Genomic DNA, 708,896 nt, shown 5'->3' on the forward strand with positions numbered 1-708,896 from the left:
CTTGGCATTGGCCTTGTAGGCCGATCCCGCATCCCGCGTGATCCGCCGGACGATCTCGATCTGATCCGCCTCGTTGAAGCCCGAAGGCGCCAGCCGCTCCTGATTGTCGATGATCAGGGCCACTTCCGCGAAATGCCGCGCGGGCCGCGTGGCCGCCCCGGCAAAGATCACATCCTCCATCCCGCCGCCGCGCATCGCCGTGGGGCGGTTCTCGCCCATCACCCAGCGCAGGGCCTCCAGCAGGTTGGATTTCCCACAGCCATTGGGCCCGACCACGCCGGTCAAGCCCTCATGGATCACCAGATCCGTGGGATCGACAAAGCTCTTGAACCCGTTCAGACGCAGCTTGGTGAAACGCAAGGGCGATCATCCCCGGTTGATTCCGTCAAACCCGCATCGTCCCTACCTTCCCCCGTCCCGTCAACCGCCCGCACACCGCATATCGCCACCCTCGCGCGCTTATCCCCAAGATATTGCGGCACCCCCACCATCCCCCGCGCGGCTTCCGGCCGCTCCACCTCCGGACCCGCACCCCGGACGCAGGCCCAACACCCCCGCCCCCCGCCTCCCCACCCGCCCATCACCGGCCGCCAACCCGTGATTTCAACCCGATCCGCCATTTCACCTTGGCCCAAATACTCATTCAACGCCGCAAACCCCAGATAACCGCCCCGCAGCGCCCCCGAACCACATCCCGCTCCGCCGACCCACCCGCCACCGCCCCGAGCCCACCCGGAGAACCCGGTTTACCGCCCCTCCGCCCCGCACTACCCTCGCCCCCTGCACCAGCCCATCACCGGCCGCCAACCCATGAGGACGACCCGCCCCCCCCATTTCACCTTGGCCCAAATACTCATTCAACACCGCAAACCCCCGCGAACCGCCCCGCAGCGCCCCCAAACCCCATCCCAGTCCGCCGACCCGCCCCGCCACCGCCCCGACAAGCCATTTTTCCGCCCCTCCGCCCCGCACTACCCTCGCCCCCTGCACCAGCCCATCACCGGCCGCCAACCCGTGATTGCCACCCGACCCCCCATTTCACCTTGGCCCAAATACTCATCCGACGCCGCAAACCCCAGATAACCGCCCCGCAGCGCCCCCGAACCCCAGCCCGGTCAGCCGACCCACCCGCCACCGCCGCGAACCCACCCGGAGAACCCGGTTTACCGCCCCTCCGCCCCGCGCTACCCTCATCCCATGCACCCGCCCATCACAGGCCGCTGCCTCTGCGGCGCCATCACCTACCGCGCCGATGCCCCGCCGCTCTGGCAGATGCATTGCCATTGCGAAAGCTGCCGCCGCACGACGGGCTCCGCCTTCGCCTCCTTCTTCGGGCTGCCCGATGGCCGCTGGCGCTGGACGCAAGGCACCCCCGCGCTCTACCGCTCCTCTCCCGGGGTGGAACGTCTCTTCTGCCCGACCTGCGGCACGCCCATGGCCTATCGTGCCGACCGTTTCCCCGGCGAGACGCATTTCTACGCCGGCACCCTCGACCATCCCGAAAGCTACCGACCCACCGCCCATGTCCATGTCGCCGAAGCCCAGCCCTGGGCCGACATCCATGACGGATTGCCCCGCCATGACGCCACATCGGGCGACTGATCCCCATGACTGGCCCGCGCTGCTCGCCCTGATCCGGCGCGCCTTCGCACCGATGGAGGGGGTCATCGACCCGCCCTCCTCTCTCCACCGCCTCACGCCCGAAGGCATCGCCGCACAGGCCCGCAGTGGCGAGGTCTGGGTGATCGGCACCCCGCCTTGCGCCTGCGTCTTCCTGACCGTCACGCCGGGGGCGCTCTATGTCGGCAAGCTCGCGGTGGACCCGCCGCATCAGGGAAAGGGTCTCGGGCGAACGCTGCTGACCCTGGCCGAAAGCCGCGCCCGCGCCCTCGGCCTACCGGCGCTGGAACTCCAGACGCGGGTGGAACTCACGGCCAATCAGGCCACCTTCCGCCATTTGGGCTTTGTCCAGACCGCCGCCACCGCGCATCCCGGCTATGACCGCCCCACCTCCCTGACCTTCCGCCGTACCGTAACACCGTAGGGCGGGGTTCACCCCGCCACCCCCCCCGCACCCTCCGTAGGGCGGGGGTCTCCCCGCCACTCCCCCAACCCCCTCGACCGATCCACCCCCACAACCCGCGCCACCGCCCCCTCGACCCCCGCCATATCCGCACTCCACTCGTAACGCCGTAAGGCGGAGTTCACTCCGCCGCGCCCCCCGCACCCTCCGTAGGGCGGGGTTCACCCCGCCGCCCCCACAACCCCTTCGACCGATCCAACCCCACAACCCGCGACACCGCCCCATCGTCCCCCGCCATATCCGCACTCCACTCGTAACGCCGTAAGGCGGGGTTCACCCCGCCCCCCCCCGCACCCTCCGTAGCGCGGGGATCTCCCCGCCGCCCCCACAACCCCCTCGACCGATCCAACCCCACAACCCGCGCTACCGCCCCATCGTCCCCCGCCACATCCTCACTCCACTCGTAACGCCGTAAGGCGGGGTTCACCCCGCCATCCCCCGCACCCTCCGTAGCGCGGGGTTCACCCCGCCACCACCCAACCCCCACCCCCACTTCTCCCCCCATCCCGGCCGCCACCCATTAACCTTAACGCGCCCTTCACCCGGCGCGCGCCCCGTGGCCACAATTCGCTGCACAGAATGCGGCACAGGACGCGGCACGCCGGATGCCGCCCGGCCTTGCCCTTGCAGCCGCCGATGAACCGCATACCTTCCCGCCCAAGCAAGACACCGAACACTCCCGGAAGGCCCCCCAGTATGCTCACCCTCCTCGGCATCCCCGGCGCGCTCCGCGCCGCCTCCACCAACCGCCTTCTGCTGGCCGAGGCGCGCCGCGCCTTCGGCGAGGCGATCCAGACCGAGGCCGACCTCCGCCTTCCCCTCTTCGACGAAGACCTTGAAATCGCGGAAGGCTTTCCCGAACCCGTGCTCCGCCTGCATGCCCAGATCAAGGCCGCGGATGCCATCGTCATCGCCACGCCCGAATACAACAAGGCCCTGCCCGGCGTGCTGAAGAATGCCCTCGACTGGGTCTCGCGCGTCCCCGGCGCCGCCTGGCGCGACAAGCCGGTCGCCATCGTCTCGGCCGCCGATGGCCGCGCCGGGGGCGAAAGGTCGCAATTCTCCCTCCGCCTCTGCCTGAACCCCTTCCGCCCCCGGCTCCTCCCCGGCCCCGAAGTCCTGATCGCCCATTCCCGCAGCGCCTTCGACGCCGAAGGCCGCCTGATCGACGAACGCTATCGCAAATCCCTCAACGAACTCATGGGCTTGCTGCGGCGCGAGGCCGAGGGGTCCCACCCCTGACCCCGCCCCTTCAGGTCATCGAACGGGCACGGGCGCGGGCCTCCAGCCGGTCCAGCACCTCCAGCAACTGGCGGGTGGAGACCGGCTTCGTCAGCACCAGATCGGTCCCCGCCTCCTCGAACCGGGTCCGCTCATCCCCGATGGCGGCGGCGGTCATCCCGATGATCAGGCAATCCGCCCCCAGTTCCCGAAGGGTGGAGGTCAGGTCATCCCCCCCCAGTTCCGGCATGAACAGATCGGTCAGCACCACATCCGGCTGGATGATCTTGTAGGCCGCCAGGGCATCTGCCCCGTTCTTCACCCAGACCACTTCCTCGAACAGCCGGTTCAACCGCGCCACCAGCAATTCCCCGATCAGCTCGCTGTCCTCGGCCATCAGGATGCGCCCCCGCTGGCCCGGCTGCTTCGTGCTCGCAACCGGGGCCGGCATCCCCTCGGCCTCCGCCGGAACCGCCATCGGCACCCGCAGCTCGAAGACCGAACCCCCTGTTTCGGCAGGCAGATACTCCACGCTCCCGCCAAGCAGTTCGATCGAGGATTTGGTGACATAAAGCCCCAGCCCCGACCCATCCGTCCGTGCCGTGCTCAACCCATCCCCACGCCGGAACGGCTCGAACAGCGCCGCCCGCGCCTCTTCCGGCACACCAAGGCCATCATCCGTGACCCGCCACACCGCAACCGGCCCGTCCGCCTCGACATAGCCGATGATGATGCGGCCACATTCGGAATGCAGGATCGCATTCTTCACCAGATTGGAAAGCGCCTGCACCAGCCGCACCCGATCCGTCATCCGCGGCATCCAGGCGACGGGAGAAAGATCCAGCCCGATCTCCACCCCCTTCGCCTCGGCCATCAGCAGGAAGGTATTCCGCACCGTCTCGGCAATCTCGCTGGGCCGCACCGTCTCGATCCGGACAGGCAGGTTCTCCTCCGGCCGCACCGTCTGGCGCATGTCGGCCAGCACCGACAGAAGCTGCTCGCTGACCGCCCGCATGCGCGGCCCCATCTCCTCCCAGCTTGCCCCCCCGTCCAGTTCCTCCACCAGCATCGAAATGACCGAGGCCGGCGTGCGCAACTCATGCGAAACGATCGAGAAAATCTCCGTCTGCCGGTTCTGATGCTCCGACAATGAGGCCAGCGCATCGGCCAGCGCCACCTCGCGGCGGTGATCCGACGTCAGGTCGATCAGAACACCATAGGCATAGACCGCCGCGTCCCGCTGCTCGAACCAGCCGTGCAGGCTGATGAACCGCGCGCCCTCCTCTCCGGCCCAGACCGGTCCGGGGGAAAGCTGGAAGGTCTGCATCCGCTGCCCCATCGACTGGTTCGAAAGCGCCTTCACGATGGTCGCTGCGTCATGCGGATGCACTCGGCGCAGGAATTCGCTCAGATCAAACCGTTGCGCGGTGCCAAGGATGCCCGCCGCCGCGCCATCCACCCGCACCTGGTGGCTGCTCAGGTCCAGCACGAAATAGCCCACGGTCGCCAGGGCCTGCACCCGTTCCAGCCGGGCGATGGTCTCGGCGCTCTGCCGCCGCTCCACAATCGTCCCGTGTCGCAGCAGCAGCAGAAGGCAGACCAGCATCATCAGCAGGACAGAGGCCACTTCCAGACGCAGCACATCGGGCGAGGTGATGGGGATCTGAACCAGAAACTGGCCGGTGATGGCGACATAGACGATCACCCCCACCACATTCGCCAGCACCGCCGCATAGGCCGGCGCAAGCAGCGCCACCGCCAGCGCAAGCATCACCACGTCCAGCGTGGGATGCACGGCAAAGCCCTTCATCTGAAGGATACCCAGCAGGATGAAGGCAGGCTGGATCGCCAGCGCAACCGCCATGTTCTTCGCATCCGGACGATCCAGCAGCACAAGCATCAAGGCCATGGCGCAAAGCCCGATGCGCGCGGCACGAAACAGCCCCGCCTCCACCAGATCGCTGCTGTCCCCAAGGGGCGTCGTCCAGGTCGGATCGTAAAGCGCGCTCACCACGACAGGCACCATGGCCGCCGTCAGCAAGACATAGGCCGCCACGGTGCCGATCAGCAGTACCTTGTCCTCGCGCCCGGCGCGTTCCGGCAATCCCCTCTCCTGGATCGTCGTCATCAGCCAGCGCCCGAAGAACCCCGCTGCCAGCGCCGGAATGGCATTCAGCACAAGCCCGAACCCGATCATCGGCGCGACGGACACACCGGCCGGCAAATAGCCAGGTTCCAGCCAGACCCGCAGCAATACCGAAAGGGTAAAGGCCACCGCATAGGTGCCGAAGGCAAGCCACAGCAGCCGCAGCGGGAACAACGCCGCGCCCATCAGCAGGGCAAAGACCGCCTCGCTCGGCAGAAGATCGACAATCGCCCCGTTGGTCTCGGCCCGGACCTGTGCCAGCGTCAGAAGCAGCGACAGCGCGATGAAGGTGGCCGCGAACAGCCCGCCTTCCCGCAAGGGGTTGAGTTCAAGGCGCTGTGGGAAGCGCGCAAGTTGCGGCTGCGCAAGGGCGGCGAACAGCCCCTGCGGCCCGGATCGGCCCGCTTCCGTATCGTCAAGCATCAACCACCTACGGCTTGTCCCAGATGGGCAGCCCCCGACAGGGGTGGTAACCCGAAGGGCGGTTTCGGCCTATGCTTCCAAACGGATGGGACCCATACCTTTCTCGCCCGCGCAAAGGCCGCATCAACCGCTTGGCCCGCATCTTTTTGCACCCGCAGCGAAAGTTCTGCGCAATAATTGTGCGCAATGCCGTCAGAAACGCGGCGATTTTGCGCCGCGTCGATCACGCCCCGTTGAACCCCGCTTGCAGTCGGCATCCCCTCACCCCTATATGCCGCGCTGAGTCGCGCAGGCGCCATGCGCGGGTAAAAACCGTTGGGTTATAGACCTCTATGCCGATGCCACGCTCTCTGAACGCCCCACTTTCCCGTCGGGCCCTCCTCTCCGTTGCAGCGGCCACGCTGCCCGCAGCGATGGTCGCCCTGCCGGTTCGTGCCTTTGCACAAGAATCGACCACGGACGCCGCCGCCGCCGAAAAGGCAGCGCCCGTTGCGGCACCGCAGCAATTTTCCTTCGATCTGCTGACCGAAGAGATGCGCCTCCTCTCGACGCAGCCGCATGTCACCGCGCCCGCACCCGAAGGCTTCCTCGGCGATCTGGATTACGATGACTATCGCCTGATCCGCTTCGCCGATGACCGCGCCCGCTGGAAGGATGAAGAGACGCGCTTCCGCCTCGCCGCCTTCCACATGGGCTGGCTCTTCCCCGAACCGGTCCGCCTGTTCGAGGTCGAGGGCGGCATGGCCTCCGAGATGCTCTTTTCCACCGACGATTTCGAATATCTCAACGACCTCGCCGATCGCGTCCCCGAACATGCGGAACTGCCCGGCGTGGCGGGCTTCCGCCTGAACCACCCGATCAACCGTCCCGACAAATGGGATGAACTCGTGGCCTTCGTCGGCGCCTCCTATTTCCGCGCCCTCGGCCGCAACTCCGCCTATGGCATCTCGGCGCGGGGCCTCGCGCTCAACACCGCCACCGCGCAGGGCGAGGAATTCCCCCGCTTCTCCCGCTTCTACATGGAACGCGACACGGCAGGCGGCGACAGCATCACCGTCTATGCCACGCTGGAAAGCCCCAGTGTGACGGGGGCCTACCGCTTCGTCATCACGCCGGGCACCGAAACCCTGATGGATGTGACCTGCCGCCTCTTCTTCCGGCAGGACGTGGCCGAACTGGGCGTCGCGCCGCTCACCTCGATGTTCCTCTTCTCGGAAAAGAACCGCGCCGAATTCGACGATTTCCGCCCCAATGTGCATGACAGCGACGGCCTGCGCATCCTGCGCGCCGATGGCGATGTGATCTGGCGCCCGCTCAACAACCCGCCGCAACTGACGGGCAGCTACTTCGCCGAAACCGCCCCCCGCCGCTTCGGCCTGCATCAGCGCGACCGCTTCTTCGACAGCTACCAGGACACCCATTCCCGCTATGAACGCCGCCCCTCGCTGGACGTCGAACCGCTGGGTGACTGGGGCAACGGCAATGTGCGCCTTGTCGAAATCCCCTCCGATCTGGAGGCCAATGACAACATCGTCGCCTATTGGGTGCCCGAAGCCCCGGCCAAGGCGGGCGATGCACGGGAATTCGCCTATCGCCTGCACTGGGGCGACCTCGCGCATGACTCGGGCGAACCGCTGGCCTATGTCTTCGAGACGCGCTCGGGCCATGGCGGCTTCGCCGGGGTCGAGGTGCAGCAGGGCACGCGCAAGTTCGTGGTGGACTACAAGGGCGGCCTCATCGGCGGGATGGAACCCGATGCCGAGATCGAGGCCGTCGTAACGATTGCAAATGGTGAGATCACGGGAACCGTGGTCGAAAAGATCCCGGATAGCGATATCTGGCGTCTCGTCATCGACATTTCCGCCGCCGATGGCGCGGTTGTCGAACTGGCGGCCCATCTCGCGGGCTTCGACCGCAAACTGACCGAAAACTGGCTCTATCAGTGGATCAACGCAGCATGATGGATCTCGCGAAGCCGGACCAATTCGATCTGGACCGTCTGGCGGAAGAGCTGGGCGCATTGCCCCAGGCTCCTCTCGCCATGCCCGTCCAGCAACTGGAATCCTCGGCCCGTCCGGGCTTTCTCTCCGCACTCTTGCGCGCCCGCCTCTGGCGCGTGGGCAAGGCCGGTCACTAGGCAATGGGGGCCGGGGCCGCCCCTCTGCGCCGGGTGTATCTTACACGCACCCTCACCCTGACGGCCTCCTTCCTTGCCGCCGGGCTCGGCTTTGTCGTCTTCCTGCAATTCGGCGCATCGGACGGGTTCGATGCCTTCGACGTGCTCCGCGCCCTGCTGATCTTCGCCTCCACCTTCTGGCTGGCCTGGGGCGCCTTCACAGCGCTTGCGGGGCTGACGACGCAGCCTCCCGCCGTGCCGCGCGATCCGGGGCCGGTCCGCGCCATGACCGCCATCCTCGTGCCGGTCTATAACGAAGACCCCGTCGCCACCTTCGCCCGCATCGCCGCGATGGACGCCTCCCTGCGCGCCACCGGCTTTGGCGACCGCTTCCACTTCGCCATCCTGTCCGACACCCGCAATGACGAGGTGGCGGCCCGTGAACGCATCTGGTTCCTCCGCCTGCTGGCCGACACCCATGGCGAAGGCCGCATCTTCTACCGCCGCCGCACCAGCAACAAGGGCCGCAAGGCCGGCAATATCGAGGATTTCATCAAACGCGCCGGGGCGGCCTACAGCTATGCCATCATCCTCGATGCCGACAGCCTGATGGAAGGCGCGACCATGGTGGAAATGGTCCGCCGGATGGAGGCCGCGCCCGACCTCGGCCTCCTCCAGACCCTGCCCAAGGTGATCCGCGCCCGCTCGCGCTTCGGCCGGATCATGCAATTCGCCGGCGGCTTCTACTCCCCCATCTTCGCCCGCGGCCTTGCCATGATGCAGGGGCGCACCGGCCCCTTCTGGGGCCACAATGCCATCGTCCGCATGCGCGCCTTCGCCGAAAGCTGCGGCCTGCCCGAACTCTCGGGCAAGCCCCCCTTCGGCGGCCATATCCTCAGCCATGACTATGTCGAAGCCGCCCTCCTCGCCCGCGCGGGCTGGACAGTGCGGGTGGATGACGATCTGCAAGGCAGCTACGAAGAAGCCCCCGAGAACATCATCGACCATGCCAAGCGCGACCGCCGCTGGTGCCAGGGCAATCTTCAGCATTCGCGCCTCCTCCTCGCCCCCGGCCTCAAACCCTGGAGCCGCTTCGTCTTCCTGCAAGGCATCCTCGCCTATATCGCCCCGGTCTTCTGGCTGGCCTTCCTCGCCGCCTCCATCGCGGCGCCTCTCTTCGCGCCGCCGATCGACTATTTCCCCATCGAATACTGGCCTTTCCCTGTGATCCCGGTCAGCCAGGTGTCCAAGGCGCTCGGCCTCGCCGTCGGTGTCGGCGGGCTGCTCTTCCTGCCGAAACTCCTGATCCTGCTCGACGCCGCGCTGCGCGGCCGCACGCAAGGCTTCGGCGGGCGCATCCGCGCGCTGCAATCCACGCTGACGGAACTGCTCTTCTCCTCGCTCACCGCGCCGATCTTCCTGATGTTCCAGACCCGCTCGGTGCTTCAGGTGCTGCGCGGCGCCGATGGCGGTTGGCCCGCACAGACGCGGGGCGACGGCACGCTCAATTTCCGCGACGCCTGGGCCGCTTCGCACTGGATCGTCACCACCGGCGGCGTGGTGCTGGTCATGGCGCAATGGCTCTCGCCCGAACTGGTGCTCTGGCTCATGCCCGTGGCCCTGCCGATGGTGCTGGCCCCCCTGCTGATCTCCTGGTCCTCGCGCCCCAGCCGCAGCGCGCTCTTCACCGTCGAAACCGAGATCGCCCCCGCCCCGGTGATGCAGTTGCACGACCGCATCCTCGTCCGTTGGGACGAAGACCTCGAAGACCGCACCGCCGCCTGATCCCCGTCCGCGCCGCGCAGCATTCTGCCGCCGCCGTCACGCAACCCTTGCAGAACCGTCACGAAGCGGGCAATAGCCCGCCCGACGCGCCGCTCCGGGCGCTGCGGTGATCCATGCCCTCGCCTTCCCAGCCCTCGCTTCCCCGCCCGCCCTCGACGCGCGACCCGCGCCTCGACGTGTTCCGTGGCCTCTGCCTCGTGATGATCTTCATCAACCACGTTCCGGGCAACGCCTTCGAGGACTGGACCAGCCGCAACTTCGGCTTCTCCGACGCCGCCGAAGGCTTCGTGATGATGTCGGGCATCGCCGCAGGCCTCGCCTATTCCGCTGACTTCCGAGAGGCGTCAATGCGTCTCTGGACCGGCCTCGCCCGCGTCTGGCGCCGGGTCTGGACGCTCTACCTCGTCCACATCCTCTGCACCTTTGCCGCCATCGCGGCGGCAGCCGCCGTCGCGCTCTGGCTCGGCAATTCCGAAGTGCTGTTCCAGAACCAGATGAAATGGGTCTGGCTCGACCCGCTCCGCACCATGGTCGGCCTTGTGCTTCTCACCCACCAGTTCGGCTATGTGAACATCCTGCCGCTCTATCTCGTGCTTCTGGCCGTCTCGCCCGTCCTGCTGTTCGCCGCCTGGCGCTGGCCGCTCCGGCTGCTCGCGGTTTCGGCGCTGGTCTGGCTGCTGGCAGGGATGTGGCATCTCGGTCCGCCGAACTATCCCAGTTCCGGCGTCTGGTTCTTCAACCCGCTCACCTGGCAGGTGATCTTTGTCACGGGCCTCGTCACCGGCGTCATGCTCAAGGATGGCCGCCGCCTCGTCCCCGTCCGCCGCTGGCTCCAGATCCTGACCGGCCTCTTCCTCCTCTATGCCGCGCTGTCGGTGCAAATCCCGGCGGTGTCCAAGATGACGGGGCATACCCTCTGGCTGGCCAAGGAAACCTTCCACCTGCCCTGGAACATCACCGCCTTCGACAAGACCTATGTCACCGCCCCGCGCCTGCTGCATATCCTCGCGCTGGCCTATTTCCTCTCCTCCTTCGTCCTCATCCGCCGCGCCTGCGCGCATGCGCTGGCCGCGCCTTTCGAACTCCTCGGCCGTCAGGCCCTGCCCGTCTTCGCGCTGGGATCGGTGCTCTGCATCGGCCTTCAGGGGGTCAAACACGTGACGGGCGAGGATTTCCTCGCCGACACGCTCATCATCGCGGGCGGCCTTGCCCTGCAATTCGCGCTGGCCGCCGCCCGCCAGTACTGGCCGAAACCCCCGAAGGTCAGTTGAAGCTGGCGGGGTCCGGGCCCGTCCGCTCCCCTGCCTCCAGCGTGGCGATGGCGGCCATTTCCGCCTCCGTCAGCGCAAAGTCGAAGATATCCAGATTCTCGGCCAGCCCCGCCGCCCGGGTGGACCGCGGGATCACCGAACAGCCCAGTTGCACATGCCAGCGCAGGATCACCTGCGCCGGGCTTTTCCCCACCCGCGCCGCCGCCGCCCGGATCGGGGCCGCCTCGAAGGATTTCCCCTGCCCCAGCGGCGTCCAGCTCTGCGTTACGATCCCGTGCCGCGCATGAAAGGCCCGCAACTCCGCCTGCTGCAACCGGGGATGCAATTCGATCTGGTTCAACACCGGCACCACCCCCGTCTCGCCGATGATCCGCTCCAGATCAGACACACGGAAATTCGACACCCCGATCGAGGCAACCTTCCCCTCCTCGCGCAGCGCGATCAGCGCCTTCCATGTCTCCAGGAACTTCCCCCGCTCCGGGCAGGGCCAGTGGATCAGCATCAGATCCACCTGCGGCAGCCCGATCCGCCCAAGGCTCTCCTCCACCGCGCGGCGCGTTTCCACCATGCCCTGCCGGTCATTCCAGACTTTCGTGGTGACAAAGACCTGCTCACGCGGCACGGCCATGCCGCGCAGCCCCTCGCCCAGCCCCTCCTCATTGCCATAGATCGCCGCCCCGTCGATCAGCCGGTATCCCGCCGCCACACCCTCGCGCACCACCCGCGCGGTCTGATCCGCCGGCACCTGCCAAAGGCCAAAGCCAAGCTGCGGCATCACCCGCCCATCGTTCAGCGCAAGACGTCCATCCGTCATCGAAGCCTCTCCTGTGACCTTTCACCCTGCCATACAACAACAGCGTCCCGCCAAAGGCCACCCCGGCCTAAGCCATCTCTACCCCCCGCCGTTGACCCTTTCGTGATACAGACGGCCTTAGGGGGGCTGACATGACCACTGCAACCATGACGGGCGGGCTGCGTGTGCTGCTTGCCGACGACAATCCGATCAACCTGCAAATCCTCACCAGTTTCCTGCGCCGCCTCGGCCACAGCGTGACCACCGCGGAAACCGGACAGGAGGCGGTGGCGAAATGGGCACCGGGCCTTTTCGATCTGCTCTGCTTCGACATCGCGATGCCCGATCTCGACGGCATCGCCGCGCTCAAGCAGATCGAAACCCGCGCCCGTGCCGCCCGCGCCCCGGCACCTCCCGCGCTGACGATCACCGCGAATGCCCAACCGCATCAGCTTGAAAGCTACCTCGCGGCGGGCTTCCGCGCCAACCTGCCCAAACCCGTGCGGCGGCTGGACCTCGATGAGGTCATCAACGGCCTGCAAGGCAAGGGCTGACCGTCACGCCGCCCGCAAGGGCCGAAGCTGCAACAGCAACCCGCCCAGCGCCGTCAAGGTGAACACCGCCCCGAAGGCGGCGCTGGCGGCAAACCCCTCCGCCCCGCTGGCCCCCGCCAGCGGGAAAAGCGCGACCGCCGCCCCTTCCCGCAGGCCCCAGCCGCCCACCGTCAAGGGCACCAGCATCGCGAACAGGACAAGGGGCAGCACCACCAGCGCCGCGCCCAAGGGCAACCACACCCCCACCGCCGCCGCACAGGCCCAGAAAGCCGCAAGGTTCAGCGCAACCGTGCCAAGGCTCAGCGCCGCCTGCCGCCCCCGCACCTCGCGCGCCAGCAGCGCCACGCGCACCCCCTGCCGCCACCGCGCCAGCGCCGCCCGCCGCCCTGCCATCCGCGACAGCACCACCAGCGCCGCACCCACCGACAGCAGCACCAGCGCCAGCGCCGCCAGCACCACCTGCGGCACCGCCATCCCGCCGGGGGCCAGCGTCACCGCCGCCACCGCCACCCCGGTCGCCGCCACCAGCGCCACCTGCCCCGCCGCGCGCTCCAGCACCACCGCCATCCCCGCCCGCTCCAGCCCCACCTCGGCCCGCGCCCGGACAGCGCGCGCCGCATCCCCCGCCACCCCGCCCGGCAGGGCAAGGTTCACCGCCTGCGCCAGAAAATACTCACGCAGCGCATGGCCCATCGCGATCCGCTGCCCCAGCCGCGCCGCCACCAACCGCCAGCGCAGCGCCGACACCGCCGTCTGCGCCACCAGAAGCCCCGCCGCCAGCATAAGCCACCCCGCCTCCGCCCGCCGCAACACCTCCAGCACCGCCCGCGCATCCACCAGCCAGAGAAAGCCCCCCAGCAAAAGCAGCGCCAGCCCCCAGCGCAGAACCCTCATGGCAAGGGCACCGAACTATAGGTCGCGACGATCCGGTCCCGCATCGCCTCCATCGGCAGCGCCGCCATCTCGCGCGGCGGCACCAGACCCGGCGTGAACCCCCATTCCGCCGCCCTCTCCACCAGCCCCGCAGGCCCGATCACATGGATCGGCACGTCACGGCGGTCCTCGCCCGCCACGAACCCCGCCGCCTGATGATCCCCCAGCACAAAGGTCAACGGCATCCGCTCCGGGTCCATCCGCGCCAGCCAGTCCAGCACCACCTCCACCGAATAGGCGACCGACTGGCGATACTGGTCCCGCACCCGATCCGGGTCGCGCCATACCACGGCGGGCGGGTCGCCCTCCTGCGCCATCGCGTCGAAGATGCGCCCGTCGCCCACCTCCTCCCACGGCACCAGACGCGGCACCGGCACCCAGGGCGCGTGCGACGAAATCAGCACCACCTGCGAAAACCGCCGCCCCTCCGCCTCCCCCCCGAGCAGCCGGTCAAAGGCCGCCAGCGTGTACTGATCCGGCATCGTCACCCAGTTGAAGGGCAGCCCCTTGTATCCCAGGTCCGCCGCCGGGAAGATGCGGTCAAACCCCTTCTTCTCCCCCTCCGGCCAGGCCATCGTGATCGCGGGCATCACCGCCCCCGTCTCGAACCCCGCGCGTTGCGCGATGTGGAACAGCCCCTCCCGCCCGCTGGCCAGCAGGGCCTGATAGCGCAACTGATCGCTCACCCGCAGGCCGCTCGCAAAGGTCGCATGGGCCAGCCAGCTCTGCCCCCCGCGGGTGGAAGAGGCAAGATAGCCGGACCGCATCGCCACGCCCCGCGCCGCCAGCGCCGCCTCACCCTCGGCCAGCACGCCCTGCGTCGTCTCCGCGTAAAGCGGGCCTTCCACGCTCGCCCTTCCATAGCTCTCGATGAAGACCACCACCACATCCCGGTCGATCCGGTCCAGCAGATCGGTCCGCCCGCGCAGGGGATCGGCCTCCGCCGCCGCGCGAAACTCGCGCATCGCGGCCCCGGCGCGAAAGACCAGCCGCACCTCCTCGGCCGCCACCCGCGCGGTAAAGGCCGCACCCGGCGGGTTCCAGGGCATCGGCCAGCGGTTCATGATCCCCGCCACCTCATAGGCCGCGATCACCGCCACCACCAGCGCCACGCCCCCCGCCACCCGCCGCGCGACAGGCCGCAGCAGCAGCCCCGCCCGCGCCCAAACGGCCATCGCCCGCTCCAGCAGCCAGAACAACCCGCCCACCAGCACCACCACGCCCACCACCGCCGCCACCGCGACCACCGGCCCCGCCGACCCCGTCAGCAGATTCACCCCCGCCCCGGCCAACATCCGGTCCCCCACCGGGTTGAACCCCCGGCCAAAGGCCACGAACATCGCCATATCCGCCGCCTTCGCCGCGATCACCAGCACCAGCAGCCCCGCCAGCCCCCGCCGGAACCAGCGCCCCGCCCGCCCATCGCCCAGCAGCACGAGGCTCAGCAGCAGCACCGGCAATTCCAGCGGAAACAAGGTGAGCGCGCGCCAGGTCACCGCATCCGGATGATTGGGCTGCACCAGCACCAGATGCAGCACCAAGCCCGAGATCAGCAGACCAAGCGCCTTCCTCATCCCCGGTTCCGCCACAGCCACAGCACATCCCGCCCGAAGGACCAGCACAGCACCGCCACCGCTGCCAACCCGATCCCCCGCGCCGCACCCTCCGGCCAACCCGGCGCCTGCAACAGGATCAGCGCCGCGATTTGCACCACACAGGCCGCCTTGCGCCCGAACTTCGGCGGCAAGGGCGCGGCCAGCCAGGGAAAGGGCAGGAACCCGGCGACAAAGACATAACGCATCAGGCCCAGCGCAAGGATTTCCACCCCCGTCTGCCCCGACAGCCACAGATGCCCCGCCAGCACCGCCGCCAGCGCCGCATCCACCTCCATGTCGAACCGCGCCCCGAAGGCCGAGGAAAGCCCGCTCCGCCGCGCCATCCAGCCATCCACCCCATCGGCGGCCAGCGCCACCGCCGCCACCGCCAGAACCGCCCAACCACCCGGCGCCACCGGCATCAGCGCCGCCAGCCCCGCCACCGCACCCGCCCGCGCCAACGTGACCGTATTGCACCCGCCAAACCGCGCATGCGGATAATGCCGCCCCGCCTGCCGGATCACGAAGGCCAGCACGCCCGCCATCACCGCCCCCGCCAGCAGTGCCGCCCCGGCCCCGCCGATCGCGCCCACGGCCAAGGCCAGGGCCATCGCCAGCCCCCCCGCCGGGATCACACCGGCGGCAAGCGCCCTTGAACCGCCCATCCCCGCCTCTACCTGCCCCATGTCACCCCCGACGGAGGGAAAAGATGCCCCAAGGCTACACCCCCGCCCAGCGCTGGCTGCACTGGATCATCGCCGCACTCATCCTGCCGATGATCGTGGCGGGCCTTGTCATGGTGCAATCCGGCCTGCCCCGCGCGCTTCAGAACGCGCTCTTCATCGGGCACAAGAACATCGGCACGCTGGTCCTGATCCTTGTCGCCCTGCGCCTTGCCCTGCGCCTGCGCCGGGGCGCGCCCGCCCTGCCCGAAACGATCCCCGCCCTCCAGCGCCGCATCGCCGAGGTCAGCCACGCCACCCTCTACGCGCTGATGCTCCTGCTGCCCCTGTCCGGCTACATTCGCGTCCGCGCAGGCGGCTTCCCGATCGAGGCTTTGGATCGCCTTGGCATCCCCACGCTCGTCCCCCGCTCCGACACCCTCGCCACGGCGGCAAAGACTGTCCATGAATATGGCGGCTACGCACTGATGGCCCTTCTCCTCGCCCATATCGGCGCGGCGATCCATCACGGCCTGCGCCGCGATGGCCTCTGGGCGCGCATCTGGCCACCGCAGGGCTGACACCGCACCAGACGAACCGCCCACCTCACAGCCCCCCTGCCGCCACCACCGGCGCGACATGGATCGGAGCCCAGGCCGCCACCGCCTCGGGCGACAGCGCACAGTCAAACACCACCTCCGGCCCCAGACCATAGCTCCGCGTTTCGGGCCGTATCGCATCGGCCAGACGCGCCACCGGGGACCGCAGGGTCAGGCTGGCCGGCCCCGCACCGATCAGCAGCGGCGAAATCGCCACCTGCAACCGCGTCAGCAACCCCGCCTCCAGAAACCGCCCGATGGTGATGCCCCCGCCTTCCACCAGCAAGGTCGCAATCCCCCGCGCCTGCAAGGCGGCCAAAATATCCTCCGGCGCGAACCACCCCTCGCCCTCGGGCAGATGGATCACCTCCACCCCCGCCGGGCGCGGCCGATCCACCGCCTGCACCACGATCCGCCGCGCGCCATCCTCGCGGAAAATCTCCATGTCATCCGGCACCCGCCCGCGCGGGTCCAGCAGGATGCGCGCCGGGTTTTCGCCCTTGCACATCCGCACGGTCAGCCGGGGCCGGTCATGCAGCGCCGTCCGCGCCCCGATCAACACCCCATCGACCAGCGCCCGCATCCGGTGCAGATGCGCCAGCCCGTCAGGGCCGGAGATATCCTTCGCATCCCCCGAAACCGTCGCAATCCGTCCGTCCAGCGATTGCCCGATCTGCGCCACCGTCACCGGCCCCAGGTCACGCCGGGCGAGCGGCGCATAAAGCGACAGCGCCGCCCGCTCCCCCGCGCTCCAGCGCCCGCAGCAGGCACAGCCATGGCCCGCGCGCAGGGCAAGGATGCGGTCCCAGACCCGCGGCGTCACATCAATCGTCTCCATCCTGCCCCTCCATCCCGTCTCCGGCCGGTACGGCCAGCAGGTCCAGATGCCCGATCACCATGCGGCCCTGCCCCAGCAGCCCCCGCCGTGCCGCCAACCAGCGCGCCGCCTCTTCCGCCGCGATACCCGCCTCTGCCGCCGCCGCCGCCGCGATCCCCTCCAGCAGCGCATCGCCCAGCGCCGCCTGATCCGGCCCGATCCGCCACGGGCTGTCTGCCATCCGCACGGCATAACCCGCCGCCCGGAACAGCTCCGCCGTCCGCATCACCGCATCCGGCCCCAGCGCGGGGCCAAAACCCTTGTCGCCCCGCTGATGCCGATTGAAGGCCGCCGTCACGCCCGCATCCCCCGCATCCTCAGGCTCCCAAGCCATAAGCCCGTCATAGCTCAGCGCAGCATGGAACGGCAGCCGCCGCGCCGCCAGCACCTCCACCAGCCCCGCCAGCCACGCCTCCGACACAAGGTCCAGCAGCGCCGACGCCGTCACCAGCGTCGCACCCGCCAAAGGCAGCGCCGCCAGATCGCGCAGGTCCATCAGATGCCGCTCGCCCGCGCAATGCGCCAGCAGCGCCGCATCCCCCTCCACCATCCGCCAGACCGCGCCCTCGGGCAGCGCCGCGCCAAAGGCCCGCCGCGTGGACCCCGTCCCCGCGCCAAGGTCCACGACCACAGGCCGCGCCCCGGCCAGCGCCGCCGCCTCGGCCATCAGCGCAGGATCCCGCGCCGCATGGTCGGCAGGTTCGCGCAAGGCCAGCCAGTCGGCGGAGAACCCCATCCTTCAGATATCCCCCTCGCACCAGGCCCGCGCCATATGGCTTTCATGCAGCGTGATGCGCAGCCGCGTCACCCGGCCCCCATCCTTCAACTCACCCGCCCGCAGCCGCGCCGCCATTCCCTTGTGGATCACGCCGCACAGGAACTCCGTCGTGGTGAACTTGCCCTTGAACTCCGGCACCTCGTCCAGATTGCGATAGCGCAGGGGCTGCAACACCGCCGCAAGTGCCTCCACCGCCAGCCCGATATCCACGACCAGCCCGTGATCGTCGATATCCGCGGCAAAGAAGGCCGCATCGACCGTAAAGGTCGCGCCATGCATCCCCTGCGCCGGCCCGAAAACGGGCGAGGGCAGGCTATGGGCGATCATGATATGGTCTCTCACTTCGACGGCATACATCGGTCGGTCCTTCCGGTCTGTCGGTTTGGGTCAGTAACGAATGCGATGGCACAAGGTTTCAGGATCGGTCAGCACAGGCCCATAGGCCGTGCCCATCTCCGCAAAAGGCGTCTCGCCGGAAATCAGTGCCTCCAGCGCCCCGTCGCGAAGCAACTCCAGCGCCTTTTCCAGCCGCCGCCGATAGGTCCAGCGCGGCGCGCGGGCAGGCGGCACCTGCCCCACCTGCGACCCGATCAACCGCAGCCTTCGGCTATGGAACGCGCCCCCCAGCGCCACGGGCACCGTCCCCGCGCCATACCAGCTTGCCTCCACCACCGCCGCCTCCGGCCCCGCCAGTCCGATGGCCGTCTCCAGCCCCGCCGCGCTCGCGCTCGTATGAATTACCACATCGCAACCGCCCGCAGCCGCCCCCGGCAGGGCGAACCCGCAGCCAAGCCGATCCGCCAGCGCCGCCCGTCCGGGCAGGCGGTCCAGCAGCACCACCTCCGCCCCCGGCAGCCGCGCCGCCAGATAGCCGACCAGCGCCCCCACAACGCCCGCACCCACCACCGCGATCCGGTCCCCCGGCCCCGCGCCGCTGTCCCAGATCACGTTCAGCGCCGTCTCCATATTGGCCGCCAGCACCGCCCGCGCAGGCGGCACGCCCTCCGGCACCGGCACCAGCGCCGCCTCCGGCAACCGGAACCCCCGCTGATGCGGATGCAGGGCAAAGACCGCCTGCCCGGCCATCGGCCCTTCCGCCACCTCGGCCACCATCGCATAGCCATATTTCACAGGATGGGGGAAATCGCCCTCCTGAAAGGGCGCACGCATCCGTGCCCATTCCGCCTCCGGCACCCGCCCCTCGAAGACCAGCCGCTCCGTCCCTCGGCTGATGCCGGAAAACAGCGCCCGGCAGGCGACGCCCGCGCCCTCTGCGCCGGGCCGCAGCGCGGCACGCCCCGCACCCTCGCACCACAGCGCAAGCCGATCTTCCGCAAACCGCTCCAGCCTCGCCTCCTGCCGCAGGTGATCCGCAGACCGTGGCGCATCCCGCCCCTCCGGCGCAAGCCCGAGGGAATCGCCGCCCATCGCGGCCTGCCCCGCGGGCAAGGAATTGGCGTTGCTTTTCATGCCTCTCGCAGCATCCGGATCCGGTGCTTAGGTAGTGTTCCGCGGCCCCGAACAAGGCCCGTGACGCCGCGATGACGGATTTTCGATCCCGGGATCACGTTTCCGTCAGACAGCCCCGATTTCCGCCCCGCTTGCCTCGACCCCGCTTTGCGCGTCCTATCCTGCCCAAGACGCAGCCCGCGCGGCGCAAGGCAAGGATACGGAACACCGGCATGAGCATCGACCTCCGCACCACGCTCGGCCTCGCCCGGTCGCTGGTGATCTATCACAACCCGCTGCGGCTGGCCGCCCTGCGCCGCTTCTACGCGGGCCTCCTTCCGCCCGGCGCGCTGGCCTTCGACGTGGGCGCCCATGTCGGCAGCCGCGCCCGCGTCCTGCGCGCGGCAGGCGCACGCGTCGTGGCCATCGAACCGCAGGCCGCCTTCGCCCGCTTCCTCCGCCGCACGCTCCCCCGCGACATCACCCTGATCGAAGCCGCCCTCGGCCCGCAGGAAACCACCGCCGAGATGGTCGTCTCCGCCCTCCACCCCACCGTCTCCACCCTGCAACCCGATTTCGCGGCAACCGCCGGGGCCGCCCCCGGCTTCGGCCATGTCCGATGGGACCGCAGACAACAGGTGCAGGTCACCACGCTCGACCGCCTGATCGCCGCCCATGGCCGCCCCGATTACATCAAGATCGACGTCGAAGGTTTCGAGCTGGACGTCCTCTCCGGCCTGTCCCAGCCCATTCCGCTGATCTCGGTCGAATACCTGCCGCCCCTGCCCGGCAACACGCTCCGCGTGATCGACCGTCTGGCGGACCTCGGCCCCTACCGCTTCAACCCCGTCACCGGCGAAAGCGGCCGCTTCCTCTGGCCCGACTGGCGCGACGGTCCCGCCACGGCGGCATGGCTGCGCGCCCTGCCCCCCACCGCCCGCTCCGGCGACCTTTACGCCCGGCTGTCCTGACCGCCCCGCAGCAGCGCGGCGAAGCCATCGAACAGCCCCGGCGCGGCGCAGATCACGCTCCCCGTCTCCCAGGGATCCTCGCTCTGCGCCATGCCCTCCACCCGCACCCCGGCCTCCGCCATCAGGGCCAGCCCCGCCGCCACATCCCAGGGCCGCAGCCGCCGCTCCCAGAACCCGTCCAGCCGCCCTGCCGCCACATAGGCCAGGTCAAGCGCCGATGCCCCCGTCCGCCGCACCCCCGCGCACTGCGGCATCAGCCGCGCCAGATCGGCCGCATGGTCACCGATATGCGCCATGCCGCCGAAAGGAATGCCCGTCCCGAACAGCGCCGAAGACAAGGCCGCCGCCGCCCCGCGCGGCATCAGCCGCCCGTTCAGCCGGAAGCCCAGCCCCGGCGCAGCGGCAAAGGTCTCGCCATGCAGCGGATCATGGATCACCCCCAGCCGTGGCCGCCCCTCCACCTCCAGCGCGACCGACACGCACCAATAGGGCAGGCCCCGCAGGAAATTCGTCGTCCCGTCCAGCGGATCGACAACCCAGCGCCGCCCGTTCCCCGCCTCCTCTCCCGTCTCCTCGCCCAGCCAGCCATCGCCCGGCCGCGCCCCGAGCAACCGCCGGCGCAACAGCGCCTCGGCCTCCCGATCCGCCTCCGACACGAAGTCGCCCGCCCGCTTTTCCTCTACATGCAGCAGGTCGCGCGACCGGTGATGCCGCAGCAGTGCCACCCCCGCATCCTCCGCCGCCGCCACAGCCAGGGAAAGTTCCGCCGCCCAATCCGTCACACCCGCACCTCCGCCTGCACCTGCGCCAGAACCGCCGCCGCCCGCGCCGCCACCGCGTCCCAACCCGGCAGCGCCGCGCCCGCCCGCCGCGCCGCCGCCACCATCGCCGCCCGCCGCGCGTCGTCCGCCAACACCTCCCGCAGCGCCGCCGCAAAGGCCGCCGGATCATCCGGCGGCACCAGCAGCCCCGCCTCCACCGGCACCGTCCCCGGCACCGCGCCCGCCCGGCAACTCACGATCGGCAGGCCCGCCAGCAACGCCTCGTTGAAGACAATCCCATATCCCTCATAGCGCGTGGCCAGCGCAAAGACCGATGCCTCGGCATAAAGCCTGTCCCGCTCCGCCATCGACACCCGCCCCGCCAGCCGGATACGGTCACCGACCGCCGATCCCGCCACCTGCGCCTCCAGCGCCACCACATGGGCCGCATCGCGCGGCGTCCCCGCGATCACCGCCTGCCAGTCCAGATCGCCCAGGCTTTCCAGCGCCGCGATCAGCACATCATGCCCCTTGCGCGGGTCCAAAAGGCCCACCGACAGGATCAGGGGCGGCACCGCCTTCGCCGCCTTCACCACGGCAGGCCGGTCCACCCCCGGCTCCAGCACCGTGATCCGCTCCGCCGCCACGCCATAGCGCGCCACCAGAAGCCCCGCCACATGCCCGCTCGGCACCAGCACATGGCGGGCCAGCGCCAGATTGTCCCGCTCCCGCCGCCACAACCCTTCGGCCACCGCACCGTCCATCCCCGGCTCCATCGCCAGCGGATGATGCACCATCGCCACCATCGGCGCCGCGATCCCCGCCAAAGCCGCCGTCGGCAGCGCGCCATAGGCCAGCCCGTCCACAATCACCACCCGCCCCGCAGGCTGCGCCGCCAGTTGCGCCACCGCCACCGCCAGCGCCGCCTCACCGGGTTCGGGAAACCCCTCCGGCAGCGTCACCACCGCCACCCCATGCCCCGCCGCGCGCAGCGATTCCACGAGCCGCCGATCATAGAAAGACCCCCCCGTCAGGGTCTCCAGGGCACCGGGCAAGGCAAGGGCAAGGTCAAGCGGCATGCGGCAAAAGGCTTTCAGCAAAGGGCTCTCGGCAATCTCATCACGCAGATCGTGACGCACCGCCCCGTGGGCAAGATAGCCCCCCTTCCCTGCGCATCAATTCCGCCATCCCATGTTCGGTGGTTTCTCGACAAGGCTCGGCAGTCGCCCGTCGCAGACAGGCGCCACGCCAAACAGGAATTCGGGAAAACGGACGAAAGCGCAGAACGAGTCCGCGAGCCATAAACGGACTGGAAGCCGCCACCACCTCCATGATCCGTTGGTTTAAGTGGTGCAGAGGATGGACTCTCACGGTTCGTTTAGGTTATTGCGTTGGTTAAGGAAAGCTATTTCAACGAGCGGAGCACCCCCAATTCTACCCCAGACTGTCATTCGCCGATTGCGACCCCACCCTCAAGTGCATAAGCGCGATCCCCGCCGAAACGGAACGAAAGGGGCAGCACATACCTGCCAAACGCGCTCAAAAGCACAGTCACCGAGTCTGAAAACGGTGACGGCGTGGTGTAATCCAACCTGTTCGAAAATCCTGCTCAGCCAGAGACCCTGTTGGGAACAAAATACTTGGCCATGACCAAAATCAGGCGAACTATGCATCAGCAAGCACGCCACTCGGGGAATGCCGGTAAGGTTGTTCAGGTCAGCAGGCGTCGTCGATAAAAAATGCAGATGAAGGACTGAAAATGCTGAATGTTAAGGGCGCCATAAGAAGGACACTCATCGCTATTTTGGAAAGTGGTGGTGCAAGATATGTGTCGATGAGACCGATACGTCGCCGTGCCTGTACAATCTGCGACTTCGAAGGTTATTTTAGGCCTTTTGGTGGCTACTATATACGACCAGATGCAGAGTGCCCATCCTGTGGTTCTCTCGAGCGGCATCGCCTGCTCAAGATATACATTGATGCCAACAAAGTGAATGTCAATAAATGCGACTTACTTCACTTTGCGCCCGAAAACGCAGTTCGCCGCTTTCTAGAGCCTATAGTGAAGAACTATGTGACCGCTGATCTTTTTGCTTCAGATGTTGATCACGCTTGGAACATAGAGAACATTGATGCCGAAGATTCCTCCTTCGATATGATTGTATGCTCACATGTTCTGGAGCACGTGAAAACCGAGCAGGCTTTAAGAGAGTTGTTCAGGGTGCTGCGGCCGGGCGGACTGGCAATTCTTATGGTACCTATCTGTGAGGGCTTGGAAAAAAGTTATGTCAACCCCGCAATAACGAATGCGAGTGATCGATGGGCTCATTTTCAACAGCCAGATCATGATCGAATTATAGGGCGTGATTTTCGTGATATGGTCCGCAATGCTGGCTTTGAACTGTCAGAGTTTGTGGCTCAAGGAGAACAGGCTGTTATCCACGGTCTTGTGATGGGAGAGCGTATCTTTCTTGCGCACAAAGTCTTGGAAAACAGTTCTCGTCAAACATGACTGTTCAAGCGCCTTCCACTTTCTCACGGCTCTGTTGCGCAAATTGTGTGCGAGCGGCATTTGCTGAACTGAGATTGTGAGGCGCACTTACTTTCCTAGAAACCCGCCTCCATCATCTTCTGCTGCCGGGTTGCGAAATCAACGGTCGACAATATTCTGTTTTCCGTAGGCCTAAGTTTCGGATTGTAGAACACCTCGATGCATTCGAACACGTCCTGCCTTGCGGCTTTGCGGGTCAGGTAGGTGCGATGCCGGATGTGACGTTGGCCGCAGTCGCATGCCAAAGCTGGCCCCGGTGGAATCGAAGGCAGAGGTGCACGCCCCAAGGTCTTCAGAGGATTGGTAGGAGGCTATGGTAGGAATGCAAATAGGCTGACGCGGTCGGTACCGTCTAATGCATTGGTTTGTTTATATCATTTAAGAAAACGTCGATTGTTGGTGGCGAGGGGGGGACTCGAACCCCCGACCCCATGATTATGAGTCATGTGCTCTAACCAGCTGAGCTACCTAGCCACTGGCGGCGTCCCTACAGACTCCCACGGATGGCGTCAAGCCACCATCCATCACCCATGCGCCACCCGCGGGCGGCCCGAGGCGGTGGCGGTCACCGTCGCTTCGATGAACATCGACCGGCCCTCCACTTCCGCCTCCTTCACCTCCCGCGTCACGCGGACCTGCACCTCTTCGGCCCCCGCCGCCTTGGCCCGCGCCTCTGCCTCGGCCACCAGCGCGGCCTCCATCGCCGCCAGCGCCGCCTCGCGCTCGCCAAAGGCCTTCAACCCCTCCGCCAGATGCGCCACGAACCGCCCCTCCGCCGGGCTGCTGACCAGCCCGCTCACCCGCTGGCTCACCTGCCCCACCACCGCGCCGATGGCATTGGCCACGCCCGCATGTTCCGGCAGCACCATCCGGCAGCCCAGCCGTTCCCCCACCGCGCCGTAATAGGACGGGGCCGAAGCGCCAAGCCCGATCACCGGCACGCCCAGCCGGGCCGAGATCTCCACCACCCCCCGATGCTGCGCCAGCCCGGCCACCATCAGCCGATGCCGCGCCAGAACCTCCGGCGCCTCGCCCGCAAAGGCCGGGTCCTCGCCAAAGGCCGCTTCCAGCAGGCAATCCACCGTCTGCGCCGTCAACTGGTCGATGATCGCCTGCGCGAACACCCTCTCGTCGGTCGCGAACCGCTCCCCCCGCCCGTTCCGCCGCCGCGCCAGCAGGCGCACCGCCTTTTCCGCCGCCTCCCCGTCCCAGGCCGCCAGCCGCCCCAGAACATGGCTCGCATCCGAAGGCGTCACGCCCGAAATCATCACCAATCCCCGCGCCACCAGCCGCTCCAGCGCCGCCACTTCCAGCCGCGAGGTCAGCACCTGCGCCACCGGCATCGGCGCGACCAACCGCCCCAGCACCGCCACATCGCGCGCGCCAAGGCCCCCCGCATTCCCGCCCATCGGAATGGCGAAGCGCCCGTCAAACTCCCCCACCGCCTCGTTGGAAAGCCAGCGGTCCAGTGCAGCATGCACCATCGCCCCATGCTCCACCGCCAGCAGAGACACCGGCACCAGCCGCCGCGGCCCCAGCCGCAACCCGCCGTCCAGCCCTTCGGTGATCAGATGCACCTCGCTGTCGCCGCCCAATCCGGTGGTCCGCATCGCCACGGCCTCCACCATCGTGCGGAACCCGCCCACCCGCGCGCCCTGCGGGTCGATCTCCGGCAGACCGTCGCGCAACAGCGCCACATCCGTCGTCGTCCCGCCGATGTCCGATACCAGCGCATCCCTCTCCCCGGTCAACCAGCGTGCCCCCACGATGCTGGCGGCAGGGCCGGAAAGGATCGTCTCGATCGGCCGCTCCCGCACCATCGCGGCGGAAATCAGCGCCCCATCCCCCCGCACCACCATCAGCGGCGCATGGATGCCCACCTGATCCAGATGCCGCTCGCAGGCCGCCACCAGCCGGTCGATCATCCCGATCAGCCGCGCGTTCAACACCGCCGTCAGCGCCCGCTTCGGCCCGTTCAGATTGGCCGAAAGCTCATGCGAACAGGTCACCGGCCGCCCCGTCACGCGCCGGATCACCTCCCGCGCCGCCACCTCATGCGCGGGGTTCCGCGTGGCGAAACTCGCCGCCACCGCAAAACCCACCACCTGATCGGCCAGCCCCGCCACCTCCGCCTCCAGCGCGGCAAGGTCCAGAGGCGCGGCCTCAATCCCGGCATGGCTATGCCCGCCCGCCAGCCGGATCACCGGATCGCCCTTCAGCGCCTCGATCAGCCCGCCCCGCTCCAGATCGGCCTCGGCAAAGCCGATGAAGACCAGCGCGACCCGTCCCCCCTGCCCCTCGACCAGCGCATTGGTGGCCAGCGTGGTGGACAGCGACACCAGCGCCACCTCGCCCGCCGCAACCCCCGCCTGCGCCAGCGCGGCATCCACCGCCCGCCCCACGCCCAGCGCCAGATCGCCCCGCGTGGTCAGCGATTTGGCCGACCCGATCACCTTCGTCGCGGCCTCGTCCACGATGACCGCATCCGTATAGGTTCCGCCCGTGTCCACGCCCAGAAAATACGCCATCGCCGCCGCTCGCCCTGCCTGCCGAAACCTGTCAGGCCCGGCACTTAAGGCGAAACCCCGCGAAGATCACCCCCGAAGACGACCTTTCCACGTCGCCCTCCGCCCTACCTGCGCCGCTTTCCCGGCGCACGGCGCAGCCGCGCGGGCGGAATCCCCATCATCTCGCGATATTTCGAAACCGTCCGCCGCGCCACCACCCCGCCCTCCGCCTGCAATGCCACCACCAGCGCCTCGTCCGACAGGGGCCGCGTCCGGTCCTCTGCCGCCACCATCTCCGCCAGCCGCGCCCGCAGCGCCGCCGCCGAAATGTCGGGTGCCCCCTCGCCCCCCATCGCCCCGGAAAACAGCGCCCGCAGCCACAGCGGCCCCTTGGGCGTGTCCACGCTCGTCCCCGCCACGACCCGGCTCACCGTGCTTTCATGCAGATCCAGGGCCGCGCCCACATCCGCCATGGTCATCGGCACCAGACGGCTCGCCCCGTGATCCAGCGCCGCCTCCTGCCGCCGCAGGATCTCGCGCCCCACCCGCAGCAAGGTCTCGTTGCGCGCCTCCACCAGCCGCAGCACCGCCCGCGCCGCACCCTGCCCCTCGCCCCGCCCCGGCTTGACCGAAATCTCGGGCAGCGAGGACCGGTTCAGCGACACCATCCACCCTTCCATCCCCTTCCGCGCGATCAGGTCCGGCTCCCGCACCGGTGCGGCCTGCATGTCGAACTGCGCCCCCGGCTTGGGGTTCATCTGCCGCAACCGGCGCAGCGCCGCCTGCACCTCGCCCTCCGCCACGCCCAGCTTCCGCGCCAGCCGCCCCACATCTCCCGCCGCCACCAGATCCAGATTGGCAATCAGGCCAAGCAGAACCGGATCGGCCATCCCCTCCGCCTCGACCTGAAGCCGCAGGCAATCCGCCAGCGACCGCGCGAAAAGCCCCGCCGGTTCGATCCGTTGCAACTTCGCCAGCACCAGCGACACCCGCACCACCGGCACGCCAAGCTCCGCCGCCACTGCCTCGGGCGTCACCCCCAGCCATCCCGAAGGCTCCAGCCCCTCGGTCAAGGCCAGCGCGATCCGCTGATCCTCCGCCGGCAGCCTTTGCCGCGCGATCCACCCCGAGACATGGGCCATCAGGCTCGGCCCGGCACCCTCGACCTGCTCCAGACTCTCGCCCGATGCCTCGCCGCTGCCGCGCAACGCGCCGTCCCAGCGCGGCAACCACTCTCCCGCCGCCGCCGGGCGCAGCATCAAGGCCGGGTTCTCCGCCGCCTGCTCCTCCAGATAGCGCGTCAACCCCGCCGCATCCGCCTTCAGCACGCGGATCGACGCATGCAGCCCCGCCGTCAGGCTCAGCCGCTGCCGTGTGGTAACCCCGATCCTCTGGCGCGTTGACATGCCCGCCAGCCTAGGCCCCCCGCCCGCCCCCCGCAACACCCCCCCACAACACCTCCCCGCAGCGCGCCACAAGCGCAGCGGACCCTTCGCCGCATCCCCGCCCCTCGCCATTCCCGCCGATCCGGCCTAGGGTCCGCCCGACAGCCGGACCCATGCCATGATGCAGCCAGAGCCCTTCCCCCTCGTTCAGGATGTCGTCCTCATCGGCGGCGGCCATGCCCATGCCCTTGTCCTGCGCATGTGGGCGATGGACCCGACCCCCGGCCTGCGCCTCACCCTGATCGACCCCAATCCCATCGCCCCCTATACCGGCATGCTACCCGGTCACATCGCCGGCCATTACCGCCGGGACGAGATCATGATCGACCTCGTCCGCCTCGCCCGCTTCGCCGGGGCCCGCCTGATCCTCGACCGCGCCACGGGCATCGACACCACCGCCCGCCGCATCCATCTCGCCAACCGCCCGCCTTTGCGCTTCGACATCGCCTCGCTCGACATCGGCATCGGCTCGGGCCTGCCCGGCCTGCCGGGCTTCACCGCCCATGCCGCCGCCGCCAAGCCCCTCGGCGATTACGCCCAGAGGTGGGAGTCCTTCCTCGCCACCGCCCCGGCGGAACCCTCCCTCACCTTGATCGGCGCCGGCATCGGCGGCGTGGAACTGGCGCTCGCCTCCGCCCACCGCCTGCGCCGCCTTGGCCGCCGCCCCCGCATCACGCTCCTGGAACGCGCCGACACGCCGCTCCCCAATATCGGCCCCCGCGCCCGCGCCACGCTGCTCGCGCGCCTCTCAGCCGAAGGCATCAACCTCCGCACCGCCACCACCGCCACCGCCATCGGCCCCGATCACGTCACCCTCTCCGATGGCACGCGCCTGCCCTCCGACTTCACCCTCTCCACCGCCGGAACCCAGCCGCAGGGTTGGCTCACCGAAACCGGCCTCGCCCTCCATGACGGCTTCCTCGCCGTCTCCCCCACGCTGCAAACCTCCGACCCCGCGATCTTCGCCGCAGGCGATTGCGCCCATCTCACCCATGCCCCGCGCCCCAAGGCCGGGGTCTATGCCGTCCGCGCCGCACCCATCCTGCTCCACAACCTGCGCGCCCTGGCGACAGGCCAACCCCTCCGCCCCTTCCACCCCCAGCGCGACTATCTCAAACTCGTCTCCCTCGGCGGCAAGAAGGCGGTAGCCGACAAGTTCGGTCTCCGCTCCGGAGGCCGCGCGCTGTGGTGGCTGAAAGACCGCATCGACCGCGCCTTCATGGCGAAATTCGACGCCTATCCGACAGCCCCCCGCCGCCTGCCCGATCCCGCCGCCACCGGCCTGGCCGAGGCGATGGGCAACAAACCCCTCTGCGGCGGCTGCGGCGCCAAGGTCGGCCCCGGCGCGCTGGCCGCCACCCTCGCCACGCTGCCCAAACCCGCCCGCCCCGTCGTCATCGCCGGCGCAGGCGACGATGCCGCGATCCTGCGCCATGGGCAGGGCGTGCAGGTCCTCACCACCGATCACCTCCGCGCCAGCCTGAACGACCCCCGCCTCATGGCCCGCATCACCGCCATCCATGCGATGGGCGACATCTGGGCCATGGGCGCCGCCCCGCAGGCGGCACTGGTGCAGATCACCCTCCCCCGCCTCTCCCCCGCCCTGCAATCCGACATGCTGGCCGAAATCATGGAGGAAGCCGCCACCGTCTTCACCGCCGAAGGGGCCGAGATTGTCGGCGGCCATAGCAGCATCGGCGCGGAACTCACCATCGGCTTCACCCTCACCGGCCTCACCGACCGCCCCATCACCAAGGGCGGCGCGCGCCCCGGCGATGCGCTGCTCCTGACAAAACCCCTCGGCTCCGGCACGCTCATGGCCGCCGACATGGCCCTCGCCCACCTGACACAAGACCTGCTCGGCCCCCATGTCGCCGCCGCCTGGGCCGCCATGTCCCGCCCGCAAGGCCCCGCCGCCCGCCTCCTCGCCCCCCAGGCCCATGCCATGACCGACATCACCGGTTTCGGCCTCGCCGGGCACCTGCTGGAGATGATGGAGGCCTCCCAAACCGCCGCCACAATCGACCTCGCCGCCCTCCCCCTCCTCCCGGGGGCCGAGGCGCTGGCAGCCCAGGGCATCGCCTCCACCCTCGCCCCCGCCAACCGCGCCGCAAGCCTCGCCCGCCTCACCGCGCCCGACACCGCCCGCACGGCCCTCCTCTTCGATCCGCAGACCGCAGGCCCCCTCCTCGCCGCCCTCCCCGCCGATCAGGCCGAAACCACCCTCGCCGCCCTCCACGCCATGGGCGAACCCGCCGCGATCATCGGCTGCGTCACCGAAGGCCCCCCCCACCTGACCGCGCGCTGACGGGCAACCGTTGCAAGAATGCGTATTTTTCCCAAGATGAAGAGGCATCCGTTCCCCTTCATCTTGGCTCAAATACTCAAAAAATCCCTGAGCCAAGCGGCGCAGCCCGCGCAGGCGAGGCAAAAGGAACGCGCCGCGCCCTTCGCGCGGCGCTCCGCATCACAACCCGGCCACCAGCCCCGCGATGCGGTCGGCAATCGCCCCCGGATCGTCCAGCCCCTCCACCGCCACTTCGGTAAAGGGCACCGCCATCCGCGCCCGATGCTTGCCATAGCGCGGGTCGTAATGCCGCGCCATCAACCCCTCGGCCAGATCGACGAAGCGCCCCGCCGCCACCATCGCCCGCCATTCCGCAATCACCTCGCGCGGATGGGCCAGCGCTAGCGAGGCCACGACCCCATCCAGCCGCGCAGGGTCCGCCACCAGATCGGCATAGGCGCGCAGCAGATATTCCGCCCGCTTGCGCCGCGGCGCCTCTATGGCGACCCGCGGCGCCTCCACCATCGCCCGCCACAGCTTCGGCGGCAGGCGGCACTCGCCCACCTTGGCGCTTTCCGCCTCCACCACCACAGGCCGCGCAGGGTCCAGCCGCGCCAGCGCCAGCGCCAACCGCCCCTCAAAGGCCTTCTGCGACGGCTGCCCGCCCATCGACCCGAACAGCGACCCCCGATGGTTGGCCAAGCCCTCCAGATCAATCACCTGCCCCCCCCGCGCGGGCAGCAGGTTCAACACCTCCGTCTTGGCCGACCCGGTATTGCCATCCAGCACCACCAGCCGAAACGGAAAGGCATCGGTGTAAAGCGCATCCACCACCAGCCGCCGCCAGGCCTTGTAGCCGCCCTGCACCACTTCCACCCGCCAGCCGATCTGCGAAAGGATCGACGCGAAACTCCCCGACCTCTGCCCCCCGCGCCAGCAATAGACCAGGGGCCGCCAGCCCCCCGGCTTCTCCGCCAAGGGCCCTTCCAGATGCGCCGCCGCATTCTTCGCCACCAGCGCCGCCCCGATCTTGCGCGCCGTAAACGGGCTCACCTGCTTGTAGATCGTCCCCACCCGCGCGCGTTCCGCATCGTCCAGCACGGGCAGCGAGATCGCCCCCGGCACATGATCCTCCGCCCATTCCGCAGGCGACCGCACGTCGATGATATCGTCGAAATCCAGCGCCAGCACATCGGCCAGCGTCTTCAACTCCACCGCCATCAGAACCCCGCCTCGCAGCGCGCCACCAGCGCCGCCAGCATCGCCCCGCAGCGCTCCATCTGCTCCACGCTCACATATTCATCCGGCTTGTGCCCCTGCGCCATCGACCCCGGCCCGCAGATCACCGTCGGCACCCCCAGCCGCGCGTCGAACAATCCGCCCTCGGTTCCGAAGGCCACCTTGATCGTCCCATTCGCCCCGGTCAGGCCCTTGACGAAATTCACCACCCCCGCATCCGAAGGCGTCCCCAGCCCCGGATAATCCCACAACCGCTCGATCCGTATCTCCGCCTCCGGGAACTCCGCCCGCAAAGGTGCCACCACCGCCTCGCAAGCGCGGCGCACCTCGGCAATCAACCCCTCCACATCCTCCCCCGCCAGCGACCTTATCTCCCAATCCGCCACCGCCAGATTGGGCACGATGTTCACCTGCACCCCGCCCGCCATCTTGCCCACATGCAGCGTCGTGTAAGGCACGTCGTAATCCCCGTCCCGCATCCCCTCCGCCGCCACCCGCGCCTGCACGCCGCGCAGCACCCCCACGAATTCCGCCGCCAGATGCAGCGCGTTCAGCGCCAGCGGCGCCAGCGCCGAATGCCCCTCCCGCCCCACGCAGGACGCCCGCAAGGCCACCTTCCCCTTGTGGCCCGTCGCCACCGCCATCCCCGTCGGTTCCCCCACGATGCACATCCGCGGCCGCACCGGCGCGCGCTCCAGCATCTCGATCATCGACCGCACGCCCATGCAGCCGATCTCCTCATCGTAAGACAGCGCCAGATGCAGCGGCACCCGCAACTCCCGCGTCGCCGCCTCCAGCACGCAGGCAATCGCACAGGCGACAAAGCCCTTCATGTCCGCCGTCCCGCGCCCATACAGCCGCCCCTGATCCTCGGTCAGCGCGAAAGGCGGATAGGTCCAGGCCTGCCCCTCCACCGGCACCACATCCGTATGCCCCGACAGCATGACGCCGCCCCTGTCCGCAGGCCCCACCGTCGCGTAAAGATTGGCCTTCCCGCCACCCGCATCCGGGATCAGCACTGCCGTCACCCCCGCCTCGGCCAAAAGCCCCGCCACCCAATCCATCAGCGCCCGGTTGGGCCGATGGCTCACCGTGTCAAAGGCAATCAACCGCTCCAGTATCGCGCGCGCATCCATGGCAGGCATCTTCAGGGGCATCCTCTCCGCATCACACCCCACCTAACCGCAAAGCCGCGTGAAGCGGAACCCCCGCCCCTTCCCCCGCGCCGCCCGCAATGCCAAGGTCCGCGGCATGACATCGACAGCGATTCCCCTCCCCGCGCTCCTCGCCACGCTCCTCCTCGCCGCCCCGGCGGCGGCGCAGGACGCGGCTCCCCCCACCCCCCGCGACGCGGGCGCTGTGGCGCAACTCCTGCACGCCCACGCCCTCTTCGACCTCGGCCTCGCGCGCAAGGACCCGCTCGCCACCCTCGCCGCCGCCCGCCTCGCCGCCGGCATCACCGCCACCGACAGCGACCGCATCCCCTCGCCCCCCGGCGAACCCGTCCCCGCCACCTATCCGACGGCGGATGTCATGTTCACCGCGGCCAAGGCCCTCGCGCAGGAAGACGACCTCGCCACCGACCTCGCCGCCCGCACCGCGGCCGAGGTGGCGCGCGTCCCCACCCTCACCGTCCTGCGCGCCAGCCGCGGCATCGGCCCCAGTGAAACCCAGCTCTGGCAGATTCCCTTCTTCGCCGGAACCACCGCCGAAATCGGCCTTCTGGGCGATGGCAAGGCCGATCTCGACCTTGCCGTCGCCCTGCCGGACCAGCCGCCCCTCTGCCTCGACACCGGCCCCGCCGACCGCGCGCTCTGCGCCATCCGCCCGGCCGAAAACGCGACTTTCACAATCACCGTCACCAACCGCGGCGAAACTGCCGCCACCTACAGCCTGCTCACCAACTAACCCTCTGAAAACGCAAGATTGCTGCGCAGCGAAAACCGCAGCATTCCGCCCCTTTGCTGCGCAGCAAGACCGCAGCGAAACGCGGCCTGCCCCGCCCCCCTCAGGAACAGAACACCCACAGCACGCAGACCTCTTCCAGCCGCACCACGGCCACGAAGGCCGGCCCGAAATCCGGCGCGGGGTCCAGAAAGCGCGCCATCGGGATCACCGTCACCGCCTCGCGCCCATCCTCCGACAGCGTTCCCGTCGTCTCCTCGATCGCATGGCCGCGCACGCGGAACACGAAATCCCGCCCCGCCAGCGCCGCCTTCACCATGCGCCCCATCCCCTCCATATCCTCCGGCGGCGGCCGCCCCTCCAGCATCTGGGCCAGATCCAGCGTCACCCGCAGCCGGTTCTCGTCCAGCCGCTCCACCACCGAGAATTCCTCCGCCTCCATCCGCGCCTCTGCCGCCTCGGCCTGCTTTTCCAGCAGCGCCGCGATGGTCATCGTCTCGCGCGAGATGCAGCGCACCTCCTCGGGCCCGATCTCCGGCACCACACCCTCGCAGGGGCCGCCGCCCTGCCCCTCGATCATGTCATGGAATTCCCGCGCCATGGCTGTCTCCATGACGATCTCGACGGTTTCCGCATCCCGGAAATCCATCGTCACATCCATGTCGATGCAGCCCGACAACAGCAGCGCAAGACAGGGAAAAAACGATCTTCGCATCATGGGAAACCCTCCCGATACCGATACAACACCAGACGCCTCAGCCTGCGCCTCCCACCGCCTGCGGTCAACGGCCTTGCCAACCGGCGCCGCCGCCCTCACCCGGCCAGAAGCCGCGCCTCCCGCGCCGTGACCTCCGGCCGCGCCAGCGGCCCGTAGGCCGCCGCATCGCCGCGCAACGCCGGGAACAGGCGCAACAGCTCTTCCTGCACCTCCGCATCGAACCCGGCCAGCGTGGCAGGATGATAGCTCTCGCAATCCAGCCCGTTGGCCTTCACGACCTCATGCCGGTCAAACAGCAGATGCAGATAGGCCACCTCCCCGCCCTCCACGACGCGCACCGCCCGACCATCCACCAGATGCTTGGCCTTCACCAGAACCTCCGCCTCGCCGAACAGCAGTTCCGCCCGCGCCCCCGTCACCAGCACGCGATGGTTCCCCGACAGCCGCACCGTCCCGTGATCGCCAAGCGTCCCCGCCGCAATCTCCACCGGCGCATCCGCCCCCATCGCCGCCCGCACCGTCCGCCCCACCCAGCGCAGCACCTGCGCCCCGTGATCCCGCGTCAGCACAAGGTCCCCCGGCACCAGCCGCTCCACCGCCACGCGCCCCCCCGGCACGTCGATCAGGGTGCCTTCGGTGAAACAGGCGATCATGGTCATCCGGACAAAGGCCACGTCGGTATTGCCCATGCCATCGGTGACCTCATAGGTCAGCACCTGGTCCTCAAGGCTGTTCACCGACTGCACATACAGCCGCCCGCCCTTCAGCGTGATCGTCTCGCCCGAGGGCAGCTTCACGCTGTCGCCCTCCAGCACATCCACGCCGTTGATCTTGGTGATGGTCAGCGTCTCGGGCCAGCTCGACATGTCGTTGCGCAGAACGTCGATCTCGCCCATCTCGCCCTTGCGGATCGTCAGGTCGTCATCCTGCGCGATCAGGGCCACCTGCACCGAATTCGCCGCGATCAGCACCGCCGAGTCAAAGGCCCCGTCCCCCGCATCCGCAATCGCCATGCGAAAGCTGTTTTCCTTCCCCGCAACAACCGGCACCTTGAGCGTAAGGGTGACGGTGAACCCGTCCATCTCGGTATTGTAGGTGTTCGATGCGGCCGGGTTGTCCACATAGAGGTTGGAATTCGTCTTGTTGTTGATGTCGTCGATGGTGATGTTGCCGCGCCCCACCACCAGTTCCGCAGGAACCCCGTTCACCCAGACGGAAAAGGCATCGTTGAAGCCCGAATTCACATATTCCAGGTATTCTTCCGAAGACCAGACGATCTGCATCGACAGCATGTCGCCCGTCGGCACGAAGACCGTCTCGAACACCGCCGCGTCAAAGGTCTGCTGACCCACCATCTTGCTCAGGGCATCGTCACCCGCCCCGCCGAAATTCGTCGTCGTCCCTTCCGAGGTGTTGGCATCCGCCCCGCCACGCGAAAAGCTCGCCACCCGCCCGGTGGACAGGATCAACCCCGTATCCGATGGCGCGACCCCCGGCATGGTCTTGTCGGCGCCGGAATAGATGCCCGCCTGATCCGCCTGCCCCGTATAGCTGGCCGAAACGATCTTCACCCCTTCGCCAAAGATGGTTTCCGCCATCTGCGTCGCATCGGCGGATGCGATCTGAAGCGCCTCATTGGCCATGGTTCCGAACTCCCGGTCTTCGCTTGCTACGTGACAACGACCGGAACCGCGCCCGTCTTATCCCTCCTCCCGCTTTGCGCTTGGCCGCCGCGGATGCTATCGCTGCCCCGCATCCCCGAACGAGGCCTGCCATGACCGACACCCCACCCCCCCGGCGCGAAAAGCGGCCTCAGCAGGTCTATACCCTTGTGGTCGAGGTCGGCCGCAAACCCGGCGACGGCCTCCCCGACAAGGCGACCGGTGCCGCGCTCATGTGCTACGCCTCCGGGGTGGATGAAGAAGAGGCAGTGCGGGAAACCGTCGCCATCCTGAAACAGGCCGATCTCGCCCCGCTCGATGTCTCGGGCTACGGCACGCTGGACGACCGGCTGAAGGCCGGCGACGAGATCGACGCCGAGGAACGCGCCCTCATGCAGCGCGCGCTTGACGAAAACTCCGTCATCGTCGCGCAGATGACGCCCTTCTACGACTGATCCCCCGCCCCGCCTCAGACCGCGCGGCGCTGCGACCGCAACAGCGACGCGCGCAGCGACTGCGCCTCATAGGCATCCAGCACGCGCCGCCCGCAGGGCTGGCCCGCCGGTCCCGCCGTGGCCAGCACGCAGCTATCCGCCATGATCAGCTCCGCCGTGCCCAGATCCAGCACCACGCCCATCGCCACCGCGCGGCGGCTGTCGGCCACCGCCATCTGCCCATCCGCCAGATGCCGCGCCAGAACCAGCACCTCCTCGTCTCCGAACAGGTATTCCGCTTCCGGCCCCGCCACCCCGACCGCCTGATCGGGCGACACGAGGATATCCCCCGTCTCCCCCCAATAGGGCGCGCGCAGCCGGATCGGCGCAAGGCTCCCCCGGCTCGGCACCGGCAGCCGCGTCACGCCCAACACCGGCACCGCGCCATTGTCGCGCGTCATCACCCGGTCACCGGGCTTCAGCGCGCCCGCCGTCACCACGCCGCGCGGCGTCTCGACCGGCGTCATCATGCCCAGCCAGGCCAGCGGCCCGGGCAGCGCCGCGCCCTCCGTCACCCCGAACCACAGCACCGCCGGATGCCGCATCACCCCCGGCCCGCCCGCACAAAGCGCCTGCACATCATCCCAGCGCAGCGGCAGCGCCTGCGTCCCCTCCGCCGCCACCCGCCGCCCCTCCTGCTCCAGCGCCAGCGACCAGCGCCGCGCCGCCACATCCCAGCCAAAGCTCAGCCGCGCCACGCCCCGCCTCTGCGGCAAAGGCCCCGGCAGCACATGGCGCAGCACCTGCCCCCCCTGCCGATGCAGAAGCGCAATCCCCGCCCCCAGATCATGGAACAGCGACAGCGCCACCTCGCCCTCCCCCGCCCCGGCCCGCAGGTCCAGAAGAACGGCCGCCCCCGCCAGCGGCAGGTCGATCTCCAGCACCAGCAGACCACGCGGCAAGACCCCCTGATCCGGCCCGGCCGGGGGGGTGGTCTGGTCGGAAAGGGCGATCCAGCGGGTCACGTCATGCGGCGTCGTCTATGGGAACTCCGCGCATCATGACCTCTGCCTCAAAGGCGCGCAACACGCGCCGCGCCGTCGGCCCGTATCCCGCCCCGGTTTTCGGGTCGATTTCGGGAAAGAGCGCGCAAAGCTCCGACCGCACCCCCGCCTCCAGCCCGGCAAGGGATGTCGCGCCGGGGAAAAAGCTTTCGCTGGGCAGTCCTTCCGCCCAGATCACCTGATGCCGGTCGAACATCAGATGCAGGTACTCCACCTCGCCGCCCGCCTGCCGCCGGATCGTCCGGTCATTCACCAGATGCTTGGCCGCCACCAGCACCTCCTCCTCGCCGAACAGCAGCTCCGCCCGCGCGCCGGTCAGCAGCACCCGATGCTCCGGCGACAGCCGCAGCGCGCCATGATCCCCCAGCGCCCCCTTGGCAAAGGCGATGGGCGCGAAATCCCCCAGCGCCGCCACCCGCCGCCGCCCGATCCACCGCACCGGCTGCGCCCCGTCATCCCGCGTCAGCACCAGATCGCCCGGCTCCACAGCCTCCACCGGCACCAGCCCCCGCGGCGTCAGGACCCGGCACCCCGCGACAAAGCATTGCACGATGTTCAGGGTCACCATCCCGACATCGGTCCCGCCCACCCCGTTCGAGATGGTATAGGTAAAGGTCTGGGTCTCCACCGTCGCATTCGCCGCCACGGTGAAGGTGCCATTGGCGTTCAGCGTGATCTGCTCGCCCGAGGCCAGCGTGATCGTCTGCCCCGCCACCACCGGCTGGCCGTTCACATGGGTAATGGTCAGCGTGCCCTGCGTCGTGGTGTCATTGGCAAGGACGTTGATCGTCGATGATTCCCCCGGATCGACCTGAAACGTGTCCGGCCGCGCCACCGTCGAAGTCTGGAGAGAATCCGCCGCGATCAGCAGGTTGGAATCATAGGACGCATCCCCCGCATCCGCGATCCCGATGCGGATCGTGTTCTGCACCCCCGAATTGACCGGGATCGACAGCGACAGGGTCACCGTGAACCCGTCCATCTCGGTGTTATAGGCGTCAGTCGTGTTGTCCACGAACAGGTTCTGCTGCGTCGCCCCGTTGATGTTGTTGACGCTGGCCGTCCCGCCATTCACCACCATCGGCACGGCCTGGCCATTCACCCAGACGCCGACCACATCGTTGAAATTGCTGTTGATATACTCGGGATATTCCTCCGACGCGAAGACAAAGCGCATCGTCATCATGTTGCCCGAAGGGGTGAAGTTCACCTCGATCCAGGACGCATCGAACGTACTCGTCCCGGCCAGCGCATTGAACTGCGCGTTGTTGTCCACCCCGTTCGCCGTATTGGTCGAAGTGCCCGCGTTCCGGTTCGGATCGCCATTCGATTGCGTGAAATCCCGCACATCCCCGGTGGACAGGATCACGCCCGTATTCGACGGCACCACCCCCGCCGCCCGCTGGCCGTTGGAATAGGTCGCGCGCGACACCGCATCGCCCCCGACCGAGGCGCTGTTGACCACGACGCCATCGCCGAAAATGGCATTCGCCAGGGTCATCGCACTGGGATTGACTGTGTAACTGAGTTCCGACCCGGTCGCCATTTCCGTCACCCGCTCCCCTGCCGACCCCCGGCAGGTTCTCAACTTTTGTTAACGGATGGGGGTGGAATCGACCGAAAGTATGGCCGCCATCGTGCAATCGTCGGGCAGGACCCATCCCTGACGCGGTCTTGCCCCGCCCTTGTCCGCGCGGTTGCGGCCCCGCCGCGCAGCGGCTATCCCATGGCCCAGATTTCCGGAAAGCCCGCGCCCATGCCCACCGATCCCGCCGCCCTGACCGCCGCCCTCATCCGCTGCCCCTCGGTCACCCCCGTCGAAGGCGGCGCGCTCGTGCTGCTCCAGGACCTGCTGTCGAAGGCCGGCTTCACCTGCATCCGGGTGGACCGAAACGGCACCGCCAATCTCTTCGCCCGCTGGGGCGCGCGGGGGGCAAACCGCAGCTTCGGCTTCAACGGCCATACCGATGTCGTCCCCGTCGGCGACCGCGCCGCCTGGACGCAAGACCCCTTCGGGGCCGAGATCATCGACGGCTGGCTCTACGGGCGCGGCGCGACCGACATGAAATCCGGCGTCGCCGCCTTCGCCGCCGCCGCCATCGACTTCGTCACCGAAACACCCCCCGACGGCGCCGTCATCCTCGCCATCACCGGGGATGAAGAGGGCGACGCCACCGATGGCACCGTCGCCCTGCTCGACTGGATGGCCGCCAACAACGAACGCATGACCCATTGCCTCGTCGGCGAACCCACCTGCCCCGATCACATGGGCCAGATGATGAAGATCGGCCGCCGCGGCTCGCTCACCGCCTGGTTCACCGCGACGGGGGTGCAGGGCCATTCCGCCTATCCCCATCGCGCGAAGAACCCCATGCGGGCGCTGACGACGCTGCTCTCCCGCCTGCCCGATCAACTGGATCAGGGAACCGATCACTTCGATCCCTCCACCCTCCAGATCACCACCATCGACTGCGGCAACCCGGCCAATAACGTGATCCCCGCCAAGGGCAGCGCCACCGTCAACATCCGCTTCAACGACGCCCATACAGGCGAAGCCGTCGCCGCATGGCTTCGGTCCGAAGCCGCGAAGGTCGAAGCCGAAACCGGCGTCCAGATCGCCACCCGCATCCAGATTTCCGGCGAAAGCTTCCTCACCCCCCCGGGCGAGTTGTCGGCGCTCATCTCCCGCGCCGTGCAGGCCGAGACGGGCGTGACGCCGGAACTTTCCACCACCGGCGGCACTTCGGACGCCCGCTTCGTCAAGGATCACTGTCCCGTGGTGGAATTCGGCCTTGTGGGCCGAACCATGCATCAGGTCGATGAACGGGTGGAGGTGGCGCAGATCCACCAGCTCAAGGCAATCTACACCCGCATCCTGCGCGACTATTTCGCGGCATCCTGACCATGACGATCCAGATCACGACGACGCGCGACATCGCCACCTGCCGCCACCTCCGCCGCGTGGTCTTCATCGAGGAACAGGGCGTCCCCGAAACCGACGAGATCGACGACAAGGACGATGCGGCGATCCACCTCCTCGCCACCGATGCAGGCCAGCCCGTCGGCTCCGCCCGCCTCCTCCTCCTCGGCAGCACCGGCAAGATCGGCCGTGTCTGCGTCCTGCCCAGCCACCGCGGCACCGGCCTCGGCGCGGCCCTGATCCGCGCCGCGCTGAAGGAATTGCGCGCCCAGGGCATGACCACCGCCAAACTCGGCAGCCAGACCCATGCCATCGGTTTCTACGAACGCCTCGGCTTCACCCCCACCGGCCCGGAATACATGGACGCAGGCATCCCCCATCGCGACATGACCATCGCCCTCTGACCCAATCGGAGCGCGCCCCGCAAGCGGGCCACGCAAGCCTTTCCTGTCGCCTCCCGCGCGTGCCGCGCGTCCGGCTCCGCGTGAAGGGGCGTTCCGCCCCCTCTTGGCGCATGCGCGCCAATTCACCCCCTGAGGATATTTGCAGACAGAAAGTGACGGCAGGGGCCGACCCATGGCAAGGCGCCGCCCCCAAAGCGATTGGCCTTTCCCCCGCCCCGTGCTAGGCCATCGCCATGCAGGAGATCCCCACCAAAGCCCAGATCCTTCAATGGATCGCCGACAATCCCGGCCTTTCGGCCAAGCGCGACATCGCCAAGGCCTTCGGCATCAAGGGCGCCGCGCGCATCGACCTCAAGCGCATCCTGAAGGAGCTGGAGGCCGAGGGCAGCGTCACCAAGAAGGCCCGCAGCTACCGTGACCCCGACACGCTGCCCCCGGTCACCCTGCTGACCGCCCTGCCGCCCGATGGTCAGGGCGACATCTTCCTCGCGCCGATGGAATGGCAGGGCGCGGCCGAAGACGCACCCCGCATCCTCTTCATCCCCAAGAAGGGCGATCCGGCCCTCGGGCCGGGCGACCGCGTGCTTGCCCGCCTCTCCAAGGTCGATCTAGACGATTACCAGTATGAGGCCCGGCTCATCCGCCGCCTCGGCTCGAACCCGATCAAGCTTCTCGGCATCTTCCGCAAATCCGCAGAAGGCGGCCGCATCATTCCCATCGACAAGGGCTCCGACAAGGATTGGCTCGTCGGTCGCGACGACACGCTCGATGCCCGCGACGGGGAACTGGTGGAGGCCGAACAGCACGGCCCCAAACGCATGGGCCTGCCCCGCGCCCGCATCGTGGCCCGCCTTGGCGATCCGATGGGGCCCAAAGCCGTCTCCCTCATCGCCATCCACCAGCACGGCATCCCCGACCGCTTCCCCGATCCGGTGATTGCCGAGGCCGAGGCCGCGAAACCCGCCCCGATGGACACCCGCGAAGACCTGCGCGACCTGCCCCTCGTCACCATCGACCCCTCCGATGCCCGCGACCATGACGATGCCGTCTTCGCCGAGGCAGACCATGACGCCGCCAACCCCGGCGGCCATGTCGTCTGGGTCGCCATTGCCGACGTGGCCCATTACGTCCGCCCCGGTTCCGCCCTGGACCGCGAGGCGCGAAAGCGCGGCAATTCCACCTATTTCCCCGACCGCGTGGTCCCCATGCTGCCGGATGTCCTGTCGGGCGACCTCTGCTCGCTGCATGAAGGCGTGGACAGGCCCTGCCTTGCCGTCCGCCTGAAACTGGATGCCGAAGGGAACAAGATCAGCCACCGCTTCGTCCGGGGCATGATGCGCTCTGCCGCCTCGCTCACCTATGAAGAGGTGCAGCAGGCGCAGGACGGCCATCCCACGCCGCGCACCGCCGCCCTGATGGACCGGGTCATCACGCCCCTTTACGCCGCCTATGCCGCCGCCACCAAGGCCCGCCACCTGCGCCAGCCGCTCGACCTCGACCTGCCCGAACGCAAGATCGTGCTGTCGGACGAGGGCAAGGTGCTGTCGGTCGCCTTCCGCGAACGCTTCGACGCGCACCGCCTGATCGAGGAATTCATGATCCTCGCCAATGTCGCCGCGGCCGAGGAACTGACCCGCCTGAAATGCCCCCTCCTCTTCCGTGTCCACGAAGAACCCAGCCCCGAAAAGCTCGACGCCCTGCGCGAAGTGGCCGAGGCATCGGGCTTCACCCTCGCCAAGGGGCAGGTTCTGAAAACCGCCCACCTCAACCGCCTGCTGGCCCAGGCGCAGGGCACGGAATTCGACGAGCTGATGAACATCACCACCCTGCGCTCCATGACGCAGGCCTATTACCACCCGCAGAATTTCGGCCATTTCGGCCTGTCGCTGCGGTCCTACGCCCATTTCACCTCGCCCATCCGCCGCTATGCCGATCTGATCGTGCATCGCGCCCTGATCGCGGGGCATGACTGGGGCAAGGATGGGCTCTCCCCGCAGGACATCGAGAATCTGGATGAGACCGCCAAGCTCATCTCCGACGCCGAACGCCGGTCGATGACGGCGGAACGCGACACCAACGACCGCTACCTCGCCGCCTACCTGTCCGATCGCGTGGGCAGCGAGTTCACCGGCCGCATCTCGGGCGTCCAGCGTTTCGGCCTTTTCGTCAAGCTTGATGAAACCGGGGCCGACGGCTTGATCCCGATCCGCGAGGTGGGGCGCGAATTCTTCCATTACGACGACCAGAGCCAGACGCTGATGGGCGCCGATACCGGCCTCACCCTTGGCATCGGGCAAAAGGTCACCGTGCGGCTGGCCGAGGCGATCCCCGTCACCGGGGGCCTCACGCTGGAACTGATCTCGCTGGACGGCACCCCCCTGCCGCGCAGCCCGAATACCGGGAAACGCGGCCGCTTCTCCCCCCGCAAGCCCGGTGCCGCCGCCGCCCGCGATGCCAAGCTGAAACGCAAGGTCATCCGCAAGCGCCGCTGATCCGGCAGAACTCCGCCCGGCCCCTGCCCCCGCGCCTTTCTGCTTGGGCCTGCCTGCCCTATCTTCTGTCGCAACCAGAAGAAGAACCGACAGGCAGGTAACATCATGCGCGCAGCGCTCCTTTCCCTTTCCCTCCTTCCCCTGCCGGCCCTTGCAGGCCCCGCCGCGATGCCGCAGCCTGACAGCCCCGCATCGCGCATGCCCGGAGGCATCTTGACCCAGACCAGCGCCCAGACCGGCCTTGACCAATGGATCGTCGCCTTCCGCCCCCGCGCATTGGCCGCAGGGATCGCGCCCGCCACGCTCGACCTTGCCTTCCAGGGCATCCGCTACAATGACAGCGTGATCGAAAAGGACCGCAACCAGGCCGAATTCACCCGCACCATCTGGGATTACCTCGACAGCGCCGTCTCCGACCTGCGGGTGGAAAACGGCACCGCCGCGCTGCGCCAGCACCGCCGCACGCTCGACCGGCTGGAAGCCGTCTATGGCGTCCCCGCCGAGGTCGTCACCGCCATCTGGGGGCTGGAAAGCAGCTATGGCGCGAACCGGGGCGACATTCCGGTGATCGAGTCCCTGGCAACGCTCGCCCATGATGGCCGCCGCGGCCCCTTCTTCGAGGCGCAACTGATCGACGCGCTGCGCATCCTGCAATCGGGCGATGTGGTCCCGGAGGCCTTCACCGGCAGTTGGGCCGGGGCGATGGGCCATACGCAGTTCATCCCCTCCAGCTTCCACAGCTTCGCCGTGGATTTCGATGGCGACGGGCGGCGCGACATCTGGTCCGACGATCCGACCGATGCCCTGGCCTCCACCGCCGCCTATCTGGCGAAGTCGGGATGGCAGCCCGGCCTGCCCTGGGGGATCGAGGTCACGCTGCCCCCCGGATTCGACTACGGCCTTTCAGGCAAGGGGGTGGCCACCCCCATCGCCGACTGGGCCGCGCTCGGGGTCACCCGCGCGGATGGCAGCGCCCTGCCCGATATCGGCTCTGCCGAGCTTCTCCTGCCCGCCGGGGCGCGCGGGGCGGCCTTCCTCATCACCGCGAATTTCCGCGCCATCGAACGCTACAATGCCGCAGATGCCTATGTCATCGCCGTGGGCCATCTCTCCGACCGCCTCGCAGGCGGCCCCCCGATCCAGGCCGCATGGCCCCGCGAAGACCGCGCCCTGACGGGCGAGGAACGGCGCGAATTGCAGCAACGCCTGACGGCGGCGGGCTTTGACACGAAAGGGGTCGATGGCAAGATCGGCCCCAACACCCTCGCCGCCCTGCGCGCCTTCCAGCGCAGCATCGGGATGGTGCCGGACGGCTATGCCTCGCTCGATATCCTGAAGCGTCTGCGCTGATCGCAGCGGCGCAAGGGGGGCTGTCTGCCCCCCTCGTCGCTTCGCTCCTCACCCCCCGAGGATATTTTCAGACAGAAAGTGATCAGGGCTGGCGTTTCGGCTCCCGCAGCCACCCCTCCGCCCAATCCACCCGCGCACAGCCCGCAAAGCCTGCCAGCCGGTCCAGCTCCGCCTCCAGCTTCGCCTGCCGCCCCTTGCCCCAAGAAATCCCCGGCTCGGGCCAGAGGGCACGGACCGCCAGCACATCCCCCGCCCGCTTCACGTCGATCCGCCCCACCAGCCGCGCCCCTTCCAGCAGGGGAAAGACATAATAGCCGAACACCCGTTTCGCTTCCGGCACGAAAACCTCGATCCGGTAGCGAAAACCGAAGAGGAACTCCGCCCGCTTCCGGTCGCGCAGCGCCGGATCAAAGGGCGAAAGCACCCGCATCCGCGCGGGCGGCTCCGGCGCCTCCATCCCCGCCAGACCGGGCAGCGCAAAGACCCGCCGCCGTGCACCCTCTGCCCCCTCGACCTCCACCTCCTCCACAAGACCCGCCCGCAGCGCCTGCGCCAGCCAGTCCCGCGCCGCCTCCAACGGCACCGCGTTCCAATATCCCGCCACTTCCGCCGCCGTCCCGAAGCCCAGCCGCTCCAGCGCCGAGGCCCAGGCCCAGTCCAGTTCCTCTTCCGACGAAACCTCCGCCCCCCGCACCGCCTCGGGGATCACCCGCTCCGTCAGGTCATAGACCTTGCGGAACCCGTCCCGCCGCGTCACCGCGATCCGCCCCGTCCGCCACAGCCATTCCAGCGCGGTCTTGGACGGATGCCAGTCCCACCAGCCGCCCTTGCCCCGCGCCTCTCCCTCCCCCACGTCAGAGGAGGAAACAGGCCCATCCCGTGCGATCCGGTCCAAGATCGTATCGAACTGCGCCTCGAACCCTTCGCGGAACCAGGTCCGCCACCCCTCCCTCAGCCGCGCCTCGTCGCGCGCGAACCGCCCCCGCCACATCGGCCACAGCTCCACCGGCAGGACAGACGCATCATGCGTCCAATGCTCCCAAAGACTCCGCTCCCCCTCCAGCGCACGCTTCAGCGCCGCGGGGCGGTAGCCCTGCCTGCGCGACCACAGGATCATGTCATGGGCGCGGGCGACCGTGGTGATGCTGTCCACCTGGACAAAGCCGATCCGCCCCACCAGCCCCGCCAGCGCCGCCCCCGAGGCAGCTCCCACCGGCGCCTCGGCCAGCGCGTGCCGGTCCAGAAACAGCCGCCGCGCCGTCGCATTGGGGATCACGGTCAAGGTCATCCCCCAGACCTAGCAGCCTCACCCCGACCGCGCCAAGCCTTGCGTCGAAACAGTCTGAAAGATTGCCGCGAAAATCGTGACCACGCCGCCGCGCCAAGCCCGTTGCAACAGTCCGCAACCGGCTTACCCTGCCATCACTTCCCTGCCTTCCGCCACGGGCCCGCCCCGCCGCCACCGGGTGCCGGATCGCCGTGGCACTTCCGGCCCAGACCCATTTTCACAAGGACCCGATGCCCCACGAAACGCCCCTGATCGCCACCCTCGTCATCGGCCTCTCGCTCGCCTTCGTCCTGGGCCTTCTGGCGCATCGCCTGAAACTGCCGATGATCGCGGGCTACCTTCTGGCGGGCATCATCATCGGCCCCTTCACGCCGGGATATGTCGCCAATCAGGACTTGGCGACGGAACTGGCCGAACTTGGCGTGATCCTGCTGATGTTCGGCGTGGGGCTGCATTTCTCGCTCAAGGATCTGCTGGCGGTGAAATCCATCGCCATCCCCGGCGCCCTCGGCCAGATCCTCGTCGCCACCGCCGCGGGCCTTGCCCTCGCGCTGCTGATGGGATGGGGCATCGGCGCGGGCCTCATCTTCGGCCTCTCGCTCTCCGTCGCCTCCACCGTCGTCCTGCTGCGCGCGCTCCAGGACCGCGACCTTGTCGCCTCCGACCGGGGCCGCATCGCGGTAGGCTGGCTGATCGTCGAGGATGTCGTGATGGTCCTCTCCCTCGTCCTCATCCCGCCGCTCGCGGGCCTTCTCGGCGGCACGGCCCAGCCCGTTACCGAAGGCGCGGCGCAAGAGGCCGTGCGCATGGGCCTCGGCCCCATCACCGCCACCCTCGCCGTGACCCTGGCATAATTCGCAACCTTCGTCGCCCTCATGCTGATCGTCGGGCGCAAGGTCATCCCCTGAGTGCTGCATTACGTCGCCCATACCGGCAGCCGCGAGCTGTTCCGTCTCGCCGTCCTCGCCATCGCATTGGGCGTGGCCTATGGCTCCTCGCAGGTCTTCGGCGTGTCTTTCGCGCTGGGGGCCTTCTTCGCCGGGATGGTGATGGCCACCTCCACCCTCTCGCAACAGGCGATGCGCGAGACGATGCCCCTGCGCGACGCCTTCGCCGTGCTCTTCTTCGTCTCGGTCGGGATGCTCTTCAACCCCGCCATCGTGATCTCGGAACCGCTCGCCCTGATCGCGACCGTCGCCATCATCCTCGCCGTCAAATCCGCCGCCGCCTATGCCATCGTCCGCGCCTTCGGCCATGACCGCGCCGTCGCGCTGACCATCGCGACCAGCCTCGCCCAGATCGGCGAGTTTTCCTTCATCCTCATCGTGATGGGCACCAAACTCGCCATCGTGCCGGCCGAAGCGAAGGACCTCGTCGTCGCGGGCGCGATGCTCTCCATCCTCGCCAACCCGCTGCTCTTCACCTGGCTCGACCGCTGGACCGCGCGCCACCCCGCGCCGCATCCCGAAGACCCCGCCCCGCGCTGACCGGCGCAGCGCGGCGGGCGCTATTCCTGCGCCCGCAGCACCTGCGCCGGTCGCGCCGCCAGGGGCCGCAGCGCGAACAGAAGCCCCGCCGCCATCGTGGCAAAGACACCCCCCGCCACGATGGCAAGGGCCGAGACGGGCTCGAAGAAATACTCCGCCTCCATCACAAAGACCATCACCGCCCAGCCGGCAAGGCCCCCCGCCACGATGGCCACGCCCCCCGCCGCCGCCCCCGTCAGGGCCGACCGCAGCGCGAAACTGGCGAGTATCCGCCCCCGCGTCGCGCCCAGCGTCTTCATCACCGCCGCCTCATAGACCCGCGCGCGTTCCCCCGCCGCCGCCGCCCCGATCAGCACGACGAACCCGGTCACCAGCGTCGCCGCCGCCGCCCAGGCCGTGGCCGTCGCGATGGCCTGCAAGGCCTCGGTCACCCGGTCAATCGCCTCGCGGATGCGGATCGCGGTCACGTTGGGATAGGCCTTCGATACATCCCGCAGGATCGCCGCCTCCGCCTCTTCCGTCGCATAGACCGTCGCGATGAAGGTATGCGGCGCACCTTGCAGGGCCGCCGGGTTCATCGTCATGACAAACCCCATCCCTGCGCTGGAAAAATCCACCTGACGGAAACTCGTAATGGTCGCCGGGATATCCCGCCCCAGCACATTCACCACCAGCTCGTCCCCCAGCTTCAGCCCGATCTCCTCCGCCTCTTCGGCGGCAAAGGACACCTGCGCCGGCCCGGTGTAATCGGCAGGCCACCACTCCCCCGCCACCACCTTGGCATTCTCCTGCGGTTCGGCGGAATAGGTGATGCCCCGGTCACCCCGCACCACCCAATGTTCGCCCGCAACCTCCTTCGCAGGCCGCCCGTTGATCTGGGTCAGCACCGCGCGCAGCATGGGCGCGCTCTCCACCTTGCTCACCGCCGGGTCATTCTCCATCCGGGCGAGGAAGCCCTCCACCTGATCGGGCTGGATATCGACAAAGAAATAGCTCGGCGCCCGCTCCGGCAGGTCGGTTTCAATCGCCGCCCGCAGGTTCGCGTCGATCTGCCCCACCGCCGCCAGCACGCTGAGGCCAAGGCCAAGCGACAGGATCACCGCCCCCGCCTCATCCCGCGGCCCGCCGATGGATGCCAGCGCCAGCCGCAGCGCCACACGCCCCCGCGCCAGCCCCGCCCGCGCCGCCGCCCGCGCCACGCGCCGCAACCCCACCGCCGCGAAGGCCAGCACGATCAGCGCGCCGATCACGCCCCCCGCCGATCCCAGCGTCAATTCCCAGGTCCCCGAAAACCACACCGCGCCGCCGATCAGCAGCACGGCCAGCCCGGCAATCGCCCAGATATGCCGCGCCGCAGGCCACCCCGCCTTGCCCGACCCACGATAGAGCGCCGCCGCCCGCACCCCTTCCGTCCGCGCCAGCGGCCACAGCGTGAAGAGGAACGCCGTCACCACCCCATAGAACGCCGCCTCGATCAGGGGCAGCGGATAAAGTCCCACCTCCGCCGGGAAGGGCAGCGCCGCCTCGATCACACCGCCAAAGATCAACGGCACCGATGCCCCCAGCGCCAGACCGATGGCCACCCCCAGCCCCGCCAGAACCCCGATCTGCATCAGGTAGATGCGGAAGATCAGCCGCCCCTCGGCCCCAAGGGTTTTCAGCGTGGCAATGGTCGCCACCTTCCCCTCCAGATAGGCCCGCACCGCCGCCTGAACGCCCACGCCGCCCACGGCAAGGCCCGCGATCCCCACAAGGATCAGGAAAGACCCGATCCGGTCCACGAACCGCTCCACCCCCGGCGCGGCGCGGCGGCTGTCCTGCCAGCGCATCCCGGCATCGGCAAACTCCGCCTCCGCCCGCCGCTCCATCTCGGCAAGGTCCGTGCCCACAGGCAGCACCAGCCGGTATTCCGTCTCGAACAGCGACCCCGGCTCCAACAGCCCCGACCCGGCCAGATCGGCCGTCCGCACTATCGTCCGCGGCCCCAGCGAAAACCCGCCATTCGCGCTGTCCGGTTCCCGCAGCAGCACGCCACCCAGCCGGAACTCGCCCACGCCCATCCGCACCGGATCGCCCAGCGTCAGCCCCAGCCGATCCACCAGAACCTTGTCCATCACAAGGCCCGCCCGGCCATCGACCACGGCCAGCGCCTCGGGCAAGGTTCCCGCCTCCAGCACCACCGACCCCAGCAGCGGATAGGCATCATCCACCGCCTTGACCTGCGTCAGCGCCGTCTCCTCGCCCACCACCACCATGGACCGGAAATCCACGATCTCCGACACCCGGTCGGAAACCCCTTCCATCCAGGCCCGCTCCTCTTCCGTGGCAAAGCGATAGGTGAACTCCATCTGCGCATCACCGCCCAGCAGCACCGCGCCCTGATCGCTCAGCCCCTGCTGGATCGCCGCCCGCACCAGCCCCACGGCGGCAATCGCCGCCACGCCCAGCGCAAGACAGGCCAGAAAGACCCGAAACCCCTTCACCCCCCCGCGCAATTCGCGCCGGGCAATCGTCCAGGCCAGTCTCAGATCGGGGCTCACGCCGCCACCTCCGGCTGAACCACCCGCCCATCCGCCAGCCGCACCACCCGGTCACAGCGCGCCGCCAGTTCCGGCGCATGGGTCACCAGAACCAGCGTCGCCCCATGCCGGTCGCGCAAGCCGAACAGCAGGTCCATGATCGCCTGCCCGTTCACCCCATCCAGGTTCCCCGTCGGCTCATCCGCCAGCAGGATCGCCGGTCGCGGCGCCGCCGCCCGCGCCAGCGCCACGCGCTGCTGCTCGCCCCCCGACATCTGGCTCGGGTAATGCCCCATCCGCTTGCCCAGACCCACGGCCTGCAACTCCGCCTCCGCTCGGGCAAAGGCATCCGGCACCCCCATCAACTCCAGGGGCACCGCCACATTCTCCAGCGCCGTCATCGTGGGCATCAGATGGAAGGACTGGAACACCACCCCCATCTTCCCCCGCCGGAACCGCGCCAGCCCATCCTCATCCATCGCCGTCAGGTCCTGCCCCAGGGCGCGCACCTCGCCCCCCGTGGCCCGCTCCAGCCCCCCCATCAGCATCAACAGCGACGATTTCCCCGAACCCGACGGCCCGATCAGCCCAACCGTCTCGCCCGCATGAACTTCCAGTGATATGCCCTTGAGGATATCGACCGGCCCCGCATTTCCCGCCAAAGTCAACCGAACGTCCCTTAGCGCCAGAACCGCACCGAGCACCGCATCCGCCATGAAAATCGCCTTCCAACTGTCCAGTGCCACATATGGCGCGCGCCACATGTTCCGCAACATCACATTGGCGACAGCCCTTGTAACGCTGGCAGCCCTCCTTCCCGTCGCGGCACAGGCCGAACCCACCATCGTCGCCCTGGGCGACAGCCTCACCGCCGGCTACGGCCTGCCCGAAGGCGAAGGTCTGGTCCCCCAGCTCAACGCCTGGCTCGCCGCCCAGGGCTCCACCGCCACGGTCATCAACGCAGGCGTCTCGGGCGACACTTCCGCCGGCGGCCTCTCCCGCCTCGACTGGTCCCTCACCCCCGAAACCGACGCCCTCATCGTCACCCTCGGCGGCAACGACCTCCTCCGCGGCCTCCCGCCCGAGGAAACGCGCAAGAACCTCGACGCCATCGTGAAATCCGCCACCGACCGCGGCCTCAAGGTGCTGATCATCCCGATGGAGGCGCCGGGCAATTTCGGCCCCGATTACAAGGCCGATTTCGACGCCCTCTACACCGACATCGCCACCACCTATGGCGCGCAGATCACCCAACCCTTCTTCCGCCTCCTTGACGCGCAGGCCACCGATCCCGGCCAGATCGCCCAATGGATGCAGGCCGACGGCATCCACCCCAACAAGGACGGCGTCGCCCGCGTGGTGGCCAGCCTCGGCCCCACCCTCCTCCAACTGGCCGACAGCACCACCGACTGACCCCACCCTTTCACCTTGGCCCAAATACTCACTCTTGCGCCCTCTCCCCACGGCGCAAGGCCACCCCCCCCTGAACCACCCCCCCTTCACCTTGGCCCAAATACTCACCTTGCGCCCTTTCCCCCTGGCGCACCGCTGACGCCTCGCGCACCCCAACCAAACCCACCCCGCAATCCCCCTTGCAACTCCCCCGCCCCCGTCCGATGACTCGGCGCAAGACCGGAGCGCGCCCATGTCCCTCATCCCCGCCCTGAAATCCCTGCTCGGCGAAACCCATGTCCTCACCGGCCCCGACATGGCCCGCTATGCGCGCGACTGGATGGGCACCTATGAAGGCAGCCCCCTCGCCGTCGCCCGCCCCGGCAGCACGGCGGACGTCGCCGCCACCGTCAGACTGGCCGCAGATCACAACACCCCCATCATCCCCATCTCAGGCAATACCGGCCTCACCGGCGCGACCTATACCGAAGGCGGCCTCCTCCTCTCCACCGAGCGGCTGAACCGCATCCGCGAAATCCGCCCCGCCTCCCGCCTCGCCATCGTCGAATCCGGCGTCATCCTCTCCCGCCTCCACGACGCCGCCGAAGACCAGGGCCTCTACTTCCCCCTCTGGTTCGGTGCGCGCGGCTCGGCCATGATCGGCGGCGTCCTCTCCACCAACGCCGGCGGCTCCAACGTCCTGCGCTATGGCTCCACCCGCGCGCTCTGCCTCGGGCTGGAGGTCGTCCTCCCCGATGGCCGCGTACTCGATCTCATGTCCGAACTGCACAAGGACAATTCGGGCTATGATCTGAAAGACCTCTTCATCGGCGCCGAAGGCACGCTCGGCATCATCACCGCCGCGGTGATGAAACTCGTCCCCGCCCCCCGGGCGCATGCCACCGCCACCCTCGCCGCCCGCTCCCTCCCCGACGCGCTGACCTTGCTCAACCGCCTGCAAGCCGCCACCGGGGGCCTTGTAGAGGCCTTCGAATACATGCCCGCCGATTACATGGCGCGGCTGGAGCGCATCCGCCCCGATCTCGGCATCCCCTTCCCCGCCCATCGCGACTGCACCATCCTCGTGGAGATTGCCGCCACCGCCCCCGCCCTGACGACGGAAACGCCCCACGGCACCCTGCCGCTGACCGACCTTCTCGAAGACACCCTCGCCGCCCTGATGGAAGACGGCCTCATCCTCGACGCCAGCATCGCCCGCTCCTCCACCCAGCGCGCCGCCATGTGGGCGCGGCGCGAGGCCGCCGCCGAAATCGGTGCCGCCGTCAAACCCATGATCGACAGCGACATCGCCCTCCCCCTCGACAAGGTGGAAACCTTCCTCGCCCGCATCGGCCCGCGCCTCGCCACCATCGCCCCCGGCGCCGAAACCGTGACCGTCGCCCATCTGGGCGATGGCAACCTGCATTTCTCCGTCTATCCCGGCGATCCGTCCAAAGACCTTTACGACCGCGTCATCCATGCCATCGAGGATATCGTGCAAGACCTCGGCGGCTCCTTCTCCGCCGAACATGGCGTCGGCCTGTCCAAGCTCAACTCCATGGCCCGCCGCAAGAACCCCGTCGCGCTCGACGTGATGCGCGCGCTGAAACAGGCCCTCGACCCGGCCAACCTGATGAACCCCGGCAAGGTCGTTCCCCCGAAATGACCTCCCTCTCCGTCCTGCGCGACCCGACCCTGCGCCTCATCGCCTGGGCGCTGCTGCTGCTCGGCGCGCTCAATGCCTCGGTCTATCCCTACCAGTCCCTGGTCGGCATCGAACGGCTCGGCCTCTCCGAAACGACCTTCGCCCTCATCCTCGCGCTGGCCTCTGCCGTTTCCGTCTTGGCCTCGGTCCTGCTCGGCATCCTGACGGATCAGCGCGCGAACCGCCGCCGCATCGCGCTGCTGACCGCCGCTTCCGGCACCACCGGCGTCGGGCTGATGCTCCTTGCCCCCTCGCCGCTGACCTTCGCCCTCTGTCACGGGCTGCTCTTTCCCGTCGCCACTTCCCTCTACGGCCAGCTTTTCGCCCTTGCCCGCCTCGCCCGGTCCGATGACGGGGCGGCCCGCGATGCCATCCTTGCCACCCTCCGCTCGGCCATGTCGCTCAGCTTCCTCGCCATGCTGATCTTCTGGACCTTCGCCTTCGGCTGGGGGCTCGACGTGATGGCGGTCTATCTCTCGGCCACGCTGGCCGCCGTCATCCTGTCGGCGATGCTCCATCTCCATTGGCCCCGCGACGGCCAGACCGCATGGGAAGACCGCCCCTCCGGCCTCAACTTCCGCCGCGCCTTCGCCGAGATCGCCGAGGGCCGCATCCTCATCCGCCTGCTCCTCCTCGGTGCCATCGCCTCGGCGGGCAATCTCTACATGATCCTCACCGCGCTGGTGTTCGAGGCCTCGCCCACCCGCGATGCCGGCGATGCCGCGCTCTATATCGGCCTCGTCGCCGGGTGGGAGGTGCCCTTCATGCTGCTCCTGCCGCTGCTGACCCGCCGCTTCCGCCGCGCCACGCTGATGGCGGCGGGGACGGCGCTCTATGTCACCCATCTCGCGCTGATGCCGGTCCTGACGGAAAGCGCCTGGCTCTGGGTCCTCACACTCTTGGCAGGGCTGGGCGGCACGGCCATCCTCACCCTGCCCATCGCCTATTACCAGGACCTGCTCGACGGTCGCCCCGGCGCGGCGGGCGCGATGATCGCGCTGCAACGGCTGGCGGCGGAACTCCTTGCCGCTGCCGCCTTCGCGCTCGGCGCGGTGATCGGCGGGGGCTATGCCGTCACCGCATTGATGGGCGCGGGCATCGCGCTGCTCGGTGCCATCGCGCTCCTCTGGATCGACCGCCCGCGCCAAAGCGTTTCCTGACGCAGGAAAGGCAACGGACTGTGACGCACAGTCCGGCCCCCAATCGGCGCCCCCGATGAAGGCGATTTCTGCGTGCAGAAATCGGCGCGAAATCTGCGTCAGATTTCGCCTCCCGACTCACCCCGGCAGATCATGGTTAACAGGGCGCAACCCCACCGCGCGTGGCCACAGTTTGCGGCACAAAAGACGGCACAAGACACGGCACAGCCGTTTTCGCCCCAGTCAGGGAATTAACCCAGCGCGCGCAAGCCCTTAGCGCCAGCCAAAGAACCCGTCCCCGGCCCGCCCCAGCACCTCTTCCGCCAGATCGCGCCCCAGGGCCGCGGCATCCGAAACCACCCCCCGCCGCTCACCCGTGATCGACTCGCTGCCATCGGGCCGAAGGATCTCCCCCCGCAGCCAAAGCCGGTCCCCCTCGATCACCGCCAGCCCGGCAATCGGCGTCTCGCAAGACCCGTCCAGCCGCGCCAGGAACCCCCGCTCGGCGGCCAGACGCAGCCCCGTCTCACGGTCATGGATCGCCGACAGCATCCACTCAACCCGTTGATCTGCAATCCGTCTTTCCACCCCGATCGCGCCTTGCGCCACCGCAGGCAGCATCTCTTCCGGCGCAATCGCCGCCCGCGCCACATGCGCCATGCCCAGCCGGTTCAGCCCCGCCATGGCAAGGAAGGTCGCCACCGCCACCCCCTCTTCCAGCTTGCGCATCCGCGTCTGCACATTCCCCCGGAACTCCACCAGCCGCAGATCGGGCCGCCGCAGCGCCAGTTGCGCCCGCCGCCGCAGCGACGAAGACCCCACCACCGCCCCCTGCGGCAGATCGGCCAGCGACGCCACCCCCGGCGACACGAACCCGTCCCGCACATCCTCGCGCGGCAGATAGCAGTCCAGGATCAACCCCTCCGGCTGCACCGTCGGCATGTCCTTCATCGAATGAACCGCAATATCTATGGCCTCCTCGATCAAGGCCTCCTCGATCTCGCGTGTGAACAGCCCCTTGCCACCGATCTCCTTCAGCGGCTTGTCCAGGATCTGATCCCCCGTCACCTTGATCACGACGATCTCGAACGCCGCTTCCGGCAGGTCGAAGGCCGCCATCAGGCAACGCCGCACCTCATGCGCCTGCCACAGCGCAAGGGGCGAACCACGGGTTCCGATCTTCAAGGGCTGGGCGGGGGAGGGAAGCGGATGCGTCATGCCCCAAGGCATACAACTGTCATCTTTGCCTGACAACTCTTGACAAGACCCCGCCGCCAGCCGACCCATGGGCCATGACGCCGCTTCGCGCCCCAACACACCTCGCGCCCCACCGGGGCGACGCCACGAAAGCCACCCCATGACCCAGCCCGCCAAGACCATCCTCCGCGCCCTCGCAGGCGAAACCCTGCCCACGCCGCCGATCTGGATGATGCGTCAGGCGGGCCGCTACCTGCCCGAATACCGCGCCACCCGCGCCCAGGCGGGCGATTTCCTCTCGCTCTGCTACAATCCCGACCTCGCCGCCGAAGTCACGCTACAGCCGATCCGCCGCTATGGCTTTGATGCAGCGATCCTTTTCGCCGATATCCTGCTCTTGCCGCAGGCGCTTGGCCCGGAACTCTGGTTCGAAACCGGCGAAGGCCCGCGGATGGCAACCACCACCACGATGGATCAGGTCAAGGCGCTCAAACCCACCGACGCGATCCACGACACCCTCTCCCCCGTCTATGAAACCGTCCGCATCCTCGCCCGCGAACTGCCGAAGGAAACCACCCTGATCGGCTTCGCCGGCGCCCCCTGGACCGTCGCCACCTACATGATCGCGGGCCGCGGGTCGAAAGACCAGGGCGCCGCCCACGCGCTCAAGAACACCGACCGTGCCACCTTCGAGGCCCTCATCGACCGCATCACCGAGGCGACTGTGGAATATCTCTCCGCCCAGGTCATCGCCGGGGCCGAGGTGGTCAAGCTCTTCGATTCCTGGGCCGGCTCCCTCAAGGGCAAGGATTTCGACGATTTCGCCGTCAAACCCGCCGCCCGCATCATCAGCGCGATGAAAGACCGCCACCCCGGCCTGCCCATCATCGCCTTCCCGCGCGAGGCAGGCGACGGCTATATCGGCTTCGCCGCCAGGACCGGCGCGGATTGCGTCGCCATCGACAATTCGGTGACACCGGAATGGGCCGCCGAACATGTCCAGCCCGGCGGTTGCGTGCAGGGCAACCTTGCCCCCGAACACATGGTCACGGGGGGCGAGGCGCTCATCCGCGAAACCCGCCGCGTGGTCGATGCCTTCCGCAAGGGTCCGCATATCTTCAACCTCGGCCATGGCATCACGCCGGATGCGAACCCCGACAATGTGCAACTGATGATCGACACGGTCCGCGGGGCCTGACATGGCGCTCTGGGTCTGGGCCGCGCTGCTGGGGGCGCTGGCCCAGACCGGGCGCAACGCCACCCAGGCGGGGCTGACCAGCGCGCTGGGAACCGTCGGCGCGACGCAGGTCCGTTTCCTCTTCGGCCTGCCATTCGCCCTGCTTTTCCTTGCCATTCAAATCACTTGGACCGGATCGCCCCTCCCCATCCCCGGCCCGGCCACCCTTGGCTGGACGGCCCTCGGCGCCTGGGCGCAGATCGCGGGAACCGCGCTCATGCTCCTGCTGATGAAGGATCAATCCTTCGGCGTCGCCACCGCCTGGCTGAAGACCGAACCCGTCCTCGTGGCCCTCCTGGGCATCACCCTTCTGGGTGATCACCTCACCCCCGGCACGCTTGTCGCCATTGCCATCGCCACGGCGGGCGTGCTGATCCTGTCGATCAAGCCGGGGCCGCTGCGCACCCTGTTCCAGACCCGCCCCGCCGCGCTCGGCCTGATGGCAGGCCTCGGCTACGGCCTCGCCGCCATCGGCTTCCGCGGCGGCATCACCGCCCTGCCGGACGGGTCATTCCTCACCCGCGCCCTCACCACGCTCACCCTCGCCCTGGCGATCCAGACCGCCACACTGCTGCTCTGGCTGATGCTCTTCGACCGGCCCGCGCTCAGGGGATCGTTCCGCGTCTGGCGCTCCTCCCTTGCCGCAGGCTTCCTCGGCGCCTTCGCCTCGGCCTGCTGGTTCACCGGCTTTTCCCTGACCTCCGCCGCCAATGTCCGCACGCTGGCGCTGGTGGAAATCCCCATGGCCCAGCTCGTCGCCCGCCTGCATTTCCGACAGAAAACCACGCTGCGCCAATATCTTGGCATGACGACGATCCTTCTCGGCGTCGCCGCCCTGCTCTGGCAGCAAGGCTGATCGCCGCGTCTCAATCCTGCGCGATCAAGGCCAGCCGCGCCTCCGTCACCCGCACCAGATGCGCGGCACTGCGGTCCAGATTCGCTTCGGTGATCAGGTCCCACTCCGCCCCGATGCGCCACAGCCCCTCATAGCTGCCGGGGCGCACCCGCGCCCCATCCGCCCGGTCCAGAAAGAAGCCGTGGATCATCTGCCGCGACGGCGCCCGCCCCGGCCCGGCAAAGATCAGGTCCAGCACCATCCGCCCCTCCGGCACCGTCGCGATGACGCGGGTCAGGTCTCCGTCGGTCGTGGCAGCCCCGCCAAAACGTCCGATCAGCGCCGCAACCACCGCCTTCCGCAGCGCGGCAGGCTTCACCGGCACCGCCTCGTCCCACCGCTCCAGATGCGGGCGCGGCGGTTCGGCCTGCGCCCCCTCGAACCCGAACAACCGAGCCACAGCCTCGAACCCGCCCTGTTCCGCCAAAAGCCTTGCCATAAGCTTCACCGGGATCGTCCGCGCCGATCGTTCCTGCGGCTCACCAAAGCGGAACACCTCCTGCAAGACAGGCCGCGCGGCCGCATGGGCCACCAAGGCCTCCTGCGTCATCGGCTCGGCCTCCTGGCTGTCCACAAGCTCCGACACCGCCTCGGCAAGGTCCACCCGCCGCGCCTCGTCCAGCAGGTCCGCCCGCGCAAGCCACCGCTGCACCGCCGAGGCCGGGCAGCCCCGCAACAGCGGAAACCCCGCCATGGCCTCCGCCCGCCGATGCGCCCGATCCGCCGCCTTGCCCATGTCGTCCCTCCGCACAAGCCGAACGGCCGAAGGTCAGAGCATCCCCCGCAGCACGGCCAGCGCCGCCTGCCCCTCGGCATCATCGGCGGCCACGAACACCGCCACTTCCCCGACCATGCCCAGCTTGGCCTGCATCGCAGGCCTGATCGTCAGGACAAAGCCCTCCGGCGAAAAGACCACCGCCTCCACCGCATCCTTCGCGGCAAAGATCTCGTCGGACACCTCCAGATACAGCCCCTTCCGGTCGCCCGGACGCCCCTCGAAGATCACATAGCCATCTTCCGGGTCCTCGCTCGCGGCGAATCCCACGGCATGTTCGCCGCCCTCGGTGTCGGTCCAGAAGGCCCGCGCCCTGATCTCGATATCCGCCGCGTTCCCGCCCATGCCGAACCCTTTCGCTTCACCGCGCGCCGTTTACAGGCGGGGGGCCATCAAGTCCACTTGGCAATCGGCGGCAGGCTCATCAGCACGGCATTGGCGTCATGCCCCGTCTCCAGCCCGAACTTGGTGCCCCGGTCATAGACAAGGTTGTATTCCGCATAGAGCCCGCGATGTACCAGTTGCACCTCGCGGTCCGCCTCCGTCCAGGCCATGTTCACCCGCCGCTCCGTCACCGGCACGAAGGCGGGCAGGAAATGCCGCCCCACCTCCTGCGTGAAGGCGAAATCCGCCTCCCAACTGTCCGCCTCCGGCCCGCCGGTGTTCAGGTCATCATAGAAGATGCCCCCCACACCCCGCGCCCGGCCGCGATGCGGCACGAAGAAATACTCGTCGGCCCAGGCCTTGAACTTCGGATAGTAGCCCGCATCGTGCAGATCGCAGGCCGCCTGCATCTGGCCGTGGAAATGCGCCGTGTCCTCCGGATATTCGATCGCCGGATTCAGGTCCGACCCGCCGCCGAACCACCAGGCATGGGGCGTCCAGAACATCCGCGTGTTCATATGCACTGCCGGCGCATGCGGGTTCACCATATGCGCCACCAGCGAAATGCCGCTCGCCCAGAATCGCGGATCGCGGTCCATCCCCGGCACACCCCGCGCCGCCATCGCCTTCTGCGCCCGCTCGCCCAGCGTGCCATGCACCTCGGACACGTTCACGCCCACCTTCTCGAAGACCCGGCCGCCGCGCATCACGCTCATCAACCCGCCCCCGCCATCGGCTCGCGTCGTCGGCGTCACCTCGAACCGGCCCGGAGCACCCTGCCCGAACCGGTCCTCCAGCCCCTCGAATGACGCGACGATCTGATCGCGCAACTCACGGAACCAGGCGGCGGCGCGCGCCTTGCGGGCATCGAACAGGTCGGTCATCTGTCTCTCCAAGTTGACACTTCCATGCCTAGCACCGCGCCTTTCGCTCGCCAACATGCCATTTGGCAGCATCCCCCGCCCCGCGCTAGAATACGGCCAAACCGGAAAGACAGCCCCATGCGCCGCATCCTCCTCCCCGCTCTGGTGATCCTCGCCGCCTGTGGCACCCCGCAGGAACAATGCATCAACCGCGGCACGCGCGACCTGCGCGTGATGGAAAAGCTGATCGCCGAGACAGAGGCCAACATCGCCCGCGGCTATGCCATCGAGGAATACACCGTCACCGTTCCCGTCTGGCAGCTTTGCCGCGCCCCGGCCCCCGCCCCGGGTCAGCCCGCGCCCCCGCCCCATTACTGCTTCGAACGCGAAACCCAGACCCGCACCCGCCCCAAGGCCATCGACCTGAACGCCGAATCCGCCAAGCTGCAAAGCCTGCTCGACCGGCGCGATCAGATGGCCCGCGCCGCCGAACCCGTCATCGCCCAGTGCAAGGCACAATATCCGGAATGATCAGCCCGGAATGATCAAAAGGACGGCGCCGCCACCACGTCCAGCAGGCCCCGCCCGCCATCCAGCGTCAGCACCTGCCCTGTCATGAACCCCGCCGCATCGCTGGCCAGGAAATGCGCCGCCTCCGCCACCTCATCGGCGCTCGCGATCCGGCCCAGCGGCGTGCCCGCCTCCACCGTCGCCCGCCAATCGGGGTTCTCCTTCAGCGCGCCTTGCATCGACGCGCTCAACACGCTGGCAAAGGACACGGCATTGACCCGTATCCCCTTCGGTGCCAGCGCCACGGCCAGCGACCGCGTCATCTGCTCCACCGCCGCCGAACTGATCGAATAGGCCAGCAATTCCGGCTGCGTCCGCACCGCAGCCAGCGAGGACAGGTTGATGATCGACCCGATCATCCCCTCTGTCCCGGCCTTCTCCGCCTTCTGGATCATCCGCTTCGCCGTCATCTGGCTCAGCCGAAGGCTGGTCAGCACATTCTGCTGCCACAGCTCCTCCACCCCATCCGCCTCGGGGTCGATCGGGTTCGAGGTCCGGCACTGACGGCTGGCATTCACCAGAATGTCGATCCGGTCAAAGGCATCCACCGTCGCCGACAGAAGATTGGCGATGGTCAGCTTCTGCCGCAGATCCCCCGCGAACATCCGCACCTGCCCCTCGCTGCGGCAATCGGCACCGATCTCCGTCTCCAGCCGCGCCTCGTCCATGTCGGCGAACATCACATTCGCCCCCTTGTCGAGGAAGTGCCGCGCGATGGCCAGACCGATGCCATTGGCCGCCCCCGTCACGATGGCCGTCTTGCCCGATATCGAAAAACTCATCCCGTTCCCCTTATCGGGCCCGCAGCGGAAAGGCCGCCCGCGTCACCCGGAAGGCGGCATCGCCGCCGATCTCCTGCACCTCGCGGAACAGGCCCTTCAGCACCCGATCATAGGGCAGGTGCCGATTGGCGACCAGCCACAGCACCCCATCGGGGGCCAGCGCGCGCGCCGCAGCGCCGATGAACGCCACCCCCAGCCCCGGATCGGCCTCCCGCCCCGCATGGAAGGGCGGGTTCATCACCACATGCTCCATCAGCCTGGGCAGGCGCAGCGTGGTCGCATCCGCCCAGTGGAAGACCGCCCGCTCATCCCTGACATTCACCCGCGCGCAGTCCAGCGCCTCGGCCTCCGCCTCCACCAGATGGCATTCCTTCACGCCGGGACGTGCCAGCACCGCCCGCGCCAGATAGCCCCAGCCCGCGCCCAGATCGGCGACCTTGCCCTTCATCTCGGCCGGCAGCGCGGCGGCCAGCAGCGCCGACCCCCGGTCGATCCCATCGGCGCTGAACACCCCGGCCATGGTGCGGAACCCCTCCACCTCCGTCGGCCGCGCCACCCAATCCTCCAGCCCCGGCCCTGCCGGAAAGACCGCGATCTTGCCATGCGCCTTGGACAGCGCCTCGGACAGCGCCACCCGCCCGCGCAGCGCCTTCAGCAGGGAATCGACGCCATCCGTCTTCTGCCCGTCCACCGCCACCGGCCCGCCCGGCACGACCCGCGCCGCCGCCTCGGCGATCAGCGCCTCGCTTTGCGCCCGCGCCCGCGACAGACAGACCACCGCCGCCGCATAAGGCCCCTCGGCCCGCGTGACGACGGCATGACCCCGCGCCGCGAACCAGTCGGCATCCGGCTTGAACCCCGTCACCACCTCGACCCGGTCCTTCGGCAGCGCCGACAGGTCATCCCCCAGCCGGGGCCGGATCACCGCGATCCGCCCCTCGGCCGGCAAGGGCCACAGCCCCGCCTCCAGCGCCTGTTCCAACCGTGCCGACCGCATCGCGCATCCCTCGAATTCCGCCGCGCACCCTAGGGGCGCAGCGCCGGAATGCCAAGAAGACGAAATCTGACACAGATTTCGCCCCGTTTCCTGACGCAGGAAACGAAAAGAACCGCCCCTAGGGCGGTTCCCACCGGAATTTGCGTCAAATTCCGCCGCGAATTCTGCGTCAGAATTCGCCCGGCCCAAGGCGTGACCCTGTCACTCCTTCTCCATCGTGCATTGCAGCGGATGCTGGTGCCGGCGCGCGAAATCCATCACCTGCGCCACCTTCGTCTCCGCCACTTCGAAGGAAAACACCCCCACCACCGCCAGCCCCTTCTTGTGGACCGTCAGCATGATGTCGAAGGCCTGCGCATGGCTCATCCCGAAGAACCGCTCCAGCACATGCACCACGAATTCCATCGGCGTGTAATCGTCGTTCAGCAGCAGCACCTTGTACATCGGCGGGCGCTGCGTCTTCGACTTGGTCTTCGTCAGCACGCTCGACTCGTTCCCCGGGCCTTCGGGGGTTCCAGACAGGATCACGGGCGTCAGGCTCACGGGTCGATGGCTCCGCTGCGGGCAATGGGGGATTCGGTCGATGTGCAGAGACCACGAATATAGTCCAATCCCGCGCATGGAAAAGGCCCCGCGCATCCGGACCGCGCCGCGCTTGCGCAGCCCCCCGCCGCAGGGCAAGACTTCCGGGCAAAGGAGCCGCCATGCCCCCCCGCCGCATCACCACCATCGGCTTCGATGCCGACGATACGCTCTGGCAGAACGAAGCCTTCTTCCGCCTGACCCAGGACCGCTTCACCGCGCTTCTGGCCGATTATGCCGACCCTGATCACCTGCATGACCGCCTCCTCGCCGCCGAACGCCGCAACCTTGGGCATTACGGCTTCGGCGTGAAGGGCTTTACCCTCTCCATGATCGAAACCGCCATCGAGGTGACCGAAGGCCGCGTTCCCGCCACCGTCATCGCCGAACTCATGGCCGCCGGGCGCGAGATGCTGGAACATCCCATCGAACTCCTCCCCCATGCCCGCACGGCGGTGGAAACCCTCGCCGACACGCATCGCGTCCTGCTCATCACCAAGGGCGACCTGCTGGATCAGGAACGCAAGCTCGCCCAATCCGGCCTCGGCGACCTCTTCCACGGGGTAGAGATCGTCTCGAACAAGACCGCCCCGGTCTATGCCGGCATCTTCGCCCGCCATGGTGACGGGGCCGACCGCGCCCTCATGGTGGGCAACTCGCTCAAATCCGATGTCCTTCCCGTGATCGAGGCGGGCGGCTTCGGCGTCCATGTCCCCCACGGCCTGACTTGGGCGCTGGAACAGGCCGACCCGCCCGACGGCCACCCCCGCTTCACCGCGCTTCCCGACCTCGGCCACCTGCATGATCTTGTGTCGCGCCTTGGATAACCCACTACACCTAGGATAACGCCACAGCCAAAAGCGCCTCCCCTTCCGCGAAGATCAACCGCAAAGCCATTGAAATTCAGGGGTTTTCCGGCTCATTACCTTGTGTTACTCTTCGCGCAAGCAGACAAGCCCCACAAAAAATCGGGGCGATTTGAGGCAGGAACAAGGAACCGGCGACGTGGCATCGCTCATTGGGCATTTGGCCCGGCTCTTCTCTTTCTGGATGATCGCGGCACTGGCCTCTCTCCTGGCCGCAGCCCCCGGTTTCTCCGCTCCCTATGCCGCCATCGTGATCGACGCCCGCACCGGCGAGATCCTCTATTCCGAAAACGCCGAGGCCCGTCTCCACCCCGCCTCGCTGACCAAGATGATGACCCTCTACATCGCGTTTGAGGAAATCCAGCGCGGCAACATCTCGCTTGATACGATGGTGACCGTGTCGAAACATGCCGCCGCCCAGCCGCCCTCGCGCCTCGGCCTGCGCGCCGGTCAGAAGATCTCGCTCCGCAACCTGATCCGCGCCGCCGCGATCAAATCCGCCAATGACGCCGCCGCCGCCATCGGCGATGCCATCGGCGGGAACGAGGCCGATTTCGCCCGCCGCATGACCCGCACCGCCAAGGCGCTGGGGATGAAGAACACCACCTTCAAGAACGCCCATGGCCTGACGGCGCAGGGCCATCTGTCCACCGCGATGGACATGACGATCCTCGGGCGGCACCTGTTCTATGATTTCCCCCAGTATTACAACCTCTTCTCCCGCCGCTCCGTCGATGCCGGGATTGCCACGGTCAACAACACCAACCGCCGCTTCCTCGACGCCTATGAAGGCGCCGACGGCATCAAGACGGGCTATACCGTCGCGGCAGGCTTCAACCTCACCGCCTCTGCCGAACGCGGCGGCAAGCGGCTGATCGCCACCGTCTTCGGCGGCAAATCCACCCCCGACCGCAACGCCAAGATGATGAAGCTGCTCGATCTCGGCTTCGGCAAGGCCCCGCGCAACGCGCCCGTCAACCCGCCCACCCCGCCCAGCTATCAGGGCGGCGACGACATGCTGGTCGCCGATACCGACCTGCCCGAAGTGGCCGATGGCGCGGGCAAGACGGTCCGCGCCTCCATGCAGATTTCCACCTCGCCGCGCCCGCAGCCCCGCCCCGGCACGCAGACACCCGAAACCGCGGTCGCCGCGGCCGAAGCCGTCACCGCCATGCAGGACGGCATCGAAGGCGCGCTCGCCGCCGCCCTCGCCACCGAAACCGACCCCGCCACCCCATCCGAAGACAGTCTCGGCGTCGAAGGCGTGGAACTCGCCTCCGCCGGCACCACGGCCACGGATGCCGTCCCGCAGGACCCGGCCGCGACCGAGGCGCTGGCAGAGCTTGCCCCCCAGGCCCGGCCCGACACCGCCACCACCGATACGGCAGCGCCCGAAATCATCCCCTTCCAGGTCGTCTCGGCCTCCGGCGTGGCCGTCTCCCCCCGCCCGGCCAAGCGCAGCGCGCCGATCTATGACGATGTCGCCACCCCCGCGCCGGACACCCCCGCCGAACCCGAGGTCGTGATCTCCGTCTCCACCTCCGGTGATCGGCACTGGGGCGTGAATGTCGGCCGTTTCGGCAGCAGCTACGAGGCAGAGCGCGCCCTCCTGCGCACCCAGCTTGTCGAAACCGCCACGCTGAACGGCTCGCTCCGCAAGGTCATGCCCCGCAGCGGCGGCTTCGACGCCACCTTCGTCGGCCTCACGCAGGATCAGGCCGATCTCGCCTGCCGCCGCCTTCAGGCCCGCGCGATCCAGTGCTTCACGATGGGGCCGTAAGGGTGCCCACCCTTCCCCCCATCCCGGCCCCCGTCACCCTGCTCATCCACGAAAGCGCCCTGCGCTTTCCCGTCCGCCGCATCTTCTGCGTGGGCCGCAACTATGCCGAACATACCCGCGAAATGGGCGGCGACCCCACGCGCGAGGCGCCCTTCTTCTTCACCAAACCCGCCGATGCCTGCGTCCCGTCCGGGGCAACCATCCCCTACCCGCCCCGCACCGCCGACCTCCACCATGAGGCGGAACTGGTCGTCGCCCTCGCCATCGGTGGCCGCGACATCGCACCCGAAGACGCCCCCGCCCATATCTGGGGCCATGCCGCCGGGAACGATCTCACCCGCCGCGACCTTCAGGCCGAGGCGAAAGCCGCCCGCCGCCCCTGGGACATGGCCAAGGGCTTCGACCGCTCCGCCATAATCGGCGCGCTGGTCGCTGGCCCCCTCGCCGATGCCCCCATCACCTGCCATGTGAACGGGCGCCTGACCCAATCCGCCCGCCTGTCCGACATGATCTGGTCCGTGCCCGAAATCATCGCCCATCTCTCCACCTATGTAGACCTGCACCCCGGCGATCTGATCTTCACGGGTACCCCCGCCGGCGTCGGCCCCATCGCACGCGGCGACACCTGCACCGTCACCGTGGGCGACCTGCCGCACGCGACCGTCACCCTCACCTGACCCAAATTTCTTCGAAGAAATTTGCAAGAATCTTCGAAGATTTTTGGTCAGTCCTCACGGCTTGGGCCGGTCATCCCATTCCTTCGTCAGGATGCGGTTCGCATCCCCTTCCGGGTCGTCGAACTGCTTCGTCTTCATCGCCCAAAAAAAGGCCGCAAGCCCCATCCCGCCCAGAAAGAGCGACACCGGGATCAGATAGGTCAGGATCGCCATGCCGCCCCCCTCACTTCAACCGCAGCGCATTCAGCGAAACGGTGATCGACGACAGCGACATCGCCGCCGCCGCCGCCAGCGGCGTGGCCAGCCCGACAAGGGCCAGCGGCACCGCAATCACGTTATACCCCGCTGAAATCGCAAAATTCTCCACGATCCGGCGGGATGCCTGACGACTGATCCGCAGCGCATCCCCGATGGGCGCCATGTCCTGCCCCAAAAGCACGATATCCGACGCCACCCGCGCCGCATCCAGCGCACTGGCGGGCGAGATCGACACATGCGCCGCCGCCAACGCTGCCGTATCGTTCAGCCCATCCCCCACCATCAGCACACGCCGCCCCGCCTGCGTCAGCCCCGTCACCGTCGCGGCCTTCTCTGCAGGCAGCGCGCCCGCCGTCCAATCCGCAATCCCCAGCCGCGCCGCAAGCCCCGCCACCGCGCCCTGCGCATCGCCCGAAATCAGCATCACGCGCAGCCCCTGCGCCCGCAAGCTGGCCACCGCTTCCGCCGCACCGGGGCGCAGACTGTCGGCAAAGGTGAAGGCCCGCGCCACCCCCTCGCCCGTGCAAAGATAGGTCGCCGTCGTATCAACCGGTTCCGAACCGCACCACTCCGCCCGCCCCAGCCGCACCCGGCGGCCCTTCCAGACCCCCTCGACGCCGTAACCCGGCACTTCGCGCAACTCCTCCACCCGCACCGGATGGATGCCCGCCGCCCGCGCCCCGGCCACCAAGGCCAGCGCAAGCGGATGCGACGACCCCGCCGCCAGCGCCACCGCCACTTCCACCGCCGCGCGGGGATGCTCGCCCAGATTGGTCACTTCCGGCGCGCCCATGGTCAGCGTCCCGGTCTTGTCAAAGACAACCGTATCCACCTCCGCCAGCCGCTCCAGCGCCGTGCCATGCTTGATCAGCAACCCCTTGCGGAACAGCTTGCCACTCGCCGCCGTCACCACGGCAGGCACCGCAAGGCCCAGCGCGCAAGGGCAGGTGATGATCAGAACCGCGGCAGAGATATTGACCGCATAACGCAGATCGCCCCCCGTCTTCCACATCCAGAAGCCAAAGGCGGAAAAGGACAGGATATGCACCAGCGGCGAATACCACCGCGCCGCGCGTTCGGCCAAAGAGGTATAGCGCGTCTTCGCACTCTCCGCGACGGCCACCAGATCGGCCATCCGGTGCAGCGAAGAGTCCCGCCCCGCCGCCGTCACCCGCACCACCAGCGGCCCGGTCAGGTTCACCTCGCCCGCCGAAACCACGGTTCCCTCACCTGCAAAGACAGGCAGGCTCTCCCCCGTCAGCAGCGACCGGTCCAGTTCCGACTGCCCTTCCACCACCACGCCATCGACAGGCATCCGCCCGCCCGGACGCACCCGCACCAGATCGCCCACGGCAACCTCGGCAATCGGCAGCGTGACCTCCGCGCCCTCGCGCAGCACCACCGCGCGCGGCACTTCCAGCGCCGCCAGTTCCTCTGCCGCCGACCGCGCCACCGCCCGCGTGCGATGGTCCAGATAGCGCCCCGCCAGCAGGAAGAAGGACAGCATCACCGCCGCATCGAAATAGGCGTGATGCCCGCCCTTCCACGTCTCGAACAGCGAGATGGACGAAGCCAGGATCAGCGCCAGCGAAATCGGCACATCCATCCCCAGCCGCCCGACCCGCAAACTGGCCCAGGCACTCTTGAAGAACGGCTGCCCCGCAAAAACCACCGTAGGCAGCGCAATCGCCGCCGAAATCCAGTGGAACAGGTCCCGCGTCGCATCCCCCGCCCCCGACCAGACGGCAACGGACAGCAGCATGACATTCATCATGCTGAACCCCGCCACGCCCAGCCGCATCAGAAGGTCACGCCCCTGCCGATCCGTCTCCGTCGCGCTCAAGAGCCCGGGGTCCAGCTCATGCGCCTCATAGCCCACGCCCTTCAGCACCCCGATCAGGCGCTCCGCCGTAACCTCTGTCCCTGCCTCGACCGACAGCCGCCGCAGCGTCAGGTTCACCCGCGCGCTCCGCACCCCCGGCACCGCCTGCACCGCCTGCTCCACCGTGGAAATGCAGGCCGCACAATGCGCCGTAGGCAAGGACAGCATCAGCCGCGCGCCCTTCTCCTCTACCGCCGCCGCTGCGATGGCCGCCGCACTCGGCGCCGCCACGCAGGCCGGGCAGGCCGAAGCCGTCACATGCTCCTCCTCGCGCGGCGCTGCGGGAAAGGGGGCAGAGATCGTCATCGCCTCACCCCTGCACCTGATCCATCACGAACAGCTCCAGCCGCTGCCGGAACACCGTCCCATCCGCCGCCACGGCCTCCACCCGCACCATCCACTTGCCCCGCGCCAGCGCCAGCCGCGCCTCCCACAGACCCGAAACCCGCGTCAGCACCGGCCGCACATCGTCATTCGATGCCGTCGCCCGCCCCACCAGCACGTCGATGGACTGCACCGCCGCCGGCAGCCCCTCTGCATCCGTCAGCGCCAGCGTCAGCGTCCCGTCCCGATACTCCGGCACCGCCGTCCAGCCCAGCGCCTGCTGCGCCTTCCGCTCGGCATCAAAGGTCTGGCTGGCAACATAGCCATTGGCCACCTCCAGCCCCGGAAAGGTCCGCACCGCCTGCACCGCCATCACCATGTTCACCGCGATGATGATGCCAAAGGCCCCGACCGTGATCCCCAGCACATGCTTGCCCGTCAACTCGCCCATCTCACTGCCCCTTCCCGTTGAACACCGTGTCATGCGACACCCGGTCCTTGCCCTCGGTATCCGCCACCCACAGCCGCAGCTCCGTCCGATCCGCTGTCGCCGCCTCCGATCCCGGCGCGGCCTCGACATAGACCCGCTGTTGGAAGGTCTCGTTCGCCGGCACCCGCACCAGCGCATCCTCCGATCCTTCCAGCCGCAGCACCAGCCCCGCCTCCGAGGTGACGGCGATCGAGAAGAACGCATCCTCCCCCGTCTTGTTCCGCAGCCGCAGGTCATAGGTGTTGCGGATCGTGCCATCCGACAGCGTCACAAAGGTCGGGTTCCGCACCGGCGTCACGTTCACGTCGATATCAGACCGCAGGAACAGCGCCACCACCAGCGCGATCCCCACCCCGGCCCAAAGGACCGTGTAAAGCACCGTCCGCGGCCGGAACACATGCGCCCAAACGCTCTTCGGCGCCTTGCCCTCGCGCTCGCGCACCTCATCGGTCAGCGCCAGATAGCCGATCAGGTCGCGCGGCTTGCCGATCTTGTCCATCATGTCGTTGCAGGCATCAATGCACAGCCCGCAGGTGATGCAGGCCAGTTGCTGCCCGTTCCGGATGTCGATCCCCATCGGGCAGACATTCACGCAGGCCTTGCAGTCGATGCAATCGCCATGGCCCGGCACATCCTGCTTGCCCCGCGGCTCGCCCCGCCATTCCCGATAGGCGATGGTGATCGTGTCCTCGTCCATCATCGCCGCCTGAATCCGCGGCCAGGGGCAGGCATAGATGCACATCTGCTCCCGCGCGAAGCCGCCAAAGGCAAAGGTCGTCGCCGTCAGGATCAGCATCGTCGTATAGGCGATGGGATGCGCGTTCCCGGTCACCAGATCGACCGCCAGCGTCGGCGCATCGGTAAAATAGAAAATCCACGCCCCGCCCGTCGCCAGCCCGATCAGGAACCACAGCGACCACTTCACCGCCCGCTTGCGGATCTTCTCGCCGTCCCAGCCCTGCCGATGCAGGCGAATGCGCGCGTTGCGATCCCCCTCCACCCAGCGTTCCACAAGGATGAACAGGTCCGTCCACACCGTCTGCGGGCAGGCATAGCCGCACCAGACCCGCCCTGCGGCCGAGGTGAACAGAAACAGCCCCAGCCCCGCCATGATCAGCAGACCGGCCACGAAATAGAATTCATGCGGCCATATCTCGATCATGAAAAAGAAGAACCGCCGGTTCGCCATGTCGATCAGCACCGCCTGATCCGGCAGGTTCGGCCCCCGGTCCCACCTGATCCACGGCGTCAGGTAATAGATGCCCAGCGTCACCGCCATGATCCACCACTTGAGCGTTCGGAACGCTCCCTTCACCCGGCGCGGAAAGATCGGCTCGCGCGCGGCATAAAGGCTCGGCGGTTCGGTATCGGGGCTCGTCACGGCACTCTCCCACGGGATTCGATTGCCCCGGTATCCCGTGCCCGGGCCGCCGCCACCTTGACCTGCATCAAACCAGCATGCGCGATGCAGCTTTGTCGCAGGGGGACGGGCCGGAAACCGCCCTCAGGCCGTCGCTTCGGCCACCAATTCGGGATGCCGCGCGATCACGCGCATATAGGCCATGGCGAAATCAGGCGGCGTCGCCCGCGCCTGTTCCCAGTCGCGCAGCGTTCCCACCGGAACATGAAAACGCTGCGCAAAGGCCGCCTGCGACAGGCCCAGCCCGATCCGCGTCCGCCGCACCAGACGCGCCCGCAGCGCCCGCTCCATTGCGCGGGGAGATACGTCGAAATCCGCCTCGTCCAAAGGGTCAGAGGTCAGAATGATAGGCGCGTTCTTCACCTGCTTTGCTCCTTCGCACGGAAATGAACCGCGGCTTTTCCGCCCGCCAGACGAAAACCGCCGTGAAGAGCCGCCCTTCAACCGCCCCAATGACCTTGAACCGTTCCTCGCCATCAACCGGGCGGATGGACGGGATGATCAGATGATCCGCATCCTCGAAAACCCGCGCCCCGAAGGCCAGCGAAAGCCCGTGCTTCGCGCGGTTGGCCGTGTCTTTAACCGGGTCAAAATCACTCGTCACAGGGATCTTTATACTGAAATCCCGTATATCGGTCAAGGTGCCGCCGCCCAAGCCCCCCCGATCACCATTCCGTCATCGGCAGAAACGCCCCACCCCCTCCCCGCGTAAGGACGGCTATTCACCGGCCACAGCGCCAAGAAACAGCAAGGGGGTGCCATGATCGACCTGTTCTTCGCCTATGGCGCGGGCCTTCTGACGCTCATCAATCCCTGCATCCTGCCCATCCTGCCCATCGTCCTGTCCACCGCCCTCTCCGCCGACCGGCGCGCCCCCCTCCGCCTCGCGCTCGGCATGAGCCTCTCCTTCATCACCCTCGGCCTGACCCTCTCGGCAGCAGGCCCCGGCCTCGGCCTGTCCCCCGATGCCGTGGCACGCGGTGCGGCGCTGGTCATGGCGATCTTCGGCGGGGTGATGCTGGTCCCCCGCCTCTCGGCCGGCTTTGCCACGGCCACCACGGCCTTCGCCGCCCGCGCCGACCAGAACCTCGCCGCCGACTGGGCCACCTCGCCCAGGGGCCAGCTTCTCGGCGGCCTCCTCCTCGGCGCGGTCTGGAGCCCCTGCATCGGCCCCACCCTCGGCGCGGCCATCTCGCTCGCCGCCAGCCGGGCCGATCTCCTCGGCGCGGGCGTCATCATGACGGCCTTCGCCGCCGGGGTCTCCACCCTGATCCTGCTCCTCGCCTATGGCGCGAAATCCCGGCTTCAGGCGCGCAAGGCCCTGATCGCCCGCCTCGCCCCAAAGGCGCGGCCCATCCTCGGCGGGGCCTTCCTCGCCGTGGGCCTCTTCCTCTGGTTCGGCCTCAACCACCCAGTCGAGGCATGGCTTCTCGACACCCTGCCGCCTTGGCTGACCGACCTCTCCGTCGCCCTCTGACCCTGTCCCAGGAAAGGATATCCCATGATCGACCGCCGCACCCTTCTGCTTGCCTCCGCCGCCACCCTCGCCCTCGCGCCCACCGTCTCGCGGGCCGAGATGGAAAAGCTCTTCTACACCCCCGGCCTTGCCGAAAAGGACATGGCCGAAGGCCGCGTCATCCTCCTCGACTTCTGGGCAAGCTGGTGTTCCACCTGCCGCGCTCAGGTCCGCGTCATGGATGAACTGCGTGCCGAAAACCCGGCCTATGACGCGGCGATCCGTTTCATCACCGTGGATTGGGATGAATATGGCACCGGCGATCTGGCGCAGAAACTCCGGATCCCGCGCCGCTCGACCCTCGTGCTCCTGAAAGGCGAAGAGGAGCTTGGCCGCACCGTCGCCGGCACCTCGAAGGATGAAATCAAGGCCCTGCTCGACGCGGGTCTCGCCGCCGCCGGGGCCTGACCTCCCCGCGTAGGATGGGCAATACTGCCCAGCCTGCAAAAGAAGGGCGGCGGGGTGGCAAGACCCCGCCGCCCGGCAAGAAGACACCGGCAACCCCCAGGAAACGCGCGAACAGGTGGGGCACCGGTGCCGTTGCCCGGCAGGGCTCATCCCGCCGGGCAATCCTGTCAGATCACTCCCCGCCGCCGCGGGAATGGACATAGGCCGCCACCGCGCGGATCTCGTCCTCGGTCAACCGCCCGGCCCAGCCCGGCATCACGCCGAAACGGGCATAGACGACCGTCTCCCTGATCTTCTCGCGGCTGCCGCCATAGAGCCAGATCGCGTCATTCAGCGCGGGCGCGCCCTGCGTCCGGTCGCCCTCGCCCGCATCCATGTGGCAGGCGGCGCAGTTGTCGGCATAGACCGTCGCCCCCTCCACCGCCTTGGCGGCATCATGCTCCTGCCCCGAAATGGCCAGCACATGCTCCACCACCGCGTCGATCTGCGCCCCGTCCAGGATGCCATCCACACCGAATTTCGGCATTTCCGAATAGCGCGCATCCGGGTCCGTCGTGTTGCGGATGCCATGCGTGATCGTCAGATGGATATCCTCGATCGTGCCCCCCCACAGCCAGTCGTCATCCAGCAGGCTGGGATAGCCCTTGCCCTCCACCCCCGCCGCGCCCGACCCGTGGCACTGCGCGCAATAGGTGCGGAAGACCGACGCCCCTGCCGGTTCGGCATAGGCCATCAGCGTCTGGTCGGTGGGGATCGAGGCCAGCGGCGCCGCCACCAGCGCCGCCTTGATCTCGGCATTGGCGGCATCGAAACGCTCGATCTCCGCCGCCACATCGGCCCGCGTGCTCGCCCCCAGAACCCCCGGCGTCGCCCCGGTCAGCAGGGGCCAGGCCGGATAGGCGATCATATAGCCGATGGCCCAGACAATCGTCGCGTAGAAGGTCCAGACCCACCAGCGCGGCATCGGGTTGTTGAACTCCTCGATGCCATCCCATTCATGCCCCGTCGTCTCCACCGGGCCGGCGGGCTTCTTCGTCACTTGCTTGGCGCACATGTCACGCCTCCCTCTCGCTGCGGGCGGGGGCAGGCGCGCCCCCTCCGGCGGGTTTCAACTCGTTGCGGAAGATCGAGGTCGCGGCCTCGTCATGCAACTTGCGGCTGCCCGGTCTCCAGGCCCAGAACACGACGCCCAGAAACACCAGCACCAGCAGCAACAGCATCCAGCTATCCGCGAACTCCCTCAGCAGGCTATAGGTCTCCATCTCGCCCTCCCCTACCGGCTCGCATCCGGCGTGAAGGTCGAGAAATCGACCATCGTCCCCAGCACCTGAAGATAGGCAATCAGCGCATCCATCTCCGTCAACTGCGGCTGCCCGTCAAAGTTCGACACATTGGCCTTGGCATAACGCTCCTGAAGCCCCGCGAAATCGCTGTTCGGGTCCGCCTGCGCGACAAAGTCCGCCACCGCGTTCTCCATCATCGCCGCGTCATAGGGCACGCCCACCAGACGATGCGTCGCCATGATGTCCTCGATATAGCGCCCGTCGATCTCGCGGTTCGACAGATAGCCGTATTTCGGCATCACCGATTCCGGCACCACGCTCTGCGGATCGGTCAGGTGATCCACATGCCAGGCATCCGAATAGCGCCCGCCAACCCGGGCCAGATCCGGCCCCGTCCGCTTCGATCCCCACTGGAACGGATGGTCATATTGCGACTCCGCCGCCAGCGAGTAATGCCCATAGCGCTCCACCTCATCCCGCATCGGCCGGATCATCTGGCTATGGCAGACATAGCACCCCTCGCGGATATAGATGTCCCGCCCCGCCAGTTCCAAGGGCGTGTAGGGGCGCACCCCTTCCACATCCTCGATCGTGTTCTCCAGATAGAACAGCGGCGCGATCTGCACGATCCCCCCGATGGTCACCACCAGGAATGACAGGACCAGAAGCAGGGTCGCATGGGTTTCAATCGCCTTGTGCTTGTCAAGAAAAGCCATCTCTCATGCCCCCCTTATTCCGCCGGAACGAAGTTGTTGGCATTGACGGATGCCTTCGCCGGCTGCGCCCGCACCGTCATCCACAGGTTGTAGGCCATGATCAGCGCCCCGGTCAGGAACATCGCCCCGCCCAGACCCCGGACCACATACATCGGGAACTTGGCGGAAACCGTGTCGGCAAAGGCGTTCACCAGGAACCCGTTCGCATCCACCTCGCGCCACATCAGCCCTTCCATGATGCCGGTGACCCACATCGACGACGCGTAGAGAACGATCCCGATCGTCGCCAGCCAGAAGTGCCAGGACACCAGCTTCAGGCTATACAGCCCACCCCGGTTCCACAGCCGCGGCGTCAGGAAATACAGCGCCCCGAAGGTGATCATCCCGTTCCAGCCCAGCGCACCGGAATGCACATGGCCGATGGTCCAGTCCGTGTAATGCGACAGCGAATTCACGGCCTTGATGCTCATCATCGGGCCTTCGAAGGTGGACATCCCGTAAAAGCCCACCGAAACCACCATCATCCGGATGATCGGATCGGTCCGCAGCTTGTCCCAGGCCCCCGACAGCGTCATCAGCCCGTTGATCATGCCCCCCCAGGACGGCATCCACAGCATGACCGAGAAGGTCATCCCCAGCGTGCTCGCCCAATCCGGCAGCGCGGTATAATGCAGGTGGTGCGGACCGGCCCAGATATAGAGGAAGATCAGCGCCCAGAAGTGGATGATCGAAAGCTTGTAGCTGAACACAGGCCGCTCCGCCTGCTTCGGCACGAAGTAATACATCATCCCCAGGAAACCCGCGGTCAGGAAGAAGCCCACCGCGTTATGGCCATACCACCACTGGATCATCGCATCCTGCACGCCCGCCGTGACCTGCACGGATTGCGAAGAAAAGATGGAAACCGGGATGGCCAGGTTATTCCCCAGATGCAGCATGGCGATGGTCACGATCATCGACAGCAGGAACCAGTTCGCCACATAGATATGCGGCTCCTTCCGGTGGATCAGCGTGCCAAGGAAGACCGCAAGGAAAGACAGCCAGACGACCACGATCCACAGGTCGATATACCAGACCGTTTCCGCATATTCCTTGCCCTGCGTGCCGCCCAGAACATAGCTCGTCGCCGCCAGCACGATCATCAACTGCCAGCCCCAGAAGACGAACCAGGCCAGATTGCCACCCCACAGCCGCGCCGCGCTGGTGCGCTGCACGATGTAGAAGGACGACATGATCAGCGCATTGCCGCCAAAGGCAAAGATCACCGCGCTGGTATGCAGCGGCCGCAGGCGGCCAAAGTTCAATATCCCCTGCGACCATTCGAAATTCAGCGCCGGAAAGGCCAACTGGAAGGCAATCACCACGCCGACAAGGAACCCGACGATACCCCAGAAGGTCGTCGCGATCACCCCGGCGCGCACCACGCCGTCCATATACTCGTTGCTCCGCGCCCGCTTCGGCTCGCCCATCGTCCGAAGCGTCCAGATGAATGTCAGACCGGCGGCCAGCATGACCACGATCGCATTCACCTGATAGGCCAGATCATGACCATAGTTGGAGGCGATCGCCGCGAAGACGGCGATCAACCCCAACACGATCAGTTTCAGATAATCCCACATGTTTGCGTCCCTTCGTCTCTTGGCCCGGTCAGAACCGGACGAATCCGGGGATGCGGGGCACTTTGCGACTGGTCCGCTTTTGCAATCACCGACCAACCGCTGCCTTGATCCATGTCAACAGTCTGGGCACTCCGCCTTGACCTCGGTCAAAGAAAGACCTGCCGCTTCGGTTTATTGCACTCCCATGCAGCACTCCCATGCAGCCGAAGGAGGCAACCATGGCCTATAAATCCATCCTCACCGTTGTGACGAATCCCGAACGCGCCGAACTGGCGGTCTCCGGCGCGGCGGCGCTGGCCCTTGCCCATGACGCCCATCTCGACATCCTCGCCCTCGGCGTGGACCGCACGCAGGTCGGCTATTCCTATGTCGGCTCCGGGGCCGTGATCCTGCAAGCCGCGCTCGACCGCGCCGAACAGGAGGCGAAGGAAATCGAAACCGCCATCCGCAAATCCCTCGACGCGCAATCCCCCACCCTGCGCTGGTCGGTCGAGGCGGCGGTGACGCAACTAGGCGCGCTCACCGATCTGGTGGCGCAACGCGCCCGTTTCGCCGATCTGGTGGTCCAGCCTCGCCCCTATGGCCCCGCCCTCGGGGCCGAATCCGAAGCCGTGGTCGAGGCCGCGCTCTTCGAAGGTCAGGCCCCGGTCCTTGTCCTGCCTGACTCCGGGCCGGGCCGCGCGGCCACGCCCCGCCGCATCGTGCTGGCCTGGAACCAGGGCGCCGAGGCGATGACCGCCATCCGCAAGGCGCTGCCGCTCCTGCAATCGGCCGATCAGGTGATCATCGCCGTGATCGACCCGCCGCAGCACGGCCCCGAACGCTCCGATCCCGGCGGGATGCTCTGCCAGATGCTGGTGCGCCACGGCGTCCGGGCCGAGGTTTCGGTCCTGGCGCGCACGCTCCAGCGCATCTCGGACGTGCTGGCCCGCCATGTGCGCGACACCAATGCCGATCTTCTGGTGATGGGGGCCTATGGCCATTCCCGCTTCCGCGAGGCGATCCTCGGCGGGGCCACGCGCAACATGCTGGAACAGGCTGACGTGCCGGTCCTGATGGCACATTGATCCCGCGGGATGGGTCGGAAGGCCCATCCCCTTTTGGACCTATCCGCAAGATCAACTGGACTCAGGCATCACGGCGCACAGGATGCAGGGGGTGGGGGGCAACTCCACCCCATGTCTTGTAAAACCCCTGCACCAACGCACCCTTAACCAAAATCCGGCAGCGATCCCTGCCGGATTTTGTATGTACACTTTGCTGCACAGTTTGCGGCACAGGATGCGGCACAGCCGCCGCGCATCAAATTCGCCAGATTTTCTTGGAATTCCAGAAAGTTAACTCAGACCAGATAACCGCCATCCGTGTCATCCCCGGTCTCTTCCAGCAACTTGTCAAAGTCGCGGACGATGACATGGCGCTTGCCTTCCAGCTCGATCACGCCATCCCGTTTCAGCGCGCTCACCTGCCGGCTCACCGTCTCCAGCGTCAGGCCCAGATAATCCGCCATCTCCTCCCGCGTCAGCGGCAGGTCGAACACGATCGACCCCTTGGCCGATTTCAGCTTCAGATGCGTGTCCCGCCGCGCGATGATGGCCAGCAGCGACGCGATCTTCTCCCGTGCCGTCTTGCGCCCCAGAAGCAGCATCCACTCCCGCGCCGCATCCAGCTCGTCCAGCGTCATCTCCAGCAGACGCTGCGCGATATGCGGGGTGGATGACATCAGCTCTTCAAAAGGTTTCTTGCGAAAACAGCACATTACAAGGTCTGTTGTCGCCGTCACATCATAGGCCGCCGTCGGTCTCCCCGGCCGCCCGACGAAATCCGACGGCAGCAGAAGACCCACCATCTGCCGCCGCCCATCCTCCATCGTCTGGGTCAGCGTGGCGATTCCGGTCACGACCGAAGCCACGAAATCCATCCGGTCCCCCGACCAGATCACCGTCTGCCCGGCCTGGAAACTGCGATAATACTTGATCTGTTCCAGCCGCTGAAGCTCATCCGCCTCGCAACGGGCACAAACGGCACGGTGCCGGATCGGACAATCCCCGCACTCATGAGACACCGTTTGCAGGTCATGATGAGCCATGGCCAGCTCCTTCGTCTCTCGGCCCCGGCACAGCAACCCGCGGGTTTGATCTGCATCAAGGCCGACATTCAGTCATTGTATCAGGCTATTCCAATGAACCATGAATCGCAACTGATGCGCCTCGGTCTTTTTGACGCGCGGGTGCCCCGCTACACCAGCTATCCCACGGCCCCCCACTTCGGCGGCGGGGTCGGGTCGGCTGAATTCACCGATTGGATTCAATCGGTTCCGGCGGGATCGTCGATTTCGCTCTACCTCCACGTGCCCTTCTGCCGCAGGCTGTGCTGGTTCTGCGCCTGCCGGACACAGGGCACTTCCTCGGAGGAACCCGTCCGCGCCTATGCCCAGACGCTCAAGGCCGAGATCGCGCTGCTCAAGCGCCATCTCGCCCCCGGCATCACCCTCTCGCGCCTGCACTGGGGCGGCGGCACACCCACCCTCCTGCCCGCCGACATGATGCGCGATCTGGCCGATACCATCTTCGACGCCGTCCCCATGGGCCCCGGTGCCGAATTCTCGGTCGAGATCGACCCGAACGAGATCGACGATGCCCGCCTCGACGCGCTGGCCGCCGCAGGCATGAACCGCGCCTCGATCGGGGTGCAGGATTTCGATCCCGAAATCCAGAAAACCATAGGCAGGGAACAGGGTTACGAGCTGACAAAGCGCGTGGCCGATCTCATCCGCGCCCGCGGCGTGGGCAGCCTGAATGCCGATATCCTCTACGGATTGCCGCATCAGACCCGCGCGAAAATCTCGGATTCCGTGCAGAAACTGCTGACCCTCTCGCCCGACCGCGTGGCACTTTACGGCTATGCCCATGTGCCATGGATGAGCCGCCGCCAGCAGATGATCCCCTCCGACGCCATGCCCACCCCCGAAGAACGCCTGCGCCTGTTCGAAACCGCGCGGCAGCTTTTCACCTGGGACGGCTATCAGGAAATCGGCATCGACCATTTCGCCCGCCCCTCGGACGGCATGGCCATCGCCGCCCGCAACGGCACCCTGCGCCGGAATTTTCAAGGATATACTGATGATACGGCCCCGATCCTGATCGGCCTCGGCGCCTCCTCCATCAGCCGCTTCCCCCAAGGCTACGCCCAGAACGCCTCGGGCACGTCGGACCATACCAAGGCCATCCGCGACGGTCGCTTCTCAACCCATCGCGGCCATGTCTTCGCGGGCGAAGACCTCCTCCGCGCCCGGATCATCGAGGCGCTGATGTGCGATTTCAGGGTGAATAGGGCCGAGTTGATCCGCGATTTCGGTGTGACAGATCAAAGACTTGACGCCTTGTTCGGCACCGCAGCAACGGCCTTCCAGGGCTGGGTGGATGTCGATGCGGACGGCCTCGCCATTCCACCCAAGGCACGGCCCCTCGCAAGGATGATCGCCCGCGCCTTCGACGCCTACGACCAGACCAAGGCCCAGCACTCGGCCGCGATCTGACGCGGAAGATGGGCAGAATTGCCCATCCTACGGCCCGAAACGTTCCACCATCTCCACCATCCGCGGCAGGCAGACCGACCGCAGGTCGTATCTCTCCAGCACCGTCTGCCGGGCCGCCGCACGCAAGGGCAGAAACCGCTCCGGCGCCTCCAGCGCTTCGATGATGGCCCGCGACCAGCCCGCGATATCAAAGAAATCGACCAGCAGGCCGTTCTGCCCATGCCGGATCACCTCGCGCACGGGCGCTGTGTCCGACCCGATCACCAACGCACCCGCCGACATCGCCTCCAGCATCGACCAGGAGAGGACGAAGGGATAGGTCAGATAGGCATGCGCCCGGCTGACCTGCATCAGCGACACGAAGGTGGAATAGGGCACTTTCCCAATAAAATGAACGCGGGACAGATCCAGCCGATCCTTCACCTCATCCAGATAAATGTCCTTCCACCGCCGCCCATCCTTCGGCGGCGGGCCATAGCTGACATCGTCGCCCCCCACGATCACCACCTGCGCCGCGGGCCGCGCCGCCAGAACCGAAGGCAGCGCCCGCATGAAGCTGTGATAGCCCCGATAGGGTTCCAGATTGCGGTTTACAAAGGTCAGAACCTCATCCCCCGCCCGCAGCACGCGACCATCCGGCAGGGTCACGCTGGCCGCCGGATCAGGCTGCACGGCCGCGCTATCAACGCCATCAAAGATCACCTCGATCATCTTCCGCAGGGGCGGCGGATAGGTGGAGGCCTGCCACTCCGTCGGCGACACGCCCGCATCGGCATGCAGCATCGCCTGCCCCAGATGCGCCGTCCGCCCCTGCGCGATCAGCACCTGATCGAAACCACCATCCCCCGCCTCGGGGTCAAAGCCGACATCGGCGCCCTGGCCACGATAGTAGAATTCGGCATAGACGATCAGCTTCGCCTCGGGCCAGACTTCCTTCAGGAACAGCGTCTCTCCCCAACCGGAATGACCAAAGATCACGTCGGGCACATATCCCGTCTCGCGCCGCAGCCGGAGGCAGGCCCGCGCCACCGTCACGCCCCGATCGCTCTGCGTGGTATAGTTGCGCCCCAATCGGCAGGCCTGGGCATCGACCTTCGGCGGATCGTGGCGATAGCGCAGCGTGCGGATATCGGTCTCGCGCTTGTTCACGATATCGGTCAGGGCCAACACGTCATGCCCCCGCCGCTTCAGTTCGGGCGCAAGATACAGGAACTGGCCGGGGAAATTCTGGTGAACCAGAAGAACCTTCACGCCACTTTCCCCCCGAAGGCCGCAGCCATCAGGGATCGCGTATAGGCGCTTTTCGGCGCGTCAAAAACCGTTGCGCAGTCGCCTGCTTCCACCACATCACCCGATTTCATCACCATCACCCTATGCGACAAGGCCTTCACCACCCGCAGATCGTGGCTGATGAAGATATAGGCCAGGCCCCATTTCCGCTGCAACGCCCGCAGCAAGTCCACGATCTGCACCTGCACCGTCATGTCCAGCGCCGAGGTGGGTTCATCCAGCACCACCAGCTTGGGCCGCAGGATCATCGCCCGGGCGATGGCAATCCGCTGCCGTTGCCCGCCCGAAAATTCGTGCGGATAACGCCCCATCCATGCCGGATCGAGCCCGACCTCCGCCATGATTTCGGCCACCATCTCGCGCCGGTCGCGGCCGGGGTCCACCCCATGCACGCCAAGACCTTCGGCGATGATCTGTTCCGCCGTCATGCGCGGCGAGAGGCTGCCGAACGGGTCCTGGAACACCACCTGCATGTCGCGGCGCAGGGCGCGCAGGGCGGCCCCCTGCACATCCTTCAACTCGCGCCCCAGAAAGACCACGCGGCCCTCTGAAGGCGTCAGGCGCAACACGGCCAAGGCCAGCGTCGTCTTGCCCGATCCGCTTTCGCCCACGATCCCCAGCGTCTCGCCCGCCCGGACGGAGAGGGTGGCATCATTCACCGCCTTCACATGCCCCACTGTCCGGCGCAGCAACCCGCGCTGGATGGGAAACCAGACGCGCAGGTTTTCCGTCCGCGCCACTTCCGGCGCATCGGCCGGGATCGGTTCCGGCACGCCCCTAGGTTCGGCGGCCAGCAGCTTTTGCGTGTAGGGATGCTGCGGATTGGCGAAAATCTCCTTCGCCGGGCCCTGTTCCACGATCTCGCCGCCCTGCATCACGCAGACCCGGTCCGCGATCCGCCGTACGATGCCAAGGTCATGGGTGATGAAGAGAAGGCTCAACCCCTCCTTCGCCTTCAACTCGGCCAGCAGATCAAGGATCTGCGCCTGGATCGTCACGTCCAGCGCCGTGGTCGGCTCATCCGCGATCAGAAGCTCCGGCCCATTGGCCAGCGCCATGGCGATCATCACCCGCTGACGTTGCCCGCCCGAAAGCTGATGCGGATAGGCACCAAGGCGACTTTCCGCTTCAGCGATCCCCACCTTCTGCAACAGGTCCACGATGCGCGCCCGCGCGGCATCGCCCGAAAGGCCCTGATGCAGGGCAAGGCTTTCGCCTAATTGCCGTTCGATCGTGTGCAGGGGGTTCAGGCTCGTCATCGGCTCCTGGAAGATGAAACTGATGTCATTGCCGCGCACCCGGCGCAATTCGGCCTCGGACGCCCCCACCATTTCGCGCCCAAGATAGCGGATCGACCCGTCCACACCCGCGCTGTCAGGCAGCAGCGACACCGTGGACAACGCGGTCACCGACTTGCCCGATCCGCTTTCCCCCACCAGCGCGACCGTCTCGCCCTTGCCGACGGTAAAGCTGACGCCCCTCACCGCCTCGATCACGCGGCCATCCTGACGGAAGCGGATGGAAAGCTTCTCGACCTCCAGCACAACGCTCATCGGAAGGTCTTTCTGGGGTCAAAGGCATCACGCACGCCTTCGAAGACGAAGACCAGAAGGCTGAGCATGATGGCAAAGGTGAAGAAGGCCGTGAAGCCCAGCCACGGCGCCTGTAGGTTCTGCTTGGCCTGCTGGGTCAGTTCACCAAGGCTGGGCGCGCTTTCCGGCAGGCCAAAGCCCAGGAAATCCAGCGTGGCAAGGCTGCCGATGGTGCCGGTGATGATGAAGGGCAGCATGGTCAGCGTGGCGACCATGGCATTGGGCAGCACATGGCGGAACATGATCACAGGGTCGGACACGCCCAAGGCCCGCGCCGCGCGGACATATTCGAAGTTCCGCGCCCGCAGGAATTCGGCCCTGACCACCCCCACCAGCGCCGTCCAGCCGAACAGCACCATCAGGCCCACCAGAAGCCAGAAATCCATCGTGAAGATCGCCGCCACGATGATGATGATGTAAAGGCTGGGCGTCGCCCCCCAGATCTCGATCACCCGCTGGAAGATCAGGTCGGTCAGCCCGCCGAAATAGCCCTGCACCGCACCCGCCGCGATGCCCACGACAGAGGTAATCAGCGTCACGATCAGTGCGAAACTCACCGACAGGCGGAAGCCATAGATCACCCGCGCCAGCACGTCCCGCGCCGTGTCATCCGTGCCCAGCCAGTGGTTTTCATCCGGTGCCGAAGGGGCAGGCCCGTCCAGATCGTTGATCGTGTTATAGCTGTAAGGGATGATCGGCCAGACGATCCAGCCTTCAACGAACGCCGGATCGGCCGCCGCCCGCGTGCCATCCGCCACCTGCGCGATCACGCCTTCCGGATCGTCCCAGCAATCAAGGCTTCCACCGGACTTGATCAGGCATTGCACCTCGACATCGGTGTATTTCGCCTCGGTCCGGAAATCGCCGCCGAAGGCGGTTTCCGGGTAGAAGGTCAAGAAGGGGGTATGCAGTTCGCCCCTATAGCTGACCAGCAGGGGGCGGTCATTGGCAATGACCTCGGCAAAAAGCGAGATGCCGTAAAGCACCAGGAATATCCAGAGCGACCAATAGGCCCGCCGGTTGGCCGTGAAGTTGCGCCAGCGGCGCTGGTTCAGGGGGGACAGCGCCATCATGTCCTCCGCGTGCCAAAGTCGATGCGGGGGTCGATCCAGACATACATCAGGTCTGAAATGATCCCCATCACCAACCCGATCAGGCCAAAGAAGAACAGCGTGCCGAAGATCACGGGGTAATCCCGCTCCACCGCCGCGCGGAAGCCAAGCTGGCCAAGGCCATCCAGCGAAAAGATCGTTTCGATAATCAGGCTGCCGCCGAAGAATACCCCCACGAACAGCGCCGGAAAGCCCGCGATGACGATCAGCATCGCGTTGCGGAAGACATGGCCATACAGGACACGGCTTTCGGTTAAACCCTTCGCCCGCGCCGTCATCACATATTGCTTCTTGATCTCGTCCAGAAAGCTGTTCTTCGTCAGCAGGGTCAGCGTGGCAAAGCTGGAAATGGTGGAGGCGATCACCGGCAACGCGATATGCCACAGGTAATCCGCCGCCTTGCCCAGCAGCGACAATTCTTCCCAATTGTCAGAGGTCAGGCCCCGCAGCGGGAAAATCTTCCAGTAGGACCCGCCCGCGAACAGCACCAGCAGCAGGATGGCGAACAGGAAGCCGGGGATCGCATAGCCCACGATGATCGCCCCGCTTGTCCAAGTATCAAAGGGCGTGCCGTCGCGCACCGCCTTGCGGATACCAAGGGGGATGGAGATCAGATAGGCGATCAGCGTGGACCAAAGGCCCAGCGTGATGGACACCGGCATTTTTTCGATCACCAGATCGACGACGTCGATGGAACGGAAGTAGCTTTCCCCGAAATCAAAGCGGATATAGTTCCACATCATGATGAAGAAGCGCTCCGTCGCGGGGATCATCTCCTTCTGACATTCCGGCGCAGTGACCGACGGCTCACCCGTGAAGCCCTCTTCGCAGACGATGCGGGCAAAGCCGAACTGCACCTCAAGCTGCGCCAGAAACTCGGGCGGCAGGCCGCGTGCACCGATATAGCCGTCATCCTGCCCTTGCGTTTCCACCCCGGCATCGCCGCCGCCCGACACGACCTCCATCGCGTCGCCATCGCCTTCCAGCCGCGCCGCCACCTGTTCGATGGGGCCGCCCGGCACGAATTGCGTGAGCGCGAAGTTGATGACCATGATCCCGACCAGCGTCGGGATGATCAGCAAAAGCCGCCGCAGGATATAGGCGCCCATTCGGAGCTGTGCCTTCCGGTTATCTGATTGCGCCCGCGGCCCGCAGGGCTTCGGCCTTTTCGGCGTTGAACCACCAGAAATCAAGCTCGCCCAGCGCATAGGGCGGCAGATTGGCCGGGCGGTCATACATGTCGATGTAGGAGACCCAATGCGTGGCCTTGTACCACTGCGGCACCCAGAAGCGTTCCGCCCTCAGCACGCGGTCCATCGCCTTGGTCGCGACCGTCAATTCATCCATCGACTTGGCGGCCATCACCACCTCGATCATCCGGTCCACGGCAGGCGACTTCAGACCCATCTGGTTGAAGGCCGACACATCGGCGGTCTCCGACCCGTAGAACTGCTTCAACTCCGACCCCGAAATGTATCCGGACCGCGCATTCCCGACCACGATGTCGAAGTCATATTCCGGCGGGCGCGTGCGGGCCTCCATCTGGGCGTTGTCGATGCCGGTCAGCACGGCATCGACACCCAGCGCCTTTAGATTCTCGACATAGGGAATGATCACCCGGTCAAAGGACGGGGAATCGTTCAGGAACTCCACCCGCAGCACCTCTCCCGCCGCATTGCGGCGCAGACCGTCATCGCCCACGACCCAGCCCGCCTCGTCCAGCAGGGCCGAGGCAGCGCGCAGGTTGCCGCGGTCTAGCTGCCGCTCACCGCTGGTGGGCGCAGGAACGGGCGGATCTGTCAGAATGGCAGCAGGCAGAAGCCCCTCATCCACCAGCGGCTGCAACAGCGCGGCCTCTTCGGGCGAGGGCGGGCCTTCGGGTTCCAGCCACGAGTTTTCCCAGACCGAGTCGATCCGGTCATAAAGACCGTAGAACAAGGTGGCATTCGACCATTCGAAATTGAACATCAGGCCCAACGCCTCGCGCACTCGGGGGTCCTGAAACTTTTCGCGCCGCAGGTTGAAGAGGAAGGCCTGTCCGCTGGCCTTGGCGCCGGAGGGGATTTCCTCTTTCTTCACCCAGCCATTCGCCAGCGCCGGGAAATCATAGCGCGTGGCCCAGGTGATGGACGAGGCTTCGGTCCGGAAGGTGTAGTCGCCCCCCTTGAACCCTTCGAAGGCGGCATCGTAGTCAGCGTAGTATTCGATGCGGATGCGGTCGAAATTCCCCCGGCCGCGATTGATTGGCAGGTCGGCCCCCCAGTAGTCAGGGTTGCGCTTCCAACTGATCGACTTGCCCACTTCCATGCTGTCCAGCATGTATTGTCCGGTGCCAAGGAAGGGCGTCAGGCTCGACTTTTCCAGGTCCAGCCCGTTCGCCTCGTAATGCGCCTTGGACAGGATCGGCAGACCACCCACCTCGCTCGGCAGGTCGCGGGTGGGAAAGCCCGCCTTGAAGGTGAACTTGATCTGGTGCGGACCAAGGACCTCTGCCTTTTCCACCTGTTCGGCAAGGACGGCGCGGAAATCGGTAAGGCCTTTGGCAAGGAAGGTCTGGTAGGAAAACAGCACGTCATCCGCCGTCATCGGCGTGCCGTCCGAAAAGGTCACTTCGGGGCGCAGGTTGAAGATCACCCAGGACCTGTCCGCAGGAAACTCCATCGTCTCGCAAAGCAGGCAGTAGGACGTGCCGATCTCGTCGGAAGTGCCTGTAAGGATGGATTCGTAGGGGGCAGAGGCCAGCGCCGCAGCCCGGCCCTGCACGGAATAAGGGTTCAGACTGTCGAACCCGCCGAAGGCCCATTGCGAAATCTCGCCGCCCTTTGGTGCATCCGGGTTGACGTAATCGAGATGGGTGAAATCGGCGGGATATCTCGGAGGATCGCCAAAGGTGGTGATCGCATGGCTTACGGTCACCCCGTCCTGCGCCTGGGCGGACACGCCCCACGCTGCCAGTGCCAAGGCCATGAGCCCCGCCCCGATCCACTGGAGGGCGTCACCGCGCCGCGCCACGCTGGTTTCGACCTTCGCCCGACCTGCACCGCCGCCGCGTCTGATCATCCCGAACTCCCCTGCCTAGGGCGGCTGTCCCGCCCGTCTTCTTGACCGAAAGCTAGACCGGCTTTGCCGGAAGTCACAAGTTGCGTTTGCGTGAAAGCTGCCCGTCACGGGAAGATGGTGACGGAATGCCAAGAAAAAAGCCGCCTCCGAAAACGGAAGCGGCCTTCATCCTGCGATTTGCACCGATTACTGGACGGTCGCCAGATAGGCGATCAGGTTCGCCCGTTCGTCCACCTTGGGCAGGCCGGCGAAGGACATCTTCGTTCCCGGCATATAGCCCTTGGGGTTTTCCAGGAACCCGTTGAGGTTCTCAGGCGACCAGACATCGGCCGTCAGCGCAGCCAATGCGTCGGAATAGGCATAGCCGGCCGAGGTGCCCTTGTTCTTGCCCACGATGCCGTTCAGATGCGGGCCGACCCCATCAGACCCGTCCAGCTTGTGGCAGGACTTGCACTTGGCGAAGACCTTTTCGCCCGCGGCGACATCGGCGGATGCGAGAAGCGTCGCGAAGTCGGGAGCTGCTTCTTCTGACTCGGCCGAGGCTTCGTCCGCGCCGGTGTCGATCGTGTAGGCCTGTGCGATTTCTTCCTCACCGTGGCCCGAATGGCCGACGTGGTAAAGCGACTCTGCACCCCAGGCTGCCAGCAGATAGACCAGCAGCGACCCGCAGACCGCGCCGGTCGCCTTGGTCATCGTCATCGTATCGAACATCTCGCGCGTTCCCTTGGCACTCCGTTTGCGCGGGTATGTATCCGCTTCCCACCTCCGGTTTCAAGGTGTAGTAGCGCGACCATTCGCCCCTGTATGGGGGTTTTTTCGGGCAGAGCCAGAACGACATGACCGGACGCATCGCTTTCCAGGGGGAACCCGGGGCCTATTCCCATCAGGCCTGCACTCAGGCCCGCCCGGGAATGGAGGTCGTGCCATGCCAGACCTTCGAGGATGTGGTGGAACTCACCCGGTCCGGCGCGGTCGATCTGGGGATGCTGGCGGTCGAAAACTCCACCTACGGCCGCGTGGCCGATGTCCACAGCCTGCTGCCGCGTGCCGGTCTGCACATCGTGGACGAAGCCTTCGTCCGCGTGCATGTGAACCTTCTGGGCGTGAAGGGCGCGACCCTGGACCAGATCGCCGAAGCGCATGGGCATGTGGTGATCTTGCCGCAATGCGCGGGGTTTCTGAGGGCGCATGGCATCAAGGGCAAGGTCAGCAGCGACAATGCCCGCGCCGCGCGTGAGGTGGCGGAACTGGGAGATCCGACGCGGGCTGCGCTTGCCAGCGAGTTGGCGGCGGAAATCTACGGTCTGGACGTGGTGGCCCGCCATATCGAGGATCAGGCGAACAACACCACCCGCTTTCTCGTCATGTCGCGCAGCCCGGATGTTTCGCGCCGGGGTGCCGGCAAGATGATGACAACCTTCACCTTTCGGGTCCGCAACATCCCGGCCGCGCTTTACAAGGCGCTGGGTGGTTTCGCCACGAATGGCGTGAACATGACGAAGCTGGAAAGCTATATGGTCGGCGGCAGCTTCACCGCGACGGAGTTCTACGCCGATATCGAGGGCCATCCGGAGGATGACAACGTTCGCCTCGCCTTCGACGAATTGCGCTACTTCACGTCCGCCTTCAACGTGCTGGGCGTCTATCCGGCCGATCCCCAAAGGGGCTGAGGCGGCAGCGTCACAGCGTCGGCTGACCGGCGAAGCGCTGTTCCATGTCACGGGCGATCTCGGCCAGACGGCCGTCAAACCGCCGCTGCACCCGCTTGCGCGCCAGGCGCATGGACTGGATGAACAGGCGCGCCGCAAGTGTGCGCGGCTTCAGTTCCACCTGCATCATGACGCGCGTGCGGCGCGCAGCCAGTTGCACCAGTTCGATATTCAGCATGCCCTCCACCGAGGGGCCGTCGAAATCGAGCGTAAGCCCCTGCCCGGGTTCCAGACGTTTCAGGCGCAATTGCAACTGCCGCTCTTTCCCGCGCCAGGCGAAGCGCGCCTGCCAGGTCATGCCCGGCCCCGCGACACGAAGCTTGTCGGTGCGGTTGACCTCGGCACCGCGCCGCATGGCCGAACGTTCCCATCCTTCGAAATCGCTGAAGGCTGCATAGACGAACGCGATGGGCGCCCCGATATCCGTTCGACCGCTGATCTTCATGCCTGTCCTGACCTGCCCTTCTTAACCCTGCACTCGTTATCCGGTTCGCGGCGATGGCCGCCGCTGCCCGTCCTGCCCCGTTCAATCAAGCCTGTCTGCAAGCCAGTTCGCAATCAGGAAATGCGCAATGGCCCCACGACGTGCCGGCTTGATGCGCGGATGTCGCCCTGCCATGGCCAGAACCATCTCTTCGCGCGTGACCCAGCAGGCATCTTCAAGCTCCTGCGGATCAATCCGTATCTCATCCGTCAACGCCTCGCCCGCGCAGCCGAACATGAGGCTGGCCGGGAAAGGCCAGGGCTGGCTGGCCAGATAGCGCACCGCCCCGACCCGCACCCCGGACTCTTCCAGAACTTCGCGGCGCACGGCCGCCTCCAGGGTTTCGCCGGGTTCGACGAACCCTGCAAGGAGGGAATACATCCCCTCCGGCCAGTTGGCATTGCGCCCGACCAGAAGGCGGTTTCCCTGCGTGATCAGCATGATGACGACCGGGTCGGTTCGCGGGAAATGATGCGCGCCGCAGCCCGTGCAATTGCGCTGCCAGCCACCCGCCGCGGGCCGCGAAACCGCGCCGCAGGTAGCGCAGAAGCCATGCGATTTGTGCCATTGCAGCAAGGCCTTGGCGGTTGCCGCCAGTTCCGCGTCCCGAGGCGAAAGCGCGGTCATGACCCCGCGCAGTTCCAGAAAGGCCTGCGCCTGCGGCAGGGCGGGATGATGCTGGGCGGAGGGGTCGAAGAATCCCTGCTCCACCGCTTCGGCACCAGCTTCGGGGGACCAGTCGGAAATGTCGGCGGCAAAGCGGGGAAGGCTCTCGTCCAGCCCCAGGAAGACAGGCTCGTCCGCAACGGACAGGACCGGACTGCCAGCCGGAACCCAGGCCAGACGCTCGCCCGCCTCGACCAGAGGCTTGCCGCGCCAGACGGGCAGGATGGCCCCGTCGCGCAGGAGCGCGGCAAGACGGTCGGGATCGCTGCGCAACTCTGCGGCCCGATCCAGCGCAGAGCCGCCGAATGTCACCGTTTCCGCAATCCGCATGGCCTGCCTTTCGATCCTGTCGCGCGCCTAATGCCATGCCACCTTGCGCAAGGCAAATGCCAGCCGCCTTGGATTTGGAACCGCTTTCATCCGTTTTTCTTGACTTGCGCGGGAAACACCCCAAAGTTGTAATCTGAAGTTGACAGATGAGCTGTCTGCTTTTGGTGCGTAACGAGTTTTCGGGATCCGTCGCTTGTCAGAGGCCTTTGCCACACTGCGCCTGCTTGCGACAACCGATCTGCATGCCCATGCCATGGGCTGGGATTACCGGCGCGACCGACCGCAGACCGGGATCGGACTTGCAGCCCTTGAGGAAAAGATCGCCCTGGCGCGGGCGGATTGCCCGAATACCCTGCTTCTGGACAATGGCGACTTTCTGCATGGCAGTGCGCTGGGGGATTGGGCGGTCGGCGAAGGGGCAGACCAGCCGCATCCGATGATCGCGGCCATGAATGCCCTTGGCTATGATGCTGCAACGCTTGGAAATCATGAGTTCAGCCATGGCCTTGACGTGCTGGAGCGGGCCTTGGACGAAGCCGAATTTCCCATGGTATCGGCCAATCTTCATGCGCTGGACGGGCGTCGCTTCGTGCGGAGCGGCATCCTGATCGAACGGCAGATCAGGGATGACGGCGGCAAGACCCATCGGCTGCGCATCGGCATCACGGGGATTGCCCCCCCCCAGACCGCGATCTGGGAATCGGCGCGGATCGGCGGGCGGATCGGGGTGAGCGACCCCGTTCCCGCCGCCATCGAGGCGGTGACGGACCTGCGCCGCAAGGGGGCGGATGTGGTCGTCCTGCTGGCCCATACCGGGCTGGGCGAAGAGACCGAGCGGCCGCTGATGGAACATGCCGCGCATCCCCTTGCCCGGCTTTCGGGGGCGGATGCCATCATCCTGGGCCATGAACATGCTGTTTTCCCACAGCAATCCGCGCCAAGCCGTGCCTTGCTGCATGGCCGCCCCGCCGTCATGCCGGGGTTTCACGGATCACATCTGGGAAAGATCGACCTTGCGCTGGCCAGCGACGGCACGGGCTGGCGGGTCCGGGCGCGGGATGTTGCGGTCTTTCCGACGGAGGGGACAGCGCCGCAGCCAAGGAGTGCGATGCCGGCACGGGTGACGGCCGCATGCGGGCGGGCGCATCGCGAGACGCGGCGTTGGCTGGGGCAGTCCGTCGGCTGGACGGAGCATCGGCTGCACAGCTATTTCGACCTGATCTCGCCCAGTCTGGCGCTGCGCACCGTGGCTGCGGCGCAGATGGATCACGTGCGGCGGCGGTTGGCGGGCGGGGCCCTTGCGGGGGTGCCGATCCTGTCTTCAACCGCGCCGTTCCGGACCGGGGGCCGGGGAGGCGCGACGGAGTTCACGGATATCCCGGCCGGACCCATGTCCTTACGCCATCTTGTCGATCTTTGCCCGCATCCCGATACGGTGGTGGCACTGGCGATCACGGGGGCGGAGCTGGCCGAGTGGCTGGAGCGGGCGGTCATCCTCTTTGCCGAGGTGCGTCCGGGCAAGGCGGACCAGCGGCTGCTGCGCGGTGATGTGCCGGGCTTCGACCTGACGCTGATCGACGGGCTGTCCTTCACCGTGGACGTGACGCGACCGCCGCGCTTCCTTCCGGGCGGCGATGTCGCGAAAGGCGATTCCCGCCGGATCGGCCCGCTTTGGCATCGTGGACGGCGGGTCGTGGCAGAGGACAAATTCATCATGGTAACCAACAGCTTCCGCGCCGGGGGCAGCGGCGGATTTCCCGCCTGCCGGCCGGATCGGGTGCTGCTGGATGACGGCACGGAAACGCGAACTGCCGTCGCCGATTACCTCTCGCGCGGCGGCACGGTGGCGCCAAGGGCGGCCGAGCAATGGCGGTTCCTGCCGGTTGCGGGGTCTTCGGTCGTGGTGGAGACGGGGGCGGGGGCGGTGGGATGTCTGGCCGATATCGCGCATCTGTCGCCGGAATTCCTGGGGCCGGTGCAGCGGGGGATGGCGCGCTTCCGTCTGCGGCTGTGATCGGGTATGGGCGCAGGGGAACGGTTGGAGGTTCCCCATGTTCGACGCGGTTTTCTTCGATCTTGACGGGACGCTGGTGGATACCGAGCGTCTGGCGGTGGTCACCGGCATCCGCGCCTTTGCCGATGTCGGCCATGCGGTGGATGAGGGGTTCATGCATCGCCTTGTCGGCAAGGCGGAACCGCAGGCCGCCGAGATCATCCGGTCTTCCCTGCCGGGAATTGACCTTGCCGCCTTTCATGCCGCCTGGCGCCTGGCCTTTGACGGGGGGCTGGACAATGGTCTTGACCTGAAGGCGGGTGCGGCGGAACTGCTTGAAATGCTTGACCATCCTCTCGGGCTTGTCACATCGACGGGGCGGCAGGGGGCGCATCACAAGCTGGGGCTGGCGGGGATCGCGCATCATTTCCGGACTGTCGTGACCTTCGATGACGTGCGCCATCCGAAGCCTGCGCCAGAGCCCTATCTGCTGGCCGCAGAACGGCTGGGCGTGGACCCGGCGCGCTGCCTTGTCTTCGAGGACAGCGATGTCGGGGCGGAGGCCGCGCATCTGGCGGGCTGCGTGGTGGTGCAGGTGCCGGATGTGGCCCCGACCGACGGGCGCTATGCGCGGCATCTGGCGGCGGACTTGCTGGCCGGGGCGCGGGCGGCGGGGGTGATCTGAGGGCCAAGCCCTTGCGGACGCTGGATTAATCTGTCGAAATGACTGTCATCGACTGTGCCGCATTCTGTGCAGCAAACTGTGGCCACGCCCTGTGCAGCAAGACTCCGGCAATACCTGCGGATTAACCACGTTTCCGACTCACTTTCCTGACAAAGCATGAAGATCGGGGTGATCTGGTTGACGCGGGATGAAGACCGGTCAGACCACCATAACCTGCGCCGGGTCGAGCAGCCAGGGCGCGATGATCCCGCAGGTATCGGCGAGGGGGAGCAGCGTGTCGGGGCAGTCGATCCCGATCACCTCGCGCAGGAACCTTGCGCGGGATTCGCAGCGGGCGGCGACTTCGGGGAAGTCGCGGGCCAGCGCGGCGCGGAGCGCGGCATCGGCGATCACATAGCCATCCTCCATCCTTGTGGAGCCATAGACGGGGTGGCCGGGGATGACGTCCATCTGCATCGCCATGCCGGAGGCGAGGGGGATCTCGGACCCCTGAAAGATCGGGGAGGAGAGCCATTCATCCAGCCCGATCAGATGGCCGGGATTGAGGGTGATGCCGAAGGTCGCGGGGGGAAGTCGCTGCTGGATCATCTCCCATACCGCGCCGCCGGGGGTGCCGGGGCGCATGAGGGCGCACCAGTCGGACATGGCCTGCATATAGGGCTGGACGAAGCGTTCCAGATAGTCGCGCGCCGGGGCGGGCAGATCGGAGGGCCCGCGCGCCACCCATCCGGCGCGGCAGATATTCGCGCCCCAATGGCAGATGTTGAAGCTGATGGGGGAGCCGAGCGCGAGGCGCTGCCCCGTCGGGCCGGACAGGCCCTGCGCGGCGCGCGCCCCGGTGGCGAAGGTGACATGGCAGCCAAGGGGCAGGCCGCCGATGCGGGCGGCCTCTACCGCCGCGAAATCGGTCTGGCCTTCGCGGAAGGAGTACACCATGCGCCGCAGGGCGGCGGCGGCCATGTGATTGGCGAATTCCAGCCGGGCGATTTCGGCGGCGTCCACGCGGGCGCGCAGGCCATGGCCGGGATGCATCATCAGATCGGTCGCGTTTTCCACCCGCGCCGCATGGCGGCGGAGCGGATCGGCAAGGAAGGCGGGAATGTCGAGCGCGGTGGCGGGATCGTCCACCTCATCCGCGCCGAACCATTTCCAGCCGATCGCGCCGAGCCTGCCTCTGGGCAGGACATCGGCCAGAAGGTCGGCCAGCCGGGCCGTGCCGCGCGGCTGCGAGGGCAGCGAGAGCGAGGCACAATGTGCGGTGCGGATCGCGCCTGACGCCACGAGGGGCGAGGTTTCGGTATAGGGCAGGCATTCGTTTCCGGCGAGGAGCAGGGCATCGGTCGGGGTGATGGCCAGCACCGCCTCTTCGAAGCGGGGATCGAAACCGGTGATCCAATGCAGGTTGGCCGCATGTTCGCGGTCGCCATAAATTACGAGGGCATCGTAGCCCCGCGCGGCGGCGGCGGTGCGCAGGGCGGCGAGGCGGGCGGCAAGTTCGGGCAGGGTCAGGTCGGGCGGCAGGTCGGGCGTGCCATGTTCGGGCCAGTCGATGCGGATCGTGCCGGGCATGGGTGCCTCCCCCTGTTGCGGATCCAGTTTCCGGGGGGAGGTTAGTCAAGTCGCAACGGTCAGACCACAACATTGACAGGGGGCGGCAGGGCGCTTGCGAATCCGGGGGCGCGGGCCTATATCCACGAGCGAGAGGTTGGCGCGGGTGAGCGCCTCGCCAACCCGGTCAGGTCCGGAAGGAAGCAGCCGTAACGAGCCCCGCTTGGGTCGTTGTCCAGCCTCTCACCTTTTCCCCGTAACGTCCTTGGTTTGAGAAAACCCCTTGCGGGCAAGGGGCTATGCGACATGCGCCGATACAAGGCGGGGCGTTGGGCAGCTTGAGACACGTGCCGTTTTTCGCGGAAGATGGGGTGGCCGGATCGTTGCCCCGGAAGAACTGCGGGACATTCCGGGAGGCTATGACCTCGTCCGCATCGGCCTTCCGGACAACATCCGCGCCCGCAAGAAGGAAGCCTTGAGGATCATCAAGGCCTACCTCGCGCAAAACGACGGGGCGCGTGAGGTATGGGACGTGTTGCGGGAGGCAGTCATGCCGCGTTTGCGGAACAGCGCCTGATCGTTGATCGAGCAGTCTTGCGATCCGCGATCGGAATGATGGACCAGCCCCGGGGCGGGGTTGCGAGCCACCAGAGCACGGCGCAGGGCTTCGACCACGGTATCGCGCTTCGGACGGTCGGCTGAGCGGTGAGCGCATCTGTTCGGATCTGCCTGCCGTCCCCGACTGTCAGGCCGCTGTCCACACTCCGCCAGCCTCACTCGAACGGACACAGGCGCGGATGAAACGCATTCCTGCAAGTCCATCCTCAGCCGTAGCCAGCGCTCGCGTCGATGCCAACCCATTCTTTTCGATCAGGTCCGCCGCATCGGCGTATAAAGTTGCGAATGCCTCCAGATAGCCCTCGGGATGGCCGGACGGTATACGGCTTGGTGTCTGGGTCAGGCCGTCACCGCGGCGCAGCAGGCGGGTCGCGTCGCCTGTCGGCGTGAATTCAAGCAGATCGGGGTTTTCCTGATCCCAGGCCAGCCCGCCCCGTTCCCCGGCAATGCGGAACCGCAGCGCGTTCTTGGTGCCGGGGGTGATCTGGCTTGCCCAGATCATGCCCTTCGCGCCCTTATCGAAACGCAAGAGGACTGCCGCATTGTCATCCAGCCGCCGCCCCGGTTCGAAAGCGGTCAGATCGGCCAGAACGGCCTGAACTGCCAGCCCCGAAACGAAGCTGGCGAGATTGACGGCATGTGTGCCGATATCGGCGATGCAACCGCCCTCGCCAGACATGCCGGGATCGGTGCGCCAGACCGCCTGCTTCTGCCCGCTCTTTTCCACAGGTCCCGCCAGCCAGTCCTGGAGGTATTCGACCTGCACGTGACGCACCGCCCCGATTGCGCCTTCGGCGATCATCCGGCGCGCCTCGCGCACCATCGGATAGCCGGTATAGGTCTGGGTCAGCACGAATGGCACGGATGTTTCGCGTGCCAGTGCAGCCAGTTCCTCAGCCTCAGACAGAGTAGCGGTCATCGGCTTGTCACAGATTACCGCAATGCCGGCCCGCAGGAAGGCCGTCGCCACCTTCGCGTGAAGATGGTTCGGCGTAACGATCGCCACCGCATTGATCCCGTCTGGACGGGATGCCTCGGAAAGCGCCATCTGCGCGAAGTCGGAATAGTTGCGGTCCGGCGCGATGCCGAGGTCTGCCGCCGAAGCCGCAGCCCGTGCCGGATCAGAGGACAGCGCCCCCGCAACCAACTCCCACCGCCCGTCCAGCCGTGCCGCAATGCGGTGGACTCCGCCGATGAAGGCCCCTTGTCCTCCGCCGACCATGCCCAGTTTCAGTGTCATGACCGGATCCCCAGCATTGCGTCCAGCACAGCCTGATCGGCCCTCCCGCCTGCGAAATCGTCGAAGGCTTTCCCCGTCACCTCGATCTGATGACGGGCGATGAAGGGCGCTCCTTCGGCGGCACCCTGCGCAGGAGATTTGAGGAAGCACTCCCATTCCATCACCGCCCAGCCGCGATAGCCGTGCTGGGTCAGACATGTGAAGACGGCCGGGAAATCCACCTGCCCGTCGCCAAGGCTGTGTAAACGTCCGGCCTGTTCAGCCCAGGGCGAGTAGCCGGAATAAACGCCCTGCCTTCCGTCTGGGCGGAATTCGGCGTCCTTGACGTGAAAGGCCGAGATACGGTCGTGGTAAAGGTCGATGAAGGCCAGATAATCCATCGCCTGCAACAGAAAGTGCGACGGGTCGTAATTTATCCGCGCGCGGGGGTGTTCGGCCAAGGCGGACAGGAACCGCTCCCAGCTTGCGCCGTCGAAGACATCCTCTCCGGGGTGAAGTTCGAAACCGATATCGACACCCGCATCGTCATAGGCGTCAAGGATCGGGGTCCAGCGGCGGGCAAGTTCGGCATAGGCCGTTTCAATCAGTCCGGCGGGGCGCTGCGGCCAAGGATAAAGGTAGGGGAAGGCCAGCGATCCGGTGAAACTGACCGTTCCCGAAAGCCCCAGACGCTGCGCCGCCGTTGCGGCCTTGGTCACCTGGTCCACCGCCCATGCCTGACGTGCGGCGGGATTGCCCCGCACCTTTTCGGGCGCAAACGCATCAAAGGCCGCGTCATAGGCGGGATTCACCGCGACCAACTGGCCTTGCAAATGCGTGGACAGTTCGGTGACGGCGACCCCTGCCTCGGCGCAGATGCCCAGAACCTCGTCTGCATAGGTCTGGCTTTCGGCGCAAAGGTCCAGATCGAACAGCCGCCGATCCCAAGACGGGATCTGCACGCCCTTGTAGCCCAGCCCTGCCGCCCATGCCGTGATGGCGGGCAGGCTGTCGAAGGGCGCGTCGTTCCCCGCAAATTGCGCGAGAAAGATGCCCGGACCCTTGATCACGTTACCCGTCATGTCGCCCTTTCCGACAGCATGGTCAGGGGCCGGATGTCCACCGGACAGGCCAGCAGACGGTCAAGCTGCGAGAAGAGCGGTTGCAGATGCGGCATCGCGAGATGGGCGTCCAGCGCGGCGCGGTCGGTCCAGTTTTCATAGAAGACGAAGACGCAGGGGTCAGCGGCATCGACATGGAAGTCGTAATTGATGCAGCCCGCCTCGGACCGCGTCGGCGCAACTTGCGCCATCAGCAGGGAGGCCAGTTCATCGCGCGTTTCCGGGCGCGCAGTCACGGTTCCGATGATCGTGTACATGGTCATCCCTTCTTCTGGCTCAGCGCAACGGCAAGGATGATGATCGCGCCCTTGGCGATCAGTTGCTGGCTGAATTCGAGCCCCATCAGGATCAGCCCATTGTTGATCATCCCGATCATCAGCGCGCCGACGATGGTGCCGATGACCGTGCCCTTGCCGCCGAAGAGGCTGGTCCCGCCGAGGACAGCCGCAGCGATGACCGACAGCTCATCCCCTTCGCCAAGCTGGAAGCGCCCGGATTGCAGGCGGCCGGCGTAGAGCATCCCCGCGAGGGCTGCGGCGCAGGAGGACAGGACCAGCACCTTGAACTTGATGCTGCGCGTGTCGATGCCGGAATAGCGCGCGGCCGTTTCGCCACCGCCGGTGGCCAGCACCTTGCGGCCAAAGCCCGACCGGCGCAGCGCGATATGGCCAATGCCCGCGATCAGCGCCATCCAGAACATCAGGACGGGGATCGGGCCAACCGAGCCTCCGCCGAAGATCCAGGAATAGCCGGGCGACAGGATCGGGACGGCGGCGGTGTCCGAAATCCACATGGCCACGCCCTTGGCGATGCCCATCATGGCAAGGGTTGTCAGGAAGGAGGGGATGCCGATCCGCGTCGTCAGCCAGCCGTTGAACATGCCGACGGCAAGCCCGGTTGCCAATCCGGCAAGGACGCCGCCCAGAGGCCCCGCGACGGATATCGCCATGGCGACGGTCACGGTGGTCAGACCTGCCACCGCGCCGACCGAGAGGTCGATCTCGCCCGCCGACAGAACGAAGGTCATGGCCACGGCCATGACGGCGATCATGGCCGTCTGGCGCACGATGTTCAGCAGGTTGTTCGGATTGAGGAACCCCTTGTCGTTCAGCGTCAGCGCGAAGACGAGGAAGATCACTACGAAACCGATATAGATGATGTTCTGCCGCCAGTTGGCGAAGAAGCCCCCGGCGGGGGCGGTTGTTGCCTTAGCCATGGCTGGGCTCCTTGATGCTCAGGGCTTTCTGGATTTCGATCTGAAGCCGGCGCTCGGCCGCCTGAAGGGCATGTTCGGGGTCGCGTTCGGCCGGGTCGTCCAGTTCGGCGCGATCCAGCATCTGATGCGCACGACCATCGGCCATCACGAGGATGCGGTCGCAGGCCGTCAGGAGTTCGGACAGTTCCGAGGAAATGACGATCACCCCCTTCCCCGACTGGGCCAGTTCACGCACGAGGCGGATGATTTCGGCCTTCGATCCGATGTCGATGCCTGCCGTCGGTTCGTCGAGGATCAGAATTTCGGGCTCGGTCGCCAGCCATTTGCCGATCACCACCTTCTGCTGGTTGCCGCCCGAAAGGGTGGAGACGGCATGGTCGCGGCTGGCGGTCTTGATCGACAGGCGGCTGATCATGTCTTCGGCGATCTCCGCGATGCGGGCGCGGTTGACGAAGCCCTTGGGCGCGATGCGCGAGATCACCGACATCACCATGTTGTCGGCCACGCTATGGGCCGGGATGATGCCTTGGGTCGCCCGCGCCTCGGGCACGAGTGCGATGCCATGGGCTATGGCGTCGGCGGGGCGGCGGATTTCCACCTTCGCGCCCTTTATCCTGATCTCGCCGTGAACAGAGGGTTCGATCCCGGCAATGACGCGGGCCAAGGCGGACCGACCGGACCCGAGCAGGCCCGCAAGCCCCAGCACCTCGCCCCTATGGAGGGCGAAGCTGACGTTTTCCGGCTTGTGCGGGCCGGTGACGTTCCGGAGTTCCAGCAGACTCTCGCCCCGTGCGACATCACCGCGCGCAACATCGGCCAGGCCCTTCGATTTCTTGCCGACGATATGTTCGATCATCACGTCGATGGGCAGATCGGCCAGCGGGGCGGTGATGACATGCTTGCCGTCCCGCAGGATCGTGGCACGGTCCGCGATGCGGGCAATCTCGTCCATGCGGTGGCTGACATAGATGATCGCCACTCCCTTGGCCTTGAGTTGCCGAAGAAAGGAGAACAGCCGCTCCACATCCGACACCGACAGCGCGGTGGAGGGTTCATCGAGGATCAACACCTGCGCTTTCTGACTGATGGCCTTGGCGATTTCGGTCAGTTGCTTTTGCCCGGCGCCCAGATCGCCCACCAGCGCGGTCGGGTCCACTTGCACTTGCAGCATGTCAAAGAGCGCCTGCGCGCGGCGGACCGACTCTGCGTCGTCGATCATGCCGCGCGCATCCCGCGCCTCGCGCGTCAGGAAGATGTTCTGCGCCACGGTCAGCGTCGGGACCAGCGACATTTCCTGAAAGTTCATGGCGATGCCCGCCGCCCGCGCCGCTTCGGGAGAGGGGGTTGCCAGCCTTTGGCCGGCCACCTCGATCTCGCCCTCATCCGGCACGTGAACGCCGTTCAAAACCTTGAGGATCGTAGACTTCCCCGCCCCGTTGCCGCCAAGGAGGGCGTGGACTTCACCGGCAAACACCTCGAAATCCACACCGTCCAGCGCGCGGATACCGCCGAAGGATTTGGAAATCCCGGTCATCCGCACGGCAACTGGGGCGGGGGCGGTCATTCCACCCGCTCCCACTTGCCGGTTTCACCCGACCGCAGCAGGGCGTCCGCCACCAGTTCCGTCAGCAGGCCATCCTCGAAATTCGGGCTGGGCTGCTTGCCGCTGGCGATTGCGGTGAAGAGGTCGAAGCATTCCACGATCTTCGTTTCCGAATAGCCGATGCCCAGACCGGGGATCGGCCAGAGCCCGCCACCATAGGGATGCGCGGGGCCTGTATAGACGGTGCGGAAGCCGCGTGCATCGGCCGGATCGTCGGCGAACATCACCTGCAACTCGTCGCGCCGTTCGTAGTTGAAATGGATCGAGCCCTTCGTCCCGTGAATTTCCAGTGTGATGAAGTTGTTGCGACCCCAGGCGTTGCGGGTTGCCTCCAGGCTGCCGATGGCGCCATTGCCGAAGCGCAGCATCGAGACAACCTCGTCATCCACATCGACCGGTGCGCGTTCGGCATCGGCGGATTTCTCTGACGCGCCCAGCTTGTCCACCCCGCCCTGCTGGATCGGGCGCGTGGTAACATAGGTCTTGGTCATGGCGATCACCTCGGCGATGGGGCCGACCAGATAGTGCGCGAGATCGACGACATGGGTTCCGATATCCCCCACCGTGCCGGAGCCTGCGATCTTTTTCTGGAAGCGCCAGGACAGCGGGCCATTCTCGTCCGCCGACCAGTCCTGAAGATAGGTGCCGCGGAAGTTCAGGATACGGCCGATGCGGCCCTCGTCGATGTATTTCTTGGCCAGTGCCACGGCGGGCGTGCGGCGGTAGTTGAAGGCCACCATATGGATGATGCCAGCGGCCTTCGCTGCCTCGGTCATCGCGCGGGCCTCCTCGACGGTGCGGGCAAGGGGCTTTTCGCAGATGATGTGCTTGCCCGCCTTGGCCGCCGCGATGGCAATCTCGGCATGCACGTTGTTCGGCGTGCAGATATCGACCACGTCGATATCGGGCCGCGCCACCACGCTGCGCCAGTCGCTGGAGGCTTCGTCAAAGCCGAAGCGGCGGCGGGCTTCCTCGGCCGCGCCGTCGGTGATGTCGACAACGACCTTGCGGTGCGGGATGGCCGGTGCGGGCCAGAAGAACATCGGCATCGAGGCATAGGCCATGGCGTGCGCCTTGCCCATGAAGCCGCCGCCGATCATGGCAACGTTCATCACTTTGGTCATCGTCGGTCTCCGTTGCTGTGCGGGACGGGTTGGGGGAAAGGGCCGGGCCTTCGCGGGCGGGGAGCAAGTCCCCCGGTGAAGGCCCGGCAGGCGCGCGGGGTGATAGGGACACCCCGCGCAGCGTCGGTTACTGCATCGAGGCCTTGATGTTTTCGGTCGCTTCGGTCGAATAGACCTGCTTCCATGCGTCGAGCAGGTTTTCCCGGCTGACCGGCAGGGCGGGCAGCGCCACGAAGTCCGGCGCGTCCTTGCCCAAGAGGGCGTAGCCGGCCAGCTTTGCCTCGACCACGCCTGCGTCATAGGGGCGTTGCGCGCCCAGCCCCTTGATGAACCCGCCCTGAGCCATGCTGATGGCAACGTTTTCGCCAAGGTCCACGGTCGTGATGATCAGGTCATCGCGGCCATTGGCGCGGGCGGCAGCCATCACGCCTTCGGCGGGAACGTCCCAGACCGCCCAGATGCCCCTGATATTCGGGTTGGCGGTCAGCATCGCCCCTGCCGCCTTTTCGGCATCGCCCGAGAAGTCAGGCCCGCCGATCCCCTGTTCATCCACGATGGTGATGTTGGGGTAATCGCTGGCGATGGTCGCCTTGAAGGCATCGTAGCGCTGTTTGGTCACGAAGAAATCTGCGGCGTGGAACACCAGCCCGATCTCGCCACCGTCCGGGCCAAGTGCCTTGGCCATCAGATGGGCGGCGGCGACGCCGTTGCCGTAGTTGTCGGCCGACACGACCGAGACATAGTCGGTCCCCGGAACGAAGCCAGCCGGAACGTTGTCCATGAACACGAGCTTCGCCCCGGCTTCTGCCGCGGCACGATAGGCAGCGGCGGTGGCGGTGGGGTCGGTCGGGATCGACACGATGATGTCGGGCGATTGCGCCATGATGGTTTCAAGGTCGCTGACCTGCTTTTCGGGCTTGAAGCCCGCATCGGTCACGGCGATGACCTCGATCCCCATCACGCCGAACTGCGTCTGCAACCCGTTGATCTGCGCCTGGCTCCAGTCGTTGCCGCCGTAATGCATGACGATGGCAGCCGTCGCACCCATCTCCTTGATCTTGGCTAGTTCCTCGTCGCTCAGCACGACATCGGATGCGGGCGACGGGTCCTCGCCGCTCGGTCCCTTTGACAGGACAGTTTCCTGCAACTTGGCAAGAGCCGCGTCCGGATCGGCGAAGGCGGGGACGGCGATCCCCATGAAAAGCGCAAGCGCGGTCGCCGAGCCCATGAGGCTGCGTCTGGTCAACATATCTTCTTCCTCCCAGAGAAGTGGCGGGGCTTCCCCCGTTTGGTGGGCAGGCGGATCAGCCCGCGATTGCCCGGTTCAGGTAGTCCATGCTCAACCGCGCCCCTTCGGCGGGGTCGGGCCAGGAGTCGAGTTCGGTGCAGACCCAGCCCGCAAAGCCCACATCCCGCATCGCCTGCAGGATCGGCCCCGTCGGTACATCGCCCCGGTCAAGCGGGGTGAAGGCAAAGGGATCGCGCTGGAATCCCTTGAGGTGGATGTAGGAAATCCGCTTCGCATGGTCGCGGATAAGCTGCGCCGGATCGCCCCCGGCAGCGGCCAGATGCGCCGTATCGGGGCAGAAATCTATGGCGGTCAGATCGAAGATCTTGGCCACTTCGGCAGGTCCTTCGACGATGGTGGAAAGATGCGGGTGGTAATGCGCCCGCAGACCCAGCGGCTCGGCCAAAGTCTTCACGCGATCCAGCGCCGCGCCCAGCTTGTGATAATCCGGCTCGCGCGTGCCATCGAAACGCTTGGCCCCGCCGCCCACGACCAGATGCGGCGCGCCCAGTTCGGCGGCGCGGTCGGCGGCGCGGGTCACGCGGGCAAGTTCTTCGGGCAGGATGTCGTCGAAGATGAAGTTGCCGCCCGCATAGGTGGCGACCAGTTCCAGCCCGTTGTCGGCAAGAAGCTTGCGCATCTCGGCGGCGCTGTAGTCCAGAAGGTTGCCGTCGAACAGCTCCACCCCCGCATATCCGGCAGCCGCGATGTCGGCGCAGGCGCGGTCCATGTCCCCGAAGGTACGATAGGCCAGTTGCGTGACCGAAGTGACGCCCACGGCATCCCCGCCAAGGCCGCCCCAGCAATTGGCGTGATAGGCCAGCTTCCAGGCTGTCATCGGTGTCCCTCCTCCCGCGGAAAGGTTGCCGGGGTTGCCCCCGCCCGTCCGATTTCTTCCGGCCTCCTCTGACCGTGACAGCGTCGTTAAGCGCGAATTCGCCATCGGTCAAGATTTTTTCTGCTTATGTTTACTTACTTTTGCTTTTTTTCAGCAAAAGTTCTTTCTTGCACGGCGGAAGTCTCGCCCGTATCCCTTGAGGGACCCATATGGACGCAGCCTTGCCCCTGAACGGACCCGACCCTTCCGAATCGTCCCGCCCCCGCGGCAAAGGGCGGCCGCGCACGGTAGAAACCGCTGCGCCCTCGCTGGTCGAACTCCTCAACCTCGTTCGCACGGGTGCGGCCAACACGCGGCAGGAACTGGAACGCCAAAGCGAATTCGGCCGCGCCGTGGTGGCGGATCGCCTGACGATGCTGAGCGATCTGGGACTGGTGGACGAAAGCGAGCTTGGCACTGCCACGGGAGGCCGCGCCCCGCGTCTGGTGCGCTTTGCGGCAAGGCGCGCCGCGATCCTTGTCGCCACATTGGACCAGACCGCGATCGGGGTGGGAGTGGCTGACCTTTCCGGCAAACTCCTGACCGAACATCACGAGGCCGCCGACCTGACCGCCCCGCCCGCCGAACTGGCCGAGCGTCTGGCCGCGCTCTTCCGCTGGTCGATGGAGCGTCATGCGCCGCAGGGTAGTATCTGGGGCATCTCCCTCTCCGTTCCCGGTGCCGTGCAGGGCGCTACGGAGGCTGACTTCCTGACCGCCACCCCGCCGGTGCTTCCCGCCTGGGAAGGCTTCCCACTGGTCGAGACGCTGACCCGCGATTTCGGTGTCCCGGTCTGGATGCGGTCAAGCGTCGAGACGATGACGATGGGCGAGTTGCACGCAGGCGCAGGGATCGGCACGCGCAGCTTGCTTTTCCTGAAGGTCGGTCGCCGCATCGGGGCGGGCATCGTCTGTGACGGCCAGCTTTACCGAGGCGCGCATGGCGCCGCAGGTCTGATCGGATCGCTGCCAGTCACCTCAGGCGGTCGGAGTGGCCCACTCGATGCCCTCGCGGGATCGGACATGATCCAGCGCGAGGGACTGGCCGCCGCACAGGACGGGCGCAGCCCCATGCTGGCCGAGATCCAGCGCCGCGGGGGCGAGATCACGGCCATCGAAGTCTCGCAGGCCGCCCAGATCGGCGATCCCGCCTCGGTCGCGATCCTGACGGATTCGGGCCACCTGATCGGTCAGGTCGTGGCAACACTGGCCAATGCCTTGAACCCCGAGTTGATCGTGCTGTCGGGCTCCATCGTGCAGACGAACGACATCCTCCTCGCCGCGCTGCGCGAGGCGGTCTATGGCGCATCGCATCCCTTCGTCACCCGTGACCTGCGGATCATCCGGTCCCAGATGGGCAGTTCAGCCGGGCTTGTTGGCGCGGCCCGCGTGGCATCGGAGCAGCTTTTCGCACCAGCCTTCCTGAAGGAATGGGTGATACAAGGCAGCCCAATCGCCCATCCGGCCTTTGCTGCCCTTCATGACCGGCTTTCCCAAGCCGCAGCGCCCCCGCCGCCGCCACGCGCACGGATCGGACAGGAGCTCATGACATGACGATATCCGGCCTCGGCCCGCATGGTGAACGCGCCGCGCCACCCGAAAGGGTGAGCCTGCTGCCCGACGACCGCGCCGCTGCCAAGGCCGCCGGATGGCGCGTGGCCGTCGTCCTGCACACCTTGGAAAGCGACTGGGCCAAGCAGCAACTGGCCGGCATGATGGGCATATTCGGCGATTGCGGCGCGGCGGTGATCGACGCTGTGGACTGTGCCTTTTCCCCCGACATGCAGGTGGCCGAACTCGACCGGCTGATCTCGCAACGCCCCGATGCGATCATCTCCCTTCCCGTGGCGAATGAACAGGTCGCCGCCGCGCACCGCCGGGTGTCCGAGGCGGGAATAAAGCTGATTCTGCTGGACAACGCGCCGACCGGCCTATTGCCGGGCAAGGACTACACGGCGCTGGTGTCGTCGGACAACTTCGGTCTGGGCAAGATCGCAGCCGCGGGTCTTTCACCACACATCCCCGATGGTGCAAAGGTCGGCGTCCTCGGCTTCGCCGCCGATTTCTTCGCCACGAACGAGCGCGAGATCGCCTTCACCAAGTGGCTTCAGTTGAACCGCCCCGACATCACCCAGCGCGTCCTCCGCTTTGCTCGGATCGAGGATGCCGCCGCGGCCGCGGATGATCTGCTGTCAGCAAACCCGGATATGGCCGGGCTATTCATCGTCTGGGATACGCCAGCCCTCGCCGCAGCCACCCGCCTTACAGAAAGCGGCGCAGCGATGCCCATGGCAACCGTAGATCTCGGAGAGGCCGCAGCCATTGCCCTCGCACAAGGCGACTCCTTCTGCTGCATCGCCGCCCAGCAACCCTTCCTGCAAGGGATCGCAGCCGCGCAGACCGTGATCCTGTGTCTTCTGGGTCGGCCCGTTCCAGCCTGGATCGCCCTGCCCGGCATTGGCGTCACGCGGGACAACGTCGTTGAAAGTTTTCAGGCAATCTGGCGGCAACCGGCCCCGCGCGAAGTGCTTCGCATGCTGGGCCTGTCACGCGGCAAATGAAGGCCGGCCAGGATGCAAAGCGACATGTCCACCAGCGGATTTCAATTCACAAAGTTTCCGTAACGACTGGCCATCGACATAGCGCTGCGACGGGCAGCTTTGGGCCGATGCTTTCAGAGCCGGTTTTGCTCGGACACTGTGCCTAAAGGGGGCATGCAGAAACTACATGGTAAGCCTGTCTTCACAGATCGTTTGGAACCCTTGCTTCTGAAAAATCTGGAACTCTGTCCTTCGCTTCGGGCCCACGCGCCTAATCGGTCTCCCGACAGGCAACGGGCTGCTTCAAGCTCACGCTGTAGCGGAAGAAACTCCTTTCGTTGCGAATGCCCTCTCGGTAGCACCGCATGTGGAGGCAGCAGTTCAAGGCGCTGTGTCGGAATTCACAGAGCTGTCGCGCCCTGCCCTGTTGACGGGTTCGGCCTGCCGGTCAGTGCAGGCCGAACTCTGCCATCAGCCGCCGCCGCAGGGCGACGAAACCCGGGGTGCTGCGGTCGCGGGGACGGGGGAGGTCGAGTTCGATCAGCCGGGTCGGGGTGGTGCTGTCCTTCGACATGACCAGCACGCGGTCGGCGAGGAAGATCGCCTCTTCCAGATCGTGGGTGACAAGGATCATCGTCACCCCCTCCTCGCGCCAGATGCGCGCCAACTCCTCTTGCATCGTCAGCTTCGTCATCGCGTCCAGCGCGCCGAGCGGTTCATCGAGCAGCAGGATCTCGGGCTGCACGGTCAGGGCGCGGGCGATGCCCACGCGCTGTGCCATGCCGCCCGAAAGCTGGCGCGGAAAGGCCTCCTCGAACCCGGCCAGACCCACCAGCCGGATATAGTGGCGGGCGCGGTCGGCGGCCTGTGCGGCAGGCGTTCCCCGCACCTCCAGCCCGAAGGCCACGTTCTGCGTGACCGTCAGCCACGGCAGCAGGCGCGGTTCCTGAAAGATCACCGCGCGCTGGTTGCCGATCCCGTGGACCGGCGCGCCGTCGATCAGCACATCGCCGCGATCCGGCTCTTCCAACCCGGCCAGCACGCGCAGGAGCGTGGTCTTGCCGCAGCCGGAGGGGCCGACGATGGCGATGGCCTCGCCACCGTGGATGTCCAGATCAATCCCGCGCAGCACATCCAGCCTGCGCCCGTTCAGGGTGAAGGATTTGGAGAGGTCACGGATCGTGACCTCCCCGCGGCGGGCGGTGTCCACCACGCGCATCGCAGCCCCGTCAGTTGCTGACCGGCGAGTCGCCGGTGGTGTAGAGGATGTCCTTGGCCACCAGTCTGCCCTTTTCGACCGTGCCTTCGCGTTCCAGCACGTCGATCCAGAACTGCACGTCCCGCTCCACCGCCAGGCCGCCTTCGCGGACGCCATAGCCTGCGAAGAACTGCGCCACATCCGGGTTTTCGCCCCGTTCGGCCAGGACCTTGGCGAAGATGGCCTTGGTCTCCTCCGGGTTCTCGCGCGCATAGTCCAGCGCCTTGGCCGAGGCTTCGACAAAGGCCTTCGCCTCTTCCGGATGCGCCTCGATCCAGTCACGGCGCAGGACAACGAAGCCGCCCGCGATCTCGCCGATGATGTCGGTGTCGTCGAAGACCGCCCGCAACCCGCCCGTCTGACGCGCCGCGCCTTCGAAGGTGGTCTGCCAGTAGCCGAAGGCCGAGACATCCACCTGACCCGACCGCAGCACCTGTTCCAGTTGCGGCCCCGGCACGACGACGAGGCTGGCGGCATCCTGCGGCAGGCCCTTCTGGTGCAGCGCCTCGCGCACCACGTAATCCAGATGGGCGCCAAGGGTATTGACGGCGATGGTCTTGCCCTGAAGGTCTTCGATCGTGCGGATCGGGCTGTCTTCCAGCACGTAGAAGATCGACTGCGCCTGATCGTTGATCCCGTTCGACGGATAGGCCGCGACGAAATCATTGCCTGCGGCGATGGAGTTCAGCACCGCCGCCGTGGCCGCCGAGCCAAGCTCCACGCTGCCCCCGGCCAGCGCCACGAGCGAGGCGGGGCCGCCCTGGGCATAGCCCACGTTTTCCAGCGTGATGCCGGTGCCTTCGAAATAGCCCAGTTCGGCGGCGAGTTCATGGGCGTTCAGGCCGCCCTGGCTGGCGAGGTAGCGGATCGTCACCTCGGCGCTTGCCGCTGTGGCAAAGGAAAGGCCCAGAGCGGTGGTCAGGGCCAGGGTGCGGAAGGAGAAGGTCATGATAGGTTCCTTGATGGTTAAGGAGGTTGGCAGGGATCAGGTGGCTTCCGCCCAGCGGCACAGGCGGCGCTGGAGCGTGACGAGGGTGAAGTTCGCGGCAAGGCCGAGCAGGGCGAGAAGGAAGATCGCCGCGAACATGAGAGGGATCTGGAAATTGTATTGCGCGTTCATCACCTGGAACCCGAGGCCCCGGTTCGCCCCGATCATCTCGGCCGCGATCAGGAGGAGGAGCGCGGTCGTGGCCGAGAGGCGCAGCCCGACGAAGACCGACGGGATGGAGGCGGGCAGCACCACGCGCAGAAAGACCGTGCGGCGCGGCGCGCCATAGGTGCGCGCCATCTCGATCAGCTTGCGGTCCACCTCCTTCACCCCGCCGATGGTGGCGAGAAGGATGGGAAAGAGCGTGGCCCAGAAGATGACGAAGACCTTGGATGCCTCGCCCAGCCCCAGGAGCAGGATGAAGACGGGGTAGAGCGCCAGGGCCGAGGTCTGGCGGAAGAATTGCAGGATCGGGTCCAGCGCCTGTTCCACCGCCCGGATCTGCCCCATGAAGAGGCCGAGCGGGATGCCGAGGCCCACGGCGGCGGCAAAGGCCAGCCCCGACCGTTGCAGGCTGATCGCGATGTCGTCGATCAGCGCCCCGGAGGCGAGCCCGTCCCACAGCGCGGCGAAGATCAGATGCAGCGGCGGAAAGACGGTGGCGTTCAGCCAGCCCTGCGTGCTGCCCACCTGCCAGAGGATCAGGAAGCCCAGAAGCAGGCCATAGCGGGCGGCGGCCTTGCGCGCGCCCTGCCCTGCCCGCGCAAGAAACGCGCGGGAGGGCGGGGTAGCCAGGGCGGGGGAGTCGAGCATTTGCAGGGTCATGGCCTTACTCCGCGGCATGGGACGCGCTGCGGGCGAGCGCGTGGCGATTGGTGGGGAAGGGCAGGCCGAGGTTTTCGCGCAGGGTGCGGCCCTCGTATTCCGTCCGGAACAGGCCGCGGCGTTGCAATTCGGGGATCACGAGATCCACGAAATCGGTCAGCCCTGTCGGCAGCCAGGGCGGCAGGATGTTGAAGCCGTCCGCTGCTTCGTTCTCGAACCACTCTTGCAGCGTATCGACGATGGTCTGGGGCGTGCCGACGATGGTGAAATGGCCACGGGCCGAGGCGACCCATTGATACAATTGGCGGATGGTGAAGTTGTTCTCATCCGCGATCTGCCGGATGAGGGCCTGCCGCGATTTCATGCCTTCCGTCGGCGGCGCGGGCGGGAGGGGACCGTCAAGGTCGTATCCCTTGAGGTCCAGCGTGCCCCCCGTCAGCCCGTTCAGCAGCGAGATGCCGTCTTCGGGCAGGATCAGGCTGGTGAGCCGGTCATACTTCTCGCGCGCTTCCTCCAGCGTCCGGCCCACGAAGGGCGACACGCCGGGCATCACGAGGATATGCGCCGGATCGCGCCCCAGCCCACGCGCGCGGGCCTTAATGTCGCGGTAGAATTCCTGCGCGGTATCCAGCCGCTGATGCGCGGTGAAGATCACCTCGGCCGTCGCCGCCGCGAGGCCGCGCCCATCTTCGGATTGCCCGGCCTGCACGATGACGGGATGGCCCTGCGGCGAGCGGGAGACGTTCAGCGGCCCCTTCACCTTGAAATGCGCGCCGCGGTGGTTGGTGGCGTGCAGCTTGCCCTCATGGAAGAAGCGCCCGGTTTCCTTGTCGCGCAGGAAGGCGTCATCCTCGAAACTGTCCCACAGCTTCTTGACCACCTCCACATGTTCAGCCGCGCGGGCATATCGGACGGCATGGGGATGCTGCTGGTCGAGGTTGAAATTCTGCGCCGCCGCCTCTGTTGCGGTCGTCACCACGTTCCAGCCTGCGCGCCCGTCGCTGATCAGGTCGAGCGAGGCGAATTTGCGGGCGAGGGTGTAGGGCTCTTCGTAAGTGGTGGAGGCGGTCGCGATGAAGCCGATGTTCTTCGTCAGCGGCGCAAGGGCCGAGAACAGCGTGACCGGCTCGAACCCTGCCACCTTGGCGTTCCCGCCCTCCATCCCGCCGCCGAAGCTGACCGCCAGTCCGTCGGCCAGGAAATAGGCGTCGAAGAGGCCGCGTTCGGCCTCTTGCGCCAATGCGACATGGAAGGCGAAGTTGGTGGCCCCGTCGGCGGGGCTGTCGGGGTGGCGCCAGGCGGCGACATGCTGGCCCCCGCCGGGGAGGAAGGCGCCGAGGCGGATCTTGCGGGTCATGGGTCGTATCCTTTCGTCAGGCAAGGCGAGGCCGGTCACGGCCCCGAGGGGCGCGCGTCGGGCAGGCCGGGAGGGGAGGAAGATCAGGCGCTGAGGACGAAGACTTCGGGCTGGGTCCGGCGGGCGAAGAAGGGGGAAAGCTGATCCACGGCGCGCGCCAATCTGTCGTTCAGCGCAGGAGAGGCGGGCTGGCCATCGTTGAAATCGCGATCAGCGGCATAGACCCCGGTCGGCAGGGTTTGCGCTTCGAAGAAGCCGAAGAGGGGGCGGAGCTGATGTTCGATCACCAGCGCATGGCGATCCCCGCCGCCGGTCGCCGCCAGCAGCACCGGCTTGCCTCGCAAGGCTGTCGGGTCGATCAGGTCGATCAGATGCTTGAACAGCCCCGTATAGCTGCCCTTGTATACCGGGCTTGCCACGATCAGCGCATCGGCGGCGAGGATCACGTCCAGGGCAGAGCGGGCGGTCGGTGCCAGATCCTCCACCCGCCGCGCAGTGCCGAGCGAGGGGCCGAAATCGGCAAGGTCGAAGACGGCCCCCACGGCCTCGAACCGGCTGGCGGCGCTGGCGACGGCAGTCTGGACCAGGGCGCGGGTCTTGGACGGGCGGTCGAGGTTTCCGGAAAGTCCGATGAGGGTGCGGGTCATGGGGATGGCCTTATGTCGATTCTCTTGGTCGTGATTAAACCTGCCACCGAACCGCGCCTCCGGCCATTCCAAAGGTCGGTGTGAAACGAGAAGAAACCTGTGCCTTGAACGCCCCCGGCAAGGGGAAGTTTCTCTGCCCCGCCCCCTCGCGCGCGGGGAAAGATGGGGGCGGCGGAACTGGCCGGGGCGATCCCCTCCCCTCCGGCTGCATCCTTGTGGGGCACAGCTTCGGTGCGGTGCGGGCGAGGCCCGTCTCGGATTGTTCACGTTGTGGAAACAACAGGACGGCTATCGGTGCGAATTCAGAGTGCTTGACTCGATCAAGGGTTATTAACACGCTTTTCACAGCAAGTTTATTTCCGCGGAGAAAATCATGATCCTCTCGAATAAGCCTCGGATTCGTAAATGCATTACCGCGCTGCCCCTGATTCTCCTCCTTCCCGGCATCGGAAACCCAGCGGGTGCGGCGACTGTTGACCTGGTCGGGACAAACGGAATTCTGGGCGTTTCGGGCGTGAATCCCGGGGAGTCCGGGACGGACGGGGGGAATGGCGGCGATGCCGTGGCCCTGTCGAATGCGGATGTGACCAGTAACGAGGCCTATGCGACCGGGGGCAACGGGGGGGATGGCGGCGTTGGCGTGCTTCCGGGCGGGTCGCAGGGTGCGGGCGGCAATGGCGGCGGGGCGAGTGCGACGGCGACCACGGTCAATCCGGGCGGCGGGGCGACTGCGTCGGCACGGGCGACGGGCGGAACGGGTGGAAACGCCGGCTTCGTCGGAGAGCTTGGCGCAGGCGGCGGGGCCGGTGGCGCGGCGACGGCCAGCGCCAGTACGGAAGCGGCGGGTGGCAATGCGGATTCGCGGAGCGAAGCCTATGGCGGCACTGGCGGCGCGGGATATGGGGTCGGGCATGTCGGTGGAGAGGGCGGGATCGCGACGGCCTTTGCCGATGCGGTTCAGAATTCCGCTGACGGTGGAGTGTACGCGCAGGCATGGCAATTCGGCGGCGCGGGCGGCATCGGTTTTGCGGGGGCCGATGGCGGGAGCGGCGCAGAATCGGTGATGACCAATGCCACCACGGCGACTGGGCTGGCGTTCAACACTACCCTGAACTCCTACGGCGCTGGGGGCGCCGGGGGCGATACCGCAGGTGGCGGGAATGGCGGGCGCGGCGGGGATGCAACGACGGTGCTGTCCTTCAGCAAGGATGGCGACAGCCAGACGTTTAACAGCGCGAGGGCCGACGCGACGGGGGGCACGGGTGGCAGCACCAATGACGGGGGCCTGGGCGGACAGGGCGGCAATGCCGGGGTTGATCTGGATATGGTTGCGTCGGGGCTGGACCATTGGCTGACCGCAACCGGCACTGCGACGGGCGGGGCCTCGGGTAGATCGACCAGCGGAAACGGCCTTGCGGGCGGGTCGGCGACGTCTTCGGTTTCGGTGATGTCCGAGAAGAGTGAACGCCGATGGTTTCAGTATGACTCGGCAAGCAGTTCGGCTTTCGGTGGCAAGGGGGGCGATGCAAGTGGCCCCGGCTTTGCTGGCGGCGTCGGGGGGACGGCATCGGCATCGGCTTCGGCCGTCAGTGATGGATATGCCGCAGCGACTGCGAGCCAGATTGGCGGAGCGGGCGGAGATGGGCGGAATGGTGCGCGTGGCGGGGACGGGGCTGCCTCTATAATGACGAATGCCGTCGCGGCGACTTCGCCGTTCGGCATCAACCTCGCGCAAAATGCCTATGGAGGTGCAGGCGGAGCAAGCGACAGCCAAGGGGGACGTGGCGGGGATGCAACCTCTTCCCTCACGCTCGACATGGGAACGGCTGCGAGTGATGTGTTTGCCTCTGTTTATGCCGCGGGCGGGGCTGGAGGAACGACCTTCGGCAACCCCCTTAGCATTGACGGGGATGGGGGGGATGCGACGGCGCTTGTGGACGTCACCGCACTCAACACGACGTCGGCAACAGTTTATGCACAGGCGCGAGGCGGATCAGCGGGAAATGTTTTCTATTCCGGTGGTTCGGATGAGGCTGACGGAAGCGCCACGGCCAACGCGCGGCTGACCATGGGGGCTGATAACGCCTACGGGGCAGTGAGTGCAAATGCCTATAGCGGGACCGCCTGCCTTGGCTGCGGAAGCAATACAGGCAACAGCGCCGATGCCCTGGCCGAGGTGGTGGGTGCGACCGGAGGCTATGCCGCGGCAAACAGCACATCGGCGGGCAGCAGCGGCTATGTCGAGGCCAACAGCTATGCGACGGTCGCCAGCCCGGCCACGGCGGTGACGCATTCAAGCGTCGGGACGGCGGTCACGCCCGGTGTCTTTGGCCTTCTGGCCGGGACGGCGGTCAGCAAGGCGGTTCTGGCGCCGACGGGGCCGGACTTCGGAACGGCGACTCAGACCTTCGGCTATGGCCTGTTCGAGGCCGCCTATGGCGGGATCGGGGAAACCGCTGGCCAGTACCGGGGATCTGCCTCCTTCTCCTTCCTGACGACCCTGGGCGAGGGGCTTTATCTGGATTTCCTGACGTCCAGAGCCCTGGAGACGGCCTTTGACACGCTGACCTTCAGCCTGACGCTTGGCGCGTTGAACCTGAACGAGACCTTTTCCGACCTTGCCTCGTTCCAGAGCTTTTTCGATGCGGATCATTTCCTTGGGAATGGCGATGGCGGGTTTCAGACGGTGTTCGTCAGCTATACCTACACCTCGCTCTTCCAAGGTTCGGGCTTCGGCTTTGATTACCGGCTGGCGAACGGGCCGCGGGTGGAGGTGAATCCGGTGCCTCTGCCCGGCGGGTTCGTGCTGCTGCTGGGGGCGCTTTTGTCCGGCGTGCTGATGGCGCGGGGGCGGAAGGCGGCGCGGGGCGACGGGGCGCTGCTGCGGGCGGCCTGACGGGGGCGGCCTGACGGGGGCAGCCCGGCGGGGGCCGTCCTGCGATGGATGCTTGATCTTCGCCCCCCTCCTGTTCCAAGGGTGGCGGTGGCGCAGGTTCAAGGACGACCCCGAATGGACGACAGACCCCCCACCGCCGCCTGGCGGCCGCAGACCATGGCGCTGGATGGCGGGCTGGTGATCGACCCGGTGACGGGGGCGATCCAGCCCAACATCTCCATGTCCGTGAACAACCTTGTGGTGCCGGGCGAAGGGGCGTTTTCGGCGGCGGAACTGGGGGATATCGCTGCGGAGCCCTTTACCTATGCGCGCTGGCTGAACCCCACGGTGCGGGGGCTGGAGGCGCGGATGGCGGCGCTGGAAGGGGCCGAGGATGCGGTGGCCTTTGCGACCGGGGTTGCGGCCATCGCGGGGGTGTTCCTGACGCTGCTGAAGGCGGGCGACCATCTGGTGATCGCCGATGTGACCTATGCGGGGGCGGCGGAACTGGCGCGGACGATCCTGCCCGATCTGGGGATCGACGTGACGCCGGTGAACCTGTCGGACCCCGGCGCGCTGGAGGCGGCGCTGCGGCCCAATACGCGGCTGGTGCATTGCGAAAGCCCGGCCAACCCCATCCTGCGGCTGACCGATCTGGCAGAAGTGGCGCGCATCGCCCATGCCCATGGCGCGCTGGTATCGGTGGACAGCACGCTGGCGACGCCGGTGGCGACGCGGCCCCTGGCGCTGGGGGTCGATCTGGTGATCCATTCGCTGACCAAGTTCATCAACGGCCATGGCGATGCCCTGGGCGGCATCGTGGCGGGGCGGCGCGATCTGGTGGCACGTTTGCGGGGGCGGGCGGGGGTCTATCTGGGCGCGGCGCTGCCGGCGATGAACGCCTGGCTGATCCTGCGGGGGATCGACACGCTGTTCCCCCGGATGCGGCAGATCTCGGAAACGGCGGGGCGGGTGGCAGCCTTCCTTGAGGGGCATCCAAAGGTGGAGCGGGTGATCCATCCGGGGCTGCCGTCGCATCCGCAGCGCGACCTTGTGCAGCGGCAGATGGACCTGCCGGGGGGGATGATCTTCTTCCAGACCCGCGACCTGCGGGCGACGGCGGCGCGGATCGCGGCGCGGCTGAAGGTGGCGCATTACGCCTTTTCGCTGGGCCATCAGCGCAGCATCATCGTGCTGTTGGAAACGGATGAGATGATGCGCGGCACCTATCGCCTGACCCCGTCGCAGGAGGCGGCCTATCGCGCCTATGCCGGGGATGGCGGATTCCGCCTTTCGGTCGGGCTGGAGGCGGCGGAGGATCTGATCGCCGATCTGGATCAGGCGCTGGCGGACTAGGCTGTCATCAAAGCTTCATTTGAGGCGGGCCATCATTTCCGATATTCGGGAAATATGGAACAGAATCGCGCCGCCCATGCCTTTGCCACGCTTGGCCATCCCGGCCGGTTGGCCGTCTTTCGCCTGCTGATGCGCTTTGCGCCGCAGGGGCAGCGGCCGACCGAGATTGCCGAGGCGCTGGCCCTGAAGGCCAACACGCTGTCGCATCATCTGGCGGACCTGACGGCCTCGGGTCTGGTGCAGGTCGAACGGCGGGGGCGGTCGCTGTTCTATTCCGTCGATCTGGAGGTGACCGAAGGGTTGATCGGGCATCTGGTCTTTGACATCGGGCGGGGCCGGCCGGACCTGATCCCGCCGCTGCTGGCTGCTGCACAGGAGGCGCATATGCGCGACACGGATTTCGACGTGCTGTTCATCTGTTCGGGCAATTCCTCCCGGTCGATCTTTGCCGAGGCGCTGCTGCGCGATCTGGGCAAGGGAAAGTTCCAGGCCTTTTCGGCGGGGACGCGGCCCAATACGGAGTTGAACCCGCTGGCGCTGGAGGTGCTGCGGCGCAATGGGCATGAGGTAGAGGGGCTGCGGTCCAAGCATATCAGCGAATTCCAGCAGCCCGGGTCCATCGTGATGGATTTCGTCTTCACCGTCTGCGACACGGCGGCGGCGGAGGAATGCCCGCCCTGGCCGGGCCAGCCGATCACCGGGCATTGGGGCCTGCCCGACCCGGTGAAGGCCACGGGGACGGAGGCCGAGAAGGCGCTGGTCTTCGCCCAGACCTATGCCGCCCTGCGCCGCCGGATCGCGGCCTTTGTGGAACTGCCCTTCGAGCAATTGGGGCGGATGTCGCTTCAGGCCCGCGTCGATGCCATTGGCACCGATCAACTGACCCCCGAGAAAGGCTGACCCCATGCCCCGTATCGCGTTGAACGGCCTTGGCCGTATCGGCAAGCTTGTCCTGCGCGACCTGATCGACAGCGGCGCGGGGGGCGAGATCGTCCTGCTGAACGATCCTGTCGGGGATGCCGAACAGCATGCCCTGCTGATGGAGTTTGATTCCGTCCATGGCCGCTGGCGGACGCCGGTCGCGGCGGCGGAGGGGGCGCTGATCCTGAACGGGCAGCGCATCCGGCTGACGCATGAGAAGACGATCGAGGCGCTGCCTCTGGCCGAGATGGGGGTCGATCTGGTGATCGACGCGACCGGGGTCTTCAAGACGGGGGCGAAGGTCGCGCCCTATTACGCGGCGGGCGTGAAGAAGGTTGTGGTCAGCGCGCCGGTCAAGGATGGCGGGGCGCTGAACCTTGTCTATGGGGTGAACCATCATCTTTATGACGGGTCGCAGACCCTTGTGACCGCCGCCTCCTGCACGACGAATTGCCTTGCCCCGGTGGTGAAGGTGATCCACGAAAGCCTTGGCATCCGGCACGGGTCGATCACCACGATCCATGACGTGACAAACACCCAGACCATCGTGGACCGCCCCGCCAAGGATATGCGCCGCGCGCGGTCGGCGCTGATGAACCTGATCCCCACGACGACGGGCAGCGCCACGGCGATCACGCTGATCTATCCCGAGTTGAAGGGGCGGCTGAACGGCCATGCGGTGCGGGTGCCGCTGCTGAATGCCTCGCTGACCGATTGCGTCTTCGAGGTGGAGCGGGCGACGACGGTGGAGGAGGTGAATACCCTGTTCGCCGCCGCTGCGGACGGGCCGCTGAAAGGTATCCTTGGATATGAGACGCGGCCGCTTGTCTCGTGCGATTTCACCAATGATCCGCGGTCTTCGATCGTGGATGCGCAATCGACCATGGTCATCAACGGGACGCAGGTGAAGATCTACGCCTGGTATGACAATGAATGGGGCTATGCCTGCCGCCTGGCCGATATCGCGCGCATGGTGGCGGCGCGGCTGTGACGGCGGCGAACCCGATCCGGGCCTATATGGCGGTGACGGCGGCCTATTGGGCCTTCATGCTGTCGGATGGCGCGTTGCGGATGCTGGTTCTGCTGCATTTCAACGGGCTGGGATTCACGCCGCTGCAACTGGCCTGGCTGTTCCTGCTCTATGAACTGGCGGGGATCGTGACGAATCTGGGGGCGGGATGGCTGGCGGCGCGGTTCGGGCTGGCGGCGACGCTTTATGGCGGGCTGGCCTTGCAGATCGGGGCCCTGGCGGCGCTGGCGCAGCTTGATCCGACTTGGGGCATCGCGGCCTCGGTCGCCTTCGTGATGGCGGTGCAGGGCGTTTCGGGCGTGGCCAAGGACCTGGCGAAGATGTCTTCCAAATCGGCGGTGAAGCTGCTGGCCCCGGCGGAAGAGGGCGGGCTGTTCCGCTGGGTCGCCTATCTGACCGGATCGAAGAACGCGGTGAAGGGGGCGGGATTCTTCCTTGGCGCGGCGCTGCTGGCGCTGGCGGGGTTCGAGACGGCGGTCTGGGGCATGGCGGGGGTTCTGGCGGTGATCCTGGCAGCGGTGGCGCTGTTCCTGCCACCCGGCCTGCCGGGGCGGATGAAGGCCGAGGAAAGCTGGGGCGGCTGGCGGTCGCAGGATGCACGGGTGAATCGCCTGAGTCTGGCGCGGATGTTCCTCTTCGGGGCGCGGGATGTGTGGTTCGTGGTGGGCATCCCGATCTATTTCCAGGCGATCCTGTCGGATGGCACCGCCGAGGGGCGGCGCGAGGCGTTCTTCCTTGTCGGCGGGTTCATGGCGCTGTGGATCATCGCCTATGGCGCGGTGCAGGCACTGGCCCCGCGCATTCTGGGCGGCAAGGGGCAGGCGGTGGAAGAGACGACGCGCAAGGCGGTGCGTTGGGCGGGGCTTCTGGTGCCGATCCCCTTTGTGCTGGCGGCGGCGGCCTATCTGGCCGGGGAACCGGAGGGATGGCTGACCGGGGCGCTGGTGGCGGGGCTTTTGCTGTTCGGCTTTGTCTTTGCGGTGAATTCGTCGGTCCATTCCTATCTGATCCTTGCCTTCGGATCGGCAGAGCGGATCACCCGCGATGTGGGGTTCTATTACATGGCCAATGCGGCGGGGCGTCTGATCGGGACGCTGCTGTCGGGGGTCAGTTATCAGGTCGGGGGGTTGCCGCTGTGCCTTGCGACGGCGGGGGGGATGGCGCTGTGCAGTTGGCTTGCGGGGCGGCGGCTTAGCCGCGTCTGAGCAGGAAGAGCGCGAGCGTGGCGAGGCAGCCGATCCCGGCCGTCAGCCAGATGGCGTTGAGGCCCCAGGCGGTGAGCGCCGCCCCGAAGATCAGCGGGGCGGCCGCCTGCGCGATGCGGGCGGGGGCGTTCAGCCAGCCAAGACGCTGGCCATAGCCCCCTGCCCCGAACAGCGCGAGGGGAAGCGTTCCCTTGGCGATGGTCAGTATGCCGTTGCCTGCCCCGTGCAGCAGGGCGAAGGCATAGGCCGCCGGGCCGCCAAAGGCCATCAGGACCATCGCCGCCACCGGATGCGCCGCAGCCGCCATGCGGGCCGAGGCGAGCGGGTGGAAGCGGCGCAGAAGGCCGAATTCCAGGACCCGCGCCGCCACCTGCGCCGGGCCGATCAACGCGCCTGCGGCGATGGCCAGCGCGGTGCTGGCCCCCGCGGCCTGAAGGAGGCCCGGCAGATGCGCCGCCATCGCGGTGGCGTTGAACCATGTCGCGGCAAAGACGAAGGCCAGAAGGGCCATCGCCCCGCGCGGCGGGGGTGGGGCGTCGGGGGCGGTGTCGGGTTCAGCCTCGGGTTTGGTTTCGGTCCCGGTGGGCAGAAGTGCGTTCAGCGGCAGGGCAAGGCAGAGATGCAGGATCGCCCAGCCCAGACAGGCCTCGCGCCAGCCCCATTGCGCGAGCATGAGGCCCGAAAGCGGCCATCCCACGGTGCTGGCAAAGCCCGCGATCAGGGTGATGCCGGTGATCGGCCCGCGCGCCCCGCGCCCGTAGATGCCTGCGAGCGTGGCGAATCCCGCCTCGTAAAGACCCATCCCCATGCCCAGGCCGATGATGGCCCAGCCCGCGAAAAGCACCGCCGGAGAGGGTGCGACGGCCAGCAGGACAAGGCCCGTGGCGAAGACGAGGTTCGACAGCATCAGCACGCCGCGCCCGCCGATCCGGTCGATCCGCGCGCCCGCCCAGGGGCCGATGGCGGCCGAAACGACCATGGCCATGGAGAAGGCCCCGAAGACCCAGACGGGCGAGAGGCCGAAGCTGGCCGCCATCGGCGTGGCGAGGACGGCAGGGATGTAATAGCTGGAGGCCCAGCCCACGGTCTGGGCCGTGCCGAGGGCGGCGACGATCCAGCCGCGACGGTCAGGGGACAGGCGCATGGTCAGGGGTGCCCCGCATCGGCACAGCATTCCGCCGCCAGATCGCCCAGCAGCGCCTGCATCACCGGATAGTTCGTGCGGCAGATCAGCGCCGTCCCGGCGCGTTCCTGCGTGATGAGCCCGACCAGAACCAGCGCGCGGACGTGATGCGACAGGGTGGAGGCCGGGATGCCCAGCCGATCCTGCACCTGCCCCATGGTCAGCCCGCCCTCCCCCGCCCGGACCAGCAGGCGATACAGGCGCAGCCGCGTCGGATTGCCCAGCGCGGCAAGGCGGGCGGCGGTGGTGTCGATGTCCATTGGGGGCCTCTTTTTCGGTATTTCTAGAATATTCGAAACTCTGGCCTGCACGCAAGGCCCCGCCCGGTTATCCCAAGGAAATGCCCCGCCCCGGCAAGAGCGAAGGCCGCGCCGTCTTGCCCCCGGCAGGCCGCAGGCACTAGGTTGGCCCGATCAAGGAGCGTCCATGACCGAAGCCACCGACAAAGCCTATCGCGTATTGGCCCGGAAATACCGGCCCGAGACCTTTGCCGATCTGGTGGGGCAGGAGGCGATGGTGCGCACCCTGCGCAACGCCTTTGCCGCCGACCGGATCGCCCATGCCTTCATCATGACGGGCATCCGGGGGACCGGGAAGACGACGACGGCGCGGATCATCGCCAAGGGGCTGAACTGCGTCGGCCCTGACGGGACGGGGGGACCGACCACCGACCCTTGCGGGAAATGCGACCCCTGCCGCGCCATCGCGGAAGGGCGGCATGTCGATGTGATGGAGATGGACGCAGCCAGCCGGACGGGCGTGGGCGATATCCGCGAGATCATCGACTCGGTGCACTATCGGGCGGCCTCGGCGCGCTACAAGATCTATATCATCGACGAGGTTCACATGCTGTCGAACAGCGCGTTCAACGCGCTGCTCAAGACGCTGGAGGAACCGCCCGCCCATGTGAAGTTCATCTTCGCCACGACGGAAATCCGGAAGGTTCCGGTCACCGTCCTGTCGCGCTGCCAGCGCTTTGACCTGCGGCGGATCGAGCCGGAGGTGATGATGTCCCTGCTGCGCCGGATCGCCACGGCGGAAGGGGCGCAGATCACGGATGGGGCGCTGGCCCTGATAACCCGGGCGGCGGAAGGGTCGGCGCGGGATGCGACCTCCATGCTCGATCAGGCCATTGCCAACGGCATGGGCGAGGTGACCGCCGATCAGGTGCGCGCCATGCTGGGGCTGGCGGATCGCGGGCGGGTGCTGGACCTGTTCGATCTGGTGGTGACGGGCGATGCGGGCGGCGCGCTGGCGGAACTGGCGGCGCAATATGCCGACGGGGCCGATCCGATGGCGGTGCTGCGCGATCTGGCCGAGATCACGCATTGGCTTTCGGTGGTGAAGGTGACGCCTGCCGCCGCAGAGGACCCGACCACCCCGCCGGATGAGGCGGCGCGGGGTCTGGAGATGGCCGGAAAGCTGCCGATGCGGGTACTGACGCGGCTGTGGCAGATGCTGCTGAAGGCGCTGGAAGAGGTGGCGCTGGCCCCCAATGCGATGATGGCGGCCGAGATGGCGGTCATCCGCATGACGCATGTGGCCGACCTGCCCGATCCCGAAACGCTGATCCGCAAGCTGAGCGAGGCCCCCTCCCCCGGCCCGATGCCGGGCGGTGCGCCGGCAGGCGGTGGTGGTGGCGGCGGGCGGGTGATGCATGCCCCGGCGATGCGGATGGCCCCATCCGGCCCCGCGCGCGGCCCCGTCATGCAGGGCGGGCAGGCGCTGGCCGTGGCGGAAGGGACGCTCCAGGTCTTTGTCAGCTTTGATCAGGTGGTGGAGCTGATCCGCGAAAAGCGGGACATGAAGCTGCTTTACGAGGTGGAGCAGGGGTTGCGGCTGGTGCGCTATGCCCCCGGCAGGATCGAGTTCCAGCCGACGCCCGAAGCGCCACCCGACCTTGCCGCGCAACTGGGCGCGCGGTTGCAGATGTGGACGGGCGCGCGCTGGGGCGTGTCTGTGGTGAATGAAGGTGGCGCGCCCACCATCGCCGAAACGCGCGATACGGCGCGGCGGATGGCCGAGGCCGAGGCGATGCAGAACCCGTTGGTTCAGGCCGTGCTGGCGGCCTTTCCGGGCGCGAAGATTGCCGATATCCGCACGCCCGAGGCGATGGCGGCGGCGGCCGAGGCCGAGGCCCTGCCGGAAGTCGAGGATGAATGGGACCCGTTCGAGGACGGCTGATCGCGGCCTTCGCCCTGCTGCCCCTGCCCGCCGGGGCCGAGGTCTGTGACAAGGTCCGTCCCGGCTGGACCCCTGTCGACGGCCCGGTGGGGGCGTTGGCCGAGGCGGGCTATGTGCTGACCTCGCCCGTGGGTCTGATCCTGCTGGCCTTTGTCGCGGTGGCGATGGTCTGGCCGCGCCGCTGGCTGGCGGTGGTGGTGGCGCTGCCGGTCTTGGCGCTGGCAGGGTTGCTGTTTCTGGCGCGGCGGGCCGAGGTTGCGGTGGCGGCCATGGCAGAGGGCTGCATCGGCGGGATCGGGCCGACGGTGGTGATCCTGATCCTGATTGCAGCGGCGGTTCTGGTGCGGGGCTTTGCCGCGCGGCGGCGGCAGCCTTGAAGCGGCCGGGGGCAACCCCTATCACTGCAACAGGCGATGGAGGGAGCGGCGCGATGCTGAAAGGTTTGGGCGGATTGGGCGGTCTGGGCGACATGGCCAAGATGATGAAGGCCGCGCAAGAGATGCAGACAAAGATGGCCGAGATGCAGGAGCAGATGGCATCGACCGTCGTCATCGGGGAATCGGGCGCAGGGTTGGTGAAGGTGCGCGCCACCGCCAAGGGCGAGGTGACGGGGCTGGAGATCGACCCGTCGATCCTTGTCGCCTCGGAAAAGGAGGTGGTGGAAGACCTGATCGTCGCCGCCATCAAGGATGCGCAGGTGAAGGGCCAGCAGCGGATGGGCGAAGAGATGCGCCGGATGACCGAGGCGCTGGGTCTGCCCGCCGACATGAAACTGCCCTTCTGAGGCGGGGTTCATGGCCACCGGGGGCGAGGCCCCGCGCGAGATCGAGGCGCTGATCGACCTGATGGCGCGGCTGCCGGGGCTGGGGCCGCGCTCGGCCCGCCGGGCGGTGCTGGTGCTGTTGAAGCGGCGTGGGGCGCTGATGGCCCCCTTGGCGCAGGCGATGGCGCAGGTCGCGGCCTCGGCCCGCGATTGCCGGGTCTGCGGGAATATCGGAACGGCGGATATCTGCGGCATCTGCGCCGATGACCGCCGCGCCACGGGCGAGATCTGCGTGGTGGAGGATGTGGCCGATCTCTGGGCGCTGGAACGGGCGGGGGTGTTCCGGGGGCGCTATCATGTGCTGGGCGGCACGCTGTCGGCGCTGGATGCCGTGGGGCCCGAGGAATTGCGCATCCCCGCGCTGATCGACCGGGTGCAGGCCGAAGGCGCGCGCGAGGTGATCCTTGCGCTGAACGCCACGGTGGATGGGCAGACGACGGCACATTACATCGCCGATGCGCTGGCGGGGACGGGGGTGACGGTGACGTCACTGGCCCAAGGCGTGCCGATTGGCGGTGAACTGGATTACCTCGACGATGGCACGCTGGGCGCGGCGCTCAGGGCGCGGAAGTCGTTCTGATAGCGGCAAAAGGAAAGGGCCGGGGATATGCCCCCCGGCCCCTGATCCTGCTGCCTGCCGAAATCAGCGGCGGCGGGTGTTGTCTTCCTCATCCTCGTCATCGTCATCCGACTGCGGGAGGTTGAAGAAGCTTTCGGCATCCGAGAAATCGGCGGGCTTCTCTTCCTCTTCGCGGCGGGTGAAGGCGTCGAGCCCTTCGATGCCGGTGGGCGTCCGGGCTTCGTCGGACATGCCGAGCGACTGTTCGGTGGAAACCAGCTTGCGCCGTTCGTCATCCGACATGACCGAGCCTTCGGCGGCCTTGCGGCGGGCGGCCTGCTGCACGGCGGTATCGAGTTCCGTCTGCCGGCACAGGCCCAGCGCGACAGGGTCGATCGGCGTGATGTTGTTGATGTTCCAGTGGGTGCGTTCGCGGATCGACTGGATGGTGGGCTTGGTCGTGCCGACCAGCTTGCCGATGGCGCCATCCGAGAGCTCGGGGTGGAACTTCACCAGCCAGAGGATGGCCGCCGGACGATCCTGCCGCTTGGAGAGCGGGGTGTAGCGCGGGCCGCGCCGCTTTTCCTCGCCCACCGCGGCAAGGTTGTGCTTGAGGCGGAGCTTGTAGGCCGGATCGGCCTGACCGCGTTCGATTTCGATCTGTTCAAGCTGGTTGTTGGCGATGGGATCGAAGCCCTTCACCCCTGCGGCAACGTCACCATCGGCGATGCCCTGCACTTCCAGCTCGTGCATCCCGCAGAAATCGGCGATCTGCTTGAAGGACAGGGTGGTGTTGTCCACAAGCCAGACGGCGGTGGCCTTTGCCATGAGGGGCTTCGTCATCGGATCGCTCCTTGCAATATCTCTCTCGGGCCGGGAAATCGGCTGCGGCCGGGGCCGCCATTCCACGATTTCGGGGAAGTTCAGGCGCGGATATAGTCAGTTTCGCAAGCGGAGGGAAGGGAAAATGCGTGTGATCTTTGCGGCGCTGATGGCGCTGGCGCTGGCGGGCGTGGCGCGGGCCGAGGGCGAGCGGGCGGGGTATTTCGACTATTACGTGATGGCCCTGTCCTGGTCGGCCAACTGGTGCGCGCGGGAAGGGGATGCGCGCAACGATCCGCAATGCGATGCGGGGCGCGGGGTGGATTTCGTGCTGCACGGGCTGTGGCCGCAATATGAGGAGGGCTGGCCCAGCTTCTGCCGGACGGCAGAGCGGGACCCGCCGCGCAGCCTGACCGCCGCGCAGGCCGATCTGTTTGGCGGCGCGGGGGCGGCCTTCTATCAGTGGAAGAAGCATGGGCGCTGTTCCGGCCTGTCGGCGGCGGGGTTCTATGATCTGGCGCGGCAGGCCCGGGCGCGGGTGGCGGTGCCGGAGGTGTTTCGCGGGCTGGCACGCGATATCCGGCTGGAGGCCGATGTGGTGGAAGAGGCGTTTCTGGAGGCAAATCCGACACTTGCGCCCGACGGGGTGGTGGTCACCTGCCGCGACGGGCTGGTGCAGGAGCTGCGCATCTGCCTGACCAGCGGGCTGGAGTTCCGCACCTGCGGGGAGGATGTCGGACGGGTCTGCCGCGGCGTCGTGGGGATGGAGGCGGTGCGTTAGGGGGAAGGTTGCCGCATGGCAAACTCTGCCATATCCTTCGTGCAAAAGGAGCCTGTCATGGGAACGATGAACATTTCGCTGCCCGATCCGATGAAGGCCTGGGTCGAAGAGCAGGCCAAGTCCGGCCGCTATGCGAATTCCAGCGACTATGTCCGCGACCTGATCCGCCGCGACCGGGCGCGGCAGGAGGCGGTGTCGGAAATCCAGACGGCCATCAGTGCGGGCCTGACCAGCGGTCCTGCCAAGGCCGTTGACCCGGATGCCTTCAAGACGCGGATGCGCAGGCCGGATGACCGGATCTGACGGCTGGGTCCTGCGTCCCGCAGCCGAGGCCGACCTGTCCGAAATCTGGCGGAGTGGCGCGGCAGACTGGGGCGCCGATCAGGCGGATCGCTATGCCGACGGGTTGTTCGCGCTGTTCGATCTGCTGGCCGCATTTCCAGAAATGGCGCGGGAGAGGGACGAGTTCACCCCGCCTGTCCGTATCCACCCGACCGGCGCGCATCTGGTCATCTACCGATGGGAGGGCGGACCTGTGGAGATCATCCGCATCCTGCACGCCCATCAGAACCTGACGGCCTTTCTACGGGACGGGTGATCCGTCACTCCACCTTCAGGACGATCTTGCCGACATGGCCGGAGCTTTCCATCCGGGCATGAGCGGCGGCGGCGTCGTTCAGGGGGAATTCGCTGTCCATCACGGGGCGCAGCTTTCCTGCGGCGATCATCGGCCAGACATGCGCCTCCACCTCGGCGGCGATGCGGGCCTTGGCGAGGTCGCTCTGCGGGCGCAGGGTCGATCCGGTGATCGTCAGGCGGCGCATCATCACCTCGGCGAAGTTCAATTCCACCTTGGGCCCTCGCAGGAAGGCGATCTGCACCAGCCGCCCTTCGGTCGCCAAGGCCTTGACATTGCGGGGAAGATAGCTGCCCCCGACCATGTCGAGGATGAGTTGCGCCCCGCCTTCGTCATGCATCATGGCGACGAAATCGCCCGTACGGTAGTTCAGCGCCTTTTCGGCCCCCAGCGCCTCACAGGCGGCGCATTTCTCATCCGAACCGGCGGTGGTGAAGACCCGCGCGCCCAGCGCCCTGGCGATCTGGATCGCGGTCGTCCCGATGCCCGAGGACCCGCCATGGACGAGGAAGCGTTCCCCGGCCTTCAGCCCGCCGCGCATCACCACATTGGACCAGACGGTGAAGCAGGTTTCGGGCAGGCAGGCGGCTTCCTTCAGCGAAAGTCCTTCGGGGATGGGCAGGGCATGGGCTTCGGGCGTGGAGACATATTCGGCATAGCCACCCCCGGGCAGCAGGGCGCAGACCTTGTCGCCGATGGACCAGCGCGTCACGCCGGGGCCGATTTCCACAACGGTTCCAGAGGCTTCGAGCCCCGGCAGGGGGGAGGCATTGGCGGGGGGCGCATAGCTGCCCGCGCGTTGCAGCGCATCGGGGCGGTTCACCCCGGCATAGGCCACGCGGATGACGATCTGGCCGTGGCCCGGCACGGGCACGGGGCGGGTGCAGGGTTTCAGAACCTCCGGCCCGCCGGGCTCGGAGATTTCCACGGCGCGCATGGTATGGGAAAGTTCCATCGTCTGTCCTTGGGCTTAGCCGCGGCGGAAGCGGTCCATCATCTTGCCGGGCAGGTCGTCGGGAACCGTCGGCACCCGCCATTTCTCCATCACCTTCGCCGGGCCTGCAAGCAGGGCCTTGCCCAGGGGATTTTCGCGCAGCTTGCCCTTGATCGTTTCGATCTGCATCACGTCGCCGATGCGGCGGTCGAGGAAATCCCAGGTCGCCTGATGACCGAGACTGTCATCGCCCAGCCAGTAGAGCACCGTCGATCCATAGACCGCCGAGAGGGTGGCCCGTTTGGAATACCAGTTCAGATCGCGGGTCTTGTCGCCGAGCGCGGTCCAGATCGCATCCGAGGTGCCCCAGATCAGTTTCGCCCCTTCGGCGGCGTGCTGCGGCAAAGCGAAAAGCGTGGTGCCGCGGCGGACAAGTTCGCGGTCTTCGACCAGATCAAGCCGGGTTCGGATGGCAAAGGCGATGCGGTCGCGAAAGCGCATCTGGGAAAGATCCGTCTTTTCAAGAGCTTCGACCATGCGGCGGTCGCCGTCCTTGTGATAGGCCACCGCAAGGTCGATGCCGCCGCGGGGATAGAGGGCGCGGGCCAGGCCTTCGGCCACGCCCGAATCGGCGATGGCGGCGCGGAGCGTCACCGCCGACCAGCCGTCGAAGGGGACATGCGCGAGCGCGGCCTGAAGCACCGCCTCGCGGGGGTTTTCAGTGGTTGGCTGGCTTTCCATGGCAGTCTCCTTCGCGGGGGTCGGTGGACAGGGAGCGTTTCCTTTGTTATAGGGCGCGCGCCTGCACACTGTAGTGCAACTCTAACTTAGGAAGGTGGTGACAACCACATGCAGGTCAGCGTCCGCGACAATAACGTCGAACAGGCACTCCGTGCCCTGAAGAAAAAGCTCCAGCGCGAAGGCGTTTTCCGCGAAATGAAGCTCAAGCAGCATTTCGAGAAACCGTCCGTCAAGAAAGCGCGCGAGCAAGCCGAAGCGGTCCGCCGTGCGCGCAAACTCGCGCGCAAGAAGGCGCAGCGCGAAGGCGCCATCTGAGGCGTTAGCGACACTGGGGGAGCGATCCCCACCCGATCAACCCCCGTCCGCAAGGCCGGGGGTTTTTCATTTTGGCAGGTTTCTTAAGGATCACGGATTTTCCCGGTTTTTCAGCGGGATGGGCGAAAACGCCTGTGCCCTGTTCTGTGCCGCAAACTGTGCAGCAAAGTGTACATACAAGTTCCGGCAGAGAGGCGCGGGGAAAACTGGTTAACCGTGCGCCTGCGCAGGGCGCATCCGGGGCCGGGCGGCCGGGTCAACTGGACGGATCGGCATTGTCACGCCCGATGTTGCGCATCAGGTAGAGCGCATAGATCGCGTTGGGCAGCACGAGGAGGACGGGGAAGACCATCATCACGATGCTGGGGTCGGTCGCATCCGTCGGCCCGCCCTGGGCCGAGGCGCCCAGCGTGAAGGTGGCGAAGTCCCACAGACCGTGGAGGACCATCGGCGGCCAGATGGACCCGGTGCGCAGGCGCATGGCCATGAAGATGAGCCCGCTGAGCGCCGCGGCGCAGGACTGGATCAGGGATTGCGCCACCTCGCCGGTGGTGAAGATGTTCAGGCTGTGCACCGCCCCGAAGAGGAGCGAGGTGAGGAGGACCGCAGGCCAGATGGAAAAACGCCTGCGGAAGCTGCGCAGCATCACGCCGCGGAACATGAGTTCCTCGGAGAAGCCCACGATCAGCGTGTTGATGAGAACCCAGATCATGACCGTTGCGGGTGGCAGCCCCAGGGCGACGGCTGTCCCCAGCCCGCCGAGGATGTAGAGCATCGGGAACCAGGCCAGCCGCAGGGTGCCGGGATGCTGCACTGCGCGCAGGCCCGTCTCTTCCGCCCGGCCCTGCCAGAGCGCGACGCCAAGGATGAAGGCACCAGCGGCGAGGATCGGCCAGTCGATCCCACGTCCCAGCGCGCCGCCAAGTTCTTCCGTCCCCCCTGCCATCAGGCGCGAGCCTATCACGGTGATGGCCGCCCAGAGGGCGAAGGCGGCAAGGGTGATCGGAATGGCGATGCGGGGCGTCATCGGGTTTCCTTTTCGGTCGGGCGTGTTGCGAGAGAACAGGGGCGGGAGGCGGGGCGCTATCCGCTTTCCGAAAGGGGCAGGCGGAAACGATTTCTGGCGCAGAAATCGGGACGAAATCTGACTCAGATTTCGCCTGTCGGCGTGGCGGGGGGAAGGGGGCCGAAATCTGCGTCAGATTTCGGGGCGGAATTTGCGTCAAATTCCGTTCCAGGCGGGGCATCGGGCGGGTGGCATGGCGGGGAGACCCCCGCCCTACACCGCCAGCGCCGTGGTCTGCACCACGGTCCTGAGCGCGAAGGAGGAATGCATCTGCCGCACGCCGGGCAGGCGCGACAGATATTGGCGGTGAATGCGGGCGAAATCCTCGGTGTCTTGCGCGAGGATCTTGAGCAGGTAGTCCGCCTGTCCCGCCATCAGATGGCATTCGAGGATGTCGGGGATGCGCGCCACCTCACGCTCAAAGGCATCGAGCAGCTCGTCGGCCTGCCCTTGCAGGGTGATTTCCACATAGACCGTCGTTGGGCGGCCGAGGCGGCGCGGGTCGAGAAGCGCCACGTAACCGGCGATGAACCCCTCTTCCTCCAGCCGTTGGGTGCGGCGGTGGCAGGCGGAGGGTGACAGGTTCACCCGTTCCGACAATTCGGCATTGGTGATGCGGCCTTCCTTCTGCAAGACGGTCAGGATGCGGCGGTCGGTTGCGTCAAGTTCGGACATTCGCGGGAGAAACCTTCGCCTGATGGGGTTTTCGCGATGGAATCTACCGCAAGGCGGCGATCCCGTCATGCAATATTCAAAGCATTTGCACCGGATGTGGCGGAAGCTTTTCCCATCCGGGCCGAGGAGGGCCCGCACGGGAGAGAGCATATGAAGATCGGATGTCCGAAAGAGATCAAGCCGCAGGAATTCCGCGTCGGCATGACGCCGATTGCGGCACGCGAGGCGGTGGCGCATGGGCATGAGGTGCTGGTGGAAACCGGCGCGGGGCTGGGCGCGGGCTTTGCCGATGCCGATTACATCGCGGCGGGGGCGTCCATCGCCGCCGATGCGGCGGAGGTTTTCGCCAAGTCCGAAATGATCGTGAAGGTGAAGGAGCCGCAGGCGGTGGAACGCGCGCGGCTGCGCGAGGGGCAGGTGCTGTTCACCTACCTGCACTTGGCGCCCGATCCGGAGCAGACGAAGGACCTTCTGGCCTCGGGCGTGACGGCCATCGCCTATGAGACGGTGACGGATGATCGCGGCGGCCTGCCGCTGCTGGCCCCGATGTCGGAGGTGGCCGGGCGGCTGGCACCGCAGGTCGGGGCCTGGACCTTGCAGAAGGCCAATGGCGGGCGCGGGGTTCTGATGGGCGGGGTTCCCGGCGTGCTGCCTGCGAAGGTGGTGGTGATCGGCGGCGGCGTCGTCGGCACCCATGCGGCGCGGGTCGCGGCGGGGATGGGGGCGGATGTCACCATCCTGGATCGGTCGGTGCCGCGCCTGCGCTATCTGGACGACATTTTCCACGGCACGGTGAAGACGGGCTATGCCAGCGCGGGCCTGACGGCGGAACTGGTGGCCGAGGCCGACATGGTGATCGGCGCGGTGCTGATCCCCGGTGCGGCGGCACCGAAGCTGGTGACGCGGGCGCAGTTGAAGACGATGAAGCCCGGCGCGGCCATTGTCGATGTGGCGATCGACCAGGGCGGCTGTTTCGAAACCTCCCGCGCCACGACGCATCAGGACCCGATCTATGAGGTGGACGGCATCCTGCATTACTGCGTGGCCAATATGCCGGGCGCGGTGGCGCGGACCTCTACGCTGGCGCTGGGGAATGCGACCATGCCCTTCATGCTGGCCCTGGCCGACAAGGGGTGGAAGCGCGCCTGCGCCGAGGACAAGCATCTGCTGAACGGGTTGAACACCCATAAGGGCAAGCTGACCTATGCCGCTGTGGGCGCGGCACTGGGACTGCCGTCGATCAGCGGGGCCGAGGCGCTGGCGCTGTGATGCGGAAGGGCCGCGGGATTGCCCCCGCGGCCCCTTTGCCCGGTCGGTGACAGGGTCACTTCTTCAGGGCGTCGCGAATTTCCATCAGGATGTCCAGTTCCGTCGGGCCTGCGGGCGCGGCAGCGGCTTCGGCGGCCTCTTTCTTGGCGGTGGCCTCTTTCAGCTTGTTCACCGCCTTGACCAGAAGGAACACGACCCAGGCGATGATCAGGAAGTTGATCACCGCGGTGATGAAGGCCCCATAGGCGAAGACCGGGGCGCCGGCGTCGCGGGCGGCTTTGAGCGAGGTATAGGCCGGATCGGCGCCCGACAGGTCGATGAAGAGGTTGGAGAAATCGATCCCGCCGGTGATCAGGCCGATGATCGGGTTGATGAGATCGCCCACGAGCGAGTTGACGATGGCCGTAAAGGCCGCACCGATGATGATACCGACGGCAAGGTCCACGACATTGCCGCGGGCGATGAATGTCTTGAATTCGTTGAGCATTCCACTGGTTCCCTGTTTCTTTAGACTTTGGCCCCTGCCCCGTCAGGGGGCCGGACAGGCGCAGCTATGCACAGATTCATGAATAATTCATCATTTTCGAACATGTCGCCGCAACACGGGGCCGGGGCTGTGTTCAGACGGTGCGCACCATCGTATGGGCGGCGTTGAAGCCGAAGATCAGGCGCAGCGGGCCGATGCCTGCGGTCCGGTCCAGCACGAAGCCGCGCCGTTCATACAGCGCCTTGGCCCGCCAGTTGGTATCGACCACGTCCAGCCGCACCGCCGGATAGCCGCGCTTGCGGGCCTCGGCCACGATCGCCTCCAGCAGCGCGGTGCCGACGCCCTGCCCGCGCACGGAGCGGGCGACGCAGAGCCCGTCGAGGAGGAAGCGCTTGTTGTCGATCTCATTGCCCAGAAGGCGCAGGACGAGGCCGCGCCAGCGCCCGCCGATCGGGCCGTAGATGGCGCGGAGATCGGACTCGCTGCCGCCGGCAAAGCTGCCGCCGGGCGATTTGAACCCGGCGATGCCGACGAGGCGACCGTCGCCGTCGATGGCGGTCAGGCAATGGTCGGCGCGCATGACGCGGTTGAGGAAGCGGATCGCCTGCGGCTGGGGGCCGAGGACGCGGCCCAGCTTGCCGCCGAAGGCCTGCCAGTAGAGGGCCGCCGCCTCGGCGCGGAGGTGGTCGGGAAGGCCGAGTTCGATGCGGATGTCGCGGCGGGTCATGCTGCGGCCGCCTGAAGCAGGGCCGCCTCGTGGCCGGCGCCGAGAATCCAGCCCTCTTCGGCGATATCGGCGATATCGGGCAGGGCGAGGAGCGGGTCGAGCGCGCCCTCTTGCGACAGGCGGTGCAGGGCGCGGGCGAGGAGCGTGACCTGCGCGGCATCCTTGATGCCCGGCTGCTGCGCGACAAGGGGGGCGAGGAGCGAGGGATAGACCTCGGCCAGCACGGCGGGGGCGCGGGCGGGGGGATCGAAGGGCCAGACGGCAACGCCGGGGCGGCGGGACAGGCGGTGGATCATCGGCAGGCCCATCAGCGCCTGCGACCCGACGGAGCCGGTGGTGTAGAGTTTCCAGACGGGTTGGGCGCGGGGCACCTGCCGTTCCACGGCCCGGCGCTCGGGCAGGGCGAGGGCGGGGTAATCCACGGCCTTCCGTTCCGGCAGATGCGGCAGCGGCAGGCGGGCGGGGCGGCCCCAGAAGGGGCCCTTGCCGATGCTGGCATTGATGGCATCGGCGACGGCAAAGCGGTTGTTGCGGTTGCCGTCATCGGTGATCCGGTCGGCGAGCCAATGCCAGAGGGCGCGGGGGTCGCCCTGCCCCGTCAGCCGCGCGGCAAAGCCCTTGGGATAGCCCATCGGGAAATCGAAGCCGATCAGCAGGCGGCGGCCTGCGGCCTGTTCGGTATCCATCAGGGCGGCAAGATGGGCCTCTGCCTCGGCCCGTGTGCGGAAATAGCGCGCTTCGGTCCCTGTGGCGCTGGCGGTGCCGATCCAGATGGCATCGGCAGAGGGTTTCGCGGGCGAGGGGCCGTTGGAGGCGGACCAATCCACGATGGCGACGGTGTCGAAGCGCTGCGCGGTCAGCCCGACCTCGGCCAGGATGAAATCGGCCACGGCGGCGGTATCGTTCAGGTCCAGCACGGGAACGGGCAGCGAAAGGCCCGGCGCATCCGTCGCCACGGCGCGGACGAGGGGATCGCCGGTCTGGATCAGGTCCTGCCCCGTTTCGCGCCGCCAGACCTCCAGCTTCCGGTGGCGGTCGCGCTTGTAGCCTTCGACCAGCACCAGATCGACAGGGGCGAGGCGGGCCAGCACGGCGGCGAGGTCGGGTTCCGGGCCGCGATGTTCCACCATCAGGGCGAAGCGGTCTTTTGACGCCAGCACCACCTCGCGCGCGCCGGCCTGACGGTGGCGGTAGGTGTCCTTGCCGGGTTGGTCGAGGTCCACGTCGTGATGGACGTGTTTCACGGTGGAGACGGAAAAGCCGCGCGCCGTGATCTCGGCCACCAGACGTTCCATCAGGCTGGTCTTGCCGGAATTCTTCCAGCCGATGACGCCATAGACTTTCATGCCGCGCCCTCTTTGGCCGCGCCCTCTTTGGCTGCGGCTTTCAGCCTTGCCTCGGCGGCGGCGAGGTCTTCGGGCGTGTTGAGGTTGGCGAAGGCCCCATCGGCGGGGAAATCGGCTCGCGCGGCGCGCAGGGTTTCGGCGAAGTCGCGGACGCGCGGCGTGGCGCCGCTGGCGAGGAAGGCGCGCAGGGCGGTTGTCGCGGTGACGGGCCAGAGGCCGCAGGTCGGGTGATCGTTGCCCCCGGAGCGGGCCAGCGCCGCGCCCGTATCATCGGCGGCGAGCAGAAGGCGCGGCACGAGGTCGGGCGGCAGGAACGGGGCATCCGTGGGCGCGGTGACGAGATGGGTCGCGCCGAGGGGCGCGGCCCAGTCCAGCGCAGCGAGCAGGCCGGACAAGGGGCCGTGCGAGCCGCCCTCATCCGGCAGCACGGGCAGGCCGAAGGCGGCGAAGCGGGCGGGATCGCCATTCGCGCTGATTGCCAGCCGGTCCACCTGCGGTTCAATCCGGTCGATCGCATGGGCAATCAGGGGGCGGCCCGCCAGCGGCAGAAGCGCCTTGTCGGCACCGCCCATGCGGCGGCCCTGTCCACCTGCGAGGATTACCCCGAAAATCCGCATCCCGACCTTTCCCTTCGCTGCGGAAAGGCCTAAGCCACGAATTGCGCAAGGTAAAGCGCGAGGCCCGATGACCCCCCTACGCACCGCCTTCTTTCGCGGCTTTCTGGCCGCCCTGCCGATGATCGTGGTCGTCGGTCCCTTTGCCATGCTGTTTGGCGTGGTGGCGACCGAGGCGGGGCTGAACGTGGTGGAGACGATGCTTTTCTCCGTGTCGGTCTTTGCCGGGGCGTCGCAATTCGCAGCGTTGCAGACGATGCAGGAGAATGCGCCCGCCTTGGTGGTGCTGGCGACGGCGCTGGCGGTGAATCTGCGGATGGTGATGTATTCGGTGACGCTGGCCCCGCATTTCGGGGAATTGCCACTGCGGTCGCGCGCCCTGATGGCCTATTTCCTGGTGGATCAGAGTTTCGCCACCACGATGGCCGAGATCGACCGGCATCCTGCCATGACCGCGCGGGAAAAGCGGGCGGTGTTCTTCGGCGCGGTGGTGGCGGTGGCGCCCTTGTGGTTCGTGGCCTCGCTGGCGGGGGCGATGGTGGGGCGGGCGATCCCGCCCGAATATGCGCTGGATTTCGCGCTGCCGATCACCTTTCTGGCCATGGTCGCGCCGATGCTGCGCAGCCTGCCGCATCTGGTGGCGGCGGGGGTGTCGATCCTGCTGTCGCTGCTGCTGGCCGGGATGCCCTATGGCACCGGGCTGCTGGTCGCGGCCTCGGTCGCCATGGCGGCGGGGGCCGGGCTGGAGCGGTGGCGGGAGGGGCGGCGGGCATGATCGACAAGGCCACCTTCTGGATCGTGATGCCGGCGCTGGCGCTGGGGACCTATGCGATCCGGTTTTCCTTTCTTGGCACGCTGGGGGCGCGGCCTTTGCCCGGTTGGCTGACGCGGGCCTTGCGCTATACCGCAGTGGCGGTGCTGCCCGCGCTGGTGGCGCCGGGCGTGTTGTGGCCCGCCGCGACCGGGGGCGAGACGGACCCGGCCCGGCTGGCCGCCGCGCTGGTGACGCTGGGGGTGGGGGTGATCACGCGCAGCACGATGGGCGCGATCCTGGCCGGGGGCGGGACGCTGTTCGCGCTGCTGGCGCTGACGGGTTAGAGCGGTGCCTGCGCGGATTGCACCAGAAGGACACCGTGGTTCTTGTCGGCATCCTGGTCATAGATGACGCGGGTGGTGACGCCTGGGAGGCGGCCGAAATCTTCCATCAGCCGGTTGGGATACCAGGTGGAGCCGATGGATTCGAAGCCCGGCACGCCGCGCAGGATATCGGAGATGGACCGCGCGCATTGCGCCTTTGGCACGGCGCCATAGGCCTTGGCCCGCCGCGCCACCAGATCGGCCACGCCGGGCGAGACGATGACGGTCTGTTCCACGACGCGGAACGTCTCGCGCGCGTGGTAGTCGATGTAGAAGTTCACGATGCGCGGGGTGATGCCGAAATGCACATCGTTGCGTTCGGGGATGCGGGGATGGTTCCAGGTTCCAGCCGGGTCGAACATGATCCGTTCGGAATCGTTGATCATCAGCCCGCTATGCGCCCCGGCATTGGAGCGGTTGTTGATCACGGTGAAGAGCGTGATCGCATTCGGGCCGTCATGCACATAGCGCGCCGCCTGCACCCGTTCCTCGGGCGCCCAGACGGGTTCGGCCCCGCAGGCCGCAAGCGTGAGAAGCGCGAAAAGGGCAAGGACGACGCGCAGCATGATCCGATCCTGGGATGAAGAGGGCGGCGACGGCCCGTCAGGCCCCGACGAGGGCGAGGAAGATCAGCAGGGCAAGGATGATGATCACGCCCCATTTGGTGAAGGCCAGGAAGCCCGCAAAGGTCTTTTCCTGGGCGCGGATGTCCATGCTGCCGGGCTTGTGTTCGGGGTGGTGGTCGGCCATGTCGGTTCCCTTTTGTCGTCTTTCCCGGTCCGATAGCCGATAAACGGGCGGCTGTCACCCCTCGCGGCGTCGCAGGTCAGGCGGAACCGTCGCCGGATTCGCCACCTGCCCATTGCCGCATCATCTGAAAGCCGATCCGGCGCGGCGGGTCTTCGGGCTGGTCCTTGGGGATGGCGCGCAGAAGGACGTTCAACTGGCTGACATGCTGGATGAGCTGGGTCTTCAGACCGTCTTCGTCGCGGCCGTAGAAGGTGACGAGATCGGGGTCGAAGAAGCCCAGCCCTTCGATGGCCAGAACCCCGGCCTGACCGCCCGCGAAGCCCATCGCCACTTCCTGATCGGCATCAAGCTGGGCTTCGAAATTCTGGATGTAGAGGATGAGGCGTTCATAGGCCCATTCGGCGGGGCTTTTGTCTTCGAGCTTGCGGCGCGTGGCGGCCTTGGGCAGGGGCGCGGTTTCCAGCTTGCCGCATTGCGCGGGGTCGGAATGCACCGCCTTGGCGCGGGGCGCGGCAGAGGCTTCGGCAGGGGTTTGGGTCGGCGGGGGGTTGGTCTGGGTCATCGGGGCGCCTCCTGGCGGGCAGGGAACGGGATCGGGCGGGCGAGTGCAAGGGGGGACAGGATCGGGGGGCGCTAGGCGGCCTGCCAGAGCCAGGCCCCCTGCGGCGACAGGCGGCGGGTGACCAGCCCGCGGGCGAGAAGGCAGTTCAGATGCGCCACCGATTCGACCAGCGCCATGCCATATTCCGCCCCGTCGATCTGCCGCTTGAAGAGCGGCAGGAAGCAGTCGGCGGCGGTCTGCGGGGTGGCGAGGTGGTCGCAGAGCCGCGCCAGGGCCGCTTCGTGGTTCTCGATCATCTGGCGCAGGCGCAGAGGCAGGCCGGTGAAGGGCAGCTTGTGGCCGGGCAGGACGAGGTGATCGGCCTGCGCCAGCGGCTGGAACCGCGCGCAACTGTCCAGCCATTCGGTCAGGGGATCGGCGTCGGGTTCCGTCGGATAGACGCCGATATTGGCCGAGATGCCGGGAAGAAGCTGGTCGCCGCCAAGAATGAGATGGTCCTCCAGCGACCAGAGCGTCGCATGTTCCGGCGCATGGCCATCGCCGCAGCGCACTTGCCAGCGGCGGCCCCCGGCGGTGAGGATGTCGCCTTCGCGGATGCGGGTGAAGCCGGGGGGAAGCGGCGCCACGACATCGGCAAAGTTGAAGGGCCGGGTGGCGGCATAGGCGGCAAGCCGGTCCGGCGAGACCCCCGCGCGGCGCTGAAACTCCACCTGCTCGGGCAAGGGAAGGGCCTGTTCGTCCAGCGTGAGCATCCGGGCATAGAGCCAGCTTGTCCGCGTCGTCACCAGCTCCGCCCCGCGCGACTGGAACCAGCCGGCAAGCCCGATGTGATCAGGGTGGTAATGGGTGACGATGACGCGGGTGACGGGCCTGCCGCGCAGCGGCCCGGACAGCAAGACCTCCCAGATCGCCTTGGCGCGGCGGGAGGAGAAGCCGGTATCGACGATGGTCCAGCCATCGCCATCCTCCAGCGCGAAGACATTGACATGGTCCAGCGCCATGGGCAGGGGCAGGCGCAGCCAGAGGATGCCGGGCGCGACCTCCACGCCTTCGCCTTCGGCGGGTGGGGTATCGAAGGGGTGGCGGATGCCCGCCTCTGCTGCCGCGTCGGTCATGGCGCCCGGCTTATGCCGCGCGCCCTCAGGCGGCAAGGTCTTCGGGCGACAGTGCGAAGAGTTGCGCCGCCCCTTCCCGCGCCTCGGCCAGCAGGCCCGCATGGGCGGGCAGCAGGCGACGGATCGCCACGCGGGCCAGCGCAAGGCGCGCGCCCCCGGCAAGATGGGCCGCGCGCAGATGGGCATCCGCCCCCAGCACCAGCGCGAAGGCGCGCAGGTAAGGCACGGCCCCGGCGAAACGGTCGGTCAGATCCTGCTTCAGCAGCGCCTCGGTCCCTTCGCGCAGGGCCTCGGCGGCGTTCCAGACATCGGTCGCCAGATCGGGAAGCGTGGCGCGGGCGGCCTCGGCCGCGGACTGCACCTCGTCGATCAGCGTGAAGGCGGCGGCCCCGCCATCGGCCATCTTGCGGGCGGTCAGGTCCATCGCCTGGATGCCGTTGGTGCCTTCGTAGATCGTCGTCACCCGCACGTCGCGGGCGAATTGCGCGGCGCCGGTTTCTTCGATGAAGCCCATGCCGCCATGGATTTGCAGGCCCATCTGCGCGATCTCGTTGCCGGTATCGGTGCCATAGGCCTTGGCGATGGGGGTCAGCAGTGCGGCGCGGGCCTGCCAGTCGGGGCTTCCGGTGGCGGCGGCCATGTCGATGGCCAGGGCGCAGGACAGGGCGATGGCGCGGGCGGAATAGACCTGCGCCCGCATGGTGGCCAGCATCCGGCGCACATCGGCATGATCGGTGATCGGCGCGCGGCCCGTGGGGGTGCGGCCCTGCACCCGCCCCTCGGCATAGGCGAGCGCCTGCTGGAAGGCGGCCTCGGCCACGCCCACGCCCTGCACGGCGACGCCAAGGCGCGCGTTGTTCATCATGGTGAACATGGCGGCCAGGCCCTTGTGCGGCTCACCGACCAGCCAGCCCTGCGCGCCGTCATATTGCATGACGCAGGTCGGCGAGCCATGCAGGCCCAGCTTGTGTTCCAGCGAGACAACCGAAAGGCTGTTGCGTCGCCCCGGATTGCCCGCCGCATCGGGGATGAATTTCGGCACGAGGAAGAGGCTGATCCCCGCCGATCCCGGCGCGGCATCCGGCAGGCGGGCCAGCACCAGATGGCAGATATTCGGCAGGAAATCCGCATCGCCCCAAGAGATGTAGATTTTCTGCCCGGTGATCGCATGGCTGCCATCGCCCCGCGGTTCGGCCTTGGTGCGCAGCGCGCCAAGATCGGTTCCGGCCTGCGGTTCGGTCAGGTTCATCGTGCCGCCCCATTCGCCCGAGACGAGCCGGGGCAGATAGGTCGCGCGCAATTCGGCCGAGGCGTGATGTTCCAGCGCCTCGATCTGGCCCTGCGTCAGGAGCGGGCCGATTTGCAGGGCGAGGCAGGCGCCCGCCATCATCTCGTTCACCGCGGTGGCCAGGGCCATGGGAAGGCCCATCCCGCCCGAACCGGGCCGGGCGGCCATGCCGATCCAGCCGCCCGCCGCAATGGCGCGATAGGCTTCGGCAAAGCCGGGCGGGGTGCGGACGATGCCGTTCTCCAGCCGGGCACCGACCTTGTCGCCGACGCGGTTCAGCGGCGCGAGCGTGGTTTCGCAAAGGCGCCCGGCCTCGGCCAGAACGGCGCGGGCGGTGTCGAGCGAGGCATCGGCGAAGCGGTCGGTGGCGGCAACGCGGCCATAGCCAAGCCCCTGCGCGAGAAGGAAGTCGTAATCGGCAAGCGGCGCGCGGTAGGGCATGGGTCTTTCCTTCGGCATCGGGTCCGGGGCGCTGGCGGCTTGGCATCGGGGCCGGGGCGCGCTAGGACAGCGGACCTGCAAAGGTTTACAGGGCCTTGCCCCCCACTCAAGCCCAACGCTGCGTCACGGCCATGCCAGAGACCCTTACCCTGCCCGCGACCGAGGACGGACTGGCCCGCGCCGCCGCCCTGTTGCGCGCGGGCGACCTTGTCGCCTTCCCGACGGAGACGGTCTATGGCCTGGGCGGGGATGCGCGGAATGACAGGGCCGTGGCGGCGATCTTTGCCGCCAAGGGGCGGCCCAGTTTCAACCCGCTGATCGTGCATCTGCCCGATCTGGCGGCGGCGCGGGCGGTGGCGGTGTTCGATGACCGGGCCGAGGCGGTGGCGGCGGGGTTCTGGCCCGGCCCGCTGACGCTGGTGTTGCCGTTGCGGCCGGAGGCGGGGATTTCGCCGCTGGTCACGGCAGGGCTGGCGACAGTGGCAGTGCGGGTTCCGGCGCATCCGGTGGCGCAGGGCCTGCTGCGCGCCTTCGGCGGGCCGCTGGCCGCGCCTTCGGCCAATCCGTCAGGCAAGGTGTCGCCCACGCGGGCGGCGCATGTTCTGGCGGGGCTGGCGGGGCGAATCGCGGCGGTGGTGGAGGGCGGCGACTGCGCGGTGGGGGTGGAGTCGACGATCCTCGGCCTGGACGGCGCGCCCGTGCTGCTGCGCCCCGGCGGGGTGACGGTGGAGGCGCTGGAAGCGGTGCTGGGCCTGCCGCTGGTGGCGGGCGGGTCGGAGACGCGGCCCAATGCGCCGGGGCAACTGGCCAGCCATTACGCGCCGGGGGCGATGGTGCGGCTGGGCGTGACGGCGCCGGAGGCGGGCGAGGTCTGGGTCGGCTTCGGCCCCTGCCCCGGCGCGGCGCTGACGCTGTCGGAGACCGGGGACCTTGTCGAAGCGGCGGCGCGGCTGTTCCATGTCCTGCGGCAGGCGGATGCGGTGGCGGGCGAGCGCGGGCGCATCGCCTTTGCCCCGGTGCCGGAGACGGGGCTGGGCCGCGCGATCAATGACCGGCTGCGGCGCGCGGCAGCCCCGCGCGGCTGACAAATTTCTTCGAAGAAATTTGCAAAAATCTTCGAAGATTTTTGGTCTTCGGCGCGGCGGTCAGTCGAAGATGCCGGTCACCCGACCAAAGAGCATGAAGGCCCGCGCCGTGCGCGTATCGGCCAGTTCGGCGAGATCGGCGTCGGAGGCGACCTTCTCGAATTCCTGGAACGTCTTGTCGAAGCTGCGCAGGAAGTGATGCGCGGCATCGCGAAAGACCGTGTCCTCGCGCATCCGCGCCGCCGTCAGGGCAAGGGAGGACCGGTCGCGGATGCCGCCCAGTGCCGCGATGGTGCGGCCGCGTTCGCCCTGGGCGAAACGGCGCCAGAGTTCCGGGCGGGCGCGGTCGGGGCGGAGGTCATCCATATAGATGCCTTCCTGGGACAGCAGCGTGAGCACATCCTGCGCGGCGCGGATCAGCTTGGCCGTGTTGCGGTCTTCCAGCGCGAGGCGCAGGGCGCGGAAGCCTTCACGGTCATCCGGGTTTTCGGGGAAGTTGAGCGCGCGGATCATGTCGGCGACGGAGAGGGGCGCGCGCAGATCCTCGGCCGGGGTGCCGAGTGCCAGCGCGGGCTGTTCGTCCTGCGGCGCGGGGCGGGCGGGCGGCACCAGGGCCGCCTTGCGGTCGGCGGAGGCGACGGTCATGCCCGGATCGCGGCGGGTCTGGAAGGTGGCGAGCACACCTGCCGCCTCTTTGGTGACCTGCGCCACCTCGTCCAGCTTCTGTTCCATCACCGGCTTGATCGCGGCGGAGGTCTGTTGCGACAGGAGGTAGGCGTTGCGCATCGCATCCACCGTGGCCTGAAGCCGTGCCGCTTCGGCCCGCAGGACGCGGACGGAGCGCAGCGTCGTCACCGCCGCCCAGATCAGCGCGAGCGGCAGGAACACCACCAGCAGCGTCATCACCAGACCCAGCAGCCCGCCGCCATCCGTGGCGGGCGAGATCAGCGCATAGGCGATGACGGCCACGACCCAGACCAGCGCCAGAAGGGCGGCGACGATCTCGGTCGGGCCGAAGGGCGGGCTGTCCTCGCTGCGCAGGAAAAGCCCCAGCGGTTCCGGCCTGTCACGGTCTTCCGGCATTCTGTCCCCGGCCTCCTCTGGCTGTGGTCAGACGTAGCGGATGGTCAGGATTTCATAGCTCTTGGTGCCGCCGGGCGTCTTGACCTCGACGCTGTCGCCTTCGTCCTTGCCGATCAGGGCACGGGCGAGCGGGGAACGGATGTTCAGCAGCCCGCGTTCGATATCGGCCTCGGCCTCGCCCACGATCTGATAGGTGCGTTCCTCGTCGCTGTCTTCGTCCACGATCGTCACGGTCGCGCCGAATTTCACCGCGCCCGAGAGTTTCGACGGGTCGATGACATCGGCAAGGGACAGCATCCCTTCGAGTTCCTTGATCCGGCCCTCGATGAAGGACTGCTTTTCGCGGGCCGCGTGGTATTCGGCGTTTTCGGACAGGTCACCATGTTCCCGCGCCTCGGCGATGGCGCGGATCACGGCGGGGCGTTCGACCGATTTCAGGGTCTTGAGTTCTTCGTCCAGCGCGGTGAAGCCCGCGCGCGTCATCGGAATCTTTTCCATCGGTCCCAACATAAAGAAAAGGAAGGCCACGGCCCTGTTTCCGGGGCAGTGGCGTGATCCGTCCTGCGATTTCCGGTCTCACCCAACCCGACCGGACGGGCAATTGCAAGGCCCAGACGTGGCGGAATGCGGAAATCGGCGGCAGTCCATGGCCCTGCGACGCCGCGACATGCCGCGAAGCGACATTGTGATGCCGCGTTCCGATTGACCCTTTGGCGCGGCATCGGCTAGGGGATTGCGAGCCGCCCGCAAGATTATTGCGCGGGCAAGCAAGGGATAGCGGGGAAGGAGCAGGCGGAATGGCCGACATCGTCCGTGAGTCGATGGAATATGACGTGGTGATCGTGGGGGCGGGTCCGGCGGGCCTGTCGGCGGCGATCCGGCTGAAACAGCTTGACCCCGATCTGACGGTGGTGGTGCTGGAAAAAGGGTCCGAGGTCGGCGCGCATATCCTGTCGGGCGCGGTGCTGGATCCGTCGGGGCTGGATGCGCTGCTGCCGGACTGGCGCAGCATGGGCGCGCCGATCAAGACCGAGGTGAAGGAGGACAATTTCTACATCCTCGGCCCGGCGGGGCAGATGCGGATTCCGAATTTCCCGATGCCGCCCTTGATGAACAACCACGGCAATTTCATCGTCAGCATGGCGAATGTCTGCCGCTGGATGGCGGGCGCGGCCGAAGGCCTGGGCGTGGAGCTTTTCCCGGGCATGAGCGCCTCTGCGCTGGTCTATGAGGGCGACCGGGTGAAGGGCGTTGTCGCCGGCGAATTCGGCCGCGATCCGGAAACGGGCGAACCGGGGCCGTCCTACGAACCGGGGATGGAACTGCACGGGAAATACGTCTTCCTGTCGGAAGGCGTGCGCGGGTCGCTGTCGAAGGAGGTCATCGCCAAGTATGACCTGTCGAAGGGCAAATGCCCGCAGAAATTCGGCCTTGGCATGAAGGAAATCTGGGAGATCGACCCCGCCAAGCATCGCGAGGGCACGGTGACCCACACGATGGGCTGGCCGCTCGGGTCCAACGCGGGCGGCGGGTCCTTCATCTATCATCTGGAAAACAATCAGGTCTATGTCGGCTTCGTCGTCCATCTGAACTACGAGAACCCGCATCTCTATCCTTACATGGAATTCCAGCGGTTCAAGCATCACCCGATGGTGGCGGAACTGCTGAAGGGCGGCAAGCGCGTGGCCTATGGCGCGCGGGCCATCAGCGAGGGCGGCTGGCAGTCGATCCCGAAGATGGTGGCGCCGGGTGTGGCCCTGCTGGGCTGTTCGGCAGGGTTGGTGAACGTGCCGCGCATCAAGGGCAACCACAATGCCATGCTGTCGGGCAAGGCCGCCGCCGAGGCCGCGCATGACGCGATCAAGGCGGGCCGCGCGGGCGACGAATTGGCCGCCTATGAGACGGCGGTGCGCAACGGCCCCATCGGCAAGGACCTGAAGAAGGTGCGGAACGTCAAACCGCTCTGGTCGAAATACGGGCTTGTCGCCTCGCTCATGGGTGGGGGGATCGACATGTGGGCCAACACCATCGGCCTGACGATCTTTGGCACCCTGAAACATGGGAAGTCGGATGCGGCGGCGACGGGGCTGGCGAAGAGCCACAAGCCCATCGACTACCCGAAGCCCGATGGCGTGCTGTCCTTCGACCGGCTGACCAATGTCGCCTACAGCTTTACCAACCATGACGAGGCGCAGCCGGCGCATCTGAAGCTGAAGGATGCGGCGATTCCGATTTCGGTGAACCTGCCGAAATATGCCGAACCGGCGCAGCGCTATTGCCCGGCAGGGGTCTATGAGGTGCTGGGCGAAGGCACTGACGCCACCTTCCGGATCAATTTCCAGAACTGCGTCCATTGCAAGACCTGCGACATCAAGGACCCGTCGCAGAACATCAACTGGACCACGCCGCAGGGCGGCGGCGGGCCGAACTATCCCAACATGTAAGCGATGCGGTGACATTTCCGTGTGCGGCGGCGGGCCGGGTGGCGAAAAGCCCCCGGCCCGATTGCCAGCGGGGGCTGGCCCGGCTAGCTTTCTTCCTGCCCTTGACGCCCAAGCCCCCCTTACGCCGGAGCGCCGCCTGATGCCCACCCGCCCCCTGCCTGCCCTGCGCGCCCCGGCGCTGTTGATGGCCCTTGCCATGGCGCTGGCGCTGCCCGCCACGGCGCAGGAGGCGGTGGACGGATCGGCGGGCGCCTTCCTTGCCGCCCGCGTGGCCGCCTCGGAAAACGATTTCCGCGAGGCGGCCCGCTGGTATGACCGGCTGATCGCGACGGGGGTGAATGATCCGGCCACGCTGGAAGGCGCGGTGATCGCGCATCTGAGCCTGGGCGAGATGGACCGTGCGGCCGAACTGTCGCGGCAACTGGTGCAGAAGGGCGGGCGCAGCCAGACGGCCTATATCGCGCTTCTGGCCGATCAGGCGAAGCGCGAGGATTATGCCGGGCTGATCGCCGACATCACGGCAGGGCGGACGGTCGGGCGGCTGGTGGATGATCTGGTCATGGCCTGGGCGGCGCTGGGCGACGGGCGCATGTCGGATGCGCTGGATGCCTTTGACGCGCTGGCCAAATCGCCGGGGCTGGAGGCTTTCGGCCTGTATCACAAGGCGCTGGCGCTGGCCTCGGTGGGGGATTTCGAAGGGGCGGACAATATCCTGTCGGGGCGCGAGGCGGGGCAGATCGTGCTGATGCGGCGCGGGGCCATCGCCCATGTGCAGGTCCTGAGCCAGCTGGAGCGCAACCCCGAGGCGCTGGCCCTGCTGGACCGCGCTTTCGGGACGGAGGCCGATCCGCAGCTTGACGGGCTGCGGGCGCGGCTGGCGGCGGGGGAGCCGATCCCCTTTGACATCGTGCGCAACGCGCAAGACGGGATTGCCGAGGCCTTTTTCACCCTTGCCACCGCCCTGCGCGGCGAGGCGGAGGATGGCTATACCCTGATCTATGCCCGCGTGACCGGCCATCTGCGCCCCGATCATGCCGAGTCGCAGCTTCTGGCCGGCGGGTTGCTGGAGGCGCTGGATCAATATGCGCTGGCGGGCGAGGTCTATGCCCGGATCCCGCCCGAGAACCCGGCCTATCACGTGGCCGAGGTGGGCCGCGCCGATACGTTGATTGCCGAGGGCAAGGTGGATGCGGCGCTGGAAGTGTTGCAGGCCCTGACCCGCAGCCATGGCCATCTGGTGGAGGTGCAGTCTGCCATGGGCGATGCCCTGCGGCGCGAGGAACGCTTTGCCGATGCCATTCCCTATTACACCGCCGCCATCGACCGGATCACCGAGACGGAGCAGCGGCACTGGACGCTGTTTTACTCGCGCGGGATCAGCAATGAACGGGCGGGCAACTGGCCCGAGGCCGAGGCCGATTTCCGCCGCGCGCTGGAACTGAACCCGGATCAGCCGCAGGTCTTGAACTATCTGGGCTATTCCTTCGTGGACCGGGGCGAGAATCTGGACGAGGCTTTGGGGATGATCGAACGCGCCGTCGCGGCGCAGCCCGATGCCGGATACATCATCGACAGCCTCGCCTGGGCGCTGTTCCGCCTTGGCCGCTATGAAGAGGCGGTGGAGCCGATGGAACGGGCGGCGCTGCTGGAACCCGTCGATCCGGTGGTGACGGATCATCTGGGCGATGTCTATTGGGCCGTGGGCCGCAAGCTGGAGGCGCGGTTCCAGTGGCACCGCGCGCTGTCCTTCGATCCTGCGGAAAAGGATGCCGAGCGCATCCGCCGCAAGCTGGAGGTGGGTCTTGATGCCGTGCTGGCGGAAGAGGGCGCGAAACCCCTGACCGAAGTGGCGAATGGCAGCAACTGACTTCGCGCCGGCCAAGATCAACCTCTGCCTGCATGTCACGGGGCGGCGGGCGGATGGCTATCATCTGCTGGATTCCATGGTTGTCTTTGCCGGGGTGGGGGATCGGGTCAGCGGGACGCTGGCCGATCCCCCGTCGCTGGCGGTGACGGGGCCGATGGCGGCGAGCCTGTCGGGCGAGGGCGACAACCTTGTCCTGCGGGCCGCGCGGGCGATGGGGGTGTCGGCACGGATCGTGCTGGAAAAGCACCTGCCGGTATCATCCGGGATCGGCGGCGGGTCGGCAGATGCGGCCGCGACCCTGCGCCTTCTGGCGCGGCTGTCGGGCAGGCCCCTGCCGGATGCGGCGGCGGTGCTGGCGCTTGGCGCGGATGTGCCGGTCTGTCTGGCGGGCCGCCCCCTGCGGATGACGGGGATCGGCGAGGGGCTGGCCCCCCTGCCCCCGCTGCCCGAGGCCTGGCTGGTGCTGGCCAATCCGGGTGTGGCGGTGGCGACGCCCGCGATCTTTCGCGCGCTGGCGCGGGCCGACAACGCCCCCCTGCCCCGCGATCTTCCGCGGCTGAAGACGGCGGCGGAACTGGCCGCCTTCCTGATGATGCAGAGAAACGATCTGGAACCGCCGGCGATCACGCTGGAACCCGTCATCGCGCGGGTGAAGGAGCGGCTTTCGGCGCAGGCGGGCTGCCTGATGGCACGGATGTCGGGATCGGGGGCGACCTGTTTCGGCCTTTTCGCCGATCCCCTGTCGGCACATGCCGCCGCCCGCGCGATTCGCGCGGCGGAACCGGGCTGGTGGGTGGCCGACGCGCCGCTGCTTCAGCCCCAGTCGTGACGGAAGGCCACCTCGCGCCCATCGGCGCGGCGGATGGCACGGGCCACGAATTCGGGCGGGAACCCTTCCTCCAGCGCGCCGACAACCGTCACCTCTTCGCCCACCTCGACCGGCAGGCTGTTCGGGCCGATATAGACGGTCACAACCCCCGTCTCGTCCTTCAGCCGGAAGGCATCGGTATCGGTGATCCGCAACACCTTGCCCGCCAGCGTGACGGGCTGGCCACGCGGGGCCTTGGTGATGGGAACCGGGACGGCAAAGGCAGCAGAGGCAGACAGCAGAACGGCGGCCATCGCGGCGGAACGGATCATCGTCATCTCCCTGTTGTTGTCTTGTTGCACAGGGAGGTGGGAAAGCCGCCCGCCCTCCGCAAGGGGGGCGGCCTGCCCGGATCATTCATACTGATGCGAGAAAGCCACCCGGCTGCCATCGGCGCGCACCGCTTCGCGCGCATAAACCTCCAGCCGGCCGAAATCGCGGTCCACGATGCCGCTGAGGGTGATCGTCTCGCCGGTGTTGAAGGGCACGATGCCGGGGCCGACATAGACCAGCACCGAGCCGCTTTCGTCGCGGAGGCGGAATTCATCCTCATCGGTGATCTGTTCCACCACTCCGCTGATGGTGGCGGTGGTGCCATATTGCAGGTCGCCGATGGCGACCGTGGTCGCCGCCGTATTGGCCAGAACGGGACCGGCCACCAGCAGGCCGGCAAGAAGAAGAACGCTGCGCATCGAACCCTCCGTGATGTTTCACTCGGGTCGAGGTCGGCACGCGACCATGCCCGCACAACCGGCCTGACGCGGAGTTTATCGGGCGTGAGCGGCGGATCAGCTAATCCGTGCCACCACGTAATCGGCAAGGTCCGACAGCATGTCGCGCAGATCATGCGCGGGCAGATGGTCCAGCGCCTGCCGCGCCGTGGCCGCCCACATCAGCGCCTCGTCCCGCGCGGCCTCCATCGCGCCATGGCGGGCCATCAGCGCCATCGCATGGGAAAGATCGCCGTCGCGCTGATCCCCCTTCTCGATCACGCGGGTCCAGAAGGCGCGTTCCTCGGCATCGGCCCGCGCCACCGCCTTGATGACCGGCAGCGTCAGCTTCCGTTCGCGGAAATCGTCGCCGGTGTTCTTGCCGATGGCGGCATCGGTGCCGCCGTAATCCAGCAGGTCATCGACGATCTGGAAGGCGATGCCCAGCGCATCGCCATAGGCGCGCAGCGCCTGCACCTGCGCCTCGGGCACCGCCGCGATGACGCCGCCCACTTCCATGGCGGCGGCGAAAAGCGCCGCCGTCTTGCCGCGGATCACCTGAAGGTAGATGGCTTCCGTCGTGCCAAGGTCCTGCGCGGCGGTGAGTTGCAGCACCTCGCCCTCGGCGATCACGGCGGAGGCATTGGCGAGGATGTCCATCACCCGCAGCGACTGCGTTTCCACCATCAACTGGAAGGACCGCGCGAAAAGGTAATCGCCGACAAGGACCGAGGATTTGTTGTCCCACAGCAGGTTCGCCGTGGGCCGCCCCCGGCGGCGCTGGCTTTCATCCACCACATCGTCATGCAGAAGCGTGGCGGTGTGGATGAATTCCACCGTCGCGGCCAGTTTCACATGGTTCTCGCCCGTGTATCCACACATGCGCGCGGCGGCGAGGGTCAGCATCGGGCGCAGACGTTTCCCCCCGGCCTCGACCAGATGCGCCGTCACTTCGGGGATGCGCGGGGCGTGCTCGCTGGCCATGCGGGTGCGGATCAGGGCATTCACCGCCGCCATATCCTCGGCCAGCCATTCGGCCAGCCGGTCATGCGGTTTTCGCGCGGCCTCGTCCAAACCCATACCCCCGCCTCTCGACATTCCGGGGCGGTGCCCCTTTACTCTGCCCCATGAAAGAACTTCTGCGCAGCACCGATCCGACGATCATCGCCTTCGCCTCCGCCCTTCTTGAAGGCGAGGATATAGAGGTATTCGATCTGGACGTCCACATGAGCATCCTTGACGGCAGCCTCGGCATTTTGCCGCGCCGGTTAATGGTGCGGGACGAGGATCTGTTCATCGCCCGCGCGGTGCTGCGCGACAATGGCATCCCGACGGGGCTGGAGTGAGCGTGTTTCCCGACGAGGCCCTGTCGGATGACAAGTTCCTGATGGGCCGCCTGCGCCTGCTGCAACCGGTCAAGGGCTATCGCGCGGCGACGGACCCCGTGCTGCTGGCCGCCGCCTGCCCGGCGCGGGCGGGGGAGAGCGTGCTGGATCTGGGCTGCGGCGCGGGGGCGGCGGCGCTGTGCCTGGCGGCGCGGGTGCCGGGGGTGGTGCTGGCGGGGCTGGAGGTGCAGCCGGAATATGCCGATCTGGCCCGCCGCAATGCCGCGCGCAACGGCGTGACGATGGAGGTGGTGGAGGGCGATCTGGCGGCGATGCCACGGGTGCTGCGGCGCGACTTCGACCATGTCATCGCCAACCCGCCCTATTACGACGCGGGCGGATCGCCCTCGCCCGTCGCGGCGCGGGACCGGGCGCTGCGGGTGGCCACGCCCATCGCCGCCTGGGTCGCCGCCGCGGGGGCGCGGCTGCGGCCAGGCGGCTGGCTGACCATGATCTTCGCGACGCAATGCCTGCCCGAGGCGCTGGCGGCGCTGCCGCCCAAGCTCGGCTCTGCCGCCGTGCTGCCCCTGGAACCGCGGATCGGACGGGCGCCGCCGCGCGTGATCCTTCAGGCACGCAAAGGGGGCCGGGCGGCCTTCCGGCTGCTGGCCCCTGTGACCCTGCATGAGGGCGCGGCGCATGATGGCGACCGCGAGAATTACACCCCTTTGGCGAGGGCCGTCCTGCGCGAGGGGGCCGATCTGTCGGCGGCCTTTGGCCGGGATGGGAACACCTGTCCGTAAGTCGGCACCGAATATCCGTGACACGACTCGGTGGTTGTGTTGCACTCAACCTGTCGGAACCAGTCACGAGGAGGACGGATATGACGATTGCTTCGCATCTGCAGGAACTGCGCCGCAAGCATGAGCACCTCTCTGAAATGGTCGAGCGTGAGCAGCGAAGCCCCGGCGCGGATGCCCTGAGGATCGCCGAGCTGAAGAAACAGAAACTCAGGCTCAAGGAAGAAATGACCCGCCTGCAACAGGCGTAAGGGATCAGTCCCCGGCGCTGGTGCCCGCCCGGGCCGCCAGCGCCGCCCCCCCCGTGATCAGCACCGCCGCGCCGAGGATTGTCCAGGACGCCGGGCTGATACCCGCGATGACCAAGGCAAGGGTGGACAGCAGCGGTGCCGCGTAGGAGGCGACGCCGAGAAGCTGGATGTCGCCCTTCTTCATCCCGATATCCCAGGTGAAGAAGGCCGCCCCCACCGGGCCGATGCCCAGCGCGAGGATGGACAGCCAGCCGAGGCCCGTGGCGGGCCAGACCGTTTCCTCCACCAGCGGATGCACCAGCGCGGACAGGATCGCCGTGCCGAGGCAGAAGATGGTGACGCTCTCCGTCGGCACATCGCCCAGGCGGCGCGACAGGGTGGAATAGCCGGCCCATGTGATCGCGCAGAGAAAACCGAGGAACAGGCCCAGCGGCGTGGCCGCGCCGCCCGCCTCGCGCCCCAGAACGATCAGCGCGGCCCCGGCAAAGGCGATGACGGCCCCGATCAGGACCATGGGGCGCAGCCTTTCGCCCGGCAGGAAACTGGCGAAAAGCACGATGAAGAGCGGCCAGAGATAGGCCATCAGCCCCGTCTCGGCCGCAGGCGCGATGCGGAAGGCGGTGAAATAGAGCGCGTGATAGCCGAAAAGGCCGAGGATGCCGAAGGCATAGACCTTCCACGAAATGCCGCGCAGCCGGTCCAGCCCGTTCCTGAGTGTCCAGATCAGGCCCAGCATGCCGCCGATGCCGAAGGTGAGGGCATTCAGCAGGAAGGGCGGCACCGGGGCCGACCCGATGGTGAAGAGCGCAAGCAGCGCCCACATCAGGACGGCGGTAAAGCCGATGGCTGTTGCGCGTGACGTCTTCATCCCTGCCTCACCAAATTTCTTCGAAGAAATTTGCAAAAACCTTCGAAGATTTTTGGCCCTTCTACCGGCTGCGGCGCAAAAGCAAAAGGCCCGCGCCGAGCGCGGGCCTTTCCTGCGAAAACTGCCGGTTCAGACGAAGAACTGCCCGCCATTGGCCGAGATGGTGGAGCCGGTGATGAAGCCCGCATCATCCGAGGCCAGGAAGACCACCGTCCGCGCGATTTCCTCCGGTTCGCCCAGACGGCCCACCGGGATCTGCGGGATGATGCGTTCGTTCAGCACCTTTTCGTCGATCGCCTTGACCATCTCGGTCGCGATATAGCCCGGGCAGATCGCGTTGACGGTGATGCCCGCCCGCGCCCCTTCCTGCGCCAGCGCCTTGGTGAAGCCCAGATCGCCCGACTTGGCGGCGGAATAGTTGGCCTGCCCCGCCTGCCCCTTCTGCCCGTTGATGGAGGAGATGTTGATGACGCGCCCGAACTTGCGGTCGCGCATCCCCGACCAGAGCGGATGAGTCATGTTGAAGAGGCCGGTGAGGTTGGTGTCGATCACCTCTTTCCACTGCTGCGGCGTCATCTTGTGGAACATGGCGTCGCGGGTGATGCCCGCATTGTTCACCAGCACATCCACCGGGCCGACCTCGGCCTCGACCTTGGCGATGCCCGCCACGCAGGCATCGTAATCCGCGACCGACCATTTGAAGGTGGGGATGCCCGTCTCCTTGGTGAAGGCCGCCGCCGCCTCATCGTTCCCGGCATAGTTGGCAGCCACCTTGTAGCCCGCCGCCTTCAGCGCCACCGAAATCGCGGCGCCGATCCCGCGCGAACCACCCGTCACCAAAGCCACTCGTGCCATTCGTCCCTCCTCCTGAATTCGGACATGCTTGAAATGGTGTTACCGAAACGAAGAAGGGCGCGCAACATTATTGCGCGCCCATTTCGCATCTGCGGCATTGTGGCCGCAGCATCCGCCGATCAGGCGCGTTCCAGGCACATGGCGACACCCATGCCGCCGCCGATGCAGAGCGTGGCAAGGCCGCGCTTGGCGTCGCGCCGCGCCATTTCAAAGAGCAGCGTGTTCAGGATGCGCGCGCCCGAGGCGCCGATCGGGTGGCCGATGGCGATGGCGCCGCCGTTCACGTTCACGATGGACGGGTCCCATCCCATGTCCTTGTTCACCGCGCAGGCCTGGGCGGCGAAAGCCTCGTTCGCCTCCACGAGGTCGAGGTCGCCCACCTTCCAGCCCGCCTTGGCCAGCGCCTTGCGGCTGGCATGGATCGGGCCGACGCCCATGATCGACGGATCAAGTCCCGCGGTGGCATAGGAGGCGATGCGGGCGAGCGGCGTCAGCCCGCGCTTTTCCGCCTCTTCGGCCGACATGATCAGCACCGCCGCCGCGCCATCATTCAGGCCCGAGGCATTGCCCGCCGTGACCGACCCGTCCTTGGTGAAGGCGGGTTTCAGCTTCTGCATCGAGTCGAGCGTCGCGCCGTGGCGGATGTACTCGTCCGAATCGACCGTCACATCGCCCTTGCGGGTGGAGATGGTGAAGGGGATCACCTCATCCTTGAACTTGCCGGCCTTCTGCGCGGCTTCGGCCTTGTTCTGGCTGGCCAGCGCAAATTCATCCTGCATGTCGCGGGAGATTTGCCACTGCGCGGCGACATTCTCGGCCGTCTGGCCCATGTGATAGCCGTTGAAGGCATCCCACAGCCCGTCCTTGATCATCGAATCGATGAACTTCATGTCGCCCATCTTGGTGCCCGCGCGCATATGCGCGACATGGGGCGACAGCGACATGCTTTCCTGCCCGCCCGCGACCACGATCCGCGCATCGCCAAGCTGCACATGCTGCGCGCCCAGCGCCACGGCCCGCAGGCCCGACCCGCAGACCTGATTGAGCGACCAGGCGCTGGCCTCCTTGGCCAGACCGGCCTTGATATGCGCCTGCCGGGCCGGGTTCTGGCCCTGACCGGCGGTCAGCACCTGACCGAGGATCGTCTCCTCAACCTCGGCCTTGTCGACACCGGCGCGGGCCACCACGGCCTCGATCACCGCCGCGCCAAGGTCATGGGCCGGGGTATTGGCGAAGGCCCCGTTGAAGCTGCCGACGGCCGTCCGGGCCGCGGAAACGATGACGACATTGGTCATGGCTGATCCTCTCTCTCCCACACCGGGCAGGGTCCACGCGACCCCGCCGCCTTGCAGCATGGCCTAGACGCGGGGGGAAACAAAAGCAACAATCTTGCGGGCCCGGATTGACGCAGGGTCATAGCCCCTGGGGATAGAGCTTGGGCAGGCCAAGATGGTGGCCCTGAAGGCAATCCACCCCCAGGGCGGCAAGCCATTCAGCCTCGGCCGCCGTTTCCACCCCCTGGGCCACGGTCAGCATGTCGAATTCCCGCGCCAGGGCGAGGCAGGCAGAGACCATCACCTGATTGTCCGCCTGCGCGGCGACGTCGCGGGAAAAGGCGGCGTCGATCTTCATCAGGTCGAAGGGCAGGTCGCGCAGATGGCGCAGATGCGTCAGCCCGGCCCCGAACCCGTCCAGCGCGAAGGCGATGCCTTTGGGGCGCAGCTCCGCCATCAGCCCGGCCAGCAGTTCCGGCACCGTCATCGCGCTGGACTGGCTGATTTCCAGGATCAGCCGGTCGCCCAGACCCGCCTCGCGCGCAAGGCCCGCGCGCAGCAGGCGCAGCCAGCGCGGCCAGCCCACCGAGCGGGCCGACATGTTGACCGACAGGCGCAGCGTCGGATGGCGGATCAGCGCCTCGATCCCGATGGCCAGGGCGGCGCAGTCGATGTCGCGGCCCAGCGCGTGATTTTCCACCGCGGCGATGAAATCGCGGGCGGGAATCACCTGCCCGCCGGGATCGAGCAGCCGGATCAGCCCTTCGTGGAACCCGATGCGGGACGGGCGGCGCGCCACGACGACCGGCTGATAGGCCAGCCGGAGGCGGCGCTGGCGCACCGCTTCGGCCACCCGGTCCAGTATCCGCCCGTCGCTTTCGGCCAAAGCCGCCGAAAGCGGGCTGCCAAGCCCGTCTTCCATCGCCCGCGCCCCCTGCGCATCCTTCAAGCCAAACCCTTGGCAAGACTGCCCGCCTCCCCGTAAAGATCGGGTAAAGCCGTGCGCCGCGCCGGGGAGGGACCGACAGATGACCGACCGTTGCCCCTGGTGCGGGACCGATCCGCTTTACGTCGCCTATCATGATGAAGAATGGGGCGTTCCCGAACGCGACCCGCGCGCCTTGTGGGAAAAGCTGGTGCTGGACGGGTTCCAGGCCGGGCTGAGCTGGATCACGATCCTGAAAAAGCGCGACAATTTCCGCGCGGCCTTTGCCGGATTCGATCCCGTCACCATCGCCGGATGGGGCGAGGCCGAGGTGGCGCGCCTGCTGGCCGATCCCGGCATCGTCCGCCATAGGGGCAAGATCGAAGGCACAATCCGTTCGGCCCAAGCCTTTTTGGCGGTGGAAGAGCGGGAAGGTTTCGCCCCCTATCTGTGGAAGCATCTGGACGGCCGGCCCTTGCAGAACGCGCCGCGCAGCATGGCCGACATCCCGACCCAGACGCCGCTGTCAGAGGCGATTTCGCGGCAGTTGCGGAAGGATGGCTTCACCTTCTGCGGGCCGACCATCGTCTATGCCTTCCTTCAGGCCACGGGGCTGGTGAATGATCATCTGGTGACCTGCCCCGCCCATGCCCGCGTGCGGGCGCTGGCCGATCCGGCCTGACCGCCGCCTCAGCGGCGGGCGGGGCCGATCAGTCGCGCCAGCCTGGTAAAGACCTCGTCGGGGTCGAGGGTGACATTGGCGATATTCGGCCGCCGGTCATGGATCGACTTGCGCGCCCCCTGCGCCACGGGCCGTGCCCGCAGCAAGAGGGGCGGCACTGTATCCTGCACCTGCCAGGCACCGCTGACGGGGATATCCTCGTCATCCGTGCCATCCGGCACCGCCTGATAGACCAGACCGGGCGCCCGGGAAAACCAGCCGACCTTGTGCTGCGTCGTGCCATAGGGCGTGAGATAGACATCCGCCCGCTCGGCCCAGAGCACGCTTTCGCGCAGCGAATTGCCCACCATGTTGACCACCCGGTCGGGCTGGGTGACGCGGGCACGGATGCCCTCGGCGATGGCGTGCAGACGGTCGATGGTGGCGGCCCAGCGATCCGTGATCTCGTCCCGGCCCACCGGATAGGAAAACCCGTCAAGCAGAAGCCGCGCCTCGGGATAGGCCGCGAAGAGCCGGTCGGCGATATGGCGGATGCCGTCTTCCTGACCAATCCAGCTTTTGTCGCCGAGGCGCATCCCGATCCAGACCACGGGCCAGGCCGGGGGCAGCGCCTCGGGCGACAGGGCGCCGCGGGCCGGGGGCAGGCGCCGCATCGCGGCGCGCAGCCGTTCGATCAGCGAGAAGGCCACGAAGTACCCCCCCGCCACGACCAGAAGATCGGTTTCCGACCAGGGGCAGGGGTCCACGATGGCCGAACGCGGCACCGTCCGCAGCCGCCCGCGCAATTCGGGATAGAAGTCATCGAGCGGGCCGAAGAATTCCGTCCCGCCGAACAGCACTTCGGCGATCCGGTCACCATTGCCTTCAAGGAAGACACGCTCCAGCCCGCTGTAATAGTTCCAGATGTGATGGGCAAAGTTCGGGACCTGGGTGATCGACAGGAGCACCCGGCGCGGCCTGTCAGGGGCCGGACCGCGCGCCATCGCGGCATTGTAGTCGGACACCGACCGCGCCGCCCGCGTGGCCAGCACCACCAGCAGATTGGTCAATTCGCGGGTGAAGCCCGCCCGGTTCGCCTTTGCCCCCAGATCGAGGACAAGATCGAATTTCGGGATGTAGATCGCGCTGGCCTTGGCCCCGCTGCCATGGGTGATCAGGAAAAAGGGATGGGTGCCCAGATAGTGATAGCAGGCCCGCCCGTAGATCGCGCAGGAATCGACCGGATGCACCATCCGGCCAGAGAACGGGTCGGGCATCGGCAGGCGGCCCGTCTCGACCGCGCGGTCCTGATAGCCGCAGAAGGGTTCCACCGTCTCGACATGCGTCCTTGCGCCACCTTCGGGAAAGGCCGTCTGATCCAGCACCGCCGCCCAGACGGGATGGCAGCGCAGAAGGGGCCGCAACGCCTCGGCCAGCGCGGCAAGGTCGATCCCCAGCCTGGCGCACTGCGCGAGGTCGGCCCGGCCGGGCGCAAAGACCGAAACCCGGCGCCGGTTCTGCGGGGCCAGCAGGAAGAGAAGGAACTTGTCGGCCGCCAGCATCGCCCGCGCCTCTGCGGGGCCGATGGGGCGGCCCTCGGCGAAGAGACGCCAGAAGCGCCGGGCCCTGACCATCGGCGGGGTCTGGAAGAGCCGGGCGATTCGGTCGGCCAGCCGGGCCTTCAGATCGGCGGGCGGCATCAGGTCGGCCAGCCGCATCACCACGCTGCGCATCAGGTCGGGGCTTTCGTCCAGCAGGGCGAAGAGCGCTTCGATCCGGTCTTCGCCCGGCCCGATGGCGACCGCCTCCCAGGCGGCCAGCCGCGTGCGATCCGTGGGATGGGCAAGGACGGCGGCCCGCAATTCGGCGCATTCGTCCAGGCTGGCCGGGGCGGCCTGCATTTCTTCCATGGGTCACTCGCACTCTGTCACTGGGTCAACACGCGGCCCCGTCGGGCCGGGGCTGACGCTAAACCCTGCCCGCCCCCCTGTTCAAGACAGCAGCGGCGGATTTGCCGCCGCGCTGCCTGCCGATCAGTTGGCGGCCATCAGGGCCCTGAGGATGGTCTGGGCATGGGCGCTGTCCCATTCGGCATCGCCGATCAGGCGGCCCACCTCCTGCCCCTCGGGGTTCAGGATCACCGTGACCGGCAGGCCCATCACTGCCATGGGCCGGGCGAAATCGCTGCGCGGGTCGCGCAGGATGGGCAGGGCCTGCACCCCCGCCTCTTCATAGAACCGTTCGATCCCTTCCACCGCATTGCGCCCCGTCGCCACCGGCAGCACCGCAATCTCGGGCATGGCCTGTTGCAGGCGCAGCAGGGACGGCATTTCCTTCCGGCAGGGCGCGCACCAGGTGGCCCAGAAGTTCAGCACCACCCATTGCCCGCGCCACTGCACCAGCGGCACCTCGGCATCCTGCGCATCGAGGAACACCCCCTCCGGCACGGCGGCGGGTTCGGAATGCAGCGCCAGCTTCTTCATGTCGCCTTCGCGCAGGTCGGCAAGGTCGCCTGCAAGGGCCGCATTTGCACCGATGGCCAAGGCCGTGTAGAGGACGGCCAGAATTTTCCGCAGCATCATCCCTCCGAAGGCCGCCCCCATGTCCGCTTCCTCCGATGCCAAATCCGCCAACCAGATGTGGGGCGGGCGCTTTGCCGAAGGGCCGGATGCCATCATGACGGCGATCAACGCCTCCATCGGCTTCGACAAACGGCTTTACGCGCAAGACATCGCAGGGTCACGCGCCCATGCGGCAATGCTCGCCGCGACAGGCATCCTGACGAATAGTGACGCCGAGGCGATCGGGGAAGGCCTTCTCACGGTCTTGTCAGAGATTGAAACCGGTTCCTTCCCCTTCCGCACCGATCTGGAAGACATCCACATGAATGTGGAAGCGCGGCTGAAAGAGATCATTGGTGCGCCCGCAGGCCGCCTGCACACCGCCCGGTCGCGCAATGATCAGGTGGCGGTCGATTTCCGCCTCTGGGTCCGCGATCAATGCGATGCCGCCATCGCGGGGCTGGAGGCGCTGATCCGCGCCTTCCTGGCCCAGGCCGAGGCCGGGGCGGATTGGGTGATGCCCGGCTTCACGCATCTTCAGACCGCGCAGCCGGTGACCTGGGGCCATCACATGATGGCCTATGTCGAGATGCTGTCACGCGACCGGGGCCGGTTCATGGATGCCCGCGCGCGGATGAACGAATGCCCGCTGGGCGCGGCGGCGCTGGCGGGCACCTCCTTCCCCATTGACCGGCACATGACGGCAAAGGCGCTGGGCTTTGACCGACCCACGGCCAATTCGCTGGACAGCGTCAGCGACCGCGACTTCGCGCTGGAATTCCTGGCCGCCAGCAGCATCTGCGCCATGCATCTGTCGCGCTTTGCCGAGGAACTGGTGATCTGGTCTTCGGCGCAATTCCGCTTTGTCCGGCTGTCCGACCGCTGGACCACCGGCAGCAGCATCATGCCGCAGAAGAAGAACCCCGATGCGGCGGAATTGCTGCGGGCCAAGCTGGGCCGCATCCTGGGGGCCACGGTGGCGCTCTTCACCGTGATGAAGGGGCTGGCGCTGACCTATTCCAAGGACATGCAGGAAGACAAGGAACAGGTCTTCGACGCCGCCGATACGCTGATGCTGGCGCTGGCCGCGATGACGGGGATGGTTTCGGACATGACCGCGAACCGCGCCGTGCTGGCGCAGGCGGCGGCGAGCGGGTTTTCCACCGCGACGGACCTTGCCGACTGGCTGGTGCGCGAACTTGGCCTGCCCTTCCGCGAGGCGCATCATGTGACCGGCACCTTGGTGGCAAAGGCCGAAGCGAAGGGCTGCGACCTGCCCGACCTGTCGCTGGACGAGATGCAGGCCGTGCATCCGGGCATCCGCGCCGATGTCTTCGACGTGCTGGGGGTGGAAAACTCCGTCCGGTCGCGCCGCTCCTATGGCGGCACCGCGCCGGATCAGGTGCGCGCGCGCATCGCCGAGTGGAAGGCGCGGCTGGGCTGATCTGGCGACGGCCTTGCCTCTGTTGCCCGGTTGAGGGACACTCCGTCCCATGATCCCGACTGCCGCCCTTGCTGCTGGCCTGCTGCCCCTGCTCGCCCTTGCTGGCTGCGAGGACACGCGCCTGCCGAGCCTGACCGTGCCATTGGGAGACCACAGCACCTTTGGCACCGACCTGCGCGCCGAGGACCCGGTCCTTGGCATCACCGTGATCGACCCTTTCGACAGGTTGCCCGGATGATCCGCCCCCTTGCGCTTGCCACCCTGATCGCCCTTTGCGCCTGTTCCTCGCCACGCCTGAATGCCGGGCTAAGTCTTGGCCCGGACGGGCTGAGCGTCAGCCCGTCGGTATCCGCCGGGCTGGGCGGGGGACGCATCAGCTATGCCCCATGACGCCCGCCCCCGCGCCGGCACCAGATCAGAGGACCACATGACGCGCCTTCTTGCCCTTGCCTGCCTTGCCCTTGTTGCCGCCTGCGGCGTGGATGGCCCGCCGATCCCGCCCTCGCAGGTGCCTGCCGAAGCGCAAACCACCGGCATTTCGGTGACCGGAACGGCCGAGATCGGCATCGTGGGGGGCAACGGATGACGCCGCTGCGCTGGGTCTGGCTTGCGCTGGCCATCTGGGGCGCGGTGCATCCGATGTATTGGTTCGTCACCTACATGCAGGAAACCGGCACCGGGCTTTCGGGCCTGATCGACGCCTGGTATGTGAACGCCTCGACCACCGGGCTGACCTGGGACCTGACCATCGCAGCCGTCACGCTGACCGTCTGGGTGCTGGCGGAAAGCATCGGGCGGCGGCACTGGCGGGGGCTGGTGGCGATCCCTGCCACCTTCTGCATCGGCGTAAGCTGCGGCCTGCCCTTGTATCTGCTGCTGCGGCGCGCGGGCTGAGGCCCGCGCAGGAAGATTTTTCGTCCGAAAAATCTTCGCCGCTCTGCCAAGGCAGAGCGGAGCGAAAAATTTTCGCATGAAAATTTTTCGGCCCCAGCCGCGAATTGCGCCCCCCGGCGGGTCTGCTATAGCAACGGGCGACATGTGTTTTCCGCAGGGGCCGAGGGATGGACCATTTCCTGTATCGCAACGGCACCCTGCATGCCGAGGATGTGCCGGTCGCTGATATCGCGGCGCAGGTGGGCACGCCCTTCTATGTCTATTCCGCCGCCACGCTGACCCGGCATTACCACCTCTTCACCGAGGCGCTTTCGCCGCTGCCGCATCTTGTCTGCTTTGCCATCAAGTCGCTGTCCAACGTGGCCGTGCTGAAGCTGCTGGGGGACCTTGGGGCGGGGATGGATGTGGTCTCGGGCGGGGAATACCGCCGGGCGCGGGCGGCGGGCGTGCCGGGGGACCGGATCGTCTTTTCCGGCGTCGGCAAGACGCGCGAAGAGATGCGGCTGGCCCTGACCGGCGGCATCCGGCAGTTCAACGTGGAAAGCGAACCGGAACTGCGCGCCCTGTCCGAAGTGGCCATGTCCCTGGGCGTGACCGCCCCCATCACCATCCGCGTCAACCCCGACGTGGACGCCCGCACGCATGAGAAGATTGCCACCGGCAAGAAGGAAAACAAGTTCGGCATCCCCATCGCCCGGGCCTCCGAAGTCTATGCCGAAGCGGCCCGCCTGCCGGGGATCGAGGTGATCGGGATCGACGTCCATATCGGCAGCCAGTTGACCGAGCTGGAACCCTTCGAACAGGCCTATCTCAAGGTGGCGGACCTGACCCGCCGCCTGCGGAGCGAAGGCCATGACATCCGCCGCCTCGATCTGGGGGGCGGTCTGGGCATCCCCTATACGCGGTCGAACGAAGCCCCGCCTTTGCCCACCGATTACGGCGCGCTGATCAAGCGCACCGTGGGCGATCTGGGCTGCGAGGTGGAGATCGAACCCGGCCGCCTGATTTCCGGCAATGCCGGGCTGCTGGTCGCCTCGGTCATCTATGTCAAGAACGGCGAGGGGCGGGATTTCCTGATCCTCGACGCCGCGATGAACGATCTGGTGCGCCCGTCCATGTATGGCGCGCATCATGACATCGTGCCGGTGGTCGAACCGCCGCCCGCCGCCCCGACCCGGCCCTTCGATGTGGTCGGCCCGGTCTGCGAGACGGGCGACACCTTCGCCAAGGCGCGCGACCTGCCGCTGGTGGGCGAGGGCGATCTGGTCGCCTTCCGGTCGGCCGGGGCCTATGGGGCGGTGATGGCCTCGGAATACAATTCCCGCCCGCTGGTGCCCGAGGTGCTGGTGAAAGGGGATCACTTCGCCGTCATTCGGGAAAGACCGACCTTTGACGAAATCCTGAACCGAGATACCATCCCCGCATGGTTGTAAGGCGGCAAGGCCGCGCCCCAAGCGACAGAGGCCCCGCCCCGACGGATGGAACAGGATCAGCACAGCCCGCTTTCCGCCCTTTCCCGCCCGCTGCGGCTGACGCTGCTGGGCATGTGGGCCGAGCGGCTGGTCCGCTGCTTCTGGCCGTTCTGGACCGTCCTGCTGATCGCGCTTTCCGCCCTGTCCTTCGGCGTGCAGGATCATCTTCCGCTGGAAGCGGCCTGGTTCGCGCTGGTCATGGCCATCGTGGCGGCGCTGGCCACGTTGTGGCGCGGGCTGCGCGCCTTCCGCGCCCCCTCGCGGGCAGAGGCGCTGATCCGGCTTGATTCCCGCCTTCCCGGCCAGCCCATCGCCGCGCTGACTGATACGCAGGCGATCGGTGGCGATGATCCGGCCTCGCTGGCTGTCTGGCAGGCGCATCGCGCCCGGATGGCGGCCCGTGCCGCCGCTGCGCGCCCTGTGGAACCCGACCTGAAACTTGCCCGGCGCGACCCTTTCGCCCTGCGCTATGTCGCGCTGACGGCCTTTGTCATGGCGATGATCTTCGGCTCGCTCTGGCGCGTCACCTCGGTCGAGGCGCTGGCACCTGGGGCAGGGAACGAGCTTGCCGCCGGTCCCGCCTGGGAAGGCTGGGCGCAGCCGCCCGCCTATACGGGCAAACCCTCGCTCTATCTGAATGACATTGCCGAAGGCGCGCTGGACCTGCCCGTCGGCACCCGCCTGCAATTCCGCCTCTATGGCGAGGTGGGCGAACTGACGCTGTCGGAAACCGTCTCGGGGCGGACGGGGACGGATGTTCCCCCCGCCTCGGACCCGCTGCACGACTTCACGCTGCTCCGCAGTGGCGAGGTCACCGTCGGCGGGCCGGGCGGGCGGAGCTGGCGCATCACGGCGACGCCGGACATGGCCCCCTCTGTCACCCCGTCCTCCACCGCCGAGCGCGAGGGGGATGGCCAGTTCACCATGGAATTCACCGCGGCCGATGATTACGGCGTGGCCGCGGGCCGGGTCAGCATCGCGCTGGACCTGCCTGCCATCGACCGCCGCTTCGGCCTTGCCGCCGATCCCGAACCGCGTGATCCCGTCGTGCTTGACCTGCCGATGCCGATGACGGGCGACCGCGCGCAGATTTCCGAAACGCTGGTCGATGACCTGTCGCAGCATCCTTTCGCCAATCTGCCCGTCGCCATGACCTTCACCGTCGCCGATGCCGCCGGCCAGGAAGGCAGCGCCGAACCGGTGCGCCTGACCCTGCCCGCCAAGCGTTTCTTCGATCCGCTGGCGGCGGCGCTGATCGAGATGCGGCGCGATCTTCTCTGGACCACCGCCAACGCCCCGCGTGCCGCGCAGATCCTGAAGGCCGTCACCCATCGCCCCGAAGACCTGATCCGCAACCAGCGCGCCTATCTGCGCCTGCGCGTCCTGATGCGGGATCTGGAGGCGCAGCAGGTGAGCCTCTCGCCCGACGCCCGCGATGCCTTCGCCGCCGAATTGTGGGAAATCGCCCTGCTGGTGGAGGAAGGCGACCTTGCCTCGGCCATGGAACGGCTGCGCCGCGCGCAGGACCGGCTGGATGAGGCGATGCGGAACGGGGCCGACCAGTCCGAAATCGAACAACTCATGCAGGAATTGCGCGAGGCGATGAACGATTACATGCGCGAACTGGCCGAAGAGGCCGAGCGCAACCCCGACAGCCAGCTTTCCCAGAACATGGAAGGGATGGAGATGTCGGGCGACCAGCTTCAGCAGATGCTGGATGAATTGCAGCGCCTTATGGAAGAGGGCCGGATGGCCGAGGCGCAGGAACTGATGGAAATGCTGCGCCAGCTTATGGAAAACATGCAGGTGGCGCAGGGCGAAGGCCAGGGTCAGGGCCAGGGCGGCCCCGGCCAGCAGGCCATGCGCGAATTGCAGGACACGCTGCGCGGCCAGCAGGGCCTGTCCGACGATGCCTTCCGCGATCTTCAGGACGGGCAGGAAGGCAATGAAGGCCAGCGTCCGGGTCAGGGCGAAGGGCAGCAGCAGGGCGAGGGCGGGGAGGAGGGCCAGACCGAGGGCCGCAGCCTCGCCGAACGCCAGCAGGACCTGCGCGACCGTCTGGGCCAGTTGCAGAACGGCCCGCTGCCCGGCGATGGCAGCGAGAATGGCGAAGAGGGCCGCCGCCAGCTTGATCGTGCCGGCCGCGCGATGGAAGAGGCGGAAGAGGCGCTGCGCGAGGGCGATCTTCCCGGCGCGCTCGACCGTCAGGCAGAGGCGATGGAGGCGCTGCGCGACGGGATGCAGCAACTCGGCGAAGCGATGGCCGAGGACCAGCAGCAGCAGGGCAATGCCGAACAGGGCCAGGAATTCGGGCAGGCCGATCCGAATGGCCAGCGCGATCCTCTGGGGCGCGAGCCGGGCAATTCCGCCCGCATCGGTTCGGATCGCAACATGCTTCAGGGCGAGGATGTCTATCGCCGCGCGCAGGACATTCTGGATGAAATCCGCCGCCGGTCCGGCGAACAGGCCCGACCGGAAAGCGAACGCGACTATCTGCGTCGCCTTCTGGATCAGTTCTGACGGGGGTCGGGCGGCATAGGCCGGGCGGCAGGGATCAGCCGCCCGCCACGCCGGCATCGGCGGCGGTCAGGCCGCGCACCATGTCTGTCGCCGCGCGCATCATGCCATCCAGCCAGAGGCGCAGCCCGTCCACGCCAGAGACATAGGCATCCATGCCCCCGGCCAGCGCCGGAATCTGCGCCTTGATCAGCGGCGCCGCCACATAGGCTGCAAGCAGCAGGACCGCCACCATCAGGGCCAGCGCAAAGCCGCTGCGGAAACCGCGCGCTTCGGCGGCCGGGGTCTGGCTGCGGTCTTCGGACAGGTCCGCGACCGGCAGTTCGCTGCCCTTGAGCGAGGAATTGATCTCTTCGATATCCGGCAGAAGGTCGCGCCGGGCCGCCGGGCGGGGCGGGGCGGGGGGCGGGGCATCGGGGTCGATCCCCTGCATCTGCGCGATGCGCCGCGCGGCCCCGGCAAGGCCAGACCCGGCGGCCGTGGCCGAAGGCGCGGCGGCGGGCGGGGCGGCCAGCCCCAGATCGGGCTGCGTCTCGATGGCGCTGCCTTCGATGCGGCGGGCTGCGGCTTCGCGCTCTGCCTCTTCGCGCAGGATCGCCATCAGGCTGTCATCCAGGGGGCGGCGCGGCAGTTCGGCCATGGGCGGGGCGGTTTGCGGGGCGGGCGCGGGCGGGGCGGACCGGGCCGCCGCGGCCAGCACCGCCTCGGGATCGGCAGGCTGCGGCGCAGCACTGGCCGCAGCCGATGCCGTCACCGGCGCAGCCTCGGCCACAGGCGACGGCGCAGGTGGGGGCGCAGGTGCGGGGGCCGGATCGGCCTCTGCCACCTGGCCGAAAAGCTCTTCTTCCTGTTCCAGCGCCAGTTCAATCTCGGGCGGAAGCTGGAACCAGGCATGACCGCAATTCGAACATTGCACGTCCCGCCCGGTATCCGGAATGGCGGATTCCTCCACCTCGTATTCCGCATCGCAATTCGGACAGATGAGCCGCATTTCCCTCGATCCCCAAGTTCACCCCCGGCCAAGGGCCGGAAAACACCCACCGTCACCGCAGGATGACACCAACCCACAAGCACCACAACTGCAAGTCAGGCCGCATTGCAACCGGGGCCACCTTGGGCAATGCTGCGCGCGCAAGCAAGGGCCCGCAAGCAAGGGGCAGTGAATACCCGTGATCGCCTTCGACAACGTCGCCTATAATTACGGCGGGGGAGAGCTTCTTTCTGAGGTCACCCTGCGTCTTTCTCCGGGGTCCTTCCATTTCCTGACCGGACCCTCCGGCGCGGGCAAGACGACATTCCTGAAACTGGCCTATGCCGAATTGCAGGCCACGGCAGGCCGGGTGACGATCTTTGACCGCGATGTCCGCAGCCTGTCGCGCGACGATGTGGCGCGCACCCGGCGGCGGATCGGGGTGGTGCATCAGGATGTGCAATTCCTCGACCATCTGCCGATGGCGGCGAATGTGTCCCTGCCGCTGACGGTTTCGGGCAAGGCGGGCGATCCGCGCGACCTGACCGACCTTCTCGCCTGGGTTGGCCTCGGCCAATTGGCCGACGCCCTGCCGCCGCAGCTTTCGGGCGGCGAAAGGCAGCGCGCGGCGCTGGCGCGGGCGGTCATCATGGGGCCGGATGTGATCCTTGCCGATGAACCGACCGGCAACCTCGACTGGGAGATGTCGCTGCGCCTGCTGACCCTGCTGGTGGAACTGAACAAGATGGGCAAGACCATCCTCGTCGCCACCCATGACATGAACCTGATCCGCACCGCCAAGAACCAGGTCGCGGCGCGGGTCCTGCGCATCCGCAACCGCCGCATCCAGCTTGCGGGGGCGGACCTGTGATCGACCGCCTCCGCCTGTTCCTGACGCCCGACCGGCAGGCCGACCGCGTGGTCCCGCCCACCGGCCATACTGCCTGGCTGACCGGCTTTACCGCCGGCGCCATGACCTTCCTCGCCGTCTTCGCGCTGGCCTTGTCGATGGCCGCCGACCGGCTGGCGGACCGCTGGTCGGATGCGCTGGCCCGCACCGCGACCATCCGCATCTCGGCCCCGGCCGACCAGATGCAGGCCCAGACCGCCGCCGTGCTGGAGGTGCTGCGCACCACGCCGGGCATCGCCGAGGCCCGCGCGCTGAGCGATGACGAACAGAAGGCCCTGCTCGCCCCCTGGTTCGGCCCCGATCTGCCCATTGACGCCCTGCCCCTGCCCCGGCTTGTCGAGGTGACAGAGGCGCCCGAAGGCTATGACGGCGAAGGGCTGCGCCAGCGCCTGCTGGCCGAAGCGCCGGGCGCCGTGCTGGACGATCACACCCGCTGGCGCCGCCCGCTGGCTACCGCTGCCGCGCGGCTCAATCTGCTGGGCGGCCTGTCGATCCTGCTGATCGGCGCGGCCATGGCGGCGATGATCACGCTGGCCGCCAATGCCGCCCTTGCCGCCAATGCGCAGGTCATCCGCGTGCTGCGGGTGGTGGGGGCGCAGGACGACTATATCGCCGCCGCCTTCGTCCGCCGCTTTACCCTGCGGGCGCTGGCCGGGTCGGCCATCGGGGCCGTGGCCGGGATGATCGGCATCGCCCTCCTGCCCCCGGTGGACGAGGCGGGGGGCTTCCTCACCGGCCTCGGCTTTCAGGGGGCTGGATGGCTGCTGCCGCTTCTGCTACCCCCGGTGGCGGCGCTGGTTGCGCTGCTGGCCACGCGCGCCGCGGCCTTCCGCAAGCTTCGGGAACTGCCATGACCTATCCGCTGCGCTGGCTGATGTCGCTGCTCTTCATCGCCCAGATGTATCTGGCGATGCTGGTGCTGGCCATCGCCTTCGCCCCCTATGCCATCGCCAGCCGCAACGGCGCCTGGGCGGGCATCCGCACCTATTGCCGCTGGGTGCGCTTTTCCGCGCGCCACATGGTGGGCCTGCGGTCCGAAATTCGCGGCACCGTCCCGCAGGGCGAAGTGCTGATCGCCTCCAAACATCAAAGCTTCTTCGACATCATCCTGATCTGCTCGGTCGTCGCCCGGCCGAAGTTCATCATGAAGAAGGAGTTGAAATGGGCGCCCCTTCTGGGCTTCTACGCCTGGCGGATCGGCTGCATCCCGGTGGATCGCGGCAAGAAGGGCCGTGCCATCGCCGAGATGAAGAAGGCCGTCGCCGCCGGGTCCGCCGTTCCGGGGCAGCTCATCATCTATCCGCAAGGCACCCGCGTCGCGCCGGGCGCGGCCCTGCCCTACAAGGTGGGCACCGGGCTGCTCTATCAGCAACTGGCGCAGCCCTGCATCCCGGCCGCCACCAATGTGGGCGTATTCTGGCCGCGCCACGGCATCTATCGCAGGCCCGGCCTCGCCGTGGTGGAGTTCCTGCCCGCCATCGTCCCGGGCCGATCCGTCGCCGATTTCATGGCGGAACTGGAGCGGGTGGTGGAAACCGCCTCGGACGCCCTGATGGCCGAGGCGGGGTTCACCTATGCCAAGGCGGCCTGAGCGGACGGGAGAGGGGCATGCACTGGATCACCACGCTGGATGACCTTCACGCCCAGTATGGCACGCCTTCTGATCCGGCGCTGCGCAAGGTCGTGGCACATCTCATCCCATCCTACCGCGCCGTGCTGGAGCGGAGCCGCTTCTGCATCCTCTCCACCGTTGGCCCAGAAGGCACGGATGGCAGCCCGCGTGGCGATGACGGCCCGGTCGTCGCCGTGCTGGACGACCGCACCCTCGCCTTGCCGGACTGGAAGGGCAACGAACGCATCGACAGCCTGCGCAACATCGTGCGCGACGGGCGGGTGAGCCTGTGCTTTCTCATCCCCGGCTGGAAGAACCTGCTGCGCGTCAACGGCTCCGCCCGGCTGACCGCCGATCCCGACCTGCGCGCAAGGTTCGACCGCAACGGGCTGCAGCCGCGCAGCGTCATCGTGATCGCCATTGCCGAGGTCTATTCGCAATGCGCCCGCGCCGTGCTGCGCGCCGGGCTCTGGACCGGGGGCGACCAGTCTGCAGGCCTGCCCAGCATCGGCCAGATGCTGGACGAGGCGACGGCGGGCCAGATCGACGGCGCGGCCTATGACGCGGGTTGGGCCGACCGTGCCAAGGGCACGATGTGGTGAGTCACACCTCGAACCGCGTTGCGCCGCGCCGCTTTTCATCCACCGGCTGGGACAGCACCACCGCCTGATGCGCCCGCTGGTCGCAGCCGGACCTTGGGCAGATGCGGCAGTTGATCCCGACCGGCGTCATCCTTGCGCCGGTCACCGAAAACGCCTCGGCATAGCCGATCTCGGGCGCGTGTTCGATGGCGCAGCCCATCGCCACGGCAAGGCGGTTGTCCTGCGCGTGGCGCGCCCAGGTGGGCCGGTCCACCGTGCGGGAAAAGACGAAAAATTGCGACTTGTCCGGCATCTCCACGAATTGCGGGACGATCCGCCCCGGCGTGCGGAAACTCGTATGCACATCCAGCCGCGGGCAGGCCCCGCCATGTTCGGCCAGATGGAAGCCCGTTGCATTGAACCGCTTCGTGACATTCCCGCCCTTGTCGATCCGCAGGAAGAAGAACGGCACCCCCAGCGCCCCTTCGCGCTGGAGCGTGGTCGCCCGGTGGCAGGCCTGTTCGAAACTGACGCCGAACCGCGTGGCGATATGGTCGAGATCGTATTTCGTCGCCCGCGCCTCGGCCAGAAAGGCCTCGTAGGGCATCAGCACGGCGGCGGCGAAATAATTCGCCAGTTCCACCCGCAGCCGCGCCACCCCGCGCGGATCGGTGATGCCCGACCTTGCGACCAGCGAGTCGAGAAGCGCCCGCTGTTCCAGCAGCCCCGCCATATGCACAAGCTGGAAGATGCGGTTGGTGTGATCCAGCGCCTCGGACAGAAGGATTTCGCGCCGCCCTTCGTCATACTGGCGCAGGGTGCCGGGCAGATCCTCCACCCGCACCAGCCGGACGGTGACGCCGACCCGCCCCCGCAGCCGCCGCTTCAGCGCGACATAGATCTCGTCCGGTTCCACCGTCACGCTGCCCCAGAAGCCTTCTGCCGCCTCTTCCAACTCGCGGAAATGGTTCCGGTGCTTGCGGAATTCGTTATGCACCGCCGCCTCGGGCGTTGACAGGATTTGCGGCGCCTCCCCCTCGGTCAGGGCCAGAAGCTGATCTGTCGCCGCCTGATAGGCACTGTGCAACCGCAGAAAAGAGGCCGCCAGCCCCGGCGCATGAACCAGCGCCGCGCGCATCTGGGCAAGATCTGGCCGAGTGTCCGAAAACAGCGGATCCTGCATCACCGCCCGCAGATCGGCGAGTTGGCTGGTGCCATCCTCATCCGCGATTTCCCGCCAATCCACACCATAGACATCGAACACCCGCAAGAGGACCGAGACGGAAACCGATCTTTCGTTGTTCTCCAGAAGGTTGACGTAAGAGGCGCTGATCCCCAGCGCCTTGGCCATCTGGCTCTGCGTCTCGCCCCGCTCGATCCGCAGCCGCCGCAGATGCGGGCCGATGAAGGTTTTCTGCATACCGTCGCACACATATCTGGCTTCGTCATGTTTACAATATTACAAATTACAAGCTTTGTAAATTCTCGCATTCACAGCAGAACCCGCTTTCGGTTTGCCTGAATCGCAGGCAGTGGCATCTGTCCTTCCAACAGAACAGCCGATGCAAGCGGGAGGATCACCATGAAGACCGGAACCCAGCACCTTTACATCCCCGGCCCGACCAATGTGCCGGAGTCGGTGCGTCAGGCGATGATCGTCCCGATGCAGGACCACCGCGCCCCGGATTTCGGCGACCTGACGCTGAACCTCTTCGCTGACATGAAAAAGGTTTTCAAAACCGAAACCGGCACCGTGATGATGTTCCCCGGATCGGGCACCGGCTGCTGGGAAGCGGCGATCACCAATACCCTGAACCCCGGCGACAAGGTGCTGATGGCGCGGCACGGGCAATTCTCGCTGCTCTGGGCCGATATGGCGGTCAAGCTGGGCCTTGATGTGGAAATCGTCGATCTGGCCTGGGGCGCGGGCTGCCCGGCGAATGAATTCGCCCGCATCCTGGGCAATGACCGGCATGGCAAGATCAAGGCCGTCTTCGTCACCCATAACGAAACCGCCACCGGCGTCACCTCGGATGTGGCGCAGGTCCGCCGCGCGCTGGACGAATCCTTCCACGATGCGCTGCTCTTTGTGGATGGCGTGTCCTCCATCGGCTCCATCGACTTCCGCATGGATGAATGGGGCGTGGACCTTGCCGTGACCGGCAGCCAGAAGGGATTCATGCTGCCCGCAGGGCTTGGCATGATCGGCGTCTCGGCCAAGGCGATGGCGATGGCCGAAACCGCCAAGATGCGCCGCGCCTATTTCGACTTCGCCGACATGGCCCGCGTCAACGCCACCGGCTATTTCCCCTACACCCCGCCCGTCCCGCTGTTCCACGGCCTGCGCAAATCGCTGGACCGGATGCTGGACGAAGGCATGGAAAACATCTTCGCCCGTCACCGGCGCCTGGCGACCGGTGTCCGCAACGCCGTTGCCGCCTGGGGGATGGAGCTGTGCGCCGAACACCCCTCGCTCTACTCCGACACGGTCAGCGCGATCCGCGTGCCGCAGGGGGTGGATGCGCGCGACGTGATCCGCATCGCCTATGACCGCTACAACTGCTCTTTCGGCGCAGGCCTCGGCCCGCTGAACGGCAAGGTCTTCCGCATCGGCCATCTGGGCGACCTGAACGAAGGCATGTGCCTCTCGGCCATCTCCATCGCCGAACTGTGCCTTGCCGCCGCCGGGGCGCAGATCCGCTTTGGATCGGGCGTTGCCGCCGCGCAGGAAGTCTATGCCGAACCCGTCGCCCGCGCGGTGCAGCGCAGCGCCCGCAGCGCAAGCCGCATCGCCGCCGAATAACCACCTGAGGAAATCATGTCCCACACTTTGTACCCGCTGCGGCGTCAACGCCTGCAGCGCTCGGAACTCGCTGTCCCGGCCTCCAACCCGACGATGATCGACAAGGCCGCCCAAGGCCCCGCCGATTATGTCTTCCTTGATCTGGAAGACGCCGTTGCTCCCCCGGAAAAGGAACAGGCCCGCAAGAACGCGATCCAGGCCCTGAATGACATCGACTGGGCCGCCAAGGGCAAGACCGTTTCGGTCCGCATCAACGGGCTGGATACACATTACATGTATCGTGACGTGGTCGATGTGATGGAACAGGCGGGCAGCCGCGTGCATACGCTCCTCGTGCCCAAGGTCGGCGTGCGCGATGACCTTTACATGGTCGAGGCGATGGTCAACCAGATCGAACAGGCCAAGGGCTATACCACCCGCGTGGGGCTGGAGGCGCTGATCGAAACCGCGCTCGGCATGGCCAATGTCGAAAGCATCGCGCAATTCGGCGGCCGGCTTGAGGCGCTGCATTTCGGCGTGGCCGACTATGCCGCCTCGATGCGCGCCCGCACCACGAATATCGGCGGTCTGAACCCGCATTATCCGGGCGATCAGTGGCACGCCGCCATCAGCCGCATGGTCATCGCCTGCCGCGCCTATGGCCTGCGCGCCATCGACGGCCCCTTCGGCGATTTCTCCGATCCCGAAGGCTACAAGGAAGGGGCACGCCGTGCCGCAGCCCTGGGCTGCGAAGGCAAATGGGCCATCCATCCGTCGCAGGTTGCCATGGCAAACGAGGTCTTCAGCCCGACCGAGGCCGAGGTCACCAAGGCGCAGCGCATCATCGAGGAACTGAAGATCGCGGAATCCCAGGGCAAGGGCGCGGCCAGCCTCGACGGCAAGATGATCGACGCGGCATCGGAAAAGATGGCGCGCAACGTTCTGGTGATCGCCGAGGCCATCGCCGGGAAGTGACCCAAGCCGGAGGATGGGCCAATGGCCCATCCTACAGGCCCGTAGGATGGGCGATCCGCCCATCCCCGCTCAAAGAGGGAGGAATACCGAATGGACATTCATGAATATCAGGCCAAGGAAATCCTCGCCCGCTTCGGCGTGCCCGTCCCGCGCGGCGGCCTGGCCTACAGCCCCGAACAGGCGGGCTATCGCGCCCGCGAACTGGGTGGCAATGCCTGGGTCGTCAAGGCGCAGATCCATTCCGGCGGCCGTGGCGCGGCGGGCGGGGTGAAACTCTGCCGGTCTGAAACCGAGGTGCAGGAATTCGCCGCCACCCTCTTCGGCAAGCAGCTTGTCACCAAGCAGACCGATGCCAATGGCAAGGGCGTCTATCGCCTCTGGGTCGAAGGCGCATCGGACATCAAGCAGGAACTTTACCTCGGCTTCGTCCTCGACCGGAAATCCGAACGCATCATGATCGTCGCCTCCGCCCATGGCGGGATGGAGATTGAGGATCTCGCCGAAAGCGACCCCAACAGCCTGCGCCGCATGACGATCGACCCGGCGGTGGGCCTGTCGGAGTTCCAGGCGCGCGAACTGGCCTTCCAGCTTGGCCTGAAGGGCGGCCAGATCGCCCAGATGGTCAACATCCTCAAGGCCTGCTACCGCGCCTACCGCGATCTCGACGCCATGATGGTGGAGATCAATCCGCTCGTCATCACCGGCGCGGGCGACCTTGTCGCGCTTGACGCCAAGATGTCCTTCGACACCAATGCCCTCTTCCGCCGCCCGGAAATCGCGGAACTCCGCGACCGCAGCCAGGAAGACCCGCGCGAAAGCACGGCGGGCGACCACGGCCTCGCCTATGTCGGCCTTGATGGCGATATCGGCTGCATCATCAACGGTGCGGGCCTCGCGATGGCCACGATGGACATGATCAAACTCGCCGGGGGGGAGCCTGCAAACTTCCTCGATATCGGCGGGGGGGCCAGCCCGGAGCGGGTGGTGCGGGCTTTCCGCACCGTGCTGGCCGACCGTAACGTCAGCGTCATCCTCGTGAACATCTTCGCCGGCATCAACCGCTGCGACTGGGTCGCGCAAGGCGTGGTGCTGGCCTATCGCGAGCTTGGGCTGACCCTGCCCGTCGTCGTCCGCCTTGCAGGAACGAATGTCGAGGAAGGTCGCCGCATCATTGATGAATCCGGCCTGCCGCTGATCACTGCCGACACGCTGGAAGACGCCGCCCGCAAGGCCGTCGCCACGCGCCAGAAACTCGCCGCGTAAGGGGGAAACGCCATGGCCATTCTCATCACCGAAAAGACCCGCGTCATCGTGCAGGGCATGTCCGGCCGCATCGGCCAGTTCCATGCCGAAGACATGATCAAGCACGGCACCAATGTCGTCGGCGGCGTGACCCCCGGCAAGGGCGGCGAACGCCTGCTGGACCGCCCGCTCTTCAACACCGTGCGCGAGGCGGTGGAGGCGACGGGGGCCGAAGCCTCCCTCGTCTTCGTGCCCCCGCCCTTCGCGGCGGATGCGATCATGGAGGCCGCGGATGCCGGCATCAAGACCGCCGTCTGCGTGACCGACGGCATCCCGTCGCAGGACATGATGAAGGTGAAGCGTTTCCTGAAACGCTATCCCGCCGACCGCAAGATGCGCCTCGTCGGCCCCAACTGCGCGGGCATCATCTCGCCCGGCAAGGGCTTCATGGGCATCATGCCGCCGCATATCTACATGCCGGGCCGCGTGGGCATCGTCGGTCGCTCCGGCACGCTGGGCTATGAGGCGGCCTCGCAGATGAAGGCGCTGGGCATCGGCGTCTCCACCTCGGTCGGCATCGGCGGCGACCCGATCAACGGGTCTTCCTTCCGCGACATCCTCGAACTGTTCGAGGCGGATCCGGAAACCGATGCCGTGATGATGATCGGCGAAATCGGTGGCCCGCAAGAGGCCGAGGCCGCGATCTATGCCCGCGATCACATGACGAAACCCGTCGTTGCCTATATCGCCGGTCTCTCCGCCCCCAAGGGCCGCAAGATGGGCCATGCCGGGGCGATCATCTCGGCCTTCGGCGAAAGCGCGCAGGAAAAGGTGGAAATCCTCTCCGCCGCCGGCATCACCATCGCGCCGAACCCCTCCGCGATGGGCGAAACCATGTCCCGCGTGCTCAGCACCCGCCGCGCGGCGGCCTGAGGCAGCGGTTCAGAAAAGCAAGGGGCGGTCCGGTTGTCCGCCCCTTCTTCTTTGCCCTCGGCTTCATCTTGGCCCAAATACTCCGGGGTCCGGGGCAGCGCCCCGGGGGTTCCACCCCACGCCGTCAGGCGAATTTCAGCGCGATGATCCCCGCGATGATCAGCAGCACGCCCACCACCCGCATCAGATTGACCGGGTCCCCGAACAGGAAGACCGACAGGATCGCCGTCCCCACCGCGCCGATCCCCACCCAGACGGCATAGGCCGTGCCGACCGGCAGGTCCTTCATCGCGATGGACAGAAGCCAGAAGGAGGCCGCCGCCCCGATCACCGTCAGGATCGACGGGATCGGCTTGGTGAACCCGTCGGAATATTTCAGGCCCAGCGCCCAGCCGGTTTCCAGCAAGCCCGCGATCAGGACGATCAGCCAGGCATTCATGCGGCCAGCCCTTTCGACCCCATATCCACGAATTTCGCGCGGCGTTCCTTGATCAGGCTGTCGGGCTTCTTCCCCGCCAGTTCCTTCAGCATCGCCTCGATGCCCTTGCCCACGGCTTCGATGGTTTCCTTCCGGCCCCGCTGTGCGCCGCCCAGCGGTTCCTTGATGATGCGGTCGATCACGCCCAGCTTTTGCAGATCCTGCGCCGTCAGGCGCAGCGCCTCGGCCGCCTCGCGCATCTTCTCGGCATCCTTCCACAGGATGGAGGCGCAGCCTTCCGGCGAGATCACCGAATAAACGGAATGTTCCAGCATCGCCACGCGATTGGCCGTGGCAAAGGCCACCGCCCCGCCCGACCCGCCCTCTCCGATCACCACGGAAATCAGCGGCACGCCGATCTCCAGGCATTTCTGCGTGGACCGGGCAATCGCCTCGGCCTGCCCCCGCTCTTCCGCGCCCTTGCCCGGATAGGCGCCGGGCGTATCGACCAGCGTCACCACCGGCAGGCGGAACCGGTCCGCCATATCCATCAGGCGGATCGCCTTGCGGTATCCTTCCGGCCGCGCCATGCCGAAATTCCGCTCGATGCGCGACTTGGTGTCGTTGCCCTTCTCATGCCCGATCACCACGACCGGCTGATCATTGAACCGCGCCACGCCGCCCATCACCGCATGGTCATCGGCAAAGTTCCGGTCCCCCGCCAGCGAGGTGAATTCGGTGAACAGAGCGTCGATGTAATCCTTGCAATGCGGCCGGTCCGGGTGCCGCGCCACCTGGCATTTCCGCCAGGGCGTCAGGTCCTTGTAGAGGTCCTTGAGCAGCGCCTCCGCCTTGCGGTCCAGCGCCTCGGCCTCCTTGGTCACATCCATCCCAGAATTGCCCCGCGCCATGGCGCGCAGCTCTTCCGCCTTGCCCTCGATCTCGGCCAGCGGCTTTTCGAATTCCAGATAGTTCATCGGACAGTCTCCAGACGGATCGCCCCTATATGGCCAGAGGCGGGGCAAGATGCAACTCGCCCGCGCCTGCGCCCGGCCCTATCCCGCCGCCTGCCCCTGATCCAGCGCGATCAGATGCGCCACATGGTCCGGCCCGCAGGAGAGTTTCTTGGCCACCTTGCTGTCGGGCGTCACCACCCGCCAGAAGGGCACCACCTGATCCAGCGACTTGCCCTCGGCCAGATCGGTCAGCGCCACCTCGGCCACCACGCGCAGATAGATGGCCGTCGTCACCGGGCACATCGCATTGGCCCCCGCCTTGCGCGCCAATTCGTTGCGCAGCCGGTCCATCGTCCGCGTTTCGCCCTGCGGGATACGGGCGAGGTAGTTGGCAATCTCGCCGGGCGAGGAAATCAGCATCGTGTTCCCCGCCTTCACCCCCGCGAAATCGGCATGCAGCATCACCACATGCGGGTCCTTCGCCGCGCCAAAGCGTTTGCGCCAATCGGTCGGTTTCTTCTTCTTCTCCGTCATCACATACCCTCCACACGCGACTTCAGCGCCGCAAGATAAGTAGTGGCAAAAGCCTCCGGATCAAAGAAGAGCCGCGCCAGAATCCGGCCCAGCGGTGAAGGCACCTCTGCCCGTTCCACCACCGAAATCCGTGTGCCGTCCCCGTCCGGCACCAGCACCGCCTCCCATGTCCCCGAATAGCCGGCATCCGAGGCAAAGCGCAGGCGGATGCGCGCCTCGCCCATCTCCTCCGCCACGAAGGATATCCGCTCCCCCCGCGCCGTCACCTCGGTCCAGCCGTCGCCCGTCCGCTCCACCGCCGCGATGCCCGCGCGCCAGGCGGCCTGCGCCTCCACATCGGCGATCACCGCCACGATCTGCGCGGGCGGCGCCGCAATCACCACCTCTGCCCGTCCCTCCCGCGTGGCGGGCAAAAGCCATCCCACAAGAAACACCAGCCCCGCCAGTAGCAGCAGCGCGACACATATCCAGACCAGAAACCGCATGACATCCTCCGCATGACACCGGACCCTGCGCTAGCAAAGGATCGGGGCCTGCCGAAGTATCTCGATTTTTCTTGTTTGAGGTCAGGGACTTACGCCAAATCCGCACCCCGGAAACAGCAGCGCCCCGTGGGGTTGCCACGGGGCGTGCGTCCTCCCCTTTGCTGCGCGGGGCCTCCTCTCCCCGTGGGTCGCAGCGCGGGTAATCTTTTCAAAGCGCCCGAATTTAACGCTTCGGTTACAAAAGCCTGCCCGCTGGACAGGCGACCTGTCAACGATTCATTGCTTACCTTGCGTCAACCGGCGATCAATTCTGCCTGCCGGACAATGACTTCGGCCTGCTTGATGCTGGCGATGTCCACCAGACGGCCCTTATAGACCGTCGCACCCTCGCCCCGCGCCTTGGCGGCTTCCATCGCGTCCAGAATTTCCCGCGCCTCGGCCACCGCCTGTTCCGACGGGGTGAAGACCTCATTCGCCAGCGTCACCTGTTTCGGGTGGATCGCCCATTTCCCCACCATGCCCAGCGTGGCCGACCGCCGCGCCTGCGCGCGGAAGCCTTCATCATCGCTGAAATCGCCGAAAGGCCCGTCCACCGGCAGGATGCCATGGGTGCGGCAGGCCGCCACGATGGCCGCCTGCGCCCAATGCCACGGGTCCGACCAATGCTTCGCACCCTCGCGCAGCATGTAATAGTTTTCCTGCGTCCCGCCGATGCCCGTTGTCTGCATCCCCATGCTGGCCGCGAAATCCGCCGCCCCCAGCGACATCGCCTGCAAGCGCGGGCTGGCCTTGGCGATGTCCTCCACATGGGAAATGCCCGCCGCCGATTCGATAATGACCTCGAAGGCGATCGGCTTTGTCCGCCCCATCGCGCGTTCCACCGCCGTCACCAGCGCATCGACGGCATAGATATCCTCGGCGCAGCCCACCTTGGGGATCATGATCTGATCCAGCCGCGCGCCGCCCTTTTCCAGCAGGTCCACCACATCGCGATACCACCACGGCGTATCCAGCCCGTTGATCCGCACCGAAAGCGTCTTGCGCCCCCAATCCACGGCCGAGATGGCCTCGATGATGTTCTCGCGCGCCTGGGCCTTGTCCGACGGCGCAACCGAATCCTCCAGATCGAGGTTGATCACATCCGCCTCGCTCGCCGCCATCTTGGCAAAGATCGCGGGCCGCGATCCGGGGCCGAACAGTTGGCAACGGTTCGGGCGGGCGGGGGCGGGGGGTTGCAGGCGGAAGCTCATGGTCGTCTCGTAAGGAAATTTCGGATCAGGCTGCTTCAGGGTTATATTCTTGCGCTGCGCTGCGCAAGCGCCATTTCGCAGGTGCAGCATGACTTGACAGCGCACCCCCGCTCCCGCCCCCTCCGGCCAAAGGGAGTGCCCCATGATCACCGCCACGCTCGACACCTTCCCCCTTGCCCGCGCCTTCACCATCTCGCGCGGGTCCAAGACCGAGGCGCGGGTGGTCACCGTCACCGTCACACGGGGCGGCATCACCGGGCGCGGCGAATCCGTCCCCTATGCCCGCTATGGCGAAACGTCTGACTCCGTGCTGGCCCAGATCGCCAGCCTGCCCGAAGGCATCACCCGTGCCGCGCTGCAAGAGGCGCTGCCCCCCGGCGCGGCGCGCAACGCCGTGGATTGCGCGCTCTGGGATTGGGAGGCGAAATCGCAGGGCAGCCGTGTCTGGCACCTCGCGGGCCTGCCCGCACCCCGCCCCCGCATCACCGCCTTTACCCTGTCACTCGACACGCCCGATGCCATGCGCGCCCAAGCGCAAGAGAATGCCCACCGCCCGGTGCTGAAGATCAAGCTCGGCACCCCCGACGACATGCCAAGGCTGGAGGCCGTGCGCGAGGGCGCGCCCAGCTCCACCATCCTCATCGACGCCAACGAAGGCTGGACACCCGAGATCTACACCGACCTCGCCCCCCACCTCCTCCGCCTTGGCGTGGCACTGGTGGAACAGCCGCTCCCCGCCGGGGCCGATGACCTGCTGGCAGAGATCCCCCACCCCATCCCCATCTGCGCCGATGAATCCGCCCATGACCGCCGCAGCCTGCCCGCGCTGCGCGGCAAATACGACATGGTCAACCTGAAGCTCGACAAGACCGGCGGGCTGACCGAAGCGCTGCTCATGGTGCAAGAGTCCCGCACGGCGGGCTTGCCCCTGATGGTCGGCTGCATGGTCGGCACCTCGCTCGCCATGGCCCCGGCGATCCTGCCCGCGCAAGGGGCCACCTTCACCGATCTGGACGGCCCCCTCCTGCTGGCCCGCGACCGTGAACCCGCGCTACGCTATGATGACGAAGGGGTGCATCCACCAGAAGCGGCGCTGTGGGGATAAGCAGACCAATTGAGACCCAGATCAGACCCCACCCCAAGCTTGATCCGGGGCCTCCACCTGCGCCTTGCAGGTTCCGGGGCAGGCCGGGGACCGGCTCGACAGGTCACGGTTGGCCCGCGTGTCACGCAAACGGATTGACCACCCGCAGCACCCCCTCCACGACCAGCCCATCCTGCATGTCTTCCGAAAGCACCCGATCACAGCCTGCAACCAGCGCCGCCGCGACGATCATCGAATCATAGACGGACAAACCGTATCGCGCCGCCACTGCCCGCCCGGCATCATGGACCTCGACCGTCAGGTCCAGGACCGGACACAGACGCCTGATCCCGGCCAGAAACTCTCCTGCCTCTGCCAAGTCCATGCCTGCCTTGCGCACACAGTTCACCAGCACCTCGTTCAGCACCTGAACACTGATCGTGCCACCTGCCGCCAGCACGGCCTCTGCCCTATCCGCCTTCGGCCCGTCATCCAGCAGGTAGAGGATCACATTGCTGTCGATGAAGTCACCGCCCATTGGCGTCGTCGCGGCTCAGACGATCCCCCGCAGCCAGCCGCCCGCGAAACCGCCGCAGCCCTGCCAGAACCTCCTCTGGCCGCGCCTCGCGCTGCACGGCGAAACCACCCGCCTCAGGGCGCAGCGAAACCTCGTCACCCTCGCGCAAACCCAGTTCACGCACCAGTTCCGCAGGCAGCCGCACCGCCAGCGAATTCCCCCATTTCGCAACCTGCATGACCACCTCCGCGCCTTTGGATATACATTTTAAATGTATATCATTACTCTGGTATCGGCAATATCTGCCCTTCACCTGCCGGACAGGTGCCCACTTCCCCCTTGACCCCCGCCCCCCTTGCGCCCAAACCCCACCCATCCACTCGCGCAGGGAGAGCCCCATGACCCGCACCGTCTATGTCAACGGCACCTACCTGCCCGAGGATCAGGCCACCGTCTCGGTCTTCGACCGGGGCTTCCTGATGGCGGATGGGGTCTATGAGGTGACCTCCGTCCTTGATGGCAAGCTCATTGATTTCGACGGCCACACCCGCCGCCTGCATCGCAGCCTGTCGGAACTGGAGATGCAGGCCCCCTGCTCTGACGATGACCTACTGGAGATGCACCGCGAACTCGTGCGGAGGAACGGCATCGACCAGGGGATGATCTACCTTCAGGTGACGCGCGGCAATCCCGGCGACAGGTCCTTCCTCTTTCCCGACGGGTCGGTGAAACCCACCATCGTCGCCTTTACCCAAGCCATCCCCACCCTCGCCGATGCCCCCGCCGCAAAGACCGGCTTCAAGGTCATCTCGGTGCCCGACATCCGCTGGGGCCGCCGCGACATCAAGACGGTGCAGCTTCTCTACCCCTCCATGGCCAAGATGATGGCCAAGAAGGCCGGGGTGGATGATTCCTGGATGGTTGAGGATGGCCATGTCACCGAAGGCACCTCGAACAACGCCTATATCATCAAGGGCAACCGAATCATCACGCGGCAGCTTTCGAACGACATCCTGCATGGCATCACCCGCACCGCCGTCCTCCGCTTTGCCGCCGAGGCGCAGTTCGAGGTGGAGGAACGCCCCTTCACGGTGGAAGAGGTGAAGCAGGCCGACGAGGCCTTCGCCACCGCCGCCACGATCTTTGTCATGCCCGTGGTGGAAATCGACGGCGCGCAGATCGGTGCCGGGAAACCCGGCCCCGTCACCGCCCGCCTGCGCGAGCTTTACATCGAAGAGATGCGCAAGGCGGCGGTCTGACCGCCGCCGCACCGCTGCCCGGCCCCAGCTTCCCTAGGCCCCGACGTTCCAGCGGCCGAAGGTGAACTGCACGCCCTGCACGGCGGTCAGGGTCTGGCCTTCCAGCCGCAGCCCCACCTCGCCATCCAGCCGCACCAGCACCGCGCCATCCGCCTGTTCCAGCGTCAGGACGGGCCGCGTCGCCCCGGTATAGCGGATGTCGATCACATCCTGTGCCGGGTCGAAATCCGTCACCACCATGTTCTCGGCATCGACGGCGACAAGCTGATCTGCCCCCGCGCCCAAAGTCACGCGATCCGCGCCATCCACCCGCAGGATATCGTTCCCCGCCCCGCCTTCCAGCGTATCCGTCCCCGTCGCCGTGCCCGGCGCGCCCTGCCGGTTGGTGCCATATAGCACGTCGTCGCCATCCCCGCCGCTCAGGCTGTCATTCTCCGCCCCGCCCAGCAGCGTGTCATTCCCGGCCCCGCCCAGAATCGTGTCGAGGCCCGCCCCGCCTTCCACGCTGTCATCGCCGAACCCGGCATCCAGCGTGTCATTCCCCGCCCCGCCGAACAGGTCATCCGCGCCAAGATCGCCAAACAGCCCGTCACCGCCCGCCCCGCCGGTCAGGGTGTCATCGCCATCCCCGCCGCGCCCGACCATCGCGCCCGTATCATCGGACCCGTCCAGCACGTCATTGCCAGCGCCAAGGAAGAAGGCATCCACCGCGGCATCGCCCACCGCCTTAACCCGATCCGCGCCATCGCCGCCAAAGACCGTATCCACTCCGGCCCCGTCACCGATCGCATCATCGCCCGCGCCGCCCTGCAACAGGTCATTGCCCGCGCCCCCGGCCAGCACGTCATTTCCCTCGCCCCCGCTCAGCGCATCTTCGCCAAAGCCGCCAAAGAGCGTATCCGCCCCCAGCCCGCCCGTCAGCGAGTCATCGCCCAGCTTGCCCATCAGCAGGTCATTGCCGCTGCCGCCAATGCCGATATCGGCCCCGACGCCGCCGAAGATGCGGTCATTGTCCGCACCGCCCTGAAGCCAGTCATCCCCGCCATAGCCAAGGATCGTGTCATCGCCCGTCTGGCCAAAGATCGTATCCGCCCGCACCGTGCCGCCAAGGAACTGGGCATCTGCCGCCGCCGTGACATCCGCCGTCCGCAGCGTCGCCGCATCGGCCTCTGTGGCCGAGACTGTGGCCTGATCGGCCATGTCCCCTGCGGCATCGGAAAGATCCGACCCATCTGCCTCGTCATCCCCATCGCCGCCCATCAGCGACATCAGGGGAAGACCGGCCAGCAACAGCAACAACGCACTCATGACAAAACCTCGGCAAGGGAAACGGAACCACGGCGAAAGGCTAAGGGCGCTGCCTTGATTCGGCCAAGATTCTTTTGATTTCGCGGGGTATTGTTAGGGAATTGGAAACAACTCCCGCGCCTGCGGCATACGCCCCCCCCGATTCGTGGACAATGGCCTGTCAGGGCCTGTCAGCGCGGCATCCGGGGCCTGCCCATCCCGCGCCGCCCTAGCCGGCCCGCCGCACCAGCAGGAAATCATCCCGCAGCACCTGCGCCAGCGCCACGCCCTCGATCCGCAACAGGGCCGTTTCCGACAGGGCGGCCGGGTCGCTGTCCACCAGGCTGACCAGCGTATCCGCCCCGGCCGCGTCAAAGCGCAGGCTCAGACTGGACAGGTCGTCCCAGCCCGCAATCTCCACCACCACGCGGTCCAGCCCCGGAACGTAATCCGACAGCACGGCCTGCGCCGCCGCCCAATCCGCCAGCGGTGTTTCGGCCACCACCAGATCAATGCGGTCCGCCTCTTCGCCCGCCGCCAGCCAGTCGCCCGCCCCGGCGATCAGCCGGTCCTCGCCCGCGCCGCCGATCAGGCTGTCCGCCCCCGTCCCTCCGGTGATCATGTCGTTCCCCGCCCCGCCATCCAGCCGGTCCGCGCCTGCGCCACCCTCCAGCACATCCGCCCCGGCCCCGCCCAGAATGACATCATCCCCGCCATCGCCGCAAAGCGTGTCTGCACCCGCCCCGCCGATCAGCCGGTCCGCCCCGGCCCCGCCGCGGCCCAGCACCCCGGCCAGCGCCGCCGAACCGTCCAGCCAGTCGTCGCCCTCCTCCAGAAACACCTCGTCGCCGGCCAGTTCCGGCCAGATCGTCACCAGATCATCCCCCGCCCCGCCGAAGAGGCTGTCCGCGCCCGCGCCGCCGGTCATCGAATCATTCCCGGCACCGCCCAACAGCCGGTCCGCCCCCGCGCCCCCGCCCATCATGTCATGGCCCGTGCCGCCCAGCAGCAGGTCATCGCCCTCGCCACCCCAGATGGTATCGGCCCCCGGACCGCCCAGAACCGTATCGGCCCCGGCCCCGCCCAGCAGCAGGTCATCCCCGCCCAGACCGCTGATTTCGTCATTGCCGCCCCGACCATGCAGGGAATCGGCGGCCTCGGTGCCTGACAGGATATCGTCCCCGCCAACGGGCAGAGTTTCAGGATCGGGCGATTGCGGGTTCGCCTCCATGTAGGATTGCCAGGTCATCGCCCCTAGGATCAGGGGCATGCCCAGCGAATAGAAAAGAAGTTCCAGCACCGCAGAGCATCCCGGTTTCCCGGAAACCGTTACGGCATCCGTCGCCCGCCTTTGAGCGGCCCGCCCCCCGGCACCGACCTTCGGCCAGGGTCACCCATGCGTCTTGAAGGCCTCGGTGAAGGCGGCCTTCTGCGCCTCGCTCGCCTCGGCCTGATGCAGCGCCTTCCAGTCGTCATAGGGCATGCCATAGACCAGCGTCTTGGCCTCTTCCTTGCCCAGCGCCACGCCCGCCTCTTCCGCCGCCTCGGCCATCCAGCGGCTGAGGCAGTTGCGGCAGAACCCGGCAAGGTTCATCAGGTCGATGTTCTGCACATCCGTCCGCGCGCGCAGATGATCGCGCAGCCGCCGATAGGCGGCGGCTTCCAGCGCCTGCATTGTCGCGTCGTCGATATCCGCCATGGCTCGTTCCTCCGTTTTCCCATAGGTAGGACCTCCGGTCCCAAGCAACCAGCCCCGCCATGCGCCGGTGCGTGCCAAGCACGCACCCTACCGCCGCCCGTAGGGTGCGTGCTTGGCACGCACCACGCCTAGTCCACCCGCGCCAGCGCCCGCTGCAACAGCGGCGCCAGCCGCGCGCCCCATTCCGCCTGCGCCTCGGGCGTCGCGATCAGATCGTTCCGCACCTCGACCAGCGTATTCTGCCGCCCCCAGCGCAGCGCGTGCCGGTCGATCGCATCACCGGGCAGATGGCCCGAATAGGGCTCGTTATCCCCCACGCAGAGATCGGCCTCCTCGCGCAGCACCCCGATCAGCGCGCGGCTCAGCCGTTCATCCAGATGCGAATGCAGCACCCCCACATGCCAGGGCCGGGGCGCGCGCCCCTTCAGGCAGGGCGTGAAGGAATGCACCGCCACGATCACCACATCCGGCCGCCGCCCCGCCAGCCGCGCCAGCGCCGCGTGATAGGGGCGATACAGCCGCTCCAGCCGCTCTTCCACGCCACCCGCGCCAATATGCCGGTTCGCCGGGATGATCGTGCCGTCATAGAGTTTCATCACCAGCGTCGGGTCATCCTCGCCCCGGTTCGGGTCGATCACCAGGCGGCTGAAATCCGACAGCACCACCGGGCTGTCCAGCGCTTCGCCCAGCGCCTCCGCCACCCCCGCCGCGCCGATGTCATAGGCGATATGGCGGCCCATATCCGCCGGCCCGATCCCCAGATCGCCCCCCGCCACCCAATCCGGCACCCGGTTCGTCGCATGGTCGCAGGTGACCAGCCAGCGCCCGGGCCGCCCTTCACCGATGATCCGATAGGCACTCACCCCCGCCGACCCCCTGCCACCTTCATCACTTCGTCATTTATTCTGACGAATAGGAAACCGCCAGTTGCGGCAGGCCCCCGATTGCGCCATAACCCGCCTCGGCCCACGACAAAATGAAGAACTGCATAAGGAACGAGGCATATGAGACGCCTTCGGAACGTCAAGATCGTGGCCACTCTCGGACCGGCCTCCAGCGATTACGCAACCATCCGCGCCCTGTTCGAGGCGGGCGCCGACGTGTTCCGCCTGAACATGTCCCACGGCACGCATGACGATATCCGCGCGCGCCATGTCATCATCCGCCAGGTGGAGGCCGATACCGGCCGCCCCATCGCCATTCTGGCCGATCTTCAGGGGCCGAAGCTGCGCGTCGGCACCTTTGCCAATCCGGCGGGCGAGGACCTGGCCGAAGGCGCCGCCTTCCGCATGGACCTTGACCCCACGCCGGGCGACGCGACCCGCGTGCAGCTCCCGCATCCCGAGATTTTCGCCGCGCTCGAACCCGGTGCCTCGCTGCTGGTCAATGACGGCAAGATCCGCCTGCGCGTCGATACCTGCGGCAAGGATTTCGCCAATTGCACCGTCACCGTGGGCGGCACCATCTCCAACCGCAAGGGCGTGAACGTCCCCGACGTCGTGCTGCCGGTGGCCGCGCTTTCGGACAAGGACCGCAAGGATCTGGAGTTCGCCTGCGAACTGGGCGTGGACTGGCTCGCCCTCTCCTTCGTGCAGCGCCCCGAGGATGTGATCGAGGCGAAGGATCTGGCCAAGGGCCGCGCGCTGGTTCTGTCCAAGATCGAAAAGCCGGCGGCGGTAAAGGCCTATGACGCCATTCTTGAAGTGTCCGACGGCATCATGGTGGCCCGTGGCGATCTGGGCGTCGAACTGCCCGTCCATTCCGTGCCGCCGATCCAGAAGAAACTGGTGCGCGGCGCGCGGGCGGCGGCGAAACCCGTGATCGTTGCCACCCAGATGCTGGAATCGATGATCGAATCGCCCATGCCCACGCGGGCCGAGGTGTCGGACGTCGCCACCGCTATCTATGAGGGCGCCGATGCGGTGATGCTGTCGGCCGAATCCGCCGCCGGGAAGTACCCGGTCGAGGCCGTCACCACGATGAACAACGTGGCGATCAGCGTCGAAGGCGATGCCGTCTATCGCCAGATCATCGAGGCCAGCCGCCACGTCAACCGCACCTCGGTCGCCGATGGCATCGTCGCCGCCGCGCGCGAGATTGCGGAAAGCGCCGACATCAAGGCGATCTGCTGCTTCTCGCAATCCGGCACCACCGTCGCCCTCGTCGCCCGCGAACGGCCCCGCGTGCCGATAATCGCGCTGACGCCGCTGATGGAAACCGCCCGCCGCATGTCGCTCACCTGGGGGGCGCATTGCGTCATCACGGAAGAGCAGGACCGTTTCAAGGGTGCCGTCATCTCGGCCGTCCGCGCCGCCCGGACCTATGGCTTCGCCACCGAGAAGGATCAGATCGTGCTGACCGCAGGCGTGCCCTTCAACGTGCAGGGCACGACCAACATCCTGCGCGTGGCGCCCTGCGACGAAAGATTGATTTATCGGGTCGATCCCGAATAACCTTCCCTTGCGTCAAGGCAAATCGGGCCCGCCGACGCGCGGGCCCGTCGTCATTCCGGGGTGCCGCATGTCCACCAGCAGTGATCTTTCCCTCGTCATCGGCATCCTCTTCCTCGCGCTCTCCATCCCCTCGCTGCTGAACGCCTGGTCGGAAAACCGCAGCCCCCGCTTTGGCGGCCTGCTCTGCATCACGGGCCTCGTTCTCATCGTCCTCGCCGCATCAAAGCAGACCTACACGCCGAACGAGGTTCCCGACGTCTTCCTGCGCGTCTTCAGCCGCTTCTTCGGCTGATCCCGGCAGGGCGGACGGGCAGGCTTGATCCGGCAGGGCACCCGTGGCCTACTGCGGCGCGGGGATCGGTTGGGTGCAGGTGCGGGATGGATTACGATCTTTTGCTGATCGTCGGGCTGGGCCTCGTCATGCTGGCGCTGCCATCGCTCTTTTCCGCGCTGATCGAGGATCGGCCTCCCGTCGCGGCGGGCATCGGCCTTGTCCTTGGCAGCGGGCTCGCGGGCTGGGCCGTCCTGTCGGGCGAGCGCGGCTTTGACCCGCGCGCCCTGCCTGATGTCCTCTTCACCGTGATCGGCCGCTACATCCTCTAGCTCCGCCGCACTGCACGCTTTTCCCCTTGCACCCTGCCCCTGCCCCGCCTATACGGCGCGTCTTGCGATACCCGCGCGGCCGGCCAATGTGGCATGCCGAGTCGCGCCTGCAACCACGGAGATGGAAATGCCCAAGATGAAGACCAAATCGGCGGCGAAGAAGCGGTTCAGCTTCACGGCCTCCGGTCGGGTGAAGGCCGGCGTCGCCGGCAAGCGCCACGGCATGATCAAGCGTACGACGAAATTCATCCGCGATGCATCGGGCACCATGCTGCTCTGCGAAAGCGATGCGAAGATCGTCAAGAAATACATGCCCTACGACCGGTAAGGAGAGCACCAGATGTCCCGCGTCAAATCCGGTGTCGTGACCCACGCCCGTCACCGCAAAGTCATCAAGCAGGCGGCTGGCTATTACAGCGCCCGCTCGCGCAACTTCCGCACCGCCACCCAGGCGGTGGACAAGGCGAACCAGTATGCCACCCGTGACCGCAAGGCCCGCAAGCGCAACTTCCGCGCCCTGTGGATCCAGCGGATCAACGCGGCGGTGCGCCTGTTCGACCTCGAGATGACCTATTCCAAGTTCATCAACGGTCTGGCCAAGGCCGGCATCGAAGTGGACCGCAAGGTCCTCGCCGATCTCGCCGTGCACGAGCCCGAGGCGTTCAACGCCATCGCCGCACAGGCCAAGGCCGCTCTGGCCTGATCCGGCCCCGCGACCCGATCTTGGGAACGCCCCGTCGCCTCCGCGTCGGGGCGTTCTTCATTTGGCGGAACACTGTTTCGCCCTGCGGTATATCCACCGCCTTGCCGCCGCAACCCTGCCATGAACCCGCCGTCTTCCGCCGCCACCGTCCGCGCCACCTGTATTCCCGGAAGACCCCTTTCATGCTGCGTGCCCTTCTCGCCCTCCTGTCCCTGTCCTTCCTGCTGTCCTGCGGCGAGGTGATCACCGAAAGCACCAAGGACGCCCGCATCCTGCTGATGGGCGACTCCATGATGGCCGCGAACCGCGCCTCCGGGCGCAGCGTGGCCGACGCCCTGGAAGGCAAGCTGGGCGAAGAGGTGATCGACCGCTCCGTCTATGCGGCGCGCATCATCTACGGCCTGCCGCTGACCGGCGCGGCGGGCCTGTCGATCCCGCAGCAATACCAGAAGGGCAACTGGGATTGGGTCGTCCTCAACGGCGGCGGCAATGACCTGATCTTCGGCTGCGCCTGCGGCTATTGCAGCGCGATGGTGGATCGCCTGATCTCGCCCGATGGCAGCACCGGCCGCATCCCCGAACTGGTGAACCGCCTGCGCGCGGGCGGGGCCAAGGTCGTCTATTCCGGCTATCTGCGCAATCCGGGCCTCTTCTCCCCCGTCCGCCCCTGCAAGGTCTATGGCAACGAACTCGACCGCCGCCTCGCCCGGATGGATGCCCGCGACCCCGGCGTGATCTTCCTGCCCATGTCCGACCTCGTCCCCGAAGGCGATCCCTCCCTGCATCAGGAGGATCTCGTCCACCCCTCGCCCAAGGGCAGCGCCGCCATCGCCGCCCGCATCGCCACCGCGATCCGCGCCAACACGCCCCAGTAACCCCGCCCGCCTGGCCCGAACACGCCGCGCGGGCCGGGGCCGGGTGCGCCCTTGCATCGCAGGCCCCATCCCGCTACCACCGCCTCGCACCTTCAGGAGGCTTCCATGGACGGGCTCGACACGCTCAAGGCCAAGTATCTGACCGCCGTTTCCACCGCGGCCGACGAATCCGCGCTGGAAGAGGTGCGCGTCGCGGCCCTTGGCAAGAAGGGCGAGATCAGCGCCATGATGGCGACCCTCGGCAAGATGGACCCCGAGGCCCGCAAATCCGCCGGCGCCAGCCTGAACGCGCTCAAGGATGAAATCGACGCCGCCCTGCGCGCCCGCAAGCAGGGCCTCGCCGATGCCGCGCTGGATGAACGGCTGCGCACCGAATGGCTGGATGTCACCCTGCCGGGTCGCCCGCGCCGCATGGGCACCATCCACCCCGTCAGCCAGGTGATGGAGGAACTCACCGCCATCTTCGCCGATATGGGCTTCGCCGTCGCCGAAGGCCCGCAGGTCGAATCCGACTGGTACAATTTCGACGCGCTCAACATCCCGCCGGAACACCCCGCGCGGCAGGAGCATGACACCTTCTTCATGCATCGCGCGCCGGGCGACAACCGCCCGCCCCATGTGCTGCGCACCCATACCTCGCCCGTGCAGATCCGCGCGATGATGGACAAGGGCGCCCCGATCCGCGTCATCGCGCCGGGCCGCGTCTATCGCATGGACATGGACCAGACCCATACCCCGATGTTCCATCAGGTCGAAGGTCTGGCCATCGACCGCGACATCTCCATGGCCAACCTGAAATGGGTGCTGGAGGAATTCTGCCGCGCCTTCTTCGAGGTGGACAAGGTCGAGCTTCGCTTCCGCGCGTCGCATTTCCCCTTCACCGAACCCTCGGCCGAGGTGGACATCCGCTATTCCAATGTCGGCGGCCAGCTCCGCATCGGCGAGGGCGACAAGTGGATGGAAATCCTCGGCTCCGGCATGGTCCATCCCAAGGTTCTTGCGGCGGCGGGCGTGGACCCGAACGAATGGCAGGGCTTCGCCTTCGGCATGGGGATCGACCGGATCGCGATGCTGAAATACGGCATCCCCGACCTGCGCGCCTTCTTCGAATCCGATCTGCGCTGGCTGCGGCATTACGGCTTTGCCGCGCTGGACCTGCCCGATCTGCCGGGCGGCCTCAGCCGCTGATCCCCGACCGGGCCGGAAAAGAAAAGCCCCGCCAAAGCGGGGCTTTTCTGCGTCATGCAAAGGATGCGGTTCTCAAAAAGCCAGCATCAGCAGCGCCACCAGCGACAGGCCCATGATCATGATCAGGCGCCAGGCCGGCACGCGGCGGGAGGGTTCAGGGGGGCGAAACATCGGGTCCATGCAGGCACCCTGCCGCCCGACCCGCGCGAAAATGTGGCAAGCCCGCGCATTATAGACGGCACCCCCTGAACAACGCGTTTCCAGCCCGGAAACCGTTTCGCCCCGCCGGAACGCCCTCCAGACCGCTTCCCCTTCCCGGCCCTTTAGGCTATCCCCTCCCCTGCATTTCCGAAGGACGGCACCGATGAAGTTCACCCTCTCCTGGCTGAAGGACCATCTCGACACCACGGCCACGCTGGACGAGATCCTCTATGCCCTGACCGATCTCGGAATGGAGGTGGAGGATGTCACCGACCGCACCGCCAAACTGGCCCCCTTCACCCTCGCCAAGGTGCTGCATGCCGAACAGCACCCCGATGCCGACAAGCTGCGCGTCTGCCGCGTCCTGACGGATGAGGGCGAAAAGCAGATCGTCTGCGGCGCCCCCAATGCCCGCGCAGGCATCACCGTCGTCCTCTGCAAACCCGGCGACTATGTGCCGGGCATCGACGTGACGCTGGGCGTGGGCAAGATCCGGGGCGTCGAATCCCACGGCATGATGGCCTCGGAACGCGAACTGGAACTGTCCGACGAACATAACGGCATCATCGAACTGCCCTCGGGCGAGGTCGGCGAGAAATTCGTGGACTGGCTGGCGCAGAACCGGCCCGAACTGGTGGACCCGATGATCCACATCAAGATCACCCCGAACCGCCCCGATGCGCTGGGCGTGCGCGGGCTGGCCCGCGACCTTGCCGCCCGCGGCCTCGGCACCCTGAAAGCGCTGGATATTCCCGCGATCAAGGGCGGCTTCCCCTCGCCCATCGCCGTGCAGATCGCGCCGGAACTCAAGGTCAGGGGCTGCCCGCTCTTCGCCGGTCGCCTGATCCGGGGCGTGAAGAATGGCCCCTCCCCCGCCTGGCTTCAGGCGCGGCTCACCGCCATCGGCCTGCGCCCGATCTCGGCGCTGGTCGATATCACCAATTTCTTCACCTTCGCCCTGAACCGCCCCCTGCATGTCTTCGACGCGGCCAAGGTCCACGGCCCCCTGCGCATCCACCCCGCCAAAGGGGGCGAGGAACTCCTCGCGCTGGACGGCAAGACCTATGCGCTCCAGCCCGGCATGATGGTCATCTCCGATGACAACGGGCCGGAATCGCTCGCCGGCATCATGGGCGGCGAGGTGTCGGGCTGCACCGAGGCCACGACCGACGTCTTCCTCGAATCCGCCTATTGGGACCCGATCACCATCGCCTCCACCGGCCGCGCGCTGAAGATCAATTCCGATGCCCGCTACCGGTTCGAACGCGGGGTGGACCCGGCCTTCACCCTGCCGGGGCTGGAGCTTGCCACGCAGATGATCCTGGATCTCTGCGGCGGCGAACCGTCCGAGATCGCCCTTGATGGTGCGGTGCCGGACGTTTCCCGCGCCTACCGCCTCGATCCCGCCCGCGTCATCTCGCTGGTGGGCATGGATATCCCCGAAGCCGAACAGCGCCGTACGCTGGAATCCTTGGGCTTCACCCTCAATGGCGACATGGCCACGCCCCCCACCTGGCGGCCCGACATTCTGGGCGAGGCCGATCTGGTGGAGGAAGTCGCCCGCGTCGCCAGCCTGACCAAGCTGGTGGGCAAACCCCTGCGCCGCACCCAGCCGGGGGTGCCGAAGCCGATCCTGACGCCGCTGCAATCGCGCGAGAAATCCGCCCGTCGCACGCTGGCCGCGCTCGGCTACAACGAATGCGTCACCTACAGCTTCATCGACGCCGAAGCCGCCACGCTCTTCGGCGGCGGCGCCGATGCGGTGCGGGTGGACAATCCGATCTCGTCGGAAATGACCCATCTCCGCCCGGACCTGCTGCCCGGCCTCCTGCGCGCCGCCGCGCGCAATCAGGCCCGCGGCTTTGCCGACCTCGCGCTCTGCGAGATCGGCCCCGCCTTCCAGGGCGGCGAACCGGGGGAACAGCACCTTCAGGCGACGGGCCTTCTCGTCGGCCACAGCGCCCCGCGCGATCCGTTCGGCAGCCGCCGCCCGGTCGATGTGTTCGATGCCAAGGCCGATGCCGAGGCGGTGCTGGCCGCCCTCGGCGCCCCCGCCCGCACCCAGATCACCCGCAAGGTGGCCGCCTGGTGGCATCCCGGCCGCTCTGGCGTGATCGGGCTTGGCCCCAACACGCTCGCCACCTTCGGCGAGGTGCATCCCCGCATCCTTGCCGCCATGGGGGTGAAGGGGCCTGCCGTGGCCTTCACCATCCTTGTCGCCAATGTGCCGATGCCCAAGGTCAAGACACCCACCCGCCCCGCGCTGGCGATCAGCGACCTGCAAGCGGTGGAACGCGATTTCGCTTTCGTGGTGGACAAGGGGGTAGAGGCGCTGACCGCGATCAACGCCGCACAGGGCGCCGACAAGGCGCTGATCGAAAGCGTCCGACTCTTCGATCAGTTCACGGGTGACAAGGCCGAGGCGCAGATGGGTGCGGGCAAGAAATCCATCGCCCTGACGGTGCGCCTGCAACCGACCGACAAGACGCTGACCGAGGCCGAGATCGAGGCGGTCTCCGCCAGGATCATCGAAAAGGTGACCAAGGCGACCGGCGGCACCCTTCGGGGGTGATCTTGCGGGTAGGATGGGCAATATTGCCCATCCTACGCATCAGCGCACGGTTAACCGCTTTACGGCAGCCGACTCTGCCCGAATTTGTATGTACACTTTGCTGCACAGTTTGCGGCACAACATCCGGCACAGCCGCCGCAACGTCACGCTTCCAGATTTCCCCGTTCCGCGAATAGCTTAAGGCCAAAACGGGGGGAGGCATGGACTACGATTACATCATCGCCGGAGGCGGCTCCGCCGGCGCCGTGCTGGCCGCCCGCCTGTCGGAAGACCCCAGCACAACCGTCTGCCTGATCGAGGCAGGGGGGCCCGGAAAATCCTTCCTGATCAACACCCCCGCCATGGTCGCCGCCATGGTTTCCGGCCGGCCCAGGCTGCACAACTGGGCCTTCCGCACCGAACCGCAACCGCATCTGAACGGGCGGCGCTGCTATCAGCCGCGCGGCAAGGCGCTGGGCGGCTCCTCCGCCATCAACGCCATGCTCTATGTCCGCGGCCACTCGTCCGATTACGACCATTGGGCCGACCTCGGCGCCGATGGTTGGGACTGGCACTCCGTCCTGCCTTACTTCCTGAAATCAGAGGGAAATTCCTCTGCCACCGGCCCCCTGCACAATAGGGGCGGCCCGCTTCAGGTCACCGATCAGCCCAGCCCCCACGCCATCACCCGCGCCTTCGTACAGGCCATGGCCGATGTGCAGGTCCCCGAAAACCCGGATTTCAACGGCGAGACCCAGTTCGGCGCGGGCCTCTATCAGGTCACCCAGTTTCCCGACGGCCCCCGCAAGGGCCGCCGCTGTTCGGCCGCCGCCGCCTATCTGCACCCGGTGCTTTCCCGCCCAAATCTGACGGTGCTCCCCCATGCCCGGGCCGAACGCATCCTGCTTGACGGCACCCGCGCCAAGGGCCTGATCGCACAACAGAAAAACCGCCGCCTCACGCTCACGGCGAAGCGCGAGGTCATCCTCTCGGCAGGCGCCTTCGGCTCCCCCCAACTCCTCCTCCTCTCCGGCATCGGGCCGGAAGAAGAGCTGCGCGCCCATAGCATCCCCGTTGCCCATGCCCTGCCCGGCGTCGGGCAGAACCTTCAGGATCATCTGGATCATACCCTCATCTGGCGCTCTCCACGCCCCGATGTGGTGGGGTTCAACCCGGCAGGCCTGCTGCGCCTGATGCGCGGCTGGCGGCCCTTCCGCGATCATGGCACGGGCGTCCTGACCACGCCGGGGGCGGAGGGCGGGGCCTTCCTCATGTCGCGCCCCGACCTGCAAATCCCTGATCTGCAAGTGCATTTCGTCGTGGCCATCGTGGATGACCACATGCGCCGCATCCATCTTTCAGACGGCTGGTCGGCGCATGTCTGCGTGCTGCGCCCCGAAAGCCGGGGCCATGTCGGCCTGCGCGATGCCAACCCTGCCAGCCCCCCGCGCATCGACCCGAATTTCCTCTCCGATCCCCGCGATCTGGCCACGCTCAAGGCCGGGGTCCGCCTCATCGAACAGGCCATGTCCGCCGAGGCCCTCGCCCCCTGGCGCGGGCAGCGCCTCTACCCCCATGACGGCAGCGATGCGGCGCTGGAAGCCGATATCCGCGCCCGTGCCGACACGATCTATCACCCCGTCGGCACCTGCCGGATGGGGCGCGACGCGCTGGCCGTGGTGGACCCCGACCTGCGCGTTAAGGGTCTGGAAGGGCTGCGCGTGGTAGATGCCAGCGTGATGCCGCGCCTGATCGGAGGAAACACCAACGCACCCACCATCATGATCGCCGAACGCGCCGCCGATCTGATCCGGTATGGTTAAGAACTGGTAAATCCCCGCCCGATGGCCCGCCATCCCCAGACCGTCAGCAAACCCGCCCCTGCGGCAGCCAGCCAGAACGGCAGGACCAGCGCGACAGACCGACCCAGAACCGGCTCCGCCACCGCCATCGCCGCGCCTGACAGCACAAGCCCTAGAGGCATCATCCCGGTGGCAATCAAGCGATAGAGGCTGTTCACCCGGCCCAGCAGCGCGGGTGGAATGATCCGCTGCCGATGCGACACGACGACAAGGTTCCAGACCAGCCCCGAAAACTCGAACAGCGCCATTGAAAGTGCCAGCGTCCAGGCCCCCGGCGCCAGTGCCACGCCCAGAAAGGCGGGGGCAGAGGTCAGCAGCATCACCTGCGCCGCCCGCGCCCCGCCCATCCGCGCCACGATGCGCGGGCCAAGCACCGATCCGGCAATCCCGCCCACCGCCGCCGCCGACAGGATCAACCCATAGACCCCGGCAGAAAGCCCAAGATTTTCCTGCACATGCAGGACCAGCGCCACCATCATCGCCTGATGCAGCAGGTTCCAGACCCCGGTGATCAGCGCCAGATCGCGCAGGATCGGCAGGCCGCGCAGGAAATCGAACCCCTCCCTCAGCTCGCGCCGCCAATCGCGCGGCCCCGTCGCCTCGGCCTGGAACCGCCCGGAAAGCGAGGCCACCAGCGCCACCGCCACCCCATAGGCCGCCGCATTGGCCGCGAAGGGCAGCGCCACCGCCAGCCCGATCAGCGCCGCACCGATGGCAGGCCCCGCCAGCGCATTGCCGATCAGTTCCACGCTCCACAACCGCCCGTTCGCCGCCTCCAGCCGATCCGGCCCCACCAGCGCGGGCAGCAGGGTCTGGGCGGCATTGTCGCGGAAGACCTCTGCCATCCCCACCAGCAGCGCGGCCAGCACCATCCCGACGAACAGCCCGGGCAAGGCCACCCCCGACTCGGGTGCCGCAGGCAGGGGCGAGGCCAGCCAGACGATCAAGGCGATGAAACCAAAGGAAAAAGCCCGCAACAGATCCATCACGAGGATCAGCCGCCGCCGATCCACCCGATCGGTCACCACCCCCGCCGGAAGCGAGAACAGGAACCACGGCAGCCGCAGCGCCAGCGGCACCAAGGCCACCAGCAACGGGTCACGGGTCAGAAGTGTCGCCGCCCAGGCCCAGGCAACCAGCGCCACGCCATCGGCAAGATTGGTGGCCCCACTGGCCAGAATGAACCGCATCAACATTGCACCACCCAAGCCGGGCGGCGCGGGACAGTCAACCTACTTCCGCCCGAACAGACGGTTGAACCAACCGCCGATCCCGGCCTTGGCGCGATCCGCCTTCCGATCCAGATCATCCAGCGTTTCCTGCGCCTCGATCACGGCGGGTTCGATCATCCGCTCCTTGAACTGCGCCCACATCCGCCACCCCATGAACAGAAGGAAGCCCAGGAAGGACAGTATCACGATATTGACCCAGGGGATGATGCGCACCTCCGGCCCCTCGACAAGCCGCAGGGAAATGGCGTTGGGAAAGATCGTGAACAACTGGTTGCGCCAGCCGTAATGCGTCACCGCCACCCATTTCGGCGCATCCACCGTCGATTGCATCTCTTTCGCGGCGGTGTTGAGAGAGGAGCTGTTCATCTTGAAATAGGGCGGCCAGCCCCAGCCCGTATCCTCGTTGCGGTATTCCATCGTCTTGCCGTTCGGATAGACGGCATTGATGAAAAAGATGTCGCGGCTGTTGCTGGGCGCCGTCCCCACATCGGGCGAGGCCCAGAACCAACTGTTCTCGCCCAGATCCATGCGGCGGTTCTCGGTGCCGACGATGCGGACGATGTCGGTCTGCGGCAGGGTGTAATGCAGGAAGGAAAACACCAGCAGCGCCAGCATGCCAAGGATGGACCATTTCAGATAACGCATTGCTGCCTCAGGAAAAATTCAGGATCCAGACCAGGGCGACGACAACCGCCGTGGGAATGACGAAGACCAGCCCGATCAACCGCCGCCGCAGGCTGCGCTCATATTCGGCAAGGCCCTGCGCCACATGGCCGTCCCGCGTGCCTTCGATGCCACCACGATCATATTCCTTTTCCAGCCGCTCCCGCTCCACCGACCGGAAGTAGATGGCCAGCAGCCAGTAGATCACAGTCAGCGCGATATAGCCAAAGAGCGCCAGCTTGAAAAAGCCGATCATGCCAAGAATTCCCCATCCATGGCCCCAATGTGGCCCCGCGCCCCCGCCTGCGCAAGCTTTCCCCTTGGCAGGACCGGGCATCGCACCCACCATGGCACCATGACCGACGCGCTGATCCAGGCCATCGACACCCGCCACGCCGCCCTGATCGGGCTGGCGCAGGACCTGATCCGCATCCCCACGCTCAACCCGCCGGGGCGGCACTACCGCGAGATTTGCGACTATCTGGCCACGCGCCTGATGGCGCAGGGCTGGACGGTGGAACTGATCCGTGCCACGGGTGCCCCCGGCGACAACGACGCCTTCCCCCGCTGGAACATGGTCGCGCGGATGGAGTCGGGCCGCCCCGGCGACTGCGTGCATTTCAACAGCCATCATGACGTGGTCGAGGTCGGCCATGGCTGGACCCGCGATCCCTTCGGCGGCGAACTGGATGGCGACCGCATCTATGGGCGCGGTGCCTGCGACATGAAGGGGGGGCTGGCCGCCAGCCTGATCGCCGCCGAGGCCTTCCTTGCCACCACCCCTGATTGGAGGGGCAGCATCGAGATCAGCGCCACGGCGGATGAGGAATCAGGCGGGTACGGCGGCGTCGCCTACCTGGCCGAACGCGGCTATTTCGCCCCGGAACGGGTGCAGCACGTCATCATCCCCGAACCCCTGCACAAGGACCGCATCTGCCTTGGCCATCGCGGCGTCTGGTGGGCCGAGGTGGAAACCCACGGGCGGATCGCCCATGGTTCAATGCCTTTTCTGGGCGATTCGGCCATTCGCCACATGGGCGCCGTGCTGGAGGAGATTGAACATCACCTCTACCCCCTGCTGGAAACCCGGACGACCGCCATGCCCGTTGTCCCGCCGCAGGCCCGGCAATCCACGCTGAACATCAACTCCATCCATGGCGGCGAGGCCGAACCGCCCCACGGCTCCACCGCCCTGCCCGCCCCCTGCGTGGCGGACCGTTGCCGCATCGTGCTGGACCGCCGCTTCCTGATCGAAGAGGCAGTGGCAGAGGTGAAGGCCGAACTCCGCGCCGTGCTCGACCGGGTGCAAGACCGGCGGCCGGGGTTCCGCTACACGATCCGAGACCTGTTCGAGGTGGCCCCCGTGATGACCGACCGCGACGCACCTGTCGTCCGCTCCACCGCCGCCGCCATCGAACGGGTGCTGGGACAGGTGGCCGATTACGTGGTCAGCCCCGGCACCTATGACCAGAAGCATATCGACAGGATCGGGCGGATGAAGAACTGCATCGCCTATGGGCCGGGGCTTCTGCATCTGGCGCATCAGCCCGACGAATGGGTCGGCGTGCAGGACATGGCCGACAGCGCCAAGGTCATGGCGCTCGTGCTGCGCGACCTGCTGGGATAGGCCAAATTCCTTCGAAGGAATTTGCAATTTTCTTCGAAGAAGATTGGCGGTTCACACCGCGATATTGTCGATCAGCCGCACGCCATCCAGCCAGGCCGCCGCCAGCATCCGGATCGGTCGGTCGGCATCCGTGACAGGCCCCAGCGTCTCGGCATCGCGCAATTCGATGTATTCCACGCTTTCGAACCCCTCGGCCATCACCGCAGCCGTTGCCCGCGCCATCGCCTCCTGCTCTGGCACCCCGGACCGAAAATCCCGGGCCGCCGCCAGCATCGCGGCATAAAGCGCGGGCGCCTTTTGCCGCCCCGCCGCCGTCAGGCGCACATTGCGCGACGACATGGCCAAACCATCAGGATCGCGCACCGTCTCGCAGCCCACCACCGTCACGGCCATGTTCAGATCGGCCACCAGCCGCTGCACCACCTGCAACTGCTGCCAATCCTTCTGCCCGAAATAGCCCCGATCCGCCTGCGTCATCCCGAACAGCTTGGCCACCACCGTCGCCACCCCGTCGAAATGCCCCGGCCGCAATTCCCCTTCCAGGGGCTGCGACACGCCGCCGACCGAGACGGTCGTCACGAAACCTTGCGGATAAACCTCCTCGGGCGCCGGACAGAACACCACCTCCACCCCGACCCAGCGCAAAAGGGCGGCATCCGCCTCCTCTGTGCGGGGGTATTTCTTCAGGTCATCGGGGTTGTTGAACTGCTTGGGGTTCACGAAGATCGTCGTGATCACCCGCCCGCATTCCGCCTTGGCCCGCCGCGCCAGGCTCAGATGCCCGTCATGCAGCGCGCCCATCGTGGGCACCACGCCCACCACATGCCCCTCGGCCTTCCAGCCGCGCACGACCTCGCGCAGCTCGGCCACCGTCCGCAGGATGACCGTCAAGATTTCACCTGATCCGCAAAGCCATGTTCCGGCCCCGGGAAGGCCCGCCTCCGCACCTCCTCGGCATAGGTGGCAATCGCCTGATCCGCCGCCGCGCCAAGCTCTGCATAGCGTTTCACGAATTTCGGTCGGAAGGCGGTGAACATCCCCAGCATGTCGTCGATCACCAGAACCTGCCCGTCACAATCCACCCCGGCCCCGATGCCGATGGTGGGGATGGGAAGCTCCGCCGTGATCCGCCCCGCCAGCCCGACCGGCACCTTTTCCAGCACGATGGAAAAGGCCCCCGCCGCGGCGCAGGCCTTGGCATCAGCCATCACCCGCGCGGCCTCGTCATCCCGACCCACGACCTTGTAACCGCCCAGCGTGTTCACCGATTGCGGGGTCAGGCCCACATGGGCCATGACCGGAACCCCCCGCGCCGTCAGGAAGGCGATGGTTTCCGCCATATGCTGCCCGCCTTCTAGCTTCACCGCAGGCGCGCCGGTTTCCATCATCAGCTGCGCCGCATTGCGATAGGCCTGCGCCGGGCCTTCCTCATAGCTTCCGAAGGGCATGTCGATCACCGCCATCGCCTTTGAAAGACCCCGCACCACCGCGCGGCCATGCAGGATCATCATCTCCAGCGTCACGCCAAGGGTGGATGGCATCCCGTGCAGCACCATGCCGACCGAATCCCCCACCAGCGCGATGTCGCAATGCGCATCCACCAGCCGCGCCATCGGCGTGGTATAGGCCGTCAGCACCACCAGCGGCACCCCCCCCTTGCGGGCGGTGATATCGGGCGGCAGCACGGGCCGGGTCGGGGCGGTCGCGCTCATGGGCGTCTCCATTCACATCCTGCCCGATATAGAGGCACAGCCGCGCCGGGACAGCAAGTTGTCATCGCTGCATCGCGGCATGGCCCGGCCTTTCCCAGGCCAGCACGGGGCTTGACCCAGGCCGCGCCCTACCCTCCCATGCCAGCAACCAGCGACCGGCCAGCAAAGCGAGGACCCCATGTCGAACATCCAACGCATCACCCGCGACGGCATCAGCCCCGATGTGGAACGTCCGGACCCCGCCAAGGTTCTGGCTGGCGATCCCGTCCACACGACATGGAACATCGAAGAGCGCGGCAACATCTATTCCGGCATGTGGCAATCCACGCCGGGCAAGTGGCGCGTGTCTTATGCCGAGTGGGAATATGTCTATATCCACGCCGGCCATTCGATCCTGACCGATGGCGACGGCACCGTGACCCATCTGAAGGCGGGCGACAGCTACATCATCCGCCCGGGCTATGAAGGCACATGGGAAGTGGTGGAGACCACGCTGAAGGATTACGTCATCATCGCCTGACGGGTTACCAAGAAGACAGGGGCATCCGACGGATGCCCCTGTCTTCCTGATCCTCTGGCAATGGCTCAGCCCGCAGGCACGGCTGCGGCTTCGCCGGTCAGTTCGGGCAGGGTCGGGCATTCCGACTCGTCGATGCCACGGTTGCGGCAGATGCGCAGGCGCCGGCGTTCATCGCGTTCGGCCTGTTCGGCGGCCTCTGCGGCGGCAATGCGCTCATTCTCCACCCGCTGCGCCTCGGCTTCGGCAATGGCGATCTGGTCGGCCTGGAACTGCGCCCGGTTCTGCGGCGTATCCGGCACGGCGCGGCCATAGGCATCGTCCATATAGGGGCCTTCGGCGGCGAGGCTCTGCTCCAGAGTGCGGACCACGATCCGGTCACCGATCTCGGCATTGTCGAACAGATGGATGGCGTCCTGGTTGAACAGTCGGATGCAGCCCGCGCTGGTTGCCCGTCCGATGGAGGCATTGTCGATCGTGCCATGGATACGGAACATCGTGTCGCGCCCGCCGCGATAAAGATAAAGCGCCCGCGCGCCCAGCGGATTGTCCAGACCGCCGGGAAGGCCGCCTGCGAATTCGGCATAAAGATCGGGCCGCGTCCGCACCATATTGGCCGTCGGCGTCCAGGAGGGCCATTCCTGTTTGCGCCCCACATAGCCATTGCCCCGGAAGGAGATGCCCTCACGTCCCACCGCGATGCCATAGCGCGTGGCCTTTCCGCCCTCCTGAACGTGATACAGGACGCGGGCATAGGTATCCACGACGATGGTTCCCGGCTCCTCCGTCCCGGCATAGGCGACCTCGGCGCGGGGGTTCGTGCCGAAGAGGTGCAGCGGCTCCACAGCCGGGATCAGATAGGCGCCATCCTGCACGGCCTGATAATGCGCAGGCACATCGGCAGGCGGCGGGGTGGTTTCGCGGCTGGGCGCATCGGCGCAGGCGGCAAGGCCCAGAAGGGCCAGCAGGGCAGTCAGTCGGATCAGGATGGACGGCACGATGCGCTCCCGGCGCTTGAGGTTCGTTAAGTGCTAGAAGCACGTTTGAACCTGTCGGCGTCAAGCCCCGCGAACCCGTTCGCAAACGATTTGCCCCAAAGCACTTGCCAAGGATGGCGCAGCCCGACCCATGGCCCTGCGGACGAATCTTTGCCGCCGCTCCTTGTGGCGGGGGTTTCACATCCCATCTTCACAGGGTCGCGTCCCGAAGAGGAGACTGCCCATGCGCTGCCCGGTGGATAACGAAACCCTCGTGATGGCGGACCGCAACGGGGTGGAGATCGACTATTGCCCCAAATGCCGGGGTGTCTGGCTGGATCGCGGCGAGCTGGACAAGATCATCGAACGGGCGGGTGAAGGCCCGGCACCCAAAGCCGCATCCGCCGCACCGCCGCCGCAGGCGCAGGGCTGTGCCCAGCCGATGCCGCCGCAGGGGCAGCCCTATCCGCAGCAGGGCTATGCCCGTGCCGGCTGGGACAGCGATGATCGCAACGATGACGAATACTACCGCCGTCACGGCCAATATCCGAAGAAGAAGAAATCCCTTCTGCGCGACATCTTCGACTTCTGATTTCCCTTTCTTCCGGTGCCCCGCCTCCGACGGCACCGCTTGGCGGGACGGGCGGCCTTCTTCATGGGGCCGCCCGTTTCGCTTGCGGCCATCGCGCCATCGTGCCACGCCTTGGAAAAAGGGGGGACCATGATGCGTTTGGCAGGGATCACCGGCCCTTATCCGCGGGCGAAGCTTTGGCCCGTGCGGGAAACCTAGACCCGTGCGCCCCGGCCCACGAAACCTCATTACCGATGTGTCGGGCCTGCGTGTCGGCAATGCCCATGACGCGCGGCTGCGGTCCGGGGTCACGGTGCTGACCGCCGACCGCCCCTTCACCGCCGCTGTCAGCGTGATGGGCGGCGCGCCGGGAACGCGGGAGACCGACCTCCTCGCACCAGAGCGGCTGGTGCAGCAGGTGGATGCACTGGTCCTGTCCGGCGGTTCGGCCTTCGGCCTTGATGCCTGTTCCGGCGTGGCCGACGGGCTGCGCACCATGGGGCGCGGCTTTCCCGTGGGTGATCAACGCGTGCCAGTCGTGCCGGGGGCGATCCTCTTCGATCTGCTGAACGGGGGCGAAAAGGCATGGGATCGCAATCCCTACCATGCGCTCGGCCTCGCCGCGCTCAAGGCGGTGACCGAAACCCCCACCCTCGGCAGCGCGGGCGCGGGCCATGGCGCGATGACCGGAACGCTGAAAGGCGGGCTCGGCTCTGCCTCTGCCCTTCTTGCCACGGGACACATGGTGGGCGCGCTGGTCGCGGTCAACGCGCTCGGCTCGGCCACCGTGGGCGACGGCCCGCATTTCTGGGCCGCCCCTTGGGAGATGGGGGATGAATTCGGCGGCCTCGGCCCCGCCCCTTCCCATGACCCCGGCCACGAACCCCCGCCGATGAAACGGCAGGGCGAGGCGACGACCATTGCCATCGTCGCCACCGATGCCGCGCTCACGCAGGCCGAATGCCTGCGCCTTGCCACCGCGGCGCAGGATGGCATGGCGCGGGCGCTCGTGCCGTCGCATACGCTTCTGGATGGCGATCTGGTCTTTGCTGCCTCGACCGGCGCGCGGCCTTTGACCGACCCGGTGGCCGATGCCTTCGCCCTGGGCCATGCCGCCGCCTGCTGCCTGGCCCGCGCCATCGCCCGCGCCGTCTATCTGGCCGAACCGATGACGGGCGACCGGCAGCCCGCCTGGCGTGCCCGCTTCACCAGCGGGTAAGCGCCGTCTCGTCGGCCTCTTTCGCCGCGACCCAGGCGGCACCGTCGGGGCCGATCTCCTTTTTCCAGAAGGGCGCGCGGGATTTCAGATAGTCCATCAGGAATTCCGCCGCGGCAAAGGCATCGGCCCGATGCGGCGCTGCGGTCGCCACCATCATGATCGCCTCGCCCACAGCCAGCCGACCATGCCGATGGATCACCAGCGCATCGGTCAGGGACCAGCGTTCCGCCGCCTGACGCAGAATGACGTTAATCGCTCTCTCAGTCATGCCCGGATAATGCTCGATCTCCATCGCCACCATCCCGCCATCGCCGCGCACCAGCCCGGTGAAGGTGACCACCGCCCCGGCCCCCGCAGCACCCGCCGCAAAGGCCCGCGCCTCGTCACCCAGATCGAAGGCCGCCTCCTGCACCGCGATCCGCATGGATCAGCCCCCTGTCATCGGCGGAAAGAAGGCCACCTCGCGCACCCCCGCCAGGGGGGCATCAAAGGAGGAAAGCTCCTGATCCAGTGCCACCCGCAGGCTTGCCAGATCGGCGAAGGCCGCCGCATAGCGCTCTTCCCGCGCCCTGAGTTCCTCGACCAGAGCCATCACCGTGGGGGCCGACGTCTCCACCCGTTCCTTCGGCAGGCCGATCCTTTCCCGCACCCAGGCAAAGTAGAGGATGTCGATCATCGCCCATCCCTCAGGAAGGGCAGCGACTTGCGGAAATAGTCCCAACCCGTGATCAGCGTCAGCACCGCCGCCACCCAGATCAGCACCAGCCCGACCATTGTCGCGTAAGAGGAACAGCCGCGCGTCCCGCAGGACCGGATCGGATCGGCAAGGCCCTGGCTGACCAGTTCTGCATATTGCTCCATGGTCATGCCCTGCCGGGCGATGCCTTCGACATGTTCCAGCCCGGTGCCAAGGAACAGGACGGAAATCGCCACCATCTGCGCCGTGGTCTTCCACTTGGCCAGCTTCGTCACCTTCAGAAGCCCGGCCTTGGAACCCAGAAACTCCCGCAGGCCCGAAACAAAGACCTCGCGGAACAGGATCGCCGTTACCGGCAGGATCAGCCAGGGGTTCATCCCCGAATAGCCCGTGATGATCACCAGCGCGATCACCACCATCGCCTTGTCGGCAATCGGGTCCATCATCGCGCCGAATTTCGATTCCTGCTTCCAGGCGCGGGCGAGATAGCCGTCGAACCAATCCGTCACCGCCGCCGTGACGAACAGCGCCAGCGCCAGCCAATCCGCCCAGGGCCTGTGAAAATACAGGAACATGACCGCGACGCCGGGCGCCGCCAAAAGACGGATCACCGTCAGGATATTGGGCAAGGTCCAGTTCATGGGCGAAGGGATAGCAGGGGAAGGCCACCGGGGAAAAGGGCAAAGCGACCATCTTCGGTTGACGCGCGCCCGCCGCTTCGCTAGCAGGCCGCCTTCACCCACGGAGGCGGGCATGGGACGTGTGAAAAAGGGCAGGGCGGTATCCGGCTGGCTGATCGTGGACAAGCCCGCCGGGATCACCTCCACCGCCGTGGTGAACAAGGTGAAATGGGCGCTCGCCGCGCAGAAGGCGGGCCATGCCGGCACGCTCGACCCTGCCGCGACAGGCGTTCTCGCCGTGGCGCTGGGCGAAGCGACGAAGACCGTCCCCCACATCACCGATGCGCTGAAATGCTATCGCTTCATGGTCCGCTTCGGGACCGCCACCACCACCGACGATGCCGAAGGCAGCGTGATCGCCAGCAGCGACAGCCGCCCGACCGATGATGCCATCCGCACCGCCCTTGCCCCCTTCCGGGGCCAGATCGAACAGGTGCCGCCGCAATTCTCGGCCGTGAAGGTGGATGGGGAACGGGCCTATGACCTTGCCCGCGAAGGCGAACGCCTCGACCTCGCCCCCCGCCCGCTCTGGGTGGACAGCCTCGACCTGATCGACCGCCCCGATCCCGACCATGCGCTTCTGGAAATGGTCTGCGGCAAGGGCGGCTATGTCCGCTCCATCGCCCGCGATCTTGGGGCGGCGCTGGGCTGCCACGGCCATGTCCTCTGGCTTCGGCGGGAATGGTCTGGTCCCTTCGATGCAAAGGACGGGATCACCCTGGACGAGATCGACCGGCTGGCGCACAGCCCCGAACTCGACCGCCATCTGAAACCGCTGGAGATCGCGCTGGACGACCTGCCCCAGGTCACCGCCACGCCCGAAGGCGCGGCGCGTATCGGGAACGGCAATCCCGGCATGGTCATCGCCACCGGCATCGATTGGGGGACAGAGGTCTGGGCCTCCTATCAGGGCCGCGCCATCGCAATAGGCCGCTATCAGGCCGGCGAGTTGCACCCCTCCCGCGTCTTCAACTGACCTCTTCCCTCTTCATCTTGGGAAAAATACTCTCAGGGGGTCTGGGGGCAGAATGCCCCCAGCGGCCAGCCACAGGCGAAACCGCATGATCACCCGCCACCACCAGAAGGGCGACGCTGCCTCCACCGCCGTCTATTCGCCCTGCGAACGCTATCGCTATCTGCTGACGCGCGTCTGGAACCCGGCAGGGCCGAAGGCGCTCTTCGTCATGCTGAACCCCTCGACCGCGACCGAACTCCAGAACGACCCCACCGTCGAACGCTGCGAACGCCGCGCGCGCGCCCTGGGTTTCGGGGCCTTCCGCGTGACCAATATCTTCGCCTTCCGCGCCACCGACCCCCGCGTGATGCGGGCCGAGTCCGATCCGGTCGGTGCCGCCAATGACGCCGCCATCCGCGACAGTGCGGCAGACTGGGCCGCAGACCTGGCCGACCGCATCCTTTGCGCCTGGGGCACCCATGGTGCCCATCTGAACCGCGGCCCGCAGGTCGAGGCGCTTTTGCGCGCCACGGGCCGCCCGCTCTTCACCCTCGGCCTGTCAAAGGACGGGCATCCCAAACATCCGCTCTATATCGGCTATGACCAGCAGCCGGAGCGCTGGCCGTGACCGAGATCGCGGGATTCACCCGCCGTCGCATCGTCCTGCCGCAGATCGCCCTTTCCGTGCAGGAGGCGGGCCGGGGAGCGCCCCTGATCCTGTTGCACGGCTTTCCCGAAAACGGCCTGTGCTGGGCGCGCGTCGCCCCCGCCTTTGCCGAACGGTTCCGTGTGATCATCCCTGATCTGCGTGGCTATGGCCAAAGCGACGCGCCGCCCGACGATGCAGGCCACGATGCCTATTCAAAGCGCCAGATGGCGGGCGACATCATCGCCCTGATGGATCATCTGAACCTGCCCTCTGCCCATATCCTCGGCCATGACAGGGGCGCGCGGGTGTCCTATCGCCTCGCGCTCGACCACCCTGCCCGCATCCGGCAACTCGGGATCATCGAGATCGCGCCGACGGCGGAATATTGGGATGCCTGGGGATACGACCTTGCCATGTCGGCCTGGCATTGGACCTTCCTCGCCCAGCCCGCCCCTCTGCCAGAGCGGATGATCGCCGCCGATCCGGTGGCCTGGCTCGATCACACCTTGCAAGGCTGGACGCGGGAAAAATCACTGGACGTCTTTCCTCCGGCCTCGCTTGCCGCCTATCGCGCCCAGGCACAGGACCCGGCGCGCATCCATGCCATGTGCGCGGATTACCGCGCCGGGGCCACCACCGACCGCGCGCATGACATCGCCGACCGCGCCGCAGGCCGCCGCATCGCGGCACCGCTGCATTTCCTTTGGGGGCGCCACGGCTTTCCCGCCCGGACAGGCGATCCCGCCGGCATCTGGCGGCGCTGGGCCGATCTTGTCACCGACACGGCCTGCGACTCCGGCCATTTTGTGATGGAGGAAAACCCGCAAGCGGTGCTGGACGCCTTCCTTCCCTTCTTCTCCGCTCAGGCAGATTGAAGGATCAACTGATCCGCCCGCAGCCCTGCCGCCCCAAGGACGCGCGCCACCACCGCCCCATCGACCAGAATCAGCGCATCCCCGTCTGCATCCTGCACGGAGATATCGGCGTCTGCCCCGTCTGCCGTCGGCTCCAGCAGCAGAACCAGCTGATCCGTCCCCCCGTCGTAATCCGCGACCGTTGCGGGGCCCGCTTCGGCATCGGGCGGCATCAGGGCAAAGCGATCCGCGCCTTCCCCCCCGGTGGCGAAGCTGCCACCCGTCAGGCGCATCAGGTCATCCCCCGCCCCGCCATTCAGGAAATCCGCCCCCGTTCCGGCATTCAGCGTGTCGTTTCCCGCCCCGCCATCCAGCGTGTCATCCCCGCTGCCGCCCGACAGCGCATCGTCGCCCCAGCCGCCATCCAGCCAGTCCGACCCGGCACCGCCCCAGGCCGTATCGTTGCCCTCGCCGCCCAGAAGGGTGTCCTCTCCCAGACCGCCCGCCATCAGGTCGTCGCCCGCCTGTCCGGCCAGATGGTCCACCCCGACGGCACCGCGCAGCGTGTCATTGCCGGCGCCGCCCGTCAGGTGATCATTGTCGGCGCGACCGTTCAGCAGGTCATCCCCGGCCGCCCCATCCAGTTCATCATCGCCGCTGCCACCCCAGAGCAGATCGGCCCCACCCGATCCGGCAAGGGCATCCCCTCCGTCACCGCCCATCAGGGTGTCATTCCCGCCCGCGCCATTCAGCACATCCCCTTGGGCCGAGCCCATCAGCCGCAAGGGATCGTCGGTCTCGTCCGGCAGATCGTCACTGATCGCCGCCCCGTCATCGGCAAAGCCTTGGGCAAGGGCAATTCCCTGTGCAGCCTCCTCTTCCGCCACCAGAAGCTCTGCCGCAGCTTCGGCCGGATCAGCCGCGCTGTCCGCGACCGGCACCGTATCGGTTTCGGAAGATTGGGTGTCGGACCCGTCGGGATCCTCTTCCGCCTCCGTGGCGTTGAGAACCGCATCCGCAGCCATACCCGCAGCGACAAGTCCAAGAAGACCCATCAAGGCCAACATGCCATACCCCTGACCACACCTGCCGCGCCGCCCCCGGCGCGCCACACCAAGGGGATGGTGCCAGAATCACCCCCGCGACTCCAGAAAAAGCAAATGGCCATGCCCGGCTATCTGGGAATCTGGTAAACGGAACGCCTCGCAGACCCGCGCCCCCCGCCCCGGCCGGGGCCAGCCGCAAAGGGGCTTTCATTTCCGCGCATTTCCCCCTATACGCCCGCATCCCTGCGGCCTGTCTTGCGACTCGCTTCGGGGTTCATCGGCCTTGCTGGACGACATCCCGGCTCGTGCCTTCACCCTCTTCACAGGAGATATCCGATGTCGATCACCGTTGAAGAAAAGACCCGCCTGATCAAGGAATATGCAACCAAGGAAGGCGACACCGGTTCGCCCGAGGTTCAGGTTGCCATCCTGTCGTCGCGCATCGCGACGCTGACGGAACATTTCAAGACGCACAAGAAGGACAACCACTCGCGCCGCGGCCTTCTGATGCTCGTCGCCCAGCGCCGCAAGCTGCTGGACTATCTCAAGGCCAAGGATGAAGGCCGCTACGCCTCGCTGATCGCACGGCTTGGCCTGCGCCGCTGATCCGTCCTTCGGACGACGTCGGGACGCCCGCACCGCATGGTGCGGGCGTTCTGCATTCTAGAACTGCTTGCCCATGTCCAGAACCGTGGACTTGCCATTCTCGACCAGCCCCTCGATCTCGCCGGTGATGGCCGAAACCTGATTGGCCAGCTTGCGGATTTCCTGCGCCACGATGGCAAAACCCTGCCCGGCATCGCCTGCCCGCGCCGCCTCGATCGAGGCGTTGAGCGACAGCAGATTCGTCATCTGCGCGATGGAGCCGATCCGCTGGTTGAACTGGATGATGTTCCCCAGCAACTCCTGCACCACCTTCACCGTCTGGCTGGCGATGGCCTTCTGCACCGTGATGTCCTTGAGAAAGGCGGTATAAAGCTTCGTTCCGTCATCCAGGTCGATGGTCGAAAGAAGAAGGATCGCCGTGCTGATCTGGCCATCCTTGCGGTGGATGCTGACCTCGCGGGTCGTGCCGATCAGACGGTTCTCGCCCGTCGCCCGGTGCCGATTGACGAAGCCGTCATGGTTCCCCCGCATTTCAGGGGGAACCAGCATCCGCACATTGTGACCCACGACTTCCGCCGCCGAATACCCCCAGAGCTTTTCGGCAGAGGCGTTGAAGAAGGTCACCACATTCTCCGCGTTGATCGACACGACGGCATCCATCGTGTTCTCCAGCGTCTGCCGGATGGCGAGCCGGTTCTTCCGATCCTCGGTGATGTCGCGGATGAAGGCGGCATAGTTCAGCGCCCCGTCTTCCCCCCGCACCTGCGACAGGGACAGCGAGGCCCAGACCTTGCGGCCATCCTTCCGTTCAAGCTGCACCTCGCGCGATGACCCGACGATACGGTTCCGCTGCGTCCTGCGATGGCGGTTGACCCAGGAATCATGCTGCCCGCGCATTTCGAAAGGGATCAGGATCTTGACGTTGCGACCCAGCACCTCCTGCATCTCATAGCCCCACAGCCGCTGCGCCGCCGCGTTGAAGTAGATGATGCAATTCCGGTCATCTATCAGGACGGCCGCATCAATGGCCTGATCCAGCACCAGCCGCAGATTGATGCGGCGGTCGAGTGTTGCATGTGCGTCCAGCATCCGGCCCTCCTGCTCTTCGGGGGCAGACTGGGGCAGAACCGCTAACTTTCACTTACCGGCGGGAGGCGGCCACCTTTCCCGTCCCGCCCCCCGGCGCCGGGCAGCCCTCTGGCTTGCCGACCGAATGCCAGCCGCCCGGCAGGCCCGGACGACAGGCCGCCAAGGGCGAATCTGCATCCTTTCCAAACCGCCGCTTTTCCTGTATGCGCCCCCCATCTGCGACGTGAGGCCATGCCCCCGGCCACATGCGAAGGATAGGGGGCGGCGGCAATGGGGCCGCCATGAAAACGGGGGGCGGGCAGGGGCCTGCACCTCCAGATAGGATCCGCTGATGTTCAACGTTATCAAGAAATCCATCCAGTGGGGCGGTGAAACGCTCACTCTGGAAACCGGGAAGGTTGCCCGTCAGGCCGACGGCACCGTGATCGCCACGCTGGGCGAAACCTCGGTCATGGCCAACGTCACCTTTGCGAAAAGCGCAAAGCCAGGGCAGGACTTCTTCCCCCTGACCGTGCATTATCAGGAAAAATACTACGCCGCCGGCAAGATTCCGGGCGGCTTCTTCAAGCGTGAGGCGCGCCCTTCCGAGAAGGAAACGCTGACGTCGCGCCTGATCGACCGTCCCTGCCGCCCGCTCTTCGTGGACGGCTTCAAGAACGAAGTCCTCGTCATGGCGACCGTGCTGTCGCATGACCTGCACAACGAACCCGATATCGTGGCGATGATCGCGGCTTCTGCCGCCCTCACCATTTCGGGCGTGCCCTTCATGGGCCCGATCGGCGCGGCGCGCGTCGGCTTCTCGAACGGCGAATATGTTCTGAACCCGTCGGTCGATGACCTTCAGAACCTGCGCAACAACCCCGACCAGCGTCTCGACCTCGTCATCGCCGGCACCAAGGACGCCGTCATGATGGTGGAGTCGGAGGCCTATGAACTGACCGAGGCAGAAATGCTCGGCGCGGTGAAGTTCGGCCATGCGGCGATGCAGCCTGTGATCGACCTGATCATCGACCTTGCGGAAGATGCGGCGAAGGAACCCTTCGACTTCTCGCCCCCGGATTACTCGGCCCTTTACGCCCGCGTGAAGGCGGCAGGCGAGGCGCAGATGCGCGCCGCCTTCGCCATCAAGGACAAGCAGGAGCGGACCAACGCCATCTCGGCTGCGGTGGACGCGATCCGCGCCGCCCTGTCGGAAGAAGACAATGCCGACGCCAACCTCGGCGCGGCGATCAAGAAGCTGGAAAGCTCCATCCTGCGCGGCGACATCATCAACGGTGGCGCACGCATCGACGGGCGCGACAACAAGACGGTGCGTCCGATCGTGTCGGAAACCGGCGTCCTGCCGCGCACCCATGGTTCGGCCCTCTTCACCCGTGGCGAAACGCAGGCGCTGGTCGTGACCACGCTCGGCACCGGCGAAGATGAGCAGATCATCGACGCCCTGCATGGCAACTCGCGCTCCAACTTCCTGCTGCACTACAACTTCCCGCCCTATTCGGTCGGCGAAGTGGGCCGCGTGGGTTCGCCCGGACGTCGCGAGATCGGCCATGGCAAACTGGCATGGCGCGCGCTGCAAGCCGTCCTGCCCGCCCCGACCGATTTCCCCTACACCATCCGCGTGGTGTCGGAGATCACGGAATCGAACGGCTCCTCCTCGATGGCCTCCGTCTGCGGCGGCTCGCTGTCGATGATGGATGCGGGCGTTCCGCTGAAGGCGCCGGTCGCGGGTGTGGCCATGGGCCTGATCCTGGAAGATGATGGCCGCTGGGCCGTGCTGACCGACATCCTCGGCGACGAGGATCACCTCGGCGACATGGACTTCAAGGTGGCAGGGACCGAGAACGGCATCACCTCGCTCCAGATGGACATCAAGGTCGCGGGCATCACGCCCGAGATCATGGAACAGGCGCTGGCACAGGCCAAGGACGGCCGACTGCACATCCTGGGCGAAATGAACAAGGCGCTGTCCGCCCCGCAGGGCTTCAGCGAATACGCGCCCAAGATCGAAACGCTGACCATCCCCACCGACAAGATCCGCGAAGTGATCGGTTCGGGCGGCAAGGTCATCCGCGAGATCGTGGAAACCTCCGGTGCCAAGGTCGATATCAATGATGACGGCGTGATCAAGATCGCGTCGAACTCTGCCGATGCGATCAAGAAGGCCTATGACATGATCTGGTCGATCGTCGCCGAACCCGAGGAAGGCCACATCTACACCGGCCGCGTGGTCAAGCTGGTCGATTTCGGTGCCTTCGTGAACTTCTTCGGCAAGCGCGACGGTCTGGTCCACGTGTCCCAGATCGCCAACAAGCGCCTGAACCACCCGAACGAGATCCTGAAGGAAGGCCAGGAAGTGAAGGTCAAGCTTCTGGGCTTCGATGATCGCGGCAAGGTCCGGCTCGGCATGAAGATGGTCGATCAGGAAACCGGCGAAGAGATCGTCGAGAAGAAGGGCGAGACGGAAGAGGCATAAGCCCTGCTTCCTTCCGCCGATGAAAGGCCCCGGCAGCGATGCCGGGGCCTTTTGTCTTGTGATGGGGTTCAAGTTGATACAAGAGAACGGAAGTTCGTCCCCCGGGAAAAGGCAGGCATGGCAGATGTCGTCCCAGTCTCTTTCGATCAACAGAACCGGCCGACGCACCACCCGCGTCGGCAGCGCCTGACAGGGTCCGGGGGTCTGCAATGACATCATCGCGTTTTCGCAAGACACGCGCGGCCGGCTCCACCGGGCTTGTCCGACTGTTGTCCTTGTCACGTCCATGGAAGCGCAGCCTTCAGGTTGCCGCAGATTGCGTGCTTCTGGTCGGCAGCTTCATCCTGGCGATGGGCCTCCGCTATGACAGTTTCTTCTTCCTGTCCGATCCACGCATCTGGATCGCCATCGGCCTGACCCTTCCCGTCACGATCTTTGCCTTTGCGGTCACCGGCTTCTACCGTGCGGTGATCCGCTATATCTCTTCGCGTGCCTTCGTCACGATCGCGCGCGGCATTGCCCTGTCGGCCATTTTCCTTTTCGTGATTTCGCAGGCCTTCACCCTTGCCGTTCCGCGTTCCGTCCCCGGTATCTATGCGATGATCGCGCTCATCGCGGTCGGTGGTCTGCGTTTCCTGCTGCGCGAACTCTTCCGCCGGGAATTGCGTCGCGGATTGAAACCGGTCCTGATCTACGGTGCCGGCCGATCCGGCCAGCAGCTTGTCGCCTCGCTCCTGCGCGGGAACGATTATCTCCCGATTGCTCTTGTGGATGACAATCTCGCCCTGAACGGGACCGAGGTGAACGGGTTGCGCGTCATCTCCCCGCAGGAAATGCCCCCGATGATCGAGAATTTCGGGATCGACCTCGCCCTCCTCGCCATGCCACGCGCGCCCCGCTCACGGCGGCGCGAGATCATCGAGAGGCTGGCCGAACTTGGCGTGCGTGTCCGCACCGTTCCAAGCGTCGATGAAATTGTCGCAGGCCGCGCCCGCATCTCGGATATCATCGAAGTCTCCGAAGAGGATCTTCTGGGGCGCGACCCGGTTGCCCCGGTGCCAGAGCTGATGTCGGCCAACATTGCGGAGAAATGCGTGATGGTGACCGGCGCGGGCGGGTCCATCGGCAGCGAACTCTGCCGGCAGATCCTGCTGGAAGGACCACGTGACCTGATCCTTTTCGAACAGTCCGAAGCCGCGCTCTATACCATCCAGATGGACCTTGCGGCGCTGGCCGCGACGCTGCCGAAGGCGCCGCGCCTCCATGCGATCCTCGGCTCGGTCCAGTCGGAACGACGCCTGCGCGACACGCTGGCGCGGCATCGGGTGGACACGATCTTTCACGCCGCCGCCTACAAGCATGTGCCGCTTGTCGAAGACAACGTGTCCGAAGGCGTCCGCAACAATGTCTTCGGCACCAAGACGCTGCTGGAAGCGGCGATCGCGGCAGGCGTCTCATCCTTCACCCTGATCTCGACCGACAAGGCCGTGCGACCGACCAACATCATGGGTGCCTCGAAGCGGGTAGCGGAAATGGTCTGCCAGGCCTTCGCCGAGGTGACGCCGGGTACCCGCATCTCCATGGTGCGTTTCGGCAACGTGCTCGGCTCCTCCGGTTCCGTCATCCCGCTGTTCCGCCAGCAGATCAAGGCGGGCGGGCCGATCACCGTCACCCATCCCGACATCACCCGCTATTTCATGTCGATCCCCGAGGCCGCCCAGCTTGTCATCCAGGCCAGCGCCATGGCGCGGGGGGGCGATGTCTTCCTCCTGGACATGGGTCAGCCTGTCCGCATCCTCGATCTTGCCGTCAGGATGGTGGCGCTGTCAGGCCTGCGCGCCTACATGGAGACCGAGGACAGCGCCGATGGCGACATCGCCATCAGGATCACCGGCCTGCGCCCGGGAGAAAAGCTTTATGAGGAACTCTTGATCGGGGCGGATGCGCAACCCACGGCCCATCCGAAGATCATGATGGCACAGGAAGGTTTCCTGCCGCTTCCGGCACTTGCGGCGCTGCTGGACTCCCTCCACCACGCCATCGAGACCGAGGATGTCATCGCCGTGCAGGACCTGCTCCGCCGGGCGGGCACCGGTTACTCAGGCGAGGATATGGCCCTGGACATCCTGCCGCCGGAACACAGCCAATTCGGAACGGCAGCCGTCGCATGAGAATAGCAATCACCGGGGCGTCCGGCTTTGTCGGACGGCAGCTCGTGCCGCTTCTCTCGGCGGCTGGCATTGACCTGCTGCTCGTCGGACGCGATCAGGCGGCTCTGTCCCGCCTCTTCCCGCAGCACGCGACCTGTGCGACCGATGCACTGGCCCTGAACGGCCAAGGCTGTGACCTGCTCCTTCATCTTGCGGCACGCAACAATGACCGCCCCGGTTCGCAGGCAGAGTTCGATGCCGTGAATGTCGATCATGCGCTCAGGGTGCTCGACCTGTCCCGGCAGGCGGGAATCCCGCGCTTCATCTACGCGTCATCCATCCATGCCCTCGATCCGGGCAACATGAGCAGCTATGCCGAAAGCAAGCGGCGAGGCGTGGCCGCCGTGCAGGCCGCTGCAGGGGATATGGAGGTCTCGATCCTCTACCTCCCCGCCGTCCAGGGACAAAGCTTCGCCGGCAAGCTCGCCCCCCTCAACCGCCTGCCCCCGATCCTGCGCCGCCCGGCCTACCGCGCCCTTTCGGCTCTCCGCCCGACCGTCAGCATCGACCGGATCGCGGCATATCTCCTTTCCGGCGCTCCGGCTGGTGAGGATGGCCGCCTTATCCTGTCCGAGGCGCAGCGCGGCAACCTGATCTACGCCGCGACCATGCGGCTGATCGACTATGCCTTCGCCCTGACCATCCTGCTCGGCTTCTGGTGGGTGCTTCTGGCCGCCTGGGTGGCGGTGAAGCGCGACTCCCCCGGTCCCGGCCTCTTTGGCCAGCCGCGCATCGGCCGGCATGGCAGGGTGTTCACCTGCTGGAAGTTCCGCACCATGCAGGTCGGAACGGCCCAGGCCGGCACGCATGAGGTTGCAGCCTCGTCGGTAACGAAGGTCGGCGCCTTCCTCCGCCGGACGAAAATCGACGAACTTCCGCAGGTCTGGAACATCCTGCGCGGCGAGATCGCGCTGATCGGTCCGCGCCCCTGCCTGCCCGTGCAGACGCAACTGATCGAGGAGCGGCGAAAGCGCGGCGTCCTCGACGTCCTGCCCGGCATAAGCGGCCTTTCGCAGGTCGAGGGCATCGACATGAGCGATCCAGTCCGCCTTGCCCGCCGTGATGCCGACTACGTCGCCCTGCGCGGGATTCTTCCTGACATCCGGCTTGTTCTGCGCACCGCACGGGGGGGTGGGCAGGGGGATCGGGTAAGGACCTCCACGCCCTGACCCTCTTCCGGAACCGCCTTGTGAAGCCCATCCCCAATCGCTACTAGACGCACAAACACGGAGGGGTGACGCATGTCCTACGAAGAACGTCTTGCGCGACGCCGCGCCCTGAAGGCCAAGCTGGTGAACCGGGAGCCGGTCTTCGGCGGCTGGGTCTCCTATACCGACCCGGCGATCACCGAGACCTTCGCCAAGGCGGGCTTCGACTTCATCGCCATCGACATGGAACATACGACGATCTCGCTGGACGAAGCCAAGCGCATCATCACCTCGGCCCAGTCGGAAGGTGCCTGCTGCCTGCCGCGCCCCGTCAGCCACAGCAACGATATCCTGAAGCCTCTGCTGGAAGCCGGGGCCGACGGCATGTTCATCCAGATGGTCGAAACCCCCGATCAGGTGCGCACCCTGATCGACAACCTGAAGTTCCCGCCCGTCGGCCGCCGCTCCTACGGTGTGAACCGCGCCCATGGCTACGGCTTCGACTTCGATCGCTACATCACCGAATGGAACGACAGTTCCCCCCTCATCCTCCAGATCGAAAGCATCCGCGCGGTCGAGAACATCGACGCCCTTCTCGCCTTCCCGGAAGTGGATGGCGTCATGGTCGGCCCCTATGACATTTCCGGCAGCCTCGGCGTGCCGGGCCAGACCAACCATCCCAAGGTGCGCGAGGCGGGCCGTGTGGTGATCGAAGCCGCCCGCCGCTCCGGCAAAAGCTGCTGCACCCAGATCGCCGATGTTTCGGTCGAACGGGTGAAGGACGCCTTCGATCAGGGCTTCACCTTCGTCATCCTGGGATCGGACCTGTTCATCCTTTGGAAATGGGCGGAAAACATGCGTTCGGTCATGGCAGAGGTGCGCGGATGAGCTTTGTCGGCGAACTTTTCTCCGTTGCGGGTCGCACCGCGATCCTGACCGGGGCAGGCGGCCATCTGATCGGCGAAATGTCCCGCGCCCTGGGCAAGGCAGGCTGCAAGGTCGCCATCCTGGACCTGCGCGCCGAAAAGGCGGAAGCCGTCGCCGAACAGGTGCGCGAGGCGGGCGGCATCGCTCTGCCGCTCGGCTGCGATGCCACGAAGAAGGACGACATCGCCCGCTGCCTCGACAGCGTGGTCGCGGAGTTCGGACCCGTCTCCATCGCCGTGAACGGTGCGGGCATCAATGCCCCGACCCCGTTCCTCGACATCAAGCTCGAAGACTGGCAGGCCGTCATGGACAGCCAGATCACCGCCACCTTCCTTGGCTGCCAGGTCTTCGGGGCGCATATGCTCCAGCAGGGCAAGGGGTCGATCATCAACATCTCTTCCGCCTCGGCAGGCCCGCCGCTGTCGAAGGCCTTCGCCTATTCGGTGGCCAAGGCCGGGATCAAGAACCTGACCCAGAACCTCGGCCGCGAATGGGGCACGCAGGGCGTGCGGGTAAACGCCATTCGTCCGGGCTTCTTCCCGACCGAATGGAACCGCAAGAACTTCATCACCGCCGAACGCGAAGCCGCGATCCTCGGCCATACCGCGATGCGTCGCTATGGCGAGGTTGCGGAACTGACCGGCGCGCTGATCTGGCTTGCCTCCGACGCCTCCAGCTTCGTCACCGGGGCCGAGATCGCGGTGGATGGCGGCTATTCGGCCATGACGATCTGATCCAGGGGCAGCCGCCCGGCCCTGCGGGCGGCACAGGCAGGGAAATCCGGATGTCCAGAACCGTATGCATCACTGGAGGCAGCCGCGGCATCGGGCGCGACCTCGCCATCGCCTTCGCGCAGGCGGGCTATCGCGTCTTCGCGGGCGCGCGCAACGACAGCGGGATCGAAGCCGCCGCAGACGGCATCCGCTTCGTTCCGATGGATGCGCGCCGGGATGCCGACCATGCCGCCCTTGTCGCCGCGGCGGTGCAGGCGACGGGTCGGCTGGATTGTTACATCAATAATGCGGGCGTCTCGGCCTGGCGTCCGATCACCGAGATCGACGACACCTTCCTCGAAGACATGCTCTCCACCAACATCAAATCCGCCTTCTGGGGGTCCAAACAGGCAGCGCTTGCCCTCGGCAGCGGGGGGACGATCATCAACATCTCCTCCCTCGCGGCCAAGCGCGGCACCCCAAACAACTCCGCCTATTGCGCCGCAAAGTTCGGGATGACAGGCCTGACACAGGCCCTGGCAAAGGAACTCGGCCCGCGCGGCATCCGCGTCAACGCGATCTGCCCCGTCCTCGTCCGCACGCCCGGCCTGATCGACGCGCTGAGCGACCCGTCCTCCCCGGCAAAGGGCGACCCCGAAAGCTTTCTCGCGGCCTTCACCGCCTCGCAAAGCCCGCTTGGCCGCCTGCCCACCGGGGCCGAGGTGGCGGGGATGGCGCTCTACCTCGACTCTCCTGCCGCCTCTGCCGTGACGGGGCAAAGCATCAATGTCGATTGCGGGGTGCTGCCGCAATGACCGCAGACCGCCGCATCGTCGGGATCATCCCGGCCCATCTCGCCTCCGTCCGCTTCCCGCGCAAGATCCTGTTTCCCTTCTCGGGCCTTGCGATGATCGAACATGTCCGCCGCCGCGCGCTGATGTGCCCGAGCCTGGCCGAGGTCTTTGTCGCCACCTGCGACGACGAGATCGAGGAAGTCGTCCGCGCCGGGGGCGGCAAGGTCATCCGCACCGGCAACCACCACCGCAACGGCACCTCGCGCGTGGCCGAGGCCGTCGAAGGGCTGGACGCCAGCCATATCGTGCTGCTTCAGGGGGATGAACCGCTGCTCCTGCCGCGCCATGTCGAGGCCCTCGCCGCCTCGATGCTGCGTCACCCCGAGGCGGATGCCTGGAACGCCACGGGCGACATCCGCGATGCCGAGGAACTGGACCGCCATTCCTTCGTGAAATGCTCCATCGGGGCCGAGGACCGCATCCTCTACTGCTTCCGCCGCAGCCCCTCCACCGCGCCCTATGACCAGCAGATCACCTATATCCGCAAGATTCTGGGCCTTTTCGCCTTCACCCGCGACTCGCTCCTCAGCGTTGCGGCAGCGCCGCCTTCGGTGGTGGAACTCAACGAATCCATCGAACAGATGCGCATCATCGAAAGTGGCCGCTCGCTCGTCTCGGTCCCTGTCGATGTGGCCCTGCCTTCCGTGAACGAACCGCACGAGGCCGCCATCGTGGAAGAGGCGATCCGCCACAATCCGGAACAGCAGGCCCTTCTGCGCCGCGTGCTGGAGGGTTGATCCCTGCGCCAGTGGTCCATCGAGGAACTGCATGCGATCAGCGCCGGCTGCGAAGCTCTGCTGCGCGAACCGGGGGCCGATCCGACGCGCTTCGCAATCCCGGCGCTGCATTTCCGATCGGCACATCCCGAAGCACTGAAAACCTATGAACCGCTCGGCACGGACCCTGCCCCCACCCTGCGCGACCGCGCGGCGCTCTGGCGCGACAGGCTGGGGGGCCTCCGCGCCCTGCCCGCAGCCGATGCCCCTGATGGATGCGACATCCTCTTCGTCTCGCACCTCACCGCGCCGGGACAATGGGGGCAATCCGCCTCTGATACCTATTTCGGAACACTGCCATGGCAGTTGCAGGCCATGGGCCAGCATGTCCATATCGCGCTGATCGACCATACGACCGCACCCTTCAGGGATTTCCCAGCCGCGCCCGCCGGACCGGCCACGATTCCCCGCACGCTTCTGCCGCGGCGGCTGGGACGGAGGGCCGAGTCAACCATGGCGGCACGCCTCGCCGCCGCCGCCGCCGATCTCCGCGCCGGTGCGGGCCATGCCGACCTGCGGCGTCTGGCGGCGCGGCAGGCCGGGCAGGGGCCGGCACGCCAATCCCTGCGGATTGCCACCGCCATCGCCCGTCTGGTCGCCCGTCACCGACCGCGGGCGCTGGTCTTCACCTATGAAGGCCACGCATGGGAACGCATGGCCATGCGCCTTGCCCGGCAGGCCGTCCCCGGATTGCGCTGCCTTGCCGTGCATCATGCGATCCTCGCCCCGATGCAGCATGCGATGACAACGCGCTACGGTGCGCCGTTCGATCCCGACGTCATCCTCGCCGCAGGCCGTGCCGCGCTGGACTGGCTGTCGCAGGCGCCCGGGTTGACCGGCCTTCCGGTCGATCTGCTGGGCAGCCCCCGCTCCCGTCCCGCCACGGCCGCGCCCGACGGGATAAAGGACGGAAAGGTCTGCCTGTTCCTTCCGGAGGGCATGGTTTCCGAAAGCACCCGCCTCGCCCTCGCCGCCTATGACCTTGCCGCCGCGCGGCCCGATCTGACCTGCACCATCCGCCTGCATCCGCTGACATCCCGCGCCGCTCTGGCCGCAGTGGAACCGCGCTTCGGCGCGGCGCCCCCGAACATCGACTGGTCCCCGCCCGACCGCCCGCTCGAAGAGGATGGCCGCCTTGCCACATGGGCTGTCTATCGCGGTTCCTCCGCAGTGCTGTCCGCCATGACCTGCGGTGCGGTTCCCGTCTATCTGGGCGATGAACCGCCCGAACTGCGGATCGACCCTCTGCGGGGCGCCGGAGATATCGTTCAGACCGTGGCGCATGCCAGCGAACTCGCCATCACATTGGACCCGCGCCGGATCACGGGCGACATGCTGCGAAACGGCTGGTCCTATGCCCAGGGCTATTACACCCCGATGGACCCCAAGGTCATCCTGCGCCATATGATCGGCGCTGCGATCCCGTCACATCATCCAGCGGAAGCCACATGACAGTGCCTCCCCCCCTGCCAAGGTCCCATCCCGAGTTCGGCCGCATCCGGCTGCTCTGCACCGATGTGGACGGCGTGCTCACGGATGGCGGGCTCTATTACGGGGCGGATGGCAACATCCTGACCCGGTTCCACGTGCTCGACGGTCACGGGCTCAAGACGGCGCAGGCGGCTGGCATCATCACCTGCTTCGTCACCATGTCCGACACCGACCAGATCCGCCGCCGCGCCGCCGATCTGCGCATCGACCATTGCCTGTCCGGCATCAAGGACAAGGTGGCGGCCATTTCCGCGCTGATCGGGGAATTGGGGATCGACTGGTCGGAAGCCGCCCATATCGCCGATGATGTCAACGATATCGGCCTCTTGCGGAAAGTCGCCCTTCCGGTCTGCGTTCCCAACGCGGTGGATGACGTCCGCGCGATCTGCCGTTATGTCACGCAGCGGCCCGGTGGCACGGGCGCGGTGCGCGAACTCTGCGACGCGCTTGTCGCCTCCCGCAGCAACGAACGCCCCTTGCCCTGACCACCCCATCGCCCCTGACCCGGCCCGAGACCTGAAACGATCATGACACCCGTCTCCATCGCCTATGTCGTGCCGACCAAGGATCGCCCCGACGATCTGCGCAAACTGCTGGAAAGTCTGCGCAGGCAGACATCCCAGGCGGCCCAGATCGTGATCGTGGATGGCAGCGAAGCACCGATCGAACCGCTGCTGGCCGATTATCCCGAACTGCCGCTGACCTATGTCCGCGTCTTTCCCCCCTCTCTCGCCCGCCAGCGGAATGCCGGAATGGCGGCACTCGCGCCCGGGATCGACGTGGCGGGATATCTGGACGACGATCTCGAACTTGACCCGGTCGCCACCGAACGGATGCAGGCCTTCTGGGCTGCAACGGATGCCTCCACTGGCGGGGCGGCATTCACCATCGTCAACCAGCCCGCCCGTGGACGGATCGGCGCCCTGATTTCGGATTTTTTCCTGATCAACGGTCCGGCCCAAGGCAAGGTGCTGCGCTCGGGCTTTGCCACCTCGATCCTGCCGCGCGACCGCACCGAACAGACGGACTGGCTCTATGGCGGCGCCACGCTCTGGCGGCGCGCGGTGATCGAGGCCTTTCAGTACGACGAATGGTATATCGGCCATGGCTATCTCGAGGACCTCGACTACAGCCACCGCGTCGCGCAGAAATACAGCCTGTTCGTGCTGGCCGATGCGCGATGCTGGCATTGGCCGAAACCCGTGCGGATCGAACAGAATTTCGCGCTGGGACGGCAGCAGATCCTGAACAGGATCTACTTCACCCGGAAGTTCCGGCATTTCAGCAAGATCGCCTTTTTCTGGGCGATGTTCGGCCAGTCCCTGCGCAACCTGATCGAACCGCTTCAGACCCGCGACCGCGCCGGATGGATACGCTTTCGCGGAAACCTGAAAGGCTATGCCGATCTTCTTCGCCACGGTGTGCGGCAGACCGAAGGCATCTGGAAATGACCGATGCGCCGCCCTCGCCCGGGTCGCCAAGGCCCTTTGTCCTGCACGCGCCGAACGTGCATGGCGGCGGTGGGCGCGCTCTTCTTCTGCCCTTGCTGGAGGCGCTGAAACCCCCGGCAACCGTCCTGCTGGACACCCGGCTGTCGCCTTTGCCCGCGTTGCATCCGGGGGTCAGGGTCCTGCGCTTCCCGCCCACGCTTGCCGGCCGCTTGCGGGCTGAGATCGCCCTGCGCCGTCTGGCGGTTCCGGAAAACGACATCCTCTGTTTCGGCAACCTGCCGCCACTTCTCGCAAGGGCCGAGGCCAACACGACCGTCTTCCTCCAGAACCGCTATCTTCTGCCACCCTCGCCGCTGGACGGCCTGCCGCTCCGCACCAAGGCCCGGCTTGTGATCGAACGCATCTGGCTCCGCAGCCGCCGTGGCGCTGCGCGGCTCATGGTGCAGAGCGAAACGATGGCCGCCGCCGCCCGCCATGCCTTCGGCCAGACGGCCGAGGTCTGCCCCTTCACCGCCGGCATCCCTGCGCCGTCCGAACGGGCCGCGCAAAAGACCATCGACTTTCTCTACGTCGCCTCCGGCGAAGCCCACAAGAACCACGCCACTCTGCTTGCTGCATGGGAAGGGCTTGCCAAAGACGGCCTGACCCCCACCCTCGGCCTGACCCTCGCCCCACCGGACCAGGCGCGGCTTCAGCACGCGTTGGAGAAGGCACGGGCCGCCGGGGCGCGCATCGCCCTCCTCCCGCCCCGCAGCCCGGACGAGATGCCCGCCCTCTACGCCGCGGCCCATGCCGTCATCTATCCGTCGCTCTTCGAATCCTTTGGTCTTCCCCTGATCGAGGCGCAGGCGGCCGGGCTGCCCATCCTTGCCGCCGAACGCGACTATGTCCGCGATCTTGTCGATCCCGACCAAAGCTTCGATCCGACCTCCCACCGCTCCATCGCGCGGGCCGTGCGTCGGCATCTCGGCCAGCCCGCTCCGCGCCCGGTGATCCTGGACGCGTCCGGTCTCCTCGCCCGCCTGCGGGGGCGGCGATGACCCGCGTCCTTCTGGTATCGCAATATTACTGGCCGGAATCCTTCACCATCACGGCCGAAGTGGCGCGTCTTGCCCGCAACGGGTTCGAGATCACGGTCCTGACCGGCCAGCCCAACTATCCAGCGGGCAAGATCTTTTCCGGCTACTCGGCCTTCTCCATCCGCCGCGACCGGGTGGAAGGGATCGAGGTGATCCGCCTCCCCCTGTTCCCGCGCGGTCAGGGATCGGGCCTTCGCCTCATGCTGAACTATCTCAGCTTCATCCTCTCCGGCCTTCTCATCGCACCCTTCCTGCTGCGTGGTCGCCGCTTCGACCTTGTCTTCGTCTTCGGCCTTTCGCCGCTCCTGCAAGCGCTGCCCGCTGTCCTGCTGTCCCGGATCAAGGGCGCGCCACTGGTCGTCTGGGTGCAGGACCTCTGGCCCGAAAGCCTTGCGGCAACGGGCTTCATCCGCAATCCGTCACTGCTGGGCATCGTGCGGCTGCTCGTGCGCTTCATCTACCGCAACTGCACGCGCATCCTCGTTCAGTCCGAAGCCTTCCGCGCCCCGGTCGCCGCACTCTCCCCACCTGGCGCGACAATCGCCTGCGTGCCGAATTCGGGCCAGACCGCCGACGCGGCAACCCCGCCGTCCGAGTCCGCCCGCGCGCTCGGTGACCGGATCGCGCAGGGTTTTTCCATCGTCTTTGCAGGCAATCTCGGCCATGCGCAGGGTCTCGACACGCTGCTTAATGCCCTCGACACCCTGCGCGACCTGCCCGACTTGCAGGTCTATCTTGTCGGCAGCGGCGCTTTGGACGGCTGGCTGGAACAGGAACGCCAGCGCCGCAACCTGACCATGCTCCATCTTCCCGGTCGCTTCGCCCCTGCCGACATGCCGGTGATCCTGTCAAATGCTGCGGCCCTTCTCGTGTCTCTGCGCAAGGAGGCGATCTTCGGCCTCACCGTTCCCAGCAAGATGCAGACCTATCTTTCGACAGGCCGCCCCATCATCGCATCTCTGGACGGTGAAGGCGCCCGAATCCTGTCGGAGGCGGGCGCCGGCCTTTCCGCTCCGGCTGGCGATCCGACAGCCCTTGCCTCGGCCCTGCGTCACATGGCAAGCCTGCCGCCGACCGAACGCAGCGCAATGGGCCTGTCCGGGCGGCGCTATTTTGATACGCATTTCGCGCCCGACCGTATTACGGCGCTTCTGTCAGACCATCTGACGGCAGCGACACATCCGGCCGCGCGGCACCAAGGAGACTGACGTGTTCACCGACAAGACCCTGATGATCACGGGCGGAACGGGTTCCTTCGGGAATGCCGTCCTCAAGCGCTTTCTCGACACCGACCTGCGGGAAATCCGCATCTTCAGCCGGGACGAGAAAAAGCAGGAGGACATGCGCATCGCCCTCAACCACCCCAAGCTGAAATTCTACATCGGCGATGTCCGTGAACCGGGCAGCCTGCGCGGGGCGATGCAGGGGGTGGATTTCATCTTTCACGCAGCCGCCCTGAAACAGGTTCCCTCCTGCGAATTCTACCCGATGGAGGCCGTACGGACCAACGTGTTGGGCACCGAGAACGTCATGAACGCCGCGCAAGAGGCGGGCGTCCAGCGCGTGATCGTCCTCAGCACCGACAAGGCGGTCTATCCGGTGAACGCGATGGGCATGTCCAAGGCGATGATGGAAAAGCTGATGGTTGCAAAGGCCCGTCTCGGGCGCCCGGGCGACACGGTCTTCTGCGCCACGCGCTATGGCAACGTGATGGCTTCGCGAGGGTCGGTCATCCCGCTCTTCGTTTCGCAGATCAAGGCCGGCAAACCCCTGACCGTCACCGATCCCAACATGACCCGCTTCCTCATGTCGCTGGAGGATTCCGTCGATCTCGTGCTGCACGCCTTCGCCCATGGCGAACGCGGCGACATCTTCGTCCAGAAAGCCCCCGCCTCCACCGTCGGCGACCTGGCCGAGGCGGTGCGCCAGATTTTCAACGCCTCGTCTCCGATCCAGATCATCGGAACGCGGCATGGCGAGAAACTCTATGAATCGCTGCTTTCGCGGGAAGAGATGGCCCATGCCGAAGATACCGGCGATCACTACCGCGTCCCGGCCGATGTGCGTGATCTGAACTACGCCAAGTATTTCAGCGAGGGCGAAACCGAAGTTTCGGAGCTGGAGGATTACACCTCGCACAACACCCGGCGGCTGACGGTGGCCGAGGTGAAAGAATTGCTCCTCTCGCTCGACTACATCCAGGAGGAATTGCGTGCTTAAGGTCATGACCATCGTCGGCACGCGGCCCGAACTCATCAAGATGAGCCGCGTGATCGCCGAATTCGACCGGCACACCCGGCACGTGCTCGTCCATACCGGGCAGAATTACGACTATGAACTCAACCAGATCTTCTTCGAGGATCTGGGCATCCGCCGCCCCGACCATTTCCTCGAATCACAGGGTGAAACCGCAGCCCAGACCATCGGGCAGGTCATCATGGCCGCCGACCGCGTGATCGAGTCCGAGGCACCCGATGCCATCCTCCTCTATGGCGACACCAATTCCTGTCTTTCGGTCATCGCCGCCAAGCGCCGCAAGGTGCCGGTCTTCCACATGGAGGCAGGCAACCGCTGCTTTGACCAGCGCGTCCCCGAGGAACTCAACCGCCGCGTCGTCGATCATCTGTCCGACATCAACCTCGTGCTCTCGGAACATGCGCGCCGCTACCTGATGGCCGAAGGCATCCGCCCCGAAACCATCATCCGCACCGGCAGCCACATGGGCGAGGTGCTGCATCACTACAAGGACGGCATCGCCGCTTCCCAGGTGCTAAGCGAACTCGGCCTGACACGGGGCAAGTATTTCATCGTCTCGATCCACCGCGAAGAAAATGTCGACAGCCCGGAAACGCTCCGCACCCTGCTCGACTGTCTCAACGGCATGGCGGCAACGCATGACCTGCCGGTGATCGTCTCCACCCATCCGCGCACGCGCAAGCGTCTGGATGCCCTGACGGAAGTCACGCTCGACCCGCGCATCCGCTTTCTCAAGCCCTTCGGTTTCTTCGACTACATCCGCCTGCAACTCGACGCGCGCTGCGTGATCTCGGACAGCGGGACGATCACCGAAGAGGCGGCCTTCCTGAACTTGCCCGCCGTCACCCTGCGCAACACCCATGAACGCCCCGAAGGCATGGATGCCGGGACGCTGGTCATGTGCGGTCTCGACCGCGAAAGCCTGCTCGATTCCATCCGCATCGTCTGTGCGCAGCACGATCCGTCCGCGCGGACCCGCCCGATGATCGGCGACTACATTTCGGATATCGACCCGCATCCGGTGTCGCAGCAGGTCCTCCGCATCGTGCGCAGCTATACGGGCTATGTCCGCCGCACCGTCTGGCACGAGACCGGGGTCTAGGGCGCGGCGCTCCCCTCCGCCCGGCCCAGCAGGCGCTGAACCACCGCGTTCTCGCGCATGACCTCCTCGGTCGGACCAAGTCCCGCCACCCGGCCGCCCTCCAACACCAGCAGCCGGTCGCAGCGCCGCACCGTACTCAGCCGGTGCGCCACCACGATAAGTGTCTTGCGCTCCGCCAAAGCTTCGATCGCGGCAACAACGGCCTGTTCCGTCTCGCCATCAAGGGCCGAAGTCGCTTCATCCAGCACCAGGATGCGCGGATCGTGGTAAAGCGCCCGGGCGATCCCGACCCGCTGCCGCTGTCCACCCGAGAGCCGCGCCCCAAGATCACCCAGCGGCGTATCCAGCCCCTGCGGCAGGGTCGCCACCAGTTCCTCCAGTTGCGCCATCCGCAGCGCCACCCAGACCGCCGCCTCGTCGATCGCATGATCGGGCAGGCCGAAAGCCACGTTCCGCCGCAGGCTGTCATCCGTCAGGGAAATGGTTTGCGGAACGAAACCGATCAGCCGCCGCCAGCCCCGCAAATCCGATTGGATATCCACGCCATCATGCAGCACCGCGCCGGCATCCGGGGGCAGAAGCCCAAGCAGCACATCGACCAGCGTGCTCTTGCCGCTTCCAGAGGGCCCGACGATGCCAAGGCTGCCCCGGTCCGGCAGATCGAAGGAAACATCGTGCAAGGCGGGGGCCCCCTCCGCCAGATAGGAAAACGCGACACCGCGCAGGCTCAGGCCCTGATCGAGCGACGGCTCCACCACCCCCGGCCGCGGTTTCGGCAGGTCCGCATCTGTCCGCGTCAGATCGGCATGGACGATCCGCATCGCCTCCACACCCATCCGCACCTGCTGCAAGGCCCCCAGGATGCGGTTGGCCGAAGTCATCAGCCGCAACGCCGCCACCGCGAACAGGGCCATGATCGCACTCAACTCGCCCGGTGCGCGGGCGGGCAAGGCGACAACCACCGCCACGGCGACGGTCACCACGAGAACCGATTCAAGGTAATAGCGCGGGAGCTGCGTATAGAAGGCCCGCCGCGCCTGCGCCTCGGCATAGAGCGCCCGCGCCGAGGCGACCTGATCGACGAACTCGGCCTCACGACCCAGAACCCGGATCTCCCGCCCGGCCGCAAGCCCCTGCTTGAGGTGCAGCAGAAGATCCAGATTGGCCTTCTGGAAATCCCGCCCGACACTGCGCAGCCGTCCATGGACCAGGGCGAAGTATATTCCCCCGGCCAGCGCCAGAAGCACCGCGGCACTGACGGCGACCCGCGCATCGACCAGCAGCAGCATCGCGAAGACCGCCACCACCAGCAGCCCCTCCACCGCCAGCGTCATCAGCGGGATCAGGTAGGACAGAAACAGATGGCTTGTGGAGACAGAGGCATTCCGCATCATCTCCGACGAATTGCGTTGGCTCGTGCTGCGCCAGGGGTCGCGCAGATACCGCTCGAACAACCGCGTCCCCATCCGCGCCTCGGCGCGTGAGAGAACGCTGTATTGCCAGCCGACAAGCCAGGCCGAAAGGACATTCTTCACCAGAAAGACGATAATCGCCACAAGGCCCAATGCGGCCCCATCGACGGGCAGCCAAGCCGTCAGCCGATCAAGGAACCCGTCCGACGCCAAAGCCCCGGGCGCGGCTTCTGGGGCAAAGAGCGACAGCATCACCGGAAAGACCAGCCCGATCCCCAGCGCATCCAGCGCCGCGATCAGCCCGAAGGTGAAGAGCAATGGCCAAAGGGCGCGGCGCGTGTCCGCATCCAGAATCGCAATCGCTCGACCGATATCCCGCAGCATGGCGAGGGCATACTTCCTCGGCCCCGGACTGTCATCAGGAAAGCGGTCAGGGAGAAGGCCGGTCGTCTTCGGGACATGACAGTTCTCAGCTGTGCCTCGTGGCCAAGCACAGTCAGGCCCGACCCGCGCCAGTCACCATCTTTTGTACGGCAGGGGCGTTTGGCTTGTCGCATGTCATCACATGCGCCGCTAAGAGACTTGGACGATGATCAACTTGACGTTGAGGACGGGCATGTTCATCTAGAAGAGTAGCGACCACCCTTATGCCCTAGGTAAATTTAATGAACATTGATCGCAGAGCGACGTCTGTTTCGAATTAAATGTTCTTTACTTCTTTTTCCCGAGAGAGGCGCAGCTTGATGCAAGGAAGCAGATCCACTTCGTATGAGAACGCAACCACAGGTCTGTTCGTACTGTGCCTTGTGTTCTCAGTCGTTCTCTCCAATCAAGCAATCGAAGTCCTGCAACAGGCAGGAAGGACTCTTCATATCCTTTCAATCGCTGCAGCACTGCTTTTTCTCTATACTTACTTCAATTCTCGTGTAGTTCCATTCCTTGTTGTCCTGGTCTCCTTCTTCGCACTTGGAGAGATCGGGTACAGACCGCCCTATGAGGCTGCGCTCCTTTGCCTGTCCTTCTATCTTGGACTGACAACTTCAGCCGCCTCACTCAGGCTCGTTCTCAATTCTCTTTTGGCAGTTGTTTTCTTCACAACCATCGTGATGTTCCTCCAGATTATCGGATTCCATGAAGACCTTTATCGCCTCTCTTCGCAAACTCAATTGCCGAGCGGAGAACAGTTTTCCATCACTGTTGAACCAACTTTCCTCGTGGGCTACGATTCCCTTGAGGCCACCCTTCTGCAAGGGCGGCCTGCCGGCATTCTCCACTCGAACCAGTTTGCCAGTTTCGTAATTATTGTAGCTGCTGCGATCTTTCTTGGCATCAGCCAGAAGGCAGAGCCGCTGAAGGCATCTCTTTTGGCGTTGGCTGCGGTCTTGACCCTCGCAAAAATAATCACTCTCTTTGTCCTGATCGCCTACCTTGTCGGACGGGCAAGAGGCGCAGGAGCGCAAAGAGAGAACAGTGGACTCCTGGCAAAGTTCTACTTTATATTTTTTATTATTTACTTCGTTCTTTTTCCCGGTGTTGTAACCGCATTCTTTCTGAATGCTCATACAATTGTCGGCAGCGTCGCCGCCAGGGTGATTGATATTCTTGTTCCTTTGGGGATTGATCAGGCATATCTGCAAGACTTGGTGGCCTCGATCATGAATGCCCTCAGCCTGACGCCAGGCGCCGAGGCAATAACAGAGAAAATTATCATCGAGATGAGCGGGGCTTCGACGGTATCTCTCTATGCACTCTTGATGAACTACTCTGGCCCATTTGCATTTGGGATCGCATTGCTCTTTCTGAGCACCATGGCATCAACAGATCTCAGCGCAAAGATTACCAGCATGTTTCGAAGAAGCTACACTTCCAGCGGAATCTTTCTGTTGATGGGCTTCGCCGTTTTCGGGATTGCAGCAGACTTTTCCAGATTGGCACTTTTTTGGTACGTTCTTGGGTTGGCAGTTTCCTGGTCACTGCCCGAAGCTTTCCGCTTGCCCCTTCACCGCGCCCGCAGCTCATCGGCCAGTTCCGAAAGCATCCGCTCCCAGGACGGCACCGCATAGCCGGTCATCCCGGCAAATCGCGCGCCGTCAAGGCTGCGGTCGATGACGACCTGATCATCGGGAACCAGTTCCACCGGACGCCCGGCCAGGGCGGCGAACTGCCGAAGCAGCGCGAATTTGCTGATCGGGGTGGAAGCGACGTGGTAAAGCCCGTCAAGGGTCGGATGATCCCGCATCAGCATGGCGATGACCCGCGTCAGTTCCGTCGTGGTCAGCCCGGAAAAGATCGCATGGCGATAGCCCGGCACCCGGCCCTCCTGGCGCAGGAACCATTCGATCAGGCTGCGGAACCGCGCCAGTTCCAGACCGATGATCGACGTCCGCAGCGTCAGGCATCCCGGGCCAGTCACCTCGCCCAGAAGCTTCGTGCGCCCATAGGTATCCGTCGCATCCGCCACATCCGTTTCGACATAACCCCCGCGCGTCCCGGCAAAGACGCAATCCGTGCTCATGTGGATCAGCCGCGCGCCCCGTTCGGCGCAGAGCTTCGCCAGACGGTGCGGCAGGACCGCGTTCAACTCGAGGCTCTGCAACACATCGGTCGAAACCGGGCGCTGCTTCACGATTCCGATGGCATTCACCACGACCTGCGGCGCCGCTTCGTCCAGCGTGCGCGCCAGCATCGCCTCGGATCCCATGTCGCGCCCGAAGAGCGTATTGGACGCGTCGAAGATGCCGTATGCAGCGACCGCAGCCTTTTCCGAACGGACCGATCCCATGACATCGAACATGTCCCGAAGGCCGAGAAACAGCTTGTGCCCCAGCATTCCGTCGGCACCCAGAACCAGCACGCGTGTCTTCAAGGTTCGTCCACCGTATCCTTTTCGGCGCTGTGGTTGCCTCAAGGCCATGCCCTTTGCAACGCCGTTCTGATCGTTCCGCCTTCACTCTTTACACTTCAGGGCGAACAGGCAAGAACCGCCACGACATGCGGGCCATCCTTTCAAACAGTTTCCGACCCTGGCTTCGGCGACGCCACCTGCGACGTTCGCTCGCCCTGCGCCGCGCCTGGCAAGAGGTCATGGACGGCCCCGATCCCGACGCCGCCTCGCGCCTTGCGGCAGAACTCTCCCTCGTCAGGCTGCCCCTGCCGATCTGGCTCTTTCGCCTGTCCGGCCTGCCGGCACGCCTCGACACCGGCCTCGAAACCGCCCTCCGCCAAACCCTGCTCACCCAGCTCTACCCGCAGATCATGCCAGGTCTGATGCTGCTGGCCACGGGCCGCGCTGCCGCCCTTCCCATCCCCGCCGGCTGGCGCGCCCCGCTTGTCGCGCGCGGCCTTCCCCTGCGCCATCGCGCCTCGGCCGTCGCCTGCGGGATGATGGCCGTCACCGGACTGGCCCGCGGCATCCGGCAGATCTTCCGCACGCTGCTCGCCGCCTCGACCGGACGGCTGCGCAAGGCACCGGATGCGCCCTATGACGTCGCGGCGCAGCTTCCGGCCAGTTTCCTGCGTCCCCGCCCCCGGAACGCCGACACCATGTTCGTGGACTGGCTGCTCCGCGACGCGCCCGCTGGCGGGTTCTGGCTCCATAGCGACACGCCCGCTGCCGCCGGTCCGGGGCGGGACCTCGTCGCCTCGCCCCTCCCCGATTTTCCCGGCCTCCGCGCCCGCGCCGCCTTCGGGCTCGCCGCGGCCCGCCTCTCATTGGGGGCCATGATCGGCCTCCTCCTCGGCCGCCCGGAACCCGCCCTCCTCCTGCCGGAAACCGTCCTGGTCGCCCATGCGCGGGCGGTCGGCGCCAGCCGCCTCGCGCGCCGCTACGTCTTTGAAAACTCCCGCTGGTTTCTGCGCCCGCTCTTCACCCGCTGGGCGGCGGCAGAGGCGGGGTCCTGGGCCGTTCTCGCCTTCTATTCCTCCAATACCGACGAATGCCTGCGCCTGCGCCCGTCCCCCCGTCCGCCGTCCTTCATCCCAGGCTATCAGAGCATGGACTGGGACCGCTACCGCGTCTGGGATGATGCCCAGGCCGATCTAATCGCCGCCTGGGGCCATGACCGCGACAGGGCAGAGGTGATGGGGCCCATCCCCCTGACCGATTCCGAAACCCCCCTTCCGGCCATTCCCGGCCCAAGCCTCGCCGTCTTCGACGTCGCCCCCTTCAGCCCGGCGCGGCTCGCGGTCATGGGCCTCGTCCCGGAATACTATCGCGACGCCATCGCCGCGCAGTTCCTCGAAGACCTGCGGGAAGAGGCGCAGTCGGCGGGCATCACCCTCGTCCTGAAGCAGAAACGTGAGCGCAAGCAGATGGGCCCGCCCCGCTACGAGTCGGCGGTGCGCCGCATGATCGACGCGCCGCACGCCATCGTTCTCGATCCCCAGATCAGTGCCACCCGCGTGACCGCCGCCTGCACGGCCACCATCTCCATGCCTTTCTCAAGCCCCTCTCTCATCGCCGCACGCGATGACCGGCCGGCGGCCTTCTATGACCCGACCGCGCGCCTGATCGCCTCACCGCGCCAGACCCATGGGCTGCCGATGATTTACGGCCGGGCCGCGCTCAGGCAATGGTTGGACGGCCTCTCCAAAACCGCAACCACGGGAGAAAACGGGTGACCATCGCCAAGTACTTCGACCCGCAGCGCTATGCCCGCCGCCTGCGCCGGATGCGCGCGATGAAAAGCTACGACCTCCCCCGGATCGAGGCGGAAGAGGCGGCCAAGTTCCGCGCCCTCGGGCTCGATCCCGTCGCCGCCCGACCCCATCTCGACGCCGCCTTGCGCAGCATCGGCAGCGCCCCCTATGACGACCTTAAGGGAACGGACTCCATCCACTGGCTGGTCTTCGCTGCACTCAGCCTGTCACCCCGCGCCGAAACGATCCGCGACATCCTCGAAATCGGAACGTTCCGCGGCAAGACGGCACTTCTGTTAAAGACGCTCTTTCCCAGGGCGCAGGTCACCACGCTGGACCTGCCCACCTCCGACCCGATCATGCAGCAAACCTACCGCCGCGACACGCCCGAGCAACTGGCAGAATACCGCGCCACACGGGACGGCAGGGTGAACCGCGACGGGATCACCTTCATCGAGGCGAATTCCTTCTTCCTGCCGGAACGCGCTCCGGGTCCCTTCGATCTGATCTGGATGGATGGCGGCCACCTCTTCCCCGAAGTGGCCTGGGATTTCTGCAATTCCTGGCATGCCTGCCGCAGCGGCGGCCTTCTGATGTGCGATGACGTGATCCCCGATCCACGCGGCAGCGATGCCTATGCCTCCGACGAAAGCCACAAGGTCATTTCCTATCTGGCCGCCCGGACGGGCATTACCCCGACCTATCTTCTGAAACGCCGCAATCCCGACTGGTCGGCCGATCCCGTGACGCGCAAATTCGTCGCAGTGCTGCAACGGCCCTAGGCCGCCGTTCCGGATGCTGCGGCCTTGCACCACTTCCGCCTTCCGGCGTATTCCTGCGCCATGACATGCATCGGACCGCGCCATCGCGCCCATAGCCGCCCCGTGGCGCCCCCGGCGCAGGAACCGGACGGGTTCCGATGACCGGCCTTCCTCTGCTGATCACCGGCGGCACCGGCCTCCTCGGCCTGCACTGGGCCGCCGCCCGCCGTGAAACCCAACCGGTCACACTTGCGCTGCACCGGCGCCGGATCGCGCTGCCCGGCACGACGGCGCGCCCGCTCAACCTCGCCGATCCGCACGACCTCGACGCCGCCATGACCGAGGATCGCATCGCCTGCATCATCCACACGGCCGGCCTGACCAGCGTCGAACGCTGCGAACAGGATCCCGAAGCCGCCCATCACCACAACGTCACCCTCGCCGCCACGGTCGCCGCCGCCGCCGAACGGGCCGGGGCAGCCCTGATCCACATCTCGACCGACCACCTCTTCGATGGCCGGGCCGATCTTTACGACGAAGACAGCCCCGCGACACCCGTCAACGTCTATGGCCAGACAAAGGCCCGCGCCGAAGAGGCGGTTCTGCGCGCCCATCCGCGCGCCCTCGTCCTGCGGACGAACTTCTACGGCTGGGGGCCAAGCCACCGCCCCTCCTTCAGCGACTGGCTGCTCACCTCCCTGCGGCAAGACCGCCCCCTGCGGCTCTTCACCGACATGCGCTACACCCCGACCCATATCACCCCCTTGATCGAGGCCGCGATGGCCCTCTCGGCCAAAGGGGCAAGCGGGATCGTCAATGCCGTCGGCGACGAGGCGCTCAGCAAGCACGCCTTCGGCCTGCGCCTCGCCGATCATTTCGGCCTGTCCCCCGCCCGGATCGAACCGGCGCGACTGGCCGATCAGCCCGATCTCGTCCGCCGCCCCCTGTCCATGGCGCTTTCGACCAGGCGCCTGCACGCTCTGCTCGGCCACGGCCTCGGCGGCATCGACGCCCATCTGGACCTCCTGCGCGCGCAGGAAGAAACCCCCGCGATCACGGAGATCCGAAGCCTATGATTCCCTACGGTCGCCACCACCTCGACGCCGAAGACATCGCCGCCGTCGTTGACATCCTGTCGGGCAAGCAATTGACGCAAGGCCCGATGATCGACGCCTTCGAAGAGGCGGTCGCCACCTATGTCGGCGCGCGCCATGCCGTTGCCGTTTCCAGCGGCACGGCAGCGCTGCATCTGGCCGCAATGGCCGCCGGGGTCGGGCCGGGGCGCCGACTCGTCACCTCACCCATCACCTTTGTCGCCAGCGCCAATGCCGCGCTCTATTGCGGCGGCAGCGTCGGCTTTGCCGACATTGACCCCGCCACCGTGAACATGTCCCCCGAGGCACTGGAACAGACCCTTGCCGCCCATCCCGACACGGCGGCCGTGATACCGGTCCATTTCGGCGGCCTGCCCTGCGACATGGAGGCCATCGCCCGCATCGCCCGCGCCCGTGGCGCCATGGTGATCGAGGATGCCGCCCATGCGCTCGGCGCGCGGCAGGGCGACGGCACGCCGGTCGGAAGCTGCACCCAGTCCGACATGACCTGCTTCTCCTTCCACCCCGTCAAGGCCATCGCCGCCGGGGAAGGCGGCATGATCACCACCAATGACACGGCCCTCTACCGCCGACTGATCCGCATCCGCAGCCACGGCATCAACAAGCTCGACGATCCCTTCCAGGCCCCCGAGGCGGCGGTCGAGAACGGCCAGCCCAACCCGTGGTATTACGAGATGCAGGAACTCGGCTACCACTACCGCATCACCGATATCCAATGCGCCCTCGCCCTGTCGCAGATGAAAAAGCTCGACAGCTTCATCGCGCGCCGCCGCGCCCTTGCCCGCAGCTATGACGCCGCCTTCGCGGATTTCGCCCATCTCCGCCCGGCCCAGCCCGAGGGGCGCGACCAGTCCGGTCTGCACATCTACGTGGTCCGCATCGACTTTGCCGCCATCGGCAAGACGCGCGGCGACGTGATGCGCGCCCTGCGCGCCCGGGGCATCGGGTCGCAGGTCCATTACATCCCCGTTCCGATCCAGCCGCATTACGCGGCGCTCGGCTTCGGCCCGTCGGATTGCCCGGCGGCCATGGCCTATTACGATCAGGCGCTTTCAATCCCGCTGTTCTATGACCTGACCGACGCCCAGCAGGCCGAGGTCATCACCGCCCTGCGCGACATCGTCGGATGAAGATCGCCCTCGGCACGGTCCAGTTCGGCCTGCCCTATGGCATCGCCAACCGGGGCGGCCAGACGCCCCGCGACGCGGCGGCCGAAATCCTCGCAGGCGCCCGCGCCGCAGGGGCCACACTTCTGGACACCGCCATCGCCTATGGCGAGGCCGAAACCGTGCTTGGCGAGATCGGCGCCGCCCGTTCCGGCTGGCGGATCATCACCAAACTGCCCGGCCTGCCCGCCGATCTGCCAGCGGCAGAGATCGGCCACTGGTGCCGGACCACCGTCGAAGGGTCCCTCCGGCGCCTTGGCGCGGATCACCTCGAAGGTCTGCTCCTGCACCGCCCCGATGATCTGCGCGGCCCGCACGGCCCGGCATTGGCCGAGGCGCTGATCCACCTGCGCGACCGGGGCCTGACGGCGGCGACGGGCATCTCCATCTATGGCCCCGAAGACCTCGATGCCCTTCTGCCCGAAGGCCCCGCCCGCGCGCCCATCCCCCTCGACATCGTGCAGAGCCCGGCGAATGTCCTCGACCGGCGGCTGGAAAGCTCGGGCTGGGCAGCGCGCCTGTCGCAGGGCGGCACGCGCCTCCACCTCCGCTCGGCCTTCCTTCAGGGCCTGCTCCTGATGCCGCTCTCCGACCTGCCCACGCATCTCTCCCACGCCGCCCCCGACCTGCGCCGCTGGCAGGACTGGCTGGCCGCCACCGGGTCAGACCCGCTTGCCGCCGCCCTGCGCTTCGCCCTCTCGCGCGATTACGCCGAATGCGCCGTGCTGGGGATGGACAGTCCTGACCACCTGAAGCAGATACTTGCGGCGGCGCAGACCGACGGCCCCCTTCCGCCCGACGATCTGCACAGCACGAATGCCACCCTACTCGATCCCAGACGCTGGAACAGATGACGATCAAAACGCGCCCCCTTCCCTCCGCCAGAAGTGATGGTTCGGCCTCTCCTGCCGTGGTGCGGGCATGACCCAGCGCAGCCTCGTCGCGGCCATCGCCTGCCGTAACCGCAGCACGCGGCTTTACGGCAAGCCACTCCAGAACCTCGACGTCGAACGTGGCATCACAATCCTTCAGCATCTGGTTGACTGCCTCAGAACCCTCCCTTCGGTCAGTCACATCTGCCTCGGTATCGCCGAAGGCACCGACAACCTGCCCTTCGTCGATTTCGCCAAGACTCAGGGGCTGCCCTTTGTCATCGGAAGCGAGGCAGACGTCCTCTCGCGGCTGATCCAATGCGCGCGGCACACCGGCAGCAGCGACATCCTGCGGGTCACGAGCGAGTCGCCTTTTCCCCTGTTCGAGGCGATCGACCCCGCATGGCAGATCACCTGCGACAGAGGCCTCGACGCCTATTTCCTTGATGACATCATCGACGGCTGCGGGTTCGAGATCTGCTCCCTCGCCTCTCTCGAACAGTCCCATGCAAGCGCCGATGCCTTCGAACGGGAACATTGCACCCAGTATATCCGCCGCAACCCGCAGCTCTTCGCCGCCGAACGCGTCAGCGGCCCGCCAGAGCTGAACCGCAAGGACCTGCGACTGACGGTCGACAACCCCGAGGATCTGGTCCTCGCCCGCGCCGTCTATCAGACCTTCGCCGACAAGGCGCCCCGCATCCCGGTGGCCGACATCGTCCGCTTCCTCGATGCCAATCCGAACCTGATCGCCCTGACCGCCCCCTTCGCCGAACAGGGCTACAAGACGATGTATGTCTGGGGAAAGCCGCAATGACCGACAGCACCAAGCGGACCACCGGCACCGGCCAGGATCTCTGGCGCCGCGCAAAGCAGATCATCCCCGGCGGCAACATGCTCCTGTCCAAACGGGCCGAGATGCTGCTGCCCGACCACTGGCCCGCCTATTTCAGCCGCACCTCCGGTGCCACGGTCTGGGACATGGACGGCAACGCCTATACCGACATGTTCCTCATGGGCGTTGGCACCAATACGCTGGGCTATTCCCACCCCGAGGTGGATGCCGCCGTGATGAAGGTCGTACAGGACGGCAACCTGTCCACCTTCAACGCCCCCGAGGAAGTCTGGCTCGCCGAACGTCTCATCGCCATGCACCCCTTCGCCGACATGGCCCGCTTCTGCCGCACCGGCGGCGAGGCGAATGCCGTCGCCGTCCGCATCGCCCGCGCCGCCTCGGGCCGCGACAAGGTGGCATTCTGCGGCTATCACGGCTGGCATGACTGGTATCTCGCCGCCAATCTCGCGCAGGGCGAGATGCTGGCGGGCCACCTCCTGCCCGGCCTCGAACCGAATGGCGTGCCGAAGGATCTGGCCGGCTCCGTCCGCCCCTTCCCCTATAACGACATCGCCGCCTTCGACGAAGCCGTCTCCGACCCCGAGGTCGGCGTGATCTTCATGGAAGTTTCCCGCAACGCGGGCCCCGCGCCCGGCTATCTCGAACACATCCGCGAGACGGCCACCCGCAAGGGCATCGTCCTGATCTTCGACGAATGCACCAGCGGCTTCCGCGAAACCTTCGGCGGGCTCTACCTGAAACACGGCGTGGAACCCGACATGGCCGTTTTCGGCAAGACGATCGGCAATGGCTATGCGATCACCGCGATCCTCGGCCGCCGCGCCGTGATGGAGGCGGCGCAGACCACCTTCATCTCCTCCACCTTCTGGACCGAACGCATCGGCCCCGCCGCCGCCCTGGCCACGCTCGAGGTGATGGAACGCGAAAGGTCATGGGAGCGCATCACCGCAACCGGCACCGCGATCCGCGCCCGCTGGACCCAACTCGCCGCCGAGGTGGGCATCACGCTGGATCACTGGGGCCTGCCCGCCCTCTGCGGCTTCACCATCCGTAGCCCCCATGCCCAGGTCTACAAGACCCTGATCACGCAGGAGATGCTCCGAAAAGGCTGGCTCGCCGGGAATTCGGTCTATGCCTCCCTCGCCCATGACGAGGCCACGGTGAACCGCTACTTCGCCGATCTCGCTGGGGTCTGGCAGACCATCGCCCGCTGCGAATCCGAAGGGACCGATCCCGCCACCCTGCTGGAAGGCCCGGTCGCCCATAGCGGCTTCCGCCGCCTGAACTGACCGCGATGCGCGCGGCCTTCCGCGCCGATGGCGCCGCCTACATGGGCGGGGGGCACATCATGCGCTGCCTGGCGCTGGCCAATGCACTGTCGGCGCGGGGCGCATCCTGCCATTTAATCGCCCGTCATCTGACCGATGCGCTGGCGGGCCGCATTCGCAGCGCAGGGCATGACTTGACACTGCTCCCCCCACGACCCCATTCTGTGGAAACCGGCCCGCTGGCCCCGGCACATGCCGATTGGCTCGGCACCTTCTGGGCTGACGACGCGGCTGACAGCGCCGCCGCTCTCGGCCCCGGCTGCGACTGGCTGATCGTCGATCACTATGCCCTCGATGCCCGCTGGCACGCCGCGCTTCGCCCGAAAGCCCGGCGTATCCTCGTCATCGACGATCTCGCCGACCGCCCCCTCGCATGCGACGCGCTGCTTGATCCGAACTATCGACGCCCCGGCGAGGATCCCTTCGCAGAACGCGTTCCCCCGGAATGCCACCGCTTCTCCAGCCCCCAGATGGCGCTTCTCGATCCGGCCTTCGCCGCCGCCCATGCCCGCGCCCGCGTGAGGACCAGCGCCCGCCACGCCTTCCTCTATCTCGGCACCGCGACAGCCGACCACCATCTTCCCGTCCTCGACGCGCTGGCCGCAACCGACCTCACCGCCGACCTCGTCAGCAGCGCAACCGTCATCACCGACAGCCGCCTGACCACCCATCCCGCCATCCGCTCCGGTCGCATCCGGTTGCACGGCCCCCAACCCTCCCTCCTCCCCTTCATGGAACGCGCCGACCTTGCCATCGGGCCCATTGGCTCCAGCACATGGGAAAGGTTCGCTATGGCCCTTCCCACCCTCGCCGTAACCATAGCGACCAATCAGGAGCGGATCGCCCACGACCTTGCCACCGACCGTCTGACCCTACTCCTCGGTAGGCTGGACAGCGTCACCGCCGCCACCGCCAGCGCCGCACTGACCGCCCTGATGTCCCCCGACATGCTGGTCGACATGTCCCGGCGCACCCACGCCCTCTGCGACGGTCGCGGCGCAGCCCGGCTTGCCGATGCTCTTGTTGCAGGCACCCCCACCGATTAACGTCCACGCCGACGGGACACCGCTAGGCGAAGGAATAAACGCGATGAGCTGGAGCAATGCGGAATTTGCCGGTCTCGTTCCAGAAAGCTTGGAACGCACCGAAGACGGCTATTGGCGCATCCGCACTCCGCCCTCGCCAGCAGAACTGTCCGAGTACTACGCCCGGCGCTACTACCAAGAGGCACGCGGCAGCTATGAACACAGCTACGGTGCCGACGAGTTGCGACATATCCGGGGCAAGATCGCGCTGCGCTGGTCGCTGGCAACAGATGGCCAAGCCGGGTCCGGCCACCTGCTGGACGTCGGCTGCGGAGAAGGCTTCGTCCTTGCACATGGGGCAGAGGCGGGTTGGTCGGTGCGCGGCATTGATTTCAGCGATGCTGGTCTCCGAGGCCAGAATCCGCAGCTCTTGCACAGTCTCGTCACCGGAGATCTCTTCGCTTGCCTTGACAGGGAAATTGCGCAGGGCACGGGATATGACGTGGTCTGGTTGCAGAATGTCCTCGAACACGTGATTGACCCCGTCGCCCTTCTGCGGCAGCTCAGGGCGCTTACACGGCCGGGCGGCCGCCTCGTCTTAACCGTTCCCAACGATTTCTCGCGCCTTCAGCACATCGCCCTTACCTCGGGGCGTATCGACCGCAGCTTCTGGATCGCCCCGCCCGATCATCTCAGCTATTTCTCTGCCGACAGCCTTCGGCGCGTCACCGCTCGCACCGGGTGGACCTGCCGCAACTTGCTGGCGGATTTCCCGGTCGACTGGTTCCTTTTCAACGCACAGGCGAACTACATAGCTGACCCGACGAAGGGAAAACCCGCTCATCACGCCCGCATCGCGCTCGAAAACATGATCCTCGACGAAGACCGCACAAAGGTCGTGACCTTCTTCGAAAGCCTTGCCGCATTGGGCATGGGGCGCGATTTGACCGTTATCCTCGAACCATCGTGACCAATAAAGGATGAAGGTTCTCGTCCTTTCGGACATCCACGGGAATGCCACGGCCCTTGAAGCGGTTTTGTCTGCCGCTGCCTGCGCCGGGGCCGAACGGATCGTGAATGCAGGTGATCTGATCGGCTACTACTCCCAGCCCGCCCGCGTCCTGTCATTGCTCGCGGACTGGCCGATGGATTGCGTGCGCGGCAACCACGAAGACATGCTCCGCCGGGCCCGCCATGACCGCGCGTTTCTTGATGCCTGCACCGCGCGCTATGGTCATGGTCTTGCGCATGCGCTGTCAGACCTCCACTCCGACCAGATCGACTGGCTCTGTGACCTGCCAAGAACCCTGCGCCTTGATCTTGGCGGCGTTCACATGCGCCTTGCCCATGGCCTTCCTCATGACACCGACGCCTATCTCTACCCAGATGCCGACGAAGACCGGCTCATCTTGACCGAAGCCTCCTGCGCCGCAGACGAGATGCTTCTGATCCTTGGGCACACGCACTACCAGCATCTCTGGAACCGGCCAACGCGGCGGATCCTTAACCCGGGATCGGTCGGTCAGCCGCGTGATCGGAAGCCCGGAGCGGCTTGGGCGCTTCTCGATACGGAAAGCGGGATGATTGACTTGCGCCGAGAAGCCTACGATAGCCTCCCAGTTGCCGAAGAGGCACGCCGGCTTGATCCCGCTCTACCTTACCTCTGGACGGTTCTGGAACGTCGATGACAACTGTTTTCATCACAGCCATCGGCGGCGATGTCGCCCAAGGCGTGGCCCGCGTGATCCGCGAGGCGCGGCCAGACTGGCGCATCGTCGGTTCTGACATCGGCGATCGACACGCCGGGGGCCATTTCGTCGACCGCCTGCTACTCGCCCCCGCAGCCAACGATCCGGCTTATCCCAACTGGCTCGCCGACCGTTTGGCTGAAGAGCGAGCCGAGTTCTGCATCCCTATGAATGAGGCCGAGATTGCTCGTCTCGTGACCCTTCCATCAACCCTTCCCTCCAGTACCCGGCTTGTCACTGCCGGGGCCGCTGCGGTGACCGTCGCGGGCGACAAGGTGGAGACTGCCCGCTTTCTGTCTCACATCGGCCTTCCGGCCCCATGGGTGGCCGAAGGCATCGAAGATATCCCGACAGACGGGCTGCCATGCATCTGCAAGCCGCGCTCTGGGGCAGGCTCGCGGTCCGTTTATGTCTGCACGACTTTGGACGAGGCGCGCTTTCTCGCACAGCGCCATCCCGGCGCGATGTTTCAGGAACTCCTCTTGCCCGACGACGCCGAGGTGACGGTGGCAGTCTTCCGCGACGCCAAAGGTCGCACGGCGCTGCTGCAAATGCAGCGGCGGCTTTTCGGCGGGGCCACCGGCTGGGCCGAGGTGATCGACGACCCAGCGGTGACCAAACAATGTCACAGTATCGCCGAAGCCCTCGGCCTGCGCGGCGCGCTCAACGTGCAGTTGCGCCGAACTGCGCATGGCCCCCGCGTCTTCGAAATCAACGCCCGCTTCTCCTCCACTGCGCTAATGCGGCACCGTCTTGGTTTTTCCGACGTAATCTGGACGCTGGATGATCTCGACGGCCTCCCAGTAGTGGTGACCGCACCCGCACCGGGTCAGCGCATCGCGCGCATTCAGGACGCCGTGATCCTTCCCCCGGCCCTTTTCGAAAGCACGACATGACCATCACCATCGGCCCCCATTCCATCGGCCCCGGACACCGCCCCTTCATCATCGCCGAGATGTCGGGAAACCATAACCAGTCGCTCGACCGTGCGCTGGCCATTGTCGATGCCGCCGCCGCCGCAGGGGCGCAGGCGCTGAAGCTGCAAACCTATACCGCCGACACGATCACCCTCGACGTGCGCGGCGGCGCGTTCGACATTTCCGATGCGGGCAGCCTCTGGAAGGGCCGCAACCTGCATGATCTCTACCGCGAAGCCTCCACCCCCTGGGACTGGCACGCCCCGATCATGGACCGCGCCCGCAGCCACGGCATGGCCTGCTTCAGTTCGCCCTTCGACGAGACGGCCGTCGATTTCCTCGAATCCCTCGACGTGCCCGCCTACAAGATCGCCTCCTTCGAAAACATCCACCTTCCCCTGATCCGCAAGGCCGCCGCCACCGGCAAGCCGCTCATCATGTCCACCGGCATGGCCAGCCTCGCCGAACTGGACGAAGCCGTCACCGCCGCCCGTCAGGCCGGGTGCCGCGACCTGATCCTGCTGAAGTGCACCTCCACCTATCCGGCGACCCCGGCCAATACCAACATCGCCACCATCCCCAACATGCGCGATGTCTTCGGCTGCCAAATCGGCCTGTCGGATCATACGATGGGCGTGGGCGTGGCCGTCGCCGCCGTGGCACTGGGGGCGACGGTGGTGGAGAAACACTTCACCCTTTCCCGCGCCGATGGTGGCGTGGACAGCACCTTCTCGCTCGAACCTGCCGAACTGGCGGCGCTGGTCACGGAAACCGAACGCGCCTGGCAGTCGCTCGGCCAGATCACCTACGGCCCGACCGAGGCCGAGAAGAAATCGCTGGTCTTCCGCCGCTCCATCTACGTGGCCGAAGACATGAAGGCGGGCGACATCTTCGACAGCCGCAACCTCCGCATTGTGCGGCCGGGATTGGGCCTGCCGCCGAAACTGATCGACAGCCTCCTCGGCAAGCGCATCACCCGCGACGCCCCCAAGGGCACGCCGCTGGCCTGGGACCTGATCGGATGACGGGCGGCCCCTGGGCGGATGTCCGCATCCGCTCCACCCGGTTCGACCTGCGCCCGATCACCGAAACCGATGTGACACCGCGCTATCTCGGCTGGTTCGCCAGCCGCGGCGCAAGCAACATCACCCAGCATCCCGCCTCGCTCGACGATCTGCGCACCTATGTCCGCGACAGGTCGGATCGCACCGACATCCTCTTCCTCGCCATCCGCAGCGCCGACACCGGCCAGCATATCGGCAACCTCAAGCTGGAACCGATCGACAGGGCACTCAGCGGGGCCATCCTCGGCATCTTCATCGGGGAAGAAGCCTGGCATGGCAAAGGTGTCGCCACGGAAACCATAGGCGCGACGGCGCAGTGGCTTCAGGCCGAACTCGGCCTCCGCCACCTCTGGCTGGGCGTGACGGAAGACAACCATGCCGCCCGCCGCGCCTATGAAAAATCGGGTTTCGTCCTTGCCCCCTGCCCCCTGATCCCTGCCCGCCCCGGCATCCTGACCATGGCGCTGGACCTTGTGCCGCAAAAGCGCGCATGATCCTCTCCGGGGGTTGAATTTCCGCCACTCTGCGGGCATGGACCAAGCACGGGGCGCGTAGCCCGTGCAAGCCGGATCGGAGGAAGCGTGACCACGGACAAGATCGTCGAAGTCGGCTATGGCAAAGTGGCCCGCGTCCGCATCGGCAAGGGGCTGCCCCTCGCCTATATCGGCGGTCCCTGCGCCATCGAGTCGCGCGACCACACCTTCCGCATGGCCGAAGCCATCGGCGAAATCTGCCGCAAGCTCGACATGCCCTGGATCTTCAAGGCCTGCTACGACAAGGACTGCCGCTCCGCCGCCGACAGCTTCCACGGCGTCGGCCTGGAAGAAGGGCTTCGCATCCTCGCCGATGTGCGCGATGCCTTCGGCGTGCCCGTCGTGTCGGACTTCTCCGATCCCGCCTGGGGCCCCGCCACGGGCGAGGTCTGCGATCTGGTGCAGGTCCCCGCCTATCTCTGCCGCCAGACCTCGGTCCTGCGCGCGGCGGCCAAGACCGGGCGCCCCGTGCATCTGAAGAAGGGGCAGTTCATGTCCCCCTGGAACATGAAGAACTCCGTCCGCAAGCTGGAATCCTTCGGCTGCGTGGGGACGATCCTCGCCGACCGCGGCACCTTCTTCGGCTACAACATGCTGGTCAACGACATGACCTGCTTCCCGATCATGGCCCGCACCGGCTGCCCGGTCTGCTTCGACGCCACCCATTCGATCCAGATGCCCACCTCCATGGGCAATGTCTCGGGCGGCCAGCGCGAATTCATCCCCGCCCTGGTCCGCGCCGCCGTGGCCTGCGGCATCCAGGCGCTGTTCATGGAAACCCATGACAACCCGCCCAAGGCCCTGTCCGACCCCAACACCGTTCTGGACCTGAAGCATCTGGAATTCGTCCTCGCCCAGGCCAAGCGCGTGCACGAAACCCGGCTCAGCCTCCTTCAGGAATTCGGAGAAGACAATGTCCACACCGGCCACTGAGTCCCGCCGCGTCGCCGATGTCGCGCTCGGGCTCGACCGCTTCCCCGTCCTGCGCCCGAACGACCTGCTCAAGACCGCGCTGGAGCAGATGACAGCCAAACGGCTCGGCATCGTCTGCATCACCGATGAGGCGGGCCAGCTTCAGGGCATCTTCACCGACGGCGATATCCGCCGCCATCTGCTGACCGTGCAACGCCCCTTCGCCGCCTTCTTCTCGGACGACATCATCGACCATGCCCAGCGCAAGCCGACGACCGTCTCGGGAGAAAGCTCCCTGCGCGAGGCGCTCGACATCATGGCCCGCCTCCAGATCTGGGACCTTCCCGTCGTCGATGGCAGCGGCCGCCTGATCGGCCTGCTCCACCTTCATCCTCTGGTCGAGGCGGTGCTTGCCGCCCCCGGCCGCGCCTGACACCGCATTCAGACTGACATCGCATTACAGGAGAGACAGAGATGCTGAACGAAGCGCTTGAAGTCCTCGGCCGCCTTGGCCGCTCCGCCGATGCCGCCCGCATCGCCGCCGACGAAACCCGGCAAAAGCTCGACCATCTCCGCGAACATGGCTATGTGATCTTCGATCATCTGGTCGGGACAGAGCGTCTCGCCAAGTTGCAGGCGGATTACCGCGACCGGCTGGAAACCCGGCTGGACTTCGACACGCCGACCCTCGCCCAGTCCAAGATCGACCCGCAGCGAGACGCCGACCTGATCAAGTCGAACTTCTTCGGCACCCCGGCGCAACTCGCCGCCCGCGGCCTGACCTTCGACAAGGGCGACATCCAGTCCTATGAACAGGCCGTCCGCGATTTCCGTCCCTCCACCCTCACCACCCGGATGCCGGACACGGCAGAATGGTTCGGCCTCTGGCTCGATCCCCGGATGCTGCCAGTCATCGAAGGCTATCTCGGCTTCGTCCCCGTTCTGGAAGAGGCCTTCATCCGCCGCAACTACCCCTCGGATTTCGTGGTCATGAACCACGCCTGGCATCGTGACACGAACCACAGCCGCCACCTGCTCAAGGCCTTCTTCTTCCTCAACGACTGCACCCTCAGCAATGGGCCTCACCATTACATCGCCGGCACCGTGCAGGACCGCCGCCTCGATGGCGGCCGCTACTTCAGCGAAGAGGAAGTGCGCGCGCTCTACCCTGCCGGTTCTGCCCGCGACATCATCAGCGTGGTGCCCGCCGGCACGATCATCCTCGAAGATACGCGCGGGCTGCACAAGGCGGGCATCCCCGAGGAAGGCTATCGCGACCTCGGCTTCGCCACCTTTCTGCCGCCCATCGCGCTGCGCCGCCGTCCGGCGCTCTACCGCATGTCGCGCGGCACCTATGCCGGCCTTTCCGAGGAACAGCGCCGCTACATCCCGCCGCAGGTCGTCCCCGCCTCCTAGGCGGGGAACAGGCACCCACCGGAATGGCAGGCAACCTCTTCAACCGACTGGCACGCCGCTTCGCACGGATCACTTTCCCGTTCTTCGAACGCGCGCTCAACCTGCACGTCCCCCCGAACGACTACTCTTCGCCGATCCCCTCCGTGAAGGACCTGCCTCCCGACATCTTCGACCGCCACATCGGCCTTTCGGGGATCGACATGAACGAGGGCGGGCAGTCGGCCCTGCTCCGGGATGTGCTGCCCCTCTACCTTGCCGAATTCACGCCACAGCCGAATGCCGGGCTCTCCCTTGCCGAAACCCGGCCCTTCCTGCAACCCGGCCACCGCCTGACCTCGTTCTGGGCGGAACGGAAACCCACTCGGTAGAATCCTGAACATGCGTCAACTGCTCCGAAGCATCCTCATGCTTGTGCCGACAGTGCTTCTCGGCACGCTTCGCCTCTACAGTCTGGCACTGTCGAAGCTTACCGGACGGGACTTTGCGATGATGGTTCGTGAGAGGATCATGGACGAGGCCGTTGCTCAAAAACAAACCGCATCGCACGTAAACGGGTCCGGCAGCAGCGTCGATCTGATCATCCACACGCCAAACAGCATGTGCAAGATGCGCGCGGACACTTTTTCAACCAAAGAGCCGGAAATCTTGCGCTGGATCGACAGCCGGGGGGGCGCAGGCACCTTCTGGGATATCGGCGCGAATGTGGGGCTGTATTCACTATACTATGCCAAGACGCATCCCGGCCGGGTCGTATGCTTTGAACCATCGGTCTTCAACCTGCGCCAACTAGCCAAGAACATTTCGGTGAACGGCCTATCCCAGAAGATCGACGTCGTTCCCTTCGCATTGTCCGACCGGCAGGGCTTCCAATCCTTCCGCCTGTCCAGCGAAACCGAAGGCGGTGCATTGAACGCCTTCGGGGTCGATTATGGTTTCGACGGCAAGAAGATCGCTTCCCTGGTCGAGTACCGCACTTTCGGAATGTCAGCGGACCAACTGGTTTCCCTCTCACTGATTGAAGGTATTCCCTCCATGATCAAGATTGACGTGGACGGGATCGAACACCTCATTCTTTCGGGAATGACGACGGTTCTCGCGCATCCCGACTGCCAATCCGTCTATGTCGAAGTCAACGAAGGCTTCAGCGAACAGGCTGACCAGGTGAACGATGTTCTCGGACGTTCGGGTTTCAGGCTCGTGGAGCGTACGCGGGAAGAGTTCACCAGCAATCAGATATGGGTCAAGTGAACCGCCAGGCCGACGGGATCCTCCCGTTACAGGCATCCCCGGATCGAGCAGGCGGTCACACCTGAACCTTTGGGATCAGCGAAAGATCAACCGTCGCCGGGGTCTCGATCCGGAACCCGCTCACTCCGCCGCCACATCCCACCCCGAAATCGCCTTGACCTCCAGGAACTCCTCGATCCCCCAGACGCCGCCCTCGCGCGCCCGGCCGGAGGCCTTCACCCCGCCGAAGGGCGACCCGGCCCCGCGCGACTTGCCGTTCATCTCCACCATCCCGGCCCGCAACTGCCGTGCCAGACGGTTCCGTCGCGCGCCATCCTGCGACTGGACGTAATTCGTCAGGCCATAGGGCGTGTCATTGGCGATCCGCACCGCCTCTTCTTCCGTGTCAAAGGGGATGATCGACAACACCGGTCCGAAAATCTCCTCCTTCTCGATGGTCATCCCCGGCTTCACATCGGCAAATACCGTGGGCCGCACGAAATAGCCCTTGTTCATCCCCTCGGGCAGGCCCAGACCCCCCGCCACCAGACGCGCGCCCTCCTCGATGCCCTTCTGGATATAGCCCTGGATCTGATCCCACTGCCGCTTGTTCACCACCGGCCCGATATGCCGCCCGGGTTCATGGGCCGAGGCGACCTTCGTCCCCTCCGCCACTTTCGCCGCAATCTCCACCGCGCGGTCATAGACCGGGCGCTCCACCAGCATCCGGGTGGGCGCGTTGCAGCTCTGCCCCGAATTGTTGAAACAGTGCCGCACCCCGCGCTCCACCGCCCGCTCGTCCGCATCGGCGAAGATCAGGTTCGCACCCTTGCCGCCCAGTTCCAGCGTCACCCGCTTCAACGTCTCCGCCGCCGCCTTGGAAATCGCCTTGCCGGCACGGGTGGACCCGGTGAAGGAGATCATCTCCACATCCGGATGCTCCGACAGCCGCGCGCCGACCCCCATCCCGTCGCCATTCACAAGGTTGAACACCCCCGCCGGAACCCCCGCATCATGCACGAATTCCGCAAAGAGCAGCGAGGACAGCGGGGATTCCTCCGACGGCTTCAGAACACAGGTGCAGCCCGCCAGCAGCGCGGGGATCACCTTCAGCGTCACCTGATTCATCGGCCAGTTCCACGGCGTGATCAACCCCACCACCCCGATGGGTTCCAGCGCGATCCGGTCATTCGGCGCATGGGGCCCGAGCGGGCGGATCCATTCGACATGATCGAAAGCCGTCAGGAAATTCTTCAGATGCCAGGGCAGGCAGGGCGCCTGATCGGACCGCGACATGTCGATGGGCGCGCCCATCTCCATGCTGATCGCCTGCGCCATCTCCTCGGCCCGCGCCTCGTATTGCGCCAGAATCGCCTCGACATAGCGCTTCCGCTCTGCCGGCGGCGTGGCCGCCCAGGCCGGAAAGGCCCGCTTCGCCGCCGCCACCGCCGCATCGGTATCCGCCGCCGACCCCAGCGAGATCACCGCGCAGGGCTCTTCGGTCGAAGGGTCGATCACGTCGCAGTCACGCGGCGCAAGGGGGGCCGTCCAACGGCCGTCGATATAGAAGTCGCGCTTGTTCAGCATGGGGCACCTCCGGGGTTGGCGGCACCAAAGCAGGGCCACCCCCCTCTGGCAAGTGACGAAGCGACATCTCCTGTCGCAGACGGCCACCCACCGCCAGGGAACGCCGGAACGGCCCCACTGCCAGCGGCAGCAAACACGGCCTGCCACCCCCGGCCCTTCCGGGAAATCCTTCCACCCTTGGGCGCAGGACAAGATGACCTTTCTCTTTTGCACCACCAAACCGCCGAGGGGATGAAACCCCGTTCCGATTGGCGTATGTAAAGCCCAACGGATCAGAGACAGGAGAATTCCATGGCCGTCCGCATCAACGACACAGCCCCCGATTTCACCGCCGAGTCCACGGCGGGCACCATCCACTTCCACGATTGGCTGGGTGACAGCTACGGCATCATCTTCAGCCACCCGCGCGATTTCACCCCCGTCTGCACCACGGAATTCGGCGCGGTGGCGCAACTTGCCCCCGAATGGGCCAAGCGGAACACCAAGGTTCTGGGCGTCTCGGTCGACTCGGTCGGCGATCACCAGAAATGGAAGCGGGATATCGAAGCCTTCGGCGGCGCCCCCGCCGATTTCCCGATCATCGACGACAGCTCGCTCACCGTGGCCAAGGCCTATGACATGCTGCCCGCCGATTACTACCTGCCGACCGAAGGCCGTACCCCGGCCCATTCGGCCACGGTCCGCACCGTCTATATCATCGGTCCGGACAAGAAGGTCCGCCTGACCATGACCTATCCTATGAGCGTGGGCCGCAACTTCGCCGAAATCCTCCGCGCGCTGGATGCGGTGCGGGCCACCGACGGCGTGCCGCTGGCCGCCCCCGCCAACTGGGTGCCGGGACAGGACATGATCGTCGCGCTGGCGCTGAACAACGAACAGGCGACCGAACGCTTCGGCGAACTGGACATCAAGCTGCCCTATCTGCGCTTTGCCAAGGTTCCGGCAAAGTAATCGCGCCGCCCATCCCCGCCGTCGCGGCGGGGATGGGCGAATTCCCGCATCCCGCCCTTGGCATCCGCCCCCATTTGCCGCCATAGGGGTAAGGGACAAGCGAACGGGGCAAAGATGCAAGGCACTTGGCGCAAGGTGACAGAGGGCGAATCCGGCGTGGCGGCCATAGCGGGCCAGCCCCCCTATGGCTCCTTCGCCCCCAACGCTCTCCAGCGTGCCCTTATCGCCCTGTCGCAAAAGACCATCCTGCGCCGCGGCGCCTTCCGGTCAAGGATGACCCGCCTGATCCTCGCCCTCGGCCAAGGCAAGCTCGACATCCGCTTCCGCGGCGCGGCCTTCCGCATCCATGGCGAAAGGAACCTGATCGAATACGGCCTCCTCCTCGTCCCCGAATACAACCGCACCGATATCGACTTCCTGCTGGCCGATGCCCCCGCCGATGCGAATTTCGTCGATATCGGCTGCAACATCGGCCTCTACGCCCTGCCCCTCGCCGCCGCCCGGCCCAAGGGCCGCGTCCTCGGCATCGACGCCAATCCCCGCATGATCGCCCAGATCGGCTGGAACGCCGCCGCCGGGGCGCAGACCAACCTCACCCTCACCCATGCCGCCGTCAGCGACCGCGACGGCAGCGCCGACCTCGTGATCCGCAAGGATGACGTGGCCATCGTCGCCATCGAGGAAAGCGACAGCGGCACCATGCCCGTCCGCACCCTCGCCGCGCTGGTGGCCGAGGCCGGGATCACCCGCATCCACGGCCTGAAGATCGACATCGAAGGGCACGAGGATCGCGCCCTCGTCCCCTTCCTCGACGGCTGCCCGCCCGACCTCCTGCCCCGCCGCATCGTCATCGAACATCCCGAACCCGATGCCGATTACCCGGGTTGCACCGCCGCCTTCGCCCGCCACGGCTACCGCCTGCAAACCCGCACGCGGAACAATTCGCTCTACCTCCTCGCGCGCTGATCTGACCAAGCCCTCCCCCGGGCCGCGCCGGACGATTGATCCCGAAGGAGAAGCCGCGTAATCCCCTGAAACGCGCCGCCACCGATGGCGGCAGACAGGGCCGGGCATGCAGACACCCCACGCAGCAGATGACGGCACCGCCTCGGCGCTGGCCACAGCACTCGATCGCGTCACGCCCATCATCGTGACCTATAACAGCGCCCATTGCCTGCCCGCGCTGGTGCCGCTCCTCTCGCGCTGCCCGCATGTGATCCTGTCCGACAATGCCTCCGAAGACGGCACGGCAGACGAAACCCGCCACCTCCTGCCCCATGCCACGATCCTGCGCCATCCCCGCAACCTCGGCTTCGGCGCGGCGAACAACCGCGCGCTTGACCGGGTGGAAACGGATTTCGCCCTGCTGCTGAACCCCGACTGCACCCTGACCGAAGCCGCCCTGTCCCGGCTCGTCGCCACCGCCGACCAATTCCCCGAGGCAGTGATGATCGCCCCCCGGATTGTCGATGGCGAGGGGCGGGTGGACCTTGGCCACCGCTGGGTGAACGACCTCTGGGCCTCGAAAGGCCCCGCTGCCGAAGGCCCGGCCTGCGTCGGTTTCGTCACCGGCGCGGCCATGCTGATCCGCATGTCCGTCGCCGCCCGCCACGGCTTCTTCGATGAACGCTTCTTCCTCTATTACGAGGATGACGATCTCTGCCGGCAATGGTTCAACGCCCGCCTGCCCCTCATCATCGACCCTTCCGCGCAGGCCATCCACCTCTCCCGACGCTCGGTCAAGGGCAAGGCCCCCCTGCGCGGCGAATACTGGCGCGGCTTCCACCATGCCCAGTCCAAGCTGATCTACACCGCCAAATACCAGGACGCCGCTGCCGCCCGCCGCCTGCGCCGCCGCCTCATCTGGCAGACCGCCGCCGCCCTGCCCCTGCGCGCTCTCGCCTTCTCCCCGCGCCTTTTGGCGCGGATGTGGGGGCGGATGCGCGGCGTGATCGCATGGCAAGCCTGACAAACTTTATTGACAAGCGGTGCGGCAGGACCGAAGCCAGCCGAAGCAAGACGATCGCAGCCCGCAACGAGACAGCAGAACCCCACCGATGAAGCGCCTTTGGCATGGCCTTTTCCTGCTCGGCACGGCGCTGCTTCTGGTCGTCCCGGACATCTACTTCGCGGCCCCGGCCCTGCTGTCCCTTGCAGGCCTCTTCCTCGCCCGTTCCGTCCGGGCCTCCGCCCCCATCACCGACCCGGCGCTGCGCGCCTCATGGTCCACCCTCCTCGGGGGGTTCTTCGCCTTCGCCGGCTGTGGCCTGCTGCTGAACCTTCTGCATGGCGAAACGGACCCCGGCGCTTATGAGCGTCTCTTCCCCTTCCTTCTCTTCCCCGCAATGGCCAGGACGATCCGCGCCGGAGACTGGTCTGCCCATCCATGGCTGGCTGCCCTCGGCCTCGCCGCCCTTCTTGCCGGGGCGCATGCCGCCTGGGAGTTCCTCACCGATCCCGCAATCCGCGCCACGGGGGCCACAGGCAATGCGATCAAGTTCGGCCACAGCGCCGTGATCCTCGCCGCCTTCTGCACGCTCGCCGCCCTCCTCTGGCCCTTTCCGAACCGCCCCGCCCTCTGGCGCGCGGGCCTGCTCGCCGCCGCCCTGGCGGCTGCCCAGGCCTCGCTGCTCAGCGGATCAAAGGGCGGCTGGCCGGTGCTGCTCCTCGTCATCCTGCTCGCGGCCTATACTCTCGCCCGCAGGCGCAGCCTCTGGCAACGCCATGCCTTCGCCGCCATGACCCTCGCCGCGCTGGTTGTCCTGGGGCTTCTCGCCCCCGCCTCCATGGTGCGCGACCGCATCGCCTCGGGCGTCAACGGTGCCATCCACTGGGTCCAGTCGGGCGGCGAAGTCACCGAAGGCTCGGTCAGCCTCCGCTTCGAACTCTGGTCGCTCGGCCTGCGCATCTTCGGCGAACACCCGTTGGTCGGTGCCGGGATCGCAGGCAAGGATGCCCGCTGGGCCGAACTCGTGGCCACGGAACCGCGCTACGCCGTGATCGGCCCGCTCACCTCTGCCGACAATGACATGATCGACGCGCTGGCGAATGGCGGCGTGGTCGGCGGGCTGAGCCTTCTCCTCTGCCTCTGCTGCACCTGGCTTGCCTTCTGGCGATGGCGCCATCACGCGGATGCGCAGGTCCTCACCCTCTCCCGCATGGGACTGATCCTTGTCGCGGCCTATGCGCTTTTCGGCCTGTCCGTCTCGGTCTTCGGCATCAACATCTTCCGCGCGATCTTCGTCGCCTTTGCGGTCACGCTCCTCGCCTTCATCTCCGTGCGTCTGCGCAAGCTCGCCGCCACCTGACCCTGTCCGCGCCTCATCACTCCAGAACAACCCGCCCCTGTTCCCTTCGGAACAGACGGCCGGCGCATCCCAGTCCACTTTGCCCCTGTCCCGGCAATCCCGGGAAGAAACCACAGCAATCAGACAGGAACCTGAACCATGAAGCACAGCCTCCTCGCCCTCACGCTGCTCGCGCTCGCCCCCGCCGCCGCCATGGCGGGCAACAGCTTTGCGGGCAATGAGGGACGGGCCGCCACCGCCGACAAGACCTGCGCCTTCCATCAGTCGGACTGCGCCCCCGTCGAACGCCGCAAGGCGATCGACTGAACCTCCGGCCCAATGAAAAAGGGGCCGACCGGGTGACCGGTCGGCCCTTTCCCTTTGCCATCAGGCCGGCCCCTACATGCGCCGCTTCATCCGCAGGTCGCCCGCTGTCCCCGCCGTCAGCTCAAGCCGCAGCTTCGCCGCAATCGCCTCGGCGAAATCGCGCATCGTCGCAGCGCGCATGACAAAGGCATCATGCCCGACCATCACATGCTGCCGGAAATACTCCGCCATCCCGGGGTCGCGCGTCTCGATGGCCAGCGCGTTGATCGTCACCCCCATCGCCTCGGCCCGCGCCCGCACCCCGGGCAGGGTCGCCTGCATGTGGCGGCTGCGGAAATACACCTGCCGCCCGTCTCCGGACAGATCGACGATCCGCCGTTCCGCACAGACTTCCGGGGCCGCCAGCAGGTCAAGCGCGGTATCCAGCGCCCGCGCCAGCCCCGTATTGCCCCAGCCCGCCGCGCGCGGGAACCGCTCCAGGGCCGCCGCAAGGGCCGTCGCATCCTCCACCCCCGCCAGACGGCGGAAGGGCACGATCTCGGACCGCGCCGCACTGTCGCCCCAGACCACGACAGCCACATCCACCCGCCCCGCCGACCGCAGCGCCGCATGCACCGCGCCATCCCGGAACGCCGCGGCATAGCCCTGCATCTGCAAGGCGAAATCGCCATCATCTATGCTGCCCGACGCATCAATCGCCAAAACCAGCGCCACATCCGCGCAGGCCGGACGCTCCGGCCGCGCCTCGGACGCTGCCACCGCTTCACCACCAAGCACCGCCGCACAGAACAGGCACAGGGCCCGCAGCACCCGACCCGGCGCCGCCTGACCCTGCCAGCCAGAAAGCCCAGCCATGATCAGAGGGCGCGACCGGTTTCAGCCTTCATCGCAACCAGGCCATCCGCCAGAACGGCCCGCTGCTGCCCGAAGACCGCCCGCAGCCTCTGCCACATCCCGACAGGGGCCACGCCGCCCGCCGCATCCCGGTCGGGATGATCTGCGCCCGTGCTTTCGACCCAAGCCACAACCACCCGTGCCATCGCGAGATTGACCATCGTTCCATCCTCCCTGCGGGCCGCCCGATTGCGGCCTCCTGTCAGGAAGAATGCGCCCCGCCCTTGCGTCGCGCTGTTCCCCAGGGAACGCGGGGGCAGGTTTTTCACCCTGCCCCGATCCCCGGCCATGGCCCGTTCAACCGTCGGCCAGCCGCTCCAGCTGGGCAAGGATCGACGGGAACACATCCCGCGCCGCGTTTCGCCCGATCAGGCAATCCAGATGGCCATAGCCCGCAAAGACCTCGCGCGTGAACTTCGCCGCGCTTTTCGGCAAGGCCTCCTGCAACCAGCGCTGGCTGCGCAGCGTCGTCTCCGGCAGCACAAGCTGGTTCAGCGCGCCCGAAATGAAATGGATCGGGAAATCCATCCGCTGCGGCACCCCGAAATAGACATCCCGCCCCGCGGCATCCAGCGCCCGCCCCGCCTGCATGATCCGGGCAAGCTGATCGAAGGGCAGCGTCGCCACCGGCCCCGCAATGTCGTTCAGCGCATCATGCGTCGCCTCGGTCAGTTGCGCATGGGCATAGACCGGGCCGAAGACGCCGAACACCCGATGGCAGGTCGGGTTATAGCAGCTTTCCCCCGGCGGAAAGGGCACCGACCAGAGCGCGGTATTGATCAGCAGATCCAGCGCCTCTGCATCCGTGGGCTTCCCCTGAGGCGGCACCGTTGTCCGCAGGTCGAAGACCGGCGTCCCCTCCAGCAGCTTCGTCAGCGCCGGATTGCCCATCTCGTTCCCGATGACCCCGGCCAGCGTCTTGCCAATCCCGTCATGGATGTAATGCGACAGGCCCAGATCGGCCTTCATCTGGTTGAACCATCCCGCCACCGGCTGCGTGGTGAACTGGCTCACGATCATCTGCCGCACGCCCGAGGCATGGCCCGCCTGAAGCGCCATCATCGCCGTCAGCCCGCCAAGGCAATGCGCCAGAAGCTGCACGTTCTCTGCGGCAAGCCCGTCGCTGCTGCGCTGCTTGCGGACGAAGTCGATGGCCCAGGGCCAGTCCACCGCAGCGATGTCGTCCATCGTATAGTCGATGTTCACCTGTCCCAGCGCATCCATATTGGCCGGACTCGCCCGATGATCGAAGATCCAGACATCGAACCCCTTCCCGACCAGCAGCGCGACAAGCGACGGGTCCGGGGCATTCGTATCGGCGGCAAAGGCCATCCCGCGGAACCCGAATCCGTTGGCCAGGATGACCGGCCCCTTCGTCCCCCCGAAGAACCGCGTCAGCTGCACCCGCGCGCCATCCGTCATCACTGCCGGATAGGTCTTTGCCACCGTCCCGGGCGGATCGGGCATCGGGTCCTTCGTCGGATTCAGCGCCGGGAAGTTGTTCAGATAGGCCGCGATCCCCCCATAGGTGCGGAAGACCTGATTGGCAAAGAACTGCGCCCCCTCCATCTCGCGCAGACCCAGAAGCGCGGCAAGGCCTTCCGCCCCGGAGGTGGCCGCATAGGACGAATTCAGCAGCCGCCGCACCACCGCATTCAGGAAATCGGGATCGGCCACCAGCGCCTTGAACTCGCCCAGCGCCACCTTCCGCAACACCAGCATGACCAGAGAGAACAGCGTCCGGTCCGCTGTCACCTCGCCCTTCACCGTCAGCACCTGCTGAACGAAATCCTCCACCCCCAGCCGGATCTGCCCCTTCATCGGCGCCTGTCCCGGCAGGGTCAGCGTGGTGGCCAGCACCGTCAGATCCGTCCACCAATTGCTGCCCTCCCGCCGTTCCAGGGTCTTGTAACCATGGAACTTCCCGCCCCCAGGCAAGTCGGCATCATAGACCATCAGGAACCGGTCCACCGCTGCCCCGTCCTCCCGCAAAAGCTGGAACGTGCCTCCGGCGAAATGCAGGATCTCCGGCTGCGCCTGCCCCGGCAGCGACAGGGTCAAGACCCCCGAAAGCTGCGCCTTGTGGTCGGGGTCCTTGACCAGCCGGTTCATATCCGCCGTCGTGACCATGAAGACGCCATCCAGCGCCCGCCCCTCGGCCCGCCCCCGCGCCTCCGCCACCACATAGGGGTCCGATATGGCCGCGCCCCGCCCGGGCAAGGGGGTGCTGACGAAACCCTTCATCGTCTCGGTGAAGCTCAGCCCCGAGGACAGGTCGCCGACGATCCCTGTCAGCACCTTCTCCAGACGCGGCAGCTTTTCGGAATCCGGCCCACCCGTCTCCAGCGCCGCGATGACCTGCGCGATATCCGCCGCCAGTTCGCCCAGCGCCGGGCCGATATCCGTCTGCATCCGGGCCGTCAGCTCCGCCGCATCAAGCGCGGCCTCAAGCGCCAGCCAATCCCGGCCCTTGAACGTATCCACATAGCCTTGCAGCAGGGCAACGATCTCTTCCTTCACCGCCTCCGCCTGCGCCGGGCCAAGGGCGATGCGCTCGACGCGATCCATCAGCCAGGCCTGCCCCGCCTTCGCCATCGGCAGGATCGCCGTCAGGGGATCGGCCGCCTGCATCGGCGGCCCCTGCATCGCCGTGGACGAGGCCGCCGGTTTCAGCCCCGTCACCTTCCTCCACCCCTTGCGCGCAATCAGCCGGTCCATCGCCCGGATCGTCACCGCCGAAATCGTCAACAGCGGATTGACCCCCAGCGATCCGGGGATCACTGCCCCGTCGCAGACCATCAACCCGTCATGCACCGCCGTCCCGCTGCCGGTGAAAACCTGGCAATCGCTGTTCACCACCCCGCTGGCCGGATCGTCGGCCATCCGGCAGCCCCCGATGGGATGCGTTGTGATGACCTTCCAGCCGAAAGCCTCCGACCACATCGGATTGGCAAGGTAATCCGCCCAGATCGCGTCGCTCGCCGCCTGAAGCAGCGCATTGTCCCGCGCAAAGGGCGCGCCCGCGCCCACCCCCGGCCATTCCACCTTCACCGCATCTGTGGCCGCGTCATAGACGATCTGCCCCGCCGCATCGTCATGCGACATCAGAAGATAGGACTGCATCTGCGCCATCGGCGTCGTATAGGCCAGGCTCTCGACCCCCACCCCGGAAAGGAGCGTGTTGCCCAGCCCCGCCAGCGCCTGCAACCGCCGCGCGGCATCGGGGAACCGCAGTTGCGACCCGTTCACCGCATCATCGCCAAAGAAGATCGCCGGATAGGCCATGGATAGCGGCCCCGGCCCCACCCCATCCTCGATCACCACACCCTTGCGGACGGGATGACCCTCGCCCCAGGTCACCTTGATCATCCCCGCGATACAGGGCCCCGGCGAGTAAGGCCCCGCCATATAGGGATAGGCCGATGGCGGTGTCACCGGCTCCGGCGTGTTCGTCCCCGCCCCGATGCTGAAGATCGGCGCGGCAGTGCCATCGCCCGCCTGTGTCCAGTTCGCGTTGAAGCCAAAACCCAGCACATCGCCATTGCCCGAAAACCCCTTGCCCAGCCAGCCCGTCGCCACCTGCACCTTGCCCAGATGAACCGACCGGCTCAGGATCTCCGTCGATCCCAGCGTTCCGGCCGCCAGCACCACCAGCGTCGCGGACAGGTCTATCCCCTCGTCCGCCGCTTGCCCGAAACTGGCCACCCGCACCGACCAGTTTCCATCCGACCCCGCCACCCAATGCACCTGCGCCTCGGTCAGGAGGATCGCCCCATTCGCCTTGGCATAGGGCAGGTAATTCATCAGCGTCGTGTTCTTCGCCCCGTAATTGCAGCCCGAACAGCAATCCCCGCACAGGGTGCAGGCCGCCTGGTAATTCCCGAAATGGTTCGGCCCATCCTCGAACCGCACGTTGATCGGCATCCGGTGGACCTTGTGCCCCATCGCCTTGGCCGAAACCTCCAGCGACTCCAGCTTGGGCAGCACGATCGCCTCGGGCATCGGCACGGAATCCAGCGTCCGGATCGCCTCGGCATATTCCGCATCCAGCATCGTCGCCGCCCCCGGTGGCAGCGGCCCGCGCAGCGCCGCCGGCCAGACCGGGCGCGGCTTGCCATCCGGCCCTTCCTCCATCTCCTCGAACAGCCGCGTATCGGGCTCCAGCGCCACATTGGCGTTGATCAGCGACGTTCCCCCCAGACCGCAGCCCAGAACCACGCTCATGTCCTTGTGGATGCGCAGGTCCAGCATCCCGTTGGCCGTGGTCAGTCGTCCCGCCTCGGCCGTCGTGATCTGCGTCTCTGCCGCGGCCTGGGCCAGCGACCGGGGATAGTCCCCCGGCAAAATCTCGCGCCCCCGTTCCAGCAGCAGGACCTTCCGCCCCGTCTCGGCCAGCTTGGCCGCGGCAATCGCCCCGCCATAGCCCGATCCCACCACGATGGCATCGAAGGTCGTCCCCAGATCAAGGCCGGGCGGCGGCGCCTTCCGCGCCTCGGCCAGGGAAACGGAAATCCGCGTCATCCGCACCGCCATCACGCCACTCCCGGCTTGCGCGCAGCACGGGCTTCCACCCGGTCCCCCAGCGCCATGTAGAAATCCTGCTTCTTCCTCAGCTCCGCCGCGACCGTTGTGGAAAACGTCCCCCAGGCCGCCGCATTGGCCGTCACCGCCTTCTGCACCGCCTGAAACAGCGGGTTGCGCTCATCCGGCTGCGGATCGGCGCTGATCACCTGCGCGGGATGCACCGCTTCGCCCCCGGTCAGGCCATAGACCTGCACCATCGCGCTGTTCAGCGCATCGTCGAGGAACACCACCCCCGCGCCCTCCACCGTGCTCAGATCGGCCGTGTCCAGAACCCATCCGCCGCTGTTGTAAACGCTCACCGGCGCGGTGAACCCCTCCACCACCAGCGCATCGGCAAAAGCCTTGTGCGTATGCCCGAAGATGAAGGTCAGATGGTCCCCCGGCCCGTGATCCGGCACCTCCTCGGCAAGCTGCGCCGCCACCACCTGCGTCAGATAGGACTGCAACCCGTCCACCGAGGCGGAGGACAGATAGCTCTCGTAATCGAACCGCTCCAGATCGGCATAGGACCCCAGAACCGCATCCACCACACCCCGGCAAACCCGGTTCGTCCAGGTCTCCACCAGCCCCGAAACCGGCAGCCCCAGCCCGGCCTGAACCTGCCGCGCCAGCATCCCCGCCACCTGCCCCTGAAGGGCATAGGAGGCGCCACCGGTCACCATCAGCTCCTCTGCCAGCGTGACCTCCGCCCCCACCCGCCCGTCATCACCCAGCGTGGACCAGACAAAATCAATCCAACTGCCGTTTTCCTTCTCGATGCGTTCCGCCGTCATCGGCACCACCGCCTTGTCGCGCATCGCCGCCAGCAATGAGGACATCGCCGAATAGGCGCTTTCGATGAAATGCCCGTGATGCAGCACCGCCAGACGCCGCGCCGCACCTGCCTCCGCCGTCTGCGGCAAGAGTCCCATATTGGGATAATAGGTCGCCACCTTCGCGCTCACCCCGCCCGCAGCGAGGATCGCATTCAGCAGCGTCGTTGTCCCCATCGCGGTCGGCGGCTTGAAGGCGGGCGAGCTATGCGCCCAGAAGGCCGCATCGCCCGGGCCCTTCGCCGCGCCCGCCGTCGCGCCATAGCGCTCTGCCGTCCACAGCGCATGGTCATGGTTCCCCGGCACGAAGGCGATGGTCCCGAACAGCCCCCCCACCCCGATCGCCTTGACGAAACCCGCGAAAATGCGCGCCGCATCCTCGGGCCGCCCAAGCGACAGGTCCAGCACATCCCCCAGCAGCACGAGGTCCGGTTTCCCATAGCGCGAGGCCAGCGCCTTGATCGTCGGCACGAAGGCCGCCGCAAAGGCCTGTGTCGTGGGGCTGACCTGCGCCGGATCGGGCCGGTAGGAGGCATCCAGCACCGTCAGCAGGCTTTCCGCCGCCCCCGCATGAAAATCCGACAGAACGACAGTCAGCCCCACGGTCCCCACCCCACTTCCGCGTTAGCAATCGTTGACAATCTCAATCTGATGCAAAACTATTGAACTCGCTACGTTCTTTCGTTCCAAACCCGTTTTCCGAACCACCCGAGATGTCCGATCGGACATAGGAGCAAGGCCCCCTTGACCCAGGACATCGCCAGCGAGATGCGCTGGGTCGCCACCATGATGGTGGACCTTGTCGACTCCACGGCCCTGACCGAATCCCTGGGTGCCGAAAAAGCCTTCAACCTTGTCCAATCCGTCCTGAAGCGCGCCGTCTCGGTGATCGAATCAGAAGGCGGCCATTTCGTCGGTTACGCAGGTGACAGCGTCTTCGCGATTTTCGGCGCCCCCGTCGCGATCGAGAATGCCGCAGTCTGTGCCGCCCGCGCCGCGCTCGCGATCCAGCAGGATCACGCGGCGCAGGGGCCGGACCTGCTCGCCCGCTTCGGCACCACGCCGCAACTCCGCATCGGGCTGGCTGGCGGCAAGGTCATGGTCGCGATGCTCGACATGGCGCAGGACCGCAGGCTCAACGCCCTCGGCACCGCCGTGAACCTTGCCGCACGGGTGCAGGCGCTGGCCGGCGCGGGCGACATTCTCTGCGCCCAGGCCATGGCCGACGAACTCGAAGGCTATGCCCTGCTCGAATCCATCGGCACCCGTGAGGTCAAGGGGATGGCCCAGCCCCAGACCCTCCACCGCCTGAAGGGGCTCAGCAATGACCCGTCCACCCTGACAGGCCGCATGGCCCGCGGCGCAAAGCTGCATGTCGGTCGCGACGATCTGGTCGCCCGGCTGGACGCATGGCTCGCCACCCCACCCGGCAGCAGCGGGCAGATGGTCATCCACGGCCCCCCCGGCATCGGCAAGTCGCGCCTCCTCCGCCATGTCCTTGACCGTCGCAACACTGGCGCACTCCTGGCGATGGCCTATTGCACGCCATCCGACGCCGCCTCTTCCCTCGAACCCGTGCTGAACCTGCTGCGCGCCGCCGCCCGCGCCGCCGGGGCGCAGACCGTTCCCGCCCAGGATCGCTGGCTGCGCGCCCTCATCGGCCCGGATGGCCATCCCGGCCCCAGCCTTCTCGCCCTGCTCTCCGGCTCGGCCCGCGAACCCGGCATTCTGACCGACGAAGGCGCCCGCGACGCACTCGAAACCCGCCAGAACATCGGCCAGGCGCTGGCCCGTCTCGCCCAGGATTCCGGCTGGCTGCTCGTCGTCGAAGATGCCCACTGGCTCGACCCGATCAGCCGCGACATCCTCTCCGATCTGGTGGCCCGCCCTGCCACCCGCCTTCTCCTCACCAGCCGGACGCCCGCCCCGCTCCATGTCATCCCCGCTGCCGATGGCCGCATCGACGTCACCCCCCTGCGCGAAGCCGATATCGCCATCCTCTGCGCCCAGGCCCGCCCCGAAGCCGGCGCGGCCGCCGAACTCACGCGGGTCATCTACCAGAAATCCGAAGGCAATCCCCTCTTCGCCGAGGAACTGCTGCGCCACATCGCCACCTCGGGCTCGGGCCAACCCCTGGCCGATGTCACCGCCGGCACGATCGGCGCGATCCAGAACCTGATCTTCAGCCGCTTCGACAGGCTGGGTCCGGCCGACAAGGCCGCGCTCAAGCTTGCCGCCCTGATCGGCCGGGACGTGCGCCGATCCCATCTCGACCTGCCCTCCGACGAGGCGGACGCCATCCTGAACCGGGCCATGCGGCAGGGCCTGCTGGAGCGGCAGGAAGAGGCCGACAGATGGCAATTCAGCCATGTCCTGATTCAGGAAGCCATCGCCAATTCCATCCCCGAAACCGAGGCCGCGCCGCTCCACCTCGCCGCCACCCGCATCCTCCAGGCCGAAGCCCGCGACCTCGGGGGCGACCTCTCCCAGCGCCTCGCCCTCCATTTCGAAAAGGCGGGGCTCCCCGCCCGCGCCACGCCCCACCACCTTGCCGCCGCTCAGGGCGCATGGCGCATCTACGCGCTCGATCTCTGCCTCCACCATCTCGAACGCGCCACCGCCCAGATCGAAACCCCCGAGGTCGCCGCCGATGACCGCCTCGTCGCCGATATCCTGACCAGCTACCTTCGCGTCCTCGATGTCGTCGGTCACTGGGTCAAACTCTGCACCATCGCCGATCGGCACATGCACCGCCTGCGCGCGCTGTCCGACCCGGCCCCCCTGATCTTCGCCCTCACCATCCGCGCCAAGGGTGCCAACCAATGCGTGGATTTCGTCACCGCCCGCGCCCGGATCGCCGAAGCCCTCACGCTTGCCGAAGCCACTGGCGACGGCAACAGCATCGCCGTGGTGAAAAGCGTCAAGATGGACATCGTCAATGATCACGCCGACTGGAAGATCGACGATGTCCCCCGGCTCTTTGAAGAGACCCGCGCCTATGCAGATCACGGCAACGACCCGCATCTCGCGCAGCTTCGTCTCTACGAGATGGCCTCGCATTACCGCCAGACCGGCGACATCCCGCAGGCCTTGGCCATGTCGGACGAACTGATCCACCTCGGCGCCACCCGCAACGACAGCCGCGCGCTGGCCTTCGGCTGGTGGGTCCGCGCTTCGATCAGCGCCATGATCGAAAACTACCCGTTGGCAGAGCAGGAGGCGCTGGAAAGCATGCGCAATGCGCTGCCGGGCACGATGGACTACAGCACGGCGAACATGTTCCGTATCAGCGCCCGCATCATGGCAGGCGACCGCTCCATCACCACGATCTTCCTCAAGGACCTCTCGGCCCAGCGCGCGGCGCATGGCGACAGCTCCGTCGCGATCATCGCCTCCTTCTTCGCCGCCGTCGTGCATCTGGCGCGTGGCGAGGTCCGCGCGGGCCTAGCCCAGCTCGGGCAGACCGACGCGATGGTCTATGCCGGGGCGGAACGCGGCCTCGTGCAGCACTACCTCATCAAGAAGGCCGAAATCTTCATGACGGTGGCGGGGCTCTTCCCCAATCCCCTGCCGCAGGCGCGGCTTTCGCTGGCCGAGCTTCCCACCGCCATCGGCCTGCGCCTCACCGCCCGCCGCCGCGCCAAGGAAACCTATGCCGACCTGCGCGCCCGCATCGCCGTCACCGATGGCTTCCACATGGCCCGCATCCAGTTGGGCGAAGGCCGCATCGCCCTGGCCGAACGCCGCCGTGCCGAGGCGGATCAGTTGCTCACCCGCGCGGAAACCGTCTTCCGCGCCCAGGGCGTCCAGCACTTCCTCGACATCCTGGAAACCTTCCCGCGCTGACCCCATCATGGCGCGGACCGGCGCTCTTCTGTCGCCGCCGCCCCTCACACCCCGTCCCCCGCCCGCGCTAGGCTATCCCCGACGCATCGAGGATCGCCAGCGATGACCCGCAACCAACACCCCCACCTCACCTCGCCCATCACGCTGCGCGGCACCACGCTGCGCAACCGCATCGTCTTCGGCGCGCATACCAACAACATGTCCGACATGGGCCTCCCCGGCCCCCGCACGCTCGGCTACATCGCCGAACGCGCCAAGGGCGGCGCGGGGATGATCGTGATGGAACCGGTCCCCGTCCACCGCACCGGCGTCCTCACCCGCGGTAACTACCTCCACGGCACCGACGACATCATCCCCGCCTTCCGCAAGGTGACCGACGCCGCCCGCTCCGAAGGCGCCGTCATCCTGCAACAGCTCTACCACATCGGCGCGCATGGCGATTCCGATCTCAGCTTCCAGCCGCACTGGTCCCCCTCGGGCCACGCCAGCTATCACGACAGCGACGGCTCCCACCGCATGACGGAGGCCGAGATCGAGGAACTCATCGACGCCCACATCGCCGCCGCCATCCGCTGCCACAAGGCCGGCTTTCAGGGGGTGGAGGTCTGGGCCGCCTACCACTCCCTCCTCGATCAGTTCTGGACCCCGTGGTCCAACACCCGCGACGATCAATGGGGCGGCTCCCTCGAAAACCGCACCCGCTTTTCCCGCCGCATCATCGACGGTATCCGCCGCGCCTGCGGCGAGGATTTCATCATCGGCCTCGCCGTCTCCACCTCCGACGCGCATGATGTGACCCTGTCGGTCGAGGCGCTCACCGAAATCGTCGCCCTCCACGACGCGACAGGCCAGATCGACTATGTCACCTGCGGCCATGGCGGCTATCTCGATTTCGAACGCCTTATGCCCACCTTCCTCTTCGCCGAAAAGCTCACCGCCCCGGTCACGGAACTCCTCAAGGGCGCGGTGAAACACGCCAAGGTCACGTCCGAGGCGCATGTCAGAACCCCCGACAATGCCGAAACCATCATCGCCTCGGGGCAGGCCGACATGGTCTCCATCGTGCGCGGCCAGATCGCCGACCCCCACCTCGCCGCAAAAACCATGGCAGGCCGCGCCGATGACATCCGCGCCTGCATCTCCTGCAACCAGATGTGCTGGGGCCGCCGCTCCCGCGATTACTGGATCTCCTGCCTCATCAACCCAAGCGCGGGCCGCGAATGGGAATGGGGCGGCGACCGCTTCACCCCCGCCGCGCAGCCCCGCCATATCCTCATCGTTGGCGCCGGCCCCGCGGGGCTCGAGGCCGCCCGCGCCGCCGCCGAACGCGGCCACAGGGTGGACATCGCCGAGGCCGCCCCCCAGATCGGCGGCCAGTTCCGCCTCGCCGGACTGCAACCCCGCCGCGCCCAGATCCTCGACCTCCTCGACTGGTACGAACGGCAATTCACCAAACTCGGCGTCACCCTCCACCTCAACACCTTCCTCGACACAGAGGACATCGCCGCCCATCCCGCCGACACCGTCATCCTCGCCACCGGCTCCCTGCCGGACCTCGACGCCAAACAGCGCTGGCTCCCCGCGCTTCCCCGCCTTCCCGGCCTCGAAAACGGCAATGTCTGGTCCGCCGAAGACGTGATGCGCCGCGAGGCGAAACTGGGCGACACTGTCCTCCTCTATGATGAAGGCGGCAACTGGCGCGGCGTGGGAACCGCCTGGCACATGGCCGAACAAGGCAAGAAGGTGATCCTCGTCACCCCCGACCCTTATGTGGGCAAAGAGATCACCCGCACCTCCGCCGACGCCCCCGCCCGCCAGCGGCTCGCCCGCCTCGGCGCGCAATTCGTCACCGAACATGTCATCACCCGCTGGCACGGCAATGGCGCAACCCTCCGCTCCGGCCTCACGGGCGAGGAAACCACCCTCCCCGCCTCCGCCCTCGTCATGGCGACAACCAACATCGCCTTCGACCCCTTCCCCGAAACCTTCGCGGGCAAGCACACCCACCGCATCGGCGATTGCGCCGCGCCACGTCAGGCCCCTTACGCCTTCCACGAAGGTCGGAAACTCGCCCTTACCCTCTGATCTTCATCTGTTTGAAAATATCCTCGGGGGGTTCGGGGGGCAGACAGCCCCCCGTCAACGCCGGCCACCCCGCGCCAGCGTCAGAACGGACAGGCCGCCCGAAACTCCACCCATTCCCCACTGCCGGGATGATGCAGCCCCAGCCTCTCCGCATGCAGCATCAGCCGCGCATGATCCCGCGCCGCGCCCTCCGCATAGATCGGGTCGCCCAGGATCGGATGCCCCAGCGACAGCATATGCACCCTGAGCTGATGGCTCCGCCCGGTCAGAGGGAACATCCGCACCCGCGTCTCCCCCTCGCCCCGCGACAGCACTTCCCACTCCGTCACCGCCGGACGCCCGCGCGCGTGGTCAACCTTCTGGCGCGGCCGATACTCCCAATCCGCACAAAGCGGCAGGTCCACCCGGCCCCGATCCGGCCCCATCACCCCGGCCACCCGCGCGACATAGCTCTTCTTCGCCCGCCGCTTTTCGAATTCCTGCCCCAGAAACCCCTGCGCCGCCTTGTCCCGCGCAAAGATCATCACCCCCGACGTGTCGCAATCCAGCCGATGCACCAGCAGCGCGCCCGGCCGGAACGCCTCCAGCCGCGCCATCAGGCAATCCTCCCGCCCCTCCAGCTTTCCCGGCACCGACAGCAGCCCCGAAGGCTTGTCCACCACGATGATCCGGTCATCCTCGAACAGGATCACCGGGTCGCCCGCAGGCGGGTCATAGCTGAACTCGGGCAGCAGGCTCACACGATCACATGCCCCGCCGCGCGCAAGGCATCGGCCAGCGCGGTGATATGCGCAGGCCCCACCTCGCAGCAGCCCCCGACCATCGTCGCCCCCATCTCCACCCAGGACATGGCAAAGGCCACATAGCGCTCCGGCGAAAGGTCATGCCGCGCGCAATAGGCAGGCGCGCCGCCATCCTCCGGCAAGGGCAGGTGCGAGATTTCCGAAAACCCGTTCGCATAGGCCCCGAAAGGCAAGCCCAGCCCCTTCAACTCCGCCAGCGCCGCCGCCATCGCCTCGGGCATCGAACAATTGGCTAGCACCGCCGCCGCGGGCGCGGCCTTCAGCACCTCCGCCAGCCCCGCCACCGGCTCCCCGGACCGCAGCTTCGTCCCGTCCCGGTCATGCACCGACACCGAAAGCCAGACCGGCTTGCCCGCCACCTGCGCCCCGATCAGCGCCCCCCGCGCCAGATCGAGCGAGGACATCGTCTCGATCAGCACCACATCCACATGCGGCGCCATGATCCGCGCCTTCTCGGCATATTGCGCCGCCGACACCTCCACCGGCGGCGTCAGGTCGGGGCGATAGCTTTCGCCCAAAGGCCCCATCGACCCGGCGATGATCCCCCGCCCGGCCCGGGCGCGGGCCTCATGCGCCTCCATCAGCGCCCGCAGATGCAGCGCATGGAACTGCTCATCCATCCCCACCCGCTGCAACCGGTCATGCAGGATGTTGTAGGTGTTGGTCGTCGCCACCGACGCGCCCGCCGCGAAATAATCGTCATGGATCTGCGCCACCAGCCCCGGATGGTCGATCATCACCCGCGTCGCCCAAAGCTGCGTCGGCTCATCCCCCGACCGCGCCACCAGTTCCTGCCCCATGCCCCCGTCCAGAAGCGTGATCTCGGCCATCTCTCACCCCCAAGCCATCCGCAGCGCCAATGCCAGCAGCATCCCCGCCGCAACCTTGTTCATCAATCCCATCCGGGCCGCCAATCTTTGGCCAGCCAACCCCGCCAGGGCGCCATAGCCGCAGGTGATCACCGTCCCCGTCAGGGTGAACAGCGCCCCCAGAACCACGATCTGCGCCCAGACCGGCCCCCGCGCGGCATCGGTGAATTGCGGCAGGAAGGCAAGCACGAAAAGCGCCACCTTCGGGTTCAGCGCATTGGTCACGAAGCCCCGCCACAGCGCCACGCGCGCCCGCACCTCGCCCCGTCCCGCCTCACCCGCGCCCGCCCGCCAACTCGCCCGCCAAGTCGCCCAGGCCAGCCACAGCAGATAGCCCGCCCCCGCCAGCTTCAGCAGCATCAGCGCCGCAGGATGCGCCGCGATCACCGCGCTCACCCCCACCGCCGCAAGCCCCACATGGAACAGCCCGCCGAAGCCCACGCCCAGACCCGCCACCGCGCCCACGCGCGGCCCGCCCGCCACGCCGCAGGCCGTGGCAAAGATCACATCCGCCCCCGGCGTCAGGTTCAGAACGATCCCCGCCGCCAGAAAGGCCAGCAGGTCCGCCATCGGGATCAGGGCGAACAGCGCATCCATCCGCCCTGCCTGCCCCCGCAAGCCCCGCTTGTCAAAGGCTCAGATGTCGGGGGGGTCACAGCGACGCCAGCCAGGCCATCCGCGCCGCAAGGTCCGGCGCGCCAAAGGCCAGCGATCCCAGAACCACCGTCTCCGCCCCCGCCGCGCGCAGCACCGGCACCGTCGTCTCCCGGATACCGCCATCGGCGGCCAGGACGATCCGCCGCCCGCTCGCCGCGATCAGGGCGCCCGCCTCGCGCAGCCGCGCCGGCGCCGCCTCGTTCAACCCCTGCCCCTTCACCCCGATCGCCGTGCCCAGAAGCGTCACCATGTCCAGCCGGGGCAGCCACTCCGCCACCCCCGCCACCGGCGTCTCCACCCGCAGCACCATCCCCGCCTTCATCCCATGCGCGGCGATCCGGTCCAGCGCCGCCCCCGCCACGGCCGCGTTTTCCAGATGAATGCTGATCAGATCGGTCCCCGCCTCGGCGAACTGGTCGATCTGCGACAGCAACACCGCGTCATCCACCATCAGATGCACATGGATCGGCCTGTCCGACACGTTCCGCACCGCCGCCACCAGATCGGGAAAGAACAGGAAGGCCGGCGCAAAGACCCCATCCGCCACGTCGATATGCAGGATATCCGCATGGGGCGCGATCCGCGCCATGTCATCGGCCAGCCGCACCAGATCGGCCGACCAGACCGAAAACTCCGCGATCAGCCGATCCTTCGGCAACCGCTCCATCCATCCCGCCTCGGGTCGTCCCATATCCGTCACTCCGTCAGAAACCCAGAAATCGCCGCCTGCAACGCCGCCAGATGCGCCGCCTTGTCCCGCCCCTTGGGGGGCAGGTCCACATATCTCGCGCCGGGGATAGCCGTCGCCAGCTCCCGCGCCAGCGCCACCGGATGAATCGCATCCTCCGCCGTCCCGCACACCAGCACCGGCAGCCGCAGCGCCGCCGCCTGCGCTGCACTCACCCCCAGCCCCTCGCGCGACAGCGCGGTCAGCAGCACCGCCGTCCGCGACACCGGCTCGCGCGCAAAGAACCCGCTCAACGAGGCAAGGTTGTCCGGTGCCTCCACCCGCAGCCGCGCCGCCATCTCCGATCCCAGAAACGCCTCCCGCGCCTCCGCGACCGGAAAACGGTAAAGCGCCATCCCCACCTCGACATTCGGCGCCAGATTGTCCGGCGCCTCGATGCCAAGCCCCCAGGCAGGCCGCACAAGGATCAGATGCGACACCAGATCGGGCCGCGCAACCGCCAGCCGCAGCGCCAGCGCCGCCCCCATCGAAATGCCGCCCACCGGCACCGGCCCGCCAAGGCCATCTGCCACCGCCACCAGATCCTCGGTGAACTTGGCCAGCCCCGGCGCAGGATCAAATTCCGATGCGCCATGTCCCCGGCAGTCCAGCGTCACCCGCCGCAGCCCCGCATCCGCCGGAAAGGCCTCCGCCGTCTGCCGCGCATCGCCGCACAGCCCGTGCTGGAACAGCACCACACGCCCCGGCCCGCCCGCATCATGCAGCGCCAGCCGGAACCCGTCCCGCATGATCCAGCCGGACGGCGTCACGCCCCCGCCTCCCGCAGAAAGGCCGCCACCCCGGCGGCCTCTTCGGCGGCCAGCCCATGCGTCACCAGATCCCCGTCGAACCCCGCCCCGCGCAGCACGGCAAGGAAATGGGCAAAGTCGATCACCCCTTTCCCCGCCGTGGCAAAGCGCCCGTCGGCATGGCGGTCCTTGGCATGGGCCATGGCGATCCGGTCGCCCAGCAAATCCACCGCCTCCTCCACCAGCCGCCGCCGTTCCGCCCCGTCCGCAACCTCGAACAGGTTCGCCGGGTCCAGCACGATCACCAGCGCGGAACTCGCCACCTCGTCCAGCATCCGCCGCGCCGCCGCCGCGCCATTCACCACATTGGCCAGTTCCGGCTCCACCCCCAGCACGACCCCCCGCGCCTCGGCCAGGGCGCAGGCCTTCCCCATCTCCTCCAGCAGATCGCGCCACGCCTCGGGCGAGGCATTGTCGGGATGATGCCGCCACTGGTCCTCGGCATCCCGCGTCCCGGTGCAAAGGGTGACCATTCCGGTCCCCATCCCCGCCGCATGGTCGATCAGCAGCGACAGCCGCCGCAGCCCCACCGCCCGGTTGCCCGGATCGGGATGGATCATGTTATAGGTTCCCGACACCGCCGCGACCGCCACCCCCGTCGCCCGCGACGCCGCCGCCACCGCCGCCACCTGCGCCGCCGTCAGGTCATCCGGCATCGCCGCCAAGCCCGAACAGGCCATGTTGTATTGCACCGCGTCAAACCCCGCCGCCCGCGCCGCGCCCATCACCGTGGCCGGATCGCTCCCCGCAAAGGTCTTGGCGAAAACGCCCAGCCGCATCACACCGGCCCCGCCACCTGATCCAGCCGCACTGGCCGCCCCGTCCGCACCGACTCCGCGATGGCCACCATCGCCCGCACCGATGCGATGCCATCCTCCAGATCGGCCCCCTCCATCGGCCCGCCCTTCAGGATGACATCCGCGAAGCCTTCCAACTGCCGCCGATAGAAATGCCCATCCGCCCCCAGCACCCGATGCGTCGCCCCATCCGCCTCGCGGAAAATGTCCACCTCGGAGGATTTGTAATACCACGGGTTATAGGTCTTCCCGATCACCGACCCATGCTCGCCATAGATCTGGAACCCCTCATGCCAATCCATCCGCACCGCCACTGTCAGGTCCAGATGGCCCAGCACGCCATTGGCGAATTCCACATCCACGAACCAGCAGCGGATGCCCGCCCGGTTCGACAGCCGCGCATCGACGGCGACAATCGGCCCGGCAAAGTGGCGGGCCACATCCACCAGATGGCTGCCATGCGCCAGCATGTAATAGCGGTCCAGATCGGCCTTCGGGTTCTCCGCCGGTTTGCGGGCATGTTTCGACGTCACCATCAGGGGCTGCACCGCATCGGTCATCGGATAGCGATGCGTGCTGTCGCAATACCAGGCCTTCAGCGCGACCATCGCCCCCATCTCATCCGTGATGAACCGCTTCGCCGCCTGCAACCCGGCATCGAAGCGCTTCATATGGCCCACTTGCAGCACCACGCCGTTCGCCGCCGCCACGCCCCGCAGGCTCTCGGCCTCCTCCACCGACACGGCCAAGGGCTTCTCGCACAGAACATGCTTGCCCGCCTCCATCGCCCGCCGCGCGGCCGGGACATGGAACGCATCCGACGTGGCGATGATCACCGCCTCCAGATCGGGGTCCGCCAGCATCGCATCGTAATCCGCAAACTGCTTCTCCGGCGCATGGGTCGCCGCCATCCGCTCCCGCAGGTCATCCGCCACATCGCAAATCGCCCAAAGCGTTGCATTCCGCGCCTTGGTGCAGCTTTCGAAATGCGCCGCCTGCGCGATCGGCCCGCAGCCCAGCACCCCCACCCGCAGCAGGCGGTCTTCCTTCACCGGCATCTCACTCTCCCGTCGCCTGGCGATAGCGGGCGACCACATCGCCCACCATCCGCCGAATGATCGTTTCGGGCAGCCGCGCCGCATCCACCGGCCCGACCCTGCCCCCCGTCACCTGCGCCACCAGCCCCGGCGCCGGGTCCGCCGCGCGGATCGCCGCAAACAGCGCCCGCAGCGCCGCCTGCACCCCCGGCTTCGGCCAGTAATAGCGCACCCGGTCCGACAGACCGTAAATCATCATCCGCGCCTCTTCCGGCCCCGGCTCCACATAGGCGCGCCAATCCGCAGGCTCCGCCCGCATCGCCGCAACCAGTGCTGCCTCCACGCCCGAAGGCAGGCCCATCAGCCCCGCCAACCGCTCCAGCGCAAACACCGCCTGCCGGAAGGCGAAGGTCAGTTCCGGCCCTACCTTCAGGATGCCGAAATGCCCCTGGACCAGCGCCCGCAGCGCCGCGCCCTCCTGATAATCCGTCGAATGCGCCTCATAGACCGGCCCGCCCAGCCCCGGCACCGCCGCGCGCAACCCCTGCGCCCGCGCCGGATCGAACCCCACCACCTGCGCATTGCCGAAATCCACCCCGGGCTGCACCACCACCGCCGCGACCCGCTCCATCACCGATCCCAGCCCGCGCCGCGCAAAGGCCGCGCGGTGCAACTCCACCACCCGCGCCACCGCCGCAGGCGCCGTCACCGCCAGATGATCCACCACCGCCGTCTCGCCCCCCGGCACCGGCACCTCCGTCCCGATGACATAGGCCAGCGCCCGCCCGCCCGCCGCCCGCTCGGCCACCAGCGCCAGATCCGCCGCCCGTTCGGCCATCACCTCTTCCGGCAGCACCTCGCCGCCGCAGGGCATCGACGCGTCCAGATGGATCTTGGAAAACCCCGCCTCCACATAGGCCGCCACCATCGCCCGCGCCCGGTCCATCGCCTGCTCCGCAGCCATGGCCCGCCACGGGTTCGGCCCCAGATGATCCCCGCCCAGGATGATCCGCCCCGCCGCCACCCCTTCCGCCGCCGCGATCCCCTCCAGGAACCGCCGAAACCCCGCCGGGGTCATCCCGGTATAGCCGCCCTCCTGATTCACCTGATTGCAGGTCGCCTCTACCAGAACCGGCGCCGCATCCCCGCGATAGCAGGACAGGACAGCGGCCAGCGTCTCGGGATGCGCCGTGCACCAGGCCGGCAGGCCGACACCCGCGCCCGCCCGGTTGCGCGCCAGGATCTCCATCAGCGCGCTCATCCCGCCAGCAACCCCTCGACCCGCGCCAGATCGCTGTTCCCCTCCATCGGACCCAGCGCCGTCACCGCCAGCGCCCCGGCCGCCACCGCCCGCCGCAACGCGCCGGACAGGTCCATCCCCCCGGCCAGCAGCGTGACGAACGTCCCGCAAAAGCAATCCCCCGCCCCTGTCGGATCGACCACCTCCACCGCGTAGGCGGGCACTTCCACCACCGCGCCCCCGGCCCGCGCCACCGCGCCCTTGTCCCCCCGCTTCAACGCCACCACCCGCGCGGGCAGCGTCCCCGCCCAATCGGCAAACCCCACCCCCGGCCACAGCAACGCAGCATCCGCATCCGACGGCAGCACATAGTCCGCGATCCCGATCAACCGCCGCACCACCGCCAGATAACCCGCATCCGCCATCAGTTCCGTGCGGATGTTGGGGTCGATGGAAAGTGCCACCCCCGCCCCATGCAGCCCCTCGCAGACCTCGGCAATCGCCGCCCGCATCTCCGGGTCGCCCAGCGCCGATCCAGACACATGCAGAACCTGCACCCCGGCCCGCAGAAACCCTTCCACCGCCTCCCGCCCCTTGGGGAAATGCGCCGCCGCCGATGGCGCCATGTTGAAGACGAAATCCCGGCTCCCGTCGCTGTTGTAACTCACATGCGCCGTCCCCGTGGGCAGCGCCACCCGCCGGATCATCGCGTCAGACACCCCATCCGCCACCAGCCGATCCAGCACCACCTGGCCAAAGGCATCCGTCCCCACCGCCCCGGCAAACACCGCCCGCGCCCCGGTCCGCGCCGCCTGGTCGATAAAGATGCCCGGCGCCCCGCTCGGGAAAGGTCCGCGATAGGTGGCCGGGCGCAGGTTGCGCCCGTCCTTCTCCATGCAGACGAATTCCACCAGAAGCTCGCCCAGCGATCCGATGACCGGACCCGCCGCCATGGCTCAGCCCCCGACCATCAGCTTCACCACCTCGTCATGCGTGGTTTCCGCGATGCGCCGCTCCCCGGCCATCACGCCCCGCCGCAGCACGACGATCCGGTCCGACACGGCGAAGATGTCCTGAAGATTGTGACTGATGAAGATCACCCCGCGCCCCTGCGCCTTCAACTGGTGAATCAGGCTGATCACCTTGCGCTGTTCCGGCACGCCCAGCGCGGCGGTGGGTTCGTCCATGATCAGGATGCGCGCATTCCAATACACCGCCCGCCCGATCGCCACCGCCTGCCGCTGCCCGCCCGAAAAGTTCGACACCGGCGCATCCAGCCGGTTCACATGGAAATCCAAGAGCGCCATGGTCTCGCGCGCCGCATCCGCCATCTTCTTGCGGTCCAGCACCGGCAGGAACCCCCAGCGCTTCGTCATCGGCTCGCGGCCAAGGAAGATATTCGCCCCGATGCTCAGGTTATCGGCCAGCGCAAGGTCCTGATAGATCGTCTCGATCCCGCGTTCCCGCGCCTCCTGCGGAGAGGAAAAGTTCACCTCCTGCCCCTCCAGCAGCACCTTGCCCGAGGTCGGCTTGTAAACGCCCGAAATCGCCTTGATCAGCGTCGTCTTGCCCGCGCCATTGTCTCCGGCCAGCGCCACAACCTCGCCCGCCGCCACCTGCATCGTCAGATCGCGCAAAGCCTGCACCGCCCCGAAACTCTTCGACAGGTTCCGCACTTCCAGAAGGGGGGTCATGTCACTCACTCTGCCGCCCCCCGCTGATACGCCGCTGCGCCTGGTCGATCAGGACCGAAATGATGATCACCACGCCGACCGAAATGAACTGCCAGAACGGCTCCACATTGATGAAGACCAACCCATACTGGATCACCGCGATGACAAAGGCCCCCGCAACCGTGCCAAGGATCGTTCCCGATCCGCCGAACAGGCTCGCCCCGCCGATCACCACCGCCGCGACGGAATCCAGCAACAGCGGCTCCCCCGCCTGCGCCGCCCCCGCGCTGAACCGCGCGGCATAAAGGAACCCCGCCAGACCCGCGCACATCCCCGACAGGATATACAGCTTCAGAAGATGCGCCTTGATGTCGATGCCCGCCCGCCGCGCCGCCTGTTCATTCGCCCCGATGGCATAGTTGTGCTGGCCAAACCGCGTCTGGCTCAGGATGTAATGCATCACCAGAACGAAGACCGCCGTGATGATGACGATCCACGGGATGCCCCAGATGCGGCCATTGCCCAGCGCCGCGAAGAACGAATTCTGCACCGGCACCGTCGTCCCGCCCGCCAGCAGGAAGGCCACGCCCCGCGCCACGCCGAACATGCCCAGCGTGCCGATGAAGGGCGGCACCCGCAGCCGCGAGACCAGGATGCCGTTGATGAAACCGGGGATCATCGCCACCCCGATGGCCACCAGCGCCCCGAACAGCACCGCCAGCGGCATGCCCATGCCCGGCGTCGCCCAATTGATGACATGTGCCGCCACCACGGCGGCCAGCCCCATGATGAACCCCATCGACAGGTCGATCCCCCCCGTGATGATCACGAAGGTCTGCCCCGTCGCCAGCAGCAGCGGCGCCACCGCGAAGATGGCGATGGAGGTGATGTTGAACGGGTTGAAGATGAAGGTCCCGCCAAAGGAAAGGCGGCTCCAGACCTCGAAACCCACGATCAGCGCCGCAAGGAACAGCCAGGCCCGCAGGTCCGCGATGCGCTGGATGGTGGTCTTTGCCGTCTCGGCATGGTCCGCGGGCGGCGAGACATGCCCCCCCGGCGGCTTTTCCGTCTCGTTCCTGGCATCGGTCGTCATGCTTCAGCCCCGCATTCGGCCTCATGGCCCTTTTGGTGGAACGCCCCGAGGACAAGGCCCTCGGGGCGCGCATCGTCGCATCCATCCCGCGCTGCGGGGCGGGTCAGATCACTCGGAATAGATGTATTTCGCGACCTCCGGGTCGCTCACATTGTCCTTGGTGATGATGGTGAAACCCGTCCCGATGCTGACCGGGATCGAGTTTCCGGTCAGATGCGCATAGGCCGACACCACGCCGAAATAGCCGATCTCCGCCGGATGCTGGGCAATCGCCACATCCACCAGACCGGTGTTCAGGTTGTCCACGATGGACCCCGGCGCATCGAAGGCCACGACCTTGACCACGCCCGACTGCCCGGCCTGCTGCACGCCATTCGCAGCCCCCAGGGCCGAGAACAGGTTCGCCCCGAACACGCCCTTCAGATCGGGCTCGCGCGCCAGCACGCCCTGCAACTGCGACGCCGCCTTGTTCGCGTCATTGTCGTTGAACTGCGTCTCCAGCACGGTGATGCCGGGGAATTCCTCCGCCATCGCCTGCTTGAACCCGGCCTCGCGCTGGTCGGTGGTGGAAATGCCCGGCTTCACATTCGACACGAAGACCTTGCCTTCGCCGCCGATGGCCGCCGCCAGGGCCCGCGCCGCGATCTTGCCGCCCAGCACGTTGTCCGACGCGATATAGGCCAGCGGGAAATCCGCATCGCCCGCGCCCGTCTGATACTGGCCCGTCCCGATGAACGTATCCACCGTGATGACCGGGATGCCCGCATCATGCGCCTTGCGCAGCGGCTCGATCAACTGGGTCGTGTCGGTCGGCGCGATCAGGATCGCGTCCGGCTGGCGGGCAATCACCGCATCCAGCACCGGGACCTGCGTCACCGGGTTGAAGTCCGGCGCCCCCTGGAACACCAGTTCCACCCCCAGAGCATCGGCCGCGGCCTGCGCGCCCTTCTGCATGGTGATGTAGAAGGCGTCCGTCGTCAGCCCCGGAATGAGGGCGATGGTCATCTTGTCCTGCGCCTGCGCAGCCCCCACGCCCATCGTCAGGGCGACAGAGGCGGCCGCGGCCGCGCTCAGAATCGAACGGCGTTTCATGCTATCTCCTCCCGGTAAGGCGTGCGGGACCGCTTCTCGGTCGGTCCGCCACCTTCGTTTCAAGTAAGCTAACTGAAAGCCGGAAGGCTGTTTCCGTCAAGAGCAATTTTTTGCAGAAAGATTTTGCTGCACCTGCAAACGTTTTCAGACAGGCGCCGCCACCCGCTCCAGGATGGCCTGCGCCGTCGCGGCATCCGTCACCAGCGCATTGATCAGCCGGGCGCGTGCCGCCCCGATCACCGAAATCGCCTTCGCCTCCCCCGCGGCGACGCCGATCACCAGCCTCGCCCTGTGCAACTGGTCGGGCGACACGGCAATCAGCCGATCCGCCCCGTCCCATTCGATCGGATTGCCCCGCACGTCGAAATAGTGTCGCACGACATCCCCGGCCGCATCTACAAGCATCTGCTCATCCGGGGTCGCCACGCTTGCATCCGGCGCGTTCAGCGCATGGGGAAGCCCCACGCCCACCACCGCCACGTCGATCCGGTCCCACAGCGCCACCGCCTGCGCGATCCCCGGATCGGCCAGGAAACTCTCGCGCGCAGCGGCACTGGGCAGCACTGGCGCATGAATGAAAAACGCTGTCCCGCCAATCTGTTCCGCCGCCACCCGCGCGAATTCGTTGATCTGGAAATGCGCCTGGTGCTGCGACATCCCCCCCGTTGCCGGCACCACCTGAACCCCCGGCATCGGCGGCAGCCCCGCCTCCAGCACCCCGCCGATGGTCCGCCCCCAGCCCAGCGCCAGAACCGACCCCGGCGCCATGTTCGCGGTCTTCAGCATCGTGCCCAAAGGCCCCGCCAGCGCCATCCCGCCACCACCGGTGGGCGATTCGATCACCGCCACCCGCCTCAGCCCCAGCGCCCGCTCCAGTTCCGCGCCCAGCGCATCCGGCACCACCAGATCCCGCACCTCGATCCGCACGATCCCCTCTGCCCGCGCCCGTTGCAGCAGGCGCGAGATCGTCGCCGTCGAAACGCCAAGCTGCCGGGCGATCTGCACCTGAGGCAAGTCCGCCTCGTAATGCATCTTCGCCACCATATGCATCAGCGCACGGGTTTCGCTGGCCTCGGAGGTCAGGGTCTGAGACAGATTGCAATTCCTTTCTGCAACGTGTTACATGCCCTTGTCACCATAGCACCTCCGTGCCTTCTGGCAATCGGGATGATAGGGCCGGGCAATCGGGGCGGGGACAGGCAGGCGACGCAATACTCCCGCGCCCGATCCGGCGCAACGCAAAGGAAAAGGGCAGCCCCCATGGCACGGATGACGACGGCGGAACGTCGCGGATACCAGATGATCTGCGGCGACGAGGGGGCGATGATGGTCATCGCCTGCGATCAGCGCGGCGGGATGCGCACCCTCCTCGCCGCCACGCCGGAAGATCAGGCGAAGATCGGCACCGACATCCTCGGCGATACCAAGATCGACATCGCCGCCCATCTCGCCCGCCACGCCACCGCCGTTCTGGTCGATCCCCTCTGCGCCCTGCCGCAGATGATCGACGACGGCCATCTCCACCGCTCCACCGCCCTCCTCATCGGGCTGGACGATTCCGGCTACGACACCACCCCCGAAGGCTGGCGCATCTCGAAACTGGTCCCCGGCATCACCGCCCGCCGCGTGCGCGAACTGGGCGGCACCGGCGGCAAGATCATGGTCTATCTCCGCTCCGACACGCCCGCCGCGAATTTCCGCAACCTCCAGACGCTGGAACATGTGATCCAGGATTTCGCCAGCGAAGACCTGCTCCTCGTCACCGAATTCCTCACCTATGCCCTGCCGGGCGAAGACAAGGCCGCCTTCGCCGCCGCCACCCCCGGCCTGATCGAGGGCGGCACCCGGCTCTGCCTCGACCTCGGCGCGAAACTGCTCAAGATTCCCTATCCCGGCACGCCCGAAGCCTGCGCCAACATCACCGCCATGGCGGGCGAGGTGCCCTGGGCCGTCCTCTCCGCAGGGGTGGACCATGCCACCTTCCTCGGCCAGGTCGAAACCGCCATGGCCAACGGCGCCTCGGGCGTGATCGCCGGTCGCTCCCTCTGGAAGGACTGCATCTCGCTCGACCGCGCGGTCACCCGCGACCGCCTCGCCACGATCGCCGTCCCCCGCCTGCGCGAGCTTCAGGCCGTCATCGCGCGGCACATGCCACGGCCCTGATGCCATGGCCCGCAACGCCATCGGCATCGACATCGGCGGCACCCATATCCGCGCCGCCCGGATCGCGGGCGACGGCACGATCCTCGACCGCCGCGCCATCGCCACCAACCGCAACGCCGCCGCCTGCCTGCAAAGCTGCCGCGACCTTGTCGCCGCCCTGCGCGACGGTGGCACCGCCGCCATCGGCGTGGGCGTCCCCGGCCAGGTCGACGTCGCCACCCAGCGCGCGCTTTCGGGCGGCTATGTCGATCTCTCCACCCTTCCCTTCGCGGCAGAGCTTGGCGCGGCAACCGGCCTGCCCGTCACCATCGACAATGATGCCAGCATGGCCCTTCTGGGCGAGGCGCGGGTCGGCGCGGCGCGGGGCCTGTCCCATGCCGTCCTCCTGACCATCGGCACGGGGATCGGCGGCGCCATCCTCGACTCCGGCCGCCTCCTGCGCGGGCGCGGCACGGCGGGGCAACTCGGCCACCTCACCGTTGTCCCCGACGGTCGCCCCTGCGTCTGCGGCCGTCGCGGCTGCGTTGAAACCGAAAGCTCCGGCACCGCCTTCGCCACCCATCTGGCCGAGGCGGGGCTTTCCCCCGACCTGCGGGCCGAAGATCTGCTGGCCCGCAGCGACCCCGCTGCCGCAGAGGTGCTGCACCGCTGGGCCGCCCCCCTGCGCCGCGCCATCGACACGCTGATCACCACCCTCGCCCCCGAGGCCGTGCTGATCGGCGGCGGCGCGGGCCAGGTCGCGCTTTCCGCGCTGGCCCGCGTGCCACCGGCGCAAAGCTGGTTCTCCGCCCCTGTCCTGCCCGCTGCCCTGGGCGATGATGCGGGCGTCACCGGCGCCGCGCTGGCCGCCCTGACCGCGGGCCGCCGCGCGGTGCTGGTCAATGGCGTTCCGGCCTCCGGCAAGTCCGGCATCGCCGCCGCGCTTTCCGCCCGCACCGGTTGGCCCATCCTGTCGCTCGACACGATGAAGAACCCCTTCCTTCTGCAATTCGCCCCGGTCGATCGCCCGACCAACCGACGCTTCGGCACCGCCGCCTATGACGCGATCTTCGACATGGTCGCCCAGCACGCCCCCGATGCCACCGTCATCATCGACGCCTGGTTCGGCTTCCAGCCGCCCGAAGTGCTGCATGCGGGCCTCGCCCGCGCGGGCATCACCCAGACCGCGCAGGTCTGGTGCCACGCCCGCCCCGACACCATCGCCGCCCGCTATGCCGCCCGCGTCTCCAGCCGCCCGGCAGGCCATCCCGGCCTCGATTACGTGCCGGAACTCCAGGCGCTCGCCGGTCGCGCCCGGCCGCTCGACGGTATTCCGGTGATCCAGGCCGATACCGAAACCGCGCTCGATCTTGACAGCCTCACCCGCGACCTGCGCACCCTTCTGGACCGCCCCACCGATTGACAGGGGCAAAAGGGTCAGCCAAGCTGACCTGAACAGAGGTTGCCATGGATTACGATTCCCTGCCCGCGCCCGAACTCGGCCACGCCCTGCGCGCCGTGACGGTCAACCTTCTGGTCCGCGACGTGATGGATCAGGTCGCCTTCCTCACCGCCTGTTTCGGCATGACCGCCCATCAGGCCAGCGCCGATTTCGCGCTGATGCTGCATGCGGGCCAGCCGATCCAGCTCCATGCCGATGCCACCTATGCCGCCCATCCGCTGCATGCGCTGCTGCCCGAAACCCCGCCCCGCGGCGCAGGGATCGAACTGCGCCTGCACGAGGCAGACCCCGATCAGGCCGCCACCGCCGCCGCCGCCTTCCCGCTGGCCACTGTCCTGCAAGCCCCGACCGACAAGCCCAACCACGGCCTGCGCGAGGCCGTCATCCTCTGCCCCAACGGGTATGCCTGGGTGCCCAGCCGTCGCATCTGACCGCTATTCCCAGCCGGGAACCTGCGGCAGCCCGTCGTCGATTGCGTAGTAACGGCCCTTCTCGGCCACGAAGATATGGCCCGCCAGCCGCCCCCCCGTCGGCCCATCCACCGCCCCCGCCTCGACCGAAAATCCCCCATCCGCCGCGCGGAACCACAGGCTGCTGCCGCAGCCGTTGCAGAACCCCCGCACCCCGCCCCCCTTGGTGCGATATTCCGCCAGACCGTCGCGCGACAGCCATTCCACCGCCGCCTCCTCCACATCGAAGGACGCCGAGTAATGCCCCGAAAGGCTCCGGCACTGGTGGCAATGGCAGGCCGTGATCTCGCCCGCAGGCCCCGGCAGGGTGAACCGGCACGCCCCGCAGAGGCAGGACGCCGCCAACCGCGCCGGCGCTGGCCCCGCCTCGAGCGGCGGCCCCTCTGGCGCATAGTAATCCCCCGCATCCGCCTTGTAGATATGTTCCGAAACCCGGATGCCCGTCTCCCCCTCCAAAGCGCCGGGGGAAAAGCTCACCGCATGCTCCTCCACCGTCCCCCAGTCAAAGACCGCATCCGCCTCGGGCAGCCAGAACAGCGTCGCCCCGCATTCTCCGCAGAACCCCCGCTGCGCGACAGGCGACGACCGATACCACCGCAGCCCCCGCCCCTCCGTCACCCGCCACCGCGCCACGGGGACCGAGGCCGCCGCCCAGTAATGCCCGCTCACCTTGCGGCATTGCCTGCAATGGCAGGCCAGCGCATCGCGGATCGGCCCCTCCACCTCGAACCGCACCGCCCCGCAATGGCACCCGCCGCGGAAGACCTGCCCCATCACGCCGCCTCCCGGAACACCTCGGCCAGCAGCGGCACCAGCCAATCCTCATCCGCCTGGGTAAAGGCCGCAGGCGTGTCGCTGTCCAGATCCAGCACCCCCAGCAACACCCCCGCCCCGTTCCACACCGGCAGCACCAGCTCCGACTTGGTCGAGGAAGAACAGGCGATGTGATCCGGAAACGCCTCCACATCCGGCACGTTCTGCACCCGCCCCGTCCGCGCCGCCGCCCCGCAGACCCCGCGGCTGAACGGGATGACCAGACAGCCGTGCCCCCCCTGATACGGCCCGATCTTCAAAAGCTCCGGCCCCACCACCCGGTAGAACCCCGTCCAGTCACAAAAGGGATGCCCATGGTGGATTTCGCAGACCACCGTCGCCATCAACGCCACGGCATCCGTCTCGCCCTCGCACAGCGCCCGGATGCGCGCCGTGATCCCGTCATAATCCACCTTCTGTCCGTCCAGCATCGAAGCCCCCGTCAATATCCCAGCGCGCAGCCATCCTTGCGCGGGTCCGATGCCCCCACCAGAACCCCGTCCTCGCCGATCACGATCGCCTGGCATCCCCCGATCGGCTCATCGGGGATCGACACGTCATGCCCCATCTCCGCCAGCCGCGCCCGCACGGCCTCGGAATAGCCGCGTTCCACCTTCATCCCCTCCGGCCCGGTAAAGCAGCGCGGCGCATCATTCGCCGCCTGCACTTCCATCCCGTAATCCACCAGATTCGTCACCAGCCGCGCATGGCCGCAGGGCTGATAGGCCCCGCCCATCACGCCGAAGGGCATCGTCACCCGGCCATTCTGGCGCAGCATCCCGGGAATGATCGTATGCATCGGCCGCTTGCCCGGCCCCGCCTCGTTCGGATGGCCCTCGGCCAGCGTGAACCCCGCGCCCCGGTTCTGGAAGTTGATCCCGTACTTCTCCGACGCCAGCCCCGCGCCAAAGCCCCAGAAGATCGAATAGATCAGGCTCACCGCCATTCGGTCCTTGTCCACCACGGTGATATAGACCGTGTCCTTGTGCACCGCTTCCGTCAGGGGCGCCGCCGCCGCCATCGCGCGCCCGGGGTCGATCAGCGCCGCCAGCTTCGCCGCCGTCTCGGGCGCCAGCATATGCTCCAGCCGCGCCACATGATCCGGGTCCGCGATGAACCGGTTGCGCGCATCATAGGCCAGCTTCGTCGCCTCCGCCTCGATATGCGCCCGCTCTGCCCCGAAAGGGTCCATCCCGGCCAGATCGAAATGGCCCAGGATGTTCAGCATCAGGATCGCCGTCGCCCCCTGCCCGTTCGGCGGATGCTCCAGCAAGTCCACCCCCTTGTAGCTGCCCCCGACAGGCGTGGTGTAGTCGCAGGCCACGCCCGCGAAATCCTCCATCTCATGCGTCCCGCCCAGCGCGCGCAGCGAGGCAACCATGTCCTCCGCCACCTCGCCTTCGTAGAACCCCTTGCGCCCCTCCTTCGCGATCCGGCGCAGCACCTCGGCCTGCCCCGGCGCGCGGAAGATCTCGCCCACCTTCGGCACCCGCCCATTCACCAGATAATGCCGCCGCGCCGCGCCCTGCAAATGCTCCGCATCCCCGGCCCAGTCAAAGGCCACGCGCGGCGCGACCGGCACGCCCTCTTCGGCATAGCGGATCGCGGGCGCCAGCACCGCATCAAGGCCCAGCTTTCCCCAATCCGCCGACAACCGGCAGAAAGCATCCACCGCGCCGGGCAGCGTGACCGCCTCCACCCCGTGCAGCGGCACTGCCGTCAGTCCCCGGTCGCGCATCACCTGCGCTGAATAGCCCGCCGGGGCCCGCCCCGATCCGTTCAGCGCGATCACATCCTCGCGCCCCGCGGGTTTCAGCAGGACAAAGCAATCCCCCCCGATCCCCGTCATCTGTGGCTCGCAAATGCCCAGCAGCACCGCCCCGGCAATCGCCGCATCCACCGCATTGCCGCCGCGTTCCATCACCTCCACCGCCACTTTCGCGGCCAAGGGGTGCGAGGTCGCGCAAATCCCGTTGGTCGCATGGATGGCCGAACGGCCGGGCATGTGGAAATCGCGCATCGTGGTTCTCCCTGTCCTGACAGGGGCAACCTAGGCGGCTTCGGGGGCATTTCCAAGAAAGCCCGTCAGCCGATCCCCCCGGACCGCCACCATCCCGCCATCACCGCGACGACAGCCGACAGGACCCGCCCGAAGGGAAATCCCGCGCGAGCTGCGCTTTCAAGGAAGGGGGGGAATACCCCCGGTGCCAGGAATGGGTGGGGGCAGAACTCTCGGCACCGGGGGGCAGCTCGCACAACAGCTACGTGCAGGGTAACGGCCACCGCGCACAGAAGTTTAGCCCGAACCCCGACTCCTCCCGGAAACGCACCGCCCACCGCAATCCGACCGCATCGGACAGGTGAACCGGCCCCCGGCCAGCCGCACCCTCCGCCCTCCCCGCGCAGGCGCCCATCTCAAACCGCGCTGCAATCGGAACGCACTTCCACCGTCAGGATGTTCAGTCCCCGCTTGCGTCGCAGGGCCAGCCGGTCGGTCAGCGCCCGGATCAGCGGGATGCCGAACCCGCCTTCCGCAGCCACCAGCGGCATGTCGCGCATCAGGGCGAGGGGCGCAGGCCCCTGCCCGGCACGATCCACGATCCGCCATCCCAGCCCCGGCCGCCCCGGCAGCGGCGTCAACCCGATCCATCCCGGCGTGCCGCCATAGCCATGTTCCACCACATTGTTCAGAACCTCGGCCAGAACCAGAAGCGTGCAGTCGCGCTCCTCCGCGCTCAGCCGCGCCAGCGCCGGGTGCCGTTCCAGCCGTTCCAGCAGGCTGCGCACTTCTGCCGGATCGGCGGCAATCACATGCCGTTCACGCCGTTTCGCGCAGGGCATCGGCCACCTCTGGATGAATGGCGAAAAGCATGTCCATCCGCGTCAGCCGGAACACCCGCCCCACCGGCCCCGTCAGCCCGGCCAGATCCATCGCCTGCCCCTCGCGCAGGAAGCGCCGCGCCGCAACCACCGCGCCCAGCCCGCTCGAGTCAATGAAACCGACCCCTGACAGGTCCAGCACCACCCGCCCCGGCGCCGCCTCGATCACCGCCTTCATCCGGTCCTTGAAGGCCACCGCGCCTAGCGCATCCAGCCGCGCCTCTGCCGGACGAACCACTGTCACCGCACCCCGCCCTTCGACCTGCAATTCCATGCCCAACCTCCTTGCCTGCAAGAACCAGCCTCGCAGCAAAGGATGAAGGCGCGGTTAGCGTCAGTTCAGTTGGAATTGCAGCGGATAGCGGCCATCCTCGAAATCGCCGAACAGGTCCGGCAGATCGGGATGCCCCACCGGCTCGCCGGTCTCGTCGGGCAAGAGGTTCTGCTCCGACACATAGGCCACGTAATAGGATTGGTCATTCTCGGCCAGCAGGTGGTAGAACGGCTGATCCTTCGACGGACGGCTGTCCTCCGGGATCGCGTCATACCATTCCTCGGTATTCGAAAACCGCGGGTCCACATCGAAGATCACGCCGCGGAACGGGTGCTTCCGGTGGCGGACGACCTGTCCGATGTGAAATTTGGCCTGCGCGGTAAACATGACATTGCATCCTTTGAATTGATTTACTAATCCCTCGCGCCGTCCCTTGTCCATCGGGCAGGTGCAACAGCGGGGAAACAGTCTGTGAACCTCATCCCTACAGTGCTGGAGATTGTGGCCCCTGTCGGCCTGCTCGGTCTGGTTGGGTTCCTCTGGGCGCGCGGCGGGTTCGACTACCGGATGGAGTTCATCACCCGCCTCTGCATGACGCTCTCCGTCCCCGCCCTCGTCTTCACCGCCCTGATGAAGACCGAGATCGACCCCACCGCCCTCACCACCCTGTCCATCGCCGCCGCCGCCGCCTACGGGGCGCTGACGATCCTCTTCTGGGGCCTCACCCGCCTCCTGCGGCTGGACCTGCGCACCTATCTCGCGCCGCTGATCTTCGGCAATACCGGCAATGTCGGCCTCCCCCTCGCCCTCTTCGCCTTCGGGCAGGAAGGGCTGGGCTACGCCATCGTCGTCTTCGCCGTGATGATCCTCTGGAGCTTCACCTTCGGCCTCTGGATCGTCGCCGGCGGCGGGTCGCCCTCCCGACTGGTGAAGGAACCGATCATGGGCGCCACGCTCCTCGGCGCGCTCTTCCTCTGGCAGGGCTGGCAGACGCCGCGCTGGCTCACCAATTCGCTCGATCTCATCGGCCAGATCGCCATTCCGCTCATGCTCATCACCCTCGGCGTCGCCGTGGCCCGGCTGAACGCCGGCCACCTCGGCCGCGCCTTCGCGCTCTCGCTCCTGCGCGCGGTCCTCTGCCTCGCCGCCGCCCTCGGCGCGGGCCTCGCCCTGAACCTGCCCCCCGTCGCCCTCGCCGTCCTCATCCTTCAGGTCACCACCCCCGTCGCCGTCACCTCCTACATGATGGCCGAGAAATACGGCGCCGATTCCGATGCCGTCGCGGGCCTCGTCATCGCCTCCACCCTCCTGTCGGTGATCACACTTCCGCTCACTCTCGCCTTTCTGATCTGACGCGACCCGATCCCCCATTTCCCCCGGCGCGCTTTTGCCCTATCCTGCCCGGCAAAACAAAAATCGTGCGAGGGGCTTATGAGCAGACTTCTCCGCGCGTCGATCCTCTTGATGTTGCTGGCCTCCTGCGGGGGTGGCAAATATTCGGCGCCACGCAATCTCGACAACGCCTGCGCCCTCGCGGCCGAGCGTCCGCAGTATTTCCGCGCCATGCAGGCGACCGAACGGCGCTGGGGCGTGCCGATCCATGTCCAGATGGCCACCTTCCATCAGGAATCCAAATTCATCGGCAATGCCCGCACCCCCCACCGCTATGCCCTGGGCATCATCCCGATGGGCCGCCAATCCTCGGCCTATGGCTACAGCCAGGCCCTCGACGGCACATGGGAAGAATATGAAGAGGCCGTCGGTCGCTGGGGCGCGCGCCGCGACCGCATCGACGACGCGGCCGATTTCATGGGCTGGTACATGGACATCTCGACCCAGCGCCTCGGCATCTCCAAATGGGACGCGCAGGCGCAATACCTGGCCTATCACGAAGGCCGCACCGGCTATGCCAACCAGTCCTATCTGGGCAAGCCCTGGCTGATGGACGTTTCCGCCAAGGTCGCCGAACGGGCCGAGATGTATCGCGCCCAGCTCGCTTCCTGCGGCCGCATCTGATCGGGGGGAAGGGGCGGGATCACCCGCCCCGCTTCTCCACTTCCTGCGTGATGTTGAACAAGGACGCGGGCAGGTTCACCCCCGTCACCATCCGGTCCAGCACGATGGTCGTCCGGTTGCCCAGATCATCCGTGATGACCCAGGACGTCAGCGCCACGGGATCGCGCGAAAACACCAGCTCGATCGTCCCGTATTCCGGCGCCTCCGGGTCCTGCGCCACGACCCGCGTCGTGTCCTGCGCCTCGTAATGGCCCACCACCATCTTCGCCGTGCCCAGATCCACCCGCTCCGCCAGGATCAGGTTCAGCGGCGTCCGCCGCAGCGGATATTGCTCGGGCGGCTGGTTCGACTTCGCATCGAAGATCGCCACTTGCCCACCCCCGGCCATCACCAGGCTGCGGTCGGGCGGCGCATATTCGAACCGCACCCGCCCCGGACGGCGGATATAAAGCCGCCCGTTCGAAATGCTGCCATCCGCATTGATCTGGGTGAAATCCGCCTCCGCCGTGGTCAGCCCGTTCAGATAGGCGGACAGGTCGGCCAGTGGAACCAGTTCCGCCCGCGCGGGCAGGGCGAAGACAAGCGCAAGGAGCGGGGCCATCAGGGCGGTGCGTCTGTTCATGCCTGCAATATACCCCCTCCCCCGCGCGCTTGCATCCCCGCCTCCCGCAATGTTGCAAGCTTGTGCCGATGCCGTGATCCCACGCCCGCCCCCACGACAGCAGACCGCCGAAGGAATCGCCCAATCCTTGGGCAAACTGCGAAGAAAGAAACCGGCGGAAATCCACACTGCAGCAAGGATTTCTGCGCCATAAAATCTCAATGACGCAAGTTTCTTCGGTCAAACAGATGTTATCAGAAGATTCCTCCCGTCTCTACCCTCTCCACACCCCATCATCGCAAACACCTTCACCCGGAAATCCGGCATCTTTCGCCCATCCCATGCAACCCTCTGGCAAGGCAGGCAAAGATGAAGATCGTGGTTCTCGGCGCAGGCGTGATCGGTGTCACCTCGGCCTGGTATCTGGCCAAGGCGGGGCATGAGGTCACGGTCATCGACCGCCAGCCCGGCCCTTCGCTCGAAACCTCCTTCGCCAATGCGGGCGAAATCTCGCCCGGCTATTCCTCCCCCTGGGCGGCCCCCGGCATCCCGCAGAAGGCGATCAAGTGGATGTTCATGAAACATGCGCCGCTGATCATCCAGCCGCGCCCGGATCTCGCCAAACTCGGCTGGATGGCGAAGATGCTGTCGAACTGCACGACCGCCGCCTACCAGACCAACAAGCGCCGCATGGTCCGCCTGGCCGAATATTCCCGTGACTGCCTGATGGAGCTGCGCGCGGAAACCGGCATCGCCTATGACGAACGCACCCAGGGCACGCTGCAACTCTTCCGCACCCAGAAACAGGTGGACGGTGCCGCGAAGGATATCGAGGTTCTGCGCGCCGACGGCGTCCCCTTCGAAGTGCTGGACCGCGACGCCTGCCTCGCCGCCGAACCGGGCCTTGCCGGGGCGCGCGACAAGATCGCGGGCGGCCTGCGCCTGCCCGGCGATGAAACCGGCGACTGCTTCAAGTTCACCAACCGCCTTGCCGAAATGGCCGAAGCGCTCGGCGTCACCTTCCGCTACGGCGTCGGCATCGACGGGCTGGAATCGGATGGCACCCGCATCACCGCCGCCCGCACCTCCGAAGGCCGCGTCACCGCCGATGCCTTCGTCGTGGCCCTGGGCAGCTATTCGCCCTTCCTCGTCGCGCCCTTCGGCATGAAACTCCCGGTCTATCCGGTGAAGGGCTATTCCATCACTGTCCCGATCGTGAACGAAGACCGCGCCCCCGTCTCCACCGTGATGGACGAAACCCACAAGATCGCCATCACCCGTCTGGGCGACCGCATCCGCGTCGGCGGCATGGCCGAGATTGCGGGCTTCGACCTGTCCTTGAACCCCAAGCGCCGCGCCACGCTGGAACATTCGGTCGAAGACCTGTTCGGTGGCGCGGGTGACCAGTCCAAGGCCAGCTTCTGGACAGGCCTGCGCCCGATGACGCCCGATGGCACCCCCGTCGTCGGCCGCTCCACCGTGCCGAACCTGTTCCTGAACACCGGCCACGGCACGCTGGGCTGGACCATGGCCGCAGGCTCGGGCCGCGTGCTGGCCGACATCGTCTCGGGCCGCAAGACCGAGATCGAAAGCGCCGACCTCGGCTATGCCCGCTACCTCAAGCCGCGCGCCGCCCGCGCGCAGGGCTTCGGCGCCGCACAACCCGCCTGAGGCCTAGGATGGGCAGTATTGCCCATCCTACCCATCTGGCCCTATCCCCCGAAAATCTGGCGCCATCCGCGCCAGATTTCCTTAACCAATCCCTGCACCAGCGCCCGCGGCGTGGCCACAGTTTGCGGCACAGTTTGCGGCACAAGATACGGCACAGCCGTTTTCACCGGAAAATTCCCGATCCGATACCGCCTAGCGCTCCGGATCGCGGTAAAGATGCTGGCCACCCTGCCAGTCGGTGATCCGCCACAGCCCGCCGCCCAGCGGTTCCGCATGATCCCGCACCAATGGCACCTTCCCGAAACCGCCCGGAATATCAAGCACATAGGTCGGGATCAGTGGCCCGCTGATCCGCCCCCGCAGCCCGGCCATCAGGGCCTGCCCTTCCGCAATCGTGGTGCGGAAATGCCCCGTCCCCTTCGCCAGGTCGCAATGATGCAGGTAATAGGGCTTCACCCGGCAGGCCATCAGCCGCCGGAACAATGCCTCCAGCGCCGCCACGCTATCATTGATATCGCGCAGCAGAACCGATTGGGAAAGCAGGGGAATTCCCGCCTCCACCAGCCGCGCCAGTGCCGCCTCCGCTGCCGCCCCGATCTCCTGCGCATGGTTCGTATGCACCACCACCCAGACCCGCGCAGCCCGCAGCGCCGCCACCATCTCCGCCGTCACCTTCTCGGGCGCCACCACCGGGATGCGGGTATGGATGCGCACCTGATCGACATGCGCTATCGCTGATAGCCTTTCCATCAACCCCTTGATCCTGCGCGCAGAAAGCACCAAGGGATCGCCCCCCGTCAGGATCACTTCGCGGATCGCGGGGTTAACCGCGATGTAATCCAGCGCGGCCACAAGGTCTTTCTCCGGCAGCGATCCCTCTTCCCCAACCGCCTCGCGCCGGAAACAGAAGCGGCAATAGACCTCGCAGGTTTTCGTCACATGCAGGATGACCCGATCCGGATAGCGATGCGTCAACCCCGTCACCGGGGAATGGGCCTCATCCCCGATGGGATCGCCCAATTCCTCCTCGCGGATTATCATTTCGGCAGCCTCCGGCACGAACTGCCTCGCCACCGCATCCCCCACCCCCAAAACCCGCCCCCGCATCGCGGCGGTCATGCGGATGCGGAACGCCTCCTCCACCGGGGCCAGCGCAGGCGCAGCCTCCGGGGCCACCAGCCCCGCCGCCACCATCTCTGCCAATCCGTTGATCGCCCGCTGTTCAGTCATGCCTGCCCCTTCCGTCCGGGCGCGGCACCTATCAAGGGGTTGGACCAGGCGCAAGCCTTGCTTTCCAACAAGATCATGCGCATATTTCATGCGCGTCCAGCAAAGGGGTGCATCATGCAGCCACCCATACGCAAAGCCACCAACCTAACCCTCGATGCGGCCCTTCTGGCCGAGGCACGGGCGCATGACGTGAACCTGTCCCGCGCGGCAGAAGATGGCCTCCGCGCGGCCCTGCGCGCCGCAAAGGCGGCCCGCTGGCAGGAAGAGAACGCCAAAGCTCTCGCGGATTCAAATAGTTGGGTGGAAGAGAACGGCCTGCCGCTGGCCAGCTTCCGGCCCTTCTGATGGCCCGGTTCGACGTCTATCCAGCCCCGGATGGGCGCGGTTACTGGCTGGACGTGCAGGCCGATCTTCTGGGTGCATTGAACACGCGCCTTATCGTGCCGCTCATCCCCCTGGATCAGGCACCCATTCCAGCGCGGCGCCTGAACCCCGTCTTCCGGATCGACGGGCAAGACGTGGTCATGACCACGCAATTCCTCTCTGCCGTTCTGTCCAGCGGCCTGACGCGCCCTGTCACTTCTCTCGCCGATCAGTCCGAAACCGTCATGGCCGCATTGGACATGGCACTCATCGGCTTCTGATCCTCACGCCTCCGGCACAAGGATCTCGCGCTTGCCCACATGGTTGGCGCGGGTCACGACACCCTCTTCCTCCATCTGCTCCACCAGACGCGCGGCCTTGTTATATCCGATGCCCAGCTTCCGCTGGATGTAGGAGGTCGAACATTTCCGATCCCGCGCCACGATGGCAACCGCCTGGTCATATAGCGCCTCGTCGCTCCCCTCGGCCCCGCCGCCGCCCAGACCCAGCACAAGGTCGATGTCGTCGGCCTTGTCATCCTCCGGCCCCTCGACCACGCCCGACATATAGGCCGGCGGACCAAAGCTCTTGAGGTGATTGACGATTTCCTCAACCTCTTCATCGCTGACGAAAGGCCCATGGATACGGGTGATCTTCGCCCCACCCGCCATATACAGCATGTCACCCATGCCCAGCAGTTGCTCCGCCCCCTGCTCGCCCAGGATCGTCCGGCTGTCGATCTTGCTGGTGACCTGGAAGGAAATCCGCGTCGGGAAGTTCGCCTTGATCGTCCCGGTGATCACATCCACCGAAGGCCGCTGCGTCGCCATGATCAGATGGATGCCCGAGGCCCGCGCCATCTGTGCCAGACGCTGGATGCAGGCCTCGATCTCCTTGCCCGCCACCATCATCAGATCGGCCATTTCGTCAACGATCACAACGATATAGGGCAGCGCGACGGGGGCGAATTCCTCCGTCTCGAAGACCGGCTCCCCGGTATCCTCGTCAAACCCCGTCTGGATCGTGCGCTTGAACAGCTCACCCTTCGCCAGCGCCTCGCGCACCCGGCCGTTATAGCCTTCGATGTTCCGCACGCCCATCTTGGACATCTTGCGGTAACGCTCCTCCATCTCGCCCACCACCCATTTCAGGGCGACGACGGCCTTCTTCGGGTCCGTCACGACGGGGCTCAGAAGATGCGGAATCCCGTCATAGACCGACAGTTCCAGCATCTTCGGGTCGATCATGATCAACCGGCATTCCTCGGGCGTCAGCTTGTAGAGAAGCGACAGGATCATGGTGTTGATGGCAACCGACTTGCCCGAACCCGTGGTCCCCGCGATCAGAAGGTGGGGCATCTTGGCAAGGTTCGCCACCACCGGCTCGCCGCCGATATCCTTGCCCAGCGCCAGCGGCAGCCGCATGTTGCTGTCGCCAAAGTCGCGCGCCGAAAGGATTTCCCGCAGCACCACCTTTTCCCGATGCGCGTTCGGCAATTCGATCCCGATCACCGTCCGCCCCGGCACCGTGGACACCCGCGCCGACAGGGCCGACATGCTGCGCGCGATGTCATCCGCAAGCCCGATCACCCGGCTCGCCTTCAGCCCCGGCGCAGGTTCCAGTTCATACATCGTGACCACCGGGCCGGGACGAACCGAAACGATCTCCCCCTTCACCCCGTAATCATCCAGCACATTCTCCAGCATCCGCGCATTCTCTTCCAGCGCCTCGTCCGAAAGCGTGTGACGCGTCACCGTCGAAGGCGCTGCCAGCAGGGACAGCGGCGGAAGCTCGTATTCCGGCTGCATCTCTTCGAACCGCAGGCGCGGCTGCGCCTCGGCCATGGCCTGACGCGACGGGGCGCTCGGCTTCTTGGCCACGTGCTGCACCACCGGGCGCCGGTCGGCCATCAGGGGGCGCGCGGCGGCCGGGGCGTAATCCTCATCCTCGTCATCCTCAACCTCAGGCATCCAGCCATCGGCGCGGAACATGTTCTCGCCGGTTTCCCAATCCTCCTCGGCCTCGGGCAGGACGGGCTCTTCCGGCATCGCCACAGGCTGGCGCGACAGCGCGCTCAGGGGCGGCACAATGGCAGAGGCGGCAGGGGCGGCAACGCTCATTCCCGCCATCAGCGGCGGCTCTACCGGCATCTGTCGCGCCACCGGCGTAAGGTCGGCGACCAAGGGCTGCGGCCCGCGCCGCAAGGCCGGTTCACGCCGCTGCACTGCCGCCTGAACCACATTGACCGGCCCACCCGGATTGCGGATGCGCGACTTGATCGCATCCGAGATGCGGGCACGGATGCGGTCCTCATCCGGGCGCATCCCGTCGTCATAATGCGGCTGCATCGGCTCCACCAGTTCCGGCTCCGGGTCCGACAATCGCCGCATCAACCCCGGCATCCGGGCCAGCAGGCCCAGCTTTTCCTTGGGCGGCGCGTAATGCGGTGCCTCGGCCAGGGGCGCGGCATAGCGCGGCTCGGCCCGCAGCTGCGCCGGACGGCCCCATTCCGCAGCCCCCTGCGCCGGGGAAACCGCCGGTTCGCTCAATGGCCGGCGTATCACGCCACGCCCTGCCGCTGCCGGCATCGGCTCTGCCTCCCAGGCGGCCGACCGGCGCATTGCCGCGGCCTCTGCCCGATGCGCCTGTGCCATGCGGCGGCGGTCCTGCATCGCCAGCGCCGCCCGCGCCGTGCCCTGCGCACCCTTGCCAGCAAGGGCCATGGCCTGCGAATAGGCGATGACAGACCCCACCATCAGGAACCGCCCGATCTGCCGCAGTTCCGCACGGTCAAAACCCGTCACGAAAAGCAGCATCGCCAGCACGCCCAGGCCCAGCAGGAGCGACACGAGTTTCAGGCTGAACCCGGCACTGCCCGGCACGATCCCGATCAGCGCGCCCAGCACCGTATCGCCGAACAGCCCGCCCAGACCGAAGGAATGCCCCCAGGCCGCCCCCGGCACCAGCGTCGCCGCATAGACCGAACACATGGCCACCGCGATCACGGCAAAGACGATCCGGCCCAGCGCCCGTTCCGCCCCCCGATGGGTCAGGAACCGCACGCCCCAGACCAGCAGGATGAGCGGAATCGACCACGCCCCCTTGCCACCGATAATGATCAGCGTCGAAGACAGCGCCGCGCCGAACCGGCCCAGCGCGTTCTTCGCAGGCTCATCCGTCGCGACCATCCAGCCGGGATCTTCCGGCGAATAGGTCCAGAGCATCGCCACGAAGGCAATCGCCACCGCCACCAGCACAAGCCCCAGAAGCTCGCGCCCGCGCCGTTCCAGCATCGCCTGCATGTTCTGATCCAGAAGCGGATCCCGTTGCCGTGCCTGATAGGATGCCATGCTGCCGTTCCTCACCCGTAGATGCAGTCGCGAAGCCGGATCAGCCCGCGCTGCATTTCGTCCCTTGGGGCCACCATGGCGACCCGGATATATCCCTTGCCGGGGTTCTGCCCCCCGGCCTCGCGCGACAGATAGGCGCCGGGCAGAACCCGCACCCCCGTCTGCGTCCAAAGCTTCAGCGCCGCCTCTTCCCCATCCTCGACCGGAAGCCAGAGGAAGAATCCGCCCTCGGGGTTGGAAAACCCCTGCACGCCCGCAAACACCTCATCGGCGATGCGGAACTTCTCCTGATAAAGCGCAAGGTTGGCCGCCACATGCGCCTCATCCGCCCAGGCCCGCTCGCTCACCTTCTGCACGGGCAGGGGCAGGGGGGCACCGGCGAAGGCCCTCAATTGGCGGATGCGGGCAATGCCCTGCGCGCCACCCGCAACAAAGCCCGACCGCAGCCCCGGCAGATTCGACCGCTTCGACAGCGAATGGAAAACAAAGATCCGCTCAGGGTCCGCCCCGATCTCTGCCGCCACCTCCAGCGCGCCGGGGGGCGGCGCGTCGCGCCAGATCTCGGAATAGCATTCGTCGGAAAAGACGCGGAAATCATGGGTCTCCGCCAGCCGCAGCAGCCCCGCCAGATAGTCGCGCGACGCAATCGCCCCCTGCGGATTTGCGGGCGAACAGAGATAGGCAATCGCCACCCGGTCCAGCACATCCTTGGGCAGGGCCGCATAATCCGGCAGGAACCCCGTCGCCGCCGTGGCAGGCACATAGACAGGCTCTGCCCCCATCGCCAGCGCGGCAACCGCATAGACCTGATAGAAGGGATTGGGCATCAGGACGACCGGCTTCCTGCCGCCCTTCACCTCGGGGCACAGGGCGACGGCCGCGTTGAACAGCCCTTCGCGCGTGCCGTTCAGCACCATCAGCCGCTCTTCGCCCAGATCGACGCCATAGCGCCGCTTCAGCCAGCCCGCGATCGCCGCCAGCAATTCGGGCGTCCCGTCATTCGGCGGATAGACACCAAAGCCCGCAACATTATCCGCCAGAACCTGACCCACGAAATCCGGCATCGGATGGCGCGGTTCGCCGATGGTCATGGCAATCGGCTCGGCCCCCGGCTTGTGGGGGTCGAGCAACTTCCGCAAACGCGGAAATGCGTAATCTGGCAGGCTCGAGAACCGCTCAGGAAACTGCATTCATGCCTCAATACCGGGGTCGTGGTGCCCCGTTTTGCCGCACGATAGCCAACCCGCGCGCAGCGGTCCAGAAAAAGGCAACGCCCGCCGTCACTTGGCCGCCGATGCTGTGTCTTTTCCGACTCTGCCCCTAGCGCAGCGCCTTGGCCGCCGCCGCGCCCACACGCAAAAGCCGCTCTTCCTGATGCGGGGCGCCGAGGAAACTGATCCCGCAGGAGGGCTGCATCGTGGGAAGGGTCAGACCGCACAGACCCATCAGATTTCCGATCCGCGTGTTGCGCAGGGCCAGCAGGTTTTCGGTCACGTAATAGGGATCATCCGTCATCAACCGCCCGGCCTGCGGCGGAAGGATCGGCGAGGTGGGAAGGATCACCGCATCATACCCGGCGGTCTTCTCCAGCCACACCCGGCGCAACACCTCCAGCCGCCGCCAGGCTGCCACGTAATCCGACGCGGCAAAGGATGCCCCTGACCGGAACCGTTCCAGGATGCGCGGAAACATCTTCTGCGGTGCCGCCTCGATCCGGTCACGCCAGATGCCATAGGCCTCGGCGGTGAAGATGAGCGCGGCCAGACCCATCGCCTCGGCCACTTCCGGCACCTTCCCATGGGTGATCTGCGCCCCCGCCGCCGCAAGCCGCGCCACCGCATCCTCGAATCCCTGCGCGGGTCTTTCGCGCAGATCATCCAGCGCCACGGTCTCCAGCACCAGGAAGCGCATACCCGACAGGCTCGCCCCGCCCAGATCGGTGGGCCGCCCCCCTTCCATCGCCGCCAGCAGCAGCGCGCAATCCTCTACCGTCTTGGCAATGGGTCCGATCGTATCGAAACGCTCGCACAACGGCACCGTCCCCGTCAGCGGGATGCGCCCCGCCGTCGTCTTCAACCCGACCAGATCATTCCAGGCCGCGGGAATCCGCACCGATCCGCCCGTATCCGATCCGATGGCCGCCGGGGCCAGACCATAGGCCACCGAGGCCGCCGCCCCCGAGGAAGACCCGCCCGGCACAGCACTTTCGTCATTGATGCAAGGCGGCGTGGCGGTGATCGGGTTCAGGCCCAGCCCGGAAAAGGCCAGTTCCGACATATGCGTCTTGCCAAGGCAGACCAGCCCGCCCTGCGTGGCAACTTCCAGAACCTCGGCATCGCGTTCGGGGATGCGGCCCTTCAGAAGGGCCGATCCGGCCTCCGTCGCCACGCCGACCGTATCGAAAAGATCCTTCCAGCTTATCGGCACACCATCCAGCAGCCCGCGGCGGAAGCCCCGTCGCGCCCGGCCATGCGCAGCCATCGCCTCGGCCCGCGCGCGGGCCGGGGTCAGGCGCGCATAGATACGCTCGGCCAGCGGATGTTTGGCAATGGCATCCAGATGCTGTTCGGCCAGATCGACAGGGTTGATCCGCCCTGCCCCAATCTCGCGCCCCAGTTCTGCCGCCGTCAGGTTCTGCCAGTTCTTCGCCATGCCCGCCCCCTATTCCAACATGAACGGTAGCGGCACAGCGGCGCATGGACAATCCCGCCCCGCCCGCCATATTCGGCCCATGATGCATGACGCCGATATCCTGATCGCCGGGGGCGGGCTGAACGGCCCCGCCCTTGCCTTGGCCCTCGCCCAGGGCGGGTTGCGTGTGACCGTGATCGACAGCCGCCCGGCCCCCGCCCGCGCCGAAGCCGGTTTCGACGGCCGCGCCTATGCGCTGGCCATCGCCTCGCGCCGCCTGCTGACCATGATCGGCATCTGGCAGAAGGTCGGCGATCTGGCCCAGCCCATCCATCGGATCAAGGCCAGCGACGGCCTTGCCGGCCAAGGCCCGGCGCCCTTTTTCCTCACCTTCGATGCGGCAGAGATCGAGGAAGGCCCGATGGGCTTTCTGCTGGAGGACCGGCATCTTTATGCCGCCTTCCTTGCCGCGATGACCGCCCATCCGAATGTGACGCTGCTTTCAGGCGAAACCGTCACCGGGCAGGAGGTGGCGCCAAATGCCGTTGCCGCCACACTCGCCAGTGGCCGCCGCCTGACGGCACGCCTTCTGGTCGGTTGCGACGGGCGCGGCAGCGGCACTGCCACGCGGGCGGGCATCCGCCGTGTCGGCTGGGGCTATGGCCAGACAGCCCTCGTCACCGCCATCCACCATGAAAAAGATCACAATGGCACCGCGCATCAGTTCTTCATGCCCGAAGGCCCCCTCGCCATCCTGCCCCTGAAAGGCGGCCATCACTCCAGCATCGTCTGGAGCGAGACGGAAGAAAATGCCGCCCGCATCCAGGCCCTGCCGGATGACCAATATCTGGAGGCGCTCCGCCCCCGCTTTGGCGATTTTCTGGGGGAGATTGCGCTTGCAGGCGACCGGTTCACCTATCCCCTTTCGCTGTCGCTTGCCGAACGGTTCGTCGCGCCGCGCGTTGCGCTGGTGGGGGATGCGGCCCATGGCGTGCATCCAATCGCCGGACAGGGCCTGAACCTCGGACTACGCGATGTCGCAGCGCTGGCCCAGACCGTGATCGAAGCCCATCGCCGAGGCGAGGATATCGGCAGCCAGACCACGCTGGAGGCCTATCAGCGCTGGCGGCGCTTCGATTCCACAGCGCTGGCCCTTGGGATGGATACGGTCAATCGGCTGTTTTCCAACGACAACCCAATTCTCCGCGCAGGGCGTGATCTCGGTCTCGGGATCGTCAACGCCCTGCCCGGCCTGCGCCGGCGGTTCATCCGGCAGGCGGCCGGATTGCAGGGGGATCTGCCCCGGCTTCTCGCCGGAAAGCCGATCTAATCCAGCGCCCGCGCTTCGCTGACCAGCATGATCGGAATGCCGTCACGGATCGGAAAGGCCAGATGTGCCGCCTTCGAGATCAGCTCCTGCCGCTCTGCATCATAGGTAAGCACGGCCTGAGTAACCGGGCAGACCAGCGCATCCAGCATCCGGCGGTCGAACACCGTCTCTTCTGTCACTGCATCACCTCATCGGACGATCCGCCGCGCATGGCGAATTCGATCAGCGTGACCAGTGTCTCCCGCCGGGTCGTCAAGGAAGGCGCCTCAAGCAGGGCCTGCTTGTCCTCGGGGCTGAAGGGACAGAGCATGGACAGCGAATTGATCAGCAACTCCGTCTCGGCCTCCTTCATGCTCGACCAGTCGGTCGAAAGGTTCATCGCCGCGAAATAGCGGCCAAGCAGCGCAAGGAATTCCTCACGCCGGAAACCCGCATCCTCTTCCACCGGGCCCATATCGCGCTGGAAACCACCCCAATCCACCGAACAGCGACGATAGGGGGTGAAGCCGGACACCTCTTCCTTGACGCGGAACCGGGAAATGCCGGACAGGGTGATCATATAGCGACCATCCTCGGTTTCCGAAAACCCGGTCAGCCGCCCGGCACAGCCGATGGCATTCAACCGCTTTTCACCGGTTCCCGGCACGTCGCGCGGCTGGATCATTCCGATCAGCCGATGCTTGGTCTTCAGGCAATCCTCGATCATCGCCAGATAGCGCGGCTCGAAGATATGCAGCGGCAACCGCCCGCGTGGCAGAAGCAGCGCACCGGGCAACGGAAATACAGGGATCGTCTCGGGCAGGTCGGCGGCGTTCATCATCTGCCTCAGTTAGCCCTGCCGGACCATCAGGCAAATATCATCGACGAAAGGCGGCGGCGGCCTTTCAAAACGATAGGGTCGGTCGGCTTCAACGCATCGAAGATCGTCAGCAACTGCGTCTTCGCCGCCCCCTCGTTCCACTCCCGATCCAGCCGGAACAGATCAAGCAGGACATCGACAGCCTCTTCCACCTTCCCTGCCGCATGCAGCGCCGTGGCGAGGTCGAACCGCGCCTGCCGGTTGGTCGGATCGGCCTCGACCGCCGCGCGCAACTCCCGCTCAGGCCCGGCATTTGCAGCCTGCCTTGCCAGTTCGAGCTGCGCCCGCGCCGCCTCCACGTCCTTCGCCTTCGCAATGGCGGCCGGGGCGGCGTTCAGCATCGCTTCGGCCTGATCCAGTTGCCCAAGGGCCAAATGGCAGCGCACCAACCCTGAATAGGCGGCCGGGTTTTCCGGCTCTTCTCCCAAAATGGCAGCGAAGGTTTCCGCCGCATCCGTCACCGCGCCCTCAGCCAGCATCTGCTCTGCCGCTTCGATCGCCTCGGCCAGACCGCCGTCACCGGCAAGACCGGAAAGCTTGTCGATGAATTTCTTGATCTCAGACGCGGGAATGGCGCCCTGGAAGCCATCCACCGGCTGGCCCTGCCAGAAGGCATAGACCGTAGGGATGGACTGGATGCGCAACTGCCCGGCGATCATTTGGTTCTGGTCCACGTCGATCTTGACCAGCTTCACCTTGCCCTTCGCCGCGAGAACCGCCGCCTCCAGCGCGGGGCCGAGTGTGCGGCAAGGGCCGCACCAGGTGGCCCAGAAGTCCACGATCACCGGCACCTGCCGGCTTGCCTCGATCACGTCCTTCATGAAGGTCGCCTCAGTGGTGTCCTTGATCAGATCACCCTGCGGCGCTGTCTTTTCGTCGAACCCGAACATCGCATTCCTCATGCAGCATGTCTTTGCGCCCTATATGCGCGCGAGGGCGGCAAAGGCCAAGGGGGCAAAGCGGCTTTACCTGCCCGCGCGCAGGCCCTAGCCTCCGCCCCAAGGCAGCGCAAGGATGACACATGCCCGTTCTTCTGACCTTCGGCGACAGCAACACCCATGGCACGCCCCCGATCATCGACCGGGCCGAATACCGCCGCTTTCCCAAGGGCATACGCTGGCCGACCATCACCCATGCCGCGCTTGGCCCCGCATGGGAACTGGTGGAGGAAGGGCTTCCGGGGCGCACCGCGCAGTTCGATGATCCGGTGATGGGCGATTACATGAACGCCCGGCCTGCGCTGCGCATGGCCCTGCAATCGCACGGTCCCATCGACGTTATGACCCTGATGCTGGGCACCAATGACGTGAAGACGCGCTTTGCCACCACGCCCGAACAAGTGACGGCGGGGGTGGCCGGGCTGCTGGACGTGGCGCTTTCGCTTGACTACCAGGCGCGGCATGGGGGGTTCCGCATCCTTCTGATCTGCCCGCCGCCGGTGGTGGAAACCGGCCCGATCAAGACGGAATTCTGGGGAGGTGCCGCCCGGTCCCGCGCCTTGGCCCCGCTCTACCAAGCCCTTGCCGCATCGCGCGGGATCGGTTTTCTCGATGCCGGGCAGGTGATCGAGGTCAGCCCCATCGACGGCGTCCATTTCGACGAGGCCGCCCATGCGGCCTTGGGGCAAGCCGTGGCCGAGGCGGTTGAGAAACTGATCTGACGGCTTTACCCCGTGCGGCAGGTGTGAGACGAGTTTTCCCATGCAGATAGAACCGACAGCCCTCCCCGATGTGGTGATCCTGACGCCCCAGCGCTTTGGCGATGCGCGCGGCTGGTTCACCGAGACCTGGAATGCCGAACGGCTGCGTGCTGCAGGGCATGATTTGGCCTTCGTGCAGGACAACCACTCCTTCTCGGCGCAGAAGGGCACGTTGCGCGGGCTGCATTACCAGTCACCCCCCCGGGCGCAGGACAAGCTTGTTCGCTGTTCGCGCGGAGCGATCCTTGATGTGGCGGTGGATGCCCGACGCGGCTCTCCCGCCTATGGCCACTGGGTCGCCGTCGAACTGACTGCCGAGAATGGACGGCAACTTCTTGTTCCCAAGGGGTTTCTGCACGGTTTCGTGACCCTGACGCCGGATTGCGAGGTGCAATACAAATGCACCGACGTCTATTCCCCCGCCCATGACGGTGCCGTGCGTTGGGATTCCGTCGGCATCGACTGGGGCCTGTCGGGTGACCCGGTCCTGTCGGCAAAGGATATCGCAGCCCCCGCCTTCGCCGATTGGCAAAGCCCGTTCACCTATGGAGAGACGGCATGAAACTCCTGATCACGGGCGGCGCGGGCTTCATCGGCTCTGCCGTCGTCCGGCTTGCGATCGCGCAGGGGCATTCGGTGGTGAATGTCGATGCCCTGACCTATGCTGCCTGCCTTGAAAACGTGGCTGCGGTCGGCAATTCCCCCCGCTATGTCTTTGAAAAGGCGGATATCCGCGACCGCGCTGCGATGGACCGCATCCTTGCCGTGCATGATCCCGACGCCGTGATGCATCTGGCTGCCGAAAGCCATGTGGACCGGTCGATCGACGGCCCCGGCACCTTCATCGAAACCAATATCACCGGCACCTTCACCCTGCTGGAGGCCGCCCGCGCCCATTGGATGGGCAAGGGACGGCCGGATGGCTTCCGCTTCCACCATATCTCCACCGATGAGGTCTTCGGTTCCCTCGGCCCGACGGGCAAGTTCACCGAAGACACGCCCTATGATCCGCGCAGCCCTTATTCGGCCTCCAAGGCCGCGTCCGACCATCTGGTCCGCGCCTGGCACGAAACCTATGGGCTGCCCGTCGTCCTGACGAATTGCTCCAACAATTACGGCCCCTTCCACTTTCCCGAAAAGCTGATCCCTGTCGTGATCCTGAACGCGATGGCGGGAAAGGCGATTCCCGTCTATGGCAAGGGCGAGAACGTGCGCGACTGGCTGTTCGTGGAAGACCATGCCGACGCCCTTCTGACCGTGCTGACGAAGGGGCGTCCCGGCCGCAGCTACAATATCGGGGGCGAGAACGAAGCGCGGAACATCGACCTTGTCCGCACGATCTGCCGCCTGATGGACGAAATGCACCCGCAGGGCGCGCCGCATGACCGGCTGATTACCTTCGTGGCTGATCGGCCAGGCCATGATCTGCGCTATGCCATCGACCCGTCGCGGATGCGCGAGGAACTGGGCTGGCGCCCATCGGTCACACTCGAGGAAGGGCTGCGCCGCACCGTCCGCTGGTATCTGGAGAACGAAGCATGGTGGCGCCCGCTGCTGGCCCGTCAGGGCGTGGGCGAACGGCTGGGGGTCAAGGCGTGAAGCTGCTGGTCTTCGGCCAGACCGGTCAGGTGGCGCGGGAACTGGCCCGGCGCTGTCCGGAAGGAATCTTCCCCGTGTTTCTTGGGCGAAACGAGGCCGATCTTGCCGATCCCGACTCTTGTGCCAAAGCGATTGCGGGCCATGACTGCGACGCGGTGATCAATGCCGCGGCCTGGACAGCGGTTGACCGCGCCGAGGCAGAGGAGGCCGCGGCGACTGTGGTGAATGGCGCAAGCCCGGGCGCGATGGCGGGGGCCTGTGCCGCAAGGGGCATCCCCCTTCTGCATGTCTCGACAGATTATGTCTTTGACGGGAAGGGCAGCGCGCCCTTTGCCCCCGACCACCCCACTGCGCCGCTCAATGCCTATGGCCGGTCCAAACTGGCAGGTGAGCAGGCAATCCGTGCCAGCGATGCGCGCCATGTGATCCTGCGGACAAGCTGGGTCGTTTCCGCCCATGGGCAGAATTTCGTCAAGACGATGCTCCGCCTCGGGACCGAACGCCCGTCCTTGAACGTGGTGGCCGACCAGATCGGTGGGCCGACGCCCGCTGCCGCCATTGCCGATGCACTTTTCGTGGCGGCAACGGCACTTCGCGACGGTGCCTTGGGCGGGACCTACCATTTCGCGGGAACGCCGGATGCAAGCTGGGCCGATTTTGCCCGCGCCATCATGGCCGCAGCCGATCTGCCCTGCACAATTGCCGACATTCCCTCTTCCGCCTATCCGACCCCTGCCGCGCGCCCGATGAATTCGCGGCTGGACTGTTCCACCTTGACCCGCGACTTCGGCATCGCCCGCCCCGACTGGCGCGCAGGCCTTGCCGACATCCTGAAGGAGCTGCGCCTATGACCGGACGCAAGGGCATCATCCTCGCCGGTGGCTCCGGCACCCGGCTCTGGCCCATCACCATGGGCGTGTCAAAGCAGCTTCTGCCGCTTTATGACAAGCCGATGATCTATTACCCGCTTTCGGTGCTGATGCTGGGCGGCATCCGCGAAATCGCGATCATCACGACGCCAGAGGATCAGGCGCAATTCCAAAGGCTTATGGGGGATGGCAGCCAATGGGGCCTGTCCTTCACCTGGATCGTGCAACCCTCGCCCGATGGCCTTGCACAGGCCTATCTTCTGGCGCGGGATTTCCTGAACGGCGCGCCTTCGGCGATGGTGCTGGGCGACAACATCTTTTTCGGCCATGGCCTGCCGGAGACGCTTGCGTCTGCGGATGCGCAGGACGTCGGAGGGACAGTCTTTGGCTATCGGGTCGCCGATCCGGAACGCTATGGCGTGGTGGATTTCGCCCCGGATGGCACGGTCCGCAGCATCCAGGAAAAGCCGGAAAAGCCGCCGTCGAACTATGCGGTGACGGGGCTCTACTATCTGGATGGCCGCGCGCCGGACCTTGCCGAAAGCATCCGCCCCTCGCCCCGTGGCGAACTGGAAATCGTTGATCTGCTTGAGAAATATCGCGCGGAGGGGACGCTGAAGGTCGAACGGATGGGGCGCGGCTATGCCTGGCTGGATACCGGGACCCATGGGTCGCTTCTCGATGCGGGGAACTTCGTGCGCACCCTGACCGATCGGCAGGGCCTGCAAGTGGGCAGCCCGGACGAGATTGCGTGGCGGTCCGGCTTCATCAGCCGCGACGACCTGCTGAAACGCGCCGAAACCTTCCGCAAGAACGACTATGGCCGCTATCTTCTTGGAATCGCGTCGGAATGATGGATGCAAAAAACAGGATGATTTCCGGCTGACCTGCGTTACCCTGTCGCAGACGGGCCGATGACTCACCCCATTCGGCCCCCCCTTTGGGAGGAGGGAAGACTGGGATGAACAAGCTTATCGCCTTGATTTGCGTGATTTCTTGGTCGGGTTTCTGGGCCTTCGGCTATCTTGCGCTTTCCGCCGAGATCAAGGACCAGACCCAGATGGTGACCGCCGGTTTTCTGGCCTTTGCCGGGTTTCTTACCGGTATGTTCACCTATATCCGGCTGTCGCGCGACACAGCGACAAACGGCTGAAATCACGCGTTAATCCGTTCGAACCGGCGAAAACGGCCGTGCCGTATCCTGTGCCGCGAACTGTGCAGCAAACTGTGGCCACGCGGCGCACGGTCGCAACGCATTAACCTTAACGCCCCCTTCATCTTGGCGGGAAATACTCTCAAGGGGTGAATGGCCGCGCGGCACGCGCGGACAGAGGGGACGGAACGTCCCCTGAACGCGGAGCCGCAGCGCGTCAGCGCGGAGGCGACAGGAAAGGAATGCGGCGCAGCCGCGCCGATGGGTTCACGCGGTTTCGGGGACCGGGCGCTTGATCTTTGCCGATGCCGCCAGCACCAGCGGGCGCAGACCGGCGCCGCCTGCATCCACCACCTCGAAGAAGTGCCGCCGCATCCGGGGTTCCCAGAAATCGTTGATATGGGCGGCGATGCCGGCCACGCCTTCGGCCTCGGGCTTCGATTCGAAGAATTTCGAAATCTGGTTGGCCATGTAGATCAGCTTTTCATGCGCATCAGCGGACATGGGCAGTCTCCGTCAATCTGTCGGAATGGGTGAAGACCTCGAACCGGTCCGACCGGGCGAGGGCGATCAGCGTCAGACCCGCCTCTTCGGCAAGGTCCACGGCATGGGCGGTGGGGGCGGAAACGGCGATCAGGATCGGCGCGCCCAGGGCGCAGACCTTCTGCACCATGTCGATGGAAACGCGGCTGGTCAGAACCACCGCGCCCGCGCCATAGCCCGCCCGGATCACATGGCCTGCCAGCTTGTCGAGCGCGTTGTGCCGCCCCACATCCTCGCGCGCCGCGACCATGCCATCCGCCGTCCAGAAGGCGGCGCAATGGGCGGCGCGGGTATAGTCATGCAGCGGTTGCCGATCCGTCAGCGAAGCCACCGCCCGCATCACCTGTGCCGGAGACAGGCGAAAGGCCGAGGGCGCGATCTGCGCCACGGGCCGCATCGCCTGTTCGATCGAGTCGATCCCGCAGAGGCCGCAGCCCACCGGCCCCGCCATCGTGCGGCGGCGGGCGGCGAGGCGCTTTTCGGCATCCTCCTTCAGCCAGACCTGCACATCGACCCCTTCGCCCGCAGGAACGATATCAACGCTATCAATCTGGTCGGGTGTGGCGATGCCTTCGGTCAGGGCGAAGCCATAGGCGAAATCGGTCAGGTCGGCAGGGGTGGCCATCATCACCGCCTGCGTGGACCCGTTGAAGGAGAGCGCGACCGCCACCTCTTCGGGCAGGGGGCGCGACCCCTGCTCGATGCCGCCCGAACCAAAGCTCAGGCGGGGAAGGCGGCGGGCGGTCTCCATCACTCGGCCGCCAGGATGCGGCGCGAGGCTTCGGCCTGTGCGGCGTATTCCTCTTGCCATTCGGTCGGCCCGTTGGACGGGCTGACCTGCACCGCCGTCACCTTGTATTCCGGGCAGTTGGTCGCCCAGTCCGAGAAGTCGGTGGTGATGACATTGGCCTGGGTCGTCGGGTGGTGGAAGGTCGTGTAGACCACACCGGGCGAGACGCGATCCGTGATCTTGGCCCGCAGCGAGGTTTCGCCAGAGCGCGAGGAGAGTTTCACGAATTGCCCATCGCGCACGCCGCGCAGTTCGGCGTCGTGGGGGTGGATTTCAAGAACGTCTTCGGCATGCCAGACGACATTTTCCGTCCGCCGCGTCTGCGCGCCAACGTTGTATTGCGAGAGAATGCGCCCCGTGGTGAGCAGCAGCGGGAAGCGCGGGCCGGTCTTTTCATCCGTCGCCACATATTCGGTGACGATGAACTTGCCCTTGCCGCGCACGAAGCCGTCGATATGCATCAGCGGCGTGCCTTCGGGGGCCTTTTCGTTGCAGGGCCATTGCACCGACCCCAGTTCCTCCAGCCGCTCATAGCTGACGCCCGCGAAGGAGGGGGTCAGCATGGCGATTTCGTCCATGATCTGGGACGGGTGGGTATAGTGCCAGTCGGCGCCCATCGCCTGTGCGAAAAGCTGCGTCACTTCCCAATCGGCATAGCCCTGACGGGGGGCCATCACCTTGCGCACGCGGTTGATGCGGCGTTCGGCATTGGTGAAGGTCCCGTCCTTTTCCAGGAAGGAGGAGCCGGGGAAGAAGACATGGGCGTAGTTTGCGGTCTCATTGAGGAAGAGGTCGTGGACGATGACGCAATCCATCGCCGCAAGGCCCGCCGCCACGTGTTTCGTGTCGGGGTCGGATTGCAGGATGTCTTCGCCCTGGCAGTAAAGGCCCTTGAAGGTGCCTTCCACCGCCGCATCCAGCATGTTGGGGATGCGCAGGCCGGGTTCATTGTCGATCTTCACACCCCAGAGGGATTCAAAGACTTCACGGACCTGATCGTTCTTCACATGCCTGTAGCCGGGCAGTTCATGCGGGAAGCTGCCCATGTCGCAGGAGCCTTGCACGTTGTTCTGCCCGCGCAGCGGGTTTACGCCCACGCCGGGACGGCCGATATTGCCGGTCAGCATGGCAAGGTTGGCGATGCCGATGACGGTGGTGGAGCCTTGGGAATGTTCCGTCACGCCGAGGCCGTAATAAATCGCCCCATTGCCGCCCTTGGCATAGAGCCGGGCCGCGGCGCGGAGTTCATCGGCCTTCACGCCCGTCAGGAATTGCGTCGCTTCGGGCGAATGGCGGGGGTCGGAGACGAATTCGGCATAGTCCTGGAATTCATCCCAGTCGCAGCGGTCACGGATGAAAGCCTCATCGAACAGGCCTTCGGTGACGATGACATGGGCGATGGCCGTGACCACGGCGACGTTGGTGCCCGGGGTCAGGGGCAGGTGATGGGCGGCCTTGATATGGGCGGTATCGACAAGGTCGATGCGGCGCGGGTCGATCACGATGAGCTTGGCGCCCTGACGCAGCCGTTTCTTCAGGCGGGAGGCGAAGACGGGATGGCCGTCGGTCGGGTTCGCGCCGATCAGGATGACGACATCGGTCTGTTCGACGGAGTCGAAATCCTGCGTGCCGGCCGAGGTGCCGAAGGTCTGGCCCAGACCATAGCCGGTGGGCGAATGGCAGACGCGGGCGCAAGTGTCGGTGTTGTTGTTCTGGAACACCGCGCGGGTCAGTTTCTGGACGAGATAGGCCTCTTCATTCGTGCAGCGCGACGAGGTGATGACGCCGACCGACTGCCGCCCGTGTTTCGCGATGATGCCCTTCATGCGGTTCGAGGCGAATTCCATCGCCTCGGGCCAGGAGACTTCTTTCCACGGGTCGTTGATCGAGTCGCGGATCATGGGCGACAGGATGCGGTCCTTGTGGGAGGCATAGCCATAGGCGAAGCGGCCCTTGACGCAGGAATGGCCGCGATTGGCCTTGCCGTGCTTGTAGGGGGTCATGCGGACCAGTTCGTCGCCGCGCATTTCCGCCTTGAAGGAGCAGCCGACGCCGCAATAGGCGCAGGTGGTGATGACGGACCGGTCGGGGGTGCCGATGTCGATGACGGATTTCTCTTGCAGCGTGCCGGTCGGGCAGGCCTGCACGCAGGCCCCGCAGGAGACGCAGTCGGAGGTGAGCGCCGTGTCGGTCTTGGCGCCGAAGGAGACGCGGCTGTCGAAGCCGCGGCCTTCGATCGTCAGGGCGAAGGTGCCCTGGATTTCCTCACAGGCGCGGACGCAGCGGGAGCAGACGATGCATTTCGCCGGGTCATAGGCGAAGTAGGGGTTGGATTCGTCCTTGGGCAGCCAGTTGGGGTTCTTTTCGCCCGACGTGTTGCGAACCTCGAAATGGTTTTCGCCCTTTTCATAGCGGACGTCGCGCAGGCCGACGGCCCCGGCCATGTCCTGCAATTCGCAATCGCCATTGGCGGCGCAGGTCAGGCAGTCGAGCGGGTGGTCGGAGATGTAAAGCTCCATCACGCCACGGCGGAGCTGTTTCAGCTTGGCGTTCTGGGTGTGGACCTTGATCCCCGGCGCGACGGGCGTGGTGCAGGAGGCGGGGGTGCCGTTGCGGCCTTCGATTTCCACGAGGCAGAGACGGCAGGAGCCGAAGGCGTCAAGCGAGTCGGTCGCGCAGAGTTTCGGGACGGAGATCCCGAGTTCGGCGGCGGCGCGCATGATGGAGGTGCCTTCGGGGACCGTGACGTCGAAGCCGTCGATGGTCAGGGTCACCATGGCCTTGGATTTCGCGGCGGGTGTGCCGAAATCGCGGTCGGGGATGATGAAGTCTTTCATCTCAGGCACCCTTCTTCTTCTGGGCAAGCTGGTGGGCGACGATGGCATTGGCATGGCCGTGGCCCATCGCGTGGGTTTCCTTGAGGAAGGAAACGATCTGCATATGCGGGCGGTCCAGCATCGTGGCGATCTGGTCGAACCAGTGCTGCATCGGCTGGCCGTATTTCGCCTCGATGGAGGGGAAGTAGGAGGCGGGTCCCTGCACCTTTTCGGTCATTCCGCCGCCTCTTTCATCGCGGGGGTGAAGTCGTCGGGGAAGTGGGTGAGCGCGGACATCACCGGATAAGGGGTGAAGCCGCCCAGCGCGCAGAGCGAGCCGGATTTCATGGTGTTGCACAGGTCAGTCAGCAGCGGGATCGCGCCCGTGTCGCCCTTGGCGATGCGGTCCACGGTTTCCACACCGCGCACCGCGCCGATGCGGCAGGGGGTGCATTTGCCGCAGCTTTCGATGGCGCAGAATTCCATCGCGAAGCGGGCCTGTTTCAGCATGTCGGCAGAGTCGTCGAAGACGACGAGGCCGGCATGGCCGATCAGACCTTCCTTCGCGCCGAATTCCTCATAGCCAAAGGGCGTGTCGAAGAGGCTGCGGGGGAAATAGGCGCCGAGCGGTCCGCCGACCTGCACGGCCTTGACCGGGCGTCCGGTGGCGGTGCCGCCGCCGATTTCGTCCACGATCTCGCCCAGCGTCAGGCCGAAGGCCACTTCGAAAAGGCCGCCATGTTTGACGTTGCCCGCGATTTGCAGCGGGATCGTCCCGCGCGACCGGCCGAGGCCGAAATCCTTGTAGAAGGCCGCGCCCTTTTCAAAGATCACCGGGATGGTGGCCAGCGAGATGACGTTGTTCACCACCGTCGGCTTGCCCATGAAGCCTTGCAGCGCGGGCAGCGGCGGCTTGGCGCGGACGATGCCGCGCTTGCCTTCAAGGCTGTTCAGCAGCGAGGTTTCCTCGCCGCAGACATAGGCGCCCGCGCCGGTGCGGATCTCCATGTCGAAGGCCTTGCCAGAACCGAGGACGGAGGGGCCGAGGAGACCTGATTGCCGGGCGATTTCGACGGCGGCGGTCATCACCTCGATCGCGTCGGGGTATTCGGAGCGGAGATAGACGAAGCCCTTGGTCGCGCCGGTGCCGATGCCTGCGATGGCCATGCCTTCGATCAGGGTGAAGGGGTCGCCTTCCATCAGCATCCGGTCGGCGAAGGTGCCGCTATCGCCTTCGTCGGCATTGCAGACGATGTATTTCCGGTCGGCCTTCGCCTCGGCCACCGTCTTCCACTTGATGCCGGTGGGGAAGCCCGCGCCGCCACGGCCGCGCAGGCCGGATTCGGTGACCTCGGCCACGATGGCGGCGCTGTCCATGGTGAGGGCGCGGCGCAGGCCTGCAAGGCCGCCATGCTTTTCGTAGTCCGCCAGCGAGAGGGGGTCGATGACCCCCACGCGGGCGAAGGTGAGGCGGGTCTGTTTCGCCATCCAGGGCAGCGCCTCGGTCAGGCCGAGTGCCTTGGGATGCTGGGCAAGGTCGCCGAAGAGCGCAGGGGCATCGGCAGGGGTCATGGGACCAAAGGCAAGGCGGCCTGCATCTGTGGCAACCTCTACCAGCGGTTCCAGCCAGACCATGCCGCGCGAACCGTTGCGGACGAGTTCGACGGGGATGCCGCGCTTGGCAGCCTCGGCCAGAATCGCGGCGGCGACGTCATCGGCGCCAAGGCCACGGGCGGCGGCGTCGCGGGGCACATAGATCTTCATCAGCGCACCCCTTCGATGATCGCATCAAGGCGGGCTTCGTCCACGCGGCCCACCACCTTGCCATCCACCAGCGCGGCGGGGGCGCAGGCGCAGAGGCCAAGGCAGAAGACCGGTTCCAGCGTGATGCGCCCGTCCTTGGTGGTTTCGTGCCATTCGATGCCAAGGCGGTTCTGGGCATGTTGCGCCACCCGGTCGCCGCCCATCGCCTGACAGGCCTCGGCGCGGCAGAGCTTGAGGACATGCCTGCCCGCCGGATCTTCGCGGAAGTCGTGGTAGAAGGACATGACGCCATGCACTTCGGCCCGCGTCAGGTTCAGCCGCTTGGCGATGATCGGCAGAGCGTCGCGGGGGACATAGCCATAGGCGGCCTGGATGGCGTGGAGGATCGGCAGGAGCGAACCCTCCATCCCCTCATGCGCGTCGAGGATTTCCCCCACACGCGCGGCGATTTCGGTGCTGGTCTGCGACATCGGCGGCCTTCCTTGGTAGCTGTATACCGGGATATACCAAGCGATAGGGAAATCAATATAGAGTTCCCGTTGTTTGATAGATGCGGTCTATTAAAGCCGTAGGGTGCGTGCTTGGCACGCACCTTGCGGTGGGGCGGTGCGTGCGAGCACGCACCCTACGGAGTGACGGATTTGGCGAAACGTTCCGCCTCGGCGATCAGGGCCGCGAGGACGGGGGTGAGGGGGTCGCGGCGGGCGGTGATCAGGCCGACGAGATGTTCCACCTCGGGCGCGACGATGGGGATGGAGCGAAGCTGCCCCCCCGCCGTGAACATTTGCGCGAGTTGCCGTGGCACGACAGAGGCCCAGCGTCCGGTCAGCACATGGCTGGTCAGCGCGATGGTGGAATTCGATTCGATCTGCGGGACGACGGCGGCACCGGCCTCGGCCAGATGCTGGTTGACGATGCGGCGGTTCTGCATGTCGCCCGTCAGCAGGCAGAGCGGTTGTTCCGACACTTCGGACCACGACACCTGATCACGGTCGGCCAGCGGCGTGCCGGGGGCGCAGAGATAGCGGTAGAATTCGGCGTAGAGCGGCACCTGCGCCACCCGCCCCAGCGGTTCGTTGTCGAGATAGGTGATCCCGGCATCCAGATCGAGGGATTCGATGCCGGTCAGGATCTCGGCGCTGGTGCGCGACAGGATGGCGACGCGGACATTGGGGTGTTTGGCGGTGAAGGGGGCGGTCAGGCCTGCCACCATGGGCAGGGCGGTCGGGATGACGCCGATGCGCAGGTTGCCGGACAGGCCCGCGCGGACGGTGCGCATCTCGTCCTTCAGGGCGCGCATGTCGCCCACGATGCGGCGGCCCCAGTCCAGCACGCGCTGGCCTTCCGGCGTCAGGCCCTGAAAGCGGCTGCCGCGAAAGACGAGCTGGACGCCGAGTTGATCTTCGAGCTGCCGGATGGCGGAGGAGAGGGTGGGCTGGGTGACCCCGCAGACCTCGGCCGCGCGGCCGAAATGGCGTTCGTTGGCGAGGGCGATGAACATTTCCAGCTTGTCGATCATGTGACGAGCCTGCCGTCATTCCTCCCTTGTCCGCAAGGCCTGCGGCGCTTAGCTGTGGGGCATGAGACGTTTCATCCCCTTCCTGCCGAAACCGGCCGTGGTTCCCGTCATCCGCCTGCAAGGCGCGATTGGCGTGGGGTCGCGCGGCCTGAACGACCAGACCATCGCGCCGCTGATCGAGCGGGCCTTTGCACGGGGCAAGCCCGCGGCGGTGGCCCTTGTCATCAACTCGCCCGGCGGGTCGGCGGTGCAGTCGTCGCTGATCGCGGCGCGGGTGCGGCGGCTGGCGGAGGAGAAGAAGGTCCCGGTCCACGCCTTTGTGGAGGATGTGGCGGCGTCGGGCGGCTATTGGCTGGCCTGTGCGGCGGATGACATCTGGGTGGATGCCTCGTCGATCGTAGGGTCGATCGGGGTGATCTTTGCCTCCTTCGGGTTCCCCGAACTGATGGCGCGGCAAGGGATCGAGCGGCGGGTGGTTACGGCGGGCAAGTCGAAGAGCTTTGCCGACCCGTTCCTGCCGCAGAAGGCCGAGGATGTGGAGCGGTTGAAGCGGTTGCAGGAGCCGATCCATGCGGCCTTCATCGAGCATGTGAAGGCGCGGCGCGGCGCGCGGCTGGACCTGTCGGCGGATCTGTTCAACGCCGATGTCTGGGTGGGGGCGGAGGCGGTGCCCCTGGGCCTTGTGGATGGGGTGGCGCATCTGCGGCCCAAGCTGATGGAGATCTATGGCGAGAAGGTGCGGCTGATCCCCTATGGCCAGAAGCGCGGGCTGTTGCAGCGGCTGGGGATGGCGGCGACCGACGGGGTGTTGCAGGGCGTCGAGGAACGCGCGCTTTGGGCGCGGTTCGGGCTGTGACCGCGTGCTGCTGAAGGTCTTCATCTTGTTTCTTGGCGGCATGGCCCTTATCGGGTTGATCGGGAAATGGCTTTTTCCCGGCGCGATTTCGCGGTCGGTGAAGGGGCGGGTTTCGCGGGCGAAACCCTCTCGCTGCCGGGCCTGCGGGCGCTATCTCATCGGCAAGGGCGGATGCGACTGCGGGAAGGGCTGACATGCGGGCATTGGTGACGGGGGCCGGGCGTCGTTTGGGGCGCGCGATGGCGCTGTATCTGGCGGGCCGGGGGTTCGATCTGGCCGTGCATTATGCCGGCAGCAAGGACGAGGCCGAAGCCGTGGTGGCGGAGATCGCCGCGATGGGGCGGCGGGCCGTGGCCCTGGCCGCCGATGTGCTGGTGGAGGATGAGGTGCAGGCGCTGGTTCCCCGCGCGGCAGAAGCGCTGGGCGGGCCGCTGACGGTGCTGGTCAACAATGCCTCGATCTTCGAGCATGACGATTTCGCCTCGGCCACGCGGGCGAGTTGGGACCGGCATATCGAATCCAATCTGCGGGCGCCTTTCGTGCTGACGCAGGCCTTCGCGGCGCAGGTGCAGGCGCCGGAGATCGACGCGGGCGGGGAACCGGTGGCGAGGGGGCTGATCGTCAACATGGTGGATCAGCGGGTCTGGAAGCTGACACCGGAATTCGCCAGCTACACCATCGCCAAGGCGGGCCTCTGGGCGCTGACGCAGACGGCGGCGCAGGGGCTGGCGCCGCGGGTGCGGGTGAATGCCATCGGGCCGGGGCCGACCTTGCAGGGCGGGCGGCAGACGGCGGAGGCCTTTGCCCGCCAGCGCGCGGCGACGGTTCTGCAACGCGGCGCACACCCCGCCGACATCTGCGCGGCGCTGGGATTCTTCCTGGACGCACCGGCCGTGACGGGCCAGATGATCGCGGTGGATGGCGGCCAGCATCTGGCATGGCAGACGCCTGACGTCTTAGGTGTTGAGTAAGGTTTACAGCCCTTCGACCAGCGGTTGAGACAAAGTTGTCCACTTCTGAGTGTATGGTTACCTAGACGTTACAAAATCCCTAAGTTTTTCAGGGATTTGCCATAATCATGAAAATCTTTCTTTTGTTTTCAATAGCTTATAAAAGCGCCTAAAGTTTAGGCAACACAAGCAAAGCACAAAAAAACAAGGGAAAATCCGTGCTGCCAAAAACTTTCCCGCAGAGTTATCCACATAAACCGTGGAAAGCTTCCCTCTTGCCCTTCGGGCTGGAGCGTTGCAGCCAAGACGGGGAATCGATGAATTGGAAATAAAGGTGTAAGGGCTTTGACCGACGGCGTGCAGAACGGGGCAGAAGAGGGCGGGACGGTGCCCGTGGCGACAGGTCACGAGGTGATCCAGTCCTGTCTGCGGACGCTCGATTCCTCGCCCGGCGTCTATCGGATGCTGAACGCGAAATCCGAAGTGCTCTATGTCGGCAAGGCGCGGAACCTGAAGGCGCGGGTGTCGAACTATGCGCGCCCCTCGGGCCATTCGGGGCGCATCGCGCGGATGATTTCGGAAACCGCGTCGATGATGTTCCTGACGACGCGGACGGAGATGGAGGCGCTGCTTCTGGAGCAGAACCTCATCAAGCAGTTGAAGCCGCGCTACAACGTGCTGCTGCGGGACGACAAATCCTTTCCGAACATCCTGATCGGGAAGGACCATGCCTTCCCCCAGATCAAGAAGCATCGCGGCAAGCGGAGCGAGAAGGGCAGCTATTTCGGCCCATTCGCCAGTGCGGGGGCGGTGAACCGGACGCTGAACCAGTTGCAGAAGGTGTTCCTCTTGCGGAACTGTTCGGATGCGATGTTCGAAAGCCGCACGCGGCCCTGCCTTCTGTTCCAGATCAAGCGCTGTTCCGCCCCCTGCGTGGGCCGGGTGACGGCCGAGCAATATGCGGCGCAGGTGTCGGATGCCGAACGGTTCCTGGAGGGAAAATCGACCGAGGTGCAGGCGCAATTGGCCAGCCAGATGGCCGAGGCTTCCGAGGCGATGGAGTTCGAACGCGCGGCGGCGCTGCGCGACCGCATCCGCGCCCTGACCCAGGTGCAATCGGCGCAGGGCATCAATCCGCGCGGGGTGGCCGAGGCGGATGTGATCGCGCTGCATCTGGAAGGGGGGCAGGCCTGCGTGCAGGTCTTTTTCATCCGCGCGAACCAGAGCTGGGGCAACCGGGACTTCTATCCCCGCACCGGATCGGGCGCGGAGGAGAGCGAGATCCTGGAGGCCTTTGTCACCCAGTTCTATGACGACAAGGACCCGCCGCGCCTGATCCTGCTGTCGCATCCTGTGGAGAACGAGGACCTTGTGACGGCGGCCCTGACGGAACGGGCGGGGCGGAAGGTGGAGATCGCCGTGCCGCAGCGGGGCGAGAAGGCGGAGCTGGTGGAGAATGCGGCGCGGAACGCCAAGGAGTCGCTCGCCCGCCAGATGGCCGAGGGGGCGGCGCAGTCCAAGCTGCTGATCGGGCTGGCGGAGGCCTTCGACCTTGATGCGCCGCCGCGGCGGATCGAGGTCTATGACAACGCGCATATCCAGGGGGCGGATGCGGTTGGCGGCATGATCGTTGCGGGGCCGGACGGGTTCAACAAGGCGCAGTATCGCAAGTTCAACATCAAGGGCGCGGCGGGCAAGGCGGGCGACGATTTCGGCATGATGAAGGAAGTGCTGACCCGGCGTTTCGAGCGGCTGTTGAAGGAAGACCCGGAGCGGAAGACGGAGGCCTGGCCGGACCTGCTGCTGATCGACGGCGGCGCGGGACAGGTTTCGGCGGTGGGCGAGATCCTGGCGGAGCTGGGGGTGGAGGATATCCCCTATATCGGCGTGGCCAAAGGGATCGACCGGGATGCCGGGAAGGAGGAATTCCACCGCCCCGGCGAGCCGCCCTTCGCGCTGCAACGGAATGACCCGGTGCTGTATTTCGTGCAGCGGTTGAGGGACGAGGCGCATCGCTGGGCCAATGGCGCGCATCGGGCGAAGCGGGCCAAGGCGGTGAGCGCGACACCGCTGGACGATGTGCCGGGGGTGGGCGCGGCGCGCAAGCGCGCGCTGCTGGCACATTTCGGCAGTGCGAAGGCCGTGTCACGGGCCGGGATCGCCGACCTTATGGCGGTGGACGGGATCAGCGAGGCGATGGCGCAGACGATCCACGACTTCTTTCACGACCGGTAGGGTGCGTGCTTGGCACGCACCATCGCCGGGGGCGGTGCGTGCGAGCACGCACCCTACGGGTCAATTTCCTCGTCCGGCGCAGCAAGGTCACGCTTCACCTTTTCGTCGGAGAAGAGGCGGCGGGTCTCATCCAGCCTGTCAAAGGTCTCATCGGGCCGGAAGCGCAGGTCGGGGGCGTATTTCAGCGTCATCTCGGCGCTGACGCGGCGGCGCAACTCGGCCTTGTTGCGGGCAAGGGCCGCGATGGCATCTTCCACCGGGACGGAGCCCATCAGGGGCATGACATAGACCGTGGCGACCTTGAGGTCGGGGGAACAGGACACCTCGCCCACCGTGATGGACATGCGGTTAAGCTCGGGGTCGTGGATTTCGGCGCGGTTCAGCACATCCGACAGCGTGCGGCGGATGAGTTCGCCGACGCGAAGCTGGCGTTGCGAGGGGCCGTTGCCCGAGGAGAAGCGCTTGTTCGACATGCGCCCCACATAGGCCCTTTGGTCCGCGCCCGCAACGGCGGGCTTTCGCGGGGGGGCGCTTGCGGCTAAAGGGGCGGAAAGCGTGGAGGATGACATGGCCGATCTGCCGGGAATCGTGGTGACGGGCGCCTCGGGGCGCATGGGGCAGATGCTGGTGCGCACCATCGCGGCGTCAGACAAGGCGCGGCTGGTGGGCTGTGTGGAACGCGCGGGGCATGGCTGGATCGGGCAGGATATCGGGGTCGCCCTGGGGGGCGGGCCGCTGGGCGTGGCGGTGACGGATGACCCGCTGGAGGCCTTTGCGCGGGCGCAGGCGGTGATCGACTTCACCGCGCCCGCCGCGACGGTGGAGTTCGCGGCGCTGGCGGCGCAGGCGCGGGCGGTGCATGTGATCGGCACGACGGGGCTGGAGGCGGCGCATCTGGCGAAGATCGAGGCGGCGGCGCGTCATGCGGTGGTGGTGCGGGCGGGGAACATGAGCCTTGGGGTCAACCTTCTGGTGCGGCTGACGCAGAAGATCGCGGCGGCGCTGGACGAGGATTGGGATGTGGAGATTGTTGAGGCGCATCACCGGATGAAGGTGGATGCGCCCTCGGGCACGGCGCTGATGCTGGGCCGGGCGGCGGCCGAGGGGCGGGGCGTCGATCTGGAGGCCGCGATGGACAGCGGGCGGCACGGGATCACCGGCGCGCGGCAGAGGGGCCATATCGGCTTTGCCGCCGTGCGGGGCGGGGATATCGTGGGCGAGCATGACGTGATCTTTGCCGCGGATGGCGAGCGGGTCATCCTGCGCCATGTGGCGACCGACCGCGCGATCTTTGCCCGCGGCGCGCTGCGCGCGGCGCTGTGGGGGCAGGGGCAAAAGCCGGGGCAATATGACATGATGGATGTGCTGGGGCTTTAACGCGCCCGACACCTTCACGTCAGCGTGACATTGACCGTTATTTAGGATGCGGTATTCATCCGGAACAGAGTCCCTGCCGTATGACCTTGGCTTCCATCGGAGCTTTCGCCATGTTGCACGCTGTCCTTCCTGCTGCCCTCCTGTCGCTTGCCGCCCTGCCCGCCGCGGCAGAAAGTTTTTCGCGCATCAGCGACAAGTCGGAATTCGTTGAAACCGTCTCCGGCAAGGAATTGCGGCTGGGGATGTTCGGCATCTCGTTGCAGGTCGAAGAGGATGGCGAAATCAAGGGCCGCGCCCTTGGCTGGGACGTGACGGGCACCTGGGAATGGCAGGACGGCTATTTCTGCCGCGAGATGGATTGGTCCGGCTATCCGATCCCGAAGAATTGCCAGCTTGTCGAGGCGCGGGGGGGCGAAGAGATTCGCTTTACCGTGGACAAGGGCGAAGGCGACTCCGCGTCGTTCAAGCTGCGCTGAGGCGCAGCGCGCCGGCCTTCAGAAGTCGATCGCCAGACCCTTCTTCTCCCAATCGCCGTAACGCACCGGTTCCGGCCCGTCGCGCCCGCCGAGTTCGGGCGGCAGCGTCTGCGCCTTGGCCTGCTTGCGGCGTTCCTCTGCCTCGGCCAGGGCGCGGAGCGCTTCGGGCGGCAGGTCGGGGCGATGCGGCGTGTCGGTCATGGGAAGGGTTCCTTGTCGCTGCCCGTTGATATACGCCCGCAGTCGAGGGGAACAAGGGGCGCGGCATGGCGGCAGAGGGGTTGGCGGCACGGGCGGCGGCGGTGGGTCTGCTGGGCGCGGTGCTGGGCGAAGGGCGGCTGATGGCGCAGGTTCTGGCCGATCCGCAGGGGCCTTTGGCCGGCCTGCCGCCGGGCGACCGGGCGCGGGCGCAGCGGCTGGCGCTGGCGGTGCTGCGGCATCTGGAGCCTGCGGACAAGGTGCTGGAGCCGCATCTGCGCAAAGCGCCGCCGCGCATGGTGCGCGATGCGCTGCGGCTGGCGGTGGTGGAGATCGCGCAAGGGGCGGCGGCCCATGGCGCGGTGAACGCGGCGGTAGAGATCGTGCGGCGCGGCAAGCGGACGGGGCATCTGGCCGGGCTGGTGAATGCCGTGCTGCGCAAGGTGCCGGATGCGCCCTTTGCCGGGCTTCCCCCGCAGCGCATGCCGCGCTGGCTGCGGCAACCCCTGGTGCATGCCTATGGGCGCGAGGCGGTGGCGGCGATGGAGGCGGTGCAGGCGGGCGTGCCGCCGTTGGACCTGACGCTGCGCGACGGGGCAGAGGCGCCGGAGGGCATGATCCTTCCGACCGGGTCGCTGCGGCTGGAGGAGAAGGGGCAGGTTTCGGCGCTGGCAGGCTATGCGGCGGGCGGCTGGTGGGTGCAGGACGCGGCGGCGGCGCTGGCCGTGCGGCTGCTGGAGCCGAAGGCGGGAGAGCGGGTGCTGGACCTTTGCGCCGCGCCGGGGGGCAAGACGTTGCAGCTTGCGGCGGCAGGCGCGCGGGTGACGGCGTTGGACGTTTCCGAGGCGCGGATGGGGCGGGTGCGCGAGAACCTTGCGCGCTGTAGTTTGGACGCGGAGCTTGTCGTGGCCGATGCGCTGGACTGGCAGCCCGCCGAAAGGTTTGACGCCGTTCTGCTGGATGCGCCCTGTTCGGCCACGGGGACGATCCGGCGGCATCCCGACCTGCCCTTCGTCAAGGATGGGTCGGAGGTGGCAGAGCTGGTGGACTTGCAGGCGCGGCTTCTGGACCGGGCGCTGGGGATGGTCAGGCCGGGCGGGCGGGTGGTGTTCTGCACCTGCTCGATCCTGCCGGAAGAGGGCGAGGGGCAATTGGCCGCCGCGCTGGCGCGGCATCCCGGGTTGCGGGTGGAGCGGGTGGCGCTGCCGGGGGTGGAAGAGGCATGGTGGACGGCGGGCGGCGGGCTGCGCCTGCGGCCCGATCACTGGGCCGAGGCGGGGGGGATGGACGGGTTCTTCATGGTGCGGCTGGGGCTGTGACGACCAAAATCCTTCGAAGGATTTTGCAAATTTCTTCGAAGAAATTTGGCCCCTATTTCGGCGCGAAGAGGCGGTAATAGGCCCAGTCCGGCAGGAATTGCGACAGCCGGAACACCCAGGCGAAGGGGACCGGGAAGCTGTTGGAAAAACGGTCCGTCGTCATGTGTTCGAACATGATCTGCGCCGCCTGCCCCGGTTCCATGATCTGCGGCATCCGGAAATCGTTCTTGTCGGTCAGCCGCGTCTTGATGAAGCCGGGATTGCAGAGCTGCACCTCCACCCCGCTGCCGCGCAGGTCGCAATACATCGATTCCGCCAGCGACATCGTCCCCGCCTTGGAGGCGCAATAGCCGATGGCCCCCGGCAGGCCGCGAAAGCCCGACAGTGACCCGGTGATGACGACATGGCCGCTGCGGCGTTCCACCATCCCCGGCACCACCGCCCCCATGACGCGGGCGCAGCCGGTGAGGTTGATGTTGCACATCGCCTCGACCGCGTCGGCATCCCAGTCCTGCGCCTTCATCGGGGTATAGACCCCGGCCAGGAAGACCACGCCATCGAGTGGCCCCGCCTGTTCCGCCGCCGCACGGACCGAGGCCGTGGAGGCCACGTCGCAGGGGACGGGTGTGGCGCGACCGGGGAGAAGGGCCACCGCCTCGGCCAGCTTTTCGGGGGAGCGGGCGGAGAGGATCAGTTCCGCCCCTGCACTGCTGAGCCTTTGGGCGAGGGCGAGGCCGAGCCCTTCGGAGGCCCCGACCAGCCAATAGCGTTTGCCGCGAAACTCTCTCATGCCGGGACCCGGCGCATGGTGGCCACCAGTTCGGCGACGGTGATGCCGAACTTGGTGAACTGGCTGCGGTTCATGATCGTGCCGTTTTCCATCAGATACATCCAGTCGGTCACGTTCAGGACATGGCCGCCCGCCTCTTCATCCAGCTTGATCCGGTAGTTGAGCAGGACGCCCGGCCCTTCGGCGCGGCCCTGGCCGGGACCCACGACATCATCCGCCTCGGCCCGGATGGTGCCGTCATTAGACAGGAAGAGCCGCCATTCACGATCCTGCATCCGGCCGGAATCATAGCGGAAGCGTTCCTTGAGGACGCCTGTGTTTCCGTCCCAGATCCCCTCCATCTCGGCCACGAAACGCGAGGCGACGCGGCCGGTGGGGCCGTAGATCACGCCTTCGCAAAGGATGGGGCCGGACAGGTGGGTGCGCAGGTCGAGGCGGGGGCCGCGATCCGCCAGATCGGCAGGGCGCTGCGTGCGAAAGCCCACGAAGCGCGATTTCATCGCGACGAGGACAAGGGTGATGAGTGCACCGAGCAGAAGCGAGAAGAAGGGAGTCATGTCAAACCTCCGGAACCTTGGTGGCGGCCAGAAGCGCGATGGCAAACACCTTGAGTGCGCAGGGAACCAGCGCGTAAAGGACAGATAGGGCGAAAAGCGCGGAAGGCGCGTTTTCCTGCCCCGGGGTGAAGCCCGCCGCCTGGAGCGCGGGAAGCAGCGTTCCGGCGGCAAGGGCGAGCGAGAGTTTCGAGACGAAGGACCACAGGCCGAAGGCGGCCGCTTCGCCGCCCTGGCCGATCTGGCCCAGACGGCGGGCAAAGAGGGCGGGCAGAAGCACGAGATCGGCCCCCAGTGCCGCGCCCGAGACGGCGCAGATCACGGCGAAGGCCAGCACGTCGCCCGCCCCCAGCGTGGCCGCCCAGATGAAGGAGGCGATGCCGAGGAGCATGGCCGACAGCAGCACCCGCTTGGCCCCATAGGCCTGTGCCGCGCGCGACCAGACGGGGGTGGACAGGGCGGCGGCGAGGAAGAAGAGCAGCAGAAGCGGGCCTTCCATGCCGGGGGCGGCGAGGCGGCTTTCCACGAAGAAGAGGAAGAGGGTGGAGGTGACGGCCGAGGGGGCGGCATTCAGCAGCGCGATCAGCAGCAGGCGGCGCGCCAGCGGGTCACCCAAGGCGGGGCGGAAGGCGGCAAGCGGGTTTTCGAACCCGCTCCCCTGGCCCTGCCATTGGCCGCGCATGGCCCAGGTCGCCGTCAAGGCCAGCAGGACGAAAAGCGCGGCGAAGGCCGCGAAGGGCGCATCGGTGAGCATGGCCAGCGCGACGGGGGCGACGGCGGCGACGCAGACCCCGGCCAGCGATCCGCCTTCACGCCAGCCGGCCAGCCGCAGATGGCCCTGCGGGCCAAGCGAGGCCGCCTTGGCCACGCCTTCGGCATAGAAGGCGATGGTCAGGAAGGAAAAGGCGGAGAAAAGGCCCGTCAGGGTGATGGCGAACCACAGGAGCGGCGCGATGGGTGGGGTGACGGCGAAGAGCCCGACCATCGACAGGGCCATGATCGCCGCTGCCAGCGTGACCCAGAAACCGCGGCGGGCGCGCCCGACTTCGGCCAGCCAGCCCAGCACAGGGTCCTGCACCACATCGAACAGGCGCAGCAGTGCCAGCACGCCGCCCAGCGCGGCGAGGGACACGCCGTAGCTGTCCACGTAGAATTTCGGGGCATGGATATATATGGGCAGCCCCGCCATCGCGATCAGCGCGGCGAAGAGGCTCCACCCGGCAAGCCCTGCCCGGGGCGCGATGGCAGGCAGGGCGGCAGTCATCGGGTGACTTCCTGCGGCGGCGGCGTGGGCCGGTTGCGGAACTTCACGCCCTTGATCGCCAGTTTCAGCGCCTGCCAGTGGATCAGCGCCAGCACGCGGCGGCTGCCGAAGGGGCGGCGGATGGCGGCGCGCAGGATCTCGGCATTGGTCAGAGGGACGCGGGGGCCGATGAGATTGGTGTAAAGCCCGCCCTCCTGCGAGGTGTAGTCGATCCAGATGCCGATGCGGTCGGGCCGGAGGTCGAAGCGGAAGGCATAGCCGCCATCCAGCGGCTGGAAGGGCGAGACGTGGAAGATCTTCCGCGCGGTGATCGTGTCGGTCCGGGTGATGGGGGCGTGATCGTCGCGGAAGCACAGGTAGGAATGCCGGTCGCCATAGGTGTTGGACACTTCGGCGATGACGGTGCGCAGGTCGCCGGCCGCATCGTGGCAGAGCCAGAAGCTGACCGGGTTGAAGACATGGCCCAGAACGCGGGGCTGACCCAGCAGAAGGATGCGGTCCGATCCGGGCAGGTCATGGGCGGCCAGAACCTCGCGCACCCAGGCGGTGCCGCGGCCCCGGCCCGGCGCGCCGCCGAAATCGGCGTCATGGATCGCCGTCAGGTTCCGCCGGTTGCGCGAAAAGAGCGACGGGCCGCGGGCGACCTCGGGGTCGAGAAGAAGGTAGTCCACGGTATAGCGAAAGCTGTTCGCCACCGCCCCCTTGCGGCCGTGAAACGTTTCGCCCCGGATCAGTTCGACATCGCTCATGCCGCAAGCTGCCTTTCCCTTGCGCCGGAGCGCATCGCCTCCACCACGTCCACGGCGGAGGCGAAGCCGTCCTCGTGAAAGCCCGACCGCATCCAGGCCCCGGCGAACCAGGTGTTCAGCGTGCCGTTCATCGCGCGGATCTTCGACTGCGCCTCCAGCGCGGCAAGATCATAGACCGGATGATCGAAGGTCACGACATCGTCGATCAGCTTTTCGTTGATGCCGCCGTTGGAGTTCAGCGTCACGAAGATCGGGTCATCCTGCGGGATGGGCTGGAGCGAGTTCATCCAATAGGTCAGGTCGATCTTGCCCCGGCTGCCCCCCTTCGGTTCCACATAGGCCCAGGAGGCCCAGCATTTGCGGTTCTTCGGCATGACCGAAGGGTCGCGGTGCAGGATCGCCTGGTTGGGCTGATAGCGCACCGCCGACAGGGCCGCGCGTTCCGCCGGGCTGGCATCGGCGAGAAGGGAGAGGGTGATGTCGGAATGGGTGGCAAAGACCACGTCGTCGAACATCTCCCATTCGCCGCCATAGGGCCGGATGAGGACGCCGCCCGCTTCGCGCTGCACCCCCGCGACCGCCGCGCCGAGGCGGATATCCACCCCCCGCGTGGTGAGCGAGGCCTGCAAGCGGCGGACATATTCGATGGAGCCGCCCTGGACCGTGTACCACTGGTGCTGCCCTTCATAGCCCATCAGGGCATGGTTTTCGAAGAACCGCACGAGCGCATGGGCCGGGAAATCGAGGATGCCCATGGTGGGCGTGGACCAGATCGCGCCGGAGAAGGGCGTGATGTAATAATCGCGGAACCAGTCGCCGGTGCCGAGCGTTTCCAGCAGGTCACGGATCGTCATATCGGGGCGGACGACCTGCGGCGCATGTTTGTTGAAGCGCAGGATATCCGTCAGCATCCCGAGGAAGCGCGGCGAGACGAGGTTCTTGCGCTGGGCAAAGATCGTGTCGATGGAGGCGAGGCCGTATTCCACGCGGCCACCATCCAGCGAGGCGCCAAAGCTCATGCTGCTTTCGATATAGGGCACGTCGAGTTTATCGAACAGACCCAGAAGGTTGGGGTAGTTCACCTTGTTGAAGACGATGAAGCCGGTATCGACCGGCTGATCCCCGCGCTTGCCCGCGATCACCGTGCGGGCATGGCCGCCGAGGCGCGTTTCCGCCTCGAACAGGACGACGGAATTCTCGTCTGCCAGAAGATGGGCCGCAGCCATGCCGGAAATGCCCCCCCCGATGACGGCGATGCGGCGGGGGACGGAACCAAGTGTCTCGAACGGCATGGAAGGGAATACTCCTTAGGGTCTTTGTTGCTTTTACGGAGGCCGGAAGCGATTGGATCAACGTGTAACTTTTTTTGGACAGTTGGAACTTGACATCAGATTCCGGCGAAACATTTCACCGACTGTGATCCAGCGGACAGCATGCGGCGTAACAAACCCATGATGTTCGAGGCTCGACAGGCCGAAAAAACGGATGCGCCTTTCTCCTCGCAGCAATATGCTGCGAAGGATCAGAAGGTTAGTCGCCGGAAGGAAGGCTCTGCCGTGCAGGCGGATCAGGTTGAAACGGATTGGGCCGCCCTGGTGCTTCGGGTGCGCGACCATCAGGACAGGGCAGCGTTTGCAGCGCTGTTCCGGCACTTTGCCCCAAGGGTGAAGGCCTTCCTGATGAAGTCGGGCGCCGATGCAACACTGGCCGAGGAATGTGCGCAGGATGTCATGGCGACGCTGTGGCAGAAGGCACATCTCTTTGATCCGTCGCGGGCTTCGGTGGCGACCTGGGTCTTCACCATCGCACGCAACCGCCGGATCGACGCGCTTCGCAAGGCGCGGCGGCCCGAACCGGAAGAACTGCCCTGGGGGCCGGAGCCTGAACCCGATCAGGCCGAAGTCCTTGAGGCGCAGCAGGATACTGAACGGTTGGGCGCCGCGCTGGCCCAACTGCCCGAGAAGCAGCGCGCCTTGATCGAACGGGCCTTCTACGGCGATCTCTCGCATAGCGAGATTGCCGCAGAGACGGGGCTACCACTCGGAACGATCAAGTCACGCATACGATTGGCGCTGGAGCGATTGCGCCAGCAGATGAGTTGAAGGCGAAGAGACGGATGAGCATCAGGCACCACCTTACCGACCCGCTTCTGATGGCCTATGCGGCAGGAGAACTGCCGGAAGCCTTCAATCTGGTCGTGGCTACCCATGTTTCCCTGTGCGACGAATGCCGCGCACGGCTGGCCTCCTTCGAGGCGGTGGGCGGCGCGATGCTGGAAACCGAGGATGTGGCGGCGATGTCGGAAGACAGCCTCGCCCTGTGCATGGACCGAATCAGCGGCCTGTCGCAGGCCACTGCCCGCCGCCCGCTGAAACGCGCGGGTATCCTGCCCGCGCCGCTGGCCGATTATGTCGGCGGCGGGATCGGCAAGGTGAAATGGCGCAATCTGGGCATGGGCGTGAAACAGGCGATTCTGCCGACGGGCAAGGATGCCTCGGCCCGGCTTCTGTACATTCCGGGCGGGCAGGCGGTGCCGGATCACGGGCATCGCGGGCTGGAACTGACGCTGGTCCTGCAAGGCGCCTTCCGCGACGAGACGGACCGTTTCGGTCCCGGCGATATCGAGATCGCGGATGAGGCGATGCAGCATACCCCGGTGGCGGAAGAGGGCGAGGTCTGCATCTGCCTGGCCGCGACCGATGCGCCGCTGAAATTCAATGCGATCATCCCGCGCCTGGCACAGCCCTTCCTGCGGATCTGAGGCTGTTGCGCGTCTGCGCGGAATAATCATGTAGCGCAGATTGACACTTTAGAAGAATCGACTGTTGCGCTAGGTTTACACATGCGCCTCTCGCGCAGGGTGGGTGTTGTCATGCTGCATATGTCCCAGACCATGCTGGCCGATCTCGGCAGGGGTGAGGTTTCGCTTCTGGGGGAACGGATCGCCGAAGCGGACGAGGATGCGATGATCGACGCCGATCTGATCGTCGAATGGGTAGGATCGTGGTTCACGGAGGGGGAACTGCCGCCGCCGGAACCGCCCGTGGCGGCCGGATAGGCCGCGGGATGGAGCAGCGCTTCCTGATCTCGGCCCGCAACGATCTGGCTGCGCTGCGCGATCATTATCGCCGCACCCTGCCCCCCGGCCTGCGTCACGGGCAGAAGCATCTGTCCGAGGCGCTGAACCGCCTTGCCGACAATCCGGAAGCGGGGATTCCCCTGCCCTCGCCCCAAGGATTGCGGGCGCTGGCGCTGCCGATCATTCCCTTCGTGCTGATCTACCGCATCCGGGGATCGCGGATCGAATTCCTGCGCCTCTGCGGGATGGGTCAGGCCGGAAGGCCCTGAATCCGCACCACGACGGCCGGACCGCCCGCGACCGGGCCGGACAGGCCCGCCCCCAGCAGCAGATCATGCCGCCCCATGGCACGCCCTGCCACCCGCAGCGGTGCGAGGGCAAGGACAGCGACAAGGCCGTCCCCTGCGGGGATCGCGCCGCCATGCAGGATCGCCACATCGGGGCGCGGCAGGGGGCGGGCCGTCATCACGTTGAAATCCTCGGAAGGACCGGCCGCCGTGCCGGTGGCGGCCACGGCCACATCGCCGGGAAAGGCGACGGGGACCAGCGGGCGGCAGTCGAGCGCGATGCCTTCGCCTGTCAGCCGAAAGCCGGGACCGGAGATCACGGTCAGGTTCCGCTCGATGCCGGGGAACAGCGAAAACGGCCCGTCTTCGGCGACCGTCGCCATCGACAGCCGCCAGAGCAGCGCCCCATCCGCCTCGGCCCGCGCCAGTTCCACCGTCACGCCCTTGCCGTTCTTCCACGGCTGGCGGGTGTAATCGGCGGGTGACAGATGCCTCATTCGGCGGCCTGCGGGCCGATCAGGGGGGCGCCGGGGGTGCCCAGTTCCTCGAAATCGAAATTGTCGAGGCGGCGGGCGCGTTTGGTGGCCTTTTCGGTGGAGATCTTGATTTCCTCCACATCGCGCTGCGCCTGCCCGAAATGGCGATCCAGGTTTTCGACCCGCGTGCCCAGCCGTTCCACATCGGCATAGAGCAGCGCCAGTTCCTTGCGGATGGCCCCTGCCTGTTCGCGCATCCGCGCGTCTTTCAGCACGGCGCGCATGGTGTTCAGCGTGGCCATGCAGGTGGTGGGCGACACGATCCAGACCTTGGCGGCAAAGCCTTCGCGCACCACATCGGGGAAGTTTGCATGCAACTCGGCATAGACTGCCTCGGAGGGCAGGAACATCAGCGCGCCATCGGCGGTTTCGCCTTCGAGGATGTATTTCTCGGAAATCGCGCGGATATGGGTGCGGACGGCGGTGCGCAGGTTTCTTTGCGCCTCGGCCAGTTGGGCCGCGTTTTCGGCGCGGCGGAGCGCCTCATAGGCCTCAAGCGGGAATTTGGCGTCGATGACGATGGGGCCGGGCGGATTGGGCAGGTGGATCAGGCAATCGGCGCGGCGGCCGTTCGACAGCGTGGCCTGCATGGTGAAGGCATCCGACGGCAGGGCCTTGAGGACGATGTCGTTCAGCTGAATCTCGCCAAAGGCGCCGCGCGTCTGCTTGTTCGACAGGATGTCCTGAAGCGACAGGACATTGCCCGAAAGTTTTTCGATATTGGCCTGCGCCCGGTCGATGGTCTCCAGCCGCTGCTGCAATTCGCCCAAGGATCGCGCCGTGCGGGTAGAGGTGCCGTGCAGCGCCTCGGTCATCTGGCGCTGGACATCGGCAAGGCGCTGTTCCATCAGTTTCAGCATGGAGGATTGGCTGACCGCCGCCGCCTCGGACACGTGATGCAGGCCGCCCGCCAGCCGTTCTTGCCCTTCGGACAGGGATTGCACGCGGTTCGTCATCCATTCCATCTGCCGCAGCATCGGCCCCGCCATCCGGGCCGAGGAGGCCGCCGCGCGCAGGGTGAGAAGCAGGACAAGCACCAGCGCCAGCGCGATGCCGCCTGCGATCAGGATCGGCGGGTCGTTCCAGGCGTATTCCGTTCCGGCAATCGTGATCATCGGCGACCGAAGAGCCTTTCGATATCGGCGAGTTTCAGTTCCACATAGGTGGGGCGGCCATGGTTGCACTGGCCGGAATGGGGCGTCGCCTCCATCTCGCGCAGCAGGGCGTTCATCTCTTCGGGCCGCATCTGGCGGCCGGAGCGGACGGAACCATGGCAGGCCATGCGGGACAGCACGGCCTCGATCCGGGCCTGCATCAGCAGGCTGTCGCCCTGATCGGCCAGTTCATCAAGAATGTCGCGGATCAGCGCGGCGGCATTGATGGGGCCAAGGATGGCAGGGGTTTCCCGCACCGCCACCGCACCGCCGCCGAAGGCTTCGATGACAAGACCGAGGCGGGCGAGTGCCTCGGCATGGTCAAGGATGCGGGTCGCGTCGGTGGGCGAAAGCTCCACAATCTCGGGGATCAGCAGGGCCTGCGCGGCGATGCCGTTCTCGGCCATCTGGCGTTTCAGGCGTTCATAGACCAGCCGCTCATGCGCGGCATGCTGATCGACGATGACCATGCCGGTTTCGGTCTGGGCGATGATGTAATTCTCATGCACCTGCGCGCGGGCCGCGCCGAGGGGGCGATGGGTTGCCTCGGGTTCCGGCGGCGCGATCTCGGCGCGGGCGGCGGGAGCCTCGGCAAAGCCGGGGCTGGCAAGCGGGGCCTGAAAGGCGAAGGCGCGCGACAGGCTGGGCTGCGACGGGCGGTCCATCTGGTAGATTCGCGCAGGGGCCGGTTCCGGGCGGAAGGCGGCGAGTGTGGCGTCGCCGACCGTGCTGCTGGCGCGGTGGCCTGCCCCGGAAAGGGCGGTGCGCAGCCCGGTGATGATGAGGGAACGCGCCGCCTCGGGCTCGCGAAAGCGCACCTCGGCCTTGGCGGGGTGGACGTTCACATCGACCCGTTCCGGATCGCAGGTCAGGGTCAGCACCGCCGCCGGGTGGCGGTCGCGGCTGAGGAAATCGAAATAGGCCACCCGCAGCGCGCCCAGAAGCAGGCGGTCCAGCACGGGGCGGCCATTGACGAAAACGAATTGGGCCACCGCAGACCCGCGCGAATAGGTGGGAAGGGCGGCATAGCCCGAAAGCCGCATCCCGTCGCGTTCGACGTCGATCTTCAGCGCGTTCTCCACGAAGTCCACCCCCAGCACGGCGGCAAGGCGGGCATGCAGCGCGTCGAAGAAATCACCCCCCGATGGATCGGCGCGAAAGAGGGTGCGCCCCTCGCCCCCGCCCGTCACATCGCGCAGGGTGAAGCCGACGGTCGGTTCGGCCATGGCAAGGCGCTTCACCACCTCGGCGATGGCCTGCAATTCGGCCCGGTCGGAGCGGAGGAATTTCAGTCGCGCCGGGGTAGCGAAGAAGAGGTCGCGCAGCTCTACCACCGTGCCGCGCGTCAGGGCGGCGGGTTTCACCGCGCCCATGCGCCCGCCCGCAACGGTGATCGCCGCCGCCTCGCCCCCCGCCACGCGGGAGGTGATGGTCAGGCGACCGACCGCGCCAAGGCTGGGCAGCGCCTCGCCGCGAAAACCGAAGCTGTGGATGTTCAGAAGATCGGACCCGTCGATCTTGGACGTGGCATGGCGCGACAGGGCCAGCGGCAGGTCATCCGCCGTCATGCCACAGCCGTCATCGGTAACGCGGATCAAGGTCTTGCCGCCATCGGCCACATCGACGGAAATGCGGCTGGCCCCGGCATCCAGCGCGTTTTCCACCAGTTCCTTCACCGCAGAGGCGGGGCGTTCGACCACCTCGCCCGCCGCAATCCGGTTGACCGCCGACTCATCAAGTTGGCGGATCACCGGGCGGCCCGATGGGCCGGATATCTTGGGGGCGGGTGCGTTCATGCACCCATATGTAGCAGGCCGGGGCGGGCGAGGCCACAGATTCGGCGCTACTCCGTCGCCGTCACACCCTGCGGTTCACCCACGATGACAAAGCGCAGCGCATCAGGCGTGTAGAGTTCGCGCGCCACGCGCTGCACATCTTCCATCGTGACCGCATCGACCTTCTGGTTGCGGGTCTTGGGGTAATCGGAGGGAAGGCCCATCATCTGCATGTTCACCATGATCGAGGCGAGCGGCCCGTTCCCGTCGAAGCGCAGCGGATAGGCGCCGGTGACATAGGTCTTGGTCGCCTGAAGCTCTGCCTCGGTCAGCCCGCCTTCGGCGATCTTGCGCCATTCCTCGCGGATCACCTCCACCGCCTCGGCCACGCGTTCATTGGCGACGGAGGTCTGGCCCATCATCACCTCGGCCTCGTCATAACCAACAAGCGAGGTGCCGATGCCATAGGTCAGGCCGCGCTTGGCGCGGACCTCGGTCATCAGGCGGGCGGAAAAGCGGCTGCCGCCCATCGCCTCGTTCAGGATGAGGGCGGGGAAATAGTCGGGGTCATCGGTGCGGATGCCGCCCTGACCGAAGAGGATCACCGATTGCGGGCCGGGGAAGGGTTCCACCGTGATGCCCCCGGTCAGCTTCAGATCGGCCTTGCCCGGCAGCGGCGCGCCGGTGGCGGGCAGATCGCCCAGAAGCGTGTCGAGCAGCGCCCCCAATTCCTCGGCCGAGATATCGCCTGCGGCGGCGACATAGAGCCGGTCGCGCGCCATGGTCGCGGCATGGACGGCGATCAGGTCATCGCGGGTCAGGGCGGGGACGGTATCCAGCGTGCCGTCGCTGTCGCGTTCATAGGGGTGATCCTCGAAGGCAAGATCACGGAAGATGCCGCTGGCGATGCTGTCGGGGTCCTTCTCATCGGAACGCAGGCCGGCGAGGACCTGACCGCGCACACGCTCCACCGCCTCGGGATCAAAGCGGGGCTCCTTGAGTGCCTTGCGCAGCAGCGCCACGGCCTGATCACGGTTTTCGGTCAGGAATTGCGCGGATACCGCCACCGTGTCGATATCCGACCGGAAACTGAACTGCGCGGCAAGATCGTCGCGCGCCTTGGCAAAGGCCTGGGCATCCAGATCGGCCGCGCCTTCTTCGAGAAGCGCGGTCATCAGGTTGACCGCGCCATCCTTGCCGGCGGGATCGAGCGAGGAGCCGCCGCGAAACCGGATTTCCAGCGCGGTGAAGGGGATGCCGGGTTCCTGCACCAGCCAGGCGGTGATGCCGCCGGGGGAGGTGACGGTCTGGATATCCACTGCCGCGCGGGCCGGCAGGGCAAGGGTCAGGGCCAGCAGGGCCAGCGACAGCAGGCGCAGGATCGGGGTCATTGGGCGGCCTCTTCACGCATCAGCCAGCCGGTCACGGCGCGGCGCTTGTCCAGAACCTCGGTCGCGGCGGCAACCACATCTTCGGCGGTGACGGATTTCAGGATGTCGGGCCAGTCCTTCACATCCTGAAGCGTCAGGCCGGTGGCCAGCGCCTCGCCATAGCGGCGGGCAAGGCCGTCGGAATCGTCGCGCGAATAGATATCGGCGGCACGGATCTGGGTCTTGATCCGTTCCAGATCGGCGGGATCGGGGCCCTTGGCGATGAAATCGGCGATGGCGGCATCCATCGCGGCCTCGGCATCGGCCAGCGTGGTGCCGGGGGTGGGCACGACGACAAGGCCGAAGGTCGTGTCATCGACGCTGGACCCGTCATAGAAGGCCGCCGTATAGACCGCCTTCTGCTGGTCGAATTGCAGCGCACGCGCCAGGACGGAGGTGGTGCCGCTGCCCCCCAGAAGCTCGGCCAGGATCGTCAGCGCGGCGGCTTTCTTCTGGTCGCCCGGATCGCGTTCGGGGGCGAGGTAGCTGCGCGAGATATAGGGTTCGGACACGCGCGGATCGGCCATGGTCAGCCGCCGTTCGGCCAGTTGCGGCGGTTCGGTCACGCGCTGGCGCGGCGCAAGGTCCGGCGCGGCGGGGATCGGGCCGTAATGCTTTTCGGCCAGGGCGCGCACCTCATCGGGCGTCACGTCGCCCGCCACCACAAGGATGGCGTTGTTCGGCGCGTAATGCGCACGGTAGAAATCCAGCGCATCTTCGCGGGTCAGCCCCTCCATCTCGTGCCGCCAGCCGATGATCGGCAGGCCATAGGGATGGTTGAGGTATTGCGCCGCCCGCATCTGTTCGGACAGCAGCGCGCCGGGGCTGGTATCGGTGCGCTGGTTGCGTTCCTCAAGGATCACGGAGCGTTCGGTATCCACCTGATCGGGCGCGATGGTGAGGTCGGCCATGCGGTCGGCCTCGATCTGCATCATCAGGTCAAGACGATCTGCGGCGACGCGCTGGAAATAGGCGGTGTAATCCCAACTGGTGAAGGCATTGTCGCTGCCCCCCTGCGCCTCGACGATATCCGAGAATTCGCCGGGGGCGATGTCGTCGGTGCCCTTGAACATCAGATGTTCCAGAAAATGCGCGATGCCCGACTTGCCTTCCGGTTCATCCGCCGAACCGACACGATACCAGACCATCTGCACCACGACCGGGGCGCGGTGATCCTCGATCACCACCACCTCCAGCCCGTTGTCGAGGGTGAACCCGGTAACCGCCTGTTCGGCCAGCGCCGGAGAGGCGGCAAGGAAAAGCGCCGCTAGGGCAAGACCGCGTAAATCGGGCATCGAACGCTCCGCTTGGCCCGGCGGACCGGGCATGATCTTCCGTCGGAAGGTGGGCCGGGACAGCGGCGGGTTCAACCCGCCCCTACGCGCTTGTTACTCTTCTTCGCCCGGCTGCGGCGGCGGGGCCGAAGGCGTGCGCACGCCCGCCTGACGCCAGCGCCACAATTCAGCATGCTGGTCCAGCGACTGTTCGGCATAGGCCTTGTAATAGACGTTCACGTTGAACAGCCGTTCCAGCAGACGACCGTCATTGTCGCGCCGGTATTCAAGGTCTTCGGCCGCCAGCGTTTCACGGATGCCCTGCGTCACGCCATAGCGGGCCGCATAGGCATAAAGCCCGCCATGCGCGCTGTTCACGCCCTGGGTCACGGCCGGGTTGCCGCCCAGGGCGGCCACGGCCTCGGCAGTGGGATTGCGGTCGGTGCGGTTGCCGCCGCCCGGCGTGGGTTCCGGCAGGGCGGCCAGGTCTTCGGGCATTTCCAGCGGCTTGGGCGGGATGATGCCGAATTCGTCCGGCCCGCCAGTGGTGGAGCGGACATTCATCAGCGAAGGCACGGTATCGCCATTGCCGCATGCCGCAAGCGTCATCACCGTCGCCAGAGCGATGGCGGGGAAACGCCGTGGTGCCTGCATGCCTGCCTCCGTCAACCGTCTTGCCCCGTCTTAGCGCATGTCGTGGCGCGCGTCACGGGGTCTTTCCCTTGCCACGGCCGGCCCTTGCCGACCCGCCCTTCGATCCGCCCTTTGCCGCACCATCCTTGCCGCCGGTGAAGAGGATCAGCCCGATGGCCCCGGCGAAGATGGAAATGTCGGCCACGTTGAAGGCATAGGGGTTTTCGATCCCGCAGCAGGACATGTTGAGGAAATCCGCCACCGCGCCATAGATCACGCGGTCGATCACATTGCCCAGCGCGCCCCCGACAAGAAGCCCCGCCGAAATCTGCGCCCAGCGCCCCGGCTCTTCGCGCCGGACCCAGAGCCAGACCCAGGTGGATATGGCCAGCGCGACCGCGATCAGCACCCAGCGCATGAAATCGGCATCATGGGCGAGAAGGCCGAAATTCACCCCCCGGTTCCACGCCATGCGGAAGGTCAGGAAGGGCGGCGCAACCTCGATCACCCCGCGTTCGATCAGGTTCAGGCCGTGGACGATGGCCACCTTGCTGACCTGATCCAGCGCGAAGATGATGGCGGCGGTGATGGTGGCTGTCTTCATCCCCTGCCCCCGATCAATGCCGGAAATGCCGCATGCCGGTGAAGACCATGGCCAGCCCCGCCGCATCGGCCGCTGCAATCACCTCGTCATCCCGCATGGAACCGCCAGGCTGGATGATGGCGGTGGCTCCGGCCTCGGCGGCGGCCATGAGGCCATCGGCGAAGGGGAAGAAGGCATCCGAGGCCACGACGGACCCATGCGTCAGGGGCATGGGCAGACCCAGCGCCTCGGCCATGTCCTGCGCCTTGCGGGCGGCGATGCGGGTGCTGTCGATCCGGCTCATCTGTCCGGCGCCGACGCCCACGGTCGCGCCATCCTTCACATAGATGATGGCGTTGGATTTCACATGCTTGGCCACTTTCCAGGCGAAAAGCAGATCGGCAAGCTCTGCCTCGGTCGGGGCGCGCTTTGTCACAACCTTCAGGTCCGAGGGGCGCAGGAGACCGGCATCCCGGTCCTGCGCGAGAAAGCCGCCCGCCACCTGCTTGAAGGCCAGACCCTTCGCCTTCGGATCGGGAAGGGCGGCGGTGGTCAGCAGGCGCAGGTTCTTTTTCGCGGCGAAGATCGCCTTCGCCTCGTCCGAGGCGCCGGGAGCAATGACGACTTCGGTGAAGATTTCGGTGATCCGCTCTGCCGTCGCGGCATCCAGCGGCTGGTTCAGCGCGACGATGCCCCCGAAGGCCGAGGTGCGGTCGCAGTCATAGGCGCGGGCATAGGCCTCGGCCAGACTGGCCCCGGTGGCCACGCCGCAGGGATTGGCGTGCTTGATGATCGCGCAGGCGGGGGCGGCGCCGGCAAATTCTGCCACCAGTTCGAAGGCGGCGTCGGTGTCGTTGATATTGTTGTAAGACAGTTCCTTGCCCTGCCATTGCCGCGCGGTGGCCACGCCTTCGCGGCGCGACCCATCGGTGTAGAAGGCCGCGCCCTGATGCGGGTTCTCGCCATAGCGCAGACCTTGCGCCAGCTTGCCCGCAAAGGCGCGATAGCGCGGCGCAGTCTCGCCGATTTCGCCGGCAAGCCAGCCCGAGACGGCGGCATCATATGCGGCGGTGCGGGAATAGGCGGTCAGCGCCATCTTCTGCCGGAAGGCCATGGTGGTGGCCCCGTCATGCGCGGCAAGCTGGTCGAGCAGCGGCTGGTAATCCGCCGGATCGGTGATGACAGTGACGAAACGGTGGTTCTTCGACGCCGCACGGATCATGGCGGGACCGCCGATGTCGATGTTCTCGATGCAGGTGGCGTGATCGGCCCCCTTCGCCACTGTCTCCTCGAACGGGTAAAGGTTCACGATCAGAAGGTCGATCGGTTCGATCCCATGCGCCGCCATGGCCAGCAGATGTTCATCATCATCCCGCAGTGCCAGAAGCGCGCCATGCACATTCGGGTGCAGCGTCTTGACCCTTCCATCCATCATTTCCGGGAAACCCGTCACGTCCGACACGTCGCGCACCGTCAGCCCTGCGGTGCGCAGCATGCCCGAGGTGCCGCCGGTGGAGATCAGCTCCACCCCCCGCGCGGCAAGGGCGCGGGCCAGATCGAGAAGGCCGGACTTGTCGGAAACCGAGATCAGCGCGCGTCCGATGGGAACGAGGTTGGGCATGGCAGATCCCCTTGCAAAAGGTCAGACCGGAACCGACGCATCCTCGCGGTCCAGATCGCGGATGGCGAGCGGAGTATCCTGTGCCTTGGCCAAGGTCCAGCCGATCCGCAGTTCAAAGCCTTCGACCGGCGCGGAAAGGACGATCTGCCGCGTGGCGCGGGGCTGAAGGCGCCCTTTTTCCAGGTAAACTGACGGATCAAGCGTCATCTGCGCGACGCCGTCATGGCGGAAGACCCAGATTTCTCCGGATTTCAGGGCCATCGACACGGCATTGCCGCCCATGTCCAGCCGCGCATCCACATCCGGATGCAGATGGAAGCGGATGGAGACGTTCACCCCCTCGGGCCGCTGGGCGCGCAGCGCCTGCAACCGTTTCTGGTCAGAGGCGGCATGGACGAAGACCATGTCCGTCCCCGTCAGGCGGCGGCCATGCGAATCCAGCGTCAGGATGCGGGAATGGATCAGGCCATGGCTGGCCCGCCAGCCATCCTGCGCGGCCGAAACCGTCTGGCCGTTGTGATCGGCGGTCTGCTGAAGGCTGATGACCGCCGCCCGCGCGGCGAAATCGTCGCTGCCCTTGCCAAGCCGCGACGAGGAAGAACCGTCGATGGACAGGGTGGAATGCGAGGCGGTGGCGCGTCCGGCCAGCGCCCAATCCTCGCCGAAGGGGCGGCCGGAGCCGCAGCTTGCGATCAGCGGGCGGCGACCGGAGGTCAGTTCGAAGGCGAGGGTGGAGGCATGGGCCTCGCCCCCGGCCCGGCCATGCGGCGGGGCGGCGGCATCCAGGATGACGGTGGACCGGCCCGAGGCCAGGCGGACATAGCCCATGGCCGGCAGGCCGGGCGGCGCGGCCCCCCGCACGCCGGACGCGGCCAGCGCCGCATCCAGCCGCCCTTCGATCCCCCGCCCGCCGCCATGGAACCGCGCCAGCCCGCCATCGGCATGGCGCAGGGCCCGCAGGGTGGGCGCGATCCGGCCGATGGCCACCGAAACATCGAGCGGCACCTCGCGCCCCGCCTCTTGCAGCGCCTGCACCGCCCAGTTGAGAAGGGTCAGCACATCCAGCAATTCCTCGGGGTTGCGGGTGGGAATGGCCCCGCCCGCGTCGATCTGGCCGCGGCAATCGCGGGCCAGCGCCGCCACCGCGGCCTTCACCAGCGCGGCCTTCCCCTCCAGCGCCAGCCCCGCGACGATCAGGCCAGTCAGCGCCTCGAAGCGCGGCAGGCCGGGGGCGGCGCGCATCCAGCGGCGGGCGAGGAAATGGGTCTGCACCGTGACGGCACGGAAATAGGCGTCGGACCGTGCCTTGTCCTGCCCTTGCAACAGCAGGACGGCATGGTTGATCCAGCGGATCAGGCGCCGCCCCGTCAGGTCGGGCGTCCAGCCCGGGCCCTGCCCCGCGCCGAAACGGTCGATCCAGCCATAGGTCCAGTCCTGCGCCCGGCGGCGCGCCGTCGCATCGCCCACGGCCGCCAGATCATCCAGCCAGACGAAGCCCTGCAATTCGGCGGCAAAAGCCGCGTCCGGCGCGGCAATGTCCCAGAGCGCGGTGTTGGGGGCCTGCACGAGCTTGCCCGCAAACAGGAAATTGCCCGCCACAAGCTGCCGCCCACGCGCGAAAAGGCCGATGGAGCGCGGTTCGGGCTGCGACCGGAAGGCCGTTGCCCTGCGCGCGAGCCCCGCCCGCCAGACGGCGAAACGGTTGCTCAGCACCCTTGTCGGTCTGTCACCGATGATGACGGCCATGCCTCGCCCGTATCCTGCTGCCCGCCCGGTTCCTGCCCCGGGTCTTGATCACCATTCTATCCGCGCGCGGGGCTTTCTGTCACGTCACAAGCGCGGCGTTCAGCGACCTGCCACGTGATCGACACGTTCCAGATATTGGGCCAGGCTGCGGATCTGACCCATCCACTTGTCGATCAGCTTCGGATCATGCGGCGCGGCATGGACGCCTGCCGGAATCTCGCGCGCAAGAACCGATTCGACGGCAAAGGAGACAGGCACCGAAACCAGCCGCGCCATCGCCGTGCCGCGCGCATCGCCCCAGGCATCCATCGCCCATTCCTCGTGCCAGACCGCCCGCCCGTCGCGTTCCGCCTTTAGCGAGACGAACAGGACCACGCGGTCGGGTTCGCCTTCGTCATAGGAGTTTTCGGCCCAGAACTGCGCCGCCATCTCGGCCAGACGGGCATCGCCCGCGGGGCCTTCCAGCGTCTCGATCTCGCGGAACACCGGCCCCCAGGCCTCGGCCCAGCCGTTCAGCCGGATCGTGCCGCGCACGAAATCCTTCACCGTCCAGTCGGGATCAAAGCGGTAATCCTGCATGAAAGGATAGCTGTCGCGGTTGGGATAGACCTCAAAGCTTTCGGGCGTCGGCAGCGGCGCGTCATAGGCGGTGATCGCATCCCAGGGACGGTTCACCCGCAACTCGCTGAAGTTCCGCAAGGACCGCGACGGCGACCGCAGCGCCTTGAGCACGCCGAGTGGCGACCAACTGAATTTGTAGCGGAAGGGGTTCGCGATCTTCGGCACCCCGCCGCAATAGGAGGTGAAGGAGAGGACGTTCTTCGCGTCATAGGCCGCCGAGGCGCGATAGCGCGCCACAAGGTCATGCGCCATCAGATGGTCGATGCCGGGGTCGAGCCCCACCTCGTTGACGGAACACAGGCCCTTTTCACGGAAAGCCGCGTCCAGCGCGCGCATTTCCGGCGCGATATAAGAGGAGGAGACGAAATGCGCCCCCTTGGCCAGGCAAGCCTTGGCGATGCCGACATGCTGATCCGCGGGCAGCATGGAGATGGCCAGATCGCCGGGTTGCAGCACGGCGGTCAGCGCCTCGAGGCTGTAGGGGCGGATGTCCTGCGTCAGGTCGCCCACCGCCTCGCGCGCCTTTTCGACAGTGCGGTTCCACACCACCACCTTGTGGCCGGCCTCGATCATCCGCCGCAGCCCCGGCACCGAGGACAGCCCCGTTCCGCACCAATGGATCGTCATCTCTTCATCCTCCCGCGCGGGGCGCCTGCCCCGCAAAAATCTTCGAAGATTTTTGCAAATTCCTTGAGTGGAATTTGTTCCCCAAGCGTCACAGCCCCGCGATATGCCGGTCGTATTCCGCCTTCGCCCGCTCCCAGACGCCCGCCGACAGGTCGGTCAGCGTCAGAAGGCTGGGCAAAAGCTGGCCTGCGTAATCCTCGCTGCTTTCCACCGGCAGGAGCGAGGGCAGGTTGTCGATCGCCGTCACGTCAAGCGGGGGGTGATCGGCCACGCGCAGCGCGGGGGCCTGCCAATCCGTCGCGCGGTCATAGACCTTGATGGGCGAGAAGTCAGAGGTCGGATCGCAGGCGATATCCCCGATCACCGTCAGCTTGCGCGGGGCGGTCTTGGCGGTTGCAGGCACGAAGACCGGGCAGCCGGGGCGCGCGAGGATGCAGTTGAGGAAGATTTCGTGCTCCAGCACCTGCGGGAACGGGCCGCCGCTGGCGGTTTCGGCCATGTCCCATTTCGTCACCGCCATGCCCATCTGGGTGCAAAGGTCCGCAGCCCCCGTTCCCACCCGGCCCAGCGCGCCGATGATGATGGCGCGGGGGCGGGAGAGTCCGGCCATGTCCCGTTCCAGATCGGCGATCAGCGCAGCGCGGCCGGGATATTTGGCCACCGGCCCCGCGATGCCCCCCCGCTGCTGCGCCGCCCAGCATTTCAGGCTGACCGCCGCCCCGGCAAAGCCCGCCCAATAGCCGAAGGCCGCGACACGGCGGCCCGTCTCATCCACCAGATATTCCAGATCGTAAAGCGTGCCGCCCCCGGCCTTGAACCGCTTCAGCAATTCGCGCCCCGCAGGCTGCCCCTTGTAGGCATGGCCGAACATGATGTGGCGATGGGTCAGGGGCGTGCCATCCTCGGGCAGTTCCTTCAGCCCGAAGATGATCGCGTCCTGCGGCGCCTCGGGCCAGAGGTTTTCCTCCGCGATCTCGCAGCCCGCCGCACGATAGCCCTCGATGGGGATGGCACGGACGGAAGAGGCTTCCACCGTCACCCGCAGGCCCGCCCTGACCAGCGCAGCGGCACCCTCCGGGGTGAGACCCACCCTTTCCTCATTGGGGCGCTGCTCCGCCCGGACCCAAAGATGCGTCATCCGCCGCCCCCCGTGATTGCGCCCGCAGACCTATCAGATCGGACGGCGGGGAAAAGGGGATCAGAGATCGAAGCTGGCGAAGACCGGCACATGGTCGGAGGGCTGTTCCCAGCCCCGGCAGGGGCGCAGGATGCGGCTGCCATGGCCCGCATTGGAAATGTCGGCCGTGGCCCAGATGTGATCCAGCCTGCGGCCCTTGTCCGCCGCATCCCAATCCGCCGCGCGGTAGGACCACCAAGAATAAAGCAGACCTTCCGGGATGTCCTGCCGTGTGATGTCCACCCAGCCGCCCGCCTCCTGCGCCTCGCCCAGATGTTCCACCTCGATGGGCGTATGGCTGACGATCTTCAAAAGCTGCTTGTGCGACCAGACGTCATCCTCGCGCGGGGCGATGTTCAGGTCGCCGACGAGGATGGATTTCGCGGGTTTCCCGCCCCGGAAATGATCCCGCAGATGGGTGAGGTAATCCAGCTTCTGGCCGAACTTCTCATTCTCGGCGCGGTCGGGAATGTCGCCCCCGGCAGGGACATAGCAATTGTGGATGGTTACCCCGTTCTCCAGCCGTGCCGCGACGTGGCGGGCTTGGCCGAGCCCGGCGAAATCCTCTGACCCTGCATCTTCAAGGGGCAGCTTCGACAGGATCGCCACGCCGTTGTACCCCTTCTGCCCCCGCGCCACCATGTGGGTGTAGCCCAGCGCCGCGAAGGTCTCGACCGGGATCTTCTCCACCGGGCTCTTGCACTCCTGAAGGCAGAGGATATCGGGCGCCTCGTCACGCAGAAGCCGCGCCACCAGACCTTCGCGCAGGCGGACGGAATTTATGTTCCAGGTGGCAAGGGTGAAGGGCATCGCAGGCTCCGGCAATGGGGACGGCAGACCCTAGGGCCGACCGTCCCGAGGCTCAAGCCCGGCGCTGGATCAATCGCTGATCGTGAAGGTGTTCAGGTCGCAGAGGTTCTGCGTCTGCGCCGCCTCGATCCCGTCTTCGGTGACGAAGCGCAGGTCGTAATCGCAGACATCCAGCCCATCCGCGATGGTGATGTCGCCCGACATGCCGGGTGACACGGCATCGACGGTCAGGATGTTTTCCCCCCACATCTCTTCCCCCACGGGCGAGACGTTCATCTCGATGATCGTGTAGGAACTGTCGTTGATCAGGGTGAAGATCAGGTCTTCGGCAAGGGCCGGGGTGGCGGCGCACAGGAGGGCGGCGGCCGCGACGGGGATACGCATGGAACACTCCACTGGAACACACCGCCGGAAACAGGGCGGCGCGTCTTTCTAGACGAGGTTCGACCCGGTGCCAAAACCTATCGCGACATGGGGGATCGTCGGCGGCCCGGAAAAAAATGCCCGGGCAAAGCGCGCCCGGGCGTCCAGTCCAACAGGGAGGTGCAACCCCGCAGGGATGCATAGAAAGGAACGGCACGTCCTGCCGTTGCGTAAATCGACAATCCGGCGCGTCTGGTTCCGTATCGGAAACAGTTGCGCAGCCCGGCTTGCGGGGCAGAAAAAAAGGCCGGGCATTGCGCCCGGCCAAGTCCAACAGGGAGGATGCCGTGTCATGACCCCGACACGGCGAGGGGAACCCGTGATGCGATCAAGCTCGCATGAAGGTGTAAATAGGTAGTGAATCCGGCGACAATAAGACCTCAGGCCACCAATCTGTATCCGCCGCTTTCGGTGACCAGCAGACGGGCATTCGACGGATCGGGTTCGATCTTCTGCCGCAACCGGTAGATGTGGGTTTCCAGCGTGTGGGTGGTCACCCCGGCATTGTAACCCCAGACCTCATGCAGCAGCACGTCGCGGGCCACAACGCCTTGTTGCGCGCGATAAAGGAACTTCAGGATATTGGTTTCCTTTTCCGTCAGGCGGATCTTCTTTTCCTTTTCGTCCACCAGCATCTTCTGCGCGGGCTTGAAGGTGTAGGGACCAAGCTGGAAGATCGCATCCTCGGATTGCTCGTGCTGACGAAGCTGCGCCCTGATGCGCGCAAGCAACACCGGGAACTTGAAAGGCTTCGTCACATAGTCGTTCGCCCCGGCATCGAGGCCCAGAATGGTGTCGGCATCCGAATCATGCCCGGTCAGCATCAGGATCGGGCATTTCACCCCCGCCTTGCGCATCCGGCGGCACAGCTCGCGCCCGTCGGTATCCGGCAGACCCACGTCGAGGATGACAAGATCGTAGAGACCGATCTTCGCCTTCTCCATCCCTTCGGCGCCAGTGCGCGCTTCGAAGACGTCGAAATCCTCGGTCATCACCAGTTGTTCGCTCAGCGCCTCGCGCAGATCGTCGTCGTCATCGACCAGCAGGATCTTCCTCAGGGTGGCCATCGCAACCTCCGTCCGTCTTGTGCGGCATGTCCGTCGGGCAACACATTGGCGAGACGGGGCTTTCCGGCAAGAATTGCAACGATGGCCTCACGCGGTCGTGTCGTGCTGCGAGGGAATGTTTCACTTTTCCCGCAGCGCGACCTAGATAGTGCGGCAAAGGACCCTGCCATGACCCGACCCGCCCCCCTCGCCCCTTCCCCCATCGAACGGCTGGCCCGCGCCCGCGGCGACCTGCGCATGGGCGTTCCCGTGGTGATGACGGGGGATGGCCGCGCCATGCTGGTGGTCGCGGTCGAGGCGCTGGAGCCGGACCGTCTGGCCGCCCTGCGCGCCCTGGGCCAGCCGGAACTGGCCCTCACCGCGCGGCGGGCCGAGACGTTGAAGACCCCCGCCTATGACGGCGACATCGCCCGCATCCTTGTTCCCGACGGGATGGGGGTGGAGTGGCTGCGCGCGCTGGCCGATCCGGCGGATGATTTGCGCGTACCGCTGAAAGGCCCGCTGCGCAGCCTGCGCGACGGGTCTTCGGACCTGCACCGCGCGGCGCTGCATCTGGTGAAATCCGCGCATCTGCTGCCTGCGGCGCTGCTGGTGCCTGTGGCGCATGGGTTGGCGCTGGCCGAAGAGAACGCCCTTACCCTGCTGCCTCTGGCCGAGATCGCGCCGGAACTGGCGCGCATGTCGCCCCTGCATCCGGTGGTGAATGCGCGCCTGCCGATGCAGGCCGCGCAGGCGGGGCGCGTGCATATCTTCCGCCCGGAAGACGGTGGAGAAGAACATTACGCCATCGAGATCGGCAAGCCCGAGCGCAGCCTGCCCGTGCTGGCCCGACTGCACTCCGCCTGCTTCACGGGCGACGTTCTGGGCAGCCTGAAATGCGACTGCGGTCCCCAGTTGCGCGCGGCGCTGGCGCAGATGGGCGAGGAAGGGGCGGGGGTCCTTCTCTATCTCAATCAGGAAGGGCGGGGGATCGGCCTTGCCAACAAGATGCGCGCCTATTCCTTGCAGGATCAGGGGTTCGATACGGTGGAGGCCAACCACCGCCTTGGCTTCGAGGATGACGAACGCGATTTCCGCATCGGCGCGGGCATCCTGCGGAAGATGGGCTTTGCCTCGGTCCGGCTGCTGACAAACAACCCGCGCAAGATGGCGATGATGGAATCCTGCGGCGTGGCGGTGACGGAACGCGTGCCGCTGAAGGTGGGCAAGACCACGGAGAATGCCGCCTATCTGGCGACCAAGGCCGCGAAATCCGGGCATCTGCTGTGAAGCCGTCCGATCTGGTCGTGGGCCGATGGGGCGCGCGCTTCATGGGGCGGACTTTCCCCTGTTCCATCGGGCGCGGCGGCATCCTGCCCGCGCGGGCGAAACGGGAAGGCGACGGGGCCACGCCCGCCGGGGTGCACCGTTTCGTGGGCATGCTCTACCGCCCCGACCGTTTGTCGGCAGCGGACTTGCCGGATTGGGCGTTGCCCTTCGGCCCGTCGGACCTGTGGTCCGACGATCCGCGCGACCCGGATTACAACCTGATGGTCCGCGCGCCACATGGCTGGTCGCATGAACGGCTGACGCGGCCCGATCCGATCTATGACCTGATCCTTCTGACCGACTGGAATTGGCCGCAGGCCGAACCGGGGCGGGGTTCGGCGATCTTCGTCCATACATGGCGGCGGCCGCGCCGGGCCACGGCGGGCTGCGTCGCCTTCGCCCGCGCCGACCTGATCTGGATCGCGAACCGCATCCGGCATGAAAGCCGCCTTGTGATCCGCGGCTGAATCCGCTTTCCAAACCGCTTTGGAGACCCTAATGTTGCCCCGACAGGGGAGGACATCATGGCCCGCACGCCATCTTCGGATGACGATATCTTTGACCTGCGCCTTGCCCGCAGCGCGCCGGACCTCTGGCCGATGCTGGACGCGCTCTATGGTGCGCGGGCGGATTATGCCGCCTTCCGCGACCGCCTGCTCAAGGCGATGCGCAAGGCCTGGGCCGACCGCGCGCCCGATCTGAAACGGCTGGACCTGCAACGCGATCTGGAACCCGACTGGTTCCAGCGGCCCGATATGGCGGGCTATGTCTTCTACATCGACCGTTTTGCCGGCACCCTGCCCAAGGTTCTGGAAAAGCTGGATTATCTTCAGGACCTTGGGGTGAATTACGTCCATTTCATGCCCTGCCTGAAGCCCCGCCCGGGCGACAGCGACGGCGGCTATTCGGTGATGGACTACCGCGCCATCAACCCCGCCTATGGCACCATGGCGGATTTCGAGGCGGTGACGGCAGAACTGCGCAAGCGCGGGATTTCCGTCTGCATCGACCTGGTGCTGAACCACACCGCCAAGGAACATGCTTGGGCAAAGAAGGCCGCCAAGGGCGATGCGACCTATCAGGACTATTACCTGATGTTCGACACGCCCGACCTTCCAAAGCGCTATGAGGAAACGCTGGTCGAGGTCTTTCCCGACAACGCGCCCGGCAATTTCACCCATTACCCGGATTTCGGCAAATGGGTCTGGACGACCTTCAACGAACATCAGTGGGACCTGAACTGGGCCAATCCGCAGGTGTTTCTGGAGATCGCAGAGATCATGCTCTTCCTCGCCAATCGCGGCGTGGATGTGCTGCGCCTGGATGCCGTCGCCTTCATGTGGAAACGGATGGGCACCCGCTGCCAGTCGGAACCCGAGGTGCATATGCTGCTTCAGGCGTTGCGGGCCGTCTGCCGGATCGCCTGTCCCGCCGTGATCCATCTGGAAGAGGCCATCGTCGCGCCGGCCGAAATGCTCCCGTATCTGGGGCGCGGCAGGCATGACGGCAAGGAAGGCAACCTTGCCTATCACAACTCCCTCATGGTGCAGTTCTGGTCGTCGCTGGCCACGCGCGACACGCGGCTGATGACCCATGTGATGGGCACGCATTTCCCCGACCGGCTGACCAATGCGACCTATGCCACCTATATCCGCTGCCATGACGATATCGGCTGGGCCGTGACGGATGAGGATGCGGCAGCGCTGAACCTGTCGGGCCCCGCCCATCGCGCCTTCCTGTCGGATTTCTACGACGGCACCTTCCCCGGCAGCTTTGCCCGTGGTGCCCTGTTCCAGGTGAACCCGGCGACGGGGGACAAGCGCATTTCGGGCAGCTTTGCCGCGCTGGCGGGGCTGGAACGGGCCGAGGCGACGGGGGATGTGGCGGGGGCGGAACTGGCGGTGCAGCGCATCCTGATGGGCCATGCGCTGATCGCGGCCTGGGGCGGCATCCCCCTGATCTATATGGGCGACGAATTGGCGCTGCTGAACGATCACGGCTATCTGGACGTGCCGGAACATGCGCATGACAGCCGCTGGATCCACCGGCCCCGGATGGATTGGGCGGTGGCCGAGACGCGGCATGCCGGGCTGACCCATGCCTCGCGCGTCTGGCTGGGGCTGCGGCACATCCTGGCCCGGCGGCGGGCCACGGCGGCGCTGCATGCCGCCCATCCGATCCGCGTGGTGGCTTGCGAAAGCGCGCAGGTCTTCGCCTTCCGCCGCGACGCGCCGACCGGCACGCTGCTCTGCCTGTTCAACTTCGCCGAAAGCTGGGCCCATGTGCCCGAGGCCTGGGCGCGGGCCCAGGGCGCGACGCGGCTGTGGGACGAGCTATCGAACCACCCGGTCGAGACGCATCACGGCAACATCGTGTTGCCGCCCTATGCGCGGGTCTGGCTGGCGTAGGATGGGCAGTATTGCCCACCCTACATATCAGGCATAGCTCCGCGCGCCGAAGATCGCCGATCCCACCCGTACATGGGTGGCCCCTGCTGCAACGGCGGCTTCGAAATCCCCGCTCATCCCCATGGACAGGCCCGCAAGGCCATTCCGCGCCGCCATCCCGGCCAGCGCCGCGAAATGCGGGGTGCTGTCTTCGCCTTCCGGCGGGATGCACATCAGGCCTGCGATGGGCAGGTCCATGCCCCGGCAAGTGACAAGAAAGGCATCCACCTCGGCGGGCAGGACGCCCGCCTTCTGCGGCTCTTCCCCCGTGTTCACCTGCACGAAAAGCTGCGGGCAGCGCCCGCGCTCCTGCGCAAGACGCGCCAGCTTCTCGGCCAGCGAGGGCCGGTCCACCGTATGGATCGCGTCGAACAGGTCCACCGCGACCTTGGCCTTGTTCGTCTGCAAGGGGCCGATCATGTGCAGCTCCACCTTGCCGAACTGCGCGCGCAGGTCCGGCCATTTCCCCGCCGCCTCTTGCACGTAATTCTCGCCAAACACCCGGTGGCCCTGTTCCAGCACCGCCACCACCCGCTCCAGCGGCTGCACCTTGGACACGGCGATCAGGGTGACAGACCCTGCCGCCCGCCCCGCCGCCGCCTCGGCCGCCCGCAGCTTCGTGCCGATCTCTGCCAGACCCATCCCGCCCTCCGATACAGTGTCGCGCCCTGTGAATCATAGCGCGGCGCAGAGGGGAAGCGAGGAATGGAAAATGGGGGCGGGCCAAAGGCCCGCCCCCAGGTCTTGCCGATCCGGGAGAGGATCAGAACGAAAGGCCGAGGCCGATCGAGTACTGCTGCTGTGCGCCCGGCGTGACGCCGTCCACATCATTGCCGAAGCCGGCCATCACGACGGCACCGCCGCCCAGGTCGTAGTTGACGGCCAGACCGTAGGATTCGACATCAACGCCGACTTCCGGGTCGATCAGGCCATAGTTGGCATGCAGAGACAGCGCGCCCGTCTTGTAGGTCACGCCCACGCCGAGGGCCGACTCGTCATTCCCGGCCCCGTCGAGCGAGGTGTCGGTGTAGCCGATGCTGCCGGAGAAGCCGCCAGCCAGTTCCGCGCCGACCGACAGACCCCAGACATCGCCATTCGTCGTGCCGTCCGAACCGGACTGGTAGGCGATGCCGAAGCGCAGGGCCGTGCCGGACAGATCGGTCGAATAGGTCGCACCGATGCCGATATTGTCATCCAGCGTGCCGACAGCCGAGGAACCGTTGTCGGCCTGCTCCATCGAGATGGCCACGCCGAATTCGCCGAAGGAGTATTCGTAGCGGACGACCTGGTTGTCCTGCGAGGCGTCGAAGCCGCTCGCCGCGAAATAGGCGACGTGGGTGGTGTGGTCATCACCCAGCGAGGTGAGCGCGCCCGCATCCTGCACGGCCCAGTCCAGCGCGCCGTCGGTGTCGCCCATCGTCAGCTTGCCGAAGGCGCCCGAAACGAAGACGGTGGTGCCGTCATCGTCACCCAGATCGACATCCGTCTCGTCCAGGTCGATCACGGCGCCGAAGGACAGGCCGCCATCGGTTTCACCAGACATGGTGAACTTCACTTCGACATCCTGATGGAAGGTCAGGTCGCCCGGCAGCACGCCCAGCGTCGCTGCGGTGGCGGCGCTTTCCGACGACAGGATCCCGATTTCGGCCGAACCCGACACTGCGACTTCGGCAGCGGCAAACCCGGCGGTGCCAGCCAGCATGGTGGTCGCCAGCAGTACCTTTTTCATTGGTATTCTCCTTACTAGGTAATGAACCGATGGCGGGAACCTACTCCTGCCAAGACATGATGATAAAGTGTTATGGATGGGAACATTATGATTAACAATGGTTAACGATGCATTCCCGCCACAGTGATGCCACAGACTGGCGCCGCAGCGGCCCACAGCAGGGCGGGCTGAACGCAGAAAAACCTTTCTGTTTCTTGCGTTTACCGCCGGTCAGTCGGGCAAAAGCCCGCGCGCGCGCAGCACGTCGATCATCGGCGCAAGCTCTGCCTCATAGCGCTGCCAGGCCTTGACCGACCCGCCGGATATGGGCTGACGCACCTGATACACGCTGAGCGTGTCCACCTTGCGCTTGTTTTCATGGAAGTTCAGGCAGGCATCCTGCCAGTCCAGCCCGCAGGCGGCGATCAAGCGGCGCGATTCCGTTTCCGGATCGGCGACCAGGGTTTCATAGGTGATCTCGGTGAACCAGTCGGGGGTTTCGGTCCGCCAGAACTCCACCATCTCCACGAAGGTGGCGTAATGCTCCGCCAGATCGCGCAGGTCATAGGCGTAAAGATGCGTCCCTTCCGGGAAGCGGTTCTTGTAGATCGACAGGAGCGTGTCGCGCGGATCGCGGCGCACCACCATGATCCGGGCTTCGGGCAGCGCCAGTTTCACAAGTCCGATATACATGTAGGTCGTGATCGACTTGTCGGTGATGATGTCCGCGCCGGGGAATCGGTCGGCCATCACCCGCAGGAAATCATGGCCCAGCGCGGCGATCTCGGGCGCGGGGATGTCGCGCAGGCGGCGCATCTCGTCATAGCGGTCGGGGCGCGCGAAAATCAGCTTCTGGCAGGCCGATTGCAGCAGCGCCACCTCGCCCGCCCCCGTCACGCGGGAATGGCTGGCGATGATCTGTTCCACCAGCGTCGTCCCCGACCGGGGCATCCCGGTGACAAAGATCGGCGCCCCCGTGCTGGCGCCGTCGATGCGGGTTCCCGCCCAGTCGAAGCCGCGCATCGCCTCCTGCACCGCCGCCACTTCGGCCCGGCGCGACGCCATGTCGAAGGGAAACAGCTTGCGCACCAGATCGTTGCCCTGCCGGATATAGGGAAAGGCGGCGACATGGTCCTTCTGATCCTCCAGCGCCTTGCCCAGCGCGAAGGCAAAGGACAGGCGCGACCTGTCGGGCAGGTCCGGCAGCGCCATCGCCGCCTGCATCTGGCCGACGATGGGATCGCCCGGCCTGACCTTGTAGCCAAGGATGAAGCTGCGGAAGAGATCACCGTCGGTGGGGGCCAGCGCCAGCGCCCGGCGGAAGGCCTCATCCGCCGCGGCAAAGTCGCCCGCCGTCTGCAACAGGCTCGCCTTGCGGGTCAGGGCGATCACATGGTCGGGCCGCAGCTCCAGCACCCGGTCGATCAGGACCGCCGCCTCGGCATCGCGGTTCACATGGGTATAGACCTGCGCCAGAAGGACCAGCGCCTCGGTCGATTGCCGGTTCGACAGGGCCGCGGCACGTTCCAGCACGGTCACGGCGCGGTCATGTTCGCGCAGGAGCGTCAGCGTATTGCCCAGCGCCACCAGCGCTGGAACGGATTTCGGATGGGCGGCGACGGCGCGTTCGGCAAAGGGCAGGGCGCGCAGGGCCAGCATCTGCTGGTTCAGCAAGGCCGCATAGCGCACCAGCGCCTGTTCCAGATCGGGCGCGCGGGCGATGGCGGCGCGATAGGCCCGCTGCGCCTCTTCCACCTTCTCCTGCCGCCGCCATTCATTGGCCTCGTTCAGCCAGGCCTCGGCATAGAACGGGTCGATCTTCTGCGCCATCCGAAGCGCGGCGATGGCCGGCCCCCCCTGCCCCATCCCGCTCAGCAGGCTGCCCATCATGTTGTGCAGCACCGCGTGCTTGGGATGTTTCGCCAGCAGCGCCGCCACAGCCTTCTGCGCGGGACCAAAGGCCCCTTCGGCGATCTGCCGGGACGCCTGCGCCAGAACCGGCGCGGGAAGCCCCGTCGTATCGGGGCGCGAGGCGCGACGCTGCGCCCCGAACCGGTCCTGCAAACGGATGCGCAGGGCGGGCGGGAGTTGCGAGGTCTTCACCGCCTCCAGAAACACCTTCTCGGCCGCCACCTGCCCGGACAGCGCCACCAGATCGGCCCAGGTCGCCCAGACCACCGGCTCCGCCGGTTTCAGCCGCGCCGCCGCCGCGGCATGGTCCAGCGCGCGGTCGAACATGTCGAAATCGCCGAAGATCCGCGCCGCCTGCCACAGGGGTTCGGCCAGGCCCGGATTGGCGTCAATGATCCGGCCGAAAAGGGGCAGCGCCGCATCGGGCTGGCCGGCCGCCAGTTTCGCCATGCCATCGGCATAAAGCGACTTGATCTCGGCGGCGGAAAGCGGGGCGGTCGTCATGGCGGCAGGGGCCTTTGCAGCAGCGTCAGGGGATCGCCTGCCCTTACCGCGCAAGGGGCCGGAAGTCGAGCGAGGCGCCGAAATGGAAAAGAGCGGGCAATCGCCCGCTCTTCCCATCAGATCAAGACTTGCGTCAGATCAGAACGACAGGCCGAGGCCGATCGAGTACTGGTTCTGGTCGCCAGCAGCGTTGTCCACGTCCGAACCGTAGCCGGCCATCACAACCGCGCCACCGCCCAGATCGTAGTTCACAGCCAGACCGAAGGAGTCGGTCGAAGCGCCAACTTCCGGGTCGATCTCGCCGTAGTTGGCGTGCAGCGACAGAGCGCCGGTCGTGTAGGTCACGCCCAGGCCAACGTGCGAGGAGTCGTTGCCGACGCCATCGAGCGAGGTGTCGGTGTAGCCGATGACGCCCGAGAAGCCGCCAGCGAATTCAGCCGAAGCCGACACACCCCAGACGTCGCCGTTGGTGGTGCCGTTCGAGCCCGACTGATAGCCGAGGCCGAAGCGCAGCGCGGTGCCGCCCATGTCCATCGAGTAGGTCGCACCGATGCCGACGTTGTCGTCCAGCGTGCCGACAGCCGACGAACCGTTGTCAGCCTGCTCGAGCGACAGAGCCACGCCGAAGTCGCCGAACGAGTACTCGTAGCGAACGACCTGGTTGTCCTGCGAGGCGTCGAAGCCGCCAGCAGCGAAGTAGGCCACGTGGGTGGTGTGGTCGTCGCCCATCGAGGTCAGCGAGCCAGCGTCAGCAACGGCCCAGTCCAGAGCGCCGTCGGTGTCGCCCATCGTCAGGGTGCCGAAGGCGCCCGAAACGAACACGGTGGTGCCATCGTCATCGCCGAGGTCGACGTTGGTTTCGTCGAGGTCGATCTTGGCGCCGAAGGACAGGCCGCCATCGGTTTCGCCCGACATCGTGAAGGTCACTTCAACGTCCTGATGGAAGGTCAGGTCGCCGGCAGTGTTGCCCAGAGCGGTGGTCGCAGCAGCGTTCTCGGTCGACAGAACACCGATTTCAGCGTAGCCCGAAACTGCCACTTCGGCAGCAGCGAAACCAGCGGTGCCAGCCAGCATCGTGGTCGCAAGAAGAATCTTTTTCATCGTTTTCCCTCGTTGTCTTAGGAACGCCCACCCCAGGGGAATCCGGGTTGGGGATGACGCTTTCATCAAGCTTAACGCCCCGGATTGCAACGACGGACGCGAGTGGAAAGTTAAAGCCCTCCGCCGTGGTGCAGTCTTGCCACAGTCATATTTCCCGCCCTCCCGCCCTGCCTTTCCAGTGCCCGGCCCCGCGGCCGCGCGCCCATGCGGGGGGAAAAGCCTTGGCACGCCGGAAAGGCTGGGCTAGACAACGGACCAAAGGATAACGGGGGTCTGGATGAACCTGCATCGCTGGGCACGGGTCGCGCTGATGGGCGGCGTCGTCATCTCTCTGTCCGCCTGCGGTTCGGGCTTTGGCAGTGGCGGCCTGTTCGGGCGCGGCGGCAATGCCGAGGCAACGTCGATCCCCGCCGAGGACCTGCTCGATCGCCGCGAACGGGCAGAGGCGCAGCGCGCCGCCGCCGAACGGGCGCGCGGGCCGCGGACCACCCGGTCTTCCTTCCTCGATCTGTTCCGCAACGGCACCGATCCCAACACCACGGTCGAGGTGAACAAGTATCTCTGGGTTGCCGCCCAAGATGTGCTGAATTTCCTGCCCATCGAATCGGTCGATCCCTTCACCGGCGTCATCGTCACCGGCTTTGGCACCCCGCCCGGCGGCGGCCGCGCCTATCGCGCGACGATCTATGTGCAGGACCCGGCGCTGGATGCGCGCAGCCTGAAGGTCGCGTTGCAGTCGAGTGGCGGCGGCGCGGTCGATGCCGGAACCGTCCGCGCTGTCGAGGATGCAATCCTCACCCGCGCCCGCCAGCTGCGGATTCAGGACAGCAACCTGTAAGCCGACCCCTCGCCCCGGCTGGACCTTGGCCGCGCGCCTTGTATAACGGCGCGCGCAACCGATTGCTTGGGACAAGATGATGTCGCGCTACGAACCCGGCCAGACCGAACCGAAATGGCAGACCGCCTGGGAAAAGGCAGGTGCCTTCACCGCGCGGCGCGACCCGGCCAAGCCCAAGTATTACGTGCTGGAGATGTTCCCCTACCCGTCGGGGCGCATCCATATGGGCCATGTGCGCAACTACACGATGGGCGATGTGGTGGCGCGGCAGAAGGCGGCGGCGGGGTATTCCGTCCTGCACCCGATGGGCTGGGACGCCTTCGGGATGCCCGCCGAGAATGCCGCGATGGAACGCGGCGGCCACCCCAAGGACTGGACCTACGGCAATATCGCCGACATGCGCGCCCAGATGAAACCGCTGGGCCTGTCCATCGACTGGTCGCGCGAATTCGCCACCTGCGACCCGGAATATTATGGCCAGCAGCAGGCCATGTTCATCGACATGATGGAAGCGGGGCTGATCTACCGCAAGAATGCCATCGTGAACTGGGACCCGGTCGATATGACCGTCCTCGCCAATGAACAGGTGATCGACGGCAAGGGCTGGCGGTCCGGCGCGGCGGTGGAGCGGCGGGAACTCACGCAGTGGTTCTTCAAGATTTCCGACTATTCCGAAGACCTGTTGAACGCGCTCGACACCCTGACCAACTGGCCTGAAAAGGTGCGGCTGATGCAGGCCAACTGGATCGGCAAGTCGCGCGGGTTGCAATTCGCCTTCGACACCGTCGCTGCGCCTGCGGGCTTTGACCGGCTGGAGGTCTATACCACCCGCCCCGACACGCTCATGGGCGCCTCCTTCGCCGCCATCTCGGCCGATCACCCGCTGGCCAAGGCGCTGGAACACGACCCCAAGGTCGCGGCCTTCATCGCCGAATGCCGCAAGGGCGGCACCTCGGCCGAAGAAATCGAGACGGCAGAAAAGATCGGCTATGACACCGGCATCCGGGTAAAGCACCCGCTGGACCCGGCATGGGAACTGCCGGTCTGGATCGCCAACTTCATCCTGATGGATTACGGCACCGGCGCCATCTTCGGCTGCCCCGCGCATGACCAGCGCGATTTCGACTTCGCCACGAAATACGGCCTGCCGATCAAGGCCGTCTTCGTCGCCGAAGGCGCAGAGGATGCCCCCTTAGCAGAGGCTTTCGTGCCGATGAAATCCGAACGCGTGACCTATGTCCGCGGCTTTGCGGGCGCGGCCACCCAGACCGGCGAAGAGGCCATCGCCGCCGCCATTTCCCACGCCGAAACAAATGGTTACGGCAAGGGCGTCACCAAGTATCGCCTGCGCGACTGGGGCATCTCGCGCCAGCGCTATTGGGGCTGCCCGATCCCCGTCATCCATTGCGCCACCTGCGGCGTGGTGCCGGAGAAGAAGGAGAACCTTCCCGTCACCCTGCCCGATGACGTGACCTTCGATGTGCCCGGCAACCCGCTGGACCGCCACCCGACCTGGCGCGATTGCACCTGCCCGAAATGCGGCGCCAAGGCCCGGCGCGAGACGGACACGATGGATACTTTCGTGGATTCGTCCTGGTACTACGCCCGCTTCACCGCGCCCCGCGCCACCACGCCGACCGTGGCGGAAGATGCCGAGTACTGGATGAATGTCGATCAGTATATCGGCGGGATCGAACACGCGATCCTGCACCTGCTCTATTCCCGCTTCTTCGCCCGCGCGATGCAGAAGACCGGCCACCTGCCGCAAAAGGCCGTGGAGCCGTTCAACGCCCTCTTCACCCAGGGCATGGTCACGCATGAGATCTACCTGACCACAAAAGTGGAGGGTAACGCATTTCGTGGTATTGGTGAGGAACCGGCAAGATACACTACCAAGTACCACTTTCCTGAAGAAGTGGAGAAACGCGACGACGGTGCGTTCCTGATCGCGACAGGCGAGCCAGTGGAAATCATCCCGTCGGCCAAGATGTCCAAGTCAAAGAAGAACGTCGTCGATCCGATGAACATCATCGCCCAGTTCGGCGCCGATACCGCGCGCTGGTTCGTGATGTCCGACAGCCCGCCCGAACGCGACGTGGAATGGACATCCTCCGGCGCCGAGGCGGCCTTCAAGCACCTCTCCCGCGTCTGGCGCATCGCGGATGAAATCGCCAAGTCCGACGCCCCTGCCAACCCCGCCGAAGACACCGCGCTGGCCCGCGCCACCGCAAGGGCGATCGACGAGGTGACGAAGGGCATCGAAGGCTTTGCCTTCAACAAGGCCATCGCCAAGCTCTACGAATTCACCAACACCGTCCAACGCTCGCAGGCTGGTGCGGCGGCCAAGCGCGATGCGATGCGCGTGATGGCGCAGCTCATGCAGCCCATGACCCCGCATCTGGCCGAAGAAGTCTGGTCGATGCTGGGCGGCGCGGGGCTGGTGACGCTGGCCCCCTGGCCCAAGGCCGATCCGGCGCTTCTGGTCGAGGACAGCGTGACCCTTCCCATCCAGATCAATGGCAAGCGGCGGGCGGAAATCACCGTTCCGAAGGACATGCCTGCAACCGAGGTTGAAAAGATCGCCCTCGCAGACGAAGCTGTGGTCAAGTTCCTCGCCGGGCAACCGGTGAAGAAGATCATCGTCGTCCCGGGGCGCATCATCAATGTCGTTGTCTGACCGCCGCCTGTTCCTTCTCGGCCTCGCCGCCCTGCCGCTTGCGGCTTGCGGCTTCACCCCCGCCTATGGCCCCGAAGGCGGGGCCTCGGCGCTGCGCGGGCGCGTGCTGGTGCAGACCCCGCAGACGAAACAGGATTTCGACTTCGTCGCCCGGCTCGACTCACGCCTCGGCAGGGCCACCGATGCGGCCTATGACCTTGGCTATTCCATCTCCACCTCGCGCCAGTCAGGCGGCATCACGGCCAGCAACGTGACCACCCGCTACACCTTGCAGGGCAGCGCCACCTGGACATTGACCGAACGCGACAGTGGCGAACGCGTGGCGGGCGGAACCGTGCGCGCCTTCGCCTCCTGGTCGGCCACCGGCACCACCGTCGCCAGCCTCGCCGCCGAGGATGATGCCGCGCGCCGCCTGTCCATCATGCTGGCCGATCAGGTGATGCTGCGCCTCATCGCCGCCGCGCCCAGCCTGACCCCATGATCCTCAAGGGGGCCGAGGCCGCGCGCTATTTCACGCGCCCCGATCCGGGCCGTCCCGCCCTGCTGATCTTCGGCGCCGATCCGATGCGCGTGGCACTGAAACGGCAGGATGTCATCGCCGCCCTCATCGGCCCCGAGGGCGAGGGCGAGATGCGCCTGACCCGCATCCCCGCCGCCGACCTGCGCAAGGACGCGGCCCTTCTGGCCGACGCGATCAAGGCGCAGGGCTTTTTCCCCGGCCCCCGCGTGGCCTTTGTCGAGGATGCGACCGACAGCCTGACCGCCACCCTGACCGCCGCCCTCTCCGATTGGCGCATGGGCGATGCCACGATCATCGTCACGGCCGGCGCGCTGACCGGCAAATCCGCCCTGAAGACCCTGTTCGAGAAACACCCCAGCGCCCTCTGCATCGGTCTCTACGACGATCCGCCCACGCGCGAAGAGATCGAAGAGGCGCTGAAGAAGGCCGGTCTCACCGCCATCGACCGCGAGGCGATGGCAGACCTCACCTCCCTTTCCCGCATGCTCGATCCCGGCGATTTCCGCCAGACGCTGGAAAAGATCGCGCTTTACAAGCATGGCGACCCGACCCCCCTGACCCCGGCCGAGATTGCCGATCTTGCCCCCGCCACGGTGGAGGCGGCGGTCGATGACCTGATCACCGCCGTCGCCGACAGGAAGGTGGAGGCGATCGGTCCCCTCCTGCGGCGGCTGGAGGCGCAGGGAACACAGCCCGTCGGCCTCTGCATCGCCGCAATGCGCCATTTCCGCACCCTGCATGCCGCGGCAAGCGAACCGGGCGGGGCCGCTGCCGCCTTGGGCCGGATGCGGGGGATGAACTTCAAGGTCCGCGACGCGATGATCCGCCAGGCCGGGACATGGCCGCAGCGGAAACTCGAAGACGCCATCGCCCATCTGGTGGAAACCGACCTGACCCTGCGCTCGGCCTCGCGCGCCCCGGCGATGGCGGTGATGGAACGGGCGCTTCTGAAACTGGCCCTGATGCGGGGCTGAGGTCGCATCCGGACGCCCGGACGTCCATCCCGGCCTGTTCCGCGCCCGGCCGCCCGCGCAGGATGGGCAAAGCGAAAGGCCCTGCGCATGTTCAACCGCCTCCGCCCCTTCGGCCCCGCCATGCCTTCCCCGGCATGGCGCGAGGCGCTGCGCGCCGCCTGCGGGGCAGGGGTCGGCCTTCTGGCCTGCGAGGCGTTGCTATGGCTCGTCACCCCCGGCGCGGCTTCGGGGCCGGTTCTGCTGATCGCGCCCTTCGGTGCTTCGGCTTTCCTGATCTTCGTGGTGCCGAACAGCCCGCTGGCACAGCCCTGGTCGGTGGTCGCAGGCAACAGTGTCGCGGCGCTTGCCGCGCTGGGAACCGTCGCCCTGCTGCCCGATCCGCGCCTTGCCGCCCCGCTGGCTGTGGCGCTGGCCGTGCTTCTGATGGCTGCACTCCGCGCCCTGCACCCGCCCGGCGGGGCCGTCGCCCTTGCCACCGTCCTGGCGGCGGGCGATCCGGCCTTTCCCGGCCTGGCCTTCGCTGCCCTGCCCGTCGCCGCCGGATCCTTGGGCCTTGTCCTGGCCGGGCTGCTCTGGAACCGGGCCACCGGCCGCGCTTACCCGTTTCGCCAGCCTGCCACATCATCCGCTCATGGCACCCGCGATGCGGCCCCCGACCACCGCCTCGGCCTGCCCCCAGAGGCGCTGGCGGCGCTGCTCGACCGGCTCCGCATGGGCCCGAATATCGGCCTGGGCGATCTGACCCGCGTGCTGGATGCCGCCGAGGCCGAAGCGGCCGCCCGTCACCTTCAGGGCCTGCGTGCCGCCGGGGTGATGTCGCGCGATCTCGTCACCGTTCCCCCCGATGCGACTGCCACCACACTGGCGCAGCTGTTCCGCCGCCACGGCTTCAAGACCCTGCCCATCCTGGAAGACGGGCTTTACCGTGGCCTGGTGGACCAGTCGGCGCTTCTTGGCCTGACCGACCCCGCCGCCACCGCAGCCAGCCTTGCCCGCCCGGTGACACCCCTTCCGCCCGAAGCGGAGGCGGCGGATCTGATCGACCGCCTCGCCGATGGTCGCCAGCAGGCCGTCCCGATCACCGAAGATCGGCGCCTCGTCGGGCTGGTCACCCACTCCGACCTCATCGCCCTTCTCGCCGCGCGCCTGCGAGGCGGCTAGACAGCCGCGCCCGCCCATGTCGTTATGGCCGCATGTCCGATGCCTTCACCGCCCTTCATCAGGAATGCGCCGCCCTCGGCACGCGGCTTTTCACCCTCACCACCCATGATCTTGGTGCAGGCCTGTTCCGCCGCGTCCACAGCTCGCATCCCGGCGAATACCCCACCCATGGCACCAAGCCGCTCCTGCGCGATGCTTGGTACGATCTCTGCGTTACCCGCGCGCAGCCCTTCATCGCCAACAGTCCCGAGGAATTCGCCACCGTCTTCTTCGATCACGCGCTGATCACCGCGATGGGCCTCGGCTCGGCTGCCAATCTGCCAGTCATCGCGCCGGATGGCACCGTTCCCGGCACCGTCAACCTGCTGGCCGAGGCCGATCACTTCACCCCTGACCGCCTTGCCGCCTATACCGCCCTGATCGACCGGCACCGCCCCGCCCTTCTGCCCTTCATCTTGGGATAAATACTCCGCGGGGGTCCGGGGGCGCGAAGCCCCCGGGTGCCTGCCACAAAGCGAACCGCCCATGGCCTTCACGCTCCGCCAGCTTCAGTTCTTCGTCGCCGCCGCAGAGGCGGGCAGCGTCTCGGGTGCGGCCCGCGCGCTTTCCATCTCGCAATCCTCTGTGACCGAGGCGATCCGCGCGCTGGAGGATGATCTGGGCGTAATCCTCTTCGACCGGCAGGCGCGCGGGCTGCTGATCACCCACAAGGGCAGTGCCTTCCTGCGCCATGCGCGCCAGATCCTTGCCGATGTCGCCACGGCCCGCACCGCCTTCCGCGATGAGGCGGAAACCGCCACCGGGCGGCTTTCTCTCGGCGTCACCTCGCTGGTGGCGGGCTATGTGCTGTCCGACATCCTGTCGCGCTTCCGCCGCGCCTTCCCGCAGGTCGATCTGAACGTGATCGAGGATAATGGCGACTATCTCCAGCATCTGCTGATCGGAGGGGAGCTGGACGTGGCGGTGCTGCTGACCTCTTCGGTCAAAGACCGGATGGCCTTGCAGGTGGAAACGCTGCTCGTCTCTCCCTACCGGCTCTGGCTGCCGCTCGGCCATGCCCTGGCGCAGCAGGAGGCTATCGCGCTGGAGGAACTGGCAGGCCAACCCCTGATCCAGCTCATGGTGGACGAGATCGAGGAAAGCACCCGCCGCCTGACCGCCGCCCTGCCGGTGAAGCCCGAAGTCGCCTTCCGGACCCGCAGTGTCGAGGCCGTGCGATCGCTGGTGGCAACCGGCGCCGGGCTCGCCATCCTGCCCAGCCTCGTCTATCGCCCCTGGTCGCTGGAAGGCGACCGGATCGAGATCCGCGACGTGTCAGGCGACTTGCCCACGGTTCAGGTCGGCCTCGCTTGGCGCCGCGGCGCGCCCCTGTCACCGCCCGCGCTGAACTTCATCCGCTCGGCCCAGAGCAACGTGCCGAACCGCTGACCGCCGCCCTGAAATGCAAAAAGGCGCCACGCATCGCGCGACGCCCCTGCAATGTCCTTTTTCGTGCTGGCTCAGGCCGTCTTGCGACGACGCAGAAAGCCCAGACCAGCCAGACCGGCCAGAAGACCCAGCATCGACGCGGGCAGCGGCACTGCCGAGATGCTCGCCTGAAGGGTGCCGGAGTTGTCGTTATAGGCAACGTCGCGGAAGAACAGCGAGACCGAGGTCGATGCAGCCGTGTAAAGGATCTGATACGTGTGCGACGGATTGAACGCACCCCAGTTGATCGCGCCAAGCCCAAGAATCTCGACACCCACGTCCGTGCCGAAGGGAGACGGGATCGTCGACGTGTCGGACCAGACAGAGCCACCGGGCGTGCGCTGGAAGTACTCAGCATCGCCGCGACGACCATCAAGACCAGACACGATCGCAGTGCCAGAGATCGTCAGAAAGTACTGGTTCCCGGCGGTCAGCCCCGAAAGAACCAAAGGAGAGGTGATCGACGTACGAACGTCAATGTCACCCGAGTCAATCACCGCCGCATTGGAGACGTTCGCAACCCCGAGGGTCGACAACGCCAGTGCGGCTGCAAGCATGAACTTTTTCATAACGGACCCCCGTCCAATAAACACTCTTTCACCGTGTATTGCGGATGGGCACGGCCCGAGTCAAGTTTTCTTTACCAATCCTAATATGACGTTTTTCTAACGGGCATTGGGGTTACAGGGCGTTCTCAAGGCTGCGGCCAGTGCTCTGCCGGGTCTCTCCAGCCACTCGGAATGGCCGTTTGCCATCGCCCGAGATGCCACCAGTTCCGAACTCCAGCGTGTATCGCCCTGCGGCAGGCAATCCGACCCGCGGGATGGCCCATCGCATGCGTTAGACGGACTGCGTCCCGTCGGCGAACCGCCGCCTCGAGAGAGGATCTGACGGACCCCAAGCTAAGCCACTGAATTAAAACAGGTTAACAGCACTCCCAAGAAAGCCCGCCAAGACCGCAGGCGGCAGTCTCCCAAGGAAGACGCGGCGACAAGGGGAATTCTGCCGCCGAGGTCCATTTCCGCCCCCAGCGCCCCGTGATAACCTGAGGTTGTGCCCCGCTCTTCACGCCTTAACGGCACCGCCAGAACTTTCCCTGCCGAGAAACCGGCGCGAACCGGCCGCTCGGCACAGCCCCGGCGCCCCATGGCAGAGGCTGCACCTGCGGCAAACATTCGCCGAACTGTCGATGACTGCCTAAACAAAATGCAGGTTCTGCCGTGCGCTGCTGTCATCCATGGCGCCCGATGCATGGCTGACAGCAGCTTCCTCGGCGATGATTCCCGTGTTTTGGCCGAGGACACCGCCCGCACAGGCCCTTCCGGCGCCATGACACGAATCAACCCGCTCAGTCGCTCCCAACTCACGATCCGACCGGTCTGTTTGACCCTCACATAAGGGTTCGCGCGCGCGAGCGGGCAGATGCGCGCGCACGGAACCCAAAAAAAAGGCACGCTCCGACCAAAGCAACACGGCATCCAGGGCAAAGACCAGCATGCACACCAGCACCAGTGCCCCCTTGCCACCTCCCCCAACCACACCAGCCCCTGCCGCAGCGCGGCGTATCCCGTCGGTCATCGTCAGCCGCCCATCCCGACCCATCGGAAAAACCGAATGCACCCATCAGCGTTTTGATATTGCGAAACGCCCGCGCCCGCATACCGTAGCGGCCATGACCGGAACACCGGCATCCGCGCCTGGGCATCCGCGCCCGCGCGCGCCACCAACGGGAGATCATCCAGCATGACCATAAGCAGCCTGAAGCTTGCCGCCACCACCGCCCTTGCCCTGATCACCGGCCTCAGCCCCGCCGTCGCCCAGATGACGGAGATCGGCCCCGGCGAAGGCGAACTCTCCATCGTCGCCTGGGCCGGCTATATCGAACGCGGCGAAACCGATCCGAAATTCGACTGGGTCACGAAATTCGAGGAATCCACCGGCTGCAAGGTCAGCGTGAAGACCGCCAACACCTCGGATGAAATGGTCGCCCTGATGAACGAAGGGGGCTTCGACCTCGTCACCGCTTCGGGCGATGCCTCGCTGCGCCTGATCGCGGGCGACCGCGTGCAGGAAATCAACACCGCCCTCATCCCGTCCTGGGGCACGATCGACCCGCGCCTTCAGAACGCGCCCTGGTATGTGGTGGACGGCAAACATTACGGCGTGCCTTATATGTGGGGGCCGAACGTCCTGATGTACAACACCGAAGTCTTCAAGGAACCGCCCACCTCGTGGAATGTGGTCTTCGAGGAGCAGACCCTCCCCGACGGCCAGTCGAACAAGGGCCGGGTGCAGGCCTATGACGGCCCGATCCATATCGCCGATGCCGCGCAATACCTGATGTTCCACAAGCCGGAACTGGGCATCACCTCGCCCTACGAGTTGAACGAAGATCAGTACAAGGCCGCGCTCGATCTGCTGCGCGGACAGCGCGAACTGGTCAGCCGCTACTGGCATGACGCCTTCATCCAGATCGACGATTTCAAGAATGAAGGCGTGGTCGCCTCCGGCTCCTGGCCCTTCCAGGTGAATCTGCTCAAGGCGGGCGGTGCGCCGGTTGCTTCGGTCATCCCGCAGGAAGGCGCCACCGGCTGGGCCGACACGACGATGCTGCATGTCGATTCGGAACATCCGAACTGCGCCTATATGTGGTTCGAACATCAGCTTTCTTCGAACCTGCAATCCGACCTGTCGGTCTGGTTCGGCGCGAACCCCTCGGTTCCCGCCGCCTGCACCGACGGGCGCGGGATGCAGACGGCCGAGGGCTGCACCACCAACGGTCTGGATGATTTCGAAAAGATCCGCTTCTGGACCACCCCGGTCGCCGACTGCTCGCAGGGCGAAGATACCTGCGTGCCCTATTACCGCTGGGTGTCCGACTATATCGGCGTGATCGGCGGCCGCTGACCGGCCCCTTTCCAACCAAGCAGGGTGCGCGCCTTCGCGCGCACCCTCCCTCTCCTTTTGCCTGTCGGAGTCCTCCCCTCCATGACCGCCGCCGTCGAATTCCTTCGCGTTTCGCGCCATTTCGGCCCCGCCTCCGCCCCGGTAAAGGCGGTGGATGGTGTCGATCTGACCATCGCGGAAGGGTCCTTCTTCGCCATGCTCGGCCCCTCCGGCTCTGGCAAGACCACCTGCCTGCGCCTCATCTCGGGGTTTGAAAAACCCACCAGCGGCACCATCCGCATCTTCGGGCAGGACGTGGGCGACATCCCCCCGAACCGGCGCAACGTGAACACGGTCTTTCAGGATTACGCCCTCTTCCCCCATATGAACGTGCGCGACAACGTGGGCTACGGCCTGATGGTCAAGGGCGTGGACCGCCGCACCCGCGATGCTCGCGCCGAAGAGATGCTGGCGCTGGTGAAACTCGAAGGCTACGGCGACCGCAAACCGGCACAGCTTTCGGGCGGTCAGCGTCAGCGCGTCGCGCTGGCCCGCGCCCTGGTGAACGAACCCAAGGTGCTGCTGCTGGATGAACCGCTCGGCGCGCTGGACCTGAAACTGCGCGAGGCGATGCAGGATGAGTTGAAGGCCCTGCAATCCCGCCTCGGCATCACCTTCGTCTTCGTGACGCATGACCAAGGCGAGGCGCTCAGCATGGCCGACAGCCTTGCCGTCTTCAACGAAGGCCGCATCGCCCAGATCGGAACCCCGGCCGAGGTCTATGCCCGCCCCCGCACCCGGTTCGTGGCCGATTTCGTCGGCTCCTCCAACGTCCTGCCGCCCGAGGTGACGCGGGCCTTCGGCGGGCCGATGAAATGGGCCTCGCTCCGCCCGGAAATGCTGCGCGTCACCGCCGCCGATGGCGTGGCGCTGGCGGGCACCGTCACCGGCATCCGCTACCTTGGCGCGGGATCGCGCCTCTCCGTCGCGCTGAACGGCACCGAGGTTGCGGCCCTTCTGCCCGCAGGCCAGCCCGTGCCGGAACCGGGCGCCACCGTGGGCCTCGCCTTCGATCCCGCTGCGCTGCATGTGATGGAGGGCGAGGGATGACCTCCCCCACCCCCGCCATCCTGCCCGAACGCGGGCTTGCCGACCGGCTCACCGCGCTTTTCTGGCGCCATCCGCGCCTGCTGCTGGCCGTCCTTCTCACCCCGCCGCTGCTCTGGCTGGGGGTCGTCTATCTCGGCTCGCTCTTTGCCCTGCTGCTGCAATCCTTCTATTCGATCGACGAATTCTCCGGCGTGGTGAAAGAGGAATTCACCCTCAAGACCTATGCCGAGCTGTTCCGCGCCCAGAACCTCGACATCATCATCCGCACGCTGGTCATGTCCGCCGCCGTCACCATCGGCTGCGCGCTGATCGCCTTTCCCATCGCCTATTACGCCGCCCGCTTCGCGCGGGGAAAGTGGAAGGCCGTCTTCTACCTTGGCGTCATGCTGCCGCTCTGGTCCTCCTACCTCGTCAAGGTCTATGCGTGGAAACTGATCCTCGCGAAGGAAGGCATCATCACCTGGGCCGCCGAAGGCGTGGGCCTGTCGATGATCCTGAACGCCATCCTCGCCATCCCCGGCATCGGCGGGAACTCCCTCTCCACCAGCCCGCTCGGCACTTTCATCGTCTTCGTCTATGTCTGGCTGCCCTACATGATCCTGCCGATGCAGGCCGCGCTGGAACGCGTGCCCACCTCGATGCTGGAAGCCTCCGCTGACCTTGGCGCCTCGCGGGCGCAGACCTTCCGCACGGTGATCCTGCCATTGGCCATGCCGGGCGTCATCGCGGGGTCGATCTTCACCTTCTCGCTGACGATGGGCGATTACATCATCCCGCAGATCGTCGGCACCTCGGCCCGTTTCATCGGGCTGGCGGTGTATCAGTTGCAGGGGACCGCCGGGAACATCCCGCTGGCCGCCGCCTTCGCCGTGGTCCCCATCGTCATCATGCTGATCTACCTGACCATCGCGAAACGGAAGGGGGCCTTCGATGCACTCTGACCGCGCCTCGCTGGGATTGAAGATCGCCGCCGTCGGGGGCCTGCTGTTCCTCCACCTGCCGATCCTGCTGATCTTCCTCTACGCCTTCACGACCGAGGACAAATCCTACCAGTTCCCGCCCCCCGGCCTGACCACCCAATGGTTCGGCGTGGCCTGGAACCGCGAGGATATCTGGCCGCCCCTCTACCTCTCGCTCTGGGTCGCCACGATTGCCACCTTCCTCGCCATGATCCTCGGCACGCTGGTTTCTGCCGCCATGGCGCGCACCGCCTTCTTCGGGCGCGAACAGATCAGCCTTCTGATCATCCTGCCCATCGCGCTGCCCGGCGTCATCACTGGCATGTCGCTGCGGTCGGCCTTCTCGATCATGGACATACCCTTCTCCACCTGGACCATCATCCTCGGCCACGCGACCTTCTGCATCGTGATCGTCTATAACAACGCCGTCGCCCGCTTCCGCCGCCTGTCTGGCGGCATCTTGGAGGCCTCTGCCGACCTCGGCGCCAACAGCTTCCAGACCTTCCGCTATGTCCTGCTGCCCAACCTCGGCACCGCCCTTCTGGCAGGCGGGATGCTCGCCTTCGCCCTGTCGTTTGACGAGGTGATCGTCACCACCTTCACCGCCGGCCAGCAAAGCACCCTGCCCATCTGGATGCTTCAGGAACTGGTCCGCCCGCGCCAGCGGCCGGTGACCAATGTGGTGGCCATCGTCGTCTTCCTCGCCACCTTCGTCCCCATCCTCATCGCCTATTACCTCACCCGCGGCGGGTCCGAGACCGCCGGTGCGGGCAAATGACCAAAGGGAGGTCCAAATGGACAGCGCACTCATGACCATCGACACCCAGCTTCTGATCGGCGCCGCTTTTGAGCCCGGGCAAGAGGCCAAGGAGCCGATCCTCAACCCCCGCACCGGCGGCCTGATCCTCGAGGTGCCCGAGGCCTCCACCGCGCAGGTGGACCGCGCCGTCGCCGCCGCCCGCAAGGCGTTCGAGTCATGGTCCCGCACCACCCCCGCCGAACGCGCCGCAGCCCTTCTCCGCATCGCCGACCGGGTGGAGGCCGAGGCCGACAGCTTCGCCGCGCTGGAGGCGCTGAACTGCGGCAAACCGATCAATGCCGCCCGCAATGACGAGATTCCCGCCATCGTGGATTGCTACCGCTTCTTCGCCGGGGCCGTGCGCTGCCAGCATGGCGCAGTGGCAGGCGAATACCTCGCCGGCCACACCTCCATGATCCGCCGCGATCCCATCGGCGTCGTCGCCTCCATCGCGCCATGGAACTATCCGCTGATGATGATGGCCTGGAAACTCGGCCCCGCCATCGGCGGCGGCAATACGGTCGTGTTCAAACCCTCGGAACAGACGCCCCTCACCGCGCTCAAGATGGCGCGCATCCTGGCGGAAGAACTGCCCGAAGGCGTGGTCAACATCGTGGCAGGGCGCGGCCAGACCGTCGGCAACTACCTCATCAACCACCCCCATGTGGACATGATCTCGCTCACCGGCGATGTGGCCACGGGCAAGAAGATGCTGGATGCCGCCGCCAAGACGGTAAAGCGCACCCATCTGGAACTGGGCGGCAAGGCCCCCGTCATCGTCTTTGATGATGCCGATGTGGGCGAGGTTGTCGATGGCCTGCGCGCCTTCGGCTATTACAATGCAGGTCAGGACTGCACCGCCGCCTGCCGCATCTATGCCGGGAAAAAGGTCTATGACCGTCTGGTGGCCGAACTGACCTCTGCCGTCTCCACCATCGCCCTGGGGAACGAGGATGACAGCACCAACGAAATCGGCCCCCTGATTTCCCTCCGCCAGCGCGACCGCGTGGCAAGCTTCGTCAACCGCGCCCGCGAGGTGAACCATATCGAGATCACCACAGGGGGCGAGGTGATGGATCAGGGCTTCTACTACCGCCCCACCGTCATCGCCGGCGCGAAGCAGGAAGACGAGATCGTCCGGCGCGAGGTGTTTGGCCCCGTCGTCTCCATCACCCCCTTCTCCGATTTGGATACGGCGGTGAACTGGGCCAATGACAGCGACTATGGCCTCGCCTCCTCGGTCTGGACCAGGGATGTCGGGCGCGCCATGGCGACGGCGGCGCGGCTGCGCTATGGCTGCACCTGGATCAACACGCATTTCATGCTGACCAACGAAATGCCCCATGGCGGGCTGAAACAGTCCGGCTATGGCAAGGACATGTCGGCCTATGCGCTGGAGGATTACACCGTCGTCCGCCATGTGATGGTGAAACACGGCTGACTGTCACCCTCTGTTTACACCTTCGCGTCATCCTCCCTCTAAGACGCGCGAAGGGCCAACCGTTCCTGTTCCTGCGCGAGGAGGACGCGCAGGAACCAGCCTGCACGTGATCTCGACAGGACCGCGTTTCGATCACGGCCGGATGCCCGGCCCGGAACCATGGGACATGACACAATGATCTGCGCGCCACAGGCCACCACCCTTGCCGAACTGCTCGCCCCCTATCTGCGCGCCGAATGGCGCGACCAGATCGAAGGGGATGGCTCGCTCCGCCGCTCTGCCCGGCTGGGGCATGACCTCTGCGGATCGCTTCACGCCGAACGCGGCGAGGCCGGGTGGAACGTGCTCGGCTGGACCCATGCCCCGCATCCCGAGGATGGCACCCCCGCCCTGCGGCTGCGCCTGAAGACGCGGCTCGATCTGGAAACCCCCTGCGCCCAGCGCGCCACGCGGCATCTGCTGGAAGAGGTGCTGACCTCCATCCTGCTGGAGGACCTGCCTGCCGGGCGTCCCTGGTGGTCGCAGGTCGATCTGCTGCGGATCGAGGATATCGACGGCCTGCATCGCGCGCTGTCGGCCCAGACCCACGGCCTGCTGAAGGCCCGCAGCCTGCCCGATCTGCTGGCGGAACTGGGCCAGACCATCCATTGACCCAGCGGCGCGCGCCCCGCAGGCGGGCCGCGCAAGCCTTTCCTGTCGCCTCCCGCGCGTGCCGCGCGTCCGGCTCCGCGTGAAGGGGCGTTCCGCCCCCTCTTGGCGCATGCGCGCCAATTCACCCCCTGAGAGTATTTGGGGCCAAGATGAAAGCAGCCGCTTCCTCCTGGCCTCAAAGGCTCACTCGCCGAGGTTTCCGCTCCGGGCCGCCGCCCGCCCCGCCCAGCGCCCCGTCGCCCAGCAGCCGGTCAGCAGATAGCCGCCCGTCGGCGCCTCCCAATCCAGCATCTCGCCGCAGGCAAATACCCCCGGCATCGCCCGCAACTCCAACCCCTCCGTCAGCGCCGCCTGCGTGATCCCCCCGGCGGAGGAGATCGCCTCGGCGATCGGCCTTGGCCCCGCCAGCCGCAGGGGCAGCGCCTTCACCGCCTGAAGGATCGGCAGCGCGCGCCCGAATTCCATCACCAGGGCCACCGCCACCGGCGCAAGGCCCAGCTTGCGCAGCCGGTTGGCCAGCGTCTCGCCCGGCTTCATCCGCGCCAGCCGCGCGGCCACCTCGGCCTCGGCCAGATCGGGCAGGAGATCCACCGCCAGCCCCGCACCGTCGCGCAGCGCGGCCGAGACGGCATAGACCCCGCCCCCTTCGATCCCCCGCGCCGAGATGACGAATTCCCCCCGCTCCCGCCGATCCCCCACCAGCAGCGCCGCGCCCTTCACCGGCTGCCCGAACTGCCGCGCCATATGCGGCGACCAGTCCACCGCAAAGCCCATATTGGCAGGCCGGAAGGGCGCGACCTCCACCCCCTTTTCCCGCAGCCACGGCACCCAGGCCGCATCCGACCCCAGCCTCGGCCAGCTTGCCCCGCCCAAGGCCAGCACCACGACCCGAGGCTCCAGCACCTCCACCCCGCCCGGCGTATCGAACCGCCAGCCCGCGCCCTGAAACCCCGTCCAGCGCCAGCGCAGCCGCAGCTCCACCCCCGCAGCGCCCAGCCGCCCCAGCCAGGCCCGCAGCAAGGGCGACCCCTTCATCGCCATCGGAAACACCCGCCCCGAGCTGCCGGTAAACACCTCCTGCCCCAGCGCCCGGCACCAGTCCTGCACCGCCTGCGGCCCGAACGCCCGCAGCACCGGCTCCAGCCAGCCCGCGCCATAGGCCGCCAGAAAGGCCGCCTCGCCTTCATCCTTGGTGACGTTCAGCCCCGACTTCCCCGCCATCAGGAACTTCCGCCCCGCCGAGGGCTTGGCCTCGCAGACCACCACCCGCCGCCCGGCGCGCGCCAGTTCCTCCGCCGCCATCAGACCCGCAGGCCCCGCCCCGATCACCAGCGCATCCATCTTGCCCCCACCGCCGCCCGCGCCATCATCGCCCCATGGACCCGATCTGCCCTCTCTGCCTGCGCCCCATCCCCGAGGGCGTGCCGCAAAGCCTGCACCACCTGATCCCGAAACTGAAAGGGGGCAAGGGGGGGCCGACGGTGCTGGTGCATCACATCTGCCACAAGGAAATCCACGCCCGCTTTTCCGAGGCCGAACTCGCCCGCCAGTTCAACACGCCCGAGGCGATCCGCGCCGATCCCCGGATGCAGGGCTTCCTGACCTGGGTCGCCAAACGCCCGCCCGAATTCCTGTCGCGCGTGCCGAAACGGCGGCGCTGAGGCGCGTCAGAACATCGCCTTCATCCGCCGCACATGCGCCGCATCCGCCCCCAGCGCATCGGCGGCCAGCAGCAGCGCGCCCTCCACCGCTTCCTCGGCGACAAGGTCCAGAAGCCCCCAGTCCCGCGCCTCGGCCGCGCCGATGCGGCGGCCCGCAAGGATGATCTGCCTCGCCCGCGCCGGCCCCACCAGCGCCGCCAGCCGGCGCGGGTCCGACGGTTGCGGCAGATAGCCCCGCTTCATCACCGGATAGAAGAACTCCGCCCCCGGCACCGCCACCCGCAGATCGCAGGCCAGCACCATGCCGAAGGCGCCCCCCGCCAGCGTCCCGTTCAGCGCGGCCAGCGTCAGCCCCGGATAGGCCGCGATCCGGGCCGACAGCACCTCCCATTCCGGCGCCTGGCCCAGCCCCTGAGCCATCCCCTCCAGATCCGCCCCGGCGGAAAACACCTTTCCCGCCCCGGTCAGGATCAGCACCGCCACGCCCTCCGCCGCCGCCTGCGCCACGGCGGCATCCAGCGCGGCCAGCATGTCCTGCGTCAGGGCATTGGCCTTTTCCACCCGGTCCAGCGTGATGATCCGCGCCCCGCCGCGATCCTCGACCCGGATCACGGGATCAACCCCACGGCGCGCCGCACGCCCTCATCCCGCAGGGAAACATCGCGCCCCAGCCAGCCATCCGCCGCCGGCCCGCACATCCAGACCAGCGCCCGCGCCGGCCATTCGGGGGGAATGTGGTCCTCCCAGGCGATCTGGCTCACCGGGTTGATCCCCGATGCCCTGATCTTGCGCTGCATCTCGGTCGCCACCGTGCCCGGCGACAGGCCCAGAACGCGGATGCCATGCGGCCCCTCTTCCAGATGCGCCGCCTGCGTCAGCATCAGCGCCCCCGCCTTCGACGCGCAATAGGCGCTCCAGCCTTCCAGCGGCCGCACCGCCGCGCCCGAAGAGACGGTGATGATCGTCCCGCCCCCCTGCGCCCGCATCGCGGGGATCACCGCCTTCATCCCGTGAAAGACGCCCTTCAGGTTGATGTCCTGCACCCGGCCCCAGTCTGCCGGGTCCGCCTCGGCCAGCCGCGCGATGGGCTCCAGCACGCCCGCATTGTTCACCAGCACGTCGATCCGCCCGAACCGCGCCATGACCTGCGCCACCGCGCCCTGCACCTGCCCCCAATCGGCCACGTCGCAGCCCAGCGCCATCGCCTCCGGCCCGATCTCCCCGGCCAGCGCGGCGATGGCCGCCGCATCCCGCGCCAGCAGCGCCACCCGCGCGCCTTCGGCCGCAAAGGCCCGCGCCGCCGCCGCGCCGATCCCCCGGCTTGCCCCGGTGATCACCACCACCTTGCCTTGCATCTGCCCTGCCCCCTGCCTGTCCGCGATCACAATTCTGCCACGGACATAAGCCATGCCAGCGCGGCGTTGGAAACCCTTGACCCGGCCAAGCCCGGGGTGGATGCTCCGCGCCGACTGATTTTTTGCATCGAAACGAGGTTGATTATGCGCATCCGCAGGCTGGCAGGCAGCACTGCCCTGGTCATGGCCCTGGCCGCACCGGCCATGGCCGACGTGACGCCGGAACAGGTTTGGGAAAACTGGCTCGCCCTGGCACAAAGCAACGGGCAGACGGTCACCACCGAAAGCGTCGTCCGCGATGGCGATACCCTGGTGGTCACTGGCCTGTCGCTGGATTTCGCGCAGGAAGGCGTGACGGGCGAAGGCAGCATCGGAGAGATGCGCTTTACCGATCAGGGCGACGGCACCGTCGCCGTGACCATGTCGGAAAACTATCCGATCTCGCTCACCTTCCCGCCGCCGCCGGATGCGCTCGAGGATGAGAACGAACCCACCACCATCACCGTGGACATCACCCAGCCCGGCCTGTCGATCATCGCCAGCGGCGACTCGGCGGAAACGACCTATGACTTCACCGCCCCCACCTTCACCGTGGCGCTGACCAGCATCGAAGGCGTCGATGCCGCCGCCGTGGATGCCAAGGCTGAGGCGACGCTGAGCAATGTCACCGGCACCTATCTCTTCGTCGCCGGCGAAGGCGAAGCGGCGACGTCCGACCTCACCTCCAGCTTCGCCGCCGACTCCATGACCCTTGTCGTCAACGGCACCGATCCCGATCCCAGCCCGGCTGATGACGGCACGGCGGCCGGCCCCTCGACCGTCAAGGTGAATGTCACCATGAACGATATCACCGGCACCACCGACGGCACGCTTCTGGCCACCGCCGCCATGGCCGACATGGCCAGCGCGCTGGAGGCGGGCTTCACCTCCGAAGGCACGTTCAACATCGGCACCACCACCTATGACATGGAAGTGACCGATCCGACGGGCGTGACCAAGATCACCGGAACCGGCGAAAGCAGCAATATCGCCTTCGCCATGGATGCCACGCGCCTGTCCTATTCCGGCGGGGCGAAGAATGCCGTCACCTCCATCTCGGCCCCCGACATCCCCTTCCCCGAGGTCAAGATCACCTATGGCGAGGCGGCCTTCGGCTTCCTCATGCCGGTCGGCGTGACAGAGGAACCCGCCGATTTCACCTTCCTGACCCGCCTCGTCGATTTCTCCATTTCGGAAGAGATCTGGGCGCTCTTCGATCCGACGAACCAGCTTCCGCGCGATCCCGCCACGCTGATCATCGACACCAAGGGCACCGCCAAGCTGGCCGTCAACCTGATGGACCCGGCGGCGATGGAGGCGATGGGCGACGCCCCTCCCGGCGAGTTGAACTCGCTCGACATCACCGAACTGCGCGCCAAGGTGGCCGGGGCCGAACTCACCGGCACCGGTGCGCTGACCTTCGACAACACCGATCTGGTGACCTTCGGCGGCATGCCCGCCCCCACCGGCAAGATCGACCTGAAACTCACCGGCGGCAACACCCTGATGGACAAGCTGGTCCAGATGGGCCTGCTGCCGGAAGATCAGGCGATGGGCTTCCGCATGATGCTGTCGATGTTCGCCAATGCGACGGGCGAGGATGAACTTTCCTCCGTCCTCGAATTCAAGGATGGCGGCTTCTTCGCCAACGGCCAGCAGCTTCAGTAACGCCGGTCCCGACCGCAGCACAGGCCCCCGCCGCCGGGCGGGGGCCTTTCGCTTGCCCCCCCCTCTCCGCTTGCACAGGCGCCCATGCCGGACTACCTGCAAGGCGTCTCTGATCAAGGACTGGCCATGACCGCATCGCTTCCCGACCTGACCGCCCGCCTTCTCGACGCCGCCCGCAAGGCGGGGGCCGAGGCGGCGGATGCGCTGGCCATCCACGGCACCTCCACCACCATCGACGTGCGGCGCGGCGCGCTGGAACAGGCCGAACGGGCCGAGGGCACGGAAATCGGCCTCCGCGTCCTTTTCGGCGGCAAACAGGCCTGCGTCTCCTCCTCCGACATCTCGGATCGCACCATCGCCGCGCTGGCCGAACGCGCCGTCGCCATGGCGCGCGAGGCGCCGAATGACCCCTATGCCGGTCTGGCCGATCCCGATGCCATCGCCCGCGACTGGAACCTTGCCGCGCTCGATCTGGCCGATCCCGCGCCCGAACCCGATGCCGCCACGCTGGAATCCGACTGCCGCGCCGTAGAGGCCGCCGCCCTCGCCGCCCATGGCATCACGCAGGTCGAGGCATCGGCAGGCTATTCCGCCCGCGCCATGCACCTGGCCGCTTCCAACGGCTTTTCGGGTGGCTATGCGCGCACCTCCCGCTCCCTCTCTGCCGTGGCCTTCACCGGCGAAGGCACGGGGATGGAGCGTGACTGGGCCGGCGAATCCCGCACCTACCAATCCGACCTGCCCGATGCGGCGGGCATCGGCGCCCTTGCCGCCGAACGCGCCCTCTCCCGCGCGGGCGCGGTGAAACCCGTCACCGGCACCTATCCCGTCCTTTTCGACGAACGCATCGCCTCGTCCCTCATCGGCCACCTCCTCTCGGCGGTGAACGGCGCGGCCATCGCCCGCGGCGCAAGCTGGCTGCGCGACGCGCTGGGCCAGCAGGTCCTGCCCACCGGCCTTTCCGTCATCGAAGACCCGCACCGCCCCCGCATCGGCGCCTCGCGCCCCTTCGATGGCGAAGGCCTGCCCACCCGCCGCCGCGCCATCGTCGAAGACGGCATCCTCACCGGCTGGACGCTCGACCTCGCCACGGGGCGCAAGCTCGGCCTGCCCAGCACCGCCAATGCTGCACGCGGCACCTCTGCGCCCCCGTCACCCTCCACCTCCAACATCGACCTGACGCCAGGAACCCGCACCCGCGATGACCTGATCCGCGATATGGGCACCGGCCTTCTCGTCACCTCGATGATCGGCTCCACCATCAACCCGACCACGGGCGATTATTCGCGCGGCGCGGCGGGCTTCTGGGTGCAGAACGGCGTGATCTCCCATCCCGTCAACGAATGCACCATCGCGGGCAATCTGCGCGACATGCTCCTCCGCCTGATCCCCGCCAATGACGCCCGCGCGCATCTTTCGACCCGCGTCCCCTCCTGCCTGATCGACGGTCTCACCCTTGCCGGGGCCTGAGGACGACCTCTCCCTCCTGATCGAGGCCGCCCGCATCGCGGGCCCCATCGCGCTCCGTTATTGGAAGCGGAACCCGAAGGTCTGGCAGAAGGGCGATGAAAGCCCGGTGACAGAGGCCGACCATGCGGTGAATGAGGCGCTGCATCACCACCTGCAAACCGCCCGCCCCGCCTATGGCTGGCTGTCCGAGGAAAGCCCCGACGACCCCGCCCGCCTTGCCGCCCGCGATGTCTTCATCCTCGATCCGATCGACGGCACCCGCGCCTTCATCGACGGCGAAGACAGCTTCAGCCACGCCCTCGCCGTGGCCCGCGACGGGGTGGTGACGGCGGGCGTCGTCTACCTCCCTGCGCTTGACCGCCTTTTTGCCGCCACGCTGGACGGCCCCGCCACGCTGAACGGCACCCCCATCCATGCCAGCACACAACCCGGCATCGAAGGCGCCACGATCCTGACCCCCGCCGTCAACCTGAAACCCGAATTCTGGCCCGGCGGCGTGCCCGATGTGAAACGCAGCTTCCGCACCTCCGTGGCCTATCGCCTTGCCCTTGTGGCGCAAGGCCGCTTCGACGGAATGCTCTCCTTCCGCCAAGGCTGGGAATGGGACATCGCCGCAGGCAGCCTGATCGCCGCCCGCGCGGGCGCCACGGTGACGGACAGGCATGGCGCAGCCCTGCACTTCAACCGCCCCACCCCCCGCTCCGACGGCCTGATCGCCGCCGCCCCCGGCCTGCACGCCGCCCTGCGGGCGCGGCTTGGCGCTTAGGGCTTCATCAGGTCCTTCAACTCATAGACCAGCCGCAGCGCCTCCATCGGCGTCATCTCATCCGGCAGCGCCTCTTTCAGCCGCGCCTCCACCGGCGATTCCTTCGCCACCACGCGCGGCGCCGGCGGCGCAGCAGGGGCCACGCTGAACAGCGGCAGATCGTCGATCAGCGCCTTCGGCCGCGCCCCCCCCTGCCGTTCGCCGGATTCCAGCGCCTCCAGCACCACCTTCGCCCGGTCCACCACCGCCTGAGGCAGCCCCGCCAGCCGCGCCACCTGCACGCCATAGGACCGGTCCGCCGCCCCCTTCCGCACCTCATGCAGGAAGATGACCTCGCCCTCCCACTCCTTCACCCGCACGGTGGCATTCTCCACCCCCGGCAGCTTGCCCGCCAGCGCCGTCATCTCATGGTAATGCGTGGCAAAGAGCGCGCGGCAGCGGTTCACCCCGTGCAGATGCTCCATCGTCGCCCAGGCGATGGACAGCCCGTCATAGGTCGCCGTCCCCCGCCCGATCTCGTCCAGGATCACCAGCGCCCGGTCATCCGCCTGATTCAGGATCGCCGCCGTTTCCACCATTTCCACCATGAAGGTGGATCGCCCCCGCGCCAGATCATCCGCCGCGCCCACGCGGCTGAACAACTGGCTGACAACACCGACATGCGCGCGGCTTGCAGGCACAAAACTCCCCGCCTGCGCCAGCAGCGCAATCAACGCGTTCTGCCGCAGGAAGGTGGATTTCCCCGCCATGTTCGGCCCGGTCAGCAGCCAGACCGCCGGCGTCTCCCCCTCCGTCAGCGCGCAGTCATTGGCCACAAACGGCCCCGCCCCCTGCCGCCGAAGCGCCCGCTCCACCACCGGATGGCGCCCGCCCTCCACCACGAAGGCGCGGCTGTCATCCACCACCGGCTCCGCCCAGCCCTCCTCCGCCGCCAGATCGGCCCAGGCCGCCGCCAGATCCACCTCGGCCAAGGCCCGCGCCGCTGCCCCCACAGGCCCACTTGCCGCCAGCACCGCCGCCCGCAGCGCCTCGAAATGCCGCTTCTCGATCTCCAGCGCATGGTTCCCGGCATTCAGGATGCGCGTCTCCATCTCCGACAGGTCCACCGTGGTAAACCGCACCTGCCCCGCCGTCGTCTGCCGATGGATGAAGGTCTCCGACAAGGGCGGCGACAGCATCCGCTCCGCATGGGTGGACGTCGTCTCAATAAAGTAACCCAGCACATTGTTATGCTTGATCTTCAGGCTCTGAATGCCCGTCTGCGCGATGAAATCCGCCTGCATCGCGGCGATCACCCCGCGCCCCTCATCCCGCAAGCGCCGCGCCTGATCTAGGTCCTCGTCATATCCCGGCGCGATGAAGCCCCCATCCCGCGCCAGAAGCGGCGGCTCCGCCACCAGCGCCTGATCCAAGAGGTCCACCAGCGCCTCATGCCCCAGCAGCGCCGCCGCCGCCTCGGCCAGCAGCACAGGCGCCCCCTCCAGCCGCGCCGCCACCGATACCGCCTGCGTCAGCCCCGCCCGGATCGCGGCAAGGTCACGCGGCCCGCCCCGATCCAGCGCCAGCCGCGACAGCGCGCGGTCCATGTCCGGCACCCGACGCAGCGCATCGCGCAATTCGGCGCGCAACAGGCTCTGTTCCAGCAGAAAACGCACCGAGTCCAGCCGCGCATGGATCACGGAAAGGTCACGCGACGGCGAAGACACCCGCCGTTCCAGCAGCCTTGCCCCCGGCGCCGTCACCGTCCGATCCACCGCCGCCAGCAGCGATCCGTCCCGCCCGCCGCTCAAGGCCTGCGTCAGTTCCAGATTGCGCCGCGTCGCGGCGTCGATCTGCATCGCGCCCCCCGCCGCCTCTTTCACCGGGGGCCGCAGCAAGGGCAGCTTCCCCCGCTGCGTCAGGTCCAGATAATCGACCAGCGCCCCCATGGCCGAAAGTTCCGCCCGGTCAAACCGCCCGAACCCTTCCAGCGTCCCCACATCGAACAGCGCGCACAGCCGCTTTTCCGCCGAGACGCTATCAAAAGACCCCCGTGCCAACCGCGTCAGCGATGCGCCGGATTCAGTCACTATTCCGGCCCAATCCGCCTCTCGCGCCTCGGAAATCAGCACCTCGCGCGGGGCCAGCCGCGCCAGTTCCGGGCCCAGCCGCGCCGGCGCACAGGGCATCACCCGCAACTCGCCCGTCGAAATATCCGCCCAGGCCAGCGCCGCCTCGTCCCGCACCTCGCTGAACGCACAGAGGAAGTTATGCCGCCGCGCCTCCAGCAGCGCATCTTCGGTCAGCGTGCCGGGTGTCACCAGCCGCACCACATCCCGCCGCACCACCGCCTTGGACCCGCGCTTCTTCGCCTCGGCCGGGTCCTCCAACTGTTCCGCAATCGCCACGCGAAACCCCTTGCGGATCAGCGTCAGCAGATAGCCTTCCGCGGAATGCACCGGCACCCCGCACATCGCGATGGGCTCACCCAGATGAAACCCCCGCTTCGTCAGCGCGATATCCAGCGCCTCTGCCGCCGCGACCGCATCCTCGAAGAACATCTCGTAGAAATCGCCCATCCGGTAGAACAGCAAGGCGCCGGGGTTCTGCGCCTTGATCTCCAGATATTGCGCCATCATCGGCGTCACGCTGTCTTCGGTCATCGGTCCCCCTGTTCGGGGGAAACCCTACAAAAGCGTCAAGTCCCGCGAAAGGCCCCGCCCGCTATTTCGCGAAGGCCGCCTGATCGCCCCAGACCGCCTTCACCCGCGCATCCCGCCCGCAGGACTCGCGGTAAAAGGCATAGGCATTCCGCTTCTGCTTTGGCCCCGCCCGCGTCAGCACGATATCCCGGCTCTTGTAGTAATCCTGATGATAGTCCTCGGCCTCATAGAACGGCCCCGCCGCCAGAACGGGCGTGACGACAGCCGCACCCAAAGCCCGCGATGCCTCCGCCACCGCCGCCTCTGCGCTGGCCTTTTCCGCAGAGTTAGAGACGAAAATCGCCGTCCGATAGCTGTCCCCCCGGTCGCAGAACTGCCCGCCGTCATCCAACGGATCGACCGATCGCAGGAACAGCCGCAGCACCTCGTCATAGCTGATCTTTGCGGTGTCGAAGGTGATCTCCACCGCCTCGTAATGCCCGGTTCCTCCGGCCACCACCTGCTTGTAGGTCGGGTTCTCCACCGTCCCGCCGGTAAAGCCCGACACGACGGAAATCACCCCCGGCACCTTTTCGAAATCCGCCTCCACGCACCAGAAACATCCCCCCGCCACCACCGCCTTCCCCGTGGCGGCATGGCTGGCGGCCCCCAGAACGGCCGACAGGAAAACAGTGACGATCACGGCAGCAAGGGTGAACAGACGATGCATCGGCGAAACTCCTTTGCCCGCACCCTCGCCCCCGCGCCCGTTCCCCGCAACTCACCCTGCCGTGACCTCACGCACAGGTGACAGGCCCCCTTCCCCTTCCGCCAACCCCCCACTACCCTCGCCGCAACAGCAGAGGGCCCCCATGATGGACGCCATGACCGACCCCATGACCAACCACGTCTCCACCCACGCCGCGGAAGAGGATATCCGCAACGAAAGCATCCTCATCTATGTCAACGGCCGCATCGTCCCGAAAAACCAGGCGCTGATCTCGGTTTACGACTCGGGCTTCATGCTGGGCGATGGCGTCTGGGAAGGCATCCGCCTCTATGATGGCAAATGGGCCTTCATCACCGAACATATGGACAGGCTGTATGAGGCGGCAAAGGCCATCGACCTCGACATCGGCATGACGCCGGACCAGATGATTTCCGCCGTGTTAGAGACGCAAAAGGCCAATGGGATGCACACCGATGCCCATTGCCGCCTGATGGTCACGCGGGGGGTGAAGACCCGCCCCTTCCAGAACCCACGCCTGTCGCAGCAGGGGCCGACCGTCGCCATCATCATGGAACACTCGCGCCCCAAACTCCCGCGCCCCATCACGCTCGCCACCGTGCCCCACCTGCGCGGCCTGCCCATGACGCAGGACCCCAAGCTGAACAGCCATTCCAAGCTGAACTGCATCCTCGCCTGCATTGCCGCGCAAAAGGCCGGCGCGGATGAGGCGCTGATGCTCGATGTCCATGGCTTCGTGAACACCACCAACGCCTGCAACTTCTTCATCGTCCGCAAGGGCGAGGTCTGGACGAGCACAGGCGACTACTGCATGAACGGCATCACCCGGCAAAAGGTCATCGACCTCTGCCGCGAAAACGGCATCCCGGTATTTGAACGCAACTTCTCCCTCGTCGATACCTATGGCGCCGATGAGGCGTTTCTGACCGGCACCTTCGGCGCGCAGACGCCCGTGGGCATCATCGACGGGCGGCAGATCGGCACCGGCCAGATGGGACCGATGACCGAACGGCTGCGCGGTCTTTACAAGGCCTTGATCGCCCGTTCGTAGCGTGGCCACACATTGCGGCACAGAATACGGCACAACATCCGGCACAGGGAAAACAGATGAAAATAGCCATGTGGTCCGGCCCCCGGAACCTCTCCACCGCCATGATGTATGCCTTCGCCGCAAGGGGCGATTGCGCGGTCTGGGATGAACCCTTCTACGCCGCCTACCTGTCCGCCACCGGCATCCACCACCCGATGCGGGATGAAATCATCGCCGCCCATGACCCCGATCCCGCATCGGTCGCCGCCGCATGCATCGGCGCTATTCCGGCTGGAAAATCAATCCATTACCAGAAACACATGACGCTCCACATGATCCCTGAATTCGACCGGGGCTTCATGCGCGACCTCACCAATGTCTTCCTGATCCGCCACCCCGCCCGCGTCGTGGCCAGCTACAGCCAGAAACGCGAAGCCCCCACCCTCGCCGATATCGGCTTCGTGCAGCAGGCCGAACTCTTCGACGAAGTGGCGCAATGGATGGGCCGCCCGCCGCTGGTGATCGACAGCGCAGATATCCGCGCCAACCCACGGGAATCGTTGACAAAACTCTGCGCCGCCCTTGGCATCCCCTTCACCGAAAACATGCTCCACTGGCCCGCCGGACCCAAACCCTATGACGGCGTCTGGGCCCCGCATTGGTACAACGCCGTCCACGCCTCCACCGGCTTCGGCGATGCGGAAGGCCCGCTTCCCACCCTTCCCGCCGATTACGCCCCCTTGGTGGAACAGGCCCTCCCGCATTATCAAAGACTTGCACGGTTCAAGCTCTGACGGTTTCCCATCAACCGCGCGCTTGCCCCAGGGCGCGCGGCAAAGCAAACTCCCCTTAACCAGCATCGGGGAGGATGCCATGCTCAACCACTCCACCGCCGCCGCCCGCACCGCGCGCGTCTATCTCAGGGCCGAAGATTGCAAACTCGACGACCTCGCAACCCTTTGTTCGCAAACCGTTTCCCTCGCGGATTACCCTTTCGCGGCGGATGTGCAGAAGAATATCCTGATCTATGATTGCCCCAAACTCCTGCCCGCCCTGTCAAACCCCGATGACCGCCGCGCCCTGATGGCCGAATGGGCCGAGGCGATGCTCACAGGCCCCGGCGTGGTGGTGCTCAAGGGCGCCGAACCCGACCTTGCGATGATCGACGAGGCGAGCGCCATCTTCTGGCGCCTGATCGAGGAGCAGAACCGTTCAGGCACCGGCGGCGGCGACCATTTCGCCAAGCCGGGAGCGAATGACCGGCTCTGGAATTCCTTGGAAAAACATTGCCTTGCGGACCCTGCCAATTTCGCCCGCTACTACGCCAACCCCTTCCTCGCCGCGATATCCGAGGCATGGCTTGGCCCCCATTACCAGATCACCGCGCAACTGAACGTGGTCAACCCCGGCGGCGCGGCACAGTCGCCGCATCGCGACTACCATCTCGGTTTCCAGTCGGCGGCGCAGATCGAACGCTATCCCCGCCATGTGCAACTCCTCTCGCCCGTCCTCACGCTCCAGGGCGCCATCGCCCATGTCGATGCCACCATCGAAACCGGTCCCACCCAACTCCTGCCGTTCTCGCAGGCATACGAGGCGGGCTACCTCGCCATGAACCGTCCCGACTTCCGCGCCTATTTCGTTGAAAACCATGTGCAATTGCCGCTGGCCAAGGGCGACATGCTGTTCTTTTCGCCCGCCCTTCTGCATGCCGCCGGCACCAACCGCAGCGCCGATATCCGCCGCATGGTGAACCTGTTCCAGGTCTCCTCCGCCTATGGCCGCGCGATGGAAACGGTGGATCGCAGGCGGATGACAAAGGCGCTCTATCCCCTTCTGCGCGCTGCGAAAAACGACGGCAGCCTTTCGGATACCCAGATCGCCCACGCCATCGCCGCCTCTGCCGAAGGCTACAGCTTCCCCACTAACTTGGATCGTGACCCACCCTTGGGCGGCATGGCCCCCAAGACTCAGGCGGCACTGGTGGCCGAGGCTTTGGCAGCGGACTGGGAAGCCGAAAGACTCAATGCTGCGCTGGACGAACAGGCCGCGAAGAAGTGCGCCTAAATCCACCGCAGTTGACAAGGAACCGGCATGGGACAGACATTGCGGCATGGTGCCGAGTGATCCTTTGTTCCGCTTGTATTCGCTCCTGAACGGTGAGGCATCCTTCTCCCCGCTGCGTGTCGCCGAAATCCCCCTACCGGCATCCAGAAAGCTGAAATGGTCGGCACGCTCTGTGTACATCACGGTGCGCGACGCACAAAAAATCGCGCATCATCCCATGCACGGAATGGACGCGACCAAGGGGCTTTGTTTGCCCACGGTCATTCAGGACGGCGACTATTTCCAGTCGACGAAACGCGGTTCAGACCTTCAGATTGAAGTTGTCCTTCACGACGCCGCAAATCCAAAGCGCGCCTACTTTCTTGTCCTCAGCCGCAATCGCGAAGATACCGGAATCTTCATTCGCACATTCTACTTCACGTCAGAATTATCGCGAAACAAGATGAAAGGCGCGACACGCCTTCACATCCAAAGCCACCACAACTTCTTTGGAATGTGAGGGGGGGACCCACAGCTCCCCCCAATACATAGGCCCATCTTGCGATGACCTGCGGACGTGGGATTTACCGCATCACTCACATGAGGAACATAGTATCCTCACATCCTTTAGTCAAGCTAACGCCTTGATTCAACAAGGATTAATCCGATAGCAAAAAGACTCTCGGATCAATGACTTAGCTCTTCACCCGCGCGTTCCGCGTGGCAATCAGCTTCAACCGCAGCGCGTTCAGCCGGATGAACCCTTCGGCATCCTTCTGGTCATAGGCCCCCGCGTCTTCCTCGAAGGTCACATGCTTCTCGGAATAGAGCGAATGGTCCGACCACCGCGCCACCGTCCGGGCCGATCCCTTGTAAAGCTTCACCCGCACCGTGCCCGTCACATGCTCCTGCGTCTTGTCGATCAGGGCCTGCAAAGCCTCCCGCTCGGGGCTGAACCAGAAGCCGTTATAGATCAGTTCCGCATAGCGCGGCATGATCGAATCCTTCAGATGGCCCGCACCGGAATCCAGCGTGATCTGCTCAATCCCGCGATGCGCCTCCAAGAGGATCGTCCCGCCGGGGGTTTCATAGAGCCCCCGCGACTTCATCCCGACAAAGCGGTTCTCCACCAGATCCAGCAGGCCAACCCCATGCCGCCCGCCCATCTCGTTCAGCCGGGTCAGGATGGTGGCGGGCGACAGCGCCTCGCCATTGATCGCGACGGCATCGCCGCGTTCGAAGGAAATCTCAACGAATTCAGGGGTATCCGGCGCCTTCTCCACCGGGACCACGCGCTGATACACGAATTCCGGCGCTTCCTCGGCGGGGTTTTCCAGCACCTTCCCCTCGGAAGAGGTGTGCAAAAGGTTCGCATCCACCGAAAACGGCGCCTCGCCCCGCTTGTCCTTGGCGATCGGAATCTGGTTCGCCTCGGCGAATTCCAAAAGCTTCGTCCGGCTGGTCAGATCCCACAGCCGCCACGGCGCGATCACCTTGATCGACGGGTCCAGCGCCGCCACGCCCAGTTCGAACCGGACCTGGTCATTGCCCTTCCCCGTCGCCCCATGCGCCACGGCATCGGCACCCGTTTCCTGCGCGATCCGCACCAGTTCCTTGGAAATCAGCGGCCGCGCGATGGACGTGCCCAGCAGATAAAGCCCTTCATACAGCGCATTGGCCCGGAACATCGGGAAGACGAAGTCGCGCACGAATTCCTCGCGCACATCCACGATATGGATGTTTTCCGCCTTGATCCCCATCAGCAGCGCCTTCTGCCGCGCCGGTTCCAGCTCCTCGCCCTGCCCGAGATCGGCGGTGAAGGTCACCACCTCGCAGCCATATTCCGTCTGGAGCCATTTCAGGATGATCGAGGTATCCAGCCCGCCCGAATAGGCGAGGACGACTTTCTTCGGCTTCAGCATGGTGCAGCGCCCTTATCCTTGGGTTTTCCGGCGCGGGGTGTATCGGGTAATCCCCTTGCGGGCAAGGGCGGCGCGGGCCATGAGGGGAGGCCAGGCGCAAGGATGGAACCTTGCCGAAAGCTCGCATAGGCTAAAGCGCGGCATGGGGCCATTCTGGCCGCTGCAACAAGGGGATTTCTACCGGATGTCGGACTTCACCACCCGTGCCCGCCACGCGACAGCCGCCCTCCGGGACCTGTTTCCCGAAACACCCCTGCAACGCAACGAACACCTGTCGCAGCGCTATGAGGCCGACATCTGGCTGAAACGCGAAGACCTGACCCCCGTCCGCAGCTACAAGCTGCGCGGCGCCTTCACCGCCATGCGCCATGTGCTGGACGAAACGCCCGACCGCCGCCATTTCGTCTGCGCCAGCGCAGGCAACCACGCGCAGGGATTGGCCTTCGCCTGCCGCCATTTCGGGGTTGAGGGCACGATCTTCATGCCCGTCACCACCCCCCAGCAAAAGATCGACAAGACCCGCGCCTTCGGCGGCGAAAACGTTCGCATCGTCCTGACCGGCGACTATTTTGACCAGACGCTGGCCGCCGCGCAATCCTTCTGCGCCGAACGGCAGGCGCATTTCCTGTCGCCCTTCGACGATCCCGACGTGATCCTCGGCCAATCCTCCGTCGGCGTCGAAATCCTTGACCAACTCGGTCAGGCGCCCGATCTGGTGATCCTGCCGGTGGGCGGGGGCGGCCTGTCTTCCGGCGTCACCGCCTACCTTCGGCAGGCCGCACCCGCCACCGACTACCGCTTCGTCGAACCGCTTGGCGGCGCCAGCCTGATGGCCGCCCTGCGTGCGGGCGAACCGTCCAAACTTCCCCGCGTCAACAGCTTCGTCGATGGGGCCGCCGTGGCGCGGCTGGGTGACATCACCTATCGCCATCTGGACTGGATCGACGCGACCAATGTCCTCCTCGCCCCCGAAGACCGCATCTGCGTCACCATGCTGGAAATGCTTAATGTCGAAGGCATCGTGCTGGAACCGGCAGGTGCGCTGTCGGTGGACGTGCTGCCCGAACTGGCCGAGGAAATCCGCGGCAAGACGGTGGTCTGCGTCACCTCCGGCGGGAATTTCGATTTCGAACGCCTGCCCGAGGTGAAGGAACGCGCCCAGCGCTATTCGGGCGTGAAGAAGTATTTCATCCTGCGGATGCCCCAACGCCCCGGCGCCTTGCGCGAATTCCTCGGGATGCTCGGCCCGGATGACGATATTGCCCGCTTTGAATACCTGAAGAAATCCGCGCGCAACTTCGGCTCCGTCCTGATCGGGATCGAAACCAGCCGGCCCGAGAATTTCCGCGACCTCTTCGCCAAGCTGGACGCGGCCGCCTTCACCTATCGCGACATCACCAGCGACGAGATACTGGCCGAATTCCTGATCTAGGCCATCGCCACCTCCAGCCTTGCCAGCGCGGCACGCGACCGGGCGAACAGATCGGCCAGCGCGGCGGGGTCGAAGGATTGTCCCTGCTCCACCCTGCGGCAGCAGTCCGCCAGATCCTCCAGCCCCATGGTCAGCGCCGATCCCTTCAGGAAGTGCAGATCGGCGGCCATGGCAACCGGGTCATCCATCGCCCGAAGCCGCGCCACGACCTGCGCGCTTTCTTCAAGAAACAGCGCCAGCACGTCGGGAAAGGCCTCCGCCCCGATCTCGTCACGCAGGGACTGCACCCGTATGGGATTCACCAGCATCGCACCCTCCGTCCGGCCTGTCACACAGGATGCAGGCCAATCCTTCACGCCGGGTGAACGCCTCCCCGAAAAAGCACGCAATCTTAGGGGTTTACCGGGGGTTAAGCCGCACCCGTCCAGAATGGGCGCGGAAAGGATTGGCCCATGTCACAGGATGCCCCGCGACAGGTGCTTGTCGTCGATGACAGCGCCGCACAACGCCAGATGCTCTCCCGGCAACTGGCGCGCTGGGGCTATGGCGTGGTGCAGGCCGCCTCGGGGGGCGAGGCACTGGCGCTGGCCCGGGCCACAGATTTCGACATCGTCCTGTCGGATTGGGTCATGCCCGGCATGTCGGGGCCGGACTTCTGCCGTGCCTTCCGCGCCCTTCCTCGGGCGGGCTACGGCTATTTCGTCCTGCTCAGCGCGAAATCCTCCAAGGACGACATCGCCATCGGGCTCGACAGCGGGGCCGACGACTTCCTCACCAAACCCGTGGATGCGACGGAACTCCTCTCCCGCCTCCATGCCGGCGAGCGGATCCTTGCGATGCAGGCCGAACTGCGCCGCCGCAATGCCGATCTGGAACGCATCCATGCCGATCTGCATCGTGATCTGGCCGAGGCGCGGCGCCTGCAACTATCCCTCGCGCCCGAACCTGTTGTTGCCCTTGGCCCGGCCGAACTCGTGTTCCTCCTGCGCCCCTCCGGAATGCTGGGGGGCGATCTGGTCGGCTGGTTCCCCATCGCCGCAGGGCGCATCCTGCTGTTTGCCGTCGATGTTTCCGGCCATGGCGTTGCCGCCGCCCTGATGATCGCGCGGCTTTCGGCCCTGCTGGCCACTGGGTCGCGCGACCAGAACATCGCCTTCCACAATGGCCGCCCCCTGCCGGTGGAGGCGGTGGTGGCCCGCCTGAACCGCATCCTGCTGTCCGACCGGACCGGCGACCTCTACCTCACCCTCCTCTGCGCCGAACTCGACCTTGCCACCGGCCATCTGCGGCTGGTGCAGGCGGGCCATCCCCATCCGCTGCTCCTGCGGGCCGATGGCGCGGTGCTTGCGCTGGGCGAAGGCGGGCTGCCCGTGGGGCTGGTGCCCGATCCCGGCCATTGCGCCCTCGACCTGCATCTGCATCCCGGCGACCGCCTCTTCATCGGCTCGGACGGGCTGATCGAATGCCCCGGCCCGGGGCGGGGCGATCTGGGCGATGACGGGCTGGTCCGCCTGCTTCTCGGCCAAAGCCAGCAGCGCGGCACCGCCCTTGCCGACGGTGTCATCGCGGCGCTGTCGGATCATGCCGGAACCGCCGACTTTCCCGATGACGTCTCCGCCATCGTGCTCGACTGGCACGGACCCTAGCGCAGCAGGCCCAGAACCCGCGCCAGCATCGCCCGGTCCCCGTCATTGCCCAGCAGGTCCAGCCCCGCCCGCGCTGGCATCCACACCGCGCGATGCCCCGCCTCGGAGGGCGGACCGAGCCGGCGCACCGGATGCGCCAGGTAGATGGAACAGACCTTCTCCGCCCACAGATCGTATTCCGGCATATAGGTGAACCGCCGGAAGGCCCCCAGCCGCCGTGTCACCGCGATCTTCCACCCGGTCTCTTCAAACACCTCGCGGTGCAGCGCGGCCACGGGATGTTCGCCCGGATCAATCCCGCCACCGGGAAGCTGATACTCCGGCACAGGCTCGGCCTGATGCGTCGCCAGCAACTCCTCCCCGTCAAGAAGGATGGCATAGACCCCCGGCCGCCGCTTGTAGCGTTGACCTTGCTTCACTTGTTCCCCATATCGGCGGATCATCTCTTCGGTCCCGTGTTTGCGCATGCCATATTGGCGCGGTATCAGGGGTCGGCACAATCGGGAAACCCAATGACCATCGGCTCTCAACTCGCCTGGGACGATACTGTCCTGCCGTTTCAGCTTGACCGCTCGGATATCCGCGGCCGTGTCGCGCGTCTCGATGGCGTGCTGGATCAGGTGCTGAAGCAACACGCCTATCCCCCGGTGATCGAGGCGCTGGTGGCCGAAGCCGCCCTCCTCACCGCGCTGATCGGCCAGACGATCAAGCTGCGCTGGAAGCTGTCGCTGCAAATCCGCGGCAACGGCCCCGCCCGGCTGATCGCGACGGATTACTACGGCCCGTCCGAGGATGGCCAATCAGCCCGCATCCGGGCCTATGCCAGCTTCGACCGCGACAGGCTCGACCATGCCGCCCATCCCTTCAGCCAGATCGGACAGGGTTATCTTGCCATCCTGATCGACCAGGGCGAAGGCACGGTCCCCTATTCCGGCATCACGCCCATCGCGGGCGGCTCGCTCTCGGCTTGCGCGGAAACCTATTTCGCGCAATCCGAACAGCTTCCCACGCGCTTTGCCGTCACCTTCGGCAAAAGCCAGACCCCCGGCTCCGCGCCGCATTGGCGCGCCGGAGGCGTGATGCTCCAGCACATGCCCAAGGCTTCGCCCTTCGTGGCGGGCGGCGGCGGCACGGGCGAAGGCGGCCTTCTGACCCATGCCGACATCCTGTCGGGCGACGAGGGCGAGAACTGGACCCGCGCAAACCTCCTCCTCGACACGGTCGAAGAGATGGAACTCATCGGTCCCTCCGTGCAACCGACCGACCTTCTGGTCCGCCTGTTCCACGAAGAAGAACCGCGCGTCTTCGATGCCCAGCCGATCCGCTTTGGCTGCTCCTGCTCGGAAGAGAAGGTCCGCAACTCGCTGTCCATCTATTCCGCCAAGGACATCGCCTATATGACCACCGACAAGGGCGTGGTGACGGCGGATTGCCAGTTCTGCGGGGCGCATTACGAACTCGATCCAAGGACCGTCGGCTTCGAGGCGGCAAAAGCCCCCGATGCATGACGCCGAAACCCGGCTGCGCGCGGCCCTTTCCCGCCCCGCGCGGCCGTCGTCGGATTTCGACCTCAATCCCGCCCTCTCCCTCCCGCCGGGCCGGAGCCTGCGCCCCGCCGCGGTGCTGGTCCCCGTCTGGCTGCGCCCCGAGGGTGCGCGGCTTATCCTCACGAAACGCGCCTCGCATCTGAAACATCACCCCGGCCAGATCGCCTTTCCGGGCGGCAAGGTCGATGCGGAGGACGATGGCCCCATCGGTGCCGCGCTCCGCGAAAGCCGCGAAGAGGTGGGGCTTCCCTTCGATCTGGTGGAAATCGCGGGCACGCTGCCGGAACATGAAACCGTGACCGGCTTTTCCGTGACCCCCGTCCTCGGCTTCATCCGCGATGACTTCACCCCCCTCCCCGAGGCGGGCGAGGTGGAAGAGGTTTTTTCCCTGCCGCTGTCCCATGTGCTGACGCCGGCCAACTATGCCATCGAACGCCGCCGCTGGCGCGAGGAATGGCGCAGATACTATGCGGTGCCCTATGGTCCCTATTACATCTGGGGGGCCACCGCGCGCATCCTGCGCGGTCTGGCCGACCGGGCGCAGGGGTAAGGCATGAGGCTTTCGGGCGACTGGCTGACAAATCCCGCCGCGCAATCCGTCTGCGCCGCCTTGACGGCGGCCGGGCATCAGGCGCTTTTCGTCGGTGGCTGCGTCCGCAACGGCCTGCTTGCCATGCCCGTGGGCGATATCGACATCGCGACCGATGCCCCCCCGGATCGCGTCTGCGCGCTGACCCAGGCGGCGGGGCTGAAATGCATACCGACGGGCATCGACCACGGCACCGTCACCATCATCGCCGGGGGCCGGCCCCACGAAGTCACCACCTTCCGCCGCGATGTCGAAACCGATGGCCGCCACGCCACCGTCGCCTTCTCGACCCGGATCGAGGAAGATGCCGCCCGCCGCGACTTCACCATGAACGCGCTCTATGCCCGCCCCGATGGCACGCTGGTCGATCCGCTGGGGGGCCTGCCCGACCTGCACGCCCGCCATGTGCGATTTGTCGGCAATCCAGACCAGCGAATCCGCGAGGATTATCTCCGTATCCTGCGCTTCTTCCGTTTCACCGCCTGGTATGGCGATCCTGCCCTGGGGATGGATGCCGACGGTCTGGCCGCCTGCGCCGCCGGGATATCCGGCCTCGCCGACCTGTCGCGCGAAAGGGTGGGGGCAGAGATGCGCAAACTCCTTGCCGCGCCCGATCCCGCCCCCGCCGTGGCCAGCATGGCGCAGGCGGGCATCCTTGCCGCGCTCCTGCCCGGCACCGACCACCGCGCCCTTGCGCCGCTGATCCATCTGGAACAGGGCGAACCGATCCGCTGGCTGCGCCGCATGGCGGCGCTGGGCGGCGGCGACCCGACCGATGCGCTCCGCCTTTCCCGCGCCGAAGCGCGCGATCTTGCCCGCCTGCGCGAAGCGATGGCCGGAACCGGAACACCCGCCATGCTTGGCCATGACCTCGGCACGGCGCTGGCCTTCGATGCCCTCCTCCTGCGGGCTGCGCTCCTGGAACAGCCCCTTCCGCAAGGCGCACGGGACGAGGTGGCGCGCGGCAGCACCACCGCCTTCCCGATCACCGCCGCAGACCTTCCCGCCCTGTCCGGCCCTGCGCTCGGCCAGGAACTGAAGCGGCTGAAATCCCTCTGGCTGGCCTCCGACCTGCGGTTGTCGCGGTCACAACTGCTTTCCTGACGGTTTCCCTTCCCGGCGAAGGGGTCTATATGGTGGGGTCTGGAAAAGAGGCTTCACCCCGTGTTTCGTTTTTTCGAAGGCCTCGTTGACCCCTACGGTCCCTACGAGCAAACCGATACGCCGCCCCGGCGGCTCTGGCCCTTTCTGAAGGACTATATCCGCCCTTTCCGGGGGGTGTTTGCCGTCACGGCCATCCTGTCGGTGCTCACCGCCTTCGCCGATGTGGCGCTGATCTGGTATGTCGGGCGACTTGTGGACCTTCTGGCCGAGAACGGCCCGCAGCAGGCCTGGGCGCTCTACGGGACCGAGATGATCGCCGTCGCGCTGGCCGTCCTGATCCTGCGCCCGATCCTTCTGGTGGGCAATGTCGCGCTTCTGCACAACACCATCCTGCCGAATTTCGGCACGATGATCCGCTGGCGCGCCCATGCCCATGTCATCCGCCAACCCGTCGGCTGGTTCGAATCGGATTTCGCGGGCCGCATCGCCAACCGCATCATGCAGACGCCCCCGGCGGCAGGCGATGCCGTGTTCCAGACCTTCGACGCCGTCGCCTTCGCCTCGATCACCGTGGTCGGCGCGGGCATCATGCTGGCCGATGCCGACCCGCGGCTTCTTCTGCCGCTGATCATCTGGTTCGCGCTTTATGCCGCGCTGGTGCGCTGGACGATCCGCCACGCAGGCCCCGCCGCCAAGGCCAGCTCCGACGCCCGCTCTGCCGTCACGGGGCGGGTGGTGGATGCCTATACCAACATCCATTCCGTCAAGCTCTTCGCCCATGACGCCCGCGAACTCGATTACGCCAAGGAGTCGATCGAGCACGCGCGCGAGACGTTCAAGCAAGAGATGCGGATCATCACCAAGATGGACCTCGCGCTGACGGTCCTGAACGGCTTCCTCATCGTCGCCATCACCGGCTGGGCGATCCTTCTGTGGTATCAGGGCGCGGCCACCATCGGCACCGTCGCCGCCGCCTCGGCCCTCGTCCTGCGGCTCAACAACATGACCTACTGGATCATGTGGGCCTTCTCCTCGCTCGTGCAGGCCTTGGGCGTGGTGCAGGAAGGGATGGAAACGATCACCCATCCCATCGGCCTTGTGGATGCGCCGAACGCCAAACCGCTCCAGTTCCGCGAAGGCCGGGTCGAGCTGGACAATATCCAGCACCATTACGGGCGCGACTCGGGCGGGTTGCAGGGCGTCACGCTGACCATCAACCCCGGTGAAAAGATCGGCGTTGTGGGCCGCTCCGGCGCGGGCAAGTCCACGCTGGTCAAACTGATGCTGCGCTTCTACGACTGCGAAAGGGGCCGCATCCTGATCGACGGTCAGGACATCGCAAAGGTTACCCAGAACAGCCTGCGCAGCCGAATCGGCATGGTGCAGCAGGACAGCTCGCTCCTCCACCGCTCTGTCCGCGACAACATCCTCTACGGCCGCCCCGACGCGACGGAAGACGAGATGATCACCGCCGCAAAGCGGGCCGATGCCCATGACTTCATCCTCACGCTGGAAGACCCGCAAGGTCGCCGCGGCTACGACGCCCATGTCGGCGAACGCGGCGTCAAACTCTCCGGCGGTCAGCGGCAGCGCGTGGCGCTGGCCCGCGTCATCCTCAAGGACGCCCCCATCCTCATCCTCGACGAGGCGACCTCGGCGCTGGACTCCGAGGCCGAGGCCGCCATTCAGGATGCGCTTTACGGCGTCATGCAGGGCAAGACCGTCATCGCCATCGCGCATCGCCTGTCCACCATCGCCGCCATGGACCGCATCATCGTGCTGGAAGACGGCCGCATCGCCGAACAGGGCACCCATGCCGACCTTTTGGCGCGCGGCGGGCTTTATGCCCGCTTCTGGGCGCGGCAATCGGGCGGCTTCATCGGTCTGGAAGAAGAGGCTGCCGAATGAACCTTGCCCGCACCCTCGGCAACGCCATCGACGCCTTCCGCCCCGCCGACGGCCCCCCGCCCGAACGGCTCGGCGCCTTCTTCCGCTGGTCGCTCAAGGGCTCCTGGCCCGCCCTCGTCGTGGCGGGCATCCTCTCGTCCCTCGCGGGTGTCACAGAGGTCGTCTCCGCCCTCATCCTCGGCTGGGTGATCGACGCGGCGTTGGTCTCCGGTCCCGACCGGTTCTTCGTGGATCACGGGCTGCTGATCGCCACCTTCCTGATCTTCTACATGGTCCTGCGCCCGCTGGCTTTCGGCATCTCTTCGGCCTCGAACTCCATCGTCGTCGGCCCCAATGTCCTTCCCCTCGTCCTGTCGCGCCTGCACCGCTGGACGCTCGGGCAGGCCGTCACCTTCTTCGACAATGATTTCGCAGGCCGCATCGCCACGAAACAGATGCAGGCCGCCCGCGCCGTCACCGATGTGGCGACCGAGGTCATCAACACCGTCTGCTTCGCGCTGGCCTCCGTCATCGGATCGGTCGTCTTCCTGATCGCCATCGACAACCGCATCGCGCTGGCCCTGGCCGTCTGGCTGGTGGCCTATATCCTGCTGATCCGCTTCTTCATGCCCCGCGTGCGGGTCAACTCCGCCGCCCGCGCCTCCTCCCGCGCGATGGTTTCGGGGCAGGTCGTGGACACGATCACCAATATCAAGACGGTAAAGCTTTTCGCCCATGCCGCCTTCGAAGACCGCGTCGCCCTGAAATCAATGGAGGTCTTCCGCGAGAAATCCCTTGAATTCGGCGTCATCTCCACCTGGTTCCGCCTGTCGCTGATGACACTGGCAGGGGTGCTGCCCGTCCTTCTGATCGGCGGCGCGGTGCTGCTGTGGATGCAGGGCGCGGCCACCGCCGGCGACATCGCCGCCGCCGGTGCCATCGCCATGCGCATCGCCCAGATGTCGGGCTGGGTCAGCTTCACCCTCATGTCGATCTACACCAGCGTGGGCGAGGTCGAGGATGGCATGAAGACCCTCGCCGTCCCCCATGCGCTGGCCGATGCGCCGGATGCGCATGAACTCCCGCCCATCCGGGGCGAGATCCGTTTCGATCACGCCTCCTTCGCCTATGGGCGCAAGCGGGGCGGTGTGGCCGATATCGACCTGCACATCCGCGCGGGCGAAAAGCTCGGCATCGTCGGCGCCTCGGGCGCGGGGAAATCCTCGCTCGTCTCGCTGCTTCTGCGGCTCTACGACACGGAATCAGGCGCGGTTCTGGTCGATGGCCATGACCTGCGCACCATCACGCAGGAAAGCCTGCGCCGCCAGATCGGCATGGTCACGCAGGAAACCGCGATGTTCAACCGCTCCGCCCGCGACAACATCGCCTATGGCAAGCCTGATGCGACCGAAGAGGAAATCATCGCCGCCGCCAAGGCCGCCGAGGCGCATGATTTCATCATGCAGATGGTCGATCACAATGGCCGCAAGGCCTATGACGCCTTCCTCGGCGAACGCGGGGTAAAGCTCTCGGGCGGCCAGCGCCAGCGCATCGCCCTTGCCCGTGCCTTCCTGAAGGACGCGCCCATCCTCGTGCTGGACGAGGCGACCTCCGCCCTCGACTCCGAAGTCGAGGCGAACATCCAGGATGCACTTTCCCGCGTCATGGAAGGCAAGACGGTGCTGGCCATCGCGCATCGCCTCTCCACCATCTCGGCGATGGACCGCATCGTCGTGCTTGACGAGGGCCGCATCGTCGAAGAAGGCACGCATGAGACGCTGCTCGCCAAGGGCGGCCTCTACGCCCGCTACTGGAACCGCCAATCGGGCGGCTTCATCGGCATCGACGAAAAGGAAGCGGCAGAGTGAAACTGGTGATCGAACGGCTCGGCCACCTCGGCGATGGCATCGCGCGGGGGCCGGACGGCCCGGTCTATATCCCCGGCCTCCTGCCGGGCGAAGAGGTGGAAGGCACGCTGAACGGCGACCGCCTGATCGACCCGCGCATCGTCACCCCGTCACCCGACCGCAAGAAACCACCCTGCCCCCATGCCCGCACCTGTGGCGGCTGCCTGATGCAGCACGCCGCCGATCCTTTCGTGACCGCGTGGAAAGAGGGGATCGTGAAGGGCGCGCTGGCAGGCCAGGGCCTCGACGCCCCCTTCCGCCCCTCCCACAGCTCGCCCCCCAACTCCCGCCGCCGCGCCACGTTGGCCGCACGCAAGACGAAGGGCGGCGCGCTGATCGGCTTTCACGCCCGCGGGTCGGACCTCATCATCCCGGTCCCGTATTGCCACCTTCTGCACCCCGACCTCCTCGCCACCCTTCCGGCGCTGGAGGCGCTCACCCGCGCGGGCGGGTCACGCTCCACCGAACTGGCCCTTACCGTGACCCGCAGCCTCTCCGGCCCCGATGTCTCTGTCTCCGGTGGCAAGGAACTCGACGGCGCCCTGCGGATGGACCTCGCCCGCATCGCCGAAACCCACGGCCTCGCCCGCCTCACCTGGGACGGTGAAACCGTCGCCCTGCGCACCGCCCCGATGCAGCGCTTCGGCAAGGCCCTCGTCGCCCCACCGCCCGGCGCCTTCCTTCAGGCCACCCCGGACGGCGAAGCCGCCCTCCTCTCCGCCGTGACCGAGGCCGTGGGGGGTGCGAAACGGATCGCCGACCTTTTCGCCGGCTGCGGCACCTTCGCCCTGCCTTTATCCGAACAGGCCGAACTCCATGCCGTGGAAGGCGAAACCGCCATGACCGCCGCGCTGGAAAAGGGCTGGCGCGCCACCCCCGGCCTCAAGAAACTCACCACCGAAACCCGCGATCTCTTCCGCCGTCCGCTGGAACCCGACGAACTCCGCGCCTTCGACGCCGTGGTGATCGACCCGCCAAGGGCAGGGGCCGAGGCGCAATTCGCCACCCTTGCCCGCAGCGCCGTGCCGGTGGTGGCAGCCGTCTCCTGCAACCCCGTCACCTTCGCCCGCGATGCCCGCCTGTTGACGGCCGCGGGCTTCCGTCTCGACTGGGTGCAAGTCATCGACCAGTTCCGCTGGTCCGCCCATGTCGAACTCGCCGCCCGCTTCTCGCGTTGACGAAGCCGTGAGCGACCCGTCCGAAAGGTCGCCTAGCCAGACCCGCCGATTTCGGCTATGCCACTGAAAAACGAAGAACAAGATACGGCGAGGCGGGCAGTTTCATGCGGTGGTTCCTGAAGGTTTTTCTCATTCTCGCGCTGGCGGTGGGTCTTTCGGCCTGCGGCGGTGGCAAGTTCCGCAAGTATAACGGGCCAGAGGTCACCTCGGTTCAGGTCCACAAGGCCGCGCGGAAGATGTATCTGCTGCATCACGGTCGGGTGCTGGAATCCTATGACATCTCGCTTGGCTTCGCCCCCGAAGGCCACAAGCAGTTCGAAGGTGACGGCAAGACGCCCGAAGGCGCCTATTACATCACCCACCGGAACCCGAAGTCGCGCTTCCACCTGTCGCTGGGCATCTCTTACCCCAACACGACCGATGTCGCTTTTGCCGAAGCCGCAGGCAAATCGCCGGGCGGCGACATCTTCATCCACGGCGGCCCGCGCCGCCCTGTCTCGCGCCGCGACTGGACGGAAGGCTGCATCGCCGTCTCCGACAAGGAGATGGAGGTGATCTATTCGATGGTGGAACCCGGAACCGTCATCCACATCCTGCCCTGATCGGGGCAGGCAGGACCGGCCTCACCCGGCGAAAGCCGCGCTCTGGAACCCGGCCCCGAAGCCGCCGCTCGATCCGGTCACCAGCGTCCACCAGATCTTGCCATTCGGCTCCTGGAACCAGGCAAAGCCGATATCCGTCGCCGCCGGATCAAGGATGACATTCCGCATGTCCGGGCTTTCCATCCAGGTCGCCAGCGTTTCCAGCTCCGTCTCGTAGGTTTCCGAGATCAGCTCGCCCAGCAGCTTTCCGGTATAGCCCACGCGCTGCACCCGCGTCAGGGGCGATGACCCGTCCGATCCGAAATGCCAGGGCCGGTTCTGCACCGACATGTCACGCGCATGTGTCGCCGCTGCCGCGTTCAACTGCGCATTGAAGGTCAGCGCCCCGAGGCCCCGCGCCTGACGCAGCGCATTCACCGAATCAAGCAGCCGGTATTCGATCGTCCCCGCCCCTTGCGACGCGGTGGGATAGACCTGCGGCAAGGGCTGGCCATCCGGCCCCAGCTTCGGCCCTGCGCCCATCGTGGGCGAACAGGCCGCAAGCGCCGCCGCAGCACCGCCCAGCATCAGCATCGTCCGTCTGTCCATCTTCCTGCCCGCCCCAGTTGCGCCGCAGCGCCGGTTCTTTGTGCCGTTCTTTATCGAAAGCGCGGAAACAGTTCAAACCCAACCGAACAGGGGACGCTTTCCCTGCGGCCCTTTGCCGACTGACATGCGTTTGATTTGCCGAAACGGGCCGAAATCGCTATCACGCCGGAAAAAGAGACAATCAGAAAGGGGCAAGCAGATGAGTGCCGACCGCAAGGTCCCCATGGACCGCCGCTATTTCCTCGCCGGGGCCGCCGCCGCCATTGGCGGGGCCGCCGCCCTTCCCGCAGCCGCGATGGAAGGCTCCACCGAAATGCTGCCGGGCGCGTCAAGCTCGGTGCGCAACAACGCGTCCAGCTTCCGGATGCTGGATTGGCAGAACTATTTCGACAACACCCGCAGGGGGGCGATCCTCGTCGATCTCACCTCGCGCGCCTTGCATTTCTGGTCCGAGGATCAATCGACCTACCGCCTCTACCCGACCTCGGTCCCCCTGTCCGAAGACCTCACCCGTCGCGGCCGGACGGAAGTGGTTCAGAAGGTCGTCGCCCCCACTTGGCGTCCGACTCCCGCGATGCGCGAGCGCAACCCGGAATGGCCCGAAGTCGTGGAAGGCGGGTCGCCCGACAACCCGCTCGGCACCCATGCGCTCTACCTGTCCTGGACCTATTACCGCATCCACGGCACCCATGACACGCGCAAGATCGGCCGCCGCTCATCCAACGGCTGCGTCGGGCTTTACAACGAGCATATTCAGGAATTGTTCGCCCTGACACAAGTCGGGACGCAGGTGTTGCTAATTTGACGAAAAGCGCCGGAACGGCGCTTTTCGCGCAAGCAGCAAGTTGCAATCCGCCGACGTTGCTGCTTAACAAGGGCCACGAGGTATATCTTGGGTGCATGGCGTCGCCTCTGCAACATCCGTCGTCATGCAATAACTGGAGGTTAACATGAAGAAACTCGCGCTCGCTGCCGCTCTGACGGTTGCCGCCTCGACCGCTTTCGCTGGCGGCATGGCTGAACCGGTGATGGAACCGGAAGTTGTTGAAGCGAACACGTCGTCCTCGGCTGGCGGCATCGTTGTTCCGCTGCTGCTCCTGCTGGTCATCGCGGCTGCTGCCTCGAACTGATCTTCCGGATCGCGTATAGGAAAGGGTCGGCGAAGCAGTTCGCCGACCCTTTTCTATTTCCGGTCCGACAGGCCGCCGCGCCTTAGCGCAGCCAGCCCGTCAGGTTCTCTTCGATGACCGCAACCAGCGCCTCGATATGCGCCGCGTCATCGTTCAGGCAGGGGATATAGGTAAACACCTCGCCCCCCTCATGCTCGAAGGCCTCGCGGATTTCGCCGTTGATCTCTTCCAGCGTCTCGATGCAATCGGCCGAAAAGGCCGGCGCGATCACCGCGATCTTCTTCTTCCCCTGCTTGGCCAGTTCCGCCACATGCTCCACCGTATAGGGGCGCAGCCATTCCTCGGGGCCAAAGACCGACTGGAAGGTCGTGTCGATCGACCCCTTCTCCCATCCCAGCCGTTCCCGCAGCAGGCGCGAGGTCTTGGCGCATTGGCAATGATAGGGGTCACCCGACATCAGATAGCGCTTCGGCATCCCGTGATAGGACGCGACAAGGACATCGGGGGTGTGATCCAGCGCCGCATAGGCCTTTTCCACCGATTGCGCCAGCGCCTCGATATAGGCGGGATGTTCGAAATATTCCGGCACTGTCCGCACTGCGGGCTGCCGCTTTTCCTTCATCAACGCCCGAAAGAACTGGTCATTCGCGGTGGCCGAGGTCGCGCCCGCGTAATGCGGATATAGCGGGAAGAACAGGATCTTCTCGCAGCCCGCCTCCACCATCGCGCGCACCTTCGATTCCGTCGAAGGATTGCCATAGCGCATGCAGAAATCGACCATGATCTCGTCGCCATGCCTGCCCGCGATGGCCTCGGCGATCTTCCGGGTCTGGCCCTTCGTGATGGTCAGAAGCGGGCTTTCGTTCAACTCGTGGTTCCAGATCAGCTTGTAATTCGCCCCCGATGAAAAGGGCCGCTTCGACAGGATCACCAGTTGCAGCAGAGGCTGCCAGATCCAGGCCGAATAATCGACCACCCGCTTGTCCGACAGGAATTCGTTCAGATAGCGCCGCATCGACCAGTAGTCGTAATTGTCCGGCGTGCCCAGATTGGCCAGCAGCACCCCGATCTTGGCCTTGCGCACCGGCGGGTGATCGGCCTGCGCATGGGCCAGCCGTCCCTGACCGGGGTGGATCATGCCCGCGTCATGGCCCGTCACGGCACCCTGCATCGAAGGCTTGGCATCCAGCATCGCGGTTTCCTTCAAATCTTTAATGTTTCGCCGGACATAAAGGCTTCTGGGCCGGGGTCAACCGTTCCCACCCCTGTCAGGCAGTCGCAACTCCGCCGTGCCCAACGCATCGGCCAATCTTTGGGCAGCCGATCCGGGGCGCAACGGCTTTTGCTGGCTGTCATCGGGGGCCCAGCCCGTCAGGCAGATGATCTCGAAGGTCGCGCGCACCCGGCCATCCGCCCCGGCATGATGCGCCGCATAAAGCGCCGCCGCCCGCAACAGCACCGCCCGCCGCGTGGGCCTGCGCAGCCGCGCCATCAGCGCATTCCCCTCGCCCATCGCGCGCAGATCGCGCATCAGGGCCAGCGCATCGCCATAAGTCACCGTTTTCGTGAAACTGTCCGCCACCGGCAGGGCAAATCCCGCCCGTTGCAGCAAGGCGCCCAGGTCGCGAATTTCCCCCATCGGCAGAACGCGCGGCGACAGGCCCCCTGTCACCTCCGCCTCGGCCTGCGCGAGGCAGGCCCGCAATTCGGCCAGCGTCTGCCCCCCGTAAAGGAAGCCAAGGAACAGGCCGTCGGCCTTCAGCGCGCGGCGGCACTGCACCAACTGCCCCACCGGATCATTCGCCCAATGCAGGGCCAGCGCATGGATCACCAGATCGTGACCCGCCACCGGCAGCGCCAGCACCTCGTCATCCGGCACCACCACGGCCCCCGGCAGGCCCCAGACCGCAGGAAAACCCGTCACCACGGCGGGCGCCGTAAACCGCCTGTTAACCTCGGCGAGTCTCTCCTCCACCTCGGCCCGCACCTCGTCGTGCAGGAACAAGGCCCCCGCATCGGCGCGGGCGCGTTGGCGCAGCAGGGCAGGGCGGTCAGTCAGAAGGGGCGGGGTCTGCATGGCGCGGACCTTGGGCAAAAAGGGCGTCGGAATGCAAGCACTGCTCCAACTTCTCTATCCTCCGCAATGCCTGTCCTGCGGGGGGCTGGTGGACAGCGACTTCGCGCTCTGCCCCGAATGCTGGCGCGATACGCCCTTCATCACCGGCCTCGTCTGCGACAGTTGCGGCACCCCCCTGCCCGGAGAGGATGACGCCACGGTCCATTGCGACGACTGCCTGACCATCGCCCGCCCCTGGGCGCAGGGCCGCGCCGCGCTGCTCTATCGCGACCGGGGCCGCGACATTCCCCTCGCGCTGAAACATGGCGACCGGACCGATCTCGCCGGTCCCGCCGCCCGCTGGCTCTTGCGCGCAGCGCAGCCCATCCTGCGCCCCGGCATGATCCTGGCCCCGGTGCCGCTGCACTGGCTGCGGCTCTTCCGCCGCCGCTACAACCAGTCGGCCCTTCTCTCCGCCGCTCTCGCCCGCCTCGCCGGGCTTGACCATGTCCCCGACCTGCTGATCCGGTCGCGCCGCACGCCCACGCAGGACGGGCGCGATCGGGATGGCCGCTTCCGCAATGTCACCGGCGCGATTCGCGCCCATCCCCGCCATGCCCCGCGTCTGAAAGGCGCTGAAATCCTGCTCATCGACGATGTGATGACCAGCGGCGCCACCCTCGCCGCCGCGACGGAGGCCTGCCTTGCCGCCGGTGCAATGCGGGTTTCCGTTGCCGTGCTGGCCCGCGTTGCGAAGGATGCCTAAATCCCTATAGTTCCGCGCAACCCCGCGCGTGATGTCATAGGACCCAAGCCATGCCCGCCACCAAACCGGTCGAAATCTACACCACGCCCATCTGCCCCTATTGCCTCGCCGCCAAGCGCCTGCTCACGAAAAAAGGCGTGGATTTCACCGAAATCGACGTCAGCCGCGATCCGGCGCTGCGCGATGCCATGACGGCCCGCGCCCATGGCCGCCGCACCGTCCCGCAGATCTTCATCGGCGGCACCCATGTCGGCGGCTGCGATGACCTGCACGCGCTGGAGGCGGATGGCAAACTCGACCCGATGCTTGCCTGATGCGCGCGGGCCTGGTGCAACTCACCGTCACGGATGATCCGGGCCAGAACCTGCCCGTCACCCTGTCGCATATCGCCACCGCCGCCACTGGCGGCGCGGGCTTCGTGCTGACGCCGGAATGCACCAATGCGCTCTCGTCAAACCGCGCCCGCCTGCGCAGCCTGCTGCACCCCGAAGAAACCGACCCCACCCTCGCCGCCCTGCGCGAGGCCGCCGCGAAACACGGCATCTGGCTGCTGGTGGGCTCCCTCGGCCTGCTCACCACCGATGCCGATGGCCGCTTCGCCAACCGCTCCCTCCTCATCGCGCCCAGCGGCGACATCCACGCCCGCTATGACAAGATCCACATGTTCGACGTCAACGTGTCGGAAACCGAGGTCTATCGCGAATCCGCAGGCTACCGCCCCGGCAACCGCGCCGTGCTGACCGACACCCCTTTTGCGAAGATCGGCATGACAGTCTGCTACGACGTCCGCTTCCCGCACCTCTACCGCCGCCTCGCCAAATCCGGCGCGCAAATCCTCACCGTTCCCGCCGCCTTCAACCACATCACCGGCGCGGCGCATTGGGAAACCCTGCTCCGCGCCCGCGCCATCGAAACCGGCTGCTTCATCCTCGCCCCCGCCCAGACCGGCTTCCACCCGGAACATGAGGGCAAGGGCCGCCGCACCCATGGCCACTCCCTCGCCATCGCACCTTGGGGCGAGGTTCTGGCCGATGCAGGCACTGAACCCTGCGTGACCTTCGTCGATCTCGACCTGGACGAAGTGACCAAGGCCCGCGCCCGCATCCCCTCCCTCTCCCATGACCGGGATTTCACGGGTCCCGATCCATGAAGCCCGCCGACAAGCCCACGGTCGAGAAAACCGAAGACATCGCCGTCGCCCTCTTCGGCGAACTCTTCATGGCGGATCAGCTCGCCCGCAACCGCATCTCCAAGGTTCTGCCCAAGGGGATGGAACTGTCTCATTTCAGCGTGCTGAACCATCTGGCGCGCGTGAACGATGAACGCACCCCCGCCCAGCTTGCCCGCGCCTTCCACGTCACGCGCGGGGCGATGACCAACACGCTGAACCGGCTGGAATGGGCAGGCCACATCCACATCCGCCCGGATTGGGACGACGCCCGCCGCAAATTCGTGGCGATCAGCCCCGCTGGCCGCGCCGCCCGCGATGCGGCGGTGCAATCCGTCGCTCCCCTCATCGCCGAAGTGGTGCAGGCGCTGGGCGCCGACCGCGTCCGCGCCGTGCTGCCGGTGCTACGCGAGATGCGGACAAGGCTGGAAGGCGAGTAGGGCGGGGTTCACCCCGCCATACCCACCAGCCCCGCCACCATGATGGCCGCCGAAGCCGCGCCGGGGTCCATATGCCCCAACACCCGATCCCCCAACCGCTCGGCCCGGCCCAAACCGGCGACCATCCCCTTCGTCGCCTCCGCCCCGGCTTCAGCCGCCGCCACGATCTCCGCCGACGTTCCGCCCGCCAGCGCGCATTCCGCCGCCGGATGCCAGGCGTCCAGCATCGTCTTCATCCCCGGTGCCGCCTTCCCGCGATGCACGATCCCGTCCCGCATCGCCGGGATGGCCAGCCGCCCAAAATCGCCCTCTGCCACCGCCTCCACCGCGCCCAGCGCCTTGCCCATCCGCAGGAACCCCGTCGCATAAAGCGGCCCGGAGGAGGCACCGACCGCATTCAGAAACCCCTTCGCCGCCGCGTTGCAGATCTCCTGCAAGCTGCCCTCCACCGCTACCGCAGCCTCTGCCGCCGCCTTCATCCCCTGCTCCATGGCGATCCCGTGATCGCCATCCCCCACCGCACCATCCAGCGCGCAAAGCGCATCCCGTTCCGCCGCCATCCGCGTGGCCAGCGCCGCCAGCCGGGCCTTCAGCACCGCCGCATCCACCATGGCCTCACCCCTGCCGGAACATCGCGCAGTCGCAGGGATGGTCGATCAGCCGCGTCAGTTCCGCGTCCAGATGCATCACCGTGATCGACGCCCCCGCCATGTCGAGAGAGGTGCAATACGGCCCCACCAGCGCCCGATGCACCTCCAGCCCCGCCTGCGCCAGCCGCGCCGCCACCCGCGCATGCAGGATGTAAAGCTCCATCAAGGGCGTCGCCCCCAGCGAATTGACCAGCACCGCCACCCGGTCCCCCCGCGCCGCGCCCATCTCGGCTAGGATGGCATCCATGATCTCGTCCACCACCTCATCCGCCGGGCGCAGCGGCCCGCGCCGCACCCCCGGCTCGCCATGGATGCCCATGCCGATCTCCATCTCGCCCACCGGCAGGTCGAAACTCGGCCGCCGCGTCTGCGGCAGCGAACAGGAGGACAGCGCCACCCCCATCGTGAAGGTTCGCGCATTGGCATGGCGCGCGATCCGCTCCACCTCGTCCAGCGGCAGCATCAGGTCCGCCGCCGCCCCCGCCGCCTTGAAGATGAAGACATTGCCCGCCACCCCCCGCCGCTTCGCCCGGTCGGGGGAGGACGCGATGTCATCCGTGGTCAGCACCGTCCGCGCCTCCACCCCTTCCATCTCCAGCAGTTCGGTCGCCATGTCGAAATTCATCACGTCACCGGCATAGTTGCCGTACATGAACAGGACGCCCGCCCCACCCTGCGCCGCCAGCGCCGCATCGACGGCAGGCTGCGGCGGTGGCGAGGCGAAGACATTCCCCACCGCGCAGGCATCCGCCAGGCCCTTGCCGACAAATCCAAGGAAGGTCGGCTCATGCCCCGATCCGCCCCCGATCACCAGCGCCACCTTGCCCTGACGCGGGCCATGCCGTGCGATCACCGCGCGCGGCGCATGGGCAGGCCGCCAAAGGTGACCGGGATGCGCGGCCATGACGCCCGCAAGCATCTCGTCCACAGCGGCATTGCCGTCATTGATCAGCTTCTGCGTCAGAGCCATCGCATCCTCCCCCACCCGCCTCGGCGGGCAGAGTAGAACCAGCGCCCGCCCTGCGGCAAGCCTGCCGCCCTCAGGCCCGCCGCGCCATCGCCTCCAGCGGCAGGGGACGGATGCGGTCGGCATGGCCCGCCGTGCCAAAGGCCTCGAACCGCTGGCGGCAGACCTCCTGCATCATCGCAATCGCGGGCTTCAGGTATTTGCGCGGGTCGAATTCCGACGGGTCCTCTGCCAGCGTCCGCCGGATCGCCGCGGTCATGGCCAGCCGGTTGTCGGTGTCGATGTTCACCTTCCGCACACCGGACCGGATGCCGCGCTGAATTTCTTCCACCGGCACGCCCCATGTCGGGCGGATGTCCCCGCCATGGCTGTTGATGATCGCCTGCAAATCCTCGGGCACCGACGAAGAGCCGTGCATCACCAGATGCGTATCCGGCAGGCGGCGGTGAATCTCCTCGATCACATGCATCGCAAGGATCGCCCCGTCCGGCTTGCGGGTAAACTTGTAGGCCCCGTGGCTCGTCCCCATCGCGATGGCCAGCGCATCCACCCCCGTCTCGGCCACAAAGCGCGCGGCCTCGTCGGGATCGGTCAGAAGCTGCTCTTCGCCCAGCTTCTCGGTCGCGCCATGGCCATCCTCCTGATCGCCCATCCCCGTCTCCAGACTGCCCAGAACGCCCAGTTCGCCTTCGACCGACACGCCGCAGGCATGGGCCATCTGCACCACCGCGCGGGTGATATCGCGGTTACAGGCGTAATCCGCAGGGGTCTTGCCATCCTCGCGCAGCGACCCGTCCATCATCACCGACGTAAACCCCTGCTGGATCGCGGTCGCGCAGGTGGCAAGGCTGTTACCATGGTCCAGATGCATGCAGACGGGAATGCCGGGATACATCTCGACCAGCCCGTCGATCAGCCGCGCCAGAACCCGGTCCCCCGCATAGGCCCGCGCCCCGCGCGACGCCTGCAAGATCACCGGCGCATTGCACTGATGCGCCGCGGCCATGATCGCAAGGCCCTGCTCCATGTTCGAGATGTTGAAGGCGGGCACGGCATAGCCATGCTCGGCAGCATGGTCGAGAAGCTGACGAAGGGTGATGCGGGCCATGATATCCTCAGTTTTCCATCGGCACGGTGCCGGATTGCAGTGAAAGCGCGCGGGCGATGATCTCCACCTCCGCCTTCGCGCCAAAGACAAGCGGGGTATTCTCGTGCAGCATGGCGGGCACCCGGTCGAGGATCGGGCGCAGCCCATCCGTCGCCGCCCCGCCCGCCTGTTCGATCAGAAAGGCGATGGGCACCGCCTCGTAAAGCGTCCGCAACCGCCCTTGGGCATAGCCGGTGCGACGGTCCGCCGGGTAAAGAAAGCAGCCGCCCTGCAACAGGATGCGGTGCAGCTCGCCCACCGCCGCCGCCAGCCAGCGCATGTTGAAATCGCGGCCGCGCGGCCCCTCCTTGCCCGCCCGCAGATCGCACGCCCAGGCCTGAAGTGCCTCGGGCCAGTGCCGCTCGTTCGATGCGTTATAGGCGATGACCTTCGCCTCCTCGGCCAGCCGCACCCCCTGCCGCGTGACGTGGAACCGCCCGCTCTCCGGGTGCAGCGTGGCGATGTCCACGCCTTGCCCGACCGAAAACCCGAAATCGCAGGAATGCCCGAAGGATGCATAGCCCGCCGCCGCCACCACGCGCCCGGACCGCAGGAACCCCTCCGCCCCGGCCGGATAGACGGCGAAAAGCAATCCCAGCGGCGCACCGATCCCGATGGACCCCGACCCGTCGATCGGGTCGATGGCCACGTCCCAGGCCCCGCCCGGGGTCAGCACCGCCACCTCTTCCGCCTCTTCCGATAGCACCTGCCGCACCCCGGCCGCACGCAGCGCCGCCAGCATGTGCTCATGCGCCCCGACATCCAGCGCCTTCTGCCGGTCACCGCTGTCATTCACCCCGACGATGGCTGTCGGATCGCCCGGAATCCGCCCCGCCGCCAGCCGCGCGACAAGCGGCGGCAGGGCGGCGGCGATAGCCAGAACGATCCGTTCCACCCCGCCCCGGTCAGGCAAATGATCCTCCAGCAGCCCGGCCGATGGCGGGCCGTCTTGCGGCAATCGCAGCATGTTCGGTCCCTCGCTCCGCCTCAGCGGCGGTTGTACTTCGCGTCCACCGCGTCGATGGCATCCACATTCCCGGCGGACCGGCCCGCCGGATCGAAATCCTTCGTCACCGCCAGCCAGGCATCGGCAATCGCCTTGGCCAGTTCCGGCCCGATCACCCGCGATCCCATGGTGATGATCTGCGCATTGTTCGACAAAGCCGCCCGTTCGGCGGAATAGGTGTCATGCGTCAGCGCGGCACGAATGCCCGGCACCTTGTTCGCCGCGATGCAGACCCCGATCCCCGTCCCGCAGACCAGGATCGCGCGGTCATAGGTCCCGTCCAGAACCGCGCTCGCCACCCGGTCGGACAGATTGGCATAAAAGGCATCCGCCCCCGCCTCCGTCCGGCTGATCTCCGCCACCTCGAAGCGGCCCTTCAGATGGTCGGCCAGCACCTTCGCCAGACCCTCGCCCGCGCTGTCTCCAGCAATCGCCAGTTTCATCTCGCTCTCCTCACAATTTGGCGGCGCATCGCGCCAGGATGTCGAGGTATCCCTCAACGGCCCAGGCCGAACGCCCGATGAAAAGCCCGTCCACATGCGGGCAGGTGATCAGTTCCTCGCAATTGCCGGGATTGACGGAACCGCCGTAAAGGCAGGGCACCCGCCGCCCCAGCACATCCTGCGCCACGGCGATGATCTCGGCCTGGCGCGCATCGGCATAATCCGCCGTCGCCGGGATGCCGTTCACCCCGATGGCCCAGACCGGCTCATAGGCCAGCAGGACCGTCGCCTTGCGCTGCTCGGCCGACAACCGGCCCAGCGCACCGCGCACCTGGCGTTCCAGAACCTCCGCCGCGCGCCCGGCCTGCCGCTCCTCCAGCGTCTCGCCGATGCAGATCAACGGCACCAGCCCGTGCCGCACCGCCGCCTCCACCTTCAGCCCGACGGTTTCATCCGTCTCGCCGAAATGCTCCCGCCGCTCCGAATGGCCAAGCTCGACAAGGTCCAGCCCGCAATCCGTCAGCATCACGGGGCTGATCTCGCCCGTCCAGGCGCCCTGATCGGCCCAATGCATGTTCTGCGCGCCCACCTTGACCGACGTCCCCGCCAGCAGCGCCTTCACCTCGCGCACCGCCGTGAAGGGCGGGATGACAAAGCGCTGGATGCGCGCATCCCGCCCCGCCTCGGCCGCGATCAGGCCCTCGGCAAAGACGCGCGCCTCGGCCAGCGTCTTGTGCATCTTCCAGCTCGTGCCGATCCAGCAGGTCGCGCTCATTCCCGTTCCTTCGCCTTCTTCCATCTCACACCAGCAGCGCCCGCGCCGTGGCCTCGTCTGTGATCAAGCCGCGCAGCCGCCCGCTCTCCAGCACCGACCGGATCGCAGCCACCTTGCCGCGCCCGCCCGCGATGGCCACGATCCGCGCCTCCTTCGGCCCGTCCAGATCGACGGCAAGCAGCCGCGCCGTCAGCGCCGTCTCCACGATCCGCCCGCGCGCGTCGAAGAAATGGCCCAGCATCTCGCCCACGCCGCCCGCCGCCTCGATCTCGTCGATCTCGCCCGCCTCGATCATGCCGGATGCCACCAGTTGCGCATCCGCCGCCACCGTGCCGATCCCGACGATCTTCAGCGGCGCGCCCCGCGACATGTCAAAGATCTCCTGCACCCCCGGCTGCGACAGGATCGTCACCCGGTCCTCCGGCGAATTCACGAAGAACGGCACCGGCAGGACAAAGGCCTGCGCCCCCGTCCTGGCCGCAAGGTTGTGCATCACGTCATGCGGGTTCGCCGCATAGTTCCGCGTCAGCCCGCCCAGCAGCGACACAAATCGCACCGTCCCGGCCTCGATCCGCGGCATCGCGGTCACCGCCGCCGCCAGCGTCCGCCCATGGCCCAGCCCGATCACCCGGTCGCCGCCCTGTTCGATCTCGCGCCGCAGGAACCCGGCCCCTGCCACACCCAGCGCGCGCAGCGGCAACCCATCCTCTCCCAGATCGGGCGCCACTTCGGCCTGATCCAGCCCGAAGCTGCGGCACAGCGCATTCTCCAGCCGGATGCAGTCCACCATCGGGCCATCCACGCTGATCTTCACCAGACCGGCATCCACCGCCCGCGCGATCAACCGATGCGCCTTCACCGAAGGCACGCCCATCCGCTTGGCCACAGCCGCCTGCGTCAGCCCGCCCACGTAGTGCAGCCAGGCCGCCCGCACGGCAAGGCTCAGCTCCGGGTCCATGTCGATGCTGCGCGGCGTCTGGTCCATCCCTACACCCGCAAGTCGGCCGCGCCGCTGTCGATATGCGGCGCCCAGAAGGCCACACTTTCGGCAATCTGCGCGATCACCTGCCGGTCATTCGGCTCGCGCTCCTTGAAGGACAGTTCCAGACAGATCTCGTTGTCCACTGCCCCGCCTTCCGCAAGCGCCGCCAGCAAGGGCGCAGGCTGCACCCGCCCCTTCGCATTGTATTCCGCCGTAAAGGGCCGATGCCCCGACTTGTCCATCATCGACTGCTTGATATGGATGATCGGGCTCACCTTCGGGACCGCCCGCGCCCAGGCGAAGGGGTCGGTATCATCGGGGTTCGGGCTGGTCACGTCGCCATGGTCGATATCGGCCATCATCCACATCGGCACCGCCATCCCCGCCGCCGTCAGCCGATCCTGCAAGGACAGGCAAGCGGCAATCGTCTCGCCGAACTCCCGCCCGATGCTCATCGGCTCCCAGAAGACATAGGAAAGCCCCGCCGCCCGCGCATGTTCCGCCACCTCGGCCCAGCAATCGATGGCAATGCGGATCAATTCCTCGCGCCGCGCCGGATCGTCATAGTCGCGATAGGTGAAGATGGCGAATTGCGTCCCGACCGACGTGCCGCCCAGATCGCCGATGATATCGGCAAAGGTCTTGAACCAGTCCACGTAATAGCGCCGCACGTCGCGGTCGGGATGGCCGAAATGGTTCAGCCGCCCGTAGGGCCCCGTCATCCCCGACGTCACCCGCACCCCCGTCCGCTCCAGCGCCGCGCCCATCTGGCGCGTCATCCGGCGGATCACCGGCGCGGGCCAGGACGGGTTGATGAATTCATGCGTCAACTGAAGGTCGCGGATGCGCAACGCGCGCGCCACCGTCTCGATCAGGTCATCCGGGTCGGCAAAGCGGTTGACCAGCGGATTGGTGTTCAGCGAAAGCGTCAGACCCATGATGTCCTCAGGCAGCGGCCAGATGCGCCCGGCCGAACCATTCGGCAAAGGCGGCGCGTTCGGCCTCGGTCAGGTGCAGGTAATGCTTCGTCCGGCGATACAGCACATCCTCCGCGGTCATCGCCCATTCCCGCTCCACCAGATAGCGCGCCTCCGCCTCGTAAAGCTGGCCGCCGAAATGCCGCCCCAGCGCCGTCAGCCCCTCGGCCGCGCCCACAAGATCGCGCGTCCGGCTGCCGTAAAGCCGCCCGTAATGCTGCACCAGGGCGCGCGGCATCCACGGATAGTCCTCGCGCAGCGCATTGGCGAAAGTCTCGTAATCCGCCCCCGGCATCTCGCCACCCGGCAGCGGTTCCTGGGCCGTCCAGTCCCCGCCCATCTGCGGAAAGACCGACCGCAGCCGGTGCATCCCCCGCTCGGCCAGTTCACGATAGGTGGTGATCTTGCCGCCGAAGACGTTCATCAGCGGCGCCCCGCCGGTTTCGTCCAGGTCGAACACATAATCCCGCGTCACCGCCGAGGGGTTGCCCTTCCCGTCATCGAACAGTGGCCGCACGCCCGAAAAACTGTGCAGCACGTCCGACCGCCGGAGCTTTTCCTTGAAATAGCGGTTCACCGCCTTCAGCAGATAGTCGATCTCGGACTCATCCGCCGCCACATCCTCGGCCCGCCCCTCATAAGAGATGTCCGTCGTCCCGATCAGCGCCTTGTCCCCTTCATAGGGGTTGATGAAGATCACCCGCTTGTCGTGGTTCTGCACCAGATAGGCATTCGACCCGGTCCACCATTTCGGCACGATGATATGGCTGCCCTTCACCAGCCGCACATTGCGGCTGCTGTTCGACCCGGCCACCCGCCCGATCACGTCCGAAACCCAGGGACCGGCGCAATTCACGATGCAGCGCGCCCGGAACGTCCGCAATTCGCCCGTCGGCAGGTGCTTCACCGTCACCGTCCAGGCCCCGTTCTCGCGCCGGGCCGAAACCGCCGGGCTGCGCGTCAGGACCAGCGCCCCCTTTTCCCGCGCCGCCACCGCGTTCAGGATCACCAGCCGCGCATCATCCACCCAGCAATCCGAATACTCGAACCCCTTGGTGTACTGGTCCAGCAGCGCCGCCCCCTCGGGATCGCGCCGCAGGTCCAGAACGCGCGTCCCCGGCAGCCGCTTCCGCCCGCCCAGATGGTCGTAAAGGAACAGCCCCAGCCGCACCAGCCAGGCAGGCCGGTCCTGCGGCGAATGCGGCAGAACGAACCGCATCGGCCAGATGATGTGCGGCGCCGCCTGCAACAACACCTCGCGCTCGATCAGCGCCTCGCGCACCAGGCGGAATTCGTAATACTCCAGATAACGCAGCCCGCCATGCACCAGCTTCCCCGACCGGGACGAGGTGCCTTCCGCCAGATCGCCCTTCTCGCACAGCACGACCTTCAGCCCGCGCCCCGCGGCATCGCGCGCCACACCGGCGCCGTTGATGCCGCCGCCGATCACGAAAAGGTCGATCATCTCTGCCGTATCCGTCATGCCTCTCTCCTTCAGACCCCCCGTCGCGCCCGCGCCAGCGCCGCCCAGACGGGCGCGCCACCCTGCCGCGCGGCCAGGAAGGCCGGGAACAACCGGTCATAGGTCGCGGCCAGCCGGTCATCCGGCGGCTGCGCCTCGCTCAAAAGGGGCGTCACCCATTCCGCGATGCAGGCCTCCATGTCGGGATAGGCCCCGATGGCCACCGCGGCCATCATCGCGGCCCCGGCCGCCCCCGCCTCTTCCCGCGCCGAGGTCCGCACCCGCGCCCGGATCGCCCCGCCAAGAATGGCGCGCAACTGCGCCGACCGCGCCGCGCCGCCGGTCAGCCGCAACTCATCCGGCAACGGCCCCATCGCGGCATAGCAATCCCGCATCGCCATCCCCAACCCTTCCACCACGGCGCGCACCATGTCGGGATAACGCGTCGCCATCGACAGCCCGGCAAACCCCGCCCGCGCCTCGGCATTGACGAAAGGCCCCCGTTCTCCGGCGTCCGAGATATAGGGCAGATAGGCCACCTGTCCCGGCGCGCTCGCCGCCAGCCAGCCATCCACCCGCGCCACCAAGTCGCGCGGCGCGACCTCCTGCCCGAAGCTGCGCATCACATCCGCCGCCAGCGACAGAACCCAATCCAGGTTCAGCGTCGCCGCCATGTTCGTCTGCACCTGCGTCACGATCCCCGGCACCGGCAGGCAGATCACATAGCCTGTGCCCTCGGCATTCAGATGCACCCGCTCCCACGGCACCGCCCGCATGTGGACGCCCGTCGATCCCACCGTCGAACAGGCGATATCGCCACCGTCGCCGCCATGCACGCCCGCGCCCAGCGCCGTCATAACCATGTCCACATAGCCCAGGCTGACCGGAGTCCCCGCCCGCAGCCCGGTCGCCGCCGCCGCCGCCGGCGTCAGCGGATGCGTGACCTGCGTGCCATCCACGATCTCGGGCAGCAGCCCTCGCCGATGCCGCAAGCCCAGCGCCGCGATCACCCCGTCGTCATATTGCCGCGTGCGGAAATTGCCGAAGGTAAAGCTCGCCTCCGACGGATCGGTCGCCCGCACACCCGTCAGGTTCAGATAAAGCCAGTCCTTGCAATGCAGCGCCACCTCGGCGCGGTCCAGCATCTCGGGCATATGCGCATCCATATGCGCCATCTGGCTGCCCTGCTGGCAGGTGTTCAGCCCCGTCCCCGTCGCTTCGAACCGCGCCCGGTTTTCCGCACCCGCCGCCAGCCGCACCACTGTCGGCGCAGCCCGCGCGTCCAGCCACAGCCAGGCCTCTGCCACCGGGGCATCCTCGGCGCCCACCAGCCAGGTGCCATCGCCCTGCCCTGTCACGGCCAGCGCCGCCACCCGCGCGCCAAGATCGGCGACATGTTGCGACAAACCGCGAATCGCCGCCACGCAATCCATCCATGTGGTAGCCAGCGACTGCGTCACCGCCCCCTCCGACGTCGCGCTGTAGCGGTTCGGCACCGCCGACACCGCCACCTGCCGACCGGTCAGATCAAAGGCCACCGCCTTGATGACAGACGTGCCCGCATCAATCCCGATGATCAGATCGCCCGTCGAACCCATCCCGTCCTCCCCCGCACCAGTCCGGCGGGCCGGCAGCAGGCCTGTCACAGGCCCGCCCTCTCGCGACCCGCTAAATAACATAGTTATATCGCAAGGGTAGTATTTTTTTGCAGACTGCGTAAAAAATTTCCGTTACGATCAAGAAAAGGCAGCAATTCAAGGGCGCTTCCACGCAGGGCGCCCGGCCCCCAGACAGCAGAATTCCGCAATCAAGGCGCCAGCGCCGTCACGGCTGTTTTTGCTGTATTCCTCAATGTTTTCTCGCATTTTCGCTGCGTTGCAGCGCAATGGGCGCATCTGTCCCGCCCTCGCCCCACACCGGGAATCACCGCAACACCCCTCACGCGCCCGCCAAGCAGCGAAGACGGTCGCAGCTTCAGCAAAGAAGTGTATTGACGTGATAACTAGGTTAGATTTATCACATAAGCGTGCCAAGGCACATCCGAAGGCCGCGGGGAAGCCTGCATTGCCCTCGGAAACAGGGAGGAGGACCCAGCATGACCCATGCCACAGCCGCGCTGTGCGCCTGTTGGCCGGTGCCACCGGCCCCTCACCGCATGACCTTCGCGCCACGGACCTGACGCCATGACCGACGCCACCCCCTCCTCGCAGAAGGCCGCCGCCGGGTCGCGCCGCACCCTGGCGCTTGTCGCCGCAGGGGTCCTCGCCCTCGCCGCCGCCATCGCCGCCGACACCACCGTCGTCCATATCGGGTCCGAGGCGGATGTCCGCAAGCAGGCCTTCTCTCCCGATGCCTTCGGTCAGGCCGAATTCCCCCGCATCCAGACCTTCGTGATGGAAAAGGCCGTCGATGGCGTGACCATCGCGCCCGAGGTCCTCGCCGACAAGGCCGCCGCCTCCGCGAAATACGGCACCGCCTCCTCCACCGGCGCAATTTTGATGGTCCGTCTCACCGGCACGGCGGGCGAGGCGAAGGCTGGCATCTATGATCTCGCCGTCACCGGAATGCCGCCCGAAATCCGCGTCCGCGTGCAGACCGGCCCCGCCATCAACGGCACCGACCTGCGCGACGCGCCCGGCGACATCGAATTCGGCGCCTTCAAGAACCAGATCGAATACCAGGATGCCGGGTCCGGCATCAACCGCGCCATGAAGGCCGCCGTCCTCGATTCCATCGACACCGCCACCCTCACCGGCAAGACAATCGAGGTGGTGGGGGCCTTCCGCCTGATCAATCCGAAGAACTGGCTGATCACCCCGGTCAGCGTCAGCGTGAAGTGATCCGCGCCATGCCCGACCGCACCCCCATGGCAAAAGGCGAAACCGTCCTCGCGGCGCGCAACATCGCCAAATCCTACGGCGCGATCCAGGCGCTCAAGGGGGTGAATTTCGACATTCACCGCGGTCAGGTGACCACGCTCTTCGGCGAAAACGGCGCGGGCAAATCCACCCTGATGAAGATCCTTTCGGGCATCGTCCGGCCCACCTCGGGCCAGATCATCCTCGACGGCCAGCCGGTCATCCTTGCCAATGCCAACGACGCCCGCGCCCGCGGCATTTCCATCATCCATCAGGAACTCAGCCTCGCCCCGAACCTCTCCGTCCGCGACAACATCTTCATGGGGCGCGAAATTCCCGGCACCTTCGGCGTGGACTATGCCGAAGAGGAACGCCAGGTCCGCCGCCTGATGACGGAACTGGAAGAGGATATCGACCCGCTCACCCCGGTCGAGGATCTCCGCCTCGGCCAGCAGCAGATCGTGGAAATCGCCCGCGCCCTCTCCGTGGACAGCCGCATCCTCATCATGGACGAACCCACCTCCGCCCTTTCGGCGACCGAGGTGGAGGTGCTCTTCAAGGTCATCCGCGACCTCACCGCCAAGGGCGTCAGCATCGTCTATATCTCGCACCATCTCGAAGAGGCGCTCCAGATCACCGATCACGCCGTCGTCCTGCGCGACGGCACCATGACAGCCAGCGCCCCCCGCGCCGAGATCGACCTCGAATGGATCGTCCGCAACATGGTGGGCGAAAACTACGATCTCGGTTCCCCGCCCGAAACGGAATTCGGCCCCGTCGCGCTCTCCATCCGCGACCTGACGGTGAAAGATCCGCAGGGCGCCGGCTACAATGTGGTGGACCGCCTCTCGCTCGACGTCCGCGCCGGCGAGGTGGTCTGCATCTACGGCCTGATGGGCGCGGGCCGCACCGAACTTCTGGAAACCGTCGCAGGCCGCCTGCGCGCCTCCGGTGGCCAGATCCTGCACAAGGGCGAAGAGGTCTCCCACCTCTCGATTGCCCAGCGCATCGCGCGGGGCCTCGCCCTTGTTCCCGAAGACCGCCAGCGTGACGGGCTGGTGCAGACCATGACCGTCGGGCAGAACCTGTCGCTCGCCTCCATCATGGCCTTCACCCGCGGCCTGTTCACCAGTCGCAGCGCCGAACAGGCCATCATCGACGACACGATCCGCAAGGTCACGGTCAAGACCGACGGCGGCGAGGCCGCCATCGGCTCGCTCTCGGGCGGCAACCAGCAGAAGGTCGTCATCGGCAAGATGCTGGCCACCGATCCCAGCGTGATCCTGCTCGACGAACCCAGCCGCGGCATCGACATCGGCGCCAAGGGCGAGGTGTTCCGCCTTCTGGCCGAACGCGCGAAACAGGGCCTCGCCGTGATCTACTCCACCTCCGAAGTCGGCGAATGCCTGTCGATCGCCCATCGGATCATCGTCATGCACAAGGGCCGGATCTCGGCCGAATTCGATTCCACCGTCAGCAAGGAAATGATCATGGCCGCCTCGGGCGAGTCCGTGGCGGCCTGAGCGGGAAAGTAGCGGAGCCAACCGATGTCGGACACGACCATTTCCAGAAAAAGCGGCGGCAAGCCCCTCAGCCTCGGCCGGCTTCTGCTGGAAGGGCGGGCCTTCTTCGCCCTCATCGCCATCGTGGCCGTGTTCTCCTTCCTTTCGCCGAACTACTTCACCGTCTCGAACTTCCTCATCATGGCCAGCCAGGTGGCGATCTACGGCATCCTCGCCATCGGGATGCTGCTCGTGATCCTCAATGGCGGGATCGACCTGTCGGTCGGCTCCGTGCTCGCGCTCTGCGGCGTACTTGCCGGGGCAATGATGCAGGGGCTCGAACTGACCTCGCTCGGCGTGATCCTCTACTTCCCGGTCTGGGCCGTGGTCGTCCTCACCGTCGCCATCGGCGGCGCAGTGGGGGCGATCAACGGCATCCTCATCGCCTGGTTCCGCGTCCCCGCCTTCGTCGCCACCCTCGGCGTGATGTATGTCGCCCGCGGTGTCGCCCTGCTGCTCACCAACGGGCTGACCTACAACAATCTCTCGGGCCGCCCCGAGCTTGGCAATACCGGCTTCGACTGGATCGGCTTCAACCGCCTCGCGGGCATCCCGATCTCGGTCCTCATCCTCTTCGGCATCGCCATCCTCGCCGGGCTGATGCTTTCGCGCTCCTCCTTCGGGCGCTGGCTCTATGCCTCGGGCGGCAACGAACGCGCCGCCGATCTGTCCGGCGTCCCGGTCAAGCGGGTGCAGATCACCGTCTATACCCTGTCGGGGATGCTGGCCGCCATCGCGGGCCTCGTCCTGTCCTCGCAGCTCACCTCGGCCGGCCCCACCGCCGGCACCACCTACGAACTGACGGCCATCGCTGCCGTCGTCATCGGCGGGGCCGCCCTGACCGGCGGGCGCGGCACGGTGCGCGGCACCATGCTGGGCGCCTTCGTCATCGGCTTCCTGTCCAACGGCCTCGTGATCATCGGCGTGTCCTCCTACTGGCAGACCGTCTTCACCGGGGCGGTGATCGTCCTCGCGGTGCTCACCAACTCCATCCAATACGGCAAGGGCACCCGAAAGACCTGACGCCGAACCTTCTTCTCTGTCCGGGACCGGCAATGGGTCGGCCCGCACGGGAAAGCTGCCCGGAAACGGCAAAAGACCACTGTCCAAGAGGGAGAGAGACAATGTTGAAACTGACCCGCCGCACCCTGATGGCCGCCGTCGCCATCACGCCGCTGATGTCCTTCGCCGCCAGCGCCGAAGGCCTGATCTCGATCATCGTGAACGACCCGGCCAACCCCTACTGGTTCACCGAAGGCGAAGTCGCCAAGGCCACGGCGGAAAGCCTCGGCTACAGCGCCAATGTCTCGGCCCACAAGGGCGACACCAACACCGAAAGCACCCTGATCGACACCGCGATCACCAACCAGTCCGTCGCCATCATCCTTGACCCGGCCAATGCCGACGGTTCCATCGGCGCCGTCAAGAAGGCCGTCGATGCGGGCATCCCGGTCTTCCTCGTGAACGCCGAGATCAACCAGGAAGGTCTGGCCAAGGCACAGCTCGTGTCGAACAACGCGCAGGGCGCGGCCATGGGCGCGGAACAGTGGGTCTCCGTCATGGGCGACACCGGCACCTATGTCGAACTCTTCGGCAACCCGGCCGACAACAACGCCGCCACCCGCTCCAACGGCTACACCACCGTCATCAGCCAGTATCCCGATCTGGTGAAGGTCGGCCAGGAAGTCGCCAACTGGGACCGCACGCAGGGCTACCAGAAGATGCAGGCGCTGCTTCAGGCGAATCCCGACATCAACGGCGTGATCTCCGGCAATGATGAAATGGCCCTCGGCGCCATCGCCGCGCTCAAGGAAGCGGGCAAGCTCGACCAGGTCAAGGTCGGCGGCTTCGACGGCTCGCCCGACGCGGTCGAGGCGGTGAAGGCCGGCGAAATGGCCTATACCGTGCTCCAGCCCGTCGCCGTCTTCTCGGCCGAGGCAGTGCGTCAGGCCGACAACTTCATCAAGACCGGCTCCACCGGCGCCGCGACCGAGAAGCAGCTCTTCGACTGCCTGCTGATCACGCCGGAAAACGTGGACAAGTACACCGCAGCCTTCACCCTGTCCGAGTAAGCGGTATCCTGTTGGAAAAGGGGGCGGCCCCAGACCGCCCCCTTTTTCGCACCCCGGACGCAAGTCCCGACTTTCCTTTCCACCCCGCTGGTAACTGGGCCGCCCTTTCTGGCACGATATCCCGATCACGGTTCCCCGGGCCCGCGCATGGCCCAAGCTGGCAGAGGCAGAAGTGACTGACGCAAGACCGACCGACGATCTGGCCATCGAACGGCTTGCCGGGGACCCGCTTCCCGCCGACAGCCGCCATGCCCGCCAGATCGCACGCCGCCAGATGATCGCCGAGGCGGTCATGGCCGAAGGCTCCCTGCGGATCGAGGATCTGACCGAACGCTTCGGCATCAGCCTGATGACCGCCCATCGCGATCTCGACGAACTGGCCAGCCGCGGCCTTCTGCGCAAGACGCGCGGCATCGTCTCTGCCGCCCCCACACGTCTGGTCGAGGCCAGCGATGTCTATCGCTCCTCCCGCCAGTCCGCCGAGAAACGCGCCATCGCCGCCGCCGCCGCCGCCCATGTCGAAAGCGGTCAGGCCATCTTCCTCGACTGTTCCACCACCGTCCTCCAGATGGTTCCGCATCTGTCGATGCGCGTGCCACTGACCGCCATCACCTATTCCCTGTCGATGATGAACGCCCTGCGCGAGATGCGCGACATCTCGCTCCTCGGTCTCGGCGGGCAGTATTACAACTGGTGCAATGCCTTCCTCGGCCACATCACCATCGCCGAAATCCGCCGCCTGCGCGCCGATGTGGCCTTCCTCTCGCTCTCCGCCATCACAGATGGCATGGCCTTCCACCAAAGCCCCGAAATGGTGGAAACCAAACGCGCCATGTTCGACTGCGCGCACAAGCGCGTCCTCTTGGCCGACCATTCCAAATTCGAACGCCGCGCCCTGCATGCCATGTGCGCGCTTCAGGATTTCGACGTGGTGATCGTCGATGCCGCCACGCCCTCGGCCACCGTCTCCGCCATGCGCGCCCGCGGCGTGACGGTCGAGATTGCCCCCGCAGTGACGACCGTTCCGCCCGATGCCTGACATGACGCCCTGCCTTCTCGGGATCGACAACGGCCTGACCATGACCAAGGCCGTGGTCTTCGATGCCATGGGCCAGGTCCTTGCCGTGTCGCGCCGCCGCATCGCCCAGTCCATCCCGGCCCCCCGCTTCGTCGAACGCGACATGGAGGCGCTCTGGTCCGCCACCGCCCAGGCGATGGCCGAGGCCGTCACCGCTTCCGGCGCCGCAGGCCGCATCGCCGCCATCGCCGCCACCGCCCATGGCGACGGGCTCTATCTGCTTGACCGTGACCGCCGCCCGCTCGGCCCCGGCATCCTCTCGCTCGACAGCCGCGCCGGTGCCATCGCCGACGCCTGGGCAGCGGACGGCACCGCCGCCAGGGCGCTCGCGCTCTCCGGCCAGATGCCCCATGCCTCCGCCCCGGCCACGCTTCTCGCCTGGATGCGGCGCGAAGAGCCCGCCCGCTTCGCCCGCATCGGCCACATCCTCGCCTGCAAGGACTGGCTGCGCTTCTGCCTCACCGGCAGCATCGGCACGGACCTGACCGAAGCCAGCACCTCCTTCACCGATGTCCGCAGCCAGACCTATTCCGACGACATCCTCGCCCTCTATGGCCTCTCCGCCCTGCGCGACGCCCTGCCGCCGATGGACCGCCCCGATACCGTCGTGGGCACCCTCCGCCCCGAGTCCGCCGCGCTTTGCGGCCTGCCCGCAGGCATTCCCGTCGTCGCCGGTCTGCATGACGTCACCGCCTCCGCGCTCGGGATCGGCGGGCATGGGCAGGGCCGTGTTGCCATCGTCGCCGGGACCTATTCCATCAACGAAACCGTCTCCTCCCGCCCGCAGATCGACGCCCGCTGGTTCTGCCGCAACGGCCTGCGCCCCGGCGAATGGAACAACATGGCGATCTCCCCCGCCTCCGCCGCCAATTACGACTGGTTCCTCGACACCTTCTGCGGCACCGACCGCGCAAGGGCCGAAGCGGCAGGCCAGTCCATCCACGCCCTCCTCGCCCCTGAAATCGAGGCCGCGCTCGCCCGCCCCTCCACCCTGCTCTTCCACCCCTATCTCTACGGCTCGCCCCATGGCCCGCAGGCCAGCGCGGGCTTCATCGGCCTGCACGGCTGGCACGACCGGGGCGACATGCTCCGCGCCGTGATCGAAGGCATCGCCTTCAACCACCGCGTCCATGTCGATGCCCTGCGCGACGGTTTCGCCCCGACCGAGGCCCGGCTCACCGGCGGCATCTCCCGCAGCCCGCTCTTCGCCCAGGTCTTCGCCGATGCGCTGGGCCTCTCCGTCACCGTCACCGAAACCGACGAAGCCGCTGCATGGGGCGCCGCCCTCTGCGCCGGGGCGGGCATCGGCCTCTTCGCCGCCCCCACCGACGATCCGCGCGACCTTGCCGCAACCTCCCGCCACTACCACCCCGACCCGGACCGCAGCGCCGCGCTGGCCACCCGTTACCGCCTCCATTGCGACATCAGCGCCGCCATGGCCCCGCTCTGGCCCCGCATCGAAGCCCCCGCATCATGACCCAGCCCACCGAAATCGACGTCCTCATCCTCGGCGCCGGAATCAACGGCGCGGGCCTGTTCCGCGACCTTTGCGAACAGGGCCTGACCTGCGTGATCCTGGACAAGGCCGATTTCGCCTCCGGCACCTCCGCCGCGCCCTCCCGCCTCATCCATGGCGGCATCAAATATCTGGAAACCGGCGAATTCCGCCTCGTCGCGCAATCCACGCTGGAACGGAACCTGCTCCTGCGCAACGCGCCCCATTCCGTCCGCCCGCTGCCCACCGTCATTCCCATCTTCTCGTGGTTCAAGGGCATTCCCGCCGCCCTGCGCACGCTTTTCGGCTCCACCACCGCGCCGCGCAGCCGGGGGGCGGTGCTGATGAAGATCGGCCTGGCGCTCTATGATTTCTATGGCTCCCGCGCCCGCGTCATGCCGCGCCACGCGCTCTGGTCGCGCCACCGCGCCCTGGCGACCCTGCCGCCGCTCACCCCCCGCATCGTCGCCGCCGGCACCTATTACGATGCCTTCGTGACTCAACCCGAACGGCTCGTCCTCGAACTCGTGCAGGACGGCATCGCCGCCAGCCCCGCCTCCCGCGCCCTGACCTACGCCACGCTCGACGGCACGGAAGGCGGCACCGTCCACCTGAGCGATGCCACCGGCAGGCCGCATGCCCTGCGCCCCCGGATCACCGTCAACGCCGCCGGTCCCTGGATCGACGCCGTCAACCGCCAGCTCGGCCATGACAGCCGCCTGATCGGCGGCACCAAGGGCTCGCATATCCTGCTCGACCATCCCGATCTCATCCGCGCCCTGAACGGCCGGATGATCTATTTCGAGGCCGATGACGGCCGCATCTGCCTCGTCTTCGATTATCTCGGCCGCGCCCTTGTCGGCTCCACCGACATCCGCGCCGACGATCCCGAAACCGTCCGCTGCGAAGAGGATGAAATCGCCTATTTCCTCGACAGCCTCCGCAGCCTCCTGCCCGGCCTGTCCTTCGACCGGTCGCAAATCGTCGCCTGCTATTCCGGCATCCGCCCCTTGCCCCGCTCCGACGGCACCGCCGCCGGTCTCATCAGCCGCGATCACTCCGCCCCTGTGGCCGAACCCACCGCCACCCGCCCCTTCCCCATCATCTCTCTCGTGGGCGGCAAGTGGACCACCTTCCGCGGCTTCGCCGAAGAGGTGGCCGACGACATCCTGAAACGCCTCGCCCGCCCCCGCCGCGTCTCCACCCGCGACCTGCCCATCGGCGGCGGCCGCAGCTTCCCGCAAGACCCCGCCGCCTTCGCCGCCGCCCTCGCCCGCGACACCGGCCTCACCCAGGCCCGCGCCGCCGAATTGCTGGATCGATACGGCACCACCGCCACCGCCTTCGCGCAGGTTGAGGCGAATTCCCCCCGCCTCCCCGACGCCCCCACCTGGTCCGAGGCCGAAATCACCCACATCGCCCGCAGCGAACAGGTCACCCACCTGACCGACATCCTGCTCCGCCGCACGCCCCTCGCCCTGACCGGCGAAGTCACCCCCCGCAACCTGCCCCGCATCGCCGAACTGGCCGCCGCCGCGCTGGGCTGGTCGCCCGAAAGGATGCAGCAGGAACTGGAAGAAACCCGCGCCCTGCTTACCCACCGCCACCGCCTGCGCGGCTTTGCCGTCTGACAGCCGCCACGGCGGCAATTGCCCCACCCCCGCACTTCCCCTACCCTCAGGCCCATGCGCCTGCCCAACATTCCCGTCATCCTCAAGGACCTCTGGCACCTCTCCGACGAGAGGGAGCTTGATCTCATCGCCGCGGGCATCGCCTTCTACGGCTTCCTCGCGCTCTTCCCCGCTGCCGCCGCCGTCATCGCCATCTGGGGCAGCTTCGCCGATGCCACCCTGATCCGGCAGGAACTGGAACTCGCCCGCGACTACCTGCCCCCCGATGCCTGGGCGCTGATCTCCAACCAGATCGAGGCATTGCTGGCCGTGCAATCCGGCCTCGGCCTTGCCACGGTCATTTCCATCGCCCTCGCGCTCTGGACGGCCCGCGCCTCGGTCGCGGCGCTGATGCGCGGGCTCAATGCCATCCACGGCCTGCCCAACCGCGCGGGCCACTGGCACCAGCTCCGCGCGCTTCTTCTGACCTTCGTCATGATCGGCCTTGCCATCGCGGCCCTGATGGCCGCCGTCATCGGCCCCCTGATCCTCAGCTTCCTGCCGCTCGGCGCCTTCGCCACACTGGCCCTCGAAGGCGTGCAACTGATCGTCAGCCTGATGATCGTCGTCATCGGCGTGGCGCTGATCTACCGGCTCGGCCTCAACCGCCGGATCCAGCATCCGCTCTTCACGCGCGGCATCCTTGTCGCCGTCATCATCTGGATTGCCGCCTCACGCGGGCTGGTGGTCTATCTGGCGAATTTCGACACCTACAACCGCATCTACGGCTCCATCGGGGCGGTCGCCGCGCTGCTCGTCTGGCTTTACCTCTCCGGCTACGCGATCCTTCTGGGCGCGGCAGTCGATGCCGCCCGCGCCCGCCGCGCGACCGATCAGTAATCCTTCTCGAAGAATATCCCCAACCCCGTCTCGCCGGTCGATCCCGTGCGCCCCCGCACCGTCACGCTGTCGGTCAGATCAAGGTTCAGGTTGATCTGGCTCTGGCCTTTGTCATCCACCTCGATCTGGGAATAGACGTTCTCCGACAGATACTTCCCCGCCCGCACCGTGGCCCCGCCATCCGCCCCGGTCTGCACGTCCAGATCATCCAGCCCGAACCCCTCGCGCAGCCGCCCGACAATCCCGATCCCGCCACGCCCGGCCAGGGTCGCCACTGCACTGGCCAGTTGCGCCGCCTGCAAGGCCGACAGCGAGTCGATCCCCCGCCCGAACAGCAGCCGCGACAGCACCTCCTCCTCCGGCAGTTCGGGGGTGGAGGTGAAGCTCACCTCCGGCTCCGTCGCCGGCCCGTCGATCCGCACGAAACTGGTGATCCCGTCGCTTTCATTCGATGCCGCCACCGCTAGCATCGGCACGAAATCCCCCTCCAGCGTCAGCGAGGCCTGCGTCAGGTCCAGCCGCTTGCCCAGAATATCCAGCCGCCCCCGGATCAGGTCGAACGCCCCCGACGGCACCACCGCCGCCGTCGTCCCGCCCAGCCGCAACTCGCCCCCCAGTTCCGCATCCAGCCCCCGCCCCCGGATATAGATCTGCGACGGCGCGGATATCGTTAGGTCGAGCGCGATGGGCCGCCCCCCGCCGCCACCACCCCCGCCCGACCCGTCATCCAGCAAGCCCGCCCGCGCCCGCATCTCCCGCACCGCACCTGGCTCGTTCACATGGCGCAGATCGGGAATATCCGCCGCCCCGCCCAGACCGGTGGACGGAATCTGCACCTCCGTCTCGCTCAGCACGATGCGCCCAGCCAGAACCGCGCCCCCCGTCACCGGCCCGCGCAGGGTAATCTCGCCATTCGCCGTGGTCTGGAACAGTTGCGGATCGCGCAGGATCGCGCCTTGCAACCCCACCCGCAAATCGGCCGGGAAGGGCGCGGTCAGCCCGACCGTGCCGCCCAACTCCACCCGCCCACCGCTCGTCAGCGCCGCACCGCCCGCAATCTGCGCGCGCCCCTGCGCCAGATCGGCCGTCACGCCCACATCCTGCAAGGCGAGGAACACCGACGGATCGGCGATCCGCCCCCCGCTCAGCGCCACCCGCCCCGACAGGGACGACACCGCCGCAGGCCCCGCCATCCGCAGATCGAACCGCACCGGGCCAGAGATCAACTGCCCCGCAAGAAAGGCATTGGCCAGCCCCGCCTGCGCCTGCCCTGCAATGGTCAGGTCCGCAGTGCCAGTCTCCAGCAACCGCCCCGCCACCCGCGCATCAATCCCCCCCGGCCCCTGCCCGCGCATATCAAGGCGAATCCCGCCCCCCTCCTGCGCCGCCGTCCCGGCCACGGTCAGCGGCCCGGGAAACTCCGGCAACAAAAGCGCAAGGTCCGCGATTCGCGCCGTCAGGTCCAGCGCCTCGCCCCGCGACGCGGCGCGCAAGGAAACCTGCGGATTGCTCACCTCCACCCGGTTCACCGTCAAGCGCGCGCCCGTCTCCACATCCAGCGCCAGCAGCGTCTCGCCCCGCAGCAGACGGTCCGCTTCGGCCTGCCCTACGGCCAAGCCCCGCCCCCGCCCGTCCAGCACAAGCCGCGCCGCCTCGGGCGCGCCCGTCACCCGCAGCTCGCCAGCCAGCGCCCCCCGGAACCCGCCACCCAGCGCCGCCAGATCGCGAAAATCCACCCGCGCCGTCAGGTCCAGCGCCCCGCTCGTCACCCGCCCCTGCGCCGTCGCGTCCAGCATCCCCGCCGCCACCGACAGTGCCCGCAACTCCGTCCCCGTCTCGTCCCGCTTTGCCGACAGGTCGATCCGCGCCAGCCCGCGCAGCAGCGCATCCGCCTGTGCCTGCCCGATGGCAACATCCGTCCCCTCGACCGTCACCTCCCCATCGAAGGCCCCGGTCAGCGGGCTCGCCGCACCCTCCACCACCACACGCGCCGCGCCACCAAGCGGACGCCCCGCCAGACCCGACAACCGCCCCAGATCATCCACCGTCGCCTCGGCCTGCCCCGATACGCGCAGCGCCGCCTCCAGCCCTTCGATCAGGGCCCGACCCTGCAACGCATAACTCTGACCGTTCAGCACGATCTTCGGCAGGCGCAACCCATCGCCCCCCTGCCGCCAGGACAGGACGACAGACCCCGTCACCTCCGACCCCAGCGCCGTTGCCAGCGCCGCGTCCTCCGGCACCAGCCCCGCGCCCGCGAAATCCAGGACCGCGCCCAGATGCGCCGCCCCCTCCCGCCGCCACAGCCGCCCCGCCCCATCCAGCGCCAGCCGCTCTGCCGCGAATCCCGGCTGATCCAGCCCCGCAATCACCAGATCCGCCGTCCACCCCTCGCCGGCCGCCCGGTCATAGCCCACATCCAGATCGACAGACCGCACCCGCATCTCGCCCGACACCGGCAGCAGCACGGGCGACCCATCCGCCAGCCCGATCCGCCCCGCCACGTCAAAGGCGAGGGGCATCCCATCCGCCCCCACCGTCGCCGCCCCGCGCAGCGCCAACGCCTGCGCCGACAGGTCAAAGGACCGCAGCCGCAGCACCCCCTCCACCGACCGCTCGCCCTCCGCCACCAGCGCGATCCGGTCTCCGAAGAAGGCCGCGTAATCCGGCAACCACAGCGGCGCGAGGTCGCCCGCCAGATCGACCGCAAACCCCTGCCCGCCATCCTCCGCGCCCAGCAGTTCCACCGTCCCCGCCAGCCGCTCCTGCCCGTCCGTCGTCAAGCCAACCGTTGCCGTGAAATCGCTGATCGGTCCCTCGCCCTGCACCGCCAGCCGCGCCGCAGGCGCGCCCGGAATGCCCAGCTTGGATACAGCGATCCCGCCCGCCTCTTCCTCGGCCACCAGATCCAGCAGGAATTGCCCGCTCGCATTCGCATAGGCCGCCGTCAGGTCCAGCCGCCCAGCAGGCCCATCATCCACCCGCTCCAGCAAAAGCTCTGTCCGCCCCTCGCCCCCCGCCAGCGTCGCCGATGCCTCCAGCCGCCCCTCGATCCCCTCGCCCAGCACGGCCTCGCCCAGCACGATCCGCTCCGCCGCCAGCCGCCCGATGGAAATGCTCACCGGCAATTCCGGCAGCGCAAACGTCCCCGCCTCCGGCGACGGCGCCGCCTCCTCGCCCTCCGGCACCCGCTCCAGCACGATCTCCCGCGCCGAAAGCTCCGACACATTCACCTCGCCACGCAGCAGGGCAGACCGGCTCCAGTCCAGCACCACCCCATCCAGCGTCAGCCAGATGCCCGCATCATCCGCGATGGTCAGCCGGTCAATCGTCGCCCGCGACGACAACGCCCCGGCAAAACCGGTGATCGTCACCTGCCGCCCGGCACCTGAAAGATTGTCCTCCAGAAAGGCCGTCAGGAAATCGCGGTCATCCTCCTGCGCCGCCGCCCCGATGGGCAAAAGGCACAGCGCCAGAACCGGCAGCGATGGGCGCCATCCCCGCATCAGAAGGCCTGCCCCAGACCGACATAGATCTGCACGCCATCCCCCGTCGTCCCGCCAACCGGCGCCGCCACGTCCAGCCGGATCGGGCCAAAGCCGGTATCATAGCGCACCCCGATCCCGGCCCCGGAATGCCAGTCGCCCGCCCCGTCGAAGAAGGTCCCCACGTCGATCCGGCCAGTGTCAAAGAACCCCACCACCCCGATCCGTTCCGTCACCATGGCCCGCGCCTCAAGCTGCGTGCCGATGAAATGCGTCCCGCCGATCTTGGCCGACAGCAGCCCGCGCGCCACGCTCACCCCCAGCGACTGATAGGGTTGCCCCCGCACCGTGCCGCCACCGCCGGAATAGAACAGGTCATCCCGCGGCGTCTCCAGCAGGGCCGACCCGTCGATCATCCCCAGTTGCAACCGCCCCGCCAGAACCACGCCATCTTCCGCCCCAAGGCCAAGATAGCCCCGCGCATCCAGCGTGCTGCGCGTGCCGCTGCCGGTAGTGCCAAAGCCGAAGAAGGGCTTCACCTCGGCATCCACATAGAACCCGTTCGCGGGGTTCAGCGGATCGTCGCGCCGGTCCCAGGTCACCCCGATGGGAATGCCCACATTGCGGAACAGGAAGGCATCGAACCCATCCCGCCCCTTGGCATATTCGTATCGAACCCCCAGCCGCCCGGTCAGCGTCTCGCTGAAGTAATGCGTGGCCTTCACGCCCACCATCGCCACATCGGCGAAGTAATCCTCTTCATCCAGATGCCCGATCTCCGCCTCGATCCCAAGCGTCGTGTCGGGGGTCAGCGTGGCAGGCCGGTCGATGGTCACGCCCAAAGCATAGTCGATGCCGGAATTCTGCGCCCCGATATTGGTGATCGACCCGTCGATCCGCAGCCGCTCCGCCCCGCCCAGCAGGTTGCGATGCAGCCAGAACCCGGTCAGCGACAGACCTTCCTCCGTCGCCACCTCGGCCCCGAAGCTGTAGCGGCGCGGCTTTTCCTCCACCACCGTCGCCGTGATCGGCAGAAGGTCGGGCGCCAGCACATCCCCCTCGGTCAGCGTGACCGACTTGAACACCCCCGTCCGCCGCAATCGCTGCGCCGCGCGGTTCAGTTCGGCGGGGGAATAGACCTCGCCCTCCGGCAGCCCAGCGATCTTGACGACACGCCGCACCTCCATCCGCTCCGCCCCCGTCACCGCCAGCGGACCAAAACGCAGCCGCGGCCCCGGCTCCAGCGCGATCCGCGCGGCCAGCGTGGCATCAGCATGGTTTGCCACCACCTCCTGCCCCGCGACCCCGGCCTTCGCATGGCCCTGATCGCGCCAGCCATTCACCCCTGCCGCCGCCGCCTCGCGGATGATCCCCGAAGGCGCGGGCTGTCCCACGGCAAAACCCTTCGGCAGCACCGTCCCCGGTGCCAGCGGCGCGACCCGCGCCTCCGACAGGCGGAAGGCCGGCCCCGGCTCCACCCGCACCTCGATCACGTCGATCCGGTCCGGCGCATCCAGCGGCGCGATCCCCGCCGCCTCGCGCCCATCGACACGCACCGAGATCACCCCGGAATAATGCCCCGCCCCGTACAGCGCACCCAGCAACCGCCCGTATTCCGCCCGCGCCGCGGCGAACAGATCCTGCGCGTCCTCCTGCCCGTCCAGTTCCGATGCCACCAGAAGGGATGCGCCCCGCAGGGTCTTCACCAGCGCCTCATCCGCCCCCGGTGCGGTGAAGTCCAGCCGTTCCAGGGCCATCACAGGCCCGGCCAGACCGGCCGTCAGGGCCACCACTGCCGCAACAGCGCGGCAGGGCGACAAACGGGGGGAAAAAGCGATCAATGAATCCTCCGGGCGCGCTGTTCAGACTATCGCAACTCCCCCAGCGCGGCGCAATCGCCGTCCCGGAAAGGCTGCCGATTTTCGCCGTCGCTCGGCAGGCCACGTCAGCCCCGCCGGTCAAGGGGCGGCCCGTCGAACCTCTCCTGCCGCCGAAAACATTAACCTCTCGGCCGGCGCCGAACCTCGCAAACGATGAACCTTAACGCCCTTCCATTGCACCGCACGCTGCGTGGCCACAGTTTGCGGCACAGAATGCGGCACGCCCCGCGGTACAGCCGATGCAGCCCGAAAACGGCAGGGTGAAACCCCTTCGCCACCCGAATCCTACTGCGCCGCCAGCTCCCGCGCGGGAACCAGAATCCCCTCGCTCACGAAAGACAGGGCCAGCGCCGCCGCCCCATGCGCCCAAAGCAGGTCGCCCCAGGCATGGATCTCGATCGGCGGGCGCGGCCGCCCGGTCTGGATCGCCAGCGCCTCCATCTCTGCCAGCGTCTCCTGCGCATAAAGGTAATCATAGCGCATCCGCTCACCCGACAGGATGATCAGCGCCGGATCGAACAGGTTGATGACATTGGACAATCCCACCGCCAGATAGCGCCCCGCGCGGCGAAAGATCGACCGTGCCGCCGTATTCCCGGCCTTGGCATGGTCATAGAGCGACTCCAGCAGCACGCTGATCGACTGCCCCTCCCGATGCGTCCAGTTCAACGCCGTCGTCGCCTCGCGTGCCAGCGCATAGTCGGCGATGTAGGCCTCAAGGCATCCCCTCTGCCCGCAACGGCACAGCGCTCCGTCCAGTTGCACCTTGGTATGGCCCAACTCCATGCCAAGCCCCTGGGTTCCCCGGTAAATCCGGTGGTTGATGACATAGCCCATCCCCACCCCATGCTCGATGGTGACCACCGCGAAATCCGCCAGCCCCCGCCCCGCGCCGAACCACAGTTCCGCCAGCGTCACGAGGTTGGCGTCATTGTCGATCACCACCGGCAACCCCAACCGCGCCTGCGCCACCGCCGCCAGCGGCACCGCCCGATCCGACAGGACCGACGACCACATCACCATCCCGGCCACGGAATCGACAAATCCCGGCACCCCGATCCCCACCGCAGAAAGCTCACCCCGCCCCAGCCCCGCCTTGGCGCAGACCCGGTCCAGCAGCGTCTCGATAGCGGCCAGCATTTCGGGCATCGTCATCGGCCCGGGCCGCCGCGGGATCACGTCATCGGCGATCAGGTTGCCCGCGAAATCCACGATCACCGCCGTATGCTCGCGATCCGAAAGCTTCATCCCCGCCACGCGATGCGCGCCCGCCTTCACGCCCAGCAGGACAGCGGGCCGTCCCCGCCCCTGCTCGCCTTCGCGCAGGGCCGAAACCTCTTCGATCAGCCCCACCTCGATCAGTTCCTGCGTGATCGTGGTCACCGAAGCCGGGCTCACCCCCAGATCCTTCGCAACCTGCACCCGCGGAATCAGCCCCGCCGCCCGCACCCGTTCGAACACCTGCTGCCGCAGCGGCCGCAGCGAATCCGACAGTGGAGGAATCAGCGGCCCGCATCCCCGCCGCCCGTCCCCGGTCTCCTCCAGCGAAGCCTTCGGCAGCATTTCTTCGGCCTCCGAATAAAAAATCGGCAGATAGCCTGCCATAACCCGGTTAAGACTACGTTAGCAGACCGGTAAATGCTGCAACGCCGCATGAACAAGCCGCTTTGATGGGCAGTTCATGTTTCACCCACTAAAATTATTTTGACAACTGAAATTATTCGGGCCAATTTCCCGCACGTACCGACGAATCCGTCGGACCGGCCATACGCTGGCCGCATCCATAGGGAGGATACTTATGCGTAACGCAATCCTCGTCGCCGTTCTGGCGACGGTCGGCTTCTCTTCGGCCGCTCTTGCCGAGGGCAAGAAGATCGGCGTGTCCTGGGCGCAGTTCCAGGAAGAGCGCTGGAAGATCGACGAAGCCGCGATGAAGGCCGCCATCGAAGCCGCCGGCAACGAATACGTCTCGGCTGACGCCCAGTCTTCCGCCGAAAAGCAGCTGTCCGACATCGACGCGCTGATCGCACAGGGTGTTGACGCCCTGGTCATCAACGCCTGGGACAAGGACGCGATCGGGCCGGCCATCGAAAAGGCCGCTGCCGAAGGCATCCCGGTCGTCGGCTATGACCGCCTGATCGAAGACGCCCGCACCTTCTACCTGACCTTCGACAACGTCGGCGTCGGCCGCATCATCGCCGAGTCGGTCTTCGCGCTGGTTCCGGAAGGCAATTACGCGATCATCAAGGGCGATCCGGGCGACCCGAACGTCGGCTTCCTGCGTCAGGGCATGGAAGAGGTGATCGGCGCCGCTGTTGCCGAAGGCAAGATCACCATCGTCGGCGAAGCGAACTCGGACGGCTGGAAGCCCGAGAACGCCCAGCGCAACATGGAACAGATCCTGACCGCCGCGAACAACGACGTTGACGCCGTTCTCGCGCAGAACGACGGCATGGCCGGTGGCGCCGCTGCCGCTCTGGCCGCGCAGGGCCTGAACGTTCCGCTGGGTGGCCAGGACGGCGACCTCGCCGCCATCAACCGCGTGGCGCGCGGCACCCAGACCGTCTCGGTCTGGAAGGACGCGCGCCAGCTCGGCAAGGCTGCCGGTGAAATCGCCTCGGCTCTGGCCGACGGCACCGCACTGGACGCGATCCCCGGTGCGACCAAGTTCTCGGGTGGCGAGAAGGGCGTTGAAATGAACGCGATCCTTCTGACGCCGACCGCGATCACCAAGGACACCGTCAACCTCGCCATCGACGCGGGCCACATCTCGAAAGAGCAGGCTTGCGAAGGCGCGATGGCTGGCGTCGCCGGCTGCGAGTGATCCTCTGATCTCCGGAATGCCGGTCCCGCGCGGACCGGCATTCCCTTTCCTTTCCAAAGGGGGGCGACCACCCCCAAGCCGCGCCGTGCCGCGCCGCCCTCGCTGCATCCCATGCGATGCGCGACCGATCCCTCTCAACGTCAAGGACGGGACATGACCGACACAACCCATCAACCGCAGGCCCCCGGCAAGGAAGATGGCCTGATCGGCCGCTTTCTCCGCGCGACGGAACTTGACCCCCGACTGATCGGGATGGTCGGCGCCCTTTTCCTCATCTGGATCGGCTTCCATGCCTATGGCGCGCTGTTTCTCGGCGACGGGTCCTTCCTGACCCCGCGCAACCTGTGGAACCTCTCGGTCCAGACGGCCTCCATCGGGATCATGGCCACGGGGATGGTGCTGGTCATCATCACCCGCAACATCGACCTCTCGGTCGGTTCGATCCTCGGCGTCACCGGCATGTATATGGGCCTGCTTCAGGTCGAATGGCTGCCGCAACTGCTCGGCCTCGGCCATCCGGCCATCTGGGTCATCACGGTGATCTTCGGCCTCCTGCTCGGGGCGCTGATCGGCGCGATCCAGGGCGGCATGATCGCCTATCTCTCCATCCCCTCCTTCATCGTCACGCTGGGCGGCCTGCTGATCTGGCGCGGCGTGGCCTTCCTCGCCGCCGACGGCCGCACCATTTCACCGGTTGACCCGACCTTCGCCCTGATCGGCGGCGGCCCCTACGGCGCCATCGGCGCAACAGGAAGCTGGATCGTCTGCGCCCTCGGCTGCGCGGGGGTCATCTGGCTGGTGATGAACGGGCGCAAGAACCGCCGTCTGCACGGCTTCGCCCTGCGTCCGGCATGGGCGGAATGGTTCATGGGCCTTCTCGGCTGCGGCTTCATCATCGGCGCGACACTCGTCGTGAATGCCTATCCCTGGCCCAAGGGCATCCTTCAGCAGTATTATCAAAGCCTTGGCCAGGAAGTGCCCGAAGATGCCTTCATCGCCCATGGTTTTGCCTATCCGGTGCTGATCCTCGCCGTTGTCGGCATCCTCATGACGATCCTGATGACGCGCACCCGTTTCGGCCGCTATGTCTTCGCCATCGGCGGCAACCCCGAAGCGGCAGCCCTGTCGGGCATCAACACGCGCGCCATGACGGTCAAGATCTTCACCCTCATGGGGGGGCTGGCCGGCCTCGCGGGCGTGATCGCTTCGGCCCGCCTGAACTCGGCCACCAACGCACTCGGCGACCTTGACGAACTCTATGTCATCGCCGCCGCCGTGGTGGGCGGCACCTCGCTCGCCGGCGGCGTCGGCACGATCTACGGCGCGATCATCGGCGCGCTGGTGCTCGTCTCGCTGCAAACCGGCATGGTGCTCATCGGCTTCGGCGATGGCTCCTACCGCAAGATCGTCATCGGCGCGGCCCTCGTCATCGCCGTCTGGCTCGACATCGTCTATCGCAAGCGCATCAAGTAAGGGGGGACCAGAAGATGACCAATCCCAATCGTGGCACCCCTCTGGTCGAGATGCGCGACATCTCGATCTCCTTCGGCGGGATCAAGGCGGTCGATCATGTCACCGTCGATCTCTATCCCGGCGAGGTCGTGGGTCTTCTCGGCCATAACGGCGCAGGCAAATCCACGCTGATCAAATGCCTCTCCGGTGCCTATCAGCCGGATACCGGCGACATCTACATCAACGGCGAGAGGGTGGAGATCAACAACCCCCGCGACGCCCGCTCGCAGAACATCGAGACGATCTACCAGACCCTCGCGCTTGCCGACAATCTCGACGCCGCCTCGAACCTCTTCCTGGGGCGCGAGATCGTGAACAGCTTCGGCTTCGTCGATGAAACGAAGATGGAGGCCGAGACGCGCAAGATCATGGCGCGCCTCAACCCCAACTTCCGCAAGTTCAACGTGCCGGTTTCCGCCCTCTCCGGCGGTCAGCGCCAGTCGGTCGCCATCGCCCGCGCCGTCTATTTCAACGCCAAGATCCTGATCATGGACGAACCCACCGCCGCGCTCGGCCCGCACGAAACGCAGATGGTGTCCGAACTGATCCAGGAACTGAAGGCACAGGGTCTGGGCATCTTCCTGATCGAACACGACATCCACAACGTGATGAAACTCTGCGACCGCGCCTCGGTCATGAAGAACGGTCAGCTTGTCGGCACCGTCAACGTGAACGAAGTGACGGACGAAGACATCCTCGGGATGATCATCCTCGGCAAGAAACCGGCAAAGGCTGCGTGATGTATATCGGCCTCGACCTCGGCACGTCCGGCCTCAAGGGCGTGCTGATCGACGACGCGCAAAAGGTGCTGGCCGAGGCCAGCGCCCCCCTTTCCGTCTCGCGCCCCCACGAAGGCTGGTCCGAACAATCCCCCGCCGACTGGATCGCGGCGGCGGAAACCGTGATGGACGCGCTGGCACCGCATGGCCTGACCGGGGTCCGCGCCATCGGTCTGTCCGGCCAGATGCACGGCGCGACCCTCCTCGATCAGGCAGACGAGGTGCTGCGCCCCTGCATCCTGTGGAACGACACCCGCAGCCATGAAGAGGCCGCCGAACTCGACGGCGACCCGCTCTTCCGCCGCGTGACCGGCAATATCGTCTTTCCCGGCTTCACCGCGCCGAAACTGCTCTGGGTGCAGCGTCACGAACCCCGCCTCTGGGAAAAGGTCGCGCGGCTGCTGCTGCCCAAGGATTACCTCCGCCTCTGGCTGACCGGCGAACATGTCGCCGAAATGTCCGATGCCGCCGGGACAAGCTGGCTGGATACGGGCCGCCGCGACTGGTCCGACGACTGCCTCGCCGCGACAGGCCTGACACGCGCCCACATGCCGCGCCTTGTCGAAGGCTCCGAAGTCTCCGGCAAGCTGCGCGACGCGCTCGCCTCGCGCTGGGGCCTGCCCAAGGGCGTGGTCATCGCAGGTGGCGGTGGCGACAATGCCGCCTCCGGCGTGGGGGTAGGCGTGGTGAAGGCAGGCGATGCCTTTGTCTCGCTCGGCACCTCCGGCGTCCTTTTCGCCGCCAATGACGGCTATCAGCCTGCACCGGAAACCGCCGTCCACACCTTCTGCCACGCCCTGCCGAACACCTGGCACCAGATGGGCGTGATCCTTGCCGCGACCGATGCGCTGAACTGGTATGCGGGCCTTGTGGGCGATACCGCCGCCAACCTGACCGGGGGCCTCGGCGATCTCAGGGCGCCGTCCAAGACTCTGTTCCTGCCCTATCTCGGCGGCGAACGCACACCGCTGAACGATGCCGCCATCCGTGGTGCCTTCCTCGGCCTCGAACATGCGACGGACCGCGCCACCGCCACCCGCGCCGTGCTGGAAGGCGTCACCTTCGCCATCCGCGACAGCCGCGACGCGCTGGCAGCCACCGGCACGCGGATCGACCGCCTGCTTGCCGTCGGCGGGGGTTCGCGCTCCGACTACTGGCTCAAGGCCATCGCCACCGCGCTCGACATCCCCGTCCACCTTCCCGTGGCGGGCGATTTCGGCGGGGCCTTCGGCGCCGCCCGCCTCGCGCTCATGGCCGCGACCGGGGCCGGGGCAGAGATTGCCACCCTTCCCCCCATCGCGCGCAGCATCGACCCGGACCGCAGCTTGACCGCCGCCTTCGACGCAGGCCATGCCCGCTATCGCGCCGCACAATCCGCCATCAAGGGACTGACATGACCGACTTCTTCAAGGGCATCCCCCAGATCACCTACGAGGGGCCCGCCTCGACCAACGAATTCGCCTTCCGGCACTACAACCCGGATGAGGTGATCCTCGGCAAGCGGATGGAAGACCACATGCGCTTTGCCATCGCCTATTGGCACAGCTTCGCCTGGCCGGGCGGCGATCCCTTCGGCGGCCAGACCTTCAATCGCCCCTGGTTCGGCGACACGATGGCGCTGGCAAAGCTGAAGGCCGATGTCGCCTTCGAGATGTTCGACATCCTCGGCGCGCCCTTCTACTGCTTCCACGATGCCGACGTCCGCCCCGAAGGCGCGACCTTCGCGGAATCGAAGCGCAATCTCGACGAAATCGTCGATTACCTCGGCGAAAAGCAGTCCTCCCACAAGACACAGCTCCTCTGGGGCACCGCCAACATGTTCAGCCACCGCCGCTGGATGTCAGGTGCTGCGACGAACCCCGATCCCGATGTCTATGCCTATGCCGCCGCCACCGTGAAGGCCAACATGGACGCCACGCACAAGCTGGGCGGGGCGAATTACGTCCTCTGGGGCGGGCGCGAAGGCTATGAGACGCTCTTGAACACCGACCTGAAGGCCGAACGTGATCATGCCGGCCGCTTCCTGCAACAGGTGGTGGAATACAAGCACAAGATCGGCTTCAAGGGCGCGATCCTGATCGAACCCAAACCGCAGGAACCGTCCAAGCATCAGTATGATTACGATGTGGCCACGGTTTACGGCTTCCTCATCCAGTTCGGTCTGGAAAAGGAAGTGAAGGTGAACATCGAACAGGGCCACGCCATCCTCGCGGGCCACAGCTTCGAACATGAAATCGCCCTCGCCGCCGCCCTCGGCATCTTCGGCTCCATCGACATGAACCGGAACGATTACCAATCCGGCTGGGACACCGACCAGTTCCCCAACAACCATGCGGAAAAGGCGCTGGCCTTCTACGAAATCCTGCGCGCGGGCGGCTATACCACCGGCGGCACCAATTTCGACGCCAAGATCCGCCGCCAGTCGCTTGACCCCGAAGACCTCATCCTCGCCCATGTCGGCGGGATGGACACCTGCGCCCGCGCCCTGAAATCCGCCGCCGCGCTGCTTCAGGATGGCGCGCTGGAAAAGGCCCGCGCCGACCGCTACGCAGGCTGGGAGAAACCCGAGGCAAAAGCGCTGCTCTCCGGATCGCTCGAAGATGCGGCGGCAGTCGTCACGGCAAAGGGTCTGAACCCCGAACCGAAGTCCGGGCGTCAGGAACGGCTGGAAAACCTCTGGAACCGCTTCATCTGATACGCCCAACCCAAGCACACCCAGCGGCGGTGCGGCCCACGCGCCGCCGCTTTCCATGACGGAGGATCCCATGCGCTACACCCCCGCCGCCGACCGCTATTCCAGGATGATCTACCGCCCCTGCGGAACATCCGGGCTGAAACTTCCCGCCATTTCCCTCGGCCTCTGGCACAACTTCGGCCATGACACCCCGCATGACACCAAGCGCGCCATCTGCCAGACGGCCTTCGACCTCGGCATCACCCATTTCGACCTTGCCAACAACTACGGCCCGCCCCCCGGCAGCGCCGAAGAGGCCTTTGGCGAAATCCTCAAGACCGACTTCGCCGGATACCGCGACGAACTCATCATCTCCTCCAAGGCGGGTTACCTGATGTGGGACGGCCCCTATGGCGAATGGGGCAGCCGCAAGTACCTCATCGCCTCCTGCGACCAGTCGCTGAAACGGATGGGGCTGGATTACGTCGATATCTTCTATTCCCACCGCTTCGATCCCGACACGCCGCTGGAAGAAACCATGCTGGCGCTCGATCACATCGTCCGCTCCGGCCGCGCGCTCTATGTCGGCATCTCCAGCTACAACAGCCAGCGCACGCGCGAGGCCTATGCGATCCTCAAGGACCTCAAGACCCCCTTCATCATCCACCAGCCCAGCTACAACATCCTGAACCGCTGGGTGGAAACGGATGGTCTGAAAGACACGCTGGCCGACCTCGGCCTCGGCTCCATCGCCTTCACGCCGCTGGCCCAGGGCATCCTGACGAAGAAATACCTGAACGGCATCCCGGCAAACAGCCGCGCCGCGCAGGGCAAATCGCTCGACCCGGCCACGATCACCGACCGCGCCCTCGCCTCCGTCCGCGCCCTCGACGCCCTCGCACAAAAGCGCGGCCAGACGCTCGCCCAGATGGCCATCGCCTGGGTCCTGCGCAACGGCGGCATCACCACCGCCCTGATCGGCGCATCGAAACCCGAACAGGTCGTCGATTGCGCAGGCGCCATCCACAACCTCGACTTCACGCCCGAGGAACTGGCTGAAATCGACCGCATCAGCGAAGAGAAGGACATCAACCTCTGGGCCCGATCCTCGGCCGAATAGCGGGGCAGGAACGCCTGCCTTCGTATTTCCTTAACTCGGCCACGGAGTTGCGTTAGCGAAAGTTACCGCGCTGCGGGCTCCTCGCACCGGGATTAGGGAACAGGCCAAGATGACCGCCACGCTCGACAGCGCCCTCGGCTATGATCTGTTCCTCACCCCTCCGCCCCTCGGCGCGGCGATCACGCGCAGGGTGGTTGCCCGGCATCTGGGCCTTGATGCCGACAGCCTGCTGCGCCACCTCGCCACCCCCGGCGAACCCATCCGGCAAGGGCTGCCCGGAACCGAGGCAACCCGCCTCCAGTCACTTCTGCGCGCGACGGGATGGCCCGCCACGATCCGCCCCGCCCGCTCTGCCCCGGCGGTTGATCTCTCCTTGCAACCGGCGATCTGGGCCGATCTCTCCCGCCTCTCCCGCCGCCTTTCCGGGCTTCTGGGGCGGGAGGCGGGTTCCGTGCTGTCCGCGCTCCATCGCCCCGGCGGCCTCATCCTGCCCGCAGGCGATCCGCATCACGAAACGGTGCAGACCGCCGCGCGGCAGGGGCTTCCCGGGCTGAACCTCATCAGCGCCGATCCTGCGACCGCGCTTTACGATCTCTTCCCGACCCGGATGCTCGGCCCGTCCGAACGCGCCGCCATCACCCGCCATCTCTGCGCCTTCGAAACCGCATCCGGAGGCCTTACCGGGGCAGTGGCCGAAGGCCTCTCCGCACCCCTCTGCCAGGGCGCCATGGCCAAGCTCCGCAATGCCGGCCTGATCGCCGTCAACCGCGCCTTCCAGCGTTTCGAACTGCATCTCGTCGCCGTTTCAGGCTGGGTCGGGCGCGACCTTGCCGATTTCCTCGCCCTGCGCACCGGCCAGCCCCGCGCCCGGTTCGAGGTCATCTCGCCTACAGACCCGGTCGTCCTCGATACCGCCCTCACCCACGCCGTGGCCCGGCAGTTCTGCGCCGACTATGCCGCCATCGGCCTCTTCACCCGGCTGCATCTGCGCGGACTGCCCCGGAATGCAGAAAATCCGATCCGTTAGCCCGCAATAAACCCTCACCACCTAGTCTCATCCCCGGGTGTGAAAAATGGGGTGTGGAATGTCCGGGCAACGGAATGCGGCGCCTATTGTCGTCAAGCGCAAGAAGATCGTCGGGGGCGGGGGCCATCACGGCGGGGCCTGGAAGGTGGCCTATGCTGATTTCGTGACGGCCATGATGGCCTTCTTCCTGCTGATGTGGCTGCTGAACGCCACCACAGAACAACAGCGCGAAGGCATCGCCGATTTCTTCAGTCCGACGGTCCCCGTCAACCGCATCTCGGGCGGCGGCGACGGGGCCTTCGGCGGTGAATCCCTGCTTTCGGAACAGACGCTCGCCCTCAACGGCAGCGGCGCCTCGGCCAATACCCCGATCCAGACCACGCGCCCGCGCGCCGACGGCGGCCCGCTCACGCCCGAAGAGGCAGCCGAAGAAGCCGCGCTGCAAGAGGTGGAAAAGCGGCTGCTCTCCTATACCGGCGAAAGCATGATCTCCGACAGGCTCCGCCGCCATGTCGTCACCCGGCTTTCCGACGAAGGCCTCGTGATCGAGCTTTTCGATACATCCGATGCCGCCCTCTTCGCGGCCGAAACGGCGAAGCCCGAACCGCTCTTGCGCGACCTCCTCGCCGTCGTGGCCGAGGTGGCCGCCCTCGCCACCAACCGGATCGCCGTCAACGGCCATGTCCGCGCCTATCCCGCCCCCCTGCGAAACGATCCCGCATGGGATCTGTCCACCGCCCGGGCCGAGGCGACCCGCAGCCTGCTCGCCGATACGGCCCTCGGGTCGCGACGGCTGCATCGCGTCACCGGCTATGCCGACCGCAGGCCCGCCAGCACCGACCCGACCTCCGAACGCAACAACCGGATCGAGATCGTGCTGCTCCGCAGATCGGCGGGATTGCCTGACATTTGATGGATTAGCCGCCCATTAATCCCTGCTGCGCCATGATGCCCGCCGACTCGCAGGTTCGGCAGCAGAAAGGTGCACCCATGTCGATTTCTTCTTCGCTCAACGCGGGCGTGGCGGGGCTGAACGCCAATGCCACGCGACTGGCCACGATCTCGGACAATATCGCCAATTCCTCCACCTTCGGCTATCGCCGGGCCGAGGCCGATTTCGAAAGCCTGATGCTCGGCGATGTGGCAGGCTCCGGGGGGAAGTTCTCGGCAGGCGGCGTGCGCGCCTCGACCATCCGCCTCCTCGATGAAACGGGGCCGCTCGTCTCCACCGGCAATGCACTCGACATCGCCATTTCGGGCCGCGGGATGCTCCCGGTCCGCCCGCAGGCAGGGGACGGCGTCGATCCATCGGAAATGGCGATGCAACTGACCCGCACCGGGTCCTTCCGCGCGGATGAGGAGGGGTTCCTCTCCACGGCATCCGGCCTCGTCCTGCTTGGCTGGCCCGTGAGCCTCGATGGCTCCGTGCCGGATTTTCCGCGTGAATCCGACATCGGTCTTGTTCCCGTGCGCATCGACACCAATCAACGCGTCGGCGATGCCACCACCCGCGTGAACCTTGGCGTCAACCTGCCGGCCAACAACACCACGGCAGGCGGCACCGGCGATGCCCTGCCCCTGTCCATCGAGTATTTCGACAATCTCGGTGCGCCGCGCACGCTGGAATTCAGCTTCACGCCCACCATTCCCGCTTCGGGCAGTTCCAACACCTGGACCTTGCAGATCACCGATCCGCTCCAGGCCAATGCCGTGATCGGCGAATTCACCCTCGAATTCGATGCCAGCCGCGGCAGCGGCGGCGCGCTCGACACCGTCTCCGCGCTTTCGGCAGGCAGCTACGATGCCGCCACGGGGATGCTCTCGGTCAATCTGCTGGGCGGCCCGCTCGACATCTATATCGGCGCACCCGGCGACAGTGGCGGCCTGACCCAGCTCTCCGATGGTTTCGCCCCCATCGGCATCACCAAGAACGGCTCCCCGGTCGGCACCATGACGGGGCTGGAGATCGACGATGAAGGCTTCATCCAGGCCACCTACGATACCGGCTTCACCCGGCGCCTCTATCAGATCCCGCTTGTCGATGTCCCCAATATCAATGGCTTGCGGGCTGTCGGCAGCCAGACCTACCAGATTTCCCCCCAATCCGGCGCCTTCACGCTCTGGGATGCCGGAACCGGGCCCGTCGGCACGATCGAAGGCTTCTCACGCGAAGGCTCCACCACCGACGTCGCGGCGGAACTGACCGCGCTCATCGAAACGCAGCGCGCCTATTCGTCCAACGCCAAGGTGATCCAGACGGTGGACGAAATGCTCCAGGAAACCACCAACATCAAGCGATAGGGATAGGTCATGGCGCTCTCATCCGCCCTTGGCGCGGCCACGACCGGCCTGTCGGCTTCGGCCCGGCGCATCGAAACCGTGGCGAACAACGTCGCCAATGCCACGGCCGAAGGCTATGCCCGGCGCGAAGTCCGGCTTCAGGCGAACACCGCCGCCCCCGGGGTGGAGGTGGTCGCCCTCACCCGCTCCGTCGATCCTTTCCGCATCGCCGACCGCCGCAGCGCCGATGCCGATGGGGCCGCAACCGGCCTTCTTGCAGATCACCTTCTGCGCATCGAACAGGCCTTCGGTACCGCCGAGGAAGGGCAAAGCCTGCAAGCCACGCTTGATGCCTTCGACGCCGCCCTCGTCACCGCCGCCGCTGAACCCGAATCGCAAAGCCGCCTCGCGGCCGTCGTCAATGCGGCGGCAGATGTGGCGGCCCGTTTCTCCGCCCTCTCCGCCACGATCCAGCAAGCCCGGGGCGAGGCTGATGCCCGCATCGGGACCGAGGTGGATCGACTGAACGCCGATCTCCAGGCTGTCTCGCGGCTCGACCGGCAGATCGCGGCGGCGCTCGCCACCGGCCGCGACGCCGCATCCTTGCAGGATCGCCGCCAGCAACTGGTGGACCGCATTGCCACCATCATCCCCTTGCGCGAATACCCGCGACCGAACGGCCAGACCGCCCTCGTGGCCGTGAACGGCGCGCTTCTTCTTGACGGTTCGCCCGCCACCTTCGGCTTTACCCCGGCACCTTTCGTCTCCGCCTCATCCACCGCACCCCTTTCTGGCCTGACGATGAACGGTCGCCCCCTGGCGACCGGTCCGGACAGCCTGATCGGCGGCGGCAGCCTCTCTGCCGCCTTCCAGCTCCGCGATACCGTCACCCCCGCGCTCCAGGCCGATCTCGACCGGCTCGCCCTCTCTCTGTCAGAGCGTCTCGCCGCTGCCGACCCGACCCTGTCACCGACGGCACCGGGCCTCTTTACCGATGCCGGTTCCCGCGCGGATGTGGCAAACCTCGCCGGCCTCTCGGCCCGTCTGTCAGTCAACCCGCGCGTCGATCCCACCGCAGGCGGCAACCCAACCGCCCTGCGCGACGGCCTCGCTGCCGCCACTCTGCGCGAAACAGGCGATGGCACCATCCTTGCCGCCCTCTCGGCCGCCCTCTCGGCAACCACGCCCCGCAGCCTGTCGGGCGAAACGGCAGAGCTGATCGACCGCCTCTCAACCGCGCGTCTCGCCGCCGAAGCTGCCGCCAGCACCGCCAGCGCCCGCCAATCGGCTCTGACCGAGGCTGCAAGTTCGGACTCCGTCAACACGGATCAGGAACTTCAGGACCTTCTTCAGATCGAACAGGCCTATGCCGCCAATGCCCGCGTCATCGCCACGGTGGATGACATGCTCCGACTGCTGATGGAGGTTTAAGATGACCGGCCCGATCCTTGGCGATATGTCGCAATACCTCTTCCTGCGACGGCAGACATCCGTCACGCGCAGCGAGGTCACCACCCTTTCAAACGACCTCGCCTCCGGCACGGCCTCCGATCTTGCCCGTCATCTCGCCGGGCAGACCGGCATCGTCGCCGCAATTCAGACCAGCCTCTCACGGCTCTCGGCCTTCGATCAGACCATTGCCCGCGCCACAAGCCGGGCCGATGCCATGCAGGCCGCGCTGGACAAGGTGGATACGGCCGCCCGTTCCGCCGCGAACGATCTTTTGCAGGCCGCCGGGGCCGGGGGCGCCGCGCTGGACACCGCCACCGCCATCGGACGGGCCGCCTTCGACGATGCCGTGAACGCCCTGAACACCCGTATCGGGGACCGCAGCCTCTTTGCCGGAACCGCCACCGATCGCGATGCCCTGCTTGCGCCAGAGGCCCTGCTCGCTGCCGCCCGGCTCGCCATCGCGCCTGCCACGGCGCCGGCCGATATCGCCGCCGCCCTCGACCGCTGGCTCGCCGATCCGGCCGGTTTCACCGCCACGGCCTTTCTGGGCAGCAGCGACACGACCGCGATCGCCGTTGCGGAAGACATCGCTGTCACTTTGCCTGTCACGGCCGCCGATCCTGATCTGCGCGGCACCTTCAAGGGCCTGATCCTCGCGGCGCTCCTCTCTGACAGCAGCTTCGCGGGCGATCGGGCGGCCCGGGCAGAACTGGCCACCCTTGCCGGTTCCGCGCTCATCCAATCCGGCGATGACCGCACCGCGGCGGCCGCACGGCTTGGCGTCGCCCAGGAACGCATCGCCACCGCAGAAGCCCGCAACAGCGCAGAGGCGACGGCCCTCGGCATCGCCCGCTCCGATCTGGTTGCCATCGACGGCTACGAGACGGCCTCGCGCCTGGCCGAGGCGCAGACGCGGCTTGAAACGATCTACACCCTCACCGCCCGCCTCTCCGACCTCAGCCTTGCGAATTACCTGCGATGATCCGGGTCACCCTGCTTGCCCTGCTTCTTGCCACCGCCGCGCAGGCCGAACCGGTCCGCATCAAGGATCTGGTGGAGGTGGACGGCGTCCGTGGCAACGATCTGGTCGGCTATGGCCTTGTCGTGGGGCTCAACGGCACGGGCGACGGGCTGCGAAATGCGCCCTTCACCGAAGAGATCATGGCCAATCTCCTGGAACGGCTCGGTGCCAATGTCGCGGGGGAGGAATTCCGCCCCCGGAACGTCGCGGCCGTCTTCGTGACGGCCACCCTTCCTCCCTTCGCACGGGCGGGGTCGCGGATCGACGTGACGGTTTCGGCCATCGGCGATTCCAGCAGCCTGCAAGGCGGGACACTGGTGATGACGCCCCTCAACGGCGCGGATGGTGAAATCTACGCCGTTGCGCAGGGCGGCCTGATCGCGGGCGGCATTTCGGTGGAGGGAGAGGCAGCGCGCGTTGTCCAGGGTGTGCCGACGGCAGGAACGATTCCGGGCGGCGCACGCGTGGAACGCGAGGTGGATTTCGATTTCAGCCGCCTCGCCACCCTCCGCCTCGCCTTGCGCAGCCCCGATTTCACCACCGCCGCCCGGATCGAGGCGGGCATCAATGCGGAATTCGGGCGCGGCATCGCCACGATGCAGGATGCCGGGACCGTGGCCATCGACCTTGGCGCCGCCCGGATGCAATCGCCGGCCCATGTCATCGGCCGGATCGAAGGGCTGGTGATCGATGCGGAAAGCCGCGCGCGTGTCGTCGTCGATCAACGGTCGGGGACCATCGTGATGGGCGAGGATGTGCGCATCAGCCCGGTCGCCGTGGCCCAGGGCGGCCTGACGCTGCGGGTCACCGAAACCCCGATGGTCAGTCAGCCCAACCCTTTCGCGCAGGGCGAAACCATGCTCGTCCCGCGGACCGAGGCCGCCATCGAACAAGTGCCGGGCACCGGCCTGGCACAGCTCCCCGGGGGAACGAATCTCTCCGATGTCGTCGCCGGCCTGAATGCCCTTGGCGTGGCGCCGCATGACCTCATCGACATCCTCAAGAGCATCCATGCAGCGGGCGCCTTGCATGCCGAACTCGTTGTGAACTGATCTCTTGCTCAGACTCCATAGCCCCGCACCAGCGCCACGGCGATCAGAGACCAGCCATCCGCCAGAACGAAAAAGGCGAGCTTGAAGGGCAGCGAGACGATGGCGGGCGGCACCATCATCATCCCCATCGCCATCAGCACGGCCGCGACGACAAGGTCGATGATCAGGAACGGCAGAAAGATCATGAAACCGATCTGAAAGGCGCGGGCCACCTCGGACAGCATGAAGGCCGGGATCAGGACTGAATAGGGGGTGGCGACCGGTGCCGTGACCGGCTCTTCCCGCAGCGACAGCAGCGCGGCAAGGGTGTCTGCATCCACCCGACCTGCCATGAAGATGCGGAACGGATCCATCGCCGCCGCGATGGCCTGTGCCGCATCCATCTCGCCGCGGTTCAGCGGTTCGATTCCGCGCGCCCAGGCATCAAGGAAAACCGGTTCCATCACATACCAGGTCAGGAACAGCGCAAGACCGACAAGCAGCATGTTCGGCGGCGATTGCTGCAAGCCCAGCGCCTGCCGCAGGATCGCCAGCACCGTGACGATGAAGGGAAAGCAGGTGATCATCATGAGAAGACCGGGCGCGATGCTGAGCGTCGTCACCAACAGCAGAAGCTGCACCACCCGGGTGGACAGCAGCGGCCCCTCGCCAAGGTCGAGCGTCAACTCCTGCGCCATGGACGGTGCCGCCGTCGCCAGGCAAACGACGGCCAGAACCGCAGCGCCGAGACGCGCCGTCACAGCCCTCCCCCGGGCGCGGCAACCTCGGTCAGCCGCACCGTCAACTGGCCCGACCCGTCTTCCGCCTCCTGCAACTCGCCCCGAGCGATCAGCCGATCCCCGATGAAGAGTTCGACCGGATCATCCACCCGCCGATCGAGGGGCAGGATTGCATCCCGGTCGAGCCGAAGAAGATCACGCACCAGGGGCCGCGCGCGGCCGACGGATACCGTCACCTCGATCGGCACCTGGATGAAAGGGTTCTCATCGTTCATGGCCCAGCTCTCCTGATTGAAACTCGAAGAATTCCGAAACGCTGCGCGCGATCGCGGCGACCGCGGCGGCCAGATCAACCTGCACTTCCCGGCTGCCACCCGCGATTCGCACCGCGCCATCCGGCAGGTCGGGATCTTCTTCGATCCGCAGGCTCAGATTCCGCGCGAGGACCGGCAGCAGGCGTTCCACATGCGGGTGCAACTCGGCCGAGACCCGGACCGTCAGAGGGGCATGTACCGCCGTCTCGGCCAGGGGCATCAGCGCCTCCACCACGCGCGGGACCAGCGCCGCGCGGGCCGTTTCCGGCAGAAGGCAGGTCATCACCTGCTGCAACAGCGGTTCCAGCGACAGCAGCGCCGCCCTTTGGGCCTCGTCCCGCGTCAGGGCAAGGGCCTGCAAGCTGCGCGCCGCCTCCGCCTCACGTTCCGCCCGGGCATCGCTACAGGCCGTGGTGGCATCCTCCCACCCCGCGGCATAGCCCTCCTCATAGGCGGATTGGCGCAGCTCCTCGTCCCGCTCCTCCTCCACCGGAGGCAGGGGCTGAACAGGATCGACCGCATCGGCGAAATCCTCAAGACGCAGGCCGGGCATCAGGCGCGCCCTCCATCCGCATCCATCCAACTGCGCAGGATTTCCAGCGACTCGGTCTTTCTCTCGTCGATCAGACGCCGCAACCGCTCCACCGGATCGGTCTGCTCGGCCCCGGTGCCGTCTCCCCCAAGGAGGGGCAGCGGCGGCAGGTCGAATCCTCCCGCGATCTCACCGGTCAGGACCGGCCCCATCGGCTCCAGCGGGGCCAGCGGCGGAAGGCTCGCCGGTTCGGCCCGCTGCGCCCTGGCCTGGCGCAGCGCGGGCCGCAGAACGAACAGCGCCACCAGCGCCACGGCCGCCAGCGCCGCCACGATGGCCAGCCGCGTCAGATCCAGCAGGGGACCGGAAGACGGGGCCTCGGCGCCGAAATCCAGGGGCTGGAATTCCAGCGTCTTGATCGTCAGCACATCGCCCCGCGCCTCGTCGATCCCGGCGGCAGAAGCCACCAGTTCCCGCAACGCGCCGAGTTCCTCTTCCGATCTGGGCTGCCAGGTCGTGCTGCCATCCTCCGCCGTCACCCTTTCGCCATCGACGAGCACGGCCACCCCGATCCGGCGGATGTCGCCGGGGGCGCGCGTGACCTCGCGCAGCGTCTCGCTCAGCGCATATTCCACGCGCTCACGGCTCTCCTCCGATTGTGACCGGTCTCCCTCTCCCTCGGCGGCATCTCCGTCGGGCAGGTTCGACGCAACCGTCACATCGCCACCGGCGCGGCTTTCGGACCCGCTCACCGTTTCCGTCTCTGTCGATGCCGCCACCCGCCCCTGCGGATCAATCCGCCGCTCCGACAGCTGCTCGCTCTCGGTCACCAGATCGACGGCCACCTCCACCACCGCCCGGCCCGGCCCGACACGCGCCTCCAGCAGGCGTTCCACATTGCGGCGGATCTGCTCGGCCCGCGCCGCCGGGGCCGCCGTCACGGCACCCGCCTCGTCCGAAGGAATCAGCCCCGTCTGGGCGTCGATCACCTCGACGCGCGCCGGTTGCAGGCCGGTCACCGCCGCCGCCACCAGATGCCGCAAGGCCTGCGCCTGTGCTGCCGACAGGCCGCCCACCGTGGTGACGAAGACGCTCGCACTCGGCATCTGGTCACGCGCGAAGGGCAGGTCGGTACCCCGAGCGATATGCACGCGCGCGGTGCGGACCTGCGGATTGGCCAGGATCGTGCGGACCAGTTCGCCTTCCACCGCCCGGCTCCAGGCCGCATCGAACATCTGCGCCGTCGTCCCGAAGCCCGACAGCGAATCAAGAAGCTCGTATCCCGTCACCCCCGTTGCCGGCAGCCCCTCCACCGCCAGCGCAAGGCGCAGCGAATCGCGCTCCGACGTCGGCACGTGGATGGCCGTTCCCACCACCTCATGCGGCACCCCGCGCGCCTCCAGCGCGGCGACGACTTCGCCCGCCGCCACCGGGTCCAACCCGGAGTAAAGCAAGGCCATCGACGGCGTCGTCGCCATCCGCCCGATCATCAGAATCGAGACGAACATCGCCAGACTGGCACCGATCACCGCCATCTGACGCCGCCGATCAAGCGCGGACCAGAACGACATGAATGCTTTCACGCAGCTTCTCCGGACTTCTGTCACGGAGGCCAGTCTTGGCATGGGGGGCTTAACAATCGGTTAGGTCGCGAGGGGTAACGTGATGGGGAAGAGAGGAAAGGGATCGCCATGTCCGACGCCGCCGAACCTGCCGCCAAAACCCGCCCCGCCGGCCTCAAGCCGCTTATCGCAGGCGTCGCACTTGCCGTCGTTCTGGGTGGGGCGGGCTTCCTTGCAACCTGGTCGGGGATGATCCTGCCCGCGGCCGCCCCGCAGGCCGATGCCGGGGCCGAATCGCTCCCGGATGTGGCCTTCGTTCCGCTCGACCCTGTCGTCGTCTCCCTCGATACGGCCGGTGACGGGCGCCATCTTCGCTTTGTCGCGCAGCTTGAGGTGGCCTCGCCCCATGCCGGCGAAGTGTCTCATCTGACCCCGCGAATCCTTGATGTCCTGAACGGCTACCTGCGCGCGGTCGATCCCGTGGTGCTGCAACAGGCCGGGGCGCTGCTCAAGATCCGGGCGCAGCTTCTGCGCAGGATACAGATCGTCACCGGCGAAGGGCGGGTGCGCGATCTTCTGGTCACCGAATTCGTGCTGGGCTGAGGGGGAATGATGGAACTCCTTTCCGACATCCTCCTCGCCATCGCGGCTCTTGGGGCAGGGGCCTACTGCCACGTGCTGTCCAACCGGCTGAAACGCTTCAATGCTCTGGAAAACGGCATGGGCGGCGCAATCGCCGTGCTGTCGCAGCAGGTCGATGAAATGACCCGCGCTCTGGATCAGGCGCAGCTTGCAGCGCAGGGCTCGACCGAAGGGTTGAAGGCGCTTGTCGACCGCGCCGAAGGGGCGGCGGCGCGGCTCGATCTTCTCATGGCCACCCTGCACGATCTGCCGGAGTCGGAGGAACCGGTCCGTCGACTCCGCTTCGTCCGCCGTCGACGTGATCTCGAGGCCGCCGAATGATACGCTCGCCCCGTCTTGCCCTGACACTCCTCGCCCTCGCACTCGCGGCATCCGGCGCCTTGCGCATCGGCTTCGGCGTCGGCACCGCCCTGGCCCGCGCGCCGGAGGCCGAGGAAGGAAACGTCCCGATGGACTGCCCCGCCCCGCCCCTCGCGGTGGTCGAGGCATTGGCCGACCGCGAATCGCGTGTCGCCGTACGCGAAACCGCGCTGGAGGAACGACTCGCCGCCCTCGATCTGGCCGAGGCCGCCATCGCAACCCGTCTGCAAGAGCTCGAATCCGCCGAGGCGGAGCTTCGGCAGGTCGTCACCCTGTCCGACGGCGCGGCCGAAGCCGATCTTTCCCGCCTCACCGCCCTGTACGAAGCGATGAAACCCGCCGATGCGGCGCGCCTCTTTGCGGCGATGCCCGTGGATTTCGCCGCAGGTTTTCTCGGGCGGATGCGCCCCGAGACGGCAGCGCTCGTCCTCGCGGGGATGGAGCCGGAGGCGGCCTTCTCGATCACCGCCATGATCGCCGGGCGCAACGCCCTGGCACCGACCGAATAGAAAGGGGGGCGGCATGTTCGGCATCATCGGTATTGCCGTGATCCTCGTCATGGTCTTCGGCGGCTACATGGCCGCAGGGGGCAAGATGGGCATCATCCTGAAGGCACTGCCCTTCGAAATGGCGATGATCGGCGGCGCCGCCGTCGGCGCCTTCCTCATCTCGAACGACAAGGCCACGATCCGGCATACCGTCCACGACATTCCCCGCGTCTTCCGCGGGGCGCGCTGGTTGCCGACGGATTATCACGATCTCCTCTGCCTTCTCTTCGAGCTGCTGCGTCTGGCCCGTGAAAATCCCGTGGCACTGGAAGAACATATCGAAGGCCCCGGCAGCTCCAGCATCTTCGCCCGCTATCCGCGCATCCGCGACGATGCGACAGCCGTGGAACTGATCTGCGACACACTGCGCGCCCGCACGATGAACTATGACGATCCCCACCAGGTCGAAGAGGTTCTGGACAAGCGGATGGAAACCGCCCTCCACCACGCCCAGCATTCCAGCCATGCCCTTCAGACCACGGCCGATGCGCTTCCCGCCCTCGGGATCGTGGCAGCCGTGCTCGGGGTGATCAAGACGATGGGCTCCATCGACCAACCGCCTGAAGTGCTTGGAAAAATGATCGGCGGCGCCCTGGTCGGCACCTTCCTGGGCGTCTTTCTCGCCTATGGCATCGTCGGCCCCTTTGCCAGCCGCCTCAAGGCCATCGCCGACGAAGAGGCCCAGTTCTACCGCCTGATCCGCGAGGTGATGGTGGCCAGCCTGCACAACCATCCGCCCGCGCTCTGCATAGAGGTGGGTCGCCAGAACACCCCCGCCGCGATGCGTCCGGGTTTCGGCGATCTGGAACAGGCACTCCGCGCGCTGCGGGCCGAGGCGGCGTGATCCGATGCCGCGCCTCCTCGCCCTCGTGCTTGTCGCCGGCCTGCTCCTGCCGGGTCTCGCCGCCGCGCAGGTGGTGCGAGTGATCAGCGGCGATCATCCCACCTTCACGCGCCTTGTCCTCTCCTTCGAAACACCCCCCGACTGGCGGCTGGGCCGCAGCCAGGACGGCTACGCCTTGCGGCTTGCCGGGGCGGCGCCGCGCTATGACCTGTCCGATGTGTTCCGCCGCATCACGCGCGACCGGCTGGCGGCTGTCTGGGCCGACCCCGAAGATGGCGCGCTGCGCCTCCGTGTCGCCTGCGCCTGCCATGCCCTGCCTTTCGAACTGCGTCCGGGCGTCCTTGTCATCGACATTCGCGAAGGGCCCGCCCCGCCGGGCTCCTCCTTCGAAACCGCCCTTGAGGACGGGCCCTTGCCTGCCCTCGGGCCCGCACCGCCGACCCGCCCCCGCCCCCGCACCAGCCTGGGGCCGATTCCCTTCGACTGGACGGCACAACTCCGGCCCGCACCCTCCGAGTCCCCGGCCCTGCCGCCCTTGCCGGCCCCGGCCATAGCGGGCCTGCGCGATGAACTGCTTTTCGGCCTGTCGCGCGGCGTTGCCGACGGGATGATCGACCCGGTCACGCGGCTGCCCACCCCGTCGTCACAGCCATCGCCGCAGCGTCAGGCCCAGTCTGGGAACCTCCGGCTCGGCGACGTCCTGGAAACCCGAACCGGCCTCGCCTTGCCGCAGCAGGTGGCTGCGGATGGACAAAGCTGCCCTGCGGATGACCGTCTCGACCTCGCCGGTTGGGGCGAAGAGGGGTCCGCCGCTTCGCAACTCGCGACGGCGTTTTCGGGGCTGGTCGGGGAGTTCGATCGACCCGCCCCCGCCGCCGTTCAGCGCGCCGTCCGCCTGCATCTCCATTTCGGTTTCGGCGCAGAGGCACGCGCGCTCCTTCAGGCCTTTCCGATCGAGGGGCCGGATACTCCTTTCCTCGCCTCGCTCGGCCGCCTCCTGGATGGCGAGCCTGATCCCCAGGGCCCGTTCCGCGGCATGGAAGGCTGCGACAGTGCGGCTGCGCTCTGGGCCCTTCTGGCCGATCCGGCGCTTCCGCCCCGTCTTGCCCGCGCCCCCGCCGTCCTGCGCAGCTTTTCTGCGCTGCCTGCCCCGTTGCGCCGCCATCTCGGCCCCGGTCTGGCGGAACGCTTTCTCGCCGCGGGCGATAGCGCCACGGCCACCGCCCTTCAGGACAGCTTCCTCCGCATTCCCGGCCCGGCCGACCCCCGTGCCACGGTGACAGAAGCGCGCATAGCCGCCGCCCTTGGCGCGGGACCGCAGGCCGCAGAGCTGCTGCAAGGCCCTGCCGCAGAATCCGGCCCCGCGCATCACGCGGCCCTCATCGCGCTGGTCGATCTGCACGCGGCCGAGGGTCGTCCCCTCGACCCCAGGGTCGAAGAAGACATCGCCGCCTATCTTCCGCAATTCGCAGGCACGGCGGAAGAACCCGCGCTGCGCCGTGCCCATGTCCTGTCCCTTGCCTTGACCGACCGCTTCGATGCCGCCTTTTCCGCCCTCCCCGCCGCACCCGACGCTGCGCCGGGGCTTTGGGAGCTGCTCTCCCGGGGTCCGGATGGCGCGATCCTTCTCCATGCCATCGGGGCCGACCCCCGCCCCGTCCCGCCGCGGACGCGCGACCGCCTTGCCACGCGCCTTCTGGACCTCGGCTTTCCGGATCAGGCAGGGCTCTGGTCCATGACGGCCGGTCCGCTGACCCTGCCGCCGCCCGACCCCGATCCACTGCGCGAAGCGCTCCGAGAACGCGCCTGGCAGGCCCTGCCCGAAACGGCGCCCGAAACCTGGCGCTCCCTGGCCGGAACCCTGTCGCAGAGACCGGCAATGGCCGACCCTCCCCTCGCCCGCAGCCGCGCGCTGGCCGAAACCAGCGAAGGTACGCGGAGCGCAATCGAGGCGCTTCTCAGCACCGTGCCGCCGCCATGAGGGGGCGCATTGACGAAAAGGAAACCGACAGCCGCCAAGATCTGAAAGACCGCGACTCACCAGAAGGTGCCCAAGGTGAAATCCCTTCTCGTAGCCCTATGCCTGATCATCACTCCGCTGGCGGCGCTGGCCGCCCGTGACACCTGCGCTGTCGCCGCCCGCCTCGCGTCGGAGACGGAGGGGGTTCCGAAGGATATCCTCCTTGCGATCACCATGGTGGAAACCCGGCGTGACGGCGCCCCCTGGCCCTGGACCCTGAATCACGACGGGCATGGCCAATGGTTCGCTTCTGCCCGCGAGGCTGAACATGCCGCTGCGCGGATCATCGCCTCGGGCGGGATGGCGGATATCGGCTGCTTCCAGATCAACAGCCACTGGCATGGCGCGTCTTTCGCCTCGGTCAACCAGATGCTCGACCCCGTGGAAAATGCCCGCTACGCCGCGCGCTATCTTCGTCACCTGCGCGCCGAAACGGGGGATTGGGCTGCCGCCATCGCCGCCTACCACTCCCGCGATCCGGACCGGGGCCAGGCCTATCTCGACCGGGTCACCGCTCAGCTTGATCAAACTTCGGCTACCCTTCCCGGCAACCCGCCGCTTCGCCGCAATCGCTTTCCCCTCTTTCATCCGGGCGATCCGGCCAGTCCCGGCACCCTCGTGCCGCGTCTTGCGGGCCTTTCCCCGCTTGTCGGGGGACCGTGATGCCGAGGCTCTCCCCGGTTCTTTTCCAACCAACCGTGCTGCTCGCACTGGCCATCATGGCCGTGATCGCGATGATGGTGCTGCCCGTCCCGGCCGCGCTGCTCGACATCGGTCTCGCCCTGTCCTTCGCCATCGCGATCCTGATGCTTACGGTGACGCTCTTCATCGAACGCCCGCTCGATTTCTCCGCCTTCCCGACGATCCTGCTTGCATCGCTCCTGCTCCGCCTCTCGCTCAACATCGCCTCGACGAAACTGATCATCGCACAAGGGCATACCGGCACCGATGCGGCAGGGCATGTGATCGAAGGCTTCGCCGAATTCGTGATGGGCGGTGACCTCGTTCTAGGCCTCGTGATCTTCGTGGTGATCCTGATCGTAAACTTCATGGTCATCACCAAGGGTGCCGGCCGGATGGCCGAGGTGGGCGCCCGCTTTGCGCTTGACGGGTTGCCGGGGCGGCAGCTCGCGATCGACGCGGATGTCGCCGCCGGCGCGATCGACCATGTGGAGGCGAAGGCGCGCCGCGAACGCGAACTGGCCGAAACGAATTTCTTCGGTTCGCTCGACGGCGCTTCCAAATTCGTCAAGGGCGATGCCATCGCCGGGTTGCTGATCACCCTGCTGAACCTTGTCGTCGGCCTTGCCGTCGGGACCTTGTCGCATGGCCTGCCACTGGGCGCAGCCTTCGAAACCTATGCCATCCTGACCGTCGGGGATGGCCTCGTGACGCAATTGCCGGCGGTGATCACCTCCGTCGCCGCGGCCCTTCTGATGGCGCGTGGCGGGTCGAAAGGCTCTGCCGACATCTCCTTCTTCTCCCAGCTTGGCCGTTATCCGGCGGCCCTGCTTACCGTTGCCGCGCTGCTCGGCCTTTTCGCCGTGATTCCGGGGCTGCCCTTCCTTCCTTTCCTTCTCGGGGCGGCCGGTCTTGGCGGGGTCGCGCTCTGGCAGTTGCGTCGTCCGCCACCGGCCCCCGACCTGCCGCCGCCCCCTGCTCCAACTGGCCCACGGCCCTTGGGCGATCTTCTCGACTTCGATGAAATCCACCTGGAATTCGCCTCGGATCTCGTCGCCCTCGCCCTCGACCCGGCGACCGGGCTGGATCGGCGCGTGTCCAGCCTGCGCAACCACATTGCCACGACCTATGGGCTTGTCCTGCCCGAAATCCGCTTGACCGACGAACCCGCCCTGCCTCCGGGCCGATACCGCATCCGCATCCAGGGGGTGGAACGCGTCGCAGATCGCCTGATGGCCGACCGCATCCTCGTCCTTCTCGCCGACGGGGTAGACGCACCGCCCGGACTCGATGCTCGCGAACCTGTCTTTTCCGCACCGGCCCGCTGGATCCTGCCGGCCGATCAGGAAACCGCCGCGCTGTCCGGGCTGACCACCGTCACCCCGGCCGAGGTTCTGTCCACGCATCTTCTGGAAACCATCCGCGGCAATCTCGCCCATCTTCTGTCGCTGCGCGGCCTGCGTCGGCTTCTGGATGAATTTGCCAATGTCTCCGATCCCGCCCGCGCCCAGATGAACCGCCGCCTGCTGGATGAGATGATCCCCGACAGGGTTGCCCCCGAACTCCTCCTTGCAACCCTGCGCCTCCTGCTGGAGGAGAGGGTTTCGATCCGCAATCTTCCCCTCATTCTCGAAGCCATCGCCGAAGTGCGCGCCCTTCCCTCGCCCGAGGCTGTCTGCGAACATGTCCGCCAGAGGCTTGGCTTCCAGATCACCGCCGAACTGCGGCGCGAGGACGGGACCATCCCCCTTCTGCAACTTGCCCCGGAATGGGAACAGACTTTCCGCCAATACCAGATGGACAATGGCCGCGGCGATGACATCGCCCTCCCGCCCGAGGTTTTCTCCCGCCTTGCCAATGCTGTCTCCGACCGGATGGCGCGTCTTTCCACCGGCGGTTCCGCCCCCGCGCTCGTGACCTCTGCCCGCCGTCGGCGCTTTCTCCGCTCCGTCACGCGGGCGCGTGGCCTCGCCGTTCCGGTCCTCTCCTATGAAGAGATCGGGCTTGAGGCACGCCCCGCCATTCTTGGACAGGTGGCCGCGTGATCGAGCTTGCGACGGCGTTGATGGCAGAGCTGCAACCGCATCTGCGCCCGGCCACCCTCACCTTCCTGCGCATCGCGGCGGCCATGGCCCTTCTCCCGGCTTTTGGCGAACAGACCATCCCGATGCGGGTGCGGCTTGCCCTCGCGCTGGCCTTCACCGCGCTGGTGCTGCCCGTCGTGGCGGAGCGGCATGTCGGCGACGGGTTGCTGCTTCCGGCGGCGGCTGAAACCGCGGCGGGCCTGATGATCGGCCTGTCGCTGCGGCTGATGGTGATGGGCCTCCAGATGGCCGCCACCATCGCCGCGCAATCCACCTCGCTCTCGCAGCTTTTCGCCGGGGTGGCGGTGGAACCGTTGCCGGCGCTGGGCACGCTTTTCACCTGGGCGGCGCTCGCGCTTGCCGTGCAGGCGGGTCTGCATGTCAAGCTGACCGCGCTCTTCATTGCGTCTCACGATCTTCTCCCGGCCGGCCGCTTCCCGACCGGTGCCGATCTCGCGGCCTGGGGCAGCGCCCATGTCGCCCGGGTCAGCGGGCTGGCCTTCTCGCTGGCCCTTCCCTTCGTGCTGGCCGGTCTGCTCTGGAATGTCGCGCTGGGCGCGGTCAACCGCGCGATGCCGCAGCTCATGATGGCCTTCATCGGCGCCCCCGCCCTGGCTCTGGGCAGCCTTGTCCTTACCGCGCTGACCACGCCCGTCATCCTCGCCCTCTGGCTCAGGGGGTTCGACGCCACCCTGGCCCACCCCTTCATGCCGGCATCGCCATGACCGGCGATGATCAGGAAAAGCCGCACGAACCGACGCAGAAACGGCTCGATGACGCGCGGCGAGAAGGGCAGATCGCCCGTTCGCAGGACCTGCTCACCATGGCCGCCTATGGCGGGTTTCTGCTGGCCGCCATCGCCTTCGGCCCGGCCGCCCTGCAAGAGGCCGCCCTGATCGGCCGGGCCTTCCTGGAACGGCCCGACGCGCCGGAAACGCTCATGGCCGCTCCGGCGATGGCGGCGGCCACCTTGCCCTTCCTGCTGATGCCGGGCCTCTGTGTCCTGCTTCTCCTGCTCGCGCAGCGCGGGCTCATCTTCACGGCGGCAAACCTGAAACCCCGCCTCTCGCGCATCGACCCGATCGCCACCGCCGGCCACAAATTCGGCCCCGACGGGCTGTTCGACTTCGCCAAGTCGCTGCTCAAGATGGCGGTGATCGGCCTGCTGCTCTTCGCGCTTCTGCGCGGCGAGGCGGCGGAAATCCTCACCGCCGCCTCCCTGTCCCCCGGTCAGGGCCTCCTCTGGCTCCTGGGTCTGCTGCTGCGCTTCCTGATCTTCGTCTTCGCCCTGTCCCTTGTCATCGGCGCGCTGGATTTCCTCTGGCAGGCCTTCCGCCACCGTCTGCGCCTGCGCATGTCGCGCCAGGACCTGCTGGAGGAACAGCGCGAATCGGACGGCGATCCGCAGGCGAAATCCACCCGGCGCCAGCGCGCGCAGGAGATCGCGATGAACCGGATGCTGGCGGATGTGCCCAAGGCCGATGTCATCATCGTCAACCCGACCCATTACGCCGTGGCCCTGCACTGGAAGCGGCAAAGCCGCATGGCCCCGATCTGCCTGGCCAAGGGCGTGGACGAGATCGCCCACAGGATCCGCGACTGCGCGCAGCAACACGGGATTCCCATTCACCATGACCCGATCACGGCCCGCGCGCTTCATGCCACGGTCGAGATCGGCGATCCCATCGCCCCCGAACATTACCGTGCCGTCGCTGCGGCCCTGCGTTTCGCGCAGGCCATGCGCCGCAAGGCACGGCCCTGACCGGAAGGAAGGCCGATCCATGCCCAACCGCGATCCCCGGCTTCCGCGCCTTCTGCAAGCCGCCACCCTGCTGCGCGACCATGCCACCGGGCGCCTCTCCGCCGCGCAGGCCGCACGGGCCGATCTCCTTGCCCGGCTGGCGCAGTTTGACCCTGCCCCGCTCGACAGCGCCGAGGCAGAGCTGCACCGCGCGGCCCAGCGCCATGCCATCTGGGCCGAACGGCACCGCCAGGGACTTCTGCAGAACCTCGCCCGGCAAGAGGCCGCATTGCGCGATCTGCAACAGGCCGCAGCACGGGCGCAGGCCCGCTGTCAGGTTCTGGAGAAACGGACCATCCCGCCCCGCGGTCAATCGTCCTGACGGACGATATCCTTGATCAGCACATCCGACACGACACCGGGCAGCACGCCGCCCGCCGCCTCGAACAGCGCCTGCCGCAACGGGGCCAGCGCGGCGGAGTCGGTGAAGGACCCGCGAAACCCGCCGGCATTGGCATGGGCAAACATCGCCTGAAGAAAGACGTCGCGCAGCTTTGGCTCGTGCCGCAGCACCGCCTCGGTCTGCCCGGCCTCCACCTCAAGGCTCAGCGACAGGACAACCAGACCAGCCACCGCCCCGTCAGCAAGAAGCGGAACCACGAACTGGTTGGACAGATCGACATAGTCACGCGGGGCCGCCGCTTCGGCAGGAGGCTCGCCCTCGGTTGCGGGCGCGGGCCGCAACAGATATCCGCCCGCCGCCCCCAGGGGCAGGCCCAGAATTCCGATCAAGACGGGAAGGAGAAAGCGTTTCATGGTCAGAACGGCAACAGGATATCGGTGATCTGCTGGCCATAGCGCGGCTGCTGCACATCGGTGATCTGCCCCCGTCCGCCATAGGAAATCCGCGCCCCGGCGATCTTGTCATAGGTGATCTCGTTCTGGCGCGAGATATCGACAGGCCGCACATAGCCCGTCAGGATCAGTTCCCGCAATTCGTTGTTCACGCGCACCTCCTGCTGTCCTTCGATACGCAGCACGCCATTGGGCAGTTGCTCCACCACCGTCGCCGCCAGCCGCAGCGTCAGCCGTTCTGTCCGCGCCACCGATCCCTCTCCCGCATAGCTGGAAGAGGAGGAAACATCCGCCGCCTCGGCCATGCTCGCGCCTTCGGGCAGTTCCTGATCCAGCCGCTGCGGCAGGCCGATCAGCGCAGGCATGGACATCTCTTCGCCAGAGTCGCGGCTCCGCTCCGTCTCGTTCGAAATCCGCGCGCTGTCGTCGATCTCGATCACCACGGTCAGGATATCGCCCCGCTGCCCGGCCCGGCGATCGCCGAACAGCGCGCCCCTCTCCGAACTCCAGAGCGAGGAGGGCGCCGTCGGCCCTTCCGGATCGGCGATGCGCGGCAGGGGGGCGGAATACATCGCGTGATGCTGGTTCGATCCTTCCAGCGCCGAAAAGGCCGGGGCGCGCCCCACCTGCTCCAACCGCCCGCAACCGGCGCAGCAGAGCGCGATCAGCAGCCAGCGCATGGCCCGCCCTCCACCAGGACCAGGCCCTCTGCGGCCACAACCCCCTGAAGCACCGACCGGGAGCCGAGCGCCATCACCCGGATCGCCGCGCCCAATGCGCCCTCATCGAGGGCGCGCCCCTCGGCGGCGATGTGCAGCCCGCCGCGGCGGAACTCCAGCCGCACAAGGGCGTTGCGCGCCACCATCACCGGCGGGCCCAGATCCGCCCCAAGGATCGGCCGGCCGGGATAGATGATGCGGCGCGTGGCCTGTCCCACCGCTTCGGCCGGATCGGACAGGGCACCCGGGATGGCCGCCGCCACCACCGCGATATCCTCGGGCGTCAGCACGGTTTGCGCCGGGATTGCCCGCGTCGCGACCAGGCTTTCCATCGCCGCCGCCGCACAGGGCCACAGCAGAAGCAGCGCCAGACCCGCCCGCATCACCGCACCTGCGTCGTGGCAGCCAGCATCTGATCGGCCGCCGTCAGAACCTTGGCATTCAACTCATAGCCGCGCTGTGCCTTGATCAGTTCGGTCACCTCGCGCACCGCATCGACCGAGCTTTCCTCCAGATAGCCCTGCCGCAGCGTGCCAAGACCATCCACTCCCGGCGTCCCCGCCAAAGGCGGCCCGGAGGCCGCGCTTTCCAGAAAGAGGTTCGACCCGATCGCCTCCAGCCCCTTTTCATTGGTGAATCCGACCAGGCTGATCTGGCCCAGCAGTTCCGCCTCCGCCCGGTCGGCGAAATAGGCCCAGACCTCGCCCGCGGCATTGATCGACAGGCTCCGCGCCTCGGGCGGGATGGTCAGGCCGGGGGCAACCGGGTGGCCATCGGAAGTGACGATCTGCCCCTCGGCATCGCGGCGCAGCGCCCCGTCGCGCGTGAAGGCCGCCGCCCCCGAGGGCAGCGTCACTTCCAGATAGCCACGCCCTTCGATGGCGACATCCAGGTCGCCGCCCGTCTGCAACAAGGACCCTTGCGACAGCAGCACCGAAACCGCTGTCGGACGCACGCCCATGCCCAATTGGATGCCCGTGGGCAGCATCGTGCCATCCTCCGCCGTCACCGTGCCGGGGCGGGCGCTCTGTTCGTAATGCAGGTCGGCGAAATCGGCGCGGCGCGCGTTGTAGCCCGTCGTCGACATGTTGGCGAGGTTGTGGGAAACCACATCCACCCGCATCTGCTGTGCCGCCATGCCGGTTGCGGCGATCTGCAAGGCCTTCATCTCATTCCCCCAGAGTTCGGATCACGTTGCGCAGCCGCTCATCCTCGCGGTCCATGAAGCCCTGCCCGAATTCATAGGCGCGCTGCACCTCGATCAGGCGGGCCACCTCTTCCACCGGGCGGACATTGCTTTCCTCCAGCGATCCCTGCACCAGCCGCGCAGCATCGACGGGTTGCAGGTCGCCCGCCTCGAACAGCGTTCCCGCGACATGGCGCAGCGATGTCGCCTCCTGCGGTTGCCACAGCCCGATCCGCGCCACGGGCTGCCCCCCCGCCGAAAGCGTGCCATCCGCGCCGAGGGCAATCTCGCCCCCCGGCGGCAGGATGATCGCCGCCCCGCCCGCATCCAGCAGCCGATGCCCCTCTGGCGTGACGATCGCGCCGTCAGGGCCGGGCAGAAAGGCCCCGGCCCGCGTCAGCCTTGGGCCATCAGGCGTCTCGACCAGAAAGAACCCCTCGCCCCGGATGGCGAAATCAAAACGCCCCCCCGTCTGCTGCAACGCGCCCTCGCGCAGATCCACATGCCGCGCCTCGCCCCGCGCCATCGAAAGCGACGGCCCCTCGCTTGTGCGCCGCACATATTCCGAAAAGACCACACCCTCGCGCCGGAACCCGGCCGTCCCGCCATTGGCGATGTTGTTCGCCAGGACCTGCATCTCGCGCATCAGTCCCGACTGGCGGCCAAGCGTCACATATCCCGTGGACTCCATCGCCTAGCCCCGCCCGATCACGGGCAGAATGCCCTGCTGAAAGAAATCGACGAGCTGCCGGGTCATGAACCCCATGCTGGCCCAGAACACCACCGCCATCGCCGCCAGCTTCGGCACGAAGGTCAGCGTCTGTTCCTGCACGCTGGTCAGCGCCTGAAGCAACCCGATCGTCAGCCCCGCCACCAGCGCCACGATCAGCAGCGGAGCCGAGATCTGGACCGAAACCCAAAGCCCGGCACGCATCGCATCGAACATCGCATCCTCGGTCATATCGGCATCCTCAGAATGTCCTGATAGGCCTCGACCACGCGGTCGCGCACCGTGACCACCGTCTCCACCGCCGATTGGGTGGAGGCCAGCGCCTCGATCAGGGCATGGGGATCGACCTCGCCCATCAGGGCGCCGCGCGCCGTGGCCTCGTTGCGGTTCAGGGTCGCGGCGAAAGTGGCGGCGAAATCCTGCGCCACCGACGTCAGGTCCGGCCGGGGCTCGGGACCCAGCGCGGCCAGGTCACGGCGATACAGGTCGGGAGCAAGGGCTTGAAACATGGCGGGTTCTCCGTCAGCGGCGGATCAGGTCGAACAGGCTCTGCGTCATCTGCCGCGCCTGGTCGAAGATCCGCAGATTGGCTTCGTAGCTGCGCTGCGCCTCGCGCGCATCGGCAAGCTCTGTCACGAGATCGACATTCGATCCCGCGTAATGGCCGCTGGCATCGGCGAGCGGGTGGCCCGGATCGTGAATCCGTTCCGGCGCCCGCGGGTCCAGCCGCACCGGGCCGAGGGCGACGCCCTCCCCCTCCATGCGAAAGACCGGAACCTTGCGGCGATAGCCCGGCGTATCGGCATTGGCGACATTCTCGGCCAGGTGACGCAGGCGCATCGCCTGCGCCTCCATCCCGCTTCCGGCAGCCTCGAGGGCAGAGGTCAGCGTCGTCATCCCTGCCCTCCGCGCCCGAGCGCCGCCCGCACCACGCCAGATGTGCTGCGATAGACGGCCAGCGCCATCTCATGGGCCTGCCGCACCTCCGCCATGCGTCGGAGCTGATCGTCCAACGCGACCGTATTGCCATTCGGTTCCGCCTGAAGGCGCAGCGGTCGCGCCCGCACCGGCCCTTGCCCCTCGCCCGCCCGATAGACCTCGGCAAAGCGGGGCAGATCGGCCGCGCGAAAGCCCGGCGTGTCGGCATGGGCGATGTTGCGCGCCAGCAAACCCAGCCTTGCGCCAGAATGGGCGGCAAGGCCTTGGGACATGCGGATCAGTTCCAGTTTTTCCATCATCTCGGGCTTCTCCCTCGATCCGTTTCACCAAGGCTTAAGGCCGATTCGCTAAGGAACCGTTGAAACAGGAAAGGAAATCCGATGCCTGATGTTGGACCTGCGGCCTTCGACGCACTTCGCGCCCGCATCGCCTCCCTCCGCGCCACCCAGGCCCTGGGCCGCATTTTCGAGGTCGGGCCCGCCGCCCTGCGCCTGTCCGGGCTGTCGCAGGTCGCGGCGCTGGGCGACCATGTCGATTTCGGCCCCTTCCGGGGCGAGGTGGTGCGGCTCGACCCTACCGCCGTCACCGTCATGCCCGATTCTGCCACCGAAGGTCTCTGCATCGGCGATGCCGTGGCCCATGTCGGCCCCGCCGCGCTCGCCCCGTCAGAGGCCTGGATCGGCCGGATCATCGACCCGGACGGTCGGCCGCTGGATGGCCGCCCCCTGCCCTGCGGCCTCTCGCCCCGCCCTTTGCGCGCCAGCCCGCCCCCGGCTGCGCGCAGGCGGCCCCTCGGCGCGCGGCTTGCCACGGGTTGGGCCTTGTTCGACACGATTCTTCCCCTCGTCGAAGGGCAGCGCATCGGTCTCTTCGCCGGGTCGGGCGTCGGCAAATCCACCCTTCTGGCCAGCTTTGCCCGCCAGGTGCAGGCCGATGTCGTGGTCCTCGCACTGGTCGGTGAGCGGGGGCGCGAGTTGCGCGCCTTCGCCGAGACGGGCCTTGGCCCCGATGGTCTGGCGCGCAGCGTCATCGTCGCCGCCACATCCGACCAGTCCGCGCTGATCCGTCGGCGCTGCCCGCTGGCGGCGATGACCATCGCCGAACATTTCCGTGACCGCGGCGCGCGGGTTCTCTTTCTCTGCGACAGCATCACCCGTTTTGCCGAGGCATATCGCGAGGTCGCGGTCGCCGGTGGCGAAGCTGCCAGCCTGCGGGGATGGCCCCCCTCCCTGTCCGCCGCGATCATGGCCCTGGTCGAACGTGCCGGTCCCGGTGCCGAAACGGCGGGCGACATCACCGCCATCTTCTCCGTCCTCGTGGCGGGTTCCGACATGGAGGAACCCGTCGCCGATATCCTGCGCGGGGTTCTGGACGGCCATGTCGTCCTTGACCGCAAGATCGCCGAACGCGGGCGCTTTCCGGCTGTCGATCCGCTCCGCTCCGTCTCGCGCAGCCTGCCCGACTGCGCCACCGAAGAGGAAAACGCCCTCATCGCCGAGGCGCGCCGCCTGCTCTCGGCCTGGGATCGCGCCGAGTTGATGGTGCAATCCGGCCTCTATGCGGCTGGCAGCGATCCGCTCACGGATCGCGCGATCCGGTTGCAACCGGCGCTCGATGCCTTCCTCGCCGCCCCGGCCGAAGGGCCGGACCCGGCCGCCGCCTTCGCGCATCTGCGCAGGATCCTGGCTTCGTGAACCATGCCGCCTGCCGCCTGCCGCCTACCCCTTTCCACCCGGTCCTTTCCGCCTACCCCCTTTGCACTCGCCCCTTTCCGCCCGCCCTCCTCCGCCTGCCCAGTGCCACCTCCCCAGTGCCACCTCCCCCTTGACACCTGCCTCTTGCCACCTGCCGCGTTCCGCCCGCCCCTTGTCGCCCGCCCCGTATCGCCGCCCCGTGCCACCCGCCCCGTACCGCCCGCTCAGGGTCGCCCGCTCCCTGCCGCCTGAACTGCGCAGCCAATGTGTCAGGCCGCACCCGATCATCACGCTAAAGCCGCATCGACAGCCGCGCCGATTGCAGCAATGTCAGCGCCGGGTTTTCCACCGCCGCCATCTGGGCCGATGAAACGGCCAGAAACCGGCGGATGGCCTGTTCCACCTTTGCGGGTTCCGCGAACTGGCTTACCTTCTCCGAACCAAAGACCGCCCGCGCCCGCGTCTCCAGCACCGAGACCTGACGATCAAGATCCAGCGAGCCAAGGCTTTTCGGCAGACCCAGCGCCTGGCGCATCACCTCCCACAGCGGCGGATTTCCCAGCACGCGAAACCACTTCGCCCGATCGCTGATCGTCTCTCCTGCCAGATCAGAAAGCTCGCGCCGCGCGTTCAGGGCAAGGCGCATGTCATTGTTCACCGATCCGACCGCCGCCTCGAACCGCGCTTCCTTCCAGCGTGCCATGATCCCGTCCGCGAAAGTCGAAATCTTGGTGCTGGGAACCGAGAAATTGCCGAAGCCGAAGGCCGCCGACAATTCCTTGTAGCGCGTGTCAGTCAATCGGTTGGCCAGCGCCTCGGTCTTCAGCGTGCCCTCCTCCAGCACCTTGCGGATGAAGGCGCGGGCATTCAGATCCTCCTGCAAACCGAAGGCCTCAAGCGAGATCCGCAGCAGACGCCGGTCGGATACAAGGTCCTCCGCCGTGTCGATCCCGCCGATCCGTTCGCGGAAGTAAGCCTCATCCCGCACCAGGGCCGCCTGCCGCATCAGCGTCGCGCTTTGCGTCGCCTCGCTCCGCTTCAGGAATTCCCAGCCGAGAATGCCGGAAAAGGGGATGACGGGGGCAAAGCTCATATCGGCCTCTGCGCCAACAGCCGTTCCTCGCGCGGCAGCAGGCTGCGCAAGGCGCGGAGCACCGGGTAGAATTGCCCGTCCAGAGCGGCCTTCGAGGCGATGGTCAACTGCATCCGGCTGTCCGGATCGGTCAGGACCTGGCTCAACTGTTCGATCGCCCGCAGCAGCGGCATCCGCATCTCCTCCGTCGCGGCATCCCCCGACAGCACAAGCTGCGCCATATAGCAGACACGCCGCACGGGGGTATTCGCCGCATCGGGCGGGATGGCATCGCGCAGGCGCAGGATGTTTGCGTTGGGGGTCAGCACCGACAGGCGCGACCGCTTGTCGCCATTCTCGATCACCACGCCATTCACCAGCACCCGCTCATGCGGCCCAAGCTTCAGGACAAGCCCGCTCATGCCGCCACCTCGCCCCGCAATCCGCGCATGACGGCGGTATTGATGGCCACCAGGGCCCCGGCATCGCCCCTGCCCTCCAGAACGGTGCGGCTGTGCAGGGCCGTGAATTCGTAGATGTAGAAAAGCTGCGCCCGCAGGGCCGGCGGCAAGCCGTTGCCTGCATCCGCCACATCCACCGCCAGGGTCCGCCACAGCCGCAGATTGCGATCCAGCGCCGCCGCAAGGGCCGGAAATCCGCCCTGCCCCTCCTCTGCCGCCCGCAGCGCCGCCGTGGCGCGGGCAAGCAGATCGTATTCCAATGCGCGCGGGGACCGCAGCGCCATATCCGGCCGTCCATAGGCGGCCCGCGCCTCGTGATGCATCGTCTTGCCTTCCTCTCGCAGTCTCCGGGCGGGTGGAGGCCGGCGCACACCGGCCCCCACCCGACCCCGCCTTCGTCAGCGGAAGAGCGACAGCAGGTTCTGCGGCTGCTGGTTGGCGATGGAAAGAGCCTGCGTCGCAAGCTGCTGCTGCACCTGAAGGGCCTGCAAGCGGGCGGACGTTTCCTCCATATCCGCATCGACCAGCGACCCGATGCCGGAACGCAGGGCGTCGGTCAGGCTGCCGACAAAGCTGTTCTGCGTCTCGATCCGGGTTTCGGCCGAACCGAAGGCCGCAGCCGCGTCGATCGCGGTCTGGAGCAGGTTCTCGATGGTGCCCAGCGCCTGGGTCGCCCCCGCCGCAGTCGAGATGTCGATCGAGTTGATCTGCGCCAGACCACCGGACCCGGCATTCTTGAACTGACCGCTCACGGCGACATCGGCGGTGCCATCGTTGGTAAAGGACAACTGCCCGGCATTGGCGCTGTCGTAATCCACGGTCAGGCCGTCGATCCCCAGCGCATCAATCGCATTCTTCAACCCGATCGCGATCAGGTCCGGAACGGAGTTGTTGCCGCTGTCCACATCCGCATCGGTCAGCGTATAGGTCGCCACCCTGTCACCGATCCGCATCGACACCGAATCGCCCGCCGCCCAGGCCGTTGCGCCATCCGCGATGGTGATGTCATCCGTGCCGCCGCCCGAGTTCAGCGACAGAACGAACGTATCCCCCGCAGCCGAGATCGTGCCATTGCTCGACGCGCTGAACACGTCATTCGCCTGATAGGCGCCGGTCGAAAGATCCTCGCCATTCACCGTGATGGTGGAAGAGGTCACCCCCGTCGTGGACCGGTCCAGCGACGACAGGATGTCCATGCTGGCCGTGCTGCCATTCACGAGGTTCAACCCGTTGAACTGCGCCGCGCTGACCACCGATCCGATCTGTTCGCGCAGCGCCACCACATCGGTTTGCAGCTTGGCGCGATCCACGTTGTCGCCCTGCGCATCGACGATCTTGCCCTTCATGGTCTTCAGAAGATCGGCCACCGTTTCCGCCGCCTCGCGCGCCACCGCGATGGTCGAGGACCCGAGCGAGAGGCTGTCCGAAATCCGGTCAAAGCCTTCGACATCGGCCTCCATGACCTTGGAGATCGACCACACGGCCGCATTGTCCTTGGCCGTGGCCACCGTCTTGCCCGTCGAAATCTCCGACTGGGTCCGCGCCATGTTGGCGCTGATGCTCTTCATCGTCTGAAGCGCGACCATCGCGCCATTGTTCGTGAGAATCGAAGACATGTCGTCTTTCCTGTCTGAGGGCGCCTTTGGCGCGAATGAAGCCGCGGACTTCTGCCCCATGCGGTCGGCCCCTGGCCGCTGCGCCATCCCGTCGGGGATGCACAGCCATCAAAGCCGCCTTGGGTTAAGCCTTTCCTGATGCGCCTCCACGAAGTCGCGCGCATTTGACTCAATCCGCAGGCGACGGTGCTGGCCCGCCAGCGGCAGACGGCGCCCCTGCGCATCATAGGCCTCGCCCCGCGCGGCCGAACCGATCTCGCCCAGTCGCCGCCGCACCGCGCGAATCCCCTGCGCCGCGGCGGCCAGGCAGGCGGCATTGCCCTCCGCCGCTCGCAGGATGCGGGCAAGCGCCGGTTGCGGCAGGTCGGACAGCCCCGCCAGACCGGCCTCCAACTGCCGGGAATACGTCTCTAACCTTGCATAATCGCCCCGGCGAAGATCGCTCCGAATCGCGGCCAGCAACCCTTCCAGCGCCGCCCCTTGCTCTGCCGGGCCCGTCATTCCCGGCCTCCCGCCATCGCCCGGAACAGCGATTCGGCCAGCCCGATTCCCCCGGCCCGCACCATTTGGCTCGCCATCGCCTCACGCAGGAAGGACCCGAACTGTTCTTCCCCGATACCGCCGCCAAACGCGCCCTGCATCGAGGAAAACCCCTCCCCCGGCCCGGAGCCAAGCCCCGAATGCCGCAGCATCTCGGCCAGAAAGGCGGCTTCCAGCGCCTCCGCCTTCGCGCGCAACTGGGGCGCCCCGGCGGGAGTCTGGCGGTGCAGGGTCGCGGGGGGCGGCAGATCGGGCATCAACATCGGAACCTCCGGTCGGACTTGGAACAGGGATGATCCTGCCGCGATCCGGGTAAAGGATCGGTAACCCGTTGCGGTCATGCTGGGCGCACCCCAAGGAAAGCCCGCTGCATGACACCCCCGCTTGCCCTTCTCTCCCGCCTGTCCGGCCAGGTTCAACCGGCCGAATCCCCCCTTCCCGCGGCGGACCCTCGCCAACCCATGCCAGAGGGCGCCTTGCCGCCCCCCGCCACCGCCGATTTCACGGCCATCTTCGACCGGCTCGCCACGCCCGCCTTGCCTGCGGCGCCGCCCCTTGCCGGAAAGGCCACTACCCCCTCGCCGCCCGAGGACAGGCCCCATGATCCGGAGGGGTCGGCCCCGCCAGATGCCCCTGCGGCCGATCCCGGCCCGCCCGACCCTGCCCCCACTCACCCGGCCCCTTCCGACCTTCCGGTCGCTGCCGCAGTCATCCCTTTTGCCTGGGCCGGGCCAGCGCCCCTTCCGACCGGCATCGTCACCCCCGTATCGCTGCCCGATCCGGAAACCGTCACGAACATTGCGGAAAATACGGAAAAGCCGGATACCGCTCTTCCGCTTTCCCCCTCGCCACCCTCCCGCCTTGCCGGCCCTGCGGAAGGGGCTTCGTCACCGCGCCCGGCTTTGGGTCATGTCGCGGATCACGCCTTTTCAGCCCCCCGCGCTGCCATGGCCCCATGGCCGGCGAATGCGGCTGCGCAGCCTGCCGCGCCACTGGCGCCGCCCGCCGCTCCGGCAAACTCCGCGGCGATGGTGCAGACCACCGAACCGGGGGCAGGGCATCCGCCGCCCGTCACCGGGCCGATGACCCAGCGGTCCGATTTGCCACCCCTCCCGCCCCAGCCATCCGCGCCGCCCTCCACCGGGTCCACCCTCGCCGCCGACACAAGGCCCGCCCAGCCGGATGGCAGGCCGGTCCCCGGGATGATTCTGCCACCAGTCAGCCCCGCGCTGCCGGATCGGGCATCGGCCCTCCCCCCTCCCATCCCGGAGCAGTCCCACCAGATCCCCGCAGGCGCAAACCTCCCGAACGAAACCGCAGCGCCGGTCAAGGCCCAGCACGGCCAGACTATGCCCGCAGGCCACCCGCAGCCGTCCCTGCCGTCACCCGACCCTGCCGCTGCCCCTGCGCCCGCCCGATCCGGCCTGCCACCGCGCGCAGGCGAGGCGATGCCACCATCCGCCGCGCCGCTCCCCGCCGCCGCGAACGCCGTTGCGGCCCATGCTCCCGTCCAATCCGCAGCAATCCCCGGCGGCGTGACCATGGCCATGGCTCCAGCCCCGGCATCGACCCCCTCTCAAGCCCCGGCATCGGGCGCAGACCCGGCGCAGGCACCGATCCCCCCCGACGGCAACCGCCTCCGGCTTCCGCAATCCCCGAAGGCCGCGATGCCCGCCGCCCCTTCCCCGGAACCTGCCCGCGTGCCGTCTCTGCCAAGGGCCGGGGATGGCCCCCGCCTGCCCCTCCCGCCGATGGAACCGTCCCACGCCGAAATGCCCCTGCGCCCCGATCCGGCCAATCCTGACGCCCCCACTCCCGCCATGCCGGAACCCGGCCGCAAGGGCGCCCCGCCCCGCCCCGCACCTGCCCCTCCGGCCTTGGCCAGCGCAACCGCCCCGCCTGCGGATATGCCCGATCCCGCCCTCCTTCCCCTCGCCCGCAGCGAGGGCGGGATCACCCTGCCCGCCCCTGAACCCGCGCCCCGGGGTCTGCCCACCTCGCTTCCCGACCTCGTTCCCCGCCATATCCTGCCCGGCATCGGATCGCCGGGGGTTGTCACCGTCACCCTCGCCCCGGCCGAACTCGGCACCCTGCAATTCGAGGTGACGCAGCGCGGCGACAGCCTGCATCTCCACCTTTCGGTGGCAGAGCCTGCAACGCTCGACCTGCTCCGCCGTCAGGGCGACCAGATGCTCGCCGAATTGCGGCAGGCGGGCTTTGCCAATGCCAGCCTCAGCTTTGCCGGAAACGACGGACAGCCCGGCCCCGATGCACGGGGTGGCGAATCTCGGGGCGGCGATCCCCGTGGCGAAGGGCAGCGCACCGCCCCGCCAACCGCCGCCGCCGAACCGCCCGAAACGCGCGGCCCCGCCCCGCCCCGGGCCATGGCGCCCGGCACGCTCGACCTCCGCCTCTGACCCCAAGGAAAAGGATCCGGCCCATGGACATCTCCACCACCACCACGACCCGCACCCCCACGGCCGAGGCTACCGCCGCCCGCGCCGCCATCACCTCGGATTTCACCACCTTCCTCAAGATGCTCACCACACAGCTTGAAAACCAGGACCCGCTCAACCCGCTCGATGCCACCGATTTCGCCCTGCAACTGGCCACCTTCTCGGGCGTGGAACAGCAGGTCCAGACCAACGCCCTGATCACCGACCTTGCGGCGCAGATGGGCCTCATGAACCTCGCGCAGCTTTCGGGATGGATCGGCCAGCAGGCACAGACCACGGCGGATGTCCATTTCGACGGTGCACCCGTCACCCTCCTCCCCGCCCCCGCCCAGGGCGCCGACTCGGCGGTCCTCGTCGTCCGCAATTCCAACGGGGCCGTCGTCTCGCGCGAAACCCTGCCGCTCACCGGCGGCGCCTATCAATGGCTCGGCGCGGATGCCACGGGCAGCCCCCTGCCCGAAGGCCGCTACGCCCTCTCGCTCGAAAGCAGCCGCGGCGAAGAGGTCATCGCCACCACCCCCATCGCCAGCTACGCCGCGATCGAAGAGGTGCGCCGCGACAGCGGCAGCGTGACCCTCGTCCTCAAGGGCGGGGTGGAGGTTACGCAGGACGACATCCTCTCCCTCCGCGACGGCTGATCCCTCCCCCCTTGCGGCGGCGGGCCATCCCGTTAGGGTCCGCCGCCATGCCGCAAGACCCCGCCAGCGCCGCCCTCGCCCGCCTGCACCCCGCCCCCGCGGCCTGGGAACCCCTGCCCGGCGGGCGCACCAACCGGCTCTGGCGGATCGGCCCCCTCGTCCTCAAACGCCACGACCCCGCCGCGGTCAGCCCGCTCTTCCCCAATGATCCGCTGGCCGAGGCGCGCGCCCTCACCCTTTTCGCGCCCCATGGCCTCGCCCCCCGCCTGCGCGCGGCGGGCGAAGACTGGCTGATCTACGAACATGTCGAAGGCACCCCCTGGCGCGGCGATCCCGCCCCCGTCGCCCGGATGCTGCACCGCCTGCACAGCACGCCCGTCCCCGACGGCACCTTCCGCCCCCTCCCCAACGGCAGCGCCGCCCTCCTCGCCCATGCCGCCAGCTTCGCACCGCCCGGCCTGACCCCGCCGCCGCCCGATCCGCAGCTTCCCCCCGTACCGCCGCGCCCCGTCCATGCCGATCCTGTCCCCGGCAACATCCTCGCCACGGCCGAGGGCCCGCTCCTGATAGATTGGCAATGCCCCGGCCTCGGCGACCCGGCCGAAGACCTTGCCACCCTCATCTCGCCCGCCATGATGTGGCTCTATACCGGCGCAAAACCGCCCGAAGGCTGGGCCGAGGCGATCCTCGCCGCCTATCCCGATGCCGCCACGGCAGACCGCACCCGCACGCTCCTGCCGCTCTACCACTGGCGCATCCGCGCCCATTGCGCCTGGAAGGCCGCCCGTGGCGATGCCGATTACGCCACCGCCCTGCACATCACCTAAAGAAACGATCCCAGCCCGATCCCCGCCGCAAAGACAGCCGCCCCCAGCGGGATCAGATACCACCGCGACCGCCGCCGCGGCGGGGCAAGCGGCTTCGGCGGGTCCGCCTGCGCAATCAGCGCCGCCTCCACCATGCGCGGCAGCTTCGGCCCGAAGCGCGACAAGACCCGCGCCGTCAGCAGCAGATCCCGGATCAGGGCCGCAGGCCCCACATTCTTGGCGATATAGCTTTCCACCACGGGCCGCGCGACCTGCCAGATATTGATATGGGGATCAAGCGACCGCGCCACCCCCTCCACCACCACCATCGTCCGCTGCAACAGGATCAGTTCCGTCCGCGTCTGCATCCCGAACCGCTCCGTCACCTCGAACAGATAGGCCAGAAGCCGCGCCATCGAAATCCGGCTCGCATCCATCCCGAAGATCGGCTCGCCCACCGCCCGCAGCGCGCGGGCAAACTCGTCGATATCCCGATCCGCCGGCACATAGCCCGCCTCGAAATGCACCTCCGCCACGCGGCGATAATCCTTGCGGATGAACCCCATCAGGATTTCCGCATAGACCCGGCGGGTATATTCGTCGATCCGCCCCATGATCCCGAAATCATAGGCGATGATCTCCCCTGCGGCCCCCACCTTCAGGTTCCCCTGATGCATGTCGGCGTGAAAGAACCCGTCCCGCAGCGCATGATTCAGGAACAGCGACAGAACCCGCGCCGCCAGCGCCTTTCGGTCAAACCCCGCCGCGTCGATGGCGGCATTGTCGTTCATCCCGATGCCTTCCGCCCAGCCCAGCGTCATCACCGTCTTGGCAGACAGAAACCAGACGGGCGTCGGCACGCGGAACCCTTCATCCTTCTCGGTATTCGCGGCGAATTCTGCCGCGGCGGATGATTCCAGCCGCAGGTCCAGCTCGCCCATGACCACGCCCTCGAAATGCGCGATCACATCCATGGGCCGCAGCCGCCGCGCAGCGGGGGCCACGATCTCGATCGTCCGCGCAATCAGGTAGAAGGCGTCGATATCCTTGCGAAACGCCCGCTCGATGCCGGGGCGCAGCACCTTGACCGCGACCTCTTCCCCGGTATCGGCCAGCCGCGCCCGATGCACCTGCGCGATGGACGCCGCCGCCACAGGCTCGGAAAACTCCGAAAACACCTGATCGACCGGCGCTTCAAGCTCCGCCTCGATCATCTTCATCGCCATGTCGCGCGGAAAGGGCGGCAACTGGTCCTGAAGGTATTTCAACTGCTCGGCCAGCTTTTCGCCCACGATGTCGGGCCGGGTCGAAAGGATCTGCCCGAACTTGATATAGGCCGGTCCCAGCGCCGTCAGCGCACGTGTCGCCGGCGGCAGCGCCGGATCACCCTTCAGGCCCAGCCATTTGAAAGGCCAGCCCAGCAACCGCGCCGCCACGCGGATGGATGGCGGCGCCCGGAACGCCTCCAGCACGACGGCCATCGCCCCCGTGCGTTCCAGCGTCGCGCCCGTGCGGATCAGGCGCCAGATATTATGCGGTCCCCGCATCCTAGATCTTCCAGCCCGAATGCAGCGCCGCGATGCCAAGGCTCAGGTTACGATATTTCACCTGCCCGAACCCCGCCTTGCGGATCATGCCGGCAAAGCTCTCCTGATCAGGGAACTTGCGGATGGACTCGACCAGATACTGATAGCTGTCCCGATCCTTCGCCACGATCTGCCCCATCACCGGGATCACGTTGAAGGAATAGGCATCATAGACCTTCTGCATCAGGTCATTCGGAATCTGGCTGAACTCCAGCACCATCAGCCGCCCGCCGGGCTTCAGCACGCGATAGGCCTCGTTCAGCGCATCCTGCACCCGCGTCACGTTCCGGATGCCGAAACTGATCGTGTAAACGTCGAAACTCCGGTCCGGAAAGGGCAGCGCCATCGCATCGCCCACCACCCAGTCCAGCCGCTCCGCCTGCCGTTCCGCCTCGGCGCGCTGCCGTCCGGCCACCAGCATGGACTCCGTCATGTCCAGCACCACCGCCGAAGCGCCCGGCGCCCGCTTCAGGAACCGAAAGGCAATGTCGCCCGTCCCCCCCGCCACATCCAGCAGCCGCTGGCCGGGCCGGGGCGCCAGCCAGTCCATCATCGCGTCCTTCCACAGCCGGTGCACACCGCCCGACATCAGGTCGTTCATGATGTCATACCGGCTGGCCACGCGGGTAAAGACGCCATGCACCATCCCGGCCTTCTCGGCCTCCGGCACGGTCTGAAAGCCGAAATGGGTGGTGCCGTCGCGTTCTTCGCTCATCTGGTCTTGCCGTTCCTCTGCCTGCCCCTCCTTATAGGGCCGATCCTTGGCGCTGCAATGCGCCCACATGTCCACCTGCGCCGAGTGTCCGATGCCCGAACTGCCCGAGGTTGAAACCGTCCGCCGTGGCCTCCTGCCCGCGATGGAGGGGCGCATCATCACCCGCGCGCAGGTCAACCGCCCCGATCTGCGCTGGCCCTTCCCGCCCCGCATGGCCGAACGCCTCACCGGCGCACGGGTGATCTCCCTGCGCCGCCGGTCGAAATACATCCTCGCCGACCTCTCCACCGACGAAACGCTGCTCATCCATCTGGGTATGTCGGGGCGGATGCTGATCTCCTCGCCCACCAGCCGCGAAACCCTGGGCGAATGGCACCACCACCACCCAGCGCCGGAAAAACACGATCACGTCATCCTCGACATGGAAGACGGCACCCGCATCACCTTCAACGATGCCCGCCGCTTCGGCGCGATGGACCTGATGCCCACCGCCACCGCCGAAACCCACCCGCTGCTCGCCGCACTCGGCCCCGAACCGCTGGGCAACAGCTTCGACGAGGCCTATCTCACCGCCCGCCTCAAGACCCGCAACACCCCCATCAAATCCGCCCTCCTCGACCAGCACCTCGTCGCGGGCCTCGGCAACATCTATGTCTGCGAAACCCTGTACCGCGCCGGCATCCACCCCGCCCGCAAGGCTGGCCGCATCAGCGAGGCCCGCACCGCCGCCCTCGTCACCCTGATCCGCGACGTCCTCTCCGAAGCCATCACCGCCGGCGGCTCCTCCCTGCGCGATTACCGCCAGGCCGATGGCGAACTCGGCTATTTCCAGCACAGCTTTCAGGTCTATGGCCGCGAAGGCGAACCCTGCCTCACCCCCGGCTGCACCGCCACCATCCGCCGCATCGTCCAATCCGGCCGCTCCTCCTTCTACTGCCCCACCTGCCAGCGGTGACGTTCCGTAACCGCCCTTGATAACCGCCCCGTTGCTGCTAGGAGTCCTCCCAGCCAAAAGAAGCGGGAGCCACCGATGGCCTATGACACCCTGATCGTCGAGATCGAGGATTACACCGCCCTCATCCGCCTCAACCGGCCCGAGGCGCTCAACGCCCTCAACGCCCGGCTGATGCAGGAACTGGCCCAGGCCATCACCGCCGCCGACCGCAATGACAAGGTCCGCTGCATCCTCCTTACCGGCTCGGAAAAGGCCTTCGCCGCCGGGGCCGACGTCAAGGAGATGGCGGAAAAGACCTTCACCGACGTCTATTTCGACGACCTCTTCGCCGCCGATGCCGATGCCATCGCCCGCACCCGCAAACCGCTCATCGCCGCCGTCTCGGGCTATTGCCTGGGCGGGGGCTGCGAACTGGCCATGATGTGCGACTTCATCATCGCCTCCGACACCGCCAAATTCGGCCAGCCCGAAATCAACCTCGGCATCGTCGCCGGCATGGGCGGCACCCAGCGCCTCACCCGCGCCATCGGCAAGGCCAAGGCAATGGACATGAACCTGACCGGCCGCTTCATGGACGCCGCCGAGGCAGAACGCGCCGGCCTCGTCAGCCGCGTCGTCCCCGCCAAGGATCTGATGGCCGAGGCGATGAAGGCCGCAGGCAAGATCGCCGAGAAATCCGCCCTCACCGCGATGATGGTCAAGGAATCGGTCAACCGCGCGCTGGAAACCACCCTCGCCGAAGGCATCCGCTTCGAACGCCGCATGTTCAACGCCGTCTTCGCCTCCGAAGATCAGAAGGAAGGCATGGCCGCCTTCCTGGAAAAGCGCCAGCCGCAATTCCGCGACCGCTGATCTTCGGGCTTTCCTTTCGCCGCCACTTGCCCTATAGCCCCGCCCCACATGCGCGTGGGCCCGCTTAGGCAAGAATCGATTCCGTCCCGTGGGACGGGCCTCGGGTCTTTTGCGCAACCGATCTGAAACGCAAGACCCACAGGAACCGAAAGCCCATGGCAAATACCGCCCAGTCCAAAAAGCGCGCGCGCCAGTCCGAAGCCCGCCAAGACATCAACAAGGCCCGCCGCTCGCGCATCCGCACCTTCGTCCGCAAGGTCGAAGAGGCGATCGCCTCGGGCAATGCCGAAGCCGCCCTCGCCGCCCTGCGCGCCGCCCAGCCGGAGCTGGATCGTGGCGTCACCAAGGGCGTGCTGCACGCCAACACCGTGTCGCGCAAACTGTCGCGCCTCGCCGCCCGCGTGAAGGCCCTGGCCACCCCGGCCGCCTGATCCGCAGACCACCGAACCAAGGCCGCAGGGGCGTATCCGCAGGGATGCGCCCCTTCCGCTTTTGCTGGACCCGCCGCCCCACCTGAACGTCCGGGTTCTGCGTTTTCGCAACCCTCCGTTGCCGATTTGCACTGCCCGCCGGATTCGATTTTGTCATCATCGTGTCAAGCTTGAAGTTCGGTTGCACCCCCGCGCGGCGGCACGCTAGCGTCACCTTGCGATTCACTCTCGTCTTGGGGGACATGACGGGTTCGCAAACGGAAATCGGATGGTTCGCAAGGCTGCCAAGCGTGTGGAACGCCTCCGAAATATGTTTGTGAATCAAATGGTTGTGGTGTCTGCACATGTTGTGCGGCAATCAGATCCGGCAGGGTGGCCAAGGATGCGAATCCTTGGTCGGCCTGCTGTGATACGTCGGCCGTGATGGTCGGAAACAGGCCTGTAAGTGCCCCGGCGAAGGGGTTTTGTAACGCCTGTTCCTGAACCGCTCGGACTGACGCAGCCATGTCCTGCGACCCGAAACTCTGAGGCGTCGCCCCGGCAGGTTGCCGGTGCAACAACAACAGGCGTGCCGGATCTGTCACAGGTTCAGAAGCATGTCGCCGCGTACGGGTCAGGAAGAATGACGAACGAGACTTGGGGTTTGGTCCGCGAGGAATTGGTAAAGCGGGTAGGCCGCACCAACTACACAACCTGGATTGAACCGCTGAAACTCTCCCACCTCCGCAACGGGGTGGCCCGGTTCGAGGTTCCCACCTCCTTCTTCGGTGACTGGGTCAACCGCAACTTCGCCGACCATATCCGCGCCCAGCTCAACACGGCGGGCGCGCAGGTTGACCGTGTCGAATTCACCGTCTCCAACCGCCCCGCGGCACCCGCCGCCGCCGCACCCGCACCGGTCGCCGCCGCCATTCCCGCCGCAACCCGCAGCAAGGCCGCCCGCAGCGCCGAACCCGAAGACATGCCGGGCGCCCCGCTCGATGCCCGCTTCACCTTTGACAGTTTCGTCGTCGGCAAACCCAACGAACTCGCCCATGCCGCCGCCCGCCGCGTCGCCGAAGGCGGCCCCGTCACCTTCAACCCGCTCTTCCTCTATGGCGGCGTCGGCCTTGGTAAGACGCATCTGATGCATGCCATCGCGCATGAACTTCAGGCCCGCCAGCCGCATCTGCGCGTCCTCTACCTCTCCGCCGAACAGTTCATGTATCGCTTCGTGCAGGCGCTGCGCGAACGCCAGATCATGGATTTCAAGGAACTTTTCCGTTCCGTCGATGTGCTCATGGTCGATGACGTGCAATTCATCGCCGGCAAGGACAGCACGCAGGAAGAATTCTTCCACACCTTCAACGCCCTGGTCGATCAGAACAAGCAGATCGTCATTTCCGCCGACCGCGCGCCGGGCGAAATCAAGGATCTCGAAGACCGCATCAAGTCGCGCCTGCAATGCGGGCTGGTGGTCGATCTGCATCCCACCGATTACGAACTGCGCCTCGGCATCCTGCAACAGAAGGTCGAGCTTTACCGCAGCCAGTACAAGGGCCTCGCCATCTCCGATGGCGTGCTGGAATTCCTGGCCCATCGCATCACCACGAATGTCCGCGTGCTGGAAGGCGCGCTGACCCGCCTCTTCGCCTTCGCCTCCCTCGTCGGGCGCGAAATCACGCTGGAACTGGCCCAGGACTGTCTGGCCGACATCCTCCGCGCCTCCGACCGCAAGCTCACGATCGAGGAAATCCAGCGCAAGGTCGCCGAACATTACAACATCCGCCTGTCCGACATGATCGGCCCGAAGCGGGTGCGCACCATCGCCCGCCCCCGCCAGATCGCCATGTATCTGGCCAAGCAGTTGACGCCGCGCAGCCTGCCGGAAATCGGCCGCCGCTTCGGCGGGCGCGACCACACCACCATCATGCATGGCGTCCGCAAGATCGAAGAGCTGATGGCCACCGACAGCCAGCTCAACGACGATCTCCAGATGCTCCGCCGCCTGCTGCAAGGCTGACCATCCGGAACCCCCGCCCCCGGCCCCGCGCCGGGGCCTCCCGACTTTCGGGACGCGCCGTCGATTCGTCATCTCATGGTTAACAGATCGCGCCCAAACCGCGCGTGGCCACAGTCTGCTGCACAGTTTGCGGCACAACATCCGGCACAGCCGATTTGCGCCGGATCGCCGGGTAAAGCCAACGCCCGCAGCAGGTTGCGACAATTGCGCCGCGCCCCACGGCGCAGACGCGCCAAACCGCTTGTGAACCGCCTGAAAACGGCTACTTTCTGCTTCCCCGTGGGGGGCAAGAGCAAGGGATGGTCACCATGAAACTCTCGATCGAACGCGGCACGCTGCTCAAGGCCTTGGCGCAGGCGCAATCCGTCGTGGAACGCCGCAACACCATCCCGATCCTCGCCAATGTGCTGATCGAGGCGGACGGCGCGCAAGTCAGCCTCCGCGCCACCGATCTCGATATCGAAGTGGTTGATCGCGCCCCAGCCATGGTGGAACGCGCCGGCGCCACCACCGTATCTGCCGTGATGCTGCATGAAATCGTGCGCAAACTGCCCGACGGCGCGCTTGTGAACCTGACCGAAGACAGCGCCACCGGCCGCCTCACCATCACCGCCGGACGCTCCACCTTCAGCCTCGCCACCCTCCCGAAAGAGGACTTCCCCGTGATGGCCTCGTCGGAATACACGACGAACTTCTCGGCCAAGGCCGCCGAACTCCGCCGCCTGTTCGACAAGGCGAAATTCGCGATTTCGACCGAGGAAACAAGGTATTACCTGAACGGCGTCTATATGCACACCGCCACCGGCGAAAACGGCCCCGTGCTGCGCTGCGTCGCCACCGACGGCCACCGCCTCGCCCGCATCGACGCCCCCCTTCCGGACGGCGCGCAAGGCATGGCCGGCGTCATCGTCCCGCGCAAGACCGTGGGCGAACTCCGCAAACTGCTGGACGAAGACGATGCCGCCATCGCCGTCTCGGTCAGCGAAACCAAGGTCCGCTTCGCCACCCCCGCCATCACCCTGACCTCCAAGGTCATCGACGGCACCTTCCCCGATTACACCCGCGTCATCCCCACCGGCAACACCCGCCGCCTGGAAGTGGACGCCTCCGAATTCGCCAAGGCCGTGGACCGCGTCGCCACCGTCTCTTCCGAACGCTCCCGCGCGGTGAAACTCTCCCTCGACGAAGACCGCCTGATCCTCTCTGTCAACGCGCCCGACTCGGGCGCCGCAGAAGAGGAACTCGCCGTCGCCTATGGCGATGAACGGCTGGAAATCGGCTTCAACGCCAAATACTTGCTGGAAATCGCCAGCCAGGTCGACCGCGAAAATGCCGTCTTCCTCTTCAACTCCTCCGGCGACCCCACGCTCATGCGCGAAGGCAATGACACCAGCGCCGTCTATGTCGTGATGCCGATGCGGGTGTGACGCCCACCCTCTGAACCGAAAGAAGAATGGAGATTGGGGTGGGTGGCCTGACCCTCTCGACACTCACCCTTTCCCATTTCCGCAGCCACCGCCTGGCGCGGATCGAACTGGACGGCCGCCCCGTGGCCATCTCCGGCCCGAATGGCGCGGGCAAGACCAACATCCTCGAAGCCGTCTCCCTCCTCTCCCCCGGCCGGGGCCTGCGCCGTGCAGCAACAGACGATCTGGCCCGCAAGCCCGATGCCATCGGCTGGAAGATCCGCGCCGAAACCGCCGCCCCCTTCCACGAGATCGAAACCTTCGCCGAAGGCGGCGAGTCGCGTCAGGTCCGCATCGACGGAAAGGCCGCCCCGCAGGTGGCACTGGCCCGTATCCTGCGCATCCTCTGGCTCGTCCCGGCAATGGACAGGCTCTGGATCGAAGCCGCCGAAGGCCGTCGCCGCTTCCTCGACCGCATGACCCTCAGCTTTGCCCCCGATCACGCCGAGGCGGTGCTGACCTATGAAAAGGCCATGCGCGACCGCAACCGCCTGCTGAAGGACATGGTGCAGGACGCGCATTGGTACATCGCACTGGAATCGCAGATGGCCGAGGCCGCGTCGCAGATCACCGCCAACCGCCAGCACGCCCTGGCCCGCATTGCCACGGCGCAACAGGGCGCGGAAACCGCCTTTCCCGCCGCCGACCTGTCGCTGATCGGCCCGGAGGGCGAGGATATCCCCGACGATCTCGCCCCCGCGCTGGCCGCCAACCGCCGCCGCGACATGGCCGCAGGCCGCACCCTCCTTGGCCCCCACCGCGCCGATCTTGCCGCCATCTACAGCGCCAAGGGTGCGCCCGCCGACCAATGCTCCACCGGCGAACAGAAGGCGCTTCTCATCTCGCTCATCCTCGCCAATGCCCGCGCCCTTGCCACCGATCTCGGCGCTCCCCCCATCCTGCTGCTGGACGAGGTCGCCGCCCATCTCGATCAGAACCGCCGCGCCGCCCTTTATGACGAGATTTGCGCCCTTCGCGCACAGGCCTTGATGACCGGCACCGAACCGGGGCTGTTTGACAGTCTCGGCGACAGGGCGCAAAGCTTCACCGTCGCCGAAGAGGGCGGCATGTCCAAGGTCACGCCGCTATGACGCCCCAGCGCATCACCCTCATCACGCTCGGCACCCGCGACCTTGCCGCCGCCCGCGCCTTCTACGCCCGTCTCGGCTGGCTCGAACATCCCGAAAGCCAGCCAGGCATCGCCTTTTTCCAACTGCACGGTCAGGCGCTCGCCCTATTTCCCAGGGCAGACCTCGCCAAGGATCAGGGCCGCCCCGACGCCCCCCTCGGCACCGGGGCCGTGACCCTCGCCCAGAACTTCGCAACGGAACAAGAGGTTGACGCCGCCTTCGCCGCCGCCCTCGCCGCCGGTGGGACGGCCCTCAAGGCACCGGAAAAGGTCTTCTGGGGCGGCTATTCCGGCTATTGGGCCGATCCTGACGGCCATGTCTGGGAAGTGGCGATGAATCCCTTCTGGCCGCTTGGCCCCGACGGAACCCTCACCCTGCCCGATCCGGAATGACAGTCACCGCCTATCAACTCCTGCTCTATGCCGGCGGCATGGCCGCACTCTGGGCTGTGCCCGGCCCGGTCTGGGTCGCCCTGACGGCCCGCGCCCTTTCGGGCGGCATGGCGGGGGCCTGGCCGCTGGCCGTCGGCGTCGCCCTGGGCGATCTGGTCTGGCCTCTCATGGCGATCCTCGGCCTGACCTGGATCGAAAGCGTCTATGGCGACTATCTCGCCGCCCTGCGCTGGGTCGCTGCCGCGATCTTCATCGCCATGGGCGTCATGCTGATCCGCAAACCGACCGCCACGCTGAACGCCGACAGCCGCCTGACCAAGCCCGGCCTCTGGGCGGGCTTCTCGGTCGGCGTCGCGGCCGTCATTGGCAACCCCAAGGCCATTCTCTTCTACATGGGGGCCCTGCCGGGGTTCTTCGATCTCGGCACGCTGCAAACCCCCGACATCATCGCCATCATCGCCATTTCCGCCTTCATCCCGATGCTCGGCAACCTCGGCCTCGCCTGGTTCCTCGACCGCGCGCGCAGGCTCCTCTCCAGCCCCGAAAGCGTCCGCCGCCTGAATGTCGGATCGGGCATCCTCCTCATCCTCGTCGGGCTGGTCATCCCCTTCACCTGACGCAATATCTTGTGTCCAAGGCGTGACATTCCCCCCTCATCCCGCTATAAATCGCGGGCAATTCAAGGGATGCCCGACGCATGGCCGAAGCCGCGAAGAAAGCCGCCGAATATGGCGCTGATTCCATCAAGGTTCTCAAGGGGTTGGAGGCGGTTCGCAAACGCCCCGGCATGTATATCGGCGACACCGACGATGGGTCGGGCCTGCACCACATGGTCTATGAAGTCGTCGACAACGGGATTGACGAGGCATTGGCCGGCCACGCCACCGCCGTCACCGTGAAGATCCACGCCGACAGTTCCGTCTCCGTCCGCGACAACGGCCGCGGCATTCCCGTGGATATCCATCAGGAAGAGGGCGTTTCGGCGGCCGAGGTCATCATGACCCAGCTTCACGCCGGCGGGAAGTTCAACAACACCGATGACAGCGGCAATGCCTACAAGGTATCCGGCGGCCTCCACGGCGTCGGCGTCTCGGTCGTCAACGCCCTGTCGGAATGGCTGGAACTGACCGTCTGGCGAAACGACACCGAATATCGCGCCCGCTTCGAAGATGGCGAATGCACCGTCCATGTCCACGAAGTCGGCCCCGCCCCCGGCATGCGCGGCACCGAGGTCCGCTTCCTCGCCTCTGCCAAGACAAACCGCCCCGACGGCACCTTCTCCAACCTCGACTACAGCTTCAAGGTTCTGGAAACCCGCCTCCGCGAACTCGCCTTCCTGAATTCCGGCGTCCGCATCATCATCGAAGACGAACGCCCCGCCGAACCTCTGCGGACCGAGCTTTTCTACGAAGGCGGCGTGAAGGAATTCGTCAAATATCTCGACCGCTCCAAGACCTCGGTCATGCCCGAACCGATCTACATGGTCGGCGAAAAGAACGGCATCGGCGTCGAAGTCGCGATGTGGTGGAACGACAGCTATCACGAAGCCGTCCTTCCCTTCACCAACAACATCCCCCAACGCGACGGCGGCACCCACCTCGCGGGTTTCCGTGGCGCGCTGACCCGCACGATCAACGCCTATGCGCAGTCGTCAGGCATCGCCAAGAAGGAAAAGGTGGATTTCACGGGTGACGACGCCCGCGAAGGCCTGACCTGCGTCCTGTCGGTCAAGGTGCCCGATCCGAAATTCTCCAGCCAGACGAAGGACAAGCTTGTGTCCTCCGAGGTCCGACCCGCGGTCGAAAACCTCGTGAACGAAAAGCTGGCGGAATGGTTCGAAGAAAACCCCGGCCCCGCCCGCATCATCGTCGGCAAGATCATCGAGGCCGCGCTCGCCCGCGAAGCCGCCCGCAAGGCGCGCGAACTGACCCGCCGCAAGACGGCGCTGGACGTGGCCTCGCTGCCCGGCAAGCTGGCCGATTGCCAGGAACGCGATCCCGCCAAGTCCGAACTGTTCCTGGTGGAGGGTGACTCCGCCGGTGGCTCCGCCAAACAGGGCCGCTCGCGCGCCAATCAGGCCGTCCTTCCCCTGCGCGGCAAGATCCTGAACGTCGAACGCGCCCGATTTGACCGGATGCTCGGGTCACAGGAAATCGGCACCCTCATCACCGCGCTGGGCACCGGCATCGGGCGCGATGAATTCGACATCAAGAAACTGCGCTACCACAAGATCGTCATCATGACCGATGCCGACGTGGACGGCGCGCATATCCGCACGCTGCTTCTGACCTTCTTCTTCCGCCAGATGCCGGAACTGATCGAAGGCGGCTATCTCTACATCGCGCAGCCCCCGCTCTACAAAGTGTCGCGCGGGAAATCCGAGGTCTATCTCAAGGATCAGGCCGCGCTGGAAGACTACCTCGTCGAAATGGGCATCGAAGGCGCCGTCCTGCGCCTTAATGACGGGCAGGAAATCGCAGGCGCCGATCTGGCCCGCGTCGTCGAAGGCGCGCGCAGCTTCCGCCGCGTGCTGGAGGCTTTCCCAACCCATTACCCGAAGAACATCCTCGAACAGGCCGCCATCGCCGGGGCCTTCGATCCCGGTCGCGCCGATGCCGATCTTCAGGCCGTGGCCGATCAGGTCGCCCGCCGCCTCGACCTTGTCGCAGTGGAATACGAAAAGGGCTGGACCGGTCGCATCACCCAGGATCACGGCATCCGCCTCTCGCGCATCCTGCGCGGGGTGGAGGAACTCCGCACCCTCGACGGGGCCGTCCTCCGCTCGGGCGAGGCGCGGAAGCTCTCTTCCATCGCCGCCCCGCAGCGCGAATACTACCGCGACCCCGCCCGCCTCATCCGCAAGGATCGCGAACAGATGGTCCACGGCCCCACCGACCTGCTGAAATCCATCCTTGCCGAAGGCGAAAAGGGCCTCTCGCTCCAGCGCTACAAGGGTCTGGGCGAAATGAACCCCGAACAGCTCTGGGAAACCACGCTCGATCCCGACGCCCGCACCCTGTTGCAGGTCAAGGTCGACGATCTGGCCGAGGCTGATGACATCTTCACGAAACTGATGGGTGATGTGGTGGAACCCCGCCGCGAGTTCATCCAGCAGAACGCGCTGAACGTCGAAAACCTCGACTTCTGATCCCTGTCTGCAAGAAACTGGTGATCCCGGCAGGACTTGAACCTGCAACCTTCCCCTTAGGAGGGGGACGCTCTATCCGTTGAGCTACGGGACCGCACGCCCGCCTTGATGCGCGAAAACGCAAAGGCGTGCAACCATGCGCAGGTTCAGGAAAAGAAAAAGGGGGAAGTGAATTTTTGGCCCACCACTTCCCCCCTCGGGTCCGTTGCGTCTGGGTTGAGAGCTTGCAGGACGCGCAGGATATGTTTCAGCCCCGGGAATTCACCCATGCTGTTAGCGGTAACATAGCCGATGACGGTCCCTTGGACAAGGGGGAAGTTTAGGGCTAACAATGGCCAACCAGAACAGGCAGGATCCTCCCCCCGTGACCAAGCCCCCCGGTTTCGATCCCCGGCGCACCCTCACCCTTCGCGATGTCTCCGAAGCATCCGGTGTCAGCGAGATGACGGTCAGCCGCGTGCTCCGCAACCGCGGCGACGTGTCCGAAGCCACCCGCGAACGGGTGCTGGAGGCGGCCCGCGCCCTTGGCTATGTCCCGAACAAGATCGCAGGCGCGCTCGCCTCGCAGCGCGTCAATCTTGTCGGCGTCATCATCCCCTCCCTCTCCAACATGGTCTTCCCCGAGGTGCTGACCGGCGTCTCCGACACGTTGGAAGATACCGGTCTGCAACCCGTGGTCGGCGTCACCAATTACTCGCCCGAACGCGAGGAGACGGTGATCTACGAAATGCTCTCCTGGCGTCCCTCGGGCATGATCGTCGCCGGGCTCGAACATACCGAGGCGTCCCGCGCCATGCTCGCCCAGGCCGGCATCCCCATCGTCGAAATCATGGATATTGACGGCACCCCCGTGGACAGCGCCGTCGGCATCTCGCATCGCCGCGCCGGGCGCCAGATGGCCGAGGCGATCATCGCCGCAGGTTACCGCCGCATCGCCTTCTGCGGCACCATGATGCCCTATGACCACCGCGCCAGAAAGCGCCTCGAAGGCTTCGAAGAAGCCCTGCACAAGGCGGGCCTCGCCCTCGCCGACCGTGAATACTATTCCGGCGGCTCCGCCCTCCTGAAGGGCCGTGAAATGACCGAAGCCGTGCTGAAACGCACCCCCGATGTCGATTTCCTCTACTATTCCAACGACATGATCGGCGCAGGCGGCCTCCTGTTCTGCCTCGACAAGGGGATAGACGTGCCGGGAAAGGTCGGCCTTGCCGGGTTCAACGGTGTCGAACTCCTCGACGGCCTGCCCCGCCGCCTTGCCACGATGGATGCCTGCCGCCTCGAAATCGGCCGTCGCGCGGCGGAAATCATCGCGGGCAAGCATGAAGGCGTGATCGGCGGCGAAATCATCGAACTCACCCCGACACTCCAACCGGGCGACACGATCCGCCGCTAATCGCCCGCCAGCGCGGCCTCGCGCAGAAAGGCCTCGGCGTGGCGCATGAATCGGGGGCCGATCAGATAGAACCAATGGTCATGCCCCGGCACGATCTGCAACGTCACGTCATGCCCCGCCTCGGCCAGCATCACGGCGGACGCCCGCACCGCATCGACCGGGTAAAAGGCATCGCGATCCCCCACCACGATCAGGACATTCGGCGCCTCCGCCCGCCCGACAATCCGCCGCCCCGGCACCGCCCCCGCATGGGCCGCCACCCCCTGCCAGACCATCCCCTGCCGATTGCCCAGCCACAGCGCATGGTTGCCCCCCGCGGAATGCCCCACAAGGAACATCCGCCCCCGGTCCAGCGGCCGCACCAGCTCCGCCTCGTCCAGCAAGGCCGCGATGAAATCCTCGCCATCCGCCTGAGGTGACCACCCGTCCGGCTTTGCCGAATCCGGCGCGACAAGGAAATACCCCCGCTGCACCAGCGATGCGGCCATATCCAGCATCGCCGCCCCGTTCCGCCCCGACCCATGCAGCAGCACGATCACGGGGGACGGCCCCGCCCCCTCCGGCGCCATCCAGTGCCAGCGCCGCTCCACCCCGTCATGCACAAAGGTCGCCGTGGCAAATACCCCGCGCGGCGCGTTGTATTCCGACATCGGCGCCCGCACCTGCAATTTCAGCGTCTCTTCCACCATTCGGCCGGGCGTCACAGGCCCCTGCGTCAGCCGGTCGAACATCTGCGGCTGCAAAACGGCCACCACCCCCAGTCCGACCGACAGAACCAGAACCAGCCGCAACAGCCGCACCATCTCAGGCCACCAGCCGTTCCCCGGCAAAGCCCGCGATCCGCGCCGTCACGATCTGCCCCTCCGGCTGATCCTCGCCAAAACTCACTTCCGTGAATTGCTCCGTCCGCCCCAGGCGCGGCCCTTCCAGCAGCACGCGATGCGTCACCCCCACCTGCGCCGCCAGATGCGCCGCCAGTGCCGCCTCCCCCGCCGCCCGCAGCCGCGCCGCGCGGTCCTTCACCACAGGCCCCTTCACCTGCGGCATCCGCGCGGCAGGCGTCCCCTTTCGGGGGCTGAACGGAAAGACATGCAGGAAGGTCAGCCCGCATTCCCGCACCAGATCGACGGACCGCTGGAACATCTCCTCCGTCTCGGTCGGGAACCCCGCGATGATATCCGCCCCGAACACCATCTCGGGGCGTAACCGCCGCGCCTCCTCGCAGAACCGGATCGCGTCATCCCGCAGATGCCGCCGCTTCATCCGCTTCAGGATCAGGTCATCCCCGGCCTGAAGCGACAGATGCAGATGCGGCATCAGCCGCCGCTCGGTCGCAATCGCCCCCATCAACGCCTCATCCGCCTCGATCGAATCGATGGACGAAATCCGCAACCGCGGCAGGTCCGGCACCAGGCGCAGAATCCGCATCACAAGATCGCCCAATCGCGGCTGCGCGGGCAGGTCCGCCCCCCAGGACGTCAGGTCCACCCCAGTCAGCACAACCTCGTTGAACCCCTTGTCCACCAACCGCTTGATCTGCTCCACCACCACGCCCGCAGGCACCGAACGCGAATTCCCCCGACCATAGGGAATGATGCAAAAGGTGCAGCGGTGATCGCAGCCGTTCTGCACCTGCACATAGGCCCGATGCCGCCCGAACCCGTCGATCAGATGCCCCGCCGTCTCCCTGACCGACATGATGTCATCGACCTGCACCTTCTCGGTCACCCCGATCAGGTCAGGGGCGCGCAGCCCTGCCCCAAGACCGTTCCACGTCTCCGCCTGCATCTTCTCGTGATTGCCGATCACCCGCGCCACTTCGGGCATCGCGGCAAAGGTCTCCGGCTCCGTCTGCGCGGCGCATCCGGTGACGATGATCGTGGCCCCCGGATGTTCGCGCGACAGCCGCCGAATCTCCTGCTTGGCCTTCCGCACCGCCTCCGCCGTCACCGCGCAGGTGTTCACGATGACCGCATTCTCCACCCCCGCGGCGGCAGAAAGCTCCTTCATCGCTTCCGTCTCATAGGCATTCAGACGGCAGCCCAGCGTGGCAAAGACAGGCACAGTCATCCGGCAGCCGCCACGAAATCCGGGCTCAACCAGCCGTCAAAGACATGCGCCACAGGCCCGGTCATCCAGACCCCATCCGCGCGCCAGTCCAGTTCCAGCCGCCCGCCATCCACATCCATGATGACCCGCCGCCCCGTCAGCCCGCGCAGATGCGCCGCCACCGCCGTCGCGCAGGCCCCCGATCCGCAGGCCAGCGTGATCCCCGTCCCGCGCTCCCACACCCGCATCCGCAAATGGTCGAGTCCGATGACCGAGGCAAACTCCACATTCGTCCGCGCCGGGAACAGCGGATCATGTTCCACCTTCCGGCCCCATCCTGCCACATCCACCGCTTCGGCATCCGGCACGAAGAACACCGCATGCGGATTGCCCATCCCCACCGCCACCGGATCGCCCGCCAACGGCAGGTGCAGCAGATCCACCTCCCGCGCCAGCGGCACCTCGCGCCAGTCCAGGACGGGTGGCCCCATGTTCACCGATACAAGGCCATCCGCACGACGCACCGCCGCCAGATCGCCCCGCGCCGTGACCAGCCGCACAGCCGCGCGCCCGATCTCCCGCATCACGTAATCCGATACACAGCGCGTTGCATTCCCGCAGGCCCCGGCGCGGCTGCCATCGCTGTTCCAGAAGTCCAGCGCGAAATCCGCCCCCTCCGCATCGCGGATCTCGGCAAGCTGGTCGAACCCCACGCCCCGGTTCCGGTCGCCCAGCGCACGCGCCAATCCAGCCGTCACCACCGCCTCGCGCCCGCGCGAGTCGATGACCACGAAGTCATTGCCCAGCCCATGCATTTTCATGAAGGCCAGGCCACCGGGGGGCCGCTTTTCCATCATCCGGCCCATATACGCCCCGGCCCCGGATTTATCCAGAGCCAAGCCCTTTTTGCCCTTGACCCCCCCGCCAAGCGCCACTAATCACGCGCCTCGTGGGCCCGTAGCTCAGTTGGTAGAGCAACTGACTTTTAATCAGTGGGTCACAGGTTCGAATCCTGTCGGGCTCACCACTATCTCCCTCACCAGATCGCGACACATCGCCGGGGCGCCGCAGGCCCGAACGCAAGCCTTGCCCAAGGCGCCGCGCGTTCGACCGTTGGAACCTTCCCGCACCGCTTCGCCGCCTTGCGCCGACCCGCCTCCCTGCGTCGCGTCAAGGAACATGCCTTACCCCCCGATCAGATGAAGATCGTCCCCCAATCCCTTTTCCGGAAAGCCTTTCCGTCCGAAGGCACGGCCGCTTTCGCCACAATCTTGCCACATTTCAGCGTCGTTTCGCGCCAGTTGTCCGGTCTTTACACAGCCACGCCTGGCACGAACTGCATTTCCCGACAAAGCCGCCTGAAAATCAGCCGAAAATCCGGCGCCTCCTTCCCATAATTCCCGTCGGGAAATCCATTCGCCGCCAGAAACCCCCGGTTCACGGCATTCCTGAACAGCCCCCGCCATTGTGGCGGCTTCGTCCATTTTTCATCAACTTTGCCTGTCCTCCTCACCGCAACAAATCCGAGGGCAGACAACACGCTGCCCCGCCGCGACACGAGGCAGAGACATGTCGAGACGGACCTATACAGGCTCCTCCACCGGGAACAGCCTGATCGGCAGCAGCAGCAACGATGCCATGAATGGCCTCGACGGCAACGACAACCTGTCCTCCGTGGCCGGGAACGATGTCATTTCGGGCGGGGCCGGCAATGACCTGATCGAAGGCGGCGATGGCAGCGACACCCTCTATGGCGGCAGTGGCGACGATTACATGGCCGGCAACGACCCGACGGATCTGGCGCAAGCCGCCGCCACGGGGTCGATCGCGCCCGACATCATCCTCGAAGACAATGCCGCCGATTACCTCGACGGCGGCAGCGGCAATGACACGATTCTCGGCGGTGGCGGCAACGACACCCTCGTCGGCGGCGCCGGCAACGACCTCCTCTCCGGCGACGCGGGGAACGACCTCCTCGTTGGCGGCAGCGGCCGCGATACCCTCTTCGGCGGCGACGGAAACGACCTCATCCTTGGCGACCAGTCCACCACCCTTCCCCCGGGCGGCACCTTCGGCGGCGGCGGCAGCCCTCTCCAGATCAACCAGGCAGTCGATGGCAACCAAAGCCCGCCGCAAACCCTGATCCTCGAAGATGGCCGCGTCGTCCATATCTGGGCCAATGCCTCCGACAACGTCCTTCAGGGCCGCATCTTCTCGGCTTCGGGCGAACCGCTGACCGACCAGTTCTCCCTCGGCTCCATCTGGCGCATCTCCCCCGATGACGCCCATGACTGGAACAACCTGACCCTTTCCGATCTCGGCGCGGGCCGGGTCATGCTCTCCTATGTCCGCAACGCCTCGGATGGCAGCCCCGCCGGTCAGGAACCGGTCTTCTCCATCCTCAACACCACCCTCACCCCCGGCAGCACCGGCTTCGTCGCCACCGCCAATGTCGAGGTGCAGGCGACCGATACCACCACCACGGAATCCCCTCCCGTCACCACCGTCCTGTCGGACGGCCGCGTCTTCTTCTCCTGGTCGGTCAACGCCACCAGCGAAGAACTTTCCAGCATGGCCCTGCGCGGCCGCATCTACGACCCCGCCACCAACAGCTTCGGCCCGCAATTCACCATCGGCACCTCCGCCGTGGACGGCGACAACAGCCACGACCTGTCGCAACTCGCCGTCACCGAACTCGCGGGCGGCAACATCGTCGTCACCTGGCTCCGCTCCGGCGCCTCCACCCCGACCGGGCAGGAAACCCCCGTCTTCGCCATCTATTCCTCCAACGGCACGCTCATCCGCGGCGAAACGGTCATCAACGCCAATGACGTCACCCTCAGCACCACCGAAGAATCCCCCGCCATCCTGACCAGCCTCTCCGACGGGCGCTGGGCGGCCACCTGGGTCAACAACGGCACTGCGGGTTCGGGCGCGACGCGCACCCTCGAAACCCGCATCTTCAACGCCGACGGTACCGCCGCCACCGGCAATATCCGCATCGGCACCACCGCCATCGACGGCGAAGACGCGCCCGACATCACCCCCGTCAGCGTCATCGAAATATCGCCGGGCCGCCTCGCCTATGGCTATGCCCAGGACGGCACCAGCCGCCCCCTGGTCTCGATCCTCGACACCACCACCACCCCGCCGACCCAGATCGCGCAGGATGTCGTCCTCGCAACCAACGCCGCCAACGCCCCCGTCCTTGCCGCGCTCGGCAACGGCAATTTCGTCGTCGTCTATTCCACCGGCGCGCAATCCGGCGGCTCCACCGGCATCGCCTACCGCATCTACGATCAGAACGGCCAACTGCTGACCGGCCCGGTCATCGTCTCCGACAACACCGATCAGCTCGGCCTGTCCAGCCAGAGCGGCTTCGACTGGTCCTCGCTCGATGTCGATTACAACGCCACCAACAACACCTTCGTCATCACCTGGGCCTCCGGCCAGGATTACAACTCCGGCGGCACCGCCACCGGAACCGGTGTCTATTCCAGCGGCCCGATCTCCGCACCGGGCGGCGCGACCGAAACCGCCAGCCCCGCAACCGGCGAAGACGATGTCATCGACGCCGGCCTCGGCGAAGATACCGTCCGCGCCGGCGGCGGCAATGACAACGTCTCGGGCGGCGCCGGCAATGACAGCCTCGAAGGCGGGGCCGGGGTCGATACGCTCTCGGGCGGGCTGGGCAACGACACGCTCCTCGGCGGCGCCGATGGCGACAGCCTCTCGGGCGGCAGCGGGCGCGACAGCCTTTTCGGCGAGGCCGGCAACGACACCCTCACCGGCGGGGCCGGGTCCGACACAGTGTTCGGCGGCGATGGCGCGGACAGCATCGAAGGCGGCGGCACCCCGCGCGAAAACCTGCTCAGCAATGGCAGCTTCGAAACCGGCCGCGCCTCGGCCAACACCAACAACAGCGATGCGATCCTCACCGGCTGGCAAAGCAACAGCACCAACAATGTCATCGAGTCCTGGGGTCAGGGCTTCGGCGGCGTCACCGCAAGCGATGGCCAGGGCTTCATCGAACTCGACCGCGAAAGCAATCTGGTCGATACGATCTGGCAGGACATCACCACGATACAGGGCGAAAGCTACAGCCTCTCCTTCGACGCCCGCAACCGCCCCGCAGTCAATGACAGCTTCGAAGTCCTGGTGAATGGCAACGTCGTCGGCACCTACACGCCGGGGCAGGGCTTCGTCACCTACAGCCTCACCTTCACCGCCACCGGCAGCACCACCCGCATCCAGTTCCGCGAACTCTCCACGCAGAACAATGGCAGCGGCGTCCTGCTCGACAATATCGTCGTGATCGAAGCCGCCGCCGATGCCGCCGATCTTCTGGATGGCGGCGATGGCGATGACACGCTCTCCGGCGGTCTGGGCGCCGACACGCTGCTCGGCGGCGCCGGCAATGACAGCCTTCTCGCCGCTCAGGGCGATTCCGCCTCGGGCGGCTCGGGCGATGACATCATCCGCCTTCAGGACCTCGGCGAGGCAGGCGCAGGCACCATTTCCATCTCCGGCGGTGACGGCTTCGATCAGCTCTATCTCGGCGGGCTGCACATCCCCAGCACGATGACCCGCACGGGGAACAAGCAGACCGGCTTCAGCGGCAGCTTCACGCTGCTGGACGGCACCACCGTCACCTTCACCGGCATCGAATCCGTGGTCTGCTTTGCCCGCGGCACCCGCATCCGCACGCCCAGTGGCTGGCGCGCGATCCAGACCCTGCGCCCCGGCGATCTGGTCACGACACTCGATCACGGGCCGCAGCCGCTGCGCTGGATCGGGTCACGCGCCCTCTCCCCGTCCGACCTCGCCGAACAGCCGAAACTCGCGCCGGTCCGCATTCCGGCCGATGCGCTCGGCCCCGGCCTGCCGATCCGCGATCTGATCGTCTCGCCGCAGCACCGGATGCTGCTCTCGGGCCGCCTTGTCGAACGCATGTTCGACCTGCCCGAAATCCTCGTCCCGGCAAAGGATCTGGTCGGTGCCTTCGGCATCACCCGCGCGGCCCTGCCCGCCGGGGTGGAATACTGGCACATGCTCTTTGACCGCCACGAAGTCGTGGCCGCCGAAGACGCCCCCGCCGAAAGCCTCTATCCGGGGCCTGAGGCGATCCGCGGCCTGCCCGATGCGGCCCTGCGGGAAATCATCACGCTCTTTCCCGATCTGGCGACAGTCCCGGTCGAACGCCTGTTTCCGCCCGCCCGCCCCTTCCAGCGCGGCCAGAAGGTGCGCAAGCTGGCGGAAAGATCCGTCGCCAATCAGCGCCCGCTGGTCGGCTCTTCGCCCTTCCACGCCACGGCCCCGCTGCGCCGCGCGCTGTGATCCCCACCGCAGGTCAGGTCGTGGCCACCACCGCATCCGGCACGATGCCGGACCGCACGATATAGCAGCGCACATCGCGCCCCGCGAACAGCCCGTGATCGGCCACCAGAACCGCGCCCATCCCGGCCGCGCGCCCACCCAGCACATCGGTATGCAGCGTGTCCCCCACCATCGCCAGCCGCTCCGGCGGCAGGCCCGTCCGCGCGCAGACATCATGGAACCCGTCCGCAAAGGGCTTGCCATACCAATGCGCCACGCCCCCCACCGCATCCAGCACCGCATGGGCGAACAGCCCCGGCTCCTGCGACAGCCCATCCTCGCGCGGGGCCACCAGATCGGGATTGGCCACCACGATGGGAATGGGCCGCCGCGCCATCGCCTCCATCAGCCGGGCCTGCAAGGCCTTCGTCCAGCGCGCCGAAGACAGGAACAGCACCCCATCCGCCACATCGAACAGCCCCGGGTCCGCCACCGCATCCCCCACCTTTCCGGGAATGTCGGAAAACCCGTCGCCCTCTGCGGCAATCGCCGCCCAATGCGCGCCGGGCATCAGGATCCCGATCCGGCTCACCGCCACATCGCGGCTCGACACCACCTCCTCGGCGGAAAAGTCGAAACCCAGTTTACGATATTTCCGTAACGCCTCCGCCCGCGTATAGCTCGCCGCATTGGTCAGCACGCACAGCTTCTTGCCGCGCGCCCGCAACTCCGCCATCCGCGCCACCGCGCCGGGGATGGGCGTCTCGCCCACATTCAGCACGCCAAAGGCATCCAGCACGAACCCGTCCCAGCGATCCGCCACCTCGGAAAGATCGCGGGCAAAGACGGGCTCTGCCGGATACCGCGCCGCGGGCAGCCGCGCGCGCACCGCCTCATACCGCAGGAACGCCGCTTCCGCGTCCCGCAATTCCTCAGACACAGGAATAACCCCCTTCGATCATCATCACGGCCCCGTTCACCAGACCCGAGGCAGGCGACGCAAGATACAGCGCCATATCCGCCACCTCCACCGTCTCACCGAACCGCCGCGCCGGGGTCGCGGCGCGCATCGGCCCGCCCTTTTCCTCCGGCCCCCAGACGGCCTTGCCCATCGGCGTCAGGATCACCGTGGGGCAGATGGCATTCACCTGCACATTGTGCCGCGCCCATTCCGCACAGAGCGATTTCGTCAGCGCATTCAACGCCCCCTTCGACGTCGCATAGGCCGCATGATCGTCCAGCGCGATCACCCCGGTCTGGGACGAGATATTGATGATCTTCCCCCAGCGCTGCGCGATCATCGCCGGGGCCAGCGCCTGCGCCAGCAGGAACGGCGCGCGCACATTCACCGCCATCGTCTCGTCCCAGTCGGCAAGCGTCAGCGCCGTCGCCGGCGCGATCCGCGCGATGGCCGCGTTGTTCACCAGAATGTCGATGGTTCCCCAGGCCTCCAGCGCCGCCCGCGCCGCCGTGACCGGACCTTCTGCCGTCCCCATCTCCGCCACGATGGTCAGGCAGCGCCGGCCCTTGGCCTCTACCGCCGCCTTCACCTCGGCCAACCCCGCCGCATCCCGCGCCACGGCGACGATATCCGCCCCCGCATCGGCAAAGACCCTGCAAATCTCGAAGCCGATCCCCTTGCTCGCCCCGGTGACCAGCGCCTTGCGCCCGGCCAGCGAGAACCGGCCTTCCCACTCTGCCATGCGCGTCACTCCAGATTGGTATGCCGGTCGCGCATCGCCTCCGGCGCGACGCCCAGCCGATCCCGCAGCATCAGGATCAGCATTTCGAAGACCAGATACTGCGCCCCCTCAAACAGCGATCCCATCGGCAGCACGCTCGCCACCGCAGGGCCGGTATCATCCGCCATCGTCTGCGCCGGGATCAACAGCACCCGGTCGCTCGCCTGCGGCACCGCGCCCCCCGGCTGCGCCGTCACGCAGGCCACCCGCGCCCCGGCCCCCTTGGCCACGCCCAAAAGCCCCATCACCGTGGAAAAACTCCCCGGCCCCGCGCTCACCACCAGAAGGTCACCCGCGCCCACCGGCGGGCAGGACATGTCCCCCACCACATGCGCATCCAGCCCCATGTGATACAGCCGCATCGCCAGGGCCCGCATCATCAGGCCCTCGCGCCCGACACCGTAACAGACCACCCGCCCGGCAACCGCCAGCTCTTCCACCATCGCGGTCAGGCTCTCCGGGTCCACCCCCGCCGCCGCAACGCGCAACTCCTCTGCCGCGCGCCCGACCTGCTCGCCATAGCTCATCCCCGCCCCTCCTTGCGCAACGGCAAAGGCAAGGATGCCTCCACCGCCGCCTCAAGAAGCCCGCATTCGTCCAGCAGGTCCAGCACCGTATAGCGGCTGCGCAGGAACCGCGCGTTCAGCGTGCTCCGCCGCAGATAGTCCCGCCCGACGCCGATCTCCGCCGCCTCGGCCGGCGCCCCGGCGCGGTGCAGCATCTCCACCATCTGCGACGGCGTCACCACCTGCGCCCGCAGCCGCGCCACCAGATCCGGCCAGCCATCCCGCACCCGCTCCAGCCGCGACCGCAGCGCCGCGCCCTCCACATGCTTCGCCCGCACCTCTTCCACCGACCGCGCCGCGATCTCGCCGGGGCCAAAGGCCGCATGGATACCGGCGATCTTCACGCCCAGCGACGGCGCCGCCGCCACCGCCGCCGCCACATCCAGCGTGGAAAGATCCTGCGCCAGCAGCCAGTCGAACAGCCGCAGCGACATCACGCAGCCAACCGCCACGCAGGCGCCATGGCTCACCCGCTCGCCTGCGAATTTCAGGTCGTCCATCTCCCAAAGATGCGCAATCTGGTGATCCGCGCCCGAGGCGGGCCGCGAAGACCCGTGCAATTCCATCGCCAGCCCCACCAGCGTCAGCCCGGTGAACAGCCCTTCCAGCGCCGCAGACTCCCCGGCAGCAATCCGATCCGGCGCCCCCAGCCATTCCCGCAACCGATGCTGCACCAGGGGCCAGGCCACGTCATCCACCGCCTCGATGCCCAGCGCATCGGCGATGATCCAGTCGCCCCCCGCAGGCACCTTCCCCGCAAGGTCGCCATAGCCCCAGCCCGTCATCTCGGCCGGTGCCGCCGCGATCACATCCAGATCGCCGATCACCGCCTTCGCCGGCTTGCACTGGATCGTCTTCTTGAATCCCTTGTCCGAAAGCGGCGACCCGGCCGAAGTATAGCCGTCCATGCTCGCCGCCGTGGCGACACAGAGATAGTCCCGCTTCAAGCCAAAGGCCGCGTGCTTCACCACATCATTGATGACACCCGACCCCACCGCCACCGGCACCGATCCATCCACCGCCAGCACATCGCGCAGGCTGTTGGCCAGATCGACCGTCGGCTTCAGCCGTGGCCGCGCAGGCATCACATGGCTGCGCACCGCGATTCCCGCCGCCTTCAGCGACGCTTCCACCGCAGCCCCTGCCGCCTTCCAGGTGTTCTCATCCGCAATGATGCAGGCCGGGCCATCCCCGAACTGCCGCCGATACAGCGCGCCGGTCTGCGCCAGAACCCCGCGCCCGACAAGCACCTCCGCCACCGTGGCCGATTTCGCCACCGCCCCCGCGATCAACTCCGCCGCCGTCATACCTGCACGCCCCCCGAAGACAGCGTCAGGCCATCCGCGCCGAACAGATGGATGCGATTCGGCGGCATCGCCAGACCGACCTCCGATCCATGATCCAGCGCGGTATCGCCCTCCGCCCGCACCACGACACGCCCTGCGGCGGTCGTCACATAAAGATAGGCATCCCCGCCCAGCGTCTCGCGCAGGACGACCTTGCCATTCATTTCGCCCGCGCCGGGGCTCGTCACCCCGATATGTTCGGGCCTGATTCCCAGCCGCACCGCGCCCGGCACGGGTGCGGCTGTCCCGATCACCGTTTCCCCGCAGACGATGCGACCGCCTTCGGAACGGATATCGAGGAAATTCATGCTCGGCGCACCGATGAACCCCGCCACGAACTGCGTGCGCGGGCGATGATACAACTCCATCGGCGTGCCCACCTGCTCGATCCGCCCGGCATTCAGCACCACGATCTTGTCGGCCATCGTCATGGCCTCGACCTGGTCATGGGTCACGTAGATCATCGTCGCCTTCAGTTCCGAATGCAGCGCCTCAAGCTCCACCCGCATCTGCACCCGCAGCTTGGCATCCAGGTTCGACAGCGGCTCGTCAAAGAGAAACACCTTGGGCTGCTTCACGATCGCGCGGCCGATCGCCACCCGCTGCCGCTGCCCGCCCGACAATTGCGAAGGCTTGCGGTCCAGATAGGGCTCCAACTGCAACACCCGCGCCGCCTCGGCGATGCGCCGTTCCCGGTCGGCGGGCGTGAAGTTGTTGATCTTCATGCCGAAATCCATGTTCTCGCGCACCGTCATATGCGGATAAAGGGCATAGGACTGGAACACCATCGCCACATCCCGCTCGGATGGTGCAAGCGCCGTCACCTCGCGCCCGCCGATGGAAACCGATCCTTCGGAAATCGACTCAAGCCCCGCGATGGATCGCAGCAGCGTGGATTTCCCGCATCCTGACGGGCCGACAAAGACGACGAATTCCCCATCGGCAATGTCCAGGTTCACCCCATGCAGCGCCTGTTGCGCCCCATAGAACTTGTTCACCCCGACCAGCTTCACCTCGGCCATCCGCCGCCCTCCCTTTCGTTCCCCGCATTTTTCCCCGTTGACAGGATGCGTTCTCGATACATTTATATGCTAGGCGTTACAAATGGAAGTCAACGGTCCAAACGCTTAACCCGCTGGGAGGAAAAACATGAAGCTGAAGATGCACGTCAGTGCGCTGGCGCTTGCCGCGTCCACGCTCGCACTGGGCGCTCAGGCCAATGCCTGGACGCTGGAAGAAGCCGCCAAACCCTATGCCGGAACCGAACTCGAGGTGCTCTTCCTCGATCGTCCCGGCTACAATGCCGCGATCCAGATGCTGCCGGAATTCGAGGCGGCGACGGGCATCAAGGTGAACTACACCGTGGTTCCCTATGAAAACGCGCTGGGCGAACAGGTCCGCGACTTCGCCGCCGGCGGTGATCTCGACATCGCGCTGATCGACCTCGTCTGGATCGGCAACTTCGCCGAAAACGGCTGGATCGTCCCGTCCGAAACCTTCATCAACAACGCCGAACTCGCCGATCCGGCGCTGGCGATGGATGATTTCTTCCCGCTCGTCCTCAACGCCTTCGGCTCGTGGAACGGCGTGAATTACGGCCTGCCCTTCGACAACTACTCGGGCCTGCTGTTCTACAACCGCTGCATGCTGGAAGCCGCCGGCTTCGACAAGCCCCCGGCCACCTGGCAAGAGGTGATGGATGTCTATGGCCCCGCGCTCACCAAGGACGGCAAATATGCCTACGCCCTCCAGTCCAAGCGCAACGAAACCCAGTCGGCCGACAGCTTCGCCCGCTTCCTCTGGCCCTTCGGCGGCTCCTTCCTGAACGCGGAATTCAAGTCCAACCTGCTGTCGCCCGAATCGCAGGCCGGGCTCCAGTTCCGTCAGGACCTGATGAAGTTCATGCCCGAAGGCATCGTCGCCTATGACCACGCCGAAACCGTCAACGCTTTCGCGCAGGGTGACGTGGCGATGATCACGGAATGGTCGGCCTTCTACTCCACCGTGGTGAACCCCGAAACCTCGGCCGTGGCCGATTGCGTCGAAATCGCCCCGGAACCGACCGGCCCCGCAGGCCGCAAGCCCGCGCTTGGCGGCTTCTCCCTCGCCGTCGCGTCGCAGGCCGACGAGGCCGAACAGGCCGCCGGCTGGCTCTTCATCCAGTGGGTGACCTCGGCCGCCAATGCTGGCCGCTACCTCGAGATGGGCGGCGTCCCGGCCCGCAAGTCGGCCTATGCCGACCCGGCCCTGGCCGAAAAGTTCAAGTTCATCCCGGCCCTGGTCGAATCCTGGCAGGATGGCGTGCCGGAATTCCGTCCGCGCTTCGCCGAATGGCCCGCGATCACGGAAATCGTGCAGGAATGGGGCACCAAGATGATGCTGGGTGAAGTCAGCATCGAAGAAGGCTCCAAGATGATCGGCGAAAAGATGGAAGCCGTCCTCGCCGAGGCGGGCTACTACGACGGCAAGAAGCCGCTCGCCCAGTAATCCGCCCTCATCGCACAACAAAGCGCGCCAGTCCCCGGCCCCTTCTCGGGCCGGGGACTTCTCGCAGAAGGACCCGACCGAATGATCGCACATGTGCGCCGGAAGACGATCTTCGCCTTCCTTGGCCCCGCCGTCGCCGCCCTCCTCCTCGTGGGCATCGCGCCGCTGCTCTACGCGGTCTGGAAAAGCCTGCATGACTTCAACCTCACCAAACAGGCGCAGACGAAATTCGTCGGTCTGGAGAATTACTGGACGGTCCTCACCGATCCCACCTTCTGGCAGGCGATGGGCCGCACCGCGACGCTCTTCCTGATCTCCGTCCCGATCCAGCTTGCCCTCGGCCTTCTCATCGCCATCGTTCTGCACCGCCCCGGCCTGACGCTCTTCAAGACGCTCACCCGCCTCTCGCTCGTCCTGCCCATGGCCACGACCTATGCCGTCGTCGGCCTCCTCGCCCAGGTCATGCTCAACCAGAAATACGGCGTGGTGAACCAGATGCTCGGCTGGATCGGCATCGACCCGATCAACTTCATCGGCGACCCCACCAACGCCTTCATCGCCGTCATCATCTGGGACATCTGGCAATGGACGCCCTTCGTGGCCCTCGTCCTCTTGGCCGGCCTCTCCACCGTCCCCCCGGAAATCGAAGAAGCCGCGCAGCTAGAGACGAAATCGCAATGGCTCGTCTTCCGTTTCGTGCAGCTCCCCTTCCTGATCCCCTCTCTCGTTGCCGTGCTGATCCTGCGCACCGCCGACACGCTGAAACTCTTTGACATGCCCTTCACCATGACCCGCGGCGGACCCGGCTCCGCCACCGAATTCATCGCCGTCCTCATCGAACGCGTCGGCAACCGGCAATTCGACATCGGCCTCGCCTCGGCACAGGCCATCATCATGCTGGCGATCACCATCTTCCTCGCCCGCCTCTACATCCGCTTCTTCTACCGCGAGGTGAACTGATGGCCGCCCCCCTGCAACGCCGCGCGCTCTGGGCCGAAGGGCTGCTCCTCATCGCGATCTGCGCCTTCTGCATCTTCCCCTTCTACTGGATGGTCACCACCAGCCTGAAGACTCAGGTCGTGGCCCTCCAGGACCCGCCCGCCTGGATCTTCACCCCCACGCTGGCAAACTACTGGGAGGTGCTTTTCGAAGATCGCGTCGGCGTCTCCCTCATCAACTCCATCATCGTGGCCGTCTGCACCACTGCGCTGGCCGTTATCCTCGGCACGCCCGCCGCCTATGCGCTGGCCCGCTTCGAATTCCGCGGCAAGCAGGACCTGTGGTTCTGGTTCATCACCAACCGCTTCGTGTCGCCCGTCGTCCTCGCCTTCCCCGTCTTCCTCATCAGCCGCGAGCTTGGCCTCCGCGACACCCATCTCGCGCTGATCCTGATGTATCTCACCTTCACCCTGCCCATCGTCATCTGGATCTGCACCGATCAGTTCCGCTCCATCCCCCGCGAACTGGACGAGGCAGCGGTCCTCGAAGGCGCCTCGAAATGGCGCATCTTCCGCTCCATCTGCCTTCCCCTCGCCATGCCGGGCGTGGCCGTCTCCTCGATCCTCTCCTTCATCTTCTCCTGGAACGAACTGCTCTTCGCCTACATCCTCGCGCCCAAGGCGGCAAAGACCGCGCCCGCCATGGCGATCACCTTCATGGAAGGCTACGATGTGCCCTATGGAAAGATCATGGCCACCTCGACCCTGATCGTCATCCCCGTGTTGATCTTCGCCCTGATCGCGTCCAAGCATCTGGTGCGCGGCCTCACCATGGGCGCCGTCAAGTAGTGGTGAAGCAAAGGTAACGGATGGCCCGCGCCCCGAAACTGCCCCAGATCGACACCGAACAGCGCTTCCTCGCGCAGGTGGCCTGGGCCTATTACGTGGAAGGGCTCACCCAGGAAAAGGTGGCCGAAAAACTCGGCGCCACCCGCCTCCGCGTCAACAAGGCCCTGTCCGAGGCGCATCGCGTGGGCCTTGTCCGCATCACCTTCAACACCGCCTATGCCGCCTGCTTCGACCTGGAACAGGCGCTCTGCGAAAGGTTCGGCCTGAAACAGGCCTATGTCGCCCCCGCCCCCGCGCAAGAATCCGATGTCCAGACGATCACCGGCGCGGCACTGGGCAACCTCCTGTCGGAAGTCCTCGCCGATCCCGGCGTGAAAAGCTTCGGCATGTCCTGGGGCGGCACCCTCAACATCGCCACCCGCTTCCTCGCCGCCCTCGAACGCCCGGATCTCGAAGTGATCTCCGTTATGGGCGGCCTGACGCGCGGGTCAGACCTCAACAGTTTCGAAATCACCACAAGGCTGGCCGATCTGATGGGCGCGCAGCACAGCTATTTCACCGCCCCCCTCTATGCAGGCAGCGCCGAAAGCCGCGACACGATCATGCAGCTTGATGTGTTCCGCGACGTTCTCGAACGCATCCGCGCCGTGGATGCGCTGGCCATGGCGGCGGGCGATCTCTCCAAACGCTCCCTGCTGATGCGCGACGCCCTCCCCAACGGCACCACGATCGAGGAACTCCGCGCCGCCGGAGGCGTGGGCGATATCCTCGGCACGGTGATCAATGCAGAGGGCAAACCCATCGACCACCCGATCAACGAAAAGGTCATCGGCATCGGCATCCCCGATCTGGCCCGCATTCCCAACGTGATCCTCGCCGCAGGCGGGGCGCACAAGATCACGGTCTGCCGCGCCATCCTCGGGCTTGGCCTGATAGATACCTTCGTGACCGAAGAAAACACCGCCCGCGCCTTGGTGGCCGCATGACCCTCACCATCGGAATCGACCTCGGCACCTCCGGCGTGAAGGCCGTCATCCTTCAGGATGCCGAAACCGTGCTGGCCGATGCCGCCCAGCCCATCGCCGTCTCCATCCCGCAGGTCGGCTGGTCCGAACAAGAGGCCGACGATTGGGTCGCCGCCGTCTGGTCCTGCCTCGACCGCCTCGCCGCCACGGCACCAAGGGAAATGGCCGCCGTTTCCGCGATCGGCCTTTCCGGCCAGATGCTCTGCGCCCTGCTGCTCGACAAGGCGCTGAAACCCCTGCGCCCCGCGATCCTCTGGAACGACCAGCGCAGCATCGCCGAATGCGCCGAACTGCTGCAACGCTGCCCCGATATCGGAAGCCGCACCAACGGCACGCCCGACCCCGGCATCACCGCGCCGAAACTGCTCTGGCTTGCGAAACACGAACCGCACATCATGCGCGATGCGCGGATGCTGCTGCTGACCAAGGATTATGTCCGCCTCGCCCTGACCGGCGAGGTCGCCTCCGAACCCACCGATGCAGGGGGCACCCAACTGATGGACTGCCGCACGGGTGAATGGGATACCCAACTCTGCGAACTTGCAGGCTGGAACCCCGACCACCTGCCCCCCATCGCCCAGGCATGGCAGGCCGCAGGCGGCCTCCGCCCCGCCCTCGCCAGCCGCTGGGGCATGAAGCCCGGCATCCCCGTCGCCGCAGGCGCGGGCGACAACATGGCCTCCACCCTCGGCGCAGGCGCCGCCCGCCCCGGCGATGCCGTCCTCACCATCGGCACCTCCGGCGTGGCCTGCATCGTGGACGCCACCTTCCACCCCGGCCCGCAGCGCGCCATCCTCACCTCCGCCCATGCCGCGCCCGACACGTTCCTCTCCATGGGCGTCGTCATGTCCGCCACCGCCGCGCTCGACTGGACAGCCCGCCTCTCCGGCACCACCGCCGCCACGCTGGCAGGCGAGGCCGAGGCGATGCCCCTGCAAAAACTGGCCGAGTCGCCCGTCTTCCTCCCCTGCCTCACCGGCATCCGCACCCCCGCCAACCGCCCGCAGGCAACAGGCCGGATCGAAGGCCTGCATCCCGGCGTGGACCGCGCCATGATAGGCTATGCCACGATGGAAGGCGTCGCCTTCCAGATGGCCGACTGCGTCACCGCCCAGCGCGAGGTCGGCGCCCGTCCCGAACGCTTCGTCGCCGTCGGCGGCGGCACCCGTTCCGCCCTGTGGACGACGTTGCTCGCCACCGCCATCGGCGAACCCATAGCCCTTCCCGCCCGTGGCGATATCGGCGGTCCCGCTGGCGCCGCCCGCCTCGCCGCCGTCGCGGCCGGGGCCTCCACCGATGTCCTCTCCGCACCCCTGCCCATGCGGGCCACCATCGACCCCGACCCTGCGCTCGCCCGACGGCTCGCGCCAAGAAAGGCCCGCTTCGACGCTCTGGTGGAAAGCGCCCGCCGCGGCTAGCCTCGGCCCATGAAACTCACCACCTACAACATCCAATACGGCTTCGGCGCGGACGGCCTCTACAGCCTCCCCCGCATCGCCGACACGATCCGCGACCGCGACCTCATCGCCCTACAGGAGGTTGACCGCCACTGGTCCCGCACCCGGCAGGACGACCAGCCCGCGATCCTCGCCGAACTCCTGCCCGACCATCACATCGCCTACGCCCCCGCCTTCGACATGGCCCTCCCCGGCGAAAAGGTGAAACGCCGCCAGTTCGGCCCCCTCATCCTCTCCCGCTGGCCGATCCTCTGGTCCCGCACCTGGCCCCTGCCCAAACGCCGGATGCTGGACCCGATCAACACCCAGACCGCCGCGCTCGAGGCCGTCATCGCCCACCCCTCCGGCCCGATCAAGCTGGTGAACCTCCACCTCGCCCATGTCGGCGTCGAAGAACGCCTCGCCCAGATCGCCTTCCTGCAAGGCATGCTCGCCAACCCCGCCGCCGAAGGCGGACCGTGGAGCGGAACCGACGACGAACCCGCCCGCAACTGGACCGAATCCGAACCCGAACCCCCCAACCCCGCCCGCGCCATCTGGGCCGGCGACTTCAACATGGAACCCGGCAGCGCCGAATACCGCGCCCTTCTCGGCCAAACCCCCTACCACCCCGGCGCCCGCTACGCCGACGGCCTGATCGACCCCGCCGCAGGCAAGGGCCTGCACACCCATGTCAAGCAGATCGCAGGCGAAACCCGGCTCCGCCAGCTTGACCACATCTTCCTGACCCCCGACCTCGCCCCGCTGGTCACCAGGGTCTGGACCGACACCACCACCCCCGCCTCCGACCATTTCCCCCTCCACCTCGACCTCGCCCCGTAGGGCGGGGTTAACCCCGCCTTAAAGGGGTTCACCCCGCCTCGAAGGGGTTCACCCCGCCTAAAAGGGCCTCACCCCGCCTCAAAGAGGCCCACCGCCACCCACCAAAGCAAAAGGGCGCACCCACAGGCGCGCCCTCCACCGTAGGGCGGGGGTCTCCCCGCCAAACCCCTCAAATCAAAACGCCAATTCCCGATCCCCGGCCGCATCCTTCACCCGGTTCGGCAACCCCATCCCGTTCAACAGGTTCATGAAGGGCTTCGGATCCAGCTCCTCGACATTCACCATCGTCCCCACATCCCAGGTCCCCTCCGCCACCAGCAACGCGGCGGCAACAGGCGGCACCCCGGCCGTATAGGAAATCCCCTGCGACCCGACCTCGGCAAAGGCCTCGGCATGATCCGCCACGTTATACAGCATCACCTCCGCAGGCTTGCCATCCTTCACCCCCCGCGCAATCGTCGCGATGCAGGTCTTCCCCGTATACCCCGGCGCCAGCGAGGCCGGGTCAGGCAGCACCGCCTTCACCACCTTCAACGGCACGACCTCAAGCCCCTCCGCCGTCTTCACCGGCTTCTCCGACAAAAGCCCAAGGTTCTTCAGCACGGTGAAAACGTTGATGTAGTGATCCCCGAACCCCATCCAGAACCGCACATCCGCCCCCGGATAGCGCGCCGACAGGGAATGCACCTCGTCATGGCCCGTAAGATAGGCCTTCTGCGCCCCCACAACCGGCATGTCCCAGACCTTGCCCACCTCGAACATGCTGTTCGACTGCCAGGCACCGCCTTGCCAGCTATAGACCGTCCCGGTGAACTCGCGGAAATTGATCTCGGGGTCAAAGTTCGTCGCGAAATACTTCCCATGCGACCCTGCATTGATATCGACGATATCAATCGACGTGATCTCGTCCAGGAACTGATCCTCCGCCACCCGCGCCCAGGCATTCACCACACCCGGATCAAAGCCCACGCCAAGGATGGCCGTCACCCCCGCCGCCTTGCACCGCTCACGCCGCTTCCACTCGTAATTCCCATACCACGGCGGCGTCTCGCAGATCTTGGCCGAATCCTCGTGAATCGCCGTGTCCATATAGGCCACGCCCGTCTCGATGCAGGCCTCCAGAACCGGCATGTTCACGAAGGCCGATCCCACATTGATGACGATCTCCACCCCCAGCTTGCGGATCAGCGCCGCCACGGCGGCCGTATCCATCGCATCCACCGCATGGGCGGCAAAGACGCCGGGCACCTTCATCGCGCCCTTCGCATGGACCGATGCGATGATCGCCTCGCATTTCGCCACCCGCCGCGACGCGATATGCAGATCGCCCAGCCGGTCATTCGCCTGCGCGCATTTATGCGCCACGACCTGCGCCACGCCGCCAGCGCCGATGATCAACACGTTGCGTTTCATGGAAAGCACCCCCTTGAGGAAGGGCCGGACAGACCGGCAAATTCAGCCAAGATTCCCGGCAAAATCGGCATAGCCGAACTCGCGCGCCACGGTCATCGACCCGTCCAACTCCTTGATGACGATGCTCGGCATCTTCACCCCGTTGAACCAGTTCTTCTTGACCATCGTGTAACCCGCCGCATCCGCGATGCTCAGCCGGTCGCCCACATTCAACGGCGCAGGGAAATTGAACTCGCCGAACACATCCCCGGCCAGACAGGACTTCCCGCAGATCATGTAAGGGTGGTCGCCCTCGACCTCCATCTTCCCCGAAATGCGATAGATCAGCAGGTCGAGCATATGCGCCTCAACCGAACTGTCCACGATCGCCAGATCCTTCCCGTTGTTCAGGATGTCCAGCACCGTCACCTCCAGTGACGCAGCCCCCGTGATCGCCGCCTCGCCCGGTTCCAGATAGACCTGCACCCCGAACCTTTCGGAAAAGGCCTTCAACCGCGCCGCCAGCTTCGCCACCGGATAGCCCTCGCCCGTGAAATGGATGCCGCCACCAAGGCTCACCCATTTCAGCCGCGCCAACAGGCCGCCGAACTCTTCCTCGATCCGGGTCAACTGCCGGTCGAACAGGTCGAAATCCGCATTCTCGCAATTGTAATGGATCATGAAGCCCGAAACCCGGTCCATCACCCGCTCGATCTTCCTGGCATCCCACTCGCCGAGGCGCGAGAAAGGCCGCGCCGGATCGGCAAGGTCAAAGCCGCTGGTGGAAAACCGCGGGTTCAGCCGCAGCCCGCGCGCAATGCTGGCCGACTGGTTGTCGAACCGCTCCAACTGCCCCACCGAATTGAAGATGATCTTGTCGGCATAGCCCACGGCTTCCGCAATCTCATGCTCCGGCCAGGCCACCGAATAGGCATGGGTCTCCTTGCCGAACTTCTCGCGCCCCAGCCGCAATTCATACAGAGACGAAGACGTCGTCCCATCCATATGCTCGCGCATCTGGTCGAACACCGGCCAGGTGGCAAAGCATTTCAGCGCCAGCAGCACCTTCGCCCCCGACCCCTGCCGCAACTCATCCATCACGGCCATGTTCCGCGCCAGTTTCGCGCGGTCGATCAGATAGAACGGTGTCTGGATCATCCGAAACCCCCCGGGGCCAAAGGGAAACAAGAGCGGGGGTATTTAGGGGCATACCCCCCCCCGCGCAAGCCCCGTAAGGCCCCCGCATGACACGCCCATGACAGGCCCATCACAGGGGCGCCCGGCGGCAGGGGCGCCACCGTCGCCCATCCCTGCCCCCTCACCATCCGGTGATCGCCCTTGGCGCCCCCCACGGCCGACCCTAGCTGCCACCTGACACGCATAGATGAGGTGACAAGAATGAAGAAACCCGCCCCCTTCCGCGTCCTCCTGCTCGCCTCCGCCCTTGCCGGCGCCTCCGTCACCCTGGCCACCCCGACCCTCGCCCATCACGGCTGGAACTGGGCCGAGGCCGAGGAAACCGTCCTTGAGGCCACCATCACCGCCATCTCCCTCGCCCCGCCGCATCCCGAACTCACCGTGACCGATGCCGAAGGCCGCGAATGGACGATCGAGCTTGGCAATCCCCGCCGCACCGAAGGCGCGGGCTTTGTCGATGGCACGGCCAAGCCGGGCGATACCGTCACCATCCTCGGCAACCGCGCACTGGATGGAACCGCCGTGATGAAGGCCGTCCGCATCACGCTGAACGGCGTCAATTACGACTTCTATCCCGAACGCATCGACGCCTGATGCTTGAGGCCATCGAAACCCTGCCCCTCGCAACCCTGCTGCGCGGGTCGGGGACGGCCTATCTTCTGGTCAATGCCACCCATATCCTCGGGCTGGCGCTGCTGATCGGATCCATCCTCCCCCTCGACCTGCGCCTCGCCGGGGCCTTCCCCCGCACGCCGCTGCCGGTGATCGCCCCCCTCCTGCGCGGCACGGCGCTTCTGGGCCTGACCCTCGCCACCCTCACGGGCCTCGCCCTCTTCACCACCAACCCGACCGAATACGCCACCAACCCCGCCTTCCGGATCAAGCTCGCCCTCTTCGCCGCCGCCCTGCTGAACGCCACCCTCGTCACCCGCGGCCAGGCATGGGCGCAGGTGCTGTCGGGGGCTTCCTCCCCGCCCGCGCTGCGCCTCATGGCGATGCTGTCGGCGCTGCTCTGGCTCGGCGTCCTGCTCGCGGGTCGCTGGATCGGCTTCCTCTGATCGCGCCCCGCCCCTTCATCTTGGCCAGAAATACTCCGGGGTCCGGGGCAGCGCCCCGGGGGCCAGCCACCAAGCGATTCGCCAAATCCTTAAAGCCCGCTTTCCCCACCGCGCGTGGCCACAGTTTGCTGCACAGAATGCGGCACAACATCCGGCACAGCCGGTTTCGACGAATTCAGCGAATTACCACAGCGTCCTCAGGCCCTTAGACCATCCGGATCGCATCCTTCCCCACCGCCAGCACATAGCCCCGCCGCGCAATGGTCTTCACCAGCAACTCGCTCACCAACTGATTGCCCAGCGCATCGCGCAGCCGCTTCACCCGCGTCGCCCCCGCCGCCTCGTCGCAATCCGCCTCGCTCCGCCCGGAAATCACCGCCTCGATCTGCGCCCCCGTCAGCACCTCGTCATCCATCCGCGCCTCGGCCAGCACGGCCAGCGTTTCCAGCGCCGCTTCGGTCAACTGGAACTCCATGTCATTGATATAGACCGCCCGCCCCTCGCGGCTGATCAACAGGCTCGCCACCTGGATCCCCGACCGCTGGATCGCCGAGATGCGCCGGTTCAGCGCGATGATCGTCACCAGAAACACCAGCGCCGCCAGCAGAAGCGCCGTGGAAAACACCAGCAGGACAAAGATCACCATCCGATAGCTGGCCAGAACCTCGGAAAAGGCCGTCCCCGATTGTGCAAGGATTTCCAACAGCTTGATATCGGCGAAACTGGTCAGGTCGTCATTCTCGACGAACAACCGCTCCACCTTGGCATTGAACGCATTGGCATCCGGCAGGTTCAGGAACAGGAACACCGCCGCGCCCAGCAGGATCAGGACGATCGCCACGATCCCCCCGGCAACGACGCGGTTCCCCGCCTTCAGGCTCTCAGAAGCGGAGGAAGTAGTCTCCTGCACTCGATTTCCTTTCCCCAAGCCCCTCCGGGCCGAACACCGACAGCACGTTCAACAGGGTCCATCCCGCCGACGCCAGACGCGGGGCAAGCTCCCCCTCCGCCGCGCCGGGCCCGGCCCCGCAGGCCCCGTCACTGACCTGCGCCACCCCATAATGCAGGCGCAAGGGATCGTCCTGCTTTGCCTTGTAATCGGCATAGCATTCGGCAGAAGCCTGCTGCCCAAGGGTCAGCAGCACCGCCACGGCAAGGAAAAGGCGCATCATCGGATCGACCTCCGTCATTGCCCCGCACTCTGCCCGCAGCCCGCCCGCTAGGCAATGACATAGCCCATGCGGCAGGGTTTATGCCGCCGCTATCCGATATCAATCCGGCGTTATTGCCTGTCCGGCCCCACCCGGCCCAGCCTTGCCTCATCCGGGATCGCCACCCCACCGCGATCCACCCCATCACAAACGGAGGCCAAGATGACCCGCCCCGAAGACATCAGCCCAACCCTTGCGGAAACCGTGCATGTCAGCGCCAGCCTGCCCCGCCCCAGCGGGCTGGACAACCGCAGCATCAGCCGCCGCCTCGTCGCCATCGTGGCCGCCGCCGCCACCGCACTGGGCCTGCTCGCGGGCACCTCCGTCCCGGCCCGCGCCGACAATGACGATCTGGCCAAGGCACTGGCCGCGCTTGCGATTGTGGGCATCATCGCCAGCCAGACGAACCGCAACCGCGGGCATCAGCAGCACTACGCCCCGCAAGACCCGCCCCCGATCTACAAGCCCCAACCGGTGCGCCATCCCCGCGTGCCGTCCGTCTGCGCCATCGAGATCAGCGGCAATTCCGGCACCGCCACCGTCTTTGGCGAAAACTGCCTGCGCCAGCAGGGTTTCAACTTCCGCCTGCCGGAGTACTGCGCCCGCACGGCGCGCATCTACGGGCAGCGCGACCGCATCTACTCGGATCAATGCCTGCGCGAGGCAGGCTTCCGGGTAGGCGGCGCCCGGTACTGATCGCCGGGTTGCCACAAGGGCGCGGGTCATCCTTGCCGGACCCGCGCCCGCCTTCGGGGGTGGGGGGGTGAGCAGCCCCCACCCCCACCCTTTTCCACCCTTTCCCCAAGGCCCTGCATCCGCTACCTCCGCAGGATGCCACCGAAACCCCGCCCCGATTTCAGCTTTGAATCCGCCGCCCTTGCCCGCGGCCATTCCTGCGTGGTGGGGGTGGATGAGGTGGGCCGCGGCCCCCTCGCCGGCCCTGTCACTGCCGCCGCCGTCCGCCTTGACCCGGCCCGCATCCCCGATGGCCTGAACGATTCAAAGGCGCTGACCGAGGCGCGGCGCAACGCCCTCTGCGCCCTCATCCTCGCCAGCGCCGATGTCTCCATCGCCCATGCCACAGTGGCCGAGATCGACGAACTCAACATCCTCCGCGCCAGCCATCTGGCGATGGAACGGGCGGTAAAGGGTCTGGCAACCTTTCCCGACCATGCTCTCATCGACGGCAACATGATCCCGAAAGGCATCGGTTGCAGTGCCGAAGCGGTGGTGAAAGGCGATGCCCGCAGCCTCTCCATCGCCGCCGCCTCCATCGTGGCCAAGGTCACACGCGACCGGATCATGGTGGATTTGGCGCAACAATTCCCCGGCTACGGCTGGGATGTTAACGCAGGTTACCCGACTCCCGCCCATCTTCGGGCGCTTCTAGATTTTGGAATCACCCCACACCATAGGCGTTCGTTCAAGCCCGTCCACAATATCTTGTATCAAGAACATTCTATAACCCCTTGATTCAAAAAAGAATTTGACGGCGAATCGCCTCTGACTCATCTTTGTCGGCAACAAGAACGGCACCAAAACGGGCCGACGACAGAGGCAGACATGACGAACAAGACCAAGGCAGAGGCGGCCCCGTTGCCCCTCAACCAGATCCTTGCTGGTGACTGCATCGAACTGATGAACAGCCTGCCCGCAGGCTCCATCGACCTGATCTTCGCCGATCCCCCCTACAATCTCCAACTCAAGGGCGATCTTCACCGCCCCGACAATTCCAAGGTCGATGCCGTCGATGACCATTGGGATCAGTTCAGCAGCTTCGCCGCCTATGACCAGTTCACCCGCGATTGGCTCAAGGCCGCGCGGCGTCTGTTGAAGCCCAATGGCGCGATCTGGGTAATTGGCAGCTATCACAACATCTTCCGCGTCGGAGCTGCCTTGCAGGATGCAGGCTTCTGGATGCTGAACGATGTCATCTGGCGCAAGTCGAACCCCATGCCCAACTTCAAGGGCAAGCGGCTGACCAATGCCCATGAAACCCTGATCTGGGCCAGCCGGGACGAAGCCGCCAAATACACCTTCAACTACGAGGCGCTGAAGGCGCTGAACGAAGGCGTGCAGATGCGCTCCGACTGGGTCATCCCGCTTTGCACCGGGCATGAACGGCTCAAGGATGAAAACGGCGACAAGGCCCATCCCACGCAAAAGCCCGAGGCGCTGCTCCACCGCATCCTGATCGCCACCACCAATCCCGGCGACGTGGTCCTTGACCCCTTCTTCGGCACCGGCACCACCGGGGCCGTGGCCAAGATGCTCGGCCGCGATTTCATCGGCATCGAACGGGAAGAGGCCTATCGCAAGGCCGCCGCCGACCGCATCGCCCGCATCCGCAAGTTCGATGCCTCCGCGCTTGAAATCACCGGCTCCAAACGCGCCGAACCGCGCGTTCCCTTCGGACAGGTCGTCGAACGCGGCATGCTTCGCCCGGGGGAGGAGCTTTTCTCCATCGGCAACCGCTTCAAGGCCAAGGTCCGCGCTGATGGCACCTTGATCGGGAATGACATCAAGGGCTCCATCCACCAGGTCGGCGCGCATTACGAAGGCGCCCCCTCCTGCAACGGCTGGACCTACTGGCACTTCAAGCGGGACGGCAAGATGATCCCCATCGACATCCTGCGCCAGCAGATTCGCGCCGAGATGGACAGCGACCAGACTCGCCCGAACTGACCTGACACCCCTCGACAGTTACGCCTGCGCCGTGGTCCGCCCGCGGCGCCACTGCCCCGCCACGCTTGTCCGTGGCGGGGCCTTTTCGCTTTGCGACCGCGCGCCTAACCTTCCGGAAACCGATTTATACAAGGCTTTTCAAGCTATTCCCCCGCGCGTGGGAAGCGATCTCTTCCGCGTCAAGACCCTTTCGCGCACAGATCACGTGAATTTAATGAACGCTATCGTTCATTTTCTATATTGCATACGCCGTCGTTCAGTATATCTATGGGTCATCGAAAGACAAACCGCGAAGAAAGCCGCAGGAACCCAAGATGTGCTGACCCCCTCCCTCCCCCTTGCTCCCTGAACCGGGGCCTCTGCGCCCCTTCGAACTGAAAACCCACCGCATCGCCGAACCGTTTGCCGGGCAGTCCTGCACGGGCCGGAGGATGCATGCCGACACCTCCCAAACATGAAAGGGAAACACCATGTTCCGTAATCTCACCGCTTCCGCCCTGATCCTCGCCGCCCTGACGGGTGCCGCCACTGCCGCCAGCCCGCAGCCGGGCTTGAACGCCGGCGATGTGCAACTCGCCCTCAGCGCCGGGGTCGAGCCGGGCAAATTCTCCCGCGCCGAGCTGATCAACATCATCGCGGCCCGCGAGAATGGCGAAACCACCCGCCTGAACTTCTTCCTCTCCGGCGCCAACCGCACCACGGAAGTCCCGGGCAACGCCCAGCTTGCCGCAGCGGCCGGCGTCACGGACGGCAACTACAGCGCCAACGAACTCCAGCGCCTGATCATCGCGCAGGAAGAAGGCGACACGACCGAAGCCCGCTTCATCCTTTCGGGTGACAACCGCCGCGAGGGCAACCCCGCCGAAGTCGTCACCCCCGGAGAGGCGCAGCTTGCCGCCGCCATCGGCGTCGATCCCGCCCAGTACACCCTGGCAGAACTCATCGCCCTGCAACCGCATGACGATTGATCCCCGCCCCTGACCAGGGTCCCCGCGGCCAGCCGTCCACAAGCGGCTGGCCGCATTCCATAGGAGTCGCCCATGCCTTGCCCCGAATCCGATCCGCGCGTAGCTTCCACCCCGTTGGTTTCCCCCTGCGAGATGGAAGTGATGGCCCTCCGCTCACCCGGCCGCCCCAAGGACCTGGAAAAGCGCGAGGCCATCCTCGACGCCGCCCAGTCCCTTTTCGCCGAACGCGGCATCGACGGCGTCCCGATCGAGGCGATCGCCGCCCGCTCCGGCGTGTCCAAGGTCACGGTCTATGGCCATTTCGGCGACAAGGCGACGATCTTCGATTCCATCGTCGCCCGCGAAACCGAACGCCTGCGCGATACCCTCGCCAGCACCATCCCCGCCGACGGCACGCTGGAGGAACGGCTTACCGGTTTCGGCATGGCCCTCATCGCCATGCTCACCCAGCCCTGCCACCTCGCCCTCGACCGCGCCGTAAGCCTGGAGGCGCAGCGCAACCCCACCCTCGGCCGCCGCTTCTTCGATGCCGGCCCCGGCCAGGTGCGCAAGCTCCTCTCCGCCATGATCGCCCACGCCCAGACCGAAGGCCAGATCGCGGTGGACAGTCCCGATTACGCCGCCGAAGACCTGCTTGCCCTCTGGCTCGGCTTCGATGCGATGGAACGCCGCTTCTGCGGCGGCTGCGACCACAGCGATGCCGATATCCGCAGCCATGTCGCCCGCGCCGTGCGCCTCTTCCTGCGCGGTCACGCCCCCGCCTGATCGCCTCCGGGCAGCGGGGTCAGCCCCTTGTTATAGGGCTTCCAATTCTTCACATCCGGGTAGAACTGCTTCCGCCAGGCCTTCACGCGCGGATTCATGATCCACTTCCAAAGGGGCGGGATCATCGCCGCAATGGTCATCACCGGATAGCCCAAAGGCAGTTGCGGCGCCTCATCGTCGCCATAGGTCTGCAACAGCGGGAACCGCCGGTCCGGCTTGTAATGGTGATCCGAATGCCGCTGAAGGTTGATCAGCAGCCAGTTCGATGCCTTGTAGCTCGCATTCCAGGAATGCCGCGGCAGCACATGCTCATAGCGCCCATTCCCCAGATGCCGCCGCGTCAGCCCGTAATGTTCGATGTAATTCACCAGCTCAAGCTGCCACACCGCCGTAAAGGCCTGCACCGCGAACAGGCCCAGCCCGACCCAACCGCCCAGCGCAAGCGCCAGCGCCACCATCGCCCCCTGCAAGGCCCAATAGCGCCAATAGGGATTGGCCCTGTTCCACCAGGGCAAACCCTTCCGCGCCAGCATCGCCACTTCCGCCGCCCAGGCCGACCGGCGGCATTGCACCAGAACGCGGGGAAAGAACCGGTGGAACCCCTCATTGTATCGCGCCGTCACCGGATCGCGCGGCGTTCCCACCCAGATGTGATGCACCCGCAGATGTTCCGAACGGAAATGGCTATACAGAACGGTCGCCAAAAGCAGGTCGGCCAGCCACCGCTCCAGCCGTGATTTCTGATGCATCAACTCATGGGCATAGTTGATGCCGATGGTCCCCGAAACCACCCCCATCCCGAAGAAGGCCCCCACCTTCTCCCATGGCCCCAGATGCGCCGCTCCCGGCACATACCACAGCAGCCAGACCAGCAGCCCGAACTGCACCGGAAACCAGATCAGCGTGATCAGCCTGTACCAGCCCAGCGCCGCCTCGGGCGTGGTCGGATCGGGGTTCTCCTCCTCCTTCCCCGTCAGCCGATCCAGCAGGGTGAACAGCCACCATGTGGAAGCAGGCAGAACCAGCAAGGCCCAGCTTCCCCACAACGCCCCCAGAACCGCCAGCGGCACCAGCGCCAGCGACATCCAGAACGGCAGGGCATGTGAAAGTCTGGCGATTTCGACAGCAGGGATCATGACATAAACACCAATTACGGGGACGCATGGCAGAATAGCCGCCCCCCGGCCCCACTCAAGACGGCGAGAACGCGTTTTTCGTAAGGTCAAAGGCCTTCCGCATCACGGTCGGCAGGTCCGAAGGGCGGAATTCCGCCACCGGCAGGAACTGCCCGCGCGACGGTTCGGCCCCCATCTCCACCCGGGCCACCCGGCAACGCAGGATCAGGTGAAAATGCGTGAAGGTATGGCGCACCTCGCCCAGCTCCTGCCAATCGGCCGCCACGGGCTCCTCCCCGCCGCCACCATCCCAATCCGAACCCGGAAAGCCCAGCATCCCGCCCAGAAGGCCCCGCTCGGCCCGCCGCTCCACCAGCCAGGCGCCATCCCGCCGTCGCGCGATCCAGATCACCCCCTGCCGCACCGGCTTTGCCGCCTTCTCGGTCTTGCGCGGCAATCCCGCCTGCACCCCTTCGGCCCGCGCCCGGCACGGGTCGCGCCAGGGGCAGATTCCGCAGGCCGGGTTGCGCGGCGTGCAGATCGTGGCCCCCAGATCCATCACCGCCTGCGCATAATCGCCGGGCCGGTTCACCGGCGTCAGACGCTCGGCAAGCCGTGTCAGAGCCGCTTTTGCCCCAGGCAGCGGCTCTTCCACCAGCCATAGCCGGGCCATCACCCGCTCCACATTCCCATCCACCACGGTCGCCGCCTCGTCATGCGCAATGGCCGCGATGGCGGATGCCGTATAGGGACCGATCCCTGGAAGCGTCAGCAACCCCTCGCGCGTCACCGGGAATACCCCGCCATGATCCCGGACCACCGCCCGCGCGCAGGCCAGCAGGTTCCGCGCCCTTGCGTAATAGCCAAGACCCGCCCATTCCCCCATCACCTCGGAATCCGCCGCCGCCGCCAGATCGCCCACGGTCGGCCAACGGTCGGTGAATCGGCGGAAATAGTCCCGCACCGCCGCCACCGTCGTCTGTTGCAGCATCACCTCTGACAGCCAGACGCGGTAAGGGTCGGGCTTCACCCCCGCCTTCTTTTCCTCCGGCGGCACCCGCCAGGGCATCGCCCGCGCGTGCCGGTCATACCAGTCCAGCAACACGGCCGAGAAACCGCTCGCATCCCCGTCACGCATTCTTTACGCCTTTTCCCGAACCCGTGTCCGCGCCCGCATTTCCACCGCGGCACCACCCCGCTAGAATAGCGGTCACGGCCCGAAGGGCCACCCGGAAGGATCAGATGTCGCGCAAGCCCCTCCCCCCTCCCGATCCGACCCGCCGCATGCGCGGGTTCGAGGCGGCGTCGGGCTTCCTGCGCGATCCGATCCGCCAGGCCAGCGAAAGCCGCGGCTTCGCCGTCGCCCGCCTTCTGACCCACTGGCCCGAGGTGGTGGGCGAAGACCTCGCCCGCATGACCCGCCCGGTCAAGATCGGTTATGGCCGCGAAGGTCTGGGCGCGACGCTGACCCTGCTCGTCGCCTCGGCCCACGCGCCCATGGTCCAGATGCAACTGCCCCGGATCATCGAGAAGGTGAACGCTGTCTATGGCTATGCCGCCATCTCGCGCGTTTCGCTGACCCAGACCGCCGCAACCGGCTTCTCGGAGGGTCAGGCTGCATTTCTGTGGCCACAGAATGCTGCACAGAATGCGGCACAGGCTGCTGCACCCGAAATTGTCGAAAAGGCGAAGGAAACCGCCGCCCCCGTCGCAGATCCCGATCTTCGGGCCGCCCTTGAAGCGCTGGCCCAAAACATCTTAACTCGCCGCAGAAACTGAAAAGGCAGACCTCATGCTGAAGACCCTCGCCACCGCCGCCGCGCTTACGCTTGCCGCGCTCCTGCCGCTTTCGGCCAACGCGCAAGAGGCCGCCGCGACGGATGCGCCCGCCGTGGAAATCACCGATTTTTCAATGGGTTCCGCCGATGCCCCGGTGAAGATCACTGAGTATGCCTCCTTCACCTGCCCGCATTGCGCAACCTTCCACTCCACCGTCTGGCCGCAACTCAAGTCCGACTACATCGACACGGGCAAGGTCCACTTCACCTATCGCGAAGTCTATTTCGACCGCTACGGTCTCTGGGCCGCGATGGTCGCCCGCTGCGGCGGCGAGATGCGCTATTTCGGCATCGTGGACATGCTTTTCGACCAGCAGAAGGAGTGGGCCGCCTCGGACGACCCAAATGTTGTGGTCGGCAACCTGCGCACCATCGGCAAAGCCGCCGGCCTCGACGACGCCACCCTCGACGCCTGCCTGAAGGACGGCGCCAAGGCCGAAGCCATGGTCGCCCATTTCGAAACCAACATGCAGGCCGACGGCGTGGAAGGCACCCCCACCTTCATCATCAATGGCGAAAAGCATTCCAACATGTCCTATGACGACATGAAGGCGATCCTCGACGCCAAGCTGGCGGAATGACATGCCCGCGCCCCTGGCCGGCATAAAAGTCATTGAACTTGCAAGGATTCTGGCCGGTCCCTGGGCCGGCCAGACTCTTGCGGACCTAGGTGCCGACGTCATCAAGGTCGAGGCACCCGAGGGCGACGACACCCGCCGCTGGGGCCCCCCGTTCATCGACCGCGACGGCGACCGCTCCGCCGCCTACTTCCACGCCACGAACCGTGGAAAACGCTCCATCATCTGCGACTTCCGCACAGCGGAAGGTCAGGCCATCGTCCGCAAACTCGTCGCCGATGCCGATGTGGTCATCGAAAACTTCAAAGTCGGCGGGCTTGAAAAATACGGTCTCGACTGGCCCTCCCTCCAACAGGTCAACCCCCGCCTGATCTACTGTTCCATCACCGGCTTCGGCCAGACAGGCCCCTATGCCCACCGCGCCGGATACGATTTCATCATCCAGGGCATGGCCGGATTGATGAGCGTCACGGGTGAAACCGACGGCCAGCCACAAAAGGTGGGCGTCGCCGTAACCGACGTGTTTACGGGGGTTTACGCCGCGACAGCGATCCTCGCCGCGCTCATCCAGCGCGGGGTGACGGGCACGGGGCAGCAGATCGACATGGCGCTGATGGACGTGGCCACCGCGATCATGGCCAACCAGAACATGAACTACCTCGCCACCGGCACGGCCCCGGCCAAGATGGGGAACGCCCATCCCAACCTGGCACCCTACGCCGTCTTCGACTGCGCCGATGGCTGGATCATCCTCGCCACCGGGAATGACGGGCAGTATCGCAAACTCTGCGCCATCCTCGGCCTTGATGCCCTTGCCGAAGCACCGGATTACCTGACGAATGCCGACCGCATCCGCAACCGGCGCTCCCTGACCGAGGCGATCACCTCCGCCACAACCCGCTGGAACAAGGCCGATCTTCTGAAGGCCTGCGAAGATCAGGGCGTTCCGGCAGGACCAATCAACACCCTGGCCGAAGTTTTTGCCGACCCGCAAGTCATCGCCAGAAAGCTCCGCCTCGATCTGGATGGCATCCCCGGGGTTCGCTCACCCTTCACCTTTTCGGATGCCGACCTCGCCCTTGACCGGGCCGCTCCGAAACTCGGGGAACATCAGGATGAGGTTCTCGGCTAAAGGCCCAGCCTTTCCAAGGCAGTATCCAGTGCCGTTGCATCATCGAACTGCAACCTGACCGGCAGGGTCAGGACCTTCTGTCGAAACGCGCTCGGCAGCCGCACGGCATCCTTTTCACTCGTCACCAACTGGGCACCCAGACCACGTGCCTCCAGCTCCAACCGGGCCATCAGCGCGTCTGTCAGAGGCTGGTGGTCATCAAGGGCGACGGCCCGGATGATTTCGGCACCCTCTGCCCGCAGAGTTTCAAAGAACTTCTCGGGATGCCCGATCCCGGCAAATGCGATCACCCGCTGCCCTGCCCAATCCATCCCCATCTTGAGGGGCAGCAATCTGCCCGTCAGATGCGGAACCGTGATCGCCCGCGACCATGTCGCCGCAAACGCAGACTGTGCGGCATCATCCCCGATCGAAAGCAAAAGATCGGCCCGCGCCATGCCCGCCGATACCGGTTCACGCAAGGGCCCCGCCGGCAGACAGCGCCCGTTACCGAATCCGCGCCGGGCATCCACCACGACAAGGCTAAGGTCTTTTGCCACCGAAGGATTCTGGAACCCGTCATCCAGAAGGATCACCCCGGCTCCCGCCGCCTCGGCGGCAAGCACGCCTGCCGCGCGGTCCTTCGCCACCCAGACCGGCGCAAAGGCCGCCAGAAGCAGAGGTTCATCCCCGACATCGGCCGCCGTATGCGTCCGCTCTTGCACCTGCACCGGCCCGTCCAGCCGCCCGCCATGCCCGCGCGAAACGACATGCGCCTTGATCCCTTTGGCCAGGAACCGTTCCAGCAGGGCGATGACGGTCGGCGTCTTGCCGGTTCCACCTGCATTCAGATTGCCGACACAGATAACCGGAACCTTTGCCCTATACCCCTCTGCGCGCAGTCGCCGGGCCGTTCCTGCCGCATAAAGCGCCCCCAGAGGCGCCAGAAGGCGCGCAGCCAAAGCAGGGCGATCCGGCGGCGTGAACCAGAAGGCAGGGGGGCGCATCACTCTTCGCCGTCCATCAAGCGACGGATCTTTTCAAGGATCCGTTCCGTCACTTCGGCACCATCAGATGCCACAGCCCATGCCGCCTGTGCCAGCCGGGCTGCCCGATCGGGCGAAAGCAGATCGCCCAACGCCTCGGCCAGATCAACGGGCGATCCAACGGCGCGGGCAGCGCGGGCAGCGCCAAGCCGGCCGAAGATCGAGCCATAAGGCCCCGGACGCGGTCCGTAAAGAATTGCAGAGCCCAGTGCCGCTGGCTCCAAAGGGTCTCTGATGCAGCCGTCACCGGCGAGGCTCCCGCCCAGATAAGTCACCGGAGCAAGCCGATACCACAGTCCGAATTCCCTGTCGGAATCTGCGATATAGACTTCGGTTTCGGAATCCGGCTCCTGCTCCTCGGCGCGCAGGGCAACGGTCCATCCTTCTTCCTTTTCCATCCGCTGCGCCAACGGCAGGCTGCGCTGCGGGTCCTGCGTGACCACAATCAACAACAACCGATGCGCAAGCCTCAGGGCAGCGCGATGTGCTGCGATGACCGCCGTTTCCTCTGCCTCCGGCAGTGCTGCTGCAAGCCAGACCGGCCGCGTCGCAAACTGGCGCGCAAGCGCGTCCCGCTCGGCCTCTAGGCAGGGCAGTGCGGCGCTTTCCTCTTCCAGTTTTCCCATGACCTCTACAGCGGAAAGTGTGGCCCCTGCCTTCCTGAAGGCCCGCGCAGATGGCTCGTCAACGGTCAGGACGGCCCGGAACTCCGCAAGAAGCCCACGCATCAGCCCCGGATACCACCCATCCCGTTCCTTCAGGAAGATCGGGTTGCGTCCCGCCACCATCATCATCGGCAGCTTCCGCTCGATCGCCTCATGCACCAGTGCAGGACGGATCTCTCCTTCCGAAAAGATCGCAACCTCGGGCCGCCAATGGTCAAGAAAGGCGCGCGCTTCCTGCGGGGTGTCGGACGGGGGCGGCTGGATCAGGATCGACTTCCGCTTCGGCAGAGCTTCGGCACAGGTCAGAAGAACCTGGACGCCATCCTCTTCCGCCAGCCGCCGACCAAGTTCCAGCATCGACCGTGCCGCCTCGGCACCCGGCGCATGCAACCAGACCAGCCGACCGGCCGGCCTGGGCGGGCGGTCACTGCTTTGCCCGGCATCGCGCCGATTGGCCAGATTGTAAAGGGTCAGGCCGAGGGAATAGGCCATGTGACAGCGGGGCTCACGCCTCCAGTTCTTCGGTCGGCGATCCCGACTGGGCCTCGTCCCGCAGCCGGTGGATATGCGCGATGAAATAGCGCATATGGGCATTGTCCACAGTGCGCTGGGCCTCTGCCTTCCAGGCCGAAAAAGCCGAAGCGTAATCGGGGAACATCCCAACGATATGGATCTGCTTCACGTCGCGGAAGACATTCCTCTCAGGCGTCACCAGCTCGCCGCCAAAGACAAGGTGAAGGCGCTGGGTCATGTGTTCCGCTCCGAATTCTGGCCGCCGTTGAAGTGGCGCGCAGCCTAGCGAGGTCGGCCGCAGGGTCAAGAGAGCTGCGCGTTCAGGCCAGGACACGTTCGGAAGGATGGGTGTCTCTGCCTCCATAAGGAGCAGGCGCTGCGGTCCGGCACCGGCCTTGCAATGCATCACACGTCCCCAGACCCGGAGCAACAGCATGATGATCCGCACGCTCGCACTGCTTGTCCCCGTTACCATCACGCCGCTTCTGGCGGTCGAAACCATCGAATCCGTCCTCATCCGCGGGCCGCTGTCGCATATCTCGGTCACCGTGCAGGATGGGCCGATGGCAATGGATGGCGGGCGGTCCGATGTGGTTTCCGGCCTTTCCGTCATTCCCGCATCGGCGGCACAACACGAAAGCGCGTGGAGCGGTCTGAACCTGCTGCACAGCCTGCGATTCTGAGCCGGGTATACAAGCGCCGTGTTTTGCCCTATGCCCAGCCGACGGCCCGCGGATTCCGGGGCAGGCGGCAATTTGGGAGGCCGATCCTGCGAAGGGGAATGAGGTGCCGAAAAATGGTGCTTCACGGGCGCAGATGCCGCCCCTTCAGGAAATGACATGACAGACATGATGATTGCCGCGCCTCTGGCAGCGGCATTGACGGCCAAGGGCTATGAAACCCTGACTGCCGTGCAGACCGCCGTTCTGGCCGATGGACTGGCCGGACGTGACCTTCTTGTTTCCGCGCAGACAGGATCGGGAAAAACCGTCGCCTTCGGCCTTGCCATCTCGCAAGACGTGATGTCGGGGCAGGACCGCCTTTTGTTCGCGGACAAGCCCCTTGCCCTGATCGTCGCACCGACGCGTGAGCTGGCCCTTCAGGTCCGGAGGGAGTTCGAATGGCTCTATGCCGATGCGGGCGCGATGCTGGCCTCATGTGTCGGTGGCATGGATTACCGCAACGAGCGTCGCGCGCTGGAGCGCGGGGCGCATATCGTCGTCGGCACACCGGGCCGCTTGCGGGATCATATCGAACGCGGATCGCTCGATCTCTCGGGGATCAAGGCCGTGGTTCTCGATGAGGCGGATGAGATGCTGGATCTCGGCTTTGCCGAGGATCTGGAATTCATCCTTGCCGCAGCCCCCGAGGAACGCCGCACACTGATGTTCTCGGCAACCGTCCCGAAGGAGATCGAGAAACTTGCTGGAACCTTCCAGCGCGACGCCATGCGCATCGTCGCGCAGGGCGAGGCGAAGCAGCATGTCGATATCGAGTATCGCGCATTGTCAGTGCAGGCGCGCGACAAGGAACATGCGATCTTCAACCTGCTGCGTTTCTACGAAGCGCGGACCGCCATCGTTTTCTGCAAGACGCGGGCGAATGTGAACCACCTCTATGCCCGGATGGCCAATCGCGGCTTTCAGGCCGTTGCGCTTTCGGGCGAACTCAGCCAGTCAGAACGGATGCATGCCCTTCAGGCCTTGCGCGATGGCAGGGCGCGCGTCTGCATTGCCACCGACGTGGCCGCTCGCGGTATCGACCTGCCGGGGTTGGAGCTTGTCGTGCATGCGGATCTTCCGTCCAATTCCGAAACTCTTCTGCACCGCTCGGGCCGCACCGGCCGCGCCGGGCGCAAGGGCGTTTCGGCACTGATCGTTCCGCCTGCCGAATTCCGGAAAGCGCAGCGCCTGCTTCAGGGCGCGAAAGTCGAAGCCGAGTGGGCAAAGGCCCCGGGTGCCGACGAAGTGCAGGCGCGTGAGGACATGCGTCTCATGGAACACCCGGTTCTGGAACTCGCCCCCGGAGAAGAGGCCGAGATGGGAACGGCCCTTCTCGCACGCTACGGCGCCGACCGAGTCGCTGCCGCCTTTGTGCGCTTGTGGCGGGAGGGTCGCTCTGCGCCCGAAGTGCTGTCCGACAGCCTGCCGCCGCCCGCAGCCCTGCCGCCGCGCGAGAAGGGTGAATTTGGCCCCTCGGTCTGGTATCGCCTCTCGGTCGGCCATACCCGCCGCGCCGAAGCGCGCTGGCTTCTGCCCAAGATCTGCGAAACCGGCGGTATCGCGAAGGATGGTATCGGGGCCATTCGCGTGCAGCAGGACGTGACCTTCGTCCAGATCGCAGCCCCAGTTGCCACCCGCTTCGGCCAGGAGGTGGAAATCGAGCCCGGCTTGGTCATGACCCGTATCGACGGAGAACCCGCGATGGAGCGTGCACCACGCGAGGGGTTCACCCGGCCTGAACGGCCAGAGCGGCGGACGCCTCCTCGTGCCACGCCAGAGCAGCGACCCGAACGGCCGAGCTATTCCGGCAAACCGCCGAGGATTGTCGAAGAAGACGAAGGGCCAGATGCCAGCGCCCCCATGACGGCCCGCAGCACATGGCATCCGGATGGCGGCGCCCCCATTGCCCGTGGCCCTGCTCAGGTTTCGCGCGACAACGATGATCGTAAACCGCGCGCAAAGAAGCCATATGCCCCGCGCGACGACGGTGAACGCAAACCCTATGCCAAGCCCGCCTACAGCGCGCGCCCGATGGGCGAACGTTCCGGGGCGGAGCGGCAGACGGATGGAGCAAAACGGGCTGCTGCGACGCGCGACGCGGGTGAATTGCCCCTGCGCAGCGAGAAACGCCCCTATACCCCGCGCGAGGATGGCGAACGCAAGCCGCGCTGGAAGGGTGAAGGAACCGGCCCGCGCTCAGCCGGATTCAAGTCGCATGGCGGAAGCCCGGATCGCCCAGCCCGCGCCTCAGGATTCAAAAGCCACGCTGCCGAAGGTCGCGCCGTGACGGAAAAGCCCCAAGCGCGGGCAGGCGGCTGGAAGACAGGCGAAGGCAAGGCCGAGCGTCCGGATGGTGCCGCAAAGCCCGCACCGCGGGGCGACGGGAAAAAGCCATACCGCCCGCGTGACGCGGGCGCGGATGCCAAGCCATTCCGCCCGAAATCCGGCGGCAAGCCATCATCTGGGGGCTTTCAGTCGAAGCCTACGGCAAAGGCTCGTCCCGAAAAACCGAAGGCCGACGCCCGGGATACGTCAAAACGGTTCGTTCCGCCGAAAAAGAAATAGGCCAGGGTCCGGCCCAGAATTTCCTTTCCGCCACGACGCAAAACGGTGGCGGAAAGGAAGCCTGAAACCGTCAGGCACCCGTATTTGAAGACACGCCCACCTGCGCCGGCCGCAGCAGCCGGTCATGCAGCAGGAAGCCCTCCGTCATCACCTGAATGATCTGACCCGCCTTCGTGCCCGGAACGGGCGCCTCGAACATCGCTTCGTGGTTCTGCGGATCGAACATGTCGCCAACCTTGGGGGTGATGGGTTTCACCCCATGCCGCGTCATCACGTTCGTCAATTCGCGCAACGTCAGTTGCACGCCTTCGAACAAGGCAGCGGCCGCAGCCTTCTGCTCATCCGTCGCAGCGTTCAGCGCGCGATTCAGATTGTCATAGACGGGCAACAAGTCCCGGGCCAGACGTGTGCCACCATACTGCTCCGCCTCGCGCCGATCCCGCTCTCCCCGCTTGCGCGCGTTCTCGGCATCCGCAAGGGCGCGCATGAAACGGTCACGCAGTTCGTCGCGCTCGGCCCGAAGAGCCTCGACCTCATCCAGCGCAGCGAGGTCTTCCAAACCTTGCTCGATGCCGAATTCTTCCGAAACCGTCTTGTCGTCTGCCATGATCCTTCAGCCTTCTTCACTTTCCTCGGTCGGACACCAGCCGCCCGACAAGCTGCGCCGTGTAGTCCACGATAGGCACGATCCGACCGTAATTCAGCCTGGTCGGCCCGATCACGCCCACGGCACCGATGATTTTCCGATCCGCGTTCATATAGGGAGAAACGACGAGACTTGAACCGGAAAGTGAGAAGAGCTTGTTCTCCGAGCCAATAAAAATCCGTACACCTTCACCGGTTTCGGCGAGTTCCAGAAAATCCGCGATGTCGCGCTTGCGTTCCAGATCGTCAAACAGGCTGCGGATGCGTTCGAGATCGGTCGATTCCTGTTCCAGCAGGTTGGCGCGTCCGCGAACAATAAGGCGTTCCGACGTTTCGCCGGGATTCTCCCAGACGGCCAGGCCGGATTCCACCAGATCCCGAGCCAGCGAATCGATCTCCTGCCGCCGTTTCGAGATTTCGGCCGTCATCGACCGGCGAAGCTCCGTCAGAGTCTTGCCCTCGGCCAAGGCATTCAGGAAATTGGCCGCTTCTCGCATTGAGGACGGCGTCTGACCCGGTGGCGGGGTGAAGATGCGATTCTCGACATGGCCATTCGCAAAGACAAGCACCACGAGCGCCCTGTCCTGTGACAGCGACACGAACTCGATATGCCGGATCGGGGCCTCGACCTTTGGCGCCAGAACAAGAGATGCGCCTCGCGTGATGCCAGAGAGGGCCGCACCAATGTGATCGAGGATCGAGGTCACGTCCTGATCATTGCTCCCCAGGGTGGCATCAATCCGTTCGCGGTCTTCTTCGGCGACAGTCCCGACCTCCAGAAGGCTGTCCACGAACATCCGCAGCCCCAATTGCGTGGGTATCCTGCCAGCCGAGATGTGCGGGCTGTCCAGGAGACCCAGAAACTCCAGATCCTGCATGACATTGCGGATCGTCGCAGCCGACAGCTTTTCGGACATCGACCTAGTCAGAGTGCGCGATCCGACGGGATCGCCCGAGGCCAGATATCCCTCGACAACACGACGAAACACCTCTCGCGAGCGTTCGTTCATTTCGGACAGGATTCTTGAACCGTCTGTCATCGTTCCGAAACCCTTTCGTCACGGCCATTATCGGGGCCAGCGTCGGGCCGTCAATCGGGGTTGCATCCGGGCTGCGGCCTTGGATATCTGGCCCTAACCCAAAAAGGATGATCCGATGCGCCCCTCTGGCAGAAAACTAAGCGAAATGCGGCCGGTTTCAATCGAAGTCGGCGTAATGAAACATGCCGAAGGGTCATGTCTGATCAAGATGGGCGAAACCCATGTGCTGTGTTCGGCGACGATCGAAGACAAGGCCCCGCCCTTCCTGAAGAATACCGGGCTGGGCTGGGTGACGGCAGAGTATGGAATGCTGCCCCGCGCCACCAACAGCCGCACCCGCCGCGAGGCGGCAGCGGGCAAGCAATCGGGGCGGACGCAGGAAATCCAGCGCCTCATCGGCCGCGCGCTGCGTGCGGGCGTGGACCGGTCGGCACTAGGAGAGCGGCAGATCGTGATCGATTGCGATGTGATTCAGGCGGATGGTGGTACGCGCTGTGCCTCGATCACCGGTGGCTGGGTCGCATTGAAGATGGCCGTAGACAAACTGTTGAAGGCCGGTGTCATCGTGAGCGATCCAATGATCGACCATGTCGCTGCGGTTTCCTGCGGTATCTATGCGGGACAGGCCGTTCTCGACCTCGATTATGCCGAGGATTCGACAGCGGGGACCGATGGCAATTTCATCCTGACCGGGCGCGGAAGACTGATCGAAGTGCAGATGAGCGCTGAGGGCGCGACCTTTTCGCGCGACGAGATGGGGCAACTGCTGGATCTTGCCGAAGCCGGCTGTGCAACGCTTGTCGGCGCACAAAAGGCGGCGCTGGGCCTGTGATGCGCCGGTTCTCCGGAGACCGGTTGGTGGTTGCCACCCATAACAAGGGCAAGATGGAAGAGATTTCCGCCTTGCTCGCACCGTTTTCGGTGACAGTGATTGGCGCAGGCGCACTCGGCCTTGCAGAGCCGGCAGAGACGGAAACCACCTTCGCGGGCAACGCACGGATCAAGGCCCATTTCGCCGCCAAGGCCAGTGGACTACCTGCCCTGGCCGATGACAGCGGGATCACGATCGACGCATTGGATGGCGCGCCCGGCGTCTATACGGCGGATTGGGCGGAGACGGGCAATGGCCGTGATTTCGTGATGGCGATGACGCGGGTTTGGTCCGAGCTGGAGGCAAGGCACGCGCCGTATCCACGGAGCGCACAGTTCAGATGCACGCTTGTCATGGCTTGGCCGGATGGGCATGACGAGGTGTTTGAAGGCATGATGGCCGGTCAGGTTGTCTGGCCGATGCGCGGCGATCAGGGCCATGGCTATGATCCGATCTTTCAACCCGACGGGTTCGACGTGACCTTCGGAGAGATGGATCGCTGGGAAAAGAACCGGATCAGCCATCGTGCGGATGCCTTCCGCAAATTGGTAGCGGGGTGTTTCGCATGAGACGGATCTCGACCGGATCGCCTTTCGAGGCAACGATGGGATACAGCCGCGCGGTCATCAAGGGCGGCTGGTGCTTTGTTTCCGGTGTCACCGGGTATGACTATGCCACCATGCAGATGCCCGAGGATGTAGCGGATCAGGCGCGGAACTGCTTTGCCACGATCCGGAATGTTCTGGAGCAAGGCGGCTTCACGATGGAAGACATCGTTCGCGTGCAGTACACCGTGACTGATGCCGCCTTCGTTGATGCGCTTGTGCCAGCACTGGGCGAGGCGCTGGGCCAGATCAGGCCTGCGGCGACCATGGTGATTGCCGGACTGATCCGCACGGAAATGAAAGTGGAGATCGAGGTCACGGCCTTTCGGGGGTAGAAGCAAATGGAAGATTGGCGGGCCGGGGGATTTGGTCTTTACATCCATTGGCCGTTTTGCCAGTCGAAGTGCCCCTACTGCGACTTCAATAGCCATGTCGCCGCCTCCATAGATCAGCTCCGCTGGCGCGACGCTTACAGGCGCGAGATCGCGCGGACCGGTGCAGAAACCCAAGGTCGCGTTCTTGAAACCGTCTTCTTTGGTGGCGGCACGCCGTCACTGATGGATCCAGGAATCGTCGCCGACATTCTGGATGCGGTTCGTGCAACCTGGCCCATGGTCAACGATCCAGAGATCACGCTTGAAGCCAATCCTGGCTCTGTCGAAGCCGGGCGCTTTCGTGCGTTCCGCGAGGCGGGGGTCAATCGGGTTTCGATGGGCGTTCAGTCCCTGCGGGACGAGGATCTTCGGCGCCTGGGGCGGATGCATACTGTTAAGGAGGCCAAGCAAGCCTTTGATATCGCTAGAAAAGAGTTTGATCGCGTCAGCTTTGACCTGATCTATGCAAGGCAGGGCCAGACGGTTGAGGACTGGCGTTCGGAACTTGCCGAAGCGCTGACCATGTCGGTTGACCATCTGTCGATGTACCAACTTACCATTGAAGACGGCACTGTCTTCGCCGAACGCTTCGCCAGAGGTATGTTGCGGGGTTTACCGGACGAAGACGTTCAGGCTGACATGTATGCCGCAACGCAGGAAGTCTGCGCAAAGCACGGAATGCCAGCCTACGAGATATCCAACCATGCGCGCCCCGGCGCGGAAAGCCGTCACAACCTGATCTATTGGCGCATGGGTGACTATATCGGGATCGGCCCCGGCGCACATGGACGGCTGACCCTGAACGGTCGCCGCTGGGCCACCGTAGCACCCCGGTCGCCTGGTGCATGGCTCGCCGCGCTGGAACGGGGCGAGGCGGGTGAAGATCAGCGCGAGGAAATCTCCAGTCCGGATCAGGCGATCGAGTATCTGCTGATGTCGATGCGCCTTCGGGAAGGGATGGATCTGGCGCGGTTCGAGCAGTTGTCCGGTGCCCGATTGAACGCCGGGAAAGTGCAGAACCTTATCGAGTTGGGCCTTGTTAGAGCCGAAGATGGGCGTCTGGCCGCTACGGATGACGGGCGGATCGTCCTGAATGGCATCTTGAGGGAACTCATCGCTTGATCCGCATCTTCTGGACCCTTGGCGGTGGGATCGCTCTGCTTTTTGCGATTGCAGGGACGGCCTTGCCTTTGGTTCCGACGGTGCCGTTCCTGCTGCTTGCGGCCGTCTGCTTTGCACGATCCTCGCAGACTCTGCATCACTGGTTGCTCAATCACCCGCAGCTAGGCCCTCCCATCCGTCAGTGGCGGGATCGGGGCGCTATCGGGCGGAGGGCAAAGGTCCTTGCCAGTGTTTCCATCGCAGCGGCCTTTGCCGGTTCGATCTGGCTCGGCATCGCGCCATGGCTACTGGCCCTTCAGGGGGTCGTGCTGGCTGGTGTTGGCATGTTCATATGGACACGTCCCGAGGCATAGCCGACAGCGCCCTGCAAAGCAGATCAAGATCGTCCAGACTGCGGTAGCGGATGGAAAGCACGCCGCCCTCATCGACGCCGGCATGATCAATCGTCACCCGCATGTTCAGATTGGCAGAAAGGTCATTTTCAAGCGCGCGCGTATCGGCATCCTTGTCGGAGCGTCCCCGCGGACCACTTGCCTTCCCGGTTCCCTTCTTTTCCGGATCACGGGCCAGCGCCTCCGTCTCACGAACAGAAAGGTTGCGCGCGATGACCTGGCGGGCCAACTCTGCGGCGTTTGACGCTGTGATCAGCGCGCGCGCATGCCCGGCAGAAAGCCGCCCCTCCCTGACATGGGCCTGAACCTCTTCGGGAAGCGCAAGCAACCGCAGAAGGTTGGCGATATGGCTTCTGCTTTTCGACAGCGCTTCTGCCATCTTCTCTTGTGTATGCCCAAACCGATCCATCAATTGCCGGAAGGCGAGGGCCTCTTCGATTGCATTGAGGTCGGCGCGCTGGATGTTTTCGATGATCGCGACTTCGATGACTTCCGAGTCGGTGAAATCCCGGACGATCACCGGAAGCTCATGAACCTGTGCCATCTGCGCGGCGCGCCAGCGCCTTTCTCCGGCAACAATCTCGAACCGCCCATCGGCGAGCGCACGCACGATCAGGGGCTGGATCACCCCCTTGGCGCGGATAGACGCCGCAAGCTCATGGAGCGCATCAGGCTGAAAATCCCGGCGCGGCTGGTTCGGGTTCGGAACAAGCTTTTCGACGGGTACGAGCAGATCAGGGCGACGCGGGCGATCTGGCGTCAACGGATCCGTCTCGACAGCCACATCCGCCATGAGTGCAGAAAGACCGCGGCCCAGGCCGCGGCGTTCGGATTTCTTGTCCATCAGACTGTCTCCTGCGCTTGTGCGAACGGATGCCGGGACGCCAGTTCGGCGGCAAGTGCGCGATACGCCTCGGAGCCCTTTGATGCCGTATCGTAGGACAGAACGGGCAACGCGAAACTGGGCGCCTCAGACACGCGGACATTCCTTGGGATAATGGTCTGGAAGACAAGATCACCCAGGTTCTGCCGAGCATCGGTTTCCACCTGCTGGCTCAACCTGTTGCGTCCATCATACATCGTCAACACTATACCTTCTATCCTCAAGCCTGGATTTGCGGTCTGGCGAACTTCACGAACCGTAAGCATGAGCTGCGACAAGCCCTCCAGCGCAAAGAACTCGGATTGAAGCGGAACAAGCACGGAGTGGCAGGCTACCATCGCATTGACCGTCAAGAGGCTCAGAGATGGCGGGCAGTCGATCAGGATGAAATCGAGATTGAACGCATCTATCGCCGGCTGGCGCAGAGCGTCATGCAACAGAAAGCTCCGCTTTTCATTTGCCACAAGTTCCATGTCGGCCGAGGAGAGATCGGCATTTGCCGGGCAAATGAGAAGGTTCGGTATGGTGCTCTGCTGGATCACGGCGTCAAGAGGGGTGTCGTCGAGCAGAAGATCATACGTGGTGAACTTTCGCTGGGCGACATCCACCCCGAGGCCGGTCGACGCATTCCCTTGTGGATCGAGGTCAACAAGCAGAACCCTCGCCCCAAGTTCGGCAAGCGCTGCTGCAAGGTTTATGGCGGTCGTCGTCTTGCCGACACCGCCCTTCTGGTTGGCGATCGCGATGATGCGAGGCTGCTTTGGCCGGGTAGGATCAGACATGCGACATGGACCTCACGGCTAGGATTGCACCTTCAGGGTCAGTGGTGCTTTGATGTACCTGAAGCTCGAACTGCCAGTCTTTTCGAGCAAGTTCAACCTCTTGCCGCCAGTTTGCCCCCTTGAGAAAGAGGCAGGTTGCGCTGCCATCTGGCGAAATATGCCGTGCTGCGTAGGACAAGAGCAGTGGCAGGGGCGCAAGTGCCCGCGCCGATACCGTCTGGGCGTTCTGTGGCGACGCCTTCTCGATCCGCTGCGCAATGACATTGGCGTTTATCGACAACTGATCAACGGCAAGTCGCAGGAAGGTCGCCTTTCGCTGGTCAGCTTCGATCATCGTCACGCGAATGGGCAGATCCTGCCCGGCAGCCATACAGGCGACGACAAGTCCAGGAAAGCCTCCGCCGCTTCCAAGATCAACCCAGTGGCCATGGTCGGCGCCGAGTGAAAAGATCTGGGCTGAGTCCATGATATGGCGATCCCAAGCCTGATCGAGGCTTGAACGTGAAACAAGGTTGATTGCCGGGTTCCACTTCTTGAGGAGCGCGTGGAGAAGTTCCAGCCGCTCCAATGTTTCACGTGAAACGTCCAGCGCAGCGGTGTTCATGGTCATGCCGAGAGGGTTTGACCGCGCTCCGCCTTGCGGAGATGGGCCAGGATCAGGGTCAGGGCAGCCGGCGTCATCCCCTCGATCCGCGCCGCCTGGGCCAGATTGGCAGGCCGAACACGATTGAGCTTCGTCAAAAGCTCATTTGACAGCCCTGAAAGCCGCCCAAAATCGAAATCTGCCGGGATCCTTGCCTCTTCCTCCTTTTGCAGCAGGCGCGCATCGGCCTCTTGGCGATGAAGATACTGGGAATAGAGCGCGTCTGCCGCAACCTGGTCACGGATCTCTGTCGGACATTCGGCAAAGCCTGGAAACAGCATTTCGACCACTGCGCGCGCCTCTTCTCCCAGCGCAAGAATCTCATACCCATTCCGGCGTGCGCCGTCCTGGCTGAGGTGCAAACCGTGGGGGGCAAGCTCCCGCGGCGAGAGTCGGGCCGTTTCAAGCACGGCCTTCGCCGCCGCTATCGCTTCCATCTTCTCGCCAAAGCGGCGACAGCGATCTTCATTCACACAACCGAGCGTCAGACCCAGTGGCGTCAGGCGTTGATCTGCATTGTCCGCCCGGAGAGCCAGCCGGAACTCGGCGCGCGAAGTGAACATGCGATAGGGTTCTGTCACGCCTCGGGTGATAAGATCGTCAATCATCACGCCGATATAGCTGTCGCGCCGACTGAGGATCACCGGGTCAGCCGATTGAGCATGCAGCGCAGCATTCAATCCTGCAACGAGACCCTGAGCCGCCGCTTCTTCATAGCCGGTCGTGCCGTTGATCTGGCCTGCGAAGAAAAGGCCAGAGATCTGGCGCAGTTCCAGATTCTGTTTCAGTGCTCGGGGATCGAAGAAATCGTATTCGATTGCGTAGCCCGGTTGCAGAATGGTGACATCCTCAAGACCATCAATCGTTCGGACATAGGCCTCCTGCACTTCTTCCGGCAAGGATGTCGAAATCCCGTTTGGGTAAACGGTATGGTCATCCAGCCCTTCCGGCTCGAGAAACACCTGATGACCGGACTTTTCCGCGAACCGAACCACCTTGTCTTCAATCGAGGGGCAGTATCGGGGTCCGACACCTTCAATAAAGCCGCCATACATGGCAGATCGTGTCAGATTGGCGCGAACGATCTCATGGGTGCGCTCATTTGTATGGGTTATCCCGCAGGAAATCTGCGCTGCCTCTGGTGATCGGTTCATAAACGAAAAAAGCACAGGTGCTTCATCGCCGGGCTGCTTTTCAAGGCGATCCCAGTCGATGGTTCGACCATCCAGCCTTGGCGGTGTACCGGTCTTCAACCGACCACGGGGAAGGGCGAGATCGGCCAGACGCTCCGCAAGACGAACAGACGGTGAGTCACCAACACGACCGCCTGGACGACGCCGATCCCCGATGTGAATGACTCCATTCAGAAACGTTCCGGCAGTCAGGATCACGGCCTTCGACATCACCTTCGTGCCGTCACCAAGAACAACGCCTGATGTTCTGGTGCCGTCCATCAAGAGGTCCACAACCTCGCCTTCAAGAATAGAGAGGTTGGGTTGGCGACGAAGGACGTCCTGCATTGCCAACCGATACAGCTTTCGATCCGCCTGCGCGCGCGGGCCTTGCACGGCGGGGCCCTTCCGACGGTTCAAAAGCCGGAACTGAATCCCTGCCCGGTCAGCAACACGCCCCATGACACCATCCATGGCGTCGATTTCGCGCACCAGATGGCCCTTTCCCAAGCCCCCGATGGCGGGATTGCACGACATCACGCCAATGGACTCGGCGCGCAGCGTAATCAGTGCGGTCGAGGCGCCCATCCGCGCCGACACCGCAGCAGCCTCACTGCCCGCATGGCCACCCCCGATGACGATGACATCAAACTGTTTCACGTGAAACATCCTCATTTCCCGATGCAGAAGCTGGCAAAAATCTCGTCAAGGAGTGACTCGACATCAACTCTGCCCACAAGCGCCTCAAGCGCACGGATCGCAGCTCGCAACTCGTCTGCGGCAATCTCCGCCCGCGTTGCGCCCTTCTCTATCTCAAGCCTCGCCGATTCCATAGCCCCGATCGCACGCGTGAGCGCAATGCGGTGCCGTTCGCGCGTCACCACACCTGCGCCCGCAACTTGCCTGGAGAGCCGGTCGCCTATTGCGTCGATCAGCTCCGATACACCCCTACCCGTAAGGCCGGACACTCCTTCCCCGTCCTGGTCAGCCTTGCCTCGCACCACCAGATCATCCGGTCCCGGTTGCAACTCAGGCAAGGGATCGTCGCTCAACAGGAAAACCCGCAAATCGGCCGAGCGCGCGCGCTTGATCGCAAGGTCAACCCCAATACGCTCTACCTTGTCCTCTGTCTCACGCAATCCGGCCGTATCGAGCAGGGTCACGGCAAGGCCCCGAATATCCATCCGGACCTCGATCACATCGCGGGTTGTGCCAGCAATTTCAGATGTGATCGCTGCCTCTCGTCCCGCTATCGCATTCAGAAGCGTGGACTTCCCTGCATTGGGCGCTCCCACGATGGCCACCTCGAACCCATCCCGAATTCGCTCTGCTGCCCCGCTTCCCGCCACCTCGCTGCGCAAGTCCTGCAAGACCGATGTTACAAGATCCAGAACCTCCGGACCCACATCCTGCGGCACCTCTTCATCGGCAAAGTCTATCGTCGCCTCAATCAAGGCCGCAGCACGCACGAGTTTTGCCCGCCATAATTCGGCACGCCGACCGATCGCCCCGGAAAGAACGCGCATCGCCTGCCGACGCTGCGCCTCGGTCTCTGCGTCAATCAGATCAGCCAGACCTTCGACCTGGGTCAGATCCAACCGACCGTTCTCCAATGCGCGGCGGGTGAACTCGCCGGGTTCGGCAAGGCGAAACCCGTCCATCGTCCCTAGCACCCGCATAACAGACTGGATGACGGCAACAGAACCGTGAAGGTGAAGTTCGGCCACCTTTTCCCCGGTGAAGCTGCCACCTTCCGGAAAGATCACGACAAGCGCCTGATCCAGAACCGCGCCCTGCCATCGCAAGGTCCGCAAAACGGCAGTCCGTGGAGTCGGACAAGACCCTGTCAGCTGAACCACCGCTTCATGCGCTTTGGGGCCGGAAAGGCGCAATACCGCCACCCCGGCCTTGCCGCGCGCGCTGGCCAAGGCATAGATCGTGTCCATCAGGATCAACCCTTTGATTCAGAACACTTATGTGTTCATTGAATCGAAGAACTCCGAATTTGTCTTCGTCTGCTTCAGTTTGGAAAGCAGGAACTCGATGGCATCCGTCGTTCCCATCGGATTCAGAATACGCCGCAGGACATAGGTCTTCTGAAGGTCGATCTTGTCGACCAGAAGATCCTCTTTCCGCGTCCCGGATTTAAGGATGTCGATCGCCGGGAAGACGCGCTTGTCGGCAACCTTGCGATCCAGAACGATCTCGCTGTTGCCGGTACCCTTGAACTCTTCGAAGATGACTTCGTCCATCCGGCTACCCGTATCGATCAGGGCGGTTGCAATGATGGTCAAGGACCCGCCCTCTTCGATATTCCGCGCCGCGCCGAAGAACCGCTTCGGTCTCTGCAAGGCATTGGCATCAACGCCGCCCGTCAGAACCTTGCCCGAAGACGGAACAACCGTGTTGAAGGCACGCCCCAACCGGGTGATCGAGTCCAGCAGGATCACGACGTCCCGCTTGTGCTCTACAAGTCGCTTGGCCTTTTCGATCACCATTTCTGCCACGGCCACGTGCCGTGTCGCCGGTTCGTCGAAGGTGGAGGAAACAACCTCTCCCTTCACCGAACGCTGCATGTCGGTCACTTCCTCGGGCCGCTCGTCGATCAGAAGGACGATCAGATAGCATTCCGGATGATTCTTCTCGATCGAATGCGCGATGTTCTGCAAAAGCACGGTCTTGCCGGTGCGGGGCGGTGCAACGATCAAGGCTCGCTGCCCCTTCCCGATCGGACAGACAAGGTCAATGATCCGCGCCGACCTGTCCTTGATGGTGGGATCCTCGATCTCCATCTTCAACCGCTCATCGGGATAAAGCGGCGTCAGGTTGTCGAAGTGAACCTTGTGCCGTGCCTTTTCAGGGTCGTCGAAATTGATCTTCGTCGCCTTGACGAGGCTGAAATAGCGTTCGTTCTCACGCGGTGCCTGGATGACACCTTCGATGGAATCCCCTGTCCGAAGCGAGAACTGCCGGATCATGTCTGGGCTGACATAGATGTCATCCGGCCCCGGCAGATAGTTTGCCTCCGGGCTGCGCAGAAAACCAAACCCGTCCTGCAAGACCTCCAGAACCCCATCACCGCCGATTTCGAAACCTTCCTCGGCATGTTCCTTGAGGATCTGGAACATCATCTCGCCCTTCCGCATGGAGGGCGCATTCTCGATCTCCCATTCCTCAGCCATTGCCAGAAGATCAGCAGGTGTCTTGGCTTTCAGGTCGGAAAGGTTCAGCCGTTCGGTGGTCATGTGCGGAAAAATCCTGAAGCGGCGCAGCCACGGCGCGCCCTTGTCTGTCAGTGGATTGGAAACTGCCCTTGGCCGGACGGCCATGCATCCCGGCAGATACGAAGGACAGGGGGAAAAGTCAACGACGGCGACAGACAGTCCTAGAATTTAAGGACAACCGAAAAAACGATCACCAGAAGCAAGACAGTGGGCACCTCGTTCATCATTCGGTAGTGACGCCCTGTCAGGACGTTCTTGCCAGCCATGAAATCCTTCCTGCGCAGTCCAAGCCAGTGGTGGAACCAGGTCATGCCGATCACGGCCGCGGCCTTTGCCCATGGCCAGACCTCCGACCAGGAAACGATACCGGGCGTAAAGACCAGGGCCAGACCAAACACCCAGGTCGCGATAAGGGCCGGGTTCATGATTGCGCGAAGAAGGCGGCGCTCCATGGTCTGGAACAGATCATCGGTTGCTGTTCCACGCTCCACGGCCTCCACATGATAGACGAACAATCGCGGAAGATAGAACAGACCCGCCATCCAGGCGATGACTGAAACGATATGCAGCGCCTTGGTCCAAAGGTACCAGTCCGCCAGGAAGTCATCCATTCGTCGTCGTCCTACTCATTGCTCCCCTTCTTCTTAACAATAAGATTTGAAAAGAGAATGATGATGCTGGCCCTGTGGACAGCAGAATATCATGGTTAATCCTTTCTTTCCTCCACAGGCGGAGCCATGTGGAAAAAGCAGGGAAAACTCTTGATGCTGAAAACAGGAATGAACAAAATTAAATAAAACCAATAACTTAAAGTGATTCAAGATGAACACTTCATCCACAGGCACCCTGCCAGTCAGGACAGGTGAACGACTTTTCCTCCGCGGTCGCTCTCCCGTTCCCACAGGTGGACAAATCGCCTCTGCTCATCGAGAACTCCACAGCCTGCCTGTTCTGCCCCCCTGGGCGCCAGAACAAACCCCAAGAGCACCGCAGGAACAAAACCGGAGTTTCCACAGGATCGCCCCCATGCCGCAGATCATCCTGGCCTCTTCATCCAGCATACGGCTGCAATTGCTTCGCAACGCGGGTGTCCTTGTGGAGGCGATGCCGTCGCGGGTGGATGAAGACTCCATCCGGGATGCTCTTCTGTCCGAAGGCGCGGGTGCCCGCGATCTGGCTGATACCTTGGCCGAGATGAAGGCACGCAAGCTTTCCGATCGGCTGCCCGCCGCCGTGGTTCTGGGCTGTGACCAGGTTCTCGCCTTCGATGGAGAAATCTGGGCAAAACCTGAAACGCCTGATGCAGCCCGGGCACAGTTGCAAAGGCTTCGTGGTCACACGCACCGCCTGTTCTCGGCTGTCGTGCTATATGAGGCAGCAAGGCCCGTCTGGCGGCATATTGGGGAGGCCCGGCTGACGATGCGTTCGTTCTCGGATGCGTATCTGGATGACTACCTGTTGCGGAACTGGACAGAGGTCCGCCACTGCGTCGGCGCCTACCAGATGGAAGGCGAAGGCGCGCGCCTCTTTTCGCAGGTGGAAGGCGATCACTTCACGATCCTTGGCCTGCCCCTCCTGCCTCTTCTGAACCACATGTCCCAGCGGGGTTTCATCCCGGCATGACGGATCATCCGCGCATTCCCCTTGCGGCCGTGATCGGCTCGCCCATAGCACATAGCCGCTCGCCCGCGTTGCATGGCTATTGGCTCAAGAGATACGGCATTAAGGGGTTCTACATTCCCATGGATGTTGCGCAGGCCGATCTGGAACAAGTGCTCCGGATGATGCCCAAAATGGGTTTCGTCGGAGCGAATGTGACCATCCCGCACAAGGAAGCCATTCTCAACATCGCTGATGTAATCACTGACCGGGCTGCGCTGATTGGTGCTGCCAACACGCTGATCTTTCGCAAGGATGGCAAGATACAGGCCGACAATACTGATGGCGCGGGTTTCATCGCGAATCTGCGGCAGGCCGCTCCCCATTGGACGCCCTCGATCGGTCCGGCTGCCGTGTTCGGTGCAGGTGGCGCCGCGCGGGCGGTGATTGCTGCCCTGATAGAAGTGGGCGTTCCGGAAATCCGTCTTGCAAATCGGACACGCGCTCGCGCGGATGCGCTCCGGTCCGATTTCGGGGCAAAGGTCCATGTGCATGAATGGGTGCAGGCGGACGCCATGATCGACGGCGCGACGACTGTCGTGAACACCACCTCGCTGGGGATGACCGGGAAACCCGACCTAGTGCTGCCTCTCGATTCTCTGTCACCCCACGCGCTTGTCACAGACCTCGTCTACACCCCGCTGAAGACGCAGTTCCTGATCGAGGCGGAAGAGCGTGGTGCCACCGTGGTTGATGGCCTTGGCATGCTTCTTCACCAGGCGGCCCCCGGCTTCGAACGCTGGTTTGGCCAAAGGCCCGAGGTTGATGATGCCACCCGCAGTGCGGTGCTTTCCGCATGACGCCCTTCCGCCTGGGCCTGACCGGGTCAATCGGGATGGGCAAATCGACAACGGCCGATCTCTTCGCTGCCGAAGGCATCCCTGTCTGGGACGCGGATGCCGCCGTTCATCGTCTCTACGCCAAGGGCGGTGCCGCCGTCCTGCCAATCGGCGCGCTCCATCCCCCGTCAGTCTCTGATGGCAGCATCGACCGGACGGTCCTGAAGACCTGGATTGCGACAGATCCGACCGCATTGCCGCGGATCGAAGAAGTTGTGCATCCCTTGGTCGCCGCTGATCGCGCCGGATTCCTTGCGCAGGCAGATGCAGATATCGTCGTCTTCGACATACCTCTTCTGTTTGAAAAGGGCACAGAGACGCAAATGGACGCCACGCTCGTCGTCACCGCGCCCCCGGTTCTTCAGCGCGCAAGGGTGCTGGCCCGTTCCGGCATGACCGAAGCCCAATTCGCTGCCATCCTCGCGCGGCAGATGCCCGACGCGGAAAAGCGGGCAAAGGCGGATCACATCATAGAAACCCTGAGCATGGACTCGGCCCGCGCCTGCGTGCGCGCCCTCATCGCACATATCCGGGAGTATCGGGATGCGTGAAATCGTAATGGACACGGAAACCACCGGACTCGAACCCTCCGAAGGTCATCGGATCGTTGAAATCGGTGCCGTCGAACTGTTCAACCACCTGCCCACAGGGCGCACCTACCACCAGTATATCAATCCGCAGCGCAGCATGCCGAAGGAAGCCTTCGATGTGCATGGTCTGGGCGACGACTTCCTTCGCGACAAACCGGTTTTCAAGGCAATCGCCCCTGCCTTTCTCGAATTCATCGGAGAGGCGAAGCTTGTGATCCACAACGCGCCCTTCGACATGAAGTTTCTCAATGCTGAACTTGAAGCGGCTGGATTTCCAACCCTGCCGATGACGCGCGCCCTCGATACCGTGGCGGTAGCACGCAGAAAGTTCCCCGGGGCGCCTGCCTCCCTTGATGCATTGTGCCGCCGATTTGGCGTCGACAACTCTGCCCGCGAAAAGCATGGCGCCTTGCTCGACAGCGAAATCCTTGCCGAAGTCTATCTGGAACTGATCGGTGGCCGTCAGCCCGATTTTGCGCTGGCGACGGCCGAGACAGCGACAGCCACACCCACCAGGGAAAACCAATCCGACGGCTGGCGCCCCCGCCCGCGTGCAACGCCGCTGGCCTCGCGCCTTACCGAGGAAGAGGCGAATGCCCATGCCGCCTTCGTTGCCAAGCTTGGCGAAGGCGCAATATGGAAAAGGCGCGCCTGATCAGGCGCGCCCTCTTTGCAAGACCCGACAGACGCTCAGTTTACGGTCGGCTGCGACTGAGCGGCCTGCGCCCTGCGTGCCAGCTCCTGACGATACAATGTCACGAAATCGACAGTGTCGATGTTCAGGGGCGGGAACCCGCCATCGCGCGTCACATCGGAAATGATCCGCCTTACGAAAGGAAACACCAGACGCGGGCATTCGATCAGAAGGAACGGATGCAACTGCTCTTCGGGCACACCTTCGACATGGAAGATCGCGCCATATTCGACCTCAAGAAGGAACAGCGTCTCTCCATTGGCCTTGTTCTTCGACGTGCAGCGATACTTCGAGATGATGTCATACTGATGATCGACAGGGCGCTTGCGGGCATCAAGGCTCACGGCCACCTGGATGTCGGGCTGAACCTCGCCCGAAGAAACGCCCTTCTTGGCCACCATGTTCTCGAACGACATGTCACGGATGAACTGGGCCAGAACCTGCATTCGGATTTGCGGCTGTGCCGGCGCTGCACCTGCATCTGCGGCGGTGGTTTCTTCGGCCATCCCTGATACTCCCTGGCGAACCGTTGTCGCAGCGTTCCTATCAGGAAGGCAACTGCGCCTCAATGCCTCGTCCAACCCGATGGCGGGCCAGTCCGGGGCGTAGGGCCTGCGGATTTCTGTTCGTCCAACTCGACGAATTCGCCATCAATCACGATGCCGTCACTGCGCCGTGCCGGCTGATCAGACCGCATCGAGACAACGCCCATCCGCTTGGCCAGGGCCGCCACAAGCGCCGCCCGGAACGGTGGCACCAGCAACAAGACACCCAGGAGATCCGTCAGGAAGCCAGGCAAGATCAAAAGCAAGGCGGCAAGGGCCTTCAACACGCCCTCACCCGCCGCGCCAAGCGGGTCGCGCATCCTGCCCATCTCGTTGCGCAGACGCTCGGCGTTTCTCAGGCCCATGCGCTGCAACAGCATCACGCCCGCCACACCCGTCCCGATCACGATCAGGAGTGTGAGCCAAAGCCCGATCCACCCACCGATCACAACGAAAAGGGCGATTTCGATCAATGGCCAGAGCAGAAGAAGGGCAAATGCGGGCATTCGATGAACCTCTCGGCCATTTCAACAGGCTTTTCAGCAGGTCGTGGCATGGACACGCGACCCCATGACCCCTACATAAGGGCCAAGTACATCATATACCAACCCCAAGCCCTGCCGCATCGCGGCATCGCACCCAGAGGTTCCGATGAGTTCTTCCCTGATCCAGCTGCTGGTTCTGGCCGGGATCGCCATTTTCCTGATCCTGAAGCTGCGCTCCGTCCTGGGCACGCGGGAAGGCTTTGAAAAGCCTCCGATCCCGCTTGATGACATCCGCCCGGCAACCAAGCCGCGGCGTGATTTCGAAGTCATCGAAGGCGGTCCCGACCGCGACATCACCGACCATGTCGCCGATGGTTCCGATGCAGCAAAGGCTCTTGCCGGAATGAAGATGGCGGAACCGGGCTTCAACGTGTCCTCCTTCCTGTCCGGCGCACGCGGCGCCTATGAGATGATCCTCATGGCCTATGAGAAGGGCGAGGTGGACAAGGTCCGCTCCTTCCTGTCGCCTGAAGTGGCGGATACTTTCGACGAGGCAATTCGCCTGCGCGAGGAGCAGGGCCTGAAGGTCGAGGCAAGCTTCGTGGGACTTCGCGAACTCGCCCTGCACGACGCGAACTTCGACCGCGAGTCGCGCGAGGCAGAGGTGTCCGTCCGCTTTGTCGGCGAACTGACGTCGGTTGTTAAGAATGCCGCCGGCGAAGTGGTCGAAGGCAGCCCGACGGAAATCAAGCGGCAGCGCGATATCTGGACCTTCGCCCGGAAGATGGGATCGAACGATCCCAACTGGCAACTCGTCGCTACCGGAGATTGATGCGCAGCGCCCTTGCAGCGGCTATGGTTCTGGTCGCGATGACGACCAGCCCAGCCCCTGCCGAAATCCTGCGCTTTGCCGATCTTGAAGGATGGGCTGAGGACGATCACCGTTCTGCTCTGGCAGCGTTCAAGGAAACCTGCGATCTCTTGACAGAGGGAGACTGGGTTCCGCTCTGCAAACTGGCAGGTGATGCGGCGCAGACCCCTGACACGGCCCGCCAGTTCTTTGAGCTGTTCTTCCGCCCAGTCGTAATCGGGGACCCGCCCGCCCTTTTCACAGGCTATTTCGAACCCGAACTTGCAGGCTCCCCCGTCCGAACGCCACGCTTTGCCTGGCCTATCTATCGACGCCCGCCGGAACTGCGCGACGGACAGGTCTTCCATACCCGCGCCGCCATCGAAGCAGGAATTCTCAGGGGCCGTGGGCTGGAACTGGCATGGCTGGATGATCCGGTTGATGTGTATTTTCTCCAGGTCCAGGGTTCCGGGCGGATCAAAATGCCAGATGGCCGCGTCATGCGCGTGGGCTATGCCGGCCGCAACGGCCACGCCTACCGCTCTGTCGGTCAGGAAATGGTGCGACGCGGCACGCACAGCATGGATCAGGTTTCGGCACAGGAGATTGCGACCTATGTCCGCAACCACGCCGGATCAGACCTGCTGAACGTCAATCCGTCCTATGTCTTCTTCCGGACAATTGACGATGTTCCTCCCGAAAAGGGCCCGATCGGCGCGATGGGCCGGTCCATCACGGCCTTTCGCTCTGTTGCGATAGACCCGGCCTTTACGCCTCTCGGCGCACCGGTCTGGATCGAAAAGGCCGGGGCTGATCCCATCCGCAGTCTGATGATCGCGCAGGATACTGGCGGGGCGATCAAGGGGCCGCAACGCGCCGACATTTTCTACGGTACCGGCCCTGCGGCAGGTGAGGCGGCAGGAACCATCAAGGATGGTGGCCGCATGGTCGTCCTTCTTCCCATCGACCGTGCCTATGCCATGCTGCCGGATGGAATGTGATGAGCCGCCGCCGCACCCTTCGCCCCGAGGAAGAGGAACTCTGGCAGGCTGTCGCACGCAGCGCCCGCCCTCTTCACCCCAAGGCCAAGGGCTTTCTGCGGGGGATCGAAACCGTAGCGCACCCCCATCCCCCGACCCCCGAGCCAAGGCCGCGCGAGGTGCAGACTCCGAAAGCCTGGCTTGAACCCTTCCGTTTGGGTCAGAAGGCCCGGTCTGCATCAGGCCATGACATTGCCCCCTCACTGGGCGAAACTCTGCGCAACGCGCCGGTGCAGATGGATGCAAAGCTTCACAGCAGGATGGTTCGCGGAAAGGTCATGCCCGAAGCGCGGATTGACCTGCACGGCATGACCCTGGCAGAAGCCCAACCCGAACTGATCCGCTTCATCCTGAATGCACAGACCGCCGGCCACCGTCTGGTTCTCGTCATCACCGGCAAGGGAAAGCGTGGCGATGATACGGGTCCCATCCCGCAACGGATGGGCGCCCTTCGGCATCAGGTGCCGCAATGGCTGCGCATGTCACCGCTGGGCCAGGCCGTTCTTCAGGTCAGCGAAGCGCATCTGAAACACGGCGGAGCCGGGGCCTATTACGTTTACCTGCGCAGGCGCTGATACCACTCAGTTCAACGCATCCCCGGTGATCTCTGCCACCGGCGTCAGGATGATCCGTGTCGCACTTCGGGCCGTCAGGATCACTCCAGGCAAAAGTCCGGCCCGACCTGCGGCATCATTGCCGAACGCCTGATCGACATCACCGATCCGACCCAACAGTCGGATCAGCGCGGGTGAGGTGCCGGGAACGAAATGTCCCGAACCCTGCGAAAACGCCCCGACATCCAGATAGGTTACTTCAAGTTCGGAAAGCTGCTCCACACTGTCCAGAGAACCAAGCCGTCCCTGCTGTCCGGTGATCAGCGCCGAAAGCCGAAGGACCCGATCCCGATCTGATCCAAAGATCAGGAAAGGCTGCGGCAAGGTCCCGATATCCTTCGCCTGCATGCGGAACACTTCCACATCAATGTCAGGTGAAATCAACACAACGCCACGAAGCTGGGGCATGATCCTGCCATCCTTCAACGCGATGTCGCGCAGGGCCTCCATCGACAGAAAGCTGCCCATCGAATGCGCCACCAACGTCACCCGCGTCGCGCCCGCAGCGATGGTTTCGCGGATAAGCTCTTCCAGCCCGGTCCGGGCAAAGACGACGGAGTCCCGGTCGTAAACATAACCCAGCGGCTCTGCCGCCGATGGCCAGGAGTAATGCAACGCGACCCCCGGCACCTCAAGATCATGCCGCAGTTGCGCGATGCGGTAGAGTCCTTCGGTAAAGGTATTGTTGAACCCATGCACGAAGATGATGGCTTCACGCCCATTCGCGCTCAATGCCTGATTCAGGTCGCGGCGGAAGTCGGTCTCCGCACTGTAGATCCGCTGGTCCGTCGTTACGAAGTCGGTCGAAACATTCGGCCGTCGCGGCGCCGGATACTTGATTTCGCCCACGTTGCGCTGGGGTGGGATCGCCACATCATACCGGGCAAAACGCATCTCCTCCGCACGTTGGCCCCCGAAGACACCACTGCCTTCCAGACCACGTGTCGTGCCGACAAAGACAGTCGATATGGGACCTTCGGCCGTTTCTGGCGGCACGACAACCATGACGCCCCGCGGGGTGCAGGCGGACAGGACGATCATCAGGGTTGTGAATGCCAACACGCGCAAATGCTTGGTCCCTTGAATACCAGACCCGATTGATCTGCCGCGCGCATTCCGGGGTCAAGCCCGGTCACACCGTCACAAGACGTAGCGGGAAATATCCGCCGATCGGGCAAGCTGTCCGACATTGGCCTCGACAAAAGCCGCGTCAACGACGACAGCCTCGCCCGAGCGATCCGGTGCCGTGAATGACAGTTCCTCGAACACGCGTTCCATAATCGTATAAAGCCGCCTCGCCCCGATATTCTCGACGCTCCGGTTGACATCGGCCGCGATGCGGGCAAGCGCGCCGATGCCGTCTTCGGTGAAACTCACCGCCACCTCTTCGGTCGCCATAAGCGCCGAATACTGCCGCGTCAGGGCATTGTCCGTTTCTGTCAGGATGCGGACAAAATCTTCCTCCGTCAGCGGCTGCAACTCCACCCGGATAGGAAGCCGTCCCTGAAGTTCCGGCAGCAGATCGGAAGGTTTGGCAATGTGAAATGCGCCAGATGCGATGAACAGGATATGGTCCGTCTTCACCGGACCGTATTTCGTGGAAACCGTTGTCCCCTCGATCAGGGGCAAAAGATCACGCTGCACGCCTTCCCGGCTGACATCCGCGCCCCGGGCATCGGACCGGGCACAGATCTTGTCGATCTCATCCAGAAAAACGATGCCGTTCTCCTGCACCGCCTCCAGTGCGGCTGCCTTCACCGCCTCATCATCCAGAAGCTTGTCCGCCTCCTGCCCGATCAGGATGTCATAGCTTTCCGCCACGGTCATCTTCTTGCGGGTAGATCGGCCACCAAAGGCCTTGAACAGATCCTGGAGCCCCTGCATCTGCATTTCCATCCCGTTGCCGCCGGGCAGCATGGCAAAGGGCGTCGCGTTGTCTTGCACCTCAAGCTCGATCATCGTCTGGTCCAGCTCGCCCCGCTTCAACTTCTGGCGGAACATCTCACGCGTCTGTTCACGCGCATCCTTTCCGGCCAACGCCTCGACCACACGCTCTTCTGCCGCCTTGTGCGCGCGGGCCTTCACCTCGTCTCGCATCCGCTGCCGCGTTTCGATCATCGCCGCATCCACCAGATCGCGGATGATGCTGTCAACGTCGCGCCCGACATAGCCCACTTCGGTGAACTTCGTCGCCTCAACCTTCAGGAAGGGCGCCTTCGCCAGCTTGGCCAGGCGGCGGCTGATCTCCGTCTTTCCCACGCCGGTCGGACCGATCATCAGAATGTTCTTCGGATAGACCTCGTCGCGCAGATCGTCACCCAATTGCTTGCGCCGCCAGCGGTTGCGCAACGCCACGGCCACGGCACGTTTGGCGTCGCGCTGCCCGATGATGAACCGGTCAAGTTCCGAAACGATCTCGCGAGGTGTCAGGTTCGTCATGGCGATGGTCTAGCCCTTGATCGTTTCGACAGTCAGGTTCCCGTTGGTGTAAACGCAGATATCCGCAGCAATAGCCATCGCCCGCCGCGCCACCTCTTCGGCTGGCAGGTCCGCCTGCATCAGGCCGCGGGCAGCCGCCAGCGCGAAGTTGCCACCTGATCCGATGGCCGCCACGTCATGTTCGGGCTCAAGAACATCCCCCGCCCCCGTGATCACGAAAAGGTCGCGCCCATCGGTCACGATCAACATGGCCTCAAGGTTGCGCAGGTATTTGTCCATGCGCCAATCCTTCGCCAGATCGACGCAAGCACGGGCAAGCTGGCCCGGCGCGGCCTCAAGCTTCTTTTCCAGACGTTCCAGCAGGGTAAAGGCATCAGCCGTGGACCCGGCAAAGCCGCAGACCACATCCCTCCCGCCCGGTGACAGGCGGCGCACCTTCCGCGCAGAACCCTTGATCACGGTCTGGCCCAGGCTGACCTGGCCGTCCCCCGCAACGACGACCTGCCCGCCTTTGCGGACGGCAAGAATTGTCGTGCCGTGCCAGCCGGGAAATCTGTCATCTGACATGGGGGCCTCCTGTATCTCAGCGCATATGGGCATGAGAGCGCCAAAAGGAAAAGGGCGACCGCCTCGGATCGCCCCTTCCTTTATTCGAAAGACGGAAGTCAGATCGCGGATTGAATCCAGGTCGCCAGCGCGGCCTTCGGCGCAGCGCCGACCTTGTTCGAAACCACCTGCCCGTTCTTGAACAGGAAGAGCGCCGGAATCCCGCGCACGCCAAGCTGGGCCGGGCTGTCCGGGTTTTCGTCCACATTGACCTTCACGATCTTGACCTTCCCCGCATATTCGGTGGCCAGCTCTTCAAGGGCCGGGCCGATCATGCGGCAGGGGCCGCACCATTCGGCCCAGAAATCCACCACGACCGGAATGTCCGACTTGCGGACCTCGGTATCGAAGGTGGCATCGGTGACGGCGACGGTCGCAGCGCCCATCTGTCATATCTCCTGAGTGGAATATCAGTCGCCAAAGCTAGGGATGGCCCGCGGAATCGTCAAGGGATCGTGGTGCGAGACAGCACGTCACTCACGATATCGGGATGCAGCGGCATCAGAGACGCGGTCCTTGTCCAAAGGATTGCCGTCTCGACACGCCGATCCGGGTAGATCTGCGACAAGGCAACGGCATAGGCCGCCATCTGCCGCAACAGACCTTCGGGCGTATCTTCGGGCCGCGCAGGCACATTTCGGTTCGACTTGTAGTCAATGGCAAGAACGCGATGCGGCTCGATGACAAGGCGGTCCACCGTGCCACGCAGGGTGCGACCCAAGAACTCCGCACAAAGCTCCACCTCCGTCAGGGCCGGAAGGGCAAACAGGGCCGCATGGCTGGCCAGAACGGCCTCCACTTCGGGCAGCAGGTCGGCGCGCAACACCGGGTCCGGGATCAGCGCTTCGCCCAACGCCTGCCGGTCTGCCACCGCCGCGCCGGGAAGATGCTCCAGCAAAAGGTGCAAGGCCGTGCCCCGTGCCTTCGCGCTGTCTTCATCCAGCCCGTCGCCGGGCAAGGCCTTGGCCCCATCAAGGTTCGACGGCGAAAGGGCCTGTTCCGGGCGTTGCGGCACATCTGCCGGACCAGTCGCCCAACGGGGCAGGATCGGCAGGGCCACGGTGGTTTCAGGGCGCGTCATCGGATCTGGCCAAAGCCCGAAACCATGCCGCCAAATGCCGCCTGCAATCGTCTCTGCCCCGGCGGCCTGCATTCCCGCCTCGACCAGTCGATACCAGGAATGTTCAAGCTTTGCTTCGCCCGCACCGCAGACAATCAGCCATGACCGCGCCCGCGTCAGCGCAACATAAAGCAGGCGCAACCGTTCCTCCGCCTCGCGCTGTCTCCTCCGGCTTCGCGCAGCGGTCATTGCAGGCGGGCTTTCATCTGTCGGCGTTCGCCAGACGGCCGTTCCCTCGACCTCCACCACCTCGTCGCGGTCCTTGTCCCGTGGGTCGCAGGTATCCGGAAGGATCACGATCGGCGCCTCAAGCCCCTTCGCCCCATGCACCGTCATCACCCGGATACGCTGCCCTTCCCCATCGCTCTGCCGCTTCACCTCCACCTCATCGGTGGACATCCAGACGAGGAAGCCGGTCAGGCTTGGCACATTCCCTTTTTCATAGGCCAGGGCCTGGGACAGCAGCTCGTCGATCCCGTCTTCCGCCTCGACGCCCAGCCGTTGCAGCAGCCGCCGCCGACCGTCATGTCGCGTCAGCAGTCTTTCCATCAGATCGTAGGGCCGCAGGAAATCCGCCTGGTCGCGAAGATCGGTCAGCATCGCATGCGTTTCCGGAAACTCTCCGGCCCTTTCCCGAAGCGCTTCCCAAAGCCAGCCCGTCCTCGGCTGCGCCAGATCGTGCAGTTCCGCCTCGGTCCAGCCGCAGAGGGGCGACCGCAACACCGCTGCCAGCGAAAGGTCATCTTCCGGCGTGGCCAGGAAAGACAGCAGCGCATGCAAATCCTTCACCGCCAGTTCCGCCCCAAGTTTCAGACGATCCGCCCCGGCGATGGGCAGACCTCGCGCCTTGCAGGCCCGGATGATCTCCTGAAACAATTCCGACCGGCGCTGCACCAGGATCAGGAAATCACCGGCATGGATCGGGCGGGTTTCACCCCTGCTGTCGGTGATGGCAGTGCCGGCGCTGACGAGAGTATCTATCTCCTCGGCAATCCTGCGTGCCAGGCGTGCGGCATGGTGCTCTTCCGTGATCCGATCCACGGGATTGCGCCAATCGTCTTCTTCCTTCCCGTCTGCCTTTTCGATCAGCGGCCAGAGATCCACCCGGCCCGGCATCCCGGACCATTGCGCGATATGGCTCGACCGCCCACCCAGCGCCTCGGGGAAACGGTCGCCGAAGATTTCGTCAACGACCCGCAGGATGGCCGGCGATGACCGGAACGAATGCTCAAGCTCCAGCGACTGGAACGCGCGTCCCACTGCCCGGAACCGTGCCTGAAAGGTGGAAAGCTTTTCGTCGAAAGCCGCGACATCAGCCCCCTGGAAAGAATAGATCGACTGTTTCTTGTCGCCCACCACGAACAGGGTCCGGTCCACGTCCCGCGCACCCGACCCGGCCGTGAACTCCGCTGTAAGGGCTTCGATGACCCGCCATTGTTCTGGGCTCGTGTCCTGAGCTTCATCCACCAGAATATGGTCGATACCGCCATCCAGCCGGAACAGGACCCAGGCCGCCACACCCGGATCGGTCAACAGCGCCGAAGCCCGCATGATCAGGTCGTCAAAATCCAGCCAGCCGCGTGCCGCCTTGCGCTTCTCGTAGATCGGCAGAAAACAAGCGGCGAAATCATGCAGGGTCAGCGCCCTGTCCATCGCCTGCAAGGCACAGCGGGCCGGTCTTGCCGTTTCGATCCGCCCCATCAGATTTTCGAGGCGCGCCAGAAGCGCGGCATCCATGGATTTGCGGGTTTCCTTCGTCGGCAGGCTTCCGATCTTCGCGCTGAACGGTTCCTTGGCCTTTGCACCAGTCAGAAAGACAGCTTCCAGCGCGGAAATTGCGTCCAGCTCTGGGCAGGAGAAATCAACCTCGCGCAGCTTTTCGGCGTTCCCTGCATCTGTCGTCGATCCCTTCTCCATCGCGCTGATGACGTCGGGCATCCAGTCGCCCTCATTACCAAGAAACGTATCCGCGATAAGTGTTTCGGCCGTTTCCCCCTGCTTCAACCCGAACAGTCGGCGGGCCGCGTCGGGCGTAAGCGGCCGTGCAAAGCGAGCACGGTTCCCCACGATCTGGCGCACCAGATGACCGAACTCCTCGCCCGTCCAGGCCCTGGCCAAAGCGGCCACCCGGTCGGGCGCGATCGTGTCAGCCATCTCCTCAACGATCTCGTCCTGAATCAGGCGCGCCGTGCGGTCATCCAGCTCCGTGAACTGTGGTGATACCCCGGCTTCCAGCGGAAAGCGGCGCAGAAGACTGGCGCAGAAGGAATGGATTGTCTGGATGCGCAGCCCGCCCGGCGTCTCGATGGCCCGCGCAAAAAGCCGTCGCGCCTGTTCCAATGTGGCCGAATCCAGACGGCCACCCTCGCCAAGTTCCGAAAGCGAAGCGCGCAAAGCCGGATCGGGCTTCATCGCCCATTCCCCAAGACGCTTGAACAGTCGGTTCTGCATCTCGGTCGCCGCCGCCTTGGTGTAGGTCAGGCACAGGATGTGCTGTGGCTCCACCCCGCCCAGCAACAGCCGCGCCACACGGTCCGTCAGGACGCGGGTCTTGCCCGATCCGGCATTCGCCGAAAGCCAGGTGGAAAAGGATGGCTGCGCGGCCTGCACCTGGCGCTCTGATGCGGCGTCCCTCATCTGCGCCTCCCCACGACATCCCCGGTCGGCGGATCGGTCGTATCCCATTCGCCGAACCGCGACAGGTGGTCGTAATCGCCTTCAAACCGCTCCTTCTGTACGGCCCGCCTGGCCGTGTAGCCGTTGGATTGGTCCGCATAATGCGCAACAAGGGCCCGAAGCCCGTCCCAGACCTCGGCGGTGATCTCGGGCGTGATCTCGGTCGCTTCCACCTTGGGGTTGCTGCCCAGGCCGACATAGGTGATCTGGGCCACTTCCGATGCCTCCAGGCCCGGAAAACCGTCGCGCTCCGCCATCGCGGCCGCCAGAAGAAGCTGTTTGTCAAAGGCCTTCTGCATGGCCTGCGTTGGCGGCGAGCCGGTCTTGTAGTCAAGGATATGCAGCCGCCCGTCGGGCAGTCGGTCGATCCGGTCAGGCGTTCCGATCAGTCGAAAATCATGCGGCGCAACCGTCACGCTGCCCGCGCGCTCCAGAATGACAGGCGTGCCACCGCCTCGCCCATCGACGGCAAGGAAGAAATCCGCCGCTCTTGCAAGCCGCGCCAACCACAAGGCCCGCGCCGCAGGCCAGGGAACCATTTCCTCAAGCGTGGCGCCCGCCGTCTCCATCAGTCGCGCCTTGGCGGCTGGCAACATCTCGTTCTCGGGCCTGTCGCGCACGAAACGCTCCAGGATCTTGTGCAGGATCTGTCCCCGCAGGGCCGCATCCGGCGCATGGCGCAAAGGATCAAGCCGCTTCAGGTTCAGTACATATCGGCAATAGATCGCATAGGGATCGCGGATCAGCAGACTGATCCGCGTCAGCGACAGTTCCTTGGGCCGTTCTGCCACCGGCGGGCGCGGCGAAGGCCGCCTTGCGGCCCGCAACCTCGGATCGGCCCGCTGTGCCTCTGTCGGTTCCTCCAGCGCAGAGGCCAGAGCCAGCCACTCCGCCCCGCGCCGACGCATGGCCAGCAGCGCCTCGGGGCCGCGTTTTTCCGGCAGGCCCTCCATCAGATTGGTCAGCCGGTTCAACCAGCGCGACGGCACGGTTTCCGCTTCCGCATCCCGGGCGGCCCGGCTCAGAACCACCTGCGGAGCAGCGATGGCGATCTGGTAGTCGTGGGCCGACAATCCGATCTGCCGTTCCGGCAGCAAAAGCCCCGCCTCCTTGCGCATCCGCCGGTTAAGCCAGGGGTCAGGCTCCGGCAGGCGCGGCCATGATCCATCGTTCAGTCCCGCCAGGATCACAATCTCTGCGGCCTGCTCTCGCGCCTCGCGCGGCCCAAGGATCAGGATGCCCGGATGCGCCAGCACAGTCTCGCGCACCTCGCCCCGGGCGATCACGGCTTCGAACAGGTCGCGATAGGCCTCTGGCGTCACCTCGCCGCCCGCATCCGCGTCGCGTTGCAGGCTTTCCATCAAGGCGCGGGCTTCCACCCCGGCCTCCTTCTCCCAAAGCCCCCCACTCCCTGCCTCTGCCGTTCCGCGGGCAATCCTTTCCGTCAGATCAAGATGCCGCTCTATCAAGGCAGCAAGCGGGCCCTCTTCCACCGCCGAAGCCGTCTCGATCCAGGATGCCAACTCATCGGCCCAAAGGACCAGGCCCGTCTCCTCGCGTTTCTCTGCCCTCGCTCGGGCCCAAAGGCGCAAGTCATGCCCGGTCGGAAATGCCGGGCCATCCCGGCGCAACCGCAACTCCAGCCGCCGGGTATGGAGCAGATGCTGCCCACGATCCCCGCCCGAAAAGACGAGGGGATGCTTCAGCAGCGTCAGCAGGGCATCGGAGGCAAGCTTGGCCCCCATCAGCCCGGCGACATGCCGCAGCAAACGTCCCGGCGCCGAAAGCGCCAGCGGCCTACCGGCAGAATCGTCCGGCAGAATCCCCCAACGATCAAGCGCCGCCGCAACGCGCCGGGTCAGCATACGGTCCGGCGTGATCAGCGCCGCGGAAACACCTCGCTCCGCCGCGTCCCTGAGGATCAGCGAAATGCTTACAGCCTCTCTTCGCGGCGTCTCCGCCTCCAGCAGCGTCACTGTCTTCGTTGCCTCGACGAGGTCAGTCAAAGCCCGTCCCTCGCGCAACCATTGGTCTGTCACGGGCGCAGGCCGCAGCGAGAGCGAAATCAGGCGGTTCCTCTCCACACTGGGAGGCTCCACATCGACCCAGGGCTGTATCGCCTCGGCGGAAATGGACATCCGCTCCATCATGCGGCGCATCCGGAACTGCGGGTGATCCTCTCCCGTCATGGCATCGTCAAGAAAGTCCCAGGTTTCCTTGGGCATATGCGGATCAAACCCGGGCAGCACGATGGCTCCCTGCGGCAGCTTGGCCACGGCTTCCATCAACGCCGCCGTCGTCCCGCGCGACCCGGTGGAACCGGCCACGATCACGGGGTCTTGCGGCGGATCGGCCGCCCAGCGCGCCGTCAACCCGTCAACGGCAAGCCGCTGTCGCGTCTCTGCATCCGGTGCCTCTGCCCCGCTGACGAAGGGTGTCACGATCCTGAGGAATTCCCGCGTGCGGGCCCAATGGGCGGAATGGTCGGAAACATCCAATGCCGCGATCCGTTCCGGCGCAACGCCCTCGCCCTGCATCTCGTCCATCAGGCCCGCGAGACTGTCCGCTAGATCGAACAATGCCGCACGCGGTGCCAGATCGGGCTGTCGATCCAGCAGCCCGGAAATGAGCTGGGTCAACTCCAGCCGCCGCCTCAAGGGCGAGACCGCCGCCGCGACCCCTGGCAGGGGCTGACCTTCGGCAATGTCGGTCAGCAGGCGCAGGCGCGGAAGGAATCCGGCCCCACCCTCCAGAAAGGCTTCGACCACGCGCCTCCGCATCCGCGTCGTGTTCACATAGACCGTAACCCGCGCCATCGCCTCCGGTGGTTGCTCCGTCAACCGCAAGCGCAGACCGGAAACCAGACCGCGGGCGAAATCCGCTCCGGGTGGAAGATGAAAAAGGCGCGGCGCAGGATCGCGGAACATCATGTCGCGGACCTCAGCATCTCTTCGGCCAGCGCGATCCCCTCGGGTCGGCCCACATCGCACCATCCCCCCTGATGGATGACGCCATACAGCCGCCCTTCCGCGATCATGCGATCCCAAAGAAGATTGAGAGAGAACGCCTCGTCCGCAATCCCGGCCAGCCCCTCGGTCTTCACGATCTGCGCACCCAGATAGACAGACCCCGACCGACCCTTCGCCCGTTCAAGGCGACCTTCGTCATCCATCACGAAGTCGCCGGTTCCCCCATGCCCCAGGGTCTCGGCAACCGGCAACAGCAGAAGCAGGCCATCCATTCGCCTGTCGTCCCAGGCCTCAAGCAATTGAACAAGCGGATTGCGACCCGTCCACACCGCATCGGTGTTCAGTGTCAGGACCGGACTCCCGCCAAGAAGAGGCAGCGCCCGCTTCAGGCCCCCGCCGGTCTCAAGGATCACCGGCGCCTCACGTGATACGGCGATGCCGCGCGGGGCCAGATGGGCCTCGATCTGGTCAGGCAGATAGTGGCTGTTCGCCACGATCCGCCCGATCCCCGCCGCATCGGCCAGCGCAATCGCATGATCAATCAAGGCCCGGCCCGCCACCTCGATCAGGGGTTTCGGCCGCGTTGCCGTCAGGCTGCCCATGCGCGTGCCAACTCCGGCCGCAAAAAGCATCAACGGTGGGGGTGACGGCCGCATTCTGCACTGATCCTTTCCAGGACATCCGGGGTGGGTTCGGGCAGCACGTCCCGGCAGATAACTTTAAGTCGCGCAAGCGCGGGATGCGAAAGGTTGCGCCACAACTGCGCCCAGACGCGCGGTATCAGCCCAACGTAGCCAGCCTTCCCCCCCTTCAGGCAAAGCCGCGCAAAGACACCCAGAATCCGCAACGCCCTCTGTGCCCCCAGCACGGCATAGCTTGCGCCAAAGGCATCCGGATCGGCACCTGTCGCCGCACAGAACCGCGCGATCATCGTCGCCTCGGTCGCCGCTGTTACATCCCGCCGCACATCCTGCAACAGCGACACCAGATCATACCCCGGCTGCCCCATCTGGGCGAGTTGGAAGTCCAGAAGCCCCACCCGCGCCAGCGCCGCGCGATCCGGCAACCACAGCAGGTTCTCGGCATGATAGTCGCGCAGGATCATCACCCGCGGGCCATCCGCATGATCCCGGATCAGCCCCTCAAGAATCGTCACGAACACGGCCGGATCCACCGCCTCTCCCGTCGCCGCGAACCGATACCATGTCAGCGCGAAAGAGGCCGCTTCCGCCCAGTCCCGCGCAGAAAGGTCTTGCAGGCCATAGTCTGCGGGCATCGCCTGCAAATGCAGAAGAACATCCGTCGCCGCCGCATAAAGCGGCTGCTCCAAAGCGGGATCATCGGCAATCAGCCGCGAGAACAGCCCATCCCCCAGGTCTTCCAGCAGCAAGAAACCCTTCCCGTGATCCGCAGCAAGGATGACCGGGGCCGACAGTCCCAGATCGCCCAGATGCCGCGCAATCCGCGCAAAGGCCATCGTGTCATCCGATATGCCGGGCGGCGCATCCATCAGAACGGCGGTCTGGAGTCCCCGCTCCAGCCGGTCATAGCGCCGCTCCGACGCATCCCCCGCCAGCGGACGCCGCGCTGCCTGCCCCCATCCGGCCTCTGCCAGAAAGGCATCGCGAAGAATCTCGCGCCCGCTCATGGTCTTGGCCCTGCCAGACGTTCCAGAAACCCCGGTCTTCCACCATCCATTTGTGCAAGACGGCCCTCACCTTGCGATGAAAGCCTCAACCGCAGCGCATTCGCCGGCAGATGGGGGCCAAGACGATCGGGCCACTCGATCAGACAGATGGCCTTGCCGAAGGCATCTTCCAGACCCAGCTCCAGCACATCATCCGGATGGCCAAGACGATACAGATCGGCATGCCAGATCTCCACATCGCCGGCATCATAGGTCTGTACGAGGGTGAAGGTCGGCGATGGCACATCCTCCATCCGCCCCAAACGCGCACGGATCAAGGCACGGGCCAGATGCGATTTTCCGGCACCGATCGGCCCTTCCAGAAGAACGGTGTCGCCCGGCTCCAGCAAGGATGCAATCCGCTCTCCCAAGTTGGCCGTCGCGGCCTCGTCCGGAAGGAAGAGAGAGGTTTCGGAAAGGCGCGGGATGGTCATTCCATCAGTTTTACCGCCCCCTCCGGCCACCGCAAGCGCATCAGGCGCTCTCGGCCGAAATAGCGCGTGGCGGGCCTTCCACGGCAACGGGGCGGAAAGCCACCAGTATCGCCCCCTCCGTCAAAGGCTCGCATCTGCAACGAACCAGCCGACCATCGGTCAGGCGCACCTCGCCCTGTTGTGACCGCCGTTCTTCCGGATGGCCGACGATTGCCTCAAGGTCGGCCCAAAGCGGTGTCGGCGCGGATCTTGCGCGCCATTGTCCAGCGGCTTGCGCAATATCCGCGTTCGACATGTCGGGGCCGGGATCATGTCCCCAAAGCACGGAATAGGCTTGATTTGTCATCACAAGCTGGCCAGATGCAGCAAAGACTGCAACGCCCTCTTCCATCCGGTCGATCACGCTCTGGCACAGCGCAAGACTGGCGCGATACCGCCGACCGCGAATGATCTCGGTCGAGATATCCTCGATCATCAGGGCAAGACTGCCTCCCTTGTGATGCCGACCCGTAACTCGGTAGGTCTGCCCGCCCGGCAGGGCCCAGACATCATCGAACACCCCCGTGGCAGAGGCGTGTTCTGGACTGATGAGGTTCGCCCTCCAATCCTTCCAGTTCCGGGGTTCCGGCACCATGCTGCGATCCCGCATCGCATCCAGCATCGCGCTCAAGGATGGTCGCCGCGACAGAAAGGCAGGGGAAAGCATGGTCAATTCCGCCAATGCCGGGTTGAAGCTCGCCAGATGCAGCGACCGATCGAAGACAGCCAGACCCAGCGGCAATTGCGCAAAGGTCTGCGTCATCGTCTGAACCATTTCCCGCAGTCCGTCTTCCGCCCTGACAAGGTCGTCACAGGGCAGGGCAAAGCCGACCTTGCCCATTTGGTGCCGTTGAAACCATCCCGAGGCTCCGTCGATATCAAGCAGCACCCGCGCATCGTTCCGCAGAAGGCGCGCGCGCTCCTCGGCCCGCAGATGCAGAAAGGCGTCGTTGGCCCAGATCGGGGCACCACCCCCGGCGTCGGGCGCACCGCCTTTCCAAATCGGAAAGGGAAGGTCCCGCGCCACTTGCGCAGCCCACCGCCCCTTCGCAAGCCGCAACAAGACAGGGCCACGCCAGAAACGCAGCGCCAAGGACAGCAAGAGGATCGCCGCACCCAGACCAAGCACGATGAAATCTGTTCCGCCCCAAAGAGTCATGAGCCCATCCAAGGTTTCATGCAACTTATGAGCGAGTAACCTTAATTTTCCGTTAATTTCGGAATCGCCCGTGCAGTGTTTCCGCCAGCGGTGCAAACCGTCACGGTCATGGGTAACCAACCCGCCCGGCACCCCCTGTGCAGGCGCGCCCGCGCCCTAGACTTCGAACGGTGTGTTGCTGCCAAGGCTCGCTGTCGTCGGTGCAAGGATGTCGCCGGTCTTCCAGACCAGTTCCACGATGGCGCCGCATCTTTCCGGCCGTTCTTCCGGCGTCAGGAAAGGGTCCGAAGCATTGGCAAAGGAAAGCTCTGCGCCCGTCCGCTCCAGCAGGGTCTTGGCGATGAACAATCCCAGCCCCATGCCTTCATATTCCGGGCGCTTGTCCAGATCCTGTGCCGACCGGCGCGATCTCACGAAAGGATCTCCGATCCGCCCGATCACTTGCGGCGGATAGCCTTCTCCATCATCCACGATCCTGATCGTGACGCTCCTCTCGGTCCACTCCCCATCCACCCAGACGGTCGTCCGCGCGAAATCCACCGCATTCTGAATCAGGTTCCGCAATCCGTGAATCACTTCCGGCCGTCGCAATATGGTGGGCTGTCGGTCACCCGCGCCCGGGCCGGGCCCAAGGGTGAAGACCACCTGTTTTCCCCGTCCCATATGGGGTTCCGCCGCTTCACGCAGAACCGAGGCAAGCGGTGCCTGCCGCAGATGAAGATCATCCTTGCCCGCCCGCCCCATCCCGCGAAGGATATCGCGGCAACGGTCAGCCTGATCGCGGATCAGCCGCGCATCCTCGGCCAGATGCGGTTGATCCTTCAACTCCTCCATCATCTCCGCACTGACCAGCTTGATCGTCGCAAGGGGCGTGCCAAGCTCATGCGCCGCAGCCGCGACGACACCGCCCAGATCCGTCAGCTTCTGTTCCCGCGCCAATGCCATCTGCGTGGCCAGAAGCGCATCGGACATGGACCGTATCTCCGTCGAAATGCGTCTCGAATAAAGCCCGAGAAAGACGATCCCGATCACGATCGCCAGCCAGAACCCGAACTCGAAGACCAACGGCACCTGGAGGGAGGTGCCATCGGCAAAACGCAGCGGGACGTTCACAAAGGCAATGACCGTCGTGAACAGGATCGCCAGCGCGCCCAGAAGCAGAGTCGTCCTCAGTTCAAGCGCCGAAGCGGATATCGTGACCGGCGCAAGGATCAGCAGCGCGAAAGGATTGGTCAGTCCGCCGGTCAGGTACAGAAGAAAGGCAAGCTGGGACAGGTCGAACAGAAGCGTCAGCATCGCCTCCACTTCGCTCAGCCGTTTGTTCTCGGGATAGACGAAGATGGAAATCAGGTTGGCGATGATCGACGCACCAACCGCCATGTAGCAAAGCCCAAGCGGCAACTCGATCCCATAGAGCCTGTCGGCAACGGTGATCGCCGCGATCTGCCCGGTAATCGCCATCCAGCGCAACAGGATCAGGGTGCGCAGACGAACCCAATCGCTGCGCGTGTCGCGGGAAAGAAGGCCGAAGCCGGGATTCATCATAAGGCGCGCACCACACGGCGACGTGACCAAGTTTCGCATTGTTAAGCATCGCCGCTTGCAGGATCAATGTGGCGGAACGGCAAGGAGAAACTGGATGAGCAAACTCTACGCAGGGCTGGCAGCCGCCGCTGTCGTCGGCATGGTCGGCGGACTTTTTGCCTATGCACAGCTCGCCGGGTCGGATGACCGCTTCGCCCAATGCCGCGCCGGTGCTGTCGGCGGCGATATTGGCGGCCCCTTCACGCTGGTCAACGGCGATGGTCAGACGGTCACCGAGAAAGATGTCATCACCAAGCCGAGCCTTGTCTATTTCGGCTACACCTTCTGTCCCGATGTCTGCCCGCTCGACAATGCCCGCAATGCCGAAGCCGTCGATATCCTCGAAGAGCGCGGCTTCGACGTGACCCCTGTTTTCATCAGCATCGACCCGGAACGTGACACACCGGATGTGGTGCGTGATTTCGCCGCAAATCATCACCCGAAAATGATCGGCCTGACCGGTAGCCCCGAACAGGTCAAGGCGGCCTCGCAGGCCTACAAGACCTATTTCCGCAAGCAGAATTCCGAAGATCCGGACTACTACCTCGTGGATCATTCCACATTCACCTATCTCGTCCTTCCCGAAACCGGCTTTGTCGATTTCTTCAAGCGCGATGAAACCGCCGAACAGATGGCGGATCGGACGGCCTGCTTCCTGTCCGATTGACCCTGTCGGGATTTGACCAAACCCCGAAAGACGCCTAGCTTTCAGGCAAGAACATAACAAAGGGAAACCGCATGGCTGACGACCTGACTGCCGAGCTTGGCCCGGATCGGACCCTTCTGCTCGTCGATGATGACGAACCCTTCGTAAAGCGTCTGGCCAAGGCCATGGAAAAACGCGGTTTTCTGCCCGAAACGGCAGAAAGCGTGGCAGCTGGAAAGGCAATCGCCATGACCCGCCCGCCGGCTTATGCGGTGGTTGATCTGCGGCTCGAGGATGGCAACGGCCTTGATGTGGTGGAAACGCTGCGGGAAAGACGGCCCGATTGCAGGATTGTGGTGCTGACGGGCTATGGCGCAATCGCCACGGCCGTCGCGGCGGTCAAGATTGGCGCAACGGATTACCTGTCCAAACCGGCCGACGCGAATGACGTGACGAATGCCCTTCTGTCACGTACCGAAACACTTCCTGCGCCGCCAGAAAATCCCATGTCTGCTGATCGCGTCCGCTGGGAACATATCCAGCGCGTCTATGAAATGTGTGATCGCAATGTTTCTGAAACGGCGCGACGGCTCAGCATGCACCGCCGGACATTGCAGCGCATTCTTGCGAAACGCAGCCCGAAATAATCGCGTCATTGAATTACATCAGTCGATGCATTAACAAAAACGCAGTCCAGCCAATTGGAGTGCGCTTGAATGAGCTTCGATCTGAATTCCATGTCCCTCAAGGAACTGAAAGACCTGCAGGGACAAGTGGCCCGTGCAATTGCGAATTACGAAGATCGCAAGAAAAAACAGGCCCTTGCAGAACTGGAAGAAAAAGCCCGTGAAATGGGCTTCTCCCTTGCCGAACTGACCGGCACCGTCGCACCGCGCAAACGCGCCCCGGCCTCGGCGAAATTCGCCAATCCCGCCAATCCCGCCGATACCTGGTCGGGCCGCGGGCGCAAGCCGCGCTGGTTCGCCGAAGCGCTGGCCGCCGGAAAGAAACCCGAGGATATGGCGGTCTGATCAGGCCGCCTGCTCCAGCCATTTCAGGAAGGCCCGCGTCGCCGCGCGCTGCGGGCCTGGCTGGGTGACGATGAAATAGGCGGGAAGCTTGTCCTTGCTGTCATGCAGCAGGATAAGCCGCCCCTCCTCCAGATCATCCTCCATCAGGGCAAGGCTCTCGACCACCAGCCCCAACCCCTGCCTTGCGGCTGCCAGCGACAGCTCCTCGTTCACGAACTCCGTCCGCGACAGTGTCTCGGGCTTCAACCCAAGGCTTTTCAGGTAGTTTTCCTGTTCCGGCCAGTCGCGGGCAAGGATCCACTCCATCTCCTGCATCTCTGCCGCCGTCAGCGCCGTCCGACCGTCCAGAAGGTCGGGCGCGGCTGCAACGGCCATCCGCGCCGGGGCAAGGAAACGCGACGTCACCCCTGGCCAATCGCCATTTCCATAGCGGATGCCAAGATCCATCCCGTCCCGCCGCAGGTCCAGCACCCGCGCATCCGGGTGCAACGACAGCGCGACATCCGGGTGCCGGTCCCAGAAATCCTTCAGCCGCGGCATAAGCCATTGCGTTGCAAAGCTTGCCGTCAGGGTGATGCGCACCGGACGGTCCGATCCGCCGGCCTTCAGCGCGGCCACGCCATTGGCGATGGCACCGAACCCCTCGCTCAGCGCCTGCGCAAGCTGCTGCCCCTCTGCCGTCAGCGCCATGCCGCGCCCGTCTCGCGCCACCAGCGGCATGTCCAGAATCTGTTCCAACGCGCGCACCTGCTGCGCAACTGCCGCATGGGTCACATTCAGCGCCCGCGCCGCCTGGGAAAACCCGCCCAATTCCGCAACCGCCGCAAAAGCGCGGAGAGATGACAACGGGGGAAGGGCGCGCCAATCCGTAGACATATGAAAGTTCAGCTAACAGTTTTGAAAGTTTTCTGACTCGGAAACATGCCCTTTTCTGGCTATATCTGCCAGCACAAACCGAATGACAGGATCAGAAAATGTTACAGATCATCGCCGAAGCCCTGCTGCTTGCCGCAGGTCAGCGCATCGAACAGCGCCCGAACAAGCGCCAGCCCGCGCCGCAAGATGGCACCCGCGGCACGGAACGCCCCGGTCCCTATACCCCGCCGTCCCGCGTGGGTGGCTGAACCGTGCAGGCCGCCAGAAGTTCCGAATGTCGTGACACATAGTCCGCCCGCACCACAGCGGGCGGACGCAGCCTGATCTCAAGGCCGCGCAGGATCAGCGCATCGGGCTTCCCGAAAAAGCGATCCGCCTCGTTCTCCGAAAAACCTGCGATCTGCACTGCCTCCAGCCAGGCGGAAACCTTGTCGGCAGCCTTTATGGCTTTCTTGATCGGCACAGGCAGCGTGATCGGCAGCCCAAACCGCAGATGCACGGCAGCGGTCAGCCGCTCATCCAGCGCCCCGTAGCCCGGACCCACCGCCGCCTTGACCGGGCTGATCATGTCCCCGATCACATATTCCGGCGCGTCATGCAGCAGTGCGGCCAGTTGCCAACGCGCGGCGATGCCCGGATTGCAGCGGCTGAATATCTCCTCGACAAGCAGGGAATGCTCGGCCACCGAATAGGGCCAATCCCCCCGCGTCTGCCCGTTCCACCGGGCCACGAAGGCCAGACCATGGGCGATATCCTCGATCTCGATATCCATCGGCGTCGGGTCCAGCAGATCAAGCCGCCGCCCCGACAACATCCTCTGCCAGGCACGCGGCTGTTTCATGCCCCTGCGGCCTTTTGCGCGTTCATCAGCATAGCCGACCGTTCCATTGTCCAATCCCGCCTCTCATGCTATCTGCCGCCGCAAAGCAAGGTTCAAGGAGCAACGGCAGATGCCGCAGGATTACATCGTCAAGGATATCGCGCTGGCCGAATTCGGGCGCAAGGAACTGACCATCGCCGAAACCGAAATGCCGGGCCTGATGGCCTGCCGCGAGGAATTCGGAGCCTCCAAGCCGCTCAAGGGCGCCCGCATTGCCGGTTCGCTCCACATGACGATCCAGACGGGCGTCCTGATCGAAACCCTCGTCGCGCTGGGCGCGGATGTGCGCTGGGCGTCCTGCAACATCTTCTCCACCCAGGATCACGCGGCCGCCGCGATCGCCAAGGCAGGCGTGCCGGTCTTCGCGATCAAGGGCGAAACGCTGGAAGAATACTGGGAATACACCGACAGGATCTTCCAGTTCGGTGGCGAGGGCGGCACCTGCAACATGATCCTCGACGATGGTGGGGATGCGACGCTCTACATCCTCCTCGGCGCGCGGGTCGAGGCGGGCGAAAAGGACATCATCGAGGTTCCCACCTCGGAAGAAGAGGTCTGCCTGTTCAACCAGATCAAGAAGCGCCTCGCCGCCTCGCCCGGCTGGTTCACCAAGCAGCGCGCCGCCATTCAGGGCGTGTCCGAGGAAACCACGACCGGCGTGCACCGGCTTTACGAGCTGCACAAGAAGGGCCAGCTTCCCTTCCCGGCGATCAACGTCAACGACTCCGTCACCAAGTCGAAATTCGACAACAAGTATGGCTGCAAGGAATCGCTGGTCGATGGCATCCGGCGCGCCACCGACACCATGATGGCCGGCAAGGTCGCCGTCGTCTGCGGCTATGGTGACGTGGGCAAGGGCTCTGCCGCCTCGCTGCGCGGCGCGGGCGCGCGCGTCAAGGTCACGGAGGTCGATCCGATCTGCGCCCTTCAGGCCGCGATGGACGGCTACGAAGTCACGATCCTCGAGGATGAGATCAAGACCGCCGACATCTTCATCACCACCACCGGCAACAAGGACGTCATCCGGATCGAGCATCTGCGCGAGATGAAGGATATGGCCATCGTCGGCAACATCGGCCATTTCGACAACGAGATTCAGGTCGCCGCCCTGCGCAACCACAAATGGACCAACATCAAGGATCAGGTGGACATGATCGAAATGCCCTCGGGCAATCGCATCATCCTTCTCTCCGAAGGCCGCCTGCTCAACCTCGGCAATGCCACCGGCCATCCGTCCTTTGTGATGTCGGCGTCCTTCACCAACCAGGTTCTGGCGCAGATCGAACTCTGGACCAAGGGCAAGGACTATGCACCCGGCGTCTATATCCTGCCGAAGCAACTCGATGAAAAGGTCGCGCGCCTGCACCTCAAGAAGATCGGCGTGAAGCTCACCGAACTGCGCCCGGACCAGGCCGCCTATATCGGCGTGAAACCCGAAGGCCCGTTCAAGCCGGAACACTACCGCTACTGATCTCTGGCCAAAGCCTCCGGATCGAACCCCCGTCCGCACCAGGACGGGGGTTTTTCGTGTCCAAACTGCCGAAATCCCGCCCGGCGGCAAAAACATTTTGCACGCCCAAGCGATGACCGTAAGCTTTCCTTACGGCGGGCAGGCCATCGCCGGACTTCAGGGAGAGTTTGAAGAACATGAGCAAAAGAGCCGAACTGATTGCGAAATACGCCGAAGACCTCAAGTCCAAGTGCAAGATCACGCCAGACATGGCGCTTCTGGAAAAGGTCACCATCGGCTGCGGCCCCGCCATCTACAGCGCCGACAGCGAAACCGTCGCCGCCTCCGACAAGGAAGAACTGGAACGCGTGAAAACGAACTTCCTGATGAAGAAGCTCGGTCTTCCGGATTCGCCCAAGCTGATGGAAGCGATCAACGCCGTGATCGACACCTATGGCCGGTCCGAACGGAACAAGTATCGTCCCGTTGTTTACTACATGCTGGTAAAGCATTTCGGCAAGGAAAAGGCCTACGCCTGAAGGCCGCCGCAGCGGATCGCCCCGCGCTGCGGCGCGGGGCAAGAACATCTAAAATCCGCGACACTATCCCTTTGCCCTGACCTGCGCCTTCCGGCAAGGTGATGGGGCAGGGCAGTATGTCCGGAACCCGATTTTCATATCACGCACAGCGCATGGGGAGTGTGTGGGGTGGATGGAGGGTTCCGTAGGGGTGCGGGCCCTCCATTTCCTTGTTTTGCTGCCCAACTGCAAAACCACGCGCCCTCTACCCCGTCAGTCCCCCCATGCGGCACAGGATCCGCCATTCTTCGGGCGTCACCGGCTGCACCGACAGTCGGGTATTGTTCACCAGAACCATCCGTTCCAATCCCGGCTCCACCTTGCAGGCCTCAAGGCTCACAGGCTTTGGCAAGGCTTCCACTGCCCTGACCATCACGCAATCCCAACGCGGATCATCCGTCGTGCTGTCCGGCGCACTTTCCCGGATAACCTCGACGATCCCCACGATCTCCTTCCCGATGTTGGAATGGTAGAAGAACCCCAGATCCCCAACCTTCATTGCCCGCATGTTGTTGCGCGCCTGATAGTTGCGCACCCCGGTCCACTCTTCGCCAACCGCCCCTTTCGCCACCTGATGCGGCCAGCCAAAGACATCGGGCTCCGACTTGAACAGCCAATAGGCCATCAGCCGATCACCTTCTTCCATTCCCGGACATCGACCGACTGGAACAATCCCGCCTTCGCATAGGGGTCCTGCACCGCCCAGTCCCGCGCCTGATCCAGGGTCTCGACAGTCAGGATGACCAGCGACCCCACCATCTCGCCCGCCCCGTTCAGGAACGGCCCCGCCATCTCCACAACGCCCGACGCTTCGATATGCGCCAGATGCGCCGGCCGGTTCTCCTGCCGCACATGCAGATGTCCCGGCTTGTCGATGCAGATCAACGCAACGCGCATGGTTCACTCCTTCTTCAACGGACGCGACAACAGCGTCTGCATTGCGGTGGAAAGGTCAAGCCTGCCATCCACAAGGGCGGCCACCATCGTCGTGACCGGCATGTCGAGATCAAGCTTTTTGGCAAGGTTAGAGACTGCTTTTGCCGTCGCCGCGCCCTCGACGGTGACAGATGGGTCGAAGCCCGTCCCCGCCCCCAAAGCCATGCCATACCGGAAATTCCGCGATTGCGCCGAAGTGCATGTCAGTATCAGATCGCCCAGCCCCGACAGGCCTGACAGTGTCTCCGTCCGCGCGCCCAGCAACAGGGCAAGCTTCGCCATCTCGGCATAGCCGCGCGTCATGAGGGCCGCCCTGGCCGACTCCCCCAATCCGGCGCCCATCACCACCCCGGCGGCAATCGCGATGACGTTCTTCAGCGCCCCTCCCAGCTCCGCACCAGTCACATCATCCGTTCGATAAAGGCGCAGAGTGGGCGTCGAAATCAGGCGTTGCAGCATCTCGCCGTCCCGGTCCTCCCGACAGGCAAGCGTCAGCGCCGTTGGCAATCCCCTCGCGATGTCGGCAGCAAAGCTCGGCCCTGTCAGAACCGCGTGTGGCGAACCCGGCAAAGCCTCTGCCATGATCGCAGAGGGGCCGGTCAGGGTCTCCAGATCAACGCCCTTGCAGCAGGCCACCAATGGGCGATCCGTCAGCGCCCTCCCTGTCGTCGCCAGAAACGCGCGAAGACCTTGCATCGGCAGGCAGAGCAGAACGGCCTGACTCTCCGCAATTTCCGCGATCTCCGCAGTAACAGAGACGTTTTCAGGAAAAACGACACCGGCCAATCGGGCGCGGTTCTCTCGCCCGTCCCGCATCGCCGCAACCTGTTCCCTGTCCCGCGACCAAAGCGATACGGCGCGCCCGTCACGGGCCAGCGTCACAGCCAGCGCCGTTCCAAACGCCCCGGCCCCGACAACCCCGATCCGCGGCGCGCTCACGCCTTTGCGCCTTTCTTCCCGGACCCGATCATCGGCACCGCCCGCCCGTCCAAAGGCCAGCGCGGACGCGCGATCAGGTCCGTGCCGGGCATCAGTCCCGCACGATGCTGTTCGATCCCGGCCCAGGCGATCATGGCGGCGTTATCGGTACAAAGCCGCAAGGGGGGCGCAACGAACCGCGCGCCGGATTCCGCACAAACAGTCTCTAACATTGCCCGAATGGCCTTGTTTGCTGCCACACCACCCGCCACGGCCAGCGCTGGCTCCGCCGGCCTCTCCGCCAGATGAACCGCCAGCGCGCGGCGTGTCTTCTCGGCCAGAACATCCGCTACCGCTGCCTGAAACCCGGCACAGAGATCGCGCCGATCCTGCACGGTGATCCCGCCCTTCTGTACCACCAGAGCATCCCGCGCCCGCAGCAGCGCAGTCTTCAGCCCCGAGAAGGAAAGGTCGCAACCGGGCCGGTCCAGCAGGGGCCGCGGAAAGGCAAAGCGCCTCGCATCGCCTTGGGCCGCCTCTGCCTCCACCACCGGCCCGCCCGGCTGTGCAAGCCCCAACAGCTTCGCCGCCTTGTCGAAAGCCTCACCCGGCGCATCGTCGATCGTGCCGCCAAGACGCCGGAACCGATCCACGCCGTCCACGATCAGGAACTGACAATGCCCGCCAGAAACCAGCAAGAGCAGATAGGGGAAGGCCAGCCCCTCCGTCAGCCGCGGGGTCAGGGCATGGCCCGCCAGATGGTTCACCCCCCAAAGCGGCTTGCCCGATCCTGCCGACAGGCCCTTGGCGATCATAACCCCGGACAAAACCCCCCCGATCAGTCCGGGACCAGAGGTCACGGCGATCCCGTCCACCTCTGCAAGGGAAAGCCCCGCCTCCGTCAGGGCGCGCTCCACGCAATCATCCAGCCGCTCTGCATGGGCCCGTGCCGCGATCTCCGGCACAACCCCACCAAAGGCCGCGTGCAGAACCGCCTGACCTTCCACGACAGAAGACAGAAGCTCAGGCGCGCCATTCTCGCCAAGTCGCACCACGGCGGCGGCACTGTCGTCGCAGCTCGATTCGATGCCAAGGAAGGTAAGCGCTGCCATATCCATTGCCCGCAGGGATCGCTTGGGGGTAACACCCTTGCCATGGCCCCGCAATCCCGCCCCCTTCCCCTGCTTCTCACCCGCCCCGCCACGCAGGGAGACCGCTTCGCCGCCGATCTGGCGGCCCGGTTGCCGGGCCGGTTCGACATGGTCCGCACACCGCTGATGGAACCCGCCTTCCTATCTCCGGTCTGGCCCGAGGCGGCATACACCGCCCTTATCCTCACCTCGGAAACAGGGGTCGAAGCCGCCGCCCGCCTGCGCGAGGCAGGGCGTACTCTGCCCACAACGGCATGGTGCGTCGGCGACCGTACCGCAAAGGTCGCAGAGTCGGCCGGATTTCGCGCCACCTCCGCACAGGGCGATGCCGAGGCGCTACTCGCCCTCATCCTCGCGTCCAACGATCCCGGCCCCTTCCTGCATCTGCGCGGCCGCGAGGCGCGCGGCGATATCGCGCCAAGGCTTGCCGCCCAAGGCAAACCCGCCCATGCCGCCATCGTCTATGCCCAGGAACCCTTGCCCCTGAACGGGCAGGCCCAGGCGGCGCTCTCCGGCCCTTCGCCCGTCCTCGTTCCGCTCTTTTCGCCGCGCTCCGCGGCGCTCTTTGCCGCGCAGGGTCCTTTCACGGCCCCACTGTGGATCGCAGCCATCAGTCCGGCCACGGCCCGGGCAACTGCACCTCTCGCACCGGCCCGGCTGCTTGTGGCTGATCACCCCGATGCTGCGGCAATGACGACCGTCATCGAAACGATGATGAACGACCCCGCTTCTTGAACCTGCAATGCTCCGGGGATTAGGGTGTCAGATGAACCGCCCGACACTGCCGGGAGAAGGAGCCGACCATGGCCAGACGCAAGAACGACGAATCCACCCCGGCGGAAGAGGGCGATCTGATGGCCGTGGTCGAGGCGACCGATCCACAGGCCATCGACTCTGCACCCCCCGTCCCGCCCGAACTGCCACCGGCCACCGAACCGACGGCGCAACCTCACCCAACCAGGGCCCCCGGTGGCGGCGGGGCAGGGGCCTTCCTTGCCATGGTCCTCGGCGGTGCCATCGCCGCAGGGGCGGGCTTCGGTCTCGCCCGCCTGATGCCCGATCTTCTTCCTCTCGGCACCGACAACACCCTCGCCGCCACTGTCGCCGCGCAGGCAGAAGAACTGGCCGCCCTGCGTGAACAACTCGCCGCCCTGCCTGCCAAGCCCGCTCCCGACCCCGGACTCGAATCTCGCATCACGGCCCTCGAGGCTGCCGCCGCCCCGGATCTCTCCACCCTTGACACCCGCCTTGCGACCCTTGAATCGCAAGTGGCGGCCTTGCCTGTAGCCTCAGGTAACGGCATTTCCGCCGATCCCGCCCTCCGCGCCGAACTCGCCGCCCTGAAAGAACAGGTGGCAACGCTCGGAACGGGTGGAACGGTTCCCGCCGATGTGATCGCCGCAGCCGAAGCCGCCGAGAACCGCCTCAAGGAGGCCGAAACCCGCGCCGCCGCCCTTGCCGAGCAGGCGACAAAGGCCGCTGCCGAGGCACGGCGCACGGCCGCGCTCGACCGCATCGCCGCCGCTTTCGACAGTGGGGCCCCCTTCGCTGCCGCTGCCGCCGATCTCGGCCCCGCCTTGCCAGCCGACCTTGCCGATCACGCCGCCACCGGCCTGCCCACCCTGCGCGAACTTCAGGACAGCTTCGAAGACGCCGCCCGTCGCGCCCTCGAAGATGCCCTTCGCGCGAACATGGGCGAAACCTGGACGGACCGGGTCTCCAACTTCCTCCGCAGCCAGACCGGCCTGCGGTCCCTCACCCCGCGCGACGGCGACGATCCCGATGCCGTCCTCTCCCGCGCCGAGGCGGCGCTGGGCGCTGGGCGCCTCGCCGACGCCCTCGCCGAACTCGATGCCCTGCCCGAAGCAGGCAAACCTGCCCTGGCCGACTGGGCTGCACAGGCCCGCATCAGAACCGCCGCTGAAGATGCGCTCGCGCAGCTCCAGGCACAGTAGAGGGCACCCGGAATGATCTGGTCCCTCGCCAAGGTTCTGCTGTTCCTTCTGATCCTCGCCACCCTTACCCTTGGGGCAGAGGTTCTGCTCAACACGGGGGGCGGCATCCGCATTGCCGTGGCCGGATACGAGTTTACCCTCGGCCCGCTTCAGGCATTCATCACCTTTCTCGTGATGATCGTCCTCGTCTGGCTCCTGATGAAGCTGGTGGGTTTCATCATCGCCCTCTTCCGCTTCCTCAACGGCGATGAAACCGCGATCAGCCGCTATTTCGACCGCAACCGCGAACGCAAGGGGTTCGAGGCTCTCTCCGAAGGTCTGATGGCATTGGCCGCTGGCGAAGGCCGCCTCGCCCTCAACCGAGCGATCAAGGCCGAGAAATACCTCGCCGACCCGCATCTCACCACGCTCCTCGTCGCCCAGGCGGCCGAGGCGGCAGGCGACACCCGCCGCGCGACCGAGGCTTACAAGGAACTGCTCTCCTCCGATGTCACCCGCTTTGTCGCCATCCGTGGCCTGTTGCGGCAAAAGCTGACCGAAGGCGATACCGATACTGCCCAGAAACTCGCGATCAAGGCGCTGGAACTGAAACCCCGGCACGAAGAGACGCAGGATATCCTGCTGAAACTTCAGGCTGAAAGCAGGGACTGGAAGGGTGCTCGCACCACCCTTGGTGCCAAGATGAAGGCGGGCGCCCTCCCGCGCGATGTCTATCGCCGCCGCGATGCCGTTCTGGCCCTGCAACAGGCGCAGACGATCCTTGATGAAGGCAGCAGTCTCGAATCGCGCGAAGCAGCCATCGAAGCGAACCGGCAATCCCCCGACCTGATCCCGGCCGCCGCCATGGCCGCTCGTGCTTTGGCAGAGAAGGGCGACAAGAAAGGGGCAACCCGCGTCCTCAAGAAGGCATGGGATGCCAAGCCGCATCCCGACCTTGCCGCCGCCTTTGCCGATATCGAACCGGGGGAAAGCCCCTCGCAGCGCCTCAAGCGGTTCCGCAATCTCGTCGCGAACCACCCGCAGCATGAAGAGACCCGCCTCCTGCTGGCGGAACTCAACATCGCCGCCGAAGACTTCCCCGAGGCGCGGCGCGCCCTCGGCGACATTGTCGAAACCCATCCCACCCAGCGCGCCCTCGCCATCATGGCCGCCATCGAACGCGGTGAAGGCGCAGACGAGGCGGTGGTGCGCGGCTGGCTGGCCAAGGCGCTCATCGCGCCGCGCGGTCCGCAATGGTGCTGCGACAAATGCCATGCGGTCCATGCCAAATGGGATCCGATCTGCGACAATTGCGGTGGCTTCGACACGCTGTCCTGGCGCGAACCGCCCGAACGCAGCGGCCCCTCCGCCACAGGGGCAGAGCTTCTGCCCGTCCTTGTTGCTCCGCCAAAGCCCGTATCGGACCCGCAACCGCAAGGGGAAGACAAGGCGCCCGAGGCGCCAACTGAACCGGAAGTCATCGACCTGGAGGCAATCGTCCGCAGGGGCGGCTAGGACAGTGCCGAAAGTGTCGGCACTTGCCTGAAAAGCAAGCCTTTACTTTGGGTTAACTATTCTTCCTCAACACCGAAAAAGCGCCCTTCGCAGGCATTAGGGCTTGCGTCTGCCGCAGGTTGCAGAAATAAAATTTCGCTATAGTTACGTCGCACAAAACGAAACTCGGGAGGAAACCAATGGATCGTCGTTCATTCCTGACCAAGGCCGCCGTCGGCGGTGTTGGTGCCGCAGCGCTGGCCGCTCCGGCCATCGCCCAGACTGCGCCCAAGGTCACATGGCGCCTCACCTCGTCCTTCCCGAAGTCGCTCGACACGATCTATGGCGGGGCGGAAGTTCTGTCCCGCATGGTGTCCGAGGCTTCGGAAGGCAATTTCCAGATTCAGGTCTTCGCTGCCGGCGAACTCGTCCCCGGCCTGCAAGCCGCCGATGAAGTGACCGCCGGCAATATCGAGGCCTGCCACACCGTCGGCTACTACTACTGGGGCAAGGATCCGACCTGGGCCGTCGCTGCAGCCGTTCCCTTCTCGCTCTCGGCGCGCGGGATCAATGCCTGGCACTACCATGGCGGCGGGATCGACCTCTACAACGAATTCCTCGCCCAGCATAACATCGTGGCACTTCCGGGCGGCAATACCGGCGTGCAGATGGGTGGCTGGTTCCGCAAGGAAATCAATTCGGTGGCCGATCTTCAGGGTCTGAAGATGCGGGTCGGTGGCTTCGCCGGCAAAGTCCTCGAAAAGCTAGGCGTCGTGCCGCAGCAGATCGCGGGTGGCGACATCTATCCGGCACTGGAAAAGGGCACCATCGACGCGGCCGAATGGGTCGGTCCCTATGACGATGAAAAGCTCGGCTTCAACAAGGTCGCGCCCTTCTACTACTACCCCGGCTGGTGGGAAGGTGGTCCGACCGTCCACTTCATGTTCAACAAGGCCCAGTACGACGCGCTGCCGCCGCAATACCAGTCTCTGCTCCGCACCGCGGCGCAGGCGGCTGATGCGAACATGCTCCAGATGTACGATTACAAGAACCCCACCGCGATCAAGTCGCTGGTCGCCGGCGGCGCACAACTCCGCCCCTTCTCGCCCGAAATCCTCGAAGCCTGCTTCAACGCCGCGAACGAGGTCTATGCCGAGATGGAGGCAACCAACCCCGCCTTTGCCAAGCTCTGGGGGTCGATCAAGGCCTTCCGCAAGGAAAACTACACCTGGGCGCAGGTGGCGGAATACAACTACGACACCTTCATGATGCTGCAACAGAACGCCGGAAAGCTCTGATCACAGCCATCACGGCAAAAGGCAAAACCCCCGGTCGAAGGACCGGGGGTTTTTTCGTTCAGTCGCCTGTCGCCGGGGCCTGCAACGCGGCCGGGGGCTGGCCCAACCCGCCCCCAGGCTGCAAGGCGGGCGGCGTGCCAAGTCCACCCGGCGCCGGCGCGGTGGCTCCGCCTCCGGGCTGCAACCCGGCTGGCGCACCAAGTCCGCCGCCCAACGCGCCCGGTTGCCCCAAACCCCCAAGACCCCCGCCCAGCGGTTGCAGCGTCGGCATCTCGATGGTCACGGTCGCAGGGTCCACCACCGGCGCCTTGTAATGCAGCACAAGCTGCGGGAAGACGATCACCACCACCACCATGAAAAGCTGGATCATGATGAAGGGGATAGACCCGGCATAGATCTGATCCGTCCGGACCGGATCTTCCAGCTTGCCCGTCACCGTGTCCCTGTAGCGCGATTTCGGCGCAACCGACCGCAGGTAAAACAGCGCAAATCCGAAGGGCGGCGTCAGGAACGACGTCTGCATGTTCATGGCAAGGATCACCCCAAGCCAGATCAGGTCGATCCCCAGCGCATCCGCGGCCGGAACGATCAGCGGCACGATGATGAACACCAGCTCGAAGAAATCCAGGAAGAAGCCAAGCAGGAACAGCACAAGGTTCACCACGAAAAGGAACCCGTATTCGCCTCCGGGGACAGAGGTCAGCAGATGCTCCACCCAGACATGGCCATTAACCCCATAGAAAGTCAGCGAAAAGACCCGCGCTCCGATCAGGATGAACATGACAAAGGCCGACAGTCGCGTCGTCGCTGCAAGGGCCTGGGTGATCACCGTGAGTTTCAGCCGTCGCTTCATGAAGGCGAGGATCAGCGCCCCCACCGCCCCCATCGCCCCGGCTTCGGTCGGCGTCGCCAGTCCGATGAAGATCGTCCCAAGAACCAGGAAGATCAGCGCAAGCGGAGGGATCAGCACGAATATCACCTGCTGCGCCAGCCGCGACATGGTGTTCAGCCCCAGCATCTTGTCGGCCAGCGTATAGCCATAGATGACCAGAACGCCCACGACGGCGCCAAGGATATCCGCATTCGCCCCATGCGTCGGATAAAGCCAGACATGCGCGCCATAGCCGATCGCCATCAGTGCGACCATCGCCACCAGCAGGGACTTCACCCCCCGCCCCAAGGTCCGCACTTCGGGCGGCAGGGCAGGCACCGCATTGGGCCGGAAGATCGACAGCAGGAAGATATAGGCCATGTACAGCCCGGTCAGGATCAGCGCCGGAAGGATCGCCCCGTGATACATGTCCCCGACAGACCGCCCCAACTGATCCGCCAGCACGATCAGGACAAGTGACGGCGGCACGATCTGCGCCAGCGTCCCGCTCGCCGCGATCGTCCCCGCCGCCACGCGCCGGTCATAGCCATAGCGCAGCATGATCGGCAGGCTGATCAGCCCCATCGCGATCACCGACGCCGCCACGACCCCCGTCGTCGCCGCCAGCAGTGCGCCCACCAGGATCACCGCATAGGCCACGCCACCCCGGATCGGCCCGAACAGTTGCCCGATCGTGTCCAGCAGGTCCTCCGCCATCCCGGATCGTTCCAGCACGATCCCCATGAAGGTGAAGAAGGGAATGGCCAGCAGCGTCTCGTTCGACATCACCCCCCAGATGCGGTTCGGCAAGGTGTTCAGCAGCGGCCAGTCCAGCGTGATCGACCCGCCCGAAAGCGGCGCCAGCTCCACCCCGATGAAAAAGAAGACAAGCCCGTTCGCCGCGAGGGCAAAGGCCACCGGATAGCCAAGGATCAGAAAGATCACCAGGCTCGCAAACATGATCGGCGCAAGGTTCAGGGCAATGAATTCAATCATTTCCGCACCTCTTCCAGCAAGGCCTGCGCTTCAAGCTCGGCCTGTTCCTTTGCGTTGTGGAACGGATGCGGGTCCTCGATCAGCCCGCGCATGATGGCGATCTTCTTGATGATCTCCGAAATGCCCTGAAGCGTCAGAAGGATGAACCCGACCAGCAGGATCGCCTTCGCCGGCCAGATGATCAGCCCGCCGGAATTCGTCGAAACCTCGCCGCTCCGGAAGGATGAGGCGACATAGGGCACAAGGTAATAGACCATCAGCAGCGCGAAAGGCATCAGGAAGAACAGATGTCCCAGCAGGTCGATCCACTGCCGCGTCCGGTCGCTCACCCGGCCATAGAGAACGTCGATCCGCACATGTTCGTTCTGCTTCAACGTGTAAGCCGCAGCCAGCATGAAGGCCGCGCCGAACAGATACCATTGCAGTTCCAGCCAGGCATTGGACGAAGTCGAAAACACCTTCCGCACCACCGCATTGCCCGCACTGACCAGAATGGCGATCAGGATCAGCCAGCCGACAGCCTTCCCCACGATCACGTTGAAACGGTCGATGAGTGCCGAGAGTCCAAGCAGACCCTGCATCCGAATTCCCCCCTGAAGCCCAGCCGTTCAGACGGCCTTTTCTTGGCTTACCTAACTAGGGGACGTGGGGGGGTGCGTCAATCGAAAGGGTCGGGAAGCGACCTTTCGCATGTCGATTCCGTACTGCTCGGCATTTGCTCAATCGCATGATTTTTCGTCACTTTTCCACAGGACGCGGCCTTGCTGGCAGTTGCAATCCCCATGGGACGGGCGCATCCTCACAGGCAGGCTCACATGACCCTGGTTTGCTGCCTTCCCGGCCTTTAATCACCGTTAACACGTCCTACTTTTGCCGTTATTGAAAGCGACCCTGACAGCGGGGCTAACTGATTTGCGTGTGACCCTTCCACTCGGGGCAACGTGACCAAGGAATGGGACGTGGTGTAATGAGAATACTCGCGATCGACGACGATCCTGTGTTTCTCGAGCTGTTGGCCGGCATGCTCAAGATGATCGGCTACGCACAAGTCACGACCATGCCCTCCGGCGAGGAGGCGCTGCACGAGCTGGATTATTCCGGCACGCTCTACGATTGCATCCTGTCCGACATGCAGATGCCCGACATGGACGGTGCGGCCGTCACCTCGGCGATCCGTTCGCGCACGGCTTACCGCCAGACCCCGATCCTGATGATCACCGCCATGTCCGGCAAGAACGCCGTGGACGAAGCCTTCGCCGCAGGTGCGACCGACTACATCACCAAACCGCTCGACATCATCGAACTCCGCGCCCGGATCGGGATGGTTGATCGGCTGCTCGCCGAACGTCGCCGTCTTGCCGAATTTGCCCGCCTCGTCGGACAGCGCGCCGCCGCAACGGAAATCAAGGCCGAATTCGACACCCCCATCCTCATCCCCGGTTTCGACCGCGGGATCGAGTTTCTGGCGATGGAAAACTACCTCCTCACCCTTGGGGTAAAGCGGATGTATTCCACATCCGCCTTCGCGATCCACGTCAAGAACGCTGGCATCATCTTCAACAAGGCATCCGGGGCAACCTATGTGCAGATGCTCGGCGATGTCGGGGCACAGATCGTGGATGCGCTCAAGACCGAAGAGGTGATGATCGCCTATGCCGGCAGCGGCACCTTCGTCTGCATGACGGAACGTGATCTTGGCCAGTCGCCGGACGATCTCGAAATCCTCATCAACATCGGTCTGATGGATTTCGAAACGATCTACGCCTCTGACCGCCTGCCGGTGCCGCAGGTCCGCGTGGGTGAACCGGCGCGCAGCGCCTTCCTCTCCCCCACCAAACCGACGCGCATCCTGGAACGCGCGATCCAGTCGGCAACGACGCCGCCTGAAAAACGCACGAAGAACGGGCAACTCGTCGCATGACAGCCGTCGGGGTCTGGGCCGGCCAGAACGCCGATCACCCGCTCGCCCGCGCCGAGCAGATGTTCCGCATGGCGGCCGGCGAAAGACTCGATATCCTCGCCTCTGGCTGGATGCGCCTTGAAACGGGCCGCGACGCGGCCCGCGCCCGCAACGACATCCGCATCGTGGCGCACAAGATCGCCGGAGTTGCCGCATCGCTCGGCCATACCCGCCTCGGGCAGGTCGCCGATGATGTCGAACAGCTTTGCACGAAGGAAGCCGCGCATGATGTCCTGCTCCGGTCACTGCGCGAGCTGATGTCCTGCCTCGCCGAACTGACGGAAGATTAGCTCTTCACCACCAGCGACCGGATGGCCTTCGTCACGTCGCTCATCGTCAGCGGCTTTGAAACGCAGCTATCGAAACCCCAGATCAGATATTCCACGATCTGATGCGACATCGCATTTGCGGTAACGGCGATGATTGGCACACGCCCCGATCCTGCGGCCGCCTCGCGCATCCGGATCTCCTCAAGCGCTCCCTTGCCATCCATGACCGGCATCGCAATGTCCAGAAGCACCGCATCGAACTTTCCGGGCTCCCAGGCCTGAACCGCCTGCAACCCGTCATCCACCGTCGTCACCGTCGCCCCGCAACGCGTCAGCATCAGTTCCAGCACGGAACGGTTCGTTCCGTTGTCATCCGCGGCAAGGATACGCAACCCGTCCAGACGCCCATCGACAGACCGCTCCGCCGGCACGGGCGCAGGCTCCGGGGCGGCCTCGGTCACCGGCAGGGGCAGGGTCACCCGGATCGTCGTTCCCACGCCGGGGGCCGATGAAACCCGCACCTCCCCGCCCATCCGGTTCACCAGCGTCCGCGTGATCGCCATGCCCAGCCCGGTGCCGCCAAACCGCCGCGTGACCGAACTGTCCGCCTGGCGAAACTCCTCATGCAGCCGCTCGATCTCTTCGACACTCATGCCGATACCCGTGTCGCGCACCTCAAGCACCAGAGGCGTCCCCAGGCGACCCGAAACCTCGACGGTCACCTCGCCGCGATCCGTGAACTTGATCGCATTGGACACAAGGTTGTGCAGAATCTGCTGCACCCGGAACGGATCACCCATCCGCCGCAACTCGGCCCCGGTGGAGACGAGCACCTCGAAATCCAGGCCCTTCTCATCGGCCTTCAACCGGTGCAGGTCTTCCACCCTCTCGGCCAGTTCGACGGGGCTGAACGGAACATTCTCCAGTTCAAGCTTGCCCGCCTCGATCTTCGACATGTCCAGAATGTCGTTCAGGATGTTCAGCAGGGTCTCGCCGGATTTGCGGATCGTGCCGATCATCCGCTTGTGCTCCGGATCGGTCAGCGCCGCCTCCAGAACCTCCGCCATCCCCAGCACGCCATTCATCGGTGTCCGGATTTCATGGCTCATATTGGCCAGGAACATGGATTTCGTCCGGCTGGCCAGCTCGGCCCGCGCCTTCGCAAGGTAAAGCTCCGTCACGTCGGACCCGACGCCGCGATATCCCAGAAAGACCCCCGACCGGTCAAAGACCGGTTGGCCCGAAATCCGGAACCACCGTTCCACGCCATCGGGCGCGTTCGGCGCACGATAGACGAAGTTTCGAAAGGCCTTGTGTTCGCGCTGGGCAATCAGAACCGACTCCCAATCCGCGCTGGCCCGCACCTCGGGATGGCTTGCCAGCCATTCCTCCCGTGTCCTGCCCAGGATGCTCCCCGCGGTCAGGCCAAGCTGTTCGACATGCTCCGTCCCCGAAAGATAGGAGAAGCGCAGGTTCTGATCCTGTTCCCAAAGCCAGCCGTCGGTAACGGCAGCAATGTCGGAAAACCGCTGTTCCGCATTCGCCCGCTGCGCCAGCGCCTGTTCAAGCTCGGCCTTCGCCCGGATCAGCGCCGCCTCGCGTGACTTCAGTTCCGAAATCTCGATCTGGATGCCCGCCATCACCTTCGGCGTTCCGTCCGGCTTCCGGCGCACCACCCTTGCGCGGTCCAGCACCCAGATCCAATGCCCCGCCCGATGCCGCATCCGGTACTCGGCTTCGTAACTGTCGTCTTCACCCTCGCTGCACCGACGCAGCTCCGCCTCCACCCAATCCTTGTCATCCGGATGGATCAGGGTGCTCCATGTCTCATAGGTGATGAGGGGCAACTCCTTCAGATCATAGCCCAGCATCGCGGCCCAGACGTCATTCACGATCTGTCCGACCGAATCGAAATCCCAAGTCCAGGTTCCGACCTGCGCCCCTTCGATCACGTCCCGCAGACGACGTTCCGCCAGAAGCAGCGCCTCGGGTGTCACCAGGCCCCAATCAGGCTCGGCGCTGGTGCGGCTCGGCTTCTCGGGGTCAGGGGTCATCCGCGCCTTCCAGGGCCAGTGTCGAACCACGGATCACTCCAATTGCAGGATGGATTCGATTGTCGAAAGGAAGGTCTCGGCTGTAAGCGGTTTCGGCAGCACGGCATCAATCAATCCGTCCTGCTTGCGGATGTCCACGCGGTCGGCATCGGCGGTAAAGCGGATCACCGGGGTCGCGGCATTGCTGGAATTTCCGGACCGCAGATAACGAATCACACGGTCACCCGTGATGTGCGGCATGTTGTGGTCGAACAGCATCAGGTCGTATTTCGTGCCCAGCGCCGCCTCCAGCGCGCTGCGCCCGTCCCCGACCACGGTCAATTCGATATTGGGCGCCGCCGAAAGGAACGCCATCACGATCTGCTGATTCACCTCGTCATCCTCCGCAAGAAGGACACGATACTTCTGCTGATACGACGCCGCGTTCATTCGAAAACCCTGTGTGCGATCACTCGTCCGATTCCACGTCATCACAACTCATGGGCGAGAATGTGGTGAAATCGCGGATAGAAATACTTCTTAACACAGAAGCATATTCGGAGAGTCGTTCAAGCAATATTTGGATGGCACATCGCCTCAGTTGCGCAACAGTGTTTTGACTGCATGCAGCAGCTCCTTCCGCTTGAAAGGTTTGGCAAGGTGGGTGTCAAACCCGCCCATGATATAATCCGCCACCTGGTTCGGCATGGCATTGGCAGTCACCGCGATGGCCGGAACCGGGTCCACGCCGCCACGCCCCTCGCGGTCCCGGATTTCCGCCAGTGCGCGCAGGCCGTCCATCACCGGCATCGTGATGTCCAGAAGCAGCAGGTCAAACGGGCTCGCCTGTGCCTGTGCCCTCTCCCAGGCAACCACAGCTTCCTGGCCATTCTCCACCATGGTCGTGCGCAACCCGGTCTGCCCCAGCATCTCTGCAAGAACCATCCTGTTGGTCACATTGTCGTCTGCGATCAGAAGGTTGCGCCCGTTCAGGGCAGTCAGGTCCGGGGCTTCGTCCGGTTCCGGGCCGGCCACCGAACCGATTGCCGCCTCTGCCAACGGGATCACCACCCGCACTTGCGTTCCCTCGCCCGGCCGGCTTTGCAGCGAGATCATCCCCCCCATCAGCAGCACCAGTTGCCGCACGATGGAAAGGCCAAGCCCTGTCCCGCCAAAGCGCCGCGTCATCGACCCGTCCGCCTGCTCGAAACTCTCGAAGACGCGCGACAGCTGGATCTCGGTCATCCCGACGCCGGTATCCGAAACGTCGATGTTGATCGGTTTCCCGGGCTTGCATGAAAGCTTGAGCCGCACCCGTCCCTGCTCGGTGAACTTGATCGCATTGCTCAGAAGGTTGTTCAGGATCTGGGTCAACCTATGCGGGTCACCCATGCGCGGAAGGTCCGCCCCCGCGCTGGTCAGGACCTGCAACTCCAGCCCCTTTTCCTCCGCCTTCACCCGATGCAGCGCCTCGACCTGCGCGAGGACGTCGGAAAGGACCATCGGCACCTCTTCCAGCACCATCTTTCCCGCTTCGATCTTCGACATGTCGAGAATCGAATTCAGAACTGTCAGCAGCGTTTCCCCCGACCGTCGGATCGTCGCCACCATCTGCTTCTGCTCCGGCACCTCGACGATGCTGTCCAGAACCTCGGCCATGCCAAGGACACCATTCAGAGGCGTCCGGATTTCATGGCTCATATTGGCCAGGAAGATGGATTTCGCGCGGCTCATCTCTTCCGCCCTTGAACGCGCCTCTTCCAGTCGCGCCGTCGAGGCCAGTTCATCCGTGATATCCGAGAAGGACACCACCACCTGCTGCCCGCCATCCAGCGGAGTCAGCGGCACTGCATTGGCCGAAAGCACCCGCCGCGTCCCGTCCGCCAGATGCACGGCAAAGCGGATATCCCGCACGATCCCGCCCTGCGCCATAGCCAGCCGGAAAGGCAACTCGTCATCCGGCAACGGCGATCCATCCACCCGCTGCAATTTCCAGCCCGGATCGTTATAGGCCCGTCCTCGCAACTGGGATCGTTCCAGCCGCAGGATGCGCTCCGCCTCCTGGTTGGCATAGGTGATCGCGCCGCGCTCGTTCAGCACCGCAAGCGCGGCGATCGAGGTATCCATGACCTCCGAAAGATAGGCGCGCCCGGTCTGAAGTTGCCGTTCCAGCCGCTTCCGGTCGGAAATGTCCAGATGCACCCCCGCCATCCGCAAGGGCGTGCCATCCGCTGCACGCTCCGTCACCTGCGATCTGGACAGGACCCAGGTCCACCCGCCGTCATCATGCCGCAGCCGGAACTCGATCTCGCTGAAGCTGTCATCGGTTCCCATCTCGGTGCGGAACGGATTCGGCAGCAGCGTCACATCTTCCGGATGCACCGAGGCGCGGAACTCGGCCAGAGAGAAAACCCCCGGCTCCGCGGCCGTGCGGCCCAGCATCTCTGCCCATCTTCCGCCGACATGCAGGACATCCGCGCTGATGTCCCACTCCCAGGTTCCCACCGCGGCGCCGTCGATGATGCTGCGCAGATTGCGCTCCGCCTGGTCGCGTTCGGCAAGCGCGGCGCTCAGTTCCTGATTGGCTGCGTCGAGGGCCGCAATCTGGTTGTGCCGTGCCGTCACGTCGATGGCGATGGCAACGATGCCCCCGTCCGAGGTGCGTGTATGCAGCCGCCGCATCCACCGCCCGTCGGGAAGCTGGATCTCATCCTGATCGAACGGCTTGCGATAGGCCGCCATCCGCTTGGCCACCCAGGCCTCGCGTTCCTCCTCCGTCTCGCAGGGTCCGAAGACGCCAAGCTCCACACCCTTCCGCAGGATCGATTCGAGGCTCGCTCCCTCGCCGGCAAAGGGCGCAAGCTGCGGCACCATCTCGTGATAGGCGCTATTGGCGACGACCACGCGCTCCTTGTCATCCACGATGATCACCGCATCCGGCAGCGCGCGCACAGCATTCTCCAGCCGTTCGCGCGCCTCGGTCGCGCTGCGGGCCAGTTCGGCCATGGCGGCCTCCTGCTCCTTCAACTGTGTCACGACCGTCTCGATGGTCACGAACCCGGCCAGATCCCCCTGCGCGTCATGCAGCGGCACCACGTTGAAATCTATCCAGTAGCGATTGCCCCAGCGATCCTGGTTGATCGTGGTTCCCGAATAGGCTTCGCGCAGGCGGATGGCATCATGCACGGCTTCGGCATTCATCGGGTCGATCCCCGGTGCCCGGACGATGTCCCCCAGATAGCGCCCGCGCACCTCTTCCAGGGTCCAGCCCGTCTGCCGCTCGAAAGCCGCGTTGCACCAGACGATGTTCTCATCAAGGTCGATGATGCACACCAGATTGGACATCGATTCGACGATCTTGCCCAGTTGCGTCAGCTCGTCCCGCATCCGGGTATCCGCGGTCACGTCGCGCACAAGGAAGATCACGCTGGGCTGCGTGTCGGGCGTATCCGACGGCTTCACCGCCCCTGTCAGTTCAAACCAGTGCGGCCCATCCGGCAGGTCCAGACGGTAGCGGACTCCGTCCACCCGCCCGGTGGCCAGCGCCTGTTCAAGCGCCCCTTGCACCAGCTTGGCCACCTTCTGGGGCAGCAGTTCCGCGAAACTCTTGCCCCGCAGCGCTTCGGGCGGCGCAATCATCAGATGCGCCGGCCCGGCAACAAACTCGGCAAATCGCCCGTCAGCCGTCACTTCGAACAGAAGGTCGGGCAGGGCGGCCAGCGTCGCCTCCAGACGGCGCGTCGTATCCAGATAGCGACGTTCGGTCTCGCGCCGCGCCAGCACGGTTTCCAGAACCTCCGCCGCCGCCTTCATCCTGTCGATCTGCAACGGGCCGAAATCCGTCCGTGGCGTGGCATAGACAAAGGCCAGAACGCCGGTCAACCGCCCGTCCTCGTTGATCGGCAACGCCAGCAATGCCCCGCAGGCCAGCACCTCTTTCAACGGATGATCGTCGGGCAGGGCGGTCCGGTCGGCCACATAGGCGGGCAGATTTGCGGTCAGATCCGGAAGAAAGGGCTGAACCAGAAGATCCTGGTCGCAGGTGACGGGCGAAAGTCCCGGCGCCATGTAGCTAAATCTTTTGCGAAGGTGGCCGTCTTCCATACGGAAGAGACAGGCCCAGCCCGCGCCGGATACCTCTGCCAAACGTCCGATAGACCGTGTCACGGCCTGGTCGAGATTTGGCAAGGGCGTCCGCACCAGCTCGTTGAGCATGCGCACAACCGAAATCTCTTCGGGCACCCCGACCTCCTGCACTGCGCCCGCAGGGAAATCCCTGCTGCGCCACCCCCGAAGGTTCATAAACATCAACCGATCTTGAATCACAATATCCCCGCGGTTGAATGCACCGTTCCCGTATTGCGCCTTATCCGCTTGCTGCGCCGCTTCACGGGGATAATCATGCAAACATGAAGGAATTGTTGACAGACGGCCGACTCGGCCTGCCCATGACGGCCATCACATTGGTCGGCATGGCCCTGGTCCTTTGTGATTCCTTTCTCCTGCCCTTGCCCCCGAAACTGGCCGATGCCGCGCTCTGGTCCGTCTATCTTGCCGGGGGCATTCCAGCCGCGCTTTCCGCCCTCCGCGCGCTCTGGGTAGACCATATCCTCGACATCGACCTGCTCATGGTCATCGCCGCTCTTGCCGCCGCCGCCGTGGGCGCGGCCGTCGAAGGCGCGGTCCTTCTCACGCTCTTCTCCCTCTCGGGCACCCTGGAGGAAAGGGCCATGGGCAAGGCCCGCCGCGCGGTCGAGGCGCTGATGGCCCTGCGCCCGGAAACCGCGATCCGCCGCAAGGCGGATGGCAGCACCGAAGAAGTGGCCGTCGCCCAGCTCGCCATCGGCGACACGGTCATCCTGCGCCCGGGCGCGCGCGTGCCGGTGGACGGCACGCTGATCGAAGGCGAAGGCGCCCTGGATGAATCCTCGATCACGGGCGAGTCGATCCCCGCGCAAAAGGCCCCCGGCGCAAAGCTGCACGAAGCAACGGTCAACCTGACCGCCATCCTCGCCCTGCATGTGGACCGCCCGCTGTCGCAATCCACCGTGGCCCGCATGATCCGCATGGTGACCGAGGCCCAGGCGATGAAGGCCCCGTCCGAACGTTTCTCGGAATGGTTCGGTCAGCGCTATACCGTGGCGGTCCTTCTCGGCTCCACCTTGCTCTTCCTCCTCTTCATCCGCCTCGGCATGCCCGAGGCGGACGCCCTCTATCGCGCCGCCACCATCCTTGTGGCCGCGAGCCCCTGCGCCGTGGTCATCTCCGTTCCGGCCGCCATCCTTTCCGCCCTGTCCGCAGCCGCCCGGGGTGGGGTCCTGTTCAAGGGAGGGGCGGCGCTGGAACGCTTGGCCGAAGTCCGCACCTTCGCCTTCGACAAAACCGGCACCCTCACCACCGGCAAGGCTGAAGTCACGCAGATCATCCCGCTCCAGGGTCCGCCCTCCGCCCTTCTTGCCCTCGCCGCCGGGCTCGAGTCGCAGTCGGAACACCCCATCGCCGCCGCCATCCGCCGCGCGGCCGAGGCTCAGGGTCTGACGCCGCTTTCCGTAACAGAAGTCAATTCCAATCCCAGCGAAGGCATCACAGGCCTTAACGACGGCGCGCAGGTCTGGGCCGGAAACCCGCGCATGCTGCAAAGGATGCAGGCGGCCGGGGATCACCCCGCCCTTTCCGCCGTTCAGGACGGGGCGGAAACCGTGGTCTATTTCGGGACCGGCAAAAAACTTCTGGGTGTCATCACCGTGGCCGACCAGCCGCGCGAAACCTCGCGCCTTGGGCTTCAGGCTCTCCGCGCCGCCGGTATCACCCGGCTGTGCATGATGACGGGCGACCGCCGCCCGGTCGCGCTCCGCATCGGGGCGGCGCTTGGCCTCGCGCCGCAGGACATTCACGCCGATCTTCTCCCCGGCGAAAAGGTCCGTCTTGTCGATGATCTCGCCCGCGAGGGGCCGGTCGCCTATGTCGGCGATGGCGTGAACGACGCCGCCGCGCTGGCCCGCGCCGATGTGGGCATCGCCATGGGCGCCGCCGGAAGCGAAGTCGCCTTGCAGGCTGCGGAAGTGGCGCTCCTGTCCGAAAACATGGAACGGCTTGCCGCCGCCCACCACCTCGCGCGCCGGACGGCGCGGATCATCCGCCAGAACCTCGCCTTCGCCCTGGGTGCGATGGTGGTCCTCGTGATCGGAGGATTGTTCTTCGATCTTCCCCTTCCCCTCGCCGTGATCGGGCACGAGGGGGGCACGCTTCTCGTCGTTCTGAACGGTTTGCGGCTGCTCTTCGACCCCATCCGAACGGATGCACGCAACTGATGCTAAATCATAACCAATAGGCGAGAAAACCCGCTAACTACCTCTATTGGTTGCAATTCTGCCCAGTCCTGGTCGCAGAGATGTGCCGATATTGCCCCGTTTCGGCCCCAACCACGCCCCGCGGGAAATGTCCCCTGTACTCGCTGCTCTGCCATTCCTGGGGACTACCATGCTCGCTCGCCTGTTCCACCACTCTCATGCCCGTGCGCCTCGCACCGGTATCGCGTGGCTCGCCATCGTGATCGGCCTTTCGTCAACGATGCCTGCCCTCGCCATCGACGCGCGCCGCCCGACCGTGGACATGATCCCGATCCGGGCCGAGGCACATCCGCCGCCCGGCGCCCGTGGCCTCTGCGCCACCTATGACTGGGCTTGCGCGACCTCCGGTCAGTTCCTGCCCATCGGTGAAAGCGTCATGCAGACGGTGCGCGCCGTCAATTCCAAGGCGAACCGCATCATCCGCCCGGTCTCCGACATCAATCAGTACCGCATCGCGGAACGCTGGTCGCTGCCGACCGCGCGCGGCGGGGATTGCGAAGATTACGCACTTTACAAGAAACGCGAACTGATCCGCGCCGGCATTCCGGCCGAACAGCTCCTCATCGCCGCGGTGCTCGATCGCAAGCGTCAGTCCCATGCGGTCCTGATCCTTCGCACCGGCACACAGGATCTCGTCCTCGACAACATGACCTCGCGCATCCTTCCCTGGCACAAGACGGGTTACACCTTCCTGCGTCTGCAAGATCCGCGCCAACCCGCGCGCTGGGTGTCGGTCATGGCGGGCGGGATGCTTCCCAATAGCTGACCGGAACGCGCAATCCCCCGCCTGTCCATCGCCACTGCCGAACGGGCGCATTGACGCGTCAGGTCCAGCGAGGCCTTATCGCGCGGGATCACAAGACCAAGAAACGGACATGAGCGTGAGCAGTCTGGAAAAAGCCCTCGCCGAGCGCTGCGAGGACGCCGGAGAGGCCGAGGAGGACGGCCGCTTCGAACAGGCCATAATCCTCTGCAACGAAGTCACCCGCATCGACCGCAAGCAGCCGCAGGTCTGGAAGATACGCACCCGCGCCTTCATCGGGATGGAACGGCTCGACCTTGCCCTCGAAAACGCGCGCGAGGCGTCCAAGCTCTTTCCCGGCTCGATCACGCACCGCATCATGCAGGCACGGATTCACGTCCTCGCCCGCCGCTGGGACAAGGCCTCGGCCATCTATCGCGCCATCCTGCGCGACACGCCCGTCCATCTGAACTCGATCCGAGAATTGATGGATTTCGAAAACATCGCCCCGGACGATGACATCTATCACCGTCTCGCCAAGGCCGCCGACGACCCCGAAATGAAGGCCTATGATCGCGCCTCCACCTGGTTCCTGCGTGCCCAGATCCACATGGTCGCTGGCGAAGACGACATGGCCTTCCGCCTCTTCGACGAAGGCAACCGCCGGATGCGCGACGAGGTGCATGAAAACCGCCGCCTCGAATACGCGTTCAGCCGCCTTCTTCCGGAACTCGATGCCGCCTTCCAGCGGCGATATTCCCCGATGAAGGCACCCGATCCCTGCCCGCTTCTGGTGATCGCGGGGCTGCCGCGCTCGGGAAAGACCCTTCTGGAAAAGCTGCTCGGTTCGCAAAGCGCGCTCTTCGCCGTGGGCGAGACCTCGGTTCTCTACAACCTGTTCCTCGATGTCGATCGGACAGGCGGCGCCGATGGCACGATGCAGGCCCTCCGCGCCTTGCCCGGCCAGCCGATCCGCGATCACTTTGCCGACCGTCTGAAACATGGGCCGAAGAAGTCCGCGCTGCGCTGCATCGACACCACGCCGGGCAGCCTTGAACAGCTTGGCCTGCTCGGGCCGCTGCATCCGGATGTGCCCATCATCTTCGTCCGTCGCGACCCGCGCGATCTCGCCGCCTCGCTCTATTTCAAGCAGTTCAACAAGGCGCATCGCTACACCTACGATCTCGGCACGGCCGCCCGCGCCATCGCCCGCACCGAATTTCTCGCGCGGCGCTGGATGGCCACGATGCCCAATCCCATGGCCGAAATCCGCTATGAAGAGATGGTCGCCGATCCCGTCGGCACCGCCACCCGCCTGCTCACCCAGTTCGGCCTTCCGGTCGAGGATGCTGCCCTCCGCCAGGCCGCCGGCGATGACGGCCGCGCGCTGAACCTTCTGCCGGGGCGGTCGCTGGATGGCGTCGGCGCGATCCGGGCCGATCTGGTGGGGTTCTCGGAGCGGTTTGCCCGGCAGCTCGAACCGGTGCTGCCCGCCTATGAGGCCGAAAGGCGCGATCTCGGCTGATCCATAACGGCTGATCGGAAAAGCGAAAGCCCGCACCGAGATGCGGGCTTTCCTGTTTTATCACAAGCTGGCCTCAGGTGTTGCAGCCACCGCCGCCGCCATTGCCGCCGCCCGAGCCGCCGCCATTGCCGCCACCCGAACCGCCACCGTTGCCGCCACCCGAGCCGCCGCCATTGCCGCCACCCGAGCCGCCGCCATTGCCGCCACCCGAGCCGCCGCCATTGCCGCCGCCCGAACCGCCGCCATTGCCGCCGCCCGAACCGCCGCCATTGCCGCCGCCCGAACCGCCGCCATTGCCGCCGCCCGAACCGCCGCCGTTGCCGCCGCCCGAACCGCCGCCATTGCCGCCACCCGAGCCGCCGCCGTTGCCGCCACCCGAACCGCCACCATTGCCGCCGCCGGAGTTCCCGCCATTGCCGCCGGAGTTGCCCCCATTGCCACCGGAGTTCCCACCATTGCCGCCGGAGTTGCCCCCGTTGCCACCGGAGTTCCCACCATTGCCGCCGGAGTTGCCCCCGTTGCCGCCGGAGTTCCCACCATTGCCACCGGAGTTGCCCCCGTTGCCACCGGAGTTCCCGCCATTGCCGCCGGAATTACCCCCGTTGCCACCGGAGTTCCCGCCATTGCCGCCGGAATTACCCCCGTTGCCTCCGGAGTTCCCCCCGTTGCCGCCGGTGTTGCCCCCGTTGCCGCCGGAGTTCCCGCCATTGCCGTCCCCGGACTCCGAGTTGTCGCCATTCGAGTCACCCGAATCTTCGGGATCATGCGGGTCACTCGGGCCGGACGGCCCTGTCGGGCCCGACGGATCGCTGGGACCAGACGGCCCGGTCGGACCCGAAGGATCGCTGGGGCCAGACGGCCCTGTCGGACCCGACGGATCGCTGGGACCGGACGGCCCGGTCGGACCCGACGGATCGCTGGGACCGGACGGCCCGGTCGGACCCGACGGATCGCTGGGGCCAGACGGCCCGGTCGGGCCCGAAGGATCGCTGGGACCGGACGGCCCGGTCGGACCCGAAGGATCGCTGGGACCAGACGGCCCTGTCGGACCCGAAGGATCGCTGGGACCGGACGGCCCTGTCGGACCCGAAGGATCGCTGGGACCAGACGGCCCGGTCGGGCCCGAAGGATCGCTCGGGCCGGTCGGACCGGTCGGTTCGCTGGGATTGGTCGGGATCGTCGGATCCGAGCCATCGGTCGGTTCAGTGGGCGTATCGCCGTCGTCCTCGTCATCGGGCGTGTCGTTCGGCGGGCCTTCCGTAGGCCGATCTGCCACGGTCGAGACCGTGCCGGTCGGCCCGATCAGCAGGCCAGCCAGATCGCCGCACTCGTTCTGCACATATTCAAAGATGCGCAGATAGTCCGGCCGCTTGCGCAGCTCCGCCAGAAGCGCCTCGTTCAGCGGTTCCTCTTCAAGGATCTCGCACCACTCTTCATCGTCGATGGACAACGACTGAACTTCGGCGCCTGCGGTATTCGGCAGGATGAACAGCGTTCCCATGATGATGAAGGCAGAGCCGAAACCGGCAACCTTGCCCCTTTTCGGGATATAGCGCGAACGACGTGACTTCATGACCGTAACTCCTGGCGATCGGTGCATCCCAACGGATGGGATGGCATTAACTTTCGTTAACGCGAGGACAGCCTTCCGGTCAAATTTTCGCCTTAATTATGCCTTTTGCCTCTCCAAAATACGCCGTAATTCACGCCCTACGGTATTGTGATATCGCAAAGCACAACCTATGCGTGCAAGCTGTTTAAGCACGGTCAACAGTGCCGACCCCCGAGGAAACGAATCACGTCGCACACCAGGATTTCCCCCCGTCAACCAGCGTTCTGGGACCTTGATGAGGCCATAAACCTCAGTTTAGGGCAGCAAACCCCCTGAAAAAGCCTCAATTCGGCCAAATTCGTGGCACCAAGGTCACATTATGGCCAAACTTGGGCGCCAACCGCCGCCCGCGCCATCCTCCCCGCCGCCCAGCTTCACCCGAGCTCACGGCCAAACTCCCCCCATGGCCGCCGCCGCGCCCCGCCCATCCCGAGGGGCGAAACGAGCGCGCCCATGACGCCGCCCACCCCACGGAAACCCGGACAGGCGCTGCGCTCCGGCCTGCCCCAAAAGCAAATAACCCGCAACCTTCAATTGCGCTGCAATTGCATCTTATAATCTCCAGTTAGTAACCGCTAATTTCGCAATGCGCAAAGAAAGGCCCGGTCGTACCCTTCCGAAACCGGTCCACGCCGGTACTCCCGCCGAAGAATCCCCTTGACGCTGCGGGCAGGGTCTCTATGTGTGAATGAACGTTCATTCTCCCTCCCGAACCCCGCCCCGAACCCCGCAAGGCTTCCGTGAACCAGCCAGACCGCACTCCGCCGCAATCCGAAGTCCGCGCCGTCGAGATCCTCGAAGGCGTCCGCCTCGCTTTTGCGGAGAAAGGCTTCGACGGGGCCTCGATGCAGGATCTCGCCCGCACCTGCGGCATGAGCGTGGGGAACTTCTACCGCTACTTCCCCTCCAAGGCCGCCATCGTGGCTGCCCTCGTCACCCGCGATCTGGCAGAAGTCGAAGAGGAATTCAGCAAGATCATCGAAAGCCCCGATCCGATGCGCACCCTGCGCGAAGCCCTGCGCTACAGGATCGAGGAAGACCAGTGCAACGCCGATGGCCAGCTTTGGGCCGAAGTCACCGCCGCCTCCCTCCGCAAACCCGAGATCGCCGAAATCACCCGGCAGATGGAGACGGAAGTCGGCCGCTATCTTTGCATCGTCTTCGCCCGCGTGAAGGGCATCTCCTTCGAAGAAGCGCAGGCCACTTACGGCGCCCATGCCAGCCTTCTGGTGATGATGGTCAAGGCCAGCGCCATGCACCGCAGCCAGACACCCGAGGCGCGGGAACATCTGACTGCCCTCACCATCCGTACTGCGAACCGCATTCTCGATGAAATCGTCAGCGACGATCTGAAAGGTTGATCCCCATGCGTGCCCTGTTGGTCGCCTCCGCCCTCCTCTCCGCCCTCGCCTTCTCCACGCCGCTGCGCGCCGCAGACGAAACCGCCGTGGAACCGGCCCCCACACTTCCCGCCATCACCGTCTCCACCGTCGAGACGCGCCTTCTGCGCGACCGCGTCATCGTCTCTGGTCTGGTGAACCCGGTCGAAGAGGTGCAGGTCGCCCCGCTCATCGAAGGCCAACCCATCGAAACGCTCCTCGCCGATGTCGGCGACTGGGTCACCGAGGGGCAGGTCCTCGCCACCCTCTCCAAGACCACCCTCGAACTCCAGAAAAGCCAGTATCAGGCCTCGCTCGCCTCGGCCGAAGCCACCATCGCCCAGTCCGAAGCGCAGCTTCTGGAAGCCCAGGCCTCCGCCGATGAGGCGCAGCGCGTCAACGAACGCACCGCCGCGCTCAAGGCGCAGGGCACCGCCTCGCAGGCCGCCGCCGATCAGGCCAGCGCGAATGCCATCGCCTCCACCGCCCGCGTCACCGTCGCCGTCCAGTCGCTCGAAGCGGCGCGCGCACAGCTTTCGCTGGTGCAGGCCCAACTCGCCAATGTCGATCTGCAATTGTCACGGACCGAGGTGAAGGCCCCCGTCGCCGGCGAAATCACCCGCCGCAACGCGGTGATCGGCTCCATCGCCTCCGGCGCGGGTCAACCCATGTTCACGCTCATCCGCGACGGCGCGCTCGAACTCTCCGGCGACGTGGCCGAGATCGACCTGATGCGCCTTGCTCCTGGCCAGACCGTCAGCATGATCGCCGTCGGCGCACCCGATCGGCTGACCGGCACGGTCCGGCTGGTGGAACCGACCATCGACACCACCACCCGACTTGGCCGCGCCCGCATCACCATCGACGAACCCGATGGGGTCCGCGCCGGGATGTTCATGGATGCCGAAATCCTCGTTGCCGAACGGGAAACCATCGCCGTGCCGGTGACGGCTGTCGGCGCCTCCTCCGAAGGCAGCACGGTGATGAAGGTCACCGACGGCACCGTCGCCCGCATTCCCGTCAAGACCGGTATCCGCGATGGCGGCTGGATCGAGATCGTCGAGGGCCTCTCGCCCGGCGATACCGTGGTCACCAAGGCAGGCGCCTTCGTCCGTGATGGCGACAAGATCAACCCCGTCCCCGTGGCGATGAACTGAGGTTTCCGCGATGAACTTCTCCGCCTGGTCCATCCGCAACCCCGTCGCCCCGCTTCTGGCCTTCGTTCTGCTTCTCGTGCTGGGCTGGCAAAGCTTCAACTCCCTGCCCATCACCCGCTTCCCAAATATCGACGTCCCGCTCGTCGCCGTGACGGTCAACCAGTCCGGCGCCGCCCCGGCGGAACTGGAAACGCAGGTCACCAAGGAAATCGAGGATGCCGTCGCCGGCATCACCGGGGTCAAGAACGTCGTCTCCACCGTCACCGACGGCACCTCGACCACCGTGGTCGAATTCCGCATGGAAGTGCCCACGGACAAGGCGGTGCAGGACACCAAGGATGCCATCGACCAGATCCGCGGCGACCTGCCCGGCTCAATCGAGGCACCCGTCGTCACCCGCATCGACGTCGAAGGTCAGGCCATCATGACCTTCGCCGTCTCCGCCCCCGACATGACGATCGAGGAACTCTCCTGGTTCGTCGATGACACCGTGATCCGCAGCCTTCAGGGCCAGCCCGGCATCGGGCGGGTGGATCGTTACGGCGGGGCCGAGCGCGAAATCCGCATCGAACTCGATCCCGTGAAACTCGACAGCTACGGGATCACCGCCAGCGCGGTGAACAGCCAGCTCCGCGCCACCAACGCCAATCTCGGCTCCGGCCGCTCCGAACTCGGCGCCGCCGAACAGGCCATCCGCACCCTCGGCGATGCCCGGACCGTGGAACGGCTGGCCAACACCACCATCGCCCTTCCCTCCGGCCGCCATGTCCGCCTGTCCGATCTCGGCCAGGTCAACGACACCTATGAAGAACTCCGCTCCTTCTCGCGGCTGAACGGCGAACAGGTTGTCACCTTCGCCGTCTTCCGCGCCAAGGGTGCCTCCGAGGTGTCCGTTGCCGAAGTCGTCAATGCCGAACTCGACCAGCTCCGCACCGCGCATCCCGAGGTGCAGATCAAGCTCGTCGATGAAACCGTCTTCTACACCTATGGCAACTACGAAGCCGCCCTTCACACCCTGATCGAAGGTGCCATCCTCGCCGTACTCGTCGTGCTGGCCTTCCTCAAGAACTGGCGCGCCACGCTGATCTCCGCCGTCGCCCTGCCGCTTTCGGCGATCCCCACCTTCTATGTGATGGATCTTCTGGGCTTCTCGCTGAACCTCGTCAGCTTCCTCGCCATCACGCTGGCCACCGGCATCCTGGTCGATGACGCGATCGTGGAGGTGGAGAACATCGCCCGCCACATCCGGATGGGCAAGTCGCCCTACCGTGCCGCCATCGACGCCGCCGATGAGATCGGCCTCGCCGTCATCGCCACCTCCTTCACCATCGTCGCGGTCTTCGTGCCGGTCTCCTTCATGCCCGGCATCCCCGGCCAGTATTTCCGGCAATTCGGCCTGACTGTGGCCATCGCCGTCCTCTTCTCGCTTGTCGTGGCCCGCCTCATCACGCCGATGATGGCCGCCTATCTGATGCGCGCCAAGGATGCCGAGGAAAAGCACAGCGAAGACGGCCCCATGATGAAGGGCTATCTCCGCCTCGTCCGCGCCACCACCTCGGGCCGCTTCCTCTTCATCCCGGCCCGCTACCTGACGCTGGTCGGCGCCATCGCCGTGCTGGCCGTCTCCATCCACTTCATGCTCAAGGTCCCCGGCAGCTTCATCCCGCCGGAAGACGTCAGCCGCATTCCGATCTCGGTCGAACTGCCCCCCGGCACGACCCTGGCCGAAACCGACCGCACCACACAGCAGATGGTTGACGTGATCCGCGATGTCGAAGGCGTGGAAAACGTCTTCGTCCTCGGCGGCTCATCGCCCACGGGTGACCGCGACATCCGCCGCGCCTCCGTGACGGTGCTCCTGCAAAGGCTCGACCATTCGCTCCTGCTGAAACTCTCGCAGATCGCGAATGCCATTCCCGTTGTCGGACTTGTCGTCCCCGATGTCGAAAACACCGGTCGCACCATCCCTCAGAACGAGGTGGAGGCGGAAATCTTCAAGCGCCTCGCCGCCGTCCCCGATATCCGCGCCTTCAAGCTGAACGACCGGGGCGAACGCGACCTGTCTTTCTCCATCCTCGCCGATAACGAGGCTGATCTGAATACCGCCGTTGCCCGCCTCGAAGAGGCGCTTTCCGGCGATCCCTTGCTGGCCAATGTCGCCTCCGAAGGCGCGCTGCCCCGCCCGGAAATCCAGATCACCCCGCGTGCCAACGAAGCCGCCCGCCTGGGCATCACCACCGCCCAGATTGCCGAGGTTGTCCGCGTGGCCACCATCGGCGACGTGGATGCCGCGCTGGCCAAGCTGTCCATCGACAACCGCCTGATCCCTGTCCGGGTGCGCCTGAACGACGCCAGCCGCGAAGATCTCACCCGCATCGGGTCGCTGAAACTCACCACGGCGACCGGGGCCACCGTTCCCCTTTCTGCCGTGGCCGATATCGCCATCGCCGAAGGCCCCTCCACCGTGGACCGTCTCAACCGCGAACGCCGCGCCACCATCGGGGCCAACCTGCCCGTGGGCGTGGCGCTGGGGACCGCGACCGCCCGCTTCAACGAAATCATCGCCAGTGTCGAACTCCCCCCCGGCGTCCGGGTGCAAGAAGCCGGCGATGCCGAGGTGCAGCAGGAACTCATGGCCGCCTTCGGCAATGCCATGATCCTCGGCCTGATGCTGGTGCTGACAGTGCTGATCCTCCTCTTCAAATCGGTGATCCAGCCCTTCACCATCCTCTTCTCCCTCCCCCTCGCCATCGGCGGGGTGGCGGCGGCGCTGATCCTCACGAACTCGGCCCTCTCCATGCCGGTGCTCATCGGGATCCTGATGCTCATGGGGATCGTGACGAAGAACGCCATCCTCCTGATCGACTTCGCGATCGAGATGCGCAATCAGGGCATGTCGCGGTTTGAGGCGGTGATCGAGGCAGGGCACAAACGCGCCCGCCCCATCGTGATGACCTCCATCGCCATGTCCGCCGGGATGCTTCCCTCCGCGCTGGGCGTGGGTGAAGGCGGCTCCTTCCGCGCGCCCATGGCGACGGCGGTGATCGGCGGCATCATCGTCTCCACCGTTCTGTCGCTGGTCATCGTCCCGGCCTTCTTCCTGATCATGGATGATCTGTCGCGCGTCGTGACCCGCTTTTTCAGCCGCATCATCGGCCCGAAAGAGGCAGAACCCGAGGAACCGCCCGCCCATGTCCTCGCCGAACGGATCGACGCCTTGGGTCAGCGTCTGGCCGAAATCGAAACGCGCCCCTCCCCGCCCTCAAGGCCCAGCCTCCACGTGGCCGAATAGGCGAAGACACAGCCGAAACCGTGAAAGGATGGCACCCGCTGCCATCCTTTCGCTTTTCTGCCGTCAACTTTAACGGATATGAACGTCCCGGCAGGCAAAGCACGGGCGCATCATGGCAAGGACAAGCACGGAAACCCTCGGTCAGACCGGCCTCGAACTCGCCCGCAAGGGCCACTGGGACGACGCGCTCCCCGCCCTCCGCCACGCCGCCGATCAGGGCAGCACCGACGCGCAGGTCCATTTCAACCTCGGCCACGCGCTTCGCCGCAACAAGGACTACCTCGCCGCCGCCGAAGCCTTCCGCCGCGCCGCCGATCTGGACATCTCCCTTCCCGAACCGCTGCTCTACTGCGCCACGGCCCTCAAGGAAGGCCAGATGATGCCCGAGGCCGAGGCCGCCTATCACGACCTCAACGCCCGCCATCCCGACTATTTCACAGGATGGAGCCTGCACGGCGTCTTTCTCAAGAACGAAGGCCGCTTCTCCGAAGCCGTGACCATCCTTCAGAAGGCCCTGACCCTCAAGGATGACATAGAAACCCGCAACACGCTCGTCGTCAGCCTCTGCCGTGCCGGTCGCGAAGCCGAGGCCGTCACCGCCGGGCGCATCAACCTCGACGCCAAGGATCGGCTTGCCGTCGCCCGCTTCCCCGGCTCCCCCGCTGCTGCGGTGGCACTGACTGACCGCAACCCGCCCTTCGATGCCACGGGCCGCCGCCGCAACATCATTTCCTTCAGCCTCTGGGGTGACAACCCGGTCTATGTCCATGGCGCCATCGTCAATGCCCGCCTCGCGCCGAACATGTATTACGGCTGGACCTGCCGCTTCTACTGCGACAGCACCGTCCCCGCCGACGCCCTGCAAATCCTGCGCGATGAAGGCGCACAGGTGGTGATGATGACAGACCCGGCCCTTCAGGCCGTCCGCCCCATGTGGCGCTTCTTCGCCTCAGACGACCCCGATGTTGACCGCTTCATCTGCCGCGACACCGACAGCCGGCTGAATGCGCAGGAACTCATCGCTGTGGAAGACTGGATCAGGTCTGGCAAGCGCTTCCATGTCATGCGCGACCACATCTACCACATGGAGCTCATGCTCGCGGGAATGTGGGGCGGCGTTGCCGGGGTGATCCCGGACATGAAGGGTCTCATCATGCAGGCCCAGCGCCATTTCAACAACCGCTTCGGCGATCAGGCCTTCCTGATGGAACAGGTCTGGCCCCTCATCCGCGACGATCTCTGCACCCATGACAGCATCTACGGCTTCCGCGGCAAGGATTTCCCCGATGCCTACCGTGTGCCGCGCCCCATCCATGTGGGGGGCGCGGTCAAGTCCATGCCGCACTGGCGCAAATAGCCCTCAGAAGGTCAGCCCCGAAAACCGCGACGGCCGCTGCGGCACGCCGGGCAGCACGCACAGCATCTCGTAAAGGATATTCGCCCCGATCAGGGCAGTATTCCCCGAAGGATCATAGGGTGGCGACACCTCCACCAGATCGCCCCCCACGATGTTCAGCCCCGCGCAGCCCCGGATGATCTCCAGCGCCTGCCAGGTGGACAGCCCGCCGGGCTCCACCGTCCCCGTCCCCGGCGCAAAGGCGGGGTCCAGACTGTCGATGTCATAGCTGATATAGACCGGCATCTCGCCAACCGTCTCGCGCACGATCTCCATCAGCCGCACCAGCGACTTGCCCCAGCATTCCTCGGCCTGCACCACGGTCCAGCCCTGCCCCCGCGCCCAGTCGAAATCATCCGCCGCATAGCCCGTCCCGCGCAGCCCGATCTGAAACACCTTGTCGTTGATCAGGCAGCCATCCTCCCAGGCCCGCCGAAACGGGCAGCCATGCGCCACCGTCTCGCCGAACATCTGCTCGTTGATATCGGCATGGGCGTCGATATGGATCAACGCGACCGGCCCGTATTTCTCCTTCATCGCCCGCAGGATCGGCCATGTCAGCGTATGGTCGCCGCCCAAAGTCAGCGGGATCACCCCCGCCGCCAGCACCTTGCGGTAATGGTCGGTGATGATGTCCACCGTCTTCTTCAGGTCAAAGGTGTTGATCGGCACATCGCCCAGATCGGCCACCTGCAAATGGTCAAAGGGCGCCGCCCCCGTCGCCATGTTGTAGGGGCGCAGCATCCGGCTTTCATCCCGTATCTGCCTTGGCCCCAGCCGCGTGCCCGACCGGTTCGACGTGCCATGATCCATCGGAATCCCGATGAACCCCACATCCAGCCCCTCGGGCGATACCGCCGCAGGCAGCCGCATCATCGTGGCAGGCCCCCCGAACCGCGCCATTTCATTCCCGCCCAGCGGTTGGTTGAACGTCTTCATGCCTTTTCCTTCGCCTTCAGCCAGTCGCCGATGATCTGCCGATGCCGCTCGCGCCCGTAACTCGGGTAATGCCCCGCATGCACCACGCGCACCGGCAGGTCGTAAAGCCGCTCCATGCTGCGCTGATAATCCGCCGCGTTGGAATGATAGGCATCCTCGATCAACGGCCCGTCATAGACCAGATCGCCCGCAAAAAGGATGCCCGTCGCCGCCTCCCACAGCGCGATCCCGCCCGGCGAATGGCCCGGCGTATGCACCACCTCGAAATGCCGATCCCCCAGATCGACCACATCCCCATCCCACAGAAGCCGCGTCGCAGGCGCCGACCGCACCTGATAGGTGGCCGAGGCATAGGGCACAGGCGGCATCCGGATGAAGATGTCATCCTGCACATAAGGATCGGCCAGCGTCGCCACCCGCGTCGGGTTCCGCATCATCTCGGCCTCCGCGCCATGGCAAAGGCGGCAGTCGAATTCATGGTGGCACCCGATATGGTCGAAATGCGTATGGCTCGCCACCGCCTGCAAGGGCCGCTCCGTCACCAGCGGCACCCAGTCCCGCAGGCTCACCACTCCCATCCCGCTATCCACCAGCATGTCGCCATCCCGCCCGCGCACATGCCAGACATTGCAGCGATAGAAGTCGTGTAAATTCGGCTCGTCGATCCAGGTCACCCCGTCATCCAGTCGCCGCACGCGCCACCAATCCCCCGGTCCTGCCCGTTCCATCACGCCTCCAGCACCGTGAAATCCTCCGCCCCCAGGTCCAGCACCGCCCCCGGCTCCACCGCCGCCCCCGGCTCCACCGCCGCGCCCTGCGGCAGATGCACCACCAGCCGCAGCCCGGGTGCCGCCACCGGCGCCACATGCGCGCGCAGATGCGTGCCGAAGAACACCGTCTCCACCACGCGGCAGGGGCCAAGCCGCAACCGCCCCCCCTCCGAAATCGCCTCCGGCCGGATGCACAGCACCCCATCCGGCACCGCCACCGGGCCAAAGGCCGCCTCGCCGCCCGTCACCGGAACCTTGTTCACCTCACCCATGAACCCCGCCGAAAACAGGCTCTTCGGGCGCAGATACACCTCCCGTGGCGGTCCCTGATCCGCGATCCGCCCGCCATTCATCACCACGATCCTGTCGGCAATCGCCATCGCCTCTTCCTGATCATGCGTCACATGCACGAAAGTCGTCCCCACCCGCCGCTGGATCGCCTTCAACTCGTCCTGCATCGCCCGCCGCAGCTTCAGGTCCAGCGCCCCCAACGGCTCATCCAGCAGCAACACATCCGGCTCCACCGCCAGGGCCCGCGCCAGCGCCACCCGCTGCCGCTGCCCGCCGCTCAGCTCATGCGGCCGCCGCGCCCCGCGCCCCTCAAGCCCCACCAGCGCCAGCATCTCCTCGGCCTTGGCGTCGCGCGCCGCGCGCGAAACCCCCCGCATCCGCAGCCCGAACCCCACATTCTCGGCCAGCGTCATATGCGGAAACAGGGCATAATCCTGAAACACCGTCGTCGTCGGCCGATCCTTCGGCGCGACGCCGCCCATATCCCGCCCGCCGATCAGAACGCTGCCCGATGTCGGCTCCGCAAACCCCCCGATGATGTTCAGCAACGTGGTCTTCCCGCATCCCGACGGCCCCAGCAACACCACGAACTCCCCCGCCGCGATCTCCAGATCGACGGCATCCAGCGCCAGCGCGCTGCCATAGCGCTGCGTCACCCCCCGGATCGACACCCCCGCCGTCATTTCACCCTCCGGAACACGAAAACCTCCAGCAGAACCACCAGCGTCACGGAAACAAGGAACACCAGCGACCCCACCGCATTCGTCGCAGGCGAAATCCCCGACCGCAGCATCGACCAGATCTCCACCGGCAAGGTCACGTCGAACCGCGTCAACAGGAAGGCGATGATGAACTCATCCCAACTGAACGTGACCGACAGGAAGAAAGCCGCCGCCAAGGGCGCCGCCAGCATCGGCGCGGAGACCAGGGCCAAGACCTTCCACTCCGGCGCACCCAGATCGCGCGCCGCCCGTTCCGCGTTCTTCTGATGATCCCCCATCGCCGCATAGGTGATGGCGAAACACAAAGGCAGGTTGATCACCACATGCCCCACCCCCGCCGTCCACAGCGACAACCGCACCCCCGCCTGATTGAACACCGTCAGCAGACCCAGCGCGATGATCAGATAGCTCACCGTCATCGGCGCGATCAGCACCCCGCGCATCAGCACCGATCCCGGCAGTCTCACCCGCGCCAAGGCATGCGCCGCCAGAAACCCCAAAATCAGCGCGATCAGTGACGAAACCCCCGCCACCAGCGCCGAATTCACCAGCGCCTCCATCAGGTCCCGCTCGCCCAGCACGCGCCCATACCACTCCAGCGTGAAACCCTGAAAGGGCGGCACCGGCAAGCGGCCATCCTGAAAGGAAAAGGCCACCAGCACCACCACCGGCAGGAAGACAAAGGCATAGGCAACCGCCAGATAGGCCCAGGACAGCGCGCGCATCGCTACACCCGATCCATTCTCAGCCATCGGCTACTGGCGAAATAGGCCAGCGTCACCACCGCCATCAGAACCACCGACAGGGCCGAAGCCAGCGGGAAATTCCCGCTCCGCCCCATCTGCAACATGATCAGCTGCGGCAGCGTCAGTTCCGCATTCCCGCCCAGGATCTGCGGCGTGATGTAATCCCCGATGCACAGCACAAAGGTCAGGAAGGCCCCGGTCACCACCCCCGGCAGGGTCAAGGGCAGGATCACATGGCGGAAGGTCTGCCACCGCCCCGCCCCAAGGTCCGCCGCCGCCCGCGCATAGTTCGGCGACAACTGGATCAGGTTCGCATAGATCGTCAGCGTCAGCAGCATCACGAAGAAATGGACGAAGCCGATCACCGTCGCCGTCCGCGTTGCCGCAATCTCCAACGGCTCCGCAATCAGGCCCAGCGACAAGAGCGCCTTGTTCACCACCCCGTTCTGCCCCAGCACCAGAAGCCACGCATAGGATCGCACCACATAGGACGTCCAGAACGGCAGCACCGCCAGCAGCAGCGCCAGCCTTTGCCACCGCACCGGCACCCGAAACGCGATGATCGCGGCCAGCGGATAGGCCAGCACGACCGATACCACCGTCACCACCACCGTAATCTCAAGGCTGTTCAGCAACGCCTTCAGCATCGTCCAGTCGGTGAAGATGCGGATGTAATTGCCGGGATCAAACCCCCGCACCACCTCGCGCCCCTCCATATGCGCGAAAGACAGCGCCACCATCGCGGCAAAGGGCAGCACGAAAAAGGCCGCCGTCCAAAGCAGGGCAGGGGCCACAAGGCCCCAACCCATCCGCTTCTCTGCCGCAGCCAGCCTCACGGCGTCACTGGTTCAGCATCTCGGTCCACATATCCTGCATCGCCGTGTCCAGCGCCGCATCCGGGATCGGGTAAAGCTGCGCCCGCTTCAGGAACTCCGGCTGCTCATTCCAGCGCAGGATTTCCCGCTGCTCCACCGACAAGGCATCCCCGGCGCGCGCATTGGCAGGCATCCCCCAATAGCAGGAGGACGTCGCAAGCCGCGCCTGCCCTTCGGGCGACACGATGTATTTCACGAATTCCAGCGCCAGATCGGGCTGCGTCGATCCCGCCACCACCCCGATCGACTGCGCCCAGCGCAGCCCGCCCTGCTTCGGGATCGTCCAGTCAAGGTTCGGATTGTCCGCCGCCAGCACCGCCGTCAGCCATTCGCCCCCGCCCACGACGATATCCACCTCGCCCGTGGCCAACGCCGTCTGCGCCGACACCACATCCGACACCTGCTTCGATGCCGCCCGCAGCGCCATCAGCGGCTCCTTCAGGGTGCCAAGGGTATCTGCCGTGATATCGGCCGTATTCACACCCTGACCCAGCGCCACCAGCCCGATCACCGGCAGGTAATAGTCATAGATCCCGATCCGCCCGTCATACTTGCCAGAGGTCAGCGCCGCCATGTCCTGCATGTCGGCCGGGTCCACCTTTGTCTTGTCATAGGAAATCGTGTTGTAGCCGAACTTCTCGGTCACGGCATAGGTCTTGCCGTCCACCATGTTGTTCTCGGCCATCACCACTTCGGGAAAGAAGTCATCGGTCGGCAACTGATCCGCCGGCAGTTCCGCCAGGAACCCGCCCTCCACCGCGCGCTTCACATCCACCGCGTCGATGACAAGCACATCCCATTCGCCGGGCTGCGACTGTTCCAGGATCTGCAACCCGGCCGCCGTCCCCTCATATTCCTTCAGATTCACCGTGACGCCGAACTTCTCCTCGAAGGGCGCAATCAGCGCCGGGTCGGTATGGTCGCACCACACCAGCGCGTTCAGTTCCTGCGCAAAGGACGGGCTCGCCACCGCCAGCAGGGCAAGGGCAGTCAGCGGAAGGGTCGCTTTATGGGCCATTCTCATCTCCATGTCGGGGTCACGTCGCACCTCTGCCGGGCGCATCCAGAAAAGAATTGAGTTCGTTCATTTTTGAAGTCAATGTTAAAAAACGGGCAAGTTACGAACGGGTGCCATGACAGGACTGCGCGAAAGACAGAAGGCCGACAGGACCAGCCGCATCCTCGCCGCCGCCTCGCGGCTCTTCCGCGAAACCGGCTATGGTGCCATCCGCATCGAAGACATCGCCCATGCGGCCGAGGTATCCGTCGGCACGCTCTACAACTACTTCGCCAACAAGGGCGATCTCCTCCTCGCCATCGTCTCGATGGAGGTGGAAGAGGTGCTTCAGGCCGGCAAGACCGTCGTCGCCAACCCGCCGCGCGACATCGGCCAGGCCCTCGCCACGCTGATCGGCATCTACTACGACCACTCGCTCCACTACCTCTCGAAAGAGATGTGGCGCACCGCCATGGCCATCTCGATCGAGGCGCCGGGAACCCCTTTCTCCGTCCGCTACACCGATCTTGACGCCTCGCTCGCCCGGCAGGTCTGCGCCTTGATCCGCCGGCTTCAGGCGCTGGGCTATGCCCGCGCCGATGTGGATGCCGAAGCGGTCAGCCAGCTTGTCTTCAACAACCTCAACCAGATGTTCACCGAATTCGTGAAACAGGACGCCATGCCGATGGACATGCTCCACGCGGCCACCGCCCGGCAGAACGCCCCGCTCGCCGATTACCTGACCCCGCGCTGACCGCCGTCAGATATCCTTCACCAACCGCAGCGCCTCATAGATCGCCGCATGGATGTTGCGCGATTCCACCGCATCCCCGATCCGGTACAGGCGAAACCCCTTCGGCCCGCCGCCCATCCCCTGCGGCTTCCCCGCGACCAGCGCCTCGTAATCCACGGCGCCAAGGTTTTCCGACTGCGGCTTCAACTCGAAATAGAGATCGGCCAAGGGCTGCGTCCCGTGATTCACCACGATCTGGTCGAACACCCGCTCCTGCCGCAGGTCGCGCCGATAATCCGACCCGATCACCGCCTTCAACCGGTTCCCCTCCCGCTCCGCCGCCAGCAGCCGATAGGTCACCGTGAAGGTCACCGCCTTGTCCTGCATCGCCCGCATATAGGGGACAAGGTTCATCCCCATCACCTCGGGCGCAAAGGTCCGGTCCGGCGTCATCACCTCCACCACCGCCCCCGCCTCGGCCAGCATCTGCGCCGCCTGCATCGCCGTATGGTCGCCCGCATCATCGTAAAGCAGCACATTCGCCCCCGGCTTCGCGTCGCCCGACAGGATATCCCAGGCGCTCACCACCAGATCATTGCCCCGCTCCAGCACCGCCGTCTCGGGCAGGCCCCCCGTCGCCACGATCACCACATCCGGGTTCAGCGCCAGCACATCCCCCGCCTCGGCCCAGGTGTTGAACCGGAACGCCACATCCCGCGCCGCGCATTGCGCCATGCGCCAGTCGATGATCCCGATCATCTCGGCCCGCCGCTTCTGTTGCGCCAGAAGACGCACCTGCCCGCCGGGCTGCGCCGCCGCCTCGAACACGGTCACCGCATGGCCCCGCTCCGCCGCCACCCGCGCAGCCTCCAGCCCCGCAGGACCTGCGCCCACGACCACCACCCGCTTCTTCTCCGCAGCCGGGGCCACCACATGCGGCATCGTCTCTTCCCGCCCCGTCGCCGGGTTGTGGATGCACAGCGCCATGCCGCCCTGATAGATGCGGTCCAGACAGTAGGTCGCACCCACGCAGGGCCGGATATCGTCCTCCCGCCCCTCCATCACCTTCCGCACGATATGCGGGTCCGCCATATGCGCCCGCGTCATCCCCACCATATCAAGCTGCCCGGTCGCCACTGCATGCCGCGCCGTCGCCACATCCGGAATGCGCGCCGCATGGAAGGTGGGCATCCCCACCTCCGCCCGCACCCGCCCCGCGAAATCCAGATGCGGGGCCGACCGCATCCCCTGCACCGGGATCACATCGGTCAGCGCCGCATCCGTGTGAATCCGCCCCTTGATGATGTTCAGGAAATCCACCAGCCTCGACTCCCGGAACCGCCGCGCGATCTCCAGCCCCTCCTCTGGCGGTATCCCCCCCGGCTCATCCTCATCCGCAACAAAGCGCACGCCCAGAAGGAAATCCTCCCCCACCCGTGCCCGGCACGCCGCCAGCACCTCCATCGCGAACCGCAACCGGTTCTCCAGCGGCCCGGCATAAGGCCCCGCCTCCGCCGCCGTCAGCGGGCTGATGAACTGGTCCATCAGATGGCCGTAACACTCGAACTCCATCCCATCGAGTCCACCGGCCTTGATCCGCTCCGCCGCATCCGCGTAATCCTGCACGATCCGCGCGATGTCCCAATCCTCCATCACCTTGGGAAAGGCGCGGTGCGACGGCTCGCGCGACTTGTTCGGTGCGACGACGGGCAGCCAGTCACCCTTGTCCCACCGCGTCCGCCGGCCCAGATGGCTGACCTGAATCATCACCGCCGCGCCCGCCTCGTGGCAGTCATCCGCCATCCGCCGCAGCCACGGCACCACCTCGTCCTTCCAGACCAGCAGGTTGTTGAACACGGGCGGGCTGTCGCGGCTCACGCTCGCCGACCCCGCCGTCATCACCATCGCCACGCCCGCCTTGGCCCGTTCGACGTGATACAGCCGATAGCGATCCTTCGGCATCCCGTCCTCGCCATAGGCGGGCTCATGGCTCGTGGTCATGATCCGGTTGCGCAGGGTCAGATGCTTCAGCTTGTAAGGCTGCAACAGCGGATCGTTCGACATGTCAGGGCTCTCCGGGCTTGGCGTCCCCACCACCATCCTGCCAAATGTTCACCACTGTCAAGTTTACATGCATCCATGAACATTTCCTTGCGGCCATCCCGCCACCCCGCTACCCTTCCCCCATGACCGAAGACCTTCCCCCCGAAACCGGCTGGCGCGGCTCGCCCGAGGTCTGGCTCGACGCCGCCCTGGCCCTGCTGGTCGAAGGGGGCATCGACGCCGTCCGTATCCAGCCGCTCGCCAAACGCCTCCGCATCGCCCGCACCAGCTTCTACTGGCACTTCACCGACCGCGACACCCTCCTCGCCGCCCTGGCCGATTCATGGGTCGCCCGCACCACCACCGGCCTCGTCGCTGCCTGCGCCGAATATGCCGACAGCCGGGCCGAGGCGATGCTCAACGTCATCTCCTGTTTCCTCGACGACACCGCCTTCGACAGCCGCCTCGAACACGCCGTCCGCGCCTGGGCGCTTCAGGATGCCACCATCACCGCCCGCCTCCATGCCGAGGATGACACCCGCATCGCAGCCCTCACCGCCCTCTATCACCGCTGGGGCGTCATGGGGGTCGAGGCAGACACCCGCGCCCGCGCCGTCTATCTCACCCAGATCGGCTACATCTCCATGCAGGTCACGGAATCCCTCTCCACCCGCATGGCCCGCATCCCCTCTTACGTCGAACTCTTCACCGACGCCGCCCCAACGCCCCGTGAACTCGCGCGCTTCCATGCCCGCCACGGCTTCATCCCCTGACCCCCACCTTGCCGCCAAGGCACCTCCCGCCTAACCTCCGCGCGCAGCAGCGAAGGGGTCCACCATGCTCACTGCCTACCGCGAGGCCGAAGGCCGCCTGATCCGCCTCGCGCCCGAGGCGCCACTGACCTCCGCCGTCTGGATCGACCTCAACCGCCCCACCGATGACGAAGCCGCCGCCATCACGGCCCTCGGCCTTGATGTCCCCACCCTGGAAGACATGGAGGAAATCGAAATCTCCAACCGCCTCTATCGTGAAGGCGGCACCGATTACCTCACGGTTCAGCTTACCGGCCATTCCGAAACCACCGGTCCGGTCTCCGGCCCTGTCACCTTCATCCTCTCGCCCAGCCGCCTGGTCACCGTCCGCCACCACGACAGCCGCCCCTTCGAAACCTATCCCACCCGCGCCGACAAGGTCGGTCCCGGCTGCACCAATGCCAATGGCATCTTCCTCTCCCTGATCGAAGAAATCGTCGGCCGCCTCGCCGACCTGCTGGAATCCTCGGGTCGCAGCCTCGATCACGTCTCGCGCACCGTCTATGTCCCCGGCAAGCGCGGCCAGAACCAGAAACGGCTCGAAGTCGCCCTCCGCCAGATCGGGCGCGAGGCCGAACTTCTCGGCAATATCCGCCTCGCGCTCCTCACCCTCAACCGCGCGCTGGGCTTCTACGCCCAGACCGCCCGCGAAAGGATCGGGGATGAAGGTCTCTCCGGCAGCGTCGCCAACCTGATGCGCGACATGGACGCGCTGGAAGTGCATACTGACTTCCTGTCCCAACGTGTCGGCCTCGCCTCCGACGCAACCCTCGGCATGATCAACCTGCAACAGAACTCCACCGTCCGCATCGTCTCGGTCGTGGCGGTGCTCTTCTCGCCCCCCACGCTCATCGCCTCGATCTACGGGATGAACTTCGACCGCATGCCCGAACTGCAACAGCCCTGGGGCTATCCCGCCGCACTGCTCTCCATGCTCGCAGCCTCGCTCATCGCCTATCTCTACTTCCGCTGGAAGAACTGGCTCTAGACGGCAACACCGCCGCGCCAGACGCCGCGCAAGGCCCAGTCCGGCCCCAGATGCACCATGTCGGCCCGCGCACCCGGCCGCAGATGCCCCAGATCGCCCCGCCCGATCACCGCTGCCGGAATCGCCGACGCCATGGCAAGCGCCCGCTCCGCCGCGATCCCCACATCCTCGACCAACACCTTCACCGCCTGCGGCAATGTCAGATCAGCCCCCGCCAGCGTGCCATCTTCCAGCGTCAATCGACCCTGTCTCCGCAGAATCCGCCGCCCGCCCAGCCGGAACTCCGTCCCCTCCGTCCCCGCCAACGCCATGCAGTCCGAAACAAGGAACACCCCCTCCCGCTTCGCCGCCAGCGCCACCCGCAGGGTCAGCACGTCCACATGCACCCCATCCGCGATCAGCCCGGCAAAGCCCCCTGATCCCAGCACCGCCCCCACCATCCCGGGTTCCCGGTTCCCCATCTGGCTCATCGCGTTGAACAGATGCGTGGCGCAGCGCGCCCCCGCCGCCATCGCCGCCCGCGCCACCCCGGCGCCGCACTCCGTATGGCCCAGCGACACCACGACCCCCGCCGCCGTCATCGCCGCAATCTGCGCATCGCTCACCGATTCCGGCGCCACCGTCACCATCAGCGCGGGCAATTCCGACGCCGCCTCAAGGATCAGGTCCAGATCGCGCCCCTCCATCGGCCGGATCAGGCCCGCATCATGCGCCCCCTTCCGGCGCACATCCAGATGCGGCCCTTCCAGATGCAGGCCCAGAAACCCCGGCACCTGCGCCTTGGTTGCCGCGATTCCCGCCTGAACCACCCGCGCCGTCGCCTCGGGCCGGTCGGTGATCAGTGTCGGCAGGCACCCCGTGGCCCCCAGCCGCCCCTGCACCGCGCAGACAGTCTCCAGCACCGCCAGATCCGTCTCGCCGTCGATGGCCACGCCCCCCGACCCGTTCACCTGCAAGTCAAGGAAGCCGGGCGCGATCACCCCGCCCGCCAGCTCCACCACCTCCCCCTCCGGGGCCCCGAACCCCGCGACACGCCCCGCCTCCAGGATCAGCGCCCCGTCGCGGAACCCCGCCCCGTCAAAGACCCGCGCCCCGGTGAAAGAGATGCGCCCCATCACACCGTCTCCGTCACCTTCCGCAGATGCGGCGGCGTGTCGGGGTCAAACCCGCGCCGCCGCGCCAGCGCCTCCACGAACCCATAGAACCCCACCGCCAGCACCAGAGGCGCCACCAGAGGGTGCAAACCCGCCACCGATGGCAGCGTCACACAGCCCGCCGCCGCCGCCCCCGTGACAAAGACATCCGCCCCCTGCGCCGCCAGCCGCTCCGCCGTCTGAATCACGCCCGCCTGCGCCGCATCGTCCACTGCAAGCGCCAGAACCGGGAAATTCGCCTGCACAATCGCCGAAGGCCCGTGCAGAACTTCAGCCGCCGAATAAGCTTCGGCATGCAACCCACAGGTTTCCTTGAGTTTTAGCGCACACTCATTGGCAATCGCAAAGGCCGGCCCGCGCCCCAGCACGAATCCCGACTGCGCCCGCGCCATCCGCGCCGCCAGATCCGACCAATCCAGCGCCAAAGCAGCCTCGAAAGCCCCGGGAAGAGTCTCTACAGCGGCCTTTAGACTCGCATCCTCCTGCCATTCCGCCACCAGCGCCAACCCCGCCAGAACCGAGGTCACGAATGTCTTGGTTGCCGCCACTGATTGCTCCACCCCCGCCCGCAAAGGCAGGCAATGGGCCGAGGCCTGCGCCATCGGACTGTCCGCAAAATTGGTGATCGCCACTGTCAGCGCGCCCCCGGCCCCCGCCGCCCGCATCATCTCCACGATGTCCGGGCTGCGTCCCGATTGCGAAATACCCAGACAGGCCGCCCGTTGCAGCTTCAGTGGCCGCCCATAGACCGATGCAACCGACGGCCCGACCGATGCCACCGGCACCCCGGCCAGCAATTCCACCGCATATTTCAGATAGGTCGCCGCATGGTCCGATGACCCCCGCGCCACCGTCACGATCAGCCCCGGATCGACCCCCCGCATCGCCCCGGCCGCCGCCTCCAGCGCCCCCCGCGATTCCGTCAGAAAACGTCTCGAAACCTGCGGAATCTCGCCCACTTCCCGCGCCATGTGACTGGTCATCATCCGTTCCTTTCCGCTTCCGGCGCTAGCTTCAGCTCCACCGCGAAGTCATAGGCGTCGCCCCGATAAAGCGACCTTGTGAATTCCACCACCCGCCCGTCCGGCAGGTAACCGATCCGTTCGATCCGCAGCCCCGCCGCCCCCGGCGGCACATGCAGCAGTTCCGCATCCCGCGCGCCCAGATTGGCCGCCGAAATCCGCTGCACCGCCCGCACCGGGCGCATGCCCCGCGCCTCCAGTACCGCGTACAGCGATGCCTCCACCGCCTCCGGCTCCGGCAGCACCGCTGCCGACAGCGAGGCCCGCTCGATCGCCAGTGGCACCCCGTCCGATCGCCGCACCCGTTCCAGCCGCGCCACGCGATCCCCGGCCCCCAGGCCCAGCGCCATCACCTCTTCCGGCGCCGGTGCATGCAGCCCCCGCGCCAGCCAGACCGACTCCACGCTCTTGCCCCGCCGCGCCATGTCCTCGGTAAAGCTCGTCAACAGGCTCAACGCCTGCTCAAGACGCTCCACCCGCTGCGCGACAAAGGTCCCCGATCCCCGTTTCTGGACCAGTTGCCCCGACGCGACCAACCCTTCCACCGCCTTGCGCACCGTAACCCGGCTCAGACCCGTCATCGCCGCCATGTCCCGCTCCGGCGGCAGGCTATCCCCCGGCCGCAACCGCCCCGAGGCGATGCCCTCGCCGATCCGGCGCTGCAATTGCAGGTAAAGCGGCCCGCCGCCGATCTCTTCGAACCCGTCCGGCGAAAAGATCTGCTCCATCACGCCGCCTCCCGCGCCAGCATCAGCGCCCCGTCCAGCGCCGTTCCCGCCGCTGCCCGGATCGGGAACCGGCCCGCCATCCGACCGGCAAAAACAGTCCCTAAACCGCCCAAAAACACCACTGGCAAATCCTCCACCCCGCGCAGCAGGCCCACCGCCTCGGCCACATCCGCCTCGGCCCGCGCCATCACCGCCACCGCCGCCGGATCGTCGCTTTCCACCACCCTCGGCGCCAGCGCCGCGAAATCCGCAGGTCGGGCGCGCAGCGAAAAGGCCACCACGCCATCCGGCCCGCCCATTTCCTCGACCAGCGCGGCCAGCAGCGGCGTCATCGCCGCGAAACCGTCCACCGCCCGCAGGCTGGCCGCCAGCACCGCCCGCCCGATCCAGGCCCCGCTCGCCTCATCCCCCAGCACAAGCCCGCGCCCGCCGATCTGCCGGATCGCCCCCGCCCGCTGCACCGCAAAGACAGACCCCGTCCCCAGTGCCGCCACCACGCCATCCCCGGCGCCCAGCGCGCCCTTCACCGCGGTAATCCCGTCCGTCACCACAGCAACCCGGCGATAGGGCAGGGCCTCCCGCAACCGTTCCGTCGCCCCTGCCGCATTCGCCCCGGCCAGCCCAAGCCCCGCCGCAACCACCGCGCCACCCCCGGCCGCGCCCAGCGCCGCCTCCGCCGCGGCAAGGATGTTCGCCGCCGCGCCTTCCGGGTCCGATGCAATATTCGCAGGCCCCGCCACGCCGCGCCCAAGGATCACGCCCGCGGCATCGGCCACAGCCGCGCGGCACCCCGTGCCGCCCCCGTCGATCCCCAGAAAAAGCTGCATGACGAATCCTCTCCCCCGCAAAGATACCAAAACAATACCAAATGGAAAGAACCTTTCCGAAAACCCCCCGAAAACCTTTGCTGCACCTGCGAAAACAGAAGATGCTTTACAATTGGTATTATTTTGGCATTGTCAGGGAAACAGGAAGGGAATCACATGGCAGACCGCCCGACAGAGGCCCGTCATCCCCATTCCGCAGGGCTTCACACCCTGCCGGGACCCGACGCCCTGTCGCATCTGCTCGATGCGCAGCTCGCCGCGCTCGCCACCGTCCGCCCCGCCATCCCGATGATCGACAAGGCCGCCACCGCCGCCGCCAGCAGCCTGCGCGCAGGCGGCAAGCTTGCCTATGCCGGGGCAGGGTCCTCGGGCCTCATGGCGCTGGCCGATGCGCTGGAACTCGCCGGAACCTTCGGCATCCCGCCGCAAGCCACCCCCATCCTCTTCGCCGGTGGCACCGCCGCCCTTCTCCACATGACCGGCGGGGTGGAGGATGATCCCGCCCTGGCCGAGGCCGACTTTCACCGCGCCGCCCTGAAACAGGGCGACACGATCCTCTGCCTCTCCGCCTCCGGCTCCACGCCCTATACGCTCGTCATCGCCGATCTGGCACGCAAGGCCGGGCTTACCGTGGTGGGCATCGCCAATGTCGCAGGCTCGAAACTGCTGGAACAGAGCCACATTCCCATCCTCCTCGACACCGGACCCGAGGTCGTCAACGGCTCCACCCGCATGGGCGCGGCCACGGCGCAGAAAGTGGCGCTCAACATGCTCTCGGTCCGTCTGGGCATCTGTCTCGGCCATGTCCATGACGGCTACATGGTCAATGTCGTCGCCGACAACGCCAAGCTGATCGACCGCGCCGCCCGCATCGTGGCAGGCCTTTCCGGGCGCGACCTCGACACCGCGAAACACGCGCTCGCCCAGACGGGCGGCGCCGTGAAACCGGCCGTGCTCATCGCCGCCGGGGCCTCGCCCGAACAGGCCGGGGCATTGCTCAAGAACAGCGACGGGGCACTCGGCCCGGCCCTCGCCGCTTTGAACCCATAAGGCCACCAACAGGGAGACTCTCCATGACCAAGACCTTCCGCTTCGCCCTCCTCGCCAGCACCCTTCTCGGCGGTGCAGCCTCGGCGCAGGACGTGACGCTGACCATCGAAAGCTGGCGCAACGACGACCTGACGATCTGGCAAGACACCATCATCCCGGCCTTCGAGGCGCAGAATCCCGGAATCAAGGTGGTCTTCGCCCCCACCGCCCCCGCCGAATACAACGCCGCCCTGAACTCCAAGCTTGCGGCGGGCAGCGCCGGTGACCTCATCACCTGCCGCCCCTTCGATGCCTCGCTCGAACTCTACAATCAGGGCCATCTGGCCGATCTGTCGGGTCTGGCCTCCATGGCGAATTTCTCGCCCGTCGCGAAATCGGCCTGGCAGACGGATGACGGCGCGGCCACCTTCTGCGTGCCCATGGCCTCGGTCATCCACGGCTTCATCTACAACAAGGACGCCTTCGCCGAACTCGGCCTCTCCGTCCCCACCACCCGCGACGAATTCTTCGCCGTCCTCGACGCGATCAAGGCCGACGGCACCTACATCCCGATGGCGATGGGCACCAACGACCAGTGGGAAGCCGCCACCATGGGCTACAACAACATCGGCCCGAACTACTGGAAGGGCGAAGAAGGCCGCCTCGCGCTGATCAAGGGCGAACAGAAGCTGACCGATCCGCAATGGGTCGCCCCGTTCGAAGAGCTGGCCCGCTGGAAGGATTATCTGGGTGACGGGTTCGAAGCCCAGACCTATCCCGACAGCCAGAACCTCTTCACCCTCGGCCGCGCCGCCATCTATCCGGCCGGTTCCTGGGAAATCTCGGGCTTCAACGCCCAGGCGCAATTCGCCATGGGCGCCTTCCCGCCCCCGGTCGCGGCGGCGGGCGATACCTGCTACATCTCCGACCACACCGACATCGCCATCGGCCTGAACGCCGCCTCGCCCAATGCCGATGCCGCGAAGAAGTTCCTCGAATGGGTCGGCAGCGCGGAATTCGCGACGATGTATGCCAACGCCCTGCCGGGCTTCTTCAGCCTGAACTCCACCCCGGTGGAAATGCAGGACCCGCTGGCCCAGGAATTCGTCTCCTGGCGCGGCAAGTGCCAATCGACGATCCGCTCCACCTACCAGATCCTCTCGCGCGGCACGCCGAACCTGGAAAATGAAACCTGGAACGCCTCTGCCAACGTGATCCGCGGCAGCGAAACCCCGGCGGATGCGGCCAAGCGTCTGCAAGACGGTCTGGCAAGCTGGTACGAACCGCAAAAGTGATCGCGGTCTGAACCGACAGGACCGGGGGGCAACTCCGCCCCCCGGACCCCCCACCTCTCCCAATCCACATGAGGGCGTCATGGCGCGACGGAAGCCTTTCCGCTGGCATATCGGCGTATTTCTGGCACCTGCCGTGCTGGTCTACACCGCCATCATGATCATCCCGCTCTTCGGGACGCTCAACCTGTCGCTCTACAACCTCGATGGCCAGAACCGCATCTTCGTGGGTTTGGCCAATTTCGTAACGCTTTTCGGCGATCCGCGCTGGTCCGATGCCTTCTGGAACGCGCTCTGGAACAATTGCTGGTTCTTCATCATCCACATGCTCGTGCAGAACCCCATCGGCATCCTGCTGGCGGCGCTACTCTCCTCCCCCCGCCTGCGCATGGCCGCCTTCTACCGCACCGCGATCTTCATCCCCACGATCCTCTCCTTCGTGATCGTCGGCTTCGTGTGGAAACTGATCCTCTCGCCCATCTGGGGCATTGCCCCCGGGATGCTCGATGCCGTCGGCCTGAAATTCCTCTTCGCCCCCTGGCTCGGGAAAGAGGAATACGCCCTCACCACCCTCGCCCTCATCTCCGTCTGGCAATTCGTCGGCATCCCGATGATGCTGATCTATGCCGCGCTCCTCTCCATCCCCGATGATGTGATCGAGGCGGCAGAGATGGACGGCCTGACTGGCTGGAGCCAGTTCTGGAAGATCAAGCTTCCCCTCATCCTGCCCTCCATCGGCATCATCTCCATCCTCACCTTCGTCGGCAATTTCAACGCCTTCGACCTGATCTATGTGGCCCAAGGCGCGCTGGCCGGGCCGGATTTCTCCACCGACATCCTCGGCACCTTCCTCTACCGCACCTTCTTTGGCTTCCAGCTTCAACTGGGCGACCCCCACATGGGCGCGGCCATCGCCTCCGCCATGTTCGTCATTATCCTTATCGGGGTCTGCCTCTACCTCTTCGGCATCCAGACGCGGCTTCGCCGCTATCAGTTCTAGGGGGGCGACCATGGCCAAGACCCGCAGCCACGCCGGACGCAGCATCGCCGCCCATGCGATCCTCATCACCTACACGCTGATCGCGCTCTTCCCGGTCTTCGTGATCGTCATCAACAGCTTCAAATCCCGCCGCGCCATCTTTGCCGAACCGCTGATGCCGCCCATGCCCGGCAACTGGGATCTCGTCGGCTACACCACCGTCCTCGAACAGGGGGATTTCTTCCAATACTTCCTCAACTCCATGACCGTCACGGTCGCAAGCCTGTTCTTCGTCCTGCTTTTCGGCGCGATGGCGGCCTTCGCTCTGTCGGAATACCGCTTCCGCGGCAACCTTCTGATGGGCCTCTACCTCGCCCTGGGCATCATGATCCCCATCCGCCTCGGCACGGTGGCGATCCTCGAAATGATGGTTTCAGCCGGTTTAGTGAATACTTTGACCGCCCTCATCCTCGTCTACACCGCCCAGGGCCTGCCGCTCGCCGTCTTCATCCTGTCGGAATTCATGCGCTCCGTGTCCGATGACCTGAAGAATGCGGGCCGCATCGACGGCCTCTCGGAATACCGCATCTTCTTCACCCTCGTCCTGCCGCTGGTGCGCCCGGCCATGGCGACGGTCGCCGTCTTCACCATGATCCCGATCTGGAACGACCTCTGGTTCCCCCTGATCCTCGCCCCGTCCGAGGAAACCAAGACCATTACCCTTGGGTCACAGGTCTTCATCGGCCAGTTCGTCACCAACTGGAACGCCGTCCTCGCCGCCCTCTCCCTCGCCATCGTCCCGGTGCTGGTGCTCTACCTCATCTTCTCGCGCCAGCTCATCCGCGGCATCACCGCAGGAGCCGTCAAATGACCCCCATCCGCACGCTCGTCGCCGGTCTCGGCACCATGGGCCGCAGCCATGCGCTGGCCTATCACCGCAACCCGGCCTTCGATCTGGTCGGTCTGGTCAACCGGTCGGAACCGAAACTGGACCCGGCGCTGGCCGCCTACGCCATCGAACCGGATTACAAAGCGGCTCTAACCCGGCTGAAACCCGATCTCGTCAACATCTCCACCTATTCCGACAGCCATGCCGATTACGCCTGCATGGCGATGGAACAGGGCGCGCATGTCTTTGTTGAAAAGCCGCTGGCAACCACCGTCGCCGACGCCCGCCGCGTGGTCGATTGCGCCAAGGCCAACAACCGCAAACTCGTCATCGGCTACATCCTGCGCCACCACCCCTCATGGATGCGCCTGATCAGTGAGGCCCGCGCCTTGGGCGGCCCCTACGTCTTCCGCCTGAATCTGAACCAACAATCCTCCGGCCCGACATGGGAGGTGCACAAGACCCTCATGCAGACCACGTCCCCCATCGTCGATTGCGGCGTGCATTACGTCGATGTCATGTGCCAGATCACCGATGCCAAACCGGTAGAGGTGCGGGGAATGGGCCTGCGCCTGTCCAACGAAATCGCCCCCGACATGTACAATTACGGCCATTTCCAGGTCCTCTTCGCCGATGGGTCTGTGGGCTGGTATGAGGCCGGCTGGGGCCCCATGATGTCCGACACCGCCTTCTTCGTGAAGGATGTGGTCAGCCCGAACGGTGCCGTCTCCATCCGCATGCCCGAAAGCGCCCGGTCCGACGATCACGACACGCACACCAAAACCTCCACCATCCGCGTCCACCGCGTGGGCCAGCCGGATGAGGATCTGAGTATGGCCGACGAGCCCGGCCATCAGGACCTGTGCGAACGCGAACAGGCCTACATGGCCCGCGCCATCACCGAAGACCTCGATCTCACCCGCCACATGGAAGACGCGGTCCAATCCCTCGCCATCTGCCTTGCCGCCGACGAAAGCGTCCGGTCCGGCCAGCCCGTCAAACTGTAAAGGGGTCACCCATGGGTGCGCTGACGCTGTCCAAAGTCACCAAATCCTTCGGCAAGACCGATGTCATCAAGGGCGTGGATCTTCATGTCGAAGAAGGCGAATTCTGCGTTTTCGTCGGCCCCTCCGGCTGCGGGAAATCCACCCTCCTGCGCATGATCGCGGGGCTGGAGGATGTCACCTCCGGCACTGTCACCCTCGACAGCCGCGACATCACCGACGAGGCCCCCGCGAAACGCGAAATCGCCATGGTCTTCCAGACCTACGCCCTCTACCCCCACCTCACCGTGCGCGACAACATGAGCCTTGCGCTGAAACAGGCGGGCGAACCCAAGGCGAAGATAGATCAGGCGACTAAACGCGCCGCCGCCATGCTCGCCCTCGACCCCTATCTCGACCGCCGCCCCGCCGAGCTTTCCGGCGGCCAGCGTCAGCGCGTCGCCATCGGTCGCGCCATCGTCCGCACGCCCAAGCTTTTCCTCTTCGACGAACCCCTCTCCAACCTCGACGCCGCCCTCCGTGTGCAGACGCGGATCGAAATCGCCCGCCTCCATCGCGACCTCGGCGCGACAATGGTCTATGTCACCCATGACCAGGTCGAAGCCATGACCCTTGCCGACAAGATCGTCGTCCTCCGCGCCGGCGTGGTGGAACAGACCGGCAGCCCGATGGAGCTTTACAACAACCCCGACAACACCTTCGTCGCAGGCTTCATCGGCAGCCCGCAGATGAATTTCCTGAAATCCGCCGCCCTCGGCCAGCGCGGCGAAACGACGGGCATCCGCCCCGAACATCTCACCCTGTCGCGCGACCGGGGCACCCTGTCCGGCACCGTCTCCCATGTCGAAAAACTGGGGGGCGAAACCCTCGTCTATGTCCGCAGCGAACCCCACGGCCTGCTCACCATTCGCCTCTTCGGCGAACATGATTACGCCGTCGATGAACCCGTCCATGTCACGCCGGACGACAGCCGCGCCTTCCACTTCGATGCCGCCGGTCAACGCCTGCGCTGACCCCTCACCGCCACATCCGGCCCCCGCTCAACCCCTTTCCGCATCATCTTGATACAAAAACGCTGGAATCAGGGGCGATTTGCGGCTATGCATTTTTGCAAGGCCCACCCATAGGGTCAGTCAAGAGCGGTGCGCCGGCATATTTTCCCGGCGGTTGAGGCGGAGTAGTGTAATGAGTTCGGCGATTGATTTCGCCGTCCGCAGTGCTGCGGGCGGAACCCAGAATGGCCAGTTTGCCGGCCAGGGCCAAAGCAACTTCATCCAGATGGCGCCGGGGGAAAGCCTGTCGCTGAACCTCTCGCCGATCAGCATCATCGGCTATACCCGCGACGGCGCCGATCTCGTCATCGAACTGGCCGATGGCCGGATTCTCACGCTGGCCGACTGGTTCCACGACGATCCCGCCGCAACCGGCCGTCTCTACCTTTCCACCGATGGTGCGATCACTGAAGTCACCCTCGCCGATCCGGGCGACGGCATCCTCGCAGCCAGCTTCACCACCGCGCCCCCCGCCGAAAAGTGGAGCCCGCTCGACGACCTCCGCTTCACCCAGGACGATCCCGTGGTCGCCCTCGCCGGGACGGGCGAGGATGATCCGGCAGGCATGGGCATCTTCACCCCGGCCCTGATGGGCCTTGGCGGCACAGGCCTCGGTGCCGCCGCCCTCATCGGCGGCGCGGCCCTCATCGGTGGCGGCGGCGGCGGGACCGGCACGGAAACCCCCGGCACCGACACGCCCAATGGTCCCGGCGATGACGGCGGTGACGGGGACGGCGACGGGGACGGGGATGATGACGACAGCAACGATGGCGATGACGGCGGTGACGACGGCGACGGTGGGGATGATGACGACGGCGACGGCGGCGACGACGGGGATGATGACGACGGCAGCGATGACGACGGCGACGAAGATGACGGCGGCGATGATGGCGATGACGGGGACGACGACGGCGACGGCGGCGATGATGACGGCGGCGACGACGACGGGGATGATGACGATGGCGACAGCGACGACGGCGATGACGACGACGGCGATGGCGATGGCGGCGATGATGACGATGGCGACGGCGGCGATGGCGATGACGACGACGACGGCAGCGACGGCGATGATGATGACGGCAGCGATGACGATGATGGGGATGACGACGGTGACGGTGGGGATGACGACGACGATGGCGACGGCGGCGACGACGACGGCGACGTAACACATACCCGCGGCATCGACGGCGCGGGAACCTCCACGACCCTCACCACGAACACGCAGGACCCGACCATCACCCTCACCGGGACCGGTCATCCGGGCGAAACCGTCTCGGTCACCATCGGCGACCGCAGTCAGACCACCACGGTCGGCAGCGATGGCACATGGTCGGCCACCTTCCCTGCCACCGGCCTGCCCGCCGACGGCACCCACACCGCCACCGCCACCTTCACCGGCGCCGACAGCCAGACCCTCTCCGGCCCGGCCTTCGTCATCGACATGACCCGCCCCCCGCTGGAGGCGACCGATGGAACCCAGGCCACCGGCGATGTCGTGAATCGTCTCGAACATGGCCAAGGCATCACCCTCTCGGGCACGACAGAGCCGGGCGCGACAGTCCGCATCACCATCGGCACCACCACCCGCGACGCCACCGTCGCGGATGACGGCACCTGGACCGTCACCTTCACGGGGGCCGACGTGCCGGGCGGCGACCGCAGCACCGACATCACCCTCACCGCGACCGATACCCTCGGCAACACCACCACCCGAACCGAGGTTCTGGTCCTCGACACCATCGACCCGCCCCTCGCCCTGCGCCCGATGGCCAGCGACGACACGGTCAACCGCGCCGAGGCGCAGTCGGATCTCGTGATCGGCGGCACCGCCGCCCCCAACAGCACCGTCACCATCACGATCGAAGGGCTGGGCGATCCCGTCACCCGCATCGCCGATGCCTCCGGCAACTGGTCGCTGCCCTTGCCCGCCGGCAGTTTCCCGCCTGGCCTCGACAGCCGCAGCGTGACCGTCACCACCAGCGATGCCGCAGGCAACACCACCACGCTCAGCCGCGACCTGCGGATCGACACAGAGCTTGGCCTCGCCTTCGATCCCGCCCCCATCGCGCAAGACAACATCGTCAACCTTGCGGAATCGCAGGGCCAGATCACCCTCACCGGCACCGCCGACCCCGATACGACCGGCATCACCCTCCTTCTCGGTGGCACGGGCCGCGCCGCCACCCTGGCCGGCGACGGCACCTGGTCGCTCACGCTCCCGGCCGACAGCTTCGCCGCGCTGGGCGACAGCGCGACCCTCACCCTCACCTCGCGCGATGCGGCGGGCAACATCGCCACCGCCACCCGCAGCGTGAAGATCGACCTCGCCAGCACCCTCACCGTCGAAGCCACACCCGTCGGCACCGACAGCCTGCTTTCCGGCCCCGAAGCCGCCGCAGGCGTCACCCTCGACGGCACGGCCGAGGCCGGATCGCAGATCTTCCTGTCCCTGAACGGCACCGCCCACGGCCCCGTCACGGCAGATGCACAGGGCCTCTGGTCCTACAGCTTCACCACCGCCGACCTCGCCACCCTCACGGCGCAGACCGGCGGCACGATCACCGCCTATGCCATCGACCTGGCCGGGAACCGCAGCGACACCATCACCCGCAGCTTCGTGCTGGATACCGGCGTGGACGGCTTCGCCTTCGCCGCCCCCGATCTGACCGGAACCATCGCCGATGGCCCCCGGGATGCCTCCGTTCTGAACGCTGTCGAACGCGATCAGGGCCTCGTCCTGCAAGGCACCGTCGAACCCGGCTCCTCCCTCCGCATCCAGATCGGCGACTGGTCCACCACCCTTCCCGGAACCGCCACCCAATCCGGCACCTGGACGCTCACCGTCCCCGCCAATGCCCTGCCGCAGGGCGCCGCGGCCACCGCGACGATCATCGCCACCGCGACCGATCCCAACGGCAACATCTCGGCCCCGATCAGCCGCACCATCGCCATCGACACCACCGTAACCGGCTTCGAAGCCACCGCCATCCGCCTCGGCACCGGCGGCGACGGCATCCTCAATGCCGCCGAACATGCGCGCGGCCTGCCGGTTTCCGGCCTCGCCGAACCCGGTGCCACCGTGCAGGTCACCGTCAACGGCCACAGCCGCAGCGCCATCGCAGGCGAAACCGGCGCCTGGTCCGTCACCTTCGCCGCCAGCCAGATCCCCACTGGCGAAATCGACTCCCTCCCCGTCCGCGTCACCGTCACCGACACGGCCGGAAACGTCCTCGGCCCCTACGACCTGTCCGTCGGCATTGATACCATTGCCCCCGACACGCCGACCGTGATCGAAACCCAGGATGTCGCCGGGGCGATGCGCGGCTTCACCACCCTGACCAGCGAAGACAGCTACCTCTTCCACCGCGTCGATGCGACCGGCGCCCCCGTCGCGCTTCAGGCGACCGAACAGCGCAATGCCGAACCGGGCGAAGATCTGTTCCGCTTCACCAACGGCCAGACGGTCCCCGATGGCAGCTATCTGGTCATCAACACCACCGATCCCGCCGGGAACGAGGCCAACACCCTCTTCATCAAGAACACGGCCACCGGGGCGGAAGTGGATCTAAACCGCGAGGGGCTCGCCGCCTTCGATCTTTCGGCGATCGACCTCACCCGCGCCCCGGATGCCAGCCTGACGATCACGGAAGAACAGCTCCTCGCCCTCACCGGCCCCGACCGGACCCTTGTCATCAAGGGCGAGGCGACAGATCACGTCACCCTTGCCGATGTCACGAGCGTCCAGGCCAACCAGACGATCAACGGCACGGTCTATGACATCTACACCCTCGGCACCTCGGGCGCACAGATCCTGCTCGAGGATGACATCTCCCGCAGCGTGACCTAGGGGCGGCGCCATGCAGCCTGCCCCCCTTCCTTCCAGATCGGCCAGGGCAGCCCGTCTTCGCCCCGAAGGGGCGCTTCTGGCCGTTGCGGTGCTGCTTTCGGGCTGTTCGGGCGGGTTGCAGCCGCCCGCCAGGCTGGCTTTCGCGCCGGGAACCCCTCCCGCCGCCCTTCATCAGGGCCAGCGCCTCTCCCCCGAAGGCAGCACCGCCTCTCCCGTCATCGCCGATCTCGCCGCCCGCCGCTCCATCCTGCCGCCGGACGGCGCCTTCGCCCGCATTGCCGCCGCCACCCATGCCGCAGCCCCGCAGGTCGAGGCGGCAGAGCTTGGCCTCGCCCGCCTGCGCGCCGAGGCCGCCGCCCGCAACGGCTGGCCCACGATCACCCCCAGCCTCTCGCTCGATGGCATCGCGGGCCTCACCGCTCGGCTCCTGCTGGACCAGCCCCTTCTCGACAATGGCCGCCGCGCCGCCGAACGCGCCCGCGCCAGGGCCGAGCTTGATCTCGCCGCCGTCACCCTCTCCACCCGCCAGAACGCCCGCGCCTTCGACGCCATCGCCCTCTATCTCGATGCCGAACGCGCCCGCCATCAGGCCACCATCGCCGAAACCGCCAGCACCCGCCTGGCCGAGTTTCACCGCATCGTCACCGCCCGCATCGCAGGCGGCCTGTCCGACCGGACCGAAGAACAGATCATCGCCCAGACCATGGCCGAAATGCAGGCCACGCTTGCCGCCGATCATCAGGCCCGTACCCAGGCGCTGGCCGATCTCGCGGTGCAAACAGGCTCTAACATGGCCGAAACCCTGTCTGGCCTCGATCCCCTGCCACCACTTCCCCCCGCCGACGCGCTCGCCATCCTCCGCCAGCAGGCCGAAGGCACCCGCCGCCTGGCCGAGGCGTGGATCGCCCGCGCAGGCGCTCTTCCCGGCCTCTCCGCCACGGCCACCGCGACCGATGACGCCATCACCCCCGGCCTTGCCCTGGGGGGCGTCACCCTCGGTCTCGGCAGCCCGGCCACCCTGGCCGCCGCCGCCGCCACCCCCGATCTCGTCGCCCGCCAGACGCAAGAGGCCCGCCGCGCCGCCCTCCGCGCCCGCACCGAAGCCGAGGGCCGCATCGCCACCCTCCGCATCCGGCAGGCGCAGGGGGCCGAAGTCCTGCGCCAGACCCGCGCCAATCTGGACCTCTATGCCGAACAGTACCGCATCGGGCGGCGCAGCCTGACCGACCTCACCGCCCAGACCGCCGCCGCCGCGCGGCTGGAACGCGATCAGGCCGCGCTGGCCTATGACATCGCCCGCCTCGAACTGGAAATCGCCCGCGATGCCGGGCTCCTCCTCGATGGGGCGCGGCTGTGACGGAACCGGCGGCGCAGCCGCGCGTCCTCGCCTTCGACCTGCACCCCGCCCGCGCCGCTCCGCAGGCGACACCCCCCTTCACCCCGGCCCCGCCTGCCGCACCCAGCGCGCTCCGCGCCCGCGCCGAACTCGCCGCCGTGCTCTCGGCCCGGCTCGGCGGCCGCCTCCTGCCCTCCGACCTGCTCGACCACCTCGCCGCCCTCGGTGCGCCCGAACGCCCCGGCCTTGACCATTTCTCCGCCGCCTTCCGCCGCGCGGGCTATTCCGTCGCCCTCGACCACGACCCCGACCTCGCCACCCTTCCCGCCCTGGCCGAGATGCAGACCGGCCAGCTCCTCCTCATCCTGTCGCGCCATGATGATCGGATCACGATCTACGATCCCACCACCCCCGACCGCAGCGCCGATATCCCGCTTGCAGACTTCACCCCCCATTTCGCTGGCTGGCTCCTCCGCGTCCGCCTCCCCTTTGCCGAGGTCGCCGCCCGCCATGCCGAACCCGGCGAAGAACCGCATTGGTTCTGGTCCGAATTCCGCCACCACCGCCGCGCCTTCGCCGAAGTGGCCGCCGCCTCGCTTACCGCCAATCTTCTGGCCACCGCCGTCGCCCTCTACGCGCTCCAGATCTACGACCGCGTCATCCCCAACCAGTCCGAACCCACGCTCTGGGTCCTCACCCTTGGCGCGCTTCTCGCCATCGCCTTCGACGCCGCCCTCCGCATCGCCCGCGCCGCGCTGATGGACAACGCCGGTCGCCGCATCGAAACCGCCGTGCAGGACAGGCTGATGACCCGCCTCCTGCACCTGCGCCCGGCCCCCGGGCAACGCCAGCCCAGCCAGATCTTCGCCGCCATGCGCGACTTCGGCTCGGTGCGCGAGTTTTTCACCGCCGCCACCATCGGCACGCTGGCCGATCTGCCTTTCCTCGTCATCTTCCTCGCCCTCGTGGCGATGATCGGCGGCAACCTCGTCTGGGTCCTCATCCTCGGCGGCCTCCTGATGATCGTCCCCGGCCTGCTTTTGCAAAGGCGGATGATCGCGCTCACGCAGGCGGGGCAGGGGGCCAATACCCGCGCCGCCCGCCTGCTGTTCGAGGCGGTCTTCGAACAGGAAACCGTCACCACCCTGCGCGGGCAGGACCGCTTCACCCGCCTCTGGAACGAACTCGTCACCCTCTCTGCCCTGCGCGCCTCGGACCAACGCCACCTGACAACGCTCCTCTCCGCCTGGGCGCAAGGCGTGCAACAGGCCACCGGCATCGCCGCCATCCTCATCGGCACCTACCTCGTCTTCGCGGGCAGCTTCACCGTGGGCACCATCATCGCCGTCTCGCTCCTCACCGCCCGCACCCTCGGCCCCCTCTCGCAACTCTCCGCCACCCTCGCCCGCTGGTCGCAGGTCCGCACCGCGCTCGCCGCCCTCGACGCCATCGCCACCGCGCCCCAGACCGAAGACCCCGCCCGCCGCTACCTGCGCCGCGAAACCCTGTCGGGCCGCATCGACCTGCGCGACCTCACCTTCCGCTACAGCCCCGACACCGCCCCCGTCCTCGACATCCCCGCCCTCGCCATCCCGGCAGGCCAGCACGCGGCCATCCTCGGCGCCAACGGATCGGGCAAATCCACCCTCCTGCGTTGTATTGCAGGCCTTGCAGACCCCACGCAGGGCCGCATCCAGATCGACGGCGCCGACATGGGCCAGATCCACCCCCGCGACCTGCGCCGCAACATCGGCTATCTGGGGCAGGAGGTGCGGCTCTTCTCCGGCACCCTGCGCGAAAACCTCGTCCTTTCGGACCTCGAACCCGATGATGACCGCCTCCTCGCCGCGCTCGATTTCGCGGGGCTGGGAAATTTCCTGCGCGGCCATCCCCGCGGCCTCGATCTCGAAATCCGCGAAATGGGCGAAGGCCTCTCCTTCGGGCAGCGGCAATCCATCGGCTGGGCCCGCCTCTGGCTGCAAGACCCCCGCATCGTCCTTCTCGACGAACCCACCGCCGCGCTGGACCAGACGCTGGAATCCACCCTCGTCTCGCGCCTCGGCCCCTGGCTGCACGGGCGCACCGCGCTGATCGCCACGCACCGCCTGCCCATCCTCGGCCTCACCTCCCGCACGCTGATCCTGCAGAACGGCCGCCTCGCCGTGGATGGCCCGCGCGAGGCCGTCCTCGCCCATCTCGCCCGGGCCACCGCATGACGCTCGCCACCTTCGACCCGCCGCTCGAAACCCGCGCCCGCATGCCCTCGCGCATCGTCCGGCTCATCGCCGCCACCGTCGCCGCCTTCCTTCTCTGGGCCGCCTTCGCCTGGGTCGAGGAAATCGTCCGCGCCCCCGGCCAGATCGTCCCCTCCTCGCGCCCGCAGATCATCCAGAACCTCGAAGGCGGCATCCTCGCCGCGCTCCACGTCGCCGAAGGCGACACGGTCGCCGCAGGCCAGACCCTCGCCCAGCTTCACGGCACCCAATACCAGGCGGCCGTCGATGACCTGACCGACCAGATCGCCGCCCTCGACATCCGCCGCCTGCGGCTGGAGGCCGAGATGGCCGGACAGACCCGTTTCACCGCCCCGCCCGACCTTGCCGCCCGCGTTCCCGATATCCTCGCCTCCGAACAGGCCCTGCTCTCTGCCCGCCTCTCCGACCTCACCTCGCGCCGCGCCGGGGCGCAGGCCGTTCTGGAACAGGCTCTGGAAGAGGAAGACATGATCCGCCGCATGGCCGATCAGGGCCTTGCCCCCGAAATCGAACGCACCCGCGCCGAAAAGGCCCGCGCCGATGCACAGTCGCGTCTCGACGACCTCACGACCGAAGCCCGCCTTCAACGCGCCGATGATTACGCCGCCACCCAGGCCGAACTCGCCTCGCTGCGCCAGCGCCTCCGCCTCTCGCAAGACCAACTCGCCCGCACCACGCTCACCGCGCCTATGCGCGGGGTCGTGAACCGCATCGCCGTCACCACCATCGGCGGCGTCGTCCGGCCCGGCGAGGAAATCCTTCAGATCATCCCGCTCGATACGGGCCTCTTCATCGAGGCGCGCGTCCGCCCCGCCGACATCGCCACCCTCCGCGAAGGCCAGCGCGCCACGGTCAAGCTCTCCGCCTATGATTACACGATCTACGGCACCCTGCCCGCCACGGTGACCTTCGTCTCGGCCGACACCTTCCGCGATGAAACCACGCGCGAGGCCGAACCGCATTACCGCGTCACCCTGCGGGTGGACCTGTCGGAACTGACCGAACGCCAGCACTCCCTCGCCATCCGCCCCGGCATGCAGGCGGAGGTAGAGTTTCAGACGGGGGGAAAAACCATCCTGCGCTACCTGACCCGCCCCCTCTGGCGCGGGTCCGAGGCTTTGCGCGAACGCTGACCCTTACGCCACCGCCGCCTGCTTCGCCCGGTGCCGCATCACCAGCGCCCCGATCCCCAGCGCCGACAGCATCAAGGGCAGCGTGCCACCGATGGGGACGGGAGTTACCTCGGGCTCCGCAGCGCCAGCAAGGCGGAAAGCGCCCGTCGACTGGTTCTGCGTGAAAGGGCCGAAGGTCGAACTTACGAAAACTGGTATGGCGCCTTGTGGAAATCCAAGTCCCGTGATTACGCCCTCATCCTGCCCGTTGAACGGTGCTTGCGGAAAAGCGTTCTTGTAACGCTTCAGGACAAAACTAAAGCTAAGTGGGTTCAATGGTTCTGTTGGTGCCAGCCAGTTGAACTTGAAGCTAATGGTCGAAGCATCCACACCAAATGCATAAGATGCAGAGACGTAGGTGTCATTTACGTACATGAGCGCTTCAGAAGCCGAAAGCGCTTGGTTGTAGCCGCTCGGCAAACTGTCCAACGGCCCCGTCTGGAAAAAGAAGCTGTTGTACGCCCCAGACTGAATACCGCCCACTGGCCCCGTCAGCGTCGGCCCATCGACCGTCGCCCCATGCGCTCCTGTCGCCAGCAACATTGCTGCCGCAACTGCCCTCAATATCTTTATCATTTTGTCCTCGTTGGCCCTTCCCCCGCAATCAGCATGACAGAGGGAAATCCAATCGCGCAACATCAATTAAGGTGAATTACGTAATCTGGGCGCACAAAATGGGGGATATCCCCCAAACTCCGTAATGATGCGACGCAGTCGCAGTTCCCACATGTTTTCCACAGGTTTATCCACAGCCTGCGCGGGAAAGATCACGCCCGCATCGTGAACCCCCGCGCAATGTGATTGCGGACGAACCAGATCATTCCCACTCCGGGAATCAGCGACACCACCGTCATCGCCATCACCAGCCCGATATCCGTCTGAAAGGTGAACAGCGCGTTGATCGCCATGGTGATCGGCTTGCCCGCCGTCACCGTCAGGATGCGGGCAAAGACCACCTCGACCCAGGAAAACACGAAACAGAAAAAGGCCGCCACCCCGATGCCCGGCGCAATCGCCGGGATCAGCCGCTTCACCATGAAACCCGGCAGGGAATGGCCGTCCAGAAAGGCCGTCTCGTCAAACTCCCGCGGCACGGCGCGGATGAAACTCTCCAGAATCCAGATCGCAATCGGCAGGTTGAACAGGCAATGCACCAGCGCAATCCCCACCGGCCGGTTCACCAGCCCCACCTGCGCGAACAGGATGAAGATCGGCAGCGACAAAACCACCGGCGGCGTCACCCGGAAGGCCATCATCAGGAACAGGAAATGCCGGTCCCCCACGAACCGGTATCGCGCCAGGGCATAGGCCGCAGGCAACCCCGCCACGATGCACAGCGCGACGTTCAGCAGCACATAGGTCAGGGAATTGGCAATGGATTCCACCAGAACCGGATCGGCCGCGATGTTGCGATAGTTGATCAGGCTCCATTGCCCCTCCACCATCCCCTCGCGCGGCAGGGTGGACATGAAGGACAGCGCAAAGGTCTGCACCAGCGGCAGCAGGATAAAGACCGCCAGCCCACCAAAGACCGCCCCCCGCAGCAGCACGGCCCTCATGCCCCCTCCTCCTGCCGCGACAGGCCCGCCATCTTCACAAAGGCCCAGACAATGGTGATCACGATCAGGAAATAGACCATCGACCGCGCCGCCGCCGACCCATAGCTGAACCCCTTGATCTCCTCGCCCAGGTCGATGGCCAGGAAATGCGTGGCCATGTCCGGCCCCCCCGCATTGATGGAAAAGGCCTCGGTATAGATCATGAAACTGTCCACGAACCGCAGCAGCAGCACGATGCCCATCGGCGCCATGATCCGCGGCAATTCGATGAACCGGAACACAGCCCAGCGCGAAGCCCCGTCAATGGCCGCCGCCCGGTAATATTCCGCCGTGATCCCCGACAGCCCCGCATAGGCCAGGATCACCACCAGCCCCAGCCAGTGCCAGGTATCCATCACCACCAGCAGCACCCAGGTCTGCCAGGCGGTGAATTTCCAGTCGAACACCACCCCCGCCGCCGCCAGCACCTGCCCCACGATCCCCGTCGCCGGGTCGATCAGCCCCAGCCACATCATCGCGATCATGTTCCACGGCACCACCAAGGGCAGCGCCACCAGCATCAGCACCAGCACCGCCCCCCGCGTCCCCCGCAACAGCAGCGCGATCCCCACCCCCAGCGGCACCTGAACCGACAGGACGATGGCGGAAAACATCAGGCTCCGCAGCAGGCTCTCATGGAACCGGGTCGAGGTAACGATCTCCTCATACCACTCCACCCCCACCCAATGCACATCGGCCAGGGAAAAGATGTCATGCAGCGCATAGTTGAACACCGCGATCAGGGGCAGCACCCCCACGAAGGCCATCACCGCCGCCGCCGGCAGCATCAACAGCCAGGCTCCATTCCGTATCGGTGCCATGCGCCCCCATCCGTTCCACGCCCCGATATCCGCATGGAACGCGCCCCCGCGCAACCGCCCCTACGACTTATGTCTCATCCCCCGCCGCCTTGCCTTGTCTCCGGCGCTCCCGCTTTACTTGAACTGCCATCCCCCACCGATGGAGGGACCACCAAGGGAGGAGTCACCATGTGCCAGGTCTTCGCGGGGCAGGACCCCGCCCGTTACGAAAGCATCACCCGCCGCCTGCGCCTGAATGGCCAAAGCACCAGCATCCGCCTCGAACGCGCCTTCTGGGACATCCTGGATGACATCGCCGCCGGCGAAGGCACCACCACCCCGGCCTTCGTGTCGAAGTTGCATTCCGAAGTGCTGGAACAACGCGGCGAGCCCGAGAATTTCACCTCGCTCCTGCGCTGCGCCTGCCTCATCCACATGGACGCCCGCGCCGCCGCCCGCAGCGCCCACGCACTGGCCGCCGAGTGAAAAGCAAAGCGTAGTATAGACCTACTACCCGCCCCCGTTGGACAGGGTCCACACTTCCCCTCAGGACAGTCCTGAATGACCTGACGGAGGAAGACGGTGGCGAAGGCCATACACAGCATGATCCGCGTGCTCGACGAGGCACGCTCGGTATCCTTCTACGACCTGGCCTTCGGCCTCAAGGTCGCGGATCGGCTCGATTTCGACAGTTTCACCTTGATTTACCTGTCGAACCCGGAAACCGGATTCGAACTGGAGCTCACGGTCAACAAGGGCCGGACAGAGCCCTACAACCTCGGCGATGGCTACGGCCACCTCGCCTTCTCCGTCTCGGATGTCGATGCCGAACATGCCCGCCTCACCGCGGCCGGCCTCGCCCCGCGCAAGCTGGTGGATTTCGCCCCCGGCGGCACGGTCATCGCCCGCTTCTTCTTCATCGCCGATCCCGATGGCTACCAGATCGAGGTGCTGCAAAGGGCCGGTCGCTACCTCTGAACCAAACCGGGCAAGGCGGCCGCAGAAGCCGCCCGCCCCGCTTCGCAAACGTCATGCTCAGGGAGGAGACAATGACAAAACCACTGAAAAGCCGGGGCCTGACGCGCCGCCAGCTTCTGTCGCGCTCGGTCGCGGCCGGGGCCAGCCTTGTCGTCGGCGCGGGCTTCGTCGCATCGGGCAACGCCGCCTGGGCGCTCGAAACCACCGCGATCAAGCCGGAATCCATGGCCACCCTCATCCAGATGGCCCGCGACATCTACCCCCATGACCAGGTCGCCGATCAGTTCTATGCCGTGGCCGTCAAAGGCTATGACAGCGCCGAGAACGCCGAAAAGGTCGAGGCGGGCATCGCCGAACTCAACGCCGCCGCCGTCGCCGCGGGCCATGCCGATTACCTGTCCATCGGCTGGGAAGAAGACCGCGTCGCCGTCCTGAAGGCCATCGAATCCGGCGCCTTCTTCCAGACGGTCCGCGCCGGCCTGGTGACCGGCCTCTACAACCAAAAGGACCTCTGGCCGATCTTCGGCTACGAGGGCGAAAGCTTCACGCTCGGCGGCTACATCGAGCGCGGCTTCGACGACATCAACTGGCTGTAAGGGGAGGCGGACCAATGGTTGCGAAATTCGACCTGACCGACGACTCCGTCGTCGTCATCATCGGCACCGGCGCAGGCGGCGGTGTCCTGGCCAACGAACTGGCGCAAAAGGGCGTCAAGGTCGTGGCGCTCGAAGCGGGGGGTCGCTACCTCCCCGAGGATTACATCAACGACGAATGGGAAAGCTTCACCCAGCTTGCCTGGCTCGACGCCCGCACCACCAGCGGAAGCTGGCGGGTGGCGAAAGACTTCGCCGGTCTCCCGGCCTGGATCGTCAAGGCCGTCGGCGGCACCACCACCCACTGGGCGGGCGCCTCGATCCGCTTCCAGGACCATGAATGGAAGGCCCTCACCAATTACGGCAAGGTCGAAGGCGCGAACCTCCTCGACTGGCCGATCGACGCCGCCGAAATGGCACCCTGGTATGAAAAGGCCGAAACCAAGCTGGGCGTAACCCGCACCGGCGACCGCGCCGGTCTGCCGGGCAACAACAACTTCAAGGTCTTCGAAAAGGGGGCCAAGGCGCTGGGCTACAAGGAAGTCCATACCGGGCGCATGGCCATCAATTCCTCCGACTATGACAACCGCATGGCCTGCCAGCAGACGGGCTTCTGCTTCCAGGGCTGCAAATGGGGTGCGAAATGGTCCGCAGCCTATACCGACATCCCCAATGGCGAAGCGACCGGCAACCTCGAAGTGCGCGAACGCGCCCATGTCGCCCGCATCCTGCACAATGACGCGGGCAAGGTGACCGGGGTCGAATATTTCGACAAGGACGGCAACCTGCAATTCCAGGCCGCCCGCATCGTCGCCGTCGCAGGCAACAGCTTCGAATCGCCGCGCCTTCTCTTGAACTCCGCCTCGTCGATGTTCCCCAACGGGCTCGCGAATTCCTCCGATCAGGTCGGCCGCAACTATATGCGCCACACCACCGGTTCGGTTTACGCGATCTTCGACAAGCCGGTCCGCATGTGGCGCGGCACCACCATGGCCGGCATCGTGCAGGACGAGGCGCGCCACGATCCCTCGCGCGGCTTCGTCGGCGGCTATGAACTGGAAACCCTGTCGCTCGGCCTGCCCTTCATGGCGGCCTTCCTCAACCCCGGCGCCTGGGGCCGTGGCTTCACGACCGCCCTCGACCATTACGAAAACATGGCCGGCATGTGGATCGTGGGCGAGGACATGCCGCAGGCCACCAACCGCGTCACCCTGTCCGACACGACAGACCAGTACGGGCTCAAGGTCGCCAATGTGCATTTCGACGATCACCCCAATGACATCGCCATGCGCAACCATGCCTACAAGCAGGGCGTCGCGATCTACGAGGCGGTCGGGGCCACCCGCGCCTTCCCGACGCCGCCCTATCCCTCGACCCACAACCTCGGCACCAACCGCATGTCGGAAAAGCCCGAGGATGGGGTCGTGAACAAATGGGGCCAGACCCACGACATCGCGAATCTCTTCATCTCGGACGGTTCGCAATTCACCACGGGCGCGGCGGAAAACCCGACGCTGACCATCGTCGCCCTGGCCATCCGCCAGGCCGACCACATCGCCCGCGAAATGTCGGCCGGGAACATCTGACCCCGCACCGTGCAAAGACAAAGGGCGGCCCCGCAAAGGGCCGCCTTTTCGTTACCTCCGCAATGTGCTCTGACCGATCCAATCCGATCCGGCATAGCCGATCAAATGCACCAGAACCTCGCGCCGCTCCTCGTCCACCGTGAAGGCGATCACCGCTTTCCGGCCCGCTGGCACGGCGCGCAGTCCCGGTGCAATCTCGGTCCGCAGGCTGCCCTTCAGCGGCACCTCTGACAGGCGCATCACCGCCGCCTCGATCTCTTGCAACCGCCGCTCCGCCGCCTCTGGCCCCGCATAGCGCGTGATCATCTCGGCAATCGCCACCAGATCATCCGCCACCGCCGGGTACAGCCGGACCCGAAAGCTCATTCCGCCCGTGTCTAGGCGATGCGCGACCGGGCCGCTGCAAATCCTTCCGCCGCATCGACATACGCGCCGGGCGGCGTCTGCATTCGCGCCCGGATTTCCGCCGCCATCGCTTCCAGCGCGACCGCCCGCTCTTCTTCGTCCCGGATCATCTGTTCCAGAGCAGCCGCGACCGCCGCGCTCTGCGAGGCGAAAACCCCCTCCGCCACCTTCTCGGTCAGAAAGCTGTGGTGTCGGTCGGTGAAACTCAGCGTGGTCTTGACGGTCATGCGTGCACCTTCGGTATGACTTGGTAATCTAACCCTGCCGACGTCCTCCCGCAACGGCCCGTTGAAGCGATGGTTAACACCACAGCCCCCACCGTGCGCCGCGTGGCCACAGTTTGCTGCACAGTTTGCGGCACAGGATCCGGCACAGCCGTTGCCGTGGTTAACCCGCCCTCCGCTTCACGCTAGCGGTGACGTAATTGCACGAAAGATCACGCGCCGACAGCGACCAGGACCAGCTTACCGGATTGAAAACCATGCCTTTTCTGTCCACCGGTTCCAGCCCCGCCTTGCGGATCAGGTCATAAAGCTCATCCGGCGTGATGAACTTCGCCCAGTCATGCGTCCCCTTCGGCAGCCACCGCATCACATACTCCGCCCCGATGATCGCCATGACAAAGCTCTTCGGGTTTCTGTTCAGCGTCGAACAGATCATCAACCCGTTGTCCTTCAACAGAATCTGGCACGCTGTCAGATAGGCCTGCGGGTCGGAAACATGCTCGACAACTTCCATGTTGAGAACGACATCGAACCGCTCCCCCGCCTCGGCCAGCGCCTCTGCCGTGCTGTGCCGGTAATCAATCTCCAGCCCCGACTGCGCCGCATGCACCTGCGCCACCGGAATGTTCCGCGCCGCCGCATCCGCCCCCACGACCGTCGCCCCCAGCCGCGCCATCGGTTCCGACAGAAGCCCGCCGCCACAGCCAATATCCAGCAATCTCAACCCCTTGAAGGGTTCAGCTTGCGTCAGATCCCGGTCGAACTCTGCCGCGATCTGGGACGTGATATAGTCCAACCGGCAGGGGTTCAGCATGTGCAGCGGCTTGAACTTCCCGTTCGGGTCCCACCATTCCGCCGCCATCGCCTCGAATTTCGCCACTTCGGCGGGGTCCACCGTGGTCGTCACCATCTGCCGTCCTCTTCTTTAACTTTGGCGCAAGGATTTTAGGCGTTATATAGGGCGTCGATGGATCAGAGATCAGGCCAAAAGCGCGCAGTCGAATTTCTCTACCCGCCGATCGACCCTTTCGATCAGCGGATCATCGACATGCGCGATGGTCACCGCATCTATGTCGAACAATGCGGCAATCCCGACGGCATCCCCGTCGTCGTGCTGCATGGCGGGCCGGGTGGCGGGTGCAGCCCCGCCATGCGCCGCTATTTCGATCCCTCCGCCTTCCGCATCATCCTCTTCGATCAGCGCGGCTGCGGCCGCTCCCGCCCCCATGCCAGCGTCTTGCAGAACACCACTTGGCACTTGGTCAACGACATCGAGGTGATCCGCAAGGAACTCGGCATCTCGCGCTGGATCTGCTTCGGCGGCAGTTGGGGCGCGACCCTCGCCCTGGTCTATGCCATCACCTATCCCGACCGCGTGGCCCACATGGTCCTGCGCGGCGTCTTCCTCATGACGCGGGCGGAACTGGACTGGTTCTATGGCGGCGGGGCAGGGGCCTTCTTCCCCGAACTCTGGTCACGTTTCGTTAACGCTATTCCCCATGACGAGCGCGGCGACCTGATCGCCGCCTATCACCGCCGCCTCTTCTCCGGCAATGTGATGGAAGAAACCCGCTTCGGCCGCATCTGGGCCAACTGGGAAAACGCCCTCGCCTCGATCCACAATGACGGCCCCTTGGGCGAAAGCCCGGCAGAATATGCCCGCGCCTTTGCCCGGCTGGAAAACCACTACTTCCACAATGGCGGTTTCCTTGAGGAAGACGGCTGGATCCTGCGCGAACGGGCACGGATCAGGCACATCCCCGCCACCATCATCCAGGGCCGATACGACATGATCTGCCCGCCCGTCTCCGCCTGGAAACTCGCCCAAGGGTGGGAGAATTGCGACCTCCGCCTCATCCCCTTCGCCGGCCACGCCCTCTCCGAACCCGGCATCAGCGAAGGCCTCGTCCGCGCGATGGATGGGTTGCGACGGCATTGATCCATCCTGAGTCATCGGCGCAACAGGCCCGACGCCTTGAATTCCCCCCGGTTTCCTTGCAACAGGCCCTGCCATAGACTGCCGCCGCGGTCGCAGACGGATTGACTTCAACCCCCATTTCGTCTCTCTGGCGCGGCAGTTTTGTTGGTGGTTGCGTATGAACATCTTGCGTCTCCTGACCCTTGCCCTGCGCGGTTGCGCCGTTTCGGCCCCGCCTCGCCTGTCTCGCGAAGCGCGCGACAAGGCCCTCGTCGCAGCCGCCTCTCACGGTAATCTGCGGCTCCAGTTCGGTCAGTTCTTCGTGAAGGCAGATGTTGATGCCAAGTTCGCCCGCTACCGGCAAAAAGGGGTCTGGCAGTAGATCTGATGCCTTTCTGATCTTGCGTCAGGAATACGATCTCGCCGACAGGACCGCCAAGAAAGTCCAGAAATTCGTCCGCCTTGCCGGCGTCCCCGCGATCAACGAGTTGCGCTACGTCGCGCATCATCTCGTCAATACCATCGCGCCGACATCAGACGATGTGGATGGCGAAAAGGAACTCCAGCGCGCCATAAACCACTGCAAACGCGCAACCTATGAGGCAAGCGAGGCTGGTATCCTCTTTGCCTTCGATCGGATTGTCGAGTTCAAGGAAGACTATCGTTCCGTCATCATCTCCTCGGTCGTTCCGGATTGGAACCAAATTCTGGCCCTCTGCGAAACGGTCACGCGCCGCATCGCCGAAACGCGCGAGGCGCGAGAGGACCGGACCCCCGATCACAAGGATTTCGAACAGCTTTTCGACCGTCTGGTTGCCATATGCAACCGACTGGACGCCGCCCGCGACGACATGAACAAGCTTGTCGAACGTGAAAGCCAACAGGCCAGACGCTTCCTGCTGACAACAGTGCTGTCGGTTCTGGGGATCGTCGCCGGTGTCCTCGCTGCCATGGGGGCCGCCTATCTGCAATAGACCTTGCAGACTCGCCCCCCGCCACGTATATGCCGTTGCAACAGCGGTGTCGGGGTCCAAACCCGGCCCCACCGATCCTGACACGCGGGCCGCTGAGCCCGCTTTTTTGTTTCCACCGGAACCCGAATGACCGACCTGATCGCCAAGACCGCCATCGACCGCCGCCTCGCAGGCATCGTCGGCCCCGTCATCGAAGGGCTGGGCTTCGAGCTTGTGCGCATCCGGCTCATGGGCGGCAAGACCCGCATCCTCCAGATCATGGCCGACCGCCCCGAAGGCGGGATCGAGGTGGACGATTGCGCCACCATCTCCACCGCCGTCTCCGCCGTGCTGGATGTCGAAGACCCGATCGAGGAAAACTACGTCCTCGAAGTCTCCTCCCCCGGCATCGACAGGCCCCTGACGCGGCTCAAGGATTTCGACATGTGGGTGGATTACGAAGCCCGCCTGGAAACCACCGAACTCATCGACGGCCGCCGCCGCTTCAAGGGCACGCTGCAAGGCACCGAAGGCGACGAAGTGCTGATCGAGATTGAAGAGGGCGGCGAAGCCCTCACCATCGGCCTGAAATTTGACTGGCTGTCGGATGCCAAGCTGATCCTGACCGACGACCTGATCGCCGAAATGCTGCGCCAGCGCAAAGCCTCCGGCGTGATCGACGAATCGAAATTCACCGACATCGAAGAATACGAAGGCGAGGACGAGGGCGACACCGCCCCCGACGCGCCCGAGACGAAACACTGATACCGGGAGTCCCTCATGGCTATCACCTCCGCGAACCAGCTCGAACTCCTGCAAACGGCCGAGGCCGTGGCGCGGGAAAAGATGATCGACCCCGATCTGGTGATCCAGGCGATGGAGGAATCGCTCGCCCGTGCGGCCAAGTCCCGCTATGGCAGCGACCTCGACATCCGCGTGAAGATCGACCGCAAGACGGGCCGCGCCACCTTCGCCCGCATCCGCACCGTGGTCGAGGATGAGGCCGTCGAAAACCATCACGCCCAGATGACGGTCAAGCAGGCCAAGGCCTACAAGCCCGACCCCCAGATCGGGGATGAGATTATCGACGAAGTGCCGCCCGTCGATCTGGGCCGCATCGCCGCGCAATCGGCCAAGCAGGTCATCCTTCAAAAGGTCCGCGAGGCGGAACGCGACCGCCAGTACGAAGAATTCAAGGACCGCAAAGGCTCCATCATCAACGGCGTGGTGAAGCGCGAGGAATACGGCAACCTCATCGTCGATATCGGCCGGGGCGAGGCGATCCTCCGCCGCAACGAAAAGATCGGCCGCGAATCCTATCGCCCGAACGACCGCATCCGCTGCTACATCAAGGATGTGCGGCGCGAAGCGCGCGGTCCGCAGGTCTTCCTGTCGCGCACCGACCCGCAATTCATGGCCGAACTCTTCAAGATGGAAGTCCCCGAAATCTACGACGGGATCATCGAGATCAAGGCCGTCGCCCGCGACCCCGGCTCGCGCGCCAAGATTGCCGTCATCTCCTATGACAACTCCATCGACCCGGTCGGTGCCTGCGTCGGTATGCGCGGCAGCCGCGTCCAGGCCGTGGTGAACGAACTTCAGGGCGAAAAGATCGACATCATCCCGTGGAACCAGGATCAGGCAACGTTCCTCGTGAACGCGCTCCAGCCTGCCGAAGTCTCCAAGGTCGTGATCGACGAAGAGGCCGGCAAGATCGAGGTGGTGGTCCCCGACGAACAGCTCTCGCTCGCCATCGGCCGCCGCGGCCAGAACGTGCGACTGGCCTCACAACTGACGGGCCTCGACATCGACATCATGACCGAGGCCGAGGAATCGCAGCGCCGTCAGGCAGAATTCGCCGAACGGACGAAGCTCTTCATGGACACCCTCGATGTCGATGAGATGATGGCCCAACTCCTCGTCTCCGAAGGCTTCACCAATCTCGAAGAAGTCGCCTATGTCGATGTGGACGAACTCCTCTCCATCGACGGCTTCGATGAAGATACGGCGGCCGAACTTCAGGCCCGCGCCCGCGACTTCCTCGAAGAACAGAACCGCAAGGCGCTGGAAAACGCCCGCGCCATGGGTGTCGAGGACAGCCTCATTGATTTCGAAGGGCTCACCCCCCAGATGATCGAGGCGCTGGCCCATGACGGCATCAAGACGCTGGAAGACTTCGCCACCTGCGCCGACTGGGAACTTGCCGGCGGCTGGACAACCGAAAACGGCCAACGCAAGAAAGACGAAGGCGTCCTCGAAAAGTTCGAAATGTCGCTCGAAGAAGCCCAGCACCTCATCATGACCGCGCGCGTCATGCTGGGCTGGGTCGATCCGACCGAACTGGAAACCGCCGACACGGCGGAAACCGAAGAGGAGGCCGAGGCCTGATCGCAGGTCTCGGTACACGGCGCAGCCATGGCGCGGGGCGGGCGGCAGACAGATCAGGACGAACCGGAACGCAAATGCATCGTTTCCGGTGAAAGCCAGCCGAAGGCCGGCCTGATCCGTTTCGTCATCGGCCCCGACGCGATGGTGGTGCCCGATGTTCTGGCCCGCCTTCCGGGGCGCGGCATTTACGTGGCGGCAGATCGCACCGCCATTGACAAGGCGGTGGCAAAGGGTCTCTTCTCCCGCGCGGCACGCCAGCCGGTGAAGGCACCCGACTCCCTGTCGGACCTTATCGAGGCGCAGCTGCTGCGGCGGGTGATCGACTTTCTGTCGATGGCCCGCAAGGCGGGCGAGGCCGTCACCGGATACGAGAAGGTGAAGGAATGGTTGGTCAAGGGGCAGGCATCCGTCCTGCTCCAGGCCAATGACGGTTCGGAACGCGGCAAGACCAAGCTGCATCCGCCGGACGGCAAAGACAGCTTCATCGGCTGCCTTTCCTCGGGGGAATTGGGTTTGGCTTTCGGGCGCGAACGTGCCATACACGCCGCGCTTGCGGCTGGTGGACTCGAACGACGTGTTGTAGAGGAAGCGGCAAGGCTCGCGGGCCTGCGCGGGCATATCGGCGGAGTTTCCGCCGGAGAGGATACGAAGACGGCATGAGCGATACTGACGGCAAGAAACCCCTCGGCTTGGGTGGCGGCGCGCGTGGACCTGGGCAAGTGAAGCAGAGCTTCAGCCACGGCCGCACCAAGAGCGTGGCGGTGGAGGTCAAGCGCAAGCGCGTGGTGGTCCCCACGAAACCCGGCACGCCGGGCGCGACCGGTGGTGCATCCGGCACCGCAACTCATCTGGGTGATCCCTCCAAACGTCCCGCCGGCATCACCGATGCCGAAATGGAACGGCGTCTCGCCGCCCTGCGCGCTGCCAAGGCACGCGAACAGGAAGACGCGGCCCGCCGCGCCGAGGAAGAGAAGGCGCGCGAAGAAGATCGCCAGCGCCGCCGCGAAGAGATGGAGGCCAAGGAGCGCGAGGATCGCGAACGCGAAGCCGCACTCCGCGCCAAGGCCGAGGAAGAGGAACGCGCCGCCCGCGCTGCGGAAGAGGCAAAGATCGCCGCTGCCGCCGCCCGCAAGGCCGAGGTTCTGGGAACCCGTCCGAAATCCGCCCCCGCTCCCGAAGCGCCCGTCGCCGCCAAGGCGGCCCCGGCCGCCCCGGCCGAGGATGCCACCACCCGTGGCGGTGCCGCACCCCGCACCCCTCTTGCCCCGCGCAAGTCCGAACGCGAACGCGACGAACGCGCCACCGACCGCGACCGTGGCAAGGTGAAGGGCGACGAAGGTCGCCGCGCCGGCAAGCTCACCCTGTCCGATGCCATCTCGGATGAAGGCGGCCGTCAGCGCTCCCTCGCCGCGATGAAGCGCAAGCAGGAAAAGGCCCGGCAAAAGGCCATGGGCTTCGGCCAGAAGGCCGAAAAGCAGGTCCGCGACGTGCAGCTTCCCGAAACCATCGTGGTCTCGGAACTTGCCAACCGGATGGCCGAACGGGCCGCCGATGTGGTCAAGGCGCTGATGAAAATGGGCATGATGGTCACCATGAACCAGACCATCGACGCCGATACCGCCGAACTGGTGATCGAGGAATTCGGTCACAAGGCGGTCCGCGTGTCCGACAGCGACGTGGAACAGGCCATCGAAACGGTCGCCGACCGTGCCGAAGACCTGCAACCGCGCCCGCCCATCGTCACCATCATGGGCCATGTGGACCACGGCAAGACCTCGCTCCTCGACGCGATCCGCAAGGCCAATGTCGTCGCAGGCGAAGCCGGCGGGATCACCCAGCACATCGGCGCCTATCAGGTGAAAACCCCGAACGGCGCGCTGGTCTCCTTCCTCGACACGCCCGGCCACGCCGCCTTCACCTCCATGCGCGCCCGCGGCGCGCAGGTGACGGATATCGTGGTTCTGGTGGTTGCGGCCGATGACGCCGTGATGCCCCAGACGATCGAGGCGATCAACCACGCCAAGGCCGCCAAGGTGCCGATGATCGTGGCGATCAACAAATGCGACAAGCCGGACGCGAACCCGCAAAAGGTCCGCACCGACCTGCTGCAACACGAGGTTGTGGTCGAACAGATGTCCGGCGAAGTGCAGGATGTCGAAGTGTCGGCCAAGACCGGCAAGGGTCTGGACAACCTGCTCGAGGCGATCGCCCTTCAGGCCGAACTCCTCGAACTCCGCGCCAACCCGAACCGCGCCGCCTCCGGCGCGGTTATCGAAGCCAAGCTCGATGTCGGTCGCGGCCCTGTCGCCACCGTCCTCGTGCAGAACGGCACGCTCAAGAAGGGCGACATCTTCGTCGTCGGCGAAAAATGGGGCAAGGTCCGCGCCCTCATCAACGACAAGGGCGAAACCGTCGCCGAGGCCGGTCCTTCCGTCCCCGTCGAAGTGCTGGGTCTGAACGGCACGCCCGAGGCGGGCGATGTCCTGAACGTCGTCGAAACCGAAGCGCAGGCCCGCGAAATCGCCGACTACCGCGAAAAGGCGGCCAAGGACAAACGCGCCGCCGCCGGTGCCGCCACGACGCTGGAACAGCTCATGGCCAAGGCCAAGGCTGATCTCGACGTGTCCGAACTGCCCGTTCTGGTCAAGGCCGACGTGCAGGGTTCCGCCGAGGCGATCATCCAGGCCCTCGAAAAGGTCGGCAACGAAGAGGTCCGCGTCCGCGTCCTGCATTCCGGCGTCGGTGCCATCACCGATTCCGATGTCGGCCTGGCCGAGGCGTCAAAGGCCCCGATCATCGGCTTCAACGTCCGCGCCAATGCCACGGCCCGCAACTCGGCCCAGCAGAAGGGCGTAGAGATCCGCTACTACTCGATCATCTACGACCTGATCGACGACATCAAGAAAGCCGCATCCGGCCTGCTCAAGGCCGAAGTGCGCGAAAACTTCATCGGCTACGCCCGTATCCAGGAAGTCTTCCGCATCACCGGGGTCGGCAATGTCGCGGGTTGCCTCGTCACCGAAGGCGTCGCCCGCCGCTCGGCCGGGGTGCGCCTTCTGCGCGACAACGTGGTCATCCACGAAGGCACGCTCAAGACGCTCAAGCGCTTCAAGGACGAGGTCAAGGAAGTCCAGTCCGGTCAGGAATGCGGCATGGCCTTCGAACGCTATGACGATGTCCGCGCTGGCGACGTGATCGAGATTTTCGAACGCGAGGAAGTGCAGCGCTCGCTGGCCTGATCGCGAATGACGGAAAATACAAAGGGCCGGGCAGCGATGCCCGGCCCTTTCTGCTCAGTGCGCCGCCACCTTGTCAGGCAGCGCGCACCTGCGCGACGGGAAAGCCGACAAAGGTCTTTTCATCGACCTTCACCACGATCTTCCCATCGGCCATCTGTCCGACCACGACTCCCTGAACGGAAACGCAGCTTCCCAGCGTTATTGTCCTCAACATGCTCATGCCCCTCCCCCGAGCATTTCAACAATATAAAGGTTAACGCAGAATTGTTGCAAAACCAGAGAAAATTCCACAACCAGAGGTTATCTTTGTGGATAACTCTGTTGGAAAAAGGTCACAACCAATCCCTAAGGATAGGAATCAGCGGAACATCCGCAGGGGGCATGGGATAATCCCTAAGGTCCTTGGCCCTCACCCAGGCCAGTTTCTGCCCCTCGCGCCCCTGAACGATTCCCTCCCATTTCCGGCAGGCGAACAGCGGCATCAGCAGATGGAACCCCTCATAGCTGTGGCTGGCAAAGGTCAGCGGGGCCAGGCAACTCGCCCAGGTGTCGATGCCCAGCTCTTCCTTCAACTCGCGGATCAGCGCGGCCTCTGGCGTTTCGCCCGGCTCCACCTTGCCGCCCGGAAACTCCCACAGCCCGGCCAGCGACTTGCCCTCGGGCCGCTGCGCCAGCAGCACACGCCCCTCGACGTCGATCAGGGCGACTGCCGAAACCAGGACGATCTTCACGACCGGTAATCCGCGTTGATCTCCACATAGCGATTGGTCAGATCGCAGGTCCAGACAGATCGCTTGCCCTTGCCCAGCCCCAGATCGACCCCGATCACCAGTTCCTCGCCCAGCATGTACTCCGCGCCATCCTCTTCCCGATAGGCCGGATTGCGCCAGCCCTTCTCGGCCACAAGGATATCGCCAAAGCGGATGGTCAGCCGGTCCCGATCCGCCTCCGCCCCCGATTTGCCCACCGCCGCCACGATCCGCCCCCAGTTCGGGTCCTGCCCGGCAATCGCCGTCTTCACCAGCGGCGAATTGGCCACCGAAAAGGCCACCCGCGCGGCATCCGCATCATCCTTCGCACCCGTCACGCGAATCTCGACGAATTTCGTCGCCCCCTCGCCATCACGGATCACCTGATGCGCAAGGTTCATCATCACGCCCCGCAGCGCCGCCTCAAAGGCCTTCGCCACCGGACCCTTCACCTCGGCCGCCGCCGACTGCCCTGTCGCCGCCACCAGCAGCGTGTCGGATGTCGATGTATCACTGTCCACCGTGATGGAATTGAATGTCGCATCCACATTGCGCGACAGCATCCGCTGCAACGCCGCCGCCGAAATCTTCGCATCAGTGAAGATGTAAACCAGCATCGTCGCCATATCCGGCGCGATCATCCCCGATCCCTTGGCAATCCCGGCGATGCGGATTTCGCCCCCCTCGCCCTGCACCACCGCAGCCGCGCCCTTGGGGAAGGTGTCGGTTGTCATCATCGCATGGGCCGCCATCTCGATGGCATCCTCGCGCAACCCCGCCACCAGATCGCCGATGCGCGAGGTGATCTTCTCATAGGGCAACGGCTCCCCGATCACCCCGGTTGAAGACGAAAAGACCCGGCTCGCCGGAATACCCAACGCCTCGGCCACCCCGCCCGTGACCGCCGCCACAGCCTCATCCCCCACCTTCCCGGTGAAGGCATTGGAATTGCCCGAATTCACGATGATCGCCGCGCCCGCACCGCCCGGCACCTTCATCGCCAGCTTCGCCTGACAATCCCGCACACAGCCCGACCGGGTGGAAGACCGCGTGAACACCCCCGCCACCGCCGTATCCGGCGCCAGCCGGACCAGCATCACATCCTTGCGGTTCTGATAGCGCACCCCCGCCTCGACGGCGGCGAACTCCACCCCCGCAATCACCGGCAGTTTGGGAAACCCGTCCTTGGGCGCCAGCGGCGACACCGCTTTCGCCTTCTTCGCCGGGACGGCGGCCACCGCCGCCCCGACCTCGTCTCCCATGATCCGGGCCTTCAGCTTCCTGACCTTCTTCTTCAGCGTCTTCGCTTCGGATTTCCAATCGGTCTTCGCCATCGGCCCAGTCTCCTCGTTACTTGTCCAGCAGAGTTGCATCCCGGATCAGTGCCGGGTCAAGCCCCTCGCCCGGCCGCGCGATCTCGGCCGCGGCGGTCAGTTCGGCCAGCTTGGCTTCCACTGTCTTCTGCTCGATCTCGGCCGCCAATTCGTCGCGCACCTCGTCGATCGTTGGCTTCACCGCGTCGCGCACTTCGTTCACCTTGATCAGATGCCAGCCGAAATCCGTCTGCACCGGCCCCGCCACCGTGCCGGGCGCCGCTGCAACCACCGCCTCTTCGAAAGGCGCCACCATCATGCCCAGCCCGAACCAGCCCAGATCGCCGCCATTCACCGCCGACCCCGTGTCGGTGGAATTGGCCTTCGCCAGTTCGGCGAAATCCGCCCCGCCGTCGATCTGCGCCTTCAACTCCTTCGCCTTCTCCTCGCTGTCCACAAGGATGTGCTGCGCCGAATACTCCTTCGCCGCGGGGGCATTGGCGTATTTCTCGTCATAGGCCGCCTGCAACGCTTCATCCGTCACCGCCGCCTGCACCACCGATTGCAGCGCCTTGCCCGCCAGATAGCTGCGCCGGTCGGTCTGCATCCACAGCTCGTCGCGCTTCGTCACCGTCTCGGCCACCGATTGCTCCAGCGCCGTCTGCTGGATCGCCTGGTCGATCAGCCCCTTGAACAGCATGTCATCCGGCAGTGCCTGATACTGCGCCGGCAGCTTCTCGCGCAGGATGATCAACTCGCCCAGCGTGATATCCGTCCCGTTCACCGTGGCCACCACGGTATCGGCCGTGGCGGCTTCGTCCTGCGCCAGCACCGGGAACGCCAGCCCGCATGTCATCGCCAGCCCGGCCAGCACGCCACCCAGGGCTCTGCCATGTTTCGCCATATCACCTTCTCCTGATCGGGCCGCTTCCCTAAGCGACGTTGACTATACCCGGCCTCTCCCTTATTTCGCGGGGGTCGCGTGCGACGGGGCCGCCGGGCCACTTGGCTCTTCTATGGAAGGCGTTGGGGGCGGGCAAGGCCACAGCCTCACACGATGATGTCAGGTAGGCGGAGAAAACATGCTGGGTCTCGGAACACTTGCGAAGAAGGTCTTCGGAACCCCGAACGACCGCAAGGTAAAGTCGGTTCGCCCGCTGGTCGCAAAGATCAACGCGCTGGAGCCTGAATTCGCCGCCCTCAGCGACGACGGCATCAAGGCCAAGACCGCCGAACTGCAAAAGCGGGTGCAGGAAGGCGGCGAAAGCCTCGACGCGATCCTTCCCGAAGCCTTCGCCAATTGCCGCGAAGGGGCCAAGCGCGCCCTGGGCCTGCGCGCCTTCGACGTGCAGCTCAAGGGCGGCATCTTCCTGCATCAGGGCAACATCTCCGAAATGAAGACGGGCGAGGGGAAAACCCTCATGGCCACCTTCCCCGCCTATCTCAACGCCCTGACCGGCAAAGGCGTGCATGTCGTCACCGTCAACGACTACCTCGCCAAGCGCGATGCCGAATGGATGGGCAAGGTCTATGCCCAGCTCGGCCTGACCTGCGGTGTCGTCTATCCCTACCAGCCCGACGCCGAAAAGCGCGCCGCCTATCGCTGCGACATCACCTATGCGACGAACAACGAACTGGGCTTCGACTACCTCCGCGACAACATGAAGATGTCGATCGAAGACATGGCCCAGCGCGGCCATTACTTCGCCATCGTGGACGAGGTCGACAGTATCCTGATCGACGAGGCCCGCACCCCCCTCATCATCTCCGGCCCCTCGCAGGATCGCAGCGACCTCTATCAGAAGGTGGATCGCCTGATCCCGCTGCTGCGGGAAGAGGATTACAAGATCGACGAAAAGACCCGCTCGGTCACCTATACCGAAGACGGCAACGAACATATCGAACAGCTTCTGCAAGAGGCCGGCCTCCTGCCCGAAGGCCAGTCGCTCTACGATCCCGAAAGCACCTCGCTCGTCCATCACGTGACGCAGGCGCTCAAGGCGCACAAGCTCTTCCACAAGGATCAGCAATACATCGTCCGCGACGGCGAGGTGATGCTGATCGACGAATTCACCGGCCGCATGATGCGCGGCCGCCGCCTCTCCGAAGGCCTGCATCAGGCCATCGAGGCGAAGGAACGCGTCACCATCCAGCCGGAAAACGTCACCCTCGCCAGCGTGACCTTCCAGAACTACTTCCGCCTCTATGAAAAACTCTCCGGCATGACCGGCACCGCCCAGACCGAGGCCGAGGAATTCATGGAAATCTACGGTCTCGGCGTGGTCGAGGTGCCGACCAACCGCCCCGTCGCCCGTGTTGACGAACATGACCAGGTCTATCGGACCGCCAAGGAAAAATACCTCGGCATCGTCGCGGCGATCAAGGCGGCGCATGAGAAGGGCCAGCCGATCCTGGTCGGCACAACCTCCATCGAGAAATCCGAAATCCTGTCGTCGATGCTGAAACAGGATGGCATCGTCCACAACGTCCTGAACGCCCGCCATCACGAACAGGAAGCCAAGATCGTGGCCGATGCGGGCCGCTTCGGCGCCGTCACCATCGCCACCAACATGGCCGGTCGCGGCACCGACATCCAGCTTGGCGGCAATGTCGAAATGAAGGTGATGGAGGCCATCGCCGCCGATCCCCACCTTCACCCCGACGAAGTCCGCGCCCGGATCGAGTCGGAACATGCCGATGAAAAGGCCAAGGTCATCGCCGCAGGCGGCCTTTATGTCCTTGGCACCGAACGCCACGAATCCCGCCGCATCGACAATCAGCTACGCGGCCGTTCGGGGCGTCAGGGCGACCCGGGCCGCTCCTCCTTCTTCCTCTCGCTCGAAGATGACCTGATGCGAATCTTCGGCTCCGACCGGCTGGATTCCGTCCTCTCCAAGCTTGGCATGAAGGAAGGCGAGGCGATTGTTCACCCCTGGGTCAACAAATCCCTCGAACGCGCGCAGGCAAAGGTCGAAGGCCGCAACTTCGACATCCGCAAACAGCTTCTGAAATTCGACGACGTGATGAACGACCAGCGCAAGGCCATCTTCGGCCAGCGTCTGGAAATCATGCAGACTCAGGAAGTCGGCGATATCGCCAATGACATGCGCCTTTCGGTCATCGACGATCTCGTCGATTTCTACATGCCGCCCAAGACCTATGCCGACCAGTGGGATGCCCCCGGTTTGGCTGCGGCGGTCAAGGACAAGCTCAACCTCGATCTGCCCATCGAAGCCTGGGCCGCCGAGGAAGGTGTCGATCAGGACGCCATGCGCGAACGCCTGACCGAAAAATCCGATGCGATGGTGGCCGAAAAACTCGCGGCCTTCGGTCCCGACACGATGCGCAACATCGAAAAGCAGGTCCTGCTTCAGGCGATCGACGCCAAATGGCGCGAACACCTGCTCAAGCTGGAACATCTGCGCTCCGTCGTCGGCTTCCGCGGCTATGCCCAGCGCGACCCGCTGTCGGAATTCAAGACCGAGGCCTTCACCCTCTTCGAATCCATGCTCAACTCGCTCCGTCAGGACGTGACGCAGAAGATCGCGCTCATCCGCCCGATGACGAAGGAAGAGCAGGACGCCATGATGCAGCAGATCCTTGCCCAGCAGCGTGCCGCACAGGCCGCCGCAGAACCGGCAAAGACTGCCGCCGCCGCCGCCATCCCCGTGGCGGCCGAGGCCGGCGCCGCCGGAGCCGCCGTTGCGGCACGCCCGGGCTTCGTCGAATCGGATCGCAGCACCTGGGGCAACCCATCGCGCAACGATCCCTGCCCCTGCGGCTCGGGCCTGCGCTACAAGCATTGCCACGGCGCAAACGACTGATCCCTTCGGTCGTTTCCGCCTTTGCCACAATCCTGCCTTCGGCTGGCCGATTTTCCGTGGCAAGACAAAGGCTGTATCGGTGCGGCAGGAGTGTGACATGGATCGCAGGCGCAATCTGGCGATGATCGTGGCCACCGTGGCGGTGGCCCTGGCGGCAGGGCAATATCTTCAATCCGGCACGGCGGAATCGGCGGCCTCCATGACGCCGGTGCCCAAGGCCGATCCGCCGCCGCCCCTGCGCCTTGCCGCCGCCACCCCCCTGGCTGCCCATGAACCGCAGCCCATTCTCGCCGCGGCCAAGGCCGATGCGGCCCCGCCCGCGCCCCCGGCCCGTCCGGCAGAGCCGGCGCCCCTCGCCGCCGCGCCCGATTGCCCCGTCAAGCTGGACCTCTTCTCCAGCCCCGACGCCACCCTTTCGCTCAGCCTGACCGCCCCCTGCCGCCCCGATCAGGGTTTCGTCCTGCGCCACGGCGGGATCGCGGTCACCTATCAGACCACTGCCACCGGCTCCTTCTTCCTCGATCTCCCCGCGCTCGATCCTGCGGGCGACATCTCCCTCCGCTTCGCCGATGGCACCGAAGTCGCCGCCGCCGCACCCGTGCCCGACATGGCCGATCACCATCGCCTCGCGGTGCAATGGCTTGATGGTGACAGCTTCACGGTCTCGGGCGATGGCCCCGTCACCACGCTTGGCACCCGCGCCACCGTGCTGCCGATGTATGCCCAGGTCATCACCCTGCCCTCCGCCGATGCCCCCCTGTCGATCGAGGCACCCGTCACCCCCGAAACCTGCGGGCGCGAGATGATGGCCATGGCCGTCTATTCCGATGCCGGTCGGCTGACCGTGGCCGACCTCTCCATCGCCCTGCCCGACTGCGACGCCGAGGGTGGTTTTGTGGTCTTGAATAATCCGGTCCCCGACATGAAACTCGCCGCCCAGGAATAGGGTCAGGCGGGGGTTCATGCGTCTTGTGTCGTGTCGCGCGGCGATCTTCGCCGCGCTTCTGTTTCCGGTGGCCGCCCTGGCGCAGGATGTCACCCTGACCGCCCGCGACGGCGGCCTGTCCCTCATCGGCACCCTGCAAGGCTGGGATGGCGAATTCTATCGCATCGACACCGCCTATGGTCCACTCACCGTCGATGGGCAGGGCGTCATCTGCGAAGGCCCCGGTTGCCCCGACCTGACCGCCCCCCGTATCCCCGTCCGCATCGTCGGCGAAGGCGATCCTGGCCGCAGCCTGATCCCGCCCCTTGTCGCGGCCTTCGCCGCCGCCCGCGGACTTGACCACGCGGTCACCGACGGTATCGCCCGCCTGACCGATCCCACCACCGGCCAGACCCTGGCCGAGTTCTCCTTCACCCCCCTGTCGCAGGATCAGGCCCGCGCCGAACTCGTGTCGGGCCGCGCCGAACTCATCCTTTCCACCGGAACCGAAGCCGATCTCGGCTTCCGCCCCCTCGCGCTCGATGCGCTTGTCCCCATCGCCGCCGCCGACAATCCGGTCGCGCAAATCTCCTCTTCCGATCTCGCCCGCGCCCTTGCAGGCGAGGTCGATAGCTGGGCCGATATCGGCGGCCCCGACATGCCCCTCGTCCTGCATGGTCTCGGCCCCGAAAGCGGCCTCCGCCGCGCTCTGGCCGAAAGGCTGGGCCGCGACATCGCCGCCACGGAAATCCACCCCGATCTTGCCTCCCTCGCCGCCGCCGTGGCCCGCGACCCCTGGGCGCTCGGCGTCACCGGCCGCGCCATGGCCGGCCGCGCCCGCATCCTCACGATGACCGACAGTTGCGGCTTCCCGCTCCTTCCCACCAGCCTCGCCGTCAAGGCCGAGGATTACCCTCTCGCCCTGCCGCTCCACCTTCTCACCCCCCGCCGACGCCTGCCCCTCATGGCGCGGGAATTCCTCGAGTTCCTCACCCTGCCGCAGGCGCAACAGGTGATTGCCGCCGCGGGCTATGTGGACCGCAACCCCGAACGCCAGCCGATGACGGCTGACGGGCTCCGCCTCATCAATGCGATCCAGGGCGCGGGCGAGGAAACCACCCTCGATGATCTGAAGCGCCTCGTCGATGTGATGGATGGCGCCGATCGCCTCTCACTGACCTTCCGCTTCGAAGACGGGTCCAGCACGCTGGATGCCCATTCCCAGGGCAACCTCGCCGATCTCGCCCGCCTCCTGCAATCCGGCGGCTTCCGGGGGGAATCCCTGATCCTGGCCGGGTTTTCCGATGGCTCCGGCGCCGCCTCGGCCAACCTCGCCTTGGCCGAAGACCGCGCCGCCGCCGTCCTCTCCGCCCTCGCCGCCGCCGCGCCCGATCTGCCCCCGGACCGCCTGCCGCAGGTCATGGCCTTCGGCGAGGCGCTGCCCATGGCCTGCGATGAAACCGCCGCCGGCCGCCGCCTGAATCGCCGCGTGGAACTCTGGCTGCGCCCCGACTTCCTCAGATCAGACGTTCCGACCGAAGACTGACCTCGCGGCTTTTCCCGATGATCAGATGATCATGCAGCGTGATGCCCAGCACCGTGCAGGCCTCCGCGATCTTGCGCGTCATGTCGATATCCGCGACCGAAGGCGTCGGGTCCCCCGACGGATGGTTGTGCACAAGGATCAGCGCCGATGACCCCAGTTCCAGCGCCCGCCGCACCACCTCGCGCGGATAGACCGGTACATGATCCACCGTCCCCTGCGCCTGCTCCTCATCCGCGATCAGCACATTCTTCCGGTCCAGGAACAGGATGCGGAAATGCTCGCGCTCCGCATGGGCCATCACCGTGTGGCAGTAATCCAGAAGCGCCGTCCATGACGACAGCACCGGCCGCTGTATCACCCGCGACCGCGCCATCTTCTGCGCCACCGCCTCCATCAGCTTCAGCTCCATCACCACCGCAGGCCCCACCCCATGCACCTGCGCCAGCCGTGCGGGCGTGGCGGCCACCACCCGTGCAAGATCGCCGAAAGCGTCAATCAACCGCCGTGCCAGAGGCTTCACATCCTGCCGCGGGATGGCCCGGAACAGGATCATCTCAAGCAACTCATACTCCTGCACCCCCTGCCCGCCGCCCTCCATGAACCGGGTGCGCAGTCTCTGGCGATGATCGGCGATATAGCTGGGCAAGCGCCCACCCACGGAAAGGGGGGCCGCCTGCACCGCCTCATCCTCGTCCCCCTGGGGGAAGAGGGGCAGCGTCGCCTCTTGGAAATGGGATGCCTGTTTCATCCGCGCATCATCGCGCGAAGGCGTAAACAGCCGCTTAACGCCGGCCCGAAAAGGGCAGGGGCCCGCCCAACCGGGCAGGCCCCGCCCCCATCAGCTCTTCATCCCGTCCCAAAAGCCCTTCACCTTGGAAAAGAAGCTTTTGCCTTCCGGGTTGTTCTCTTCGCTCAGCTTCTCGAACTCGATCAGCAATTCGCGTTGCCGTGCCGTCAGGTTGACCGGGGTTTCCACCGCCAGTTCCAGCACCATGTCGCCGCTGCCGCCCCCGCGCAGCGCGGGCATCCCCTTGGCGCGCAGCCGCAACTGCTTGCCCGTCTGCGCCCCCACCGGCACCTTCACCCGGCTGCGGCCGCCGTCGATGGTGGGAACCTCCACCTCGCCCCCCAGCGCCGCCGTGGTGATGCTGATCGGCACGCGGCAGAACAGATGCACCCCATCGCGCTGGAAGATCGGATGTTCCCGCACCTCGATGAAGATATAGAGATCGCCCGAAGGCCCGCCACGCAGCCCCGCCTCGCCCTCTCCGGCCAGCCGGATGCGCGTCCCCGTCTCCACCCCGGCGGGGATGTTGACGGACAGCGCCCGTTCCTTTTCCACCCGGCCCGCGCCACCGCAGGCCCGGCAGGGGTTCTTCACGATCTGACCCATGCCGTTGCAGGTGGGGCAGGTGCGTTCCACAGTAAAGAACCCCTGCTGCGCCCGCACCTTGCCCATGCCCGAACAGGTGGGGCAGGTGACAGGCTCTGCGCCCCCCTCGGCCCCGGTGCCCCGGCACACCTCGCAAGAAACCGAGGTCGGCACGTTGATCGTCTTCTGAACGCCCTGATAGGCCTCTTCCAGCGACACCCGCAGGTTATAGCGCAGATCCGATCCGCGCTGCGCACGGCTCCGCCCGCCGCCGCCCCGGCCGCCCATGAAATCGCCGAACAGGTCTTCGAACACGTCCGAAAAGGCGCTGGCGAAATCGGCATTGCCATTGCCAAATCCCTGCGCCCCGCGCCCGCCGCCGCCCATCCCGCCCTCAAAGGCGGCATGGCCATAACGGTCATAGGCCGCCTTCTTGTCGGCGTCCTTCAGCACGTCATAGGCCTCGTTCACTTCCTTGAACTGGGCCTCGGCATTCGGGTTGTCGGAATTCCGGTCGGGATGCAGCTCTTTCGCCTTCTGGCGATAGGCCTTCTTCAGCTCGTCCGCCGAAGCGCCGCGCGTCACACCGAGGATGTCGTAATAATCACGTTTTGCCATTCGGGACAAAATCCCCTCTCAGAACCGGGTGGGGGCGGTCCGTTCCCGAACCGCCCCCTCTTCCGATTCACGCGGTGTCACTTCCGCTTGTTTTCGCCAAGATCCTCGAAGTCGGCATCGACGATGTCGTCATCCACCGGTCGCGGCCCATCCTCGTCCTTGCCGTCGGCTTCCGCCTGGCTGGCCTTGTAGATCGCCTCGCCCAGCTTCATCGCCGCTTCGGTCAGGTTCTGGATCGCGCCCTTGATCTTGCCCGCATCCTCGCCCTTCAGCGCTTCTTCAAGCGGCGACATGGCAAATTCGATGGCTTCCACCGTGGACGGATCGACCTTGTCCCCATGCTCCGCAAGCGACTTCTTCGTCGAATGCAGCAGGCTTTCGCCCTGGTTCTTGGTCTCCACCAGCTCCTTGCGCGCCTTGTCCGCCTCGGCATTGGCCTCGGCATCCTTGATCATCTTCTCGATGTCGTCATCCGACAGGCCGCCCGAGGCCTGGATGGTGATGGCCTGCGACTTGCCGGTCCCCTTGTCCTTCGCCGAAACCGAAACGATGCCGTTCGCGTCGATGTCGAAGGTCACTTCGATCTGCGGCATCCCGCGCGGCGCCGGGGGGATGTTCTCCAGGTTGAACTGGCCCAGCATCTTGTTGTCCGCTGCCATCTCGCGCTCGCCCTGGAACACCCGGATCGTCACGGCGTTCTGGTTGTCCTCGGCGGTCGAGAAGATCTGGCTCTTCTTCGTCGGGATCGTGGTGTTGCGGTCGATCAGGCGGGTGAAGACACCCCCCAGCGTCTCGATGCCAAGGCTCAGCGGCGTCACGTCCAGCAGGACAACATCCTTCACGTCGCCCTGCAACACGCCCGCCTGAATCGCGGCCCCGGCGGCCACGACTTCATCGGGGTTCACGCCCTTGTGGGGTTCCTTGCCAAAGAACTTGGTGACCTCTTCGATCACCCGCGGCATCCGCGTCATCCCGCCGACCAGAACCACCTCGTCGATATCCGACGTGGACAGACCGGCATCCTTCAACGCCGCCGCACAGGGCTTCATCGACTTCTTGATCAGGTCATCGACCAGCGATTCCAGCTTCGCCCGCGTCAGCTTCACCACAAGGTGCAGCGGCTGCCCGGTGTTCTTGTCCATCGAGATGAACGGCTGGTTGATCTCGGTTTGCTGGCTGGAGGAGAGCTCGATCTTCGCCTTTTCCGCCGCTTCCTTCAGGCGCTGCAACGCCATCTTGTCCAGCGTCAGGTCAACGCCATGCTCTTTCTTGAACTCGTCGGCCAGGTAGCTGACGATCCGCATGTCGAAGTCTTCACCGCCGAGGAACGTGTCCCCGTTGGTGGATTTCACTTCGAACAGGCCATCGTCGATCTCCAGGATCGTGATGTCGAAGGTGCCGCCGCCAAGGTCATAGACCGCGATCGTCCGGCTTTCCTTCTTGTCCAGACCATAGGCCAGCGCGGCCGCCGTCGGTTCGTTGATGATCCGCAGCACTTCCAGACCGGCGATCTTGCCCGCGTCCTTGGTCGCCTGACGCTGCGCGTCGTTGAAATAGGCAGGCACCGTGATCACGGCCTGCGTCACCGTCTCGCCCAGATAGGACTCGGCGGTTTCCTTCATCTTCTGCAAGATGAAGGCCGAAATCTGCGACGGCGAATACTTCTCGCCCCGCACCTCGACCCAGGCGTCGCCATTGCCGCCGTTGATCACCTTGTAGGGAATGTTCTTCTGATCCTTCGTCACCGCCGGATCGTCATGCCGGCGGCCGATCAGGCGCTTCACGGCAAAGATGGTGTTGGCGGCGTTCGTCACGGCCTGGCGCTTGGCCGGCTGTCCCACCAGTCGCTCGCTTTCGGTGAAGGCGACGATCGAGGGCGTGGTGCGCGCCCCTTCCGAGTTTTCGATGATCCGGGGCTGCGATCCATCCATGATGGCAACGCAAGAGTTCGTGGTCCCGAGGTCAATCCCGATGACTTTGGCCATGATGTGCTACCTCTTCAGTCGGCGATGTTAGGGGGCTGGACCCTGGCAAGGCATCCGGCCCCGATCCCAATGGCAACCGGTGCGGGCGGCCAGCCCGTCACACGGCGTCCGGCTGTATATAAGGGGGGGTGAGGGGGGCTGCAAGCGCCGCAAAGAATGGAATTTAGGCACCTGCCTTGGAAAGGACCGATGACCGAAGCACAGGAAATCCGGGGCTGTCTCCACTGGCCCGCGCTGCTGGACGAGGCCGCACAACAGGCCCTCGTGGCCGATCTGCGCGCCGTCGTCGCCGCTGCGCCGCTGATCTCGCCCGTCACGCCGGGCGGGCGGCCCATGTCCGTGCGGATGACGGCGGCGGGCCGCCTCGGCTGGGTCAGCGATGCCTCGGGCTATCGCTATGCCGCCCGCCACCCCTCCGGCCGCCCCTGGCCGCCGATCCCCGCCGCCGTCCTCACGCTCTGGCACCGGCTCACCGGGCTGGATCGTCCGCCCGATTGCTGCCTCGTCAACTTCTACGGCGAAGGCGCCAGGATGGGCCTGCACCAGGACCGCGACGAAGGCGATTTCTCCTTCCCCGTCCTGTCGATCAGCCTCGGCGACGATGCGCTCTTCCGCATCGGCGGCCCCCATCGCCGCGACCCGACATCCAGCCTCTGGCTCAAATCCGGCGATGCGCTGCTGCTGGGCGGCCCCGCCCGCCTCGCCTTCCACGGGATCGACCGCACCCGCTTCGGCTCCTCCCGCCTGCTGCCGCAGGGCGGGCGCATCAACCTCACCCTGCGTGTCGTGGCCTGAAACCCGCGTTCCCGCCGCTCACTTGCCCGCCGCTCACTTGCCCGCCGGTTACTTGCCCATCGTCCAGCTCAGGCTCACCCGCTTGCCGGTGTAATACTCCCCGATAAGCCCGATGGTCATGCAGACCAGCATCACATAGACCGGATATTCCAGGCTCGAATAGCGCGGCGCATAGTTCAGGAAGATATAGCCCCGCCCCTGGTCGATCACATGGAACAGCGGGTTCCAGTCAAAGAAGGCCAGCACCGCGGTCGGCATCGCATTCGCCACGAACATCTTGCCCGAAGCGATCATGTTCAGCCGCGAATAGATCGAGGCGACCGTGCCAAAGAACCGCGGCTGCCAGGGCGTGGCGGCGCGGAACATCATCCCGATGCCCAGACCCGTGCCCCAGGCCAGAAGCAGCATCGCCATCATCCCGACCGGCTGGTCGATGGTCAGTGGTGCCATGATCGCGTGATACAGATACAGCACGATCGCGGCCGAGAAGATCTGCAGATACAGCGCCCCCAGCGCCGCCGCCGCCACCGCGATCAGCGTATTCATCGGCGCATGTTTCATGATGGCCGAGGTCGGCCCGTCCGCCGTCATCACCGCCCGCATCGTCTTCACATGCGTCATGAACATGAAGATGCCGGACATCAGGAACAGCACGTAATCGCCCCGGATGGACACGCCCCGCATCCCGGCAAAGGTCATCATCAGGTAGAAGAAGGCGATCATGATCACCATCTGCACCAGGTTCAGCACCAACCCGATCACCGCGCTCGTATGGGTCTTGCGCACATTGTGGACCGCGCCGTGGAACACCAGTTCCACCATGCCCAGCGCCGTTCGCGCCCGCGTCCGCTTGACATCCGCGTAAAACCGCACCTGCCGCCACCCCGTGCTGCGGGGCATCGCGCCCCGGTACCGCTCATTCTTGCCGTTTTTTCTTTCCCGCATGATAAGGCGGCGGTGTGTTTCGTTCAACTGCGGCGGCATTCCCGCCCGATGCGAGGTTTCCGATGGACTACGCCACCCTCATCCCCGTCATCCGCCGTCTGGCGCTTCAGGCGGGCGACCGTATCCTCGCCGTCTACAACAGCCCGGATTTCGAGGTGAAGGCCAAGTCCGACGCCTCCCCCGTGACCGAGGCGGACGAAGCCGCCGATGCCCTCATTTCCGCAGGCCTGCGCGCCGCCTTCCCCGACCTGCCCCTCATCACCGAGGAACAGGCCGACAGCCACGCCCTCTCCGCCCGGACCTTCCTGATCGTCGATCCGCTGGATGGCACCAAGGAATTCGTGCAGCGGCGCGGCGATTTCACCGTCAACATCGCCTATGTCGAAGACGGCATCCCCCGGCGCGGGGTCGTCTATGCCCCGGCGCAGGATCGGCTCTTCTACACCCTGCCCGATGGCACGGCGGTCGAAGAAACCGGCCCCTTCGAAAAAGACAGCATGGGCGAAACCCGCCCGATCCGCGTCGCCACCCCCGACAATGCCGCCCTCATGGTCGTGGCCTCCAAATCCCACCGCGATCAGGCGACCGATGACTACATCGGGAAATATGCCGTCCGCGATTCCCGCAGCGCAGGGTCCAGCCTGAAATTCTGCCTCGTCGCCACCGGCGAGGCCGATCTCTATCCCCGCCTCGGCCGCACCATGGAATGGGATACGGCGGCAGGCGATGCCGTCCTGCGCGGGGCCGGGGGCCATGTCGTCCGCTTCGACACTCATGAACCCCTCACCTATGGCAAGCCGGGCTGGGACAACCCCTTCTTCATCGCCTTCGCCCCGGGCGTGGAGCTGCGCAAGTGAACCCTTCCGCCCCCGTCCTCCTTGCCGCTCTCCTCGCACTGGCAAGCCCCGCTCGCGCCGATTTCATCGAAACGACCTGGACAGTCTCCGACTTCACCGGCGAGTCCTGGTTCATCGACCCCGCCGCCCTGACCGGCGCCACGCAGTCTTTCGAAGGCGGCTTTGCCGAAGGGGCCTTCTACGCCTGCGATTTCGCGGGCCAGTCGATGGCCTACACGACCTACGCGACCGCGGATTTCCTCGCCAATCCGGAATTCGCGGCCTTCGCCACGCTCGACGATCCGCGCCTCTCCGCCGCCGGAACGGTCTTCGTCCATCGCATCACCTGCGAAGGCAAGGGCGACCCCGCCGCCCGCCGCATCCTCTACCCCTTCGTCACCACCGATGGCCGCGACGTGGCCTTCCTGCCGTTCGAAGGCGGCATCTTCACGCTGGAGCCCGCGCCGTGACCGTCCTCATCGCCATCCCCGCCCGCTATGCCTCCACCCGCTATCCCGGCAAGCCGCTGGTGGAACTGAACGGCCCCGACGGGCGCAAGACCCTCATCCGCCGGTCATGGGAGGCGGCGATGTCCGTCCGGGGGGCTGACCGCGTGGTCGTCGCCACCGACGATGCCCGCATCGCCGATCACGCCACGGCCTTCGGGGCCGAGGTGGTGATGACCTCCTCCGATTGTCAGAATGGGACTGAACGCTGCGCCGAGGTGGCGTCGAAACTGCCGGGCCATGACATCGTGGTGAACCTTCAGGGCGATGCCCCCCTCACCCCGGCCTGGTTCATCGAGCATCTGGTCGCCGGCCTCCGCGCCGCGCCCGAGGCCGAGGTTGCCACCCCCGTCCTGCGCTGCGAAGGCGCGATGCTGGCCAAGCTGCTGGAAGACCGCCGCCATGGCCGCGTCGGCGGCACCACCGCCGTCTTCGGTGCGGCTGGGCGCGCGCTCTACTTCTCCAAGGAAGTGATCCCCTATACCGGCCAAAGCTACGCCGCCGACGAACCCACCCCCGTCTTCCACCATGTCGGCGTCTATGCCTACCGCCCCGCAGCGCTGGCCGCCTATCACGGCTGGCAGACCGGACCGCTGGAACGTCTCGAAGGGCTGGAACAGCTCCGCTTCCTCGAAAACGGCCGCTCCGTCCTCTGCGTCGAGGTGGCCGCCCGTGGCCGCCAGTTCTGGGAACTCAACAACCCGTCGGATGTCCCGGTGATTGAAAAGATGCTCGCCGCCATGGCGTGATGCCGAAATCGCAGGCAGTCCTGCCGGACCTCGGCAGAAGGTCGCCAAATCGTGACAATTCCGCCATTCTCTTGCCGTACCAATCCTTGCCATGGGGGAATTGCCGCGTTACCGCATCACGCATTCGTTTCTTCGTTACGGGAACGCTGCTATTCTGTGCCAGTGCCGCCAAAATTGGCAGAATGATGTTTCCGACATGTGGCAAAGGCGACCCCGCGAAGGTCAGGGGTCAGAATTGGGTGAATGATATGAAGGTCCGCAAGGTCACAAAAGCTGTCTTTCCGGTTGCCGGTCTGGGGACGCGCTTCCTCCCCGCGACGAAGTCGATCCCGAAAGAGATCATGACGCTGGTCGACCGCCCCCTCATTCAATACGCGATCGACGAGGCGCGCGCCGCCGGGATCAAGGAGTTCATCTTCGTCACCTCGCGCGGCAAGTCCGCGCTTGAAGACTACTTCGACAACGCCCCCGAACTGGAAAGCGCGCTCCGCAAGTCCGGCAAGGACGACCTGTTGGAAATCCTCAAGGAAACCAACATGGATTCGGGCGCCATCGCCTATATCCGCCAGAACCGCCCGCTCGGGCTCGGCCATGCCGTCTGGTGCGCCCGCCGCCTGATCGGCGACGAACCCTTCGCCGTCCTCCTGCCCGATGACGTCATCGCCGCCGAAAAGCCCTGCCTCCAGCAGATGGTCGAGGCCTATGAACAGACCGGCGGCAACATGGTCGCCGCGATGGAAGTCGCGCCGGAAAAGACCAAATCCTACGGCGTGCTGGACATCGCCGATGACATGGGCGCCATCGTCAAGGCCAAGGGGATGGTGGAAAAACCCGCCCTCGGCACCGCGCCCTCGAACCTTGCCGTGATCGGCCGCTACATCCTGTCGCCGCAGATCCTGACCAACCTCAACCGCATGAAGCAGGGCGCCGGCGGCGAGATTCAGCTCACCGACGCGATTGCCGAGGAAACCGCAGCGGGCAAGGTCTTCGGCTACCGCTTCCGGGGCCAGCGCTACGATTGCGGCTCCAAGGCAGGCTTCCTTCAGGCGACCGTGGCCTTCGGCCTCTCGCGCCCCGACCTGCGCGAGGAATTCGCCGCCTATCTCTCCGACATGGTCGCCCTCCAGCAGGCCGCGCAATAGCCGGCGGGCCGGGGGCAGGGTGGCCACCTCACCCGAAGACCTCTGGCAAGCCTACCGCCTGCGCTGGAAACGGCGCAGGCTCCTCGCCCGTGCCTTCCGCAGCCGCCATGACCTGACCCCCCGTCAGGACAGGACCGCCGCCATCCGCAAGGGCGACATCCTCGCCTTCTCCACCATCCGGAACGAGGCGATCCGCCTCCCGTGGTTCCTCGATCATCACCGCCGCCTCGGCGTCACCCATTTCCTCATCGTGGACAACGGCAGCGACGACGGCTCCACCGATCTCCTCGCCGATCAGCCCGACGTATCGCTCTGGACGACCTCTGCCTCCTACAAGGCCTCCCGCTTCGGGATGGACTGGCTCACCTGGTTGCAGATGCGCCACGGGCACGGCCATTGGTGCCTCACCGTCGATGCCGATGAACTCCTGATCTACCCCTATTGCGACAGCCGCGATCTCCGCGCCCTCACCCAATGGCTGGAGGCCGGGAACCGCCCGATGTTCGGCGCCATGATGCTGGATCTCTACCCCAAGGGACCGGTCGGCGATTTTCCCTATCGCGCCGGCGAAGACCCGCTCGCCAACCTCCACTGGTTCGACCCCGCCGGTTACGGCATCCGCGTGCAGCAACCGATGGGCAATCTCTGGATCCAGGGCGGCCCCCGCGCCCGCGCCTTCTTCGCCGCCGATCCCCGCCGCGCCCCCACATTGAACAAGGTGCCACTGGTCAGATGGCACTGGCGCTACGCCTGGGTGAACTCCACCCATTCCCTCCTGCCGCCCCGCCTCAACCGCATCTATGACCGCGACGAGGGCGAGGCGCCCTCGGGCCTCCTCCTGCACACCAAGTTCCTCCATACCGTCGTCGAACGCGCCCGCATCGAACAGGGCCGGGCCGAGCATTTCTCGAACTCCGCCCTCTATGATCGCTATTACGAGGCGCTTACCGAAAATCCCGATCTCTGGACCCCGCATTCCCGCCGCCTCACCACCTGGCGCGCGCTCGAATCTCTCGGCCTGATGTCGCGGGGCGGCTGGATCTGACGGGACAGAAGCCCCGCAAATGCGACACATCCTCTTGTAGCGATGTCCAGCAATTGTTTACTTGACCGATGCCACATACTACACTCAGCCAAATATCGTGATGCCGTGCCCAAAGGGGCGGCCATCGCGCAGAAAAGGCAGAGGCGTTTGGGTTTCGGGTGGCACGGTCATCGCGGCAGGGCTGCGGGGATCGCACAGGGTAGGGGCGGCACGGCCAGTGGGAATCGTCGGGGCATATCGGCTGAGGCTGCGCCGCAGACGCCTTCACCTGCGCGCTTGGGCCAAGCGGCGCGAACTTTCCTCCGTCGTCAACCGCACCGGGGCCATCCGTGGCGATTCCATCCTCCTGCTCTCCACCCTGCGCAACGAACGCATCCGCCTGCCCTTCTTCCTGCGCTATTACCGCGATCTCGGCGTCAACCACTTCCTGATCGTCGATAACGGCTCCACCGATGGCTCGCGCGAATTCCTTCAGAACCAGCCCGACGTCTCGCTCTGGTCCACCAGCGGCAGCTACAAGAATGCCCGCTTCGGCATGGACTGGATCACCGCGCTGCAACGCAAGTATTGCCATGGCCACTGGACTCTCGTCGTCGATCCGGACGAATTCCTGGTCTATCCCTTCTGCGAAACCCGCCCCCTCCGCGCCCTGACGGACTGGCTGGAGAGTTCGGGGATACGCTCCTTCTCGGCCATGCTTCTGGACATGTATCCCAAGGGGCCGATGGACGCGCAGCCCTATCGCGAAGGGCAGGACCCGTTCGAAATCGCCCAATGGTTCGACAGCGCCAACTATTCCGTCAAACGCAATCCCGGCGACGGCAATCTCTGGATTCAGGGCGGCCCCCGCGCCCGCACCTTCTTTGCCGATGAACCGCAAAAGGCGCCCGCGCTGAACAAGATTCCGCTGGTAAAGTGGAACCGCGCCTATGCCTACAAAAGTTCCACCCACAGCCTGCTGCCGCGCGGCCTGAACCTCGTCTATGACGAATGGGGGGGCGAAAAGGCCTCCGGCTGCCTGCTCCATGCCAAGTTCCTCGATACCTTCGCCCTCAAGGCCGAAGAAGAACTCGCCCGCCACCAGCACTATGCCGACAGTCTCGAATACCGCGCCTATCTCGACGGGCTGAAAAGCCAGCCGGACCTGTGGTGCAAATGGTCCGAGAAATACATCAACTGGCGCCAGCTCGAAATCCTCGGGCTCATGTCCAAGGGGAACTGGGCATGACGACGCTTCCGGTCACCGCCGACCCCTCCCTTCCCGCCACCACGCCGCGGCAGAACGGCACGCTCGGCTTCGTCATGCTCTGCCACACGGCCTTCCACCGCGCCGCCGATACCGCCCGACACTGGGCCGAACGCGGCTGTCCCGTGGTCATTCACGTGGACAAGCGCGTCCAGAAATGGAGCGTGGAGAAACTCCAGTCCGACCTTGCCGATCTGCCCAATATCCGCTTTTCCGAACGCTTCGCCTGCGAATGGGGGACCTGGGGCATCGTCGCCGCCACCCAGGCCGCGTCCGAGGTGATGCTGGAAGAATTCCCCTCCGTCCGGCACGTCTATCTATCCTCCGGCTCCTGCCTGCCGCTGCGCCCGGTCAAGGAACTCATCGCCTATCTCGACGAACGCCCCCGCACCGATTTCATCGAATCCGTCACCACCGAAGAGGTGGGCTGGACGATCGGCGGTCTCAACATGGAACGCTTCACCCTGCGTTTCCCCTTCTCCTGGCGCACCCAGCGCTGGCTTTTCGACCGCTACGTGAAACTGCAACGCGCCGTGGGGTTCCAGCGCAGCATCCCCAACGGCATTGTCCCCCATCTGGGCAGCCAATGGTGGTGCCTCACCCGCCAGACACTTTCGGCCATCCTGCAAGGCCCCGACCGCGCCACCTATGACCGCTACTTCCGCCGCGTCTGGATCCCCGACGAAAGCTATTTCCAGACGCTCGTCCGCCAGGTCTCCTCCAACGTAGAAAGCCGCTCGCTCACGCTCTCCAAGTTCGATTTCCAGGGCAAGCCGCACATCTTCTATGACGACCACCTCCAACTCCTGCGCCGCTCCGATTGCTTCGTCGCGCGCAAGATCTGGCCCCATGCGACCAAGCTCTATTCGACCTTCCTCTCCGACGATGCCGAAGGGCAGGCCGGCGGCGAACCCAATCCCGGCAAGATCGACCGGCTCTTCTCCAAGGCCGTCGAACGCCGCGTGAAGGGCCGCCCCGGCCTCTACATGCAAAGCCGTTTTCCCAACGAACATTGGGAAAACGGCCGCACCGCCGCCGCCTATTCCGTGTTCCAGGGCTTCTCCGACGTCTTTGAAGGCTTCGAAGGCTGGCTGGCCAAGGTCACCGGCACCCGCGTCCACGGCCATCTCTTCGCCCCCGACCGCGTCGAATTCGCGGGGGGCGAGGCGGTGTTCAACGGCGCCCTCTCCGACAGCGCCGCCCTGCGCGACTACAACCCGAAATCCTTCCTCGCCAACCTGATCTGGGCCACCCGCGGCGAACGCCAATGCTTCCAGTTCGGCCCCGCCGACAATCAGGAACTCAACTGGTTCATGGCGCTCGATTCCAACGCGCAGATTTCCGTCATCTCCGGCGCCTGGGCGATCCCGCTCTTCAAATCCAACCGCAACTTCGCCGATATCCGCCGCGAAGCCGCCCGCCTTCAGAAGGTCGAACTCGACCACCTCGCCATCCTGCGGCATTCCAGCTCGAAGGCGCGCATCCGCGTCTGGAACCTGGCGGAGTTCATCGAAAACCCGATGGAACCCCTCCAGACCATCGTCGATGAGATCAGCCCCCGCTCCCTCCGCCGCCTGACCGAAGCCCCCCGGATGACCGATCTCACCGGTTTCGGCCAGTTCCTCCAGAACCTCCGCAACCAAGGCATGCAGCCCGTCCTGATGGGCGATTTCCCCGCCACGGGCGACCCGCGTCCCTCCGAATCCCGCCGGGGCCGCCCCTACCTTGTGAAGTGAACCAGTGACCCGCCCGTTCGATTCCTTCGTCATGTTCGCCGAGATGCGGACCGGCTCCAACTTCCTCGAAGCCAATCTGAACGCCATCCCCGGCCTCGCCTGCCATGGCGAGGCGTTCAATCCCTATTTCATCGGCAAGAAGGACCAGACCGAGATGTTCGGCGTCACCTTCGCCGACCGCGAGGCCGATCCCGCCCTCCTCCTGCGCCGGATGCGCGACCGCACGCCGGGCCTAGCGGGCTTCCGCTACTTCCACGACCACGATCCCCGCATCTTCGATCTGGTGATGGATGATCCCCGCTGCGCCAAGATCATCCTCACCCGCAACCCGCTGGAAAGCTATGTCAGCCTCAAGATCGCGCAGGCCACCGGCCAGTGGAAGCTGACCAATCCCAAGAACCTCAAACAGGCCAAGGCCCGCTTCGACGCGGCCGAATTCACCGCCCATCTCGATCAGATGCAGCAGGCCCAGCTCCGCCTCCTGCGCGCCCTACAGCTGCGCGGCCAGACGGCCTTCTGGATCGACTACGAGGATATCCCCGATCTCGACGTCCTCAATGGCCTCGCCGCCTTCCTCGGGGTCGAGGGGCGGCTCGACTCCGTCGATGCCTCGCTCACCGTGCAGAACCCCGAACCGCTGGCCGAAAAGGTCACCAACCCCGCCGCCATGGAACAGGCCCTTGCGCGGCTTGACCGGTTCAACCTCGCCCGCACGCCGAATTTCGAACCCCGCCGCGGCGCCGCCGTCCCCGGCTACATCGCCGCCCGCACCGCCCCGCTGCTGTTCCTCCCCGTCAAGGGCGCGCCGGTGCAGCCGATCCTCGACTGGTTCGCCAGCCTCGGCGGCCTTGAGGGAGAGTTCACCCACAAATCGCTCCGCCAATGGCGCCGCGCCCATCCCGGCCATCGCAGCTTCACCGTCCTGCGCCATCCGCTGAACCGCGCCCATCACGCCTTCTGCGCGCTGGAACAGGGCGCGCTCTCCGGCGATCTGCGGCGGCAACTCGCGCGCCTCTACGGCATCGCCCTGCCCGCGCCCGGCCAGCCCTTCACCGATCCCGCCGAACGCCGCACGGCCTTTCTCGCCTTCCTGCGCTTCCTCAAGCGCAACCTCGCAGGCCAGACCTCCTTCAAGACCGATCCCGCATGGGCCAGCCAATCCGCCCTCCTGCACGGCTTCGCCACCCTGCAATCGCCCGACCTGATCCTGCGTGAAGACCGGCTCGCCGAAGGCATGGCCTTCCTCGCCGCCGAATTCGGCCTGCCTGCGCCGCCGCCCCTGCCGCCACGCAGCGCCGAAGATGCCCTTCTCGACACCATCCGCGATGGCGAACTGGAAGAAGCCGCCCGCGACGCCTATGCCCGCGATTATCAGGGGCTCGGCTTCTACCCCCTGCGCTAGGCCGCCTGGGTCGATCGCGCCTCGGTCAGGATCGCATAGATCTTTGCCGGGTCACTGTTGGCGCGCAGCTTTGCCACCACCGCCTGATCCCGCATCGTCCGGCTGACCAGCGCCAACGCCTTCAGATGATCCACGCCCGAATCCTTCGGCGCGAACAACCCGAAGACAAGGTCCACCGGCTGCCGGTCCACGCTGTCGTAATCAAGCGGCTTTTCCAGCCGGATGAACACGCCCCTGATCTGCGCCAGATCCTCCAGCCGCGCATGGGGCAGGGCGATGCCATGCCCCACACCCGTCGGCCCCAGGCTCTCGCGCTCCTGCAACCCGTCGATGGCGGTCGCCCCGCTCATCCCATAGGCCTGCGCCGCAAGCTCGCCCAGTTCCTGGAAAAGCCGTTTCTTGCTCGTTAGCTGTCCGACGACGCGCACCGCGCCGGGGATCAAAAGCTTGGAAAGGTCCATGCCTTATGTCGTTCCTATACGCCGGATCGGCGTCATTTGCTGTTGCGCGGGTCGATCCAGCCGATGTTCCCGTCATCTCGACGGTACACGACATTCACGCCGCCATGTCCCTCGTTCCGGAACACGAGCATCTTCTGACCGCCCAGCTCAAGCTGCATCACCGCTTCACCGACGGTGATCGAAGGAATCTTCGTCTCCATTTCGGCAATCACGATGGGCTGCGTGTCGGTGCTGTGGTCGTCGTCCTCGGGCTCCTCGCTTGGCGCGAGGATATAGGCGGAGCCGCCGCCGAATTCAACAGGGGCCGTCCGCGCGCTATGATGGCTGCGCAGCCGCCGTTTGTAACGGCGAAGCTGCTTGTCCATCTTCTCGCGGCAGGATTCGAAGGCGGCATAGATTTCAGGGGCATGGCCCTTCGCCTGTGCCGTCAGACCGGTGGACAGATGGATCGTCGCCTCGCAGACATGCTCATGCGCGACGCGCGAGAAGATCACCACCGCATCGGTCGGGCGCTGGGCGTATTTCTCCACCACCTCGCCCATTTCCGCCTTCACATGCGTTTGCAGCGCCTCTCCGATGTCGATCTGTTTGCCACTGATCTGATAACGCATGGTTGGTCCTCCGCGTGAATCCGGCCCACCCGCCCCGGTTGTAAGGGCGACTTGGGCCTCCTGAATCTGACTTGGGTCCGAAGGTCCGTTCCTGCAAGGCGAGCTACCGTCTTGGCGGCGGTCGAGGCAGGATCGAACAGGGCGATTTGCACACGCATCACAGGTATTTGGCATCCGCCGGGGCCTGCTTGTCAACCGAGTCTTGCGGATGAGGGGAAAGCCGCCCGAACCGCGCCTGCGATCAACTGATCCGGAAATTCTGGCCCAGATAGACGCGCCGCACCATCTCGTCGCGCACCACCTCGTCGGTGGTCCCGCTCATCAGCACCTTGCCGTCATGCAGGATATAGGCGCGGTCCACGATCTCCAGCGTCTCGCGCACATTGTGATCGGTGATCAACACCCCGATCCCCCGCGCCTTCAGGTCCTGAACCAATGTCCGGATCTCGCCCACCGCGATCGGGTCCACCCCGGCAAAGGGTTCGTCCAGCAACAGGTATTTCGGGTCCGCCGCCAGACAACGCGCGATCTCCACCCGCCGCCTTTCCCCGCCCGAAAGGGCCAGCGCGGGCGCCCGCCGCAGATGGGTGATGGAAAACTCCGACAGCAGTTCTTCCAGCCGCTCGCGCTGCTTGTGCCGGTCGGAATGGGTGATCTCCAGCACGGCAAGGATATTGTCCTCGACCGAAAGCCCCCGGAAGATCGAAACCTCCTGCGGCAGATAGCCGATTCCCAGCCGCGCGCGCCGATACATCGGCAGCACGGTCACATCCCGCCCGTCGATCAGCACCTCGCCGCCTTCCGGCGTCACAAGCCCCGCAATGGCATAGAAACAGGTCGTCTTGCCCGATCCGTTGGGGCCAAGCAGCGCGACCACCTCGCCCCGGTTCAGATGCATCGAAACATCCCGGATCACCGGCCGCCGCTTATAGCTCTTGCGCAGCGACCGCACCGCCAGCCCGGCAGACCCCTGCGTCACCGTCAGGTCGGGCCCCGATTTCACGGTGTGCCACTGCCGGGGACAAAGACGGTCTGCACCCGCCCCTCCATCACCCCGGTCCCGGCATCCAGATTGTACACGAGCTTCGCCCCCGAAATCGTCGTCGCGCCCTGCGTCAGCAGCACATTGCCCGTGATCACCACCTCGCCCGAGGCCAGCGTATAGACCGCCTCCTCGCCCTCGGCGGCATCGGTGGGGCTGGTGAACAGCACGCCACCGAAGAAGAACACCTTGTCGATCTCGTTGCCGCCCGGCGTATATTCCACCCGCGCGCTGTCCGAGGTGATGGTCATCTCGCCCTGAACCACCTTCACATTGCCGGTGAAGATCGCCTCGCCCGTGCCCTGATCCACCTGCAACGCATCGCTTTCCACCTCGACCGGCAGCGACGAATCCTGTTTCAGCCCAGTCAAGGCCACCGTCGTCTGGGCAAAGGCCCCCGACGCGATCCCCATCGCCGCCGCCCATATCGCCACCGGGACGATCATCGCTCGCAGGGCCAGCCGCATCAGGTCCTCAATACATCCGCATCATTTCGGGGGTTGGTATATCAGCTTAACGTTTCCGTTGAAAACCAGAAGATACCCGCCGCCGCCAGCCCCATCCTGCGTCAGGCGCATCCTATCGGCGGTGATCTGCCCCACAGGCCCATCCGCCACCACCGGCAGGTCCGACCGCACATCGGTCCGTTGCAGGTTCGCGATCATCTCTTCGGTCCGCACGCGATAGCCCGTCTCGTGATCCAGCACGACATTCCCGGTAAAGACCACCTCGCTCTGGTCCTGCGGCAGGTTCGCCGCATCCGCCACCAGATGCGTTACCACCCCGTCCGGCGTCGTCATCACGCCGGTCACATCTGCCGCCGATTGCCCCTTCACGCCCTCCTGCGCCGGCCGCGCCTCGCCCGCCGTCACCTCGATGGCACTGCCATCCTCCGTCATCCCCGCATAGGCGGGCCGGGTCATCCGCGGCTCGCGCAGCCGCTCTTCCACATCCACTTCGGCAAAAGGCAGCGCATCCTCCGGGTTGATCCGGTCCGACAGAAGGAACAGCGTGGACAGCGCCCCCAGCGCCGCCAGCGGCAGAACCACCTTCAGCAGCCCCACCAGCCGCGACCAGCCGTCCCCTCCCGCCGACCGCGCCATCAGGCGATCCCGGCCCGCAGGCAGTCATGGATATGCAGCACGCCCGCCACGCTCTGGCTTCCCTCCGGGTCCACGACAAAAAGACAGGTGATCTTCTTCTCGTTCATGATCCGCACCGCCGTCTCGGCCAGCGCCTGCGGCCCGATGGTCCGCGGCGCCGCCGTCATCACATCCCCTGCCGACAGGTCCAGAAGCCCGGCCATGTGCCGCCGCAGGTCGCCATCGGTGATGATCCCCTGCAAATAGCCCTCGCCATCCGTCACGCCCACCACGCCGAACCCCTTGGCCGACATGATCAGCAAGGCCTCGCTCATCGGCGCGTCATGGGAAATCAGCGGCGCCTCCGCATGCATCAGGTCGCGCACCTTCGCCAGCCGCGCCCCAAGCTTGCCGCCCGGATGGAACACCCGGAACTGATCCGGCGTGAACGCCCGATGCTCCATCAGCGCCACCGCCAGCGCATCCCCCAGCGCCAGCGTCATCGTCGTCGATGTCGTCGGCACGATCCCCGTTTCGCAGGCCTCCGGTGCCGCGGGCAGCAGGATCGCCACATCCGCCGCCTTCAGAAGGGTAGATTCCGCCCGCCCCGCCACCCCGATCAACGGAATGTCGAACCGCCGCGTATGCGCGATGATATCGGCCAGTTCCGGCGTCTCGCCGCTGTTCGACAGCACCAGCGCCACATCCCCCCGCATCACCATGCCCAGGTCGCCATGGCTCGCCTCGGCCGGATGCACGAATTGCGCGGGCGTGCCAGTAGAGGCGAAGGTCGCCGCGATCTTCCGCGCCACATGCCCCGACTTGCCCATCCCCGACACGATCACCCGGCCCTCCGCGCGCAGGATCATCTCCACCGCCGCGGTGAATGCCCCGTCCAGCCCCTCGGCCAACATCTCCAAAGCCTCCGCCTCGCGGCGGATCACGCGCTGCCCCGTCGCCAGGAAATCAGTGGTGGAAGAGGTCATTGGGTTCTTCCCATCCCAGCAGGTCCAGCTCCGCCCGCGTGGGCAGGAAATCGAAACAGCGCTGCGCCAGCTCCATACGCCCCTCGCGGATCAACCGCGCCTCCAGCGCCTCCTTCAGAGGATGCAGATACAGCACGTCGGACGCCGCATATTCCTTCTGCGCCTCGGTCAGGACCTCCGCCCCCCAGTCGCTCGTCTGCTGCTGCTTGGATACGTCCACGCCCACCAGTTCCAGCAGCAGGTATTTCAACCCGTGCCGATCCGTGAACGTCCGGATCAGCCGCGACGCGATCTTCGTGCACCAAACCGGCGCCGTCACCACGCCAAAGGCATTCTGCAACGCCGCGATATCGAACCGCCCGAAATGAAACAGCTTCAGCGTGGCCGGGTCCGTCAGCAGCCGCTCCAGATTGGGCGCGCGGTTCTGCCCCCGCGCGATCTGCACCAGATGCGCATCGCCCTTCCCGTCCGACAATTGCACCAGACACAGCCGATCCCGCCGCGGATCCAGCCCCATCGTCTCGGTGTCGATAGCGACGATCGGGCCAAGCGTCAGGCCATCGGGCAGGTCGTTCTGATGCAGGAAGATGGCCAAGGCAGGCGTCCTTTCGGCAGGGGGTTCGGCTGCATTACCCACGCCCCGCGCAGGGGTCAACGGAGACGCGGCCTCGAATGGCAAAGGGCGCGGGTTTCCCCGCGCCCCTTCGCTAGATCGACATGGTGCCCAGAAGAGGACTCGAACCTCCACGCCTTGCGGCGCTGGTACCTGAAACCAGTGCGTCTACCAATTCCGCCATCTGGGCCCAAGTCGATGGAGGGCGATGTAAAGAAGGCCCAAGGCACTGTCAACGGTCGCCAAAAAGAATCTTCCGCCCCTCTTCCACCCCCTGCGGCACAGCGGATGCTTGGCCTTCGCGGCGCAAGGGTGTAATCACGCCGCAACAAGAATTGGGGAACCGGACATGAACAAGCTTGTCACCATCTACGGCGGTTCGGGCTTCGTCGGCCGCTACATCGCGCGCCGCATGGCCAAGGAAGGCTGGCGCGTCCGCGTCGCCGTGCGCCGCCCCAATGACGCGCTCTTCGTCAAACCCTATGGCGTCGTCGGTCAGGTCGAACCCGTCGCCTGCAACATCCGCGACGATGCCTCCGTGCGCGCCGCGATGAAAGGGGCCGATGCGGTGGTGAACTGCGTGGGCATCCTCAACCGCTCCGGCAAGAACACCTTCGATGCCGTGCAGGCCAGCGGCGCCGCCCGCATCGCCCGCCTCGCGGCCGAGGAAGGCGTGGCGCAGCTTGTCCACCTCTCCGCCATCGGCGCGGATGCAAACAGCCCCTCGGAATATCAGCAGACCAAGGCCGCAGGCGAAAAGGCCGTTCTCTCCGCCTTTCCCAAGGCCGTGATCCTGCGCCCCTCCATCATCTTCGGCAACGAAGACGGCTTCTTCAACCGCTTCGCCTCCATGGCCCGCTTCGGCCCGATCCTGCCGGTCGTCGGCGCCAATACCCGCTTCCAGCCCGTCCATGTCGATGACGTGGCCCAGGCCGCCGTCAAGGGCATCACCGGCCAGGCCGCGCCCGGCATCTATGAACTGGGCGGCCCCGATGTGGAAACCTTCCGCGATCTGATGCGCCGGATGCTCCATGTCATTCGCCGCCGCCGCCTCGTCATCAACATCCCCTTCTTCGCTGCCACGCTCATGGGCGGGGCCTTCGACCTGCTTCAGACCCTCTCGCTCGGCCTGATCCAGAACGGCATGATCACCCGCGATCAGGTCCGCAACCTCAAGGCCGACAACGTGGTCAGCCCGGGCGCGAAGGGCCTTGCCGATCTCGGCATCACCCCGACGGCGATGGAGGCGGTGCTGCCCGAATATCTCTGGCGCTACCGCCCCTCGGGCCAATATGCCGCCATCAAGGAATCGGCCAAGAACCTGCGGAAGGTCTAGGCCCCATGCGCGCCGCGCTGGCCTTCTTCCTGACGGCCAATGCGGCCCTCGCGCAGGATGCCCCCGACTTCGCCCAGGTCGGGGCGCTCTTCGCTGAACGCTGCGTGATCTGCCATTCCGGCACGGATGCGCCTCTGGGGCTCCATCTCGACAGCTATCAGGGCGTGCTGAACGGCTCGGAAAACGGCCCCGTCGTCCTCGCGGGCGATGCGATGAGTCCCCTCCTGCAACGCCTGCGCGGGCAGGCCGAACCGCAGATGCCCCTCGACGGCCCCCCCTTCCTGTCCGAGGCGGAAATCACCCTCGTCGCCGATTGGGTTGCCGCCGGGATGCCCGAAGGCGCCGCCACCTTCACCGCCCTGCCCGAACGCACCCGCCCCGCGCCGGGCGAGGATGTGCTCTGGTCCGATGTGGAACCCATCTTCCTCAAGGTCTGCGCCAAGTGCCATTCCGACAATTCCAAGGTCGGCGGCCCGCCCGAAGGTCTGCGGCTGGATAGCTGGGAACATGCCCTCGCCGCCGATGAACGGGTGGCGGTGGTCCCCGGCAATCCGGAAATGTCCGAAATCTGGCGGCGCATCACCGGCCTCTCCGATCCCCGGATGCCTTATGACGGCCCGCCCTGGCTGCCCGAGGATGACATCCGCCTCATCCGCGACTGGATCGCCCAGGGTGCCCGCGCCGCCGATGGCACCGCCGCCCCCATCCCCGTCGGCGCCCGCGTCCGCCTGCGCGGCATCCTCACCGGCGAGAATGAAATCGACGGCGCCCGCTTCACCGTTGACGGCTCCACCCGGCTCGACGACCTTCCCGCCATCGGCGGCGAGGCCGAGATGCGCGGCGAGGTGCAGCCCGACGGCACCGTCCTCGCCACCCGCCTGCGCGACCGCTAGGAAATCCCAATGGACATGAACACCCTCGTCGCCGCAATCCTCGGCCTTGTCGAAGGCCTGACCGAATTCATCCCTGTCTCCTCCACCGGCCATCTGCTGCTGATCGGCCATTTCCTCGGCTTCGACAGCCCCGGCCGCACCTTCGAGGTGGTCATCCAGCTTGGCGCGGTGCTGGCCATCCTCACCGTCTATGCCGCCAAGCTCTGGAAGGTCGCCGCCACCATCCACACCGACCCGGCCTCCGCCCGCTTCGTGGCCTCCATACTGCTCGCCTTCTTCCCCGCCGCCCTGATCGGCGTGCTGGCGCATGACATCATCAAGACCGTCCTCTTCGAAACCCCGGTCCTCATCGCCACAATGCTCATCCTCGGCGGCTTCGTCCTCCTGGTGATCGACCGCATCGCCCCCGCGCCCATCCATGACGATGCGATGCGGCTCCCCTTCCGCAAGGCGCTCTCCATCGGCCTGATCCAGTGCCTCGCCATGATCCCCGGTGTCAGCCGCTCGGGCGCCACCATCGTCGGCGCCCGCCTCCTGGGCGTGGACAAGCGCGCCTCGGCCGAATTTTCCTTCTTCCTCTCCATGCCCACCATGGCCGGGGCCTTCACCTATGACCTTTGGAAAAGCCGCGACATCCTCGACTTCTCCGCCCTCACCGACATCGCCGTCGGCTTCGCCCTGGCCTTCCTCTCCGCCGTCCTCGTGGTGCGCTGGACGCTGGAATTCGTCTCGCGCCACGGCTTTGCAATCTTCGGCTGGTGGCGAATCATCGTCGGATCGGTCGCCCTTCTCCTGCTTTCGCTGGGTTTCTAGGCAAAATAGGAACGCATACTGACCTAATTTCAGCACAAATAGACAGCAGTTTTGACCCAACCGAAAGAAAACCGCCATTTAGGTCAAACATACTGACTTTTATTCCGCTCCCCACCAAAGTATGAAGGCGCACCCAGGTAACCCCGGTCGGAAAGGGCGCCCTCATGGCAAAGAACCGCATGCTCCAATTCGTCACCGTCGAAAAGGAGACGCCCGAGAAGCGGCCCGCCAATCTGCGCGCGCAGGATTTCCACGAAATCTACCGCGAATACGCCGCCGAAAAGGCCGCCGAACAGGCCGGACGGTGCAGCCAATGCGGCGTCCCCTACTGCCAGTCGCATTGCCCCTTGCACAACAACATCCCCGATTGGCTCCGCCTCACCGCCGAAGGCCGGCTGCAAGAGGCTTATGAGATTTCGCAGGCCACCAACACCTTCCCCGAAATCTGCGGCCGCATCTGCCCGCAGGACCGGCTCTGCGAAGGCAATTGCGTGATCGAACAATCCGGCCACGGCACCGTCACCATCGGCTCGGTCGAAAAATACATCACCGATACCGCCTGGGAAAACGGCTGGGTCCAGCCCATCAAACCCCATGCCGAACGCACCGAATCCGTCGGCATCATCGGCGCAGGCCCCGGCGGCCTTGCCGCCGCCGACATGCTCCGCCGCAAGGGCGTGCAGGTCACCGTCTATGACCGCTATGATCGCGCGGGCGGTCTGCTCACCTACGGCATCCCCGGCTTCAAGCTGGAAAAGCCCGTGGTCATGCAGCGCATCGACCAACTGGCCGAGGCGGGCGTCCAATTCGTGATGAACTGCACTGTCGGTGAAACCATCAGCTTCGACGCCATCCGCGGCCAGCATGACGCCGTCCTCATCGCCACCGGCGTCTACAAGGCGCGCGACATCTCCGCCCCCGGCGTGGGCGCCAAGGGCATCGTCAAGGCGCTCGACTACCTCACCGCCTCCAACCGCAAGAGCTTCGGCGATGACGTTGCCGAATTCGACAGCGGCGAACTCAACGCCGCAGGCAAGCGCGTCGTCGTCATCGGCGGCGGCGACACGGCGATGGATTGCGTCCGCACCGCCATCCGCCAGGGCGCGACCTCCGTCAAATGCCTCTACCGCCGCGACCGCGCCAATATGCCGGGGTCGCAGCGCGAAGTGCAGAACGCCGAAGAGGAAGGGGTCGAATTCGTCTGGCTCACCGCCCCCAAGGGCTTCACCGGCGGCGACCATGTCGAAGGCGTCATGGTGCAGAAGATGCGCCTCGGCGCGCCCGATGCCACCGGCCGCCAGTCGCCCGAACTCATCGAAGGCGCCGATTACATCGAACCCGCCGATCTGGTGGTGCAGGCGCTGGGCTTTGAACCCGAGGAAATCCCCACCCTCTGGGGCGTGCCGGAACTTGCCGTCACCCGCTGGGGCACGATCAAGGCCGACTTCCTGACACATGCCACCAGCCTGCCCGGCGTCTATGCGGCAGGCGATATCGTGCGCGGGGCCTCTCTCGTCGTCTGGGCCATCCGCGACGGGCGCGAAGCGGCGGATGCCATCCTCGCCTACCTCGCCCAGCCCGCCCAGGTCGCGGCAGAATGACCGCCGCAGCGCCCCGAAGCAGCACAAGGACAGCCCGCATGATCCGCGTCCTCCTGCCCCTCGTCGCCCTCTCCCTCGCCACCCCGGCGCTGGCGGCGGGCACCTTCACGCCCCCCGAAGGCTGCACCACCTTCATGACGGTGCAATCCAAGGGCTGCCGCGTCTCGAACCACTTCAAATGCACCGCCGATGCCCCCGGCGATCAGTGGCGCACTGATTTCGATCAGGAAGGCCCCTTCTTCTCCTCCCGCATCAACAGCGAGGCGGAATGGGTCGAAAGCTACGAAATCGACCCGCCCATCCGCCAGACGCTCGACCCGAACCCCACCGATCCGGCCTCCTTCTCGGATCTGCTGGCCACGGGCAGCGACAATTACATCTTCGGCCTCTCCGATGACACGGGTGAACGCACCCGCGTCCGCGGGGCCGACACGCTCACCGGCCGTGTCGTGGTGATCGACGGGATCGAGTTGCAGGAAACCGCCTTCAACTTCACCGAGACGGACCTCGCCGGAAACGTCCTGCGCCGCTCGCGCGGCAATGAATACATCCATCCCGAATGGCGGCTGTTCTTTTCCGGCCCCTCGCAATGGGATGGCGGCGACGGGAATTACGTTCCCATCGACGGTTCGCCCATCCAGTTCATCTTCCCCGGCGAGGCAGGCTTCGCCAGCACCCAACCGCTCTTCGACTGCGACGCCGTGATGTCGTCGCTGCCGCTGCCGCCCCGGTCCTAAGGAGAACCCGCCATGACGATCTATGACGAAGCCTGGGTGAAGGCCGAAGAGGCCAAGCGGCAATGGCTCCACGACAACGGCCTCTACAAGCAGGATGACGAACACGCCTCCTGCGGCGTGGGCCTTGTCGTGTCGATCTCCGGCAAGCCGTCCCGCAAGGTCGTGGAAAATGGTATCAACGCGCTCAAGGCCGTCTGGCACCGGGGCGCGGTCGATGCCGACGGGAAAACCGGCGATGGCGCGGGCATCCATGTGCAGATCCCGGTCAAGTTCTTCTACGACGTGGTCCGCCGCACCGGCCACGAACCCGACCCGAACAAGCTCATTGCCGTCGGGCAGGTCTTCCTCCCCCGCACCGATTTCGGCGCGCAGGAACGCTGCCGGACCATCGTGGAAACCGAAGTCCTGCGCATGGGCCATTACATCTATGGCTGGCGGCACGTCCCGGTGAACACCGAAGTTCTGGGTGACAAGGCCAACGCCACCCGCCCCGAAATCGAACAGATCCTGATCCGCTGCGAAAAGGACATCGACCAGGAACAGTTCGAACGCGAACTCTACATCATCCGCCGCCGGATCGAGAAGGCGGCGGTCGCCGCGCAGATTCAGGGTCTCTACCTCTGCTCCCTCTCCTGCCGGTCGATCATCTACAAGGGCATGATGCTGGCCGAACAGGTCGCCGTCTTCTACCCCGACCTGATGGACGACCGCTTCGAATCCTCCTTCGCGATCTACCACCAGCGCTATTCCACCAACACCTTCCCGCAATGGTGGCTGGCCCAACCCTTCCGCATGCTCGCCCACAACGGCGAAATCAACACGCTGAAGGGCAACGTCAACTGGATGCGCAGCCACGAAATCCGGATGGCTTCCAACAACTTCGGCGACGCCGCCGAAGACATCAAGCCGATCATCCCCTCGGGCACCTCCGACTCCGGCGCGCTCGATGCGGTGTTCGAGGTGCTGGTCCGCTCCGGCCGCTCCGCCCCCATGGCCAAGACGATGCTGGTGCCCGAAGCCTGGTCCAAGACCACCACCGACATGCCGCAGGCCTGGGCGGACATGTATGCCTATTGCAACTCCGTGATGGAACCCTGGGACGGCCCCGCGGCGCTCGCCATGACAGATGGCCGCTGGGTCTGCGGCGGGCTGGATCGCAACGGCCTGCGCCCCATGCGCTATGTCATCACCGGCGACGGCATGCTCATCGCCGGGTCCGAGGCGGGCATGGTCCCCGTCGATGAAACCACGATCCGTGAAAAAGGCGCCCTCGGCCCCGGCCAGATGATCGCGGTGGATATGGCCGAAGGCAAACTCTACCACGACGCCGAAATGAAGGACAAACTGGCCTCCAGCCAGCCCTATGGCGAATGGATCGAAAAGATCGTCGATCTGAACAGCCTGCTGCGCGACGTGCCGGAAACGCCCCTCTTCGCAGGCGCCGACCTCCGCCGCCGCCAGATCGCGGCCGGCTACACGGTCGAAGAACTGGAACAGGTCCTCGCCCCCATGGCCGAGGATGGCAAGGAAATGGTCGCCTCCATGGGCGACGACACCCCGGCGGCCGTCCTCTCCAAGGTCTATCGCCCGCTGTCGCATTTCTTCCGCCAGAACTTCAGCCAGGTCACCAACCCGCCCATCGACTCGCTCCGCGAAGGGCGCGTCATGTCGCTGAAAACCCGCTTCGGCAACCTCCGCAACGTGCTGGATGAAAACAGCAGCCAGACCGAGATCCTCGTTCTGGAAAGCCCCTTCATCGCCAATGCCGAATTCGACGTGATGGTCCGCCAGTTCGGCGATCAGGTCGCCTTCATCGACTGCACCTTCCCCGTCTCGCCCGAACTCGACGACCTGCGGCAGGGCCTGGAACGCATCCGCGCCGAGGCCGAGGATGCCGTCCGCTCCGGCGCCGGCCACCTCGTCCTGACGGATCAGCATCAGGGGCCGGACCGCGTGCCGATGCCCATGATCCTCGCCACCAGCGCGGTGCATAGCTGGCTCACCCGCAAGGGCCTGCGGACCTTCTGCTCCGTCAACGTCCGCTCGGCGGAATGCATCGACCCGCATTACTTCGCCGTCCTCATCGGCTGCGGCGCGACGACGGTGAACGCCTACCTTGCACAGGACAGCATCGCCGACCGCATCTCGCGCGGCCTTCTCGACGGCACCCTCACCGATGCCATGCGCCGCTACCGCGACGCCATCGACGCAGGGCTTTTGAAGATCATGTCCAAGATGGGCATCTCGGTCATCTCCTCCTACCGCGGCGGCCTCAACTTCGAAGCGGTCGGTCTCTCCCGCGCCATGGTGGCCGAATACTTCCCCGGCATGCATTCGCGCATCTCAGGCATCGGCCTGACGGGGATCGAACAGAAACTGGAGGAAGTCCACGCCAAAGGCTGGCTCGGCGGGGCCGACGTCCTGCCCATCGGCGGCTTCTACAAGGCCCGCCGCTCCGGCGAAAAGCACGCCTGGGAAGCGCAGACGATGCACATGCTGCAATCCGCCTGCGACCGCGCCAGCTATGACATCTGGAAGCAATACTCCGCCGCGATGCGCGCCAACCCGCCCATCCACATCCGCGACCTTCTGGATATCAAACCGCTGGGCAAGCCCGTCCCGATCGAGGAAGTCGAATCCATCACCTCGATCCGCAAGCGCTTCGTCACCCCTGGCATGTCGCTGGGCGCGCTCAGCCCCGAGGCGCACAAGACCCTCAACGTCGCCATGAACCGCATCGGCGCGAAATCCGACTCTGGCGAAGGCGGCGAAGACCCGGCCCACTTCACCCCCGAACCCAATGGCGACAACCCGTCGGCCAAGATCAAGCAGGTCGCCTCAGGTCGCTTCGGCGTCACCGCCGAATATCTGAACGCCTGCGAGGAATTGGAGATCAAGGTCGCGCAAGGAGCGAAGCCCGGCGAAGGCGGCCAGCTTCCGGGGATGAAGGTCACCGCCCTCATCGCCCGCCTGCGCCATTCGACGCCGGGCGTGACGCTGATCTCGCCGCCGCCGCATCACGACATCTATTCCATCGAAGACCTCGCCCAGTTGATCTATGACCTGAAACAGATCAACCCGCGCGCCAAGGTCTGCGTGAAACTGGTCTCGGCCTCTGGCGTTGGCACCATCGCCGCAGGCGTGGCCAAGGCCAAGGCCGACGTCATCCTGATTTCGGGCCACAACGGCGGCACCGGGGCCTCTCCGGCCACCTCCATCAAATACGCAGGCCTCCCCTGGGAAATGGGCCTGACCGAGGCGCATCAGGTCCTCGCCATGAACAACCTGCGCGAACGCGTCACGCTGCGCACCGATGGCGGCCTCCGCACCGGGCGCGACGTGGTCATGGCCGCCATGATGGGGGCCGAGGAATATGGCATCGGCACCGCCGCCCTGATCGCCATGGGCTGCATCATGGTCCGCCAGTGCCAGTCCAACACCTGCCCCGTCGGCGTCTGCACCCAGAACGAGGCGCTGCGCCAGAAGTTCACGGGTTCGGCCGACAAGGTGGTCAACCTCATCACCTTCTACGCGCAGGAAGTGCGGGAAATCCTCGCCTCCATCGGCGCGCGGTCATTGGATGAAATCATCGGCCGCGCCGATCTGCTGACGCAGGTCAGCCGGGGCCATGCGGCGCTGGATGACCTCGACCTCAACCCGCTCCTCATCACCGTCGATGGCGCGTCCAAGATCACCTACGACCGGTCCAAGCCGCGCAATGCGGTGCCGGATACGCTGGATGCCGAAATCATCAAGGACGGCCACCGCTTCTTCGAAGACGGCGAAAAGATGCAGCTTTCCTATGCCGTGCGGAACACCCACCGCACCATCGGAACCCGCGCCTCTTCGCATATCGTCAAGAAGTTCGGGATGAAGAACAGCCTGCAACCCGATCACCTGACCGTCAAGCTCACCGGCTCCTGCGGCCAGTCGCTCGGCGCCTTCTCCGTGCGCGGTCTGAAGATCGAGGTGCAGGGCGACGCCAACGACTATGTCGGCAAGGGCCTCTCGGGCGGCACGATCACCGTGCGCCCGCTCATGTCCTCGCCGCTCAAGGCCGAAGAGAACACGATCATCGGCAACACCGTCCTCTACGGCGCGACCGACGGTTATCTCTTCGCGAGCGGCAGGGCGGGCGAACGCTTCGCCGTGCGCAACTCCGGCGCCAAGGTCGTGGTCGAAGGCTGCGGCTCCAACGGCTGCGAATACATGACCGGCGGCGTTGCGGTGATCCTTGGCCGGATCGGCGCAAACTTCGGCGCGGGCATGACCGGCGGCATGGCCTATGTCTATGATCCCGAAGGGATGGCCGAGGATTTCATGAACCTCGAATCCATCCTCACCTGCGGCATCGGCCACCCGCATTGGGAGGCGCAACTGCGCGGCCTGATCGAACGCCACCAGGCCGAAACCGGCTCCCGCATCGCCGAACGCATCCTCGCGAACTGGGAGGTGGAAAAGCGCAACTTCCTCCAGGTCTGCCCCAAGGAGATGCTTCCCCATCTGGCCCATCCCCTCTCGGACGAGGCAGCAAAGGTCCCGGCCGAATGACGCAAAGGAAGGCCCCCGCGAAACCGGGGGCCTTTCCCTTTCTCAGGGCCCCCGCAACGTTGCAGGAATGTCCCGCGCGGAATGCAGGATGCGCAGGATGACCACCCGATCCCCCTCATTTCGATAGAAAAGCCCGTAGGGAAAACCGTATACATTCCACCGCCGGATGCCATGCCCGACGAAATCCCACGACGCTCCGCCTTTCGGAAACTCGGCCAACAGACCGATGCATCTCTCAAACGCGTCGAGGAACCGAAGCGCGACCTCCACACCTGCTGTCTGGATAAGATGATCGCGCACCCGTTCAAGGTCGCGCAGAGCCGCCCGCGTCAGGGTGACGCCGCTCACCGTGCGGCCCGGATCTCCGCCCGAACCATCCCGATCGCATCATCCACCGGAAGGACATCGCTTTCATCCACGTCCAGCAAGGACCGCAGATGTTCGATATCCCGCTCACGCTGGACAAGGAATGCAACATACTCGGACGCAGAGGCATAGCCCTCGGCCCGCGCCTTCTCTTCGGCCCAGGCTTCTGTTGCTGCCTCGATGGAAATCGTGACGGTGTTCATCCTTCCACCTTACCCCGAATCCACCCCCTCGCCAACTGTCGGCCCCGCACGCGCCCGGCAGCATGGGCAAGACTGCCCATCCTACGCGACGTGACCAACCCCTTACCGAACCCTTCCCCCACCGCCCGATCCGTGGCCACAGTTTGCTGCACAGTTTGCGGCACAACATCCGGCACATCCGATGCGGCCCTTTTCACCCATCTCCCGCGCCCCGCCTTGACCCGATCCCCCCGCCCGTGGTTCTTGTCCCGGCCATGACCGACAGCCCCGAGAAACCCAAAGCCAAGCCGCGCAAGGCGGCCACCAAGGCCGCGCCCGCCCCGGCAGCCGCGCCCCTGCGCCGTCGCATCCTGCGCTGGGCGGGCCGGATCGCAGGCGGTATCGCGGGGCTTTACCTCCTCCTCATCCTCCTCTTCTCCTTCCTTCCGCCGCCCATCAATTTCTACCAGTTGGGCGAAAGCATCCGCCTCGGCGGGATCGAGAAGGACTGGGTCCCGATGGAGGATATCGCCCCTGTCATGGCCCGCGCCGCCGTCGCGGCCGAGGATGCAAACTATTGTCTTCACTGGGGTTTTGACATGGCCGCGATCCGCGAGGCGGTGGCCGAAGGCTCCAACCGCGGGGCCTCGACGATCAGCCAGCAGACGGTCAAGAACGTCTTCCTCTGGCATGGCCGGTCCTGGCTCAGAAAGGCGATGGAGGCCGCGCTGACCCCGGTGGTGGAAACGCTCTGGTCGAAAAGCCGGATCCTCGAGGTCTATCTCAACGTCGCCGAATTCGGCGAAGGCGTCTTCGGCGTGCAGGCCGCCGCGCAGCACCATTTCGGCGTCGATGCCAAGGACCTCAGCCCGACACAGGCCGCCCGCCTTGCCGCCGTCCTGCCCGATCCCAAGGGCCGCTCCGCCTCCAACCCCTCCAACTTCGTCCGCCAAAGAACCCGCGCCATCCTCTCCGGCGCCGAAACCATCGCCGCCGACGGCCGCGCCGCCTGTTTTCAGGAATGACCGTTGAAATCCCGCCCCCGAAGGGGCAAGAGACTCCGGACCGTTACATTTCCCCCCGGGCTGCATTCATCCCATGATCCGCCTCTATCACTTTCCCCTCTCGCCCTTTTGCCGCAAGGTCCGTCTGACGCTTGCCGAAAAGCGCCTTGAGGTGGAACTGGTCGAGGAACGCTATTGGGAACCCACCCCCGATTTCCTGCGCCGCAACCCTGCCGGCAAGATCCCCGTCCTGCGCTGGGACAGCCGCGTGATGTCGGAAAGCCAGGCGATTTGCGAGTTTCTGGAGGAAACCGTCCCCACCCCGCAACTCATGCCCCGCGACCCCGAACAGCGCTACGAGGTGCGGCGTCTCTGCGCCTGGTTCGATGACAAGTTCCATGACGAGGTCACCTCGAAACTCCTCTACGAACGCGTCAACAAGAAGGTGATGGGGCAGGGCTATCCCGACAGCAAGAACGTCAAGTTCGGTGCCAGCCGCATCAAGTACCACATCGACTATCTCGGCTGGCTGCTGGATCAGCGCCGCTGGCTGGCGGGCGATGTGATGACGCTGGCCGATTTCACCGCCGCCGCGCATCTGTCCTGCCTCGACTACATCTCCGATGTGGACTGGAACCGCTCGGCCACGGTGAAGGACTGGTATGCCAAGGTGAAATCCCGCCCCAGTTTCCGCACCCTCCTGGCCGATCAGGTGCCGGGCTTCCCGCCGCCACAGCATTATGCGGACCTCGATTTCTAGGCCCCGGCCGGGCAGGGGGGCTGTCTGCCCCCCACGGCGCGTGCCGCGCCTCCCCCCGAGAGTATTGGGGCCAAGATGAAAACCGCCAGCTTGAAGGAACGGCTGTCAGACCAGGCCCGCGCCGAAGGCTTTGCCGCCATGGGCATCTGCGCCCCGGACGCAATCCCCGAAGCCGCCGCCCGCCTGAGGACCTTCCTCGCCGAGGGCCACCATGGCCAGATGCAGTGGATGGCCGACCGGTCTGACTGGCGCGGCAACCCCGCCGCGCTCTGGCCCGAGGCGCGCTCTGTCATCATGCTGGCCGAGGCCTATACGCCCGAAACCGACCCGCTTGCCATCCTCTCCCATCCCGACCGCGCCGCGATCTCGGTCTATGCGCAGGGGAAGGATTACCACGATCTGGTGAAGCGGCGGCTGAAACGGCTGGGCCGCTGGCTGCTGGATCAGGCCGGGCAGGGCGAGGCGATCAAGGTCTTCGTCGATACCGCCCCCGTGATGGAAAAGCCCCTGGCACAGGCCGCGGGCCTTGGCTGGCAGGGCAAGCATACCAACCTTCTGTCGCGCAATCTTGGCAACTGGGTCTTCCTCGGCGCGATCTTCACCACGATCGACCTGCCGAAGGATGCGCCCGAGTCCCAGCATTGCGGCAGTTGCACCGCCTGCCTCGACATCTGCCCCACCCGCGCCTTCCCCGCACCCTTCCGCCTCGATGCCCGGCGCTGCATTTCCTACCTCACCATCGAACACAAGGGGCCGGTGGACCCCGACCTCCGCCCCCTCATGGGCAACCGCATCTATGGCTGCGACGATTGCCTTGCCATCTGCCCCTGGAACAAATTCGCCAAGGCGGCCTCCGAGATCGGCTATCAGCCCCGCATCGGTGCGCCCGACCTTGCCGAACTTGCCACGCTGGATGACACCGCCTTCCGCGCCAGCTTTGCCGGCAGCCCGATCAAGCGGATCGGGCGCGACCGGTTCATCCGCAACGTCCTCTACGCCATCGGCAATTCCGGCCTGCCCAGCCTGCGCCCCGTGGCACAGGCGCTGACCGCCGATCCCGACCCGACGGTGGCCGAAGCCGCACAATGGGCGCTGTCCCGCCTGTCCTGAGGCGCGGTTTGGGCAGATGCCTGCAAGGCCATGCATATGACCATAGGTCGGCCGCCGATTCCCTGCTAGGCTCACGCAACCAGAACAGGAGGACGACATGACCAAGCACATCGCCGACAAGCGCGCCCCCTCCACCGGCAGCCGCGTGCAGCAGTTCCTGCGCCTGTCCCGCACCCCGCGCGAAACGTGGCACCGCCCGCGCCCGGCCGCAGGCTCCAGCCGTCTGATCCACTTCCTGCGCATCTCGCGCGGGCGGACGGCTTAACGCGGGCGCAACCTGTCGCGCAGCGCGGCGACCTCGTCGCGCAACGCGGCCGCCTCAGGCAGCACCAGCCCTGTCCGCTCCAGAAAACAGCCCGGCACTGCCGCGGCCTTCTCGCGCAGCGCCCGCCCCGCCTCGGTCAGCGTCAGGCGAACCTGCCGCTCATCCGCCGCATCGCGCCGCCGCGTCACCCATCCCGCCTGTTCCAGCCGCTTCAGCAGCGGCGTCAGCGTATTGCTGTCCAGCATCAGCGCCGCGCCGATCTGCCCCACCGTCTGCCCGTCCTCGGCCCAGAGCGCCGACAGCGCCAGATATTGCGGATAGGTCAGCCCCAGCGGCTCCAGCAGCGGCCTATAGGCCGCCTGCATCGCATGGGCGGCCGAATACAGCGCAAAGCACAGCATCTGGGGCGGGGGAAGGGTGTCACTCATGCGTCATGAATATATCGCACGCGATCCTTGCGCAAGCGATTGACTCTACCCCCCGACTCGCCGTAGTTAAATCGCATACGATTTAATCGCACACATGGATGGAGGAAGACCGATGAGTGTTGATCCCAAGTACTGGACCGAAGCGCAGGCCACCGGCGGTGGCCGCAACGGGCTGGCGAAACTGGCGGATGGCAAGCTGACCGTCACCATGACCAGCCCCAAGGAACTCGGCGGGTCCGGCGCGGGCCATAACCCGGAAGAGCTTTTCGCCATCGGCTATGCCGCCTGCTACCTCGGCGCGATGCGCTTTGCCGCCAGCAGCGAAAAGCTGGGCACCGTGCCGGACAATGCCACCGTCAACGCCCATGTCGGCATCGGTCCCCGCTCCGATGGCGGTTTCGGCCTTACCGTGAAACTGGTCGTCGCTCTGCCGGGCCTTGATCGCGCGGTTGCCGAAAAGATCGTCGAACGCGGTCATTTCATTTGCCCCTATTCCAATGCGACCAAGGGCAACATCGCCGTGGAAACCGTTCTCGCCTGATCCGGGCAGGGGCCGCTTGCGGCCCCGCCTTCGCCGGGCATAGGCTGGCCCCGAACATCATTCGGGGCCGCCATGACCAATCCGCACTGGATCTACACCCAGACCATCAAGACCTTCGCCGCCGGGGCCGAACCAGGCTTCGAAGACCCCGGCGAACTTGCCGCCACCTGGGGCAAGGTCTGGGGCATCGACAATGACGTGGGCCGCATCCGCGAAATCCTGATGCACCGCCCCGGCCCGGAAATGGCCGTCGTCGATCCGACCAAGCGCCTGCCCGAGATCGGCTCTTACGGCGACCCCGCCGTGGGCTGGTATTTCCAGTCCGACACCCCGCCCGATATCCCCCTGATGCAGCGCCAGCATGCCGCCTTCGTCGCCGCGCTAGAGGCGGAAGGCGTCATCGTCCATTACCTCGACGGCGAGGCCGGCAATCGCCTGAAACAGGTCTATACCCGCGACCCGCTGATCATGGTCAAGGGCGGCGCCATCATCTGCCGCATGGGCGCCCGCATCCGGCGCGGCGAGGAACTCGCCGTCACCCGCACCCTCGCCCGTCTCGGCATCCCGATCCTGCGCACGATCAACGGCACCGGCGTCATGGAAGGCGGCAGCTTCGCCTGGCTGAACGAAAAGACCTGCGCCATCGGCGTGGGCGTCCGCGTCAACCGCGACGGCGCCGAACAGGTGCGCGAGGTGCTGGCGCGCCAGGGGGTGGAACTCCTGATCGTCGATCTGGTGGGCTATGACATCCATCTCGATGTCAGCTTCCTGATGATCGACCGCGATCTGGCGATCCTCAATCCCATGGGCCTGCCCTTCTCCTTCCTCGAAGACTTGAAGGCCCGCGGCATCCGCTGGATCGAAACCGATCCTGCCGATGACGGCTGGATCGTCAATTCACTGGCCATCGCGCCCGGCAAGGTGCTGATGCCCGAAGGGGCCACCAACCGCACCTTGGACCGGCTGGCGGCGGCAGGCGTCACCTGGACCACCATCCCCTATGCCGAAGTGCAGAAGAACGGCGGCGGGCTGCATTGTTCCACCACCCCGCTCATCCGGGACAGTCTCTAGCCTCGCCAGATCACCGCCATCGCACCGGCTTGACGAAAAGGCGGGATGGTCTGATCCTTTCCGGGTGACTGAGTGCCTCGACCCACAATTGAAGAGGGGTTCATGTTGTCCGTTGCATTGGGCTATGGCCTTGTTCTGGCCACAGCCGTTATCGTTATTTTTGCGGATATCCTGCTGAAATTGGCCGCCGATCAGGGCCAATCTGTCTATCATCATCACGTCCTTTCCGGCTGCGCGCTTTACGTCCTTTCGGCGCTCATCTGGTTCGGGGCGATGCAATCCGTGGGAATCGCACAGGCCGGCATGGCCTATGCGATGTTCACCCTCGTCGCGCTCTGCGCCATCGGGGTTTGCTGGTTCAACGAACCCTTCGGACTGCGCGAGATGGCCGGTCTTGGCTGCGCGATCCTGGCCATGGTGCTGATGGTGCGCTTCCACTGAGGCGGCCCTGCTCCGGACGGGGCAGGGGACGGCAGGTATCGGAAGGCAAGAAAGGCGACACCCGCCATCGCGGGCATCGCCCCTCATCTGTTGGTCGGCCCGCCCCGGCGGGGCGGATTGCAGCGTCAGGCCCGAACCAGCCGCTCATACTCGGTGGCCACCCGCTTCGTCAGGTCACCCACCTCGAAATTGTAATCCCCGATCTGGCCCACCGGCGTCACTTCCGCCGCCGTCCCGGTCAGGAAGCACTGCTGGAACCCTTCCAACTCCGACGCCTCGATCCGGCGCTCATGCACCTTGATCTGCATGTCCTTCAGCATCCCGATCACGGTCTGCCGCGTGATCCCGTTCAGGATCGCATCCGGAATCGGCGTATGCACCTCGCCATCCTTGACGAAGAAGATATTCGCCCCCGTCGCCTCGGCCACATAGCCGCGATAGTCGAACATCATCGCGTCGCTGCACCCCTTCGCTTCGGCCGCGTGCTTCGACATGGTGCAGATCATGTAAAGCCCCGCCGCCTTGGCCGCATGGGGGATCGTCTCGGGCGAAGGCCGCTTCCATTTTGCGATGTCCAGCTTTGCGCCTTTGAACTTCGCATCGCCGTAGTAATTGCCCCAGGACCAGCAGGCCACCGCCAGCCGGATCGGGTTCCGCTTCGACGCAACCCCCATATCCTCGCCCGCCCCGCGCCAGGCGATGGCACGCACATAGGCATCGGTCAGGTTATTGGCCTTCAGCACGGCCTCCTTGGCCGCGTTGATTTCTTCCACGCTATAGGGCAGCGGCATGTCCAGCAACTCGCCCGACATGCGCAGCCGCTCCGAATGCTCGGTCGATTTGAAGATCTTGCCGTTATAGCAGCGCTCCCCCTCGAACACCGCGCTGGCATAATGCAGCGCATGGGTCAGGATGTGGACATTCGCGCCGCGCCACTCCACCAGCTTGCCATCCATCCAGATGAACCCGTCGCGATCGTCGTAACCAGCCATGTCCCACTCCCAAGGGCAGAATTTCCGATTGTTGCGCCGATTAAGTCCGATCCGGACATAATATTGCGCGAAAGCGAGGCTGAGCTAACAGTTGTGACTTGGAAAGTCAACAAGGCTGACGTAAATTCCTCGCAATCAAGGGAGGGACCGATGGCAGAGGGCACGACCGGCGGCGAAGGGCTGCTCTTCCTCACCGATGAACAGCTTCGCAAGGGAATCGAGGCGATGTTCTTCGCCTATCGCGGCTTTACCGCCGATCCCGACCGCATCCTCGAAACCATGGATTACGGCCGCGCCCATCACCGCGCCATCCATTTCATCCACCGCTCCCCCGGCACCACCGTCTCGAACCTCCTCGCCATCCTCGGCGTCACCAAGCAGAGCCTGAACCGCGTGTTGCGCAGCCTGATCGACGATGGTCTGGTCGAGGCGCGCGTCGGCAAATCCGACAAGCGCGAGCGCAACCTCTACCTCACCCCCAAGGGCCAGGACCTTGAACGCCAGCTTTCCGATGCGCAACGCGCCCGCATGCGCGCCGCCTACCGCGCCGCAGGTCCCGCCGCCGTTCAGGGCTTCCGCACCGTGCTCGAAGCGATGATGGACCCCGAGATGCGCAGACAGTATCAATCCCTCCGCGAGGGAGAGAAATGACCGAACCGCAAGCCCATCTTCTGGTCGTCGATGACGACGAACGCATCCGCGGCCTGTTGCAGAAATTCCTGATGCGCAACGGCTATCTCGTCACCGTGGCGCGCGATGCCGCCCAGGCCCGCCGCCTGCTGGGCGGGCTGGACTTCGACATGATCGTTCTCGATGTGATGATGCCGGGCGAAGACGGCATCACCCTGACCCGCGAACTCCGCGCCCGCAACGCGGTGCCGATCCTGCTGCTCACGGCGCGCGGCGAAACCCAGAACCGCATCGAAGGGCTGGAGGCCGGGGCCGATGATTACCTCGTGAAACCCTTCGAACCCAAGGAACTGCTGCTGCGAATCAACGCCATCCTGCGCCGCGTGCCGCAGGTGCAGCCCGTGCCGCAGGCCCCCAAGGTGCTGCATATGGGGGCCGTCCGCTATGACATGGACAGGGGCGAACTCTGGCGCGGCACCGATCCCGTCCGCCTGACCGCCACCGAATCCGCCCTGATGCGCCTCTTCGCGGCCCAGCCCGGCCAGCCCATCCCGCGCGAAAAACTGGTGGGCGATCTTGGCAGGGGGGGCGAGGAGGGCGCGCAGGAACGCGCCGTCGATGTGCAGATCACCCGCCTGCGCCGCAAGATCGAGGATGATCCCCGTCAGCCCCGCTATCTGCAAACGGTGCGCGGCGAAGGCTACATGCTCCAGCCGGATTGAACGGGCGGAAAGCCCCGGGGGTTTCACCCCCGGACCCCCAGAGTATTTTTCCCAAGATGAAGGAGGCAGGGGCCTTGGCGACCATCGTCTACGGACATCCCGACTGCCTGACCCATGTCACGCCCCCCGGCCATCCGGAATGCCTGGATCGCCTCCATGCCGTGGAACGCGGGCTGGCCCATCTCCCCGTGATCCGGAGCGAGGCCCCGACGGCCCCGGAGGACGAGGTGCTGCGCTGTCACCCTCCCGCTTATCTGGCCAAGGTCCGGCGCGCCCTGCCCACCGAAGGCTGGGTCGCGCTGGATGGTGACACGATCCTGTCGCCCGGATCGCTCAACGCCGCGCTTCGTGCCGTCGGGGGGATCACCGCCGCAGTGGATGCCGTCATGGCAGGGCAGGCGCAGAATGCCTTTGTCGCCGCCCGCCCCCCCGGCCACCATGCCGAAACCGCCACCGCGATGGGATTCTGCCTCTTCGGCACGGTCGCCATCGCGGCCAGGCGCCTGCTCGACCACCACGGCCTGACCCGCGTCGCCATCGTCGATTTCGACGTCCATCACGGCAATGGCACGCAGGATCTGCTCTGGGACGAGGCGCGCATCCTCTTTGCCTCCACCCATCAGATGCCGCTCTATCCCGGCACGGGCAGCGCGGCCGAAACGGGGGCGCATCGCAACATCCTCAACCACCCCCTTCGCCCCGGCACCGGCAGCGCCGCCATGCGCGCGGCCTATGATGCCCACATCCTCCCCGCGCTCGATGCCTATGCCCCGGAATTCCTCCTGATCTCCGCCGGGTTCGACGCGCATGAGGCAGACCCCCTCGCCTCCCTCGCCTGGCAGACCGAGGATTACGCCTGGCTCACCCACCGCCTCTGCGACGTCGCCGACGCCCATGCCCATGGCCGCATCGTCTCGACACTCGAAGGCGGATATGATCTTCCTGCGCTTCAGGCCTCGGTGGCCGCGCATGTGGGCGTGTTGGAGGAACGTGGCAGATGACGACGAAACCCGTATCCGAAATGACCTTCGAAGAGGCCATGGCCGCGCTGGAGCAGGTCGTGAACCAGCTTGAACGCGGCGAGGTTGCGCTGGAGGAATCCATCGCCCTTTACGAACGCGGCGCCGCGCTCAAGGCGCATTGCGCGGCCAAGCTCAAGGCCGCCGAGGAAAAGGTCGAACTCATCCGCGCCCAGGAAGGCCGCGCCATCGGCACCACCCCAGCGGAGGGGATGTGAGCTTTTCCGAAACCCTGACGCAGGATGCCGCCGCGATCGAGGCGCATCTGATGGCCGCGCTCAACCATCGCGCCGACCAGCCCGTCATCCATGCCATGCGCTATGCGCTCCGGGGCGGCAAACGCCTGCGCGGTTTCCTCGTTCTGGAAGGCGCGCGGATGCATGGGCTTTCCACCGCGCAGGCCCTGTCTGCGGCGGCGGCGGTGGAATCGCTCCATGCCTATTCACTCGTCCATGACGACATGCCCTGCATGGATGATGATGACCTGCGCCGGGGCCAACCCACCGTCCATGTGAAATGGGACGAGGCAACGGCGGTTCTGGCCGGTGACGCGCTCCAGACCCTCGCCTTCGAGCTTCTCGCCGATCCGGCGCTGGGTTCCGGCGACACCCGCATCGCCCTTGTCGCCGGTCTGGCCAGGGCCTCCGGCGCCGAAGGCATGGTGCTGGGGCAGGCACTGGATATCGCTGCCGAAACCGCCGCCGCGCCCCTCACGCTCGACCAGATCACCGAATTGCAGGCCGGCAAGACCGGCGCGCTCATCCGCTGGTCTGCCGAAGCCGGGGCCATCCTCGCCGGGGCCGATCCGAAACCTCTCGCCGCCTACGCCACCGCGCTGGGCCTTGCCTTCCAGATCTGGGACGATGTCCTCGATGTCGAAGGCGATGTCGCCAAGACGGGCAAACGCCTGCACAAGGATGCCGATGCAGGCAAGGCGACCTTCGTCTCGCTCCTCGGCCTCGATGCGGCAAAGGCGCGCGCCCGGTCTTTGATTGCCGAGGCCGAGCACCACCTTTCCCCCTATGGCGACCGGGCAGTGAACTTGATCGCCTGCGCCCGCTTCGTTATCAGCCGCGAAAGCTGACGCGCCCCCAGATGCCCCCCAAGACGCCCGCCCGGAGGGCCGCATGACCGACCGACCGAAAACCCCGCTGCTGGACCGCATCACCGCGCCCTCCGACCTCAAGGCCCTCTCGGACCGCGACCTCCGGCAGGTTGCCGACGAACTGCGCGCCGAAACCATCAGCGCCGTCTCCGTCACCGGCGGGCATCTGGGCGCGGGTCTGGGCGTCGTCGAACTGACCGTGGCCATCCATGCCGTCTTCGACACCCCGCGCGACAAGCTGATCTGGGACGTCGGCCACCAGTGCTATCCGCACAAGATCCTGACCGGCCGCCGCGACCGCATCCGCACGCTCCGCACCGAAAACGGCCTGTCGGGTTTCACGAAACGCAGCGAGTCGCCCTACGATCCGTTCGGCGCGGCCCACAGCTCCACCTCCATCTCTGCCGCGCTGGGCTTTGCCGCCGCGCGCGACCTTGGCGGCGATCCGGGCGATGCCATCGCGGTGATCGGCGACGGCTCCATGTCCGCCGGCATGGCCTTCGAGGCGATGAACAACGCAGGCCATCTCAAGACCCGCCTCTTCGTCATCCTGAACGACAACGAAATGTCCATCGCGCCCCCCGTCGGCGCGCTCTCCTCCTACCTCTCCCGCCTCTATGCCGAGGCCCCGTTCCAGGATTTCAAAGCCGCCGCCAAAAGCGCGGTCAGCTTCCTGCCCGAACCCTTCCAGGAAGGCGCGCGGCGCGCGAAAGAGATGCTCAAGGGCATGGCCGTTGGCGGCACCCTGTTCGAGGAACTGGGCTTCAACTACATCGGCCCCATCGACGGCCACGACCTCGACCAGCTTCTCCCCGTGCTGCGCACCGCCCGCGCCCGCGCCACCGGGCCCACGCTGATCCATGTTCTGACGAAAAAGGGCAAAGGCTACGCCCCCGCCGAAGCCGCCCGCGACCGTGGCCACGCCACGGCCAAGTTCGACGTGCTGACCGGCGTGCAGGCCAAGGCCGCCTCCAACGCGCCCAGCTACACCAAGGTTTTCGCCCAATCCCTGATCGCAGAGGCGGAGCGGGATGAAAAGATCGTCGCCGTCACCGCCGCCATGCCCGATGGCACGGGCCTCAACCTCTTCGCCGACCGCTTCCCCCGCCGCTGCTTCGACGTGGGCATCGCCGAACAGCATGCCGTCACCTTCTCGGCCGGTCTTGCCGCCGGGGGCCTGCGCCCCTTCTGCGCCATCTACTCCACCTTCCTGCAACGCGGCTATGATCAGGTCGTCCATGATGTCGCCATCCAGCGCCTTCCCGTCCGCTTCGCCATCGACCGCGCGGGGCTTGTCGGGGCCGACGGCGCCACCCATGCGGGCAGTTTCGACGTGGCCTTCCTCGCCAACCTGCCCGGCATCGTGGTCATGGCCGCCGCGGATGAGGCGGACCTCATGCACATGGTCGCCACCGCCGCCGCCCATGACGATGGCCCCATCGCCTTCCGCTATCCGCGCGGCGATGGCGTCGGCTGCGACCTGCCCGCCCGTGGCACGCCCCTGACCATCGGCAAGGGCCGCCTGATCCGCGAAGGCGGGCGCGCCGCGATCCTCTCCTTCGGCACCCGCCTGTCTGAGGTGCTGAAGGCCGCCGAGTCGCTCGCCCAGCGCGGCCTTGCCCCCACGGTGATCGACGCCCGCTTCGCCAAACCGCTGGACCGCGACCTGATCCTGAACGCCGCCCGCCACCACGAGGCGCTGATCACCGTCGAGGAAGGCGCCATCGGCGGCTTCGGCAGCCATGTCGCGCAACTGCTCGCGGACGAGGGCATCTTCGACACAGGGTTGAAATTCCGCAGCATAGTCCTGCCCGACATCTTCATCGACCAGGCCAGCCCCGACCGCATGTATCAGATCGCCGGAATGGACGCCGCGCAGATCGAGGCAAAGGTCCTCTCCACCCTCGGCGTGGCGGTGGTGGGGCGGCGGGCCTGAGGTTTGCGTTAATGCGCAATTAACTTGACCGATTTACGGTAACGCGCAATCCTTCAAGGGATCGCGCAATGCAGGTCATCCTGTCCAGAACCGCCACCAAGGCGCTACGCCGGATGCCGCGCACGGATGCAACGGCACTGCTGGCCAAGCTGGATCACTGGGCGGCAACAGGGCAGGGCGACGTCCGTCCCCTGACGGGGGAGACGGGGCTGTTCCGCCTCCGCCACGGCGACTGGCGCGCGATCTTTGAACAGCGGGGGGACGTACTCGTCCTTCTCATCGCGCACCGGAGGGAGGTTTGCAGATGAACCACGCCACCACCCCCAAGGGCGACATGCTCATCGTGCTGACCCCGCAGGAATACGAAACCCTGCGCGGCGATGCGGCGCTGGCCGCCGCAGCCCAGGCCGCCCGGTCGCGCGATACAGCCGCCCCCCGGATGCCTGCCGATCTGGCGCAGGCGATGATCGACGGCACGCTCCACCCCCTCACTGCCTGGCGGCAGGCGGCGGGCCTCACGCAGGGCGCGCTGGCCGAACGGGCCGGGCTTCGGCTTTCCACCGTCTCCGATATCGAACGCGGCAAGATCGACCCGCGCCTGTCCACCCTGCGCGCCCTTGCAAACGCGCTGGGAACCGACATCGACGACATCGTCTGACCTAACGCCCCGCCAGCCGCTCCTCCAGCGCGGCGATCCGCGCCATCAGTTCCGCATGCCGCGCCGCCGCCTCATCCGGCTTGTCGGCCTCTGCCGCCTCCTGCATCGCGTTCACCACCAGACCGACCAGCAGGTTGATGACGGCAAAGGTCGTCACCAGGATGAACCCGATGAAGAAGATCCACGCATAGGGATAGACCTCCATCACCGGCCGCACCACCGCATCGGCCCAGCCTTCCAGCGTCATCACCTGAAACAGCGTCAGCGCCGTCGCCCCCAGATCGCCGAACCTGTCGGGGAAACTCGCCCCGAACAGCTTCGTTGCCATCACGGCCGACACGTAGAACAGGATCAGCGTCAACAGCAGCACCGACCCCATCCCCGGCAACGCGCGCAGGAACCCTTCCACCACCCGCCGCAGGCTGGGCGCCATGGAAATCACCCGCAGCACCCGCAGCACGCGCAGCGCCCGCAGCACCGACAGCCCGCCCGTCGCCGGCATCAGCGCCACGCCCACCACGGCCAGATCGAACAGGTTCCACCCCGACCGGAAGAACCGCCCCCCCAGCGCGAACAGCTTCAACACCAGTTCCGCGACAAAGATCGCCAGACAGATGCGGTCCAGCGTCAGGATCACATCCCCCGCCGCCGCCATCACGGGCTTTGATGTCTCAAGCCCAAGCAGCACCGCATTGAACAGGATCACGCCCATGATGAACCGGGTCACCAAAGGCCGCTCAAGAAAGGTTTCCGCCCTTTCGCGCAGGGTCATCTTTTGCACTCCACTCCGAATCAAGGTGCCCGGACCTTTCAGTCCGGGCACCCTTGCAGTTTAGGCCATCACTCGGCCGGTTTCACGACCTCGGCCTTGTCATCCTTCGTCTTCCACAGCGAGAAGATCACCCCTGCCGCCAGGATCGCGAAGGTGATGCCCAGCGACCAGCTCGGCGGGAACTTCTCCCAACCCATGATATCCGCGATGAAGATCTTCGATCCGATAAACACCAGCAGCAGCGACAGCGCGTACTTGAGGTAGGCAAAGCGGTGCAGGATCGCCGCCAGCGCGAAATACAGCGCCCGCAGGCCAAGGATGGCAAAGATGTTCGACGTATAGACGATGTAGGGGTCCGTCGTGATCGTGAACACCGCAGGCACCGAGTCGACGGCAAAGACAAGGTCCGCGATCTCGATCAGGATCAGCGCGATGAACAAGGGCGTCGCATAGCGCACCATCTTCCCGCCCGCATCCGGCTTCTGCACGAAAAAGCTGTTGCCATGCAGCTCTTCCGTCACCCGGAAGCGGCGCTTGATGAACTTCAGAACGGGGTTGTTGGCGATGTCATGCTCGCCTTCGCCCACGAACATCATCTTGATACCGGTAAAGATCAGGAAGACCGCGAAGATATACAGAACCCAGGAATAGGACGCGACGATCGTCGCCCCCAGCCCGATCATGATGCCACGCAGCACGATCACGCCCAGGATACCCCAGAACAGAACCCGGTGCTGATAGGCGCGCGGCACCGCAAAGAAGGTGAAGATCAGCGCGATGACAAACACGTTGTCCATCGCCAGCGTCTTTTCGACGACAAAGGCCGTCAGGTAATGGGCCGTAGGCTCCCACCCCATCTGCCAGTAGACGAACCCGGCAAAGCTCAGCCCCAGCGCAATATACATCGCCGAAAGCTTCAGGCTCTCCGCAACACCGATCTCGTGATTTCCGTCCTTGTGCAGGACACCAAGGTCAAACGCCAATAGCGCGATGACCAAAGTGATGAAGAGCAGCCACATCCACATGGGCTTGCCCAGAAACAGCAGGAAGAGAAATTCCATTCCCCGTTGACCTCTCTTGAACACGTCCAAGCGCCGCAAGGTCAGCCGATCAGGTCCGGGCATGACATCGAGACGCACTCGATGCGGTCCGACATGGCGCTTTCGCGTCAGAGGGGCCCGGCCCGCCCGCAAAAGGTGGGAAGCAGAGTCACGAATTCAAGTCTCTGCACTGCAGAATTTTCACGCGCCCGTGATCCGCGCGTGATCACCCTCGGCGGCCAGCAGTCCGGCCAGCCCTTCGCGATAGGTGGGATAGATCAGCGTCACGCCCAACTCCGCCTTGATCCGGTCATTCCGCACCCGCTTGCTCTCGGCATAGAAACTGCGCGCCATCGGCGTCATCTCGGCCTGATCGTAGGGAATGGCCTCCGGCAAGGGCAGGCCCAGCAGTTCTGCCGCATGCCCGATCACATCCTCCGGCGGGGCCGGATCATCGTCACAGACATTGTAGATGCCCCCCGCCCTTGGCCGTGCAATGGATGCCTCCAGAACCTGCGCGATATCCTCCACATGGATGCGGCTGAACACCTGCCCCGGCTTGATGATCCGCCGCGCCGTGCCGTCGCGCACCTTCTCGAACGGCCCGCGCCCCGGCCCATAGATCCCCGCCAGCCGGAAGATCTGCAAGGGCAGCCCCAGCGCCGCCCAGCCCCGCTCCGCCGCCACCCGCGCATGGCCCCGCGCCGTGGTGGGGGTCAGCGCCGTCTCCTCATCCACCCAGCCGCCCGCATGATCGCCATAAACGGCGGTCGTCGAAAGATACCCCACCCAACGGGGCCGCGCCGCGCGCAACTCCTCCGCATGGTCGCGCAGGATCGGATCGCCCGCCTCCTCGGGCGCGACCGACACCAGAACATGCGTCGCCGCCGCCAGCGCCTCGCGCAACGATCCGGGCAGCAGCACGGGCTCCACCCCCGCCGCCTCCAGACGCCGCGCCTTCTCAGGCCGCCGCGTGGTACCGATCACCCGCCAGCCCTGCGGCAGCAACCGCTGTGCAAGGGCTTCGGCCGAATAGCCATGTCCGATGGAAAGAAGCGTGTTCATGGGCGCGACTATCCCCCGCCCGCGCCCCCGCCGCAAGGCCGCCCCGCAATCGCCCCGCCCCGCAATCGCCCCGCCCCGCGTCGCAAAGCCTTCACTTGCCCTTGCCCCCCCCTTTCGGATTAGATGCCGGATCAAATTGATGACGATGAAAGATACAGACCGAATGAACGACGACGCCCTTCCCCTTCTGACCCCCGATGTTCAGGCAGCCGAGGCCTTCACCGACCCCGCCGCCGCCGTCGCCCGTCTGGAAGAGCTTTACTTCGCCGCCACCGCCTTCCTGTCGCAGCATTTCACCGCCGCCGTGACCGGGTGCAAACCCCATGCCCGCATCCGCGCCTTCTACCCCGAGATCCGCCTCACTACGACCAGCCATGTGAAGACCGACTCGCGCCTTTCCTTCGGCCATGTCGCGGAACCCGGCACCTATTCCACCACCGTCACCCGCCCCGACCTCTTCCGCAACTACCTGACCCAGCAGCTTGAACTCCTGATCCGCCACCATGGCCAGCCCATCGTGATCGGCCCGTCCGAAACCCCGATCCCCGTGCATTTCGCCGTGGCCGGAAACCCCAAGGTTTCCGTCCCGCAGGAAGGCGTGCTGGAATTCTCGCTGCGCGACATCTTTGACGTGCCCGATCTCGCCACCACCAATGACGACATCGTCAACGGCACCCGTCAGGTCCATGCCGATGGCTCGCGCCCCCTCGCCCCCTTCACGGCGCAGCGCGTGGATTACTCCCTCGCGCGCCTTTCGCATTACACCGCCACCGATGCAGCGCATTTCCAGAACCACGTCCTCTTCACCAACTACCAGTTCTACGTCGATGAATTCGAAGCCTATGCCCGTCAGGTTCTGGCCGATCCGGCCAGCGGCTATACTGAATTCGTCGCCCCCGGAAACCACATCCTGACGGCCCCGGACGGCACCCTGCCGCCCCCCGCCAAGATGCCCCAGATGCCCAGCTACCACCTGAAACGCGCCGACGGGAACGGCATCACCCTGGTCAACATCGGCGTCGGCCCCTCCAACGCCAAGACGGCCACCGACCATATCGCCGTCCTGCGCCCCCATGCCTGGCTGATGGTCGGCCATTGCGCGGGCCTCCGGAACTCGCAATCCCTGGGCGATTTTGTCCTCGCCCATGCTTACTTGCGCGAAGATCACGTGCTCGACGACGATCTCCCCGTCTGGGTCCCCATCCCCGCCTTGGCCGAAATTCAGATCGCCCTCGAAGACGCGGTGGAAGAAGTCACCCAGCTCGAAGGCTATGAACTCAAACGCATCATGCGCACCGGCACCGTCGCCACGATCGACAACCGCAACTGGGAACTGCGCGACCAGTCCGGTCCCGTGCAGCGCCTCTCGCAATCCCGCGCCATCGCGCTCGACATGGAATCCGCCACCATCGCGGCGAACGGCTTCCGCTTCCGCGTCCCCTACGGCACGCTCCTCTGTGTCTCTGACAAACCCCTGCACGGCGAACTCAAACTCCCCGGCATGGCCTCCGAATTCTACAAGACCCAGGTCGCCCGCCACCTCCAGATCGGCATCAACGCGATGGAGCGGTTGCGCGCCATGCCCATAGAACGTATCCACAGCCGCAAGCTCCGCAGCTTCGATGAAACGGCCTTCCTCTAGGCCACACTCGGACGGGCCACGCAGCGTAAACCGGCCGGACCGGTCAGAATGGGCTTGATTTGTTCGGCAAAACAGAATTTAGCGACAACCAGTCGCTTCATGGACAGGGAAAGCCCCGCACCATAACGGGGCCCGCAAACGAAGGAACATGACATGTCGAAACCGATGACCAAGACCCAGCTCGTCGCCGCCCTCGCCGAAACGATGGGGTCGGACAAGAAGACGGCCAATGCCGCGCTGGATGCCATCGCCGCCGTCGTGGCGCGCGAGGTTGCCGCCGGTGGCGCCGTGACGCTGCCGGGTCTGGGCAAGGTCGTCTGCCGCGCCCGGCCGGAGCGTCAGGTGCGCAACCCCGCCACCGGCGAAACCGTGACCAAGCCCGCTGACAAGCAGGTGAAGTTCTCGATCGCCAAGGCGCTGAAGGACAGCGTCAACGCCTGATCGCAGGCCTTGGCCGAACACAGGGCCGCCCCGCAACGGGCGGCCCTTTTCCGTAAAGGATGCCGATGGACCTGCGCGCCCTCCTGATGGGGCTGATCTTCGCCCTGATGTGGTCCTCCGCCTTTGCCACTGCCCGCATCATCGTGGCCGATGCCGCCCCCCTCGCGGCCCTGGCGGCCCGCTTCCTGATCTCCGGCGCGCTGGCCGTCGCCGTTGCCCTGGCGCTGGGCGCGCGTTTCGCCCTCACCCCGGCACAATGGCGCTCTGTCGCCGTCTTCGGCCTGCTTCAGAACGCCGCCTATCTCGGCCTCAACTTCGTCGCCATGCAATGGGTCGAGGCGTCGCTTGCCGTCATCATCGCCGCCTCCATGCCGCTCATGGTCGCCGCGCTCTCCTGGGCCTTCCGGGGCGAACGCCTGCCACCGCTCGGCCTCGCCGGCCTGATCGCGGGCTTCGCCGGGACGGCCCTCATCATGGGGACCCGCCTCTCCGGCGGCGCCGATCCGCTCGGCACCCTGCTCTGCGTCCTCGGCGCCCTGGCACTGGCCGTGGCCACCCTCACCCTGCGCTCGGCCTCCGGCGCGCAGGGCGGTTTCGGCCCGCTCCTCCTGATTGTCGGCCTCCAGATGCTGGCAGGCGCTGCGGCTCTGGCGGTGATCGCCCTCCTGACGGAGCCCTTCCGCCTGACGCCCAGCCTGCCGCTTGCGCTGGCCTTCGCCTATCAGATCGTCATCCCCGGCCTTGCCGCGACGCTGATCTGGTTCGCCCTCGTCCGCCGCATCGGCCCCACCCGTGCGGCGACCTTCCACTTCCTCAACCCGGCCTTCGGCACCGCCATCGCGGCGCTTCTGCTGGGCGAAAGCCTCCGCCTGACCGATATCCTCGGCGCGGCCATCGTCGCCGCCGGCATCCTCGCCGTGCAGCTCTCGCGCCGGGCCTAGCCGATCACCCCACGCACACCGCCCGTCTGCCCACGATCCAACAGCAGATGGTCCAGCAGCACGCAGGCCATCATCGCCTCGCCCACCGGCACGGCACGGATGCCCACGCAGGGGTCATGCCGCCCCTTGGTGATCAGATCGATCTCCTCGCCCTTCACAGTCACCGTCCGCCGCGGCGTCAGGATCGACGAGGTCGGTTTCACCGCGAAACGGCACACCACCGGCTGCCCCGTGGAAATTCCGCCCAGAATCCCCCCCGCATGGTTCGACAGGAACTCCGGCCCCGCCGCCCCCATCCGGATCTCATCGGCATTCTCCACGCCCGTCAGCGCGGCCGAGGCCATGCCATCGCCGATCTCCACGCCCTTCACCGCATTGATCGACATCATCGCCGCCGCCAGATCGCTGTCCAGCTTGCCATACAAGGGCGCGCCCAGCCCCGCCGGAACGCCCTCCGCGACAACCTCGATCACCGCGCCCACCGAATTATGCGCCAGCCGCAACTCATCCAGATAGGCCGCCCATTCCGCCGCCGCCGCTGCATCCGGGCACCAGAACGGGTTCCGCTCCACCTCCGCCAGATCAAGACGCGCCCGGTCGATCCCCTTCACGCCCATCTGCACCATATAGCCGGTGATCCGCAGCCCCGGCACCAGCCGCGCCAGCACCGCCCGCGCCACGGCCCCCGCCGCCACCCGCGCCGCCGTCTCGCGCGCAGAGGACCGCCCGCCGCCGCGATAATCCCGCACCCCGTATTTCTGGTGATAGGTGATATCGGCATGGCCGGGCCGGAAGGCCTGCGCGATCTCGCCGTAATCCTTCGACCGCTGATCGGTATTCTCGATCATCAACTGGATCGGCGTGCCCGTCGTCACCCCGTCGAAGACGCCCGACAGGATACGCACCTCATCGGGTTCCTTCCGCTGGGTGGTGAACTTGTTCTGCCCCGGCTTCCGCTTGTCCATCCAGGGCTGGAGATCGGCCTCGCTCAGCGCCACCCCCGGCGGTACCCCATCCACCGTGCAGCCCAGCGCGGGCCCATGGCTCTCGCCCCAGGTGGTCACACGGAAGATATGGCCGAAGGTGTTGAAGGACATCGCAAAGGCTCCCTGATCCGGCCCTGTCCATAGGCCAAAGCGGGGCAGGGCGCAAAGGGGTTCGGCAGACCGGCCGCCCAATCGGGCTGCCACAAAAGGGCATCCTGAAACAGAAGGGTGTCCTGAAACTGAAGGGGCTTGACCGCGCCAACCGGCGATGAGACGCCCCCTCACCCCTCACCCCTCACCCCTCACCCCTCACCCCTCACCCCTCACCCCTCACCCCTCACCCCTCACCCCTCACCCCTCACCCCTCACCCCTCACCCCTCACCCCTCACCCCTCACCCCTCACCCCTCACCCCTCACCCCTCACCCCTCACCCCTCACCCCTCACCCCTCACCCCTCACCCCTCACCCCTCACCCCTCACCGCATTAACCCTAACGCATCCCCGTTAACCTTAACGCCCCCCCAATTTCATCTGTTCAAAAATATCCCACGGGGGTCCGGGGGTGTGAAACCCCCGGTCCCGCTGCCTCCACCCGCGCCAACGATCCCCCCTTGCGCCCGCCACATCTGCCCTTATGTTCACCCCCACCTCGGGGTGCCCGCCGGACTGTGTCCGACGGGCTGAGATGCGAAAGCGGACCCGTTGAACCTGAACCGGATCATACCGGCGGAGGGAAGGTGCATGGATCGTCTCCATCTCCGACCACCCGTCGCATTTGGAGAGAAACATGAAGACTTCGATCCTTGCGCTGGGCCTTGCCACTGCTGCCACCGCTGCCGTGGCGCAAGACAGGCCCGTGCTTACCGTCCTCACCTATGACAGCTTCACCGCCGAATGGGGCCCCGGCCCCGCCGTCGAAAAGGCTTTCGAGGAAAGCTGCGCCTGCGACCTGCAATTCCTCGCCGCCGGCGATGGCGCGGCGCTTCTGGCCCGCATCCAGATGGAAGGCGCCGCCTCCGATGCCGACATCGTCCTCGGCCTCGACACCAACCTCACCGCTGCCGCCACCGCCACCGGCCTCTTCGCGCCCCATGGCCAGACCTGGCAGCACAGCCTCCCCGTCCCCTTCGCCGACCCGAATTTCGTCCCCTTCGATTGGGGCTGGTTCGCCTTCGTCCATGACAAGGCCAAACTCCCCGCCCCCCCCACCTCCTTCGAGGCCCTCGCCGCCTCCGACGTGACGATCCTGATCCAGGACCCGCGCTCCTCCACCCCCGGCCTCGGGCTCCTGATGTGGGTCAAGGCCGCCTATGGCGACCGCGCGCCGGAAATCTGGGCCGCCCTGGCCGACAACATCGTCACCGTCACCCCCGGCTGGTCCGAGGCTTACGGCCTGTTTCTGGAAGGCGAGGCGGACATGGTCCTCTCCTACACCACCTCCCCCGCCTATCACCTGATCGCCGAGGAAGACGCCTCCAAGGCCGCCGCCTCCTTCACCGAAGGCCATTACCTTCAGGTCGAAGTGGCCGGAAAACTCGCCGCGTCGGATCAGCCCGAACTGGCCGATGCCTTCCTCGCCTTCCTCGGGACCGATGCCTTCCAATCCGTGATCCCCACCACGAACTGGATGTATCCCGCCGTCACCCCCGAAGCAGGCCTGCCCGCGGGCTTCGAAACGCTGATCCAGCCCGAGACATCCCTCCTCCTGACGCCGGAAGAGGCGCAATCCGCCCGCGATGCGGCCCTCGCCGAATGGCAAGCCGCGCTCGCCCGCTGACCTTGCCCTTGGGGGCGGCGCTCGCCGCCGCCCTCCTTGCGGCAATGACGCTCGGCACCGTCGGCGCCGTGGCGATCCATGCCGGTACGGCCCCCCTCGGCCCCGCCGACTGGTCCGCCCTCCGCTTCACCCTGCTGCAAGCCGCGCTCTCGGCGCTGATCTCCACCGCCCTCGCCATCCCCGTCGCCCGCGCGCTGGCCCGCCGCCGCTTTCCCGGTCGCGGCCTTCTCATCACCCTGATGGGGGCGCCCTTCCTCCTGCCCGTCATCGTGGCCATCCTCGGCCTTCTCGCCATCTTCGGCCGGGGCGGCACGCTCAACCAACTCCTCGCCGCCACGGGCCTGCCACCCCTCTCCCCCTATGGCCTGCATGGCGTCCTTCTCGCCCATGTCTTCCTCAACCTCCCCCTTGCCACCCGCATGATCCTGCAAGGCTGGCAAGCCATCCCGGCCGAGCGTTTCCGCCTTGCCCGCGCCCTCGCCCTCACCCCCGGCGCGCAGTTCCGGCACCTTGAACTGCCCATGCTCCGCGCCACCCTGCCCGGCGCGGCCCTCACCATCTTCACCCTCTGCCTCGCCAGCTTTGCCACCGCCCTCACCCTCGGCGGCGGCCCGGCGGCCACCACTGTCGAACTCGCCATCTATCAGGCCCTCCGCTTTGACTTCGCCCCCGACCGCGCTGCCACCCTCGCCCTGATGCAATTCGCCCTGACGACCGCCGCCCTCCTCGCCGGCTGGGCCATCCTCCGCGACACGGGCTTCGGCGCGGGCCTCGGCCGCCCCCCGGAACTCCCCGCCCCCAAAGGCTGGCGCCGGGCATTCGACGGCGCCGCCATCACGCTGGCGGCGGCCTTCCTGATCCTCCCCCTCGCCGCCCTTGTCGCCCGTGGCCTGCCCGGCCTGACCAACCTCCCCCAGGGCCTGATCGAGGCGACCGCCCGCTCCCTCGCCATCGCGCTGGCCTCCACCGCGCTGGCCACCACCGCCGCCCTTGCCCTCGCGCTGGCCACCGCCCGCCGCGCCCCGGGCCACAGGCTCTATGACGCCGCCGCCACCTTCCCCCTCGCGGCCTCTTCCCTCGTCATCGGCACCGGGCTCTTCCTCACGCTTCGCCCCGTCGCCAACACGTCCGACCTCGCCATCCCCGTCACCATCGCAACCAACGCCACGCTTGCGCTGCCCTACAGCTATCGCCTCCTCGCCCCCGCCGCCCGCACACTCCAGGCCGATTACGGCAGGCTCACCACCGCCCTCGCCCTCACGCCCATGACGCAACTCCGCCTCATCACCCTGCCGCAACTCGCCCGTCCCCTGGGCTTCGGCGCGGGCATCACGGCGGCGCTGTCCATGGGCGATCTCGGCGTCATCACGCTCTTTGCAGGTCAGACCAACGCCACCCTCCCGCTCTATATCCACAGCCTGATGGGCAGCTACCGGATGGAACAGGCCGCCGCTGCCTCGCTCCTCCTGCTGACACTCTCCTTCGCCCTCTTCGCCCTTTTCGACGGGATCGGTCGCCGCCATGCTTAAGCTTGACCACCTCACCCTCGCGGCCCCGGGCTTCCGCCTCACCGCAAACCTGACGCTCCCACAAGGCGCGCGAACGGCCATCATCGGCCCCTCCGGCGCGGGCAAATCCACCCTCCTCAACGCCATCGCCGGCTTCACTGCGCCGCAATCCGGCCGCATCCTCTGGCAAGGGCAGGACATCACCGCAACAGAGCCCGGTCAGCGCCCGGTCACGATCCTGTTCCAGGATCAGAACCTCTTCCCTCATCTGACGCTGGAACGGAACCTCGCCCTCGGCCTTGCTCCGGATGGCCGCCTCACGCCCGACATCCGCGCCCGTGTCGAACAGGCACTCCACCGCACCGGCCTTCACGGCCTCGGTCCCCGCAAACCGGCAGAGCTTTCGGGCGGCCAGCAGGGCAGGGCGGCCCTTGCCCGCGCGCTTCTGCGCGCCCGCCCCCTCCTCCTGCTCGACGAACCTTTCGCCGCGCTGGGGCCTGCGCTGAAACAGGACATGCTCGCCCTCGTGGCCGAAGTGGCCGAGGAAACCGGTGCCACCGTCCTGATGGTCACCCATGACCCGCAGGATGCGAAACGCTTCGCCGGCAGCACCATCCTTGTCGCCGATGGCACGGCCCATCCCCCGCACGACACCGCCAGCCTTTTCGCCCATCCCCCCAAGGCCCTGGCCGACTATCTCGGCCAAGGCGGTTCCTGACGCAGGAACCGCAGCGGAATTTGACGCAAATTCCGGCCCCCCGACCGATGCGCCACGGCCACCCTGCGATGTCTGCGCCAGACATCGCCGCGGAACTTGCGTCAAATTCCGCCTCCCGGCCAAAGAAAAAACCCCGCCCTTTCAGGCGGGGTTTTCCAAAGTTCATCAAGGCTCTGCTCAGGCCGTCTTGCCCTTCACGCCCGCCCAGATCCGCTTGTTCGTCAGATACAGAAGCGAGGCAAGGATCACGAGGAAGATCACCGCCTTGAAGCCCGACTCGCGCCGGTCCATCAGCTTCGGTTCCGCCGCCCACATCAGGAAGGAGGACACATCCTCCGCCATCTGGCTCGTCGTGGCCGCAGTGCCGTCCTGATAGGTGATCAGATCATCCATCAGAGGAGGCGGCATCGCGATCCAGCTGCCGGGAATGGTGGAAATCCCATTCTCATCCTTGCAGGTATCCGGGATCGCGCCCTTGTCGAAAGAGGTGTTGTAGTAGAACCCGTCGATGCCATCGGGGGCACATTCCGGGTTTTCCTCGTAATGGGTCAGCACGGAATACATGTATTCCGCCCCGCCCATGCCGTTGAAAAGCTGGCTCATCCCCGTCCCGTAAGGGCCGGAGAAGCCCGCCCGCGCCTTGGTCATCAGCGACAGGTCGGGTGCCCCTTCCATCCCCGAGGCCGGGAAATGGTCGGTCGGCTTGCCGGGACGGTCTTCGCCCGTCTCGGCATCGGTGATGGTGAACTGTTCCGCAAAGGCGCGGACCTGGTCCTCGGGAAGCTGCGGGCCACCTTCATCGGCCAGCGTGCGGATCGGCACATATTTCAGGCCGTGGCAGGCCGAGCAGACTTCCATATAGACCTGCAACCCGCGTTGCAGTTGGAACTGGTCGAACTTGCCGAACGGGCCTTCATGCGCGAAGTCCACATCGGTGATTTCCTTGTGCCCGCCCGCCGCCAGCGCAGCCCCGGAGGTCAGCGCGAGGGCGGCAACGGTGCCAAGTGCGATTTTCCTGATCATCTTGCTCAGTTCCCTTCTCACTCGGCCGGCTGCGCGACGGCATTGCCGCCGGACTTGCCGTAGTGGGCATTGAAGTCATCCTCGATCGTGGCCGGCTGCGGCAGCGGCTTCTCGATCACGCCCAGCAGCGGCAGGATCACCAGGAAGTAGGCGAACCAATAGGCCGAAGCGATCAGCGAGATGGTCGCATAGGGCTCTTCCGCCGGCATCGCGCCGACCCACATCAGGACGATGAAGTCGATCACCAGCAGCGCGAACCACCATTTGAACATCGGCCGATAGCGGCCCGACCGGACGGAAGACGTGTCCAGCCACGGCGCCAGCGCCATCACCGCGATCGCCCCGAACATCGCCAGCACGCCGAAGAACTTGGCGTCCACGATCCCGAAGGTGATCCATTCCGCCGCGATCACCACCCAGACATCGGCGGTGAAGGCGCGCAGGATCGCGTAGAAGGGCAGGAAGTACCATTCCGGCACAATATGCGCAGGCGTCGCAAGCGGGTTCGCCTCGATATAGTTATCGGGGTGGCCCAGATAGTTCGGCATGAAGCCCACGATGGCAAAGAACACCGCCAGGATGATCGCCAGCGCGAACAGGTCCTTGATCACGTAATAGGGCCAGAAGGGCACCGTGTCCTTCGCCGCCTCTTCCTTCGACCCGCGCCGCACTTCCACGCCCGTCGGGTTGTTGTTCCCCGTGGTGTGGAAGGCCCAGATATGCACGGCCACCAGACCGGCAATCACGAAGGGCAGCAGGTAATGCAGGCTGAAGAAACGGTTCAGCGTGGCATTGTCCACCGCAGGCCCACCCAGAAGCCAGGTCTGGATCGCACCGCCCACGCCCGGGATCGCCCCGAACAGACCGGTGATCACCGTCGCGCCCCAGAAGGACATCTGACCCCAGGGCAGCACATAGCCCATGAAGGCCGTCGCCATCATCAGCAGGTAGATCAGCATCCCGATGATCCAGGTGATCTCGCGCGGGGCCTTGTAGGACCCGTAGTAGAGACCGCGGAAGATATGCAGATAGACCGCGATGAAGAACAGCGATGCGCCGTTCTGGTGCAGATAGCGGATCATGTAGCCGCCATTCACGTTGCGCATGATGTGTTCGACCGATGCAAAGGCATGGTCCACATGCGGCGTGTAATGCATCACCAGGACGATCCCCGTGATGATCTGCAACGCCAGGCAGAAGGTCAGCACGATCCCCCAGATCCACATCCAGTTCAGGTTCTTGGGGGTGGGGATCATGATCGTGTCATACATCAGCCCGACGATGGGCAGACGCTTGTGAAGCCACTTTTCGCCCGTGCTCTTGGGCTCGTAATGGTCGTGCGGAATTCCGGCCATCTGTTCTGCTCCTTACCCGAGCTTGATCGTGGTTTCGTCTTCGAAGGCCGCCACCGGCACCGGCAGGTTGCGCGGCGCAGGCCCTTTGCGGATGCGGCCCGACGTATCGTAATGCGACCCGTGGCAGGGGCAGAACCAGCCGCCGAATTCCCCGGCGCCGTCACCCAGCGGCACGCAGCCCAGATGGGTGCAGACGCCCATCATCACCAGCCATTCGCCCGCCTCGTCCAGCGTGCGGTTCTGGTCAGACGCATCGGCATCCGGCTTGTTCGCGTTGTCGGCCAGCGGATCGACCAGATCGGTCAGCGCCACGGCGCGGGCCGCCTCGATCTCTTCCGGCGTGCGGCGGCGGATGAAGACCGGCTTGCCCAGCCATTTCACCGTAAGCTGCGTCCCGACCTCGACGCCCGACACGTCGACGAAGATCGACGACAGCGCCTGGACATCGGCCGAAGGGTTCATCTGGTTGATCAGCGGCCAGACCGCGGCGCCCGTGGCAACCGCACCGGCCCCTGCCGTCGCGTAGTACAGGAAATCCCGCCGGGTACCTGCGTTTTCGTCAGCGTGGGACACGAGATCTTCTCCCTTTCACAGGCGCGGGGGGCTCCCGCGACCCATATACGATGGGGCCGCAGTCACCTGCGGCCTTGCCGGGCGGCTTTTAGCCAAGGCGCGCCGGATCGTCCAGCGGACAAACAGGCGCAGACCGGGCCAAAGCCTGCGGAATCATGCCTGCTGTGGCCGCTCGGGCGCAGAATGCGCCTCTCCCGGACACAGGTCATGCCGCAGACAATGGAACGGACGGCTTTCGCCTCAACCCCCTGCGACAAGTCGTAGCGCAAAACCCGTGAACAGAATCCCTGCCGCCGCCTGCAACAGCCATCCCGCCCGCAGATAGAAGCGCAGCGCCGGGCCAGTGGAAAACAGAATCATGTAGATGCCGTGAATCGCAAAGGACAGAAGGCAGGCCCCAAGACAGAGGATCGCCATATCCCCCGCCCGCGCCTCCGCCACCGGAAACATCCCCATCACCGCCAGCCAGCTTGTCAGGGCCTTGGGATTCACCGCGATCACCGCCAGCGCCCGCCGGAACCCCGCCCCGAAACCAAGACCCCGTTCCCCTTCCGGCACCGCCATCCCCCGCGCCCGGTATCCCGCCAGGGCCGCCCGCAGATAGCGCAGCGCGAACAACAGCAGCAGCCCGACCGCCGCCCAGCGCAGCACCTCCGCCATCCAGGGCAAAAGCGCGATCACCGCCGCCAGACCCAGCAGCATCGACAGGCACCACAGCCCGATGCCAAGCCCCACCCCGCAGGCCGACCCGAACCCCGCCCGCCGTCCCGATCCCATCGCCAGGGCGATCGTGTTCAACACATTCGGTCCGGGCGAGGCGATATTGGCCGCCAGAAACAGCCAGACGGTCAGAAAAGCGCCGAAGGGCAGGGTCATCTCAGGCGGGCACCGTCGCCATCATGGACGGACGCGCCGCAAACCCCTCGAACCAGGCCGCCAGACCCGGCCGCCCCGTCCGCCACCCCCGCGCGCCATGGCGGAAATCCAGATAGCCCAGCGCACAGCCCACCGCGATCTGCCCGGCCTCCAGCGGCCCCCGCAGATGCGCCAGCCAGCGCGTTTCCAGCACATCCAGCGCCCGGTCCACCTTGGCCCACTGCCCCTCTACCCAGGGGGCAAAGCGCAGCTCCTCCGGACGCAGCCGCCCCTCATAGACCATCAGCAGCGCCGCATCGAGGATGCCGTCCCCCGTCGCCTCAACGGTCAGGCTGTCCCACAGGCGCGCGCCGGTCGGGTAAAGCCCTGCCTCCGCCCGCGCGTCGAGATAGCGACAGATCACCCGGCTGTCATAGAGCGCAGGCCCGTCGGGCCGCTCCAGCGCGGGCACCTTGCCCAAGGGATTCGCTTCCAGCGGCGCCGTCCCCGGATCGACCGGGCTGCCCGATCCGGCCACAAGCTCCACCTCATCCATCTGGCCTGTCTCATGCAGCAGGACCATGACCTTCCGGACATAGGGCGAGGTGGGAGAGAAATAGAGGCGCATGTCACAGGCTCCGTCGGTTTTGCCCCGACCCTAGGCGCAGGACCCATCGCCGGAAAGCGGTTTGTGACGCACAAACCGCGCCGGAATTTGACGCAAATTCCGCTCCCCAGCCGCGCGCCCGGCCTTGCCCCGATTTCTGCGTGCAGAAATCGCCGCGAAATCTGCGCCAGATTTCGCCTCCCCAGCCCGGCGACTGCCACACGGCGGGGGTCTCCCCGCCCGACAAGCCCTCACCCGACCGCCCGCATCAGGGCCGCGATCTCCGCCGCCATCCCGCCCTGCGCCTCCAGTGCCGCGATCACCCCCGCCCGCGCCTCCGGCGCCTTGTTCTGGTTCAGCTTCCAGGTCCCCTCCACCTCCGTCACCTCCAGCCGAAAGGGCAGGATGCCCCGCATCATCCGCGGCATCACGCCTTCGCCCATCTTCGCCTTGGTCCAGGGCCGCTTGCCCGCGATCCGCCCTTCGAAGGCGGCCGACAGCGCATCCACCTGCGGCTCAAGCTCCTCCGGCTCCATCGGCGACAGCACGCCGCGCAGATGCACCGCCACGTAATTCCATGTCGGCACCTGATCCGGCACCCCGTACCAATCGGGCGAGACATAGGCATCCGGCCCCTGCACCGCCAGCAAGGCGGGCGCAGGCAATTCCACCCGCGCAAGGGCATTGGACCGCGCCAGATGCACCTCCACCACCCGCGGCCCGGCCATGACGAAAGGCACATGCGCCGCCAACGGCCCCGCCGCGCCGTTCAGGCACAGCATCCCGAACCCCTTCGCTGCGGCGAAGCGCAGGTTTTCCGCCTCGGCCGCGCCCCGGAAGGCGGGATTGGGATGCATCTTGTGACCCTCCAAACGATTCGCTGCGTTAAGGTTAACGCGCGCCCGGCGTGCGCTGCGTGGCCACAGTTTGCGGCACAGAACGCGGCACAACATACGGCACAGCCGTTTTCGCCCCTATGTCCAGATTAAGCCAGCGTTCCCGGCCACTTGGCGACAGCGCAAAACAAAAGGCTGCCCACCGGGCGGCCCTGTCCTCCGGTCACCCGGAAAAGATCAGCCCTGACGGGCCTTGTACCGCTTCTGCGTCTTGTTGATCACATAGACGCGGCCTTTGCGGCGCACGACCTGGCAATCGCGATGACGCGTCTTGAGCGAGCGGAGCGAATTCGCAACCTTCATCGTTCTTCTCCCATTCGCGGCGCGCAGCGCCTTGAAATCCTTGATGTTTCCCTCGCGGAAAACGGCGAAATGGTGGGCGGTACTGGGATCGAACCAGTGGCCACTACGATGTCAACGTAGTGCTCTACCGCTGAGCTAACCGCCCACGCTCCTTCACATTTCCGCCCGTTCCCAAAACAAAAGGACGCGGGCGGGTCCGCGTCGGTCGTGGGGTCTATAAAAGGAGTCGCCCATAGGTTCAAGGGGTTTTGGCATCCGAAGAAACACGGCTATATCTGGGGGATGCAAAGCGACGCCTATACCCTCCACCTTCCCAAGCGCCGGACCACCCCGGTCGTCTTCTCGTCGCCCCATTCCGGGGCCGACTACCCGCAAAGCTTTGTTTCGCAAAGCCTTCTTGATCGCCACACGATCCGCTCCTCGGAAGATGCCTTCGTCGATCACCTCTTTTCCGCGGCCCCTCTGCACGGCGCGCCCCTGCTCGCCGCCCGCATCCCCCGCGCCTATATCGACCTCAACCGCGCCGCCGACGAACTTGACCCCGCCGTCATCGAAGGCATCGACCGCGCCCCCCATAACCCCCGCGTTTCCTCCGGCCTCGGCGTCATCCCCCGCGTGGTGGCCGGCGGCCGCGCCATCTATCGCGGCAAACTCCCGCGCTCCGAGGCGGAAAAGCGCATCCTTTCCGTCTGGCACCCCTACCATTCCGCACTGAAAATCCTTCTGGATGAAAGCCTTGCACAATTCGGCCGGGCCATCCTCATCGACTGCCACTCGATGCCGCATGAGGCGATCGAGGCGCATTCCCGCCCCGGCTATCCCCGCCCCGATGTGGTTCTGGGCGATCGTTTCGGGGCCGCCGCCGCCCGCGATGTGGTGGATCGCATCGAACAGGCCTTTGCCGCCGCAGGCCTGCGCACCGCCCGCAACGCCCCTTTCGCCGGCGCCTATATCGCCCAGGCCTATGGCCGCCCCTCGCGCCATCAGCATGTGGTGCAGATCGAGATCGACCGCGCCCTCTACATGGATGAGGCCCGCATCGAACCCCGGGCGGATTTCAAGGATTTTCAGCGGCTTATGACCCGCGTCATCGCCGATGTCACCGCCCCTCAGGCGGGCAGCATGCCGCTTGCAGCGGAATGAGGCGCCGCCTCACCGCAGCGCGCGCCCCTTGATGATCGCATCCTTCCCGAACTTCGCCCGGATCGCATCCGCCGCCCGCTCCGCCCTGGCCCGCTTGCCCGCTTCCGGGTCCAGCAGGTCACCTGACCGATCCGCCTGATCCTCCGCCACCAGATCGGCAATCCCCACCCCGATCAGCCGGAACTGCCCCTTCGCCCCGGCATGATCGAACAACTCCCGCGCCGCCCGATAGATGCGATCCGCCATCTGCGTCGCATCCCCCAGCGCGTGCCGCCGCGTAACAGTCTGAAAATCATCACGTTTCAGCTTCAGCACAACAACACGCCCGCCCAGACCCTTCGCCTTCGCCCGATCCGCCACCTGCTCGGCCAGCCGCCAGATATGCCCGTCCAGGATATCCGGATCGCCCGTATCCTCGTTGAACGTCGTCTCCTTGCTGATCGACTTGGGCCGCTCGTCCCGGCTGACCCGCCGTTGATCCTGCCCCCGCGCCAGATGATAGAGCCGGTCCCCCATGCTCCCGAACCGCGCCACCAGATCGGCCCGCTCCCAACGCAGCAGGTCCGCGATGCTGCGTATCCCCGCCGCCTCCAGCGCCGCCTGCGTCGCCGTCCCCACCCCCCAGATGATCCGCACCGGTTTCGGCGTCAGAAACGCCTGCGTCTCCGCGCGCCCGATCACCGAAAACCCCTTCGGCTTGTCGAGGTCCGAGGCGATCTTCGCCAGAAACTTGTTGTGACTCAATCCGATAGACCCGGTCAGCCCCAGTTCCGTCTCCATCCGCCGCGCCAGTCGGGCCAGCATCACCGCAGGCGGCGCGCCATGCAGCCGCGCCGTCCCCGACAGGTCGAGAAAGGCCTCGTCCAGCGACAGGGGTTCGATATCGGGCGTCAAGGCCTCCATCATCGCGCGGATCTTCCGGCTCTCCGCCGCATAGACAGCCATCCGCGGCTTCACCACCACCGCATCCGGGCAGAGCTTCAGCGCCTGAAACATCGGCATCGCCGACCGCACGCCCGAGATTCGCGCGATATAACAGCAGGTTGACACAACCCCCCGCGTGCCACCCCCCACGATCAGGGGCTTGTCGGCAAGCTCGGGATTGTCGCGCTTCTCCACGCTCGCATAGAAGGCATCGCAATCCATATGGGCGATGGACAGGTCAAACAGTTCGGGATGCGCCAGAACCCGCGGGCTGCGGCAGGCGGGGCAGCGCAGGCCGGTATCAAAGGTCGTCAGGCAATCGCGGCAAAGGGCAGGCATGGCAGCACTATGCGCCGCGCCCGCCCGCCCGTCCATGCCCGGCCCTTGCGCGCCGCGCGTCAAACCCCCATGATTCGCACGTGACATTTCAGGAGGCGGCGGGCATGGAGCCTGAACTTTTCGGCGGCAATGCGATCTTTCTTTCCATCGCCGTCTTCATCATCATCTGCATTTTCCTTGGCGTCCGCATTGTGCCGCAGTCCGAAAAGCACGTGGTCGAACGCTTCGGTCGCCTGCGGTCCGTCCTCGGTCCGGGGATCAACTTCGTCGTCCCCTTCCTCGACCGTGTGCCGCACAAGATTTCTGTCCTCGAACGGCAACTTCCCAACGCCTCGCAGGATGCCATCACCGCCGATAACGTGCTGGTAAAGGTGGAAACTTCGGTGTTCTACCGGATCACCGAACCGGAAAAGACGGTCTATCGCATCCGTGATGTCGATGCGGCCATTGCCACCACCGTGGCCGGGATCGTGCGGTCCGAAATCGGCAAGCTCGAACTCGACCAGGTCCAATCGAACCGCGCCCAGCTCATCGAAAGGGTGCGCGAACAGGTGCGGATGATGGTCGATGACTGGGGGGTAGAGGTGACGCGGGCCGAAATCCTCGACGTCAATCTCGACGACGCGACCCGCGCCGCGATGCTCCAGCAACTCAACGCCGAACGCGCCCGCCGCGCTCAGGTGACCGAGGCGGAAGGGAAAAAGCGCGCCGTCGAACTCGCCGCCGACGCCGACCTCTACGCCGCCGAACAGGCCGCCAAGGCAAAGCGCATCACTGCCGATGCCGAAGCCTATGCCACAGGCGTCATCGCCGGCGCCATCACCGCCAACGGGCTTGAGGCCGCGCAATACCAGATCGCGATGAAGCAAGTCGAGGCGCTGGCCCAGGTCGCCGTCGGCGAAGGCAAACAGACGATCCTCCTTCCCGCCAACGCGCTGGAGGCCTTCTCCGATGCGTTCAAGCTGGTGCGGGGGAAATCCTGATGTGGTGGTCCATCTGGTGGGTCTGGGTCGTCGCCGGTTTCCTGCTCGGCGCGCTGGAAGTTGTGCTTCCCGGCTACATTTTCCTCGGCTTCGCCATCGGTGCAGTGATGACGGGCATCTTCGTCGGACTGGGCATCCTGTCCGGCGGCCCGGCCTTCCTCTTCCTGACCTTCGCGCTCTGCTCCCTCGTCGCCTGGGTCGTCCTGCGCCGCACGATGGGCGTGCGCACCGGTCAGGTGAAGGTCTGGGACCGCGATATCAATGATAACTGAGGCGGGTTTCGTCGGGGCCAAGGCCGCTCTCTTCTGCGGCGATGCGCTTCTGACCTGCCTGCGTAACACACATCCCGGCCTGCCCTGGCCGGGAATGTGGGACCTGCCCGGAGGTGGCCGCGAAGGTGCGGAAAGCCCCGAAGATTGCCTTCTCCGCGAAGTGCACGAAGAATTCGGTCTGCACCTGACACCCCGGCATCTCACCTTCCGCGCGGTGCTGCCGTCGCTTCTCGATCCATCGAAACCCGCCATCTTCTTTGCAGGGCAGATCACGCGCGACGAGGTCGCAGCGATCCGCTTCGGGTCCGAAGGTCAGGCCTGGAAACTGATGCAGACCCCGGAATTCCTGAGCCATCCCAAGGCGATACCCGCCATGCAGCAGCGCGTGCGCCTCGCGCTCAACGCGCAGGCAGCTCTGCAATGACGGCGCGCGCCGCTGCGGCAGGGTCCGCCGCCTGCCAGATCGGCCGTCCCACCACGATGTGATCCGCCCCATCACCGATGGCCTGCGCCGGCGTTGCGATCCGCTTCTGATCCCCTGCCGCTGCGCCCATCGGGCGCACACCCGGCGTGACGATCAGCTTGCCCCTTGCCTGCGGCAGCGCCCGGATCATCGCCGCCTCCTGCGGGCTGGCGATCACGCCATCCGCCCCGGCCTCCAGCGCCCGCGCCGCCCGTTCCAGCGTGATATCATGGATATCACCGGCCTTGATCAGGTTCGCATCCAGATCGGCCCGGTCGAGCGAGGTCAGCACCGTCACCGCCATGATCTTCAACCCCGTGCCGCCCTTGCCTTCCGCCGCGGCCCGCACCACCTGCGGGTCGCCATGCACCGTCAGCAGGTCCAGATCGTACCGCGCGATGCCCCGAACCGCCGCCTCGATCGTCGCGCCGATGTCGAACAGCTTCAGGTCCAGAAAGACGCGCTTTCCCATCTCGCCCTTGATCTCATTGGCAAGCGCCAGCCCACCCCCGGTCAGCATGCCGAGCCCGATCTTGTAGAAGGAAGCTGCGTCCCCGATGCGGGAAACAAGGTCCAGACCCTGCACCACGTTCGGCACATCCAGCGCCACGATCAGACGGTCGTCAGACATCCGCATTCCCCCGATGAAAGCCCGCGCCAGATGATCCGCACGGGCGGGGCTGTCAAGCCGCGCGAAGCCCGTTAATCTGCGCGAAAACCGCATGGGACAGCGCATGATCCTCTGTTTCGACATCGGCGGCAGCCGGATCAAGGCCGCCACGTCCGAAGGTGGCCGCCTTTCGCCACTCGGCGACACGCCCACGCCGACGGATGATTTCTCCGCCTTTACCTCTGCCATAGCCCGCTTCGCCGATCGTCAGCAGCCCGCAGCCATAGCCATTTCCATCGCCGGGGTGGTGGACCCCGATACGCAACGCCTGCGCGTCGCCAATATTCCCTGCGCCGATGGCCGCCGCCTCGGCCCCGATCTCGAATCCCTCCTCAACCTTCCGGTCCTGATCCTGAACGATGCCGATTGCTTCGCCATGGCCGAAGCGACGCAGGGCGCGGGGCAGGGGCACCGCACCGTCTTCGGCATCATCCTCGGCACCGGGGTCGGGGGCGGGCTGGTGATCGAGGGTCGGCCCGTCTCCGGCCCCGGCGGGTTTGCGGGGGAATGGGGCCATGGCCCTGTCGCGCGGACACAGGTCGAAGGCGTCACCCTGCCCGCCTTTGCCTGCGGCTGCGGCCTGACAGGCTGCCTCGACGCCGTCTGTTCGGCGCGCGGGATCGAAAGACTGCACCTTGCCCTCCACGGCGCAGCCGTCACATCCGAAGCCCTGTTGCGAGGCTGGCAATCCGGCGATCCGCAGGCCCGAAAGACCGTCGAGATTTGGCGCGCGCTCCTCGCCCCGCCCCTGGCCATGATCCTGAACACCGTCGGCGCCTCCATCGTCCCGGTCGGCGGGGGCCTGTCCAACGTCCCCGCCCTCATCGCCCATCTGGACGAGGCCGTCCGCGCCATGATCCTGCGCCGCAGCGATGGCCCGCTCGTCGTCCCGGCGCTCTGCCGCATCGAACCGGGGCTGATCGGGGCCGCCGCCGCCGCCGAGGTGGCCTTTGGCTGACATCCTGCTCGAAGTCTGCGTCGAAGATGCCACCGGCCTTGCCGCCGCCATCCGCGGCGGGGCAGGGCGGATCGAGCTTTGCTCGGCGCTTGCCCTTGGTGGCCTGACCCCCTCCCCCGGCCTGATGGCCGAGGCCGCCCGCGCCTCCGTCCCCGTCATGGCCATGATCCGCCCCCGCGCGGGCGGATTCCTGTGGTCCAGCGAAGACCTGCGCCAGATGAAGGCCGACATCGCCGCCGCCCGCAGCGTCGGCCTTGCCGGTGTCGTCCTCGGGGCCTCGCGGCCCGACGGGCGGCTGGATGAATGGATGCTTTCCACCCTCCTGGCCGAGGCCGAGGGGATGGACACCACGCTCCACCGCTGCTTCGACCTGACGCCCGACAGGGCACAGGCGCTCGAAACCGCCATTGCACTGGGTTTCAGCCGCATCCTCACCTCGGGCGGCGCGGCCACCGCGCCGGAGGGGGTGGACTCCCTCGCCGCCCTGATGCAACTGGCGTCGCGCCGCATCACGGTGATGCCCGGATCGGGCATCCGTCCCGAAACCCTGTCCGCGCTTGCCCATCTGCCCTTGCGCGAAATCCACGCCTCCTGTTCCATGCCGGAACCCGAGGCAGCCACCATATCATCCCTCGGTTTCGGCCCGCCGGAACGGCGCGTCACCTCGGATGCCGCGGTGCGTGCCCTGACGGCGGCCCTCAAGGCGCTGTAGAAGAAAAGGTTGGACCCGTGCAGATCACCGTGACCTATGACCGCCCCGATGATGGCCCCCGTTCCGGCCCCGTGCAGGTCGGCTGGTTCCTGTCCTCCGACAAGGGCGCGGTCCTCTATGATCCGCCCGAACGCCTCGTCTCGCGCCAGGTCAACCGCAGCCATGCGAAAAGCGCCAGCCGCTGCCCCGCCGTCATCCAGATGGAAAGCCGCTATTTCGCGGTGAAATGCCCCTTCGACCTGCACATCGGCTTTGCCCGCGATGACAAGGGCAAGGCCGTGCTGGTCAATCGTGCCGGCAGCGCCTCGCCCATCCGGTCCAACAAGCTGAACGAGGTCCTCACCCTCGTGTCCGAGGTGGAATGGCGCTACCCGGATCGCCCGACAATCCAGTTGCAACTCCCCTATACCTTCATCGCCGACGAACCCGTCTGGATGACGCAGGTCGGCACCTTTGCCCATTACCGCAAGGACCCGCTCCCCGGCACGATCTTCGGCGGCCGCTTCCAGTTGAACCTCTGGCCGCGCCCCATCATGTGGGCCTTCGAATGGCACGAACCGGAAAAAGACATCATCCTGAAGCGGGGCGAACCCCTCTTCTACTGCCAGTTCGAACATGAAGGCCCCGACCGGCCCGTCCAGATGGTCGAGGCCGAGAAGACCCCCGAACTCACCACCTACATGGAACAGATCTCGGGCGTGGTGAACTACGTCAACCAGACCTTCAGCCTGATGCGCGATGCCGAAAGGCTCCGCCCGCCGAAACTGCTCAAGGCCAGGGACCGGTGAAATCTCACCTCGCCATCTGGACTATCGCCGAAGCCCGCGCCCGCACCATCCTGACCGTTGATCACCGGATCGAGGCACCGAACTGGTTTCCTTCGGGTGAGGCATTGCTGGTGAACGGGGGCGGGCGGCTGTTCCGCGTGCCGCTGGACCGGCCCGCCCTGCACCCTTTCGACATCGGGTTGGATGCCCGCTGCAACAATGACCACGGCATCAGCCCCGACGGGAAGACCATCATCTTCTCGGCCCATCGCGGGCGCGGGGCCGAGATGTTCATGATCCCCGCCACAGGCGGGACCCCGCGCCTGATCAATGACGCCGCGCCAAGCTGGTGGCATGGCTGGTCGCCCGATGGCGAAACCCTCGCCTTCGCCGCCGCACGGGGCGGCAGCCGGATCGTCGATCTCTACACCATGCCCGCCGCAGGGGGCGAAGAAACCCGTCTCACCTTTGGCCAGGGCCATTCCGACGGCCCGGATTTCAGCCATGACGGGCGGCGCATCTACTGGAACTGCGATCGTGCCGGCCATGCGCAGATATGGGTCATGCAGGCCGACGGGTCCGATCAGCGAAAACTCTTCGCCGATGATAACGTGAACTGGTTCCCCCACCCCTCACCTTGCGGAAGGCATCTCGTGTATCTCGCCTATCCGCCCGGCACAGAGGGCCATCCCGCCGATCTGCCGGTCGCGCTTGTCCTGTGCCGTCCCGATGGCAGCAACCGCCGCCGCATCCTGGAAGTCACGGGCGGGCAGGGCACGATGAACGTGCCGAACTGGGCGCCCGATGGCCACGCCTTCGCCTTCGTGCATTACACGCCCTGACGGCTTTCCCGCCCGGTTCCGGAAAAGTTGACGCATCCCTGCGTTGCAATCTTGCAGCAGGGGGCAGGGTGACCCATCTTCTCGACAAGGCCGGTGCGGGCGTGCCTCTTCAGGGCGGTCGCAGGACGGTGCTATGAAAAGGAGATATGCCGATGAACCTTGAAAAGTTCACGGAACGCTCGCGCGGGTTCCTTCAGGCCGCGCAGACCATCGCCATGCGGGAAAGCCATCAGAGGCTTGCGCCCGAACACCTGCTCAAGGCGCTCATGGATGACGAACAGGGGTTGGCCGCCAACCTCATCCGCCGTGCCGGGGGTGAACCCGCCCGTGTGGTGGAAGGCATCACGCTCGCCCTGTCGAAACTCCCCAAGGTTTCTGGCGACGCACAGCCCTTCACCGATCCGGGCCTTGTCAAGGTTCTGGACGAGGCGGAGAAGGTGGCGAAAAAGGCCGGCGACAGCTTCGTTCCCGTGGAACGTATCCTCATGGCCCTGGCCATGGTGCCCGGCGCCGCCAAACAGGCGCTGGATGCCGGTGCCGTCACGCCGCAGAAACTCAACACCGCGATCAACGACATCCGCAAGGGCCGCACCGCCGACACGGCATCTGCCGAAGAAGGCTATGACGCGCTGAAGAAATACGCCCGCGATCTGACCGAGGCCGCGGAACAGGGCAAGATCGACCCGATCATTGGCCGGGATGAGGAAATCCGCCGCGCCATGCAGGTCCTGTCGCGCCGCACCAAGAACAACCCCGTCCTCATCGGCGAACCCGGCGTCGGCAAGACCGCCATCGCCGAGGGCCTCGCCCTGCGCATTGTCAACGGCGACGTGCCGGAAAGCCTGCGCAACAAAAGGCTCATGGCGCTGGACATGGGCGCCCTCATCGCGGGCGCAAAATATCGCGGTGAATTCGAGGAACGTCTGAAGGCCATCCTGAACGAGGTCACCTCCGCCGATGGCGAGATCATTCTCTTCATCGACGAAATGCATACCCTCGTCGGCGCGGGCAAATCCGATGGCGCGATGGATGCGGCCAATCTCATCAAGCCCGCGCTCGCGCGGGGTGAACTTCACTGCGTCGGTGCCACCACGCTGGATGAATACCGCAAATACGTGGAAAAGGACGCGGCCCTCGCCCGCCGGTTCCAGCCGGTGATGGTGAACGAACCCACAGTGGAGGATACCATCTCCATCCTTCGCGGGATCAAGGAGAAATACGAACTCCACCATGGCGTCCGCATCAGCGACTCGGCGCTGGTGGCAGCGGCCACCCTCTCGCACCGCTACATCACTGACCGCTTCCTTCCCGACAAGGCGATCGACCTTGTGGACGAAGCCGCCAGCCGCCTGCGGATGGAGGTGGACAGCAAGCCCGAGGAACTCGATGCGCTGGATCGTCAGATCCTGCAATTCCAGATCGAATCCGAGGCGCTGAAGAAAGAGGACGATGCCGCCTCCCGCGACCGGTTGGAAAAGCTGGAAAAGGAACTGTCCGACCTGCAACAGCAATCCGCCGCGATGACGGCCAAATGGCAGGCCGAACGCGACAGCCTCGAACAGGCGCGCGAGCTGAAGGAACAGCTCGACCGCGCCCGCGCCGAACTGGACCAGGCGAAGCGGGAAGGTGATTTCGCCAAGGCAGGCGAATTGCAATATGGCCGCATCCCGGGGCTGGAGAAATCCCTGGCCGAGGCCGAGGCCCGCGAAGGCGATGCCCTGGTGTCCGAAGCCGTCCGCCCCGAACAGATCGCCGAAGTCGTGGAACGCTGGACCGGTATCCCTACGACCAAGATGCTGGAGGGAGAAAAGGAAAAGCTCTTGCGGATGGAAGAGGAACTCGGCCGCCGCGTGGTCGGTCAGCGTCAGGCGGTGGAAGCCGTGTCCAAAGCCGTCCGCCGCGCCCGCGCCGGGCTGAACGACGAGGGCCGCCCGCTTGGGTCGTTCCTCTTCCTCGGCCCGACCGGGGTGGGCAAGACGGAACTTACCAAGGCCCTCGCCGAATACCTCTTTGACGATGAAACCGCGATGGTCCGCATCGACATGTCCGAGTTCATGGAAAAGCACGCCGTGGCGCGGCTGATCGGTGCGCCCCCCGGCTATGTCGGCTATGACGAAGGCGGCGTGCTGACAGAAGCGGTGCGGCGCAAACCCTATCAGGTCGTGCTCTTCGACGAGGTGGAAAAGGCCCATCCGGACGTCTTCAACGTGCTTCTGCAAGTGCTCGACGACGGCATCCTGACCGATGGGCAGGGCCGGACGGTGGACTTCAAGCAGACGATCATCGTCCTGACCTCGAACCTCGGATCGCAGGCGCTTTCAACCCTGCCTGACGGCGCCGACGCCCAGATGGCCAAGCGCGAGGTGATGGAGGCGGTGCGGGCCCATTTCCGCCCCGAATTCCTGAACCGTCTGGATGAGACGATCATCTTCGATCGCCTCGGTCGCGCCGACATGACCGGGATCGTGGATATCCAGCTCCGCCGTCTGGAAAAACGGCTGGCGCAGCGGAAGATCACGCTCGATCTTGCCGCCGATGCCAAGGCCTGGCTTGCCGAGGAAGGCTATGATCCCGTCTATGGCGCGCGGCCCCTCAAGAGGGTGATCCAGCGCCAGTTGCAGGACCCGCTGGCCGAAATGCTGCTCGCCGGTGACATCCTCGATGGCGCCACCGTTCATGTCACCGCAGGGGCCGAGGGGTTGATCGTGGGCGACCGCGTCATCGCCTCGCGCCGCGACAGGCCCGCACAGGCGGTCGTTCATTGACAAGACAAGGGGGCGCAGCGTTGCTGCGCCCCCAGGTTTCCGACAAAGAAGCGGAGAATCAGCCTTCCGGCGGCAGGATGACCGAGTCGATGACGTGGATCACGCCATTCGACGCTTCGATATCAGCGGTCGAGATGACGGCACCATTGACCTTGGCACCACCGTCCAGAGTGATGGTCACTTCACCACCCTGAACCGTCGCGGCCTTCAGCCCTTCGGACAGGTCGGTGGACATCACTTTGCCCGGCACGACGTGATAGGTCAGGATCGCGGTCAGCTTGTCCTTGTTCTCGGGCTTCAGCAGGTCTTCCACCGTGCCGGCGGGCAGTGCGGCAAAGGCGGCGTCGGTCGGCGCAAACACGGTGAACGGGCCTTCGCCCTTCAGCGTTTCAACCAGACCAGCCGCTTCGACAGCGGCGACCAGCGTGGTGAAGTTGCCCGCACCCACGGCGGTGTCGACGATGTCCTTCGCATCCTGGGCAAAGGCCGGTGCCGAAATCGCCATCGCGGTGGTCAGGGCAAGAAAGGTTCTGCGGATCATTGGCGTCACTCCCATTTGATCTCTCGCCAGAATTGGCCTCCCTCATATGGGGTAGGAAACGGATCGGATGACGCTGACAGATGCGTTATGCCGCCTTGCCGCCCGGCGTGGCCGCCCTAAGCGGCGGCATCTTTCTGCTTCAACTCAAAAACCTGTGACGCGGATTTATCTTCCGTTACTGAAACAAGGCTTCATCTTTCCACGTATCGCCATGGTGATGAGGCGGTCCGTTGTCTTTTGCCCGGACAGGCGCACACTGTTGCGCAGCAGGCTGCGAAGGAGAGAGAGATGAAGAAAACCACCCTCGGCTGGTCCGACGTGACCCCGAAACACCTCTGGCTCAACCGCCGCGCAGTTCTGGCCGGGGCCGGGGCGGCCCTGCTGGCAGGCCCCGCAACCGCCAAGCTGACCTATTCCCCAAGCAGCTTTTCGACGACCGAAGAACCCAACAGCTTCGAAGACATCACCAGCTACAACAACTTCTATGAGTTCGGCACCGGCAAGGAAGACCCGGCCCGCAACGCCGGGGCGCTGACGACCGACCCGTGGTCCATCGTGATCGACGGACTTGTCGATCGCCCCGGCACCTATGACATTGCGGATGTGGTGAAGGACCAGCCGCTGGAAGAACGCATCTACCGTTTCCGCTGCGTCGAGGCCTGGTCGATGATCATTCCCTGGATCGGCTTCGAACTCTCGGGCCTGCTCAACCGTGTCGGCGTGCAGCCGGGCGCAAAATACGTGGCCTTCGAAACGCTCGTCCGTCCTGATGAGATGGTAGGACAGCAGTCGCCCATCCTCGATTGGCCCTACCGTGAGGGATTGCGTCTGGACGAGGCGATGAACCCCCTCACCATTCTGGCCACCGGCCTCTATGGCGAAGAGATGCCCAAGCAGAACGGTGCGCCGATCCGGCTGGTCGTGCCATGGAAATATGGCTTCAAGTCGATCAAGAGCATCGTGCGCATCAGCCTGGTCGCCGAAGAGCCGCCGACGACATGGAACATGCTGCAACCTTCCGAATACGGCTTCTATGCAAATGTGAACCCGACGGTGGACCACCCCCGCTGGTCGCAGGCCACGGAACGCCGCGTCGGTTCGGGCCTTTTCGGGGGTCGTCAGGACACGCTCATGTTCAACGGCTACGAGGCCGAAGTGGCCTCCCTCTATGCCGGCATGGACCTGGCGAAGTTCTACTGATGGACCGGATCAACACCCTCGCCCGCCGGGTTCCGGTCAATGCCGTCTATCTGGCGGGCGTGCTGCCCTTCCTCTGGATCGTCTGGCTTACCCTGACCAATGGCCTCGGCCCAGATCCGGTGAAGGCGATAGAACTGCGCTTGGGGGAACTCGGCCTCCAGTTCATCGTCGCGGGCCTACTTGTCACGCCGCTGCGCTGGGCTGGCCTGAACCTGATCCGCTTCCGCCGTGCCATCGGCCTTCTCGCCTTCTTCTATGTCACCATGCATCTGCTGACATGGGTCGTGCTCGACATGGGTCTGCGCTGGGACCAGATGGCCGCCGATCTGTTGAAACGCTGGTACATCATCATCGGCATGATCGCATTCCTCGCCATGCTGCCGCTGGCGATCACCTCAAACAATGCATCCATCCGCCGCCTCGGGGCCGCGGCATGGAATCGCCTCCATCGCCTGACCTATGTGGCGGCACTGGGTGGCGCGATTCACTACCTGATGCTGGTGAAGGCCTGGCCGGTAGAGCCTTTGGCCTATCTGTCGATCATCCTGGTCCTGCTGGCGGCACGGGTCTGGCACAACCGGCGTCGGCGGATGCCGCAAACCGCCTGAAAACGGCTGCACCGCGTCACAAAGTTGCTGCGCCGCAGCGTCCCTGGTGCCCAGAATTGCGCCAACCCCAAGATTTTGTGGATAAATCCGTCTCCGGGAAAAAAATCGCGACTTTCGCATTTTTCCCTCTTGCGGCCTCCGGCGCACCTCCGTAAATACCCCCTCACCGAAGCGGAACGGCGACGGTGACGGTCGGAAGCGACAATGACGCGAAAGCGGAAACGACGCAGAAAGCCGGAACATCTGAAGACAAGGCGGACGGGGATACGCTAGGAAGCTGGCGCCCTGATCGTTTTTGTCCTTGGGTAGCTCTTTGACATTGCTGTTTTTATGAAGGGATATGTGGGCGGTTTGGGCGCATCGGCGTCTGGATTGTTTGCATATCGGCCTACTAGGGGAGACCCG

General features: G+C 66.1%; 697 protein-coding genes, 5 tRNA genes, 1 other RNA gene, 1 pseudogene and 1 riboswitch (1 of these 705 cut by a window edge). Of the genes and pseudogenes, 370 read left to right on the forward strand and 334 right to left on the reverse strand.

Annotated features, from left to right (window positions below):
* Window positions 1-360, reverse strand: the 5' end (the start) of a protein-coding gene (gene smc, locus C0V75_RS01950; protein ID WP_101919214.1) for a chromosome segregation protein SMC. Its footprint begins 3,096 nt before the window's first position; the window shows 360 of its 3,456 coding nt (coding positions 1-360); the start codon lies at window positions 358-360; its stop codon lies beyond the left edge, outside the window.
* Window positions 361-1,197: 837 nt separating this feature from the next.
* Between smc and C0V75_RS01955 the strand changes: the two genes are divergently transcribed.
* From C0V75_RS01955 to C0V75_RS01965, 3 genes are all read left to right on the forward strand, one after another.
* Complete coding sequence (locus C0V75_RS01955) at window positions 1,198-1,602, forward strand: GFA family protein (RefSeq protein ID WP_101919215.1); 405 nt, start codon at window positions 1,198-1,200, stop codon at window positions 1,600-1,602.
* A complete protein-coding gene (locus tag C0V75_RS01960) occupies window positions 1,580-2,044 on the forward strand; it encodes a GNAT family N-acetyltransferase (RefSeq protein WP_101919216.1) in 465 nt (154 codons plus the stop codon). Before C0V75_RS01955 ends, C0V75_RS01960 begins: the two co-directional genes overlap by 23 nt.
* A 735-nt stretch (window positions 2,045-2,779) precedes the next feature.
* Window positions 2,780-3,325: an NADPH-dependent FMN reductase gene (locus C0V75_RS01965; protein WP_101919217.1), complete on the forward strand. Its 546-nt coding sequence runs from the start codon at window positions 2,780-2,782 to the stop codon at window positions 3,323-3,325.
* A 10-nt stretch (window positions 3,326-3,335) separates the two neighbouring features.
* Here the strand turns inward: C0V75_RS01965 and C0V75_RS01970 are convergent, their stop codons facing one another.
* A complete protein-coding gene (locus C0V75_RS01970; RefSeq protein WP_101919218.1) occupies window positions 3,336-5,873 on the reverse strand; it encodes a hybrid sensor histidine kinase/response regulator in 2,538 nt (845 codons plus the stop codon).
* A gap of 332 nt (window positions 5,874-6,205) precedes the next feature.
* On the opposite strand from C0V75_RS01970, the gene C0V75_RS01975 reads away from it, so the two are divergent.
* The 4 genes from C0V75_RS01975 (at window position 6,206) to C0V75_RS01990 (ending at window position 11,045) form a co-directional block, all read left to right on the forward strand.
* Window positions 6,206-7,834 (forward strand): glucan biosynthesis protein, encoded by a 1,629-nt coding sequence (locus tag C0V75_RS01975; protein ID WP_101919219.1) that lies wholly within the window; start codon window positions 6,206-6,208, stop codon window positions 7,832-7,834.
* Complete coding sequence (locus C0V75_RS01980; RefSeq protein WP_101919220.1) at window positions 7,831-8,010, forward strand: hypothetical protein; 180 nt, start codon at window positions 7,831-7,833, stop codon at window positions 8,008-8,010. The genes C0V75_RS01975 and C0V75_RS01980 overlap by 4 nt, the downstream gene beginning before the upstream one ends.
* Before the next feature lie 3 nt (window positions 8,011-8,013).
* Window positions 8,014-9,774: a glucans biosynthesis glucosyltransferase MdoH gene (gene mdoH, locus C0V75_RS01985; RefSeq protein ID WP_101919221.1), complete on the forward strand. Its 1,761-nt coding sequence runs from the start codon at window positions 8,014-8,016 to the stop codon at window positions 9,772-9,774.
* A 113-nt stretch (window positions 9,775-9,887) separates the two neighbouring features.
* Window positions 9,888-11,045 carry an OpgC family protein gene (locus C0V75_RS01990; RefSeq protein WP_101919222.1) on the forward strand — a complete coding sequence of 386 codons (1,158 nt, stop codon included), beginning with the start codon at window positions 9,888-9,890 and terminating at the stop codon, window positions 11,043-11,045.
* On the opposite strand, the gene C0V75_RS01995 is transcribed toward C0V75_RS01990, so the two are convergent.
* On the reverse strand, window positions 11,038-11,859 hold the full coding sequence (locus C0V75_RS01995; protein WP_101919223.1) for an aldo/keto reductase: 822 nt from the start codon (window positions 11,857-11,859) through the stop codon (window positions 11,038-11,040). The two genes, C0V75_RS01990 and C0V75_RS01995, sit on opposite strands and share 8 nt — an antisense overlap.
* Window positions 11,860-11,990: 131 nt before the next feature.
* On the opposite strand from C0V75_RS01995, the gene C0V75_RS02000 reads away from it, so the two are divergent.
* Window positions 11,991-12,392, forward strand: a complete 402-nt coding sequence (locus C0V75_RS02000; RefSeq protein ID WP_101919224.1) for a response regulator — start codon at window positions 11,991-11,993, stop codon at window positions 12,390-12,392.
* Between the two features lie 3 nt (window positions 12,393-12,395).
* Here C0V75_RS02000 and C0V75_RS02005 read toward each other — a convergent pair whose 3' ends face one another.
* Genes C0V75_RS02005 through C0V75_RS24025 form a run of 3 tightly spaced genes read right to left on the reverse strand, consistent with a single transcriptional unit; the run spans window position 12,396 to window position 15,585 of the window.
* Window positions 12,396-13,286 (reverse strand): lysylphosphatidylglycerol synthase transmembrane domain-containing protein, encoded by an 891-nt coding sequence (locus tag C0V75_RS02005; RefSeq protein ID WP_101919225.1) that lies wholly within the window; start codon window positions 13,284-13,286, stop codon window positions 12,396-12,398.
* Window positions 13,283-14,899, reverse strand: a complete 1,617-nt coding sequence (locus C0V75_RS02010; protein ID WP_101919226.1) for a sulfatase-like hydrolase/transferase — start codon at window positions 14,897-14,899, stop codon at window positions 13,283-13,285. The genes C0V75_RS02005 and C0V75_RS02010 overlap by 4 nt, the downstream gene beginning before the upstream one ends.
* Window positions 14,896-15,585 carry a CDP-alcohol phosphatidyltransferase family protein gene (locus C0V75_RS24025; protein ID WP_305791139.1) on the reverse strand — a complete coding sequence of 230 codons (690 nt, stop codon included), beginning with the start codon at window positions 15,583-15,585 and terminating at the stop codon, window positions 14,896-14,898. The genes C0V75_RS02010 and C0V75_RS24025 overlap by 4 nt, the downstream gene beginning before the upstream one ends.
* Before the next feature lie 44 nt (window positions 15,586-15,629).
* Here C0V75_RS24025 and C0V75_RS02020 point away from each other — a divergent pair, with 44 nt between their 5' ends.
* Entirely contained in the window at window positions 15,630-16,163 is a 534-nt protein-coding gene (locus tag C0V75_RS02020; protein WP_101919227.1) for a cytochrome b, read from the forward strand.
* A gap of 25 nt (window positions 16,164-16,188) precedes the next feature.
* Here the strand turns inward: C0V75_RS02020 and C0V75_RS02025 are convergent, their stop codons facing one another.
* Genes C0V75_RS02025 through C0V75_RS02040 form a run of 4 tightly spaced genes read right to left on the reverse strand, consistent with a single transcriptional unit; the run spans window position 16,189 to window position 19,306 of the window.
* The gene (locus tag C0V75_RS02025; RefSeq protein WP_101919228.1) at window positions 16,189-17,019 is read right to left on the reverse strand and encodes a RibD family protein; all 831 of its coding nucleotides are present in this window, start codon (window positions 17,017-17,019) and stop codon (window positions 16,189-16,191) included.
* Window positions 17,006-17,794, reverse strand: coding sequence for a hypothetical protein (locus C0V75_RS02030; RefSeq protein WP_101919229.1), 789 nt, complete (start codon window positions 17,792-17,794; stop codon window positions 17,006-17,008). The genes C0V75_RS02025 and C0V75_RS02030 overlap by 14 nt, the downstream gene beginning before the upstream one ends.
* 3 nt (window positions 17,795-17,797) lie before the next feature.
* Window positions 17,798-18,193, reverse strand: coding sequence for a 6-carboxytetrahydropterin synthase (locus C0V75_RS02035; RefSeq protein ID WP_101919230.1), 396 nt, complete (start codon window positions 18,191-18,193; stop codon window positions 17,798-17,800).
* Window positions 18,194-18,223: 30 nt separating this feature from the next.
* Entirely contained in the window at window positions 18,224-19,306 is a 1,083-nt protein-coding gene (locus C0V75_RS02040; protein WP_254216345.1) for a zinc-binding alcohol dehydrogenase, read from the reverse strand.
* A 212-nt stretch (window positions 19,307-19,518) separates the two neighbouring features.
* On the opposite strand from C0V75_RS02040, the gene C0V75_RS02045 reads away from it, so the two are divergent.
* Window positions 19,519-20,256, forward strand: coding sequence for an FkbM family methyltransferase (locus C0V75_RS02045; RefSeq protein WP_101919231.1), 738 nt, complete (start codon window positions 19,519-19,521; stop codon window positions 20,254-20,256).
* Here C0V75_RS02045 and C0V75_RS02050 read toward each other — a convergent pair.
* Window positions 20,238-21,038 (reverse strand): inositol monophosphatase, encoded by an 801-nt coding sequence (locus C0V75_RS02050; protein ID WP_101919232.1) that lies wholly within the window; start codon window positions 21,036-21,038, stop codon window positions 20,238-20,240. The two genes, C0V75_RS02045 and C0V75_RS02050, sit on opposite strands and share 19 nt — an antisense overlap.
* A complete protein-coding gene (locus C0V75_RS02055) occupies window positions 21,035-22,096 on the reverse strand; it encodes a glycosyltransferase family 4 protein (RefSeq protein WP_101919233.1) in 1,062 nt (353 codons plus the stop codon). Before C0V75_RS02055 ends, C0V75_RS02050 begins: the two co-directional genes overlap by 4 nt.
* Window positions 22,097-22,776: 680 nt before the next feature.
* On the opposite strand from C0V75_RS02055, the gene C0V75_RS02060 reads away from it, so the two are divergent.
* Entirely contained in the window at window positions 22,777-23,529 is a 753-nt protein-coding gene (locus tag C0V75_RS02060) for a class I SAM-dependent methyltransferase (RefSeq protein WP_101919234.1), read from the forward strand.
* Between the two features lie 436 nt (window positions 23,530-23,965).
* Here C0V75_RS02060 and C0V75_RS02065 read toward each other — a convergent pair.
* The 3 genes from C0V75_RS02065 to rpoN all read right to left on the reverse strand — a co-directional run bounded on the left by C0V75_RS02065 (window position 23,966) and on the right by rpoN (window position 27,481).
* A tRNA-Met gene (locus C0V75_RS02065) sits at window positions 23,966-24,042 on the reverse strand.
* Between the two features lie 50 nt (window positions 24,043-24,092).
* Window positions 24,093-26,096 carry a hydantoinase/oxoprolinase N-terminal domain-containing protein gene (locus tag C0V75_RS02070; RefSeq protein WP_101919235.1) on the reverse strand — a complete coding sequence of 668 codons (2,004 nt, stop codon included), beginning with the start codon at window positions 26,094-26,096 and terminating at the stop codon, window positions 24,093-24,095.
* A gap of 104 nt (window positions 26,097-26,200) precedes the next feature.
* Window positions 26,201-27,481 carry an RNA polymerase factor sigma-54 gene (gene rpoN, locus C0V75_RS02075; RefSeq protein ID WP_101919236.1) on the reverse strand — a complete coding sequence of 427 codons (1,281 nt, stop codon included), beginning with the start codon at window positions 27,479-27,481 and terminating at the stop codon, window positions 26,201-26,203.
* Window positions 27,482-27,638: 157 nt separating this feature from the next.
* Here rpoN and selD point away from each other — a divergent pair, with 157 nt between their 5' ends.
* Entirely contained in the window at window positions 27,639-29,828 is a 2,190-nt protein-coding gene (gene selD / locus C0V75_RS02080) for a selenide, water dikinase SelD (RefSeq protein WP_371410650.1), read from the forward strand.
* A gap of 159 nt (window positions 29,829-29,987) precedes the next feature.
* Here the strand turns inward: selD and mnmH are convergent, their stop codons facing one another.
* Entirely contained in the window at window positions 29,988-31,028 is a 1,041-nt protein-coding gene (gene mnmH / locus C0V75_RS02085; RefSeq protein ID WP_101919237.1) for a tRNA 2-selenouridine(34) synthase MnmH, read from the reverse strand.
* A complete protein-coding gene (gene argE / locus C0V75_RS02090) occupies window positions 31,028-32,203 on the reverse strand; it encodes an acetylornithine deacetylase (protein ID WP_254216346.1) in 1,176 nt (391 codons plus the stop codon). The genes mnmH and argE overlap by 1 nt, the downstream gene beginning before the upstream one ends.
* A 94-nt stretch (window positions 32,204-32,297) precedes the next feature.
* On the opposite strand from argE, the gene C0V75_RS02095 reads away from it, so the two are divergent.
* Window positions 32,298-32,954 (forward strand): hypothetical protein, encoded by a 657-nt coding sequence (locus tag C0V75_RS02095; protein ID WP_143710370.1) that lies wholly within the window; start codon window positions 32,298-32,300, stop codon window positions 32,952-32,954.
* Between the two features lie 100 nt (window positions 32,955-33,054).
* Here the strand turns inward: C0V75_RS02095 and C0V75_RS02100 are convergent, their stop codons facing one another.
* Entirely contained in the window at window positions 33,055-33,669 is a 615-nt protein-coding gene (locus tag C0V75_RS02100) for a hypothetical protein (protein WP_101919240.1), read from the reverse strand.
* A 95-nt stretch (window positions 33,670-33,764) separates the two neighbouring features.
* Window positions 33,765-35,312, reverse strand: a complete 1,548-nt coding sequence (locus C0V75_RS02105; RefSeq protein WP_254216347.1) for a choice-of-anchor L domain-containing protein — start codon at window positions 35,310-35,312, stop codon at window positions 33,765-33,767.
* 131 nt (window positions 35,313-35,443) lie between these two features.
* On the opposite strand from C0V75_RS02105, the gene C0V75_RS02110 reads away from it, so the two are divergent.
* Window positions 35,444-35,785 (forward strand): hypothetical protein, encoded by a 342-nt coding sequence (locus tag C0V75_RS02110; protein ID WP_101919241.1) that lies wholly within the window; start codon window positions 35,444-35,446, stop codon window positions 35,783-35,785.
* A 14-nt stretch (window positions 35,786-35,799) separates the two neighbouring features.
* Here the strand turns inward: C0V75_RS02110 and C0V75_RS24030 are convergent, their stop codons facing one another.
* Both C0V75_RS24030 and C0V75_RS02120 read right to left on the reverse strand, forming a co-directional pair.
* The gene (locus C0V75_RS24030) at window positions 35,800-36,789 is read right to left on the reverse strand and encodes a Hint domain-containing protein (protein ID WP_101919242.1); all 990 of its coding nucleotides are present in this window, start codon (window positions 36,787-36,789) and stop codon (window positions 35,800-35,802) included.
* 1 nt (window position 36,790) lies between these two features.
* Window positions 36,791-38,329, reverse strand: a complete 1,539-nt coding sequence (locus C0V75_RS02120) for a Hint domain-containing protein (protein ID WP_254216348.1) — start codon at window positions 38,327-38,329, stop codon at window positions 36,791-36,793.
* Between the two features lie 255 nt (window positions 38,330-38,584).
* On the opposite strand from C0V75_RS02120, the gene dapE reads away from it, so the two are divergent.
* From dapE to C0V75_RS02140, 4 genes are all read left to right on the forward strand, one after another.
* Entirely contained in the window at window positions 38,585-39,730 is a 1,146-nt protein-coding gene (gene dapE, locus C0V75_RS02125; RefSeq protein ID WP_101919244.1) for a succinyl-diaminopimelate desuccinylase, read from the forward strand.
* 2 nt (window positions 39,731-39,732) lie between these two features.
* Window positions 39,733-40,152, forward strand: coding sequence for a GNAT family N-acetyltransferase (locus C0V75_RS02130; protein ID WP_101919245.1), 420 nt, complete (start codon window positions 39,733-39,735; stop codon window positions 40,150-40,152).
* A 233-nt stretch (window positions 40,153-40,385) separates the two neighbouring features.
* Window positions 40,386-42,644 (forward strand): ribonuclease R, encoded by a 2,259-nt coding sequence (rnr, locus tag C0V75_RS02135; protein ID WP_101919246.1) that lies wholly within the window; start codon window positions 40,386-40,388, stop codon window positions 42,642-42,644.
* Between the two features lie 105 nt (window positions 42,645-42,749).
* Window positions 42,750-43,994: a lytic murein transglycosylase gene (locus tag C0V75_RS02140; RefSeq protein ID WP_101919247.1), complete on the forward strand. Its 1,245-nt coding sequence runs from the start codon at window positions 42,750-42,752 to the stop codon at window positions 43,992-43,994.
* Between the two features lie 82 nt (window positions 43,995-44,076).
* Here C0V75_RS02140 and C0V75_RS02145 read toward each other — a convergent pair whose 3' ends face one another.
* Window positions 44,077-45,282 carry a winged helix-turn-helix domain-containing protein gene (locus tag C0V75_RS02145; protein ID WP_101919248.1) on the reverse strand — a complete coding sequence of 402 codons (1,206 nt, stop codon included), beginning with the start codon at window positions 45,280-45,282 and terminating at the stop codon, window positions 44,077-44,079.
* A 230-nt stretch (window positions 45,283-45,512) separates the two neighbouring features.
* On the opposite strand from C0V75_RS02145, the gene C0V75_RS23235 reads away from it, so the two are divergent.
* Both C0V75_RS23235 and C0V75_RS23240 read left to right on the forward strand, forming a co-directional pair.
* The gene (locus tag C0V75_RS23235; RefSeq protein ID WP_216821387.1) at window positions 45,513-46,136 is read left to right on the forward strand and encodes a cation:proton antiporter; all 624 of its coding nucleotides are present in this window, start codon (window positions 45,513-45,515) and stop codon (window positions 46,134-46,136) included.
* 54 nt (window positions 46,137-46,190) lie between these two features.
* A complete protein-coding gene (locus C0V75_RS23240; protein WP_216821388.1) occupies window positions 46,191-46,769 on the forward strand; it encodes a cation:proton antiporter in 579 nt (192 codons plus the stop codon).
* A gap of 20 nt (window positions 46,770-46,789) precedes the next feature.
* On the opposite strand, the gene C0V75_RS02155 is transcribed toward C0V75_RS23240, so the two are convergent.
* On the reverse strand, window positions 46,790-49,297 hold the full coding sequence (locus tag C0V75_RS02155; RefSeq protein ID WP_101919864.1) for an ABC transporter permease: 2,508 nt from the start codon (window positions 49,295-49,297) through the stop codon (window positions 46,790-46,792).
* An 8-nt stretch (window positions 49,298-49,305) separates the two neighbouring features.
* On the reverse strand, window positions 49,306-50,004 hold the full coding sequence (locus C0V75_RS02160; RefSeq protein WP_371410651.1) for an ABC transporter ATP-binding protein: 699 nt from the start codon (window positions 50,002-50,004) through the stop codon (window positions 49,306-49,308).
* Between C0V75_RS02160 and C0V75_RS02165 the strand changes: the two genes are divergently transcribed.
* From C0V75_RS02165 to C0V75_RS02175, 3 genes are all read left to right on the forward strand, one after another.
* Entirely contained in the window at window positions 50,003-50,701 is a 699-nt protein-coding gene (locus C0V75_RS02165; RefSeq protein WP_254216349.1) for an arylesterase, read from the forward strand. The genes C0V75_RS02160 and C0V75_RS02165 overlap by 2 nt on opposite strands.
* 232 nt (window positions 50,702-50,933) lie before the next feature.
* Window positions 50,934-52,346 carry an FAD-binding oxidoreductase gene (locus C0V75_RS23455; RefSeq protein ID WP_101919249.1) on the forward strand — a complete coding sequence of 471 codons (1,413 nt, stop codon included), beginning with the start codon at window positions 50,934-50,936 and terminating at the stop codon, window positions 52,344-52,346.
* The gene (locus C0V75_RS02175) at window positions 52,343-53,545 is read left to right on the forward strand and encodes a hypothetical protein (RefSeq protein WP_254216350.1); all 1,203 of its coding nucleotides are present in this window, start codon (window positions 52,343-52,345) and stop codon (window positions 53,543-53,545) included. The genes C0V75_RS23455 and C0V75_RS02175 overlap by 4 nt, the downstream gene beginning before the upstream one ends.
* A 252-nt stretch (window positions 53,546-53,797) precedes the next feature.
* Here the strand turns inward: C0V75_RS02175 and hemC are convergent, their stop codons facing one another.
* Entirely contained in the window at window positions 53,798-54,742 is a 945-nt protein-coding gene (gene hemC / locus C0V75_RS02180) for a hydroxymethylbilane synthase (RefSeq protein WP_101919867.1), read from the reverse strand.
* Window positions 54,743-54,881: 139 nt separating this feature from the next.
* Here hemC and hemE point away from each other — a divergent pair, with 139 nt between their 5' ends.
* Together hemE and C0V75_RS02190 are read left to right on the forward strand one after the other, a co-directional pair.
* Window positions 54,882-55,919, forward strand: coding sequence for a uroporphyrinogen decarboxylase (hemE, locus tag C0V75_RS02185; protein WP_101919251.1), 1,038 nt, complete (start codon window positions 54,882-54,884; stop codon window positions 55,917-55,919).
* 1 nt (window position 55,920) lies between these two features.
* A complete protein-coding gene (locus C0V75_RS02190; RefSeq protein WP_101919252.1) occupies window positions 55,921-56,814 on the forward strand; it encodes a DMT family transporter in 894 nt (297 codons plus the stop codon).
* Between the two features lie 10 nt (window positions 56,815-56,824).
* On the opposite strand, the gene C0V75_RS02195 is transcribed toward C0V75_RS02190, so the two are convergent.
* From C0V75_RS02195 to hemF, 3 genes are read right to left on the reverse strand one after another with little or no spacing between them, the layout of a single operon-like run.
* Complete coding sequence (locus tag C0V75_RS02195; protein ID WP_101919253.1) at window positions 56,825-57,589, reverse strand: hypothetical protein; 765 nt, start codon at window positions 57,587-57,589, stop codon at window positions 56,825-56,827.
* 33 nt (window positions 57,590-57,622) lie between these two features.
* The gene (locus C0V75_RS02200; RefSeq protein ID WP_101919254.1) at window positions 57,623-57,973 is read right to left on the reverse strand and encodes a hypothetical protein; all 351 of its coding nucleotides are present in this window, start codon (window positions 57,971-57,973) and stop codon (window positions 57,623-57,625) included.
* Window positions 57,974-58,020: 47 nt separating this feature from the next.
* Window positions 58,021-58,896, reverse strand: a complete 876-nt coding sequence (gene hemF, locus C0V75_RS02205) for an oxygen-dependent coproporphyrinogen oxidase (protein WP_101919255.1) — start codon at window positions 58,894-58,896, stop codon at window positions 58,021-58,023.
* 117 nt (window positions 58,897-59,013) lie between these two features.
* On the opposite strand from hemF, the gene C0V75_RS02210 reads away from it, so the two are divergent.
* On the forward strand, window positions 59,014-59,406 hold the full coding sequence (locus C0V75_RS02210) for a hypothetical protein (protein WP_254216351.1): 393 nt from the start codon (window positions 59,014-59,016) through the stop codon (window positions 59,404-59,406).
* Window positions 59,407-59,420: 14 nt separating this feature from the next.
* Here the strand turns inward: C0V75_RS02210 and C0V75_RS02215 are convergent, their stop codons facing one another.
* The 3 genes from C0V75_RS02215 to clpS all read right to left on the reverse strand — a co-directional run bounded on the left by C0V75_RS02215 (window position 59,421) and on the right by clpS (window position 61,767).
* A complete protein-coding gene (locus C0V75_RS02215; RefSeq protein ID WP_101919256.1) occupies window positions 59,421-60,227 on the reverse strand; it encodes an SDR family NAD(P)-dependent oxidoreductase in 807 nt (268 codons plus the stop codon).
* A 10-nt stretch (window positions 60,228-60,237) separates the two neighbouring features.
* The gene (locus C0V75_RS02220; RefSeq protein ID WP_101919257.1) at window positions 60,238-61,224 is read right to left on the reverse strand and encodes a class I SAM-dependent methyltransferase; all 987 of its coding nucleotides are present in this window, start codon (window positions 61,222-61,224) and stop codon (window positions 60,238-60,240) included.
* Between the two features lie 201 nt (window positions 61,225-61,425).
* Window positions 61,426-61,767 (reverse strand): ATP-dependent Clp protease adapter ClpS, encoded by a 342-nt coding sequence (gene clpS / locus C0V75_RS02225; RefSeq protein WP_101919258.1) that lies wholly within the window; start codon window positions 61,765-61,767, stop codon window positions 61,426-61,428.
* A 161-nt stretch (window positions 61,768-61,928) separates the two neighbouring features.
* On the opposite strand from clpS, the gene C0V75_RS02230 reads away from it, so the two are divergent.
* From C0V75_RS02230 to C0V75_RS02240, 3 genes are all read left to right on the forward strand, one after another.
* Window positions 61,929-62,633: an HAD family hydrolase gene (locus tag C0V75_RS02230; protein ID WP_101919259.1), complete on the forward strand. Its 705-nt coding sequence runs from the start codon at window positions 61,929-61,931 to the stop codon at window positions 62,631-62,633.
* Window positions 62,634-62,856: 223 nt separating this feature from the next.
* Complete coding sequence (locus C0V75_RS02235) at window positions 62,857-64,452, forward strand: D-alanyl-D-alanine carboxypeptidase family protein (protein ID WP_101919869.1); 1,596 nt, start codon at window positions 62,857-62,859, stop codon at window positions 64,450-64,452.
* A 2-nt stretch (window positions 64,453-64,454) separates the two neighbouring features.
* Window positions 64,455-65,129: a fumarylacetoacetate hydrolase family protein gene (locus C0V75_RS02240; RefSeq protein WP_101919260.1), complete on the forward strand. Its 675-nt coding sequence runs from the start codon at window positions 64,455-64,457 to the stop codon at window positions 65,127-65,129.
* A gap of 54 nt (window positions 65,130-65,183) precedes the next feature.
* Here C0V75_RS02240 and ccoS read toward each other — a convergent pair whose 3' ends face one another.
* From ccoS to C0V75_RS02270, 6 genes are all read right to left on the reverse strand, one after another.
* Window positions 65,184-65,342, reverse strand: a complete 159-nt coding sequence (ccoS, locus tag C0V75_RS02245) for a cbb3-type cytochrome oxidase assembly protein CcoS (RefSeq protein ID WP_101919261.1) — start codon at window positions 65,340-65,342, stop codon at window positions 65,184-65,186.
* Between the two features lie 10 nt (window positions 65,343-65,352).
* Window positions 65,353-67,575 carry a heavy metal translocating P-type ATPase gene (locus C0V75_RS02250; RefSeq protein WP_101919262.1) on the reverse strand — a complete coding sequence of 741 codons (2,223 nt, stop codon included), beginning with the start codon at window positions 67,573-67,575 and terminating at the stop codon, window positions 65,353-65,355.
* Window positions 67,576-67,579: 4 nt separating this feature from the next.
* Window positions 67,580-68,044: a FixH family protein gene (locus tag C0V75_RS02255; RefSeq protein ID WP_101919263.1), complete on the reverse strand. Its 465-nt coding sequence runs from the start codon at window positions 68,042-68,044 to the stop codon at window positions 67,580-67,582.
* Window position 68,045: 1 nt separating this feature from the next.
* Window positions 68,046-69,464, reverse strand: a complete 1,419-nt coding sequence (gene ccoG, locus C0V75_RS02260) for a cytochrome c oxidase accessory protein CcoG (protein WP_101919264.1) — start codon at window positions 69,462-69,464, stop codon at window positions 68,046-68,048.
* Window positions 69,465-69,587: 123 nt separating this feature from the next.
* Window positions 69,588-69,866, reverse strand: coding sequence for a DNA-binding transcriptional regulator (locus C0V75_RS02265; RefSeq protein WP_101919265.1), 279 nt, complete (start codon window positions 69,864-69,866; stop codon window positions 69,588-69,590).
* A complete protein-coding gene (locus C0V75_RS02270) occupies window positions 69,835-70,158 on the reverse strand; it encodes a BrnT family toxin (protein WP_254216352.1) in 324 nt (107 codons plus the stop codon). The genes C0V75_RS02265 and C0V75_RS02270 overlap by 32 nt, the downstream gene beginning before the upstream one ends.
* Before the next feature lie 105 nt (window positions 70,159-70,263).
* On the opposite strand from C0V75_RS02270, the gene C0V75_RS02275 reads away from it, so the two are divergent.
* Both C0V75_RS02275 and C0V75_RS02280 read left to right on the forward strand, forming a co-directional pair.
* Entirely contained in the window at window positions 70,264-70,980 is a 717-nt protein-coding gene (locus C0V75_RS02275) for a cytochrome c biogenesis CcdA family protein (RefSeq protein ID WP_371410652.1), read from the forward strand.
* Window positions 70,981-71,004: 24 nt separating this feature from the next.
* Window positions 71,005-71,427, forward strand: coding sequence for a thioredoxin family protein (locus C0V75_RS02280; protein WP_371410653.1), 423 nt, complete (start codon window positions 71,005-71,007; stop codon window positions 71,425-71,427).
* Between the two features lie 172 nt (window positions 71,428-71,599).
* Here the strand turns inward: C0V75_RS02280 and ccoP are convergent, their stop codons facing one another.
* Genes ccoP through ccoN form a run of 4 tightly spaced genes read right to left on the reverse strand, consistent with a single transcriptional unit; the run spans window position 71,600 to window position 75,045 of the window.
* On the reverse strand, window positions 71,600-72,481 hold the full coding sequence (gene ccoP, locus C0V75_RS02285) for a cytochrome-c oxidase, cbb3-type subunit III (protein ID WP_101919267.1): 882 nt from the start codon (window positions 72,479-72,481) through the stop codon (window positions 71,600-71,602).
* 1 nt (window position 72,482) lies between these two features.
* On the reverse strand, window positions 72,483-72,689 hold the full coding sequence (locus tag C0V75_RS02290; RefSeq protein WP_101919268.1) for a cbb3-type cytochrome c oxidase subunit 3: 207 nt from the start codon (window positions 72,687-72,689) through the stop codon (window positions 72,483-72,485).
* Between the two features lie 11 nt (window positions 72,690-72,700).
* Window positions 72,701-73,426 (reverse strand): cytochrome-c oxidase, cbb3-type subunit II, encoded by a 726-nt coding sequence (gene ccoO, locus C0V75_RS02295; protein WP_101919269.1) that lies wholly within the window; start codon window positions 73,424-73,426, stop codon window positions 72,701-72,703.
* A gap of 14 nt (window positions 73,427-73,440) precedes the next feature.
* Window positions 73,441-75,045: a cytochrome-c oxidase, cbb3-type subunit I gene (gene ccoN / locus C0V75_RS02300; RefSeq protein ID WP_101919270.1), complete on the reverse strand. Its 1,605-nt coding sequence runs from the start codon at window positions 75,043-75,045 to the stop codon at window positions 73,441-73,443.
* Between the two features lie 218 nt (window positions 75,046-75,263).
* Between ccoN and C0V75_RS02305 the strand changes: the two genes are divergently transcribed.
* Entirely contained in the window at window positions 75,264-76,112 is an 849-nt protein-coding gene (locus C0V75_RS02305; RefSeq protein WP_101919271.1) for a universal stress protein, read from the forward strand.
* Window positions 76,113-76,387: 275 nt separating this feature from the next.
* Here the strand turns inward: C0V75_RS02305 and fnrL are convergent, their stop codons facing one another.
* Window positions 76,388-77,134 carry a transcriptional regulator FnrL gene (gene fnrL / locus C0V75_RS02310; RefSeq protein ID WP_101919272.1) on the reverse strand — a complete coding sequence of 249 codons (747 nt, stop codon included), beginning with the start codon at window positions 77,132-77,134 and terminating at the stop codon, window positions 76,388-76,390.
* 93 nt (window positions 77,135-77,227) lie between these two features.
* Between fnrL and hemN the strand changes: the two genes are divergently transcribed.
* Window positions 77,228-78,583 carry an oxygen-independent coproporphyrinogen III oxidase gene (gene hemN, locus C0V75_RS02315; RefSeq protein ID WP_101919273.1) on the forward strand — a complete coding sequence of 452 codons (1,356 nt, stop codon included), beginning with the start codon at window positions 77,228-77,230 and terminating at the stop codon, window positions 78,581-78,583.
* A 27-nt stretch (window positions 78,584-78,610) separates the two neighbouring features.
* On the opposite strand, the gene C0V75_RS02320 is transcribed toward hemN, so the two are convergent.
* The 6 genes from C0V75_RS02320 to C0V75_RS02345 all read right to left on the reverse strand — a co-directional run bounded on the left by C0V75_RS02320 (window position 78,611) and on the right by C0V75_RS02345 (window position 86,348).
* A complete protein-coding gene (locus C0V75_RS02320; protein ID WP_101919274.1) occupies window positions 78,611-79,834 on the reverse strand; it encodes a glycosyltransferase in 1,224 nt (407 codons plus the stop codon).
* The gene (locus tag C0V75_RS02325) at window positions 79,831-81,426 is read right to left on the reverse strand and encodes an ABC transporter ATP-binding protein (RefSeq protein ID WP_101919275.1); all 1,596 of its coding nucleotides are present in this window, start codon (window positions 81,424-81,426) and stop codon (window positions 79,831-79,833) included. The genes C0V75_RS02320 and C0V75_RS02325 overlap by 4 nt, the downstream gene beginning before the upstream one ends.
* Window positions 81,423-82,535, reverse strand: coding sequence for an ABC transporter permease (locus C0V75_RS02330; RefSeq protein WP_101919872.1), 1,113 nt, complete (start codon window positions 82,533-82,535; stop codon window positions 81,423-81,425). Before C0V75_RS02330 ends, C0V75_RS02325 begins: the two co-directional genes overlap by 4 nt.
* On the reverse strand, window positions 82,535-83,686 hold the full coding sequence (locus tag C0V75_RS02335) for a microcin C ABC transporter permease YejB (RefSeq protein WP_101919276.1): 1,152 nt from the start codon (window positions 83,684-83,686) through the stop codon (window positions 82,535-82,537). The genes C0V75_RS02330 and C0V75_RS02335 overlap by 1 nt, the downstream gene beginning before the upstream one ends.
* A 19-nt stretch (window positions 83,687-83,705) precedes the next feature.
* Complete coding sequence (locus tag C0V75_RS02340) at window positions 83,706-85,544, reverse strand: extracellular solute-binding protein (RefSeq protein WP_371410663.1); 1,839 nt, start codon at window positions 85,542-85,544, stop codon at window positions 83,706-83,708.
* Window positions 85,545-85,823: 279 nt separating this feature from the next.
* Entirely contained in the window at window positions 85,824-86,348 is a 525-nt protein-coding gene (locus tag C0V75_RS02345) for a cytochrome c family protein (protein ID WP_101919278.1), read from the reverse strand.
* A gap of 125 nt (window positions 86,349-86,473) precedes the next feature.
* Here C0V75_RS02345 and C0V75_RS02350 point away from each other — a divergent pair, with 125 nt between their 5' ends.
* Window positions 86,474-87,307, forward strand: coding sequence for a prephenate dehydratase (locus tag C0V75_RS02350; protein WP_101919279.1), 834 nt, complete (start codon window positions 86,474-86,476; stop codon window positions 87,305-87,307).
* A gap of 10 nt (window positions 87,308-87,317) precedes the next feature.
* Here the strand turns inward: C0V75_RS02350 and C0V75_RS02355 are convergent, their stop codons facing one another.
* Complete coding sequence (locus tag C0V75_RS02355; RefSeq protein WP_101919280.1) at window positions 87,318-87,791, reverse strand: SRPBCC family protein; 474 nt, start codon at window positions 87,789-87,791, stop codon at window positions 87,318-87,320.
* A gap of 81 nt (window positions 87,792-87,872) precedes the next feature.
* Entirely contained in the window at window positions 87,873-88,826 is a 954-nt protein-coding gene (gene nudC / locus C0V75_RS02360; RefSeq protein ID WP_101919281.1) for an NAD(+) diphosphatase, read from the reverse strand.
* 193 nt (window positions 88,827-89,019) lie between these two features.
* On the opposite strand from nudC, the gene C0V75_RS02365 reads away from it, so the two are divergent.
* Window positions 89,020-90,840, forward strand: coding sequence for a 5'-nucleotidase C-terminal domain-containing protein (locus tag C0V75_RS02365; RefSeq protein WP_101919282.1), 1,821 nt, complete (start codon window positions 89,020-89,022; stop codon window positions 90,838-90,840).
* A gap of 37 nt (window positions 90,841-90,877) precedes the next feature.
* Window positions 90,878-91,504 (forward strand): HAD family phosphatase, encoded by a 627-nt coding sequence (locus C0V75_RS02370; RefSeq protein WP_101919283.1) that lies wholly within the window; start codon window positions 90,878-90,880, stop codon window positions 91,502-91,504.
* Window positions 91,505-91,702: 198 nt separating this feature from the next.
* Here the strand turns inward: C0V75_RS02370 and C0V75_RS02375 are convergent, their stop codons facing one another.
* Complete coding sequence (locus tag C0V75_RS02375) at window positions 91,703-93,073, reverse strand: Xaa-Pro peptidase family protein (RefSeq protein WP_101919284.1); 1,371 nt, start codon at window positions 93,071-93,073, stop codon at window positions 91,703-91,705.
* A 129-nt stretch (window positions 93,074-93,202) separates the two neighbouring features.
* Between C0V75_RS02375 and ffs the strand changes: the two genes are divergently transcribed.
* An RNA gene (ffs, locus tag C0V75_RS02380) (signal recognition particle sRNA small type) lies at window positions 93,203-93,301 on the forward strand.
* Between the two features lie 496 nt (window positions 93,302-93,797).
* Here ffs and C0V75_RS02385 read toward each other — a convergent pair.
* The 8 genes from C0V75_RS02385 to C0V75_RS02420 all read right to left on the reverse strand — a co-directional run bounded on the left by C0V75_RS02385 (window position 93,798) and on the right by C0V75_RS02420 (window position 102,079).
* Window positions 93,798-94,910, reverse strand: a complete 1,113-nt coding sequence (locus C0V75_RS02385) for a Gfo/Idh/MocA family protein (protein ID WP_101919285.1) — start codon at window positions 94,908-94,910, stop codon at window positions 93,798-93,800.
* Complete coding sequence (locus C0V75_RS02390; protein ID WP_101919286.1) at window positions 94,907-95,971, reverse strand: sugar phosphate isomerase/epimerase; 1,065 nt, start codon at window positions 95,969-95,971, stop codon at window positions 94,907-94,909. The genes C0V75_RS02385 and C0V75_RS02390 overlap by 4 nt, the downstream gene beginning before the upstream one ends.
* Window positions 95,968-96,273: a putative quinol monooxygenase gene (locus C0V75_RS02395; RefSeq protein ID WP_101919287.1), complete on the reverse strand. Its 306-nt coding sequence runs from the start codon at window positions 96,271-96,273 to the stop codon at window positions 95,968-95,970. Before C0V75_RS02395 ends, C0V75_RS02390 begins: the two co-directional genes overlap by 4 nt.
* Window positions 96,270-97,226: an ABC transporter permease gene (locus C0V75_RS02400; protein ID WP_101919288.1), complete on the reverse strand. Its 957-nt coding sequence runs from the start codon at window positions 97,224-97,226 to the stop codon at window positions 96,270-96,272. Before C0V75_RS02400 ends, C0V75_RS02395 begins: the two co-directional genes overlap by 4 nt.
* Window positions 97,219-98,790 carry a sugar ABC transporter ATP-binding protein gene (locus C0V75_RS02405; RefSeq protein ID WP_101919289.1) on the reverse strand — a complete coding sequence of 524 codons (1,572 nt, stop codon included), beginning with the start codon at window positions 98,788-98,790 and terminating at the stop codon, window positions 97,219-97,221. The genes C0V75_RS02400 and C0V75_RS02405 overlap by 8 nt, the downstream gene beginning before the upstream one ends.
* Window positions 98,787-99,953, reverse strand: coding sequence for a Gfo/Idh/MocA family protein (locus C0V75_RS02410; protein ID WP_101919290.1), 1,167 nt, complete (start codon window positions 99,951-99,953; stop codon window positions 98,787-98,789). The genes C0V75_RS02405 and C0V75_RS02410 overlap by 4 nt, the downstream gene beginning before the upstream one ends.
* 127 nt (window positions 99,954-100,080) lie before the next feature.
* Window positions 100,081-101,202 carry a substrate-binding domain-containing protein gene (locus tag C0V75_RS02415; protein WP_101919291.1) on the reverse strand — a complete coding sequence of 374 codons (1,122 nt, stop codon included), beginning with the start codon at window positions 101,200-101,202 and terminating at the stop codon, window positions 100,081-100,083.
* Window positions 101,203-101,257: 55 nt separating this feature from the next.
* The gene (locus C0V75_RS02420) at window positions 101,258-102,079 is read right to left on the reverse strand and encodes a sugar phosphate isomerase/epimerase (protein WP_101919292.1); all 822 of its coding nucleotides are present in this window, start codon (window positions 102,077-102,079) and stop codon (window positions 101,258-101,260) included.
* Between the two features lie 209 nt (window positions 102,080-102,288).
* Here C0V75_RS02420 and C0V75_RS02425 point away from each other — a divergent pair, with 209 nt between their 5' ends.
* Together C0V75_RS02425 and C0V75_RS02430 are read left to right on the forward strand one after the other, a co-directional pair.
* Entirely contained in the window at window positions 102,289-103,671 is a 1,383-nt protein-coding gene (locus C0V75_RS02425; protein ID WP_101919293.1) for an ROK family protein, read from the forward strand.
* Entirely contained in the window at window positions 103,668-104,678 is a 1,011-nt protein-coding gene (locus tag C0V75_RS02430) for a substrate-binding domain-containing protein (RefSeq protein ID WP_101919294.1), read from the forward strand. Before C0V75_RS02425 ends, C0V75_RS02430 begins: the two co-directional genes overlap by 4 nt.
* A 427-nt stretch (window positions 104,679-105,105) precedes the next feature.
* Here the strand turns inward: C0V75_RS02430 and C0V75_RS02435 are convergent, their stop codons facing one another.
* From C0V75_RS02435 to msuE, 5 genes are all read right to left on the reverse strand, one after another.
* A complete protein-coding gene (locus C0V75_RS02435; protein WP_101919295.1) occupies window positions 105,106-105,876 on the reverse strand; it encodes an ABC transporter ATP-binding protein in 771 nt (256 codons plus the stop codon).
* Between the two features lie 10 nt (window positions 105,877-105,886).
* Window positions 105,887-106,864 carry an ABC transporter substrate-binding protein gene (locus C0V75_RS02440; RefSeq protein WP_101919296.1) on the reverse strand — a complete coding sequence of 326 codons (978 nt, stop codon included), beginning with the start codon at window positions 106,862-106,864 and terminating at the stop codon, window positions 105,887-105,889.
* A 36-nt stretch (window positions 106,865-106,900) separates the two neighbouring features.
* Window positions 106,901-107,728: an ABC transporter permease gene (locus tag C0V75_RS02445; protein ID WP_101919297.1), complete on the reverse strand. Its 828-nt coding sequence runs from the start codon at window positions 107,726-107,728 to the stop codon at window positions 106,901-106,903.
* Window positions 107,729-107,732: 4 nt separating this feature from the next.
* Window positions 107,733-109,085 (reverse strand): LLM class flavin-dependent oxidoreductase, encoded by a 1,353-nt coding sequence (locus C0V75_RS02450; protein ID WP_101919298.1) that lies wholly within the window; start codon window positions 109,083-109,085, stop codon window positions 107,733-107,735.
* Between the two features lie 83 nt (window positions 109,086-109,168).
* Window positions 109,169-109,732 carry an FMN reductase gene (msuE, locus tag C0V75_RS02455; RefSeq protein ID WP_101919299.1) on the reverse strand — a complete coding sequence of 188 codons (564 nt, stop codon included), beginning with the start codon at window positions 109,730-109,732 and terminating at the stop codon, window positions 109,169-109,171.
* A 514-nt stretch (window positions 109,733-110,246) separates the two neighbouring features.
* Here msuE and C0V75_RS02460 point away from each other — a divergent pair.
* From C0V75_RS02460 to arsJ, 5 genes are all read left to right on the forward strand, one after another.
* On the forward strand, window positions 110,247-112,628 hold the full coding sequence (locus tag C0V75_RS02460; protein WP_101919300.1) for a hypothetical protein: 2,382 nt from the start codon (window positions 110,247-110,249) through the stop codon (window positions 112,626-112,628).
* Window positions 112,629-112,742: 114 nt separating this feature from the next.
* On the forward strand, window positions 112,743-113,963 hold the full coding sequence (locus C0V75_RS02465) for a PLP-dependent aspartate aminotransferase family protein (protein WP_101919301.1): 1,221 nt from the start codon (window positions 112,743-112,745) through the stop codon (window positions 113,961-113,963).
* 54 nt (window positions 113,964-114,017) lie between these two features.
* Entirely contained in the window at window positions 114,018-114,863 is an 846-nt protein-coding gene (locus tag C0V75_RS02470) for a helix-turn-helix domain-containing protein (protein WP_101919302.1), read from the forward strand.
* A 4-nt stretch (window positions 114,864-114,867) separates the two neighbouring features.
* Window positions 114,868-115,875, forward strand: coding sequence for an ArsJ-associated glyceraldehyde-3-phosphate dehydrogenase (locus C0V75_RS02475; RefSeq protein ID WP_101919303.1), 1,008 nt, complete (start codon window positions 114,868-114,870; stop codon window positions 115,873-115,875).
* Between the two features lie 26 nt (window positions 115,876-115,901).
* A complete protein-coding gene (arsJ, locus tag C0V75_RS02480) occupies window positions 115,902-117,119 on the forward strand; it encodes an organoarsenical effux MFS transporter ArsJ (protein ID WP_101919874.1) in 1,218 nt (405 codons plus the stop codon).
* Here the strand turns inward: arsJ and C0V75_RS02485 are convergent.
* Both C0V75_RS02485 and C0V75_RS02490 read right to left on the reverse strand, forming a co-directional pair.
* Window positions 117,106-118,269 carry an MFS transporter gene (locus tag C0V75_RS02485; RefSeq protein WP_101919873.1) on the reverse strand — a complete coding sequence of 388 codons (1,164 nt, stop codon included), beginning with the start codon at window positions 118,267-118,269 and terminating at the stop codon, window positions 117,106-117,108. The genes arsJ and C0V75_RS02485 overlap by 14 nt on opposite strands.
* Entirely contained in the window at window positions 118,266-118,562 is a 297-nt protein-coding gene (locus tag C0V75_RS02490; protein ID WP_101919304.1) for a helix-turn-helix transcriptional regulator, read from the reverse strand. The genes C0V75_RS02485 and C0V75_RS02490 overlap by 4 nt, the downstream gene beginning before the upstream one ends.
* Before the next feature lie 166 nt (window positions 118,563-118,728).
* Here C0V75_RS02490 and C0V75_RS02495 point away from each other — a divergent pair, with 166 nt between their 5' ends.
* From C0V75_RS02495 to recR, 4 genes are read left to right on the forward strand one after another with little or no spacing between them, the layout of a single operon-like run.
* Window positions 118,729-120,486 carry a DNA polymerase III subunit gamma/tau gene (locus C0V75_RS02495; protein ID WP_101919305.1) on the forward strand — a complete coding sequence of 586 codons (1,758 nt, stop codon included), beginning with the start codon at window positions 118,729-118,731 and terminating at the stop codon, window positions 120,484-120,486.
* Window positions 120,462-120,863, forward strand: a complete 402-nt coding sequence (locus C0V75_RS02500) for a hypothetical protein (protein WP_101919306.1) — start codon at window positions 120,462-120,464, stop codon at window positions 120,861-120,863. The genes C0V75_RS02495 and C0V75_RS02500 overlap by 25 nt, the downstream gene beginning before the upstream one ends.
* Before the next feature lie 53 nt (window positions 120,864-120,916).
* Complete coding sequence (locus C0V75_RS02505) at window positions 120,917-121,270, forward strand: YbaB/EbfC family nucleoid-associated protein (protein ID WP_101919307.1); 354 nt, start codon at window positions 120,917-120,919, stop codon at window positions 121,268-121,270.
* Between the two features lie 10 nt (window positions 121,271-121,280).
* Complete coding sequence (gene recR, locus C0V75_RS02510; protein WP_101919308.1) at window positions 121,281-121,889, forward strand: recombination mediator RecR; 609 nt, start codon at window positions 121,281-121,283, stop codon at window positions 121,887-121,889.
* Window positions 121,890-121,952: 63 nt separating this feature from the next.
* On the opposite strand, the gene C0V75_RS02515 is transcribed toward recR, so the two are convergent.
* Window positions 121,953-122,711 (reverse strand): DUF1013 domain-containing protein, encoded by a 759-nt coding sequence (locus tag C0V75_RS02515; RefSeq protein WP_101919309.1) that lies wholly within the window; start codon window positions 122,709-122,711, stop codon window positions 121,953-121,955.
* Window positions 122,712-122,835: 124 nt separating this feature from the next.
* On the opposite strand from C0V75_RS02515, the gene C0V75_RS02520 reads away from it, so the two are divergent.
* From C0V75_RS02520 to C0V75_RS02530, 3 genes are read left to right on the forward strand one after another with little or no spacing between them, the layout of a single operon-like run.
* Window positions 122,836-123,471, forward strand: coding sequence for a ribonuclease T2 (locus tag C0V75_RS02520; protein WP_101919310.1), 636 nt, complete (start codon window positions 122,836-122,838; stop codon window positions 123,469-123,471).
* 57 nt (window positions 123,472-123,528) lie between these two features.
* Window positions 123,529-123,774 carry a type II toxin-antitoxin system ParD family antitoxin gene (locus C0V75_RS02525; RefSeq protein WP_101919311.1) on the forward strand — a complete coding sequence of 82 codons (246 nt, stop codon included), beginning with the start codon at window positions 123,529-123,531 and terminating at the stop codon, window positions 123,772-123,774.
* Window positions 123,761-124,069, forward strand: a complete 309-nt coding sequence (locus C0V75_RS02530) for a type II toxin-antitoxin system RelE/ParE family toxin (protein ID WP_101919312.1) — start codon at window positions 123,761-123,763, stop codon at window positions 124,067-124,069. The genes C0V75_RS02525 and C0V75_RS02530 overlap by 14 nt, the downstream gene beginning before the upstream one ends.
* A 4-nt stretch (window positions 124,070-124,073) precedes the next feature.
* Here C0V75_RS02530 and C0V75_RS02535 read toward each other — a convergent pair whose 3' ends face one another.
* Complete coding sequence (locus tag C0V75_RS02535; protein WP_101919313.1) at window positions 124,074-125,063, reverse strand: NAD(P)H-quinone oxidoreductase; 990 nt, start codon at window positions 125,061-125,063, stop codon at window positions 124,074-124,076.
* A 15-nt stretch (window positions 125,064-125,078) separates the two neighbouring features.
* A complete protein-coding gene (locus C0V75_RS02540) occupies window positions 125,079-125,783 on the reverse strand; it encodes a COQ9 family protein (RefSeq protein WP_101919314.1) in 705 nt (234 codons plus the stop codon).
* A gap of 108 nt (window positions 125,784-125,891) precedes the next feature.
* Here C0V75_RS02540 and rpsU point away from each other — a divergent pair, with 108 nt between their 5' ends.
* The gene (gene rpsU, locus C0V75_RS02545; protein ID WP_101919315.1) at window positions 125,892-126,098 is read left to right on the forward strand and encodes a 30S ribosomal protein S21; all 207 of its coding nucleotides are present in this window, start codon (window positions 125,892-125,894) and stop codon (window positions 126,096-126,098) included.
* A gap of 256 nt (window positions 126,099-126,354) precedes the next feature.
* Here rpsU and C0V75_RS02550 read toward each other — a convergent pair whose 3' ends face one another.
* A complete protein-coding gene (locus tag C0V75_RS02550) occupies window positions 126,355-127,125 on the reverse strand; it encodes a CPBP family intramembrane glutamic endopeptidase (RefSeq protein WP_101919316.1) in 771 nt (256 codons plus the stop codon).
* A gap of 252 nt (window positions 127,126-127,377) precedes the next feature.
* Window positions 127,378-127,839 carry an Lrp/AsnC family transcriptional regulator gene (locus tag C0V75_RS02555; protein WP_101919317.1) on the reverse strand — a complete coding sequence of 154 codons (462 nt, stop codon included), beginning with the start codon at window positions 127,837-127,839 and terminating at the stop codon, window positions 127,378-127,380.
* A 150-nt stretch (window positions 127,840-127,989) separates the two neighbouring features.
* On the opposite strand from C0V75_RS02555, the gene ald reads away from it, so the two are divergent.
* Entirely contained in the window at window positions 127,990-129,108 is a 1,119-nt protein-coding gene (gene ald, locus C0V75_RS02560; RefSeq protein ID WP_101919318.1) for an alanine dehydrogenase, read from the forward strand.
* Between the two features lie 55 nt (window positions 129,109-129,163).
* On the opposite strand, the gene mscL is transcribed toward ald, so the two are convergent.
* The 4 genes from mscL to mobA all read right to left on the reverse strand — a co-directional run bounded on the left by mscL (window position 129,164) and on the right by mobA (window position 132,285).
* Complete coding sequence (gene mscL, locus C0V75_RS02565) at window positions 129,164-129,595, reverse strand: large conductance mechanosensitive channel protein MscL (RefSeq protein ID WP_101919319.1); 432 nt, start codon at window positions 129,593-129,595, stop codon at window positions 129,164-129,166.
* A gap of 133 nt (window positions 129,596-129,728) precedes the next feature.
* Window positions 129,729-130,307, reverse strand: a complete 579-nt coding sequence (locus C0V75_RS02570; RefSeq protein ID WP_101919875.1) for a GNAT family N-acetyltransferase — start codon at window positions 130,305-130,307, stop codon at window positions 129,729-129,731.
* Between the two features lie 11 nt (window positions 130,308-130,318).
* Complete coding sequence (gene mobB, locus C0V75_RS02575) at window positions 130,319-131,668, reverse strand: molybdopterin-guanine dinucleotide biosynthesis protein B (protein ID WP_101919320.1); 1,350 nt, start codon at window positions 131,666-131,668, stop codon at window positions 130,319-130,321.
* On the reverse strand, window positions 131,665-132,285 hold the full coding sequence (mobA, locus tag C0V75_RS02580; protein ID WP_101919321.1) for a molybdenum cofactor guanylyltransferase MobA: 621 nt from the start codon (window positions 132,283-132,285) through the stop codon (window positions 131,665-131,667). The genes mobB and mobA overlap by 4 nt, the downstream gene beginning before the upstream one ends.
* 67 nt (window positions 132,286-132,352) lie before the next feature.
* Here mobA and C0V75_RS02585 point away from each other — a divergent pair, with 67 nt between their 5' ends.
* On the forward strand, window positions 132,353-133,057 hold the full coding sequence (locus C0V75_RS02585) for an AzlC family ABC transporter permease (RefSeq protein ID WP_101919322.1): 705 nt from the start codon (window positions 132,353-132,355) through the stop codon (window positions 133,055-133,057).
* Window positions 133,054-133,380: an AzlD domain-containing protein gene (locus C0V75_RS02590; RefSeq protein ID WP_101919323.1), complete on the forward strand. Its 327-nt coding sequence runs from the start codon at window positions 133,054-133,056 to the stop codon at window positions 133,378-133,380. Before C0V75_RS02585 ends, C0V75_RS02590 begins: the two co-directional genes overlap by 4 nt.
* Here the strand turns inward: C0V75_RS02590 and C0V75_RS02595 are convergent.
* From C0V75_RS02595 to C0V75_RS02615, 5 genes are all read right to left on the reverse strand, one after another.
* Window positions 133,377-133,985, reverse strand: coding sequence for a hypothetical protein (locus tag C0V75_RS02595; RefSeq protein ID WP_101919324.1), 609 nt, complete (start codon window positions 133,983-133,985; stop codon window positions 133,377-133,379). The genes C0V75_RS02590 and C0V75_RS02595 overlap by 4 nt on opposite strands.
* A gap of 37 nt (window positions 133,986-134,022) precedes the next feature.
* On the reverse strand, window positions 134,023-134,169 hold the full coding sequence (locus C0V75_RS02600; protein WP_101919325.1) for an aa3-type cytochrome c oxidase subunit IV: 147 nt from the start codon (window positions 134,167-134,169) through the stop codon (window positions 134,023-134,025).
* A 76-nt stretch (window positions 134,170-134,245) separates the two neighbouring features.
* The gene (locus C0V75_RS02605) at window positions 134,246-134,731 is read right to left on the reverse strand and encodes a DUF6173 family protein (RefSeq protein ID WP_101919326.1); all 486 of its coding nucleotides are present in this window, start codon (window positions 134,729-134,731) and stop codon (window positions 134,246-134,248) included.
* 71 nt (window positions 134,732-134,802) lie between these two features.
* On the reverse strand, window positions 134,803-135,846 hold the full coding sequence (locus C0V75_RS02610; protein ID WP_101919327.1) for an MBL fold metallo-hydrolase: 1,044 nt from the start codon (window positions 135,844-135,846) through the stop codon (window positions 134,803-134,805).
* A 25-nt stretch (window positions 135,847-135,871) separates the two neighbouring features.
* Window positions 135,872-137,575: an acyl-CoA dehydrogenase gene (locus C0V75_RS02615; RefSeq protein ID WP_101919328.1), complete on the reverse strand. Its 1,704-nt coding sequence runs from the start codon at window positions 137,573-137,575 to the stop codon at window positions 135,872-135,874.
* Window positions 137,576-137,706: 131 nt separating this feature from the next.
* Here C0V75_RS02615 and C0V75_RS02620 point away from each other — a divergent pair, with 131 nt between their 5' ends.
* On the forward strand, window positions 137,707-138,660 hold the full coding sequence (locus C0V75_RS02620; protein WP_101919329.1) for an L-threonylcarbamoyladenylate synthase: 954 nt from the start codon (window positions 137,707-137,709) through the stop codon (window positions 138,658-138,660).
* A 60-nt stretch (window positions 138,661-138,720) separates the two neighbouring features.
* On the opposite strand, the gene C0V75_RS02625 is transcribed toward C0V75_RS02620, so the two are convergent.
* Window positions 138,721-139,743 carry a hypothetical protein gene (locus C0V75_RS02625; protein WP_101919330.1) on the reverse strand — a complete coding sequence of 341 codons (1,023 nt, stop codon included), beginning with the start codon at window positions 139,741-139,743 and terminating at the stop codon, window positions 138,721-138,723.
* A gap of 27 nt (window positions 139,744-139,770) precedes the next feature.
* The gene (greA, locus tag C0V75_RS02630) at window positions 139,771-140,241 is read right to left on the reverse strand and encodes a transcription elongation factor GreA (protein WP_173861026.1); all 471 of its coding nucleotides are present in this window, start codon (window positions 140,239-140,241) and stop codon (window positions 139,771-139,773) included.
* Window positions 140,242-140,540: 299 nt separating this feature from the next.
* Between greA and C0V75_RS02635 the strand changes: the two genes are divergently transcribed.
* From C0V75_RS02635 to C0V75_RS02645, 3 genes are all read left to right on the forward strand, one after another.
* Entirely contained in the window at window positions 140,541-142,187 is a 1,647-nt protein-coding gene (locus C0V75_RS02635; RefSeq protein ID WP_101919331.1) for an electron transfer flavoprotein-ubiquinone oxidoreductase, read from the forward strand.
* Window positions 142,188-142,326: 139 nt separating this feature from the next.
* Entirely contained in the window at window positions 142,327-144,054 is a 1,728-nt protein-coding gene (locus C0V75_RS02640; protein ID WP_101919332.1) for a tetratricopeptide repeat protein, read from the forward strand.
* The gene (locus C0V75_RS02645; RefSeq protein ID WP_101919333.1) at window positions 144,041-144,883 is read left to right on the forward strand and encodes a 4-(cytidine 5'-diphospho)-2-C-methyl-D-erythritol kinase; all 843 of its coding nucleotides are present in this window, start codon (window positions 144,041-144,043) and stop codon (window positions 144,881-144,883) included. The genes C0V75_RS02640 and C0V75_RS02645 overlap by 14 nt, the downstream gene beginning before the upstream one ends.
* Here C0V75_RS02645 and C0V75_RS02650 read toward each other — a convergent pair.
* From C0V75_RS02650 to C0V75_RS02660, 3 genes are all read right to left on the reverse strand, one after another.
* Window positions 144,868-145,194: a hypothetical protein gene (locus tag C0V75_RS02650; protein WP_143710372.1), complete on the reverse strand. Its 327-nt coding sequence runs from the start codon at window positions 145,192-145,194 to the stop codon at window positions 144,868-144,870. The genes C0V75_RS02645 and C0V75_RS02650 overlap by 16 nt on opposite strands.
* Window positions 145,195-145,275: 81 nt before the next feature.
* Window positions 145,276-145,614: a hypothetical protein gene (locus C0V75_RS02655; RefSeq protein ID WP_101919335.1), complete on the reverse strand. Its 339-nt coding sequence runs from the start codon at window positions 145,612-145,614 to the stop codon at window positions 145,276-145,278.
* Between the two features lie 96 nt (window positions 145,615-145,710).
* A complete protein-coding gene (locus C0V75_RS02660) occupies window positions 145,711-146,712 on the reverse strand; it encodes a polyprenyl synthetase family protein (protein WP_101919336.1) in 1,002 nt (333 codons plus the stop codon).
* A 47-nt stretch (window positions 146,713-146,759) separates the two neighbouring features.
* On the opposite strand from C0V75_RS02660, the gene C0V75_RS02665 reads away from it, so the two are divergent.
* From C0V75_RS02665 to C0V75_RS02675, 3 genes are all read left to right on the forward strand, one after another.
* Window positions 146,760-146,978: a DUF2007 domain-containing protein gene (locus C0V75_RS02665; RefSeq protein WP_101919337.1), complete on the forward strand. Its 219-nt coding sequence runs from the start codon at window positions 146,760-146,762 to the stop codon at window positions 146,976-146,978.
* Window positions 146,979-146,980: 2 nt separating this feature from the next.
* Entirely contained in the window at window positions 146,981-147,760 is a 780-nt protein-coding gene (locus C0V75_RS02670) for a tRNA1(Val) (adenine(37)-N6)-methyltransferase (RefSeq protein WP_101919338.1), read from the forward strand.
* Window positions 147,761-147,840: 80 nt separating this feature from the next.
* Window positions 147,841-148,008, forward strand: coding sequence for a YdcH family protein (locus C0V75_RS02675; RefSeq protein WP_101919339.1), 168 nt, complete (start codon window positions 147,841-147,843; stop codon window positions 148,006-148,008).
* 4 nt (window positions 148,009-148,012) lie between these two features.
* Here the strand turns inward: C0V75_RS02675 and C0V75_RS02680 are convergent, their stop codons facing one another.
* The 4 genes from C0V75_RS02680 to C0V75_RS02695 form a co-directional block, all read right to left on the reverse strand.
* On the reverse strand, window positions 148,013-148,876 hold the full coding sequence (locus C0V75_RS02680; protein WP_101919340.1) for a DMT family transporter: 864 nt from the start codon (window positions 148,874-148,876) through the stop codon (window positions 148,013-148,015).
* A 129-nt stretch (window positions 148,877-149,005) separates the two neighbouring features.
* Window positions 149,006-149,731, reverse strand: coding sequence for a beta-ketoacyl-ACP reductase (locus C0V75_RS02685; RefSeq protein ID WP_101919341.1), 726 nt, complete (start codon window positions 149,729-149,731; stop codon window positions 149,006-149,008).
* Between the two features lie 119 nt (window positions 149,732-149,850).
* Window positions 149,851-151,026, reverse strand: coding sequence for an acetyl-CoA C-acetyltransferase (locus C0V75_RS02690; protein WP_101919342.1), 1,176 nt, complete (start codon window positions 151,024-151,026; stop codon window positions 149,851-149,853).
* Window positions 151,027-151,144: 118 nt separating this feature from the next.
* Window positions 151,145-151,954, reverse strand: a complete 810-nt coding sequence (locus C0V75_RS02695) for an EAL domain-containing protein (RefSeq protein ID WP_254216354.1) — start codon at window positions 151,952-151,954, stop codon at window positions 151,145-151,147.
* 79 nt (window positions 151,955-152,033) lie between these two features.
* Between C0V75_RS02695 and C0V75_RS02700 the strand changes: the two genes are divergently transcribed.
* Entirely contained in the window at window positions 152,034-152,612 is a 579-nt protein-coding gene (locus tag C0V75_RS02700) for a DNA-3-methyladenine glycosylase I (RefSeq protein ID WP_101919343.1), read from the forward strand.
* 8 nt (window positions 152,613-152,620) lie between these two features.
* Here the strand turns inward: C0V75_RS02700 and C0V75_RS02705 are convergent, their stop codons facing one another.
* Together C0V75_RS02705 and C0V75_RS02710 are read right to left on the reverse strand one after the other, a co-directional pair.
* Complete coding sequence (locus tag C0V75_RS02705; RefSeq protein ID WP_101919344.1) at window positions 152,621-154,501, reverse strand: hypothetical protein; 1,881 nt, start codon at window positions 154,499-154,501, stop codon at window positions 152,621-152,623.
* A gap of 123 nt (window positions 154,502-154,624) precedes the next feature.
* Entirely contained in the window at window positions 154,625-155,170 is a 546-nt protein-coding gene (locus C0V75_RS02710) for a TlpA family protein disulfide reductase (protein WP_101919878.1), read from the reverse strand.
* Window positions 155,171-155,192: 22 nt separating this feature from the next.
* Here C0V75_RS02710 and argH point away from each other — a divergent pair, with 22 nt between their 5' ends.
* The 7 genes from argH to C0V75_RS02735 all read left to right on the forward strand — a co-directional run bounded on the left by argH (window position 155,193) and on the right by C0V75_RS02735 (window position 161,482).
* Window positions 155,193-156,596, forward strand: a complete 1,404-nt coding sequence (gene argH, locus C0V75_RS02715; RefSeq protein WP_101919345.1) for an argininosuccinate lyase — start codon at window positions 155,193-155,195, stop codon at window positions 156,594-156,596.
* A gap of 49 nt (window positions 156,597-156,645) precedes the next feature.
* Complete coding sequence (locus C0V75_RS02720; protein ID WP_101919346.1) at window positions 156,646-156,834, forward strand: hypothetical protein; 189 nt, start codon at window positions 156,646-156,648, stop codon at window positions 156,832-156,834.
* Entirely contained in the window at window positions 156,831-156,986 is a 156-nt protein-coding gene (locus C0V75_RS22900; RefSeq protein WP_158241758.1) for a hypothetical protein, read from the forward strand. The genes C0V75_RS02720 and C0V75_RS22900 overlap by 4 nt, the downstream gene beginning before the upstream one ends.
* Before the next feature lie 37 nt (window positions 156,987-157,023).
* Window positions 157,024-157,182 carry a hypothetical protein gene (locus C0V75_RS23125; RefSeq protein WP_173861027.1) on the forward strand — a complete coding sequence of 53 codons (159 nt, stop codon included), beginning with the start codon at window positions 157,024-157,026 and terminating at the stop codon, window positions 157,180-157,182.
* Complete coding sequence (locus tag C0V75_RS02725) at window positions 157,179-157,490, forward strand: DUF2834 domain-containing protein (RefSeq protein ID WP_101919347.1); 312 nt, start codon at window positions 157,179-157,181, stop codon at window positions 157,488-157,490. Before C0V75_RS23125 ends, C0V75_RS02725 begins: the two co-directional genes overlap by 4 nt.
* A 167-nt stretch (window positions 157,491-157,657) precedes the next feature.
* The gene (gene lysA / locus C0V75_RS02730) at window positions 157,658-158,923 is read left to right on the forward strand and encodes a diaminopimelate decarboxylase (RefSeq protein WP_101919348.1); all 1,266 of its coding nucleotides are present in this window, start codon (window positions 157,658-157,660) and stop codon (window positions 158,921-158,923) included.
* A 45-nt stretch (window positions 158,924-158,968) separates the two neighbouring features.
* Window positions 158,969-161,482 carry a TIGR02302 family protein gene (locus tag C0V75_RS02735; protein WP_101919349.1) on the forward strand — a complete coding sequence of 838 codons (2,514 nt, stop codon included), beginning with the start codon at window positions 158,969-158,971 and terminating at the stop codon, window positions 161,480-161,482.
* 34 nt (window positions 161,483-161,516) lie between these two features.
* On the opposite strand, the gene C0V75_RS02740 is transcribed toward C0V75_RS02735, so the two are convergent.
* Entirely contained in the window at window positions 161,517-162,470 is a 954-nt protein-coding gene (locus tag C0V75_RS02740; RefSeq protein WP_101919350.1) for a zinc-ribbon domain-containing protein, read from the reverse strand.
* Window positions 162,471-162,648: 178 nt separating this feature from the next.
* Here C0V75_RS02740 and C0V75_RS02745 point away from each other — a divergent pair, with 178 nt between their 5' ends.
* From C0V75_RS02745 to C0V75_RS02760, 4 genes are read left to right on the forward strand one after another with little or no spacing between them, the layout of a single operon-like run.
* Window positions 162,649-163,320 (forward strand): cell division ATP-binding protein FtsE, encoded by a 672-nt coding sequence (locus C0V75_RS02745; RefSeq protein WP_101919351.1) that lies wholly within the window; start codon window positions 162,649-162,651, stop codon window positions 163,318-163,320.
* The gene (locus tag C0V75_RS02750) at window positions 163,320-164,213 is read left to right on the forward strand and encodes an ABC transporter permease (protein WP_173861038.1); all 894 of its coding nucleotides are present in this window, start codon (window positions 163,320-163,322) and stop codon (window positions 164,211-164,213) included. Before C0V75_RS02745 ends, C0V75_RS02750 begins: the two co-directional genes overlap by 1 nt.
* Window positions 164,210-164,950, forward strand: coding sequence for a 1-acyl-sn-glycerol-3-phosphate acyltransferase (locus C0V75_RS02755; RefSeq protein ID WP_101919353.1), 741 nt, complete (start codon window positions 164,210-164,212; stop codon window positions 164,948-164,950). The genes C0V75_RS02750 and C0V75_RS02755 overlap by 4 nt, the downstream gene beginning before the upstream one ends.
* Window positions 164,951-164,967: 17 nt before the next feature.
* Window positions 164,968-165,573 carry a pyridoxamine 5'-phosphate oxidase family protein gene (locus C0V75_RS02760; protein WP_101919354.1) on the forward strand — a complete coding sequence of 202 codons (606 nt, stop codon included), beginning with the start codon at window positions 164,968-164,970 and terminating at the stop codon, window positions 165,571-165,573.
* A gap of 1 nt (window position 165,574) precedes the next feature.
* Here C0V75_RS02760 and C0V75_RS02765 read toward each other — a convergent pair whose 3' ends face one another.
* On the reverse strand, window positions 165,575-166,972 hold the full coding sequence (locus C0V75_RS02765; RefSeq protein ID WP_101919355.1) for a short-chain fatty acyl-CoA regulator family protein: 1,398 nt from the start codon (window positions 166,970-166,972) through the stop codon (window positions 165,575-165,577).
* Between the two features lie 162 nt (window positions 166,973-167,134).
* On the opposite strand from C0V75_RS02765, the gene C0V75_RS02770 reads away from it, so the two are divergent.
* The 4 genes from C0V75_RS02770 to sucD all read left to right on the forward strand — a co-directional run bounded on the left by C0V75_RS02770 (window position 167,135) and on the right by sucD (window position 171,484).
* Window positions 167,135-168,355, forward strand: coding sequence for an alanine--glyoxylate aminotransferase family protein (locus tag C0V75_RS02770; protein ID WP_101919356.1), 1,221 nt, complete (start codon window positions 167,135-167,137; stop codon window positions 168,353-168,355).
* A 15-nt stretch (window positions 168,356-168,370) separates the two neighbouring features.
* Entirely contained in the window at window positions 168,371-169,309 is a 939-nt protein-coding gene (locus C0V75_RS02775) for a CoA ester lyase (protein ID WP_101919357.1), read from the forward strand.
* 90 nt (window positions 169,310-169,399) lie between these two features.
* Window positions 169,400-170,572 carry a malate--CoA ligase subunit beta gene (locus C0V75_RS02780; RefSeq protein ID WP_101919358.1) on the forward strand — a complete coding sequence of 391 codons (1,173 nt, stop codon included), beginning with the start codon at window positions 169,400-169,402 and terminating at the stop codon, window positions 170,570-170,572.
* Window positions 170,573-170,584: 12 nt separating this feature from the next.
* Window positions 170,585-171,484, forward strand: a complete 900-nt coding sequence (gene sucD, locus C0V75_RS02785; RefSeq protein ID WP_101919359.1) for a succinate--CoA ligase subunit alpha — start codon at window positions 170,585-170,587, stop codon at window positions 171,482-171,484.
* Window positions 171,485-171,608: 124 nt separating this feature from the next.
* On the opposite strand, the gene C0V75_RS02790 is transcribed toward sucD, so the two are convergent.
* The 5 genes from C0V75_RS02790 to C0V75_RS02810 all read right to left on the reverse strand — a co-directional run bounded on the left by C0V75_RS02790 (window position 171,609) and on the right by C0V75_RS02810 (window position 175,127).
* Window positions 171,609-171,923: a multidrug efflux SMR transporter gene (locus C0V75_RS02790; RefSeq protein ID WP_101919360.1), complete on the reverse strand. Its 315-nt coding sequence runs from the start codon at window positions 171,921-171,923 to the stop codon at window positions 171,609-171,611.
* Window positions 171,920-172,879: an acetyl-CoA carboxylase carboxyltransferase subunit alpha gene (locus C0V75_RS02795; protein ID WP_101919361.1), complete on the reverse strand. Its 960-nt coding sequence runs from the start codon at window positions 172,877-172,879 to the stop codon at window positions 171,920-171,922. Before C0V75_RS02795 ends, C0V75_RS02790 begins: the two co-directional genes overlap by 4 nt.
* A 78-nt stretch (window positions 172,880-172,957) precedes the next feature.
* A complete protein-coding gene (locus C0V75_RS02800; protein WP_101919362.1) occupies window positions 172,958-173,392 on the reverse strand; it encodes a hypothetical protein in 435 nt (144 codons plus the stop codon).
* A complete protein-coding gene (locus tag C0V75_RS02805) occupies window positions 173,392-173,877 on the reverse strand; it encodes an SRPBCC family protein (protein WP_101919363.1) in 486 nt (161 codons plus the stop codon). Before C0V75_RS02805 ends, C0V75_RS02800 begins: the two co-directional genes overlap by 1 nt.
* A 293-nt stretch (window positions 173,878-174,170) precedes the next feature.
* The gene (locus C0V75_RS02810; RefSeq protein ID WP_101919879.1) at window positions 174,171-175,127 is read right to left on the reverse strand and encodes an L-malyl-CoA/beta-methylmalyl-CoA lyase; all 957 of its coding nucleotides are present in this window, start codon (window positions 175,125-175,127) and stop codon (window positions 174,171-174,173) included.
* A 142-nt stretch (window positions 175,128-175,269) separates the two neighbouring features.
* On the opposite strand from C0V75_RS02810, the gene dgcA reads away from it, so the two are divergent.
* Window positions 175,270-176,232 carry an N-acetyl-D-Glu racemase DgcA gene (dgcA, locus tag C0V75_RS02815; protein ID WP_101919364.1) on the forward strand — a complete coding sequence of 321 codons (963 nt, stop codon included), beginning with the start codon at window positions 175,270-175,272 and terminating at the stop codon, window positions 176,230-176,232.
* Window positions 176,233-176,353: 121 nt separating this feature from the next.
* On the opposite strand, the gene C0V75_RS02820 is transcribed toward dgcA, so the two are convergent.
* The gene (locus tag C0V75_RS02820; protein WP_101919365.1) at window positions 176,354-176,749 is read right to left on the reverse strand and encodes a PIN domain-containing protein; all 396 of its coding nucleotides are present in this window, start codon (window positions 176,747-176,749) and stop codon (window positions 176,354-176,356) included.
* The gene (locus C0V75_RS02825; protein ID WP_101919366.1) at window positions 176,739-176,966 is read right to left on the reverse strand and encodes an AbrB/MazE/SpoVT family DNA-binding domain-containing protein; all 228 of its coding nucleotides are present in this window, start codon (window positions 176,964-176,966) and stop codon (window positions 176,739-176,741) included. The genes C0V75_RS02820 and C0V75_RS02825 overlap by 11 nt, the downstream gene beginning before the upstream one ends.
* 160 nt (window positions 176,967-177,126) lie before the next feature.
* Between C0V75_RS02825 and C0V75_RS02830 the strand changes: the two genes are divergently transcribed.
* Window positions 177,127-177,987, forward strand: coding sequence for a D-amino-acid transaminase (locus C0V75_RS02830; RefSeq protein ID WP_101919367.1), 861 nt, complete (start codon window positions 177,127-177,129; stop codon window positions 177,985-177,987).
* 33 nt (window positions 177,988-178,020) lie between these two features.
* Here the strand turns inward: C0V75_RS02830 and C0V75_RS02835 are convergent, their stop codons facing one another.
* The 4 genes from C0V75_RS02835 to C0V75_RS02850 all read right to left on the reverse strand — a co-directional run bounded on the left by C0V75_RS02835 (window position 178,021) and on the right by C0V75_RS02850 (window position 181,836).
* Complete coding sequence (locus tag C0V75_RS02835) at window positions 178,021-179,295, reverse strand: calcium-binding protein (protein ID WP_101919368.1); 1,275 nt, start codon at window positions 179,293-179,295, stop codon at window positions 178,021-178,023.
* Between the two features lie 208 nt (window positions 179,296-179,503).
* Window positions 179,504-180,574: a calcium-binding protein gene (locus C0V75_RS02840; protein WP_101919369.1), complete on the reverse strand. Its 1,071-nt coding sequence runs from the start codon at window positions 180,572-180,574 to the stop codon at window positions 179,504-179,506.
* Between the two features lie 90 nt (window positions 180,575-180,664).
* The gene (locus C0V75_RS02845) at window positions 180,665-180,964 is read right to left on the reverse strand and encodes a DUF1244 domain-containing protein (RefSeq protein WP_216821403.1); all 300 of its coding nucleotides are present in this window, start codon (window positions 180,962-180,964) and stop codon (window positions 180,665-180,667) included.
* A 137-nt stretch (window positions 180,965-181,101) separates the two neighbouring features.
* Window positions 181,102-181,836, reverse strand: a complete 735-nt coding sequence (locus C0V75_RS02850) for an N-formylglutamate amidohydrolase (protein ID WP_101919371.1) — start codon at window positions 181,834-181,836, stop codon at window positions 181,102-181,104.
* Window positions 181,837-181,977: 141 nt separating this feature from the next.
* Between C0V75_RS02850 and pyk the strand changes: the two genes are divergently transcribed.
* The 9 genes from pyk to C0V75_RS02895 all read left to right on the forward strand — a co-directional run bounded on the left by pyk (window position 181,978) and on the right by C0V75_RS02895 (window position 191,370).
* Complete coding sequence (pyk, locus tag C0V75_RS02855; RefSeq protein ID WP_101919372.1) at window positions 181,978-183,426, forward strand: pyruvate kinase; 1,449 nt, start codon at window positions 181,978-181,980, stop codon at window positions 183,424-183,426.
* A 67-nt stretch (window positions 183,427-183,493) separates the two neighbouring features.
* A complete protein-coding gene (locus C0V75_RS02860) occupies window positions 183,494-183,718 on the forward strand; it encodes a hypothetical protein (protein ID WP_101919373.1) in 225 nt (74 codons plus the stop codon).
* 86 nt (window positions 183,719-183,804) lie between these two features.
* Window positions 183,805-184,029 carry a hypothetical protein gene (locus C0V75_RS02865; protein ID WP_101919374.1) on the forward strand — a complete coding sequence of 75 codons (225 nt, stop codon included), beginning with the start codon at window positions 183,805-183,807 and terminating at the stop codon, window positions 184,027-184,029.
* A 127-nt stretch (window positions 184,030-184,156) separates the two neighbouring features.
* The gene (rpmI, locus tag C0V75_RS02870) at window positions 184,157-184,357 is read left to right on the forward strand and encodes a 50S ribosomal protein L35 (protein ID WP_101919880.1); all 201 of its coding nucleotides are present in this window, start codon (window positions 184,157-184,159) and stop codon (window positions 184,355-184,357) included.
* A 12-nt stretch (window positions 184,358-184,369) separates the two neighbouring features.
* Complete coding sequence (gene rplT, locus C0V75_RS02875; RefSeq protein WP_101919375.1) at window positions 184,370-184,732, forward strand: 50S ribosomal protein L20; 363 nt, start codon at window positions 184,370-184,372, stop codon at window positions 184,730-184,732.
* 182 nt (window positions 184,733-184,914) lie between these two features.
* On the forward strand, window positions 184,915-185,607 hold the full coding sequence (locus C0V75_RS02880; RefSeq protein WP_101919376.1) for an SGNH/GDSL hydrolase family protein: 693 nt from the start codon (window positions 184,915-184,917) through the stop codon (window positions 185,605-185,607).
* 105 nt (window positions 185,608-185,712) lie between these two features.
* A complete protein-coding gene (pheS, locus tag C0V75_RS02885; RefSeq protein ID WP_101919377.1) occupies window positions 185,713-186,795 on the forward strand; it encodes a phenylalanine--tRNA ligase subunit alpha in 1,083 nt (360 codons plus the stop codon).
* 364 nt (window positions 186,796-187,159) lie between these two features.
* Window positions 187,160-189,568, forward strand: coding sequence for a phenylalanine--tRNA ligase subunit beta (gene pheT / locus C0V75_RS02890; RefSeq protein WP_101919378.1), 2,409 nt, complete (start codon window positions 187,160-187,162; stop codon window positions 189,566-189,568).
* A gap of 200 nt (window positions 189,569-189,768) precedes the next feature.
* Window positions 189,769-191,370 (forward strand): GMC family oxidoreductase, encoded by a 1,602-nt coding sequence (locus tag C0V75_RS02895; protein ID WP_101919379.1) that lies wholly within the window; start codon window positions 189,769-189,771, stop codon window positions 191,368-191,370.
* On the opposite strand, the gene C0V75_RS02900 is transcribed toward C0V75_RS02895, so the two are convergent.
* From C0V75_RS02900 to C0V75_RS02910, 3 genes are read right to left on the reverse strand one after another with little or no spacing between them, the layout of a single operon-like run.
* Window positions 191,367-192,599, reverse strand: coding sequence for an MFS transporter (locus tag C0V75_RS02900; protein WP_254216355.1), 1,233 nt, complete (start codon window positions 192,597-192,599; stop codon window positions 191,367-191,369). The two genes, C0V75_RS02895 and C0V75_RS02900, sit on opposite strands and share 4 nt — an antisense overlap.
* Before the next feature lie 42 nt (window positions 192,600-192,641).
* Window positions 192,642-193,286, reverse strand: coding sequence for a DUF1523 family protein (locus C0V75_RS02905; protein ID WP_101919381.1), 645 nt, complete (start codon window positions 193,284-193,286; stop codon window positions 192,642-192,644).
* 7 nt (window positions 193,287-193,293) lie between these two features.
* Window positions 193,294-193,560, reverse strand: a complete 267-nt coding sequence (locus tag C0V75_RS02910; RefSeq protein WP_254216356.1) for a hypothetical protein — start codon at window positions 193,558-193,560, stop codon at window positions 193,294-193,296.
* 99 nt (window positions 193,561-193,659) lie between these two features.
* On the opposite strand from C0V75_RS02910, the gene C0V75_RS02915 reads away from it, so the two are divergent.
* On the forward strand, window positions 193,660-194,931 hold the full coding sequence (locus tag C0V75_RS02915) for an acetylornithine deacetylase/succinyl-diaminopimelate desuccinylase family protein (protein ID WP_101919382.1): 1,272 nt from the start codon (window positions 193,660-193,662) through the stop codon (window positions 194,929-194,931).
* 51 nt (window positions 194,932-194,982) lie between these two features.
* Here C0V75_RS02915 and panC read toward each other — a convergent pair whose 3' ends face one another.
* Both panC and panB read right to left on the reverse strand, forming a co-directional pair.
* Entirely contained in the window at window positions 194,983-195,822 is an 840-nt protein-coding gene (panC, locus tag C0V75_RS02920; protein ID WP_101919383.1) for a pantoate--beta-alanine ligase, read from the reverse strand.
* A complete protein-coding gene (panB, locus tag C0V75_RS02925; RefSeq protein ID WP_101919882.1) occupies window positions 195,819-196,643 on the reverse strand; it encodes a 3-methyl-2-oxobutanoate hydroxymethyltransferase in 825 nt (274 codons plus the stop codon). The genes panC and panB overlap by 4 nt, the downstream gene beginning before the upstream one ends.
* 178 nt (window positions 196,644-196,821) lie before the next feature.
* On the opposite strand from panB, the gene C0V75_RS02930 reads away from it, so the two are divergent.
* Window positions 196,822-197,163: a cupin domain-containing protein gene (locus C0V75_RS02930; protein ID WP_101919384.1), complete on the forward strand. Its 342-nt coding sequence runs from the start codon at window positions 196,822-196,824 to the stop codon at window positions 197,161-197,163.
* A 293-nt stretch (window positions 197,164-197,456) separates the two neighbouring features.
* On the opposite strand, the pseudogene C0V75_RS02935 reads toward C0V75_RS02930, so the two are convergent.
* Window positions 197,457-198,143 (reverse strand): annotated as a pseudogene (locus C0V75_RS02935) (L,D-transpeptidase); the annotation flags it as partial.
* 238 nt (window positions 198,144-198,381) lie between these two features.
* On the opposite strand from C0V75_RS02935, the gene C0V75_RS02940 reads away from it, so the two are divergent.
* Window positions 198,382-198,729 carry a zf-TFIIB domain-containing protein gene (locus C0V75_RS02940; protein WP_101919385.1) on the forward strand — a complete coding sequence of 116 codons (348 nt, stop codon included), beginning with the start codon at window positions 198,382-198,384 and terminating at the stop codon, window positions 198,727-198,729.
* Window positions 198,730-198,931: 202 nt separating this feature from the next.
* A complete protein-coding gene (locus tag C0V75_RS02945) occupies window positions 198,932-199,927 on the forward strand; it encodes a P1 family peptidase (RefSeq protein ID WP_101919386.1) in 996 nt (331 codons plus the stop codon).
* Here the strand turns inward: C0V75_RS02945 and C0V75_RS02950 are convergent.
* From C0V75_RS02950 to pgsA, 3 genes are read right to left on the reverse strand one after another with little or no spacing between them, the layout of a single operon-like run.
* A complete protein-coding gene (locus tag C0V75_RS02950) occupies window positions 199,914-200,351 on the reverse strand; it encodes a molybdenum cofactor biosynthesis protein MoaE (RefSeq protein ID WP_101919387.1) in 438 nt (145 codons plus the stop codon). The two genes, C0V75_RS02945 and C0V75_RS02950, sit on opposite strands and share 14 nt — an antisense overlap.
* A 3-nt stretch (window positions 200,352-200,354) precedes the next feature.
* Entirely contained in the window at window positions 200,355-200,603 is a 249-nt protein-coding gene (moaD, locus tag C0V75_RS02955) for a molybdopterin converting factor subunit 1 (protein WP_101919388.1), read from the reverse strand.
* Window positions 200,600-201,265: a CDP-diacylglycerol--glycerol-3-phosphate 3-phosphatidyltransferase gene (gene pgsA, locus C0V75_RS02960; RefSeq protein WP_101919389.1), complete on the reverse strand. Its 666-nt coding sequence runs from the start codon at window positions 201,263-201,265 to the stop codon at window positions 200,600-200,602. Before pgsA ends, moaD begins: the two co-directional genes overlap by 4 nt.
* A 112-nt stretch (window positions 201,266-201,377) precedes the next feature.
* Here pgsA and truB point away from each other — a divergent pair, with 112 nt between their 5' ends.
* The 3 genes from truB (at window position 201,378) to C0V75_RS02975 (ending at window position 203,783) form a co-directional block, all read left to right on the forward strand.
* Complete coding sequence (gene truB / locus C0V75_RS02965; protein WP_101919390.1) at window positions 201,378-202,280, forward strand: tRNA pseudouridine(55) synthase TruB; 903 nt, start codon at window positions 201,378-201,380, stop codon at window positions 202,278-202,280.
* Window positions 202,281-202,365: 85 nt separating this feature from the next.
* Window positions 202,366-202,887 (forward strand): DUF1643 domain-containing protein, encoded by a 522-nt coding sequence (locus C0V75_RS02970; protein WP_101919391.1) that lies wholly within the window; start codon window positions 202,366-202,368, stop codon window positions 202,885-202,887.
* A complete protein-coding gene (locus C0V75_RS02975) occupies window positions 202,884-203,783 on the forward strand; it encodes an alpha/beta fold hydrolase (RefSeq protein WP_254216357.1) in 900 nt (299 codons plus the stop codon). Before C0V75_RS02970 ends, C0V75_RS02975 begins: the two co-directional genes overlap by 4 nt.
* Here the strand turns inward: C0V75_RS02975 and C0V75_RS02980 are convergent.
* Window positions 203,771-204,829: a calcium-binding protein gene (locus C0V75_RS02980; protein ID WP_101919392.1), complete on the reverse strand. Its 1,059-nt coding sequence runs from the start codon at window positions 204,827-204,829 to the stop codon at window positions 203,771-203,773. The two genes, C0V75_RS02975 and C0V75_RS02980, sit on opposite strands and share 13 nt — an antisense overlap.
* 315 nt (window positions 204,830-205,144) lie before the next feature.
* Here C0V75_RS02980 and rpsO point away from each other — a divergent pair, with 315 nt between their 5' ends.
* A complete protein-coding gene (gene rpsO / locus C0V75_RS02985; protein ID WP_101919393.1) occupies window positions 205,145-205,414 on the forward strand; it encodes a 30S ribosomal protein S15 in 270 nt (89 codons plus the stop codon).
* A gap of 57 nt (window positions 205,415-205,471) precedes the next feature.
* Here rpsO and C0V75_RS02990 read toward each other — a convergent pair whose 3' ends face one another.
* Window positions 205,472-206,503: a PAS domain S-box protein gene (locus tag C0V75_RS02990; RefSeq protein WP_101919394.1), complete on the reverse strand. Its 1,032-nt coding sequence runs from the start codon at window positions 206,501-206,503 to the stop codon at window positions 205,472-205,474.
* A gap of 331 nt (window positions 206,504-206,834) precedes the next feature.
* On the opposite strand from C0V75_RS02990, the gene pnp reads away from it, so the two are divergent.
* From pnp to wecB, 14 genes are all read left to right on the forward strand, one after another.
* Complete coding sequence (gene pnp, locus C0V75_RS02995) at window positions 206,835-208,976, forward strand: polyribonucleotide nucleotidyltransferase (protein ID WP_101919395.1); 2,142 nt, start codon at window positions 206,835-206,837, stop codon at window positions 208,974-208,976.
* Between the two features lie 275 nt (window positions 208,977-209,251).
* Window positions 209,252-211,147, forward strand: coding sequence for a nucleoside-diphosphate sugar epimerase/dehydratase (locus tag C0V75_RS03000; RefSeq protein ID WP_158241759.1), 1,896 nt, complete (start codon window positions 209,252-209,254; stop codon window positions 211,145-211,147).
* Window positions 211,144-212,355 (forward strand): sugar transferase, encoded by a 1,212-nt coding sequence (locus C0V75_RS03005; RefSeq protein ID WP_101919397.1) that lies wholly within the window; start codon window positions 211,144-211,146, stop codon window positions 212,353-212,355. Before C0V75_RS03000 ends, C0V75_RS03005 begins: the two co-directional genes overlap by 4 nt.
* 72 nt (window positions 212,356-212,427) lie before the next feature.
* Window positions 212,428-213,222 (forward strand): HpcH/HpaI aldolase/citrate lyase family protein, encoded by a 795-nt coding sequence (locus C0V75_RS03010; protein ID WP_101919398.1) that lies wholly within the window; start codon window positions 212,428-212,430, stop codon window positions 213,220-213,222.
* Window positions 213,219-213,995 carry an SDR family oxidoreductase gene (locus C0V75_RS03015; RefSeq protein ID WP_101919399.1) on the forward strand — a complete coding sequence of 259 codons (777 nt, stop codon included), beginning with the start codon at window positions 213,219-213,221 and terminating at the stop codon, window positions 213,993-213,995. The genes C0V75_RS03010 and C0V75_RS03015 overlap by 4 nt, the downstream gene beginning before the upstream one ends.
* A gap of 50 nt (window positions 213,996-214,045) precedes the next feature.
* A complete protein-coding gene (locus C0V75_RS03020) occupies window positions 214,046-214,789 on the forward strand; it encodes an SDR family NAD(P)-dependent oxidoreductase (protein ID WP_101919400.1) in 744 nt (247 codons plus the stop codon).
* On the forward strand, window positions 214,786-215,565 hold the full coding sequence (locus C0V75_RS03025; protein WP_101919401.1) for a cytidylyltransferase domain-containing protein: 780 nt from the start codon (window positions 214,786-214,788) through the stop codon (window positions 215,563-215,565). The genes C0V75_RS03020 and C0V75_RS03025 overlap by 4 nt, the downstream gene beginning before the upstream one ends.
* A 354-nt stretch (window positions 215,566-215,919) precedes the next feature.
* Window positions 215,920-217,056 carry a hypothetical protein gene (locus C0V75_RS03030; RefSeq protein WP_101919402.1) on the forward strand — a complete coding sequence of 379 codons (1,137 nt, stop codon included), beginning with the start codon at window positions 215,920-215,922 and terminating at the stop codon, window positions 217,054-217,056.
* Window positions 217,053-217,580, forward strand: coding sequence for an HAD family hydrolase (locus tag C0V75_RS03035; RefSeq protein ID WP_101919403.1), 528 nt, complete (start codon window positions 217,053-217,055; stop codon window positions 217,578-217,580). The genes C0V75_RS03030 and C0V75_RS03035 overlap by 4 nt, the downstream gene beginning before the upstream one ends.
* A gap of 42 nt (window positions 217,581-217,622) precedes the next feature.
* Window positions 217,623-218,546 (forward strand): glycosyltransferase family 2 protein, encoded by a 924-nt coding sequence (locus C0V75_RS03040; RefSeq protein WP_101919404.1) that lies wholly within the window; start codon window positions 217,623-217,625, stop codon window positions 218,544-218,546.
* Complete coding sequence (locus tag C0V75_RS03045) at window positions 218,543-219,586, forward strand: glycosyltransferase family 4 protein (protein ID WP_158241760.1); 1,044 nt, start codon at window positions 218,543-218,545, stop codon at window positions 219,584-219,586. Before C0V75_RS03040 ends, C0V75_RS03045 begins: the two co-directional genes overlap by 4 nt.
* Window positions 219,583-220,833 carry a glycosyltransferase family 4 protein gene (locus C0V75_RS03050; protein ID WP_101919406.1) on the forward strand — a complete coding sequence of 417 codons (1,251 nt, stop codon included), beginning with the start codon at window positions 219,583-219,585 and terminating at the stop codon, window positions 220,831-220,833. Before C0V75_RS03045 ends, C0V75_RS03050 begins: the two co-directional genes overlap by 4 nt.
* A 1-nt stretch (window position 220,834) precedes the next feature.
* Window positions 220,835-221,845: a polysaccharide biosynthesis protein gene (locus C0V75_RS03055; RefSeq protein WP_101919407.1), complete on the forward strand. Its 1,011-nt coding sequence runs from the start codon at window positions 220,835-220,837 to the stop codon at window positions 221,843-221,845.
* Window positions 221,838-222,983, forward strand: a complete 1,146-nt coding sequence (wecB, locus tag C0V75_RS03060; RefSeq protein ID WP_101919408.1) for a non-hydrolyzing UDP-N-acetylglucosamine 2-epimerase — start codon at window positions 221,838-221,840, stop codon at window positions 222,981-222,983. The genes C0V75_RS03055 and wecB overlap by 8 nt, the downstream gene beginning before the upstream one ends.
* Here wecB and C0V75_RS03065 read toward each other — a convergent pair.
* Complete coding sequence (locus tag C0V75_RS03065) at window positions 222,980-224,779, reverse strand: ABC transporter ATP-binding protein (RefSeq protein WP_101919409.1); 1,800 nt, start codon at window positions 224,777-224,779, stop codon at window positions 222,980-222,982. The genes wecB and C0V75_RS03065 overlap by 4 nt on opposite strands.
* A 320-nt stretch (window positions 224,780-225,099) precedes the next feature.
* Between C0V75_RS03065 and C0V75_RS03070 the strand changes: the two genes are divergently transcribed.
* Complete coding sequence (locus C0V75_RS03070) at window positions 225,100-226,458, forward strand: hypothetical protein (protein ID WP_216821389.1); 1,359 nt, start codon at window positions 225,100-225,102, stop codon at window positions 226,456-226,458.
* Here the strand turns inward: C0V75_RS03070 and C0V75_RS03075 are convergent.
* Window positions 226,395-227,261, reverse strand: a complete 867-nt coding sequence (locus C0V75_RS03075; RefSeq protein ID WP_216821390.1) for an SDR family oxidoreductase — start codon at window positions 227,259-227,261, stop codon at window positions 226,395-226,397. The two genes, C0V75_RS03070 and C0V75_RS03075, sit on opposite strands and share 64 nt — an antisense overlap.
* A 125-nt stretch (window positions 227,262-227,386) precedes the next feature.
* Here C0V75_RS03075 and C0V75_RS03080 point away from each other — a divergent pair, with 125 nt between their 5' ends.
* From C0V75_RS03080 to C0V75_RS03165, 18 genes are all read left to right on the forward strand, one after another.
* The gene (locus tag C0V75_RS03080; protein WP_143710373.1) at window positions 227,387-229,015 is read left to right on the forward strand and encodes a polysaccharide biosynthesis PFTS motif protein; all 1,629 of its coding nucleotides are present in this window, start codon (window positions 227,387-227,389) and stop codon (window positions 229,013-229,015) included.
* Window positions 229,012-229,815, forward strand: coding sequence for a class I SAM-dependent methyltransferase (locus C0V75_RS03085; RefSeq protein WP_158241761.1), 804 nt, complete (start codon window positions 229,012-229,014; stop codon window positions 229,813-229,815). Before C0V75_RS03080 ends, C0V75_RS03085 begins: the two co-directional genes overlap by 4 nt.
* A gap of 137 nt (window positions 229,816-229,952) precedes the next feature.
* Window positions 229,953-230,870 (forward strand): SDR family oxidoreductase, encoded by a 918-nt coding sequence (locus C0V75_RS03090; protein ID WP_101919414.1) that lies wholly within the window; start codon window positions 229,953-229,955, stop codon window positions 230,868-230,870.
* Complete coding sequence (gene pseC / locus C0V75_RS03095; RefSeq protein ID WP_101919415.1) at window positions 230,867-232,039, forward strand: UDP-4-amino-4,6-dideoxy-N-acetyl-beta-L-altrosamine transaminase; 1,173 nt, start codon at window positions 230,867-230,869, stop codon at window positions 232,037-232,039. Before C0V75_RS03090 ends, pseC begins: the two co-directional genes overlap by 4 nt.
* Window positions 232,036-232,929, forward strand: coding sequence for an aldo/keto reductase (locus tag C0V75_RS03100; RefSeq protein WP_101919416.1), 894 nt, complete (start codon window positions 232,036-232,038; stop codon window positions 232,927-232,929). Before pseC ends, C0V75_RS03100 begins: the two co-directional genes overlap by 4 nt.
* 67 nt (window positions 232,930-232,996) lie before the next feature.
* A complete protein-coding gene (locus tag C0V75_RS03105) occupies window positions 232,997-233,764 on the forward strand; it encodes a cytidylyltransferase domain-containing protein (RefSeq protein ID WP_101919417.1) in 768 nt (255 codons plus the stop codon).
* On the forward strand, window positions 233,761-235,092 hold the full coding sequence (locus C0V75_RS03110; protein WP_101919418.1) for an aminotransferase class III-fold pyridoxal phosphate-dependent enzyme: 1,332 nt from the start codon (window positions 233,761-233,763) through the stop codon (window positions 235,090-235,092). The genes C0V75_RS03105 and C0V75_RS03110 overlap by 4 nt, the downstream gene beginning before the upstream one ends.
* Before the next feature lie 5 nt (window positions 235,093-235,097).
* On the forward strand, window positions 235,098-236,177 hold the full coding sequence (gene pseG, locus C0V75_RS03115) for a UDP-2,4-diacetamido-2,4,6-trideoxy-beta-L-altropyranose hydrolase (protein WP_101919419.1): 1,080 nt from the start codon (window positions 235,098-235,100) through the stop codon (window positions 236,175-236,177).
* A 43-nt stretch (window positions 236,178-236,220) separates the two neighbouring features.
* On the forward strand, window positions 236,221-237,126 hold the full coding sequence (locus C0V75_RS03120; protein ID WP_158241762.1) for a bifunctional 2-polyprenyl-6-hydroxyphenol methylase/3-demethylubiquinol 3-O-methyltransferase UbiG: 906 nt from the start codon (window positions 236,221-236,223) through the stop codon (window positions 237,124-237,126).
* 10 nt (window positions 237,127-237,136) lie between these two features.
* Entirely contained in the window at window positions 237,137-237,844 is a 708-nt protein-coding gene (locus tag C0V75_RS03125) for a metallophosphoesterase (protein ID WP_101919421.1), read from the forward strand.
* Entirely contained in the window at window positions 237,841-238,800 is a 960-nt protein-coding gene (locus C0V75_RS03130; protein WP_101919422.1) for an ATP-grasp domain-containing protein, read from the forward strand. Before C0V75_RS03125 ends, C0V75_RS03130 begins: the two co-directional genes overlap by 4 nt.
* Window positions 238,797-239,846 (forward strand): pseudaminic acid synthase, encoded by a 1,050-nt coding sequence (gene pseI / locus C0V75_RS03135; RefSeq protein WP_101919423.1) that lies wholly within the window; start codon window positions 238,797-238,799, stop codon window positions 239,844-239,846. Before C0V75_RS03130 ends, pseI begins: the two co-directional genes overlap by 4 nt.
* Window positions 239,843-240,379, forward strand: coding sequence for a GNAT family N-acetyltransferase (locus C0V75_RS03140; protein ID WP_101919424.1), 537 nt, complete (start codon window positions 239,843-239,845; stop codon window positions 240,377-240,379). Before pseI ends, C0V75_RS03140 begins: the two co-directional genes overlap by 4 nt.
* An 87-nt stretch (window positions 240,380-240,466) precedes the next feature.
* A complete protein-coding gene (gene kdsA / locus C0V75_RS03145; RefSeq protein ID WP_216821391.1) occupies window positions 240,467-241,351 on the forward strand; it encodes a 3-deoxy-8-phosphooctulonate synthase in 885 nt (294 codons plus the stop codon).
* The gene (locus C0V75_RS03150; protein WP_101919425.1) at window positions 241,332-241,763 is read left to right on the forward strand and encodes a CBS domain-containing protein; all 432 of its coding nucleotides are present in this window, start codon (window positions 241,332-241,334) and stop codon (window positions 241,761-241,763) included. Before kdsA ends, C0V75_RS03150 begins: the two co-directional genes overlap by 20 nt.
* Window positions 241,764-241,804: 41 nt before the next feature.
* A complete protein-coding gene (locus C0V75_RS03155; protein WP_101919426.1) occupies window positions 241,805-242,746 on the forward strand; it encodes a phytanoyl-CoA dioxygenase in 942 nt (313 codons plus the stop codon).
* A gap of 23 nt (window positions 242,747-242,769) precedes the next feature.
* Window positions 242,770-243,114: a hypothetical protein gene (locus tag C0V75_RS03160; protein WP_101919427.1), complete on the forward strand. Its 345-nt coding sequence runs from the start codon at window positions 242,770-242,772 to the stop codon at window positions 243,112-243,114.
* Between the two features lie 10 nt (window positions 243,115-243,124).
* A complete protein-coding gene (locus tag C0V75_RS03165) occupies window positions 243,125-243,994 on the forward strand; it encodes an FkbM family methyltransferase (protein WP_101919428.1) in 870 nt (289 codons plus the stop codon).
* A 120-nt stretch (window positions 243,995-244,114) separates the two neighbouring features.
* On the opposite strand, the gene C0V75_RS03170 is transcribed toward C0V75_RS03165, so the two are convergent.
* On the reverse strand, window positions 244,115-245,560 hold the full coding sequence (locus C0V75_RS03170) for an aldehyde dehydrogenase family protein (RefSeq protein ID WP_101919429.1): 1,446 nt from the start codon (window positions 245,558-245,560) through the stop codon (window positions 244,115-244,117).
* 291 nt (window positions 245,561-245,851) lie between these two features.
* On the opposite strand from C0V75_RS03170, the gene C0V75_RS03175 reads away from it, so the two are divergent.
* The 5 genes from C0V75_RS03175 to C0V75_RS22905 all read left to right on the forward strand — a co-directional run bounded on the left by C0V75_RS03175 (window position 245,852) and on the right by C0V75_RS22905 (window position 250,125).
* Window positions 245,852-246,511: a peroxiredoxin gene (locus C0V75_RS03175; RefSeq protein WP_101919430.1), complete on the forward strand. Its 660-nt coding sequence runs from the start codon at window positions 245,852-245,854 to the stop codon at window positions 246,509-246,511.
* 114 nt (window positions 246,512-246,625) lie between these two features.
* On the forward strand, window positions 246,626-247,477 hold the full coding sequence (locus C0V75_RS03180; RefSeq protein ID WP_101919431.1) for an FkbM family methyltransferase: 852 nt from the start codon (window positions 246,626-246,628) through the stop codon (window positions 247,475-247,477).
* A gap of 106 nt (window positions 247,478-247,583) precedes the next feature.
* On the forward strand, window positions 247,584-248,480 hold the full coding sequence (locus C0V75_RS03185) for a glycosyltransferase family 2 protein (RefSeq protein WP_101919432.1): 897 nt from the start codon (window positions 247,584-247,586) through the stop codon (window positions 248,478-248,480).
* 88 nt (window positions 248,481-248,568) lie between these two features.
* Window positions 248,569-249,819: an O-antigen ligase gene (locus C0V75_RS03190; protein WP_101919433.1), complete on the forward strand. Its 1,251-nt coding sequence runs from the start codon at window positions 248,569-248,571 to the stop codon at window positions 249,817-249,819.
* Between the two features lie 138 nt (window positions 249,820-249,957).
* Entirely contained in the window at window positions 249,958-250,125 is a 168-nt protein-coding gene (locus C0V75_RS22905) for a hypothetical protein (RefSeq protein ID WP_158241763.1), read from the forward strand.
* Window positions 250,126-250,197: 72 nt separating this feature from the next.
* Here C0V75_RS22905 and C0V75_RS03195 read toward each other — a convergent pair whose 3' ends face one another.
* From C0V75_RS03195 to C0V75_RS03210, 4 genes are all read right to left on the reverse strand, one after another.
* The gene (locus C0V75_RS03195) at window positions 250,198-250,980 is read right to left on the reverse strand and encodes a DUF1194 domain-containing protein (RefSeq protein ID WP_101919434.1); all 783 of its coding nucleotides are present in this window, start codon (window positions 250,978-250,980) and stop codon (window positions 250,198-250,200) included.
* A 2-nt stretch (window positions 250,981-250,982) separates the two neighbouring features.
* A complete protein-coding gene (locus C0V75_RS03200) occupies window positions 250,983-251,180 on the reverse strand; it encodes a hypothetical protein (protein WP_101919435.1) in 198 nt (65 codons plus the stop codon).
* A gap of 136 nt (window positions 251,181-251,316) precedes the next feature.
* Window positions 251,317-255,552: a GMC oxidoreductase gene (locus C0V75_RS03205; protein WP_101919436.1), complete on the reverse strand. Its 4,236-nt coding sequence runs from the start codon at window positions 255,550-255,552 to the stop codon at window positions 251,317-251,319.
* On the reverse strand, window positions 255,552-257,018 hold the full coding sequence (locus C0V75_RS03210; RefSeq protein ID WP_143710374.1) for a metallophosphoesterase: 1,467 nt from the start codon (window positions 257,016-257,018) through the stop codon (window positions 255,552-255,554). Before C0V75_RS03210 ends, C0V75_RS03205 begins: the two co-directional genes overlap by 1 nt.
* A 141-nt stretch (window positions 257,019-257,159) precedes the next feature.
* Here C0V75_RS03210 and C0V75_RS03215 point away from each other — a divergent pair, with 141 nt between their 5' ends.
* Together C0V75_RS03215 and C0V75_RS03220 are read left to right on the forward strand one after the other, a co-directional pair.
* Window positions 257,160-260,261, forward strand: coding sequence for an AAA family ATPase (locus C0V75_RS03215; RefSeq protein ID WP_101919438.1), 3,102 nt, complete (start codon window positions 257,160-257,162; stop codon window positions 260,259-260,261).
* Window positions 260,262-260,363: 102 nt separating this feature from the next.
* Window positions 260,364-262,346 carry an FAD-dependent oxidoreductase gene (locus C0V75_RS03220; protein ID WP_101919439.1) on the forward strand — a complete coding sequence of 661 codons (1,983 nt, stop codon included), beginning with the start codon at window positions 260,364-260,366 and terminating at the stop codon, window positions 262,344-262,346.
* 80 nt (window positions 262,347-262,426) lie between these two features.
* Here C0V75_RS03220 and C0V75_RS03225 read toward each other — a convergent pair whose 3' ends face one another.
* The 13 genes from C0V75_RS03225 to C0V75_RS03285 form a co-directional block, all read right to left on the reverse strand.
* A complete protein-coding gene (locus C0V75_RS03225) occupies window positions 262,427-263,077 on the reverse strand; it encodes an RluA family pseudouridine synthase (RefSeq protein ID WP_101919886.1) in 651 nt (216 codons plus the stop codon).
* A gap of 5 nt (window positions 263,078-263,082) precedes the next feature.
* The gene (locus C0V75_RS03230; protein ID WP_101919440.1) at window positions 263,083-263,979 is read right to left on the reverse strand and encodes a homocysteine S-methyltransferase family protein; all 897 of its coding nucleotides are present in this window, start codon (window positions 263,977-263,979) and stop codon (window positions 263,083-263,085) included.
* Window positions 263,980-263,982: 3 nt separating this feature from the next.
* A complete protein-coding gene (locus tag C0V75_RS03235; protein WP_101919441.1) occupies window positions 263,983-264,615 on the reverse strand; it encodes a LysE family translocator in 633 nt (210 codons plus the stop codon).
* A gap of 55 nt (window positions 264,616-264,670) precedes the next feature.
* Window positions 264,671-265,366 (reverse strand): ribulose-phosphate 3-epimerase, encoded by a 696-nt coding sequence (locus C0V75_RS03240; RefSeq protein ID WP_101919442.1) that lies wholly within the window; start codon window positions 265,364-265,366, stop codon window positions 264,671-264,673.
* Window positions 265,367-265,371: 5 nt separating this feature from the next.
* Complete coding sequence (locus C0V75_RS03245; RefSeq protein WP_216821392.1) at window positions 265,372-266,172, reverse strand: alpha/beta fold hydrolase; 801 nt, start codon at window positions 266,170-266,172, stop codon at window positions 265,372-265,374.
* On the reverse strand, window positions 266,169-266,990 hold the full coding sequence (locus tag C0V75_RS03250) for a sugar phosphate isomerase/epimerase (protein ID WP_101919443.1): 822 nt from the start codon (window positions 266,988-266,990) through the stop codon (window positions 266,169-266,171). The genes C0V75_RS03245 and C0V75_RS03250 overlap by 4 nt, the downstream gene beginning before the upstream one ends.
* Window positions 266,990-268,066 (reverse strand): Gfo/Idh/MocA family protein, encoded by a 1,077-nt coding sequence (locus C0V75_RS03255; RefSeq protein WP_101919444.1) that lies wholly within the window; start codon window positions 268,064-268,066, stop codon window positions 266,990-266,992. Before C0V75_RS03255 ends, C0V75_RS03250 begins: the two co-directional genes overlap by 1 nt.
* Before the next feature lies 1 nt (window position 268,067).
* Entirely contained in the window at window positions 268,068-269,306 is a 1,239-nt protein-coding gene (locus C0V75_RS03260; RefSeq protein ID WP_101919445.1) for a class II D-tagatose-bisphosphate aldolase non-catalytic subunit, read from the reverse strand.
* Window positions 269,303-270,238, reverse strand: a complete 936-nt coding sequence (locus tag C0V75_RS03265) for a carbohydrate kinase family protein (RefSeq protein WP_101919446.1) — start codon at window positions 270,236-270,238, stop codon at window positions 269,303-269,305. The genes C0V75_RS03260 and C0V75_RS03265 overlap by 4 nt, the downstream gene beginning before the upstream one ends.
* Window positions 270,239-270,241: 3 nt before the next feature.
* On the reverse strand, window positions 270,242-270,979 hold the full coding sequence (locus tag C0V75_RS03270) for an ATP-binding cassette domain-containing protein (protein WP_101919447.1): 738 nt from the start codon (window positions 270,977-270,979) through the stop codon (window positions 270,242-270,244).
* 1 nt (window position 270,980) lies between these two features.
* A complete protein-coding gene (locus C0V75_RS03275) occupies window positions 270,981-272,051 on the reverse strand; it encodes a ribose ABC transporter (RefSeq protein ID WP_101919448.1) in 1,071 nt (356 codons plus the stop codon).
* 108 nt (window positions 272,052-272,159) lie between these two features.
* Window positions 272,160-273,143: an ABC transporter substrate-binding protein gene (locus C0V75_RS03280; RefSeq protein WP_101919449.1), complete on the reverse strand. Its 984-nt coding sequence runs from the start codon at window positions 273,141-273,143 to the stop codon at window positions 272,160-272,162.
* 144 nt (window positions 273,144-273,287) lie between these two features.
* Window positions 273,288-274,193, reverse strand: coding sequence for a sugar-binding transcriptional regulator (locus C0V75_RS03285; RefSeq protein ID WP_216821393.1), 906 nt, complete (start codon window positions 274,191-274,193; stop codon window positions 273,288-273,290).
* 210 nt (window positions 274,194-274,403) lie between these two features.
* On the opposite strand from C0V75_RS03285, the gene C0V75_RS03290 reads away from it, so the two are divergent.
* Genes C0V75_RS03290 through C0V75_RS03300 form a run of 3 tightly spaced genes read left to right on the forward strand, consistent with a single transcriptional unit; the run spans window position 274,404 to window position 277,178 of the window.
* Window positions 274,404-275,306: a tagatose-bisphosphate aldolase gene (locus tag C0V75_RS03290; RefSeq protein WP_101919450.1), complete on the forward strand. Its 903-nt coding sequence runs from the start codon at window positions 274,404-274,406 to the stop codon at window positions 275,304-275,306.
* A gap of 4 nt (window positions 275,307-275,310) precedes the next feature.
* Window positions 275,311-276,708, forward strand: coding sequence for an ROK family protein (locus tag C0V75_RS03295; protein WP_101919451.1), 1,398 nt, complete (start codon window positions 275,311-275,313; stop codon window positions 276,706-276,708).
* A gap of 44 nt (window positions 276,709-276,752) precedes the next feature.
* Window positions 276,753-277,178 (forward strand): glyoxalase, encoded by a 426-nt coding sequence (locus C0V75_RS03300; protein WP_101919452.1) that lies wholly within the window; start codon window positions 276,753-276,755, stop codon window positions 277,176-277,178.
* Between the two features lie 3 nt (window positions 277,179-277,181).
* On the opposite strand, the gene C0V75_RS23470 is transcribed toward C0V75_RS03300, so the two are convergent.
* The 6 genes from C0V75_RS23470 to hspQ form a co-directional block, all read right to left on the reverse strand.
* Window positions 277,182-277,991 carry a GFA family protein gene (locus tag C0V75_RS23470; RefSeq protein WP_254216358.1) on the reverse strand — a complete coding sequence of 270 codons (810 nt, stop codon included), beginning with the start codon at window positions 277,989-277,991 and terminating at the stop codon, window positions 277,182-277,184.
* A complete protein-coding gene (locus tag C0V75_RS03315; RefSeq protein WP_371410654.1) occupies window positions 277,991-278,461 on the reverse strand; it encodes a GAF domain-containing protein in 471 nt (156 codons plus the stop codon). Before C0V75_RS03315 ends, C0V75_RS23470 begins: the two co-directional genes overlap by 1 nt.
* 11 nt (window positions 278,462-278,472) lie before the next feature.
* The gene (locus C0V75_RS03320) at window positions 278,473-280,050 is read right to left on the reverse strand and encodes a gamma-glutamyltransferase family protein (RefSeq protein ID WP_101919453.1); all 1,578 of its coding nucleotides are present in this window, start codon (window positions 280,048-280,050) and stop codon (window positions 278,473-278,475) included.
* A 395-nt stretch (window positions 280,051-280,445) separates the two neighbouring features.
* Window positions 280,446-280,871 (reverse strand): ATP-binding protein, encoded by a 426-nt coding sequence (locus C0V75_RS03325; protein WP_101919454.1) that lies wholly within the window; start codon window positions 280,869-280,871, stop codon window positions 280,446-280,448.
* Window positions 280,849-281,184: an STAS domain-containing protein gene (locus tag C0V75_RS03330; RefSeq protein WP_101919455.1), complete on the reverse strand. Its 336-nt coding sequence runs from the start codon at window positions 281,182-281,184 to the stop codon at window positions 280,849-280,851. Before C0V75_RS03330 ends, C0V75_RS03325 begins: the two co-directional genes overlap by 23 nt.
* 60 nt (window positions 281,185-281,244) lie before the next feature.
* Entirely contained in the window at window positions 281,245-281,571 is a 327-nt protein-coding gene (gene hspQ, locus C0V75_RS03335) for a heat shock protein HspQ (RefSeq protein ID WP_101919456.1), read from the reverse strand.
* 84 nt (window positions 281,572-281,655) lie between these two features.
* On the opposite strand from hspQ, the gene C0V75_RS03340 reads away from it, so the two are divergent.
* Window positions 281,656-282,537, forward strand: coding sequence for an AEC family transporter (locus C0V75_RS03340; RefSeq protein WP_101919457.1), 882 nt, complete (start codon window positions 281,656-281,658; stop codon window positions 282,535-282,537).
* A 78-nt stretch (window positions 282,538-282,615) separates the two neighbouring features.
* Window positions 282,616-283,200 carry a lytic transglycosylase gene (locus tag C0V75_RS03345; protein ID WP_101919458.1) on the forward strand — a complete coding sequence of 195 codons (585 nt, stop codon included), beginning with the start codon at window positions 282,616-282,618 and terminating at the stop codon, window positions 283,198-283,200.
* A gap of 19 nt (window positions 283,201-283,219) precedes the next feature.
* Here the strand turns inward: C0V75_RS03345 and C0V75_RS03350 are convergent, their stop codons facing one another.
* Window positions 283,220-283,822, reverse strand: coding sequence for an outer membrane lipoprotein carrier protein LolA (locus C0V75_RS03350; protein ID WP_101919459.1), 603 nt, complete (start codon window positions 283,820-283,822; stop codon window positions 283,220-283,222).
* Window positions 283,823-284,170: 348 nt separating this feature from the next.
* Between C0V75_RS03350 and C0V75_RS03355 the strand changes: the two genes are divergently transcribed.
* Complete coding sequence (locus C0V75_RS03355) at window positions 284,171-285,472, forward strand: D-amino acid dehydrogenase (RefSeq protein WP_101919460.1); 1,302 nt, start codon at window positions 284,171-284,173, stop codon at window positions 285,470-285,472.
* Window positions 285,473-285,664: 192 nt separating this feature from the next.
* Here C0V75_RS03355 and C0V75_RS03360 read toward each other — a convergent pair whose 3' ends face one another.
* Complete coding sequence (locus C0V75_RS03360; protein ID WP_101919461.1) at window positions 285,665-286,702, reverse strand: lysine-2,3-aminomutase-like protein; 1,038 nt, start codon at window positions 286,700-286,702, stop codon at window positions 285,665-285,667.
* Between the two features lie 114 nt (window positions 286,703-286,816).
* On the opposite strand from C0V75_RS03360, the gene C0V75_RS03365 reads away from it, so the two are divergent.
* Both C0V75_RS03365 and C0V75_RS03370 read left to right on the forward strand, forming a co-directional pair.
* Window positions 286,817-287,047, forward strand: a complete 231-nt coding sequence (locus C0V75_RS03365; protein WP_101919462.1) for a type II toxin-antitoxin system CcdA family antitoxin — start codon at window positions 286,817-286,819, stop codon at window positions 287,045-287,047.
* Window positions 287,047-287,346 carry a CcdB family protein gene (locus C0V75_RS03370; protein WP_101919463.1) on the forward strand — a complete coding sequence of 100 codons (300 nt, stop codon included), beginning with the start codon at window positions 287,047-287,049 and terminating at the stop codon, window positions 287,344-287,346. Before C0V75_RS03365 ends, C0V75_RS03370 begins: the two co-directional genes overlap by 1 nt.
* Before the next feature lie 3 nt (window positions 287,347-287,349).
* Here the strand turns inward: C0V75_RS03370 and C0V75_RS03375 are convergent, their stop codons facing one another.
* The 3 genes from C0V75_RS03375 to C0V75_RS03385 form a co-directional block, all read right to left on the reverse strand.
* The gene (locus C0V75_RS03375; protein ID WP_101919464.1) at window positions 287,350-290,415 is read right to left on the reverse strand and encodes a DNA translocase FtsK; all 3,066 of its coding nucleotides are present in this window, start codon (window positions 290,413-290,415) and stop codon (window positions 287,350-287,352) included.
* Between the two features lie 11 nt (window positions 290,416-290,426).
* Window positions 290,427-291,605 (reverse strand): aminotransferase class I/II-fold pyridoxal phosphate-dependent enzyme, encoded by a 1,179-nt coding sequence (locus C0V75_RS03380; protein WP_101919465.1) that lies wholly within the window; start codon window positions 291,603-291,605, stop codon window positions 290,427-290,429.
* A 130-nt stretch (window positions 291,606-291,735) separates the two neighbouring features.
* Entirely contained in the window at window positions 291,736-293,067 is a 1,332-nt protein-coding gene (locus C0V75_RS03385) for an amidase (protein WP_101919466.1), read from the reverse strand.
* A gap of 79 nt (window positions 293,068-293,146) precedes the next feature.
* On the opposite strand from C0V75_RS03385, the gene C0V75_RS03390 reads away from it, so the two are divergent.
* Window positions 293,147-294,376, forward strand: a complete 1,230-nt coding sequence (locus tag C0V75_RS03390; protein WP_101919467.1) for a UbiH/UbiF/VisC/COQ6 family ubiquinone biosynthesis hydroxylase — start codon at window positions 293,147-293,149, stop codon at window positions 294,374-294,376.
* On the opposite strand, the gene C0V75_RS03395 is transcribed toward C0V75_RS03390, so the two are convergent.
* Genes C0V75_RS03395 through C0V75_RS03405 form a run of 3 tightly spaced genes read right to left on the reverse strand, consistent with a single transcriptional unit; the run spans window position 294,373 to window position 296,125 of the window.
* Window positions 294,373-294,555 (reverse strand): Trm112 family protein, encoded by a 183-nt coding sequence (locus tag C0V75_RS03395; RefSeq protein ID WP_101919468.1) that lies wholly within the window; start codon window positions 294,553-294,555, stop codon window positions 294,373-294,375. The two genes, C0V75_RS03390 and C0V75_RS03395, sit on opposite strands and share 4 nt — an antisense overlap.
* Entirely contained in the window at window positions 294,552-295,196 is a 645-nt protein-coding gene (locus C0V75_RS03400; RefSeq protein ID WP_101919469.1) for an LON peptidase substrate-binding domain-containing protein, read from the reverse strand. Before C0V75_RS03400 ends, C0V75_RS03395 begins: the two co-directional genes overlap by 4 nt.
* 26 nt (window positions 295,197-295,222) lie before the next feature.
* Window positions 295,223-296,125 carry a co-chaperone YbbN gene (locus C0V75_RS03405; RefSeq protein ID WP_173861040.1) on the reverse strand — a complete coding sequence of 301 codons (903 nt, stop codon included), beginning with the start codon at window positions 296,123-296,125 and terminating at the stop codon, window positions 295,223-295,225.
* 131 nt (window positions 296,126-296,256) lie between these two features.
* Between C0V75_RS03405 and C0V75_RS03410 the strand changes: the two genes are divergently transcribed.
* From C0V75_RS03410 to C0V75_RS03435, 6 genes are all read left to right on the forward strand, one after another.
* Window positions 296,257-296,895: an SGNH/GDSL hydrolase family protein gene (locus C0V75_RS03410; protein ID WP_101919471.1), complete on the forward strand. Its 639-nt coding sequence runs from the start codon at window positions 296,257-296,259 to the stop codon at window positions 296,893-296,895.
* A gap of 40 nt (window positions 296,896-296,935) precedes the next feature.
* Window positions 296,936-297,496: a dTDP-4-dehydrorhamnose 3,5-epimerase gene (gene rfbC, locus C0V75_RS03415; protein WP_101919472.1), complete on the forward strand. Its 561-nt coding sequence runs from the start codon at window positions 296,936-296,938 to the stop codon at window positions 297,494-297,496.
* Complete coding sequence (gene rfbB / locus C0V75_RS03420; RefSeq protein ID WP_101919473.1) at window positions 297,493-298,533, forward strand: dTDP-glucose 4,6-dehydratase; 1,041 nt, start codon at window positions 297,493-297,495, stop codon at window positions 298,531-298,533. The genes rfbC and rfbB overlap by 4 nt, the downstream gene beginning before the upstream one ends.
* Window positions 298,530-299,384 (forward strand): dTDP-4-dehydrorhamnose reductase, encoded by an 855-nt coding sequence (rfbD, locus tag C0V75_RS03425; RefSeq protein ID WP_254216359.1) that lies wholly within the window; start codon window positions 298,530-298,532, stop codon window positions 299,382-299,384. The genes rfbB and rfbD overlap by 4 nt, the downstream gene beginning before the upstream one ends.
* Window positions 299,381-300,256 (forward strand): glucose-1-phosphate thymidylyltransferase RfbA, encoded by an 876-nt coding sequence (gene rfbA / locus C0V75_RS03430; RefSeq protein ID WP_101919475.1) that lies wholly within the window; start codon window positions 299,381-299,383, stop codon window positions 300,254-300,256. The genes rfbD and rfbA overlap by 4 nt, the downstream gene beginning before the upstream one ends.
* A 107-nt stretch (window positions 300,257-300,363) precedes the next feature.
* Window positions 300,364-300,555, forward strand: coding sequence for a hypothetical protein (locus C0V75_RS03435; RefSeq protein ID WP_101919476.1), 192 nt, complete (start codon window positions 300,364-300,366; stop codon window positions 300,553-300,555).
* A gap of 267 nt (window positions 300,556-300,822) precedes the next feature.
* Here the strand turns inward: C0V75_RS03435 and C0V75_RS03440 are convergent, their stop codons facing one another.
* The 7 genes from C0V75_RS03440 to C0V75_RS03470 form a co-directional block, all read right to left on the reverse strand.
* Window positions 300,823-301,059, reverse strand: a complete 237-nt coding sequence (locus C0V75_RS03440) for a formate dehydrogenase subunit delta (RefSeq protein ID WP_101919477.1) — start codon at window positions 301,057-301,059, stop codon at window positions 300,823-300,825.
* Entirely contained in the window at window positions 301,049-301,852 is an 804-nt protein-coding gene (fdhD, locus tag C0V75_RS03445; RefSeq protein WP_371410655.1) for a formate dehydrogenase accessory sulfurtransferase FdhD, read from the reverse strand. The genes C0V75_RS03440 and fdhD overlap by 11 nt, the downstream gene beginning before the upstream one ends.
* A complete protein-coding gene (gene fdhF / locus C0V75_RS03450) occupies window positions 301,849-304,725 on the reverse strand; it encodes a formate dehydrogenase subunit alpha (RefSeq protein ID WP_101919479.1) in 2,877 nt (958 codons plus the stop codon). Before fdhF ends, fdhD begins: the two co-directional genes overlap by 4 nt.
* A 1-nt stretch (window position 304,726) precedes the next feature.
* Entirely contained in the window at window positions 304,727-304,942 is a 216-nt protein-coding gene (locus tag C0V75_RS03455) for a DUF4287 domain-containing protein (protein WP_101919480.1), read from the reverse strand.
* On the reverse strand, window positions 304,939-306,468 hold the full coding sequence (locus C0V75_RS03460) for an NADH-quinone oxidoreductase subunit NuoF (protein ID WP_101919481.1): 1,530 nt from the start codon (window positions 306,466-306,468) through the stop codon (window positions 304,939-304,941). Before C0V75_RS03460 ends, C0V75_RS03455 begins: the two co-directional genes overlap by 4 nt.
* A complete protein-coding gene (locus C0V75_RS03465; RefSeq protein ID WP_101919482.1) occupies window positions 306,468-306,938 on the reverse strand; it encodes a formate dehydrogenase subunit gamma in 471 nt (156 codons plus the stop codon). The genes C0V75_RS03460 and C0V75_RS03465 overlap by 1 nt, the downstream gene beginning before the upstream one ends.
* Window positions 306,939-307,093: 155 nt before the next feature.
* The gene (locus C0V75_RS03470) at window positions 307,094-307,987 is read right to left on the reverse strand and encodes a LysR family transcriptional regulator (protein ID WP_101919483.1); all 894 of its coding nucleotides are present in this window, start codon (window positions 307,985-307,987) and stop codon (window positions 307,094-307,096) included.
* 61 nt (window positions 307,988-308,048) lie between these two features.
* Between C0V75_RS03470 and C0V75_RS03475 the strand changes: the two genes are divergently transcribed.
* The 3 genes from C0V75_RS03475 (at window position 308,049) to uvrC (ending at window position 312,028) form a co-directional block, all read left to right on the forward strand.
* Window positions 308,049-308,843, forward strand: coding sequence for a S49 family peptidase (locus C0V75_RS03475; RefSeq protein ID WP_101919484.1), 795 nt, complete (start codon window positions 308,049-308,051; stop codon window positions 308,841-308,843).
* Between the two features lie 152 nt (window positions 308,844-308,995).
* The gene (locus C0V75_RS03485) at window positions 308,996-309,814 is read left to right on the forward strand and encodes an SDR family oxidoreductase (protein ID WP_371410664.1); all 819 of its coding nucleotides are present in this window, start codon (window positions 308,996-308,998) and stop codon (window positions 309,812-309,814) included.
* A gap of 336 nt (window positions 309,815-310,150) precedes the next feature.
* Entirely contained in the window at window positions 310,151-312,028 is a 1,878-nt protein-coding gene (gene uvrC, locus C0V75_RS03490) for an excinuclease ABC subunit UvrC (protein WP_101919891.1), read from the forward strand.
* A gap of 53 nt (window positions 312,029-312,081) precedes the next feature.
* Here uvrC and rbfA read toward each other — a convergent pair whose 3' ends face one another.
* Window positions 312,082-312,501, reverse strand: a complete 420-nt coding sequence (gene rbfA, locus C0V75_RS03495) for a 30S ribosome-binding factor RbfA (RefSeq protein WP_101919487.1) — start codon at window positions 312,499-312,501, stop codon at window positions 312,082-312,084.
* A 94-nt stretch (window positions 312,502-312,595) separates the two neighbouring features.
* On the opposite strand from rbfA, the gene dapB reads away from it, so the two are divergent.
* Entirely contained in the window at window positions 312,596-313,405 is an 810-nt protein-coding gene (gene dapB, locus C0V75_RS03500) for a 4-hydroxy-tetrahydrodipicolinate reductase (protein WP_101919488.1), read from the forward strand.
* 110 nt (window positions 313,406-313,515) lie between these two features.
* Window positions 313,516-313,881, forward strand: a complete 366-nt coding sequence (locus C0V75_RS03505) for a dihydrodipicolinate reductase (RefSeq protein WP_101919892.1) — start codon at window positions 313,516-313,518, stop codon at window positions 313,879-313,881.
* A gap of 18 nt (window positions 313,882-313,899) precedes the next feature.
* Here the strand turns inward: C0V75_RS03505 and C0V75_RS03510 are convergent, their stop codons facing one another.
* Window positions 313,900-314,082, reverse strand: a complete 183-nt coding sequence (locus C0V75_RS03510) for a DUF1674 domain-containing protein (RefSeq protein WP_101919489.1) — start codon at window positions 314,080-314,082, stop codon at window positions 313,900-313,902.
* 65 nt (window positions 314,083-314,147) lie between these two features.
* On the opposite strand from C0V75_RS03510, the gene C0V75_RS03515 reads away from it, so the two are divergent.
* Entirely contained in the window at window positions 314,148-315,398 is a 1,251-nt protein-coding gene (locus C0V75_RS03515) for an RsmB/NOP family class I SAM-dependent RNA methyltransferase (protein ID WP_101919490.1), read from the forward strand.
* A 52-nt stretch (window positions 315,399-315,450) separates the two neighbouring features.
* Here the strand turns inward: C0V75_RS03515 and C0V75_RS03520 are convergent, their stop codons facing one another.
* Genes C0V75_RS03520 through C0V75_RS03540 form a run of 5 tightly spaced genes read right to left on the reverse strand, consistent with a single transcriptional unit; the run spans window position 315,451 to window position 320,047 of the window.
* The gene (locus C0V75_RS03520; RefSeq protein ID WP_101919491.1) at window positions 315,451-316,188 is read right to left on the reverse strand and encodes an SDR family oxidoreductase; all 738 of its coding nucleotides are present in this window, start codon (window positions 316,186-316,188) and stop codon (window positions 315,451-315,453) included.
* A complete protein-coding gene (locus C0V75_RS03525) occupies window positions 316,185-316,745 on the reverse strand; it encodes a DUF3833 domain-containing protein (protein ID WP_101919492.1) in 561 nt (186 codons plus the stop codon). Before C0V75_RS03525 ends, C0V75_RS03520 begins: the two co-directional genes overlap by 4 nt.
* 1 nt (window position 316,746) lies before the next feature.
* Window positions 316,747-318,006, reverse strand: a complete 1,260-nt coding sequence (locus C0V75_RS03530) for an MFS transporter (RefSeq protein ID WP_101919493.1) — start codon at window positions 318,004-318,006, stop codon at window positions 316,747-316,749.
* Window positions 318,003-318,755 carry a DUF1365 domain-containing protein gene (locus C0V75_RS03535; RefSeq protein WP_101919494.1) on the reverse strand — a complete coding sequence of 251 codons (753 nt, stop codon included), beginning with the start codon at window positions 318,753-318,755 and terminating at the stop codon, window positions 318,003-318,005. The genes C0V75_RS03530 and C0V75_RS03535 overlap by 4 nt, the downstream gene beginning before the upstream one ends.
* Window positions 318,752-320,047, reverse strand: coding sequence for an NAD(P)/FAD-dependent oxidoreductase (locus tag C0V75_RS03540; RefSeq protein WP_101919495.1), 1,296 nt, complete (start codon window positions 320,045-320,047; stop codon window positions 318,752-318,754). Before C0V75_RS03540 ends, C0V75_RS03535 begins: the two co-directional genes overlap by 4 nt.
* Before the next feature lie 159 nt (window positions 320,048-320,206).
* Here C0V75_RS03540 and C0V75_RS03545 point away from each other — a divergent pair, with 159 nt between their 5' ends.
* From C0V75_RS03545 to C0V75_RS03560, 4 genes are all read left to right on the forward strand, one after another.
* Window positions 320,207-320,857, forward strand: coding sequence for a sigma-70 family RNA polymerase sigma factor (locus tag C0V75_RS03545; RefSeq protein ID WP_371410657.1), 651 nt, complete (start codon window positions 320,207-320,209; stop codon window positions 320,855-320,857).
* 14 nt (window positions 320,858-320,871) lie between these two features.
* Window positions 320,872-321,516, forward strand: a complete 645-nt coding sequence (locus tag C0V75_RS03550; protein ID WP_101919496.1) for a ChrR family anti-sigma-E factor — start codon at window positions 320,872-320,874, stop codon at window positions 321,514-321,516.
* Window positions 321,517-321,627: 111 nt separating this feature from the next.
* Complete coding sequence (locus tag C0V75_RS03555; protein WP_101919497.1) at window positions 321,628-321,813, forward strand: hypothetical protein; 186 nt, start codon at window positions 321,628-321,630, stop codon at window positions 321,811-321,813.
* Window positions 321,814-321,821: 8 nt separating this feature from the next.
* Window positions 321,822-322,103, forward strand: a complete 282-nt coding sequence (locus tag C0V75_RS03560) for a type II toxin-antitoxin system RelE/ParE family toxin (protein ID WP_158241764.1) — start codon at window positions 321,822-321,824, stop codon at window positions 322,101-322,103.
* On the opposite strand, the gene C0V75_RS03565 is transcribed toward C0V75_RS03560, so the two are convergent.
* The 14 genes from C0V75_RS03565 to C0V75_RS03630 all read right to left on the reverse strand — a co-directional run bounded on the left by C0V75_RS03565 (window position 322,085) and on the right by C0V75_RS03630 (window position 337,598).
* Window positions 322,085-322,618, reverse strand: a complete 534-nt coding sequence (locus C0V75_RS03565) for a HutD family protein (RefSeq protein WP_101919499.1) — start codon at window positions 322,616-322,618, stop codon at window positions 322,085-322,087. The genes C0V75_RS03560 and C0V75_RS03565 overlap by 19 nt on opposite strands.
* A complete protein-coding gene (locus tag C0V75_RS03570) occupies window positions 322,615-323,772 on the reverse strand; it encodes a DNA recombination protein RmuC (protein WP_101919500.1) in 1,158 nt (385 codons plus the stop codon). The genes C0V75_RS03565 and C0V75_RS03570 overlap by 4 nt, the downstream gene beginning before the upstream one ends.
* Complete coding sequence (mutL, locus tag C0V75_RS03575) at window positions 323,769-325,607, reverse strand: DNA mismatch repair endonuclease MutL (protein WP_101919501.1); 1,839 nt, start codon at window positions 325,605-325,607, stop codon at window positions 323,769-323,771. Before mutL ends, C0V75_RS03570 begins: the two co-directional genes overlap by 4 nt.
* A gap of 47 nt (window positions 325,608-325,654) precedes the next feature.
* Window positions 325,655-326,977, reverse strand: coding sequence for a pitrilysin family protein (locus C0V75_RS03580; protein WP_101919502.1), 1,323 nt, complete (start codon window positions 326,975-326,977; stop codon window positions 325,655-325,657).
* Entirely contained in the window at window positions 326,974-328,311 is a 1,338-nt protein-coding gene (locus C0V75_RS03585; protein WP_101919503.1) for a pitrilysin family protein, read from the reverse strand. Before C0V75_RS03585 ends, C0V75_RS03580 begins: the two co-directional genes overlap by 4 nt.
* A 93-nt stretch (window positions 328,312-328,404) precedes the next feature.
* On the reverse strand, window positions 328,405-328,944 hold the full coding sequence (locus C0V75_RS03590; protein ID WP_101919504.1) for a DUF3035 domain-containing protein: 540 nt from the start codon (window positions 328,942-328,944) through the stop codon (window positions 328,405-328,407).
* A 52-nt stretch (window positions 328,945-328,996) separates the two neighbouring features.
* The gene (gene lspA / locus C0V75_RS03595) at window positions 328,997-329,527 is read right to left on the reverse strand and encodes a signal peptidase II (protein ID WP_101919505.1); all 531 of its coding nucleotides are present in this window, start codon (window positions 329,525-329,527) and stop codon (window positions 328,997-328,999) included.
* A 13-nt stretch (window positions 329,528-329,540) separates the two neighbouring features.
* Complete coding sequence (gene purH / locus C0V75_RS03600) at window positions 329,541-331,127, reverse strand: bifunctional phosphoribosylaminoimidazolecarboxamide formyltransferase/IMP cyclohydrolase (RefSeq protein ID WP_101919506.1); 1,587 nt, start codon at window positions 331,125-331,127, stop codon at window positions 329,541-329,543.
* Window positions 331,128-331,148: 21 nt separating this feature from the next.
* Complete coding sequence (locus tag C0V75_RS03605; RefSeq protein ID WP_101919507.1) at window positions 331,149-332,873, reverse strand: heparinase II/III family protein; 1,725 nt, start codon at window positions 332,871-332,873, stop codon at window positions 331,149-331,151.
* A gap of 99 nt (window positions 332,874-332,972) precedes the next feature.
* On the reverse strand, window positions 332,973-334,121 hold the full coding sequence (locus C0V75_RS03610) for a saccharopine dehydrogenase family protein (RefSeq protein ID WP_101919508.1): 1,149 nt from the start codon (window positions 334,119-334,121) through the stop codon (window positions 332,973-332,975).
* Between the two features lie 88 nt (window positions 334,122-334,209).
* Window positions 334,210-335,259 carry a saccharopine dehydrogenase gene (locus C0V75_RS03615; protein WP_101919509.1) on the reverse strand — a complete coding sequence of 350 codons (1,050 nt, stop codon included), beginning with the start codon at window positions 335,257-335,259 and terminating at the stop codon, window positions 334,210-334,212.
* A gap of 60 nt (window positions 335,260-335,319) precedes the next feature.
* Entirely contained in the window at window positions 335,320-336,108 is a 789-nt protein-coding gene (locus C0V75_RS03620; RefSeq protein ID WP_101919510.1) for an exodeoxyribonuclease III, read from the reverse strand.
* A 69-nt stretch (window positions 336,109-336,177) separates the two neighbouring features.
* A complete protein-coding gene (locus C0V75_RS03625; protein ID WP_101919511.1) occupies window positions 336,178-336,492 on the reverse strand; it encodes a hypothetical protein in 315 nt (104 codons plus the stop codon).
* Window positions 336,493-336,911: 419 nt separating this feature from the next.
* A complete protein-coding gene (locus C0V75_RS03630; RefSeq protein ID WP_101919512.1) occupies window positions 336,912-337,598 on the reverse strand; it encodes a response regulator transcription factor in 687 nt (228 codons plus the stop codon).
* A gap of 168 nt (window positions 337,599-337,766) precedes the next feature.
* On the opposite strand from C0V75_RS03630, the gene ribA reads away from it, so the two are divergent.
* The 3 genes from ribA to C0V75_RS03645 are packed head-to-tail and all read left to right on the forward strand — an operon-like array spanning window position 337,767 to window position 341,314.
* On the forward strand, window positions 337,767-338,867 hold the full coding sequence (ribA, locus tag C0V75_RS03635) for a GTP cyclohydrolase II (RefSeq protein ID WP_101919513.1): 1,101 nt from the start codon (window positions 337,767-337,769) through the stop codon (window positions 338,865-338,867).
* A 41-nt stretch (window positions 338,868-338,908) separates the two neighbouring features.
* Window positions 338,909-339,373 carry a L,D-transpeptidase gene (locus C0V75_RS03640; protein WP_101919894.1) on the forward strand — a complete coding sequence of 155 codons (465 nt, stop codon included), beginning with the start codon at window positions 338,909-338,911 and terminating at the stop codon, window positions 339,371-339,373.
* 57 nt (window positions 339,374-339,430) lie between these two features.
* Window positions 339,431-341,314 (forward strand): alpha-amylase family glycosyl hydrolase, encoded by a 1,884-nt coding sequence (locus C0V75_RS03645; RefSeq protein WP_101919514.1) that lies wholly within the window; start codon window positions 339,431-339,433, stop codon window positions 341,312-341,314.
* A 27-nt stretch (window positions 341,315-341,341) separates the two neighbouring features.
* Here the strand turns inward: C0V75_RS03645 and C0V75_RS03650 are convergent, their stop codons facing one another.
* From C0V75_RS03650 to C0V75_RS03665, 4 genes are all read right to left on the reverse strand, one after another.
* A complete protein-coding gene (locus C0V75_RS03650; RefSeq protein ID WP_101919515.1) occupies window positions 341,342-341,995 on the reverse strand; it encodes a YggS family pyridoxal phosphate-dependent enzyme in 654 nt (217 codons plus the stop codon).
* 121 nt (window positions 341,996-342,116) lie between these two features.
* The gene (locus tag C0V75_RS03655) at window positions 342,117-343,082 is read right to left on the reverse strand and encodes a porin (RefSeq protein WP_101919516.1); all 966 of its coding nucleotides are present in this window, start codon (window positions 343,080-343,082) and stop codon (window positions 342,117-342,119) included.
* A 210-nt stretch (window positions 343,083-343,292) separates the two neighbouring features.
* Window positions 343,293-345,476: a tetratricopeptide repeat-containing sulfotransferase family protein gene (locus C0V75_RS03660; protein ID WP_158241765.1), complete on the reverse strand. Its 2,184-nt coding sequence runs from the start codon at window positions 345,474-345,476 to the stop codon at window positions 343,293-343,295.
* Between the two features lie 138 nt (window positions 345,477-345,614).
* Complete coding sequence (locus C0V75_RS03665; protein WP_101919518.1) at window positions 345,615-346,577, reverse strand: porin; 963 nt, start codon at window positions 346,575-346,577, stop codon at window positions 345,615-345,617.
* 277 nt (window positions 346,578-346,854) lie between these two features.
* Here C0V75_RS03665 and C0V75_RS03670 point away from each other — a divergent pair, with 277 nt between their 5' ends.
* The 7 genes from C0V75_RS03670 to C0V75_RS03700 all read left to right on the forward strand — a co-directional run bounded on the left by C0V75_RS03670 (window position 346,855) and on the right by C0V75_RS03700 (window position 354,175).
* A complete protein-coding gene (locus C0V75_RS03670; RefSeq protein ID WP_101919519.1) occupies window positions 346,855-347,415 on the forward strand; it encodes a DUF3576 domain-containing protein in 561 nt (186 codons plus the stop codon).
* Between the two features lie 79 nt (window positions 347,416-347,494).
* Window positions 347,495-350,092 (forward strand): leucine--tRNA ligase, encoded by a 2,598-nt coding sequence (leuS, locus tag C0V75_RS03675; protein ID WP_101919520.1) that lies wholly within the window; start codon window positions 347,495-347,497, stop codon window positions 350,090-350,092.
* Entirely contained in the window at window positions 350,079-350,573 is a 495-nt protein-coding gene (gene lptE, locus C0V75_RS03680; protein ID WP_101919521.1) for an LPS assembly lipoprotein LptE, read from the forward strand. Before leuS ends, lptE begins: the two co-directional genes overlap by 14 nt.
* Complete coding sequence (gene holA / locus C0V75_RS03685; protein ID WP_101919522.1) at window positions 350,570-351,586, forward strand: DNA polymerase III subunit delta; 1,017 nt, start codon at window positions 350,570-350,572, stop codon at window positions 351,584-351,586. The genes lptE and holA overlap by 4 nt, the downstream gene beginning before the upstream one ends.
* Before the next feature lie 87 nt (window positions 351,587-351,673).
* The gene (locus C0V75_RS03690) at window positions 351,674-352,747 is read left to right on the forward strand and encodes an HPP family protein (RefSeq protein WP_101919523.1); all 1,074 of its coding nucleotides are present in this window, start codon (window positions 351,674-351,676) and stop codon (window positions 352,745-352,747) included.
* A gap of 32 nt (window positions 352,748-352,779) precedes the next feature.
* Window positions 352,780-353,211, forward strand: a complete 432-nt coding sequence (locus C0V75_RS03695; protein WP_101919524.1) for a GAF domain-containing protein — start codon at window positions 352,780-352,782, stop codon at window positions 353,209-353,211.
* A 61-nt stretch (window positions 353,212-353,272) separates the two neighbouring features.
* Window positions 353,273-354,175: a LysR substrate-binding domain-containing protein gene (locus C0V75_RS03700; RefSeq protein WP_101919525.1), complete on the forward strand. Its 903-nt coding sequence runs from the start codon at window positions 353,273-353,275 to the stop codon at window positions 354,173-354,175.
* Between the two features lie 71 nt (window positions 354,176-354,246).
* Here C0V75_RS03700 and C0V75_RS03705 read toward each other — a convergent pair whose 3' ends face one another.
* On the reverse strand, window positions 354,247-354,783 hold the full coding sequence (locus tag C0V75_RS03705) for a VPLPA-CTERM sorting domain-containing protein (RefSeq protein WP_101919526.1): 537 nt from the start codon (window positions 354,781-354,783) through the stop codon (window positions 354,247-354,249).
* Between the two features lie 628 nt (window positions 354,784-355,411).
* Window positions 355,412-355,792 (reverse strand): hypothetical protein, encoded by a 381-nt coding sequence (locus tag C0V75_RS22700; protein WP_143710375.1) that lies wholly within the window; start codon window positions 355,790-355,792, stop codon window positions 355,412-355,414.
* 165 nt (window positions 355,793-355,957) lie between these two features.
* On the opposite strand from C0V75_RS22700, the gene C0V75_RS03710 reads away from it, so the two are divergent.
* The 6 genes from C0V75_RS03710 (at window position 355,958) to C0V75_RS03735 (ending at window position 362,060) form a co-directional block, all read left to right on the forward strand.
* Entirely contained in the window at window positions 355,958-357,121 is a 1,164-nt protein-coding gene (locus C0V75_RS03710; RefSeq protein WP_216821394.1) for an ABC transporter substrate-binding protein, read from the forward strand.
* An 81-nt stretch (window positions 357,122-357,202) separates the two neighbouring features.
* Entirely contained in the window at window positions 357,203-358,210 is a 1,008-nt protein-coding gene (locus C0V75_RS03715) for an ABC transporter ATP-binding protein (RefSeq protein ID WP_101919527.1), read from the forward strand.
* Entirely contained in the window at window positions 358,207-359,151 is a 945-nt protein-coding gene (locus C0V75_RS03720; RefSeq protein ID WP_101919528.1) for an ABC transporter permease, read from the forward strand. The genes C0V75_RS03715 and C0V75_RS03720 overlap by 4 nt, the downstream gene beginning before the upstream one ends.
* Window positions 359,141-359,947: an ABC transporter permease gene (locus C0V75_RS03725; RefSeq protein WP_101919529.1), complete on the forward strand. Its 807-nt coding sequence runs from the start codon at window positions 359,141-359,143 to the stop codon at window positions 359,945-359,947. The genes C0V75_RS03720 and C0V75_RS03725 overlap by 11 nt, the downstream gene beginning before the upstream one ends.
* A 37-nt stretch (window positions 359,948-359,984) precedes the next feature.
* Window positions 359,985-361,409, forward strand: a complete 1,425-nt coding sequence (locus C0V75_RS03730) for a gamma-aminobutyraldehyde dehydrogenase (RefSeq protein WP_101919896.1) — start codon at window positions 359,985-359,987, stop codon at window positions 361,407-361,409.
* 159 nt (window positions 361,410-361,568) lie between these two features.
* Complete coding sequence (locus tag C0V75_RS03735) at window positions 361,569-362,060, forward strand: hypothetical protein (protein WP_143710376.1); 492 nt, start codon at window positions 361,569-361,571, stop codon at window positions 362,058-362,060.
* Between the two features lie 183 nt (window positions 362,061-362,243).
* Here C0V75_RS03735 and C0V75_RS03740 read toward each other — a convergent pair whose 3' ends face one another.
* On the reverse strand, window positions 362,244-363,401 hold the full coding sequence (locus C0V75_RS03740; RefSeq protein ID WP_101919531.1) for a TIGR03862 family flavoprotein: 1,158 nt from the start codon (window positions 363,399-363,401) through the stop codon (window positions 362,244-362,246).
* Window positions 363,402-363,436: 35 nt separating this feature from the next.
* On the opposite strand from C0V75_RS03740, the gene C0V75_RS03745 reads away from it, so the two are divergent.
* Complete coding sequence (locus tag C0V75_RS03745; protein ID WP_101919532.1) at window positions 363,437-363,721, forward strand: HNH endonuclease; 285 nt, start codon at window positions 363,437-363,439, stop codon at window positions 363,719-363,721.
* A gap of 6 nt (window positions 363,722-363,727) precedes the next feature.
* On the opposite strand, the gene C0V75_RS03750 is transcribed toward C0V75_RS03745, so the two are convergent.
* A complete protein-coding gene (locus C0V75_RS03750; RefSeq protein ID WP_101919533.1) occupies window positions 363,728-364,333 on the reverse strand; it encodes an enoyl-CoA hydratase/isomerase family protein in 606 nt (201 codons plus the stop codon).
* Entirely contained in the window at window positions 364,330-365,076 is a 747-nt protein-coding gene (locus C0V75_RS03755) for an SDR family oxidoreductase (RefSeq protein ID WP_101919534.1), read from the reverse strand. The genes C0V75_RS03750 and C0V75_RS03755 overlap by 4 nt, the downstream gene beginning before the upstream one ends.
* Before the next feature lie 144 nt (window positions 365,077-365,220).
* Between C0V75_RS03755 and C0V75_RS03760 the strand changes: the two genes are divergently transcribed.
* The 3 genes from C0V75_RS03760 to C0V75_RS03770 all read left to right on the forward strand — a co-directional run bounded on the left by C0V75_RS03760 (window position 365,221) and on the right by C0V75_RS03770 (window position 369,019).
* Window positions 365,221-366,783 (forward strand): DUF2125 domain-containing protein, encoded by a 1,563-nt coding sequence (locus C0V75_RS03760; protein ID WP_101919535.1) that lies wholly within the window; start codon window positions 365,221-365,223, stop codon window positions 366,781-366,783.
* A 126-nt stretch (window positions 366,784-366,909) separates the two neighbouring features.
* The gene (locus tag C0V75_RS03765; protein ID WP_101919536.1) at window positions 366,910-368,253 is read left to right on the forward strand and encodes a TldD/PmbA family protein; all 1,344 of its coding nucleotides are present in this window, start codon (window positions 366,910-366,912) and stop codon (window positions 368,251-368,253) included.
* Entirely contained in the window at window positions 368,240-369,019 is a 780-nt protein-coding gene (locus tag C0V75_RS03770) for a 3'(2'),5'-bisphosphate nucleotidase CysQ (RefSeq protein ID WP_101919537.1), read from the forward strand. The genes C0V75_RS03765 and C0V75_RS03770 overlap by 14 nt, the downstream gene beginning before the upstream one ends.
* On the opposite strand, the gene mutS is transcribed toward C0V75_RS03770, so the two are convergent.
* Window positions 369,016-371,661, reverse strand: a complete 2,646-nt coding sequence (mutS, locus tag C0V75_RS03775; protein ID WP_101919538.1) for a DNA mismatch repair protein MutS — start codon at window positions 371,659-371,661, stop codon at window positions 369,016-369,018. The genes C0V75_RS03770 and mutS overlap by 4 nt on opposite strands.
* A 61-nt stretch (window positions 371,662-371,722) precedes the next feature.
* Window positions 371,723-372,370, reverse strand: coding sequence for a peptide-methionine (S)-S-oxide reductase MsrA (msrA, locus tag C0V75_RS03780; protein ID WP_101919539.1), 648 nt, complete (start codon window positions 372,368-372,370; stop codon window positions 371,723-371,725).
* Window positions 372,371-372,536: 166 nt separating this feature from the next.
* Here msrA and C0V75_RS03785 point away from each other — a divergent pair, with 166 nt between their 5' ends.
* The 4 genes from C0V75_RS03785 (at window position 372,537) to C0V75_RS03800 (ending at window position 375,984) form a co-directional block, all read left to right on the forward strand.
* A complete protein-coding gene (locus C0V75_RS03785) occupies window positions 372,537-373,439 on the forward strand; it encodes a D-amino acid aminotransferase (RefSeq protein ID WP_101919897.1) in 903 nt (300 codons plus the stop codon).
* A 56-nt stretch (window positions 373,440-373,495) separates the two neighbouring features.
* Window positions 373,496-374,212, forward strand: coding sequence for a sulfotransferase family protein (locus C0V75_RS03790; protein WP_101919540.1), 717 nt, complete (start codon window positions 373,496-373,498; stop codon window positions 374,210-374,212).
* A 79-nt stretch (window positions 374,213-374,291) separates the two neighbouring features.
* On the forward strand, window positions 374,292-375,485 hold the full coding sequence (locus tag C0V75_RS03795; RefSeq protein ID WP_101919541.1) for a phytanoyl-CoA dioxygenase family protein: 1,194 nt from the start codon (window positions 374,292-374,294) through the stop codon (window positions 375,483-375,485).
* Window positions 375,445-375,984: a hypothetical protein gene (locus C0V75_RS03800; RefSeq protein WP_143710377.1), complete on the forward strand. Its 540-nt coding sequence runs from the start codon at window positions 375,445-375,447 to the stop codon at window positions 375,982-375,984. The genes C0V75_RS03795 and C0V75_RS03800 overlap by 41 nt, the downstream gene beginning before the upstream one ends.
* A gap of 175 nt (window positions 375,985-376,159) precedes the next feature.
* Here C0V75_RS03800 and C0V75_RS03805 read toward each other — a convergent pair whose 3' ends face one another.
* On the reverse strand, window positions 376,160-377,386 hold the full coding sequence (locus C0V75_RS03805) for an argininosuccinate synthase (protein ID WP_101919543.1): 1,227 nt from the start codon (window positions 377,384-377,386) through the stop codon (window positions 376,160-376,162).
* Window positions 377,387-377,570: 184 nt separating this feature from the next.
* Between C0V75_RS03805 and ilvA the strand changes: the two genes are divergently transcribed.
* Window positions 377,571-378,818, forward strand: coding sequence for a threonine ammonia-lyase IlvA (gene ilvA / locus C0V75_RS03810; protein ID WP_101919898.1), 1,248 nt, complete (start codon window positions 377,571-377,573; stop codon window positions 378,816-378,818).
* Here ilvA and C0V75_RS03815 read toward each other — a convergent pair.
* On the reverse strand, window positions 378,815-379,126 hold the full coding sequence (locus C0V75_RS03815; protein WP_101919544.1) for an Hpt domain-containing protein: 312 nt from the start codon (window positions 379,124-379,126) through the stop codon (window positions 378,815-378,817). The genes ilvA and C0V75_RS03815 overlap by 4 nt on opposite strands.
* Window positions 379,127-379,270: 144 nt before the next feature.
* Here C0V75_RS03815 and C0V75_RS03820 point away from each other — a divergent pair, with 144 nt between their 5' ends.
* A complete protein-coding gene (locus C0V75_RS03820; protein ID WP_101919545.1) occupies window positions 379,271-380,464 on the forward strand; it encodes a PP2C family protein-serine/threonine phosphatase in 1,194 nt (397 codons plus the stop codon).
* On the opposite strand, the gene C0V75_RS03825 is transcribed toward C0V75_RS03820, so the two are convergent.
* Window positions 380,461-380,907, reverse strand: coding sequence for an NUDIX hydrolase (locus C0V75_RS03825; protein WP_101919899.1), 447 nt, complete (start codon window positions 380,905-380,907; stop codon window positions 380,461-380,463). The two genes, C0V75_RS03820 and C0V75_RS03825, sit on opposite strands and share 4 nt — an antisense overlap.
* Before the next feature lie 69 nt (window positions 380,908-380,976).
* Here C0V75_RS03825 and C0V75_RS03830 point away from each other — a divergent pair, with 69 nt between their 5' ends.
* From C0V75_RS03830 to C0V75_RS03860, 7 genes are all read left to right on the forward strand, one after another.
* Window positions 380,977-381,972, forward strand: a complete 996-nt coding sequence (locus tag C0V75_RS03830) for an Hsp33 family molecular chaperone HslO (protein ID WP_101919546.1) — start codon at window positions 380,977-380,979, stop codon at window positions 381,970-381,972.
* Window positions 381,965-382,561 carry a CoA pyrophosphatase gene (locus C0V75_RS03835; RefSeq protein ID WP_101919547.1) on the forward strand — a complete coding sequence of 199 codons (597 nt, stop codon included), beginning with the start codon at window positions 381,965-381,967 and terminating at the stop codon, window positions 382,559-382,561. Before C0V75_RS03830 ends, C0V75_RS03835 begins: the two co-directional genes overlap by 8 nt.
* A gap of 3 nt (window positions 382,562-382,564) precedes the next feature.
* On the forward strand, window positions 382,565-383,704 hold the full coding sequence (locus tag C0V75_RS03840) for a CCA tRNA nucleotidyltransferase (RefSeq protein WP_101919548.1): 1,140 nt from the start codon (window positions 382,565-382,567) through the stop codon (window positions 383,702-383,704).
* Between the two features lie 60 nt (window positions 383,705-383,764).
* Window positions 383,765-385,612 (forward strand): ABC transporter ATP-binding protein, encoded by a 1,848-nt coding sequence (locus C0V75_RS03845; RefSeq protein WP_101919549.1) that lies wholly within the window; start codon window positions 383,765-383,767, stop codon window positions 385,610-385,612.
* Window positions 385,609-387,459, forward strand: a complete 1,851-nt coding sequence (locus C0V75_RS03850; protein ID WP_101919550.1) for an ABC transporter ATP-binding protein — start codon at window positions 385,609-385,611, stop codon at window positions 387,457-387,459. The genes C0V75_RS03845 and C0V75_RS03850 overlap by 4 nt, the downstream gene beginning before the upstream one ends.
* On the forward strand, window positions 387,456-388,676 hold the full coding sequence (locus C0V75_RS03855; protein ID WP_101919551.1) for a class I SAM-dependent RNA methyltransferase: 1,221 nt from the start codon (window positions 387,456-387,458) through the stop codon (window positions 388,674-388,676). The genes C0V75_RS03850 and C0V75_RS03855 overlap by 4 nt, the downstream gene beginning before the upstream one ends.
* Before the next feature lie 104 nt (window positions 388,677-388,780).
* Window positions 388,781-389,278, forward strand: coding sequence for a murein L,D-transpeptidase family protein (locus C0V75_RS03860; protein WP_101919552.1), 498 nt, complete (start codon window positions 388,781-388,783; stop codon window positions 389,276-389,278).
* Between the two features lie 21 nt (window positions 389,279-389,299).
* Here C0V75_RS03860 and C0V75_RS03865 read toward each other — a convergent pair whose 3' ends face one another.
* On the reverse strand, window positions 389,300-389,866 hold the full coding sequence (locus C0V75_RS03865) for a CAP domain-containing protein (protein WP_101919553.1): 567 nt from the start codon (window positions 389,864-389,866) through the stop codon (window positions 389,300-389,302).
* A 199-nt stretch (window positions 389,867-390,065) separates the two neighbouring features.
* Between C0V75_RS03865 and C0V75_RS03870 the strand changes: the two genes are divergently transcribed.
* Window positions 390,066-390,671 carry a L,D-transpeptidase gene (locus tag C0V75_RS03870; RefSeq protein ID WP_101919554.1) on the forward strand — a complete coding sequence of 202 codons (606 nt, stop codon included), beginning with the start codon at window positions 390,066-390,068 and terminating at the stop codon, window positions 390,669-390,671.
* A 145-nt stretch (window positions 390,672-390,816) separates the two neighbouring features.
* Window positions 390,817-390,996, forward strand: a complete 180-nt coding sequence (locus C0V75_RS03875) for a hypothetical protein (RefSeq protein ID WP_023663741.1) — start codon at window positions 390,817-390,819, stop codon at window positions 390,994-390,996.
* An 82-nt stretch (window positions 390,997-391,078) separates the two neighbouring features.
* On the opposite strand, the gene hemH is transcribed toward C0V75_RS03875, so the two are convergent.
* A complete protein-coding gene (gene hemH, locus C0V75_RS03880; RefSeq protein ID WP_173861042.1) occupies window positions 391,079-392,134 on the reverse strand; it encodes a ferrochelatase in 1,056 nt (351 codons plus the stop codon).
* Window positions 392,135-392,245: 111 nt separating this feature from the next.
* The gene (locus tag C0V75_RS03885; RefSeq protein ID WP_101919556.1) at window positions 392,246-393,073 is read right to left on the reverse strand and encodes an SAM-dependent methyltransferase; all 828 of its coding nucleotides are present in this window, start codon (window positions 393,071-393,073) and stop codon (window positions 392,246-392,248) included.
* A 31-nt stretch (window positions 393,074-393,104) separates the two neighbouring features.
* Between C0V75_RS03885 and C0V75_RS03890 the strand changes: the two genes are divergently transcribed.
* From C0V75_RS03890 to C0V75_RS03905, 4 genes are read left to right on the forward strand one after another with little or no spacing between them, the layout of a single operon-like run.
* Window positions 393,105-393,818 (forward strand): ComF family protein, encoded by a 714-nt coding sequence (locus C0V75_RS03890; RefSeq protein ID WP_101919900.1) that lies wholly within the window; start codon window positions 393,105-393,107, stop codon window positions 393,816-393,818.
* 50 nt (window positions 393,819-393,868) lie between these two features.
* Window positions 393,869-394,132: a glutaredoxin 3 gene (gene grxC, locus C0V75_RS03895; protein ID WP_101919557.1), complete on the forward strand. Its 264-nt coding sequence runs from the start codon at window positions 393,869-393,871 to the stop codon at window positions 394,130-394,132.
* A complete protein-coding gene (locus tag C0V75_RS03900; RefSeq protein WP_101919558.1) occupies window positions 394,132-394,968 on the forward strand; it encodes a carbon-nitrogen hydrolase family protein in 837 nt (278 codons plus the stop codon). The genes grxC and C0V75_RS03900 overlap by 1 nt, the downstream gene beginning before the upstream one ends.
* Window positions 394,965-395,426: a MarR family winged helix-turn-helix transcriptional regulator gene (locus C0V75_RS03905; protein ID WP_101919559.1), complete on the forward strand. Its 462-nt coding sequence runs from the start codon at window positions 394,965-394,967 to the stop codon at window positions 395,424-395,426. The genes C0V75_RS03900 and C0V75_RS03905 overlap by 4 nt, the downstream gene beginning before the upstream one ends.
* A gap of 8 nt (window positions 395,427-395,434) precedes the next feature.
* On the opposite strand, the gene dhaL is transcribed toward C0V75_RS03905, so the two are convergent.
* The 10 genes from dhaL to C0V75_RS03955 all read right to left on the reverse strand — a co-directional run bounded on the left by dhaL (window position 395,435) and on the right by C0V75_RS03955 (window position 405,433).
* Window positions 395,435-396,037, reverse strand: coding sequence for a dihydroxyacetone kinase subunit DhaL (gene dhaL / locus C0V75_RS03910; RefSeq protein WP_101919560.1), 603 nt, complete (start codon window positions 396,035-396,037; stop codon window positions 395,435-395,437).
* Window positions 396,038-396,041: 4 nt separating this feature from the next.
* On the reverse strand, window positions 396,042-397,046 hold the full coding sequence (locus C0V75_RS03915; RefSeq protein WP_101919561.1) for a dihydroxyacetone kinase subunit DhaK: 1,005 nt from the start codon (window positions 397,044-397,046) through the stop codon (window positions 396,042-396,044).
* 70 nt (window positions 397,047-397,116) lie between these two features.
* Window positions 397,117-398,151, reverse strand: a complete 1,035-nt coding sequence (gene fba / locus C0V75_RS03920; protein WP_101919562.1) for a class II fructose-bisphosphate aldolase — start codon at window positions 398,149-398,151, stop codon at window positions 397,117-397,119.
* 7 nt (window positions 398,152-398,158) lie between these two features.
* On the reverse strand, window positions 398,159-399,157 hold the full coding sequence (locus tag C0V75_RS03925; RefSeq protein WP_101919563.1) for a class 1 fructose-1,6-bisphosphatase: 999 nt from the start codon (window positions 399,155-399,157) through the stop codon (window positions 398,159-398,161).
* A 20-nt stretch (window positions 399,158-399,177) separates the two neighbouring features.
* The gene (locus tag C0V75_RS03930) at window positions 399,178-399,639 is read right to left on the reverse strand and encodes an RpiB/LacA/LacB family sugar-phosphate isomerase (protein WP_101919564.1); all 462 of its coding nucleotides are present in this window, start codon (window positions 399,637-399,639) and stop codon (window positions 399,178-399,180) included.
* 10 nt (window positions 399,640-399,649) lie between these two features.
* The gene (locus tag C0V75_RS03935; protein WP_101919565.1) at window positions 399,650-400,414 is read right to left on the reverse strand and encodes a triose-phosphate isomerase; all 765 of its coding nucleotides are present in this window, start codon (window positions 400,412-400,414) and stop codon (window positions 399,650-399,652) included.
* 25 nt (window positions 400,415-400,439) lie between these two features.
* Window positions 400,440-401,399 carry a sugar-binding transcriptional regulator gene (locus C0V75_RS03940; protein WP_254216360.1) on the reverse strand — a complete coding sequence of 320 codons (960 nt, stop codon included), beginning with the start codon at window positions 401,397-401,399 and terminating at the stop codon, window positions 400,440-400,442.
* Window positions 401,400-401,401: 2 nt separating this feature from the next.
* Window positions 401,402-402,334: a sugar phosphate isomerase/epimerase gene (locus tag C0V75_RS03945; protein ID WP_101919902.1), complete on the reverse strand. Its 933-nt coding sequence runs from the start codon at window positions 402,332-402,334 to the stop codon at window positions 401,402-401,404.
* A gap of 7 nt (window positions 402,335-402,341) precedes the next feature.
* Window positions 402,342-403,856 carry a glycerol-3-phosphate dehydrogenase gene (locus C0V75_RS03950; RefSeq protein ID WP_101919566.1) on the reverse strand — a complete coding sequence of 505 codons (1,515 nt, stop codon included), beginning with the start codon at window positions 403,854-403,856 and terminating at the stop codon, window positions 402,342-402,344.
* Between the two features lie 11 nt (window positions 403,857-403,867).
* Window positions 403,868-405,433: an FGGY-family carbohydrate kinase gene (locus C0V75_RS03955; protein ID WP_101919567.1), complete on the reverse strand. Its 1,566-nt coding sequence runs from the start codon at window positions 405,431-405,433 to the stop codon at window positions 403,868-403,870.
* Between the two features lie 585 nt (window positions 405,434-406,018).
* Here C0V75_RS03955 and C0V75_RS03960 point away from each other — a divergent pair.
* From C0V75_RS03960 to C0V75_RS03995, 8 genes are all read left to right on the forward strand, one after another.
* On the forward strand, window positions 406,019-406,675 hold the full coding sequence (locus tag C0V75_RS03960; protein ID WP_101919568.1) for a DUF2291 family protein: 657 nt from the start codon (window positions 406,019-406,021) through the stop codon (window positions 406,673-406,675).
* A 26-nt stretch (window positions 406,676-406,701) separates the two neighbouring features.
* Window positions 406,702-408,216, forward strand: coding sequence for a sugar ABC transporter ATP-binding protein (locus tag C0V75_RS03965; protein WP_254216361.1), 1,515 nt, complete (start codon window positions 406,702-406,704; stop codon window positions 408,214-408,216).
* A 24-nt stretch (window positions 408,217-408,240) separates the two neighbouring features.
* A complete protein-coding gene (locus C0V75_RS03970; RefSeq protein WP_101919569.1) occupies window positions 408,241-409,278 on the forward strand; it encodes an ABC transporter permease in 1,038 nt (345 codons plus the stop codon).
* A gap of 101 nt (window positions 409,279-409,379) precedes the next feature.
* Complete coding sequence (locus C0V75_RS03975) at window positions 409,380-410,327, forward strand: D-ribose ABC transporter substrate-binding protein (RefSeq protein ID WP_101919570.1); 948 nt, start codon at window positions 409,380-409,382, stop codon at window positions 410,325-410,327.
* Window positions 410,328-410,499: 172 nt separating this feature from the next.
* The gene (locus C0V75_RS03980; protein WP_216821395.1) at window positions 410,500-411,366 is read left to right on the forward strand and encodes a DeoR/GlpR family DNA-binding transcription regulator; all 867 of its coding nucleotides are present in this window, start codon (window positions 410,500-410,502) and stop codon (window positions 411,364-411,366) included.
* Complete coding sequence (locus C0V75_RS03985) at window positions 411,359-412,882, forward strand: FGGY-family carbohydrate kinase (protein WP_254216362.1); 1,524 nt, start codon at window positions 411,359-411,361, stop codon at window positions 412,880-412,882. Before C0V75_RS03980 ends, C0V75_RS03985 begins: the two co-directional genes overlap by 8 nt.
* The gene (locus C0V75_RS03990; protein ID WP_101919572.1) at window positions 412,879-414,531 is read left to right on the forward strand and encodes a glycerol-3-phosphate dehydrogenase/oxidase; all 1,653 of its coding nucleotides are present in this window, start codon (window positions 412,879-412,881) and stop codon (window positions 414,529-414,531) included. The genes C0V75_RS03985 and C0V75_RS03990 overlap by 4 nt, the downstream gene beginning before the upstream one ends.
* A gap of 54 nt (window positions 414,532-414,585) precedes the next feature.
* A complete protein-coding gene (locus C0V75_RS03995) occupies window positions 414,586-415,410 on the forward strand; it encodes a YihY/virulence factor BrkB family protein (RefSeq protein ID WP_101919573.1) in 825 nt (274 codons plus the stop codon).
* On the opposite strand, the gene C0V75_RS04000 is transcribed toward C0V75_RS03995, so the two are convergent.
* The 3 genes from C0V75_RS04000 to C0V75_RS04010 form a co-directional block, all read right to left on the reverse strand.
* Window positions 415,404-418,916, reverse strand: coding sequence for a translocation/assembly module TamB domain-containing protein (locus C0V75_RS04000; protein ID WP_101919574.1), 3,513 nt, complete (start codon window positions 418,914-418,916; stop codon window positions 415,404-415,406). The two genes, C0V75_RS03995 and C0V75_RS04000, sit on opposite strands and share 7 nt — an antisense overlap.
* A complete protein-coding gene (locus tag C0V75_RS04005) occupies window positions 418,916-420,685 on the reverse strand; it encodes an autotransporter assembly complex family protein (RefSeq protein ID WP_254216363.1) in 1,770 nt (589 codons plus the stop codon). The genes C0V75_RS04000 and C0V75_RS04005 overlap by 1 nt, the downstream gene beginning before the upstream one ends.
* A 375-nt stretch (window positions 420,686-421,060) precedes the next feature.
* On the reverse strand, window positions 421,061-422,338 hold the full coding sequence (locus C0V75_RS04010) for an ROK family transcriptional regulator (RefSeq protein ID WP_101919906.1): 1,278 nt from the start codon (window positions 422,336-422,338) through the stop codon (window positions 421,061-421,063).
* 235 nt (window positions 422,339-422,573) lie between these two features.
* On the opposite strand from C0V75_RS04010, the gene C0V75_RS04015 reads away from it, so the two are divergent.
* From C0V75_RS04015 to C0V75_RS04070, 12 genes are all read left to right on the forward strand, one after another.
* Complete coding sequence (locus C0V75_RS04015) at window positions 422,574-423,599, forward strand: substrate-binding domain-containing protein (RefSeq protein WP_101919575.1); 1,026 nt, start codon at window positions 422,574-422,576, stop codon at window positions 423,597-423,599.
* 153 nt (window positions 423,600-423,752) lie between these two features.
* Entirely contained in the window at window positions 423,753-425,072 is a 1,320-nt protein-coding gene (locus C0V75_RS04020) for a sugar ABC transporter permease (protein WP_101919576.1), read from the forward strand.
* A 14-nt stretch (window positions 425,073-425,086) separates the two neighbouring features.
* Window positions 425,087-425,851 carry an ATP-binding cassette domain-containing protein gene (locus tag C0V75_RS04025; RefSeq protein WP_101919577.1) on the forward strand — a complete coding sequence of 255 codons (765 nt, stop codon included), beginning with the start codon at window positions 425,087-425,089 and terminating at the stop codon, window positions 425,849-425,851.
* Window positions 425,851-427,287, forward strand: coding sequence for a xylulokinase (gene xylB, locus C0V75_RS04030; RefSeq protein ID WP_101919578.1), 1,437 nt, complete (start codon window positions 425,851-425,853; stop codon window positions 427,285-427,287). Before C0V75_RS04025 ends, xylB (C0V75_RS04030) begins: the two co-directional genes overlap by 1 nt.
* Window positions 427,284-428,585 carry a xylose isomerase gene (gene xylA / locus C0V75_RS04035; RefSeq protein WP_101919579.1) on the forward strand — a complete coding sequence of 434 codons (1,302 nt, stop codon included), beginning with the start codon at window positions 427,284-427,286 and terminating at the stop codon, window positions 428,583-428,585. Before xylB (C0V75_RS04030) ends, xylA begins: the two co-directional genes overlap by 4 nt.
* Window positions 428,586-428,655: 70 nt before the next feature.
* Entirely contained in the window at window positions 428,656-429,684 is a 1,029-nt protein-coding gene (gene mgrA, locus C0V75_RS04040) for an L-glyceraldehyde 3-phosphate reductase (protein WP_101919580.1), read from the forward strand.
* 109 nt (window positions 429,685-429,793) lie between these two features.
* Window positions 429,794-430,711, forward strand: coding sequence for a hypothetical protein (locus tag C0V75_RS04045; protein ID WP_101919581.1), 918 nt, complete (start codon window positions 429,794-429,796; stop codon window positions 430,709-430,711).
* A gap of 58 nt (window positions 430,712-430,769) precedes the next feature.
* The gene (locus C0V75_RS04050) at window positions 430,770-431,624 is read left to right on the forward strand and encodes a flagellar motor protein MotB (RefSeq protein WP_101919582.1); all 855 of its coding nucleotides are present in this window, start codon (window positions 430,770-430,772) and stop codon (window positions 431,622-431,624) included.
* 77 nt (window positions 431,625-431,701) lie between these two features.
* Window positions 431,702-433,012 carry a flagellar hook protein FlgE gene (locus C0V75_RS04055; protein ID WP_101919583.1) on the forward strand — a complete coding sequence of 437 codons (1,311 nt, stop codon included), beginning with the start codon at window positions 431,702-431,704 and terminating at the stop codon, window positions 433,010-433,012.
* A gap of 9 nt (window positions 433,013-433,021) precedes the next feature.
* A complete protein-coding gene (flgK, locus tag C0V75_RS04060; protein ID WP_101919584.1) occupies window positions 433,022-434,422 on the forward strand; it encodes a flagellar hook-associated protein FlgK in 1,401 nt (466 codons plus the stop codon).
* Between the two features lies 1 nt (window position 434,423).
* Window positions 434,424-435,425, forward strand: coding sequence for a flagellin (locus tag C0V75_RS04065; protein ID WP_101919585.1), 1,002 nt, complete (start codon window positions 434,424-434,426; stop codon window positions 435,423-435,425).
* The gene (locus C0V75_RS04070) at window positions 435,422-436,516 is read left to right on the forward strand and encodes a flagellar basal body P-ring protein FlgI (protein ID WP_101919586.1); all 1,095 of its coding nucleotides are present in this window, start codon (window positions 435,422-435,424) and stop codon (window positions 436,514-436,516) included. The genes C0V75_RS04065 and C0V75_RS04070 overlap by 4 nt, the downstream gene beginning before the upstream one ends.
* Window positions 436,517-436,524: 8 nt before the next feature.
* Here C0V75_RS04070 and fliP read toward each other — a convergent pair whose 3' ends face one another.
* From fliP to fliF, 4 genes are read right to left on the reverse strand one after another with little or no spacing between them, the layout of a single operon-like run.
* Window positions 436,525-437,193 carry a flagellar type III secretion system pore protein FliP gene (gene fliP, locus C0V75_RS04075; protein WP_101919907.1) on the reverse strand — a complete coding sequence of 223 codons (669 nt, stop codon included), beginning with the start codon at window positions 437,191-437,193 and terminating at the stop codon, window positions 436,525-436,527.
* A gap of 59 nt (window positions 437,194-437,252) precedes the next feature.
* A complete protein-coding gene (locus tag C0V75_RS04080; protein ID WP_101919587.1) occupies window positions 437,253-437,510 on the reverse strand; it encodes a FliM/FliN family flagellar motor switch protein in 258 nt (85 codons plus the stop codon).
* Window positions 437,500-438,102 (reverse strand): flagellar biosynthesis protein, encoded by a 603-nt coding sequence (locus C0V75_RS04085; protein WP_101919588.1) that lies wholly within the window; start codon window positions 438,100-438,102, stop codon window positions 437,500-437,502. The genes C0V75_RS04080 and C0V75_RS04085 overlap by 11 nt, the downstream gene beginning before the upstream one ends.
* Window positions 438,102-439,652 (reverse strand): flagellar basal-body MS-ring/collar protein FliF, encoded by a 1,551-nt coding sequence (gene fliF, locus C0V75_RS04090; protein WP_254216364.1) that lies wholly within the window; start codon window positions 439,650-439,652, stop codon window positions 438,102-438,104. The genes C0V75_RS04085 and fliF overlap by 1 nt, the downstream gene beginning before the upstream one ends.
* Window positions 439,653-439,772: 120 nt before the next feature.
* On the opposite strand from fliF, the gene fliL (C0V75_RS04095) reads away from it, so the two are divergent.
* The 10 genes from fliL (C0V75_RS04095) to C0V75_RS04140 all read left to right on the forward strand — a co-directional run bounded on the left by fliL (C0V75_RS04095) (window position 439,773) and on the right by C0V75_RS04140 (window position 448,945).
* The gene (fliL, locus tag C0V75_RS04095; RefSeq protein WP_101919590.1) at window positions 439,773-440,246 is read left to right on the forward strand and encodes a flagellar basal body-associated protein FliL; all 474 of its coding nucleotides are present in this window, start codon (window positions 439,773-439,775) and stop codon (window positions 440,244-440,246) included.
* A 9-nt stretch (window positions 440,247-440,255) separates the two neighbouring features.
* Complete coding sequence (locus tag C0V75_RS04100; RefSeq protein WP_101919908.1) at window positions 440,256-440,606, forward strand: hypothetical protein; 351 nt, start codon at window positions 440,256-440,258, stop codon at window positions 440,604-440,606.
* Window positions 440,603-441,154: a MotE family protein gene (locus C0V75_RS04105; protein WP_101919591.1), complete on the forward strand. Its 552-nt coding sequence runs from the start codon at window positions 440,603-440,605 to the stop codon at window positions 441,152-441,154. Before C0V75_RS04100 ends, C0V75_RS04105 begins: the two co-directional genes overlap by 4 nt.
* 13 nt (window positions 441,155-441,167) lie before the next feature.
* Window positions 441,168-442,037, forward strand: a complete 870-nt coding sequence (motA, locus tag C0V75_RS04110) for a flagellar motor stator protein MotA (RefSeq protein WP_101919592.1) — start codon at window positions 441,168-441,170, stop codon at window positions 442,035-442,037.
* Window positions 442,038-442,041: 4 nt separating this feature from the next.
* Entirely contained in the window at window positions 442,042-444,018 is a 1,977-nt protein-coding gene (locus C0V75_RS04115; RefSeq protein ID WP_101919593.1) for a hypothetical protein, read from the forward strand.
* Window positions 444,019-444,093: 75 nt separating this feature from the next.
* The gene (locus C0V75_RS04120; protein WP_158241766.1) at window positions 444,094-444,720 is read left to right on the forward strand and encodes a transglycosylase SLT domain-containing protein; all 627 of its coding nucleotides are present in this window, start codon (window positions 444,094-444,096) and stop codon (window positions 444,718-444,720) included.
* Entirely contained in the window at window positions 444,720-446,783 is a 2,064-nt protein-coding gene (locus tag C0V75_RS04125) for a flagellar biosynthesis protein FlhA (protein ID WP_101919595.1), read from the forward strand. The genes C0V75_RS04120 and C0V75_RS04125 overlap by 1 nt, the downstream gene beginning before the upstream one ends.
* A gap of 20 nt (window positions 446,784-446,803) precedes the next feature.
* Entirely contained in the window at window positions 446,804-447,547 is a 744-nt protein-coding gene (locus C0V75_RS04130) for a flagellar biosynthetic protein FliR (protein ID WP_101919909.1), read from the forward strand.
* Window positions 447,544-448,584 (forward strand): flagellar biosynthesis protein FlhB, encoded by a 1,041-nt coding sequence (locus tag C0V75_RS04135; RefSeq protein WP_101919596.1) that lies wholly within the window; start codon window positions 447,544-447,546, stop codon window positions 448,582-448,584. The genes C0V75_RS04130 and C0V75_RS04135 overlap by 4 nt, the downstream gene beginning before the upstream one ends.
* A gap of 19 nt (window positions 448,585-448,603) precedes the next feature.
* Window positions 448,604-448,945, forward strand: coding sequence for a hypothetical protein (locus C0V75_RS04140; protein ID WP_101919597.1), 342 nt, complete (start codon window positions 448,604-448,606; stop codon window positions 448,943-448,945).
* Here the strand turns inward: C0V75_RS04140 and fliL (C0V75_RS04145) are convergent.
* From fliL (C0V75_RS04145) to flgB, 9 genes are read right to left on the reverse strand one after another with little or no spacing between them, the layout of a single operon-like run.
* Window positions 448,933-449,379, reverse strand: a complete 447-nt coding sequence (fliL, locus tag C0V75_RS04145; protein WP_101919598.1) for a flagellar basal body-associated protein FliL — start codon at window positions 449,377-449,379, stop codon at window positions 448,933-448,935. The two genes, C0V75_RS04140 and fliL (C0V75_RS04145), sit on opposite strands and share 13 nt — an antisense overlap.
* Window positions 449,380-449,381: 2 nt before the next feature.
* Complete coding sequence (gene flgH, locus C0V75_RS04150; RefSeq protein ID WP_101919599.1) at window positions 449,382-450,098, reverse strand: flagellar basal body L-ring protein FlgH; 717 nt, start codon at window positions 450,096-450,098, stop codon at window positions 449,382-449,384.
* The gene (gene flgA / locus C0V75_RS04155) at window positions 450,083-450,520 is read right to left on the reverse strand and encodes a flagellar basal body P-ring formation chaperone FlgA (protein ID WP_101919600.1); all 438 of its coding nucleotides are present in this window, start codon (window positions 450,518-450,520) and stop codon (window positions 450,083-450,085) included. Before flgA ends, flgH begins: the two co-directional genes overlap by 16 nt.
* Window positions 450,520-451,305: a flagellar basal-body rod protein FlgG gene (gene flgG, locus C0V75_RS04160; RefSeq protein ID WP_101919601.1), complete on the reverse strand. Its 786-nt coding sequence runs from the start codon at window positions 451,303-451,305 to the stop codon at window positions 450,520-450,522. Before flgG ends, flgA begins: the two co-directional genes overlap by 1 nt.
* Before the next feature lies 1 nt (window position 451,306).
* Window positions 451,307-452,014 carry a flagellar hook-basal body complex protein gene (locus C0V75_RS04165; protein ID WP_101919602.1) on the reverse strand — a complete coding sequence of 236 codons (708 nt, stop codon included), beginning with the start codon at window positions 452,012-452,014 and terminating at the stop codon, window positions 451,307-451,309.
* A 3-nt stretch (window positions 452,015-452,017) separates the two neighbouring features.
* Entirely contained in the window at window positions 452,018-452,284 is a 267-nt protein-coding gene (locus C0V75_RS04170) for a flagellar biosynthetic protein FliQ (RefSeq protein WP_101919603.1), read from the reverse strand.
* Complete coding sequence (locus C0V75_RS04175) at window positions 452,281-452,562, reverse strand: flagellar hook-basal body complex protein FliE (protein ID WP_101919604.1); 282 nt, start codon at window positions 452,560-452,562, stop codon at window positions 452,281-452,283. The genes C0V75_RS04170 and C0V75_RS04175 overlap by 4 nt, the downstream gene beginning before the upstream one ends.
* Window positions 452,563-452,575: 13 nt before the next feature.
* Window positions 452,576-452,950 (reverse strand): flagellar basal body rod protein FlgC, encoded by a 375-nt coding sequence (gene flgC, locus C0V75_RS04180; protein WP_101919605.1) that lies wholly within the window; start codon window positions 452,948-452,950, stop codon window positions 452,576-452,578.
* Entirely contained in the window at window positions 452,947-453,291 is a 345-nt protein-coding gene (gene flgB / locus C0V75_RS04185) for a flagellar basal body rod protein FlgB (protein WP_101919606.1), read from the reverse strand. Before flgB ends, flgC begins: the two co-directional genes overlap by 4 nt.
* An 81-nt stretch (window positions 453,292-453,372) precedes the next feature.
* Between flgB and C0V75_RS04190 the strand changes: the two genes are divergently transcribed.
* Complete coding sequence (locus tag C0V75_RS04190; protein ID WP_101919607.1) at window positions 453,373-454,686, forward strand: FliI/YscN family ATPase; 1,314 nt, start codon at window positions 453,373-453,375, stop codon at window positions 454,684-454,686.
* 292 nt (window positions 454,687-454,978) lie between these two features.
* Here C0V75_RS04190 and C0V75_RS04195 read toward each other — a convergent pair whose 3' ends face one another.
* From C0V75_RS04195 to C0V75_RS22910, 7 genes are all read right to left on the reverse strand, one after another.
* A complete protein-coding gene (locus tag C0V75_RS04195; protein ID WP_101919608.1) occupies window positions 454,979-455,779 on the reverse strand; it encodes a DUF1217 domain-containing protein in 801 nt (266 codons plus the stop codon).
* On the reverse strand, window positions 455,776-456,180 hold the full coding sequence (flbT, locus tag C0V75_RS04200) for a flagellar biosynthesis repressor FlbT (protein WP_101919609.1): 405 nt from the start codon (window positions 456,178-456,180) through the stop codon (window positions 455,776-455,778). Before flbT ends, C0V75_RS04195 begins: the two co-directional genes overlap by 4 nt.
* A complete protein-coding gene (flaF, locus tag C0V75_RS04205) occupies window positions 456,177-456,542 on the reverse strand; it encodes a flagellar biosynthesis regulator FlaF (protein ID WP_101919610.1) in 366 nt (121 codons plus the stop codon). The genes flbT and flaF overlap by 4 nt, the downstream gene beginning before the upstream one ends.
* 75 nt (window positions 456,543-456,617) lie before the next feature.
* Window positions 456,618-457,835, reverse strand: a complete 1,218-nt coding sequence (locus C0V75_RS04210) for a flagellin (RefSeq protein WP_101919611.1) — start codon at window positions 457,833-457,835, stop codon at window positions 456,618-456,620.
* A gap of 108 nt (window positions 457,836-457,943) precedes the next feature.
* A complete protein-coding gene (locus C0V75_RS04215) occupies window positions 457,944-458,336 on the reverse strand; it encodes a hypothetical protein (protein WP_101919612.1) in 393 nt (130 codons plus the stop codon).
* Window positions 458,333-458,638 (reverse strand): rod-binding protein, encoded by a 306-nt coding sequence (locus C0V75_RS04220; RefSeq protein WP_101919613.1) that lies wholly within the window; start codon window positions 458,636-458,638, stop codon window positions 458,333-458,335. The genes C0V75_RS04215 and C0V75_RS04220 overlap by 4 nt, the downstream gene beginning before the upstream one ends.
* Window positions 458,639-459,294: 656 nt before the next feature.
* Window positions 459,295-459,639, reverse strand: coding sequence for a hypothetical protein (locus tag C0V75_RS22910; RefSeq protein WP_158241767.1), 345 nt, complete (start codon window positions 459,637-459,639; stop codon window positions 459,295-459,297).
* Between the two features lie 487 nt (window positions 459,640-460,126).
* Between C0V75_RS22910 and C0V75_RS22915 the strand changes: the two genes are divergently transcribed.
* From C0V75_RS22915 to C0V75_RS04235, 3 genes are read left to right on the forward strand one after another with little or no spacing between them, the layout of a single operon-like run.
* Window positions 460,127-460,792, forward strand: a complete 666-nt coding sequence (locus tag C0V75_RS22915; RefSeq protein ID WP_158241768.1) for a flagellar hook-length control protein FliK — start codon at window positions 460,127-460,129, stop codon at window positions 460,790-460,792.
* A gap of 23 nt (window positions 460,793-460,815) precedes the next feature.
* Entirely contained in the window at window positions 460,816-461,469 is a 654-nt protein-coding gene (locus C0V75_RS04230; protein ID WP_101919615.1) for a flagellar hook capping FlgD N-terminal domain-containing protein, read from the forward strand.
* A 47-nt stretch (window positions 461,470-461,516) separates the two neighbouring features.
* Complete coding sequence (locus C0V75_RS04235) at window positions 461,517-462,296, forward strand: phosphotransferase (protein WP_101919616.1); 780 nt, start codon at window positions 461,517-461,519, stop codon at window positions 462,294-462,296.
* Here the strand turns inward: C0V75_RS04235 and ubiB are convergent.
* Entirely contained in the window at window positions 462,293-463,822 is a 1,530-nt protein-coding gene (gene ubiB / locus C0V75_RS04240) for a 2-polyprenylphenol 6-hydroxylase (protein WP_101919617.1), read from the reverse strand. The genes C0V75_RS04235 and ubiB overlap by 4 nt on opposite strands.
* 1 nt (window position 463,823) lies before the next feature.
* Complete coding sequence (gene ubiE, locus C0V75_RS04245; protein ID WP_101919910.1) at window positions 463,824-464,576, reverse strand: bifunctional demethylmenaquinone methyltransferase/2-methoxy-6-polyprenyl-1,4-benzoquinol methylase UbiE; 753 nt, start codon at window positions 464,574-464,576, stop codon at window positions 463,824-463,826.
* Window positions 464,577-464,667: 91 nt separating this feature from the next.
* On the opposite strand from ubiE, the gene mutM reads away from it, so the two are divergent.
* The 9 genes from mutM to gyrB all read left to right on the forward strand — a co-directional run bounded on the left by mutM (window position 464,668) and on the right by gyrB (window position 474,952).
* A complete protein-coding gene (gene mutM / locus C0V75_RS04250) occupies window positions 464,668-465,531 on the forward strand; it encodes a bifunctional DNA-formamidopyrimidine glycosylase/DNA-(apurinic or apyrimidinic site) lyase (protein WP_101919618.1) in 864 nt (287 codons plus the stop codon).
* Window positions 465,532-465,606: 75 nt separating this feature from the next.
* On the forward strand, window positions 465,607-466,383 hold the full coding sequence (locus C0V75_RS04255) for an enoyl-CoA hydratase (protein ID WP_101919619.1): 777 nt from the start codon (window positions 465,607-465,609) through the stop codon (window positions 466,381-466,383).
* A gap of 155 nt (window positions 466,384-466,538) precedes the next feature.
* Window positions 466,539-466,814: a 30S ribosomal protein S20 gene (rpsT, locus tag C0V75_RS04260; RefSeq protein WP_101919620.1), complete on the forward strand. Its 276-nt coding sequence runs from the start codon at window positions 466,539-466,541 to the stop codon at window positions 466,812-466,814.
* Between the two features lie 622 nt (window positions 466,815-467,436).
* A complete protein-coding gene (gene dnaA, locus C0V75_RS04265) occupies window positions 467,437-468,816 on the forward strand; it encodes a chromosomal replication initiator protein DnaA (RefSeq protein ID WP_101919621.1) in 1,380 nt (459 codons plus the stop codon).
* 308 nt (window positions 468,817-469,124) lie between these two features.
* Entirely contained in the window at window positions 469,125-470,243 is a 1,119-nt protein-coding gene (dnaN, locus tag C0V75_RS04270) for a DNA polymerase III subunit beta (RefSeq protein WP_101919911.1), read from the forward strand.
* Between the two features lie 26 nt (window positions 470,244-470,269).
* Window positions 470,270-471,373, forward strand: coding sequence for a DNA replication/repair protein RecF (gene recF, locus C0V75_RS04275; RefSeq protein WP_371410658.1), 1,104 nt, complete (start codon window positions 470,270-470,272; stop codon window positions 471,371-471,373).
* Window positions 471,370-471,804, forward strand: a complete 435-nt coding sequence (locus C0V75_RS04280; protein WP_101919622.1) for a VOC family protein — start codon at window positions 471,370-471,372, stop codon at window positions 471,802-471,804. Before recF ends, C0V75_RS04280 begins: the two co-directional genes overlap by 4 nt.
* Window positions 471,801-472,421 (forward strand): LysE family translocator, encoded by a 621-nt coding sequence (locus tag C0V75_RS04285; RefSeq protein ID WP_101919623.1) that lies wholly within the window; start codon window positions 471,801-471,803, stop codon window positions 472,419-472,421. Before C0V75_RS04280 ends, C0V75_RS04285 begins: the two co-directional genes overlap by 4 nt.
* An 80-nt stretch (window positions 472,422-472,501) precedes the next feature.
* Window positions 472,502-474,952: a DNA topoisomerase (ATP-hydrolyzing) subunit B gene (gyrB, locus tag C0V75_RS04290; protein WP_101919624.1), complete on the forward strand. Its 2,451-nt coding sequence runs from the start codon at window positions 472,502-472,504 to the stop codon at window positions 474,950-474,952.
* 18 nt (window positions 474,953-474,970) lie between these two features.
* Here the strand turns inward: gyrB and C0V75_RS04295 are convergent.
* Window positions 474,971-475,046: transfer RNA gene (locus C0V75_RS04295), tRNA-Arg, on the reverse strand.
* A gap of 270 nt (window positions 475,047-475,316) precedes the next feature.
* Between C0V75_RS04295 and C0V75_RS04305 the strand changes: the two genes are divergently transcribed.
* Window positions 475,317-476,345: a LacI family DNA-binding transcriptional regulator gene (locus tag C0V75_RS04305; RefSeq protein ID WP_256377151.1), complete on the forward strand. Its 1,029-nt coding sequence runs from the start codon at window positions 475,317-475,319 to the stop codon at window positions 476,343-476,345.
* On the opposite strand, the gene C0V75_RS04310 is transcribed toward C0V75_RS04305, so the two are convergent.
* From C0V75_RS04310 to dapF, 3 genes are read right to left on the reverse strand one after another with little or no spacing between them, the layout of a single operon-like run.
* Window positions 476,342-477,148 carry an alpha/beta hydrolase gene (locus C0V75_RS04310; RefSeq protein ID WP_101919627.1) on the reverse strand — a complete coding sequence of 269 codons (807 nt, stop codon included), beginning with the start codon at window positions 477,146-477,148 and terminating at the stop codon, window positions 476,342-476,344. The two genes, C0V75_RS04305 and C0V75_RS04310, sit on opposite strands and share 4 nt — an antisense overlap.
* Before the next feature lies 1 nt (window position 477,149).
* Entirely contained in the window at window positions 477,150-478,415 is a 1,266-nt protein-coding gene (gene mtaB / locus C0V75_RS04315) for a tRNA (N(6)-L-threonylcarbamoyladenosine(37)-C(2))-methylthiotransferase MtaB (RefSeq protein ID WP_101919628.1), read from the reverse strand.
* A complete protein-coding gene (gene dapF / locus C0V75_RS04320; protein WP_371410665.1) occupies window positions 478,412-479,251 on the reverse strand; it encodes a diaminopimelate epimerase in 840 nt (279 codons plus the stop codon). Before dapF ends, mtaB begins: the two co-directional genes overlap by 4 nt.
* Window positions 479,252-479,345: 94 nt before the next feature.
* Here dapF and C0V75_RS04325 point away from each other — a divergent pair.
* Window positions 479,346-479,421, forward strand: a tRNA-Lys gene (locus C0V75_RS04325).
* A gap of 157 nt (window positions 479,422-479,578) precedes the next feature.
* Here C0V75_RS04325 and C0V75_RS22705 read toward each other — a convergent pair.
* A complete protein-coding gene (locus tag C0V75_RS22705; protein ID WP_143710379.1) occupies window positions 479,579-479,878 on the reverse strand; it encodes a hypothetical protein in 300 nt (99 codons plus the stop codon).
* A gap of 85 nt (window positions 479,879-479,963) precedes the next feature.
* Here C0V75_RS22705 and C0V75_RS04330 point away from each other — a divergent pair, with 85 nt between their 5' ends.
* Entirely contained in the window at window positions 479,964-483,731 is a 3,768-nt protein-coding gene (locus C0V75_RS04330) for a Hint domain-containing protein (protein ID WP_101919629.1), read from the forward strand.
* Window positions 483,732-483,744: 13 nt separating this feature from the next.
* On the opposite strand, the gene C0V75_RS04335 is transcribed toward C0V75_RS04330, so the two are convergent.
* The 5 genes from C0V75_RS04335 to C0V75_RS04355 are packed head-to-tail and all read right to left on the reverse strand — an operon-like array spanning window position 483,745 to window position 488,386.
* Entirely contained in the window at window positions 483,745-484,650 is a 906-nt protein-coding gene (locus C0V75_RS04335) for an HAD-IIA family hydrolase (protein ID WP_254216366.1), read from the reverse strand.
* Window positions 484,643-485,413 carry an SDR family NAD(P)-dependent oxidoreductase gene (locus C0V75_RS04340; protein WP_101919915.1) on the reverse strand — a complete coding sequence of 257 codons (771 nt, stop codon included), beginning with the start codon at window positions 485,411-485,413 and terminating at the stop codon, window positions 484,643-484,645. Before C0V75_RS04340 ends, C0V75_RS04335 begins: the two co-directional genes overlap by 8 nt.
* Window positions 485,414-485,418: 5 nt before the next feature.
* Window positions 485,419-485,979 (reverse strand): SIS domain-containing protein, encoded by a 561-nt coding sequence (locus C0V75_RS04345; protein WP_101919630.1) that lies wholly within the window; start codon window positions 485,977-485,979, stop codon window positions 485,419-485,421.
* The gene (locus C0V75_RS04350) at window positions 485,976-487,325 is read right to left on the reverse strand and encodes a sn-glycerol-1-phosphate dehydrogenase (protein ID WP_101919631.1); all 1,350 of its coding nucleotides are present in this window, start codon (window positions 487,323-487,325) and stop codon (window positions 485,976-485,978) included. Before C0V75_RS04350 ends, C0V75_RS04345 begins: the two co-directional genes overlap by 4 nt.
* Window positions 487,322-488,386, reverse strand: coding sequence for an ABC transporter ATP-binding protein (locus C0V75_RS04355; RefSeq protein WP_101919632.1), 1,065 nt, complete (start codon window positions 488,384-488,386; stop codon window positions 487,322-487,324). The genes C0V75_RS04350 and C0V75_RS04355 overlap by 4 nt, the downstream gene beginning before the upstream one ends.
* Before the next feature lie 127 nt (window positions 488,387-488,513).
* Between C0V75_RS04355 and C0V75_RS04360 the strand changes: the two genes are divergently transcribed.
* The 6 genes from C0V75_RS04360 (at window position 488,514) to C0V75_RS04385 (ending at window position 494,942) form a co-directional block, all read left to right on the forward strand.
* The gene (locus C0V75_RS04360) at window positions 488,514-489,851 is read left to right on the forward strand and encodes a sugar ABC transporter substrate-binding protein (protein WP_101919633.1); all 1,338 of its coding nucleotides are present in this window, start codon (window positions 488,514-488,516) and stop codon (window positions 489,849-489,851) included.
* An 81-nt stretch (window positions 489,852-489,932) separates the two neighbouring features.
* Complete coding sequence (locus C0V75_RS04365) at window positions 489,933-490,811, forward strand: carbohydrate ABC transporter permease (RefSeq protein WP_101919634.1); 879 nt, start codon at window positions 489,933-489,935, stop codon at window positions 490,809-490,811.
* Window positions 490,811-491,638 carry a carbohydrate ABC transporter permease gene (locus tag C0V75_RS04370; RefSeq protein WP_101919635.1) on the forward strand — a complete coding sequence of 276 codons (828 nt, stop codon included), beginning with the start codon at window positions 490,811-490,813 and terminating at the stop codon, window positions 491,636-491,638. The genes C0V75_RS04365 and C0V75_RS04370 overlap by 1 nt, the downstream gene beginning before the upstream one ends.
* 20 nt (window positions 491,639-491,658) lie before the next feature.
* Window positions 491,659-492,624 (forward strand): sugar-binding transcriptional regulator, encoded by a 966-nt coding sequence (locus tag C0V75_RS04375; protein WP_101919636.1) that lies wholly within the window; start codon window positions 491,659-491,661, stop codon window positions 492,622-492,624.
* Window positions 492,621-494,081 carry a xylulokinase gene (xylB, locus tag C0V75_RS04380; protein ID WP_101919637.1) on the forward strand — a complete coding sequence of 487 codons (1,461 nt, stop codon included), beginning with the start codon at window positions 492,621-492,623 and terminating at the stop codon, window positions 494,079-494,081. The genes C0V75_RS04375 and xylB (C0V75_RS04380) overlap by 4 nt, the downstream gene beginning before the upstream one ends.
* A gap of 9 nt (window positions 494,082-494,090) precedes the next feature.
* On the forward strand, window positions 494,091-494,942 hold the full coding sequence (locus C0V75_RS04385) for an endonuclease/exonuclease/phosphatase family protein (protein WP_101919638.1): 852 nt from the start codon (window positions 494,091-494,093) through the stop codon (window positions 494,940-494,942).
* Between the two features lie 174 nt (window positions 494,943-495,116).
* Here the strand turns inward: C0V75_RS04385 and C0V75_RS04390 are convergent, their stop codons facing one another.
* Window positions 495,117-496,355: a saccharopine dehydrogenase family protein gene (locus C0V75_RS04390; protein WP_101919639.1), complete on the reverse strand. Its 1,239-nt coding sequence runs from the start codon at window positions 496,353-496,355 to the stop codon at window positions 495,117-495,119.
* Window positions 496,356-496,397: 42 nt separating this feature from the next.
* Window positions 496,398-497,492 carry a carboxynorspermidine decarboxylase gene (nspC, locus tag C0V75_RS04395; protein WP_101919640.1) on the reverse strand — a complete coding sequence of 365 codons (1,095 nt, stop codon included), beginning with the start codon at window positions 497,490-497,492 and terminating at the stop codon, window positions 496,398-496,400.
* A gap of 240 nt (window positions 497,493-497,732) precedes the next feature.
* Between nspC and C0V75_RS04400 the strand changes: the two genes are divergently transcribed.
* Both C0V75_RS04400 and C0V75_RS04405 read left to right on the forward strand, forming a co-directional pair.
* Window positions 497,733-498,125 (forward strand): DUF6152 family protein, encoded by a 393-nt coding sequence (locus C0V75_RS04400; RefSeq protein WP_101919641.1) that lies wholly within the window; start codon window positions 497,733-497,735, stop codon window positions 498,123-498,125.
* Window positions 498,125-498,589, forward strand: coding sequence for a DUF6644 family protein (locus C0V75_RS04405; RefSeq protein ID WP_101919642.1), 465 nt, complete (start codon window positions 498,125-498,127; stop codon window positions 498,587-498,589). The genes C0V75_RS04400 and C0V75_RS04405 overlap by 1 nt, the downstream gene beginning before the upstream one ends.
* Before the next feature lie 205 nt (window positions 498,590-498,794).
* Here C0V75_RS04405 and C0V75_RS04410 read toward each other — a convergent pair whose 3' ends face one another.
* Both C0V75_RS04410 and C0V75_RS04415 read right to left on the reverse strand, forming a co-directional pair.
* The gene (locus C0V75_RS04410; protein WP_101919643.1) at window positions 498,795-499,499 is read right to left on the reverse strand and encodes a response regulator transcription factor; all 705 of its coding nucleotides are present in this window, start codon (window positions 499,497-499,499) and stop codon (window positions 498,795-498,797) included.
* Window positions 499,471-499,758, reverse strand: coding sequence for a hypothetical protein (locus C0V75_RS04415; protein ID WP_101919916.1), 288 nt, complete (start codon window positions 499,756-499,758; stop codon window positions 499,471-499,473). The genes C0V75_RS04410 and C0V75_RS04415 overlap by 29 nt, the downstream gene beginning before the upstream one ends.
* Window positions 499,759-499,962: 204 nt before the next feature.
* Between C0V75_RS04415 and C0V75_RS04420 the strand changes: the two genes are divergently transcribed.
* The 5 genes from C0V75_RS04420 to C0V75_RS04440 all read left to right on the forward strand — a co-directional run bounded on the left by C0V75_RS04420 (window position 499,963) and on the right by C0V75_RS04440 (window position 504,218).
* Entirely contained in the window at window positions 499,963-500,496 is a 534-nt protein-coding gene (locus C0V75_RS04420; RefSeq protein ID WP_101919644.1) for a hypothetical protein, read from the forward strand.
* 135 nt (window positions 500,497-500,631) lie between these two features.
* Window positions 500,632-501,273 (forward strand): ribonuclease HII, encoded by a 642-nt coding sequence (locus C0V75_RS04425; RefSeq protein ID WP_101919645.1) that lies wholly within the window; start codon window positions 500,632-500,634, stop codon window positions 501,271-501,273.
* 90 nt (window positions 501,274-501,363) lie between these two features.
* Window positions 501,364-502,485, forward strand: coding sequence for a site-specific DNA-methyltransferase (locus tag C0V75_RS04430; protein ID WP_101919646.1), 1,122 nt, complete (start codon window positions 501,364-501,366; stop codon window positions 502,483-502,485).
* A 470-nt stretch (window positions 502,486-502,955) separates the two neighbouring features.
* Window positions 502,956-503,453, forward strand: coding sequence for a hypothetical protein (locus tag C0V75_RS04435; protein WP_101919647.1), 498 nt, complete (start codon window positions 502,956-502,958; stop codon window positions 503,451-503,453).
* Between the two features lie 72 nt (window positions 503,454-503,525).
* Window positions 503,526-504,218 carry a TetR/AcrR family transcriptional regulator gene (locus C0V75_RS04440; RefSeq protein ID WP_101919648.1) on the forward strand — a complete coding sequence of 231 codons (693 nt, stop codon included), beginning with the start codon at window positions 503,526-503,528 and terminating at the stop codon, window positions 504,216-504,218.
* Here the strand turns inward: C0V75_RS04440 and C0V75_RS04445 are convergent.
* Window positions 504,203-505,354 carry an alkane 1-monooxygenase gene (locus C0V75_RS04445; RefSeq protein WP_101919649.1) on the reverse strand — a complete coding sequence of 384 codons (1,152 nt, stop codon included), beginning with the start codon at window positions 505,352-505,354 and terminating at the stop codon, window positions 504,203-504,205. The genes C0V75_RS04440 and C0V75_RS04445 overlap by 16 nt on opposite strands.
* A 55-nt stretch (window positions 505,355-505,409) precedes the next feature.
* On the reverse strand, window positions 505,410-506,471 hold the full coding sequence (mutY, locus tag C0V75_RS04450) for an A/G-specific adenine glycosylase (RefSeq protein ID WP_101919650.1): 1,062 nt from the start codon (window positions 506,469-506,471) through the stop codon (window positions 505,410-505,412).
* Window positions 506,472-506,575: 104 nt separating this feature from the next.
* Here mutY and C0V75_RS04455 point away from each other — a divergent pair, with 104 nt between their 5' ends.
* From C0V75_RS04455 to C0V75_RS04465, 3 genes are read left to right on the forward strand one after another with little or no spacing between them, the layout of a single operon-like run.
* On the forward strand, window positions 506,576-507,112 hold the full coding sequence (locus C0V75_RS04455) for a DUF721 domain-containing protein (RefSeq protein WP_101919651.1): 537 nt from the start codon (window positions 506,576-506,578) through the stop codon (window positions 507,110-507,112).
* Window positions 507,113-507,125: 13 nt separating this feature from the next.
* Complete coding sequence (locus tag C0V75_RS04460; RefSeq protein WP_101919652.1) at window positions 507,126-507,752, forward strand: DsbA family protein; 627 nt, start codon at window positions 507,126-507,128, stop codon at window positions 507,750-507,752.
* A gap of 1 nt (window position 507,753) precedes the next feature.
* Window positions 507,754-508,881, forward strand: coding sequence for a CaiB/BaiF CoA-transferase family protein (locus C0V75_RS04465; protein ID WP_101919653.1), 1,128 nt, complete (start codon window positions 507,754-507,756; stop codon window positions 508,879-508,881).
* Here C0V75_RS04465 and lpxK read toward each other — a convergent pair.
* From lpxK to C0V75_RS04480, 3 genes are read right to left on the reverse strand one after another with little or no spacing between them, the layout of a single operon-like run.
* Complete coding sequence (gene lpxK / locus C0V75_RS04470) at window positions 508,878-509,867, reverse strand: tetraacyldisaccharide 4'-kinase (protein ID WP_101919654.1); 990 nt, start codon at window positions 509,865-509,867, stop codon at window positions 508,878-508,880. The two genes, C0V75_RS04465 and lpxK, sit on opposite strands and share 4 nt — an antisense overlap.
* Window positions 509,867-511,063, reverse strand: coding sequence for a 3-deoxy-D-manno-octulosonic acid transferase (locus C0V75_RS04475; protein ID WP_101919655.1), 1,197 nt, complete (start codon window positions 511,061-511,063; stop codon window positions 509,867-509,869). The genes lpxK and C0V75_RS04475 overlap by 1 nt, the downstream gene beginning before the upstream one ends.
* Window positions 511,064-511,076: 13 nt before the next feature.
* Window positions 511,077-511,322, reverse strand: coding sequence for a DUF4170 domain-containing protein (locus C0V75_RS04480; protein ID WP_101919656.1), 246 nt, complete (start codon window positions 511,320-511,322; stop codon window positions 511,077-511,079).
* A gap of 196 nt (window positions 511,323-511,518) precedes the next feature.
* On the opposite strand from C0V75_RS04480, the gene C0V75_RS04485 reads away from it, so the two are divergent.
* Together C0V75_RS04485 and C0V75_RS04490 are read left to right on the forward strand one after the other, a co-directional pair.
* The gene (locus C0V75_RS04485; protein ID WP_101919657.1) at window positions 511,519-511,767 is read left to right on the forward strand and encodes a hypothetical protein; all 249 of its coding nucleotides are present in this window, start codon (window positions 511,519-511,521) and stop codon (window positions 511,765-511,767) included.
* A 156-nt stretch (window positions 511,768-511,923) separates the two neighbouring features.
* A complete protein-coding gene (locus C0V75_RS04490) occupies window positions 511,924-514,371 on the forward strand; it encodes a DEAD/DEAH box helicase (RefSeq protein WP_101919658.1) in 2,448 nt (815 codons plus the stop codon).
* A gap of 70 nt (window positions 514,372-514,441) precedes the next feature.
* Here the strand turns inward: C0V75_RS04490 and C0V75_RS04495 are convergent, their stop codons facing one another.
* Together C0V75_RS04495 and hrcA are read right to left on the reverse strand one after the other, a co-directional pair.
* The gene (locus tag C0V75_RS04495) at window positions 514,442-514,978 is read right to left on the reverse strand and encodes a nucleotide exchange factor GrpE (protein ID WP_101919659.1); all 537 of its coding nucleotides are present in this window, start codon (window positions 514,976-514,978) and stop codon (window positions 514,442-514,444) included.
* 16 nt (window positions 514,979-514,994) lie between these two features.
* Window positions 514,995-516,056 carry a heat-inducible transcriptional repressor HrcA gene (hrcA, locus tag C0V75_RS04500; RefSeq protein WP_101919660.1) on the reverse strand — a complete coding sequence of 354 codons (1,062 nt, stop codon included), beginning with the start codon at window positions 516,054-516,056 and terminating at the stop codon, window positions 514,995-514,997.
* 115 nt (window positions 516,057-516,171) lie between these two features.
* Here hrcA and rph point away from each other — a divergent pair, with 115 nt between their 5' ends.
* The 5 genes from rph to C0V75_RS04525 are packed head-to-tail and all read left to right on the forward strand — an operon-like array spanning window position 516,172 to window position 519,381.
* Complete coding sequence (rph, locus tag C0V75_RS04505; RefSeq protein ID WP_101919661.1) at window positions 516,172-516,888, forward strand: ribonuclease PH; 717 nt, start codon at window positions 516,172-516,174, stop codon at window positions 516,886-516,888.
* Entirely contained in the window at window positions 516,885-517,496 is a 612-nt protein-coding gene (rdgB, locus tag C0V75_RS04510) for an RdgB/HAM1 family non-canonical purine NTP pyrophosphatase (protein ID WP_101919662.1), read from the forward strand. The genes rph and rdgB overlap by 4 nt, the downstream gene beginning before the upstream one ends.
* On the forward strand, window positions 517,493-517,867 hold the full coding sequence (locus tag C0V75_RS04515; protein ID WP_101919663.1) for a RidA family protein: 375 nt from the start codon (window positions 517,493-517,495) through the stop codon (window positions 517,865-517,867). Before rdgB ends, C0V75_RS04515 begins: the two co-directional genes overlap by 4 nt.
* Window positions 517,868-517,873: 6 nt before the next feature.
* Window positions 517,874-519,028, forward strand: coding sequence for a radical SAM family heme chaperone HemW (gene hemW / locus C0V75_RS04520; RefSeq protein WP_101919664.1), 1,155 nt, complete (start codon window positions 517,874-517,876; stop codon window positions 519,026-519,028).
* Window positions 519,025-519,381 (forward strand): YbaN family protein, encoded by a 357-nt coding sequence (locus C0V75_RS04525; RefSeq protein WP_254216367.1) that lies wholly within the window; start codon window positions 519,025-519,027, stop codon window positions 519,379-519,381. Before hemW ends, C0V75_RS04525 begins: the two co-directional genes overlap by 4 nt.
* Here the strand turns inward: C0V75_RS04525 and C0V75_RS04530 are convergent.
* The 7 genes from C0V75_RS04530 to C0V75_RS04560 form a co-directional block, all read right to left on the reverse strand.
* Window positions 519,356-520,264: a ParB/RepB/Spo0J family partition protein gene (locus C0V75_RS04530; RefSeq protein WP_101919665.1), complete on the reverse strand. Its 909-nt coding sequence runs from the start codon at window positions 520,262-520,264 to the stop codon at window positions 519,356-519,358. The two genes, C0V75_RS04525 and C0V75_RS04530, sit on opposite strands and share 26 nt — an antisense overlap.
* Window positions 520,264-521,085 carry a ParA family protein gene (locus tag C0V75_RS04535; RefSeq protein ID WP_101919666.1) on the reverse strand — a complete coding sequence of 274 codons (822 nt, stop codon included), beginning with the start codon at window positions 521,083-521,085 and terminating at the stop codon, window positions 520,264-520,266. Before C0V75_RS04535 ends, C0V75_RS04530 begins: the two co-directional genes overlap by 1 nt.
* Window positions 521,078-521,695 (reverse strand): 16S rRNA (guanine(527)-N(7))-methyltransferase RsmG, encoded by a 618-nt coding sequence (gene rsmG, locus C0V75_RS04540; protein WP_101919667.1) that lies wholly within the window; start codon window positions 521,693-521,695, stop codon window positions 521,078-521,080. The genes C0V75_RS04535 and rsmG overlap by 8 nt, the downstream gene beginning before the upstream one ends.
* Window positions 521,692-523,560, reverse strand: a complete 1,869-nt coding sequence (gene mnmG, locus C0V75_RS04545) for a tRNA uridine-5-carboxymethylaminomethyl(34) synthesis enzyme MnmG (RefSeq protein WP_173861029.1) — start codon at window positions 523,558-523,560, stop codon at window positions 521,692-521,694. Before mnmG ends, rsmG begins: the two co-directional genes overlap by 4 nt.
* An 11-nt stretch (window positions 523,561-523,571) precedes the next feature.
* The gene (gene mnmE / locus C0V75_RS04550; RefSeq protein WP_101919669.1) at window positions 523,572-524,846 is read right to left on the reverse strand and encodes a tRNA uridine-5-carboxymethylaminomethyl(34) synthesis GTPase MnmE; all 1,275 of its coding nucleotides are present in this window, start codon (window positions 524,844-524,846) and stop codon (window positions 523,572-523,574) included.
* A 27-nt stretch (window positions 524,847-524,873) separates the two neighbouring features.
* The gene (gene rho / locus C0V75_RS04555) at window positions 524,874-526,145 is read right to left on the reverse strand and encodes a transcription termination factor Rho (protein WP_101919670.1); all 1,272 of its coding nucleotides are present in this window, start codon (window positions 526,143-526,145) and stop codon (window positions 524,874-524,876) included.
* Between the two features lie 140 nt (window positions 526,146-526,285).
* The gene (locus C0V75_RS04560; RefSeq protein WP_101919671.1) at window positions 526,286-526,735 is read right to left on the reverse strand and encodes a CopD family protein; all 450 of its coding nucleotides are present in this window, start codon (window positions 526,733-526,735) and stop codon (window positions 526,286-526,288) included.
* A gap of 415 nt (window positions 526,736-527,150) precedes the next feature.
* Between C0V75_RS04560 and C0V75_RS04565 the strand changes: the two genes are divergently transcribed.
* The 4 genes from C0V75_RS04565 to dnaQ are packed head-to-tail and all read left to right on the forward strand — an operon-like array spanning window position 527,151 to window position 529,867.
* Window positions 527,151-527,747, forward strand: coding sequence for a nucleoside triphosphate pyrophosphatase (locus C0V75_RS04565; protein WP_101919672.1), 597 nt, complete (start codon window positions 527,151-527,153; stop codon window positions 527,745-527,747).
* Window positions 527,744-528,583: a shikimate dehydrogenase gene (locus C0V75_RS04570; RefSeq protein WP_101919673.1), complete on the forward strand. Its 840-nt coding sequence runs from the start codon at window positions 527,744-527,746 to the stop codon at window positions 528,581-528,583. Before C0V75_RS04565 ends, C0V75_RS04570 begins: the two co-directional genes overlap by 4 nt.
* Window positions 528,580-529,173: a dephospho-CoA kinase gene (gene coaE / locus C0V75_RS04575; protein ID WP_101919674.1), complete on the forward strand. Its 594-nt coding sequence runs from the start codon at window positions 528,580-528,582 to the stop codon at window positions 529,171-529,173. The genes C0V75_RS04570 and coaE overlap by 4 nt, the downstream gene beginning before the upstream one ends.
* Window positions 529,166-529,867 carry a DNA polymerase III subunit epsilon gene (gene dnaQ, locus C0V75_RS04580; RefSeq protein ID WP_101919675.1) on the forward strand — a complete coding sequence of 234 codons (702 nt, stop codon included), beginning with the start codon at window positions 529,166-529,168 and terminating at the stop codon, window positions 529,865-529,867. The genes coaE and dnaQ overlap by 8 nt, the downstream gene beginning before the upstream one ends.
* 35 nt (window positions 529,868-529,902) lie before the next feature.
* Here dnaQ and secB read toward each other — a convergent pair whose 3' ends face one another.
* Both secB and C0V75_RS04590 read right to left on the reverse strand, forming a co-directional pair.
* Window positions 529,903-530,412 (reverse strand): protein-export chaperone SecB, encoded by a 510-nt coding sequence (gene secB / locus C0V75_RS04585; protein WP_101919676.1) that lies wholly within the window; start codon window positions 530,410-530,412, stop codon window positions 529,903-529,905.
* A 59-nt stretch (window positions 530,413-530,471) separates the two neighbouring features.
* On the reverse strand, window positions 530,472-530,957 hold the full coding sequence (locus tag C0V75_RS04590; RefSeq protein WP_101919677.1) for an FxsA family protein: 486 nt from the start codon (window positions 530,955-530,957) through the stop codon (window positions 530,472-530,474).
* 145 nt (window positions 530,958-531,102) lie between these two features.
* Between C0V75_RS04590 and C0V75_RS04595 the strand changes: the two genes are divergently transcribed.
* Genes C0V75_RS04595 through C0V75_RS04605 form a run of 3 tightly spaced genes read left to right on the forward strand, consistent with a single transcriptional unit; the run spans window position 531,103 to window position 533,401 of the window.
* Window positions 531,103-531,768 (forward strand): Tim44/TimA family putative adaptor protein, encoded by a 666-nt coding sequence (locus C0V75_RS04595; protein ID WP_101919678.1) that lies wholly within the window; start codon window positions 531,103-531,105, stop codon window positions 531,766-531,768.
* Entirely contained in the window at window positions 531,768-532,787 is a 1,020-nt protein-coding gene (locus C0V75_RS04600) for a murein transglycosylase A (protein ID WP_101919679.1), read from the forward strand. The genes C0V75_RS04595 and C0V75_RS04600 overlap by 1 nt, the downstream gene beginning before the upstream one ends.
* Window positions 532,787-533,401 (forward strand): Smr/MutS family protein, encoded by a 615-nt coding sequence (locus C0V75_RS04605; protein WP_101919680.1) that lies wholly within the window; start codon window positions 532,787-532,789, stop codon window positions 533,399-533,401. Before C0V75_RS04600 ends, C0V75_RS04605 begins: the two co-directional genes overlap by 1 nt.
* A gap of 6 nt (window positions 533,402-533,407) precedes the next feature.
* Here C0V75_RS04605 and C0V75_RS04610 read toward each other — a convergent pair whose 3' ends face one another.
* The 11 genes from C0V75_RS04610 to regB all read right to left on the reverse strand — a co-directional run bounded on the left by C0V75_RS04610 (window position 533,408) and on the right by regB (window position 548,114).
* Window positions 533,408-534,481: an alpha/beta hydrolase gene (locus tag C0V75_RS04610; protein ID WP_143710380.1), complete on the reverse strand. Its 1,074-nt coding sequence runs from the start codon at window positions 534,479-534,481 to the stop codon at window positions 533,408-533,410.
* 99 nt (window positions 534,482-534,580) lie between these two features.
* Window positions 534,581-535,879 (reverse strand): ATP-dependent protease ATPase subunit HslU, encoded by a 1,299-nt coding sequence (hslU, locus tag C0V75_RS04615; protein WP_101919682.1) that lies wholly within the window; start codon window positions 535,877-535,879, stop codon window positions 534,581-534,583.
* 9 nt (window positions 535,880-535,888) lie between these two features.
* A complete protein-coding gene (gene hslV, locus C0V75_RS04620) occupies window positions 535,889-536,446 on the reverse strand; it encodes an ATP-dependent protease subunit HslV (RefSeq protein WP_101919683.1) in 558 nt (185 codons plus the stop codon).
* A 98-nt stretch (window positions 536,447-536,544) separates the two neighbouring features.
* A complete protein-coding gene (gene trxA / locus C0V75_RS04625; RefSeq protein ID WP_101919684.1) occupies window positions 536,545-536,871 on the reverse strand; it encodes a thioredoxin in 327 nt (108 codons plus the stop codon).
* Between the two features lie 59 nt (window positions 536,872-536,930).
* Window positions 536,931-540,242, reverse strand: a complete 3,312-nt coding sequence (gene addA, locus C0V75_RS04630) for a double-strand break repair helicase AddA (protein ID WP_254216368.1) — start codon at window positions 540,240-540,242, stop codon at window positions 536,931-536,933.
* Entirely contained in the window at window positions 540,239-543,208 is a 2,970-nt protein-coding gene (addB, locus tag C0V75_RS04635) for a double-strand break repair protein AddB (protein WP_101919918.1), read from the reverse strand. The genes addA and addB overlap by 4 nt, the downstream gene beginning before the upstream one ends.
* Window positions 543,208-543,906, reverse strand: a complete 699-nt coding sequence (locus C0V75_RS04640) for a nucleotidyltransferase family protein (RefSeq protein ID WP_101919686.1) — start codon at window positions 543,904-543,906, stop codon at window positions 543,208-543,210. The genes addB and C0V75_RS04640 overlap by 1 nt, the downstream gene beginning before the upstream one ends.
* Window positions 543,882-544,898: an aminoglycoside phosphotransferase family protein gene (locus tag C0V75_RS04645; protein ID WP_101919687.1), complete on the reverse strand. Its 1,017-nt coding sequence runs from the start codon at window positions 544,896-544,898 to the stop codon at window positions 543,882-543,884. Before C0V75_RS04645 ends, C0V75_RS04640 begins: the two co-directional genes overlap by 25 nt.
* Window positions 544,895-545,371, reverse strand: a complete 477-nt coding sequence (gene tsaE, locus C0V75_RS04650; protein WP_101919688.1) for a tRNA (adenosine(37)-N6)-threonylcarbamoyltransferase complex ATPase subunit type 1 TsaE — start codon at window positions 545,369-545,371, stop codon at window positions 544,895-544,897. The genes C0V75_RS04645 and tsaE overlap by 4 nt, the downstream gene beginning before the upstream one ends.
* A gap of 40 nt (window positions 545,372-545,411) precedes the next feature.
* Complete coding sequence (locus C0V75_RS04655; protein WP_143710381.1) at window positions 545,412-546,569, reverse strand: PAS-domain containing protein; 1,158 nt, start codon at window positions 546,567-546,569, stop codon at window positions 545,412-545,414.
* A gap of 156 nt (window positions 546,570-546,725) precedes the next feature.
* Window positions 546,726-548,114 (reverse strand): sensor histidine kinase RegB, encoded by a 1,389-nt coding sequence (gene regB / locus C0V75_RS04660; protein ID WP_371410659.1) that lies wholly within the window; start codon window positions 548,112-548,114, stop codon window positions 546,726-546,728.
* A 94-nt stretch (window positions 548,115-548,208) separates the two neighbouring features.
* On the opposite strand from regB, the gene C0V75_RS04665 reads away from it, so the two are divergent.
* The 3 genes from C0V75_RS04665 to C0V75_RS04675 all read left to right on the forward strand — a co-directional run bounded on the left by C0V75_RS04665 (window position 548,209) and on the right by C0V75_RS04675 (window position 549,830).
* The gene (locus C0V75_RS04665) at window positions 548,209-548,820 is read left to right on the forward strand and encodes an SCO family protein (RefSeq protein WP_101919691.1); all 612 of its coding nucleotides are present in this window, start codon (window positions 548,209-548,211) and stop codon (window positions 548,818-548,820) included.
* Between the two features lie 71 nt (window positions 548,821-548,891).
* A complete protein-coding gene (locus C0V75_RS04670) occupies window positions 548,892-549,446 on the forward strand; it encodes an ActR/PrrA/RegA family redox response regulator transcription factor (RefSeq protein WP_101919692.1) in 555 nt (184 codons plus the stop codon).
* 69 nt (window positions 549,447-549,515) lie between these two features.
* Window positions 549,516-549,830 carry an H-NS family nucleoid-associated regulatory protein gene (locus C0V75_RS04675; RefSeq protein ID WP_101919693.1) on the forward strand — a complete coding sequence of 105 codons (315 nt, stop codon included), beginning with the start codon at window positions 549,516-549,518 and terminating at the stop codon, window positions 549,828-549,830.
* Here the strand turns inward: C0V75_RS04675 and C0V75_RS04680 are convergent, their stop codons facing one another.
* Window positions 549,831-550,676 carry a LysR family transcriptional regulator gene (locus C0V75_RS04680; RefSeq protein ID WP_158241769.1) on the reverse strand — a complete coding sequence of 282 codons (846 nt, stop codon included), beginning with the start codon at window positions 550,674-550,676 and terminating at the stop codon, window positions 549,831-549,833.
* 128 nt (window positions 550,677-550,804) lie between these two features.
* Between C0V75_RS04680 and C0V75_RS22920 the strand changes: the two genes are divergently transcribed.
* A complete protein-coding gene (locus tag C0V75_RS22920; RefSeq protein ID WP_158241770.1) occupies window positions 550,805-550,954 on the forward strand; it encodes a hypothetical protein in 150 nt (49 codons plus the stop codon).
* Here the strand turns inward: C0V75_RS22920 and C0V75_RS04685 are convergent.
* Window positions 550,924-551,547, reverse strand: coding sequence for an HD domain-containing protein (locus C0V75_RS04685; protein ID WP_101919695.1), 624 nt, complete (start codon window positions 551,545-551,547; stop codon window positions 550,924-550,926). The genes C0V75_RS22920 and C0V75_RS04685 overlap by 31 nt on opposite strands.
* A gap of 109 nt (window positions 551,548-551,656) precedes the next feature.
* Here C0V75_RS04685 and ahcY point away from each other — a divergent pair, with 109 nt between their 5' ends.
* Together ahcY and C0V75_RS04695 are read left to right on the forward strand one after the other, a co-directional pair.
* A complete protein-coding gene (ahcY, locus tag C0V75_RS04690; protein WP_101919696.1) occupies window positions 551,657-553,057 on the forward strand; it encodes an adenosylhomocysteinase in 1,401 nt (466 codons plus the stop codon).
* 176 nt (window positions 553,058-553,233) lie between these two features.
* Window positions 553,234-553,575: a DUF2853 family protein gene (locus C0V75_RS04695; RefSeq protein ID WP_101919697.1), complete on the forward strand. Its 342-nt coding sequence runs from the start codon at window positions 553,234-553,236 to the stop codon at window positions 553,573-553,575.
* A 244-nt stretch (window positions 553,576-553,819) separates the two neighbouring features.
* Here the strand turns inward: C0V75_RS04695 and C0V75_RS04700 are convergent, their stop codons facing one another.
* From C0V75_RS04700 to tsaD, 4 genes are read right to left on the reverse strand one after another with little or no spacing between them, the layout of a single operon-like run.
* Window positions 553,820-554,239, reverse strand: a complete 420-nt coding sequence (locus tag C0V75_RS04700) for an EVE domain-containing protein (RefSeq protein ID WP_101919698.1) — start codon at window positions 554,237-554,239, stop codon at window positions 553,820-553,822.
* Complete coding sequence (locus tag C0V75_RS04705; protein ID WP_101919699.1) at window positions 554,239-554,511, reverse strand: YciI family protein; 273 nt, start codon at window positions 554,509-554,511, stop codon at window positions 554,239-554,241. The genes C0V75_RS04700 and C0V75_RS04705 overlap by 1 nt, the downstream gene beginning before the upstream one ends.
* Window positions 554,512-554,514: 3 nt before the next feature.
* Window positions 554,515-555,489 carry an NAD(P)H-dependent glycerol-3-phosphate dehydrogenase gene (locus C0V75_RS04710; protein ID WP_101919700.1) on the reverse strand — a complete coding sequence of 325 codons (975 nt, stop codon included), beginning with the start codon at window positions 555,487-555,489 and terminating at the stop codon, window positions 554,515-554,517.
* Complete coding sequence (gene tsaD, locus C0V75_RS04715) at window positions 555,486-556,580, reverse strand: tRNA (adenosine(37)-N6)-threonylcarbamoyltransferase complex transferase subunit TsaD (protein ID WP_101919919.1); 1,095 nt, start codon at window positions 556,578-556,580, stop codon at window positions 555,486-555,488. The genes C0V75_RS04710 and tsaD overlap by 4 nt, the downstream gene beginning before the upstream one ends.
* 42 nt (window positions 556,581-556,622) lie before the next feature.
* Between tsaD and C0V75_RS04720 the strand changes: the two genes are divergently transcribed.
* The 4 genes from C0V75_RS04720 (at window position 556,623) to C0V75_RS04735 (ending at window position 561,345) form a co-directional block, all read left to right on the forward strand.
* Window positions 556,623-557,354, forward strand: a complete 732-nt coding sequence (locus tag C0V75_RS04720) for a uroporphyrinogen-III synthase (RefSeq protein ID WP_101919701.1) — start codon at window positions 556,623-556,625, stop codon at window positions 557,352-557,354.
* Between the two features lie 68 nt (window positions 557,355-557,422).
* Window positions 557,423-558,574 (forward strand): COG4223 family protein, encoded by a 1,152-nt coding sequence (locus C0V75_RS04725; RefSeq protein ID WP_101919702.1) that lies wholly within the window; start codon window positions 557,423-557,425, stop codon window positions 558,572-558,574.
* A 12-nt stretch (window positions 558,575-558,586) separates the two neighbouring features.
* Window positions 558,587-560,068 (forward strand): heme biosynthesis protein HemY, encoded by a 1,482-nt coding sequence (locus C0V75_RS04730; protein WP_101919703.1) that lies wholly within the window; start codon window positions 558,587-558,589, stop codon window positions 560,066-560,068.
* A gap of 179 nt (window positions 560,069-560,247) precedes the next feature.
* The gene (locus C0V75_RS04735; RefSeq protein ID WP_101919704.1) at window positions 560,248-561,345 is read left to right on the forward strand and encodes a TRAP transporter substrate-binding protein; all 1,098 of its coding nucleotides are present in this window, start codon (window positions 560,248-560,250) and stop codon (window positions 561,343-561,345) included.
* A gap of 58 nt (window positions 561,346-561,403) precedes the next feature.
* Here the strand turns inward: C0V75_RS04735 and C0V75_RS04740 are convergent, their stop codons facing one another.
* Both C0V75_RS04740 and C0V75_RS04745 read right to left on the reverse strand, forming a co-directional pair.
* Window positions 561,404-563,212 carry a TRAP transporter large permease subunit gene (locus C0V75_RS04740; RefSeq protein ID WP_101919705.1) on the reverse strand — a complete coding sequence of 603 codons (1,809 nt, stop codon included), beginning with the start codon at window positions 563,210-563,212 and terminating at the stop codon, window positions 561,404-561,406.
* A complete protein-coding gene (locus C0V75_RS04745) occupies window positions 563,209-563,793 on the reverse strand; it encodes a TRAP transporter small permease subunit (protein ID WP_101919706.1) in 585 nt (194 codons plus the stop codon). The genes C0V75_RS04740 and C0V75_RS04745 overlap by 4 nt, the downstream gene beginning before the upstream one ends.
* A gap of 386 nt (window positions 563,794-564,179) precedes the next feature.
* Here C0V75_RS04745 and C0V75_RS04750 point away from each other — a divergent pair, with 386 nt between their 5' ends.
* On the forward strand, window positions 564,180-565,133 hold the full coding sequence (locus C0V75_RS04750; RefSeq protein WP_158241771.1) for a PleD family two-component system response regulator: 954 nt from the start codon (window positions 564,180-564,182) through the stop codon (window positions 565,131-565,133).
* On the forward strand, window positions 565,130-565,462 hold the full coding sequence (locus C0V75_RS04755; RefSeq protein WP_101919708.1) for an Hpt domain-containing protein: 333 nt from the start codon (window positions 565,130-565,132) through the stop codon (window positions 565,460-565,462). Before C0V75_RS04750 ends, C0V75_RS04755 begins: the two co-directional genes overlap by 4 nt.
* On the opposite strand, the gene C0V75_RS04760 is transcribed toward C0V75_RS04755, so the two are convergent.
* The 3 genes from C0V75_RS04760 to C0V75_RS04770 form a co-directional block, all read right to left on the reverse strand.
* Window positions 565,459-567,495 carry a PAS domain-containing hybrid sensor histidine kinase/response regulator gene (locus C0V75_RS04760; RefSeq protein ID WP_101919709.1) on the reverse strand — a complete coding sequence of 679 codons (2,037 nt, stop codon included), beginning with the start codon at window positions 567,493-567,495 and terminating at the stop codon, window positions 565,459-565,461. The two genes, C0V75_RS04755 and C0V75_RS04760, sit on opposite strands and share 4 nt — an antisense overlap.
* A 33-nt stretch (window positions 567,496-567,528) precedes the next feature.
* Window positions 567,529-567,924 carry a response regulator gene (locus tag C0V75_RS04765; protein ID WP_158241772.1) on the reverse strand — a complete coding sequence of 132 codons (396 nt, stop codon included), beginning with the start codon at window positions 567,922-567,924 and terminating at the stop codon, window positions 567,529-567,531.
* A gap of 147 nt (window positions 567,925-568,071) precedes the next feature.
* Window positions 568,072-571,716, reverse strand: coding sequence for a PAS domain-containing protein (locus tag C0V75_RS04770; RefSeq protein ID WP_216821396.1), 3,645 nt, complete (start codon window positions 571,714-571,716; stop codon window positions 568,072-568,074).
* Window positions 571,717-571,883: 167 nt separating this feature from the next.
* On the opposite strand from C0V75_RS04770, the gene C0V75_RS04775 reads away from it, so the two are divergent.
* From C0V75_RS04775 to C0V75_RS04785, 3 genes are all read left to right on the forward strand, one after another.
* Complete coding sequence (locus C0V75_RS04775; RefSeq protein WP_101919712.1) at window positions 571,884-573,785, forward strand: heavy metal translocating P-type ATPase; 1,902 nt, start codon at window positions 571,884-571,886, stop codon at window positions 573,783-573,785.
* A 169-nt stretch (window positions 573,786-573,954) separates the two neighbouring features.
* Window positions 573,955-574,590 (forward strand): transglutaminase-like cysteine peptidase, encoded by a 636-nt coding sequence (locus C0V75_RS04780; RefSeq protein ID WP_158241773.1) that lies wholly within the window; start codon window positions 573,955-573,957, stop codon window positions 574,588-574,590.
* Window positions 574,591-574,699: 109 nt separating this feature from the next.
* The gene (locus C0V75_RS04785; RefSeq protein WP_101919714.1) at window positions 574,700-576,091 is read left to right on the forward strand and encodes a sulfotransferase; all 1,392 of its coding nucleotides are present in this window, start codon (window positions 574,700-574,702) and stop codon (window positions 576,089-576,091) included.
* Between the two features lie 73 nt (window positions 576,092-576,164).
* On the opposite strand, the gene C0V75_RS23245 is transcribed toward C0V75_RS04785, so the two are convergent.
* Complete coding sequence (locus C0V75_RS23245; protein WP_216821397.1) at window positions 576,165-577,664, reverse strand: hypothetical protein; 1,500 nt, start codon at window positions 577,662-577,664, stop codon at window positions 576,165-576,167.
* A 779-nt stretch (window positions 577,665-578,443) separates the two neighbouring features.
* Between C0V75_RS23245 and C0V75_RS04800 the strand changes: the two genes are divergently transcribed.
* From C0V75_RS04800 to C0V75_RS04815, 4 genes are all read left to right on the forward strand, one after another.
* Window positions 578,444-579,064, forward strand: coding sequence for a TetR/AcrR family transcriptional regulator (locus C0V75_RS04800; RefSeq protein ID WP_254216370.1), 621 nt, complete (start codon window positions 578,444-578,446; stop codon window positions 579,062-579,064).
* A 5-nt stretch (window positions 579,065-579,069) separates the two neighbouring features.
* Window positions 579,070-580,239, forward strand: coding sequence for an efflux RND transporter periplasmic adaptor subunit (locus C0V75_RS04805; protein WP_101919715.1), 1,170 nt, complete (start codon window positions 579,070-579,072; stop codon window positions 580,237-580,239).
* Window positions 580,240-580,249: 10 nt separating this feature from the next.
* Window positions 580,250-583,531, forward strand: coding sequence for an efflux RND transporter permease subunit (locus C0V75_RS04810; protein ID WP_101919716.1), 3,282 nt, complete (start codon window positions 580,250-580,252; stop codon window positions 583,529-583,531).
* Window positions 583,532-583,643: 112 nt separating this feature from the next.
* Window positions 583,644-584,888: a tetratricopeptide repeat protein gene (locus C0V75_RS04815; RefSeq protein WP_101919717.1), complete on the forward strand. Its 1,245-nt coding sequence runs from the start codon at window positions 583,644-583,646 to the stop codon at window positions 584,886-584,888.
* Between the two features lie 3 nt (window positions 584,889-584,891).
* On the opposite strand, the gene speB is transcribed toward C0V75_RS04815, so the two are convergent.
* Genes speB through C0V75_RS04845 form a run of 6 tightly spaced genes read right to left on the reverse strand, consistent with a single transcriptional unit; the run spans window position 584,892 to window position 590,288 of the window.
* The gene (gene speB, locus C0V75_RS04820) at window positions 584,892-585,866 is read right to left on the reverse strand and encodes an agmatinase (RefSeq protein WP_101919718.1); all 975 of its coding nucleotides are present in this window, start codon (window positions 585,864-585,866) and stop codon (window positions 584,892-584,894) included.
* The gene (locus tag C0V75_RS04825) at window positions 585,863-586,594 is read right to left on the reverse strand and encodes an MBL fold metallo-hydrolase (RefSeq protein WP_101919719.1); all 732 of its coding nucleotides are present in this window, start codon (window positions 586,592-586,594) and stop codon (window positions 585,863-585,865) included. Before C0V75_RS04825 ends, speB begins: the two co-directional genes overlap by 4 nt.
* Window positions 586,594-587,610 (reverse strand): ABC transporter ATP-binding protein, encoded by a 1,017-nt coding sequence (locus C0V75_RS24175; protein ID WP_101919720.1) that lies wholly within the window; start codon window positions 587,608-587,610, stop codon window positions 586,594-586,596. The genes C0V75_RS04825 and C0V75_RS24175 overlap by 1 nt, the downstream gene beginning before the upstream one ends.
* Window positions 587,607-588,401 carry an ABC transporter permease gene (locus C0V75_RS04835; protein ID WP_254216371.1) on the reverse strand — a complete coding sequence of 265 codons (795 nt, stop codon included), beginning with the start codon at window positions 588,399-588,401 and terminating at the stop codon, window positions 587,607-587,609. The genes C0V75_RS24175 and C0V75_RS04835 overlap by 4 nt, the downstream gene beginning before the upstream one ends.
* Window positions 588,377-589,231 carry an ABC transporter permease gene (locus tag C0V75_RS04840; protein WP_254216372.1) on the reverse strand — a complete coding sequence of 285 codons (855 nt, stop codon included), beginning with the start codon at window positions 589,229-589,231 and terminating at the stop codon, window positions 588,377-588,379. Before C0V75_RS04840 ends, C0V75_RS04835 begins: the two co-directional genes overlap by 25 nt.
* A 4-nt stretch (window positions 589,232-589,235) precedes the next feature.
* Window positions 589,236-590,288 carry a spermidine/putrescine ABC transporter substrate-binding protein gene (locus tag C0V75_RS04845; RefSeq protein WP_173861030.1) on the reverse strand — a complete coding sequence of 351 codons (1,053 nt, stop codon included), beginning with the start codon at window positions 590,286-590,288 and terminating at the stop codon, window positions 589,236-589,238.
* A 115-nt stretch (window positions 590,289-590,403) separates the two neighbouring features.
* Here C0V75_RS04845 and C0V75_RS04850 point away from each other — a divergent pair, with 115 nt between their 5' ends.
* Window positions 590,404-591,021 (forward strand): TetR/AcrR family transcriptional regulator, encoded by a 618-nt coding sequence (locus C0V75_RS04850; protein WP_101919724.1) that lies wholly within the window; start codon window positions 590,404-590,406, stop codon window positions 591,019-591,021.
* A gap of 6 nt (window positions 591,022-591,027) precedes the next feature.
* Here C0V75_RS04850 and C0V75_RS04855 read toward each other — a convergent pair whose 3' ends face one another.
* Window positions 591,028-593,064 (reverse strand): NADH:flavin oxidoreductase, encoded by a 2,037-nt coding sequence (locus C0V75_RS04855; protein WP_101919725.1) that lies wholly within the window; start codon window positions 593,062-593,064, stop codon window positions 591,028-591,030.
* Between the two features lie 122 nt (window positions 593,065-593,186).
* On the opposite strand from C0V75_RS04855, the gene C0V75_RS04860 reads away from it, so the two are divergent.
* Together C0V75_RS04860 and C0V75_RS04865 are read left to right on the forward strand one after the other, a co-directional pair.
* On the forward strand, window positions 593,187-593,816 hold the full coding sequence (locus tag C0V75_RS04860; protein WP_101919922.1) for a TetR/AcrR family transcriptional regulator: 630 nt from the start codon (window positions 593,187-593,189) through the stop codon (window positions 593,814-593,816).
* Between the two features lie 64 nt (window positions 593,817-593,880).
* Entirely contained in the window at window positions 593,881-594,843 is a 963-nt protein-coding gene (locus C0V75_RS04865) for a magnesium transporter CorA family protein (protein WP_101919726.1), read from the forward strand.
* Here C0V75_RS04865 and nagA read toward each other — a convergent pair.
* Genes nagA through C0V75_RS04885 form a run of 4 tightly spaced genes read right to left on the reverse strand, consistent with a single transcriptional unit; the run spans window position 594,840 to window position 598,574 of the window.
* On the reverse strand, window positions 594,840-595,958 hold the full coding sequence (gene nagA / locus C0V75_RS04870) for an N-acetylglucosamine-6-phosphate deacetylase (protein ID WP_101919727.1): 1,119 nt from the start codon (window positions 595,956-595,958) through the stop codon (window positions 594,840-594,842). The genes C0V75_RS04865 and nagA overlap by 4 nt on opposite strands.
* The gene (locus tag C0V75_RS04875) at window positions 595,958-596,983 is read right to left on the reverse strand and encodes an SIS domain-containing protein (protein WP_101919728.1); all 1,026 of its coding nucleotides are present in this window, start codon (window positions 596,981-596,983) and stop codon (window positions 595,958-595,960) included. Before C0V75_RS04875 ends, nagA begins: the two co-directional genes overlap by 1 nt.
* The gene (locus tag C0V75_RS04880) at window positions 596,980-597,747 is read right to left on the reverse strand and encodes a GntR family transcriptional regulator (RefSeq protein ID WP_101919729.1); all 768 of its coding nucleotides are present in this window, start codon (window positions 597,745-597,747) and stop codon (window positions 596,980-596,982) included. Before C0V75_RS04880 ends, C0V75_RS04875 begins: the two co-directional genes overlap by 4 nt.
* A complete protein-coding gene (locus tag C0V75_RS04885; protein WP_101919730.1) occupies window positions 597,747-598,574 on the reverse strand; it encodes a BadF/BadG/BcrA/BcrD ATPase family protein in 828 nt (275 codons plus the stop codon). The genes C0V75_RS04880 and C0V75_RS04885 overlap by 1 nt, the downstream gene beginning before the upstream one ends.
* A gap of 156 nt (window positions 598,575-598,730) precedes the next feature.
* On the opposite strand from C0V75_RS04885, the gene C0V75_RS04890 reads away from it, so the two are divergent.
* The 10 genes from C0V75_RS04890 (at window position 598,731) to C0V75_RS04935 (ending at window position 613,390) form a co-directional block, all read left to right on the forward strand.
* Complete coding sequence (locus tag C0V75_RS04890; RefSeq protein ID WP_101919731.1) at window positions 598,731-599,624, forward strand: N-acetylmuramic acid 6-phosphate etherase; 894 nt, start codon at window positions 598,731-598,733, stop codon at window positions 599,622-599,624.
* A 23-nt stretch (window positions 599,625-599,647) separates the two neighbouring features.
* Complete coding sequence (locus tag C0V75_RS04895; protein ID WP_101919732.1) at window positions 599,648-600,898, forward strand: ABC transporter substrate-binding protein; 1,251 nt, start codon at window positions 599,648-599,650, stop codon at window positions 600,896-600,898.
* Window positions 600,899-600,977: 79 nt separating this feature from the next.
* Window positions 600,978-601,895, forward strand: coding sequence for a carbohydrate ABC transporter permease (locus C0V75_RS04900; RefSeq protein WP_101919733.1), 918 nt, complete (start codon window positions 600,978-600,980; stop codon window positions 601,893-601,895).
* A 10-nt stretch (window positions 601,896-601,905) separates the two neighbouring features.
* Entirely contained in the window at window positions 601,906-602,745 is an 840-nt protein-coding gene (locus tag C0V75_RS04905) for a carbohydrate ABC transporter permease (RefSeq protein ID WP_101919734.1), read from the forward strand.
* Window positions 602,742-603,770 (forward strand): Gfo/Idh/MocA family protein, encoded by a 1,029-nt coding sequence (locus C0V75_RS04910; protein WP_101919735.1) that lies wholly within the window; start codon window positions 602,742-602,744, stop codon window positions 603,768-603,770. The genes C0V75_RS04905 and C0V75_RS04910 overlap by 4 nt, the downstream gene beginning before the upstream one ends.
* A gap of 11 nt (window positions 603,771-603,781) precedes the next feature.
* Entirely contained in the window at window positions 603,782-604,780 is a 999-nt protein-coding gene (locus tag C0V75_RS04915; RefSeq protein ID WP_101919736.1) for an ABC transporter ATP-binding protein, read from the forward strand.
* A 172-nt stretch (window positions 604,781-604,952) separates the two neighbouring features.
* Entirely contained in the window at window positions 604,953-608,666 is a 3,714-nt protein-coding gene (locus tag C0V75_RS04920) for an Ig-like domain-containing protein (protein WP_101919737.1), read from the forward strand.
* Window positions 608,667-608,676: 10 nt separating this feature from the next.
* On the forward strand, window positions 608,677-610,023 hold the full coding sequence (locus C0V75_RS23915) for a TolC family protein (protein ID WP_101919738.1): 1,347 nt from the start codon (window positions 608,677-608,679) through the stop codon (window positions 610,021-610,023).
* A complete protein-coding gene (locus C0V75_RS04930) occupies window positions 610,020-612,218 on the forward strand; it encodes an ATP-binding cassette domain-containing protein (RefSeq protein ID WP_254216373.1) in 2,199 nt (732 codons plus the stop codon). Before C0V75_RS23915 ends, C0V75_RS04930 begins: the two co-directional genes overlap by 4 nt.
* On the forward strand, window positions 612,215-613,390 hold the full coding sequence (locus C0V75_RS04935) for an HlyD family efflux transporter periplasmic adaptor subunit (RefSeq protein WP_101919739.1): 1,176 nt from the start codon (window positions 612,215-612,217) through the stop codon (window positions 613,388-613,390). Before C0V75_RS04930 ends, C0V75_RS04935 begins: the two co-directional genes overlap by 4 nt.
* Before the next feature lie 3 nt (window positions 613,391-613,393).
* On the opposite strand, the gene C0V75_RS04940 is transcribed toward C0V75_RS04935, so the two are convergent.
* From C0V75_RS04940 to C0V75_RS04950, 3 genes are all read right to left on the reverse strand, one after another.
* Window positions 613,394-614,068, reverse strand: a complete 675-nt coding sequence (locus C0V75_RS04940) for a hypothetical protein (protein WP_143710383.1) — start codon at window positions 614,066-614,068, stop codon at window positions 613,394-613,396.
* A gap of 128 nt (window positions 614,069-614,196) precedes the next feature.
* Window positions 614,197-614,988, reverse strand: coding sequence for a carbohydrate ABC transporter permease (locus tag C0V75_RS04945; RefSeq protein ID WP_101919741.1), 792 nt, complete (start codon window positions 614,986-614,988; stop codon window positions 614,197-614,199).
* Window positions 614,985-615,848 (reverse strand): carbohydrate ABC transporter permease, encoded by an 864-nt coding sequence (locus C0V75_RS04950; protein ID WP_101919742.1) that lies wholly within the window; start codon window positions 615,846-615,848, stop codon window positions 614,985-614,987. The genes C0V75_RS04945 and C0V75_RS04950 overlap by 4 nt, the downstream gene beginning before the upstream one ends.
* Before the next feature lie 168 nt (window positions 615,849-616,016).
* On the opposite strand from C0V75_RS04950, the gene C0V75_RS04955 reads away from it, so the two are divergent.
* From C0V75_RS04955 to C0V75_RS04970, 4 genes are all read left to right on the forward strand, one after another.
* Complete coding sequence (locus tag C0V75_RS04955) at window positions 616,017-616,313, forward strand: ribbon-helix-helix domain-containing protein (protein ID WP_101919743.1); 297 nt, start codon at window positions 616,017-616,019, stop codon at window positions 616,311-616,313.
* 96 nt (window positions 616,314-616,409) lie between these two features.
* Window positions 616,410-616,805: a VOC family protein gene (locus C0V75_RS04960; protein WP_101919744.1), complete on the forward strand. Its 396-nt coding sequence runs from the start codon at window positions 616,410-616,412 to the stop codon at window positions 616,803-616,805.
* A gap of 71 nt (window positions 616,806-616,876) precedes the next feature.
* Complete coding sequence (locus C0V75_RS04965; protein WP_101919745.1) at window positions 616,877-617,401, forward strand: Twin-arginine translocation pathway signal; 525 nt, start codon at window positions 616,877-616,879, stop codon at window positions 617,399-617,401.
* A 14-nt stretch (window positions 617,402-617,415) separates the two neighbouring features.
* Window positions 617,416-618,984: a GMC family oxidoreductase gene (locus C0V75_RS04970; RefSeq protein WP_101919746.1), complete on the forward strand. Its 1,569-nt coding sequence runs from the start codon at window positions 617,416-617,418 to the stop codon at window positions 618,982-618,984.
* Window positions 618,985-619,035: 51 nt separating this feature from the next.
* On the opposite strand, the gene C0V75_RS04975 is transcribed toward C0V75_RS04970, so the two are convergent.
* The 3 genes from C0V75_RS04975 to ubiG form a co-directional block, all read right to left on the reverse strand.
* Window positions 619,036-619,350: a type II toxin-antitoxin system RelE/ParE family toxin gene (locus C0V75_RS04975; RefSeq protein ID WP_101919747.1), complete on the reverse strand. Its 315-nt coding sequence runs from the start codon at window positions 619,348-619,350 to the stop codon at window positions 619,036-619,038.
* A gap of 11 nt (window positions 619,351-619,361) precedes the next feature.
* Entirely contained in the window at window positions 619,362-619,616 is a 255-nt protein-coding gene (locus C0V75_RS04980) for a hypothetical protein (protein WP_101919748.1), read from the reverse strand.
* Between the two features lie 160 nt (window positions 619,617-619,776).
* Window positions 619,777-620,523, reverse strand: coding sequence for a bifunctional 2-polyprenyl-6-hydroxyphenol methylase/3-demethylubiquinol 3-O-methyltransferase UbiG (gene ubiG / locus C0V75_RS04985; protein ID WP_101919749.1), 747 nt, complete (start codon window positions 620,521-620,523; stop codon window positions 619,777-619,779).
* A gap of 57 nt (window positions 620,524-620,580) precedes the next feature.
* Here ubiG and pip point away from each other — a divergent pair, with 57 nt between their 5' ends.
* The 7 genes from pip (at window position 620,581) to infB (ending at window position 628,111) form a co-directional block, all read left to right on the forward strand.
* Complete coding sequence (gene pip, locus C0V75_RS04990; RefSeq protein WP_101919750.1) at window positions 620,581-621,552, forward strand: prolyl aminopeptidase; 972 nt, start codon at window positions 620,581-620,583, stop codon at window positions 621,550-621,552.
* A 157-nt stretch (window positions 621,553-621,709) separates the two neighbouring features.
* On the forward strand, window positions 621,710-621,913 hold the full coding sequence (locus C0V75_RS04995) for a hypothetical protein (protein ID WP_101919751.1): 204 nt from the start codon (window positions 621,710-621,712) through the stop codon (window positions 621,911-621,913).
* 19 nt (window positions 621,914-621,932) lie between these two features.
* Window positions 621,933-622,505, forward strand: a complete 573-nt coding sequence (locus C0V75_RS05000; protein WP_101919752.1) for a hypothetical protein — start codon at window positions 621,933-621,935, stop codon at window positions 622,503-622,505.
* 126 nt (window positions 622,506-622,631) lie between these two features.
* Window positions 622,632-623,249 (forward strand): ribosome maturation factor RimP, encoded by a 618-nt coding sequence (gene rimP, locus C0V75_RS05005; RefSeq protein ID WP_101919753.1) that lies wholly within the window; start codon window positions 622,632-622,634, stop codon window positions 623,247-623,249.
* A gap of 15 nt (window positions 623,250-623,264) precedes the next feature.
* Window positions 623,265-624,872, forward strand: a complete 1,608-nt coding sequence (nusA, locus tag C0V75_RS05010) for a transcription termination factor NusA (RefSeq protein ID WP_101919754.1) — start codon at window positions 623,265-623,267, stop codon at window positions 624,870-624,872.
* 27 nt (window positions 624,873-624,899) lie between these two features.
* Window positions 624,900-625,532 (forward strand): RNA-binding protein, encoded by a 633-nt coding sequence (locus C0V75_RS05015; protein WP_101919755.1) that lies wholly within the window; start codon window positions 624,900-624,902, stop codon window positions 625,530-625,532.
* Window positions 625,529-628,111 carry a translation initiation factor IF-2 gene (infB, locus tag C0V75_RS05020; protein ID WP_101919756.1) on the forward strand — a complete coding sequence of 861 codons (2,583 nt, stop codon included), beginning with the start codon at window positions 625,529-625,531 and terminating at the stop codon, window positions 628,109-628,111. Before C0V75_RS05015 ends, infB begins: the two co-directional genes overlap by 4 nt.
* A 73-nt stretch (window positions 628,112-628,184) precedes the next feature.
* Here the strand turns inward: infB and C0V75_RS22925 are convergent, their stop codons facing one another.
* The 4 genes from C0V75_RS22925 to C0V75_RS05035 form a co-directional block, all read right to left on the reverse strand.
* On the reverse strand, window positions 628,185-628,331 hold the full coding sequence (locus C0V75_RS22925; RefSeq protein WP_158241774.1) for a hypothetical protein: 147 nt from the start codon (window positions 628,329-628,331) through the stop codon (window positions 628,185-628,187).
* A gap of 112 nt (window positions 628,332-628,443) precedes the next feature.
* Entirely contained in the window at window positions 628,444-628,842 is a 399-nt protein-coding gene (mutT, locus tag C0V75_RS05025) for an 8-oxo-dGTP diphosphatase MutT (RefSeq protein ID WP_101919757.1), read from the reverse strand.
* Window positions 628,839-630,194, reverse strand: coding sequence for a bifunctional glutamate N-acetyltransferase/amino-acid acetyltransferase ArgJ (argJ, locus tag C0V75_RS05030; RefSeq protein WP_101919758.1), 1,356 nt, complete (start codon window positions 630,192-630,194; stop codon window positions 628,839-628,841). The genes mutT and argJ overlap by 4 nt, the downstream gene beginning before the upstream one ends.
* A gap of 16 nt (window positions 630,195-630,210) precedes the next feature.
* Window positions 630,211-631,077: a peptidylprolyl isomerase gene (locus tag C0V75_RS05035; RefSeq protein WP_371410660.1), complete on the reverse strand. Its 867-nt coding sequence runs from the start codon at window positions 631,075-631,077 to the stop codon at window positions 630,211-630,213.
* Between the two features lie 178 nt (window positions 631,078-631,255).
* Between C0V75_RS05035 and secA the strand changes: the two genes are divergently transcribed.
* From secA to C0V75_RS05050, 3 genes are all read left to right on the forward strand, one after another.
* The gene (gene secA, locus C0V75_RS05040; RefSeq protein ID WP_101919759.1) at window positions 631,256-633,997 is read left to right on the forward strand and encodes a preprotein translocase subunit SecA; all 2,742 of its coding nucleotides are present in this window, start codon (window positions 631,256-631,258) and stop codon (window positions 633,995-633,997) included.
* 97 nt (window positions 633,998-634,094) lie between these two features.
* The gene (locus tag C0V75_RS05045) at window positions 634,095-634,943 is read left to right on the forward strand and encodes a hypothetical protein (protein ID WP_101919760.1); all 849 of its coding nucleotides are present in this window, start codon (window positions 634,095-634,097) and stop codon (window positions 634,941-634,943) included.
* A 16-nt stretch (window positions 634,944-634,959) separates the two neighbouring features.
* Window positions 634,960-636,468 carry a phosphate ABC transporter substrate-binding/OmpA family protein gene (locus C0V75_RS05050; protein WP_101919761.1) on the forward strand — a complete coding sequence of 503 codons (1,509 nt, stop codon included), beginning with the start codon at window positions 634,960-634,962 and terminating at the stop codon, window positions 636,466-636,468.
* Here C0V75_RS05050 and radC read toward each other — a convergent pair.
* From radC to dnaK, 3 genes are all read right to left on the reverse strand, one after another.
* Complete coding sequence (gene radC, locus C0V75_RS05055) at window positions 636,440-637,216, reverse strand: DNA repair protein RadC (RefSeq protein ID WP_101919762.1); 777 nt, start codon at window positions 637,214-637,216, stop codon at window positions 636,440-636,442. The two genes, C0V75_RS05050 and radC, sit on opposite strands and share 29 nt — an antisense overlap.
* A gap of 90 nt (window positions 637,217-637,306) precedes the next feature.
* Window positions 637,307-638,458, reverse strand: coding sequence for a molecular chaperone DnaJ (dnaJ, locus tag C0V75_RS05060; RefSeq protein ID WP_101919763.1), 1,152 nt, complete (start codon window positions 638,456-638,458; stop codon window positions 637,307-637,309).
* Window positions 638,459-638,535: 77 nt separating this feature from the next.
* Window positions 638,536-640,443, reverse strand: coding sequence for a molecular chaperone DnaK (gene dnaK, locus C0V75_RS05065; protein WP_101919764.1), 1,908 nt, complete (start codon window positions 640,441-640,443; stop codon window positions 638,536-638,538).
* 189 nt (window positions 640,444-640,632) lie between these two features.
* Between dnaK and C0V75_RS05070 the strand changes: the two genes are divergently transcribed.
* Window positions 640,633-641,238, forward strand: a complete 606-nt coding sequence (locus tag C0V75_RS05070; RefSeq protein WP_101919765.1) for an alpha-ketoglutarate-dependent dioxygenase AlkB — start codon at window positions 640,633-640,635, stop codon at window positions 641,236-641,238.
* Between the two features lie 48 nt (window positions 641,239-641,286).
* On the opposite strand, the gene C0V75_RS05075 is transcribed toward C0V75_RS05070, so the two are convergent.
* Window positions 641,287-642,138, reverse strand: coding sequence for an ABC transporter permease (locus C0V75_RS05075; protein WP_254216374.1), 852 nt, complete (start codon window positions 642,136-642,138; stop codon window positions 641,287-641,289).
* A 107-nt stretch (window positions 642,139-642,245) separates the two neighbouring features.
* On the opposite strand from C0V75_RS05075, the gene cysQ reads away from it, so the two are divergent.
* From cysQ to C0V75_RS05115, 8 genes are all read left to right on the forward strand, one after another.
* Complete coding sequence (gene cysQ / locus C0V75_RS05080) at window positions 642,246-643,040, forward strand: 3'(2'),5'-bisphosphate nucleotidase CysQ (protein WP_101919766.1); 795 nt, start codon at window positions 642,246-642,248, stop codon at window positions 643,038-643,040.
* The gene (locus tag C0V75_RS05085) at window positions 643,037-643,489 is read left to right on the forward strand and encodes a hypothetical protein (RefSeq protein WP_101919767.1); all 453 of its coding nucleotides are present in this window, start codon (window positions 643,037-643,039) and stop codon (window positions 643,487-643,489) included. The genes cysQ and C0V75_RS05085 overlap by 4 nt, the downstream gene beginning before the upstream one ends.
* On the forward strand, window positions 643,486-644,274 hold the full coding sequence (locus C0V75_RS05090) for a manno-octulosonate cytidylyltransferase (protein WP_101919768.1): 789 nt from the start codon (window positions 643,486-643,488) through the stop codon (window positions 644,272-644,274). The genes C0V75_RS05085 and C0V75_RS05090 overlap by 4 nt, the downstream gene beginning before the upstream one ends.
* A gap of 248 nt (window positions 644,275-644,522) precedes the next feature.
* Window positions 644,523-645,416 carry a UTP--glucose-1-phosphate uridylyltransferase GalU gene (gene galU, locus C0V75_RS05095; protein WP_101919769.1) on the forward strand — a complete coding sequence of 298 codons (894 nt, stop codon included), beginning with the start codon at window positions 644,523-644,525 and terminating at the stop codon, window positions 645,414-645,416.
* Window positions 645,417-645,435: 19 nt separating this feature from the next.
* Window positions 645,436-646,461, forward strand: coding sequence for a glycosyltransferase family 2 protein (locus C0V75_RS05100; protein ID WP_101919770.1), 1,026 nt, complete (start codon window positions 645,436-645,438; stop codon window positions 646,459-646,461).
* A gap of 217 nt (window positions 646,462-646,678) precedes the next feature.
* The gene (locus tag C0V75_RS05105; protein WP_101919771.1) at window positions 646,679-647,689 is read left to right on the forward strand and encodes a glycosyltransferase family 2 protein; all 1,011 of its coding nucleotides are present in this window, start codon (window positions 646,679-646,681) and stop codon (window positions 647,687-647,689) included.
* A gap of 74 nt (window positions 647,690-647,763) precedes the next feature.
* A complete protein-coding gene (locus tag C0V75_RS05110) occupies window positions 647,764-649,443 on the forward strand; it encodes a beta-1,6-N-acetylglucosaminyltransferase (RefSeq protein ID WP_101919926.1) in 1,680 nt (559 codons plus the stop codon).
* A 4-nt stretch (window positions 649,444-649,447) separates the two neighbouring features.
* Complete coding sequence (locus tag C0V75_RS05115) at window positions 649,448-650,845, forward strand: nodulation protein NodH (protein ID WP_101919772.1); 1,398 nt, start codon at window positions 649,448-649,450, stop codon at window positions 650,843-650,845.
* Here the strand turns inward: C0V75_RS05115 and C0V75_RS05120 are convergent.
* From C0V75_RS05120 to C0V75_RS05155, 8 genes are all read right to left on the reverse strand, one after another.
* Window positions 650,842-651,306: a PTS sugar transporter subunit IIA gene (locus C0V75_RS05120; protein ID WP_101919773.1), complete on the reverse strand. Its 465-nt coding sequence runs from the start codon at window positions 651,304-651,306 to the stop codon at window positions 650,842-650,844. The genes C0V75_RS05115 and C0V75_RS05120 overlap by 4 nt on opposite strands.
* A 32-nt stretch (window positions 651,307-651,338) precedes the next feature.
* Complete coding sequence (gene hpf, locus C0V75_RS05125; protein ID WP_101919774.1) at window positions 651,339-651,917, reverse strand: ribosome hibernation-promoting factor, HPF/YfiA family; 579 nt, start codon at window positions 651,915-651,917, stop codon at window positions 651,339-651,341.
* A gap of 241 nt (window positions 651,918-652,158) precedes the next feature.
* Window positions 652,159-652,920, reverse strand: coding sequence for an LPS export ABC transporter ATP-binding protein (gene lptB, locus C0V75_RS05130; protein ID WP_101919775.1), 762 nt, complete (start codon window positions 652,918-652,920; stop codon window positions 652,159-652,161).
* A complete protein-coding gene (lptA, locus tag C0V75_RS05135; RefSeq protein WP_254216375.1) occupies window positions 652,917-653,426 on the reverse strand; it encodes a lipopolysaccharide transport periplasmic protein LptA in 510 nt (169 codons plus the stop codon). Before lptA ends, lptB begins: the two co-directional genes overlap by 4 nt.
* 21 nt (window positions 653,427-653,447) lie before the next feature.
* On the reverse strand, window positions 653,448-654,062 hold the full coding sequence (gene lptC / locus C0V75_RS05140; protein WP_101919776.1) for an LPS export ABC transporter periplasmic protein LptC: 615 nt from the start codon (window positions 654,060-654,062) through the stop codon (window positions 653,448-653,450).
* Window positions 654,062-655,027 (reverse strand): SIS domain-containing protein, encoded by a 966-nt coding sequence (locus tag C0V75_RS05145; RefSeq protein ID WP_101919777.1) that lies wholly within the window; start codon window positions 655,025-655,027, stop codon window positions 654,062-654,064. Before C0V75_RS05145 ends, lptC begins: the two co-directional genes overlap by 1 nt.
* Window positions 655,008-655,622, reverse strand: coding sequence for a ribonuclease D (locus C0V75_RS05150; RefSeq protein WP_101919778.1), 615 nt, complete (start codon window positions 655,620-655,622; stop codon window positions 655,008-655,010). The genes C0V75_RS05145 and C0V75_RS05150 overlap by 20 nt, the downstream gene beginning before the upstream one ends.
* A 123-nt stretch (window positions 655,623-655,745) precedes the next feature.
* Window positions 655,746-655,830: transfer RNA gene (locus C0V75_RS05155), tRNA-Leu, on the reverse strand.
* 159 nt (window positions 655,831-655,989) lie between these two features.
* On the opposite strand from C0V75_RS05155, the gene C0V75_RS05160 reads away from it, so the two are divergent.
* From C0V75_RS05160 to gltB, 6 genes are all read left to right on the forward strand, one after another.
* On the forward strand, window positions 655,990-656,976 hold the full coding sequence (locus C0V75_RS05160) for a complex I NDUFA9 subunit family protein (RefSeq protein ID WP_101919779.1): 987 nt from the start codon (window positions 655,990-655,992) through the stop codon (window positions 656,974-656,976).
* Between the two features lie 5 nt (window positions 656,977-656,981).
* The gene (locus C0V75_RS05165) at window positions 656,982-657,869 is read left to right on the forward strand and encodes a c-type cytochrome domain-containing protein (protein ID WP_101919780.1); all 888 of its coding nucleotides are present in this window, start codon (window positions 656,982-656,984) and stop codon (window positions 657,867-657,869) included.
* Window positions 657,870-657,878: 9 nt separating this feature from the next.
* Window positions 657,879-658,682, forward strand: a complete 804-nt coding sequence (locus C0V75_RS05170; protein ID WP_101919781.1) for an undecaprenyl-diphosphate phosphatase — start codon at window positions 657,879-657,881, stop codon at window positions 658,680-658,682.
* Between the two features lie 164 nt (window positions 658,683-658,846).
* On the forward strand, window positions 658,847-660,283 hold the full coding sequence (locus C0V75_RS05175) for an NAD(P)-dependent oxidoreductase (protein ID WP_101919782.1): 1,437 nt from the start codon (window positions 658,847-658,849) through the stop codon (window positions 660,281-660,283).
* Between the two features lie 38 nt (window positions 660,284-660,321).
* Window positions 660,322-661,020: a hypothetical protein gene (locus tag C0V75_RS05180; protein WP_101919783.1), complete on the forward strand. Its 699-nt coding sequence runs from the start codon at window positions 660,322-660,324 to the stop codon at window positions 661,018-661,020.
* A gap of 12 nt (window positions 661,021-661,032) precedes the next feature.
* Complete coding sequence (gltB, locus tag C0V75_RS05185) at window positions 661,033-665,571, forward strand: glutamate synthase large subunit (protein ID WP_101919784.1); 4,539 nt, start codon at window positions 661,033-661,035, stop codon at window positions 665,569-665,571.
* A 42-nt stretch (window positions 665,572-665,613) separates the two neighbouring features.
* On the opposite strand, the gene C0V75_RS05190 is transcribed toward gltB, so the two are convergent.
* Both C0V75_RS05190 and C0V75_RS05195 read right to left on the reverse strand, forming a co-directional pair.
* Window positions 665,614-665,919 (reverse strand): type II toxin-antitoxin system RelE/ParE family toxin, encoded by a 306-nt coding sequence (locus C0V75_RS05190; RefSeq protein WP_101919785.1) that lies wholly within the window; start codon window positions 665,917-665,919, stop codon window positions 665,614-665,616.
* Window positions 665,916-666,140 (reverse strand): hypothetical protein, encoded by a 225-nt coding sequence (locus tag C0V75_RS05195; RefSeq protein ID WP_101919786.1) that lies wholly within the window; start codon window positions 666,138-666,140, stop codon window positions 665,916-665,918. The genes C0V75_RS05190 and C0V75_RS05195 overlap by 4 nt, the downstream gene beginning before the upstream one ends.
* Before the next feature lie 254 nt (window positions 666,141-666,394).
* Between C0V75_RS05195 and mtgA the strand changes: the two genes are divergently transcribed.
* The 4 genes from mtgA to C0V75_RS23130 all read left to right on the forward strand — a co-directional run bounded on the left by mtgA (window position 666,395) and on the right by C0V75_RS23130 (window position 669,258).
* On the forward strand, window positions 666,395-667,144 hold the full coding sequence (gene mtgA, locus C0V75_RS05200) for a monofunctional biosynthetic peptidoglycan transglycosylase (protein ID WP_101919787.1): 750 nt from the start codon (window positions 666,395-666,397) through the stop codon (window positions 667,142-667,144).
* A 73-nt stretch (window positions 667,145-667,217) separates the two neighbouring features.
* The gene (locus C0V75_RS05205) at window positions 667,218-667,883 is read left to right on the forward strand and encodes a glutathione S-transferase family protein (RefSeq protein WP_101919788.1); all 666 of its coding nucleotides are present in this window, start codon (window positions 667,218-667,220) and stop codon (window positions 667,881-667,883) included.
* Window positions 667,884-667,958: 75 nt separating this feature from the next.
* Entirely contained in the window at window positions 667,959-668,993 is a 1,035-nt protein-coding gene (gene queG, locus C0V75_RS05210) for a tRNA epoxyqueuosine(34) reductase QueG (protein WP_101919789.1), read from the forward strand.
* A 97-nt stretch (window positions 668,994-669,090) separates the two neighbouring features.
* Entirely contained in the window at window positions 669,091-669,258 is a 168-nt protein-coding gene (locus tag C0V75_RS23130; protein ID WP_173861032.1) for a hypothetical protein, read from the forward strand.
* Here the strand turns inward: C0V75_RS23130 and C0V75_RS05215 are convergent.
* The gene (locus C0V75_RS05215; RefSeq protein ID WP_101919790.1) at window positions 669,255-669,686 is read right to left on the reverse strand and encodes a MarR family winged helix-turn-helix transcriptional regulator; all 432 of its coding nucleotides are present in this window, start codon (window positions 669,684-669,686) and stop codon (window positions 669,255-669,257) included. The genes C0V75_RS23130 and C0V75_RS05215 overlap by 4 nt on opposite strands.
* A gap of 112 nt (window positions 669,687-669,798) precedes the next feature.
* Here C0V75_RS05215 and C0V75_RS05220 point away from each other — a divergent pair, with 112 nt between their 5' ends.
* From C0V75_RS05220 to C0V75_RS05230, 3 genes are all read left to right on the forward strand, one after another.
* Window positions 669,799-670,227, forward strand: a complete 429-nt coding sequence (locus tag C0V75_RS05220; protein WP_101919791.1) for an organic hydroperoxide resistance protein — start codon at window positions 669,799-669,801, stop codon at window positions 670,225-670,227.
* A gap of 72 nt (window positions 670,228-670,299) precedes the next feature.
* The gene (locus C0V75_RS05225; RefSeq protein ID WP_101919792.1) at window positions 670,300-671,298 is read left to right on the forward strand and encodes a dimethylarginine dimethylaminohydrolase family protein; all 999 of its coding nucleotides are present in this window, start codon (window positions 670,300-670,302) and stop codon (window positions 671,296-671,298) included.
* 102 nt (window positions 671,299-671,400) lie between these two features.
* Window positions 671,401-671,739 (forward strand): hypothetical protein, encoded by a 339-nt coding sequence (locus tag C0V75_RS05230; RefSeq protein WP_101919793.1) that lies wholly within the window; start codon window positions 671,401-671,403, stop codon window positions 671,737-671,739.
* 125 nt (window positions 671,740-671,864) lie between these two features.
* On the opposite strand, the gene C0V75_RS05235 is transcribed toward C0V75_RS05230, so the two are convergent.
* Window positions 671,865-672,731, reverse strand: coding sequence for a branched-chain amino acid aminotransferase (locus C0V75_RS05235; RefSeq protein ID WP_101919794.1), 867 nt, complete (start codon window positions 672,729-672,731; stop codon window positions 671,865-671,867).
* A gap of 150 nt (window positions 672,732-672,881) precedes the next feature.
* Between C0V75_RS05235 and C0V75_RS05240 the strand changes: the two genes are divergently transcribed.
* The 8 genes from C0V75_RS05240 (at window position 672,882) to C0V75_RS23250 (ending at window position 678,801) form a co-directional block, all read left to right on the forward strand.
* Window positions 672,882-673,382, forward strand: a complete 501-nt coding sequence (locus tag C0V75_RS05240; RefSeq protein WP_101919795.1) for a MarR family winged helix-turn-helix transcriptional regulator — start codon at window positions 672,882-672,884, stop codon at window positions 673,380-673,382.
* Entirely contained in the window at window positions 673,379-674,083 is a 705-nt protein-coding gene (locus C0V75_RS05245; protein ID WP_101919796.1) for a response regulator, read from the forward strand. Before C0V75_RS05240 ends, C0V75_RS05245 begins: the two co-directional genes overlap by 4 nt.
* Before the next feature lie 74 nt (window positions 674,084-674,157).
* Window positions 674,158-675,084, forward strand: a complete 927-nt coding sequence (locus C0V75_RS05250) for a histone deacetylase family protein (RefSeq protein WP_371410661.1) — start codon at window positions 674,158-674,160, stop codon at window positions 675,082-675,084.
* On the forward strand, window positions 675,081-675,320 hold the full coding sequence (locus C0V75_RS05255; protein ID WP_101919798.1) for an exodeoxyribonuclease VII small subunit: 240 nt from the start codon (window positions 675,081-675,083) through the stop codon (window positions 675,318-675,320). The genes C0V75_RS05250 and C0V75_RS05255 overlap by 4 nt, the downstream gene beginning before the upstream one ends.
* Window positions 675,317-676,186, forward strand: a complete 870-nt coding sequence (locus C0V75_RS05260) for a polyprenyl synthetase family protein (RefSeq protein WP_101919799.1) — start codon at window positions 675,317-675,319, stop codon at window positions 676,184-676,186. Before C0V75_RS05255 ends, C0V75_RS05260 begins: the two co-directional genes overlap by 4 nt.
* A gap of 43 nt (window positions 676,187-676,229) precedes the next feature.
* A complete protein-coding gene (gene dxs, locus C0V75_RS05265; RefSeq protein ID WP_101919800.1) occupies window positions 676,230-678,143 on the forward strand; it encodes a 1-deoxy-D-xylulose-5-phosphate synthase in 1,914 nt (637 codons plus the stop codon).
* A 68-nt stretch (window positions 678,144-678,211) separates the two neighbouring features.
* Window positions 678,212-678,451 carry a type II toxin-antitoxin system RelE/ParE family toxin gene (locus tag C0V75_RS05270; protein ID WP_101919801.1) on the forward strand — a complete coding sequence of 80 codons (240 nt, stop codon included), beginning with the start codon at window positions 678,212-678,214 and terminating at the stop codon, window positions 678,449-678,451.
* Entirely contained in the window at window positions 678,448-678,801 is a 354-nt protein-coding gene (locus tag C0V75_RS23250) for a helix-turn-helix transcriptional regulator (protein WP_216821398.1), read from the forward strand. The genes C0V75_RS05270 and C0V75_RS23250 overlap by 4 nt, the downstream gene beginning before the upstream one ends.
* A 1-nt stretch (window position 678,802) precedes the next feature.
* Here C0V75_RS23250 and C0V75_RS05280 read toward each other — a convergent pair whose 3' ends face one another.
* The 3 genes from C0V75_RS05280 to C0V75_RS05290 form a co-directional block, all read right to left on the reverse strand.
* The gene (locus C0V75_RS05280) at window positions 678,803-679,573 is read right to left on the reverse strand and encodes an ion transporter (protein ID WP_101919802.1); all 771 of its coding nucleotides are present in this window, start codon (window positions 679,571-679,573) and stop codon (window positions 678,803-678,805) included.
* Between the two features lie 68 nt (window positions 679,574-679,641).
* Window positions 679,642-680,634 (reverse strand): TerC family protein, encoded by a 993-nt coding sequence (locus tag C0V75_RS05285; RefSeq protein ID WP_101919803.1) that lies wholly within the window; start codon window positions 680,632-680,634, stop codon window positions 679,642-679,644.
* 180 nt (window positions 680,635-680,814) lie between these two features.
* Window positions 680,815-681,678 carry an SDR family oxidoreductase gene (locus tag C0V75_RS05290; RefSeq protein ID WP_101919804.1) on the reverse strand — a complete coding sequence of 288 codons (864 nt, stop codon included), beginning with the start codon at window positions 681,676-681,678 and terminating at the stop codon, window positions 680,815-680,817.
* 163 nt (window positions 681,679-681,841) lie between these two features.
* Between C0V75_RS05290 and C0V75_RS05295 the strand changes: the two genes are divergently transcribed.
* The 3 genes from C0V75_RS05295 to C0V75_RS05305 all read left to right on the forward strand — a co-directional run bounded on the left by C0V75_RS05295 (window position 681,842) and on the right by C0V75_RS05305 (window position 684,702).
* Window positions 681,842-683,320 carry an AMP nucleosidase gene (locus tag C0V75_RS05295; RefSeq protein ID WP_101919805.1) on the forward strand — a complete coding sequence of 493 codons (1,479 nt, stop codon included), beginning with the start codon at window positions 681,842-681,844 and terminating at the stop codon, window positions 683,318-683,320.
* A 153-nt stretch (window positions 683,321-683,473) separates the two neighbouring features.
* Window positions 683,474-683,761 (forward strand): HU family DNA-binding protein, encoded by a 288-nt coding sequence (locus C0V75_RS05300; protein ID WP_101919806.1) that lies wholly within the window; start codon window positions 683,474-683,476, stop codon window positions 683,759-683,761.
* Window positions 683,762-683,826: 65 nt separating this feature from the next.
* On the forward strand, window positions 683,827-684,702 hold the full coding sequence (locus tag C0V75_RS05305; RefSeq protein WP_101919807.1) for a DMT family transporter: 876 nt from the start codon (window positions 683,827-683,829) through the stop codon (window positions 684,700-684,702).
* On the opposite strand, the gene aroC is transcribed toward C0V75_RS05305, so the two are convergent.
* Window positions 684,699-685,799 carry a chorismate synthase gene (aroC, locus tag C0V75_RS05310; protein ID WP_101919808.1) on the reverse strand — a complete coding sequence of 367 codons (1,101 nt, stop codon included), beginning with the start codon at window positions 685,797-685,799 and terminating at the stop codon, window positions 684,699-684,701. The genes C0V75_RS05305 and aroC overlap by 4 nt on opposite strands.
* 530 nt (window positions 685,800-686,329) lie before the next feature.
* A riboswitch (TPP riboswitch) is annotated at window positions 686,330-686,441 on the forward strand.
* A gap of 35 nt (window positions 686,442-686,476) precedes the next feature.
* Between aroC and thiB the strand changes: the two genes are divergently transcribed.
* From thiB to C0V75_RS05330, 3 genes are read left to right on the forward strand one after another with little or no spacing between them, the layout of a single operon-like run.
* The gene (gene thiB, locus C0V75_RS05320) at window positions 686,477-687,466 is read left to right on the forward strand and encodes a thiamine ABC transporter substrate binding subunit (RefSeq protein WP_101919809.1); all 990 of its coding nucleotides are present in this window, start codon (window positions 686,477-686,479) and stop codon (window positions 687,464-687,466) included.
* On the forward strand, window positions 687,442-688,995 hold the full coding sequence (locus C0V75_RS05325) for a thiamine/thiamine pyrophosphate ABC transporter permease ThiP (protein WP_101919810.1): 1,554 nt from the start codon (window positions 687,442-687,444) through the stop codon (window positions 688,993-688,995). Before thiB ends, C0V75_RS05325 begins: the two co-directional genes overlap by 25 nt.
* Window positions 688,988-689,692: an ATP-binding cassette domain-containing protein gene (locus tag C0V75_RS05330; protein ID WP_101919811.1), complete on the forward strand. Its 705-nt coding sequence runs from the start codon at window positions 688,988-688,990 to the stop codon at window positions 689,690-689,692. Before C0V75_RS05325 ends, C0V75_RS05330 begins: the two co-directional genes overlap by 8 nt.
* A 177-nt stretch (window positions 689,693-689,869) precedes the next feature.
* Here the strand turns inward: C0V75_RS05330 and C0V75_RS05335 are convergent, their stop codons facing one another.
* From C0V75_RS05335 to C0V75_RS05370, 8 genes are all read right to left on the reverse strand, one after another.
* Window positions 689,870-690,715 carry a cytochrome c1 gene (locus tag C0V75_RS05335; RefSeq protein ID WP_101919812.1) on the reverse strand — a complete coding sequence of 282 codons (846 nt, stop codon included), beginning with the start codon at window positions 690,713-690,715 and terminating at the stop codon, window positions 689,870-689,872.
* Window positions 690,716-690,732: 17 nt separating this feature from the next.
* A complete protein-coding gene (petB, locus tag C0V75_RS05340; RefSeq protein WP_101919813.1) occupies window positions 690,733-692,070 on the reverse strand; it encodes a cytochrome b in 1,338 nt (445 codons plus the stop codon).
* Between the two features lie 12 nt (window positions 692,071-692,082).
* Entirely contained in the window at window positions 692,083-692,643 is a 561-nt protein-coding gene (gene petA / locus C0V75_RS05345) for a ubiquinol-cytochrome c reductase iron-sulfur subunit (RefSeq protein ID WP_101919814.1), read from the reverse strand.
* 240 nt (window positions 692,644-692,883) lie between these two features.
* A complete protein-coding gene (locus tag C0V75_RS05350; RefSeq protein ID WP_101919815.1) occupies window positions 692,884-693,519 on the reverse strand; it encodes a LysE family translocator in 636 nt (211 codons plus the stop codon).
* Between the two features lies 1 nt (window position 693,520).
* Window positions 693,521-694,126 carry a glutathione S-transferase gene (locus C0V75_RS05355; RefSeq protein WP_101919816.1) on the reverse strand — a complete coding sequence of 202 codons (606 nt, stop codon included), beginning with the start codon at window positions 694,124-694,126 and terminating at the stop codon, window positions 693,521-693,523.
* A gap of 230 nt (window positions 694,127-694,356) precedes the next feature.
* On the reverse strand, window positions 694,357-694,962 hold the full coding sequence (locus tag C0V75_RS05360; RefSeq protein ID WP_101919817.1) for an FMN-binding negative transcriptional regulator: 606 nt from the start codon (window positions 694,960-694,962) through the stop codon (window positions 694,357-694,359).
* Between the two features lie 216 nt (window positions 694,963-695,178).
* Window positions 695,179-695,304 carry a type B 50S ribosomal protein L36 gene (gene ykgO, locus C0V75_RS05365; protein ID WP_023666132.1) on the reverse strand — a complete coding sequence of 42 codons (126 nt, stop codon included), beginning with the start codon at window positions 695,302-695,304 and terminating at the stop codon, window positions 695,179-695,181.
* A 70-nt stretch (window positions 695,305-695,374) separates the two neighbouring features.
* Window positions 695,375-695,449, reverse strand: a tRNA-Val gene (locus tag C0V75_RS05370).
* A 137-nt stretch (window positions 695,450-695,586) separates the two neighbouring features.
* Between C0V75_RS05370 and C0V75_RS05375 the strand changes: the two genes are divergently transcribed.
* Window positions 695,587-696,447, forward strand: coding sequence for an N-formylglutamate amidohydrolase (locus C0V75_RS05375; RefSeq protein ID WP_101919818.1), 861 nt, complete (start codon window positions 695,587-695,589; stop codon window positions 696,445-696,447).
* 9 nt (window positions 696,448-696,456) lie between these two features.
* Here C0V75_RS05375 and C0V75_RS05380 read toward each other — a convergent pair whose 3' ends face one another.
* Window positions 696,457-697,710, reverse strand: a complete 1,254-nt coding sequence (locus tag C0V75_RS05380) for a DNA polymerase IV (protein ID WP_101919929.1) — start codon at window positions 697,708-697,710, stop codon at window positions 696,457-696,459.
* A 104-nt stretch (window positions 697,711-697,814) separates the two neighbouring features.
* Between C0V75_RS05380 and C0V75_RS05385 the strand changes: the two genes are divergently transcribed.
* From C0V75_RS05385 to C0V75_RS05395, 3 genes are read left to right on the forward strand one after another with little or no spacing between them, the layout of a single operon-like run.
* The gene (locus C0V75_RS05385) at window positions 697,815-698,693 is read left to right on the forward strand and encodes an SPFH domain-containing protein (RefSeq protein ID WP_101919819.1); all 879 of its coding nucleotides are present in this window, start codon (window positions 697,815-697,817) and stop codon (window positions 698,691-698,693) included.
* Window positions 698,693-698,965, forward strand: a complete 273-nt coding sequence (locus tag C0V75_RS05390) for an NfeD family protein (RefSeq protein ID WP_101919820.1) — start codon at window positions 698,693-698,695, stop codon at window positions 698,963-698,965. Before C0V75_RS05385 ends, C0V75_RS05390 begins: the two co-directional genes overlap by 1 nt.
* Entirely contained in the window at window positions 698,955-699,389 is a 435-nt protein-coding gene (locus C0V75_RS05395; RefSeq protein WP_101919821.1) for an NUDIX hydrolase, read from the forward strand. Before C0V75_RS05390 ends, C0V75_RS05395 begins: the two co-directional genes overlap by 11 nt.
* Here the strand turns inward: C0V75_RS05395 and pyrF are convergent.
* On the reverse strand, window positions 699,364-700,059 hold the full coding sequence (gene pyrF / locus C0V75_RS05400) for an orotidine-5'-phosphate decarboxylase (RefSeq protein WP_101919930.1): 696 nt from the start codon (window positions 700,057-700,059) through the stop codon (window positions 699,364-699,366). The genes C0V75_RS05395 and pyrF overlap by 26 nt on opposite strands.
* Window positions 700,060-700,150: 91 nt before the next feature.
* On the opposite strand from pyrF, the gene C0V75_RS05405 reads away from it, so the two are divergent.
* The 5 genes from C0V75_RS05405 (at window position 700,151) to clpB (ending at window position 706,142) form a co-directional block, all read left to right on the forward strand.
* Window positions 700,151-701,056: an ROK family protein gene (locus tag C0V75_RS05405; RefSeq protein WP_254216376.1), complete on the forward strand. Its 906-nt coding sequence runs from the start codon at window positions 700,151-700,153 to the stop codon at window positions 701,054-701,056.
* Window positions 701,049-701,768 carry a copper homeostasis protein CutC gene (locus C0V75_RS05410; protein ID WP_101919823.1) on the forward strand — a complete coding sequence of 240 codons (720 nt, stop codon included), beginning with the start codon at window positions 701,049-701,051 and terminating at the stop codon, window positions 701,766-701,768. The genes C0V75_RS05405 and C0V75_RS05410 overlap by 8 nt, the downstream gene beginning before the upstream one ends.
* A gap of 17 nt (window positions 701,769-701,785) precedes the next feature.
* On the forward strand, window positions 701,786-702,556 hold the full coding sequence (locus C0V75_RS05415; RefSeq protein WP_101919824.1) for a hypothetical protein: 771 nt from the start codon (window positions 701,786-701,788) through the stop codon (window positions 702,554-702,556).
* Window positions 702,553-703,377 carry a TolB family protein gene (locus C0V75_RS05420; protein ID WP_101919825.1) on the forward strand — a complete coding sequence of 275 codons (825 nt, stop codon included), beginning with the start codon at window positions 702,553-702,555 and terminating at the stop codon, window positions 703,375-703,377. The genes C0V75_RS05415 and C0V75_RS05420 overlap by 4 nt, the downstream gene beginning before the upstream one ends.
* A gap of 152 nt (window positions 703,378-703,529) precedes the next feature.
* Window positions 703,530-706,142 (forward strand): ATP-dependent chaperone ClpB, encoded by a 2,613-nt coding sequence (gene clpB, locus C0V75_RS05425; RefSeq protein ID WP_101919826.1) that lies wholly within the window; start codon window positions 703,530-703,532, stop codon window positions 706,140-706,142.
* Between the two features lie 58 nt (window positions 706,143-706,200).
* Here clpB and C0V75_RS05430 read toward each other — a convergent pair whose 3' ends face one another.
* Complete coding sequence (locus C0V75_RS05430) at window positions 706,201-706,683, reverse strand: fasciclin domain-containing protein (protein WP_101919827.1); 483 nt, start codon at window positions 706,681-706,683, stop codon at window positions 706,201-706,203.
* Between the two features lie 288 nt (window positions 706,684-706,971).
* On the opposite strand from C0V75_RS05430, the gene msrP reads away from it, so the two are divergent.
* Entirely contained in the window at window positions 706,972-707,883 is a 912-nt protein-coding gene (msrP, locus tag C0V75_RS05435) for a protein-methionine-sulfoxide reductase catalytic subunit MsrP (protein WP_101919828.1), read from the forward strand.
* A complete protein-coding gene (msrQ, locus tag C0V75_RS05440; RefSeq protein WP_101919829.1) occupies window positions 707,883-708,491 on the forward strand; it encodes a protein-methionine-sulfoxide reductase heme-binding subunit MsrQ in 609 nt (202 codons plus the stop codon). Before msrP ends, msrQ begins: the two co-directional genes overlap by 1 nt.
* Window positions 708,492-708,896 lie beyond the last annotated feature (405 nt).

It is taken from the genome of Tabrizicola sp. TH137, assembly GCF_002855575.1.
Taxonomy (GTDB): Bacteria; Pseudomonadota; Alphaproteobacteria; order Rhodobacterales; family Rhodobacteraceae; genus Paragemmobacter.

Bases quoted from the DNA above. Each gene is read 5' to 3' on its own strand.
- C0V75_RS03835 (WP_101919547.1), top strand. From the start codon at position 381,965: ATGCATGACGCCGAAACCCGGCTGCGCGCGGCCCTTTCCCGCCCCGCG.
- C0V75_RS05305 (WP_101919807.1), top strand. From the start codon at position 683,827: ATGGACCTGCGCGCCCTCCTGATGGGGCTGATCTTCGCCCTGATGTGG.
- dnaJ (WP_101919763.1), bottom strand. From the start codon at position 638,458: ATGGCAAAACGTGATTATTACGACATCCTCGGTGTGACGCGCGGCGCT.
- C0V75_RS05395 (WP_101919821.1), top strand. From the start codon at position 698,955: ATGATAACTGAGGCGGGTTTCGTCGGGGCCAAGGCCGCTCTCTTCTGC.
- C0V75_RS02835 (WP_101919368.1), bottom strand. From the start codon at position 179,295: ATGAGTGCGTTGTTGCTGTTGCTGGCCGGTCTTCCCCTGATGTCGCTG.
- C0V75_RS02450 (WP_101919298.1), bottom strand. From the start codon at position 109,085: ATGACCCGCAAGATCCGCCTCGGCGCCTTCCTCCCCGGCGGGGGCCAG.
- C0V75_RS04880 (WP_101919729.1), bottom strand. From the start codon at position 597,747: ATGGAGCAGATCTTTTCGCCGGACGGGTTCGAAGAGATCGGCGGCGGG.
- C0V75_RS05295 (WP_101919805.1), top strand. From the start codon at position 681,842: ATGAACGACGACGCCCTTCCCCTTCTGACCCCCGATGTTCAGGCAGCC.
- rplT (WP_101919375.1), top strand. From the start codon at position 184,370: ATGTCCCGCGTCAAATCCGGTGTCGTGACCCACGCCCGTCACCGCAAA.
- C0V75_RS05330 (WP_101919811.1), top strand. From the start codon at position 688,988: ATGCTTAAGCTTGACCACCTCACCCTCGCGGCCCCGGGCTTCCGCCTC.
- C0V75_RS03710 (WP_216821394.1), top strand. From the start codon at position 355,958: ATGACCATAAGCAGCCTGAAGCTTGCCGCCACCACCGCCCTTGCCCTG.
- C0V75_RS05035 (WP_371410660.1), bottom strand. From the start codon at position 631,077: ATGGCGAAACATGGCAGAGCCCTGGGTGGCGTGCTGGCCGGGCTGGCG.
- C0V75_RS04695 (WP_101919697.1), top strand. From the start codon at position 553,234: ATGAGCAAAAGAGCCGAACTGATTGCGAAATACGCCGAAGACCTCAAG.
- fliL (WP_101919590.1), top strand. From the start codon at position 439,773: ATGTCCGACGCCGCCGAACCTGCCGCCAAAACCCGCCCCGCCGGCCTC.
- nusA (WP_101919754.1), top strand. From the start codon at position 623,265: ATGGCTATCACCTCCGCGAACCAGCTCGAACTCCTGCAAACGGCCGAG.
- C0V75_RS04420 (WP_101919644.1), top strand. From the start codon at position 499,963: ATGACCCGCCCCGAAGACATCAGCCCAACCCTTGCGGAAACCGTGCAT.
- lspA (WP_101919505.1), bottom strand. From the start codon at position 329,527: ATGAAGACAGCCACCATCACCGCCGCCATCATCTTCGCGCTGGATCAG.
- C0V75_RS05360 (WP_101919817.1), bottom strand. From the start codon at position 694,962: ATGCATCCCAATCCCGCCTTCCGGGGCGCGGCCGAGGCGGAAAACCTG.
- C0V75_RS04280 (WP_101919622.1), top strand. From the start codon at position 471,370: ATGACGCCCCAGCGCATCACCCTCATCACGCTCGGCACCCGCGACCTT.
- C0V75_RS02060 (WP_101919234.1), top strand. From the start codon at position 22,777: ATGCTGAATGTTAAGGGCGCCATAAGAAGGACACTCATCGCTATTTTG.
- C0V75_RS04430 (WP_101919646.1), top strand. From the start codon at position 501,364: ATGACGAACAAGACCAAGGCAGAGGCGGCCCCGTTGCCCCTCAACCAG.
- C0V75_RS03155 (WP_101919426.1), top strand. From the start codon at position 241,805: ATGCTGAACGAAGCGCTTGAAGTCCTCGGCCGCCTTGGCCGCTCCGCC.
- lptC (WP_101919776.1), bottom strand. From the start codon at position 654,062: ATGGCGCGGTCGGCGGGAGGGGACGGCTGGTCGCGGCTGGTGGGGCTG.
- C0V75_RS05255 (WP_101919798.1), top strand. From the start codon at position 675,081: ATGACGACGAAACCCGTATCCGAAATGACCTTCGAAGAGGCCATGGCC.
- C0V75_RS04165 (WP_101919602.1), bottom strand. From the start codon at position 452,014: ATGGAGTCCACGGGATATGTGACGCTTGGCCGCCAGTCGGGACTGATG.
- C0V75_RS02595 (WP_101919324.1), bottom strand. From the start codon at position 133,985: ATGCTGCGCGTCGTCCTTGCCCTTTTCGCGCTTCTCACGCTTGCGGCC.
- C0V75_RS03660 (WP_158241765.1), bottom strand. From the start codon at position 345,476: ATGACGACCGCCCCGCTTTCCGCCGCCGAGATCAAGTCGCTTTATGCC.
- pheS (WP_101919377.1), top strand. From the start codon at position 185,713: ATGGACGGGCTCGACACGCTCAAGGCCAAGTATCTGACCGCCGTTTCC.
- msrP (WP_101919828.1), top strand. From the start codon at position 706,972: ATGAAGAAAACCACCCTCGGCTGGTCCGACGTGACCCCGAAACACCTC.
- C0V75_RS02710 (WP_101919878.1), bottom strand. From the start codon at position 155,170: ATGCTGCGGAAAATTCTGGCCGTCCTCTACACGGCCTTGGCCATCGGT.
- C0V75_RS02970 (WP_101919391.1), top strand. From the start codon at position 202,366: ATGATCACCCGCCACCACCAGAAGGGCGACGCTGCCTCCACCGCCGTC.
- C0V75_RS04170 (WP_101919603.1), bottom strand. From the start codon at position 452,284: ATGACCGAGGATGCGATGTTCGATGCGATGCGTGCCGGGCTTTGGGTT.
- ubiB (WP_101919617.1), bottom strand. From the start codon at position 463,822: ATGCGGGGACCGCATAATATCTGGCGCCTGATCCGCACGGGCGCGACG.
- C0V75_RS02470 (WP_101919302.1), top strand. From the start codon at position 114,018: ATGGAACAGAATCGCGCCGCCCATGCCTTTGCCACGCTTGGCCATCCC.
- C0V75_RS04570 (WP_101919673.1), top strand. From the start codon at position 527,744: ATGACGGATCATCCGCGCATTCCCCTTGCGGCCGTGATCGGCTCGCCC.
- C0V75_RS02825 (WP_101919366.1), bottom strand. From the start codon at position 176,966: ATGCAGGTTGCGAAATGGGGGAATTCGCTGGCGGTGCGGCTGCCTGCG.
- C0V75_RS05220 (WP_101919791.1), top strand. From the start codon at position 669,799: ATGAGTGTTGATCCCAAGTACTGGACCGAAGCGCAGGCCACCGGCGGT.
- C0V75_RS02585 (WP_101919322.1), top strand. From the start codon at position 132,353: ATGACCCCCCTACGCACCGCCTTCTTTCGCGGCTTTCTGGCCGCCCTG.
- C0V75_RS03965 (WP_254216361.1), top strand. From the start codon at position 406,702: ATGGCAAAAGGCGAAACCGTCCTCGCGGCGCGCAACATCGCCAAATCC.
- C0V75_RS03240 (WP_101919442.1), bottom strand. From the start codon at position 265,366: ATGGGACGACCCGAGGCGGGATGGATGGAGCGGTTGCCGAAGGATCGG.
- secA (WP_101919759.1), top strand. From the start codon at position 631,256: ATGCTGGGTCTCGGAACACTTGCGAAGAAGGTCTTCGGAACCCCGAAC.
- C0V75_RS02375 (WP_101919284.1), bottom strand. From the start codon at position 93,073: ATGCCCGGCACGATCCGCATCGACTGGCCCGAACATGGCACGCCCGAC.
- C0V75_RS02600 (WP_101919325.1), bottom strand. From the start codon at position 134,169: ATGGCCGACCACCACCCCGAACACAAGCCCGGCAGCATGGACATCCGC.
- C0V75_RS04070 (WP_101919586.1), top strand. From the start codon at position 435,422: ATGATCCGGGTCACCCTGCTTGCCCTGCTTCTTGCCACCGCCGCGCAG.
- C0V75_RS04810 (WP_101919716.1), top strand. From the start codon at position 580,250: ATGAACTTCTCCGCCTGGTCCATCCGCAACCCCGTCGCCCCGCTTCTG.
- rpsO (WP_101919393.1), top strand. From the start codon at position 205,145: ATGTCGATCACCGTTGAAGAAAAGACCCGCCTGATCAAGGAATATGCA.
- rpsU (WP_101919315.1), top strand. From the start codon at position 125,892: ATGCAGGTCAGCGTCCGCGACAATAACGTCGAACAGGCACTCCGTGCC.
- C0V75_RS04345 (WP_101919630.1), bottom strand. From the start codon at position 485,979: ATGAGCTATGGCGAGCAGGTCGGGCGCGCGGCAGAGGAGTTGCGCGTT.
- C0V75_RS04195 (WP_101919608.1), bottom strand. From the start codon at position 455,779: ATGAGCTTTGCCCCCGTCATCCCCTTTTCCGGCATTCTCGGCTGGGAA.
- rfbB (WP_101919473.1), top strand. From the start codon at position 297,493: ATGAAACTCCTGATCACGGGCGGCGCGGGCTTCATCGGCTCTGCCGTC.
- flgC (WP_101919605.1), bottom strand. From the start codon at position 452,950: ATGACGACGCTGACCTCTGCCCTCGAGGCTGCCGGAAGCGGGATGGAG.
- C0V75_RS02220 (WP_101919257.1), bottom strand. From the start codon at position 61,224: ATGCGGTCGGCACGGTTGGAACAGGCGCTGGAGGCGGGGCTGTGGCCC.
- C0V75_RS03930 (WP_101919564.1), bottom strand. From the start codon at position 399,639: ATGAAACTGGCGATTGCTGGAGACAGCGCGGGCGAGGGTCTGGCGAAG.
- C0V75_RS04755 (WP_101919708.1), top strand. From the start codon at position 565,130: ATGACAGCCGTCGGGGTCTGGGCCGGCCAGAACGCCGATCACCCGCTC.
- C0V75_RS03865 (WP_101919553.1), bottom strand. From the start codon at position 389,866: ATGGACAGACGGACGATGCTGATGCTGGGCGGTGCTGCGGCGGCGCTT.
- C0V75_RS04705 (WP_101919699.1), bottom strand. From the start codon at position 554,511: ATGCGCGTTGCGTTGATCTGCATCGACAAGCCGGGACATCTGCATGTG.
- C0V75_RS03285 (WP_216821393.1), bottom strand. From the start codon at position 274,193: ATGCATATGGTGGCGAAGATGCATTACGAGGCGGACTTGCCTCAGGTG.
- C0V75_RS01980 (WP_101919220.1), top strand. From the start codon at position 7,831: ATGATGGATCTCGCGAAGCCGGACCAATTCGATCTGGACCGTCTGGCG.
- hpf (WP_101919774.1), bottom strand. From the start codon at position 651,917: ATGCGTTATCAGATCAGTGGCAAACAGATCGACATCGGAGAGGCGCTG.
- pseG (WP_101919419.1), top strand. From the start codon at position 235,098: ATGCGCGCGGCCTTCCGCGCCGATGGCGCCGCCTACATGGGCGGGGGG.
- C0V75_RS04330 (WP_101919629.1), top strand. From the start codon at position 479,964: ATGTCGAGACGGACCTATACAGGCTCCTCCACCGGGAACAGCCTGATC.
- C0V75_RS02420 (WP_101919292.1), bottom strand. From the start codon at position 102,079: ATGACAGCCTGGAAGCTGGCCTATCACGCCAATTGCTGGGGCGGCCTT.
- C0V75_RS23455 (WP_101919249.1), top strand. From the start codon at position 50,934: ATGTCCCTCATCCCCGCCCTGAAATCCCTGCTCGGCGAAACCCATGTC.
- C0V75_RS03630 (WP_101919512.1), bottom strand. From the start codon at position 337,598: ATGGCCACCCTGAGGAAGATCCTGCTGGTCGATGACGACGACGATCTG.
- C0V75_RS23470 (WP_254216358.1), bottom strand. From the start codon at position 277,991: ATGGGGCAGGTCTTCCGCGGCGGGTGCCATTGCGGGGCGGTGCGGTTC.
- C0V75_RS03625 (WP_101919511.1), bottom strand. From the start codon at position 336,492: ATGCGTATCCCCGTCGCGGCCGCCGCCCTCCTGTGCGCCGCCACCCCG.
- C0V75_RS02615 (WP_101919328.1), bottom strand. From the start codon at position 137,575: ATGCCCTACCGCGCGCCGCTTGCCGATTACGACTTCCTTCTCGCGCAG.
- mutY (WP_101919650.1), bottom strand. From the start codon at position 506,471: ATGCGTGACGGGGATGCGAGCGGTTTCTCGGCCGTGTTGCTGGACTGG.
- C0V75_RS04860 (WP_101919922.1), top strand. From the start codon at position 593,187: ATGACCGAAGACCTTCCCCCCGAAACCGGCTGGCGCGGCTCGCCCGAG.
- C0V75_RS03025 (WP_101919401.1), top strand. From the start codon at position 214,786: ATGACCGCAGACCGCCGCATCGTCGGGATCATCCCGGCCCATCTCGCC.
- C0V75_RS05160 (WP_101919779.1), top strand. From the start codon at position 655,990: ATGAACAAGCTTGTCACCATCTACGGCGGTTCGGGCTTCGTCGGCCGC.
- C0V75_RS03400 (WP_101919469.1), bottom strand. From the start codon at position 295,196: ATGATGAACGCCGCCGACCTGCCCGAGACGATCCCTGTATTTCCGTTG.
- rfbC (WP_101919472.1), top strand. From the start codon at position 296,936: ATGCAGATAGAACCGACAGCCCTCCCCGATGTGGTGATCCTGACGCCC.
- C0V75_RS02705 (WP_101919344.1), bottom strand. From the start codon at position 154,501: ATGGAAGAAATGCAGGCCGCCCCGGCCAGCCTGGACGAATGCGCCGAA.
- C0V75_RS04055 (WP_101919583.1), top strand. From the start codon at position 431,702: ATGTCGATTTCTTCTTCGCTCAACGCGGGCGTGGCGGGGCTGAACGCC.
- C0V75_RS04895 (WP_101919732.1), top strand. From the start codon at position 599,648: ATGACCAAGACCTTCCGCTTCGCCCTCCTCGCCAGCACCCTTCTCGGC.
- cysQ (WP_101919766.1), top strand. From the start codon at position 642,246: ATGGACTACGCCACCCTCATCCCCGTCATCCGCCGTCTGGCGCTTCAG.
- C0V75_RS04390 (WP_101919639.1), bottom strand. From the start codon at position 496,355: ATGAAACGCAACGTGTTGATCATCGGCGCTGGCGGCGTGGCGCAGGTC.
- C0V75_RS02200 (WP_101919254.1), bottom strand. From the start codon at position 57,973: ATGGGCGGGAACGCGGCGGATATCGAGATCAGGGCGCGGGCCTTCTGG.
- C0V75_RS03080 (WP_143710373.1), top strand. From the start codon at position 227,387: ATGCGGGCCATCCTTTCAAACAGTTTCCGACCCTGGCTTCGGCGACGC.
- ykgO (WP_023666132.1), bottom strand. From the start codon at position 695,304: ATGAAGGTTGCGAATTCGCTCCGCTCGCTCAAGACGCGTCATCGCGAT.
- C0V75_RS04645 (WP_101919687.1), bottom strand. From the start codon at position 544,898: ATGAGCGGGCGCGAGATTCTTCGCGATGCCTTTCTGGCAGAGGCCGGA.
- C0V75_RS03555 (WP_101919497.1), top strand. From the start codon at position 321,628: ATGCTGCATATGTCCCAGACCATGCTGGCCGATCTCGGCAGGGGTGAG.
- C0V75_RS04875 (WP_101919728.1), bottom strand. From the start codon at position 596,983: ATGATGACCAGTCACATGGCGCGGGAAGTGGGCGAGATTCCGCAGGTT.
- holA (WP_101919522.1), top strand. From the start codon at position 350,570: ATGATCCTCAAGGGGGCCGAGGCCGCGCGCTATTTCACGCGCCCCGAT.
- C0V75_RS03465 (WP_101919482.1), bottom strand. From the start codon at position 306,938: ATGTCGCAGACCAGCACCGAAATCGCCGCGCGTGTGGGGGAAATCCTC.
- fdhF (WP_101919479.1), bottom strand. From the start codon at position 304,725: ATGAAAGACTTCATCATCCCCGACCGCGATTTCGGCACACCCGCCGCG.
- C0V75_RS02735 (WP_101919349.1), top strand. From the start codon at position 158,969: ATGGAACAGGATCAGCACAGCCCGCTTTCCGCCCTTTCCCGCCCGCTG.
- mnmE (WP_101919669.1), bottom strand. From the start codon at position 524,846: ATGGACACGATCTATGCCTTGGCCAGCGCGCGCGGCAAGGCCGGGGTG.
- pgsA (WP_101919389.1), bottom strand. From the start codon at position 201,265: ATGAACTGGACCTTGCCCAATATCCTGACGGTGATCCGTCTTTTGGCG.
- C0V75_RS04255 (WP_101919619.1), top strand. From the start codon at position 465,607: ATGGCCTATGACACCCTGATCGTCGAGATCGAGGATTACACCGCCCTC.
- hemE (WP_101919251.1), top strand. From the start codon at position 54,882: ATGACCCAGCCCGCCAAGACCATCCTCCGCGCCCTCGCAGGCGAAACC.
- C0V75_RS04720 (WP_101919701.1), top strand. From the start codon at position 556,623: ATGGCCCCGCAATCCCGCCCCCTTCCCCTGCTTCTCACCCGCCCCGCC.
- nudC (WP_101919281.1), bottom strand. From the start codon at position 88,826: ATGCGGATTGCGGAAACGGTGACATTCGGCGGCTCTGCGCTGGATCGG.
- C0V75_RS05270 (WP_101919801.1), top strand. From the start codon at position 678,212: ATGCAGGTCATCCTGTCCAGAACCGCCACCAAGGCGCTACGCCGGATG.
- C0V75_RS03840 (WP_101919548.1), top strand. From the start codon at position 382,565: ATGAGGCTTTCGGGCGACTGGCTGACAAATCCCGCCGCGCAATCCGTC.
- C0V75_RS02895 (WP_101919379.1), top strand. From the start codon at position 189,769: ATGGACTACGATTACATCATCGCCGGAGGCGGCTCCGCCGGCGCCGTG.
- C0V75_RS03975 (WP_101919570.1), top strand. From the start codon at position 409,380: ATGTTGAAACTGACCCGCCGCACCCTGATGGCCGCCGTCGCCATCACG.
- C0V75_RS03220 (WP_101919439.1), top strand. From the start codon at position 260,364: ATGACCCGCAACCAACACCCCCACCTCACCTCGCCCATCACGCTGCGC.
- C0V75_RS04850 (WP_101919724.1), top strand. From the start codon at position 590,404: ATGACAGGACTGCGCGAAAGACAGAAGGCCGACAGGACCAGCCGCATC.
- trxA (WP_101919684.1), bottom strand. From the start codon at position 536,871: ATGGGCGCTGCGACCGTCGCCGTCACCGATGCCACCTTCGATACCGAG.
- C0V75_RS03640 (WP_101919894.1), top strand. From the start codon at position 338,909: ATGGGGCGGACTTTCCCCTGTTCCATCGGGCGCGGCGGCATCCTGCCC.
- C0V75_RS22705 (WP_143710379.1), bottom strand. From the start codon at position 479,878: ATGGACGAAGCCGCCACAATGGCGGGGGCTGTTCAGGAATGCCGTGAA.
- C0V75_RS02640 (WP_101919332.1), top strand. From the start codon at position 142,327: ATGCCCACCCGCCCCCTGCCTGCCCTGCGCGCCCCGGCGCTGTTGATG.
- mobB (WP_101919320.1), bottom strand. From the start codon at position 131,668: ATGAAAGTCTATGGCGTCATCGGCTGGAAGAATTCCGGCAAGACCAGC.
- C0V75_RS03565 (WP_101919499.1), bottom strand. From the start codon at position 322,618: ATGAGGCATCTGTCACCCGCCGATTACACCCGCCAGCCGTGGAAGAAC.
- C0V75_RS02645 (WP_101919333.1), top strand. From the start codon at position 144,041: ATGGCAGCAACTGACTTCGCGCCGGCCAAGATCAACCTCTGCCTGCAT.
- C0V75_RS23245 (WP_216821397.1), bottom strand. From the start codon at position 577,664: ATGAAGTCACGTCGTTCGCGCTATATCCCGAAAAGGGGCAAGGTTGCC.
- C0V75_RS03535 (WP_101919494.1), bottom strand. From the start codon at position 318,755: ATGAGCGATGTCGAACTGATCCGGGGCGAAACGTTTCACGGCCGCAAG.
- argJ (WP_101919758.1), bottom strand. From the start codon at position 630,194: ATGGCGAAGACCGATTGGAAATCCGAAGCGAAGACGCTGAAGAAGAAG.
- C0V75_RS04855 (WP_101919725.1), bottom strand. From the start codon at position 593,064: ATGTCGAACGATCCGCTGTTGCAGCCTTACAAGCTGAAGCATCTGACC.
- C0V75_RS02370 (WP_101919283.1), top strand. From the start codon at position 90,878: ATGTTCGACGCGGTTTTCTTCGATCTTGACGGGACGCTGGTGGATACC.
- hrcA (WP_101919660.1), bottom strand. From the start codon at position 516,056: ATGACAGACGGTTCAAGAATCCTGTCCGAAATGAACGAACGCTCGCGA.
- C0V75_RS03645 (WP_101919514.1), top strand. From the start codon at position 339,431: ATGGCCCGCACGCCATCTTCGGATGACGATATCTTTGACCTGCGCCTT.
- C0V75_RS03570 (WP_101919500.1), bottom strand. From the start codon at position 323,772: ATGATCACGATTGCCGGAACGGAATACGCCTGGAACGACCCGCCGATC.
- dapB (WP_101919488.1), top strand. From the start codon at position 312,596: ATGGCCGATCTGCCGGGAATCGTGGTGACGGGCGCCTCGGGGCGCATG.
- C0V75_RS04125 (WP_101919595.1), top strand. From the start codon at position 444,720: ATGCCGAGGCTCTCCCCGGTTCTTTTCCAACCAACCGTGCTGCTCGCA.
- C0V75_RS03130 (WP_101919422.1), top strand. From the start codon at position 237,841: ATGACAACTGTTTTCATCACAGCCATCGGCGGCGATGTCGCCCAAGGC.
- C0V75_RS03295 (WP_101919451.1), top strand. From the start codon at position 275,311: ATGGCCCGCAACGCCATCGGCATCGACATCGGCGGCACCCATATCCGC.
- C0V75_RS02530 (WP_101919312.1), top strand. From the start codon at position 123,761: ATGACCGGATCTGACGGCTGGGTCCTGCGTCCCGCAGCCGAGGCCGAC.
- C0V75_RS02940 (WP_101919385.1), top strand. From the start codon at position 198,382: ATGCGCTGCCCGGTGGATAACGAAACCCTCGTGATGGCGGACCGCAAC.
- C0V75_RS03755 (WP_101919534.1), bottom strand. From the start codon at position 365,076: ATGCAAGGCAAGGTGGTGGTGATCACCGGGGCAAGCCGGGGGATCGGC.
- C0V75_RS02880 (WP_101919376.1), top strand. From the start codon at position 184,915: ATGCTGCGTGCCCTTCTCGCCCTCCTGTCCCTGTCCTTCCTGCTGTCC.
- C0V75_RS03815 (WP_101919544.1), bottom strand. From the start codon at position 379,126: ATGCTGGTGAATCCCATACGGGTGCAGTCCCTGCGTGACGAGATCGGG.
- C0V75_RS03925 (WP_101919563.1), bottom strand. From the start codon at position 399,157: ATGCTGCGATTGCCGCAAGACGGCCCGCCATCGGCCGGGCTGCTGGAG.
- C0V75_RS02680 (WP_101919340.1), bottom strand. From the start codon at position 148,876: ATGAAGACGTCACGCGCAACAGCCATCGGCTTTACCGCCGTCCTGATG.
- msrA (WP_101919539.1), bottom strand. From the start codon at position 372,370: ATGCATCGTCTGTTCACCCTTGCTGCCGTGATCGTCACTGTTTTCCTG.
- C0V75_RS22915 (WP_158241768.1), top strand. From the start codon at position 460,127: ATGGAACCGTCCCACGCCGAAATGCCCCTGCGCCCCGATCCGGCCAAT.
- C0V75_RS22900 (WP_158241758.1), top strand. From the start codon at position 156,831: ATGATCCGCCCCCTTGCGCTTGCCACCCTGATCGCCCTTTGCGCCTGT.
- C0V75_RS05050 (WP_101919761.1), top strand. From the start codon at position 634,960: ATGCGTCTTGTGTCGTGTCGCGCGGCGATCTTCGCCGCGCTTCTGTTT.
- C0V75_RS02760 (WP_101919354.1), top strand. From the start codon at position 164,968: ATGCACTGGATCACCACGCTGGATGACCTTCACGCCCAGTATGGCACG.
- C0V75_RS04085 (WP_101919588.1), bottom strand. From the start codon at position 438,102: ATGCCCGGCCTGCGTCTTGAGGATTTCGCCGATGCGGTCGATCCTGTT.
- C0V75_RS03860 (WP_101919552.1), top strand. From the start codon at position 388,781: ATGCGGTGGTTCCTGAAGGTTTTTCTCATTCTCGCGCTGGCGGTGGGT.
- C0V75_RS05355 (WP_101919816.1), bottom strand. From the start codon at position 694,126: ATGCGCCTCTATTTCTCTCCCACCTCGCCCTATGTCCGGAAGGTCATG.
- C0V75_RS03275 (WP_101919448.1), bottom strand. From the start codon at position 272,051: ATGACGACCGATGCCAGGAACGAGACGGAAAAGCCGCCGGGGGGGCAT.
- C0V75_RS04360 (WP_101919633.1), top strand. From the start codon at position 488,514: ATGAAGCTGAAGATGCACGTCAGTGCGCTGGCGCTTGCCGCGTCCACG.
- C0V75_RS03765 (WP_101919536.1), top strand. From the start codon at position 366,910: ATGACCGCATCGCTTCCCGACCTGACCGCCCGCCTTCTCGACGCCGCC.
- mobA (WP_101919321.1), bottom strand. From the start codon at position 132,285: ATGCGGATTTTCGGGGTAATCCTCGCAGGTGGACAGGGCCGCCGCATG.
- C0V75_RS04940 (WP_143710383.1), bottom strand. From the start codon at position 614,068: ATGTTGCGCGATTGGATTTCCCTCTGTCATGCTGATTGCGGGGGAAGG.
- flaF (WP_101919610.1), bottom strand. From the start codon at position 456,542: ATGCATCACGAGGCGCGGGCCGCCTATGGACGGCCGGATATGGCGCTG.
- purH (WP_101919506.1), bottom strand. From the start codon at position 331,127: ATGCCCAACCTCGTTCCCATCGGACGCGCGCTGATCTCGGTTTCCGAC.
- C0V75_RS03230 (WP_101919440.1), bottom strand. From the start codon at position 263,979: ATGGCCGAGATCACGCTTCTGGACGGGGGCATGGGGCAGGAACTGGTG.
- C0V75_RS02400 (WP_101919288.1), bottom strand. From the start codon at position 97,226: ATGGCTAAGGCAACAACCGCCCCCGCCGGGGGCTTCTTCGCCAACTGG.
- C0V75_RS01965 (WP_101919217.1), top strand. From the start codon at position 2,780: ATGCTCACCCTCCTCGGCATCCCCGGCGCGCTCCGCGCCGCCTCCACC.
- C0V75_RS04495 (WP_101919659.1), bottom strand. From the start codon at position 514,978: ATGGCAGACGACAAGACGGTTTCGGAAGAATTCGGCATCGAGCAAGGT.
- C0V75_RS04015 (WP_101919575.1), top strand. From the start codon at position 422,574: ATGCGTAACGCAATCCTCGTCGCCGTTCTGGCGACGGTCGGCTTCTCT.
- C0V75_RS02590 (WP_101919323.1), top strand. From the start codon at position 133,054: ATGATCGACAAGGCCACCTTCTGGATCGTGATGCCGGCGCTGGCGCTG.
- C0V75_RS04400 (WP_101919641.1), top strand. From the start codon at position 497,733: ATGAAGAAACCCGCCCCCTTCCGCGTCCTCCTGCTCGCCTCCGCCCTT.
- C0V75_RS02045 (WP_101919231.1), top strand. From the start codon at position 19,519: ATGAGCATCGACCTCCGCACCACGCTCGGCCTCGCCCGGTCGCTGGTG.
- C0V75_RS02675 (WP_101919339.1), top strand. From the start codon at position 147,841: ATGACGATTGCTTCGCATCTGCAGGAACTGCGCCGCAAGCATGAGCAC.
- C0V75_RS02005 (WP_101919225.1), bottom strand. From the start codon at position 13,286: ATGAGGGTTCTGCGCTGGGGGCTGGCGCTGCTTTTGCTGGGGGGCTTT.
- C0V75_RS03405 (WP_173861040.1), bottom strand. From the start codon at position 296,125: ATGTTCGGGTTCGACGAAAAGACAGCGCCGCAGGGTGATCTGATCAAG.
- C0V75_RS02900 (WP_254216355.1), bottom strand. From the start codon at position 192,599: ATGCGGTTCATTCTGGCCAGTGGGGCCACCAATCTTGCCGATGGCGTG.
- C0V75_RS03605 (WP_101919507.1), bottom strand. From the start codon at position 332,873: ATGGCCGTCATCATCGGTGACAGACCGACAAGGGTGCTGAGCAACCGT.
- C0V75_RS05390 (WP_101919820.1), top strand. From the start codon at position 698,693: ATGTGGTGGTCCATCTGGTGGGTCTGGGTCGTCGCCGGTTTCCTGCTC.
- C0V75_RS03620 (WP_101919510.1), bottom strand. From the start codon at position 336,108: ATGCCCTTCACCCTTGCCACCTGGAACATAAATTCCGTCCGCCTGCGC.
- flgK (WP_101919584.1), top strand. From the start codon at position 433,022: ATGGCGCTCTCATCCGCCCTTGGCGCGGCCACGACCGGCCTGTCGGCT.
- C0V75_RS04665 (WP_101919691.1), top strand. From the start codon at position 548,209: ATGAGCAAACTCTACGCAGGGCTGGCAGCCGCCGCTGTCGTCGGCATG.
- C0V75_RS04235 (WP_101919616.1), top strand. From the start codon at position 461,517: ATGCCGCAAGACCCCGCCAGCGCCGCCCTCGCCCGCCTGCACCCCGCC.
- C0V75_RS02555 (WP_101919317.1), bottom strand. From the start codon at position 127,839: ATGTCCGAACTTGACGCAACCGACCGCCGCATCCTGACCGTCTTGCAG.
- regB (WP_371410659.1), bottom strand. From the start codon at position 548,114: ATGATGAATCCCGGCTTCGGCCTTCTTTCCCGCGACACGCGCAGCGAT.
- C0V75_RS03010 (WP_101919398.1), top strand. From the start codon at position 212,428: ATGTCCTACGAAGAACGTCTTGCGCGACGCCGCGCCCTGAAGGCCAAG.
- C0V75_RS02415 (WP_101919291.1), bottom strand. From the start codon at position 101,202: ATGTTGACCAGACGCAGCCTCATGGGCTCGGCGACCGCGCTTGCGCTT.
- dnaA (WP_101919621.1), top strand. From the start codon at position 467,437: ATGACGAACGAGACTTGGGGTTTGGTCCGCGAGGAATTGGTAAAGCGG.
- panB (WP_101919882.1), bottom strand. From the start codon at position 196,643: ATGAGCGCGACCGCCCCGACCCGGCCCGTGCTGCCGCCCGATATCACC.
- leuS (WP_101919520.1), top strand. From the start codon at position 347,495: ATGTCGCGCTACGAACCCGGCCAGACCGAACCGAAATGGCAGACCGCC.
- mutM (WP_101919618.1), top strand. From the start codon at position 464,668: ATGCCCGAACTGCCCGAGGTTGAAACCGTCCGCCGTGGCCTCCTGCCC.
- C0V75_RS04285 (WP_101919623.1), top strand. From the start codon at position 471,801: ATGACAGTCACCGCCTATCAACTCCTGCTCTATGCCGGCGGCATGGCC.
- C0V75_RS02650 (WP_143710372.1), bottom strand. From the start codon at position 145,194: ATGATCCGTTCCGCCGCGATGGCCGCCGTTCTGCTGTCTGCCTCTGCT.
- motA (WP_101919592.1), top strand. From the start codon at position 441,168: ATGTTCGGCATCATCGGTATTGCCGTGATCCTCGTCATGGTCTTCGGC.
- C0V75_RS02540 (WP_101919314.1), bottom strand. From the start codon at position 125,783: ATGGAAAGCCAGCCAACCACTGAAAACCCCCGCGAGGCGGTGCTTCAG.
- C0V75_RS04845 (WP_173861030.1), bottom strand. From the start codon at position 590,288: ATGGCCCATAAAGCGACCCTTCCGCTGACTGCCCTTGCCCTGCTGGCG.
- C0V75_RS03665 (WP_101919518.1), bottom strand. From the start codon at position 346,577: ATGAAAAAGATTCTTCTTGCGACCACGATGCTGGCTGGCACCGCTGGT.
- C0V75_RS02625 (WP_101919330.1), bottom strand. From the start codon at position 139,743: ATGCCGGAAGACCGTGACAGGCCGGAACCGCTGGGGCTTTTCCTGCGC.
- C0V75_RS04805 (WP_101919715.1), top strand. From the start codon at position 579,070: ATGCGTGCCCTGTTGGTCGCCTCCGCCCTCCTCTCCGCCCTCGCCTTC.
- C0V75_RS03325 (WP_101919454.1), bottom strand. From the start codon at position 280,871: ATGCCCTGCGCGAAACGGCGTGAACGGCATGTGATTGCCGCCGATCCG.
- hemN (WP_101919273.1), top strand. From the start codon at position 77,228: ATGAACCATGAATCGCAACTGATGCGCCTCGGTCTTTTTGACGCGCGG.
- C0V75_RS02865 (WP_101919374.1), top strand. From the start codon at position 183,805: ATGGATTACGATCTTTTGCTGATCGTCGGGCTGGGCCTCGTCATGCTG.
- rpsT (WP_101919620.1), top strand. From the start codon at position 466,539: ATGGCAAATACCGCCCAGTCCAAAAAGCGCGCGCGCCAGTCCGAAGCC.
- C0V75_RS05235 (WP_101919794.1), bottom strand. From the start codon at position 672,731: ATGGCTGGTTACGACGATCGCGACGGGTTCATCTGGATGGATGGCAAG.
- C0V75_RS02070 (WP_101919235.1), bottom strand. From the start codon at position 26,096: ATGGCGTATTTTCTGGGCGTGGACACGGGCGGAACCTATACGGATGCG.
- C0V75_RS04935 (WP_101919739.1), top strand. From the start codon at position 612,215: ATGACGCTCGCCACCTTCGACCCGCCGCTCGAAACCCGCGCCCGCATG.
- C0V75_RS04350 (WP_101919631.1), bottom strand. From the start codon at position 487,325: ATGACGGCGGCGGAGTTGATCGCGGGGGCGGTGGCGAAATCGGCCACG.
- C0V75_RS04775 (WP_101919712.1), top strand. From the start codon at position 571,884: ATGAAGGAATTGTTGACAGACGGCCGACTCGGCCTGCCCATGACGGCC.
- C0V75_RS02755 (WP_101919353.1), top strand. From the start codon at position 164,210: ATGACCTATCCGCTGCGCTGGCTGATGTCGCTGCTCTTCATCGCCCAG.
- C0V75_RS02250 (WP_101919262.1), bottom strand. From the start codon at position 67,575: ATGACGATCTCTGCCCCCTTTCCCGCAGCGCCGCGCGAGGAGGAGCAT.
- C0V75_RS05245 (WP_101919796.1), top strand. From the start codon at position 673,379: ATGACCGAACCGCAAGCCCATCTTCTGGTCGTCGATGACGACGAACGC.
- C0V75_RS02525 (WP_101919311.1), top strand. From the start codon at position 123,529: ATGGGAACGATGAACATTTCGCTGCCCGATCCGATGAAGGCCTGGGTC.
- hemC (WP_101919867.1), bottom strand. From the start codon at position 54,742: ATGACGCATCCGCTTCCCTCCCCCGCCCAGCCCTTGAAGATCGGAACC.
- C0V75_RS03650 (WP_101919515.1), bottom strand. From the start codon at position 341,995: ATGGGTCTGGCAGAGATCGGCACGAAGCTGCGGGCGGCCGAGGCGGCG.
- radC (WP_101919762.1), bottom strand. From the start codon at position 637,216: ATGAAACAGGCATCCCATTTCCAAGAGGCGACGCTGCCCCTCTTCCCC.
- secB (WP_101919676.1), bottom strand. From the start codon at position 530,412: ATGGCCGAAGAAACCACCGCCGCAGATGCAGGTGCAGCGCCGGCACAG.
- queG (WP_101919789.1), top strand. From the start codon at position 667,959: ATGAAAACCGCCAGCTTGAAGGAACGGCTGTCAGACCAGGCCCGCGCC.
- C0V75_RS02445 (WP_101919297.1), bottom strand. From the start codon at position 107,728: ATGACCCTGCAAATGCTCGACTCCCCCGCCCTGGCTACCCCGCCCTCC.
- C0V75_RS02765 (WP_101919355.1), bottom strand. From the start codon at position 166,972: ATGCAGAAAACCTTCATCGGCCCGCATCTGCGGCGGCTGCGGATCGAG.
- C0V75_RS05170 (WP_101919781.1), top strand. From the start codon at position 657,879: ATGGACATGAACACCCTCGTCGCCGCAATCCTCGGCCTTGTCGAAGGC.
- C0V75_RS05180 (WP_101919783.1), top strand. From the start codon at position 660,322: ATGATCCGCGTCCTCCTGCCCCTCGTCGCCCTCTCCCTCGCCACCCCG.
- C0V75_RS03105 (WP_101919417.1), top strand. From the start codon at position 232,997: ATGACCCAGCGCAGCCTCGTCGCGGCCATCGCCTGCCGTAACCGCAGC.
- C0V75_RS05145 (WP_101919777.1), bottom strand. From the start codon at position 655,027: ATGACCTCTTCCACCACTGATTTCCTGGCGACGGGGCAGCGCGTGATC.
- C0V75_RS03265 (WP_101919446.1), bottom strand. From the start codon at position 270,238: ATGGCGGCGGGTCCGGTCATCGGATCGCTGGGCGAGCTTCTGGTGGAA.
- mscL (WP_101919319.1), bottom strand. From the start codon at position 129,595: ATGCTCAACGAATTCAAGACATTCATCGCCCGCGGCAATGTCGTGGAC.
- C0V75_RS04475 (WP_101919655.1), bottom strand. From the start codon at position 511,063: ATGGCCTATTCCCTCGGCCTGACCCTTTACAATCTGGCCAATCGGCGC.
- C0V75_RS02505 (WP_101919307.1), top strand. From the start codon at position 120,917: ATGCTGAAAGGTTTGGGCGGATTGGGCGGTCTGGGCGACATGGCCAAG.
- C0V75_RS03545 (WP_371410657.1), top strand. From the start codon at position 320,207: ATGATGTTCGAGGCTCGACAGGCCGAAAAAACGGATGCGCCTTTCTCC.
- C0V75_RS04640 (WP_101919686.1), bottom strand. From the start codon at position 543,906: ATGCGGCCGTCACCCCCACCGTTGATGCTTTTTGCGGCCGGAGTTGGC.
- C0V75_RS03885 (WP_101919556.1), bottom strand. From the start codon at position 393,073: ATGCAGACCCCGCCCCTTCTGACTGACCGCCCTGCCCTGCTGCGCCAA.
- ccoO (WP_101919269.1), bottom strand. From the start codon at position 73,426: ATGGCTTTTCTTGACAAGCACAAGGCGATTGAAACCCATGCGACCCTG.
- C0V75_RS03235 (WP_101919441.1), bottom strand. From the start codon at position 264,615: ATGGATGCGCTGTTCGCCCTGATCCCGATGGCGGACCTGCTGGCCTTT.
- C0V75_RS02500 (WP_101919306.1), top strand. From the start codon at position 120,462: ATGGGACCCGTTCGAGGACGGCTGATCGCGGCCTTCGCCCTGCTGCCC.
- C0V75_RS03290 (WP_101919450.1), top strand. From the start codon at position 274,404: ATGGCACGGATGACGACGGCGGAACGTCGCGGATACCAGATGATCTGC.
- C0V75_RS04020 (WP_101919576.1), top strand. From the start codon at position 423,753: ATGACCGACACAACCCATCAACCGCAGGCCCCCGGCAAGGAAGATGGC.
- ahcY (WP_101919696.1), top strand. From the start codon at position 551,657: ATGCCGCAGGATTACATCGTCAAGGATATCGCGCTGGCCGAATTCGGG.
- C0V75_RS02860 (WP_101919373.1), top strand. From the start codon at position 183,494: ATGTCCACCAGCAGTGATCTTTCCCTCGTCATCGGCATCCTCTTCCTC.
- C0V75_RS03695 (WP_101919524.1), top strand. From the start codon at position 352,780: ATGTCCGATGCCTTCACCGCCCTTCATCAGGAATGCGCCGCCCTCGGC.
- C0V75_RS05285 (WP_101919803.1), bottom strand. From the start codon at position 680,634: ATGGAATTTCTCTTCCTGCTGTTTCTGGGCAAGCCCATGTGGATGTGG.
- mtaB (WP_101919628.1), bottom strand. From the start codon at position 478,415: ATGACTGTGCCTGTCTTTGCCACGCTGGGCTGCCGTCTGAATGCCTAT.
- mgrA (WP_101919580.1), top strand. From the start codon at position 428,656: ATGCGCTACACCCCCGCCGCCGACCGCTATTCCAGGATGATCTACCGC.
- C0V75_RS04740 (WP_101919705.1), bottom strand. From the start codon at position 563,212: ATGATTGAATTCATTGCCCTGAACCTTGCGCCGATCATGTTTGCGAGC.
- C0V75_RS05205 (WP_101919788.1), top strand. From the start codon at position 667,218: ATGATCCGCCTCTATCACTTTCCCCTCTCGCCCTTTTGCCGCAAGGTC.
- C0V75_RS04190 (WP_101919607.1), top strand. From the start codon at position 453,373: ATGCCTGATGTTGGACCTGCGGCCTTCGACGCACTTCGCGCCCGCATC.
- C0V75_RS05015 (WP_101919755.1), top strand. From the start codon at position 624,900: ATGGCGCGGGGCGGGCGGCAGACAGATCAGGACGAACCGGAACGCAAA.
- C0V75_RS02685 (WP_101919341.1), bottom strand. From the start codon at position 149,731: ATGGCACGAGTGGCTTTGGTGACGGGTGGTTCGCGCGGGATCGGCGCC.
- recF (WP_371410658.1), top strand. From the start codon at position 470,270: ATGGAGATTGGGGTGGGTGGCCTGACCCTCTCGACACTCACCCTTTCC.
- C0V75_RS02290 (WP_101919268.1), bottom strand. From the start codon at position 72,689: ATGGAGACCTATAGCCTGCTGAGGGAGTTCGCGGATAGCTGGATGCTG.
- C0V75_RS24175 (WP_101919720.1), bottom strand. From the start codon at position 587,610: ATGACGGCGGGGGTGTCGATCCGGGGGGTGACGCAGCGCTATGGCAGC.
- C0V75_RS04980 (WP_101919748.1), bottom strand. From the start codon at position 619,616: ATGACCGTCAAGACCACGCTGAGTTTCACCGACCGACACCACAGCTTT.
- C0V75_RS04785 (WP_101919714.1), top strand. From the start codon at position 574,700: ATGAGCGTGAGCAGTCTGGAAAAAGCCCTCGCCGAGCGCTGCGAGGAC.
- C0V75_RS03550 (WP_101919496.1), top strand. From the start codon at position 320,872: ATGAGCATCAGGCACCACCTTACCGACCCGCTTCTGATGGCCTATGCG.
- fba (WP_101919562.1), bottom strand. From the start codon at position 398,151: ATGGCCCGCATCACCCTTCGTCAGCTTCTCGACCATGCTGCCGAGCAT.
- C0V75_RS23235 (WP_216821387.1), top strand. From the start codon at position 45,513: ATGCCCCACGAAACGCCCCTGATCGCCACCCTCGTCATCGGCCTCTCG.
- C0V75_RS04815 (WP_101919717.1), top strand. From the start codon at position 583,644: ATGGCAAGGACAAGCACGGAAACCCTCGGTCAGACCGGCCTCGAACTC.
- C0V75_RS02515 (WP_101919309.1), bottom strand. From the start codon at position 122,711: ATGACGAAGCCCCTCATGGCAAAGGCCACCGCCGTCTGGCTTGTGGAC.
- C0V75_RS03800 (WP_143710377.1), top strand. From the start codon at position 375,445: ATGCTGCGCTGGACGAACAGGCCGCGAAGAAGTGCGCCTAAATCCACC.
- C0V75_RS03090 (WP_101919414.1), top strand. From the start codon at position 229,953: ATGACCGGCCTTCCTCTGCTGATCACCGGCGGCACCGGCCTCCTCGGC.
- C0V75_RS03505 (WP_101919892.1), top strand. From the start codon at position 313,516: ATGTTGCACGCTGTCCTTCCTGCTGCCCTCCTGTCGCTTGCCGCCCTG.
- C0V75_RS04915 (WP_101919736.1), top strand. From the start codon at position 603,782: ATGGGTGCGCTGACGCTGTCCAAAGTCACCAAATCCTTCGGCAAGACC.
- C0V75_RS01995 (WP_101919223.1), bottom strand. From the start codon at position 11,859: ATGACGGATGGACGTCTTGCGCTGAACGATGGGCGGGTGATGCCGCAG.
- C0V75_RS02435 (WP_101919295.1), bottom strand. From the start codon at position 105,876: ATGCGCGTGGTGGACACCGCCCGCCGCGGGGAGGTCACGATCCGTGAC.
- C0V75_RS23125 (WP_173861027.1), top strand. From the start codon at position 157,024: ATGACGCGCCTTCTTGCCCTTGCCTGCCTTGCCCTTGTTGCCGCCTGC.
- C0V75_RS04000 (WP_101919574.1), bottom strand. From the start codon at position 418,916: ATGCGGGGATGGCGCCCATCGCTGCCGGTTCTGGCGCTGTGCCTTTTG.
- C0V75_RS03850 (WP_101919550.1), top strand. From the start codon at position 385,609: ATGAACCTTGCCCGCACCCTCGGCAACGCCATCGACGCCTTCCGCCCC.
- mdoH (WP_101919221.1), top strand. From the start codon at position 8,014: ATGGGGGCCGGGGCCGCCCCTCTGCGCCGGGTGTATCTTACACGCACC.
- C0V75_RS02215 (WP_101919256.1), bottom strand. From the start codon at position 60,227: ATGAGTTTTTCGATATCGGGCAAGACGGCCATCGTGACGGGGGCGGCC.
- rsmG (WP_101919667.1), bottom strand. From the start codon at position 521,695: ATGACCATGAACACCGCTGCGCTGGACGTTTCACGTGAAACATTGGAG.
- C0V75_RS02490 (WP_101919304.1), bottom strand. From the start codon at position 118,562: ATGGACATCGACACCACCGCCGCCCGCCTTGCCGCGCTGGGCAATCCG.
- mutL (WP_101919501.1), bottom strand. From the start codon at position 325,607: ATGAACGCACCCGCCCCCAAGATATCCGGCCCATCGGGCCGCCCGGTG.
- C0V75_RS03385 (WP_101919466.1), bottom strand. From the start codon at position 293,067: ATGGCGAAGAACTGGCAGAACCTGACGGCGGCAGAACTGGGGCGCGAG.
- flgA (WP_101919600.1), bottom strand. From the start codon at position 450,520: ATGCGGGCGGGTCTGGCGCTGCTTCTGCTGTGGCCCTGTGCGGCGGCG.
- C0V75_RS03435 (WP_101919476.1), top strand. From the start codon at position 300,364: ATGAACAAGCTTATCGCCTTGATTTGCGTGATTTCTTGGTCGGGTTTC.
- C0V75_RS02915 (WP_101919382.1), top strand. From the start codon at position 193,660: ATGACCGACGCGCTGATCCAGGCCATCGACACCCGCCACGCCGCCCTG.
- fnrL (WP_101919272.1), bottom strand. From the start codon at position 77,134: ATGGCTCATCATGACCTGCAAACGGTGTCTCATGAGTGCGGGGATTGT.
- C0V75_RS22905 (WP_158241763.1), top strand. From the start codon at position 249,958: ATGAAGCACAGCCTCCTCGCCCTCACGCTGCTCGCGCTCGCCCCCGCC.
- C0V75_RS04605 (WP_101919680.1), top strand. From the start codon at position 532,787: ATGAGCCGCCGCCGCACCCTTCGCCCCGAGGAAGAGGAACTCTGGCAG.
- C0V75_RS03020 (WP_101919400.1), top strand. From the start codon at position 214,046: ATGTCCAGAACCGTATGCATCACTGGAGGCAGCCGCGGCATCGGGCGC.
- C0V75_RS02390 (WP_101919286.1), bottom strand. From the start codon at position 95,971: ATGACGGGTAACGTGATCAAGGGTCCGGGCATCTTTCTCGCGCAATTT.
- C0V75_RS02930 (WP_101919384.1), top strand. From the start codon at position 196,822: ATGTCGAACATCCAACGCATCACCCGCGACGGCATCAGCCCCGATGTG.
- C0V75_RS02110 (WP_101919241.1), top strand. From the start codon at position 35,444: ATGACCGACACCCCACCCCCCCGGCGCGAAAAGCGGCCTCAGCAGGTC.
- C0V75_RS03365 (WP_101919462.1), top strand. From the start codon at position 286,817: ATGCAGCCACCCATACGCAAAGCCACCAACCTAACCCTCGATGCGGCC.
- C0V75_RS03040 (WP_101919404.1), top strand. From the start codon at position 217,623: ATGACACCCGTCTCCATCGCCTATGTCGTGCCGACCAAGGATCGCCCC.
- pheT (WP_101919378.1), top strand. From the start codon at position 187,160: ATGAAGTTCACCCTCTCCTGGCTGAAGGACCATCTCGACACCACGGCC.
- C0V75_RS04610 (WP_143710380.1), bottom strand. From the start codon at position 534,481: ATGATCGTCCTGTCCGCCTGCACCCCGCGGGGCGTCATGGTTGTCGTG.
- C0V75_RS04835 (WP_254216371.1), bottom strand. From the start codon at position 588,401: ATGGCTGAGAATGGATCGGGTGTAGCGATGCGCGCGCTGTCCTGGGCC.
- C0V75_RS04115 (WP_101919593.1), top strand. From the start codon at position 442,042: ATGCCGCGCCTCCTCGCCCTCGTGCTTGTCGCCGGCCTGCTCCTGCCG.
- C0V75_RS04595 (WP_101919678.1), top strand. From the start codon at position 531,103: ATGAGTTCTTCCCTGATCCAGCTGCTGGTTCTGGCCGGGATCGCCATT.
- C0V75_RS03315 (WP_371410654.1), bottom strand. From the start codon at position 278,461: ATGCTGGACGGACAGAAGGTGGATTATGACGGGATCACGGCGCGCATC.
- C0V75_RS03470 (WP_101919483.1), bottom strand. From the start codon at position 307,987: ATGATCGACAAGCTGGAAATGTTCATCGCCCTCGCCAACGAACGCCAT.
- C0V75_RS04670 (WP_101919692.1), top strand. From the start codon at position 548,892: ATGGCTGACGACCTGACTGCCGAGCTTGGCCCGGATCGGACCCTTCTG.
- C0V75_RS02000 (WP_101919224.1), top strand. From the start codon at position 11,991: ATGACCACTGCAACCATGACGGGCGGGCTGCGTGTGCTGCTTGCCGAC.
- pyrF (WP_101919930.1), bottom strand. From the start codon at position 700,059: ATGTCTGACGACCGTCTGATCGTGGCGCTGGATGTGCCGAACGTGGTG.
- C0V75_RS03940 (WP_254216360.1), bottom strand. From the start codon at position 401,399: ATGGACCAGACGCCGCGCAGCATCGACATGGACCCGGAGCTGAGCCTT.
- C0V75_RS03185 (WP_101919432.1), top strand. From the start codon at position 247,584: ATGCAGACACCCCACGCAGCAGATGACGGCACCGCCTCGGCGCTGGCC.
- C0V75_RS03195 (WP_101919434.1), bottom strand. From the start codon at position 250,980: ATGGCTGGGCTTTCTGGCTGGCAGGGTCAGGCGGCGCCGGGTCGGGTG.
- mutS (WP_101919538.1), bottom strand. From the start codon at position 371,661: ATGACCGAAGACAGCGTGACGCCGATGATGGCGCAATATCTGGAGATC.
- dnaN (WP_101919911.1), top strand. From the start codon at position 469,125: ATGAAACTCTCGATCGAACGCGGCACGCTGCTCAAGGCCTTGGCGCAG.
- C0V75_RS04730 (WP_101919703.1), top strand. From the start codon at position 558,587: ATGATCTGGTCCCTCGCCAAGGTTCTGCTGTTCCTTCTGATCCTCGCC.
- rbfA (WP_101919487.1), bottom strand. From the start codon at position 312,501: ATGTCGAACAAGCGCTTCTCCTCGGGCAACGGCCCCTCGCAACGCCAG.
- C0V75_RS03725 (WP_101919529.1), top strand. From the start codon at position 359,141: ATGCACTCTGACCGCGCCTCGCTGGGATTGAAGATCGCCGCCGTCGGG.
- nspC (WP_101919640.1), bottom strand. From the start codon at position 497,492: ATGATCCAGACACCGTTCTATCTGATCGACCGCGCGAAACTGGCGCGG.
- C0V75_RS04105 (WP_101919591.1), top strand. From the start codon at position 440,603: ATGATACGCTCGCCCCGTCTTGCCCTGACACTCCTCGCCCTCGCACTC.
- C0V75_RS03820 (WP_101919545.1), top strand. From the start codon at position 379,271: ATGTCACAGGATGCCCCGCGACAGGTGCTTGTCGTCGATGACAGCGCC.
- hemW (WP_101919664.1), top strand. From the start codon at position 517,874: ATGGAAGATTGGCGGGCCGGGGGATTTGGTCTTTACATCCATTGGCCG.
- flgG (WP_101919601.1), bottom strand. From the start codon at position 451,305: ATGAAGGCCTTGCAGATCGCCGCAACCGGCATGGCGGCACAGCAGATG.
- C0V75_RS01960 (WP_101919216.1), top strand. From the start codon at position 1,580: ATGACGCCACATCGGGCGACTGATCCCCATGACTGGCCCGCGCTGCTC.
- dgcA (WP_101919364.1), top strand. From the start codon at position 175,270: ATGATCACCGCCACGCTCGACACCTTCCCCCTTGCCCGCGCCTTCACC.
- C0V75_RS04890 (WP_101919731.1), top strand. From the start codon at position 598,731: ATGGCAGACCGCCCGACAGAGGCCCGTCATCCCCATTCCGCAGGGCTT.
- C0V75_RS02175 (WP_254216350.1), top strand. From the start codon at position 52,343: ATGACCTCCCTCTCCGTCCTGCGCGACCCGACCCTGCGCCTCATCGCC.
- C0V75_RS05075 (WP_254216374.1), bottom strand. From the start codon at position 642,138: ATGCCCCGCAGCACGGGGTGGCGGCAGGTGCGGTTTTACGCGGATGTC.
- C0V75_RS02810 (WP_101919879.1), bottom strand. From the start codon at position 175,127: ATGAGCTTCCGCCTGCAACCCCCCGCCCCCGCCCGCCCGAACCGTTGC.
- C0V75_RS03005 (WP_101919397.1), top strand. From the start codon at position 211,144: ATGAGAATAGCAATCACCGGGGCGTCCGGCTTTGTCGGACGGCAGCTC.
- C0V75_RS05385 (WP_101919819.1), top strand. From the start codon at position 697,815: ATGGAGCCTGAACTTTTCGGCGGCAATGCGATCTTTCTTTCCATCGCC.
- C0V75_RS02030 (WP_101919229.1), bottom strand. From the start codon at position 17,794: ATGGGGTTCTCCGCCGACTGGCTGGCCTTGCGCGAACCTGCCGACCAT.
- C0V75_RS03690 (WP_101919523.1), top strand. From the start codon at position 351,674: ATGTTCAACCGCCTCCGCCCCTTCGGCCCCGCCATGCCTTCCCCGGCA.
- flbT (WP_101919609.1), bottom strand. From the start codon at position 456,180: ATGAGCGGGCTTGTCCTGAAGCTTGGGCCGCATGAGCGGGTGCTGGTG.
- C0V75_RS03320 (WP_101919453.1), bottom strand. From the start codon at position 280,050: ATGCGCGATTTCCACATGCCCGGCCGTTCGGCCATCCATGCGACCAAC.
- C0V75_RS03890 (WP_101919900.1), top strand. From the start codon at position 393,105: ATGCAAGCACTGCTCCAACTTCTCTATCCTCCGCAATGCCTGTCCTGC.
- C0V75_RS04445 (WP_101919649.1), bottom strand. From the start codon at position 505,354: ATGATCCCTGCTGTCGAAATCGCCAGACTTTCACATGCCCTGCCGTTC.
- C0V75_RS04440 (WP_101919648.1), top strand. From the start codon at position 503,526: ATGCCTTGCCCCGAATCCGATCCGCGCGTAGCTTCCACCCCGTTGGTT.
- dnaQ (WP_101919675.1), top strand. From the start codon at position 529,166: ATGCGTGAAATCGTAATGGACACGGAAACCACCGGACTCGAACCCTCC.
- C0V75_RS02725 (WP_101919347.1), top strand. From the start codon at position 157,179: ATGACGCCGCTGCGCTGGGTCTGGCTTGCGCTGGCCATCTGGGGCGCG.
- C0V75_RS02620 (WP_101919329.1), top strand. From the start codon at position 137,707: ATGCCAGAGACCCTTACCCTGCCCGCGACCGAGGACGGACTGGCCCGC.
- C0V75_RS03475 (WP_101919484.1), top strand. From the start codon at position 308,049: ATGAGACGTTTCATCCCCTTCCTGCCGAAACCGGCCGTGGTTCCCGTC.
- C0V75_RS03525 (WP_101919492.1), bottom strand. From the start codon at position 316,745: ATGACTCCCTTCTTCTCGCTTCTGCTCGGTGCACTCATCACCCTTGTC.
- ubiG (WP_101919749.1), bottom strand. From the start codon at position 620,523: ATGGTGACGACCACGGTGGACCCCGCCGAAGTGGCGAAATTCGAGGCG.
- C0V75_RS02720 (WP_101919346.1), top strand. From the start codon at position 156,646: ATGATCCCGACTGCCGCCCTTGCTGCTGGCCTGCTGCCCCTGCTCGCC.
- C0V75_RS03540 (WP_101919495.1), bottom strand. From the start codon at position 320,047: ATGCCGTTCGAGACACTTGGTTCCGTCCCCCGCCGCATCGCCGTCATC.
- C0V75_RS03390 (WP_101919467.1), top strand. From the start codon at position 293,147: ATGATGCATGACGCCGATATCCTGATCGCCGGGGGCGGGCTGAACGGC.
- C0V75_RS04945 (WP_101919741.1), bottom strand. From the start codon at position 614,988: ATGAGGGCCGTGCTGCTGCGGGGGGCGGTCTTTGGTGGGCTGGCGGTC.
- C0V75_RS03345 (WP_101919458.1), top strand. From the start codon at position 282,616: ATGAGCAGACTTCTCCGCGCGTCGATCCTCTTGATGTTGCTGGCCTCC.
- ccoN (WP_101919270.1), bottom strand. From the start codon at position 75,045: ATGTGGGATTATCTGAAACTGATCGTGTTGGGGTTGATCGCCGTCTTC.
- C0V75_RS03515 (WP_101919490.1), top strand. From the start codon at position 314,148: ATGGCGGCAGAGGGGTTGGCGGCACGGGCGGCGGCGGTGGGTCTGCTG.
- C0V75_RS04600 (WP_101919679.1), top strand. From the start codon at position 531,768: ATGCGCAGCGCCCTTGCAGCGGCTATGGTTCTGGTCGCGATGACGACC.
- C0V75_RS02040 (WP_254216345.1), bottom strand. From the start codon at position 19,306: ATGAAAAGCAACGCCAATTCCTTGCCCGCGGGGCAGGCCGCGATGGGC.
- hslU (WP_101919682.1), bottom strand. From the start codon at position 535,879: ATGACGAACCTGACACCTCGCGAGATCGTTTCGGAACTTGACCGGTTC.
- rho (WP_101919670.1), bottom strand. From the start codon at position 526,145: ATGACCACCGAACGGCTGAACCTTTCCGACCTGAAAGCCAAGACACCT.
- C0V75_RS04885 (WP_101919730.1), bottom strand. From the start codon at position 598,574: ATGCAGCTTTTTCTGGGGATCGACGGGGGCGGCACGGGGTGCCGCGCG.
- C0V75_RS02990 (WP_101919394.1), bottom strand. From the start codon at position 206,503: ATGCTGGACGCACATGCAACACTCGACCGCCGCATCAATCTGCGGCTG.
- C0V75_RS02035 (WP_101919230.1), bottom strand. From the start codon at position 18,193: ATGTATGCCGTCGAAGTGAGAGACCATATCATGATCGCCCATAGCCTG.
- C0V75_RS02465 (WP_101919301.1), top strand. From the start codon at position 112,743: ATGGACGACAGACCCCCCACCGCCGCCTGGCGGCCGCAGACCATGGCG.
- C0V75_RS02520 (WP_101919310.1), top strand. From the start codon at position 122,836: ATGCGTGTGATCTTTGCGGCGCTGATGGCGCTGGCGCTGGCGGGCGTG.
- C0V75_RS03190 (WP_101919433.1), top strand. From the start codon at position 248,569: ATGAAGCGCCTTTGGCATGGCCTTTTCCTGCTCGGCACGGCGCTGCTT.
- C0V75_RS03745 (WP_101919532.1), top strand. From the start codon at position 363,437: ATGGACCCGATCTGCCCTCTCTGCCTGCGCCCCATCCCCGAGGGCGTG.
- C0V75_RS05300 (WP_101919806.1), top strand. From the start codon at position 683,474: ATGTCGAAACCGATGACCAAGACCCAGCTCGTCGCCGCCCTCGCCGAA.
- C0V75_RS02355 (WP_101919280.1), bottom strand. From the start codon at position 87,791: ATGAAGATCAGCGGTCGAACGGATATCGGGGCGCCCATCGCGTTCGTC.
- C0V75_RS02605 (WP_101919326.1), bottom strand. From the start codon at position 134,731: ATGACCCAGACCAACCCCCCGCCGACCCAAACCCCTGCCGAAGCCTCT.
- C0V75_RS05380 (WP_101919929.1), bottom strand. From the start codon at position 697,710: ATGCCTGCCCTTTGCCGCGATTGCCTGACGACCTTTGATACCGGCCTG.
- dxs (WP_101919800.1), top strand. From the start codon at position 676,230: ATGACCGACCGACCGAAAACCCCGCTGCTGGACCGCATCACCGCGCCC.
- C0V75_RS02820 (WP_101919365.1), bottom strand. From the start codon at position 176,749: ATGGGCGGTGACTTCATCGACAGCAATGTGATCCTCTACCTGCTGGAT.
- hemF (WP_101919255.1), bottom strand. From the start codon at position 58,896: ATGACCGACCTGTTCGATGCCCGCAAGGCGCGCGCCGCCGCCTGGTTC.
- C0V75_RS03700 (WP_101919525.1), top strand. From the start codon at position 353,273: ATGGCCTTCACGCTCCGCCAGCTTCAGTTCTTCGTCGCCGCCGCAGAG.
- C0V75_RS04425 (WP_101919645.1), top strand. From the start codon at position 500,632: ATGCCACCGAAACCCCGCCCCGATTTCAGCTTTGAATCCGCCGCCCTT.
- C0V75_RS23915 (WP_101919738.1), top strand. From the start codon at position 608,677: ATGCAGCCTGCCCCCCTTCCTTCCAGATCGGCCAGGGCAGCCCGTCTT.
- C0V75_RS03590 (WP_101919504.1), bottom strand. From the start codon at position 328,944: ATGCAGGCACCACGGCGTTTCCCCGCCATCGCTCTGGCGACGGTGATG.
- C0V75_RS02165 (WP_254216349.1), top strand. From the start codon at position 50,003: ATGAAAATCGCCTTCCAACTGTCCAGTGCCACATATGGCGCGCGCCAC.
- C0V75_RS05240 (WP_101919795.1), top strand. From the start codon at position 672,882: ATGGCAGAGGGCACGACCGGCGGCGAAGGGCTGCTCTTCCTCACCGAT.
- C0V75_RS05165 (WP_101919780.1), top strand. From the start codon at position 656,982: ATGCGCGCCGCGCTGGCCTTCTTCCTGACGGCCAATGCGGCCCTCGCG.
- aroC (WP_101919808.1), bottom strand. From the start codon at position 685,799: ATGTCCTTCAACACCTTCGGCCATATCTTCCGTGTGACCACCTGGGGC.
- C0V75_RS05350 (WP_101919815.1), bottom strand. From the start codon at position 693,519: ATGACCCTGCCCTTCGGCGCTTTTCTGACCGTCTGGCTGTTTCTGGCG.
- C0V75_RS04465 (WP_101919653.1), top strand. From the start codon at position 507,754: ATGCCCGCGCCCCTGGCCGGCATAAAAGTCATTGAACTTGCAAGGATT.
- C0V75_RS03205 (WP_101919436.1), bottom strand. From the start codon at position 255,552: ATGGCGGTGCGGATGACGCGGATTTCCGTTTCCCTGGCCGAGGCGCGG.
- C0V75_RS04480 (WP_101919656.1), bottom strand. From the start codon at position 511,322: ATGACCCAGCGCCTTCACCTTGTCTTTGGCGGCGAGCTGGTGACGCCT.
- mnmH (WP_101919237.1), bottom strand. From the start codon at position 31,028: ATGGCGGTGGAGTTGAAGACGCTGGCCGATGTGCTGGCGCTGGATTTC.
- rfbA (WP_101919475.1), top strand. From the start codon at position 299,381: ATGACCGGACGCAAGGGCATCATCCTCGCCGGTGGCTCCGGCACCCGG.
- C0V75_RS03100 (WP_101919416.1), top strand. From the start codon at position 232,036: ATGAAGATCGCCCTCGGCACGGTCCAGTTCGGCCTGCCCTATGGCATC.
- lysA (WP_101919348.1), top strand. From the start codon at position 157,658: ATGGACCATTTCCTGTATCGCAACGGCACCCTGCATGCCGAGGATGTG.
- C0V75_RS03740 (WP_101919531.1), bottom strand. From the start codon at position 363,401: ATGGATGCGCTGGTGATCGGGGCGGGGCCTGCGGGTCTGATGGCGGCG.
- C0V75_RS02055 (WP_101919233.1), bottom strand. From the start codon at position 22,096: ATGCCGCTTGACCTTGCCCTTGCCTTGCCCGGTGCCCTGGAGACCCTG.
- C0V75_RS04590 (WP_101919677.1), bottom strand. From the start codon at position 530,957: ATGCCCGCATTTGCCCTTCTTCTGCTCTGGCCATTGATCGAAATCGCC.
- C0V75_RS04365 (WP_101919634.1), top strand. From the start codon at position 489,933: ATGATCGCACATGTGCGCCGGAAGACGATCTTCGCCTTCCTTGGCCCC.
- grxC (WP_101919557.1), top strand. From the start codon at position 393,869: ATGCCCGCCACCAAACCGGTCGAAATCTACACCACGCCCATCTGCCCC.
- C0V75_RS04685 (WP_101919695.1), bottom strand. From the start codon at position 551,547: ATGAAACAGCCGCGTGCCTGGCAGAGGATGTTGTCGGGGCGGCGGCTT.
- C0V75_RS03530 (WP_101919493.1), bottom strand. From the start codon at position 318,006: ATGACTGCCGCCCTGCCTGCCATCGCGCCCCGGGCAGGGCTTGCCGGG.
- C0V75_RS05335 (WP_101919812.1), bottom strand. From the start codon at position 690,715: ATGATCAGGAAAATCGCACTTGGCACCGTTGCCGCCCTCGCGCTGACC.
- C0V75_RS04385 (WP_101919638.1), top strand. From the start codon at position 494,091: ATGAAACTCACCACCTACAACATCCAATACGGCTTCGGCGCGGACGGC.
- xylB (WP_101919637.1), top strand. From the start codon at position 492,621: ATGACCCTCACCATCGGAATCGACCTCGGCACCTCCGGCGTGAAGGCC.
- truB (WP_101919390.1), top strand. From the start codon at position 201,378: ATGGGACGTGTGAAAAAGGGCAGGGCGGTATCCGGCTGGCTGATCGTG.
- C0V75_RS03805 (WP_101919543.1), bottom strand. From the start codon at position 377,386: ATGCTGAAGCCGAAGAAAGTCGTCCTCGCCTATTCGGGCGGGCTGGAT.
- C0V75_RS03705 (WP_101919526.1), bottom strand. From the start codon at position 354,783: ATGAAAAAGTTCATGCTTGCAGCCGCACTGGCGTTGTCGACCCTCGGG.
- C0V75_RS03875 (WP_023663741.1), top strand. From the start codon at position 390,817: ATGAAGAAACTCGCGCTCGCTGCCGCTCTGACGGTTGCCGCCTCGACC.
- pip (WP_101919750.1), top strand. From the start codon at position 620,581: ATGGATCAGAGATCAGGCCAAAAGCGCGCAGTCGAATTTCTCTACCCG.
- C0V75_RS02280 (WP_371410653.1), top strand. From the start codon at position 71,005: ATGATCGACCGCCGCACCCTTCTGCTTGCCTCCGCCGCCACCCTCGCC.
- pseC (WP_101919415.1), top strand. From the start codon at position 230,867: ATGATTCCCTACGGTCGCCACCACCTCGACGCCGAAGACATCGCCGCC.
- hemH (WP_173861042.1), bottom strand. From the start codon at position 392,134: ATGATCCACCCCGGTCAGGGACGGCTGGCCCATGCGCAGGCCGATCAC.
- C0V75_RS03200 (WP_101919435.1), bottom strand. From the start codon at position 251,180: ATGGTCAATCTCGCGATGGCACGGGTGGTTGTGGCTTGGGTCGAAAGC.
- C0V75_RS22920 (WP_158241770.1), top strand. From the start codon at position 550,805: ATGTTACAGATCATCGCCGAAGCCCTGCTGCTTGCCGCAGGTCAGCGC.
- tsaE (WP_101919688.1), bottom strand. From the start codon at position 545,371: ATGACCATCCCGCGCCTTTCCGAAACCTCTCTCTTCCTTCCGGACGAG.
- C0V75_RS04975 (WP_101919747.1), bottom strand. From the start codon at position 619,350: ATGAGCTTTCGGGTCCGGCTGTACCCGGCGGTGGCGGATGATCTGGTG.
- C0V75_RS04865 (WP_101919726.1), top strand. From the start codon at position 593,881: ATGCTCACTGCCTACCGCGAGGCCGAAGGCCGCCTGATCCGCCTCGCG.
- dhaL (WP_101919560.1), bottom strand. From the start codon at position 396,037: ATGGTGGATGCGGCGGTGCTGAAGGCCCGGCTGGCGGCGCTGGCCACG.
- arsJ (WP_101919874.1), top strand. From the start codon at position 115,902: ATGGCGGTGACGGCGGCCTATTGGGCCTTCATGCTGTCGGATGGCGCG.
- C0V75_RS03250 (WP_101919443.1), bottom strand. From the start codon at position 266,990: ATGCGGCTGGGCGTTTTCGCCAAGACCTTTGCGGGGAGCGATCCGGCC.
- C0V75_RS03735 (WP_143710376.1), top strand. From the start codon at position 361,569: ATGGGACATGACACAATGATCTGCGCGCCACAGGCCACCACCCTTGCC.
- C0V75_RS04215 (WP_101919612.1), bottom strand. From the start codon at position 458,336: ATGACGGGCCCGGCAGAGCAAGGGGCGGCGCTGGAAGGGTTGCTGGCC.
- C0V75_RS02210 (WP_254216351.1), top strand. From the start codon at position 59,014: ATGCGCCGCATCCTCCTCCCCGCTCTGGTGATCCTCGCCGCCTGTGGC.
- hspQ (WP_101919456.1), bottom strand. From the start codon at position 281,571: ATGTTTACCGCGCAGGCCAAATTTCACATCGGACAGGTCGTCCGCCAC.
- C0V75_RS03330 (WP_101919455.1), bottom strand. From the start codon at position 281,184: ATGGAATTGCAGGTCGAAGGGCGGGGTGCGGTGACAGTGGTTCGTCCG.
- C0V75_RS05225 (WP_101919792.1), top strand. From the start codon at position 670,300: ATGACCAATCCGCACTGGATCTACACCCAGACCATCAAGACCTTCGCC.
- C0V75_RS03015 (WP_101919399.1), top strand. From the start codon at position 213,219: ATGAGCTTTGTCGGCGAACTTTTCTCCGTTGCGGGTCGCACCGCGATC.
- petB (WP_101919813.1), bottom strand. From the start codon at position 692,070: ATGGCCGGAATTCCGCACGACCATTACGAGCCCAAGAGCACGGGCGAA.
- C0V75_RS22700 (WP_143710375.1), bottom strand. From the start codon at position 355,792: ATGACCGACGGGATACGCCGCGCTGCGGCAGGGGCTGGTGTGGTTGGG.
- C0V75_RS03615 (WP_101919509.1), bottom strand. From the start codon at position 335,259: ATGACGCATCTTTGGGTCCGGGCGGAGCAGCGCCCCAATGAGGAAAGG.
- C0V75_RS22910 (WP_158241767.1), bottom strand. From the start codon at position 459,639: ATGGGAGGGGGGAGGGCCGATGCCCGATCCGGCAGCGCGGGGCTGACT.
- C0V75_RS04735 (WP_101919704.1), top strand. From the start codon at position 560,248: ATGGATCGTCGTTCATTCCTGACCAAGGCCGCCGTCGGCGGTGTTGGT.
- C0V75_RS03870 (WP_101919554.1), top strand. From the start codon at position 390,066: ATGAGTGCCGACCGCAAGGTCCCCATGGACCGCCGCTATTTCCTCGCC.
- C0V75_RS04910 (WP_101919735.1), top strand. From the start codon at position 602,742: ATGACCCCCATCCGCACGCTCGTCGCCGGTCTCGGCACCATGGGCCGC.
- C0V75_RS02340 (WP_371410663.1), bottom strand. From the start codon at position 85,544: ATGGCCTTGGCACTGGCAGCGTGGGGCGTGTCCGCCCAGGCGCAGGAC.
- hslV (WP_101919683.1), bottom strand. From the start codon at position 536,446: ATGTCAGATGACAGATTTCCCGGCTGGCACGGCACGACAATTCTTGCC.
- C0V75_RS01955 (WP_101919215.1), top strand. From the start codon at position 1,198: ATGCACCCGCCCATCACAGGCCGCTGCCTCTGCGGCGCCATCACCTAC.
- C0V75_RS04905 (WP_101919734.1), top strand. From the start codon at position 601,906: ATGGCCAAGACCCGCAGCCACGCCGGACGCAGCATCGCCGCCCATGCG.
- C0V75_RS03670 (WP_101919519.1), top strand. From the start codon at position 346,855: ATGAACCTGCATCGCTGGGCACGGGTCGCGCTGATGGGCGGCGTCGTC.
- C0V75_RS03985 (WP_254216362.1), top strand. From the start codon at position 411,359: ATGCCTGACATGACGCCCTGCCTTCTCGGGATCGACAACGGCCTGACC.
- C0V75_RS02795 (WP_101919361.1), bottom strand. From the start codon at position 172,879: ATGAACTATCTGGAATTCGAAAAGCCGCTGGCCGAGATCGAGGGCAAG.
- C0V75_RS02010 (WP_101919226.1), bottom strand. From the start codon at position 14,899: ATGAGGAAGGCGCTTGGTCTGCTGATCTCGGGCTTGGTGCTGCATCTG.
- C0V75_RS03350 (WP_101919459.1), bottom strand. From the start codon at position 283,822: ATGAACAGACGCACCGCCCTGATGGCCCCGCTCCTTGCGCTTGTCTTC.
- C0V75_RS02655 (WP_101919335.1), bottom strand. From the start codon at position 145,614: ATGCGCAGCGTTCTTCTTCTTGCCGGCCTGCTGGTGGCCGGTCCCGTT.
- C0V75_RS02345 (WP_101919278.1), bottom strand. From the start codon at position 86,348: ATGTTCGATACGATGACGATGACCAAGGCGACCGGCGCGGTCTGCGGG.
- C0V75_RS03825 (WP_101919899.1), bottom strand. From the start codon at position 380,907: ATGATCCGCCGATATGGGGAACAAGTGAAGCAAGGTCAACGCTACAAG.
- C0V75_RS04700 (WP_101919698.1), bottom strand. From the start codon at position 554,239: ATGGCCTATTGGCTGTTCAAGTCGGAGCCCGATGTCTTTGGCTGGCCG.
- C0V75_RS23130 (WP_173861032.1), top strand. From the start codon at position 669,091: ATGACCAAGCACATCGCCGACAAGCGCGCCCCCTCCACCGGCAGCCGC.
- C0V75_RS03990 (WP_101919572.1), top strand. From the start codon at position 412,879: ATGACCCAGCCCACCGAAATCGACGTCCTCATCCTCGGCGCCGGAATC.
- C0V75_RS03610 (WP_101919508.1), bottom strand. From the start codon at position 334,121: ATGACGATCCATTGGTGCGGAACGGGGCTGTCCTCGGTGCCGGGGCTG.
- fliL (WP_101919598.1), bottom strand. From the start codon at position 449,379: ATGAAACGCTTTCTCCTTCCCGTCTTGATCGGAATTCTGGGCCTGCCC.
- C0V75_RS03170 (WP_101919429.1), bottom strand. From the start codon at position 245,560: ATGCTGAACAAGCGCGACTTCTATATCGACGGCCGTTGGACGGCCCCC.
- C0V75_RS04490 (WP_101919658.1), top strand. From the start codon at position 511,924: ATGACAGACATGATGATTGCCGCGCCTCTGGCAGCGGCATTGACGGCC.
- C0V75_RS03935 (WP_101919565.1), bottom strand. From the start codon at position 400,414: ATGAGCGCGACCTGCTGGATCGGCACGAGCTGGAAGATGCACAAGACG.
- C0V75_RS03180 (WP_101919431.1), top strand. From the start codon at position 246,626: ATGCAAGGCACTTGGCGCAAGGTGACAGAGGGCGAATCCGGCGTGGCG.
- C0V75_RS04220 (WP_101919613.1), bottom strand. From the start codon at position 458,638: ATGTTGATGCCCGATCTGCCGCCCCCCGCGACCCTGCACCGCCAGACT.
- lpxK (WP_101919654.1), bottom strand. From the start codon at position 509,867: ATGCGCCCCCCTGCCTTCTGGTTCACGCCGCCGGATCGCCCTGCTTTG.
- C0V75_RS03255 (WP_101919444.1), bottom strand. From the start codon at position 268,066: ATGCCGGTGAAGGAAGACCGCCTGCTGCGGGTGGGGGTGCTGGGCTGC.
- C0V75_RS02535 (WP_101919313.1), bottom strand. From the start codon at position 125,063: ATGGAACTTTCCCATACCATGCGCGCCGTGGAAATCTCCGAGCCCGGC.
- C0V75_RS02740 (WP_101919350.1), bottom strand. From the start codon at position 162,470: ATGCGGCTCATCTGTCCGAATTGCGATGCGGAATACGAGGTGGAGGAA.
- C0V75_RS04375 (WP_101919636.1), top strand. From the start codon at position 491,659: ATGGCCCGCGCCCCGAAACTGCCCCAGATCGACACCGAACAGCGCTTC.
- nagA (WP_101919727.1), bottom strand. From the start codon at position 595,958: ATGGGGCGCATCTCTTTCACCGGGGCGCGGGTCTTTGACGGGGCGGGG.
- C0V75_RS03045 (WP_158241760.1), top strand. From the start codon at position 218,543: ATGACCGATGCGCCGCCCTCGCCCGGGTCGCCAAGGCCCTTTGTCCTG.
- C0V75_RS03280 (WP_101919449.1), bottom strand. From the start codon at position 273,143: ATGAAACGCCGTTCGATTCTGAGCGCGGCCGCGGCCGCCTCTGTCGCC.
- msuE (WP_101919299.1), bottom strand. From the start codon at position 109,732: ATGACCCGCACCCTCATCGGACTTTCCGGAAACCTCGACCGCCCGTCC.
- C0V75_RS04955 (WP_101919743.1), top strand. From the start codon at position 616,017: ATGTGCCAGGTCTTCGCGGGGCAGGACCCCGCCCGTTACGAAAGCATC.
- C0V75_RS03030 (WP_101919402.1), top strand. From the start codon at position 215,920: ATGGGCCAGCATGTCCATATCGCGCTGATCGACCATACGACCGCACCC.
- mtgA (WP_101919787.1), top strand. From the start codon at position 666,395: ATGACCGACAGCCCCGAGAAACCCAAAGCCAAGCCGCGCAAGGCGGCC.
- dapE (WP_101919244.1), top strand. From the start codon at position 38,585: ATGCCCACCGATCCCGCCGCCCTGACCGCCGCCCTCATCCGCTGCCCC.
- C0V75_RS02195 (WP_101919253.1), bottom strand. From the start codon at position 57,589: ATGGGCAAGGCGGCGGATCGGGCGCATCGGCGGGCGGAGGCCATGGCG.
- C0V75_RS04485 (WP_101919657.1), top strand. From the start codon at position 511,519: ATGATGATCCGCACGCTCGCACTGCTTGTCCCCGTTACCATCACGCCG.
- C0V75_RS04045 (WP_101919581.1), top strand. From the start codon at position 429,794: ATGACCGCCACGCTCGACAGCGCCCTCGGCTATGATCTGTTCCTCACC.
- C0V75_RS02395 (WP_101919287.1), bottom strand. From the start codon at position 96,273: ATGACCATGTACACGATCATCGGAACCGTGACTGCGCGCCCGGAAACG.
- C0V75_RS04135 (WP_101919596.1), top strand. From the start codon at position 447,544: ATGACCGGCGATGATCAGGAAAAGCCGCACGAACCGACGCAGAAACGG.
- C0V75_RS04065 (WP_101919585.1), top strand. From the start codon at position 434,424: ATGACCGGCCCGATCCTTGGCGATATGTCGCAATACCTCTTCCTGCGA.
- C0V75_RS03900 (WP_101919558.1), top strand. From the start codon at position 394,132: ATGCGCGCGGGCCTGGTGCAACTCACCGTCACGGATGATCCGGGCCAG.
- rpmI (WP_101919880.1), top strand. From the start codon at position 184,157: ATGCCCAAGATGAAGACCAAATCGGCGGCGAAGAAGCGGTTCAGCTTC.
- C0V75_RS02430 (WP_101919294.1), top strand. From the start codon at position 103,668: ATGACGATATCCGGCCTCGGCCCGCATGGTGAACGCGCCGCGCCACCC.
- ubiE (WP_101919910.1), bottom strand. From the start codon at position 464,576: ATGAGCGAAGAACGCGACGGCACCACCCATTTCGGCTTTCAGACCGTG.
- C0V75_RS04535 (WP_101919666.1), bottom strand. From the start codon at position 521,085: ATGTCTGATCCTACCCGGCCAAAGCAGCCTCGCATCATCGCGATCGCC.
- C0V75_RS02700 (WP_101919343.1), top strand. From the start codon at position 152,034: ATGACCGACCGTTGCCCCTGGTGCGGGACCGATCCGCTTTACGTCGCC.
- C0V75_RS04435 (WP_101919647.1), top strand. From the start codon at position 502,956: ATGTTCCGTAATCTCACCGCTTCCGCCCTGATCCTCGCCGCCCTGACG.
- C0V75_RS04970 (WP_101919746.1), top strand. From the start codon at position 617,416: ATGGTTGCGAAATTCGACCTGACCGACGACTCCGTCGTCGTCATCATC.
- C0V75_RS02095 (WP_143710370.1), top strand. From the start codon at position 32,298: ATGACATCGACAGCGATTCCCCTCCCCGCGCTCCTCGCCACGCTCCTC.
- C0V75_RS02780 (WP_101919358.1), top strand. From the start codon at position 169,400: ATGGACATTCATGAATATCAGGCCAAGGAAATCCTCGCCCGCTTCGGC.
- C0V75_RS02410 (WP_101919290.1), bottom strand. From the start codon at position 99,953: ATGACCAAAGTGATGAACGTTGCCATGATCGGCGGCGGCTTCATGGGC.
- C0V75_RS24025 (WP_305791139.1), bottom strand. From the start codon at position 15,585: ATGGGCGGTTCAAGGGCGCTTGCCGCCGGTGTGATCCCGGCGGGGGGG.
- moaD (WP_101919388.1), bottom strand. From the start codon at position 200,603: ATGATCGACATCCTCTACTTTGCCTGGGTGCGGGAAAGGATCGGCCTG.
- C0V75_RS02475 (WP_101919303.1), top strand. From the start codon at position 114,868: ATGCCCCGTATCGCGTTGAACGGCCTTGGCCGTATCGGCAAGCTTGTC.
- C0V75_RS05230 (WP_101919793.1), top strand. From the start codon at position 671,401: ATGTTGTCCGTTGCATTGGGCTATGGCCTTGTTCTGGCCACAGCCGTT.
- C0V75_RS02910 (WP_254216356.1), bottom strand. From the start codon at position 193,560: ATGATCGGCTTTTTCAAGCTGGCGCTCTTTGGCTATATCGCGCTGACT.
- C0V75_RS02255 (WP_101919263.1), bottom strand. From the start codon at position 68,044: ATGGGCGAGTTGACGGGCAAGCATGTGCTGGGGATCACGGTCGGGGCC.
- C0V75_RS04210 (WP_101919611.1), bottom strand. From the start codon at position 457,835: ATGTCTTCGATTCTCACGAACAATGGCGCGATGGTCGCGCTTCAGACG.
- C0V75_RS02100 (WP_101919240.1), bottom strand. From the start codon at position 33,669: ATGATGCGAAGATCGTTTTTTCCCTGTCTTGCGCTGCTGTTGTCGGGC.
- greA (WP_173861026.1), bottom strand. From the start codon at position 140,241: ATGGAAAAGATTCCGATGACGCGCGCGGGCTTCACCGCGCTGGACGAA.
- C0V75_RS03270 (WP_101919447.1), bottom strand. From the start codon at position 270,979: ATGACCCCCCTTCTGGAAGTGCGGAACCTGTCGAAGAGTTTCGGGGCG.
- pseI (WP_101919423.1), top strand. From the start codon at position 238,797: ATGACCATCACCATCGGCCCCCATTCCATCGGCCCCGGACACCGCCCC.
- C0V75_RS04760 (WP_101919709.1), bottom strand. From the start codon at position 567,495: ATGACCCCTGACCCCGAGAAGCCGAGCCGCACCAGCGCCGAGCCTGAT.
- C0V75_RS02405 (WP_101919289.1), bottom strand. From the start codon at position 98,790: ATGACCGCCCCCGCCCCAGTTGCCGTGCGGATGACCGGGATTTCCAAA.
- C0V75_RS05045 (WP_101919760.1), top strand. From the start codon at position 634,095: ATGGATCGCAGGCGCAATCTGGCGATGATCGTGGCCACCGTGGCGGTG.
- C0V75_RS04100 (WP_101919908.1), top strand. From the start codon at position 440,256: ATGGAACTCCTTTCCGACATCCTCCTCGCCATCGCGGCTCTTGGGGCA.
- argH (WP_101919345.1), top strand. From the start codon at position 155,193: ATGTCCGCTTCCTCCGATGCCAAATCCGCCAACCAGATGTGGGGCGGG.
- C0V75_RS04230 (WP_101919615.1), top strand. From the start codon at position 460,816: ATGGACATCTCCACCACCACCACGACCCGCACCCCCACGGCCGAGGCT.
- sucD (WP_101919359.1), top strand. From the start codon at position 170,585: ATGGCCATTCTCATCACCGAAAAGACCCGCGTCATCGTGCAGGGCATG.
- C0V75_RS05430 (WP_101919827.1), bottom strand. From the start codon at position 706,683: ATGATCCGCAGAACCTTTCTTGCCCTGACCACCGCGATGGCGATTTCG.
- rpoN (WP_101919236.1), bottom strand. From the start codon at position 27,481: ATGTCAACGCGCCAGAGGATCGGGGTTACCACACGGCAGCGGCTGAGC.
- C0V75_RS04010 (WP_101919906.1), bottom strand. From the start codon at position 422,338: ATGCTGCCGAAGGCTTCGCTGGAGGAGACCGGGGACGGGCGGCGGGGA.
- C0V75_RS03120 (WP_158241762.1), top strand. From the start codon at position 236,221: ATGAGCTGGAGCAATGCGGAATTTGCCGGTCTCGTTCCAGAAAGCTTG.
- C0V75_RS02905 (WP_101919381.1), bottom strand. From the start codon at position 193,286: ATGCGTTATCTGAAATGGTCCATCCTTGGCATGCTGGCGCTGCTGGTG.
- C0V75_RS22925 (WP_158241774.1), bottom strand. From the start codon at position 628,331: ATGAGCATGTTGAGGACAATAACGCTGGGAAGCTGCGTTTCCGTTCAG.
- C0V75_RS03960 (WP_101919568.1), top strand. From the start codon at position 406,019: ATGACCGACGCCACCCCCTCCTCGCAGAAGGCCGCCGCCGGGTCGCGC.
- C0V75_RS03150 (WP_101919425.1), top strand. From the start codon at position 241,332: ATGTCCACACCGGCCACTGAGTCCCGCCGCGTCGCCGATGTCGCGCTC.
- gltB (WP_101919784.1), top strand. From the start codon at position 661,033: ATGACGATCTATGACGAAGCCTGGGTGAAGGCCGAAGAGGCCAAGCGG.
- C0V75_RS03955 (WP_101919567.1), bottom strand. From the start codon at position 405,433: ATGGGTTCGACGGGCGATCTGATCATCGGGATTGATGCGGGCACGTCT.
- C0V75_RS02330 (WP_101919872.1), bottom strand. From the start codon at position 82,535: ATGGCGCTGTCCCCCCTGAACCAGCGCCGCTGGCGCAACTTCACGGCC.
- C0V75_RS03785 (WP_101919897.1), top strand. From the start codon at position 372,537: ATGACCAACCACGTCTCCACCCACGCCGCGGAAGAGGATATCCGCAAC.
- C0V75_RS02770 (WP_101919356.1), top strand. From the start codon at position 167,135: ATGAAGACCGGAACCCAGCACCTTTACATCCCCGGCCCGACCAATGTG.
- C0V75_RS04900 (WP_101919733.1), top strand. From the start codon at position 600,978: ATGGCGCGACGGAAGCCTTTCCGCTGGCATATCGGCGTATTTCTGGCA.
- ccoS (WP_101919261.1), bottom strand. From the start codon at position 65,342: ATGGCGATCCTGACCTATCTGATCCCGGTGTCGCTCTTTCTGGGCGGG.
- C0V75_RS03375 (WP_101919464.1), bottom strand. From the start codon at position 290,415: ATGGCATCCTATCAGGCACGGCAACGGGATCCGCTTCTGGATCAGAAC.
- C0V75_RS03065 (WP_101919409.1), bottom strand. From the start codon at position 224,779: ATGCTGCGGGATATCGGTCGAGCGATTGCGATTCTGGATGCGGACACG.
- fliF (WP_254216364.1), bottom strand. From the start codon at position 439,652: ATGTCGTTCTGGTCCGCGCTTGATCGGCGGCGTCAGATGGCGGTGATC.
- dapF (WP_371410665.1), bottom strand. From the start codon at position 479,251: ATGATGGAAAAGCGGCCCCCCGGTGGCCTGGCCTTCATGAAAATGCAT.
- C0V75_RS03460 (WP_101919481.1), bottom strand. From the start codon at position 306,468: ATGAAGATCTATGTGCCCCGCGACGCCGCCGCCCGTGGCCTTGGCGCC.
- C0V75_RS04725 (WP_101919702.1), top strand. From the start codon at position 557,423: ATGGCCAGACGCAAGAACGACGAATCCACCCCGGCGGAAGAGGGCGAT.
- C0V75_RS03165 (WP_101919428.1), top strand. From the start codon at position 243,125: ATGCGTCAACTGCTCCGAAGCATCCTCATGCTTGTGCCGACAGTGCTT.
- C0V75_RS03370 (WP_101919463.1), top strand. From the start codon at position 287,047: ATGGCCCGGTTCGACGTCTATCCAGCCCCGGATGGGCGCGGTTACTGG.
- lptE (WP_101919521.1), top strand. From the start codon at position 350,079: ATGTCGTTGTCTGACCGCCGCCTGTTCCTTCTCGGCCTCGCCGCCCTG.
- addB (WP_101919918.1), bottom strand. From the start codon at position 543,208: ATGTTCCGCGATCCTGCGCCGCGCCTTTTTCATCTTCCACCCGGAGCG.
- C0V75_RS03585 (WP_101919503.1), bottom strand. From the start codon at position 328,311: ATGCCCGATTTACGCGGTCTTGCCCTAGCGGCGCTTTTCCTTGCCGCC.
- C0V75_RS03560 (WP_158241764.1), top strand. From the start codon at position 321,822: ATGGAGCAGCGCTTCCTGATCTCGGCCCGCAACGATCTGGCTGCGCTG.
- C0V75_RS02305 (WP_101919271.1), top strand. From the start codon at position 75,264: ATGGCCTATAAATCCATCCTCACCGTTGTGACGAATCCCGAACGCGCC.
- msrQ (WP_101919829.1), top strand. From the start codon at position 707,883: ATGGACCGGATCAACACCCTCGCCCGCCGGGTTCCGGTCAATGCCGTC.
- C0V75_RS02790 (WP_101919360.1), bottom strand. From the start codon at position 171,923: ATGAATGCCTGGCTGATCGTCCTGATCGCGGGCTTGCTGGAAACCGGC.
- C0V75_RS04080 (WP_101919587.1), bottom strand. From the start codon at position 437,510: ATGAACGATGAGAACCCTTTCATCCAGGTGCCGATCGAGGTGACGGTA.
- fliP (WP_101919907.1), bottom strand. From the start codon at position 437,193: ATGGCGCAGGAGTTGACGCTCGACCTTGGCGAGGGGCCGCTGCTGTCC.
- C0V75_RS02190 (WP_101919252.1), top strand. From the start codon at position 55,921: ATGGCGCTCTGGGTCTGGGCCGCGCTGCTGGGGGCGCTGGCCCAGACC.
- C0V75_RS02120 (WP_254216348.1), bottom strand. From the start codon at position 38,329: ATGACCCTGGCGAATGCCATTTTCGGCGATGGCGTCGTGGTCAACAGC.
- C0V75_RS04920 (WP_101919737.1), top strand. From the start codon at position 604,953: ATGAGTTCGGCGATTGATTTCGCCGTCCGCAGTGCTGCGGGCGGAACC.
- C0V75_RS03160 (WP_101919427.1), top strand. From the start codon at position 242,770: ATGGCAGGCAACCTCTTCAACCGACTGGCACGCCGCTTCGCACGGATC.
- C0V75_RS04825 (WP_101919719.1), bottom strand. From the start codon at position 586,594: ATGGAACGGGCAGGACCGGGGGATTGGTGGCGCGTGCGGCGACTGGAT.
- C0V75_RS02025 (WP_101919228.1), bottom strand. From the start codon at position 17,019: ATGGAGACGATTGATGTGACGCCGCGGGTCTGGGACCGCATCCTTGCC.
- gyrB (WP_101919624.1), top strand. From the start codon at position 472,502: ATGGCCGAAGCCGCGAAGAAAGCCGCCGAATATGGCGCTGATTCCATC.
- C0V75_RS04460 (WP_101919652.1), top strand. From the start codon at position 507,126: ATGCTGAAGACCCTCGCCACCGCCGCCGCGCTTACGCTTGCCGCGCTC.
- C0V75_RS04370 (WP_101919635.1), top strand. From the start codon at position 490,811: ATGGCCGCCCCCCTGCAACGCCGCGCGCTCTGGGCCGAAGGGCTGCTC.
- argE (WP_254216346.1), bottom strand. From the start codon at position 32,203: ATGCCCCTGAAGATGCCTGCCATGGATGCGCGCGCGATACTGGAGCGG.
- C0V75_RS03380 (WP_101919465.1), bottom strand. From the start codon at position 291,605: ATGCAGTTTCCTGAGCGGTTCTCGAGCCTGCCAGATTACGCATTTCCG.
- C0V75_RS03355 (WP_101919460.1), top strand. From the start codon at position 284,171: ATGAAGATCGTGGTTCTCGGCGCAGGCGTGATCGGTGTCACCTCGGCC.
- C0V75_RS05375 (WP_101919818.1), top strand. From the start codon at position 695,587: ATGCAAAGCGACGCCTATACCCTCCACCTTCCCAAGCGCCGGACCACC.
- ald (WP_101919318.1), top strand. From the start codon at position 127,990: ATGAAGATCGGATGTCCGAAAGAGATCAAGCCGCAGGAATTCCGCGTC.
- C0V75_RS05290 (WP_101919804.1), bottom strand. From the start codon at position 681,678: ATGAACACGCTTCTTTCCATCGGACATGGCTATTCGGCCGAAGCCCTT.
- galU (WP_101919769.1), top strand. From the start codon at position 644,523: ATGAAGGTCCGCAAGGTCACAAAAGCTGTCTTTCCGGTTGCCGGTCTG.
- C0V75_RS02385 (WP_101919285.1), bottom strand. From the start codon at position 94,910: ATGACACTGAAACTGGGCATGGTCGGCGGAGGACAAGGGGCCTTCATC.
- C0V75_RS04745 (WP_101919706.1), bottom strand. From the start codon at position 563,793: ATGCAGGGTCTGCTTGGACTCTCGGCACTCATCGACCGTTTCAACGTG.
- rnr (WP_101919246.1), top strand. From the start codon at position 40,386: ATGCAGGAGATCCCCACCAAAGCCCAGATCCTTCAATGGATCGCCGAC.
- C0V75_RS04455 (WP_101919651.1), top strand. From the start codon at position 506,576: ATGTCGCGCAAGCCCCTCCCCCCTCCCGATCCGACCCGCCGCATGCGC.
- rimP (WP_101919753.1), top strand. From the start codon at position 622,632: ATGACCGACCTGATCGCCAAGACCGCCATCGACCGCCGCCTCGCAGGC.
- pnp (WP_101919395.1), top strand. From the start codon at position 206,835: ATGTTCAACGTTATCAAGAAATCCATCCAGTGGGGCGGTGAAACGCTC.
- C0V75_RS05325 (WP_101919810.1), top strand. From the start codon at position 687,442: ATGGCAAGCCGCGCTCGCCCGCTGACCTTGCCCTTGGGGGCGGCGCTC.
- C0V75_RS01990 (WP_101919222.1), top strand. From the start codon at position 9,888: ATGCCCTCGCCTTCCCAGCCCTCGCTTCCCCGCCCGCCCTCGACGCGC.
- C0V75_RS02145 (WP_101919248.1), bottom strand. From the start codon at position 45,282: ATGACCTTGACCGTGATCCCCAATGCGACGGCGCGGCGGCTGTTTCTG.
- C0V75_RS04025 (WP_101919577.1), top strand. From the start codon at position 425,087: ATGACCAATCCCAATCGTGGCACCCCTCTGGTCGAGATGCGCGACATC.
- C0V75_RS03790 (WP_101919540.1), top strand. From the start codon at position 373,496: ATGAAAATAGCCATGTGGTCCGGCCCCCGGAACCTCTCCACCGCCATG.
- C0V75_RS03795 (WP_101919541.1), top strand. From the start codon at position 374,292: ATGCTCAACCACTCCACCGCCGCCGCCCGCACCGCGCGCGTCTATCTC.
- C0V75_RS03905 (WP_101919559.1), top strand. From the start codon at position 394,965: ATGAAGCCCGCCGACAAGCCCACGGTCGAGAAAACCGAAGACATCGCC.
- C0V75_RS03950 (WP_101919566.1), bottom strand. From the start codon at position 403,856: ATGACGGATACGGCAGAGATGATCGACCTTTTCGTGATCGGCGGCGGC.
- C0V75_RS02550 (WP_101919316.1), bottom strand. From the start codon at position 127,125: ATGACGCCCCGCATCGCCATTCCGATCACCCTTGCCGCCTTCGCCCTC.
- C0V75_RS04675 (WP_101919693.1), top strand. From the start codon at position 549,516: ATGAGCTTCGATCTGAATTCCATGTCCCTCAAGGAACTGAAAGACCTG.
- C0V75_RS03655 (WP_101919516.1), bottom strand. From the start codon at position 343,082: ATGAAAAAGGTACTGCTGGCGACCACCATGCTGGCTGGCACCGCCGGG.
- C0V75_RS02350 (WP_101919279.1), top strand. From the start codon at position 86,474: ATGACCGGACGCATCGCTTTCCAGGGGGAACCCGGGGCCTATTCCCAT.
- C0V75_RS03440 (WP_101919477.1), bottom strand. From the start codon at position 301,059: ATGTCCGCTGATGCGCATGAAAAGCTGATCTACATGGCCAACCAGATT.
- recR (WP_101919308.1), top strand. From the start codon at position 121,281: ATGGCCACCGGGGGCGAGGCCCCGCGCGAGATCGAGGCGCTGATCGAC.
- C0V75_RS02635 (WP_101919331.1), top strand. From the start codon at position 140,541: ATGGCCGACATCGTCCGTGAGTCGATGGAATATGACGTGGTGATCGTG.
- C0V75_RS03945 (WP_101919902.1), bottom strand. From the start codon at position 402,334: ATGGGTCTGACGCTTTCGCTGAACACCAATCCGCTGGTCAACCGCTTT.
- C0V75_RS02805 (WP_101919363.1), bottom strand. From the start codon at position 173,877: ATGCGGTTTCTGGTCTGGATATGTGTCGCGCTGCTGCTACTGGCGGGG.
- C0V75_RS03915 (WP_101919561.1), bottom strand. From the start codon at position 397,046: ATGGCTCTGACGCAGAAGCTGATCAATGACGGCAATGCCGCTGTGGAC.
- C0V75_RS02425 (WP_101919293.1), top strand. From the start codon at position 102,289: ATGGACGCAGCCTTGCCCCTGAACGGACCCGACCCTTCCGAATCGTCC.
- C0V75_RS02325 (WP_101919275.1), bottom strand. From the start codon at position 81,426: ATGAGCGTTGTGCTGGAGGTCGAGAAGCTTTCCATCCGCTTCCGTCAG.
- C0V75_RS03175 (WP_101919430.1), top strand. From the start codon at position 245,852: ATGGCCGTCCGCATCAACGACACAGCCCCCGATTTCACCGCCGAGTCC.
- C0V75_RS04965 (WP_101919745.1), top strand. From the start codon at position 616,877: ATGACAAAACCACTGAAAAGCCGGGGCCTGACGCGCCGCCAGCTTCTG.
- C0V75_RS04560 (WP_101919671.1), bottom strand. From the start codon at position 526,735: ATGGATGACTTCCTGGCGGACTGGTACCTTTGGACCAAGGCGCTGCAT.
- C0V75_RS02105 (WP_254216347.1), bottom strand. From the start codon at position 35,312: ATGGCCAATGAGGCGCTTCAGATCGCATCCGCCGATGCGACGCAGATG.
- C0V75_RS02980 (WP_101919392.1), bottom strand. From the start codon at position 204,829: ATGTTGGCCTTGATGGGTCTTCTTGGACTTGTCGCTGCGGGTATGGCT.
- xylB (WP_101919578.1), top strand. From the start codon at position 425,851: ATGTATATCGGCCTCGACCTCGGCACGTCCGGCCTCAAGGGCGTGCTG.
- C0V75_RS23250 (WP_216821398.1), top strand. From the start codon at position 678,448: ATGAACCACGCCACCACCCCCAAGGGCGACATGCTCATCGTGCTGACC.
- infB (WP_101919756.1), top strand. From the start codon at position 625,529: ATGAGCGATACTGACGGCAAGAAACCCCTCGGCTTGGGTGGCGGCGCG.
- C0V75_RS04530 (WP_101919665.1), bottom strand. From the start codon at position 520,264: ATGGACAAGAAATCCGAACGCCGCGGCCTGGGCCGCGGTCTTTCTGCA.
- C0V75_RS03110 (WP_101919418.1), top strand. From the start codon at position 233,761: ATGACCGACAGCACCAAGCGGACCACCGGCACCGGCCAGGATCTCTGG.
- C0V75_RS02690 (WP_101919342.1), bottom strand. From the start codon at position 151,026: ATGACCAATGTCGTCATCGTTTCCGCGGCCCGGACGGCCGTCGGCAGC.
- selD (WP_371410650.1), top strand. From the start codon at position 27,639: ATGATGCAGCCAGAGCCCTTCCCCCTCGTTCAGGATGTCGTCCTCATC.
- C0V75_RS03070 (WP_216821389.1), top strand. From the start codon at position 225,100: ATGTTCTTTACTTCTTTTTCCCGAGAGAGGCGCAGCTTGATGCAAGGA.
- C0V75_RS04995 (WP_101919751.1), top strand. From the start codon at position 621,710: ATGAACATCTTGCGTCTCCTGACCCTTGCCCTGCGCGGTTGCGCCGTT.
- xylA (WP_101919579.1), top strand. From the start codon at position 427,284: ATGACCGACTTCTTCAAGGGCATCCCCCAGATCACCTACGAGGGGCCC.
- C0V75_RS03035 (WP_101919403.1), top strand. From the start codon at position 217,053: ATGACAGTGCCTCCCCCCCTGCCAAGGTCCCATCCCGAGTTCGGCCGC.
- pyk (WP_101919372.1), top strand. From the start codon at position 181,978: ATGAGACGCCTTCGGAACGTCAAGATCGTGGCCACTCTCGGACCGGCC.
- C0V75_RS04765 (WP_158241772.1), bottom strand. From the start codon at position 567,924: ATGAACGCGGCGTCGTATCAGCAGAAGTATCGTGTCCTTCTTGCGGAG.
- C0V75_RS02495 (WP_101919305.1), top strand. From the start codon at position 118,729: ATGACCGAAGCCACCGACAAAGCCTATCGCGTATTGGCCCGGAAATAC.
- C0V75_RS04050 (WP_101919582.1), top strand. From the start codon at position 430,770: ATGTCCGGGCAACGGAATGCGGCGCCTATTGTCGTCAAGCGCAAGAAG.
- C0V75_RS04405 (WP_101919642.1), top strand. From the start codon at position 498,125: ATGCTTGAGGCCATCGAAACCCTGCCCCTCGCAACCCTGCTGCGCGGG.
- flgB (WP_101919606.1), bottom strand. From the start codon at position 453,291: ATGATGGAAAAACTGGAACTGATCCGCATGTCCCAAGGCCTTGCCGCC.
- addA (WP_254216368.1), bottom strand. From the start codon at position 540,242: ATGAGGGACGCCGCATCAGAGCGCCAGGTGCAGGCCGCGCAGCCATCC.
- dnaK (WP_101919764.1), bottom strand. From the start codon at position 640,443: ATGGCCAAAGTCATCGGGATTGACCTCGGGACCACGAACTCTTGCGTT.
- C0V75_RS02800 (WP_101919362.1), bottom strand. From the start codon at position 173,392: ATGACGGAGAAGAAGAAGAAACCGACCGATTGGCGCAAACGCTTTGGC.
- C0V75_RS02235 (WP_101919869.1), top strand. From the start codon at position 62,857: ATGATCGCGGCACTGGCCTCTCTCCTGGCCGCAGCCCCCGGTTTCTCC.
- thiB (WP_101919809.1), top strand. From the start codon at position 686,477: ATGAAGACTTCGATCCTTGCGCTGGGCCTTGCCACTGCTGCCACCGCT.
- C0V75_RS04175 (WP_101919604.1), bottom strand. From the start codon at position 452,562: ATGTTTCAAGCCCTTGCTCCCGACCTGTATCGCCGTGACCTGGCCGCG.
- C0V75_RS02275 (WP_371410652.1), top strand. From the start codon at position 70,264: ATGATCGACCTGTTCTTCGCCTATGGCGCGGGCCTTCTGACGCTCATC.
- C0V75_RS04565 (WP_101919672.1), top strand. From the start codon at position 527,151: ATGCCGCAGATCATCCTGGCCTCTTCATCCAGCATACGGCTGCAATTG.
- C0V75_RS01970 (WP_101919218.1), bottom strand. From the start codon at position 5,873: ATGCTTGACGATACGGAAGCGGGCCGATCCGGGCCGCAGGGGCTGTTC.
- tsaD (WP_101919919.1), bottom strand. From the start codon at position 556,580: ATGGCAGCGCTTACCTTCCTTGGCATCGAATCGAGCTGCGACGACAGT.
- C0V75_RS05120 (WP_101919773.1), bottom strand. From the start codon at position 651,306: ATGGACCTTTCCAAGCTTTTGATCCCCGGCGCGGTGCGCGTCGTCGGA.
- C0V75_RS04355 (WP_101919632.1), bottom strand. From the start codon at position 488,386: ATGGCCGAGGTGAAGCTGGTCGGGGTGAACAAGTTCTATGGGGCGCAA.
- C0V75_RS03410 (WP_101919471.1), top strand. From the start codon at position 296,257: ATGCCCGTTCTTCTGACCTTCGGCGACAGCAACACCCATGGCACGCCC.
- C0V75_RS02335 (WP_101919276.1), bottom strand. From the start codon at position 83,686: ATGGGCGCCTATATCCTGCGGCGGCTTTTGCTGATCATCCCGACGCTG.
- C0V75_RS03510 (WP_101919489.1), bottom strand. From the start codon at position 314,082: ATGACCGACACGCCGCATCGCCCCGACCTGCCGCCCGAAGCGCTCCGC.
- C0V75_RS04340 (WP_101919915.1), bottom strand. From the start codon at position 485,413: ATGGCAGAGTGGGAAGGCCGGTTCTCGCTGGCCGGGCGCAAGGCGCTG.
- C0V75_RS05405 (WP_254216376.1), top strand. From the start codon at position 700,151: ATGGGACAGCGCATGATCCTCTGTTTCGACATCGGCGGCAGCCGGATC.
- C0V75_RS04130 (WP_101919909.1), top strand. From the start codon at position 446,804: ATGGCAGAGCTGCAACCGCATCTGCGCCCGGCCACCCTCACCTTCCTG.
- C0V75_RS03580 (WP_101919502.1), bottom strand. From the start codon at position 326,977: ATGACCCCGATCCTGCGCCTGCTGTCGCTGGCCCTGCTGGCCCTGACC.
- C0V75_RS03720 (WP_101919528.1), top strand. From the start codon at position 358,207: ATGACCTCCCCCACCCCCGCCATCCTGCCCGAACGCGGGCTTGCCGAC.
- C0V75_RS02610 (WP_101919327.1), bottom strand. From the start codon at position 135,846: ATGACCGACGCGGCAGCAGAGGCGGGCATCCGCCACCCCTTCGATACC.
- clpB (WP_101919826.1), top strand. From the start codon at position 703,530: ATGAACCTTGAAAAGTTCACGGAACGCTCGCGCGGGTTCCTTCAGGCC.
- C0V75_RS03970 (WP_101919569.1), top strand. From the start codon at position 408,241: ATGTCGGACACGACCATTTCCAGAAAAAGCGGCGGCAAGCCCCTCAGC.
- C0V75_RS02440 (WP_101919296.1), bottom strand. From the start codon at position 106,864: ATGACCTTCTCCTTCCGCACCCTGGCCCTGACCACCGCTCTGGGCCTT.
- C0V75_RS02020 (WP_101919227.1), top strand. From the start codon at position 15,630: ATGCCCCAAGGCTACACCCCCGCCCAGCGCTGGCTGCACTGGATCATC.
- C0V75_RS03050 (WP_101919406.1), top strand. From the start codon at position 219,583: ATGACCCGCGTCCTTCTGGTATCGCAATATTACTGGCCGGAATCCTTC.
- ccoP (WP_101919267.1), bottom strand. From the start codon at position 72,481: ATGTGCGCCAAGCAAGTGACGAAGAAGCCCGCCGGCCCGGTGGAGACG.
- C0V75_RS04780 (WP_158241773.1), top strand. From the start codon at position 573,955: ATGCTCGCTCGCCTGTTCCACCACTCTCATGCCCGTGCGCCTCGCACC.
- ribA (WP_101919513.1), top strand. From the start codon at position 337,767: ATGACCCGACCCGCCCCCCTCGCCCCTTCCCCCATCGAACGGCTGGCC.
- C0V75_RS04950 (WP_101919742.1), bottom strand. From the start codon at position 615,848: ATGGCACCGATACGGAATGGAGCCTGGCTGTTGATGCTGCCGGCGGCG.
- flgH (WP_101919599.1), bottom strand. From the start codon at position 450,098: ATGCGCTGGCTGCTGATCGCGCTCTGCTGCGCCGGTTGCGGGCGGTTG.
- C0V75_RS03715 (WP_101919527.1), top strand. From the start codon at position 357,203: ATGACCGCCGCCGTCGAATTCCTTCGCGTTTCGCGCCATTTCGGCCCC.
- coaE (WP_101919674.1), top strand. From the start codon at position 528,580: ATGACGCCCTTCCGCCTGGGCCTGACCGGGTCAATCGGGATGGGCAAA.
- C0V75_RS02830 (WP_101919367.1), top strand. From the start codon at position 177,127: ATGACCCGCACCGTCTATGTCAACGGCACCTACCTGCCCGAGGATCAG.
- ilvA (WP_101919898.1), top strand. From the start codon at position 377,571: ATGTCGGACTTCACCACCCGTGCCCGCCACGCGACAGCCGCCCTCCGG.
- C0V75_RS05110 (WP_101919926.1), top strand. From the start codon at position 647,764: ATGCTCTGCCACACGGCCTTCCACCGCGCCGCCGATACCGCCCGACAC.
- C0V75_RS04415 (WP_101919916.1), bottom strand. From the start codon at position 499,758: ATGCGCCTTTTCCTTGCCGTGGCGGTGCTGCTGACCCTTGGGCAGCAG.
- C0V75_RS03830 (WP_101919546.1), top strand. From the start codon at position 380,977: ATGACCATCGGCTCTCAACTCGCCTGGGACGATACTGTCCTGCCGTTT.
- C0V75_RS05195 (WP_101919786.1), bottom strand. From the start codon at position 666,140: ATGAACACCGTCACGATTTCCATCGAGGCAGCAACAGAAGCCTGGGCC.
- C0V75_RS03140 (WP_101919424.1), top strand. From the start codon at position 239,843: ATGACGGGCGGCCCCTGGGCGGATGTCCGCATCCGCTCCACCCGGTTC.
- lptA (WP_254216375.1), bottom strand. From the start codon at position 653,426: ATGCGGCTGGCCCTGCGAGCGATGATCGTCCCGGTGGCGATATGGGCG.
- C0V75_RS05215 (WP_101919790.1), bottom strand. From the start codon at position 669,686: ATGAGTGACACCCTTCCCCCGCCCCAGATGCTGTGCTTTGCGCTGTAT.
- C0V75_RS02130 (WP_101919245.1), top strand. From the start codon at position 39,733: ATGACGATCCAGATCACGACGACGCGCGACATCGCCACCTGCCGCCAC.
- C0V75_RS03760 (WP_101919535.1), top strand. From the start codon at position 365,221: ATGCGCATCCGCAGGCTGGCAGGCAGCACTGCCCTGGTCATGGCCCTG.
- C0V75_RS02160 (WP_371410651.1), bottom strand. From the start codon at position 50,004: ATGGCGGATGCGGTGCTCGGTGCGGTTCTGGCGCTAAGGGACGTTCGG.
- C0V75_RS04750 (WP_158241771.1), top strand. From the start codon at position 564,180: ATGAGAATACTCGCGATCGACGACGATCCTGTGTTTCTCGAGCTGTTG.
- C0V75_RS03995 (WP_101919573.1), top strand. From the start codon at position 414,586: ATGCGCCTGCCCAACATTCCCGTCATCCTCAAGGACCTCTGGCACCTC.
- C0V75_RS02230 (WP_101919259.1), top strand. From the start codon at position 61,929: ATGCCCCCCCGCCGCATCACCACCATCGGCTTCGATGCCGACGATACG.
- C0V75_RS04310 (WP_101919627.1), bottom strand. From the start codon at position 477,148: ATGGTGCGGCTGTTGCGGCTGGTTCTGGTTCTGTCGGTCGGACTGGGG.
- C0V75_RS03455 (WP_101919480.1), bottom strand. From the start codon at position 304,942: ATGACCGAAAAGGTGCAGGGACCCGCCTCCTACTTCCCCTCCATCGAG.
- C0V75_RS01975 (WP_101919219.1), top strand. From the start codon at position 6,206: ATGCCGATGCCACGCTCTCTGAACGCCCCACTTTCCCGTCGGGCCCTC.
- C0V75_RS03520 (WP_101919491.1), bottom strand. From the start codon at position 316,188: ATGAGAGAGTTTCGCGGCAAACGCTATTGGCTGGTCGGGGCCTCCGAA.
- C0V75_RS02140 (WP_101919247.1), top strand. From the start codon at position 42,750: ATGCGCGCAGCGCTCCTTTCCCTTTCCCTCCTTCCCCTGCCGGCCCTT.
- C0V75_RS05280 (WP_101919802.1), bottom strand. From the start codon at position 679,573: ATGACCCTGCGCGAAAGGGCGGAAACCTTTCTTGAGCGGCCTTTGGTG.
- C0V75_RS04655 (WP_143710381.1), bottom strand. From the start codon at position 546,569: ATGACTCTTTGGGGCGGAACAGATTTCATCGTGCTTGGTCTGGGTGCG.
- C0V75_RS04515 (WP_101919663.1), top strand. From the start codon at position 517,493: ATGAGACGGATCTCGACCGGATCGCCTTTCGAGGCAACGATGGGATAC.
- C0V75_RS05070 (WP_101919765.1), top strand. From the start codon at position 640,633: ATGACCGAAGCACAGGAAATCCGGGGCTGTCTCCACTGGCCCGCGCTG.
- C0V75_RS04140 (WP_101919597.1), top strand. From the start codon at position 448,604: ATGCCCAACCGCGATCCCCGGCTTCCGCGCCTTCTGCAAGCCGCCACC.
- C0V75_RS02665 (WP_101919337.1), top strand. From the start codon at position 146,760: ATGAAAGAACTTCTGCGCAGCACCGATCCGACGATCATCGCCTTCGCC.
- C0V75_RS02660 (WP_101919336.1), bottom strand. From the start codon at position 146,712: ATGGGTTTGGACGAGGCCGCGCGAAAACCGCATGACCGGCTGGCCGAA.
- C0V75_RS03360 (WP_101919461.1), bottom strand. From the start codon at position 286,702: ATGACTGAACAGCGGGCGATCAACGGATTGGCAGAGATGGTGGCGGCG.
- C0V75_RS03260 (WP_101919445.1), bottom strand. From the start codon at position 269,306: ATGAGCGCGCTGATGGAGATCCTGGCGCGCAACCGGGCGGGCGCGGGT.
- C0V75_RS03300 (WP_101919452.1), top strand. From the start codon at position 276,753: ATGGATTACGATTCCCTGCCCGCGCCCGAACTCGGCCACGCCCTGCGC.
- speB (WP_101919718.1), bottom strand. From the start codon at position 585,866: ATGAAGACGTTCAACCAACCGCTGGGCGGGAATGAAATGGCGCGGTTC.
- C0V75_RS02950 (WP_101919387.1), bottom strand. From the start codon at position 200,351: ATGCGGATCGCGGTGCAGGAGGCGGCCTTCGATCTGGGTGACGAGGCG.
- rph (WP_101919661.1), top strand. From the start codon at position 516,172: ATGCGCCCCTCTGGCAGAAAACTAAGCGAAATGCGGCCGGTTTCAATC.
- C0V75_RS02775 (WP_101919357.1), top strand. From the start codon at position 168,371: ATGTCCCACACTTTGTACCCGCTGCGGCGTCAACGCCTGCAGCGCTCG.
- C0V75_RS05175 (WP_101919782.1), top strand. From the start codon at position 658,847: ATGGCAAAGAACCGCATGCTCCAATTCGTCACCGTCGAAAAGGAGACG.
- C0V75_RS03125 (WP_101919421.1), top strand. From the start codon at position 237,137: ATGAAGGTTCTCGTCCTTTCGGACATCCACGGGAATGCCACGGCCCTT.